Source organism: Sphingomonas sanxanigenens DSM 19645 = NX02 (assembly GCF_000512205.2).
In the GTDB taxonomy this organism is placed as follows: Bacteria; Pseudomonadota; Alphaproteobacteria; order Sphingomonadales; family Sphingomonadaceae; genus Sphingomonas_D; species Sphingomonas_D sanxanigenens.
In genome coordinates, this window is record NZ_CP006644.1 from 1,976,715 (window position 1) to 2,880,180 (window position 903,466).

Consider the following 903,466-nt stretch of genomic DNA (forward strand, 5'->3'; position numbering starts at 1 on the left):
GCAGCGCAGCGGCGATCAAGGCGGTCGCCGAAGCGGCACAGGCCGGTCTCATTTTACCCGTTCTCGTCGGCCCCGAAGCTCGCATTCTGGCGGCTGCGCAGGAAGCCGGGGAGGACATCGGCGCGTTTCGAATAGTTCCGGCGCCTCATAGCCATGCCGCAGCCGCCGCAGCGGTGGAACTGGTTCGCGGTGGTGAGGCAAGACTCCTGATGAAGGGTTCCCTCCATACCGACGAACTGATGGGCGCGGTCGTTGCCCGAGAGACCGGGCTACGGACCGAGCGGCGCGTCAGCCATGTCTATCTGATGGATGTGCCGGGACATCCTACGCCTCTTCTCATCACCGACGCGGCGATCAACATCGCGCCGACCCTTGATGAGAAAGCCGACATCATCCGCAACGCTATCGACCTTGCCCATGTGATCGGCATAAGTGAACCACGCGTCGCAATCCTCTCAGCCGTTGAGACCGTCAATCCGGCGATCGCTTCCACTCTTGATGCGGCGGCTCTGTGCAAGATGGCCGATCGCGGTCAGATTTCGGGCGGCGTGCTAGACGGGCCGCTCGCCTTCGATAATGCGATCAGTACCGCTGCGGCGAGAGAGAAGGGCATCGTCTCCCCCGTTGCGGGACGGGCGGAAATCCTTGTCGTGCCCAGTCTCGAAGCAGGCAACATGCTTGCCAAGCAACTCACGTTCCTTGGTGGTGCCGACGCAGCGGGAATCGTGGTTGGCGCGCGCGTGCCGATCATTCTGACCAGTCGGGCGGATAGCTTGCGCACGCGCCTGGCCTCCTGCGCGGTTGCCGTACTTCTCGCCGCTGCAGGAACAAAAGCTGCGCCAGGTCTTCCGGCATGACCCGCGCCATCATAAGCCTCAATTCAGGCTCCTCCAGTATAAAGTTTGGCCTCTATACGCTTGGGCCAGATGGACCACGCCATGTGGCAGGGGGAAAGCTCGAGGGGATCGGCACTAGTCCTCGCATCCTCATCCGTTCGGACGAGGGTGAAGTGCTTCTCGAAAAGCAGTGGATGGATGGCGCTGGCCTGACCCATGAGCCGTTGCTCGACGAACTCTACGATTGGGCTGCTACCCATCTCAATCGGCATGAGGTTGTCGCCGTCGGCCATCGGGTCGTGCATGGGGGAAGCCGCTTTTGGACACCGCAGCGGGTCGATGCCGCGCTCCTTGGCGAACTCGATGCCTTTTGCTCGCTTGCACCTCTGCATCAGCCTCACAATCTTGCCGCTATCCGCGAAATAGCCCGCAAGTCACCCCATTTGCTCCAGATAGCCTGCTTCGACACGGGCTTCCATCACGCCATGCCGGCCATTGCTTCTCACCTGGCCCTTCCTCGCACGCTAAGCGACAGAGGTTTCCGTCGATACGGCTTTCATGGCCTGTCCTACGAATATATCGCCCTGCGTTTGCGGGAACTGGACCCGATACTGGCCCAGGGAAGGGTGCTTGCCGCGCATCTGGGCAACGGCGCGAGCATGTGTGCGATGCGCGGAGGGGTTAGCATCGACACGACCATGGGGTTCACGGCACTCGACGGCCTGATGATGGGCACGCGTACCGGCTCGATCGATCCGGGCGTAGTCGTGCATCTCCAACTCCAGGAAGGCTTTAGCGCGGGAGAAGTGGAATCCCTCCTCTATCGTCAGTCCGGTTTGTTGGGTGTATCAGGCGTGTCGAGCGACATGCGCGCACTTCATGCCAGCGCTGATCCGCACGCGGCCGAGGCGATCGAGCTTTTTGTCTGGAGCGCGGCCCGGCAAGCAAGTGCCTTGATCGGATCGTTGGAAGGGCTCGACGGGATCATCTTCACTGCCGGTATCGGCGAGAACGACCCGATCATTCGGGCGGCGATCTGCGCCCGCCTGGCATGGGCCGGTGTTAGGCTCGACGAGGGGGCGAATGTGTCGGGAGCGGACGTAATCAGCAGATCCGACAGCGACGTGACGGTCCGGGTCATCCCCACCGACGAGGAGCGCATGATTGCAATGCACACGTCAAATCTTCTTGAACATGAGCAGGGAACGGACTCGTGAAACCTCTCGTTGATCTTTCGGGCAAGCGCGGCCTCGTTATCGGAATCGCCAATGAGCATAGCATCGGGGCCGGCTGCGCTGAGGCGTTCGCGCATTGCGGGGCGAGATTGGCGGCGACTTATCTCAACGAGAAGGCAAAGCCTTTTGTGGAACCGGTAGCGACGCGGTTGGGGGGCGAGTGGCTGGCGCCGTGCGACGTCCGCGAGCCCGGGCAGTTGGAGGAACTCTTCACGCAAGTGCATGAGCGATGGGGCGGTCTCGATTTCCTGCTGCATTCCATCGCGTTCGCCCCCAAGGAAGACTTGCACGGCCGGGTCGTGGATAGCTCTGCCGACGGATTTGCGCTCGCCATGGATGTCTCGTGCCACAGTTTCCTGCGCATGGCCCGACTGGCTGAGCCATTGATGACAGAAGGGGGCTGCCTGCTGTGCGTCACCTTCTATGGATCGGAGCGAGTTGTCGAACATTACAACCTTATGGGACCAGTCAAGGCAGCACTTGAGAGCGCGACCCGTTATGTTGCCGCAGAGCTGGGGCCCATGGGGATCCGAGCGCACGCCATCTCTCCAGGCCCCATCGCGACCCGTGCGGCCAGCGGGATCGGCCGGTTCGATGAGCTACTGGACCGTGCGGCCGCCACTGCGCCGCAAGGAACGCTCGTTTCGATCGAGGATGTGGGCGCGGTGGCCGCCTTCCTTGCAAGCGATGCCGCCCGCCGCATCACCGGCACGATCATTCCGGTCGATGCCGGCCAGCATCTGATGGCTTGAATGGCTCCGCGGATGGTCCAGCAGGTGCGTCGCGCATCGACCGGCAAGGGAGCTTACGCTCTTTCCGAAAAGCGCGAGACGACACGGGCACAGAACAGGGAGAAGATCGAAGCTGCTGCCTGGACGATATTCTCGACCATAGGACTCGATGCCGCCTCGGTTCGTGACATTGTCGCCGAGAGCCAGGTCTCGCCGGGCAGTTTCTATAATTATTACGGCAGTAAAGAGGCGGTGTTTGACGAGATCGTGGACCGGCTTATCCGGCGAATCCGAGAGGAAACAGCTGCGGCAAGGGCAGGGGCCGGTGATTTCGAAGTGATGCTCTTCGAGGCCTATCTTGCTTTCATGAACCTAATCCTGCCAATGAAAGGAGGGGCCGCCTTCTTTGAACTGAACCAACACCACATCCGCTCGCGCTTGTTCGGCGCAACGCAGATCGAGGCAATGCTCTTAGACATTGAAACCGACGTGGGCGAACGGATCGAGATCGACCGACTATCGCCGATAAAACGCCATATCCTCATATCGGTATTGTTCGCTAGCGGGACCGAAGCCATCTTCGCGGCCTTTCGGAGTGGCGTCTATGATGCAGGCGATCTCGCCGGTTTCCTGACCCGGCTATTTACGCATGGTATCGTTTCAGCAGTCCACCCCGACCTTGCAAAACTCCATGAGTGAGAGTCCGAGATAAAGGCTATCCGCCATTCGGATTCGTTTTGGATGTCTTGCGTCTCAAACTATTTGCAGACCTGCCGCAAATCCTTTGGCGAGCCATCCGTATTTCGACCGGTCATTTGATACCATTGCTCGAGAGTACTTGGCGCGCCGATTAGTCTCTCAATCGCTTCGCAAACTTTAGAGTCTGATTCAAAACTAACGGACTGGGTTTTCTGTTTTTGCGATGCGTCGAACGTATAGCTGAACGGATGCGATGAAGAGCCATGCGGTTGCCGATGCTATGGTTTTCTCGAAGTCCTTGGCGAGGCGGCGGTTGCGATTGAGCCAGGCGAGTGTGCGCTCGACGACCCATCGCCGTGGCAGCACCGTGAAGCCCTTGGCGGTGTCGGAACGCTTGATGATCTCGATGGTCCATTTGCCCATTTTGCGTAGAGCATCCTTGAGTTTATCCCCGGCATAGCCGCCATCGGCGAACAGATGGCGCAGCCATGGAAAGCGACCGATGATGCCGGTGAGCAGCAGGGGCGCGCCATCACGATCCTGAATATCCGCACCATGCACGAGGGCATGGACCAGATTGCCATTGGTGTCGGTCAGGATATGGCGCTTGCGTCCCTTGATCTTCTTGCCCGCGTCGTAGCCACAGGGACCGCCGCTTTCCGTCGTCTTCACGCTCTGACTGTCGATCACGCCGGCACTGGGCGAAGCCTCGCGCCCTTCCATTTCGCGGGTCATCATCAGCAGCGCGTGGTTGATCGACAGCCACAGGCCATTGTCGCGCCACAGATAGAACCAGCGCCGAACCGTGGAAACGGGCGGAAAGCAGGGCGGCAGCATCCGCCATGGCAAGCCGCCGCGCAGCAGGAACAGCATGGCCTCTACAATGCGCCGCAACGGCCTTTTGCGCGGACGCCCCACAGCGCAGGCCGCGGGAAGAAGTGGCTCCAGCACCGCCCATTCCGCATCCGTCAAATCGCTTGGCAAAGCCAGCCCGCTTCGCGCATGAAGGGCGCGAGTGGTATCGGTCCACATCGTTGAATCGACGGTAGTTTTTGGCGAAACCCATGAATCAGCGACAGGCCAGGCCGTCAAGCTAACCTGCTGATACCACTCAACTTAATTTCGGATCAGGCTCTTATAGGCTACCTGATGTTCTTCCTGCTCGTCGAGGAGCGCCAAGGCGCGGATGAGCAAATCTTTTGCGGTCACCAGTTCCCCGGTCAAAACTCGCTCCGTGAAATATACCATATCACACCTCTCGCCGGATCTTAGCACAGGTTAAACCGGTATTCATCCAGTGACGTGTTCAGATCGGGTGTTCTGCCATTCTGTCAAAGGCTATGCTCGGCACGGGGGGTGAAGCGGGTTCAGTGGACGCCCGTGGATAATCTTGGCGGACCTTTTGCCAGCTCCTTCCCTTTGCTGCGCGGGTGACCGCTATCGTTTTTCCCCCGAGAGGCTGATCAATGCAAGGTAGCCTGGTCCGATGCGAGTTGGCTGCCGGCATGCCTGAGAAATGGTCGACACCGCGTATAACAACAGCTGCGGTTGAGCACTGCCCGGTTAAGCCAAGTTCGGATCGGCTCCGGCGACAGAAACGCGATCAGCATCCCGGGAATAAGGAGTCCCGCCGGAGCCAATATCAGCGCGAACCGGCGGGGCCACGCCGTTCTGCCAAGCAAAGGTGCCGAATACCAAGACCGCAGGTGATCCACAGATTGGCTTCTCCCTAGTTGTCTTCAGAGATGAATGGAAGATTGCTCAGGAGGCAGGCGATTGGTCAGGCGCATAGTCTGGAGTCAGATAGCGCGTCAGTAAGATCGTCGCCTCTTCCATCATCCTTTCGGCTCCCTCGGGCGGCAGGGCGCAAGCCTGGATCGCCAATGCGTGTGCCGCCTCAACTGCTGTGATTGCATGCCATTCGCGCCGTTCCGCTGCCACAGCTGAGGCGCGTAGCGCTAGGAGATGGTCAATGACCCCCTTGGCCGGGTCGAGCAGCAGGATCGCCTGTTCGCCGCTTGAGCCGCGAACCGCCCGATAGACATGCTGGTAGGCGGGATGTTCGCGATGGAAATCCATTATGGCGTGCACGAGCCAGGTGACCGCATGGGCGATTGGCCAGTCAGCAATGCCCGCCTGCTCCTGACGGCTAAGAAGTTGTTCGATTTCCTCAATGTAGCGCAGCGCTAGCGCTTCGACGATCGCCTGCTTGTTGGGGAAGAACTTGTAGAGCACCCCGACCGATGTCTCCGCGCGCGCCGCCACGGCATTAGTGGTCGCATTATCGACGCCCGACTCGGCGATCACTTGGGCGGCCGCGTCGAGCAATTGCTGCACCCGGCGGCGGCCCCGTTCCTGAACCGGAGCATGCCGCAAGAAGCCCTTTGTGTCCGGCGTGACCGCGGGGCCGGGTGAACTGTCTGCAGACATGTAACGACCTTTTCTCAATATATTGGAGATGTTCTGGACAGGGAAGGAGAAGCGCCTTGCTTGGCGACAATCATCCCCTCTGTCTCCGTGTGACGAGCAGCAGGGCTATCACGGATACTCCGGAAGCCGGTGACAGGCTGATGCCGCCAACCCTGATTTTCGGTGCGACGGGCGAGATGACCGTGATGCAGGAGGAAATCTTCGGCCCCCTGTTGCCGGTGATCGCCTATCGCGACCTCGACGAGGCGATCGGCTATGTCAACGACAGGCCAAGGCCGCTGGCGCTTTATTATTTCGATGATGACCGGCGCCGGCAGGACCATGTGCTGGCTAGCACCCTGTCGGGCGGCGTGACGATCAATGACTGCATCTACCATCTGGCTCAGCACAATCTGCCGTTCGGCGGGGTGGGGCCGAGCGGGATGGGTCAGTATCACGGCCTCGACGGGTTCGTCACATTCTCCAAGAAGCGCCCGGTGATGGTTCAGCGCGCTTTTGCCGGCACGGCGCTGCTGCGCGCGCCATGGGCGGGCCGCCAAAAGTTGTTGCGCGCCATGCTGCGGATCGCGTCGCGGTGAAGCGCATCTCTGGAATCGAAGGAGACGATGGAATGACCGGTCCATCGCTTGCGATGAGCCTGACTGCCTGGGGCGCTGGTCTGCTCTTCCGTCAACTCACGCAGTCGGTGGAACGGCAGCGCCGGCTTCTTCTCGCTAGGCGCGAGCCAGTTGCTCCAGAACCGACCGCCAGTTTGCGACGTCTGTGCACGATCAGCGCAGAGATCGGTCCCGACGGCTTCAGAACCATCCACCTGAACCGCCGTCGGGACGCTGGGGCAATACATGTGCTCTATCTCCACGGCGGGGCCTATGTCCTGCAGTTGCTGACCGCTCATTGGTGGATCGTCGAGCAGATCATTCGCCGTACCGGCGCCAGATTCACTGTCCCGATCTATCCGCTCGCGCCCGAGCACGATCGACGGGCGGCTTTCGCGATGGTGGACAGGCTATACGATAATCTCGTCACGAGGGCTGGGGCCGCCAATGTCGTGCTCTGCGGCGACAGTGCCGGAGGCGGATTCGCTGTCTCGCTGGCGCAGCGCCTGGTGGCCGGCGGGCAGCCCCTGCCGGCCGCGCTGCTGCTGTTCGCGCCCTGGGTCGACGTCACCATGGCCGATCCTGAATGTGTGCGGGTGGAGCGTGACGATCCCATCCTTTCGGTCGCCAACCTGCGGATGAGCGGCGCGATGTGGGCCGGTGAAACCGATGTTAAAGACCCCGCCATCAGCCCGTTCTACGGTCCCGTCGAAGACCTGCCTCCGATGACGATATTCCAGGGCGACAGGGATGTACTGATGCCGACGTCGCGTGATTTTGCGAGGAGGGCTATGCAGGCGGGAGTGAGGGTGGACTATCGCCAGTATAAAGGGGCATTTCACGTCTTCAATAGTGCGGTATTCCTGCCCGAATCGAAACATGTCTATGCCAGGATCGATCAGATGTTTGACCGCTTGCAAAGTGAAGTTGTCCCATGAGGCCGCATCGAGGTTCGTTGCTATCTCGGGGTGACCGACGATGTGCTGGCATAAGAGTGCTATATAATTAGACTTGGATTCGGGCGCCGGTAGGCGCTGCCCAGAATAGTGGGATAAATCTGGCGACTTCTATTGGGTGTGTCGGGGATTATGGACTTGTAACGGTTTTGTGCCGGTCACCTATCTCATTATGCCACCTTGGCTTCGAACGCGAGCGGGCTGATGCCGCCCAGATATGAATGGCGACGACGGGTGTTGTAGAAGCCATTGATGTACTGGAAGATGGCGGCTTCTGCCTGACGCCGCGTCGGCCAGCTCTGCCGCCAGATGAGTTCGGCCTTCAGGGATTTGAAGAAGGTCTCGACGGACGCATTGTCGTAGCAATTTCCCTTGCCGCTCATCGATGGACGCAGGCCATAGGCCTGCAGCTTTTTTTGATAGTCGTAAGAACAATATTGGCTGCCACGATCCGAATGAAAAAAGCAGCCTTCCGGAGGCTGGCGCAGGCGCACCGCCATATCCAGCGCTCTGATCGCCAAGTCCTTCTTCATTCTGTCGCTGACTGCCCAGCCCACGACGCGACGGCTATGCAGGTCGAGAATGACGGCAAGGTAGAGCCAGCCTTCTGACGTCCAGATATAGGTGATGTCGCCGGCCCATTTACGGTTGGGCGCATCGGCGGCAAAATCGCCGTCCAGCCAGTTCGCTGCGACCCCCAGTCGATGGTGGCTATCCGTCGTAACCTTGTGCTTGCGCGTGCGGACTGGCTTGATCCCGTTGATCTTCATCAGCCGCCCGACCCGGCGCTCGCCAACATCGAGCCCCACCTCCTTCAACTCCATCGTCATGCGAGGACGGCCGTAGCTGCCAAGGCTCAGCCTGTACTGTTCTCGGATATGGGCCAGCACTTTCATATCTGTCCGCTCCCGCCTGCTAATCGGGCGCGAGCGCCAGGAACGATAGCCGCGTTCACTGACATCCATGACACGGCAGAGCAGTTCAACGGGCCAACGATGCCGCCAGCTATGCACAAAAGCGAACTTCACGGCCTTTGGCTCGCGAAGAACTGCGTGGCCTTTTTTAGCACTTCCCTCTCCTCCCGCAGCACACGGTTCTCAAGACGAAGGCGTTCATTCTCACGCGCCAGATCTGCCTGCGGCGCTGCCACCAGGTCAGATGGCCGATACTGTGACACCCATTTGCCCAGCGTCGACTTCCCTATCCCCAAATCCGATGCAACCCTGTCGCGGGGTAACCCGCTGGTCAGTGCAATCCGCACCGCCTCCTGCTTGAACTCTTCTGTGTGCTTGATCATCTCGTCGGTCTCCTGTTGCGAGCTCTAATCGCTCAGGTGACCGGCGCAAATCCGTTACAAGTCCAATTATGGCATTAATTCGCCGCGAGCGCTCGTGCCATCACCAACGTGCCAAAAAACTCGAGCAACTCTCCGCCGGCGATCTCGGTGGGCTCGAGCAAGCCTTGGAACATACCGCCTTCATGGACGGCTAAAAGCAGACGGGCCATACGGCTGAGCTTCCCAGGCCCAACAGGCTTTTTCTGTTCGCCTACGCGGGCGATCGCATGTTCGATAACAGTGAGAATACGCGCCTGACGCGCTGCATAATGAGAGGCGACGGCGGGATTTCTCAGCGCATGCAAGCGGAATTCGGCCTGAAGGAGATACCATTTTCGATCAAAGCTATAGTTTGACACAAACGCTTTGACGAAATTGTCTATCACGGGGCCGCTCGCCAGCAGTGCCTCGGTCATTGACGCTTCTAGTCGCACCTGAAGCCGCTCGATAATCCGATCGTAAAGCGCGAAGAAAAGCTCCTCTTTCGATTGAAAGCTCGAATTATACGCGCCCCTGCTAAGCCCCACGCGTTCGCAAATATCTTCCTGGGACGCGCCTTGAAATCCGCGTTCCGCAAACGCGTCAAGCGCGCCGTCCATGATGCGTTCGCGGGTTTGGGCCCTGGTCGGCCGGGTGCGCGCGGGTCTGCGGCTCATGATTGGTCTCGCGTGGACATTCGATACAAATATGTATTGAGATATATTTCTGTCAACGTTAGGTTTCGCGTGATGGAGATACCCTCATGGATTTGCGACGCCGGTTTTTGATTGCACTGCTCACGGCTACGTCCTCGACGGCTGCATTCGCTCAATCGATCGGTTCCATTCCATTGGATTATCGTGAAGCGCAGGCAATACTGCTGGAAAAGTCGGACGCCATCCAAGGCTCCGATGCTGATGTCCGAAGCAAGGAGGCCCAGGCGGGATCGACGCGGACGCTGGGACGGCCGACCGTCGAGTTTGAAGGACAGATGGTCCGCTACCAGAAGTCGCTTTATCTTCCCCTCGGGCCTCTGGCGGATGTGGCGCAGGATTATGCCATCAGCGATCCGTTGCGGTTTGAGATAGAGCGTACCAGTACGAGACCCATCGTGACTGCCACGCTTCCGCTCTATTCGGGCGGCCAGATTTCGGCCGCGCAATCTGGTTCCGTCGCTCAGCTTGGCCAGTCTCGCGCGGAGCGGCAAATCGTCATTGATAACGCCTTACTGCAGATGACCCAACTGTATTTCGGGCAGCAACTGCTCACCAGAGTAAGGGACGTTCGTCGCGATGTGCTCGGTGGGCTGGAGCGCCATGTCTCAGACGCGATCAAACTCGAACAGGCGGGTTTCATCAGCCGCGCGCAGCGCCTGCAGGCTGAGGTGGCCCGTGACGACGCGGCCAGGGAATTTGAAAAGGCCCAGGCCGATCTCGAAAGCGCCGATGCGACGCTGTCCGGTTTGCTTCGATCCTCTTCACCGGTCGTTCCTGCGACGCCGATTTTTGTAATCACCCGCCCGCTGGATCCTCTGGACGACTTTCTGGACGCGGCTCGCCGCGCGCATCCCCAACTGGAGCGCCTGGAGGCGATGGAACAGCTCGCGCAAGCGGGGGTGACGAACCAGCGCTCGAAACTTCGACCGACCGTCTACGGCTTTGCGCAGTATAATTTCGACCGACGCGACACCTTGCTGACCGATCCGGACTGGACCGTTGGTGTAGGTCTTCGCTACACGATCTTTTCAGGCGCCGGTCGCTCCCAGGCCGTGCAGGCAGCCCGAGAGACGGTCTCGCAGGCTCAGGCTGGTCAGCGGGAGGCACGCACCCAGATCGAAATCGGCGTCACCCGCTCATGGAACGAGACAGAAGCTGCGCGTCGGCGCTTCCTGATGACGGATAGCGCTATCGCTTCCGCGCAGGAGAATCTTCGCGTGCAGGCGGTGGGATATCAGCAGCAGCAGACGACCTCGCTTGACGTGATCGATGCGCAACTCGGCTTGGGCCGTGCCAGGGTCCAACGCGCCCAGGCAGCGCATGATTTTGTGATTGCCCTGGCCCAGCTCCTCCATGTCAGCGGAGAAATCGACAAGATGCCCGAATATATCGAACGGGGCGAAAGGATCGCGCCATGACAGCTGCCCAGGGGGAACCAGCTGCGACCAACGAGGCTGAGGAAATGCGCCCGCCTGTACTTGGTCGGAAGTGGCTGCCGGTCGTAGCGCTTCTCGTGATAGCCTTTCTCGCTCTGGGCTTGTGGCTCAGCTACCGCCCCGTGCCCGATCAACTCCAGGGCATGGTGGATGCCCGGGAACTGCGGGTAACCAGCAAGGTGACCGGCCGGATCGCCGCCTTCCATGTGGAAGAAGGGCAGAGGGTTCGGGCAGGACAATTGCTCTATACGCTCGACAGCCCTGAAGTCGCCGCGCGCTCCGAGCAGGCCGGCGGTGCCTTGGCGGCGGCGCAAGCGACCGCTGACAAGGCCGACGAGGGCGCGCGACCAGAAGACATCCAGGCAGCACAGGCCCAGTGGCGCCGCGCGCAAGCAGCCGCGGATCTCGCTCAAACCACCTATGCGCGCACGCAGCAGATGTTCGAGCAGGGCGTGATCGCCGGCCAGAAGCGAGACGAGAGCCATGCGAACGCAGTTGCTTCAACCGAAGCAGCCCGCGCGGCGCGCGCACAATATGACCTCGCGCTCGCCGGCACCCGACGGCAGGACCGACAGGCGGCCGGGGGCCAGGTGCAACAGGCGCGCGGCGCCGTTGCTGAGGTCGAGGCGGCAAAACGGGAAACACGCGTGAGTGCGCCGTCGGAAGGCGAAATCGGACGACGACTTGCCCAGGTTGGTGAGCTGGTTCCGCAGGGCTTTCCGGTCTTCGTCCTTACTGACATCCAGAACCCATGGGTCACTCTCACTTTGCGTGAAGATCAGTTCAACGCCATCCGGCGAGGTAAGACGTTGACCGGGCGGATACCCGCATTGGGTGACCGTACGGCGCAGTTCCGCATCTCCTTCATCGCGCCGGCAGGTGATTTTGCGACCTGGCGCGCGACCCGGCAATCAACCGGTTTCGATGTAAAGAGTTTCGAGGTGCGCGCCATCCCCGTCACTTCGATCGACGGACTGCGTCCGGGCATGACCATATTGTTCGACTGGCCACAATGAACGCGGCCTTTCTGGTCAGCGCCCGCCGCGAACGTGCGTTTCTGCAAGGCAGCTTCTGGGACCTCGCCCTCATCAGCTGGCTACCGTTGGCGCTGCTGGCGGCGATCGCAATCCAGATCTCGTCGGGCGTGATGCGTGACCTGCCTGTCGCCGTGGTCGACGAAGATGGAGGCGGCATTGCGCGTGAACTCGTCCGACGGCTGGAGGTGGCTCCGGGCTTGCGTGTCGCGGCGCGTCCGGTCTCGATGCTGGAAGCAGAGCATGTGGTACGTTCCAACGCCGCTTATGCGGTCATATTGATCCCGCAGGGACTCGAGCGCGCCGTGCTGCGCGGTGAAACGGGCCAAGTGTCGGTATTCTACAACGCCAGCTATTCGACACCATCGGGGTCGATCCTGCGCGAGGTCAGCGCCGTCGTCCAGGGACAGGCTCGCGTGCTGGCAACACAGCAGACCGCTGCAATCATCGGCCCCGCCCGGGTACGCGCGGCGCCGATCGCTGTTCAAAGCCGGATCCTCTACAATCCACAAGCCAGTTATGAACTCCAGCTTGTCGCCCTGATTCATCCCGCCTTGCTGCATCTGCTGTTCATGATCGCGGTCGTCAGTGCGCTGGGTCGCGAACTGCGCGACGGAACAATCGGAACATGGCTGGCGGGATCCAGGCGAGAGGCTATCGCCGCGATCGCCGGCAAGCTGGTCCCCTATCTTGCAGTGTTCATGCTTTGGGCGGCGCTTGCCACCACCTACCTCGTGGGCTTACGCGGCTGGCCCGTTGCAGGGAGCGTCGTGATGCTCATGGCGGGCTACCTCGCCATGTATCTCGCTTATGCCGGCATGGCCGTTCTGATCGTCGGGCTGACTCTGTCCATGGGGCAGGCACTGTCCATGACCGCGCTCTATGCGGGCGCTTCCTTCGCGTTCGCCGGAGCGATTTTTCCGATCGAGTCCTCTTCTGCCTTCGCACGGCTATGGAGCGCGCTTCTGCCCTATACCACGTTCGCCCGCCTCGTTGCCGAACAATGGATGATCGGCGCGCCTGTCGCCATGTCCGCTAAATTGCTCGCCATCCTGTGCGGATTTCTCGCTTTCGGCCTGTGCATCGGTTTGCCGCGGCTTCTGGCAGCCTCCAGCAATCCTGCTGTCTGGGGGCGACGATGATCGGCCGCGCCTTCCTTGGAACCCTCCGCGCGGTTTTCACCGATCGTTCGGCCTTCATGCTGATCGTCGTCTCAACGATCCTCTATTCCTTCTTCTACCCGTCAGCATATTCTGGGGAGGTCGCCACCCGTATTCCGGTAGCTGTTGTCGATCTCGACAACAGCGGTGCGAGCCGATCGCTGGTTCACAAGCTCTCCGCCCTTCAGCAGGTCGATCTTGCCGAACGATTGTCATCCCCAATGCAGGCACAGAGCTGGCTTCAGACTCGAGGCGCCGGCGCGATCGTCATCATTCCCGAGGGTTTCGAGCGTCGCATCCTCAATGGCGCGCAGGGTATCGTTTCCATTTATGGCAACGGCGCGTATCTGCTGCGCAGCAGCACCGCCCTTGCCGGGGTCGGTTCCGCGTTGGCAGCTATCGGTGGTGAAGCTGCGGTCGATCAAGCGATGGCGCAAGGCGTGCCCGCCAATCCCGCCCTTTCCCTGGTCCAGCGTCCGCTCTTCAACACCCGCGAGGGTTACGGAAGTACCGTTTTTCCCGGTGTCGGCTTCCTCATCATCTATCAGACCTTGCTGATGGGTCTGGCCATGCTTGCAGGTACGATGCGCGATGGCGGGGGCCGGCTTCATTTCTCGGCCCATAGCCTCGTCGGTGTCGCGCTCGCTTTCTTTGTTATCGGCTGGGCAGACATCGCCTATTACGCAGGCTTCGTCTTCTGGTTTCAGGATTACCCCAGAGCTGCAGCCTCGCCCGCTACGCTGCTGGCAGCAGGCAGCCTCTTTGTCGGGGCTACCGTCGCGGCCGCGCTCGCGCTGGCCAGTTTCTTCCGGACCCGAGAGCGCCCCTTGCAGTTGCTCATGGGGACCTCTCTGGTCATCTTCTTTCTGGCCGGGCTGTCCTGGCCGGCCGAAGAGACACCTACCTGGCTCGTAATGCTTGCCCGCCTGCTGCCGACGACGCCAGGAATCCATCTGATGGTGGGCGTAAACCAGATGGGCGCCAGCCTGATCGACCAGTGGGTGGAGGTCATCAACCTCGCCATGTTGGTAATTCTGTACGGGATAGTGGCCTGGTGGCGTCTCACAGGCTTGGACGTGAGGCGACAACGTATCTTTTCGGCGCCGGTGCCGTCGGGAAGCCAATGATAATCTGTTGACTGGTCACGGGCGAGATGCGCTCGACGTGTGCCCGCGCTGCGAACCAGAAGCGGCGAGGGACGGCTGTGACGCTCACAACACGTCCAAGACCGTCTTAGTGGCTGAAGATCTATGTGTGAGGTGGAACATGCACGGCCTAAAGCTTTCGAGCGCTCTGATATGCTTGTCAATGGCGACAGCGAGCGTCGGTGCCCCGCAGGATGGGGCGGGAGGCATATGGCGTAACCCTCAGAACAGCGTGCATGTCGAAGTGCGACCTTGCGCCAATCGGATGTGTGGCACTGTCATCTGGGCCAATGAAAAGGCGATCGCTGATGCTCGGCGTGGCGGTACGCCAAATCTGATCGGGCAGCAGCTGTTCCGCGACTTCACCAAGGATCGGAACGGAATCTGGCGCGGCCGTGTTTTCGTTCCTGACATCGCCAAGACTTTTTCAGGCACTATTGTGTCAATTGATGCGAAAACGCTTCGAGGCTCCGGCTGCCTTGTAGGCCGGATCGCGTGCAAGTCACAAGACTGGACGCGCGTGCGGTGAGCCTATGTGGGTGGAGCGGTGGCGCAGGCGCGTCAGTTGTGCACGGCTACTGAACCAAATCGGTATTTCATCTCGCCTGGTCAGCATCGAGATAGATTCATGCCTCCAACTGACCTTCCGCCGTCAGCACATTGATCGGCGCGCGCTGATATTCTGAGCTTTCGAACTCGTCCAGGCGATCGCAATGAGCGAACGCCTTTGTCTGCTCGCGCGGAATTGACAGAAACTCCAGACTGGCGCGGTCGCCTGCAAAGTCGTTCACTCCCGCCACAGGATTGAACCCCCATTGCATAAAGGTCGCTTACCACCACGCTATGACCGAATCTGGAAAGAATCTGGACAGCGCGGTGCTTCAGCGCCGCATTAAATGAGTGGGTTCGGGATGCGCGTAAACGATCAGTACGTTCATGATCAGGCGAGTTCTCTTTTGAAGCTCAAATGCTTCCTTCGCACATCGTGCCGTCCCAGATGAGCGGGATCATCATAGGAGGGTTGCTCTCCCAGGCTTGGAAATTGCGCGACGATCACACGCCGCTTGATCGCCAGCTTCCCCTCGATAACCAGGTCAACGCCGACAAGCTGGGCATGAACAGATATTCGCCGCCCTTCATGACGTTGAACGTCTGCACGCCATCAATGCGCTTGCGGGCCGGCGCACGGGGAATCGTGAAAAGACTATCCTCCTCATGCAGACCTACGACCGGATCGCGCTCTTCGCCGAGATCGACGAAGTTGCCACGATTGATCCATTCCTGCTGCATGAACTCGATCGTGTCATAGGCGCGCGCGCTGATGAAGATGAAGAAGATGCCGCGATCACCCTTGGCATCATCCTCGGGCGAGACGTCCTCGGAATAGACCGGGCCAAAGGTCGAAGATCGGCGGATGATCCGATGGATGTTGACGTCGGTCAGCAGGGTGAGCTCGGAATCACGCGGATTGAGCCGACGCATATGGCAGCCGAGCGGCACGACGCGGCCCTTGGGGTCGTCCTTGAAATTGAAGTCGTTGTTGCGCTGCGGATCGGCGCCCAGTGCCGGATCGTCATGATCCGGCGACAAGGTCAGCGGTGCACCGGAGCGCCACCTGCCGAACATCTTGGCCGCCAGAAGCTCGCGTTCCTCGGACGTCTCGCCATGTGCCTTGAGGAAAGCGTTGAAGCAGCCGACCCGGCTCTGGAACTTGCGCAGGACGACGAAGGTGCCGTTCTTTCCGAGCGCAGCAGGCTCCGGCATGCCAAGTGGCTGACCGTTCTCGCTTTCATAACCCAGGATGAACTCGCCGGCCTTGATCGGACGCTCTTCGCCGGGGATGGGATCGACGCCGCTGCCTTCGACTGCAGGTTGAGAGATGGAGTCCCTGAAACCGAACGGGTTCTTGGCATCGCCCGGCGCGCCGAAACGATGCTCTCCCAGCAACGTCACGCCGGTGCTCCGGTCGAGCTCGGCGCGTGCTGCAATCAGTGCCTTGTCCAGCGCTGCATCGTCTACGGCGTAGATGGTCAGCGCCATGTGGCAGTTACCCGGCTTGAACACCTCTTCCCAATGCTCTGGCGCGTTCGGGCCGAAATCGCGCAACTGCTCGCGTCGTGCGGCCATGCCCTGCTGGAAGGGAAGGGGAAAGGTCTTGAGCTGGGCATCGGGGACGCCGAGCGCCTTGAGGCCCTCGAAGCTCAGCGCCGCGCCGATCCAGAAATCGAGATCCTCACTCCAATTGTCGGCGGACGCGATATGCGGCGCCAGACGACCGAGCAGATCGCGCGCGCCCTCGGCCTCATCGAAGTGGAGCATCGCATGGAGGCCGACATAAGGCTCGGGTCGGCTGCGCAGGATCAGCGCCTGGATATCGTGGAGATCGAGCGTGACGCTGTCGCGACGGAAACGCTCTCTCAGCTTTTGAAGGATAGCCATTGGTCAGCCCACCTTGTCGAGGAATTCGTTGACGGCGTGCTCCATGCGCTGGAGCCGGCGCACATCGACGACGGTGACCTGCGGATTGGCGACGAACCAGCCGGCCGCCGTGATCTGGTGGTCGGCGATGAAGTCCTTGACCTTGGGACTGGCGATGCCGGGCCAGCCCTCGACCGAGGCGAAGAGCAGGTCCATCAAATCCGGGATCTTGGTGGCGAAGTCGTTGATATAGGTGTCCCAGTCGCCATCATAGGCGGTCGCGAACAGAATGCGCGTGTCGTTGTCGAAGAACACGAAGCGCATATTGTGGAGCGTGCCCACTTTCTGGGCACCGTCGAAATTGCCGTTGACCAGGCCGAAAATGCGCCGCAGCCGATCGGCGCCGCCAGGCTTCAGTTTGGCGATGGCTGTCAGTTCCGAGACATTGCCCGACTGCGCGCCGACCCGACCGGCGGAACCCGCCGTACCCTTGAGATCAGGATTATGTTTGGTGACCATCTGCTCGAGCGCCAGTTTGGCGAGTTGCGGCGCATCGCCGGCAACTTCCTCGATCCTGCGGCGGATGGCCTGCAGGCGGGTTTCATCGATCTGAGGTGCTTCTTCGGTATCGGCCATGACAGGCCTCCTTTCTCGAAATCTGGCAGGTTTGTGCAGGCTCAGTCTGGAATGGCGTCGATGCTCGTCGGCTCAACCCGCGGCTGGGCGTTCATCTCGTGGCGGTAGCGGGTGGACCGCTCATATGCGGCGATCCGCACCCGCATGATCGAGCCGAGCGGCTGATGCTCGCGGATGCCGTGCCACGGGTTGAAGGAGAGGACATCGTCGCCATAGACGCGTCGTGCGGGCGAATAGGCGTCCTGCGGCGGAATGCGCAGCGTCGCGAGCGGCTGGTGCGGCGACAGGTCATCCGGCCAGAGCACGGCCGCGTCCTCGACCGGCATCTTGTCCAGATCGGCACAGAGTTGTGCCCGGAGCTGGTACTCGGCGCCTTGCTCGCGGAAATGCTCGACCACCAGGTCTCGCATCGTGGAATCCTCGACCGTGCCGACATCCTGGCCCGTGAGCGCCCGGACATTGTCGGACAGCGGCGCCGCGCTGATCTTGGCGATGTAATCGCCGAAGCGGATCGCCGCCATCGAGTGATAGGTCTCACCCAGGAGATGATCATTGTCCCGGGCGAGGCCGCGCAGTGTCGCGCCCGGTTCCACGCCGACGGCCTCGACCGCTGCCTCGACGCCTCGCGCGACCCCGGCCATCGCACGCTGGAGGAAGGCCGGATTCTGTGCATTCTTTTCGAGGAGCCCGATGAGCTGGCGGTACTTGCCGATCGTGCCGAAGCTCAGGACTGGAATATTCACCAGTAGAAAATCCTGATTGCGTCCAGTGTCCCCGGGCAGCAGCCGTTCGCCCTCGACGCCGAGGACCTTGATGGCCATTCCGCGCGGGGCGGGAATGGTATCGGAGTGAATGTCACCCGGCGCCGAGGAAAGGCGGATCACCACCGGATAGGTCCCGGGTCGCGCAAACAGGCCTTGGCGCAGATGCTGCTGCAATTCGGGGACGATAAGTTCGGCCTTCAGGAACCCATGGCTCTTGGCATGGGCGTCCCGTACCGCGTGCCGGTGCCGCTCGAACGCCCTGCGATTGGTCGAAGCCATGATTTCGAGAATTTCGGCGGTGAGACGATCTTCGTCATCGCCAACCATCTCCACATCAGGGGAGTAGGAAATATAGGTGTCAGCCAAGGCCACTCCTTTGCGGCAGGATTTGACGGCGGATGAGCAATTTAGCCTCGAAATTGTCATCCAATCGGGATATCAGGTGATATCTGGTTTTCCGGTCAACGCCGATCGATGGCAAAGGTTTCAAAGGCGTGGCTGTTTTTGAGGACGAACGTCATGCGACCTACGCGCAAGGAAACACAGCGTCAGACCCGGGATCGATTGATCGCAGCGGCGCATGCCTCGATCGTAGAGGAAGGCGTGGCGGCAATGTCGATCCGCAACATCTGCAGCGCGGCGGGTCATTCGCAGGGCGCGTTCTATTCCAACTTCGCCAGCAAGGATGACCTGCTGGTCGACATACTGCAGAGCCACATACAGGACGAAGTCACGCTCTTGCGCGATATCGTTGCGCAGTGCGTCGGGGACGATATCGAGGCGACGCTCGAGGTGCTCGCCGACCGTCTCGCGAAGCTGGCCGAAGAACCTCAATGGTCGTTGCTTTCGATCGAACTGCAACTTCATGCACGACGGAATCCGGCCTTTGCCGAGCGACACCGGGAGGGCAAGGCGGCTTGCTATCGGATGTTCGGTGAGCTCGTGGCCGACCTCGTCAGGCGTTTCTCTCTGCGGCCGGCCTTGCCGGCAGAGCAGACCGGCATCGGCCTTTATGCGCTTTGGATGGGGCTGGCCGTCCAGGGTGATGTCGAAGGGGCCATCTCGCGCGACGAGATGCTGGTCGGCTTTTTCCGCGCCATGGCGGGGCTCGATGTGCTGGAGCCTGCCAAGCCATGAACTCGGACGGCCTCAAGCGCCGACGGATCGGTTGCGATGCTGCGGGCGACCCGCTGTCGGGCAAGATCGACGAACAATGTCGCTTCCACATCAGCTTCCGGGCCGAGGAACACGACATCGACGAACTTGATCATGTCAACAATGCGGTCTGGGTGACGTGGCTCCAGGATGCCTCGGTGGCGCACTGGTTCGCGGCGGCTCGCCCCGGCGATACCGACACCTATGTCGCGGTGGTCCTCAGGCATGAGGTCGATTATCGCGGCAATGTCCGGGCGGGAGAGGATGCAACCGCGGTCACCTGGGTTGAGGGACGACCACGCGGGGCGCGCTATTCGCGCCGCGTCGACTTCACCGACAACAAGGGCACGGTACTCGTGTCGGCCCTTTCCCAATGGGCGCTGATCGAAAAAGCGACTGGCAAGCTGGTCCGGGTGCCTGTTGAAGTCGCGGCGCCGTTTCTGCGCGATGCCACAGGGCAGGAGAGGAACGCATGACCGAAATCAGAAAAGTCGCAGTGCTTGGAACGGGCGTGCTGGGCAGCCAGATCGCATTCCAGTCGGCCTATACCGGCTTTGAAGTAGTCGCATACGACATCAATGACGAGAGCCTGCAGAAGGCGCGGCTGCGGCTCGCAGCTTTGGTCGAAACCTATCGCAAAGAGGTGACCGGCGCGGCGGGCCTGCAAGCCGACACAATGGGCAGGATTATACTGACAAGCGATCTGGCTGCAGCCGTTGCGGATGCCGATCTGGTTATCGAAGCCGTGCCAGAAGTGCTGGCGATCAAGCAGGCGCTTTATGAGAAGCTGGCAAGGTTGGCGCCATCGGACACGATCTTGGCCACCAACAGTTCGACGCTGCTGCCCAGCGATCTCAAGGATTTCACTGGCCGGCCAGATCGGTTCCTGGCGCTGCACTTCGCCAACAACATCTGGAAATTCAATACGGCCGAGGTGATGGGAACGCCCGAGACAGATCCGGCGGTCATCGACACTATTCTCAAATTCGCTTCTGATATCGGCATGGTGCCCATCCCCATACGCAGGGAAAAGGCGGGCTATGTCCTCAATTCCCTGCTTGTGCCGCTGCTCAACGCCGCGGCCGAGCTCGCCGAAGGCGGTTATGCCAATCCGCATGACGTCGACAAGGTGTGGCGGATCGCAACGGGTGCGCCGATGGGGCCGTTCCAAATCTACGACATGATAGGACTTAATACGCCCTACAACATTCTTTCCCACAGCGATGAGCATGCCGGGTCGCTCGCCGCATGGCTGAAGGAAAACTACATCGACAAGGGCAAGCTGGGCATCGCCTCGGGCGAAGGCTTCTACAGCTATAAGCCCGCCGACTGATCCGACCACAAGAACAAGAGGAGTTCGCCATGCACTATAGCAGCGGAAACTATGAAGCGTTTGTCCGTCCCCGCAAGCCGGAAGGCGCTGACAGGAAGACGGCTTGGTTCGTCGGCTCGGGTCTCGCGGGGCTCGCCGGCGCGGCATTCCTCATCCGCGACGGCGGTATAGCCGGTGAGCGTATCACCATCCTCGAAGAGCTGGATATTCCCGGCGGCGCGCTCGATGGTCTCGATGTGCCGGACAAGGGTTTCGTCATCCGCGGCGGCCGCGAAATGGAAGAGCATTTCGAATGCCTGTGGGACCTGTATCGCTCCATCCCCTCGCTGGAAATCGAGGACGCCAGCGTTCTCGATGAGTTCTATCGGCTCAACAAGGACGATCCCAATTTCTCACTTCAGCGCACGACCCAGAACCAGGGGCAGGACGTTCCAGACAAGCATTTGCTGACGCTGAACGACCGGGCGCAGAAGGACCTGATCTCGATCTTCCTCGCGACCCGCGAGGAAATGGAGAACAAGCGGATCAACGAGGTCTTCAGCGAAGATTTTCTCAAGAGCAATTTCTGGCTCTACTGGCGCACCATGTTCGCCTTCGAGGAATGGCATTCGGCGCTGGAGATGAAGCTCTACATCCACCGCTTCATCCATCACATCGCACATCTGGCGGATTTCTCCTCGCTCAAGTTCAACCGCTACAACCAGTATGAATCGATGGTCCTGCCGCTGGTGAAGTGGCTGACGGAACGGGGCGTGAAGTTCCGCTATGGCGTCGAGGTGACGGATGTCGATTTCGATATCCAGGAGGGCCGCAAGCAGGCGACCCGCATCCACTGGAAGGAGAAGGGCGAGGAAGGCGGGGTCGATCTCGGCCCCGATGACCTCGTTTTCATCACCATCGGGTCGCTGACCGAGAATTCCGACAACGGCGACCACCACACGCCGGCGAAGCTGAACGAAGGCCCGGCACCGGCCTGGGACCTGTGGCGGCGCATCGCGGCGAAGGATACGGCTTTCGGGCGCCCGGATGTGTTCGGCGCCCATATCCCGGAAACAAAATGGGCGTCGGCGTCGATCACGGCCACCGATCCCCGCATTGCGGAGTATGTCGAAAAGATCACCAAGCGTAACCCGTTCACTGGCAAGATCGTCTCGGCCGGCATTGTCACGGTGAAGGATTCCGCATGGTTGTTGAGCTGGACGGTGCATCGCCAACCGCATTTCAAGAAACAGCCCAAGGACCAGATGATCGCCTGGTTCTATGCGCTCTTCGTGGACAAGCCCGGTGACTATGTGAAGAAGCCGATGCAGGAGTGCACTGGCGAGGAGATCACGCAGGAGTGGCTCTATCACCTCGGGGTGCCTGTCGAGGACATCCCGGAACTCGCCGCGAAGGGCGCCAGCACCGTGCCGACGATGATGCCGTACATCACCGCTTTCTTCATGCCGCGCCAGGCCGGCGACCGGCCAGACGTCGTGCCGGAAGGTGCGGTCAATTTCGCCTTCATCGGCCAGTTTGCGGAGTCGAAGCAGCGTGACTGCATCTTCACGACCGAATATTCGGTCCGGACACCAATGGAGGCCGTCTACACTCTCATGGATGTCGAGCGCGGGGTACCCGAAGTGTTCAATTCGACCTACGATATCCGCACGCTGCTTGCCGCCGTCACACCGCTTCGTGATGGAAAGGGGATCGACGTGCCGGGACCGGCCTTCCTGCGCAAGCTGCTGATGAAGAAGCTGGAAGGCACCGAGATCGCGAAACTGCTCGAGGAGTACGACCTGATCTCGAAAGAGTGAGCGGTGGATCCGCAGGCGCAGTGGAAGGTGAAGGATGGCCAACGATGACCCAGAGAGCGAGCCAGCGACTGAAGGCGGGCAGGGCCATGCTCTCCATGGCAATGAAGGGCGGGATGATGATACGGCCTCCCGCTCTACCACGCTCGATCCGGTGTGCGGAATGGTGGTCGATCCCGCTACCGCGGCCCATGAAGCGGAGTATGAGGGCGAGCGCTATGTCTTTTGCTCGGCGGGATGCAAGGCCAAGTTCGTGGCCGATCCACAGCGCTATCCCGCTTCGGCGGGGCGTGACGGCCAGAGCGAGGGCATTCCCTCGCAGGACGATGGTTCCCACCATGACCACGCCCATTCGCATGGGGGCCACGAGCACCACCATCTGACAGCGTCGGCGCCAAAAGGAGTTATATGGACCTGTCCGATGCACCCGGAAATCCGGCGGGATGCGCCAGGCAGTTGTCCGATCTGCGGCATGGCTCTGGAACCGCTGGTCGCGGCGGCGGATTCAGGACCAGGTCCTGAACTTGCCGACATGACACGGCGGTTCTGGATCGGTCTGGTGCTGGCGCTTCCGGTTTTCCTGCTCGAGATGGGTGGTCACCTGATTCCGGCACTGCATCACCTGGTCCCGATGCGCCTGTCGATCTGGGTTCAGTTCGCGCTGGCAACGCCGGTGGTCCTGTGGGCTGGGTGGCCATTCCTCGTGCGTGGCTGGGCCTCGCTTGTGAACCGCAGCCTTAACATGTTCACGCTGATCGCGATGGGAACGGGCGTCGCCTGGAGCTACAGTGTCGTCGCCGCGATTGCCCCGCAGATATTTCCCTTGGCTTTCCATGCAGCCGACGGCACCGTCCCGGTCTACTTTGAGGCTGCCGCCGTGATCACGGTGTTGGTGTTGCTCGGACAGGTGATGGAACTGCGCGCGCGGGAGCAGACCTCCGGCGCAATTCGGGCCTTGCTCAGGCTCGCTCCCAAAACCGCCCGACGGATCGGGCGGGACGGCGTGGAAGAGGATGTGGAAGTTGAAGCCGTCGTCATCGGCGACAGGCTCAGGATACGGCCCGGTGAAACCGTGCCGGTTGACGGTGTCGTGGAGGAAGGTCGCTCGTCGATCGATGAATCGATGGTGACCGGGGAATCCATGCCGGTGACGCGCGTAGTCGGCGAAGCGGTCGTAGGAGGTACGCTGAACCAGACCGGCGCGCTCGTTATCCGTGCCGACAAGGTCGGTCACGACACCATGCTGGCCCGGATCGTCCAGATGGTCGCCGATGCGCAGCGTTCACGAGCGCCTATTCAGCGCATGGCCGACAAAGTCTCCGGATGGTTCGTGCCCGTTGTCATTGCCATCGCGCTGCTGGCGTTCGCGGCATGGGGCATTTGGGGCCCCGAGCCTCGCTTGGCAGACGGCCTTATCGCCGCCGTTTCCGTGCTGATCATCGCTTGCCCCTGTGCTCTTGGACTCGCGACGCCAATGTCGATCATGGTGGGCATCGGTAAGGGCGCGGCCAGCGGCGTCCTGATCAAGAATGCCGAGGCCCTGGAGCGGATGGAGAAGGTTGATACGCTGGTGGTCGACAAGACCGGCACACTGACCGAAGGCAAACCGGCCGTGACCCGGGTTGTTGCCGTTTCTGGTCTTAACGAGGAAACGGTCCTTCGCTTGGCCGCAGGCGTGGAAAAGGCATCAGAGCACCCGCTCGCACGGGCAATCGTCGCCGCCGCCGAGCACCGCAAGGTCGCGATCCCCGATGTCGTCGACTTTGCTTCCCCGACCGGCAAGGGCGCGTTTGGCATTGTCGAGGGACAGAGCGTCGTCCTTGGCAGCGCGGCTTTCCTCGCGGAGCATGGTATCGACACGGGTCCTCTCGCGAAGGAGGCAGACGCATTGCGCCGCGACGGCGCTACCGCCATCTATATCGGGATCGGCAACTCGCTCGGCGGGATCTTCGCCATCGCCGATCCGATCAAGGAGACGACGCCGGAGGCCCTGAAGGCGTTGCATGTCGAAGGCATCCGCATCGTCATGCTGACCGGGGACAATCGCACCACGGCGATTTCATGAGCCTTTGTGAACGCATTCCTGCTGCTCTTTGTATCACGCAGAATGCGGTCAGCGCATCTACGCTAAGCGACTGGGGAACACGAGCACGACGTACGCAAATGAGGGACCGATCTTCCATCGCCATGCAGCCGCGGCAATGTGGAAGAAAATAGCGGAGCTGGTCGAACCGGCACCCATAGCGGAAGCTGGGTGTGGAATTGTGGCTGTATATCACGAGGTTGGAGTAATCATGTGGGGCCGGGGTTGTATCCACTCCGGGTATCCATGACGGACAGTGAAGCGGCGCGTGAGCCTGTGTTGCCAATGGCTTCGGCCAATGATGTCGGGTCTTTGGCCCTACTGCATGCGGCATTCCTCAACGATTACGAATTGTTGAGAACACGTTTGGCCACATACACTGGCTCGCCCGAGCAAGCCGCTGACATCCTTCATGACGTCTATCTCAAGCTGAGGTCTAATCCGCAGATTACCGAAGTTCGTGAGCCGCGCGCCTACCTGTATCGAATGGCGCTCAACCTGGCCAAAAACCAACGGCGAAATGGAAGGCGCTTTGTTTCGGCCGACGAAGAGGCCCTTGCGGTCATTCCTGATGATGCCCCAGATCCGGAACGGGCTGCACTTGCTGCCGACGAGATGAGGCGGGCAATCGCACATCTCCATCAGGTGCCAGCCAGGCAGCGCGATATTTTTCTAGCCCGATGGCGGGATGAAAAAAGCCAAATCGAAATTGCGCTCAAATTCGGCATTCACAAGCGCACCGTCCAAAAAGAGCTGGAACGCGCCGAACGGTACCTTTGCAAAAAACTTGGCCTGCCCAAACTGCGCTGAGCGCAATTCCCCAATGCGCGGTACGGTCTAAAAGGCAAAAATGCAGGACTAGAAAAAACACGACCGCCTTTGGCGCCTTCGGTGTGTCCTACCTTTGGGACATTGCGGACCGCTTCCCTATGGCGAGCGAGCATAAGCTCGTGTCTCCGGTCAGGTGGCGGTCGAGGAGGCATCGCGCCGAGGTTCCAGGTGCACGAGACTGCCTCACACCCAGGGGAGTCGCTATGGCGACACGAAACGTGAGTGCCGTCACGACGGGAAACGACAGCGAATCGCCAATGCGGGCGGCAACCGATATAGCGGCGCGAGCACGAGAGCGCGCAGTCGGCCGGCAGGTGCTAGGGTATGCCGGGCCAACGTTGGCTCCATGGCAGGCCAAGCTGGCGGTGACCATCATGGGAAGCGATCCCAGCGTTACCATATCGATCTCGGAGATCGCTTATCTCTGCCGGCTTTCCGTCAGCCATTTTGTGCGGGCGTTTTCAAACACGATGGGCATTACGCCCTATGCCTGGTTTATGCGGCAAAGGATTGTTTTTGCGCAGCAAATTCTCGTGCAATCCGGGGCGCCCCTCGCACAGATCGCGCTCGAATGTGGATTTTCTGATCAGGCGCATTTTACCAAGGCATTTGTCAAGGCAACAGGAATGACACCGGCTAAGTGGCGGCGAGGCACGATTGGTACGTTCGCAACAACTCCAGACCATGCAGGGGGATGAGGAACCGGACAACCTTGGGAGAGGCGCGTCAGCGCGCAACATCCCTCTCTTTTGCTCGCCGATGCGCCGTTTTCAGTAGTGCCTTGTCGTGTACAGGTCGGTTCCAGCGGGCTGCCGCTGGCAAGGAAATCAGCTCCTCCATGTGGCTGACAAATGTGTAGACCTTGTTGACGACTTCAATCATCAGATCCTTCATTTCCTTGTCGGAAATCCTTGAGACCTCGTTCCAGGGAATCTCTCCGAAAGGTGTCACTACTTTCACATCGCTGTAATCGCCGCAGTGCGTGTCGGGCACTTTCCCGGCGTGAAGATTTTCCAGCTGCGTGTTGCGGACGCATTGTTCGACAAGAACAAGGGCGATTCGTCTTGCTGCCGCATCAGGTATGGCGTCAACGCTCATTGCGACCTCCTCGTGACGACGTTCAACGGTTCACGTTATGGACATGACTGGTTGCGCCTCTTTCCGTTTGCGGCGGTCGAAGGCCTTCCCGAAGTTCAGCCAGTTGCCGACATGAAATCTTCTTCTGGCCAGTCCCGCTCTATTCGACCATGATTTTTGAGCAGCGTGTTCACGACCATTGGCGATACATGGAAATGCTCAGCCACGTCTTGTTGATTTTCCTCGGAATAATCTCCGCGCAGCATCTCCTCGACGGAGTCGAAGGGAGCCAAGAACTCGGCGGCAAACGATCGTTGAGCCTTCTGCCGATAGGTGTAGGCGTGGGTCGCGGGATGCAAGGCGCCCTGATGGTTCATCAGCCGGTCGCCGAGTACACGCGCAAGAGCGAAGCGTCGGCCGACCTCCCGTTTTCCGGGAAGTACAATAAGCGACCTGTCGCCAACGTCATCGTCGAGAGCATAGGGTAGCGCTGCCGGTCCACGAGGCTGCTCGGTCAAAGCGTCAGGACTTGTGCCGGAAAGTGTCGCTAGCAGGTGATCATCAATGACATGATCTCCGAGCCGTTCCTGTTGACGGAGAGCGTAGGCGACATCGGTCCCGAGCTTCCAGGCCGGCATTGCGGAGTCCCTGACGACGCGATGCTGGGCGTCGAGCGCAACCATGTCCCGGGCGCAAGCGTGATAGCCGACGGCCTGAGCGATCGCTTCAAGCCCGCGCGCGGTAAGCAGGTTCTCGTTCTCGTGCTGCATCCGTGCGCGCTCTGCAGCGACTTCCAGGACCGCAGCTTCCCCCAGCCGATCGGCATCGCCGATCAACCCCTCTACAGCGTCGTCGTCGATGGCGTCTGGATCGCGTCCCATAAGGGCTTCCAGGCGCCGCCGCTTGGCGATTTCGGGATCGGCGCGCTCCGCGATGACGTCCCGCCAGAGCCGGTCGAGATTGGTCTCGCCAACCCCTTGCTCGCGAAGGCGGCCGATGACTCTCGGAAGAAACTCGTCGAGGGCGGCCTCGAAAAGCGTCGAAGGGACGATCGTCGGGAATGAGCCCACATATCGGAATGGCTTGGCATCCGGCTCCGCAGACGCATTGGAGATCAGCATGGTACGCACGCCGTCCGACCAGATTTCGATGTTCGGCCAGAGATAGCCTTCGCCGATCGAGTTCATTCTGTGAGCAAGCGACCAGTCCGGCGACGCCGAGCGGGGTTCCCAGCGCAGGCGCCACCAGTTCCATGCGAGCCATTCGGCGACATGATAGCCAGAGACCAGCGGTCCCTGCCGGAAGCCGTTTAGAAATGAGTCGAAACCCTCGGTCAGCGACTGGCGGGCCGTGCGCACGGTGAACAGGCCAAAGGCGGCGCGCTCTTCGGGGCTGCCTTCGTCGAGGCGCTCAGGCGCAAGTCCAAATTCCAGTCCTATCGGCACCGCCGCTTCCATTCCTTTAAGATGTAAGCGCGGATGCTCATGGCTGCGTTCCCAACCCTGCTTGCAGTTCCGCCAGCTTCTCCTGGCACAGTTCGTTGACGATCGTGCCCAGGATCTCGACACGCTCGGAGAGATAGGCGAACTCTTCCTCGGTCATCCTGAAATGATCGGAATGCCGCGCCTTCACATAGGCGTCCTTGAGCTTGAGAAACCGGGCTTCGAGCTTGCGCGTGTCGCGCGGCCACGCCTCGACAAGGCGGGGCGACAGCCGTTCCGCCTGCTGCCGAAGGAATTTCAGATTATGGCTATAGGGTGTGTAGAAGGTGAAGACGAGCAGGATGCAATAATAGAGCCTCTCGGCGGCCTGCTGGAGATTGTAGGCCGCGTCGGGGAATTGCTTGTTCTTGTGGCAGAACTGATAGGTCATCCGTGAGGATACAGCCAGGCCGAACCACTGGTCGTAATAACCCTTGGCCATGTCATAGGCCTGTTGCGGCGTCTTGGGCTTGGGCTTGTGCAACTCGCTGTCATCGGCCTGGTAGAGCGCGATGCCGTCACGGGCGATATCCATGAAGAAATAGCGACCGTGCGCCAAACCGTCGTTCACTTCCTGCAACGTGTGAATGATGAAATTGACCGGCGTGCGCAACCTATTGAGAATCATGGTCTCAATGTTGATGCGCTCTTCGGCCTTGTCCCAATATTCGAGCCGGTCCGTCAGTTCCTTCTGGTTGACGATGATGAGCAGGTCGAAATCCGAGCGATAACCGCGCTCGGTATGCGGTTCATGCACCCAGCGGCCCGTCGCATAGGAGCCATAGAGGATGATCTTGAGGATGCGGCCGAGCTTGCGTGCGCCGGTCGGGTTGCCATGGGCATCGTCAAACTCCTCGAACAGGATCTGGATGACCCGATCGAGCTCGCGTCGCTTGTTCGCAGGAAGGTGGTCGAGATCTGTATTCATGGTCTCATCGTCATTGGGGCCGGGCGCGGGGAAGGGCGCTCTCGACGTCGGTCTGGCTGAAGTCATTACCCTTGAAGAGGAGCGGCTCATTGTAAGCCTTGGCCAAGGCGTAGGGAAAGCAATCGCCATAGTTAAGCGCCGCCGGATGGCGCCCCTTGCCGAAGTCGAAGAAAGCCTGCCTAGCGATCAATCCCTGTTCGACGGTTACTGGCTCGATCTGGATGCCCGCGCGTCGCACGAAACTCTCGGCGTGCCGCGTTCCTTCCGTACCGAGCTGCTTTTCGATGACGAGGGTTAATTCGAGATAGGTGGCCACGCTCATGCGGCAGATATCGGCACGCTGAATGGTCTCGGCGAAACTTTCGGCCTCTTCTTCACGGTAGAGTATGGCGACCAGCGCCGAGGTGTCGACGATCATTTCGGCAGCCCATTCTCGTCGTAAAGTTCGTCGCCGTGCTGGGCATAGGGCTTGGTCACCATGCGAGCGGCACGATCGGCAATGGCGAGAAGTTCGGACACGCTGGCGCGTTCACGCCGGCGCTCGATCCGGGACAAGCGGTCGCGGAGTGCCTCGACAACGACCCGTGTCATGGGTTCACCCGTTTCCTGCGCGATGGCCTGCGCCAGACGATGGGCCTCGGGATCCTTGATATTGAGCGTTGCGCCCATGGTTCTACCTATCAGTCCAATGTTCTTCCATTCTGCCACACCGAGGAGGGATGTTCCAGAACAATCTCGGACAATCTGACGCGATCTCCCGACGCGCATGGGTAAATAGTGTCGGACCCTTCAGCGTTCAATCCGCCGCACCTGTCTGCTAACATGTCGCCATGAAAAGGCATGCGGATTCGAACCAGCGAGATCTGTTTGATGAGGCTGACTTGAAGCGGCCCGTCCTGGCTTCAACTTCGACGCCACCTTCAGCGCTTCATGACTATCTCGGTGGCGAGGTGATCTCTTCACCGCAGGATTTTCGAGTTCGATTACGCCGCGACGCGAATGGCGCAGGCCGACTGCGGGCTTGGTGGCGCAAGCTGCTGCGCCGGTCATAAATTGGCGGTTCCACCTCAAGAAACTTGATTTGGACCAATAAATGGTCCAAATTATGCGGAGGTGGAATTCGAACTTGAGGATATGCCGTGCAGGTTTCCGTAAGCGATGCCAAGGGGCAGTTGACCGAGTTGGTGAGGCGCGCCGAAACGGGCGAGGAGATCATTCTTACGCGCCATGGAGCGGCGGCGGTGAGGTTGGTGCCGGTCCGGGCCGTGACCGATGGCGCGACCCGCAGGAAGCTTTTGGAAGCGGCCCGGAAGGCGGGGAGCGCCAAGGCAGGGAGCGGGCCAGATGCGGCGCGCAGCCAGGACTTCCTCTACGGCGAAGACGGCGTGCCCGCATGATCGCGCTCGATACGTCCGCGCTGATGGCGATCGTTCTCGATGAACCACAAGCGGCGGCGTGCATCTCGGCGATCGAGGCGGAGGATGAGTTGGTCATTTCCGCGGGGACCGTCGCCGAAGCACTGATCGTGTCGGCGCGGCGGAATGTCGGGGAAGAAGTTGCAAGTCTCCTCGACGGGCTTGGCGTGGAGGTTGTGAGCGTCAGTGCCGCTGCTGCCAGACGCATTTCGGTTGCCTATTCGAAGTGGGGCAAGGGGGTGCATCCTGCGGGCCTGAACTTCGGAGACTGTTTTGCCTATGAGGTTGCCAAGGAACGCGGATGCCGTCTCCTCTTTGTCGGGGACGACTTTTCCAGGACGGACATAAAGAGCGCAATCTAGCCGGATATGAGGGCCTGCCGGCCTTGATCTTGTCCTGCGGATAGGAAGCAAAAACTGGATATCGTTCAGATTTGATGCTATTGTTTTGGGGAAGGGATTTCCCAGTGGAAGCAACTCTCGGAAGTCAGGAACATGAAGGCCGCGCGGAACTTCCGCGACCGTCTGCATGGCTTTGGAGACCTTGGTACGCCAAGCTCTGGTGGTCTGCCATTCCCGTCTGGTGGGCGGGAATGGCGGTATCAACGCGCGTCGATTTCCTGGAGGCCTTCTACAGGGGAGGGTTCGCGGGCTACCTGAACATCCTGTTCTTTCCGATGACCGCGCTCATGGTGCTGGGTGTCGGTTACGCACAGGAATGGCTGTCGACTGTTCATTCGGTTAGGGGCGGGTCGCCCTTGTCTGGTGCGGCGGTTGATGCAATCGCTGCAGACATGTGGGATCGGCATGAGCGAGCCATGGACGAGGTTGGTGCTACCACCGATATGTTCGATCCGAGGTCAGGAGCGCTTTGGATCGGCAATCCATTGAATCCGCAGAATGCGGGATATATCGATCCACACACGGGCGTCACATTTAACGACGCTTGAAGCTGCTATCTCCGTCTCCGGGGCTTCCCTGAATATCCGTCGAGAAGCTCCCCTTCGATAGCACTGAGCTTTGTTCGAGTGAGGTTAGCGGCCCAGTGATGTCGAAGGTGCCCCGCCCGTTGTCCGCATCTTGCAAGTAGCGGTTGCGCATTCCTTCGCTGCCGAGAACCCGATTTGACAACTCTTTCGAGAAAGTCGCCGCAGGATCACTTGAGCGCGCGGCGGCGCGCTCGGCCGCAGCGATGGAATCGCGCACATCGAAGTTTGTGATGTCCAAGGTGGATTGGGCAGTCTCCGAGGTGCTTCCAGTGTCACGGCTGCTGAACCCTACGCCAGCCCTTGCATGTCCCGCAGTTGATTGCGTCTTCTGTGGCGTTTGGCCGCGTCTGCCTTGCTGTCTCTTGCCCGGCGCTTGGTTACCTCCGCCAAGATCATCAGTCTCAGACACGCCAACTGAGCGACCCACCTCGAGGTTCACGGTCGTTCCCATCGTCGTTTGATCCTGTGCCGACCGAGACAGCGTTCGCTGCCATCCCGTCTGGGTCATGATCGCCTGGACATCGCGCTGGAGCGTGTCGGCGACCTGAGGTTTCAGACGCCACTCGCCTTTGCGATCCATCTCGAACCCGCCGCGCAGCCAGTTGGCAAGCATGGCCTGTCCCTCGGCGCCGCCGCCCATGAAATGCTCGATCGTATCGGGCCCAGCCTGCTTGCCTGCCTCGAACCGCGTGCTGGTGTCGCTGCGCGCCGAGCGGCTGAAATCCGTGCCGCTGGAAACGAGGAGGTCGTTGTGCGCGAAGCTGAACCGCGCATGCCCACCATTGGCAATCGCGCCGAGCTGGCTCTGGTTGATGAGCCCCGCCTTCCACATGGCGGCTGCGGTCTCGGAAGTGAGGTTGAGACCGAGATCGCCATTCTGGTCCATGGCGATCTGGCGCTTGGTCAGGTTGACGCCATGCTCGGCGAGCAGACCCTGCATGCGGGTGAGGCGCTCCCGGTCGACGATCGAGGTCAGCCGTTCGTTACGCGCACGATCGGCGATGCCCGGCGCGCCGCCTTCGGCCATGTCGACCTGGTTGCCCGCGGTGCGGCCAAGCGCCTGGATGAAGCTGTCGAGGCGGGCGGCCTCGCGCGTCGAGGCGCCGGCCGCAGCCGCGCCCTCCGCGAACCCGAAATTCTCGGACTGTCGGCGCTGCTCGCCGATCCGCGCCGCGCCGCGCGTGCCGGTGGTCCCCACCTCACGCTGCGCTTCGAGCCTGCCCGAGCGTTCAGCGAAATCAAAGCCCGCCGCTTCGCGGGTCCGACCATAGACGCTGGTGCCTTCACGGCCCGCCTCGGCGGTCGCGCCATCGGCGGTGCCGAGCTGCGTCGCGGCGCTATAACGTTCGAGCGCGGCGACCACCTGCGCCTCGTTCCTTCCCGTGGCGCGGGAAAGTTGGGAGATGGCCGTGCTGCGCGCCTCGCCGGAGAGGGCGTTGATGAACCCGACCCGCCGCGCGGTCTCGTCGACCGAGAGACCGAGCATTGAAGCCGCTTCGCGCTGCCCTTGGTTGCTGCCGCTGCGCCAGCCTTGCTCGGTCGCGACATTGGCGCGCTCGACGCCAGCGACATTGTCGCCGGCATAGTCGCGCCGACCTTCCATCGCGCCGACCTGGACCTGCGCCGAGGTGAGGTCGTTGCGCAGCATCTGTTCCTGATCATAGGTGTTAGCGATCAGCTTGGCGAAGGTCGGATCGGCCTGGGCCTCGCCGATCATGCCCGACGCCTTGAGCTGGGCGTCAGCGGGCGAATATCCGGCGCGCTCGAAATGTCGCGCCGCGCCCAGCATCATCATGCCGTAAGCTCGGCTATCGCCGAAGGCGCGCCACTGGACGAGATTCTGGCTGAAGGCCGCAAACGCCTTCTCGCCGGCTTCGCCTTGTCCGAAATAGCCCGTGCCCAGGTTCCGCAACGCATCCTTCTCGGCGAACTGATGGATGGCCGTCGTGGCCGCATTGGCCTGAACGGCGCGCGCGACCGCTGGATCGGCAAGGTCGCGCCCACCCAGCGCGGGCGCGAGGCTCCCCAACTGACGCGAGCCCTCGATCCCGCCGAGCGCGAAGGCGGTGCCACCCGGCGTTCCGGGGCGCTCGCCCAGGATATGTCCGGCCTCGCCATAGGTCCGGTTGGCGTTGAAGGTGGAGCGCTCCCCGAAATCCCCGAAGCTCGAAGCGGCCGCGGCGCGGGAGCGCGTGCCCATGGCGGAAGCCTGTGCCTCCAGAGCCGAGGCTTGCCCCTCCGCCGTGCCCATCGGTGCGGCTGCCGCCGTGCCCTGGCTGGCGACGCCCAGCGATCCCGATGTGAAGGAGGTGAACACATTGCCGCTGAAGCGGAAGACCGTGAAGACAAACGCGCCGGCGAGCCCGGCGGCGGCGGTGCGGAAGCTGCCGAAGATCGCCAGCGCCTTCATGGCGGCGGAAGGGGCGAGCAGCCATGCATTGGCAGCCAGAGCGTTCGAACGGAGCTCGGCGAGCGTTGCGGTCGCGCGGCCGAGGGTGAGTTGGTAGATGCCCGCATCGATCACGCCCCAGAGCGCCACGAACACGAACATGCCGAGCGCGAAGCTCGCCACGCGCAGGTTGATCGGCGTCAGGATGAACAGGAGCGCGATCGGGATCATGAAGAGCATGATCCCGAACACAGTGGCACGGATCGTCGGCATCCATTCATTCGCCACCGACATGGTGGCAAGTCCGTTGGAGATCACCGCGCGGTTGGCCATCACCCTGGCGGCGCTCGCCGGTGAATCCTCGAACAGGACGTCACCCACCGTATTGCCGAGCAGGATGTGCGTGAGGAAAGCTTGGGCGCTCAGCGGGCGGCCAAGCATCATCTGCCCCATCTCGCCAAGCTGCTGGCGGCAGCGGGTCATCTGCTGGGCATTGCCCGTGTCATAGCCCGTCCGTGCGCAAATCTGATTGGTGTAGCTGTCGAACAGGACCGGGTCGGACAGACGATTTGAGATATGCGTCCAGGCATCGCTGCAGCTCAACGTCGTGCCGCCCTTGTCGGCCGCGGTGTAGACGGTCGAGAAGGTGGCGGGACCGGCCATGGCCGCGAATGAGGCGGGTAGATCGGTCGAGGTCCGGAAGAGCTGATCGTCATCGACGCCATAGGCGGTCGATACGCGGGCCACCGGATAGCATTGGCGCACATAATCCTTGATGGTCGCATCGAGGAAAACATCGGTCATCGGACCGCGTGGGGAAACGGCGTTGAGGAACAGGTCGAAGCTATGGCCACCCGCGCCGAACTCGATCTTGGCGTTGGGATCGAGCGTGTTGTCGTCGATCGTCTCGACCATCGCGCGCTCGATCATATTGGTCGCGCCGGCGACAAGCACCAGCAAATTGGGGACGCCGCCGACCGGCTGATAGGCGTTGCGCACCCGATCATAGACATGGACCGTGCCGGTCGTGGCGATCAGCCCGACGAACAGGCCGACGCCGATCAGGATCTGGAAGCCGAAGGCGACGAGGCCCATGCCCGTGCCGCGCACGCTGGCGATGATCGCGCCGAGACCGATACCGACCGTCGCGACGATCATCACCAGTGTCTCGTAACGCGGATCGCTGAAGATCATTGAGACCAGGCGGAAGGCGTCGACCGTCTCGGCAAAGCCGTCATAGGTGTGGAAGCTCGTATCGACCGCCAGCGCGGGCGAGGCGAGGAGCAGGGCGGGAAGGGCGGCAAACAGCCTCAGGAGCCGGCGCATGGCGGTTCGATCCTATTGATTGCGGGCAGCGGCGCCGGCGGCATCGCGGGCATCGCGATCGCGCTCCCGCAGGAGACCGGCATAGTTGGTGGAGAGGTTGGCCTGATTGAGAGCCGCCATGTAGCTCTGGCGCATTTGCGCGCGCTGGCGCAGCACTTCGTCCCGGAGGTCACGGAGTTGCTCGATGCCCTTGGACAGGATGCGGGTCTGGCAGACATTCTTGTTGTTGCTATCGGCCGACCCCGCGACGGTCGCGCCCCGCTCGGCATTGGTCACCGTGAAGTCGATCGTGCGTGTGAGGTCGTTCAGCATCTGATAGGCCAGGGTGAGGGCCACCAGTTCGTCGGTGTCACCGATCACGGAATCGACCACCCCCTGGCGCACGCCCCATTCGAGCATGCGATAGACCGGCAGCGTGCGGACATTGGCGACGAACTGCCGTTCCTCGGCCGAGAGCGCAGCGCGCGTGCGGATCTTGGTCGCGATCGACTGCATGCGCTCGCGGGCGAGGACGAGCGCGCCGCGTCCAGAGCCGTCCTGCGCGCAGTCGGCGCCGGTCGGCGGGAAGTTGAGCGTCCGGCGTTGCACCCGCCCGGTCAGGAAATCCTGGGCGCTTTCCGTGTCCTGCGCGGGGCATTGGGGAATGGCTGTGAACAGTGGCACGCGGTCGCCATCGTCCCAGCGCATGTAGACGTCGCCCACGCGGGCCCGCATCACGCTCGCCCAGTCGCCTGCGCCGACGCGCGAAGCGGCATGGGCGAGGAGCGAGCCGGTGCGGAAGATGTCGGTGACCTCGGCCGGGCAGTTGGCGAGCGCGTCCTTCAGATCCTCGGTCGGATTGTTGTTGTTCGCCTCGATCTTCTCCCGGCTCTGCTGGTAGCTCTTGGCGAAGCCCTGCTTGACCGAGCGGTAGCCGGTCATCTCCTCGATGATGCCCGACATATTGTCGTCGCCCTTCGCGATCTGGACCATGCGATTGGCGAGGCGGCAGTCGTTGACCTGGATCGAGTTCAGGAAATTGGTGGCCGCCTCCATCTTCGAGATGATGTTCCCCATCTTCTCGTCGAGCGTCTCGAGCAGATACTGGAAGGCGACCGCGGGCGCCGCCTGAAGGATGCTCTCCAGCTTCTGGACCAGATAGTCGGGGTCGAGGAACGACATGCCGCCCAGGAACATGTCGATGCCGCCGCAGCCCGCCCTGACCTTGGGCATGCTCACCGACATGAGATAGTCGTTATGGACGTCGATCCGGCCCGACATGCCGCCCGCGCTCACATAGCCTCGGGTCTGATCCTTGAAGCTGCCGGGCGAGGAGTAGGTGACATTGTCGAACCAGCTCTCCGCCCAGCTTTGCGCATGGGCAGGCGCCACGGAGACGAGCGTGGCGACGAAGAAGGCGATCAGCGCGCGAGCGGCTGCAAGAGGCCAGGCGAACATGGCGGACTCCGGACAATCTGGGGTGAGGGAGGAAGGACTGAGGCCGCCATCGCTCAGTGCCTTCCGGTTCGGGTCGCCGGCAGCCCCACGATGCCGGTGAACTTGGACATGGCCCGGACACCGACGGCGGGTCTCACGCCCGTCAGCATCTTCGCGGCCAGATAGAGATTGCGCGCGAGGTTGGGCGCGTGGTCGGTGCCGATCGCCACCGGCACGACGCGGATATCGTCCGAGACGGGCCGAACCCACGCGACCGGATGCCCGACCCAGGGGAGGCCGAGGCGTCCCGACCGGATCATCGCCTCCTGGGCGCCGATCGTGCGGACCTGCCAGCCATAGCGCGCGCCGAGCGCCGTCAGCTTGGTCCAGAGATCGCCGCAGGGCACGCAGCCGGGCGTTGTCGTCATTTCGATGACGAAGGCCGCGCCATGGCCTCGGAGCGTCGTCGTGAAATCATCGGGGAATTCCCGGGTGACCGGAACCCGCGAAAGCCAGGCCTGCATCGTCTTCGCGTCGCTGACCGGATGGATCGCGGCCCGCATCGCGTCCTCTCGGTTGACGGTCTGGGCCGCCGCCGAGCCCATGCCGATCACCAGGCCCGGGATGCCAAGGAGGATGAGCGCCCGCATCACGGCTTCGGTCCTGTGGAGGCGTCGATGAGATCGCCGCCGAGGGCGCGGGGATCGGTCGCGGACACCGGGCCATTGCCCAGTGCGTCGAAGAAGCCGGCATCCTCGCCCGGCCCCGTCATGAACTGTTCGGGCCGGATATCGCCGCGCAGCAGCCGCACCGCCTGATAGGCCATCTGGGCGAGATTGGGATAGGCCTCGACGCCGGACGCGATGATCATGCGCTGCTGGCTGCCGCGCCGGATGAGCATCGTCGTGGGGGTGATCTCGACTCCGAACCGCGCGCTGAGGTCAGGGTGCTTGTCGAGGTCGAGGAGCGTGACTTGCCAGCCCATTTCTTCCTGGAAACGCTGGATGATCGGCCACTGGACCTGGCAATAGCCGCAGGTCGAGCGCGAGAACATGACGAGCGCGAACTCGCTCGCCTGTGCGCGCAGATAGGAGCGACGGATCGCGTCCTTCTGCGCGGTGAGCTCGGAGCGGGCATCGCCGACCATCGGATTGGCGGATTTGGAGTTGAGTTCGGGATATTGCAGCATCGCGATCTGCGTCACGCCGGCGAAAGCTCGCGCCTTGCGCCGCGCGAAGTCCTGAAGTCGCCAGAAATCGGCGACCGCATCGACCGTCAGCACGGTCGCGGCATAGTCGCGCTGCGCCTCGATGAGCTTGCGGATCTTCGGCGGGGTCCAGGTTGCCAGTTCCGCCATGGGCGGGATGACCGGCTTCACCAGAGCGTCCGGCTCGGCCTTGTCTTCGGTTTTTGGCTTCGGTGCCTCGTACCACCAATAGCCTTGCCTGGAGGGAACCGCCGCCGGAGCCCCTTGCGCGATAGCGGCTGTCGGAAGCGCGAAGAGCGCCGCGAGGGAGAAGCTGGCGACAGGGAGCCGATGGCGCGGTCTGCCAATTTGTATTGACATTGTCGTGGCAAATTGCCAGACATAGCCAAGGAGTTTAGCGACATGGCACAGCACGCCCGTACTGATCGAAGCGCCCCGGCGCGCAAGGACGACGTCATCCAGATCAGAGCCGCGGCCGAGCTCAAGGCGATGCTCAGCCGCGCCGCTTCCTTGCGCGGGCAGAAGCTGTCCGAGTTCATGCTCGCGAGCGCGCGGCGGGAAGCCGAGGCCGCGATCCTCGATCAGCGCACCTTCTTCCTGGATGCCGAGAGCCATGAGCAATTCCTCAGCCTGCTCGACGCGCAGCCCGCGCCGTCGCCAGCCCTTGAAAAGCTGATGAAGCGCGAGCCGCTCTGGAATCGTTGACCGGACGCCGCGCTCGTTTCCATGTCCACGCGCCGTGTTACGCCGCCCGAACGCCTGAACGCCGATCACGAGGTCGCCGCGTTCGACAATGGGCGTCACGCCTCGCTCAACGACTGGCTCGCTGAGCGCGCGCTTGCCAGCGAAGGCGCTTCGGCCCGCACTTATGTGGTGTGCGATGCCGAGCGGCCCCGTGAGGTCGTCGGCTATTATACGATTACGACCGCCATGGAGGAGCGCGCGGCCTTGCCCACCGCAAGGTTGCGCAAGGGCATGCCGAACAAGGTGCCCCTGCTCTTGATCGCGAGGCTGGCCGTCACCTCCCGCTTCCAGGGGCTCGGCCTTGGCGCCGATCTGCTGGCCGATGCACTGCGCCGCTGTGCGGCCGCCTCGGAGATCGCCGGGGTTCGCGCGGTCCTCGTGCATGCGATCGACGATGATGCGGTCGGCTTCTACGCGCGGCATGGCTTCATCGTCTCGCCGCTCGGGGAGCGCGTCCTGCTCATGCCCATCGAAGCGGTTCGGTCCTTGCAAGGCTAGCCACATTCTGCATCGGGTGCAGCGTAGTGGGGCCGTCCGTTCCAGGGGCTGGCGGGTGAGCCTTTGCTGATCGTGCGCGCTCACAGGATGCGCTCCATGCGGACGAGGCTGGTGATCGGCAGCAGCCCGAAATAGCGGCTGTCGAACCCACGCGGATGCGTCGAGCCGACATAGGCCATCCCGGCGGGAATGATGCCGCTCCATTGCAGATGGGTGAGCTTCAGACCGTTATGGGCCTGGGGCAGGCTGACGCCGAGCAACTGGCCGTTGCAGTAATAATGGCCGTCGCGACTGTTCGGCATGAGCGGCGAGGGCGTCTCGAACATGGTCAGCCGGTCACCGGGCAGACACAGGGCATGTTTGGTGACGGAGACCGGCTTGGGCCCGGCGATCGGGTGATGCAGGGTGAACATCACATAGTCGCCGCGCAGGATCGGTCCCGGGCTCTTGCGCACGGCATAGGCCTCGATCGACGGGGTCATGACGAGAGTCACTTGCGGCATCACCAGCGCCGCGAACAGGGCCAGCGGCAGGACCACCAGCATGGCGCGCCAGAGACGATCGGGCCGCGCCGGCTGATCGGGACCGGGCGCACCGAGCGCGACGGCGGCCTTGCGGGGAAGGCGGCGCAGACGCGGCCACAGCGCGGCGATCCACCTAGCGAGCAACCAGAAGAGCCTGAGCATGGCTGACCTCCTCTTTCCCGCCGAGGTGGGCATATTCTTCGACCATTCCGGAAAGCGCGCTGTCGCCGAACACGACATGGGCGGCGCGGGGGCTGTCGTCGTCGCGCTCGCAATAGGCCTGGGTCGGATCGCCCGGGATCAGGCCAAGCGCGGGGACCTGGGCGATACCGTGCTGCCGGAACACGATCGGATCGATGATCAACTGGACGTCGCGCATCACGCAGTTCGGACCTTCGCAGCCCGGATCAAGCCTAAGGATCTGCGCCGTCAGCTTCGCCATCGGCCCCATCTTCCTGAGACCGCCGGGCACGCCACGAAATGCCATGACGCCGCGGACCTTCTCGAGCTGGGCCGCGTAGGCGCGCAATGTCGCGATCGGCATGGACGAGGAGACGAACAGCACCGGCACCCAGCCCTTGGCGGCAACGGCCGGAGCGGCTTTGGCGAGCGCCTGTTCCTCGGCCGGCTCGAGCCCCAGCGCCTGGCGGAGCGCCTTGGCCTGTCGCTCTCGCTCGGCGGCAAGGCTCGCTTCGCCGCGTGCCTGCGCGGCGCGAGCGCGCGCTTCCATCTCCGGCATGGGGGTGCGGTTCCGCAGGCCTTCGAAGGCGCGTCGGCGGTCCGCAGGGTTGTCGATGCGCGGCAGTCTCGGATCGGGTGCGTGTCCCGCAGCCTCCTTGCCGCGCGCGACCGCGCTTTCGAGCCGCTCCATGCTGGCCTGCCCCTGGTCCGCAGCGGACTGCCTGGCACCGCTGCCAGAAGCGTCGCGGGGCACATCCTGCGCAAGCGCGGCGGTTGCTGCCCCAATAGCCAGGAGGAGCGCGGCGTTACGGATTGATGGCTTTGAGATACGCACTGACGCGCTCCCCCATGTCTATCTGGATGTCGGATTGGGCGCGGGCCTCGATGTCCGCATAATATTCCGAGAGGTCGATCTTGCTGAAATCGAGCGCCTGGAATTCCTCCGGCGTGAACCCCCGGCACATCGGTTTCTTGGCCGTGCCCCAGAGATTGCTGTTGAAGGCTTTCAACTGGGGACGGCCCTGCTCCTGGATGATGCGTCCGAGCTTCGTGTTGAAGCAGCAAGCCCCAAGGGCCTTCTGCAGGCAGAGCCCGAGGAAGCTCGAGGTGCAGTAGCTGCCGATCTCATGGCACATGCCCGACGAGCGCAGCATCGCGGTTTCCATGTCTTGGCTGTCACAGCCGGCGAACAGGAACTCCATCATGAAATTGATCGCAAGGCTGACCGCGAGCGAGGTCGGGTCGAGGCCGATGATCAGCGCATTGGCGCCGGCACTCGCCGCCTGGCTTGCCGTGGCGCCAGCCTTGAAGGCGACATAGGCGGCCTTCATGCCGGTGAACACACCCTTGGCGACCGCGATCTTGGTGCCGATCGAACCGATCGAGGAGCCCATGCCGTCCTTGACGATCTTCCCCTTGTCCTTGCAGCAATTGGAGAAGGTGGTCGAAAGCCCGGCGGGGCGGCAGCGCACGCCGCGCCCCGAGAAGATTTCAATGGTCCCCAGACAATTGCCGTCGGCATCGATCCCGCCATCGGGCGCAGTGCCCGGATCCTCGATCGGCGGCTCCTCGACGATGGGGTTGGTCGCGAGGTCGGCGCACTGATTGGGGGAGCAGGCGGGCGGCCCGCCGGAGCTCTTGACCATGCAGGCATATTGCGGGCCAACCGGGCAGCTATATTGCCCTGCTTCGTCCGCCACGCAGTCGACCTGCTGGATCGGGCAGAGCCAGGCGCCGCTGGTGGTGGCAAGGCAGCTTGCCTGCTCGCCCTCGTCGGCGGCATCGCCATTGGCGTTGAGATCGGCCGCGCAGATCTGCTGCGCGCTCGCGGTGCCTGGGCAGGCGAGGGAAAGGCCCAGGCCGAGCACCAGCGCGAGCGCGGCACCGCGCGGATCGAAGCGCCTGCGCCGGGTGGTGGTCGAGCCGATCATTGCAAGCTCCCCGTGCAGACCATGTCCGCGGCGGCGAGCCGGACCGTCTGCATCATCACGACCGCTTCAGGAAAATCGTCGAGGCATCCGCAGGCGGACACCACTTCCTCGCCGGGGCCTGCCGGGCATTGATTGTCGGCGGTGCAGGCGTGGAAGAAGCTGTCGTAGCCGGTCGGCACATTCTGTTTCGCGCCGACCACGCCATCGGGCGCGGCCTCGCTGTTGGCCTTGGGCGCCCGCGTCTTGCACACCGGCTCGCACGCCGGCACGGAGCCGGGATCGGGAAGGCTGAACGCGCGCGTCGAGCTGGCAAAGCTGCCGTCGCTCTGCCGCGTCCGGTCGGCCAGCATCGTCTCGGTCGAATGGTCGATGATATAGGCGCCGCGGCTCGTATCCGGTTTGGCGACGTCATCGACCGAGCAGCGATAGGTGCGATCCTTCAGGAAGAAGTCGCGGGTGAGATCGGTGGGGCAGGCCGGACCACCCAGGATCCGGGTCTGGGGCAGGGGCTTGAGGCCCGTCGCGACGCCATTGATCCAGGTCTGGACGCCATCGACCAGCTCGCTGTCGAGCTTGCATTGCGGGTCTGCCGCGATCGCGGAGCATCCGTCGACCAGTTGCTCGAGCGTCTTGCAGCTATTGTCGACATCGACATGGACCTGCGCGAAGCCCTCGCCGCCCTCGGCAACCGCGACGCGCAGCCAGATCTCGTGATCGCCGGCCGTCAGGAAGGGCTTCAGGTCGAGATTGGGATAGGCATAGAAGGTCTTCTTGAGTTCGCATTTGGAGGGCGGCAGGCCGAGCGTCGTCCAGGCGGAAGGGCCGGAGCCGACAAGCTGCCCGTCGATGCGCACCTGCGCCCAGTCATCGGCGAAGAATTGGGTCAGGCGCGCATCGACGATCCGGTCGGGCTCGCTGATATGCAGTGTCATCCGGAAGTCGATGAGCGTGCAGCTTCCGCCGCCCAGGCTGTTGTCGGCCGGCGATCCCATCAGGAAATCGAAGGAGGATCCGTTCTGGCCAAATCCGGTCTGAATCGTCGAATAGCCGCCCGAGGTCCGGCTGATGATGTCCTCGGCACCGGGCTTGAGCACCGTCACGCGCCGCTCGATCGTGCAATGCCGATATTGCAGCGACGTGCCGGTTCCGATCGCCGATCCCTTGAGGGCCTGGAACACGCTGTTGCCCGTGGAGGCAGCATAAGCGTCGGAGGCAATGGTCGCGGGATTGGACCGGTAGGCGGTCTGGGGCAGCTCGGGATTGGATGAGCAGGCGGTCGATTGCGCGCCCACATAGCGGATGGCGGGTCCATCGATGACCGCCTCCGCCACGCCGTAGCGCGGGTCGGCGGTCGTGAGCGCGCCGATCATCCCGCCGCCCAGGTCGCGCAGCACCGAGGCCATATTGCCCCAGGCGAGATTGGTGCCGCAGCTATTGTTGATGCAGTAGCAGCCGGCGAGCTTGGGCATGTCGACGGCGCTCAGCTTGAGTGCCTTGGCGGCATCGACATCCCAGCGGAAGAAGCTGCAATTGTTCCAGCTTCCGGGCTGGCAGGAGACCACCCCGTTGGCGCAGATGCCCGAGACCGGCATTGGCAGGTTGGACGTGCTGTCGACGGTCCCGTCGAGATCGGTGTCGCGCGCGATCGTGACGGTGCCCAGATCGCCGGTGCCCGAAGGCTGGGCCAGGACCTCGAGCATCGTCGCGGTCTTGCTGCAGGCGATATTGGGCGCGAAGGTGCGGCTGTTGTCGACGGTCGAGATCGATTGGCCGGAAAGTCCCGGCGTCACATAATTGCGCTGGAGGGCGTCGCTGTCGCTGGTCTTGGCGCGCGACGCGTCGGCCGCCGCGCGGGCACGTTCCTCCATCGTCTGGGCCGAGGCGGGCGGGGCGAAGGAAAGGGCCAGCGCGACCGAGACGAGGGAGCAGGCGGAGAGGATGCGCCGGTTCCATCGAGGGGGCATTGCGGCCGCGCTGGCCGGGGGTGGAGCGACGCCGCCAGGGGGGCTTGGCAGCGCCGCTCCGGTCCCGCGCAGCAGCCCTCGGCCGTAGGGGCCTTGGCGAACAGACCTCCGGAATGAAGGGCTGTCGTGCGCGGGAACGGGGGAAGGTGTCTCCGTCATGGCACCGGTATCCCGGCGCAGCAGATCACCTTTTCGAAGAGCATGAACTGGGCGTTGTCCTTGCCCGGCGCGTGCTTGGCGGAGGACCAGAGTGCGCCCGGTCGGCCGATATTGACGCACTTGCCGCCCTTCACGGGCTCCATGATCTGGAGCTTGTAGCGGCTCTTGGTCCACACGGGCTGCGGCACGAACGAACAGCCGTCGGCCGAGCTGATGGTGAGCGCGCCAAGCCGCCCCATCATGAAGACCCCGCGCGCGGCAAGCCCCGCCCAGGCCTCGACGCTGTCGTCGAAATGGATGTCGCCGGCGATCGGATAGGTCGCGCCCCACGACCCCATGCACCAGAAGAGCGGATCGATGACCTTGCCGGCGGCCGCGGCCGCGCTGTCGCCCATGCAGGCAAGGCCGGCAGCGGGATTGCCGAACAAGATGCCCTCGGGCTGGATGATCGCGCCGAGCGTCCCCGACTGCCAGGTCGGCAGCACCTCGGTCATCATGGCGACGTCGAAGCCGTCATTTTCGAGGCAGGGCAGGTCGGTGAACATGTCGAGCATCGCCCAGACCGGCGAGATGTAATAGTGCATCTGCGCGAACATCTTACGGGTGTTCGTGCCGTCCGCGATGCTTGACTGGCTGCCCTGGAGCTTGCCGCCGGTGGGCATGAGATCGGCGCCCAGCGCCATCATGCAGCCCGGTTCGGTGACGACATCGACCATCCGGTTGGGCGACCAGTAGGAGACCTTCACCCCGAACCAGAACTGGATGCCCTTGCGGCAGGCGCATAAGGGTTTGGAGGCGGATTGCGCATCGAGCGCCTTGTCGAGCTTGTCGAAGCTGCCGACCCGAATACCCCCGACCGTGATCGGGAAGATGCAGGTCCAGCGCACCTTGGTGATGGGATTGAAGACGGTGCCCGCCTCGCATTTGGAGGCCTGGGCCTGGCCCGGCCAGGCGAGCGTCATCGCAAGCCCGATGAAGAGGCCGGTGACGAAGAAAGGGAGGCGCCCGATCATCGCATCGCTCCTTTCGCTGCGGTGGCTGCCGCGCGGCTCTTCGGGCCATATTCGGTGAGCATGAGGCGCGTGCCCGACTGCTCGACGATGACCGGCGCGACGGTGAGGCCGAGCCGTTGCTTGACCCGCTCCTCCAGGATGTAGATCGGCCGCCCGGTCTTTTCGGAGAGATCGATCGCGTCGCCATTCTGGCTGCCCAGCGCCGAGAGCAGGATGAAATCGCTGGCCCGGGCATTACGCAGCGCCCAGCCAAGGTCGCGGGGATGCACGACGACGAGGCGCTGCGGCAGCTTCACATAGGTCAGCGGATTGAAGGTGAAGCCCTTGGGATAGAGCGTCTTCCCATCGGGCAGCGTGATATCGAAATCGAGCGTGTAGAAGGGCACGACGCTGTGGGTCCGGTCGGCGCCCGCCACCCCGAGCGGCGCGGCCTTGAGCGCGGTCCATGTGTTGCGTGGGCCGAAGGCCTTGCTCATGTCGCTGGGCAGCGTCGCGACCTTGGCTTCGATCTCGGCGAGCGCATCGGGTTCCGCGATCGGCCAGACACGCCCGATCGTGCTGCGAGAGCTGATCGGGCCGGGCGCCGGGCCGGCCAGAGCCACCGCGCTCGCGGCTGCCAGCATGTTACCGATGACGAGGGCAGCAAGGATCGGGCCGCGGCGGTACCGGCCGAGCAGTCTATCGCGCATGACGCTGCCTCCAATGATGTTCCGGCGGCTCGGGGATGCCGATCAGGGCGGCGACGAAGGCCGAGACAGCGAGCGGCGTCAGGATCCAGATCAGCGTGCCGCAAGCATGGTCGAGCGAGGGCGACATCAGCAGCATCACGCTCTGGATCTGCATCAGCAGGAAGCCGCTGACCGTCAGCCGGATCGCCGCCTGCGAGGGCGTGGAAGAGGTGAGGCCGTTCATTTGCCGCGCCTCGCGCGCAGGCGGCGCATCAGCTTCGCGGTGCCCGCCGACAGGCAGAGCAGAAGCAGGCCGGTCGCAAGGCAGGAGGCAGCAATCAGCAGCGAGGCGCGCAGCACCATCATGGTCGGCTGCTTGAGCAGAAGCCCGGCGACGAGCACCAGCAGGCCCATCATCACCGTCTCGATCATCACCAGCCGGAAGCGCCACTGGAAGGATTCCGCCTCGAAGCGCTCGGCGAGGCGCTGTTCGACGATCAACTCGATGGCCTCATTGTCGGAGCAGTTGAGCGGAAGCTGATCGGGGTGCGGGGTGTAGCAGGACATGGCGATCAGGCTCCCGCCGGGCCGGACGCGGCCGGCGCGCCCAGGATCTGCGAGGGCTCGACGCCGGCCAGCCGGCAGATCGCTTCGAGCGGCGAGAGGCCCTGGCGCATGAGCGCCTCGAAAGCCGCCACCTCATCGGGCGCGGAGGTGTTGATCCAGTAGGAGAAGGGATCGACGACCAGCCGCGCGATGCCGAGGCCCAGCGGCGAGTCGATGAAGACCTCGCTATAGTTGGGCTTGGAGTTGCGAACCGACTTCAGCAGATCGAGGACGAACCCAGAATAATCGAGGATCTTGTTGTCGACGGCCCGGTCATAGGTCGAGCCCTGCAGCAGGAAGCGGGTCGCGGCATTTTCAAGGATGACCTGGCCCGTGCCGCCGAACAACATGAGGTCGTTCATCGACTGCAGCACGATGCCGAACGAGCCGCGATATTTGCGGGCGCGGCGATAGCCCTGGCCGAAGGCTTCGGCGAGGCGCGAGAGGTCCTGCCCATCGGTGCGGGTCATGAACTGCGCGGCTTCGTCGCAGAGCACGAAGCGGGGCTTGTCGCGCGCGGAGAGATAGAGCTCCTGCGTGACCGCGTTCACCACCACCATGACGATGACGTTGAACAGGTCGGGCATCGACTTCAGCCGCTCTAGTTCGACCACGACGAATTCGTCATGGCGGATATCGAGCGTCGAGGGGCCGTTGAAATAATGGCCATAGGCGCCGCCCGATCCGAAATCGCGCAGGTTGAAGGCGAGCTCGCGCGCGACGGGGACGAGATGGTCGACACTGTCGAGCGCGGTCTCGACCTGCGAGGGATAGGTGCCGAGCCATTCGCGGACCGCATCGATGCCATGATCGGCACGCCCCGTGTCGATTGTCCACTGGACCGCGGACTTGAGGAGGTTCCATTCCGAGGTGGTGACGCCTTTGCGGGTCGACGCATTCGCCATCTCGGCGACGATCGCCACCGCCATGGTGATGGCCGACTGCTTGTCGTCGCCGTCGAGCGCCAACCCCATGTCGAAGGGATTGAGGACCAGATGCTCCTCGCCGATATCGATGTAACGGCCCGAGCAAAGCGTGCAGAGCTTGCGATAGCTGCCGCCGATATCGATGATGCGGATCAGCGCGCCTTGCGCATAATATTGCTGGCACAGATTGTTGAGCAGGAAGCTCTTGCCCGCGCCGCTCTCGGCCGAGACGATGAAATTATAATTGTTGATCCGGGGATCGAACACGTCGAGCGTGACGAGCTGGCCCTTGCGCCCGGTGTAGAGCAGGGCGGGGCGTCCGCCGCCGCGGAAATCGGTCTGGATCGGCGCCATCAGCACCGCGGCTTTCACCGGCATGCGGAAGTCGCGCTCGAGCAGGCGCAGGGTGGTGCGGTCGGGATAGAGGCCGAAGGGGAGGCTCATCACCAGCAGCGTGGGATTGAGGTAGCTCTCCTCCTGCATCGAGAAGGGCAGGGGCTCGCCCTCCCACAGCCGCTTGGCGCGCGCGGCAAGGTCGCGGGCATGGGCACGGTCGCGCCCGAACACCCATATCGTCGGGATCACGCGGACGAACTTGCTGTTGCCCGCCTCGTCGAGGATCCAGCCGATCTCCTCGATCTGCTTGCCGACCTCGACGGCAAAGCTTCCCGCCGCCTTCTGCGCCGAGAGGATCTGCGCGCGCTTGTGGATCTCGAACTGCGAATGATCGAACAGGATGTTGAGCGTGTAGAGGAACGGCCCGCCGATCTGGTCGCTGTCCTCCGACGCGCCGCGCATCCCGCCCATGAAGCGGTTGGCGCGTTCGGCGGTGATCCGCCGCGCCGGAGCCTTGGGCGTCAGGCAGCGCGCGACCTGGTTGCCGAGGAACACCTCCGCGCCCTCGAACACGAGATCGGGGCCCGCATCGATGATCTGCTTGGCGATCGGCGGCGCGCCGACGGTGGTGCCGTCGGCGAACACGCCGGGCGCAGGGTTCGCCACGCCGTTGAACACGCGCCGGTAGAAGGCGACCATCTCCTCGGGCGGAAGGCGGCGGATGCCGAGCTTGGACAATTGCTCTTCGACCTGCCGGCGCAGATCCTCGCCCAGCGGCCGCCTTGTCTTGATCGAGAGCAGTGTCCGGAAGTTACGGACCGGGATGCCGTGCAGGGCTTTGAGGCCATGACGTCCCTCGCTCAGATAGGCGTGAGTATGGCGTGCCGATGCCTGGATCAGCGGATCGTCGCGGGTCTTGAGATCGAGGAAGGCGTCGAGCGCGCCGTCGATCAGCGGGTCCGCGAAGGTGTGAAGCTGGAGGACCGTCCCATCGGGGAAATGAATGTTGAGCAGGCCTTGGAGCGCGCCCTGGACATGGGCGAACATATAGGCGGTCGGCACCAGTTCCCAGGCATGACCCCAGGTGTCGTCGATGCACAGGAAGGCTTGCGTATCCTCGTCCCAGGCGACGAGCGGGAGGTGATCGGAAAAGCTGTCGCGCCGGACGGCGCTGCGCAGCCGGGCATAGCTGAGCGCGCTCATGGCTTTGGCTCCGGTGCGGGCGGGGCGATCGTCTGGGAGACCGGCGCCGGAGCAGAAGGAGCGATGACGGACTCCTGAGCCGGCGCGGGCTCGCCGTCCGGCGCGGTCGTCTCGCGGACCTGGCCGAGGATCGGGGCCTGGGACGCGCGATCGGGCGCGGCGACGAGCGCGCCGCCAACGACCCAGACCGGCTTGTCGATCACCGAATAGACATAGCGCGGCATATAGAGGCGGTCGGGCCGCTGGCGATCAGCATAGGGCAGGATCAGCGTGCGCACCGTGCGCGCGGGCTTCAGCATCGGTGTGACCGGCGCCTCGATCAGCCCCTTGAGTTCCTGGTAGACGCTGTCGCGGTAGCTGCCATAGGCGGTGCCGGCAGCCTCGATTCGTGACCGCATGCCCGCGTGGCCCGCATCCTGGCCGCGCAACATCGCCCGGTCGTTGGTGACCTTGGGATCGGACTTTGACGCGACGCCGGCGACGGCATCGGCATAAGCGCGATCAGGATGGATGCACTGGCCGTGATCGCTGTTCTTGCAGTCGAACTTCTCCGAATAGGGCGACATCATCGAGCCGACCGTGGCGCAGCCGCTCAAGACGACGAGCAGGCTGAGCGAGAGCAGCGAGCGATGGAGAGACTGATGGGAAGCCAAGGGCATGGCGGTGACTCCTTTGGGGTGGGGCGCGCGGAGCATCAGAATTTGCCCCCGACCGACGGCTTGATCTCGAGGGCAAGACCCTCCTGGATGACGACCACCACATCCTTGGCGGCGCCGACTTCGACGACCGGCCCGGCCTGGCGAGCGAGGTCGAGATAGAAATCGGTGAGCTTGTCCGAGGACTTGGAGAGGCCGCCGGCGACGCCCGACTTGATCGCGTCGCCGGCGTCGAGGCTGCGCACATTGCCCAGCGCCGAGGTCGACAGGCTGCCGAACGATCCTTCGACGCTCTGCGAGATGCCGGCGATCGTGCCGGCGATGAAAGAGCGGGCGAGCGTCGCGCCGGCGCGGGTCACGACCTTGCCCGACAGGCCCTTCTTGCCGTCGGCGTCGACGAAGAAGCCCTTGATCGCCTGGTCGACCACCGCATGGCTCTCGAAGTCCACGCAGGAGATCGATACGAGCTGGATCTCGACCCGTTCCTTGGCGAGGCTGCCGGTCGCATTGCCGATGACGAAGCAGCCGGCGAGGTTGGCCTTCACCTCATTGGGAAGGACGGCGGGCGCCTGGACCCGGGCGATGATGGGCTCGGGGTTACTGGTCGCGTCCCGGCTCGCCAGCGCGTCGATGCCGGTCAGCAGCCGCGCCTTCATGAAACCAGGTGGCAAATAGATCGTCCTCTTCCCTTTTTTTGGCGAGGACGAGCTGCCGGCACCTCCTTCCGAAGTCTGGGTGGCCGTGGCCGCGCCGATCGCGCCGACCTGCCGCTCCGTTGGCGGAGCCGGAGGCGCGGAGGGTGCTGCAGGCGCGCTCGGCGGCGCGGGGATTTCGTCCGCCGCGGCCTTTGCCCCGCTCGGTGCCGGCGGATAGGCGGGGGCGTCGCCCGGGATGGCAGGCGGGAGATCGCCGCCGTCGCCGGCAGCCGGACCGTGGGAGCCGGCACCGGCGCCGGGAACGACCTTGCCTTCCTCGATCGCGGTGACCCGGTCACCGAGCAATGTCTGCCCGTCGAGGATCTTCTGGAGATCGCCGCGCAGCTTCACCTCGAGGCTGTCACCGCGAAGCCCGGCGCCCATGTCGAGATTGCTCGCCTGGGGCGCCTTGGGCGCTTCCTTCTTTCCGCTGGAACTGGCGGTGTAGAGACCGAGGCCGAGCAGCGCGATCGTCGAAACTACGCCCAACTGCTTGGCGCGCAGCTTCTGATCCGAGGTCAGCTTCGACCACTGCGCGCGCAGGTCGAGCAAGGCGGGGCGAGGCGACGCATCGATGGTGGTTTCGTCGGTATGGGCACGGGGCGCCGCAGCCGGAGATGCTTGCGGGGTATCCTCTGGCGTCGTCATGGCTGAACGCTCCTGCGGACGACGATCAGCCGCGCGGTTTCACCCGGGCCCAGCGTCAGGCGATCGATCGTGATGGCGAAAATGTCGGCTCCAAGCGCGGTATCGAGGAAGGTGCGCTCATCGAGCGTGGTGGCGACGCTCGCTCGGACGAGATATTCGCTGACCGACAGGCCCGCGCCCTCGACTTCGAGGCGCCGGCGTTCCGTGAGCGATGCGGTGGGAAGATCGGCGAGGATCAGTCGATCGCGCGACGGCGCCACTTCGGAGAAGGAGGCCGGTACGCGGTCCTGCAGGATCGCGAGCGCGATCCCGACCGCCCGCTCTTCCTCGACCAGCGGTCCCAGCAGCGCGTCATTGGCGCGGGCGCGTTGCGCGCCGCCCGGCATCAGCGTCACCGTCTGCGCCGGAATATCGGCGGGCTCGGCATAGAGCGGGTAGATCGCGCCGTTGCACGAGACGAAGAATTCCGAAGGCGTCGTCACATAGGTGCGGGTCTTGGCGCCCATATCGTCGGTCTCGAGCACGAGAAACTTGACCCAGGCATCCGCGCCGCCCCGCTCGACGGCGAGGCCCTTCTCCGCGGAGAATTTGACGTCCTCGATGTCCCCGCCCACGCAGACGATATGATTGACGTCGCGATTGGAGAGCCGGATGCGGCTCGTCTGGTCGGGCAGCGCCGCGATCGACTGGGCGAAGGCGGGTGGGGCGAAGGGCAGGGACGCCGCCAATATGACAAGGGCGTGCGCCCCGGCGAGGCAGGAAAGCCTCGCCCGATTACCGGATATCGGCACTGAAATTCTCCTCCTGGAGGGCGGTCAGCCAGAAGCGGCCATTCTCGAGCGCGTAGCGAATGCGCAGATTGCCCCGGAACTTGCGGATCACGCCGCCGATCACACGGACCTTCTCGACCGGAACGAGGATCTCGCTGCCCGTCCAGGTGACGGGCTGATCGCCCCGGATATAGGTCGCGATCGAGAGCGTCGGATTGTTGCCGAGCTCGTCGAGCAGACGGTTCAGGCTGTCGCGCAGGCCGTTATAGGCGCTGGGATGCGCGATGCGCAGCAGCTCCTGGAACTGCCGGTCGGCCGAATAGGCGGAATAGGTGCCGACCAGGCCGACGATGTTGAAGGTGATCGCGCGCAGATAGGCCTCAGAAGGCTTGTTGCCCGTCACATAAAGGTCGCCGTCCGCGCCGAAGGGCACGATCACGGTGCGCGTGTTCTGGTTCGAGGTGTAGATGACCGTGCCCAGCACCGCGGTGATGCCGAAGAGGCCCGCGATCGCCACCTTGAGCAGCCGGTTCTCCTCGAAGAGGTTCGCCGATCCCTGCAGATAGCGATGCAGGTGCCAACTCGGCCGCGTGTCGCCGATCATGCCGGCCTGGGACTTGCGCCTGAAGGGATGAGCCATCTCGCCTACTCGAAGAAGCGGGTCTGGGTCGGACCCGGATAGTTGCGGAAGCGGGCAAGGCCCCAGCGCCAGGCAAGGTGCGGGATGAACCCGCGCGGCTTGGTCCGCTTCCAGGGAATGAAGAGGAGAAGGGCGCCGATGAGCAGCCACCCGATGATCCCGCCGACGATGACCGCGACGAAGATCGTGGACATCACGACGATGAACTCCTGGCTGTCGAACCAGAGGATCTGGGTCGGCTTATGCAGGAACTGCGGCAGACGTTCGTCCACGCCCTTCTCCCTTGCTTCACCACGCCGCTGGGCGTGGGGTCCGGAAGGCGACCATCGCCTCCCGTCTCGTGAGGGCGGCCGACCCGGCCGGCGCGCCCGGTCCTGGTCTCAGATCAGCATGCCGAAGGTCTGGAGGATCGAATCCGCCTTGATGAGGCAGACCGCCGCCACGATCGTCGGGATGCCGATCATGATGTTCGAGAAGAGCCGCGAGACGCCGAACAGGAAGGCGGCAACGCCGCCCACGAAGCCGAGCGGGCCCTTCACGCCCTGGTTCACGACGATGTCGTAGATGTCGTAACCAAGGTCGCCGGCGGCCGGCGCCTGGAAGGCGTAAGCGACGCTCGTCCCGGCGATCGCGGCCAGGAGGAAAAGGACCGCCGCGTCGATCGTGCGGAACGTCCTTCCCCGAAGCGAAGTCAACATAGTCAGTCTCCTTGTGCGTGAGGCCGTCCAGGACATGCTTGCCGGTACCGATCGGTTGTCGTGTCCGGCCGGCGGCTGCGTTGGACGGCCCCTGGAGGCGCGCTTCCGCCGGCATCCCGGTCCCGGCGGCGCGGTGGACGCGCGCGCGAGGTCCGCCAAAATCGTCAATTGTTGCCGTCAGGGGCTGGGCTTGGGATTGCGGCTCTGGGTATCGAGGAAGGCCTCGAGTTCTGCCTGCTGGAACCCTGACACGAGTTTTCCATCGACGAAGAGCGTCGGCGTGCCCGACACGCCCATCTTGCGGACCGTGTCCGCGTCGCGAGCGACCTTCTCGGCGCCCGCCCGGCATTTGTGCAGCGAGATGGGCTGCGCGCCTGCATAGACCGCCTTGAATGTCGCCTGCGGGTCGGGCGAGCAAAGGATGTGCTCGGCCTTGGCGGCCGCCTGCGGATGGATGCCGCTCACGAAATAGACGAGGCGCTGGACCGGCTTGCCTTCGGCTTCCTTCACCAGCCAGAAGCGTTCGAGCGCCTGGCAATAGGGGCAGTCGGGATCGGTGAACTCGATGACCTTCGGGGCGCCTGCGGGGCCCACCACCAGCGCATCGGCGGGGGTGATGGCGCCGAGGCGCTTCCTCGCGCTCGCGTCCTGGGCAAGTGCCGTCAGATTGACGCCGTTCTTGTCGTAGATCGCGGCGAAGAGAAGATGCTGGCTGTCCGGCGCGTAATAGATGACTCGTCCACCGGCGATGGCCTGATATATTGGCCCCCTGACAGGCGCCGGACCGAAGTCCTCGAACGTCAGATTGGTGAAGGTCTGGCGCAACTGACGCTGAGCTTCCGCGGCCGCTGCCGTGAGAGGCTCGGTGCCGCTGTCCTGGGCGTAGGCCGGCGCTGTCGCGCAGAGCAGCGCTGTCACGATCAGCTTAACGCTGCGGGACATGGGCAGTCTCCGGGCGAATGAGGGAGGTGCGTGCGAAAAGTCGGCTGTCGAGGGTGAGCGAGTTGCCGATCTTGATCGCGGTGGGAACGACGGGCGGCGCGGGGAGGTCAGCCTTCTTGCGGATCGAAAAGCCGAGATCGCTCTGCACGATGGCGAGCTGGGCGCCGCGGGTGCAAGGGTAAGCTTCGGCGTCGGGCCGATAGGTCTGGGGGCCGGCAGGCATGGCGCCGGCGCAGACGAGCAGGGCTCCGGCAAGCGTCGGCAACGAGCATGGAAAGTCCATGGCACATGTCTCCTCGTGGCGCCGCGAGGCGCTCGGGTTTGGGGTTTGGATAGGCCGGGCAGGAAGGCCGGGACCTGGGTCCGTGGTGGCCGCCGATCCGGTGCGTCCCAAGGCATGACGATCAGGAATGACCGCCGCAATAGGCAGGGCACTGAACTGCCGAAGCGGTGAAACAAAGCAGCGCTAGGACGAAAGTGACCGAATGATCTCGCAAAGCGTTGAAAGATCAGGTTTGGGCAAAAGCGGCACTATAATGCCGCTTTTGCTTCCATTCGTCGTGGAAATGCACCCGTTCGGGTTCGCCGCCGGGTGACACGTCAGTAGTTCAGGCAGGAGAAGGAGTGATGGCCCGACCCAGACGCAGCTTCAAGCTCCGGCTTTCGCCGGCAGGTCTCGACGTCCTCATCGACTCGCATTGTCACCTGATTCGGGTCACGCGTTCGCTGATCGCCTGGGGCACGACCCTGCATGTGGCGGTCGAGCATCTCAGCACCTTGTCGACCGGCGAGATCATCGAGCAGATGAAGGTGCACGAACTCGACGGCCTGGGCGGCGCAGAGGAGCATCATGTCGGAGCGTCCAATCGACTCTGGGATATCGCGACAAGCATTACCGAAAGGGTCCAGGAGACGTCACCCAATGGTCGCCAGCCCAATCTGGGAACCATTTATCTCCTGGCGCTGATGCAGATCCCCAAAGCGGGCCAATCGGACCTGATGAGCGCCTATGGTCGCGCCTTGCAATCGGGCGCACGAACGCCGGCCTACCGCGAGGTCAATGATCTTGCTGGGTAAATCGCGACAAGTTGGCCGAGGTTGTGTTTGACAGTGGTGGTAAGTACACCTTAGCGTTCGACTTACGGAATTGCCTTGGCGGGCGGACTCTCCCGTAAGGAGACGCGGATATGTCGCACGATTTAGCGACTTCCGTTGCTGAAAGTCCGATCCTGTACGTCAAAGTACAGTCAGGACGACAAATTGAAGAGGCACGGAAGAAGAGGCGCTTGACGCAACGCGATCTGGCGCGCGAGCTTGGTATGGGCGTTCGCTGGCTTCGGGAGATCGAAGGCGGCAATCCCCGCGCGCGGCTCGACGATCATCTTGTCTGCGCCTACCGGCTCGGACTGTCGACGGGGCATATCCTGATACCGCTGCTGTTCGCAGGACAGAAGATGTGTTTTCCGCACCAACTGGCGACGGGTGACCTCAGCGATCTTGAACGGATGTGCATTGAGCTCATCGCGCAGCGTAACCTCGATCATCTCACGCGCGCCTTGACGCCAGCATGGCCCTCCGCATGTGTTCCAGCCGGCGCCGGCCTATGATGTCGGCGATGGATCCGCCGCTGCATGAGCGCGTGTACGAGGGGATCAAGGAGGATTACCTCGCGGGCCATTTCGTGCCGGGCAAACGGATCGATATTCAGGACCTCGCGACCCGCCATCGGTCGAGCAAGACACCTGTTCGTGAGGCAGCGTTTATTCTGGTGGGGGAAGGACTTCTCACACACCACTCGGACGGCGGATTCCTTGTGCCGATTTTCGAACCGGCCGAGTTGATCGAACTTCTTGCCTTGCATATGCAGATGATGGCGACGACGCTGTCGAGCCTACGGGAAAGCGCCATTCGCGGCGTCTTGCTACAGACCCCAACTCTCGGACCCCGGCCTTCGGCGGTCGCCGTCGCAAACCAAGCAACGGGCATATTCGCGTCATTGGCGGAGGCCACCAGAAATCATCAGGCGTCGCTACTGATTAGAGGCCTTAATGAGAGACTTCACTACGCGAGAATCGCGGAGGCGGTGGAACCGGCGATGGCGGAAAAGGAACTCGCCACCATCGTGGATACCAATGTCGCGAGCTTGTCAAAGGCAATGCGAAGACGAATTGAAGCATACCATATGCGGAAAATTGCTCACCAACAGAAAATTATCCAAAAGCAGTCTTCTTCATAAAATAGTATATTTATCAAAGCAATGGGGCGTAAAATTGACCCCGTTGCCATCAACACGTCATTCTAAAAGGGCACCTGACGGATATCGCGCCAATCTGTCGCGATATATCCGCGCCAGCAGATATTCAACTGCTCTACCTTTGAACTGCCGCTCACTTGGGGCGGTTGACGAGGAGCATGGAAATGGAACGCAAAGACGAACACAACTCCGACGAGCTGATCGACCTCGGCTCCGTCTCCCAGGAAACCAAGGGCAACTCGGGTGGGCTGGGCGACACGGTCATCCAGCGACAGCTGACGGGAATCGGTCTCGAGGACGACTGAAACTCCTTTGGCGCGCGTCCCACCCGGCGCGCGCCACTGTTCAGGGGGCCAGGTTGATGTACTATCGACTGAGAGACGGGCTCTATCACTGCATGGCAGGCCGCCGCGTGATATTCCTCGATCTGATCCAGGACCGATATTTTGCTTTGCCCCAGGCATGTGGAGCCGCCTTCCAGAAACTTGTCAGCCGACGCGGCGAGGGTTTCGATGGTGCCCGCGAAGAGCTTTCTCTACTGATAGGAAGAGGCAATCTGATCGAAACTCTGGCTCCGGACGGCTCACTATCCAATACTGTCATCCACTCCGTGAGAACTGACCACCCGGCGCGCAAACTGCCGACGATCCACATACCCACTCTGGTGCTCGCGCTATATTGGGAGTTGAACATCTCGATCCAGCTGCGAAGCCGGGCGCTATCAGCGGCGATTAGACGCGCGGCGGAAATTCCTACCCGATCGCGGCTTGACTCTGCGCTGAGGGGATCCCGGATGTCCAGGATGGTGTCTGCGTTCGAATATACCGCATTCGTCTTTGGCCGGACAAACCGATGTCTGGCACGATCGTTGGCGATGTTTTCCTTATGTCGTGCGCATGGGATCCCTGTCCATTTCGTCGTCGGAGTGCGGTCAGATCCATTTGCGGCGCATGCATGGGTACAAAAAGGCGACGTCGTGCTCAACGACACCGCCGAACAGGTCAATCTTTACACGCCGATCCTGGTCCTCGAATGAGCGTCCAGTTTATCGCGCGGATAGCCAGGCAAGGTCTGGTCTACGATGCGGACAGTGTCCCTCCTACGATATCTTCCCTTTTCAGGCAGGATATCGTGCCGGGGCTCTGCCTGGACATCAGCGATCCCCGCGCGTTGATCGCCTTGCCAGCGCAAAAGGGGTTCATCATCGGCACGCTGTTCCATCGCTATGGACCACCGGAACGTGTTGAACAACTTGAGCCGAAAGAGATCGAGGCGATCTGCAGATCAAAAGGCGAGCACCTACTCCGGAGGTATTGGGGCCGATATGTTGCCGTAATCCGATCGGAAAACGCGCTTTCCGTTATACGCGACCCTTCTGGCGCCATGCCGTGCTATCACACAAGCCATAGACGTGAACTTGTCCTAGCGTCCGCGCCGTCGCTGTTCAGCGCTGCCGGATTGCCAAGCCTATCGGTCGACACAGCGGGAGTTGCCAGAGCGCTTTTGATCGCTGGTATGCCAGAAATCACGACTGCGCTCATCGGCGTCGGTCAACTCCTTCCGGGTACTTCTCTGGAAATCGCAGGATCACGTACCACAACGGCTATCCGATGGGACCCTTGGGAGTTCGTCAGTTCCCTGGATGATCGATCGCCGGACGAGCTTGCAACAGATCTTCGGCGAACCGTTCAATCCTGCGTTTCCGGCTGGGGAAGGCTCTACAACAAAGGGCTTCTGACGGTCTCAGGAGGCCTCGACTCATCTATCGTTGCGGCATGCCTTCGCAATGTCGGACATGATCTGTCACTCTTAACGCTCACAACGGACGATCCACTCGGTGACGAAAGAGCATTCGCACGAACCATGGCGTCATACCTGGGCAGGCCCGTGTTTGAAGAGCGCTATTCTTTGACCCACATCGATCTCAACAAATCCTCTGTAAGCCATCTTCCTACCCCGGGCGGGCGTGTGGACGCCCAATCCTTTGACGCGACTGCGTTGAAGGTCGCCACTGACGTCGGCGCAAACGCCATTTTTACAGGCAATGGGGGCGATAACGTCTTTTACATGAGCCGGTCTGCACGGTCTCTTGCCGACCGCTACTCAGTGAATGGCCTTTCAGCAGGCCTGCTAGGAACACTGCGGGACATTCGCAGTTTGACTGGAGCAACCGCCCTGCAAGCAAGTTCGCAAGGGATTGCGGCTTGGCGCAAAGCCGCGAAGGGATATGTGTAGGGCGGTGACAAACCCGGCCACGGGAGCGCCGGCATAGGTGCCGGTGCGGCGGAGAGAAATCCTGCCAGTGGTAAGCTGCTCGTTTTGGGGCGGCGGGGATGTTTGCCTTGGAGAGTTACGCGGCCGTTCGGCGTTTTGTGTTCGTGGAAGGTCACAGCCGCCGGGAGGCGGCGAAGGCGTTCGGTCTGAGCCGGGACACGGTGGCGAAGATGTGCGCGTTCTCGCTGCCGCCGGGCTACCGGCGCACGAAGCCGCCGGAGAAGCCGAAGCTAGGTCCGCTGTTGCCGGTCATCGACGCTATCCTGCGCGAGGATCGCCTGTCGCCGGCCAAGCAGCAGCACACCGCCAAGCGGATCTTCGAGCGGCTGCGCGACGAGCATGGCTATGGCGGCGGCTACACGGTGGTGAAGGACTATGTCCGGCAGAGCCGCGCACGCAGCCGCGAGACGTTCGTGCCGCTGGCACACCCGCCGGGCCATGCCCAGGTCGACTTCGGCGAGGCGTGGGCAGAGATCGGCGGCATGCGGCAGAAGGTCCATTATTTCTGCATGGACCTGCCGCACTCAGATGCGTGTTTCGTGAAGGCCTATCCGCGCGAGACGACCGAGGCGTTCCTCGACGGTCATGTTTCGGCCTTCGCCTTTTTCGGCGGCGTGCCGCTGTCCATCCTCTACGACAATCTGAAGATCGCGGTGGCGAGGATCTGCGGCGACGGCAAGCGCGAGCGCACGCGGGCCTTCACCGAGCTGGTCAGCCACTATTTGTTTGCCGACCGCTTCGGTCGTCCCGGCAAGGGCAACGACAAGGGGAAGGTCGAAGCGCTGGTGAAGCACGCCCGCGCGATGTTCATGGTGCCCATTCCGGTAGCGCGCAGCTTCGACGAGTTGAACGAGCGCCTGGCGAAGGATTGCCTGGCTCGACAGAACGGGCATGCCGGGCGCCATGCCGACACCATCGCCGAGCGCCTCGTCGCCGACCGGCAGGCCTTCCGGGCCTTGCCGGCGGTGCCGTTGGAGCCGTGCGAGAAGCGGTCGGCGCGCGTATCGTCGACCGCGCTGGTGCGCTATCGGACCAACGACTATTCGGTGCCAACCGTCTATGGCTTCCGCGACGTCCTGGTGAAGGGGTTCGTCGACGAGGTGGTCATCAGCATCGCCGGCGAGGAGATCGCCCGGCATCCGCGCAGCTATGGCGAGGGCGCATTCGTCGCCAACCCGCTGCATTATCTCGCGCTCATCGAGCAGAAGCCCGGCGCGCTCGACCAGGCGGCCGCCTTGCAGGGCTGGGATCTGCCCGAGATCTTCCAGCATCTGCGCCACCTTCTGGAAGCTCGTATGGGCACCAAGGGGAAGCGCGAGTTCATCCAGGTGCTGCGGCTGCTCGAAGCCCTGCCGCTCGCCGTCGTCACCGACGCGGTGACGCAGGCCGTGCAGCTCGGCGCCATCGGCTTCGACGCGGTGAAGCTCATCGCGCTGGCGCGTATCGAACGGCGACCGCCCCGTCTCGATCTGGCCGCCTATCCGCACCTGCCCCGGACGGACGTGAAGACGACACGGGCGGCGGACTATGGGGTGCTGGCGGCATGACCGGCGACAAGATGCCGACCGGCACGACCGGCGGGACACCCCAGGTGCTGCTCGCCCACCACCTCAAGCAGCTCAAGCTGCCGACCGTGCTGCGCGAATATGAGAAGGTCGCGCGCGAATGCGCTCGCGACGGTGTCGACCACCCACGCTACCTGCTGCGCCTCATCGAGCTTGAGCTCATCGACAGGGAGCGGCGCACGGTCGAGCGGCGGATCCGCGCCGCCCGCTTCCCGGCGGTGAAGAGTCTCGACACCTTCGACTTCACAGCCATCCCCAGCCTCAACAAGATGCTGGTGCTCGAGCTCGCTCGCTCGGAGTATATCCTTCGGCGGGAGAACGTCATTGCGCTGGGCAACAGCGGCACGGGCAAGACGCACGTCGCTCTCGCGCTCGGCCTGGCTGCTTGCCAGAAGGGATTCACCGTCGCCTTCGCGACCGCCGCTTCGCTGGTCAACCAGCTGATGGAGGCGCGCGACGAGCGGCGCCTGCTCAAGCTCCAGCGGGAACTGGCGGCCGTGAAGCTGCTCATCGTCGACGAGCTCGGCTATGTGCCGCTGTCGGCGACTGGCGCCGAACTTCTCTTCGAGGTGCTGTCGCAGCGCTACGAGCGCGGCTCGACCATCATCACGTCGAACTTGCCGTTCGAGGACTGGACCCAGGTCCTCGCCTCAGAACGGCTTACCGGCGCGCTGCTCGACCGGCTCACCCACCACGTCTCCATCCTCACCATGAACGGCGACAGCTACCGCCTCAAACAGTCCGCCGGCCGGCGATCAGCCAGAAGGGCGGAGCAAAACCAGGCCACCGTGTCGGCCGACCCGAACACCGGCGAGATCCCGTCGCCATAGCCGGGAGAAAACGGTCGCGACGATATGGAAAGGGCCCCGATCGGGGCCCTTTCCATATCGTCATCACGCCTCGACCGCTGGCCTGCTTTTACTCCGCCCCGCTGGCCGGGTTTTGCTCCGCCGTTGACAACCGCGCTCTCGCATCTGAAGGGACTCGAACATCGGATCGCGTCGACAGATAGCCAGGCTTATGGCCAGACAGCGAGGCATGATGCACTCGCCCGCGGCATCGCGAAGACAGATCGCCTGGTCGCGCGGCACATGCAGGCTTGGACTACACGCCAATTTGCCCGGCTTCATGCGCCTGACGGCGCGCGCCAATCCGAACTCCCTCTGCTCCGCGTTGACCCGTGCCCCATCGACCCCTGGGAGCGCGCGATCGCATAGGCTCGCGCCGAAATCCGCAGCCTCGTGGAGGATGGCGATATCGGCCACGAAGACGTGACCGCGCTGTGGATCGAGCAGTGGGCGGCCGACATCTATCGCGACGCTCTCGCCGCCTGACCGATGGGGCAGGCGCTCCAACACGTGGAGGGGAGTGGGTGGGGAAGGGGTGGCCGGTCCGAGGTGGATCAGGCCTTTCCATCCAGGAGATTTCCCCATGGCTACGCTTGCCCAGCATATCGACGCGCCCCAGGCTTCCGGCGCTTACAAGGTCGACATCTCCCGCGGCCGCAACATCGGGCGGGTTTCGTCCGAATGGTTTTCGCGTCCGGACGACGAGAAGTTCCTCTCGCTCGACGAGCTTTATGGCAGTGTCCGCCACCGCGCCGATCGCGCCCGCACGCGCATCGTCGAAAGCCGTGATGTCCGCGTCGAGGCGAGCATGGACAATGCCGAGCGTCTCAGCCTGATCGTGCCCGGTGAAGCGGAGCCGATCGCACCCACCAACTGGTCGTTCGGCCAGCTCTCTAGCCTGGTCGGCGCACCGGCCGCCTATCTTCGGGGCCTGCCCGCCGCTCTTGCAGGCATCAATCTCCAGCACGGCCTGCTCAGTCATCGCGGCGAGCAGGTGAAATTGCTCAAGACCCATGAGGGCCGCTCCGAACTGCGCGCCGTCACCGGCCCCGACTATGGCCGCATCTGGGACCATGAATTGGTCGCCGCCGTCATGAAGTTCGCCGGCAATGGCGTGTCCGATACCCGCTGGAAGGTGCCGGGCGTGCTCGACTGGCGGTCGATGCACTATAACCCCTATGTGGATGTCACCCGCGAGACGACGACGCTCTATGCCTCGGATCGCGATGTTTTCCTGTTCCTGGTCGATGACACCCATCCGATCGAGGCGGGCAAACTGCCCAATGGCGAGCCCGATCTCTTCTTCCGCGGCTTCTATTGCTGGAACTCGGAAGTTGGCTCCAAATCATTGGGAATAGCGACTTTTTATCTGCGCGCCGTGTGTATGAATCGCAACCTCTGGGGCGTTGAAAATTTCGAGGAAATCTCGATCCGGCATTCCAAATTCGCCGCCAACCGCTTCGCCCATGAAGCCGCGCCCGCCCTCGAAAACTTCGCCGACTCCTCGGCGATGAGCTTCATCGAGGGCATCAAGACCGCGCGCGGACGGATCGTCGCACGCACCGACGAGGATCGCGAAAGCTTCCTGCGCAAGAGCGGTTTCTCGAAGACCGATACCGCGAAGATCATCCAATCGGTGATCGCCGAGGAAGGCCATCCGCCCGCCAGTCTGTTCGACTTCGTGCAGGGCATCACCGCCCATGCGCGCGCAAAGTCCAACCAGGACACCCGTCTCGAGATCGAAGGCAAGGCGCGCAAGCTCTTCGCCAAAGCGCATTGAGGAGGGCACCATGCCGAGTTTCACGATCGAAAGCACCTATCGGCTGCCCGTCTTCCGTCAACGGACCTATGAGGCCCCGACGATCGACGACGCTTGCCGCCTTGCCATCAAGGACAGCGACTGGACCGGGCAGAACGAGGACCATGAAAGCTGCGGTCCCACCTATGTGACCGGCATCTGGCCCGGGGTCGATACGGCCTATATGGTCACGGCCTGTTCGGTCCCCACGGGTTTTGGCGAAGGTGAAACACCGCCCGAGCCAAAAGGCGCCGCCCATCCGGTGGCGCCATCGGACGCCTCTACGGTCATGCCGCGTTGCCGTCATTGCGGAAGCGCCGACATCTCTCGGGACGCCAATGCGTGCTGGGACGATACGGCGCAGGCCTGGTCGCTGCTCGCGACCTATGACAGCCAGACCTGCCAGCGCTGCGGCGCGGACAGCAATAACCTGTCGCTCTGGGTTTCCGTGGTCGAGCCCGGCTCGACCGCGGCGTTACGCTGGGACGTGATCCAGGTGCTCGAAGACACCTCACTTGCCGGCAACGCTGCGTTCCAGCGCTTCTGCGATGAGCGTCATGGCCGGGTGCCTGCCGACGGCGTCGCGACCCACTGGCTGAAACAGCCGGCCACCTGACCGGCGCGGCGCCGGCCCGCTTCCTTCTCTCACCCACCACCCAATGGCGGCTTCGACCCAGGTCGGAGCCGCCCTTTTCGTATCGAAAGGATCCGATCATGCACGCTTCTTCTCACATCGACCTGCGCACCTTCACCGTCGACGTCGAATTCTCCAGCGGCGGCGAACCCTATGCGACCCAGACCTACAGGATCGAGGCCGCCGACTGGTACCGCGCCCAGCGCGACGCGCTCGAGATGTCGGTCTCCAGTCCGTACGACAATGCCCGCATCCCGGACCTGACCCGCCGGATCGTCGCGCAATAGGCCGGCAGCCTGTCTCCCGCCGGTCATTGCGAACGGCGGGAGCAACTGCAATCCCAGCCGGAGTTGCCGCTCATGATCACCACCAGAAGCCAGCGCTGGCGCGACCGGCGCTGCCGCTGGGTGCCTGGCGCCAGCGAAATCGATCCCCGCCGCTTTTCCGTCGACGTGATCGATACCGTCAAGCAGGCCGCCCCCTTCGTGCGCCAGCATCACTATGCGGCCTCAATACCGGTCACGCGTCTTTCGGTCGGCCTCTTCCGCAACGGCGCGGGTGGCCGGTCCGAACTGGCCGGGGTCTGCGTCTTCGCGCACCCCGTCAACAATGCGAGCGTGCCCAAATCGGCCGGGCTTGCCGACCCGCGCAGTGCCTGCGACCTGGGGCGTCTGGTGCTGCTCGACGACACCGGCGGAAATGCCGAGACCTGGATGCTCTCACGCGCCTTTAGGCTGTTGCGCCGCGAGAAGCCCGAGATCGTCTCGGTCATCTCATATGCCGATCCGATCCGCCGGACCGATGAGCGGGGCCAGGTCTTCATGCCGGGCCATGTCGGCACGCTCTATGCGGTGATGGGCAGCCGCTATACTGGCCGCTCCTCGCCGCGCACCGATCTCATCATGCCGGGCGGCCAGCCGATCTCGAGCCGCGCGATCTCGAAAATCCGCAATGACGAATGCGGCCAGCGTTATGCCGCCGATCAGCTTGTCACCGCAGGCGCGCGTGCCCGTCGCATCGGTGAGGACGGCGCAAGCTGGCTCGCGGATCTCGAACGCATCGGCTTCCTGAGGCGTCAACGCCATCCCGGCAACCACGTCTATCTGTTCCCACTGACGAGGGCCGCCCGCATCGCCGCGCGCGGCGTGCCAAGCCTTCCCTATCCCATGCTCGATCGCTCCGCGCCCGCCGTCGACGTGACGGCGCTGCCGCTGCTCGCCCGGGCCGCCTGACATGGATGCGCCCGTGCGGAGGGAAAGGGGGCGGGGAGATGGTGCCGGTTCGGAGCCGGCGCAACGGAGTTATTCGTCATGTCCGACCATGATGCCCGCGCCCTCCTTGTCGAGGCGCTCGATTTCTTCAACGATCATCCGCGCTTCAGCCTGAGGCGCGACCGGCGCCGCGACAGCTATGCGCTCGCATCGCGGATCGATGCCTTCCTCGCTCGGGACAAGCCGGTCCTGCCTGTCGTTGCCGCTGCCCGCGACCGCTGGGAAACGGCCAACGTCCTGCGCATCGACCCGAACGAGCAGGCGGTCGAGCGCGATGACGATGGCTATTGGGTGCGGGCCTGGGTGCGTATGAGCCCGGCCAGCATCGGCGACAACGGTGCCGGACTGGCGGAGCGCTACGCCCGCGCGCTTGCCGCGCTGCCCGAGATCACGCGCGAGGTACTCCTCGCCCATCAGCGGGGCGAACAGGATTTCAGAACGATCGCCGCCCGCTTCGGCATCACCACCCGCGAGGTCGAGCAGCATATCGCCGACGCGCTTCTCGCCATCGGCCAGGCGCTCGATCGGGCCTGATCCGGCCCCGGCCTCCTCCCGCACGCTCATTACGAACATGGAGACGATGATGTCCCAGATGACCCGTCACGACTTCGCGCGCCTGCTTGCGCGTGCCCGCGCCGCAATTGTCGCAACAGATACAGCCGACCGCGACCTCTGCGACGAGCTGGTCCAGGCCGAACGCCTCGTTGAAAACCATGCCGTGCCCTGGGCGGCCGAAATCCACGCCGCCTTCATCGATCATCGGGAAGGCGGTAGCCTCTATGGCGCTTTCACGCGCGAGGCGCTGATCGCCGAGGTCGCCGAATTCTGCCGCGCATGGTGGCCGGAAATCCGCGACAAGCGCGATCCGCAGGCGCTTTCCGACGAGCAGGCGGTCGAGATCTATTTCGAGGGCCACGACAATGAATATCTCTGGTCCGAGCGCATCTCCATCGACGGGCCGGCGATCGGTTCTCCAAGCGAACTTCGCGTCGGCCGCCATCTGGTGATCAGCACCAGCCATATCCGGCCCGCGACCGGCGACCTGCTCGACCAATGGGCGCCGATGATCCCGGAGACCCGTCCCCTCGGTGTTGCGGAAGCCAGCTATGGCTGGTTCGTCCTCACCGATCCGCTTTATGGCACCGAACGCGAGATGATCCCCGGCGAGCTTTGGGCCGCCATCACCTTCGCGCGGACGCAGGGTTGTCGCTGGCTCCTCCTTGATCGCGACGCCGACATTGTCGCCGATCTCGAGACGTTCGACTGGTGAGGGGATAGTCATGACCCGCCGCTCCAATCGCGCCGAGGTTCGCAACCCGATCCTCGCGCTTCCCGCCGCGCGCCTGCTCCAGGCCATGCCCGCCGACACGAGAACGCTTCTCGCGGTGCTGCTGGCCGACTTCGCTGCGGACGCGCGCCGTCGTTCGCGCAGCAGTTGGGACAGCCGCAAGGCTTTCGTCGCCGCCTATTGGGCAACCGTCGCGGTCTATGCCGGTCATATCGCCCGTATCCTGTACCGCGGTGGCCGCCGGTCTGCGACCCGCAAGCCGTTCTTGGTCACCCAGAAAGGCTATCCCGACCTCGTGGCGGCGGATTGGGTCGAGGCGTCGCGTCTCTATTGCGAGCGGCGTGATCAGCTTGGGCTGGGCGCTAGCCTCTATCCCGAGGCGCTGATCCTGGTTGGCGGAACCCCGGTGGGTCGGATCAGCTACAATGGGCGGATCTGGATGCCCGGCCCATGGGAAGCCTGCGACGAGCCGCTGTTCGACAATCGCCGTGCGGATGTGGGCTGAAAGCAGCCGCCCACCTCGATCCATCATCTTTCAGGAGACTTGCCGTGGGCGCAGCTCTTGCGCGCGGCCGCGTCGTCGCGCTTCCCGAACTACTGCCTGCCGTAGACGAGCAGGTGATGGCCGCCATCAGGGATGGAGCCTGGTTCGTCTTCAACCTCTCGGGCGGCAAGGACTCCACCGCTGCGGCCTATGCCGCCATCGCGCTGCTCGACGCGCTGGGTCATCCTCGTGATCGCCGGATCGCCATTCATGCCGATCTTGGCCGCGCGGAATGGCGCTCGACGCCGACGACCGTCGCCGCGATCGCCGAGCGGCTCGGTCTGCCCTTGCTGGTGGTCCATCGCCCCGCCGGCGATATGGTGGCGCGATGGGAACAACGCTTCCTTGCCGGCAAGCGCCGCTATGAGGCGCTGGAAACCTACAATCTGATCGGGCCCTGGTCCTCGGCATCGCTGCGCTTCTGCACCTCCGAGCTCAAGGTCCAGGTCATCGGCCCCGAACTCGCCCGGCTCTTCCGGGGCGAGATGATCGTGTCCGTCATCGGGCTGCGCCGCGCGGAAAGCCCCAGCCGGCGCGCGACCCCGATCTCCCGGATCGACGAGCGTTTCGCCAAGGTCGGCAACAGCGCGGGCACGCGCATGCTGACCTGGCACCCGGCCGTCGACTGGAGCGCCGACGAGGTGTTCGCGCTCCACCACAGTCACGCTCTGCCGCTCCACGAGGCCTATACCCATTATCGGGCGACGCGCTTGTCCTGCGCCTTCTGCGTGCTGGCCTCCGTCGCCGCGCCGGAGAATATCGACCTCTATCGCCATCTGGCGTCGATCGAGGCGGGCTCGACCTTCTCCTTTCAACCGCAGCGCTGGCTCGCCGATGTCGCGCCAAACCTCCTTCCGGCGGCGCTTGTACGCGACATTGTGCGCGCAAAGACACGGGCCGGCGAACGGCGTGCGCTTGAGGCGGCCATGCCCCTGGGGTTGCGGTTCGTCAAAGGCTGGCCGCCGCGCTTGCCGACATGGGAGGAAGCCAACGCGATCGCACGGTCCCGAACCCGGATCCTCGCCCATCATGGTCTTAGCGACCGCTTCCCCGATGCCGGCGCGGTCCTCTCGCGCTTTGCCGAACTGCTCTGCGCCAAGGCGCTCTAGCGCCGCCATTCCGTGACAGGAGGGGAGCGGGAGCTTCGAGTGTGACGGCCGGATTTCACCCGAGGATCGCCGGGGCCGTCACTGACGGCGATCACCTCCCATCATCGAAGGATAGCCCCATGGACGTCATCGTCTCCCGGTCCCGCGTCGCGGGAACCGCCTCGATCTATCTGTATCGCGCACTCGTGCCGCTCGCCGAGGTCGCAGCGTCACGCCGTCCCCGCTGCGTCATCATCCAGGCGCGGTTAGGGAGCAGGCGCGTCCCCTCCACCCGCATCGCCGATGTCGTGGCGCCCGCGGCATGGTATGATCGCGAACTGGCGACACCCTGCGGTCTCGCCGCAAGTCTCAATCTGGTCGCTCGCCGGATCGAGGCGCTCATCATTCGCACGGCCTTTCCCGAGATGACCGCTCGGCTCACCCCACCGATGGTCGCGCTCGACTTCGCCCCGAAGGACGCAAGCTACAGACTTGCCATGGCCGATATCAATGCCGCGTTCGACCGGTTCGCCGCCGGAATCGATGGCCTGATGGCCGCCGATCTTGCCCTCTACCAGGGCTGCGATCTGCGCGCCGCCTGACGCCGCGCGGGCAATATCGCCCGCAGCTTGAAGGCCGGCTTCGGGCCTCACGCCCGGCCGACCGCGACATCCATCCATTATGGAGGAAAATATGAGCGCCTATACCAAGACGTTTGCCGAAACCTATACGATGCGCAGCCGCTTCTGGCAGGCGCTCGGAGAGATCGGAAAGGCCATGGCGAACGCCTATGCCTTCGACGCCGACCTCGATAATCGCGCCGCCATCAAGGAACTCGCCTGGGACGCCATGGTCCACTCGTTGATCGAGCATCATGATTTCAAGCCGGAGGAACTATGATGGAACAGCCTCCCACCGCCCTGGGCGCGCCGATCCCAGATCTGGCGGAGCGTTCAGACCGTGCCGACAGCCGGCTGGAAACGGCAGCCTGTCTTTGGGAAGCCGTGCTCGGGCTTCGCGACCGGCCGGTCACCGATCCCGACGCGATCGGTCTTGCCCTTATGATCCGCAGCGCCTTCGAGGCGCTCGGCACCGCCGCGCTGCGCCTGACCGTGGTCGACTGGACCGACGCCGTCGATGCCGCCTGGCGTGCGGTCGAGGACGACTATCCGCTCTGCTTCGACTGGGACTTCGTGCCCGACTGGATCGTCGATCATGTCGACTGGTCCGATCCGCTGCATCCGACCGTGACCCAAAGGGGAGGGGGATGAGCTTCGTTGCGGCGGGGAATTGGTCTGCGCCGCGCAGGAGCATCATCCCATGTCCTTTCCCACCACCATCCGGCCCGCGGTCGGCCAGACGCTGATCACCAAGGTCTCCCGCTTTTATGCTCAGACGCTCGGTGACGTGCTCAGCGAACTGTTCCAGAATGCCCGCCGCGCCGGCGCCAAGGGCATCTACGTCGCCCTCTACCATCTGCCCGATGGACCGGCGCTGTCCATCTATGATGACGGGCGCGGCATCGAGGACCCGGCCAAGCTGCTGACGCTTGGCGATTCAGGCTGGCAGTCGGACATTCTCAAGCGCGAGGATCCGGCCGGCATGGGCGTCTTCAGCCTCGCCGGGCAGGATGTTGAGGTGCGCTCCTGGTCGCGCAGCGCGGGCCGGGGCTGGTCCGTCCATATTCCGCCGGATGGCTGGGAAGGCGCTGTGCCGCTCGACATCCATCCCTGCGGTATCGTGCGCGGCACCGAGTTCCTGATCAAGCTGCCGCCGGCATGGGAGCAGCAACTCGGGTCGGCGCTGCGTCTGGCGGCTCACTATCTGCCTCTCCCGGTTCATTTCGAGGGCGGTGAGCTTCCGCGCCAGGACTTCCTTGCCGGCGCCAGCCGGATCGAGGAGTGGGAGGGCTGCCGCATCGGCGTCTTCCATGACAACATAAGCGACGTCTCGCACAGCCACCGGATCAACTTCCACGGCGTGACGGTACCGTGCCAGCCTCCCGGTCTCAGCGAACTCGGCAATCCGCACAACTGGCGGGTGCGGGTCGATATCGTGGACGCGCCTGCGCTCCAGCTCGTGCTCCCCGCCCGCAAGGAAATGGTCGAGAATGAGACGCTCTCCCGCCTGAGGGAAGCGGCCGAGACCGCTCTCTACCGGTCGGTCGCCGAGGAGCCGTCTCACCGCCTTCCCTACACGGCCTGGGCGCGCGCCCGCGATCTCGGTGTGGATCTTCCCGAAGCCGAGGTCTGGCTCAATGCCTGGCAGCCCAGCGTTGCCGACACGGACAACCGATACATGGGCAGTCCCGTTCGATCCGGTCCAATGATCCTGATGACCGAGCATGAACCGGACGTCGAGCAGGCGCTCGCTCACGCGCTCAAGAAGGGATCGCCACTCGATGGCCGGCTCGTTCACGAGGCGCGCGATCTCGAAGGCTATCGCTGGTACGAGGCGCTCCCGCGTCTCCTGTCCTGCAGCTTCACCATGAAGCGCGACGGCGTGTCCCACCGCTATGCCGACGACGCCGGATTGCCGGACGATTTCGCGTCCGGGGCGGTCGAGGCGTTGACCGCCGAGATCGTCCTGCGTCCCGGCGGCGAAAACCCGGCTGAGCCCGCCACCCTTTGCATCCCGGCGGACATGCTGGTCTGCAACAATGCGTCCTGGACCCTCGATGAGGCGACCATCCTCGTAGATGGCGAGGCGGATGTGCAGCCCGGCGCGCTGGCTGACCTCATCTATGCGAGCCTGTTCTGCTACTCCGATGACCATGAGAGCGACAGTTGGGACACCCAGTCGCTCGCCTTCGAGCGGGAGGCGCTCAATCTCGCCAATGAACTGCTGCTCGGCGAAGATGAAGCGCTCCTGGCGCAGTTGCGCGCCGCGGTGTTCGAGCATGTCCAGTGGCTCATCCCCGAAGGGCGCAGCCTGACCGTCAGTGCGGACCGCAAGGCGCTTTCGATCGACCTCGCCCAGGCCGCCTGAGGCTTCCGCTGCGCCAATCCCCTCACACCCCTTCAGGGAGAATATCCATGCGCCGTTCCGCGCTCATCGTCTGTTCGACCGCCCATCTGCCGGTAGTCGAACGCCGCCACATCGACACGCTGATCGCCGCCGCTCCGCGCGGCGATGATGGCCGGGTCGATGTTGGGCATCCCGATCTCGTGATCGAGCCTTATGCCTATGGCTTCTTCGTCCACACCTCCATCGTGGGATGCGGCGGCGAGCAGCCGGACGACATCAGTCCGGAATTCTGGGCGATTCTCACGCTGGCTTTCGACAGCGATGTTTCCTGGGTGCTGTTCGATCGCGACGAACCCGTGTCGCCCGACCTGCCCGTCTTCCCCGATCCCGAACATCCCGAGGAGTATCAGTCATGATCGTCGCTTTTCCATCGGCCCGTTCATCCGCGCTTACGACGCTCGCAACCTATGACCGCGCCTATGCGGTCGCGATACAGAAGCGGCGTGAAACCGGACGCCCGCAGTTCGTTCTGCGCACCGGCGACCCGCTCCAACCTTTCCGCGTCTCGGCCACCGGGCCGAAGCGCGAGCAAGCTCTGATGACCCTCATTGCCTGATGCGTGCGAGCCGGCCCGTCGCCGGCTCCACCTCGGCCCCATTTCAAGGACCAGGGAGATGACCCACAACAGTACGACCCCGCTCATCGCCGGGACGGAAGCGCTGCCCTATATCGAGATGACCGAGGACGAATTCCTCGCCCGTTTCCATCCCATGCCGAACCATCTCTCGGACACGGCCGGATTCGACTTCGGGGAAGGGGGCTGCCTTTTCGAGGCATCGGGGCCCGAGCTCGCATTCGTGCGCGCGCAGCCGCCCGCAAAGGTCTGGACCGTCATCGAGGGCGACGACGGTCTGGAGATCACCGACGGCATGCATGTCGTCAATCGTCTCGGCTATCTCGTGACGGTTCGGTGCTGCCCGCCGAACGTCGCCGTCAGCGTCCCGCTCGACGGCTGAATGCCGGTCTTCCGGCGGTCGCTTCCTGAACCGCCGGGTCAATGGGCCCTCTCCCCAGGAGAACAGCTATGTCCGGATTAGTGCGTCCGCCATTCATGGCGGCGAATGATGACGCCTGCCACGATGACCTGTTCGGCGTCCCGGTGGTCGCCGCCTGGGGCATGGGCGTCGACAGCACCGCGATGATCATCGAATGGGTGGCCCGGGGCCTGCCTTTGTCCGTCGTTCTGACGGCGGACACGGGCGTCGAGCGCGAGGAGACCTATGCCTATCTGCCGATCTTCCAGCGCTGGATGGACCGGCATCATATCGAACATCATGTCGTGCGCTATATCCCGAAGCGCTTCAAACACTGGCCGCCTTACTTCTCGCTGCTGGAAAATTGCCTGACCAACGCGACCCTGCCGTCGATAAGTTACGGAGGCCACTCTTGCAGCGCGAAATGGAAAATTCAGCCGCAGGATCAATGGGTTGCTGGGTGGTCTCCAGCGCAGCAAATATGGGCCCGTGGCGGCAAGGTCGTCAAGCTTATCGGCTATGACAGCTCGCCCGCCGACAGCCGCCGCTATGCCCATCGCGAAGGCCATGTCAGCGACCTTTACGACTATCGCTATCCCTTGCGCGAATGGCAGTGGGACCGGGACGCCTGTGCCGCCCGCATCCGGGCCGAGGGCCTACCCGTGCCCCATAAATCCGCGTGTTGGCTCTGCCTCGCGCAAAAGACGAGCGAATTGATGACGCTGCCGCCCTGGTGCCTGCGGCTGATCGTGCTGGTCGAAGCGCGGGCGGCTCCGCGTCTCCAGACCGTCGAAGGACTGTGGCGCAAATCCACCCGCGAGCGCCCCGGATCGATGACCCGCTTCATTCGGGAGCGCAGCCTGTTGCCGTCCGCCGAGATCGACGCGATCATTGCCGGTGCGCCGATCGATCTTATCGATTTCCAGCGCGTCGCGGCCGAAATCCCGCTCGCCGAGCGTCCGACGATGCGCGACTGGATCGATCGCTTCAATGCTGGCGTCGAGCGTCTCGCGGCCTGATCGTCGCGGTCGCGGCGGCCCGTTCGGCTGTCGGATCCGAGTGCGGACGATGCCCGTGGAGCGGGCGTCGTCTTGCGCGCCACTATCATAAAGTGATAGTCCTCTTTTCCAGAGGAGTTCGGCCATGCCTTCCAGTTTTACCCTCGGCTCCCATTTCGAGAGCTTCATCAAGCAGCAAGTCCATAGCGGTCGCTATGCGTCGGCAAGCGAAGTCGTGCGCGACAGCCTGCGGCTGCTCGAGGAGCAGGACGCGCTGCGCCAGGCGCGGCTTGAGGCCCTGCGCGCCGAGATCGACCTTGGCGCCAATAGCGGCCCTGGCATTCCGGCCGATCAGGCCTTCGCAAAGGCGCGCAAACGCATCGCCGACATAGCCGCCGGCGTTGCCGAAGGCTGATGCGTCTGGAGTTTTCTCCCGCAGCGGACGCAGACCTCGCCGGGATCGCCAGTTTCATTGCCCGAGACAATGTTCCGCGGGCTCTCACATTCGTCGATGAACTGCAGGCATCGTGCGAACGGCTTCTCGAATATCCTCAGTCCGGCACCCCGCGGTCCGAGATTCGGGAAGGGCTGAGATCCAAACCGCATGGAAGCTACGTCATCTTCTATGACGTCGGACCGCAGGTCGTTCGCATCCAGCGCATATTGCATGGGGCACGCGATATCGGCGCCATCCTTTCGGTCAGTTGAGCGCGTGAAGCGCTGTCCTGCCCCAGTGGGGCGGACGCCGGTCACTGACGCGTGACGGGATATTGCGCCAATCTGTCCGAGACTTGGCTTGACGTCCACGCGCATGCACCGGCCTAATCATGTCCATGCGCCTTATCGACCAGCTCGCAGCCGAGCGGATCTACTATCACCGACCGCTGCCGACACTGCCCGATATCCTGCTGATCGACGTACCGCCCGGCTTCTCGGGCGAGGGTCTCGCGCTTGGCCGCTATTATCCGGTGATCCTCGAGACCCTGGCCGAGATCCACGAGTTCGAAGCCTTTCTCTGTGAACGGCGGACCGAACTGATCTCCCCATCACTGCTCGATCGCCGGCCGTCCGTCCTGCGCACCGATGACATCGTTTTTGCGCGCTACCTGCCACCAGCGCCGGGCTGGCCATGGCTGCACCTGTGCTGCTGGCCGCGTCACTACACCATGATGGCGCCCGATCCGGGCGAGACCTTCGCGCGCGGCGCCTATACGATCGATGCCTTCGCCAATGCCGGCGACATCAATGCCGCCGAACGGCGCTTTCTGGCTACTCTCGGGCCCAGTGAGGCGCGCCATGTCCGGTCGATCCCGTCCGTTGCGGGCCACGCCTGATCCTCGAGCACGACCCTCAATGGGTTCCGCAGCATTTCTTGTACTTCTTGCCTGACCCGCAGGGGCAGGGGTCGTTGCGCCCGACCTTGGTGCGCCGGACCGCGACAGGCCGATGGGGATCATTCTCCACCCGCCACTGGTGCAGCATTTCCACCCAGATCGGGATCAGGTCCGGCGCTTCTGCATCCCAGCGATCCTCCTCCTTATCATCCAGAGCGAGATCGCCCTCGGCAAAATCCCGCAATGTGCAAATGCCCTTGAGCGCCGCGTGGCAACCGGCATCGTCGTCGGCGTCGATCCGTGCCCAGCCGTCCGGGGAAAGCGCCATCGCCTGCGCGAAGCCGTCGATCCACATCTCCCACATGGTTTCGTCGGTGCGCGTGTCGGTCTCCAGAACCGGCGCATAGGCGCCGGGATGAGCCAGCGCATCGATGATCGCATGGTAATGGATCATTACCAGATTGAGGAAGGCCTGCAGGTCCTCCTCGTTCTCGAATTCGGGCTCACCATCCCCTTCATCGCCGGCCCAGATCAGCGGTATCCACCGACCAGGCGTGATGAGATCCGGGCTGACCACGATTCCGGTGAGAAACCCGTCTAGCTGAGACACCAGCATCGCTTCGGGCTGATCGAGCAATTGCCGGTCGAGGGCGTCGAGATAGGCGGGTTCGGACTCCATGGGCCTTAACTAGCGGCGATGCACGCGGCGGTCACCGGGGAGAGAGACAACGTCATCTCACTCCGGTGACCCAATGCCCGCGATAGCTTTATCGGCCGACGGTCGCCGAGACGACCGGCGCCATATCGACACGCTGCCGCATCAGATCGGTGAGCCAGATAAGATGTGCCGCAGCCTCCGCGAGGGGCATTTCGCATACCTCCTCGAACAGTTCCTGCTGATAGTCGAGATCGCGATCGAGAATATCGCGCAGGCGCTCCCGCGCCGGACTGTCATCCTCCTCGATCCCGGCATTCGCCTCGCGCGCGGCATCGAGAAAGGCTTCGGCCAGTTCCTGCGCCTCATAATAGCCGGCATTCAGCCCCTCGCTCGCGGCCAGGCTCGCCAGCCGGCGGCGCACCAGCGGCAGTTCGGGATCCGCCGCCGCATCGTCGAGCGGCAGGTTGAAATCATAGGTGGCGAGATAGTCCCGGATCATGTTGCGTTCCTCCATGGAGGGTAGAACATAAATCGAACGAGATTGCAATATCCGCCATCGCCATGCCATGGGAACGCCCATGTGTATTCCTGTTTTCCCGATGCCCGACGTTGCGCCCACGATCAGCAGAATTGGACGATCTGATCTGACCGAGATCTCCGCATGACCGAAAGCAAGGCGCCGATGCGACTGCGTGGAATCGTTCGCATGAGTGAGCGCGGCCCCCTGCTGGAGGTCGAGGACGGCCCGGTCTGGCGACTGGAAACGGGCGACGATCTGCAACCCTATCGCGACCTGCCGGTCCGCGTCGAGGCATGGCCCCGCGGGACTAGCCTGCTCGAATTGCTCTGGATTGGTCCAGCCTAACCGCTGTTGCCTGTGGCCGGGTGCCTGGTCCGATGGCCGGCCCTTACGGCTCGAAACGCGGATCCCCCGCGACCGTCGTTGTCGACACAAGGCGTGACGCGGAGCTTGCGCGGCTTCTCCAACGGTGCAGTTGTGGCTCGATCCGTCGCGCCTTGGCGGCATAATCGACGACGTCCTGGGGCGAGACGTACAGCATCGCCTCGCTGAATGCCTCGGGTGAGGGCGGGAAGCTTGCGTTCGCGCAAGCGAAGACGACGCGATTGCCGCGCCGCTCGGCGGGTACCGTAATGGCCCGTCCATCGAAGCTGGCCGCGATCCGCCGTTTGAGGATCGTGAAGGCCGTCATATTGTCGCAGAGGTTGGCGACCAACAGCCCATCAGGGCCGAGCCGTTCCCGGCAACTGTCGTAGAAGGCCCGGACGCTCAGCGCTTGCGGAAGGCCGCGGCTGTCGAAGCCATCGAGGAGCAGCACGTCGGGCTTGCCCGCAGCGTTAGCCACATAATCGACGCCGTCAGCACGGATGACGCGAAAGCGGTGATCGTCCGGCGGGACATGGAACTGATCCCTGAGTGCGATGACCTCGGGATCGATCTCCACGACCGTGATGTCGCAGTCGGGCAGGCAGCGGTAGCAGGCCTTGGCAAGAGACCCGCCGCCCAGGCCGATCATCTCGATGCGCCGGGGCTGCGGTCGGAACAGGCGGAAGCCCATCATCACCCGCGTATAATCGAACAGGAGATGGTCGGGATCGCTCAGCTTCATCCCGCTCTGCACCGTCGTCCAGTCGAACAGCAGCGACAGCATGTCTCCGAACCGGAACAGCATGGGACCCGTAGCCCCAAACGGAGCGTCGAGCGCGATCGGGATCTGTCCGGCGCCGTCAAATCGGTCCTGAAGGTTCGAACCCGGTTCCGGCCGCTCGAACCGCAGGTCGAAAACCAGGTCGTGGAACTGGTCGAGATCGACGTCCCCGCCGGGAGAGTGCGGCTCGATCGCGCGAACGGCGTCAGTCATCGTGCATATGCCATGCCCCGGATGGACCACTGGGAACCGAGAGATCACGCTCCCATCGCGCGAGTTCCGCGGCGTTCAGCACCTCCAGCCGTGTCAGCCGGTCGGCTTCTTCCCGCCCGAGCGACTGCCGGGCCAGTCCCTCGCGCACGAAATCCTGCAGCAGCATGTTCTGGAGCAGGAGGAAGCCGGTGAACCTCTTGGCTGCCCTCATCACGCGGACCACGCGTCGCGAAGAGACAGAATGGTCGGGGCGTCAGGGACGGAGGTCACGGTTGGCGTTCCTGGCTCATGTTGGTGTGGAGGTGGATGTTATCACATGGATGGTAATTTTGCACGATTGAACTATGATGCTTTATACATCATAGGGCGGCGATGATCACCTCTCAGCAGATGCGGGCGGCGCGGGCCCTGCTCGGGATCGACCAGAAGCGATTGGCGGAACTGGCCGGCGTGTCGCTGCCGACGATCCAGCGGATGGAAACATCCGACGGGCAGGTGCGCGGCGTGATCGAAACGCTGGTCAAGGTCATCTCGGCCCTCGAGCGGGAAGGCGTCGAACTGATCGGTGACAATGCGCCCAGCCAGGGCAGGGGGCGCGGTGTGCGTCTGCGCGATGCTATGGCGACGCCTGGTTGATAGTTGAATGGACAAGAGCAGATGACGGACAGCAACGACGACTATGTGTATGACGAGGAAAGCGGCGAATGGATGCCCGCCTCGGAACTGGCCGAGCGCCAGCGCGCTGCTACGCAGGTGGAGGTTCGCGACTCCGTCGGCAATCTTCTTGCCGACGGCGATCAGGTGACGCTCATCAAGGACCTGGACGTCAAGGGTGCGGGCCAGACGCTCAAGCGGGGCACGCTGATCAAGTCGATCCGCCTCACCGGTGACGATCAGGAGATCGACTGCAAGTTCGACGGCATCAAGGGCCTCGTGCTGCGCGCCGAGTTCGTCCGCAAGCGCTGATGGCGCGGCGCAGGATCCCCATGCCATCTGCCGAGGCCATTCGCGCGCAGGCGGACGGTGAAGGCCGTCTCGCGATCCGGGCAACGCCCAACGCTTTGGCGGATGCGATCCTGCTGCCTGCGGAGGAGAGCGTCTCCGAACTGCTCGTGCGGACTACCGCCACGCCGGAGGGCGGCAAGGCCAACGAGGCGATCCTGCGGCTGCTCGCCGATGCGCTGGGCCAGCCGGTCTCGACGCTCGAAGTGCTGCGCGGCGGCAGCGGGCGGACCAAGCTCGTGCGTATCGGCGCCGCGCGGGGATGAGCGCGACATGCTGATCCGCCAGGGCGATGCGCGCGATAGTCGTCTCGACCGCAAGCTGGCCTTCGCGCTGGCGGCGGTGGCGGGCGGGCTCAATGCCGCCGCCTTTCACGAGGTGGGCTTCTTCTCGGCCAATATGACCGGCAATGTCTCGGCCCTGTCCAGCCTGCTTGCCATGGGGCAATGGGCCCATGGCCTTGGCTATCTTGCCATCGTCCTCGCTTTCATCTTCGGTGCGATGGTCTCGACGCTTGTGATCGGTGCCGGCCTGCGCCGGGGCATCGTCACCATCTACGCGCGCGTCATCCTGGGAGAGGGCATCCTGCTCGCACTGCTTGGGGCTTCCCGCATGGCGCTCGATCGCACTGCTGGCGTCCCCATGCTTATAGTCGGTCTGGCATTCCTGATGGGGCTACAGAACGCCATCGTTACGCACATCTCCAATGCGCGCGTGCGCACCACCCATGTCTCGGGCATGTCGACCGATATCGGCATCGGGCTTGCCCGGATGATCGATATCCTGTGCGGGAAAGAGGAACCCGCCGATCGGGAGGCTGTCATGACCCGGCTGCGCCTTCACGCGGGGACCGTGCTGTCCTTCCTGCTGGGCGGTGTGGCGGGCGTTCTCGCCTGGCGGTCCGTTGGGGACTTGAGCTTCGCCGTCGCCGGGCTGCTCCTGGCATTCATCGCCATCATCTCCATCAGAGGTGCTGCGCGCACCATGATTCCGGAAAGCTGACGCGCGGCACATTGGTCTACGGACATCGTTGGCGCCCCTTCTGCACGTTCGCTTCTTGCATCTCACCACCGAAAGCCGCCGGTTTCGGTCAAGCTATGTGGGCGCAACGCAGGCCCTTCTGCGCGTTCTTCAGGTTTCCCGTCGTCGTCTACACGAGTGGCCCCAACACAAAGTCCGCCCGTTGTTCTACCGTGCGTTTCGGAAGGATGATCGGACCATAGCCGAGATCGGCATAGGTGAGCACGAGCCGGTCAAATTCGGCGATGGCCGCATCCAAATCGTGTCTGCGCGCCGGTTGTCACCCCGCATAGCGGGTCTCCAGCAAGTCCAGTTCGCGCACGAGCTTGCGGGCGACCTCGCTGCCAAGTTCTCGCTTCCGAACCAGGCGAAAGATGGCTGTTCGTTCGGCTTTGAGAGCGGCAAGCCGCAACTCGATCTCGATCCGCTCGATGTGACGCCGGGATTTGCGTTCGGGAGCATCCCCTTCGCGGCTCTCGATCCTCAACCGATAGCTGTCCATGATCCGCGCGGCCGCCGCGACATAGATATCGGCATCGTCTTTCCCGTCCGCCATGGCATGTTCAGCCTTCTCGACTGCAGCGATCGCGGCTTGTGCTGCAATCACACGAGCCTTGTCCTCTTGGGCAAGCTGCGAGCCCTCCTGCGGCATCGTAAGTCCATGCAGGAGCAACGGGAGCCCCACGGTTGCCACGAACAACGATACGATAATCACGCCCATCGCGAGAAAGATCGCGAGATCGCGCGCCGGAAACGCGCTGCCGTCCGCCATGGCAAGCGGAAGCGTAAGAACACCGGCCAGTGTGATCGCCCCCCTTACGCCGGCAAAGGACATCGCCGCGACCACACGCCAATTGGGCTGCTTTCGCCATTCTCCTGATCGGAACAATGTGAGGCGAAAAGACAGCCAGACCCAGAGAAAACGGAGTGCGGCCAGGCCGAGATTGATCGCGACCACATATATCGCAAGCCACCAGGGCTCATGGTGACCCGTCAGCCGCACCGTGTTGGTTGCCCCGGCAAGAATGGCCGGTAGCTGCTCGCCCAGCAGCACGAAAATGATCCCGTTTGCGGTAAACTGGATCGTATCCCAGATCCCGGTGCGGCGAATGCGTGTCGCGGCCGCGACCTCGCCGCGGGTCTCGACAAACCCCATCGTGATCCCGGCCGCGACGGCTGCGAGGATGCCCGAGCAATGCAGATGCTCAGCCACCAGATAGGAACCGAACGGGATGAGCAGGCTGATCAGGACCTGCGCTCCACCATCCTCACCATATTGACGCGACACCCAGTTCTTCGTCCGCGCGACGGCCCATGTCACCCCAACGCCGACAGCGATCCCGCCGATCGCGACCCAGAGGAAATTGAGCGCGGCGGTCTGGATCGAGAAAGCGCCGGTCAGTGCCGCCGCAACCGCAAAGCGCAGGCAGACCAGGCCCGACGCATCGTTCAACAGCGATTCGCCCTCGAGAATATGCATCATCCGCTTGGGGATGGGCACACGCTGGGCAATCGCCGAAACCGCGATCGGGTCAGTAGGCGAAATTACCGCAGCAAGGGCGAAGGCCACGGCCAGCGGCATGGACGGGATCATCCAGTGGATGAACAGGCCCATGCCGAGCACCGTGAATATGACGAGGCCGAGCGCCAGTTCGAGAACCGTCTTGCCGTCCTTGAACAGTTCCTCGCGTGGAATACGCCAGCCGTCGAGAAACAACAGGGGTGGCAGGAAGAGCAGGAAGAAAATCTCCGGATCGAGCTCCACCCGCCAATTGGCGACCAGTCCGATCGCTGCACCAAGCGCGATCTGGAACAATGGCCTTGGTAAGGGAAGCGGCACGATCCGGGAGGCGATGCCGCTCACGATGACGGCTACGAGCAGAAGCAGAACGATCGTGATAATTTCCAAGACGCTGTCCCATGATGGAAGGATTGATCCCTTCTCCCGGTCCGGCGCGGAGGCGTCAATCTGAATAGCTCTGCACGCGCCGGGTAAATCCCATCCGGCATGACAGGTGTCAGGTCAGGCCGTCAGTTTTGCCTTTCGTCCCGCAGGCGCTGGCGCAGGCGCTTCACATAAGCGGCGTCCACCAGATCGTCGGGACCCAGATCGAGCGCGCAATTGGCAAGTGAGGCCAGCGTGCTGTCGCTCAGCCTGAAGCCGCGCGGGATATGTCCGTGGCTCGCCGTGTCATTTTCCCTGATCAGTTCGAACAAGGCCTTGAAAAAGTCGGCCCGCGAGCCGCGTGAACCCGTCGTTGCCGCCCTGGTCAGCGGATCGGTGGCATTGGTGCCGGCAATGTCTGCATCCTGCCCGATCACCCGGACGATCTCCGCAAGGCTCGGCCAGTATTTGAGATCATAGCGGCTGCTCAGTGGCTTCAACTCATCCTTGAGATGAAAGCGGTAAAAGCCGTTCTCACGCGATGCCGCGCCGATCACATCGACAATATGATAATGGGTGTCGCTGGCGAACCCCGAAGTGTTCCCGATCTCGGAGCGCTCCTCAAGGAGACCGGCAAGGTCCGCCGCCAGTTCGGCGATCTCGCGGTTGACCTCCTCGAGGCGGTTGCGGGCATCGCGGGCATCGGCCACCCGCTCCGGATTCCAGAACGCGGCGACATTGGTGACAATGCCGAGCATCGTCTCAATTCCATATGGCCGCGCGTGCAGCTTCTCATGGATTTCGGCATAAGCCTCGACCAGTTCGAGGCGCCGTCCGAGCAAGCGGTCGATGATCCTGTTTTCGCTCGGGAGGATCGCCTTCTCGATATTGCCGGCCTTGTCCGCGCGCAGGATATCCTCGCAAATCCGGGTGGGCTCGGTGGTCAAATCTGTCGCCATTCGTGAAGTCCTGTCATTGGTGATGCGACACCCTACCGCGGGCCGGAACAGAGTGTCGGCACCTGAAACGAGATTTTCTGCATCGCGCTCAGGTACGCGGCGAACATGTCCCTACGAAGCTTGCGCTGGAGATTTTCCATTTTGACATCCACCATATTCCTGCGGCTTTAAGAACTTATCCGCTTCTGGCGCTTAGGTTCGCATGTCCTTCTCCTGATTTCTCCCACATGACACGGAATGAGCCGCATGCGAGGGGCCATGAACCTGTTACCACAATGGACCGATCGAGCAGACAAGCGTGGCCTTGATCCCCTCGGTATGCAGAATAGTGGCGTTCTGCTCTATCAGTCGTTGCTCCCCGGCATCAGCAACGTCACACTGCGCATGCGCTATTATGGCTATTATTGCTGGTTGAGCGAAACCTACGCCCGCAAAGGGGCCACCAACGATTTCGAAGCCTGGCGTAGCTGGGTGCGACGCGCCGAGGCGCTCTACGCGCTGGTGTCGGCGCAGGCCGGCGAGACTGGGGTCGGCGGAATCGACTGGGCCAATCGCCGCCTGGCCGCCGCAGACCGCATCGTCGATTTCGAAGCGGCTGCCTCGACCGACCCCGCGCAAGAACGTTATCTGCGTCAGTCGCTCGGTGTCTTCGGCGGCGCCTATTACAGCCAGATGGTCGAGATGGGCCTGTTCACCGAGAACAGGCACGGAATCCAGGTCGCGACCCGGGATCTGGGACGTCGCGCTGCCACGCTGTTTGCCGACGCGATCGGTCCAGACCTCGCGAAACTCCTGCGTGCGAAAATCGCCGATGCGCGCGTCAGCCTGCGCGAACTGGAACGGCTCGAACCGATCATACCCTCGGGCATCGGTTCGGACAGCGAGGAACGGCTCTTCTATGAAACGCTCTTGTTCGCCCGGGGAGAAGCTGCACAGAAAAGCGCCCCCAGTCGCGCCGCGACCCTCGCCCTTATCCTCGATACGGCGCGTGTCCGCGATGCATGTCCAGGCCCGGACCAGGTCCGGTGGCATCTGTTCGACCCGCCGCAGATCGCTCTGCCCGGCGATCTGGAAGCACAGCGCCTCAACTGGGAAGCCTATCAGTGCCAGGATCTCATGCAGATCGCTTGTGCCGCGCTCCTCGCCTGGGCCATCGCGATCATCAACAGCGCGCCCCAAGGGAGGTCGCTTCCCGAAATCCGCGCCGAGATCGTCGCGCATCTCGAGGCGCATGAGGATGGTGGCTTCTCGGCGAGCTGGCGCGACTTGCGCCTCGGCCTCGATTCCACGGACTTCGCCTATGAGGATGCCTGGGACCGATTGACCAGCGCGCGCGGCGCCGTGGCCGACAAGGCGGTTCAGGCGATCACGCTGATGGCGGCACTGCATCAGCGTATCGCCGATCGATCCGATCTTGCTGCTGCGGTCGCCGAGGGACTTTCTGACCGAGGCTCCGCTCATTCGCTGCGGACAGAAAGCTTCTGGCTGGAGCAAAGGGAAGGGGAGGCCGTCATCGACCTGATCGCCGACTATATGCTCGAGCGCGTCGTTCGCCGGCATAGCTGGGTCGCCATGCAGAAGTTGCGCCGCCAGCGCGATTATACCTTTCTGTTCGAACAGCGCGAGGCCAGACTCGTCTATCTGGCCGCGTACCAGCCTGTCGCCACGACGCCGCGCCTCCAGCCGGCGATCCAGTTCCTGGCCGATATCCATCTCCTGGACGAGAATGGTCCGACAGCACGCGGCCTTGCGGCTCTGGAGGCAGCGCAATGAGGCTCGCCGACCGTCTTGGTCGCCGCGCCGGCCGGCCCTTCCACAGTGCGATTGCCACGAGCTTCGCCGTCGAGTTCGCCGCGGTCGAGGAAATCCTCCTGCCCCAGCTCATGGCAAGCGGTGCCTCCAATCTCCTCCTGATCAGCGATGCCCGGATGGCCGCGCTCGCCCTGTCCGATGGATCGACCCTTCCGACCGCGCTCGGCCGGGACTATGCGCTCTACAGCCCGCCGGCCGCCGACGGGATTTTCCACCCCAAGATCATCCTCCAGATCGGCCGCGACAGCGCGCGTGCTTTCGTGAGTTCGGCCAACCTGACCGCCTCCGGCCTCGCGGGTAACGCCGAAGTCGTGATCGAGATCGAGTGCAAGGACGAGGACAGTCCCGAGCGCGCCATCATCCGTTCCGTGTGGCGCTATCTCGATACGCTGGTGCCGAAGATCCCATCACCCGCGCGCGATGCAATCCTGTGGGCACGGGAGCGCGCAGCATGGCTCGATGGCCCCATCGCGCAGGATCTGCACGAACTGGAGGATGGGTCCGCGATCGCCTTCCTCCATGCACCGGGCGAAAGTGGCATCGCGGACCGGTTCGTCGCGCTGGTCGGCGATGCAAAGGTCCGGTCGCTTGTGGCGATAAGCCCCTATTGGGACAGCGATCTCAATGCACTCGCTGACCTGTCCCGCCGCCTGGCGCCCAAGCATATCATCCTGCCGATCGATCCAGTCGGCCACGAATTTCCCAAGGATGCTCCCTTCGCGAAGAAGGTGCGGATCGTCGCGCTCGACTGGCCGTCCCAGCGCTTCACCCATGCCAAGATCCTGATCGCCTCGACTCCAGAGCATGATCATGTCCTGCTCGGCAGCGCAAACTGCACGACCGCGGCATTAGGCCGCCCCGGCGCGGTTGGCGTCAATGCCGAAGCCTGTATCTATCGTCGCCTGCCGCGAGGGTCGGCGTGCGAGGCGCTGGGCCTCGATCGCTGGCTCGATGGCGATGCGATTGATCTCGATGATCTTCCAGAACCCGTTGAGACTTCGCCCATACCGCTCAAGGCGATCGAGGCAGGCCAGCCCGGCGCCTTCGAACTCGAGTCCGGTCTGCTTCACTGGCGACCGTCACAACCCGACAGTGAGGGCGGGGATGTCCAGTTGCTCGATCGCAATGCCCGGCTCCTTGCCTCGATCGCGGTCACGGCCTTCCACCATGGTGAGCGCGCGCTGACGATCTCGATCGATCCGGCGGTGTATAAGGCCGTGCGCTTCGCTCGCGTTGCAGCAGGCGATGTGCTGTCGACCATCGCGCATGTGACGCATCGCGACGCCCTCCGGAGCCGCCGTAAGGAAGTGGCGACCGGCAATGTCGCCCGGGCTCTTGCTCCTTTCACCGATGGCGCGGACTTCGACTTGTGGATGCACCAGGCCTTCGAGACCCTGGCCCGGGCTGATTTCGATTCCGACCAGGATCACCGCAAGCTTTCCGCCGCCCGTCCGCAGGCGCGAAAGGCAGACGATGAGCCGGCCGTCCCCGTGTCGCTCAGCTATGAGGAGTTCACGCAAAGCCGGGCAAGCACGGGGCGGCAGGGAGGGCAGGGCGCCAACAGTCTTGCCGGAACCTACAGCGACAGCATCCGTGACTTCCTCAATCTTCTCTCCGGCCGGGGAGCCACGCCCGCCCCGGATGACGATTACGATCCGGAATTCGACGACCCACCGGAGGACGAGACCGGTGGGGATGCGGATGAGGATATCCCAGGCTCTGCTGCCGTTGAGCCTGCCACTCGGGATGAGGATGAACCTCGCCACGAGCCGATCGATGCCCGCCTCTATGAGCGGCACCTCGTCGCTTATGTCGACGGGCTCGAGGATGACGAGCCGCTCGGATCGAGCGATGTCCTGCGCCTGCGCTTCTGGATTCTCTTCCTGCTCTACAAGGCCCGCTGCACCGATCTTCCCAAAGGGCTCGACACATCCAGTGCCGCGCTGGCCTGGCCCCGCTTCCTCGTTCGCATCCTCGTCGGCTTCTTCTGCGGTCGCAAGCCGGCGATCACCCGCATCATGCTCGCGCGCGATTATGGCGCGATGCCGGTCGATTTCATGGAATGCTGGATCACCATCCTTTGGAGTCTGGATGCGATCGAAGGATCGCTGTCGGGCCGCCCCAGGGACCGGGAGTTCCTGAAATATATTCCTGGCCTGCGGCAGCGCGTCATCTCGCTTCTCGGCCTCGCGCCAACCGAACTGAACGGTGAGGTCGCAACCGATGTTCGCGCCGGCCTCGACCGGTCAATCGGCATCAGGCTCGGGCTCGCCAGCGCCGTCTCCCGCCACGACATGCCCCAACCATAAGGGCAACCTGCTGCCCTTGAAGTCCCAGTTGGCGAGCGGCGCGAACCATTCCGGCGCCGCCTCGCCGTGAAGCTGAATCACCTGGTCGCCATCCACCGTTTGTTCGGCAAAGTAGCGGCTGAAAATGCGGCTGGCCCAACCGATACCGTCAAACCCCTGATCCGATGGCTCTTCGGGATGCGCGAGGAACTCCACGCCGGAGATCGCCCCGCCATCCATGCGCGCCACCGGTTCCTCGATCGACCAATCCCCGAACATGAACAGGATCTGCGCCAGCCTGAGATCCCTCGGGTCGGTCAGCTCAGTGTCCCCGCTGAACATCCGCGCGGCACCGATGATGAACTGCGCCAATCCCTGTGCGCTGAGGGATTTCGGCATCGCCTGGTCTGCATCCAGAACCAGCCGGAGCGGCGACCGCGTCATGATGATCACCTCACCGAGCCGCCCGAAGTCGTTCGCCATCACCGCGTCCTGCATGGAAACACGAAGGCCCCCGTCCGCGCGGCGGAACCGATCGGGCGAGATCACCGTCCAGATGTTCCAGAGCGACCAGAAGATCGCCAGCTTGAGCGGCGTGCCGACCATATCCGCATAGGCCTGAAGCGACCCGAGATAGGCCGCCGACATCGACGTGCGCTGCTTGAACGGCTTGCGGCAGCGGACATTCTTGACCTCGATCAGCCATTGCTCGCCATCGTCGAGCACCACCCGAAAATCCGGTGCACGCGCTGTGGTCGCGCCATGGACGCGCCCGATGTCCTCGGTCTTGAACATCCTGAAACGCCCGAGCGACAACACCGTCGCTTCGAACAAGCGCTCGGTCCGCGACCCATGGATCAAGGTGGCGTCCGACAGCGCCGCCGCGAGCCTGGGCCGGGCATCCGCTGTGAAACGGTCGATCAGCGCAGGATCATTGAGCGCGACCCGATGGCGCTGCGCGAATGCCGCCAGCGAAGCCAGCAGATCGAACGCCTTTGGCTGGGGCAGGTCCGGCGCGCTTCCTTTGGTCACAGGCGGTCCATCATGCTTCGCTCGCATCAAAAGGCAGGCTGATAACGGCCAGCGGCAGGGGATCGGCAAGGCCCCGGAAGCGCGTGGCGGCACGAATATAGCGGACCAGGTCGGACTGCCGGATCCGCACATGCTCGCTCGCCAAGGGCTCCCCGGGCAGCAGATCGAAATAGTCGGTCGCCATATCCTCCCAGAGATGGGGAGCCATGGCGCGGAGGCGATCACAGGACCGCCCCTCGCCATGGCGCACGACATTGGCGACCACGAACATCTCGGTAAGGACCCCGCCGATCGGGTCTGTCGCAAGGTCGATCCGTGCCTGCCGGGCACAGCCGGCGAGCAACGCCTCAAAGCCTTTCAGGTCAATCATCCGGGCCTCGCCGGCGTCATGAATCGCGCGCGCCCAGAGGCTCAATTGCCGCTCGAACACACCAGCCAGCGTCAGAGTGAACGCCTTGGCTGCCTCATTGCCCGTATAGTTGTCGACCTGCGCCGCGGCGCGATCAAGAAACTGATCGAGGGTTGTGGCTTCGCCTGTCTCCAGCACGGCATGGTGCGGCAGGCTTTTCATCACGGGAAGGATCACGCGCTCGAACAGCCGGCCAAGATTGGCCTCGAACACCCGCGGCAGTTGGTCCCTGTTCGACAGCATCCACAAACTCTCCCATATGCGCGATCCGTTATGTCGAATGAAAATGAAGGAAAGGCACCGCCTTGCAAGTCACCATAGTCTTGCGGGATCGTGAAATGATGTAGGCTGACCGCCAGACTTGGCTCGTGAGGGGAACTGTGTGCGTAAATCGGGAAGCAATGCGCATCGGGCGGCTTCGAAAAAGCCCTATAATGAACGGACCGATCTGGAGAAACTCCAGTCGCAATGGACCAAGCTCTCCGGCCTGCATGGGCGTGACGAACCCTCCGCCGCCATCGTGCGCCGCGCGACAGCCGCTGAGATCGCCGCCAACTATGCGGTGCGGACGGAATGGGCGCACAAGACCCAGTTCGACGCCGCTATCGTCGATCAGTTCCTCCGCTGGGCAAACGGCCTGCCGCTGAAGGTGGAGCGGTTGTTCGTCCCGATCTATTTCGCGACGCCGAAAACAAGTCCGGTCGCCAAGGCGCTCATCAAGTCCGCCGAGAAGATCAATGCGGTTCGCAACGCTGTCGTCCACCAGGGCTCCTTCAGCAGCACACAGGAAGCCGAAACGGTCATCACGGAGGCGAAGGCGTTCATCAACATGATCGTCGGCCTCTCGATCGAGGGGTTCGACATCGATCAGAAAAAGCCGCCGGCTGAAGGTCCCATTCAGGCTACGGAGACACCGAACTGAGGGGGGGGACCAGTCGGTCGAGGCCGCATCCCAAGGCGTTAGAACCTGCGCGGCATTCACGGCATTCATGAACTCATCATATGCCGACGCCGTCGTTGCTGGAAAAGGTATGCTGCCATCCCTAACTGGAACAAGGATGGAACATAACGCTCACGGTTTCCGGTGGATCGAACGCGTGAGGCATTGGGGCAGAGGAGTGCAGGAGTAGGCTATGGAGGACATTGACTGGGACCATCTGCCTCCGACGACCGCGCCAAGCGTTCCGGTTTCAGTGCGCGGTTTCAGCGACCCTGATGTTGCGCGCAGGCTGGGTGAGGCGGTCGGCGAGGCCGTTATGACAGCCGGCTCCTTCTTCGATCTCTCGACCCTCGAGGGCGTGACGGTCGGCGTCGACTATGACGATGTCCTCGCCAGCATCGATCAGGGCATGGAAGGGCTGAAACCTCTCTCGCGGACGGACAATGCCGAGGTTCAGGGGGCCGCCAAAACCTGTCAGGTTTTACGTGATGGCAAGGTGCTGAGCCATATCGCCCTTAATGCAGGACCCGTCTATGCCTTGATCGAGGGAGAGGATGCGAAGCCCGATGACCTGCGTCTGGCCGTCGGCATCATCGCTCATGAGTGCGGCCATGTCGAGATCAACGCTCGTATGGAGGCGCTTGTCCCGGACGCGCGCCTCGGTTCGAAGATCGATGATTTCGAGCGCGCGGTTCTCTTCCAGATCGCCGATATCGTCTGGGATGAATATGCCGTTTGTCGCCTGACACACCGGCTTTCCCCGCGACAGAACGAGCAGCACGCCGAGACGATCGTGACCGCCGTTCCGGGCGCACGCGCCCGTGCCAATGCCGCCATTCGCGCCTTCAGGCACCATGGCAACGACTATAGGGTGATCGGTGAGGCGGGCGCGGAGCTTTGTCAGCCGCTCAAGCTTGCCGCCTATCTGTTGGGTGGGATGGATGCCGCCGGCCTGAGTTGGACCGATTTTCCGGAGGCGCGTGCGGCCATCGAGAGTGAGGGCTATGCCCCGCTTGTCGACCGAATGCATGCCATCTGCGGCGCACTCTGGGATGATCAGGACAAATGGAGCCCGGACAAGGACGTACTCGCGCCGCTGATCGACATCGGCCGTGACGCGTTTCGCGATGGGGGAATAGTCTTTGTCAAAGACCCCTTCGGAGCGTGGCGGATCCACGTGCCCCTGACCCCGCAGACCATGCCGGAATGAGCCGCAAGCGAGAATAGTTTGACGGATGTCCGCTTGCGCGGCCACCGGGCTCTATCTCCGCTTGCGCTCCGACCAAGCCCCTTCGGGTCTTGTCGGCTGACGCCGTAACGATCCCTTCCGCGGCGCATGGGGCAGGGGTCATGCTTCCCCCCGAGAGGGACAGCCTGAGGCACGACCGGCGCCATGCAGGCTTCGCCTAAGGAATCGCGCTGGTCGCGCGATGCGGTTCGTGGAGCCAGCCGCCAAGCATCGCCCCCTTCGCCGCCCTCACAGGATCCGCGCGTTGCAGAACCGGGCCGGGGATGCAACGAGTTGCGTCGCCAAGCTGCGCTAACTGAAAATGGGCCGGCGACGTTTGTCTGTTTTCAACAGAAGCGCCGGCCCATTTTCAGCAAGCTCCGCTAGGCTCCCGTGCCTGTTGCATCCCCGGCCCGGCCCTGCGCCTTCGGACCTGCGAGGGCGGCTCCGGGTGCGATGACTTGTCAGCCGGCCCACGCTCCCTCTCCATTCAAGCAGAACCGTCCGCGATGCGGACGGTGCGTCTTTGCCCTTGTGGGCCGCTGGCACGGCCGTTCGATGCTCGAGCTCACCAGGTACGATGAAATTCTGTCAAGAAATCAATGGCATGGAGGAAATGGAGGGGAGGGAGTAGGGTTCAGATGTGGCCGGGAAAGAGAAACGGACCACGGAACAGAGAAAGGATGAAGTCATGAAGATCGGTAACTTCAAGTTCGACGAACGCGCCAGCGACATTATCGGCAAGATCGCCACCCGCGAGATGCGCTTTCCTTACCTCATCATGCGCCGCGTCGAGGATCGACAGAGCGACAGCGCCCCCGTCTATGAAATTTACGAGACGAACCGCGCGGGCGACGAAATCCAGATCGGCGTCGTCTGGGAACGCAAGATGCGCTCCAATGACGAAGTGTTCCTGTCCGGCATGATCGACGATCCGAGCTTCCGCGAACCGCTTCCCATCGCTCTTTTCGGGGACGAGACGAACGGCTTTGACGTCCAGTGGCGGCGCGAACGCGAGCGCGAGGCACAAGGCGGCGGCTTTGGCGGGCGCAATGGCGGTGGACGGTCGGGCGGCGGGTTCGGCGGACGGACCGGCGGCGGTTTCTCCGGCGGCAGCACCGCAGGCGCGGGCGGCGAATATACCGGAGGCGGGCGCAGCCTTGACGATGAGGTGCCTTTCTAAGCGGCACCCAAGACGGGCCGGGGGGAGCGCTGGAACGCTTCCCCGGTCCTGAACCGCTACCCCGTCACAAGGAACCAATCCAATGAGCAAGCCAACGGCCTTGCGCAGCGTTAGCAGCTTTGCCGACCTGCCGGAACTCTATGCTGAAATGACCGCCGTCCCCGATTTCGTGGCGTCCTTCGGCGATCCCTTGCCGCTTTCCATCATTGAACCGGACGAAGAACCGGGCGAATTTCTCATGCCCGAGCCCATCGCGGCGCAGGCGGAATGCGGCGGGATCATCGCCGCCATTTTCGACTTGCTGGGCGATACCCGGCTGGACCCGCTTGCGCCTGAACTGGCGTGGGGTTTCGTCAACAGCTTTCACTTTGTCGCGGGCAGGCTGGAGCGGCGCGAGGATCAACTTGCCGATACTTTGGCCGACATGGCCCGCCGACTGGAACCGGGCGAAGTCTTCAACAAGGAGCTTGAGGACACCCAGCTTGAATGCCAGTCGGTTGCCGAACAGCGCGCCGCCATGGAAGCCATGCGCGACTATGCCGCCGCCATGTATCGCACCTATGCAGGCCGCCCATGGTCGCCCGCCAAGGGATCGCGCGCGTCCCATGTCACCACCGCCAGCCAGATTAGCGCGCTAGATTTCCTGCGTGCCCGATCCGAACGGCGGCGCGACCGCTACGACCCGCAAGGCCCCGTCGTCGTCGTCTCCGGCCCGTCCGACTGGCACGACTGGCGGATTATCTGGGGACGCCTCGACCAGATCAGGGCGCGCATTCCCAATATGGTGCTTGTCACCACCGGGCAGCGTCTTGGGGTGGATGCAGCCGCCGCCGCATGGGCCGCGCAAAGGGGCGTCGTCTGCATCGCGTTCGGCCTCTATGGGCGCGGTAACGGCAAAGCCTTCCGGCGCAATCGCAACATTGCCGAGCTTATGCCCGTCGAGGCGTTGCTATGCGAAGGGTCGGGCATCCAGTCGAGCCTTTACGACCTGTTCAACCCGGAAAAGGGCCACCGCGTCCCGACCCATGTTTTCATGAGGACGGATCAGGAACCCGCCGTGCCGATCAAGAAGAAGCGCCGCGTCATAGCGGCCTGATCGACCAACCCGAGCAAAGAGGGGCCGGAGCGGGATACCGCGACCGGCCCCTTGTCGTGCCTTTGGCACGAGCGAGGGAAACCCGATCGGTTTCCCCCGCGCTGCTCCTTTTGCCGGGCGTTCCGCCCGCCAACGTCGCTCCCCCTTCCGCTAAGGATGCACGACCTTTGCGCCATCATCCCCGCCAGACGGGGCAGCAGCAGCGCGCTTGCGGGATGGCCCCGGCGACGGTTCTGCCTGGACACCGGATGCCGCGAGCCCTTTGAGCGCGGCAATTGCTACGCCGCCGCCCACCCGGATGGCCTGGCTCAGCACATCGCGAAACTCGCGCTCGCTCAGCTTCTCGACCGGCAATTCCGTCGCCAGCTTTCCATAATGCGCGCGCAATCCACGCCGCACAGCCTCCGCCTCTTGGGCAAGGTTGCGCTGATCGGTCTCGATCTTCGCGAGCCGTTCACGATCCGTCATCTTGGGCATTCTTGGACTCCTTCAAAAAAGGAGGTCTGCCCGCCGCCCTCGACTATCCATCAAGGACCATCGCCATGCAATGCCTTACCCGCAAGTCGGAGCGCGATCACGCCCGCAAACGTCCCCAACCGGGGAGACCCGCCCACGGTCGAGTCGACGGGCGCAGCAGGCAAGCGCGCTGCGGAAGGGGGACGCACGCCGGAGGCGATTGTAATGCACCCCACGCACGGGTGCTGCGGGCGCGAATCGCCCGGATTTCCGCCACTTTCCACTGGCACAGGGCGGCTGTCGATCTGGCACTTATCGGCTGCCGCTGGCAGCCACGCCCTGTCGTTCCCGACCCTAAGCGATTGATCTGCCTTGGCGCTTAGTGGCTGCCAGCGGCAGTTTTGATAAATTGTTGAGATAACGTCGTAATTCGGCTATATGGACTGCGCTTCACCACGTTGCTGGCGTGTCGGACAAGGAGTCCGCCGCTTGGCACGCATCACAATTCGCATAGACGATGACCTCTATGCGCGCCTCTCTGTTCAGGCGCGCAACGCAGGTCTCGGCGCCGCAACCTATTGTCGCGACATCCTCGAACGCTTCGAAGGCAGTGATCCTTCGGGCTATCACGCCCGCTTCGACGAACTCCACGCGACCGTTATCCAGGCCTTCGCCATCCTCGCTACCTCGGTCGGCGAGCGCTCTCCCGACATCCTCCAGAAGGGGTTGGGCGAAGCCCGGCGCCTCCTCCGTGAAAGGGGGCTGCTCGATCCCGAGCAGGATCGGCCATGAGCATCTTCCGCCATGACACGCTCGGCTCCTGGACGCGGGGCGGCCAGGCCATCGTCCACAATGTTCGCATGACGACGCAGGTTTTCTACCAGACGTTCCTTGCGGGCCTGGTCGTCTGGATCGGTGGCATCATCTGGTACGCACTGGAAAAATCGTCCGAGTACGAACGCTTCGTGATGCTCAAGATCACGCAAGCCTATTTCATGGGCGATACGTTGCCCGGCAACGCGACACCGATCCTGTTCAAGACCCCGACAGGCCAGCAATATTGGACCACGCCCAAGGCGCTCGTCAGTTCGGGTGTCGCGCACAAGACTCTGGCCGCGTTCGAGACCTATCTCCTCCATGGCGCGCTCCTCGCGGGTGTGTTCGCTCTCGCCATGTTGGGGTGGGCATGGTTCTACTTCACCCGCACCGGAAAGGGACTCGGCTCCAACCAGTTCCTGCGAGGGGCCAGGTTCGGCACCGTGCGGCATGTGCGCCGGGCACTATGGCGTCATGCCAAGGGCAGCTTCGACATCGGCGGTGTCAATGTGCCCGACGCCTTCGAGCCGGAGCATATCCTGCTCTGCGGGGCTCCAGGTACCGGCAAGACCAACATCATCGTCAAGATGCTCGACGGCATCCGGAGGCGGAAGCGCCGCGCGATTGTCTATGACACGGCCGGCACCTTCGTCGAGAAGTTCTACCGGCCGGGGATCGATATCCTGCTCAACCCGCTCGATGCGCGGACGGACTGCTGGTCGCCGTGGGTCGATGTCCCGCGGGACTATCACTACGACCAGATCGCCGAGTCCACGATCCCCGACAAGACCGGCGATCCCTTCTGGGCGAAGGCGGCGCGCGGTACCCTGGTTGCCGTGATGAGGAAGCTGGCGCGCCAGGAGCGCACCCTCGTTTCGATCCTGCTCGACACGCTGCTGCGCTCCAGCCTGAAGGATCTCGCCGCCTTTGCCGCCGGTACCGATGCGGCGGCATTCATCTCGACCGAGGGCGAGCGCACCAGCGCCGGCATCCAGGCTGAGCTCGCCTCGGTGATGCGCAGTTTCTCCTATCTCGACGACACCGCCGACGGCTTCTCGATCCGTGACTGGGTCGCCAACGAGAAGGATGACAGCTGGCTCTTCATCACCGTCAAGGCAGATCAACTTCCCTCGCTCCGCCCCCTGATCACGGTATGGCTCGACATCGCAATCAGCGCGATCATGAGCATGACGCCTGATCGCAACCGTCGCCTCTATTGCGTCATCGACGAATTGCCGACCCTCCAGCGTCTGCCTTCACTCGGCGACTTCCTCGCCCGCGCGCGGAAGTATGGCGGCTGCGGAATCCTGGGGTTCCAGAGCTACCCCCAACTCGAGGCGACCTACGGCATTCAGGATGCTGCGGCGATCACAGGCTATTGCTCGACCTGGGTGGCGCTCCGGGCCAACGATACTCCCACCGCCAAGCATGTCAGCGAGAACCTCGGCCAGGTTGAGCAGGTCGAAGCCAATGAGGGCATGTCGTACGGCGTGAATGACATGCGCGACGGGGTGAACCTCTCGCGCATGCAGGTGACCAGGCCCTTGGTGATGCACACAGAGGTCACGAACCTCCCCAACCTCATGGGCTATCTGCGGTTCGGTCGCAGCCTGCCTGTGGTCCGGTTCGGGGACAGCTATAACAAGGTTGCCTCCGTCGCCGAGGCGTTCGAGGAGCGCGCCGCCGCTCCCATTCGAATGGCGGTTCCGGCGCCTTCCGTGCCTCCGGCACCGGCGACTCCGGCACCGCCGGCCAAGCCGAAAGCGTCCCCCGGGAAAAGGCGGCGCGTTGCCTCTACTGATCCCGAAGCAGAGCTGCCGTTCGTGCCGTATGAGGAGGGCTTGGATCCGTCGACCCCGCCCACCAATGATGAGCCGACACCTCCTCCGGCTGATGCCGTTGAGGAACGGAGGGTGATCGACCCGCCACCTCCGCTCGAGCTGTTCGGTAAGCCAGCCGGCTTCCGCCTCAGCCAGCACGGCCGTCATGACGGAGCCCGCAACACAGCGAGGCCGGCATGATCAATCCGATCCGCTTCAAGGGCAAACCCGCCAACATCGCACGCTATTATACGGTCGGCGATTATTACACCAAAGGCTCCGAAGAGCATTCCGAATGGGGTGGCAAGATCGCCGCCGAGCTCGGCCTGGAAGGCGATGTCGACCCCACCGTCTTCAAGGAACTGCTCGCGGGCAAGGTCGGCGACCAGCAACTGGGCCGTCGCCGGAAGGACGGCGAAGTCCAGCATCATCCGGGGTGGGACTTCGCCGTCAATGCCCCCAAGTCGGTCTCCATCATGGCGCTGGTCGCGGGTGACGACAGGATCGTGGAAGCGCATGAGCAGGCCGTCACGGTGGCGCTTTCGTATCTCGAGGAGCACGCGCTCATGCGGCACCGTGTCGATGGAGAAGTAACCGAGAAGACGACCGGCCGACTGATCTGGGCGCGCTTCACCGAGCATGCCTCCAGGGAGCTCGACCCGCACCTTCACACCCATGTCGTCGTCATGAACATTACCGACGAACAGGATGGAGCGAAGAAGGTCAGCCTCGAAACGCGGGCGATGTTCGCCGAGCAGATGACGGCCGGGCAGGTCTATCGGAACGAATTGGCCCATCTCCTCCGAGAGCGCGGCTACGATGTCGAGTTCGATCCACGTCGGGGCCTGTTCGAGATCAGGGGCGTCCCCAGGGACCTGATCACTGACATGTCGCAACGAGCCGAACAGATCGAGGCACATGCCAGGGAGCATGGGCTTACCGGGCAGGCGGAGCGGCAGAAGGCCTTCTATGCCACGCGTGGACCAAAGCAGAAGGTCTCGCTGGAGGAGCTTCACCAACGGTGGGACGGGCGGCTCGGTCAACATGCCGAAGCAGTGAAGGACACGCGTGCTGACGCCGAAAAAATCGGTGAGCGGCCCATCAAGGTCGATGGTCCGACCGCAGCACGGGCGATGCTGTTCGGTATCCGTCAATCGGAAGGCAAAGAAGCGGTCAACAATCTCGGGCGGATGTTGCAGGCGGCTCTGGCCTCGCACGTCGGCGAGGTCCGGCTTTCCGATGTGCGTCCCATTGTTGAGGAGCATCAGGAACGGGCCAAGCTTCTCGAAACCCGCCATCGCACCGGCGACGAGATTCACACCCGTGGTCGCACGACACGCAAGACGGCCCGCCTCGAAATCGCTCTGTCCGACCAACTGGCGCTTGCGCTCAATGACGCCCGGCCGTTGGCCTCGGTCGAGGCTTTGCGCGACGCAGGGATCGCCCGAGATCTCAAACCCGAGCAGAGGACGGCGCTCCTCCATATTGGCACGTCCGTCCATCGGGTCGTCGCTGTGCATGGCGTCGCTGGCTCTGGCAAGTCGACGATCATTGGCGCGCTACGCGAGGCGGTGGGGGAAGGGGCGACGCTGATCGCCCTTGCCCCGACCTCATCTGCTGCCGGTGAACTGGGGCAAAAGGCCAATATCGAATCGCGTACCGTGGCGAGCCTGCTCGCCACGGGCGGAGCAAAACTCCATGACAGCCACGTCCTGGTGGTCGACGAGGCCGGCCAGCTCGGCAACCGTCAGGCGATCCGGCTGCTGGAGATCAGCCGCACCACCGGTGCCCGTCTGATCCTGCTCGGCGATACCCGCCAGACGGGTGCGATCGAGCAGGGCAAGCCCTTCTGGTTGATGATGCGGCTCGGCATGCCAAAGGCCGAACTCAAGGACCCCGTTCGCCAAGAGAATGACGGCATCATGCAGGCGGTCCGGCTTGCTCGCCTCCAGAATTACGATGGCTCGCTCAAGGCGCTGGATTCGGTTACAAACGGTGCGGACAGCGAAGACCTGGCTAAGGCGCTGGTGGCTGACTGGACGAGGCTCAGTCCCGAACAACGGGCGAAGACCAACATCCTCGTTCTCGAGAATGCCACTCGCCTGATCGTCAATACGAGGATCCGCGAAGCCTTGAAGACGGAGGGCGCGTTGGCAGCCGAGGAAGCCCGGCTGTCCATCCTGTCGCCATCCGGCATGACCGACCAGGAGAAGCATTTCGCGCGTTTCTATTCCCGCGGGCAGGTCGTGACATTCTCTCGGGACAATGTCGGGCTCGGCATCGCTCGCGACGCTGAATACCGGGTTGTCGGAGTTGGCCGCGATGCTCGTGGTCGGCAGACGGTCAATCTGGTCGATGAGCACGGTAGGACCATCCAGTGGGATCCCCGTCTCGGGCGTGCTTCCCAGATCAACGTGTTCAAGGAGGAGCAGCGCGACCTTGCCGCTGGTGACCGCATCCAGTGGCGCTTGGTCAACAAGGAGCTGGAGCTCAAGAACGCCGAGCGTGGCACGGTGGAACGCCTCGATGGCCCGGTTGCAACGATCCGATGGGATCGAGGCGGCAGGGTTCAGGAAGTTGAGCTCTCCCGGTACCGTAACTGGGATCACGGCTACGGCGAGACTGTCTACTCCGCACAATCCAAGACCTACGATCGGGTATATGTCCTGGCGCCGGTCAACTCCGCGTTAGTCACGGGCCAAAATTACTACACCGCGATCACGCGGGCCCGCCTCGGCGCCCGCCTCTGGACCGAGGACCGGGAAAGACTGGTCGATAAGCTAAAGCTGAGGTCGGGCGAGAAAACTTCTTCGCTCCAGGGATTAGGTAGGGTCGACCGCGACAGCCTCAGGGGACGGACAGCGCAACATGGTGAGCGCTGGGACCGGATACGTGATGAGCAACGCGCCGAACGCGAAATCCGCAAGAACCGGACAACGGAGCAACTAGAACCGGAGAAAGGGTCGCCGCCGACGAGTCTCGCCGAGCGACTCGCCGGCCGCGCACAATTCGCAGCGGCCTTCCTTGATCGATGGATAGTGTCTCTCCTCGACCGAAGCCCCGACCGGGGTGCCGGCCGCGATGCAAGCGGCGCCCCACCGCCTACGCAGCAACCAGTTCCCGAGCCGGCCCACACCAACGCGCAAGATCATGGAGGCGGCCATGATCGCTAAAATAATGCACGTGAGAGTACCATTGGCGCTGGTCATGCTGTTCATGGGGCCTGTCGTCGCAGATGCCCGGTCGCAGTCGCCACAGGCTCATGAAGCTCGTGTTGGAGCTTGTATTCGGCAGGCGTCGGGCGGTCGCGCATGGCTCGAGAAAACCCTTTGGGGGCTTCGTGATCAGGAAGGAGGCTGGATTGGTGCCGAGGTACCGAACAGCAACGGCAGCCATGATCTTGGTCCGCTCCAGGTCAACAGCTTCTGGGTGCCCAAGCTATCGACGCTGACAGGCCGTCCACCGGATCAGGTTCGGGCTTGGCTTATGAGCGACCCATGCTTCAACGTTCAGGCCGCGCGCTGGATCTTCCTATCGGCGCTATCCGCAACGGGCGACTATTGGAAGGCGATAGGCGTTTACCACAGCCCCACGGGCTGGCGACAGCGTCGGTACGTCCTATCCGTTTCGCGTCACCTCGAGCGTCGCTTCGGACCTCGCGTTTTTTCCGTCACTCCGTCGGTGGCACAGCCATGAGAAGGCTGAGGCTCGAAACCACGACCTACGGAGAGTTGAAACCCGCCGTAGAGGATGTCGCCGATCAATCCGGCCCGGCTCCGCCGACACACACACCTGGCAGGGAGGACCGCTGGACGATCAGACGAAGTGCCCTGTCCCGACAACTCGTTCTGGACGCGCAGGCAGTCTTTACGCGCCGATTGCGAAGGCCCGTGTCTGAGAACGAGGCAAGGAACATGCTCGGGAATCTTGCAGATTATCTCTGGATGCTGGTTCAATGGGAGGTGACCGCGGCTGATCCCCCAGCGGATGTGAAGGAAAAGAATCAGTCAGCGAGACCCCGTGATCGACCCAAAAAGTCCGATCATGTAAAACGGAAGCCGTCACGCCGTCCCCCGCCCGCATAGTCGCTCTCTTCACGGCTTGCTGGAGGGGAGGGAGGTGTGGGAGGTGCCCTTGGCAGGATTCAGGAATGACATATGGCCCGTCCGCGTAAACCCAAAGCTCAATCATCTGGTCGAGGCCATTCCGCTGGGGGCGAGAAGGCTGTCCTATATGCTCGCGTCTCTACAGCTGAGCAGGAGAAGGAAGGCTTCTCCATCGACGCGCAGGTTGCTCTGATCCGTGAATATGCGGAGCGGATGGGGGTCGTCATCGTCGAGCAGTATGTCGATGTCGAGACCGCAAAAAAGACCGGCCGTACCCAGTTCGAGGCGATGCTAAAATATCTCCGGGGTCACCCTGGGGTGCGGCATTTGCTGGTCGAAAAAACGGATCGGCTCTATCGCAACATCAAGGATTGGGTGACGCTCGATGGCTTCGACATCGAACTGCATCTTGTAAAAGAAGGAACGGTTGTCTCCCGCGATTCGCGTTCCTCCGAAAAGTTCATGCATGGGATCAAGGTTCTCATGGCTAAGAACTATGTCGATAATCTCTCCGAGGAAGCCCGTAAGGGCATGCTCGAAAAGGCGAAGCAGGGCATCTGGCCTTCTCAGGCTCCGCTCGGTTACCTTAATGTCGTTGGCCCGCAGGGAAAAAAAATCATCGTCCCCGACCCGAATCTCGCTCCCATCGTCATGCGTGTGTTCGAATGGTTTGAAACGGGTGATTACGCCCTGAAAGATGTCACCCACAAAGCGCGGGCTGCCGGGCTGAGGTACCGTCGGAGCCAGAAACCCGTCGGGACCAGCACTATCCATTACATGCTTCGGAACCGCCTGTACGCCGGTGCCTTTGAGTGGGGTGGACGCCTGTACCAGGGAACACACGAGCCGCTCGTGAGCCAGGAGACATGGGAGAACGTTCAAGAGGTCCTTGATGGCCGGAGCGCGAGCAACGTGCGGGCGAAGCCTCTACGGTTCGCTTTCACAGGGTTGATCACATGCGGTCATTGTGGCTGCGCGGTGGTCGCCCAGATGCAGCGGGGCCGGTACATTTATTATCACTGCTCGGGCTTCAAGCAGAAATGTCCTGAGAAGTATGTGCGCGAAGAAACCCTGGCTCAGGCTTTCTCTGAGCAGCTCGCCCGTCTCCACATGGACGACGAGGTGTTCGCGCTAATCGAGCGAGCGATTCGCGAATCACACGGTGACAAGAACAGGGAGCGGTTGGAGATGGTCGGCCGCCTGAGAGGGGAGGCTGATCGACTTCAGCAAAGATTGGATAAGCTGTACGTCGATCATCTCGACGGTCGGATCACCGCCGACATGCATGACCGCATGGCCGCCGCCTGGCGCGAGGAGCGGGCTGGATGCCTTCGCAGAATGGATGTCCTCAACAATGCGGAGGATGCCTACGTCGATGATGGGATCGCTCTTCTGAACCTTGGTCGGAAGGCTCATTCCACGTTCAACCTACAGTCTCAAAACGGCAAAAACACCGCTTTGAATCTGTTGGTTTCGAACAGCACTTGGGCGAACGGACAGCTGTCGGTCACCTTCCGTGAACCGTTTAATATGCTTGAAGAAATGTCGCTTGTAGATCGAGGATCCGAGCCGCCGGCAGGGCCGGGCGGCTCGGATTATCCTGAATGGCTCCCTGAGTAGGATTCGAACCTACGGCCGCTCGATTAACAGTCGAGAGCTCTACCGCTGAGCTATCAGGGAACAGTGCGGAAATGGCCCGCGATAATGGCTCCCTGAGTAGGATTCGAACCTACGACCGTCCGATTAACAGTCGGATGCTCTACCGCTGAGCTATCAGGGATCAGTGCGGAGGCGGCCCTTTAGCAGCGGGGTTGCGAGGATGGCAACCCCCGATTTCACACTGCGAACTGTTCCATCGTGATGCGGTCGTCGAGCGCATGTTCGGGATCGAACAGCAGGCACAAGGCGATGGTACGATCGATCTCAACGACAACGCTCTCGACGTCGCGAACCTCGCGCTGGTCGGCCACGGCGCTGACCGGGCGCTTGACCGCGTCTAGCACGCGAAAACGCGTCCGGGCGCGGTCGGGCAGGATCGCGCCGCGCCAGCGGCGGGGGCGGAAGGGGCTGATCGGGGTGAGCGCAAGCATGCCCGATCCCAGCGGCAGGATCGGCCCCTGCGCCGAAAGGTTATAGGCGGTTGAGCCTGCAGGCGTCGCGACCAGGACGCCGTCGCAAACGAGTTCCTCGATCACGATCCGGTCATTGACTGTGACTTCGAGCTTGGCCGTCTGCCGCGTTTCGCGCAGCAGCGAGACTTCGTTGATCGCCGGCAGTTCGACGACCTCGCCATCCACCGTCGTCGCCGTCATCCGCAGCGGGGCGACGCTGAACGGGCGCGCGCGGGCCAGCCGTTCCTCCAGCCGGTCGGGCTGCCATTCGTTCATCAGGAAGCCCACGGTGCCGAGGTTCATGCCGTAGACCGGAACGATCCGGCGGCGTTCGAGCATTGTGTGCAAGGTCTGCAGCATGAAGCCGTCGCCGCCGAGCGCGATGATCAGGTCGGCTTCCGTTACGTCCACCCAGTCGCGCCGCGCGCTGAGCGCGCTCGCGGCGCCGCGGGCGGCATCGGTAGGCGAGACGACCAGTGCCCGCCGTGGCTGATCGCTCATCCGCCGGTCACGCTCATATGACGCGCCACTGCCGGTGTGGCGGCGCGGCGATCGATGCGGAAATCGTGCGCCCGCGGCTTCAACCGCAGCGCTTCGTCGATCGCGGCGTCGACCGCAGCGATCCCGCCATTGCGGTAGGCCGCCTTCAGGTCGACGCGATCGTCATGCCCGAGGCACATGTAGAGCTGTCCTTCGGTGGTCAGCCGCACGCGGTTGCAGCCGTCGCAGAAATTGTTGGTGAGCGGTGAGATCAGTCCCAGCCGCGCGTCCAGTTCCTGAACGCGCCAATAGCGCGATGGGCCTCCCGTGCGGTAATCGTCCGGCACCAGCGTGTAGCGCTCGCGCAGGCGATCGGTCACTGCGGTCAGCGGCAGGTAGCGGTCGACGCGATCCTCGTCGATGGCGCCCAGCGGCATCGTCTCGATCAGCGACAAGGTGAAGCCGCGGTCGGCGCACCAGGCGAGCATCGGTTCGATCTCATCCTCGTTGACGCCCTTCAGCGCGACCATGTTGATCTTGATCCGCAGCCCGGCGGCGACGGCGGCATCGATGCCCGCCATCACCCGCGCGAGATCACCCGTGCGGGTGATCGTCCGGAAACGGTCGGCATCGAGGCTGTCGAGGCTGACATTGATGCGGCGCACGCCGGCAGCGGCGAGCGCCTCGGCATGCTCGACGAGGCGGGTGCCGTTGGTCGTCAGCGTCAGTTCGTCCAGCCCCTGCCCGAGATGGCGGCCGATCCGCTTCGCCAGTTCATCGACGCCGCGGCGCACCAGCGGTTCGCCGCCGGTCAGGCGGATCTTGGTAACGCCGCGGGCGATGAAGCGGTCGGCGATCAGCGCGATCTCTTCCAGGCTCAGCAGCGCCGATCGCGGCAGGAAGGTCATCGCCTCGGACATGCAATAGCGGCAGCGCAGGTCGCAGCGGTCGGTCACCGAAATGCGCAGATAGGAGATGCGCCGGCCGAAAGCATCGGTCAGCTTCTGGGTCCCGTCGGTCAAGCCAGTCTCCATCGCCACGTGCTAGGCCTTCATGGCATCCGCAGCAAGCGCCGTCACGGCAACATGCTTTGGCGCCCACTGGCGCAGCACCAGCTTCCTGCTAAGCATCCTGATAATGGGCATACCGAGATGAATCCGCAATCTCCGCCGGCGGTTCCTGCTGCCATATTGTTGCTCGTCGCTCCGGATGGCGGTGAGGATTTGGCGGAGATCATCGTCGCTGCCGGGTGGCATGTCATGCCTGCCCGATCGGGCGATACGCTCGACCGGCAGTTTCTTGCCAGCGGAGCGACGGTTGCGCTGGTCGACGGACGCGGCGTTTTCGAGGCAGGGCTGACGGCGGTCAAGGCGCTGGCGGGCGTGGTCGAAGCCGATGGCGGGGCGTTGCTGCTCCTGATCGATGACGTGGATCTCGATGCGCTCGATCGCGTCTTCGCGGCGGGCGCGACCCATTATCTGCACGAACCCTTCGATGCCCTCGAACTGACGCGGATGCTCGGCTTCGCGGCGCGCCATGTCGGCCGGCTGAGGCATGGCGCGCGGGGCGGGGCGGGTCGCCGCCATCCCGAAAACGGGCTGCCCGATATCGCCTTCGTGCGGCGCTGGCTCGATCGCCGTATCGCCGATCGCACGCAGACCAGCGTGTTGTTCGTCGCCCCCAACCGCTTCGAGGTGGTCGCCACCGTGCATGGTGCCGAAATTGCCGAGCGGCTGAACGCGATGATCGCCGATCGCATCTGCCAGGTGGTCCAACGGCGCGGGATCGTCGCGCACCTCGAAGGTGCCGATTATGTCGTCCTCATCGACCCCGAACCGTCGCTGGAGCGGACGAAACTGCTTGCGCTCGAGATTACCGAGGCGGTCGTGAAGCCCTTCGTGGTCGATGACGTGCCTATGGTGTTCGGCTGTCATGTCGGCGGCACGCATGTCGAGCCGGGCGATGACGGCGGCCTCAACGTGCTGCGCCGCGCAGGCATCGCGCTTGCCGCTGCCCGTCTCGAGCAGAGCGGTTCGGTGCGGATGCTGAGCGGAGCGCAGGCGGTCGCGGTGACCAGGGAGACGCGGCTTGGGACCGACCTCAGCCGCGCCATCGACCGCGATGAGGTGGAGGTGTTGTTTCAGCCACAGGTCGACCTTGCCACCTGCGCGATCGTCGGCGTCGAGGCGCTGGCGCGCTGGCGGCATCCCGAACATGGCGAACTGGGCGCCAGCACCTTGTTCGCATCGGCCGAGCGGGCGGGCTTCCTGCTGCCATTATCGGTGCATGTGCAGGCCAAGGCCATGCGGCTCGCAGCCGGATGGCGCGCGCCGCTCGACCGGCTGCGCCTGTCGGTGAATGTGACATCGGCCGACATCGCCCGGCCGGCATTCGCTACTGGGCTGCTGGCGATGGCGGCGGATGCGGGCTTCCCGGCGAACCGGCTGACCGCCGAAGTCACCGAGAGCGGCCTCATCAAGGATTTGCCGGCGGCGGCCACCGCGCTCGCGGTTTTGCGCGAAGCAGGGTGCCGGATCGCGATCGACGATTTCGGCACGGGCTATGCGAGCCTCGGCTATGTGAAGGCGTTGCCGCTCGACTATCTCAAGATCGACAAATTGCTGATCGACGACATCGCCCGCGTCGAACGCGATCATCTGCTCGTCCGCGGGATCATCGGCATGGCGCAGGCGCTGGGGTTGACCGTAGTTGCCGAAGGCGTCGAGGATGAGGCGCAGCGCGCGCTGCTGGCGGCGGAGGGCTGCGATCTCTATCAGGGCTTTCTCTGTTCGGAGCCCGTCAATCCGGCGGCGCTGAAGGCGTTGCTCGACCGCAATGGTTGAAGGTCGCCGCAGCCGAAGGTCATTGAACATGGAAAGTTGGTTGCATATACGAAAGTCATAGCCTGCGCTGGACGCGGCTGCCGCAGCCAATGAGAGGATGTCACGGATGGATATGTCGGTCGTCACCTGCGTGGAGCCGGGCCGGCTTTCGCTCGAGAACCGGCCGATGCCGGAACGGGCTCCGGGGCAGGCGTTGCTGCGCATCCGCCGTGTCGGCGTGTGCGGCACGGATTATCATATCGTCGCCGGTAAGCAGCCCTATCTCAGCTACCCGCGCGTCATCGGCCATGAACTCGCGGCCGAAGTGATCGAGGTCGATCCCGGCAGCGCCCTGGTGCCGGGCATGACGGTGAGTGTGCTGCCCTATCTGGCCTGCGGCACCTGCATCGCCTGCCGCCGCGGCAAGCCCAATTGCTGCGTGCGGATCGAGGTGCTCGGCGTCCATCGCGACGGCGGCCTCGCCGAATATCTTGTGGTCGAAGAACGCTATGTGATCCCCGCCGAGGGGCTGAGTCTCGATCAGGCGGCGATGGTCGAATTCCTCGCGATCGGCATGCACGCGGTGCGCCGCGCGCAGGTGGGCGCCCAGGATCGCGTGCTGGTGGTCGGGGCGGGGCCGATCGGCCTTGCGGTCACCCTGTTCGCCAAGCAGACCGGTGCCGCAGTTACGGTGCTCGACGGCAACCGCCGTCGTGCGACCTTCGCGGTCGACAAGCTGGGCGCCGTGCGCGCCGAGGTGCCGGGTGACGATCTGCGCGAGCGGCTGTCGGCGGCGACCGACGGGGATTTCTTCGACGTGGTGTTCGATGCCACCGGCAATCCGGGGGCGATGGAGGCGGGTTTTCTCCATGCGGCGCATGGCGGACGCTATGTGCTGGTTTCGATTGTGTCGGCCGAGATCACGTTCAGCGATCCGGAATTCCACAAGCGTGAACTGACCCTCATGGGCAGCCGCAACGCAACCGCGGAGGACTTCGCGGCGGTGATCGATGCGATCCGCAGTGGCGTGGTGCCGACCCGGGATCTGCACAGCCATGATGTGACGCTGGCGGAACTGCCCGAGCGGATGGGGGAATGGATGCGGCCCGAGACCGGGGTGATCAAGGGGATCGTCAGGATCTGAGCCTTCGCCACCCTTGCGGCGACAGGCCTGGGGATCCCAACACCTCCGCTTGGAACGAATGGCCGGGGGCAGGGCGAAACGAGAGGGGAAAGGTGCGCTATACCGTCGCCTTCCGCCGCCGCGGCTTCGGCGCGGGCGGCGGGACCGCCGGTTCCGCCACATCCCGCTCCGCCCATCCGAGCCCGTGCGAGATCTGCCGGCCTGCGGCCATCAGCGCGTCGCGCGCGGCTTCGAGCGTCATATGCTCGGTGCCGTCGATATAGTTGAGGAACGGGATCGTCAGCGCCGCCGCCGCCCGCCCGTCGAAGCCGAAAACCGGCACGCTGATGTCGGTCACCGCGTTCGTGCGGGCGCTGGGCGCGGTTTCGTAGCCGCGCTCGCGGATCTCGGCGGCGCGCCGTTCGATCTCGCTGCGGTCCTTCGCCTTGATGCCGGGGATCGCATCCATCATCCGCTCGCGCAGATCGGGGGTGGCGTAGGAGAGGAGGATGCGGCCGGAGCAACTCGTCAGCAGATTGACCTGCGTGCCCAGCCGCAGCGAGAAGGCGGTGGGGCCGGGCGCTTGTTCGCGCAGCACGCACAGGCCGTGGCCATCGGCCGCGACGACGAGGTGGCAGGATTGGCCGGTGCGCTGGATCAGCGCGCGCGCGATCGGGGCGGCGACATAGGTCAGTTCCTGTGCCGGTGTCGCGCGGTGCGCGAGTTCGAGCATCTTGTAGGTCACCGAATAGCGGTCGCTGTCCGGATCCTTGGCCAGCCAGCGGCGCTGCTCCATCACGATCATGATGCGGAAGATTTCGCTGATCGATCGTCCCAGCCGCTGCGACATCTCGGTGATCGTCAGCCCTTCGGGTGCGAGCGCGAGCTGTTCGAAGATGTCGAAGGCCTTTTCCAGCGCGGGCGCCGAATAGTCCCTGGTCTTGCCGGCTGCCGTGCCGCCCCGTCGTCCTGCCATGGCAATGAGCCTAGGAGGCGACTGCGGGCGTTGCAACCGTGCCCGCATGGCGCGCTCGGCCGATCGCGAGCCCGAACAGCGTCACCACCACGAAGCAGAGCAGGGGCAGCCCAAGCGCGCCTTGCAGCCCGGCGCCGTGGCTGAACCACCCCATCAGCGGCGGCAGGATCGCGCCGCCGACGATCGCCATGATGATGAACGATGAACCCACTGCGGCATCGTGGCCGAGGTCACGGATGCCCAGCGCGAAGATCGTCGGAAACATGATCGACATGAAGAAGCTGGTGAGCGCCAGCGCGGTGATCGCGATCGCGCCGCCGGTGATCATCGCCACCACCACGAGCAGCGCGGCGGCGACGCCGAAGCCTGCCAGCAGCCGCGCCGGCGCGATCCGCGCCATCAATGCCGCGCCGAGGAAGCGGCCGATCATGAACAGCGCAAGGCTGCCCGAGAGCAGATAGGCGGCGGTGCGCTCCGGCGTGCCGGGCGACTGTTCCTTCACGAAATCGACGAAGAAGCTCCAGATGCCGACCTGCGCGCCGACATAGAAGAATTGCGCCACGATCGCGCCGATCAGCACGGGCGAGCGGAGCAGCCCGCTGCGCGGAGCGGTCTCGGCCGCCTCCGCACCGTCCTGCCGGGGGTCGGGCAGCTTCACCCGTGCCATTGCGAAGGCGACGAGGATGACGACCGCGGCGAGCACGAGATAGGGAAGCTGCACCGTCCGCGCTTCGCTGGCGCGATAGGCTTCCAGCGCCGCGGGTGACATCGCCGACAATGCGCCGGTATCATGTTCGATGCCGGAAAAGATGAAGAGCCCGCCGAGGATCGGCGCCAGCACCGCACCGAAGCCGTTGAACGCCTGCGCGAGGTTGAGCCGCTGCGACGCGCGGGCGGGATCGCCGAACGCGACGATATAGGGGTTGGCAGCGGTCTCCAGCGTCGCGGCGCCGGCGGCGAGCACGAACAGCGCGGCGAGGAAAGCGCTGTAGGCGCGCAACTCGGCGGCGGGGTAGAACAGCAGCGCGCCGGTCGCATAGAGCGCGAGGCCGACAAGGATACCGACGCGATAACCCAGCCGACGCATCATCAGCCCCGCCGGCAGCGCCACGAGGAAATAGGCGAGGTAGAAGACGAACTGGATGAAGCCCGCCTCGGCACGGTTGACTGCCAGCGCCTTCTGGAACTGGCGGATCAGGATGTCGTTGAAATTGTTGGCGAGCGCCCACAGGAAGAACAGGCTTGTGACCAGTACGAACCCGGCGACATGGCCGGGCGTCACGAAGCGACGCCCCCCCGCGGCCTGCCGGCCATCTGCCCGTTCGCCCGTCAGGATCGGGTTCAGCGCCATTCGACAACCTCTCTTCCGTTCTGCCCTCCGATTCTACGATCGGTTCGGTGCCTGTCCTACCATCTCGTGGCCGCGCGAGAATGACGCTTGCGCAGCCACGGCTTCATAACTAGGCTTCCACATATAAAAGTTACTGTCAAACTGTTGCTGAGATCGCCCAGCCGCCGTTTCATGGGGAGCCGGGGCGGCGGCGCGCGAGAGGAGTTCCAGTGAGCGACCATTCCGGCCTGACGCGACGCGACGCCCTCATTGCCACGTCCAGCGCCGCGGCGACGATCGCGTTGACGCCCGGTGTGTCGGCGGCGGCACCGGTCGCGTCGGCGACGGATATGCTGTGGTATCGCCAGCCCGCCGCCGAATGGGTCGAAGCACTGCCGATCGGCAATGGCCGGCTGGGCGCGATGCTGTTCGGCGGGATCGACCAGGAGCGCATCCAGCTCAATGAGGACACGGTGTGGGGCGGCGGCCCCTATGATCCCGTCAACCCGGCGGCACGCGAGGCACTGCCCGAGGTGCGCCGCCTGATCTTCGCCGGCGAGCATGACGCTGCGGATGCGCTCGCGAAGGAAAAGCTCATGGCGGTGCCGCTGAGCCAGATGTCGTACCAAACGGTCGGCGATCTGCAGCTCGTGGTGCCCGGCGCCGATCCGGCGGCGGCGACCAACTATCGCCGACACCTCGATCTCGATGCCGCGCTTGCCGGCGTCAGCTACACGATCGATGGCGTCACCTACACGCGCGAAGCGGTCGCGTCGCCCGGCGATCAGGTGATCGCCATCCGCCTTACCGCCAGCCGGCCGGGCAAGGTCGCGTTCGATCTCGGCGCCAGTTCGCCGCAGAAGAATTTCGCAGTCGCTATCGAGGGCGGCGATACGCTGGTGCTGGGCGGCCGCAACGGTGCCGACAATGGCATCGCCGGCGCGTTGCGGGTCGAGGCGCGGGTGCGGGTGATCGCGAAGCGCGGCACGGTGCGCCTAGGCGCGGGGCTGATCAAGGTGCGCAGCGCGGACTCAGTGACCATCCTGATCGCGATGGCGACCAGCTATCGCCGCTTCGACGATGTCGGTGGCGATCCGGCCGCGATCACCAGGGGGCAGATCGCGGCTGCCTCCGGTCGCGGCTTCGATCGCATCGCCGCGGATACCGCCGCCGCGCACCGCGAGATCTACCGCCGCGTCAGCATCGATCTTGGGCGCAGCGTCGCAGCCGACAAGCCGACCGATGCGCGCATCCGCCAGTCCGAAACGACGGACGACCCGGCGCTGGCGGCGCTCTATTTCAACTACGGCCGCTATCTGCTGATCGGATCGTCGCGGCCCGGATCGCAGCCCGCGAACCTGCAGGGCATCTGGAATGAGAGCGTCCGGCCGCCCTGGGGCTCCAAATACACCGTCAACATCAACACCGAGATGAATTATTGGCCGGCCGAGCCGACCGCGATGCCCGAACTGATCGAGCCGCTCATCGCGATGGTGCGCGATATCGCGATCACCGGTGCACGTACGGCGCGCGACATGTATGGCGCGCGGGGCTGGGTGTGCCACCACAACACCGATCTCTGGCGGGCGACCGCGCCGATCGACGGGCCGCAATTCGGCCTGTGGCCGACGGGCGGCGCCTGGCTGTGCCTGCATCTTTGGGATCGCTACGACTATGGCCGCGACAAGGCCTATCTCGCCGCGATCTATCCGATCCTCTACGGTGCCAGCCTGTTTTTCCTCGATACGCTGGTGAAGGATCCGAAGACGGGCTGGATGGTGACCAACCCGTCACTGTCGCCCGAGAACAATCATGGCCGCGGCGCGACCTCGCTGTGCGCCGGGCCGACGATGGACATGCAGATCATCCGCGACCTCTTCACCAACACCGCCGACGCCGCCCGCATCCTCGGCCGGGATCCCGCGGATGTGTCGGCGCTCGATGCCATGCGCGCGAGGCTCGCGCCCGGCAGGGTCGGTGCACAGGGCCAGTTGATGGAGTGGCAGGAGGATTGGGACGCGGGGGCGGAAGATATCCATCACCGCCACGTTTCGCATCTCTACGGCCTGTTCCCAAGCAACCAGATCGATGTGGACCGCACCCCCGAACTCGCCGCTGCGGCGAAGCGATCGCTGGAGATCCGCGGTGACAAGGCGACCGGTTGGGCGACGGCGTGGCGCATCAACCTGTGGGCGCGGCTGCGCGACGGCGACCATGCCCATGCCATATTGCGCTTCCTGCTGGGGCCGGAGCGCACCTATCCGAACATGTTCGATGCGCATCCGCCGTTCCAGATCGACGGCAATTTCGGCGGCGCCTCCGGGATCGTCGAGATGCTGATGCAGAGCCTTGGTGATGATATCCTGCTGCTGCCGGCGCTGCCGCGCGCCTGGCCCAGCGGATCGTTGACGGGGCTGCGCGCACGCGGCGCGTGCGGCATCGACCTTAGCTGGCGCGACGGCGTGCTGGCCGAGGCGCGGATCCGGCCGGACATCGACGGAAAGCGCACCGTGCGTTGCGGCACGGCGAGGCGCACGCTCGATCTGCTCGCAGGACGGCCGGTGGTGCTGCGCGGACCCGGACTGGCGCTGGGCTGACATGATCATCTTCACGGGAACGGAACGACAATGAGATTATCGGGCAAGACGGCCGTGGTGACCGCCGCCGCCGCAAGAATCGGCCGCGCGGCCGTCGAGCGTTTCGTGGTGGAGGGCGCGACGGTCCATGCCGTCGATCGCGACGGCGCCGGGCTGGCGACCCTGCATGGCGTGCAGACCCATGTCGCCGACCTGACCGACAGGGCGGCAATCGCGGCGCTGGTCGAGGCGACCGGGCCGGCCGACGTGCTGCTCAATGCCGCAGGCATCGTCCATGCCGGCACCGCGCTCGATTGCAGCGACGAGGATTGGGATGCGGCGTTCGCGTTGAATTCGACCGCGATGTTCCGGATGATCCGCGCCTATCTGCCTGGTATGATCGCGGCGGGCGGCGGATCGATCATCAATGTTTCGTCGGTCGCTTCCTCGCTGATCGGGGTGCGCAACCGCTGCGCCTACGGCGCCAGCAAGGCGGCGGTGATCGGGCTGACCAAGGCGGTCGCAGCGGATTATGTCGCCCAGCGCATCCGCTGCAACGCGATCTGCCCCGGCACGGTCGAATCGCCCTCGCTGCTTGCCCGCGTGCAGGCGGTGGCCGATGCGAACGGCACCTCGTTCGACGAGGCCTATGCCGGCTTCGTCGCGCGCCAGCCGATCGGCCGTCTCGGCCGCCCCGAAGAAATCGCCGCCGTCGCGCTGCATCTGGCCGAGGACGACAGCGCGTTCGTCACCGGTACCACCGCCGTGATCGATGGCGGATGGACCGTCGAATGACCCGTATCACCGCTCTTCGCACTGCCGATATCCGCTTCCCGACCAGCCTTGCGCTGGACGGATCGGACGCGATGAACCCCGATCCCGATTATTCGGCCGCCTATGTCATCCTCGAAACCGACCAGCCGGGGCTCGAGGGCCACGGCCTGACCTTCACGATCGGCCGCGGCAACGATATCTGCGTCGCCGCGATCCGTGCGATGGAGCATCTCGTCGTCGGCCTCGAACTGGATTGGGTGCGTGCGGATCCGGGCCGGTTCTGGCGGCACGTGACCGGAGACAGCCAGTTGCGCTGGATCGGTCCGGACAAGGGCGCGATCCACCTCGCGACCGGTGCCGTGGTCAACGCGGTGTGGGATCTGTGGGCGAAGGCGGAGGGCAAGCCGGTGTGGCAGCTCGTCGCCGACATGAGTCCGGAGGAAATCCTTCGCGCGATCGACTTCCGCTACATCACCGATTGCATCACCCCCGAAGAGGCGCTGGCGCTGCTGACCAAGGCGGCGGACGGCAAGGCCGAGCGGCGCGCGCGGCTCGAGGCGCAGGGCTATCCCTGCTACACCACCTCGGCGGGCTGGCTCGGTTATTCGGACGAGAAATTGCGCCGGCTGGCGACCGAAGCGGTGGATGCCGGTTTCAACCATATCAAGCTCAAGGTCGGGCGTGACCTCGACGATGATGTCCGCCGCCTGCGCATCGCGCGCGAGGTGCTGGGGCCGGACCGTCGGCTGATGATCGACGCCAACCAGATCTGGGAAGTCGGTCAGGCGATCGAGTGGGTCAACGCGCTCGCCTTCGCCGATCCGTGGTTCATCGAGGAGCCGACCAGTCCGGACGATATCGAGGGCCACCGTAAGATCCGCGAGAATATCGGGCGGGTGAAGGTGGCGACCGGCGAGATGTGCCAGAACCGCATCATGTTCAAACAGTTCATGATGCGCGGCGCGATCGACGTGGTGCAGATCGACAGCTGCCGCCTCGGCGGCGTCAACGAGATTCTCGCGGTGCTGCTGATGGCTGCCAAGCAGGGCCTGCCGGTCTGCCCGCATGCCGGCGGTGTAGGACTGTGCGAGTATGTCCAGCATTTGTCGATGATCGACTATCTCTGCTTCTCGGCGACGACCGAGGATCGGGTGATCGAATATGTCGACCATCTGCACGAGCATTTCGTCGATCCGTGTATCATCCGCGATGCGGCCTATATGCCGCCGACGCTGCCCGGCTTCTCGATCGAGATGAAACCGGAGTCGATCGCGCAGTATCGGGTGGACAAATGAGGCTGGGGCTCGACGGCAAGCTGGTGATCGTCACCGGCGGCGGCGCCGGCATCGGCGCCGCCATCTCGGAGGTGCTGGCGGAGGAGGGGGCGATCCCCGCGATCATCGGCCGCAGCCCGATCGACGGCGCCTTCGCCGAGCGACTGGCCGCCTTGTGCCCGGACTATCTGTTCGTACAGGCCGATCTGGTCGACGATGCGGCGTGCGCGCAGGCAGTTACGGAGATCGTCGCGGCGGGCCGCGGCATCCATGGGCTGGTCAACAATGCCGGCGCCAACGACGGCATCGGGCTGGAGGCGGGGACGGCGGCGTTCACCGCCTCGGTGACCGCGAACCTCGCGCATTATTACGGCATGGCGCATCACTGCCTGCCGCACCTGCGCGCGAGCCGCGGCGCGATCGTCAACATCTCGTCGAAGACCGCGGTGACGGGGCAGGGCAACACCAGCGGCTATGTCGCCGCCAAGGCTGCACAACTCGGGCTCACCCGCGAATGGGCAGCGGCGCTGCTCGGCGACGGCATCCGCGTCAACGCAGTGCTGCCGGCCGAGGTGATGACGCCGCTTTACGCGCGCTGGCTCGACAGCTTCGACGATCCCGAGGAGCAACTGCGCGTGATCGCCGACCGCATCCCGCTGGAACGGCGCATGACGACAGCGCGCGAGATCGCCGACACGGTGGTGTTCCTGCTGTCCGAGCGCAGCAGCCACACGACGGGACAATGGGTGTTCCCCGACGGCGGCTATACGCATCTCGATCGAATGCTGGCCTGACCTTCAGCCAGCCGCCGGAGCCCAATCCGGCGGGGCGAGTTCGAACCCCGCGAAGTCGAACCCGGGGGCGACGACGCAACTGACCAGCGTCCAGCCGCCCTCCGGCGCGGCTGCCTGCCAGGCGTGGGCGGGCACCACCGCCTGCGGGCTCTCGCCCGCGAGCACGTCGCCGCCCATCCGCACCGTGCGGACCGGGCCCGCCGCGCTGTCGGCGAGCGAAAGGGTGAGCGGCGCGCCGGCGTGCCACAGCCAGATCTCGGCAGCATCGACGCGATGCCAGTGCGAGCGCTGCCCGGCCTCGAGCAGGAAATGGATCGCGGTGCCCGCGGTGCGGACGCCAGGTTCGGCCGGCGCCCGCCACGTCTCGCGATACCAGCCGCCTTCCGGATGCGGCGCAAGGCCCAGCCGGTCCACGATCGCCCGCGCGCTCTCATCCATCGCCTGTCCTCCATCCTGCCGGTGTTCGCGCGCCTTATGGCGCGCGAACACCGATGTTTGAAGGCCTTGGCGCCTCAGAAGAAGTAGCGCACGCCCGCGGTCACCGCGGTGCTGTGATACTTGGCCTTCAGCGTCGAATCGAGCGTGCCGGCGCTCTGGTTGAAGCGCTCCACCTGATGCGTATCGACATGCAGGTAGCGCACGTCGGCGGTCAGCGCGAAGCGCTCGGTGATGTCCACCGAGACGCCGCCGATCGCCTGCAGCGCGAGGCGGCCGGACTGGTTGGTGGGGATCAGGATCGTCGGGCCGGCGGCGGCGACATTATATTGGATGTTATAGTCGATGTTGGCCGCGCCGAAGCCGCCGCCCGCGCTGAAGCGCACGCGCTCGAGCAGCTTGGGCGTGTCGTAGATCAGGTTGGCCATCACCGTCGTCACCGACTTGCGGCCCTGCAGCAATTCGCGCTCCTGCCCGTTGAGGATCAGGCGGCTGACCGAATTCTTGCTGGCGGCGATTTCAGCCTCGGCGCGAATGCGGCCCCATCCTGCATCCTTGACCACCGCGCCGAGCACGGCGCCACCGATCACGCCGTCCTTGGTCGGCGATTCGATCACGCGCGGCAGGCCGGTGAGCGTCTCGCCGCGGAAGGTTTGGTCCTCGCCGAAGCGATCACCCACGAAGATCGCGCCATAGATCTGCCCGTCCTCGGCACGTGCGGGTGCCGCGGCCATAGTGGAAAGAACCAGGGCGGACAAAGTGAGGTTGAGAAGGCGCATCGATAATCCCTTTTCTTGGTCGGTTGCCGCGTGCGTCGCGGCTGAACTCTCAATCGATTGCGCACCTTTCATCCGTGTCACTGAAAACAGCTTGTTGATTTCAGAGGAAATATTCAGAAGACTTATGTCTCTGCAAATCTCTGCCGGATCGCATGCGCATGCGAATGCTCGGTGAGCGAGCGCGTGCCGAGACCCTGACCGCCATCGATCGCAAGGCACTGGCCGGTGATCCAGCCGGCCTGCGGCGATGCGAGAAAGAGGATGGCCGAGGCGATCTCGTCGGCGTCGGCGAGGCGGCCCCGCGGAATGTCCCTCACGGTCGTCTCATAGATCTGCGGCACGCGATCGCGCACCGCATCCCAGATCGCTGTGTGCGTCGATCCCGGAACCGCGCAGTTGATGCGGATGCCGTCGGCGGCATGGCGCAGCGCCGCGCTCGCGGTGAAATGCTCGATCGCCGCCTTCATCGCGCCATAGGCGAAGCGCTGCGGATCGGGGCGCCGCGTGACCACCGAGGAGGTGAGCACGATCGCCGCCATGCGGCTGCGACGAAGATGGGAAACGGCATGCGTAACGACGCGGACGCTGCCCATCAGGTCGGTCTGGAACGCGGCGTCCCAATCCGCCTCGGTCTCGCCGAGCGTGAGGCTCGATGCGCAGTTGATGACGACGTCGATACCGCCCATCGCCTCCGATGCCGCGGCTAGAAAATCGGCCACCGCGGCGCCCGAACGGACATCGCAGCCGGGCAGGGGCGGTTGCGGTTCCACCCCTTCCAGCACGCCATCGCCGCGCCCGCCGGTGACCACGGTCGCGCCGCGCGCCAGCAGGCCGGTGCGTACCGCCCGGCCGATCCCGCGAGTGCCGCCGATCACGACCGCTCGCAGATCGACCAGATCTTTGGCGGCAGACGGTACGAAAAGCATGGGCAGGCTCCTGCAACTGTAGGCAAGGTGCGGCTGCTGCCGGGCGCGGGCTACGCGCGCATGTCGGGCGTGACGGGCCGCTGTTGCTGCCGTAACCGAGAGGCCGGGCCTACCGCCGTAACCGCGCGGCGGCGCGACGTAGCGCGCCGGTAGCCGCAGGGGCCGAGACGGGCAGGCCGACCAAGGAGAGTGCCATGGACCTAGCCCCGCCCCTCGCCAGCGACGCTCGCGATCTCGAGACCGCGCTGCGCGACCTGCCGATCGACCGGATCGACGTCGCCCAACCGCGCCTGTTCGAACTCGGTCTTGCCGAACCTTATCTGGAGCGGTTGCGGCGCGAGGCGCCCGTCCATCATTGCCGCGACGGGGTTTTCGGATCCTATTGGTCGATCACTCGCCACGCCGAGATCTCCGCGATCGAACTGGATACCGAGCGTTTTTCATCGGACCATTTCAACGGCGGCATCACGATCCGCTCCTCGGCGACGGACGAGGAATTCCTGCCCTCGTTCATCGCGATGGATCCGCCCGCGCACACCGCGCAGCGCCGGGTGGTGGCGCCGGCATTCGCGCCGCGGCAGGTTTCCCTCATCGCCGATCAGGTGCGGGCCTGGTCGCAGGAGATCCTCGATGGCCTGCCGATCGGCGAGACGTTCGACTGGGCGGATCGCGTCTCGATGGAACTCACCGCGCGCACGCTCGCCTGGCTGCTCGGTTATCCGCAGGAACGCGCGCGTGATCTGATCCACTGGTCGAACGTGATGGTGTCGATGCCCGGCGCCGGTGTCGTCGCGACGCAGGAGGAAAAGCTGCGGATCATGCGCGAATGCTTCGGGACCTTCGAAGCGATGTGGCAGCGCCGTCTGGCGGAGCCGGGCGGCGATGACCTGATCTCGATGCTGGCCGGCGGCGCGGAGACGCGCGACATGTCGCGCCCGCTCTTCTACGGCAATATCGTGCTGCTGATCGTGGGAGGCAACGACACGACGCGCAACAGCCTCAGCGGTAGCGTCGTCGCGCTCGACCGCTACCCGCGAGAGTTCGCCAGGCTGCGCGCCGATCCTTCATTGACGCGCAATCTGGCGAGCGAGATCATCCGCTGGCAGACGCCGCTGGCGCATATGCGCCGCACGACGACCTGCGACGTGGAGGTCGATGGGCAGATGATTCCGGCGGGGGAGAAGGTCGTACTCTGGTATCTTTCCGCCAATCGCGACGAGACCGTGTTCGAGGATGCCGGACGCTTCATGCTCGATCGGCCCAATGCCCGCCGGCACCTCTCCTTCGGCACCGGCATCCACCGCTGCATCGGTGCGCGGCTCGCAGAACTGCAGGTGGAGATTCTGTGGCAGGAGTTCCTCGCCCGGTTCCGCACCATCGAACTGGCAGGTGAGCCGCAACGGACCTTTTCGACCTTCGTTAACGGCTACACGACGGTGCCGGTCCGGATTTCCAGATAAAGCCCCGGTCCGCATGTCGCGGGAAAGGGCTTTGGCCATCACGTCACGGCCCCGCGCACACGGAACTGCGGATCGTCCCAAGCCCGCCGCTCCATCACGTCGCCGAGGATCTCCACAGCCCGCCAGACATCCTCGAACCGGGTATAGAGCGGCGTGAAGCCCATCCGCAGCACGTCCGGCGCGCGGAAGTCGCCGACGACGCCGTGCGCGATCAGCGCCTGGCAGATCGGGAAGGCCTGATCGTGCGCGACGGAGACATGGCTGCCGCGGCGTCCGGCGTCGCGCGGCGTGATGAGGGTGAAGCCGTGGCCCGCGCAACGTGACTCGACGCCGGCGATGAACAGGTCGCACAGCGCCGCCGACTTGGCTTCGAGATCCGCCATCGCCACGTCGTCGAAGCAGGCGATGCCGGCTTCGAGTGCGGCCATCGCCACGATCGGCGGCGTGCCGCACAGGAAGCGGCGGATGCCGGGCGCCGGTGCATAGGCATCGTCGAATGCGAAGGGCGCGGCATGGCCCATCCAGCCCGACAGGGGCGATTCGAGCAGGCCGTGATGGCGTTCGGCGACGAAGAGGAAGGCCGGCGCCCCGGGGCCGCCGTTCAGATATTTATAGCCGCATCCTACCGCGAGATCGGCGTTGCTGCCGTTGAGATCGACGGCGACCGCACCCGCGCTGTGGCTGAGATCCCAGAGGGTGAGCGCGCCGCGCGCCTGGGCGGCGACGGTGATCGCAGCCATGTCGTGGCGGTGCCCCGACTTGTAATGGACATGCGTGAGCAGCACGACCGCGGTGTCGTCATCGATCGCATCGACCAGCGCCTCCGGGGCGGCGATGCGCAGTTCGACCCCCACCGTCGCGGCGACACCGCTGGCGACATAGAGGTCCGTTGGGAAATTGCCCGGCTCGGACAGGATCGTACGACGGCCGGGGCGCGCGCGGCATGCGGCAACGGCGAGCTTGAAGATGTTCGCCGATGTGGAGTCGGCCACGATCACCTCATGCGATGCCGCGCCCACCAGCGTCGCGATGCGCGCGCCGAGCCTTGCCGGGGCATCGATCCAGCCATGCATGTTCCAACTCGCGATCAGATGCTCACCCCATTGCCGGGTGACGAGATCGGCAACCGCGCCGGCGGTGCGCCGCGGCAGCGCGCCCAGCGAGTTGCCGTCGAGATAGATCACCCCCTCGGGCAGCGTGAAATCGGCGCGACGGTCGCGCAGCGGATCGGCCGCGTCGAGCGCGCGTGCCTCATCGAGTGTCGGAAACGCGGTCATGCCGCTGCATAGGGCGGACGCGCATCGCGCGTCCATCATGCTCAGCGCGTCAGCAGATGCGTTTCGAGGGCGGCGATGAACGCGCGGACCTTGCCGGGCACGAAGCGCGTCGTCGGCTGTACCGCCCAGATCGCCAGTGGCGCGATCTGCGCATCGCTCAGCGGCAGGGGGATCATCCGCCCCGCCGCGACCTCGTCGTGCGCATCCCAGGAAGCGAGGCTGACGATGCCGAGCCCTTCGAGGCATGCACGATGCAGCGCTTCGAAGGAACTGGAGGTGAAGCGGCCGGATACGCGCTGGCGGACCGGCTTGCCATCGACGAGAAAGCGCCAGTGGGCGACGTCGGTGGCACGCAGGCATTCGTGCTTCGCGAGGTCTGCCAGTGTCCGCGGCACGCCGGCGCGTGCGATATAGGCGGGCGCTGCATAGAGTGCGCGGGGGCTGTCCGCCAGCTTGCGGGCGATCAGGCCGCTGTCGCGCATCGGTGCGATGCGGATGGCGAGATCGAGCCCCTGTGCCACGATATCCACGATGCTGTCGGTAAGCATCAGATCGATGCGGACGGACGGGTTGGCGGCGAGGAATCCGGGCACCATCGGCGTTACCACCTTGCGACCGAACGGCAGCGATGCCGTGACGCGCAGCAGCCCGGATGCACCTGCGCCGGCAGGGCGGATCGCGCCGAGCGCCTCCGCTTCATTCTCGAGCATCGCCTGCGCATAGGGCAGGAAAGCCTCACCCTCCGGCGTCAGCGACAGGGCGCGGGTGGTGCGGTGGACCAGCCGGGTGCCGAGCGCGGTTTCGAGCGAGGCGAGCCGACGCGAGGCGACCATCGGCGCGACGACCAGCCGCCGCGCGGCGCTCGCAAGGCTGCCCGCACGCACTGCCTCCACGAACACAGCGACCTCGTTGAGGTCCATTATATCGCTCCCCGATATGCCGGCCTACCGATGTCGCTCACTACAGCGGAAAGCGTGACCCGCCTAGATGCGCTGCAACACTTCGGACAGAGAGTTTCCCCGATGACCCAGGCCCTTCACGACGATCCGCTTTTCCGCCCGCTTCAACTGGGCGCCATCGCGCTCCACCACCGCGTGGTGATGCCGCCGCTCACGCGCCAGCGTTCGTGGCAGCCCGGCGACGTGCCGCATGCGATGAACGCGATCTATTATGGCCAGCGCGCCAGCAGGGGCGGGTTGATCATCACCGAGGCGACCAACATCACCGAGCAGGCACGCGGCTATCCCGCGGCGCCGGGCATACATAGCACGGCGCAGATCGCCGGCTGGCGGTTGGTGACCGAGGCGGTGCACGCCAAGGGCGGCCGCATCGTCCAGCAGCTCTGGCACACCGGGCGCATCTCGCACCCGACGATGCAGCCCGGCGGTACCGCGCCAGTCGCACCCAGCGCGGTGCTCCCCGAGGGGCTGTCGCACATCGATGCCAGCGGCGAACCGGCCGACCTCGTCTTGCCGCACGCGCTGACCAAGGATGAAATCGACGGCATCGTCGCCGATTTCGCGCAGGCTGCGCGCAACGCCCGCGAGGCCGGGTTCGACGGCGTCGAGATCCATGGCGCCAACGGCTATCTGATCGACCAGTTTTTGCAGGATTCGAGCAACCGGCGTGAGGATGGCTATGGTGGCTCGATCGCCAACCGTGCGCGCTTCCTGCTCGAAGTCGTCAATGCGGTTGCCGCAGCATGGTCGCCGGATCGGGTCGGCGTGCGTCTTTCGCCTTGGGGTACGTTCAACGGCATGGGCGACAGCGATCCCGCGAACCTCTATGCCCATGTCGGCACCGAACTCGGCCGTCGCGGCCTCGCCTATCTCCATGTGGTCGAACCGCGCGCGGACCAGACCAGCGACGTCAACGCCATCGATGCCTCCGCGGCGGATGCGGGCAAGCTGCTCAAGCGCAATTTTCCCGGTGCGGTGATCTCGGCCGGCGGCTATGTCGGCGACACCGCGCGTGCCGCGATCGAAGAGGGAAGGGCGGATGCGATTGCGTTCGGACGCCTGTTCATTGCCAACCCCGATCTGCCGCGTCGCCTTGCCGAGCACGCCGCAATGAACCGCTATCACCGCCCCAGTTTCTATGGCGGCGCCGAGCGCGGCTATATCGACTATCCGACGCTCGACGCGGTCGCCGACGCCGAACAGGTCGCGGCGTGAGCAGCGCCGGCACTGCGCCCATGCCGACCGTCGGCATGGGGCGCGGGCTGACCTTCGCGATGGCCGCGGCGTGCGGCCTCGCAGTCGCCAACATCTATTACAACCAGCCGATGCTCGGCGTGATCGGGCACGAACTGGGCGATGGGCTGATCAACCTGGTGCCGACCGCAACCCAACTGGGCTATGCGGCCGGCCTTTTCCTGTTGGTGCCGCTGGGCGATCTGCACGAGCGGCGCTGGCTGATCATGCTCCAGTTCGGGCTGCTCGCCGTTGCGCTGGCGGCGGCGGCGGTCTCGCCCAGCGCGACCATGCTGATCCTGGCCTCGGTGATCGTCGGCGCGGCGGCCACCGTCGCGCAGCAGATCGTGCCCTTCGCCGCCCATCTCGCGGCGCCGGAAAGGCGCGGCGAGACGGTGGGCGTCGTTATGTCCGGGCTGTTGTGCGGCATATTGCTCAGCCGCGCGCTCGCCGGACTCGTCGCCGTGCAGTTCGGCTGGCGGGCAATGTTCTGGCTGGCGGTGCCGGTGGCGCTGGCGGCCGCGGCATGGATGGGATCGCGGCTGCCACGCGGCGCGCCCGATATGCAACTGAGCTATCCGGCCTTGCTCCGCTCGATGGTGGCGCTGTGGCGCGAATTTCCGGCATTGCGGCTGGCGGCGATCACGCAGGCGCTGATGTTCGGCGCCTTTTCGGCCTTCTGGTCGATGCTTGCGCTGCATCTGGCCGAGCCGCGCTTCGGCTTTGGCGCCGACATTGCGGGGCTGTTCGGTGTGATCGGCGCGGTGGGCGTGCTGGCGGCGCCTGTCGCCGGGCGAATGGCCGACAGCCGCGGGCCGCACGGCGCGATCCTGATCGGCGCCCTGCTCGCGCTCGGATCCTGGGCGCTGCTCGGGTTGTGGACCTCGATCGCGGGGCTGGTCATCGGCGTGGTGCTCCTCGACTTCGCGGTGCACGCCTCGCTCGTCTCCAACCAGCACATCGTCTATGCGCTCCGGCCCGAGGCGCGGGCGCGGATCAACACCCTTTTCATGGGCACGATGTTCATGGGTGGCGCGGCAGGATCGGCGGCCGCGAGCCAGGCATGGGCGCTCGCCGGCTGGAGTGGTGTCGCCGCGCTTGGTGTCATCTGTGCGATCGGTGCCGCGGGGCTGCAGATTTTCGCAAAGCGGTGAATGAGCCTCCTCCCGCTCGCGGGAGGAGGGAAGGGTCAGAGCGTGACGCCGCGCTTCCAGATGGCGATACCGCGCTCGCCATTGGTTTCGTTGCGCGCAGGCGTGCCCGAAGCGATGGCGAGGATGGTGTCGAGCGCATCCTCGAACACCGCATCCATGCCGGCATCGAGCGCGTCGCCTGCATTGATGTCGATCCAGCGGGGCTTGGCCGCAGCGAGCGCGCTGTTCGATGCGACCTTGACCGTCGGCACCGGGCTGCCGAGCGGCGTGCCGCGGCCAGTGGAGAACAGGGTCAGCGTCGCGCCGGCGGCAGCGAGCGCGGTGGTCGAGACCGCGTCATTGCCGGGTGCTTCGAGCACCGTCAGGCCGGTGCGGGTCATGCGCTCGCCATAATGGATGACGTCGGTCACCGGAACATGGCCGCCTTTCTGGACGGCGCCGAGCGACTTTTCTTCCAGCGTGGTGATGCCGCCGCGGATATTGCCGGGGCTGGGATTTTCGGAGACCGGCTCACCATGGTCGGCGAAGTAGCGCTTGAAACGGCCGACCAGCGCCGCGAGGGCGTCGAAGGTCGGGCGGTCGACGCAGCGGTCCATCAGCACCTGCTCGGCGCCGAAGATCTCGGGGATTTCCGTCAAGAGCACATGGCCGCCGGCATCGCCCACCGCATCGGCGATGCGGCCGATCAGCGGATTGGCGGTGACGCCGCTCAGGCCATCGGAGCCGCCGCACTTCACGCCCAGGCGAAGCGCCGAAAGCGGCACCGGCTCCCGTTGCGCGGCGGCGTGGCGGGCAAGGTCCTCGATCGCTTCCATACCGCGCTCGATCTCGTCGTCGACGCCCTGCGCGGTAAACCACCGGACATGGTCTCGCCGGCCTTCGGGGAGCCGCTCAACCATGCCGGAAAGCTGGTTCGATTCGCAGCCGAGGCCGAGCAGCAGCACGCCGCCGGCATTGGGATTGCACGCCAGCGCGGCTAGGATCGCGCCGGTGCCTTCGAGATCGTCACCAAGCTGCGAGCACCCGAACGGGTGCGGAAAGGCGTGGACGCCCTCGATGCCGGCGAACGACTCGCGCTCCGCCATCGCCGCGAGCCGGTCGGCTGTGCGCCCGACGCAGCCGACCGTGGGAATGATCCAGATCTCGTTACGCGTCCCGACGCTGCCGTCTCCACGGCGATAGCCCATGAAGCTGCGGTGGGCAGGGGCGGGGGGAGCATGGTCGGCCGGCTTCTCGTAGCGATAGCTGCCATCGATGGCGAGCGACGTCGCGACGTTGTGGCTGTGGACGTGATCGCCCGGTGCGATCGCCGAGATCGCGTGGCCGATCGGGAAGCCATAGCGGATCGGTGACTCGCCCGCCGCGATCGGGACCAGCGCGATCTTGTGGCCGGACGGAATGTCCTGCGCGGCCCGGACGGTGATCCCGCCGGCGGTAACCTCTTCGCCGGCGGAAATCGGAGACAGCGTCACGGCGACGCTGTCGGCGGGGTGGATTCGAACGGCAGTGGTCATGTTCAGGAACGGTCCCGATTACGCCACGCTGACGCGCTCGAGGCGCGGCGACAGCAGGTGGACGGTCAACAGGGCCAGCATATAGGCAGCAGCGCACACCGCGAACAGCACCGAGTAATTATTATCGGTCGCTTCGAGAATGTAGCCGGTAAAGATCGACATCACCATGCCACCGATCGCACCCATGGTGCCGCCGATGCCGATCACCGAACCCACCGCGCTGCGCGGGAACACGTCTGACGGGAAGGTGTAGAGGTTGGCCGAGAAGGCCTGGTGCGCCGCGGTAGCGATGCCGATGATCAGCACGGCCATCCAGACGCTGTCGATGCTCTGCGCGAAGAAGATCGGCAGCACGCAGACCGCCGCGATCAGCATCGCGATCTTGCGGGCGTAATTGACACTGTACCCCGCCTTGATCAGCCGCGACGACAGCCAGCCGCCGGCAATGCTGCCGCCATCGGAGATCAGATAGATCGCGGCGAGCGGCAGGCCGAAGGTCTTGAGGTCCATGTCGTAGCGCTCGAACAGATAGCCGGGCAGCCAGAACAGGAAGAACCACCAGATCGGATCGATGAAGAACTTGCCCAGCGCGAACGCCCAGGTTTCCTTGATCGTCAGGATGCGGCCCCAGCCGATCTTCTCGACCGTGTCCTCCGGATCCTGCCGGATCCAGGCGAGTTCGGCGGCGGTGATTTTCGGGTGCTCGTTCGGGTGGCGATAGAGCGCCCACCAGGCGATCAGCCAGAGAATGCCGAAGATGCCGGTGACGTAGAACGCCACGCGCCAGTCGAACCACAGCACGAGCAACGGCACGAGCAGCGGGGTGATGATAGCGCCAACGTTGGCACCTGCATTGAACAGGCCGATCGCGAAGGCGCGCTCGCGCTGCGGGAACCAGTCGGCGACGGCGCGGATACCGGCGGGGAAGTTGCCCGATTCGCCGATGCCCAAGCCGAATCGCGCCATCGCGAACGTGGTGACGCTGGTGGCGAGGCCGTGGCCCATGTGCGCGATCGTCCAGATCACGATCGCGACGGCATAGCCGACGCGCGCGCCGAGCACGTCGATGATCTTGCCGAAGCTGAGATAGCCGACGGCATAAGCGAGCTGGAAATAGAAGACGATGGTGGCGAAATCGCTCTCGGTCCAGCCGAGATCGGCTTGCAAGGTCGGCTTCAGCACGCCGATCATCTGCCGGTCGATATAGTTGATCGCGGTCGCGGCAAACAGCAGCGCAACCACAACCCACCGATAGCGACCGACCTTTTCGGTCGCCTTCTCCACGCTGCTCGCCATTCTTATCCTCTCACCTGGAACAGCCGCGCTCAGCGCGGCTGTTGCGCCCCGATCGTGCAGCCAATCGTTCCGAACCGGCCGAAGTCCGCTTCGACGCGCTGGCCGACGGTGACCTTATGTACACCGGTAACCGCGCCCGTCGAGACCCATTGGCCCGGCGTGATCGGTAAACCGCGCCGCGCGAGGTTTTCGAACAGGAAGCGTACCGATCCGATCGTGCCGTCGACGAACGCGCTGGCCTTGCCGGTGCCGACCGCCGCGCCGTCGATCGTCGTGCTGACCTCGGCGTCCTCGAATCCGCTGGTGCGCCACTCGGCGATGGCGGGGCCGATCAACAATCCGTTATTGTTGCCGAAATCACTGATCGTGATCGCCGGGCCATGATCGTTGATGCCCGGGAAGGGCGAACTGGCGATCTCGAAGCCGATATGCACCGCATCGATCAGCGCTGCGGCCTCTTCCAGCGTGAACGCGGTCTTGCCCGCTTCGGGCGCGGCACCGACGCGCAGCAGGAATTCGGCCTCCGCCGCACCGAAGCCATCCTCAAAGATCAGCGCCGGGCTGTCGTCGGAAAGATCGAAGATGGTGTCGGCGAAGATCGGGCCGGCGAGATGGTGCGCGCCGCCGGTGCGGGCGACCCAGTCGCCCAGGATGCGGCCGACCTTCCAGCCGCCGATCGTCGCGCCCATCCGCGGAATCGCTTGCGCCTGAATGGCATAGGCGTCGCTCAGCGATTGCGGCATCTCGCCGGGGTAGTCTGGCACCACGCCGGCGCTCAGCCTGGCGTCAACGAAACGATGGGCGATCCCCTCTGAGGTCACACCTGTTCTCCACTTGATGGTCGTGGGGCACGTGGTAGGAGAAACCGGTGTCACTTACAAGACAACGCGGCGCTGGCGGTAGGGGAGGATCGTTTGTGCCGCGCAGCATCGCGCGATAAGGTCAGCCATGGCGAACAAAGCACAAGACGAATCCGTCACTGCCAAACTCACGATCAACGACATCGCGCGGATGGCGGGGGTGTCGAAAAAAACGGTCAGCCGTGTCATCAACCGGTCGCCCTTGCTCAACGCGCAGACGCGCGAGCGGGTGGAAGCGATCATCCGCGAGACGAACTATGTGCCCAACCCGCAGGCGCGGGCGCTGGCGCTGGGGCGGAACTTCCTGATCGGGATGGTCTATGACAACCCCAACCAGCAGATGATCCTCAGCATGCAGCGCGGCGTGCTCGAGGCGTTGCACGATACCGAGTTCGAACTGATCGTGCGCCCGGTCGATCGCGGTTCGGCGCGGGTGATGGACGATATTCGCGGCTTCATCGTCCGCCAGCGGCTCTATGGCGTGATCATATTGCCGCCGCTTTCCGAGAATGATCGGCTCGCCCAACTCTGCGACAATGAGGGGTGCCGCTATGTCCGCGTCGGCTCCGCGGTGCTCGACGACAATGAGCATATGGTGGTTTCCAACGATCGCGACGCGGTGGCGGAGGCGGTGCGCCATCTGATCCAGCAGGGTCATCGCCGCATCGGGCTGATCGCGGGACCGCATGGTTTCCGCTCGGCGAAGGAGCGGCGCGACGGCTTCGAACTGGCGCTGGCCGAGGCCGGTATCTCGTTGCCACGCAGCCTTATCGCAGACGGACAATACACGTTCGAGTCGGGCATTTCGGCGTCGGAGAGCCTGTTCGACCTGTCGCCGCGCCCGACCGCGATCTTCGCCAGCAATGACGAAATGGCCGCGGGCGTCCTCTATGCCGCACGGCTCCGCGGCATCCAGGTGCCGGAGGAACTGTCGATCATCGGGTTCGACGATACGCCCGTGACGACGCGGGTGTGGCCGCCGCTGTCGACGGTGCGCTGGCCGATCATGGCGATGGGCCGCGCGGCGGCGCTCAAGATCATCGGTGTGGCGATCGGCGAGGGCGGGCAGGTCAGCGAACCTTCGACCTTCAGTTCCACCCTGATTCGTCGCGCTTCGGTTGCACCCCCATCCGGCGGCTGATATCAGCGCGAGCCTGACACCGGTGTCCCGCACCCATTCCGTATAGGGAGGACGAGATGTTCGAGAAGACCTATCACGCGACGCATCCTGATATGATGGAATGCGTAGACAATGAGAGCCTGCGCGAGCGCTACCTCGTCCCCGATATGTTCGTCGCGGGAGAGATCCGGCTGAATTATTCGCACAACGAACGCTTCGTGATCGGCGGCGCGGTGCCGGCGGGGGGCAGCCTCAAGCTGCCCGATCAGACCGAGCCGAAGTCGGCCGAGGGCCACCCCTTTCTGGAACGCCGTGAGGCGGGCATCGTCAATATTGGTGGCGCTGGCGCGGTGACGGTGGATGGCGAGCGCTATGAACTCGGCAACAAGGAATGCCTCTATGTGCCGATGGGCTCGAAAGAGGTGATCTTCGAGGGCGTCGAAGCGCGCTTCTACATGGCTTCGTTGCCCGCGCACAAGGCCTGCCCGATCAAGAAGATCACGCTCGCGGAGGCCAACCCGCTGGCGCGGGGCGATCTTGCCAACTCGAACCAGCGCACGATCTACCAGCTCGTGATTCCCGGCGTGTGCGAGAGCGCGCAACTTCTGCTCGGCCTGACCGTGCTCGAGACCGGCAGCGTCTGGAACACGATGCCGCCGCACCTCCATGACCGTCGCAGCGAGATCTATCTCTATTTCGACCTCGAGGGTGGCGACCGCGTGTTCCACTACATGGGCGAGCCCGATGCGATGCGCCACATCGTCATCCAGAACGAGGAGGCGGTGATCAGCCCCCCCTGGTCGGTGCATATGGGCTCGGGCACCAAGAGCTATGCCTTCATCTGGGCGATGGGCGGTGAAAATCTCGATTATACCGACATGAATGTGCTGGATATCTGCCAGCTTCAGTAAACCTGTCATCCCGGGCTTGACCTGGGATCTCGCTTCTTCTTCGCCTTCTTCTTGTCCCACTCCAACCCGTTCGCCCTGAGTAGCCATTGAGCTTGTCGAAATGGCGTATCGAAGGGCACTGACGCCGAGCCGGTCCTTCGATACGGGCCTTCGCCAGGCTCAGTTCCTACTCAGGACGAACGGGTTGGGTAGTTGTCCTCCCTGCAAAAACGGATCCCCCACATGAGCAACATCTTCGACCTCAGCGGCACGGTCGCGGTGGTAACCGGCGCGAACACCGGCATCGGCCAGGCGATCGCGGTGGCGCTGGCCGAAGCGGGGGCGGATATCGCGGCGGTGGGCCGCACGCCGGCACAAGAGACCGTCGAGAAGGTGCGCGCGCTCGGCCGCCGCGCCGAGATCGTCTCCGCCGACCTCTCGACGATCGAGCCGGTCGGCCGCATCGTCGCCGAGACCGTCGAGACGCTCGGCGGGCTCGACATCCTCGTCAACAATGCCGGCATCATCCGCCGCGCCGACAGCGTCGACTTCACCGAGGCCGACTGGGACGCGGTGATCGACACCAACCTCAAGTCGGTGTTCTTCCTCAGCCAGGCAGCGGGGCGCCACATGCTGGCCCGGGGCCGCGGCAAGATCATCAACATCGCCTCGATGCTGACCTTCCAGGGCGGCATCCGCGTGCCGAGCTACACCGCGTCCAAGAGCGGCGTCGGCGGCCTCACCAAGCTGCTCGCCAACGAATGGTCGGCCAAAGGCATCAACGTCAACGGCATCGCGCCGGGCTATATCGCCACCAACAACACCGCAGCGCTGCAGGCGGACGAGACCCGCAACCGCCAGATCGTCGAGCGCATCCCGGCCGGGCGCTGGGGCAAGCCCTCCGACCTCGGCGGCGCCGCGGTGTTCCTCGCCTCGTCCGCGTCGGACTATGTCGACGGCCATATCCTGGCGGTCGACGGCGGCTGGCTGGCGCGCTGAGATGGCGCGTCCGCTCTTCTTCGGCGAACTGCTGATCCGGCTCTCGCCCCCGGGCAAGCAGTTGATCGTGCAGGGCCGCAGCCTCGACCTCCATGTCGGCGGCGCCGAGGCCAACGTCGCGATCGGCCTCGCCAGCCTCGGCCACACGACGCGGATGGTGAGCCGGGTGCCGGACAATGCGCTGGGCACGCTGGCGCTGTCGGTGCTGCGCGGCGCGGGGGTCGACTGTTCGACCGTCGCCACCGGCGGCGAGCGGATGGGCCTCTATTTCCTGACGCCGGGCGCCGGCCAGCGCGCCGCCGAAGTGGTCTATGACCGCGCCGGCAGCGCCTTCGCCACCGCAAGCTTGAGCGATTTCGACTGGGATGCGGCGTTCGCCGGCGCCACCCACCTCCACATGTCGGGCATCACCCCGGCGCTGGGGCCGGCCTCCTCCGCGATGGCGATCGCCGCCGCGCGCGCCGCCAAGGATCGCGGCCTGACCCTGATCTTCGACGGCAATTACCGCGCCCGCCTGTGGGAAGCGTGGGACAGCGACCCGCGCACGACCCTGAGCGCGTTGATCGGCATGACCGACATCTTGTTCGGCAACCACCGCGACGTGGCGCTGCTGCTCGGCCGCGCCTTCTCGGGCGACGGCTCCGACCGCAGGCGCGAAGCCGCCGATGCGGCGTTCGACGCCTTCCCCAACCTGCGCATCATCGCCTCGACCGCGCGCCAGGCCGACGACAGCGACCACAACCGCATCGCCGCCCGCATCGACGCCCGCGACCGCTTCGTCCAGACCGAGGAGGTCACCGTCTCCGGCATCGTCGACCGCATCGGCGCGGGCGACGCGTTCGCGGCGGGCGTGCTGCACGTGCTGCTCGACGACGAGGCGGATCTGGAGCGCGCGGCGGAGGCCGGGCTCGGACTGACGGTGCTCAAGCATGCGCTGCCGGGGGATGCTTCGTTCCATACGAAGGCGGATCTGCAGGCGTTTCTGGATGGGCATCGCGATGTCCGGCGCTGAGGGGATCAGCCGGCGGACGGCACTCGTTGGCGGTTCGTTGGCCGTCGCAGCACTGGCGGCAACCCCCGTCAGCGCGGCGACACGCCGCACGACCGTTACCACCACCCTCGGTCGCGTCCGCGGCACGGTGGAAAGCGGACTGCACATATTTCGCGGGCTGCGCTACGGTCAGGACACTGCCGCTTACCGCTTCCAGGCACCACGCGCCCCCGCGCCCTGGCCGGGCGTGGTCGAGGCTGCCGCCTTCGCCGCCTCCTGCCCGCAGCAGGGCAAGCAGGAGCGCAAGAGCGAGGATTGCCTGTTCCTCAACCTGTGGACGCCCGGGCCCGATGTCCGTGCGAAGCGGCCGGTGCTCGTCTATATTCATGGCGGCGCTTATTCGAACGGCAGCGTCATCGATCCGTTGAGCTATGGCGACCGGCTGGCGGCGACCGGCGATGTCGTTGTGGTGACGATCAACCACCGGCTCAACGCGCTGGGCTACCTCTATCTCGCGCGTCTCGATCCGCGCTTCGCAGACAGCGGCAATGTCGGCCAACTCGACCTGATCCTCGCGCTGAAATGGGTGCGGGATAACATCGCGGCGTTCGGCGGCGATCCGTCGCGCGTGCTGGTGTTCGGCCAGTCGGGCGGCGGCGCCAAGATCGCGACGATGATGGGGATGCCCGCGGCCAAGGGGCTTTTCAGTCGCGCGATCACGATGAGCGGCCAGCAGGTGACAGCCTCCGGCCCGATGAATGCCACCAAGCGCACCGATGCCTATCTGAAAAAGCTCGGCGTACCGGCGGGCGACCTGTCAGCACTGCTGACGATGCCCGTCGACCGGCTGATCGCCGGGCTCGAGGCGGAAGATCCGATCCTCGGCGGCGGTCTCTATATGGGGCCGGTGCTCGACATGACGTGGCTGGACCGCCACCCCTTCTGGCCTGACGCCAATCCGCAGTCCAATGCGATCCCGATGATGCTCGGCAACACGCATGACGAGACGCGCGCCTTCATCGATCCGAAGGGCCCCAAGCTGCAAGGGCTGAACTGGGACAATCTCGCCGGCCGCCTCGGGTCGGAACTGAAGGTGGATCTGCTGCCCGAGTGGGTGGTCGCGCAGTATCGCCGGAAATTCCCGGATTGGAGCCCCGAGCGCATCTTCTACGCGGCGACGACGGCGGGGCGGAGCTGGCCGGGACAGGTGATCGAGGCGCAGGCGCGCGCGCGTGCCGGTGCGCCGACATGGGTCTATCAGGTCGATTTCTCGTCACCGGTGAAACCCGAACGCGGCGCTCCCCACGGGATGGACATCCCGCTGGCATTCGGCACGCTGGATGCGGAGGGCTCTCTCACCGGAACCGGCGAGGGCGCGCGGTCAGCCTCGAAGGCGGTCATGGACCGCTATCTGGCGTTTGCGCGGAGCGGTGATCCCAATGGCGGTGCGCTATCGCCCTGGCCGCAATATCGGCTGGAGGATCGTGCGACGATGATCTTCGATACGACCAGCCGCGTCGAGGCGGATCCGCGCGGTTGGGAACGGGCACTGTTCGCGCGCGGGCCGTATATCCAGCCGGGGAGTTGAGAGCGGCTACCGGCTCGATACCTCCCAACCGTTCGTCCCGAGCGAAGTCGAGGGACGTCACGCACGCCGGCGCCATTGTCTCGACTTCGCTCGGGACGAACGGTTGGGATGGAAGGGCGCCCGCTCTTGGTGACAGGGCACCCCCCTCACTTCGCCGTCTTGACCACCGGATAGCTGATGATCAGGCTCAGCGGCTCGTTGCCGAGCTGGCGGATGCCCACCTGCGCGCCGGTGTAGAGATAGGCGGTCATCCCCGCGGTGACCCGCTTCTTCTCGCCGTCCGATTCCACCTCGCCCGCGCCGGATACGACGTAATAGACCTCGTCATGCGCGATCGGATGGATGCCGATCGCCGAGCCGACGTGGAGGATGCGCTTGCGGAACTCCATCGTCCGCGGCTGCGGCACCGCGTCGCTGATGCGATAGGCAGTGCTCATGCCGAGGTCGCCGTGGGGTGTCGGCTCGTCGCGCACCACGTCGCGCTCGTCGATCACTGCCATCGGCGGCGCCTTGGCGGTCGCGGGCGGGGCAGGGTGGGCGTCGCTCCCGGCGGCTTGCGACGCGGCGAGGGGCCGGCGCATCTGGCGGTCGCGCGGTGACATGGGCTCGGTCATGGCTTCCTTCTGCCCGGGATAGCGGCCGGAACGCGGCTCCATCGTATCGAGATCCCAATCCGCCTCGACGAAGGGCGCGCGGGTCGGCGCCTGCTCGGGATAGCCGCCAACCTCCTTCTCGCTGTCGATGATGCTGCCGCGGCCCTCCGCGACGAAGAACAGCACGCGGACGTCATGCGCATCGCGGTCCCACGGGCGGGCGCCCACCCGCGCCAGCACATGCGTCTCCACATCCTGCGCGGGCAGCACGTCGAGACCGGTCCAGGCGACTGGCGGCGTCGCGGTTTCGATCAGCTTCGCGCGCGTCTCGCCATAGCGGCCGAAGGCAGGCAGTGGCTTGCCGAAGCGGTCTACCGCCAGATTGTCGCGACCATGATATTCAAGGTCGCCATCGCCGCCCAGCATCAGGAAGGGCAGCCCCGGCGCGGTCGAGGTGCCGCCGCGCAGCACATTGCCGAGCGCGGTCAGCTTGCCTTTCTGGTAAGGATGGCCCGCCCATTCCAGCGCCATCAGGTTGTAATGCACGGCCCGCTCGCCGGGATCGTAGATGATGTTGTTGACCAGCTCTGCCTGCGCGCCGCCCTTCAGCAGCGGATTGCGCTCCAGATTATGGGCATAGAGGTTGCGGTAGATCAGGATGCCGCTGGCGTTGTCGTGGATCAGCGTCCCCTTGCTGTGCTCGCCCTTCGGATGGCTGGAATTGGCAAGGCCCTCGGCCGCGAGGTTGTAGGAAAAGGTGATGTCATGCGATGTGCCCGTGCGCCATTGCTGCGGGCCCTTGCCGGTGAAGCGCGGGCCCGAGGCGGACATGTTCTCGTCGACCGCCCAGCTGAAGGTGCAATGATCGACGATCACGTTCGATGCCGCGATGGTTGAGAGCGAATCCGCCTCCCATCCGCTCATCGGCGGATCGCCATCGGCGCCGGTACGAACGCGGATGTGGCGCATCACCACATCGTGCGTGGCGATGTCGATGCCGGTGCGGATCAGGGTGATGCCGGGGGAGGGGGCGGTCTGCCCCGCGATCGTCACATAGGGTTCGCGGATCGCCAGCGCCTTGCGCTGCATGTCTATGACACCGGCTACCTCGAACACGATGATCCGCGGCCCCTTGGCGTCCAGCGCGGCGCTGAAACTGCCCGGGCCATCGGCCGCCAATGTGGTGACGCGAATAATCCTGCCGCCCCGTCCACCCGGCGTCCGGGCAGCCCAGCCCACAGCACCAGGGAAGGCAATTTTTTCTGATTTATCAGCAGCTTCGGTCAGTTCGGGTGTGATCGCGGCGGTGGTCAGCGCAATCACCGCGATGCATCGATACAATGGCGCCATTGTCGATGTTCTCCTCTCGCAACACTTCTTGACATCCCGTGGCGGAGGCTGCAAGTGACATCTGACACCGGTGTCCAGAAAAAGAGCGCGGCAAGAGAATCGCGCCAGATCCGCGAACGCGCGGGCCGGTGGGAGAGAAAGGGATGCTGGAAATGAACGCTCGAATCGCAACTCGCTTGCGCGCCGGCACGACGCTTGGCGCGGTTTCGCTGTTGGCATTGTCCATTACGGCCAACTCTGCCCGTGCGCAGGCGCAGGAAGTGGCTCCCGTGGCCGCCGACACGCCCGCACCCGCTGCGGAGACGCCGCCGCCAGGTGACGAAGAAGAAATCATTGTTACCGGTTTCCGGCAATCGCTTGGTGCTGCAATCAATCTGAAGCGGCAGACGGTCGGCTCGGTCGATGCGATCGTTGCCGAGGATATCGCCAAGTTCCCCGACCAGAATCTGGCGGAATCGCTGCAGCGCATTCCGGGCATCTCGATCCAGCGTGACGGCGGCGAAGGCCGCGCGATCACCGTCCGCGGCCTCGGTGCGCAATTTACCCGCGTCCGCGTCAACGGGCTCGAGACGGTTGCGACGTCAAGCGACGGCGCCTCGGCCAATCGCGACCGCTCGTTCGACTTCAACGTGTTCGCGTCCGAGCTGTTCAGTTCGCTGGTCGTGCACAAGACCGCCGAGGCCTCGCTCGACGAAGGCTCGCTCGGCGCCGTCGTCGATCTCAACACCGGCAATCCGCTGGCGGGCAAATATGGGCTGACGATGGTCGGTTCGGCGGTCGCCAGCTACAATGATCTCAGCGACAAGGTCGGCCCGCGCCTCGCCGGTCTGCTCTCATGGAAGTCGCCCAATGGCGCGTTCGGCGTCGCGTTGTCAGCCGCTTACTCGAACTACAAGACGCTGGAACTCGGCAACAACACCGTGCGCTGGGCGCAGTCGCCCTTCGGCTCGGTCGATGGCACGCCCTGTTTCTACAACGCTAGCGGCGCGCCCGCGCTCAACAGCGGCGGCACCTATCGCTCCAGCCCCGGCTGCGACGAGGTCGCGCTCGCCTTCCACCCGCGCATCCCGCGCTATGGCGTGATCGGGCATGATCGCGAACGCCTTGGCATCACCGGCAGCGTGCAATGGTCGCCAAGCGATGCCACCAAGGTCTCGGTCGACGCGCTTTATTCGCGCTTCAAGGAGATCCGCACCGAGAAATATGCCGAAGTGCTGTTCCGCAGCCTCGAGCGCCCGGTCGACGTCTCGGATTATGTGATCGACGCGAACAACAATCTGATCAGCGGTACCTTCAACGACGTGCCGGTGCGTACCGAAAACTATTATCGCGAGTCGACGACCGAATTCTACCAGTTCGGCGCGACCTGGGATCAGGACGTTACCGACAAATTCCGGTTTACCTTGCTCGGCGGCTTCTCAAAATCCGACGCAAGCATTCCGGTCGAGACGACCCTGATCTTCGATGACCGCGACGCCCAGGGCTATAGCTATGACTATAGCAACATGTTCAAGCCGCGGCTGAGCTTCGGCACCGACGTCACCGACCCGGCGAACTTCCAGCTTTCCGAAATCCGCGACCGCCCCTCGTCGACGATCAACAAGTTCCGCACCGCGCAGCTCCGCACCGAGTGGGACGTGACCGACGGCTTCACCTTGAAGGCGGGCGGCGTCTATCGTCGTTTCAACTTCGACACCGAGGGTTTCCTGCGCGATACTGTGGTGTGCGGCAATGGCGGCGTCGATCGCGTGCTTGGCACGATCAACTGCTCGGCATCGTCGGCGTTCGGCGCCGGGGCGATTTACGGTTTTCCTGGTACGGCGGCGGCTTCGGAACTGGTCAACCTCGGTAGCGCTGGCCAGCCGAGCGGCACGACGACGAGCTGGGTGGTCCCCGATCGCCAGGCCTGGGCCGATTATACCAAGCTCTATGATCGCGCTCTCGCCATCGATGCGGGCAACACCCGCAGCGTCGTCGAGGAAGTGAAGGGCGGCTATTTCCAGTTCGATCTCAAGGGCGACATCTTCGGACTCGAATATGCCGCCAATGCCGGCATTCGCTATGTGAAGACCGATCAGAAGTCGCGCGGCCTCAATAGCGGCACCGAGGTGCAGGTCGAGCGCAGCTATGAGGATTGGCTGCCGGCGATGAACCTCGCGTTGTTCCCGCACCGCGACATCGTGCTGCGTGCGTCGATCGCCGACGTTGTGACGCGCCCGTCGCTGGGCCAACTCACCCCAGGCGGCTCGGTCGACGGCTTCAACTATCGCGTCAACTTCGGCAACCCGTTCCTCGATCCATTCCGCGCGACGGCCTATGACGTCGCGTTCGAATGGTATTTCGCGCCGCAGTCGATCTTCTCGGTCGCGCTGTTCAAGAAGGATATTGCCAGCTTCCCGGTCAGCCAGACCTTCAGCGGCACCTTCGCCTCGACCGGGCTGCCGCTGTCGATCATCCCGCCGAGTTCGCCCGCCGCGGCCAACCCGGAAGGTCAGCTCTGGACGATCAACTCGATCGTAAATGGCACCGGAGCGAGCTTGAAGGGGGCGGAAATTTCATTGCAGGCGCCGTTCACCTTCCTTCCCGGCTTCCTCTCGCGCTTCGGCGGCATCTTCAACGCCACCTTTGTCGATTCCAACGCCGACTATAATGTGGCGGGTCCGGCGATCGTGCCGGGCGGCGCGCTGATTGCAGCGACGCGCAGCTCGACCCTGTTCGGCCTCTCGAAGCGGGCGTTCAACGGCACGCTCTATTATGAAGACAAGAAGTTCAGCGCGCGGGCCTCGGCCAGCTATCGCAGCGGCTACAACGATGCCAATTCGGGCACCGGCAACATATTCGAGGGCTATCGCTCGACCGTCAACGTCGATGCCTCGATCCGCTACAAGCTTACGGAATGGTTGGAACTTTCGGTGGAAGGCGTCAATCTGACCGACGAGTATCGTGAGCGCTTTACGGATGAAGATGCCCAGCGCAACTACGAGAACAATCATTTCGGCCGGACCTTCCTGGTCGGCGCCCGCTTCAAGATGTGAGTTGCCGATCGCTTTGAATTCCCCAACCTTTTGAATCCTTGGCCGGCTGCCACGTCCGCGTGGCAGCCGGTCTGTCTGTCTCGGGAGGATGCGAATGGCGAATGTGGATCGCCGAACGATGATGGCGGGCGCGCTGGGTGCGGCGGCGGTGCCGGCGCTGGCGCGGGCGGAACCTGCGTCGCGCGATCCCGATGCGATGATCCGGCTGTGGCCGGGCCGCCCGCCCGGATCGCCCGCGACCCTGCCCGTCGAGCAAATCGTCGAGCGCAGCACCGATCCGGCGATGCATGACCGGGCGATGACGCGAATCGCGGCACCGCGCATGGCGCTGTTCCGGCCGGCGAAACCCAATGGTGCAGCGGTGCTGATCACGCCCGGCGGCGGCTATGCCCGCGTCGTCATCGACAAGGAGGGCTATGAACTCGCGCCCCTGCTCGCCGATCGCGGCATCACCAGTTTCGTGCTGTTCTACCGGCTCCCCGCCGATGGCTGGACCACGCGGCCCGATGCGCCGCTGGCCGACGCCCAGCGCGCGATGCGGTTGATCCGCCATCGCGCGGCGGAGTTCGGCATCGACCCGGCGCGCGTGGCAGCGATGGGCTTTTCGGCGGGCGGCCATGTCTGCGCCGATCTCGCCGCGCGTTTCTCTGCACCGGTCTATGCACCGGTCGACGCGGCGGATCGGTTGCCGGCGCGGCCGATGCTGGCCGCACCGATCTATCCGGTGGTGTCGATGAGCCTGCCCAATGCGCATCCCGGCTCACGCACCAACCTGCTGGGCGATGCCCCGACCGCCGAACTGGAGCGCGCGCACTCGCCGGATCGCAACGTGCCGGCGGATGCGCCGCCCTGCTTCCTCGTCCATGCCGAGGATGACGAGACCGTGCCGGTTGCCAACAGCCTGCTGCTGCGGCAGGCCCTGCGCGATCGCGGCATCCCGGTCGACACCCACTTGTTCGCCGAGGGCGGCCACGGCTTCGGCATTCGCCGGATCGCAGGCAAGCCGGCGGCGGCCTGGCCCGAACTCTATTTGTCCTGGGCGATGTCCCGGGGCCTCTTCGCTGCATGAGGGATCGAGAATGACCTTTACCCGTCGCGACATGATGGCGTCCGCTTCGGCGGCTGCCGCCGGAACCGCCGCCACGCCGCTTTTGGCGCAATCCGTCGATGCCACCGGTAGCGGTGCGGCACCCGCCGCGACCCGGCGGCGCGGTTTCGACAATCAGCGCGTCCCCGATCTCGGCAACGGCACCTTCCTCAACCCGATCATGGCGGGCGACCACCCCGACCCGTCGATCCTCAAGGACGGGAAGGACTATTACATGACCTTCTCGACGTTCGATTCCTATCCGGGCCTGATCATCTGGCATTCGCGCGACCTGGTGAACTGGACGCCGCTGACCGCCGCGCTCACCCGCAACATCGGCTCGGTCTGGGCGCCGGAGCTCTGCAAGCACAAGGGGCGCTACTATCTTTACGTGCCGGTGAAGGCGAACCCCAACACCAGCTATGTGATGTGGGCGGACAAGATCACCGGGCCGTGGAGCGAGCCGATCGACCTCGTGCTGCCCAACCATATCGACCCCGGCCACGCGGTGGGAGAGGATGGTTCGCGCTGGCTGTTCCTGTCGGGCGGTGACCGCATCCGGCTGAGCGACGACGGCCTCAAGACCATCGGTGCGGTCGAGCATGTCTATGATCCTTGGCGTTATCCCGACACCTGGGATGTCGAGGGTTTCGCGCCCGAGGGCCCCAAGGTCACCCGTCATGGCGATTATTTCTATCTGGTCACCGCGGTCGGCGGCACCGCCGGTCCGCCGACCGGCCATATGGTGATCGCCGCGCGCTCGCGCTCGATCAACGGCCCGTGGGAGCATCATCCGCGCAATCCGCTGGTCCACACCACGCGCATCGGGGAGAAATGGTGGTCGCGCGGCCATGCCACATTGGTCGAGGGGCCGGGGGGCGACTGGTGGTCGGTCTATCATGGTTTCGAGAATGGCTTCTGGACGCTGGGCCGCCAGACCTTGCTCGATCCGATCCGCTGGACCGACGATGGCTGGTTCGAGATGACCGGGGGCGATCTCTCGCAGCCGATCGCCAAGCCCGGGGGCGGCAGCGTCGTCGGGCCCCACGGGCTGGCCTTGTCCGACGATTTCAGGACGCTCGACCTCGGCCGCAAGTGGAACTTCTTCGCGCCCGGCCCTGACGAGGCAAAGCGCGCGACCGTCAAGGATGGCGCGCTGCTCCTGCACGGATCGGGCGTGTCCCCGCGCGACAGTTCGCCATTGGTGCTGATCGCGGGCGACCGTTCCTATCAGTTCGAATGCGACATCGAACTGGCGCCGGGCACCACCGCCGGTCTTCTGCTCTTCTATGACAAGATGCTCTACTGCGGGCTGGGCTTCGACGAGAAGCGCTTCGTGACGCACCAATATGGCATCGAGCGCGGCCGTCCGGCGAACGCATATGGTCGCAGGATGCGCATGCGCGTCACCAACCGCGAGCACATCGTTTCCTATCATCTCAGCGCCGGCGGCGGAAAGACGTGGGAGCGGTTCGATCGCGGCATGGAGGTGTCGGGCTATCACCACAATGTCCGCGGCGGTTTCCTGATGCTGCGGCCGGGTCTCTACGCGGCGGGAAATGGTACGGTGGCGTTCCGCAACTTCGTCTTCCGGGCACTGTAACGCCCCGGCGTCGTTCCATTTTCGTTGGGTTGCCGGCCGCAACTTTCACTTGCGGTCGGCCGCCGGCTATCCAAAAGGCAAGCTCAAGCGGGAAAGAGCCGACGATGATCGGCTGTCGATAGGATTGAGGATGCGCGTCGAGACCGCCCGTGGCTCCACGCAGCGAAGCTGAAGGATGGTGATGAGCGAGCAGAACGACGTCTATATCGTTGCCGGTGTGCGCACGGCGATCGGTGATTTCGGGGGCAGCCTCAAGGATTTCGCGCCCGCCGAACTCGGCAAGCGCGTGATCGCCGAGGCGATCGATCGTGCGGGGCTGGTGCCGGCGGACGTGCAGCATGTCGTCATGGGGCAGGTGATCGCGACCACGCCCAAGGATGCCTATCTTGCGCGGGTCGCCGCGGTGAACGCGGGCATCCCGGTCGAAGCGCCGGCGCTGACGCTGAACCGGCTGTGCGGTTCGGGCGTGCAAGCGGTGGTCTCCGCGGCGCAGATGCTGGCGCTCGGTGAGTGCGATGTCGCGGTTGCCGGCGGCGCCGAAGTGATGAGCCGCTCCCCGCATCATGTTTCATCCGCGCGCTTCGGGCAGAAAATGGGCGCGATCGAGATGGTCGACGTGATGATCGAGGTGCTCAGCGACCCGTTCGAGGGGTTCCACATGGGCATCACCGCCGAGAATGTCGCCGAGCGCCACGGCATCGACCGCGCCGAGCAGGATGCCGCCGCCGCCGAGAGCCATCGCCGCGCCGCGCAGGCCCAGACGGAAGGCCGCTTCGACAGCCAGATCCTGCCGGTCGAGGTGAAGGAGCGGAAGGGCATGCGGCTGTTCGCGGCCGACGAGCATGTCCGCGCCGAGACTACCGCGGAGAGCCTCGCCGGGCTGCGGCCGGCGTTTCGAAAGGATGGCAGCGTCACCGCGGGCAATGCCAGCGGCATCAATGATGGCGCGGCGGCGCTGGTGCTGGCGAGCGGCAAGGCGGTCGCGGCGCGCGGGCTCAAGCCGATGGCGCGGATCCTCGGCTGGGGCCATGCCGGGGTCGAGCCGGCGGTGATGGGCATCGGTCCGGTCAAGGCCGTGCCGATCGCGCTGGAGCGCGCCGGCCTGAGGCTCGACCAAATCGACGTCATCGAATCCAACGAGGCGTTCGCGGCGCAGGCCTGCGCGGTCACGAAGGGGCTCGGTTTCGATCCCGACAAGGTCAATCCCAACGGCTCGGGCATCTCGCTCGGCCATCCGATCGGCGCGACCGGCGCGATCCTGACCGTGAAGGCCATCTACGAACTGGAGCGCGTCGGCGGCCGCTATGGCCTCGTCACGATGTGCATCGGCGGCGGACAGGGTATCGCGCTGGTGCTGGAGCGTCCGCAGGCGTGATCGCCAGGCAGCGATGGGCATGCCATCGCTGCCGCTCGAGCCCGCGCGGCGCTTGAGCGAAACCTCTCCCGATCGGTCGCAGACCGAGCGGGACGGCGTAACGTGCGCGATCGATCAGTGCGATCGCGCGCCGAGCAGTGCCAGCCCGAAGCTGACGAAGATCGCACCGCAGACGCGGTTGAACACGCGGTTGAGCGACGGCCGCCTCAGGTAGCGCGCGATGCCGCGGCCGCCGACGCCATAGACCATGTACCAGAAGGTCTCGATCACCGCGAAGGAGGTGACGAGGATCACGAACTGCGGAACCTGCGGCGCGCTGCGGTCGATGAACTGCGGCAGGAAGGCCGCGGCGAACAGCAGCAGCTTGGGGTTGCTGATGCTGATCAGGAAGCCGCCGCGGAACAGCGCGAAAAGCGACATCGCCGGGGTCAGCCCCGATGCGTCGGGGCCGTTGCCCGCAGGCGCCCGCCACGCCTTGATGCCCAGATAGAGCAGGTAGGCGACGCCGGCGTAGCGCAGCACCTCGAACAGCGTCGGTGCTGCCGCGAGGATCGCGGCAAGCCCGGCGGCCGACGCGATCAGCACCGAGACGACGGCGGTGAGGCACCCCATCATCGCCGCGACGCTGCGCCGGAACCCGAACGACACGCTGCGGGTGAGCACATGAAGCATGTTCGGGCCCGGCGTGCCCGACAAGGCGAACACCGCCGCACAGAACAGCAGCCAGGTCTCGATCTTCATGAACCACTCCGCTCGGCCGCTACGTGCAGCGCGGCGGCGACCTAGCAGACGGGGCCCACCCTGTCAGCCGCGGCCTATTTCGCCGGTTCGACCACATCCTTGCGCGCGATCGCCAGCGGATCGGGCTCGCCTGCGAACGCCGCGCGCAGGAACCCGAACATGCGGCGGCGCAGGTCGACGCCATGCCACGGCTCGGTGCTGGGCAGCGCGCGGAAATTGCCGCCGGTCTCGCTATGGCCTTCGCGCGGATAGACCGCGAGCGCGACCGGTGCGCCATATTGCTTGAGCGCGCGATACATCTCGAACGACTGGCCGAGCGGGTCGGTCACGTCCTCGGTGCCCTGCAGCAGCAGGAAGGGCGTCCTGGCGTTCTTCGCATAGGCGATCGGGCTCTGGCGCCACGCATCCGCGAAATTGTCCCACGGGCGGCCATAATACCAGCGGTCGTACCACGTGCCGCGCTCGGTGCCATATTCGCTGAACTGGTTGATCACCGGCGCGCCCGAGACGATCGCCTTGAACCGGTCGGTCTTGCCGACGACGAAGCCTGCCATCTCGCCGCCATAGCTATAGCCGATCAGTGCCATGCGGTCGGCGTCGATCGGATGCGCCTTCAGCAGCGTGTCGACGCCCGTCATGACGTCGCGATAGTCGGCGCCGCCGAGGTCGTTCTTGTTGGCGGCGGTGAATTTCGTGCCATAGCCGGTGCTGCCGCGGATATTGGGCTGCATCACCGCCCAGCCCTCGGCGACCAGCATCTGGATCAGCGCCGAATAATCATCCTGGAAACGGCCGGCGGGGCCGCCGTGGATGCTGACCACCAGCGGCACCTTGGTGCCCGCGGATACCTTGGGCATGTAGAGCGCCGCCTCGATCGTCAGCCCCTCATTCTGCCAGCTCACGATCTGCGACGGCACCTTGGCCCAGTGCGCCGGGATGAGCGCCGGCGTTTCGAGGCGGGCGGGGGCGGTGCCCGGGCGTTTCGTCAGATACACGCCGGTCGGATCGGTCGCGCTCGAGGACAGCATCGCCCAGCCGGTCTGCTTCCGGTTGGTGACGAGCCCGCTGGTCACCGGTTTGCCGCTGTCGAGCCACGTCACCTTGCCGGTCCGCGTCGACAGGCGGGCGAGGCGCGACTGGAAGTGCGTCGCGATCGTCATCATCAGGTCGCCGTCGGGCAGCACGATGAAGCTGCCCGGAATGGCGCCGTCGAAACCGCGTGTCAGGTTGCGCGCCTGGCCGGTGGCGAGTTCCTTGACGATAAGGTCGTTGCAGCGCGGCGGCGCGTCGTCGGCGCATTGTTCGGTATAGACGATGCGCGTGCGGCCGGGGAGGTAAGCCGCGTCGGCCGCGGTCTTTGGCAGGTCGAGCCGCGTCGCCGCGAGATCGGCCGGGGTGATCCGCCAGATCGTCGTCTCCGGGCCGCGCTCGTCCGAATCGGGATCGGTCGCGACGAGCATGTCGGCACTGTCATAGGACCAATGAAGGTCCTGGAAGCGGCCGGAGAGGGGGACCGCGCGAACAGCCGCCGTGGCGGGATCGATCAGGTAGAGCCGGGTGCGGTCCTCCGTCTCGCCATGGCTGTAGCCATCATCCTTGCGCTCCTTGCGCGCCTTCACCGCTGCGGCTTCGGGCTCGTCCGCCCACACCGCGAGAGAGCGGCCATCGGGCGACCAGGCATAGCCGCCAATCGCCAGCGCCTCGGTATCGGCCGGCTTGGCGCCGCCCCAGGATGCGGTCGTCGCACCGGCCTTGGATCGCACGAGCTGGAGCCGTTCGGGCTCGCCGCCGACGAGCGGCAGGCGGAACAGCGATCGGGTGCCGTCACGTGAGGCGAGGAAGGTGACCGCGGTGCCGTCGGGCGCGAACGCAGCCGCAGTCTCGCCACCGCGATCGGCCGGGCGCGCGAAGGTGAGCTGGCGCGGGCGGGCACCCTCGGCGAGCAGCCAGAGGTGCGGCTGGCCGCCATTCGCGGTCGTGTCGGTGATACCGGCGATCACCGCCTTGCCGTCCGGGGAAAGCGCAAGGCCGCGGATCGCCCGCACTTGCGTGCGGATCTCCTCGTTCATCGCGAAGGCGCTGACCGCGGGTACCGCCCCCGGTGTCGCAGGCGCCTGTGCGATCGCGCTGCTGGCGAGCGCGAGGGCAGTGATCGAGGCCGAGATGGGCATCCGGATTATGCGATGCGGCAGGATGCTCTGGATTCTTGACATGGACCCCCCTTATGGCTGCGACCCGATGGGCTCGTTCATCCGAGCCGAACATGGCGCGGACGCGATGTTAATGTCTATACAAAAAAAGACGCAGCCCTGCTTCGATCGTCCGAGGAAATGGTTTAAGCCTGAAGTAATGTAACATTATATCATTGCGCCATTGTCAGCAATTTTGACACACCCATTGCAATTTTTCTGTTTGGATGTTGCAACGCCGAGAATCTTTGATAGCTATGTCTATACAAATGAGCGTGCCCAACGAAGCTCAGCACCGAGGGGAGGTGCGCCGGGGTCGAAAACAAGGGGGTTGAAATGAAAACAAGGTTGCTCCGGGCGAGCGCTCTCGCGAGTGCGCTCGCCATCGTTCCCGGCATTGCACTGGCGCAGGCCGAACCGGCGCAGGGCCAGGCTGACGGGACGCTGACCAGCGCGTCGCCGGGTGGCGCCTCGGAGGATGGCGAAATCGTCGTCACGGGTTCGCGTATCCGCCGCGCCGACTTCGACGCGCTCGAACCCACCACGGTCGTGTCTTCCGAATATCTCGCGGTTCGCGGCCAGACCAACGTCGCCGATGCGCTTAACGAGCAACCCGGTTTCGGCGTGCCGCAGAGCCCGGACGGCGTGCAGGGCACCTATGGCGTCAGCCAGAATTTCGTCAACAAGTTCGGTCTCGGCACCGCACGCACGCTGACCATCGTCAATGGCCGCCGCTTCGTGTCGACCAACGCGCCGACCGTGCTCGGCAACCCCGCCGGCCTCCAGGTCGACCTCAACGTCATCCCGTCGCTGATGGTGGAGCGCGTCGAGAATGTCTCGATCGGCGGTGCGCCGGTCTATGGCTCGGATGCGATCGCCGGCACCGTCAACGTCATCCTGAAGAAGAATTATGAGGGCGTCGAGGTGCAGGCGCTGTCGGGCATTTCCGACAGCGGCGACAATTTTCGCCTCAACCTCTCGGGCATCGCCGGCTTCAAGTTCGGCGGCGGCCGCGGCCATGTGCTGGTCGGGGCCAGCTTCGACCGCAGCGACGGCCTGAAGGCGACCGACCGTGCGCGCGCCAATCAGGATCTGAGCTTCCAGACCAACCCGATCGCGGGCAGCGCGCAGACCCGCATTCCGGGCCGCACCCCGGGCAATGACGGCCGCATCAACGATGTGCCGTACAACACCGGCCCCGCGGACGGCATTCCCAACACCGTGCTGATCGGCAACACGCGCATCTTCGCGGAATCGGTCAACGGCCTGATCCTGCCGGTCAACCCGACGACGGGCGGCTTCGTCACCTATAACCCCAATGACGGCAGCACCGCCGGATTCGGGGTGGGCGGCTACGACCGGCTGCAGTTCAACGGCCAGGGCAATATCGTGCCCTTCGACCCGGGCATGCCGTTCGGCAACACCTATGGCAGCGGCGGCGACGGCTTCAACCTGGCGGACACGCGCGCGCTGATCAACGATCTCGAACGCACCACGGTCAACCTCGTCGCGGACTATGAACTGACCGATTCGATCACCGCCTTCTTCGAGGGCACCTATTATCGCGGCGTCGGCCGCGAGGTGGTCGACCAGCCGGTCTACAACTCGCCGCTGTTCCCGGGCGGCGCGAACAGCGCGCTGCTGTTCAATGTCAACGATTCCCGCCTGTCGGACCAGGCCCGCTCGGTGCTCGCGAGCTATGGCGTGGACGGCAATTTCTACCTTGCGCGCAACTTCGTCGACATCACCAACAGCCGCGCCAGTTCCGAGACCAACGTCTATCGCGGCGTATTCGGCCTGACTGGCGATTTCACGATGTTCGGCAAGAGCTTCAACTGGGAAGCGTCGGCGAACTATGGCCGCACGGAAGGATCCTTCCACCAGACGCTGATCGACCAGCAGAAGTTCGTCAACGCGATCAACAATTGCAGCGCCAGTCCGCTGGTCAACGCCGCGCCGGGCGGCGTCACGCCGATCGCGGACAGCGCCTGCGCGCCGATCGATCCGTTCGGCCCGGGCCGGGTCAGCCAGGCGGCGATCGATTATGTGAACTACTACAGCACCTCCAAGTCGGTGCTCGAACAGCAGGTCTACAACGTCAACTTCGGTTCTTCCGAACTGATCAGGCTGTGGTCCGGCAATGTCGGCTTCAACCTAGGCTATGAGCATCGCCGCGAATATGGCCGCTTCACGCCGGACGATTTCCTCGCGGCGGGCCGTGGCCGCGCCGCCGTGGTGATCGGCAACGAAGGCAGCTTCGACACCGACGAGGTGTTCGGCGAACTGCTGGTGCCACTGGTTTCGCCCGACAACAACATCCCGCTGGTCGAGAGCCTGACCGTCGAGGGCCGTGGCCGTTACGTCGACAACTCGGTCAATGGCGGCTTCTGGGCCTACACCGCGGGCGGCCGCTGGCGGCCGATCCGCGACATCGAGTTCCGCGGCAATTACACGCGTTCGCTGCGCTCGCCTTCGATCGTCGAACTTTTCACGCCACAGACCAACCAGAACCAGTTCTTTCCCGATCCTTGCGACCAGGTGAATATCAGCAGCGGCAGCAACCCGGCGATCCGGCAGCGCAATTGCCAGGCCTTCTTCGATTCCTATGGCATCGATGGCGCCAACTTCAACAATTTGGCGCGAACGTCCGCCGTGCCCGGCCGTACCGGCGGCAACCCCGATCTCGAGAATGAAGTCGCGGACAGCTACACCTTCGGTGCAGTACTGCGCCCGAGGTTCATTCCCCGCCTGCAGATCGCGGTGGACTGGAACCACATCAAGGTGACGGGCAACATCGCCTCGCTCACCTCTGCAAACATTGCCGAGGGCTGCTACGACAATGCGAGCTTCAACCTCGCCGATCCGGACAATGGCAACAGCTTCTGCCAGCAGTTCAGCCGCGTGCGGAGCAGCGACCCTGACCAGAACGGGCAGATCCGTCCCGATCCGGCGAACCCCGGCATCCGCACCGGCTTCGTCAACGGCGACTATATCCTGTTCGAGGGGCTGACCGCGCAGGCCGACTATATCCTGCCGCTGAGCGGGATCGGCGTGAACGGCCGCCTCGCGCTGAGCGGCGCCTTCTTCTACCTCGACAAGCTGGAAAGCTCGAACAACGGCGTCACCGTCGATCCGGTGGTGACCGAGGTCGGCACCCCGCGCTACAGCGGCCAGTTCAATGTGAGCTTCGCCAGCGATGGCGGCTTCGGGCTGAGCCTGCAGGGCAACTACACCGGCGAGTCGAAATATGATGCGCTGTTCAACGTCGACAGCCGCGACGTCCTCGTCCTCGAGGACCAGTGGCTGTTCAACCTCGGCCTGTCGCAGGTGATCAACGAACGGATGACGATGCGCCTCGCGGTCACCAATCTGTTCGATAAGGCACCGCCTTACCCATATGATGCCACGCAGGGCTATGATCTACTCGGCCGGCGCTATGCGATGTCGGTCAATATGAAGTTCTGATGACAAGTCTCTGGACGGCAAGGCGAAACGTCTTGCCGTCCAGCCGTTTTGCGACGGACTTTCAAATTTCATCCTGCTGCTTTAGCCCTGCCTATGGTGGTGGGAGCGGCGGTACGCGTGGCGATCGATCTCAAGACGGTTGAACAGCTCGCGCCCGATCAGAGCGCGCTCAAGGCCGCGGCCGGGCTGGCGAAGCCGGGCAAATGGTCGGCGATCGGCGCCAGCGACGATGGCGCGCTGATCTGGGGCGAATGCGCGGGATCGGGTGCCAATCCCTATCGCGTGATGGCGGACCTGCGCGATCACGGCAACAAATGCACCTGCCCGTCGCGCAAATTCCCCTGCAAGCATGTGCTGGCCTTGTTCTGGCTGAACGCCGAAGCCATCCTGCCGTTTCCCGTGGCCGATACCCCCGATTATGTCAGCGACTGGCTTGGCCGCCGGCGGGGCGGGGCGCCGAAGCCGGCGGATAGCGCTGCCGCGCCCAAGAGCGTCGATGCCGCACGCGCCGTCGAGGCAGAGGCGCGCGAGGACCCCAAGGCGGCTGCCCGGCGTGAGGCCGCTGCGGTGCGCCGCGCCGAGGATACCGGCCGCGCCATCCTCGATGCGCTCGACGCGCTCGATCAGTGGATCGGCGACCAGCTTCGTCGGGGCCTCGCCGGTTTCATCGATGATGCAACGACGCGCTGTCGGCGGATCGCGGCGCGGCTCGTCGACGGCAAGGCGGCGGCGCTGGCCGGGCGGATCGACGAACTGCCGGGGCGGTTGATGGCGTTGCCGGCGGGGGATCGCGTCCGTGGCGCTGTGATCGAGTTCGGCAAGCTGGTGCTGCTCGCGCGTGCGTTTCGCGCCGAACCGGGCAGCGCCGAATTGCGCCGCGCGATTGCCACCGCCGAAAGCCGCGAGGCGCTGCAGGCCGACGAAACCGCCCTTCGCGTCATCGCGCGCTGGGAGGTGGTCGGCGAAGAGGTCGAGACGCGACGGGACGGGCTGGTCTCGCAGACGAGCTGGCTGCTCAACCTGGATGAGGGGGATGGCCCGCGCTTCGCGATGCTGCTCGATTTCTTCCCCGCGAGCGCCGGGCGCCGCGGATCGGCCTTCGCGGTGGGCGATCAGTTCGAGGGCGAATTGCTGTTCTATCCCGCGCGCGTCCCGCTGCGCGCGCTGCTGCTGGCGCGCGGTGCCGAACCCGCGATACCGGCGGCATGGCCGGCAGCCGCCGGGCCGCTGACCGATGCGCTGAACCGGCCCCTCCTCGTCGAGCCCTGGGCGCTCGACATCCCCGTGCTTCTGCCCGCCGGCCGCGTCGCCGCCGATACCGGCGGCCGGGCGTGGTGGCGTTCGGCGGACGGGGCGACGGTGCTGCCGCTCGCCGAAACGCCGACGGGGCTTGTACGTGGCACCGATCTCGAACGGACCGCGGCGATCTGGTCGGGCGCTGGCTTGCGGCTGCTCACGGCGCGGACGCCGTGGGGACGGGTGGCGATCGATGGCTGAGCCGATCTACGACGCGCTGGACGGCGTGCTCGCACGCTGGACGATGGGCGGCGCGGGCGCGCCGGCGATGAAGCCATGGGTGGCGATGCTCGGCGACGATCCGGCGGAGGCCGAGCTCCGGCTGCTCGCATTGTCCGGCCAGTTCCTCGGCACCATGGTGTTCGCCGCGCCGGGATCGGCGCTGACCGCCTTGCCCGACCTTCCGACGCTGGCGCTGCCGAGCCTGCCCGACGGGCTGCGGCCGCTCGCCAATCGGGTGCTGGCGCGCGATCGCGACCCGGCGCGACGGCGGATGCTGCTGGAGCTGCTGGCCTCGCGCGGCCATGCGATGCACCCGGCCGACTGGTTGCCGGCGGCGAGCGACGAGGACGCGCCGGATCTCTATGCGCCATGGCGGGATTGGGTCGCAGGCGCAGCCGGCGCGGACGGGCGGACGGCGGCGCTCGACGCCGAAAGCTGGGACGAATTCGGTCCGGCCGGCCGCGCCGCCGCGCTGACGACCTTGCGCCGGCACGATCCGGCTGCGGCCCGCGTGCTGCTCGAAGCGAAGATGGGCGGGGAGGTGGCGGAGGCGCGCTTCCGCTTGCTCGATGCCTTGGCGACTGGCCTGTCCGATGCCGACGCCGCCTTTCTCCAGGCCGTCCATGCCGGCGACCGCGCGCCGCGGGTGAAGGCGCTGGCGCAAAACCTGCTCGCGCGGCTCGGCTGGAGCGGGGAGGCGGCCGGCGAGGATGTGACCGAACTGGCCGGCTTCTTCGAAATCCAGAGCAAGGGGCTGCTGCGCCGGACGAAGATCGTCGCGGCGAAGCCGCTCAAGACGACCGCGCAGCGCAACCGCCGCTTCAGCCTGTTGAACACTGTCGGCATCACGCCCTTCGGAGCGGCGCTGGGCCTTTCCGCCGACGACCTCTGCACGATGTGGCCCTGGGGCGACGACAGCCAACTCGACGCCGGGCTTGCGGTGATGATCGAGCGATCGGCGTCCGATGCGCTGCTCGTGCGCCTGTTGGCGCTGCTGGCGGAGCGGGGCGCGGCGACCGTCCAGCTGATGCTTCAGTTCGCGCCCCGCCTCGATCCCGCGCAGCGCGATGCGGCGGCGAAGCTGCTGCTGGCGAAGGGTGCGCGCTTCCTCGATCTGCTGCCGCTTGTCGGCGGCGCGGGCAGCATCAATGGCATGATCGGTGCCCCCGCCGGCGCTGCCCTGCTCGCCGGACTGGTGCGCAAGGACGAAGAGGCACCGCGCCCCGCCGATCTGGCGGAGGAGCTTCATGCGCTCGGCCTGATCGCTTCCCCTGCCGCCGCGCGCGAGGCGATCGCGCGGCTGACCGCGATCGGCATCCTTGCTGCCGATCCCCGCCTCGACATGCTGCGGCTCAACGCCGCCCTCGACCATGGAGTGACTGGATGACCGAAATGCTGCGGCTGCCGGCCGAGAAGAGCTACGCCGCCGAACTGGTGGCGCTGGCGGTGGGCGATAGCGCCCGCCGGCCCGCCGGCTGGGCGCTGTCGCCGCGCCGCGTCGTCACCTATCTGATGGGCGGCACCGCCGAGGATGGCACGATCATCACCCCGAAATATGTCGGCAACCAGCGGCTGATCGAAACCGCGGTGGCGACGCTCGCCACCGATCGCGCGCTGCTGCTGCTCGGCGTGCCGGGGACCGCCAAATCCTGGGTCTCCGAACATCTCGCCGCTGCGATCACCGGCGATTCCACGCTGGTCGTGCAGTGCACCGCGGGCACCGACGAGAACCAGATCCGCTATGGCTGGAACTATGCGCAGCTTCTCGCTCACGGCCCGAGCCGCGAGGCGCTGGTGCCGACGCCGCTGATGCGGGCGATGGAAAGCGGCAAGCTCTGCCGGCTCGAGGAACTGACCCGCATGGGCAGCGACGTGCAGGACACGCTGATCACGGTGCTCTCCGAAAAGATGATGCCGATCCCCGAGTTGAACGGCGCGGTCTATGCTGCGCGCGGCTTCAACGTGATCGCGACCGCGAACAATCGCGACAAGGGCGTCAACGAACTCTCCTCCGCGCTCAAGCGGCGCTTCAACGTCGTCGTGCTGCCGCTGCCAGACAGCGCTGACGAGGAAGTGGCGATCATCGTCAAGCGCGTCGGCGAGATGGCGCAGGGGCTGGAGTTGCCGGCACCGAAGAATGTCGCCGATGAGGTGGCGCGCGTCGTCTCGATCTTCCGCGAGCTGCGCTCGGGCGCGACCGAGGATGGCAAGATCGCGCTCAAGTCTCCATCGGGCGGGCTGTCCACTGCTGAGGCGATCGCGGTGATGGTCGGCGGGATCAGCCAGGCGACTTTCTTCAACGATGGCGCGCTGACGCCGGACATGCTCGCCGCCAATATGATCGGCGCGGTGGTCAAGGATCCGGTGCAGGACAAGGCGGTGCTCGGCGAATATCTGGAAACCGTGCTCAAGAAGCGGCGCGGCTTCGAGGGCTATTACGCGTCGCTGACCGAAATGCTCTGAGCGCGATGCCGGCAAGCGTCTCCCTGTTCGGCGTCCGCCACCACGGCCCCGGCTCGGCCCGGCGGCTGGTCGAGGCGTTGGATGCGTTGCGTCCCGAAGCCGTGCTGATCGAAGGACCGGTCGATGCATCGGATCTGCTGCCGATGCTCGCCGATCCGGCGATGCGCACGCCGGTCGCGCTGTTGACCTATGCGGAGGATGCGCCGGCCAATGCCAGTTTCTTTCCTTTCACCGATTATTCGCCCGAATATCAGGCGGCGTTATGGGCGGTGCGCAACGGCGCGCGGTTGCGCTTCATCGACCTGCCCGCAGGCGACCGGCTGAAAGTGCGTGAAGCCGAGGAGGAGGCACCGGACGAACCACCGGTCGAGAGCGAGGCGGAGGATCCGATCGCGCATGACCCGATCGGTACGCTGGCGACCGCGGCCGGTTATGTCGATGGCGAATCCTGGTGGTCGGACGTGATCGAGGAAAACCCGGAATCGACCACGGTGTTCGCCGCCGTCGCAGACGCGATGGGCGTGCTGCGCGCGGAGGCCGGCCAGCCGTCATCGCGCGAGGCCGCGCGCGAAGCGCATATGCGGCTTGAGATTGCCGCCACCGCGCGCGAGGTCGAAGGGCCGGTCGCCGTCGTCTGCGGCGCGTGGCACCTGCCCGCGCTCGCGGCGAAGCATGCGGTGTCGGCGGACCGCGCGCTGCTCAAGGGCCGCGGCAAGGCGAAGGTCAAGGCGACCTGGGCGCCGTGGACGACGCCGCGGCTGGCGCGGGCGAGCGGCTATGGCGCGGGTGTCGTCGCACCCGGCTGGTGCCAGCATCTGTGGGACACGAAGGATGCTCCGCATCGCGACGCGATCTGGCTGCAGCGGATCATGGCGGTGCTGCGCGCCCGCGGCCATTTCGTCTCCACCGCCGCCGCGATCGAAGCGCAGCGGCTGGGCGTCGCGCTGGCGGCGATGCGCGGGCGGCCGGCACCCGGTTTCGAGGAATTGCGCGACGCCGCGATCGCCTGCTTCTGCCACGGCGAGCGCGCGCAGTGGGACGACATCGCCGCCGACCTGCTTGTCGGCAGCAGTGTCGGCGCGATTCCGGACGATACGCCGCTGGCGCCGTTGCTGGAGGATCTCCAGCGCCAGCAGAAGGCGATGCGGCTGAAGCCCGAGGCGCTGGAGCGTGCGTTGACGCTCGACCTGCGGAGCGAAAGCGGGCTCGCGCGCTCCACCCTGCTCCATCGGCTGCGCGCGCTCGACGTGCCGTGGGGCGCTCCGACCGACGCGGGGCGCAGCCGCGGCACCTTCCGCGAAAATTGGGTGCTGTGCTGGCAGCCCGAATTTGCCGTGCGCCTCGTCGAGAATCTCGTCCATGGCTCGACGATCGCCGAGGCGGCCACGGCGCGGCTGAGCGAGGCGATGGCGGACGCGCCGACGCTCGGCGCGCTTGCTGACATGGTGCGCAGCGCGATGATCGCGGATCTGCCCCGCGCGGTCGACAGCGGCATCGCCGCGCTCGAACGCAAGGCGGCGCTGACCAGCGATTGCCAGGCGCTGCTCGTCGCGCTGCCGCCGATGGCGGACATCATGCGCTATGGCGAGGCGCGCGCGGGGGCCGCCGAGCATCTCGACGCGCTGATGCCGCGGATGGTGGTGCAGGCGGCGCTCGCGCTGCCCTATGCCGCGCGCAACCTCGACGACGCCGCAGCGGGCGCGCTGCAGGACGCGGTGCTCGGCGCGGACGGCGCGATCCGGCTCGCACAGCTCGACGCCGAGGTCGCCGACCAGTGGCATGAGGCGCTGGGCCGCCTGCTCGCCGACGACCAGGCGACGCGGCTGATCGCCGGCGTCGCCGCGCGCCTGCTCTACGAGGCCGAACTGATGCCGGCAGGGGAGAGCGCCGACCTGCTGCAGCGCATGCTCTCGCCGGGCACCCCGGTCGCACAGGCGGCGGGATTCTTCGAGGGCTTTTTCACCGGCGCCGGTGAGCGGCTGATCCATGATCCCGCGCTGCGCGGTGCGGTCGACGACTGGCTGCAGTCGCTCGACGAGGAAGCGTTCATCGCCAGCCTGCCGCTGTTCCGCCGCGTCTTCGCGGCGCTCGACCGCATGTCGCGCAAGCGGCTGATCGACGCGCTGTTCGGTCGCGGTGGCCGGGCTGCCGGCGGCTATCGGCTGGTCGAGGGCGCGGCGACGCTCTGGCCCGCGCATGAGGCGCGGGTGCTGGCGCTGCTGGATGCGGGGCGTGCGCGATGACCGACGAACGCAACCGCCGCTGGACCCTGGCACTGGGCGTCGATGAAGACGAAGCCGGTCTCTCCGATCGCGATCAGCGGCTCTCCTCCGCGCTGACCGCGCTTTACGGCGAGGGGGAGGATGCGAAGAAGGGGAAGGGCGGTCTCGGCGGATCGGCGCCGCGCGTCGCGAAATGGCTGGGCGACATCCGCGAGTTCTTCCCAAGCCCGGTCGTGCAGGTGATCCAGAAGGACGCGTTCGAGCGCAAGGGGCTGCGCCAGATGCTGCTCCAGCCGGAATTCCTCGCGACGGTGGAGGCCGACGTCAATCTGGTTGCCGATCTGGTCTCGCTGCGCAGCGTGATGCCGGAAAAGACCAAGGAGACCGCGCGGCAGGTGATCGGCAAGGTGGTCGCGGCGCTGATGGAACGGCTGGAGCGCAAGACCGCCGACGCGATCCGGGGCGCGCTCGACCGCTCGCGCCGGACCAACCGGCCGCGCTTCGCCGACATCGACTGGCCGCGTACGATCCGCGCCAACCTCCAGCACTATCAGGCCGAGCACAAAACGGTCGTGCCCGAGCGGCTGATCGGCTTCATGCGCCAGCAGCGCCGCATCGTCGATCTGGACGAGGTCGTGCTGTGCGTCGACCAATCCGGCTCGATGGCGAGTTCGGTGGTCTATGCCTCGATCTTCGCGGCGGTGATGGCGTCGCTGCCGGTGGTCGCGACAAAATTGGTCTGCTTCGACACCGCGATCGTCGACCTGACCGAGGAACTGGCGGATCCGGTCGAGGTGCTGTTCGGCGTCCAACTGGGTGGCGGGACCGACATCAATGCCGCGGTCGCCTATTGCGAGCAGCGCATCGAGCGCCCGTCAAAGGCGCATCTCGTGCTGATCTCTGACATGTATGAGGGCGGCGATGCCGAGGAACTGGTCGGCCGCGTTCAGCGGCTGCTGCTGCTCGGCGTCAACGTCATCGTGCTGCTCGCGCTGACCGACACCGGCCGCCCGTCCTATGACCCGCACCTTTCCGCGCGCGTCGCCGCGATGGGCGTACCGGTCTTCGCATGCACGCCCGACCAGTTCCCCGACCTGATGGCAACCGCGCTGCGCCGCGAGGACATCCACGCCTGGGCGGCGGATGCCGATATCAAGCTGGTTCGCGGCGAGGATTGAACCGGCCGCATTCAGCGCTTCTTTGGCTTGCATTCGTACGGCTGGATTCGCCGCGCGGCGACACGGGCCGTGAGCGCCAGCGGTTCGCCGATCTGGATCGTTCATGCCCAGCCCACTCATGTGTCGCTGCTTCGGGCGCGCCGGGAAGACGCGGTCGACGGCCGAATCTGACGAAAGTTTTTGTTTTGTTGGTTCATCGCATCAGCGTTGGGCGTGACCGGACCAACCTGGCCGAACCGAAAATCGGGCAAAGGTGACAGACGTTACAGTGAATTTTGGTCTCATCTTTACTGGGGTCGACTGTGCATGACAGGACCGTCTAGCGAGGACGCTCCCGGCGCTGAATCGCGTGTCCGCGGCCCGCCTGGGCGTTCGCAGGATGGGAACATTGCCCCTGCGCCAAGCGAACGCGATCGCGGGGCCCTGCGACAATGATGCTGGTCGCCGATCGCCCGTGAGGATATCGATCGCATCATGGCGACGTCTTTCGATCCCGCGCTGGTCACCCGCGCCTATGAGCTCGCGCTCAAAAGCTATCGGGAGGGCGGCTGCCCGATCGGATCGGTGCTGGCGCGCGACGGCGCGATCATCGGCGAGGGGCACAACCGGCGGGTACAGCAGGGCGACCCGATCGCGCATGGCGAGATGGATTGCCTGCGCAACGCCGGGCGGCAGCGCAGCTATGCGGGGACGACGCTCTATACTTCGCTCAGCCCCTGCATGATGTGCGCGGGTACGATCGTGCAGTTCGGCATCCCGCATGTGGTGATCGCTGAAAATGTGAATTTCGGCGGCAACGAGGATTTCCTGCGCAGCCGAGGCGTCGTCGTGGACGTGGTCGGCGATGCGCGCTGCATCGACCTCATGCGGCGCTTCATCGCCGAGCAGCCGGCGCTGTGGAACGAGGATATCGCCGAAGAATGAACGGCATCGCACGACGGGCGGCGATCGGCGGCGGCCTCGCGATGGCGCTGCTGGGCCGCGCGCCCGCGATCGGACAAACGACAGGGGCGGGGACGGCGATGTACGGGCTGATCGGCAAGATGAAGGCGAGGCCGGGCGAGCGCGATGCGCTCGCGGCGATCCTGCTGCAAGGCACGGGGGCGATGCCGGGGAGCCTCAGCTATGTCGTCGCCACCGATCCGGTCGACGCCGACGCGCTGTGGATCACCGAGGTGTGGGACGGCCCCGAAAGCCACAAGGCATCGTTGCAGCTTCCCGCGGTGAAGGACGCGATCCTGCGCGGCCGGCCGTTGATCGCCGGGTTCGAAAGCAGCGTGGAGACCGTGCCGCTCGGCGGCGTGGGGTTGCTGAAGCGCTGAGGCCGGAACCGGCACCGCTTCCGGATCACCGGAAGAGGCGCCCGGCGCATCATGCTTCGCCGAAGCTGCCGGTTTCGGGGTCGAGCAGATGCAGGGTGCCGTCCGCGATCGCGAACCATGCGCCGTGGAGCCTGAGCTTGCCGGCCGCCTCGCGCTCGGGAATGAAGGGGAAGGTGCGCAAATTGGCGATGCTGACCTTCACTGCCTCATGTTCCAGCGCGCTGCGGCCCTCGGGCGTATCGCCATGCGATTCCAGCACCTTTTGGCGCGCGCCGTCGAGCAGGTCGATCCAGTGGGCGATGAAGCCGCCCTCACCGGGCTTCGCACCTTCGAACGTCGCGGAAAGCGCGGCGCGGCAGCCGCCGCACGCGCCATGGCCGAGCACGACGATCTCGGGCACTTCAAGCTGGGTGACGGCGAATTCGACGGCGGCGGAAACACCATGCCGGCCGCCGTCATTCTCGTAGGGCGGCACGAGGTTGGCGATGTTGCGCACGGTGAAGAGCTCGCCCGGCGCGGCGTCGAAGATCACTGCGGGTTCGACGCGGCTGTCGGAGCAGGCGATCACCATCACCTTGGGGCTCTGGCCCTCGGCAAGCTCGGCCCAGCGCGCGCGCTCGCGGCGCCAGCCGGTCGCGCGGAAGCGCTGATAGCCAGCGATCATCTCGTCATAGTCCATATCGACGGCTCCTCTCGTTTGATCTTGGGGTTAAGGCGGCGGGCAGGGGGTGGCAAGTGGCGGCACACATCGCTATCTGCACGGGCATGAGCGAAGCCGATCCCGTGAACCTCCCGCAGCCCTCTTCCCGTCCGCGCAAGCCCGACTGGATCCGGGTGAAGGCGCCGGTTGGCGCTGCCTATTCGGAAACCCGCCAGCTGATGCGGCGGCTCAACCTCGCCACCGTGTGCGAGGAAGCGGCCTGCCCCAACATCGGCGAGTGCTGGACGAAGAAACACGCGACGGTGATGATCCTGGGTGACGTGTGCACGCGCGCCTGCGCGTTTTGCAACGTCAAGACCGGCATGCCGCGCAAGGTCGATCCGCTGGAGCCCGAGCATGTCGCGACGGCGGCGGCCGAACTCGGCCTCGAACATATCGTCATCACCTCGGTCGATCGCGACGATCTGCCGGATGGTGGCGCAAGCCAGTTCGTCAAGGTGATCGAGGCGTTGCGCCGCAACACGCCGAAGACCACGATCGAGATCCTGACGCCGGACTTCCGCAATAAGGCCGACGCCGCGGTCGAGGCGATCGTCGCGGCGCGGCCCGATGTCTACAACCACAACCTCGAAACCGTGCCGAGGCTCTATCCGACGATTCGGCCGGGTGCGCGCTATTATGCGTCGCTGCGCCTGCTGGAAAGCATCAAGCGCCACGATCCATCGATCTTCACGAAGTCCGGGATCATGGTCGGGCTTGGCGAGCAGCGCCTCGAAGTCCATCAGGTGATGGATGACATGCGCTCCGCCGACATCGATTTCCTGACGATGGGCCAATATCTCCAGCCGACGCCGAAGCATGCAAAGGTCGAGGATTTCGTCAGCCCGCAGGTGTTCAACGCCTATGCGGCGATCGCGCGTGCCAAGGGCTTCCTGCTGGTCGCGGCCTCGCCGCTGACTCGCTCCAGCTATCACGCCGGCGATGATTTCGCGAAGCTGCGCACCGCGCGCGAGGCAAAGCTTGCCAAAGCATAGCGAAACCCGCGCGCTGCCCTACACGCCTGAGCAGCTGTACGAACTGGTCGCCGACGTCGCCCGATACGGCGAATTTCTGCCGTGGGTGGTCGCCGTCCGCGTCCGTTCGAACAGCGAGACCGAGATGGTCGCCGACCTCGTGGTCGGCTTCAAGGCGTTACGCGAGAAATTCACTTCACGCGTCGCGAAACATCGTCCGGATGCGATCACGGTCGATTATGTCGAAGGACCGCTGAAGCATCTGCGCAATGAATGGCGTTTCCGCCCTGACGGGCAGGGCGGCACGCTGGTCGATTTCTCGGTCGATTTCGCGTTCAAGAACCGGCTGTTCGAGATGCTCGCCGGCCAGGTGTTCGACAAGGCGCTGCGCAAGATGACCGACGCGTTCGAGGCGCGCGCGGCCGTGCTCTATGGTCAGAGTTCGGATGCGGGCGGCACGACCACGGCGGGTTCCGCCGGCATCAGCAATTCGAGCGCACACAACGCTGCCTGAAGGCGGATGCCGCCGCGGCCGTTGTTCTCGAACACCCGCTTGTCTGCGACGACCGCGTTGGGATCGCCGTCACGCTCGGCGCGCGCGAACACCACGGTGCCGACCGGCTTCTTCTCGGTGCCGCCATCGGGGCCGGCGATGCCGGTGATCGCAACCGCGACATCTGCCGCGCTTTTCTTGATTGCGCCCTGCGCCATCGCCCACGCGACCGCGATCGAGACCGCCCCGAAGGTTTCCAGCACGTCCAGACTGATGCCGAGCGCGCCCAGCTTCGCCTCGTCCGCATAGGTCACGAAGCCCGCCTCGAACACGTCGGACGAACCCGGGATCTCGGTCAGCGCCGCCGAGACGAGGCCGCCGGTGCAGCTTTCCGCCATTGCAATGCGGCGCCCGGCCGCGCGGTTCGCCTCGATGACCTTGCGTGCCGCCTCGACGAGTTCGACGGGCAGGATCGTATCGCGCTGTTCGCTCACTCTTTGCTTCCCGATATCATTGCTGTTGCTGGCCGGCCAGGCAGATCGGCAGGCTCACGGTCTTGTCGCGGGCGAGCCCGATTTTGAGCATTGGCGCGACCATCTTTCGCATCTTGGCCGTCGGCAGCGGCGCGATCGCCAAGGCGAAGCGGTCGATCTCGCCGCAACCCTGGGGCTTCAATTCTTCCGAGAGGATGGCGGCCTGCGCGGTACCTGACATCGCCAGCGCTATGATGGCGCCAGCGTGGCCGAGCGTCGGCAATGCCCTTCTCATCATAGGCCGGTTCCCCCGATGCGGACCGATGCGATGGCCTGCGCGGCGATTCCCTCTCCGCGCCCCGTGAAGCCCAGACCTTCGGTCGTCGTCGCCTTGACACTAACCTGCGCCACTTCGATCATCAACAAGGCGGCGATGCGCGTGCGGATCGCCTCGCGATGCGGGCCGACCTTGGGCCGTTCGCAGATGATCGTCACGTCGACATGATCGATGACGCCGCCGCGCGCGGCGACGAGTGATGCGGCATGTTCGAGGAAGCGATGCGAGGGCGCGCCGCGCCATTGCGGGTCGCTGGGCGGGAAATGGCTGCCGATATCGCCGTCACCGATCGCGCCGAGGATCGCATCGACCAGCGCATGCAGCGCGACATCGGCGTCGCTGTGGCCGGCAAGGCCGTGGCTGTGCGGGATCAGCACGCCGCCCAGCCACAATTCGCGGTCCAAGGCGAAGCGGTGGACGTCGAAGCCCATGCCGGTGCGGGTGACGAGCATGGGTGCGAGGCGATGTTCGGCGGCCGCGAAGTCGCCGGGGTGGGTGAGCTTTTCGAGCATCGGATCGCCTTCCACGGTCATGATCTTGTGGCCGGCCGCGCGCGCGACCTGCGCATCGTCGGTGGCTTCGCGGTCGTCCGGCCACAGCGCATGGGCGCCGGCGATCGCCGGCTGGCGGAAGGCTTGCGGGGTCTGGACGCGCGCCAGCCCGTCGCGCGGCACCGGGCCGCCGAGGAGCGTGCCGTCGCTGGTCGCGAGGCTGTCGACCACCGGCAGCACGGGCACCGCGCCGTCATGCGTGTCGAGCGCGCCGATCAGCCTGTCGATCACCGCTGCCGGCAGCAGCGGCCGCGCGGCATCATGGATGAGGACGATGTCATAATCGGCGACCGCGGCCAGCCCGGCACGGACCGATTCACGCCGCGAAGCGCCACCCTCGACGCGGCGGGGCGCGGCGCGGCCGGCGAAGGCGCGGTCGAACAGATCGCCCTGTCCGGCGCCGGTCACGACGACGACGGTCTCGATCGCGGGATGCGCGGCAAGCGCCTGCACCGCGCGCACAATCACGGGAACGCCCGCGAGGCTGCGATACTGCTTGGGGATATCCCCGCCGGCGCGGGCACCCTGGCCGGCGGCGACGACGATGCCGGCGATGCGTGGAGGAGTCGGCATGGCGGCGGCGCTTTAGGGGAATAAGATGCGGGCGGGAAGGGCACTGCGCCGGATGCGCCTCTGCCTTGCCGCCGCCGCAATCCAACGCTATGCGATCTGCCTGATTTTTAGGCAGGCGTGATGAAGAAACTGGCACCCATTCGGATCGGCACCGTCGAGATCGCAGAGCCCGTGCTGCTCGCGCCGATGACCGGCGTCACCGACATGCCGTTCCGCCGTCTCGTCCGCCGCTATGGCTCCGGCCTCAACGTCACCGAGATGATCGCCAGCCAGGCGATGATCCGCGAGACGCGCCAGTCGCTGCAGAAGGCGGCTTGGCACCGCGAGGAAGAGCCGATCTCGATGCAGCTTGCGGGCTGCTCGCCGGCGGAGATGGCGGAGGCAGCCAAGCTCAACGAGGATCGCGGCGCTGCGATCATCGACATCAATATGGGCTGCCCGGTGAAGAAGGTCGTCAACGGCGACGCGGGATCGGCGCTGATGCGGGACCTCAAGACCGCTGCGGCGATCATCGACGCGACGGTGAAGGCGGTCTCCGTGCCGGTTACGCTCAAGATGCGCATGGGCTGGTGCCATGACAGCCTCAACGCCCCCGAACTGGCGCGTATCGCCGAGGATCTGGGCGTGAAGCTGATCACCGTCCACGGCCGCACCCGCAACCAGATGTACAAGGGCAGTGCCGACTGGGCGTTCATCGCCCGGGTGAAGGATGCCGTGTCGCTGCCGGTCATCGCCAATGGCGACATCTGCTCGATCGAGGATGCGATGACCGCGCTCGAGCAATCGCGCGCTGACGGCGTGATGATCGGCCGCGGCGCCTATGGCAAGCCGTGGCTGCTCGGCCAGGTCATGCGCTATCTGCGCACCGGCGAGCGTGCCGCGGACCCTTCGATCGAGGAGCAATATCACCTGATCGTCGAGCATTATCAGGCGATGCTCGATCATTATGGCGAGATGACCGGCGTCAACATGGCGCGCAAGCATATCGGCTGGTACACGCGCGGCCTCCACGGCTCCGCTGAGTTCCGCAACAAGGTGAACTTTATCGCCGAGCCCGATCGGGTGCTGGCGATGCTGCGCGAATTCTACGATCCGTGGCTCTCCCGGGCAGCGGCCTGATCCGCTTCGGCCGTCGCGCGCCGGCTGCGGCGCGCGACGATGCGCCACAGCCGGGCGAACTGCTGTTTGCGCTCCCCGAGGCGATGCTTCTCGTCGATCCCGACGATCTCGTCGTCAGCGTCAATGCGGCGGCGGAAAATCTGCTCAACCTGTCGAGCGCGGCGATGGTGGGCCGCAAGGTCGATGACGCCTTCATCGTCCCCACCGAATATCGCGATCGGCCAGCGGGGCGAGAGAGTTCGGGCTTCGCCGCCTATGATCTGGCGATCGAGACGCCGCGCGTGCAGCGCTTCCGCGCCGACTTCATCGTCGTGCCGATCGTCGACCGGCCCGGCTGGCGAATGATGCTGATCCATGTCGGCGCTGCGGCGCATCGCATGGGGCATCGCCTCGAACGCAGCGGCGGCACGATGACGGCGATCGCCGCGGCGGCGATGCTGGCACATGAGATCAAGAACCCGCTGTCCGGCATCCGCGGCGCGGCGCAGCTCCTCGAATCCACGCTGCCCGAGGCGGAACGAACCCTGACGCGGCTGATCCGCAGCGAGGTCGATCGCGTCACGCAGTTGATCGACCGGATGGAGGATTTCACCGATACGCGTCCGGTCGAGCGCAGGCCCGAGAATATCTATTCCATCCTCGAGCATGCCCGCGAGCTGGCATGCCAGGGCGTCGCCCGCGACGTCGAACTGCGCGAGAGCTACGACCCTTCGCTGCCGCCGGTGCTCGTCAATCGCGACGCGCTGATCCAGGTGCTGCTCAACCTCATCAAGAATGCCGCCGAGGCGATCGAGGGCCAGCCGCGCGGGCCGGGCGGGGGCAGGGGGGTGATCACGCTGACCACCGCTTATCGCCACGGCGTCTCGGTGTCGGTTAGCGAGGGTGGGCGGCGGTTATCGCTGCCGATCGAATTGTGCGTAATCGATGACGGACCCGGCGCGCCGCCGGAGATTGCGGATCATCTGTTCGACCCGTTCGTATCGTCGAAGCGCAGCGGACGGGGCTTGGGATTGACGCTGGTCGACAAGCTCGTCCGCGACATGGGGGGAATCGTCCAGCACGAACGGTTGAGCGATCCGGGACGCACGGTGTTCCGGCTGCTGCTGCCGCGTGCCAAGGTTGGGGAGAGGTAGATGGAGAGGGCCAGTGGGGGCCGGATCCTGGTGGCGGATGATGATGCCGCGATCTGTACGGTGGTGGGGGAAGCGCTGCGACGGCAGCAGCATGAGGTCCTGACGGTCGGGTCGATCGCGGCGCTGCGCGCGGCGATGCCGGAGTTCGCGCCCGACGTGCTGGTGACCGACGTCATCATGCCCGACGGCAACGGCCTGGATCTGGTGCCCGAACTGCTCGCCGATGCGCCGGGGCTGCCGATCATCGTGCTGTCGGCGCAGAACACGCTGACGACGGCGGTTCGCGCGACCGAACAGGGCGCGTTCGAATATCTGCCCAAGCCCTTCGACCTTGAGGAATTGTGTCGTGCGGTTGCCGATGGCGTGCGCAGCCGGCGTACCGCCGGCACCGCGCGCGAGGCCGACCGGATCGACGAGAGCCTGCCGCTGATCGGCCGGTCGGCGCCGATGCAGGAGGTCTACCGGACGATCGCGCGCGTCGTCGCCAACGATCTGACGGTGCTGGTGCTGGGGGAATCGGGCACCGGCAAGGAACTGGTCGCACGTGCGATCCACGATCTCGGCCGCCGTCGCCAAGCCCCCTTCGTGGCGGTCAACATGGCGGCGATCCCGCGCGAGCTGATCGAAAGCGAACTGTTCGGGCATGAGCGGGGCGCATTCACGGGCGCGCATGGCCGCGCCGCCGGCCGCTTCGAGCAGGCGCAGGGCGGCACGCTCTTCCTCGACGAGATCGGCGATATGCCGATGGATGCGCAGACGCGGCTGCTGCGCGTGCTCCAGTCCGGCGAGTTCACCACGGTCGGCGGTACGCGGCTGATCCGCGCCGACGTCCGCATCATCGCGGCGACGCACAAGAACCTGCCCGAGATGATCGCGGAAAGGACGTTCCGCGAGGATCTCTATTACCGGCTGGCGGTGGTGCCGATCGCCTTGCCCGCGCTGCGGCAGCGTGGAGGCGATATCGGCGAACTCGCGCAGCATTTTCTCGATCGCGCGGCGCAGGAAGGATTGCCCCGCAAATATCTCGATGGCGGCGCGGTGCTGCGGCTGGAACAGCATGATTGGCCGGGCAACGTGCGCGAGCTCGAAAATCTCATGCGCCGCCTGACGGTACTGGCGCGCGAGGATGTCGTCAGTGCGGTGCTGGTCGAGCAGCAACTCGCCGGCGGCCCGCGGATGGAGGACGAGCGCGTGTCGGGCGGGACGGAAACGCTCGCCGACGCGGTCGAGTCGCACCTCGCGCGCTATTTCGCTGCGTTCGGCCGTGATCTTCCGCCCGACGGCCTCTATGACCGGATCATCGCCGAGATCGAGGGGCCGTTGCTGGAGATCGCACTTGGTGCGGTGAAGGGCAACCAGCTCAAGGCCGCAAAGCTGCTCGGCATCAACCGCAATACGCTGCGCAAGAAGCTCAACGATCACCAGCTCGAGACCCGCCGTCTGCGCCAAGGCGGCTGAAATCGCTCCGTTCCGCGACCAACTGTGTTTGCTGTGCAACGAAACTGTTGTACGGCTGCAACGATGAATGCCGCACGCAGCGCGTCCACTGGCCTGACCCGCCTGCGACGCAAGGTCGCGATCCTGCTTGGCCGCCGCCGGCTGATGCCGGCTGTGGAGGTGATCGCGCTGGTCCTTGCGGTGGCGATCGGCGTCGCCAGCTATTTCATCATCGGCGGCGAGCGGTCTCCGCAGAAGCTGCTGACGCCGCCGCTCGTCGCTTTGCTGCTGGTCGCCAATCTGGTGCCGGCGATCGCGCTGCTCGTGCTGCTCGGCCGCCGCGTGGCGCATGGCCGCGCGGCGCGCTCGCCGATCGGCGGGAACGGCCGTCTGCACGTGCGACTGGTCGCCTTGTTCTCGGTGATCGCAGCGGTGCCCACCTTGCTGGTGGTGATCTTCGCCTCCCTGCTGTTCCAGTATGGCGTAGAATTCTGGTTCTCGGACCGCGCGCGCGGCATGCTGGAGAATGCCAGCGAGCTTGTGCAGGGCTATTATCAGGAGCAGCGCTCTCAGGTTGCTGCCGAGACGCAGACGATGGCGAGCGACCTGCGCGACTATCTGGGGCAGGCGCCCTATGACAGCCCCGACTTCATCGGCGGCTATGCCTTCCAGATGGCCACGCGCCACCTGAACGAATCCGCGATCGTCAGCATCGGTGCGAATGGGCAGCCCGTGACGCTGGCAATGGTCAATCCCGATGCGCGCGATGTGGAACAGCGGGTATCGTCGGCGGTGGTCGGCACGCTGCGCGCGGGCAAACCAGTGGTGATCAGCGAGACCAAGGATCGCGTAGAGGCGGTCGCGCGGCTGTTTCCCGATCGCGATATCTATCTTTATGCATCGCGTCGCTACGATGCAGAGGTGCTTGCCCGCGCGAGCGGCGTGCTGCGCGATTACAATGCCCTGCTCGACCGCAGCCGTGCGCTGCAGCTACAGTTCAACGCCGCCCTGCTGGTGATTTCGCTGTTGATCGTGGGGGCGGCGGTGTGGATCGCATTGCAGGTGGCGGACCGGCTGGTGCGCCCGGTGGGCGAGCTGGTCGATGCCGCGCGGCGGGTCGCCGCCGGTGAGCTCTCCGCGCGCGTCGCGTCGCCGCGCACGCAGGACGAGGTCGGCACGCTCGCCACCGCGTTCAACAGGATGACGCGGCGCCTGGAAGAACAGACCGGCGCGCTCGTCGCCGCCAACGACCAGCTCGACAGCCGTCGCGCTTTCATCGAGGCCGTGCTCTCCAGCGTGTCCGCCGGGGTGATCTCGGTGGACAAGGCGCGCGTAATCAGCCTGATCAACCTCACCGCGGCGACCTTCCTGCGGACCGGCGGCGAAAGCCCGGTAGGGCAGCCGCTGGCAAGCGTCGCGCCGGAACTCGATGCGCTGATCGACTGCGGCGAGCGCGAATCGATCGTCCAGCTCACAAGCGGTGGCGAGCAGCGCACATTGGCGGTGAAGGTGGTGCACGACGAGCAGGGTCATGTGCTGACGTTCGACGACATCACCCAGCAATTGCTCGACCAGCGCCGCGCCGCCTGGTCGGACGTCGCGCGCCGCATTGCGCATGAGATCAAGAACCCGCTGACGCCGATCCAGCTCGCCGCCGAGCGGCTCCGCCGCCGCTATGCCAAAGAGATCCAGAGCGACAAACCCACCTTCGAGCGGCTGACCGATACGATCGTCCGCCAGGTTGGCGATCTGCGGCGGATGGTCGACGAGTTCTCGTCCTTCGCGCGAATGCCCAAGCCGGTCTTCCGCGTGGAGGCGCTGATCGACATCGCCCGCCAGGCGCTGTTCCTGCACGAAGTGGCGCACCCGACCGTCCGCTTCACGCTCGACGCGCCCGATCCGTCGATCGAGATCGTCAGCGACCGTCGCCAGCTCGGGCAGGCGCTGACCAACATCGTCAAGAATGCGGTGGAGGCGATCGAATCGCGCGGCGATGTGGCGGGCGATCCCGGCTTCGTCGCCATGACCGTAGAGCTGCTGCCCGATGGGCTGATCCGCATCGCGGTGGCGGACAATGGCATCGGCCTTCCCGCCGAGCGTGACCGGCTGGTCGAACCCTATATGACGACGCGCGCGCGGGGCACCGGCCTTGGCCTCGCGATCGTCAAGAAGATCGTCGAGGAGCATTGCGGCACGATCGCCTTCGGTGATCGGCCCGGCGGCGGAACGGTCGTGACGATTCTGCTCGATCCGGCGATGCTCGCCAATCTCGACCTCGGCGACGCACCCGCGTCGGCCGCGAACGACGGCGATGCGTCGCCGATGACGCTTACCAGAATAAGGAATGATTGATGGCGCTTGACGTGCTGATCGTCGACGATGAACGCGACATCCGCGAGCTGGTGGCCGGTGTGCTCGAGGATGAAGGGTACACCGCGCGCTCCGCGGCGGACAGCGATTCGGCGCTCGCTGCCATCGATGATCGCCGGCCATCGCTGGTTCTGCTCGACGTCTGGCTGCAGGGATCACGGCTCGACGGGCTCGACCTGCTCGACGAGATCAAGCGGCGGGACAGCTCGCTGCCGGTGCTGGTGATTTCCGGCCATGGCAACATCGATACCGCTGTCGCCGCGATCCGGCGCGGGGCGGCCGACTTCATCGAAAAGCCGTTCGAGGCGGAGAAGCTGCTCCACCTCGTCAGCCGCGCCACCGAGACGGAGCGGCTGCGCCGCGAGGTTGCGTCGCTCAAGGCGCAGGTCGGGCAGGAAGAGGAACTGACCGGTGCGTCGTCGGCGATCAACGGGGTACGCGCGACGTTGAAGCGCGTTGCCGCCACCGGCAGCCGGGTGCTCGTCACCGGTCCGGCGGGCGTCGGCAAGGAGGTCGCGGCGCGGCTGCTCCATATGTGGAGCCCGCGCGCCAATGCGCCGTTCGTCGTCGTCAGCGCGGCGCGGATGACGCCGGAGCGCGTCGAGGAGGAATTGTTCGGCGCCGAGCAGGGCGGCGAGATGGTTCGCGCGGGCCTGCTCGAACAGGCGCATGGCGGCACCTTGTTCCTCGACGAGATCGCGGACATGCCGCTGGCGACGCAGGGGCGCATCCTGCGGGTGCTGACCGACCAGAGTTTCACCCGCGTCGGCGGGCAGCGCACCGTGAAGGTCGATGTCCGCGTGGTTTCGGCGACGTCGCGCGTGCTCGGCGAATTGATCGCGGCGGGGCGCTTCCGCGAGGATCTCTATTACCGGTTGAACGTGGTGCCGGTGCATCTGCCGCCGCTGTCGGAGCGCCGCGAGGACATTCCTTCGCTGGTCGATCATTTCGTGGCGCGCTACGCCAGCGAGCGGCGCGTGCCGACGCCGCAGGTGGCGCCCGACGCCGTGGCCGCGTTGCAGGCGTTCGACTGGCCGGGCAACGTCCGTCAATTGCGCAATATCGTCGAACGCACGATCATCCTCGCGCCGGGCGACCGGATCGGGCGCATCGACATGGACATGCTGCCGCCCGAGATCCTGGGCGATCAACCTGCGGTCGGCGCGGGCAGCGGCGTGGGATCGATCATGGGCGCGCCGCTGCGCGAGGCCCGCGAGACGTTCGAGCGGGAGTATCTGCGCGTGCAGATCCGCCGATTCTCGGGCAATATCTCCCGCACCGCGAGCTTCATCGGCATGGAGCGCTCGGCGCTGCACCGCAAACTCAAGATCCTCGGCATCTCGGACAATCGCGACGAGGACGAATGAGGGCAGGCCGCTCAGCGGGGCGCTAAGGTGCCGCGGATCATTCCTTCGCCCATGGTCCGCAACTGTGCCCGCTGCTGCTCGACCAGCCGCTCCTGTTCGGCGCCCGCGATCTGCATCGCCCGGACGGCGTGCTGAAACCGCGATAGATCCGCCGCGCTGGTGAACATGATCCGATCGCCTTCGAGCAACCAGCGGCGATGCGCCAGCACTTCGCAGGCATCTTCCGCGGCTTCGATGGCATCCAGTTCATAACCGGAAACCTGTTGGGCATAGGCGCTGCCGCGGCTGAGGGTTTGCTCCATGCTGGCGAGAAATTGGCGCCTCATCGCGACCTGCATTGTTGCGAGTTCGGGGGCGCGTTTCGCCTCGGCTGTGATCGAGGCATGGCGCTTTTTCGACGCTTCGAACGTCTTGGCCAATTGGCCGAGTCGTCCGCAATTCTCGATGACCGATCCCTTGCGGGTCAGTGTGGCAAACGAGTTGAGATCGCCGATGCCGGAGGCATCCACTGCCCGGGCATAGTCGCGCTGGTTCGCGAGAAGGTCAATCAGCGCCCGGCGGAGCAGGCTGGACATCGGACCTTTCGCCGGCGGCAGCGTGGTCGATACGCGTGGGTCCCGGACGTCTGCGGCCGCCGCCGCGATAGTTGCGGTTGCCTTGGCGTCCTGCTCGGCCTTCATCCCCTCCCACACGAGGCTGCCGATGCCGATAGCGAGCGCCGGCGGGGCGACCAGCGCGAAAGCGGCGACGGACCAGGCCGCCGACGCGCGCCTGAGGAGCGTTGCCCACAATATCAGCCAGGCAATCGCAGCGATCGCAAGGACGGCGCCAAGCAGCATCACCGGCTGCAACGCCGCCTCGGTTCGGAGAAGCAGAAGCGTGAGGCCGACCGTGACGGCCAGCCCGCCCGCGATCGCCGCCGACATCAGCCATGGGGCCGGCCCTGCCGGCTCTTCATGATAGCCGCCGAATTCATCCGCATATGCCATGTGCGATACCCCCCGGTTCGCGATTCCCCGATCTGCGATAAACCCTGCGGGCGTCGGCCGTTCAACCCCGCTTTGCCGCATCGCGCCATTCCGGCGCGAATTCCTTCGTTGAATCCTGAGCCCGTTCATCTACATTCATGCTGCACCCGCGAACCGCGCGGAGGCTGACGACGTCCGTTCGAACAAGGCGGCGATTGCAGGCCACGACCTGCCAACAACCGGAGCTAAATATGGCCGACAAGATCAATAACCTTCAGGATATTTTCCTCAACACCCTGCGCAAATCCAAGACACCGGTAACGATGTTTCTGGTAAAGGGCGTGAAACTGCAGGGCATTATCACCTGGTTTGACAATTTCTCGGTGCTGCTCAGGCGCGACGGTCAGTCGCAGCTGATCTACAAGCATGCGATTTCCACGGTCATGCCGGCGCATCCGCTGGATCTTGCACCGATCGAAAAGGCCTTCGCCGAAAATGAGCGCAAGGCACAGCTTCTCCAGGAGATCTTCCTCAACGCCGTCCGCCGCTCGGGCGATCCGGTGACGATGTTCCTCGTCAACGGCGTCATGCTCCAGGGCGCGATCGTGGCCTATGATCTGTTCTGCATGCTGCTCCAGCGTGACGGCATGGCGCAACTGGTCTACAAGCACGCTGTTTCCACGGTTCAGCCGGCGCATCCGCTGAACCTGGCAGGCGAGACCGATCAGGACGAAGATTGAGCGGCTTCAGACGCGAAGAAGACGAGTTCCGCCGCGGTGCGAAAGCGGTCGTCGCCTATCCCGACATGGGGAAGGGCGGTGACCGCGACGTAGAGGCGCGCCTCGACGAAGCGGCGGGGCTCGCGGAGGCGATCGGTATCGATGTGGTCGATCGCATCGCCTACCGCGTCCGCCAGCCGCGGCCCGCAACCTTGTTCGGTGCCGGTCAGGTCGAGGCGCTCGCCACCGTGGCGCGCGCCCACGAGGCCGAACTCGTCGTCGTCGACGGCGCGGTCACGCCCGTCCAGCAGCGCAACCTGGAGGAGGAACTCAAGACCAAGGTGATCGACCGCACCGGCCTGATCCTCGAAATCTTCGGCGAACGCGCTGCGACTGCCGAGGGGCGGTTGCAGGTGGAACTCGCGCATCTCGACTATCAGGCCGGCCGTCTCGTGCGGAGCTGGACCCACCTCGAGCGGCAGCGCGGCGGCTTCGGCTTCCTCGGCGGTCCGGGTGAAACGCAGATCGAGGCCGACCGGCGGATGATCCGCGATCGGATGGCCAAGCTCCGGCGCGAACTGGAGCAGGTCAGCCGCACGCGCGGCCTGCATCGCGAGCGGCGCCGGCGGGCACCCTGGCCGGTGGTCGGGCTGGTCGGATATACCAATGCCGGCAAGTCGACCTTGTTCAACCGGCTGACCGGGGCGGGGGTGATGGCGGAGGACCTGCTGTTCGCGACGCTCGATCCGACGATGCGGCAGATCACGCTGCCGGGGCTCGACAAGGCGATCCTCTCCGACACCGTCGGTTTCGTTTCGGACCTGCCGACGCAGCTTGTCGCGGCGTTCCGGGCAACGCTGGAAGAGGTCACCTCAGCCGACCTGATCGTCCATGTCCGCGACATCGCGCATCCCGACAGCGATGCGCAGGCGACCGATGTCGAACAGGTGCTCGCCGAGATCGGTGTCAGCGGCGACGGCGCCGCGCCGCGGATCGAGGCGTGGAACAAGGTGGATCTGCTCGATCCCGAAACGCAGGCGGCGTTGGCGGCGGAAGCTGCGCGGCGCGATGATGTCGTACTGATCTCGGCGCAGACCGGTGAGGGCGTCGAGGCGCTGCGCCGGATGATGTCGACCCGGCTGACCGCAACCGCCCGCGTGCGCCATATCGATCTGCCGATCGCCGATGGTGCCGCCGCCGCGTGGCTCCACGCGCATGGCGAGGTGCTGACGCAGGACGCTGATGGCGAGACGATCCATCTCGACGTGCGCCTTTCCGAGACGGACTGGGCGCGGTTCCAGTCGCGGGGTGCGTGAGCCATTCCCCTCCCCGAGCTTTGCTCGGGGAGGGGCTCAGCCTCTCGGGACGGTCTGGTCTTCGCCCGGGATGATCTCGACGATCGTGTCGCCGGCTTCGAGCGCTTGCGCGCCGGGTTCCCAGAAGCCGATCGGCAGCCCCCGCCGATAGAGGCGTACGCCAAGGCCGCTGCCGATCGCGCGCAGCGGGCGTCCGATCTCGTCAGGGGTCGCCTCGCGCTCGTTGAGCTGCACGCGGCCGCTCGCCGCCGCCAGATCAGCCATATAGTCGGCGATATGCGCGCCATGCGTCGACCCGGCAAGCAGCAGGCCGGCGAAACTTGCCGGGTTGATGACAATGTTCGCACCCGCCTGCCGTGCCGGCAGTTCGTTATCCTCGTTGCGCACCGCGATGCTGATCGGCAGCCGCGGCGCGAGGTGGCGCGCGGTCAGCAGGATGAGGATCGAGGTATCGTCGCGGCCGGCCGAGACAATCATGCCGCGTGCGCGCTCCACCTTCGCCGCCTGCAGCGTGATGTCCCGCGTCGCATCGGCCTCCAGCACCGAACAGCCGACCAGTTCGGCGTGGTGGATGCGGTCGGCGCGCGAATCGATCACGACGATCTGCTCGGCGGGGGTGCCGCGCGCGATCAGTTCGCGTACGGCTTCCGCGCCGCTCGAACCATAGCCTGCGACGATGACATGATCGTCGAGATTGCGCTGGATCATGGCCATCCGCCATCGCTCCCACGTGCGTTTGAGGACGAAGTCATATGCGGTTCCCAGAAAGATCAGCCAGATGAACACGCGGATCGGGGTGACGACGAAGGTGTCGAACATCCGTGCCCGATCCGTCACGGGCACGATATCGCCGAAACCCACGGTGGTAACCGTGATCATCGTGAAATATAGCACGTCCCCGAAGCTGATCGCGCTATCGACATTGTCCTTGAGGCCATCGCGGTCGAACCAGTGTACGGTGAGGACGATGCCGATCAGCCCCAGCACGGCAAACGCGCGCCATCCGAGCGCCAGCCAGATCGGTATGTCCGACCGGCGCCTGAGCGGCTTCATCTGATCGGCGCTCAGGCGGTGGGGGCGGATCATCGTTGCGGCAGTTCGCGCAGCGGATCGATGGGCGTGCGGTTGTGGCGGATCTCGAAATGCAGCTGCGGCTCGCGCGCGGATCCGGTCTCGCCGGCATAGCCGATCACATCGCCGCGCTTCACCGCCTGCCCGCGCACGACGCCGATGCGCTCGGCATGGCCATAGGCGGTGATCCAGCCGTCGCCGTGACGGATCAGCACCAGCCCACCATAGATGGCGATCTCGGCACCGGCATAGGCGACGACGCCGTCCGCGGCCGCACGGATCGGTGCGCCGCGCGTGGCCGCGATCTTGATGCCCTGGTTGACCCGTCCGCCCCCGCCGGGGCCGAAGCGCGTCAGGATCCGCCCCGTCAGCGGCCATTCGAAGCGGCCGTTGAACCGGCCGGGTTCGCCGACCGGCCGTGTCGACGGCACCGCCACGGCGGGGCTGCGCGCGGGTGGTGGTGGCGGCGGTTCATCCTCCGCGGTCGCGGGTTCGGCGCCGGTGGCGATGTCGCCGATGTCGATCGAGAAGGCGGCGGCGCGCTGTTCGAGGCTCATAGCGGCGACCTCGGCGTTGTCGGGCAGCGCGAGCAGCATGCCGGTGCGCAGCGTGTAGGGCGGCTCCAGCGCGTTGAGATCGATGATGCGGTTCCAGTCGACATGATAGGCGAACGCGATCGCGATGCCGGTCTGTCCCTCACGGACGCGGTGATAGCGGCCGGCGGGAATGCGCAGCCGTTGGCCCGGCCGGATCAGGAAGGGTGGCTGGAGCCGGTTGGCGCGGGCGATGGCCTCGGAGCCGGCGCCGGTCTTGCTTGCGATCGCGCGCAGCGTGTCGCCGGCCACAACGCGATAGCTGCCGGCCGGGATGGTCCTGGCGTCTGCGGCGACGCGCTGTGCCTCCCAACTCGGTCCCGACGCGGCGGGAGGCTGCGGCGGCAACTGCACGGCCTCGTTCGCCGGTGGCCGGTTTTCCGCTCGTGGTCCGGGCGCCGTGCGGGGCGCGGGCGCGCGACCCTGCGGAATGCAGCCCGCGAGCGCGGCCGCGCAGGCGATGAACAGCGCGACGCGGGTCAGGCGGCTGCCGGACGTTCGCGTGCGCCGGTTATCGCTGCGCTTCGATCGCATCCGCCTTCCCTGACCGTCAGCGCGAAGGCGCCGCCCGGCAACCACCATCGCCAACGATGGCGCGCCGGTCAAACGCGGAGGTCATGCCGCAGGCGAAAGCCGGTCGACCCCACCCATATAAGGGATGAGCGCCGCCGGCACGCTGACGCTGCCATCGGCCTGCTGATAATTTTCCAGCACGGCGACGAGCGTGCGGCCGACTGCCAGGCCCGAACCGTTGAGCGTGTGGAGGAAGCGCGTGCCCTTTTCCCCTTCGGGGCGGTAGCGCGCATTCATCCGCCGTGCCTGGAAATCGCCGCAGTTGGAAACGCTGCTGATCTCGCGATAGGCCTGCTGGCCCGGCAGCCAGACCTCGAGATCGAACGTCTTGCGCGCCGAGAACCCCATGTCGCCGGTGCACAGCAGCATCCGCCGATACGGCAGTTCGAGCGCCTGCAATATGCCTTCGGCGGCGGCAAGCATATGGTCATGCTCCGCCGCGGATTGCTCGGGCGTGCAGATCGCGACCAGTTCCACTTTTTCGAACTGGTGCTGGCGGATCAGCCCGCGGGTGTCGCGGCCGGCGGAACCCGCCTCCGACCGGAAGCAGGGGGTGAGCGCGGTGAAGCGCAGCGGCAAATCGGCGGGGTCGAGGATGCGTTCGCGCACGAGGTTGGTCAGGCTGACCTCGGCGGTCGGGATCAGCCAGCGGCCATCGGTGGTACGGAACAGGTCCTCGGCGAATTTTGGAAGCTGGCCGGTGCCGAACATCGCCTCGTCACGCACCAGCAGCGGCGGCGCAACCTCCACATAATCGTTCGAGACGGTCTGCCGATCGAGCATGAACTGGCCGAGCGCGCGGTGCAGGCGCGCCATCGGTCCGCGCAGCGCGGCGAAGCGCGTGCCGGAAATCGCCGCCGCACCCTCGAAATCGAGGCCGAGCGCGGGGGCGAAATCGGCATGTTCGCGGGGATCGAAATCGAAGGCGCGCGGGCTGCCCCAGCGGAACTGCTCCGTATTGTCCGCCTCGTCCGCGCCATCGGGCACCTCGGCAGCGGGCAGGTTGGGCAGCGCGGCGAGTGCCGCGGTGAGCGCTTCACCCTCGGCTGCGGCGGCAGCTTCGATGCGCGGCAGATCCTCCTTGAGCGCGCCGACCTCGGCCATCAGCGCTGCAGCGGTTGCCTCGTCCTTGCGCGCCTTGGCCTGGCCGATCAGCTTCGACGCCTCGTTGCGCCGCGCCTGAGCGGTCTGCGCCTGAGTGAGCAGGCTGCGATGCGCCTCGTCGCGCTGCAGCAGCGCATCGGCGGCGGCGGGCAATCCGCGGCGCGCAAGCGCCGCATCGAAACCGGCCGGATTCTCCCGGATCATGCGGATATCGTGCATGGCCGCGCCTATGGCGGGCAGACCCCGTCCACGCAACCCCGCAGGGCCCCACGCGTTCTCATCGGCAGATACGCATGGAAATAACCAAGGAGGTCGCTGATGCAGATCGCACATGATTGCTACGTCGTCGTCGCCGATGGTCGCAAGGCGCTCTACCTGCGCAATGAGGGCGACGCGGTGCATCTCAACCTCGAGGTGGTTCGCGCGGATGAGCAGGAATTGCCCGCTGATCGCGACATCAAGAGCGATGCGCCGGGCGTATCCTTCTCCAGCGCTGGATATGGCCGGGACACGATGCAGGAGACGGACTTCCATCAGCAGGAAGAGGATCGGTTCGCAGCCGACGCGGCGGACCGGCTCCGTCGTTGGGCTCTCGACGGCCGGTTCGAATCGCTGGTCGTCGTCGCCCCGCCGAAAACGCTGGCCGTGCTCCGCAGCAATTACCATGTCGAGGTGGAGCGGCGTCTGCAGGGTGAACTCGCGAAGGATCTTACCGGGCACCCGGTCGACCGCATCGAGAAGATCCTGATGGGGGCTTGAGCGCGCCTCGAAACGCGGCGTGCCAGCCGAATTCATGGCCGTGTAACGTTGGTTCGGCTATCCGCGATTTCGAAGAGGCGAGATAGCCGGACCGCACCTCGCTCAGGCTTTTGACGAAACTTCAAGATGATCGCGTCGCTTGTGCACGATCCGGTGGCTGTCTATAGGCCCGCATGGGCTGACGGCAATTCGCGGCGCTTACGACCTGCGGGCCGTTGGGGCGGAGAGTTTTATGGCGACTGCGGTGGATACGTTCGACGATGGCGACAAGGGCAGCGACCAAGCTGCCGGCGGGGCGGCCGATGATTATCGTCCGGGTCCTGACGAGCCGTTCATGAACGAACGGCAGCAGGATTATTTCAGACACAAGCTGATTTCCTGGAAGGAAAACATCCTTCGGGAAGCAAAGGGCACGCTCGCCCAGCTCCAGACCGATTCGTTGCGTGAAGCGGATGTTACCGATCGCGCGTCGAGTGAGACCGACTGGTCGATCGAACTGCGTACCCGCGATCGTCAGCGAAAGCTGATCTCGAAGATCGATGCGGCGCTGCGCCGGATCGACGAAGGTGAATATGGCTATTGCGAAGTGACCGGCGAGCCGATCTCGCTGGGCCGCCTCGAAGCGCGACCGATTGCGACGATGACGGTCGAGGCGCAGGAGCGTCATGAGCGAAACGAAAAGGTGTCGCGCGACGAATAAGGTAGGTCGAGCCGCTAGTTCGGAGCGGTCATGATCTGGTCGTGAGGATTTGCAGGGGCTGATCCGACTGCGGCCGGCCGGTTGTCACCGGCCGCCCGCTCGGGTCGGTAGGCTTCGGTCAGTGGCCGATCAGCTCTTCCTTGATTCTAAGTTTTTGTTTCTTCAGCGCTGCGATCGCTGCACTGTCGGGGGCCGGCCGGCGCAGCTCTTCAGCGAGTCGCGCGTCCAATCCAGCATGTTTCGCTTCAAGTGCCGCAAAATGCGCGCTTTCCATTGAGCGTCTCCCTCTTCGCTGTGAACGACTGTCGAAGTAGAACATGATTCGGCGGCGATGTCTCCATCGGTGGAGGCATCGATTCGATGGGTCGCGGTCGAACAGGCGACGACATGATCGGGATCGGGACGGGGCGTGCAAGGCGATGGATGAACAGGAGCTCAGACGACGCATCGGCATGCTGCGGGTGGAGCATCGTGACCTCGACGCGGCGATCGCTGCGCTGATGGCGAACGCGGCGGCGGACCAACTCCAGTTGGCGCGCCTGAAGAAGCGCAAGCTGCGGCTGCGCGATGAAATCGCGTCGCTCGAGGATCATCTCGTACCTGACATCATCGCCTGAGATGCCCTGCATGCGATTCTGACGCCGACGCTGGCCGGTCGCACGACCGATCGAAGCGCTGGACGGCGAAGCCGCTACGCTTGCCGAGGCTGCGCATCGCTATTTCGACCATTCAGGGAATGCCGACCGTGACAGTCTGTCGCCGGCTGATCGCGTGATCTTTTCTTGGGAGGCTTGACGCGTGCGCACCCAACCGGTCGGTCTGTGACGGCGCGCGGGTCAGGCCGTGACGCGGGCGTCCAACGAAGCCTTGGCCGCGCGATACTCCGCTTCGAGCCGATCGACCCGCACCGCGACGCTTTCGACCGCGTCGACCGCGCCGATGCCCTGGCCGGAGCCCCAGATGTCGCGCCAGGCCTTGGCTCCCTGATTGCCGCCGGAGCCGAAATTCATCGCGCGGACGTCGCCGCTGGGCAGATTGTCCGGATCCAGCCCAGCGGCGACGATCGAGCCGCGGATGTAATTGCCATGAACGCCGGTGAAGAGATCGGTGTAGACGATGTCGGCAGCGTGGCCTTCGACGATCGACTGCTTATATGCTGCCGAGGCGTTGGCCTCTTCCGTCGCGATGAAGGCCGAACCGATATAGGCAAGGTCGGCGCCGGCCGCCTGCGCCGCGAGGATCGCGCGCCCCGAGGCGATCGCGCCCGACAGCACCAGCGGTCCATCGAACCAGTGCCGGATCTCCTGCAGCAGCGCGAAGGGGGAGAGGGTGCCGGCATGGCCGCCGGCGCCGGCCGCGACGGCGATCAGCCCGTCCGCGCCCTTCTCGATCGCCTTGCGCGCGAACCGGTCGTCGATCACATCGTGCAGCGTCAGCCCGCCCCAGCCATGCACCGCGGCGTTGAGATCCTCGCGCGCGCCCAGCGACGTGATGATGATCGGCACCTGCCAGCGCGCGCAGGTTTCGAGGTCCTGCTCAAGCCGGTCGTTCGAGCGATGGACGATCTGGTTCACCGCGAAGGGCGCAGCCGGACGGTCCGGATTGGCGCGGTTCCACGCCGCCAGTTCCTCCGTGATCCGGTGGAGCCATTCGTCGAGCATCGCCTGCGGACGCGCGTTGAGCGCCGGAAAGGATCCGACGATCCCCGCCTTGCACTGCGCGATCACCAGATCGGGCGTTGAGACGATGAACAGCGGCGAGCCGATGACCGGCAGCCGGAGGCGATCGAACAGCAGAGAAGGCAGTGTCATGCTGCCGGTGATAGGCGGCTTGCGGGGGCTGTCCAGTGGCATGCCTTGGACGCTACGGCAGGCAGGCCCCGACGATGCCGATCGCGCGGCGGCGCGGTGCCGGCTGCGCGAATCGCTCTGGCCGGCTCAATCGCAGGCGCGGTGCAGTTTCCAGCCGAGCCAGGCGGAAACGATGCACATCGCCGCCACGACGAGAAGCTGCTCGGCCGGGGGAAGACCGAAGAGGCTCATCAGGATCGCGCAGACCGAGCCGATCACCATCGCGCCCGAATTGACGATATTGTTCGCGGCGACGGTGCGGGCCGTCTCGGCCTTGGAGACGGTGGTGGTAAGGAACGCATAGAGCGGGACGACGAACATGCCGCCTGCAACCGCGACACCGAGTAGCGCAACGATCATCAGCGGCGCGCCGGAATGGGCGAGGAAGCCGCGCCAGTCATAGAGTTCCCCCCCCGGCAACCCCGTCCAGCTCTTTGCGACCGCGAAGAGCAGCACCACGAACAGTCCCATCACGATCACCGATCCCGGCGAATAGCGCGCCGACACCTCGCCCTTGAGCATCCGGTTGATGATGACCGAGCCGATCGCGACCCCCACCGAAAAGATCGCAAGGAACACGCTGGCGACGGTCTCGTCGGCAGTCAGCACATTCTTCACCAGCGGCGGGAATTCCACGATCAGCACTGCGCCGATCGCCCAGAAGAAGCTGATCGAACAGATCGCGAGGAACAGCCGCGGGATGTGCATCGTGTTGGACACGAGGCGGATCGATGCGCGGACGAAGTGGAAATCGAGCTTCTCGATCTCGCCGACCGGTGGCGCCGGCGGCACCTGGCGTCCGGTGAACCAGCCGATGCCGGCGACGACAAGCACGAGCAGGGCGGTGATGCGCGGATCGTCAGCCACGAAGCCGGCGGTGATCGTGCCGCCGAGAATGGCGAGATAGGTGCCGGCTTCGACCAGCCCGGTGCCGCCCAGCACCTCGTCGCTTTCCAGATGCTGCGGCAAGATCGCATATTTGATCGGGCCGAAGAAGGTGGAGTGGACGCCCATTGCGAGCACCGCGGCGAGCATCATCGGGATCGCGACCGTCGGCGTCTCGTGAAGCAGCAGTCCGCCCGCCCCCAGCAGCATGATGAACACCTCCGCGGTCTTGACGATGCGGATGATCGCGGCCTTGTCGCGCATGTCCGCAAGCTGGCCGGAGAGCGCCGAAAGCAGGAAGAAGGGCAGGATGAACAAGCCGGTCGCCACCGCGCTGAACAGCGTCTGCATCTGCGGGCTATCGATAATCTTGTAGGTGGCGAGCAGCACCATCGCCGTCTTGAAGAGGTTGTCGTTGAAGGCCCCCAGCATCTGGGTGATGAAGAGGGGCAGGAAACGACGGTGGGCAAGCAGCCCGACTGACATCTTCATGGAAGGGAATGGTTCTCGTCGGGATGCTCAGCGGCGCTGCATAGACTGGTAATGTGACAGGTTCAATCGGCACCGTGCCCCCGGGGATCGCCAGGCGGCGCAGACGGGATCTTTGCCGCACGGGCGATTTCAAACCGTCGCCATAATGGGCTAAGGCGTGCGGACACCATGCTGACGCTACCCAACATCCTCACCCTGTCGCGCATCTTCACGGTGCCGCTGCTCGTCGCCCTGCTGTGGTTTCCGGGGTGGGAGCTGGGCTATGCCTTGGGCTTCGCGCTCTACTGCCTGATGGGAATCACCGACTATTTCGACGGCTATCTGGCGCGCGCGCAGGGTGCCGTCTCGAAGCTGGGGATCTTCCTCGATCCGATCGCGGACAAGATCATGGTCGCGGCGGTGATCCTGATGCTGGCGGGCACGCGTCACGATCCGGCCGCGATCCAGGGCATCCACCTGATTCCCGCGATCGTCATCCTCGTGCGCGAGATCGCCGTATCCGGGCTTCGGGAATTCCTCGCCGGGCTCAAGGTCTCGATACCCGTTTCTCAGCTTGCCAAGTGGAAGACGACGCTGCAGCTCGTCGCGCTCGGCGCGTTGATCCTCGCGGGTGCGCTGCCCCATTGGGTGTGGATCAAGGATGTCGGACTCTTCAGCCTGTGGAGCGCCGCGTTGCTGACGCTGATCACCGGCTGGGACTATCTGCGCGTCGGCATCCGGCATATGGATTGAGCGATGGCAGTGACGTTGCTCTATTTCGCCTGGGTGCGCGAAGCGATCGGCATCGGCGAGGAGCGCGCGCATCTGCCCGAAGCGGTCGAGACCGTCGGCGATCTGCTCGGCTGGCTCGCCGCGCGCGGCGGTGGCTACGCGACTGCGCTGGCCGAGCCGGAAAAACTGCGTGCAGCGGTCGACCAGCGTTTCGTGGGGCTAGACGGGAGCGTCGCCGGCGCGAGTGAAGTCGCGCTGTTTCCGCCGGTGACCGGCGGATGATCGAAGTTCGCGTTACGACCGACGAGATTGATCCAGCGCGTGAAGCGGCGCGGATCGAAGCCGAAGGGGTGGGCGCTGTATCGACCTTTACCGGCCTGGTCCGCGGCGATGGCGGCCTGGTGGAGCTGTTGCTCGAACATTATCCGTTGATGACGGATTCGGCGCTCAACGCGCTTGCCGCAGAGGCAACCGAGCGCTGGTCGCTGAGCGGTGTTGTGCTGGTGCATCGGGTGGGACCCATGCGGCCCGGCGACCGAATCGTCTTCGTCGGCACAGCAGCGCCGCATCGCGGCGCGGCGCTGGAGGCATGTGCCTATCTTATCGACCGGCTCAAGACCGACGCACCCTTCTGGAAGCGAGAATCCTATGCAGATGGGCGCCAGGGGTGGGTGGAGCAGCGCTGCACAGATCTCGATTCGGCTTCGCGCTGGAACGCGGCGCGCTGAGGCCTGCGCACAGGCCCCGGCGCACCGCGCTGCCGCGATCAGTTGCCGGCCGAGCTCGCCGGCTGGGCATCGAGCTTCGGCAGCATTACGCCATTGGTGACGTGGATGATGCCGTTGGACTGCGCGACGTCCGGCTGCGAGACATAGGCCTTGTTGCCGTTCTCATCGGTCAGTTCGATCATGTCGGCTGTTGCCTTGACCTCGAGGACGCCGCCTTCGACCGTGGTCAGCTTCGCGATGCCGCCCTGTTCGGTGCTGAGCTTGCCGAGATCGGCGAAATTATACTTCCCTGGGACGACCTGGTAGGTCAGCACCTTGACGAGCGTGGGCTTGTTTTCCGGCTTCATCAGCGTGTCGACGGTGCCCGGCGCGAGGCGGGTGAAGGCCTCGTTGGTCGGCGCGAACACGGTGAACGGACCCGGTCCCGACAGCGTCGGCACGAGTTCCGCGGCCTTCACGGCGGCGACCAGCGTGGTGTGATCACGCGACTTCGAAGCGTTGTCGACGATCGACGCGGCGGGCGACATCGGCGCGCCGCCAACGACCGGGCCGTTCGCGGCGGGAGCCGGGGCAGGGGCCGGGGTGCCGGCAGGGGCCTGCGCGGCAGGATCGGCAGTCTGTGCCTGCGCGGCTGGATCAGCCGTCTGCGCCTGGGCGGCTCCGGCGGCGAGCGCAAGCGCCGACGCGAGGCCGACTAAGCTGACGTGGCTGATGCGGATCATTGTAAACTCCTTGGCAATTGACGGGCGCGACCACTTGAACGGACGAGGTACGACTCGAACAATGCCGAACGGGACGGATTGGTTCCTTCACGCGATCAACCGTTTGCCACGCGCAACACGTCGGCCAGCAGGCGGAATTCCTTCTCGCGGGGGCTGCCGCGGCGCCACGCCAGCGCAATCTTGCGGGAAGGGTGATCCGATTCGAGCGGCTTTGCGCAGATCGAGGTATGATCGAGGATTCCGGCAGCGATCGCCATTTCGGGCAGCATCGTCAGGCCCAGCCCATTGTCGACCATCTGGACCAGCGTGTGGAGCGAGGTGCCGAGCATTGTCGCGCCGGCGCGCAACTCGGGCCGGTTGCACGCAGCGAGCGCGTGATCCTTGAGGCAATGGCCGTCTTCGAGCAGCAGCAGCCGATCCTCGTCGATCGCGTTCGGGTGCACCGTATCACCCATCGTCGCCGCCTCGGCGCCGGGAAAAGCGACCAGCAGGCGATCCTCGAACAGCACGTCGCTGTCGACATCGCCGCATGCATAAGGCAGCGCGAGCAGGACGCAGTCGGCATGGCCGTGCGCCAGCGAGTCGCAGGCAGCCGCGCTGGGTTCCTCGCGCAGATAGAGCCTGAGGTCGGGCCAGTCGCTGCGCAGCCGCGGCAGCACACGCGGCAGCAGAAAGGGCGCAATCGTGGGGATCACGCTCATCCGCAATTCGCCCGCGAGCGGCTTGCCCGCTGCGCGCGCAAGATCGCTCAACTCCTCCGCCTCGCGCAGCACCCTGCGCGCCTTGGCGACGATGCGGTCGCCGAGCGCGGTGAACCGGACGACGCGGCGCGTGCGTTCGACCAGCGTGACGCCGATCAGCGATTCAAGTTCGCGCAGTCCCGCCGAAAGCGTCGATTGCGTGACGAAGCAGGCATCCGCCGCGCGCCCGAAATGGCCGTGCTCCTTCAGCGCCACCAGGTATTGAAGTTGCTTGAGCGTCGGGAGATAGGTGCTCATTCATCGGGCCTCTCGATCAATATCGACGATCTAAGAGGTTTTCTGAATATTTGCCAGCGCGATCGGAGCGAGGGATCAGATCCCGAGCCATTCGAGTCCGCCAGGAAGATCGAACGCCGCATAATCGACCTGCAGCACCCGCCGCCGGCGCGGCACGGCCGCTGCGGAAGAGGCATGCAGGATCGGCGTGGCGTAGGCCCAAACGTCACCGGGTTCGGCGAGGCAGGCGAACTGCCCGCATGCCTGCACGACACGGTCGATATCCGGTTCAGCGACGATTCCGAAGCGGTGCGACCCCGGCGCGATGAGCAGCGGAGCGTTGGTGTCGGGCACATCGTCAAGATGGACGCGCAGCGTCGCCATGCCGGCCAGGATCGCAAAGGGCGGCGCGACGTGACGCAGGCCTTGCTTCGTCGACCAAGGGCCGAACCCCTCGACCGACGCAGATCGTGCGATCCTGATGCCAGCTGAGCGACCAGTTGGTCAAAGCGGTCTTGTCGAACAGGATCAGTCGCACCGGCTGCACCCCCGGCCCGAGCAGGTCTCGCGCGATGTCGCCGATCGGGCCGCCAGCACTCAGCAGCGCTCGAAGCGGCGTCACGCCGTGCAGCCTGATGCCGGCGCGGCCCATCGGCAGTGCCGCGACCGCGCTCAGCAACTCAGGCAAGCAGGGGCACGCCGCGCCCGCGAACCGCGCGGCGCCATGCGCCTCGAACGACAGGGGCGCGGCGGCGGTCAGAACCAGCCGAAGCTGCGGCCGAGGCTGTAGATGCTGGTGGCGGTGAGAACCACGCCGACCATCACCAGCAAGGTCTTTGCGGCGACGCGCCGCGCGACCATCGCACCGAGCGGCGCGGCGAGCACGCCGCCGACCAGCAGCCCGACCACCGGCGTGAGGAAGGCGTTGTCGAAGCCCTGGGTGCCGATGTTGACGAGAAAGGTGGCGGAGATGGTGACGGTGAGGAAGAATTCGACGCTGTTGACCGTGCCGATCGTCGTGCGCGGCAGCGCGCCCTGTACGAGCAGGTTGGAGGTGACGACCGGTCCCCATCCGCCACCGCCGGCTGCATCGAGGAAGCCGCCGACAAGGCCCAGCGGCTCGACGATCCTTGCTTCACGATGCTTCTTGGGGGGATAGCGCAGCCCGCGCACCAGCAGGTAGATGCCGATGAAGGCGAGATAGGCCATCACGAAGGGCCGGGTGATCGACGCGTCGAGCGCGGTAAGCAGATAGGCGCCGGTGATGCCGCCGATCACGCCGGGGATCAGCAGGCGAAAGAAGAGCTTCCAGTTCACATTGCGGTGCAGCGCATGGCTGACCCCGGAAACCGCCGTGGTGCAACACTCGACGAGATGGACGCCGGTTGACGCGGTGGCAGGGGGCACGCCGAGCACGCTGACGAGCAAGGTCGAGGAGATAACGCCAAACGCCATTCCAAGCGCGCCGTCGACGATCTGGGCGGCGAATCCGGCGGCGATGAACGGCAAAATCGACTGCCAGTTCGCGATGATCCAATCGAACAACGGCCACCTCCCTGTGAACGCGCGGTGCTGCCCGAGCTTGCTGAGCCGCGCAAGACAGTTTGACTATCGCTGGACTAGGGTTCTGCTTTGTGACAGCGCGGTTGCACCGGGCTGGAAAATCGCGCCGCGGCGTCATAAATGGGGCCTCGACCGCTAGGGAGGGTCGCAAACGATGCTCGGTTCGATCGCCGCCTATCTGGATTCGATCAAGGCGCGCGATCCAGCGCCGCGTTCGCGCTGGGAAATTCTGACTTATCCGGGCGTCTGGGCGCTGGCGCTGCACCGTGTTGCGCATTGGCTGTTCCGTGGCGAGCTTTACCTTCTGGCGCGGATCGTGAACCACGTCTCGCGCTTCCTGACCGCGATCGACATCCACCCGGGCGCGGCGATCGGCGCCAATTTCTTCATCGATCATGGCTTCGTCGTGATCGGCGAGACCGCCGAGATCGGCGATAATGTCACCATCTACCAGTGCGTTACGCTCGGCGGCACCAGCCCGGACAATGGCGTGGGGGGCAAGCGCCATCCGACGATCAGCGATGGCGCGATCATCGGCTCGGGCGCGCAGGTGCTGGGACCCATCGTCGTCGGCCCGCGCGCGCGGATCGGCGCGAATGCAGTGGTGACCAAGGACGTGCCCGAGGGGGCGGTAATGGTGGGCATCCCCGCCCGCCAGACGTTGCTCGACGCCAAGGATTACCAGAAGAATTTCGTGCCCTATGGCACGCCATGCACCGAGCGCTTCGATCCCGCGACGCAGCAACTTGAAATTCTGCGTTGCGAGGTCGAGACGTTGCGCATCAAGCTGGCGGCCCTGATCGAGCAGCAGGGGGGCGAGAATGACGCCGCCGGGAAGCGCGAACGCGCCTGATGGGTGTCGTCACCCCGTTTCCTGGTCCGCCCGGCAGGCCGCCGTCGCAGGTCGGCTTCGATCGCGCGGAACTGACGCGGATCCTCGACCTGTATGGGCGTATGGTCGCCGCCGGCCATTGGCGCGACTATGCGATCGACCTCGGGCGAGAGGCTGCGGTGTTCTCGGCGTTCCGGCGCGCGACCGAGCGGCCCGAATATCGCATCGAGAAGCGCCCGGCGCTTCGCCAGCGCCAGGGGATGTGGTCGCTGGTGGGCGAGGGTGGGGCGATCCTGCGGCGGGGCCACGAATTGGGGCCGGTGCTGGCACCGGTCGAGCGGAAGTTGGTGAAGCTGGTCGCCGATTGAGCATCAGGCCTCGCCGTCGCTTTCGAGCGCGGCGAGGATCCGGCGGATCTGGTCATCGGCGGAGCGCGGCACGCGCTCGCCGTTGCGCGCGACGATCCGGCTCCATGCCGCCGCGACGGCTTCCGGCGTGCGTCGGTCGGGCGGAAGCACCGCGCCTTCGGTCATGGTGATGTGCGCGGCGTGGTAGAGACCGCCACCCGCTGCGACCACTGCATTGGTCGGCGCGTCGTCGGAGACGAGGTAGAGCGCCGCAGGCACGACGTCGTCGATGCAAAGCGCAGCGGCCGCCTGTTCGGGAAAGATATCCTCGGTCATCCGCGTTGCCGCGATCGGCGAGATGCAGTTGACGCGAATGTCGAACTTCGCGCCCTCGAGGCTCAACGTCTTGGCCAGACCGACCAGCGCCAGCTTGGCCGCGCCATAGTTGGTCTGCCCGAAATTGCCGTAGAGCGCGCTGGCGGAGGTCGTCATCAGGATACGGCCGTGGCGCTGCGCCTGCATCGCGGGCCAGACCGCGCGCGTGACGTTGGCCGAACCGGTCAGGTGCACGCGCACGACGGCGTCGAAATCTTCTGCATCGAGGTTGGCGAAGCTGCGATCGCGCAGGATACCGGCATTGTTGATGAGGACATCGACGCGGTCCCAGCGATCGATCGCGCGCGCGACCATCGTCCTGACCTGATCCGTGTCGGTCACGTCGCTGGCGTCGGCGAGCGCCTCGCCGCCGGCGGCGTGAATCTCTTCAGCGACCATCTCGGCGGTCGCGCCCGCACCGGTGCCGTCGCGCGCGCCGCCGCGATCGTTGACCAGCACGCAGGCACCGCGGGCGGCAAGCGCGAGCGCATAGGCGCGGCCGAGCCCGCCGCCGGCGCCCGTCACCAGCGCAACCTTGCCTTCGAAGCCGATCGTCATGCGGCGATCTTTAGGCGCTGGTCGCCCCGCAGGCACGGCGAAAAAAGAAGATCGGCCCGAAGCCGGGGCGCGGGGCGATCCTGACGGCGTTGTGAGCGGTTCGGCGGATCAGCTTTGCGCTTCGGAGTCCAACGCATAGCCCGCCGACCGAACCGTGCGGATGATGTCGGGCTTGTTGCCGCGGTTGATCGCCTTGCGGAGTCGCCGGATGTGCACGTCCACCGTGCGCGGCTCGATGTCGCTGTCATGGCCCCAGACCGAATCGAGCAGGCGCTCGCGCGAGAACACCCAGCCCGGATGCTCGAGGAAATGCTTGAGCAGGCGGAATTCGGTGGGCCCGAGCGCGACGGTCTCGCCCGAGCGGCGGACCTTGTGACCGACGGTATCCATCTCGATGTCGGCATAGCTGAGCTGCTCGCCCGCAAGCGCCGGGCGCACGCGGCGCAGCACCGCGCCGACGCGCGCGACGAGTTCGCGCGGCGAGAAAGGCTTGGTGACATAATCGTCGGCGCCGGTCTCGAGCCCGCGGACGCGATCCTCTTCCTCGCCGCGCGCGGTGAGCATGATGATCGGAACGTTCTGCGTTTCCGACTTGCGACGGAGGCGCCGGCAGACCTCGATGCCCGAAAGCCCTTCGACCATCCAGTCGAGCAGGACGATGTCCGGCGTCTTTTCCTGCGCCAGCAACAACGCTTCCTCGCCGTCCGGCGTATGGGTTACGTCGAAATCCTCACGCTTGAAGTGCCAGGTGAGGAGTTCCGCCAGCGCGGCATCGTCCTCGACAAGCAGCATATGGGCACGCGCCATGGCTCAGTCCTCGTCTTGATCGAGAAAATCATCGCCGCGCTCGCGCTCGGCCATGTAAGTGCCGGTGGCCGCATAATAGACCATCTCGGCGACATTGGTCGCATGGTCGCCCACGCGTTCCAGATTTTTGGCGATGAACAGCAGGTGCGTCGCCGGAGTGATGCTCTTCGGGTTCTCCATCATGTAGGTGACGAGCGTCCGGAAGATGCTGTTGTAAAAATCGTCGACCTGCTTGTCGCGCTGGCAGACTTCATAAGCCAGTTCGGCATCGCGCGCGGCGAAGGCGTCGAGCGCGTCGCGCACCATCTCGACCGCGATCCGCGCCATCGAGGGCAGCAGCGATAGCGGTTCGATGTCGCCATTGTCGTCGATCACCGATACGCGCTTGGCGATGTTCTTGGCATAGTCGCCGATGCGCTCGACGACGCCGGCAATCTTGAGCGCGGCAACCACCTCGCGCAGATCGTCCGCCATCGGCGCGCGCAACGCAATCAACCGCACCGCGGCGCGTTCCACCTCGGTCTCCAATATATCGATCCGCTCATCTTCGGCGACAATGCGGGCCGCCTCGCGCAGGTCGCGGCGCATGAGTGCGCGCATCGAATCCTGGATCGCGTTCTCGGCCCGGCCGCCCATCTCGGCGATCAGCCCGCGCAGCGCGCCGATATCTTCGTCGAACGCCTTGACCGTATGTTCGCCACTCGTCGCCATCGATACAGATCCTTCAGCCGTAGCGGCCGGTGATATAATCCTTCGTCCGTTCCTGACGGGGATTGGTGAAGATCTCGGACGTCTCGCCATATTCGACGAGTTGGCCCAGGTGGAAAAAGGCGGTGCGCTGCGACACGCGCGCCGCCTGTTGCATGTTATGCGTAACGATCACGATCGCATAACGGCCGCGCAATTCGTGGATCAGTTCCTCGATCTTGGCGGTGGCGATCGGATCGAGCGCCGAGCATGGCTCATCCATCAGGATGACTTCGGGGTCGACGGCGATCGCGCGGGCGATGCACAGGCGCTGCTGCTGCCCCCCCGACATTGCGGTGCCGCTGTCGCTCAGCCGATCCTTCACCTCGTCCCACAGGCCGGCGCGGCGCAGCGAGTTTTCGACGATCTGGTCCATCTCGTCCTTGCCGCTGGCGAGACCGTGGATGCGTGGGCCGTAGGCGATGTTCTCGTAGATCGACTTGGGGAAGGGGTTCGGCTTCTGGAACACCATGCCGACGCGCGCGCGGAGTTGCACCACGTCCATCGAGGTCGCGTAGATATCCTCGCCATCGAGCGTGATGTCACCCTCGACACGCGCGGAGGCGACGGTGTCGTTCATGCGGTTGAGCGTGCGCAGGAAGGTCGACTTGCCGCAGCCCGACGGACCGATGAACGCGGTGACCACGTCGGTGGGTACGTCGATCGAGACCTTGTCGATCGCCTTCTTGGGGCCATAGTGCACGGTCACGTCGCGTGCCGTCATCTTCGGGCCGGTGGCGGTGGCGGCGGCGAGGCCGCCCGTGGTCGCATCCATGGCGCTTCTCTCAAAAGGGTCTGGCATCACCAGCGCTGTTCGAATTTGTTGCGGAGATAGATGGCGAGCGCGTTCATCGCGAGCAACACCACCAGCAGAACGATGATCGCCGCCGATGTCTTCTCGACGAAACCGCGGCTCACCTCGTCCGACCACAGGAAAATCTGCACCGGAAGCAGCGTTGCCGGATCGTCGAGCCCCTGCGGCGGCGCGGCGATGAACGCGCGCATGCCGATCATCAGCGCCGGCGCGGTCTCGCCCAGCGCGCGCGACATGCCGATGATCGTGCCGGTGAGGATGCCCGGCAGCGCCAGCGGCAGCACGTGATGGAACACCACCTGCACGTTGCTGGCGCCGATGCCGAGCGCTGCGTCGCGGATCGACGGCGGCACCGCCTTGATCGCGTTGCGCCCGGCGATGACGATGACCGGCATCGTCATCAGCGCGAGCGTGAGGCCGCCGACGATCGGCGCCGATCGCGGCAGGCCGAAGACGTTGAGGAAGACGGCCAGGCCGAGCAGGCCGAAGATGATCGAGGGCACCGCCGCGAGATTGTTGATCGACACCTCGATGATGTCGGTCCATCGGTTCCTGGTCGCATATTCCTCGAGATAGATCGCCGCGCAGACGCCGATCGGAAAGGCGAGGACGAGCGTGACGAGCATCGTCAGCAGCGAGCCTTTCACCGCACCCCAGATCCCGACCAGCGACGGATCGGTCGCATCGGCACCCGTGAGGAAGGTCCAGTTGAAGGTCGTGCGGGTTGCGCCGGCCTGCTTCAGCTTTACATAGGCGGCTTCTGCTTCCGCAGAGGCCTCGCTCTTCGCGGCAAGATCGATGTCGACCGAGGCGGGCACCCAAAGCGGCCCCGTGCGGCCCTTGGCGGCGGCTTCACGCACCGACAGCCAAGAGCCCTCGGAGACCAGCTTTTCGCCATCCTCACCGAACGTCGCGATCGCGGCGTCGTTGGTCAGCTGCTGCATCGCCGCAGGGGTCGCGCCGGTCGCGGCTGCGATGTTGACCGGCAGGCGCACCTCGGTCTGCGTGAAGCCGCGAACGCCGTTGCCGATCATCGTGCCGAGCAGGAAGAGCAGCACCGCGACCGAGGCGAGTACCGCAAGCAGCCCCAGCAGCTTGAAGCGACGCTCCGCCGCATAGCGCCGGCGGATGCGGCGCTGCATCGTGGCCGACTTCCAGTCGGTCGGCCGGCGCGTCGTGGCGGACGTGGCGATGGCGCTATTCATAGGCTTCCCGATATTTCTTCACGACCCGCAGCGCGACGATGTTGAGCAGCAGCGTCACCACGAACAGCACCAGCCCGAGCGCGAAGGCGGCGAGCGTCTTGGGACTGTCGAATTCCTGGTCGCCGGTCAGCAACTGCACGATCTGTGTCGTCACCGTCGTCACGCTTTCGAACGGGTTGGCGGTGAGGTTGGCGGCGAGGCCCGCCGCCATCACCACGATCATCGTCTCTCCGATCGCGCGGCTGACGGCGAGCAGCACGCCGCCGACGACGCCGGGCAGCGCCGCGGGCAGCAGCACCCGGCGGATCGTTTCGGACTGGGTTGCACCCATTGCGAGGCTGCCGTCGCGCATCGCGCTGGGCACCGCGGCGATCGAGTCATCGGCCATCGACGACACGAACGGAATGATCATCACGCCCATCACCACGCCTGCAGCCAGCGCGCTTTCCGACGACGCGTTGCTGATGCCGATCGCCACCGCGGCGTCGCGGATTGCCGGGGCGATCGTCAGCGCCGCGAAATAGCCGTAGACCACGGTCGGCACACCGGCGAGGATTTCGAGGATCGGCTTCATCCAGCGGCGCACGGTCGCGCTCGCATATTGGGTGAGGTAGATCGCGCTCATCAGGCCCATCGGGATCGCCACGATCATCGCGATGATCGCACCGATGAAGATCGTGCCCCAGAACAGCGGGATCATGCCGTAGCCATTGTCCTGCCCGTCGACGAGCACGTCCTGCGGGCTCCAGCGCAGTCCGAACAGGAATTCGCCGGGCGAGACCATCGAGAAGAAGCGCAGCGATTCGAACAGCAGCGAGGCGACGATGCCGATGGTGGTCACGATCGCGATCAGCGAGGCGATCAGCAGGCTGATCATCGTCACCCGCTCGACCTGCGTGCGCGCCCTGAAATCTGGGCGTAGCCGGGTGAAGGCATAGGCACCGCCCGCGAAGGCGAGCATCAGCGCCAGTCCGAGCCCGGCGATGTCGTAGCGCATCTGCGCGGTCTGGTAGATCGGCGCGAGCTGGGCGGCGAGGGGATTGAACGCGACGTCCAGCGTGCCTTCCGCAAGCGCCCGCGCTTCGGACAACATCGCCGCGCGCTCCAGCGGCGCGGTCGGCAGGGCGGAGGCGATAGGGCTCGCGACGACCGCCTGCGTGACCAGGGCGGGCAGCACGAAACTCCACACCAGCAGGAAGAGCAAAGCCGGGATCACCGTCCAAATCGCAACGAAGCTGCCATGATAGCCGGGCAGCGAATGCGGGCGAGGGCCGCCGTCAATCGCGAAGCGGCCGGCCTTGGCGCGTGCGGAAACCCACGCGACGAGGCCCAGGCCGACGACGAGGATGAAGATGGCAAAGCCGTTCATTTGAGGCCCTTGGGGTCCAGCGGGGTGAATGCGGCTGCGATCTTCGCGCTCTGCATGCGGATCGGATCGGGCGACAGGATCATCCCGCGCCGCATCAGATAGCCACCGGGGTTCCAGCCATTGGCGTACTCGGCGACGAACTCGCGCAACCCCGGGATCGCGCGCAGATGCGCCGACTTCACGTAGATGTAGAGCGGCCGTGCGCCGGGATAGCGGAAGCTGGAGATGGATTCGTAGGTCGGCTGGATCCCGTCAAGCGGGATTCCCCGCAACCGGTCCATATTCTCTTCGAGGAAGCTGTAGCCGAAGATGCCGAGCGCATTGGGGTTTGCGCCGAGCTTCTGGACGATCAGATTGTCGTTCTCGCCGGTGTTGATGTAGGCGCCATCTTCGCGGACCTTGGTGCAGATCGCCTTGTGACGATCCGCATCACGCTCCTTCAGCGCCTTGATCGCGGGATCAGCATCACACGCCTTCGCCATGATCAGTTCGGTCAGGGCGTCGCGCGTGCCGGACGTCGAGGGCGGGCCATAGACCTGGATGGGGATGTCGGGGAACGACGGGTTGACCTGGTTCCAGCGCGTCGCGGTGTTGGGCTTGCCATAAGGGGTCGCGGCGACCGCCTTGTAGATGTCGGTCAGCGTGAGTTCGAACCTGGGCCCGCGCACAGACTCCGCGAAGGCGATACCGTCGATGCCGACCTGGATCTCGACAATGTCCTTCACGCCGTTCCTGGCGCACTCCTCATATTCGCTCTTCTTGATCCGGCGCGAGGCGTTCTCGACGTCCGGATGCTGCGCGCCGATCCCGCGGCAGAACAGGCTCATGCCCGCGCCCGTCCCGGTCTGTTCGACAACCGGCGACTTGAAGCGCGGATTGGTGCGTACGAACCATTCCGCGACCGCGGTGGTGAAGGGATAGACGGTCGAGGAGCCGACGATGCGGATCTGGTCGCGCGCACCGGGCTGCCCGCATCCCGCGATCATCAACAGGGCCGCCGCCGCGATCGCGCGCTTGGCAAACATTTCGAAACGGGGCTCCTCGCTGGTCGGTCGGTGCAGGTTATGCCGGGCGGCTATCAGCGCTCCGCGAGCCCCCTGTTACATCTCCGTGAACCTTTCATGACAATGGCCCGGTTTGTTCCGAAAGGGCGGCTTTTTCCTTGGTCGCGGGGGATGCGGCGGGCAGGGCGATGGTCACCGTGGTGCCCTTGCCGACGGTGCTGGCGATGTCGAGCCGGCCGCGGTGGCGTTCGACGATGTGCTTGACGATGGCGAGACCGAGCCCGGTGCCGCCCATCGCCCGGCTGCGGCCCGAATCGACGCGGTAGAAGCGCTCGGTGAGGCGCGGCAGGTGCTCGGCCGGAATGCCTTCTCCCTCGTCCGCCACCGACAGCTTGACCATCGTCCCCTGGCCGCGCTTGAGCTTGATCGTGATCGGTGTGCCGGGCCGCCCATATTTCATCGCATTGCCGACGATGTTGTGCATGAGCTGCGAGAGCTGGATGCGGTCACCGGCAACGAACGGTACCTCATCCTCAAGCGCGACGACGATGTCGTGACCGCGCTTGTTGGGGCCATCGTGCAACACGCCGTGGACCTCGTCGATCAGCATGGCGAGGTCCACCGCGGCATCGGGCACGCGATACTTCTCGGCTTCGATGCGGGAAAGCGACATCAGGTCTTCCACCAGCCGCTGCATCCGCCGCGCTTCCCCGTCCATCACCTTCAGGAAGCGTTCGCGCACCTCCTTGTCCCCACCGGCCTTGTCGTCGCCCAGCGTCTCGATGAAGCCGAGGATCGCGGCGAGCGGCGTGCGCAGTTCGTGGCTGGCATTGGCGACGAAATCGACGCGCATCTTCTCTGCCGCATGGCTGCTGGTGCGGTCGATCAGATGGACGATGCGGCGGCCGCCGGCGAGCGGGCTGACGCGCATCTCCCAGCGTTGCTCGCGTCCGCCGACGCCGACCAGTTCGATGGAATTGGCATCGACCGAGGCGGCGGCGCCGGCGAGTCGTTCGGCGGCGGCCGGGTGGCGGATCGCGAGGCGGACATCCTCCCCCACGATATGCGCGCCCAGCAGTTTGCGCGCCGCCTGGTTGGCGCGCATCACCCGACCTTCGCTGACGACCAGCACGGGTTCGCCGATCGCCTCGACGAAGCTGTCGATGTCGGCACCGTTGGTCGCGACCGCGGGTGGTGGCGGAGGACGGCGGATCGGCGTCGGCGGCGTGATCGTGTTGACGCCGAAGAGGACGACGACGATCAAGCCGCCGACAAAGAAGGCGATCGCCGAGAGCACCGGCGCGCCCGCCACCAACGCTGCGAAGATCGCGATCAGCAGAACGCCGGTCGCAAGGACGATTCGCAATGGATGATCGAGCGACATGACTGAATCCTACCGTTCCGGCTTCCGCCCGCCAACGCGGGAAACTGCGGCGAATGCCCGGAACTGGTTTCAGTTACATGACGCCGGGGAAAGCACCGCCATCGATCAGCAGGCTCTGGCCGGTGATGTAGCCGGCGTTGGCCGAACAGAGGAACGCGCACGCCGCGCCGAACTCGTCGGGCGTTCCCACTCGGCGCGCGGGAATTGCCGCCACGCGTTCGGCGCGGATCTCTTCGAAGTTGCGCCCGATCATGCTCGCGCGGCGGCTGTCGATCGCTTCGAGTCGGTCGGTGTCGAACGATCCCGGCAGCAGGCTGTTGATGGTGACGTTCGCATGGGCGACCTGCCGTGCGACGCCGGCAAGGAAGCCGGTCAGGCCGATCCGCGCACCGCTTGACAGATCGAGCCCTGCAAGCGGCATCTTCACCGATCCAGACGTGATATTGACGATGCGGCCGAAGCGACGCTCGACCATGCCGTCGATCACCGCCTGGATCAGCGCGATCGGCGTGATCATGTTGGCATCGAGGCCCGCGATCACCGCGTCGCGATCGAGCGCGCGAAAATCGGCGGGCGGTGGCCCGGCATTGTTGTTGACGAGAATGTCGACTGCGCCCGCGGCGGCGAGCAGCGCCTCGCGGCCCGCCACGGTGCCGACGTCAGCCGCCACCGAAACCACGGTCGCGCCAGTGCGCTCGGCGATGCGTGCCGCAGCGTCGTCGAGCCTTGCAGCGTCGCGTCCGTTGATGACGACGTGCGCGCCGGCTTCCGCCAGCGCCGTCGCGCAACCCAGACCGAGGCCGCGGCTCGATGCGCAGACTAAGGCGGTCCGTCCGTTGATGCCGAGATCCATGTGTCGCTCCCCGAGATCAGGCGCTGCCCAGCCGCTCCAGCGTGGGGATCAACGCGTCATAATGGTCGATGATCGCATCGGCCTGTAATTCCTCGATCGGCTGCATCAGAAAGCCGAAACTGACGGCGATGCTGGGAATGCCGGCGTTGCGCGCCGCCATCGTGTCGTAGATCGAATCGCCGACGAACGCGGCGCTGCCGCCGCCGCAGCGGCGGATCATCTCGAGGATCGGCGCGGCATCGGGCTTGGCCTTGCCGGGCCCCATCGTGTCGCCCCCGATGATAGTCGCGAAGCGGTGGGCGATGCCCAGTTCGTCGATCAGTTTGACCGCCAGCCGCTCGAACTTGTTGGTGACCACCGCGATCTTCACGTCCATCGCATCGAGTGCGTCGAGCGCGTCGTGTAGACCGGGAAACGCGATCGTGCCCGCCGAGATGTTGGCGGCATAGAAATCGAGCAGTTCGGGATAGAGCTTGGTCATCAGCTCCGGGCCGTAGCCGCCCGAGGCCTGCAGCCCCTTTTCGAGCATCAGCCGCGCGCCGCCGCCGATCATCGGCTTGACCTCCTCGATCGTCAGCGGCGGCCGATCGTCGAGCGCGAGCGCGTGGTTGACCGCCGCGGCAAGGTCCGCGCTGGTGTCGAGCAGGGTGCCGTCGAGGTCGAAGCCGATGATCGCAAAAGGGAACGGGGCCATGACGGGGCTCTTGCCCGCGCGGCTATGGCGTTGGCAAGGATTCCATGGCAATCGCCGCGCCATGAGCATCCCTCCGATAGCCGTCGTCATCCTCGCCGCGGGCCAGGGCACGCGGATGAAGTCGAAGCGCCACAAGGTGCTCCACCCGGTCGCGGGGCGGCCGATGCTCTTGCATCTGCTCGCCGGCGTGGAAACGCTCGCCCCGGAACGGCGCATCGTGGTGGTTGGCGCGGGTCGCGATCAGGTCGAGGCGGCGGTCGAGGGCCTCGGCGTCGATATCGCCGTCCAGTCCGAACAGCTCGGCACCGGCCATGCGGTGCGGATGGCCGAACCGAAACTGGACGGCTTCGCGGGGGATGTGCTGATCCTCTATGGCGACGTGCCTTTGGTCTCCGCCGCGACGATGCAGCGCATGCTCGACCGGCTTCATGCCGACGATGCGCCGATCGCAGTGGTGCTCGGTTTCCGCCCGGCGGATGCGGCGGCCTATGGCCGAATCCTCGCCGACGAGGAGGGCACGATCCGCAAGATGGTCGAGTATAAGGATGCCACCGCCGACGAGCGCGCGGTCGACCTGTGCAATTCGGGGCTGATGGCAGTGCGCGGCGCTGATCTGTTCGCGCTGCTCGCCCGCGTCGGCAACGAGAATGCTGCCGGCGAATATTATCTGCCCGACATCGTCATGCTCGCCGCCGCCGATGGCCGGCCGAGCGCGGTGATCGAGACCACGGCTTGGGAAGTCGCCGGCGTCAATTCGCGCGCCGAACTGGCCGCGGTCGAGGCCGCGTGGCAGCAGCGCCGCCGGGCGCAGGCGATGGCCGATGGCGTGACTTTGGTTGCGCCCGAGACGGTATGGTTCTCGCACGACACCATTCTCGCTGCTGACGTGACGGTCGAGCAGAATGTCGTTTTCGGCCCCGGCGTCAGCGTTGCCGAGGACGCGGTGATCCACGCCTTCAGCCATCTCGAGGGCGCGACGGTCGCGCGGGGCGCCTCCGTCGGTCCCTATGCGCGGCTGCGGCCCGGTGCCGAGGTGGGTGAGGAGGCCAAGGTCGGCAATTTCGTCGAGATGAAGAAGGCGGTGCTGGGCGCGGGCGCCAAGGCGAGCCACCTGACCTATCTCGGCGATGCGGTGGTGGGTGCCGGCGCCAACATCGGCGCGGGTACGATCACCTGCAATTATGACGGCTTCCTGAAATATCGCACGATCATCGGCGAGGACGCGTTCATCGGCTCGAACAGCGCGCTGGTGGCGCCGGTGCGGATCGGCGACGGCGCGATCGTGGCGGCAGGCTCGGTGATCACCGCCGACGTCGCCGACGATGCGCTCGGCGTCGCGCGCGGCTATCAGGAACAGAAGCCCGGCTGGGCCGCGCGTTTCCGCGCGGTGATGGCCGAGCGCAAGAAGGCGGGTTGAGCAGTCGGTTGCGCGGCCGGCTGGCCGCGGGTGGAAAGGCGTAGCGTCACATGTGTGGAATCATCGGAATCCTCGGCACCGATCCGGTTGCCGATCGGCTGTTGAATGGCCTCAAGCGGCTCGAATATCGCGGCTATGATTCCGCGGGCATTTGCACCGTCAGCGACGAGGCGCTGGTGCGGCGGCGTGCGGAGGGCAAGCTTGACAATCTGGCGCGCGAACTGGCCGCCGATCCGCTTCCCGGCACGATCGGCATCGCCCATACCCGCTGGGCGACGCATGGCGCGCCGACCACCAGCAACGCGCACCCGCACGCCACCGGCGAGGTTGCGCTGGTCCACAACGGCATCATCGAGAATTTCAAGGCGCTGCGCGACGGGTTGCAGGCGCGCGGGCGGACCTTCGAGAGCCAGACCGACACCGAGGTCGTCGCGCATCTCGTCAGCGAACTGGTCGAGGCCGGCACCGATCCGGTAGAGGCGGTGCGCACGGTGCTGCCGCGGCTGCACGGCGCCTTCGCGCTCGCCATCCTGTTCCGCCAGCATCCCGACCTGCTGATCGGTGCGCGACTCGGCTCGCCGCTGGTCGTGGGTTATGGCGAGGGCGAGACCTATCTGGGGTCGGATGCGCTGGCGCTGGCGCCGCTCACCCAGCGCATCTCCTATCTGGAAGAAGGCGACTGGGTCGTGCTGACGCGCGAGGCGGTGCAGGTCTATGACCGCGACAACAATCCGGTCACGCGGCCGATTGTCGTTTCGGGCGCCAGCAGCCTGACGATCGACAAGGGCAATCACCGCCACTTCATGCAGAAGGAGATCTACGAGCAGCCCGTCGTCGTGGCGCAAACGCTCAAATCCTATCTGCGGCGGCTTGAGAACCAGGTCGCGATGCCGGACATGGATTTCGATCTCACGGCGATCCACCGCGTGACGATCGTCGCCTGCGGCACCAGCTTCTACGCCGGCATGGTCGCCAAATACTGGTTCGAGCGGTTCGCGCGGATCCCCGTCGACCTCGATGTCGCGTCCGAGTTCCGGTATCGCGATCCGGTGCTGGAGCCGGGCGGGCTGGCGCTGTTCATCAGCCAGTCGGGCGAGACCGCGGATACGCTCGCGGCGCTGCGCCATTGCAAGGCCAATGGCCAGACCATCGCCGTCGTCGTCAATGTGCCGACCAGCTCGATGGCTCGCGAGGCGGACCTGCTGCTGCCGACGCACGCGGGCCCCGAGATCGGCGTCGCTTCGACCAAGGCATTCACCTGCCAGCTGGCTGTGCTCGCGGCGCTCGCCGCCCGCTTCGCTCGGGTGCGCGGGCTGATGAGCGCCGAGGACGAGGCAGGCATCGTCGAGCATCTGGCGGAGGCGCCGGCGGGGATGAATGCCGCGCTGGGGCATGACGAGGACATCGAGGCGATGGCGCACCTCGTCGCGCCCGCACGCGACGTGCTCTATATCGGCCGCGGCCCCGATTATCCGATGGCGCTGGAAGGCGCGCTGAAGCTCAAGGAAATCAGCTATATCCATGCCGAGGGCTATGCTGCCGGCGAGATGAAGCACGGTCCAATCGCGCTGATCGACGACAAGGTGCCCGTGATCGTGCTCGCGCCTTCCGGCCCGCTGTTCGACAAGACGATCTCCAACATGCAGGAGGTGCAGGCGCGTGGCGGGAGGGTAATTCTGATCTCCGACGCGGCCGGCATCGCCGCCGCGGGTGAGGGCTGCATGGCGACGATCGAGATGCCGGCGGTGCATCCGCTGATCCAGCCGTTGGTCTATGCGGTGCCGGTGCAGTTGCTCGCCTATCATGTCGCGGTGCTGAAGGGCACCGACGTCGATCAGCCGCGCAATCTTGCCAAGTCGGTGACGGTGGAGTGAGCGCGCCGCGCCAGTCGCTGGCGCATGTCGCGCTGGTGGTGCGCGATTATGACGAGGCGATTGCCTTCTACGTCGGCAAGCTCGGCTTCACGCTCGTCGCAGACGCGTATCAGCCCGAGCAGGACAAGCGCTGGGTGCTGGTGGCGCCGCCCGGCGCGGATATCGCCGCCGGTGCCGCCACGATCCTGCTGGCGCGCGCGTCGACGCCGGAACAGGAGCGGGTCGTCGGCGATCAGGCCGGCGGCCGCGTGTTTCTGTTCTTGCGCACCGACGATTTCCGGCGTGATTATGAGGCGATGGTCGCGAAGGGGATCGAGTTCGTGCGTCCGCCCAAGGATGCCGGCTACGGCACGGTCGCGGTGTTTCTCGATCTTTATGGCAATCGCTGGGATCTGATCCAGTTCGCCGATGCTCAGCCCGGGTAGACCGCACGCACGAAGTACAGCCCGTCCGACGGGGCGTTGAGGCCGAGTTCGTTGCGGTCGCGCGCCTTCAGCGCGGCTTTCAGATCGGCGCCGGTCCAGCGCCCCTGGCCGACCAGCGCGAGGCAGCCGACCATGGATCGGACCTGATGGTGGAGGAAGGAGCGCGCCGCTGCGACGACGATCACGCGGTCGTCTTTCCGGCTGACATCGAGCCGGTCGAGCGACTTCAACGGGCTCTGCGCTTGGCAATGCACCGAGCGGAAGGTGGTGAAGTCGTGTAGGCCGACGAGGTGCTGCGCCGCCTCATGCATCGCTTCATGGTCGATCGGCTGGGCGATGCGCCAGGCGAGACCGGTCTCGAAGGTCAGCGGCGCGCGGCGATTGACGATGACATAGCGATAGCGGCGGCCGATGCAGGAAAAACGCGCGTGCCAGTCGCCCGGCACCACCTCGCAGCCGAGGATCGCGATCGGGGCGGGGCGCAGCTTCGCGTTGAGCGCCTCCATCAGCCGGAACGGCGCGATGTCGCGGGCGATGTCGAGATGTGCCGCCATGGCGAGGCCGTGGACGCCGGCGTCGGTGCGGCCGGCGGCATGCAACACCGCCCGTTCGCCGGTCACCGCGAACGCCGCTTCCTCGATCGCCTGCTGCACGCTGGGGCCATGCGCCTGTCGCTGCCAACCCATGAACGGGCGGCCATCGAACTCGACGGTGAGGCGGAAGCGCGTCGTCGCCGCCGCTTCGCTCACGCCGCACTCCGGCCGGTGAGCCGGGTGCCGGGCGGCAGCGCGAAGCCGCGCAGCAATTCGTCTGGCGTCATCGCTCCGCGCCCGGCGCGCTGTACCTGCGCCGGCCGGATCGCGCCGCTGCCGCAGGCAATGGTCAGTGCGCTATCCAGCACAGTGCCGGGCGCGCCGTTGCCCGCCACCGCCCCGGCGCGGAACAGCCGCAGCCGTTCGCCCTCATGCTCGCAAAACGCACCGGGTACGGGATCATAGGCCTGGATCTGGCGGACGACGGCCGCGGCATCCGCGGTGAAGTCGATCAGCGCCTCGGCCTTCTCAATCTTCCGCGCATAGGTCACGCCCTCCTCGGGCTGCGGCACCGGAACATGCGCGGCGAGATCGGCCAGCACCGCGACCATCGCCGCCGCACCCGCATGCGCGAGTTCGTCGGTCAGTTCGCCGCCGGTCTTGGTACCGATCGGCGTCGCCACGCGCGCGAAGACCGGCCCTGTATCGAGGCCCGCTTCCATACCCATGATGCAGACGCCGGTCTCGTCATCGCCTGCCTCGATCGCCCGTACGATCGGCGCGGCGCCACGCCAGCGCGGCAGCAGCGAGGCATGGACGTTGAGGCAGCCATGACGCGGCGTATCGAGGACGGCACGGGGCAGGATCAGCCCATAGGCGGCGACCACTGCGACATCGAGGTCGAGCGCTGCGAAGGCCGCCTGCGTATCGGGATCGCGCAGGGTCAGCGGCGTGCGCACTGCGATGCCGAGCGCTTCGGCGCGGCGATGGACCGGGGTGGGGGACAGCGCCTTGCCGCGCCCCGCGCGGCGCGGCGGCTGGCTGTAGACGGCGGCGATGTCATGACCGGCCGCGAGCAGCGCGTCGAGCGTCGGTACGGCGAAATCGGGAGTTCCCATGAAGGCGATACGCATGGCGGCGCTCTTATGCCTTTGGACGATCCCCGCCAACAGCCACGTCAACCAATGACCAGATGACCCGGAAGCCCGCCGCCGATGTCTCGAAGGCGAGATCGGAGCCATGGACGCGCGCCACCGCTGCGACCAGCGCGAGGCCGAGCCCTGTGCCGGATTGGCCGCTGTTGGGCGCGCGGAAAAAGCGTTCGGTAAGGCGCGGCAGATATTGCGGATCGACGCCCGAACCATTGTCTTCGATCACAAGGTGCAGCGTCGTGCCGTGCCGCGTGGCGCGGATCTGCACGGTCCCCCCAGACGGCGTGTACTTGATCGCATTGTCGAGCAGGTTGGAGACGGCCTGGAAGATCAGGTCGCGATCCGCGACGATGCACAGCCCCGTGTCGATCGCGGTCACAAGGGCGATGTCGCGGTCCTGTGCCTCGGGGCCGTAGAACTCCACGGCATCGGCAAGCAGCGCGGCCAGGTCGAATGCGACATCGTCGCGCTGGTGCCGCCCCACCTCGATGCGCGCGATCCGAAGCAGCGCATCGAACACCGATTGCAGCCGCGCCGCTTCCTGAGAGGCTTGATCGAGCAATGCCTCGGCGGCCGGCGTACCGGCGGGATGCGTGACCGCAAGATCCTCCAGATTAGCGCGCAGGCGGGCGAGGGGGGTGCGCAGTTCGTGCGCGATGCTGTCCGACACGCGGTGCACCGATTCGACGAGCAGTTCGATGCGGGCGAGCATCAGGTTGAGCGTCTCCGCGAGCTGGTCGAAATCGTCGCCCGTGCCGCGCAGGGGAATGCGTTCGGAAAGGTCGCCGCCGATCACGCGGCGTGCGGTTGCGCTAACCGATTCGAGTCGCCGGCCGATCGCGCGGCTCATCAGCACGCCGCCGATCAGCGCGAGGACGACCGTCATACCCAGCATCGACACCGCGACGCGGGCGAGGCCACGGCGGAGATCGTCGATCTTCTCGATATCGCGCCCCACCGCCAGCACCGCCCCGTCCGGCAGCCGCCGGCCGAACATCAGCGCCATATGATCGTCTTCCTCGCCGCCGCTGAAGATGTCGGCCTCGACACGGCGCCAGCCTATCAAACGGCGCGGGACGCTCGGCAGGTTGGTTGTGAGCACTTCGCCCGAGGGGGCGACGAGCACATGATAGGCCTTGCGCTCCGCGATTTCGGTCGCGCGCGCGTGCAGCATGCGGATCGCTGCCGCCTGGCCGTCGAGCGCGTAGAGGCCGGCGGCGCCGGATGACTCGGTCAGGATATCCTGTTCGATCAATCCCATCGGCCGGCGAATTGCCGCCCAGTGGGTCAGCGCCAGCAGCACCGCCACCGAGATGCAGAAGATCAGGGCATAGAGCAGTGCCAGCCGGGCGGAGAGGCTGCGGAGGCCGCTCGGCCAGCGAAGCATCGTCACTCCGGCTCGCGCAGCGAATAGCCGACGCCGCGGACGGTGTGGATCAGCGGCCGATCGAAATCGCGATCCACCTTCTGGCGGAGCCGGCTGACATGCTGGTCGATGATGTTGGTCTGCGGATCGAAATGATATTCCCACACTGTCTCGAGCAGCATCGATCGGGTAACGACGCGGCCCGCGTTGCGCGCCAGCTGTTCGAGGATGCGGAACTCTCGGGTCGTGAGGTCGATGCGGATTCCCCCGCGGCGCACGACGCGACCGACAAGGTCCAGGCTGAGGTCCCCGACAGACAGCACTGCCTGTTCCACGGGTGCTGCGGTTGCACGGCGGCCCAGCGCGTCGACGCGCGCGATCAGCTCAGACAGCGCGAAGGGCTTGGCGAGATAATCGTCACCGCCGGCGCGAAGCCCGCGCACCCGTTCGTCGACCTCGCTGAGCGCGCTGAGGATCAGTACGGGGGTCTGGTCCTCGGTGGCGCGGATCGTGCGCAATATGGTGAGGCCATCCATGTCGGGCAGCATGCGATCGAGGATGATGACGTCGAAGCGCTCGGCCACGGCGCGATAGAGACCGTCGCGGCCATTGGCCTGATGATCGACGATATGGCCAAGCTCGCGCAGTCCCTTGGCCACATGGGCGGCGACGCGCTCGTCATCCTCGACAAGAAGTATCTGCATCGCGGCTCGGCCTAGTCGTCATCGTCGTCGAGCGCTACCGTTAGGCGCTGGCCGGTCAACGCATCGAACGTGACCTCGACGACGCCGGTGGGCGTCTCCACCTCCACCTCATAGATCGGCCGGCCATCGTCCACCTTCAGCGTCGCATCGTGCACGACGCGGCCCGGCTGGCGTTCGACTTGCTGGAGCATGGGGCCCAGTGGGCGAACCCGCGCTGCCTGCTTCATCCGGCCGCCGTCCAGCCAGCGGCGGTAGATGCCGAGCAGCCGGGGTCTGGAGACGGCGATGATCTGGCCGGTGCGGGCATCGATCAGGATCTGGTGCAGCGTGTCGGTGCGGACCAGCTCGATCTCGTAGACCAGTTTGCCGGAGCGGGTTTCCAGCTCGCCATCGATCGCGCGGCCAGCCATCTGGCGCTCGGCGGTGATGATCGCTGCGGTCAGCCCCACCAGACGATCGGCGGCATGGGCGGCGGCAGGAATCAGCAGCGCGCACGCCACCGCAAGAAGGCATCTCAGCAAGGTCTCTCCTCCACGCAGGATGGCGGGCGCATTCGGATCAGCATCGGACCGGTCGCGGCCCGGCGCGCACGAACAATGTGCCTTGGCCGTCGGGCACGGGCAGGGGGCGATAGCCCCGCGCCCGCGCATAACGGTCGACGATCTCGTCGGGTGCGATGCGGAAGCGGCGGCTGCCGCGCTCATAGCCGGTCAGGATCGCGGCGGGCGGGCAACGGTCGAGCAGCAGCGGCAGCGTCTCCGGGGTCGGCACCGAAAGAGCCATCGCCCGTGCGCGATCGATGGTGGTTCCGCTGCGCAGAACGAACGGGCCGGTAGCGGACAGCGGGTCGATCGGTCTGCCGCTGGCGATGGCATGTTCGGGCGAGAGGGTGAAGAGCGTGCCGTCGTTCCCGGCCAGCGTCTTGCCGATCCAGCGCGCGTGGCGGTCGATGGCGATCGCAGTCGGCTGGCCACGCGCGAGAATCACGCCGTCCGCAACCAGCCCGCTGCCGAAGGACAGGCCGAGCAATATCAGCACCGTTTGCCGGATTCGCGGCCGGGACTGCCAACGTGCTTCGATCGCGAGGCCGAGCAAAACGAACAGCGGCGGCAGCACGGGCAGCAGATATTGCCGCTGCGTCGGGGTGGGCAGTGCGGCGGCGATCAGGCCCGCGGCGAGCATCCAGCACAGCCAGGACCGACGCGGATCGCCCGCATCGCTGCGACGCCTATCGAAGGCGAAGAGGATGAGCGCGAGAAGCGCCACCAGCATCGGGCCGAGCGCTGCGTAGCGCAGTAGATCGAGCAGTTTGCCGATCGGTCCCAGCCGGTGATCGAGGCCGTTGGCGCGATACCAGTCGAACGGTGCCTCCGCGCCGAATTCGAGCGTGCCGTAGAGGAAGGCCTCAGGCTGCGCGAGGAAGCCGGCAAGCAGCGGCGATAGGCCGATGGCTCCGCCGATCGCGAACGCGGGGATCGCAGCAGCGCTCATGCGGCCCCGCAGCGCCTGCCAGCAGAGAAACAGCCCTGCGACGACGAGCGGCGGGCCGTAGGACAGCTTGGTGCTGCCGGCGAGGCCGAGCAACAGCCCGGCAAGCGCCCACCGGCGCCAGTCCGCCCGCCGACAGGCGGTCAGCCCGGCTGCCAGCGCGCCGCAGAGCAACGCCATCGGCAGGATGTCGTTGCGGACGACGGATGCGGCGAACTGGAAGGGCTGGCAGGCGGCGGCAAGGAACAGCGTCGCGATGGCGAAACAGCGCGAGACGCCCGCGGCTGTCAGCGCCGCATGGAGCAGCGCCAGCGCCGCGATCGCCAGCGCGGCATCGGCCAGCCGCAGCGCGACCAGGCTGGTGCCGCCCAGTATCACCACCGGCGCCATGATCCAGGAGTGCAATGGCGGCTGCAGCGACAGAAAGTCCCGGAAGATCAGGTGCGTTGGGGCGAGGACGGCAGCAGCGACATACTGGCTCTCGTCGTGATTAACCGGCGCGACGAGCGCGCGCACGCCGATCCAGACGATCAATATGGCATAGGCGATCGCCAGAACCGGCCATGTGCCGGCAGTCGACGCCTGCTTCATTTCCATCGGACGCGCACCCCGGATGAGTTTCAGGCGACACGCTCTGCCGCTTTCCGTCGCCGAATCCAGTCGCAACGGCGAACATTTGGAAATTCAAATGTTCGTCACATCGAAGCGTAAGAATAGTCGGCTAGCAGGCCGCCATGTTCGCCGCGCCCTTCGCCAATCCGCAGCGCGTGGACGATTCCCGTCCCGCCAGCCGGACGGTTGCCCTCTTCATGTTCGATTTCGCGCTCACGGGTGTGGTGGTCAATGCCGTGCGGATCGCCAATGCGCTGGTTGTGCGCGGCCATGATGTGACGATGCTGGTTTGCCGCGATACCGGCGAGGGGCGGCGGGCGCTCGATCCGCGCGTACATGTCACGCTGGTGGCCGGACCGTTGCCGCGCGCCAAACGCGGTGTCGCGCTGGCGGCTGCGGTGCCCGATCTGCGCCGGGCACTGCAGGCGCTGAGACCCTCGGTGCTGCTCTCGGTCGGCAATCATGGTCATCTCGCGGCGCTGATCGCGGCGCAGGGGCTGACGGACATGCGCCGCGCGCTGCGGATCAGCAATGAGCCGGATCATCCCGGTGACGGCTGCATCAAGCGCGCGGTGCGTCGTGCCTGCCAGAAGGCGGTGATCGATCGGGCCGACCATCTTCTGCTCGTCTCGCCGCATCTGGCGCGCACCGCGGTGCTCCAGCGCGCGCGGGCGGAAGGTCGGGCGGCGATAACCCCCAATGGCGTCGACGTGCACGCCACCCAGGCGCGCGCCGAAGTGCCCTGCGACCATCCCTGGATCGCGAGCGGGCGGCCCTTCGTGGTCACCGTCGGCCGTCTTGCGCGCCAGAAGAATCATGGCCGGCTGATCGAGGCAGTGGCGATCGCCAACCATAGCCGCGACATCGGCCTGATGATCGTCGGCGGCGGCAGCGCCGAGGCTTTCGGGGCGCTGCGCGAGCAAGCTGCCGAACTGGGCATCGCCGACCGCGTCGAGCTGGCGGGTGAGGTTGCGAACCCGCTGCCTTATGTGCGGGCGGCGCGTGCCTTCGTGCTCCCTTCATTGTGGGAGGGACTCTCCAACGCGCTGCTCGAAGCGCTGGCCTGCGGCACGCCGATCGTCGCCTCGACCACCGCGGGCTCTGCGCCGGACGTGCTCGCCAATGGTCGTTATGGACTGCTCGTCGAGCCTCAGGATATCGAGGCGATGGCCGCCGCGATCCTGCGGCAATCGGGCGCCGACGCGATTCGGCCCGGTGACCGCGCGCTCGATTTTGCGGCGGACAAGGCGATCGCCCGCGTCTGCATGGCGATAGAGCAGGGGCCGTGCATCGAGGCGCAGCCGTTCCCCTATCCGCCGCACGAGGTGGGTGTCGTCACCGTCTGAGTGCTGAACCGCTTGGCAGGAGTGCCGACAACCCCCTATCTGGGCGCGATGGCTTCCAAGGAAATCGAGACGCTGGTTCAGGCGCTGTCGCGGCTGCCCGGGCTCGGCCCACGCTCCGCGCGGCGCGCCGTGCTGCATCTGCTGAAGAAGCGGGAAGGGGCGATGGCACCGTTGCTGAGTGCGCTTCAGGCCGTGGACGAACATCTCGCGACCTGCGGGATCTGCGGCAATGTCGACACCACCGATCCGTGTGCGATTTGCGCGGATCCCCGGCGCGATGCGCGCATGCTGTGCGTGGTCGAGGATGTCCCCGACCTGTGGGCGCTGGATCGCTCGCGGCTGTTCCCTGGCCGCTTCCATGTGCTCGGTGGGCGTCTTTCCGCGCTCGACGGCGTGCGGCCCGAGGATCTGACGATCGACCGGCTGGTCTCACGCATCGCCGCGGGCGGCATCGATGAGGTGGTGCTGGCGATGAACGCGACATTGGAGGGGCAGACCACCGCCCACTATGTCGCCGAACGGATCGAGCGCTTCCCGGTACGGCTGACGCAGCTTGCCCATGGCCTGCCGGTAGGCGGCGAACTGGATTATCTCGACGAGGGCACATTGGCGCAGGCGCTGCGCGCGCGACGCCCGGTGAGTTGACTTTCGGCCGGGAATTCATACGTCGCTCCGCATGGCCATTCTTCCGATCATCGAGACGCCCGATCCGCGGCTGCGCACCAAGTCGACTCCGGTGGAGACGTTCGACGACGATCTGCAGCGCCTGATCGACGACATGTTCGAAACGATGTACGACGCGCCGGGCATCGGTCTCGCAGCTATCCAGGTCGGTGTACCGAAGCGCCTGCTGGTGATCGATTTGCAGGAGCCGGAGGAAGAGGGCGGTGAAAGCGTCCGCAAGCCGCTGGTCTTCATCAATCCCGAGATCCTCGAAACCTCCGTCGATACCAAGCCCTACAACGAAGGCTGCCTCTCGGTGCCGGAGCAATATGCCGAGGTCCAGCGCCCGGCGACGGTCCGCGCGAAATGGCTCGACCGTGAGGGCAAGGCGCGTGAGGAGACCATCGAGGGCCTGCTCGCGGTTTGCCTGCAGCACGAGATGGACCATCTTGAGGGCGTGTTGTTCATCGATCACCTGTCACGCCTGAAGCGCGATATGGTGCTCAAGAAGCTCGCCAAGATGCGCAAGGCGGCCTGATCGCGCCCATCCGTCCGCGTGCATCCGGCTGGTCAGGAACCACCCGCGCGGCAAGCATTTGTCTGCATCACGCCGTGCGGGAAGGGAAACAGCGATGACCAGCCTTCTCTGGCTTCGGCAGGATTTGCGACTGGCCGATCAGCCGGCCTATGTGGCGGCGGCGCATGACGGGCCCGTCATTGCCATCTATGTTCTCGACGATCATCGCCCGGGTGACTGGGCGATCGGTGGCGCGCAGCGCTGGTGGCTGCATCATAGCCTTGAGGCGCTTGGCAAGGCGCTGGCCGTCAAGGGGATCGCGCTGATCCTGCGGCGGGGGGATGCGGTAGCGGAGATACTGAAGGTTGCGCGCGACGTGGGGGCTAAGCGAGTCCATGCGATCCGCCATTTCGAGCCTTGGTGGCGGCGCGCCGAGGACGAACTTGGCGACAAGATCGAGCTGTGCCTGCACGATGGCAATCATCTCGGACCGCCGGACGCCGTGTTGACGGGCGCGGGCGGACGTTTTCGGATGTTCACGCCGTTCTGGCGCGCCCTGCATCGCCAGATGCCGCCTGCGGCACCCATGCGCGCGCCGGCTCAGGCGGAAGGACATGGCGGCAAGCCCGCTGGTGATGCGCTGACCGACTGGAAACTGTTGCCGACGAAGCCGGATTGGGCCGCAGCGTTCGGCAAGGACTGGATGCCGGGCGAGGCAGGCGCGCGCAGGACGCTCGACAATTTCCTCGCCGAGGTCGGCGATTATGAAAAGGCGCGCAACCTGCCCTCGGTCGAAGGGAGTTCGCGCCTCTCGCCCCACCTCCATTTCGGGGAGATTTCTCCGGCGACGGTTTGGCACCGGATCGGCAACGCCGGCAGTTCGGGCGAGGCCTTTCTCCGCGAACTTGGCTGGCGCGATTTCGCCGCCAACCTGATCGACCAGTTCCCCGACTATGGCCGTCGCAATGTCCGTGACAGCTTCGATGCGTTGCCATGGCGAACGGGCAAGGCCGCCGACCGGGACTTCGCGGCCTGGACGCAGGGGCGCACCGGCTATCCGATCGTCGATGCCGGGATGCGCCAGCTCTGGACGACCGGCTGGATGCACAACCGCGTGCGGATGATTGCCGCCTCGTTCCTCGTCAAGCATCTGCTGATCGACTGGCGGCGTGGCGAGCGCTGGTTCTGGGACACGCTCGTCGATGCCGATTATGGCAATAACAGCGTCAAGGTCGCGGGCACCGGTGTCGATTCGAACATGTTCGTGCGGATCATGGCGCCGCTGACGCAGTCGGAGAAGTTCGATGCGGCCGGCTATATCCGCGAATGGGTGCCCGAACTGGCCGGGCTCGACGATGCCGACATCCATGATCCCTGGGGCAGGGGCTGCGCTCCCCACGGCTATGCCGAGCCGTTGATCGGCCACCGCCAAGGCCGGGAACGCGCATTGACGGCCTATCGGGACATGAAGTCGTAAGCGAATGTTGCTAGCGGTTGCGCGATGCGCGCGACTGGTCAAAAGACGGAAACAATGGATACGGGGAACGCAGGGCGCGGGCTTCATCTTCTCGCCGCCGATCGCGGATACGCGATCGGTTCAAGCCTCGCATCGCGCCTGTTGGCGCCGGGGTTTCGGCGGCTGCTCGACATGATCGACCGTGGCCTGGCGGAAGGCCGGATCGAGGCCAGCTTTCCGGATGGCACCCGGCGCACCCTGGGTGGCCGCGGACCGGGACCGGTGGCGGTGGTTGAAATACTGCACTGGCGGGCGCTGGTGCGGCTGGCGACGTCGGGATCGGTGGGGTGGTATCGTGCCTGGGCGGATGGCGACTGGAAAAGCCCCGATCCGGTGCCTCTGTTCGACCTGTTCATGCGCAACCGCCGCAGCCTCGGCGAAACTGGCCGGTCGCGCGGGATCGCGCGGCTGCTCAACCGGTTGAACCATGCCCGGCGACGCAACGATAGCGCGGGCGCGCGGCGCAACATCGAATTCCACTATGACTTGGGCAACGACTTCTATTCGCCGTGGCTCGATCGCACGATGACCTATTCGAGCGCGCTGTTCCAGGCGCCCTATGACGATGCCGAGCCGTTGGATGTGGCACAGCGGCGGAAGGTGCGGGCGTTGCTCGATCGGCTCGGCACGAAGCCTGGCGACCGGTTGCTCGAGATCGGCTGCGGCTGGGGTGCGCTCGGGGCAATCGCTGCCGAGGATTACGGCCTGCGCGTCACCGGCATCACCCTGTCGGCCGAGCAGAAGGCGCATGCGGAGGCGATGCTGGCGGCGCGGGGTCTGTCCGACCGGGTTACGATCGAACTGCGCGACTATCGCGATGTATCGGGCACCTATGATGCCGTCGCCAGCGTCGAGATGATCGAGGCGGTCGGCATGGAATATTGGCCGGACTATGCGCGCGCCATCGCCCGCGCCCTGCGCCCCGGCGGCAAGGCGGGTATCCAGATGATCTCGATCGCGGAGGACGCGTTCGAAAGCTATGCCGCCAATACCGATTTCATCCAGACCTATATCTTCCCCGGCGGCATGCTGATGTCCGAAAAGCGGTTCGCGGCGCTTGCCGCCGCCGAAGGCTTGATGTGGGAAGATCGCGCGGGGTTCGGCATCGACTATGCCGAGACGCTCAAGCGCTGGCGCGCGCGCTTCGATGCCGCCGCCGCGGCCGGCCAACTGCCGCGCGGGTTCGATCCGCGCTTCTTCGACCTTTGGCGCTACTATCTGATGTATTGCGAAGGGGGCTTCCGCGGCGGTGGGATCGACGTCGCACAGGTGACGTTGACCAAGGCATGATCGATATTTTTGCGCGTGTGCGGACTGTGCCCGGCAGCCGCCTGCTCGATGGCGGCCTGCAGGTGCCGACCGTTCTCCCCGAACTCGTCGATCGCAGCCGGGCGGAGCGCGATGCGCGGCTGTTTGCGCTCAACGGTCTGGCGGACCGGCCCGATCTCGAAGAAAGGCTGGCCGCGGCGCGTGCGGATGGCGCCGTTGGGGATCCCGTCATCCTCCTGTCCGAACCACCGCGATCGCTGGGCGCCGTGACCACCGGCATCGTCACCGACATCCACGCTTTGCGCCTGATCCGCGCGACCGCCGAACGCCCGCCCGCGCTGCTCGCCGCGATGCTGTTCGCCGTCGACCGGGAACGGCGCCGCATCACCATCCACCGCCGTTCCGACGACGATCGGATCGCCCCGGGCTGCCTTCCCGCCATCGGCGGCGCACATGATCCGTACGGAGATCAACTCTCCCTCCACCGCACTGCCGCCCGCGAGGCGCTGGAGGAATCGGGTGATGCATTGGCGCTCGATACCACCGGTTGCCTTGCGCTGCTGATGAATGAGACCGCCTACAACACCAATGTCTGGATCACATGCTTCGTCGGCGCCCGGGCGGACAGCGCGATCTCCATACCCCCGACGCCAGAGGGGCAGATCAACTGGTATGATTTCGACGAATTGCCGGCGTTGCTTGCGCGACCGATCGACGACTGGGTGCCGTCCGGCCGTCAGGCGCTGCTGGCCTGGCTGATCGCCGGCATGCCGGTGGGGCCGCTCGACGCGGGCGTTACGGCGCTGGCGGGGCAGGAACGTGACGACCTGCGCGAGCGCTGCCTGGCAGCCGCGCAGGTCTGATCATTCGACGCGGGTGCGGTAGCCCGTCTCGAAATCTTCCGTGGCAAGCGCGACGATTGCGTTGGCCACCACCTCGGGCCCCTTCAAGGTCGACTGGTCCTCGCCCGGGAAGGCGCGTGCGCGCATCTTGGTCGCGGTCGCGCCAGGATCGACGATCGCGACGCGGACATTGCCGACCTGCCGGCGTTCCGCCGCATAGGCCAGCAGCAGATTGTCGAGCGCCGCCTTCGACGCGCCATAGGCGCCCCAGAATGCGGTCGGCACGGTGCCGAGGCGCGAGGTGAGGGCGATGACGCGCGGGCTGTCGCTGTTGCGCAGCAGCGGATCGAATGCGGCGAGCAGCGCCTGCTGTGCACCGACGTTGAGCGTCAGCACCTTGGCGAGTTCCTTGGGATCGATATCGACCACCGGCGTCAGCGTACCGAGCATCGCTGCGTTGAGCACCAGGATGTCCAGCTTGCCCCAGCGCTCGGTCACCGCCTGCGCGAGGCGGCCGATGCTGTCGCCGTCGATCAGGTCGAGCGGCGCGATCGTCGCGGAACCGCCGGCCTGATGGACGCGCTCCTCGACTTCCTCCAGCCCCGCCGCGGTGCGCGCGGTGATGATGACATGCGCGCCGGCCGCGGCCAGAGCTTCGGCCGTGGCAGCGCCGATGCCGCGGCTTGCGCCGGTGACGAGGGCGATCCGGCCGTCGAGCGTCTTTTCGGTCATGTTTCGTCCGCTGGGGAAGGGATCAGATCACACGCTCGGCGAGCAGCGAGAATTGGTCGACCGGGCCCAGATCATCCTGGTCGGTCAGTCGCGTCGGATAGTCGCCGGTGAAGCAGGCGTCGCAATATTGCGGACGAACATCGGCACGCTGCGCCTCGCCCAGCGCCTTGTAGAGCCCGCCGATCGAGATGAACGCCAGGCTGTCCGCACTGATGAAGTCGGTCATGCCCGCGACATCATATTGCGCGGCGAGCAGCTTGGCGCGCTCGGGCGTGTCGACGCCGTAGAAGCAGCTGTGGCGGGTCGGAGGGCTGGCGATGCGCATATGCACTTCGGCGGCGCCGGCATCGCGCATCATCTGGACGATCTTGAGGCTGGTGGTGCCGCGCACGATCGAATCGTCGATCAGCACCACGCGCTTGCCGCCGATCAGTTCGCGGTTGGCATTGTGCTTCAGCTTCACGCCGAGGTGGCGAACCTGATCGCCGGGCTGAATGAAGGTGCGGCCGACATAGTGGGAGCGGATGATGCCCAGTTCGAACGGAATGCCGGACGCCTGCGCGAAGCCGAGCGCCGCCGGCACGCCCGAGTCGGGCACCGGCACGACGAGATCGGCCTCGACCGGGCTTTCGAGCGCGAGTTGCGCACCGATCGCCTTGCGGACGGTATAGACGCTCTTGCTGTCGACGATCGAATCGGGCCGCGAGAAATAGACATGCTCGAAGATGCACGGGCGCGGATGGATCGAGCCGAACGGGCGGATCGAACGGACCTCGCCCTCGGTGACGATCACGATCTCGCCGGGATCGACCTGCCGCTCGAATTCGGCGCCCACCACGTCGAGCGCTACGGTTTCGGAGGCGAAGATCACCGACTTGCCGAGACGGCCCATCACCAGCGGGCGGATGCCCAGCGGATCGCGGCACGCCATCATGCCCTCGTTGGTCATGCAGATCAGCGAATAGGCGCCTTCCACCTGGCGCAGCGCATCGATGAATTTGTCGAGCAGGGTCCGGTAGGTCGAGGTCGCGACGAGGTGGATGATCGTCTCGGTGTCCGAGGTGGACTGGAAGATCGAACCGTTGCGCACGAGATCGCGGCGCAGCTTCATCGCGTTGGAGATGTTGCCGTTGTGGGCGATGGCGAAGCCGCCGGTCGCAAGGTCGGCGAACAGCGGCTGGACGTTGCGCAGCGCGGTTTCGCCGGTCGTCGAATAGCGCACATGGCCGCAGGCGATCTCGCCCGGCAGCTTGCGGATCGCATCATCCTTGTCGAAGTTTCCGGCGACGTGGCCCATCGCCCGCAGCGTGTGGAACTCACGGCCATCGAAGCTGGTTATGCCGGCGGCTTCCTGTCCGCGGTGCTGCAGCGCATGCAGCCCCAGGGCGACCATCGCCGCCGCTTTTTCGGCGCCCCAGACGCCGAAAATGCCGCACTCCTCGCGCAGCTTGTCATCATCGAATGGGTGTGTCGTCAGCATGGCGGGGCGGCCCGTTCCCTCATCGCAGTTGGCGCGCATATAGGGAGGGGGAGCGGGTTTGTCGCCTGTTTGTCACATGCTCCCCCGCAAATGGAGAACGGGGGCTTGGCGAGCCGCCTTTTTGTGCGCTTATGGCGCCATGAACGTTCCCCGCGACGCGAGTAGCACGCTCGATCCGAAATTTGATTCCAACGGCCTGCTGACCGCGGTGCTTACGCATCACCAAAGCGGCGCGCTTTTGATGATCGCCCACATGAACGAAGAGGCGTTGGCGACGACTCTCGAGAGCGGGGAGGCGACCTTCTTTTCGCGCAGTCGCGGGCGGCTGTGGAAGAAAGGGGAGACCTCCGGGCACGTCATGCGCGTCGTCGAGGCGCGGATCGACTGCGATCAGGATTGCGTGTGGCTGAAGGTGGAGCCGGCCGGGCCGGCCTGCCACACCGGCGCCGACACCTGCTTCTTCCGGCGGATCGACGGGACGACGCTGGTCCGCGACTGAGTGCGCTTGACGTTCACGTCAACGTTAATATGATGCGCAGCATGTCGACTGCCCTGCATCACGCCCAGGTGGACACGCCCGATCCGCAGGATCGCGCCGAGTACACGATCTCGGACCTGTCCGAGGAGTTCGACGTTACGGCGCGGGCGCTGCGTTTCTACGAGGATGAGGGGCTGATCGCGCCGACACGGCGCGGCCTCAGCCGCATCTACACCAAGCGCGACCGGGCACGGCTGGCGTGGATCCTGCGCGCGAAGCGCGTCGGCTTCAGCCTGGGCGAGATCCGCGAGATGATCGACCTCTACGACATCGGCGATGGCCGGCATGTCCAGCGCCGCGTGACGATCGAGAAGTGCGAGGCGCGGATCGATCTGCTCAAGCGCCAGCGCGAGGATATCGACGCCGCAATCGACGAACTGATCCGCTTCGTCGCGATGGTGAAGAAGGCGGAGTCCGACGCCAGCCGCTGAACTTCTGCCTCCAATCCAATCCGTTTCCGTGCGACACGGCGCGCCTGTTTGCCACGACGCCGGAGCCATGATGACGCGACTCGAACCGGGCCAGCTTTGGGTGATGCGGATCAGGGCCGCGATCTTGGGATGCGTTCTGATCGTGCCGGCCATCGTCGGCGGCTTCTTCATCCAGTCGGAATTCGGCTGGCCGGCATGGTTGCCGCCGCTCGTCGGCGCCGTGTTACTGGTCTGGCCGGTGCTGATCGCCCCGGGGCGGCGCTTTGCCGCCTGGGGCTATGAGGAAGACGCGGATGCGCTGCTGATCGCGCATGGCGTGTGGACCGAGGTGCGGACGGTGGTGCCGTTCAAGCGCGTCCAGCACATCGACGTCGCGCAGGGGCCGATCGAGCGCGGTTTCGGCGTCGCGCAACTGGTGCTCCACACCGCGGGTACCGCGCACAGTCTCGTCGTGCTGCCCGGGCTGGCCCGCGACGCGGCGGAAGCGATGCGCGACCGCATCCGCAGCCATATCCGGCAGGAGCCCGAATGAGCATGGATGACGTCGCCGACCGGCGGCTCCATCCCGGCACAGCGCTGATCGGCTTCATCAAGGGGCTGCCGCAGATGGTGGTGATCCTGCCGCTGATCGCGACGCGTGCGAGCGGCCTGGGCTGGCACATGCTGCTGCCGATAGCGGCAGGTGCGGCGGCGTTGCTTGCCGTGCTGGCATGGCTGCGCTGGCGGCAGTTTCGCTATGGTATCGGCGCGGATGGGCTGGTGATCGAGCATGGCATGATCGGGCGCACGCGGCGCACCATCCCCTTCGATCGCATCCAGGATGTCGATATCGAGCGCCGGCCGCTGCACCGGCTGTTCGGCCTCGCGCGCGTCCGCGTCGAGACCGGGGCGGCCGGGCGCGACGAGGGCGTGCTCGACAGTGTCAGCCTGGCCGAAGCGGACCGGCTGCGCGCGGCGATCCGTGCGGCGCGCGACGGCGGGGCCGTGAGCAGCCCGGGCGTGATCGCGGTCGAGCGCAAGCGTGATGCGATCTTTGCGATGCGCCTGCCGCGCGTGCTGCTGCTCGGGGCGTTCAATTTCTCGCTGGTCTATATCGCGGCGATCTTCGCGGCGCTGAACACGCTCGATAATTTCCTGCCCTTCGACCTCGACGATCCAGAACTTTACCTCGATGCGGCGCGTGACCGGGCGACGGCCGGACTGCTGACGCCGCTGCTCGCCGTGGCCGTGGTGATGGTTGCCGTGCTGCTGGGCGTGGTCGCCGGTGTCGCTCGGGCATTGTCGCGAGAATATGGTTTTCGGCTGCTCGCGGAGGATGGCGGATTCCGCCGCGAGCGCGGTCTGTTCACGCGCAGCGAGGTTGTGATCCCGGCGCGGCGGGTGCAGCTCGGCGTGGTCGAGAGCGGGCCGATCCGCGCGGCGGCCGGTTGGTCGGCGCTGCTGCTGCAGACATTGGGGGAGGGTGGCAAGGCCGATGGCGGTCGCCAGGCCGCTGCGCCGCTGGCCGGCAATACGGAGATTGCGGCGGTGCTGGCGACATCCCGCCTGTTGCGCCTGCCAGCGCCGGGCGTTTTGCAGCCCGTGTCGCGCCGGCATATCTGGCGGGCGCTGGGACCGCGCATCGGCCTGCCCCTCATCGCGATCCTCGTCGCGGGGCTGTTCCAACCCTGGGTTTGGAGCGCGCTCGTCCTCGTCGCGCTCGGCGCGGTGCTGATCGTCCTCGAACGGCGGCGGCATCGCTATCGGCTCGATGGCGACATGCTGTTCATCCAGCGCGGCTGGTGGCGGCGTCGGCTGTGGCTGGTGCCGGTCAAGCGCATTCAACTCGTCGAATTGCGGCGCGGCTGGCTGCAGCGGCGGCTGGGGCTTGCCTCGGTGGTCGCTGACGTCGCGGGCGGCACGATGCTCTCCAACCCGATCGTCGAGGATCTGCGGGAGGTCGATGCCGGGGCGCTGTTCGATGCGCTGCGCGAGGCAGCGCTGCGGCGCTGATCAGTCCGGCTGCGCGACCGGCGCCGCAATCCGCTCAACGTCCTCCGCGGCAAAGCCGGCATTGTCGCGCCAGCCCGGCACGCGGCGCAGCGGCTGATCGCCGAGCGGCGCGCCGACCGGCGTCTTCATGCACTGGCGCGGATCGCGGCGCTTGAACTGCGCGCAATTCCACAACGGCTTTTCGAACCCCGCCTCGCGGTTGCGCAGGAAGCTGAACGACATCGAGGCGCGCGCCTTCTCGGCATCCGCCGGAGTGCGCGGTGTGGCGGCGGCATCGGTCCAGCCCATCACCTTGCAATAGCTGCGCTCGCCGCAGGTCTTGATCGCAAGGCTCGCATAGCTGTCGGCGGAGGCACCGCGATCGAGCGTGATGACGAAGGTGTCGCCGCCCTGCTGGGTCAGCTCGCGCGGCGTGCTCGCCGGGACAGCGGCATAATCGGCGACCAGTTCGCCATCCACCATCCGCGTCGGCGCGGCACCGGCGTGGACGGTCGAATAGCCCGCCAGCTTGGCGACGGACAGTTCCTCACCGCCGATGCGGCCACGGAAGGCCGCCGGCGTGCCCCACCAGCCGCTCCAGCGGAAGAACAGGTGCGTGCCGACCTGCGCGATCTTGTCAAGGCTGGAGCTCCAATAGGGCACCACCCAGTTGGTGTGGTAATGCGTGGCATAGCCGACCGCGGCATAGACGCGGCCGTCGAGCGCGGCGGCGGCGCGCAGCCGCGCGTCGCGCCACGCGGCTTCCGGCATCGCGCGCGCCAGCGCGCCATCGCAGGTGAAGGTGAACTGGCAGCCCGTCGTCCGTTCGGATCCCTGGAAGACGACGCGGCAGACCGACTTCGGATAGGCCGGGTGACGGACGCGGTTGAGCACGACCTGGCCGACCGCGCGCTGGCCCTCATCATCGCCCGCGCCCGCTTCGTAGATCATCGCCGCGGCGAGGCAGTCGATCGAGCGGGCGCGATCCTCGTCCGAGCCTGAGAAGCGAAACGGCACGGCCGCCGGATTGGGCGCGGTCGAGAAGGGTACCGCCGCGTTGATCGCAACCGCATCGGTGGCGTCGACGGGCTTCAGTTCGAGCGGCTCGATCGCGGGTGGCGGCGTCGGCGGCCGAACCGCCGCGGTGGCCGAGGCGGCCACCGCACCGCGCCTGGGAACCGTCGGCGACGGGCGCGGACCCGCGACGACCAGCCACGCCGCCATCACCAGCCCGGCCGCGAAGACGAGCGGCAGCAGCCATGCGAGCCGGTCCGGCGGACTGGTGGTGGCAGCGGTCATGGCTGGTATGAACTGCGGGAGGCTTACGCCTCCGGCAGGAAGTCCGGCACGGACAGGTAGCGCTCGCCGGTGTCGTAGTTGAAGCCTAGCACGCGGCTGCCCGCCGGCAGTTCGGCGAGCTTCTGCGCGATCGCCGCGAGTGTCGCGCCCGAACTGATGCCGACCAGCATGCCTTCCTCGCGCGCGGCGCGGCGCGCCATCTCCTTGGCGTCGGCGGGATCGACCTGGATGACGCCATCGAGCAGCTGGGTGTGGAGGTTGGCGGGCACGAAGCCGGCACCGATGCCCTGGATCGGGTGCGGCGCGGGCTGGCCGCCGGAGATCACCGGAGACAATGTCGGTTCGACGGCGAACACCTTGAGACCGGGCCACTGCGCCTTCAGCACCTGCGCGGTGCCGGTGATGTGGCCGCCGGTGCCGACGCCGGTGACCAGCGCGTCGAGCGGAGTCTCGGCGAAATCGTTGAGGATCTCGCGCGCGGTGGTCTCGACATGGACCGAGATGTTCGCGGGATTCTCGAACTGCTGCGGCATCCACGCGCCCGGGGTCTGCTCGACCAGCTCGATCGCGCGCTCGATCGCGCCCTTCATGCCCTTCTCACGCGGGGTAAGGTCGAAGCTGGCGCCATAGGCGAGCATCAGCCGCCGGCGTTCGATCGACATGCTTTCCGGCATGACGAGGATGAGCTTGTAGCCCTTGACCGCCGCGACCATCGCGAGGCCGATGCCGGTGTTGCCGCTGGTCGGCTCGACGATCGTGCCGCCGGGCTGGAGCGCGCCGGACTTCTCGGCATCCTCGATCATCGACAGCGCGATGCGATCCTTGATCGATCCGCCGGGATTGGATCGTTCGGACTTGATCCACACCTCGGCATCTCCGAACAGCCGGCTGATGCGGATGTGCGGCGTATTACCGATCGTCTCCAGGATGTTCGCGGCTTTCATATGCGCTTCTCCTCCAGCGGGGCGTCCTCGAGCGTCTCGGGCGGCGCGAAATTGCGTGCCCGGCGAATCTCCGGAAACCAGACAGACCATAGAGCGGCGACGATGATCGCGCCTATCCCCCCAACGACGACGCCTGCGACGGGGCCGATCGCCGCGGCGAGGAAACCCGATTCCGCCTCGCCCAGTTCGTTCGAGCCCGAGACGAACAGGGTCGAAACCGCGCCGACGCGGCCGCGCATATCGTCGGGCGTGTAGAGCTGGATCAGCGACTGGCGGACATAGACCGACATCATGTCGGCGGCGCCCAGCACCGCAAGCGCGGCGAGCGACAAGGGCATCGAACGCGAGAGGCCGAAGACGATGGTGGCCGCGCCGAACGCGGCGACACCGATCAGCAGCTTGATGCCGACCCCGGTCTTCAGCGGGCGCCAGGCGAACCAGGCGCCCATCGCCACCGCGCCGAGTGCGGGCGCGGCGCGCAGATGGCCGAGGCCTTCGGCGCCGACCTGCAATATGTCGCGGGCATAGATCGGCAGCATCGCGGTCGCACCGCCCAGCAATACCGCGAACAGATCGAGCGAGATCGCGCCCAGCACCAGCCGGTTGCGGCGGACGTAATGGAGCCCGTCGATCATCTGCGCCCAGGGGTTGGCCGGGCCGCTGATCGTGCTGCGTGCGACCGGCCGGATCAGCGAGAGCATCAGAAAGCTCGTCGCGAACAGGCCGGTGCAGATCGCGTAGGGCAGCCAGTGCTTGGCGGCATAGAGATAGCCGCCCATCGCGGGGCCGAACACCGCGCCGCACTGCCACGCGACCGAGCTGAGCGCGATCGCCGAGGGCAGCACCGCCTTGGGCACGAGGTTGGGGGCCAGCGCCTGCAGCGCCGGGCCGGCAAAGGCGCGCGCCACGCCGAGCAGCGCCGCGACGCCGAACAGCGCGGGCAATGTGATGGTGTTCGTGAAGGTGAGGATCGCGAGCATCGCCGCGCACGCCGCCTCCAGCGCCACCGCGCCGCGCGCCACCCAGCGCCGGTCGACGCGATCCGCCACCCAGCCGACGATCAGGGTCAGCGCCAGCAGCGGCACGAACTGGAAGATGCCGACGAGGCCGAGCTGCAGCGCGGCCTCGCGCGGGTTCATCCCCAGGCTGGTGCGCGAGAAATCATAGACCTGCCAGCCGATGACGATGACCATCGCGTTCTGCGACAGCGTGGTCGAAAGCCGTGCCGCCCAATAGCAACGAAAGTCGCGGAAGGAGAGAGGGGAAGGGAGCTTGTCCGGAGTCTTGTCCACGCGGGCGCTGTAGAAGGGAGCGCGCGGCAAAGGCAATGATCGCTGTGGTTACAGCGACCATAGTATGGCTTCGCCGCGCGCTCGTAGCGGATCAGGCGCGCAGGAAGCGGATCAGCGCCGCCGAAACCTCATCCTTGTGGGTGGCGAGGAGGCCGTGCGGGCCGCCGTCGATCTCGATCAGCTCGCTGCTGGCGATCATCGCCGCCGCCTTGCGGGCCGCCAGCGCGATCGGCACGGTGGCGTCGGCGGTGCCGTGCATGACGAGCGTGGGCACCTCGAACGCGCCCATGTCGGGCCGGAAGTCGGTGCTCGACCAGGAATCGACGCAGGCGAGCGTCGGCAGCAGCCCGCCCTGCATCGCGAGCTGGACGGACCATTCGACGAGACCCTCATGGCTGCCGACCGCCGCGCCGAGCGCGCCGACGCCGTAGAAATCGCGCATGAAGCCTTTGAAGAAGCCGGAGCGGTCGGCCTTGATGCCGGCCTTGATCTCCTCGAACACGCTCGCCGGCGCGCCGTCGGGATTGTCGCCGGTCTGCAGCAGGAACGGGGTGACCGCGGCGATCAGCGCGGCCTGCTCGACGCCGGCGCCCTCATGGCGGGTCATGTAGCGCGCGACCTCGCCGCCGCCCATCGAGAAGCCGACGATGGCGGCGCCATCCTCGGCGTCCATCGCTTCCATCACGTCGGCGAGATCGTCCGCCAGCGTATCATAGTCATAGCCGTGCGCCGGCTGCTCGGAGCGGCCGAAGCCGCGGCGGTCATAGGCGATGGCGCGAAAACCCGCCTCGGCCAGCGCGAGCGACTGATCGTCCCAGCTGTCCGCGGAAAGCGGCCAGCCGTGGATCAGGATGACCGGCCGCCCTTCGCCCCATTCCTTGACATAGAGTTCGGTGCCGTCGCGGGTTTCGACATAGGCCATTGGGGTCATCTCCTGGGAAAAGGGTCGTCAGCGCAACGCGGCGCCATCACCCTCGTTCCTCCGCCGCCGACGCGACGGCACGATGACCGTTTTGCGTCATCGCGGCGACAGCACGCGGGTCGGCGCGGCCCCGGGGAGCGAAAAAACATGCATCGACCCCGGTCGCACCCCGGTCATACCCCGGGCGGACCGCGCGAAGGTGACACGGGTTACAGTGGATTGCAGCCTGTCCATGCCTCTTCCCGGCCCCTGCGCGGAGTCACCGCGCCTTCGACCGACGCCGGTGGACGTCGGTCGATCCGCATTTCTATCGGAGACGCGCATCGTCGTGAATCGCGGGAAGACGCCGGATCGCCCCGCCGCTGCCGCCCGGGGGGCGGCAAGTCGTCGTCACGCCGCCTTCATCACCCGGTTCGCCACGAGATCATCCACCACCGATGGATCGGCGAGCGTCGACGTGTCTCCCAGCGCCTGGGCCGAAACCTCGCCCTCGGCGATCTTGCGCAGGATGCGGCGCATGATCTTGCCCGAGCGGGTCTTGGGCAGGGCGGGGGCGAACTGGATCGCGTCGGGCGTGGCGATCGGGCCGATCTCCATGCGCACCCACTTCACCAGATCCTGGCGCAGCGCGTCCGACGCTTCCTCGCCGGCGTTGAGCGTCACATAGGCGTAGATGCCCTGGCCCTTGAGGTCGTGCGGCATGCCGACGACCGCGGCCTCGGCGACCTTCGCGTGGAGCACCAGCGCGCTTTCCACCTCGGCGGTGCCCATGCGGTGGCCCGAGACGTTGATCACGTCGTCGACGCGGCCGGTGATCCAGTAATAGCCGTCGGCATCGCGGCGGGCGCCGTCGCCGGTGGTGTATTTGCCGCGATAGGTGGTGAAATAGGTCTGGAAGAAACGCGCATGATCGCCCCAGACGGTGCGCATCTGGCCCGGCCATGATCCGGCGATGACGAGATTGCCCTCGGCCGCCCCCTCCAGCACCTTGCCTTCGGCATCGACGATCTCGGGATCGACCGCGGGCATCGGCCTGGTCGCCGATCCCGGCTTGAGGTCGGTCGCGCCCGGCAGCGGCGCGATCATCGCGCCGCCGGTCTCGGTCTGCCACCAGGTGTCGATGATCGGGCAGCGACCCTCGCCGACCACGCCATGATACCAGCGCCAAGCCTCGGGGTTGATCGGTTCGCCGACCGTGCCAAGCAATTTCAAAGACTTACGGCTTGTTCTTGTGACGAACTCGTCGCCCTCCTTCATCAGCGCGCGCAGCGCCGTGGGCGCGGTGAAGACGGTGTGGACCTGGTGCCGGTCGCACACCTCCCAGATCCGCGACGGCGTCGGCCAGTTGGGGACGCCTTCGTACATCAGGGTCGTCGCGCCGTTGGCGAGCGGGCCGTAGACGATATAGGTGTGGCCGGTGACCCAGCCGATGTCGGCGGCGCACCACCAGATGTCGCCGGCGCGATAGTCGAAGCAGAGCTCGTGGGTGTAGCTCGCCCACAGCAGATAGCCGCCGGTGGTGTGGAGCACGCCCTTTGGCTTGCCGGTGGAGCCCGAGGTGTAGAGGATGAACAGCGGATCCTCCGCCTTCATAGGCTCCGGCGGGCAGTCGGCGGGAACCGTCTCGGCCGCCTCATGATACCAGATGTCGCGGCCTTCGGTCATCGCCACCTCGGCGCCGGTCGCCTTGACGACGACGACCGACTGCACGCTGGTGCAGTGGTGGAGCGCGGCGTCGACATTGGCCTTCAACGGCACCTGCTTGCCGCCGCGGCGGCCGCCATCGCTGGTGACGACGATATTGCTGTCGCAATCGGTGATGCGGCCGGCCAGCGCCTCGGGCGAGAAGCCGCCGAACACCACCGAATGGACCGCACCGATCCGCGCGCAGGCGAGCAAGGCGAACGCCGCCTCGGGGATCATCGGCAGGTAGATCGTGATCCGGTCCCCCTTCTTCGCGCCGGCCGCCTTCAGCACATTGGCGAAGCGGCAGACCTCGGCGTGGAGCTGGGCATAGGTGTAGCGGCGCGGTTCGGCCTTGGGATCGTCGGGCTCCCAGAGGATCGCGGTCTGCTCGGCGCGGGTCGCGAGGTGGCGGTCGATGCAATTGGCCGAGACGTTGAGCACGCCGTCGGCGAACCATTCGATGTGGAAATCATCCTCGGCGAACGACCAGTCGCCCGCCACCGTCGGCGCGGTGATCCAGTCCAGCCGCCCCGCCTTCTCCAGCCAGAACCCGTCCGGGTCCGCGAGCGAGCGGGCGTGGAGATCGGCATAGGCCGCTGCGTCCACACGGGCACCCTCGGCCCATTCGGTGGGAACGGGAAACAGGTCGGGATCGGCCATCGTTGCGGCATCCTCTCTCTTGGCTGGCACATGCCGGGGCCGCCGATGTGCCAAAAGGTGCCGCGCGGGGGAAGGGGCAAGCGCGGCGATTCTCGTTCTTGCGACGGGCAAGGCGCACCCAACGCCCCCCTAAGTCCCCTTAACTCCCCCCTAACACTCCCTTAACTCCCCTCAACTCACCCGATAGGGCACGACCTCGCGGACGTCGGGGTCGACCAGGATGGTGCGATCGGCAGGCGGAAAGGCGCGCTGGTCGCAATCCGCGCGCGGGCACAGCCGGCAGGAGATGCCGATCGGCGTCGCCGCGGTCGTCGAGGCGATATCGAGGCCGTCGGCATAGATGAACTCGGCGGCATGTTCCGCTTCGCAGCCGAGCGCGACCGCGTAGCGCCGCGGCGCGCGGGCATAGCTGCCGCTCGGCTTCACCAGCCCCTTCGCCATCGACACATAGCGCACGCCATCGGGCGTCTCGGCGAGCTGGACGAGGATGCGATCGGGGATCGCCACCGCTTCATGGACGATCCACAGCGGGCAGGCGCCGCCGAAGCGGGCGAACTGCAGGCGGGTCGCCGAATGGCGCTTGGTGATGTTGCCGGCCATGTCGACGCGGCAGAAGAAGAAGGGAATGCCGCGCGCGCCCGGGCGCTGGAGCGTGGAGAGGCGGTGGCAGGCCTGTTCGAAGCTGACGCCGAAGCCCTGCCGCAGCCGATCGATATCGTGCCGCATCGCGCGCGCGGCGGCGCGGAACGCCTCATAGGGCATCAGCAGCGCGCCCGCCGCATAGTTGGCGAGGCCCGAGGCGAGAATGTTCTGCGCGACGTCCGAGCGCAGCCGCGCCGAGCCGGCGACCGCGGCGATCGGCGCTTCCAGTTCGATCGCGGCGAGTTGCAGCGCGAGCATGAAGCGGCGGCTTTCGGGCGGCAGCGCGCGATCGATCGCAAGCGTGCCCGCGGCGCGATCGAGCCGCCTGAGCGGGGCATCGTCGGACGGCGGCACCAGCCTGATGCCGTGATGGCCGGAGAGGCGCGCGATGATCGCGGTCTCGCCTGCGTTTGCGCCGAGTTCGCCGGCGAGCGCCTCGGCGGCCCGGTCGATCGGGTCGATATAATTGCCGGCTTCGTGAAACCAGTCGCGAACCTCCTCCCACGGTAGGCGTTCGCTGCCCTGGACGCCGGAGGAGATCGCATCGTCGATGATCTGCAACCGTTCCTCGGCGCGGCGATAGGCGGCGTGCAGGGTCATGAAGCGCTCGGTGAGCACGGGCTGCTGCGTGGCGGCGCGGTGGAGCGCATCCGCGGGCGGCGGGGGACCGTCGAACAGCGGATCGGCGATCGCCTCGCGCAGCGCGGCGGCGCGGCGATCGGCATCGTCGGCATCGAAGATGCGCCAGTCGAGCGGGAAGGCGGCCGCCAGCCGGGCGATCACCGCGGGGGTCAGCGGGCGATCGTCGTTCTCGAGCTGCGAGAGATAGCTGACCGAAAGGTCGAGGCGCGCCGCCATCGCGGCCTGCCCCAGCCCCTCGCGAATCCGCAACGCACGCAGCCGCGCCCCTACGAAATGGCGCCGCTTCGCGGATATCCGTGCTTCGTCATTCACAGACTTTGCAAACCTTCGTTTCGCAATTTTGCAAATTCACATTTGCCCGATGGTGCGAAAAGATGAAAGGGCAGCCTTCTGTTGCCGCAATTCCAAGGGGACGCGATGCTGGAGATCATCGAGAAGCTCGAAGCGAAGCGCGCGGCGGCGCGCATGGGCGGCGGGCAGAAGCGGATCGACGCGCAACACGCCAAGGGCAAGCTCACCGCGCGCGAGCGGGTCGAGGTGCTGCTCGACGAGGATTCGTTCGAGGAACTCGACATGTATGTCGAGCATAACTGCGTCGATTTCGGCATGCAGGGCAACAAGATCCCGGGCGACGGCGTCGTCACCGGATCCGGGACGATCAACGGCCGGCTGGTCTATGTGTTCAGCCAGGATTTCACCGTGTTCGGCGGCGCGCTTTCGGAACGGCACGCGACCAAGATCTGCAAGATCATGGACATGGCGATGAAGGTCGGCGCGCCGGTGATCGGCCTCAACGACAGCGGCGGCGCGCGCATCCAGGAAGGCGTCGCCAGCCTGGCCGGCTATGCCGAGGTGTTCCAGCGCAACGTGCTCGCCTCCGGCGTGGTGCCGCAGCTGTCGCTGATCATGGGGCCGTGCGCGGGCGGCGCGGTCTATTCGCCGGCGATGACCGACTTCATCTTCATGGTGAAGGACAGTTCCTACATGTTCGTGACCGGGCCGGACGTGGTGAAGACCGTCACCAACGAGATCGTGACCCAGGAGGAACTGGGCGGCGCGATCACCCACACCACCAAATCCTCGGTGGCCGACGTGGCGTTCGAGAACGACATCGACGCGCTGCTGGCGGCGCGCGATTTCATCGACTTCCTGCCCGCCTCCAACCGCGAGGCGGTGCCGGCGCGGCCGACCGACGATCCGTGGGACCGGATGGAGCATAGCCTCGACACCTTGATCCCGGCGAGCGCCAACCAGCCCTACGACATGCACGAGCTGATCCGGAAGGTGCTGGACGAAGGCGATTTCTTCGAACTGCAGCCCGCGCATGCCGGCAATATCCTGATCGGCTTCGGCCGCGTCGAGGGCCGCACGGTGGGCATCGTCGCCAACCAGCCGATGGTGCTGGCGGGCTGCCTCGACATCAACTCTTCGAAGAAGGCGGCGCGCTTCGTGCGCTTCTGCGATGCGTTCGAGATCCCGATCATCACCTTCGTCGACGTGCCGGGCTTCCTGCCGGGCGTCGGCCAGGAGCATTCGGGCATCATCAAGCATGGCGCCAAGCTGCTGTTCGCCTATGCCGAGGCGACGGTGCCCAAGATCACGGTGATCACCCGCAAGGCCTATGGCGGCGCCTATGACGTGATGTCGTCCAAGCATCTGCGCGGCGACCTCAACTATGCGTGGCCGACCGCCGAGATCGCGGTGATGGGCGCCAAGGGCGCGGTGGAGATCATCTTCCGGCAGGACATCAAGGATCCCGAGAAGATCGCCGCGCGCACCAAGGAATATGAGGACCGCTTCGCCAACCCGTTCGTGGCGGCGGCGAAGGGCTTCATCGACGAGGTGATCATGCCGCATTCGACCCGCAAGCGGATCGCGCTGGGGCTTCGCAAGCTGCGCAACAAGCAGCTCGAAAACCCGTGGAAGAAGCACGACAACATTCCGCTGTAAGTGGAGGGAGTTGCTGTGAGCAAGATTTATGGCGACGACGAAGAGCTCACTCCGAGCGATGCTCGTCTAATTAAAGGAATGATCGATCGCGGCGACAAGAATGAAGCAATCGCTTCCTATTTTGGGGTTAATCAACGGGCTATATCGCACATCAGGTCAGGGAAAAAGTTCTCTGACGTGGACGTGGCTGCGGCGATTGAACTTCCTCCGCCCGGACCATATGGGGTCGATCCAGTTTATATTCAGTTCTACAGAACTATGACCAGAGTCAATCAGTTGTGGCAGGAGACACGACTTGGTGAGGCAAAGGCGCTTATGGAAAAAGCCCTCTCTGACCCAGTGTTCGGCAGAGAATTGAATGATGTTGAGACGGCGGCGGTCGAATTGATGAGAGATCAATTCGGTTTGATAAAGGAATGATCAAATGAAACTCGGCCGTCTCAACCATGTCGGCGTCGCGACACCGTCGATCGAGACCAGCATCGCCTTCTATCGCGACGTGATGGGCGCGACGAAGATCCACGATCCGTTCGACCTGCCCGCGCAGGGCGTGAAGGTGTGCTTCGTCGACACGCCGGGGCAGGGCGGCACCGCGGGCACGCAGATCGAGCTGATCGAGCCGCTCGGCGAAAAATCGGCGGTCAGCGGCTTCCTCGCGAAGAACCCCGCGGGCGGCCAGCACCATATCTGCTATGAGGTGCCCGACATTCACGCCGCCAAGGCCTGGTTCGAGGCGAAGGGCGCCAAGGTGCTCGGCGAGCCGCGCATCGGCGCGCACGGCACGCCGATCTTCTTCGTCCACCCCAAGGATATGGGCGGGATCCTGACCGAGATCATGGAGAGCCCGAAGGGAGAGGGGCATTGAGCGACGCGCCGATCCTTTATGCGCTGGCGGACAGCGTCGCGACGATCCGGCTCAACCGGCCGGACCGGCTGAACGCGATCACGCCCGACCTGCTCGGTGAGTTGCGCCGCGCCTTCCAGCGCGCGGTGAGCGACGGCGCGCGCGCGGTGCTGCTGACCGGCGAGGGGCGCGCCTTCTGCTCGGGTGCCGAACTGGGCGACATCACCACCGGCATCCCCGACCTCGGCAAGCTGCTCGACGCCCATTATCACCCGGTGATCGAACTGATCGCCTCGCTGCCGATCCCGATCGTCAGCGCGATCAACGGCCCCGCGGCGGGCGCCGGCGCGTCGCTGGCGCTGTCGGGCGACATCATCGTGATGGCGCGCTCCGCCTATCTGCTGCTGGCCTTCGCCAATATCGGGCTGGTGCCCGATGCCGGCGCGACCTGGCTGATCGCCAAGGCTGCCGGCCGCGCCAAGGTGCTGGAAATGGCGCTGCTCGGCGAGCGGATGACCGCGGCGGATGCGCGCGATGCCGGGCTGGTGACGCGTGTCGTCGACGATGAGGCGCTGATGGAGACCGCGCAGGCGCTGGCGGCCAAGCTCGCGGCGATGCCGACATTGGCGCTGGGCATGATCCGCAAGCAGGTGGGCGTGGCGCTCGACGGCACGCTGACCGAAACGCTCGCGGTCGAAGCCGCCAACCAGCACATCGCCGGCCGCAGCGCCGACTTCCTCGAAGGCGTGCTGGCCTTCACCGAGAAGCGCAAGCCGGAGTTCAAGGGACGGTGAAAGCACATATCATCGTCGATTGCGAAGCATCCGGGCCCTGCCCCGGCTTCGGTGATCTGATCAATTTCGGGGCGGTTGTCGTGGAGCCGGGGCTTGAACGCGGCTTCCGATCACCGATCATCGCGCCTCTCTGTGATCGCTACGCCGATGGCGCCTATGCATCGATCGGCATGTCACGTGAGGCGCATGTCGCAGCGGCGTCGGTGACCTTAGGTGATGCCTTGACCGCCTTCGACGATTGGCTTGTCGAACTCGGCGCCGATCGGCTGATCTTCTGGTCGGACAATCCTGCCTTCGATTGGCAATGGATCCACCACGGTTTTCAGGTGGCGGGTCGTGCCAACCCCTTCGGCCATTCAGGGCGACGCATCGGTGACCTGTATGCAGGGCTGAGTGGAAACGCCGGCAATGTTTCCGGATGGAAGAAGCGGCGGCAGACCGCGCATGATCATGATCCGCTGAACGATGCGAAGGGCAACGCAGAGGCCTTGCTCTCAATCCTCACCCAATATGATCAACTCAAGGCGCTCTCGATCCCGGCAGGAGCGAAACGCCAGGGAGTGGCAACCGCATGACCGACAAGCCGACCATCGCCGCCTGGGAAGCCGCCGCCGCCAAGGAGGTGAAGGGCAAGGATCTGACCTGGCAGACACCGGAAGGCATATCCGTCAAACCCTTGTATACGCAGGACGATGTTTCGGTCGACCCGGGCCTGCCCGGCTTCGCGCCGTTCACCCGCGGCGTGCGGGCCAGCATGTATGCCGGGCGCCCCTGGACGATCCGGCAATATGCCGGCTTCTCGACCGCCGAGGAATCCAACGCCTTCTACCGCCGCAACCTCGCGGCCGGGCAGAAGGGCTTGTCGGTCGCGTTCGATCTCGCGACGCACCGCGGCTATGACAGCGACCATCCGCGCGTGGTCGGCGACGTCGGCAAGGCCGGGGTCGCGATCGACAGCGTCGAGGACATGAAGATCCTGTTCGACGGCATTCCGCTCGACAAGATGTCCGTCTCGATGACGATGAACGGCGCGGTGATCCCGATCCTCGCCTTCTTCATCGTCGCCGGCGAGGAACAGGGCGTGCCGACCGCGCAGCTCGACGGGACCATCCAGAACGACATCCTCAAGGAGTTCATGGTCCGCAACACCTATATCTATCCGCCCGAACCGAGCATGCGGATAATCTCCGACATTTTCGGATATACGTCGCGTAACATGCCGAAATTCAACAGTATTTCGATCTCCGGCTATCACATGCAGGAAGCCGGGGCGACGCAGGTGCAGGAGCTGGCGTTCACGATCGCGGACGGCGCCGAATATGTCCGCTACGGCGTCGCCTCGGGCCTCGACATCGACAAGTTCGCCGGGCGGCTGAGCTTCTTCTTCGCGATCGGCATGAACTTCTTCATGGAGATCGCGAAGCTGCGCGCGGCGCGGGTGCTGTGGCACCGGGTGATGACCAATCTCGGCGCGAAGGACGAGCGCTCGAAGATGCTGCGCACGCATTGCCAGACCTCGGGCGTGTCGCTGACCGAGCAGGATCCCTACAACAATGTGATCCGCACCACGATCGAGGCGATGGCGGCGATGCTGGGCGGCACCCAGTCGCTCCACACCAACGCGCTCGACGAGGCGATCGCGCTGCCCACCGACTTCTCCGCCCGGATCGCGCGCAACACGCAGATCGTGATCCAGGAAGAGACGGGGATGACCAAGGTCGTCGATCCGCTCGGCGGCTCCTATTACATCGAGGCGCTGACGCAGGAGCTGGTCGACAAGGCGTGGGCGATCATCGAGAAGGTCGAGGCCGATGGCGGCATGGCCAAGGCGGTTGCTGCCGGGTGGCCCAAGGCGATGATCGAGGAAGCCGCGGCGGCGCGCCAGGCGCGGGTCGATCGCGGCGAGGACGTGATCGTCGGCGTCAACAAATATCGCCTCGCCAACGAGGATCTGCTCGAAACGCTGGAGGTGGACAACAGCAGGGTCCGCGAGGCGCAGATCGCGCGGATCAACCAGGTGAAGGCGAGCCGCGACGATGCGGCGTGCCGCGCCGCGCTGGATGCGCTGCGCCGGGGGGCCGCCGCGCCATCGAGCATCGAGAACAACCTGCTCGCGCTCGCCGTCGACGCCGCGCGTGCGCGCGCGACATTGGGCGAGATTTCCGCGGCGATGGAGGTGAGCTTCGACCGCTACGCCACCGTGCCGACGCCTGTGAAGGGCGTCTATGCCGCGCCCTACAAGGATGACAGCCGCTGGCGGCAGGTGGTGGACGGCGTTGCCGCGGTCGAGCGGCGCATGGGCCGCAAGCCCAGGATCCTCGTCGCCAAGATGGGGCAGGACGGGCATGATCGCGGCGCCAATGTGATCGCCTCGGCGTTCGGCGACATGGGGTTCGAGATCGTTTCCGGCCCGCTGTTTCAGACACCGGAGGAAACGGTGGTGCTGGCGCTCGACAGCGGTGCCGACGTGGTCGGCGCATCGTCGCTGGCGGCGGGGCACAAGACCTTGATCCCCGAACTGATCAACCTGCTGCGCGCGCGCGGGCGGCAGGACGTGAAGGTGATCGCCGGCGGGGTGATCCCGCCGCAGGATTATGATTTTCTGCGTGAGGCCGGCGTGCAGGGCATCTATGGGCCGGGATCCAATGTGGTCGAGTGCGCGGCGGACGTGCTGCGCCTGCTCGGCCACAACATGCCCCCAGCCGATTTTGAAGAGGCCGCAGAATGAACCAGTCGCACCCGCACCAGTCCCCCTCCGTCTCGCATGCCGGAGCGGAGGTTCGGAACGACTGGACCCGCGACGAGATCGCGGCGCTGTTCGACCTGCCGTTCGACGAACTGATGTTCCGGGCGCAGACCGTCCACCGCGCCAACCATACCGCCGGCGCGGTCCAGCTTTCGACCCTGCTCTCCATCAAGACCGGCGGCTGCCCGGAGGATTGCGGCTATTGCAACCAGTCCGCGGGGGCCGACACCGATCTCAAGGCGTCGAAGCTGATGGACGTCCGCGCGGTGCTGCAGTCGGCGGCGCAGGCGAAGGACAATGGCTCGTCGCGCTTCTGCATGGGCGCGGCGTGGCGCAACCCCAAGGATCGCGACATGCCCGCCATCGTCGAGATGGTGAAGGGCGTGCGCGCGATGGGCATGGAAACCTGCATGACGCTGGGGATGCTGACGCCGGGCCAGGCGGCGCAGCTCAGCGAGGCCGGGCTCGACTATTACAACCACAATATCGACACGAGCCCCGAGAATTACGGCAACGTCATCACCACGCGGACCTTCCAGGACCGGCTCGACACGCTCGACCATGTCCGTAGCGCGGGCATCAATGTCTGTTCGGGCGGCATCGTCGGCATGGGCGAGACCCGCGCCGACCGCGTCGGCTTCATCCATGCGCTGGCGACCTTGCCGCACCATCCCGAGAGCGTGCCGGTCAACGCGCTGGTGCCGGTGAAGGGCACGGTGCTGGGCGACATGCTGGCCGACACGCCGCTGGCGAAGATCGACGAGATCGAGTTCGTCCGCACCGTCGCGGTCGCGCGCATCACCATGCCGCAGTCGATGGTCCGGCTTTCGGCCGGGCGCGAGAGCATGTCGGATTCGACGCAGGCGCTGTGCTTCATGGCGGGCGCCAATTCCATCTTCACCGGTGACAGGCTGCTGACCACCGCCAATGCCGGCGACAATGCGGATGCCGCCTTGTTCGCCAGGCTGGGCATCAAGCCCATGGCGGCGGCGGAGCCGATGCGCGTCGCCGAGGCAGCCGAATAGGGGAGAGAGACTTGATAAGGAAGATCCTGATCGCCAATCGCGGCGAGATCGCCTGCCGTGTGATCCGCACCGCGCGCAGGATGGGTATCGCCACCGTCGCGGTCTATTCGGACGCGGATGCGCGCGCGCCGCATGTCGAGATGGCGGACGAGGCGGTGCACATCGGCCCCTCGCCGGCGAGCGACTCCTATCTGGTCGCCGACAAGATCATCGCCGCCTGCAAGGCGACCGGGGCGGATGCGGTGCATCCGGGCTATGGCTTCCTTTCCGAGCGGACGAGCTTCGCCGAGGCGCTGGCGAAGGAAGGCATCGTCTTCGTCGGCCCGCCGGTGGGCGCGATCACCGCGATGGGCGACAAGATCGAATCCAAGAAACTGGCCAAGGCGGCCGGCGTCAACGTCGTTCCCGGCTATCTGGGCGAGATCGCCGATACCGACGAGGCGGTGAGGATCGCCGACGACATCGGCTATCCGGTGATGATGAAGGCCTCGGCCGGCGGCGGCGGCAAGGGCATGCGGCTGGCCTATTCGGAGAAGGACGTCCGCGAGGGCTTCGAGGCGACCAAGCGCGAGGGGCTCGCCAGCTTCGGCGACGATCGCGTGTTCATCGAGAAGTTCATCGAGAGCCCGCGCCACATCGAGATCCAGGTGCTGGGCGACCAGCACGGCAACATCGTCTATCTCGGCGAGCGCGAATGCTCGATCCAGCGGCGTCACCAGAAGGTGGTGGAAGAGGCGCCGTCGCCCTTCGTCACGCCCGAAATGCGCAAGGCGATGGGCGAGCAGGCGGTCGCGCTGGCGCGGGCGGTGGGCTATTATTCCGCCGGCACGGTCGAACTGATCGTCAGCGGCGCCGACACGACGGGGCAGGGCTTCTACTTCCTCGAGATGAACACCCGCCTGCAGGTGGAGCATCCGGTGACCGAGCTCGTCACCGGGCTCGATCTGGTCGAGCAGATGATCCGCGTCGCCAATGGCGAGGCGCTCGGCTTCAGCCAGGACGACGTGACGCTGACCGGCTGGGCGATCGAGAACCGCGTCTATGCCGAGGATCCCTATCGCGGCTTCCTGCCCTCCACCGGCCGGCTCGTCCGCTATCGCCCGCCCCCCGAGGGCGACGGCGTGCGCGTGGACGACGGCGTCGCGGAAGGCGGCGAGGTCAGCATCTTCTACGATCCGATGATCGCCAAGCTGGTGACCTACGGCCAGACCCGCGACGAGGCGGCGGACAAGCAGGTGGCGGCGCTCGACCGCTTCGTGCTGGAGGGGCCGGGGCACAATATCGATTTCCTCTCGGCGCTGATGCAGCACCCGCGCTTCCGTTCCGGCGCGCTGACCACGGGCTTCATCGCCGAGGAATATCCCGACGGTTTCGCCGGTGCCCCTGCGGCGCCGGCGCTGGTGGCGGACCTCGCCGCGGTGGCGGCGCTGGCGCAGCACCATCAGGCGCTGCGCGCTGTGCAGATCGACGGGCAGCTGAACGGCGACGTGGCGGTGCCCGGCAATTGGGTGGTGCGGATCGGCAGCGCCGAGCATCGCGTGCAGCTGAGCCACGCCACCGGCAATTGGGTGGTCGAGGTGGACGGCGGCCCGCGCGAGGCGATCGCGGGGCAGTGGGTCAACGGCCAGCGGCTGTTCGACGGTGCGATCGGGCCGCGACCGCTGGTGGCGAAGGTGGCGGCCGACAAGCGCGGCTGGCGGCTCAACAGCCATGGCGCGTCGCATCGGGCGACGGTGCTCAAGCCGCATATCGCCGAACTCTCCCGCCACATGATCGAGAAGGTGCCGCCCGATCTGTCGAAATTCCTGCTGTGCCCGATGCCGGGGCTGCTGGTGCAGCTTCACGTCGGCGCCGGCGACACGGTGGAGGCCGGACAGCCGCTCGCGGTGGTCGAGGCGATGAAGATGGAAAATATCCTGCGCGCCGAGAAGGCCGGGGTGGTCAAGAGCGTGTCCGCCGCGAAGGGCGAGAGCCTGGCGGTGGATGCGGTGATCCTCGAGATGGAGTGAGGGCTGCGACATTCCTCCCCGGCGCCTTGCTCGGGGAGGCGATGGTCGTTCGCCGCTCATTTCCGTCCCAATATGTCGCGACTTGTGTCCGCGCGCGGTGCCGCCCCGCCGTGCGGGTTTTTCTATTAATCATGCATTTTCAGTGGTTTGATCGGCATAGCTCATCAGCCACACTCTGAAACATCTCATACAAATTGCGACAATTTTCCTGTTTCTGCCTGCCGCCGCATTCGCCATCTAGGCGTTGGGCGCTCACTCGTTGCGGCAGGATAACGGACACAAGGATGGGTTTCGGTACGACATCACGGGCGATCGGCGGCGTGCTGGCGCTGGCGGCGCTGGCCGGCTGCCAGGTGGGGCCGGATTATCGCCCGGCCACAAGCGCCGACCTGGGCGTGCCCGAGCGCTACAGCACGCCGGAGGCCGATGCCGCGCGGCCCGAGGATCTGTCGGCATGGTGGACGCGGTTCGACGATCCGGTGATGACCGGGCTGGTCGACCGGGCGCTGTCGGGCAATCTCGACATCGCCGCCGCGTTGACCCGGCTGCGGCAGGCGCGCGAGGCGCTGGTCCAGGCGCGCAGCCAATATGCGCCGCTGGTCGGCGGCTCGGCGGGCGCCGGACGCAATTTCAACTCCGATCTCAACGACAGCAGCAGCTTCTCGGTCGGCGCGGATGCCTCGTGGCAGTTCGACCTGTTCGGCGGCATCGGCCGCTCGGTCGAGGCCTCGCGCGCCGATCTGGCCGCCAGCGGCTATGACATGGAGGATGTGCGGACGGCGATCGCCGCCGAGGTCGCGCTCAACTATGTCACGGCGCGCGCGGCGCAGGCGCGGCTCGCGATCGCACGCGATACGCTGGCGACGCAGGACGACAATCTCGAGATCGCCGGTTTCCGGGTGCAGGCCGGGCTGGTCTCCTCGATCGACGCGGAACAGGCGCGGGCGCAGCGCGCGCAGACCGCGGCGACGATCCCGACGCTCGAACAGAGCTTCGCCAGCGCCGCCAACCGCCTGTCGGTGCTGACCGGGCAGGCCCCCGGCGCGGTCGACGGATTGCTGACGGATACACGCGATATTCCGCAGGGGCCCGAGACCATCGCGGTCGGCATCCCCGCAGACACGCTGCGCCAGCGCCCCGACGTGCAGCGTGCGGAACGCAACCTCGCGGCGGCGACCGCGCGGATCGGCGTGGCGCAGGCGCAGCTTTATCCGCAGCTTGGGCTCAGCGGCAATGTCGGCACCTCGGCGCTGTCGCTCGGCAGCCTTGCCGATGTCATCACCGGCGGCCTGTTCGCATCGCTCTCGCAATTGATTTTCGACGGCGGCAATGCGCGCGCGCAGGTGCGCAGCCAGCGCGCCGCGGCCGACGGCGCGTTCGCGACCTACAAGCAGACCGTGCTGACGGGCCTCGAGGAGGTCGAGAACGGGCTGGTGGCGCTGCGCACTGCCAAGGCGCGGCAGGCGGCGTTGCGCGTTCAGCGCGATGCGTCGCAGGCGGCGGCGATCTACGCGCGCAGCCAGTATCGCGCCGGCCTCACCGATTTCCAGACCCTGCTCGAAGCCGAGCGCTCCCTGCTCTCGGCGCGCGACGGGCTGACGCAGGCGCAATCCGCGCAGGCGCAGGCGCTCGTCCAACTCTATCTCGCCCTCGGCGGCGGCTGGCAGCCGCTCGCCCCGTCAACCGGAACCGGATCATGACCGACGCCAACGCACAGACCTCTACCGGCCAGTCGGTCGACGACTTTCTCGGGGTGAAGCCGCAGCCGAAGTGGCGCAAATGGGCGGTCCGCGGCGCGATCGGCGCGGTGCTGCTGATCCTGCTGTTCCTGCTTTCGCGCTGCTTCGCCGGTGACGAAGCGCCGCGTTATGCGACGCAGGCGGCGGCGGCGGGCGACCTCACCGTGACCGTCTCCGCCACCGGCAACCTCCAGCCGACGGTGCAGGTGGAGGTCGGTTCCGAACTGTCGGGCCTGATCACCGACGTCTATGTCGACAACAATGATCGGGTGAAGAAGGGGCAGGTGCTCGCCAAGCTCGATCTCGCGCGGCTCGACGATGCGATCGCGCAGAGCCGGGCGCAGGTCCAGTCGGGCCAGGCGCAGATCGCTCAGGCGCAGGCGTCGGCGCAGCTCGCCCGCGCCAATCTGGCGCGGCTGGAGGAGGTCTCGCGGCTCTCCGGCGGGCGCGTGCCGGCGAAGACCGAGCTCGACAATGCCCGCGCGCAGCTCGCCCAGGCCAATGCCAGCGTGCGGACCGCGCAGGCGGCGGTGGCGCAAGCCAATGCCGCGCTGTCATCGAACCAGACGCAGCGGTCGCGCGCGTTCATCATGTCGCCGGTCAACGGCGTCGTGCTCTCGCGCCAGATCGAGCCCGGCCAGACCGTCGCCGCCTCGTTCAACGCGCCGGTGCTGTTCCAGATCGCCGAGGATCTCTCGCAGATGGAGCTCGAGGTGAAGGTGGACGAGGCCGATGTCGGCCAGGTGAAGGCGGGGCAGGACGCCAACTTCGCCGTCGATGCCTTTCCCGGCCGCAACTTCCCGGCGAAGGTGACGCGCGTCGACCTGGGCGCCAATGCCAGCGATTCGACCAGTTCCTCGTCGACCTCGACGAGCTCGACCTCGACCGTCGTCGCCTATACCGCGGCGCTTTCCGTCTCCAACCCCGACCTGCTGCTGCGGCCGGGCATGACCGCAACCGCAGACATCGTCACCGTCACGAAGAAGAACGTCCTGCTCGTGCCCAACGCGGCGCTGCGTTTCCGGCCCGCTGCCGGTGACGGTGCGGCGGCGGGCGGCGGGGGCGGCATCACCGGCGCCATCATGCCGCGCCGGCCGCGCGGCGGACGCAGCAGCGGTGCCGAACGCTCGGCGACGGTGGGCCGCGGCGCGCAGCAGACGATCTACGTGAAGGGTGAGGACGGGCAGCCGCGCGCGATCCAGGTGACCACCGGCGACACCAACGGCGCCGTTACCGAGGTGACCGGCGGCGACCTCAAGCCCGGCATGGAGGTGATCACCGGTCAGCTCGCCGCCGGCGCCGAAGCGCCCGCCCCGGCCGCAGGGCAGGGCGGTGCACGGCGGAGCGGCGGCGGTGGCGGGCGCTGATCCGATGGCCGAGCCGCTGATCCGCCTGCGCGGCGTCACCAAGACCTATGGCGAGGGGCCGACCGCGTTCCAGGCGCTGAAAGGCGTCGACCTCGACATCGCGGCGGGCGATTTCGTCGCGGTGATGGGGCCTTCGGGGTCGGGCAAGTCGACGACGATGAACATGCTGGGCTGCCTCGACGTGCCCAGCGGCGGCGAATTCCTGTTCCGCGGCGTCCATGTCGAGACGCTCGATCGCGACCAGCGCGCGCTGCTGCGGCGCAGATATCTCGGCTTCGTGTTCCAGGGCTTCAACCTGCTCGCGCGCACCACCGCGCTCGAGAATGTCGAGCTGCCGCTGCTCTATCGCGGCGATGCCAAGCAGGCGCGGCGCGATCTGGCGATGGCGGCGCTCGACAAGGTGGGGCTGAAGGACTGGTGGGATCACACCCCCGCCGAGCTTTCCGGCGGCCAGCAGCAGCGCGTGGCGATCGCCCGCGCGATCGTGACGCACCCCGATGTGCTGCTTGCCGACGAACCGACCGGCAATCTCGATTCCGAGCGATCGGTGGAGATCATGGAATTGCTGACCGATCTCAACCAGAACAGCGGCATCACGGTGCTGATGGTGACGCACGAGCCGGACATGGCGGCCTTCGCGCATACGATCGTGCACTTCAAGGACGGGCTGGTGGAACGGATCGAGACGCAGTCCCAGTCCCCCTCCCGCTTGCGGGAGGGAGGGGAGAAGTAACGATGTTCGGTACCACGCTCATCCTCGCGCTCCGCTCGATCCGGCGGCATCTGCTGCGCTCGTTCCTCACCGTGCTCGGCATCGTCATCGGCGTCGGCGCGGTGGTGACGATGGTGACGCTCGGCAACGCCACGACCTCGGCGGTGCAGGAACAGATCTCCGCGCTCGGCACCAACATCCTGCAGGTCCGTCCCGGCCAGGGCTTCGGCCGCGGCGGTGGCGGGCCGCGGCCGCCCGACTTCGATCCGGCGGATATCGATGCGATCGCCAATCAGGTCGCCGGCGTAACCGCGGTGGCGCCGCAGGCACAGACCACCGGAACGGCGATCTATGAGGGCGCCAACTGGTCGACGACCGTCAACGGCACGACCTCCGCCTATTTCGAGGTGCAGCCCTGGCCGCTGACCGAGGGACGGCTGTTCACCCCGGCCGAGGAACAGGCCGGCAAGGCGGTGTGCGTCATCGGATCGACGGTGAGCCGCAACCTCTTCCGCGGCGGCAGCGCCGTCGGCCAGCGCTTCCGCATCGGCGGGATTTCGTGCGACGTCATCGGCGTGCTTTCGACGCGCGGACAGGCGGGGTTCGGCGGCGACCAGGACGATATCGTGCTGATGCCGATCAAGGCGGTGCAGCGGCGCTTCACCGGCAATCAGGACATCCGCCTGATCCTCGTCGGCGTCGACGAGGCCTATTCGACCGCCACGGTGCAGGACAGCCTGACCGACCTGCTGCGCGAGCGGCGCCGGATCAGCGGCGGCAAGCAGGATGATTTCAACATCTTCGACACGAAGCAGATCAGCGACACGCTGACGGGGACGACGACGCTGCTGACCCGCATCGTCGCCGCGGTCGCGGCGATCAGCCTGCTGGTGGGCGGCATTGGCATCATGAACATCATGCTCGTCTCGGTGACCGAGCGGACGCGCGAGATCGGCATCCGCCTCGCGATCGGCGCGGTCGCGCGCGAGGTGCTGATGCAGTTCCTGGTCGAGGCGGTGGTGCTGTCCTGCCTGGGCGGCCTTGCCGGGCTGCTGATCGCGCAGCTTGCGATCGCGCTGTTGGCGCCGCTGATGCAGGTAAAATGGATGTTCGATGCCCAGATCAACCTGATCGCCTTCGGCATCTCGGCGGCGATCGGCGTGGTGTTCGGTTATTTTCCGGCGCGCCGCGCGGCCGGGCTCAACCCGATCGATGCGCTGCGCCACGAATGAAGGGCAGGGTAGCGCGCACCGAGACCGAACTGGTGCCCATCCACAGAGGGGGGCGGGGCCTGAGCCGCCACGGCAGCCGGTGATGAACGGGGAAAGGGCGACCCCGCGTGGCAGTCGCCCTTCTTCGTTTACAGCGTCGCTTCGATCGCCCGCGCGGCGAGGTCGGGATCCTCGGCCTGCGTGATCGGCCGGCCGATGACGAGGATCGACGCGCCATGATCGAGCGCCTTGCGCGGCGTCACGACGCGCTTCTGGTCGCCGACGACACCATCGGCCGGGCGGACGCCGGGCACCACGAAGAAACCGTCGCGCCACAGCGCTTTGGCCGCCTTCACCTCCTCGCCCGAGCAGACGACGCCGTCGAGCCCGGCTTCGCGCGCCAGCGCGGTCAGGCGCAGCACCTGGTCGTGCGGATCGCCCTTGATGCCGATCGCGGTGAGATCCTCGCCATCGAGGCTGGTCAGCACCGTCACGGCGACGACCTTGGTGCCGATCGGTGCCGCGGCCTTGGCGTCTTCCATCATCGCGCGGCCGCCGGCGGCGTGGACGGTGAGGATCGCGGGTTCGAGCGGACGCAGCGCCTGCACCGCCTTGGCGACGGTGTTGGGGATGTCGTGCAGCTTGAGATCGAGGAAGATCGGCAGGCCGATCGCGGCGATCTCCCGCACGCCGGCATGGCCGTTCGCGCAGAAGAATTCGAGGCCCAGCTTGATGCCGCCGACATGGTTGCGAACCTTGGAGGCGATCGCCTTCGCCCGTTCGATGTCCGGCGTATCCAGCGCGACGTAGACCGGACCCTTCATGCGGCACCCGGCGGCGCGGGGGTGGGGGACGGCAGCAACCGCGGCGTGGCGTCCGGGGCGTTTGCGGTGGGCTCGGTGGGCGGTGACATCACCGCTTGTTGCAGCGCGCGCTCCGTCGTGTCCAGCCGTCGGCGCAATTGCCATTGCGCGGTGCGCGATACGACCAGCATCGGCAGGAAGCCGATCAGGAACACCGCGAGCAGCAGCAGAGGCAGCTTGATCTCGACGGTGATGCCCGAAAGGCTGATATCGACCTGCTTCCAGTTCTGGATCGCGAAAACGACCATGACCGCCGTGACGAGAACCCAGAACAAGGTGCGCAGAAATTGCATGAAGCGAGCCCCTCGGCTTTTTGTGCCGTATCGCGACGGTGTAGGCAAAAAGCGCCGGCTTGAGAAGGCCGGGGTTCAGCCGATCTCGTCGCGCAGCGTCTCGATCAGTTCGGGGATGGCGGTCAGCCGCGCTTCCTCGGCATCGACGATGGCGGTGAAGGCGGCGCGCTTGATCGCGGCGACCTCGTCGCGGCCCGGTCCTTGCCCCGCGGGCAGGGTGGACAGCAGGATGTCGATCAGCCGGTCGGCGCCGTGCAGCCGGCCCCAGAGATAGTCGTTCTCGCGATAGGCGCGGCTGAAGAAGGCGCCGAAGCTGTTGAACTGGATGCCTTTCAACGTCGCTTCGGGGCCGCCGCCGCGGATCGTCCCCGCGTCTTCGGGAGAAATCCGGTCGACCTTCACGGGGTCGAACTCGTCCATGCCCTCGCCCTGCAGCAGCGGCAGGGTCGCGAGATCGTAGAAGGGGAAGCCGAGATAGGCGAGCAACAGCGTGCGGCGCTCCGCCTTGGGCAGCGCGGCAAGCGCTTCGGCGATGCGATCGTCGGCAACGTCGTCGACGCGCGCGAGATCGCGGGCGGCGGCCAGCCGATCGAGCAGCATCGCCACGTCCGGCTCGGGCAGGCTTACGTCGGTGCGCAGTTCGGCGCCGTAGAAATCGTGGATCTGGCGATCGAGATAGAGCGCCAGCGCTTCGTAGATCGCGTCGCGCATCGACCCCAGCGACGGCGCGAGTTCGGCATCCGCCTGCTCCTCGATCGCCGTCAGCTGCCGCGCCAGCGTGCGCAGGCGGCGGATCCGGAAGCCCAGATCATGCGAACGGAAAAACTGGATCACCGCGGGATTGGCGCCGCCGCCGGGCTCGCTCACCCGGTCGAGCCCCGCGCCGGATACGGCTGCCCACAGCAAGGGGCGCAAGCGGTCGGCCGCTTCCTGCCCCCGGTTGCCGAAGCGTGAGAAGAGCAAAGCGATTTCGTCGACGACGCCGGCGAGCTTGAGGTGGCCATAGGCGGCATAGGCATGGCCGGCCTGCCGCGCCGCCTTCTCCTGTGCCCGCGCGCGCCAGTTCGCGAGGCGCGCGGCGGTCGGCCGGTCGAGGAAGAAGGTCGATCCGAACATCGCCTCGATCGCCGCTTCGACCTCGGGGCGCAGCGCCTCGACGATCCGGCGGGTACGGGCGATGCGCTGCGAGCGCGCCTCGATGGTCTCCAGATTGTCGCGGATCGGCTGTTCGCGCGGGATGTCCGACAAGGCGCCGAGGATGGTCGAGAAGAAGCCCGGCGGCCTGGCATCGCCCTTGGCATCGACACCCCCGTCGAAGCTGATGCTGCGCAGCCGCGGCTTGGGATCGATATAGACGAAGCGGCGATCGACCTCGCGCCGTGCCGGCCGGCTCTTGAGCGCCTCGATCGCGGGACGGAACGGGGCGTTGGCGAGCACCGATCCGTCGATCAGCACCGCCTCCGCCGCCTTGCCCAGCGCGGCATGGCGCGGCAGCGCGCGGGCGAGGAAGGCGTCGCGCCCGGGCCAATTCCGGCCGCGCTCCTTGAGCACCGCATCCAGTTCCCCCACCATGAACGGCGGGAACGCGCCGGGAAAGCTGGCGGTGGCGCGCGCGGCAAAGGCGAGTTCGGCGGGATGCGCCAGTCGCCCCGCGCCGGTCTGGCCGCCGGTCGAAAAGCCGATGGTCAGCCGATGCTCGGTCTCGATCACCTCGGCGGGGCTGTGCAGCCGCAGTTTCTGCGGGTGGCCGTGGAAATCGGTGACGGTCACGAACAGGTCGAGCGGCTGTCCGGGCGGCAGCAGGCTGGGGCCATTGCCGCTCGCCGTCATCGCATCGAGCGCATCCAGCAGCAGCCCATCGAACACCTTGCCGCCGAAGGGCGGGGCGAACCAGCGCGCGCGCACGAAGCGCGACAGCTTCGCGCGCACCTCGTCGCGCGTATCGGCATCCACCGTTTCGTCGATCGTGCCGCTGCGGTTGGCGGCGAGCCAGACGATCGGCTGCGCCCAGATCTTGGTGAAACGCGAAAAGGGCTGCGCGTCGGGATCGAGCAGAACCTCGACATCGGCGCGTTCGAGCCACAGGTCCGTAAGGGGGTCGAGCGACTGCCCCGTCACGATCGCCTGCGCCAGGAACACGCCGTTGATGCCGCCGGCGCTGGCGCCGGCGACGATGTCGTTGAGCACGCGCAGCCGGACGCCGGCCGATTGCTCGATCCGTTCGAGCAGCCGGCGATAAATCGTCTCGGTCTCGGGTGCGTCCGTCGCATCCGGGCGTTCCGTCTCGTCCGCATGATGATCGCGGCTTGCGCGCACCAGGTGCCAGACTTCCTTGGTCACCCCGTGCATGTAGACCGCGAGGCTGATGCCGCCGTAGCAGACGAGCGCCAGCCGCAACTCCTTCTCCCGCATCGTTCAACCGTGGCAGGTGCGGTTGCGGATGTCGAGCCGGGCGCGGGCGGGGGTCATGCGAAGTCCAGCTTGGCCCAGATCGGCAGATGGTCGGACGCCGTGCGGGAGATCGAACTGGCGTGCACGCCGCATTCCCTGACCGCGAACTTCTCGTTCACCATGATACGGTCGAGCCGCGCCACCGGGCGGCGCGCGTGAAAGCTGGGGCCGGTTTCGGCGAAGCGGAAATGGCTGCCGAAATCGCGCAGGCAGCCGCGCGCCGCCGTCCATTCGTTGAGATCGCCGGCCATCACCGTCGGCAAGCTTTCCGCCTCATGGTCGACCGCCGCGATGATCGCGTGCGCCTGCCGTCGGCGCCACAGCCCCGAAAGGTCGAGATGCATGCCGACGATCCGAACCGCGCGCCGGCCGATCCGCACGTCCGCCATCACCGCGCCGCGCGGTTCGAGCGCGGGCAGATGGAGCACGCGCTGCGCGAGCACCTCCGTGCCCGTGCGCACCAGGATGGCGTTGCCGTGCCACCCGAGCCCGCCGGCGCGAACCGCGAAATCGACCGGCGCATAGCCGCTATGCTCGGCGATGAGGTGGAAGGGAAGGGCGGCCTGGCGCGCGCCGAAGCGGCGATCGGCCTCCTGCAGCAGGATGATGTCGGCGTCGATCTCCGCCAATACTTCCAGGATCCGATCCGGGCGGCGGCGGCGATCGGTACCGATCGCCTTGCGGATGTTATAGCTGGCGACGGTGATCATGGCTCCGGCTGTGGCGGTTGCCGACGACCGGCGCAAGCCGGCGTCGCGACCTGCCGGGCGCCGGATCGGTCGTCGGGAAAGCGTCGCGCGCGATCGTCCTCACGCCAGCGTCGCCGCGACCAGCCGGCCGATATCGCCGAAACTTCGGTCGAACTGTCGTTCGGTCGGCGTTCCCTCGCGCGTATAGACCGCGATAAGGATCGGCGTGTCGGGCCTGGGCCAGACGACGGCGATGTCCCCCGCCATGTCGCGGCCGCTGTGGCCCGTCTTGTTGGCGATGCGCCAGCGCCTGGGGAGGCCACGGCGAAGGCGGTGATTGGTTTGGTTTCCCATGAGCCAGGCGGTGAGCCGCGCCCGCGATCCGGCGGACAGCGTGGTCCCGAGGACCAACGCTTGTAATGTCGTGGCCATCGCGCGCGGTGTCGTCGAATCATCCGGCCCCCCGGATGGCGATCGGTCGAGCGCAGGCTCGAAATGATCGACGCGCGTCGTCTCGTCGCCGATCGACCGCAGGAACGCCGTCAGCGCGGACGGGCCGCCGGACCGCGCCATCACCAGATTGGCGCACGCGCCATCGCTGATCTCAACCGCGGCCCTGCACATGGCTTCGACGGTCATCGAGCCCTTCTTCAGGTTGGCATTGGCGACCGGCGCCCACAGTTCGAGCGTGTCCCCCGCCGTATAGGGCACGGGCGAGTCCAGTTCCTCCTGCCCGCGGTCCACGCGCGACAGCACGAACGAGGCGAGCAATGCCTTGTAGGTGCTGCACATGATGAAGCGTTCGTCAGCGCGCCAGGCGATTTCCGTGCCCGTCTTCACATTCAGGGCATAGACGCCGATCCGTCCGCCGGTCGCACGTTCATATTCGGCGATCGGATCCGCGACCGCGGACCGCGCCAGGGCGGGCCAGCACATCAGCGTGGAGATGCCGAGGGTCAGGGATCGCCGCGTCGGGTTCATGGTTCAGTGCCTCGTCATGCCTCAGGCGCGACGTTTGACCGAGGCATCAGCCGGGCACAAAAGATAAAATATTGGCTTTGCCATGAGTATTTCCAGGGGCTGGCGACGCGCGTGCCGACACCGCCCGTCACGCCGGTTGCTGCCTGTCGAACACCAGCGTGTCAGCGCCGGCAATGGCCCGCAGACGCCTGACCTTCCCGTCAGTGTCACGAGCGAACCTGAAAAGCATGGTTGCCGCAGGGACGTAGCCGTCCGGCATCACGAAGTCCGAGCTGTCGACGGGCACGAGTTTGCGGTCGCGTCCCCTCGATCGGATGGAGAGGCCATGCTTCGAACGCACTACCTCCACCGTGTCGGCGCTGAAGCCCGTATCGAGAAATCCCGCAACGAGCGGGTCCTGATCGGCGCGGCGGCGATAAGTGCCTGCATAGCTGTCGAGCAGCGAGAGCATGGGAACGGCAGGAACCAGCACAGACCAGTCTCCCGGCCAATGATAGGCGTCGGAAACGGCATTGCGAATTTCATCGCCCAGCACGTCTCCACGTTCGCCGTTGGTCAGCACAACCAGCCCGTCGCCGGTCGCGAGATTGCCCTCGACATAGGCCTTGTAGCTGTCGTTCGCGCCGCCATGGTGGAAGATCCGTGCCGCGCCCACGCCGGCCAGGCGTGGCCCCAAACCGTTCGCGCCAGGCGCCACGGCGGTCATCATGTCCACGGCCAGTTCCTGAGGCAGGAACCCGCCGGCTGTGCGGTAGCTGACCCCAAGCGCCACGATCATTCTGGCGAGATCGCCTGCCGTGGTCCAAAGCCCGGAAGGTGCAAGTTCGGGGAAGCTCTGCCACCCGCGCGGCAAGGCCACCAGCTTTCCGCCCCGATCATGGGCACGCGCAATGTTCGCGAAGCTGTCGGCAGGTGCGGCCACAAACCGGCTGCGCCGCATCGCCGGCTCGCCAGTGGCGTCCTCCATCACCGCTTGCACGATCATGTAGCCGCCACCCGAATAGCGCGACCGCGTGCCCGCCGGATCGATCCGGGCCAGCGCCTTGTTCATCGCCGGACTCTCGCCGTTCAACGTCTGGACGAGCGAAGGGAGAGGAACGCCGGGCGGATAATCCGCGAAGCCGTGCACATTGAATCCGCTCGTATGCGATAGCAGCATCCGCAGCGTGACAGCACGCCCGTCGCCGTGCGGCCCGGCGGGGACCCGCCATCTCTTGAGCCAGTGGTTCACGTCCCGGTCGAGGTCGAGGATGCCGCGCGATACCAGTTGCAGGCAAAGCGCCGCACTCGCCAGCTTGCTGACCGAACCCACCGAGAACAGGGTATCTGCATCTACGGGCGCGTTCGCACCGGCGATCCGCGTTCCAAACCCCCGCACGGTTTCAATCACGTCCCGCCGCACGACGGCAATTGCGACACCCGGAACAGCGTGATGGATCATGCGATCGTGCAACGACCATCGTTCCGCGCCGGTATGGACAGTGGGGCGCAGGCGCAGATCTGTGACGGGACCGGGATCTGCAGAGACGGGGGCGGCAGAGACGGGGGGTGCGAGGGCACCGGCAGGAATGCCGACCCCGCCGGCCAGGAGGGTCCGTCTGTCGATATGGCGCATGGGCACTTTCTACGTCGTCGGCAGCGCCCGCCTGTCCGATCCGCAAGATTGGCCCGGTGCCCTAGCCAATCCTTTCCGCCATCGTACAGCCAGCCAATCGGCGCGGCGAGTCACGACGGCGGTACCGTGCCGGCATCATCGCACCGATCGCCGATCAGGGCCAGTATGGGGGACGGAAATCGACAGTCGCCGGGGCTTTGCGTGACTCTGGGTGCGCGTTTGCGCGACGTCAGCAGCCCGCGCACCGTACCGCAGACCTTGTCGGGCCGGGTAGGAACGAATAAGGAACGTTCATGGCCAAACCCCAGAAGCGCTACGTCTGCCAGAGCTGCGGCTCGGTCCTGTCGAAATGGCAGGGGCAATGCGTCGATTGCGGCGAGTGGAACACGCTGGTGGAGGAAGCGGGGGCGGTGGTCACGCCGTTCCAGGCGAAGCACAATCTGCAGGGCGGCGGCCGCATGGTGCAGATGGTTGCGCTGGATGCCGACATCCCGTTGCCGGCGCGGCGCCCGACCGGCATCGGCGAACTTGATCGCGCGCTGGGCGGCGGCTTCGTCGAGGGATCGGCGACGCTGATCGGCGGCGATCCCGGCATCGGCAAATCGACGCTGCTGCTGCAGGCGGCGGCGCTGGTCGCGACCAGGGGCGCGGCGGTGGCCTATGTCTCGGGCGAGGAAGCGGCGGACCAGGTGCGGTTGCGCGCGCGCCGGCTGGGGCTGGGCGATGCGCCGGTGCAGTTGGCCGCGGCAACCTCGGTGCGGGATATTCTGACGACCCTCGGCGCGGGCCGCGCGCCCGACCTGCTGGTGATCGATTCGATCCAGACGATGCACAGCGACCTGATCGAAGGTGCGCCGGGTACGGTCAGCCAGGTCCGCGCCTCCGCGCAGGAACTGATCCGCTTCGCCAAGGAACGCGGCACCGCGCTGGTGCTGGTGGGCCATGTCACCAAGGACGGCACCATCGCCGGGCCGCGCGTGCTGGAGCATATGGTCGATACGGTGCTCGCCTTCGAAGGGGAGCGCAGCCATCAGTATCGCATCCTGCGTGCGATCAAGAATCGCTTCGGCGGCACCGACGAGATCGGCGTCTTCTCGATGGCGGAGCAGGGGCTGGCGGAGGTTTCGAACCCGTCCGCGCTGTTCCTCACCAGCCGCAACGAGAATGTCACGGGCACCACCGTGTTTCCGGCGCTGGAGGGCACGCGGCCGGTGCTGATCGAGATCCAGGCGCTGACGGTGCGGCTGGCAAGCGGGGCGACGCCACGCCGCGCGGTGGTCGGCTGGGACAGCGGGCGCCTCGCGATGATCCTCGCCGTGCTGGAGGCACGGTGCGGGCTGAGCTTTTCGACCTGCGAGGTCTATCTGAACGTCGCCGGCGGCTATCGGCTGTCCGATCCCGCCGCCGACCTTGCGGTTGCGGTCGCGCTGATTTCGGCATTGTCGGAGCAGCCGGTGCCGCCCGATATGGTCGCGTTCGGCGAGGTTGCGCTGTCGGGCGAGGTGCGCCCGGTCGCGCACGGCGCGCTGCGGCTGAAGGAGGCCGCCAAGCTCGGCTTCGAGCGCGCGATGCTGCCGCAGGCCCTGTCCAGGGACGCCGCCCCGCTCAAGACAATGGGCTTCCCGACGCTCGGCGCGCTCGTTGACCATATGCTCTCGCGCGGATAGCGAGGGGCCAGACGCGGGCATCCGGCCCGTGCCCATGATTTTGGACGCAATGGACGCCACCGCCCTCGATATACTCGTGCTGCTGATCGTCGGCGGCGCAGCGGCGTTGGGCGGCTGGCGCGGTTTCGTGACCGAGGCGCTGGCGCTTGCCGCATGGGTCGTGGCGATCTTTGCGCTGAAGATGGCGCATGCGCCGGCCGCCGCCTTCCTGCTCGATCCGGTCGGCAGCGCGCCGGGGGCGGCGATCGTCGCCTTCGCATTGGTGTTCGGGGTGAGCTTCATCGCCGCGCGAATCGTTGCGCGCGCGATCGGCAATCGTGTGAAGCAATCGGTGCTGGGGCCGTTCGATCGCCTGCTGGGCGTCGGTTTCGGTGCGCTCAAGGGGTTGATCGGCGCCACCCTGCTCTATCTTCTGGTGGTGCTGGTGCTCGAGACGATCGACGCGCGCGCGCCCAAGCCGGTATGGATCACCGACGCGCGCACCTATCCGCTGCTCAATGCCAGCGGGCGCGCGCTGGTGGATTTCGTCCAGGCCCGCCGCCGCGCAGTTGTCGATGACGAGACGGGAAGCGCCTCCAGATGAACGCTCCACTTTACAATGCCCGCATCCTTCGCCTCGCGGCATCGATCCCGCATCTTGGCCGGCTGTCCGAGCCCGGCGGCAGCGCCGAGCGCCGGTCGCCGATCTGCGGCAGCCGCGTTGCGGTGGACGTGACGGCGGATGGCGAGGGACGCGTCGCTGCAATCGGGCTCGATGTGCGCGCCTGCGCGCTGGGCCAGGCCTCGTCGGCGCTGATGGCGGACCATGCGATCGGCCGTTCGCTCGATGAGGTGGCGTCGGCGCACGCGGCGCTGAGCGCATTCCTCGCCGGCGAGCGCGAGGATCCGGGCGATTGGCCGGGCCTCGAAATCTTTGCGCCCGCGCGTCCGCACAGCGCGCGCCATCCCTCGATCCGGCTGGCGTTCGAGGCGGTCGAGGCCGCGCTTGCCGCGGCGATCGACCGGCGCGGGGCGCGCTGATGGAGGGCGGTGGCCATGGCGGCGCGCTGATGCTGACGGATGGCGTCGTCCTGCTCGGGACGGCGCTGATCTTCGTGCTGATCTTCCGTCGCCTCGGGCTGGGGGCGACGCTGGGTTATCTCGTCGCCGGCGCGGTGATCGGCCCGCAGATGCTCAACCTCGTCGGCGAGGCGCAGAGCAAGCTCGGCGTCGCCGAACTGGGCATCACCCTGCTGCTGTTCCTCGTCGGCCTCGAACTCACGCCCGCGCGGCTGTGGCGGCTGAAGCACGATATTTTCGGGTTCGGCGCGGCGCAGGTGGTGCTCTGCGGCGTCGCGGTCACCTGTGTCGTCTGGTGGTTCACGCCCTTTTCCTTCGCGGCGTCGATCGCGCTGGGCCTCCCGCTGGCGCTCTCCTCCACCGCTCAGGTGCTGCCGATGCTGCAATCGGCGGGGCGGCTGCGGACGCCGTTCGGCGAGCGGGCGTTCTCGATCCTGCTGTTCCAGGATCTCTCGATCGTTCCGCTGATCACGATCATCGCGGCGCTTTCGCGCGCGCCTGCCGATCCCACCGCGCCGCCGGGCTGGCTGCTCGCGGTCTATACCGTGCTCGCGATCGCAGGGCTGGTGCTGGCGGGGCGCTTCATCCTCAACCCGATGTTCAAGCTGATCGGCGGCCTCGGCGAACGCGAGATGTTCATCGCCGCGGGGCTGTTCACGGTGGTCGCCAGCGCCGCGGTGATGCAGTCGCTGCATCTGTCGACCGCGCTGGGCGCGTTCGTCGCGGGCGTGATGCTCGCCGATTCGCCCTATCGGCACGAGCTGGAAGCCGATGTCGAACCCTTCCGCTCGCTGCTGCTCGGGCTGTTCTTCGTCGCGGTGGGCATGTTGCTCGATCTGCGCGCGATTGCGGAGCGGCCCCTGTTCGTGCTGGGCATGGCAACCGCGCTGATCGTCACCAAGGCGGTGATCATGATCGGGATCGGCCGCATCGCCGGCATGGCGTGGCGGCCCGCGCTCGGCCTCGGCCTGCTGTTGAGCCAGGGCGGCGAGTTCGGCTTCGTGCTGTTCGCACAGGCGCAATCCGCGCTGCTGATCGCGCCCGAGGCGGCGAGCCTGTTCGGCGCGGTGGTGACGCTGTCGATGGCGAGCACGCCCTTCCTGATGATGATCTCGCGCCGCTTCCGCGAAGAGCCGATCGAGGCGCGCGGCGATCTGCCGGGGCCGGAGAATGTCGCCGGCGCCAGCGCGATCATCGTCGGCTATGGCCGGTTCGGGCAGACGGTCGCGCAGATGCTGACGGCGCAGCGCATCCCGCTGACGCTGATCGATTCCAACCCGCTGCAGATCGACATCAGCACCGCCTTCGGCGCGAAGGTCTATTATGGCGACGGCACGCGCATCGACCTGCTGCGCGGGGCGGGCGCCGAAGAGGCCGGGCTGATCCTGTTCTGCATCGATGGGCAGTCGGTGGATGCCAACATGCTGCACCCGATCTCGCTGGCCTTCCCGCAGGCGAAGATCTTCGTGCGCGCGTTCGACCGGCGGCAGTTGATGCGGCTGGCGGGCTCGCCGGCAACGGCGGTGCGCGAAGTCTATGAATCGGCGATCGAGATGGCGCGCCTGGCGATGGTGACGCTGGAGATCGAGGAAGACGAGATCGACCGCACCGAGGCGGACTATCGACGCATCGATGCCGACCGGCTGGATCGCCAGATCGCCGCCGGAGACCTGCGCGCCGGCAAGGACATGATGCTCCGGCCCGGCGTGCTGCCAGAGGAGCGCACATGATTGCGAGGCGTGATCGGATGCTGGCCTTCGCGGCGTTCAGCGCGGCGGTGGCGATCGCGGCGGGCGCGTTCGGCGCGCATGGCGTGACCGGGCAGCCGGCCGAATGGCTGAAGACCGGCGGGCTCTATCAACTCGTCCATGCCGTCGCGGTGGCGGCCATGACCGGCCGGATCGTCGCGCGGGGGCCGTCGATGCTGCTGATGGCGGGATCGCTGATCTTCGCGGGCACGCTTTACGCGATGGCGTTCGGCGGCCCGCGCTGGCTGGGGATGATCACGCCGATCGGCGGCGTGCTGATGATCGCCGGCTGGGTGTGGCTGGGGCTTCGCCCGTTCCGACGGTGATGCGGCGCGCCCGATAAGCCGGGCTCGCCGTCAGCGCGGCTCCGTGTCGAGGAAGTCCGCGACGTCGGCAAGCGCGACCTGCTTGTCGACGAAGGCATTGCCGATGCCGCGCGCCAGGATGAAGGGCACGCGTCCGCCGCTCTTCTTCTTGTCGTGCGCCATATGCCCCGCGAGCACCGCGCCCGATGCTGCCACGCCGGCATCCGCCAGCCCCTGCGGCAGCCCGGCGGCACGCAGATGCGCGGCGACCCGGCCCGCATCCTGCGCCTCGCACAGCCCGCGCCGCGCGGAGTAGCGGAAGGCGAGCGCCATGCCGGCGGCGACCGCCTCGCCGTGCAGCAGCCGGTCCGAATAGCCCGTCTCGGCCTCGAGCGCGTGACCGAAGGTGTGGCCGAGGTTGAGCAGTGCGCGGTGGTCCGCGGTCTCGCGCTCGTCCGCGGCGACGATGCGGGCCTTGGCACGCACGCTCATCTCGATCGCATAGGCGCGCGCATCGGGATCGCCGCCGAGCAGCGCGGCGGCGTTCGTCTCGCACCACTGGTAGAAGTCGAAATCGCCGAGCAGGCCATATTTGACGACCTCTGCATAGCCGGCGGCGACCTCGCGGCGCGGCAGCGTGTCGAGCACGGTCGGGTCGATCAGCACGAAGCGCGGCTGGTGGAAGGCGCCGACCAGATTCTTGCCGTGCGCGCTGTTGATCGCGGTCTTGCCGCCCACCGACGAATCGACCTGCGACAGCAGGGTGGTGGGGATCTGGACGAAATCGCAGCCGCGCTTCACGATCGATGCCGCGAAGCCGACCAGATCGCCGATCACGCCGCCGCCGAGCGCGACGATCGATTCGGACCGCTCGACCTCCAGCGCCAGAAGCCGTTCGGTCAGGCTGCGGAGGATATCCCAGTTCTTGGTGCCTTCGCCCGGCGGCAGCACGATCGGCTCGATCGGCACGCCCGCGGCGGACAGCGCGGCTTGCAACCGGCCGAACTGGTGGCGGTAGACATTCTCCTCGGTCACGACGATCCAGCGGCCGCCGCGCTGCCAGGGCGCCAGCAACGCCGCCGCGCGGTCGATCGCGCCGGCTTCGATCAGGATATCATAACTGCGATCGCCGAGGGCGACGGGAACGAGGGTCATTGGCGAAGGGCATCCAGGATGGCGTTGACGGCGTGGTCGTGCGGCTGCGGCTTGCTGTGAATGTGGATCTTCGCCTGCGCGTAGACGGGATTGCGGATTGCGGCGAGTTGGCGCAGCACGATCCGCGGATCCTTGTCTTTCAGCAACGGCCGGTCATCGCGGCGGCCGACGCGCTCGGCGAGAACGTCGATATCGGCATCGAGCCACACCGAAATCGCGTTCTGGAGGATCAGCGCACGGGTCGCGTCCGCCATGAACGCGCCGCCGCCGGTTGCGATCACCTTGGGCGTGCCATCGATCAGGCGGGCGATCACGCGGCGCTCGCCGTCGCGAAATGCGGATTCGCCATAGCGCGCGAACATCTCGGCGATGGTCATGTCCGCGGCGCGCTCGATCTCATGGTCGGCATCGACGAACGGCAGGTCGAGCCGCGTGGCCAGGCGCTTGCCGACCGTCGATTTGCCCACGCCCATCAGTCCGACGAGCACGATCGGCCTGTCGACGCGAGGCAATGGTGCGGCCGGGGGAGTGACTGTGTTTCCGAGCATGCCGGCGGGGGCTATACATAAGCCGGGGCGATCGGGCAAAAGCGCGTCGCAATGGGCACCGGCGGTCGGGATCGGGCCCCCAGGGAGTTCTCGTGACGCGTCTGATCACCATCCTCATCCTTCTCCTCCTGATCGTCGGCGGCGGTCTGTGGTTTCTTTCGACGCTGGACACCGAAAAGCCGCAGACCCGCGTCGAGAAGGTCGTGCCTGGTGACAAGCTTGGGAAGTAAGCGGGCCTGGATCACCGCTGCCCTGCTTGCCACCGCCGCGATCGCGGCGCCGGTGCTGAGCCAGAGCGCGCCCGAATCGCTGCTGCCCCCCGGTTTCGGCGATCCGGTGCCACCGCCGTCGCCGACGCCTTCGGCCCAGCCCTCGGCACCGCCGCGCGCGCGGGGCCCGCAGGATCTCCTGCCGCCTTCCGCCGGGCCGACGCCCGTGGCGCCGCCGCCGGTCACGCTCACCGAAGCGGAGGGCGAGGGCAGCGACGACGAACTGGGAAACGTCGCCGACGCGCAGGTCGTCGTCCCGGAAGTCTATGATCTGCCGCCGGTATTGCGCCGCTCGACCGCAGCGGTCGGCGTGATCTCGCCGGCCGAGGGCGGGTTCGGGCGCGATGCCTTCACCGGCAGCGACGGCCGCATGCTGGTGACCTTGCTCGACCGGCTCGACGCACCGTTGCCGTCGCGGTGGACCTCGATCGTGCTGCGCCGCGCGCTGCTGGGCGAATCGACCACGCCGGCGGGTGTCGACGGCGCCGACTGGGTCGCCGCGCGTGCCTGGCTGCTGCTGCGCATGGGCGAGGCGGATGCCGCGCGCATGCTGGTGCAGAGCGTCGACACCGACCGCTTCACCCCGCGGCTCTACAGCGTCGCGATGCAGTCCTCGCTCGCGATCGGCGACCCGGCCGGCATGTGCCGAATCGCCGAGCCCGGCGAGCGCTACAGCAGCAAGCCGGCGTGGCCGCTGGCGCGGGCGATGTGCTCGGCGATGGCCGGCGAATCCGGGCCGGCCGCCGCGATCATCGAGGCCATCCGCCGCCGCGGCCGCGCGCGCGGCGTCGATCTGACATTGGCCGAGAAGGTCGTGGGAGCGGGGGCCAATTCGCGGCGCTCGACGACGATCGAATGGGCCGGGATCGATCGGATGACGACGTGGCGCTACGGGCTCGCCTCCGCCGTCGCCGTCGACATCCCGCAGAACCTGATGGCGACGATGCCGCTGCACGCGCGTGCCTGGCAGGTCCGTGCGCCGATGCTGGCCCCGGCGGCGCGCGCTGCCCCCGGGGATCTCGCGGCGACGCTCGGCGTCCTCTCCAGCGCGGCGCTGGTCGATCTGTACGGCTCGGTCGGCGACGCGATGGATTCGAGCGAGCTTTCGGGCAGCCTGCCCGATCTGCTGCGCCTGGCCTATAGCGACGACACCGCCGGGCGCGTCTCCGCGCTGCGTTCGATCTGGGACGGCAGCACCGATCCCAACACCCGGTTCGCGCGCCATATCCTCACCGCCCGCGCCGCGGCGCGGATCCCGGTGGATGCCGCCTATGCGGGCGAAGCCGCCGACCTCATCGGATCGATGCTGACCGCCGGGCTCGACGTGCAGGCGGCGCGCTGGGGCGCGACTGTCGACGCGATGAGCGCGGCCGATGCGGACGCGGCCTGGGCGATGCTCGCGGTCGGCACGCCGCGGCCGACGGTGCGCGTCGATGCCGCGCGGGTCAATGCGTTCGCGGGCCGCGCCGAGGGCTCGCCGCGCGCGCAGTTGCTGTTCGCCGGGCTGGCGGCGCTGGGGCGGCTGCCGCAGGGCGATATCGACCGGCTTTCGCGCGATCTCGGCGTGCCGCTGAATGCGACCGATCGCTGGACGCGCGCGATCGTCGATGCCGCCAATGCCGGGCGCGGCGGCACGGTCGCGGTGCTCGCCGCGGTCGGCATGCAGACCGGCCGGTGGGAGCGCGTACCCGCGCAGCATCTCTACCACATCGTCGCGGCACTCCGCCGCGTCGGGCGGGAGCCCGAGGCGCGGATGATCGCGGCGGAGGCGATGATGCGCACATGATCGCGGCGGCCGGCGAGGATATCCGTCTCATCGACCGGTTCCTGGAGATGATGGCGGCTGAAGCCGGCGCGGCGCGCAACACGCTCGATGCCTATCGCACCGATCTCAACGGCGCGTCGGCGGTGCTGGACGGCGCGCTGGCGGGTGCGGGCAAGGACGCGCTCGAGACGCTGGGCGAGGCATGGATGCCGCTCGCCGCATCGACGGTCGCGCGCAAGGCGGCGGCGCTGCGCCGCTTCTTCGCCTTCCTGCACGACGAGGGGTTGCGCGGTGACGATCCGTCGGCGGCGCTGCCGCGGCCGGTCACCCGACGGCCGCTGCCCAGGATTCTCGGCCATGGCGATGTCGATCGATTGTTCGCCGAGATCGCCCGGCGGCTGACGCTCGATCCCGTATCGCCGTTCGATGTTCGCCTCGCGGCGCTGGTCGAGCTGCTCTACGGATCGGGCCTGCGCGCGACCGAACTCGTCTCGCTGCCGGCGCGCGCCGTGTCCGGCGACCGTCCGTTCCTGATCTTGCGCGGCAAGGGCGGGCGCGAGCGGCTGGTGCCGATCTCCGACCGGGCGCGCGCCGCGGTCGCGGCGTGGCGGGCGCTGATCCCGCAGGACAGCGCGTGGCTGTTCCCCTCGGGCCGCACGCATCTCAGCCGCGTCCGGCTGTATCAACTGGTTCGCGCGCTGGCGGTGAGCGCCGGCATCGACCCGACGCGGGTCAGCCCGCACGTGCTGCGCCACGCCTTCGCGACGCATCTGCTGGAGGGCGGTGCCGACCTGCGCGCGGTGCAGACCCTGCTCGGCCATGCCGACATCGCGACCACCGAAATCTACACCCATGTCGACAGCCGCCGCCTCGTCGAACTCGTCAACAGCCGCCATCCGCTGGCGGATGCACCCCCTGCACGTGCGACCCGCGTTGACGCGGGCACACCGCACGCCTAACTGCCGCCGCCATGCCCAGCTTCCTCGACTTCGAAAAACCGGTCGCCGAATTGCAGGCGCGCGTATCCGAACTCCGCGAAACCGCGGAGGCGGGATCGCTCGACATCGCCGGCGAGATTTCCAGGCTCGAAGCGAAGTCCGACCGCCTGCTGCGCGATACCTATGCGAAACTGACCCCGTGGCAGAAGACGCAGGTCGCGCGGCACCCCGAACGCCCGCATTTCCGGCATTATCTGGCCGGCATGATCGAGGATTATGTGCCGCTGGCGGGCGACCGCGCCTTTGCCGACGACCAGGCGATCCTGGGCGGGCTGGGGCGTCTCGGTGGCCGCCGCGTCGTCGTGATCGGCCATGAGAAGGGCGACGATACCGCGTCGCGGCTCAAGCATAATTTCGGCATGGGCAAGCCCGAGGGGTACCGCAAGGCGATTCGCCTGATGGAACTGGCCGACCGGTTCCGCCTGCCGGTGGTGACGCTGGTCGACACGTCGGGTGCGTTTCCGGGCGTCCAGGCCGAGGAGCGTGGCCAGGCGGAAGCGATCGCGCGGTCGACCGAGACCTGCCTGTCGCTGGGCGTGCCGCTGGTGGCCGCGATCGTCGGCGAAGGCGGTTCGGGCGGCGCGATCGCGCTGGCCGCCGCCAACCGGGTGCTGATGTTCGAACATGCCGTCTATTCGGTGATCTCGCCCGAAGGCTGCGCCTCGATCCTGTGGCGCACCGCCGATCGCGCCGCCGATGCGGCGGAGGCGATGAAGGTGACGGCTGCCGACCTCAAGGCGCTCGGCGTGATCGACGGCATCGTGCCGGAGCCCACCGGCGGCGCGCATCGCGATCCGGCGGCGGCCATCGCCGCGCTCGGCAGCGCGATCGGCCAGGCGCTGGATTCGCTTGGGCTTCTCGATCCGGCGGGCCTGCGCGCGCAGCGCCGCGCGAAATATCTCGAGATCGGCGGCGCCTGATCGCAGCACGGCGCTGACCGCCCTTGCCGCCGCGCGTCCGGCCCGCCAAAAGCGGCCGACCGGTAGTAGGGAGGCGTAAGTGACGAGGGCTTTCAAGGCGGCGCTGTTCCTCGCATTGCTCGGCTCGGCGGCGGCGGTGCCCGTCGCCTCGCAGTCGGGCCGTGCGGTGTCGATTTCGCAGGCGGACAAGCAGCTTGGCGCGCAGGAGCATCCCAAGATGCTTGCCGAGTTCGGCGGCGCCTACAACGCGCCGCAGGCGGCCTATGTGACGCGCGTCGGCCGCAAGATCGCGGTCCAGTCCGGGCTGTCCAACAGCCAAAGCGACTTCACCGTCACCTTGCTCAATTCGCCGGTGAACAACGCGTTCGCGATCCCCGGCGGCTATGTCTACATCACCCGCCAGCTCACCGGCCTCATCAACGACGAGGCCGAACTCGCATCGGTGATGGGGCATGAGGTGGGCCATGTCGCGGCGCGCCACGCGACGAAGCGCAACCAGCAGCAGAGCCTCGGTACGCTCGGCACGCTGCTCGGCACGCTGGGTGCGGGGCTGCTGACCGGATCGGACGAGATCGCGAAGCTCGCGCAGCAGGTGCTGGGCACCGGCGCGCAGCTCTGGGTGCTCGGCTATTCGCGCAGCCAGGAATATGAGGCCGACGATCTCGGCGTGCGCTACCTCGCCGCTGCCGGCTATGATCCCACCGCCTCGTCGACGATGCTGGCCTCGCTCGCCGCGCAGTCGGCGCTCGACCAGCGGCTGGGCCGGGTGCCGGCGCGCTCGGTGCCGACCTGGGCGAGCACGCACCCCGATCCGGCATCGCGCGTCGAACGCGCGCGGCGGCAGGCGCAGGCGACGGGATCGCGCAGCACCGTGCGCAACCGCGACGCCTATCTGACCGCGCTCGACGGCACGCTCTACGACGATGATCCGCGCCAGGGCGTGATCGAGGGGCGCACCTTCCGCCACCCGGACCTGCGGCTGATGTTCTCGATCCCGCAGGGCTTCACCATGTCGAACGGCACGCAGTCGGTGTCGATCGCGGGCAATGGCGGGCAGGGCCAGTTCAGTTCGGCGCGGTTTTCGGGGGACATGGATGCCTATATCGGCGCCGTGTTCCAGCAGCTTGCCGGGCAGGGCGGTCGCATCGACTATGGCACGCCGCAGCGCACGACGATCAACGGCATCCCGGTGTCGTTCGCGACCGCGCAGGCCAACACCAGTTCGGGGCAGGTCGATGTTACCGTCGTCGCCTATCGCTTCGGCCAGTCGAGCGCCTATCATTTCGTCACCCTGACCCCGGTGGGCGGCAGCAACCCGTTCAACGCGATGTTCCAGAGCATGCGGCGGATGACCGAGACGGAGGTGAAGGGGGTTCGTCCGCGCCGGGTGAGCGTCGTGACGGTCAAGGCCGGCGATTCGAGCGCCAGCCTCGCGCGGCGCATGGCCTATTCCGACGGCCAGCTCGATCGCTTCCTCACGCTCAACGCGCAGCCCGCGAATCGCCCGCTGCGCGTCGGCCAGCGCGTGAAGCTGATCGTCTACGGATGACGGCGGCGCGCGAGCCGCTGATCGTGGTGGCGGTTGCGCTGGTCGATGGCGACGGGCGCATTCTCGTGCAGCGGCGGCCGGAGGGAAAGCCGATGGCCGGCCTCTGGGAGTTTCCGGGCGGCAAGCTGGCGCCCGGCGAGACCCCGGAGGCGGCGCTGGTGCGCGAGCTGCATGAGGAACTGGCGATCGACGTCGAGACCGCCTGCCTCGCGCCGGCCTGCTTCGCCAGCGAGGCGCTGGGAGACCGGCATTTGCTGCTGCTGCTGTATGTCTGCCGCAAATGGTCGGGCACGCCGCAGGCGCTCGCCGCCAGCGCGCTCGCCTGGGTGCGGACGCCGGACCTCTATGCGCTGGAGATGCCGCCGGCGGACCGGCCGCTGATCGGGCTGCTCGACGCTCTGGTTTGACGCCTTATTCGGATGACTTCGGCTTGAGCGCATCCGCCAGCGAGACCCGGCCGCTGCCGCGCCGCGCGGGCCGCGGCTGCGAGTCGGCGGGTGCCCAGCCCGATAGGTGGACGATGTCGAACCGCTCAGCGATCCTGCCATCCGCGTCGGCGACACCGGCGGCATGGGCGAACACCGCGGCGAGATCGGGGCGCGACAGCGGCGGCGCCCGATCGCGCAGCCGGTTGGTCGCCGCCATGCCGCGCAGGTCGTGCATCAGCGTCAGCGGCGAGGCGTAGCGCACCGTCACCCGATCGGTATCGGTGACGGGCATGGCGAAGCCCGCGCGGGAGAGCAGGTCCCCTGCCGCGCGCACGTCGATCTGCGGATGGATCCGCGCCGCCGCGGGCCCGCCATCGCCGCTCAGCAGGCCGCTGCGCAATGCGCCCAGCGTGCCGGCCCCGCAGAAGGCGGCGAGGAACAGGCCGTCCGGCTTCAGCGCACGGCGGGCGAGCGCCAGCGCGCCGGGCAGGTCGTTGATCCCGTCGAGCAGGCCCACCGAAACGATGAGGTCGAAGCTGGCGTCGGCGAAGGGCAGGCGATCCGCGTCGCACTGGATGCCGCCAGCCGCCTTCGCCGCGGCGAAGCCGGGATCGCAGGCGATCGTCGGGATACCGCGCGCGCGCAGCCGCCGGGCGAGCCGGCCGTCGGCCGTGCCGAGGTCGAGCGCGCGGGTGAAGCTGCGGCTGACGAAGTCCAGCCGGTCCTCGATATCCGCGGCCATCCGTTCGAACAGGAAGTCATGCTCGGCGAAGCGCGGCAGGGCGCGGTCGCGGCGGCGGCGCCACAGCGCGCGATCGAAGATTTCGGGATCGGTGCTCACGCGGCGGCTTGTGCCGGGCGCGGCGCGCGGGAACAAGAGGCAGGTGATCAGCACCGCCCGCCTGAGCGCACCCTTCCGCGCCGTCCTCGATTTCGCGCTGCCGCCGCGCTGCCCGGCGTGCGGCGTGATCGTTACCGATCCGATGAGCCTGTGCGGCGACTGCTGGGACAAGCTCGACTTCCTCGATCCGGACAGCGGCTGCGCCACCTGCGGCGCGCCGTTCGAGGACCCGCAGCCGGAGGAAAGCCTGTGCGCGCCCTGCATGGCCGAGCCGCCGCGCCATGACGGTGTCCGCGCGGTGGTCGTCTATGGGGACGTCGCGCAGACGATCGCGATCAAGCTCAAGCATGGCCGCCGCGTCGGCCTCGCGCGGCTTATCGCAGGGCTTGCGCGGCGGCTGGTGCCGGCGGACGAGGACTGGCTGCTGGCGCCGGTGCCGCTGCATCGCTGGCGGATCTGGTCGCGCGGCTTCAACCAGTCCGCGCTGATCGCGACGGCGCTGGCGCGGTCGACGGGCCACACGGTCGCGCTCGACCTGCTCCATCGCAAGCGTGCGACGCCGATGATGAAGGGGCTTGGGCGGGCGGCGCGGAAGCGCGTGCTGGCGGGCGCGATCATGCCGGGGCCGCGCTGGCCGCGCGCCGCGGTGGCGGGGCGGGCGGTGCTGCTGATCGACGACGTCCACACCAGCGGCGCGACGGCGAACGCGTGCGCGGGGGTTCTCAAGCGTGCGGGGGCGCGGCGGGTGGTGATGCTGTGCTGGGCGCGCGTGCCGCTCGACCCGCATGCGGGATGATCGGCGACGCCTCCATTGACTTTCGCGCTGCAGCGCACCAGTTTTTTGGGCATGGCCACCGTCGAAGTCTATACGAAAATCATGTGCCCCTATTGCTCGCGCGCGAAGGCGCTGCTCGACAGGAAGGGGGCGGCTTTCGAGGAAATCGACATCACGATGGACCGTGACCTGCGCGCGCAGATGATCCAGCGCGCCAATGGCCGGATGACGGTGCCGCAGATCTTCATCGACGGAAAGCATATCGGCGGTTCGGACGAGCTTGCCGCGCTGGATGCGCGCGGCGGGCTCGACCCGCTGCTCGCCGCCTGAGGCCGGCGATGCGCGCGGCGATATTGCAGATGACGAGCGGCATCACGCCCGCCGCCAATGCCGAAACGATGGTCGCCGCGGTACACGCCGCGAAGGCCGACGGCGCCGACATGCTGTTCACGCCCGAAATGTCGGGGCTGCTCGATCGCGATCGCACGCGGGCCGCACCGCATCTGGCGGACGAGGCGCAGGACGTGGTGCTGGCGGCGGTCCGTGCCGCGGCGCGCGAGGCGGGGCTCTGGGTGCATATCGGATCGCTGGCGCTGGCGGGTGCGCGCGCGGATGGCCGGCTGGTCAATCGCGGCTTCGTGATCGACGATACGGGCGGGATCCGCGCCCGCTACGACAAGATGCACCTGTTCGACGTCGATCTGGCGACCGGCGAAAGCTGGCGCGAATCGGCGGTCTACGGGCCGGGAGCCGGGCCGGTGGCGGCGACGACGCCTTGGGGCGTGATCGGCATGGCGGTCTGCTACGATCTGCGCTTCCCCGGGCTGTTCGGCGCGCTTTCGGGCGCGGGTGCGGATGTTCTGACCGTGCCGGCCGCCTTCACCGTGCCGACCGGCGCGGCGCATTGGCACATATTGCTGCGCGCGCGGGCGATCGAGAATGCCGCGTTCGTGATCGCGGCGGCGCAGACGGGCACGCATGAGGATGGCCGCGCGACCTATGGCCATTCGCTGGTGATCGATCCGTGGGGCAAGGTGCTGCTCGACATGGGCGACGCGGCCGGGCTGGGTTTCGCCGATCTCGACATGGCCGGACGTGCCGACATCCACGCGCGCGTGCCGGTGCGCGACCATCGCCGGCCGATCGCCGCCGTCGCGGTCATGCCATGATCGTGTTCGACCTGCGCTGCGACGGCGGCCATGTGTTCGAGGCGTGGTTCGGATCGTCGGGCGATTATGCGGATCAGAAGGCGCGCAAGCTGCTCAACTGCCCGATCTGCGGCGATGCCGCGATCGAGAAGGCGGTGATGGCGCCCAATGTCGGCACCAAGGGCAACAAGGGCAATCGCGCAGCCGCCACGCAGCCGCCGGCGGTTCCGGCATCATTGCCCGCGGTGCCAGAGGCGGAGCGGGTGAAGCGCGCGCTGGCCGAACTGGCCAAGGCGCAGGCGCGGGTGCTGGCGGAGTCGGAATGGGTCGGCCGCGGCTTCGCGCGCGAGGCGCGGGCAATCCACGACGGCGACAGCGATCGCCGCAGCATCCATGGCGAGGCCAGCCTGGCCGAGGTCAAGTCGCTGCTGGATGACGGCATCGGCGTGGCGCCGCTGCCGTTGCCGCTGATCCCCGACGACAAGCGCAACTGAGCGGCGGGCGGATCGCCGGCGCGAGATCGGCGTCGCCGTCCTGCGGCGTTTCCGACGCCCCCATACGATGGAATGTCAGTAGCGCTGCCCGCGGGCGTTGATGGAGGATGGCGGCCGTTTAACAGCAGGGGAGGGTGAAGCCGGCGCGCTGGTGTCGCTCGTCCGCCCCGCACGGCTGGCGCCAACGAAGGTTCTGCGATGAAGCTCTATCAGGCCAAGGTGCTCAATACCTGCCCCCGCCGCGTGACCATCTACATGGCGGAAAAGGGCATATCCTGTGAGATCGTGACGGTCGACATGCGGGCAGGGGAAGGGAAGTCCCCCGCGCATCTCGCCAGGCATCCGGCCGGCACGGTGCCCGTGCTGGAACTGGACGATGGCAGCTTCCTGCCCGATTCCGCGGCGATCGTGGAATATCTGGAGGAACGCTATCCCGATCCGCCGATGCTCGGCCGCACCATCGAGGAACGCGCGCAGATCCGCGCGACCGAGCGCATGGCCACCGAATTCCAGATCCGCAACGGCGTGTGGGTGGTCAACAGCGATCCGTCGGTGAAGATCCGGCGTCCCGACTATGTGCAATATCCCGACGCTGCGACGTTCATCGCCACATCGCGCGACACTCTGCTGAAAGCGCTCGAAGGGCGCATCGGCGACAGCAGCTTCCTGGTCGGCGAGACCCCCACCGTCGCGGACTGCGCGCTGTTCGCCGCGCTCGATACCGCAAGGCGCCTCTCCAGCTATGCCCTGCCGGACATGTGCCCGCGGCTGCAGGGCTGGTTCGAACGCTTCGGCGCGCGGCCGAGCGCGGCCTATCCCGATTGGGCGGTGACGGCCGCCGCCGCCGCCTGACGCGGCTCAGCCGGCAGGCGGTTCGTCGACACCGGCGATCATGAAGAAGCGATAGTCCGCGCCCTTCAGCCGGTGCTCGCGCGCCGCCTGATAGGCGGGGCTCTCATACCAGGCCCGCGCCGCCGCCTCGTCGGGAAAGCTCAGGATCACCGCCCCCTCGATCGGCGCGCCTTCGAGCACGTCGATCTTGCCGTAGAAGGCGAGCGGCGTGATCGGATGCCCGGCACCGGCCGCCGCTGCGGCGGGGCCATATTTCGCGAACGCATCCGCATCCTTGGTCTTCTCGCGGGTGGCAACGACATAGACGGTCATCGGGGCGCTCCGTGATGTTGTGGAGCGCAGACTATAGGCGGGGCGGCACGGCGCGCGCCATGTGACTTTTGGTCGGGGGAGGGAGGGAGCGCCGTCGTGGTGGTGCCCTCGTGATAGCCAGGGCGGGTCTGTGCGCGGTGCAGGACGGAACTGACGTATATGAATCGCTCGTCCGGCTGCGCCGACGCCGCCGCGTTACGCCTTGCTCGGTTCATCAGAGCCGTCCAACGGTCGCGAGCGCTATGGCAGCTGTCGACCAGAATGCGCCGTTCGTCGGCTGCGCCTCCAACGGCAGCTTTTCCCATGAGCCGACGCCCAGCACTTCCCCGACCGGTCATCGGAGTGCACCCGAAAATGGGCCGGTTGCGGACTGGCAGGTTCCAGGCGATCAACTTGCGAAAGCTGCTGCAGACATTGAATGCTGGTACACGACAGCTTCCGATCAGAATGCGTCGTTCAGGTGTCATCGCTGCATGGTCGGGGTACGCTGCTAGCTACCTCTAGGCCTAAGCGACTGTCATCCAATCATTGCGGTGGTTGAGAGCACTTGGCTATTCTAATGTCTTTGAGCAGGTAGGCGCAAGGTGAGGAACTGATGGCGCAGGACATTACGCCGCAAGAGGCGATCAGGCGGTTAGAGCAACCCTTCGGCGATCGCGTGGGCCTGTCGCTCGTGCGGGGATTCGCGTTATCTGCTGCGTTGTTGGTGCCAGGCATTGCCCGAACACAGGACCTTCAGCCGTGGGCAGGCTACACCACACAGGGCTTGGCCGAGACCCGCGCACCTTGGCAGTTCAGGTGGGACGATCCCGAGAATGAATGGCTGAGGATCAGCACCGACAGCCAGAAGGCAACTTGGTTTCTCCAACTGGCCAGCGATCTAAGGGCCAAGGATCAACCCAAGAGGGCACGTCGGGTGTGGCTCAAGATCGACTACAGCAAGCAGGTAACCGAACGAGCACGCGAGGCCAAGGCGTTGTGGGTCGTGGATTGCAACAGCCAGACGTTCACGGTGCGTAACATGACCTGGTATGCGCCCAACGGCGTTGTCGAGGAGACCCGTTCCTATCCGACCACGGACATCATCCCGGAGAGCATGGCAGCGACAATCTCGCGCCGGGTCTGCTCTCAGTGAGCGACGATGCTGACGACTTTATCGACCGCATGTTCGCGCCGGGGGGACCGACTGCACCAAAAGCCGAGCCACGCCCGCAACGTCGGATGCGGGCAATCGTTAGCAATCACCACGTCGATTACGCTCACAACGATGTCGCCAATGCGGCCTGGTTCTTCAAAGAGCGGCTGACCAAGGCGCTCCAAGACAAGGAGCGCAGCGATGGCATCTTCCTGGATATGATGGCGATGGCGACCATGACGGCGTTCGCGCTGGAGGGTTACGTCAATTTCGTTGGGATGACGCTGATCGAGCGCGGGCATGAAGGTGACAGTGCCAAGGGTGCTTGGCTAAGGTTTGAGAAAAAGTCTCCGCGAGATAAGATCAAGGTTATCCGCCGTCTCACCGGGGAAAAAATCGACTGGAACAAGCGGCCCTACAGAACCGTCCGTGACCTGATGGGCCTGCGTAACATGCTTGCTCATCCCAAAGCCCACCGCGCCGAGCAAAGGGAGTTTGAAGCGGTCGGAACCGAGGACGAACTAAAGAAGATGCTGCGCGATTACCGGCCGGAGTACGAGCGTCAGCTGACATGGGATTTCGTGACGATGGCATACGAGGACGTGGAGGCAATCTGGAACGAACTGTTGGGCTTTGCCAAGATCGAGGCCCATGAGACGTGGAGCGCTGGGATGCAGGGCCTGGAATTTCTTGAACACGTCGATGAGGAATAGGGGCGATGATGTTTCCGACACTTCCTGAGGACGTTATTGACGCGGTTCGTGCGGCGTTCGCTGACGCTAACGATCGGGTGTCTCACCTTCTCATGCGGCAGCCGGCGATGCACGAAGAGGGGCTCGATTTTCACTTGGTGTCTAAGTTGGACGAGGTGGGCGCACAGGTTCTGCCGTCTGGAACAGCCTTGGTTATCGAAACCCATTGGCTGGGTGGTCGGCGACATTACGGGCGCTGGGAAATCTCCGACATAGCCATCGTGATTGCGGTGCGCGTCCAGGGTGGGCTAATCGCCAGGAAGGTTGCGTTGCTTCAAACGAAGCGGCTCTACTCCAAAGAAATACCGGTCGAGCACACCGATAGGAGCGACTACGAAATCGGCATTGGCCGTCTCGTCGATCGCACCGAAAAGGCGAAACCGCTGTTCGTCCAGCGCAATTTTTCGTTCTCCGACAAATGCGTTTACGGTGCGCTATCGGCGGGCAGTGAGCAGGTTCAGCGCATCGACGATTATGTCGATGAGCGCGGTATTCCCGTCTATTACGCGCTCTACAATCCACCTAAGGTACCAGCTAACGGACTTCATCCCCCAACAACCGGCTACGCGCCGCTCGATGAAAACGAGGTAGGGTGCCGCGTTCTCAAGCGGGAGGAAATCCACGGCGTCCTGGATGATCTACCTGCCGGTTCAACACCCTCGTTCGGCGACATGCAGAACAGCAAGCGCAAAACGACATTTGATCCCTTCGCGGCTCACGGTTGGCGGCTCGAAACGTTCGTCGCAGATGAGGTCATGCGATGCCGAGAAGGCCGTCTGTTTGAGGACGCACAGGATGATGTCCTGGCTTCGCTGCTCTACCGTCGGTCAGCGCCAATCACGGCTGCGGTGGTTATGACGGTTGACCTTCCCGAGAGTGAATTAGCTTACGACTATGAAGAGTCTTGACCATCTTAGTCGTGGAACTTAGTCGGTTGCTCGCTTGCTTGGCTGAAAGTCGAGACGCGATGGTCGCGACGGGTCGGGTTCTCTCAGTCCGTTGACAAGCGGCCAGGCTATGACCAACTTACGCGAACGGGCTTCTCCACGGAGGTGGGGCAGTCATCATCTGGAGTCACCTGTTCTATCAAGTTTGGATGCATAGCTTCCTCCACATCATTGTTGAAAGCCTACTGGAGAAGGGGAGAAAGCCTGTGAATACATTCATTGATACCACTAAGGCCGCTTATTGTTCGTCCACTCGTTGGATTAGAAAATTCGCTGTTCCTGCTCTAGTTGCTCTGACTGCAACAACATAAAGGCCCGCCGTTTGGCGGGCCTTTCACGTTCTGCCTTTGGTTGTTCGCTGATAATGATCTGGATGCTCTAGGGCGAGACGCCGAAGGAGACCAACAGCCCCTTCTTGGCGTCCGCGAAAGCTGCGCGGCTTTGAGTTTGGGCGGCGCGGTGCAAAGGATGGTCGCGCGGGGCGCGTGGGTTTGACAGCTTTGCGCCAGAAGCCGCCCTTCGTCGCCTGACGCTTGAACGACGGCTTCGTCCCAAAAATAGCACCCATGTGCGTTCTGAAGCGCCGCAGGCCGCGCTGCGCAAAGTCCGCGACCGATCGCCGCTTACCGCCGCGTCTTCGATTTTGGAAAATGGTGCCCCGGGAGAGACTCGAACTCCCGACCTGCGGTTTAGGAAACCGTTGCTCTGTCCTGCTGAGCTACCGGGGCTTGGGCAACCCGTTATGCGGCCCGGGGCGCGGGGTCAATCGGTTCGATGGGGCGGGCAGGGGGCTTGCGGCTTCTACCGTCCCGCTCGGTCTGCGACCGATCGGGCGAGGGTTTCGCCCAAGTGCCGCGCGGGCTTCGCCAAACCACGATGCCTCACCCTGATCGTGGTTCGGTATCAGCTGTCATATTTGTCGGCGCGGCGCTTGCCGAACAGCAGGTTGCGTTCCAGCCGGCCGCGCAGCGCTGCATAATAGGCGGTCAGGAAGTCATAATCATGGGCATAGCCCTGCCAGCCGATCTTGTGCTGGATCGTCTGGGCGACCGTGGCCATCGCCTGCGGGTCGTTGCGGCGGAGCACATTTTCCAGCGTCTGCAGTTCGAACACGCCATAGGCATCGAGCTGCTCCTCGGTGAAATCGAAGCGGTTCTGGTTCTGCTCGGCCTCCGCGACGAGGTTGCGGCCCAGCTTGTTGCGGCGCGCCTCCACCACCCAGGTGCCCGCGATCATGTCGCCGGCGCGCAGCCGATCGCGGTTGAACAGCGGGAAGAAGGCGAACAGCAGCGCCCAGCCGAGCCCGACCAAGGTCGCCGCGGCGGAGGAACTGTCCTCGGCGGCCTGATAGCCGAGGAAGGAGAGGGGCAGGAAAATCTCGATCTCGCGCAGGAGGTTACGGGCGATCACCGCGTCGCCGGTCAGCCGGCCGCCATCGCGCGCGACCACCCGGATGCCGGTCATCCGCTTGCCCGGCGTCGCCGCGCGCTCGCTCAGTTCGAACGCGATGAAATAGCCGTTGCGCAGCAGGAAGAAGCCCAGCAGCCAGACGACGCCGGCATATTCCACCTTCTGGAAGCCGAAGGCGGCAAGCAGCGCGCCGACCAGCGCCGAGAACAGCAGCAGCGTCACGATCTGGATCACCGCGTCGATCAGGAAGGCGCCGGTGCGCTGGCCGCCGGTGGCGATCACGAGCTTGAGGTCGATGCCCTCGGGCGTGACGAACGGGCGCTCGAACTTCGCGCGGGGATTGAAGCGGCTAGCCATGACGGCGGCGCCGCGGCAGGTAAAAATAGACGCACCACAAGCTCAGCATGATGCCGGCGATGGCGAAGCGAATGCCGTCCGACACGATCGTCTGGCGGCCGACGCCCTCCAGCAATCCCGCGGCGAACAGCATGATGACGACGCCGATCATCGCGTTGGCGCCGATCCGCCCCGCCTCGGTCGCCGCGGCCATGCGCGATTGCGCGCCGGGAAAGGCGATGCGCGCGCCGATGCGGAAGCCGGCGGCACCGGCGATCAGGATCGCGAACAGCTCGGTCGTGCCGTGGATCATCAGCCAGGCGGTGAAGGGGATGGCGAGCCCGTGCGGCGCATAGACCGCGTAGAAGGCGCCGAGGATGGCGCCGTTGTAGATCAGCAGCAGCGCGCTCGGCAGGCCGAAGGCGAAGCCGAGCGCGAAGCTGAAGATCGAGACCTGCGCGTTGTGCGTGAACAGCGCCGTCGCGAAGAGGCCGAGCCCGTCCCGAAAGCCGCTGCGGTCGTAGAGCCCGGCGCGCAGCGCGGCCGCGGTGGCTGCGGGATCGCGCCCCTGCGCCATGTCCGCACCGACGATGCTGTAGAACCATTGCGGCTGGCCGCGAACGAGCAGATAGGCGGCGAGGATGCCCGCCAATGTCAGCGCGAGCGCGACCAGCGTCTCCCGCCACAGCGCGCGCACCGCCGCCGGCCAGTCATGCGCGAAATACAGGGCAAGCCGCGCGCCGAGCCCCTGGCGGGCGCCGTAGACGATGAAATAGGCGCGGGTGCAGAGCCCTTCGAGATAATCGATGAGCTGCGCGTCGAGCGATGTCTCGCGCGCCACCGACAGCGACGACAGGGTGGAGCGGTAGAGCACCGGCAGCGCCAGCAGTTCGTCGTCCGACAGGCGCGACGGCGAGCGGCGCTCGATATCGTCGAGCAATTTCTCCAGCCGGTCCCAGCCTTCCTCGCGCTCCTCGCGGAAGCGCCGGGTGCTGAAGCTGAGCGTTGCGGGATCGCGCGTCCTCATATCAGGTTCCGCCGCTTGATCATCAGATAGCCGTCGAGCAGCCGCGTGCTGATCCGGTCGTGGGGCGCCTCGACGACGTGCACGCCCAGCCGGCGGAGCCGCGCGGTGACGATGCGCCGTTCGCGCAGCAGCGCCGCGGCGGTGATCGCCCGCGCGACATCGGCGGGCTCCGCGGGCTCGCGGCCGGCATACTCCTCGAGCTCGGCGTCCTGCATCGCGACGAACAGCACGATATGGCGTTCGAGCAGGCGGCCGACCGCGCGCAGCATCAGTTCGGCGCTGGTGGGATCGGAAAAGTCCGTGAAGACGATGATCAGCGAACGCCGGTCGAGCCGCGCGGCGAGGGTCGACAGCGCCAGCGTGTAATTGGTTTCCTCATGCGCATAGTCGATGCGCGCGGCATGGTGCTGGAGCGCGGCGAAGCTGTGCGCGCCGCTCATCGCCGCCGAGGCGAGCTGCGGCCGCGCGGCGAAACCGAACAGGCTCACCCGGTCGCCGACCTTGAGCGCGACATAGGCGGTGAGCAATGCGGCGGAAACGGCGCGGTCCAGCCGCGGCACCCCGGCCAGCGGCTCCACCATGCCGCGTCCCGAATCGATCGCCAGCACGATCTGGTTGTTGCGTTCCGTGCGGAATTCCTTGGCGAGCAGTTCGCCATGGCGGGCCGACTGCTTCCAGTCGATCGCGCGCCGGTCCATGCCGGGGGCGAATTCCACCAGCGACTGGAACTCGCTGCCTTCGCCGCGGTCGAGCCGCGCCATCAGCCCGTGCAGCGCATCGCGCATGAACAGGCGGACCCCGTCCTCACGTACCGGCCGGACGTCCGGCGTGACCAGCACCTCGCGGTCGATCGTCTCGGCGCGCTGCTTCCAGACGAGCCCCAGCATGCCCTGCCAGCGCAGCCACAGCGCGGCGATCCGCGCGGGGCCGCGCCGCGCCGCGGTGAAGTCCAGCCGCGCGACTGCGCGGCCGTCCGCGACGTCGATCGGCGCGGTCGCCCGCCCGCCGGCATCGAGCCGCTCGTCGACGTCCAGCGCCACCTGCGCGTGCGGCAGGCGCGTCTGCGCCTGCGTCAGCGGGAAGGCGATCTCCACGGGAAAGCCCTCTCCCACCGCGATCGCGCGCGGATGGCTGACCGCCGGCTCGACCGCGCCGGGTGCGACGCCGGCAACCGCATCGAACAGGATCAGCGCCAGCGCGATGCCGATCCAGGCGAGGCCCGCATACCAGATGTCCGGCCGGACGACGCCGATCAGCAGCGCGACCGGCGCGCCGGCACCGACCAGGGCGACCGCGCGGGCGGTGGGATAGATCAACGCGGCGCCTCGACCCGCTCGATCAGGCTGGCGATGACCTGTTCGACGAGGCGGCCGTCGATCTCCGCGGCGGGCGACAGCGCGACACGGTGCCGCAGCACGGCAGGCGCGAGCAGCTTGACGTCGTCGGGCACGACATAATCGCGGCCGTCGAGCGCGGCGCGGGCACGCGCGGCACCTGCCAGCATCGTCGCGGCGCGCGGCGAGGCGCCGGTTTCGAGGTCAGCGGTCTCGCGCGTCGCGCGGATCAGCGCCACGACATAGTCGATCACGCTGTCGACCAGCCCAACCCGGCCGACGGCGTCGACCGCCTCGGCGATGTGGTTCGCATCCGCCACCGGCTCGATGCCGAACTGTTCGGGCTTGGGCATGCCCGATCGCGTGCCGTGCGCGGCGACGATGCGGCGTTCCTCGGCGGCGGACGGATAGTCGATCGTCAGCTTGAACAGGAAACGGTCGAGCTGCGCCTCGGGCAGCGGATAGACGCCCTGCTGCTCGATTGGGTTCTGCGTCGCGACGACGGTGAAGCGCGGCGAGAGCGCCAGCGTGTCGCCGTCGATCGTCACCGCGCGTTCCTGCATCGCCTCCAGCAGCGCCGCCTGCGTCTTGGGCGGGGTGCGGTTGATCTCGTCGGCCAGCAGCAGTTCGCAGAACACCGGGCCGCGGGTGAGGGTGAAGCTGCTGGTCTGGAAGTTGAACAGGTTGGAGCCGAGGATGTCGCCCGGCATCAGATCGGGGGTGAACTGGATGCGGCCGAAATCGAGCGCGACGCTGCGTGCGAAGCATTGCGACAGCAATGTCTTGGCGGTTCCCGGCGGGCCTTCCAGCAGCACGTGGCCGGCCGAGAACAAGGCGATCAGCATGAAATCGATCGTTTCGTGCTGGCCGACCACGGCCTTGCCGATCTCGTGCTGGATGCGCTGCCCCAGCGCCCTGACCTCAACGATGTCCACGCGTCACTTCCTTTCGCCAATCATGCAGCGCACGCGCGGCGCGCACCAGTTCGTTGCGGGTTCGCGCCTCGATCGCGCGACGCGCCAGATCGCTCCACCGCTCGCCCTGCAGCGGCCCGAGGCGATCGAGATAATGATCGATCCGTTCGATCGAGAGGTCGGCGGGCACGCCCACCGCATGCGCGACCGCATCGCGGGTCAGCGCGACATACCGCTCGCCGCCGCGATGCTCGTGGCCGGCGCGGCGCAGCAGGTCGGCGCTGTTGTCGAGCAGCGCCTTCTTGCCGAACGCGATCGCGCGCGCCTCCGCCAGCGCCGGGCCGAAGCGGACCAAGGCGTGCAGCCCCGCGAGCAGCGCCGCCGCGAACAGGCACAGGGTGACGGCGAGGAAGGGCGGCTCGAACGCGAGCTTGAGCAGGTTGGGCGAGCGGCCATAGCCGGGCACGGTGACGTCGAACGAGATCGTGCCCGGATCGTCGGGGTTGAGCGCCCACAGCATCGCCAGCGCGGCGCGGGCGACGCGGCGCTCCTTGAGCGCGAGATTGTCGGCAAGGTCGGGATCCGCCAGAACATAGACGGAGGCGATGTCCGACGGCAGCCGCGCCAGCACGGCGCCGCCGGCGGGATCGGCGACGATCGTCTCCAGCCCGCCGCCGCTGATCGCCTGGCCGCGCCGGGGCAGCACGAAGCCGATGCCCTGGTCGGCCCAGCGCGCCACCGGCCGGCGCGTCCGGACCGGCTGCGTGATCTTGACGTCCTTCGCGACCTCCTTGAGCGTCGCGGCGACGAGATCCGGGCTGCCGACGCCCACCGCCTGCACCCAGGCGCGATTCTGCGGGTCGGGCTGGGTCAGCCATTTGGGCAGGATGATCAGCGTCGGGCCATAGTCGCCCGTGCTGCGCTCCTTCACGAGTTCGGCGATCTTCGACGCATCCTGCGGGCCCTGCGGGGTCAGCACGAGCAGGTCGAGATCCTCCACCTCTTCCTTGTCGCGGATCAGATAGGATGAGCCACCGGCTTCCTCGTTGAGGCGGAAGAGGCCGCGAAACCCCGTCGCCGCGACCGACATCGCGTGCATCCCGCCATCGCGCCCGGTGCGCATGTCGGGGCCATAGGCGGTGAGCAGCAGATAGGCGAGGAAGCCGATGATGCCGGCGCCCAGCAGGGCGGCGAGCGCGCGGCGCGAGAAGGGCTGGATCGTGTCGCGGCCGCTCATCGCCGCTGCCCCCGCGCCCAATCCTGATCGAAGGCGAAGGCCTCATAGGCCTCGCGGCAGGCGCGCCAGCCTTCCGCATCGAGGCCGCGGGCGGCGAAATGGCTGGCCTCCACCTGGCCGGCGATCAGGGCGAACGCCCGGCGCGCGGTCGGCGGCAGCGCGTCGGCACCGGCGATCTCGCGCGATGTGAGCGCGGGGCGGACGAAATCGGGTTTGCGCGCCTGGATATCCTCGATGCTTCGCCACAGCAGCAGGCGGGCGGCGCCGGCATAGTCACCGGCGGCGGCGAGCGCCTCCGCCTCGCGCAGCAGCTCGCGGGCCGCCGCTTCCTCGGGCCGCCAGTCGGGCACCACCGCTTCCCTGGCATCGCGCGGGGCGGACCAGCGCCGCTGCACCGCGCGGACCAGCAGGTAGAGCAGGGCCAGCACCGCGACGGCGACCACCGCCCAGAACAGGAAGCGGACGAACGGTCCGGCCGAGCCGAGCGATTCGAACAGGCTCTTAAGCCATTGCGGCGGCGGGGAGGGCGGATCGATGTGCGGAAAATCGAACTGGATCGCCGAATCGCCGCGGACCGCCTTGAGCGCGGCATCGAAGGTCGCATCGTCGATCGCGGGCGGCGCCGTACTTGCCGCTCCGTCGGCGTCGACCGCCGGTCCCGTCGTCATCACACCCCCTGTTACGCCCATGCGAACCTAGCCGGGTCGAGCGAGCCCGCGCAAGCGGCCTTGGATCGCCAATCAGGGCATGAACTGCGGTTAAGGTGTTGACGCACCGTCCTCGGCGGCTAGGCTTTTGGGCCACCGCGGTGCTGAGGGGTTCATGGTACAGGATCGGCTCAACGAAGGCGCTCTGCTGTTCCCCGGCATGGCCACGCCAACGCGCGGCGGCCCGCCGGGCGGTTATCGCATCCAGCGCGCGATCGATTCGGGCGGGTTCGGGATCACCTATGAGGCGGTCAAGCGCGAGGGAGGGCATCCCGATGCCGACGTCACCGCCAATCTGTGGCTGCCGCCGCATCGCGCGATCGTCATCAAGGAATTCTATCCCGAATTCGCCTCGCGGCGCGGCCGCACCGTCACCGTCGAGGGCGAGGACGAGAGCCATGAGGAAACCTTCAACCACGCGCTGCGCCGGTTCCAGCGCGAGGCGGAGCGGCTGTGCTACCTCACCTGCCTGCGCGCGCTGAAGGCCGCGCGCGACGGGATCGACGCCAGCGGCAGCCTGTTGCGCGAGAAGATCGATCGCGAAATCGCGTCCGGGCGCAGCGATCCGTCGCGCGCGATGCAACTCGTCGGGCGGCTGCGCGGCGAGGCGCAGGGGCGGGCGCGCCATGCGCTCGCGACCTCGACGCTGCCGATCGTCTATGATTATTTCGCGGCGGACAGCAACGCCTACTACGTCATGGAATATCTGGGCGGCGGCACGCTCAAGTCGCGCCTGAACGACGATCGCCGCAACAGCGGGTTCACCCGCGTCGAGATCGCCGGCATATCCTATCAGCTGCGCAAGCCCTGGGATCCGGAAAGGCTGCGGCGCTTCACCGCCGCCGCGCTGGACGCGCTGGAGGAGCTGCACACCGGCATTCCCAGCCAGCAGCTCGTCCATTGCGACCTCAAGCCCGGCAACATCATGTTCCGCTCGGCCGAATCCGAAAGCCCGGTGCTGATCGACTTCGGCCTCGCCCGCAACGTCAATGACGGGCGCTCGCGCTCGCTGGTGGCGGGCACGCTCGGCTTCGCACCGCTCGAGATCGATCCGCACCTGCGCTCGCACCACCAGTCCGACGACCGGTTCGGCGGCGTCAATGTCGGCCCGTGGACGGACATCTATTCGATGGCCGCGATCCTGCGCATGCTGGCGACCGGCATCGAGGGCACCCGCCTGCCGGCGGTGTTCGACCGGTTGCGTCCGCCCGACGGGATCGATCCGATCGAGAAGCTGCCGCCCTATCCGGAAGCGTTTCCCGCGGTGCTGGCGCGGGCGATCGACCGGGGCATGGGGCTGCAGCGCAGCGACCGCCCGCAGAGCATCGCCGAATGGCGGCGCGACCTGGGCCTCGTGCCGGGCGCCGTGCCCGTGATCGACGACGAGACCCGACCGGCGCGTCAGAGCGGCGGCTGGGCGCTGGATGACATGCCCGAACCCGAATCGCAGCCGGGCATGCGCACGACGACCACGCCGCCGCGCCCGATGGGGCTGGCCGACCTCGGCACGCCGCCGGACGAGACGCTGATCGAACGATCGGCACCCTCCGCGTCGCCGCCGCTGACCCCGCCGCCGCAGCCTTCGCACTGGGCCTCGCCCGTTGCGCCGCCTGCCGTGCCGCCAGCCGCGCCGCCGCCGCCGCCATCCTCGTTCGATGCGCGCTCCCAGCCGGCGCCGCGCGAGCCTTCCTGGTCACCGCCACCGCCGCCATCCTCGTTCGACCCGCGGTCGCAGCCGACGATGCATGAGCCGCCGCGGCAGCCTTCCTATCCGGAGCGGTCGCAGCCCGTGCCGCCGCCACCGCCGCGTGAGCCCTCCTGGTCGCCGCCCTCCGGCGGCAGCGGCGGACAGATCGAGATCGGCCAGATCCTCGCGCGCACGGTCGGCGCGATCGGCCGGAACCCCTTGCCCATCCTGCTGCTGGCCTTTCTGCTCGGCGGCCTGCCATCGGCGGTGATGAATCTCGTTTCGGAAGCGGGCAAGACGCCGGGCGGCACGACCACCGGGATCGGCCTGCTCGCGATATTGCTGCTGTTGCCGATCTCGCTGGTCGCATCGACGGTGCTGCAGGGCGTGGTCACGCGCCTCGTCGTCGGCGCCGAGACGGGGCAGCCCGAGCCGGTCGGGCGGGCGATATCGACCACCTTGTCCGGCCTCGGTTCGCTGCTGGGTCTGGCGCTGCTGCTGGGTCTCGCGCTGTTCGTTGCCGCGCTGCTGCTGATCATCCCCGCGTTCGTGCTGGGCAGCATCTGGTGCGTCGCGGTGCCGGCGCTGGTGATGGAGCGGCTGAGCGTCTCCGGCGCGCTCGAACGCAGCGCCAAGCTGACCAAGGGATCGCGGCTCTGGATCTTCCTGCTGATGCTGGTGTTCATCGTCGCGGTGGTGGTCGTGAGCGTCCCGCTGGGGCTGGTGATCAGCGCGATCGGTGCCGGCCCGGTGACCTTCGTCATCAACGCGGTGACCAGCACCGCGCTGGCGGCGGTGAGCGCGACGGGGCTGGCGACGCTCTATGTCGATCTGCGGCGCATCCGCGGCGGCGGCCCGGCCGACATGCAAGACATTTTCGGCTAGAGGTTGCGGGCGGCGACGCCCGGATCATGCCTTTTACCGACATCATCCGGACCAAGCGTGACGGCGGCGCGCTCGACGAGGCCGCCATCGCCACCTTTGTGGAGCGGCTGGCCAACGGCTCGTTGCCGGCCGAGCAGGCGGCGGCGCTGGCGATGGCGATCCTGCTGCGCGGCATGGATGCGCGCGAGACCGCGGGGCTGACGCGCGCGATGGCGCGCTCGGGCACCGTGCTCGACTGGGCGGATGCGGACCTGCCCGGGCCGCTGCTCGACAAGCATTCGACCGGCGGGGTGGGCGACAAGGTGAGCCTGATGCTCGCCCCGATCGTCGCCGCCTGCGGTGGCTATGTGCCGATGATATCGGGCCGCGGGCTCGGCCACACCGGCGGCACGCTCGACAAGCTGGCGAGCATCGCCGGCTATGATCCCTTTCCCGGCCTCGATCGCTTCCGGCAGGTGGTGCGTGATGCCGGCTGCGCAATCATCGGCCAGACCGGCGAACTCGCCCCCGCGGACCGGCGCCTCTATGCGATCCGCGACATCACCGCGACGGTCGAATCGCTGCCGCTGATCACCGCCTCGATCCTCTCCAAGAAGCTCGCGGCGGGCGTCGGCGGGCTGGTGATGGACATCAAGGTCGGGTCGGGCGCGTTCATGGCGACCGAGGCCGACGCGCGCGCGCTCGCGCGAACGATGGGCGAGACCGCGGCGGCGCTCGGCCTCGCGATGCGGACGCTCGTCACCGACATGAACCAGGTGCTGGGTTACAGCGCCGGCAACGCGCTGGAGATCGCCGAGACGATCGCCTATCTCCGCGGGGACGCCCGCGAGCCGCGGCTGCATGCGCTGGTGCTGGCGCTTGCGGGCGAGATGCTGGCGCTGGGCGGGCTGGCGCCGACGGTCGAGGCCGGTATCGACCGGGCCGAGGCCGCGCTTGCCGCTGGGGCTGCGGCGGAGCATTTCCAGCGCATGGTGGCGGGGCTGGGCGGGCCATCCGACCTGCTCGACCGCCCTGTGCACTATATTGCATCCGCCCCCGTGACGCTGCCGGTGCTGCCCGATCATCCCGGCTGGCTCGCCGCGATGGACGGCAAGGCGGTGGGAGAGGCGATCATCGACCTGGGCGGCGGCCGCCGCCGCATCGACGACCGGATCGACCCCGCGGTCGGCTTCGCAGCCTGCGCCGCGATCGGCGATGCGGTGGGCCCGGACCGGCCGCTTGCCATCATCCACGCCGCCGATGCCGAGGCGGCACGCAAGGGGGTGGCCCAATTTCGCGCGGCGTGTATCGTCGCCGCTTTGCAGGTTCCGCCGGTGCCGGTGCTGCATGGCACCGAACCGGCTCTTGGGGGACAGGAACGCTGAACAGATTTCTTATCGGGGCCGCCGGCATCGCGCTGATCCTGTCGATCGCCGTCGCCCTGTCGTCCAACCGTCGTCACATCCGGCTGCGCGTCGTCGGCGCCGCCTTCGGGCTCCAGGTCGCGATCGCGGTGCTCGTGCTCTACACCGCGTGGGGCCGGGCCGCGATCGAGGGCATGGCGCGCGGCGTTTCCAACCTGCTGGGCTATTCCAAGGCCGGCGTCGCGCTGATCTTCGGCGACCTCGCCCGGCCCGAGATCGGCGGCAACAGCTTCGCGATATCGTCGCTTCCGGTCATCATCTTCTTCGCCGCGCTGGTGTCGATCCTCTATTATCTCGGCATCATGCAGCTCGTCGTCCGCTGGCTGGGCGGTGCGCTGCAACGGGTGATCGGCATCTCCAAGGTCGAATCGCTGTGCGCGGCGGCCAACATCTTCGTCGGCCAGAGCGAATCGCCGCTGGTGATCCGCCCCTATCTGGCGAGCCTGACGCCGGCGCAGCTCTTCACCGTGATGTCCTCGGGCATGGCCGGGGTCGCGGGCACGATCCTCGCCGCCTATGCGGCGCAGGGGGTGGACATCCGCTACCTGCTCGCCGCCAGCTTCATGTCGGCGCCCGGCGGCATCCTGATGGCCAAGCTGATGATGCCCGACGATCCCCGGGATGCGGAGATCGAGCCGGTCGACTTCGTCGAGGCGATCCATGACGAGGAAAAGCCGGCGAACATCATCATGGCGGCGGCGCAGGGTGCCCAGGTGGGCGTGAAGCTTGCGGTCGCGGTGGGGGCGATGGTGCTTGCCTTCGTCGCGCTGGTCGCGCTGGCCAACGGCCTGCTCGGCGGCATCGGCGGCCTGTTCGGCTATCCCGACCTGACCTTCCAGCAGATGCTGGGCTATGTCTTCGCGCCGGTGATGTTCCTGCTCAACGTGCCGTGGAACGAGGCGGGCGCGGCGGGCGGCCTGTTCGGCGAGAAGGTGGTGCTCAACGAGTTCGTCGCCTTCATTCATCTCGGCACGATCAAGGGCACGCTCTCTCCGCAGACGGTGGCGGTGATCACCTTCGCGCTGTGTGGATTCGCGAATTTCAGCTCTATCGCGATCCAGATGGCGGTTACCGGCAGCCTCGCGCCCAACCAGCGGCCGATGATCGCACGGCTAGGCATCAAGGCGCTGGTCGCCGGCAGCCTTTCCAACCTGATGAGCGCGGCGCTTGCCGGCATGCTGGTGGCGCTATGACCGCGCGCGTTACACCCTTCGACGCGGCGTGGATCGAGCGGACGGTGCTGGCACCGGCGATCGTCGCGCGTCGGATCGCCGCGATGGCACCCGCGACGGGGGAGGGGGCAGTCGCCGACCTGCGGATCGCGCTCGCCGCGACCGACCTGACGACCTTGCAGGGCGACGACACCGAGGATCGGGTGCGGGCTCTCGCCGAACGCGCCCGCGCGCTCGGCACCGCCGCGGTCTGTGTCTATCCGGCGATGGTGCCGGCGGCGCTGGAGGTGCTGGGCGGAAGCGGCGTCGCGGTCGCCACCGTCGCCGCCGGCTTTCCGCACGGCCTTTCGCCGCTGTCGACGCGGATCGCCGAGGTCGCAGCCTGCGTGGCGCTCGGTGCGACCGAGATCGACATCGTCATCCGCCGCGGCCATGCGCTGACCGGCAACTGGCAGGCGCTGCATGACGAGGTCGCCGCGTTCCGCGCCGCGTGCGGGCCGGCGCATCTCAAGACGATCCTCGCGACGGGCGAACTCGCCGATCCGACGATCATCGCGCGCGCTGCGCTGGTCTGCATCATGGCCGGCGCCGATTTCGTGAAGACCTCGACCGGCAAGGAAGCGGTCAACGCCACGGTCGAAGCCGGTGTGGCGATGATGGCCGCGATCGCGGACTGGCATGAGGTCACCGGCGCGCGGGTCGGCTTCAAGGCCGCGGGTGGCATCGCCACGGCGGACGAGGCGCTGCGCTGGATCGCGCTGGCACGCCACGAACTGGGCGAGGCCTGGCTGACCCCCGCGCTGTTCCGCTTCGGCGCCTCGCGCCTCGTCGACGATATCGTCGCGCGCCTTCCCGCCGCCTGACCGGTCAGGCGGCTGCCACCTCCTCGGGTTGCGGCGCCCACGCAACGCCGTTGATGTGGCCGCCGCCATCGGCATAGAGCGTGTTGCCGGTGATGTAGCGGCTGTCCTCGCTGGCGAGGAACAAAGCGACCGGGGCGATGTCGGCATCGACGTCGCCGGTGCGGCCCATCGGATTCATCGCGTCGATCGCCGCCGCATTCTCGGGATAGGCGGCCTTGAAGCGCAGATAGGCAGCGCTCGCGGCGCCGGGGCAGATGATGTTGGCGGTGATGCCATGCCCCGCCCATTCGCGCGCGGCGGAGCGGGTGAGGGTGCGCAGCGCCTCCTTCCCCGCATTATAGTCCGCCGAATAGAGATGCGCGTTGACGCCGTTCAACGAGCAGATGCTGATGATCCGCCCCCATCCGGCCCGTTTCATCGCCGGGAAGCAGGCGCGCATCGCCCACAGCGGGGCCTTCACCGACATGCTGAGGGCATGGTCGAACTCGTCGTCGGTCTTGTCCTCCAGCCGCCGGACATGACCGCCGCCCCAGGCGTTGTTGACGAGGATGTCGACGCCGCCAAACGCGCTCCCGGCCAGGTCGATGGCGGCGAGCAACTGTGCCTTGTCGTTGACGTCTGTCCGGATGAAGCGCGCGGTACCGCCGGCCGCCTCGATCGCGTCGGCCGCGGCCATGCCGGTTTCCGGATCATATTCGGCGATCACCACCCGCGCGCCTTCCTTCGCGAACAGGGTCGCGATGCCGCGCCCGATGCCTTCGCCGCCGCCCGTCACCAGCGCCGTCTTGCCCGCCAGCCTTGCCATCATCGCTCTCCCCTGTCGGTCGCGCGTTGAACCGCGTCGCCGTTGGTCACGGGATGCTCTCATCATATGCGTATTTCAAGACGTGTGATCATGCGCATATCGCGCCATCCATCGCAGCGTTACGCCCTGCACGCATCGCAACTTTCGCAAGGCGGTGCGTTGCGCGGCGAACGATCGCGGCTTGCAGCGGCCGCGGTTGCAGAGCAGCGTCCAGCCCTGCCTGGGACTCGGGAGATATCCAGTGCCTGAAGCAAAGCTGATCGAACGCCTTGCCGCCGTCTATGCCGGCGAGGATATCCGTTACCCCCACCTCAAGGTCGTGACGCTGGCGCAGTGGCTGCTCGAAAGCGGTCGCGGCACCTCCGACCTGGCGAAACTCCATTATAACTTCGGCGGCCTCAAATACCGGCCGGAGATGGCGCCCTATGCCAGCAAGGTCCGCTACGAGGCGCATGATGGCGTCGACAATTATTGCGGCTTCGCCACGCTGGAGGGGTTCATCGCCGGCTATTGGGCGTTCATCGGCCGTGCGCCCTACACCGGCTGGGAATCCAATGTGGATACGCCGGAAAGGTTCATCCGCTTCATCGGTCCGGTCTATACGCCGAGCACCGGCTATGCCGAGGCCGTCATCAAGCTGATGCCCGAGGCGCAGGCGTTGCTGAGTGCTGCGAGCGACGCCGGCGCCGCCGAGGCGACGCCCACCAGCCCGGTCAAGGACCTCGGGACGCTGATCCTCGATCCCGGCCATGGCGGCACCACCAAGGTGGGCGGCAGTTCGCCGAACAATGCGATCAGCGTGTCGGGCGTGAAGGAAAAGAAGCTCGCGCTCGATTTCTGCCTGATCCTGCGTGACCTGCTGATCGCGCAGGCCGCTGCCGCAAAGCAGACGATCAAGGTGGTGCTGACGCGCACGACCGACGTGAATGTCGGCATCGCCGCGCGCGCCGCCTTCGCCTCCACGCACAAGGCGAAGGCGCTGGTCGTCATCCATTTCAACGGCAGCACCAATGCCGCGGCGAGCGGCGCGGAGACCTTCTTCGCCGCTGCATCCAACGGCAACACCAACCTCGCCGACGACAAGGCGTTCGCCACCGCGGTCCATGCCGGGCTGCTCAAGGGGCTGCGCGCCGTCAATCCGGCGACGAAGGATCGCGGCGTCAAGCCGGACGACCAGACCGGGCCGGGTGCGCTGGGGGTGTTGCGCGATACCGCGCTCGGCAACACCAACCGGCCGAAGAAGTGTGTCGCCTGCTATATCGAGGCCGAGTTCATCACCAACCGCACGGTCGACAAGCTGCTGGTGTCCGGCCCGGATGCCATTGCCAATCGCACCGCGGTGCTGGCGGACGTGGCGAAGGCGATCCGGGGTCATATGGCGGGCTTGCCCTGACGCGATCGCCGCGGGCGACCGAAACCATACCGGCGGCGGATCTGGGCTATACGAAAGCATAGCCGTTTCGAGCGTAAGTCAAGGCGCGCACCGGCGGCGCAACGGGCATGATCTTGCCGAGGGGAATCGCGTCCAGCGCTTCCTTCGTCATAGCAAGTATCAGAAAGGCCGCTCCGCCATGTCCGAACAGCCGCCGCTCACGCATGCCTCCGGCGCCCCGGTCGTCGACAATCTGAACATCCAGACGGCCGGGCCACGCGGTCCTGCACTGCTCCAGGATATCTGGCTGATCGAGAAGCTCGCCCATTTCGATCGCGAGGTGATACCCGAGCGCCGGATGCACGCGAAGGGATGGGGCGCCTATGGCAGCTTCACCGTGACGCACGACATCACCCGCTTCACCAGGGCGAAGATCTTTTCGGAGGTCGGCAAGACGACCGACCTGTTCATGCGCTTTTCCAGCGTTGCCGGCGAACGCGGCGCAGCGGATGCGGAACGCGACATTCGCGGCTTCGCGCTGAAATTCTACACCGAGGAAGGCAATTGGGATCTGGTGGGGAACAACACCCCGGTCTTCTTCTTCCGCGATCCGCTGCGCTTTCCCGATCTCAACCACGCGATCAAGCGCGATCCGCGCACCGGGCTGCGATCCGCCGACAGCAATTGGGATTTCTGGTCGCTGCTGCCCGAGGCCTTGCATCAGGTGACCATCGTGATGTCCGATCGCGGCATTCCGAAGAGCTTCCGTCACATGCACGGCTTCGGCAGCCACACCTATTCGCTGATCGATGCGGCCAATCGGCGCGTGTGGGTGAAGTTCCACTTCCGCACGCAGCAGGGCATCGAGAATCTGAGCGACGAGGCCGCCGCGGCGCTGGTGGCCGGCGATCGCGAAACGCACGGCCGCGATCTGCTGGAAGCGATCGACGGCGGCACTTTCCCCAGATGGACCCTGTTCATCCAGGTGATGACCGACGCGCAGGCCAAGGCGCATCGGCACAACCCGTTCGATCTCACCAAGGTCTGGCCCAAAGGGGACTATCCGCTGATCGAGGTCGGCGAGATCGAGCTCAACCGCTATCCCGACAATTTCTTCGCCGAGGTGGAGCAGGCGTCCTTCTCGCCCGCCAACATCGTTCCCGGCATAGGCTTCTCGCCCGACAGGATGCTGCAGGCGCGGCTCTTCTCCTATCCCGACGCCGCGCGCTATCGGCTGGGCGTGAACCATGACCATATCCCGGTCAACGCGGCCCGATGCCCCGTGCGCAGCTATCACCGCGACGGTATGATGCGGGTGGACGGCAACGCCGGCGGCAAGCCGTCCTACTGGCCCAACAGCAAGGGTGCATGGATCGGCGACACCCCCGACCATCGCGAGCCCCCGCTCGCGCTCGACGGCAATCCGGCCGATCATTGGGATCATCGCGTCGACGACGATCATTACGAACAGCCGGGCAATCTCTTCCGGCTGATGTCTCACGCGCAGCAGCAATTGCTGTTCGACAACACCGCGCGCGCGATGGGCGATGCCCGCGCCGAGGTGAAGCTGCGCCATGTCGGCAATTGCACGAAGGCCGACCCCGCCTATGGAGCCGGCGTCGCGCGCGCGCTGGGGCTGGACGTTGCCGAAGCGGCGGCGTGATCGCGTGCGCGGCACGGGAGGTGCGACGGCGGCGCGCCTTCCTGCCGTTGTCCGGATAACAAGCGAGGATCGCGGCGGATTTTCAGCCTGTTGACGCTGGTGACCCCTACGGGACTCGAACCCGTGTTTTCGCCGTGAGAGGGCGACGTCCTAGACCGCTAGACGAAGGGGCCGCTGCGGGAGCGGCGTCCCTAGTCGGCGCGCCGGGTGGCGTCAAGCCGAAATGACGACGGGCCGATCGACGTGGCGCCGATCGGCCCGCGGCGCCGCTTCCCGCAGATCGACGAGGCTCCGGCAGATCAATCCGGCAGCTCAATAAGGCCAGGCGATGCCGTAATATGTGTAAAGCTCGCGGCCATAGCGCTCGTCGAACGCCGGCTCGCGTTCCTCGGCGTAGCGTGGCGCATTTTCGAGGACCTTGGGGTCGAGATCGACCACATAGCCGCCGCGGTGGGTGTCGTAGGTCAGGACGTTCCACGGGAGGGGATAATGGTCGCGGCCGAGGCCGAACAGGCCGCCGAACGACAGCACGGCGTAATCTACCTTGCCCGAGCGCTTGTCGACCATGAAGCGGCTGACGGTGCCCAGGCGTTCGCCGGCGCGGTTGAACACGGCGGTGCCCTCGACCTTGTCGGACGCGATCAGGCTGCGCGTTTCATCGGTTGCAATCGTGGTCATGAATAACCTCCTCATCCCCGCACGTCCGAAAACGGACGGCGGGGTGGGAAGTTGCAAATCCCTATCGCGGATCTGGCGTCGCGGATCCCGGCGTCGCGGATCCGGCGGCGTCGTATCCGTCCGCCGCCGGCTGCGCGTCAGGCCGCGACCTTGCTGCGCTGCTTGACTTCGTGGTTGAGCATCTCGGCCAGCAGGAAGGCCAGTTCGAGGCTCTGGCCGGCGTTGAGCCGCGGATCGCAATGGGTGTGGTACCGATCGGCAAGGCTCTGCTCGGTCACGTCGATCGCGCCGCCGGTGCATTCGGTGACGTTCTGGCCGGTCATCTCGGCATGGATGCCGCCGGCATGCGTACCCTCGGCACGATGCACCGCGAAGAAGCCGCGCACCTCGCCCAGGATCCGCTCGAACGGCCGCGTCTTGTAGCCATTGGCCGCCTTGACGACGTTGCCGTGCATCGGATCGCAGCTCCACACCACCGGATGGCCTTCGCGCTTCACCGCGCGCACCAGCTTGGGCAAGCCGGCCTCGATCTTGTCATGGCCATAGCGGGTGATCAGCGTGATGCGGCCCGGAATGCGGGCGGGGTTGAGCGTGTCGAGCAGCCGCAGCAGCAGATCCGGCTCGAGGCTCGGCCCGCATTTGAGACCGATCGGGTTGCCGATGCCGCGCAGGAACTCGACATGCGCCGATCCGTCGAAACGCGTGCGATCGCCGATCCAGACCATATGCGCGCTGGTGTCGTACCAGTCACCGGTCAGCGAATCGCGGCGGGTCATCGCCTGCTCGTAGGGCAGCAGCAGCGCTTCATGGCTGGTGAAGAAGCTGGTGCCCTTCAACTGCGGCACCGTCTCCGGATTGATCCCGCACGCCGCCATGAAATCCAGCGCCTCGCCGATGCGGTCGGCGATCTCGCTATATTTCTTGGCCCAGGGGCTGCGGCCCATGAACTCGTGCGTCCAGGCATGGACCTGGTGGAGATTGGCGTAGCCGCCCTGCGCGAAGGCGCGCAGCAGGTTCAGCGTCGCCGCCGACTGGCTGTAGGCGCGCACCATCCGCCGCGGATCGGGCACGCGGCCCTCCGGCGTGAAGGCGATGTCGTTGACATTGTCGCCGCGATAGGAGGGGAGGGCGACGCCGCCCACCTCTTCCATATCCGCCGAGCGCGGCTTGGCGAACTGCCCCGCCATCCGGCCGACCTTCACCACCGGCATCTTGGAGGCGTAGGTCAGCACCACCGCCATCTGCAGGATGACGCGGAAGGTGTCGCGGATGTTGTTCGGGTGAAACTCGGCGAAGCTCTCGGCGCAATCGCCGCCCTGGAGCAGAAATGCCTTACCCTCGGCGACCTGCGCCAGTTCCGCCGTCAAATCGCGTGCCTCGCCGGCAAACACGAGCGGGGGATAGCTGCTCAGCTCGCGCTCGGCCGAAGCCAGCGCGTCCGCATCGGGATAAGTGGGGAGCTGACGAGCCTCGAAGGTCTTCCAGCTCTCGGGCGTCCAGTTCGCCGCCATAATCTTTCGTCTTCGCTGTTGGTGAAAAAGGATTGTGGCCCATGCGCCCGAAGTCGGCGCAACGCAAGTATTCAGGCGCCGGCGGGCGGGCGCGATTCGCCCGGCGACATGGCCGGCTTGCGCCGCTGCCGGTGCTTGCCGGGGGCGGCGCCAAACCAGAGTTCAATGGCATCAAGAATTTTTATCGCCGCATCGCCCGCGCCGAAGGGCAGGCCCGGCCGCGCCATCGCGGCATATGCGGCGGGATCGTCGAGCAGCCGGCCGGCCTCCGCGACGATGCGATCGGGCCGGTTGCCGATGAGCCGGCAATGGCCGGCCGCCACCGCCTCGGGGCGCTCGGTCTCCGCGCGCAGCACCAGCAGCGGCGTGCCGAAGGCGGGGGCTTCTTCCTGGATGCCGCCGCTGTCGGACAGGATGAGATCGGCGTCGCGAATGGCGGCGAGCATCGCGCGATGATCGAGCGGCGCGACGAGGCGGATGCGCGGATGATCGCCGAGCCGCGCGGCGATCACCGGGCCGACGGCGGGATTGGGGTGCAGCGGCAGCGTGAGCCGCACATCGCTGCGATCGGCGATCCGGCGCAACGCGGCGCAGATGCCGTGCAGGCGTTCGCCCTGATTTTCGCGGCGGTGGCAGGTGACCAGCAGCTGGCGCAGGCCCGGTATCGGCGGCGCTGGCACCGGCAGTGCCGGTCGCGCGATCCGCAACGCATCGATTCCGGTATTGCCGGTGACGGCGACGATCCCCGCGACGTCGGCCAGATTGGCGGCGTTGCCCGGCGTCGGCGCGAAGAGCAGCGCGGCACAGCCGTCGATCTCGCGCCGGTTGGGTTCTTCGGGCCAGGGCCGATCGGGACGGCCGCTGCGCAGCCCCGCCTCGACATGGCCGATCGGGAGCCCCAGCGAGACGGCCGCACGGGCGGCGGCGCGGGCGCTGTCGGTATCGCCCTGGACCAGGACGAGGTCGGGCGCGAGCCGGTGGAGATGCGCCGCGATGCCGGCCTCCAGCGCGGCGAGCCGGTCCGCTCGGGGGGCGTCGGGGGGCGCGAGGTGCAAGCGATCGTCCGCGGCGATGCCGAACCCCGCCAACGCATCGTCGAACAGCGCCGGGTGCTGGCCGGTGGCGACGAGGCGGTGGCAGAGCCCCGGACGCCTGCGCGCCTCAAGCGCGATCGGCGCGATCTTGATCGCTTCCGGCCGCGTGCCGACGACGCTGACGATGCGGCGCGGGCGCATCACGGCGCCGCGCGGATCATGCCCCCGGCACGCCGAGCTGGCGCGCGGACTGGCGCAGCCGGTTCTGCGCGGCGCTGTCGCTGCCGAACGCGCCCAGCCCCGATTGCAGCGCGGCGCCGGCGCGATCGGGCTGGTTGAGCACCATCCGCGACCGCATCAGCCGGATCCAGCCGGCCTCGTCGCGCGGATTGGCCTTCAGCTTCGCTTCGAGGCCCTCGACCATCTGGTTGACCATCGCATCCTGCTGTCCCGGCGGCAGCTGCGTCGCCGCCGCCATCTGGTCGCGCGAAGGCCCGGGAATGCCGTCGGTCGCGGTGGAGGGCAGGGGTGCTGCGGGGCGCGTCGCCGCCAGTCGCGCGGAAACGTCGATCTTGGCTTCGGCCGCCACCTCGGTGATGCGCTGGCGCAGCCCGGCTTCCCAGTCCGCGCCGGCGGGGGTGTCGCCGAGCACGGCGAGCCACGCATCGATCGCGCCCTTCTTGTCGTCGCGATAATATCTGTCGACGCCCTGATAATAACGCGCGCGCGCATCCTTGGGATCGCGCTTCAGCGCTTCGGCGAATGCTGCCAGCGCCTCGGGCGGAACCTTGTCGCCTGCCGAATAGACCAGCGCCTCGCCCTTCGCCGACCAGTTCTCGACATTGTCGGGCGCGAGCTTGGTCGCGCGGTCATAGGCAGTGGCCGCCTCCGCATAGCGATTGGTGACCATGAAGGACCGGCCGAGCAGGCTCCACCCCGCGACATCCTCGGGGTTCTGCTTCAACCGGGCCTCGAGCTGGCCGATCATCGAATCGACATCGCCGACCGGAGCAGCCGGGCTCGCCGCTGCGCCGGGGGGCGGCGCGGTCGTCGGCGAATCGCCGCCGCGGCTGCGCGCGATCGCGATTCCCACCGCCACCAATGCGACCAGCGCCGCCAGGATGAGCGCGATTCTGCCGAACTTCGCGGTCCCGGCGCCTGCCCCGGCCGTCGCTTCCGATGCCATCCTCATACCCCGCCAGTGAATTTTCGACGTTCCAAGTCTAGCGGTCGTGGCCAAAGATGGTAGAGTGATCTCGGGTTCGCGCTCGATCCGGCCAGTCCGAAAACGGATGCCGCAAGAAAAACCGGCCAACGTACCAGGGGTGTAAGCGCGTGACCGACCTCTACCGGATCGCCATCGTTGGCTCCGGGCCTGCGGGGCTCAGCGCGGCTGCGCGTGCGGCGCAGCTCGGCATCAGCCATGTGCTGCTCGAAAAGACCGATCATCTTTCGGATACGATCTACAAATACCAGCTCGGCAAGCATGTGATGGCGACGCCGTCCCAGCTCGTCCTGCGCTCCGACATGGATTTCGACGCCGGCAAGCGCGAGACGGTGCTGGGAACCTGGGAACGCCAGGCGGCCGAAAACCGCATCCATGTGAAATATGATGCCGAAGTCACCGCGATCACCGGCAGCAAGGGGGATTTCGCCCTCAAGCTGAAGAGTGGCGAGACGGTGCGCGCCGAGCAGGTCGTTCTCGGCATCGGCACGCAGGGCAATCCCAATCTGATGCGCGTGCCCGGCGGCGATCTGCCGCACGTGCAATATACGCTCGACAACCCCAAGGCCTATGTCGACGAACATATCAGCGTGATCGGCGCCGGCGATGCCGGGATCGAGAATGCGCTGGGCCTGGCGGACGATCCCGCGCAGCAGAATGTCGTGACGATCGTCAACCGGTCGATGGAATTCAGCACCGCCAAGGATGCCAACATCAAGGCGCTGCTGGCGGCCGAAGCCGCGGGGCGCGTGACCGTCCTTCGCGGCACGACGCCGCAGAAGGTGGAGCCCGGCTGGGTCACTTACGATACCCGCGACGGCGAACGGCGGGTCCGCTGCGACCGGATCATCGCGCGCATGGGATCGGCGCCGCCGCGCCGGTTCGTCGAATTGTGCGGTGCCGCGTTCGAGGAGCGCGACGGCAAGAAGGAACGCGTCGCCGGCACGGGCATCCGCTTCACGAGCGACGAACGCGTATCCTATCCCGAACTCTCGCGGACGTTCGAATCGACGGTTCCCGGCATCTATGTGATCGGCGCGCTGGCAGGCTATCCGCTGATCAAGCACTGCATGAACCAGGGCTATGACGTCGTCGAGTTCATCAATGGCAATATGTCGCTGAAGCCTGCCGACGAGCCGATCCTGATCGAAAAGTTCAAGGAGATGCCCGGTTCGCGCTCCGTCGACGAGTGGCTGGAATATCTCCGCACCCGCATCAAGATCTTCAACGGCATGTCGCAGCTGCAGATGCGCGAGTTCATGCTCGACAGCGAGGCGCGGACCTATCGCGCGGGCGAACTGGTCTTCGAACGCAACACCCCCGGATCCTCGCTGTTCGGCATCGCCGATGGCGCGGTCGACATCGAGGTGAACCCGACCGATCCCGACATCAAGGTGACGGTCGGCAAGGGGTCGATCTTCGGCGAGGTCGGGTTGATTTCGGGCCGCCGCCGCGGCGCCACCGTGCGCGCCAAGATGGGCACGATCGCGGTCGAGGTGTCGCGTTCGGCGGCGCTGAAGCTGCAATCGACCGTGCCCTCGGCCAAGCAGGCGATCGCGCGGATTTCCACCGAGCGCCAGTTGCTGCAATTGTTCGGATCGGGCGTGACCGCCGACGATCTCGACGACGTGATCGCGACCTCGGAGATCATCACGATCCCGGCGGGCAAGGCGGTGATCAACGAGGGGGAGGATGGCAAGGACGTCTTCGTCATCCGATCGGGCTCGATGATCGTCGAGAAGATGATCGGCGGCAAGCCGGTGTTCCTCTCCTACCTGCCCGCCGGATCCTATGTCGGCGAGATGTCGCTGATCGCGGGCGGGCGGCGCACGGCCACGGTGAAAGCGGCGGTGAAGGCGGAGGTCATCAAGCTGCAGGGCGACATGTTCGAGGCGCTGCTGCGCCGCAAGCCCGACCTGCTGGCCAAGGCCAAGCGCGACATGGCCGCGCGCCAGGACGTCAACGCCTATATCGAGGCCTCGAAGGACAGTTTCTCGGGCGCGGTCGACCTCTATTCGTCCGTCTCCAACTTCCTGATCGGCGAGGGCATCGGCGAGGCGACCGATGTGCTGCTGATCGACGAGAATCTGTGCGTCGGCTGCGACAATTGCGAAAAGGCCTGCGCGGACAGCCATGACGGCCTGAGCCGCCTCGATCGTGAGGCGGGCAAGACCTATGCGCACCTCCACGTGCCGACGAGTTGCCGGCATTGCGAGCATCCGCACTGCATGGCCGATTGCCCGCCCAACGCGCTGCACCGCGGGCAGGACGGCGAAGTCTATATCGACGACAGCTGCATCGGCTGCGGCAACTGCCAGCGCAACTGCCCCTATGGCGTGATACGGATGGACAGCACGCCGCCACCCAAGCCGTCATTGCTCAGCTGGCTGTTCCTCGGCACCGGCCCCGGGCCCGGCGAGCCGAGCAAGGCTTGGTCCTACAAGCATTCCGATCCGGCGGCCGAAAAGCCCAAGAAGGCGATCAAGTGCGACATGTGCGCCGGCATAACCGGTGGCCCCGCATGCGTGCGCGCCTGTCCGACCGGCGCCGCGATCCGGGTTGCGCCCGACGATTTTCTCTCGATCGCACGGCTGCAGCGGGAAAGCAGCTGATGGCGAACGGGGGGCAGGCAGTGACGGAACGACCGAGCATGAGGCGGGCCGGCGCTGGCACGCCATCTCCGCTATCGTGCCGCAGGGGGTGAACTGATGGCATCCAAGCCCGACCGTATGCCGCGCGCCATGCGCGCCGCGCCGAAAAGGGCGCGCGCCCAATCGCTGCACGACGGCTTCATCCGGCACCGGAATTTTCTATGGGCGAAGATCGCGACCGGCCTGTGCGTGCTGGTGATCGCGGTCTATTTCCTGATCGACGTCACGCCGCGGCACAATGGTGGCAGCTGGTATGGCTATACGCTCGGCACCGTCGGCGTGCTGATGATCCTGTGGCTGACGATGCTGGGCGTGCGCAAGCGCGCGATGACGGCGGGGCGATGGTCGCTGAAGGCGTGGACGTCTGCGCACATCTATCTCGGGCTCAGCCTGATCGTCATCGGCACGCTGCACACCGGCTTTCAGCTCGGCTGGAACGTTCACACCCTGGCATGGGCGCTGATGATGCTCGTCATCCTCTCGGGCCTGTTCGGCATCGGCGCCTATGCGGTTCTGCCCGAACGGCTGAGCACCAACCGCGACGAAATGACCGAGCCGCAGATGCTCGACGCGCTCAAGTCGATCGACCGCCAGCTTTACGATGCCGCGCAACCGCTCGAGCAGCGCCACGCGGCGCTCGTTCAGATGTCGCTCGACGATGATCCGCTCAAGGGCGGCATCCTGACCCGCCTCGGCGGCCGATATCCGCGCTGTGCCACGCGCAGCGCGCATATCGAACTGCGCCGGGACACCGCCTACCGCGCAAGGATTGCGGACGATCCCCTGGAGAAGATCGATGCCCTGTTCGAACGCAAGCAGGCGATGCTCGCGCGAATGCGCAGGCACGCCAAGCTCAAGGCGCTGCTGGAGATCTGGCTCTACGTCCACGTGCCGATGACCTTCGCACTGCTCGCCGCGCTCTCAGCGCACATCGTCAGCGTCTTCTTCTACTGGTGAGGCCCGCTTGACCTTTGTCGTCCGCCAGATTTCGCGCACCGCCGATGGGCGGGAGATCGTCCGCGACGCGTTGGTCGAAGGCGATTCGCTCGTCATCGGCCGTGGCGCAGAGAATGGCATCCCGCTGCCCGATCTTGCGGTCGACCGGCAGCATGCCCGCGTCACCGCGTTGGGCGGCCAGCGGCTGCTGATCGAATCGATCGGCGGCCTGGGCTTCGAGATCGAAGGCCGGCCGACGATGCGCGAGGAGGTCGATGCCGGGCGCGGCGCCGAGTTGCGCTTCGGCAGCCACCGGCTGACTCTCTCGAGCGTGGACGGGCGCCCGCTGTTCGCGGTGGAGCGGATCGAGGCCGTCTCCGACTCGGCCGAGGATCGTGACCGCTCGAAGGTGTTCACGCTGCAGTCGCTTCTGCCCGGCAAGCGGTTGAGCGCCTATGGCTATATCCTCCTGGTGCTGGCGGTGTTCCTCGCCTGGCCGATCTACAGCTACGTCACCTACAAGGGCGTCGCCGAGCGCCCGAAGACCTTCCACGGCGACAAAATGTGGGAATCCGGCAAGCTCTCGCTCGCGCACAAGAGCCTCGAGAAGGACTGTCAGGCGTGCCACGTCAATGCGTTCGAATCGGTGCGGGACGAGTCATGCATCGCCTGCCATGAGGACACGCACGACCACGCGCCGGCGGCGCGGCTGGCGAACGCGAAGGCCCCCCCGGGCCTGGGCGGGCAGATACAGCATCAGTTCAAGGTGGCATTCAACGTTCCCGAGGGGAGCTGTGTCGAATGTCACACCGAACATGAGGGCGCTGGGCCTATGCAGCCAACGGCGCAGAAATTCTGCGCCGACTGCCACGGCAGCCTCAATACGCGCCTGAAGGACACGAAGCTCTTGAACGCAGCGGATTTCGGCACCGCGCATCCCGAATTCCACCCCGCGGTGGTGGTGCAGCCGGGTGACAAGCCGCTGCTGCGCCGGGTGTCGCTGGCCGATGCGCCCCGCGAGAATAACGGGCTGAAGTTCCCGCACGCGCTGCACATGTCGAAGACCGGGGGCGTCGCCCGGATGGGGCAGACGATGGCCGGCGAATTCGGCTTCGGCGCGTCTCTCCAGTGCAAGGACTGCCACAAGGCCACGCCGGATGGCGTGCGCTTCCGCCCGGTCGAAATGGAGCAGAGCTGCGGCATGTGCCACAGTCTGGCGTTCGATTCGATCGGCGGGACGGTGCGCACCCTGAGGCATGGCGAACCGCAGCAGGTCGCCGCCGATCTCCGCGCGCTGTATCGCTCGACGGGCCCCGTGCGCCCCATCAATCTCGGCGGCCAGGCCCGCCGCCTGCCCGGTGATTACCAGGCCAGCCGCACCCAGAGCATCTTCGCTTCCGCCGTGCTGCAGCGTCCGGCGCGCGCGGAAGACGCGATACGCGCCGTTTTCTCGCCCGGTGGCGCCTGCTACGACTGCCACGTGGTGACGCAGGCCCGCGGCCCGAGCGTCGTCGGGTTCAATGTGGGCGATGTCGTGCAGCCGATGCGCTACATGCAGAAGGGCTGGTTCGACCATGAAGCGCACAAGGCCGAGAAATGCGAGAGCTGCCACACCAAGGCGACGGCTTCGCGCAGCGCCGGCGATCTGCTGCTGCCCGACATCAAATCCTGCCGGACCTGCCATGGCGGGGAGCAGGCGCGCGCCGAGGTGCCGTCGAGCTGCGCGATGTGCCACGATTATCACGCCGACGATGGTGCGCCATGGGTGAGCACGTTGACCCGCGACAGCCGCAAGGGGCGGAGGCAGCCGCGCGCCGTTCCGGTCGCGCGCCGCTGACCGGATCGATGAAGGAATCGGTGTTCAACCCCGATCCCTTGACGGCGAGCCGGATCCACGAATCGCATTGGGCGGTGGGTATGCAGACGCCCGCGCGCAGGAAGGCCGGAGCGGTGCTGATCGCGCAGATCACCGACATCCATCTCGGGTTCGATCCCGACAATCCCGGGGAGTTCAACCGGCAGAGGCTGGATCGCACCTTCGCTGCATTGCTGGCCATGTCGCCCTTGCCCGATCTCGTTCTCGCAACGGGCGACCTCGTCGATCGCGGCGACCTGGACAGCTATCTGCGTCTGCGCGAGGCGTTCGACGCCTTTCCGATCCCGATCCTGTCCTGCCTCGGTAATCATGACGTCCGGGAGAATTTCGGTGCCGTCTTCGGGGAGATCGCGCCGGTCGACGGTTTCTACCAGTATGAGCATGACGCCGGATCGCTGCGGCTGATCGTGATCGATACGCTGGAAGAAGGGCGCCATGGCGGCGCATTCTGCGAAACGCGCGCCGCGTGGCTGGCGGCACGGCTGGCGGAACGTCCGGCGGATCCGGTGGCGATCATCATGCATCATCCGCCGGTCGATGTCGGCATCGCCTGGATGGCGACGCACGAGGAAGAGCCGTGGGTGCAGCGCTTCGCCGCGGCGATCGCGGGGCAGCCGCAGGTGCGCGCGGTGATCTGCGGGCATCTGCACCGGCCGGTGACGGTCGGCTGGCGCGGCACGACGGTGTCGGTCTGCCCGTCGACTGCGCCGCAGGTCGCGCTCGACCTCGCGCCGATCGATCCGGACCGACCCGACGAGCGCCCGATGATCATCGCCGATCCGCCGGCCTATGCGCTGCACCTGTGGAATGGCGAGACGCTGGTCACCCATTACGACACGGTGGAATCGCACCCCGTGCTCGCCGAGTTCGACGCGCGCATGCAGCCGCTCGTCCGCAGCCTGCTCGCCGAACGCCCGAGCTGAGCGGGCAGGCCGGGGGTTCAATAGCCGGTGTAGCGGCCGGGGCGGTGCCAGGCCATCAGGATGCCGCTGATCGCGGCGGCGCTGAGCATCGACCAGATGAACGCCTCGGGCGACAGCACGGTCAGCGACGCGCCCAGGATGACGGCATCGAACAGGATCTGGGTGCGGCCCGCATTCCAGCCATGGCGTTGCTGCAGCCAAAGCCCGATCACGCCGATACCGCCGACGCCGGCGCCATGCCGCGCGACGGACAGCGTGCCCATGCCGATCACCATGCCGCCCGCGAACGCGGCGACCGGCGGCGCGATCGTGGCCAAACGGAAGACCTCCGGCGCCAGTCCGGCGGTGATGACGATCCCGAGGTTGAGCAGCACCGTTTTGATCATGAACCGCCGCCCCATCACCCGGCCGGCGAACAGGAAGAAGGGCAGGTTGATCAGCGCGAACAGCAGGCCGACCGGCACCGGCAGTAGATAAGAGAAGAGCAGCGAGAGCCCAGCGATCCCCCCGGTCGTCAGCCCCGCGGCACGCAACAGCAACAACCCCAGGACGATCAGCACACAGCCGACGACCAACGCGTATACATCTTCGAACAGGCTATGAGGCCTGGCATCCTCGACCGACTTCTGCATGCGACCCCGACTGTTTAGACACCGATCAGCCAAGCTCTCCGTGTCGCGCCGTCGCCGCGCGTGCCGCCATCCTTATACGATCCGGATCGCGCTTCAACCGCGCCGCGTGCCGGATGGTCGGGTCATTGCCGTTCGAGCAGCACCGTCTCCCCGCCGGTGCCGGTCAGGGTCAGCGTCCCTGCTGCACCGCCCGACACCGCGAGCGGCGCGGCGAAGCGGGCCAGCAACACCGTCTCGCGCTGCATCAGCGGCGGGGGGCAGGCCATGCGCGTCGTTCCCAGCGCGCCGATCGTCAGCCGATCCCCTGCAAGCTGGAAGCTGCCGTTGAAGCGGTTGCACCCGGTGGTGCCCGATACGCGATCGCCGGCGAAGGCGATGGTTGCCGGTGCGCCTTCGAGCGGCTGGTTATCGATCGCCTTGATCGCCCAGATGCCGGTCAGCCCGGCCGCGTCGGCGGTCGGCGGCGGGGGTGGAGGGGATGTCGGCTGCGATGCCGGTGGGGCGGCGCATCCAGCGAGGATTAGCAGGATCGTCACTGAAATCGCCCGCATCGGACACCCCTCCTGTTCCGCGATACCGTGGTAGCAGCTTAACTCAGGGTCACGTCGGCAACCTTGTCGCGATAATCCTGCTTCGGATCGCCAAGCCCCATTAGCATTTTTGCGCCGGCGAACAGGCTTTTTTCGTCGAGCCATATCTGCGCATGCTCGGCATCCAGCCGGATCAGCTGCAACAACGGGTCATCCTTGCCGCCTTCGAACCATGCCGCGACGAAGGGATTCCACAGCCGATCGACCATCGCCCGATCGGGCTCGATCCGCAGATCGCCATGCACGGTGGCGAACAGATCATGCCCCTTGGCGGTAAAATGGGCAATCGCGCGATGGCTTTCACGCATCGCGCGTACCAGGCCATTGTCCCGCGTGGTGAAGAACCAGATCGGGCCGTGCGTGCCATCGCCATCGGTCAGTCCGGTCATCGGCTGGGCATGACCATCGGCGACGCCGTCGAGCCCGAGCATCATCGTCCTATCCGATTTGAGCGCCTTCCAGAATTTGGCTTCGAGTTCCTGCGGTGCCGGCATCCCTTGTCTCCTTGGTTGATGGCAAAGGAACGGGTGGGGCAGGGCGCAGTTCCGGTCAGCCCGGGATGGTGACGAAGCTGTCCATCACCCGCTTGCGGCCCGCCGTCTCGAAATCGATCTCCAGCTTGTTGCCTTCGATCTCGACGATCGCCCCGTAGCCGAACTTCTGGTGGAACACGCGCATGCCGCATTGGAGGTCGCTGCGCCCCTTGTTGCCCAGGCTGACCGCGCTCGCACGTGCCTCGACGACACGCGCCGGCTCTCGGCTGAATGATCCCGTCGTCGCCGCGCGCTGCCAGCCGGGGCCGCGGCCGGTGCTGCGCGCGACACTGCTGAACGGATCGGCATGTTCGGACCAGTTGGCCCGCCACAGGCTTTCGCCGCCCGACATGCTGCTTTCGGCCTGGACATGCGCCTCGGGCAGTTCGCCGACGAAGCGCGACGGAATCGAACTCGTCCACTGGCCATATATGCGACGGTTGGCGGCGTGCAGGATCGCCGCACGGCGGCGCGCGCGCGTGATCGCGACATAGGCGAGGCGGCGTTCCTCCTCGAGACTGGCAAGGCCGCCTTCGTCGAGCGCGCGCTGCGAGGGGAACACGCCTTCCTCCCACCCGGCGAGGAACACGGTGTCGAACTCCAGCCCCTTGGCGGCGTGGATCGTCATCACCGTCACCTTGGCGTCCTCGACCGCGGCGTCATTGTCCATGACGAGGCTGACATGTTCGAGGAAGGCACCGAGCGTCTCATATTCCTCCATCGCACGGATGAGTTCGTTGAGATTTTCCAGCCGGCCCGACGCCTCGACGCTCTTTTCCGCCTGCAGCACGCCGGTATAGCCCGATTCATCGAGGATCAGCCGGGCAAGCTCCGCATGCGGAAGATCGTTGGCGCGGTCCCGCCAGCGCGCGACATCGGTCACGAAATTGCCCAGTGTGCGCCGCGCCGCGGAGGTCAGTTCATCGGTATCGAGCAACCGCGCCGCGGCATGAAGCAAGGGCGCGTCGGATGCGCGGGCAAACATGTGGATCTTCGCCACGGCCTTGTCGCCGAGACCGCGCTTGGGCACGTTGACGATGCGCTCGAACGCGAGATCGTCTGACGGCTGGTGGACGAGGCGGAGATAGGCCAGCGCATCGCGGATCTCGGCGCGCTCGTAGAAGCGGAAACCGCCGATGATGCGATAGGGCAGGCCGATCTGGATGAAGCGGTCTTCCAACTCGCGGGTCTGGAACTGCGCGCGGACGAGGATGGCGACATCGTCATAGGATCCACCGCGCAGCCGGTGTGTCTCGATCTCGTCGCCGATGCGGCGGGCTTCCTCCGGCCCATCCCACACGCCGATCACCTGCACCTTCTCGCCGGCGTCGCGTTCGGTCCACAGCGATTTGCCGAGGCGCCCGCCATTGTTGGCGATCACCGCGGAGGCGGCGGCCAGGATGTGCGGCGTCGAGCGGTAATTCTGTTCGAGCCGTATGATCGCAGCGCCCGGGAAGTCCTTCTCGAACTTCAGGATATTCTCGACCTGGGCGCCGCGCCAGGAATAGATCGACTGGTCGTCGTCGCCGACGCAGCAGATGTTCTTGTGCGCCTGCGCGATGAGCCGCAGCCAGAGATACTGGCTCGAATTGGTATCCTGATATTCGTCGACCAGCACATATTTGAAGCGCTGCTGATACAGCTCCAGCACGTCGCGATGGCGCTTTAGGATGGTCAGCATGTGCAGCAGCAGGTCGCCGAAATCGCACGCGTTCAACGCCCGCAGCCGATCCTGATAGGCGCGATACAGATCCTGGCCGCGGCCATTGGCGAACAGCTCGCTTTCGCCCGCATCGAGGTCGGCAGGGACCAGCCCCCTGTTCTTCCAGCGATCGATCAGGCCCGCCAATTGGCGCGCCGGCCAGCGCTTCTCGTCGAGCTCGGCGGCGGCGATCAACTGCTTGAGCAGGCGCAGCTGATCGTCGGTATCGAGGATCGTGAAATTGGCCTGCAGCCCCACCAGTTCGGCATGGCGGCGCAGCATCTTCGCGGCGATCGCGTGGAAGGTGCCCAGCCATGGCATGCCTTCCACGGCATCGCCCACCAGCCGGCCGACGCGTTCGCGCATCTCGCGCGCCGCCTTGTTGGTGAAGGTCACGGCGAGGATCTCGGACGGCCACGCACGCCGCGTCGCGATCAGATGCGCGAGCCGCGCGGTCAGCGCAGCGGTCTTGCCCGTGCCTGCCCCGGCAAGCACCAGCACCGGGCCCTCGGTGGTCAGCACCGCCTGGCGCTGGGGTTCGTTCAACCCGCGGAGATAGGGCGGGTCGGCGGGCGAAGGGGTGGGGACAGCAAGACTCACGCGCGAACAGGTAGGGAACGAGGCAGCCGGAGGCAAGCCGGACGCCTGCCGCCATCGTGCGCAGGGCGCGCGACTATAGCGTCAGGCCCCGCGTCTCGTCCTGCCCGGTCAGGATGTTGAGCGACTGCACCGCAGCGCCGGCAGCGCCCTTGCCGAGATTGTCGAGCGCGGCGATCAGCCGCACCTGGCCGCCGTCGGGGCTGGCGAACAGGAACAGGTCGAGCCGGTCGGTGCCCGCCGCATGTTCGATGGTCAGCCCGGCTAGCGCCTCGGCCGGCATGACGCGCACGATCGGTGAGGCGACATAATGCGCCTCCAGAACCGCGCGCAGCGCGGCAGGCGTCGGTCGTCCGGGCATTGCGGCAAGCTGCAGCGGGACCTCGACGATCATGCCGCGAAGGGTGTGCACGACCGCGGGCGCGAACAGCGGCGGTACCGAAAGGCCGGCATGGCTCATCATCTCGGGCACGTGCTTGTGCGCAAGGCCCAGCGCATAGCCCCGCCACGCGGTGTCGGTGTCGCCATTCTCGAACTCGGCGATCATCGCCTTGCCGCCGCCCGAATAGCCGGAGACGGCGTTGACGCTGATCGGCCAGTCCGCCGGGATCAGCCCCGCGGCGACCAGCGGCCGCACCAGCCCGAGAAAACCGGTGGGGTAGCAGCCCGGATTGGCGACGCGCGTCGCCGCTGCCAGCCGCGCGCGGCCATCGGGTTCGATCTCATGGAAACCATAGGTCCAGCCTGGCGCCACGCGGTGCGCGGTCGATGCGTCGATCACGCGCGTGCGCGAATTGTCGATCAGCGCCACCGCTTCGCGCGCGGCATCGTCCGGCAGGCACAGGATCGCGACATCGGCCTCGTTCAGCGCCTCGCGCCGGGCGGCGGCGTCCTTGCGCCGGTCCTCGGGCAGTTCGATACGGCTGATGTCGGTGCGGCCGGCGAGCCGTGCCTCGATTTCCAGCCCGGTGGTGCCCGCGCCGCCATCGATGAACAGGTTGGTCATGCGCCCAGCCTCCGGACAAGAAGATCGTCACGCCCGAGACGGGCGAGCACATCGGCCAACGGCTCGGCGATCACCGCGCCAGCGCTTCCGCTGGCGTGGATCAGCCGCTCCGAATCGGCCATGATGCCGGCATGGCCGGCGACGAAGACAAGATCGTTACGCCCGATGGCGCCGCCAGCGTCGATGGCCGTGCCCAGCGCGTTGCGCTGCAGGTCGACGTCGCGGGGCGCGGCGATGCCGAAGGGGGCGAGCGCGATCTGGACGAGGCCGCCGACGTCGACGCCGGCGCTGCTGCGCCCGCCGGCGACGAAGGGTGTGCCGACAAGCGAGCGGGCGAGCGCGGCCGGATCGGCATGATGGCCGGCAACGGGCATGCGGACCGTCCTGTCATCCCCGATGTCGAGCCCGTCCATCGCGATATAGCCGACATAATGGTCGTGCGAACAATAGCCCCAGGCCCAGCCGCCATCGATATCGATCGCGGCGAAATGCTCGCCCAGCAGCAATTCGGACGTCTGCCGACCGGCTGGCCCCGGCCGGTCATAAAGCGGCAGGTGGGCGACGGTGCAGACCATCGTCAGCGGACGGGCATAATGCGGCGCGAACAGGCGGCCTGCGAGGGCGATGTCGGCGATGTCGCGGCGGGCGGCATGGACGCGCGGATCGTAGCTCCAGGACGTGCCCGTGAGCGCGAAGCGCTCAGGCCGTGACGCGTTCGCGCTGGGGGACCTTGCCGTGATCGTCGATGAGATTGCCGAAGCCTTCAAGAAAATCCGTTCCTTCCCGCGTGCGCGCGACGAAGATGTTGCGGCGGTCCGCTTCGTCACGCTGGCGGCGCAGATAGCCGAGCGCGCCCAGCCTGTTCAAGGCGCGCGTGACAACCGGCTTCGAAACATTCAGCCCGCGCGCGAGGCCGCGCACGGTGTGGGGCCCGGGCGTGAGATAAACGAGCAGCATCAGCGCCATCTGGCGGTTGGTAAGGTCTGGTTCACCCGAGCGGACATAGTCGACGAGAGTCTCCATCCATCCCCTCAGTCCTCGCTCAGGCACGTCCCGTTACTCCGACTGTTATGCGGCGTTGCAGAGAACGCGCCAACCCCGGGCTGGTTTCGTGTCCGATCCGTTTACTGTGAGACGCTTAGCCGGGACGCTGTGCCGGAAGGCGCTGGGAAAGCAGCCGCCACGCGGCGCGAAGCCCCAATGCTTCGCCGCCGCGCGGCCGTCCGGGCTTCGCCGCGGGGCGCCACGCAAACGTGTCGAGATGCACCCACTGCACCGTCTCCGGCACGAACCTGCGCAGGAACAGCGCCGCCGTCACCGCGCCGGCAAAGCCGCCTTCGGGCGCGTTGTTGAGGTCGGCCACGTCGGATTTGAGCAGTTCGTCATAGCCCGACCACAGGGGAAGCTGCCACAGCGGGTCGTCGACCGCGCTGCCCGCCGCGAGCAATGCCGCAGCGAGCGTGTCGTCGTTGCTGAACAGCGCGGGCAGGTCGGGGCCCAGCGCGACGCGGGCGGCGCCGGTGAGCGTCGCGAAGTCGATGATCAGTTCGGGCGTTTCCTCCACCGCGCGGGTCAGCGCGTCGGCCAGGATCAGCCGCCCTTCGGCATCGGTATTGCCGATCTCCACGCTCAATCCCTTGCGGCTGCGCAATATGTCTCCGGGCCGGAACGCGTCGGCCGCGATTGCATTTTCCACGGCGGGCACCAGCAGGTGAAGCCGGACCGGCAGGCGCGCCGCCATCACCAGCCGGGCAAGCGCGATCGCATGCGCGGCGCCGCCCATATCCTTCTTCATCAGCCGCATGCCGGAGGACGGCTTGATGTCGAGACCGCCGCTGTCGAAGCACACGCCCTTGCCGATGATGGCGACGCGGGGATGCTCCGGCCGGCCCCAGACAAGTTCGATCATCCGCGGCGCGCGTGCGGGATCGGCAGCGCGGCCGACGGCGTGAACCATCGGAAATTGTTCGGCCAGCATCTTGCCGCTGGTGATCGCAGCCTTGGTGCCGAAGTCGCGCGCCAGCGCCTCCACCTCGGCCTGGAGCTGCGCGGGCCCCATGTCGGCCGCCGGAGTGTTCACAAGATCGCGAACCTGCCCTACCGCGCTTGCGATCTGCACCGTCTCGCCGATCCGCGCGGCGTCGCGAGAGAGCAGGGTGCGCGGCGCTGAGGCCGTCTCGCTGCTGCGGTAGCGATCGAAGCTGTAATGCGCGAGCAGCCAGCCCAGGGCCGCGGCGCCCGGATCGCCGCTTTCCAGCCGATAGCTTCCCTCGGGCAACTGCCCCGCCGCCTTGGCAAGGCACCATGCGCCGAGCGACTGAACATCCGCCACGCCGGCGACGACGCTCCAGTCCTCGGGGCCCGCGCCCGGCAGGATCGCCAGCGCATTGGCCTCGCCCTTGAACCTTTGCGCGGCCACGGCGGCGCGGGTGCGGGGCGGTTGCAGCCTCAGCCAGCCGTCGAATCCGGCCTTGTCGACGAGTGCGATGGAAACCGCGGATTGCCCGCGATCGGGCTGGAGCGAAGCGGAAAAGTCGGTCATGCTCTCTGTTACGGTCTGTTCGCGCCGGGTGGAAGCGCCGGGATGCATGCTGCGGGAAGGGGAAGGTGATGCGGCAACTGGGCAGATGGCTGCTGATCGCATCGATCGCGCTCGCGCTGGGCGGATGCTCGCTGCGCGGGATGATCGATCGGCTCGTCTCCGATGAGGATCGCGCCCTCGCAATGGGCGTGATCGAGGACATCCGCACGCGCGACGCGACCGCGTTCGACGAGATCCTGGCGCCGGAGATCAAGGCGGACAGCCTGCCGCAACTGGCCACCGCCGCCAGCCATTTCCCGGCAAGCCCGGGCAAGACCGAGTTCATCGCTTACTCGACCAACAGTAATTACCAGAATGGCAGGAGCAGCAGCAGCAAGTCCTTCACGCTCGTCACCACCGACGAGAAGACCTGGACGACGACGAAGCTCGAATTCCGGTCGGACGGCGGACCCCAGCGGTTGACCGGCTGGAACGTCGAAGGTTCCCGGACCAAGCCCGCGGATCTCGACGCGCTGGACACGGTGGACAAGGTGTTGCCCATCGTCGGGATGATCATGCTGGTCTTCGCGATCGGGCTGATCGCGCTGATCGTGATCCTGGTGCGGCGGTCGCAGCGGCGCGACCGCGAACTCGGCATTCGCCCGCCGCGTTGAGCGCGGCGGCATCGGCCATCGTCCGTCGCGTGAGCGCGGTGGCATCGGCCATCGCGTCAGGCAGCCTGCAGCGGCACGCCAAACAGGTCGTGATCGTCGGCGTCCTCGATCAGCACCGGCACGATGTCGCCGGGCTTCAGACCTGCCGTGTCGCGGAGCTGGACCTCGCCATCGATTTCGGGGGCATCCGCCTTGGAACGGCCGGTGGCGCCGCCATCATCGTCGACCAGATCGATGATGACATCGAGCGTGCGGCCGATCCTGGCCTGGAGCTTCGCCGCTGAAATCGCCGCGGTCTTCTCCATGATCCGGGCGTAGCGCTCTTCCTTGACCGCTTCGGGCACCGCGCCCGGCAGCGCGTTGGCCGCGGCACCTTCGACGGGCTCGAAGCGGAAGGCGCCGACCCGGTCGAGCTGCGCCTCGTCGAGCCAGTCGAGCAGATACTGGAAGTCGGCCTCGGTCTCGCCGGGGAAGCCGACGACGAAGCTGGAACGGATCGCGATGTCGGGGCAGATCTCGCGCCAGGTGCGCAATCGCTCCAGCACCTTGGCCTCATTCGCCGGCCGCTTCATCGCCTTCAGCACACTGGGCGCGGCGTGCTGGAACGGGATGTCGAGATAGGGAAGCACAAGCCCGTCCGCCATCAGCGGGATGACCTGGTCGACATGCGGATAGGGATAGACATAGTGCAGCCGCACCCATGCGCCGAGCCTGCCCAGCTCACGCGCCAGATCGGTCATGTGCGCGCGCACCTCGCCGCCCTTCCAGGGCCAGGCCTTGTGGCGCAGGTCGACGCCATAGGCCGAGGTATCCTGGCTGATCACCAGCAGTTCGCGGGTACCGGCGGCGACGAGCTTCTCGGCCTCGCGCAACACCGCGTCGGGCCGCCGAGACGCAAGGTCGCCGCGGATCGACGGGATGATGCAGAAGGAGCAGCGGTGGTTGCAGCCTTCCGATATCTTCAGATAGCTGTAGTGCCGCGGCGTGAGCTTCAGCCCGCCTTCGGGCACAAGGTCGACGAAGGGGGAGGGCACGGGCGGCGCCGCTTCGTGCACGGCGCCCACCACCGCCTCATATTGATGCGGGCCGGTCACCGCGAGCACGTTGGGGAAGCGCGCGCGGATCACATCGGCTTCGTTGCCCATGCAGCCGGTGACGATCACGCGGCCGTTTTCGGCGATCGCCTCGCCGATCGCCTCGAGGCTTTCTTCCTTCGCGCTATCCAGGAAGCCGCAGGTGTTGACGAGGACGACGTCGGCGCCGGCATAGTCGGGCGACAGGCCATAGCCGTCGGAACGCAGCTTGGTGAGAATCCGTTCGCTGTCGACCAATGCCTTGGGACAGCCGAGCGAGACCATGCCGACTTTCGGCGGGGTGGGAAGTTTCGTTGCCATGGGAGGCGGCTCACATAGGGGTTCCGAAGCCCGTTGTCATCCTGTCGTGAAGCATGCGCGCCTCGCCTTGTCGCACAATCGTCTCGAAAGCGTCACTCATGTCGCAAACCTGTCTTCCCCAATTCACTTGGCGGTCATGGAGGGGCTCTAGCCGGCCATAGTTGGCGGTGGGATTTTCCTGATTGCCGCTCAACGACAACAGGGAGTCCAGCCATGTCTCATCTGACCGACGAGGCGCGCGCCGCCTCGCGTGCCGACCAGGCCGTTACCATGCCCGAGGGGTCGAGCCTCGAGGAAATCGTCGCCGCCAATCCCGCCCGCCGCTCCATCCTGAAGAACAGTGCCGGCCTGGCGCTCGTCTTCGGTCTCGGCGGCTTCACTGCCGCGTGCGACGACGACGATGATTCGCCCGCGCCGACCCCCACCCCCACGCCGACTCCAACCCCGACTCCCACGCCGACGCCGACCCCCACCCCCACGCCGACGCCGACCGTGAGCTATGCGGTGACGTTCCAGCCGGTGGCGGAGAACCAGAACGACCAGGTTACCGTTCCGGCCGGCTATGTCGCCGAGGTTCTGTTCAAGGCAGGCGATCCCGTGCTGCCGGGTTCGATCGGCTATGCGGGCGCTTTCCAGCCCTCCAGCGAGACGCTCGCGCTCGCCGGCGGCAACCATGACGGCATGGAATATTTCGAGATCCAGGGCGTCGACCCGAACAAGGGCGGCCTGCTCGCGATCAACCACGAATATCCGGACCTCAACATCCTGTTCCCGGATTCGTCCTACGACGCCGCGACCGCGACCGAAGAGCAGAAGCGCCTCGTCGCCTCGCACGTCGGCGTCTCGGTGATCGAGGTCGTCCGTGCCGACAACGGCACATGGTCGGTCAACAGTGCATCGAGCCGCAACCGCCGTTGGCATGGCCGCGTCAGCTACAACATCGGCGGTCCGGGCACGTCGATCACTGGCACCAAGGCGGTCGGCATGCTCAACAACTGCGCCAGCGGCCGTACGCCGTGGGGCACCTACCTGACCTGCGAAGAGAGCACGAACAACTATTTCGAGCCGTCGCGTCCCGCGCACCATTATGGCTGGGTGGTCGAGATCGATCCCTACAATGAGTTCGGCACGCCCACCAAGCGCACCGCGCTCGGCCGGTTCGACCATGAGAACACCGCCTATCTGACCGACAGCGCCAATCGCGTTGCGATCTACATGGGCCATGACGGTACGCCGGGCTGCATCTACAAGTTCGTGCCCGCGAGCCCCTATTCCGCGACCACCCGGTCGATGAACAAGGACCTGCTCGACACCGGCACGCTCTATGTCGCCCGTTTCAACGGCGACGGCACCGGCGAGTGGCGCGAACTGACCCAGGGCAAGAACGGCCTGGTTCCGGGTGCGACCGATCCCGGCAACACCTCGCAGGGCCCGCAGACGCCGCAGACCGTCGATTTCGCGACGCAGGCGGATGTCGTCGTCAACACGATCTCGGCGGCACGCGTTGCCGGCGGCACCGTGATGGACCGTCCGGAATGGATCACGGTCGCCCTGGACAAGTCGATCCTGTGCGCGCTGACCAACAACAGCGGCCGCCGCGTGACCGACCCGGCCAACCCGCGCGTCACCAACCGCCACGGCCACATCATCAAGTGGCGGGAAGCCGGCGATTCGCCGCTGGCGACCACCTTCACCTGGGAAATCTTCCTGCTCGCGGGTGATCCGGTGCTGCGTTCCGGCGGGACCAACCTGGTCGGCGACATCAACGGCGATACCTTCTCGAGCCCGGACGGTCTGGGCTTCGATCCGCAGGGCCGCCTGTGGGTGCAGACCGACCACTCGGTTCCGGGTACGTCGGGTGTCACCGGCGTGACGATCATCGACGCGTTCGGCAACAATTCGATGTACAACATCGATCCCGAAACGAAGCGTTCGTCGCGTTTCCTCGTCGGCCCGGTGGGCTGCGAGATCACCGGCCTCACCTACACGCCGGACCTCACGACCTTCTTCATCAACATCCAGCATCCGACCGGGAACTGGCCGGTGGATGGTGAAGAGCCGCGTTCGTCGACGATCGTGGTGCGTCGTACCGACGGCAAGCCCGTCGGCGCCTGATCGCGCGTCGGTCTGATACGAAAGAGGGCGGTGGCTTCGGCTGCCGCCCTTTTTCATTGCAGTTCGGGTGTCAGCCCTTCGGCGGCTTGCCGCCCCGCTTGGCGCGGACCCACAACGCCTCCTTCGCGTCGAGATCGAGCGCGGCGAAGCCGTCGCCCGCCATTGCCTCCATCGCGCGGAAGCGGCGCTCGAACTTGGCGTTGGCGGCGCGCAGCGCGACCTCGGGATCGACGCGCTTGTGGCGCGCCCAGTTGACGACCGCGAACAGCAGGTCGCCGATCTCCTCCTCGACATGCGCGGCATCGGTCGCCTCGACGACCTCCGCCAGTTCCTCCTCGATCTTCTGCCGCGGTCCTTCCTCGTCGGGCCAGTCGAAGCCGACGCGGGCTGCCCGTTTCTGCAGCTTTTCAGCGCGGAGCAGCGCGGGCAACGACAGCGCCACCCCGGCAAGCGCGCTCGGATCGGGCTCCTTCGCCTTGCGCTCTTCCGCCTTGATCCGCTCCCACGATCCCGGCCCGCCGCTGCCATCGCCGAACACGTGCGGGTGGCGCCGGATCATCTTCGCGCAGATCGAATCGACGACGTCGCCGAGCGCGAACGTGCCGGCCTCTTCCGCCATCCGGCTGTGGAACACGACCTGCAGCAGCAGGTCGCCGAGTTCGTCCTTGAGTGCCGCCATGTCGTCGCGCTCGCACGCATCGGCGACCTCATAGGCTTCCTCGATCGTATAGGGGGCGATCGTCCGGAAATTCTGCGCCACGTCCCACGGGCATCCGTCCACCGGATCGCGCAGCCTGGCCATGATCGCAACCAGCGGCGCCACGGAAGCGTTATCGGCCATGCTGCGCGCAGGGGCGTGGGGCCGGACGGCGTCGGTCATTACATACTCCCGTACAACTGACTTTTGCTTATGGCCTGCTGTAGGCCGCCGATGATCCCCTTGCCCGATCTTTTCTGGCAGGAGGAATGCAAAGGTTACAAATCGAGAAGGAACGGCCATGGCCGATCGCGATCCCACGCTTCCGCACCACGACGACCAACCCGTCGACGGCGTCGCCCCCTATGACGGCCCCGCGGGCGGATGGGGGGCGTTGCGGGCGGTGGCGGTGGCCATCAAGGACCAGATGGGGGCGTCTGCCGACACCCGCGCGCTGCTGCAGATGAACCAGCCGACGGGGTTCGACTGCCCCGGCTGTGCCTGGCCCGATCCGAAGCACACATCCTCGTTCGAGTTCTGCGAGAACGGGGCGAAGGCGGTGACCTGGGAAGCGACGGCCAAGCGCGTCGATGCCGATTTCTTCGCGCGCCACAGCGCCACCGAATTGTTCGGCTGGAGCGACCATGCGCTGGAGGATGCCGGCCGCCTGACCCACCCCTTGCGCTACGACGCGTCGACCGACCATTTCACGATCATCCCGTGGGACGAGGCGTTCGCGCGGATCGGTGCGGGGTTGCAGGCGCTGGCGGATCCCAACCAGGCCGAATTCTATTGCTCGGGCCGCGCGTCCAACGAGGCGGCCTTCCTCTACCAGCTCTTCGCGCGTGCCTTCGGCACCAACAACTTCCCCGATTGCTCGAACATGTGCCACGAGGCGACCAGCGTCGGGCTGCCCAAGTCGATCGGTGTCGGCAAGGGCACGGTGACGCTGGAAGATTTCGACGAGGCCGATGCGATCTTCTGCATCGGCCACAACCCCGGCACCAACCATCCGCGCATGCTGACGACGCTGTCTGCGGCGGCGCGGCGCGGCGTGCCCATCGTCGTCGCCAATCCGATGCGCGAGCGCGGGCTGGAGCGGTTCAAGTCACCGCAGCATCCCGGCGAAATGCTGACGCCGAGTTCGACCCAGCTTGCATCCGCCTATCACCAGCTCCGCGTCGGCGGTGACAGTGCGATGCTCAAGGGCATGATGAAGGCGCTGCTGGAGATGGATGCGGCCGATCTGGCGGCGGGCGGGGCAGGGCTGCTCGACCGCCCGTTCATCGCCGGGCACACCACCGGCTTCGAGGCGCTTGCCGACGATCTCGCCGCGACCGGCTGGGACGAGATCGTCCAGCGCTCCGGCCTGACCCGCGACGCGATCGAGAGCATGGCGAAGATCTATGCCGCCGCCGATCGGGTCATCATCTGCTACGGCATGGGCATCACCCAGCATGGCCATGGCACCGCCAACGTCCAGCTGCTCGCCGACCTGCTGCTGCTGCGCGGCAATATGGGCAGGCCGGGCGCCGGCATCTGCCCGTTGCGCGGCCACAGCAACGTGCAGGGCGACCGCACCGTCGGTATCACCGAGAGCCCCGACGAGGCGATGCTGGCGCGGCTCGATGCGCGTTTCGGCATCGCCAGCCCGCGCGCGCATGGCCATGCCGCGGTCGAAGCGCTGCAGGCGATGCGTGACGGGCGGTCCAAGGCGCTGATCGCGCTCGGCGGCAACCTCGCGGTGGCGATGCCCGATCCGGAGGCCAGCTTCGCGGCGTTCCGCAAGCTCGACCTGTCGGTCAACATCCTCACCAAGTTCAACCGCACCTGCCTGCTGCTGGCGCGCGAAACGATCGTTTTGCCCTGCCTCGGCCGCACCGAGCATGACGAGCAGGCGGGCGGATCGCAGTACATCACCGTCGAGGATTCGATGTCGATGGTCCACGCCTCGCGCGGCCGGCTGAAGCCCGCGACGCCCGACCTCAGGTCCGAACCCGCCATCGTCGCCGGCATGGCCAAGGCCGCGCTGCCCCACGTTGCGATCGACTGGGACTGGCTGGTGGCGGATTACGACCGCATCCGCGACGCGATCGAGGCGGTGTTCCCCGACTTCCACGACTTCAACACCCGCGTGCGCCAGAAGGGCGGCTTCCGCCTCACCGTCGGCGCCTCCGACCGGGTGTGGAACACGCCCGACGGCAAGGCGCATTTCCTCGTGCAGCCGATCACGGGAGCCCGGGGCGATGCCGGCGAACTGATGCTGACGACGATCCGCAGCCACGATCAGTACAACACGACGATCTACGGCCTCAACGACCGCTATCGCGGCATCACCGGCCGCCGCGACATCGTGTTCGCCAATGCCGAGGATCTCGCGGCGCTGGGGCTGGACCATGGCGACGTGGTCGACATCGCGGCCGGGCCGGGGCGCGTGCTGCGCGGCTATACGGTGGTCGCGCATGCCATCGCACGGGGATCGCTCGCGGCCTATTATCCCGAGGCCAACTGCCTGGTGCCACTCGACGATCATGATCGCGAGAGCGGGACGCCGTCCTACAAGTCGGTGCGGGTGACGATGACGGCGGCGAAGGAGGCGACCGAAGCCGCGTGATCGCGTACGCGGCGCTCAGACCGCGACGATCTCACCCAGGATATGGTCGAGCAGCAGCATTCCCGCCGGCAGCACGCGCACCCGTGCGCCATCGCGCTCGACCACGCCCTGCGCCGCCAGCCGCTCCAGCCGCGCCGCATCGACCAGCCGCTCGACCGGCACGCCGGAGCGCGCCGCAACGCGGCTGAGCGACAGGCCTTCGTCCAGCCGAAGCCCCATCAGCAACGCCTCGGCGGCGCGCTCCTCCGGCGCCAGCGCGTTCTCGCGCTCGATGCCGTGCGCGTTGCGTTCGACCGCCTTGAGCCAGTTCTCGGGCTTGCGCCGGCGCTGCGTGGCGACGCCGCCGCGGCGGCCATGCGCGCCGGGGCCGACGCCCAGATAATCCTCGTAGCGCCAGTAAGCGAGGTTGTGCCGGCTCTGTTGGCCCGGCCGGGCATGGTTCGAAACCTCGTAGGCGGGGATGCCTGCCGCCGCGCTCAGCGCGCGCGTCGCCTCGAACAGGTCGGCGGCCGCGTCGGGATCCAGCGGGTGCATCCGGCCGGCTGCGACCTCGGTGGCGAAGCGCGTGCCCGGCTCGATGGTGAGTTGGTACAGCGAGAGATGGCCGGTGCCGAAGCCGATCGCGCGCTCCAGTTCGCGGGTCCATTGCCCGGGCGGCTGGTCGGGCCGCGCATAGATCAGGTCGAAGCTCACCCGTGCGAAATGACGCTGCGCCACGTCCAGCGCGCCGAGCCCTTCGTTCACGTCATGCGCGCGGCCGAGGAAGGCGAGCGTCGCGTCGTCGAGCGCCTGCAGCCCCAGCGAAACGCGGTTGATGCCGGCGGCGGCGAGGTCGACGAAGCGCGCGGCCTCGACGGAGGAGGGGTTGGCCTCCAGCGTGATCTCGATATCGGGCGAGAAGCCCCACAGCTGCCGGGCTTCGTCGATGATCGCCGCGACGGTGGCGGGGGGCATCAGCGACGGGGTGCCGCCGCCGAAGAAAATGGACGTCAGCGGGCGGCGCTCGAAGCTTTCCGCCTCATGCCGCAGGTCGGTCAGCAGCGCGCGGCGCCAGAGATCCTGATCGACATCGGCGCGGACATGGCTGTTGAAATCGCAATAGGGGCATTTGGAGACGCAGAACGGCCAGTGCACATAGAGCGCCAACGGATCGGTTGTATCGAGGGATGTCATGATAATCGCCGCGCGCCATAGCCTTCGCCGGCTGCTTTGGCCAATGCTGATCGTGGCCGCCGCCGCGTCGTGGGCCCCGGCGGGCGCGGAAGAGGAGGAATTTCCTGTCCGCAGGCGCGCGTGGGTCGATCAACGCCCGCAACCGCGCGGCGCGGCGTTGCTGCGATCGGAGATGGTGCGCATACACAATCGAACGCGCGCCGATGCCGGCATGGCCGCGCTGGCGTGGAGCGATGCACTGGCGCGCGACGCTGCCGGCTATGCGGCGGTCATGGCGCGCACCGGCCGCTTCGCGCACAGCGCGCTGCCGCGCGGCAATCCGGTGCAGGGCGAGAATATCTGGATGGGCACGCGCACCGCCTATGCCTATCGCGAGATGGCGGACAGCTGGGTGCGGGAAAAGCCACTGTTCAAGCGCGGCCGCTTTCCGAACGTCAGCCGCAACGGCAAGGTCCGCGACGTCGGCCATTATACCCAGATCATCTGGCGGACGACGACGGCGTTCGGCTGCGGCTTCGCGGCGAGCCGGACGCATGAGTATCTGGTATGCCGCTACACGCCGTCGGGCAATGTGATCGGCTTCGATCCGCTGGTCGGAACACCGCCGCGGAAGTGAAGGACAGTCCCCCGTTCAGGGAGGGTAGGGGAGGGCCTTTCCGTCAGGCGTTCTCTCGTTGAAGACAGGCCCTCCCCCCCGACCGCTCCCGTAAACGGGAGGGAAGGAAGGTTCAGAAAACCGCTGCGACCAGCTTCGCGAACGCATCCGCGCGATGGCTCATCGCGTGCTTGCGATCGGGATCCATCTCGCCGAACGTCTCGCTTTCCCCATTGAGGAGGAACATCGGGTCATAGCCGAAGCCATGCTCGCCCCGCGGCGGCCACACCAGGGTGCCGTCCACGCGGCCCTCGAAACATTCGATATGCCCATCGGGCCAGGCCAGCGCCAGCGCGCAGACGAAGTGCGCGTCGCGCCCCGCTTCCGGGCCGGCCTCGACCAGCTTGTTGTGGACGCGCTGCATCGCCAGCCCGAAGTCGCGCTCCGGCCCAGCCCAGCGTGCCGAGAAGATGCCCGGATCGCCGTTCAGCGCTTCGACGCACAGGCCGCTGTCGTCCGCGAGCGCGGGCAGGCCGGAAAGGTCAGCGGCCTGCATCGCCTTCAACTCGGCATTGGCGATGAAGGTGGTGCCGGTCTCCTCCGGTTCCGGCAGGTCGAGCGCCCCGGCCGAGATCGGATCGATGCCGAACGGGGCGAGCAATGCGCGGATCTCGCGCACCTTGCCCTCATTGTGGCTGGCGATCACCAGCCGCCCCGGCTGGAGCTTGCGGATCGCCTGGGGGACCGGCTCCTCGCTCACCGCCCGGCGGCCCGGCGTTGTGCGGCGAAGATCTCGTTGCAGCCGATCCGCGCGAGGCGGAGCAGGCGCAGCAGCGCTTCCTCGTCATAGGTCGCGCCCTCGGCGGTGGCCTGCGCCTCGGCGATGTTGCCATTGTCGAGCAGCACGAAGTTCGCATCGGCGTGCGCGTTCGAATCCTCGATATAGTCGAGGTCGAGCACCGGCGTGCCTTCATAGATGCCGCACGAGACCGCGGCGACCTGCGCTGTGATCGGATCGCTTTCGAGCAGCTTCTTCTCCAGCAGCCCGTCGATCGCCAGCCGCAGCGCGACCCACGCGCCCGAGATGGAGGCGGTGCGGGTGCCGCCATCGGCCTGGATGACGTCGCAGTCGATCGTGATCTGGCGCTCACCCAACGCCTTGAGATCGACCACGGCGCGCAGCGAGCGGCCGATCAGCCGCTGGATTTCCTGCGTGCGGCCGGATTGCTTGCCCTTGGCGGCCTCACGGTTGCTGCGGGTGTGGGTGGCACGGGGCAGCATGCCATATTCGGCCGTGACCCAGCCTTCGCCCTTGCCGCGAAGAAAGGGAGGTACGCGCTCCTCGACGGATGCGGTGACGAGCACGCGCGTGTCGCCGAAGCTCACGAGGACGCTGCCCTCGGCATGTTTGGTGAAACCGGGTTCGATGCTGATGGCCCGCATCTGGTCGGGCGTGCGGCCTGAAGGGCGCATGTTGCTCCAATCGCTTGAGGTCGGCCGCCCTTATCCGTTAAGCCGTGTGGATTGCAACGCTCGGGGCCGGCAAAGGGGATGCAGATCGCAATGAAATGGATCCTGGGGGCATTCCTGCCCGTCGCCGTCGCGCTTGCCGGCTGCGCGCCCGGCGCCGGCCCGGCCGATGCCGCCGCCGCGGCCCCGCCGCCGACGATCGCGCTTCGGCTGTCGAGCTGGGGCCAGACGATGCTGACCTGGACGATCTCGGCCGACGGCACCGGCAGCTATACCGAGGCGGAGGGCGTCGCGACGAACTTCCGCAACTACACGCTGGTGACGCGCCGGCTCGACGCCGGCACGGCCGGCTATGCGGAGATCCGCACGCTGCTCGCCTCGACCGAGCGCCACGCCGGAAACGGCATTGCCTGCACGCTGCAGATCACCGACCAGGCCTATGGCAGGGTATCGTGGAACGGGGTCGAGACCCCGTTCAACTTCGGCTGTCGATCCAAGGATGCCGATGCGATGATCGCCGGCATTGAAAAGGCCAATGGCCGCCTCAAGATATTGGCAGCGAACGGCGACATCCTGAACACGGAGCAGATCGGGTCTCCCCAATAAGGTGCAGATGGCGAGCACGACGATCACCGAACTGAACGACCGGGCGCGCGATATCTTTCGCGTGGTGGTCGAAAATTATCTCGAATCGGGATCGCCGGTCGGTTCGCGCACCATTTCGAAGCTCGCCGGCTTCAGCCTGTCGCCCGCCTCGATCCGCAATGTCATGCAGGACCTGGAGGAACTGGGCCTGCTCGCCGCGCCGCACACCTCGGCGGGCCGCATGCCCACCGAACTCGGGCTGCGGCTGTTCGTCGACGGGATGATGCAGGCGGCCGAACCTTCGGCCGCGGAGCGCGCGGCGATCTCGGCGCGGGTGGATACGGGCGGACCGATCGAGGAAGCGCTCGCCGCCGCAACCTCCGTGCTTTCCGGCCTGTCGTCGTGCGCGGGCATGGTGCTGGTGCCGCAGCGCGAGGTGGTGCTGCGCCAGTTCGGCTTCGTGCCGCTGTCGCGCCATCAGGCAATGGCGGTGCTTGTCGGTCAGGACGGGAGCGTGGAGAACCGCGTCGTCGCGATTCCCGACGGGGTCACGCCGGCGATGCTGATCGAGGCGGGCAATTACATCAGCGCGCGGCTCTCCGGGCTGACCCTCGGCGATGCGCGCGGGCGGTTGGCGCGCGAGATCGGCGCGGGGCGGGCGATGCTCGACCGGATATCCGCCGAGCTTGTCAGCCAGGGCCTCGCCGTCTGGTCTGAGGATGGTGAGCGTCGGCCGGTGCTGATCGTGCGCGGCCAGGCGAATCTGATCGATCAGGGCGCCGCGGCCGACCTGGAGCGCGTGCGCCAGTTGCTGGAAGAGCTCGAGGACAAGGAAGAGATTGTCCGCCTGCTGGATAGCGCGCGGGAAGGGGCTGCGACCAAGATCTTCATCGGATCGGAGAACAAGCTCTTCTCGCTGTCGGGCTCCTCGGTTATCGCCGCGCCCTATCGCGGGGCCGATGGGCGCGTGGTCGGCGTGGTGGGCGTGATCGGGCCGACCCGGTTGAACTATGCCCGGGTCGTTCCCATGGTGGATTTCACGGCGCAGACATTGTCGCGCCTGATGGGTTGAAGACGAGACGCTGGAAGAGAGCATAGATGCAGGACAACGAGACGACTGAGCAGGGCGAAGCCGAGGCGCTACGCGAGGAAACCGCGGAAGCCGCCCCCGAGGTGGCCGAGAACGATCGGCTGCGCGAGCTTGAAAGCCAGCTCGCGGCCGCGCGCCAGGATGTGCTCTATGCGCAGGCAGAAACGCAGAACGTCCGCCGCCGGCTGGAGAAGGACGCACAGGACGCGCGCGCCTATGCCGCGACGGGCTTCGCGCGCGACATGTTGTCGGTGGCCGACAATCTCGGCCGCGCGCTCGACGCGATCCCGGCCGATCTGCGCGAGGACGAGAAGTTCAAGGGCCTCGTCACCGGCCTCGAGGCGACCGGCCGCGAACTGGCGAACGTGTTCGAGCGCAACGGCATCAAGAAGGTCTCGGCGCTGGGCGAACAGCTCGATCCCAATCGCCACCAGGCGATGATCGAACTGCCGTCCGCCGATGCCGAGCCCGGCACGATCGTGCAGGAGATGCAGGCGGGCTACATGATCAAGGACCGTCTGTTGCGGCCGGCACTGGTCGCCGTCGCCAAGGCGGGATGATGCGATGATATCGTCCGGGGTAAATTTGCCCCGGACGACATTGCCGGATACGCCCTGCGGCAATGGACGGCGCGCGACATCGAATGACGTCGTACGAGCAGGGCGTTGAGGATGACGATCGGCGAGCAGGTGGACGGTAGGCGGGCTGATGCGAAACGTCCTCAACCGCGGCTGAACCTTCCCCCTCTCCCTTGGCGGCGCACGCTTTTCCTCAGGCCACCGCCGCCTCCAGAACCCTGATGGTCCCCGCCCCGGCGTCGATCTCCGCCATCGCGCCCACCGGCAGGCTGAACTGGTTGGCGATGTGCCCGAACATCGCGCCCTGGAACACCGGCACGCCCAGCGGCCCGAAATGATGTTCCAGCACCTCGCTCAGCGTGAAGCCGCCATAGGATGGCCCGGTCGCACGGCAACTCGTGCATTGCCCGAACACCACGCCGGCAACGCGGCGCAAGATGCCGGCGAGGGCAAGCTGGGTCAGCATGCGGTCGATGCGATATTCGGCCTCGTCGACATCCTCGAGGAACAGGATCGCACCGTCGAAACCGGGCAGATAGGGGGTGCCGACCAGCGCCGACAGCACGGTGAGGTTGCCGCCCACCAGCGGTCCCGTCGCCTTGCCGTCGCGGATGACGTGGGTCCGCCACATCCGCTGGACGAGCCGATCCTCGCTCGCCGCGGGGTTGCTGTAGGTCGGCGTCGCGCCATCGAACACGAGGCCGCGGAACGCCTGCCATGACAGATCGCCCCAGGAGCTCGCCGCGTTGGGCCCGTGGATTGTGGTGAATCCAGCCCGCGCCGCGAAGGCGAGGTGGAGCGCGGTGATATCGCTGAAGCCGATCAGCAGCTTCGGATTGCGGCGGATCAGGCCGAAATCGAGGTATGGCAGGATCCGCGCGCAGCCCCAGCCGCCGCGCACCGCGAACACCGCGCGTACCGCATCGTCGGCATACATCGCGTTGATGTCTGCCGCGCGTTCCTCATCGGTGCCCGCCAGATAGCCCGAGCGCGCGGCGACATGCGGCGCGGTGCGGGGGACGAGGCCCATCGCCATGATCGTTTCCTGCGCGAGGCTCAGCTCGAATGCGTCTGCGGAGAAGCCGGCGGGCTCGACCAACCCCACGATATCGCCCGCGCGCAGCCGTGGCGGCTTACGGGCAGCCCGGGGCGTCGCGGACAGCAACGGCGCCGCGACGCCGGCCGAAAGTGCTGCGAGGGCGCCGTGAAGCGCGGTTCGTCTGCTCAGCATGGCATCGACATAGCGTGCGACATCACCACTGGACACCTTTCACCGGCTTCAGCGGTTCGGGTGCGGGCTCACCGATCGCCTGGAGCAGGTCGATCTCGATCGTCCGGCACATCGTGCTTAGCGGCACGTCATGGACCGTATTGGCGAACGGATCGACCAGGTCGTCGCCGACGCGCAGAACGGCAAGGAACATCAGGCCCGCCAATGTCGATCCGAGCGGCGTGGCAAAGCCCAGCGTCTCGACGAGCCCGATCGGCAGCAGCACGCAGAAGATGTGGGTGAAGAACATCGGGAAGAAGCGGAACTGGCTGGGCAGGGGCGTGTTGCGCAGCCGTTCCATACCCCCTTGCGCGTTGGAGATGTCGATCAGCACATGTTCGATCTGGGTCTGCTGGATCGTGTCGATCCAGCCGGCGCGCAGCGCGTCGGCGACGCGACGGCCGGCACCGTCCGCCAGCCCGTTGGGCGCGTTGACCCGGGCGATCGCCGGATCTTCCCGGCCCTTGGCGAGAAAGCGGAAGACATCCTCGTCGAATTCCTGCCGCCGCAGCTGGCAGCGCAACGCATTCACGTAGGCGATCTGGCGGAAGACGATCGATCGCTTGAGCTGCGTCGCGGCGGGGTCAGTCATGAAGTTGCGCACCGCGCGCGCCAGGCTGCGCGAGGCGTTGATCATCTGGCCCCACAGGATGCGGCCTTCCCACCAGCGCTGATAGGCGGAGTTGCTGCGGAAGCCGAGAAACAGCGCCAGTGCGGTGCCGAAGATCGTCAGCGGCAGCGCCGGCGCGCGGAACGGCAGGATATAATAGAGGATGGTGACGGCGCAGTCCCACACGAACAATACGGTCAGCGGCTTCCAGACTTCGGTGGCGATCTGGCGCGTGTTCGGTACCGCATCGAGGATCATCGGCAAGGGGCTCCCTGTAGGGGCGGATCTGGTGTCCGCAGGATCGGCGTCCCGCCATAACGCATAGCATCCGGAGGGTTCCCCGACGATGCGGACGTGCGCGGCAAAAACTTAGCCATTGCGCTAAGTTTTCGAGGCGATATGCTTAGCTATATGGAACAGTATTCGATCCGGCTCGACGGCATATTCCAGGGGCTTGCCGATCCCACGCGCCGCGCGGTGCTGCGGCGGCTGAGCCGCGGGCCCGCGAGCGTCAGCGAACTGGCGGCGCCATTCGCGATCAGCCTGCCGTCCTTCATGAAGCATATCCGTGCGTTGGAGAACTGCGGCTGGATCGTCACGCGCAAGCAGGGCCGCGTCCGCACCTGTGCGATGCAGCGCAAGGCGCTGGCGGATGCCGATGCCTGGCTTTCGGAACAGCGCGCGCTGTGGGAGGCGCGCCTCGATCGTCTCGACAACTGGCTGGAGAGTGAGGAATGACCGAAGGCAAGCACGATCTGGAGATCGTTCGTCAGGTGGCGGCACCGCCCGCCAAGGTGTGGCGCGCGTGGAGCGATCCCGACATCCTGAAGCTGTGGTGGTGTCCGCGGCCATGGACCACGGAGGTCCGCGCCCATGACCTCCGCACAGGCGGGGCCTTCCATACCTTCATGAGCGGGCCCGACGGCGGCACGAGCGACAATCCCGGCATCTTCCTCGAGGTCGTGCCGCTGCAGCGGATCGTCTGGACATCGATGCTGGTCGAAGGCTGGCGGCCCGCCGATCCCTGGCTGCCGATGACGGGCATCTTCCTGATCGAGCCCGAGGGGCAGGGCACGCGCTATACGGCGCGGTGCCTCCACCGCAGCGACGCGGATCGCGCCAAGCATGAAGAGATGGGCTTCTTCGACGGCTGGGGCACGATGATCGAGCAGATGGAGGAGGTCGCGAAGGGGCTGGATTGAGGGGATGAGCGGGCCCGATCCGTGAACCGGCCCTACCGCTCCAGCAAACGCGGCATCAATTCGACGAAGTTGCAAGGCTTGTGCCGGATATCGAGCTGGCTGGCGAGGATGCCATCCCATCCGTCCTTCACCGCACCGGTCGAGCCGGGAAGCGCGAAGATATAGGTGCCCGCAGCGACGCAGGCGGTGGCGCGCGACTGGATGGTCGAGGTGCCGATCTTCTGGAAGCTCAGCCAGCGGAAGAGTTCGCCGAAGCCGGGGATTTCCTTGTCTGCAACGCGCATCAGCGCTTCCGGCGTTACGTCGCGGCCGGTGACGCCGGTGCCGCCGGTCGTGATCACGCAGTCGACCTCCGGGTCGGCGATCCAGCCGCGCAGTTGCTCGACGATCAGGTCGGCATCGTCCCTGAGGATCGCACGCGCGGCAAGGATGTGTCCGCCATCGGTCAGCCGCTGGACGAGCGTCTCGCCGGACCGGTCCTCGGCAAGACCGCGCGTGTCGGAGACGGTGAGGACGGCGATGCGGACGGGAACGAAGGCCCGTTCCGCATCACTCGGCACTGGCGACGCCGGACACCGAATCGAGCCGCACCGCGGTTGCGCCCGGCAGCCCCGGGAAGCGCGGCCACATGCCCTGCGCCATCGCCTTCAGGCTCGCCGACGGCTGGCCGGCCTGCGACTGGTACATCCAGTAGTTGCGCAGGATGATCGCGACATAGCCGCGCGTTTCCCAATAGGGGATGCTCTCGATGTAGAGCAGCGGATCGCCCATGTCGCGACCGCGCGCATTCCAGTCCCGCACCGGCGCCGGACCGGCGTTGTAGGCGGCGATCACCTTGGGCAGCAGCCCCTGCGTTCCCGAGAAATCGCGCAGCGCCTCGATATGCGACTGGCCATATTCGATGTTGGTGGCGGGATCGGTCAGCTTCTCGCGCGACCAGCTTTCGCCGCGGCGCTTCGAGATGTCGATCGCGGCGGCCGGCATGATCTGCATCAGCCCATAGGCACCGGCGGGGCTGACCACATCGGTGCGAAAACGCGATTCCTGCAGCGCATGCGCGAACACCAGCGACTTGTCGACACGCCAGCCGCCCACCGGCGTCCAGTCCGGTGCGGGATAGCGCGCGCTGGCACCCGGATGCGCACCGACGGGGCCGTTCTGCGCCAGCCACAGCTGGGTGGTCGGCAGGTTGAGACGCTTGGCAAGGTGCAGCAGCGCGGCGTGATCGGTGCTGTCGCAGATGCGGGCGTGATAGCGCAGCGTCTCGTCGGCGGCGCTGAGCTCGCCGATTTCGGCAAGCGCCGCGGCGACGCGGATGTTGGAATTGCCCCTCAACCGATCCCAATCGGTCGCGGTCAATTCGCCGCTGCGATCGACGGCGCGCTTCAGCCCCATCGCCTGCAGCGCGAGCAGGCCGTAGAATGTCTCCTCGGCGCGCGCGGCGGCGCGCAGCTTGGGCTGCACCTTCTCCGGCGTCTTGCACACCATGTCGGCGCGCGCGGACCAGTAATAGCCGGCGGCGCGGAGTTCGGCGTCATTGGCGCGGCGGCCGACCGAATCGAAGGCGGTGCTGGCCGACCGGCAATCCTGCTGCCGCCACGCGGCAAGGCCCGCGACCCAATCCGCCTGAACCGCCCAGTCGCCGGTGCCGGCCTGCGCCAGCGCGGCGAGGCGGCGCGCGGAACCATCCTCGCCGGTGAGGAAATAGGACCAGGAGACGCGCTGCCGCCACTCGGTCAACGCGTCTGGCGTCAACTGCCCGGCCTTGTCCTCGACCAGCGCTTCGGCTTCGGCCGGACGGTCCTCCTTGATCAGCGGCAGGATCCGCGCCTCGAGCTGCGCGGCGACGATATCGCTGCGGCTCATCGAGGCGGCGCGACGGCGGATCGGCGCGGAACCGAGCCACGACAGCTTCTGCGGCTCGGGGATCGCCGCGACCTCGACACCGCCACGGCTGCGCGCGAGCCGCGCGAGCTGTGGCGCCTGCGGCAGCTCGGGCGAGGATGCGAGCAATCCCTCGATCTGCGTCAGTTCCGCCTTGGGCGAGCCTTTGGCGGTGATGATCTCGGCACGGGCATAATCGCTGAGGGGTCCGCGCGGCATGCCGTCGAGCTGGGCCGCCGCATCCGACCAGCGACCGGCGCGGATCGCCGCAAAGATCGCGCGATACTGATCGCGCTGCTGCGGCGTCAGCTGGGCGGGAAGGCGCGCAGGGCGTGCCGCCGCGGCGTTGGCGGAGGCGGCCGCCAGCACCGTCGCCGGCACCGTTTCGGCCCCGGCCAACGGTGCCAGCGAGACGGTCGCGGCAAGCGCCAGAAACGAGACAGTGAGCTTCACTGGCCGGGTCCCCCGTTGAGCAGCAGCAGATCGCGCCAGGCTTCTCCCTTGAGTGCCGGCTGCTTGAGCAGCTGGCGCGGGTGGAAACTGGCAACGGCCTCAATCCTGATGCCGCCATGGTTAATGATACGTAAACTGCCGCGTGCTGCAAGGAAGCCCATGCCGAGAAGTGCACGGTTCGGCGCATCGCCGAGCAGAAGCAGGCGTTTGGGGCGCGCCATCTGGATGTGCCGGCCCAGGATATGCGCCAGCTTGTCCTGATGGGCGCTGTCGATCCGGCCGCCCACCGGGCGTGCGCTGGCGAGCGAGCCGAGATAGATCGACGCGCGATCGCGGCCGATTGCCGCCAGCATGCGATCGAACAGCCGGCCGGCGGCGCCGCCGAGCAGCCGGCCTTCCGAAGCGTCGTCTTCGTCGGGCAGGTCGGTAACGATCATCACGCCGCTCGCGGGATCGCCGGCAGGGGCGATCCGGGGGGTGCCCCAGCGCGCTTCGGGCGCAGCCGGGTCGCTCGCAATCCATGCCTGAAGCGCGTCGAGCGTATCCGGCAGGTCGGGTCGGACCGGCGCGGCCGGGACAGGGGCCGGTCGCGGCGCCTGCCGTGCGACCGGCGTTGCCGTGGCTTCGACGGTCGGGGACGAACCACGCGCGGTCGCGACGCGCGGCGGCTGCAGCCAGTTGCGCGGCGCGTCGTCGACCAGAAGGTCGACGCCGGCCTCATGCCACCAGGCCATCATGCTTGCAAAAGCGTCTATGTCGTTCAACCCGGTCCCACCCCGCATGAACGATACTAGGCTAGGCAGTTGACGGATTGGTCAATCATCATGCACCGCCGATGGTGACCAAACGTTTTATGGACAGGACAAGCCGCGTTGACGGAGCGGCGAGGCGGGATTGGAGAGTATGAGAGAGCGCGAATCGATGCCTTATGACGTGGTGATCGTCGGCGGTGGCCCCGCCGGCCTCGCCGCTGCGATCCGCCTGAAGCAGCTTGCCGCCGAGCGGTCGGCCGAAATTTCGGTGTGCGTGCTGGAAAAAGGCTCCGAGATCGGCGCCCACATCCTTTCGGGTGCGGTGGTCGATCCGCGCGCGCTGGATGAACTGCTGCCCGAATGGCGCACGATGGGTTGCCCCATGGCCGACGTGCCGGTGACCGAAAATCATCACTGGGTGCTGACCGGCAGTGGCAAGCACGAGATGCCGCACGCGATGATGCCGCCCTTCATGAACAACAAGGGAACCTACACCGGCTCGCTCGGCAATCTCTGCCGCTGGCTGGCGGAGCAGGCCGAGGGGCTCGGCGTTGAAATCTTCCCCGGCTTCGCCGCCGCCGAGGTGCTGTTCAACGAGGATGGTTCGGTGAAGGGCGTTGCCACCGGCGACATGGGCGTCGCGCGCGACGGCACGCACAAGCCGGACTATCAGCCGGGGCTCGAACTCCACGCCAGATACACCTTCTTCGCGGAAGGCGTGCGTGGCCACCTCACGAAGGAATTGAAGCGCATCTTCGATCTGGAGGCGGACTGCCAGCCGCAGGTCTATGGCATCGGCCTGAAGGAATTGTGGGACATCGATCCGGCGAAACATGTGCCGGGCCGCGTGATCCACACCCAGGGCTGGCCGCTCGACGATGCGTGGGGCGGCGGCTTCCTCTATCATCAGGCCAATGGCCAGGTGGCGCTCGGCTTCGTCGTCGCGCTCAGCTACAAGAATCCGCACCTGTCGCCGTTCCAGGAATTCCAGCGCTGGAAGACGCACCCGGCGATCCGCGCCATCCTGGAGGGCGGCAAGCGCGTCTCCTATGGCGCACGCGCGATCAACGAGGGTGGCTGGCAGTCGGTGCCCAGGCTGGTCTTTCCCGGCGGCGCGCTGATCGGCTGCTCGGCGGGATTCGTCAACGTGCCGCGCATCAAGGGCAGCCATACCGCGATGAAGTCCGGCATGCTCGCCGCCGAGGCCGCGTTCGACGCGATCGCGGCGGAGCGTGCGGCGGACGAACTCACCGCCTATCCGGAGACGCTCAATGCGAGCTGGATCGCGACCGAGCTCAAGATGGTGCGCAATGTCGAGCCCGCAGTCTCCAAGTTCGGCGGTACCGTCGGCACGCTGGTGGCCGGTACCGACATGTGGATGCGGTACCTGAAGATCGGGCTTCCTTTCACCTTCAGGCACAAGCCGGACCATGAAAAATTGTGGCAGGCGAACCAGTGCCCGAAGATCGATTATCCCAAGCCCGACGGTGTTTTCAGCTTCGATCGCCTCTCCTCGGTGTTCCTGTCGAACACCAATCACGAGGAGGATCAGCCGGTCCATCTGACGCTGAAGGATCCGGATATCCCGATCCAGCACAATCTGCCGCTTTATGACGAGCCGGCACAGCGCTACTGTCCTGCCGGCGTCTATGAGGTGGTCGGTCTGGAAGAGGGAAACCCGCGCTTCCAGATCAATGCGCAGAATTGCGTCCACTGCAAGACGTGCGACATCAAGGATCCGACCCAGAACATCAACTGGGTCGTGCCCGAGGGCGGCGGAGGACCGAACTATCCGAACATGTAAGCCTGGCTTCGCGACTGCGCTGGCGCTGCTCCTCATCGGCGGGAGCGCACCGGCGTTCGCCAGCCAGGTGAGCCTGTCGCCGCTTGGCAGCTATGTCCGTGCGCGCGCCGCCGATGCCGGCGGCAATGCCGCGGAAGCGGCCTCCGGCTATGCCGCGGCGCTCGATGCCACGCCCGATGATGCGGTGCTGGCGCTGCGCGCGCTGCGGCAGGCGATGGCTGCCGGAGACGAGGCGCTGGCGCTGCGCGCGGCCGGCGTGCTGGACCGCGCCGGCGTGCTGCCCAGCGACGCGCGCATGGTGCTCCTGACCCGTGCCGTGCGCGTAGAGGACTGGGCCGATGCGGGCCGGCAGATCGCGCGCATCGAGAAGGAAGGCGCGTTCGACTTCCTCGTGCCCGTCATCCGCGCCTGGATCGCGTTCGGCTCCGGCACCGGCGATCCCGTCGCGATCCTCGACACCGGCAAGGGCGGCGCGCTCGCCGGCGCCTACGCCGCAGAGCACCGGGCGCTGCTGCTCGCTGCGCAGGGCGACATCGACGACAGCGTCGCCGCGGTGCGCGCAACGGCGCTTCTCGGCGGTGGCAGCAGCCGCAATACGACGCTGCGGGTCGCCGTCGCCGCCCGGCTGGCCGCTTCGGGCAAGACGGACAAGGCGCTGTCGCTGCTCGATGGCGGCGATGCTGTCTTTGTCGCCGCGCGCGCGCGCATCGCCGCCGGTCGGCCGCTCGCAGGAACGATCGACGATCCCGCCGAAGGCATCTCCGCGCTGCTCGCCAAGCTGTCCGCCGACATCTCGCGCGAGCGCCTGCCGATGCTGGCGATCTCGCTGGCGCGCAACGCGCTGGTCCTCGCGCCGGACAGCAGCGCCGCCAAGCTGGCGATGAGCGAAGCGCTTGCCAGCGGCGACAATGTCGATGAAGCGCTCGCGGTACTCGATCGCATACCCGACGACGATATTCTTGCCTCTTTGGCCTTGAACCAGCGTGTTGCGCTGTTGCTGCGCAACGGGGATCGCACGGCCGCGCTCGCTGCGGCCGAGGCCGCCGCGACGGCGCCGGGGGCGACGGTCAACGACTGGAGCCGGCTGGGGGATGTGCGCGGGCAGGCAGGGGCGTTCGACGGCGCGGCGGAGGCCTATGCCCGCGCGATCGCGATGGTGCAGGCCGGTGGCGGCACCGCGCCATGGACCTTGTGGCTGTTGCGTGGATCGGCGCTGGAGCGGGCAGGGCGGTGGAACGAGGCCCGCCCCGAACTCGAGAAGGCCGCCGCACTGGCGCCCGAAAATGCGATGGTTCTCAACCATCTCGGTTATGCGCAGCTCGAGCGCGGCGAGAATGTCGATGCCGCGATGAAGCTGGTCGCGCGGGCCAGCGCGCTCCGGCCCGAGGACGCCGCGATCACCGACTCGCTTGGCTGGGCCTATTATCTGCGGGGCGACATACCCCGTGCGATCGAGACGCTCGAACGCGCGGTGAAAGGCGAACCGTCCGAATCGGCGATCAACGAGCATCTCGGCGATGCCTATTGGGCGGTCGGGCGGCGTTATGAGGCGCGCTACGCCTGGCGCTCGGCGCTGGTGTTCGCCGAGGGTGATGCGGTCGATCGTCTTCGCGGAAAGATCGACCGCGGCATGCCGGCAAAGCGCACACGCTGATCCGACGATGGCGGAATTGCTGCATGAAGTCGCGCGCGCGAAGATCAATCTCGCGCTCCACGTCCGGGCGCGAATGCCCGATGGCTACCACGCCCTGGAAACGCTGTTCGCCTTCGCCGAGGATGGCGACAGGCTGACGCTGGCGCCGGAAGCGCCGCTGTCGCTCGTGATCGGCGGGCGCTTCGGCGCCGGACTGTCCGCGGACGATGACAATCTCATCCTTCGCGCGGCGCGCAGCTTCGCCGCCGCCTTCGGCACACCGGAACGCGGCGCATTCGCGCTCGACAAGAAGCTGCCGATCGCGGCCGGGATCGGCGGCGGATCGGCGGATGCGGCGGCGGCGCTGCGGCTGATGGCGCGTGCGCACGGTATCGTACCGGAGGATGCGCGACTGCCTGCGCTCGCGGCAAGCCTCGGCGCGGACGTGCCCGCCTGCCTCGACGGGCGAATGACGCGTGGCGAGGGGCGGGGGGATGCGCTGGTGCGGGTGGCGCCGGGCAGGTTGCAGGCCATGCCGCTGCTGCTCGTCAATCCGGGCGTCGCTTGCCCCACCGGACCGGTGTTCAAGGCATGGGACGGCGTGGATCGCGGCGCGTTGGACTATGGCGACCCGCTCGACGCGGCGCTGGCGGGTCGCAATGATCTCGAACCGCCGGCGCGACACCTCGTGCCCGAAGTCTCGATCGCGATCGAGGCATTGGCGGCGCAACCGGGTGTCCGGCTCGCGCGCATGTCGGGTTCGGGCGCGACGGCTTTCGCACTGTTCGATGAAGCGGCCGCGCGCGACGCCGCTGCCGCGGCGATCGCCGCAGCGCATCCCGCATGGTGGCAGATGGCCTCGCGGATCGCCTGATCCGCAAGGATATCGCCGCCTCAGTTCGGCATGGTGATCGTCGCCGTCGCGGGATGATGCTTGTCGAGATGTTTCTTGATGATGCGCAGGTTCTTGCTGTTCGACCGATAGACGAAGTCGAACAGGTCCCCCACCAGCGGCACGGCGCCGAGCACGGCGTCGAGGCCGACATTGCCGGCCATCCGCGTGAGCTGGAATTTCGACATGCCGAGGTTGCGGGCTTCCCAGACGATCCATGCGCCCATCGCCGTGGTCAATATGTCGCCCACCACGGGGATCAGCCCGACGATCGCGTCGAGACCGACCGGGCGATTGAGCCCGGGGATCACGACCAGCCGCTCGAGCAACATCTCCATCGCCTCGATCCGCTGGCGCACCGCTGCGGGATCGCGGCCGAGCGGCAGCGCATCGGCGAAACGATTGAACTCACGCGGCGAAACAGCCATCCTATCCTCCTGGCCGCGCGCCCGGGTGAAGGGAAGAGCGGCGACCCTCCGATGATCTTGGATGCCGGCGGCGATTTTCAAGATCGCGCCATCGCAACGCGTTCAGCGCCGGGGCGGTCGCAGTGCGGTGAGCGGGTGGATTGCGCGCGCATTCTCGCGATATTCGGAGAGGCGGGGGCTGACGAGCGACCAACGCAACGGGCGGGCGAGGGGGATGAACCATGCCGCCTCGCTTGCCGCGACCTCCCCCTCCGCGAGCAGGCGGGCGCGATCGTCCAGCGAGCGGGCGTTGCGGCCGAGCAATCTTTTGGCCTCGGCCTCGGGATCGCAGGCATAGCCGCGCGCGCAGGAAATCCGGTCGAGATACCAGCTCACGCTGTCCATTGGTGCCACCGAATCGATCAGCGCGAGGTCCGCCGGCTCGCCTTCCGCGACCGCGACGAGATCGACACCGATCCCGCGCCAGGACGCGCGCAGCCAGGCGAACAGCAGCCGAGCACCGGGGCCCGCGGGAAGCGCGAGGCGGAGCTGCGGCTGCGGCTTTTCTGCGCGCCATGCGGCGACACGCGTTGCAGCGATGCGCCGGCGCTCGGCGAGGTCGAGTGCGCCCCAGGTGGGCTGCGTCGGCGGCGTCGCGGAATCGAGCTGTTCGGGCGTGAGGCTCAGCATCGGCGCCCAGCCGCGAATGGCGTAACGGCCGAGCAGGTCGCCGCGATCGAGCGCCATCGTCAAGGCGACGCGCGCATCATGGTCACCCAGGAGGCCGTCGCGGTTGAGCGCGGCCACGCCGAAAAGGCCCGGCGCCGGATCGACACGCAGCTGGCGCGCGGGCACGTTGGCGACCTGCGCATACATCAGCGTCGCGAAGGTGCCGCCAAGCACGAGATCGGCATCTCCGCGGCGAAAGCGGGCTACGGCACGCGACGCGGGCTCGCCCCGCATGCGCGCCTTATCCCAGGCGGCCGGAGGCGGCGTATCCGGATCGTCATCGGCGATCGGCGACAACAGCAGCGCGCCTGCCGTGCTGCGTTCGATCCGCATCGGGCCGGTGCCGTCGCGCCCGGAAAGCAGCGCCATTTCCGGCTGGGCGAGCAGTTGCAGCAGGTTCGGTCGCGGCGTTTTCAGACGGATCTCGATGACGCGATCGGTCATCACGGCGATCTCGTCGACCACCTCGAACAGCCCACGATCGGGATGGCTGCCGGTCCGCGCGATGGCCGCGCGCAGCCGGCGGGCGACGGCCTCGCTCGTCACCGCCGCGCCGTCGGTCCAATGCAGGTCGGCGAGACGGAAGATGTAGCTGGTGCCATCCTCGGACACGATCCAGCGTTCGGCGAGCGCGGGTTCTATCTGGCCATTGGCATCGAAGCGCACCAGCCCCTGCGCGACGGCACCCAGCAACACGGCAGTGGGCGCAGTCGGCGCGGCGCGGGCCGGATCCGCGATCACGGCAGCAGGGCCGATCACGCTCACCTCGACCGGTCCGCCATCGTCACGCTCGCATCCGGCGGTCGCAAGCACGGCCAAGAGCGTCAGCGCCGCGCGCATCGCCGGGTAGGAACGGAGGCTGCGGGCGGTCATTCAGCGGCTCATGATCGTCAGGGTGCGCGACGGGTGTATGTTGGCGGGGTTATCGCGCCAACCCCCGACGCGCGGCGCGACAAGCGAGCGGCTGACGTAGAAATAGATCGGAAGGATCGGTGCGTCGCCTGCGAGAAGGATTTCGGCGCGGCGCATCGCCATCGCCCGCGCGCGGGGGGCGGCGATTGCCGTGGCGGCATCGAGCGCGGCATCGAACGCGGGGCTGGCATAGCCCGAATAGTTGATCGCCCCTGCATCCGAACGATGGACGGCAAGGAAATTCTCCGGCGCCGAGATATCGCCGATCCAGCCGGACCGCGCGAGCGCGAAATCGCCACGCCTGAGGCTGGCGAAATGCAGCGTCCCCTCGCTGTTGAACAAGCGCGCTTCGACGCCCAGCGGCTGCCACATTGCGGCAAGCGCGATGGCGATGCGACGATGATCGGCATCGGTGTTGAAGCGGATGTCGAAGACCAGCGGGTTGTGCTGCCCGTAGCCCGCTGCGGTCAGCAAGGCCCGCGCGGCGGCGCGGCGGCGGTCGAGCGACCAGTGCGCCCATTCCGGCTGCCAGCGCGGCAGGCCGAGGCCCGGTGGCACCACGCCGAACGCGGGCAACGTGCCGGACGCCAGCAGCGGCCCCGAGATCCACGCCCGATCGACCGTCATCGAAAGCGCACGCCTTACCCTGGCATCGTCGAAGGGCGGCCGCCGTGTGTTGAAAGCCAGATAATAGGTGCCCCGATAGGGTGCGACATGCACCGCACGTGGATCGCGATCGCGCAGCCAGGCGAGCCGCGCGGTGGGGATCTCGCCTACCGTGTCGGCACCGCCGGTTTCGAACAGGCGCAACGATGCCAACCGGTCGTCCACTGGCCGCCACACCACCCGCGCCACCGGCGGCCGTCCGTCGTGCCAGGCCGGGTTGGCCTCGAGTGTCAGCCGTTCGTTGAGCGTCCACCCGCTCAGCCGATAGGCGCCCGATGCGACCAAGGGTCGTTCCGATGTCCAGCGCTCGCCGAGGGCGGCCATCCGGTGGAGCGGTAAAGCCGCCAGCGCGGGATGCGCCATCAGTTCGGGTAGAGCGGGCTGCGGGTGATGGAGATGGACCAGAACGGTATCGCCCTGCGCATCCATCGACCGGATCGCAGCGAACAGGGCGATCGTCGGCGCTGCGGTTCCGGCCGCGCGCAGGCGTTCCAGCACCGCGGGGAACAGCGCCGGCGTGATCGGCACGCCGTCCGAGAACCTCAGGCCTGCGCGGAGCCTGAAGCGCCACTCGAGCCCGTCGGGGGACATGCTCCATGTCGAAGCGAGGCCTGGCTCGGCCGTTCCCGCGGCGGTCATCCGGGTCAGCCCTTCGAACTGGTCGGAGGCGACGCGCAAGGAAGCAAGGTCGGACACTTTCTGCGGATCGAGTCCCTTCACCTCATCCTCGGTGACACGCACGAGCATGTCCTGCGGAAGCGCCTGGCGTTGCGGTGATCGGCAGCCCGTCGCCGTAGCGAGAGCCGCAAGAAGGGCAGCGATGGGGAAAAGGCGCGTCACCCTATCCTGTTAGCGCTGGCGACACGCTTCATCCATCGCCGCGAGGACGATCGCTGTAAGCGTCAGGCCTTGCGGCGCTCCTCGCGCGCACGGTCATGCGCCTCTTTGCCGAGATCGTGCGGCCCGCCGAGCGGCATCCCCGATACGGGGCGGCCGACAGACGGATCCGCGGTCTGCGCCGCAGCGCCGACCGCGTTCACCGCGTCGTCTTCATTCTCGATCGCGTCCTCGGCCTCATCCGGTTTGGTATCGCCCATCATCCTTGCTCCTTGCTGTTTCCAGACAAGCGCGCAGGGTGGGAGCGAGTTCCCTCACGCGCGGATCAGCCGGCGGGTACCAGCATCTTGAGCGGCACCGTCGCGTCGGCAAGCGCGGCTCGGTCGGGGCCAAGTCCGCCCACCACAAGCGCGCGGCCCTGGACATAGTCCTTGGTTGCGTTGACGCAGTCGAGCGCGATCACCTTACCCGCCTTCAGGTAGACGACGGAGAAAGAGCGCGTTGCAGGATCGCCGCGCAACACCGCCTCGTCATGCCCCACCGACAGGCCCACGGTCTGGAGCCGCAGATCATATTGATTCGACCAGAACCAGGGCACGGCGTTATAGGACTGCGGCTCGCCGGCGATATCGCGGGCCGCGGTCGCCGCCTGGTCGTTGGCGTTCTGGACCGATTCGACCCGCATCTGAGCACCGCCCGCGAAGCCATTGAAATGCGCGGCGCAATCGCCGATCGCATAGACGTCCGGCAGGCTGGTACGGCAATATTCGTCGACGTCCACGCCATTGCCACCGGCCGCGCCAGCCTCCAGCAGCGGGCCGACCGCAGGCACGATGCCGATGCCGACGATGACGAGCTGGGCCGGCACCACGCTGCCATCGGCCAGCACCGCGCCCGACACGCGGCCATCGCTGCATGCGAGCGATTCGACGGTGACGCCGGTGCGCAGATCGACGCCGTGCGCACGATGTTCTTCTTCATAGAAGCGCGACAGCTGCTCCCCGGCGACGCGCGCCAGCACCCGATCGAGCGCCTCGAGCAGCGTCACCTTCTTGTTGAACTTGCTCAGCACTGCCGCAGCTTCGAGGCCGATATAGCCGCCGCCGATCACGACCGCCTCGGTGACCGCGGGGAGCTCTTCCACGATCTTGTCGACATCCTCACGGTTGCGCACCGAATGGACGCCGATGGCGTCGCCGCCCGGACACGTCAGGCGACGCGGCGTGCCGCCCGTCGCCCAGATCAGCTTGCCATAGCCGACCACCGCGCCATCGCTCAGCGTCACGCTGTGCGCCTTGGGATCCACTGACGCGACACGGCGCCCGAGCAGCAGATCCACGCCGCGTTCGCCCCAGAAGGCCTGGGGCCGAATCAGGATGCGCTCGAATGACTTGTCGCCGGAGAGATAATCCTTGGAAAGCGGCGGCCGTTCGTAAGGGGGCTCGTTCTCGTCGCCCAGCAACGCGATCGTGCCTTCGAACTTGAGCTGGCGGAGCACCACCGCCGCCTGCGCGCCACCATGCCCGGCGCCCACGATCAGCACATCATATTTGTCTCGAACGCTCAAATCGCTCTCCCACCCTTCGGCCCCGCGGCCTGCCATCTGCGCGCATAATGGCACTTCGCGTTCAACGCCAGTTGACCGGCACATCGGCTATGCCTATAGGCGCGCTTCTTCCGGCGCTGGCCGCCGGATTTGCCCGTGGGGCGGAGTAGCTCAGCTGGTTAGAGCAGCGGAATCATAATCCGCGTGTCGGGGGTTCAAGTCCCTCCTCCGCTACCATTCTATCTCTCCGATCGGCGGAAAAATTGCGGCCCTGGCGGCTGCAACTCGGGTCGACACGCCGCCCAAGCGTCAAAATGCTTAACCGATGTTGATCCTGCCGAACTTCGCCCGGCGTGAGTGGAACCGTCGGCCGCGCAGTTCGTCGATTTCCGGAGTAAATGGGAGGCATCGATGGACAGCGAGGATTCTGCCCCGGCGGAGACGCTCGATGCGGATCATGTTCCGCCTTACCGGCACTATGTCATCCGTGCACAGGCAAGTATCGATGCCGCCAGGGCCGAAACATTGCCGCATCGCATGCGCATTCATCTCCAGGCTGCCCGGCAATGGACCGCGCTTGCCGAAAAGGCCGCCTTTGTCGAACGGCGGCGGTCGTCACGCGACAGGGGCGACCAAGGCTAGGCCGCCGTCATCCGCCGGCTCGTGCCGAACAGCGCGTAGATCCGGCGCAACAGATCCTCGGGCAGGCTCAGATAGAGCGGATCGAAGCCTGCAAGCGTGCGCAACCCCGGCCAGTCCACGATCTCGATCATGCGCGAACGCCACGCCAGCAGGCGCCGTTCGCGCAGCTGCGCGATCATGCGGTTGACGTGCACCGAGGTCATGCCCGTCGTCTCGCCAAGCTGGCTCTGCGTCAGCAGGAACGGGAAGCTCTGGCCGTTGGCCAGCCCGATCGCCGCGTATCGCACCGCCAGCTCGCAGATCAGGTGGGCAACCCGCGCCGCAGCGGGTCGGTGACCGACGTTGATCACCCAGGTCGCCAGGATGGCCGCATCGACGACGCAATCCCGCCAGAATGCGCGGCCCAGTTCCGGAAGCTCGTCGGCCGTGCGCTTCAACGCCATGTGAGGGACACGGACGATCGTGGTGCGTCCTATGGCCTGCAGCGCCGACGTCGCCGCGGGCGATACCACCGAATGAAGATCGACCATGTCGCCCGGAACATGGAGCGCGGTGATCTGACGCTCACCATCTGCCGTTTGCGCGAATCGACCGACAAGCCCATCGGTGACGAGGCAGGCGTGGGTGGTGTGGTCGCCGAGCCGCACGAAATCGCGATTCGCACTCACCTCGACCAAATCGCACGGCAATGCCAACACGGCATCGCGTTCGCGGGTGCTGAGTTCGGATCGCATCAGCAGGCGATCGAGCCATTGGTTCAGCGCTTTTCGGTACTTCATCTCGAACGGCCTCTCCCGTCAGTGTCTCCTTGGCCTGCGATCATGCGACCGCGCATTCGCGGGGATCGATCACGCCTGTGAAACGAGATCGGTCGTCCACGAGTTCCCGGCTCGTCGCCGCCAAGTGCGGCGAGCAATGCGATGTACCGGATGTACAACGACAATTTTCGGCGACGTGGCTTCGCCAGAACAATCCCTTCTGATCGAAGCCGCGATAACATTTGTTGAAGCCAGAATCGGCAGGCGGATGCTTTCGAACTTCCGGATGCGGGGCGTGATTGCCTCGACGATCCTGGAGACGGCATGCAGGTTGCGAAGCATTTACCCGCGTTACGATTATGGCTGGAACGGCTGCAGATGCGGTCAACGTTGAGCGATGAGGAACGGAACGCGATCCTTGGGCTGCCGTGCGAGTTCATCGATGTCGCCGCGAACCATGATTTCATTCGTCTGGGTGAAAATAGCCGTCATGCCTGCCTCGTCGCGGAGGGCCTGGTGGGACGGTTCGCGCAGACCGCGGCGGGTGCACGCCAGATTTTCGCGCTGCACATCCCCGGGGACATGGCCGACCTTCATTCGCTCGTCGCGCCGGAGGCGAGCACGGGGCTTCAGGCCCTGTCCCGCTCGACGATGCTTGCCGTTCCGCACGCGGCGCTGTTGCCGCTGCTCGATCTCTATCCCGGCATCGGCCGCGCGTTCTGGCGCGACAGCATTGTCGACACATCCATCCTGTCGACGTGGGTGCTCAACCTCGGATGCCGATCGGGCGGCGCCCGACTTGCGCATCTGCTGTGCGAGATGGCGGTGCGTTATGCGCTGATCGGGCGCGGGCGCGACCTGCGCTTCGACCTTCCTGCCACCCAGCTCCATCTCGCCGAATGCACCGGCATGACGTCCGTCCACCTCAACCGGATGATGATGGAATTGCGCGGTCGGGGGCTCGTCCGCACGCGAACGCCGAAGATCGAGATCATCGACTGGAAGGGGCTGACAGAACTCGCCGGGTTCGATGCCGGTTATCTCTGCCTGCCGTCATCCGCGGCGGAGCAGGTGCGGCTGGCGCTGCGGGTGCGCTGAACCGGTTCAGCGCTCCAAGGCCGTCAGCAAGTCGCGGTGGAAGCGATCGGGCGCCTGGATTTGCGGCGCATGGCCGAGATCGGGGTAGGTGATCAGCGCGGCGCCGGGAATGCGCTTCGCCGTCTCGCGCGCGAGCACCGGATAATCGCCCAGCGTCGCGGCCAGTGCCTTGTCCGAACGATCCTTGCCGATTGCGGTATTGTCCTTTTCGCCCACGATCAGCACGGTGGGGATAGCGATCCGCCCGAGTTCGTGGACCACGGGCTGATTGAAGACCATGTCCGATGTGAGCGCCTGGTGCCAGGCAATGGTCGCGCCGTCTGCGCCGGCGTACATCGAGGCCAGCATCTCCACCCAACGATCATAGTCCGCTCGCCATGTGCCGGCGTAATAGGTGCGTTGCTGATAGGCGCGGATCGTCGCCGCGCTGGTCTTGCGTTCGCCAGCGAAAAGCTGATCGACGGTCGCGTTGGGGACACCCTTGGCGCGCCAGTCCTCCAGCCCGATCGGATTGACCAGCACCAGTTGGGAGACCGCGTCGGGATATTGCAGCGCATAGCGGATGGCCAGCATTCCGCCCATCGAATGACCGATAAGGATCGGCTTCGCCACGCCCAGCGCGTCGAGCAGCGTCTTGCTGTTCGCCGCCAGCGTGTGAAGACCATATTGATAGCGGTCCGGCTTGGTCGACTTGCAGAACCCGATCTGGTCGGGCGCGATCACGCGATAGCCGGCGGCTGTCAGCGCACGGATCGTTCCCTGCCACGCACCCGCGCAGAAATTCTTGCCATGGAGCAGCACTGCCGTTCGGCCATTGGGACGTTCGGCAGGAACATCCAGATACGCCATCTCCATCGCAACACCCTGGCTGGTGAAGCTGTGGCGCTGGACCGGCCAGCCATAGTCGAAATCTGCGAGCATCGAGTCTGCCCGCGCCGCCCCGGGCGTCGCGGCGCATGCAAGGCCGAAGATGGCCATCGACAGAAGGCGGCGGCGTTTCAGCGGCATAGGGCGCACGCCGCAATCAACGGGACGCCGTCTGATATCGCCGTTCCCGGGATCAGAAATCATAGACCAGCGAGGCCCGGCTCGTCGTGTCGAGCTGCCTGCGCTCATTGGTGGGTTGGCTTTCGAACTGGACGTTGTAGCTGAACTGCGCGGAGAGCGGGCCGAACAGTTTCGCCTTCAGCGCGGTCTGGCCGATCAACGAACTGTTGATGTGGTCCGCATAGAGCGACAACTCATGATCGAGGCTGACGCTCCGACTGATCTTCCACGCGAAGTCGATCGAACCGCGTGCGGCGATCGCGGTTTCCGTCGATGCCTCGACATAATTCGTATAGCGGACCGCCGGGCCGGCCTCGAGATCGAGGGTCACGTTGCCGTCTAGCGCACGATAGCCAAGACCGAGCGATGCGGAATAGCGGGCGGCATAGCCGAGGAAGCGGTCGTTCTCATATTGGAGAAGGCCAACGGCATAGCCCTTGCGCGCGAATTTATAGTTCGCCTCCAGCGAACCCGTGTAACGTTCCCGCGACGTAACGCCGGCGCTTTCCTGATAGTCGGCAGTGGCGGCGGCATTGTTGCGCCAGCGCAGCCCATCCCGATGCACCCGCACCGCGCCGCTCACGCCGGCATTGTCGGTGTTGCCGGTCGTGCGGAAGCCGCCCAGCTCGACCTGACCATCCCACAACTCATAGATCGGCGCGTCGCGCACCTTGGCGAGTTGCGCCGCCACCCGCGCCTTCTTGCGGTTGTCCGCCATCGCCTGGAACTGCTTGGCGCGATCCGGAGACTGGACGGAGGCGAACTTCACGATCGCGTCCATCTCCGTATCATTGCCCTTGTCGACGGCACGTTCCACCATCTGCAGCAAGGGATCCGCGGCCGGGGCCTCAGGTGGATCCTCCGGCCTGGCTTCGGCATCGACGGCGCCCTTCAGCGCCAATTGCGCGAAGGCAGGGTGCGCCGCGGCGATCGCGATAAACGCAACGATCCAGCGGGTAGGCCGCATGTCGCTACTCGGTCTCCGTTTACAGATAGGGGCGGAATTCGTTGAGGATAGCCGAATAGAGCTCCCGTTTGAAGGGCACGATCAGATCGGGCAATTCGTCGGGCTCGGCCCAGCGCCAGGCATGGAATTCCGGATGCTCCGTTTCCAGCTTCACATCGGCATCGGTACCCAGGAAACGCATCAGGAACCAGGTCTGGCGCTGGCCGCGATATCGGCCCTTCCACAGCCGCCCGACCATGTCGGCGGGCAGATCATAGAGCAGCTCCTTGCCCGAACAGGCGATCACCTCGACCAGATCGGGGCGGATGCCGGTTTCCTCCTCGAGCTCGCGCAGCGCGGCGGCCTGGGGCTCCTCACCCTCGTCGAGCCCGCCCTGGGGCATCTGCCACGCGGCGAGACGCGTATCGATGCGCTGGCCGACGAACACCTTCTTCGCGTCGTTGATCAGCATGATGCCCGCGGCGGGGCGATAGGGAAGGGGGGCGGGGTCGGTCATAACGTGCGAGCAGCCTCTGCCATTACGCGGTTGGCCTCCGCCTCGGCGATCATCGGCCTGAGCGCGGCGAGCGCGCCGGCGATGTCGCCGACCGATGAGGGGATACCCTTGGCGAAGTTGATGAAACCGTGGATGTTGCCCACGGCCTCGCGGAAAATCACGGGAACGCCGGCCTCGATCAAGGCGGCGGCATAGGCGCGGCCCTGATCGCGCAGCGGATCGAGGCCGGCCGTCAGCAGCAGCGTCGGCGGCATCAGGTGGTGGTCGCCGAGCAGCGGCGATCCGCGGACGGCGAGCGGGTCGGGGCGATATTGCTCGGTGAACCAGTTCATCGATTCGATCGTCAGCATATGGCCGGCACCGAATTGCGTTACCGACGCCCACGCGCGCTCGCGCAAGTCGACAGCCGGATAGATCGGCATCTGCGCGATCACCGGTGCTGCGGCGGGCCGATCGCGCAGCGCCATGGCGGTGACGATCGCCAGGGTCGCGCCCGCGCTGTCGCCCGCGAGCACGAGGCTGGTCACGCCGCGCTCCAGCACCGCCGTGGCGGAGGCCGCCCAGCGCGCCGCCGCTTCGCAATCATCGGGGGCGGCCGGCCACGGATGCTCGGGCGCGAGACGATAGTCGATCACGAGGATCGGCAGATCGAGCAGGGCCGCGGCGCGCGTGCAGAAGGGCTCGTGGCTGTAGAGCCCGCCGACGACGAAGCCGCCGCCATGAAAGAACAGCACCAGCGGCCCCGGTTCGCGGCGCTCTCGTGCGTCATAGAGCCGCGCGGGCAGTGCGCCTGCGGGCCCCGGCACGGTGAGATCGCGGATGAGCGCCAGCGTGTCGGGCTCGGCATCCGCCAGCGGACGCATCGCGTCGATGAGCTGCCGCGCCGCCGCCGGTTCGAGCTCGTGCAGCTTCGGGCCGGGGGCGTTGTTCAGATAGGCAAGGAACGCTGCTACATCCGGCCGGACATAGGGGGCCCTGTCGACCGGCTGGATCATGGCGTCTCCAAGGGGTTGCGGCTGGCGGCGGGGCGTCGCGGGCCCTACCTAAGGGGGATGACGCACGTCGTCCACCACCCCGGCTATCGATCGCTGCCGAGACCCGGCCAGTTCCCTTGGGACAAATATATGCTGCTGCTCGACGCGCTGCGCGACGATGGCGGCCCGCTGACCTTGCATCAGCCCGAACCGATGCCGCGGCGGTGGATCGAGGCGGTGCATGATCCCGCCTATGTCGCCGAGGTGATCGAACGGCGCGTGCCGCCCGAGAAGGAGCGCCGCATCGGTTTTCCGGTGACCGAGCCGGTCGCGGTGCGCGCGCAGCTCACGCCGGGCGGCACGTGGCTCGCTGCGAAGCTGGCGCTGGCGCACGGCCATGCCGCCAATGGCGCGGGCGGCAGCCACCATGCGCTCGCCTCGACCGGGGCGGGCTATTGCGTGTTCAACGATCTCGCCATCGCCGCCAACCGGTTGATCGAGGAGGGCGACGCCACGCGGATCCTGATCGTCGATGTCGACGTCCATCAGGGCGACGGCACCGCCTCGCTGCTCGCGGGTCATCCCGAGATCGCGACCTACTCGATCCATGCCGAGAAGAATTTTCCTGTCCGCAAGGCGCGCTCGACGGTGGATGTGGGGCTGCCCGACGGCACCGGCGACGATGCCTATCTCGACGCCCTGGCTGCCACGCTGATGCCGTTGGCGCAGGGCTTTGCGCCGAATCTGATCCTCTATCAGGCCGGCGTCGATCCGCATGTCGACGACCGACTGGGCCGGCTGGCGCTCACCGATGCCGGCCTCGACCGGCGCGATGCGTTCGTCGCGCGGCTGGCGCGCGCTCTGGGCGCGCCGATCGCCAGCGCGCTGGGCGGCGGTTATGGCGACGATCGCATGGCGCTCGCCCGCCGTCATGCCGCGAGCATCCGCGCCGTTGCCGCGGCGCTGGCCTGAGGCGCTTGCCAAGGGCTGCGTCCGGGCGCTAAGTTCGCGCTTCGTTCCGTTGTGGAGGTTGCGTGGAACCGGGTCTCGTCATCGTCGCCATTTTTGTTGCGCTCGGCATCGGGCTGGCGCTCGGCTGGCTGATCTGGCGCGGCGGCGCGGCGGAGGTGCCGGGCCTGCGCCAGGCGGTGGAGGCGATGCGCGGCGAGCGTGACACCGCGAGGCTGGACCTCAGCGCAGCGCGCGCCGCGGCCGATCGGCTGCCGGCGATCGAGGCGGCGCTTGAAAATGCCCGTCACCGCATTGCCGAGCTTGCCGAGGCGAACGCCGGCTTCGTCCGCGGCGAGGAAGAACGTGCGGCGTCGCACGCCGCGCAGCTCGCCCAGCTCAAGGAGATGGAAGCCAAGGTCGAAGATCGCTTCCGTCACCTCGCCGGGCAGGCGCTGACCGAGGCGCAGAGCCTGCTGCTCAAGCGCGCCGACGAACGGTTCGCCGAACAGGGCGCCAAGAACGAAGGCCAGTTGCGCGCCTTGCTGTCGCCGGTCGAGGCGACGCTCAAGCGCTATGAGGAAGGGTTGCAGAAGGTCGAGGCCGCGCGCGTTGGCAGCTATGGCGAACTCAAGACCGCGGTCGCGCAACTCGTCGCGGGCAATGAGGTGGTCCGGCAGGAGACGCAGCGGCTGACGAACGTGCTGCGGTCAAGCCCCAAGGCGCGCGGGCGCTGGGGCGAGGAGCAGCTGCGCAACATTCTCGAATCTGCCGGGCTTGCCGAGAATGTCGATTTTTCGCTGCAATCGACGGTCAGCGATGGCGAGAAGCAGCTTCGCCCGGACTGCGTCATCAACCTGCCGGGAGATCGCTGCATCGTCGTCGACGTCAAATGCCCGCTCGTCCATTTCGAGCAGGCCTATGACGAGGAGGATGAAGGCCGCCGCGCAGCCTTGTTGCTGCAGCACGCCAATGCGCTGAAGGCTTATGCCAATGATCTCGGCCGCAAGGCCTATTGGCGTCAGTTCGATCTCTCGCCCGATTTCGTCGTCATGTTCGTGCCCGGCGAGCATTTCCTTTCCGCCGCGGCGGAGCGCGCGCCGGAACTCATCGACGGTGCGTTCCGCCAGGGCGTCATCATCGCCTCGACGATCAACATGCTGGCGCTCGCCAAGGTGATGGCAGGAATGTGGCGGCAGGAAGCGCTGGCCGCGCAAGCGCAGGAAGTCGCCGAGGTGGGGAAGGAACTCTATCGTCGCCTGGTGACGATGGGCAATCACGTCCACAAGCTTGGCCGGAACCTCAACCTCGCGGCGAGCGCCTATAATGATTTCGTCGGCAGCCTCGACAGCCAGGTGATGACGCAGGCGCGCCGCTTCGAGGCGCTCAAGGTCGATACCGGGGGCAAGGCGATCGAGGCGTTGCCGATGGTCGACACCGCCGTCCGTGTCTCGACCAAGCTGCTCCCGACCGAAGCGAGCGCAGACGCGGCCGAGTGACACGCCGGCGCGCATATTCGATCCGTGGCGGCGCGGTGTGGGCGCTGCTATTCGGGTGCCCATGACGATCGAACTCATCTGCCTCGATGCCGACGACACGCTGTGGCACAATATGCGCCATTTCGAAATTGCCGAGCAGGCCTTGCTCGAAATCCTCAAGCCGTTCGCCGACGCGGGCGTGACGCGCGAACGGTTGGAAGCGGTCGAGATCCGCAATCTCGCGCTCTACGGCTACGGCGCCAAGAGCTTCACGCTGTCGATGATCGAGGCGGCGATCGAGCTGTGCGGCGGCGCGCTGAGCGTGCGGCAGATCTCGGAGATTCTCGCCGCCGGCCGCGACCTTCTGGCGCACCCGGTCGAACTGCTGCCGGGCATCGAGGAGACGCTGGACGCGCTCGCCGATCGCGGCCGACTGGTGCTCGTGACCAAGGGCGATCTGCTCCACCAGGAGGCCAAGCTCGCGGCCTCGGGGCTGGGGGATCGCTTCCACGGGATCGAGATCGTCAGCGACAAGAATGCCGATACCTTCCAGCGTCTGTTCACGCGTTACGGCGTGCCCCCCGGATGCGCGATCATGGCCGGCGATTCGATGCGGTCAGACGTCTTGCCGGCGCTGACGGCAGGCGCATGGGCCGCCTTCGTGCCGCAGGCGTTGGCGTGGAGCCATGAGCGCGCCGAAGCGCCCGCAGCGCATGAACGCTTCCGCCAGTTGAAATCGCTCGGCGAACTGCCGGACTGGATCGATCAGATCCGGTGATGCTTCGATCCTTTACCCGGGTTCGGGAAAGGACTCAGAGCATCATTTGCCCGATGCCATCAGCATCCCGGGCACCCAGGCCGTCATGTCGGGCTTGTCGCTGACCTTGTAGGGCACGCCGCGGCGCGTGAGGAACAGACGCTCCATCTCGCTGCGGTTGAAGGGACGGGAACCGAGGCGGCCGAAGACCGCGATCTGGCCGCCGGTCTCGTCGACGCCACGATCCCTGTCCAGGCCCTTCGAAAGCGCGAGGGCAGGGGTGGGGGTGCGCGCCCAGGCGATCAGTTGCGGAACCGGCCTGGGCGAGAAGCCGTAGAAATTGGGCTGGCTTTCGGGGCTGGTGAGCTGGACCACCTTCAGACCGTTCCGTCCATCGGCAACATAAGCGAAGAGCGAGGCGTTGGTGGTGCCGACGATGACGTCTTCGGCGTCGTCGAGCACGCCGTTGAACGTCACCTTTTCGACGATCTTCTGTGCCTCCGGGTTCTTGATGTCGACGATCACCAGACCGTCCGACTTCGCCGCGACATAGGCATAGGTGCGGGCCAGATAGACGCGACGGGCGTCGGCAAGCGGGATCGTCGCCTCGGGGATCAGGCGCGGCGCGGTCCAGCGGTCGGGCTTTGCCGGATCCGGATCGGCAGAAAGGCCGGTGACGTCCACCACCTGCAGGCCGTCGGCTGTGGTGACCCACAGATAGCGGAACTGAAGCGCGGTGGCGCGGGCGTCGCGCAGCGGGATCGTCGCGACATGGATCGGCTTGAGCGGATCCTTGAGGTTCAGGATCACGAGGCCGGCATCAGCCGCGATATAGGCATAACGGCCGCCGAGGGTGATGTGGCGTGCGCCCTTCAGGATGCCGCCGACGTTCCAGGTGAGCGCGCGCTTCAGCCGATTGTTGCGGAACTCGCCATCGGCCATCGTGTCGACATCGACGAGGACGAGGCCTTCGACGCTGTCGGTGATGAAGGCGTAGCGATAGATTTCCTCGAGCGCCTGCTCCTCATTCTCGGGGAATTCGGCAAGGATCCGCTTGTTGCGCGTCATGCTGATCGGCTGCGTCGTCGCCAGCGCCATGCAGGTCGCATTGCTCGTCTTGACGTGCGTGTCCTGGCCCAGGGGCGAGAAGGGCGCAGTCACGATCCGTTCCGAGAAGCCCTTGTTGCCGATCGAGGCGACGTCATAGACGCGGAAGCCGCTCTTGCCCTCGGCGACATACATATATTCGCCGCGAAGCTGCAGGCAGCGCACCGCATCGGGCGTGCCCTGAACGACATTGGCGAACTGCTCCAGCGCCTCCGTCTCGCCGCTCAGCTTCTTGTCGAAGGTCTTGCCGCGGGTCCACTCGACCAGCTCGCGCTGGTTGCGGTTGACGTGCGCGTCATACCAGTCGGGATAGGCATATTTGTGGAGATAGGAACCGATCACCGCCTGCGGCTCGTCCCATTCGGTCACGCGGATCGCTTCGAATCCGCCCTGCAGGCCCGTCCAGGCATGCAGCCCGACGAAGTTCACGAAGTTCGTGCCGAGCAGCAGCAACTGCGACATGATCGCATTGTTGTCGTTCGCCGCCGACAAATGGCAGTCCGTGCAGGTCTTGGTTTCCGTCTTGCGCACGGTGTGCGGGAAGTGCGGGGCGAACGCCTGGCTCGAGAAGCCGGCCGCGCTGATCGGCGGCTGCTGCACATAGATGCGTTCGCGGTTGATGTTGGTGGACGACAGAACCAGCGCCGAGGTCGAGCGCACCGGCGCGATCTGGTTGCCCTTGGTGGTCTGGTGGCGGCCGAGCTGGAACATCTCGTCGCGCGCGACCTGCGGGTTGTAGGTCGCGAAGTTGCGCGTCTCCAGCCCGTCATATTTGTGGCTGGTCGTCTTCCAGTTGGCCTCGATCGGCAGGTGGCAACCGCCGCAGCTCGTCGTCCAGCTCAGATGGCAGGTGAAGCAGGCCATCTCGTCGGGATTGTGCGCGCGGTCGGCGGGCGCCACGCCGGGACCGAAGGCGAATTTGCCATCCTCGGCGCCCTGCTTGCTCATCAGCTTGGCGCGCGCGGCGCGAGGGTTGAACAAGGGCACGCCCTTGTCGTCCAGCACATTCTCGAGATTGCGATCGACCGCATCCTTGACGAGGCTGACCGTCCATTTGAGATCCGGATCGACGATCGATCGCTGGATCAGCGCGCGGCGGCCATGCTTGTCATAACCCCACTCGAAGCGGCGTTCGCCATTGGCGTTGCGCAGCAGTGCGAGGTTGGTGCCCTGCGGCCGCGCCGCTACGTTCGACGTCAGCAGGGTCGGATAGGCGTCGGCGGTGCCGTGGCAATCCTTGCAGCCGATCTCCACCGCGTTGGCGACCTCGCCCTGGATCAGGCCATTGCCATGGCTGTCCTGCGCGAAGTGGCAGTCAGCGCACTGCATGCCGACCTCGGCGTGGATATCCATCATGTGAACGGTCTTGCCGGGGTTGGTGCCGGGTTCCACGAACCCGCCTTCACCTGCCTTGCGGAACTTCTCGGGGTCGTCGGGCGAAACGATCTTGCCGTCCGCATCGAGCAGATTTCCTTCGCGGTCACGCTTCAGGATCGCGCGGAAATTCCAGCCATGGCCGTGATAATCGGCGAACTGGGTGTCCTTGGCCTTGGGATTGACCGTGTCGTAGACGTTGCGGAGGAACGACATGTTGCTCCAGCGCCCACGGGTCGCCGCCATCTCGGGATTGCGGTTGAGCACTTCGAGCGCTTCGGCCGCGGTGGGGTATTTCTGCTTCACCGGCCACATCAGCGGCGCATCGGATTCATAGTCCCACATCGTGTAGCCGAGGAAGCTGTTCAGGAAGATGTTGGGCTGGTGCATGTGGCAGTTCATGCACTGTGCGGTCGGGATCGCGCGGGTGAAGGCGTGCTGGATCGGGTGGCCACGCTCCTTGATCGTACGGCCGGCGCCATGCTCACCGCCGGCAGCGCCATGCGGTCCGGCCGGCGCACGCGCAGCGGTCGCCACGTCCTTCATGCCGGCGCGCGTCATATCCAGATCATGGCCTTCGCCACGCGCCGCGCCGTAGGCCCTGGGGCTCTTGCCCTTCAGCGCAAGGGTCGCGGGATGATCGGGGGCACCGGGGCAGGCGAGATGTTCGCCCTTCGCATGTGCTTTCTCGATCTTCTTGGCATGCGGGCGAAGCGCTTCTTCCTCCTCCTCGGTCGGATCGTCGCATTCCGTCTTGGCGGCGACCGTCGGATCCTTGGAGAAGCTCTGCCCGTCGCGGCCGAACTTGGCATAGGTCAGGCTGTGCCGCGGCTCGCGATCGTTCGCATAGATCACGTGGCACGACGCGCAACCGGAAGAGCGATAGTCGCCCGGCTGGTCGTTGGTGCCCAGGAACCAGGTGAACGGATCGTTGAGGCGCGTCTTGTGGATGTTGAGCACCGGGATCGCGACGCGCAGGCCGGTGCCGGGGCCGCGATTGGATTGCTTGAGGTCCGGGCGGCCGGGCTCTTCGAGCCGCTGGATGTTGCCGGAGGGGTTGGGCAGCGCCAATTCGGGGAAGGCGCTCGAAATATTGCGACCGCCCCGCTCGAACACGCGGAACACGTCGCCCGGCGGGATCACGTGCCAGGTCGGGAGCGGATAGAGCAGCGGCAGCGCGCCGCGCTTTTTCTGCGCGTCGGTGACGGTGCCATGCTGACCGGTCTCGCTGGGCGACATGATCTTCGCCGGCTCGCCATCGCGCGTATAGGCCTCGCCGAACGCATAGTTCTTATAGGGAACGATGCCGTTATTATAGGCCGCGCCGCCCCATAGCATCGCACCCGATGCCATCAGCGAGCGTTCCGCGGCCTCGATCACTTCGATGTGGCAGGCGCCGCAGCTTTCGCGCGCAACGCGATAGTCGGACGGGTTCACAAACCGGATGAACTCCGGCGATTCCTTGTTGAGCAGCGTGTAGCTCTGCTTCGGGTTCGCCGAGGAGGGCCAATTCCAGCTCTTGGGATAGCGCGGCAGCACGTGCGCGGCCTTGAGCCGATCGACATAGCGCGGATCGGTCTGCGGGAGGTTGACGTCGACCGATGACGGATCGATCTGGTTGCCGCCATGGCAGTCGATGCACGACAGGTTGACCGCCGGGGTGGCATGCATCGTCTTCTGGTCGCTGTCCGTGTGGCAGGCGACGCAGCCGGCGTTCATCTTCTGCATGTCGTCATAGCTGCGGTCCGCCGGCGCGGGCGCATAGAAGGCATAGTCGATCTTCTGCGGCTTCTCCGCATCGGATGCCAGCGACATCGCGCTCGGGATCACGAACGCGGCGAGCAGCGCGAAGCGTGCGCGGGCGATGGCTTTGAGGAGGGCGGTCGCCTTCAGCATCAGTAGGCCAGGATCACGTTGAGGAGGACCGAATAATAACGATCATCCCCATGGTTGTTGGTAAACAGGTCGGCGAAGCCCTTCGAGGGCTCGAGCACCGCGCCCGAAAGGCGGAAGACGATGTTTTGGTTGCCCTTCGGCCGCCAGATCGCCGCAGCCGACAAATCCCAGCCGATCGACTTGGGGATGCTGCCCTCGTTGCGCAGCGCCTGCAGCGAACTCGTATTCTCGAACCACATGTGATTGACGTTGGTCGAGAGCCGGAATGTCGGTGTGATGTCGAAGTCGGTGCCGGCGCCTACCAGCATGAAACCGGGATTGTTGAAGTTGGACTGTCCCTGTTCCTTGGAACTGCGCAGCGACGGCAGCAGGCCGTTGCGGCCGTTGACGCCCACCGCGCGACCGCCGCCGGCGAAGGGGATCACCTGGCGGATCCAGTAGCTGGTATCGGCGCCCGCGATGATCGGGTTCTCGAAGATCGCGTCGAACCCGCCCAGCGTATCGTCATACGGATCCTTGTCGCCCGAGGCGTAGACACCGGAGAGCCGGAAGCGGATCCAGTCGTGATCGTAGCTGGCCTCGGCCGCGGCGAAATAGGCGCGGATATCGGCGGGCTCGCTGGTGAAGAAATTATTGCTGATCTCGCCGAACGCGCCGTAGATCTGCGCGGACAGGTTGATCCGGCCGATACGGCCGTCCACCGCATAGCCGGGATAGAAAACCTCGTAGCGATAGGGGCGCAGATCGCCCAGCAGCGACGGACGGATCGGGAAGCCGTTATCGTCGATCGCGATCTCGTCTTCCTCGCGATTGATGTTGAACGCCGCAATCGCCTGGCTCGTGAGGCCGACGACCGGAAAATCCTGCCGGAACAGATTGCCGAAGATCACGACGTCATCGCGTGGCCGCTGATAGACATCGTTCAGGCCGCTGTTAGTATCCTTGTCGAAGCGCCAGATCGCGCCGACGCTGTACTGGAAGCGGTTATTGTCGCGCGTGCCGAACAGGCGGATCGCGAGATTGTTGTCGTTGAACAGGAAGCCGCGGAAATCCAGCTGCAGCGGCTGGATGCCGACGCGGATGGAGTCGAAGTCGAACCGGTCCGACGTGTTGCGGATGTGATAGTCGAAGAAGAATTCCTGCACGCCGACGAAGCCGTCATGGCGGTGCTTGGGATAGGTCGGCTCGACGCGCAGCACGCGGCGCTCGCTGACCTCGGCATAGTTGGTGTTGAATGCCAGCGCGACGCGATATTCGATCTTGGGCGGCTCATAGGCGGTGGAGCCCTTGGTCAGCGCCGCGCCGAGGATGACGGTCTGCGACAGCACGAGGCTGTTGGCGCGGCCGAACACGTCGTTGCTGCCGGGATCGTCGACCGATTGCCGGTTGACCGGCTGCGGGAAGCTGCGCGGTTCGACGACGGTATCCGAGATCGCGTTGAGCGTCAGGAACCAGTCGTCGGATTTGAAACCGAGGAATTTGGGCGTGCGGCACTTGGGCAGCTTCTCGCGCCGCCGCCGCTCCCGCTCTTCCTCATTCTGCAGGCAGAGCGGCCGATCGCCCTTGTAGGTGTTCTGGTTGTAGGGATCCCACCAATGTTCCCGCACCAGGCCGAGTGATTCCACCAGCCGCCAGCGATCGGGCAGCGGGAACTCGTCGGTCGGAAACGCCTCGGGCGGCGGCGGCCGAACCGCGCCGATATTGTCCTGCTCGACCCGTTCGGGCAGGCGGCGCTCCGAACCGGGGCGGCGGCGACCAGGCAGCAGGCTGTCATCGGCGTCGAGGTCCGGTACGCCATCGGTTGCGGGTGGCGGCGGCTCGTCGCCCTGCGCCACGGGCGGGGCCGGGGCCCCGTCGGCGGATTGTGCCGCCGCATCGCCCGACGCGGCCGTCTCCTGCGTGACATCGCCGGTCACCGCGACCGACGCGGGAGCGACCCGCCAGGCCACCGCCCGATCGGCGATCAGCAGCGGTGGCGCTTCGACGGGCAACGCGTCGCCGCTCATCAGCGCGAGGATCGGCAAGAAGGGCGTGGCGACGCTCATCCGCTATTTGTCCTGACACGCATTCTGGTCGCTGGTGTCGAGGAACGGCGCGAACGGACATTGTACATAAAGCAGCCGCGCCTGCCGGTCCCCGACGGGCACGGTGATGCGGTCCGCGCGCATCGCGGGCGGCGCGTTGCCGATCGCGCCGTTGACGCGCAGCCCGCCGAAATGCGTGCCGAGGAACGATATCATATCGTCCTGGTCGATGCCGTCCCCGGAGATGCCGATCGCGCCGATCAGCGTATTGCCGCGATAGATCGGCATGCTGCCGGGGAAGATCTGGATGCCGTTCTGCAACCGGTTCCGGCCGGGTGCGAATTCCGGAAGGAAGGTGCAGACCTCGCGCGTATCGGCCGGGTTCATGCCATCGACGAAGAAGATGTGCGCCGCCAGATTGGTGATGATCAGTGCCGATTGCAGCCCGGTGGAGAAGGGATTGAAATTTTCGATCGGGCGCGACAGCGGGCCGTTGGGGCGGCCGACCTCGCCATCCGGGAAGAAGGGGCGTGAGAGGTTGCCGTTGGCGCGATCGCTGAACGCCACCTTGCCGGTCAGCGCGGTCTCGTCGTTGAGGAATGTCCGCACCCGGGGCACGAACTCGCGGATGTCGGGGATCGTATTCTGCTGCAGTTCGTCGGCCGCGAAGCGGCTGGAGAAGAAGGCGGCCGTACGCGCTTTCTGAAGCGATACGTCTGTCCCGAACACCGGCGCATCCGGCGCGCGGACCACCCCCAACGCCTGGCCGCGGGTATCGACCAGCGAGATCGTGACCTGCGCACGGCTGTCGAGAGGGCGGCGGATCTGCGCGCGCGCGCGCGACATGATCGTGAAGGCTTCCTCCAGAAGCGCGCGCGATTCGGCCAGCGTCAGCGGCTGCGACACTTCGGCGCTGTCGGTCCCGGCGCGAACGGGAAAGCGGTTGTTGCCGTTGCCGTCGGTCAGGATGAACGCGTCGCTGTTCGCGAACTCGGCGCTCGTCGCCTTGCGATAGCCCGACGCCTCGGTGCCATAGGGCGTGCCGGCGACCACCACGGGATCGGGTGCACCGACCTGATAATAGCCGCGCACTGCGGTGAGGCGGCCGATCGCGCTGTTGTTGATCGCGGAGAAAGGCGGGGCGGATGCCGGCGTGCTCTTGAAGTTCGCGGGCGTCGCATCGGTAAAGCGCAGCGAGGTGCCGTCGATCGTGATCCGGCTGCCCTTGATCGTCTCCGGAGGTTCGAAACCGACGCTTCCGGCGAGCGCGATATATTCCTCGGCATCGTCATCGATGTCGGTGACATTGGGGTCGTCGGCATAGTTGCCGTCGCCCATCACACCGATCGCGCCGACGACGACGCCGTTCTTGTAGAGCGGAATGCCGCCCGGATCGGCCGAGAGACCGAGCGGCGACCGCTTGGGGCCGATGAAGGCCGAAGCGGGCGGTGCGGCCGAGCTGTAACGGTTGACCAGGTCGGAACAGGGCAGCGAACTGAACTGCACGCCGAACAGCGGGCCACTTTCGAGACCCGCGGTGTTGGGCGCCGGCGGGAAATGCTCCTTGACGATCATGCTCGCGGTACGGGTCGTGAACGCGTTGCCGCCGCTCGACAGATAGGCGCCGGTGATCGCCTTGGAGATCGCCCCCATCGAGGCGGGAAAATTGACGTTCTGCACGTCGAGATTCCGGCCGTTGGGTGCGGGCTGGGCGGTGGCGCGGGGTCGTGCGCCGGTCATCGTATAGACCGCCAGCACGTTCCCGACGCGATCGACCACGGCAATCACCGAAGGCAGGTTGCGCGCCTGCGCTTCGGCGACGGCGCGCGCGACGATGCCCTGCACGTCCGCGACGCTGAGAGCTTCCGCGGCGGGCACCGCATACCGCCCCGGCGATGGCGTGGGCGAAGGGGTCGGCGTCGGCGTACCGCCGCTCGCGGTGCCCCCGCCACCGCAGGAGGCGAGAAGCAGCGCGGCCATGGTGACCGCCGCGGTGAGTTGAAGCCGCCGCATCAGCGCAACGTCCGGATCGTCCTCACCGCGCTGCCGAGCGCACGGCGGAACTCAACTGGCCGGTAGTCATTGGGATCGCGCACCGCACCATAGGCGACATTGACGTCACCGCGGATCGACGTCGCCGCGCCTGCCGGGATCTGGCCGGAATTGACCAGCGCATTGAGCAACGTGTCGACCGCCATCACCGCCTGAACACTGCCTTCATAGTCTGTGAAGCGCTGGCTGATCGCTTCGCTGGAGACGGTGTCGATGATCGCGAACACCTGGTCGCGATTGAAGCTGGCTGCCGAGAAGGCCGACGCAAGCGCCTGCGCGGTACCGCGCAACTTGGCCGCCGCCGCGATCGACGAGGCGCGATCCTTGGCAAGCGCGGCATGGAAGGCGCGGCTGTCGGTGTCGAGCCGACCGGCGAGTGCCGGTGCCGCGATGCGCGCGGCGGCGCTCAGCATGATCATGTTCTCGTCATTGTAGGGCGGCATGCCCGCGGGGATCGGCCGGCCCGGATTGGCCAGTTTCTGCGGGCGTGCATCCTCATCGTCGAAGATACGGCGATGGCAGCTATGGCAGTCGAAGAAGTAGAATTCGGGGAAGGCGCCCGCGCCGCCGGTCGGCTTGCCGTAGAGATCCAGCGACCGGTCGAGAGCCATTGCCTGACCCACCGCCCAGAAGCGGACATTGTTGGTACGGCCGCCCTTGCGCTCGAGATAGTCGCGATCCTCGTCATGATGCTGCTGCAGCGTCGAGAAGAGGTCGAGTTCGAACACGATCCGGGGATGGCCGGCGGCCATGATCCGGTGATTGACGAACTGCCCCTTGCGCGATGAGCCGAAATGGCAATCGAGGCAAACCGAAGCCCGCTCCGCCGGATTTTCCAGCGCGCGCATGCCCATCTGCACGTTGGAACGATGCGTCGCACCGACCGCATAATGGCTCTGCAGCCAGTTCTGGGCGCCGCCGTGGCAGGCTTCGCAACCCACGCCGTCGCTCAACTGGAAGCGCGGGCCACGACCGGCGGGCGCTGGATCCGCGTGACAGCCAAGGCATTCCGAAGAACTGCTGGCCGAGCCGATCCCCATCCGCGCCGCGATCGCCTGGCTGCGGGGCGAGGCGAGCACCGCATAAGCGCGGCTATGCGCGCCGCCGGGCGTCGAGGGTTCCTGCCAGCGCATCAGTTCGTCCTGACGCACGATTCGGCCATCCGCCTCCTGCCGCCCATGACAGGTCGAGCCCGAGCATGAAGCCACACCGAGATGAAGATTATCGGAAGATGCCGGCGCCGCGATCGCAGGTTGGCCGCGGCCGAATCCGATCAGTAACGCGAAGGCCGCAAGCGACAGACAAAGCGCGACCGCGCCAATCCAGGCGCGCGCGCGCAGCGCTTCCGCCATGTCATTGTAACGCATCGCCACCCCGCTAGGCCCTGAACCACGCGATGCAACCCTGTTGTTTTTTTGGACTTATGAGCAGTTCATCGCGGTGAGGCAAGCGCACTTTTGTGACTTGACGCAGCCTTGGGATGATTCATCCCTGTGCGGCGGCGACTGTTCGTCTTAATGCGAGTAAATGCTCGCTTCAAAGCGCGGTGGGAAGGCATGCATTTCGATCCGATCACGACGCCTGATGGACTGTTGCTCCACCTGATGCTCGCCATGTTGGTGCTGGCGGCGTTGCTGCCGCGGCTAAGCGGGGTTCGCGTGGCGCTGGCCGCGGCGGCGATCGCCGGGCTGGTCTACTTCATCCGTACGACCAGCCTTTCCGGGATGGTCTGGACGGGGGTGCTGCTGCTCGTCACGGGCGCGCAACTTGCACGCCTCGTCATCGGCGATGTCCGCGCGGGGTTCCGGCCTGAGGAGCAGGGGTTGCTGGCGACGCTCGACGGGCTCAGCCGCAGTCACGTCCGTCACCTCATCGACCAGGGGCTTTGGCTGAACGGCAAGGCCGGGGATGTGCTGACGCAGGAAGGGCAGGCCGTGCCCAACCTCTATTATCTCGCTTCGGGCAGTGCGACGGTCGCAAGCGGTGGCAAGCTCGTCGCAACCTGCCCACCGGACAATTTCATCGGTGAGGTAACCGCCCTGGCCGGAACGCCGGCGACCGGCACCGTGGTGCTCGATCAGCCGTCGCGCATCTGGTGCATGCCAGCGGACAAGCTGCGGGTCTACGCGGACACGCATGACGGCGTCCGCGCCGCGTTGGAGCGGGCGTTCCGCAAGGCGCTGACCGACAAGCTGGTTGCCGCGAATGCGACGATCGCCGACCTCAGCAATGTGGAACGCCCGGCCTGACCATGCAGGCTGGCGTGCTCAGCGTCGCCGGATCACCAGATTGCGGATCTCGGTCATGTCCTCCATCGCGAACTTCACGCCTTCGCGGCCGAGCCCCGAATCCTTGACGCCGCCATAGGGCATGTTGTCGACACGGTAGCTCGGCACATCGTTGATCACCACGCCGCCGACATCGAGACGGTCCCAGGCGTCGAGCGTCTTGAACAGGTCGCGCGTGAAGATGCCGGCCTGAAGCCCGAATTTCGAATCGTTCACCTCGTCCAGCGCGTCGTCGAACGTCTCGAACTTCGAGAGCAGGGCGAGCGGCCCGAAGGCTTCCTCGCGATAGGCCTTGGTGTCGCGGTCGACATTCTCAAGTAAAGTCGCTTCGAGCATCGCGCCGTCGCGCTTGCCGCCACACAGCAGGGTGGCGCCCTTCGCCAAGGCTTCCTGGATCCAGCCGTCCAGGCGGGTCGCTTCCTTCACGTCGATCATCGGGCCGACGAACGTGTTCCGGTCCTTCGGGTCGCCGGCGACCAGCGTCTTCGCCTTGGCGACCAGCATGTCGCGGAACCGGTCGTAGATATCGGCATGGACGATGATGCGCTGCACGCCGATGCAGCTCTGGCCCGATTGATAGAAGGCGCCGAAGATCACGCGATCGACCGCATCCTCCAGATCGGCGTCATGATCGATGATCACCGCGGCATTGCCGCCCAGTTCCAGGATCACCTTCTTCTTGCCGGCCTTGGCTTTCAGATCCCAGCCGACGCCGGGCGAGCCGGTGAAGCTCAGCAGCTTGAGGCGGTCGTCCTCGGTGAACAGGTCGGCACCGTCGCGATGCGCCGGCAGGACCGAGAAGGCGCCGGTCGGCAGGTCGGTCTCGGCGAGCACCTCGCCCATGATGATCGCGCCCAGCGGTGTCCGGCTGGCGGGCTTCATCACGAACGGGCAGCCCACCGCGATCGCCGGCGCGACCTTGTGCGCCGCCAGGTTGAGCGGGAAGTTGAACGGCGAGATGAAGCTGCACGGGCCGATCGGGACGCGCTTCCAGATGCCTTGGTAGCCCTTCGCGCGCGGGCTGATGTCCAGCGGCTGGACCTCGCCGGTGATCCGCACCGATTCTTCGGCGGCGATGCGGAAGGTGTCGATCAGCCGGCCGACCTCGCCCTCGCTGTCCTTGATCGGCTTGCCCGCTTCCACGCACAGCGCGTAGGCGAGTTCGTCGTAGCGCTCCTTGAAGCGGTCGACGCAATGCTGCAGCACCGCCTGCCGCTGATAAGCGGGCATCCGCGCCATCGGTTCCGCGGCCGCGACAGCGCCGGCGATGCCGGCATCGATCGTCTTCGCATCCGCCTGCGCGACGCGGAACGCGACCTCGCCGGTGAACTTGTCGGTCACCTCCAGATCGGCGTTGGGCTGCTCTGCCTTGTTGTTGAGATAGAGCGGATAGATGGGTTTGAGCTGGGTCATCTGATGTCCTCGACCTTCACGCACGATCCCCGGCAGAACCGGTTCCACCAGGCAGTTTTACGGCCGGGGATCCGCTCCAAAGGCTGGCGCCCGGCTTTGGTTCCGCCAAGTTAATTTCCGATAATTTCGGCACCGCACCGCATCGCATTACAGCGCGGCGCTGAGCTGCTTGATCTCCTGATTGAGGATGCGGTCGTTGTCGACATAATCGACCGGGCAGTCGATCAGTTGCACGCCCTTGGCGGCGAGGCATTGCGCCAGCAGCTCGGGCAGATGCTCCGCGCTCTCCACCCGGTGGCCGGTCGCGCCATAGGCTTCCGCATATTTGACGAAATCGGGGTTGCCATAGGTCAGCCCCCAATCCTTGAAGCCCATGTTCGCCTGTTTCCAGCGGATCATGCCATAGCTGCCATCGTTGAGGATCAGCACGGTGATGTTGAGGCCGAGGCGCACCGCGGTCTCCATCTCCTGGCTGTTCATCATGAAACCGCCATCGCCGCAGATCGCCATCACCTTGCGGTCCGGATAGACCATGGCCGATGCCATGGCCGAAGGCAGGCCGGCGCCCATGGTCGCCAGCGCATTGTCCAGCAGAACCGTGTTCTGCTGGCGCGCCGGATAGTTACGCGCGAACCAGATCTTGTAGACGCCGTTGTCGAGGCAGATGATGCCGTCATTGGGCATCGCCTTGCGAACCTGCTTGACCAAATAGGGCGGAAAGATCGGGAAGCGGGCATCCTCCTCCAGGCTGGCGGTGTGCGCCACCTCGGCTTGCCGCGCGGCGATCATGCGGCTGCAAGCCCAGTCCTTGGGAACGATGTCTTCCTTCATCTGCCAGATGGCGTTGGCGATGTCGCCGATCACCTCGATCTGCGGAAAATAGACCGGATCGACCTCTGCCGAACGGGTCGAGACGTGGATCACCGGGCAGCCGCCATTCTTCATGAAGAAGGGCGGCTTCTCGATCACGTCATGGCCGATATTGACGATCACGTCGGCCGCCTCGACCGCCTTGTGGACGAAGTCGCCCGCGGACAGCGCGGCGCAGCCGACGAACTTCGGGTGAGTCTCGTCGATCACGCCCTTGCCGAGCTGGGTGGTGAGAAAGGGGATGCCGGTCTTCTCGACGAACTGGAACAGCATCCGCCCCGTCATCTTGCGATTGGCGCCTGCACCGAGCACGAGCAGCGGGGCTCTGGACTTCTCGAGCATCTCCACCGCCGCGCGCACTGCCTTGGGCTCGGCGGAGGGCCGGCGGGCAAGGCTGGGCTTGATCGGAAGGCTATCGGTCTGCTCGTCCGCGACATCTTCCGGGAATTCGAGATGGGTCGCACCCGGCTTCTCCTCTTCGGCCAGGCGGAACGCCTCGCGGATGCGGCTCGGGATATTGTCCGCGCTGGCAAGCTGGTGCGTATATTTGGTGATCGGCCGCATCATGTCGACCACGTCGAGGATCTGGAAGCGGCCCTGCTTGGATTTCTTGATCGGTTTCTGGCCGGTCACCATCAGAATCGGCATGCCGCCGAGCTGGGCATAGGCGGCGGCCGTAACGAAATTGGTCGCGCCGGGCCCCAGCGTCGCCAGACACACCCCGGTCTTGCCGGTGTGGCGGCCATAGGTCGCGGCCATGAAGCCCGCGCCCTGTTCATGACGCGTGAGGATCAGCTTGATCGAGGTCGAGCGCGAGAGCGAGTCCAGCAGGTCGAGATTCTCCTCGCCGGGCACGCCAAACATATATTCGACGCCCTCTTCCTCGAGGCATGCGACGAAAAGATCGGAAGCCTTGGTCATGGTTCGCCATTTCCCCTTGCCCGGCACGGGCGTTGATCGCGGCAGCTGTCGGGCGACCCTGTGGTTGGCTCAACCGGTCTGACGCCGGACGGTGATGGGGTCTAGCCGCCTTTTTGGGCGGTCGCCAGCCTCAATGCGCGAGCATCGACCATTGCTCGAAAATGGCTATGACACGGAGGACGCAGGCGAAAGGAACAGGCGATGGCCCATCCGGTGAAAATCATTGCGGTGCTGACGGCGCGTGCCGGCAAGGCCGAGGAACTCACCGCGCTGCTCGACGGCATGCTCGCCCCGTCGCGGGCGGAGCCCGGCAATCTGCGCTACGATCTGTGGCGCGATCAGGCCGACGTCACCCGATTCGTCCTCGACGAACTCTATGTCGACGCGGCCGCGGTCGCCGCCCACCGGGCGACCGCGCATTTCCAGGCCTATCTCGCGCGGATCAACGCGCTCGCCGACCGCAGCGCGTTCGTGCTCGATCCCGTCGCGGCCGGCTGACCCCTCATTTCGGCGGCGCCATCAATTCCGTCTTGAGGAAGGCGTGGAGCATCGCTGCGCGCACCGCATCCTCGGCATGGTCGGCACCCACAGAATGGCCGCCCTCCAGATACTCGTGATAGTAAACGCGGTTGCCATAGGCGTCGAGCCGCGCGGCCATCTTGCGGGCATGACCGGGGTGGACGCGGTCATCCCGCGTCGAGAGATAGAAGAAGGCCGGCGGGTAGCGCATGCCCTGCTTAACATTTTGGTAGGGCGAATAGAGCTTCATGAACGCCCAGTCCTCAGGCACGTCCGGATCGCCATATTCCGCCACCCACGATGCGCCGGCGAGGAGGTGCGAGTAGCGCTTCATATCGTGCAGCGGCGATCCCGAGATGACCGCGCCGTAAAGGTCGGGCCGCTGCGTCATCGCCGCACCCACCAGCACGCCGCCGTTGGAGCGGCCCGAGATCGCGATTCTGCCCTTGCTGCTGATCCCGGCCTTCACCAGATCCTCGGCGACGGCGTGGAGATCGTCGAAGCTGTTTTGCCGCTTCTCGCGCAGCGCGGCTTCATGCCAGGCCGGGCCATATTCGCTGCCGCCGCGGATGTTGGCGAGGACATAGGCATTGCCGTCCTCGGCCCAGAATAGCCCGAGCGGGCCGGCGCGATAGGGTTGCCCGGTAAGATAGCCGGGAAGCTGCGCGGCGCGGAACCCGCCATAGGCATGGATCAGCGCGGGCACCGGGCCGGTCGCACCCTTCTTCCGAACGAGGAAATAGGGAACGCGCGTGCCATCCTTCGACGTCGCGAAGCGCTGCTCGACGGTGAAGGCGTTCGCATCGAACCGCGCCGGCAGGATCTGCACGGTGGTGGGGGCACCGGCGGCCGGCACCGCCATCAGCGCCGGCGGCTGCAGCATCGTCTCGACCGTCACGAAGGCGAGATCGCGGGCGTCCGCGGCGGCGGCGATATCGAGCGTCGCATTGGCGGCGAGCGGGATCGCTCGGCTGGCCCAGCGGCCGGTGGCGGCATCGCGGCTGAGCGCCAGCAGCTTGCCGGAGACATCGTCGAGCAGCCGCACCCACAGAACATGGTCGGTCGCGACGGCTTCCTCGATCGACTGGCTGTCGGTCGGCGCAAGCACCAGTTCCGGCTTCGCCTCCCGTCCGGCAGCGATGTCGGCGATCGCGTAGGACACGAGCGCCCCGGCGGGGAAGGCGTCAAGCGGCTTGTTGAGGAACACGATCATCCGGCCGCCGATCACCGCGCGGAAGTCCGCGCTCGGCGGGACCGGCGTCGGCGCGAAGCGCCCGTCGGGCAAGCGGATCGAGAGAATGCTCGTGTAGAAATCGACGCCGCGCGATGCGAACACGCGCCGCACATCGCCATCCATCACCGCCGAGGGGGCAAGGCTGACATCCTCCGCCTTGCCGGCCATTACATCGGTGGCGGCGGATAGTGGCGTGCCCCGCCGCCATTGCTTCAGCAGGCGCGGATAGCCCGAATTGGTCATCGATCCGGCGCCGAAATCGGTGCCCACCAGCAGCGTATCGCGATCGATCCATGCGACATTGCTCTTGGCTGCGGGCAACGCGAAGCCGCCCTTCACGAATGCGCCCGTCTTCATGTCCCACTCGCGGACGACATCGGCATCGGTGCCGCTGGGCGAGAGCGAGACGAGGCAGCGTTCGTAGGCGGGCGCGAGACAATCGGCGCCATGCCAGACCCAACTCTTTCCTTCCGCCTTGCCGAGCGCATCGACATCGATCAGCGTCGTCCAGACCGGCTTTCCGGCGCCATAGGCGGCAAGCGGGCTTACCCGCCAAAGACCGCGGGGGTTCTTCGCGTCGCGCCACAGGTTCACGACCCTGTCGCCCAGGATCTGGTCGGGCATCGCGATCTGCGCCTCGTCGTCGAGAATCGCGCGCGCCCTGGCTCGATCGGCCTCGAAGCCCGGCATCGATCGGATGCGCTTGTCGGTATCGGCGTTCCACGCCTCCACCTGCTTCAGCGCGCGCGGGCCATCGATATCCTCGAGCCAGAGAAAGGGATCGTCATCGCCGGGCGCGGCGCCGATGGCGGCTGCGGCGCTGGCGAGCGCGATGGCGAACAGGGTGGTACCGGCTATGGCGGTGCGGGATCGGAACGTCATCGGGAAGGCCTAACCCTGGCAGGGGCGTTCATCAACATCGCGTAATCCCGCGACAGCCGCCATGCCGCAGACCGAAGGGGTGCACCAAAGTATGGGATCACGCCTGCCTTGGTCGAATGGCGCGCAGGCGCGGTTGCGCGCACTATGCGTGTCATGGCGAGCAGGCGATGGGGCTTGCCGGCAGCGAGGGTGCCCGATGGCCACGACCCAGGGATATTCCGCCGATGCCGATTTCCTCTCATGGTCGCTCGATCCCACCCGCCGGGACCTGCTAGGCGGGATGGTCGCCGCCGGCCTCATCGCCGGGACCCCGGCATTCGCCGCACCGCTTTCCGGACATCACAATCAAGGAGATATGAGCATGGCCACGATCACCACGAAGGACGGTACCGAGATCTTCTACAAGGATTGGGGCCCCAAGGATGCGCAGCCGATCGTCTTCCACCATGGCTGGCCGCTCAGCGCCGACGATTGGGACACGCAGATGCTGTATTTCCTCGACAAGGGCTATCGCGTCGTCGCGCATGACCGGCGCGGGCATGGCCGCTCGACGCAGACGGACACCGGCAACGACATGGACACCTATGTCGCCGACCTGATCGAACTGACCGATCATCTCGACCTGAAGAACGCCGTGCATATCGGCCACTCGACCGGCGGCGGGGAGGCGACGCGCTATGTCGCGCGTGCGAAGCCGGGCCGCGTCGCCAAGGCGGTGCTGGTCAGCGCGGTGCCGCCAGTCATGATCCAGTCGGAAAGGAACCCCGGCGGGCTGCCCAAGTCGGTGTTCGACGGCTTGCGCGAAGGCCTCGCGGCCAACCGCGCGCAATTCTATCTCGATGTCGCCTCGGGCCCGTTCTACGGCTTCAACCGGCCGGGCGCCAAGACCCTGCCGGGCACGATCCAGAATTGGTGGCGGCAGGGCATGATCGGCGGCGCCAAGGCACATTATGATTGTATTGCAGTGTTTTCTGAAACAGACTTCACGGAAGATCTGAAGGCGATCACCGTGCCGACGCTGGTGATGCACGGCGATGACGACCAGATCGTGCCGATCGCCGACGCCGCGTTGCTGTCGGTCAAGCTGCTCCGTCACGGTGAACTCAAGGTCTATGAAGGCTATCCGCACGGCATGCTGACGACCCATGCCGACGTGCTCAACCCGGATCTGCTGGCCTTCATCAAGGGCTGACGGCCCGCTGGAGACCTCCTGCCTGGGGGCCTTGCGGTTCGTTCATCCACCTCCGTCCAGCGCGTTCCCGGGGAACGGCTGGACGGGGGCACGCCCGTCCAGCCTGAAACCCAAGCGTTCCGCGCAGGTCTGATGGGGTAACTCGCACGTATTGCGGGGCACCGCTCACCCCGGCGCGCTGTTGCCGTTCATGCTTCTCGAGCGTTATCGTTCGACCTTGATGCCGACCCAAAGCGTGCGTGGGGTGCCCAGATCGATCGATCCGGCAACGTTGCGGGTGATGATGGCGGCGTCGAACAGATTCTCCGCCCGGCCCACCAGGAACGCGCCCTTGCCGAGCGGCATGCGCGCAACCGCGTCGACGGTCAGCGCATCCTTCAGCGCATCGGTTTCGCGATCGTCCTCGAACTGGCGACCGACATAGCGGATCGTGCCCGAGAAATCCCAGCCGGGGGCAGGACGCCAGCCGAGCGTCGCGCTCGCGGCATGGCTCGGGGTCTGCGCGGGGATCAGCCCGTCGAACGCCTCGCCCGGCGCATCCACCCGGCTATGGCTGTAGGCATAGCTCGCCGACGCGATGATCTGACCGAGCCGCAGATTGGCCGAAAGCTCCACGCCCTTCGCCGTCACCGCGTCGACATTCTGCCGTTCCCGCAGGTTGGCGCCGATCGTCACATTGGCGATCGCGCCCTCGAGCCGATTGTAGAAGGCGGTCGCGGCCAGCGTTACGCCGGAGAAAGGCATCAGATCGACGCCGGCTTCGACACCTTTCAATCGCTCAAGCCCCAGTGCCGCATTCGCCCGCGTCGTCACCGGAAACACGGTGAATGGGCGATAAAGCTCATTGAGCGTCGGCAGACGGAAACCGGTATAGCCAGCGCCGCGCAGCGCGACCGCGCTCGACAGGTTCAGCAATCCGCCTGCGCGGAAGCTCGGGCGCCAGCCGTCGCGGTCGGCGAAGCGCCCATCGACCGTCAGCACGCCGGCGGCATTGCGTTCGGTGAGGAAGCCGCCGTCGATCGACCAATGATCGAGCCGCGCGCCGCCGGTCAGCACGAGACGGCCGATCGTCCAGTCATCCTCGACGAACAGCCCGAAGGTCGCCTGCTCGCCGCCGGCGTTGCGGCGGACGGTGACATTGCCGGTGGTGGCATTGAACCCATCCTCGAACATCTCGCCATCGGCAAGCCGCGCATCCGCGCCGATGCGCAGCAGATGGCGGCGGCCGACCGGCGGGCGCAGTTCGATCTTGCCGCCATAGCCCGTCGAGGGCGTGTTGCGCTGGTCCAGCGTCTTGCGGAAGCTGGTGGCGCTGATCACGACGTTGGAGAAGTTGCGCGCCTGGACATAGGCGAGCAGATCGACCTGCCACCGTCCGCGCGAGACCAGCCGGATGCTGGCATCCTGCCCTTCCGAATGGCTGTCCGCGCCGGCGAAGCGCAGCGTGCGGTCGTCCCCGAAGACGAGCCCGCGAAACTGGACTTCGAGGCCCGGCGCGACCGGGGCGCCCGCGCGCAGCCCCGCCGACCAGCTCTCGTAGCGGGCGCGCGCGCTGGCCGCGACGCGCTGGTCGGCGGGGGTGGTGTAGAAGCCGTCGCCACGGTCCCACCGGCCCGAAACCGTCACGAAACCCTCGCCAAGATCGGGGGTGATGGCGGCGGAAAGCTCGGTGGCGTCCCGGCTGCCATAGAAAGCGCTCGCCGCGACTGTCGGCAGTTGGGCGCGCCCGGCGCTGGCGAGTTCGATCGTGCCGGCGACCGCGCCGGCGCCGAACGCACCGGTGCCGCCGCCGCGTGTGATACGGGCTTCGGAGAGCCGCTCGGGGGCGAGCGCGCTGTAGGGTATATAGCCGAAGAAGGGATCGGCCTGCGGCACGCCGTCGAGCAGCACGAGCGTGCGGCTGGAGGCATTGCCGCCCAGCGCCCGCAAGGTCGCGCCCTGTGCCGACGGATTGGCCGAGCGGCTGTCGGACCGTCGGAACTGTTGGAAGCCGGCGACGTCGGCAAGGATGTCCTCGATACGGCCCGCGGCGCTGTCCGTCAGTCGATCGCGGTCGATCGTTACCGCGCCATAAGCGGGCGTTCCCGGCGGCAGCGGCAGGCCTTCGCCCGTCACGATGATCGGATCTCCCTCGTCTTGCCCCACCTGTGCGGCCGCAGGACTGGGCAACGCCAGCAGGGCGACCGCCAGCGCGGGCAGGGAAGGGGGCAGTCTTGATGGAGTCGGAAGGAACCGGGCAGAAATCATCAACGCTTTCTCGTTAGACGGAACGGCTCTGCGCTCGGCCCTTACCGCAACTGCGCGGCATTGCAGCGTTTTTGTCGGCCAGCGTCGGGCTGGACGAGCCCATCGGCCGCTGGCGGCGAGCCGGGAGCCGATGCCCGCCGGGCTGCCGCCGCACGTCGATGCCGCCTCAGAAGAAGCCGAGGGCCTTCGGACTGTAGCTGACCAGCAGGTTCTTGGTCTGCTGATAATGGTCGAGCATCATCTTGTGGGTCTCGCGGCCGATGCCCGACTGCTTGTATCCGCCGAACGCGGCATGCGCCGGATAGGCGTGATAGCAGTTCGTCCAGACGCGACCGGCCTGGATCGCGCGGCCCATGCGGTATGCGGTGTTGCCGTCCCGCGTCCACACGCCGGCACCGAGGCCGTAGAGCGTGTCGTTGGCGATCGCGAGCGCATCCGCCTCATCCGTGAAGCGGGTCACCGCGAGCACCGGCCCGAAGATCTCCTCCTGGAACACGCGCATCCGGTTATGGCCTTCGAGGATGGTGGGGGTGATGTAGAAGCCACCGTCGAGATCGGCACCGAGCGCGGCGCGGTCACCGCCGGTCAGCACGCGCGCGCCCTCATCCTTGCCCACCGCAATGTAGGACAGGATCTTGTCGAGCTGCTCGCTCGACGCCTGCGCGCCGATCATCGTCGCGGGATCGAGCGGGTTGCCCTGCTTGATGCTCTTCACGCGGGCGACGGCGCGCTCGATGAAGGCGTCGTAGATCGAATCCTGGATCAGCGCGCGGCTGGGGCAGGTGCAGACCTCACCCTGATTGAGCGCGAACATCGCGAAGCCTTCGAGACACTTGTCGAAATAATCATCGTCGGCGTCCATCACGTCGGCGAAAAAGATGTTGGGCGACTTGCCGCCGAGCTCCAGCGTTACCGGGATCAGGTTTTCGCTGGCATATTGCATGATGAGCCGGCCGGTGCTCGTCTCTCCCGTGAAGGCGATCTTGCTGATCCGCTTGCTGGTGGCCAGCGGCTTGCCCGCTTCGAGGCCGAAGCCGTTGACGACGTTGAGCACGCCCGGCGGCAGCAAATCGCCGATCAGGTCCATCAGCACCATGATCGACATCGGCGTCTGTTCGGCGGGTTTCAGCACCACGCAATTGCCCGCGGCGAGCGCCGGCGCCAGCTTCCACGCCGCCATCAGGATCGGGAAGTTCCACGGGATGATCTGTCCGACCACGCCCAGCGGCTCATGGAAGTGATAGGCGATGGTATTCTTGTCGATCTCGGCGATCGAGCCTTCCTGCGCGCGGACGCAGCTGGCGAAATAGCGGAAATGGTCGATGGCGAGGGGAATGTCGGCCGCGGTGGTCTCGCGGATCGGCTTGCCGTTGTCGATCGTCTCGGCCATCGCCAGCAGGTCGAGATTCTCCTCCATCCGCTGCGCGACCTTGAGCAGCACGCTGGCCCGATCGGCCGCCGACGTCTCTCCCCAGGCGCCCTTGGCGGCGTGCGCGGCATCGAGCGCGAGATCGATATCCTCGGCGCTGCTGCGCGCGACCTTGCAGACGACCTCGCCGCTGACGGGGGAGACATTGTCGAAATAGGCACCCCGCGACGGCGCGACCCAGGCGCCGCCGATGAAATTGTCATAGCGTTCGCGGATCAGGCTTTTTGCCGCCAGACTGTCGATGGCTTGCTGCAGCATCTCTCTCTCCATGTTTTGCCAGCTGTCCAGGCTTTCCGCCGATCATGCAGCCGCAGGGGGGGGCGGGCAATGAGACCTTCGGTCGTTTGCGCGAGCCATCCTGTTGTGTGCACGGCCAGGCGGCGACAACGCCAATGGCGATGGCGGAAGCAGCGTCAGGCGGATGCCCGAAAGGGAAATTCAGCGTCTATCCTTGCGAATTCCGATCATTTGATCCATACAGTTGCTCAAAGGAGCAGAGTCGTGACGTCGGTCGCCAGCACCCGTACCATCTCGGAGACCCCGATCGGTCGGTCTTTCGACTATATCGATCTGTTCCGGGCAGAGCCCGTCGAGCGTATCGAGTTCATCAAGGCGGGCGTATCCGCTAGGGCGGTGAAGCTCTTCATTTCCGAACTGCATTTCGATCAGAACGTGCTGATCGAAGCGCTCAGCCTCAAGACCGCCACGCTCAATCGAAAAGCGGCACGCAACGAGCTTCTGTCGGCCGAAGACAGCGAGCGCGTCGTCGGACTGGCGAAGCTGGTCGGCCAACTCGAGGCGATGATCGAGGATAGCGGCGGCGCCGAGGGTTTCGACGCTTCGGAGTGGCTATCCCGCTGGCTTCGGGATCCGCTGCCCGCGCTCAACGGTGCGAGGCCGATCGAGTTTCTCGACACGATGGAAGGCCAGGCGCTCGTTTCCAGAGCGCTCTCGCAGATCCAGAGCGGAGCCTATGCGTGAGCCGGCAGGTCTATCGGATCGGCACGGACACAAAGCTCTACACCGCGGACGATATGACGGGAACGGGCGCCAAGATATCGGGCGGCCGCTGGAATGATGTCGGCGTCGCCGTCGTTTACGCGTCCCCGACTCGTGCCCTGGCGTGTCTGGAGACCTTCGTTCACCTGAATGCCGGCGGTCTGCCGCTGAACCGCTACCTCGTCGAGATCGAGATTCCGGACGATGTGTGGGCCGCCGCCGAAAACGCCACAGCGGCCTCGCTCGCGGTCGGCTGGGACGCGGAGCCAGCGGGAATGATCAGCATATCGTTCGGGACGAACTGGGCGAACAGCGGACGGTCGGCACTGTCGCTAATTCCCTCGATCATCGTGCCCGAAGAGCAGAATGTGCTCATCAATCCGGCTCATCCTGACGCCGCGCGGATCACGGCGCAGAAGGTTCGCAAATGGCTCTATGATCCGCGGATGGATCGCAGCGTGAAAAGCTGATCGGTTGCCGGCGCCGGGTTGCGTTGGCGAGGGGGCAAACACAGCGCATGTCAGACCTCGATATGGAACCTGCCCGCGCAAACCGTTTGGGCCGATAATATACATTATGTAAAATACGGATCGGTGTGGCGGCTTGGGTCAGGCCGCCGCCGCGACGATGGCTTCGCCACCACCCAGCAGCGTCACATGAGCCACGAGCACATTCTCGCGCAGCTTTGCCGCGATGATCGCGGCGCCCTGTTCGTCGAGTGCTTCGACCGCGATGTCGATCGCCATGCCGCCGTCGCGCAGCGCCATCGTCACGCCGCTCGGCACGATCCAGCGTTGCGCGAAATAGCCAAGGACGCGCGGCAGGCTTTGCGGATCCTCGGCGGCCTCGATGGCGAATCGCCAGTTCATGCCGCCCGTCTCTCGGCGTCCGCGATGATCCGTTCGGCCATCTCGTCGGCGACGAACGCGGCCGGCCGATGCTCGCGCGATGCCTGTTCGAGGATGGCGTGGACGCGCGCGCCGATCCCGTCGACCCGTGCCGCGACGCCCGCCTTGTCCTCGCCGAGATATTCGGCCGCGACGCTGATGATGCCGCCGGCGTTGGCGACATAATCGGGCACGTAGGCGATGCCGCGATCGAGCAGCAGGTCTGCGACCGCACGCTCGGCCAGCTGGTTGTTGGCGCCGCCGCAGACCAGCCTTGCCGGCATCGCCGCGACGCTCTCCATCGTCAGCGCACCGCCGAGCGCGCATGGCGCGAAGACGTCGGCATCGACCGTTGCGATCTCGGCGGCGTCGACGACGCGCGCGTCGAGCACGGCGGCCACCGCGTCGCGCCGGCGCGGATCGATATCGGCGATGATCAGCCTGGCGCCTGCATCCTTGAGCCGGCGGCACAGGCCGGCACCGACATTGCCCGTGCCCTGCACCGCCACCGTCAGGTCGGAAAGCTCGACGCCCAGCGTCAGCCGCGCCGCGGCCTTCATCGCCTCGAACACGCCCTGTGCCGTCCAGGGCGACGGATCGCCGCCGGCGCGGCCGTCCGCCGCATCGAGCCCGGCGACGTGGCGCGTCGCCTTCGCGACCTCGCGCATGTCGAACAAGGTCGTGCCGACATCTTCCGCAGTCACGTAGCGGCCCTCCAATTCCTCGACCGCGCGGCCGAACGCGCGGAACAGCGCGGCGCGATCGAACGGGCCTTCGGGCCGGCGAAGCACGGCCTTGGCGCCGCCGAACGGCAGCCCTGCCATCGCATTCTTGTAGCTCATGCCCTCGGCCAGCCGGCGCGCATCTTCCAGCGCCTCGCCGAAATCGGGATAGGTCCAGAAACGGCACCCACCCGCGCCCGGCCCGAGCGCCAGCGAATGGATGACGATGACGCCGTCGAGCCCCGTTTCCGCATCCTGCAGGCGGACCGATTGCTGCATCGGAGTGAGCGGTGCTGCGCGGACGACCATGACATTCTCTCCCGGTGGTTGGCGGCGCGCTTATCCCGTGTTCGATGCGAAGAATCTTGCTCGATCTGTCGCGTGAAACGCGCTAATCGAGGATGAATATTTCCCTTATTGGCCGATGATCGATCAATATGACCGAACTGGACAGTTTCGAGCGGAAGATCCTCCGCGAGTTGCAGCGCGATGCCGGCCAGACCACCGCCGAGATCGCCGAGAAGGTGGGGCTCACCCCCTCCCCCTGCTGGCGCCGCATCGACCGGCTCGAACGCGAGGGCTTCATCCGCAAGCGCGTGGCCTTGATCGACCGGCGCAAGCTGGGTCTGAACGCGCATGTGCTGGCGCAGGTGAAGCTCAACGCGCATGGCCGCGCCAATCTCGACGAGTTCAGCGAGGCGATCCGAGCCTGTCCCGAGGTGCTGGAAGCCTATGTGCTGATGGGGCAGATGGATTTCATGCTGCGCATCGTCGCAAAGGACATCGACGCCTATGAGCGCTTCTTCTTCGACCGGCTGAGCAAGCTGCCCGGCGTGCAGGAAATCAATTCGACGGTGGCGCTTTCCGAGATCAAATCGACCACCGAACTCCCCCTTTAGACACCCCCGTCACCCCCTTCCCTCTCCCCATAGGGTGTTGATCTCGGCTCCGCGCCGGAGTAGCAGCGCCGCAACATCAAGAGTCGGGCCGACGCCCGGCACCAACCTGCTCCCGGGCAAGGTGGTGCCTCGTTTCAAACGAGGGATGTGGCCGGACCGGCAACAAACGGGTATCCAAGCCGCACGCGCGTCGACCTGGCTTCTGTGTGACAGGAGCTTTGGAATGACTGATCGACCGCAGCAGTTCGCCAGCGACAATTATGCCGGGATCTGCCCCGAGGCCTGGGCGGCGCTGGCGCGCGCCAACCAGGGTTCGCAACCGGCCTATGGCGAGGATATCTGGACGACGCGGGCGGCGGACGGATTGCGCAGCCTGTTCGGGGCCGACTGCGAGGTATTCTTCGTGTTCAACGGCACCGCCGCCAACTCACTCGCGCTCGCATCCCTGTGCCAATCCTATCACAGCGTGATCTGCGCCGCGGCGGCGCATGTCGAGACCGACGAATGCGGCGCGCCCGAATTCTTCTCCAACGGCTCGAAGCTGCTGGTGGCGCCTGCCCCCGACGGCAAGCTGACGCCGCAGGCGATCCGCGATCTGGCGACCAGCCGCTCGGACATCCATTTTCCCAAGCCGCGCGTGGTGACGATCACCCAGCCGACCGAGACGGGGCTGGTCTATTCGATCGAGGAGATCCGGGCGATCGCGACGGTGTGCCGGTCGCTGGGGCTCAAGCTGCACATGGACGGCGCCCGCTTCGCGCATGCCTGCGCCGCGCTCGGCTGCGAGCCCGCCGATATCACGTGGCGCGCGGGCGTGGACGTGCTGTGCTTCGGCGGCACCAAGAACGGCATGGGCGTTGGCGAGGCGGTGATCTATTTCGACACCGCGCTCGCCGAGGATTTCGCCTATCGCTGCAAGCAGGCGGGCCAGCTTGCCTCAAAAATGCGTTTTCTTTCAGCGCCCTGGATCGGGATGCTCGAAAGCGGTGCATGGCTGCGCAACGCGCTTCATGCCAATGCCTGCGCCCAAAAGCTGGCCGCGGCGGTTGCCGCGACCGAGGGCCTCGACCTGATCTTCGCGGTCGAGGCCAATGCGGTGTTCATCGCCGCGCCGGACGCGGTGCTTGACGGCCTGCGCGCGCGGGGGTGGCGCTTCTATACGTTCATCGGCGGCGGCGCCCGGTTCATGTTCGCCTGGGACGCCGATCCGGCGGTGATCGATGCGCTGACCGGCGACCTGCAGGATCTCGCGGCCGGCCAGAATCTGCCCGCTCCGGCCGCGAAGCTGGCAGCGGTCAGCGGTTGACGTCGACGACGTAGCGCCCGCGCATGGTGCCGGCCATCAGCCCGGCGGCGGCTTCGATCGCCTCCCCCAGCCCGATGTCGATCGCAATGCTTTCGAGCGCCGCGGCCGGCAGGTCCCGCGCGAGGCGGTGCCATGCCGCGAGCCGGGCGGATTGGGGGGCCATCACGCTGTCGACGCCCAGCAGCGCGACGCTGCGCAGGATGAAGGGCATGACGGTCGTGGGAAAATTGCTGCTCTCGGCAAGGCCGCAGGCGGCGACGGCGCCGCCATAGCGCGTCTGCGCGCAGGCGTTGGCGAGCGTGTTGCCGCCCAGCGTCTCGACCACCCCGGCCCAGCGTTCCTTTTGGAGCGGTTTGCCCGGCGCGGCCAGTTCGGCGCGGTCGAGCGTCACGGCAGCACCGAGGTTGCGGAGATAATCCGCTTCGGCCGGCTTGCCGGTGGCCGCGACCACCGAGAACCCCGCCTTGTGGAGCAAGGCGATGGCGACGCTGCCGACGCCGCCGGTCGCGCCCGTCACGAGGATCTCGCCCTGGTCGGGGGTGATGCCGGCGTTCGTCAGCGCCTCGACGCACAGCGCCGCTGTATAGCCGGCGGTGCCGATCGCCATCGCCTGACGCGGCGTGAATGCGTCGGGCAGCGGCACCAGCCAATCGCCGTTCAGCCGCGCCTTCTGGGCGAGCCCGCCCCAATGTGCCTCGCCGACGCCCCAGCCATTGAGCACGACCTTATCGCCCGCCTTCCACGCGGCGTGGTCCGACTGGAGGACCGTACCGGCAAGGTCGATGCCGGGGACCATCGGGAAGCTGCGGACGATCGGGAGCTTGCCGGTAATCGCCAGCGCATCCTTGAAGTTGATCGTCGAATAATGGGTTTCGATGAGCACGTCGCCCTCGGGCAGCGCCGCCTCGTCGAGCGTGGCCAGTGCCGCGCTCTGGCCGGCATCGTTCCTGGTGATCAAAATGCCCTGAAACATCGCTGCATCCTCGTCGTCGCCCGCCCCGACCGGTTCGCGATAGATGCGCATTCGCCGCCACCGTCAATCCCCATTCGAACGCGCGTTAGGGAGCCTTTGAACCCGTGCGCTCGGCAGGGATGCGGCAATAATCATCATTTCATTCGGTTTCCGAGCGGACAACGGCCCTCCCCCGCCGCGGATCACGCGTTATGATCATCAAATTCGAATCATCGGTATGCAAAGTACCGAGGGCGGAGAAGGATGTTCGCTTGAACCGTGACGCCATATCGGAGGGCGGCTGGGAGGACGGGCACCCGCGTGCCATAATCGCCGAAAACAGATCGAGGAGAGAGCCATGCCCCTGCGCTTCGCCGAGCCGGCGACGGACGCCTATCACTTTCCGCTGACCATCCGCCACCTGCTGGACGGCGTCGTCACGCGGTCAGGCGAACAGCAGATCCTCTATCGCGACGAGAGTAGCTACAGCTATCGCGCGTTCGTGCAGCGGCTGAGCCGGCTGGCGGACATGCTGGCCTCGGCCGGCGCCACGCCGGGCATGACGGTGGCGGTGATGGACTGGGACAGCCATCGCTATCTCGAAGCCTATTTCGCAATCCCGATGATGGGCGCGGTGCTGCAGACGGTGAACGTCCGGCTGCCGCCGCCGCAGATCGCCTATACGCTGCAGCATGCACGTGCCGAGATCCTCCTCGTCCACCGCGATTTCTTCCCGATCGTCGAGGCGATCCTGCCCGCCTTGCCCGATGTGAAGGCGGTGATCGCGATCCTCGACGGCGCCGATGCCGACCTGCCGCCCTGGGCGATCGGCGAGTATGAAACGCTCTCCGCCGCCGCGTCGCCCGACTATCCGTTCGAGGATTTCGACGAGAATGCGGTGGCGACGACCTTCTACACCACCGGCACCACCGGCAATCCCAAGGGGGTGTGCTTCACCCACCGCCAGCTCGTGCTGCACACGCTCGCCGCGGCCGGGCCGTTCGGCGCGTCGCGGGCCGCGCCATGCCTTGGTGTCGGCGACGTTTACATGCCCCTCACCCCGATGTTCCACGTCCATGCCTGGGGCGTGCCCTATGTCGCGACGATGCTGGGGTTGAAGCAGGTCTATCCCGGCCGCTACGAACCGGCGATGATCTGCCGGCTGCGCGCCGAGCATCAGGTCACCTACTCGCATTGTGTGCCGACGATCCTCGAAATGGTGCTGCAGGCGGCGCGCGAGACCGGCGCCGATCTTTCGGGCTGGCGGATGACCATCGGCGGCTCGGCACTGTCGAAGGCGTTGTGTGCAGCCGCGCGCAACGTCGGCATGGACGTGGGCGCCGGTTACGGCATGTCGGAGACGGCGCCGATGGTGCTGATGGCCGCCCGCCGCGACCCCGATCTGGCGGGAGATGAGGACGCGACCATCCACACGCTGACCGCGTCGGGCGTGCCGCTCTCGCTGGTCGAGGTTCGCATCGTCGACGATGCGATGCGCGATCTGCCGCATGACGGCGAGACGCGCGGCGAGCTGGTGATCCGCACGCCGTGGCTGACGCCCTGCTACACCGGCGACCGCGCGGCATCCGAGACGTTGTGGCGCGGCGGCTGGCTGCACACGCAGGATATCGCGACGATCGATCCCCAGGGGCAGGTCCGCATCCGCGACCGGCTGAAGGACGTGATCAAGACCGGCGGCGAATGGATCGACTCGATCCAGCTGGAAGAGTTGGTCGCGACCGCCGACGGCATCGCCGAGGCATCGGTGGTCGCCGTTCCCGACACGAAGTGGGGCGAGCGACCGCTGGCGGTGGTGGTGCCGAAACCGGGCGCCGTGCCGACGCTCGCGACGCTCAACCAGCCAGTCGACGCAGCGATCGCCGAAGGGGCGATCACCCGCTACGCCCGGCTCGAACGCTTCGAGATCGTCGACCAACTGCCGCGCACCAGCGTCGGCAAGATCGACAAGAAGCAGTTGCGCGCGCGGTTCGGCGAGGCCCCGCCGGAGCTGTGCCGGCAGGCGGGATGATGCTGCCGCCACGCTTCAGGCCTCGATCATTTTTTGGCTGCACGGCGGGCGCGGGCTGTTAGGACGGACATTCTGCCGCTGCGGGCAAAAGGAGTTCGACCATGCGCCGACGGACGTTCATCGCCACCTTGCCCGCGGTCGCGCTGGCGCCGGCTATGGCCAATGCGCAGCGCGCGAAGGATGCGGCGGCGGGCAGCGCAGCGCCCCCCGCCCCGGCCAAGGCCTGGCCCGCGGGCGAGGACAAATATCTCCGCCCCGACGTCCATGCCGGCGACCGTCCGGTCGGCGCGAGCTTCGCGTCGCGCACCGCCGCCTATGGGCTGAACGGCGCCGCCGGCACGGCGCACCCGCTGGCCACGCAGGCGGGCATCGACATCCTCAAGCGCGGCGGCTCCGCGGTGGACGCGGCAATCGCGATCAATGCCTGCCTCGGAGTGCTCGAACCGACCGCCAGCGGCATCGGCGGGGACGTCTATGCGATGATCTGGGATCCGGCGACGCGCAAGGTGGTGGGGCTCGCCGGCTCGGGCGCCAGCCCGAAGGGCCTGTCGCTGGAAACGGTGCGGAAGCGCGCGGTCAATGGCGCGCTGCCGCCGCTGGGCGCGATCACCGTTTCAGTGCCGGGCGCGGTCGACGGCTGGTGGACGATGCACAAGCGCTACGGCAAGCTGCCCTGGGCGCAACTGTTCGAGCCGGCGATCGCGCTCGCGGAGGCGGGCGCGCCGGTGCCGGACATGATCGCCTATTATATCCGCCGCAGCATGGCCTCGTTCGCGCGGCGCGGCAACGGCGTGGAGGAGACCGCCAACGCCATCGCCACCTGGGGCATGGCCGACGGCAAGGGCCCGAAGGCGGGCCAGGTGTTCCGCAACCCCGACCTCGCCCGCACCTATCGCGCGATCGCCGCGGGCGGCCGCGACGCCTTCTATGCCGGCGACATCGCGAGCCGCATCGACGCCTATTTCCGGCGGATCGGCGGTTGGCTGCGCAAGGAGGATCTGGCGGCGCACCGATCGGAATGGATCGAGCCGAGCCGCACCGACTATCGCGGCACCACCGTCCATGCGCTGGGCGCGAACACGCAGGGCATCGCGACCTTGCAGATGCTCAACATCCTCGAGCGTTTCGACCTTGCCGGCGCCGGCTTCCAGTCACCGCTGTCGATCCACCTGCAGGCGGAGGCGAAGCGCCTCGCCTATGAGGATCGTGCGCGCTTCTACGCCGATCCCCATTTCTCGAAGGTTCCGGTGGAGTGGCTGATCTCCAAGGATTATGCCGCCGAGCGCGCGAAGCTGATCCGGCCCGACCGCATCCTGACCCCGGTCTATCCCGGGCAGGCACCGAGCCGCGGCGATACCACCTATTTCTCCTGCGCCGACGCCAGCGGCATGATGGTGTCGATGATCCAGTCCAACTTCCGCGGCATGGGATCGGGGCTGGTCGCCGACGGGCTCGGCTTCATGTTCCAGGATCGCGGCCAGTTGTTCAGCCTGAAGGACGGCCACCCCAACATCTATGCGCCGGGCAAGCGGCCGTTCCAGACCATCATTCCGGGCTTCGCCACCCGCGGCGACGACCCGTGGATGAGCTTCGGCGTGATGGGCGGCGACATGCAGCCGCAGGGGCAGGCGCAGATCATCGTCAACCGCGTCGATTACGGGCTCGAGATCCAGTCCGCGGGCGACGCGCCGCGCTGGCACCATGAGGGGTCGTCGCAGTCGATGGGCGAGGACGCGCCGGACCTCGCCGCTACCGGGCTGCTGCGCCTCGAAAGCGGCGTGCCGGCCGAGACGCGCAAGCGCCTCGCCGCGATCGGCTGGACGATCGGCGAACCAGACGGCGGGTTCGGCCGCTACCAATGCGTCGAGCATCGCATGGACGGGCCGACGCGCGTCTATGCCGCGGCCAGCGAGATGCGCGCCGATGGGTGCGCGCTTGCCTATTAGGGGCGGCTCACCCCTGCGGCGCTCGATCTCGCTCGGATGCGAGATGCAAGAGCTTGTCGGGGTTTTTGACGATGTAGATCGCGGCGATCCTGCCATCGCGTATGTCCAGCGCCGTCGTCTGCAAGACGCCGGCTCGATCGACGCTGATATAGCCGGGCAAGCCATCGATCAGCACGTTCCGCAGCAAGGTCGGCGGAAGCGCATTCTTGCGTCGGAGACCGGCGAACAATCGCAGCGCGCGCTCAATGCCACGCACCACGTTACGCAAGGCAAGCACCTTGCCCCCGCCATCGGTATGGATTTCGACATCCTGCGCTAGTAGCGTGGAGAGTTGCGCAATGTCGCCATCGTGCGCGGCGGCGAAGAAGGCGCGAGCCATCCGGTCCGCTTCGGCGATGTCAACGGTGAAGCGCGGCCGCGCAGCCTGGATATGCTTTCGAGCACGAGAGGCAAGCTGGCGGACAGCGGCAGGTTCTCGGCCCAGCGTAACGGCGACCTCGCCCAATGCAATGTCGAACACATCGTGAAGGAGAAACGCTGCCCGCTCGAGCGGGGACAGGCGCTCCATAGCGAGCATCAGAGTGACTGTGATATCGTCCGCGACGATCTCGTTGGGTTCGGCAGAACCCAGCAGTGGATCGGGCAGCCAAGGACCGACATATGTTTCGCGTCGCGCGCACACCGATTTTTGCCGGTCGAGGCAAAGGCGGGTGACAATGCGGGTCAGATAGGTGGTAGGGAAGTCTATCCCCACTTCGACCCGTTCCCAGCGTAACCACGCATCCTGCACGACGTCCTCGGCATCGCTGAGCGAGCCAAGCATCCGGTAGGCGAGGCGCAGCAATCGCCTGCGCTCCGCCTGGAAATCGGCGGTGCGCTGATCCTTCCCGCCCATGGGTAGCCTCGCGGTTTGGTCGCTCACGCTCGCTGACACCGATGCCTCCCCTATGGCCATCCGCATAGACGACATTGCCCGGTGGGATGTGACACGGATTCGTCGTTCCGGAGATATTTTTCCGGGCGTGTCACACGCGCCCCTCCTGTCTCGTCAGGTCGACGAGCGTCGTACGCATCCGATAGCGGCCGCCTTGCGATAGGGGAGCAGTCGCGCGAGTTAGCGGCAGTGCAAGCACCGTAGTTTGCACTGCCGCTAGCGACGGCACGGTTGGGTTAGGCGGCTATTTTGGCCGGGTCGCTGTTCTGGAGGGTTTTCCAGGTCCAGGGCAAGAGTTCGTGCAGCCGGTTCTGGGGGATGTCGGCGATGCGAGCGAGGACATCGGTGAGCCATGCGAGCGGATCGACGTCGTTGAGCCGACAGGTGCCGATCAGGCTGAACAGCATTGCGGCGCGTTCTCCACCCCGGTCTGATCCCACGAACCCCCAGCTCTTCCTTCCGCGAGCTACGCTGCGCAACGGCCGCTCCGCAGCATTGTTCGTAAGACAGATGCGACCATCTTCCAGGAAGGTGGTGAAGCCTTCCCAGTCATTGAGGAAGTAGGCGATGGCCTCGGCCACGGGATCTTTCCGGGAAAGGGTCTTTCGCTGGGTATCGAACCAGGCCTTGAGCTGATCGACTAACGGGGCGACCTTTTCCTTGCGAACGCGTAGGCGTTCATCGGCGCTCTCGCCGTTGATATTCCGCTCGGCGGCGAAGATCTGGTCGATCATCTCCAGCCCCTCCCGCGCGAGTGGGGAGATGAGCGGCACTTTCCCCTTCTTCTTGCCCTTCAGCTGGCTGGCCACATCGACCAGTACGAACAGCTTTCGTCTGCCGTGCTGCCAGCAATTTGCGCGGGTCATGGCCTTATCTGCCCACCCTTCCTTGAACATCTCGTTGAAGCCGGCATAGCGGTCGACCTGGAGGATTCCGGTATAGCCGGCCAGATGCGCGCGGGGATGTTCGCCCTTTCGGTTTCGGGAGTAACGGCACATCAGCGCCGGGGGTGCCGCCCCACCAAAGGGGGTGTCATCGCGCACATAATCCCAGATGCGAGCGACCTCGGCCTTATATTTGGCGAGGCGAGGAACAGTGGTGTCGTCGGCGTGGAGGCGCTCGGCGGCCAGCACATGGGCATCGTTCAGCAGGGAGATCGGTTTGAGGGCGGCGCAGACGGCGCCGACCTGATCGGCAAGCGTCGAGATGCTCAGGGGGATGCCCTCCGCCTCCAGGCGGTCGCGCTGGCTGTTAAGCGGCTGATGCAGTCCATATTTCTGGAAGACGAGATCGGCCAGGAAGTGCGGGCCGAACATGCCCCGGGGCGTCACGTGGAAGGGCGCTGGGGTCTGGCGGATCTTTTCACAATGCCGGCAGGAGACTTTCTCACGCACCGTCTCGATAACCTTGTGGCGCGCGGGCACCTTCTCCAGGGTTTCAGTGATGTCGGGCGGTAAATGGCTCAGCGCGTCCGAGCCGCAGCAGGGACATTGCTCGGGTGCGGGGATCACCCGCTTCTCGCGCTCCACATGAGCCGGGAAGTCGCGGCGGGGTCCCCGCTGACGGGTGAAGGGACCAACGGTGGTTGTTTTGGCCGCGGCTTGCGCGGCGATGCTTTCGGCTTCACTGGCATCAGCCTCGAGTTCTTCGAAGCCCAGTTCGAGCTGGTCGATGAGCCGACTTGCCCGCTCCGATTTCGCGCCATATTTGTCGCGGCGCATGAGCGCGTTCATCAGTTCAAGATGAGCGTTACGAGCAAGAAGGTCGGCGTTGATGGCCTCCACACGGGCGGCTTTTGCCTCCGCTTCGAGCGCCTTGGTCTGAGCTGCCTGGACCAGCTGACGCGTCGCCACGAGCTCGGCTTGGAGCTGCAAAAGCTCAAGAGAGGCATCGGCCGAGGGCATGGTCGCCCATAGCAAAAAATGCCCAAAAACCCTAGGCATTTCTCAGTTTTTGATGGATTTTCAACGCTCTATTCGCCCCTCTGGGGCGCCGTAATCATGTTCAGTGTCAACCAACCTGGCTGGGCCGCCATGTTCGCTGCGGGTTGCGCCAATCTATCCCCTCGAGCAGACAGGCCAGCGCCGAGGGGGTAAGCGCGATCGCTCCGTCCTTGGCCGAGGGCCAGATAAAATGTCCACGTGCGAGACGCTTTGAATACAACGATACGCCCAGCGCATCGCTCCACAGAATCTTCACCAGATCGCCGCGACGTCCGCGAAAGACAAATAAATCCCCATCATGGAAGCGTCGCCCCAGATGCTGTTCCACCTGGCGGGCTAAAGTAGCCATGCCGCGACGCATGTCGGTATGACCGGCCGCTATCCAAATCTTTACATCCGCAGAAACGGGGATCATCGCAAGCTCCCCAGGATCGCGCGGACAAGTTCGGGCCGCGCCTCAGCGCCGAACCGGATTACCGCTCCCCGCGTCTCAATCTCCGCTGCAACGCGCAGGCCCTGCCTCTCGCTCGGCACGTCAGCGGAGGCATCAGTCTGCATCACCACCGGCACAAAGTTCGTCCCGGTTTCCGACGGATAACCCCCTCGCGTCCGATCCCGCCGCCACCGGTGGATCAGGCTCGGATGTACGTCCGCCGCCCGCGCAATATCCGCTACAATCGCCCCGGGCGCACAGGCCGCCAACACCAGCGCTTCTTTCTGCTCCGCCGTCCACGCACGCCGGCGCTCCGGCCCCGAAATAACCGTTATCCGATCCATCACACCCTCGTTAGCTCCAGTGCAAACTACGACGTTTGCACTGGAGCTAACTCCGACGCCGATCACATCAGAACAAGGCGGTCCCTATCGGATGCGTACCGAGCGTCGCACCCCGGCGCCGAAACGAAGGACACCATCATGAGCGAGAGCAAGCGGTTGATCTGGCACGAAGTCGCGCCGCAGGGTGCAAAGGCGCTGTTCGGCCTGCATCACTATGTCGTCACCGGCACGAACCTGCCGGCGGAACTGATCCACCTGATCTTTCTGCGGGTTTCGCAAATCAATGGCTGCGCCCATTGCATCGACCTGCACACGCGCGACCTGCTGAAGACCATGGCGATCGACAAGGTTGCGCTGGTGCCGGTCTGGGCCGAGGTGCCGCACCTGTTCCCCGAGCAATATCGCGCCGCGCTGGCTTGGGCCGAAGAGGTGACGCTGGTGAGCGAAACGCATGCGTCCGACACAGCCTATGCGGCTGCGGCCGCGGCGTTCGAGCCGAAGGATCTGGTCGATCTCACCATCGCGATTGCCGCGATGAACGCGTTCAACCGGCTCGGCGCGCCGTTTCGCCTGCCCGTCAAGGCGCAAGCTTGACCCATAGCCGGCAGCTGCGCTGGTGACAGGCTGAGCGTAGCGAAGCTTCTTGTTCTTCGGGCATCACATCTGTGGATGCGTCGGCGCTGAACAACGCTCGCTTCGCTCGCGCCGTCATCCAACCTTCTCTCGCCAATTGCGCTATCGGATTCATGCATCTCGAATGGATTGAGAGGGGCTGCCGCCGCTTTACGCGAAGCGCAAAGGCTCGGAGGGCGCTCGGTCGGGCTTGTTCAGAGCGAAGCTGTCATACGTTAACGCTTGGCGCGACTGCCCCTCTCCCTGGTCCGCTACGCGGACCTGTCCCTCTCCCCACAGGGGCGAGGAACAAAAAGCGGCCGCGAGCGAGATGTGCGTGAATGCTGTAGCGACAAGTGCGGGAGAAGGCAGCGCGGTGCATCGTTGAAATATCGCGACTTCTCACATTCTTGGTGACCGGCGGCAGCCCCTATTCCTTCGGCTCGTTCACGTCGCCACCCAGCGATTCCTTGAGGATCGCGAGCAGGCCGTAGAGTTCGAGTTGCTGCGCGCGGGTCATGCCCTCGAACATCGCCTTGATCCAGCGATGGTGCGCCGTGGCGAGTTCGGTGAAGTGGGTGCGGCCCTTCTCGGTCATCGCGACGATCGACGAGCGGCGGTCGCCCGGTGCGGCGCGCGATTCGATCAGGCCCTGTCCTTCGAGCTGGCGGACCAGCGCGGTGACATTGCCGTTGGAGACGAGCAGCGCGCGCGACAATTCGCCCATGCTGATGCCTTCCGGCGCGCGTTCCAGCGCCGCCAGCACGTCGAAGCGCGGCAGGGTCGTTTCATATTGCTCGGCGAAACGGCGGCGCAGCCGCTTCTCGATGATCGTCGAGCAGCTCAGCAGCCGCAGCCACACCCGGATGTCCGAGCGCCAGACAAGCGCCCCGTCATGCTTCTCGCGCACATCGAGCATTGCCACCCTACTCCTACTCACACAGCGCGAAGACGCGTGCTTGAAGCCTTAAAGGCTCCCGCACGGTGCGCAAGTCAGGCGGCGAGCGTGGCGGTGACCGCGGGGCGCATATCGTCGGGCCAGGGGATCGACTTGCCCGCGGCCAGATCCATGCAGACGAGGACGACGCGGATCGACAACCGCGGCGCGCCGGCGCAGGTGACGGCGACGTTGAGCGTGGCCGAACTGCCGCCGACCTTCTCCACCTCGATCGCGAAGTCGAGCAGGTCGCCCAGCCGGCTGGCGGCATGAAAATCTACCGACAGGTTGACGGTGGGCACGCCGATCCTGCGATCGAGGTGCATGGTGGCGAAGTCGACGCCGATCTGTTCGCCGAACATGTCTTCGACCGCGGCATTCAGCATCTCGAAATAGCGCGGGTAGAAGACGATCCCGGCCGGATCGACATGCGCGAAGCGGACGACGGTCTGCGTGTGAAAGGTCATGAGGCCGATCTTGATCAGGAGCGCGGAGCGGTGCGCGCCAGTTGCGCGAAGCCGAGGGCGTAGGCGGCCGGGGCCGAGGGAGCGCGGCCGGCAAGCGCGGCCATGCGGTTGGTCCAGGCCGGATCGGCGAGGTGCGGGCGGCCGAGCGCCACCAGATCCGCGCGGCCCGCCGCGAGGATCGAGTTGACATGATCGGCCTCGTAGATGTTACCGACCGCGACCGTTGCGCAGCCCGTTTCGTTGCGGATCTGGTCCGAGAACGGCGTCTGGTACATCCGGCCATAGACCGGGCGCGCATCGACCGAGGTCTCGCCCGAGGAAACGTCGACGAGATCGACGCCGATGGTGCGGAACGCCGCGGCGATCGCGACGGCATCGTCGGGCGAAATGCCCTCCGCGCCTTTCCAGTCGTTCGCCGAGATGCGCACCGCAAGCGGCTTCTCTTTCGGCCATGCCGCGCGCACCGCCCTGGCGACTTCGAGCGGGAAGCGCAGCCGGCCGCCGAGATCGCCGCCATAATCGTCGGTGCGGGCGTTCATCAGCGGGGTGATGAAGCTGGAGAGCAGGAAGCCGTGGCCGGCCTGCAGTTCCACCATGTCGAAGCCGGCGCGATCGGCGTTGCGGGTGGCGGCGACGAAATCGGCGATCACCGCATCCATGTCCGCGCGGCTCATCGCCGCGGGAACGCGGCCATCGGCGGCATAGGGCGCGGCGCTGGCGGCGAGCAAGGGCCAGGCGGCATCGTCGGCGAGCGGCCGATCGGGGTGCTGCGCATCCGCCACGGTCGCGCCGCGCGGCCCGGCATGGCCGATCTGCACGGCGATGCGCGCATCCGAACTGGCGTGGACGAAATCGGTCACCCGGCGCCAGCCGGCAACATGCGCCTCGTCATACAGGCCGGGGCAGCGATCGGTTATCCGGCCCGCGGCGCCGACCGCGACCATCTCGGTCACCACCAGCCCCGCCCCGCCGAGCGCGCGCGCGCCATAGTGGACGAGGTGGAAGTCGCTCGGGGTGCCGTCCCCACCCGCGGCATAGGTGAGCACCGGAGAGACCATCACCCGGTTGGCGAGATCCATGCCGCGCAGCCGGAACGGCGCGAACATCGGCGGCAGCGGCTCGTTGCAGCCGACGCGCTCGGCGAACCAGCTTTCGATATGGCTCAGCCATTTCGGATCGCGCTTGCGCAGATTCTCATGGCTGACGCGCTGGCTGCGGGTGAGCAGCGAGTAGGCGAATTGCGGCAGGTCGAAGTCGATATAGCGATCGAGCGTCTCGAACCATTCGGTCGAGTTGCGCGCCGCGTTCTGGATCTTCATCACCTCGGTGTGGCGCTCGCGCTGATATTCGGCGAGCGCGGCGGGCAGGTCGGCGCGGGCGAGGTTCCCACGGCTCATCACCTCGGCGAGCTTGATCGCATCCTCCAGCGCCAGCTTGGTGCCCGAGCCGATCGAGAAATGCGCGGTGTGCGCGGCGTCGCCCAGCAGCACGACATTGTCGAAAGACCATTGGTGGCAGACGACGCGGCGGAAATTGATCCACGCCGCCGAGCCGCGCAGGTGCGCCGAATTGGAAAGCAAAGGATGGCCATCGAGGTGGCGCGCGAAGATGCGCTCGCAGGCGGCGATCACCTCGGCCTGTTCCATCGTGTCGAACCCCAGCCCGCGCCAGGTTTCTTCGGAGCTTTCGATGATGAAGGTCGAATGGGTGTCGTCGAAGCGATAGGCGTGCGCCCACAGCCAGCCCGCCCCGGTCTTCTCGAAGATGAAGGCGAAAGCGTCGAATTTCTGGGTGGTGCCCAGCCAGGTGAACTTGTTCTTGCGCACCTCGATATCGACATCGAGCCGGTCGGCGTTGACGGTGCGGATCTGGCTGTTGATGCCGTCCGCCGCGACGATCAGGTCGTAGTCGGCATAGGCCGAGAGATCGGCCGAGAATTCGCTTTCGAAGCGCAGATCGACGCCCAGTTCGCGGGCACGATCCTGCAATATGCCGAGCAGCCGCTTGCGGGCGATGCCGATGAAGCCGTGGCCGGACGAACATTCGCTGGCGCCGTCGACGCGCACCTCGATATCGTCCCAATGCGCGAAGCTCGCCGCGATCGTTTCCGCGCTGACGGCATCGTTGGCGCGCAGATTCTCGAGCGTCGTGTCCGAAAACACCACGCCCCAGCCGAAGGTGTCGCCCGCGCGATTGCGTTCGATCACCGTGATCTCGTGCGCGGGGTTCCGCAGCTTCATCGAGATCGCGAAATAGAGACCCGCCGGGCCTCCACCGAGGCAGACCACCTTCATGCGCTTACCCAACTTTCTTCATGGCCGGGCCGCACATGCGCGGCCCGGCCGAGGTCGTGCGATACTCAGGCCGGAACGACCGGCACGCGCAGCTGGCCGATGCCCTCGACCGTGGCGACGATCATGTCGCCCGCGCCCAGCCACTCCTGCGGGGTGCGGCCGGCGCCGACGCCCTCGGGGGTGCCGGTGGCGATGATGTCGCCCGGTTCGAGGCTGATGCCCTGCGACAGGTCGGCGATCAGCTCGTCGACCTTGAACAGCATGTGGCTGGTGTTCGAGCGCTGCTTCTCGACGCCGTTGACGGTCAGCCACAGGTCCAGCGTCTGCGGATCGGGGATCTCGTCGGCGGTGACGATGCACGGGCCCATCGGCGCGTAGCTGTCCTGCCCCTTAGAATAGATCCACTGGCCGGCGCGGCGGCAATCGCGCGCGCTCATGTCGACGATCAGCGAGTAACCGAACACGTGCGAGAGCGCATTCTCGCGGGTCACCGCCTTGGCGCCCGAACCGATGATCGCGGCGAGTTCGACTTCCCAGTCGAGCTGCCTGGTGATGTTGGCGTTGAGGCGCACCGGATCGTTGGGCCCGATCACCGTCGTCGGCGGCTTGGAGAAGATCACCGGCTGCTTGGGCAGATCCGGCGACGTATCCAGCGCCGCGGCGGATTCGGCGACATGATCGATATAGTTCAGGCCGATGCCGAAGATGTTCTTGCGCGGGCGCGGGATCGGCGCCAGCAAGGTGACGCTGGTCAGCGGCACGGCGACGCCGATCGGCCAGGCCTTGGCGGCATCCGCGAGCATCGCGGTGACTGCGGGGATCGCGGTCGGCCCCAGATCGATGAAGTCGAGCATGCGGTGCGGCAGCTCCACGCCGGCGGCGCGGCCGAGCAAGGCGATGTCGGCGACGAGGCCGTCGACGATGGCGCCGAGCCGCGCTTCGGATTCGATCGAACGACGATAGGTGACAAGACGCATGCTGTGACTTTCCGTTTCTTGGATGATGTCAGGCGAGGATCGGCTGGTGGCCGCCATTTTCGGCGAGCGCTTCCTGCCGGTAGAGGTTGAGCGAACGCATCACCGGCAGGTCGTGGAACGAGAACAGGCAGGCATCCTCGCTGTCCGAGAGGTTCACATGTTCGTGGAACATCCAGGAGGGCACGCAGAAGATATCGCGTTCCTGCCAGTCGAAACGCTGGCCGTTGATGATCGAATAGCCACGGCCCTTGCAGCACTGGTAGAGGAAGCTGCCGACCTCGCGGTGCGCCTTCGTATGTTCGCCGGGGCGCAGCATCTGGATCGAGGCGCCCATCGTCGTCATCACCGGGCCGCCGGTGCTGGGATCGACATAATCCATGTGGATGCCGTCGAACGGCGAGCCTTCGCTGACCTTGGCTGCGCGCAGCAGCGCCTCGTAGGTCGGCGCCCATTCATATTTGAACAGCGGCGAGTAGCGCTTGGACCAGTTTTCGCCGGCCGGACGCAGGCCGGGATTGCCCCAGCGCATCGTCGTGTCGTCGACCGGGAAGGTCACCGCCTGCTGCAGATCCGGATGGACCTCGTAGAAATTGGCTTCGAGCGCGTTCATCAGCGGGATGTCCAGCCCGTCCTGCCAGATGCAGGTCGTGCCTTCCTCCCCCACGCCATGTTCGTGCCAGGTGCCGTTTGGCGTCAGCACGAAATCATTGGCGTTGAGCGGCATCTTGTGGCCGTCGACATTGGTGAAGGCGCCCTCCCCCTCCATGATGAAGCGGATGGCGGAGGCCGAGTGGCGATGGCTGGAGGCCACTTCGCCCGGGTTCATCACCTGCAGCCCCGAATAGAGCCAGCCGACCGCGGCGGCGGCATCGTCCCCCCGCCCCGGATTGTTGAGATAGACGACGCGGCGGCCGGCCTTCTCCGGCGTCACCAGATCGAGCGCGCGCAGCACGTGCGGACGCAGATCCCGATAGCGCCACAGCACCGGCACCGAGCGCGACTCGGGCTGCCAGGGTTCGATCCTGTTCGCCACCGTCCACAGCGCGCCGGCGTGGAAGCGTTCGAGATCCCCGTAGAAGTCGACAAGCGCCTCGGTATCCGCGACATTCGCGCGGCCGATGACGTCTTCGCGATACTGATCGTGCCTGCCGGTTGCCATGTGTCGGCCCTCCAATTGTTATAGGCTTAAAATTTCCTGTTGCGTCCTGTCAACCGTCCTCCGAAAAGAGGCTGTCCCTTGAACACAGCCTAGGGCAATTCGTGATCCAGATCCGTGGAGGTCAGATGAGCAAGTTCCGGGCAGCCGTCGTGCAAGCGGCTTCGATTCCCTTCGACACGCCGGCGGCGGCGGCCAAGGTTGCCGGCCTCGTGCGCGAGGCGGCGGCCGGGGGCGCGCAGCTGGCGGTGTTTCCCGAGGCGATGCTGGGCGGCTATCCCAAGGGCTGCTCGTTCGGCACGCCGGTGGGGATGCGCAAGCCAGAGGGGCGCGACATGTTCTCGCGCTATCATTCCGCCGCGATCGATCTCGACGGGCCGGAAGTGGCGCTGCTCACTGATGCCGCGCGCGAGACCGGGCTGTTCTTCGTGATCGGCGTGATCGAGCGCGACGGCGCCACGCTCTATTGCACCGCCCTGTTCTTCGATGGCGCCAAGGGGCTGATCGGCAAGCATCGCAAGCTGATGCCGACCGGCGCCGAGCGGCTGATCTGGGGCTTCGGCGACGGTTCGACCTTGCCGGTGTTCGAGACCGGCATGGGCAAGGTGGGCGCGGTGATCTGCTGGGAGAATTACATGCCGGCGCTGCGCCTGGCGATGTATTCGCAGGGCATCACCCTCTATTGCGCGCCGACCGCCGACGATCGCGACGGCTGGGTCGCCTCGATGCGCCACATCGCGCTGGAGGGCCGGTGCTTCGTGCTGTCGAGCTGCCAGCACATCACCCGCGGCGCCTACCCCGCCGACTATGAATGCGCGCTGGGCGACGATCCGGAAACGGTGCTGATGCGCGGCGGCAGCCTGATCGCGGGGCCGCTGGGCGACCTGCTCGCGGGGCCGGACTATGGCGGCGAGACCATCCTCTACGCCGATCTGGAGACCGACGAGGTGATCCGCGGCCGCTATGATTTCGACGCGAGCGGCCATTATTCGCGGCCGGACGTGTTCCGGCTGGAGGTCGACACGCGCCCGCGCACCGCGACCAACTGGATCGGCTGACCATGCGCTTCGACATGGACAAGCTGGCGGGGGCCGAGCGCTACAAGCTGCTCGCCTCCTCGGTCACGCCGCGGCCGATCGCCTGGGTGACCAGCCTCGATCCGGACGGCCGGCTGAACACCGCGCCCTACAGCTTCTTCAACGTGATGGGCCACACCCCGCCGACGGTGGTGCTTGGCTTCCTCGTTCGCGAGACCGGCGAGCCCAAGGATACGCCTGCCAACATCCTGGCGGGCGGCGAGTTCGTGGTGAACCTGGTTTCCGAGGCCGATGCTGCGGCGATGAACGCGACTTGCATCGACGCGCCGCCGGGGTGGGACGAAGCCAGCTATGCCGGGCTCGACCTGATCCCCAGCGACCATGTCGCCCCGCCCCGTATCGCCTCCGCCCCCGTCAGCATGGAATGCCGGCTGCTGCAGGCGGTGCATCCGGGCCCGCAGCAGATCATCGTGATCGGCGAGGTGGTGACGATGCACGTCGCCGACCATCTCGTGCTCGACGCCGACCGCTGCCACCTCGACACGCCGGCGATGGGGCTGGTCGGCCGCGTGCATGGTGCGGGCTGGTATGCGCGGACGACGGACCTGTTCCAGTTGGAACGGCCGCGGTTTGCGGATGTGAAGTAGCGGGGCGGCTGGTTGGGCTGGAGTTTGGCTGGGGCGCCCTTTCGGAGGCTTCCGGCCAGGGCGCTATCAGGGTGCAGCGTCTGCTTGGCGTTGCCGGCGGGCCGGCGGGGATGACCGCGATTGGCGCTAAGCGGACACGGGGGCGGGAGAAGTGCTCTTGGCCGCTTGCGCGCTCGATTGCAGAGATTCTGAATATTTGACAGACTGGCGCCATGGATACGTCGACCATCCTTGATGAACGTGTAGGTGCTGGTCTCATGCCCGTTCGGTGCGGCGGGATCACCTTGTATCCGGCCAACGAGCTGAATGTGATATTCGATTGGGCGGAGCGCAATAGCCGATCGCTGGAATGGGTCGAGGGTGCATTCTTCGACCCGAAGGAGGATCGGGGGCAGCTGAGCGTCAGCTATATATGCGAATGCGGATCAGATTACGCCGCCTTCAAAGCTCAATGCTTGAGCTTGGTGCCAGAGATTGAGGCCGAAGCTGCCACTATCGGCTTGGCTGCCTATTTTGAGATCGGCATATCGGCATCGCCCAGCAGCTGCTAACCAACGTTTCATAGCCATGATCCTGCCGCCGACCTTTGTGCGACGAGGACGATCAGACCGGCCGCTTTCGGGCGTGGCTGGATCGGCGATGGTTGAGGGATTCTGGCGCAATCCGGACATTGAGTCGCCTCCATTTCCGCCGGCCGCTCCCGCCCAAAGTCGGTCGTTCGGCGATCAAGCTCTTGGTGCTGAAAGCTGCTATTGACTTCGCCATCTCAACGATGGACTACATCGAGTTTCGGGAGTTTCGGGGACACAATGCAAAATTGCAGGGATCGGAGCCCGCAGAGCTATCTGGTCTGAGTTTGGTATTGTGTCCCCGAAAGCCTCCGGCCTTGCAGCAGCCCTTCATGAGCAATATTATCCCATTTCTATCGTATTCCAGCCGGACATGTGGGATTAATCGACCCTACGCAGGGAAATATTGCGCTTATTCATTATTTAATATCGCCGCCATTTTCCGAGACTTTGCGAGGAATTTCAACTCACATCCATTAAGGCGATACTTAAAAGCAAGAGGCTGATATACATTCGCACGATGGAGCTTCTCTGACCAATTTTCCCCATAAACAATTGAAACTAAGGCATCTTGACTACGGCCTGCATACTCTATTAATCTTGCGGCCCATAAGTTTTCAACTTGCTCAGTTGGAATCATTCGATTGAAAATATCGACATGGCTTCTCATTTGAGCACAAACTCAGTGGACTGATCCCATGCCGCATTGTTCGGTTGTCGGTGCCGCTTGGTACGTTGATGAGGCTCATCGCCAGAGCCGGTATTTTTCAACTTAACAATTGACTCATCGAGCAAGTCCATCCGGATATGGCGACCATCCAAGCATTCTCAGCCCATCTGAGCGCATATCGCAACCGACGACCATGAAGTTTCGGGCGGCCGGGGGACACGAGTTTCGGCGACACAATGCAAAATAGCAGGGATCGGAACCCGCAATGCTATCTGGTCTGAGTTTGGCATTGTGTCCCCGAAAGCCCAGTTGTAACGGGCGCGGTTTGCGGATGTGAAGTAGCGTGCCGTCTGGTGGGGCGGGGTTTGGGTGGAGGTTTCTTTCGGAGGCTTCCAGCCCGTGCGCTATCAGGGTGCTGCGTCCGGTTTGGCGTTGTCGGCGGGCAGGCGGCGAGGACCGAGATTGGCGCGAAGCGGACGAACCCTTTTCAAGGTACCGCTTGAGGTCGGTACCCACAGAAATTCATTCTTCGCCGAAGATATGCGGTTCAATTGTCATCGTCGCGCCTGTCCTCGTCGCGCCCCTAAGCCTATCTTTGGCGCATGCGGCATGGGCATAGATGCTCTGCGACGGATCGTCGTCTGTCCTAGTGCCATCGGCCCAGCGCCATAAGCCCTCAACAACGATGATCACCGCGCCGGCGTCAATGCGCTCGATGGTCTGTGCGCAGAACCAGCATGCATATCCAGTCATGGCAACGACACTGGCACATCAACCGGATATCAGCAACGTGTGCTGAATGGTGGTCTGAGTTTGGTATCCCTACTGCGTCATAAACATCGAATATTGGATTGAGACGCGAGGCAGCAGGGACATCGAGCTAGGCGCCTGACGATGGCGGCGGCGAGGTGGATGCGGATGGTGGCGATGGAGTCATGGACATGGCGCTGCGGCCGAACGGGGAGCGCCGCGCGGGATATAGGCTTTGGGAATGGGAGGTTTTTGGCGGGATAGCGGATGGTGGAGGGCTGAGGGGGGAATCGTCTCCATTTGGGAGATGAGGAATCCGTAGGCGGCGATGCATAGGGTGACATGGTGGTGGAAGCCGCGCCATCCGCGGCCTTCATAGTGGCCGAGGCCGCATTGCTGCTTGAGATCGAGATAGTCGCGCTCGATGCGCCAGCGCAGCTTTGTGAGGCGGACGAGTTCGGTCGTGGCGATGTCGGCTGGCAGGGTGGAGAGCCAGAAGCGGGCGGGTTCGGGGTCGCCTTGTGGCCATTCGATCATGAGCCATAGCTCGGGGGAAGGATTGGCGCGCAGGCCATCGCCATTGGCACAGCATAGCCGCAGGAAAGCGAAGCGTCCGCCGAGCGGTTCGCTCGATCCCTGGCGGCAGGTCACGGTCTGCCACGCGCTGTCGGGCAACTCGAGCGCGAGCGCCTTGACCTGAACCGGTTGATGAGCGTGCTTGGGCAGCTTCTGCTCACCAGGCCGAGGGCCACGGCGGTGCGTTCTGGAGCGTGGCGGCGGCGCCTCGCCGGGGCGCCAGACATTGGTGATGGGGCGGATCGCGACCGCGTAGGCTAAGCCCAGATCGGTCACGCCCTGGCGGAAATCGGCGGCGCCGCCATAGCCGGCATCGGCCAGCACGACGCCTGGCGGCAAGCCTTGCGCGATCGCCGCCGCGAGCTGATCGAGCGCGATCCCGGTCTTGGACCGGAAGGGGATATCCTCGGGCACCCTGGCCTTGCGCCGCCGCTCGGCGTCGTTCGCCCAGGCCTCCGGCAGGAACAGCCGGTGCGCAACCGGCAGGCTCGCCGTCTCGGTCGCCAACGACAGGCTGACCATCACCTGGCAGTTCTCGGTCTTGCCGAGTTGTCCGCAATATTGCCGCGCCACGCCGACCGAATGCTTGCCCTTCTTGGGAAAGCCCGTGTCGTCGATGATCCAGGCCTCGACCAGGCCGTCGCGCTCCACCACCGGCAGAACCTGCTCGCGGACACACGCCATCAGCGCCTCGTCCGACCAGCCTCCCTGACCCACGAAATGCAGCAGCGACTGGTGTTTCGCCGATACCCGGTCAGGCCGAACCACCGCCGCCAGCGGCTCCACGCTCTTGCGCTCCACGGGAAGCAGCAGTCCCGTGCAATAATCCCTCAACGGTTCGGCTCGGTCCGCATGCCCGATCACTTTCACAAGACGATCGACATAAGCGTCAAAACGCGCTTCAATCTCCTCCGTCCAGCGACCCTCCATCCCGACCCTCCAGCTCAGTTTGAATCACCGAGCCTATCACATCTGCGCCGGTACCGAATCCCCCCTTCTTCTGACTCAGTAGGGGTATTATGTCCCCGAAAGTCCCAGTAGGGATAGAAAATAGCAGGGGTCGCAGCGCGCAACGCTATCTGGTCTGAGTTTCGTATTGTGTCTCCGAAAGCCCCGAAAGCCGCCGAAAGCCGTTGCTGGACTACTTGAACCGTCAATTGCTTCGAACACGGGCACTATAGGGCGCGTCGCAGGGTCAAAACTCGCCCATATTGTTCACTGCTGGTTTCCTCGAAGCCTTGCGTCCGCAGAAAGCGTTGAAGCCGCGGGTTCGGGTCGGCGCATGTCAGCGCATGTACATTCCAACATATGCCCGGGTATCCGCGTTCCTTGGCATAACCCGCAACAAGCTTCCACAGCGAGACCAAAACGCCCTCGCCACCGCCATCGATGTGCGCCAGATTGACGATCAGATCGTCGCCCAGCTTGTTGAACTCCGCAAGGACCGTGGCGGTCCCCATGCGGAACGTGATCGGCCTGCCAAATGCCAACAATGCTTCCAGGTCTTCTGTCGGAAGCGCTTTCAATGCGTCGAAGGATACGCCTTCAATTTCCATGATTGCCCTACCCCTGCGCGAAGGCCGCGTTCTGTCGCGATTTCAAGTCAGGGACGTTACCGCAGCCCTTCCAAATTCTCGTCCAGCCTTCCCAGCAGCGCCAGCAACTTCTCGAAATCCCGTGCCGAGAAGCCGTCGATGATCCGGGCATAGACCGGCGCGGTCGCTTCCCGCGCCTCGGCGAGCTTGCTCTCGCCCAGGTCGAGCAGCGACACCTCGGTCACCCGCGCATCCTCCGCGCTCGCTGACGAGGCGACCAGGCCGGCGGCGGCCATGCGCTGGATGATGCGGGTCATCGTCGAGAGCGGGATCACCGCCGCCTCGGCGATCTCGCGGACGCCGCGCGGCGCCTGTTCGCCGAGGATCATCAGCACGCGCCAGCTCGGAATGTCGAGGTCGATCGCGCGCAGCCGCGCGTCGATGATGGCGTTGTAGCGGCCGACCAGCCGGTTCAGCCGGTAGAACGGATATTTGTCCACCTGGAACGCCGGGGTTCCGGGATCACCCAAGATGCGACTATCCAACCGATCCTCCGCTTTGGCGCCCTCAGAGCGATTTCGAGCCAGATGAATTCATCTGGCGGCTCGGAAATCGCGGCCGAACAAAATCCTTGTGCGGTTGATCTGATGCAATCCGATCAACCGCTCAAGCCAATCGGCGGGCATGTTAAAAGCCATGCCCGAAATTGGTTGCACATGCACGCTTTATCAGGCAGCTTTCGAGTCGCTCCAGCCAGACGGAGGAAAAATCATGACAACAGCCATCCTCGCCCAGTTCGCGACCGCGCTCGCCGCGGGCAGCGTACGCACGATCGACCTCACCCAGACGCTGTCGGAAGACACGCCCCTGCTCGTCCTGCCCGAGCCGTTCGGCCAGACCGCGGCGTTCAGCCGCCAGGAAATCTCGCGCTACGACGATCGCGGCGTCGCCTGGTACTGGAACAATTTCACCGTCGGCGAGCATACCGGCACCCATTTCGACGCGCCGATCCACTGGGTCAGCGGCGCCGAACTGCCGGACAACACGGTCGACGCGATCGATCCGGCCGCGTTCGTCGCGCCCGCCGTCGTCATCGACGTGTCCGCCGCCTGCGCCGCCGATCCGGACTATCTGCTGACCGTGGCGGATATCGAGGCGTTCGAAGCCGCGCATGGCAAAATCCCCGCGCGCCACTGGGTGCTGATGCGCACCGACTGGTCCAAGCTGCCGGTCGACCAATATACCGGCCGCCGCGCGGATGGCGCGCATACGCCCGGGCCGTCGGCGGAGGCCGTGCGCTTCCTGATCGAGGAGCGTGACGCGCATGGCTTCGGCACCGAGACGATCGGCACCGATGCCGGCCAGGCGCATCTGCTGAACCCGATGTATCCGGCGCATACGCTGTTCCATGGCGCCGGCCGCTATGGCCTGCAATGCCTGACCAACCTCGACCAGCTTCCCGCGACCGGCGCGATCATCGTCGCCGCGCCGCTGAAGATTCAGGGCGGTTCGGGCAGCCCGCTGCGCGTGCTCGCGCTCGTCGGCGAGTAAGCAGAAATGGCAGAACGTTCGTTCAAGAAGGAAGTCGAGAAGCTGCGGCTCGGTGCGGGCGAGGTCTTCGAAGGCGAAGGCATCCTCGCGGTCACCAAGGCGCTGCTCCAGGCCGGCGTCGCCTATGTCGGCGGCTATCAGGGATCGCCGATCAGCCACCTGATGGACGTGTTCGCGGATGCGGACCCGCTGCTTCGCGAACTGGGCGTCCATTTCGAATCCAACGCGAACGAGGCGGCGGCGGCAGCGATGCTCGCCGCCTCGGTCAACTATCCGCTGCGCGGCGCGGTGGCGTGGAAATCGGTGGTCGGCACCAATGTCGCCTCCGATGCGCTGGCCAACATCGCCTCGGGCGGGGTCACCGGCGGCGCGCTGATCATCGTCGGCGAGGATTATGGCGAAGGCTCCTCGATCATGCAGGAGCGCACGCATGCGTTCGCGATGAAGAGCCAGATATGGCTGCTCGATCCGCGCCCCAACCTGCCCAGCATCGTCGACATGGTGGAGCGCGGCTTCGAACTCTCCGAGGCGAGCAATACGCCGGTGATGATCGAACTGCGCGTGCGCGCCTGCCACGTCACCGGCAATTTCGTGGCGCGCGACAACCGGCGCCCGGTGATGACGGTGGGCCAGGCCGCGGCCAATCCGCGCCGCGACGTCGATCGCATCGTGCTGCCGCCGGCCAACTTCCTGCACGAGCATGAGAAGATCGAGAAGCGCTGGCCCGCCGCGGTGCGCTTCGTCGCCGAGAACCGGCTCAACGAATGGTTCGGGCCGGAACGCGACGATATCGGCATCATCGTGCAGGGCGGGCTCTACAACTCGCTCAACCGCGCGCTCGAACTGGTCGGCCTTTCCAACTCGCATGGCGCCAGCGCCATCCCGATCTATTGCATGAACGTCACCTACCCGCTGATTCCGGACGAGATCCGCAGCTTCTGCGCCGGCAAGAGGGCGGTGCTGATGGTGGAGGAAGGCCAGCCCGAATTCATCGAGCATGAGCTCAACACCCTGCTGCGCAAGGCGGACCTGCAGACGCGGGTGGTGGGCAAGGACATATTGCCGCGCGCCGGCGAATATACCGGCACGGTGCTGCGCGACGGCGTCGCCGCCTTCCTGCGCGCCTGGGCGCCGGAGCGCGCGCCGAAGGAACTCCTGCCCGTGCCGCCTGAGCCCGAACTGGCGCGCGCCGTGCCGCAGCGCCCCGCGGGCTTCTGCACCGGCTGCCCCGAACGGCCGATCTTCTCGGCGATGAAGCTCGTCCAGCAGGAACTGGGCGAACTCCATGTCTCCGCCGATATCGGCTGCCACCTCTTCTCGATCCTGCCGCCCTTCCACATCGGCAACACGACGATGGGTTATGGCCTGGGCACCGCCGCCGCCTCCGCCTTCAAGCCGGACGGCAAGCGCGCGGTCGCGGTGATGGGCGATGGCGGTTTCTGGCACAACGGCCTGACCTCGGGCATCGGCAACGCCGTGTTCAACCAGGACGACACCGTCACCCTCATCGTCGACAATGGCTATTCGGCGGCCACCGGAGGCCAGGACATCCTCTCCTCCCGCGCCGAGAATGCGACGCGGACGACCAACAACCCGATCGAGAAGGCGGTGCGCGGCCTCGGCATCAACTGGGCACGGACGCTCACCCGCACCTATGACGTCGCCCGCATGCGCGACACGCTGCGCGAAGCGCTGACCAGCCCCGAAAAGGGGCCCAAGGTCATCGTCGCCCAGTCCGAATGCATGCTCAACAAGCAGCGGCGGGTGAAACCGCTGATGGCGCAGGCGATCAAGGAGGGCAAACGCGTCGAGCGCGAGCGCTTCGGCGTCGATCCCGACACCTGCACCGGCGACCATGCCTGCATCCGCCTGTCCGGCTGCCCGTCGCTCAGCATCCGCGACAATCCCGATCCGCTGCGCCAGCATCCGGTGACGCACATCGATGACAGCTGCGTCGGCTGCGGCAATTGCGGCGAAGTGGCGCATGCCGCTGTGCTCTGCCCCTCCTTCTACAAGGCCCGCATCGTCACCAACCCGACGCGATTCGAGAAACTGCTCAACCGCGCGCGACGATCGGTAATCGGCTGGCTGCAGGCGCGCCATGCCCGCACCCTCGCGGCGAGGGCGTTCTGATGACGATGCCCATCATGATGACGCAGGATCCGGATCGCGACCGCATCACCCTCGCGATCCTCGCGCTCGGCGGCCAGGGCGGCGGCGTGCTGGCCGACTGGATCATCGAGATCGCCAACGCCAACGGCTATATCGCGCAGGGCACCTCGGTGCCCGGCGTGGCGCAGCGCACCGGCTCTACGGTCTATTATGTCGAGATGGTCCGCGCCCCAGCGGCAGGGGCCAACAAGCCGGCGCCGGTGCTGGCGATGATGCCGGTGCCCGGCGACGTCGACGTGGTCGTCGCCTCCGAACTGATGGAAGCGGGCCGCGCGATCCTGCGCGGCTTCGTGACCGAGGACCGGACCACCCTGATCGGTTCCACCCACCGCATCTACGCCATCTCCGAGAAAGCGGCGCTAGGCGACGGGCGCGGCGCCAGCGATCGTATCCTCGATGCCGCCGAACGTCGCTCAGCGCGCTTCATCGGCTTCGACATGGAGGCGACCGCGGGCAAGGCGGGCAGCCTGATCAGTTCGGTGATGCTCGGCGCGCTCTCCGCCAGCGGCGCCCTGCCCTTCCCGCGGCAAGCCTTCGAGGAGGCGATCCGCCATGGCGGCAAGGCAGTGGCGGCCAACCTCAAGGGCTTCGCCGCGGGCGCCGAGGCCGCGCTCGACAAGCGGCGCGAGGCGGAGGCGGCGGACGCCCTGCCCGAGCCGACGACGCCGACCGGCCAGCAGTTGCATGCCCGCATATTGCTCAACCTGCCCGAACCGGCGCAGGCCAATGCGCTGCGCGGGGTCGCGCGGCTGCTCGACTATCAGGATGCGCACTACGCCGGGGATTATCTCGATCGCGTCGAACGCATCGCCGCGCTCGACGGTGTAGAGGACGGCTGGGCGTTGACTGCGGAGACCGCGCGCCATCTCGCGCTGTGGATGGCCTATGAGGATACGATCCGCGTCGCCGACCTCAAGATCCGCGAGACGCGCAGCCGGCGGGTGGAGAAGGAGGTCAGGGTCAAGGCCGACCAGGTGCTGACCGTGACCGAATATATGCACCCGCGCCTGCGCGAGGTCTGCGAGACGCTGCCCGCGTCGATCGGCGGCGCGATCCTCGCCAGCCCGTGGCTGCGCAAGCGGCTGGAACCGCGCTTCGCGCATGGTCGCCACGTGCGCACCACCAGCCTGCGCTGGCACCTCGCGCTGCGCCTCGTCGCCTCGATGCGCCGCATCCGCCGCTCGACCTTGCGCTATGTAGAGGAACAGGCGCGCATCGCCGACTGGCTGCACCTCGTCGAAACCGCGGCTGCGCGCGATCGCGCGCTGGCGCTTGCGGTCGTCCGCAGCCAGGCGCTGATCAAAGGCTATGGCGACACGTTCGAACGCGGCCTCGACAAGTTCCAGGCGGTCAACCGGGCAGCGAACGACCTCATCGGCCAGCCGGAAGCCGCCGACCGGGTTCGTGCGCTGTACGACGAAGCGCTCACTGGCTGACCGCGGGGAAAGCGCGCCGGCGGCTGGGCAGATGCCGCCGGCGCGCACATGTTCACACTACTTCACCAGCAGAATCCGGCTGTTCGCGGGATAGCTCCACTCGAAGCCCCGCTCGGTCACCACGCCATTGTCTTCCAGCGGGATCTTGATCTTGCGATCTCCCCATTCCGGGACGACGGTGTAGAGGAACAGTTCGATCGACAGGAAATTGCTCGGGCGCAGCGTGTAGGTCATCCGCAGCGGGTTGAAGTCCGCCATCGACGGGCCCGATCCGTGGCCGAGATCGCCCACCGAATGGCTGCCGATCACGACATCCGACGCCTTCGGATCCGCGCTCGGATCGTCGTAGCGGCCGAGCACATAGCCCTTCGTCGCGGCGACCTTGCGGTTGACCGCCGCCAGCGCGGCGCCCGCGGTCACGCCGGGGCGGATCTCGTCGAGGATCATGCGGCGGATGCCGAGCGCGCGATCGAAGGCGCGCTGCACGCCGGCGGGCGGTGCATTCTCGCCGGGCTTCAGCACATAGGCCATGCGCTTCATGTCGGTGTAGCTGAGCTGGTAGTTGACGCCCCAGTCCATCGTGATCAGGTCGCCCGGCTGGATGACATGATCGCCCGAGACCGGCCCGCGCTCGCCCGGTCCCAGCACATAGATGCTGGGCAGGCCGAAGGAGTCGCCCAACCCTTCCTCCTGCAACCGCTCCATCATCCACCACGCGACATCGCCGGTGGTGGTATGACCGGGGCGGATGACCTCGTTGGAGAGCGCACGCTCGGCGATGGTGCGCGAATATTCGCCGGCGCGGGCGAAGGCGGCGATCTCGGTGATGGTGTGGCGCGCGCGGACGTCGGAGACAAGCTTCTCGGCGGAGACCAGTCGCGCGGCGAAGGTCGCGCCCAGCGTCTCGCGCAGTTTCCCGTGCAGCGAATGGCTGAGGCCGTCCGCGGCGCCGATCTCGGTGGCGACGTCGATGCCGATGCGCTTCGGGTTCCGTTCCGCCACGAAGCGCTGCACCATCGCGGGATCGCCCTTGATGTCGTAGAGCGGACACTGGTCGAAAGCGGCGCCGCCGATGCCCAGCGCCGCGCGCTCGATGCGGCCGCCGCCGCGATCGGTGAAGATGTAATAGCCGACATCGCCGACATAGCCGCCGCCGAGCATCGCCGCGTTGGGATCGGCATGCCCCTCCCGGCTGGCGACCAGCCACATGTCGATGCCGTTCTCGCGCATCGCCTGCGGCAGGATCTGGTCCAGCTTGTCCTTGCGGATCTGGCAGAGCTCATCCCAGCGGCGCTTCGCCTCGCGCGCCTCGGCGGGCGTCAGCGCGGCGGCGCATAGCGCGATCATGGCCCCCGTTCGCAGCACGGCACGTCGCATCGTCATTTTCTTTCTCCCCCGATGGCGTCACCGCCACCCCTTCGACACGGACAAGCAATAACGATTTTCACACGAATCTCATCCTATCGCGTTGATGGACTGCGCTTTCAGGTTACGACCATAGTCTTTCTGCCTCTTTCGCGGACCAGATAATGCGTGCAGAAACATGTGCATTCGGCTAGTTCGCCCCGCCCGTCCGGTGATACCAGACCGGGCGACAGACGGGTTCGACAAGCGTATCAAGTGAGAGCAAGATGGCGACCAAATCGACGAAGAAATCGCCGGGCATGGCAGAGGATGAAATGAGCCAACAGAGCCCCTACGACCCGAGCGCACCGGAATTTCGGCTCGAAAACTCGCCCTTTTACCAAATGGCGCATGCCGATTTCAAATATCACGAAGACATGGACAAGGTGCTGCACAAGCATGGTGTGTCCAAGCCGATCTATCGCGTGATGACGGTGCTGCGCGAACGCCAGCCGGCAAGCATCGGCACGATTGCGGAAGCCGCGCTGACCAAGCGCTCGACGGTCAGCCGCATCATCGACCGGATGGTGGAACAGGGCCTCGTCACCACCGAACCCAATCCGGAAGACAATCGCATCACCGAAGTCACGCTGACCGCTGCCGGTCAGCAGAAGCTGCGCAAGCTGACGCCGATCGTCGGCCGCCAGTTCGTCCGCGCGATGGACGGCATCAGCGAACGCGACATCACCCATCTGCTCAAGACGTTGCAGAAGATCAGCGCCAATCTGAGCAAGCTGCCGATCGAGTAGGTTTTCCAGCCCAAAGACCCCCCGCTCCCGAACCGTTCGCCCTGAGTAGCCATTGAGCTTGCCGAAATGGCGTATCGAAGGGCCAAGCTTGGAGATGGTCCTTCGATACGAGCCTTCGCCGTGCTGTACGCATCCGATAGCGGCCGCCTTGCGATAGGGGAGCAGTCGCGCGAGTTAGCGGCAGTGCAAGCACCGTAGTTTGCACTGCCGCTAGCGACGGCACGGTTGGGTTAGGCGGCTATTTTGGCCGGGTCGCTGTTCTGGAGGGTTTTCCAGGTCCAGGGCAAGAGTTCGTGCAGCCGGTTCTGGGGGATGTCGGCGATGCGAGCGAGGACATCGGTGAGCCATGCGAGCGGATCGACGTCGTTGAGCCGACAGGTGCCGATCAGGCTGAACAGCATTGCGGCGCGTTCTCCACCCCGGTCTGATCCCACGAACCCCCAGCTCTTCCTTCCGCGAGCTACGCTGCGCAACGGCCGCTCCGCAGCATTGTTCGTAAGACAGATGCGACCATCTTCCAGGAAGGTGGTGAAGCCTTCCCAGTCATTGAGGAAGTAGGCGATGGCCTCGGCCACGGGATCTTTCCGGGAAAGGGTCTTTCGCTGGGTATCGAACCAGGCCTTGAGCTGATCGACTAACGGGGCGACCTTTTCCTTGCGAACGCGTAGGCGTTCATCGGCGCTCTCGCCGTTGATATTCCGCTCGGCGGCGAAGATCTGGTCGATCATCTCCAGCCCCTCCCGCGCGAGTGGGGAGATGAGCGGCACTTTCCCCTTCTTCTTGCCCTTCAGCTGGCTGGCCACATCGACCAGTACGAACAGCTTTCGTCTGCCGTGCTGCCAGCAATTTGCGCGGGTCATGGCCTTATCTGCCCACCCTTCCTTGAACATCTCGTTGAAGCCGGCATAGCGGTCGACCTGGAGGATTCCGGTATAGCCGGCCAGATGCGCGCGGGGATGTTCGCCCTTTCGGTTTCGGGAGTAACGGCACATCAGCGCCGGGGGTGCCGCCCCACCAAAGGGGGTGTCATCGCGCACATAATCCCAGATGCGAGCGACCTCGGCCTTATATTTGGCGAGGCGAGGAACAGTGGTGTCGTCGGCGTGGAGGCGCTCGGCGGCCAGCACATGGGCATCGTTCAGCAGGGAGATCGGTTTGAGGGCGGCGCAGACGGCGCCGACCTGATCGGCAAGCGTCGAGATGCTCAGGGGGATGCCCTCCGCCTCCAGGCGGTCGCGCTGGCTGTTAAGCGGCTGATGCAGTCCATATTTCTGGAAGACGAGATCGGCCAGGAAGTGCGGGCCGAACATGCCCCGGGGCGTCACGTGGAAGGGCGCTGGGGTCTGGCGGATCTTTTCACAATGCCGGCAGGAGACTTTCTCACGCACCGTCTCGATAACCTTGTGGCGCGCGGGCACCTTCTCCAGGGTTTCAGTGATGTCGGGCGGTAAATGGCTCAGCGCGTCCGAGCCGCAGCAGGGACATTGCTCGGGTGCGGGGATCACCCGCTTCTCGCGCTCCACATGAGCCGGGAAGTCGCGGCGGGGTCCCCGCTGACGGGTGAAGGGACCAACGGTGGTTGTTTTGGCCGCGGCTTGCGCGGCGATGCTTTCGGCTTCACTGGCATCAGCCTCGAGTTCTTCGAAGCCCAGTTCGAGCTGGTCGATGAGCCGACTTGCCCGCTCCGATTTCGCGCCATATTTGTCGCGGCGCATGAGCGCGTTCATCAGTTCAAGATGAGCGTTACGAGCAAGAAGGTCGGCGTTGATGGCCTCCACACGGGCGGCTTTTGCCTCCGCTTCGAGCGCCTTGGTCTGAGCTGCCTGGACCAGCTGACGCGTCGCCACGAGCTCGGCTTGGAGCTGCAAAAGCTCAAGAGAGGCATCGGCCGAGGGCATGGTCGCCCATAGCAAAAAATGCCCAAAAACCCTAGGCATTTCTCAGTTTTTGATGGATTTTCAACGCTCTATTCGCCCCTCTGGGGCGCCGTAATCATGTTCAGTGTCAACCAACCTGGCTGGGCCGCCATGTTCGCTGCGGGTTGCGCCAATCTATCCCCTCGAGCAGACAGGCCAGCGCCGAGGGGGTAAGCGCGATCGCTCCGTCCTTGGCCGAGGGCCAGATAAAATGTCCACGTGCGAGACGCTTTGAATACAACGATACGCCCAGCGCATCGCTCCACAGAATCTTCACCAGATCGCCGCGACGTCCGCGAAAGACAAATAAATCCCCATCATGGAAGCGTCGCCCCAGATGCTGTTCCACCTGGCGGGCTAAAGTAGCCATGCCGCGACGCATGTCGGTATGACCGGCCGCTATCCAAATCTTTACATCCGCAGAAACGGGGATCATCGCAAGCTCCCCAGGATCGCGCGGACAAGTTCGGGCCGCGCCTCAGCGCCGAACCGGATTACCGCTCCCCGCGTCTCAATCTCCGCTGCAACGCGCAGGCCCTGCCTCTCGCTCGGCACGTCAGCGGAGGCATCAGTCTGCATCACCACCGGCACAAAGTTCGTCCCGGTTTCCGACGGATAACCCCCTCGCGTCCGATCCCGCCGCCACCGGTGGATCAGGCTCGGATGTACGTCCGCCGCCCGCGCAATATCCGCTACAATCGCCCCGGGCGCACAGGCCGCCAACACCAGCGCTTCTTTCTGCTCCGCCGTCCACGCACGCCGGCGCTCCGGCCCCGAAATAACCGTTATCCGATCCATCACACCCTCGTTAGCTCCAGTGCAAACTACGACGTTTGCACTGGAGCTAACTCCGACGCCGATCACATCAGAACAAGGCGGTCCCTATCGGATGCGTACGCCGTGCTCAGGCCCTCCTCAGGACGAACGGTTGGGAGCCGACACCCTATGCTGGGCCTATGCTGGGGTTGAGCCTCAGCGCGCTGCGCCGTCCATGACCAGCTGGCCATCGGCGATGACATAGCGGACGTCGCGCAGGTTCTTCAGCGAGGCGAGCGGATCGGCGCCGACGACGAGGATATCGGCGATCTTGCCGGGCTCGATCGTGCCCAGCTTGTCGCCCATCCGCATGATCTGCGCGCCGACGCGGGTGGCCGAGGCCAGCACGTCGGCGTTGCTGAGACCGGCCTGGTGCAGATAGTCGAGTTCGCGGAAATAGGCGTCCGGATAGCGGACCTCGTTCTCGAACGGGATGTCGGTGCCGACACCGATCGGCACGCCGGCGCGGAAAGCCTCGGTCACCTTCTTCAGATGATCCTGCTGGTCGATCACGAAGCGGCGCGAATGGGTATGGTAGAAGCCGCCGGTGGGGATGCCCGCGGTCGGGTAGCCGCCCGCCAGCAGATTGTCGAACGCGCCGATCGTGGGCACGAAGGCGGTCCTGTGCTTCTTCATCAGCGGCACCGCCTGCTCGCTCATCGCCAGCGGATGCTCGAGCGTATCGACGCCGGCCTCGATCGCCCAGTCGGTATAGACGCCATAGCTGTCGATCGCGACCGGCACGCCCAGCGAATGCGCCTCGTCGATCGCGGCGGCCAGTTCCTCCTTGTCGGCGGGGGCCCCCAGCTTGATCCAGTCGGCGAGGCCGCGGATCTGCTGGCGGACCGCGGCGCGCCATTCCCATGGCCCGTTATAGCCGCGCGTCGCGCCGCCCATGCCGGGCTTCTCGCGGCCGGTGGCGGTGGAGGTGACCTCGTCGCCATGGCCCCCGGTGGAGGAGATGATGCGGCCGCTCCACAGCACGCGGGGGCCGCGGATGATACCGCGGTCGACCGCTTCCTTGATGCGCAGCGCGACATCATCCATCGTGCCCACGTCGCGCGCGGCGGTGATGCCCGCGGTGACGAGTTGGTCCGCGAGCGCGGTGCCGCGGATCGCGGCGGCAGCGGGGCTGTCGGCATATTTACCCATGTCGGGGCCGCGCTGCTGGGTGAAGTGGATGTGGAGGTCGATCAGCCCGGGCAGGATGTAGAGCCCGGTGGCGTCGATCCGCCGTGCGACATTGGCCGGCAGCGGCGTGCGCGCGGCCGGGCCGGCGGCGAGGATGCGATCGCCCTGCGTCACCACCACCGCGTCGCGGATCGCGGCCCCGCCCCGCCCGTCGAGCAAGGTGCCGCCGACGATCGCGACGATCGGCTCGCGGCTGCGATCGACCGGCGGGATCGGCACGCGCCGCACATCGTCGCTGGTTTCGGGGATCGGCCGATCCGCCATCGCGATGCCGGGCACGAGCAAGGCCGCCCCCGCCAGCAACGCCGCCATCCGCCGCCAATCCTGCCTACCGCCCCGGATGTTCATGCCCGCCCCCTTTCGATTGATGATCATATCTGCCCCGATCTAGCGCCGCGCGGCGATCCAGCCGTCCACCCGCCGTTCGAGAATGGAGAGCGGCAACTGTCCCTGTGCGAGGATCAGGTCGTGAAAGCCGCGGATGTCGAAGCGATCGCCCAGCGCCGCCTCCGCCCGCCGCCGCAGTTCGACGAGCTTGAGTTCGCCGACCTTGTAGGCGACCGCGCCGCCCGGTGCGCCGATATAGCGCGCCAGTTCGGTATCGATGTTGATGTCGGCCAGCGCCGTGTTGTCGACGAAGCAGGCGCGCGCCTGCGCATGGCTCCAGCCCATCGCGTGGATGCCCGTATCGACGACCATCCGGCACGCGCGCCACATCTCGTTGGAGAGCGCGCCGAATGCCTCATAGGGATCGCGATAGACGCCCATCTCATGCCCCAGCCGCTCGGTGTAGAGCGCCCAGCCCTCACGGAAGGCGAGCAGATCGCGCTGGCGCCGGAACGACGGCAGGTGGGGCTGTTCCTGCGTGATCGCGGCATGGGTGTGGTGGCCCGGTGCCGCCTCATGCAAGGTCAGCGCCGGCACCTCGTAAAGCGGGCGCTGGTCGAGGTGCGAGGTGTTGACGATGAACCGGCCCGGAAAGCCCTTACCGAAATCGCCGCCGCCCGAGCGCGCGGTGGTATAGCCTTCCTCCAGATCGGGCGGCACCGGCTCGATCGTGAAGGGCTGGCGCGGCAAGCTGCCGAACCAGCGCGGCAGCACGCCATCGATGCGCTTGGCCGCTGCGCTATACTTGTCGATCAGTTCCTCCCGGCTGCGCGCGTAGAAGCGCGGATCGGTGCGCAGGAAGCGCAACCATTCGGCGAAGCTGCCGGTGAAGCCGCTGGCGGCGATCACCCGCTCCATCTCGCCGCGGATACGCTTGACCTCGGCGAGCCCCATCGCGTGGATCTGCTCGGCGCTATCATCGGTCGTCGTGTAATAGCGCAGCAGGAAGTCGTAATAGGCGCGGCCGCCCGGCACCGCGGCAATGCCCAGCGCCTGCCGCGCGCGGGTGCGATAAGGCCCGTCGATATAGGCGAGCGCCCCGCGCTGCGCGGGCCGGATCTTGCGCTGCACCAGCACCTGCGCCTCGGCGCGGATCGCCGGATAGGCCGCAAGCGGCGCCAGCAGCGGATCCTCCGCCACCGGCCGCGCGACCTGGTTGCGCAGCACCGCCACCGCGACATCGACGACCAGCGCCGGCTGCGTCCAGCCGGTCGCGATGCCGCGCTCCAGATTGGCGCGTTGCGCGGCGAAATAGGAGGGCAGGCCGGCCAACCGCGCCGCCCAGGCGCGCGCCTGCGCCTCGTTCGCCGCCGTCACGCCCCGCGCGGTCTGGTAGGGCGTGTTGTAGAAGCCTTCGTGGGCGACGAAGGCGAAGCGCCGCTCGTCGAGATCGATGCCCTCGATCCGCCAGCCGATCAGGCGGCGCAACACGTCGCGATTGATCCGGTCTTCCGCGCCGAGCGTCGCGGCGTCGAGCGCGTCGAGCGCGGCGGCGATCCGCTGAAGCCCGTCCTTGCGACGGGCCATCGCCGCAGGGTCTTCCTGCGGCCAGCCTTCGCGGGCGTGCGACGGATCGGAACGGCCGGCTTCCATCGGATAGTCGGCAGAAAAGGCTTCGTAGCGCGCGATCAGGTCGGGCAGGTCCCCGGCCGAGGCAGGGGCCGCGACCAACGACGCCGCTGCGAGCAGGATGCGAAAGCGCCGCATCAGTTGGACAGATATGCCATCGACATCAGCATTTTCGGCACCAGTGTCGCTGCGGCGTGGAAACGGATCGGCCTCGGCGCGCGCATCGGCACCGACAGCGCGTCGCGGTCGCCCCGCGCCAGCATCGCCGCCATCTCAATGCCGATCGCGGTGTTCACGGTGATGCCGCGGCCATTGCATGCCTGGATCGCGAACGCATCGTCGCCCAGCTCATAGACCTCGGGCAGCAGCGACGGGTTGACCCAGGCCGTGCCCGGCCAGAGATAGGCGATGCGCGGATCGGGCATCGCCGCGAAATGCTGCTTCAGCCGCCGCTCCGCCTCGCGCAGCGCCGCTTTCTCGCCCCGCACGAGGAAGGATGCCCCGAAGGCGGAGATCAGGTGGCCCGAGCCATCGAGCCGGGCGGTAAAGAGGTAGGGCACCTTGTCGGTAAAGGCGCCGCCCATCGGCATGATTTCCTGCCGTTGCGCCGGCGAAAGCGGCGTGCTGGCGAACTGTATCACCTGCAGCGGCAATGCGGTGCGGCGCAGCGCCGGGTGCAGCGCGGCGTTACCGCCATTCGCCGCCAGCACCAGCCGCCGCGCGATCACCGTGCCCCCCGGCGTCTGCGCCCGCCACTGCCCTGCTGCGTGGGTCAGCGCGACGACCGGGCTGCCGGCGAACAGCCGCGCGCCCTGCCGGGCCGCGGCCCGCGCCAGCCCGCGCGCATAGGCGAGCGGGTTGAGCCGGCCGCCATCGCCAAAATACAGCGCGCCGCAATAGCGATCGGCGCCGAAGGTCGCGCGTGCCGCCTCCGCCTCGATGAAGCCCACGTCGTAGCCGCGCGAATGCCATTGATTGGCGTAGCGGCGCTGGTTCTCGGCCAACCCCTCGCTGTGCGCCGGCGTGTAGAACCCGTCCTGATGCGCGTCGCAATCGATCGCGTGGCGCTCGATCAGGCCGAACACGTCGCGCGCCGACCCGCCGATCATCTGCGTCAGCCGCGTCGCCGCCTGCCGGCCGAGCACCCGCCCCAGCGTCTCCGGCGTATGCCGGATGAAGTCCGGCGCGATGACGCCGCCGCTCTGGCCGCTGGCGCCATCGCCCACCTGCCCGGCTTCGAGCAGCACCGTGTCGATGCCGGCTTCGGCCAGATGCAGCGCGGTGGTGGTGCCGGCGATGCCACCACCGATTACGAGCGTATCGGCCTGCACCTCGCCCGCGAGCGGTGGCAGCGCCGGCCCGGCGGGTGCGGTTGCCAGCCACAGGGATGAACCCGCGGGCGGCGCGAGGAGGCTCGCGACGTCCGCTTCACGCGACACTTTCATCGATCGGTCTCTGATTATGCGGTTGCGGGTGCCGGCGCGGCCTCACGCCCCGTCCGCCGCGCGATCGCGACGAACGCCAGCACGAAGCACAGGGCCACCGGCGTGTTCATGATCATCGGCAGCGACATCTGGTTGTTGCCGACGATGGAGACGGCGATGAAGATCGCGGTACCTTCCTGGCGCATCAGATGCTCGACGCCGATCGCGATATTCTCGCGCCGGGTGAAGCCGGCGAAGCGCGTGATGGTCGTCACGACGACGACCATCGCGAGGTTCAGCGCAACGGTGATCCAGAACAGCGCGCCCAGATTCTCGCGCAGCACCGGCACCTGATCGAACAGGATCACGCCGAAGGAGGAAAAGAGCACGATCGTCGCCGCGTTCTTCACATAGCGCTTGGCCCAGATCGCGAAGTCGGGCCGCAGCGCGCGGATGACGAAGCCGGTCGCCGCCGGCAGCACCGTGATCGAGAAGATATCCCAGAAGAACGACGCCAGCGGCACCTTCACATCGGCTTCCAGCCCCATGAAGTGAAGCAGCGCGAAATGCGCGTAGAAGGGGATGACGATGATATAGATCATGCTCAGCAGCAGCGTCATCGACATGGACAGCGCGAGATCGCCCTTGGCCATGTCGGTGAACAGGTTGGAGAGCATGCCGCCAGGCGTCGTCGCGAGCAGCACGAAGCCCACCGCCAGCGCCGGCGTCGGCGCGACGGTGATCGCCAGCGTGATTCCGATCAGCGGCGGCACGACCAGCATCGAGCAGACGCCGAAGATCAAAGCGCGCTTGTTGCGGAAGACCTGCCCGAAATCATCGGCGGTCAGCGACAACCCCATCGCGGTCATGATCGCCACAAGCGATCCCGGCAGCAGCCAGTTGCCCAGCAACGACATCAGGTCGGCATAGGTCATCGCGAACCGTCCTCAGCCAAGTTCGATGGAGAAGGTGCAGGCACCGTTGCGCCGGATCGTGCGGCAATCCGCCTGCGCCTTGGCGAGATCCTCCGGCAGGATGCGCGCGCAGACATTCGCCTGGATCCACCCGAACGGCATCAGCAGGCGCCCGCCTGGCCCGTAGAATACGCCGATGTCGTAGAAATTGCCCGGCGGCAGCCCGCGCGTGCTGCCCGCGGCGAGATAGGCGAGCACGATATCGCCGGTATCGGGATAGGAGGTCGCGTTCTCGGCCGGGATCGCCGGCTGGTCCATGCCTTCGGGCAGCGCCGCCGACGGCATCGGCACCGAGATTTCGGGGCCGGTCCAGATCGCGTGCATCGCATCGAAGCGCGCGTTGCGCTCGGCCAGCGACCACAGGAAGTTGCAGGAGGCGGGCGCCGCCGCATCGAGCAGTTCGCACCGCGCGTCGAGCCCCGACCCGGGTTCGGTAAAACGAATGATACGCATCGATGCCACCTATTGCTCGGCCGTCATGGAGAGATATTCCTGCTTCAGCAGCGCGATCGGCACATTGCCGTTCTGCCAGAGATAATCGTGGAAACGCCGCAAATCGAATGCCTTGCCTTCGCGCACCCGCGCCTCGGCAAGAAATTCCAGCGTTTGCAGCTTGCCGATCTGATAGCTGATCGCCTGCCCCGGCGCGGCGGCGAAGAACACCGCTTCCTCCTCAGCGGTGGCGCGATCCATCGGCACCATCGCTTCCAGATAATCCGCTGCCTGCGCGATGGTGAACTGGCCGAGCGCCAGCTTCACATCGACCTCGACGCGCAGCGCGCGGAGGCGCGCGAAGTTGTAGACGATCTCGCGGCTGCGCGGCGAATCCGCCCACAGCCCGGCCTGCAGCATCATTTCCTCGGCGTAGAAGCCGGTGCCCTCGTTCGCCGCACTGTCATAATAATGTCGGCGCAGCCTGTTCGGGTTCGCCCAGCTCATCGCGAGCTGGAAATAGTGGCCGGGTACGCCCTCATGCACGATGATCGGGCGCGGATCGCGGGTGATCGAGAGGTTGAAATAGCCGAGCTTCGGTGACGGCTCCGGCAGATAGACCGTCGCATCCTGCCCCAGCCGCGACGGGCCGGTGAAGTCGAAGGTGCGCCCCAGCCAGCCGATCGGCGCGAGATAGGCGGGGAAGCCTCGTCCGCGATAATGGCCCGCCCAGTCCGAAATGGTCAGCAGGCGCTGGTCGGCGAGGAAGCGCCTGACCGCCAGTTCGTCGGCATCGAGCTTCCCGATGACTGCATCGAGCGAGGCGCCGATCGGCAGGTCAGGCACGCTCCGGTTGCGGTTGCGCTCGACCTCTTCGAACTGGACCGCACGGGTCCATTCCTGCCGACCCATCACGAGCAGTTGCTCCGGCGTGTAGGGATAGAGCGCGACTTCCCCCAGGAAATAGCGATAGCCCGCCTCCCCCACCGCGGTCTGTTCGGAGAGGCCGGCGCGGCGCGCGCGGAGATCATCGGCGAAGGCGGCGAACGCGGGGATCGCCTTCGCCACCGCTGCATCGAGCCGGCGGCGCTGGCCGGCATCGGCGAAGGGCTTGAGCCCCGCCGCCATGCCCGTCAGGCTTTCCGGCACCTGCGCGAGCTGCCCCAGCGCGACATCGACGAAGGGGCCGCGCATGTCGTCGAGGTTGGCCCGCCCCGCGGCAAGCGTCGCGGGCGCGGCCTCGAGCAGGCGGATCACGCCGTCGATACGGTCACGCGCCACCGGCGGTGGCGGCAGCAGCAGCTCGAAGATCGGGTTGAGTGCCTGCGCCACATAGAAATGCGGCTGCCGGCGCCACGCCGCGACCGCGTCCAGTTCCCAGTGAACGCGCGCGAAGGCGGAACCGAGCAGGCGGTAATCGACCGTTTCGGGCACGCTCCGCGGCGCACCGGCGAGCGCCTTCCACCGCGCCTCGAACGCGGCGAGCGCGGCGCGCTGCGCCTTGACCGCGGCGCGCGACCAATCCGGCACCCACGCCTTCGGCCGCTCGATGCGGGGGATGTCGTCGCTGCTGGCGGGCTGGGTCTTCGCGCGCCACGCCCAAAAATCGGCGCCGAGCGCCTGCACCGCCGGCTGCGCGGCGGCAGGTGCCGCCGCCAGCACGGTCGATGCGATCAGGATCAGCGCGCCGCGCAGCATATCACTTCCTGTTCTTCACGGTCCGGTCGAAGAATTCGACCATCTTCTTGAAGGCGAAGCGGGTCTGCACGATGCCCTCATTGTCCCAGCCATGATTGGCGCCGGGCAAGGTCACCAGCTCGAACATCTGCTGGTTGGCGATCATCTTCTCGGTGAGCGCCACCGTATCCGAATAGAGGACCACCGGATCGCGGGTGCCGTGGATCAGCATCAGCGGATCCTTGACGCCCTGCACCTGGTAGAGCGGCGACTGCGCCTCGTAGCGGCCCGGCATGTCCGGCCCATCGGGCGGCCCCATGATCCACATCTGCGACGGGTAGGCGTGCCACACATTGGTCGCCGGCGCGCCGGCGATGCCGGCGGCGTAGACATCCGACTTCTTGGCGAGCGACATGATCGTCATCAGCCCGCCATAGCTGGAGCCCCAGATGCCGACGCGGGCGGGATCGACATAGTTCTTCGCGACCAGGTAGCGGACGCCGCTTTCCAGATCGTTGATGTCCATCGTGCCGTAGCTGTGCCACTGCGCCTGGTTGTGTTCGCGCCCCTGCCCCCACGATCCGCGCAGGTTGACGTTGAGGACGATATAGCCCTGTGCGACGAAATACTGGTCCAGCCCCCAGGTCGGATGCGCGCGGCGGCCGCCCCACTGGTTCTGCACCGCATCCGAATAGACCGAGCCGACGATCAGCGGATAGCGCTTCGACGGATCATAGTTGGCGGGCAGGCTGACGCGGCCGATCAGCTTCTGGCCGTCGACATGGCTGGGAAACTCGACATAGCCGGTGTTGCTCCACGTCTGCGCGTAGAATTCCGGCTGCGGCGACCTGGTGACCTGCGTCGCGCGGCCCGGCTTCGCGGTGTCGATCATCGTCAGTTCGGGCGGCATCGTGTCGCTGCTGAACTGGCTGGCGACGTGGCGGAAGTCGGGCGACCAGACCGGCTGGTTGGTGCCCGCGGTTTCCGGCGAGATCCGCTGCACCGCGCCGCCCGCGACCGCCACGCGATAGAGCTGCCGCTCGGGAATATAGGATTTGTTGGCGACGAAATAGAGCTGGCGCTTCGCTGCATCGACCTCGAACGAGGCGATTTCCCATTCGCCGCTGGTGATCTGGCGCGGCGCGGCACCGGCGCTGCGCTGGTGATAGAGGTGCAGCCAGCCGTCGCGATCGGTGAGGATGATCAGGCCGTCGTCGCCCGGCGCCCAGGCGACCTGCCAGTCCGGCCGGATATGCTTCGGTTCGCGGAGCTGGTAGAAGGTCTCGCGCGTGCCGGAGGCCACATCGAACATGTAGATCGTGTGTTCCTTGGCCTCCATGTCGGAGCCGCTGACGAACAGCCTCTTGCCGTCGCGCGACAGGCCGTATCCCCAGATATGATGCTTGGCATCCGGCCGCTCGTAGAAGCGCGTCTCGCCCGAGGCGAGGCTGACGACGCCGATGCGCGCCCTGGTGGTCTCGTCGCCCGGGAAGGCGCGGATCACACGATTGTTCTGCAGCCCGCCCTTGGCATAGAAATAGATATCCCGCTCGGGCACCGCGCGGTCGTCCGCCTGCTCGAACGCGATCGCCTTGCCGTCGTCGCCCCACTGGAAGCTGTCGACATAGATCTTGGGATCGTCCTCGCCGGCGACGCGGCGGGCAACGTTGCCGCCTTTTGCAGCGACGTCGCGCACCCACAGCAGCCCGCCGAGGGTCACGCGGTTGCGCGTGTCGACCGGATTGCCCGAGACGAAGGCCAGCTTGCTGCCATCGGGCGAGACCGCGAGCTTGCGGATGGCCTGCTTGTCGGTCTCGACCGCGGTGACGGTGCCGTCCGCCTCGCGGATGTTGAGCGCGCCGCCGATAGTGAAGGCGACGCGGCCCTTGCCGAGGAACACCGCCTGCATCACGCCGGGGCGCTCTGCCTCGGGTTTGGCATCCTTGCCGAGGAAGGTCAGGCGCGTCTTCCGGCCGGTCTTGACCGAATAGGACCAGACGTCCCGGAAGCTGTAGCCTTCGTCGTTCCACAGGAACAGCAGTTCACCGCCATCGGCCGACCAGGCGAAATTTTCAGGCGTGGTGCCGATCAGCGACTTGAACCGGTAGAGCTCATCGAGGGAGAGGCTGGTGCCCGCAACCTGCGCGGTGCCCTTCGCCGGCTCGTGCGTCTGGGCGAAGACGGGCATCCCCGCCCCCAGGCCAGCGGCCATCAGCAGCGCCGCCGCCGAAACCCGGCAGCGGAAAAGGCGAGACTTGATCATCGTACCAGCACCCCAACCAGAACCTTTGCCGGTGGGGATGGCACCCTGCCACCCCCGCCGGCCCTTCGACCTTAGAACTTGGTCCGGAAGCCGACCGTGAACCGGCGGCCGATCGCGTCATAGGTCTCCCGCTCATACAGCTGGAACGGCGGATCCTCGTCCGTCAGATTGTCGACCGTGCCGAAGATGCTGAAATTCTCGGTCACGTTGAGATAGGCGGTGACGTCGAAATAATTCACCGTCCCGGTCTTGGGCACCGCGAGCAGCGGCGCCGAGGCGCCGTTGGCCTTCGCCGCGGCGATGCGGCCATCCTTGGCCGAACCGATGAAGCGATGACGCAGTGAGAGCTGGAACTCGTCGATGGTCCAGGTCAGGCGCTCGACGAAGCGCCAGTGCGGGTTGGCGCTGCCGCACGAACCGCCGCCGATATAGCCGGCGCAGTCGACCGGCGCCACCACCGGGCTGCTCTGCGTGGTGTTCTCGATCAGATAGCTGCCGGCGATGAAGTAGCTCAGCCGACCGAGATTGCCGATGTCGCTGGCATAATCGAGGCGGAAGTCGATGCCGGACGCCTTGATGCTCGCGATGTTCGCGTTGAGCAGCGACACGTCATAGAGCTGGCCGTCGGGCGTGCGATTGTCGAGCGGCGCGCAGAACGGATTGGCGAGCGACAGGTTCTGGGCGCAGGCCGTGATCGTCGGCTGCAGACCGCCGCCGAACACCGCGATCGCCCCGTCGATCTTGATGTTGTAATAATCGACGGTGAGCTGGAGCCCCGGAATGAACGCCGGACGCAGCACGCCGCCGACCGACCAGGTATCCGAGGTTTCTTCCTGCAGGTTCGGGTTGCCGCCGGTGATCGCGCGGATCTGCGTGTTTTCCTGCTGGAACACGTCGATCACGCTCGCCGGCACGCCGAGCTGGAGGCAAAAGTCGCGCTGCGCCGCGGTGCGCGACGGCAACGCGTTGCAGAAGTCGGTCGCCTGCGGCGCGGTGTTGGTCGCGCCCGAATAGAGCTCGATCACGTTCGGCGCACGCACGGCGCGCTGATAGAGACCGCGCAGCTTGAAGCCCTCGACCGGCGAATATTCGCCGCCGGCCTTCCACGACACCACCGAGCCGGCGGTCGAATAGTCCGATAAGCGGATGCCGCCTTCGAACGCCAGCAGGTTGACGAACGCCATGTCCGCGAGCAGCGGCACATAGACTTCGCCATAGACTTCCTTGACGTCGAAGCTGCCGCCGGTCGGCTGGATGCCGGCCGAACGCGACAGTGCCTTGCCGTCGATATAGAGCTGGTCGGGGCGGAAGTCCGAGCTTTCCTTGCGATATTCCGCACCCACCGAGATGCCGACATCGCCCGCCGGCAAGGTGAACAGCGTGCCGGTGAGCGTGCCGCCCGCCTGCTTCTGCTCGACCGTGGTGACGTTGGTGAGATCGGTATAGATATAGTCGATCATCTCCTGCGTCAGCGAACCGAAGCCGAACGGATTGATGGTGACGCAGCGCGGATCGGCGACGGCGCAATCATAGGGATTGCTGGGGTTGGTGACGAAGCTGTTCGCGAAATTGTCGATCAGCACGCCGCCGCCCTGCAGGTCGGTGATCTTGCTCTTGCCCTGGTTGTAGAAGACTTCCCACTTCAGCCGATCGGTCAGCTTGCCGCGCAGGCCGACCACGCCGCGATAGAATTCGCGGGTCTGGTCGCTGGTGCGGTTGCCACCTTCCACCAGACGGCGGTTGATGTTGAGCGTGACCAGATTGTTGCCGTCCGGATCGAGATTGGTGCTGAGGAAGTTGCGCAGCGACGGATCGAGATAGGGATTGCGCAGATCGAGCTGGAAGCCGGGAATGAAGCCCGAGCTCGACATCGGCACTGCGCCCAGGGTCGAGTTGATCTCGTTGTGGACATAGGCGCCTTCCCAGAAGGCGGTGATGTTCTCGGTCAGGTCGAAATGGCCCTGCAGCGAAGCCTGCCAGCGCTTCATCGGCATCTGCAGGTTGGTGAAGGGGCGATCGTTGAAGCCGTCGGCCGTCGTGTAGGCGCGCCAGCCCTCGGGCGCGAAGAAGATGCCGGCGGTGCCGATGCGGTTGCCGAACTGGTCGATCTTGCCGACCAGGTTCGGGGTGAAGATCGTGCCCTGCGGGGTCACGCCGTTGCCGCCGGGGACCAGCACGCCGACGCCGTTCTGCACGGCATCGACCAGATAGAGCGAGGCATGGTCGCGCGCGGCGCCCTTCACCTGGGCGCGGTCATAATAGCTGCCCGAGAAGGTGATGTTGCCGCGGCCACCGGCGAAGTTGGTGCCCGCGGTCAGTTCCAGGTTGTAGCGTTGCGAGTCCCCCTCGTCGCTGATCCCCATCTGGCCGCCGGCTTCGATGCCCTGGAAATCCTGCTTGGTCACGAAGTTGACGACGCCGGCCATCGCGTCAGAACCATAGACCGCCGAAGCGCCGCCGGTGACGACTTCGACGCGCTCGATCAGCGCGGTCGGGATCATGTTGAGGTCGACGACGCCGTCCTGGCTGGAGCCGACGATGCGGCGGCCGTTCTGCAGCACCAGCGTGCGGACGGTGCCGAGGTTGCGCAGGTTGACGGTGGCGGAACCATTGCCCGAGTTGGACTGGCCGCCGGCACCGGCGACCGCCTGCGGCAGCGCGTTGAGCAACTGCTCGGTCTCGATCGTCGCGGTGAGCTTGATTTCTTCCTGGCCGATCACGTTGACCGGGCTGTTGGAATCGACGTCCGGACGCGGAATGCGCGAGCCGGTGACGACGATCTCGCCACTCTCGGTCTGGCCGGATGCGATCTCGGCGATGTCGGTGGGCGCAGCATCCTGCGCGAAAGCGGTGCCGGTGACGAGCATCGCCACCATCGTCGCGGCGCTGCCCTTCAACGCCGCACGCACAACCATAGCCCTGTTGCTGATCATTCAATTTCTCCCCGAAATGCCTTCACCCCTGCGGCACTGCTCGTCGGACACGTCTTTGCGCATCCCGTTATTCGTGAACAGTTGCGTGATTTTGAGCATATCGATCCACCTTGGTCAACGCCTGTTCGTCGGAAAGGTGAGAACTGTCACTCTATCGACACATCTTCGACGCGTACCGCGCGCCGAATCGCGAAATTCGCTGCAGATGCTCGCGCCGCCGCGCTTGACCGACGAGAATGACCACCGCATCATAACCATATTCACGCGATTTACAGGGGATAGGATGATGCGAAATCAGGCTGTGATCGCAGCGTTGCTGGCCGGCGGCTTGGCCATCATGGCGGCGCCCGCCGTCGCCCAGACGACCACGACGACAGCCGAGGCGGGGCCGCCGCGCGGCACGCAGGATTATGGCGCGCTGGTCCGCCTGTTCACGACGTTCAACGCGTGGAAGGATCCGAAGCCGGTCGACGGCGTGGTCGATTACAGCCCGGCCACCGTCGACAAGCGCCGCGCCGAATTGCGCGCCTTCCAGGCCCGCCTGCCCGACTTCGCGGTGGCACGTTGGGACCGGCACCAGCAGGTCGATTATCTCGCGGTGCGCGCGCAGATGGACCAGCAGGATTTCATCCTCAACGTCACCAAGCCATGGGCGCGCGATCCAGGCATGTATGTCGATGAGCTGCAGCAGCTCGCCTATACCGAATTGCCGCTGGAACCGGCGAAACTGGCGCCGTTCCAGGCGCGGCTGCGGACGATCCCCGCCTATCTGGCGCAGGCGCGGATCAACCTCGACGCGGTCGCGGCCGACTATGCCGATCTCGCGATCCACAGCCTCTCCAACGGCGACGGCGTCGGCCACGGCATGCCCTATCGCGCGGTCGAGCCCGCCGGGCTGGTCGGCTGGTTCGCGGACCTGCGCGGCCGCGCCGAAAAGCAGCAGCCCGGGCTGGTCGCGGACATCGCCGCCGCGGAGACCGCGATCGCGTCTTTTCGCGACTGGCTGGTCGCGGGGCGGCCGAAGATGGTCGCGCGCGCCGGCGTCGGCCGCCCGGCCTACGACTGGTTCCTCACCAACGTGCGGCTGATGCCCTACAGTTCGGACGAGATCGTACTGCTCGCCGAGCGCGAGCTCGAGCGGCACTGGGCGAACTACACGACCGAGCGCCATCGCAACCGCAAGCTGCCCGAACTCGCGCTGCCCAGGTCGGGCGCCGAATATGAGGCGCAGCTTGCCGGCACCGATGCCAAGATCCGCAAATGGCTGGTCGACGAGGAGATCATCAGCGTCCCCGACTATATGCCCAGGACCTATCAGGAGATGGGCTATAACGCGCCGTGGATCGTGCGCCCCACCGGGCCGATGTTCTGGGAGCAGATCCAGTTCCGCGACGCCTCCCCCGATCATCTTCACGCGACCTTCCCGGGCCACCGCTTCGACGGGCTGGCCGGCGCGCGGGTCGACCATCCGATCCGGCGCTATGTCAGGGACAGCGGCCGCACCGAAGGCTGGGGCTTCTATCTGGAAGAGACGGCGCTGCAGCTCGGCCTGTTCGACGATCGCCCGCGCACGCGCGAGCTGATCTATATCTTCGGCCTGTTCCGCGCCGCGCGCACAATGGGCGACGTGAAGATGCAGCGCAACGAAATGACGGTCGATCAGGCGATGCGCTTCTGGAAGGAGTGGACGCCCTATCTCGACGACAATGTCGCCCGCACCGACGCCGGCATCTATATCCGCCGCCCGCCGGGCTATGGCATGACCTACACGATCGGGATGATGCAGCTTCAGAAGCTGATGATCGACCGCAAGCGCCAGTTGGGCGACGCCTTCTCGATCAGGGATTATCACGACTATCTGATGAACACCGGCCGCCTGCCGGTCTCTCTGCTGCGCTACGATCTCACTGGCCACGACGATGAGGTGAAGCGCTTCTGGGCGCATGTGCCACTGTCGGCGGTGAAGCGGTAACAGTGCCTGGTCCGGCGGGATCGCGCGATCCCGCCGGATGCTCAATAGTTGACGCCCGGATTGTCCCCCGGATGGATCAGACCGACGACATCCATCCCCTCCGGCGCGATGCATTCCAGCGAGTGGAGATGCTTGCGCGGGAAGAAGATCACGTCGCCGGGGCCGACCCGGGCGGCGCTGGTCTCGTTCCAGATGATGCCCTCGCCGGACATGATGATCAGCGCCTCCTCGTAGAGGTGGCGGTGCATTTCGGCGCGGGAGCGCGGGATGTGGCCGATGAACTGCGCGGCGGTGGTCGATCCGATGCGCTTGTCGACGAGCATCTGGAACCAGCGCGGCCCCATCGCCGTCCGCTCTTCCTCGTCGATCGAAACGACGCGGTCGGGCCAGGCCGCGTCGAACGCCGCGGGCATCTCCGCCAGTTCGATCAGCGCCTCGACCGCAGGGCAGGCGGAGACATAGGCGCGCAGCGGCGTGCCGGCGGCCAGGCGGAACGCCTCGCCGGCGCGGACATAGGCGCCGCAGGGCGCGGTCACCGCGAAGCTGCGGTCGCCGATCGCGATCGTGCCGTTGCCCGCCATGATCCAGAGGATGGTGTCGACACCCTCGGCGGCGAGGATCGGCGTCTCGCCGTCTTCGAGACGCAGATGGAATTGCGATTGGTGCTCGGCCCCCAGCGACGGCCCGACGATCGTACGCAACGCATAGCGCAGCGAGAGATCGGCCCCGTGCTCGGGCGAGACCGCGAAGCAGCGGCCGTCGACGCGCGAGACGCCCGTGGCATCAGCGCTGACGAGATCGGGCCGCGGCACGTCGGCGCCGTCGGTCGCGTCGCTATAGCCGCCGGGAAGATTGGAGTGCGCGCCGTCGCAGAAAGGCGCCGTGCTCGTATGCTTGCAGCCGCAGAACAACACTTCCTCGCCATCCGCCTGCGCGGTGTAGCGCACCGGCAGGAAGCCGGTGCCTTCGTGCGACCGGCCGTCGCAGAAGGGCTGGCGCTGCGATCGGCCGCAGGAGCACCACAGGTAGGAACGCCCGGCACGCAGCTCCGCATAATAGGGTTTGCGATGGGCAATCACCGGGCATTTGCCGGTGCAGGCATGGTCGGCCATGGTCATATTCCTGGCGGGAAGGAGCAACGCCCCTTCCCGCTGACGGTCCTTATCAGAAGCGCTTGGTCACCTCGAAGCCGATCGTCCGCGGACGATTGGTGATCTTGGTGGTCGGCACATTGGCGGCGGCGGCGAGGAACACATCGCCCTGCACGTCGAATACATTGTCGACGTAGAGCGCGAACCCCAGTTCGGACTCCGCGTTGTCGGCGCCGATGCGGGCGTTGACGATGCTGAAATCCTTCTGGGTGCGATAGGTAGCCGCGGTCGGGCGCAACTCGGTGCCGGCCTTGCCCTTGTAGCTGTAGTCGCCGCGGATCCAGCCGCTCCAGCCATCGACCGCGAGGTCCATCGTGTATTGCGCGGAGAAGTTGGCGGTCAGCGCCGGGATGCGCGGGATCTTGTCACCCTTGCGACCGGGAGCCGCGATGTCGCTGCTGATCTGGTCCTCGGTCAACTCGCGCTTGGGCAGCCAGTTGAGGCCGGTGGTGATCTGCAGGCTGTCGGTCGGGCGGCTTTGCAGTTCGAGCTCGATGCCTTCGATCCGCGCCGCGCCGGCATTGCCGATGAAGCCGAACGAGTTGGTCGGATCGCGGCCGGTTACCTGGATATTGCTCCAGTCGACGCGATAGGCAGCGGCGTTGAAGATCAGGCGGCGGTCGAGCCAGGTCGACTTGAAGCCAAGTTCATAGTTCCACAGCGAGTCCGACTCATAGCCATCGGGCACCGCGACCGCGGCGGACTGGTTGGTGCCGCCCAGGCGGAAGCCCTTGGAGGCCAGCGCATAGACGGTGATGTCCTCGGTCGGCTTGTACGAGACCTGCGCCTTGGGAATGAAGCGATCCTCGTTGACGCGGCGGTTGTACGGCGCCGGCAGGGTGCTGCCGAAGGTCGGGAACTGGAACAGGGTGGTGCCGACGTCATTCTGCTTGGCCTCGAACCAGCGCAGGCCGCCCATCACCTCGAAATTGTCGAACAGCTCCAGCGTGGCTTCGCCGAACACCGCCTTCTCCTTGATGCCGCGCGTGTTGACGCGGGCGAAGGCGCAGGGGTTGCAGTCCTCGATGCCGGCGCCGGGCGCGGTGGAGAAGCCGGTGGGCGGCGTCGAGGCGACGATCGGATACCCATCTTCATCGACGATCGGCGAATAGCTGCGGAAATCCGAATCCCGATCGCGGTAGAACACGCCCGCGACCCACTGGAACGCGCCGGTGCCGGTCGAGTTGAGGCGCGCCTCGAAGGTCTTCTGTTCGACGTTCTGGGTCTGGTCGGTCAGTTCGGGCACCAGATCCGGGCGGACGCAGGGGCGGCCGTTCGGGCAGGTCTCGCCCGCCGGGCCGACGCCAAGCGACCAGACGAAATTGTCGCGGTAGAACTGCAGGTTGCGCTTGTAGATCGAGCCGGTGACGGTGAGTTGCGCGAAACCGAGATCGCCATTGCCGGTCAGCGAGTAGATCTCCTGCCGGTCGGGGCGCGGCGAGCGGACATAGCTGCCCGAATTGAACTTGCCGGTTTCGAAATAGGCGAAACTGGGCACCGCGTCGTTCCAGCCCTGATCGTTGGAATCGCCGCGCTCGCGGAAGCTGTCGTACGGGCTGTATTCGCTGGCGCCATGCGTGTTGCGGCGCTGGTACCAGGCCATCGCATCGACCGACCAGCCCGGCGCCGGCTCCCAGCGCAGGATCGCACGGACGCCCGAGGTGGCGTCCGAGTTGATGTTCTTGTCGTTGAGGCGGACATTGTCGACATAGCCGGCGGTGCGGTCATGATAGCCGACGACGCGAAGGCCGAGCGTTCCCGCCACGATCGGCATGTTAACCATGCCATAGACGTTGTAGCCCTCGTCACCGCCCGTCACGATGTTGGCGCCCGCCTTCACCGAGCCCTCGACGTCGGTGAGGTTGGGCTTGTTGGTGATGAAGCGGATCGCGCCGGTCTGCGAGTTCGCGCCGAAGGTGGTGCTCTGCGGCCCCTTCAGCACCTCGACGCGCGACATGTCGTAAAGCTGGAGGTCGCCGATCTGCGAGCCTGAGTCACCGGTCGAACTCTGGATGCCCGGCACCGGCACTTCGTCATAATAGACGGCGACCTGTTCCTGGCCCGCCGACTGGATGCCGCGCAGCGTGTAGCGCTTCAGGCCCGGCCCCTGATCGGTGAAGGTCAGGCCCGGCACGCGATAGGCGAAATCCTGGAAGCCGGTGGCGCCGGTGCGCGCCAGCGTATCGCCGCTGATCGCGCTGATCGACGCCGGAATATCCTGCAGCCGTTCCTCGCCGCGCTTTCGGGCGGTGACGACGATATCGCCGTCGATCGAGGCGGCGGCAGGCGCCGCCTCTTCGCTCTGCGCCACTGCCGCTGCGGGCATGGTTGCCAGCGCGACCACCGCGAGCGAGGCATAGGACCAGAGCTGTGCGTTACGTCGTTGCATCGTGATTCCCCTTATGGCTTGGAACGTGCTTCCCCTGCGCGCCTTCGCATTCATATTCTTTTTCATATGTGTATGTTTGATTTAGGCTTGAAGCAAGTGAGGAATCACAGCGCGTAGCGGTGCGATGCACGGCGCCGCTGCAGCCCGCGGAAATCCTTTGTTACGGTAATGTTAAAGCCTGCGCGAGACCGTCGCGCGGGCTGGATTCTCTCGGCGGGGCGACGCGATCAGCGCACGAAGGCGCCGCGGATCTTTTTGGTGGCGAGCCCGGCGGCGAGGATGAGTCGCGGCAGGTGGCGCGCGATCAGGAAGCCGCTCACCCTCCGCGGCGGCTCCAGCGCGAGCAGCGGCTGCCCCGGCAAATGGCCGAGGCAGCGCGCGACCTCGCGGCCGATCAGCACATTGGTGGCTAGGCCGCGCCCGTTGCACGCCTGCACGGCGACCAGCCCCTCGGCAACGCGGACGAGGCGCGGCAGCAGATCGGTGTTCACCCAGGCGGTGCCCTGCCAGACATGGTCAAGCGCAAGCGGGCGGTGGATCGACAGCATCGTTGCCAGCCGCGCATTGACCCCGGCGGTCGCCGCCTCATGCGTCAGCCGGTCGGAAGCGGGAAAGGCGGTGACGAGCCGGTCGCCAGCAGCATAGCGGATCGAGAAGACGTCGGTCTCCAGATCGGTCATGCTCTCGCCACCGGGCAGGATGGCCGCGCGCATGTCCGCGGGCAGTTTTTCGGTGGCGACCTCGCACACCGGCAGCGGCAGCACAGATCCGCGCAATTCGGGGCGCAGCGCTGCATTGCCGCCATTTGCGGCGAGAATCACGGTGCGCGCGAGCACCTCGCCGCCGGCGGTGCGCAGCCGCCATGAGCCGGCGCGGCCTTCGACCGCGAGCACCGCGCTCTGCTCATGCAGCCGCGCGCCCGCCTGTTCGGCACGATCGGCCAGCCCGCGCGCGAGCAGCAGCGGATCGACCGCGCCGCCGCTGGCATCGTGGATCGCCGCGCGATAGCCCCGGCAGCCGGTCGCCTGCTCCACCTCGGTCGCATCCAGCAGGCGCAGGTCACTGCGCACCGCGCGCCATTCCTCGATCACCGCGCCCAGCCGTTGCGCTGCGCCCGGCCCTGCGGCCGGAGCGAGAAAGCCCGTGGGCCGCGCGTCGCACGCCAACCCTTCGCGATCGATCATGTCGAACAGATGCCGGCCGCTCTGCGCCACGAATCGCAGCAGTGCGGTGCCGCGATCCGGCCCCAGCCGCCGCACCACCTTCGCAGGCGTGGTGCGAACGAACTGCGGCGCGACCACCCCGGCGCTGGTGCCCGTGGCCCCCGCGCCGATGCGCGCGCCCTCCAGCAGCATAACATCGACTCCGGCACGCGCGAGGTGCAGAGCGGTCGAAAGGCCGGCGACACCGCCACCGACGATCGCGACATCCGCGCGCACCCCGCCCGCCAGCGCCGGCCGTGGTGGGGCCCCTGCCCCCGCCCCCCATATCGGCACACCATCCGCTGCGAGCCCGCTCATGCGCGGGCTGTCCTACGACCGAATCGGCGCGCCGCGTCCATGCGCCGAAGGTCGATCCTTCCGGCCATCCAATCGCGGTTATTACCCGCTCCACGCGAGGCATCGCCCAAGCGACGGCAAATATCCCTGTTCTTCAACGTTTTGAGACCCGCCCTGCCCGGTGACGATTCCATGACAAGCATCTTGCATTGTAATCCGATTGCACACAATATCGCATGCATATTCACATAAAAAGTATCGCAAGCGAGGAACGAACGGTCCCCGGCGCCGTGGCACGCCGGATGAAAAAGGGGTCCCGTGATGATGCTACCAGGAACGCGCGCTCATCTTTCGACCACGAGCCTGATCGGGCTGGCCATCCTGTCTCTTGCCGGCGCATCGCCGGCATCGGCGCAGACCGAGCCCGCCGCCGAAGACGCCGGCACCAACAGCGGCGACATCGTCGTCACCGCCGAGCGCCGCAGCCAGAACCTGCAGGACGTGCCGGCATCGATCACCGCCTTCGACGGCAATTCGCTGCGCGACCTTCGCGTCACCCAGGTGAGCGATCTGTCGCGGCTGACGCCCGGTCTCGCGGTGCGCGTCTCGGGCTCGACCTCCGATCCGCAATTCACCGTGCGCGGCATCGGCATGAACAATTCGGAGACCAACCAGAATCCGGCGGTCACCACTTATCTCGACGAGATCGCGCTGCCCTCCAACGCGATGCTCGGCGTCCAGCTGTTCGATCTCGAGCGGGTCGAGGTCCTCAAGGGGCCGCAGGGCACCTTCTACGGCCGCAATACCACCGGCGGCGCGGTCAATCTGATCACCAAGCGCCCGACGCGCGAACTGAGCGTCGATGCGCGTGTGGATGCCGGCTCGCTGGCGCTGCGCGAGATCGAGGTGGGCATCGGCGGCCCGATCACCAGCACTTTGTCCGCGCGCGTCGCCGCCAATTCCTACCAGCGCCATGGCTGGCAGGATCTGATCGTGAGCGGCCCGCGCCACGGCGATTTCGGCACGCGCAACGGCGACCTCGACCGGCAGGCGTTCCGCGCGTCGTTGCTGTGGGAGCCCGGCACGGTGTTCAACGCGCTACTGGTGGGCGATTATTCGACCACCAACGACGATGCGATGGCCTATCAGCACACCGGCAACCTGAAGAAGGATGGCAGCCGCACCTTCTGCGGCTATGTCGCCACCGGCATCCGCGACGAGGCGAATTGCGGATCCTATGCGATCCCGCGCACCGGCCCCGGCGGCACTCCCGTCTCCGGCGTGCAGATCTTCTCGGACCTGCAGGACGATCCTCGCACCGCTTATGCCAGCTTCGTCTACGGCAACCAGAACGATGTCGATACCGGCGGCGTCTCGCTGAAAATGAACGCCGATTTCGGCCCGGTCATCCTCACCTCGGTCACCGGCTACCGCAAATACAAGCGGATCAGCACCGCCGATGACGGCTCCCCCTATGTGCTGAGCGACAATTATCGCGACCAGCGCATGAGCGTGTTCCAGCAGGAATTGCGCGCGGGATCGGGCGAAGGCTGGGGCGCGCTGAGCTGGATCGCTGGCATGTATTATACCCGCGACACCAATGATGATTTCGTGCTGTTCGACCAGAGCGACCAGTTCGCCTATTCGGCCGAGTTCGTTTCCACCTATCGTCAGGTGACCGAGTCATTGGCTGCCTTCGCGCAGGTCGATTATGCGCTGACGGACCAACTCACCTTGACCGCCGGCGGGCGCTATACCGGCGAGCGCAAAGAGTTTTCCTATGACGGCTCGGTGATCGGATCGGGCGCCTTCCCGGTGCCTGTGCAGGGCTACGACAACCATATCAACGCCGATCGCGGCACGTGGCGCGTCTCGCTGAAATATGAGCCCAGCGCCGATCTCAACCTCTATGCGAACGTCAGTACCGGATTCAAGGGCGGCGGCTTTCCCGGCACGATCGCCTTCTCGGTGGGCCAGCTCACCCCGTTCGCGCCGGAGACGATCACCGCCTATGAAGGCGGCGTGAAAGCGGCGCTGTTCGATCGCACGGTGCGCCTCAACACCGCCTTCTATTATTATGACTGGAAGGATTTCCAGGCGACCACGCAGGTCAATGTCTCGGGCGTGCCGCTGGTCATCCTCGGCACCGCCGGCGATGCCCGCATCTATGGCGTGGAAGGGGATATCAGCTGGTATCCGGTGCCCTCGCTGATGCTGCGCGGCGGCTTCAACTGGAACGACGCGAAGATCAAGAACGGCCGCTACGACGGCCAGATCCCGCCCAACACGCCGGATATCTCGGCCACCGGCTTCGCCCGCTGGGAACCGAAAAACCTGTTCGGTGCGCTGACCCCCTATGCGCAGGCGGACGTCAGCTACACCAGCGCCACCTTCGTCGCGCTCGCCAATGCGCCGACGGTGAAGGAGCCCAAGGCCTTCTTCGCCAACGCCCGCATCGGCCTGAAGCATGACAATGGCATCGAGATCGCCGGCTGGGTGCGCAACCTGACCGACAAGCTCTACCGCACCTCGATCCTCGGCTCGGGCTCCGCCTCGCTGCCGGCGCGCGCCACCTTCAACGATCCGCGCACGTGGGGCGTCAGCCTCGGCTACCACTTCTAGAAAAATTCGACCTCAATGCCCGGGGCGCCGCGGCGCTCCGGGTCCAGTCGGGAGAGATATCCATGGCCCTTCGCACCAGCCTTATCCGTTCCGTCGCGCTCGCCGGCGCGGCGCTGTTCACCGCCACCGCCGCCACAGCGCAGGCCCCCTCCGGCCCCGCCGCCGCCGAACAGCCGCCCAAGGCGTGGTTCGGCCCGCAGGCCGCCCCCTACAAGGTGGAAACGCCGATCGCGTTGATCCACGGCCTGCTGATCGACGCCACCGGCGCACCGGCCAAGCCCGGCCACACGGTGCTGATCGACGGCGGCAAGATCGAGGCGGTGGGCCCGGACGGGTCGATCCCGATCCCGTCGGACGCGCGCGTGTTCGACGCCAGCGGCATGACGATCATGCCCGGGCTGATCAATTCCAACCAGCACATCCAGTTGAACCCGCTCTTCCCCGCGCCCGTCGCCGACCTGCCGATTGCGGATCTGCGCGCGCGCTGGGAAGCCAATTTCGCGAACATGCCGCGCAAGGCCTTCGTCTATCTGATGCAGGGCATCACGACGATGCGGCAGACCAGCGGCCCCTACAAGCGCGAGCTGCCGGTAAAGCAGCAGATCGATTCCGGCCAGATCCCCGGTCCGCGGATCATGCTGGGCGGTGCGCTGATCATGAGCCGCCAGCATTTCCAGCAATATACCGATAAGAACCGCACGCCCGCCGAGGCGCTGGACTGGCTGGAGAACGACTTCGCCTATTTCGTGGTCGACGATATCGACAGGGATCTCGCCAAGATTTCGGGGCCAGAATTCAATTACTGGAAGCTCTACCTCGGCGACGAGGTGTTCGACGGCAAGAACGACTTCACCGACGACCAACTGCGCAAGATCATCGCCAAGGGCCATGCGCTCGGCAAGAAGATCGACGTTCACGCCAACAGCACGCCGGACGGTTTCGCCCGCCTGCTCAAGTTCGACATCGACACGCTGGAGCACCCGTTCGAGACCGACTTCCTCCTCGACGAGAAGACCATCGCCGGCTTCGCGAAGAAGGGCGTGATCGCCGATACGCTGCTGCGCGTGCGGGTGACGGCGGCGGAGCACCAGATGGATCCCAACCGCTTCAATACCACCGACTATATCATGTCGTCGACGCCCGAAGAATATCGCATCATCATGAACTATCGGGACAAGATGCTCTACAACAAGCGCAATCCCGATCATCGCGGCCTCGCCTTCTATGAGAAGCGCGCGTCCAACAGCGACATGTTCGGCCAGTCCGGCCCCTCGTTCAACGACCAGATGAAGGGGCGCGACACCGCGCGCGAGAACATGCGCCGCTTCATCAAGGCCGGCGTCAAATTCTCGATGGGGACGGACAGCACCTCCTTCCTCAACTTCCAGCAGGACGACCCCAACGCCACCGAGATGGCCTATATGGTCGAACTGGGGATGACGCCGATGGACTCGATCATCGCATCCACCCGCAACGGCGCCGAGATGCTCGGCATGTCGGCTTCGCTCGGCACCGTCGAGGCCGGCAAGATCGCCGACGTCATCGTCGTCGCCGGCAATCCGCTGGAGGATATCGGCGTGATGAAGAATGTCGCGGTCGTCATCAAGGACGGTATCCGCTTCAAATAGTCCCTCCCGCACGACGGGTCGCAACGCCTGCCGTCCATCCGGCTTCCGGACAGGCGGCAGGCGAACGCATGTCCGGACGCCGAACTGTTCGCAAACGGACAGACGTCCGAATTCGCACAGTCCCAGCGACTATCGCCCGACTGTTTCTGCGAACAGGCGGCGCCGATTGCTAACTCCCGGTGAAAATTCCGACGGCAAGTTCGCGATGCAGCGCTTCTGATTGACCAGTCCTCCGGTTTTCCGGGGCTTTTATAAAGTTGGCACGACGCTTGCTGAGTACCGGGCACAGGCGGACATCGCCGCCTGGGAACCAACTGGTTCGATCAGAAAGGATTTCAAGATGACCCGTCAGCCGATCTTCGCCCGCCTTTCCCGCACCGCCACCCAGGCCGTTCTGGGCGCCGTCGTCGCCTTCGCCGCCTTTCCCGCCATTGCCGGCGCCGCCGCGCCGCAGCAGGCGGTTGCCACTGCCGACAGGCCCGCAGCCGAACAGAAGGTCTGCGTCAAGACCACCCCCACCGGTTCGCGCATCGCCCGGATGGTGTGCATGACCCGCGCCGATTTCATCGCCCGCAGCGGCGTCGATCCCTTCGACGCCAAGTAAGACCAGCGGCTGACGGCGACCAGCGGCGGCACGCGCCGTCGCTGGACCGCCGGACCTCCGGTCAGTCCGCTTCCCGGCGCACGATCGCGCCGTTTTTCACGACCAGGCGGATGCGGCGCACCGCCTTGATGTCGGCCACCGGATCGCCCGCCACCGCGACCAGATCGGCGAGCATCCCCGGCTTTACCGCGCCGATCCTGTCCGCCATGCGCAGCCAGCGCGCATTGCCCGAAGTGGCGGCGATCAGCACTTGCGCCGAGCTCATCCCCGCATCGACCATCTGCTCCATCTCGCGCGCATTGTCGCCGTGCGCGTAGACGCCGACATCGCCGCCCAAGCAGATCGCAACGCCCGCCTTCAGCGCCAGGCGCAGACTCGAAATGCTGTTCTGCACCGCCGACGGTGCGGGCGCGCGGCCGTCCCAGCCGCGATAGCGCGATATCGCATCCGACGCGGCGAGCGTGGGGCAGAAGGCGACGCCCTTCGCCGCCATCGCCGCGAAAATCTCCGGCGTGCCGCCATCGCCATGCTCGATCGTATCGGCGCCGGCGGCGATCGCGCGCGTCATCCCCTCCGCCGTGCCGGCATGGACCGCGACGAGCCGGCCGGCATCATGCGCTGCGCCGACCGCGGCCTCGAGCTCGGCCGCGCTCAACGTCGCGCGGCTCGGCTCGCCGGGGCGCCAGCGATAATCGGCATAAAGCTTGATCCAGTCGGCACCGGCGGCGATCTGGCGGCGCACCGCCGCGACGACGCCGTCGACCCCCGACGCCTCCTCGGCCCCCTGCGGCACGGCGACGCCCGGCTCGAACCCCTTGGGGCCATAGGCGCCGAGGGCGACGATCGCGCGGGTCGAGACGAGCAGGCGCGGACCTTCGACGATGCCTTGGTCGATCGCCGCCTTCAGCCCGACATCGGCATAGCCGGCGCCTTCGGTGCCAAGATCGCGTTCGGTGGTGAAGCCGGCGCGCAAGGTCGTGCGCGCCTGCGCCACCGCCCGCGCGGTACGCAGCGCGATCGCCTCATGGAGCACCTGATCGTCCCAACTGGTCTCGTTATAGGGATGCAGGAACAGATGGCCATGGCCCTCGATCATCCCCGGCATCAGCGTGGCGCCGGCGAGATCGACGGTGGTCGCACCGGCAGGCACGGCGAGATCGGGGCCGACCGCAGCGATCGTGTCGCCGCGCACCAGCACCTGCCAGCCGGGATGCGTCCTGCCGTCGAGGCCGTCGAACACCGCCGCGGGCTTCAGCAGCAGCGCCGCCGGCTGCGCCGCGGGCTGTGCGCGCGCCGCCATCGGAGCCAGCGCTACAGCCGCAACGGTCATCAGCCAGCGCATGGTCTTTCCCCCCGTCCCCAACTGGGCTCGATGCCATCAATAGGGCTCTTCGACACGCGCGCAATCCACCGATCCTGCTGGCGGCCAGTGCGGTGGACCCGAACCGACGTGCCGCATCCCGGTGCACGCGCATTGCCGATGGCGGGCGGGCCGATCCGGCGGGCGTGCCCGCCCCATCCATCCGGATCGGCGGCGACGCCGTCAATCATACCGGGGGATGATCATTTCTATTTTTTAGAAAGTTTCGTCGCCTTTTATCCCACTGAACCGGGGAGCCGTGTGCGCCTAGATGAGATCCATCGAAGGATGGAGGTAGAGATGGCGTCGCGTGTCGCTGAACTGAGCAAGACCGAGTGGATGGCCGTCGCGGTGGCGCTGAACGACGCCAACGCCTTCGGCTGCAGCATCCCGCCTGAAGCCGGCAGCCTGCGCGGCAAGCTGAGCGGCGCCGCGCGGACCCTGTTCGGCATCGAGCCGCGCAAGCAGCTCGCCGATCCGCGGCTGGAGACGCTGCGCCGCTTCGTCTGCACGACGCGCGCGCGCCGCCGTCCGGCCGACGAGTTCATGCCGGCCCTCATCCAGCACGGCTTCAACCCAGCGCAGGTCGACGCGATCGCGCAGCTTTCGGCCTGAGCCGATCCCCGTCTTTCCAAGGAAGCACCCCATGAGCATCCGGTCCAGCGCCGACACTATCGACCACGTTCTTCTCGCGCCGCTGCGCGACCTGGGCGACGGCTTCAACGTCCGCCGCGCCCTGCCCTCCCCGCAGCGCCGGATGGTCGGCCCCTTCATCTTCTTCGACCAGATGGGTCGCGCCACCTTCGGTCGCGGCGAGGGGCTGGACGTTCGCCCGCACCCGCATATCGGCCTTGCGACGATCACCTATCTGCTCGAAGGCGAGATCCTGCACCGCGACAGCGTTGGCAGCGTCCAGACCATCCGCCCCGGCGAGGTCAACCTGATGACCGCGGGCTCGGGCATCGTCCATTCGGAACGCACGGGCCCGGACGTCCGCGCTGCCGGTGGCCCGCTGTTCGGGCTGCAGAGCTGGATCGCGCTGCCGACCCGGCTGGAGGAAATGGATCCCGGCTTCACCCATCACAAGGCGAGCGAGATCCCCGGCATCGATGCGGAGGGCGTGACGCTCAAGCTGATCGCCGGCACCAGCGACGGCCTGCGCTCACCGGTGAAGAGCCATTCGGATATCGTCTATGCCGACATCCAGCTCGCCGACCGCGCCCGCTACCAGCTGCGTGCCGAGCATGTCGAACGCGCGATCTACGTCGTCTCGGGCAAGGTCGAGGTGACCGGGCAGACCGGCGCGTTCGAGGAAGGCCAGCTCGTGCTGTTCAAGCCGGGTGCCGAGATCGTGATCCGCGCCGTCGGCACCGCCCGTGTCATGCTGGTCGGAGGGGAGCCCTTCGCCGAGAGCCGCCACATCTTCTGGAACTTCGTCTCCAGTTCCCCCGAGCGGATCGAGCAGGCCAAGCGCGACTGGCAGCAGCGCCGTTTCGCCGAGGTGCCCGCCGAGACGGATTTCATCCCGCTGCCAGACCCCGTTCCCGCCCGTGCCGCGGCGTGACCCGCATCACTGCGACACCCGCGAATCGCAGCTATCCAGACTGCGGAGGAAAGACATGCAGACCCGATCGACCCGCCTGACCCAGACCCGCAGCACCCTGCACCAGACGCTTGCCGTCGTCGGCGTGCTCGCCATGGTCCTGATCGTCCTGTTCGTGCTCATCAACCAGGCGATCGGCGACACGCTGATTGCCTCCAGCGTGTCGCTCACCATCGTCGCGATGGTTGCGGCGCTGGGCGCTTCCGGCGGCACCGAGAAGCGCCGCCGCTAGGCCGCAACGCCCGCTTCGGCTCAGGGCAACATGCTGCCCGTGTCGATGAAGCGCTGGTGCCAGCTCAGCGCCTCGCGCAAGAGCGAGGGAGATTGCTGGCCATAGGATCCACGCCGCGCCCGCTCATAATAATCGGCCAGCATCGGCCGGTAATCCGGGTGCGCGCACTTCTCGATGATCAGCGTCGCCCGCTGCTTGGGACTGAGGCCGCGCAGGTCGGCCAGCCCCTGTTCGGTCACCAGGACCTGCACGTCCTGTGCGATATGATCGACGTGCGAGGCCTGCGGCACGATCGCCGAGATCGCCCCGCCCTTGGCGGTGGACGGCGTCATGAAGATCGACACATAGGCGTTGCGCGCGAAATCGCGCGATCCGCCGATGCCGTTCTGGATGCGCGATCCCATGACATGCGTGGAATTGACGTTGCCGTAGATATCTGCCTCGATCAGCCCGTTCATCGCGAGGCAGCCGAGGCGGCGGATCAGTTCCGGATGGTTGCTGATCTCCTGCGGGCGCAGGATCATCCGATCCCGATACTGGACCATGTCGGCATTGATCCGCGCGGCCGCTTCCGGGCTCAGCGAGAAGGCAGTGGCGGAGGCGATGCGCAGCTTGCCGGCATCGAGCAGGTCGAGCATGCCGTCCTGGATGACCTCGGTATAGGCGGTCATGTCGGTGAAGGGCCCGTCGACGAGGCCGGTCAGCACCGCATTGGCGATGTTGCCGACACCCGACTGGATCGGCAGCAGCGAGGTGGGCAGCCGGCCCCGCTTCACCTCATGCGCGAAGAAGTCCAGCAGATGGCCGGCGATCGCATGCGCGCTGGCATCGGGGGCGGCGAAGGGCAGGTTTCGGTCGGGCGCTTCGGTTTCGACGATCGCGACGATCCTGGCGGGGTCGCAGTGCAGATAGGGCTCACCGATGCGGTCGTCCGGGCGGACCAGCGGGATCGGCACGCGATCGGGCGGCAGGCGGGTGCCGTAATAGATGTCGTGCATCCCCTCCAGCGCCGGGTTCTGCCAGGCGTTGACCTCGAGGATGATCTGGCTGGCGCGGTCGAGCCAGGTCTTGTTGTTGCCGACCGAGGATGAGGGGATCAGCGATCCATCCGGCCGGATGCCGCTGATCTCGACCAAGGCGGTATCGAGCGGCCCCAGGAAGCCCTGCCACGCCATCGGCGCGACCTGGCTGAGATGCATGTCGAAATAGTCCATCTCGCCGCGGTTGATCTTCTCGCGCGCGATCGGGTCCGAATTATAGGGCAGCCGGAATTCGATGCCGTCGGCCTTGGCGAGCGCGCCGTCGAGTTCGGGACCGGTCGAAGCACCGGTCCACACCCGAATGCGGAACAGCTTGCCGGCGGCATGTTCGGCTTCAATGCGCGCGGCAAGCGCCTGCGGCACCGCCTTGGGATAGCCCGAGCCGGTGAAGCCGCTCATCCCCACCGTGCTGCCCGATCCGATCAACGCCGCCGCGGCATCCGCGGACATGATCTTCGACCGCAAATCGGCGTGGGCTATCCGGCTGCTCATGGACTCGGTCCTCCGACCCGTTGCTGATGCAAGCGGGCAGTAGAACCGTGCGCGACCGAGGGAAACCCCGGGCGAGGGCATCGCGACCGAGCCATGGCCGACGGCCGCGATGCGCCGATCGTTCGAAGAAAGACGTCGGTCGCCGCCAGCGGATCGGCGGCGGCGGACGTGCCGCCGACGCGCGTCAGGCGGGCTGGTTCTTGGCCAGCCAGTCGAGCACCGTATCGGGGCTCGATACGCCATAGGGGTCATCGTCCTGGCCGGCGTCGTTGATACCCGGCTCCTCGAACCAGGCGACGATCCTGCCGTCGTCGACAACCATCGCATAGCGCCACGAGCGATCGCCGAAGCCGAGATGGTCCTTGCGGATCAGCATGCCCATCCGGCGGGTGAAATCGCCCGAGCCGTCGGGCAGCAGCTTGAGGTTCCTAATGCCCAGCATCTTGCCCCACTGGAACATCACGAACGCATCGTTGACCGCCAGGCAATAGACCTCGTCCGCGCCCGCCGCCTTGAGATCGTCATAGACGCGCTCATAGGCCGGGCATTGCTCGGTGGTGCAGGTGGGGGTGAAGGCACCGGGCAGCGCGAACACCACGGTGCGCTTGCCGGCGAAGAGATCGCCGGTCTGCACATCCTGCCAGCGGAAAGGATTGGGGCCCCCGACGCTCTCATCGCGTACGCGGGTCTTGAGGGTTACGTCTGGAACCGTACGGCCGATCATGTAAGCCTCCTTAGATCACATCTCACCACGTTCGCGCCGCAGCGCATACCATTTGCGGACATTGGCATTATGCTGGTCGAGCGTCTCGGCGAAGGCATGGCCGCCCGACCCATCCGCGACGAAATAGAGCGCATTGGTGCGCGCCGGATCAAGCACCGCGGCGATCGAGGCGCGGCCCGGATTGGCGATCGGCCCCGCCGGCAGCCCCGGAATCCTGTAGGTGTTGTAGCCGTTGTCGGCCTGAAGCTCCGAACGCAGGATGCGCCGGCCCAGCCGCCGCCCCTTGGTGACCGGATAGATCACGGTCGGGTCGGCCTGCAGCGGCATGTTGCGCTTGATCCGGTTGGAATAGACCGCCGCCACCGTGCGCCGTTCGGCGGCAACCGACGTTTCCTTCTCGACGATCGAGGCGAGGATGATCGCCTCGCGCGGCGTCTTCACGGCGATGCCCGGCTTGCGCGTCTTCCACAGGTCGTCGAGCGCGCGCGTCATCGCCGCCTGCATCCGCCTGAGCACCGCCGCGCGCGTCTCGCCGCGTTCGAAGCTGTAGCTGTCGGGCAGCACCGATCCTTCGGCGGGCACCGCGACCGTGCCGGTCAGCAACGGTTCGGCCATCAGCCGTTCCTGCACGAGCACCGCCGGCATCCCCTCGGGGATCGAGACCAGCCGGAGGATCGGGATGCCAGACTGCATCGTGCGAAGATGCGCCGCCCAGTTGTCGGTGGGATAGAAGCCATATTCGCCCGCCTTGATCGGCCCGTCCGATCCGAGGAAGCGCGCGAGCGTGAGGAAGCGATCGGCCGAGCCGATGACCTTGGCCTTTTCCAGCTTCGCGGCCGCAGTCGCGAGTGAATCCCCGCTCGACACGGTGACCTCGACGGGCTTGGCCCCGGCCGGGCGCGGCGATCCCTTGAACCAGGGGCTGACATAGGCCGCACCCGCTGCACCAACGGCAACGACAAGCAGGAGGAGGAGGAGCCAGCGCTTGGCCGCCGCCCCCCGCTTCTTCTTGCCGCGTCGCGCCGGGCGTTTGCTGCTGGCCATCGGCCGGTTCCCCGATCAGCCGATCAGACCGCCCTCATGACCAGCGAGGCGTTGGTGCCGCCGAAGCCGAAGCTGTTGTTCAGCACCGCCTTCACGTGCCGCTGCTTGGCGACGTGGGGCACCAGATCGACGCCTGCGCAATTGTCGCTGGGATTGTCGAGGTTGAGCGTCGGCGGGACGATCTGGTCGCGCAGCGCGAGGATGCAGAAGATGCTCTCCACCGCGCCGGCGCCGCCCAGCAGGTGGCCGATCGCCGACTTGGTCGAGCTCATCGAAAGGGTGCCCATCGCATCGCCGAACAGGCGGCGCACCGCGCCCAGCTCGAGCTCGTCGCCCAGCGGCGTCGAGGTGCCGTGCGCGTTGATATAGTCGATGTCGCCGAGCGCGAGGCCCGACTTCTTCATCGCCATTTCCATCGCGCGGAACGCGCCCGAACCTTCCGGGTGCGGCGCGGTGACGTGATAGGCGTCGCCCGACAGGCCATAGCCGATCACCTCGGCATAGATCTTGGCGCCGCGCGCCTTGGCGTGCTCATATTCCTCGAGGCAGACGACGCCCGCGCCCTCGCCCATCACGAAGCCGTCCCGGTCCTTGTCGTAGGGCCGGCTCGCCTTTTCGGGCTGATCGTTGAACTGGGTCGACAGCGCGCGCGCCTGCGCGAAGCCGGCAATGCCGATCGGGCAGATCGCGCCTTCGGCACCGCCCGCAAGCATCACGTCGGCATCGCCCAGCGCGATCATCCGCGCCGCATCGCCGATCGCGTGCGCGCCGGTCGAGCAAGCCGTGACCACCGCATGGTTCGGGCCCATCAGGCCATATTTGATGCTCACCTGGCCCGAGATCAGGTTGATCAGGCGGCCATGGACGAAGTGCGGCGAGACGCGGCGCGGGCCCTTGTTGGCGAGCACCAGCGATTCGCTCTCGATGCCCGGGAGACCGCCGATGCCCGACCCGATCGAGCAGCCGATGCGGAAGCGCTCTTCCTCGGACGCATCGGTCAGGCCGGCATCCTCGAGCGCCTGGCCGGCGGCATCGATTCCATAGATGATGAACGGATCGACCTGGCGCTGGACCTTATGGTCGACGCGCTTGTTCGCATCGAACCCATAGGCATGGTCCGCGGGCTTCACCTCGCAGGCGACCCGGCAGGCATAATCAGTCGCGTCGAAACGGGTGATGGTACCAGCGCCGGACTTCGCTGCGATGATGTTGGCCCAGGCGGTTTCGACATCGGCGCCCAGCGGCGTGACGAGCCCAAGTCCGGTTACGACGACACGGCGCATCCCAACTCTCCAAATACTTCAACAAAAACAAACGGCTCCCCGGCCCCTTTCATCCGGGTCGGGAAGCCGTCCTGAATGGCTACGAAGCCAGGCCGGCGCGCCGATCCCGGCGTGCCTGCCCGAGACATCAGCCCTTGGCGTGCGTCTCGATATAGCTGATCGCGTCCTTCACGGTCGTGATCTTTTCCGCGGCGTCGTCGGGAATCTCAACGCCGAAATCTTCCTCGAACGCCATCACCAGTTCGACGATGTCGAGGCTGTCGGCACCAAGATCGTCGATGAAGCTGGCATCTTCGGTCACCTTCTCGGCTTCAACGCCAAGATGCTCGACGACGATCTTCTTCACCCTCTCGGCGGTGTCGCTCATAAACGGTCCTTCTCTTCAGAATTTGAGGATGCACTAATCGGCAGCCATAACGCTGGCAAGCCCTGCCGGTTCACCCGGCGTTAACCGTAACGGGAACGTCACGAAATCATTGCCATGCCGCCGTTGACGTGGATCGTCTGACCGGTGACGTAACCGGCCTCACGGCTTGCGAGATAGGCGACCGCGGCGGCCACGTCACCCCCCTCGCCCAACCGACCGGCGGGAATCCGGCCGGTGATCGCCTCTTTCTGCACGTCGGGCAGCGCGTCCGTCATCGCCGACTTGATGAAACCCGGCGCCACGCAGTTCACGGTAATGTTGCGCGTCGCCAGCTCCTGCGCCAGCGCCTTGGTCATCGCGGTGAGCCCGCCTTTGGAGGCGGCATAGTTCGCCTGCCCCGGATTGCCGGTGGCGCCGACCACCGAGGTGATCGAGACGACGCGGCCGAAGCGCGCCTTCATCATCGGCTTGGTCGCGGCGCGGATCAGGCGGAACGCCGCCTCTAGATTGACGCGGATCACCGCATCCCAATCCTCATCCTTCATCCGCATCACCAGATTGTCGCGGGTGACGCCGGCATTGTTGACGAGGATGTCGAGCGTGCCGCCCAGCGCCGCGACGGCGGAGGGCACCAGCGCATCGACCGCGGCGGAGTCGCCGAGATCGCACGGCAGGATCACCGGGTCATGGCCGAGCCCCGCCGCGACCGCCTCCAGCTTCTCCGCGCGCGTGCCGGAGAGCGCCACGCGCGCGCCCTGCGCCGCGAGCGTTTCGGCGATCGCCGAACCGATACCGCCCGACGCACCGGTCACCAGCGCGGTCATGCCTGAGAGATCGAACATGCCTGTCTTTCCTGTCTGAAGTCGTTGAGGCATCGCGCGGGCGGAAGAATGTCGCCCGCCAATGCCTATCCAAAGTCCGCGCCGTCGTGCCAGCCCCTTCGTTGCTTTCGCGGGGCCGGACGATCGGTTGGCGGGCTCAGAGGCTCTTCGCCAGCGCCTCGATATCGGCCATCGCGACGATGCTTGCGGCCTCGGCCTCGGCCGGCGCGCTGCGCTTGACCATCGGCGCCAGCACCTTGCCCCCGAACTCGACGAAGCCGGTGACGCCGGCCTCCGCCATCGCGATCACCGATTCGCGCCAGCGCACCCGGCCGGTGACCTGACTGACGAGCAGGTCGCGGATGGTGGCGGGATCGGCGACGGCGGCGGCGGTGACGTTGGCGAACAGCGGCACCAGCGGGGACACCAGCGCCGCCGTGCCCAGCGCCTCGGCCATCGCATCGGCCGCGGGCTGCATCAACGGGCAGTGGAAGGGGGCGGACACCGGCAGCAGCACGCCGCGCTTGATGCCATGATCCTTCACCATCGCCACCGCGCGATCGATCGCGCCCTTGTGGCCGGAGATCACGACCTGCGTCGGATCATTGTCGTTGGCGACGGTGCAGACCTCCCCCGCCGCCGCGGCGTCGGCGAGCGCCTGCGCCTTTTCGATATCGGCGCCGAGCAACGCCGCCATCGCGCCGATGCCCACCGGCACCGCCGCCTGCATCGCCTGCCCGCGCAGCTTGAGCAGCCGCGCGGTGGTCGCGAGATCGAGCGCCTGCGCGGCGCACAGCGCGCTATATTCGCCGAGCGAATGGCCGGCGACGAACGCCGCCTTGTCGGCGAGGCTGATGCCGCCTTCCTTTTCGAGCACGCGCAACGTGGCGATCGCGTTTGCCATGATCGCGGGCTGGGCATTCTCGGTCAGCACCAACTGATCCTCGGGCCCCTCGCTCATCAGGCGGAACAGGTTCTGGCCGAGCGCGTCGTCGACCTCCTGGAACACCTCGCGCGCGGCGGTGCTCGCATCGGCCAACGCCTTGCCCATGCCCACCGCCTGGCTGCCCTGGCCGGGAAAGATGAATGCACGCATGTCGGGGACCTCGCTGAGAAAACGAGCGGGCGCACTAGAAAGCCGCACCGCGCATGGCAAGCCCAAGCGTAGCGAAGCAGGCCACTCGATGACAGCCGCAAGACAATTTGCGACCATTTCGCCGCGGCGCCGACAAAGATGCGCGACAGCCGATCCTCATAAAGCTCCTGTCAGCGCCGCAAGGGCGCTTCGGAAACACAGGAGACGCAGTCATGAAGAAGTTCATCCTCGCCGCCGTCGCCGCCTCGCTGGTCGCGACCCCCGCCCTGGCCGCCCCGGGCCGCGACTATGGCCGCCCCGACCGGGTGGCGGTGAAGACGGTCAAGCACGAGTCCGTCCGGCGCGGGCCGCAGCGCACCGTCGTCAGGAAGACGGTGGTCAGGCGCTCCCCCAACACGTACCGCTCCTGGTCGAAGGGGCAGCGGTTCGACAATCGCTATGCCCGCAACTATCGGGTGGTGAGCCAGCCGCGGAACTATCGGCTCTACGATGCGCCGCGCGGCTATCATTGGGTGCAGTCCGGCAATGATGCAGTGCTGGTGGGAATCGCCAGCGGCATCATCGGCGCAGTGATCGCGGGCGCGCTGAATTAAGGTTCGCCCCGCCCAGTCCGGGCTTGCCTTTTCCGGCACTTTGCGCCAAGGGCCCCTCAGCCGAGGCGGAGAGCATCGCTTTCCGCCCGGCTTTCTATTTTGGAACGACAGCCGGAGGGGCGTCCGCATGGGGCGGCGTCAGCGATCGGCCAACGTGAAGGACAAGCGCGCATGGCTCTGTACGAGCATGTGTTCCTCGCGCGTCAGGATCTGGCTCAGACCCAGGTCGACGCGCTGGCGGAAACCGCCACCAAGATCATCGAGGACAATCAGGGCAAGGTCGTGAAGACCGAGACCTGGGGCCTCCGCAGCCTCGCCTACCGCATCGCGAAGAATCGCAAGGCGCATTATGTCATGCTCGAGTTCGAGGCGCCGAGTGGCGTCGTCGCCGAGCTGGAGCGCCAGACGTCGATCAACGAAGACGTCATCCGCTACATGACCGTCAAGGTGGATGCCCACGAGCAGGGTCCGTCGGCGATGATGCGCCGTGGCGAGCGTGATGGCCGCCGTGGCGATCGCGAAGGCCGCGATGGCCGTGACGGTGGCCGCCGCGACGATCGCCCGCGTGGCGACGATCGTCCCCGCGAGGACCGTCCGCGCCGCGAAGAGCAGGGAGAATAATCGATGGCCCGCCCGTTTTTCCGTCGCCGCAAGAGCTGCCCCTTCTCCGCGAAGGACGCGCCCCGGATCGACTATAAGGACGTTCGTCTGCTGCAGGGCTTCGTGTCCGAGCGCGGCAAGATCGTGCCCAGCCGCATCACTGCGGTTTCCGCCAAGAAGCAGCGCGAACTCGCCCAGGCGATCAAGCGCGCCCGTCACATCGGGCTGCTTCCCTACATCGTGAAGTAAGGAGGGCACGCACATGGATGTGATCCTGCTCGAACGCGTCGAGAAGCTCGGCGCCATCGGCGACGTGGTTTCGGTGAAGCCCGGCTTCGCCCGCAACTATCTCCTGCCCCGCAAGAAGGCGCTCCGCGCCAACGAAGCGAACAAGAAGGTCTTCGAGGCTAACCGCGCGACGATCGAGGCGGACAACGCCAAGCGCCGCGAAGTGGCCCAGGCCGACTCGAAGGGCATCGACGGCAAGACCGTGACCCTGATCCGTCAGGCGTCGAACACCGGCCAGCTTTATGGTTCGGTTTCGGTGCGTGACATCGTCGAGGCTCTCGAAGCCGACGGCGCCAAGGTCAACAAGGGCCAGATCGTGCTCGACCGCCCGATCAAGGCGATCGGCGTGAACGAGGTGAAGGTCGTCCTTCACCCGGAAGTGTCGGTGACGATCAAGATCAACGTCGCGCGCAGCCCCGAGGAAGCCGAGCTTCAGGAACAGGGCGTGGACGTGATGGCGGCGATGTTCGAAAAGGACGTCGCGGGCTTCACCGAGGATTACGATCCGAACGCCGAGCCGGGCGAAATCGCCCCCGAGACGGCGGACTCGGAAGAAGCGCAGGGCTGACCAGAGCCTCCTGCCAGACCAGCGAAAGGGCCGTCCGGAGCGATCCGGGCGGCCTTTTTGCTTTTGGAAGGCCATATGTTCCCTCCCCTTCACCTTCGCCGACAACCTCTCTAGACCGCTCGCAGGGCGCGCCCACAGCGTCCGCGCAATCCGTCGAGAGAGGTGCCCCGCTTGTTCGCCCGTCATCTGCCCTGGATCCTGCTCGCCCTCGTCGGCGCCTTCGCGCTCGCCACGCTCGCCGTCTCGCGCGGTGAGACGGTCAACGCGTTGTGGATCGTGGTCGCCGCGACCTCCATCTTCCTCGTCGCCTATCGCTATTACGCACTCTACATCGCGCGCCATGTGATGCGGCTCGATCCGGCACGGCCGACGCCCGCCGTCCGCCTCGCCGACGGGCTGGATTATGTAGCAACCGACCGGCGCGTGCTGTTCGGCCATCATTTCGCCGCCATCGCCGGCGCCGGGCCGCTGGTGGGGCCGGTGCTTGCGGCGCAGATGGGCTACCTGCCCGGCACCTTGTGGATCATCGCCGGCGTCGTGCTGGCGGGCGCGGTGCAGGATTTCATGGTGCTGTTCATCTCGATGCGGCGCGACGGGCGCTCGCTGGGCGAACTGGTCCGCATGGAGATGGGCTCGGTCGCGGGCACGATCGCGCTGTTCGGTGCCTTCATGATCATGGTGATCATCCTCGCGGTGCTCGCGCTGATCGTCGTGCGCGCATTGGCGGAAAGCCCGTGGGGCATGTTCACCGTTGCGGCGACGGTGCCGCTGGCGCTGTTCATGGGCGTCTATACGCGCTGGATCCGCCCGGGGCGGATCGGCGAGGTTTCGCTGCTCGGTTTCGTCGGGCTGATCGGGGCGATCCTGTTCGGCCAGCAGATCGCCGAATCCGCCTTCTGGGGGCCGGCCTTCACGTTCACGCCGGTACAGCTTTGCTGGATCCTGATCGGCTATGGCGCGGTCGCCTCCGTGCTGCCGGTGTGGCTGCTGCTGGCACCGCGCGACTATCTGTCCACCTTCCTCAAGATCGGCGCGATCGCCGCGCTGGCGATCGGCATCGTCATCATGGCGCCGCCGCTGAAGATGCCGGCGCTGACCCAGTTCGTCGGCGGTGGCGGGCCGGTCTGGTCGGGCGCGCTGTTTCCCTTCCTGTTCATCACCATCGCGTGCGGCGCAGTCTCCGGTTTCCATGCGCTGATCGCCAGCGGCACCACGCCAAAGCTGATCGCTACCGAAACCGACGCGCCCTTGATCGGCTATGGGGCGATGCTGATGGAGGCCTTCGTCGCGATCATGGCGCTGGTCGGCGCCTCGATCCTCGATCCGGGCATTTATTTCGCGATGAACAGCCCGGCCGCCCTGCTCGGCAGCGATCCCGCCTCCGCCGCGGCCGCGGTGACGGCGATGGGCTTCCCGATCGACGCCGCCACGCTCACCCAGACCGCGCGCGACGTCGGCGAGGCGACGATCGTCTCCCGCACCGGCGGCGCACCGACGCTGGCGGTGGCGATGGCGGAGATCTTCAGCCATGTCGTCGGTGGCGCGACGATGAAGGCGTTCTGGTATCATTTCGCCATCCTGTTCGAAGCGCTGTTCATCCTGACCGCGGTCGATGCCGGCACGCGTGCGGGCCGTTTCATGCTGCAGGACCTGATCGGCCTCGCCGTGCCAGGCTTCCGGCAAAGCGGCGCGCTACTCCCCGGGTTCATCGCGACGGCGCTGTGCGTGAGCGCCTGGGGCTTCTTCCTCTATCAGGGCGTCACCGACCCGCTGGGCGGGGTCAACACGCTGTGGCCGGTGTTCGGCATCTCCAACCAGATGCTCGCCGCGATCGCGCTGATGCTGGCGACCGCTGTGCTGTTCCGGATGAAGCAGCACCGCTTCGCCTGGGTGACGGTGGTGCCGACCGCCTGGCTGCTGATCTGCACGACCGCCGCCGGCGCGCTCAAACTGTTCTCGGCCGATCCGAAGGTCGGCTTCCTGGCGCATGCGGACGTCTTCGCCACCGCCTATGGCGAGGGCCGGCTGCTCGCGCCGGCCAAGTCGATCGCCGAGATGCAGCGCATCATCTTCAACGACCGCATCGATGCCGCGCTGTGCGCGCTGTTCCTGGCGGTGGTGCTCGCGATCCTGTTCTTCACCATCCGCACCTGCGTGCAGGCGCTCGCCGCGCCGCAGCCGACGGTTGCCGAACTGCCGGCGACCGCGGCGTGAGCGGCTGGATCGCCCTGATCGGTGAGACCGCGCGGCTGATGGTCGGCCTGCCGAGCTATGAGGCGTATTGCCGGCACATGGCGGAGCACCATCCCGAAAAGGCTGCGATGACCCGGACGGAATTTTTCAGGGATCGGCAGCAGGCGCGATATGGCGGTCGCGGCGGCGGTCGGTGCTGCTGACCGGACTGCCAGCCACACCGCCCCCCACCTCTCCAGGAAAATAACGTTAAAGCAGTCGCTTAACCGACAAACCTTACCTGCATTGCCAGATTCCGGCATGGCGCGCGTTGCGGCCGGCGCGGTCGATGATCGCTGCCGCGGTCCACACGGTACCGCCGCCGACGGCGGCCCGCGCCGAAGCGCTATCGGGCTCGACGACGATGGTCACGTCGCCGGCGGTGAAATAGCCGCCCAGCCGCAGTTCGGGGCCCTCGTACAGCATCGGCGTGGCGATGCCGCCCGGCCGTGCGAAGGCGAGCCGTTCGGCGCCGGCGATCAGCACCGGGCCTCGCTCGGTGGCGAAACGGCACAGTTCGCCCGCGGGCATGGTGCCGCGGCGGTCCTCGTCGGTCACCGGATCCAGCGCCGGCGGCGGCGTGGTGGCGGCGCGGATGGGCAGCTCGTCCCCCTCCAGCGGCAGCCCGGTGCCCTTCACCATCGGCGGCGAGCGCGTAATCTCCCCGCCCTGCCCCATCAGCGCGAGCGCGGCGGCGGCGATGGCAAGACGTTTCAGCATCCCATCAACGCCAATACTTCCTTGCGGCTGCGATCATCGTCGCGAAACACGCCCATCATCCGGCTGGTCGTCATCGCCACGCCGGGCGTGCGGACGCCACGCGCGGACATGCAAGCGTGGCTCGCCTCGATTACCACTGCAACGCCGATCGGATCGAGATGACGCCAGATACAGTCTGCCACCTCGGCGGTCAGCCGTTCCTGCACCTGCAGCCGCCGCGCATAACCCTGCAGCACGCGCGCGAGCTTGGAGATGCCGACCACCCGGTCCCGCGGCAGATAGGCGATGTGCGCACGCCCGATGATCGGCGCCATGTGATGCTCGCAGTGCGACTGGAACGGGATATCCTTCAGCAGCACGATCTCGTCATAGCCGCCGACCTCCTCGAAGGTCCGGCTGAGGTGCACCGACGGATCCTCGAGATAGCCCTGGCAATATTCCCGCCATGCGCGCGCCACGCGCCGCGGCGTATCGACCAGCCCCTCTCGCGTGGGATCGTCGCCGGCCCAGCGGATCAGCGTGCGGATCGCCTCCTCGACATCGTTCGGCACCACGATCTTGCCATCGTCGCCGATCGCAATGTCGCCGCTGTCATCCTCCATCATCGCGTCCTTCTTTGCATTACCCGTTGGCGCCTAGTCCAGAAATCGCGCGCTCGCAAAGTTCGGGTCCTTCCGGGGCGCATCCGATGTAGGTCAGGCGACCATCCAACGATCCGAAGAGCTTCGCGGTCCCAGGTTACGAACGCGCGCCGCGCCTGCGTTTCTCGCGAAACAGCGATATGATGCTTCACGCAAAACGGCCATTGACCTGCGTTACAATCGGGTTTCAAGGTTGACGCGAATTCAGGACACCCGTCCTGACTCGGAGGACGGGCTGGGAGCGATCGGGTCGTGGGGAAAACCGATATTCTGTTTGCAGCCGCGCTGGGGGCGCTGCTCGCAACTCAGGCTCGTGCCGATGATGGCGCAGCCGAACCAGCCCAGCAAGGGGCAGAACAACCCGAAATGGGTGACATCGTCGTCACCGCACAGGGACGCGCGCAGGCGGCGCAGGACGTGCCGCTGGCGATCGCGGTCATCGATCCGCAACTGATCCGCGATGCCGGCATCGTCGATGTCCGCGGGCTGCGGCAATTGACGCCCAGCCTGCAGGTGACGACCGGCCAGTCGGCGGCGACGGGTGTGGTGATCACGATCCGCGGCGTCGGCACCGCCAGCGACAATCCCGGCTTCGAGCCCGCGGTGGGCGTGTTCATCGACGGCGTGTTCCGCGCCCGCGCCGGCCTGACCCTGACCGAGTTTCCCGAGCTCGAACGCGTCGAGGTGCTACGCGGGCCGCAGGGCACGTTGTTCGGCCGAAACACGTCGGCCGGCGCGCTCAACATCATCACCGCCAGCCCGAAATTCGACTTCGGCGGCTATGCCGAGGCATCGTACGGCAATGCCGACGAGATCGAGCTCAAGGCCGGCGTCACCGCGCCGGTGGCCGGGCATCTCGCGCTGCGGATCGACGCCGGCTACCACAAGCGCGACGGCTATTCGCGCGATGTGAACGCCGATCGCCGGTTCAACACGCTCGATCGCTATTTCGTGCGCGGCCAGGCGCTCTACGAAGACGGCGGACTCAAGGTCCGGCTGATCGGCGACTATGCCAAGACCGACGAGCAGTGCTGCATTGCGATCCACACCGAACCGGGCGCGACCGGCCCGATCATCGATGCGCTGGCGGCGCTTGCCGGCCGCGAAGGCATCATCACCCCGGTCGACATCGAAAAGCGCCGCGCATCCATCACCCCCGAACGCGACCTGATGGAGAAGGTCAAGGATTGGGGCTTCTCGGGCCAGGTCGATCTGGCGCTGGGAGACTTCAACCTCACCTCGATCAGCGCCTTTCGCGACTGGCGCGCGCTGCGCAACCAGGACATCGATTTCACCGGGCTCGACCGCACCTATCGCGAGGGCTACCGCACAGCGATCCGCGACATCACGCAGGAAGTCAGGCTGCAGGGCACGGTGTTCGACGGTACGCTGGATTTCATGGTCGGCGGTTTCTATCTCGACGAGCGGCTGAAGCTGCGCGACACGATCCGTTTCGGCGCGCAGGCGGGCCAGTATGTCGACGCGTTGCTCGGCGCCGCGACCGCGGGTCTCTCCCCGCTCGCGCCCAACGGCTTCTCGCTCTACGGATCGCTGCCGGGTCGTCCCTTCCTGGGCAACGCCTTCCTCGCCGACCCGCAGGTGCAGGCGCTGATCGCGCAGAACCCGGCGCTGCTGTCGCAATTCACCACGTTCCTGCCCAGCCCCGTCGGCACCGGCCAGTATAGCGACAATTTCAGGGTGGATACGCGCGCGATCGGACTGTTCACGCACAACATCGTCAACCTCACCGAGGCGCTCTCGCTGACGATCGGCCTGCGCTACAATCATGAGCGCAAGACGATCCGGGCCGACCTCAACGGGGTCAACGCCCCCTGCACGGCACTGCTTCCCGGCGGCGCCAGCGCGGTGTTCGGTCAGGTGCTCGCCGCCAACGCCAGGTTCGAGCCGATCCGCCTGCTGGTCTGCAATCCCACGATCAACGCCGAATTCGACGGCGACTATGCCGACCGCCGCAGCGAGAGCGAGCTCACCGGTACGGCGCGCGTCGCCTACAAGCTGACGCCCGATGTGTTGATGTTCGCGGGCTATGCGCATGGCTACAAGTCGGGCGGCTATAATCTCGACCGCGGCGGCTTCGATTCGACCTATTTCGGCGGGGACGGCGCGCAGCTCAGCGATCTTTCGTTCGGCAAGGAAACCGCGGATTCGTTCGAGGCCGGCGTCAAGACCAATCCCAGCCGGACCTTCCAGCTCAACATCACCGGCTTCTACCAGGACTTCTCGGGCTATCAGAGCCTGCGCTTCGAGGGATCGAGCTTCGTCGTCCGCCAGTTCGACAAGGTGATCTCGAAGGGTATCGAGCTGGAAAGCATCATCCGGCCAAGCACCGACGTCAGCGTCAATCTCGGCTACACCTACCTGCACACCGTCGTCGACGATCCGCTCCGCGCCGGCGACGATGACGGCAAGCAGGCCACCAACCAGCCGCGCCATGTCGTCACCAGCGCATTCACCTGGACGCCGCCGATCACGGATACGCTCTCCGGCCTCGTCCATGTCGATGCGCGCTTCAACAGCGACTCCAACACGCTGAATGCGCCGGGCGGCATCGCCTCGACGACCAACGACGCCTATATCCTCGTCAACGCGCGGCTGGGGCTCGACTTCGACGAGGGCCGGTTCGGCATCGAGGCCTATGTCGAGAACGTCTTCGACGTCTATTACAACATCCTGGGCTTCCCGGTACCCGAGCAGATCGGCGCCTATGCCGTCTACCCCTCTCCCCCGCGCTATTATGGCGTACGGCTGCGGACACGGTTCTGACCGCGGGAACGGTTTGGATTTCGCGCCCACGGGCCTACACCGCCGCCATGCCTCGAATCAGTGCCAAGATCTGCGGTCTCTCGACCCCTGACAGCGTCGGTGCCGCGGTGCGCCATGGCGCGTCGCATATCGGTTTCGTCTTCTTTCCCAAAAGCCCGCGCCACGTGACCGCCGAGCAGATGCAGGCGCTGGCCGCGGGTGTCCCCGGGCATGTCGCGAAGGTCGCGGTGCTTGTCGATCCGGATGACGAATTGCTCGCCGCGGTCGCGCCCGCGGTCGATGTCGTGCAGCTTCACGGTGCGGAAACGGCCGAGCGCGTCGCCGCGATCGGCCATGCGACCGGCCTCGAGGTGTGGAAGGCGATATCGGTGCGCACCCGCGCCGACCTCACCGCCGCACCATCCTATCGCGGCGCCGCGCAACGCATCCTCTACGATGCCAAGCCGCCGGTGGGCGCGGATCTGCCCGGCGGCCTCGGCCTGCGCTTCGACTGGGCGCTGCTGACCGATTTCGGTCATCCGCTGCCCTGGGCGCTCTCCGGCGGCATCGACATCGCCAATGTCGCGCGAGCGGTCACCACCACCGGCGCGTCCCTCGTCGACATTTCCTCGGGCGTAGAAAGCGCACCGGGCGTCAAGGATGTGGACAAGATCGCCGCATTCCTTAAAGCCATCGCCTCATTATGACCTTGACCAACTCGCTCAGAAGCCAGCCAGACGCGCGCGGGCATTTCGGCCGGTTCGGCGGACGCTATGTCGCCGAAACCCTGATGCCGCTGATCCTCGATCTGGAGCGCGCCTATCGCGACGCCCAGGCGGACCCGGCCTTCGAGGCCGAGTTCGATGATCTGATGAAGCACTATGTCGGCCGGCCGAGCCCGCTCTATTTTGCGCGGCGGCTGACCGAGGAGCTCGGCGGCGCCAGGATCTATCTGAAGCGCGAGGAACTGAACCACACCGGCGCGCACAAGATCAACAACTGCATCGGCCAGATCCTGCTCGCCCGGCGCATGGGCAAGGGCAAGATAATCGCCGAGACCGGTGCCGGCCAGCACGGCGTGGCGACCGCCACCGTCGCGGCATTGTTCGGCCTGCCCTGCACGATCTTCATGGGCGCGGTCGACGTCGCGCGCCAGCAGCCCAACGTGTTCCGGATGAAGCTGCTGGGCGCGGAGGTCGTTCCGGTCGAATCCGGCGCGAAGACGCTCAAGGATGCGATGAACGAGGCGCTGCGCCACTGGGTCGCCAACGTTCACGACACCTTCTACATCATCGGCACCGCCGCCGGCCCGCATCCGTATCCGGAGCTGGTGCGCGATTTCCAGTCGGTGATCGGCAAGGAAGCCCGCGCGCAGATCCTCGAGGCGGAAGGCCGGCTGCCCGACATGCTCATCGCCCCCGTCGGCGGCGGTTCCAACGCGATCGGCCTGTTCCACCCCTTCCTCGACGATCCCGACGTCGAGATCGTCGGCGTCGAAGCCGCGGGCGACGGGGTCGAGACCGAGCGGCATGCCGCGAGCATCGCCGGCGGTACGCCCGGCGTGCTTCACGGCAACCGTACCTTCCTGCTGCAGGATGAGGACGGGCAGATCACCGAGGCGCATTCGATCTCGGCAGGGCTCGACTATCCCGGCATCGGCCCCGAACATGCCTGGCTGCACGATATCGGCCGCGTCCGCTACGTGCCCGCGACCGATGCCGAGGCGCTGGCCTCGTTCCAGCGGCTGTGCCGGCTGGAAGGCATCATCCCGGCGCTCGAATCGGCGCACGCGCTGGTGGCCGCCGAGAAAATCGCGCCCACCATGGGCAAGGACAAGATCATCATCGTCAACCTCTCCGGGCGCGGCGACAAGGACATCTTCACCGTCGCCGAGGCTCTGGGGGTCAAGCTGTGAGCGACCGCATCACCAACGCCTTCGCAGCCGCGAGGGCCGAGGGGCGCGCCGCGCTCGTCACCTTCGTCACGGGCGGGGATCCGACCGCGGCCGACACCGGTACGATCCTCGACGCGCTGGTCGAGGGCGGCGCCGACCTGATCGAGCTCGGTATGCCGTTCACCGATCCGATGGCGGACGGCCCTGCGATCCAGCGCGCCAACCTGCGCTCGCTCGCAGCCGGCACCCGGACCGTCGACATTCTCGAGATCGCCCGCGCTTTCCGTGAGCGTCACCCGCAAGTGCCGCTGGTACTGATGGGCTATGCCAATCCCATGGTCCGCCGCGGCGCCGACTGGTTCGCCGCCGCCGCGCGCGACGCCGGTGTCGACGGCGTGATCTGCGTCGACATCCCGTCGGAGGAAGACGATGTGCTCGGCCCCACGCTGCGCGCCGAGGGCATCCACCTGATCCGCCTCGCCACCCCGACCACCGACACCGCGCGGTTGAGCGCGGTGCTCGAAGGCGCATCGGGTTTTCTCTATTATGTATCGGTTGCCGGTATCACCGGGCTGCAGCAGGCAGCGCAGGCCTCGATCGACGAAGCGGTGGCGCGGCTTAAGGCCGGCACCGATTTGCCCGTTGCGGTCGGCTTCGGCGTCCGCACCCCCGAACAGGCGGCGGCGATCGGCCGCGTCGCGGATGGTGTCGTCGTCGGCTCCGCGATCGTCGATATCGTCGCCGCGCACGGCGCCGATGCAGCGGCACCGGTCCGCACCTATATTGCGTCGCTGGCGGCTGCGATCGCCGCCGCACGTCAGGAGATTGCCGCATGAGCTGGCTGAACCGTGTCCGCCAGTCGATCCCGCTCATCGCCAAGCGCGAGACAGCGGATGTCCTCTGGCAGAAATGCCCGGGCTGCGGGCAGATGGTCTTCCTCAAGGAATATGAGGAAAATCTGTCGGTCTGCCCGAAATGCGGCCATCACGGCCGCATCGGCGCCAAGGTGCGTTTCCGGCAGATCTTCGACGATGGCAGCTGGCAGCTGATGCACGCGCCCCAGGTGGCGCTCGATCCGCTGAAATTCCGCGATTCCAAGCGCTATACCGATCGCATCAAGGCGGCGCGCGCGCAGACGGGGGAGCCCGATGCGCTGCTCAACGCCGAAGGCCGGATCAAGGGCCAGAAAGCGGTCGTCGGCGTGCAGGATTTCGCCTTCATGGGCGGGTCGATGGGCCTCGGCGTCGGCGCCGCGTTCGTGACCGGCGTGCGCGCGGCGCTGCGGGCGCAGGCGCCCTACATCATCTTCACCGCCGCAGGCGGCGCACGGATGCAGGAAGGCATCCTTTCGCTGATGCAGATGCCCAAGACGACGGTGGCGATCGCCGAGCTTCGCGACGCGGGGCTGCCCTACATCGTCGTGCTTACCGACCCGACGACCGGTGGCGTCACTGCGAGCTATGCGATGCTGGGCGACATCCAGATTGCCGAGCCCGGCGCGCTGATCGGCTTCGCGGGCCAGCGCGTGATCGAGAACACGATACGCGAGAAGCTGCCCGAGGGGTTCCAGCGCGCAGAATATCTGCTCGCGCATGGCATGATCGACATGGTCACGCCCCGCCACGAGCTGCGCGATACGCTGGCATCGCTGATCGGCTATCTGGCGCCGGCGGAAGCGGCGTAATGGTCTCTCCCTCTCCCCGCCAGGGAGAGGGTCGGGGAGAGGGGCAGTCGCGCTTGGCGAAACGCCCCTGAAAGACAAGCCCCCTCTCCCTGCCCTGCTGCGCAGGGCTTTCCCTCTCCCCGGAGGGGAGAGGGCTTAGGGGGTAAAATGGATTACGCCGTCTCCACCGATCCCGCCGTGCAGCACCAACTCGATCGGCTGGCGATGCTCTCCCCCGGGCGCGATGTGCTGGGGCTCGAGCGGATCACCCTGCTGCTCGACCGGCTCGGCAATCCGCAGCACCGGTTGCCCCCGGTGTTCCATGTCGCCGGCACCAACGGCAAGGGATCGACCTGCGCCTATCTGCGCGCAGCGATCGAGGCGGCGGGGCTGACCGCGCATGTCTATTCCAGCCCTCATCTCGTGCGCTTCAACGAGCGCATCCGCATCGCCGGCCGGCTGATCGACGATGCGACTTTGGCGCCCCTGCTCGCCGAGGTGCTCGACGGCGCCGAAGACATCAATCCGAGCTTCTTCGAGACGACCACCGCCGCCGCCTTCCTCGCCTTCGCGCGCACGCCCGCGGACGCGTGCATCGTCGAGGTCGGGCTCGGCGGTCGGCTCGATGCGACCAATGTCGTCGCGCGGCCGGCGGTGTGCGGCATCGCGCGGCTGGGCATCGATCACGAGGCGTTTCTCGGCGATACGATCATCGCGATCGCGCGCGAAAAGGCCGGCATCGCCAAGCGCGGCGTGCCGCTCGTCATGCTCGATCATCCCGCCGCGCCATTGCGAGCGGTCGCCGACGCCGCGGCAGCGGCCGGTGCGGACTTCCTGCCCGGTGGCACTGCCTGGCGGCACGCCGCTTACCGCGGCCAACTTCACTATCGCGATGCGCAGGGCGTGGTGACGACACCGCTGCCCCGCCTGCCCGGTGCGCACCAACAGGACAATCTGGCGCTGGCGATCGCGATGCTGCGCCATCAAAAAGCGGTGCCGATCCCCGCCGCCGCGCTGTCCGCAGCCCCCCTCTGGGCGCAATGGCCGGCACGGCTGCAACTGCTCGACCACGGACCGTTGACCGACCTGCTCCCCGCCGGCAGCCGCGTCTGGCTCGACGGCGGCCACAATCCGGCAGCGGGTGAAGCGATCGCCGCGCATTTCCACGACGGTGCAACCGAAGCACGGCCGCTGCACCTGATCCTCGGCATGCTCGCCAACAAGGATCCGCTGGGGCTGCTCAAACCCTTCGTCGGTCTGGCAACCAGCATCTCTACGGTTCCCGTACCCGGCCATGAACACCACGACCCCGCCGGGCTCGCGGCACTTGCTTCGGAACTCGGCATCGCGGGCCTCGCTGCCGCAGATCCGCGCAGCGCGCTGGCACGGATCGCACGGGGCAGCGATCCAGCGCAGCCACCGGCGGTGCTGATCCTCGGTTCGCTCTACCTTGCAGGCACGATTTTGGCCGCAAACAACCAGTCACCGGACTGATACCCGCACAATTGCGATTGACTTGCAATAGCCGGTGTTCAAGGATCGTCTTCCGATATGGAGACGAGGCGACTCATGAACAGCCAGGCCGACATCGACGATCTGCTCATCCGCACCGCGCCGGAAGCGCCGACCGATCGCACATTGCTGTTCGCGATGCGGCGGATGGCGATGGGCGGGCTGAACGACGCTCATGCCGCGCATGCGCTGTTCTCCGCGTTCGGCGGATCGCACCGCCGTCCGCTGGTGCTGCTGCGCGCGCTGATGGCGGAACTCGCGCGGAGTTCGCGCAACCGCATCCTCGTCGCGCCCTGCTGTTGCGGCCGCATGACGCACGGCGAAGCGATGCTGATGGGCGCGATCGGGGTCGCCACGCAAGATCCGCGCCGCGCGCACAGCCGGCTGGCGATGGTGCTGGGAACATCGGACTGCCTCGGCGCGCTGTCGAGCGCGCAGGCGCTGGGCCAGACCTTCGAGGATCTCGGCCGGCCGCTCAGCCCCGGAGCGCTTTGAGCTCCCGCTCGGCCCAATCATACATGTCGCGCTCGGCGAAGCGCTGGGTGCGGTCGAGCCGCTTGGCGCGGCGTTCGACCTCCTCCAGCACGCTGCGCGCCTGCATCCGGTTCCCGGATTCGAGCAGCAGCGCAGCATAGCGGCAACGCGCCTCTTCACCTGGAACGCGCGTGACGAGATCGGCGTAAAGCGCCAGCGCCTCGGCCGGGCGACCCAGTTCGGCGAGGATGCGCGCCTTGAGCAGCAGGCGCTGATCGCCCTCACCCGTTCCCGCCGCCTGGGGCAGCGCCTCGATCACGGCGAGCGCCCCCGTGGCATCGCCGCTTTCGAACAGTGCACGTGCGAGCCGGGTCTCGATCCGCGGATCGTCCATCGGCATCATCGCCAGCGCCTCGCGATAGGCGGCGACCGCCTCGCCGTGGCGCTCGAGCCCAGCCAAAGCATCGGCGAGCGCGACGCGGTTGGCGACCGTATCCGCCACCTCGAGCCGGCTGCGCGCCTCGCGCAGATCGCGCTCCGGATCGAGCTTTGCCACCGCTGCCCCGCGTGCGGTGCGCACATGGCGGTTGCCGCGCATGTCGGGCAGCACCTCGGCGCAGAAATAGACGATGCAGCCGATCACCGAGAACAACAGGATGATGAACAGCCACATCTGGCCGCGCCCGGTACGAACCGCGTGCACGGCGCACAGGACCTGAAGAAGCATCGACGCGACGACGAAAGCCATTTTGCTACCCCCCGGCGCGCCCATAGCCGCAGTGGCGTCACGCGGAAAGCATAACCGTGGCGTTAGTCGAAGATATCCTTTTCCCGTGCCGGTTCCTTGCCGGCGCTGCCGATCGAATCGTCGATCATGCCGGCGCGCATCATCAGCCAGAACAGGATCACCCCCGGAAAGGCGATCAAGGTGGTGAAGAGGTAGAAGTTCACATAGCCCATCGCCTCGATCAGTGCCCCGGCGGTGGTGCCGGTCAGCAGGCGGCCGACGATGCTGGAAGCGGCCGAGATCAGCGCATATTGCGCGGCGGTGAAGCGCAGGTCGGTGAGCGCGGAGAAATAGGCGACGACGGTGACGCCGCCGATGCCGCTGGCAAAATTCTCGAAGCCGATCGCCGCCGCCATGCCGATATTGCTGTGCCCGGCACCGGCGAGCATGGCGAAGCTGAAGTTGGAGACCGCCATCAGCACGAGGCTGACCAGTACCGACCGCTTCATGCCCCAACTGGCATAGAGGAAGCCGCCGGCGAAGATGCCCAGCAGATAGGCCCAGAAGCCGACGCCGACATCGTAGATCGCGATCTCGCTGTTGCTGAAACCGAGATCGTTGAACAGCAGCCGGAAGGTGAGGTTGGCGAGCGTATCGCCGATCTTGTGGAGCAGGATGAACAACAACACCAGCAGCGCGCCGCGGCGCTGGAAGAACTCGACGAACGGCCCGATGATCGACATGCCGAGTTCGCCGAGGCCGCGACGCGGCGTGACCGCACGGTGGCGCTGCGGTTCGCCCAGGATCAGCCCGGTCAGCATCGCCGGCAGCGCGAACACCGCGCAGGCCATGTAGGCGATCGTCCAGCCGACCGATTCGGCGAGCACCAGCGCCAGCGCGGCGGCGGCGACCGAGCCGATCCGCCAGCCATATTGCGTCATGCCCGAGCCCACGCCGAGCTGGCGCGGTTCGAGGATCTCGATGCGATAGGCATCGATGACGACGTCGTAGGTAGCGCCGGCAAACCCCACCAGCACCGCCGCCCAGGCCGTCCACGCCAGGTTCGTCGAGGGATCGACGAGCGCGAGGTTGGCGACCGCGGCGATCACCAGCAGACCGGTGACGATCAGCCATGACACGCGCTGGCCGAGCCGCCCGAGCACCGGGATGCGGACGCCGTCGATGATCCACGCCCAGAGGAATTTGAAATTGTAGACGAGGAAGGCGAGCGCGAAGGCGGTCACCGTCTTCTTGTCGACGCCGCTCTGCGCGAGCCGCGTCGTCAGGGTCGCGGCGATCATCGCATAGGGAAAGCCCGACGAGACGCCGAGAAAGAAGGATGCCAGCGGAGCCCGTTCGACATAGGGCTTGATACCGGCGATCAGGCGGTTGGCGCCGGCATCGGCGGCGGGCGGGCTGCTCGTCATCGGCAGGGACAATAGCGCCCGCTTCGCGCCCGTCCAGCGATGGTGATGCGGGCGCGATTGTGCGCCACCTTCCTGCGATGATAGGCAGGCGCGATGGATCGCCCCAATTACATCACCCCCGACGGCTATGCCCGTCTCCGCCGCGAGTATGAGGAACTGTTCGGCGTCGAGCGTCCCAGGCTGGTCGAGACAATTTCCTGGGCCGCGGGCAATGGCGACCGCTCCGAAAATGGCGACTATATCTATGGCCGCAAGCGGCTGCGCGAGATCGATCGCACGCTCAACCGGCTGTCGCGCAAGATGAAGGCGGCGAAAGTCGTCGATCCCGCGGCGCAGGCAGACCGCAGCCGCATTTTCTTCGGCGCGACCGTGACGATCGCGGACGAGAACGACAATCAGCGAACGCTCACCATCGTCGGCGACGACGAGGCGGATGCCGGTGCGGGCCTGATCGGCTGGAACGCCCCCCTTGCCCGGGCGCTGCGCGGAGCCGGCGTCGGCGACGTCCGCCGGATCGATCTGCCGGTGGGCGCGAAGGACTATGAGGTGATGGCGATTCTCTATCCGGCGGCCAACTGAGCGCGCGCGTCAGACCTTTCCGATCCGATCGCCATAGACCTCCTGCGCCAGCCGCAGCACCTCGGGATCGACACTGGGCGGCTTCATCGAAACCGCGGCTTCGAGACGGTCGGCGATATAGGTGAGCGCGGCGATCCGCGCGCCCTTCTTGCTGTTGCCGTCGATCGCCTGCCATGGCGCGACCTGGGTGTCGGTCTTGCGGAACATCGCGTCCATCGCCTTGAGATAATCGTCGCGGCGGGCGCGGTTGCGATAATCCTCCGCGCCCGTCTTCCAGCGCTTCCACGGATTTTCGATCCGTTCGATCAGCCGTCGATCCTGCTCTTCCTGGGTCACATGGACGAACAGCTTCACGATCGTGGCGCCGGCATCATGCTGCTGCTGTTCGAAGGCGTTGATCTCGTCGAAGCCGCGCTTCCACTCCGCCCTGGTCGCAAAGCCCTCGACGCGCTCGACCAACACGCGGCCATACCAGCTCCGGTCGAACACCGCGATCTGGCGATTGGCGGGCAGCTTGTTCCAGAAGCGCCACAGGAAATGGCGCTGCTTTTCCTCGGGGGTCGGCGCGGCGATCGGCCAGACGTGGAAATAGCGCGGATCCCAGTCGGCGGTCATCCGCTTGATGATACCGCCCTTGCCGGCAGCGTCCCATCCCTCGAACAGGACGATCGCCTTGCCGCCGCGGACGATGAAGGCGGACTGGATCCGCGCCAGCCGCTTCTGGATGTCGGCGAGCGCCGCATCATAGTCGCCGGGCGCGGCGACGCCCTTTTCATAGTCCGACAGGTCGATGGTCATACGCACCTGACTCCCTCGAAACGAAGCTAGGCGCGCATCGCCATCGCCTGCAAGCCGGGCTCAGCCCTTGGTCTGCTCGACCACCCGGATGCTCAGCTCGCGCAGCTGTTTGGGGGTCGCCGGGGCCGGCGCGTTCATCATCAGGTCTTCCGCCTTCTGGTTCATCGGGAAGACGATGACCTCGCGGATGTTCGGCTCGTCCGCCAGCAGCATGACGATGCGGTCGATGCCCGGCGCGGAGCCGCCATGCGGCGGGGCGCCGAACTTGAAGGCGTTGATCATGCCGGAGAAGTTCGCGTCGACCTGCTCCTGCGTGTAGCCGGCGATCTCGAACGCCTTGTACATGATCTCCGGCCGATGGTTACGGATCGCGCCCGAGCTCAGCTCGACGCCATTGCAGACGATGTCATACTGATAGGCGAGAATATCGAGCGGATCCTTCGTCTCCAGCGCCTCCAGTTCGCCCTGCGGCATCGAGAAGGGGTTGTGGCTGAAGTCGATCTTCTTCGCGTCCTCATCATATTCGAACATCGGGAAGTCGACGATCCAGCAGAATTCGAAGCGCTTGGGATCGATCAGCTCGAGCAGTTCGCCGACGCGGGTGCGCGCGAGGCCGGCGAGCCTGGCGGCATCGGCTTCCTTGCCCGCGGCGAAGAACACGCCGTCGTCCGGCCCGAGGCCGAGTTCGGCGACCAGCCTCGCGGTCGCCTCGTCGCCATGGTTCTTGGCGATCGGGCCGCCGGGGACGCCGCCCTTGATGTTGATATAGCCGAGGCCGGTGAAGCCCTGGGCACGCGCCCATTCGTTCATGTCGTCGAAGAATTTCCGGCTGCCCGCGCCCGCGCCCGGCGCCGGGATCGCGCGGACCTTGCCGCCGCCCTCGACGATGCGCGAGAAGATGCCGAAGCCGGAGCCGACGAAATGGTCGGAGACGTCGGTGATCAGCAACGGGTTGCGCAGATCGGGCTTGTCGTTGCCGTATTTCAGCATCGATTCCGCATAGGGAATGCGGCGGAACGGAAGCGGCGAGACCTGCCGGTCTCCCGCGAACTCCTCGAACAGGCCGTGCAGCACCGGCTCGATCGCTGCGAACACATCGTCCTGCGTGACGAAGCTCATCTCGAAGTCGAGCTGGTAGAACTCGCCCGGCGAACGGTCGGCACGGGCATCCTCGTCGCGGAAGCAGGGCGCGATCTGGAAGTAGCGGTCGAAGCCCGCCACCATCAGCAGCTGCTTGAACATCTGCGGCGCCTGCGGCAGCGCGTAGAACTTGCCGGGGTGGACGCGGCTGGGCACCAGATAGTCGCGCGCGCCTTCCGGGCTCGACGCGGTCAGGATGGGCGTCTGGAACTCGGTGAAGCCCTGGCTGATCATCCGGTTGCGGACCGAGGCGATCACGTTGGAGCGCAGCACGATATTCCGGTGCAGCCGCTCGCGACGCAGGTCGAGGAAGCGGTAGCGCAGGCGGATGTCTTCGGGATATTCGGCCTCGCCCGCGACCGGCATCGGCAGTTCCTGCGCCGCGGACTGAACGCTTACGCCGCGCGCGAACACCTCGATCTCGCCGGTCGGCAGGTTCGGGTTCACGGTCGAGCCCGAACGCGCTTTAACGATACCGTCGATCGTGACGACGGATTCGATCCGCAGCGATTCGAGGATCGGCAGCGCCGGGGAATCGGAATCGGCGACGATCTGGGTCAGACCATAATGATCGCGCAAGTCGACGAACAACACGCCGCCATGGTCGCGCTTGCGGTGGACCCAGCCGGAAAGACGGACGGTCTCGCCGACGTGGCGCGCGTTCAGTTCTGCGCAGGTATGGGTGCGATAGGCGTGCATGATGCTGCTCATGTTGCGAATGGGATGGACGGCGTCCGTAAAATGCGGGCCTAACACAGGCGATGGGGGGCTTTGTCAAGGGATCGCGCCGTTGCGCTTCCCCCTTGCGCGTTCACGCTCTATGGGAACGCGATGGAAATTCACCCTCTTATCGAAGACAGCCAGACGCTTGCGGACCTCTGTACCCGTCTCGCCAAGTCGCCGTTCGTCGCCGTCGATACCGAATTCATGCGCGAGAACAGCTATTGGCCGGAACTTTGCCTGATCCAGATCTCCGACGGCAAGGAGGCCGCCGCGATCGATCCGATGGCGAAAGGCATCGATCTCAAGCCGCTGCTCGACCTGCTCGTCGAGAATGAGGATGTGCTCAAGGTCTTCCATGCCGGCGGGCAGGACATCGAAATCGTCCACAATCTCACGGCGAAGACGCCCTACCCGATGTTCGACACGCAGATCGCGGCGATGGCGCTGGGCCAAGGCGAGCAGGTCGGCTATTCCAACCTGGTCGACAATTATCTGGGCATCACGCTCGACAAGGGCGCGCGCTTCACCGACTGGTCGCGCCGCCCGCTCGACCGGCGCCAGATCGACTATGCGATCGCCGACGTCACCCACCTCGCCAAGATCTTCCCGCGCATGCTCGACAAGCTGCGCAAGACCGGGCGCGGCGACTGGCTGGATCAGGAGATGGAGCGGATCGGCGATCCCTCCAACTATGTGAACGACCCCGAGGAAGCGTGGCAGCGCGTCCGCATCCAGGGCCGCAAGCCCGAGGTGCTGGGCCGGCTGAAGGCCCTGGCGGCGTGGCGCGAGCGCGAGGCCCAAGGCAAGAACCTGCCGCGCGGACGCATCGTCAAGGACGAGACCTTGGCCGACGTCGCGGCGCATCCGCCGCGCCAGCAGGCGGACCTCGCCAAGGTGCGCGGGCTCTCGGCAAGCTGGGCGACCAACGATATCGGCGGCCGGCTGATGGCCGCGATCGCCGCTGCCCAGCCGATGCCGGCGACCGACCTGCCGCCGCGCGACGATCGCAAGCCGGGGCTCGGCAAGGATGGCGGGCTCGTCGCCGACCTGCTCAAGCTGCTGCTCAAGATCCGCGCGCGCGATATCAGTGTCGCGCCACGCCTGCTCGCCCGCAGCGAGGAACTGGAACTGCTGGCCGCCGGCGTGCGCGACGACCTCGCGATCCTCGATGGCTGGCGCTACGATCAGTTCGGCCGGGATGCGCTGGCGCTGGTCGAAGGGCGGCTTGGTTTCGCGGTCAAGGGCGGTAAGCTGAAGATGAACCGCATCGGAGAGGAAGCCACGCCATGATCGCCGCACATCGCGCCACCGCCGCGCTGCTCGCCGCCACGCTGGCGCTCGCCGGCTGTGCCGCCAGCGACGCGCCCGTCCCCGCCGAACCCGCTGCGCCGCCGCCGGCCGCCGAGCCCGCCGAAGCGCGCTGCGATGCGAGCATGCTGACCGACCTCGTCGGCCAGACCGCATCGGAAGCGCTCGCCGCGGATGCGATGAAGCGTTCGGGATCGCGCAGCATGCGCTGGCTGACGCCGGGTATGGCGGTGACGATGGATTTCCGCGCCGACCGCCTGAACATCGAACTGGACGCCGGGAACAAGGTCGTCAGCAGCCGCTGCGGCTGACGAAGGGCGCGCTCGGAGCACGACATCCCCGCCGGATCGCCGTGGCGACAGCGTGCGCGGCGGCCGGCCATCTCGCGCTGCCGATCATCCGATCACCCAAATGGCCCGCCGCGCGGGGGGTCAACTCGTCAATACGGGCGTGAGTCCCATTGCGACCGAGAGCTGGCGGTGGCGACGCTCGACGGCCTCGCCATAGAGCGGCGCATCTTCGGTGCTGAGGAACAGCCGCAATGCCCCCTCGCCCACCTCGACGCGGCTCGATTCCAGCGGACCGGCGACGCCGCCGCTGAGCCGCTGGCCGAGGCGCATCGCCAATCCCCATTGCTGCGCGCGTTCCAGGTCGGGCCGGGCGCAGATCGACAGAAGCTGTTCCATCAGCGCGGCACCGCCACCGAAATTGGCCGACAGCGCCTGCGCCATCATCGCGCGGCCGTGCGCGTCGACGCCGACCCAATTGCCGTGCAGCGCCGTCTCGACGCCGCGTTCGGCACGGAAATCGGGGTTGGCGCGCCAGCCCACATCGGCCAGCAGGCAGGCGGCGTGGCGCAGCCGCTGTTGCTGCCCGCTCTCGCCATCGAACAGCGGTGCGATCCAGCGCGCGAGCAGGTCGCCATGCTCGCGGAAGCGGCCCTGCCGCACCCCTTCCTCGCGCGCGGCCGCGATCAGCGGATCGATCGCGCGCTCTTCTTCGGTCAGATTCTGGTAGAGCAGTCCTTCGCGCAGGCCGTTGGCCGATGCGATCAGCGCGCTCGATCCCAGCGCGCGGCCAAGTACCGCCAGCAGCAGCGCGGAATCGAGCAGGGTGGGGATGCGCCCCGGTGAAATCTCGGTGATCTGCTTCAGCTTGCGTTTGTCGATCTGCGCCAGCACGCGCACGAGCCGCGCCGCGGCGGTGGGCTCCATCTCATAATGATGGACGATCGGCAGCAGGTAGCCGGTCGCATGCATGTCGAGCCGCGCCAGCGCGCGCCATGATCCACCGACGAGATAGAAGGGCAGCCCCTGACTCTCGTTGATCCAGTCGACATCGGCCAGCGCCTTGCGCACGAAGCTGTCGAGCGCGCGCTTACCCTTGGCGCGGATCGCGGCGATGCGCAGCGCGCCGAGCGGCAGCGAGAGGCGATTGTGCACCGCGCCGCCGCGCACGCGCACCAGTTCGAGGCTGCCGCCGCCCATATCGCCGACGATACCGTCGGCCTCGGGAATGCCCGAGATCACGCCGAGGCCGGCGGCCTCCGCTTCCTGTTCGCCGCTCAGAAGTTCGACCGGCAGCCCCAGCGCCTCGATCCGCTGGACGAAACGCGGGCCGTTGGAAGCATCGCGTACCGCGGCGGTCGCGACCGTGCGCAGATTGCCGACGGCCATCTCGACGCAGAGCCGGCGGAAGCGCGCCAGCGCGACCAGCGCCGCATCCATTGCCCGGCGATCGAGCGCGCCCGTCGACGAGAGCCCACGGCCGAGACCGGCAAGCACCTTCTCGTTGAACAAGGTCGCCGGCGAGCGGCGCGGCCCGTCATAGACGACGAGGCGGACGGAGTTGGAGCCGATGTCGATGATCGCCGAGCGATCGAGCACAGGCGCGGAGGAACTACGCTGGAACAGGTTGAGCACGACCATTTCAGCGCCGCAGGCGGAGCTTAGGCACGGCATCCGAGCCCTGCAGCGCCGCGCCGCGGCCCGACAGCGAGGGGTTCGTCATGAAGTAACGGTGTAAATTGAACGACTTGGTGCCAGGTTCTGCCACCACACGTTCATAGTGCCCATCGGACCGCAACTCCCAACTCTGCTCGTTGTCGATCAGGTTGGCGACCATCACCTGGTCGAGCACCTGATCATGCACCGTCGGATTCTCGATGGGCATCATATACTCGACACGGCGATCGAAATTGCGTGACATCCAGTCCGCGGAAGAGATGAACAACCGCGCATCGTCATTGGGCAGCACCCTGCCCTTGCCGAACGCCCAGATGCGGCTGTGTTCCAAAAACCGGCCCACCACCGATTTCACACGGATGTTGGACGACATGCCGGGCACGCCGGGCCTGAGGCAGCACATGCCGCGCACGATCAGTTCGATCCTGACCCCCGCCTCGCTTGCCGCATAAAGCTTCTCGATGATGGCCGGATCGACCAGCGAGTTCATCTTCGCCCAGATCGTCGCGGGCTTGCCCGCCTCCGCAAATTCGATCTCGCCGTCGATCAGCGCGCACAGCTTCTGCCGCATGCCGATCGGCGACATCGTGATCAGCTCGAGGCTGGCCGGCTCGACATAGCCGGTGATGTAGTTGAACAGCTGCGCCGCGTCGCGGCCCGCGCGCGGATCGGCGGTGAAGAAGCTCAGGTCGGTATAGATGCGCGCAGTGATCGGGTGATAATTGCCCGTGCCGAAATGGCAGTAGGTGCGATAGCTGCCGCCCTCGCGCCGGACGACCATCGAGACCTTGGCGTGCGTCTTCCAGTCGATGAAGCCGTAGACCACCTGAACGCCGGCCCGCTCAAGCGCACTCGCCCACAGCAGGTTCTGCTCCTCGTCGAAGCGCGCCTTGATCTCCACCACCGCGGTGACCGACTTGCCGGCCTCCGCCGCGGCGATCAGCGCGTTGATCACCGCAGACTGCTTGCCGGCGCGGTACAGCGTCTGCTTGATCGCGACCACATCCGGGTCGGCGGCCGCCTGGCGCAGGAAGGCCAGCACCACGTCGAATGCCTCATAGGGGTGGTGGACGACGATGTCCTTGGCGCGGATCGCGGCGAAACAGTCCCCGCCATGCTCGCGGATGCGCTCGGGGAAGCGCGGGCTGTAAGGGGTGAACTTCAGGTCCGGCCGGTCCTCGTCGACCAGCATGTCGAGATCGCCGAGGCCGAGGAAACTCGCCTGTTCGGTGATCAGCGCGTCATTGCCGCCCAGTTCGTTCTTGACCAGCGCCTCCACCTCGGGCGGCACCGCGGTCTCGATCTCGAGACGGATCACGCGACCGCGACGGCGGCGCTTGATCGCGCTGCGGAAGTGGCGGACGAGATCCTCCGCCTCCTCCTCGATTTCGAGGTCGCTGTCGCGGATGATGCGGAACGCGCCGACGCCCTGCATCTCGAAGCCCGGGAACAGGAGGCCCGCGAAGCGGCGCAGCACATGCTCCATCGCGATATAGCGCGCGGCATCGCCGGGAAAGCGCACGAAGCGCTGCAGCGTCGCCGGCACCATCAGCAGTTCGCGGATCGGCTCCTTGTCCGAAAGCCGCACGAGGTCGAAGATGAGGCTCAGCCCCTTGTTGGGGATGAACGGGAACGGGTGCGACGGATCGAGCGCCTGCGGCGTCACGATCGGGAAAATCTGTTCCCGGAAATGCTGTTCCAGCCAGGCCTCCGATTCGGCATCGACGCGATCGCTGCCGATCACCTCGATGCCGGCCTCCGCCAGTTCGCGCCGCATCGAGCGCCATTGCGCCTGCTGCTGCACCATCAGCGCATCCGCCTCGGCAGTGACCGCGACGAGCTGCTGCGTCACGGTCATGCCATCGGGCGCGCGCGCCTCGATCGCCTGCATCTGCTGGCCCTTCAGGCCGGCGACGCGGACCATGAAGAATTCGTCGAGATTGTTGCCGGAGATCGAGAGGAAGCGCAGCCGCTCGAGCAGCGGATGCGCGGTGTTGGCAGCCTCTTCCATCACGCGACGGTTGAAGGCGAGCCAGCTCAACTCGCGGTTGAAATAGCGTTCCGCGTCGATGATCGCGGGTTCGATGGGGCTCGCATCAGCGGCCACATGTTCGGCTGGATGGCTCATATGCGAATCACCTAGCTGCATTATGTTACGGGGTCGATCATGCCGATGCCGGCGAGTGCGGTTCTTGCAAGCGGCACCGAGAGGCGGGTGCGGCGGCTGAACGCCTCCTGATCGAGCGCGTCGATCACGCGATGAACCGCGACATAATCGCGCTCCACCCGCGCCAGCAGGAAAGCGAGCAGATCGGGCGCCACGGCGAGCCCGCGACGGCCGAGCTGGTCTTCGATCAGCCGTGCGATCAGCGCATCGTCCGGATTGCCGATCTCCACCGCAGGCGTCGCCGCAATGCGCGAGGCCAGGTCTGGCAGACGGATGATCCAGGCCGGCGGCGGCCGGTCCGCGACGATCACCAGCGGCCGGCGCTTCTCCTGCGCGCTGTTCCAGGCGTGGAACAGCGCCTCCTCGGGCTGCGCCTCGGCATTGTCGAACAGCCGCCCGCCGGTGCGTAGCGCAAATTGCGCGGCGAAACGCGAACGGCCCGACTTGCGCGGACCGGTGAGCAACGTCGCCATCACCGGCCATGTCGTCCACCGTTCGAAATGGAGGGCAACATGGGCGTTGGCGTCGCTCAGAATGATGTCGGCAGCCGTCGGGTCGGGCCAGTCGAGCGGCAGCGCGATCTGGCTCATGGCGTCGGCGTGGCACTCGGTGAGGGCGAGGCGCCGCCGCCGCGCCGGATGCGCAGCACGCCGCCCGCTTCCTCCACCTGCCAGCCCCGTGCCTGCAGCGCGAGGCGAAGCGCCGCCGCGTCGCCGCGATAGACCACGCGCATAACCGACGTGCCGCCGATCGCGAGGCTCGTCGTCGCCGCACCGCTCACCCCCGGCAGCCCGCGCACCTGCGCCTCGGTCGCGTTGACCGCGGCGACATCGGGCGTCGCGAACTGGACGGTGACCGATGTCGTGCCCTGCGCCACATCCGGCGTGACGATCTCGGCGGTATCCGCGGCCTCGACCGCTTCCTCCATCTCCGCAGCCTCGACCGGATCCTCGATCACGAGCGACGGATCGGGCTGCAGACGGCCCTCGCGCAGCGCCGCGACATAGAGTTCGTCGAGCCGCTGGACGCCGGTGTCGAGCAGTTGCGGCAACAGTTCGCTGCGCTCGACGCGCAACGTGAACGCGCCGAGCAATTTCGAATCGGGGCCGTAGCGCGCATCGAACCGCCCGATCACCGGCCCGCCCGGCCACAGCCGGGAGAGCTTCACGGTCGGCACCAGCACGTCGGCCGCGCCGAACTGGTCGAGCAGCATCCGCCACCAGATCCGCCCCGGCCGCCCGGCCTGCGCCGCGTTGAGCAACAGCGGATCGGATCCGGTGCCGGTGGGGCGGACATAATCGATCGCGCTCGATCCGGTGCGGAAGCGCGCCCAGGCCTTCTGCCATTCGGTGCGCGTCTCGAAGCTTTGCGGCGCGCCGCCTGACCATTGCACCGGGATCACGAGCAGCGGCGGCGACCGCATGATCTGCCCGCTCACCCCCAGGATCTGGCCGGCGCGTGCACGATCGAACAGCACCCCCAGCCGCGCGATGTAGCGCGTCGGGCCGATCTGTTCGTTCTCGACGACGACGCCGGCGACGATGGCATCGAGCGCGCTGTCCGAAAGCTGCGGGGCCGCGGCGCCGGCGTGGGTGCGGCTCCACAGCGCCCTCCAGCCCTTGCGCTGCGCCTCGCGCCAGCCGGCATAGCGCGCGGCATCAGCGGTCTTGGCGGCGACATCGACCTGGATACCGCTCACCTCGAAGCTCGACGAACTGTCGATCGGCGACACGCCGCGTTCCGCGCTTCCCTCGATCTGTGCGACGACGGCGACGCCGCCGCCGACGAGCGCAAGCCCGGCACACAGCATCAACAGCGGGCGAAACGATGGGGCAGCGGGCGTCACGGCGCCCTTTTGGCGAGTACGGCGCAGAAATCCAAGCGCGATGTCATGGGCGGGGGCTGTGCAGGTCATGGCTGGGGCAGGAGATCGGCTCAGGCGGCCCGTGTGCGGGCGAGTTCGGCGAGGATCGAGCCGAGTTCGATCACCACGCTCTGCGGATCGAGCGAGAGGTGGACGGCGCTGCCGGCCAGCCGGCGCGCACGATCCCACTGGTCGAGCGATTCTCCCAGCGCGTGGCCGCGCCGCCGTCGCGCCTCGGCCGAGATCGCGGCTGGCACGCGTTCGAGGAACGCCTCGTAACGCTGCTGCGCTGCCTTCGCCGACAGCGCCCTGGCGAGCCGGGCGCGGCCCGCATTGGCCGGATCGCCGCTTTCGATGATCGCGGCGATCGCCGCATCGAGCGCGGCGATATCGAGCCCCGCGAAGCGCAACGCGCGACCCGGCGATCCCTCGCCGACCTCGACCAGCGCGGCGATCTCGTCCGCATCCAGATCGGGCCGCTCGGCGCGGAGCACCGCGGCGACATCCCCGCCGCCCAGCCGGCCGAAGCGCAGCACGCGGCAGCGCGAACGGATCGTCGGCAGCAGCCGCCCCGGCGCGTGGCTGACGAGCAGGAACAAGGTGCCCGCCGGCGGTTCCTCGAGGCTCTTGAGCAGCGCGTTGGCGGCGGGCCGTTCGAGGTCGTCGGCCGCGTCGATCAGCACGACGCGGCGCGGCGACAGCGAGGGCGTCGTCGCGAACAGGCCCTGCAGCGCGCGCACCTGCGCGATGGTGATGCTGCGCGCGCGCTCGGCATCGTCCCAGTCGCCGCGCGGCTGGTCGCGCAGCTTGGGATCCTTGGGCAGGCGTTCGAGCCGGCGAAAATCGGGATGGCTGTCCGCGGCGAAATAGCGCGCGATCGGATGGTCGGCGGGCACGCCGAAACCCTCGCCCGGCGGCGGCCCCGCCGCCTCCGCGAGCAACCGCAGCGCCGCCGCCTCGGCAAAGCTCGCCTTGCCGACGCCCTGCGGGCCGACGAGCAGCCAGGCGTGGTGGAGCGTCCCCCCCGCCGTCGCCGCGCGAAAGGCGGCGATCTGCGCGTCATGGCCGATCGGCACGGTCATGGCAGCAGATCCGCCAGCGCCCCGACGAGGCGATCCGTCACCTCCGCCGCCGATCCGCGCGCGTCGACCGTGCGGAAACGATCCGGCTCCGCCGCGGCAAAACCGGCGAAGGCCGCCGCGACCGCGGCATGGTAGGCTGCATCGCGGCCGCCTATCCGGTCGGCGCCGCCCATGTCGCGCGCGGCGCTGCGCGCGGCCGCTTCCTCGGCGGGCAAATGCAGTAGCAAGGTGCGATCGGGCAGCACGCCATCGCTGCCGACACGGTGCAGTTCGACGATGTCCGCATCCGCCAGCCCGCCGGCGGCGCCCTGATAGGCGCGGCTCGAATCGAGGAAGCGATCGCACAGCACGATATCGCCGGCGGCGACCGCCGGCAGGATGGTGCGTGCGACATGGTCCGCGCGCGCCGCCGCGAACAGCAGCGCCTCCGCGCGCGCATTCCAGCGGCCGGCATCGCCCTCCAGCAGCAGGCGGCGGATCGCCTCCGCCCCTTCGCTGCCGCCGGGTTCGCGGGTGACGGTCACCGTCAGCCCGCGCGCGCGCAATACCTCGGCAAGGCGCGCGAGCTGCGTCGATTTGCCGACGCCCTCGCCGCCTTCGAGGCTGATGAAGCGCCCCGTCATCCCCGATCGCCTGCGCCCATAGCGGGCGCCTGCCGATCGATCACGCGCCGAACAGCGAGAGCAGCCCGGCCCATGCGCGGCCGAAGAAGCCGGCTTCCTCCACATCCGCGGCGGCGACCAAGGGCATGATCTGCGGCGGCGTATCCGGCGTCGTCACGACGAGGTCGGCGATATGCTGGCCCTTCTTGATCGGCGCCTTCACCGGCCCCTGATAGACCACCTTCACCTGCATGTTGCTGGCGGCGCCGCCCGGCAGGGTCACCGCCAGGTTGCGCGGCGCGACGAGGCCGACCTGATCCTCGGCACCCTGCTGCACCTCGACCGTCTCGACCGCGGCGCCCTGCTTGAACAGGGGCTTGGAGGCCCAGGCCCGGAAGCCCCATTCGATGAAGCGTACCGATTCGGTGGCGCGGCCATTATAGCTGTCGAGCCCGGCGACGACCATGACGAGGCGGCGGCCGTTCTGCTCCGCGGAGCCGGTGAAGCCATAGCCGGCTTCCTCGGTGTGGCCGGTCTTCAGCCCATCCGCGCCCTGAACCTTGCCCAGCAGCGGGTCACGGTTCATCTGGGTGATGTCCTGCCCCGAGCCCAGCGTCTTGCCCCAGGTGAAGTGGGTCTGGCTGTAATATTTCTTGTAGAGCTGCGGGAAGTCCTCGATCGTCCGCTGGGCCAGGGTCGCGAGGTCACGCGCGGTCACATAGGTGCGGCCTTCGTCCGGCCAGCCGTTCGAGGTCCCGAAGTGGCTGTTGGCGAGGCCGATCTTCTTCGCCGCCTCGTTCATCCGCGCGACGAACGCTTCCTCGGTGCCCGAAATGCCTTCCGCCAGCACCACGCAGGCGTCGTTGCCCGACAGCGTGACGATGCCGTGGAGCAGATTTTGGACGCTCACATCCTCGTCGACCGACAGGAACATCGTGGATCCCGCCGCCGGGCCATGCCAGCGCTTCCGTGTTTCCGGCCGCACATGCATCAAGCGATCTTCCTTGAGCTCGCCCTTCTTGATCATGTCGAACACGACGTAGACCGTCATCATCTTCGCCATCGAGGCGGGCGGCATCCGCCGGTCCGCATCCTTGGCGTAGAGCACCGCGCCCGACGACAGATCCTTGAGGAACGCGACCTGCGCCGTCGATTCATAGGGCGGCGCGGCGGCGCTTGCGGGCAGGCTCATGGCCACGGCGAACAGGGAAGGAAGAACAAGGGCTCTCATCATCGGCATTCCAGCTTGGCTCGGTTCAAGGTCGCGGCGCATTCGTGGCCCCGGCTCCGCCGCGCGTAGGCGCCGGGGCGAAAAGCATCAATCCTGCACGATCCGCGCGTCAGCATAGCCGGCCGCGCTCGCCTTGGCGACGCCATCTCGCGCGGCATCGGCACTGGCATAGGGGCCGAGGCGTACGCGGTGCAGCGCGCCGACATCGGACACGCGCGCGCCGAGCTGCCCGGCGATCGTCGCCGCCCGTTCGAGGCTGGAAAAGGCGCCGACCTGCACGAACCAGCTGCCGCTCGCGGGGAGCGGTGCCGCGGCAGGCGCGGCTTCCGGTTTGGAAGGTGCGCTGTAGGGCGCCGGCATCGGGATCCCGATCGGCACCTGCCCCTGCTGCGGCGCAGGTGCGGGTGCCGAGGTGGGCACGCGATAGGGCTGCGGCAGGGGCCGAACCTGCGGTTGGGGCGGCGGCGTCGGCGCCCGCGCGGTCGCCGGCAGCCGCGCCGGCACCGAATCGGTGCGCATGGCAAGCTGGCCGCCGCCGCGCAGCGCCGCACGATCCCTCTCAGACGGATAGACGCGCCGCACCCGCACGCGCGCGGTGCCCGATCGCTCGATGCCCAGCGCCCGCGCCGCCGCCTGCGACAGATCGATCACGCGATTGCCCGCGAACGGCCCGCGATCGTTGACGCGCACCGTGACCGTGCGGCCGGTGTCGAGCGCGGTGACCTCGACATAGCTCGGCAGCGGCAGCGTCTTGTGCGCGGCGGACATGCGGCCGGGATCGAAGCGTTCACCGTTTGCCGTCGGGCTGCCGCCGAACTCCCCGCCATACCAGCTGGCCATGCCGACCATGTCATAATCGGGATCGTCGACGGGCATGTAGGTGATGCCACCCACCTGATAGGGCGCGCCCACCTTCACCGGATAATCGACCACCTTGCCGCCGATCGGCCGCCCTGCCCCCGCCGTCGGCCGCGGCGTCGATCCGCAGCCGGCGAGCAACATGGCGAGCGTGACGACGGCGGCGCTCGCCGCGCCACTAGCGCCTGACCGCATCGGCCAGCAGCCCCACCGAGAGCGCGTAGAAGTTCGAGCAGTTGTAATCGAGGATCACCCGGTAGTTGCCGGTCAGCAGATAGGCGGTGCGGCCGGGACCATCGGGCTCCAGCAGCGAGGCCATCTCGGTATCGGCCGGCACCGGCGCGCCGATCGGCCGCACGCCCAGCGCACGCCATTCGGCGATCGTCTTCCAGCGGCTGTGGCGATCGTGCACGCGCGGGCAGCGCGGCGAGACGGTGCGGTTGGCGATCGCGCCGCGGTTGAGCGTGGACGGCACCGTCACCGCGACGCCCCACGGCACGCCGGGCTTCCACCCGGCATTGACGAAGTAATTGGCGATGGAAGCGAGCGCATCCGCCTCGCTCGTCCAGATATCGGCGCGGCCATCGCCATCGCCGTCGCGCGCGAGACGGAGGTACATCGAGGGCAGGAATTGCGGATAGCCGGTGGCGCCGGCCCAGCTGCCCTTCAGCTGATCGCGCCGGAAGCCCATATCCATCAGCTTCAGGGTCGCGATCAACTCACCGGTGAACAGCTCCCGCCGTCGCCCCTCATAGGCGAGCGTGGCGAGCGAGCGCGCCAGATCGAAATCGCCGCTGAACGCGCCATAATTGGTCTCATGCCCCCAGATCGCGACCATGATCGATTCGGGCACGCCGGTCTGCCGCTCGATCGTGCTGAGCCTGGGCCGCAGCGCGTTGTATTTCGCGCGGCCGCGGTTGATCCGCGCGGCATCGACATGGCGCACGCGATAGGGCTCGAACGCCGGGATGGCGGAGGCCGGCGCGTTGGGATTGCCGCCAGGCTGGTCGCGGTCGAGCGCGATCACCCGCGGATTGAGCGTCAACGTCGGCAACACTGCATCGAGCGTGCGCCGCGACACCCCTTCCCGCTCCGCGCGCACGCGGAACTGGGCCAGCCAGGCCTGGAAGCCGGCTTCTTCCTGTGCGAGCGCCACATGCCCGCTTCCGAGATCCGCCGACGGCAGCACCGCCGCCAAGGCGAGTGCGGCGAGGAAAGACTTGATACGCATACTGCCCCTTTCGCGAGCGCGACGATGGCACAAGCGGCGGTGCAGATTAAACCCCCTTTCGCCGCCCCCTTGCGCCAAAGCGCCGAGACGGCGATAGCGCGCGACGAGGACAGGTGGCCGAGTGGTTTAAGGCAGCGGTCTTGAAAACCGCCGTGGGTTCACGCTCACCGTGGGTTCGAATCCCACCCTGTCCGCCATTTCAGACCGCCTCTGGGCACGCCAATCGCCGCCGATTGCCGCCCTTGACCGGCAATAAGCGTCTTTAGCAGTTCCGTTTTCGACCCCATGATCCGGATTGCGTCGTCCGCGACCTCGACGCGCTGCGCCAGCGCGCGCAGGTGATCCCGCCGATAGCCGCCCTCGTGACCGCGAATGCGCTCCCGCGCGCGGCGTGCAAACCCTTCGATCATCGCGGGACTGAGGGCACTGTGGCCGGGGCTTTCGAGCAGGGCTTGCGCCCGGTCGGCATCAGCCCGCGCCTGATCGCGGAGAACCTTGAGACCGGCGATCCGCTCCTTGAGCGCCGGATCGTCCAGATCAGCCACGCCCGCCTCAATGGCGTCATAGAGGCGCTTGAGGCGCGATTCCGATTCGGTCGCCTGCCGCTGCAAAGAGGCGATGTGTTCGCGGCGGCGCTCGGCCTGATCCTCGCGGCGGCCGAGGATGCTGCCAAGCAGCTTCTCCAGACGGTCGGGATCGAGCAGGCGGTCCTCGATATGGCTGACCACCATGTCGTCGAGCTTGTCCATGGGGATCGCTCGGCCCTTGCAGCCGGTCTCGCCCTGCCGCGCCTTGATCGAGCAGGCATAGTAGCGGTAGCGGCCGCTCTTGCCGGTGCGGATGGTCATGGCCCCACCGCAATTGCCGCAATAACAGATGCCGGTCAGCAGGGTCGGCCCGATCACGACGCGGGCGGGCAGTTCGGTCTTGGGGTTGCGAGCCTGCAAAAGCGACTGAACGGCGTAGAAAGTCTCCCGCTCGATGATGGCGGGCACCGGGACGATGACGATTTCGCCGGCGGAACGCGGGTCGTTGTGCTTGCTGCGCTTCCCCCATTCATGTTCGCCGATATAGGTGCGGCGGGTCAGGACGCGATGGACCTGGCCGATGCCCCAGCGGCCGCCATCACGGGTGAAGATACCCTTGGCGTTCAAGTGCTTGACGATCGCCTTGACGCCCATCTGGCCGCTGTCGCCCTGACCTTCCAGAGCGAGCCGATAGATCAGACGGATCGTGTCGGCGTGCAGCGGGTCGATTTCCAGCTTCTTCTTGGTCTTGGCCCCACGCTGTTCGGCGGCGGCGATCCGGTAGCCGATCGGCGGCAACGCACCGTTCCAGAAGCCTTGCCGGGCATTCTCCTTCAGAGCGCGCGTGACGTGCTTGCCGTTCTCCTTCGACTGGTATTCATCGAACAAGGACATGATCCGACGCATCATGTCGTGGATCGGGTCGTCCCCCAGCTCTTGCGTAATGGAAATGAGGCGCACGTCATTCTTGGCGAGCTTGCGATAGTAATATTCCATGTCGAAAGCATCGCGGAAGAAGCGCGAGAAGCTGTGAACCAGAACCACGTCGAACGGTGTGGGCTTCGACGTGCCCGCCTCGATCATCCGCTGGAACTCAGGGCGGCGGTCGTTGGTGGCCGTGTTGCCCGGCTCCACGAAGATTTCGACAAGCTGATAGCCGCGCGCCGCGCACCAGGCTTCGCCCTGCTTGCGCTGGTCGGGGATCGACACGTCATGCTCGGCCTGCCGAGCGGTAGAGACGCGCAAATACAGGGCAGCCCGCAGGGCGACATTGGGGGATTGTGCGTTCATTTGCGGGTTCCTTTCGACTTGCGCCGCTCGATCAGGGGCAAGACCAGCTCCACGCGGTCATGGATGACCTTGGGGACCAGCTTGAGACCCTTGCCCTTCTCCATGCGAACAAGGCCGTAGCCGGCCATGGCCTTGAGGGTCCGGGACAGGTTGGATTTCGCGCGGCCGGTGATCTGCGCCAGTTCCTCCAGCGAGTCCGGCTCATGCTCATGGATGATGCGGAGCAGTTCGCAGTTGCTGGGCGACAGGAACTTGGCAAAGGACATGGTGGACGCGAACCAGACAGTCGGATCGCCGGGTGCGGGCTTTTCCTCGCCCCTGGCGACCCGCATGGTGCGGGCTTTCATTTCATCGGGTTCGGCGATCCCGACCTTGAGTGTCGTCATGGCATAGCTCGATCATCAGTTATGGCTTTTCATTATCATACCGCGATAACTTTTTCAAGCCTTCAGGCAGATCGACTGAGCCGAACATTTCATCGAAAACATCGGCGAACCAGCGCTCGAACACCAGAATCTCGGCCTCGGTGATCGGCACTTCCTCGGGCCAGTCATCAATGACGGGCAGCTTCTCCACGTCGAACACACGAGGCGGACTGCCGCGCGACGGGCTGATGCGCGGCACGGGATCGTCGTCATAATCGTAAAGGTCGTCGGGGAGCGTTCCAGGGGCCGGCTGTCTTGGGCGGCCTCGTTGGGCGCGGCGGCGCTCTGCGCACATGGTATCCTCCGTGTTTCGCTGGTGGATTCAGGGGCGCATCAGGCCCCGGAATTAAGCGAAGCATGGAGGGGGACCGGCGGAGTGTAGCGTGCCGCATTCGCACCTGTGCGCCGGCGGCACCCCTACCGCGATGGATCAGGAGGGTTGCCGCCGCGCCTTGGCGAAACCGCGATCCGTGGCGATGAACCGCTCCAGCATCGGCACGATAAGTCTGGCAGGCTCGATCGGCGCACCGCCATCGGCCAACAGAGCGGCATAGTCGATCAGGTCGCGGTGGAGCTGCGCGGGAAGTTCCACTGCCACCTTCACCGGCTTGTCGTCGGCCAGCGGGCCGAGTTTCAGCTTTGCCATGGTCAATTCCTGTAGGGTTCGAGGACTAAATCCCTTGTGACGATGACCCTGACCGGGAAGCCGGGCCGGATGGTCAGCGTCGGCGCGACCTGCAACTGCCGCTGGACGATCTGCTGTCCGGCCTGATTGATGGTGTCCTGCGCCCCGTCGCGGATAGCCCGGATCAGGCGGTCCTCGTCATCGGTCGCCAGTTCGGTGCCGATGCCGAGCAGCGTCGAGAGGCCGGCTGCCTTCATCAGATCCCACCAATGATAATCGACGCCATCCTCAAGGCCGGCATAGCCGGAAGCGTCCGCTCCCGGCTGGCGCTCCAGCACTATGGAACGGCCATTGGGCAGGATCAGTCGGTTCCAGACGAGCAGCACGCGGCGCTGGCCGAAGGTCACGCCGGCATCATACTGGCCGATGATGCGCGTTCCCTGCGGGATCAGCAGCAGGCTGCCGGTCGGGCTGTCGTAGACGTTTTCCGTGACCTGCGCGGTGATCTGGCCGGGAAGATCGGAACGGATGCCGGTAATCATCGCCGCCGGGATAACGGCCCCGGCCTGAAGGATGTAGGGCGATGCCGGAGCCATGATGCGATCCAGGGCGACCGTCTGCCGATCCACCGGGCCATTGAGAAAGGCCGTATGCCGGTCTCGCGTGGCTGGCTGACCGCCGACGCCAAGACCTGCAAGGCCCGGTATATTGGAACCGGGGGCTGTTGCCGTTCTCTGCCCGGACTGGAAAAACACCGTGCTGAGACGTGCAGCTTCCTCTTCGGCGAGGCGGCGCTCCTCGGCAGGATCGCGAACTGGTGTTGCCATAGCCGGCGGCGCAACTGGCTGGCCCCTGTTCTGCGCGTCGAGGATCGGGCCGCCCAGATCGCCGGGCAATGCCGGTCCGAGGACCGGGCCGGTATAATCGCGCGGCAGGCCGGACAGGCCGTCCGCCGTGGGCCGGTTCTCGGTCGAATAGAGTTCTTCGCCTCCCGGCCCTGCATCGCGAGTCTGGAGCGCGTAGATCAGCGCCCCGCCGATGCCGAGCAAAGCAACTGCGCCGACGCCGGCCAGCATCTTGCGGGACAGACGGGTGACGCGCGGCGGCTCAGTGCGCAGCCGCATGGGTGTGGTGGTGTCCGCTGCAGCTTCTACAGGGGGCGTGTCTTCAGTCATGACGGGGATTCTCCGGTCGCTTTTGCCGGCTGTGCAGCCTGCCGTTGCTCAATGCGGACGATCCTGACCGTCTGCTGGCGCTCGCCGCTGCCAAGGCGCAATTCGGCCGCGCCGAACAGGCGATCCACGATCAGGATGTTCTGGTGGATGCGGCTGTTGACGATCTGGGTTTCGCCATCCGAGCCGATGACGAAGATCGGGGGCATCTCGCCCTGCACGATGCCGCGAGGGAAGACGACATAGATGCGGCGACCATCGTCGAAGACAGAGATGGGCCGCCATGGCGGGCTGTCGCCGGTCAGGCCATAGCGATATTTGCGCGCGGCCTCGGCCGGGATGACCGGAGCGGCCGGAACGGTCTGGCGCTGGCCCGCTGGTGGTGCGGGATAGGCCCAGGCGACGGAGGGCATATAGAGGGCTTCGCGGGCGCGCAACTCGATCATGTAGGTGCGCCGGTCGGTCGTCACGACGAGGTTTGTCATGATGTCCGGGCGCGTCGGCTTCACGAGGATATGGACGCGGCGTGTTGTCCCCGATCCGCTCTCGGTATCGCCGATGATCCAGCGGGCGGTGTCGCCGGCTGCAATCGGCCCCGCGCCGGTCAGGCCCTCGCCGGGTTCGAGCGCAATGGTCGTGATCTGTCCCGGTGCGGCATAGACTTGATAGAGCGCGCCTTCCGACCAGGGATAAATCTGGATGGCGTTATAGTAGCCCTCGCGGCGCGGCTCGACGCGCGCGGCGGCATTGGCGTTCTCGACACGGCCTGCCGGTGTTCCGGCGGAGGTCCCGCCGCGCGCCACGGTCCAGGCCGGTGGCGTATGCAGCGGCCGGGGCCGGTCATCGGTGACGGCGGCCGGCACAACGGGCGATGACGGCACGTCGGCGTCGTAGCTGAATTGCGGCGTGCGGTTGGTCGCGCAGCCGGCGAGCATCGTGGCCGACAGCATCAAAGCCGCGAAGGCGGGTTTACGGAAATCCTGAAATGGGGCTTTGCGGAGCGTCGTGCGGGTCATTGGCTCATCTCCCGCGACCATGAGATTGCGTTGACATAGATGCCGAGCGGATTGGCGCGCAGGCGCTCGGAGTCACGCGGGGTCTGGATCACGATGGTCAGGATCGCGGTCCATCGTTCGGTCGTGGAAAGCTGGCCGTTCTCATAGTGGCGCTCGGTCCACGCCACGCGGAAGCTGTCGTTCGATGCTCGGATGACGCTGGAAACCTCGACGGCGACCTGCTGCCGACCGACCTTCGTGAACGGGTCGTTGCTGCGGGCGTAGTCGTTCAAGGCCGCTGCGCCGCGATCCGTGGTCCACTCATAGGCGCGGAGCCAATTCTGGCGGACGATGATGGCGTCTGCCGGGATCGCCCGGACCTGTTCGATGAAGCGGCCCAGATGGAACGCGATCTGCGGGTCAGTCGGGCGATAATCGGCGTTAGCGGGTGCGACAGTCTGCGCCTGGCCGAGATTATCGACCTGCACCACCCACGGCACCACGGTCCCGCGCGCTGATTGCCAGACGAGCGCGGCGGCGAAACCGGCCGAGAGGATCAGCGATCCGAAGGCCATATAGCGCCAGTTCTTCGCCTGCACGCGGGCCGAGCCGATGCGCTCATCCCAGGCTTGAGCAGCCTTCTGGTAAGGCGTCTCGGGTTCGGGCGATTTGCCGTAATGGGTCGATGGTCGTTTGAAGATGCTCATGAGCGGTCACTTTCAGAGAGATTGACGGAGGAGCCGCCACCGTGGCTGTCGCCGGAACGCACCGCATGGGCGGCCATGGTGGCGCCGTGATTCACGGCTTGGGAACGCTGCATCCGCTGCGCCCAGGCCGGGGGACTGCCAGCGGGGGAAGACGCTGCTGCGGGGGCTGCGCTGCTGCCTCCGGCCGTGCCTGCGGTGGATGATCCCCCTGTCACCCCGAAGGCTGCGCGTGCGCCATCCGAAAAGCTGGATTTGACGCTTTCCGTTGCTTTCGAGGCGGCGCGTTTCAGAGGCGATACGGCGGCGGAGCCTGCCGCGCGGGCAACCCCGCCGAGACCGGAAGCAACGCCCGCCGCACCAGATTGGCCGAGCGAAGCCATGCTGTAGGTCGCTGCGGCCCCTCCGGAGGCGGCAGCGCCGCCCCGAACGGCCGCGGCGCCACCGGACATGGCGGTAGCACCTCCCTTGACGGCGAGACCGGCTGCACCGCCTGCGGCAAGGGCTGCGCCTCCTACGGCAAGGCCGGTGCCGATCGCCGCACCCGCGCCAAGCTGCGGGCCGCCCGAAACGAGACCGGAGGCGATGCCGGGACCGAAGATGCCAAGGCCGAGCAGCGACAAGGCGGCGAGCACGATCGCCATGGCGTCGTCGATGGTCGGCGTTGCGCCGCCGAAGCCTGCGGTGAACTGCGAGAACAGCGTCGAGCCGATGCCGATGATGACGGCCAGCACGAGGACTTTGATCCCCGACGAGATGACGTTGCCCAGCACGCGCTCGGCCATGAAGGCAGTCTTGCCGAAGAGACCGAACGGGATCAGCACGAAGCCGGCGAGCGTGGTCAGCTTGAACTCGATAAGCGTCACGAAAAGCTGGATGGCGAGGATGAAGAAGGCGAGCAGCACCAGCGCCCAGGCGAACATCAGGCAGGCGATCTGGATGAAGTTCTCGAAGAACGACCAGTAACCCATCAGATCGGAGATGGAGTCGAGCAGCGGGCGGCCCGCGTCGAGGCCGGTCTGCGCCACCTTGCCGGGGCGCATCAGATCGGCGGTGGAAAAGCTGGTGCCGGAGGCTTTGAGGCCGAGACCGGCGAAGCTCTCGAAGACGATGCGCGCCAGATTGTTCCAGTTGCCGATGATGTAGGCGAACGCGCCGACGAACAGGGTCTTCTTCACCAGCCGGGCGATGATGTCGTCATCGGCGCCCCACGACCAGAACAGTGCCGCCAGCACCACGTCGATGACGATGAGCGTTGTGGCGATGAACGCCACCTCGCCGCCGAGCAGGCCGAAGCCGCTGTCGATGTATGAGGTGAATACGCCTAGAAACGAGTCGATGACGCCGGTGCCGCCCATGGTTCACTGTCCCCCGTTCTGATGCGGGGTGGCGGGCACCGGCGTCCGGCCGAGAAACCGATCACGGTTCTCGGCCCAGGCGGCAAGGCAGTCGGGATCGCTCGCGGCCGCCTCGCCAAGCCGCTGGCAATCGCGCAGGCTCTGGCGCAGCGGATCGGTGGGACGCTGTAGTTCCGGCGCGGGCCTGCCGCGCGGCGGCTCGTCCTGCCGGGTCATCTCGATCACCGTGGCGGTGATGGCGATGGCGACGAATATGATCGCGCCCAGCCGGGCCAGCATCTTGCCGTCCATGTCGCGCCCCTCCTGTCAGGTCAGTTGTTGCCGTTGCCGAACATTTGCGCGTTGCCGGGTTGGTAGCCCGATCCCGGCGTCAGGAAGCGTTCACGCTGGACGCGGCCCTGTTCGGCGGCGGTGGCGCGCTCTGCCTCGATCAGTGCTTCCGACCGGCCATTGGCAGACATCAGCGCGATCAGGTCGGAAAGCTGCTGCGATTGCAGGGCGAGAAGCTGATTGCCGGCCTGCGTGGCTTGCAGCGCGCCGGTCGCGCCCTGGCTCTGGCCGACCAGTTCGGACATCTGCGTGCGGTTGGTGTCTATGTTGCCGACGACGCCGGCCTGCACGCGCATGGCGTCCTGCAAGCTGCCCACGGTGTTCTGCCAGCGCGAGCGGGCATCGGTGACGAGCTGCGTATCGGTGGCGGACAGGGAGATGCTGCCGTATTTCTGCTGAAACGCCTGGTCGATGTTCTGCACGTCGAACGCGATGTTCTGCGCCTGGCTCAAAAGCTGCTGCGTGCGCTGGACGTTCTGCTGGAGCTGCTGAAGCGATGAATATGGCAGGCTCGCCAGATTCTTCGCCTGATTGATGAGCATGGTCGCTTCGTTCTGAAGCGAGGTGATCTGGTTGTTGATCTGCTGAAGCGTGCGCGCGGCTGTCAGCACATTCTGCGCATAGTTGGACGGATCGAAGACCGTCCATTGCGCATGGGCCGGGCTTGTGAGGATGGGCGACAGCGCGAGCGGTGCGGCAAGCATGGTCGCAGCCATGAAAATGGCGCGCGAGCGGGAACGGCGAATGGTCATGGTTGGGACTCCTTCTCGGTCTGTAGGATGAGATTGGTGAGGTCGGGGATCAGGTCGGCCGCCCAATCGACGCCGCGCAGGCGCAACCAGGCGGCGAGGAAGCCTTCGCGGCCATGCTCGGCGATCAGTCCGGCGATGCGTTTGTGGTCGGATTTCGCGGACGCGGTGCAGAGCGCGAGGCCGACTTCGGACAGGCCAAGCTCGAACAGGCGATTGCCCCTGCGGCTCTGGCAGTAGTAGTCCCGCTTGGGCGTGGCCCGCGCGAGGATTTCGATCTGCCGGTCATTGAGGCCGAAGCGCCGATAGATGGCCGTGATCTGCGGTTCGATGGCGCGTTCGTTCGGGAGAAGCAGCCGCGTCGGGCAGCTTTCGATAATGGCGGGCGCGATGTTGCTGCCATCGATGTCCGATAGCGACTGCGTAGCGAAGATGACGGAAGCGTTTTTCTTGCGTAGCGTCTTCAGCCATTCGCGGAGCTGGCTGGCGAAGCCTTCATCGTCCAACGCCAGCCAGCCCTCGTCGATGATGAGCAGGGTCGGCCGTCCATCGAGCCGGTCGCCGATGCGATGGAACAGATAGGCGAGCACGGCCGGGGCCGCGCCGGTCCCGACCAGCCCCTCGATCTCGAACGCCTGCACCGAAGCCGAACCGAGATGCTCGGCTTCTGCGTCGAGCAACCGTCCGTAAGCGCCGCCGATGCAGTAAGGGCGCAATGCCTGTTTCAGATCGTTGGATTGAAGGAGGACCGTGAAGCCGGTGATGGTGCGCTCGCCGACCGGAGCGGTGCTAAGCGATGTCAGCGCCGTCCAGATATATTCCTTGGTTTCGGGTGTGATCGGGACACCTTCACGACCGAGAATGGCGGCGATCCAGTCGGCGGCCCAGGCGCGTTCATAGGTATCGTCGATCCGGGCGAGCGGCTGGAGCGAGACGGACGCCTCGTCCCCTTCCGTCAGGCCACCGCCAAGGTCGTGCCAGTCGCCCCCCATGGCGAGCGATGCGACCCGGATGCTGCCACCGAAGTCGAAGGCGAATACCTGCGCTTGCTCATAGCGACGGAACTGCAAGGCCATGAGCGCCAGCAGCACGGACTTGCCCGCGCCGGTCGGGCCGACGACGAGGGTGTGGCCGACATCGCCGACATGAAGGGAAAACCGGAACGGGGTCGAGCCTTCGGTCTTGCCGAAGAACAGCGGGGGCGCGCTGAAATGCTCATCCCGTTCCGGCCCCGCCCACACCGCCGAAAGCGGGATCATATGGGCGAGGTTGAGCGTCGATATGGGCGGCTGGCGGACATTCGCATAGGCATGTCCGGGGATCGAACCGAGCCAGGCATCGACGGCGTTGACGGTTTCAGGCATCGCGGTGAAGTCGCGGCCCTGAATGATCTTTTCCGCGAGGCGGAGCTTCTCGTCGGCAATGCGCGGATCGGCATCCCAGACGGTGATGGTGGCCGTGACATAGGCGATCCCCGCCATGTCCGCGCCCAGCTCCTGCAAGGCCATGTCGGCGTCGAGCGCCTTGTTCGCAGCGTCGGTGTCCACGAGCGCGGATTGCTCGTTGGTCATCACCTCTTTCAGAATCGCCGCGATGCTCTTGCGCTTGGCGAACCACTGACGGCGGATGCGAGTCAGCAGCCGGGTTGCATCGGTCTTGTCGAGCAGGATCGCTCGCGTGCTCCAGCGATACGGGAACGGCAGCCGGTTCATCTCGTCGAGCAGGCCGGGCGTCGTCGCGGTCGGAAAGCCGATGATGGTCAGGACGCGCAGATGCTGGTCGCCAAGGCGCGGCTCCAGGCCGCCGGTCAGCGGCTGATCAGCGAGCAGCGCATCGAGGTGCATCGGCACCTCGGGCACGCGCACACGATGCCGGTTGGTCGAGATGGTCGAATGGAGATAGGTCAGCGTGCCGGCGTCATCGAGCCAGCGGCATTCCGGCATGAAGCCATCGAGCAACGCCAGAACGCGGTCGGTGCGGTCGATGAAGCCGCGCAGCAATTCCCATGGGTCCACTCCGGATTGCTCGCGGCCCTCGTAGAGCCAGGCCTCAGTGCGGGCGGCGTCCTCGGCGGGAGGCAGCCAGAGGAAGGTCAGGAAATAGCCGGACACGAAATGCGTCCCGGCTTCCTCGAAACCGGCCTTGCGCTCGGCGTCGAGCAGCGCGGATGCGGCTTCGGGAAATTGACTGTCGGGATAGGTCGCGGCTTCGCTGCGCTGTGCCTCCACGAAAAGGCTCCAGCCCGACCCGAGACGGCGGACGGCGTTGTTGATGCGTCCTGCGACCGCGACCAGCTCGGCAGCGACGGCGGAATCCAGATCGGGACCGCGGAACTTCGCCGTCCTCTGGAAACTTCCATCCTTGTTCAGCACGACGCCGGAGCCGACAAGTGCGGCCCAGGGCAGGAAATCCGCGAGGCGGCTGGATGTGCGGCGGTATTCGGCGAGATTCATCATGTGCGCCTCCGTCAGACCGACAGATGACCGGGGATGCGCAGATGCCTGCGGCCCACCTCGACAAAAAGCGGGTCGCGCTTGGCCATCCACACGGCGGCGAAGTGGCCGACGACCCAGATGGCGAGTCCGACCAGCCAGAGACGCAGGCCGAGACCCACGGCCCCGGCCAGCGTTCCGTTCAGGATGGCGATGGAGCGCGGAGCGCCGCCGAGCAGGATATGCTCGGTCAGCGCCCTGTGGACCGGGACGGAAAATCCCGGCACCGCGTCGAGTTGTTCGAGGCCGCCCGCCATCAGACGAGCGCCCCGCCGCCGAACGAGAAGAACGACAGGAAGAACGAGCTGGCGGCAAAGGCGATGGACAGGCCGAACACGATCTGGATCAGGCGGCGGAAACCGCCCGACGTATCCCCAAAAGCCAGCGCGAGGCCCGTCGCGATGATGACGATCACGGCGATGATCTTGGCGACCGGCCCCTCGATCGACTGAAGGATGCTCTGAAGCGGAGCCTCCCACGGCATCGACGAGCCGGAAGCATGGGCCGCCGGGGCGAGCATCAGGCTGATGGAAACGGTGGCGGCTGCGGTCGCCATGGTGCGGCAGCCGCGCGAAAGCGTGCGGATCATGAAGAGTCTCCTTTTGGGTTGGTTGCCGAAGTGATGGGATGCGTGATGCGGTAGTCGCCGTCCGGTCCCAGCCCCTCGACGCGGGCGAGTTCGGCCAGCCGGCGCGCGGAACCGCGCCCGGAAAGGACGGCAACAAGGTCGATAGTCTCGGCGATCAGCGCGCGCGGGACGGTGACAACAGCCTCTTGAATGAGCTGTTCGAGGCGGCGCAGCGCACCGATGCCCGTGCCGGCATGGATGGTGCCGATGCCGCCGGGGTGCCCCGTGCCCCATGCTTTCAGAAGGTCGAGAGCTTCGGAGCCGCGCACCTCGCCGATGGGGATGCGGTCGGGGCGCAGGCGCAGCGAGGAGCGCACCAGATCGGAAAGCGTCGCCACGCCGTCCTTGGTCCGCATGGCGACGAGGTTGGGCGCGGCGCATTGCAGTTCGCGCGTGTCCTCGATGATGACGACGCGATCCTGCGTCTTCGCCACCTCCGCGAGCAGCGCATTGGTCAGCGTGGTCTTGCCGGTGCTGGTGCCGCCCGCGACGAGGATGTTTGCGCGGGAGGAAACTGCCGCGCGTAACGTCGCGGCCTGATCGGCGGACATGATGCCCGCCACCACGTAATCGTCGAGCGTGAACACCGCGACGGCGGGCTTGCGGATGGCGAAGGCGGGTGCGGCGACGACCGGCGGCAACAAGCCTTCAAACCGCTCGCCGGTTTCGGGTAGTTCCGCCGACACGCGCGGGGATCGGGCGTGGACCTCCGCGCCGACATGGTGCGCGACCAACCGGACGATACGCTCGCCATCGGCGGCGGACAGCATCTCGCCGGTATCGGCCAAACCTTCGGACAGCCGGTCGATCCAGATGCGACCGTCCGGGTTCAGCATCACCTCGATGACGGCGGGGTCTTCGAGAAACCGGGCGATGGACGCGCCGAGCGCCGTGCGCAGCATCCGCGCGCCACGCGCTATCGCCTCCGGTTTCTGATGATGTGCAGTCATGTCGGCCCCGATTTCTCGCGGGGCGCGACAGACGGTCCCCGCATCGGGTCGATTAAGAAAGCCCGAAATTGGGCTGCTTCAACAACTATCTAAGCGAAAGCGGTGATCGGCGGCCATCGGCGGCAAATAGGATGGGTTGAAAATCTAAGCGTGGTCGTCATCAGCCTCGGGCTCACCTTCCGTTAGACTGTCATGAAGCGAATCCATGTCGCGCGACAACTCTTTCAGGAACCTATCGCCGGTCGCTAGCCTGCGGCCGAGATTCTGCATGAAGCCCTCGAACCGCTCGTTGCCCTTGATCCGTGCGGACTGTTTGGCGCTATCCGGCAATGGCGGGGTCATCGTCAGCCAGAAGTGAACGAACAAGGAGAGGGTCTCGCCGAGCACGGCGAGATCTTCGTCCAGCGTGCCGATCTGCCGGCCGATCTTGTCGAGGCGGCGCGACATGGCCGCTTCCAGCCGATCCGATGTGTCGCCCGACAGGAAGGATGCGACCGCCGCCTCGACGATAGCGGACTTCGAGACCTGCCGGCGCAGCGATAGCGCCTCGACCTGTTTGAGCAGTTCCGGGTCGAAATAGACATTCATGCGGGTGCGGGCTGTCATGGGCGGCCTCTCAAAGCTCTATGCCGTCATCGGGGTTCATCGACGCTTGCCGGGCGATCATTCGCATCCGCGAGCGCAGCGCGCGGGCCTTGGCCGCGTCCACGTCCGGCTCGTCGTCCAGAATGTCGAACTCCTGGGCGGGCATTGGTGGCGGCGGGATGATCTCCTCATGCTCGGGCAATTCCGGCTCGCGGCGGATGCCGGCATTGTCGGGATCGCCCTCGGCGTCACGGGCAGCGGTCGAAGCTGGCCTGTCCGCCGAGACGATGACGCGGCTCGTCCAGTCGTCCGTTGCCGGCTTCGCCGCTGGTGCGGATGGCAACTCGGGCGGCGGCAGGATGCGCTCCTGCAATCGCACGTCCTCGAAATAGCGGGCCTTCTTCGCCCGGATCGGTGGCGTTCCCGCGACCATCACGATTTCGTCGGCGGGCGGGAGTTGCATGATCTCGCCGGGAGTCATTAGCGGCCGCGCCGTCTCCTGCCGCGATACCATCAGATGCCCGAGCCAGGGCGCGAGGCGATGGCCGGCATAGTTGGTGGAGTCGCGCATCTCGGTTGCTGTGCCGAGCGAGTCCGACACGCGCTTGGCGGTGCGCTCGTCGTTCGTGGCGAAGGCGACGCGCACATGGCAGTTGTCGAGAATGCTGTTGTTCGGCCCATAGGCGCGCTCGATCTGGTTGAGCGATTGGGCGATCAGGAAGGACTTGAGGCCGTAGCCAGCCATGAAGGCCAATGCCGATTCAAAGAAATCGAGCCTGCCCAATGCCGGAAACTCGTCCAGCATCATGAGCAGGCGATGCCGCTTGCCGGATAGCGTCAGCTCCTCGGTCAGCCTGCGGCCGATCTGGTTGAGGATCAGGCGGATCAGCGGTTTCGTCCGGTTGATGTCGGACGGCGGAACGACGAAATAGAGCGTCACCGGCTTCCGGCTGCCGACCAGATCGGCAATGCGCCAGTCGCAGCGGTCCGTGACGCGCGCCACGACCGGATCGCGGTAGAGGCCGAGGAACGACATGGCGGTGGACAGCACGCCCGATCGTTCGTTCTCGCTCTTGTTCAGCAGTTCGCGCGCCGACGAGGCGATGACAGGATGAACGCCGGCTTCGCCCAAATGCGTCGTGTCCATCATCGCGCGCAAGGTCGCTTCGACCGGACGGCGGGGATCGGACAAGAAGTTGGCGACGCCCGACAGGGTCTTGTCCTGCTCGGCATAGAGAACGTGCAGGATCGCGCCGACAAGCAGGCTGTGACTGGTCTTTTCCCAATGGTTACGCTTGTCGAGGCTGCCTTCGGGATCGACCAGAATATCCGCGATATTCTGCACGTCGCGGACTTCCCATTCGCCCTGCCGCACCTCCAGCAACGGGTTATAGGCGGATGATCTGGTATTGGTCGGATCGAACAGCAGGACGCGCCCGTGCTTCGCGCGGAAGCCGGCTGTCAGGGTCCAGTTCTCGCCCTTGATGTCGTGAACGATGCAGCTTCCCGGCCAGGTCAGCAGCGTAGGCACCACGAGGCCGACGCCCTTGCCGCTGCGGGTCGGTGCAAAGCAAAGGACATGCTCGGGACCGTCATGGCGCAGATAGTCGTGGGTATAACGGCCGAGCAGGACGCCATCGGGGCCGAGCAAGCCGGCCGCACGGATTTCCCTATCTTCCGCCCATCGAGCCGAACCGTAGGTGGCGACATTGCGGGCCTCCCGCGCCCGGATGATCGACATGAGGATGGCGGCGGCAATGGCGAGGATACCGCCGGACGTGGCGATGGCCGCGCCCTCCATGAAGATCGTGGGCGCATAGGCGTCAAAGGAGAACCACCACCAGAAGAAGGCGGGCGGATGGTAGAACGGCCAACCGGCCAGATCGAACCAGGGGCTTCCGAGTTGGGGCTGGAAGCCGAGCCGGAACGCCACCCATTGCGTCGCCGCCCAGGTCATCACCAGAACAATGATGAAGACGACGGCAATCTGCCCCCAGAGTATTCGGCCTCCACGCATACAGGCTCCAATCGGCAAGAGAGACGGAGCCGATCAGAGAATAGGTGTTTCCGCGAGAGGCAACAGCAAAGGTTCGGACGTAGGGCTACGGGATACGATCGGCGGCAAATAGGACGGGTGAGAGCGGCACTATTTCAGCACTGTGCGTCCCGATCTATCGCGAATCGGATTTTGGATGCGAGCGGCCCATTTTCGTCGCCAGGGCGAGAAGGTTCGACAGCAGGGGATCGCGATTTCGCGGCGACCAGACCGCCGAGAACGGGATGGTTTCAGGCTCGTCAAGGATCGGCAGAAAAACGACATTTGCCATAGCGGCAGCGGTGCTTTCCTTGACGAAAAGCGAAATGCCATGCCCTGCGGCAATCATCGACATCAGCGTGCTGCGCTCGACATCAACGCGCTGGATTGCTGGTGTCAGCCGTTTTCCTGCCGAACGGGCAACGATCAGATCATGCACCTGCGGGCCGGTGCCATTATGGCGAACGAGGAAGGTTTCCTCTGCGAGCTGCCGCCATTCGAGATTCTGCTGCGCAGCCAATGCGTGTCGTGCTGGCAGCGCCACCATCAGGCGGTCATGCCAGATCACGCGACAATTGAGGTCGGGGATTTCGTAGTTTCCGGCCATGAAAGCGGCATCCAGTTGGCCTTCGCGAACCATGAGCTGGGTGTCGCGTGCCGTGCCTTCGGTAATACTGGGGCGGACACCCGGATGCTCGGTCTGGAAGCTTTCCAACAGGCGGTTAAGGAAACAGCCCGGCGTGATGGCATGAACGCCGATCCGAATCTCGCCATCCTCGCCCCGTGACTGCATTCCGGCCGTCTGAATTGCCCTGTCCAGAATGCCCATGGCATCATGAACCTGATCGACGAAGCGGCGTCCGGCTTCGGTAAGGCGGACGCCGCGCGTATTGCGGTCGAAGAGGGTGATGCCCAGGTCTTCCTCCAGCGCTTTGATCCGTGTGCTGACGCTCGACTGACTGGTGCCGAGCGCCAGAGCGGCGCGATGGAAGCTGAGATATTCCGCGACAGCGAGCGTCTGGACCAGAGCGATCATCGGGATGCGACCGCCGGGAATCGCGATCACCCCTTCTGCACCATGACTATTGCCCCGCCTCCTGCGCATTCCGTTGCCCTACGGAATCAGCAAGAGGCTTCCGGTTGTGCGGCCAGCCTCCAGATCCGATTGGGCTTGCGCCGCATCGCTCAATGGATACTCGCGGCCAATTTCTGCGGAGACGCCCTTCTGCATCACGTCGAGCAAGGCTTCGGCCGCCTGGTGATAGGACGGTAGATCGGCGGCATATGCCATCACACTCGGCCGGGCGAGCGATAGCGAACGGATGGGGCCGATTTCCTCGACAGCGAGCAACGGAATAGGCCCGGCCGCCTGACCAATGCTTGCGACCGTGCCGAAGCGCCGGGTGCAGGCCAAGCTTTTGAGCAGCGTATCACCGCCGATGCCGTCGATAGTATAGTCCACGCCGATGCCGTGGGTAAGCGATCCGACCTCCGATACCAGATCGGCATCACGTCCGACGATAACGTGATCCGCACCATAGCCTCGCGCGATGTCGGCCTTTGTGGCCGATCCCGCCGTGCCGATAACGGTCGCTCCGAGGTGCTTCCCCCAACGCACGAGAATCGAACCCAGGCCGCCCGCGGCCCCGTGGATTAGCAAGGTCGTTCCCGGTTTAACCGCGTAGGTGCGCGTCAACAGCATATGGGCCGTCAGCCCTTTGAGCATCGACGCGGCCGCGCTGCGAAACTCAATTCCATCCGGTAGCTTGATGAGCCGCGAAACCGGCAAAGACCGCGCCGTTGTATAGGCACCGGCCGGCGCACCCGCATAGGCTACACGATCCCCGATAGAAAAGCCGGAAACGTCATCGCCAAGGGCTTCGACTACACCGGCACCCTCAACACCGAGAATGGCAGGTAGAGAGAGCGGGTAAAGACCAGTCCGGTGATAGATGTCGATAAAATTTACCCCAATAGCGAGGTGGCGGACGCGAACCATGCCGGAGACAGGTTGCTCCGATGGAAGCTGCGCGACTTCAAGGTTCTCAACGCCACCGATGCCGATCATGCGCACGATAGTCTTCTGTTCGGAGGGGTTCATGCGTTGACGCCCTTCATGCCTTCGGCGGTGTAGCGCTCTCCGGAAACAGGCAGGCTGGACAATGCCTTTTCAAGAATGGAGCGTGCTGTCTCGCTGAGAGTGACGGCGGTGGCGGCGACGTTTTCTTCGAGATACTTGACCCGCTTGGTGCCGGGGATCGGCACGATGTCGTCGCCCTTGGCCAGCAGCCATGCCAACGCCACCTGCGCCGGGGTGCAGCCTTGTTCGGCTGCAATGCCGCGCACGAGTTCGACCAGCGCACCGTTGGTCTCGGCATTCTCCGATGCAAAACGCGGCAAGCTGGCCCGGAAATCGCCGTCTTCGAACTGCGATCCGGCCTGAAATCGGCCGGTGAGAAACCCGCGCCCAAGCGGAGAATAGGCGACGAAACCAATGCCCAATTCGCGGCAGGTCGGCAGGATCTCGGTTTCCACGTCGCGCGTCCAGAGCGAGTATTCTGTCTGCACGGCCGTTACAGGATGAACGACATGGGCACGGCGCAACGTCTCGGCGCTGACCTCGCAAAGCCCGATATGGCCAATCTTGCCCTCGCGTTTCAGCGCGGCCAAACCCTCCATCGTCTCCTCGATTGGACGTTCGCGATTGATGCGGTGAACATAGTAGAGATCAATTCGCTCGACACCGAGCCGTTTGAGCGAGGCTTCGCAGGCGCGGCGCATATAATCTGTGCTGTTGTCGATGGTGCGTGTGTATTCGCCGGGTTTGCGAACGATGCCGAACTTGGTGGCAATCTTCACATCCGCGTGGCTGTCGGCAAGGAAACGGCCGATCAGCTCCTCATTGTGGTGCGGGCCATAGGTGTCGGCGGTATCGAGGAAGTTGACGCCCAGATCGACGGCACGACGCAGGACCGTCAAAGATTCCGCGTCGTCGCGTGGACCGTAGAACTCACTCATTCCCATGCAGCCCAGACCGATGGCGGATACCGAAAGATCAGGCCCGAGCATTCTTTGTTGCATTGCTTTGCTCCTTGTTTGTGCAGGCTAAAGATGGTTTTCTTTTTTGATGGGAAAAGCCGCCAATAGTCGTAATCAGATTTCCGAAATCGGAAAGCATGACGCAAACCGCCTGCGATGGGACGATGCGCGCGTATTCCTCGCCATTGCGCGCAACGGATCGCTGAGCGGTGCGGCGGCACACCTCGGGGTCGGTCTCGCCACCGTCTCGCGCCAGATCGAACGGTTGGAAGTCGCTCTCAACCTGACGCTCTTCAGCCGTCACCAGAATGGCTACCGGCTGACCGATGATGGCGCGGCGTTGCTGGAGCGTGCCGAGGCGCTGGAGCAGGCGGCTGACGCTTTCGCCGAAGGATCGGCCGTGCAGGCTGAAATCGCAGGGCGCGTCCGTCTGGCTACGGCCGAGACGCTGGCAAACCATGTCATCATCCCGGCCATGCCGAAGCTGACCGACCAGTATCCCGACCTCACGCTTGAAATTGTCACCGATGTTCAGACGGTCAATTTGCATCGGCGTGATGCCGATCTCGCTGTTCGATTGATCAAGCCCCAACGGGGCAATGTCACGATCCGGCGCCTCGGCACGCTTGGTTTCGGCCTCTATGCTTCGCGGACCTATGCCGGGCAGAGAGATGAAGCGGCGAGGCTTGAGACCGACCGCTTCATTACATGGTGCGAGACCTATGCCCATCTTCCCGCCGCACAATGGATCGAGCGTGCTCTACGTGGGCATCCGCCGGTTGTGGCGACCACCACCCTCTCGGCGCAGCTATCGGCGGCAATCGCAGGTGTCGGCCTGGCCGTGTTGCCGCATTTCCTTGGGCGGCAGAACGATCTCGTTTGCCTGCAAGCCGACATCGGCATCGACCAAGAGATATGGCTCGCCGTCCATTCCGATCTGGCGCAGTCGCGCCGGGTTCGCGTGGTCAGCGAGTTTCTTGTCGAGCTGGTGCGAGAAAGCCGAGTGGCGCTCGAAACGCCTGCGCAATAAGCGTGGCTCAGGTTGCTGTCATGCGAGCGGAATGCGGTAAACGGCACCGTTCCCCCAATCCGCCGAATAGAGATTGCCCATCGGGGATACAGTAAGTCCAACAGGACTGGATAGGCCGTCAGCGAGGAGAACGGTCCGGCCGTCATCAAAGACTTCGTGTATGGATGTCCCCCCGTAATCGACGACGAAGACGCGCCCCTCCGGCGTTTGTGCGATGCCCGGACCGGGCGTGCGAAGGGCTTCGCCGGTTTCGATGCGTCTGCCATCTCCGCGCAGGATCGTGATACCGCCACCGATATTCGACACAATGAATCCACCATCTGGCCTATGAACGGCACCGACGGGGGTGCGCAGACCTGAGACGGCGACACTTCGGTTCCAGTCTTTGTCGAACGCCAGGATTTCGTTTGTTCGCCGATTGGCGACGAGAAGACTGATCTGCCCCCAGCGAGTGGGCCGGTTGGTTTGTTAGTGGATTAAGCCCATCGCCGCCATATCCGGACGGAGGTGGAGCGAAGCGGAACCGGAGGCCGGATATAGCGGTGTCGCCGTTTCCGGGGCCGGTGGTCGGTATCCAAGGCTGCTGTGCGGGCGGACGGTGTTGTAATGCCGCCGCCAGGCTTCGATCAGCACCCTGGCCTCGGCGAGGCTGTAGAAAATCTCGCCGTTGAGCAGTTCGTCGCGAAGCGACCCGTTGAAGCTTTCGTTATAGCCATTCTCCCATGGTGATCCCGGCGCGATGTAGAGCGTCTTCACGCCGATTTGCCCCAACCATTTCTGGACAGCGGTCGCGATAAATTCGCTGCCATAGCACATTGGGAAGCGGCCTGTTGAAGGCCGGATTGCCTTGATGGAGGCAAGGGCGCGTAGCGCCCGCAGACTTCATCAAGGCGGCCATGACCGGTCAGCAGGTCTCTAAAGTGAAGTTGTCGACTCAACCCTTTGGAGACTGACCGATCATGACCAAGCGCAGTTCTACTCCCGCCGACGCCGTGCTGGTAGCCATCGATATGTCCAAGCACCGCCAGGAAGTTCTGCTTGAACTGTGGATCGGCGTGGAAAAAGGACCCCGGTAGCGGGGTGATCGGCGTCGAAAAAGGACCCCTCATCCCGGTGGTCTAGGCTGTTCGCTTGGCAGGTGTCAGGCGGCGAGATCGGGATGTTGGTATTGGAGACGGTGTTGAGGATCCGGCGCGAGCACGCGGCGGGGAAAGCCATCAAGGCGATAATGCGCGACCTGCATCTGTCACGTGGGGTGGTGCGCAAGGCGATCCGGTCGCCGGAGGCGGACATGGGCTACCGACGCGAGGTTCAGCCGCTGCCGAAGATCGGACCATTCCAGGTGCGACTGGATGCGCTGTTGAAGGAAGACGAGGCACGGCCGCGGCGCGAGAAGCTGCGCATCACGCGTATCCACGACCTGCTGCTGCGCGAGGGGTTTGACGGCTCGTATGATGCGGTGCGTCGCTATGCGGCCCGCTGGCGGCAGGCGCGGCGTCGCGACGTGATGGATGCGCCGGCGTTCATCCCGCTGCTGTTCCGGCCGGGCGAGGCCTATCAGTTCGACTGGAGCCATGAGGACGTCGAGATCGCGGGCAAGCCGATGCGCGTGAAGGTCGCGCATGTGCGGCTGTGCGCGTCGCGAGTGATATACGTGCGAGCCTATCCCCGCGAGACGCAGGAGATGCTGTTCGACGCGCATGCGCGGGCGTTCGCCTTTTTCGGGGGCGTGCCAACGCGCGGCATCTACGACAACATGAAGACCGCGGTGACGAGCGTGTTCACCGGCAAGGAGCGGGTCTTCAACCGGCGGTTCCTGGTCATGGCCAACCACTACATGGTCGAACCGACGGCATGTTCGCCGGCAGCCGGTTGGGAGAAGGGTCAGGTCGAGAACCAGGTGCAGACGGCACGTGGCCGGTTCTTCCAACCACGCCTGCGCTTTGCCAGCATTGAGGAGCTGAACGGTTGGCTGGAGGCGGAGTGTCGCCGTTGGGCGGACACGCACCAGCATCCCGAGCAGAAGGAACTGACGGTCGCTCAGGCCTGGGCTGCGGAGCGCAGCGTGCTTCAGCCCGTCGTCGCGCCCTTCGACGGGTTCTACGAGAGCGAACACGCGGTGAGCGGCACGTGCCTGATAAACTTTGACCGCAACCGCTACTCGGTCATGGCCAAGGCGGTGCGGCGCGCGGTCCAGGTCCGTGCCTATGCCGACCGCATCGTCGTGCGCTGCGACGGCGAGGTCGTTGCCGACCATCCCCGGTTTTTCGGACGCGACCGGACCATCTACGACCCGTGGCACTATCTGCCGGTGCTGGTCACCAAGCCCGGCGCCTTGCGCAACGGTGCACCATTCCAAAACTGGGAGTTGCCACCTGCGCTGTCGCGGCTCCGGCGCAAGCTAGGCGCTGGCGATGATGCTGACCGGCGGTTCGTGCGGGTGCTGGCGGCGGTGCTCGACGACGAGCTGAACCTCGTCGAGGCGGCTGTACGCGAGGCGTTGCTGGCCGGCGTCACCAGCGACGATGTCATCCTCAACATACTGGCCCGCAGGCGAGAACCGCCTCGACCGTTGGCCATCGTCACGGCCGAGGACCTGGCGCTGCGTCATCCGCCTCTTGCCGACTGCACGCGCTACGACAGCCTGCGAGGCCTCCATGCAGCGGCATGAGATGATGACGGCCATGGCGGGTCTCGGCCTGAAGGGCATGGCCAGTGCCTTCGACGAGGCGGTGACCACCGGACTACAGCGCAAGCGCACGACGATGGAGATCCTGACCGACCTGCTGCGTGCCGAGGCAACCCACCGCCATGCAGCGTCGGTCCGATACCGGATGTCGGCCGTCAGGTTGCCGGCGGTGAAGGATCTCGACGGCTTCGTCTTCGACGGCACCCCCATCAACGAGGGGCTCGTACGCTCGCTGCACAGCGGCTCGTTCCTGGCGAGCCAGCGCAACGTCGTGCTGGTCGGCGGTACGGGCACCGGCAAGACACACCTGGCCAGCGCCATCACCGCCAACGTCGTGCGGGCCGGTGCCCGCGGGCACTACTTCAACACGGTCGACCTCGTGAACCGGCTCGAGGAGGAGAACCGCCTCGGCAAAGCCGGCGCGCTCGCAAAACAGCTCTCCCGCCTCGATGTCGTGGTGCTGGACGAGCTCGGCTATCTGCCCTTCGCCCGCTCAGGCGGTCAGCTGCTCTTCCATCTGGTGAGCAAGCTCTACGAGCGCACCTCGGTCATCGTCACGACGAACCTCGCCTTTGGCGAGTGGCCAACCGTCTTTGGTGACCCGAAGATGACCACCGCGCTGCTCGATCGCATTACCCACCATTGCGACATCGTCGAGACCGGCAACGACAGCTGGCGCTTCAAACACCGCAGCTGACGCAAGGGACTACCGGCAGAAGACGCTTCGCGCTGGTTGCGCCTCCGGTCGAGCTACGCCCGCCCTACGCCGCAACCAGCGCGAACGGCACGCCCGCCATACCTGTCACGCAGCTCGACGAAGGGGGTCCCTTTTGCACGCCGATAGGGGGTCCTTTTTGGACGCCGATTGACAGCTTGAACGACCGGAGGGCGGCCGCCGGCGCCGCATGACAGTGATGGCGACGAAGGCGGATTATGATCGCCTGGCCGACGATCTGACGATCATTGGCAAGCCCGTGATTGTCGGTTTCGAAGCGACTGGCAACTATCACCGCACGCTGGCGCATCGATTGCTGTCCGCCGGGTTTGAGTTGCGCCTGATCTCGTCGGTCGCCTTGGCCCGGACGCGCGAAGCGCTGCACAATGGCTGGGACAAGAACGATTCCAAGGACGCGCAAGTGATCCTGCATATGTTGAGGATCGGTGCGACCCAGCGCTATGTCGATCCGCTGGCAGCCGGTATCAACGATCTGCAGGAGATGTCGAAGACGCATGAAGCCATATCAAAGGCGAAGACCCAGGCCTGGCATAGGATCCTGACCCACTACCTGCCGCTGTATTTCCCGGAGATCGAGCGTTTCGCCGGCAACAGCCGGTCTGACTGGTTCCTGGCGCTGATCGAACGTTTCCCGACGCCGGGGAGCATCATCTCGATCGGCCGCGAAGCCTTCACTGAACAGGCCTGGCCGTTGATCGGTCGCAAGGTCTCCAAGGCCCGGGTAGTCAACGATATCTATGAGACCGCCTCTGCATCGATCGCGCTGCCGATTGACGAGGATTCCACTGCGATCACGATGTTCCGCATGGTCGTCGCTCAGGCTCGTACCCTGATCCAACAACGCAATGAGATTGAGCGGATCGCCCATGACGCGCTGGCCGCGAACCGCGATTATCAGCTTCTGCGGATGATCCCAGGCATCGGACCGATCAATGCCCTGACGATCCTTGCCGAGGCCGGTGATCTGCGCCGCTTCAGCCATCATCGCCAGTTTCTCAAGTTCTGTGGCCTCGACCTCGCTACCTGTCAGTCCGGTATGTTCCGCGGTCGGACCAAGCTGTCAAAGTATGGCAATGCCCGGTTGCGGCGTACATTCTGGATGGCGACGCAGGTCGCGATCCGCCAGCGCGACAACAGCTTCCGCGATAAGCTGGGGCGCTATGTCGCCGGGTATCCCAACGACCCCGATCGCCGTCGCAAGGCGATGACCGCGCTCACCGCCAAAATGGCGCGCGTTGCGCATGCCGTCATCAAGACGGGAACCGAGTACCGTCCGTTCGTCGAACGGGCGGACACCAGATGGAAGGACCCCTCTCTGTGCAGCCGTGAGGGCGCTACCGCGACCCTGTAGATAATGTTCGGGCCTTCCATCTGGCATCCGTATCTCATTTTAAGGACGGTGAGGACCACGACCCACGCGGCTGCTGGATCCTGTGTTTGCTATGGCCGAGAGCGCATTCCTTGACGATGGAAGCCATCTGGATCATAAAAATCATCAGCGCCGATTACACTCGGCGCAACGAGACCTGCTGGCCTTTGCCCGCTGCTGCTTCCCTACATAGGACGTTATCGGACCGTATATGCGCTGGCGGGCCACGCGAGATGAACAGGTCAGCCAGAGCCGCCAGAACATCCTCATGCTTGAGTTGCCGTGCAACGATGAGCGCTAAGCACTCCCTGCTGGCCTCGTCGATGATGGTCAGGATGCGGAACTTGCGGCCATCATGCGTGCGACCCTCGACGAAGTCGTAGGCCCACACATGCCCCGGATACTCAGGCCGCAGGCGGATGCATGATCCGTCGTTGAGCCACAGACGCCCGCGCTTTGGCTGGCGCTGCGGCACTTTGAGCCCTTCGCGCCGCCATATCCGCTCGACCCGTTTATGGTTCACCGTCCATCCCGCATGGCACAGCAACGCCGTCACCCGGCGATAGCCGTAACGACCATATTGCTTCGCCAAAGCGATAATGTCCTCCGTCAGCGCCTGTTCGTCATCCGCCCCGCGCGGCACTTTACGCTGTGTCGATCGATGCTGCCCCAGAACCCGGCATATCCGTCGCTCGGATACCCGGACGGGCAGATCCCGTCGTATATGATCGATGCAGCGCCGCCGCCGCGCGGGGCTCAGAAGTTTCCCCGTGCCGCCTCCTGCAATATCAGCTTGTCCAGCGTCAGGTCGGAGATCGCGCGGCGCAGCCGCTGGTTCTCCTTCTCCAGATCCTTCATCCGCCGCGCCTGATCGGTCTTCAGACCGCCATATTCCTTGCGCCAGCTAATGGGATGGACGGCTCTCCCACCCCGGAGCATCGTTGTGCAACCGGCAGTCGAAGGAGAGGAATGATGACCATCGATGTACTTGGTATTGATCTGGCGAAGAATGTCTTCCAGCTGCATGGCGTTGATCGCAAGGGCAATGCGATTTTCAAACGGCGGGTCATGCGCGACCAACTACTTTCGGTGCTGGCCGGGATTGAGCCCTGCACCGTCGCGATCGAAGCCTGCACAGGAGCATTTTGCTGGGCCCGCCAATTTGAAGAGTTGGGCCACAACGTGAAGATCGTGAGTCCTCAATATGTGAAGCCATTTGTCAAATTATGGTCACCTCGCCATAAGCGGACTAATCACGAGGTCTCCATAATGCGGAGGAACGCGGCCTGATCGGCGGATTTTCGCCGTTTTCGGATGGGCTTGCTTTGCATTATTTGGTGCCGAACCTCTGCGGGTCAATTGACCAACAGAGGACCCGCCAATGCTCGATAACCATCACGAACTTATTTCCGCACTCAATTCCTCGCTTCTCAGTCAGGGATACAGCCCGGTCGTGGTGAGGAATTACTGCACCTACGCATCTGGATTTCTCGATTATCTGGTACTGCGGGGCGTCCCGGTCGCAGACGTGATCGACGTGCAGGTAGAGCAATACCTGCGGCACGCGATCGTAAAGTTCGAAAAGGAGCGTGGTCGACGTCCCAGCGCACGCTGGTACAAGGTTCCGCGTTCCGGGATTCATGCGTTGTTGCGACTTGCTCACGGTCAATGGCCGCCAGCAATCGAGCCTATCTGCGCGGCCGATGTGGCCCGATTTGCAGTTTGCGACGAATACGAAATCTGGCTGCGTGAGGAACGCGGGTTGGCTCGCTCCAGCGTCGCAGCGCTGATGTGGGAAGCCCGGAACTTTCTTGCCTGGCAGATCGATTGCGGAAGCGGCGGCTTGGCGGGTCTGAGCATCGTTGACATAGACCGTTACATGGATCTGCGCGCGCCGAAACTGACGCGCGGCTCGCTGAAGTCTGTCGCGGAGCGGCTTCGCTCGCTGCTGCGATATCTCCACATCATGGGTTGCGTCACAACGGACCTATCAGGGCATGTGATTGCATCGTAAACTTAACCGTTGCGAGGCGAGCTGGGATGCAGGGTATCTGCGGCAGGTTATAGTCGAGCGATTTTTGCCCATTGGTCCATTGCAGCGGCGTGCAATTCGCGATGATGGCCGGAGGAGATGTCGTGACGGGGAATATGAAAGAGGTTTGCAATCGGATCGTGGATAGAGACGAAGCGCTGCAAATGTCGGGTCGATTTGAACCGCTTCATGATCCGCTCTCGTCGTCGGATCGGTTGATGGGAATTTTCCGCCCGATTGTTCAGGCCTTTGTGGGAACGATGCTCCACACCCGGCATGATCTCTCGCCTTGCCGCGTCATAGGATCGAAGCTTGTCGGTGATCATTACCCGTGGCGCCCGGCCCTGGCCCCTCAACAGCTTGCGCATCAGGCGCGTTGCCGCCTTGGCGTTGCGGCGACTTTGCACCAGAACATCGAGAACGAAACCATCCTGATTGACGGCGCGCCACAGCCAATGCTTTTTGCCACGGATCGAAATGACGACCTCGTCGAGATACCATTTGTCGCCGAACCGGCCGGACACCCGTCCGCGGATGTCGTTGGCGAAGGCGCGACCGAACTTCTCCGCCCATAGTCGGACCGTCTGATGTGAAACGATGATGCCACGGGCCGCCAGCATGTCCTCGACCATTCGCAAGCTCAGTGGGAAGCGGAAATAGAGCCACACAGCGTGGGCAATGATTTCGGCTGGAAAGCGATGGCGTCGGTAGAGGGGATCACGGTCTGTCATGCCCCAGCATCGCCCAACAAGCTCCAAATTCCGTTAAGTTTACGATGCCGTCGAAGGAGCTTCTGGAGGCCAAGAGCGAGATCCGTTGACCGCGGTCGCAGTTGCGGAGAACCGAGGAGGAGCAGGATCTACCAAAATACGATCACCGGGCTTTGGTTCTCGACCGAGTGATGCTTGCACCTCGCCCGGCGGATGCTCTTGATGGTCTCTTAAACCGTTGTTGTTTGCGGTCCGGATTTCTGTCTCATCTCGTGATAGCTTGTCGGCGACGGGGTTTCATCTCGCCGGAGATACTCGCTCTACGCCCTCGTTTTCCTTAACATCGTGGCGGAAGATCCTCACGATCTGCCGGCCGATATCCTCCGGGCTCATGCCGCCCTGGCGGTACCAGCTGCTGACATTGTTGAGCAATGTCAGCAGCAGCAGACGGTAGACGCCGCGGTCGAGCGCCGGGTCGAGCGGCAACCCCGGGATCAGCTCACGGAATATCGCTTCGAAGGCATCGCGCTTCGCCACCAGCCGCTCGCGTATTTCCGGCGGCGCGGAAGCGAAATCATTCATCAACGGCATGGTCAGAGAGTGCGGATCGAGCTGGATTTCCAGCATCGTGACGCAAGCCGCCTCGAGACGCTCCCACGGATCTGTCTTGCCCGCCATGGCCGTCGCTATCCGGTCCCCGGCCACCTGCAGCGCCATGTCGTGGATGCGAACGAACAAGGCTTCCTTGGACTTGATGTAGTGATAGAGCGAACCGCCCAGCAGGCCGACCTTCTCGCCGATATCGCGCACGGAGGTCGCCGCATAGCCCCTTTCGGCGAACAAGCCGGCGGCGGCCTCGAGGATTTCACAATGCCGCTCGCTCAACTCGCCGCCGACCATTGCGGCGGCAAGACTGTCACGCAGGGTAGAGACCCCACCTCCCGCGTCCTTCATTCTGGTTCTCGCTTCCCGTTTCACTTGTAGGCCGGCCGCGCGAAGCGCCGACCGACATCGTTTCACAAGCCTTACCTCACCGGCATCATGCCGGTAAAGATTCAGCTTGCCAATTGTAACAATCGTTTGATACAGGATTGACAGCGTCAAGAGGAGGAGACCGGGTGAGCGACAATCTGCGCGAATCGATGGATTTCGACATCGTCATCGTCGGTGCCGGACCCGCCGGGCTTGCCGCCGCGATCCGCCTCAAACAGCTCGCCGATGAAAAGGGCGCGGATCTCTCCGTGGTCGTCGTGGAGAAGGGCTCCGAGGTCGGCGCGCATATCCTCTCTGGCGCGGTCATCGATCCCTCCGGCCTCGACCGGCTTCTGCCCGAATGGCGAAAGGATCCGGAACGCCCGCTGAAGACCGAGGTTTCCGACGACCGTTTCTATTTTCTCGGGCCGGCCGGCCATATCCGCCTTCCGAATGCCTTCATGCCGCCGCTGATGAGCAATCATGGCAATTTCATCGGCTCGCTCGGCAATGTCGCCCGCTATCTGGCGGCGCATGCGGAAGCCCTTGGCGTGGAGATCTATCCGGGCTTCGCCGCGACCGAAGTGCTCTACGACGAAAACGGCGCGGTCGCCGGCATCGCCACCGGCGACATGGGCATCGATCGCGACGGCAAGGCCAAGGACGACCATACGCCGGGCATGGAATTGCGGGCGAAATACACCCTCTTCGCCGAGGGCGCGCGCGGCAGCCTGACCAAGCAGCTTCTGGCCCGCTTCGATCTGATGGAGGGCCGCTCGCCGCAGAAATTCGGCATCGGCATCAAGGAACTCTGGCAGATCGACCCGCAGAAGTTCCGCCCCGGCCTCGTCCAGCATTCCTTCGGCTGGCCGCTCGACCTGAAGACGGGCGGCGGCTCCTTCCTCTATCACTTCGAAGACAATCTCGTGACCGTCGGCTTCGTGCTGCATCTCGATTACAAGAACCCCACGCTCTCTCCCTTCGAGGAATTCCAGCGTTTCAAGACCCACCCCCTGATCCGCGAAACCTTCGAGGGCGGCAAACGCATCGCCTATGGCGCCCGCGCCCTGACCGAGGGCGGCTGGCAGTCGGTGCCCAGGCTCGCCTTTCCGGGCGGCGCGCTGGTCGGCTGCGCTGCCGGCTTCATGAACGTGCCGCGCATCAAGGGCAGCCACAACGCCATCCATTCCGGCATCCAGGCGGCGGAGGCGGCCTTCGCCGCGCTGAAATTCGGCCGTGCTGCCGATGCGCTGGACGACTACGAAAACGGCTGGCGCGCCTCCGTCATCGGCCGCGACCTGAAGCCGGTGCGCAACGTCAAGCCGCTCTGGTCCCGCTTCGGCACGGCCCTCGGCGTCGCGCTGGGCGGCATCGACATGTGGCTGCAGACGCTGACCGGCCTCTCGCCCTTCGGCACGCTCAGGCACAGGAAGGCCGATTTCGAAAGCCTGAAACCGATCTCGGAGGTCACCCCGATCCGTTATCCCAAGCCGGACGGCGTCCTGACCTTCGACCGGCTGTCCTCCGTGTTCCTGTCGAACACGAACCACGTCGAGGATCAGCCGGTTCATTTGCGGCTCGCCGATCCGTCGATCCCGATCGGCCGCAACCTGCCGCTCTATGGCGAGCCCGCCCGGCTCTACTGTCCGGCCGGCGTCTACGAGGTGGTCCACGACGACGCGGAAAACCACGCCGAACCGCGCTTCGTCATCAACGCGCAGAACTGCGTTCACTGCAAGACCTGCGACATCAAGGATCCCGCGCAGAACATTACCTGGGTCCCGCCCGAAGGCGGCGGCGGACCGAACTATCCGAACATGTGACGCCCCCGTCATGAAAAGGAAGATCTGAATGAGCACGGCCTATATCGTCGATTACCTCAGAAGCCCGTTCACACCCGCCTATCGCGGCGCCCTCGCCGGCACCCGGCCGGACGACCTCGTCGCCGGCGTCATCAAGGCGCTTGTCGACCGGTCCGGCGTCGATCCGGCGGAAATCGAGGATGTGAACCTCGGCTGCGCCTTCCCCGAGGGCGAGCAGGGCCTGAACATCGCCCGCTGCGCGGCGCTGATCGCCGGCCTGCCGCAATCGGTCGGCGGCTCCACCGTCAACCGCTGGTGCGGCTCTTCCATGCAGGCGATCCAGATGGCCGCCGGCGCGATTGCCATGGGCGCCGGCGACGTCTTCGTGGCGGGCGGGGTCGAGAACATGAGCCGCGTGCCGATGATGGGCTTCAACCCCATGCCCAATCCCGGCTGGAGCGACGTGCAGCGCCTCGCCTTCCTCAACATGGGCCTGACGGCGGAAAACCTCGCCGACCGCTATTCGCTCTCGCGCGAGGAGCAGGACGCCTATTCGCTGGAAAGCCAGAAGAAGGCGCTCGCCGCCCGCGCCGACGGCAGGCTTGCGGCCGAGATCGCGCCGGTCGGCGACGTGACCGCCGATGGCTGCCCGCGCGAGACCGACGCGGCGAAGCTCGCCGGCCTCAAGACCGCCTTCAAGGCCGGTGGCTCGGTCACCGCCGGCAATTCCTCGCCGTTGACCGACGGTGCCTCGGCGACGCTGATTTGCTCCGAGGCCTTCGTCAACAGGCACGGCCTCAAGCCGCTCGCCCGGATCGCCGGCTACGCGGTCGCGGGTTGCGCGCCCGAGATCATGGGCATCGGCCCGGTCGAGGCGACTCGCAAGGCGCTTTCTCGCGCCGGTATCAGGAACACGGATCTCGACGTCATCGAGATGAACGAGGCCTTCGCTTCGCAGGTTCTCGCCTGCTGCCGCGACCTCGACATCGATCCCAAAAGCCTCAACCGCGACGGCGGCGCGATCGCGCTCGGCCATCCGCTCGGCGCCACCGGCGCCCGCCTCGTCGGCAAGGCATCCACCCTGCTGAAACGTGATGGTGGCCGCTACGGCCTCGCCACCCAATGCATCGGCGGCGGTCAAGGCATCGCCATGGTCGTGGAGGCCGCGTGAGATGACGAAGATCACCAAGGCCGGCGTCATCGGCGCCGGTGTCATGGGTTCCGGCATCGCCGCCCATCTCGCCAATGCCGGCATCGAGGTCGTGCTGCTCGACATCGAAAAGAAATTCGCCGACGGCGGCGTCGCCCGCCAGCTGAAGGCGAACGGCTTCATGGACAAGAGCTTTGCCGGCCGCATCACCACCGGATCGACCGGCGACGATATGGGCCTGCTCGCCGACGCCGACTGGATCGTCGAGGCCGTCGCCGAACGGCTGGAGATCAAGCAGGCCCTCTACAAGGCGATCGACGCGGTGCGCAAACCCGGTTCGATCGTCTCCTCCAACACCTCGACCATCCCGCTCGCCGCGTTGACGGACGGCCTGCCGGAAAGCTTCGCCGCCGATTTCCTCATCACCCACTTCTTCAATCCGCCGCGCATCATGCGGCTTCTGGAACTTGTCTCCGGCCCGAAGACCCGGCCGGACGTGACCGCGAAAATCCATGACTTCGCCGATCGCGGCCTCGGCAAGACGGTCGTCGTCTGCAAGGACACGCCCGGCTTCATCGGCAACCGCATCGGCAATTGCTGGATGGTCGTCGCCCAGAACGAGGCGATCGCCATGGGCCTCGACGTCGAGGAAGCCGATGCCATCATCGGCAAGCCTTTCGGCATTCCCTCGACCGGAATCTTCGGCCTGCTCGATCTCGTCGGCATCGACCTGATGCCGACCATCCTGCGCAGCCTGCAGAACGCCCTGCCGAAGACCGACGCGATCCACGACTATGACGCCGAGCCGGCGCTGATCGCGAAAATGATCGCGGAAAACCGTCTCGGCCGAAAGAGCGGCGCCGGTTTCGTCCGTCTTTCGGCCGACCGCAAGACCCGCGACATCACCGACCTTAAGACCGGCGACTACCGGCCGATGAAGAAGGTCGCCTCCGAAAGCCTGGATGCCGCGAAGGGCGATGCGCGCGCCTTGATGGAACATCCCGGCCCCGGCGGATGCTACGCCTCCGTCGTCATGGAAAAATCGCTGGCCTATGCCGCCGCCCTCGTTCCGGAAATCGCCGATCGCCCCGACGCGGTGGATGACGCCATGCGCACCGGCTATGGCTGGAAGCAGGGACCGTTCGAACTGATCGACCGCCTCGGCGCCGGCTGGCTGGTGGACCGGCTCGAGGCGCGCGGTCTCACTGTTCCCGCCTATCTGGCGCTCGCCGCCGCAAAGGGCGGATTCTACAGCGTCGTCGATGGCAGGCGGAGCTGCCTGTTGCCCGATGGCGCCGTTCGCCCGGTCATGCGCGGCGAGGGCGTCATCACCATCGCCGACGTGAAGCTTTCGAGCAAGCCGGTGGTCGACTATGGCTGCGCCGCGCTCTGGGATCTCGGCGACGGTGTCGCCTGCCTCGAGTTCCGCACCAAGATGAACACCTTCTCCGAAGCCCTGCTCGACGCGATCGATGCGGCGCTCGGTGAGGTCGGCAGGAGCTTCAAGGCACTGGTGATCGGTTCGGATTCGCCCGTCTACAGCGCCGGCGCGGATCTCCGGGTCTTCCTCGAAACCGTCGAGACCGGCGGTTCCGAAGCACTCGGCAAGTTCATCGACAAGGGGCACCGGACCTTCATGGCTGTCAAATACGCGCCCTTCCCGGTCGTCGGCGCTCCCTCCGGGCTCGCCTTCGGCGGCGGCTGCGAGATCCTGCTCCATTGCGACGCGATCCAGGCCCATGCCGAACTCTCGATCGGCCTCGTCGAAACCCGCATCGGCGTCGTGCCGGGCTGGGGCGGCTGCAAGGAAATGCTGGTCCGCCAATATGGGCTCGCCGGCGGCACCAAGGGACCGGTCGCGCCCGCGATCGCCACCTTCAACCTCATCGCCCCGGCTCAGGTCTCCGGCAGCGCCTTCGAGGCCCGCGGCCTCGGCTTCCTCAGGGCGACCGATGGTGTCACGATGAACCGTGACCGCCTTCTGGCCGACGCCAAAGAGAAAGCCCTGTCGCTGGTGGACGGCTACGTCGCGCCGGAACCGCCGCAATTACCGCTGTCCGGTCCGTCCGGCGCCTCGGCAATGCGCAACATCGTCGAGAGCGAAGCGCTCGCGGGCCGCGCCACCGCCCACGACAAGGTCGTCGGCGCGGCGCTGATCGATGTCTTGAGCGGCGGACCGAACGCCGACCCGTTGAAGCCGACGACCGAGGACGAGATCATCGCCCTCGAACGCCGGGCCTTCATTGCCCTCTTCGAGACGCCGGAAACCGTGGACCGGGTGAAGCACATGCTCACCACCGGCAAACCGCTGCGCAACTGATCGCCAAGGAAGAACAACGACATGGCATCCTACAATCCCCCGATCGACGACATCGCCTTCCTGCTGAACGACGTGCTGGATTTCGACGGCCAGATGCAGACGCTGCCGGGCTACGAGGAAGTGAGCGCCGAACTCGCCGTCTCTGTGCTCGAGGAAGGCGGCAAGTTTTGCGCCGGCGTGCTGGAACCCTTGAACCGCCCGGCCGACGAAGAAGGCTGCAAGCTCGAAAACGGCCTCGTCTCCACCCCGAAGGGCATCGCAGACGCCTACAAGGCCTTTGTCGAGGCCGGTTGGGCCGGGCTGTCCGGCGCGCCGGAATTCGGCGGCCAGGGCCTGCCGCGCGCAACCCAGATCCTGCTCGACGAGATGCTGTCTTCCGCCAATCTCTCCTTCGGCCTTTTCCCGGGCCTGACGCGCGGCGCCGTCGAGGCGATCGAGCATCACGCCAGCGACGAGTTGAAGGCGAAATACCTGCCGAAGATGATTTCCGGCGAATGGACCGGGGCCATGGCGCTGACGGAATCTTCCGCCGGCACCGATCTCGGTCTGCTCACGGCCCGCGCCGAGCCCGTCGGCGACGGCTCCTACAAGATCAAGGGCACCAAGATCTTCATCTCTTCCGGCGACCAGGATTTCGGCGGCAACATCATCCATCTGGTGCTCGCCCGCCTGCCCGACGCACCGAAGGGCGTTAAGGGCATTAGCCTGTTCCTCTCGCCGAAATTCCTCGTCGAAGACGACGGTTCCCTCGGCGCCCGCAACGGCATGTCGGTCGGCTCGCTCGAGCACAAGATGGGCATCCATGCCCAACCGACCTGCGTCATGAACTATGACGGCGCTATCGGCTGGCTCGTCGGCGAACCGGGCCGCGGCCTGAATGCGATGTTCACGATGATGAATGCGGAACGCCTGTTCGTCGGCATTCAGGGTCTCGGCATCGCCGAAGCCGCCAATCAGAAGGCCGCCAGCTACGCCCGCGAACGCCTGCAGGGTCGTTCGCTCGACGGCAGCCGCGGACCCGTCCCGATCATCGAGCATCCCGACGTACGCAAGATGCTGCTGACCGGCCGTTCCTTCATCGACGCCGCCCGGGCGCTGGCGATCTGGACCGCCATGCAGATGGATATCGCCGCCCGCCATCCCGATCCCGCCGAACGCCGGCGCGCCGACGGTTTCGTCGCCCTGCTAACGCCGGTGGTCAAGGCAGCCTTCACCGATTTCGGCTTCGAGACCGCGGTGATTTCGCAACAGGTCTTCGGCGGCCACGGCTATATCCGCGAATGGGGCATGGAGCAGTTCGTGCGCGATGCCCGCATCACCCAGATCTACGAGGGCACCAACGGCGTCCAGGCCATGGATCTCGTCGGCCGCAAGCTGCCGATGGAAGGCGGGGAACTCGCCGGACGTTTCTTCGATCTGGTCAAGCAGGATCTGCAGGCGGCGTCACTCGTTCCCGCCACAGAGCGGATCGTCGCCGCCACCGCCTCGGCGCTCGACCGCCTCGAACGCACGACCGAGTTGCTGCTCGCCGGCAGCGGCGATCCGGCCGTGGCCGGCTCGGCCGCAACCGACTATCTTCGCCTCTTCGCGCTCACCGCCTTCGGCTGGATGTGGGCGAAGATGGCCGCCAGCGCCGCGGCGGCCGATACGCCGCCGAAGGTCCGCAAATGCGCCGTCGCCGATTTCTTCGCCGATCGCATGCTGCCGCAGACCCTCGGCCTCGAAACCGCGATCGCCAACGGAGCGACCTCGATCATTGCCCTGAACCAAGACCTTTTCTGATCCGTATACTCCAAGGGAGGAAGTAGCATGCTCGGAATGATGATGAACTCGCCGCTGCTGGTGTCGACCATCCTGCGCCACGCGGCGACCTATCACGGCACGACCGAAATCGTGTCGAAGACGGTCGAAGGACCGATCCACCGCTATACCTACGCCGATCTGTCGAAGCGCAGCCAGAAGCTCGCCAACGCGCTGAAGCGGCTCGGCCTCGAATTCGGCGACCGCGTCGGCACACTCGCCTGGAACGGCTACCGCCATCTGGAACTCTACTACGGCGTCTCCGGTTCGGGCCTCGTCTGCCACACGATCAATCCGCGGCTCTTCCGCGAGCAGATCGGCTACATCATCGAGCATGCGGGCGACAGCGTGATCTTCGCCGATCTCACCTTCCTGCCGATCCTGGAGGCACTCGCCGACCGGCTCTCCGGCATGAAGGCGATCGTGATGATGACCGACGAGGCGCACATGCCGAAGTCGGAAGCCCTGCCGAACCTTGCCTGCTACGAGACCCTGATCGCCGGTGAGTCCGACGAATACGACTGGCCGGTATTCGACGAGAACACCGCCTCCGGCCTGTGCTACACCTCCGCCACGACCGGGGACCCGAAGGGCGTTCTCTACAGCCATCGCTCCAGCGTGCTCCACGCAATGTCGAGTTCGATGCCGGATGTGCTCGGCCTGTCGGCCAACGACGTGCTCTCGCCGATCGTGCCGATGTTCCATGTCAATGCCTGGGGCGTCCCCTTCTCCGGCCCGATGGCCGGCGCCAAGCTCGTCATGCCCGGTCCGAACCTCGACGGCGCCAGCCTGCATGCCCTGTTCGAAGCCGAAGGCGTCACCTGCACCGCCGGCGTTCCGACCGTCTGGCTCGGCCTGCTCGACTGGATGGACGCCCACGGCCAGCGCTTCACCAGCCTGAAGCGGGTGGCGATCGGCGGCTCGGCCTCACCGCCGATCATGATCAGCCGCTTCCACAACATGGGCGTCAAGGTCCGCCATGCCTGGGGTATGACCGAGACCAGCCCGATCGGCCTCGCCGCCTGCCTGATGCCGAAGCATCAGTCGCTCACGCCCGAACAGAGGCTGATGCTCGAGGCCAAGCAGGGCCGCCCGGTCTACGGCATGGAGTTCCGCGTCGACGGCGCCGACGGCAAGCCGATCACCCGAGACGGCAAGGCCTTCGGTGCGATGATGGTGCGCGGTCCGTGGGTCGCCGCCGGCTACTACAACACTTCGGAAAGTGCCGCACACGAAGTTCCCGGCTGGTTCAACACCGGCGACGTCGTCACCATGGACGAGGACGGCTTCGTCCAGATCGTCGACCGCACCAAGGACGTCGTCAAATCCGGCGGCGAATGGATCAGTTCGATCGAACTGGAGAACATCGCTCAGGCCCATCCGGCGGTGAAGGAGGCGGCGGTCGTCGCCAAGCCCGATGCGCGCTGGGGCGAGCGCCCGGTCCTCGTCGTCGTCCTGAAGCCCGGCGAGAGCTTCGGCCGCCACGAGATGGTCGAGCACTATACCGGCAGGATCTCCAAATGGAGCATCCCCGACGACGTGATCATCGTCGACGAACTGCCGCACACGGCGACCGGCAAGCTCCTGAAAACCGCGATCCGCGATATCGTGCTCAAGGAATATGCCAGCGTCACCCCCGACGACAGCATCATCGGCTAGGCGCGCCATGACGAACGATGTTCAGAGCCTTTACCTCGAGGACATTGCGGTCGGCCAGACCTTCGAAAGCGCTCCGCATGTCCTGACGGTCGAGGAAATCAAGGATTTCGCGGGCCGCTACGACCCGCAATTCTTCCATCTCGACGACGAGGCGGCGCGGGAGAGCCTGTTCGGCGGCCTCGCCGCCAGCGGCTGGCACACCGCCGCGACGACGATGCGCCTGCTGGTCGAAAGTGTGCCCTTCTTCGGCGGGCTGATCGGCGCCGGCGGCGAGATCTCCTGGCCACGCGCGACGCGACCGGGAGACGCCATCCGTCTGCGCAGCGAGGTCACAGCGGTCACGCCATCCCGCTCGCGCCCTGAGCGCGGCATGGTCAACATGCGTTGCGAGACGGTCAATCAGCACGACGAGGTGGTGCAGGTCTTCACGCCGAAGATCGTCGCATGGCGGCGAACCCTGCTTTGACGGACTCCACCAAAATCTGGAAGACAGCTCAGCGTCTCAGGTCAGTCTCTATACGCGGCTGCCCGCTTCGTGCATGATCTCGGTCTTTGCACAGACCTTGAAGCTGCAATCAACCACCCGCCTTACAGGTGCTAGAGCCCGTCCACTTTAATCCGGGTCATAGCCGCAGGCAGCGAAGTAATTTTCGCATTCTTGGGCGGTGAAGATGTTGACGATTTCGCCAACCGTGTTCCATAGACCTTCTATGGAGCGCTCGGCCTTTGCCCTGAGCATTGCCTTCAGCTTGGCAAAGGCGTTCTCGATTGATGGGATGGATGGCTCCTGCTCCCGGCGTCGCATTGCGCCATAGTCGGGAAGTCATCATCCCGTATAAGAGGAGCCATCCATGTCCGAGCTTGCCACAGTCGGTATCGATCTCGCAAAGAGCGTCTTTCAGATCCATGGTGTAGACGAGAGTGGACAAGTTCTCGTGCGCCGCCAGCTTCGCCGCGGCCAATTGCTCGCGTTTTTCCAGAAGCGTCCACGATGCCTGATCGGCATGGAGGCTTGCGCAGGTTCTCATGACTGGGGCCGCAGGCTTCAGGAGATGGGGCATGACGTTCGGCTGATGCCGCCGTCCTATGTGAAGCCTTACGTGAAGTAATGGTCAGGTGAAGATTACTTTACTAATCATCAGGTGACCATAATGCGAAGGAACGCACGCGGGCCGCCCAGTTGTCGGCCGTTCGCGCAAAATTCCTTCGCATTATTTCAGAGCGTGTCCAGCCAGGCGAGCAGGCTCGTATCGCGTTTCCACGATGAAGAGTGCGCCGTCGCCACCGGCACAGCGACCTGTTCCAACGCCTTTCGCTTTGTGTCCAGATTGGCCTTCGCGTAGTGATTGGTGGTGTCGAGGCTCACATGCCCAAGCCAACTGCGGATGACCGTGATGTCTACGCCCGCCGATACAAGGTGGACGGCGGTGGCGTGACGGAAGCTGTGCGGCGTTACGTGCTTCGTTTGCAGCGGCGGCATGGTCGCAGCCGCCGCCTTCACATAGGCGGCAAGCTTGAACCGGACGCCCGAGGCGCTGAGCGGCTCTCCGTAGCGGTTGACGAACAGCCGCTGGTCTTGTGCCCGTGGCTGCCGCTCAAGCAGCTTTTTCAACAACATCACGGTTTCCGGCCAAAGCGGGCAGAGACGCTCTTTTCGCCCCTTGCCCGTAAGCCGAACGCAACTCGGGCTATCGAACCGGATTGCCTCAGGGCACATATCGAGTGCTTCCTGTATTCGCGCCCCGCTGTTGTAGAGGAACGAGAGCAACGCATGGTCGCGCATGCCTTCGAGGGTTGACTGGTCTGGCTGGGCAAGAATCGCTGCCACTTCCAGCGGATCCAGATAGCAAGGCTCAGATACCGGCGCCCGCTTGATCGGGATGTTGAGGATTTCCACGCACTGCGCGATTAAGGCAGGATCCTTGGTCGCCACAAAGTTGAAGAAGCTGCGGATCGCAGCAAGCCGGCAGTTGCGGGTGCCGATCGTGCCGCCACGGTCGTGCTCGGCGTGCCTCAGGAACGCCGCGACTTGCGCGGCGGTCAGATCGGCGAGCGAGATTATAGCAACTTTCTTTTTCGCGCGGTCAGCGACAAACCGGAGGAACAGTCGCCAGGTGTCGCGGTAGGAGCGGACGGTGTTGACGGACGCATTGCGTTGCTCGACAAGCCATTCGTAAAAGAACGCGCGCATCAGTTCCGGGAACGGATTGGCTTTGCTCATGACCGCACCTCCCGTTCGAGATTGAGGCATGGCGCGCCCACGGCCCTGAACCGTTCGTTTGCGAGATGCAGCAGATCCTGCGTGACGGTGATGTAGACCAGAGTGGAGTTGATATCCCGATGGCCGAGGTAGGTCGCGAGGAACGGCAGCCGCTCCTGCGGGTTGATCCCCAGACGGTACCATTCAAGGATACGGTTCACGACCATCGAGTGCCGAAGATCATGAACGCGAGGCCCGAACTGCCCTTGCAGTGGTTTCAATCCGGCGCGACGTACGACGTCTGTGAGCAACCAGGTGATCATTTCGGGCGTGTAGCGGGATCTGCCCTGGACGTGCCAGAACAGAGCAGAGTGCGGGTCCTGCGATGCGCCGACCTGACGCCGTGCAGCGATGTAGGCCCGGAGTTCCATCATCACACTGTCAGGAAGTGGCAGAATTCGGGTCTTGAAGAACTTGGTCTGCCGAACCGTGATGGTGCCGTCACCGGGATTAACGTCACCAAGATCCAGCCTGGCCAACTCTCCCCGCCGCAGACCCGCACAGTAGGCCAGCAACAGCATGGTGTAGATGCTCAACGGACGAAGTGTTGCCCGCGGAGAGGGATACGAACGGGCAATGTCGAGCATGCGCCGTACGTCGACAGGAGAGTAGATATGAGGCGTTCGCCACTGCTTGCGGACCTCTTTTTGGGGTCTCGGATCCGGTCGACGCCGAGGAGCTGACGGATCGCACCGCCGCTGGATTTTGGCAAAGAGGCGCTCAAGGTTTTCGCGCTCATATGCATGGTTACGCGTGCCTTTCGTCGCCGCCCATCGATCGATCATGACGCGCAGCGGCTCGGTTTCCAGTTGCGGGTTCAGTTGCAGGAACCGGTCGAACTGCAAAAGCCGCACCGGTTGCGAAGTATATTTGTATCCCCTACGGCGCATCATGGCGACATGCTCGGCCATAACCTCGCCCAGCACACTACCGAACGGTTTGGGCTGGCGCAGTGTGGCAAGAGCCTGTTCTGGATTACACGATATCAACGCGCGCCAGATCGGCATGCTCTGCTTTATATGACATGCCTGACGCAGACCTTCGACAGGGTTGTGATCAATCGCACCGGTTGCCACGAGGTGGTCGAGGAACCGATCGATGATGCGAGTGCGATGCAGGAGCGTAGATGTCGCCCAGCGAGACGCTAATTCCCGTAGCCAAGCTTGCAGCGCTTGTTGATCGAGCAACCCGTGCCGTTCAACGGCATCCTGGAAGCTATGCAGGACCTGTTGATAGCAGGTGCGGCTTTTGAGATCGCGCAGATCAAGGCTCGCGACATAGCTGCCAATGCGCGTGCGATCGGAATCAGGCCAACGGGAGATCATGCCAGCACCTCCGTTCCTGGCACATCAAGAGCGACGGCCCTCAGATCCTCGGTGGCAAGCTTGAGGTAGGGGTCTGTCGACCCGGTCGAGCGATGTCCTAACAGATCGCCAATTACCTTTTTCGGAACTGCCGCGCGCAGTAACTCGGTCGCACGAGCGTGACGGAAGATGTGGGGGCCGCACTTGCCCAAGGGATTGACGCCGGCATCCCGGAGCCTCCGCCGAACCAGGCTGTATAGCTTGTCGAGCTTGCGATAGGGTGTCAACGGCGGAGCAAAACCCGGCCAGCGGGGCGGAGTAAAAGCAGGCCAGCGGTCGAGGCGTGATGACGATATGGAAAGGGCCCCGATCGGGGCCCTTTCCATATCGTCGCGACCGTTTTCTCCCGGCTATGGCGACGGGATCTCGCCGGTGTTCGGGTCGGCCGACACGGTGGCCTGGTTTTGCTCCGCCCTTCTGGCTGATCGCCGGCCGGCGGACTGTTTGAGGCGGTAGCTGTCGCCGTTCATGGTGAGGATGGAGACGTGGTGGGTGAGCCGGTCGAGCAGCGCGCCGGTAAGCCGTTCTGAGGCGAGGACCTGGGTCCAGTCCTCGAACGGCAAGTTCGACGTGATGATGGTCGAGCCGCGCTCGTAGCGCTGCGACAGCACCTCGAAGAGAAGTTCGGCGCCAGTCGCCGACAGCGGCACATAGCCGAGCTCGTCGACGATGAGCAGCTTCACGGCCGCCAGTTCCCGCTGGAGCTTGAGCAGGCGCCGCTCGTCGCGCGCCTCCATCAGCTGGTTGACCAGCGAAGCGGCGGTCGCGAAGGCGACGGTGAATCCCTTCTGGCAAGCAGCCAGGCCGAGCGCGAGAGCGACGTGCGTCTTGCCCGTGCCGCTGTTGCCCAGCGCAATGACGTTCTCCCGCCGAAGGATATACTCCGAGCGAGCGAGCTCGAGCACCAGCATCTTGTTGAGGCTGGGGATGGCTGTGAAGTCGAAGGTGTCGAGACTCTTCACCGCCGGGAAGCGGGCGGCGCGGATCCGCCGCTCGACCGTGCGCCGCTCCCTGTCGATGAGCTCAAGCTCGATGAGGCGCAGCAGGTAGCGTGGGTGGTCGACACCGTCGCGAGCGCATTCGCGCGCGACCTTCTCATATTCGCGCAGCACGGTCGGCAGCTTGAGCTGCTTGAGGTGGTGGGCGAGCAGCACCTGGGGTGTCCCGCCGGTCGTGCCGGTCGGCATCTTGTCGCCGGTCATGCCGCCAGCACCCCATAGTCCGCCGCCCGTGTCGTCTTCACGTCCGTCCGGGGCAGGTGCGGATAGGCGGCCAGATCGAGACGGGGCGGTCGCCGTTCGATACGCGCCAGCGCGATGAGCTTCACCGCGTCGAAGCCGATGGCGCCGAGCTGCACGGCCTGCGTCACCGCGTCGGTGACGACGGCGAGCGGCAGGGCTTCGAGCAGCCGCAGCACCTGGATGAACTCGCGCTTCCCCTTGGTGCCCATACGAGCTTCCAGAAGGTGGCGCAGATGCTGGAAGATCTCGGGCAGATCCCAGCCCTGCAAGGCGGCCGCCTGGTCGAGCGCGCCGGGCTTCTGCTCGATGAGCGCGAGATAATGCAGCGGGTTGGCGACGAATGCGCCCTCGCCATAGCTGCGCGGATGCCGGGCGATCTCCTCGCCGGCGATGCTGATGACCACCTCGTCGACGAACCCCTTCACCAGGACGTCGCGGAAGCCATAGACGGTTGGCACCGAATAGTCGTTGGTCCGATAGCGCACCAGCGCGGTCGACGATACGCGCGCCGACCGCTTCTCGCACGGCTCCAACGGCACCGCCGGCAAGGCCCGGAAGGCCTGCCGGTCGGCGACGAGGCGCTCGGCGATGGTGTCGGCATGGCGCCCGGCATGCCCGTTCTGTCGAGCCAGGCAATCCTTCGCCAGGCGCTCGTTCAACTCGTCGAAGCTGCGCGCTACCGGAATGGGCACCATGAACATCGCGCGGGCGTGCTTCACCAGCGCTTCGACCTTCCCCTTGTCGTTGCCCTTGCCGGGACGACCGAAGCGGTCGGCAAACAAATAGTGGCTGACCAGCTCGGTGAAGGCCCGCGTGCGCTCGCGCTTGCCGTCGCCGCAGATCCTCGCCACCGCGATCTTCAGATTGTCGTAGAGGATGGACAGCGGCACGCCGCCGAAAAAGGCGAAGGCCGAAACATGACCGTCGAGGAACGCCTCGGTCGTCTCGCGCGGATAGGCCTTCACGAAACACGCATCTGAGTGCGGCAGGTCCATGCAGAAATAATGGACCTTCTGCCGCATGCCGCCGATCTCTGCCCACGCCTCGCCGAAGTCGACCTGGGCATGGCCCGGCGGGTGTGCCAGCGGCACGAACGTCTCGCGGCTGCGTGCGCGGCTCTGCCGGACATAGTCCTTCACCACCGTGTAGCCGCCGCCATAGCCATGCTCGTCGCGCAGCCGCTCGAAGATCCGCTTGGCGGTGTGCTGCTGCTTGGCCGGCGACAGGCGATCCTCGCGCAGGATAGCGTCGATGACCGGCAACAGCGGACCTAGCTTCGGCTTCTCCGGCGGCTTCGTGCGCCGGTAGCCCGGCGGCAGCGAGAACGCGCACATCTTCGCCACCGTGTCCCGGCTCAGACCGAACGCCTTCGCCGCCTCCCGGCGGCTGTGACCTTCCACGAACACAAAACGCCGAACGGCCGCGTAACTCTCCAAGGCAAACATCCCCGCCGCCCCAAAACGAGCAGCTTACCACTGGCAGGATTTCTCTCCGCCGCACCGGCACCTATGCCGGCGCTCCCGTGGCCGGGTTTGTCACCGCCCTACACAATAGGGCGCACGCGTCCGGATGAAGATCTCCCTGGCATCGGTCGCGGGCCGTCCAGACCGCAGGTAAGCAAGGATCGCTTCGCCAACCGGCTCCATCAAAGGAAGGAGCGTATAGGCTTGCGTTTTGCTGTGACGGACACGAACGACTTCGGCCCGCCAGTCTATGTCTTCGATCCGCATGTTACGGACTTCGCTTGCACGGAGCCCGTAGGTGGCGAGGAGTTGTAATATCGCATGGTCCCGCAAACCGGCAGTCGTCGTGTCCATGCTCGTGCTTGCCAGAACCGCGGTGATCTGGTTGCGCTCCAGGATCGAAGGGACCCCTTCATAAGCATAGAGCCGCGGCGCGATGATATGCGGCGACAGATCTGCCGCAACGCGGGCAGTCCTGTAGAGGTGGCGCAGCAGCGAACGAAGCCGCTCCGCTGCGGATTTCAGCGAACTACGCGTCAGCTTCGAGCCACGCAGGTCCATATAGCTGTCGATGTCGCCGACGGTTAATCCGTTGAGACCCTCGACCCCGCTCCGGTCGAGTTGCCAGGCAAGGAAGTAGCGGGCTTCCCATAAGAACGCGTCGATGCTGGCTTGGGCAAGGCCACGCTCGTCGCGAAGCCAGGTTTCGTATTCGTTGCAGACCGTAAACCGTAGTGCGTCAGCGGCGCAGGCCACTTTGGGAGAAGGCGGCCACTGACCCTGCCCAAGCCGCAGCAGCGCGTGAATCCCGGACTGCGGGACTTCGTGCCAGCGCTTGCTGGGCCGTCGTCCGCGGCGCTTGCGGAATTGCGCGGCCGCACGACGCAAATATTCCGCTACTTCGGTTTCGGTCACGTCTGCGACTGGAATCCCTCGGTACATGAGATAGTCCAGAAACTCGCGGGCGTAGCTGCAGTAATTTCTGATCACTACGGGGCTGTATCGGCGGCCGATCAATACGGCTTCGAGCTCAACAATCAGTTCTCGTTCAGATTTCGACATCAATAACTCCTCTGCTCGTCAAAAGACTGCAGAGGTTCACCGGAAAATAATGTGCAGCAAAGTTGGCGAAAAGCAGCGCCACCGGGCGGGTTCCATGCGTTTGCCCCGCGTTCCTTCGCATTATGGTCACCTGATGATTAGTCCGCAGGCAGAAGAACGACGGCAACGATGCCGAGGCGATCTGTACGGCTGTGCGTCAACCCCACATTCCGCTGGTGCCTAAGAAAAGCGTTGAGCAACAGGATATCCAGGCTCTACACCGCGCCCGCCAGCGTCTTGTGAACCACCGAACGGCCCTGGTCAGCCAGATGCGCGGGCTGCTGCTTGATCGTGGCATTGCCTTTGCCAAGTCGATTACCCGGGTGAGACGCATGATTCCGGAGATACTCGCACGCGCCGACTCCGGCCTCTCGACTATGGCCCGTGAGACCATTGCCGAGCTCTGGGATTTCTTCTGCGATCTCGAACGCCGCATCGAGCATTTCGACAAGAAAATCGAAGCCGTCTTCAAATCGAGCGAGCCCTGTCAGCGTGTCGCCAGGATCAAAGGCGTTGGGCCCAAAACGGCAACAGCGATTGTCGCGGCGGTCGGCGATGGTTCGGACTTCAGGAATGGGCGCCACATGGCGGCCTGGCTTGGATTAGTACCGCGCCAGTTCTCGAGCGGTGATAAGGCGGTGCTTATGGGCATCTCTAAACGAGGAAGCCAGCATTTGCGCAGCCTATTGGTTCACGGCGCGCGTGCCGTCGTGAGAACGGCACCCAATAAAAATGATCCCATCAGCCAATGGGCCAACCAGCTTCGGGAGCGACGCGGGTTCAACCGCGCAACGGTTGCCATCGCCAACAAGAATGCACGGATAATCTGGGCCGTGCTTCGAACGGGCGATCAATACCGCGCCGCCGCCTGAAGAACCGAACCAGTTTGCGAGTAGACGGAGAAATGGACTGCACTGATCGAGCCGACGCGCGACGAGCCTGACTATTATCGAGGCCCTTGAGGCCTACCAGCTGTAGAGGTGCGCGTGTGCGGATTTCCCATTTGGGCGCTCTGGACAACCAGCTGACGCCGGATAGATGTTTGCAACTGATCCACGCAGAACGTTTCAATGCCGCTTGCAAAGGGAGAGCCGTCCATAGAGATAGTATGTCTGCTCGCTGACCGCGATCCGGCGGCAGGCTTCAGCCGTGCTCGCTCCCTGCGACAGCACAATCTCAACTTCACGCAGCTTGCCAATAATCTCTTCCGGCTTGTGCTTCTTGCTCGGCATTCAATGTCCCTTTCGTGGTCCAGACTATCATAGTCTCTGGGCCACTCAGCGGGGGGCAGATCAGGTCGCAAGGCCGGTGATGATCGTTTCCCTGTCACCGGAGGAAGTGAAGCGATAGATTTCGTCGCGAGAATATGACGCGACATATATCGAACCGTCCTTATCGATGGTCAGACCGGAAGGGCCGGAAAGCCCCTCGGCGAAAGTCGTTCGGGAGCCGTCGGGCGCTATGCGGGAGACACGGCCCGCCCCCCATTCGGCGATAAAGAGATTTCTATTGGCGTCGAACGCCATACCCACCGGCGAACTGAAGCCGGTCCAAAGGCGCACGGGCTCGGCAGCATTGGCTTTCGTGACGATGCCGGAGACCATGGCGGCTGCGGCGATAAGAGTGAGATGTGACAACATGGTGCGACGATTGAACATTATCTTTTCCTTATCTGTTCAGGATGTCGGGTGTCGGTCGAAGACTGTCTTCGCTGCGTTGAGACCGTTGATCGCTGCGGGGAAGCCGGCATAGACCGCCATCTGCATGACAATCTCGATGATCTCTTGCTGTGAGAGGCCGACGTTCAGACCCGCCGCAATGTGAACTTCTAGTTGCGGGCGTGCATTTCCGAGTGCTGTAAGCGCGGCAATCGTCGCAATTTCCCGCTGGCGAAGGTCAAGGCCGGGTCGCGCATAGATGTCGCCAAACGGAAATTCGATGAGGTAGCGCGCGAAATCGGGCGAGATCTCCTTCAGGCTCTCCACGACGGCATGACCATCTCTCCCATCAATCGCGGACAGTCTTTCCAGGCCGATGGCATAGCGATCACGCACCGCGCCAGCTTGAGGGACAGGATTGTCTCCGGTCTGTGCCGTTGCTGTGGACGCGAGAGCAGACGAGCCCACGGCGAGCACCCCAAGGCTCCCCAGGGCGGTTCTACGTGTCAGATGCGAGGTCTCAACCTGCGACTCTGCAAGAGCGCTGGCTTCCGCGGGCGTTTCCTGACGTTCTGAATTGCTCACACTACCTCCATGACACCGGCGTTGAGCCAGTTGCGCGATTGATTGAAATGCACCTATTTGATCATCGTTGCCTTGCGATAAATCCAATTCATTATTAGTATTTCCGTCATGAAGACGGTTCATCTCGCCAGCATCGACCTCAATCTGCTCGTCGTCTTCGACGCGCTGGTTGCGGAAGGGCACGCCACGCGCGCCGCCGAACGGATCGGATTGACCCAGCCGGCGGTCAGCCACGCGCTCAACCGCCTGCGGGCTTTGTTCGGTGATCCGCTCTTTGTTCGTTCACCGCGCGGCATGGTGGCGACACCGCTGGCGCAGGACATCGCTCCCGGTGTGCGGTCCATTCTCGAACAGGTGGAAGGCATCCTGCTCGGCGGTCGCACCTTCGATCCGGCATCGAGCACGCGGCAATTCACGCTTGGGCTATCCGACTACGCAGCCTTCGTGCTGCTGCCACGCCTCACCGCGCGCCTCGATCGGGAAGCGCCGGGCGTTTCCCTTGTCGTTCGCAACACCAGTCGCAGCGTCGGGCTTCCCATGCTGGAAGATGGTGGGGCCGAACTGATCGCGGGCAACTTCCCAGACCCACCCACGCATATGCGCGAAGAACTGCTCTATGAGGAGGACTTCATCTGCGCCGGTCGGGGCGATCATTCCGGCCTCGACGGGATGGTCGATCTCGACCGCTATCTTTCGCTTCGGCACCTTCAGGTCTCGATGAAGGGCAATCCGCGAGGCTATGTCGATGCCGTGCTCGCCGAAAAGGGCCTGAAGCGCAATGTCGCCGTGACGGTCGGCCATTTCCTGATGGCTCCGATGCTGGTCGATGCTTCCGATCTGGTGGCGACGGAACCCCGTCGATTGTTCGCACCGCTCGCCGGGCGGCTGCCGCTCCGGCTCTTTCCGCCGCCTCTCGACATTCCCACATTCCGGGTGGTGCAGACTTGGCACGCTCGACATGATGCCGATCCAGGGCATCAATGGCTGCGGCGCGTGCTGCGCGAAGTGGGGCAATGGGCGTAACGCTTAAAGCCCCAATCCCCTTTGCCGCCCCAGTTGCCACGACACGGAGCCACCCTGCACGACGCCCATGACCTCGCGGCCGAGATGGCGGTCGATGACCGGCCGCCACGGGACGAGGGTGAACTCGTGGCTCTGCTCCACGATGGCGAACTTGCCGCTAGATAGCTGGACAGTCCCGGTGAACTTGCCGCTGATCTTCTCGCCGTCCGCCGCCGCCCGGAATGGCAGCGCTTTGTTTTCGGCCATCTCCGCGCCGACGTGGGCCACCTCCCGCTCGCGCAGCGTGGCGAGGAGGCTGCGCCGGTAGAAGATGCGGCCATCCCTTGATCGGGTGGCGTCCCCCTGTTCGATATGATGCTCGCGGCGCTGGTCCATGGCCTCCCGCACCTGTAGGCCGAACCCGGCCGGAGCGAGATCCGATGCGTCGGGCGATACCAGCCGGCGGTCGAGCCAGGTCGCCCCAACGGACCCGATCTGGCTTTCCAGATTGAAGGCCGAGATGATGCGGATGCTGGCCTGCCGATTGCGGCCTGCATCATAGGCAGCGGCTCGGCTCTCGAAATCCTCTGGGACGCGCCATTGATCGGCGTCGATCCTCTCGGTGATGCCGGCGCGGCGCAACGCCTCCAGCCGGCGCACATGAGCATTGACATAGCCCTCATAGTCGCCGCCGGGAACGCGGCCCTCGAACTTCGCCTGCTCCAGATGGCGGCTCGGCCGATAGAAGCCATCCTCGGCGATGGCGGCGATCGTTCGGTCAGACGGTCGTTGCGTGGTTTCGGCCGGGCCGATCTCGATGACGCTGCCAATCCGGGCGTCCTCAACGCGGGCCGGGTCGATGCCGGGGACATGGTGGGTGCGGCCGTCGATGCCGTCCACCACGACGGTCAGGTTCTCGCCCATCTCGTCGGTCAGATATTTGTCAACGACGCGACCAACGATCGGCGTCTCGGGCGGCCCGTCATGGATATGGAAGGTCATCGGGTCACGCTCCAGGCCATCGGCCTTCAGCGCCTTGTGCATGTTGCGGATGATGTCGCCGCGCTCGCCCAGCTCGCGCAGGGTCGGTTCCATCCGCTCGCTCAACTCCCAAACGCCGGGTGCATGTTCGGTGACGAGGCCCATCTGCTCAAGTTTGCCCAGGCGGCGCAGGCGCAGCGTCCGGTCAAACGGGCGACGCGGATCGTCGGGTTCATGGCGCAGGTCGAGGAACCGTTCATCGGCTTCCTCAGTCATCGTCCGGTCAATGCGGGTGAAGCGGTCCTGATCGACTTCGGCCGAGAGCTTGCGGTTCTGCTCGATCTCGGTGACGGGGCCAAGCTCCAGCGTGGTCAACTCGCTCGCCCGCTCGCGAATGCCGTTGGCGAGATAGTCGCCGTTGATGACCAGATTCTCTCCCAGGTCATCCTTGCCGCGCACGATGACATGCACATGGGGATGGCCGGTGTTGTAGTGGTTGACCGCGACCCAATCGAGCTGGGTGCCGAGGTCGGTTTCGATATGGCGCAAGAGGTCGCGGGTGTGCGCCTTCAGGTCGGTCAGGTCAGCCCCGTCTTCCGGCGAGAGGATGAACCGAAACTGGTGCCGATCCTCCCTGCCGCGATCGAGGAAGGCATCGCCATCGGCGCGATCCTCGGTGGCGGAATAAAGCGGGCCGCGCTCGCCGTCGCGCGAGGTTCCGTCGCGCTGGATGTAGCGCAGATGGGCGGCGGCCTTGCCGTTCTTGCCGGCGCTCTGGACATAACGGGTCTTGACGACGACGCGGCGCATACCGGAAGTGCTGTGCTTCCAGCCGCCGGACAGGGTGCGGGCGAGGACGAAGGACGCGCCACGTCCGCGCCGCACGCCGGGACCGCCGGGCGCGCGCGGGGCCTTGCCGCCCCCCATGCTCCCCTTGGCGGCCGACTTCGCCGACACGCGCGGCGAATATTTGGGATGGGTGTTGCTGTGCTGGCGGGCGAGCTTCTTCGCCTGGGTGAGAAAGCTCTTGGCCTTGCCGAGCTTCGGCGCATCGGAACGGATGCGGCCCGGCCTGGGCCGGAAGCGGTTCTCGTCGTCGGCGCTCATGGACGCGCCACCGGCCGAAATCCAAGAAAATCGGGCAATCTGCGGCCATGGTGCCGGACGAAATCCAGCAAATCCAAGGCTTTGCGCAAAATCGCGGCTCGCGCGTTCCAAAAACAGGGTGCCGCTCGCGGCTCCCCTAACCAGTGTGCAGACAATAACAATTTCCAGAACATTGGCGACGTGGTGCCATGTTCCTTTATCTTGCCCTCCGCACTTCCTGCCCTTCCTGCCCGGAATCCAGCCAGGCGAAACCCCGCATGACTGGACACCGGAACGGCTCGCGCCGACTGTGGGAACGCACCCCTCATGGCGCTCCCCCGCCATCGGCGCGAGCCACGAAAATTCTGCCGGTTGACGGCTCCGTGTCGGCGGCATCGCGCACCGGAACGGTCGCGCGAGTGTCGCTGGACTGCACTTCGGATGACGGCGCGGCGACGGTCCGCGTGTCGGCCGAGCGTGTGACGAACAGCGGAGCGTCGCGCCAGTCGGGCGGCGGTGGCGGTGCTGTTGCGGGTGTTTCAGTGCCGACCGGGCCGCCGATCACCGGCGCGATGGCGGCGACATAGGCGCGGGTCTCGGCGGGCAATCTCCGGCCGGTCGCGCGATGTTCGTCGTAGCGGCCGGGACCGGCATTGTAGGCCGCGAGCGTTGCCGCGACATTGCCGTAGCGATCCCACATTTCGCGCAGGTAAGCCGCGCCCGCCATGATGTTGTCGCGTGGGTCGTAAGGATCGCGGCCGAGGCCATGACGGACGCGCAGGCCCGCCCAGGTATCGGGCATGACCTGCATCAATCCCATGGCTCCGGCCGACGAGATCGCGCGCACGTCGCCCGCGCTCTCGACGCGCAGCACGGCGCGAATCCAGTGCTCGGGAATACCGAAGCGCTGCGAGGCTTCGGTGATGAAGCCGGCATAGGGATCGGCAGGATTCGCGCGCGTGACGGGTGCGGCCTGCGCCGATAAGGCGACCGGACAGGCTGCGACCGCGAGCACGCCAGCCAGCAGCAGACCGGCATATCGCGTGATCTCCCTGCCTCCGTTCGACCTCCAGTCTGCCAGCGTGCTCGCTGCGGTCAAGGGCAAGGCGCGAGCGCCGGCCAGAGGCCGCCCCTGACCTTCGCTGCGCGCGCCGGCCGTCCGGTGGCCGAGCGGGACGACGGGATGAGACGGCTTTTCCGCGAACAACGGGATGAGGGTTTTGAACGCGGGGATGACGCGGGATCGCATGGCTTTCAGCCCCGCCCGCCGCGCGGCTTCGGGCGGCTCCAGTGCAGCGACCAGGCTGTCTTGTCGTTGCTGTTCTGGAAGAGGTTGGCGCGGATCGGCTGCGGCAAAGCGGGATCGTCGATCATCAGCGAAATGTAGTCGCCGGCCTTTTCGCCGACCTCCTTCCAGCCTGCACCGACCTCCGGGCCGTCCTCGGCGCCGTGGTGGACGCGATAGGCGGGCGCGTTCTCCGCATCCGATGGTTCGGCAGGAACGATGGTCAGCTCGCGGTAAAGGGTGAGCGTATGAACACGGCCAACGAAGGTTTCGTTTTCGACGGTGAATTGACCGATCTGGGGCATGACAATCTCCTTGGCGGTGAGGTTGGAAACACCATCGGCGGGCACCGCTCCCGCTGATGGGAAAGCGGTCATTGCGTCGGCGCACGCCATTCGTAGCGGCCGTCGCCTTCCTCATCGGTCCAGAGCGGCAGCGCCCGACCGATGACGGAACTTGCGGGGATGGGTCCGAAGTAGCGGCCGTCGAGGCTGTCGCGGACTTCCCAATTCATGAGGAAGATTTCACCGTCGCCGATGACGCGGCAGCCCTGCCAGACGGGCAGATCGCGGCCGATCCGGTCGCGCTCCAGCGCCTCCCCCATCTCGACGCCATCGACGGTGATGGTGCTGCCGGTGCGGCAAACCCGCTGTCCCGGCAGGCCGAGGACGCGCTTCAGGAGCGGCACGCCGCGCCCGACATAGCCGCGCTCGATCATGAAGGCGGCGAGCGGTTCGGGCGGCATAACGGCGACCAGCTCGGGCACCCCGATGCGGTCAGCCGGCTCGATGGTGTAGAAGCCGATGGGCGCGCTGGCCGTGGCGTTCCAGATCAGTTTCGTGGGCGTCGGGATGAACGCCGCGATGGCGACGCCCATCGCCGCGAAATACGTCACCATGACGTAGCCGAACCGCGTCATGGCTCGATCCTCCGACGATGGAGCCAGGCGGCATGACGTTCCGGCGTGTAATCGCGTGGCTCCAGACCGGCGATAAGGCGGTTGTGGACATGCCGCCAGTGATCCGGCGCGGCGTCGGCCGGATCGAGGCCGAGTGCTTCCACCGCGTCTATGGCGACAAGCGCGCGCTGCACTTTCGCCCAGCTATCGAGGCGCAGCAGGATGTCGCCTCCGGGGCGCACGAAGGGCAGCGTCTGGAAGGGTTCGCCGCGGCGAACCGCGCGCACGATGTCGATGCGTGAAATCACGGTGCCGTGTTCGCCGGCCGCCCAGCGGACGAAGGCGAAGACGCTCTCCGGCGCGAAGCCGACGATACTGCGGCGGCGGTCGATGATCTGTTCGTAGCTCTTGCGGCCGAACCGTATCCAGCGCTCGACCTTGCGCTTGTCGAAGGTCAGTTCGACCAATGTGGTGAAGGGCGCAGGCCCGTCCGGCAGCGGACGGCCGTGCATGCGGCGGGCCGCGTTGCCGGTCATATCGGATCTCCTTCGGTGGATGGAAATTCGCGGGCGAGCAGGTCGCGCAGCATGTCGGCGACGGTGATGCCGCGCCGGAAGGCGGCGACCTTGATGCGCCCGCGCAGTTCCGGCGTGATGTCGATGGTCAGGCGGGCGGTGAATGCTTCGCCGGCGGCCTTGCTGGCAGGCGGCATGTCCGCCGCCTTGATCCAGCTTTCAAGATCGCCCGGCCGGGACGCGAAGCCGGGTTTGCGGGTACGTCCGGTCATGGTTCGATCCCTCCGACCCGCAGCCGGTCGATCTCGGCGGCAAGCGCGGCGATCTCGCGCGAAGCCGGGCTGTCGGCGTCGATCTCGGATGCGAGGCGGCCGGACTGCGCAGCATCGGCGAAGACGACACGCTGGCCGATGGCGGTGGCGAGCAAGGGCGGGTCGTGGTCGGCAAGCGTCTCGGCCGTCTCGCGGGCGATGACGGTGCGCGCGCCGCAACGGTTGAGCACGAAACGGGCGGCGAGGTCGGGCCGGTAGATGCGCGCCTCCTTCAGAAGCGCCAGCATCTCGGCCGAGGCCCAACCGTCGAAGGGGGACGGCTGCACCGGGATCAGCACCAGGTCGGCGGCGAGCAGCGCCGAGCGCATCAGAGCGGCGACGCGGGGTGGCCCGTCTATGACGACGTGATCGGCGTCACGGACCAGTTCCGGGGCTTCCCGGTGCAAGGTGTCACGGGCCAGGCCGATGGTGCTGAACAGCCTTGGCAGGCCCTCATGGCTGCGCGTCTGCGACCAGTCGAGCGCGGAGCCTTGCGGATCGGCGTCGATCAGGATGACGCGCTGACCCCGCTGCGCCCAGGCTCCGGCGAGATGCAGCGCCAGCGTGGTCTTGCCGACGCCGCCCTTCTGGTTGAGAAGCGCGACGATCATGGCGCACCTCGTCGGCTGGAAGCAGCACGACTATCGGCACTGGCACCGGCACCACGGATCGCGTGCGCGCGCGTCAAAGAAGAAGAGTTAGATTCTTTGTTAGATTCTTCTATAGAGTCCGGCGCGAGATTTGCGCCTAATGTCCCGATACTGCGTGCGCCTAATGTCCCGATAGGATTCACATGGTTATCCACAGGCACTGTGGATAGATTTTCGGGCAGAAACCGCAGCAGTTCGCGCCCATCTTCCCATTCACTCTGGAGCAGGTATCCGGGCAGCGATTGGCGGGCTGCAATCCGGCGCAGGTCGAGCGCGAAATCGGACGGCCGCGCCGCACTGCCGGATTTCTTGTGAAGGTGGGAAACCTCGAACGCCCAGCCCTCAGGCTGGCGTCCGGCGTGCTTGCGGGCGACGCGGTAGAGCCAGCGCTCGATGCCGCCGGTCAGCCGGAAATAGGCCGGGTCGATGGTCAGGACCAGCGAGCGGTCGATGACGCTGTTGTAGAACCATTCGGGCAGGACGAACTCCATGCCCTCCACCCGGCCGGAGTGGGTGGTCATTTCCTCCCATTCGTTGATCCATGAGAATTGCCGCCGCCGCCAATGCTTGCCGTTACGGATGGTGGTGGCGATGACGGTCGACTGCAGGCGCGCCAGCGCGGCCTTGAGCAACAGATAGTCGCGGTTTCCGGTGGCTCGCCCGATCGAGCGCAAAAGCTGATAGGGCATGAAACGGAAGAACCGCGACGTGGCGATGCCGTTGTTCTCGGCCGCCACGATCTGGCTTGCGGCCCAGATCAGCACATCAGCATCCCAGATCGTCGCCATGCCATGTTCGGGCATGGCGAAGACCTGCACCTCGACATCGGCGGCCCGGTAGAGGATCGGCGTGGTGCGCGGTCGCTTCGCCAGCGAGAAGAACGGCCGCTCCATCAAATCGCGCTGGTCGCGCGGAGCGGCGTCGCCGGTCGCCACGATGAACGGGTCCAGGCGAGTGCGCTCGCTATCTTCGTTCGGCGGCGCGGGTCTGGGATCGTCGTCGCGCAGCATTTACAGTTCGTCCCGCTCTTTTGGCGTCAGCGGGCGGGCGGCGAAGACCGTGCCGGCGTTCTTGTCGCTGGTGGATTTGCGGGTGCCGATCGCGCTCCACGCCTCCAGATCGCGGACGGCGTAGAGGACGCGGCCTCCGACCTTGCGGTAGGTCGGACCGGTGCCATAGGTGCGATGCTTCTCAAGGGTGCGGATGGACAGGCCGAGGAAGCGCGCGGCTTCTTTTGTGCGCAGCAAGCGCGGCGGCAGGTCCGCATTGGGGCGGATGGCCATGGAATCTCTCTCCGGTTCGTCAGACAGGCGGCTGTCGCAGCGACAGCGGGCTGTGGCGGACGATGGCGAGGGATCGGCGGCCTGTAGCGTGCCGCAGTTGCGCCTATGCGCTGGCGGCACCCCCCTGACGTGTGATCGTCAGCCGGAAAAGGCGAGAGATTTCAGCGGTTCAATGCCTGTCGCACAGAATTGCCAAAGACATTCGCGCGCGGTTCGGCTAAGAATACAGGCGGAGCAGACGCGCTGCTCTGGGGCGTAGTAACCCCTGTTGGCGGTTGGTGCCGGCCGTGACGGCACCACACTCCTTGACCCTATGGTCGGGGAGCCTGTGGCGTATGCAACAGGCTTTCCAGCTAAAGGCCATGGGGCCGTCCAACACGGTTACTAACTCCCCGATCACCAGGAGTCAGAGAGTTTTGTTTGCGGGGGCGCACCGCAAGCCATCGCTCTCCCAGGATGAAGGGGAATGACGATGCGGGTTCCGGTCGAACTTGATCCCGATGTGGATGACATCGCGCCGACAGGAGACGAGATCACCACCTATGACGAGCGGCATTTCGTGACCTATATGCGCCTTCTCGACGCCAAGGCCGAAGATGCGGACTGGAAGGAAGTGGCGCAGATCGTACTGCACCGTGATCCGAGCTTTGAAGAACTGCGGACCTATCGATGCTGGCAAAGCCACCTCGAACGCGCGCAGTGGCTTTCACGCGAAGGCTACAAGCGGATACTCGAACAGGCGGCTGCGAACAAAGCCTGAAGATGACGGCTGTATTCATCTCGCTTCCTGTCGCGGGTTTTGGGAGTTTTGCGACGCAGTATTTAGCCGCTCGACGGCTGGCGGTGTCGGAATTATCTATAATTCATGACAGACGCTAAAGACGACACAATCGCGGTGCGGATCAGCAAGGCGCTTGCCGAGCGCATCATTTCGGGCGCGCTCGAACCGGGTTCCCGGCTGGGCCAGGATCATATTGCCGAAGAATTTGGCGCGAGCCATGTGCCGGTGCGCGAGGCGTTCCGGCGTCTGGAATCGCAGGGGCTGGTGGTCAGCGCGCCACGCCGGGGCGTTCGGGTCGCCGGTTTCAGCATGGATGAAATCAAGGAAGTGGCGGAGATGCGCGCCGCCCTTGAGGTGCTCGCTTTGCGCCATGCCGCGCCGCATCTGACCAAGGCGATACTGGATCAGGCCGAGGACGCCACCAGGGCGGGCGACAAGGCCGGCGACGTGCAGGCGTGGGAAGAAGCAAACCGCGCCTTTCATCGGCTGATCCTGACGCCTTGCGCCATGCCCCGACTCCTGAAGGCGATTGACGATCTGCATACGGCCGGCGCCCGCTTTCTGTTCTCCGGCTGGCGGGCGGAATGGGAAGCGCCGACCGACCGCGATCATCGGGCCATCCTCGATGCGTTGCGGGCGGGGCAGGTAGAAGCTGCCGCCTCGGTGCTGGCCCGCCATGTCCAATGGGTAGGAAAGAAGCCGGGACCATCGCCATCCTTGCCGGCAACGGGGGCGCGCTGACGCTGCCGTGTGGGTCGGCTCTTGCCTTGTCATCAATTCCGTGGACTAATTAGCGATAGAATCTAGAAATTATAGATAATATCGCAAAGGAGCGCCCATGACCGTCCTATCCGCCGCACAACCAACCCTCATCGGCCGCCTCTGGCCGCAAACCGCTGGCAACAGCATGGCGCGCGCCGCTGCCCTCATCCTGATCGGCAGTGCCCTTATGGCGATCGCCGCTCATATTCAGGTGCCGTTCTGGCCGGTAAAGCTCTCCATGCAGAGTTTCGTCGCCATCGTCATCGGCATGGCCTACGGCGCTCGGCTCGGCGGGGCGACCATTCTTGCCTACATTGTCGAAGGTGCTCTCGGCCTGCCTGTTTTCCAGAGCGGGGCGGGCATTGCCTACATGGCGGGACCGACCGGCGGCTATCTGCTCGGATTCTTCCTTGCCGCTGTCGTCGCAGGCTATTTTGCCGAACGCGGCGCGCTGAACCGCTTGCCGACCGCCCTTGGCGCGATCCTGCTGGCGACCGTGGCCGTCTATGTGCCGGGCATCGCTTGGCTGGCTGTCCTGTTCGGTGCGGAAAAGAGCATCGCGTTTGGCCTGACGCCGTTTATTCTCGGTGACATTCTCAAGATCGTTCTGGCGCTGGTGCTCGTGCCGGCTATCCGGCGCGTCATGCGCTAAGACGATCCGGCCCCGCGCAATGCGGGGCCGTCTCCTATGCTGCAAGCCGTTGGCGCTCCTGCACTTCTCATCCTGATCTGGTCGACCGGCTTCATTGCCGCGCGCGCCGTCGCGCCCCATGCAGACCCGAATCTGTTCCTGACCTTCCGCTTCCTGATCGCTGTCGTCGGCTTCACCATTCTGGTGCGCAATGTGCCGTGGCCGGAAAGGTAAGCAGTTCGTCGGGCATCTTCTTGCCGGCATGGTGATGAACGGCGTCTATCTCGGGGCGAGCTGGTGGGCGGTCGCCAACGGCCTCGCGGCTGGCGTGATGGCGCTCATCGGCGCGCTGCAACCGCTGTTCACCGCCTTGATTGTCGTCCTCATCCTGCGCGGTCCTATCAGTCGTAGGACGGTGTTGGGACTGGTGATCGGCTTTGCGGGCGTTGCGCTCGTGCTGTCGCCACGTCTGGCCGGTGTCGGCATCGAGGGGCTGCCGGCGCTTCCCATCGCGCTCGGGCTGTTCAGCATCCTTGCCCTGACGGTCGGGACGATGGTGCAAAAGTCGTCGCTGGCGACCGCCGATCTACGCGCGGCCGGCGCGGTCCAGCATCTTGGCGCTGCCATCGTGGCCGGGACGCTCGCGATCACAGTTGGCACCTTGCAATGGGACAACGCACCGGCGCTCTGGTTCGCCCTGATCTGGTCGGCGGGTGCGCTCTCCCTCGGCGGCACGGCCCTGTTCGTCTGGATGATCCGGCATGGCGACGTGACCCGGATCACGGCGCTTATGCTGCTGGTGCCGCCCGCTGCGGCCCTGCAAGCCTATGTCTTCTTTGGTGAGACGCTGACCGCCGCGCAGCTCGCCGGCTTCGTCGTCACGCTAGCGGGTGTTTCCATGGTGCAGGGTGTGCGGTTGTCGCGAAAATCCTGATTTTCGCATCAGGACAGGCCAGCGCTGAATTTACAGGGAAAAACCTGTCGCAAATGTCTCGTGCAAAAGTCGAGGTTTTGCGACAGATATTTACGACACTTCGCGGCGAGGATTCCGGGCCGCCGCGCTCCCTGTTTGGGAGTCAGAAAGCGCGCGACATGGCTTGCAGCAGTTTGCGTTTGATTGCCCCTCAACGCTTGTCAGGCTTGATTGGGTAGTGAAGCAGCATCCGATACCCGCCCCGCATCATCCTGACGCCGTGCGCGACCAGGCGGCGAGCCTTGTTCTTGCTTGGGTCGCCCTCGAAATCCTCTTTCGTTCCCTGAAATCCAAGCAGGACTTCAGCAATGGTGCGGTAACTCTCGCCGCGCAGTCGCGCATCCAGCGCGCGCAGGGACAGGATGTGCCATTGCCGGAGCTGTTCGGGCAGAATGCCGATGGGCGGCCCCGGCGAGCGCCGCGTCAGGGATCGCCAGAGGCGACGCGCCGCATGGACGCGAAGCTCCAGAAACGAATCCATCGGCAAGGTCACGGCATAGAAGGCTGCGGCGTCAGGCACCGCGTCCGGCAGCCAGAATTGGTGTGCGATGTCGCCGACCTGCCAGACGCCATGCCAGCCATCGGCCGCGCGGCGCAGATCGAGACCATCGAGATGGGCGAGAGCGACCAGCAGCTCGGTTTCCGCGGCCTCCTGTTCAACAGGCGACAGCATGACCGCCTGCGGCTGAAGGCGCGGAGACCAAAATGGGGGCTGGCGATCAGGCGATGCGTCGGGGTCGCTTGGGAAATCGCAACCCCCAGCGCTGCGCGAAGCGCTCCAATTGCCTTTCACCGAGCCGTCCGGTCAGGGTGATGATCTGGAAATCATGACGATATTCGTCGTTGCGACGAAGATATTCCCAGGCGAAACCGGCGGCAGGTAGAGACTTGGTGTGCGCGTAAGCCGCCGGAGCACGCCAGTCGATGCTAAGCATGGCGCTACCTCCGAATTTCGGGGCCGTCCAAGAGAGACCCGAACTGGAAGCCTGCGGGATTTCGGGAAGCGGCTGTAGCTGCACCAAACATATAACTGGGTGTCAGTAACTCGATATATTATTTGGTTATTTTTGTCTTAAACGTGCTTATCTGGATTCGCGAGCCGGGCATAGCCCGGCGAGCGGCGGCCGTGTTTCGGGTATGGCCGCGCCGCCGATCCGCTGCGCCGGATCGGCGCAAAAATCTAGGAACCTAAAAGCCGGAAAACCGTAGAGCCGGTTTTCCGGCTCTACGGTTTGGCGGTCATCGGGTCTTGAGGCGCTGCATCCCCTCGGCAAGCGTCCAAAGGGCGCGATTAAGGGTCACGTTCTGGTCGATGCCGTTGATGGGGCGTGTCTGGCTGCGACGGATGCGGCCTTCGGCGTTGCGCCGCTGTCCGTGCAATCCGCCGCGTATCATGTTCTCCTGAATGGTGTTGTAGGTCATCCAGAGGTTTTGTCCGGCATCCTCGCGGCGGCGCGGCTGGATGATCTCATCCGGGCGGATCGGGCTTTCTTCCTTGCCATAGCGGGCGACAAGGCTGGCCTCGGCCAGAACGCGGCGCTCATCTTCACCAAGCTGGATTTCCTTCATGGTTTCGCTGGCGTCTATCAGCCGGGGGAAGTCCTCCGCGACGGTATAGACGCCTTCGATAATGTCATGCTGGATATTGCCCTTGTGGGGAACGCGCACGTCATCGAACCGCTCTCCCGCCACAAGGCTGTTGGTGCAGACGAAACGGAGCATTCCCGCAAACATTCTGGTAGCTGCTCGTTCCGTCGTGCGAATTGACGATGATGACTTCCGCCGCCTCCTCCTTGCCGATGCCGTCATCCCGGCGCAGGCGCAGCATATGCTTGGCGTGGCCGTGGCGGCTGCCGTCGCGCGGAACCGACTGCACGGCGAAAAACGGGAACCATCCTTCCCGGCGCAGCCCCTCCACGATGTCGATGGTGGGGACATAGACGTAACGCTCCGACCGGCTGTCATGGGCCTCGCGGGCGAAGATGGACGGGACATGCCGATAAAGCGCCTCATTGTCGAGCGCTTCGCGCCCGCTGATCTGATGGCTGTTGCGGCCGAACCGGGTAGCAAGGTGATGATAGGTCATGATCTTGATCCTTATGGGTCTGGGTTGGAGCGCAGCGCTGCGCTGCAACCCTGGCCGTCGCCGAGACCGGGGGGTGCAAGGCGCAAGGGCGGACGGGCGGAGGGGGATCACCCGGCCTGCACGAAGCGGATCGAAGTCATGACGAAGGTGCGGAAGCACATACCCGCGCGGAAGGCTGGGGATACCGCCCGGCCGCCCTTGTGCCGCGCCAGGGGGCAGCGCCCCCAAGCAAACCGCCCGGCCGGAGCAAAGCGGAGGCCGGGGAGAAGATCCGATCAGGATACGCAAAACCTGAAAGCTGGAGAGATGTGTTTCCTGATCTCCCTATTTGCGGAAAATTCAGCAGTAACGAGATGAAGCGTTGCGAATCAGATAAGTTTGTGCTTATCTGTTGGTATGATCGAGAACGAGATTTTCAAAGCTCTGGCCGACCCGACTCGCCGCGCGATCTTCGAGAAGCTGGCGAGCGGCAGCATGAACGCCAGCGCTCTGCGTGACGGCATGGACATCAGCCAACCGGCCATGTCCCAGCACCTTTCCGTCCTGCGCAGTGCGCGGCTGGTCCGCGAAGAACGGCGGGGGCGCTTCGTGAACTACGAGGTCGATCCAGACGGCCTCGCGCTGATAGCCGGGTGGCTGGCGAAGTATCGGGCTTACTGGCCAGCCCGGATTGATGCGTTGAAGGCTTTACTAAAGGACATGGACCAATGAGCGAGACGGAGGCCGAAAGGCAGGAAAAAGATCTGGTGCTTGAATGCGAACTCGACGCTCCTCCGGAAAAAGTCTGGCGGGCGATCAGTATTCCCGCCTTTCGGGATAAATGGCTGCCCGGGCAGGAACTGGCGGATGCCGCGCCGATCTCCACGGCACCGGGCGAGGAAGTCAGTGAACCGCGCCGGGTTTGCCGGAGGCTCCAACTCCTGAGAAGGTGGAGCCTGTATGAGCAAGACGACGAACAAGTTTGCGCCGGAAGTGCGCGAGCGGGCGGTGCGGATGGTGGCCGATCACGAGCGCGATTACCCCTCCCGCTGGGCCGCGGTGGTGTCCATCGCAGAGAAGATCGGCTGCGTTCCGCAGACGCTGCATGAATGGGTGAAGAAGGCGGAGGTCAACAGCGGTAAGCGCGCCGGTGTCCCGACCGAGGTTGCCGACAAGATGAAGGCGCTGGAGCGCGAGGTTCGTGAGCTGCGGCAAGCCAACGAGATTCTGCGCAAGGCGTCAGCATATTTTGCGCAGGCGGAGCTCGACCGCCCGTTCCGGCGATGATCGCGTTCATTGACGATCACCGCGATGCCTATGGGGTCGAGCCGATCTGCCGCGTCCTGCCGATCGCCCCATCCACCTATCACGAGCGCGTCGCGAAGCGGCAGGATCCAACACGCCTTTCGACGCGGGCACGACAGGATGCGGCTCTCAAGCCCGAGATCGCACGCGTGTTCGCTGAGAACTTCGCGGTCTACGGCGTACGCAAGGTCTGGCGGCAGATGATGCGGGAAGGCTTTCCGATCGCTCGCTGTACGGTCGCTCGGCTGATGCGTGAGATGGGCTTGGCAGGGGTGATCCGGGGCAAGCCGGTGCGCACGACCATCAGCGACAAGGCGGCGCCGTGCCCGCTCGATAGGGTCAACCGCAGGTTCTATGCGCCAGCGCCGAACATGCTGTGGGTGTCGGACTTCACTTACGTCGCGACCTGGGCAGGCTTCGTCTACGTCGCCTTCGTCATCGACACCTACGCTAGGCGCATCGTCGGTTGGCGGGCCAGCAGGACGGCGCATGCCAGCTTCGTCCTCGATGCCCTGGAACAGGCACTTCACGATCGCCGGCCGACCCACCGGGGCGGCCTCATCCATCACAGCGATCGCGGGTCGCAATACGTGTCCATCAAGTACACCGAGCGCCTTGCCGAAGCCGGGATCGAGCCCTCGGTTGGCAGCGTTGGCGACAGCTATGACAATGCTTTGGCCGAGACGATCAACGGCCTTTACAAAGCCGAGGTAATCCACCGGCGTGGACCGTGGCGCAGCTTCGAAGCAGTCGAGTACGCCACGCTGGAATGGGTCGACTGGTTCAACCATCGCCGACTGCTGGAGCCCATCGGCAACATCCCGCCCGCCGAAGCCGAAGATCAATATTATGCTGCCGCAGACAACATCGATATGGCAGCGTGACTCACAACCCAACGCCTCCGGCAGACCCGGCGCGGTTCACAGCTACAGGATGCGGGACGATGAGCCGCCCTTCCTTATGAGCATCGTTACATTTCAGGTCAGGCCCGACGCCAACGGCGGCACGATACTCAGGATCGTTCACGGTCTGACTGATACGAGGCTGGCTCCGAAGATTCCGCCAGCGGCGAACAGCAATGCGTCGTTGATGATGCTGGCTGCCTGACGCTTTAGCCAGCCACCTTAAATCCTAACCTACAGGAGTTCGCCCATGCGCGAAGCGATGCAACTCGTCCCTATGGTCATCGAGCAATCCAGCCGTGGAGAACGCTCTTTCGACATCTATTCCCGTCTTCTCCGCGAGAGGATCATTTTCCTGAACGGCGAGGTCAACGACACCGTTTCCGCGCTCGTCTGCGCGCAGTTGCTGTTCCTGGAAGCCGAGCATCCCAAAAGGCCGATTCAACTCTATATCAATTCCCCCGGTGGCGTCGTCACCAGCGGCCTCGCCATGTATGACACCATGCGATACATCCGAGCACCGGTTCATACGCTCTGCATGGGAACAGCCCGCTCAATGGGGTCTTTCCTGCTTATGGCAGGCCAACCCGGCGAGCGCGCCGCATTACCGAACGCCAGCATTCTCATTCATCAACCGTCAGGCGGCTTCCAAGGACAGGCATCGGACATGCTGATCCATGCCGAAGAAATCCTGAAAACCAAGCAGCGCATGACCCGACTCTATGCCCAACATTGCAAACGCTCCTATGAGGATTTTGAGCAAGGGATGGACCGCGACCGCTTTATGACCGCTGAGGAAGCGCTTGAATGGGGTCTGATTGATCGCATCCTGACGGAACGCGACATCGTTTCAGCACCAGAAATCACCGCATGACCGCGCGTTGGGGAACTCGCGCGGCAGCCGACGCGATAACCGTCACTTCCTGACCGAAGTATGGGCGATGAGGAGACGGATTCACAAGAGCACCGATTCGACTCAACCAACCACATTGCTTCGCGGGCGTATTCCTATGACCGCATTGATTCAAACTCTCGCGGTTGCCGAGTATCTCAGCTTTCACCGCGCCGCCCTGGCGCTCGGCGTCAGCCAGTCGAGCGTCAGCACTCGGATCAAGACACTAGAGAAAGACCTTGGCATCATTCTCTTCGACCGCAACACGCGCGGGGTACGCCTTACCGAAGCCGGACGCCGTTTCGTCGATCAGGTCGAAGACGCCATCGGCATCCTTGATCGCGCCATCCAGACCGCCGGGATGCAGGGGCGCGGCGAGGACGGAGAGCTTCGCATCGGCCTCCATGCGCTCACGCCCGGCTGCTGCCTCGACCGGCTGCTGGAGCGCTTCCACGCCGACCATCCGGGCGTCGGCCTGCACATCACCGAAGGCACCGCGCGCGACGCGCAACTCATGGTGCGCGAAAGCAGGCTCGATCTCGCTTTCATGGCCCGCACCCACGAAATCCCCGATCTAAATTCCCGCGTGATCTGGCGCGACCGCCTGATGGTGGCGTTGCCGGCAGGGCATGCATTGACCGCAATGCAGGATGTCGAATGGCGGCAGCTTGCGGGTGAAACCTTCCTTGTCCGCCATGGCGGCACCGGCCCGCAGGTCCACGATCTGATCGTGCTGCGCTCGGCCGGAAAATGGCCGACGCCAACAATCCGCCGCGTCGATGTCGGACGTAGCGCGCTGCTGTCGATGATCGCGGCCGGGCATGGCGTCTCGATTTTCGTCGAGGAAGGCGCTGCGGCGAACACCGCCAATGTCGCCTTTCTGCCGATCCGCGACGAGCCGGAAACCATCCCCTTTTCGGCCGTGTGGTCGCCGCGAAATCAGAGTCAGCCTCTCCGCAACCTGCTGGCTCTTGCGAGCCTGGTACTTCGCCAACCGGATGGCTGAGCCCCAAGCGGGCCATTCTCCTTTGTTCATGGCGAAGCCAGGGGGCAGCGCCCCCAAGCAATCCGCCCGGCCAGAGCAAAGCGGAGGACGGGGAGAAGATCCAATCGGGATACGCAAATCCTGAAAACCGGAAAGCCGTGTATCCTGATCTCCTTGTTTCCTGAAAGACGGCGGAGATGAGCAAAAAGAAGCCCCGCTCGGTTGAGCGGGGCAATTCCGGGGGGCCGGTCTTAGTCGCCGTTGCGGCGGGACCAGATGAGGTTGTGGGACTTTCCGTCCTCGGCTTCGACCAGGCTGGCGTAGATCGGTGCGGGGAAGCTCGGATCGTCCAGCTTGACGGAGAGGTATTCGCGCTGTGTCTCGCGGGCGGTCTTCCTCCAGGCCGCGCCGAACTCGGTAGCGCCGGCGAAGATGCGGAAGTCGGGGCCGCGCTCGCTGTCGGCCTCGCTGAGGACGAACTTGGCCTTGACGTTGAGGGTCAGGGTCTTGACCGCGCCGGTGAAGCCCGCGCCGTTCTCGTTCTGGGTGAAGGTGCCGATGGTCGCCATTGTCGTATTCCTTTTCCTGTCGGGCCGCACCATTGCGACCTCGATGGTGGTCGTGAGACCGGGGACGATCGGCCCCGCACCCCTCGGGGCTGGAACAACGTGGAAGGCGGCCGACGACGGCTTTTTTGGTTCGCGATGCAAAGCCGAAGGCGGCGGAAAAAAGTTGGCGACGGACGTTGCGGGAAGACGAGCGAGGCGAAGCCGGTCTTCGGTCAGACCGTGCCAATCGAGGACGCGAATGGAGCGCCCGTTTCAGGAAATCGCGGGAATACGGCAATGGCGGCCGTCCTGCGCCTCGCCGGGATCGGGGACGCTGCGCCGGTCGCCTTGGGTGCGGTCCTTTCCACCCTGACCCTCAACGTCAAGGCCAAGTTCGTATGATACCAACGGGGCGTCGGCGGGCACGGCTTCGTCTGACCTTCGCCGGTGCTGGCGTGCTCGGTGTGGCCGGAAAACCGTTTGCGGGGCGACACGCACTCCCTCGCCAAGCGGATGATCCGAGCTTTCTGGCGCTGATCCGCCCCGCCCGTCGAAGCGGACGGAAAGCCTAACGTCATCATGGGGCTGCCGTGGCGACAGTGACCGGCTCCCGAGACCGCCTCACCAACCGGATGGGAGCTTCCCGCGAAATGTCCGCCGCCACCCCTTGCGTTATGGGATTGAAGCCGAATGGCGGAAACGCGCCCTTGGCGTGGTTCCGGCGCAGCCGAAAGCCCGGCCCGGAGGGCAACGCCCAATTCTGTGACGTTCAACAGCATTCGTCATGGATTCGGGGGCGAGGCTTTTTCCAGCCGTGCAACGGCCTTGGCGTCGGAAGCCTCTTTGTGCAGCGCGTCCCAATCGTCGGGGGGATTGCCGTCATCCAGCATCCCCTTGAAGACCTTATAGGCATCCGTTTTGGAGCCGTAGGTCCGCAAGCTGTTTTCGTCGTTCACCCAGGCGAAGATGATGACCTTGCTGGTGCTGCTGTAGCGGAAAAAGAGCCGGAAACGACCATTGCCGAACTTGGCGCGAAACCAGTGCTTGCGGTCATCGCCAAGAGTCGCGCCTTGCCGATAGATGGATGCTGTCGGGTCCGATGGCACATTGACGGTGACGAGCTGGACCAAGGACGCAAGCAACTTGGCGTCGGCGGATTTCTGATAATCGTCCGGTTTCTTCGCCTTGAGCGCGTCGACCGCCTCGATCAGCTTTTCCCACTGATCGAGAAAGAGAGGGTGTGCGAGGACCGTCCAGCCATTGATCGTCGGCATGTCAGATCGAAACGTCCCCCTTGATCTCGGCATCGAGATCGACCGTCATGCCCGCCGTCAGGGTAACAGCCCGGTCGAGCAAGGATTGCGGGAACGGAAGAACAGACTTCTCGGGGTGCTTCGCCATGTCCCGCGCGAGAAATTCGAGAAAGCGATCGATCACGGGATCGGCGGTTTCTTCAATCTCGGCCTTCTGGACATAGACGCGATGCTGCTCATCAATGAGAAAGGCAATGCGTCCACCATAGTCAACGCCCAGCGCCTGCCGAACGGACTTCGGCACGGTGGTCTGTCCCTTGGCGGTGATGGTGCTTTCTTCTTTCAGCAGCGCTCCCATGGCGGGCCTCCATAAATCGGTCGAGTGGAATGTAAGGAATATTCCTTATCATGTCAAGATTGGCCGTCGCCTTGGTCTGCCAGTCGGTTCCAAGCCCTTATCTCGCGGGCTGGCCGACACCGTTAACCAGCCGCGCCAAGGCAGAGAAGCCGACGAATCCGCCGCCAGCGATACAGAAGATTTGCCGCCAGATGTCGGACGGGACGGCTTCCTTGGTGACGCCATAGACCAGAGCATAGCCCGCGACGGCGGCGGGCGCTGCGAAGATCAGCGCGACGATCAGGCGGATGACAGGCGAACGGATCGTCTCGAACAGCCCGGCCAGAATGCCAAAGGCGGCCCCCGCCGAGAACAGGCCGACGAGTCCCGCACCGATCAGGCCAGCGCCGGTCTCGTAGGCGAATTGTGCCGCGGCCAGTCCTACGAAAAAGGGCAGCGCATAGACGGCGAGATTGTAGGCGAGGACGCAGAGAAGCACGACCAGCGCAACGCTCATGAACATGACGGCGACCATGATGTTTCACCTTTGCTGACGGCACCGCCTTTCGTGCAATCGCCATGATGGCCGCTGCACGTTCCGATATGTGCCGATGTGTTCCTGTTCTGTCGAGGTCATCCGGCCGCGCGGGGAAGCCGCGCGGCCGGATTTTTCCGGGTGGCAGGCCGGGACCGCTGATGCGATCCCGGCCCATCCTTCATTCCGCCGCCACGGCGAAAGGCTCGTCCTCCATGGCGGGAGCTTCCGGCTGCTCGTCCACCGCCAGCCATGCGGGCCGCTCGGTGCGCAGGATCGGCGGGAGCCAGCCGGTTCCGGCCAGAAGCTGTTCAGCCGCTTCCGCCATTTCCGGCTTCTTCTTGTCCGCGATGCGTTCCGCCGCCTCGTCGCCAAGCGCCTCCCGCACGGCGTCAAGGATATGGGCCTTGGTGACGCGCCCGAAATAGGCCCGAACGGTCGGCGTCCAATGCGCCGTCATGTCGAGCGCAACCGCCGTCGCCAACCTGTCCGCCGTTGCATGGGCGTGACGCTTGTTCTGCTCCCATGGCAGCTTGAGGGCGTTGACGGTCTGCACGGCGCAATGGGCGAACAGCGCCATGACGCTGGCATGGTCCAGACCGGCGATGAAGCCCCAAAGATCGGCCACGTCGCGGGGCATGTCCGCCGCCCATCCGGCATGACGATCCGCCAGCGCCTTCGCCGCCGCCGTGTCCTCGATGCCGTCCGCATGTCCGCCAAGGCTGGCGCTGATCGGGCGGATTTCGAGGGCGTGGGCATCCCCTCCACCGCGATAGAAGGTCTGCGCGGCAAGGGCATGGATAACGGCGATCAAGGCCATGTCCGGCTGCTCGCCAAGGGCGAGACGCAAGGCAAGGGTGCGATGGGCGGTCAGGTCGCGGATGAGCGAGTCCGACAGGGGCTTGCCGTCTTCCTCCGCTTCCTCGTCCTCGGCGTCGAGCGCGGAAACGTGGTTCCCGTCCTCGTCATATTCGCCGTCTTCCCCGATGATTTCGCCATCGGCGTTGACGCGCACCCCGTCGATGATGGTGCCGCCGTCTGCGCTTTCGGCTTCCTCCGGCTCCGGGGCCTCGTCCTCGGCACGGATGAAACCGCGCTCGATGCGGGCTTCCCCATCATGGTTCAGAACCACGAAAACGCCGCCTCGCGTGATCTCGTCTGGATCGTAGGCATAGCGCAGCCCGTCGATCCGCTCGATCTCGGCTTCAAGCTCCGCAAGACGCTGATCCACTTCGGGCGGGAGGTCCGCATCTGCGTCCTGCCATTCCGCTGACAGGCGCTCAAGTTCCTCCTGCGCGGCTTCGTAGGCGGCTTCCTGTTCCTCGGAAAGCTCCACCGGCTGCGGATAGGTGCGGCGCATGCCGTGGGCGTGAGGCCAGTCGATATAGGCCGAAGCCCATTTCCACCCTTCTGCCTCCTGAACCTCGGCGGCGGTCCTTTCCAGCTTGTCCAGCGCAAGCCGGTCCAGCAGCGCGGCATCCTCGTAGAAGCCGCCGCGATCCTCGGTGAACAGGTCGCGGATGATGTTGCCGCCCGCCTCGGTATAGACTTCCGCGCCGACGAACACCGCCCGCCGATCCGAAGCCGCCACATTGCAGGCGGTCAGGTCGCGGCGGATGATCCACGGCTCGCGATTATGGGACAGGTTTTCAAAAACCTGCTCCTGCCGGTCGTGGTCGTCGGTGATGGCGAACGCCTGCAACTGGTCCATGGTCAGCCCGCCATCGCGGTAAACCTGAATCAGCTTGGGGCTGACAGCGCCGAGGCGAAGCCGCTGCTTCACCACATGCGCGGACTTACCGAACCGGGCCGCGATTTCCTCCGCGCCCCATCCGCGATTTTCCGAAAGCTCGCGGAAGCGTTCAAATTCATCGGCGGGATGCAGGTTCTCGCGGTTGACGTTCTCATCAAGGCTGATCTCTGCCGCGTCGTTCGCGGTGTCGATAACGCAGCGGATCGGCTCGGTCTTCTTGATCTCCTTGCGCTTGACGCGCAGAAGCTGCGCCAGCCTGCGGCCTTCTCCGACGCTGACCAGATAGAAGCCGGTTGGCTCCCCCTCCGCGTTCGCTTCCGGCTCCACCACAAGGTTTTGCAGCATCCCCTTGGCGGCGATGCTCGCCGCTTTCCCCTCGATAGACGCCTCGCTATGCGGGGTCTTGCGGGCATTCTTCGGGTGCTTCTTGAGCTTGTTGAGCGGGATGAAAACCGTTTCGCCATGTTCGGCAACGGTCGTGATCTGTGCATTGGTCGTCATGGTCTTTTTCCTCATTGGTCTGGGTTGGAGCGCAGCGCTGCGCTGCAACCCTGGCCGTCGCCGAGACCGGGGGGTGCAAGGCGCAAGGGCGGACGGGCGGAGGGGGATCACCCGGCCTGCACAAGCGGATCGAAGTCATGACGAAGGTGCGCAGCACATATCCGCGCGGAAGGCTGGGGATACCGCCCGTCCGCCCTTGTGCCGCGCCAGGGGGCAGCGCCCCCAAGCAACCCGCCCGGCCAGAGCGGAGCGGAGGCCGGGCACATGGGCCGGATCAAGATACGGAAGGCCGGAAAGCCGTAAGTCTTGACATCCTGATCGCCGCTTGAATTGCTGAGAGGCGCGAATAGAGTTGGAATGTTATCGGAATGATCGGAGGTTCAACTGTCGCGATGACAGAGAAGCGGAACCAGGAGATTTTGAAACGCCGTCGCGCTGGTGAGACGTTCTCCGCCTTGGCGGCAGATTTTGGTGTTTTCAGAGAACGAGCACGTCAGATTTTCGAGTGAGAGGAAAAGCGAGAAGCACGGCGACTTGAATTGGCCGAGGCCGATCGCCGACCGTCTTCCGGTTGAGGCCATACCTCGCCGCTAGCTCTTTGAGCGGAGCCTTCGATCGCTGTATTGCCGCTCGGATGGCGTGCGTAGTCGTGGCCCTGCCATGGAGTATCTGGCCCATAATCCCTCCTGGAATGCGGAGCCGGATTGACTGATTCCATCACACTCCGGGACTGAACACCTAGGTCGGCTGACGGCTTGGTGAAGTCGGCAGGATCAATCACCGCCTGCTGTAACCGACCGTCTTGCGTGGTCTCTACCGTGATCGCGAAGGGGCGCTTGTTCTCCGATCCCTGGCCTGCCTTGGCGCTGTTGCGCTCCCCGCCCAGATAGGCATCGTCCAGTTGCATCACGCCGCCGAGCATCCCGTCCTGCTTTCTGTTCCTCCATGGCCTGCATCAGCTTGTGCTTCATTCGCCAGGCTGCCTGATAGCTCGTGCCATTCCGGTTGGACGGCGATTTCCATGGCACTAGACGACCGGTTTATTTCTATGTATAGCTACACCCATGAACCTGACCAAAAAAGCTCAAGTTACCAGGCAACATATCCTCGACACGGGGTATCGGCTCGTGCTGCACAGGGGGTTCGCTGCAATGGGCCTGATGGAAATCCTCAAGGAATGTGGCGTCCCTAAAGGGTCGTTCTATCACTACTTTGCGTCGAAGGAGGCCTTTGGCTGCGCGCTATTGCAACAGTACGTTGACGAATACATTGAAAAGCTTGCTCGCCTGCTCGCGGAGACAGGCAATGGACGTGAAAGTCTTATGCGGTACTGGAATGCCTGGATCGCCGATCCGACCAGTTCATCTGATTCGGCCAATCCGGTGCAAGGGTGGGCCGATGATTGTCTGGTGGTGAAGCTCGCCGCAGAGGTGGCTGACCTATCCGAAGACATGCGCCGCGTGCTCGATGCGGGCGTTCAACAGTTGCTGGCGAGAATTGCCGCATTGATCGACGAAGCCCGCGAAGACGGCTCAGTGCCCGATGGTGCGCCGTCACCTGCGCTGGCGCGAATGCTGTACCAGATGTGGCTGGGTGCCGCGCTACTCACCAAACTCAGCCAGAACAGGATGCCACTACATCAGGCCCTGATTGCCACGGAAACCCTGCTCGCCTGTGATCAAACGCCCCCAAATGTTCCGATCACGTAATTGATTCTAACCCATCGAAGGATGATTCTTATGAAGATCTTGTTCGTACTGACTTCCCATGACCAACTCGGTGATACTGGTCACAAGACCGGCTTCTGGCTCGAGGAATTCGCCGCTCCTTATTATGTGTTCAAGGACGCCGGTGCTCAGATCACCTTGGTATCCCCCAAGGGTGGCCAACCCCCGCTGGATCCAAAGAGCGATCTGCCCGAGTTCCAGACCGATTTGACCGCCCGCTTCAAGGCCGATCCTCAGGCGCAGGCGGAGCTGGCCAACACCGGAAAACTGGCCGAGGTGGCAGTGTCCGATTTCGATGCCGTGTTTTACCCCGGTGGCCATGGCCCGCTGTGGGATCTGACCAACGACCCGGTGTCGATAGCGTTGATCGAGACTCAGGATCGCGCGCGCAAGCCGCTCGGTCTGGTCTGCCACGCGCCGGGCGCGCTGACCAAGGCGCATCAGGCCGATGGTCGCCCCTTCGTTGCCGGTCGCAAGGTCACCGGATTCACCAATGGCGAGGAAGCGGCGGTCGAACTGACCGAGATCGTACCATTCCTGATCGAGGATGAATTCAAGCGCCAAGGTGGCCTTTACGAGAAGGGCCCGGACTGGCACCCGCATGTTGTCGTTGAGGGTCATCTGGTGACCGGCCAGAATCCGGCCAGTTCCGAAGGAGTCGCCCGCGCACTCCTCAGCCTACTCGGCTGAGGCCGGCCTGGCGTCGTGCCGACCGACCGGCGCTAACGCGCGCCAGTCGCTCTCCCTCTGCCAAAGCGATCCAGGCTGCTCTGCTGCCGCAGCGAGCCGTCATGGGCACATTCGTTCCTACCGGAGGCGGCTTGCCACCGGCTTCGGGATGGTCATTCACTCAGGAAATCCGCCATGAATACTTCAGATATTTCTGCCGCGCTGAACGCCAAGGTCGCGCGGATGAAACAGGCGCACCTGGCCGGTGGCCCGGCCAGCGCCGAATTGCGACGTGACCGTTTGCAACGTGCCGCGGAACTGCTGATCACACACCACGATGAACTGGCTGATGCCATCAGCGCCGACTACGGACATCGTAGCCCTTACCAAAGCCTGCTGGCGGACGTGCTGTCGTCGGTTGCTGCACTTCGCCATGCCAGCGAGCATCTGGAAACTTGGATGCAGCCGGGTGAGCAAGATGCTCCCGGCCCTGGGATGCAAGCGCGCGTACAATATCAGCCGTTAGGCGTAGTGGGCATCATTAGCCCCTGGAATTTCCCGATCAACCTGGCGTTCAGCCCTCTGGCGGGCGTCTTTTCAGCAGGCAATCGTGCGCTGCTTAAGCCCTCGGAGTTGACGCCCCGCACATCCGAACTGCTGGCACAACTCGTCGCACGCTACTTCGACCCACTGGAACTGGAGGTGGTGCTGGGCGATGCCGAAACGGGCCAGGCGTTCAGCGCGTTGCCGTTCGATCATCTGATCTTCACCGGTAGTACGGCCGTGGGTCGCCACGTCATGAGGGCGGCCGCTGAAAACCTGGTCCCGGTGACGCTGGAGCTGGGCGGGAAGTCACCCGTTTTCATTGACACGGATGCTGACATAGCTACCGCCGCTGCGCGTGTACTGACGGTCAAGACCTTCAACGTCGGTCAGATCTGCATCGCGCCGGATTATGTGCTTCTGCCAGAAACGGCGCGCGACGCTTTCGTGGAGCACGCTCGTACCTTTGTCGCCCGCACATTGCCGACGCTGCATGACAACCCGGACTACACCTCCATCGTCAGCGACCGCCACTACCGCCGCCTGATCGGCCTGCTGGACGACGCCCGCGCCAGGGGTGCCAGCGTGGTAGGGCTGGAGCCTGCGGGTGAACCGCATACTGACGCACGCACGCGCAAGCTCGCCCCGACCCTGGTGCTCAATCCGCAGGAAGACATGCAGGTGATGCAGGAAGAAATCTTCGGCCCTGTCCTGCCGGTGCTGACCTACCATGACCCGCAGCAGGCGCTTGATTACATCAACGCGCATCCGCGCCCGCTCGCGGCCTATTACTTCGGCAATGACCCGGCAAAGCAGCAAGCGTTTCTCGAAAGCACGACTTCCGGCGCGGCGGTCATCAACGATGTGATGACGCATGCCGTGGTCGAGAGCGTGCCCTTCGGCGGCGTGGGTCCGTCTGGCATAGGAGCGTACCACGGCATTCACGGCTTCCGACGTTTCAGCCACGCCAAGGCGGTGGTGGTGCAAAGTGCCGATGGCGCGTCCAATCTTCGCTTGCGCGCGCCATATGCCGATGCGCTGGCGCAAGCGCGGGCCCTGCTCGCTGGCAAGGCATAACGCACTCGCTTTGTGTCGTCGTTCTCGTTCAACAGGAGCCAATCATGAAGATTTTCTACAAAACCCGCGCTACCGCCACCGGCGGCCGTTCCGGCCGTACCGCGCTGGACGACGGCAGCCTCGCACTGGACATGGCCATGCCCGGCTCCGGCAAGACCGGAGCCAACCCCGAGCAGCTTTTTGCGATGGGCTACGCCGCCTGCTTCGACAACGCATTGCCCGTGGCCGCCAAGCAATTGGGACTGGCGCCGACCGCCACACGCACCTCGGTGGAAGTGGGCATTGGCCAGACCGCCGCCGGCGGTTACGCGCTGGACGTGGACTTGCATGTGGAAGTCCATGGACTGGACCAATCGGCCGCACGCAAGCTGGTGGAAGCCACCCACCAGGTGTGCCCGTATTCAAATGCCACGCGCGGCAACATCGAGGTGCGCCTGCACGTATCCGTAGCCTGAACAGGAGAAAACCAGCATGCGCAGCGCCATCCATACTGCATTCGGCGAACCCGCCGAAGTCCTCGAACTCGGCGACCGTCCGATACCGCAACCCGGACCAGGCGAAGTCCGCGTCAAGACCACGCTTGCGCCGATTCACAACCACGACCTGTGGACGATCCGGGGCCGCTACGGCTATAGGCCGGACCTCCCCGCAATTGGCGGCAGCGAGGCGGTTGGCATCGTAGATGCGCTTGGCGATGACGTCGAAGGCGTCTCCAACGGCCAGCGGGTAGCTGTTGCTTCGGTGCATGGCACCTGGGCAGAATATTTCCTTGCCCCCGCACGGCTGCTGGTACCGATGCCGGAAGCCATCCCGGACGAAACCGCGGCGCAGCTCATTGCCATGCCCCTGAGCGCGTTGATGCTGCTGGAGTTCCTCGAGGTCGACCAGGGTCAGTGGATCGTCCAGAACGCGGCCAATGGTGCGGTCGGCAAAACCTTGGCGATGCTGGCCGCCGCGCGTGGAATAAATGTGCTCAATCTGGTGCGCCGTGATGCTGGTGTGGATGAACTGGCGGCCCTGGGCATTGATCATGTCGTTTCCACCGCGCAGCCCGAGTGGCAGGAAATTGCCCGCGCCATTCTTGGCTCCGGGCTGGCGCGCGCGGGAATCGATTCCATTGGTGGCGCCGCCAGCGCGGCGTTGTTGGGATTGCTGGGCGAAGGCGGGACACTCGTTTCCTTCGGCACGATGGCTGGAGAGCCGATGCAAATCGACTCCGGCTCGCTCATCTTCAAGCAGGCCACGGTCAAGGGCTTCTGGGGCAGCAAGGTTAGCCTGGCCATGTCGGCGGACGACAAACGTCGCCTGGTGGGTGAACTCTTGCAGCGTACGCTGGCCGGTGAGCTGCTGCTGCCAGTGGAGGCCGTCTACGACCTCGCCGATGCCGCCCAGGCCGCTGCGGCCAGCTTGCAGCCGGCCCGTAAAGGCAAGGTCTTGCTGAGGCCGTAAGCGAGTTGAGGGCCGGGAAGTGCAAAAGAGTGGATCTGAGGCAACGCTGGTCAAGCCGCTGTCGTAGCCCAGTTCTGGAGTGCGCCCCTGCGGGTAGACAGGATCAGGCTACGGATTTGACTGTGAGCCGGGCGTGTTGATCCTCGAACTGCTGCGGACTGAGATAGCCGAGCGCAGAGTGCAATCGGCTGGCGTTGTAGCCCTGATCGATGAAGCGCGTAAGGTCGGCAGTGATGTCTTCGAAAATCTCGTAGGCCATCGGATAGACAGCCCCGACCTTGAGCGTTTCACGAAGCTCTCGGCCTTGGCGTTATCCTACGGATGGGACTATCAGTAATTTTGTGCGCGGGGCCGGTTATCGTCATCAGATGACGAACCGTTCGCCGAAGATCACGGCGAACTGGGTTTTTGCCTCCGACCACTCGCGCGGCGGCCGTTTCCATTCCTCGGCCGCCTTGTTGAGGACGGAGGTATAGTAGCTTCATCGCGGCATCGTCACCGGGGAGGTGGCCGCGGGTTCGCACGGCACGGCGCAGCTTCGAGTTGAGCGCCTCGATCGCGTTGGTGGTGTAGATGATCCGGCGCACGCCTTGCGGGAAGGTGAAGAACGGGATCACCTGGTCCCAGTGACGCCGCCAGCTCTGGGCGATCGCCGGATGCCGCTTGCCCCAATGGCCGGCCTCGAACGCGTCGAGCGCCGCCAGGCCGGTCTCGGCCGTCTCGGCACGATAGACAGCGCGCAGCGCGCTCGCGATCGGCTTGCGTTCCTTCCATGACGCAAAGCTCATGCTGTTCCTGAGCAGGTGGCCAGCGGCCGGGCTACGAATTAGCCCTGCGTGCTGTGTCGGTTTGTCTCCATCGCCAGAGCAAGCAACTTGACGATCGCGGGATCGCGATTTCCGGGCAACCAGACGGCCGAGAAGGCGATGGCGTCAGGCTCGTCGTGGACCGGCAGGAAGACGACGTTCGCCATGTTGAAGGCTGCGCCTTCCTCGGCGAAGAGCGAGACACCATGCCCGGCTGCGATCATCGACAAGAGTGCGCTGCGGCCCACATCGACGCGGCGGATTGCCGGTGTCGGCCATTTTCCGGCGGAGCGTAGCAGGATCAGATCGAGAACCTGCGGTCCTGTGCCGCTATAGCGGATGAGAAATGTTTCCTGTGCAAGTTGCCGCCATCCCACTTCCGATAGTGCTGCCAGCGGATGCCCGGCCGACAGGGCGACCATCAGACGGTCGCGCCAGATTACTCGGGAGCTGAGGTCGTGGATTTCGTGGGTGCAGGCCATGAAGGCGAGATCCAGCCTGCTTTCACGCAACATGATCTGGGCTTCGCGCGCCGTGCATTCGGCGATGTCCAGGCGAATGCACGGATGCTCGGTGTGGAAATGCTCGAACAGACGGTCGAGGAAGCAACCCGGCGTGAGGGCATGGACCCCGATGCGTAGGTTGCCTTCCTCGCCGCGCGCCTGCATCCCGGCTGTAATAATTGCGAAGTCGATTATACCGAGGGCATCACTGATCTGATCGTAAGCGTGGCCTGAGGGCCGCCTTGCCCGTTTGGCCGTAGCCGGGATGCTTATCGTCTTTGACGAGGGCGCGGGCGGTGCGGGAGGTTTTCGGTTCTGAGACTGGTCGTACGAGCGCTCGTACGACTGGTCGTGTGGAGGTGGTCGGCCGGGTATCGGGCCGACGGAGCTGGTCGGACGCGGAGAAGCTGGAGATCCTGGCCGAGGCGTTCCGGCCGGGCGTGCGGGTCCGTGATGTCATCGCCCGGCGCGAGGTGTCGAGCAGCCTGATCTATACGTGGCGCAAGCAGGCGCGGCTGGGCAAGCTGGGCGGGGTCGCGCCTGCGCTGCCGGCATTCGCCGAGGTGCGCGTGGCCGATGTCGCCGCACCTGCGCCGCAGCCGGCGACATCCACGTCTGGCCTCATCTGCATCGAATTTCCGGGTGGCGTCCGAGTGAGCGTGGACGGGTCGGTGGACGCCGGCGCGCTGGCGCGAGTGTTGTCGGTGCTGCGTTGAGCCCCACGCCGTTGCCGACGCGGGTGTTCCTGGCGTGTGGCGTCACCGACATGCGCAAAGGGTTCGATGGCCTGGCGGTACTGGTGCAGCAGGTGCTGGCCCAGAACCCGCACTCGGGCGCGTTGTTCGCGTTCCGGGGCAAGCGGGGTCATCTGGTCAAGCTGCTGTGGTTCGATGGGCAAGGCCTGTGCCTGTTCTCCAAGCGGCTCGACCGGGGTCGGTTCGTCTGGCCGGTGACCGCGACGGGCACGGTGACGCTGACGCCGGCACAATTGTCGATGCTGCTGGAGGGCATCGACTGGCGTCGCCCAGAGCGGACGTTCACGCCGACGCTGGCGGGGTGAAAACGGCGGTTTTGCGACGCTTTTTCTCGCCCGTCGATGCGTGATCTGTTATGAAATGCGGGTGCTGGAAGCGCCTGTTTCCCCTGCTGATGCCACCGCGCGGATCGCCGCGCTGGAGGCATCGCTCGCCCGGGCGAATGCCGCGCTCGCCGCCCGCGATCTGCTCATCGACACGTTGCGCGGGCAGATCGCCCGACTGCGGCGGATGCAGTTCGGTGCCTCCTCCGAGAAGTTGGGCCGCGAGATCGAACAGCTCGAGCTGGCGCTGGAAGAGCTGGAAACGGAGCGGGATGTTTCCGAAGTCGAGACTGCGGCGCCTGGAGTAGCGCCGCGCCTGGCACCGGTCCGCAGTCTGCCGGAGCATCTGCCGCGCGAGGAGGTCGTCCACGAGCCGGCGTCCGGTATCTGCACCTGCCCGGACTGCGGTGGTGCGCTGCGCCGGCTGGGCGTGGACGCGCACGAGATGCTCGACATCGTGCCGGTGCGCTGGCGGGTCGTGCGCAACGTCCGCCCCAAATACAGCTGCCGGTCTTGCGAGAAGATCGTCCAGGCACCCGCGCCGGTCAGCGCTGTGGCGCGGGGCAAGGCGACCTTCGCGACGCTGGCGCACGTCGTCGTCTCCAAGTTCGACCACCATCTGCCGTTGTACCGCCAGGCCGAGATGATGGCCGCGCAGGGGCTCGAGATCGACCGCTCGACGCTCGCGGGCTGGGCCGGGCAAGCTGCAGCACTGCTCGACCCGGTGGTCAGCCGTATCCGTGACGAGGTGCTCAAGGCCGACAAGATCCATGCCGACGACACGCCGGTGCCGGTGCTCGACCCCGGCCGTGGCAAGACCGCGACCGGGCGGCTGTGGGTGTACGCCGCCGACGACCAGGCGTCCGGCAGCACGACACCGCCCGCAACATGGTATCGCTTCACGCCCGACCGCACCGCGGCGCACCCGCAGGCGCATCTCGCCGGCTTTCGCGGCTTTCTCCAGGCCGATGCCTATGCGGGCTATGACGCCCTGTACCGCGGTGGCGTCACAGAGGTGGCATGCTGGGCACACTTCCGGCGCAAGGTGTTCGACCTGCACGAGCGCCTCTCCACGCCGCTGACCACCGATATCCTGGAGCGCATCGGCGCGCTCTATGCCGTCGAGGCGGAGGTGCGTGGTCAGCCGCCGGATGTACGCCGTCGAGCGCGACAGGAACGAAGCCAGTCGCTGGTCGACGCCTTGCGCGAGGTGCTCGACGCTGCCCTTCGCCGCCTGTCGCCCAAGTCCGACATGGCCAAAGCCATCGCCTATGGCACCAAACGCTGGCCGGCGCTGTGCCGCTTCCTGGGTGACGGGCGTCTGGAGATCGACAACAACATCGCGGAGCGGGCCCTGCGCGGCGTCGCCGTGGGAAGGCGCAACTGGCTGTTCGCGGGTTCGCGCGCAGGCGGCGAGCGAGCCGCCGCCATCTACACCGTCATCCAGACCTGCAAGGCCAACGGCGTCGACCCGCAGGCCTATATCGCCGATGTCATCGCCAGGGTCGCCGGCGACTGGCCCGCCACCCGCTGGGACGAGCTGATGCCGTGGAACTGGGTGCCCCAGACAGATCAGCCAACAGCCCAAGCCGCATAAACTGCGGTCCTCACGCCACGCTTACATCTGATCGACAAAATGGCGACCTGCTTCGGTCAGCCGGACGCCGCGCGTGTTGCGATCGAAAAGAACGACGCCAAGGTCTTCCTCAAGCGCCCTGATCCGCTGGCTGACACTCGACTGGCTGGTGCTGAGCATTCGCGCTGCGCGATGGAAGCTGAGATACTCGGCTACGGCCAATGTCTGGATCAGGGCGACCATTGGAAAGCGCCCGCAACGCAAAAGCGTATGCTCGATCGTCGTCGGCTGCTTTACGCTACCCCGCTTATGAACTTGCCGGCGACGCATGGGTCATGGCCCAATCGCCGCCGCCGGGAAATGGGGAAGAACGTGCTCGGCCAACTCGTCGAGCACTTCATCCATTGGTCGCCGGAGTGGTTTGAGATTAAGGGCGACATGGGAGACACCTTCGTCCTGTTGCCGTTTCCATAGTTCAACCAGCGCGCGGCGACCGATGCGGATGCCTCGCACGAACTGCAACGAGGCATTGGGGTCAGAGTCGAGATCGAAGAAGGTGCCATATCCGTAAGGTTTGAAGACGGCGTCCGGTGTGGCTGCACGCCATCTGCCGATGACCTCCGGGAGCCGCCCGAAATCGCTTAGGTGCCAAATCCAGCCGTCCATGTTGGCGGCAAGCCAGGCGATGTCTTGGCCGGCCCGACCAATCGCGATCAGCGGCAGGCGCGCGCCGACCGGCTTGGGCACAAGGTTGAGGCTGCCGTCGAGACGACCATAGTGCTGTGACTGAAAGATGCCGAAGTCGCTTTCCGTGGACGCCCGGATCATGGACAGAGCATCGCGGAATCGTTCCGCACTGTTGTCGAACGGCAGTCCGAAGGTCGGATATTCAGCCGGGCGGTCGCCCGTGGACACGCCGAGCAGCAAGCGACCATGGGATAGCTGATCGACGCTTGCCGCCTGTTTGGCGACAATCAGGGGATCGCGCAGAGGGAGCACGATGCCTGCCGTGCCGATTGTGATGCTTTTCGTCTGCGCTGTCAGCCAGCCCGCATACACCATCGGGTCGATGACCTGCCCGATGTCGCCAAATCCGGGGTCGAGAAACGGAACATCACGCAGCCAGATGGCGGAGAAGCCGAGTTCGTCGGCCTTCCGCACCATTGCCGTATGATCCCGCAGCGTCGGCCCCGGCGAGGATGGATAGCCTTCGAGCGGCGCCATGAAGCCGAACGTCAGCCGCCCGGGCTGGAACAGGCGATTGTATGCGGCGTGATCTTCGATTCCTGCCGGCCGCTTCCAATCAAGATTCGCTTCCGGGCGGCTCATGGCTGATCCTCCGCCTCGGCCAGATTGCGGCCGACGAAGAAGCCCCCGGCGACGGCAATGACTGCGAGAGCGACGGCGAAGCAGATCGCGCCCGTTGCCAGTCCGGCTCGATCAATGACCAGGCCCGTCGCCATCGGCATGAGGCCGGCGGGGATATAGCCGCCGATGTTGAGGACGGCGTTGGCTTCGGCGCGGCGTTCGGCAGGGACATGCAGCCCGATAAGCGTCAGCCCGCCGAGTTGACCGAGACCCTGGCCGCTACCGGCGAGCAGCGCCGCGACGATCAGGGCCACGGCACTGGAAGCCGCGACGGCGATCCCGATCCCGACCATGGACAGCACGGTCGCGCTCGCGCCGAGCAGGAAGATCGTGCGCACGGGACGGCTGCGAGCGAGGAATTGCACGCCCGTCGCCGTCAGGAACATCCCGCAGGCCATGGCGCCAGCGATCAGCGGGCTTGCCACGCCGATCAGGCGGGAGAGCAGCGAAGGGCCGAGCGACAGCACGAACGATGTGGCGGTGATCCCCGGCCCGAACACGGCGATGCCGAAGGCAAGGTGTCGGCGGTTGGGCTGTGGAACGCTCGGCAAACGCAGCCGCCATGCAGCGCTGGCCGTGGGCGTGCCCTCTCGCAGCGGCAGGAGGAATACCAATAGCGTCGCGCTGGCAAGGATCGCGAGTTCGGCGCCGAAGATCGGCAGGATCGGTTCGGGCAGCGCAAGCGCGAGACTACCGGCCAGCAGCGGGCCGAGGCCCGCGCCGAGGACCATCGAGACCGAAGCGAGCAACGATGCTTGCCGCCGCCGATCCGGTCCGCCCAGATCGACGACGGACGCCATGCCCGCCGACACCGCCGCGCCGACCGCGATGCCGGACAGGAATCTTGCGATCAGCAACATGATTACCGATTGCGCGCCGGCAAAGAGCAGACATGCTATGATCGCGGCGGCCAAGCCGGGCACGAGGACGGGCCTGCGTCCGAAGCGGTCGGATAGCTGTCCGACGACCAGAAGAGTCAGGAGAAGCCCGAGGATGTATGCGGCAAAGATCGCCGTCAGCATGGTCGAGGAAAAGTCGATGCTGGACTGCCAGCGGACGTAGAGTGGCGTCGCGGAGTTGGAAAGAATGAATATCGCGGTGACGATCCACGCCGCCGCCCACATACGCCAGACCGATCTATCGTTTTTTTTGCCGTGGAGGATGACGAAGCGATGGTCATGCGCCATCCTCGTCATGTGTCCGGACACGTCCGAGCAGTGCGAAAACGATCAGCGCTGTCACAACACTGGCCGCAGCGAGGATGTAAAGCTGCATCTGGAAAGCGTTGTCGTAGCTCTGAACCAGCAGCGCGCGTCCGACATCAGGCAGGATCGTGGTGGCACCGGCGAGGTCGCCCATGGCGATACGGTTCGCCGCCTCGATCATGCCGTCATGGCTTGTTGCCGTGGCGGAGAACATTCTGATCAAGCCGGACTGTATCAGCCCGGCCAGCAGCGCGCCGACGATGGCGATGGCGACGCCATCGGCCGAAACGCGCACCGCGTTGAAGATGCCCGTCGCCATACCGGCGCGTTCCTTTTCGACCACGCTGACGGCAAGACCATCCATCAGGCCCCAGGGCAGACCGATGCCGATGCCGATAGTGGCCATCGGCAGGATGATCGACGCGCCGTTGCCCACCGACAGCGCCTGCGCCAGCCACACCAGTCCAAGTGCGGTGATAAGGAGACCGATGCCGGACAGCACGCCAGCCGTTACCCATCGGGCCAGAGTGGCGGCCAAGAAAGGCACGACGAGCAAGGGCACCGACAAGGCAATCATCAGCCGCCCGGCATCGAGTGCGGACTGACCCTCGATCCCGATGAACCGGGCCGGCAGAAGAATGATGAGGGTCACATAGAAGAAGGCGGGCGATGCAGCGAGGATTTGCACGCCGACAAATTTGGCTCTAGCGAACAGCGACAGGTCGAGCATCGGCCTCGCCACGCGCCGTTCGATGACAATGAAAGCCGCGAACAGAATGGCAGAGACCAGCAGCGATCCGACAACCGCAGCGCTGCCCCAGCCTTCTTCCGGCGCCAGCAACACCGCGTAGGTGAAGAGGGCCAAAGCCGCCGTAAAACTGATGGCCCCCGGCCAGTCCAGACCTGTGGCGTTAGGATCGCGGGATTCCCGCGCCGACCATGCAACCATCACGAAACCAAGGAGGCCAATGGCGGCGGTCGCCAGGAACACCCATTGCCAGCCCAGAGAATCCACGAGCGCACCAGCCGCGAGCGGGCCGAAGGCCAGACCCACGCCAAAGGTTGTGCCGAGCAAGCTGAACACCCGCGTCCGGGCGTGGCCATCATATTCCTGCGCCAGCGACGACATGGCCCCCGCGAATGCGGCAGCGCCTCCAAGACCCTGTATCAATCGGAACACATCCATCCAGATCACGGTCGGCGAAAACGGAATGGCGATGGTGGCGGCGGCGAACAGCGCCAGCCCCGACAGCCAGACACGCTTGCGGCCGTAGATGTCGGTCAGGCTCCCCGCTGCCATCATCGCGCTGCCATAGGTCAGGATATAACCGTTGATGACCCAATTGAGCTGGACGGCCGTGCCGCCGAGCGCTTCGTTCACGGATGGCAGAACAACCGCCGGGCCGGTGAAGCAAAGCGGGATCAGCACGCCAGTCAGGCACGCGGAGAGCAGAAGTAGCCATTTTCTGGCTGAGGATCCATCAAGGGTTGTTGTCGTCACGGTCAGGATTCCGTCTGCAAGGACAGTTGAAAGGTTTGCCAGGCGGAGTCCGACGATTGCTTCAGGCGATTGGTCTTGGTCCGACTGTTTGATTTCGCGGAAACATAAAGACGTGCTGAGAAAAGAAAATCAGGCTACATTTCCATTCTTAGCGGACATATGCGTCCGCAATGGAGATTGGCATGATGGATCACATGGCCGGGCTAGGCGCGTTCATGCAGGCGGCGGAAACCCGCAGTTTCGTTGCTGCTGGCCGCCAGCTTGGCGTGTCCGCTTCCGCCATAGGCAAAGCGGTCGCCCGGCTCGAAGATCGGCTCGGCGTGCGCCTCTTCCATCGCAGCACGCGCAGCATCACGCTAACCCCCGAGGGCGTGCTGTTTCTTGAACGCTGCCGCCGCATCGTCTGCGAAATCGAGGCCGCCGAGTTGGAACTGTCGCAGCGCCAGGAAGCGCCACGCGGAAAGCTGCGCGTCAGCCTTCCGCTCGTCGGTATGTTGTTACTGCCGGCAATCGGGGCTTTTGTCCGCACCTACCCGGAGATTGAGCTGGACCTTGATTTCACGGATCGGCTCGTGGATGTCATTGATGAGGGGTTCGACGCGGTGATCCGCACCGGCGAGGTCAGCGATTCGCGTCTGATGACCCGTGTTATCGGCACGTTCCGGCACCAAATCGTGGCTGCGCCTGGCTATTTGAAAGCCCGAGGCACGCCGCAGACGCCTGCCAATCTCTTGGACCATAGCTGCCTGCACCACAAGTTTCCGAGCACCGGCAAACTTGAACGGTGGCCGCTCCATGCCGATGGAGGGGCGTTGGACATTGAGCTTCCTGCGACGTTGGTGGCGAGCACTATCGAACCGCTGCTGTCTCTGGCCGAACAGGGCATTGGCATCGCCTGCCTGCCGGATTTCGTGGTGGCGCGATACATCGAGGCCGGAAGGCTGGTTCAGATTCTCGAAGAGCACACCGCGAATGCGGGGACGTTCCGATTGCTCTGGCCCTCGACCCGATATCCCTCACCGAAGCTGACTGCGTTCACCGAGTTCATGGCGAAGCATCTGTTCGGCGTTACGATCAGGAAATAGCACTTCAGTTCGGTCGTCTTATTCGGGCTTGCAGAAGAGCGTCCGGAAAAGCTGTTCCGACCGCTCGATTCCCTCGTCGGTCAACACGACGGATTTCGCCTTGCCGAACGGATTGCTGATGAACCTCTTCTCATGCACTCGGTTCATCGCGCCCCAATCGAAGCTCTTCCATGACCGGCCGTCCCGGCCGAGTGAGTGGAAGAGCAGCGCAAGGACTGCATCGTCGATTTTGTCCTTGTCGATTTCCATAGTCCCGATACCCCAGTGTTCATGGTGAGTCCCGACCGGACGGAAGGAGACCGCACCATGAAGACCGTCGATTTTTGTAAATAGGCGTCGAACCGGGACCCCATATCGGCGTGCAATAGGGACCCCCTTTTCGGGTTGCCGGGCGGTTGTCCCGGTAGTCCATAGGAGGGACCCACGGCCGGCGCTGCGCGCCCCCCAAGCGCTGGCGGTGCCGGCCGTGGGAGGTTCCTGTGGACCCACCGGGTCAACCGCCGGGTGGGGGGTCCGGGGGGAGGGTTTTAGCTTCGGTTTCTGAGGCGCCAGCTGTCGTTGCCGGTCTCGACGATGTCGCAGTGATGGGTGATGCGATCGAGCAGCGCGGCCGTCATCTTGGGATCGCCGAACACGGTCGGCCATTCCCCGAACGCCAGGTTCGTCGTGATGATCACCGAGGTGCGCTCGTAGAGTTTGCTGACGAGGTGGAACAGCAACTGGCCGCCCGAGCGGGCGAACGGCAGATAGCCAAGCTCATCGAGCACGACGAGATCGAGGCGGGAGAGCTGGGCCGCAAGCGCGCCGGCCTTGCCGAGGCGGCTCTCTTCCTCGAGCCGGTTCACCAGATCCACGGTGTTGTAGTAGCGGCCGCGGGCGCCGGCACGCACGACGCTGGCAGTGATTGCGACGGCCAGGTGGGTCTTCCCGGTCCCGGTGCCGCCGACCAGGACGATATTGCGCTGACCGGGCAGGAACGAGCCAGCATGCAGCGAGCGCACCAGCTGCTCATCGATCAGCGTCCCCTCGAACACGAACGCATCGATGTCCTTCACCACCGGAAGCCTGGCCGCGGTCATGCGATAGCGGATCGATGCCGCATGGCGATGAGCAGCCTCAGCGCGTAGCAGATCGGTCAGGATCTCGATGGCGGTGCGCTTGCGCTGCATGCCCGTGGTGACCGCCTCGTCGAAGGCGCCAGCCATGCCCTTGAGGCCCAGGCCGCTCATCGCGGCGATCATCTCATGCCGCTGCACGGGCGCCTCGCAGAAGGTCATAGCGAGCGCAGTCCGCGGTCGGTGGGTGGCTGAGCGCTAGCGCTTCGGACGTGGCGATGGTCAGTGGCCGGGGCGGCTCTCGCCGCCGTGCCAAGATGTTGAGGATTACGTCATCGCTGGCAGCGCCGGCGGCGAGTGCCTCGCGGATCGCGGCCTCGACCGCTTCGAGGCCATCGGTCAGCACGGCAGAGAGCACGCGCACGAACCGGCGGTCGGCTTCATCGCCTGTCCCCAGCTTGCGCCTGAGCCGCGCCAGTGCCGGCGGGAGATCCCAGTCCTGGAACGGTGCTCCGTTCCTCAAGGCGCCCGGCTTCTTGGCCAGCACCGGCAGGTAGTGCCAGGGATCGAGGATCATCCGATCCCGGCCGAAGAAGCGGGGATGCTCGGCGATCACCTCATCGTCGAGGCGGACCACGATCCGGTCCGCATAGGCGCGAACCTGCACCGCCCGCCGGGCCGCCTTGGCCATGACCGAGTAGCGGTTGCGGTCGAAGCTGATCAGGCAAGTGCCGGTCACCGCGTGCGGCGTCTCGTGGAAGCCGTCGAACGGCGCCAGCATCACCTGGAGCGAGGGGCGCTCGGCGTCCCATGCCTCGGCGATGGTCAGCTCGCGTTGATCGGGATGCGGGTGCAGCGCCGCCCAGCGGCGGCACTCGGCCTCAAGCCACCCGTTCAGCTCCTCCAGGCTCGCAAAGCGTAATCGGGGCTGGAAGAACCGCCCCCGGATCGTCTGCACCTGGTGCTCGACCTGGCCCTTCTCCCAACCCGCTGCTGGCGAGCAGGCGGTAGGCTCGATCATGTAGTGATCGGCCATGATCAGGAACCGGCGGTTGAAGACCCGCTCCTTGCCGGTGAACACCGTCGTCACCGCGGTCTTCATGTTGTCGTAGATGCCGCGCGTCGGCACGCCGCCGAAGAAAGCGAACGCCCGTGCATGGGCGTCGAACACCATCTCCTGCGTCTCGCGGGGATAGGCCCGCACGAACACCGCCCGCGACGCGCAAAGCCGCATATGCGCGACCTTCACCCGCATCGGCTTGCCGGCGATCTCCACATCCTCGTGGCTCCAGTCGAACTGGTAGGCCTCGCCGGGCCGGAACATCAGCGGGATGAACGCCGCGGCGCCGTCGCCGGCATCCTTGCGTCGGTCGTCCAGCCAGCGCTTCGCATAGCGCCGGACCGCATCGTAGGAGCCGTCGAACCCCTCGCGCAGCAGCAGGTCGTGAATCCGCGTCATCCGCAGCCGTTCGCGCCGCGGCCGTGCCTCGTTCTCCGTCAGCAGAGTATCCAGGCGCTCCTGGAACGGACCGATCCGGGGAAGCGGCTGCACCGACCGCCGATAAGCAAAGCCCGCCTCCGGGGCTCGGATCGCCTTCCTTATCACCTTGCGCGACACCCGCAGGTCACGCGCGATCGCCTTGATCGATTTACCGTCGGCGTGCTCGCGCCGAATCCTTACCACCGTCTCCAAAATCAACATCCCGATCCCGCCGCCTGGCTACAACCAAGCGGACGCACCTAAACCATCGAGATGGGGGTCCCTTTTAGACGCCGATCACCCCCATAACGGGGTCCCTTTTGCACGCCGCTCCACATCGATTTTCATGCGTATGCCTATTTTATAGGGTCATGGAGGGCTATGGAGTAGATATAGTTCTCATCGCTATCTCGCATGGCCCGCCATTTGCCGCCGTTTCCTGCTCATAGTCCGCACCGGCTACGCCGGCGTATTGAGTTAGGTGGTGGGATGCGTTCGCGTCGCGCCCAACCAACGTTCCAATTGTTCAAAGACGACTATCACGACGCAGCTTAATGCGCGAACAGAACGCATCTACAAGATTGACAGCTTTAGCTTGTTGCCAATGATGTCATCAAGAATGGCCTCAACTTGGTGCGCTGGCAAGCAGTCGAGAAGTTTGTATCCTCCGACCGAATTGATCTCCATCATCAGCCTTCTAAAGGTAGATCGTTCAAAAAGGTGCTTTCCTCCTTCCAGCGACATCGCGAGCTTTTGAACGATTGCACCGAACAATTCTGAACACTGCGAAGTAGTTGGCCGTTCAACTAGATTGGCACGCACATCGGATCGAAATAAAAATGCCTGAAGAGCCCGTTCCCGTTCCATCGAAGTGACCCGAGCACAAAGATGGGCCATCCACCAGAGACGCGATCCGACGTTGTCACGTTCGACCTGCCGCTTGTCCCGCGCGAAGAAGTGCTTGGCTATATGCTTGGCGGCGGCATCATCATCATCAGGAATTGGCCAGCGCGCACGCGCATGCTGAAGTAGTGCGGTATGGCTGAGATAGGTCCAGAGGCGCTCATCGCGCGCCTCATAAGGACTCAAGTCCTTCAGTGCGCCGTAAACAATGCCGCAGTTTTCGACCTCAAAGTACTTGCCATCGGCCGGCGCAAGGAGCGCCGCCAAGGCGGCTTCGTCGCACTCGATATCGTGCTCGAACCAATATGCAGGATCAGCACAGACCTCGCTGAAATCACCCGCACGGTAAGCTGCGAGATTCTGAGGAATGTTGCCGCGCAGATCCACGAGAGCTGCAGATCGGAGGAAGCGGATCTTGCTCATTCACCCTTTTCCCCGAAGAAATAGCTGTCGAGGATGGTGATTGGGTGACGCATAAGCTGCTGCGCGATCCAAGCTTCCTCGTGATTCTTGATATCGATGCCCTGATCAGCCATGCGTTGCCGAAAGATATGCGCCCAGCGGTAATCAAGCTGATCGTCGCCATGCTTGAGAAGGCTCAGGCACTGCATCACCGCGGCAAAGTAAATGGAGTTCAGCAGTATCGCCCGGTTTTCTTTCGTGTTCCGGGCTGCATCAATGCGCGCCTTGAGGCCAGAGCTGACTGCAATCTGCACCTTGTCATCGTCCGCCTGAATCTGCCACTCGTTGTCGGGGACGCTATCTTTCTTGACCAGCTGAAAACAGGAACTGATCGGCTTGAACGCATCACGGTCGATGTAAATCGACTGCGGTTGGTCGAGTGCCAAAACAGCGCCGCTGGGGAACGCAAATGGTCCGGATCCAAACTCTTCGTTGATCCACGGACATTCAAAGCCGCTGATGTCACCCGATGCGATTATGTAGGGGTAAATAACCCTACTGCGTCATAAAGATCGGATATTGGATTGAGGCGCGAGACAGCAGGGACATCGAGCTAGGCGCCTGACGATGGCGGCGGCGAGGTGGATGCGGATGGTGGCGATGGAGTCATGGACATGGCGCTGCGGCCGAACGGGGAGCGCCGCGCGGGATATAGGCTTTGGGAATGGGAGGTTTTTGGCGGGATAGCGGATGGTGGAGGGCTGAGGGGGGAATCGTCTCCATTTGGGAGATGAGGAATCCGTAGGCGGCGATGCATAGGGTGACATGGTGGTGGAAGCCGCGCCATCCGCGGCCTTCATAGTGGCCGAGGCCGCATTGCTGCTTGAGATCGAGATAGTCGCGCTCGATGCGCCAGCGCAGCTTTGTGAGGCGGACGAGTTCGGTCGTGGCGATGTCGGCTGGCAGGGTGGAGAGCCAGAAGCGGGCGGGTTCGGGGTCGCCTTGTGGCCATTCGATCATGAGCCATAGCTCGGGGGAAGGATTGGCGCGCAGGCCATCGCCATTGGCACAGCATAGCCGCAGGAAAGCGAAGCGTCCGCCGAGCGGTTCGCTCGATCCCTGGCGGCAGGTCACGGTCTGCCACGCGCTGTCGGGCAACTCGAGCGCGAGCGCCTTGACCTGAACCGGTTGATGAGCGTGCTTGGGCAGCTTCTGCTCACCAGGCCGAGGGCCACGGCGGTGCGTTCTGGAGCGTGGCGGCGGCGCCTCGCCGGGGCGCCAGACATTGGTGATGGGGCGGATCGCGACCGCGTAGGCTAAGCCCAGATCGGTCACGCCCTGGCGGAAATCGGCGGCGCCGCCATAGCCGGCATCGGCCAGCACGACGCCTGGCGGCAAGCCTTGCGCGATCGCCGCCGCGAGCTGATCGAGCGCGATCCCGGTCTTGGACCGGAAGGGGATATCCTCGGGCACCCTGGCCTTGCGCCGCCGCTCGGCGTCGTTCGCCCAGGCCTCCGGCAGGAACAGCCGGTGCGCAACCGGCAGGCTCGCCGTCTCGGTCGCCAACGACAGGCTGACCATCACCTGGCAGTTCTCGGTCTTGCCGAGTTGTCCGCAATATTGCCGCGCCACGCCGACCGAATGCTTCCCCTTCTTGGGAAAGCCCGTGTCGTCGATGATCCAGGCCTCGACCGGGCCGTCGCGCTCCACCACCGGCAGAACCTGCTCGCGGACACACGCCATCAGCGCCTCGTCCGACCAGCCGCCCTGACCCACGAAATGCAGCAGCGACTGGTGTTTCGCCGATACCCGGTCAGGCCGAACCACCGCCGCCAGCGGCTCCACGCTCTTGCGCTCCACGGGAAGCAGCAGTCCCGTGCAATAATCCCTCAACGGTTCGGCTCGGTCCGCATGCCCGATCACTTTCACAAGACGATCGACATAAGCGTCAAAACGCGCTTCAATCTCCTCCGTCCAGCGACCCTCCATCCCGACCCTCCAGCTCAGTTTGAATCACCGAGCCTATCACATCTGCGCCGGTACCGAATCCCCCCTTCTTCTGACTCAGTAGGGATAAGAACCTCGCCACGCAACTCGCCAGCCGAGAAAATTTCTGTAAGGCTCGGCTGCTTGCTGATGGAAGCTTTGCGGAAATATGTGTCCCGACATGAAAACACTACCACATAGTCGGCCTTGCCTTCAGCGACGAGCGCTTCAATCTCAGTCACGCTGAGCGCGAAATCAATTTCTGCGGTAATCGTGGTACTGTCCGGTGACTGCTCGAAATGGACTGTCGCTTGAATATCGCTGTCCCGGTAATCGTCAACGCCGGGCCGGAGCACGGGATACGGGAATGCCCGCAGCAGATCAAATTGCATTAGCAACCACCCTCAGCGTACCCTGAAAATCCTGTGCGAGCTCGACATCGATGATGCAGCGGGCACCCGCTTTGGCAACGATCCCCTCGATACGGCCATCCTTTATTGCGCCCTGACTTGCCGCATGCACGGCCAGCGCATAATTCGTATCAGCACCGGAATCTTGAAGCTCGATCACGAGGGCTCCGGATTCCGATGGCGTGAATGCGACGCGCCGGCTGTTGGGAGTCAAAGGCACCGCGCGCACATCACCAAGCGGCAGTCCCGAGCTTTGAGTCTTGCGTTGCTGCGATGCCCCGCCATCTGACGCAGGCCTATCGCCCCCGCCGGCATCATTTTCCCCGCCGCCGCTACCGCCGCCCTCGCCGGGACCATCCCCATCCCCGTCTCCGCTGCCATCTCCAGCCCCGCCTGCTTCGTCATCGACGCTCGCAGCACTCCCGCCGAAGGTTCCGCCGCCCAGCTTAGGCTTGACCGCGCGCGCTCTGATCACGATCGCGCCCGCCGGATTTTCATCCTTCTGCTTGGCTGCACCTTCATCGTCTTCGTCGCCGAAGAATGCCGCTAGCTCATCGAGGCTGGTTTCTTCCGCAACCGGATCCTTGGCGTGGCGCGCCAGCATTTTTCGAACCCATGTCGCCAGTTCACGGAGTGCTGTGCGTCCCTGCTGGCGGCGATCAGGGGGAAGGCGATCGGGCTCAAACGCATCGTGGCGAGGCGGCTCCATCGCGCGAAGCAGTTCCAGTCCTTTTTCGGTTGGGCATTCAAGAACTGCAGCGAATTCCTTGAAATCACCGAAACGGATCAGGCCCTGTAGCGATTCGGTGATGAGCATGCCATTACGCAGCACCGCCACCCGCCGCGGCAGGTTCTCACCCACAAGAATGCGGAGCTCGCACTCGCCAAGGTGATAGTTTTCTGACTTCTCGACATGGACCTCGGTACCGCCCTCCAGCGCCCGGAGATAGCTGGCGACATTATCAAACTTTTCGGGTTCGCCAGCCTGTTCGGAGACGGACGCCTTAACGTCCGGATCGGCAAGCAGACCGCTGAGTGTTGCGGCGCTTATCACAATGCCGCCTTCAATATTCACTTCGAGTTCGCCGCGGCTGACTGCGCCAAAGAAGTTCTCGATAATGTTGGCAGTCAGCACGTTCTGCCATCCCTTGGTCGGGGTGAAGCCGATGATGCTCAGCATCGTGCCCTGTTGCCCATCGAGTTTGCCGTCGGCATCCGCCAGACTAAGCCAGTCGGGAATGTCGCTGGTCAGCGAATCGACGGGCTGACACTGCTTGCGAACACCCCAGAATCCCGTGCCGCGCCTCGTCTTGCCGTCAGCGTCGAGGTGCGACATCAGCACCGACTTGCCCTGGACATAATGATGAAGCTGGTCTTGCTCGTCTGCCCAGACGGTGCTGACGAAGACGGTGCGAAGCTCGGAAACCGTGAATGGCGCAAACTTCCCGATCCCGTAAGAGCCGGTCGAGGTTCCGATCTTTTTGCTCTGTCCCGTGGCCTTCATCAGGGCGAAAAAAGGTTTGCCATTGACGCATGGACCTCGAAGCCCCGTGGTATTGGCGTCCCGAAGCTGAAGGACATGAATGTCCTTGCCATCGAGTAGCTTTGCGGCGTCAGCAAAGAATTTTGTCGCCTTCTCGCTGTCCTCGCCCGGTGCTGCCTCGGCGCAACGGGCCACGGCCCCCTTAAGATCGGAGATTCCAGGCACACTCTTAACCGGCACCTTGCGCAGCGACACGGTGATGCGAGCCGGCGAACCGATCTTGGCATCGATCGTATTCTGGGGCACCTCACGCCCGAGGTGCTGCAGACGATTTCCCGTGAAATGCTCGATGCCGGGATCGTTAAAACCGTCCCACTGGTCCGAACTGTCCACCGGGAACTCAAACCCCACCGCCTTCATTCAGAGCCCCTCTTCTGCAAGTCTGATTCGGACCTTCTCAGCCAGCAAGTGGGCCACGGGAACCGTTACTGCATTGCCGACCTGAATGTAGCGTTTCGCACGCGGAACGTCGTCAGGAAAGATGAATTTCTCGGGAAATCCCTGCAGCGAAAGGCACTCGTATTCAGTCAGCTTCCGCAGTCCGCGGCTGTTCATAATAAACGGGACATTATGGCCGCCTAACCCCATGTTTGCTGTCAGCGTCGGACAAACACCGGGCTCTTTGGCGCGAACTTCATACTTCCGGAGCTGATACAAACACTCCCGATCGGTCACGCTGCTGCTTATCATCTTGAAATAGCGATTTTCGGTGGGAAGGTAATACTCATCTTCTGCGTGCCCATCGAAATCGATATATTTGCGCATATCCTTGGGGTTTTTGTCCTTCTCGGCAGGGAACTCAAAGCGGCCGCTCCGAAACGCATCCATGGAGAGCGCCACCATGAACAGGCGTGTGCGTTGCTGCGGGAGCGGGGTCAGCTCATTTGCTGTCAGCTCACAGCTGTTCTCCGGACGGAACCAGTATCCCGCTTTTCGGATCGCCCGCTGAAGCTCCAGAAACCACGCACCGCCCTCGCCGTAGCGGAGGAACGGCGCATTTTCGAGAACGAGCACCTTGGGCTTATTGGGTCCGAACTCATTGATAAGACGGATGATCTCGTAAAACAGCTTCCCGCGATCATCTTCGAATCCCCGGCGCTCGCCCGCCTGCGAGAAGCTCTGGCAGGGAAAGCCGGCATGAAGCACGTCGACGGGCTCCAGCGCATCGCCGGAAACACTGACATCGAGCACACTCTTCGTCAGAAGACGCACATGCGGAAGATTTTGGCTGTAGGTGGTGGCGGCATGCTCATTGACTTCAACCGCCCAGGCGGTGCTGAAGCCGGCTTGCTCGAAACCAAGGCAAAAGCCACCAATGCCTGAAAATAGCGCGCCGCACTTCATGACCGGCCTATTCTGCTGGTAGCGGAGCGGCCATCAGTGACACCCTTTTCGCCGCCAGTTCGAACTGAAATCTCTGCCGAGCCCGCGTCCACTCATTCCTCCGATCGTTCGCCGACCGGACTTATTCTGGCGCGTGTTCAGAAAGTTCGGCCGAAGCGAAATGCCTATGTCCACACGATCGCCTGACCGCGCGGCTGCACCCCTATAGCTTCGCGCAGCAGGAAAGCCAGTGCCGAGGGAAATTCCTTGATGTCCTCCCCTGAAATGAGACCGATCTTGACAACGGCACCGAGCTAACATCGTTCGCCATCCTGCGTTGGTCGCAGCAGCGGCGGGTCGAGTGGCAATGCATCGCGCCCGGCAAGCCGATGCAGAACGGCTTCGTCGAGAGCTTCAACGGCCGCCTGCGGGACGAATCCCTCAACGAAACGCTGTACACGTCGCTGGCTCACGCCCGCTTCGTGCTCGCCGCTTGGCGGCACTACTACAATCACGTCAGACCGCACTCGAAACTGGGCGGTGGGATCCCCGCCGAGATTGCCCGCTAACGTGTCTGGAGGCATGGCCCCAGGCACGTTGCCTTCAACCAACCATCATGAAGAAGCCGGACGCTACGTCTGACTGGTGACAATCAGGGGAGCACGTCAATCATGCTTGCTGCCCGGCGGCTTGGGCTTAGCTGTCGGCGTTCGCGGACGCCTGCGAAGCCAGAGGTTCTACGCCGATTCCCGCGTGTCGGGTCGCAGAGCAACTGCGTGCGCCTTGCCAGAAGACCGGGACCGGCGCGCGCCTTATCCCGTCATTGTTTGAAGCCGCCCGGCGCGCGGTCGGTTCGCGGCTGCAGCCGTGCTGCGAGCCCGTCATTTCCCTGTGCGGCGGCCACCATCGCGGCGGTGCGTCCCGCAGCGTCGGCGATGGCCGGGTCGCCGCCGGCCGCCAGAAGCATCTCGATCTGCCTCGTCCGCCCGAACAGCGCGGCCATCATCAGCGCGGTCTGGCCCGCATTGTTGCGCGCGTTGACGTCACACTTTTCCTTCAGCAGCCGCTCTGCAATCGCATCGTCGCCCTTGAACGCCACGCCCATCTGCGCCGTGTTGCCCTGACTGGCGTCGGGCTTGCACGCATCCGCCCCCGCAGCGATCAGCGCATCCACCGCCGCCGCCTGGCCGTTATAGGCGGCAAGGATCAACGGGGTGAATCCGCGCGCTTCATAGGCGTTCACGTCCGCGCCGTTCTTCGCAAGGAACGGGATCAGATCGGTGCGGCCGAGTTTCGCCGCCTCGAACAGCAGGTCCTGCCGCCGCTCGGGCGGGGGAAGCTCCCGGGCGGGTGCCGGAGCCGCGGCGAGCGCGGCTCCGGCCAACATGGCAAGCACGCTCATTTCCCCGCGTAACGGGCGTCGAGCGACGCATTATATTCGGCGATCGCCTTCTCGACCTCGCTTGCCGGCACATTGACGGCCTGGCCGAGCCGCGTGCCGAGATCCCGGTCGGCCTGCGCGAAATAGCTGACCATGATCACCTTGGTGCGCAGCGAGGTGACGACGTTCAGGTCCCCCGCGAGGTTCTTGACCAGATCCGCCTTGTCGGCCGGCTTGAGCGCCCGATAGAAGGCACCCGCCTGGTCGAACGGTTCGGTCCGCGAGATCGGCGCGGTCTGCACGATCGCGTCGATCCTGTGGGGCGCCGGCGCGAACCTCGGATCGACCGCCTTCTTCGCCGTAACCGAAGGGAAGTAGTTCACGTCGATCTTGCCGGTCGCATGATCGAGCTGGCCGTCCTGGTAGTTGTTGACGACATCCACCCGCGGGCGATTCACCGGCAGATCCATGACGTTGGCGCCGATGCGGTAGCGCTGGGTGTCCGAATAGGAGAATAGCCGCCCCTGGAGCATGCGGTCGGGCGACGGCTCGATCCCGGGCACGAGATTGGCCGGCGCGAAGGCGGACTGCTCGGTGAAGCGGAAGAAATTCTCCGGCACCTTGTTCAGCGTCATCTCGCCGATCTTGCGGAACGGGACGCCGAGCCACTCCTTGGTGTCGTCGAACGGGTTATAGGGCAGCTTGGCGAGTTCCTCCGCGGTCTGGGTCTGCACCATCAGGTCCCAGCTGGGGAAGTTGCCCTTCGCGATTTCGCCGTAGAGATCGTCGGTCAGATGGTTGAACGGCGCCTTGTTGGCGGTGTCGCCATCGAGATTCTTGACTCCCTGGTGGCTGATCCAGCGGAACTTGGCGAAGATAGTCTTGCCATCCTTGCCGACGAGCTTGAAGGCATGAACGCCGTTACCGTCCATCGTTCGGTACGACGCGGGCGTGCCAAGGTTCGAATAGACGTGGACAAGCATGTTGGTCGCCTCGGGCGTGCCCGAGAAGAATTCGAACAGGCGGTTGGGATCCTGCTTGTTGGTGACCGGCGAGGGCTTGAGCGAATGGATCATGTCCGGGAACTGGATGGCGTCGCGGATGAAGAAGATCGGCAGATTGTTGCCGACGAGATCCCAATTGCCCTGATCGGTGTAGAACTTGACCGCGAAGCCGTGCGGATCGCGCAGCCCCTCCGGCGATCCAGACGGATGGATCACGGTGGAGAAGCGGACGAAGACCGGCGTTTCCTTGCCACGCTGCGCGAACAGCGAGGCGGTGGTGATGTCGGATAGATCGGCGGTGGCACGGAACACACCATGCGCGCCGGTGCCGCGCGCATGGACCACGCGCTCCGGCACGCGCTCGCGGTCGAAGCGGGCGAGCTTCTCGATCAGCGTGATATCCTCGAGCAGCACGGGGCCAGTGTCCCCGGCGGCGAGCGAGTTGCGATTGTCGCCGATCGGTGCGCCGTTGTCGCGCGTCATCTGCGGTGCTTTGGGCGAGGTGGCGCCGCCTTTGGCATCGACGGTACCCGACACGCCGGCTTGGGCGGGCGGCGGATTGGCGGCGGCGCTGGGCGCAGCCACCGTGGCCATGCGCGTTTCGACCTGCGTCTGCTGCGGATCGACCGTCTGCGCAGTAACGGGTACGGCGGCGACAAGCGCCGTGGCCGATAATAGCCGTGCGAGCCGGCCAGTCGATCGTATGAGCATCGCTTCCTCCTCTGTTATAAGGAGGACGTAGCCCATCTTCGGAGGCATCACTAAGCGGATTATACCTATCAGTGTGATCGATCGGGCAACTTAGGTGCAACTTGACGCGCGACCGCAGCGGTACTGCGCGGGTATCCGCATCGGCGGTTTTGAGGTGTCGCTTTCTTACAGGGAGCATAGGGGAGAGGCTGGCTGCGTCTTGCGGCAACAGCTGTCGATCGCCAAGAATAGAGGCACGCTACACGAATATAAGCGCGAAGGCGGTAGTGATCGACGCCGCAGGCGCTTGTCTGCGCAGCGCCCCTAGCGATCGCCAACGGGCCCATCACTGCACAGCACGCTGACGCGCTGCTTCTGTTGCCGCACCAGCCGGGATCTGTGGGCGTACGTGTTGTAGCGGCTGCCGATCCGGCCGTTGGCGAGGAGCTGGCCGAGTTCCGATTCCATGCGCACGACGCGCGCCCGCAATTGCGCCAGATCCGCATCCGTGCATCGCGCGGGTACCGACAACGAACCTAGGCCTTCCGCGGCGTCATCCTGCTCGGCTGTGCGCTGCTGCCTGCGCGCGCCGAAATCATGGGGATCACGAAGCGGGAACGGCGTCTCATCGATGAGAATGCGATATTCCCGCGCCGCCGCTTCATGGCCGTGCCGCAACATGCTTTCGCCGGCAGCTTCCGCCCGCATGATCGCGCTCTGCTCATCGAACAACAGCCGGTTGAGATCCACGTCAGGCGGGCCAGACACGTTCGCCACGCCTCCCGCGCCGGGTTCCAAAACGTTCGTCATATCAATTCTCCCGTTCCCAGCGGGAGCACGACGGATCTCTCAGCCGCACCTACGCTGTGAGTACGGGTGCGATACGTTTGATATAGGTAGTGTGTCGGCCCATTACGAGAGCGGCGCCCGACCGTCGCGTAGGCGGAATGACGGTTGCCGGAACGGGCGATTATGCGGTCCGGGGAACATGCCCCATTGTCTGCGCCCGCAGCCAACGGGCGGTTCTGATCGAAGATCCGTTGATTGAGCTTCGCCAAGCCCGAGCACGGCCTCGCGAACCTTGCGCCTCTGACTTAAGACGGATTGCAGGACGACGGATGATGACCAAGCTTCGCGTCAAGCGCGTGTATGGCAAGGTCGAGGTGCGCGCCGGGTTCCAGGGCGTTGGCGCTATCCAGCAACTGCAGCGCTTCAGCCATCAACGCTCTCGCTCGAGAAAGAATGATGACGGCGTTCGCCCTATCGTCTCTGCCCATCGGATGTTTCGTTCCTTGACCGATTTCCGCGACACGCGCGGCGCTGGCGACTCCGTCACCGGGAGATCAAGACGCTTGAAGCTTGAAGGAGTTGCAGCTTCGTCCGAAAACAACGCCGATCAAGCCTTGTTCGCGGCATCGCGGGCTACCTGTGAGCGGTCGAGATCGTGCGCATTCAGCGGCACCTTACAATAGGGGCGCTCCCCCTGCCCGCGCATCCCAGCCGAGCATCGCCACTGCGGCGACCTCTTCCAGGTCAGCGCGCGTCGCGCCGTCGCGCGCGAGGATCGACATGCCGTTCTGGACGATCTGTACGAACCGGGCGAGGGCCGCGGTATCCGTATCGACGGGAACATCGCCGTCCGCGACGCCCTGATCCAGCCGCCGCTTGAGCCGCGCGAAAGTCTCGACGCGCGCCGCGCGCACCAGATCACCGAGTTCGGCATGCCCCTCGCTGCCGACCGACGACAGCGCCACCATGCAGCCGCGCGGGTTATCGACGACGCAACCGGTGAGCGCCGCGGCCGAATCCATCAGGAAAGCCTCGAACGCCGCGCGCGCAGTCGCGGCGGCGGCGAAGCGCGTCCAGAAATGGGGCTCGTTATGCTCGTGATAGTGGCGCAGCGCCTCGCCGTAGAGCGCCTCCTTCGAGCCGAAGGCAGCGTAGAGGCTGGGCGATCCAATTCCCATCGCCTTGGTCAGGTCGGCGATCGACGTCGCCTCATAACCCCTGGTCCAGAACAGCCGCGTCGCGCTGGCGAGCGCCGCCTCCCGGTCGAACGCGCGCGGCCGCCCGCGCGTGCGCGCGCGGGCGTCTTCCGCTTGCGCAGGCGTATCTCCGGGGTGATCGGCTTTCTGCATCGATCGATATATAAATCAGTTGACACCCGAAATCAACGACCCTAGCCGATTGTGTATCGATCACTATAGAAAGCAAGTCCATGACTGAACTGACCGGCAAGCGCGCGCTCGTCACGGGCGCGTCGCGCGGCATCGGTGCGGCGATCGCATTGGCGCTCGCTGAAAAAGGTGCCGACGTGGCGATCACCTATGAGCGCTCCGCGGACCTCGCCGCGGAGGTCGTCCGCGCGATCGAGGAGCAGGGCGTCAAAGGCTTCGCCTTTCAGGCGGACAGCGCCGATCCCGTAGCGGTCAAGCGCTCGGTGGACGATGCCGCGGCGGCGCTGGGCGGGCTCGACATCCTCGTCAACAACGCCGCGATCGTGATCTACGACACGATCGCGGACATGGCGCTGCACGCGATCGACGCGTTGCTCGACGTCAACATCCGCTCGCCGATCCTCGCGGCGCAGGCGGCGATCCCGCACCTGCGCGAAGGCGGCCGGGTGATCGGCATCGGATCGGCAGGCGCGGACCGCATCGTGGGAGACACCGGCACGGTCTATTACATGACCAAGTCCGCGCTGCATTCCTTCACCCGCGGTCTCGCCCGCGAGCTCGGCCCCCGCGACATCACCGTCAACCTCGTTCAACCGGGCTCGACCAATACCGACATGAACCCCGCCGACGGCGAGTTCGCGGACTTCCAGCGCAGCCTGATCCCGCTCGGCCGCTATGGCGAGCCGCGTGACGTGGCGGCCGCGGTTGCGTTCCTTGCCAGCCCGGCCGCGCGGCAGATCAGCGGCGTCGTCCTGAATGTGGATGGCGGGCTGAACACCTGACGGCATCGGCCCGGCTCTGCCCCGCCTATCGTCGTACTCGACGATAGGCGGTGGCGGCGTGCATAGTCCTGATGCGCGGCGGGCAAAGCCGCAATGGAACCGGATCGCGGCGCGCGGGCTTCCACAAAGTGCCGCCCGCAACAGAGGGCGCCACAGCCAGGGAGTCTGCCGTCATGGCCCGTACCGTCGCCGATCTTCTCGCCCTCACGCTTGCCGACGCTGGTGTCGAGCGGATCTGGGGCGTCACCGGAGACAGCCTCAACGGCCTCAACGACAGCCTGCGCCGGCTCGGACGGATAGAATGGATGCACGTGCGCCACGAGGAAACGGCGGCGTTCGCGGCGGGTGCCGAGGCGGCGATCACGGGCAAGCTGGCGGTGTGTGCGGGAAGCTGTGGGCCGGGCAATCTCCACCTGATCAACGGCCTGTTCGACTGCCAGCGCAACCACGTACCGGTGCTCGCGATCGCCGCGCACATCCCGTCCTCGGAGATCGGCCTCGGCTATTTCCAGGAAACGCACCCACAGGAGTTGTTCAGGGAATGCAGTGACTTCGTCGAGCTTGTTTCAAGCCCGTCGCAAATGCCCGAGGTGCTGCACCGCGCACTCAACACCGCGGTCGGGCGCGGCGGCGTCGCGGTCGTCGTGATACCGGGAGACGTCGCGCTTGCCGAGGCGCCGGCGGGCGCTTCGGCGCGCTGGGCCGCGCCCCTGCCGCCGCGCATCCTGCCCGCCGATGCCGAGCTCGATCGGCTCGCAGCGCTGCTCGACGGTTCCGAGGCGATCACCATTCTTGCCGGCAGCGGCTGTGCCGGCGCGCATGACGCCGTCGTCGATCTCGCCGCGCGGCTGCGTGCACCGATCGTCCACGCCTTGCGCGGCAAGGAGCATGTCGAGTGGGACAATCCTTACGATGTCGGGATGACCGGGCTGATCGGCTTCTCCTCGGGCTATCACGCGATGATGAGCAGCGACCTGCTGCTGATGCTCGGCACCGATTTCCCCTATCGCGCCTTCTATCCCAGGGACGCGAAGATCGTACAGGTCGATCGCGATCCCGGCGCGCTCGGCCGGCGTGCCACGTTGACGCAGGGCATCGTCGGCGATGTCGGCGAGACGGTCGCAGCGCTGCTGCCCCGGCTCAAGCCGCGCTCCGACGAGGCGTTTCTCTCAACCGCGCTCAAACATTATGCCAAGGCGCGCGAGGGCCTCGACGATCTTGCGGTGCCGGACAAGCCCGGCCGGCCGATCCATCCGCAATATCTCACCCGGCTGGTCAGCGAGATCGCCGCGGGCGATGCGATCTTCACCGCCGATGTCGGCACCCCGACCGTCTGGGCCGCACGCTACCTGAAGATGAACGGCAAGCGCCGGCTGCTGGGGTCGTTCAACCATGGCTCGATGGCCAATGCGATGCTGCAGGCGATCGGCGCGCAGGCGGCGGCGCCGGATCGCCAGGTGGTCTCGCTGTCCGGCGATGGCGGATTCACGATGATGATGGGCGATTTCATCAGCCTCACTCAGCTCGGCCTGCCGGTGAAGGTCATCGTCTTCAACAATGGGTCGCTGGGCTTCGTCGCGATGGAGATGAAGGCGGGCGGCTATCTCGACAGCGGCACCGATCTGGAGAATCCCGATTTTGCGGCGATGGCGGCGGCGATGGGGGTGAAGAGTTTCCGCGTCACGGAGTCGGCCGACCTTGAAGGCGTGCTGCGCGAGGCGCTGGCGCATCCGGGGCCGGTGCTGGTGGATGTGGTGACGGCGAAGCAGGAACTGGTGATGCCGCCCAAGATCCAGCTCGAACAGGCAAAGGGCTTCAGCCTTTACATGCTGAAGGCGATCATCAGCGGCCGGGGCAGCGAAGTCGTCGAACTCGCGCGGACGAACTTCAGGAGTTGAGGGGCGGGGGCGCCGCAATCGATACCGCGCCCCCTGCCCGATCAGCCGACGATTTCTTCCGGCTTGAAGAAGAACGCGATCTCGATCGCGGCATTCTCATCGCTGTCCGAACCGTGGACGCTGTTCGCCTCGATCGATTCGGCCAGTTCCTTGCGGATCGTGCCGGGCTCGGCGTTCGCCGGGTTGGTGGCGCCCATGATGTCGCGGTTGCGCTGCACGGCGTTCTCGCCTTCCAGCACCTGAACGACGACCGGGCCGGAGGTCATGAAGGCCACCAGATCGTTGAAGAAGGGGCGTTCCTTGTGGACGCCGTAGAAGCCCTCGGCCTGATCCTTGGTGAGCTGGATGCGCTTGGAAGCGACGACGCGCAGGCCCGCTTCTTCCAGCATCTTGGTGACCGCACCGGTCAGGTTGCGGCGGGTGGCATCGGGCTTGATGATCGAAAAGGTCCGGTTCGCGGCCATTGCCGTATCGCTCCGTCAAAGTTGCTGGGGGAAAAAGTGGCCGCCCCGTAGCCGCTCGGCCGCGCCTGGGCAAGCCGGGGTTTACGCCACCCGTTCCCAGCGGCCCTGTTCGTTCTGCTTCCAGTAGCGCGGCTCGACACCCTCGCGGCCGGAAAGCGCGCGCCAGGCCGTGCGGGCCGCGGCGATGCTCGCCTCGTCGAAGAAGTGGAAGGCGCGGTCGAAGTCCAGCGCCGCGTCCCGCCATTCGCCATCGACCAGCGCGACGTGGCGCGCGCCGTTCGCGGCGGCGACATCGGCGCCGATCAGCACCGGCTGGTCGGCGTCATGCGCGCCGCCGGCGAGGCCATGAGGCAGGAAGCTTTCCTTGTCCTGCGTCCACAGCGCACCGTCGATCCGTTCGCGCTGCGCCTCGTCCGCCGACACGACCAGCAGGCGCGCGCCGGATTCCAGCACGCGGTCGGCGATGCGCGGCAGCACCGCCTCAACCGGCCGCACGGTCAGGTGGTAGAAATCCACCTGCACCGCGGATCAGCCCTCGAACTGGTCGGCGACGAGCCGGTCGAGCAGGCGCACGCCATAGCCGGTCGCGCCCTTTTCCCACAGCGGCGCCGCCTTGTCGGACCAGACCATGCCGGCGATGTCGAGATGCGCCCACTTCACGCCTTCGTCGACGAAGCGCTGGATGAACTGCGCCGCGGTGATCGATCCGGCGCCGCGCGGGCCGACATTCTTCATGTCGGCGATCGGACTATCGATCAGCTTGTCATACTCGTCGGCGAGCGGGAAGCGCCACAGCGGGTCGCCCACCGCCTTGCCGGCCGCGAGGAGCTGGTCCGCCAGCGTGTCGTCGTTGGAGAACAGCCCGCCATGCTCGCTGCCCAGCGCGATGATCATCGCACCGGTCAAGGTGGCGAGGTCGACGATGACCGCGGGCGAATGGTTGCGCTGCACCCAGGTGATCGCGTCGCACAGCACCAGCCGCCCCTCGGCATCGGTGTTGATCACCTCGATCGTCTGGCCGGACATGCTGGTGACGACGTCGCCCGGACGCTGCGCGGTGCCCGAGGGCATATTTTCCACGAGGCCGCAGACGCCGATCACATTGGCGCGCGCCTTGCGCAGCGCCAGCGCCTTCATCGCGCCGGCAACCGCGCCCGCGCCGCCCATGTCCCACTTCATGTCTTCCATGCCCGCGCCCGGCTTCAGCGAGATGCCGCCGGTGTCGAAGGTCACGCCCTTGCCGACGAAGGCGACGGTCGGCTGGTCCGGGCGCTCGGCGCCGTTCCAGCGCATCACCAGCAGCTGCGCTTCGCGCGCCGAGCCCTGCGACACGCCGAGCAGCGCCCCCATGCCCGCCGCCTGCATCGCCGCCTCGTCCAGCACCTCGATCTCGACGCCGAGTCCGGCAAGCGAACGGCAGCGTTCGACGAAGCTTTCCGGATAGATGATGTTGGGCGGCTCGGACACGAGCTCGCGGGTGAGGAACAGCCCCTCGGCAACCGCGGAGAGCCGCGCCCACGCCTCGTCGGCGCCGCTGCCGCCGCCCACGACCACCAGTTCTTCCAGCGTCGGCTTCTGCTTGGCGGGCAGCTTGGTGCGGTAGGTGTCGATCCGCCAGTCGCGCTGCGCCGCGCCGAACGCGACGCGCGCCGCCGCCTCGGCATCGCTGTCCTCGCCGCCGAGCGCGACGACCAGCCGGGTCTCGCCCGATGTCTGAAGCCGCGCCACCAGCGCGCCGCCGGCCTTTTCGAGATCGGTCGGGGCGGCCTTGCCGATACCGACCAGCAGCACGCGACGCACCGCATCGCCATCGGCCACGAAAAATTCGACGAGACTGCCCGAATCACCTTCGAAACGCTGCGCCGCCGCCGTCAGCCGCGCATGCGCCGCATCGCCCGCGCCCAGCCCGGCGAGCGGCAGCGCATCGAGCGCCCCCTTGGCGACGGGAAAGGCAAGGGCATAAGCGCCCTCGGGGGCGGTGTCGGCGAAGCTGATACGCATGATCTGTGCTGTCCTGATGCGAGACGTCGGCTGCCTCTCTAGGCCAGCCGGACCGCTCAGGCCAACCCCGCCCGCGTCAGGGCAATTGCGGTTGGCGCTGAGCGATGCGATAGGCCGTCGGATGCAGCGTTCGGCATATGGCGTGTGGGGACTTCGGTGACGAGCAGGATCGCAATCATTGTGGCCATGCTTGGCGTCGCGGGTTTCATGGAAAGCCGCGCCGCGGCGCAGGATCTCTCGGAACGGCCGGTCGATCCGCCGCCGCCCCCCGCGGCGGCACCGGCCGATCCCGAGCAGATCGATTTCACCGCCGATGCCCTGACCTACGACAATGATGCCGATGTCGTCACCGCCAGCGGCGACGTGCGCCTGTTCCGCGAAGGCAACCGGCTGCGGGCGGACAGCGTGACGTGGAACCGCAAGAGCGGCGAGGTGCGCGCGACGGGCAATGTCGCCGTCACCAATCCCGGGGGTGACACCGCCTATGGCGATTCGGTGGAGCTGACCGACACGCTGAAGGACGGCATCGTCGAAAACCTGCTGATCGTGCTGCAGGATGGCGGCCGGCTCGCCGCCCGGCGCGGCACGCGCGTCAACGGCGTCTCGACGCTCGATCATGCCGCCTACACGCCCTGCTCGGTGATCGATCAGGATGGCTGCCCCAAGGATCCGGTGTGGCGGATCACCGCGGTAAAGGTGGTGCACGATCCGGTGCGGCACCGCATCAGCTACAAGGGCGCGCGCATCGAGATGTTCGGGCTGCCGTTCATCCCCCTGCCCGGCCTGTCGCATCCCGATGGCGGCTCTGGCGGTGCCGGTCTGCTGGTACCCAACCTGCGCTACAGCCGGCGCAACGGGCTCGAGATCGGCCTGCCTTATTATCTGCCGCTCGGCCCCAACCGCGACGTCACCATCACGCCGCACGTGTATACGGATGTGCTGCCGGCGATCGAAGGCCAGTATCGCGCATTGACCTCGACCGGCGCCTACCAGGTGTCGGGCTGGGCGACCTATGGATCGCGGCTTCCGGCGACGGCTGAGCAGACCGCGGACTCGCAGCGCGATTTCCGCGGCTACATCGACGTCAGCGGCAAGTTTCAGCTTTCCCCCTACTGGAGCATACGGGGGTCCGGCCGGCTGACCACCGACCGCACCTTCCTGCGCCGCTACGACATCAGCCGCGAGGATCGCCTGCGCTCGGTGGTCGAGGCCGAGCGGATCGACGACGATTCCTATCTCTCGATCGCCGGCTGGGCGGTGCAGACGCTGCGCGTCAGCGACGTCCAGAGCCAGCAGCCGATCGCGCTGCCGATCATCGATTATCGCCGCAGGCTGGAAGATCCGCTGCTCGGCGGCCGGATCGAACTGCAGGCGAACAGCCTCGCGCTCGCGCGCACCGAGGGGCAGGATACGCAGCGCGCCTTCGCCAGCGCGCGCTGGGATCTGCGCACCCTGACCGGCCTCGGCCAGGAGGTGGTGTTCACCGGCTATGTCCGCGGCGACGTCTATCATACCGACGAGGTGCTGCGCACGATCACCGAAAGCTATCGCGGTCGCCCGGGCTGGGAAGGCCGCGGCATCGCCAGCGCGGCGGTGGACGTGCGATGGCCGTTCGTGGGCGAACTGTTCGGCGGCACCCAGCGGTTGACCCCGCGCGTCCAGTTCGTCGCCACCCCCGACGTCGCCAACCTCAAGATCCCCAACGAGGATTCGCGCGCGGTCGACCTTGAGGACAGCAATCTTTTCGCGCTCAACCGGTTCCCGGGCTATGACCGCTACGAGGATGGTACGCGCGTTACCTATGGCGTCGAATGGCAGCTCGACCGGCCGGGGCTGTCGGTCAACGCGATCGTCGGCCAGAGCTATCGCCTGACCAGCAAGCCCAGTCTCTTCCCCGACGGCACCGGCCTTTCCAGCCGCACCTCCGACATCGTCGGCCGCACCACGGTGCGCTACCGCGATTTCATGAGCGTCACCCACCGCTATCGGCTCGACAAGGACGGATTCTCGATCCGCCGCAACGAGATCGATGCCACGGTGGGCTCCGACAGTACCTATGCATTGGTCGGCTATCTCCGGCTCGACCGCAACATCGGCCCGGAGCTCGAGGATCTGCGCGATCGCGAGGAGCTTCGGGTCGGCGGCCGCGTGCAGGTCGCGCGCTACTGGTCGGTCTTCGGGTCGACGATCATCGACCTTACCAGCCGCGGCGAGGATCTGCTCTCGTCGTCCGACGGATATGAGCCGGTCCGCCATCGGGTCGGCATTTCCTATGAGGATGATTGTCTGGAGCTTGGCTTGACGTGGCGGCGCGACTATGAGGACACCGGTGACGCGCGGCGCGGCAACAGCTTCCTGTTGCGGCTCTCGCTAAAGAATATTGGCCGCTAAGCGTGCGTTCAGCGACATTGGGGCACGAGCGCCGCATGGTGGAAGCGATGGGACTTTGAGCAAGGCAGTGGTAAAAACCAACAGCATCGGCCTGCGCGCGTGCGCAGCGCTGGCAGCGATCGCGATGATGACGACCGGCGCGATCGGTCAGGCCGTTCCCGACGAGGGCACCCCCGGCGAAGCGCAGCTCAACCTGCCGGACAATCCGACGATCTACGGCCCTTCGACGATCGCGATGCGCAAGGCGACGGCGATCATCAACGGCGAGATCATCACCGAGACCGACGTCGCGCAGCGCCTCGCGCTCGTGATCACCGCCAATGGCGGCCGTGTGCCCGCCGAGGAGCGCGAGCGGCTGCGGCTGCAGGTGCTGCGCAACCTGATCGACGAGACGCTGCAGATCCAGGAGGCCAAGGCCAACGAGATCACCGTCCCCGACGAGGAGGTGCAGCAGAGCTATGTGCGCGTCGCGCGCAATTTCGGCCGCGCACCCGACGATTTCGCGAAGTATCTGCGCGAGAACGGCTCGTCCGAAGCCTCGATCAAGCGCCAGATCCGGGGCGAAATCGCCTGGAGCCGCTTGCTGCGCCGCCGCGTGGAGGCGGGCGTGAGCGACGCCGAGGTGCAGGCCGTGATCGATCGCCTGAACGCCGCCAAGGGCCAGGCCGAATATCACATCGGCGAGATCTACCTCTCGGCGACGTCCGAGACCGCTGGCGAGGTTTTCCAGAACGGTCGCAGGATCATCGAGCAGATCCGGGCCGGCGGTTCCTTTTCTGCCTATGCGCGCCAGTTTTCCGAAGCATCGACCAAATCGGTCGGCGGTGACGTCGGCTGGATCCGCGCCGGACAACTGCCCGATGCGCTCGACACCGCGATGCGCGAGATGAAGATCGGCCAGATTGCCGGCCCGATCGAGATCCCGGGCGGCTTTTCGATCCTCTACATGGTCGATCAGCGCCAGGTGCTGACGGCCGATCCGCGTGACGCGCTGCTCAGCCTGCGGCAGATCTCGCTGCCCTTCGCGCCCGGCACGACGCAGGCGCAGGCATCCGAAAAGGCGGCCGCCTTCGCAGCTGCGACCGCCAAGATCCAGGGGTGCGGCGGCGCGACCGAAATCGCGAAGTCGGTGGGTGCCGAGGTCGTCGACAATTCGCAGATCCCGGTGAAGAACCTGCCGCCGCAGCTTCAGGACATGATGCTCAACCTCCAGGTCGGCCAAGCGACCCCGCCCTTCGGCTCGCAGGAAGATGGCGTGCGCGTGCTGGTGTTGTGCGGTCGCGACGATCCGCAGGTCGCCGAAGGCCCGTCGTTCGAAAAGATCAAGGGCGACATGGAAGACCAGAAAGTGAATCGCCGCGCCCAGATCTATCTGCGCGACCTTCGGCGCGATGCGGTGGTCGATTATCGCTGATCGTCTCACATCGATGCCGCCGCTCGCGGTGGCACTGGGTGATCCCGCCGGCATCGGTCCGGAGATCGCGGCAAAGGCCTGGGCCGCCCGCGGCGCGCATTCGCTGCACCCCTTCTTCGCGGTCGGCGATGCCCGGTCGGTGGAAACGGTGTGGAGCGGACCGGTTGTCCGCATTTCCGATCCCGATGAGGCGGTATCGGCGTTCGAGCGCGGCTTGCCGGTCATCCAGATGGAGGATGCCGGGCCGATCGCGCCCGGCCAGCCGAGCCTCGAGGGCGCGCGTTGCTCGCTCGATTCGCTCGAACTGGCGGCCGGGCTGACCCGCGCCGGCATTTCCAGCGGCCTTGTGACCGGGCCGGTTTCCAAGAGCCAGCTTTACGCGATCGGTTTCCGTCATCCCGGCCAGACCGAGTTCGTTGCCGAACGCTGCGGCGTCGCGCGCGACAATGTCGCGATGATGCTGGCCGGCCCCTCGCTGCGCGTCGTGCCGATCACGACGCATGTGCCGCTGGCGCAGGTCCCGTCGCTGCTGACGGTCGAACTGCTCGTCGCCAAGGCGCGGACCACGGCGCGCGGGCTGACCCGCAATTTCGGCATCGCTGCCCCCCGCCTCGCCTTCGCCGGGCTCAACCCGCATGCCGGCGAGAATGGCGCGATGGGGCGCGAGGAGATCGATATCATCCTGCCCGCGATCGCCCAGTTGCGGGAGGAAGGGATCGACGTCACCGGGCCGTTCGCGGCGGATGCGATGTTCCACGCGCGGGCGCGCCAGGGTTATGACGTGGCGATGTGCCTCTATCATGATCAGGGGCTGATCCCGCTCAAGACGCTGCATTTCGACGAGGGCGTCAACATGACGCTGGGCCTGCCGATCGTGCGCGTGGCCCCGGATCATGGCACCGCGTTCGCCATCGCCGGCCGCGACGAGGCGATCCCGGGGGCGATGATCGCCGCGATCAAGCTTGCCGCCACTGCCGCCGAACACCGCGCCCGCGCCAACCAGTGACGACGGGCCGGATCGGCCGATGACCGCGCCCTCCCCATTGCTGCCGCCGCTGCGCGACGTGATCGCGCGACACGGCCTTGCCGCGTCCAAGGCGCTCGGCCAGAATTTCCTGCTGGACGAGCAATTGCTCGATCGCATCGCCGCCATTCCCGGCGACCTCGCCGGCCAGACGGTGTTCGAGGTCGGCCCGGGGCCCGGCGGTCTCACCCGCGCGCTGCTGCGGGCGGGGGCCTCGGTCGTCGCGGTTGAGCGCGACCGGCGCTGCCTGCCCGCGCTCGCCGAAGTCGAGCAGGCCTTTCCGGGCAAATTGCGGGTGATCGAGGGCGATGCGCTGGCGATCGATCCCGAGCGGGAAGCCGGTGGCGGCGCGCACATTGTCGCCAACCTGCCCTATAATGTCGGCACCGCCTTGCTGGTCGGATGGCTCTCGGGTGACCGCTGGCCGCCCTGGTGGCAGTCGCTGACGCTGATGTTCCAGCGCGAGGTTGCCGAGCGTATCGTCGCGGCGCCACAATCAGACGCGTTTGGGCGGCTTGCCGTACTCGCGCAGTGGCGCAGCAGCGCGCGGATCGCGATGAACGTGCATCGCTCCGCGTTCGTGCCGCCGCCCAAGGTGATGTCGGCGGTCGTTCACATCCGCCCCCAGCCGGCGCCCGAGGGTGTCCGCTTCGCGACGCTGGAGCGGCTGACCGGCGCTGCCTTCGGCCAGCGCCGCAAGATGCTGCGCCAGAGCCTCAAGGGCATGCCGGGCGCGCTCGATGCGCTGGAACGCTGCGGCATCGATCCGACGCGGCGCGCGGAAACGCTGTCGGTCGCCGATTTCGTCGAGGTCGCCCGCGCGATCGGGCGCTGAACCGTCCGCCCATCTGTTCGACGGACCGGGCGATCGATCCTACTCGACCGCTTCCACCGCTACGGTCGGCGCCGGCGTCACAGCCTTGGCGCTGAGCGCTGTCGGCGGGGGGCCCTTGTCGATCACCGCGGCCAATGTGGTCGCCTCGGCGCAGGTGGCTGCGCTGCAAAGCCCCTTGATCCGCGCCAGATTCTCGCGCGCCTTGGCGATCGCGCCCTTCTGGACGAGCGCCTCGCCCTGCCCCTTGAGCGCCGCCAGGTCGGTCGGCTCAAGCAGCAGCGCCTCCCGATACATGCGGATCGCCTTGCCCGGCAGCTGTTGCGCCTGCGCGATCCCCGCCAGTGCGATGAACGCCGAACGGTTGCGGGGATCGACCGCGAGCGCGGTCTCGAGCAGGTCGGTCGCGCCGTTGAGGTCGCCCGCCGTACGCGCCGCCGCAGCGCGTTCGACCAGCGCCACCGAACGGGCATCGACCTGATGGTCGGGGCGTTGACCCGTCACGCTGCTGGAGACGGCGGCAAGCGCCAGCGCCAGGGCACAGGCAACGGGGGTATAACGCATCACGGTCTCCCAAACGGGCGAAACAGGTTTTCGTATCACGGCTTGATCAGTCTCGCGACGAAAAATCCATCGGTACGATCATGCCCCGGTGTCAGCAAGATGCCCGCGCCATCGCTTCGTCCGACTTCGGTCAGCGGCGCAACCGCGCGCCATCCCCGATTGCGATCGAGGAAGGCCGCCACCTGCGCCGCCCCCTCGTCGGCGAGGAGCGAGCATACCGCATAGATGAGGGCGCCGCCCGGCCGAACAAGCCCCCCGCCGATGTCGATCAGCCGTGACTGCAACGAAACCAAGCGTTGCAGCCGTTCGGGCGTCAGCCGCCAGCGTGCCTCGGGGTTGCGCCGCCATGTGCCCGTGCCCGAACAGGGTGCATCGATCAGCACCAGATCGGCGGCGCCGGCGATATCGGCGAACGCCGCCGCCTCGCGTCCGTCGTCGAGCAAGCGCGTCTCGACGATCGTCGCCCCCGCCCGGGCCGCACGCGGCTCCAGCCGCCGCAGCCGGTCCCGCACCGTATCCGATGCGATCAACCGGCCACGATTGGCCATCGCCGCCGCCAGCGCCAATGTCTTGCCGCCGGCGCCCGCGCAGAGGTCGACCGCGATCATATCGGGTGCGGCGGCGCAGGCGAGCGCGAGCAATTGGCTGCCCTCGTCCTGCACTTCGACGAGGCCATCCTTCCAGACGTCGCTCTGTTCGATCTGGAGATTCTCGGCCAACCGCACGCCATCGGGCGCATGCGGGGTCGATTGCGCGCCTTCGAGCCCGGCCAGCACCGCGGCCCGATCGCCCTTCAGCCGGTTGACCCGGAGATCGAGCGGCGCGCGCTCCACCAGCGCGTCGCGCTCCTGCGCGCCGACCAGCGGCGAGAGCCGCTCGACGAGCCAGACCGGGATCGCCGACGCCGCCTGCCCCGGCTCGTCGGTCGCGATCGGCGCCGGGCCATAGCCGCTGCCGTCGAACAGCGCGGCCACGGCATGATCCTCGCGGGCCAGCCCGACCATCGCCGCGCGGCCGTTGACGGGGCGCTCGCCACTGCGCCGGATCGCCGCATAGACGAGATCGCGGATCGCCCGCCGATCCTTGCTGCCCGCGAAGCGCCGCTCGGCAAACCAGCGCGCGATCAACGTGTCAGCCGCGGCCCCGCCCTCACGCGCGGCGGCGATGATCAGGTCGAGCAGGTCGATCGCCGCCTGGACTCGCGCCGAGGGTGTCATGCGACTGTCCGGTGTGCGATCACCCGATCACCCACGCGTCGGATAGTTCGGTGCCTCGCGGGTGATCGTGACGTCGTGGACATGGCTTTCGCGCAGACCGGCGTTGGTGATCTGCACGAAGCGCGCGCGCTCCTTCAGTTCGGTAACGGTCCTGGCGCCGGTATAGCCCATCGCCGCCTTCACGCCGCCGACCAGCTGGTGGATCACGTCGCGCGCAGGACCCTTGTAGGGCACCTGCCCCTCGATGCCTTCGGGCACCAGCTTGAGCTGGTCCTTGATGTCCTGCTGGAAATAGCGGTCCGCCGAGCCCCGCGCCATCGCCCCCACGCTTCCCATCCCGCGGTAGCTCTTGTACGCACGCCCTTGATACAGAAAGGTATCTCCCGGCGCTTCCTCGGTGCCGGCGAGCAGCGAACCGACCATCACGCAGCCCGCGCCCGCGGCCAGCGCCTTGGCGATGTCGCCCGAGGTGCGCAGGCCGCCATCGGCGATCACCGGCACGCCATGCTTCGCGGCTTCCTTCGCCGCATCCATGACCGCGGTGAGCTGCGGCACGCCGACCCCCGCGACGACGCGGGTCGTGCAGATTGATCCCGGCCCGATGCCCACCTTGATGCCGTCCGCGCCGGCGTCGATCAGCGCCTTGGTCGCTTCACCGGTCGCGACATTGCCGGCGACGATCTGGACCGAGTTGCTGAGCTTCTTGATCCGCTCGACCGCGACCGCGACCATCTTGCTGTGGCCGTGCGCGGTATCGACCACGATCAGGTCGCAGCCGGCGTCGATCAGCGCCTCGGTGCGCTCGAACCCGGCGTCGCCCACCGTCGTCGCCGCGGCGACGCGCAAGCGGCCGGACTCGTCCTTGGTGGCGTTGGGATAGGTGACCGCCTTCTCGATGTCCTTCACCGTGATCAGGCCGATGCAGCGATAGACATCGTCGACCACCAGCAGCTTTTCGATCCGGCGCTGATGGAGCAGGCGGCGCGCATCATCCTGCGTCACGCTCGCCGGAACCGTGGCGAGGTTCTGGCTGGTCATCAGCTCCCGCACCGGCTGCGCGGGATTCTCCGCGAAGCGCACGTCGCGGTTGGTGAGAATGCCGACGAGCTTACCGTTCGATTCCACCACCGGGATGCCCGAAATGCGGTGGCGCTCCATCAGCGCCTGTGCCTCCGCCAACGTCTGGCCGGGCTCGATCGTGATCGGATTGACCACCATGCCGCTTTCGAAGCGCTTCACCTGGCGGACGGCGGCGGCCTGTTCCTCGACCGTGAGGTTGCGGTGGAGCACACCGATGCCGCCGAGCTGCGCCATGACGATCGCCATGTCCGCCTCGGTAACGGTATCCATCGCCGAGGAGAGGATCGGGATGTTGAGACCGATCTCACGCGTGACCCTGGTCCGTGTGTCCGCCATGCTTGGCAGCACCTCGGATGCGCCCGGCACGAGCAATACGTCGTCAAAGGTGAGGCCGAGGGCGATGTCCATGGGGTGCCGCGCTTTCCTGCTGGGGAGATTCGTGGCGGCCCATGTAACCAGTCAGGCTGCCGGTTGCTAGGCCGAGCCTGCACCACGCTGCGCGCGTGCGATCAGCGCCCTGGCCTGATCGACGTGCATCGCCTCCACCATCCGCCCCTCGAAGCGCTCCGCACCGCCGGTCGCAGCGGCGACAAGCGCGTGCGCATCGGCCAGTTCGGCATCGGAAGGGCCGAAGGCACGGTTGGCGATCTCGACCTGATTGGGGTGGATCAGCGTCTTGCCGTCGAAGCCATAGCGCCGGCCTTCTCCGCACTGCAGTTCCAGTGCTTGCGGGTCGTCGAGCCGGTTGAACACGCCGTCGAGCGCCCAGACGCCGCCCGCCCGCGCGGCCAGCACGATCATCTGCAGCGCCAGCACCAGCCCGGCCCGATCATCCCCCGCGGGCGTGCCCAGGGTAACGGACAGATCATTGGTGCCGGCGATCAGCCCCGTGACGCCCGGCACGCGCGCGATGTCGGCCGCCGCGAGCAAGCCGAGCGGCGTTTCGATCATCGCGAGCAGCCGCTTGCCGCTGCCGCGCACCGCGGCGGCGGCAGCCGCGGCCGACTCGACCTTCGGGAGCACGATCATGTCTGCCGCCGATGCCCGTACCGCCGCCATATCCTCCGCGTAGAGAGCGCTATCCTCGCCATTCACGCGGATCGCCGCCGACCGCTCGCCAAAACCTTCGGCAACCGCCGCGACGGCGCCCGCGCGCGCGGCAAGCTTGTCCGCCGGCTTCACCGCGTCCTCGAGGTCGAGCAGGATCAGGTCCACCGCCAGGCTGCGCGCCTTGGCGATCGCCCGCTGGTTGGAAGCCGGAAGAAACAGCGCTGAACGCGGCGCGAGCCCCATAGTCATCCCCTGGTCATCATCTCGTCTGGATAACACTTGGCGGGTCGCGCAGCCGCGGGCAATATCCTGCGACCCGTGCGAAGAGCGGCATGATGGAGGGATGCGATGGCGGAAACGCTTCCGCTGGAAGGCCATTGGCTGTGGATGATCCTCGGCTTCGCAATGGGCGTGGTGGAGATCGTCGCGCCGGGATATTTCCTGATCTGGCTGGGTGTCGCGGCACTTCTGACCGGTATCGTCGCGCTGCTCACGGGCATCACGCTGCTGCTGCAACTGGCGGTATTCGCGGTGCTGGCGGCGATCGCGGTGTTCGCCGGCCGGCGCTGGTTCGGCGCGGATGCGATCGACGCCAGCGATCCGTTGCAGGCAGACCGCGCGCAGCGGCTCGTCGGGCATGTCGTGGTGGTGATCGAGGCGATCGACCATGGCCGCGGCCGGGTGGAGGCCGGCGGCGGCATCTGGAACGCGCGCGGTCTCGACGCGCCGGTCGGCGCGCAGCTCCGCGCCGTCGGCAGCGACCATGGCGCGCTGCTCGTCGAGCCGCTGCCATGATCCTGCGGCTTTGGCGCGGCCGCATCCGCACCGCCGACCGCCAGGCCTATGCCGACTATATCGGCGAGACCGGCGGCGCGGACTATCGATCGACGCCGGGCAATCTCGGCTTCCAGATGCTCTTCCGCGACCTGGGCGATGGCCGTTCGGAGGTCACGACCTTGAGCTGGTGGCGCACGCTGGAGGACATCACGGCGTTCGCCGGCGCCGACATCGCGCTCGCCCGCTATTATCCCGAGGACGACCGCTTCCTGCTCGACCGCCCGCGCGAGGTGGAGCACCACGAGGTGTCCGCGGACTCTCTTTTCTCCCCGCCGAGCCCTGCCCGGCGAGACGATCAGAGGTCGGGCGCGACATAGCCGCGCCGCGCGGCGACGGAGAACAGCCGCTCGCGGCTGTACAAGGTCAGAGGATAATGGCGCTGACCGCGCGCCGACAGCAACAGCGCGTTGACCGCGGTCACCAGGGCCTCACCCGCCGGACGCTCGGCAAGATGCGCACGCACCGCGGCAATGAAGCATTGGGTGATCGTCTCATGATAGCCATTATGGTCGTCGTTCACGCCGCCGACCGAGACGTTGTAGGCCCTGATCAACCCCGGCAGACCGCGTTCCGCGTCGATGTCCGGCCGTTCGGCGACGATGTAGAGGCAGGCACCGAGATGCGCCTCATGCGTCCATTCGCCCTTGGGCAAGGTACGGCCGATCATGCCTTCGCCGACATGGCGAATGGCAGCGTCGTCCGCGAACAGGTGCGGCGCGGTCATGCTCAGCCGCGTGCGCGGCGCTGGTTGAGCAATTCATAGGCCATCACCGCGGTGGCGACCGCGGCGTTGAGGCTGTCCGCCTTGCCCAGCATCGGCATCTTCACCAGCAGATCGCACTCGGCCTCATAGGGCTCCGGCAGGCCCTGCGCCTCGTTGCCGACGAGCAGAAAGGCGGGGCTTTCGTAGCGCGGCGCCTGATAGTCGTTGTCGGTGTTGAGGCTGGTACCGATCAACTGCCCCGCGCCGGCCCGTAGCCAGGGAAGGAACTGTTCCCAGCGCGCCTGGACGATCGTCTGCGTGAACAGCGCGCCCATGCTGGCGCGCACCGATTCCACCGAGAAGGGATCGACGCAGTCGTCGATGAGGATCAGCCCCCCAGCCCCCACCGCGTCGCCGGTGCGCAGGATCGTGCCGAGATTGCCCGGATCGCGCAGCGCCTGTGCGACGATCCAGATGTCGGCCACGCCACGGTCGATGTCATCCAGCGGCGTGAAGCGTTCCGGATAGACGCCGACGACGGTCTGCGGATTGTCCTTGCCCGACAGTTTGGAGAGAATGTCGGGGGTGGTGCGAAGCACCTCCCCGCCCGCTGCCTGCGTCGCTTCGATCAGCGCGGCGACGAGCGGATGCGCGTCATGGTCGCCGGCGAAGAACAGCAGTTCGGGCAGCGCGCCAGCCTCGTGCGCCTCGGTCAGGATGCGCAACCCCTCGGCGAGAAAACGGCGCGACAGGCGCCGATGCTTTTTCTCGCGGAGCTGGCGAACCTGCTTGACCAGCGGGTTCGAAAAGCCGGTAATCTCACGGATCAAGGACTATTCCTCGCCGAACTTGTCCTCGACGAGCTTGGCAAGCACCGTCACGGCGGACTCCGCCCCATCGCCACGCGCGCTGATCGTCACGCTGTCGCCCTTGGCGGCGCCCAGCATCATCAGCCCCATGATCGAGGTGCCCGTCACCCTGGATCCATCCTTTTCGACCATCACCGTGGCGGGCAACGATGCCGCGAGCGTCACGAACTTCGCGCTTGCCCGCGCGTGCAGCCCGCGCTTGTTGGTGATCGTTACCGTCCTGCTGATTTGCGTCACGCCGCCTCGCCAAGCACCTCGGATGCCACGGAAATATATTTGCGGCCCGCCTCCCGCGCAGCGGCAACCGCTTCCTTGACCTTCATCGTCTTGCGCGCGCCGTCCAGCCGGATCAGCATCGGCAGGTTGATTCCCGCGATCACTTCCACCCGTCCCGGCGACATCAGCGAGATGGCGAGATTGCTGGGTGTGCCCCCGAACAGATCGGTCAGCAGGATGACGCCGCGGCCGCCGTCGACCGATTCGATCGCCTTCGCGATGTCCGCGCGGCGAATTTCCATATCGTCGTCGGGACCGATGCAGATTGTCGCGATTGCGGTCTGCGGGCCGACGACATGCTCCATCGCAACCACGAACTCGGCGGCAAGCCGACCGTGTGTCACCAGCACCAGACCGATCATGATTGCACCCGAGTCCCTACTTCAGCCCCTGTTGCCCCACCGGCATCCCCTCAAGCGCGTCTTGTGGTTTTGATCCCAGATCGCGATGGTGAACCGTGAGCGAAAAACCCGCTTTGCGCAACCGTCGCGCGATCCGCTCAGCGCAATGGACCGACCGATGACGTCCCCCGGTGCACCCTAAAGCTATTGTAACATAAGCCTTTCCTTCGCTTTCATAGCGCGGAAGCAGCAACAGTAACAAATCTTCGATTTGCGTCAGCGCGGGGCCGTAAAGCGCATCCTCGGCAACATAGGCGGCAACGTCGGAGTCGAGCCCGCTCCTGGGCTTCAACGCCGGCACCCAGTGTGGATTGCGCAGGAAGCGCATGTCGAACATCAGATCGGCGTTGCGCGGGACACCGCGCGAAAAGCCGAACGACATGACCGATACCGTCGTGACAGGCCCGTGCGTGCCGCCGAACCGGCCGCGTATCTCGCCCTGCAAGGCGTTGCTGTTGAACGCGGTCGAATCGACCAGATGATCCGCCCATTCGCGGATCGGCGCCATCAGTTCGCGCTCGCGGGCAATGCCGTCCGCCGCCGGACGGTCCTGCGCCAGCGGATGGCGGCGCCGCGTCTCCGCGTAACGGCGTTCGAGTTCGGTACCGGCGCAGTCGAGGAACAGGGTCTCCACGGTCGGACCGCCATTGTCGGCAAGCTGGCGGATGCGGCGAACGATCGCGACGGGATCGAAGCCGCGCGTCCGGCTGTCGACACCGATCGCCAGCGGCCGCTCACCATCGGGCGCACCGGCCGCGATCGGTGCGTCGAGCAGGCGATCGAGCAACGGCAGCGGCAGATTGTCGACCACTTCCCAGCCCAGATCCTCGAGCGTGTTGAGCGCGGTCGACTTGCCCGCGCCCGACATGCCGGTGACGATCAGGATTCGCTTGGGACGAGGTGCGGCAGCGCCTGCCGGCCCGGTATCGCTCATTCCGCTTCCCCCACGGCGGCAAGCGCCAGTTCCACCTTGATCGGCGCAGACGCCTCGGTTCCGGCCAATGTGACGCGCGGCACCGCACCCCCGGCAATCCGCCGCGCCAGCCCGTCTTCCGGCAGGCGCGCGACGGGTTCGCCGAGACCGACGATCAGCGCCACCGGCACGTCTTCGACATGCGGCATCGCAACGATGCCGATCCCGCGCACCTCGATGCGACCGGCGATGGTCTGCGGCGCAAAGGCGCGCAGCCCCGCCGCCGTGCGCCTGACAATGGTATAGTCGTCGCTGACGAGTACCGCGCCGCGATCGATCAGGCGCAGCGCAAGGTCCGACTTGCCCGTGCCCGAGAGCCCCTCGATCAGCACCGCGCGTCCGCCGATCGCGACGCACGAGGCGTGAAGCGTCTCGGTCGCGTCCGCCGCGCCGCGGTCCTCACCCCCGCTCATGCCACCTCGCCCGTCGTCGCTGCCGGCAGGCGGATGGCGAAATGCGCGCCGTTCCTGCCGTCCCGCCGGTCCTCGATGTCGATGCGGCCGCCATGGCCCTCCATGATCGTCTTGGCGATCGCAAGCCCAAGCCCCGAATGGCGCCCGAACTCCTCGCCGGGCGGGCGTTCGCTGTGGAAGCGGCGAAACACCGCCTCGCGGCTCTCCTGGGGAACGCCCGGCCCCTCATCCTCGATCGAGACGATCACCTCGTGCGCCACGCGCGTCGCGCTGATCTGCACCAGCCCGCCATCGGGCGAGAAGGAGATCGCGTTGTCGACGAGGTTCTGGACGACCCGCGCCAGCCGCTGATCCTCACCCATCACCACCGCCACGCCCACACGCGGCCGAGCGAAGGCCATGCGCACGCCGCGCTCGACGCCCCGCTCCGCATATGTCCCGACGATCGACTCGATCATCGCACCGAGATCGACGGGTTCGAAGCGCGCGCGGGCGAGCTGGGCGTCGATGCGCGACGCGTCCGACACGTCGGTGATCAGCCGGTCGAGCCGGCGCACATCGGCGCGCGCGATGCCGAGAAGCTGCGCGGCCAGCGCCGGATCCTTGACCCGGTCCAGCGCCTCGAGCGCCGACCCCAGCGAGGCGAGGGGGTTCTTGAGCTCGTGGGTGACGTCGGCGGCGAAGGCCTCGATCGCATCGATGCGCTGGTTGAGCGCATGGCTCATGTCCGAAACGGCGCGCGCGAGCAGCCCGATCTCGTCGCGGCGCGAGGGCAGCCGCGGTACAACCACCTCGCGCGCACGCCCCAGCCGCACGCGCACCGCCGCACGCGCCAGTCGCCGAAGCGGCCGGACGATCGTGCGGGCGAGGAATAGCGAGAGCAGGATCGAGACGATCGTCACCAGCGCGAGCACGATGCCGAGCCGCAACCGCTCGGCGCGGACGGTGCGGACGATGTCGCGCGCGTTGGCAGTGGTCAGCACCAGCGCGCCGCTGCGGCCGATCGGCGCCGCCGCCGAGATCATATGCGTCCGGTCCGGCGCGCGGCGCAGATAGACCTGCGAATGATGCGTACGCTTCGCGGCGACCAGTTCGGGCCAGTCGCCGGCATCGTCTTTGGCCGGCTCGGCATAAGGCGGCGGCCGTTCGGCACCGACGACGGCATCGATGATCCGATCGAGATAGCGCGCCGCCTCGCGCTCCCAGCGTTGTTCGGCGGGATCGATCAGCCTGTAATTGGGACCTGAGAGCGTCCAGCTGTCCCCCGTCAGCCGGCCATCGGGGGCATAGGTGCGGACGCGCGCCTCGGTCGTCGCGCCGAAGCCGACGAGCAGGCGCGGCTCCTGCGAGACCATCGCCGCATCGAGCGAGTCGGCGAGGATGCGCACCTCGCGCTCCGCCTGCCCCAGCCGGTCGTCGACCAGTCGCGCGCGATAGCTGTCGAGATAAAAAAAGCCCCCGGCGAGCATCGCCAGGGCGAAGATGTTGACCGCGAGGATGCGCCGGGTGAGCGAGACGCGCCCTGCCCAGAGCGGCGCCCCGTCACGCGGCTCAACCGTCGTCGCTGAATCGGTATCCGGCGCCATAGAGCGTCTCGATAGCCGAAAAATCCGAATCCACCTGCCTGAACTTGCGCCTCAGCCGCTTGATGTGGCTGTCGATCGTGCGATCGTCGACATAAACATCGTCCTGATAGGCGGCGTCCATCAGCTGGTTGCGGTTCTTCACCACCCCCGGCCACTGCGCCAGCGTCTCCAGGATCATGAATTCGGTAACGGTCAGCACCACCTCGCGGCCGGCCCATTTCACCCGGTGCCGCGCCGGATCCATCTCCAGCCGGCCACGCACCATCGGCTCCGACACCGGCTCGTCGCCCGCTTCGTCGCGCGGCTGCGCGCGCGCCTCGGTACGGCGCAGGATCGCACGGATCCGGGCGATCAGCAGGCGCTGCGAGAAGGGCTTGGTGATATAGTCGTCGGCGCCCATGGCGAGGCCCAATGCCTCGTCGAGCTCATCATCCTTGGAGGTCAGGAAGATGACGGGCATGTCGCTTTTCTCGCGCAGCCGGCGCAGCAGTTCGAGACCATCGAGCCGCGGCATCTTGATGTCGAAAACGCCGAGGTCGGCGGGCGTATCGGTCAGCGCCTTCAGCGCTGCCTCGCCATCCGAATAGAGCCGGGTAACGAAACCTTCGGCCTGTAAAGCGATAGACACCGATGTCAGAATGTTACGGTCGTCGTCGACGAGCGCGATCGAAGCGGCCATGCCAGCGTCGGTCTCCATGTGTTTCTCACCCGCCCCTAGACCAAGCGGGACACACAGGCAACGCGCGCCGAACTGCGGCACGGACGCGACGGGATCGCCACTTTGTCATTAATTTACAACCTAACTCGTGACATTGACCATATAGTGGGCGTTGGATATGCGACGCACAATGGAGGACGCCGAAAACAGGCGCCTCGACGGAGAGGGATTCCATCTATGGCTTACCGTATTCCATCCTTCACACTCTCCGATCAGGGCATCGCAACCGATGCGGAACTGCATTGGAACCTCGGCACCGCGCCCCTCGTCGAAATCGCGGTGAAGCGCAGCGAGGGCCTGCTCGCCAAGGAGGGTCCGTTGGTCGTCAAAACGGGCAAGCACACCGGCCGTTCCGCCAACGACAAGTTCATCGTCCGCGATGCCGAGACCGAAGAGACGGTGTGGTGGGGCAAGACCAACAAGGGCATGACCCCTGCGCAGTTCGCCGCGCTCAAGGCCGACGTCCTCGCCTACCTCGGCACCAGCGACACATTGTTCGTGCAGGACCTTTATGGCGGTTCGCAGCCCGAGCATCGCGTCAACGTTCGTGTCATTACCGAATTCGCCTGGCACAGCCTGTTCATCCGCACATTGCTCGTCCGGCCGGAAGCCGGGGCGCTTGCGGGCTTCAGCCCCGAATATACCATCATCGACCTGCCCGGCTTCCAGGCCGATCCCGAGCGTCATGGCACGCGCAGCGAGACCGTGATCGCAGTGAACTTCACCGAGAAACTCATTCTGATCGGCGGCACCAAATATGCCGGCGAGATGAAGAAGTCGGTGTTCGGCATCCTCAACTACAAGCTGCCCGTCGCCGGTATCATGCCGATGCACTGTTCGGCGAACATCGGCCCCGGCGGCGACACCGCGGTGTTCTTCGGCCTTTCCGGCACCGGCAAGACGACGCTGTCCGCAGACGCCAGCCGCACCCTGATCGGCGACGACGAGCATGGCTGGTCGGACACGGCCGTGTTCAACTTCGAGGGGGGCTGCTACGCCAAGATGATCCGCCTCTCGCCCGAGGCCGAGCCGGAGATCTTCGCCACCACCCGGCGGTTCGGCACGGTGCTGGAGAATGTGGTGATCGACGAGGACAGCCGCGAGATCGACCTCGACGATGACAGCCTGGCCGAAAACAGCCGCGGCTCCTACCCGATCGACTTCATCCCCAATGCGTCGAAGGACAATCTGGGGCCGGTGCCGACCAACATCATCATGCTGACGGCGGATGCCTATGGCGTGCTGCCGCCGATCGCGAGGCTGACGCCAGATCAGGCGATGTACCATTTCCTGTCGGGTTATACCGCGCGCGTCGCCGGCACGGAGATCGGCGTGACCGAGCCGACCGCGACATTCTCCACCTGCTTCGGCGCGCCGTTCATGCCCCGCCACCCTTCCATCTACGGAAACCTGCTCAAGCAACGGATCGCGAAGGGCGGCGTCGATTGCTGGCTGGTCAACACCGGCTGGACCGGCGGCAGCTATGGCGTGGGCAAGCGCATGCCGATCAAGGCGACCCGCGCGCTGCTCAACGCCGCGCTCGACGGCAGCCTCAACGATGCCGAGTTCCGCACCGATCCGAATTTCGGCTTCAAGGTGCCCGTGAAGGTTCCGGGCGTCGACGCGGCGATCCTCGATCCGCGGGACACGTGGGCGGACAAGGATGCGTATGATGCGACCGCGAGGAAGCTCGTCGGTCAGTTCATCGACAATTTCGCCCAGTTCGAAAAGCATGTCGACGCCGCAGTGTTGCAGGCTGCACCCAAAGCGGCCTGACGAAACCGCCCGGGTGAAGCCACCGGATCGAACCGATTGCCACCCCATGGCGAATCACGCCGCGCGTCCCCCGGCGCGTGGCGTCTTTTTTTTGGGACCGTGGACCTTCGCGCCCGTCCTTCCGGCGCCACGCCGCCTCGGCTCGTCCCGATCCGCGCGCGGATGGCGCTGTTTTGGCCGCGTTAACCATAAAGAAAGGTGAGTTGGTCATTCATATCGTCGATTCGGGTCGCATGAATGGATTGTGTGATCCGCGGGGGGCGAGATGAAGGCGTTGGAACCGGCGAATGCGGCAGCGGCCGACGATGACGAGCCGAAAATCGGCACCTCGGCGGGATGGAGCATGACGATGGACGATATTGCCCCACCCCCGCCCCCACTGCGTCTGGCAACCGACGAGGACGAGGCGCGTGCAGCCGGCACCGCGGCGCTGTCGGTCCTTCAGATCGGCAAACTGATCACCGCTGAAAACCAGTCGCTGTGCACCCTCCACAGCGTGACCGCCAACGGTGCCACCGCGCAGGCTACGGTTGCGCTCGCGGTGGGCACGCCGGTCGCGATCGGCTTCCGCTCCTCGCACATTCTCACCGGCCGCGTCGCGTCTTCGCGCAACATGCTGACGACGGTCGTGTTCGACGAGCCGGCCGACATCGAGTCGCTCCTCGCGGTCCAGCATTACGGCGTCAGCGGCCGCTTCCTGCCCGATTCGGTGCGCGTCGAGGTCTTCGGTACGGTAAAGGTCGAGGTCGACGGCCTGAGCTTCGACACCGAACTCTTCGACATCTCGCTTTCGGGTGCGAAGCTTGCCGATCTCGAACCCTTCATGATCGGCACCCGCATCATCCTCTCGATCGAGGGATTGCCGATGCGTTCGGGCTATATCCGCTGGCGGCGCGATGGGCGCGCGGGCGTTGCCTTCAACCTCGGCATGCCGTTCGAGGTGCTGTCTGCCTGGGTGCTGGAGCAGCCGTCGCGCCTCGCGCTCGATACGCTCGGCACCGGCACCATCCTTCCATCGGCGCGACAGGCGCGCTGAAGGGGGCTGCGGATGCCGGCATCGCCGCGTTTCCGCAGACCGGTGCCCATGCTCGTCGCTCTCGCGTCCGCCCTGCTCGCCGGTGGCTGCGACGACCAGCGCACCAGCATCGCCAATCCGATGGAGCCGCGCGCGGATGAGATGGATCAGGCCACCGACGAATGGGCAGAAGGCCTGCGCGAGGAGCAGCGGATCCTGCTCGAGCGCGGTGCGCGTGGGGACAGCGACGCGATGGCGCGGGCAATGGCACTTGAAGAGCAGATCGATGCCGGGGTCGGCGGGACCACCGACCGCTCGGCAGATGTGCGCGATGCCGGCGACCTGCTGTACGAATAGGCAGCCGCCGAACAGGGCGGCAAGATCCCCGACGGAGACCGGCCATGACCCGCACGATCCCATTCGCGCTCGCCGCCGTCGCGCTCGCCGCACCATCGGCTGCGCTTGCCGATAGCCAGTTCAAGCTGCTCGTGCTCTCGATCCCCAACACATATCATTACGAATATATTCCGGTCGCGCGCGACAGCCTCGAGAGACTCGCGAAACTGCACGCCTTCGAATTCACGTGGACCAACCGTACCGAGGCGTTCGACGGCGACCTGAGCCAATATGCCGCGGTGATGTTCCTCAATACGCCGGGCGAGGAGCTGAACCCGTCGCAGCGCGCGAAATTCGAGGCCTATATGCGCGCCGGCGGCAACGCGATCATCGTCCACCGCGCGGCGATCACGCCGCCGGGCAACTGGCCCTGGTACGAGAAGCTGGTCGGCCGATCCTTCGTCATCCACCCGATGCTGCAGACGGGCGTCGTCACCGTGGCCGACAACAGTTTTCCCGCCACCTTCGGCCTGCCCGACCGCTGGATCTGGAGCGACGAATTCTACGTGCTCGCCAACCCCTACAGGGTCAGCATCACCCCGGTCCTGAACGTCGACGAGACGAGTTATGACCCGACGAAGATCTGGCCTGGCCAGGTCTCCAAGCCGATGGGCAAGGATCATCCGGTCGCCTGGCACCACCGCCACGAAAAGGGGCGCGTGTTCGTCACCACGCTCGGCCACAATGTCGAGATGTACCGCGATCCGACCTATCTGACGCACCTGATGGGCGGCATCTACTGGACTGCGACGGGGCGCGGCGAACGGCGGCGCTGAGCCGTAACGGCATAACTTCTATTCGAACAGCGCGTGGACGTCGGCGTCGGTCAGCCCGGCAAAACCGCCTGCGCCGCCGTCCCACAGCGCGTCGGCAAGGCCCTGCTTGCGCGCCTGCAGTTCAAGCATCTTCTCCTCCACGGTCGCGTCGGCGATGAGGCGGTGGATGAAGATGTTGCGCGTCTGGCCGATGCGATGCGCGCGGTCGATCGCCTGCGCCTCCACCGCGGGGTTCCACCAGGGATCGTAGAGGATGACGGTATCGGCGCGGGTGAGATTGAGCCCGACACCGCCCGCCTTCAGGCTGACGAGGAAAAGATCGACCTCGCCGTCCTGAAAGCGTTTAACCGGCGCCGCGCGGTCGACGGTATCACCCGTCAGCCAGGCATAGGACCATCCGCGCGCGTCAAGTTCGGCGCGGATCAGGTCGAGCATCGAGGTGAATTGCGAGAAGACCAGCGCCGATCGGCCCTCTGCCTTGAGTTCCTCGATCAGTTCGACAAGCCGGTTGAGCTTGGCCGACCCGCCGGCCTTGGCCTTTTCGCTTGCCGTCTTCACCAGCCGCGGATCGCAGCAGGCCTGACGCAGCTTGAGGAGCGCGTCGAGCACGATGATCGCGCTCTTGCCCAGTCCGCGCTTGTCGAGCGCCTCGCGTACCTTGCCCTGCATCGCGAGCCGTGTCGCTTCGTAAAGCTGCCTTTGCGCGGGGTTCAGTTCGACCTTCTCGAGAATCTCGGTCTTTTCCGGCAGTTCGGCAGCGACCTCGCCCTTCGTCCGACGCAGCAGGAACGGCTTCAGCCGTTGCGTAAGCCGGCCCCGTGCAGCTGCATCGTCCTTCTTCTCGATCGGCGTGCGATAGCGTGTGCGGAACGATCTGGCGTCACCCAGCAGGCCGGGGTTGAGGAAGTGCATCAGCGACCAGATGTCGCCCAGATGATTTTCCACCGGCGTGCCTGACAGTGCGATGCGCTGCCGCGCATCCAGCGCGAATGCCGCTGCGGAGGTGGCCGCCTGCGGATTGCGAATGTTCTGGGCCTCGTCCAGCGCGGCGATGCTCCAACGCCGCCCCGTCAATATGTCGCGATCCCGCCCCAGCAGCGGATAGGATGTGATGACGACATCGACGCCGCTCGCGTCGAGCACGTCCTTCGCGCGGCCGCTGCCGCGGTGAACCAGCGTCGTGAGGTTCGGGGCGAACCGCTCGGTCTCGGCGCGCCAGTTCTCCAGCACGCTGGTGGGTGCCACCACCAGCGCCGGCAGGTCGAGCCGGCCGGCCTGCTTCTCGATGGAGAGATGCGCCAGCAGCTGTACGGTCTTGCCGAGCCCCATATCGTCGGCGAGCACGCCACCGAAGCCGGTACGACCGAGCATCTGCAGCCAATCGACGCCAGCCTGCTGATAGGGGCGCAGGCTGGCGGAAAACCAGGCTGGCGGCTCGGCTGATGGACGGTCCCGAAACGTCGCCAGATCGTCGGCAAGCGCCCGCAGTTGCGTGCCCCCCACCATCGTGCCGTGTTCGGCCAATCCGGCTTCGATCGTGGAGAAATCGGCCGCCTGTGCGCGATGGAGGCGCGCGCCGCCGACCAGTTCCGGCGGTGACCAGACCTTGATCAGCGCCAGCGCGATCGAGGCGATGCGATCGACCGGCAGCGGCAGGATGCGATCGTCGGCCAGGGTAACCAGAAGGCGCGTATTGTTGAGGCTCGCGGTCTCGGCGAGTTCCGCCAACATCGCCACTTCGTCGCCCGCCGGCAGCGTCAGGAGAAAGCGGGTGATGATCGGCAGCAGATCGAGCCGCTGTCCATCGACCATGACCCCGAGCGACAGATCGAACCAGTCGATGCCCGATCCCGTACCCTCCCCATTCCTGAGTTCGATATCGAGACCGTCGCCATCCTGCGTGGCCAGTGCCACTGGATAATCGGCGTCCACCTCGACCGTCCAGCCTGCTGCCTCGAGCATCGGCCGCGCATCGAGCAGAAGCCGGACATGGCTTTCGGCGGCCATATCTTCGCCCAGCCACAACAGGGGCGGCCGCGGAATGGTGCCCGCCTGGCGCCGGGTGGAAGGCAGCGGCTGAAGCATGCCCTTCATGATGCGCGTCAGCGCCTTTGCCTCGAACGCCGGATTGCGATGAACACGGATGAGGCGGCCTTGCTCGTAACGGTTCGCCTCCGCCCTGCGATCGTCCGGCGCGACGCGGATTCCGCCATAGTCGAAGAAGAGTTCGACGAGCCCAACCGCGGGCGGCGGACCGGACCAGGGCCACTGAAACCGCGAATCGCCCCACCATTGCCGCGCCGGCTGCGAGACGAGCCGCGCGCGCGGCGTCGGATCGGTTCGTTCGTCGATCACCTCGCCCATCCGGTCGGGCAGCGCGATCCTCTTCCCCGGCAACACGCGCTCCAGCGCGTCCGCAACCAGCGCCGCTTCCTGCGCGGAGACCGAGGGCGCAGCGAGCAACCGGCCGGTCAGCCGGTTGGGCAGGCCGGTTTCGAGCCGCCCCGCCTCGCCGCTGTCGAGATCGATATAATGCGGCGCGCCCAGCGCGAAGGCGACCGAATGATCGAGACCGTCCGGCGCGAAATCGAAGGTCTGGACGCCATTCTCGTCCACGCGCCAGACGCCTGTGCCGGTACGCGACGGGCCGGCTCTCAGGCGAAGGCCATCGGCGCGATGCCAATAGGCCCGCCCCGTCTCGACAATTTCTTCGAACAGGGTGGCGCCGTTGCGGCCCGTCAGCGCATAGCGCCCATGCCCTCCGCTGCCCGAGCCATAGCCGAGCCGGCGCACGATCTCGAGGTCGCTCGCGCGGAGGAATTTTGCCGGTGTCGCGCCAAGCGCGTTGTTGCCGTCATAGAACTTCGGGGTACCCTTGACCTGCCCCTTGGTGTCGAGGTCGTGCGCGACGAGATCGACGCGCAATCCCCCGTCATTCCCGCGCATCAAGATGTAGCTCAGGCGCTTGCGCACCTGGCCGGGGTTTTCGTCGAGACGCTGGAGATCGTCGCCGATCGCGGCGATCCATTGCGCGAGCGAGTTCGACAGCGCCACGCCCTCCACGGGCGGCTTGGTGCGCCGGTCCGCCCGCCACTGCATGACCGCGGCGACGATATGCTTGCACTGAAGGGAGACCGGGCAGGAACATTGGCCGCTGATCAGAATCCTGCCGCTGGCCTGCCGGCGGATGGTGATGATCTGAGTGTAGCGTTCGCTGTACGAACCCCGCACGGAAGATTCGATCGCGTTGTGACTGCCGATAATGGCGTCGTGCGTGACCGTGGCCCGGCCTTCCCGGAAATAGCCCCTTCCCCGTGTGATCGCGGCGGGCGCGAAGTCGGACGCGCCGAACGCGGCATCTTCGACGTCGCCCGGCTCGACGGGAGCGCTGATCGATACGTTCACGGGTGCAACTTTGCGGTGGCGCAGGTCATGCCCCACCTCACCGACATCGACATGATTTGCAAGGCAGGGAACGGCGTTGGCGCACCCGGAACGATTCGAACGTCCGACCCTCAGATTCGTAGTCTGATGCTCTATCCAGCTGAGCTACGGGTGCCCACCACGCCGACATGCGATCGTTACCGACCCCACATCGCTGCGGTTGTATAGTGGCGCACCCGGAACGATTCGAACGTCCGACCCTCAGATTCGTAGTCTGATGCTCTATCCAGCTGAGCTACGGGTGCGTGGGAGGCGGGCAATAGTCATGTCTTCCGGATGATGCAAGCCCGTTGCGACGATTGTTCGCAAAGCCTATCGACCTGACCCATGAACAGCCGCCCCCCCCCGCTCCTGCCCCTGTTCGCAATGATGGCGCTGAGCGCCTGTGCGGGCGGCGCGACGCAGAATACGCCCTCGCTGGCACGCCGCCCGATTGAAACGCCGCGACCCGATCCCACGCCGACGCCCGCGGTAGCTGCCGAAACGGCGCTGCTTCAGCGGATCGCCGCGCTGGTGGAGGATGCCCGTCAGGGCGATGCCGCGTTCGGCACGGCCGCCGCCGCCGCAGAACCGCGAATCACGCGCGCCGCCGGCGCTGCCGCGGGCAGCGATGCGTGGGTCGAGGCGCAGCAGGCCCTCGCCGCGGTCGAATTCTCGCGCGAGAAGAGCGTCGGCGCGATGGTGGCGATCGATTCGCTGATGAGCGAAAGGCTGAACGCGATGGCGGCGCGCGAAACGGCCGGCGGCGCGACCGAGATCGCCGCTGCGCAGGCGCAAATCAGCGGCATCGTCGAGGGCCAGGCGAGCCGCCTCGCCGCACTCCAGCGCCGATTGCAGCGCTGACGGGCGATCAGCCGCCGGCAATCGCCGCGCGGTGTGCGCGACCGTTGCGCACATAATTGGCGACGCCGGCCGCGTGCGCCGCGACCTCCGCGTCGCCGAGATCGCGGACATGCCTGGCAGGTCGGCCGAGCCAGAGCTGGCGCCGGCCGATCCGCTTGCCGGAGGTCAGCATCGCGCCCGCACCGATCATGCCTTCGGGCTCGATCACCGAATCCATCACGATCGCGCCCAGCCCGACGAAGGCGCGATCGTGCAGCGCGCTGCCATGCACCAGTGCCATATGGCCGATCAGAACATCCTCGCCGATGATCGTGGGCGCGCCTTCCGGATGCTCGGGGGTCGGCGAATCGACATGAATCACGCTGCCATCCTGGATGTTGGTGCGCGCACCGACGCGGATCCGGTTCACGTCGCCGCGCAGCACGCAGTTGTACCAGATGCTGACGTCCGGCCCGATCTCGACATCGCCGATCAGCCGGCAGCCGGGCGCGATGAAGGCGCTGTCGTGGATCCGCGGCGTCTTGCCCGCGAAGGTGATGATGCTCACACCGTCCATATCGCTCCCTCCCCGTCGGTCAGGCCGGCCGGCTCACGCGGTAGGTCACATGCGCGCTCAGCGCCGCATCCCCGGCCAGCAGCGGGTGGATGAAATCGTCGGCCGGCACATGGACCATGCCGAGCCGGTCCATCACCCGCCGGCTGGCGGTATTGGCGGCGGTGGTGATCGCCGCGATCGACGGCACGGCGAGCGTCGCCCAGCCCCAGCCGAGCGCGGCCCGCGCCGCTTCGACCGCATAGCCCTGGCCCCAATAGTCCGCGCCGAACAGCCAGCCGATCTCGACCTCGCCCTCGATCGGCGTGCCGGGTGCGCCCGGTTTCAGCCCGCAAAAGCCGATCACCGCCCCATCCGTCCGCCGTTCGACCGTGAAGAAGCCCAGCCCATGCGACCGCTCATAGCCGCGGTGGCGCTCGCGCACCGCGTCGGACTGCTCGGGCGTGAGCAACGGCCCCATGAAGCGCCGCACCCGCGGATCGGCATCCTGCGCGCGGAACGCCGGCAGGTCGGCGTCGCGCCAGCGCCGCAGCACGAGCCGATCGGTGTCGATCATCCCGCCAGCAGGCGCGCGGCATGCGCCGCATGATAGGTGAGCACGCCGGCGCAGCCTGCGCGCTTGAAGGCCAGCAAGGTCTCCAGCACCAGCGCATCGCGCTCCCCGGCGCCGGCCGCGACCGCCGCCTCGATCATCGCATATTCGCCGGAGACCTGATAGGCGAACACCGGCACCTCGAACCGCTCCTTCACGCGGCGGACGATGTCGAGATAGGGCAGCCCCGGCTTCACCATCACCGTGTCGGCGCCCTCCGCCAGATCCAGCGCCACCTCGCGCAGCGCCTCCTCGGCGTTGGCATGATCCATCTGATAGGTCTTCTTGTCGCCCTTCAGCAGCCCGCGTGAGCCCACCGCGTCGCGGAACGGGCCGTAGAACGCGCTCGCATATTTGGCGGCATAGGCCATGATCTGCACATTGACGTGGCCGCCTGCCTCCAGCGCGGTGCGGATCGCGCCGACGCGCCCGTCCATCATGTCGGAGGGCGCGATGATGTCCGCCCCCGCTGCCGCCTGCGTCAGCGCCTGCCCGACGAGCAATTCGGCGGTCACATCGTTGAGCACATAGCCTGCGGCATCGACCAGCCCGTCGTGCCCGTGCGCGGTGTAGGGATCGAGCGCGACGTCGGTCAGCACCCCGATGTCGGGCACCGCATCCTTGATCGCGCCGATCGCGCGGCACATCAGATTGTCGGGGTTCAGCGCTTCGCGGCCATCCGCGGTGCGCAGTTCGGGGGGCGTGTTGGGGAACAAGGCGAGGCAGGGAATGCCGAGGTCACGCGCTTCGCGCGCGCGCGCGACCGCCAGGTCCACCGACCAGCGCGACACGCCGGGCAAGGTCGCGATCGGCTCCTCGACACCGCTGCCGGAGGTCACGAACAGCGGCCAGATCAGGTCGGCGGGCGTCAGCACGGTTTCCGCCACCATCGCGCGGCTCCAGCCATGGGCACGGGTGCGACGAAGGCGGAGTGCGGGATAGGCAGCGTATGTCATTCCGGCGACTTACACAGTTTGCGTGCGGCTGTGAAACCCGCGGACGCTGGCGGCTCAGCAGGAAATGCGGCAACCGCGCAGTTCATATCCGGTAACGAGCGCATTCCACCGCATCGTCGGCGGCCGTTCCAGCCGCAGCCCCGGCACGCGCAGCAATCGATCGAGGAACAACGCCGATTCGAGCATCGCCACCCCCGCCCCCGGGCAACGGTGCGCGCCATCGCCGAACGCCAGACCGGCACCCGGCACGCGCGGCGCGCGGTCGCGCGCGGGATCGATCCGGTGCGGGCAAGCGCCCATCGCCGTCGCATCCGCATTGGCGGCGCGGATGTCGAGCGCGGTCGCCGCCGGCTCTCCGGAGATGCGGCGATAGAGCGTGCCCACCACCGGTTCCAGGCGCAGTATCTCTTCCAGCAGCGCGATCTGCCCGGTCTCGTCCGCATCCAGGAAACGGTCGCGCAGCGCCGGCTGCTCGAGCATGTGCCAACCCGCCATCGTCACGAACTCGCGCGTCGTCACCATGCCGGCTGCGCCATAGGTGACGCATTCGGTGAGGATCTCGCGCTCCGAATAGCCCTCGTCGATCAGGTGGGAGATCACGTCGTCCTGCCGCTGGGCGCGGCGGGCGCGAATCGCGGGCAGGACGTCGGCGCGGTGAAAGCGCATCATCCGCCATTGGCCGAGCACGAAGTTGACGAACGCGGTGACGCCGCCCCCGCCCCCGCCGCTCACCGAGAGGAAGGCGTCCAGCCGCCGGATCATGCCGCCACGATCGCTGTCGGTCAGCCCGACGATCTCGCCCGCAACAGTCACCGCGAGATCGAGGCTCAGCGCATCGAGATCGCCCGCGCCATCGCGCCGGAAGGCGGCCACCAGACGGTCGCTCGCATCCACCATCACCGCGCGATGCCGGGTCCCAACCAGCTTGGGCGCGAAGAACCGCGCTGTGGCGCTGCGCTGCCGGCGATGGGCGGCGCCTTCGAGAAACAGGATCGGCGGCCGCATCGCGCCGCCGAAACGCTCGAGCAGTTCGGCCATGAAGCCGGCCTGGCGTGCGCCATCGTCGCGCAGCACCGCGCGCACCGCTTCATAGCCGGCGATGGTCCGGTGGGTCTTCGTCAGACCGTCAGCGGCAATCGCCGCGCTCTTGCGATCATCGTCATTTGCTGCTGGGCATCGACCGTGAACGAGGGTTGCGTCCATCATCCCCGCCTCCATTTTTATGAGCAATGATGGATCATAAATAGGATATTCGATCGTGGATGCAAGCAGTCGTCGAACCCGCGACGCCAGAGTGGTCCGAACCCGTGCCGCGTTGCGCGACGCGCTGATCGCGCTGCTCGCGCGCCATCCGTTCATGGAGATCACGGCGGCGATGGTGGTCGCCGAAGCCGGCGCCGGCTATGCCACCTTCTTCCGCCATTATGCCGATACCGCCGCGCTGCTGACCGACGCCGCCGACGCCATGATCGCCGAACTGGTCGCGATCGTCGGCCCGGCCCTGCGCGCCGGCACGCCCGACGTCGCGATGGTCGCGCTGGCAGCCTATGTCGATGCGCGGCGCGACGCCTGCCGCGCGATGCTCTCCGGCGCGGGCGACGCGGTGCGCGCGGCGATCGTCCACCGTGCGATCCAGCTCGCCGCGGCCGCTCCGATCGATCTCGCGGGCGGCCTGCCTCCCGCGCTCACGATCCGCTTCCAGACGGCGGCTGCCGTCGAAGTCCTCGGCTGGTGGCTGGACGAGGCGCCCGAACTGATACCGGCGGACGTCGCCCGCTTGCTGCGCCGGCTGGTCATCGCACCGGTGCTGCCCGACCGCACGGCGCCCTGAGGCCGGCCGCGCCATCTGCGATCAGCAGTGCCCGAGCGCATCCTCCGGGGCATTGCCGTTGATCCAGCACAGCAATTGCTCGGCGAGATCGACCTCCGCGTCGGGGGCCACGACATGCTCGGTGCCCCAGCTCTCGCGACGGGTCTGGCCATCGGCGAAGTGCAGCATCGCCGACATCTGCCAGGGCAGCGCGCCGTGGGTGAAGAGGAAGAGTTCGATGGTGGGCGAGGTGCGATCGATCGCCAGCAGGATCAGCCGCGATCCTTCCGAGTGCCAAGGCGCACGATATGCCTGGTAGCGGCCGGCATAGGTCGCCGAACCGAGCAGCGCCGAAACGACGGCGAGCGCCACGTCATGCTCGAACCGGCCATGCGGCAATGCGCCCGACAGCCGATCGATGACATTGTCGCCAGTCCCCACCTCGTGATGCAGGCGGGGGCGCCGGTTCCAGGGTTCCGCATCCCGCCAGTCCAGCCGCGGCATCACCCAGTCGTCGGCACCGGATATGCGCCCCAGATGCCGTTTCACCGCGCGGATCAGACAATGCGCGGAAAGATGCACCGGCAAGCCCTCGACATCGACGACGATATCCGCCCCCCGATAGACATCCGCCGGCACCGCGAAATTACGCGTCTTGACGATGCGCCGGCCCGCCGCGGTGGCGCTTTCGCCGGGATCGGATCGCAAGGTCTGGGTCGGAACCGCAGGGGTGGTCGAGATCAGCCGGGTCGAACCGCGCCGCTCGGCGATCTGCCCCTCGATATAGACCGACATCGCGTGCTGCCGGATGCGATCCCCGGCGACGTCGGGCAGGAAATCCTCGAAGCCGGTGGCGATCACCGCGGGGCCGCCGGCCAGCAGCTTGTCGATCACCGCCTGTCGCCGCGCGATCGCTGCCGTACCGGGCTCGGCACGCTGGAAGCGGTCGAGCGACCGATCGACATCGAAAAAGGGTATGTCGAGCGCTTCCGCCAGATATGGCCCCAGCGTCGACTTGCCCACGCCGGTCGGACCGACCAGCACAATGATCGGCACAGACAATTGATCGTCCGCCATATCCCCCCGCTATAAATGGTGCGGCGCACCCCGAACCGCACCGCAAGCGACCCCTAATCGGGTATCGTCTGCAAAAACATCAATAATTTGGGGTATCGCAGATGGATATCATTATCCCGAACGGAGAAGCTGGACCCCGGCTTCGCGCTCAAACAGATAAAGCGCCACCCGTGCCGCCTGCCCGCGCGGCCCTTCGAGCCCGCCGTCACGATCGATCAGCAGCCGTGCATCGTCGGTGGCGATCGGCAGCATCGCCTCCAGGCGCTCGGGCGTCGCCAGCTTGAAACGCGCTTCGCCCGACTGCTTGGTGCCCAGCACCTCGCCGGCGCCGCGCAGCCGCAGATCCTCCTCGGCGATGCGGAAGCCATCATTGGTCTCGCGCATCAACGCCAGCCGCGCGCGGGCCGTCTCGCTCAACCCATCGCCGCGCAGCAGCAGGCAGGTCGATTTCCCCGTCCCGCGGCCGACCCGCCCGCGCAACTGGTGAAGCTGGGCGAGACCGAAGCGATCGGCGCCCTCGACCACCATCAAGGTGGAATTGGGCACGTTGACGCCGACCTCGATCACCGTCGTCGCGACCAGCACGGAAAGCGCGCCGCGCTGGAAGGCGTCCATCACCTTGTCCTTGTCGGGCCCCTTCATCCGGCCATGGACGAGGCCGATGCGATCGCCGAAGCGCGCCCGCAAGCTCGCGGCGCGATCCTCGGCCGCCGCCATGTCGCTGTTGGCGCTCTCCTCGACCAGCGGGCACACCCAATAGGCCTGCCCGCCGACGCCGATGTGGCGATCGAGCGCATCGACGATCTCGCCCAGGCGCTGCACGCTCATCACGCGCGTTTCGACTGGCTGGCGACCGGGCGGCATCTCGTCGAGCCGGCTGACGTCCATCTCGCCATATTGGGTCAGCGTCAGCGTGCGCGGGATCGGCGTCGCCGTCATCACCAGCAGATGCGGCGGGTGTTCGGCCTTGGCGGTGAGCATCAGCCGCTGCGCGACGCCGAAGCGGTGCTGCTCGTCGATCACTGCCAGTCCGAGGCGCCGATAGGCCACTTGCTCCTGGAAGATGGCATGCGTGCCGACAAGGATGTCGATCGAGCCGTTCGCCAGCCCCATCAGGGTGGATTCGCGGGCCTTGCCCTTGTCGCGCCCGGTGAGGATGGCAAGGTTGACCGGCACGCCGACCAGCATCTCGCGCAGCGTATCGAAATGCTGGCGCGCGAGGATTTCCGTCGGCGCGAGCAGGGCGCCCTGCGTCCCTGCCTCCACCGCGACCAGCAACGCCATCAGCGCCACCGGCGTCTTGCCCGATCCGACATCGCCCTGCAGCAGCCGCACCATCGGCGTCTGCTGCTGCATGTCGCCTTCGATCTCGCCGATCGCGCGGGTCTGCGCGCCCGTGGCCGCATAGGGCAGCCGCAGCGCGTCGCGCAGCCGGCCATCGCCCTTCAGCGGCAGCCCCCGCCGCTTGCGCGTAGAGGCGCGCACCAGCATCAGCGCGAGCTGGTTGGCGAAGATCTCGTCATAGGCGAGCCGGTCGCGCGCCACCGAATCCATCGGATCGGCATGCGCGCGACCGAGCGCCTCGCGCCAGTCGGGCCAGTTGCGGCGCTGCTTGAGGCCGGTCTCGATCCATTCGGGCAGTTCGGGGGCGCGGGTCAGCGCCGCTTCGGCAAGCTGCACCATGCGCTTGCCCGTCAGCCCGTCGGACAGCGGATAGACCGGCTCGCGCTCCGGCAGCATCTCATCCAGCGGCAGGACGTGGTCGGGATGGACGATCTGGAGATGCTCGCCATAGGATTCGAGCTTGCCGGAAACGAGCCGGGGTTCCTCCAGCGGCAGCAGCTTGCGCGCCCAGCCGGAACCGCCGCCGAAGAAGACGAGGCTGACGACATCGCCGCCGGCATCGCGCGCGAACACGCGGAACGGCCCGCGCCCGCCGCTCTGGCGATAATCGAACGGGGTCAGCACGATGCTGATGATCCGCCCGACATCGGCCATGGCGAGGCCATGGACGCGGGTGCGCTCGACCAGCCCGGTCGGCATGTGGAAGGCGACATCCACCGCGCGCGCCAGCCCCAGCCGCTCCAGCGGCCGGGCGAGCGCGGGCCCTACCCCCTTGAGAGCGGTCACCTCGGCGAACAGCGGATTGAGAATATCGGGACGCATGTCTATCTGCGCCCATATAGCTCAGCCGGCAGACGCTTCCAGCGTCCGCCGGCCTTTCTTGCATTGGAGACCCATGGACCGCGAGATTCGCCTCAAGCGCCTGCGCTTCCGCGCCTGGCATCGCGGCACCCGCGAAGCCGACATGATGATCGGCGGCTATTTCGACCATGCCCACCACGGCTGGTCGGAAGACGAGATGCAGTGGTTCGAGGCGCTGCTGGAAGAGCAGGACGTCGATATCATGGCCTGGGCGATGAAGGTGCAGCCGGTGCCCGCGGACTGGGCCGGACCGATGATGGAGCGGCTGCAGAAGCTCGACTTCATCGAAGTGAGCGAGTGAGGCCTAGTCCGAGATCCATGCCCGACCTCAAGACCATCCTCTCGGCCACCCGGCCGCTGACGCTCGCTGGCGTGCCCGCCGGCTTCCTGCCCTGGCTCGCGGCCGATATCGCCCGCGCCGCGGCGACACGCGCGGTGCTGATCGCATCCGACGATGTCGCGATGCGCGCGGTCGCGGAGGCTGTGCATTATTTTGCACCGGAGCTTGAGGTACTCGTGTTCCCCGCGTGGGACTGCCTGCCCTATGACCGCGCCTCGCCCTCGCTGCGCTCCACCTCGGAACGGCTCGCGACGTTGCACGCGCTCCAGCGAAAGCCGAAGGGGCCGCAGCTCGTCATCACCACGCTCAACGCGGCGACGCAGCGCACCTTGACGCCGTTCCGCGTCCGCCAGCTCACCGCACAGCTCGCACCCGGCGAACGCATCGACCGCGACCGGCTCGCGACGCTGCTGCAGGCCAACGGCTATGTCCGCACCGACACCGTGGCGGATGCCGGCGAGTTCGCGGTCCGCGGCGGTCTCGTCGACCTCTATCCCGCCGGCGAGGAACTGGCGCTGCGCCTCGACTTCTTCGGCGACGAGATCGAGAGCGTCCGCCGCTTCGATCCCGCCGACCAGCGCACCGTCGATCGCATCGACGGCTTCACCTTGCTTCCCGCCTCCGAGGCGCTGCTCGACGAAGACAGCGTCAAGCGCTTCCGCAGCCGCTATCGCGAGCGTTTCGGTGCCACCGCAACGGGCGATCCGCTCTACCAGGCGGTCAGCGAAGGCCGGCGCCTCGCCGGAATGGAGCATTGGCTCCCCTTGCTCGAAGAGCGGCTGGAGACCCTGTTCGATCATCTCGGCGACGATGCGGTGATCCTGCGCGACAGCGGCGTCGCCGGTGCCGCCGATGCGCGCTTCGAGGCGATCACCGACTATCACGCGAACCGCGTCCGCGCGCAGTCCTCCGACCCCGGCAGCTATCGCCCGCTGGCGCCGGACGCGCTCTATCTCGCGCGGGCGGACTGGGACGCGGCGATCGCGGAGCGGCCGATCCACCTCACCTCCCCCTTCCACGAGCCGGAGAGCGCCAGCGTCGTCGAGTTCGACGTCGAGGGCCCGCGCGATTTCGCGCCCGAGCGCGCACAGAATGCCAATATCTACGAGGCGGTGGCGGCGCATGCCCGGTCCGTCCAGCGCGACGGCAAGCGGCTGGTGCTGGCGAGCTATTCCAACGGCTCGCGCGAACGCATGCAGGGTCTGCTGTTCGACCATGGCCTGAAGGACATTGCGCTTGCCGACAACTGGCAGGAGGCGCTGGGCGCCGCTGCGCAGGGACGTGCCGCGCTGACCGTGCTGCCGCTCGACCATGGCTTCACCGCGCCCGACGTCGCGCTGCTCACCGAGCAGGACATGCTCGGCGACCGCCTCGTCCGCCGCGCCAAGCGCAAGAAGAGCGCCGACGCCTTCCTCAACGAACTGGCGACGCTCTCGCCAGGCGACCTCGTCGTCCACGCCGATCATGGCATCGGCCGCTATGAAGGGCTGACCTCGATCCCGGTCGGCAAGAGCCCGCACGATTGCGTGTGGCTCAGCTATGCCGGCGGCGACAAGCTTTACGTACCGGTCGAAAATCTCGAGGTGTTGAGCCGCTATGGCGCCGAGAATGAAGGCGTCCAGCTCGACAAGCTGGGCGGCGTCGCCTGGCAGGCGCGCAAGGCGAAGATGCGCGAGCGCATCCGCGAGATCGCCGGCGAGCTGATCGCGACCGCCGCCGAGCGCGCGCTGCGCCCCGCCGAAGTGGCGGAGCCCGACAGCGGCGGTTATCCGGCGTTCGTCGATCGCTTCCCCTATCAGGAAACCGACGATCAGGATCGTGCGATCGCCGATGTGATCGGCGATCTCGGCGCCGGCCGGCCGATGGACCGTCTCGTCGTCGGCGATGTCGGCTTTGGCAAGACAGAGGTGGCGTTGCGCGCCGCCTTCGTCGCGGCGATGGCCGGGCTGCAGGTGGCGGTGGTCTGTCCGACCACGCTGCTCGCGCGCCAGCACTTCAACAATTTCCGTGAGCGCTTCCAGGGTTTTCCGCTCGAGATCGGCCGCCTTTCCCGCCTCGTCACGGCGAGCGAATCGAAGGCGACCAAGGAAGGGCTGGCGGCGGGCACGATCGACATCGTCGTCGGCACCCACGCCGTGCTCGCCAAGGGCATCGAGTTCAAGCGGCTTGGGCTCGTCATCGTCGACGAGGAACAGCGCTTCGGCGTCGTCCACAAGGAACGACTGAAGGCGCTCAAGACCGACGTCCACATGCTGACGCTGACCGCGACGCCGATCCCGCGCACGTTGCAGATGGCGATGAGCGGTTTGCGCGAGTTGTCCGTGATCCAGACGCCGCCGGTCGATCGCCTGGCGGTGCGCACCTATGTGATGCCCTGGGATCCGGTGGTGCTGCGCGAGGCGCTGCTGCGCGAACATTATCGCGGCGGCCAGAGCTTCGTCGTCACGCCGCGCATCGCCGACCTGCCGGACATCGAGAAGTTCCTGGCGCAGGAGGTGCCCGAGGTCCGCTATGTCGTCGCCCACGGCCAGATGGCGCCCTCGATGGTGGAAGAGCGGATGTCCGCCTTCTACGACAAGCAGTTCGAGGTGCTGCTCTCGACGACGATCGTCGAAAGCGGGCTCGATATCCCTAGCGCCAACACGCTCGTCATCCACCGCGCGGACCGTTTCGGCCTCGCCCAGCTCTACCAGCTCCGCGGCCGCGTCGGCCGCTCGAAGACGCGCGCCTATGCCTATCTCACCACGCATGAGCGGGTGATGACCGAAGCGGCGGAGAAGCGCCTGAAGGTGCTGTCGGATCTCGACAGTCTCGGCGCCGGCTTCCAGCTCGCCAGTCACGACCTCGACATTCGCGGCGCCGGCAACCTGCTGGGGGACGAGCAGTCCGGCCACATCAAGGAGGTCGGCTTCGAACTCTACCAGTCGATGCTGGAGGAGGCGATCCTCGACGCCAAGGCCGGCGGCATCGCCGCCGAGACGCGCAGGACCGATTTCAGCCCGCAGATCACCGTCGATGCGCCGATCATGATCCCCGACGATTATGTGCCGGATCTCGACCTGCGCATGGGCCTCTACCGCCGCCTCAACGAGTTGGACGACGCCCGGGCGATCGAGGCATTCGCCGCCGAACTGATCGACCGCTTCGGCACGCTGCCCGATGCGACGCAGAACCTGCTCAAGCTCATCGAGATCAAGCTCAACGCCAAGCGTGCGTGCATCTCGAAGATCGACGTCGGACCCCGCGGCGCGCTGGTCAGCTTCTTCGAGGATCAGTTCCCCGACCTGCCCGGCCTCATCGCCTATGTGCAGCGATTGAAGGACACGGCGAAACTGCGGCCCGACAGCAAGCTGGTGATCACCCGCGCCTGGGCGGATCCGATGGCGCGGCTGAACGGCGCGCTGCAACTGTCACGGGGGTTGGCGAAGATCGTGCGGTGAAATGCGCGCGATTGTCGCGCCTGCGCTCTATTGCCTCGCGTTGCTCATCGTCTAGACATCGATCGGCGACGAATAGAGAACCGTGCACGCTCCGGCGTGCGGGACAGTTGGGGCATAATGATGAATGTGCAGCGCGATCGACTTCTCGACTTGATCGCCTATGTCGAGGCGACCGAGCGCGACAAGCTGAAAACGGTACTCGATGTTACGCGGCACAACGGCTTTCTTTACGCTAAAGACGAACTCGATCTTCCTGGCGTGACGCTGAATCGTCTGGTCGATGACGATGCGATCTGGCTTCACGTCGAGCGGTTGGCCAAGCAGGCGCCACCGGTTCCTGACAGCACTGAGCTGCGCTGCTGGCTGAGACTGCAGGATGATCCGGCGCAAGCGCCGCGGCTCATGAGCGAGGTTGCGGCGCAAGCGTTGATCAACGCCGGTATCTCCCTCGTGGATGAAACGGCCCAGACCGTTCGTATCGACGATTATCCCGACGCTGAGGAACTTCGCTCAGCGCTGGACGCTTACATCGCCGGCCCGTGGGCATTATGGGCCGAACAGGAACGGCCTCGCCGACTTACGATCAAGCTTTACAACGCCTTGTTCCTGCTACGGCAGTCGCTGGAGATCGCGGTCGATACGCCGATCGAGCTCGTATGCGGCATCGGCCTGGCGACGCTCGAACGCGACGGCCAGACCTTGCGCTATCCTGTGCTGACGATGGCGACCGAGATCGCTCTCGACCCTGTAACCCACGCCATCGACGTTCGTCCGCGCATGGAAGCGGCCCCGGCCGTGGAGGCGGAAACGCTCGACCGTATGGAACTCCGGGCGGTCGACGAGTGGCGAACCAATGCACGGCGCCATCTCGCCGAGTTGGAAGATGAGCCCCTGTCTCCCTTCGCCCCGGAGAGTTACGAGCCGATCCTGCGCCAGGCTGCCGCACTGCTTGATCCCGATGGCCGCTATCAACCGCTCGGTGACGCTGCGGCATCCGGCCTGCCCAAAGCCGGCCAGACGCTCGAGGTCCACGAGACCTTCATGTTCTTTCAGCGGGAACGCCGCGCCTCGCAATTGATGGACGATCTAGCTCGCTTTCGCGAACAGGCCGTCGCCGCGGCGCCCGACCTTCAGTTGCCAGGCGCATTGCTAGCATTGCTGACCGAACCGGCAACCGCGCCCAGCGAGGAGGACTATCCTTCGTACCGGGGGATCTCAACCATTCCCGGCATCACCTCGTCCGACGGCGGCGGCGAAGATCTGTTCTTTCCCAAGCCGTTCAATCGAGAACAGGTCGAGGTCGTCCAGCGGCTCGCGGTCAGGCCCGGTGTGGTCGTTCAGGGGCCTCCGGGCACCGGCAAGACGCACACCATTGCCAATATCGTCAGTCACTATCTGGCGCTGGGAAAGCGCGTGCTCGTCACGTCGCAGAAGGCGCCGGCGCTCAAGGTTCTGCGCGATCAGTTGCCCTCTGCCGTCCGGCCGCTGGCGGTCAGCCTGCTCGACAGCGACCGCGATGGTCTGAAGCAATTTCAGGAATCCGTGGAAATCATCGCTGGTCGCCTTCAGCGCATCAAGCGCAGCGAACTGACCAGCGAGATTGAATCGCTCGACAGCCAGATCGACAATCTTCACCGCACATTGGCCCGGATCGACAAGGAGGTGGACGATATCGGCCGGTCGGCGATCGCGGGCATCACGCTGGACGGGGAACAGATCGAACCACTCCGCGCCGCGCGCGATCTGATTGCAAACCCGGATCTGGCAACGTGGCTTACCGACCTGATGGATGAGAAAGCCGCATTTGCGCCGCGCTTCTCCGATCAGGACATATTCGACCTTCGCGTCGCGCGGAAGGCCTTGGGCAGGCGCTTGGCCTATCTGGGCATCGACCTTCCGGCGCTGGATCGCCTTCCCAACGACGACACGATGGCCGATGCGCATCGGGATCTGGCGCAGATGGAATCACTGCAGCGACAAATAGCTTCCGGCGAGATCGTTGCGCTGGCCGATCACCGCCCGGAAACCATCGCACGCGCGGACGCGTTGCTGACGATGGCGCGCAGCCTCAAAACCGGTCGGGACGCACTCTCGTCATCGGAGCATCATTGGACGGAGCAGGCCATCACGCTGCTCCGCCGCCTTCCCGATGACGAAGCGATCGGGGCGCTCGAAGCGAAGCGCTCAGAAGTCGAGGCGTTGCTGGAGGAGAACCGATATTTCCTCACTCGTCCGGTGGAACTCCCCGCGGACGCCATCGACGATGACAAGCTGATCGGCGCAATCGCCGACCTTGCGGGCGGCGGCACCGGCCTCGGCCTCGTCGCCGGTCTGTTCGCGGGTCAGCTCAAGCTACGCCTCGCAAGCATTCGCATCGTTGGTGAAAAGCCGCGGACAGCGGCAGACTGGGAAGATATTCGCCGGTTCGCGGCGGCCCAACAACAGGCCAAACGGCTTAAAGTCGCTTGGAACCACGCAGCCGAGCACAGCAGCCTCAGTCCTATCGACGTCGATGGCCTGATCGGTGTCCGATCCATGCTTGCCCAACTGGACCAACTCGTCTCCATCCGGGAACATATCTCCCTGGAGAACAGGGTCACCGCGGAAATCGCCAGCATCGCCCCGCGTTGGTCGAAACCGGTTCAGCGCGGCAGCGAGGCGATTGCTGCACTGCTCGACATGCTCGAAACCCATGCCCTGCGACGGCGGCTTGAGCGAGCCGGTGCAATTCGCAGATCGATGCTCGACCTTTTTGCAAACGGGCGCGCAGAACTCGGCGCGCGAATCAGGAGTTGCCTGCAAACCGATCTTGGGTCCCCGTCGATCACCACATCCGACTTCCGCGATCGTTGGGCGAACCTGCGTCAGGAGCTTTCCGAGATACTGGCGCACTGTTCGGCTCTTGAAACAGTCGCGCGGGTTACCCGGGCGATAGAGGAGTCCGGAGCGCCGAACTGGGCGAGACAATTGCGAACCGAGCCCGTCGAAGCGGTCGAGGATTCGCTGACGCCGGGAGATTGGGCCCGCCGCTGGCGCCTGCGCCAGTTTGACGGATGGCTTGCGCGCATCGACCGTCACGGTCGGCTGCATCGGCTGGCGGCCGATCGCGTGGAAAGCGAAACGCTGCTCAAATCCGCGTACGAGCGCTCGATCGAATTGCGGACATGGCTGAAACTCAGTAACCGGGCGACTGACAAGGTGCGGGCCGCACTCGCGGCCTATGCCGCTGCGGTCCGGCGCATCGGCCGCGGCACCGGCAAGAGCGCTGCACGGTACCGGCGCGATGCGCGCGACGCGTCCGACCGGGCGAAAGGCGCGCTGCCCTGCTGGATCATGCCGCATTATCGCGTTTCGGAATCGCTGCCGTCTGATTTCGGCTTGTTCGATCTGGTGATTGTCGACGAGGCTTCGCAATCCACGCTCGCAGCGCTGCCCGCGCTGATGCGTGCAGAGCAGATCCTGATCGTCGGCGACGACAAGCAGGTCAGCCCCGAGCATGTCGGCCTCGATCAGGATCGCGCCGACACCCTCGCCCACAGGCACCTTGACGGTCAGGTGCCGGACTATCGACGGCAGTTGCGTCAGGAAAACTCGCTTTACGACCTTGGGCAGGTCGTATTCGCCGGCGGGAGACTCATGCTCAAGGAGCATTTCCGCAGCGTCGCACCGATCATCGAATTCTCGAAAGCCCAATTCTACGCGCATGAACTGATGCCCTTGCGGCTGCCCACAGCCTCCGAACGACTGGATCCGCCGCTGATCGATATTCTCGTGGAAGACGGCTATCGCCGCGGAAAGCGCAACCCACCTGAAGCTGACTGCATCGTCGCTGAGATCCAGAGGATCGCCAACGATCCCGCCATGGCGAAGCGCACTGTCGGCGTCACGACGCTGCTCGGGCAAGAGCAGGCCAAGTATATCTACGACAAGATCCAGGATGAGATCGGCACGGAGATCATCGAACGACACGACATTCGCGTCGGTGATCCGACCGCTTTCCAGGGCGATGAGCGCGACATCATGTTCGTGTCGCTCGTCGCGCAGCGGGGCGATATCGCCTTGTCCGGCTCCGCTTACGATCAACGTTTCAACGTCGCCGCGTCGCGCGCGCGCAATCGCATGGTGCTCGTCCGCTCGGTAGACCTCGGCGATCTCAAGCCGGCGGACAAACTACGGCGCGCGCTGATCGAGCATTTCCGCGCTCCATTCGCTAACGAAGCGGCTGGCACCGGCAGTCGCCGCGAGCGCTGTGAATCCGACTTCGAGCGGGAGATGTTCGATCTGCTCGTGGCTCGGGGCTTTCGCGTCGATACGCAGGTTCGCGTCGGCAATTTCCGAATCGACCTGATCGTGGAAGGCGAGAATGATAGGCGCCTTGCGATCGAGTGCGATGGCGATCGGTTCCACGGCCCCGACATGTGGTCGCGCGACATGGAGCGCCAACGCCTCTTGGAACGGGCTGGCTGGGAGGTCTGGCGCTGCTTCGCCTCACGCTTCGTCCGGGAACGAAACGCCGTGCTCGACGAACTGCTCATGCTGCTCGAAACCCGTGGCATCGAACCGATGGTTGTCGAGGACGGGTGGACGAGCCGCCACACGGAGCATCGGCGTTGGCGCTCACAATCCGGCGACGACAACCAGCAATCCGAAAATCCGGATGAGGGCGCGGCTGACAAATCCGAGAATGCGCTGCCTGCGGATGAAACGCCCGCAGAAAGCCCGGACGCTCAAAGTAGGGCTGCCTTTCCCTTAGTGACGGATGACAATCCCGACGCGCACATCTTCGAGAATGGCCGGCGCACGCGCCCCCAAACAACGCCGCGCCGCGCCGCCGTCGATCTCTTCGACACGTCCGGCGATGAGGACCATCATCAGTCCGATGCACTTGAACGTAGGACCACCGAACCCGAGATCCAGTTGGCGATCCTGTATCTGATGACCGATGGTGCCGAATGGACCAACGGCGAACTCAAACGCGTACTGGACGAGAGCTTCCCGTTGACGACTGGCGACCGGATGCAAGCCGCCCACCGCCCCAATGAGCGGAAATGGGAAGAGTTGGTAAACAATGCATTGTCACCGTCCCGCAGCAATTCGCTGACATCGAGGGCTCTGGTCCGAACGGTTTCGAGGGGCCACCATATTCTGACCGACGAGGGTCGCGCTTTGATCGAGGCAAAAATCGCTCAGGAGCGCGAAGGCGGCTGAACCACAATACCGCAGTGATCCACACCACGACGCCCCCAAAATGCCCCCTCCGTTCACCGGGTTCGCCCAACAGCTGGTCGTAACGCGGTTGCAACATATCGTGTCTGCGGCCATCGGCGGCGGGTCGTTTGCCCGGGGGCATCACCAGATTGCGTTTCGACGCGTTTGCGCGCGCCCGAGGGAAGACGTGGGAAGCCTGCGTGCCGCCGGTGTTTTTGAGTTTGGCGCGGTTCGCACTTCTTGCGCATGTGATGGGGCTCTTGATGTCCTTCGGACGCAAGACATATTTTGTTGCTACTCTGTCCGTCGCTGTGGTGGCCTCCATGGCCGTGCCCGAGACGTACAGCCTCGCCGCCAGCAGCTTGGTCGAACCGAAGCCCGCGGCGGTGCCCGGCGCCGAAGCGCCGATCGTCATTACGCCTGCCACGGCTGAGCCGAAGCCGGCGATGATCACCACGGAAACGTCCGTGGCGGATGCCGGCGCCGAGCCGGCCCTCCAGATCGACGAATCCGATCCCGAACTGGTCTGCATGGCCAAGGTCGTTCGCCATGAGGCTGCAAACCAGCCGCGCGAGGGTCAGCTTGCCGTCGCCCAGCTCATCATGAACCGTTTGCGCTCGCCGAAGTTCCCGAAAACGGTCTGCGGCGTGGTTCATCAGGCCGGCCAGTTCTTCAACACCAACACCTATCATCCGTCGCGCAGCGACCGCCTGTGGCGCACGGCGATGGACGTCTCGATCGAGGCGCGTAGCGCGATGCGCGAATCGGTGATCGGCACCGCCATCTATTACAATGCGGCGCGGACGCGCTCGGCCTTCCATGCCGGCCGGAAGCTCGCCGCGACGATCGGCGATCACGCCTTCTATCATTGATCGGCGGGTCGGCGTCGGTGCCGGCGTTCAGCGGGTGGCCGCGGCCCCTTCCGCCTTCTCCTGATCCGCACCTCCGAACCGCGCGGCCTTGACCCTGTCATAGGCCGCGCGGATCGTTTTGCCGGGCGCGGTCAGCCCGGCCGCGTCGGTCAGGCCGTACCAGCCTTCCGCCGCGGTCAATATCCGCTCGCTCACCGGCCCCGGCGGCAGATCCTGCGCCCAGCCCCGCAGCGCCGTGGCGTTGAACAGCGCCAGCAGCGTCGCCGCCGTCACGATCACCACCGTCGTCCAGCGCAGCGCCTGCCGGCCGCCGGCGCCACCCTCTTCCGGCGGCAGATCGACCGGCGAGGCGAATTCCGTGTGTGGCATAGACCGCGCCTCCCGATCAGAACTGGTAATAGATGAAGGGTTCGACACCCTCGGGGCGCATCGAATCCACCAGGAGGATCGTCGCGCCGATCGCCAGCCCCAGCATCAACGGCGACCAGCGCCGCAGCATCAGCGCGACGCGCTGGATCAGCGTCGGCGGGAAGGCGTGCAGCGCAAGGCCGAACAGGATCAGCACCAGCCCGAGCGGCGCCAAGGTCGTACCGCGGCTGAAATCGAGCGCGGCGATGCCGGCGAGATAGGCGCTGGCCGCCTCGAAGCTGGCCGAACGGAAGAAGATCCAGGCCAGCGTGACGATGTGGAAGGTGATGAGGATGCCGAGCGCGGTCGGCAGCGTCGGCAGCCCCGCCGGCCGATGCTGGCGCCATAATCGCTCGAGCACGAGCACGCCGCCGTGGATCGCGCCCCAGATCACGAAGTTCCAGCTCGCGCCGTGCCACAGCCCGCCGAGCAGCATCGTCGTCATCAGCGCGAGATAGAGCCGCGCCGGCCCGTGGCGGCTGCCGCCGAGCGCGATATAGAGATAGTCGCGCAGCCAGCTCGACAGGCTGATGTGCCAGCGGCGCCAGAAATCCTGCAGCGAGGCGGCGCGATAGGGCTGGTTGAAGTTGATCGGGAAGCGATAGCCGAGCAGCGCAGCGAGGCCGATCGCCATGTCGCTATAGGCCGAAAAATCGCAATAGATCTGAACGGCATAGCCATAGGATGCGAGAATCAGGTCGAAGCTGCCATGCGCCGCCGGATCGAAGAAGATCGGATCGACGAACTCGGTGGCGAGGTAGGAGGCGATGATCGACTTCTTGAACAGCCCCCAGACGATCAGCAGGAAACCCATCGCCGCCATGCCGCGGTCGAGCTTCGGCCCCGCCTCCAGCTGCGGCACGAGGTGCGAGGCGCGCACGATCGGGCCTGCGACGAGATGCGGGAAGAAGGACATCAGCAGCACCATGTCGAGCAACCGCGCCGGCCGCGTCTCGCGCCGGTAGATGTCGATCAGGTAGCTCATCCCCTGGAAGGTGAAGAAGGAGATGCCGACCGGCAGCACCACCTGCATGATCGTCACGTCCCGCTGCCAGCCGAGGCCATGGAGCAGCTCGACGAACTGCTCCATGAAGAAGCCGTAATATTTGAACCAGCCGAGAATGCCGAGATTGGCGACGACGCCGGCGATCAGCACCAGTCGGCGCGGCCGTTCCTCCTCGTCATAATGCAGGATCAGCCGCGCGGCGCCCCAGTTGAGGAAGCCGCTGACGATGAGCAAGGCGACGAAGCGCCGGTCCCACGCCCCGTAGAAGATCCAGCTCGCCACGAGCAGTACGATCTTGTGCCATTCGAGCGAACGCCGCGTTCCCCAGCCGAGCGCGAACACGCCCAGGAAGAACAGCCCGAAGCTGGCCGTCGGAAACAGCACCCCCCGCCCCTCGCCCGCCGTTACCGCGGACGCGACGCAGCGAAGCGCGCATAGGCGGCGTCGAGATCCGAGAAGATCATCGATCCGATGCGGCCGCCGCCGGCGCGGGTGAAATGAACATGATCGCCGCGCACCAGCGGCGGATCGGCCTTGCGCCAGGTGGATGCGGCGCATGCGCCCCCCATCGCCGCATTCCAATCCCAGAAGCCGAGCTTCAGGTCACGCGCGACGATGCGCTGACGCTCGCGGATCGCCGAGAGCAGGGTCGGCGTGTACCAGCCGGGATCGCCCGGGCAGGCGACCGGGCTGCCATAGTTGCGCGCCAGCGCGACATTGCTGGTGCCGGCATCGGGCGCGCCGATCAGCAGGATCGGCACCTCGCGCCCCGCCAGCCGTCGCAGGCGCCGCACCTGCGCGCGCAGGTCGACCTCGAACACCGCCGGCGTCAACGCCTGCGAAAATCCCTCGTTGGTGCCGAAGGCGAGTACGATCAGGTCGGGCTTGTACTCGGCCAGTTCGTCGGCGACGACGCGGTCGTCCTCGCGGCCGAGATGGGTGAGCTGCGACCCGCTGACGCCGAGGTTGGAGACCGCCACGCCGCCCTTGCGCACGAAGGTGGCGAAGGAGGTGATGGTGACGACGCCATTGCCTTCCGTGGTGAGTTGGGCGGCGGATTGGCGCCAGTCGCTGTCGACCGTCCTGCAGGCGGCACCGCCCTGGCTGCCCGACAGGTCGAGCCGTTCGGTCTTCGCCCCCAACTGGATGATCGCGCTGCCGCCGCCCGCGCGGCGGACGCCGCACACCGTGACGCGATCGAAATTCTGGTCGGGCGTATCGGTCGTCACCCCCATCCGCTCGTCGCCACCGGCCGTGGTGAGCGAGAAGCCGGCGATGCCGATCGGCGCGCCCGCGCTGTTCCAGCCCCTGCCGAAATTGGCGTTGACCGTCCATCCCGCCGACATCGCCTGGGTGACGCCGAAGGTGATGACGCCCGGATAGGGCCGGCCCGGCGCCAGCATGCCGCGCCCGCCGAAGCCGAACCGGGCCTGCATCGGCACCCGCCAGCCGTTGGAGATCATGTCGCCGGCGGTGTGGCTGTCGCCGACCTGCATGATGTGGACGGGCCGGCGCGCATTGCTGCGCGCATCGTCGAGCGCGGCAAAGAACGGTTCGAGGTTGCGGGCATAGCAGAGGCGCGGTCCGCAATCCCGCGCCGCCGCCTGCGCGGTCGCTTCCGCCTGTTCCTGCGCGGCGACCGGAGTCACCGATGACGCCGCCGCGATCAGCGCGGCGGCGATGGCTGCAATCCGCCGCATCAGTTGGTGCGCTCCTCGACCGGTTCCGCACCGGGGGCCGGACGGCCCGCCTCGGCGCGGGCGATCTCGACGCTCTTGCGGATGCGCGTCGTCAGACCTTTGGTCAGCAGCGAATAGGCATGGCCCGTCGCCATGTGGATTCCGTCATTGGCGCGGGCCAGTTCGCTTCTTCCTGTCTTGGGGTCGGTGAGATGTGCAGTATATTGCCCATCGCCATCGACGCTGAGCGGCACCGTATCGATGAAGGGCACGCCCAAGGCCTGCATGCGGGTGGCATAGAAGGCGTTCATCTGCGCGACCTTCGCCTCGAAATCGGGCTCGCGCATCTTGGGCAGCCCCACCCAGTAGACGGCGATGCCGCGATCCTTGAGCAGCCTGACGATCGCCTCGGCGCGGTCGCCGACGATCTTCTGCCATTCGGGCGTCATATATTTGGCGGCGACGCCATCGGCATAGATGTCGAACGTGTCGTTCGCACCGAACGAGATCACCGCCACATCCACCGGCTCCGCGTCGATCTTGCTACGGATGTCGTCCAGCAGGTTCAGCTTGGCATAGCGGGTGAAGCCGGTCGCCTGCCTGGCGAACCCTTCGACCTCATAGCCCTTGTCGCCCTTGAACTGCAGGTAGAGCCCCTGGGTCAGGCCGACGCCGAAACTGTCGCCGAACACGCCGATCCTCACCGGCCGCCCGGCCGCGGCAGACCGCGCGACGGCGGGGCTCACCCGGTCCATCGCGATCTGCGACGCGGCGGGCTGCGGCCGGCCGCCGAGGACCGGCGACGCCTTGGGCGCAGGCGGCAGGACCGCCGCCGGCGCCGGGGTTCCGCCATGTTCGCCGAACGCGAAGCCGATCGTCACGCCCACCGCGATGCCGACGAACAGCACCGCGGTGCGATCCATCACCAGCGTGAGCGGCGAGCGCCGGCGCGGCGCCCGCGCCCAGGCCGGCGCGCCCGGTTCGATCCCCGGGTGGTTGCCGCCTTCATTCGATGTCGGGCGTGCCGCCGCCCCGTCCATTGCCCAGTCCCGCGTATCGACCATCAATCACCCTTCGCGACCGGTGCATGTCCGATCGTCCCGGGATTGGCAAGCGCGCGCCGGGAAGGACACACCGTTCGCGACGGGCAGTGCCTGCGGCACCATAAACTGCCCCTGAACGACGCAGCCGACCTCGCCTGCTTCAGCGCGAGGCGGCTGCCCGGCGATCGCCGATCGCCCAACAGGTCAGCAGGATCCCGATCAGCGCGGGCAGGGTGACGGCCGGGAAATCGCGGGCCAGCGCGGATACGCCGCAAATGCCGGCAGCGACCTCCCAGACGTGGAACAGCGCATGCGCGCAGAGCCACAATGTCGCCCCGCCCCAAAGCACCACGCGCGCCGCGGGCCTGGCGATGCCGGCGAGGAAGGCCGCTCCCAGGAACAGGAATATGATGCCGATGTCGCGGATGAAATGCTGGTTGAAGGGCCCGGTGGTGGTCACACCGGGCACCGCGAAATACCAGTCGGCGGGGGCGATCAGCATGTAGCTGCCATTCGCCACCGCCGCCAAGCCGAGCACGCCGGCCAGCAGCATGCAACTCTGCCTGAGCATCGTCGGTCCTCCCTTACTTGCCGGACGGCGGTGGCGGCACGTTGGCGAGCCACCAGTCGAAGCCGGTGCTGCCGGCATGGGCGCCGGCCGCCGGCATCAGAGAGCCCTCGTCGAGCAGCACGCCGAAATAGGGCGCCGCCGGATCGGTCACCACACGCCGCGGATCCTTGTCGAACGCGAGCACGCGACCGACCAGTTCGTCGATATAGAAGGGCTCGGGGCCGGAAATTTCGACGATCCCGTTCGCCGGCGCCGCCAGCGCTGCCTCGGCAACCGCCGCGGCGACATCCTGCGCGGCGATCGGCTGGAACGGCGCATGCGGCAGGCGGACGACGTCGCCCTCGGTGGCCGAGGCGGCGATGCCGCGCACGAACTCGAAGAACTGGGTGGCGTGCAGCAGGGTGTAGGGAATGCCCGCCGCCGCGATCAGCTTTTCCTGCGCCAGCTTCGCGCGGAAATAGCCGCTGGCCTGCAGACGATCGGTGCCGACGACGGAAAGCGCGACATGGTGCCCGATGCCGGCGGCACGCTCGGCAGCCGCGATATTCTCCCCCGCGGTCTGGAAGAAGCGCATCGCGGCCTCATCCTCGAACGAAGGCGCGTTGGACACGTCGACGACGACCGCCGCCCCGTCCAGCGCCTCGGCGAGGCCGGCGCCGGTGATCGTGTCGACCCCGGTGCTGGGCGCAGCGGCAACCACCTCGTGTCCCTTGGCCTTCAGCAATTCGACGGTCTTCGACCCGATCAGGCCGGTGCCGCCAATCACGACGATCTTCATCACCCTATCCTCTGCTTGCGTACGTTCCGAAGGGGGGGGGCATGCAGCCCCGCGACGAAGTGGAGCATCGCCGAAAGCGCGCGGCGACGGCATCGTGCGCAGAGCCAGGCGATGCTCGCCGAAAGGCAAGGCAACCTCTCCCCGAGGCTAGGGTGCCCGCTCGGCGACGGGCAGCACGAAGCGGAAGCGCGCACCGCCATCCGGATGGTTCGCCGCGCCGATCGTGCCGCCATGCGCGGTGATGATCGACTGACAAATCGCCAGGCCGATGCCCACGCCCTCATCCTTGGTGGTGAAAAAGCTCTGAAAGATCCGATCGAGATACTCCGGCGCGATGCCTGGACCGCTGTCATGGACCGTGAAGGCCACCCCATCGTGCGGGTCTGGCGCGGTGCACAGTTCGATCCGCCCCTTCGTGCCCACCGCCTGGACGGCATTGAGGATCAGGTTCACGATCACCTGCTGCAATTGCACGCGATCGCCGAGCACGCGCGGCAGGCTGCTGCCCAGCCGCATCGACAGGTCGATCGCACGCGTTTCCAGCTCATGCCGGACGAATGCCAGCGCCTCGAACACGACGATGTTGAGTTCCAGCGCCTCGCGTTCGGCCGCGCGCGGCGCCGCCATCGCGCGCACGCGCTTGACGATGTCGCTGGCGTGGCGAGCGCTTTCGGCGATCCGCCCCGTCAATTGCATCGCCTTGGCGAGGTTCGGTTCGTCGCGCGCCAGCCAGCGCAGGCTGGTCTCGGCGTTGGTGACGATCGCCGCCAGCGGCTGGTTGACCTCATGCGCGATCGATGTTGCGAGTTCGCCCAGCATCGAGATCCGCGCCGCGCGCGAATAATCCGCCTGGAGCTGGCGATACTGCACGTCGGTGCGCAGCCGGTCCGTGATATCGTCGAGGCTCAGCATCGACACATCGAGCCGTTCGGGCGGGGTCGGGTAGGTCACCGTCAATGCCACGTCGCGCAGGCGGCCGTCGAACGTTCGCAGCTTCATCACTTCGGTATAGCTGCGCGCGCCATCGAAATGCGCCTTGATCACGCGCTTGGCGGTCTCGGGCGAGGCGCTGAACACGAAATCGACCGAACCGATCACCCGATCGGCCGACTCCACGCCGAGCACCTGCAGCGCTTTCAGATTGGCATCGGTCACGCGCACGATATCGCGCGACCGGAGCGCCACTTCGGGCTCGGCGGCCAGGAACGCGCCGATGTCGGTCACGCCCCTGCAGCGCAGCGCCTCGAAGATCGGCGCCATCGCGGTGGCATCGACCTGCAGCAGCGCCCAGGGCAGATGATGGATCAGGCTGCGATAGCGCTGCTCCGACGCGCGCACCAACCAGAACGACCGATGGTCGGCAACGCGACCACCCAGCGAGACGATCAGCATGTCAGGCCGCGCCGGATTGCCCGAGACGGTGATCGTCGCATCGTCGAACAGCGACGTGGAAATGCGGCGCGACGCCGGCCGGCCGGCGGCCGCGGCGGCGACCAGTTCGGCAAGGTCGCCCCATCCCTCGGAGGGCCAACAGGCGGTGACGGGCTGGCCGACCATGCGCCAGCGCGCGCCCAGCGGCCCCAGCGCGTGCAGCGCGTTCTGATCCGCATCGGCGATGCGGACGGCGGCGAGCAGCGCCGATGCCCACTCGACCGATCGCGTGCCATCGTCGACGGCCGCGATCAGCGCGCGCGCATCCGAGATGTCGAGCGCCCACCAGGCCGTGCCGTCCCCGTCGATCTCGCGGAGGCGATCGATACCGGGATCGGCAGGGTCCGCCCGTTCGGCACCGGCGAAAGATCGGGAGGCCTCGGTCATGTCAGGCGGTGGCCCCTGCCCCGCCATCCAGCGCCGCGTGGAGCGCGTCCAGCAGCGCGGCATCGGCGAAGGGCTTGGTGAACCAGGCCGAAGCCCCCGCTGCCATCGCCCGCGCGCGCGCCGCCTCATCGATCAGCGACGTGATCACGATCACCGGCAGCGTCGATCCGCGCTGTCGCAGGCGTCGCTGCAGCTCGATCCCGTCCATTTCCGGCATCCTCACATCGGTGATCAGGCAGGCAAAACGTTCGGGGGTCGGATCCTTCAGGAAGGCGATCGCCCCTCCGAACGTCTCGGCGGCAAAGCCTTCAACGAGCAGCAGGTCCGACAACGCCTCACGAACGGCTTCATCATCATCCACGATCGCGATCAGGGGCGGTATCGACACGCGGTGGGCCCTTAACGATGCGGCCGGTATGGCCACCCCGCGATGTCGCCGAAACCCGTTGGATTTGTAACCATCCCATGGTCTAGGTCACCGGATCGCGAAGCTCCTCCGGCAGCAGATCCCAGGCACGGATCAGCTCACCCACCGAGGTCGCCTGCATCTTGCGCATCACGCTGCTGCGATGGAGTTTCACCGTCACCTCGGAAATGCCGAGATCGAACGCGATCTGCTTGTTGAGGCGCCCATTGGCGACCTGGCGCAACACCTGACGTTCGCGCGCCGTCAAGGTGGCATGGCGATCGGCCTGCTGCCGCTTCACCCGCGCGCCGGCGCGATACGCCATGTCGCGCTCGATCCCCGTCGTGACCGCATCGAGCAGCGACTGATCGCGCACCGGCTTGGTGAGAAAATCGACCGCTCCCGCCTTCATCGCCTGCACGCTCATCGGAATGTCGCCATGGCCGGTCAGGAACACGATCGGCCGCGGCTTGCCCGACGATGCCAGATGCTGCTGGAGATCGAGCCCGCTCGATCCCGGCATGCGTACGTCAAGCACCAGGCAGCAGGGACGATCGGGAATGTCGCGTTCGAGCAGATCGCGTGCCGATGCAAAGCCGATCGCTTCCAGCCCGACCGAATCCATCAGTTCCATCAGCGCACTGCGCACCGCGCCATCATCGTCGACGATCAGCACCAGCGGGCTGTCCTGCCCCATCGTCACCCGACGAAGGGCAAGATCGCCAGCGCGCGGCGGTGCCGATCGCGTGCTCGCGGGGCTCATCTGCAATCCGATGCTCATCCTGTGCTCTCCCAGCGGTAGCGACGGCGGATGTCCGATGTTTTCATGGTGCATGCCGAAACGAAATCCCAAGACCGGTTACCCGGAGCCTCCCCGATCGGGGGAGCGCGGTTCGAGGCGGATGACCCTGCGACCATAGCGGTGGGCATCCACCGAAAAGGCGCCGGGCCCAAGAAATGCCAGCGCCACAGCGGCGACCGCGGCGGCGAGGCGCAGCGGAATGGCCTCTCCGGAGACGAAGGAAAGATCCGCAACCAGCGTTCCGACAAGCAGCAACGCCGACACGCGCGTGCCGAACCCGGCCACGAACCCGAACGCCATCAGCGCGGCCGGCACGGCCACCAGCCAGCCATGCGTTTCCGGAGGCAATATCCCGGCAAGCGCGGGAAAGGCCATGAGCGCACAGGAGCAGCGCATCAGCAGCGCCGCGATGCCGGGCGCGCCGTCCGGAAAACGTATGATCAGCTTCGCCACGTGCCGGCGATAGCATCCGCCGGATGCCGGGCCAGCCTTCGTTGCGGGTATGTCTCTATCCCCCATTCGGGGGTAGCATCCATCGCCGCTGCCGCGGAATGGGAGCGCGTCGGGACAAGGCTTCGGGAAAGGCCGGAACAGTTTGCTGAACGGGACGATGCGGCTCATCGGGATCTCGCTTGCCCTGGCGCTGCTCGCGCAGCCGCCCGCGGTGCAGGCCGATCCCGGCCGACGGCTCGCGCATTATGTCCACTATCGCTGGAGCGGCGGCAATGAGGTGCCGGCGCCGGTGCTCGGCATGACGCAGGGGCGAGACGGCTTCATCTGGCTCGCCACCGCCGAAGGCCTGTTTCGCTTCGACGGTATCAGCTTCGAGCCGATCCGCGCGGGCGATGCCGCCGGCAGCGAGGATCCGCCAACCGCGGTAATCGCCGCGCGCAACGGAGACATCTGGGTCACGCCGCGGCGCTCGCGCAGGTTCCTCGTCTACCGCGAGGGGCGCTTGCGCGTGGCCGCACCGGCCGCACCCGAATGGATCATGGATCTTGCCGAGGCCGGAGACGGCGCGATATGGGCGCTGACGGCCAGCCACAGCGCCGAGGTGCTCCGCGTCGCCGGGGGCCGTTGGCAGCGCTTCGGCGCGGAGCATGGCGTTCCGCGGGACGATGCGCTCAGCCTGCTCGTCGCCCCCGACGGCACGATCTGGGTATCGCTGTGCAACTCGATCATCCGCATGACGCCGGGCGCCAAGCGCTTCTCGCTCGTACGCGAAACGCCACGCGCCAATGGCCGGCTGTCGCTCGATCCGGAAGGACGCGTCTGGCTCTCCGAACGCGGCGGCAGTTACGCGCTGACCGGCCCCGGTGGACGCGGCACGCCGGATCGCCCGGGCAGACCCTATGCCACCGACGACGCCCAGATTCGCGGCGCGCCGATGTTCGATCGCAGCGGCAATCTGTGGCTCGCGACGCGCTATGCGGGCCTCGAGCGCATCGCCACGGGCGCCGCGCCAGGCGCCGCGCCCGAGCATTTCCGCACCAGCGACGGCCTGTCCTCGGACGTGACCAACCGGCTGTTCGAGGATCGCGAGGGCAATATCTGGATCGGCACCGAGAAGGGGCTCGACCGGCTGCGTCCGTCGACCTTGCGCTTCGAACCGCGCCTCACCGCCCCGGCCGCTTTCGGCGACAAGCTGATGGTTGCGCGCGACGGCAGCGTCTATGTCGGGCAGGCGCGCACGCTCTATCGCGTCCGTCCGGGCGGCGATCCGGTCGCGATCCTCACCGACATCCGCGAACCGCAAAGCCTGTGCGAGGCGCCCGACGGTGCGATCTGGGTGGGCTTCGGCACGCACATTCTCATCCTCCAGAACGGTCGGGTCCGCCGCACCTTCCCGCGTCCCGAAGTCCGCAGCATCATCTATGATTGCGCGTTCGATGCCGCAGGAGACTTCTGGATCTCCGCGGCTGCCGGCGGGCTCCACCGCTACCGCCAAGGCCGCTGGGAACGCATGTATGGTGCCACCCGCACCGACGGCTTCACACCGACGACCCTCGTGCGGGATTCCACCGGGCGACTGGTGGTCCAATGGTCCTTCAACGCGCTCGCCTGGCTCGACGGCGGCACGCCGACACTGCGCCCGATCGATTTCGGCAATGCCGAGCGCGGCGTGGTGACGCTGCATGCCGGCAACCAGGGCGATATCTATGCCGCCGGTGCCTTCGGCATCAGCCGTTTCCATGACGGGCGCATCGAGCGCCGTCGGGCGCATCCCGCCTCGGACAACAGCCGCATCAACGGCATGGTCCAGACGCACGATGGCGACACCTGGCTCGCCTACCCGAAGGCGTTGGTGCGGATGCGGTCGACCGACCTTGCCCGCGCCCTCACGGACCCGTCCTTCTCGCCGCCGGTCCTCGCGCTCGGCGCCGCGGAAGGGCTGGTCAGCCGCCCTCATTCCAAAAGCCAGCTCGCGCTGGTGCAGGGCGGGGACGGGCGGCTGTGGGTGGCGACCGAGACCGGCACGATGTGGATGGACCCACGTCATATCGTCCGCAACACCCTGGCCCCTCCCGTCGAGATCACGTCCATCATCGCCAACGGCGATGTGTTCCGCGATCCTGCCTCGGTCACGCTCGCCGCGGGCACGCCCAGCATAGAGATCGACTTCGCCGCGCTGAGCTTCGCCGACCCGCGGCGGGTGGCGGTGCGTTACCGGCTCGACGGGTTCGACAAGAACTGGCTCGATCCGGGAACGCGCCGCCAGGCCTTCTATACCAACCTGCCGCCCGGCCAGTATCGCTTCCGCGTCATTGCCGCGAACGAGGCCGGCATCTGGAACCGCGAGGGCGCGGCGGTGGCGTTCGAAATCCCGCCGACCTTCGTCCAGTCGCGCTGGTTCCTGGCGACCTGCGCGCTCGTGCTGCTGTTGCTCGGCTGGCTGCTCTACAGGCTGCGGCTGGCACAGGTCGCCGGCCGCATCCGCAGCCGGCTGGAAGAACGGCTCGGCGAGCGTGAGCGCATCGCACGCGAACTCCATGACACGTTGCTGCAAAGCGTCCAGGGACTCGTGCTGCGCTTCCAGTCGGTCGCCAACCGGATGCCGCCGGAGGAGGACGGCCGCGCGCACCTCGAAGCGGCGCTGAGGCGTGCCGACGACGTCATCACCGAAGGCCGCAACCGCGTGCAGGATCTTCGGGTCAGCGATGGATCGAGCGACCTGCCCGGCCTGCTGAAGGAGCGGGCCGAGGGCGTCGGCTTCGATGCCGCGGTGCATGTGCGCATCGTCGTGGAAGGGCGGCCACGGCCGGTGCATCCGCTCGTCTCGGTCGAGCTCGGCCGCATCGCCGACGAGGCGCTGTTCAACATCGTCAGCCACGCCCGCGCCGGCGCGGTCGAGATCGCCATCCGCTTCTCCCGCCGCGAACTGGGCGTCGAGATCTGCGACGATGGCGTCGGCATGCCGGCGGACGTCTGCGCCGCGGGCCGCAAGCCGGGCCATTTCGGGCTTGTCGGCATGCACGAGCGTGCCGCGCGCATCGGCGGCACCTGCTCGATCGAAAGCAAGCCCGGCATGGGCGCGGCGGTGACGATCACATTGCCCGCCCGCCTCGCCTATGCCGACCACAGGTCGCGTCGCCGGCTGTTCCCGCTGCCATTCTCCCGAAACAAGGACGCCGACCATGGCTGATCCCGCCGCACCGCCGATCCGCATCCTGCTCGTCGACGACCATCCGATGCTGCGCGAGGGGGTCGTCGCGATCGTCGAGGATCGCCCCGACATGGTCGTCGCCGGCGAGGCCCGCAACGGCGCCGAGGCGATCGAGCAGTTTCGCGCGCTTCGGCCCGACGTCACATTGATGGACCTGCAGATGCCGGTGATGAACGGGCTCGAGGCGCTGATGGCGATCCGCGCCGACTTCCCCGATGCGCGCATCCTCGTGCTCACCACCTATGCCGGCGATGTGCAGGCGGTGCGCGCGCTGAAGGCCGGGGCGACGGGCTATCTGCTCAAAAGCAGCCTCAGGACCGAACTGATCGAGGCGATCCACGACGTCCATCGCGGCCGGCGTCACATCCATGGCGATGTCGCCGCCGAAATCGCTCTGCACGTCACCGACGATGCGCTGACCGCGCGCGAGGTGGCGGTGTTGCGGCTGGTGGCGGTGGGCAAGGCCAACAAGGAGATCGCCCGCGCGCTCGGCCTTTCCGAGGAAACGGTAAAGGCGCACCTCAAGAACATCTTCGCCAAGCTCGACGTCGCGGACCGGACGCATGCGGTGACGGTCGCGGTGCGGCGCGGCATCATCGCGTTGTGAGCGCGCGCATCGCGTGAACCATAGCATCGTCGGGGTTTTCCCCGCCCCAGAGCGCATTCCCTCTGCCGGCCGATTGGGCCATGCCCTGCACATGCCCGTTTCCGGCAGGGATGCTGGATGCACATGCCGTGCGGTGATAGCCTCAGGCGACGATCGACACGGATATCGTCGGCACGCGGCACGGCCATACGCAGGAGACCAGCAATGCCACCGCCGATCCGCATCCTGCTCCAGACGACGATCCCGCCGATCGAGGACGATTGGCATATCGGCCGTTTCTCGATGCTGCGCGACCATCTTGCCGGGCTGACCGATGGGGATGGCGCGCCGCTGTGCGCGGTCACCGCGCGGGACCGGACGCCGCCGGGCACGCCCGATCCGGTGCTGTCCCGGATCGACACGAGCGATTTCGACCAGCTGTGGCTGTTCGCGGTCGATGTCGGCGATGGGCTTCATGCCGATGATTGCGCGGCGATCGGCCGTTTCCGCCAGCGCGGCGGCGGCCTGCTGGCGACGCGCGACCATATGGACCTCGGCAGTTCGCTCTGCACGCTGGGCGGCGTCGGCGAGGCGCATTTCTTCCACAGCCGCAACCTAGACCCCGATCCGGCCCGCCATATCGTCGACGATCGCGAGACCGGCTATATCCTGTGGCCCAACTATCATTCGGGCGCCAATGGCGACTATCAGCGGATCGACCCCGTCGATCCGCCGCACGCGCTACTCGGCGATCCCGGCGCGCCCGATGGGCTGATCCGCTATCTGCCCGCGCACCCGCATGAGGGCGCGGTCGGCGCCCCGCCGCAGGATCCCTCCGCGCGGGTGATCGCCACGGGCACCAGCAAGGTGACCGGCCGGCAGTTCAACATCGCGGTCGCGTTCGAGCCCATGGCGGAGGCGGGCCCGGCGGTCGCCGAATCCACCTTCCACCACTTCGTCGACTATAATTGGGATCCGGCCGCGGGCTGCCCGAGCTTCGTCAGCGAACCGCCGGGATCGGGCATCGCAGGATCGCCCGAGGCGCAGCGGGCGATCCGCCGCTATGTCCGGAATCTTGCGCTATGGCTTGCCGGACGGCCTGTTGCGGACCGCCGCGAACAGCGCGACCGCGCGCGGGCCGAGGCGCCGGAGGAAAGCGTCCCGGCGAGCGATCCACGCGCTATTCCCTGATACGGAGGCTCAGGGGCGCGGATATCCAGGTGTGAACGGTTGGCCGAGGCACACGCGCCTCGGCGATCAACCGAACCGACCGAAGTCCGGTGCCCGGCGTTCGGCAAAAGCTGTAAACGCCTCCCGCGCCTCGTCGGTCTGCAGGCGCGCACCGAACAGCATGTTTTCCGCATCCATCCGCGCCGCCACGATGGCGGCATCGCGCATCAGCCGCTTGGTCGCGACCACCGCGCCCATAGGCTGACGCGCAAGCCGCGCGGCGAAGGCGGCCGCGGTCGGCAGCAGATCGGCTGCGGGAACGACCCGATTGGCGAGCCCCCAGGCCAGCGCCTCTTCGGCGGAAACCGGCTCGCCCAGCGCGAACATCGCGAAGGCGCGCGCATGGCCGATCCGCGCAGGCAGCAACAGGCTGGACGCGGCTTCGGGCACCAGCGCGAGGTTGACGAAGGGCGTCGTCAGCACCGTCTCTTCGGCGAGCACGACGAGATCGCAGTGAAGCAGCATCGTGGTGCCGATGCCGACCGCCCTGCCCTGCGCCGCGGCGACGAGGGGCTTGGCGTTGCCGGCCAACGCCTTGAGAAAACGGCCGACGTGCGGCCGCGGCGGGCCGCCGGCGGCGACCTGCGCGAACTCGCCGACATCGTTGCCGGCGGTGAACATGTCTCCTTCCCCGCGCAGCAGGATCGTGCGCGTAGCGGCATCATCCTGCGCCTGCCCGATCGCATCGGCGAGCGCGCCATACATCGCGTCGGTGAGCGCATTCTTCTTGTCGGGACGGTTCATCACCAGCGTCAACACACCATCCGCCGCCCCCACCACGATATGGTCGGTCATGCTCGCTCTCCTCCGCGTCGGTCGCCACCGCACGATTGCCGGCGCGCCGTTGGGCACAGTTCGCCCGTGCTTTACCTATTCGTCAAGCGCGCGTGCTGCGACCCGGCAGCGGGCAGTGGCTGGACCTGCCGATCAGGCCACCAGCGAAAGGCATGCCGGCAACGCATCGCCGTTCAGCACCAGCCGCCGTCCGCACAGCGCCACCATGCCGGGCCGGTGGCTGACCAGCAGCAGCCCCTGCCCCGTCCGCCGCAGCCTCGTGTCGAGCCGGGCCGCGAGCAGGGCCTCGGTCCCGGCATCGACGCCCTCGCTCGGTTCATCGAGCAGCAGCCAGGGCGCATCGGCGCAATAGGCGCGCGCGAGCGCCAGCCGACGCCGTTCGCCGCCCGACAGCCGCTCGCCATTCTCGCCGACCCATGCGTCGAGCCCGCCCGGCAGCGCCCGGATTCGCGTGTCGAGCGCGGCGTCGTGGAGCGCGGCCCACAGGGTGGTATCGTCGGCGTCGGGCGCGGCGAGCGTCAGATTGTCGCGCACCGTGCCCGAGATCAGCATCGCATCCTGCGGCGCCCAGGCGAAGTGTCGCCGCTGTGCCGCACCCCCCATCGCCGCGACATCGATCCCGCCGATCTTGGCCGCGCCGGGCGCGGCGTCGCGCAGGCCGAGCAAGGTCTCGACCAACGTCGTCTTGCCGACCCCGGAAGGCCCGACCAACGCGAGCCGCTCGCCCGGTTCCAGCCGGCAACCGATCGGCGCGCCGATGGTGATGCCGGCCGGTGCCGTCGGTGCCATCGGTGCCATGGTCTCGATCGCTTCCGTCCCGGCAGCATCGAACAGCGCCCTGAGCCGCTCCTCGGCCTCGCGCAGCCGGCCGCGCTCGATCATCGCCCGCATCACCGGGGCGGCGCCATCCACCGTCATCGCCGCGGCGAGCGCGGCCAGCGCCGCGATCGGTGCGCCAGCGCCGATCGACAGCAGCAGCGCCAGGCTGGCGGCGACACCGATCGCGCTGGCGTGGAGCAGTTCGAACTGCGCGGAGAGGCGCGCCTGCGCGCGCTGCGCGGCGGCCAGCACATCGCCGGCCGTCGCGATCCGTTCCGCGGCCCAATCCTCGAGGCCGTAGCAGCGCAGTTCGGGGGCGGCGTCGCTCAAGGTCGTGAAGGTCTCGCGCAGCGCACCCTGCGCCTGCTGCACCGCCCGGCCCCGTTCCTCCTGCCTGCGCCACAGCCGGTCGGCGACGACCAGCAGCAGCGCGACGCACGCCGCCGTCGCTGCGGCCGCAGCGACGCCGCCGAGCCAGGTCAGCGCCACCCCCGAGGCGAGCGCTGCGGCAGCGCCCCATGGCCCGGATCGGCGGACGAAGCGCAGTTCGATCGCATCGACGTCGCCGATCAGCCGCGCGGTGGCATCGCCGCGGCCCAGCGCCAGCGCGCCCGCGACCGGAGACGCCGCGATCGCGCGGAACAGCGCCGGGCGCAGCCGCGCCAGCGCGCCGAGTGCGGCATCGTGGCTCGCCAGCCGCTCGCCATAGCGCGCGCCGGTGCGGACGATCGCGAGCAGCCGGATACCGGCCGAGGGCAGCATATAGTTGAACGTCTGCGCGACCGCCTGGCCGGCAGCCCCCGCAACCGCCGCCGCGGTGATGAACCATCCGGAAAGCCCGAGCAGCACCACGGAAGCCGCCGCGACCAATGCCGCGCACAGCGCCGCCTGCGCGAGCCGCCGCGCCTCGCGCCGCCGCTCGGCCGCGAGCAGAGCCTCGAGCTTCACCGATCCTCTCCCAGCCGCACGACCCGATCGGCGATGGCGGCCAGCCGCTCGCTGTGGGTCGCCATCACGGTGGTGCGGGTGCGGCAACTGCGCGCGATCGTCGCGATCATCGCCGCCTCCGCCTCGGCATCGAGATGCGCGGTGGGTTCGTCGAGCAGCAGCAGCGGCGCCGGCTTGAGCAAGGCCCGCGCCAGCGCGATCCGCCGCCGCTCTCCGCCCGAAAGCCCGCCGCCGCGCGCGTCGAGCAGGCTCGCCAGACCATAGGCGCGGCGCGCGAGCATCGGCTCCAGTCCGGCGGCGGTCACCGCCTGCCACAGCGCATCCTGCGAGGCATCGCGATGACCGAGCAGCAGATTGTCGCGGATCGTGCCCGGAATGATCAGCGGATGCTGCCCCGCCCAGCCGGCAAGCGGCGCCACCGAGCCAACCGCGGCGAGCGGCACGCCGCCGACCTCGACCTCGCCCTCGCTCAGCGGTGCGAGCCCCAGCAGCAGATGGAGCAGGCTGGTCTTGCCCGAACCCGATGGGCCGAGCAGCGCGATCGTCTCCCCCTCCGCAAACGAGCAGGACAGGTTGTCGACCGCTGCAGAGTCGCTGTCCGGATAGCGGATCGTGACGTTGCGGAAGACCAGGTCATGCGCGGCGGGCAGCGTGGTTGCGGCCGGCGCAGCGGGTGCCGGCAATGCCATCAACCGGTCCGCCGCCGTCTCCGCCGCCTGCCGGTCATGATAGGCGGCGGCAAGGCGGCGCATCGGCGCATAGAATTCGGGCGCGAGCGCCAGCACGAAGAAGGCTTCGGCCAGGCTCAGCGTCTCGGGCGCCGGAAAAGGCAGCAGGCCGAGCAGGGTGAAGCCGCAATAGACCGCGACCAGCGCGACCGAGAGCGCTGCGAAGAATTCGAGCGCGCCGGAGGAGAGGAAGGCGACCCGCAGCACCCGCATCGTCCGCTGCGCGAGGTCGTCCGCCGCCTGCCCCATCCCTTCGGCCTCGCGCGCCTCGGCGCGGAACGCCAGCACGACCGGCAGCGCGCGGATGCGATCGGCAAAGCGGCTCGAAAGCCGCGCGAGCGCCACGAACTGGCGGCGCGACTCGTCGGCTGCGGCACCGCCGGCCAGCGCCAGCGCGACGATGAAGGGCAACAAGGTCGCAGCGAGGATCAGCGCCGCGAACCAGCTCGCACAGGCCATCGCGGCGAGCACGATCAGCGGCGCCAGCGCCGCCGCCGTCCGCGCCGGCACGAAGCGCGCGACATAGCCGTCCAGCGCATCGACCTCATCGACCACCGCGCTTGCCAGCATCCCCGTGGTCAGCGCCGATCCCGGCGCGCGGCGGATGGCGCCGTCGATCACCGTTGCCCGCACGACCTGCTTGGCGCGTTCGCCGCCGCGCGCACCGATGCGCACCGCCGCCATCGCGAACAGGCCGCGCAACAGCGCGGACACCGCAATGAGCAGCAGCCAGGGCAGCACCGCCACGAGCCCGCGATCGATCGACGCGACCGCGCCGGCGATGCCGCCGGCGAAACCGATCGCCGCCACCGTATCGAGCAGCAGCGCCGCCACCGGCTGCACGCTGCCCTGCCGGCTCGCGCCGCGCAGCCAGGCCGCGCGCTGCAGTCGGATTGCCCGCGCATCCGCGCCGGCCTGTGCCTTCATCTCCATGCGCCATCGCTCGCCCGAACCGAAGGCCGGCGCTTTGACCGCGATCAATGTCGCGCGGTTGGCGTGCTCCTAGGCGGAAGGCCTTCAGGGCCGATTTCAAGCCCCTCGGGGAGTATAACCATGGACGAGATGGTCACAGACCTGTCGCGCCTGCAATTTGCGCTGACAGCGCTTTATCATTTTCTCTTCGTACCGCTCACGCTCGGGCTGTCGTTCCTGCTCGTCATCATGGAGTCGGTCTATGTGATGACGAACCGGCCGATCTGGCGGACGGTCACCCGCTTCTGGGGCAAGATCTTCGGCATCAACTTCGTGCTGGGCGTCGCCACCGGCCTCACCATGGAGTTCCAGTTCGGTACCAACTGGTCCTATTTCTCGCATTATGTCGGTGACATCTTCGGCGCGCCGCTCGCGATCGAGGGGCTCATGGCCTTCTTCCTCGAGGCGACGATGGTCGGCATCATGTTCTTCGGCTGGGATCGGCTGTCCAAGCTGGGCCATCTGATCGTGACCTTCCTCGTCGCGCTCGGCACCAATCTCAGCGCGCTGTGGATCCTGATCGCCAACGGCTGGATGCAGAACCCGGTCGGCGCGGCGTTCAATCCCGAGACGATGCGCATGGAAGTGACCGATTTCGGCGCAGTGCTGTTCAACCCGATCGCCCAGGCCAAGTTCGTCCACACCGTCAGCGCGGGCTATGTCATCGCCTCGGTGCTGGTGCTCGGCGTCTCCGCCTTCTGGCTGCTCAAGGGCCGGTTCGTGCCCGTCGCACGGCGCTCCTTCACCGTCGCCGCCGCCTTCGGCCTCGCCGCCTCGCTGTCGGTCGTCGTGCTGGGGGACGAGAGCGGCTATGCGCTCACCGACAACCAGAAGATGAAGCTCGCTGCGATCGAGGCCGCCTGGCACACCGAGGAAGCGCCCTCGGGCCTGACGATCGTCGGCATTCCGGACCTCGCCAGCCAGACGACGCGCTACGAGGTCAAGATCCCTTGGGTGCTTGGGCTGATCGCCACGCGCAGCCTCGACGGTACCGTATCCGGCATGTCCGAACTGGTGCTGAAGGCCGAGGATCGCATTGCGTCCGGCATCGTCGCCTACGACGCGGTCGAGACGCTCAAGGTCAACCCGACCGACCTGGCGGCGCGCGCGCAGTTCGAGGCGCACCGGAGCGATCTGGGCTATGCGCTGCTGCTCAAGCGCCACATGGCCGATCCGCGCAACGCCACCCCCGCGCAGATCAAGACGGCCGCTTGGGATACGGTGCCCGACGTGCCGGTGATGTTCTGGGCATTCCGCATCATGGCCGGGATCGGGCTGTTGATGATCGCGATGTTCGCAACCGCCTTCGTGCTCTGCTCGCTGCGCAAGCATATGGAGGCCCGCTGGTTCCTCAAACTCGCGGTGGCGGCGATCCCGCTGCCCTGGATCGCGACGGAACTGGGATGGGTGGTCGCCGAACTGGGCCGCCAGCCCTGGGCGATCGAGGGCGTACTGCCCACCTTCCTCGCCAACAGCTCGCTCAGCCGCGCCGCGTTGTGGACGACGATCATCGGCTTCACCGCGCTCTACGGTGCGCTCGCCGTCATCGAGATCCGGCTGATCCTCGCCACCATCCGGCATGGGCCGGACGATGGCGAGCCGCAGCACGAGCCGGCGCCCGCGCCGCTTGCCCACCCCCTCCCCGCCGCTGCCTGACAGAAGGAACGGGACCATGTTCGACTATGAAACCTTGCGCGTGATCTGGTGGGTGCTGCTGGGCGTGCTGCTCATCGGCTTCGCGCTCACCGACGGGTTCGACCTTGGCGTCGGTGCCCTGCTCCCTTTCGTCGCAAAGGGCGATGAGGAGCGTCGCATGACGATCAACGCGATCGCCCCCACCTGGGAAGGCAACCAGGTGTGGTTCATCCTCGGTGGCGGCGCGATCTTCGCCGCCTGGCCCTTCGTCTATGCGATCAGCTTCTCCGGCTTCTATCTCGCCATGTTCGTCGTGCTGGCCGCGCTGATCTTGCGGCCGGTGGCGTTCAAATATCGCGCCAAGCATCCCGACGCCGCGTGGCGCAGCCGGTGGGACTGGGCGCTGTTCATCGGCGGTTTCGTCCCGGCGCTGGTGTTCGGCGTCGCGGTCGGCAACGTGCTGCTGGGTGCGCCCTTCCGCATCGACAGCGATCTGCGCGCCTTTTACGAGGGCAGCTTCCTTGGCCTGTTCAGCCCGTTCGCCCTGTTGTGCGGCCTGCTGTCCGTCGCGATGCTGGTGCTCCACGGCGCGGCCTGGCTGTCGATCAAGGTGGAGCATGGCCCGGTGCATGACCGCGCCCGCGCCTTCGGCAGCATCGCCGCCATCGCTTCCATCCTGCTGTTCGCCGGCGGCTTCCTGTTCGTCGCCTATGGCGACATCGGCTACCGGCTGGTCGGGCCGGTCGACCCGTTCGGTCCCTCCAATCCGCTGCGCTCCACCACCGAGGCGACCGCCGGCGGCTGGCTCGCCAATTACGGGCTCTATCCGTGGATGGCGATCGCGCCCGCGCTCGGCTTCCTGGGCGCCATCGCCGCCCTCATCGGCATCCGTCGCGGGTCCGAGCCGCTCGCTTTCGCGGGGTCTTCCGCGTCGGCGCTCGGCATCATCGCCACGGTCGGCTGCTCGATGTTCCCCTATATCCTGCCGTCCAGCATCGATCCGCATTCCAGCCTGACGGTGTGGAACGCCTCCTCGACGGAAAAGACGCTCGGGATCATGCTGTTCGTCACCGCCGTCCTGCTGCCGATCGTGCTCGTCTACACCGCCTGGGCGTTCAAGGTGATGTTCGGCCGCGTGACCATGCAGGATGTCCGCACCAACCCCGACTTCTACTGAGGAGCACGAGCCATGTGGTATTTCACCTGGGTACTTGGCCTCGGCCTTGCCGTTGGCTTCGGGATCCTGAACGGGATCTGGCACGAATTCCATCTGCCGGTGGAGGATGACGCCCCGGCAGGCCGATAATCCGCTCATTCACGATGCAGACCTCTATCGGGGCCGGGTGCGATTTGCAGCCGGCCCTCAACCATAGGATAGGCGACAAATCGCTGCGCCGCGGCTATGCAGATGCCATGGCCCTGAGCGACATCTGTGCCGACTGCGCGGTTCGCGACCACGCCCTGTGCGGCAGCCTGGACGATCGGGAGCTCGACGCGCTCAACAGCCTCGGGCAGAAGCGGCGGATCGCCCGCGGCGAAACCCTGATCTGGGCGGGCGACGACAATCTCATCTGCGCCAACCTGTTGAGCGGCGTCATGAAAATGGTGGCTTCCACCAGCGATGGCCGCGAACAGATCGTCGGCCTGCTCTATCCCGCGGACTTCGTCGGCCAGCCCTATCGCGAAGAAGCCGACTTCTCGATCACCGCGCTGACCGACGCGGAGCTGTGCGTGTTCCCGCGCCTGCCCTTCCAGCGCGTGCTGGAAGATCATGTCCGCATGGAACGCTTGTTGCTGCAACGCACCCTCCAGACCCTCAACGAAGCACGCAACCGCATGCTGACGCTTGCGCGCAAATCCGCCTCCGAACGCGTCGCCGGCTTCCTGCTCGACATGGAGGTGCGCGCGGCGAGCGCCGGCTGCCGCGCCACGCCCACCGGCCCCGCCACCTTCGATCTTTCGCTGACCCGCGGCCAGATCGCCGACGTGCTCGGCCTCACCATCGAAACCGTCAGCCGCCAGTTGACCAAGCTGAAGGAAGCCGGGCTGATTCGCCTGCCCGGCGGCCGCGCGATCACGATCAGCAATCGCGATGCGCTGGAGCGGCGGGCCGAGGCGGCCTGAACCTTCCCGCCGGCCCCGGGGCCGGCTCTCGAATTACGCCACTTCCGGTCCCCCCGCATTCAAGCTATGTGCCCGCGCACAGAGCTCAACAGGCCAATTCCGGGTCGCGACACTCATTCCGCAGGAGTCGCGATGCGCAACCCAATCACTTTCGTTCTGCTCGGCGGCGTAGCCGGGGCAGCCTCGATCACCGTTTCCGCATTCGGCCAGCAGGGCCAGACCGTCACCCCGCCCAAGGCGCGCTATGCGATGGACGTGGGGACCAGTTCGGGCTTCGGCGCCGGCGGCCGCGCACCTTCGCTCGGCTCGATCCTGGGCGGCGGTGGTGGCGGCGGATCCGTCGTCCATGAACTTCGCCTTCGCCTCGGTTCAACGCTCCCGCCGGCGGGCGGCGCGGCAAAGGCCGATCATTTCTTCCAGCCCGCCGCCGGCCTCGGCCCCAGCGTGCCGTTGCACTGGGAACGGCAGGGAACGGCGCCCGGCGAGGCCGAATATCAGCGCCCCAAGGGCAAGCTGCTGATCTATTGGGGCTGCGGTGAGCGCGCCGGCCCCGGCCAGCCGGTGGTGATCGATTTCGCCAGGATCGCAGCCGGCCAGGTCCCGCCCGGCCTGTTCAGCACCAATGTGCCCGTCGACCGCGGCCCGATGCCGACCAATTCGAAGACCTATGGTGAATGGCCCAACGTCACGTCGAGCAAGCAGGTCACCGCGCAGTCGAGCCTGATCGGCGAGCATCGCATCGCCGGCACCTACAGCCCGGAGATCAAGTTCGCGCTGACGCAGGATTATATGCCCGGGCTGTCCGCACGATCGGTGATCGCGCCGAGCGGTGCGGTCAACCTGTCGTGGAACGGCATCGCCAACGCCACCGGCTATTATGCGTGGGCGTTCGGCGCGAAGGGCATGGGTGAGCGCGCGCCCGAGGAAATGGTATGGTGGACGTCGTCCGCCGCCAAGGAGTTCGGCGGCGGGCTGTGGGATTGGCTGCCGCCCGAAACGGTTCGCCGGCTGATCGTCAGCAAGGTGGTGATGCCGCCTTCGCAGACGAGCTGCATTGTGCCCGCCGAGGTGCGGCAGGCGGCGCCCGAATTCATGATGGGCAATTTGTTCGCCTATGGGCCGGAGGCGAATTTCGTCTATCCGCCGCGCCCGGCCAATCCGCGCACGCCGTGGAACCAGGAATGGACGGCGCGCGTGCGCTATCGGTCCAACACCAGCTTCCTGGTCGGCGGCCCCGATCTTTCGGGCCTGGGTGGCGACGAAGCGGCGAGCGCCGACAGCGGCAGCAGCGCGGAACCGCCGAAGAAGAAGTGCAAGAAGCGCGGACTCGGCGGACTGGGGGGCCTCGGCGGGCTCGGCGGCGCGATCGGTGGCGCGCTGGGCGGCAATAAATGCGAGTGAGGTGGTGAGCCACGCGGCCGGACCCGATCAACGGGCCCGGCCGCGCCTCATCCGATCAGTCGGCCAGCACCCCGCGATAGGCCGCCAGCACCGGCTCCGCATATTCCGGCCGGCAGATCAGCAGGTCGGGCAGATAGGTGTTCTCGCGATTGTAGACGAGCGGGCTGCCGTCCGCGCGGCTGACGTGCAGGCCATAGGCCGCGGCAACCGCGGCCGGCGCGCAATTGTCCCACTCATATTGCCCGCCGGTGTGGAGGTAGATGTCCGCCTCGCCGCGGACCACCGCCATCGCCTTGGCGCCCGCCGATCCCATCGCCAGCAATTCGGCGCCGATCTGCTCGGCCACCGCCACCGCCTCGCGCGCCGGCCGCGTGCGGCTGACCAGCATGCGCGGCGGCCGGTTGCCGGGGGGCAGCGGCTGCGGCCGGTCGGATCGCAGCACGAGATCGAGCCCCGGCAGCGCCACCGCCCCCAGGGCTGCGACGCCGTCGATCGCGAGGCCGACATGGACCGCCCAATCCGCCCGCTCCTCGCCATATTCGCGGGTGCCGTCGACCGGGTCGACGATCCACACGCGCGACCTGGCGAGTCGGTCTTCATTGTCCTTCTCTTCCTCGGAGAGCAGGCCATCCTCGGGGCGCTGCGCACGCAGCGCGTGGCAGAGGAACTGGTTGGCGGTCTGGTCCCCCGCCACGCCCAGCGCCTTGCCCGGAAACAGCCCGCTGTCGCGCACCGCGAGCAGGATACGCCCCGCCGTCTCGGCGAGGTGCGCCGCGAGTTCGCCGTCGGTCAACGCACCGCTCATGGGATCAGCCTCGCGATGATCAGGTCGGCCGCCTGCTCGGGCGTCATGTTGGTCGTGTCGATGCGGATCTCGGGATCCTCGGGCGGCTCATAGGGGCTGTCGATGCCGGTGAAGTTCTTGAGATCGCCGCGCCGCGCCTTGGCATAGAGCCCCTTCACGTCACGCGCCTCGGCATCCGCCAGCGACGTATCGATGTGGATCTCGACGAACTCGCCCGGCGCCATCATCTTGCGGACCATGTCGCGCTCGGCCCGGAAGGGCGAGATGAACGCAGTGATCACGATCAGCCCGGCATCGGTCATCAGCTTGGCGACCTCGCCGACGCGGCGGATATTCTCCACGCGGTCGGCATCGGTGAAGCCGAGATCCTTGTTGAGGCCGTGGCGGACATTGTCGCCATCGAGCAGGAAGGTATGGCGGTTCATCCGCGCCAGCTTCTTCTCGACGATGTTGGCGATCGTCGACTTGCCCGCGCCCGACAGGCCCGTGAACCACAGCACCGCCGGCTTCTGGTTCTTGATCGCGGCATGATGCTCGCGGCTCATGTCGGTCGGCTGCCAATGCACGTTCTGCGCACGCCGCAGCGAGAAGTGGAGCATGCCGGCGGCGACGGTGGCATTGGTGATCTTGTCGATCAGGATGAAGCCGCCGAGGCCGCGATTGTCGGCATAGGGCTCGAACACGAGGTTGCGGTCGGTCGAGAGGTTGGCGACGCCGATCGCGTTGAGTTCCAGCGTCTTCGCCGCCAGATGCTCCATCGTGTTGACGTTGACCTGATATTTGGGCGCCTGGATGTTGGCGGTCACCGTCTGCGTGCCCAGCTTCAGCCAATAGGGCCGGCCCGGCAGCATCTCCTCATCCGCCATCCAAACGATCGTCGCCTCGAACTGGTCGGCGGCCTGCGGCGGCGCATCGGCGGCGGCGATCACGTCGCCGCGGCTGCAGTCGATCTCGTCGGCGAAGGTCAGGGTCACCGACTGGCCGGCGACGCCCTGCTCCAGATCCCCGTCGAACGCGACGACGCGGGTGACCGTGCTGGTCTTGCCCGACGGCAGAACGCGCACCGCGTCGCCCGGCTTGACCGTGCCCGAACCGATCAACCCGGAAAAGCCGCGGAAGTCGAGATTGGGGCGGTTGACCCACTGCACCGGCATGCGGAACGGCCGCGCCTGATCGGAAACCTGGTCGAGTTCCACCGTCTCCAGATGCTCCATCAGCGCCGGGCCGCTGTACCACGGCGTGTTGGGCGAGAGGGTGGTGATGTTGTCGCCCTTGAAGCCCGAGATCGGCATCGGCACGAAACGCTCGATGCCGATCGAGTCCGCGAAGGCGCGATAATCGGCGACGATCGTGTCGAACACCGCCTGATCGTATCCGACCAGGTCCATCTTGTTCACCGCGAGCACGATGTTGCGGATGCCGATGAGGTGGGCAAGGTAGGAATGGCGCCGCGTCTGCGTCAGCACCCCCTTGCGCGCATCGATCAGGATCACCGCGAGGTCGGCGGTCGAGGCGCCGGTCACCATGTTGCGGGTGTACTGCTCATGCCCCGGCGTGTCGGCGACGATGAACTTGCGCTTCTCCGTCGAGAAGAAGCGATAGGCGACGTCGATGGTGATGCCCTGCTCGCGCTCGGCGGCGAGACCGTCCACGAGCAGCGCGAAGTCGATCTCCTGCCCCTGCGTGCCGACGCGCTTCGAATCCGCTTCCAGCGCCGCAAGCTGATCCTCGAAGATCATCTTGCTGTCGTAGAGCAGCCGGCCGATCAGCGTCGATTTTCCGTCATCCACCGAACCGCAGGTGATGAAGCGCAACAGCGTCTTGTGCTGGTGCAGTTCCAGATAGGCGTCGATGTCTTCGGCGATCAGGGCATCGACCTGGTAGGCGCTTTCCTGTTCCAAGGTATCGCTCATCAGAAATACCCCTCCTGCTTCTTCTTCTCCATGCCGGCACCGCCGGCATCCTTGTCGATCGCGCGGCCCTGCCGTTCGGATGTGGTGGTCAGCAGCATTTCCTGGATCACTTCGGACAGGTTCGCCGCCTCGCTCTCCACCGCGCCGGTCAGCGGGTAGCAGCCCAGCGTGCGGAAGCGGATCGAGCGCTCGACGGGCACCTCGCCCGGTTTCAGCGGGAAGCGATCGTCATCGACCATCAGCAGCATGCCGTCGCGCTCCACGGTCGGGCGCTTCGCCGCGAAATAGAGCGGCACGATCGGCACGTCGTTGAGCTGGATATATTGCCAGATGTCGAGCTCGGTCCAGTTCGAGATCGGGAAGACGCGGATCGATTCGCCCTTCGCCTTCCTGGCGTTGTAGAGATTCCACAGCTCCGGCCGCTGGTTCTTGGGATCCCAGCGATGATTGGCCGAGCGGAAGCTGAACACGCGCTCCTTGGCGCGGCTCTTCTCCTCGTCGCGCCGCGCGCCGCCGAACGCCGCGTCGAAGCCATAAAGGTCGAGCGCCTGCTTCAGCCCCTCGGTCTTCCACATGTCGGTATGGAGCGCGCCATGATCGAACGGATTGATCCCGCGCGCCTGCGCCTCGGGGTTCTGGTAGACGAGCAGTTCCATGCCGCTTTCTCGCGCCATCCGGTCGCGCAGTTCGTACATCGCCTGGAACTTCCACGTCGTATCGACGTGCAGCAGCGGAAATGGCGGCGGCGACGGATAGAAGGCCTTGCGGGCCAGGTGAAGCATCACGGCGGAATCCTTGCCCACCGAATAGAGCATCACCGGCTTTTCGCATTCGGCGACCACTTCCCTCAGGATGTCGATGGATTCCGCCTCCAGCCGTTCGAGGTGGGTCAATGTCTTGGTAGCCAGCATCAGCCATGTCCGTTGTTCTTGGCGCTCGCTGCTCCTCCTAGCGCCGTGACAATTCAACGAACCTCCCATATGGGAGGTAGATGGCGCTCTCCCGCACCGACGAGAACGAACTGCTCACGGCGCTGCACGAGGGTATGCACGATCAGCCGCTCTGGCAGACCTTCCTCCTGCGCCTGCGCGCGCGCACGCGGGCCGACTATGCGTCGTTGATCTTCCGTCAGGGCGACGCGCCGATGCACCGCGCGACCCAGCTGTTCGCCGGCCGCGACGTCCGCGCCGAGGCCGAGCGGCTGGCCGAGCTCGCGACGCTCGACCCGATCCGCTACGATCGGCTTCGCCCGGGCCGGGTCTATTCGCCCGAGGAAATGATCGACCCCGCCGACATGCGGCACGATCGCTTCCGCCGCGAGTATATGGAGCGGATCGGTGTGCGTTACGGCCGCTTCATGCGCGTAACCGAGCCCGGCGGTTCGAGCCTGTGGGTGGTGATTTCCCGCCAGAAGGAGGATTTCGGCGCGGCGGACGCGGCGCTGGTCGGGTCGCTCGCGCCGCATCTCGGCATCGCACTGCGCAACTTCCTCGCGCTCGAACAGGCGCGTTTCCGTATCAACGTGGCCGAGGATGCGCTGCGCCGCGCCGGCATCGGCTGGCGCGCGCTCGATGGCGACGGCCGTGTGCTTGCGGGCTCGGGCGCCGAAGGCGTGGGCCGGCGCCTGCACGTCGGTTCGGTCGAGGCGGACCGTGCCGTCACCCGCGCCGCGCACGCCTTCGCCGCGCATGCCGATCATCCGCCCGAAGCGATCGACCTCGACACCGACGACGGCGCGCGGATCATCGCGGTACCCGTCCCCGAACAGCCGCTCGCGGCACTGGCCCTCCCCGCGCTCGTCGCGCTGTCGCGCAGCCAGCCGCCGATCGGGCCGCATCACGTCCCGCTGCTGGCCAAGCTGCACGGGCTGGCGATCGGCGAGGCACGGCTCGCGCTGCTGCTGGCGGATGGGCACAGCCTGGCCGAGGCGGCGCCGATGCTCGGCCTGACCATCGAGACCGCGCGCAACTATTCCAAACGGCTCTACGCCAAGACCGCCACACGCGGTCAGGCGGATCTGGTGCGGCTGGTGCTGACGAGCGTCGCGGTGCTCGGCTAGCTCACAGATCGCGGACGGTCGCCATCGGGCCGCCCGCGCGGGTCAGCGCGTCGGCCAAAGCGACGAGCGCCGGCCGCGCCAGATGCAATCCGTCGATCAGCACCGACGACGGCACCATCCCGCGCGCCACGTCTGCCCTGTCCTGTTCCGATCCGTCCGCGAGCCCTTGCAGGATCGGCAGCGCATCGAACATGTGCACGTCGCCATAGCGTGCGACGAGTTCGCGCCGCAGCGCGGCCATATCGTCCCTCACGCGCTCGGCGGATGCCTGACCGGGCGTGACGACCGAAGGAATGATCAGCCAGTTGCGCCGCGGCGCCTTGAGCCGGACGATCGCATCGACAACGCCCAGTTCCATGCCGATCGAGCCGAGCGTGCGGCCGACGGCGGCGCCATCCCAGATCAGCAGCGGATTGTCGCGCAGCCCCGCGGCATCGATCCGCGCGCCGATCTGGCTGAAACTCGAGCCGCTGACGGCGGTGTTGTAGACGGCTTCCCTGAGGTTGCTCTCAACGAACCGGCCCAGATAGAGACCGTTGCCGCGGTACGCCATGTAGCTGTCGCCCTCCAGGTGCCATTTGATCAGCGTCGGCCCGGGCGTTGGCGTTGGTGTCGGCGTGGGTGCCGGCGTTGGCGTGGGGGTCGGAGCAGGTGTCGGCGTTGGCGTGGGGGTCGGTAAGGGCGTTGGCGTTGGGGTGGGTGTCGGTGCCGGCACGGGCGTCGGCGTCGGCGTTGGTATGGGCGTCGGTGTCGGGGTGGGCGCCGGCGTTGGGGTCGGCGTGGGAGTGGGCACCGGAACGGGTGCCGGCGTCGGCGTGGATCCCGGCGTGGGCGTGGGCGTCGGGGCGGATCCCCCTGAACCTCCCCCGCCACAGCCCGGTACCGCCAGCGCCGCAGTCGACAGCAGGCCGTTTCGTAACAGCGTACGACGTGTGATCATCGATGTCCCCCGCACCTATGCGGCAGCGGGTGTCCAACAGATCGGGAAATCCCGCAAGCGGGTCGGCGCGATTCGATTAGAGGTCGCGCACCGCGACCATCGGGCCGCCCGCGCGGGTCAGCGCGTTGACCACCGCCGCCAGCCCGGCGTCGCCGAGGTGACGGCCGTCGATCAGCACCGACCCGGGCACGAGGCCGGCGCTGACGTCGGCACGGTCGCTTTCCGTGCCGTTTGCCAACCCCTGCAGGACCGGCAGCGCGTCGAAGACATGGATCGGACCATAGTCGGAGGCGAGCGCATCGCGCAGCGCTGCCATATCCTTGCAGACCTGAGCGGCGTTGGGCTGCTCGCGGGTCACCACCGACGGGATCAGCAGCCAATTCCTGTGGGGCGCCTTGAAGCGGACGATCTCGTCGACGACGCCCAGTTCCATGTCGATCGAGCCGAGCGTGCGGCCGACCGCGGCGCCATCCCAGATCAGCAGCGGATTGGCCCGCAGGTCGGTCGCCGCGAGGATGCGATCGCCGATCTGGCGGAAGCTGGCGCCGCTGACCGCGCTGTTCTCCACCGTTTCACCAAGCACCTGCTCGATGAAGTGGCCCAGGAAATGCGTCTTGCCGCGAGGGGCGACATAGCTGTCGCCTTCCAGATGCCATGCCGGCCTCGGTGCGGCCTGCGGCGTCGCCGTCTCACGCCGATCCGGCGCCGTACCCGGATCGCCACCGCCGCACGCAGGCAGGGCCAGCGCCGCCTGCAGCAACAGCCCGGTTCCCAACAGCGTGCGACGGGTCAGCATGGCATCCTCCCGGAAGCGTCGTCGCACACAGGTTCATGCAAAAGATCGCCGGAGACAAGAGCGGCGGCCGGCACCAGCGCCCGCGCGCATTCTTGTCGCCAGCCCCCTCGCGACTTTGACGCAGGCGCACGGAACCCGTTCTCCTGCGCGCCGGCGGCAATGCGCTCACCCGCCGTCCGCCCCGCACGATCGAAAGCGCCGGTCCCGGGGCGCCGCCAGCGGCCCGCGCAACAGAATCGTGCCACCTAGCAGCGGTTCATGACGGTTCCTTGGCACCGACCGATCGCACCGCGGTCAATTTCTTATTCGCCGGGGCTCAAGACCCCTTACCCCTTCGCGGAACAGATTTGATGCAAGCGGTGACCAGAAAAATCAGACCGCAGCCGGAGAGGGCAAAGCAACAAATTTCCGGGGGGTCTTCCATGGCAAGACAGATTCATAAGAGCTGGTGCGTACTCGCTGCGGGCGTGTCGCTGCTCGCGTTCACCGCGGGAGCCGCCCGGGCAGAGGAGGCTGCACCGGCACCCGAGCCCGCCGCGGCCGCCGCCGAGCCGGGCGAACTGGCGGAGATCGTCGTCACCGCAGAGCGCCGCGACGTCAACCTGCAGCAGGCGCCGCTCTCGGTCACCGCGATCACGGCGGATACGCTGAAGGCCGCCAACATCACCGACATCACCGGCCTCAACGGCACGGTGCCGGGCCTCGTCGTCGCGCGCAGCGGCGGCGGCGAGCGGATCATCTCGATCCGCGGCATCGGCTCGGAAACGCCGGAGAACACCAACACCCAGCCGGGCGTCTCCTACCATGTCGACGGCGCCTATATCTTCAACTCGATCGCGGCGAGCGCGGCGTTCATCGACGTCGCCCAGGTCGAGGTGCTTCGCGGGCCGCAGGGCACCTTGTTCGGCCAGGGCTCGACCGGCGGCACGATCAACGTCGTCTCGGTCGCACCCTCGCCCGACGAACTGACCGGGAAGGCCAATATTGGTGCCGGCAATCATGGCTGGTTCGAGGGCGATGCGGCGGTCAACGTGCCAATCGGCGAGACCTTCGCGGTGCGCGGCGCGATCCAGTATATGAAGCATGACGGCTATGCCTATGCGACCGGCGTGCCCGGCTTCGACAAATATGAGCTGGACGATGCGGACGAGCTCGGCTGGCGCGTGGGTGCGATCTGGCAGCCGACCAGCGATTTCTCGATCACGCTCAACACCATCCAGTATGACAGCGACACGAACGGGCCGGCGCAGAAGAACATCCTCGATCCGGAGCCCGATCCGCGCATCCTGACGCAGGACTATACCGGCCGCTCGGAGGTGAAGACCGAACTCTACACCGCCACGCTCAAATGGAACCTGCCCTTCGCGGTGTTCAAGGCGATCACCAGCTACCAGAAGCTGCACAGCGAGCAGGCCTGGGACGGCGACGGCCTGACCGCCGACCTGTTCTACGACCTGACCTACAGCCCGATCAGCTTCACCGGCAACCGCTACGACCATGTCGCGCTGTGGCAGACCGACACCGAAAGCTGGACGCAGGAGGTCAACTTCTCCTCATCGGGCAACGGCCCGTTCCAGTGGGTCGCCGGCGCCGTCTATCTGCAGTCGACCAACGACCAGTACATCGTCGAGTATCGCGCCAACGACAGCAACATCCTGCGGCCGCCGCTGCCGATCGACACGCCCTTCGACAGCCCCGAAGTCTCGACGCTGACCTTCGCCGAGCTCTCGCAGATCAAGCGCGAGCAGTGGGCGGCGTTCGGCCAGGCGACCTATGATTTCACCGACCAGCTCAAGCTGACCGCGGGCATCCGCTACAACCATGACCATGCCAAGGGGCTCTATTCGAGCGCCTCCGGCGGCAGCAGCAGCGCAACCTCGGGCAACTATCTGCAGCCCGCGCCGACCAGCCCGCGCTCCGCGGACGAATGGACCGGCAAGCTGGCGCTCGACTATCAGTTCACCCCGCAGAACATGGTCTATGCAAGCTACACGCGCGGCTTCAAGCCCGGCGGCATCAACAGTTCCGCCTCGGCGGGCGACAGCGCCTATTACATCTTCGGCTGGACCGACGCGATCCAGCCGACCTACGAGGCGGAAACGGTCGACTCGTTCGAAATCGGCACGAAGAACCGCTTTTTCGGCAACAGCGTCCAGCTCAACGCCTCGGCCTTCCTCTACAATTACAAGAATATGCAGTTCCTCGAAGAGGATCCGGTGCTGTTCGGCGAAGGCATTTCCAATGCGCCGAAGGCCCGCGTCTATGGCGTCGAGATGGAAGGCTCATGGCTCGCGACGGAGAACCTGCGCTTCGACGGCTCGGTGTCCTGGCTGGAGGGCGAGTTCACCTCCGACTATGACGCGCTCGATCCCGGCGCGGCGAACGCGGCGCAGATCGCCGCAGGCTATCCGGACTATCTGTTCTGGACCAACTTCTACGCCGCCTCGGTCGCCCGCGACGCCGCGCGCCGCAACATCAACGGCAACCGCGTGCCCAAGCTGCCGCGCTGGCAGGGCAGCCTTGCCGCCACCTACACGGCGGAAGTCGGCCCCGGCCTGGCCACCGCCCGCGCGCAATACATCTATCGCGGCAAATATCAGTACCGTCTGTTCAACGACTCCGGCATCGACATCACGCCCTCCTACAGCCAGGTCAACGTGATGCTCCGCTATGAGCTTGAAGAGCCCGGCGTGAACTTCACCTTCCGCGCCACCAACCTGTTCAACAAGGATGGCGTGAACTCGCGCTTCTCAGATCCGTATGGCAGCGCGCAGGTGATGGAGACCTTCATTCCGCCCCGCCAGCTGATCTTTTCGGTGGGTTACAAGTTCTAAGGAGGCGGTGGGCCCGCGAGACCGGCCCCGGCGCATCGCCGGGGCCGGTCTTTTTTCCGCTGCCTCAGCCGCAACTGCCGCGCACGCCGCCGCGACGGCGCGAGCAGGATGGTCGCAAGATATGCGCCGGACGTGCAACACGGGCGAGGTTCAGTCGGCGCGCCAGCGTGCCGTGGCGTCGTTCCGCACCGTGACACCAAGCCCGTCCGCCGTGGGCGCCAGCGCACCGCCGCCGGCCCGCGACAGCCAGCGGACACTGCCATCGGGCGCGTTCTCCCTGATCAGCGCGGCGCGGCGGAGCACATCGGCGCTGCCGTCGTTGCGCACCAGCCCCACCTTGCGGTCGGCGCCGACTGCGACGACATGGTGCGGCTGCTCGATCGGCGAGAGCATCAGCGCGTCGCCCGCCTTCAGCGAGCGGAACTGCGTAGCGGGCAGCGCCGCCGCGCCGACGCTCAGCATGCCACCGACCTGAGCGAGGAACCGGCCGGGAGCGGCTGCCGGCGAAAAGCGTTCGGGCAGCGCGCCGTTGCCGACCGGAATCCCGAAATCCGGCGTGCCGTCCGCGCGATAATAGAGCCGCTGGACGCGGGTATGGCGGTTGGGATCGAACAGCGGATCGCCCTTGATCGCTTCATAGTCGCGACCGTGATAGACGAGCACGTCCCTGCCCTGCTCGTCGACCGTGAAGCTGTTGTGGCCGGGGCCGTAGACGCTGGTCTCGCGCGAGGTGACGAAGACGGGGTCCGGAGACTTGGTCCACGCGCGCGGATCCATCAAATCGGCATCGTCCGGTGCGGTCAGCATGCCCAGGCAATAGCGCGCGTCGGTGGCGCTTGCCGAATAGGTCAGGAACAGCCGGCCGTTGCGGATCAGGGGGGCTGCACCTTCCGCAACCTTGAAGCCGCGGATCTCCCACGGCAGCGTCGGCACGGTCAGTCGCGTCGGCGCGCGTTTCAGCGTCGTCGGCGTCGCCAGCGGCGCCAGATAGAGGTTCGAGTTCGTCTCGACCCCCGGCTCCTTCTGCGCCCAGCAGATATAGCGGGTGCCGCGGTGGAGGAAGACGGTGGAATCGAGCGTGAACGTGTCCCACGGCGTCTCGAGCTGCCCCATCACCTCCCACGTGCCGGTGATGGCGTCGGCGCCCAGGCAGCGCAGCACATAGGTGCGGATGCGGAACGGCGCGCCGCCATCGCCGGCGGCGAAATACATATACCACCGCCCGTCGATGAAATGGAGTTCGGGCGCCCAGATATAGCCTGCCAGCCTGCCGCTCGCCGGGCGGCGCCACAGCACGGCTTCCTCCGCCGTCGACAGCCCGGCGATCGTCCTGGACCGGCGCAGGATCAGCCGGTCATATTCGGGCACCGACGCGGTCATGTAGTAAAGACCGTCCGCGTGGCGGAAGATCTGCGCATCGGCGCGCTGGCGCACCAGCGGGTTTTCAGGCAGCGCGCCACGCTTCGCCGCCGGCTTCGCGGCCAGCACCCCGGCGGGGGTTGCGGTCACGGCAGCCGCGGCGCCCAGAAACAGCCGGCGGGAAAGATCGAACGTCATGGCTGCGCTCCTTCGTGCGACCGGCGCGATCCGCCATGATCGATCGCTTCATCGCCGATCGGCCTTGGCACTTTATGTCTATCGGGTCGAGGGACGGGCGCGCGGCAGCGAACCGCACGCCCGTTATCGTCACTGCAGGTCGAGCATCACCACCGACTTCGCCGGCAAGGTCACGCTGAGCGTGCCGCCGTCGATCCGCGCACCGTTGAACGGCACCGGCTTCACCGTGTCCGGCGCGTCGAAGCTGTTGAGCGCGTTCATCGCGTTCGCGGTCAGCACCCGGCCGGTCACGCCCGTCGCGGAGAGGCCTTGCAGCTTCACCGTGATCGTATGCGGCTTGTTGGGGTCCAAGTTGGAGAGGCCGACATGGACCTTGCCATCCTTCGCGCGCACCGCCGATCCGCTGACCGCCGGCATGTTCCACGCATCCTTGGCATACCAGGGCGAGTCGATCTCGATCGGCAGCACCGTCGCGTCCTGATAGGGCTTGTACATCTCGAAGACATGATAGGTGGGCGTCAGCACCATCTTCCGGCCGTCGGTCAGGATCATCGCCTGCAGCACGTTCACCATCTGCGCGATCGCCGTCATCTTCACGCGATCGGCATGGCGCGCGAAGATGTCGAGGTTGATCGAGGTGACCAGCGCGTCGCGCAGCGTGTTCTGCTGGCGCAGGAAGCCGGGGTTGGTGCCGGGATCACCGGCGTACCAGGTGCCCCATTCGTCCACCGCGAGCCAGACGCGCTTCTGCGGATCATATTTGTCCATGACCGCGCTATGCCTGGAGATCAGTTCCTCCATCTTGCGCGTGCCGGCGAGCGTCTCGGCCCAGCCGGCCTCGTCGAAGTCGACCGCGGAATGGCGCGGCGGCCAGCCGCCGGGGACGGTGTAATAGTGCAGCGACAAGGCATCGACCTTGTCGGCCGCCATCTTCATCATCGTCTCGGTCCAGGACACGTCGTCGCCGTTCGCGCCCGATGCGATCTTGAGGATCTTGGTGCCGGCCGGCGCCTTGATGAAGGTCGCATAGCGGCGGGTGACGTCCGCCGCATATTCGGCGCGCATATTGCCGCCGCAGCCCCACAATTCGTTGCCGATGCCGAAATAGGGCAGCGCCCAGGGCTCCTTGTGGCCGTTGCGCGCGCGCTCATCGGCCAGGCTGCCGGCGGGCGAGGTGATATATTCCACCCACTCCGCCATTTCCTGCGGGGTCCCGTTGCCGACATTGCCCGAGATATAGGCCTCCGAGCCCATCTGGCGGACCAGTTCCATGAACTCGTGCGTGCCGACGGTGTTGGGTTCGGTCACGCCGCCCCAATGGGTGTTGATCTTCACCGGGCGCTTGGCGCGCGCGCCGACACCCTCCCGCCAATGATATTCGTCCGCGAAGCAACCGCCCGGCCAGCGCACCACCGGCACGGAGAGCTGCCTGAGCGCCGCGATCACGTCGTTGCGGAAACCGTTGGTGTTGGGGATCGCGCGGTCGTTGCCCACCCACAGCCCCTCATAGATGCCGTGCCCCAGATGCTCGGCGAACTGGGTGAAGATGCGGCGGTCATAGACCGGACCCGGCTTGTCCGCGCTGATCGTGGCGGTGGCGGCGTCCTCGGTGGCGGTCTGCGCCGTTGCCGGCGCCGCAAGTGCGGCGGTCGACAGCAGCAGCGCGGCGGTGGCGCGGCGCAAGGTGGCAATCATTGTGTCCCTCTCCCTTGGTTCAGTCGTGAAAGGCTTGCGTCGTCAGGCGGCGGCCGCACAGGAAGGCGTCGGCCACGATGCGCAGCGGGTCGGTATCGACATCGCTGCATCCGCCCCGGATCAGATTGGCGAAACGGCTGTAGAGCCCGGCATATTCGACGTCCTCGCCATGCTCGGTGCCGCTCGGCAGCGCGAGCACCGCGCCGCCCTGCGACAGCCGCAAGGTCCCGGCATCGGTCTCGACGATGATGTCCCAGAGCTGCGGCCCGGTCTGGCGCCAGTCGAAATCGACCGTGATCGGCGCGTCCGCGGTGTCGAGCAGGTGCAGTTCGGCGGCGATCGGCGCGGCGCGGTTTTCCGGCAGGGTCAGCGTCGCCGCCTTGAGGAAGATCGGCCGCGGCAGGATATGGGTGACGATCGAGAGCGCATTGATCCCCGGATCGAACACGCCGAGCCCGCCCGGCTCCCAGATCCAGGCCTGCCCGGGGTGCCAGACGCGGACATCCTCGCGCCACGTGACCTGCACGCGATCGATGCGCCGCTCCGCCAGCCAGGCCCGCGCCGGCGCGACGCCGGCCGCAAAGCGCGCGTGCCAGGCGGCGAACAGCGATGCGCCCACCCTGTCGGCGCGCACCTGCAGCGCCGCGACCTCGCTCAAGGTCGCGCCCGGCGGCTTTTCCAGGAACACATGCACGCCGCGCTTCAGGGCCGCGACCGCCAGGTCATGGCGGACCTGCGGCGGCGTGCACAGCGCGACGGCATCCACCGCCGGTCCTTCGGCAAGCAAGGCGTCGAGGCTGGCGAGATGCGGCACCCCCTCGATCGCATGATCGTGCGGGCTGACCGTCGCTGCGAGGCTGAACGTGCCGTTGCCCGCGATCGCCGGCAGATGCTGGTCCCGCGCGATCTTGCCGAGCCCGACCACCGCGATCCGGATCGGATCCATCGCTCAGAGCGCCTTGACGGCGACCGGAACGGCTTCCCCAGCGCTGCGGGCCAGCGGGTTGGCCAGCGGCAATGTGAAGGGCGCCGCCGCGATCTCGAACACGTCCCCCGGCTGCGTCTGGATGCCGTCGCTGAACGACAGGGTCGCCGTGCCGAAGAAATGGACGTGGACGTCGCCCGGCTTGCGGAACAACGCATATTTGAAGTGATGCGCCTCCAGATTGGCGAGCGTGTGCGACATGTTGGCCTCGCCCGAAAGGAAGGGCTTTTCCCACAGGATCTCGCCATCGCGCAGGATGCGGCTGGTGCCCTCGACACCCGCCGGCGGCGCACCGACCAGCAGCTCGGCGCCGATCGCCGCCTGGCGCAGCTTGGAATGGGCGAGCCACAGATAGTTGTGGCGCTCGGTGACATGGTCGCTGAACTCGTTGGCAAGGCACAGGCCAAGCCGGAACGGCGTGCCGTCAGGACCGATCACATAGATGCCGGCCAGTTCCGGCTCCTCGCCGCCATCCTTGGCGAAGGGCGGCATCGTCAGCGGCGCGCCGGGGCCGACGAGTTGCGAACCATCGCCCTTGTAGAACCATTCGGGCTGCTGGCCGAAGCTGCCGGCCGCGGGCTTGCCGCCCTCCAGCCCTTCCAGAAACATCCGCATCGAGTCGGTCTTGGTGGCGGCGGCCGCCGCCTCGCGGTGCATCTTGTCGCGCCCCTCGGCGGAACCGAGATGGGTGAGGCCCGTGCCGGTCATCCACAGATGGGCGGGATCCTCATGGTCGATCGGGGCGAGCAGCCGGCCGGCCCGGGCCTCGGCGGCGATGTCGACGGCGGCGCCCTTGCCGCGCGCCGCGACCGCATCGGCCAGCCCCTGCCCCGCCGCGATCGCCTCCAGCGCGAGCGCGCGGACGTTCTCGACGCCGAGCACGATCCAGGCGGCATCGCCCTCGGCGGCGATCACCGCGCGCGCACCGTCGGCACCGCGCTGCTGCAGCAAACGGAAAGCCATCAACATTCTCCCCTTCAGGCGTCGGCCAAACGCGCGGTCCGCATGCCACGGCCACCGGCCTCCATCGCGCGTCGGCTTATTTACTCCGACATATTAGAGCAAGCGCGCATTGGCAATGTTTGTCGTTTCCCGGCTCCACCTTCGCTGTTAGGTGTGACGCGGGGAGGATGGCGATGATCCCATCGAATGCGGCGGACGAGGACAAGGGCGAGACAGCAGGCGTACCCGCGCCGCGTCCAACCCGCGGCCCCGGTCGCCGCCTGCACGGCGCCGTCGCCCATAAGCTCGGCGTCGCCATCCTTTCGGGCGAATATGCGCCCGGCGATACGCTCTCGGGCGAAGTCGCCTTCGCCGAGGAACTCGAAGTATCGCGCAGTGCCTATCGGGAGGCGGTGCAGGTGCTGACGGCGAAGGGACTGGTCGAGAGCCGTCCGAAGGCCGGCACGCGGGTGCTGCCGCGCAACCGCTGGAACCTGCTCGATCCCGATGTGCTCGCCTGGGCGTTCGCCGGTGAGCCGGACATCGATTTCGTGCGAAACCTGTTCGAATTGCGCGCCATCGTCGAGCCCGCCGCGGCGCGGCTGGCGGCCGAACGGCGCGACCGCGCCGACCTGAAGGCGATGAAGGATGCGCTGGCGGCGATGCGGCGCTTCACATTGGCGACCGATGCCGGCCGCGCCGCCGATCGCGATTTCCACAACGCCATATTGCAGGCGACGCACAACGACGCACTGATGGCGCTGACCGCAAGCATCGGCGCCGCAGTCAACTGGACGACGCAGTTCAAGCAGCGGTCGCGCGCGCTGCCGCGCAATCCGATCCCCGATCATGCCCGCGTCTACGACGCGATCGCCGTCGGTGACGCGGATGCGGCGGCAACCGCGATGCGCACGCTTGTGGACCTCGCACTCGAGGATACGCGCAGCTCGATGGAGCGCTGAGCGCCCGACTTGCGCTTGTCAGAATAGTCGGACAAGAGAGGCGCCAAGCCGCGGCGACGGGCGCCAGCGACGGGGAGAAGGCAATGCGGAAGGTGAGCAGGCTGTTGGGCGCGGTGGCGTTTCTGGCCGCGGTGCAACTGGCGAACGGAGCGGCGATCGCGGGCGAAGCCAGCCGGGCGCCGGCGGGCAAGCTGGCGGACGGCACCGCGATCGAAGCGATCACCCTCAAGAACAGCCATGGCGTCTCGGCGACGATCCTCACCTATGGCGCGACGTTGCAGACGATGGTTGCGCCCGACCGGGCCGGCAAGCCCACCGACATCCTGCTCGGCTATGACAAGCTCGACGGCTATGTCGAGCAGCCCAATTATTTCGGTGTCACCGTCGGGCGCTATGCGAACCGCATCTCCGGCGGCCGCTTCACGCTCGACGGCAAGGCCTACCAACTGCCGCTGAACGACAAGGTCAACTCGCTGCATGGCGGTGAAAAGGGCTTCGACAAGGTTGCCTGGTCGGTGCGCTCTCTGAAGAGCGGCCCCTCGGCCAGCGTCGTACTCAGCTACAAGAGTGCGGACGGCGAGCAAGGCTATCCGGGCGCGCTCGACGTGACTGTCACCTATGCGCTGGACGAACAAGGCGCGCTGACGATCAGCTTCGACGCGACCACCGACAAGCCAACGGTCGTCAACATGACCAATCATGCGCTGTTCAATCTGGCGGGCGGCGGTACCGCCGAGAACCATGTGCTGACGATCCCGGCGAAGGCCTACACGCCGGTCAACGACAAGCTGATCCCGACCGGCGAGCTGCGCGCGGTCGAGGGCACGGTGTTCGACTTCCGGGCGCCCCACGCGCTCGTTCCTGGCATCCGCGACGGCCGCGACGAACAGATCCGCTTCGGCCACGGCTATGATCACAACTATGCGCTCGACAAGGGTGCGACCGCCAAGCCCGAACTGGCCGCGCGGCTGGAAGATCCGGCGTCGGGCCGCGTGCTGGAGGTGCTGACCACCGAGCCCGGCGTGCAGTTCTACACCGGCAACTTCCTCGACGGCACCTATGTCGGCAAGGGCGGCGCGCTCTACCGCATGGGGGACGGCATCGCACTGGAACCGCAGAAGTTTCCCGATGCGCCGAACCAGCCGAAATTTCTCTCGGCGCGGGTCGATCCAGGCAAGCCCTACCATCATGTGATGGTCTACAAGGTGTCGGTCGCGAAGTAGCGCCGACCGGGTGGCGGCCTGGGTCAGGCCGCCACGATCTCCTCGCGCACGACCGCGCGTGCCGCAACCGCCGCCGCCTGCCCCGCCTTGCGGCCGAAGAAGGTGCAATCCGCAAGGCTCATCCCCGAGCTGTAGCCATGCCCCGAGCGCGGCAGGCCGGATGTCGCGCGGCCTGCGGCGAACAGGCCGCTGACCGGCACGCCGGCGCGATCGAGCACTTCGCCGCTGGGTGCGGTCGACAGGCCGCCCAGGGTGAAGAACGAGAAATAGCTGCCGGGAAAGCCGAGTTCGAGCGCGGCGTAGGGCGGTTCGTCCAGCACCTTCAGCCATTTTGCAGCCTTGCGGCAGACCGGATCATGCCCTTCCGCCGCATAGCGATTGAAGGTGCGGACCGTGGCGGAGAGCGTGTCTTCGGGCAGGCCGAGGTCGCGCTCCACCTCCTCCCAGGTCTCCCCGACTGAGGCGATGTCGATCCGCGCCAGGTCGATCGGGCGCGCGAAGATCGCATTGTCGACGAGCAGCCACACGCGATCGCCCGGCTGGTCGATCATCGTCCGGCTCACCCGGCCATGATAGCAATCCTCGTTGATGAAGCGCTGGCCGCGGCTATTGACGAAGATGCCCTTCACCAGGCTTTCGGGCATGATCCAGGGACAGGTGGTGAAGAACTCGTCCATGTGGATCGCATCGCCGCCCGCGCTCATCCCCATCAGGATGCCCGAGCCATTGTCGTTCTCGCCGATCGGATCGGTGAGCTTGAGCGCGCCGGGGGCATAGCGCCGCAGCATGTCGGTGTTCATGCAGAAACCGCCGGTGCAGATCACCACCGCGCCCGCGCGGACATGGACCAGCCGGTTGTCGATGCGGACGACCAGGCCCGCCACGCGCGCGCCGTCTGCGATCAGCGAGAGCACGCGCGCATCGGTGCGCACGTCGACGCCCGCCTCGCGGACATTGCGTTCGAGGATATCGACCAGCTTGCGGCCGCCGCCCCATCCCTCCCACTGGATGACATGGCCGCGCGGCGCCGGCGCGGCGGCTTCGCTATAGGGCCAGGCCTCTTCGCTGCCCGACCAGATCAAGGTGTCGTCGGTCGCGGGCTCGATGATCTTGCCGGGCACGAACGTACCCTTGTAGGGCACGCCCTGCGCCTTCAGCCACTCGAAATGATCGAGGCTCTGAGCGGCATAGAGGTCGCATTTGGCGACATCGGCGTCCGGCCCGCCCGCCAGCTTGAGATAGGTAGCCAGAGCCTCGATGCTGTCGTCGAACCCCGCGGCGCGCTGCACGTCGGTGCCGCCGCCGATATAGATCTCCCCGCCCGACAAGGCCGAGGCCCCGCCGCTGCCCGAAGCCATCTCGAACAGCGTCACCCGCGCGCCGCCGCGCGCCGCCTCCAGCGCGGCGCAGGCCCCCGACGCGCCGAAGCCGATCACCGCGACGTCGGTCTCGATGTCCCAGCCCGGCACCGCGTCCACCGGCAACGGCCGGTGCAGCGAGCCCTCGCTCACGCCGCCGCCTCGCGCGCCTTCACCATGTCGAGCGCGACGTCGACGATCATGTCCTCCTGCCCGCCGACCATCCGGCGGCGGCCGAGCTCGACGAGGATCGTGCGGGTGTCGAGGCCATGATCCGCGGCCGCCTTTTCCGCGTGGCGGAGGAAGCTCGAATAGACCCCGGCATAGCCGAGCGCGAGCGTCTCGCGATCGACGCGCACCGGCCGGTCCTGCAGCGGGCGGACGAGATCCTCGGCGGCGTCCATCAGCTTCATCACGTCGGTGCCATGGTTCCAGCCCTTGCGGTCGGCGGCGGCAGCGAACACCTCCAGCGGCGCATTGCCCGCACCGGCACCCATGCCGGCAAGGCTGGCATCGATGCGCACCGCGCCTTCCTGCGCCGCGACGATCGAATTGGCGACGCCCAGCGAGAGATTGTGGTGCGCATGCATGCCGCGCTGCGTCTCGGGCTTGAGCACGCGGTCATAGGCGCGGAAGCGATCGCGCACGCCGTCCATGTCGAGTGCGCCGCCGCTGTCGGTCACATAGACGCAATGCGCGCCATAGGATTCCATCAGCACCGCCTGTGCGGCGAGCGCGTCGGGCTCGATCATGTGGCTCATCATCAGGAAGCCGGCGACGTCCATGCCGAGGTCGCGGGCGATGCCGATATGCTGCTTCGAGACATCCGCCTCGGTGCAATGCGTCGCGACGCGCACCGATCGCACCCCCAGATCATAGGCGCGGCGCAGCTCGTCCACCGTGCCGACACCGGGCAGGATCAAGGTGGTCAGCACCGAATGCTCGAGCACCTCGGCGACCGCTTCCAGCCATTCCCAGTCGGTATGCGCGCCGAAGCCATAGTTGAAGCTGGCGCCGTTGAGCCCGTCGCCATGCGCCACCTCGATCGCGTCCACGCCCGCTTCGTCGAGCGCCTTCGCGATGCTGCGGACGTGATCGATGCCATACATGTGGCGGATCGCGTGCATGCCGTCACGCAAGGTCACATCCTGGATGTAAAGCTTGTCGGTCTCGACGTCGAACCCGCTCATGCCGCCACCTTCCGCTTCTCGAGGATCTTCTGCGCGAGCAGTTCGCCGGTCGCCTTGGCGGCGGCAGTCATGATATCGAGATTGCCCGAATAGCTGGGAAGATAGTCGCCCGCGCCTTCCACTTCGAGGAAGATCGAGGTCTTGACCCCGGTAAACTCGCCGCGGCCCGGGATCCTGAGCCGGTTGTTGTCGCCGAAGCGCTCGAACTGCACTTCCTGCTTCAGCCGATAGCCCGGCACATAGGCCTGCACCGCCTCCACCATCGCCTTCACCGACGCGCGGATGGTCTCCTCGTCCGCGCCTTCGGACAAGGTGAACACCGTGTCGCGCATGATCATCGGCGGCTCGGCCGGGTTGAGGATGATGATCGCCTTGCCCTGCGCCGCGCCGCCGACCTCCTCGATCGCGCGCGCGGTGGTGCGGGTGAACTCGTCGATATTGGCGCGGGTGCCGGGCCCGGCCGAGCGCGACGAGACCGAGGCGACGATCTCCGCATAGTGGACGGTCGCCACGCGGCTGACCGCGGCCACCATCGGGATCGTCGCCTGCCCCCCACACGTTACCATATTGACGTTCGGCTGATCGAGATGCGCATCCATGTTGACCGTCGGCACGGTGAACGGGCCGATCGCCGCCGGCGTCAGATCCACGACCTGCTTGCCGTCGGCGCGCAACGCGGCGTCGTGCGCCTTGTGCGCATAGGCGGAGGTCGCATCGAAGACGATGCCGATGTCCTCATAGCCGGGCAGCGCGCGCAGCCCCTCGATCCCCTCGTGCGTGGTCGCGACGCCGCGTTCGCGCGCCATGGCGAGTCCTTCCGACGCGGGATCGATGCCGACCACCGCCGCCAGCTCCATGTTCTGCGGATATTTGAGCATCTTGATCATCAGGTCGGTGCCGATGTTGCCCGATCCGATGATCGCCGCCTTCACGCGTGCCACTGCATTCTCCCTCAGACGAAGCGGGCGGCTGCGCGCCCGACGCCGTGCAATTCCATTTCGAAGACATCGCCCGCGCTGGCCGGCGCCAGCGGCACGAGGCTGCCCGACAGGATGACGTCCCCGGCATCGAGCGTGACGCCATAGGCACCGAGCGTGTTGGCAAGCCACGCGACCGCCTCGGCCGGCGATCCCTGCACCGCCGAGCCATAGCCTTCGGACAGCGGCTCGCCATTCTTGGTGACCGTCACGTGCAGCGCCGGCAGGTCGTGCGCCGCCGCGGAGGCGCGTGCTTCGCCGATCACGAAGACCCCGCACGATGCATTGTCCGCCACGGTGTCGACGATGCCGATCTTCCAGTCGGCGATGCGGCTGTCGACGATCTCGAAGCAGGGCGCGATGCTTGCGGTGGCGGCGATCACCTGCTCGGCGGTCACCCCCGGTCCCTTGAGCGCATCCTTCAGGATGAAGGCGATCTCGGCCTCGGCCCGCGGCTGGATCAGGCCGTGCGCGGCGATGTCGATCGTCTCGCCATCGATCCACATCCGGTCGGTGAGAAAGCCGAAATCGGGCTGGTGGACACCGAGCATGTCCTGGACCGCCTTCGACGTCACCCCGATCTTCTTGCCCACCACCCGCTCGCCATCGGCCTTGCGCCGTTCGAGGGTAGCGAGGGAGATCGCGTAAGCGTCATCGATGGTCAGCGCGGCGTCCTGGCCGCTCAGCGGCGGCACGGTCGCGCGGTCACGCAACGCGCGATAGAGCGCGTCCGCCCATTTCTCGCGGTCAGCCATTGAGGAACGCCAGCGTGTAGCGGTTGAACTCGGCGGCGCGTTCCACCTGCACCCAGTGCCCGACGCCGTTGAACGTCATGAAGCGCGCGTCGGGGCAGGCTTCGAGGAAGCGCTGCGCACCCGAGGCCGGGCAGAAATCGTCCTGCAGCCCCCAGAAGCCGAGGATCGGCATGGTCAGCTCGCCGAGCCGCGGCGCGAGATTGGGCGTGCGCATCCGCGCCAGCACATCCTTGGACTGGGTCCGCGCGACCGCATAGCGTTCGGCCACCAGCTCATCGGTGACCATCGACGCGTCGTAGACGAGGTTGGTGATCAGCGCGCGCTGGTCTTCCAGCGAGAATTCGGGGCTGCCGAAGCTGGACTTCATCTTGGCGATGCCGGGCATCGCGAAATAGACCGGCAACTCCTCGACACAGCCCGGCGCCATCATCACCAGCTTCTCGACGAAGCCGGGATGGTCGAACGCCATCTGCATCGCCACGCCGCCGCCCAGCGAATTGCCGATCAACACCGCCGAGGTGACGCCCGCCTGGACCAGCGCATCATGCACGCTGTCGGTGAACAGCTGCAGCGTATAGTCGATGCCTTCGGGCTTTGACGACGCGCCATAGCCGATCATGTCGGGCAGCAGCACCCGATAGCCTGCCGCGACGAACGCGTCCGCATTCAGCCGGAAGTTCGACGCTCCCGACGCACCCGGCCCGCTGCCGTGCAGGAACACCACCGGCCGGCCGCTGCCGGCCTCGGCCACGCTGATCTCATATCCCCCCGCCACCTGGTAGGCGGTTCGCGTCAATCCCGCGGTCATTGCCGCTCCCTCTCCATTGTTTTCATCTCGCGCGATCAGAGGAACAGGAAGGATGGTGGCTCCCTGTTCAGCGTGCTCACCAGATCGGCGGCCATATTGTTGGGATCGTTGGCGACATGCGCCCGCGCGGCATTGATATCGAGCCAGGGCTGAACGATGGCGCTCGACATGTAGATCGCCCGGCCGCCGAGCAGCGGCATGATCTCATCGACGAGATCGGCACACCGACGAACCACGGTTGACGACTGGTAGCGGTTGACCGCGCGTTCCTGCATCGACATCGGCTCGCCGCGCTCGGCCTTGGCGAGCGCCGCGTCGAAGCTCGCGCCCAGCGTCGCTTCCATCTCGCTGAGCTGGGCATAGGCGCGCGCAATCGCCGCCATCAGCATCGGATCGGTCTTGGAGGCCTTGCCGGTGTTGGTCGATACACGATCCTTCGCGATCTGGATCGCCGCGTTGATCGCCGCCCGCGTCCCTCCCAGCGCCGCCGACGAGACCGAGCGGACGAAGATCTGCGCCCACGGCAGGCTGAACAGCGGGCCGCTATTCTCGCGCTGCCCCGGATTGGTGCAGAGGAAGCCGTCTGCCGCGCGATGGGTGCGGTAATCGGGCACGAACGCGCGCTCGATGACGATGTCGTGGCTGCCAGTGCCCTGCAGGCCGAACGTGTCCCAGGTCTCGTCGATGCGATAGTCGCTGCGCGGCACCAGGAAGGTGCGCATGTCGGGCGCCTCGCCCTCGGCCTTGGGCGGCACCAGCGCGCCGAGCAGCACCCAGTCGCAATGCTGCGACCCTGAGGAGAAGCCCCACCGGCCGGAGAGGTAGAAGCCCCCGTCGGTATGCTCGACCTTGCCGACCGGCTGGTAGGAGGAAGAGACGAGCACGCTGGTGTCCTCACCCCAGACCTCGGTCTGCGCACGATCGGAAAACAGCGCCAGTTCATAAGGGTGGCAGCCGACCACGCCATAGACCCAGCCCGTCGACATGCAGCCTTCCGCGATCAGCTTCAGGACGTCGAAGAAGACGTTGGGGTGCATCTCGTAGCCGCCCCAGCGTTTGGGCTGGAGCACGCGGAAGAAGCCCGCTTCCTGCATCTCGGCGATCGTCTCATCGGGCACCTTGCGGTCCGCGATCGCCCGGCGCGCCCGCGCCCGTAGCGTCGGGATCATCGCCCGCGCACGCTCGACCAGCTCTTCAGGGCTGGGGATATCCGCCGCATCCATCTTGAACGCCGTTGCCATAGCTGCCTCCTGCACGCCTCTCTACATTGCACATCACCAGCATTCGTAATGAATGGCTAGTGATTTCTACGCAAAACGTCAACTCCGTCGACTCATTATCGCAAGAGTCGATCTAGCATAGTCGAACCGCCCATGATACGCATCCTCGCATCGTGTCGGCGCAAGATCGGCATCTTGAGTAAGGGAGAGGACGAAATGCAACGCATGGCTCGGCCCGCGTCGGTGGCCGGTTTTGCCCTTGGCGTCATGCTGACAGGCGCCGCCTCCGCGCAGGTCGCCGAGGAGCCGAACGGCCTGGCCGACATCGTCGTCACCGCGACCCGCATGGGCGAGACCGAACTGCAATCCACGCCGATCGCCGTCACCGCGCTCAGCGCCGAGCAGCTCGACGATCGCGGCGTGCGCGACGTGCAGGACTTGAAGGCCTATGTGCCGTCGCTGCAGGTGTCCGACCTGTCCGGCTACACCCAGCTCTTCATCCGCGGCATCGGTTCGAACATCGTCTTCATCGGCTCCGATCCGAGCACGACGATCCACACCGACGGCATCTATCTCGCCCGCCCGCTCAGCTATTTGCAGGACTTCCTGGACGTGGAGCGGGTCGAGGTCCTGCGTGGCCCGCAGGGCACGCTCTATGGCCGCAATTCGGTGGGCGGCACGATCAACATCGTCTCGCGCAAACCATCGGCCGAACTCGAGGGGCAGGTGCAGGCCGCCTACGGCACCTTCGATCGCTACGCGGTGCAAGCCTATATCTCGGGCCCTGTCGCCGGCGGCGTCCGCGCGAGCCTTGCCGCCGATCTCTCCGGCCATGACGCGTTCCGCGAGAATGTCTCGACCGGCAACGACGCGGAGGATCTGAAATCGCGCGGCGTGCGCGGCCAGATCCTGATTCCCATCGGCGCGTCGGGCGAATGGACCGTGCGCGCGGACTGGTCGCGCCAGTCGGGTGCGTTCGGCGCCTATCCCAAGCTGATCCGGCCGACGGGCAATCCCACCGATGATGCGATCCTCGGCGATTTCGACAAGGTTTCGATGAACCGGGACAATTTCACCGTCCTCGAGAATTACGGGGTCTCCAGCGACCTGATCCTGCCACTGACCGACGGCATCAAGCTGCGCGCGCTGACCGGCTACCGCGTCTTCCGCGGCAAGATCATCGCCGACGCCGACGCGAGCGCGGCCGATGTGCTCCTCAACCAGCTCCGCCCGATCCGCCAGCACCAGTTCAGCCAGGAACTGAGCCTGCTGGGCGAGAGCGAGAAACTGAGCTGGGTGCTCGGCGCCTATTATTTCGACGAGCGCAACCGCGAGCCGCTGACCTTGACGCTCTTCCCGTTCGGCGCCTCGCACATCCAGCGGCCGCTGCTGCAGGCGCGCTCGATCGCGTTCTTCGGACAGGGCGAATATCGCCTGTCGGATCAACTCTCGGTGATCGCCGGCCTGCGCTACACCCGCGAGCGTAAGCGCTACGCGATCGACGATTATTTTACCGCGTCGACGGACACCGATCCGTCGGTGGCCGAGCGGGGCTTCGTCCTCGCCGGCATACCGGGGCTGCCCGACCCCTTCTCGATCGACACGAAGCGGCACGACGACGCGTTCACGCCGAAGTTCGGCATCAACTTCACGCCCGGCGAGCGCGTGCTGATCTATGCGTCGGCGACGCGCGGCTTCAAGAGCGGCGGCTATGACTATGGCGCCAACAACGCGGTGGACGCGGCCGCCGGCTATGGCCCCGAAAAGCTCTGGTCCTATGAGCTCGGCCTCAAGAGCGACTGGTTCGACCGGCGGCTGCGCCTCAACCTGACCGGCTTCTATTACGACTATACCGACCTGCAGGTGCAGAGCTACGTCCAGATCGGCGCCTCGCTCGGCGCGCGGACGCAGAATGCCGCAACCGCGCGGGTGAAGGGCATCGAGGCGGAGGTCGTCGCCCGCCCCGTCCGCCCGCTCGAACTGACCGCGAACATCGCCTGGCTCGATGCCAAATATCGCGACTATCCGGATGCGTTCGTCACGACCTTCGGCAATTTCGACGCCTCGGGGAACCGGCTCAACAATGCGCCGCGCTGGTCGGCGACCTTCGGCGCGGCCTATACGGTCGAACTGGCGGATGCCGGCAAGATCGTGCTCGGCGCCGACGCGCATGTCCAGAGCCGGATCTATTTCACCGCCGCCAACGACGGCCTCGGTGCGGTGACCGACTATGCCGAGAAGCAGGACGGCTATGGCATCGTCAACGCGCGGATCGGCTGGACCAGCGACGACGACCGCATCAAGGCGCAACTGATCGCGACCAACCTGTTCGACCGCGACTATATCGTCGGCACCGCCAACTACACCGCCGCCATCGCCGCGCGCCAGGGCCGCCCGCGCGAGGTGCTGGGCCAGGTCGCGTACCGCTTCTGATGAACGCGCCCTTCTCCCCCGCCACCGATGTCGGCGTCGCGGTCGACGCCCCCCTGATCGTCGACGATGCCGGCGACGTCGCATGGACCGCGACCGCCGATCTCGTCGTCGTCGGACTGGGCGGCGCCGGCGTTGCGGCGGCGCTGGAGGGCCTCGAACGCGGCCTCTCGGTCACCGCGGTCGATCGCTATGCCTGCGGCGGATCGACCGCAGCCAATGGGGGCGTCTTCTACGCCGGCGGCGGCACCGCGATCCAGCGGCAGGAGGGCGAGGAGGACGATCCGCAGGCGATGCTCGACTATCTGCGGATCGAGGCCGGCCATGTCGTGTCGGATGCCACCTTGCGCCGCTTCGTCGAGGAAAGCCCGGGCACGATCGACTGGATCCTCAAACATGGCGGCAAGCTGGCGGGCGGGGTGTGGCGCAAGAAGGCGTCCTACCCGCCGCTCGACCGCTTCCTCTATCACCCCGACAATTCGCTGGTCGCCAGCTACCGCGCCCGCGCCAAACCCGCCGCACGCGGCCACCGTGCGTTCGGGAAAGACGGCAAGAAGGCCTGGGGACTGGGCAAGTTCATCACCGAGCCGATGACCCGCTCCGCGCTCGGCCTCGGCCTCACCTACCATCGCTTCGCCGAGGCGCGACAGTTGGTCCAGGATCGCAGCGGCCGGGTGATCGGCGTACGCGTGCTGCAGATCCCGGAGAGCTCGGCCGACGCACAGCGCTTCACCCGCTACATCGCCCGCGCCAACACCTTGCTCGCGGCGCTGCCGCCCAGCATCCCGCTCGCCTCCGTCACCATCGGGCTCGGCAATCACTATCTCCGCAAGGCAGCCGCGATCGAGGCGCATGGCCGCACCGAGCGGCTGATCCGCGCGCGCGAAGGCGTGCTGCTGAGCGCCGGCGGCTTCATCATGAACCCGCGCATGGTGGAGCGCTACGCCCCCACCTACGCCCGGGGCATGCCCAACGGCACGCTGGGCGATCAGGGATCGGGCATATTGCTCGGCATGAGCGCGGGCGGCGCCACCGCGCTGATGGACAAGATCAGCGCGTGGCGCTTCATCAACCCGCCCAAGGCCTGGTCGGACGCGATCGTCGTCAACCGCGCCGGCGAGCGTTTCGTCGACGAGACCGTCTATGGTGCCACGCTTGGCGAGCATATCGGCGATCATCAGGGCGGCATCGCCTGGCTGATCTACGACAAGACGCTGCGCAAGGCCGCGTTCGCGCAGGCGCGCGATCCCGACCTCGTCCCCTTCCAGCGCGACGTGACATTGCTCAACCTGGCGTTCAACGCGAAGAAGGCGCCGAGCCTCGATGCGCTCGCCGGCAGGATCGGCGTCGATCCCGCCGGCCTCGCGCGCACCATCGCCGCCTACAACGCCGCGGCGTCGGGCGCCGCCGCCGACCCGTTCGGCAAGGAGCCGGCGGACATGCAGCCGATCGCCGAGGCCCCGTTCTATGCGATGGACATCTCGATCGAGAGCCGCTTCCTGCCGCTGCCGGTGATCAGCTTCGGCGGGCTCCGCGTCTCGGAAGAAAGCGGCCAGGTGCTCGACCGCATCGGCACGCCGATCCCCGGTCTCTACGCGGCGGGGCGCAGCGCGGTCGGCATCGCCTCGCAGACCTATGTCAGCGGCCTGTCGTTCGCCGACTGTTTCTTCTCCGGCCGCCGCGCCGCCCGCCATGCGGCGCGCGCCAATATCTGACGAAAGGATGCGAATGGGGGATCTGGCCAATCTGGATGGCAAGGTGGCAATCGTCACCGGCGGCACGCGCGGCATCGGCCTTGCGATTGCGCGACGGCTGGCGGCGGCGGGCGCGAAGGTCACCGTCTGCGGGCGCAGCGCGCAGGCGATCGACGGGCTGGAGGTGGTCGCGTGCGACGTGCGCGATCCGGACGCAGCGCGCGCGATGGTGGATGCGGTGGCGGCGAAGCATGGCCGGCTCGACATTCTCGTCAACAACGCCGGCGGCTCGCCCGAGGCGCCGCTCGCGACCAGTTCGCCCCGCCTCGCCGAGCGGGTGGTGGCGCTCAACCTGATGGCGCCGATCTATCTGTCGCAGGCGGCGCATCCGCACATGCAGGCGACCGGCGGGTCGATCGTCAACATCGCCAGCGTCTCGGCGGAACGCCCCTCCCCCGGCACCGCCGCCTATTCGGCTGCGAAGGCCGGGCTGATCGCGCTCGGCCGCAGCCTCGCGCACGAATGGGGCCCGGCGATCAGGGTCAACGCGATCGTCGTCGGCTATATCGAGACCGAGGCGACCGAGGCCACCTATGGCGACGCCGCCGCACAGGCCGCCATCGCCCGCAACATCGGCGCGCAGCGGCTGGGCCGTGCCGGGGAGATCGCCGAGGCGACGCTGTTCCTCGCCTCGCCCGCTTCATCCTACGTCACCGGCGCCGCGCTCGACGTGCATGGCGGCGGCGAGCGCCCCCCTTTCCTCGACATCCTCAAGGAGCATTCGGCATGAGCAATGACAATCGCAAGGTCGCCGTCGTCACCGGCGCCAGCCGCGGCGCGGGCGCGGGCATCGCGCGGGCATTGGGCGCGGCGGGCTATGCCGTCTATGTCACCGGCCGCACCACCGTCGAAGGATCGGCGCCGCTGCCCGGCACGATCGGCGGCACCGCCCGCGCGATCGACGAAGCCGGCGGGCGTGGCATCGCCGTCGCGGTCGACCATCGCGACGACAGCGCGGTGAAGGCGCTGTTCGGCCAGATCGAGCGCGACGAGGGCCGGCTCGACATTCTCGTCAACAATGCCGCGATCATCGACGATGCGCTGATCCAGCCCGGCGGCTTCTGGGAACGGCCGCTGAGCCTGGTCGACATCCTCGATGTCGGGCTGCGCTCGGGCTATGTCGCCAGCTTCCACGCCGCGCCGCTGATGATCCGCACCGGCGGCGGGCTGATCGCCTTCACCTCCTCCTTCGGTTCGGCCTGCTACATGCACGGCCCCGCCTATGGCGCGCAAAAGGCCGGCGTCGACAAGTTCGCCGCCGACATGGGCGTCGACCTGAAGGAAGCGGACGTGGCGGCGGTCTCGATCTGGATGGGGCCGCTCAAGACCGAGCGGACCGACAAGGCGATCGCCGAGCGCCCCGATCAATATGAGGCGATCATGGCCAATGCCGAGACGCCGGAATTCACCGGCCGGGTCATCGCCGCGATCCATGCCGATCCCGATCGCATGGCACTGACCGGGCAGACCTTGATCGGTGCCGAGATGGGCGAGCGTTACGGCATCGTCGATGCCGGCGACAAGCAGCCCCCCTCGTTCCGCGCGATGCTGGGCGAGCCCCGCATTCCCCACCCCGCGATTGTTCGCTAAGGAGATCGGCCGCGATCAGGCGGGGCTGTGGGGAAGCACAGAGACAGGAACGGAAAAAGACGTGGCGATACGACGGACAAAGAAGACAGTGGAACCGGCGGCCACCCCGCAGCGCGTCTCCGCACCGCCCGCCGATCTCGAACCGATCGACGAAAAGATCATCGCCGCGCTGCGCCAGTCCGGCCGCATCGCCAACCGCGACTTGGCGCGGCTGATCGATGTCAATGAAGCGACGGTGCGCACCCGGCTGCGCAAGCTGGAAGCCAATAATACCGTGCGCGTTGTGGCGATGCGCGACCTCACCGCGATGGGCTTCAACGCCATCGCCGCGGTGGGCGTGCAGGTGAAGGGCCGCTCCGCCGCGCAGGTCGGCGCCGAGCTCGCCCGGCTCGAAAATGTCATCACCGTCAACGTGACGATCGGCATGTATGACCTGGAGGTCCAGGTCGTCGCCGCCGACATCGAGGAACTCGACCGGCTGCTCACCGACTCGATCGCGAACGTCGAGGGCGTAGAGCGGCTGTTCCCCGGCCTTTCGATGAAGATCCTCAAATACAATCCCGAATGGGCGCCGCTATGACCCGCATCCCGCTCGACGAGCTCGACCACAAGATCATCGACCGGCTGAGCCATGACGCCCGCGTCAGCAACCGCGAGATCGGCCGCGAATTCGGCCTGACCGAAGGCACGATCCGATCGCGCCTGAAGCGCCTGCTCGACAACAAGGTGATCCGCGTCGCGGCGGTGACCAACGCCAACCGCCTGAAGAACCCGTTCCTCGCCTATCTGTGGATCGAGGCGAACACCGCGGGCGACATCCACGCGCTGGCGGAACATCTCGCATCGCTGCCCGAGATCGGCTTCGTCTCCACCATGCTCGGCCGTGCCGACGTGCTGGCGATGACGCTGGTGGAGGACGGCAACCAGCTCACCGAATTCCTCCACCAGACGATCGACAAGATCCCCGGCGTGCGGCGCGTGCGCTACAGCCTGGGGCAGAACTTCATCAAGCACGACTTCCGCTACTGCGTATTGGTGGATTGAGGGGCCGATCCCCTTGACCTGAATGTCCTCCGTTCGCCCCCCGGGGCGAACGGAGGGGCGTCAAATCCCGCCGCGCACCAGGCTGACGATGAAGAAACCCACCGCGAAGATCGCGACCCATGCGATCACCATCTTCAGCGTCTGCCCCATGGGCAGGCGTCGCGCGATCAGGCTGCTGCCGACGAGCACCAGCAACAGCAGCATATAGAGAAAATTGGCGGTCTGACCTTCGCTCATCGGACCTTGACAACCATCCCGTCATAACCCGGTTCCACGCCCGGCGGGAGCGTGGCGCACAATGTGCGATAATCCATCGACCAGTCCATATGCGTCAACACCGCGCGGCGCGGACCGGCCGCGGCGATGGCATCGAGCGTCAGTCCGAGGTGCGGATGCGTCGGATGCGGGCGGTGGCGCAGCGCATCGACGATCCAGATATCGACGTCTTGGAAGAGCCTGTTCATGGCCGGCGTGACGATGTGGAAGTCGGTGGAATAGCCGATCGCCACGCCGCCCGCCTCGAACCGGAACCCAGCCGAGGTGATCGAGCCGTGCGGCTGATCGACCACCTTGATGTCGATGTCGCCGATCCGCAGCGCGTCGGGCAGATCATGGCCTTGGACCGTTGGTGGATAGCCTTCCTTGCCGTCGAACGCATAGCCGAAGCGCTGGCGCAGCGTTTCGAGCGTCGCGGCGCGGGCATAGGCCGTCACCGGCGCACCGCGGGCGTGGAAGAGCTGCCGCAGGTCGTCGATGCCATGGCAATGATCGGCATGGTCATGCGTCCACAGCACCGCATCGACATCGGCGACATCGGCCGAGAGCAACTGCTCGCGCATGTCGGGCGAGGTGTCGACGAGGATCCGGGTGGTCGCGCTCTCGACCAGGATCGAAGCACGGCGGCGGCGGTTGCGCGGTTCAGTGGGGTCGCAATCGCCCCAGTCATTGCCGATGCGCGGCACGCCCGAGGAGGTGCCGCTGCCGAGGATCACCGCCCGCAGGCTCAAGCGCGCGCCTTCGTGAACAGCCGGTAGAAATTGGCGGTGGTCGTTGCCGCCAGATCCTCGATGCGCTCGCCGCGCAGATTGGCGAGGAAGCGCGCGGTGTCCGCTACGAAGGCGGGCTCGCCGGGCTTGCCGCGATGCGGCACCGGCGAAAGGAAAGGCGCGTCGGTCTCGACGAGCAGCCGGTCGGCGGGCAGCCGTGCTGCGGTTTCCTGCAGCGCGGCGGCGTTCTTGAAGGTCACGATCCCCGAGATCGAGATGAACAGGCCGAGGTCGAGCATCCTGTCCGCGAAACCACCGCTCGCGGTGAAGCAGTGGATCAGCGCCGGGAAGGCGCCCTTCCCCATCTCCTCGGCCAGGATCGCGGCAGTATCGTCCTCGGCGTCGCGGGTGTGGACGATCAGCGGCAGTCCGGTCTCGCGCGCGGCGGCGATGTGCGAGCGGAAGCTCGTCTTCTGCCGGTCGCGGTCGCTATGGTCGTAATAATAATCGAGCCCGGTCTCGCCGATGCCGATGACGCGCGGGTGCGCTGCGCGCGCGACCAGCTTGGCGGCGTCGATATCGGGATGCGCATCCGCCTCATGCGGGTGGATGCCGACCGACGCCCACACATCCGCCTCGCGCTCGGCGACCGCCAGCACATCGTCCCATTCGCGTTCGCGCGTCGAGATGTTGAGCATCGCCGAGACGCCCGCGCCGCGTGCGCGGTCGAGCGCCTCCTGCTGGTGCTCGGCGAGCCCCTTGTAGTTGAGGTGGCAGTGCGAATCGACGAGCATCAGGCGGCGTCCGCGGCAGGCATTTCCAGTTGCGGAAAGATAGGTGTCGGCGGCGCCAGCTTGAAGCCCGACGCCTGCAGCGCCTGATACCAGCCCGCTTCGGCGATGCCCGCGATCGTCCGGTCCGCGGCGGGAATACCGAGCTGGTCGAGCAGCTTCGCCGCCGACGCCGGGATCACCGGCTGGATCGCGATGGCGAGGTTGCGGATCGCCATCACCAAGGTCGCCAGCACGGTTTCCATCCGGGCGGGGTCGGTCTTGCGCAGCGCCCACGGCGCCTGCGCATCGACATATTGGTTGCCGGCCCACACCGCGCGCATCCACGCCTCGATCGCCTGCGAGATCGCCAGGTCCTCCCAGTGGCGCGGCATCTCGTCGAGCGTCGCCTGCGCCACCAGCATCGAGAATTCGGTGTCGGCGGGCTGCGGATCGTTGAGATCGGGCAGCCGGCCGTCGAGATTCTTGGCGATGAAGGAGAGCACACGCTGCGCGAGATTGCCGAAGCTCTTGGCGAGATCGGCATTGACGCGGGTGACGATCGCCTCGGGGCTGTAGCTGCCGTCGCTGCCGAAGGTCACCTCACGCAGCAGGAAATAGCGCAGGCCATCGACGCCGAAGCGCTGCGCGAGATCGAGCGGATCGGTGACGTTGCCGACCGACTTGGATTCCTTCTGCCCGCGATTGAGCAGGAAGCCGTGGCCGAACACCTGCCGCGGCAGCGGCAGGTTTGCCGACATCAGGAAGGCCGGCCAGTAGACGGTGTGGAAGCGGACGATATCCTTGCCGATGATGTGGACGTCGGCCGGCCAGAACCGCGCCATCCGTTCCGTGTCGTCGGGATAGCCGGCGCCGGTCAGATAGTTGGTCAGCGCATCGACCCAAACATACATCACATGGCCGTCCGCCCCCGGCACCTTCACGCCCCAGTCGAAGCTGGTGCGCGAGACCGACAGGTCCGAAAGCCCGCCCGAGACGAAGGCGATCATCTCGTTGCGGCGGCTCTCCGGCCGGATGAAATCGGGCTGGTCGTTGAACAGCGCCAGCAACTTGTCCTGATAGCGCGAAAGGCGGAAGAACCAGCTTTCCTCGACCGTCCACTCGACGGGGGTGCCCTGCGGGCTCAGGCGGACGCCGCCCTCGCCCCCGACCAGTTCCTTCTCGTCGTAGAACGCCTCGTCGCGCACCGAGTACCAGCCCTCGTAGCGCCCGAGATAGAGATCGCCATTGGCTTCCATCGCGCGCCAGATCGCCTGGCTAGCGGCGTGGTGCGCGGGCTCGGTGGTGCGGATGAAACGATCATAGGAAATGTTGAGAGCGTCATCCATCTCACGGAAATAGCCGGACATTTCCGTCGCGAGATCGGCCACCTCCATGCCCTTGTCGCGCGCCGTCTGCGCCATCTTCAGGCCGTGCTCGTCGGTGCCGGTCATGAAGAACACGTCGCGCCCGGCGATGCGGCGCGAACGCGCGATCGCGTCGGTGGCGATCGCCTCATAGGCGTGGCCGATATGGGGGCGACCATTGGGATAGCTGATCGCGGTGGTGATATAGAATGGGTCGGACATGCCCCGCGCCTTATCGCCTCGCCGCGTCGCGGGGAAGGCTTGGCCTGCTCAAGATATCGGCGGATCCCAATAAGGCGGATTGCCGAAGCGGGCGCGGAGATGCTCGACGATCGCGCGCAGCTTGGCCGAGGGGTTCCGCCCGGCCGGATGCGCCATGTAGATGAACTCGGCCGCGGGCTGGACGCCGATGTCGATCGCGACGAGGCTGCCCGCGCGCATGGCCTCGCCAACGATGAACCCCGGCAGCAGCGCGATGCCGAGCCCGGCGATCGCCGCGTCGCGCAGCATGTCGCCGTTGTTGGAGCGCAGTGCCACCTGCGCGCGGACGGAGACGCCGCCTTCCGGCGTCTCGAACAGCCAGTCGGCGATGCCGCGATAAGCGTAGGACATGCTGCGATGCGCTTCGAGATCCTCGAGCGTCTTCGGCACGCCATGGCGATCGAGATAGTCGGGCGCGGCGACGAGGTAGCGCCGGCTGGGCGCGAGCGTCCACACGACGAGGCGCGAATCGCTGATCGGGCCGTGGCGGATGATCGCATCATAGCCGCCCGAGGTCGCATCGACGCGGCGATCGTCGAGGTCGAGCGTCAGTTCGATCGCCGGGTGCTCCGCGAGGAAGGGATAGAGCGCCGGCCCGAGATGCATGCGCCCGAAGGTCACCGGTGCCGCGATGCGCAACGCGCCAGACAGGGTGCCGCGACGCTCGGCCATGTCCGCCGCAGCCTCGGTCACTTCGTGGAGGATGTGGCGGGCGCGGTCGAGGAAGGCGCCGCCATCCTCGGTCAGGGTCAGCCGCCGCGTCGAGCGATGGACGAGCGCGCCGCCGAGGCTGCGTTCGAGATCGGCGAGCCTTTCGCTGACCACCGACTTGGAGAGGCGCAGCCGCCGCGCCGCCTCGCTGATCGATCCGCCCTCCGCCACCGCGACGAACGCGGCCAATCCCTCGATCCTCAACATCGTTCGGATTTCCGAAAACCAGTTCCCGAACTAGGTCACTACTCCGAACGACGTGCGTACGCCATCTTCGCAATCATCGACGGAACGGCAAAGGGCCGCCCCGCCGTTCAGGAGACATCCCATGGATCGGTTGAACAACAAGGTGGCGATCATCACCGGCGCAAGCTCGGGCATCGGTCGCGAAACGGCGCGTCTGTTCGCGTCCGAAGGCGCGAAGGTGGTGGTCGCGGCGCGGCGCGGTGCCGAACTCGACACGCTCGTCGCCGAGATCGAGGCGGCGGGTGGCGCGGCGATCGCGGTCGCCGGCGACGTGCGCTCGGAGGCGTTCCACGAAACGCTGGTGCGCACCGCGGTCGAGCAGTTCAGCCGCCTCGACATCGCCTTCAACAATGCCGGCACGCTCGGCGAGGGCGGCCCCTCGACTACCGTCAGCGAGGCGGGCTTCGCCGACACGGTGGCGATCAACCTCACCGCCGCCTTCCTCGCCGCCAAGCATCAGATCGCGCATATGGCGGCGCATGGCGGCGGATCGGTGATCTTCACCTCCACCTTCGTCGGCCACACCTTCGCCTTTCCGGGCGCCGCCGCCTATGCCGCGAGCAAATCCGGCCTGATCGGCCTCACCCAGGCGCTGGCCGCCGAGTTCGGCCCGCAGCAGGTGCGCGTCAACGCGATCCTGCCGGGCGCGGTCGACACAGATATGTATCGCGACATGAACGATACCGAGGAAAAGCGCGCCGCGCTGACCGCGATGCACGCGCTGAAGCGGGTCGGCACGCCCGAACAGATCGCCCGCTCGGTGCTGTATCTGGCGTCGGATGACGCGGCGTTCGTGACCGGCACGGCATCTCTGGTCGATGGCGGGATCTCGATCACGCGGAGTTGAATGGCGCCGTTCTGCGATTATCGATTTTTCCTCCCTGTGCTTTCCTCGGGGAGGAAAATTCAGTTCAGGGCAGCGGCTCGATCCCCTCGGCCCGCACCACCCAGCCCTGCTTCGGAACCCCCGGAGCGGCGCCTTCGGCGCCTTCCCACCCCGCCGCCATCATCCCGACGGCGAGCAGTAGCGAGCCGTTGGACGGGAAATAGGTATCCGCCATCCGCTTGTAGCCATCGCCATCGGGGCCGCCCCGCTCTTCCGGCGCCAGTTCCACGCGCGGCGTCATGCCCGTCGCGCCCCAGCGATTGTTGGCGGCATCTTCGAACAACCAACGCACCGCCGCCTCGCGCTCACCCAGCCGCGCGGCGGTCATCGCGATCATGGGGAAGTCCCAGCCCCAGGTCTGGCGGATGTCCCAATGCTTGCGCACCGCGGCCAACGTATCGCGCATTACCGGCGGTGAAACGCGGGTGCCGCCGATCAGCCCATAGGCCATCAGGAAGGAGGGATGGTCGCGGTTGAGGCAAGGCGGCTTCACCGCATTGCCGCTGCACGCCGCCGACATCGTATCCGTCCAGAAACCGGGCGAAGTCTCGACCGGGAGGTAGAGACCGTCGCGCACCGCAGGCGCGGGCAGCCCGGCGATCACCCGGTCCCAAGCCGGCTTGCGCGGCAGCCCGCGCCGTTCGCGCCACGCCTGCGCGGTCGCCAGCCCCCAGCGGAAATATTCGAGCTCGAACGCCGGATTGGTCGTGGTGAGCGGCGGATGATTCTCCTGCACAGGTACGATCGGCGGGCCGAGTTGCAGCCTGCCCTTTTCGCTCAGCGGCCAGGACGCGAGCAGTTCCGCCGTGGCCTCGACCAGCGCGCCATAGCGATCGAGCGCGGCCCGGCCGCCCTCCGCGCGGTAAAGCATCTCGGCCAGATAGATCGGGTGCGGCTGCTGCCACATGATGAAGGGGTTGATCGGGCTCGGGCTCTCCTCCCCCGCCGGCCCGGCCATCTTGGGCCACCACGCGCCCTCGACGCCATGGCGCTTCGCCCTGTCCCGCGCCTGATCCAGATGCGCGACATACCAGCCCATCGAGCGCTCGAGCAGCCCGGCACGGCCCCATTGCGCGAAATGCGCGGCGTGCCAGCCATGCATTTCGAGGTGGAACTTGCCGTTCCAGCTGTTGGAGAACAGCCCCTCTTCCTGCGGCAGCACGTCGCCCGCCTCGTTGATCGCGGCGAGATATTGCGACAGCACGACGCGGCGTTCGAGTTCGGCGGCGCGCGGATCGGTGCTGCCGCTGAAATCGATCGCCCCTCCCTTCGACCAATAGTCGCGCCACGCCGCAGCAACGCGCGCTGCCGCGGCGTCGTTGTCAGGCGCCGGCAGGGCCGCGGCCGCGCGCTCGAAGCCGGCGACGACATCCAGCCGGTCCTTGCCCGGCGCCGAGGCGCGGAAGCGGTGCGGCGCCACTGCCGTCACCCGCCCGCCCGGCGCCTGGATGCTCGCGCGATAGCGCGTGTCGTCGATCCGCCGGTCGATCTGCACCGCATCGCGCTGCTGCGCAACGACGGTGCTGATATGCCCGGCGCCCGCCGACCAGTCCGACGGATCGGGGTTGAGCTGGCGCGACACCCCCGGATAGCGCACGTCGATCGCCACCCGCCCCGCCGCGACCAGCGGCGAGATCACGCGCACGCGGACCAGATCGCGATCGGCGTCGACGCGCGTCTCCACCGTCACCGCTTGCCCGTCGAAACGGAAGCGGCTGGTGAGCGTGCCGGTCCACAGGTCGAGCTTCTGCTCGGTGCCGCTGAGCGCCTCGATCCGTGCGGGCTGCCCCTTGGCATCGGTCAGCACCAGCGCGACCCGGCCCAGCGAGAAGCGATGCGGGTTCTCGCGCAGCCAGGCGAGCGCCGGCCGCTGCTCGATCTCGGCGAAATCGCGGATGTAGGAATAGGGCTGCTTGCCGCGCCCGGGCACGTCGACCAGTTCCTCGCCGTCGCGGGCGGTATAGTCGCTGGGGTTGGCGAAGCTGTGCCACGCCCACTGCGCCATCGTCAGCAGCGGGGATTGCCTGGCATAGGCCTCGGGAAAGGTCTGCAGCCCGGTGATGTCGGCGGTGAAGCCGAGCGATCCGTTGCCGAGCATCACCGGCGCATGCGGATCGACCCTGGTCTGGATTACATCGTGGCGTGAAACGAGCGCGTGGCGATCGATCGGCGCGCCGGCGCCGCCCAGCAGGAACAGCGCTGCGGCAGCAAAGCAGGTTCCGGCGAGCGATCGAATGATAACGCTATCTTGGCTCCGCCCGGTTGCGCCGCCGCTGTTGCTCAATCCGATCATCCTTCTCCCCATCTTCGCGCCCGGCCGATTCTTGATTTGACGTCAACTGTCTCATCTAATAGCATATTATCCCACAAGTTGAGAAGATAAACCGACCCGGTTCGTGGGCACAACGCAAGAGGGGATTTTCGAGCGATGCGCACCATCTTGTTCGCCACCGCACTGGCCGTGATCGCTACCATGGCACCCGCCGAGCCGCCCGCCGCCGCTGGCGCGCGCTACGCCAACCCGATCCTGTTCGCCGACTATTCGGATCCGGACGTGATCCGCGTCGGCGCGGATTATTATCTCGTCTCGTCGAGCTTCCACCTCTCGCCGGGCATCCCCGTGCTGCATTCGCGTGACCTCGTGCACTGGCGGATCATCGGCCATGTGCTGCCGCGCCTGCCCTTCGGCCCGCTCTACGACATGCCGGGGCCACACACCCTCGACGACAGCATCTCCAAGCCGATCGGCGGCACCAAATATGCCAGCGGCGTATGGGCGCCCTCGATCCGCCACCATGACGGCCGCTTCTACGTCTATTGGGCGACGCCGGACGAGGGCGTGTTCATGGCGAGCGCAACCGACCCCGCCGGCCCGTGGACCGCGCCGGTGCAGGTGATCGCAGCGGCCGGGCTCGAAGACCCCTGCCCCTTCTGGGATGAGGACGGCACCGCATGGCTGGTCCATTCACGCGTCGGCGCGGGGCCGCTCATCCTCCACAGGATGAGCCCGGACGGCAAGACCGTGCTCGATGCCGGCATGACCATCGTCGAGGACAAGGCCGCGCTGCCGGTGCTCGAAGGCCCCAAGGTCTACAAGCGCGACGGCTGGTATTATATCTGGGCGCCGATCGGCGGCGTCTCGACCGGGCCGCAGGCGGTGATGCGCGCGCGGTCGATCCAGGGGCCCTACGAGCATCGCGTCGTGCTCAAGCCCGGCGGCCCGCTGAACCTCGCCGGGCCGCATCAGGGCGGCTGGGTGGAGACACCGGACGGCCAGGGCTGGTTCGTCCATTTCAACTCGACGGGCGCCTTCGGCCGCATCGTGCATCTGCAACCGGTGCGCTGGAGCGCGGACGGCTGGCCGATCGTCGGCGAAGCGGCGGCGGGCGAAACCGCGGGCGTGCCGGTCGCCTCTGGGCCGATGCCGGCGACCGCCGACCCCGTTCGCATCCAGGATGGCGACGAATTCGCCGACCGCACGCTCGGGCTGCAATGGGCGTGGAACCACAATCCCGACAACGCCGCGTGGAGCCTTGCCGAACGGCCGGGCTATCTGCGGCTGAAGGCCGGCCATGCCGAACATCTCGTCACCACGCGCAACACGCTCACGCAGATGCTGCAGGGGCCGAACATGCGTGTCACGGCGCGGATCGACGTGTCGGCGATGCGTGACGGCCAGCGCGGCGGGCTCGCGCTGTTCGGGGTGAAGCCGAGCTGGATCGGCGTGGTGCAGGCCGGCGGCAAGCGGCGCGTGACCCTGGCGTCGGAAGGTATCGAGACCCCCGCCGTGGCGCTGCCGGGCAAGACGATCGAATTGCGTGCCGAAGTCGGCACCGGGCAGCAGGTGCGCTACAGCTACAGCCTCGATGGCGGCCGCCGCTTCGTGCCGCTCGGCGATCCGATCCCGCTGGCCAAATTCTCCTGGTGGAAGGGATCGCGCCCGGCGCTGTTCAGCTTTACCCATGCGAAGGCGGGCAAGCGCGGCTGGATCGATGCCGACTGGTTCCGCGTCGAGGTGACGGAGGCGCGGCCATGATCCGGATCCGCCGCCGCGAGGCGATGTTGGGCGCCGGCGCGGTGCTCGCCGCCGGCGCCCTGCCCGCCTTCGCGCAGGACGAGGCCGCGGTCGCGCCGACGCCGGGGCTGCCGCTGGACGCGCTCGCGGTCGCCGCCGGCATGCGCTTCGGCTCGGCGATGGGCATCGGCAGCAGGAACGCGCCGCGCGGTTTCGGCGATGCGCGCTATCGTGCGGTGATGGCCGCCGAATGCGGCATCCTGACGCCCGAGAATGAGATGAAATGGTCGGTGATCCGCCGCAACGGGCCCGACGCCTGGGATTTTTCCGGCGCCGACCAGCTGATCGCCTTCGCCGAGCGCAACGGCATGGCATTCCGCGGCCACACCTTGCTGTGGAACCACCCGGACTATGCGCCGAAATGGTGGGACGCGCATGATTATGGCCAGCGTCCCGCCAGCGAGGCGGAACGGCTGATGGTCGAGCATGTCGATCGCGTCTGCACCCGCTATGGCCAGCGGATCGCCAGCTATGACGTCGTCAACGAGGCGATCGACCATAAGACCGGGCTGCTGCGCGAGACCGCGCTGTCGCGGCCGGTCGGCGCGCAGCAACTGATGGACATCGCCTTCCACGCCGCGCGCCGCGCGGCGCCGCATGCCGAGCTGGTCTACAACGACTATATGCTGTGGGAGCCGGGCGGCGAACTGCACCGCGCCAAGGTGCTCGACCTGCTGGAGGGGTTCCGCAAGCGCAACGTGCCGGTCGATGCGCTGGGCATCCAGGCGCATATCGGCGACCATGACCCGGACAAGGGCAGCGCCTTCGGCCTGCATGACGAGCACGCCTGGCGCGACTTCCTCGATCGCGTGACGGCGATGGGCTATAATCTGCTGATCACCGAGCTGGACGTCAGCGACAAGCGCCTGCCCGCCGACATCGAAACCCGCGACCGCGAAACGGCGCGCTACATGCGCGCCTTCCTCGACGCGTGCTTCGCCTATCCCCAGCTCAAGGATGTCATCGTCTGGGGGATGGCCGACGCCTATAGCTGGCATCAGGGCCTCACCCCGCGCGCCGACGGGCTGCGCAAGCGGCCCGGCCTCTATGACGAGGACTTCCGCCCGAAGCCGATGCGCGCCGCCCTGGCGGACGCGTTCAAGGCGCGCGCAACGCTGTAGCACCGCCCACGAGATTTCGTTGCGACCACGAAGCATTTCGTGCGTTGTCGGCGGCATGAACCAACCCAGCCCGGTGCCCAAGCGCGCGATCCTTGTCGTCAACGCCAAGTCGCGCAAGGGCCGCGAGATGTTCCGCCACGCCGTCGTGCGGCTCCGCGAGTCCGGGATCGAGGTGATCAAGGCCTATCCCGTCCGCAAACCGTCGAAGCTGCAGCCGACGATCGAAGAAGCGGTAAATTCGGGTGCGCCGATGGTGATCGTGGGGGGTGGAGACGGGTCGCTTTCCAGCTCGGTGGACTATTTCGTCGGCAAGGATTGCGTGTTCGCGTTGCTGCCGCTGGGCACGGCCAACAGCTTCGCGCGCGGGCTCGGCATCCCGCTCGACGTCGACAGCGCGATCGATGTGATCGCCAACGGCCGCCGCCGCCGCATCGATCTCGGCATGATCGACGATGACTATTACGCCAATTGCGCCGCGATCGGCGTGTCGCCGCTGATCGCCGAGACGGTGCCGCACAAGCTGAAGCGCGCGCTCGGCCGCGTCGGCTATCTGATGTGGGCAACCTATCAGATGACGCGCTTCCGCCCCTTCAAGTTGACGGTCGGCGACGGCCCGGATGCCGAGACGATCGACGCGTTGGAAGTCCGCATCGCCAACGGCCGCTACCATGGCGGCACCGAACTGGTGGAGGATGCCGAACTCGACAGCGGCGAGATCATCGTGCAGGCGGTGGTCGGCACCAAGAGCAGCACCCTGGCGTGGAGCTGGTTCACCAGCGTGGTGAAGATGCGCGCCCGCAAGAAAACCTATCGCGAATTCCGCGGCACCGCGATGCGCATCACGACCGACCCGCCGTTGCCGATCTCGATCGACGGCGAGGTGCTGGCGCATACGCCGGTAATGGCGAAGGTGGCCAAGGGCGTGATCGAGGTGGTGGCGCCGGCGGACGCCTGACTTGCGGGGAGCCTAACCGACCGGCGCGATCTTGCCCGCCGGTTCGGAGCAGGCCATCGCCTCCTCCTCCACTTCGATACGGCTCGGGGGCGGCAGCATCCGCGTCTCGCGCCAGCCGCCCCAGCGATAATAGGCCGCCATCACGCCCGCGGCGGCGATCGAGCCGACCCACATGCCCACCCACAGACCATCGGTGCCGAACACCGGTCGCAGTCCCCAGGCGACACCGAAGCGGACCGGCAAGGTGGCGATGCCGAAGATGATCAGCGGCGCGATCACCGCACCATTGGCGCGCACCGTGGCGCTCAGCACCATCGAGATGCCCATCAGCGTGAAGCTCCACACCACCATGCGGTTGATGTGGCTCGCCAGCGCGATCGTGGCGCCGTCGGTGCCGAGGAACAGCCACAGCACATGACGATCGATGAACCAGACGATCGCGATCAAGGCGCCCGTCAGCGCGAGGTTGAGCATGATGCCGCCACGCGCGATCAGGCGCACGCGATCCCAGCGATCGGCGCCGATATTCTGCGCCGCCATCGCGCTCACCGCCGCACCCACCGACATCGCCGGCATCTGGATATAGGTCCACAACTGGCTGGCCGCGCCATAGGCCGCGGTCATCGCGCTGCCCTCGCGGTTGACCAGCCCGATCAGCGCGAGGCCGGATGAAGCGAAAACCAGCATCTGCACGCCGATGGCGAAGCCCTTCGCGAAGATCGCACCGAGCAAGGCGCGATCGGGGAGCAGATAGCGCAGTTCGCTGCCGCGCAGCCGGATCATGCGATCACGGGCGTAGATCACATAGACCACGCCGATCAGGCTGACGATGTTGGCGACCAGCGTCGCGACCGCGCTGCCGGCGATGCCGAGCTGCGGCGCCGGGCCGAGCCCCAGGATGAACACAGGGTTGAGTGCCACGTCGATCACCACCGAGGCGGCAATCGCCCACAGTGGCGTGATCGCATCGCCGACGCCGCGCAGGCACATCGTCAGCAGCACGCTGACCAGCATCGGCGGCATGCCGAGGAAGATCACGCGCAGATAGGCGAGCGCCATCGGGAATACGTCGTCGGGCGTCGCGAGCAGCCGCAGCAGCGCGGGCGCGGACGTCCAGCCGACAAAGCCGATCAGCAGAGAAGCGGCACCGAACAGCCCCATCGTCGTGCCGAACACGCGGCGGACACCATCGACGTCCCGCCGGCCGACCGCCTGGCCGATCAGGATCGCGGCGGCCATGCCGAAGCCGAACACCGCAGAGAACATCAGGAACATGACGAGATTGGCGTTGGTCGTCGCCGCTAGCGCGGTCTCGCCGAGAAACTGCCCGACCCAGATCGCATTGATCGAGCCGTTGAGCGACTGGAGGATCGACGAGCCCAAGGTCGGCAGCGCGAACAACAGCAGGGTGCTGTTGATCGGCCCCGACGTCAGGTCACGCGCGGATGACGGGGGCGCGCTACCTGCTTCGCCCCCGCCGTCCATCAGCCGAGCCGCGCCAGCGCGGCGCCCAGCCGTTCGGCCTCGGCGGTCTTGGCGGCATGATCCTCGCGCGCCTTGGCGACCGCTTCCGGCTTCGCCTTCTCGGCGAACGCGGGGTTGTTGAGACGACCGGCGAGCCCGTCGCGCTCCTTCTGCGCCGCGGCCAGCGCCTTGGCGAGGCGGGTGCGCTCGGCGCCCACGTCGATCACCCCTTCCAGCGGCAATACGTAGGTCGCCTCGTCGACGACGATCTGCGCGGCACCGCCGCCGGGCGGCGGATCGGCCGAGACGCTGTCGAGCCGCGCCATGCGCTGGAGCATCGGCAGCGACCGTTCCAGCCGCTCGCTGGTGAGTTGTGCACTATCTTGCACATGCGCCGCGAGCTTCGCGCCCGGCGGCACATTGAGTTCCGAACGCGCCGCGCGCACCTCGGTCACCAGCCGGATCAGCCAGTCGATCTCGGCCCGCGCGCCCGGGTCGATCGCGCGCGCATCGGCCATCGGCCATTTGGCGAGGATCAGGTCGTAGGGACGGTCGCCCATCGCGTGCCAGAGTTCCTCGGTGATGAACGGCATGAACGGGTGGAGCATCACCAGGATCTGGTCGAGCACCCAGCCGGCGACGGCCTTGGTCTCGTCGTCGATCTGGCCCTTGATCAGCTCCAGATACCAGTCGCAGAAGGTCGCCCAGACGAACTGGTAGATGGTGTTGGCGCTCTCGTCGAAGCGCAGGTCGGCCAGCGCCAGATCGAGCTTCTGCACCGTTGCCACCGTCTCCGCGAGGATCCAGCGGTTGACCGCGCGCGCGGCCGCCGGCGGCTCGATCGTCGCCGAGGCGCCGATGCCGTTGGCCTGGCAGAAGCGCGACGCGTTCCACAGCTTGGTCGCGAAGTTGCGATAGCCCTCGACGCGCTTCTCATCGAGCTTGATGTCACGGCCCTGGCTCTCCATCGCGGCGAGCGTGAAGCGCAGCGCGTCCGCGCCGAAGCGGTCGACCAGCCCCAGCGGATCGACGGTGTTGCCCTTCGACTTGGACATCTTGGAACCGTCCGCTGCGCGGACAAGACCGTGCAGATACAATGTCTTCCAGGGCACTTCTTTCATGAAGTGCAAGCCTTGCATCGCCATCCGCGCATCCCAGAAGAACAGGATGTCGAAGCCGGAGATCAGCACATCGTTGGGATAATGCCGGCCGAGCGCGGTCGTCTGGTCCGGCCAGCCGAGCGTGCCGAACGGCCACAGCGCGGAGGAGAACCAAGTGTCGAGCACGTCGTCATCGCGCACAAGTTCGATCTTCGACAGCCTATCGAAAGAGGGCGCATCCGAAGTAAAGTGCGGAGTACCACGGTAAACGAGGAAATCCTTGCCCTCACCATAATACTCTCGTGCCTGCCTGAGCAAATCCGCCTCATTGATCGCAACAAACGCGATCGGGCGGACGGCGTTTTCGTCAGTCTCTTCGTCATCACGTGCGGGCCCATACCAGGCGGGGATCTGGTGGCCCCACCAGAGCTGGCGGCTGACGCACCAAGGCTGGATATTCTCCAGCCAGTTGTACCAGGTCTTCTTCCAGGTCTCGGGCACGACCCGGATGTCGCCGTTGCGCACCGCGTCCAGCGCGGGGCCGGCGAGCGTCTTGGCGTCGACATACCATTGATCGGTCAGCCACGGTTCGATGACGACGTTGGAGCGGTCGCCATAAGGCGTCTGGATCGTGCGATCCTCCACCTTCTCCAGCAGTCCCTCGGCCTCGATCAATGCGATCACGCGCTTGCGCGCCTCGAACCGGTCGAGCCCGAGCAGGTCGGCGGGGATCAGCCCGTCGGCGGTCTGGATGACGCGCGCCTCGGCATCGAGCATGTTGAGCATGTCCGCGGGCTTGATGCCCGCGCGACGGCCGACCTCGAAGTCGTTGAAGTCATGCCCCGGCGTGATCTTGACCGCGCCCGAGCCCAGTTCGGGATCGGCATGCTCGTCGGTGACGATCGGGATCAGCCGGCCGGTGATCGGCAGGCGGACCTTCTTGCCGACGAGTGCAGTATATCGCACATCCTCTGCATTCACCGCGACCGCCATGTCGGCGAGCATCGTTTCCGGCCGCGTCGTCGCGACCGAGATGAAGCCGCTGCCATCCTCCAGCGGATAGCGGAAATGCCAGAACTTGCTGGCGATTTCCTTGGTCTCGACCTCGAGATCCGAAATCGCGGTCTTGAGGCCGGGATCCCAGTTGACGAGGCGCTTGTCGCGATAGAGCAGGCCCTGCGCGTGGAGATCGACGAACACCTTGATGACGGCGCGGCTGAAGCCCTCGTCCATCGTGAAGCGCTCGTTCGCCCAGTCCATCGAGCAGCCGAGCCGGCGGAGCTGGCGGGTGATCGTGCCGCCGCTCTCTTCCTTCCATGCCCACACCTTCGCGACGAACTCCTCGCGGGTGAAGTCGGTGCGCTTCTGCTGCCGTTCGGCCATCTGCCGCTCGACAACCATCTGCGTCGCGATGCCAGCATGGTCGGTGCCGACCACCCACAGCGCATCCTTGCCCTGCAGGCGGGCATGGCGGACGAGGATATCCTGCAGCGTGTTGTCCAGCGCATGGCCGATGTGCAGGCTGCCCGTCACATTGGGCGGCGGGTTGACGATGGTAAACGGCTGCGCCTCCGGCCGATCGGGGCGGAAACGCCCTTCCTGTTCCCAATGCGCATACCAGCGCGCCTCGATGGCGGCGGGGTCGAAGGTCTTGGCGAGTTCGGTCATGATGCGCCGGCCTTAGCGGCGCGCAGGCGCGGATGCCAAGCGGTTATGGCGTGCCTGCATGCATCGCCGCGCCTCAAGGCGCGGGACGGGCGAGCGGGGCGGGACGCAACGCAACGACGATCAACGCCAGCACCACCATCGCCAGCGGCCCGGTCGATACCCACAGTACCATATCCCACCCGTAGAGGGTGAGCAGTTCGCCGGAGGTGAAGGACCCCACCGCCATCAGCCCGAAGATGATGAAGTCGTTGAGCGACTGCACCTGCGCCTTTTCTTCGGGCCGATGGCAGTCGAGCACCATCGTCGAGGCACCGACGAAGCTGAAGTTCCAGCCGATCCCCAGCAGGATGAGCGTGAGCCAGAAATCCGCCACCGCAATGCCGCGCAGGCCGGCGACCACGGCCATGCCGATCAGCGCGAATCCAACGATGGCAACACGTGCCGCGCCGAAGCGGGTGATGAGCCGGCCGGTGAAGAAGCTGGGGCCATACATCGCGATGATGTGCCATTGCAGGCCGAGGTTGGAGCTTGCCTGGCTATGCCCGCACAGCCGCATCGCCAGCGGCGCCGCCGTCATCAGGAAATTCATCACCATGTAGGAGACCGCGCCGCACATCACCGCGACGGCAAAGCCGGGTTGCCGGACGATCGCCGCGATCGGCCTGCCGCCCGCAATCTCCTCCGCGGTCGGCAACGGCAGGCGGACGCCGGCCAGCACCGCGGCGGACAGCAGCGCGACGATCGACTGGGCGATGAAGGTCGCGGCGAACATGTGTGCAGGCCAAAGGTCCATCGTCAGCGTGACGAGCTGGGGGCCGAGGACGCCGGCGACGACCCCGCCCGCCATCACGATCGACAGCGCCTGCGGGCGGCGGTCGGGCTCGACGCAATCGGCTGCCGCGAAGCGGAAGGACTGGACGACCGCCGCATAGGCACCGCCGAAGAAGGCACCAAGGCAGAGCAGCCAGAACGACCCCAGCATCACCGCCAGCATGGAAAGCAATCCCACCAGCACGCCGCAGACGGTGCCCAGCAGGAACGCGGTTCGCCGCCCATGCCGCCGTGCGACGGCGCCGGCCGGCAGGATGAACGCCGCCATGCCCACGACGAAGATGGAGATCGGCAATGTCGCCAGCGCCGGGCTCGGCGCCAGCTCATGCCCGAGGATGGCGCCGGTCGCGAAGAGGACGACTGAATTGGCGCCCGCCAGCGCCTGCGCGATCGCCAGCCGCGCGATATTGCTTCGCGCATAGCGGAGGTGCGGAGCGGCGATGCTCACGCCCCGCGCTCTTGCGCGCGACCGATATCCGCGGGCGCGCCGGACAGCCCCTGCCCGCCTCCCCCTGCCTGCGAAACACGGATCCGCACGATCGTGCCGGTCATCATCATACTCATGCCGCGCCGATACCGCATGTCCCGGCGCTTGAGACCCGGCGGCGGCATAAGATGCGATGACGCGCGGCATAAGCGGAGCGGCGCTCCGATGCGCTTTGCACCGGCACCCGAGTCAGGCGGCCGGTGTCATCGTGCCGGCTTCGAGCGCGCATCGGCCGCCCGAACGCTATGGTCGACCGACCGGGGCCGGAACGCGCCGCAGCACATCATCATAGGGCACAAGATCGAGATATGCGGTGACCTCCACCGCCTTGCCGTCGCGCATGCGGAAGATCCAGACATAGCTGTTGCGGTAGGGCGCCCCATCCCGCGCGACGCCCTCACCCTCCCAGTTGGCGATGACATGGTCACCGTCCGCCCAGATCCGTTTGGCGACGGGTCGCACCGGCGTCGACAGGCGGCTGACGAACGGCCGCACTGCGCGGGCAACGAAGGCCTCCCGGCCTTCGAAGCGGCCTGCGCTGGGGCCGGAGCCCTCGATCGTCCACACGACGTCGGCGGAGAGCAGTTCCTCGAAGATGTTGCTGCCGCTTGCCGCCCAGCGGTCGAAGGCGGCAGTGACAATCTGCTTGTTGCGCGCGGCTGTCGCCGACGGCACCGATGGCGCTTCCGCGACGACGGGTGCAGCGGCGGGAAGTGCTGCGGCGGCAAGCGCCACCGCCGCCAACCTTGTGATGCTTGCGATCATCATCTCAACGCCGCCCGACGAGGCTCGACGTGCCGAAGATCAGTTGCTGCGCCATCGGCCGGCCGATGAAATTCTCCGGGAAGATCGGCGCCGGCGCGCTGGCGCGGTCCAGCCGGTCGAGCTGATCCTGCGAGAAGGTCACGCCCAGCGCGCCGAAATTGTCCTCCGCCTGCGCCAATGTCCGGGCGCCCATCACCGGCGCGGTCACCGCGCCGTTCTGCAATGTCCAGGCCAGCGCGACCTGCGAGCGCGAGGCGCCGATCTCCCCGGCAATCTCGCCCACCACGTCGGCGATGGCGAGCGCATGTTCGTTGAGATGGCCGGACGAGGCGATCACGCCCCTGCGCGTTGCCGAGACATCGGCGTCATTCTCGTCCGACAGGTCGGCCCGGCTATATTTGCCGGTGAGGATGCCGCCGCCCAGCGGGGACCATGGCAGCACGCCGAGCCCCATCGCCTCGGCCATCGGCATCAGCTCATGCTCCACCGTGCGCTCGACGAGGCTGTAGCCGATCTGGAGCGCGACGAAGGGAGACCAGCCGCGCAGATCGGCAATGGCCTGCATCTGCGAGACCCGCCACGCCGGCGTGTTGCAGATGCCGAGATAGAGGATCTTGCCGTCGCGCACGAGATCGTCGAGCGCGCGCATCACCTCCTCGGGACTAGTCGTGAAATCCCAGGCGTGGAGGTAGAACAGGTCGATCCGGTCGGTATCGAGCTGGCGGAGGCTGGCCTCCACCGATCGCACGAGGTTGTAGCGGTGGTTGCCGCCCGAATTGATGTTCGCCGGGTCGCGCGCCATCGTGAATTTGGTGGAAACGATGAAGCGGTCACGCTTGGCCTTGATCAGATCGCCCACCATCCGTTCGGACGCGCCGTTGGTGTAGTTGACGGCGGTGTCGATGAAATTGCCGCCGCGGTCGGCATAGGCGTCGAAGATGCGCCGGGCCTCGGCGGGATCGGCGCCCCAGCCCCATTCCTCTCCGAAGGTCATGGTGCCGAGGGCCAGCGGCGAAACGCGAAGGCCCGATCGTCCGAGCAGGCGATACTGGTCGAGGGATGTCGCTTGGGTCACGGATAGGCTCCTGCACTGGTTTTCCGGTGCTCCTCACCTGCCCCGCGCCGCGCGGGCGACGGTAGACCGCTTGTCCGATATCCTTGCACGATCGTCCGAACCGCTGCGGCCCGACCTTTCCGTCAGGACCGGCGATGCTACATTGTGGGCCATGACCGGTCTGGAAACATTCGCGGCCGCCATCGCCCGCCACACCCCGCAGGATGGCATGTTCGGCTGCGCGCTGCCGGGCGTCACGCTCATCCGATGGTCGTCACCGACCTTGCCGATGCCGGTGATCTACGAGCCGACGGTCTGCTTCATCGCACAGGGACGCAAGCGCGCGGCGCTAGGCACCACCGCCTATGATTATGATCCGGCGCGCTTCCTGATCGCGTCGGTCGGCCTGCCGGTGATGGGCTCGGTGATCGAGGCGAGCCCCGCAGAACCGTATCTCAGCCTCCAGCTCGACCTCGATATCGCTGCACTCAGCGAACTCGCCATCCGCCACCCGGCCGATCCCGGCGAGGAGCCCGCTATGCCCGCGGGGCTGACGCTCAACGCGATGACGCCGCCGCTGCTCGATGCGGTCATCCGGCTCGTCAGCCTGCTCGATACGCCGGCCGACATCGATGCGCTGGCGCCCCTCACGATCCGCGAAATCCTTTATCGCCTGCTGACCGGACCGCAGGGCGGCATCATCCGACATATGGCGCAGGCGGACAGCCGGTTGAGCCAGATTGCACGTGCGATCATCTGGATCCGCACGCAGTATCGCGATCCATGCCGCATCGACGAGGCGGCCGAGATCGCGGGGATGAGTAGATCCTCCTTCCACCGGCATTTCAGGGCGATCACCGCGATGAGCCCGATCGAATTCCGCACCCAGTTGCGGATGCAGGAGGCCCGGCGGCTGATGGTGAGCGAGGCGATGGACGCCGCCAGCGCAGGCTTCCAGGTCGGCTATGGCAGCCCGTCCCAGTTCAGCCGAGACTATTCCCGCCTGTTCGGCGTCCCGCCCGCATCCGACGCGGCGCGGCTGCGCGCGGCGGTGGACGCCTGAGGCGCGGGGCGCGCAATGACCCGCGCCCCGGGCCTTGGGTATATCCTCAGAAATCCCAGAATCCGGCGACCCAGCGGAAGGCATCGCCATCCACCGCCACACGGCCGACCGAGGGGAACGGCAGGTGCGTCGCAACCAGCAATTCACCGGTCGCCGCGGCCTCGTTCAGCAGGCGGACGCGGACGCGGACCGACTCCTCGGGGTCATGCTCGAAACCGTTGAACCAGTCCGGATGGTCGAAGCCGACCGGGAAGATCGCATCGCCGGCGAAGGTCAGCCGCTCACCGCCCGATGCAAGGCGGACGACGCTGTGCCCCGGCGTGTGCCCGCCGGTGCGCGAGACGGTGACGCCCGGCGCCACGTCAAAGTCCTGCTCGAAGGTCTGGATGCGATCCCGATAGGCCTCCACGAACTGCTGCGCGGTCTTGCGCAGCACGGGCGGCACCGGCGACGGCATCGCGGTGTGCGAGAAATCGGGCGTCGCCCAGAAATCGACCTCGGTGGCGCAGACATGCACGCGCAGGTCCGGTCGCAGCCGGCTCTTCACCGCATCGACGAGCAGCCCGCCGACATGGTCCATATGCATGTGGGTGATGACAACGTCGGTCACTGAGCCGAGATCGATGCCTGCCGCTTCGAGCCGGTGCGGGAACTGCCCGGCACGGGGGAAGCCCGGGAACTGCCCGCCGAGACCGGCATCGACGAGAATGGTCTGGTCGCCGCTGCGCACCACCAGCACGTTCAAGGGCCAGTCGAACGCTTCGGGGGGCAGGAACATGTCTTCCAGCCATGCGGCGCGCACCGCCGGATCGGCGTTGGTCGCCAATGTTTCGGTCGGCAGCGGCAGCACACCGTCGCTGACGACCAGCACGTCGATCTCGCCGACCCGCAGCGCGTAGCGCGACGGCACCAGCTCCTCCGCGCCCGTCCCTGTAGGCTGCGCGAAAATGTCCAGCTTCATGATTCGATCCTCCTGGTTGCCGCGTCTGACACGGCAGGGAGAAGGCTAGGCCGGGCCCGGCCAACGATCGATCGGGTCGAGGGATTGGCTGTCCTGTGCGGCTGCACAGGTGGGGCTATGCCGATTGCGAAGCGCCGCGATACGCGGAGCCGATACCGGCCATCCCGGGGGCATCACGCCCTTATCGGTTCCAGCTGATCCCGGTGAGGTCGGCCTGGCCCTCTGCCCCGGCATGACGGATCGCGACGGCTGCCGGATGCTCGTTCATGGCCATGCGCGGCTCATGCCTGCGCGAAATCGATGACATGGATAGGGTTGCTGCCGTCCCATCCGCGCGTCGCGGCGATGCCGTCCGCAATGAGCTGGCGGGTCTGCCCGCTTTCGATGAACTCGAAGAGGATGCCCGCTTCGCCGGGAGCCTCGAGATAGGCGACGCGGGTGCCGGGGCTGTGCGCCCGGAACACGGTGCGCAGCCCGTCCAACTCCGCACCGGCCACGGTGGCGTCGAGATCGTCGGTGAGCCACGCGAGATGGTGCAGGCCCGCCAGCGGCGTCCCGTCCGCGGCAAGATAGGGCGAGACCGCGCCATTGGTGACGTGGATCAGTTCGACCTGGGTGTCGCCCTGATAGGCAAGGCCGACGTCCATTCGCACTTCGGTATCGCGCCCGAGAAACCGGCCCTTGAGCGTCACGTTGCGGAACACCGTCCACGGGCCGACGCCCATCGTCGCGATCCAGCGGGCGATGCTGGCATCCAGATCGTCGGTAACCATGCCGATCTGCGCGATCGGTCCGTATTTCGCCTGACTCATCCTCCCGGCCCTTTCGATGCGGGGCATATCTTGCGCCGTCGATGCCCGATGTGGGATAGGATGGCAACGAGCCCAGAGCCCCGAACAATGCCGATCACCACGGCATGAGCGCCGGGCCCCCATCGAGAGTTGATCATGACCGACGACACGTCCGGCGTGAGGCTGGAGCCGCGCATCATTCCCTTCCCCGCCTCGATCAGCACGGAGGCGCGTGCCGCCCTCCAGCGGCTGGTACGCGACGACGGCGTGCCGCTGAACAGCCTCCATGCAATGCCCTCACCCGACGATCATGACGGCTGGATGCGGCTGAAGGCGGCGGTCGATGCGCAATATGCCGCGGGCATGACGGCGCTGGCCGGGCAGTTGCAATCGAGCGTCACGACGATCGAGATCGACGGCGCGACCGTCCATGTCGCCACACCGAAGGATCCGCTGCGCACCGACTGCGCCTATATCGATCTGCATGGCGGCGCGCTCGTCCTGGGCGGCGGCGGCGACGCCTGCCGCATCGCGGCGCAGGCACAGGCCGACCGGCACCGCGTGACCTGCTATGGCGTCGACTATCGCATGCCGCCCGAACATCCCTTTCCGGCGGCACTCGACGATTGCCTCGCAACCTATCGCCATCTGCTTGACCGTTATGGCGCGGCGAACATCGTCATCGGCGGGCGGTCCGCGGGCGGCAATCTCGCCGTCGCGATGCTGCTGCGCGCACGGGAGGAGGGGCTGCCCTTCCCCGCCGCTCTGGTGCTGCTCTCGCCGGAGGTCGATCTCACCGAATCCGGCGACAGTTTCCAGGTCAACCGTCTGGTCGACGTCGTGCTGCCGGGCTCGCTGATGGCGAACAACCTGCTCTATGCGAACGGCGCGGATCTGGCGCATCCGTACCTGTCGCCGCTGTTCGGCGATTTCGGCGGATTTCCGCCGACCTTCCTGCAGAGCGGCACGCGAGACCTGTTCCTGTCGAACGCCGTCCGCATGCACCGCCTGTTGCGGCGCGCGGCGGTGCCGGTGGAGCTTCATGTCTTCGAGGCGATGCCGCACGGCGGCTTCATGGGCGGTACACCCGAGGATCTGGAACTCGCGGCCGAGACGTCGCGCTTCGTCGCCGCGCACTGGCCGACCATATCCGGCTGATCCCGGTCCGGTTAGATCGCGCTGCCATCCTTGCGGCGGAAGCCGAGCCCCGCGAACATGTGGAGATCGATATCCGGATAATGGCAATCGCTCAGCGCCGGCCGGCCGATGGCGATGAACACGCAGTCGGACGCACTTTCGTTGATCAGCGTGTGAGCATTGCCGTCCCCCTTCGGGAACGCCGCGCAGTCGCCGGCCTTAAGCGGCGTGCGGCCATGGTCGTCGACCAGCATCGCCTCGCCCGAGAGGATCACGACGAACTCGTCCTCCTCCGCATGCCAGTGGCGCTGCGACGACCAGGCGCCGGGTTCGAGCCGCACATGGCTGACGCCGAAGTCGTCGAGCCCGCCGGGCGGGCCGAGCCGACGATACCAGCGCCGCTCGATCACGTCGCGATAGGGCGCGGGATAGCCGCTGGCGTTGGTTTCGGGGATGGCATCCAGATCGATCTTCGGCATGGCGCCAGTCTAGGCAAAGCCGGGCGGCGCCGCTAGGCGGTCGCGATGATCGATCCCGTCACATTCGCCCGGACATTGATGGCCGTACCCAGCGTGACGCCCGCCGGCGTCGCGATGATGGAGGTGCTCGCCGAACCATTGCGTGCGCTCGGCTTTGCCGTCGACATCTTCGAAGCCGGCGCGGCACCCGACGGGCCGGTCGCCAATCTGTTCGCGATCCGCGGCAACGGCGGCAAGCATTTCGCGTTCGCCGGCCATCTCGACGTCGTGCCGCCCGGCGAGGGCTGGACAAGCGCGCCCTTCGCGCCCGAGATCCGTGGCGGGCTGCTGCACGGGCGCGGTGCGGTCGACATGAAGGGCTCGATCGCCGCCTTCGTCGCCGCGCTGGCGACGGTGGGCGATCTCGACGGCACGATCAGCCTGATCATCACCGGTGACGAGGAAGGCCCGGCGCTGTTCGGCACGGTCGCGCTGATCGAGCATATGCGCGCACGCGGCATCTGCCCCGACCTGTGCCTGGTCGGCGAACCGACCTCTACCGTGCGGCTGGGCGACATGGTCAAGATCGGCCGGCGCGGCTCGGTCAACATGTGGATCGAGGTGCCCGGCACACAGGGCCATGTCGCCTACCCGCACCTCGCCGACAATCCGATCCCGCGCCTGGTGCGCATCCTCGCGCGGATCGAGGCAATCGTGCTGGATGAGGGCACCGACTGGTTCCAGCCCTCCAACATCGAGATCACAGATCTCGAGGTCGGCAACCCCGCGACCAATGTGATCCCCGCGCTCGCGAAGGCGCGGATCAGCATCCGTTTCAATGATCGCCACAGCGGCGAGACACTGACCGCGATGATCCGCGCGATCGTCGAAGAGGAAGCACCCGGCGCACGGCTGGTCTCGCGCATCTCGGGCGAAGCGTTCCTCACCCCGCCGGGCACGCTTTCGAGCCTGGTCGCCGAGGCGATCGCGCGGGTTACCGGCATCACCCCCGAGCTTTCGACCACCGGCGGCACCTCCGACGCGCGCTTCCTGTCGAAGCTGTGCCCGGTGGTCGAGTTCGGCCTGCCCAACGCAACGATGCACAAGCTGGACGAAGCCGCGGCAGTGGAAGACATCCACGCGCTGACCGCGATCTATGCGGAGATCCTGCGGGCGGCGTTGCCGGGCTGAGCGGTTCGCGGGCAGCCCCTCCCAGGCCCCTCCCGCAAGCGGGAGGGCAGCAGAGGTCAGAGCCGTCCCTGGATCGTTTGTGAGAAGCCCGGGCCATCGCCCTGGCGCACGGCGATATCGGCGGTGAAGCGGCCGCCTTCGCGGATGCGCAGCATCACCTGCTCCATTCCCGATTCCCCCACCAGCGGCAGCAGCAGCGCCCCGCCCTCGCAGCGGGCATTGCCGGTGAGGCCACCGCCCAGCCGAACGCCGGCAAGCGCGCCTTCCAGATTGGCGCGCACGCGGCCGCTGGCACGCTGGCACTGGCCATCGGCGTAGCGCACCGAAAGGTCGGTGAGATCGATCGTCGAGAGCGGCAGCGGCGCGAAGCTGCTGCCCGCCTGCAGCTTGGCGGTGACATCGTCGATGCCGAAGCTGTTGCGCGAAATCCCGACCGCGCCATGCACGCCATCCGGCCCTTCCCCATCGAGATCGACGCGTGCCCGGCCGACGAGCAGTTGCACCGGCGAGAGCGATGCGCCGACGTCACCCAGCGGGATCGTGCCGACGCGCGCCTCGGTCAGCCCCCCGAACCAGACGCTGCCGCGCACCTCGCGCGCGGAAAAGCCGCTGTCGTCGAGCCCGATCGCACCGAGCGCGAGGCGCATCGGGAAGGTGATGATCAGCGCGGCGACGAAGGCGGCGATCAGCAGCGCGCGGCGCCCCAGCGGAAGCTTCAACCGCATCAGCGCATCCTTCCCCTGAGCGCGAGCTCGACGTTGAGCGTCGGATCGGCGTTGTCACGCACCACCAGCCGTTCGACCAGCACGCCGCGCCGTTCGAGCCCGGCGATCCAGCCGAACAGCGCCGCCGGCCGGGCATTGGCGATGGTCAGCGTCAGATGATCGGCGCTGTCGGCGTTGAGGCTGGCGAAGGTGAAACCGGCCTCCCCCGCGGTCTGCCGCACGATGGTTTCCAGCGGGCCGTCGAGCGGCGCCGGCGCGGCGCGGGTCAGTGCGCGCAGCGCGTCGCGCTTGGCGAGCACCTCGCCATAGCCGATCACTGCCTGCGCATGGCGCTCCCGCGCCAGCGACAGTCCATCGGTTACCGGGCGCAGGATACCGAGCCAGACGATGACGATGGCGAGCAATGCCGCCATCACCAGCAGCATCCGCTGCTCGCGGAGCGACCGACCGCCCCACCACAGGCGCAGGCGCGCGTTCATCGCGGCGCCACCGTCAGGTCGCCATTGATCCGGTCACCAGACTGCTGGAATACGCTGGGCACGACGCGCAGGCCGAGCGCCTCCAGCCTTGCCTTCACCGCCTCCACCTCGGGGCCGGTGCCTGCCGAGAGCGTGAGCTTCATCGTGCCATCCCGTTCAAAGGTCATTGCGTTGAGATCGACCGCGGGCACGGCTTCGACCGCGGCGAATACCGCGCCCGCGGTTATCGAAAAGCCGTAGCCGCCGCCCCGCATCCCTGCGAGCCGTTCATCGAGCAGCGCCACCGCATTGCCCTGCCCTGCGCCGCCGGGCAGCGCCTCCGCAGCCGCGACCTCGGCACGCCGTTCGAGTCCGTCCGCAGCGAGCGTGTAGCGCAGGATCAGCGCCAGGCTGATCGCCAGGGTCGCGCCGGCGATGGCGACGCCGATGGTGATGAGGCGCCGCACCTGTTTCCAGTCGATCGCCCACCGCCGGCGGCGCGCAAACGCGCCTTGCCTGAGATCGAGTGGCGGATCGGCGACACCTGCGGCGATCGCCCGCTCCAGCGCCTCGCTATCAAGCGTGTCGGTCGGCGCATCGCCGATCAGCAGCGGCGCCAGCTGCGGATCCTCGACGAAGCCGCTGTCGCGGCCGCGGACCACGACCTCACCGCCCAGCGCGCCGCGCACGAAGCCGGTCTCGGGCCGCGGCAGCAGCAAGGCAGCCGGCACGATCGCATCGGGATCGAGCCCGCGCGCCTGCAGCGCCGCCAGCCACGCGCTCATCCGCGCCGCATCCAGCGTCGCCATCGGGCGGACGCCCGCCTCGGCCTTATCATCCGGCTCGCCCAGCGCGACGTGCAGCGCGTCGGCCGGCTGAATCGTGTTCTCGGACGCCAGCAGCTTCGCAGCCGCGCGCGCCTGCGCGGGCGCCAGCTTGGGCAGTTCCGCCCAGTCGAGCGTCATCGCGCCCGCCGGTGCCACCGCGACGACGCGCTCGATCTCGGCGCTGTCCGCCGATGTCGCCGGAATCGTCTCGGCGCCCTCGCCACGCCCCACCACCGCATCGCCGGCGAAACGCAGCCAGCGCCACACGCTCTCCGGGCGCTCGGGCAAGAACAGCACCAGCGCATTGCTCATGAAGGATCCCCCCATTGCCGCCGCACCAGCCGCGAGGGCGTGCGCGTGGCATCGATCAGCGCGGTCTCGCTCAGCTCGGCGCCGGCCAGCTCGACGCTGATGTTCAGATTGAAATATCGCGTCCGCACCTTGATCTGCTCAGCCGCCTGCATCGGCGGCACCAGCGCCTCCAGCGCCGGCAGCTTCCAGAAGGCGGCGGGGCTCGAAAAGCCGTTCGCCGGCCGCTCGAGCAGCATCTGGCGCGCGCGCTCGAGCGTCAGTTGCTGCGGGATCAGCATGGCGAAGAGCGGCGCCTGTTCGGGCGACAGCGTGTTGACGTTGATCGGTGACGGCTCATTGTTCGGCAATGCGCAGATCCAAGGCCTGAGGCGCGCGTAGACTTCGGGCGTGACGCCGGCAACCGCACGCAATTCGCTGGGATCCTGGATCAGCATGTTGGGAGGAAGATAGGGCTCGGCGAGCGCGGCGTAATAATTGTCCTCGGCGCCGCCGGACCCCGGCATGCTGTCGGTATCGATCCAGTCCGCTAGCGAGACCGCGATCGTCCGCGCCTCCTGCGGCGGGATCTCCAGCAAGGTCATCAGCGCTTCGAACTGCGAGATCCCATAGGGAGAGGCCTGCTTCTCCAGCCCCTGCGCGCCGCTGACGACGCTGTTGAGGTTGAAGCAATTGCCGCCGTCCGAGACGGTCGCCGTGGCGAGGCCGCCGGGGATCGGCAGGCGCTGGCGGCGGCCGTTCCAATTGCCCTCCAGCGTCGTGCGCGCCGCATCGCGCTCCATGATGTCGTCGATACGACGCTGCGCCAGCGTTTCCGCGGCATAGGCATAGGCCCGCGCCTGATCCGTCGCATTGGCGTTCGCGGCCAACCGCGTCGAGATGCGCAACTTCTCCAGCGCGCCGGCGGCGAGCACCGAGATCACCGCGACGAGCAGCAGCACCGTCAGCAGCGCGGCACCGCGCTCTCCAGCGGAAACGGGCGGACGCGCGCGCATCAGTAGCCCGTCCCGACGAGGAAGAGCTGCCGATACTCTACGCCATCGCGGCGGCGGATGGTCAACTCCATCGCGCGCGGCAATCCCTCGGCGCGCGTCGGCTGCCACGTGTCCATCCAGTCATTGTCGATGCGGTAGCGGACGCTGAGCCGGTCGACATCGTCGAGCAACACCGATCGCGTGATCGGCTCGGCCCCGTCGAGCATGGCGAAGGGCACGCGTTCGAGCCGGCCGTCGACGAACTGATACTCGACGCGCTGCAGGCTGGCGCGCGCCGCGCCTTCGGCATTGGTCCAGCCGGTCCGCACGAAGGACAGGAAGGGCTCGCCATTGCTGACGGCAAGGCCATCGAAGGCGGGCAGCGGATCACCTTCCCGGTTACGGGTCGAGCGCGGGATCACCTGCGCCATGTCCGCCGAGACGATCGCGCCGACGCGGCCGAGCCCGGCGATCTCGGTCAGACGATCGCTCGCCGCCGCCTGCGCGCGCACGCTGAAGGCAAGGATTGCGACGCCGGCGCTGGCGAGCAGCGCAAAGATGAACAGCGCGACCAGAAGCTCCACGAGCGTGAAGCCGTGTTCGGCGGAACGCCTCACGGGCGTGAAGCCGTGTTCGGCGGAACGCCTCACGGGCGTGAAGCCGTGTTCGGCGGAACGCCTCACGGGCGTGAAGCCGTGTTCGGCGGAACGCCGCGAAGACAGGATCGAGGTCATTCGCGCGGCCTTACGATGGTGAGGCGCGCAGCCTGCAGGCCGGCCGCATCGAACACGGCGATATCGACGCGGGCGATGCGCTGGTCGCCGGTCAGCGAGGTGCGGCGCTCCCACCGCCACTGGCGACCGCCATTCTCGGCCTTGCCGTCGCTCTTGCCAAGCGATGGCGCGAGCGGATCGCTCAGGGTCTCGACCGCGACGTTGCGCGCCACCATCTGCCCCACGGTCTGCGTCTCGAGATCGGCCGTGCTGCGGATGGTCGCGCCCTCCAGCCGCAGCAACGCCAGCGCGGCGAGGCTGAACACGATCAGCGCGACGAGCATTTCGAGGAGGGTGAAGCCGGCTTCCCCCTCGGGTTCTCCCCTATCCATCGATCCGCACCGTACCGTCGGTATCGATCACCACGATGCTCCGCACGCCCTCGCGCAACAGCGTGACTTCCATGCGCTGGCTGGCGAGGCCGGTGGAATCGAAGGTTACCCGGCTGCGGCCACCCGCGGCGACAGCGACGGTGCCGTCCGTCCATTCCTCGGGGCGGAAAGGCTTATCCGAGAGCGGTACCCAGCGGCCGGCGCGGCGCGCCTCGAAGCGATAGCCCTGGGCGGAAACGCTGAGGTTGATGCTGTGCGATTCCACGACCGCCGCATCGCGCGCTGCCTTGGCGCGCGCCGCGAAACGCTCGGCCTCATCGACCAGGCGGCCGCGCGGATCGGGCATCGCGAGCACCACCGCCGCCGACATCAACGCCACGATCGTGATCACGATCATCAGTTCGACAAGCGTGAAGCCGTGTTCGGCGGCACGCCTCAGGGACGTGAAGCCGTGCTCGGCGGAACGCCTGAGAGACGTGAAGCCGCGTTCGGCGGAACGCCGCAAGGGCGCGAAGCCCTGTGCCAGATCGCTCCGCCGCGAAGTCATCGGATTACTGCCAGCTGCCGATATCGGCGTTGTCGTCCGTCCCGCCCTCGACGCCGTCGGCGCCATAGGACCAGATGTCGAACGGACCATTCCGGCCCGGCGCGCTATAATTGTACGGGCGGCCCCACGGATCGTCCGGCAGCTTCTTGATATAGCCGCCGCGCTGATAGCGTTGCGCGTTCTGCAGCGACGGCGGCGGGGTCAGCAGCGCCGAAAGACCATCCCCGGTCGACGGGTAGTTCAGGTTGTGCAGCCGGTACATCTCCAGCGCCTGCTCGATCGTGGCGATGTCCGCCTTGGCCTTGTCGACGCGGGCACGGTCCCCGGCGGGGATCACGTTGATCGCGACGATCGTGGCGAGCAGGCCGATGATCACGATCACGACCATCAACTCCACCAGCGTGAAGCCGTGTTCGGCGGAACGCCTCACGGGCGTGAAGCCGTCTTCGTCCGGCCGGCGTGCCGGCCCGGCCGCCAGGCGGCGGCGCAAGGAAGCAAGGATCGGGGAACTACGCATGAAAAACCTCATGATGCCGCCAGCGTTTCGAGCTGGAGGATAGGAAGCAGGATGGATAGCACGATCATGGCGACGATGCCGCCCATCAGCACGATGATCGCCGGCTCCAGCAGCGAGAGCGCCGCCGAGGTGAAGCCCTCGAACTCGCGTTCCAGATAGTCCGCCGCGCGTTCCAGCATCGTGTCCAATCGCCCCGACGCCTCGCCGGAAGCGGCGAGATAGACCAGCAGCGGCGGAAAGATGTCGGCGCGGCGCAGCGCCGCCGACAGACTGCCGCCGCCTCTGATGGCTTCGACGATCTCATCGGTCGCCGCCCGCAGTGCGCGATTGTGAACGGTCTGGCTGGTCAGCGCGAGGCCTTCCAGCAGCGGCAGGCGCGAGGCGATCATCGTCGAAAGCGTGCGCGCCATCTGCGCGGCATGGAGATCGCGGATCAGCCGGCCGATGAACGGAATGCGCAGCAGCATGCGATCGAAGCGCAAGCGGATGCCGGGGTCCTTCAGCGCGCGCCAGCTGACGAACCCGATCAGGGCGATCGCCAGCAGCAACGCCCACCACCAGCCGCTGAGAAAGTCCGAAAGACCGATGACGATCCGCGTCAGCAGCGGCAGTTCCTGCCCCACCGTATCGAACTGTTCCACCACCTGCGGCACGACGAAGATCATCAGCGCCATCACCACGCCCATCGCCACGAAGGCGAGGACGGTCGGGTAGGCGAGCGCGGTCATCACCTTGGAGCGCATGTGCGCCTGGCGTTCGAGGAGATCGGCCTGGCGTTCGAGGATCGACGGCAAGGTGCCCGAGCCTTCGCCGGCGGACACCATCGCGCGATAGAGCGGCGGAAAGCTCTTCGGCTCGCGGCCCATCGATTCCGACAGTCGGCGGCCTTCGACGACGCCGGCATGGACGCGCTCGAGCACCGCGCGGACGTGCGGCTGTTCGGTCTGGCGCGAGATGGTGCGGAGCGATTCCTCCAGCGGGCTGACCTGGATCAGCGTCGCGAGCTGGCGGGTGAACAGCGTCAGCGCCTTGCCCGACATGCGCCGCGGGCCGAACAGGCTGCCGCCCGCCAGCAGCGGACGCGCCCGCGTTGCCGCCGCCGCGCCGCCGCCGCCGCTGCCGGCCTCGATTCGAACGACATAGAGGCGGCGTTTGTCGAGCCGCGCCCGCGCATCCTCGATTGTCGGCGCCGCAACGCTGCCGCGCCGCTCACGACCGCCGGTGTCGAGCGCAAGATAATCGAAATCAGGCATTCAAGCCTCACGCATCGATCGTCTCGCGGCGGGAGACACGCACCGCTTCCTCCGGCGTGGTTACTCCCTCCCGGACCAGCGCACGTGCGGCCGCGGTGAGATCGGTCGTGTTTCGGAAGGCGTGGCGGGAGATCGCGACCTCGTCCCCGCCCTCGTTGATCAGCCGGCGGATCGTATCGTCGACGCGGACCGCTTCATAGACGCCGATACGCCCCTTGAAGCCGGTACCGTTGCAGTCGTTGCAGCCCTGCGGCTCATAGACCGTCGTGCCCGGCTCGATGCCGAGCAAGGCTGCAACCGACGCGCCTGCCGGCATCGGCTGGCGGCAGTTCGGACACAGCCGCCTTACCAGCCGCTGCGCGATCACCGCGCGCAAGGTCGAAGCGAGCAGAAAAGGCTCCACCTTCATGTCGCGCATGCGCGTGATCGCGCCGACCGCGTCGTTGGTGTGGACGGTCGAGAGGACGAGATGGCCGGTGAGCGAGGCCTGCACCGCGATCTCGGCGGTCTCGCGGTCGCGGATTTCGCCGACCATCACCACGTCCGGATCCTGGCGCAGGATCGCCCGCAGCCCGGCAGCGAAGGTCAGGCCGACCTTGGAATTGACCTGCGTCTGGCCGACACCCTCGACCGCATATTCGACCGGATCCTCGACGGTCAGGATGTTGCGCGATCCGTCGTTCAGCAGGCGCAGGCTGGCATAGAGCGTCGTCGTCTTGCCCGAGCCGGTCGGACCGGTGACGAGGATGATCCCGTTGGGTTCGGTCAACGCCTCGCGCAGCAGCGCATGCATCGCCGGCGCCATGCCCAGCGCATCGAGCGTGATGCCGGCATTCTCCTTGTCGAGGATACGCAGCACCACCCGCTCGCCGGCGCGGCTCGGGAGCGTGGAAACGCGCACGTCGAGCAGCTTTCCGGCGAGGGTCAGGCCGATGCGGCCATCCTGCGGCACGCGGCGCTCGGCGATGTCGAGCCGCGCCATGACCTTGATGCGGCTGACGACGACCGGCGCGACATGCGGCGGCATCCGCAACGTCTCGCGCAGCACGCCGTCGACGCGCATGCGCACGACGAGGCCGGTTTCATAGGGCTCGATATGGATATCCGACACGCCCTGCCGCGCGGCCTCGGCGATGATGCCGTTGATCAGACGGATCGCCGGCGCATCGTCGGCGGTATCGAGCAAGTCGTCCGCAGTCGGCAGGTCGGTCGCCAGCAGGTCGAGCTCATCGCCCAGCCCCAGCGAACCCGCCGCCATCGCCGCCGCCTGTCCGTCCATCGCGTACCGGTTGGACAGCAGCCAGTCGAACTCGATCGCGGGCACCTGGGTGACGTCGAAAGCGCGGCCGAGATAGCGCCGCACCTCCAGCAGCACGCGCGGGTTCCCGCCCTCGCGCAAGGTCACGGCATAGCCGCCCGCCTCGTCCGGTCCGTTGAGAACGACGCCGAACTTGCGGGCGAAGCCGTAGGGAATGGCATAGACCGTCTCGGCCGCGGGTACGGAAGCCACATCGGCCGCAGCCATCGCGGCGGCGGCCTCGGCTTCGGTGTCGACCGCCATCGCCTCGCCGCCCTTGCGGATTCTCATCCCCGGATCCTCACTTCGGCTCCAGCCCGGTCGCGGGATCGACCGGCCGGATCGTTGAGGTCGAACCGCGGACTTCGGGGCGGATGATCGCAGGTTCTGCCGGTGCCGGCGGCGGCGCGGTTTCAGCACCCGGCGCGGGCGCCGCAACCGCATCGCCAGGAACAAGCTGGGACGCCGGAATCGGCGGCGCAGCGCCCATATACTCGCGCACCAGTTCGTCGATCGTCGGCTCGCGCTCGGGTCGCGCATCGAGTTGCTGCTGGCGCATGTAGCCGTAGCGGCGCTCGGAAACCTCGCGCGAATCCGCGGCGGTGCGCAGGATCGTCGGGCGGATGAACACCATCAGGTTGGTCTTGGCGCGCGACCGCGCCTTGGAGCGGAACAGCACACCGAGCCCGGGAAGGTCGCCGAGGAACGGGATCTTTTCGACCGTGCGCCGCTCATTGTCGTCGAGAAGGCCACCGATGCCGACGATCTCGCCGTCGTCGATCGTAATCGTCGTCTCGATCTCGCGCTTGTTGAGGATCAGGTCCGAGAAATCCTCGCTCACCGGGCCGGCGATCGAGCTGACCTCCTGCCGCAGTTCCAGCTTCACCGTGCCGCCCGCGTTGATCACCGGTTTCACCTCCAGCGAGATGCCGACATTCTGGCGCTGAACGGTGCGGAACGCATTGTCGAAATTGTTGCTGAGCGCCTGGCCGGTGGTGATCGGGATTTCCTGCCCGACGAGGATGCGCGCTTCCTGATTGTCGAGCGTCATCACCGAAGGCGCAGACAGCAGGTTGGACTGGTTGTCCGACTTCACCGCGTTGACGATCGCGCCGAGGATCAGGTCGCTCCCGATCTTGGTCGCGAAACCGGCAAAGCCCCCCTGCGCCGCGAGGATCTGCTGCGCCGCGTTCTGCTCGAGCAGGTCGGTAACCGCGGAGTTGGTGCTGGTGGTGACGGTGTCGCCGTTGATGACGGTGGTCGTAGAGCTCAGCTCCCGCGCGCCGATCGCACCGGCGATCGAAAGGATGCTCGGCGAGCTGTTCGAATAGTTGGTGACGGCGAAAGGCGCGTTCTTGCCGCCGAAGAGGAGCTGGACGCCGAGCCGCTTGGCGGTCGCGTCCGAAATTTCGGCGATGACCGCCTCGACCAGCACCTGCTCGCGCCGGGTGTCGAGTTGGCGGACGACCTCGCCGAGCGTGCGCTGGATCTCGGGCGGCGCGGCGATGACGAGCGCATTGGCACCCTCGAATCGGGTGATGATCGCGGGTCCACGACCGGCGATGCCGCCATTGCCGCCGGAACCGGTGGCCGCGGGGGCGGCCGAGGCCGCCGGGCTCGGCGAAGGCGTAGGAGCCGGCGCATCGGACGCGGATCCGCCCGATCCGCTCGTGCTGCTGCGGCGGCTGAGCCCCGAGCTCGAGGAGGAGGAATAGCTCGGCTGCTGGCCGACGAGCTGCTGCAGCACCGGCAGCATTTTTTCGGCATCGGCATGCTGCAGCCACAGCACGCGAATCTCCGTGCCGGTGGCGGCGCGGCGATCGAGATCGGCGGCGATGTCGGCAAGCCGTGCAACGGTGGGCCCGTCGCCGCGCAGCGCGATCGAGTTGGAGCTGTCGATGGCGACGATCGTTGCGGCCGGGCCGCGCGCTGCGGCGCCCTCCCCGCCACCGGTGCCGACGAGCTGCTGCAGAGACTGCGCGATCTCACGCGCGCCCGCATTCTTCAACGGCACCAGCCGGGTCGTCGCGCTGTCGCGGTCGATCTCGGCGATCACCTGGCGGATGCGGCGGATATTGTCGGCGAAATCGGCGACGACCACCGAATTGCCCGAGCGGTTGGCGGTGACCGAGCCCTCGCGGCTGACCAGCGGACGGATCGTCTCGACCGCAGAGGTCGCATCGATCGACTTCAGGCGGAAGATCTCGGTAACGAAGGCATTGCGCGGCGCGCGGCTGGCGCCGCCGACGGCGCCGGGCTGCGAGGCGGCGCCATCGGCCGGCTGAATGCGGAACGCCCCGCTTGCGGTCGGCACCGCGATCAGGCCGTTGGCGCGAATCGTCGAAAGGAAGATCTCGAAATATTCGCTGCGCGACAGCGGCCGATCGGTCACCACCGACACCTTCCCCTGCACGCGCTGGTCGATGATGAAGGTCCGCCCGGTCACGCGCGCGGCGTCCTGGATGAACGCGCGGATGTCCGCATCGCGCACATTGAGCGTCTGCTGCGCATGGAGCGGCAACGGCGCAGCCAGCGCGAGCGCGAGGCCGATGGTCAGGAGATGCTTCTTCATTGTCTCGCAATCGTGATGACGAGGGGAATGACCTGTGATCCGCGTTCGACCTGCAGGCTGATATTGCCGCCCTTGCCGCCGGCCTCGGTGGCCATGCGTTCGAGGTCGCTGGCGTTGGTGATCTTCTGGTTGTTCACCGAGACGATGATGTCCCCGTCCTGCAGCCCGGCGACGCGGAAGGCAGTGCCCGCGCCCTTGGGCTTCACGACGAAGCCGGTGATCTGGCCCTGATCCAGCCGCGGCGCGAAATCGATCTCGCCGAGCAACTGCTGCGGCGCCACCGTCTGCGATCCGGGTACCGCCGCAGCCGTCGGCGAATCGAGCAATGTGCTGGTGTCCGACTGATCGGGCACCGCCGGCGGCGGCGCCGCGCCCGACTGATCGAGGAAAAGCTGCTCGTCGGCGCCGCCGCGGCTGATCGTCACGCCATCGAACTGTACCATCTTGAGCGTGACGCCGGGGATGATCTCGTCGCCCACCGCATAGCTGTTCTGCACGCCGTCGGGCCCGCCGATGATCGCCGAGCCGCGCCCCATCGCCTCGTCGACGCGCACGCCGAACAATGTGAGTTGCAGCGAGGTGACGACGGCTTCGGCAGGGCCCGCCTGCTGGCGGAAAAAGGGATCGAATCCACCCAGCAGCCGGGCGCGCGACTCGGCGCCCTGGACGATCCCGTTCTGCGGGCGCCAGTCTCCGAGCGGGCCGACCGGCGTGACGACGGCCCACAGCAGGCGCGCGCACTGCACCGCCAGCACCAGCAGCAATAAAAGCTCGACGACCCCGTAAGCGCTGGTGCGGGGCAAGCGTCGCAACAGCCGCTTCGCGCGCGGATCCAAGGCGATACGCATCAAACACCCCCGATCCGGCCGCGCTAGGGGCCAGATGTGACGGAACAATGACTCTCTGGTGACGGATTTTCTGCAATCCGGGCAAGCCCAAATCGTCAGGCGCGATCCTCTGGCGGAAATCGCCGTCTTCCGACCTCCGCGAAATTGATCGTGCCCGCTCGGCGCTTTAGACGCAACCGCGGATCAAGGAGTGCAACATGGACATCGCATCGCGGCTGTTGGGAACCCCGGGTGTGCAGAAGGTGCCGAGCCCGAAGCTCGACCTTTTCATCAACAAGAAGTTCCTGTCGGCCGAGGAATGCGCGGCGCTGATCGAGCGGATCGATGCCAAGCGCCGCCCCTCCACCGTGTCCGACGACATGGGCGACAAATATTTCCGGACCAGTGAGACCTGCGACCTCAGCTGGGACGATCCGGTTGCCATCGCACTCGACGACAAGATCGCGGGGTTCATGGGCATGGACGCGGCGCTCGGCGAGCCGCTGCAGGGCCAGCGTTATGCGGTGGGCCAAGAGTTCAAGGCGCACACCGACTATTTCGAGGTCAACGGGCCCGACTACGTCAAATATTGCAGCGAGACCGGCCAGCGCACCTGGACGGCGATGATCTATCTCAACACGCCCGAAGCCGGCGGCGCGACGCGCTTCAAGGTGATCGACAAGATCGTCCAGCCCGAAGAGGGCAAGCTGCTGATGTGGAACAATCTGCGCGCCGATGGATCGGGGAACGTTGCCACGCTGCATCACGCGATGAAAGTGCGTGCGGGTTATAAGTATGTGATCACCAAATGGTATCGCCAGCGCCCCTGGCCGCGGCCCGCCGCGGGCTAGCGATAACCGCCTGTGGCGTAAATGCCACAGCCGAGCCTGTCATAAAATCGCAACTCCGCTGACTTCGATGAGTCATCGAACCACAACCCCGGTGTCATGCGCCACGCTTAGGGCCCCCCGGAGGGCGGCAGGGGGCGCGGCCGAATCCAGCATTTTCCCCTTTCGCTCCGATACCCGAAGCTAACCGGAGCGTAGACGATAATGGCCAAAATTTCCCGCGTAACGAAGCTGCTGCTCGCGACCTGCGGTTGCGCGGCGCTCGCCGCTTGCGGCGCCGACGACGTCGCCTCGCCCGGCGACGGCGTCATCATCCAGCCGACGCCGACCCCGACGACGCCGACCCCCACGCCGACCCCCACGCCGACCCCGACCCCGGGTCAGCCGGCGGCGAGCTGCCCGTCGGGCACCACCGACCGCGGCGTCGTCGGCTCCAAGCGCGCCTGCGAACTGCCGGCGCGCTTCACGCAGGACACGCGCATCGATAACCTGCCGGGCGTCGTCTACTCGATCTCCGGCGCGACGAACGTCGGCACCGATCTCGGCGGCAGCGGCACGCAGGCCGGCGGCCAGGCCGTAACCCTCACGGTGCAGCCGGGCACCTTGTTCATGGCCTCGTCGGGCAACGACTATCTCGTCGTCAACCGCGGCTCCCGCATTATCGCTAACGGCACCGCGACGCAGCCCATCATCTTCACGGCGCGCGCCAATATCGAAGGCACCGCCACGGACGCGTCGCAAGGGCTGTGGGGCGGCATCATCCTGCTCGGCCGCGCACCCATCAGCGACTGCAACACCTCGGTTCCGGGCGGTTCGGTCGGCTGCCAGAACGTCATCGAGGGAACGACGGGCTCGTTCTACGGCGGCGCCACTGCGAACGACAACAGCGGCTCGATGACGTACGTGCAGATCCGCTACTCCGGCTTCGAGATCGCCTCGGGCAACGAACTGCAGGGCCTTACCCTGGGTGGCGTCGGCAGCAACACCACGCTGAACCACATCCAGATCCACAACAGCTCGGACGACGGCATCGAGATCTTCGGCGGCCGTGCGAACCTGAAGCATCTGGTGATCACCGGCACCGACGACGATGCGCTCGACACCGACCTCGGCTATCAGGGCTTCATCCAGTACGTCATCGCGGTCCAGCGCGACTCGAACAACGGCGACTCGATGATCGAGGCCGACTCGAACCAGAACGAAGACGCGCTGCCGCGCCAGAAGACCGTCGTTTCGAACGCAACCTTCGTTCAGCGCTCGACCGTCCAGGGCGGCAACACCATCCTGATCCGCGGCGGCGCGGATTATAAGCTGCTCAACAGCGTCGTCGTCGGCACGCAGAACTGCATCGACATCGACCAGGAGAATGGCACCACGATGCGTCCGGCGGACAGCGCGCTGCAGGACGACGGCCCCCCGGAGTTCCGCTCGGTGCTGATTTCCTGCCCGAACCCGGTGCGTGACGAATCGAATGTGCCGGCGGCTCAGATCACGGCGCTTCTTGCGCTCGATCCGAACAACCGTACCAACGTCACGCCGACGCTGAGCAGCGTGTTCATCAACGGCGCGGCTGAAACCGCCATTCCGGCGTTCAACGCCAACACCCTGAACGCGTTCCTCGAAACGACGAGCTACATCGGCGCCGTCCGTGACGCTTCGGACACGTGGTACCAAGGCTGGACCTGCAGCGCGAGCTATGTGAGCTTCGGCTCCACCAGCGCGAACTGCACGACCATCCCCACCGCCTAACCCGGGCATTTGCCTGAGCCCCGGGGGCAGCGGCCAGCGCCGCTGCCCCCGTATTTCCGACAAGACCGCTTGGGGGAAACGATGAAGACTTCACTCACCTTCGGGAGCTTGCTCCTGCTCTCGACGGCGCTGATCGCACCGTCGGCAATCGCGCAGACGACCGGTGCACCCGCCGGAACGACAGCAGATGCCCCCCCCTCGAGCACGGCCGACGCGGAACCCGCGCCGCCGACGGCGGAACAGGCCGACAATCCCGAGGAACAGGTCGAAATTTCGGCGCCCGGCGCCGATACCGGCGCCGACATCGTCGTCACCGGCCGCTTCATTCCCAATGTCATCCGCGCAACGCCCGAAGTCGTCTCGGTGCTGTCCGCTGCGGACATCGCGCGTTCCGGCGAGGGTGACATCGCTGGCGCGCTTTCAAGGGTGACCGGCCTCAGCGTGGTCGGCAACGGTTTCGTCTACGTCCGCGGTCTCGGTGACCGCTATTCGTCGGCCCTGCTCAACGGCTCGCCGCTGCCCAGCCCCGAACCGCTGCGCCGCGTCGTTCCGCTCGACATCTTCCCGACCAGCGTCATCGCGAGTTCGCTCGTTCAGAAGAGCTATTCGGTCGACTACCCCGGCGAGTTCGGCGGCGGCGTGATCAACCTCACGACGAAGGCCGTACCCAAGGAATCCTTCCTGACGATCGGCATCTCGGGCAGCGGTGACAGCGAGACGACCGGCAGGCTCGGCTACACCTATTACGGCAGCGATACCGACTGGACGGGTTTCGACGACGGCACCCGCGACATGCCCAACGGACTGCGGCAGGCAGTCAGGGGCGGCGGCTTCGGCGCCACGACCGATGCGCAGCGTCGCGACTTCGCCGCAGGGCTGGTCAACGCGTCGACCAGCCTCCTCCAGCGCAATTTCGACATTCCGATGAACTTCGCCGCGGACATCAGCGCGGGCGGTTCGACCGACGTCGGCGCGACCCGCATCGGCTTCATTGCCGCCGCCGGCTACAGCAACTCCTGGCGCACCCGCAGCGCGCTGCAGCAATTCTCCAACGATCCGAACGTCGCTGGAACGCCGCAGGAGAGTTTCAATCGCGTCACCACCGATAACCGGATCATCGTCAACGGCCTGCTTGGCCTGGGCCTCGAGTTCGGCGATCACCAGCTCCGCTGGACCAATCTGTATATCCGCGACACGCTCAAGCAGGGCCGCCTGGCCGCCGGTTACAACCGCAGCGTCTCCGACCAGAACGAGGGTCAGCCGCCCTCGATTATCGAACAGAACACGTTCTGGTTCGAGCGCCAGCTGATCGACACGCAGCTCGTCGGCGAATTCAAGTTCGACGATCTCAGCGTCGATGTGCGCGGGGCCTATGCCAACTCCCAACGCGAATCGCCGTACGAACGCAGCTTCTCCTATTTCTACCAGGGCGACGGTGATCCGACGACCAAGGGTCCCGGCGATGTTGACGACTACATCAACAATCTGTCGTCGGCGGGGCAATCCGCATCCGTGGCGTTCAGTGACCTGAACGAAGATGTCTATTCCGGGGCAATCGACCTCGGCTATAAGCTGCCTTCGTCAATGCCGATTTCGCTGGCGGCCGGCTATGCCTACACAAAAACGGAGCGATCCGCATCGCGCTATCAGTTCCGCTACTTCCGTCCGGAAGGCGCACTGCCGCTCGATGTTGCGCAAGAGCGGCCGGATTATCTGATCTCCGATTACAATATTTACAATTACAACATCCAGCTTCGTGACGTGTCCGGTGCCGAGGGCGCGGCCGCCTATGACGCCAATCTCGAAGTCCATGCCGGTTATGGACAGATCGAGGCGGAACTCGTCGACGGGCTGCGACTTGCGGCGGGCGTGCGTTACGAGGATGCGAAGCAGACCGTTCTGCCGGTCGGTGCAACGCTTGTGCCCACCAATCTGAACAACAGCTACTGGCTGCCGGCGGCAACGCTGACCTGGAACTTCGCCGAGGACATGCAGATCCGCCTGCACGGTTCCAAGACGATCGCTCGCCCGCAGTTCCGCGAGCTCGCGCAGCAGATCTACCAGGATTATGAATCGGACCGCGAGTTCACCGGCAACCCGTTCCTCATCGACAGCGAACTGCTGAATGCCGAAGCCCGCTACGAATGGTTCTTCGGTCGCGGCGAGCGCCTGACGCTGGCGGGCTTCTACAAGAAGATCGACAATCCGATCGAAGCGGCAGCCTTCATCGCGGGTGGCGGTCAGTTCCGCAGCGGCTTCGCCAACGCACCCGAGGCGCAGCTTTATGGTGCCGAAATCGAAGTGCAGAAGCATGTCCCCCTCGACACGCTCGGCGGCGATTTCTTCTCCACCCGGCGCCTCGTGCTGATCGGCAACTACACCTACACCCAATCCGAGTTGAAGGTGGATGACTCGCTGATCGTCGGGCCCAGCCTCCAAACGGTGGCTGCTAACCTGCTGTTCCAGGACGGTGCGCCGCTGACCGGCCAGTCCGACCATCTCGCCAACATCCAGATCGGTATCGAAGATACCGACAAGCTGTCGCAGGCGACGGTCCTCCTGACCTACGCCAGCAAGCGTGTCGTCGATCGCGGTCCGATCCAGGGCGAACTGCGTCAGCCGGACATCATCGAGAAGCCGGGTTTCCGCCTCGATTTCGTTGCCCGCGAGGGCTTCACCTTCCTCGGCAAGGAAATCGAGCTCAAGTTCGAGGCGCGCAACATCACCGGTACGCGCCACCAGGAATATCAGCAGGCCGGCGACAACCGCATCGACATCAACACCTATGATGTCGGCCGCAGCTTCTCGCTGGGTGCGCAGGTCAAGTTCTGACCCGATACCGGGGCGGGTGATCCCTGCCCCGGCATGAGATGAGCAGGCGCCGCAGCCGTAAGGCTACGGCGCCTGTTTCATTTTCATCATCGACCAGGCTGGCTCCCGTCGCGCCCATTTCCGGCAAGAGCCGCTCCCGCCCATGCGGCGCTTGAACCGGAAAGTCGCAATCGCGCTGCCGTGCCGGCGGTTGTGGGTAAGCGATCGGAGGTCCGCGCGGTCTGCCATGCGATATGGATGGGAATCGGACGAGTGTCGTTGCATGAGCGGCCGCTTGTGGTCCTCCGAAACGGGCTAAAAAGGCTTTGGCGACAGTCCCTTTTGGGAGCGCCCGCTATCCAAATCGGTAACGCTCGCCTATCGGAATTCCTGACGCGGACATTGCTCCGAAATGACTTGCAATAGGAGGAAGTTGCCCGTTAATCGGGCATCACACGCACCTACCGGCCCGAATGCGTATTCTGTTGCGGACGGCAGCGTCTGTTTACGCAACAACAAGCGGGCGGCCGTTGGTGCCGTTCGCTCCATAAGGGCGAGAGTGTCGAATGCACGTCGATCGGCTTGTCGGCAATGAATGAGCGCGATCTGGCGACCATATTGTCGCGGGCCAGGCAATTGATGGCCGAGGCGCTTCATTTGCTGGATGACGTCCAGGCATGGGAACCGAGCGCGCATCTCGATCTTGCCATCCAGCGCCTCGATGCGCTGCTGGACGAGGACGCTTCGACGCGGCGCGATCATTGAACCGGATACCCACCGTCCCCGCCCGGCTGCGCGCGTTCGAGACGCCGCCGCCGAGCGGGGATCGGCGTTGGTCAGGCGGCGCGCACGCGCATCTCGCCCATCGTCTTGATGCCGGTGCGGATATGGCCGCGCCGGTCGAGCATCGACTGGAGCCCTGCCGACCCATCGAGCACGCCGGGCCGATCCCACGCACCTTCGGGACGGATGGTCACCAGCGGATCGGCACCGAAGCGGATCGCGCCATCCGTGGGCTCGATGTCCATGTGCATCTCGCGGAACTCGACGTCGGAGAAGCTGAACGGCGGCCGGTCTTCCAGCAGCCGTGCGCCGAACCGGCGCCACAGCGGCACCAGATCCTCACGGGCATGCGCATAGAGCTTGCGGAAGCCCTTCTCGCGGCAATGCTGGATGCACATCCGCGCGAGTTCGAACATCAGCCGCGTGTTGCGATATTCCACGCGCACCGCCATCCGTTCCAGCTTGGCGAAATCGCCGAAATAGCGGATCCGCGCGCAGCCCGCGGCATCGCCGTTGACGGTGCCGATCAGATGCGTGGCGCAGAAATCATTGCCGTCGAACTCTTCCTCGAAGGTTGCGAACTGCTCGGCCATATAGGTGGCGGAACGGACGGCGAAGACCCGCATCATGTCTTCCATCGTGCGGACGACGCGCACCGACAGTTCGGGGCGCTTGCGCTTGGCCTCGGCCGCCGGCGTCTCGCGGGCGTGGAGCACGATCGCCCAATCCGGCGCATCCGGATAGAAATCCCGCGCCGCCATGAAGCCGGCATTGCGCTGGATCTTGGCCGAAACCTCGCTGATCGGGCGCGAGAAGACCGGGCATCCGCGGCCGATCGTCTCCAGCACCTTGAGGAGGCGAAGGCCGTCGACCATCCGGCTCGGCGCGAACACCAGCCAGATATAGATGGCCGCAGGCGCTTCCGCCGGGGTCGCGATCCATTCCGGCTGCGGCGTGGCGCCATCGAACTGGCCGGTGACCAGGGCGGCGGCACCCGCCTCGTTGAGCGGCAGGAAGGCGATGAACGGCCAATCGGCCACCGTCTCGCCGCGCCGCATCAGGCGGAACAGGTCCGGATTGCGGCTGCGCACCGCCGCAACCGTCTCAGGGCTTGCAATCGCCATCGACTGGCGCACATGGGCCAGTGCATCGGTGATGTCGCGTTCGGACGGGCGTTCGATCGCCGGCGCGTTCTCCGCACCTCGATCGGTCAATCGATAGAAGTCGGGGGAGAAGGCAAGTGCACCAGTCGTTTCATCGGAGAAATGCCCCACAGCATGTTTCATTGTCTTCGAACCCCTGATGCGTCAAAAAGGGTAACGCCCCTCGGGAGACCTAATAAAGCGAAGCATGGAGCGTGGGGTGACCAAGAAAACTGACCGGCCCGTTCAATCATTGCACGCCCCCCTTCCGGTGATGCTTCCGCGTGGCCTGCGCTGGGACGATGTCCGCGCGTTTTTGGCGGTCGCGGAGGTCGGCAGTCTTCGCCGTGCGGCGGTGTTGCTCAACCTGTCGCCCAACACGGTGCGCGCGCGCGTCGCCCGGCTGGAAGAAGCGGTTTCGCACATCCTTCTCGAACGATGGCCCGATGGCGCCCGGCCGACCGCCGCCGGCATGCGCGTGCGCGACCTCGCGCAGCGGATGCGCGGTGCCGCGATCGACCTGTTCAGCGACGAACCGCGTTATGAGCTGCGCCGCCCCGGCGAGCTCAGAATCGGCGCCAGCGAGGCGATCGGATCGGGCTGGCTGACGCCGCGGTTGCTCGACCTGCAGCAGCGGATGCCCGAGCTCACCGTCTCGCTGATGTGCGATTATGACGTCCAAACCGAACGCAGCGACGAGCTTGACGTCGGTCTGCTGTTCCGCCCGCCGGCCAATCCCGAACTGATGGTCAGCAAGCTCGCGACGATGCACTTCCTGCCCTTCGCCTCGCACGACTATGTCAGGCGCAATGGCGTCCCGACATCGCTCGACGACCTGCTCAACCACCGCTTCATCGAGCAGGAGGCGCCCGGTGTCCGGTCCGATCTGCTCAACCAGCTCGTCGGCTCGGAACGGCCCCCCGGCTTCCTGCCGATCCGCACCAATTCGAGCCTCGCGCTGTTCTGGGCGGTGGCAAGCGGCGCCGGCATCGCCTTCATGCCCACCTATGTGATGGGCGTGACGCGCAAGCTGGTGCCGATCGCACTGCCCGCGCAGTTCAAGTTCGAGCTCTATTATTACTATCATCCTGCCGCCCGCACCTCGGATCCGGTGCTCAAGACGATCGCCTGGCTGCGCGAGCTGTTCGACCCGGCGATCTACCCGTGGTTCCGCAACGAGTTCGTCCACCCGTCCGAATTCGGGCCCGCCATGCGCTCGGAAGGAAATGTGGTGCAGCTGTTCGAACCGATGATCGGCGACGCGATCTGAAGGCGCGCGGAGCCGGGGGAGCGAGGTGCCATGCTCGTTTCGTCCCGCGCCGTCCTCTATTTGGCGCGTGATGGGACACCAGGGCCGCCTCGCGCGTTTCCAGGTCGATCGTAACAGCAATCGGGAGTCACAAGATGATCGAGGACGCCATCGAAAAGCAGCAGGCCGGGCTGGATCTGGCCGAAACGCCGCGCACCACGCGCGAGCAGATCAATGCGGGAATGGAGCGCGGCCGTGAGGCTGCCGGCAATCTTATCGCATCGGCGCAGGACCATCCCTGGACGACCGCGGCGATCGCTGGCGGCGTGGTCGCCGCTGCCGCGGCCGCGACTGCTGGTGTGGTCTATCTGAACCGCCGGCGCGGTGATGAGCCCGCGAACTCCGGCACCGACGCGGCGAGCGAAATCTCCGCGGCGGCTCGGTCGCCCGCCTATGGCATTGCGGCGGAGTGACCACGGCGGTTTCCACCCCGGATTCCTGATGACGAACGCGCCGCACGGTTTACCGGGCGGCGCTTTCGCTTGCACGCTGCACCGCAGCAGCTTATCCGCAATTGATGTCAACGAACGCCGAAAGAGCTGACGCCGCCGCCCTCGTTGCCGAGCTCGAGCGGCTCTATTCTACAGCCGTCGATCGGCTGCGCGATGCATTGGCGGATTTCATCGCCAATGGCGTTCGCCCTACGGCGGAACAGCGCCGCGACGGCAGCTTCGCCTATCCTGAGATCCGCATCCGTTTTCAGGGCGACAACGGCCTTGTCGTGCCGCCGAGATCCTATGGCCGGCTGGTGACGCCCGGGGAATATGCGATCAGCGTCACCCGCCCTGCCCTGTTCGCCGATTATCTGATCGAGCAGCTGGAACTGCTGATCGAGGATTATGGCGTCACTGTCGAGGTCCGACCCGGCCGGCAGGAAATCCCCTTCCCCTACGTGCTCGATCCGGGCCACGATCTCTCGCTCGAGGGGATCAGCGCGCTGGACCTCGCCCGCTGGTTCCCGGCGACCGAGCTGGCGCATATCGGCGATGAGATTGCCGACGGCACGATGCTCGCGGGCGATCAGCCGCGGCCGCTGGCGCTGTTCGACGGCCTGCGCACCGATTTCTCGCTCGCGCGGCTGCGCCACTACACCGGCACCCCGTCCGAGCATGTCCAGCGCTATATCCTGTTCACCAACTACCACCGCTATGTGGACGAGTTCGTCCGCTGGGCGTGCGACCAGCTTCAGGATCCCGATACGCCCTATACCGCGCTGTCGGGCGCCGGCGGGCTGATGGTGACCGCGGACACCAGCGATCCCGAGCGTGTGGTGGCGGACAGCGCGTGGCGCCGGCACCAGATGCCCGCTTACCATCTGATCGCACCCGACCGCACCGGCATCACGCTGGTCAATATCGGCGTCGGCCCGTCCAACGCGAAGACGATCACCGACCATCTGGCGGTCGTCCGCCCCGAAGCCTGGCTGATGATCGGCCACTGCGGCGGACTGCGCCCCAGCCAGCGCATCGGCGACTATGTGCTGGCGCACGCCTATCTGCGTGACGATCATGTGCTCGACGATGTGCTGCCGCCGGAGATCCCGGTGCCGGCGATCGCCGAGGTTCAGCTGGCACTTGCGCATGCCGCGGAGATCGTCTCGGGCGAAACGCAGGACGCGCTCAAGCGCCGGTTGCGCACGGGCACCATCGTCACCACCGATGATCGCAACTGGGAATTGCGCTACAGCCGCTCGGCGCTGCGCTTCTCGCAGTCGCGCGCGGTCGGCATCGACATGGAATCGGCGACGATCGCGGCGCAGGGCTATCGCTTCCGCGTTCCCTACGGCACCCTGTTGTGCGTGTCGGACAAGCCGCTGCACGGCGAGCTCAAGCTGCCGGGTCAGGCCAACCGCTTCTACGAGCGGGCGATCAACGAACATATGCTGATCGGCATCGAGGCCTGCGAGCAGCTCCGCCGCGAAGGTGCCAAGCTGCACAGCCGCAAGCTGCGCGCGTTCAACGAGCCGCCGTTCCGCTGATCGGTGATGCCCCGGGCCTGCCTCCGCGCAGCCCTGGCATTCCCCCGAAAATGCCCCAGCGGAGCCCCGCCGGGCGGACGAATCGTCAGATTGCAACCGGCTGCGGCAGCGTGGCGCGCGCCGCGTCTTCGGCGCGGCGGATGATCGCCCCGGCCGCCAGATCCCCCGGTCCGGCCTGCGCGACACCGATCCGGATGCCGTCGACGATATGGCCTTGGCCGGTGAGCGTGGTGCGCATGCGTTCCGTCACCACCGCGGCGCCGGCAACGTCGGTATCGATCAGCACCACGCAGAATGCGCCATTGCCGAGATGGCCGAACACATCCTCCTCGCGGATGACGGCGCTCAGCGTATCCGCCACAGCGGAAAGCCGGCGTTGCGCGGCCTGTTGATTGAGCCCGGTCAGGGTTCCGCCGACGTCCAGCAGCAGCAGGGTCATCGGTCGCCGGCGGCGGCGGGCATTGGCGAGCGGCGGCAATATCGCCTGCTCGAGGCCGCGGCGGTTGAACAGCCCGGTCAGGGCGTCGCGCGTCACCATCACCTGCAGGCGATCGTTGAGGTCGGATGCGATGAGCAGCATCGCCGCGATGCCCGCCGCGACATAGGCGAAAGGCATGGTGATGAACAATGCATTGGTCCTGAGCGCGGCGCGCGCCAGATCATGCGGCCCATCGATCTGGAGCCAGACCGCGGCCAGACCGATCTCGCAGGCGGCGAACAGCAGCGTTGCGCCGACCGCGGCATATTCGGCGAAGTTCGCCTTCCGGTCGCGCGGGCGGATGACCATCGCCCCGAGCAGGAACATCGATGCCGAAAACAGGTTCACCGGCGCGCCACGCAGCGCGATGCTGCGCGGCTCCATCAGGAACATCCCCCATGCGGCGAGCCCCATGACCGCCAGCGCAGCCGCCAGCATCCACAGGATCGGCGGTTGGCGCTTGGCGCGGCGAAAAAAGCCCAGCGCCACCAGCATGCTGTCACATACGGTCAGCAGCCCGGTAAGCATCAGCATCCAGCCGCCTTCGGGCGTGTCGCGCGACGAGAGCGCGTTGATCAGCCACAGCACGGTCTCGCCCGCGCCGGCGGCGGCCCAGAACAGCGCGTAGGGCATGCGGCCGAAGATGAACCAGCCCACCACCAGCGACCCGGACAGCACGGCCGTGATCGCAAGCAGCAGCGTGAAGCCGCTGATACCGATGCTCATGGCCGGTGCACCACCTGCAGCGTCGCGCACGCCGGCGCAGACATGCGGGTCACACCGTCAGGCCGCAATCCGGATCCGGGCCACCGTCGAATCCGAACCATTCTCGCCGGTCATCTCGCGCTCGGCGCGATCGAGCAGCAGGCTGAACGCGAAATCCTCCGATCGCAGCTGCGCGACGCCCCAGCTGATCTTCAGCGAACGCCCAGCGGCGGCCGAAGCGGCCACAGCCGCCCCGGCCTGACGTGCGATCACCAGCGCCTGCTGGAGGCGCGTATCCCCCAACAGCAGGCAGAAGCGCGTCGGCCCCAGCCGTGCGAACACATCTTCCTCGCGGATCAGCGCGTTGAGCTGATCGGCAGCGCCCACCAGCAGCTGGTTGAGAACGGCGCGCGACGGACCGCCGCGCTGCGCACGCACACCGTGCAGATCGATCAGCACGACCGACAGCGGCAGGCGGCGGCGCCGCGAATTCGCCATCGCGGCGACCGCGGCCTGATCCAGCCCGCGGCGGTTGAGCGCACCCGTTTCCAGATCGCGCGTCGTCAGCGCCTCGAGGCGGTGTGCCAGATCGGCGACGAGCAGCATCACCGCGCTGATGCCCAGCGCGACATAGGAGGCCGGCATGCCGATGCCGAGCACCAGACGATAGGTGTTGGCGGCCGGCGCGACACCTTCCGACCCAAAGCCCAGCGCGCTGCCGGCAACGGCCATTTCGAACAGCGCGAACACCGTCGCGACCGCAGCGGTAGCGATCTCCATCGGCTGCGCGCGGCGGCCGTTGGAGAGGAGCGCACCGACCGCGACCAGGAACAGCGCACCGCAGCCCGCGTTGGCGATGAATGCGCGCCAAGCGGCGTCGTGCAGATCGGCGACGACATAGCTGACCGCCGCGAACACGATGAGGTTGCCCGTAACCCACAGGCCGATCCGCGGCTTCAGCCCCGCACGCTGGCGGAAGGCGATCGCGATCAGGCTGCTGTTCATCACCACGAGCTGCGTGGTGATGATGCTGGGAAGCGGCGATTCGGGAAAGGCGAGACGGCCGATGATTGCGATCGTCCACTGGAGCATGGCGCCGCCCGCCGCGAGCGTCCAGAACAGCGAATATTGATGGCGGCCGAAACAGAACCAGGCGATCGACATCGCGACGAACAGCGCGATACTGGTTGCAAGCAGGACGCAGATGGTGATCAGCTCAAGATTCATGCGATCCCCGCCGGCCACGGCCGGCGGCCTTCTCCGCCCCTTGTTTCGGTCTGGTTCCCGCCCAGCGTCGCGGCGTACAACGCTTGAGCGCGCCCAATAGCCGATTCAGCGCAGAATGTCAGCCGTCTCATGCCGTAAACCACGGCGACATGAAAGAATCCCATGATTCTCTTGCCGGTGTTGCCGACAATCACCATCCGCAGGTGCGGGCAGCGTTCTGCTCCTTCAACCAGCTCATCAACGGCTCGAAATAAGCGATCATCGCCTTGCCCGAAATGTCGCGCTCGCCGGTGAAGGCTTCCAGCGCATCGGGCCACGGCTTGGACGCGCCCATTTCGAGCATCGCCTCGAATTTCGCCCCGACATCCTTGTTGTCGAAGAAGGAACAGCGGTGCAGCGGCCCGGTCCAGCCCGCCTGATCGCAGGCCGCCTTGTAGAACTGGAACTGCAGGATGCGCGCGAGAAAATAGCGCGTGTAGGGCACCGATGCGAGGACATGGAACTTGGCGCCGGGGTTGAAGGCGCTCTCGTCGCGGTCGACCGGCGGTGCGACGCCCTGATACTGCAGCCGCAATGCATCCCAGGCCGCCTGATAGCTGCGATCGTCGATCTGGCCGGCGAACACGCCCCAGCGCCATTTGTCGATCAGCAGGCCGAACGGCAGGAAGGCGACCTTGTCCATCGCCTGGCGCAGCAGCAGCCCGGTATCCTTGTCCGCCGGCGGCACCCTGGCAGGATCGAGCAGGCCGATGCGGAGCAGATAATCGGGCGTAATCGACAGCGCGATTGTGTCGCCGATGGCCTCGTGGAAGCCGTCATTGGCGCCGTCGCGGAACAGATAGTCCTGCTTGTTGTAGGCGCGCTGGCAATAATTATGGCCGAGTTCGTGGTGGATGGTGACGAAATCGTCGCCATTCACCTTGATGCACATCTTGATGCGCAGATCCTCGACATTGTCGAGATCCCAGGCGGACGGGTGACAGATCACCTCGCGATCGGCGGGCTTCGCGAACTGCGACCGCTGCCAGAAGGTCTCGGGCATGGGTGCGAAGCCGAGCGAGGAAAAGAAGCCCTCACCGGCCTTCACCATCTTCAGCGCATCATATTTCTTCGCGGCGAGCAGCGCGCTCGTATCATAGCCAATATCTCCCGCCCCCTTCGGCGCGACGACATCATAGATGTTGCCCCATTCCTGCGCCCACATATTGCCGAGCAGGTCGGCGCGGATCGGGCCGGTCGCCGGCTGCACCGCATCGCCATATGTCTCGTTGAGCCTGGCGCGGGTAAAGCAATGCAGCTCGTCATAGAGCGGCTTCACATCCGGCCAGAGCCGGTCGACCAGCCGTGCGAAATCCTCGGGCGGCATGTCGTAGCGCGCGCGCCACATCGACCCGGCATCCTTGAAGCCGAGCTCGCGCGCGCCCTTGTTGGTCAGGTCGATCATGCGGACATAATCGTCGCGCATCGGCGCGCCGACATTGTCATGCCAGCTCAGCCACATCTCCTTGAGCTTCGCCGGATCGCGCACCGTGCCCATTTCGGCCTCGATGTCGCTGCCGCTGATCGGCTTTCCATCGAGCGTGCCCCTGCCGGCACCGTAGATCGCCTTGATCTTGGTGCCGAGCTTGGCGAGTTCGGCCGCTGCCCCGGGCGTCGTCGGGGCAGGAGACGTGATGCCGCCGCGCAGCGTCTCAAGCTTGCGCCGCGTCTCGTCCGACAGCCCGGCGACCTTTGTGAACTTTGCCGCCTCCTTCGCCTGGCGCACGCGCATCTCGCTTTCGCGCGTCGCGAACAGCGCAGCGATCGCGTTGGTGTCGTCGGTGATATAGGTCTCGTTGATCCAGTCGACCTGCTGCCTGGAGGTGCTGAACGCGAGCAGTTCCTTCTCCGACGCTGCGACGAAGGCATCGGCCTCCGCCACGGTCTGCGCGGCGGCCGGCAACGCGGCGGCCAGCGTCAGCAGCGAAATCTTGCGATGCATGAGAGCGGTCCCCGGGACTGAAGGCTGTGCAGGAGGCGAGATTGAGCCTCGCTCCGTTCTCCGTCAAGCGGCGAGGAAGCGGGCGATTGCGGCACCCAGCTCGGGCTTGGTCACCGCGCTCATATGGTTGCCCGGAACGATCGCGCGTTCGCCCTGCGGCAGCAGTTCCGCCAGGTCCTGCGCCGAACCATTGTCGTCGTCATCGGCGCCGGCGAGCACGAGCAACGGCAGATCGAAGCCGGCGAGCACCTCACGCGGCGTATCGACGAAGCTGTCGAGCAGCCGCAGCAGCGCGATCGGATCGCCGCCGGTCGTCTTGAGGAAGGCCGCTGCCATGAATTCGGGCGATCCGCGCGGATGCGCATCGAGATCGGTCAGCACGCGGCGGAAATGATCGGCGCGGTTGCCGGTCGAGGTCAGCCCGGTCAGCCCCATGCCGGAAATGATCGCGCGGCGCGGCGCGGCGCCGCGCGCCAGCATGCGCGCGATGGTGCGACCGCCCAGCGAATAACCGCCGAGATCATAGTCGGTAAGGCCGAGATGCGCGATCAGCGCGAGACCATCGTCGGCGAGGATGTCGGGCGGATAGGCGGCGGGATCATGCGGCTTGCCGCTGCTGCCATGCGCGCGCAGATCCGGCATGATGACGCGGAAGCCTTCGGCAGCGATCGCCGCGGCATGGCCATATCTGATCCAGTTGGTGCGCGCGTCGGAGAAATAGCCGTGGATCAGCACCACCGGCCGCCCCTCGCCCAGTTCGTGCCACGCCAGGTCGACCCCGTCCGGGGCGGTGAAGCGGTCGGTCACGACCTCGCTGCTGTTCGTCACGCTGCCATTCCTCGTCCGTTCGTTCCGACCGCGGCGACTAGCCGCGGCGATCGCCGCTGTCGATCCGGACGCGCGCCGCGAGCCCAGCCCGTACCGACCAGAGGGCGGCGATCAGCGCACCGAGACCGGCGAGTGCCATATCCTTCTGGGCATCCCACATGTCACCCTGCTGGCCGTTATAATCATCGGCCATCGAGGCTGGCGCGGCGAGGCTGATGCCCCATTCGAAAATCTCGTAGAGCCCGCCGGCCGCGAGCACGAAGCCGACCGCGAGCGACGCGCTCCAGGCGGCCCCCGCCCCCGCGCGCCGGCAGGCCAGCCCGACGATCGGTGCTACCGCGAGTGCGCCGAAGGCGAAATGGACGATGCGATCGTAATTGTTGCGTTCCCAGCCGAGCAGCGCATCGATCGAGACGCCCAACGCCGCCTCGCTCCAAGCATCATAGGGCATGTTGGTGTAGGTCCAGCGCGCGCCGAACGTGTGGAGTGCAAGAAAGCCGGCGATGCAGCCCAGTTCGGCCGTGCGCAGCGGCCACCGCGCGAGCAGCAGCGGTGCCGCGATCAGCAGCAGCGCTGTCGGGATATGGTGGAGCGGCGCGGTGCGCGGAAAGGGCTGGTCGATCTGGACGACGAGCAGCAGCGCGGCAAGCGCGATCAGGATCCAGCGCTGCGCCTTCGGCAGCGCACGCCATGCCTGCAGCCACCCCGCCATGTGCCCCCCGGACGCAAAGAAGGGGCCGGGCGACTCCCGCCGCCCGGCCACGATCTCGTCAGGCCGCCTTCTTGAGGTGACGGCGGCCGAGCAGTTCGGCGATCTGCACCGCGTTCAGCGCGGCGCCCTTGCGAAGGTTGTCGCTGACGCACCACAGGACGAGCCCGTTGTCGACCGTCGGGTCTTCGCGGACGCGGCTGACGTAGGTCGCGAATTCGCCGACGCATTCGACCGGCGTCACATAGCCGCCGTCCTCCCGCTTATCGACCAGCATGATGCCCGGCGCCTCGCGCAGGATGCGCTGCGCCTCGGCTGCACTGATCTCTTCCTCGAACTCGATGTTGATGGCTTCGGAATGGCCGACGAACACCGGTACGCGGACGCAGGTCGCGACCACCTTCACCTTGGGATCGAGGATCTTCTTGGTCTCGACGACCATCTTCCACTCTTCCTTGGTGAAGCCGTCATCGAGGAACTTGTCGATGTGCGGGATCACGTTGAAGGCGATCTGCTTGGTGAACTTCTTCGGTTCGGCCTGGTCGCCGACGAAGATGTTGCGGCTCTGCTCGAACAGTTCGTCCATGCCCGCCTTGCCGGCGCCCGAGACCGACTGATAGGTCGAGACGACGACGCGCTTGATCTTCGCGGCATCGTGCAGCGGCTTGAGCGCCACCACCATCTGCGCGGTCGAGCAGTTCGGATTGGCGATGATGTTGCGCTTGGTATAGCCGTCGATCGCTTCCGGGTTCACTTCCGGCACGATCAGCGGAACATCCGGGTCCATGCGGTAGAGCGACGAATTGTCGATCACCGTGCAGCCCGCCGCCGCCGCCTTGGGAGCGTAGATGGCGGTCGCGTCGGAGCCGATCGCGAACAGCGCGATGTCCCATCCCGCCCAGTCGAAATGCTCGATGTTCTTGACCTTGAGCATGCGACCGGTTTCGCCGAACTCGATCTCGTCGCCCGTCGAACGCGCGGACGCGACCGCGGCGATCTCGTCGATCGGGAATTCACGCTCGGCAAGGATGTTCAGCATTTCACGGCCGACATTGCCGGTCGCGCCGGCGACCACCACGCGGTAGCCCATCGCAATCACTCCAGTTCTCAACAAAAAAGGAGCGGGGGCCATAGCGCCATGATCGCAAAACGCCAACCCGCTTCCGCGACAGAAGATGTCGTTTGACACCAATATATGGTATCGATGCCGATCGTCGGTTCGTCCGACTCCGCCAAGGTACGGCGCAGCCAGCAACCGACAGGATGATGGACATGCCTGAACACAGGAGGAGAGGATGGTCGCGCTCAGCTTGGACCCGGTACGCACGCCGGCTTTCGATACGATTGCGGTCCGGAGGATTGGGTCGGAAGATATAAACGCCGCGTTGCGAGACGCCCTCGACGATTTTCGATCCAAACGCGGCGACCTGATCTTCGCAGGCCTGATCTATCCGTTCGTCGGCCTCGCCGCCGCCTGGCTGGCGCTGGGCAACGACATCCTGCCCCTGTTGTTCCCGGTCGCCGCCGGCATCTCGCTGCTGGGGCCGCTCGCCGCGACGGGCTTTTACGAGCTGGCCCGCCGCCGGGAGGCGGGGCTCGAGGCAGGATGGCGGCATTTCTTCGATATCGCGAAGAACCCCGCGCGCGACTCGATCGCCGTGGTCGGCACCATCCTGATCGCGCTGTTCGGCGCGTGGCTGGTCGCCGCTGTGCTGATCTACACCGCCTTCATGGGCACGGCGGACCCCGCATCGCCGGGCGCCTTCCTGTCCGCGCTGTTCGGCACCGCCAATGGCTGGGCGATGATGATCGTCGGCAACCTCGTCGGCCTCGGCTTCGCGATCCTGGCGTTCGCGATCAGCGCGATCTCGCTGCCGATGCTGGTCGATCGTGACGTCGGTGCGGGCCCGGCGATGCGCGCCTCGATCGAGGCGGTGCGGCGCAATCCGATGGTGATGACGCGCTGGGGTCTGACCATCGCCGTGCTGCTGGTCGTCGGATCCCTGCCGTTCTTCCTCGGGCTGGCGGTGGTGCTGCCGGTGCTGGGCTATGCGACCTGGCATCTTTACACGCGGGTGGTGGATCGGGAGGCGCTGGCGGCGGTTTAGAGGCGTCCCGCCCGCCCCCTCCCCATCCTCCTTGTTCTCCGTTCGCCCGCAGCGACGTCGAGGGGCGAACGGAGGGGGTGTTGGGGCGGACCTATTCTTTGGGTCGGTCCTTCCCCACGGTCCGGTCGAGAAACGCCTCGATCGTCCTCCACAGATGCACGCTCACGCCCGGGCCGCCGACGCTGTGCGTCTGCCCCGGATAGACCATCGTCTCGAACGGATGCCCGGCCTTCTGCAGCTTCGCCATCAGCGCGGTGGAATGTTCGAACACGACATTGTCGTCCGCCATGCCATGGATCAGCAGCAGCGGGTCTGCGATTCTGTCGGCATTGCCCAGCGCGTCGGAGCCCGAATAGGATTGCGGATCCTTGTTGGGATCACCCAGATAGCGCTCGGTATAATGGGTGTCGTAGAGACCCCAGCGGGTGACGGGCGCGCCCGAGACGCCGGCGGCAAAGATGCCCGGCGCGGCCTCCAGCAGCTTCAGCGTCATGTAGCCGCCATAGGACCAGCCATAGACCGCGACCTTTTCCGGATCGACGAAGGGCTGCTGCTTCAGCCAGGCAACCCCGGCGAGCTGGTCGTCGACCTCGACCGTGCCCATCGCATGGTAGATCTGGTTCTCGAACGCAGTACCGCGATCGGGCGAGCCGCGGCCGTCGATCGAGAAGATCACCCAGCCGCGCGAGACGAGATATTGATGCAGCGGATTGCCCCACTGCTTCAGCACCTGCCGCCCCGCGCCCGGCCCGTTATAGACCTGCACCAGCACCGGATGGCGCGTGCCGTCGGCACCCCTGGGCTTCAGCAGCTTGTAATGCAGCGTGCTGCCGTCCTTCGCCTGCAGCGTCCCGAACTCCGGCGTGACGTGTTGCGCGAGATAGGGCGTGTAAGGATGATCGCCGGCGATGGCGTTGCGATCGAGCCAGCGTAGCCGCTTGCCCTGCGCGTCGGCGAGATAGGTCTGCGCGGGCTGGTCGGGGCCGGAGCGGTTGACCAGCATGCGCGTGCCGCTCTTGTCCATCTCGGCGGCGTTCCAGAAGCCGGCCTCGGTCAGCCGGCGCGGCGCGCCGGGCTTGGCAAGATCGATCTCATAGACATGCTGCTCGATCGGCGTGTCCTTGTTGGCAGTGAACAGCAGCCGTCCCCCGGACTCGTCGACCGCGATGACGTCCCGCACCTCCCAAGCGCCGCTGGTGAGCTGCGTCCATTTGCCGTCCGCCCAGCGATAGAGATGGCCATGACCGTCCCGCTCGGACCACCAGATCAGGCTGCCATCCTTCAGCGCGCGCAGATTGTCGCTGAGGTTGATCCAGCTGCGCGCGCCCGCGACCTCGCTGAACAGCACGGTCGAAGCGCCGGTTTCGGGATCGACCTTGAGCATGTCGAGCCGCTTCTGGTCGCGGCTCTCGCGCTGGACGAGCAGCGCCGATCCGTCCGCGGCCCAGTCGACGCGCGCGAGATAGATGTCGGTCTCGGTGCCGAGATCCACCTTCACCGGCGTGCCGCCCTTCGGGCTGACGATATAGAGTTCGACCAGCACGTTGGGCGTGCCCGCCGCGGGATAGCGCTGGTCGTAGACCTTGGTGCCGTCGGCGCCGATCGCGGCGCGGCTGACGACGCCGACCGGCGCCTCGTCGAACTTCTCGACCGCGATGCGCGTGTCGTCCGGCGACCACCAATAGCCGGTATAGCGGTTCATCTCTTCCTGGGCGACGAACTCGGCCTCGCCGAAACCGATGGTGCCGCCACCGCCCGCGGTCACCTGCCGTTCCTCATTCTTCGCAAGGTCGAACGTGAACAGGTTGCGATCGCGCACGAACGACACATGGCTGCCGCGCGGGCTGACCATCGGGTTGAGCTCGCCCGCCTCGCTCCTGGTAAGCTGGCGCACCCGGCCATCGCGGGTGGCGAGGTAGAGATCGCCTTCCAGCGGCACGAGGATGGTCTGGCCGTCAGCCGACCATTGATAGGTGACGATGCCGGTGGTGCCGCCGATGCGACGGCGCTCGCGCTGCATCTTCTCCGCTTCGGAAAGCTCGGCGCCGCTGCCGAGCCGCTTGCTGTCGACCAGCATCCGCTCCTGACCCGTCGAGAGGTCGAGCGCCCACAGGTCGAACCGCTCCTTCTCGTCGGCGCGGGCGCGCAGCGAGGTCAGCAGCTTGCCGTCGGGCGACAGCTTCTGCGCGCGGACCGGGGTGCCGCTGAGCGCGGGCGTACCGAACACACGCTCCAGCGTCAGCCGGCCATCCTGCGCGGGCGCCTCAGCCATGACTGCGGTTCCGGCCAGCAGCGGCACGATCAGCGCCGCAGCGCCCAGCAACGATTTCAAACGCATCGACGATCACCTCGGATATCATCCCTGTTCGGGGTCATATCCTCCCGCTTAGCCATAGCGCGGCGGAGGTAAAGCGCCACCGCCACGAAAATGGGCGCGCACGAAAAAGGGCGCGGAAGCCATGCCTCCGCGCCCTGATCCTTGCACTCGCGTGCGACCGATTACTCGGCGGCAGCGGCCGGACGCGGATCGCGACGCTCGGCGATACGCGCCGACTTGCCGGTACGGCCACGCAGATAATAGAGCTTCGCGCGACGCACGACACCGCGACGGACGACCTCGATCGAGTCGATGTTCGGCGAGTAGAGCGGGAAGACGCGCTCGACGCCCTCACCGAAGCTGATCTTGCGGACGGTGAAGCTGCTGCCCATGCCCTTGTTGGAGCGGGCGATGCAGACACCCTCGAAATTCTGGACGCGGGTGCGTTCACCTTCGACCACCTTCACGCCGACCTTCAGCGTGTCGCCGGGACGGAATTCGGGAATCTTCTTCGATTCGGTGAACTTGGCAATCTGCTCGGCTTCGAGCGTCTGGATGAGGTTCATCTCACCGGTCCTTCTTTTTTTGCCGCGCGCCAGAGGGCGACTGGACCCGAGCGCCCTCATGGCGCTCCCAAAGATCCGGCCGCCTTAGCCGTGTATCGCTCTCCGCCATCGACTTGCGCCAGGCGGCGATCTTCGCATGATCCCCCGATCGCAGCACTTCGGGGATCGTGCGCCCTTCCCATTCGACAGGTCGGGTATAGTGCGGATATTCGAGGAGGCCGTTTTCGAAGCTTTCCTCGTCTCCGCTGGAAGCGGCGCCCATTACGCCGGGAAGCAGGCGAATGCAAGCGTCGAGCAGCACGAAAGCGCCGATTTCGCCACCCGAAAGCACATAGTCGCCGATCGAGACGGGCTCCACCTCGCGGGCCTCGAAAAGGCGCTCGTCGAAGCCCTCGAACCGGCCGCACACGATGATCGCGCCCGGGCCCTCGGCAAGCCTGCGGACGCGCTCCTGCGTCAATTGCCGGCCGCGGGGCGACATCGCCAGCAATGGCCGGCCATCCGCCACGCTGTCGATCGCCGCGGCGAGCACATCGGCGCGCAACACCATGCCGGCCCCGCCGCCCGCCGGCGTATCGTCGACCGAGCGATGCTTGTCGGTGGCGAAGTCGCGAATCTGCACGGTCTCCAGCGACCAGGCCTCCTCACGCAGCGCCCGGCCGGCCAGCGACGCACCGAGCGGGCCGGGAAACATTTCCGGATAGAGGGTGAGGATCGTGGCGGCGAAGCTCATGGGTGTACGCATTCCAGCGGGATGGCTGCTCGGGGGCAAAGTGGTGCGGCTGCCCTAGTTCGCCGCCCTGCCGTCGGCAACCGCCTCAGCGCCGGAGCGCCATCACCGCGACGAACGCCGTCGGCACCCCCAGTATCGCGCCGATCACCAGCGCGTAGAAGAGGAAGAAGGTCAGCGCCAGAATCGGCATTCCCGCCGAGACGCCGGGATCACCGGCAGATGACAGCAAGGCGATCACGAAGCCGAGCGCAAACAATATCGCCGACAGTATCGGAAAGCTGATTGCCGAGAACAGCAAATGCGCCCCGCGCCCGATGTTTGGCCTAATCTTTATTACCAGCCACGCCGCAAAGGTCGTTACACCAACGGCAAGCAATGCAGAAACGAGAACGAACTCCATCGCTTTGCCGCTCCTTTCATCATTGAAGCGCAGCAAGGCGATTTAGGTTCCGTTTATGCGATTCACTCTGCGGCGAAGGCGGCGGTTACCAGCAGATGCCTGTCGTTCCAGTCGGGCACAGCATCGGGCTGCATCGGCACCATGAAGCGCTTGCCCGTGGGCCGCTCGATCTCGACGACGTCGCCGGCGCCGAAATTCTCGACCGCCACGACGGTGCCGAGCGCCTCCCCCTCGGTCGAAATCGCGGGCAGGCCGATCAGGTCGACATGATAATATTCGCCCTCGCCCAGCGCGGGCATAGCCGAACGCGGTACGGTGAGCGGCACCCCGCGCAGCGCTTCGGCGGCGTTGCGGTCGTTGATCTCGACGAAGCGGGCGACCGCACCATTGGGGCCCGGGCGCACCGACTTGAGCGTCAGCGTGCGGCCCGCGGCATCGAACGACGCATACGCCCGCAAGCCCTCCGGCCCGTCGCCGAACAGCTTGAGGCGTACCTCGCCGGTCACCCCGTGCGCGCCGATGATGGCGGCCAGGGTGACGGGCGCATCGCCCCTCCCGCTTGCGGGCGGGGTCGGGGGAAGGCTGGTTTCAACCGGCATAGAGGTCGGCAACAGGCCCTACCAGTCGCTGCCATGCTCTCGGTACGACATGCGCGCCGCGCATGTCTCGATCATGCCGGGGGCATGGTCGACCGAGCGCCTGGCCGCTACGCCCCTCCCGCACGCGAGAGGAGGAACAAGGCTTACGCCTCGGCAGCGGCTTCTTCCTCGGCCGGCGCGTTGGCGGCGGCTTCGGCCTCGGCCAGCTTCGCGGCCCGCTCCTCGGCGCGCTCCTTGGCCTTGTCGCCCGGCTCGGCCTTCTTCGGGTTGTTGCGCGCGGCGCGCTCCTTGAGGCCGGCCGCATCGAAGAAGCGGGCGACGCGATCGGTCGGCTGCGCGCCGACGGTCAGCCAATGCTTCGCGCGGTCGGCGTCGATCTTGACGCGCTCGGGCGAATCCTTGGCGAGCAGCGGGTTGTAGGTACCGATCTTCTCGATGAAGGCGCCGTCGCGCGGGCTGCGCGAGTTGGCGACGACGATGCGGTAATACGGGCGCTTCTTGGAGCCGCCACGCGACAGACGGATGGAAACGGACATTCTACACTTCCTTCTTCAGCATTCGAACGGCGTGGAGCCGATCACTTCTTCTTCATGAAATTCTGGAACCCGGGCGGGAGCCCCTGCGGCGCACCGGGAAGCCCCGGCAGCCCCGCCGGCGGGGTACCACCGGCACCGCCACCGCCGAGCAGGCCGCCGAGCCCGCCCATGCCGCCGCCGCCGCCACCGCCAAGCATGCCGGCCAGGCCCTTCAGCCCGCCCATCTTCTTGATCTTCTTCATGGCGTTGGCCATTTCCTGGTGCATCTTGAGCAGCCGGTTGACGTCCTGAACGGTCGTGCCGCTGCCCTTGGCGACGCGGATCTTGCGCTTGGCGTTCATCAGCTCGGGCTTGCCGCGCTCCTTGGGCGTCATCGAGCCGATGATGGCATCCATGCGGACGAGGATGCGATCGTCGACCTGGCCGTTGGCCATCGCGTTCTGCACCTTCTTCACGCCCGGCAGCATCGAGGCCAGCATGCCGAGGCCGCCCATGCGGCGCATCTGATCGAGCTGGGCGCGCAGATCGTTGAGGTCGAACTGGCCCTTGGCCATCCGCGCGGCGAGCTTTTCCGCCTCGTCCTGCTTGATCGTCTCGGCGGCACGCTCGACGAGGCTGACGACGTCGCCCATGCCGAGGATGCGGCCGGCGACGCGGCTGGGGTGGAAGGCCTCGAGCTGGTCGAGCTTTTCGCCGGTGCCGGCGAACTTGATCGGCTTGCCGGTAACGGCGCGCATCGACAGCGCCGCACCGCCGCGCGCATCGCCGTCCATCCGGGTCAGCACGACCCCGGTCAGCGGCACCTGATCGGAGAAGGTCTGCGCGACGTTGACCGCGTCCTGGCCGGTGAGAGAGTCGACGACGAGCAGGATCTCGTTCGGGGTCGCGACATCGGCCACCGCGCGCATCTCGTCCATCAGCGCCTGGTCGACGTGGAGACGACCGGCGGTGTCGAGCATGACGACGTCATAGCCCTGCAGCTTCGCCGCATTGAGCGCGCGCCGGGCGATGTCGACCGGCTGCTGGCCGGCGACGATCGGCAGGGTCGCGACATTGGTCTGCGTGCCGAGCACCGCAAGCTGTTCCTGCGCGGCCGGGCGCTGGACGTCGAGCGACGCCATCAGCACCTTCTTGCGCTGCTTCTCGCTGAGGCGCTTGGCGATCTTGGCGGTCGTGGTCGTCTTGCCCGAGCCCTGAAGGCCGACCATCATGACGACCGCGGGCGGCGTGACATCGACCGAGAGCTCGGAAGCCTCGGAACCCAGCATCTCGACGAGCGCGTCGTTGACGATCTTGACGACCTGCTGGCCGGGCGTGACCGACTTCAGCACCTGCTGGCCGACGGCCTGCTCGGTGATCTTGTCGATGAAGTCGCGAACCACGGGAAGCGCCACGTCTGCCTCCAGCAGCGCGATGCGCACTTCGCGCATCGCCGCGCGCACGTCCGCTTCGTTCAGCGCGCCACGGCCACGCAGGCGGTCGAAAACGCCGCCAAGCCGTTCGCTCAGACTTTCAAACATGCCAGGGCACTCCAACCGTTTCGTTCGATGCCCGCCCACGCAACGCAGAAAACGCCGGTGGGCGAAACCTCGCCGACCGGCGTCGCACCTCCTCCAGCGGACGGCGCGTCGTTGTCACGTTCGTAGCGGAACGATCGGGGCCCCTTAAACGAGCGCGCGGGAAATGGCAACATGATGGACAGCGCGGCCCGGCATCCCTAGATCGCGGCCATGACGCTGCGGTTCCACAAGATGCACGGGCTTGGCAACGACTTCGTCGTGGTCGACGGCCGCGAGGCTCCGGTCGCGATCGACGGGGCCCTTGCGCGCGCGATGGCCGATCGCCATCGCGGCATCGGCTGCGACCAGCTCATCCTCATCGAGGAGTCCCCGCACGCCGATGTGGCGATGCGCATCTTCAACGCCGACGGCAGCGAGGTTTCGGCCTGCGGCAACGCCACGCGCTGCGTCGCGCAACTGATCGGCGGCGAGGCGACGATTTCCACCGCCGCCGGGCTGCTTCACGCCAGCCGCACCGAGGGCGGCATCAGCGTCGACATGGGCGAGCCGCGCTTCGGGTGGGAAGACATCCCCCTCGCCTTCGCGATGCACAGCGCCGGGCTGCCGCTCGCTTGGGAGACGCTGGAAAAGCCGTGGGCAATCAATGTCGGCAACCCGCATGTCGTGTTCTTCGTGGAGGATTGCGACGCGGTGCCGCTCGAACGGCTGGGGCCGCTGATCGAGCATGACCCGGTGTTTCCCGAGCGGATCAACGTCAATGTCGCGACGATCGTCGACCGCGGCCATCTGCGCCTGCGGGTGTGGGAACGCGGCGCCGGCCTCACCCGCGCCTGCGGCACCGGCGCCTGCGCGACCGGGGTGATCGCGATGCTGCAGGGGCTGGTCGATTCGCCGGTGACGGTGTCGCTGCCCGGCGGCGATCTTTCGATCGGCTGGGCAAAGGGCGAATCGATCCGCATGACCGGCCCCGCCACCCATGTCTTCAGCGGCGAGGCGGAGCTGGCGGCGTTCGGCGCATGAACGCGCCGCGCACGCGCGGGCCCGAGCTGATCACGCTCGGCTGCCGGCTGAACATCGCCGAGAGCGAGGCGATGCGCGCGCTCGCCCCGGACGCGGACGATCTCGTCATCGTCAACAGCTGCGCGGTGACCGAGGAGGCGATGCGCCAGGCACGCAAGGCGATCCGCCGTGCGCGCCGCGCGCGGCCCGAGGCGCGCATCCTCGTGACCGGCTGCGGCGCGCAGATCGATCCGCAGGCGTTCGCGGCGATGCCCGAGGTCGATCGCGTCGTCGGCAACGCCGAAAAGCTCGATCGCGCGGCGTTCGACTTCATGCGCGATGGCGACCGCCGCGTGCAGGTCTCCGACATCTTCGCGGTCCGCACCACCGCGCCGCATCTCGCCCCCGCCTTCGCCGAACATGCCCGCGCCTTCGTCGAGGTGCAGACCGGCTGCGACCATCGCTGCACCTTCTGCGTGATCCCGCAGGGGCGCGGCAACAGCCGCTCGGTGCCCGCCGGCGCGGTCGTCGAGCGCATCGCCGCGCTCGTCGATGGCGGCCATGCCGAGGTGGTGCTGACCGGCGTCGACCTCACCAGCTATGGCCCCGACCTGCCCGGCGCGCCGACATTGGGCATGCTCGTCGAGCGCATCCTCAGGCATGTGCCGGCACTCCGGCGGCTGCGCCTCTCCTCGCTCGACAGCGTCGAGATCGACGATCGGCTGTTCGACCTGATCGCGCATGAGCCGCGGATGATGCCGCATCTCCATCTCTCGCTGCAGGCGGGCGACGACATGATCCTCAAGCGGATGAAGCGCCGCCACAACCGCGCGCAGGCGATCGCGCTGGTCGCGCGGCTGAAGGCGGCGCGGCCGGAGATCGCGATCGGCGCCGACCTCATCGCCGGCTTCCCGACCGAGGATGAGGCGATGTTCGGCAATTCGCTGCGCCTCATCGACGAGTGCGACATCGTGTTCGGCCATATCTTTCCCTATTCGCCGCGCCCCGGCACGCCCGCCGCGCGCATGCCGCAGGTGGCGCATGACCGCATCCGCGATCGCGCCGCGCGGCTTCGCGCCGCGGCGGCCGCACGGCGGACGGCGTGGCTGGCGACGCTGGTCGGCTCCGCCCAGTCGATGCTGGTCGAGCGCGACGGCCGCACCGGCCATGCCGGAAATTTCGCGCGGATGCGGCTGGTCGAGCCGGCGCGCGCGGGATCGATGCTGCCCGTTCGCGTCGTGCGGCTTGAAGACGACGTGCTGATCGCCGAAAGGGCCGCATGACCGACGATCACCAGACGGGGCAAAAGCCCTGGCAAAACCGGCTGCTGGGCGGCTTCCGCCGCACCTCCGACCGGCTGAGCGAAAATCTGACCGGCCTCTTCACCAAGGCGACGCTCGACAGCGAGACGCTCGACGAGATCGAGGAAGCGTTGATCGCATCCGACCTCGGCCCGGGCACCGCCGCGCGGATCCGCGAGCGGCTGGCCGGCGAGCGCTTCGAGCGCGGGCTCGACGAAGCCGGGGTACGCCAGGTGGTGGCGGACGAGATCGCGCGCATCCTCGCCCCCGTGGCCGAGCCGCTGGAGATCGATGCCTTTCCGCGTCCCCAGGTGATCCTCGTGATCGGCGTCAACGGATCGGGCAAGACGACGACCATCGCCAAGCTCGCACGCCGCTTCATCGAGCAGGATTATGGCGTGATGCTGGTGGCGGGCGACACCTTCCGCGCCGCCGCGATCGGCCAGCTCAAGGTGTGGGCGGAGCGGCTGGGCGTGCCGATCATCTCGGGCAAGGAAGGCGGCGATGCCGCGAGCCTGGTGTTCGAAGGCGTCAAGCAGGGCGTTGCGACCGGCATCGACGTGCTGATCGTCGACACCGCGGGCCGCCTGCAGAACAAGGCCGGGCTGATGGACGAACTCGGCAAGATCCGCCGCGTGCTCGGTCGCCTCAACCCGGAGGCCCCGCACGACGTGGTGCTGGTGCTCGATGCGACGACCGGCCAGAACGCAATGTCCCAGATCGAGGTGTTCAAGGAAGTGGCGGGCGTGACCGGGCTGGTGATGACCAAGCTGGACGGCACCGCGCGCGGCGGCATCCTGGTGGCCGCCGCCGAGAAATATGGCCTGCCGATCCACGCGATCGGCGTCGGCGAGGGGATGGACGACCTGCGGCCGTTCGACCCGCACGAAGCGGCGGCGGCGATCGCCGGCGCCTGAGGATAGTGAAATGAACCAGACGACTTCCGAGAAGCAGCTCAGCCCGCTCGGCCGCATGGCGATCGACTTCGGTCCGATCATCGCCTTCTTCGCGACCAACAGCCTGCTCCCCTCCGACTGGGCCTCGCTGCGCCGGATCATGGCGGCAACCGCGGTGTTCATGGTCGCGACGGTCGCGGCGATGATCTATTCGCGGCTCAAGGCCGGCAAGATATCCCCGATGCTGTTCATGTCCGGCGCGCTGGTGCTGGTGTTCGGCGGGCTGACCTTGTGGTTCCACAACGACACCTTCATCAAGGTGAAGCCGACCATCGTCTATTCGATGTTCGCCGCCGTCCTTGCCTTCGGTCTCGCCACCGGCCGGCCGCTGCTCAGGATGCTGCTGGAAAGCGCCTATCCGGGGCTGACCGCCGAAGGCTGGCGCAAGCTGACGATCAACTGGACCGTCTTCTTCGTCGCCATGGCGATCCTCAACGAGATCGTCTGGCGCAACAGCAGCTTCAATTTCTGGCTGGGCTTCAAGGTGTGGGGTGCGATCCCGCTGACCTTGCTGTTCGCGATCGTCAACATTCCGATGCTGCTCCGGAACGGCATGTCCGACCCGAGCAAGCAGGCACCGGTACCGCCCGAGGGCTGAGCCGACACCACTCACCTCAGCTGGGCGGCCCCTCGATCTCTTTCAGCGCCATCCGCACGGCGTGATCCGCGGCGCGCGTCGTCTCGGGCAGACGATAATCGCGGGCGAGGCGTAATATCCACCCGCAGGCGCTGTCGAGCGCGATGCGATGCCCGATCGAGGCATAGATCGGCCTGACGCCATCCTGCGTGCGCAGCACGGCGCCGATCGTCTCGTCGGCATCGACCAGCAATGCAATGCTGCCGCGTTCATCCTTCAGCGGATCATGGGTGCCGATCAGCCGGTTCTTAGCGCAGCCGATCGTCGGCAGGTCGCAAACGACGCCGAGATGGCTGGCGAGGCCGAACCGGCGTGGGTGGGCGATACCCTGCCCGTCACAAACGACAAGTTGTGGCGGCTGTCGAAGCTGCTCCAGCGCCTTGAGTACGATCGGCAGTTCGCGAAACGAGAAAAGGCCGGGCACATAGGGAAAGTCGGCCGTGCCCCAGGCGGTGGCGATCTCGATCGGCGCCAACGTGTCGGCATCCAATGTCACCGCCGCGCAGACGATCCGCTCACCATCCGCCGCATAGGCGACATCGACACCGGTGACGCGCAAGACCGGGTCGACGAACGCATCGTGCCGGATCACGGCAGCGGCAAGCTCCGCCTGCAACGCCAGCGCCTGTTCGACCGCGATCATCGCATTTCGCTTGTCCTCCCCGGCGTGCAGCGTCGGGGAGGACATTTGTCGGATCAGATCCGCATCGTCGGGGTCAGCCACACCGTCCCGCGGCCGCGGAACACGAACACCAGCCCCTCGCCGCTGCGCATCGCGTTGCGCAGGCCGCGGACCAGCGGGCGGAGTTCGACCTGCAGCGAGGCGGAATACATCATCATCAGGTCGCCATCGACGATGAGTTCCTTGGAGCCGTCGAGCTCGATCGCCTCGACCTCGTCCACCGGCACCGGCGCCTCGACCACGAACACGCCCGTGCCTTCCAGCTTGGGCTGCATCAGGCCGTTGCCCGAGAGCACGCCCGAGATCGTGTTGTGCATGTGCGTCTTGACCTGGATCGAGCTTTCGCAGGCGTAGAACGCCTTGTCGTCGAGAATCAGCGCATCGCCGGGGCCATCCATCTCGGCGATGATGAACTGCTTGGAGGTGGGCTCGCTCCACACCTCGCCATAGCCGCTGTAGCGCGTCGCATAGGCCGACTCGCCGCTGCCCGCCGAGCGCACGGCGCGGGCGAAGAAACCGCCCTGCTCGTTCTGCTGGACTTCGACCTGGAGCTTGCCATGCGCATATTGCAGCGCGCCCGGCTCCAGCAGCGCAGAGCCGCCATCGAGGATGATGCGGAGCTGGCGAACCGTGATCGGCTCGCCGCCATAATAGGTCGCGCCTTCGCCGCCGATGCCAAGCGAATAGCTCTTGCGCTTGAACTGATAGAGTTCGAAGCGCGCGCCCCGGCCGGTCTTCTCGTCGATCTTGGTACGATAATCGGACATCTGGACTCTCCCACTACTCGGAAATGGTCAGGCTCAGGCGGTGCGCGGCACCTCGATCGCATGGCGCAGGCCGAAACAGTCGGCACGGCGCAGGATCGTCGAGGCCCAGCGGCCATGGGTCGCCGGCTCGCACATCGTCGCCTGGCTGGCGAACACGGCGCGGCTGTCCCGCGAGAGCATCGCGGTCGCCTCGACCAGCTCGTCGGTCGTGACCTGATACGCCTCGTGGATCGGGCCGATCTGCGCGGGGTGGATCGCGGTCTTGGTCAGCAAGCCATGCTCGATGTCGCGCGCAAGCTCCTCACGCAGCAGCGCGGTGTTGCCGAATCCCTCGAACACCGGCGCGCTGAGCGCGAAACCCCAGGGAGCGAAGGTGGCGACGAGGCTGACGATGGTGCTGCCAAGCGGGCCGTCATAGGCCGTGCGGACCGGCGAGCGGCGCGCGCCCAGCGTCTGCAGCAGATCGTTCCCGCCGATACGGATCGCGAGTACGCGCTCGTGGATCGCCAGCAATTGCTCCCGCAGGCGGCGCATCTCGGCCTGGTCGAACACCTCGCGGGTTTCCAATGTCGGCATCAGCAGATGATGGTCATGATGGCCGAGCGCCGCGAGGTAGCGCGGCATCGTGTCGGCCGTCGCCTTGGGAATGACGAAGCCGTCGACCTGCTCGATGCCCGCCATCGCCGCGATCTCGCCCAGCATCGCCGCATCGCGCGGGCGGATGAACAGCAGCGGGCGCGACGGCTGCTCCTCGCGCGGGCGCAAGGTGGCGAGCACGGCGGCGAGCCGGCGCAGCGCGAATGACGCTTCATCCTCGCGCACCGAATCCTCAAGGCACAGCACCGCCGAACGCAATGTCGGATGGCGATGACCGCTCGCCACCTCGCCCAGATCGTCACGCGTGGCAGGCACATAAAGCGTCGCGCCAAGCGCGATCGGGTCGACGGTGGGAAGACCGTTCATCCTGCTACTCCGATCCGAGGGATTTGATGATCGCAACCGCACGGAACCGGCAATCGGGATCGAGCCGATCGACGGGAACGCCGCGGCCGCCGGCGAGATGGATGAGGTGCGCGACGTCGGGATCCGCCGGATCGCGCACGAACAGCCGGTCGGGTATGCGGCGCAGCACCGCACGGGTCGCCTCGGCGATGCCGGGCTTGACCCGGTTGCGGTCGGCGATGTTGAGCCGCGCCATCAGCGTCCCGACCAGCGCGTCGCACGCCGCCGACGTCTCCGCGCGCTGCGCATCGTCGCGCGGGTCGCGCGTCGGCACCACCTCGGTGGCGAGCGCATCGATCGTCTCGACGAAGGCGCGGGTCACGTCATGCGCGGCGAACTGCGGATAGGTGACGCAGGCGTGGAAATCGCCCGGCCCCACCACCGTATCGTTGAGTATCGAGCGGCTGACGAGGCCGGAGACGATCGAGTTGAGCAGTCCCGATGCGATCAGATAATCATCCTCGGTCGCGGCGAGATCGGCGCGGCCGGCGGGGTCGGCGATGACCGTCAGGAAGGGCGCGACGCCGAACGGACGATCGGCCAGGCAAGCCTGCAATTCGGTGGAAATCGCCCCCTTCCCCGTCCAGCCGTCGACGAAGACGATGTCCTTTGGATCATGCCGGCTGGCAATATGCTCCAGCGCGACGCGATCGATGCCCCGATCGCGGATGATGCTCACCGAATAATGCGGTGCCGACCGTCCCTGCCGGCGCAGCGCGCGCGCGAGCAACGCGCCGATCGGCGTGCCGGCGCGCGCGAGCGAGACGATCACCACCTCGCGGCCCGGCCCCGCGCGCTCGGCCAGCGCCAGCGCCAGCCCGGCGACATCCGCGGCGAGCCGCATGCCGTTGCGCGCCAGCGCGGCCTGGTAGAGCTCGATATAGATCGGATCGGGCAGGCTTTCGGCGGAAAGCATCTCCGAATAATGGCGGCGGCCCGACTGGATCAGGCGCTCCTTGGTGTCGACATCGGTCGGCGCGAGCGCAACCGGCTTCATCAGGAAGGTCACGTCGGCTGGATCATAGCTGCCCGGAAAGCCGACCATTTCAGCGCCGCGCAAAGGGCGTTGCCGCCGCCAACTGGGACCCGGTGGGGGTCATCGCGAAATCGCACAGCCCCATGAACGGCGCGTCGGTCAGGCTGTCGCCGATCCCGATCACCGGCAGGTCCGGATAGCGCACGCGCAGCGCCGGCAGCATATGCGCGACCGCCTGGCGCTTGCCGAGGAAGGGCGGCATCAGCGCGACATTGTTGCCGTTGATATGCGTCGTCCAGCCCGCGGGCACCGCATGTGCCGCCGCCCGCGCCGCGCTGTGCAGCGCCGCATCGTCGGACTCGGGATGCTTCACCAGCACATAGAGGCCGCCGACATTGTCCTCGGTCAGCACACGGACGTTGAGGCGGTGGCCGGCGGCGCTGGCGGCCGCGTCGATCGCCTCCGCAACCAGCGCGAGCGGCTCGGCGTGGAGCGCAGCCGCCTCGGATATCGTCTCGGCCCACACCGGATCGGGCTCGCCATCGTCGCCCAGCACGACGCCGCCATGCGCGCAGACGGCGGCGCGATAGTCGAGCTTGACGCGGCGCAACGCCTCCAGCCCGCGCGCGGTGACCGGCACGAACAGCGTCGAATCGAGCAGCCAGCGGATGAAGCTCATCTGGCGCGGCGTCGCATAGCTCAGCGGCGATCCGTCGCGCGCGTAGCCGATCGGCGTCATGTCAGCCTCGGCGACGTCGGCGGGCCGCTTGCGCATCGTCTGGAACAGGGTGTCGTCGAGGTCGACGAGCGTGATCGCCCTCATGCCCGCGCTCCGAAGTCGATCGTCATCGCGTCTAGCAGCGCGACCAGTTCGGGATCGACGCTGCCTTCAGGCGTTTCGTGGCAGATGATCGTCACCCGCGGGTCGTCCAGATCGACATTATAGATGTGGTTGGGCACGGCAGTTCCATAATTGTCCGAAAAGCGCAGGCGGCTGCGGATCGCACCATCGATCCGCGCGGGGCTGCGCGTCGTCGACTGCATGACCACGTCATGCCCCATCGCCTCCAGCGCCTCGGCAAGGCGGAACGGCGGATAGGTGAATTCGCCGGTGGCGATCACGCGGACGCGCGCGGCCGGCGGCAGATCGAGGCCGGCGGCGATGGCATCGACATCGACCGCGGTGTCGGTGCGGCCGAGCCGCCCGAAATTATGGTGCCGCGTCATCGCGCCCAGCGCCAGCGCCGCCCGATCGAAGGTCTCGGACGCCGTCTCCGGCGGCAGCGGCGCACCGGCCTCCCATTCGAGTTTGCCCGCGAGCAGGCTGGCGCAGCGTGCGGGCACCGGCATCCGTTCCAGCCAGCCGGTGCTGCCCGTCCAGTCGGCGAGCGTGGCGACGCGCACCGCTTCCAGTGCGGGCAGCTTCCCAGCAAGCGCGGTGGCGAGATTGACCAGGGTCGTGCCGGTCGAGACCTCGTCATCCACCAGTATCAGCGAGCGGAAGCGCGCGGTGAGCCCCTCGCCCCAGTCGGGCGCGTAGATCAGATGGGTCGAAGCGTGGCTGTGCGGCTCCTCGAAGCGGCAGAGCAAGGGATGATCCAGTTCCTGCCGCGTCGAATGGATGAAGGCGACATCGCTGCGCCCGGTGAGGCGGCCATAATCCTCATGGACGCTCTGCCCCAGGCACACCGCGGTCTCGGCGAGGCCGACGACGAGCACCGGGCCCGGCAGATCCGCCTCCAGCAGCCCGGCGAGGTCGCGCGTGCTGGCGCGCATCGTCGAGGGTTTCGCCGGGATATGACGGCCGAGCAGTCGCGAGACGACGAGGAAGGCACGGCGCGGATTGTCCCGCGCGGCGAAATCGCATAGCGCCTCCAGCGGCCAGTGCGCGCGGTCGATCCTGGCATGAAGCCTGCCGCTGGTCAGCGCGATCGAGACGGTGTCGGAATGAGCGGCGGGGTTGGCGGCCATCGTCGCGCTCACGCCTCGCACTTCACGAGATAGATATAGCTGCGCGCCTCGCGCACGATGTCCGCGCGGTTGCGCTGCGCGCTGTCGTCCGAGACGGTGCAGCCGACATCGTTGGTGGCAAGAAAAGTCCGCAACATGGGTGCCTTCGATCCGAAATTGACGTTCTCCGCGTTCACGCCGCCCTGGCGGATGCGCTCGATGTTCAGCGAACTGTGAACCTGCCCGACGACCAGCCCCGCGGTGTCGAGGATCGGCCCCCCGCTGTTGCCGCTGGCGGTCGGTGCAGTAAATTGCATCACGCTGCTGTCATTGCCCATCCCGCAAAGCGAGGAGACGTTGCCGGCGGTGGCCTGCGGCCCCGATCCGAGCAGCCCCTGCAGCGGGAAGCCGACCACGACGATATCCTCGCCCAGATGCAGGTCGAGCGCGAAGCGGAAGCGCGCGGCGGCGGGCAGGTCGCGCTCGACTCGCAACAACGCGATGTCGTTGCGGCTGTCGACGAACACCACCTCGGCGGGGCTCGTCAGCTTTTCCGAGGCGACCGAAACCGTGCGCGCGCCATCGACGACGTGCGCGTTGGTCAGCACATGGCGGCTGTCGACCGCGAAGCCGCTGCCGGAAAATTTGCTGCCCGGCGGCGGCCGGTCATGCCCGCCCGGTGACGGTGCAATATCCTGCACATCGTCGGGATAGGTTACGGGGATGTCGATGTTGAGCGAGGAGGCGACCGCGCCGATCCCGCCGACGAAGCCCTGCCCGTTGGCGGACAGGCGCCATTCGCCGTTGCGGCGATAGATCTCGACGAGGATCACCGAGGCTTCGCCGCGATTGGTGGTGTCGAGCGGGAAGCGATGGGCGGCGATCGTCGTCGTGATGCTCTGCAGGTCGCGCAGGGTGACGCCCGCACCGATCCCGCCGAGGATGTGCAGTACCAGCATCAGCCGGTCGACCTCGGCAGGCAACGCGTTCAGGTCGATGCGCAGCGCGCCGCCCTCGACGAAGCTGGCGCCTGGGCGCATCTCGCGCGCGCCGCTGTCCATCGGCCGGAAGCTTTCGGGCACGCGCCGGCTGGCGTCGAGCGCGATCAGCACCGCGCCGAGATGCCGGGCATAGCGATCGAGCCCCGCGCCCGAGACGTTGATCTCTACCGCATCGGCGCCCAGCGGCACCCGCTGGCCCGCGGTGAGTTCAGCCATGAACCGTCGTCCGGTCGGCGATCAGCACGGCATCGCCGACCGCCGCGACCAGCGCGCCCGGCTCGGGCTCCGGAATATCCTGCGGCACGATCAATCCGAGTTCGGTCGCGACATGGCACCACGGCAGGCGCACACCGGCATAGCGCGTGTAGACGCAGCCGCCGCTCATCCGCGTGTTGATTTCCAGCAGCCGCGGATCGCCATCGTCGATGCGCGCGGCGCGGCATTGCAGATTGATCAGCCCCGAGAGGCCGAAGGCCGCGATCGCGCGGCGGCCGATCTCGAACGCCGGTCCGTCGGTCTCCAGCCGCTGCGCGCGCCCTTCCTTGCGCCGCGCCACGCCGACGATCAGTTCGCCGTCGCGGCAGACGCAGTCGAGGCTCCATTCGACACCGGCCAGATGCTCCATCACCAGCAGCCGCTTGCCGAGTCCCGGCTCCGCAAGCGCGCGATGGACGACGTCCGTCGCGACGACATGGCCTTCCGGGTTCATCAGGGTCGAAAACAGGTCGCAGCCATCATCGAGCAGCCAGAATCCGGCGCCGAAAACACCCTCGGGCGGCTTGATGCACGGGTTCAGCCCGGCGGCGCGGATTTCCGCAACCGCGGCGTCGAACCCCGTCGCATCGCGCACCTCGATGGTCAGCGGCATCGGCAGCCCGACCTCCAGCGCCGCCTCGTAGAACGCCGCCTTGTCCTCGATCAGCGCCAGCATCTCCGACGAGGCCGGGACGGATACGCGGGTGCCGATCGCGGCGAACGCTTCGGCATGGGTTGCGATGAGCGCGCGCCCGTTCTGCGGCACGAACAGGTCGACATCATGGGCGCGGCAGATATCGAGGCACCAGGCGACGAACGCTGCCGCCCCCTCCTCGGTATCGCGTTCGAACATGGGCTCGATCAGCGCCAGATCGGCCGCGTCGAGAACCGCGGCCTGCGCATCGCGATGCGACGCGATCAGACGCAGGCCGGCGGGGTCGGGATGAAGGGGAAGGCCCGCGTCGTGCGCGCCTTCCCTGATCATGACGAGTGCGTCACGGACGCTTGAGTAGCCGTGATTGTACCAGACTGTTGCCACCGAGCGTCCGTTTGCCGATCAGATGTTGACGCCGAAGGACTTGGCGAGCGGCCCCAGGCCACCGGCAAAGCCCTGACCGATCGCCTTGAACTTCCACTCATCGCCATTGCGGTAGAGTTCACCGAAGATCATCGCGGTTTCGGTCGAGGCGTCTTCCGACAGGTCGTAACGCGCGATCTCGGTGCCGCCATCGTTGTTGAGCACGCGGATATAGGCGTTGGAGACCATGCCGAAATTCTGCTTGCGCGCGTCGGCGTCGTGGATCGTCACCGAAAAGGCGAGCTTGGTGACGTCGGCGGGCAGCTTGCTCAGCCCGACGATCACGACCTCGTCGTCGCCGGCGCCCTCGCCCGTGGTGTTGTCACCCTGGTGCTCGACCGCGCCGCCGGCGCCGGTCTTGTTGTTGTAGAAGATGAAGTCCGCATCGCTGCGCACCTTGCCCTCGGCGTTCAGGATGAACACGCTGGCATCGAGGTCGAACGCGCTGCCGTCGGTGACGCGCGTGTCCCAGCCCAGGCCGACCTTGACGGTCGTGAGGCCGGGGGCCTCCTTGGACAGGCTGACATTGCCGCCCTTTGAAAGTGAAACCGCCATAACGTTACTCCTCTCTCCGAATTACGCGCCGGCTCAGCCGACATTGACACCATAGTTGCGGGCGAGCGGGCCGAGACCGCCCTGATAGCCCTGACCGACCGCGCGGAACTTCCACTCGCCATTGTGGCGATAGACCTCGCCGAAGATCATCGCGGTTTCGACCGACGCGTCTTCCGTCAGGTCGTAGCGCGCGATCTCGCGGCCGGTGGCATCGTTGACGACGCGGATGAAGGCGTTCTGCACCATGCCGAAATTCTGGCGCTTGTTCTCACCGTCGTGGATGGTCACCGCGACCGCCACCTTGTCGATCTCGGCGGGCACGCGGGTCAGTTCGACCTTCAGCGACTCGTCATCGCCCTCGCCCTCACCGGTGCGGTTGTCGCCGGTGTGCTCGACCGAGCCGTCGGTCGATTTCAGCTGGTTGTAGAAGATGAAGTCCGCGTCCGAGCGCACCTTTCCGTCGGTCTTGAGCAGGAAGGCGCTTGCGTCGAGGTCGAAATCGGCGCCGTCGGTCGAGCGGACGTCCCAGCCGAGACCGATCAGGATCTTGCTGAGGCCAGGCTCTTCCTTCGACAGGCTGACATTGCCGCCCTTGGACAGGCTGATGGACATGATTGATGCTCCTCTTGGCTCAGATCTTTTCTCAATGTGCCTTGCCGGCGGTGAGATCGATGCTCTCGGAATCTTCCGGGTGGAGGCGGTTGTGCCGCACCGACCACCAGAAGGAGAGACCGATGAACACCGCGCCGATCAGGCCGGTGACCGTTTCAGGAATGTGGAAGCGCTCCGATGCCGAGAGCAGCATGATCACGGCAAGCGCGATGATCGCCCAGAAGGCGCCATGCTCGAGGAAGCGATACTGCGCGAGCGTGCCGCGATCGACCAGCATCACCGTCATCGAACGGACGAACATCGCACCGATGCCGAGGCCGAGCGCGATGATGAACAGGTTGTTGGAAAGCGCGAACGCACCGATCACGCCGTCGAACGAGAAGGAGGCATCGAGCACTTCCAGATAGAGGAAGGACGCGAAGCCCGAACGCGCGACCGCGCCGGTCAGTTCATCCTCATCGCCCTCCAGCAGCGAACCGATCGCCTCGACGCCGATGAACACGACGATGCCGAAGATGCCCGAGACCAGATAGGTCACCGCATCGCCCTGCGGCAGGAGGGTCGACACGCCATACATGAACAGCAGCACGATCGCGATCTCGACCGACTGCACGCTCGACAGCTTGGCGAGCTGCGCCTCGATCACCGCGATCCAGTGGACATCCTTGTCGGCGTCGAAGAAGAATTTGAGGCCGACCATGCCGAGGAACGCGCCACCGAAGCCGGCGATGCCGACATGCGCGCTGGTGATGATCCGCTCATATTCCTGCGGATTGCCCGCGGCCAGCTTCACCGCCGAGATCGGATCGAGTTGCGCCGCGATCGCCACGATGGCCAGCGGGAAGATGATGCGCATGCCGAAGACCGCGATCGCGATACCCCAGGTGAGGAAGCGATGGCGCCACTTGTCATCCATGTCACGCAGCACCGTGGCGTTGACCACGGCGTTGTCGAACGACAGCGACACTTCGAGCACGCCCAGGATCAGCACGATCCAGATGATGCCCAGCGTACCGGGCACGGTGCCGGTGAGTTCCCAGCCCAGCCAGGCGCCGAGCGCGAGACAGACCGCCGTGAACAGCAGCGAGCCCTTATAATATTTCCAGAACACGCATTTCCCCTTGTTCCCCGCGATGTGCCGACCCGGCCGTCAGTCCTTGCGGCCCGCCGTCCAGCGGAGCCCCCATCCAAGCGCCTGGTCGAGCTCGCTCTGGTCCCTGAAATAGTCGACCAGGCGCGTAGCCTTCAACGTTCCGCGGTCATTTTCAAGCAGCACGACACCGCATAGCCGCATGTTGTTGCGACCCTCGGTCATCCGCACTTCGATCGGAGGCTGATCGGGCATGGTGATCGACACTACGCCATCGGTCTGCTGCCAGTTCGGAACGCCATCATAGATGTTGGCGAAAATGGCTATCCGCTTGAGTTCGTTCCAGAACTGACCGTTGATCCGCATCGTCTCACCCTTGGAGACGTCGCCTGTCCGGTCGTCGCCGTCAAGCTCCACATAGGGCGGATTGCGGAAATTGCCGAACACCCGGCCAAGCGCCTGGACGACGCCCTTCGAGCCGTCCGCCATCTCGATCAGGCAGCCAAGATCGAGATCGACCGCATTGCCGCCGCCGAAGAAGCCCTTCTTGCCGCGCGACCAGTTCAGGTTGACCACGATCTCGCCGAACGAACTGCCGCGCTTCTCAAGGCTCACCGCCTGGCCCGGCTTGTCGAGCGTCACCTTGCCGAGGCTCACCGGTGCCGCGGGCGGCGGCGGTGGAGGTGGCGGCGGCGGCGGTGGCGGCGGCGCCGCTGCCGGTTCGTCCGCCACGTCGATTCCGAACGAGCGCGCGAGCGGCCCGAGGCCGCCGTTGAACCCCTGCCCTACCGCGCGGAACTTCCACTGGCCGTTGCGCAGATAGAGTTCGCCGAAGGTCATCGCCGCCTCGCTGGCGCCGCCGAGCTGGGGCACATAGCCGACGGTGGGCGCCTCGCCGCGCGGCGACACCGCAATGCGCGCCCCCGAAACCATCCCCAGCGTCTGGCGCCGCGCGGCGGCCTGGTCGATCGTCACGCAGAATACGATTCGCTGGATCGCCGGCGGCAGACGCGACAGATCGAGATCGAAGCTGCCCTTAGGCGAGGATCCGGGGGTATAGCGCACGGCGCCATCGCCGCCGCTGTTCTGGTTGTAGAACACCATGTCCTGATCACCGCGGACCTTGCCGGTCTCGGTCAGCAGATAGGCCGAGACATCGACCTCGCAGCCCGCTGGCGCCGTCCAGTCGACGGTCACTGTAACGGAATCGCCCGTCAGCGGCGCATTCCCGCCCTGCTGCAGTTCGTTCATCGCACGCTCCTGTCTGGTCTTTCGGTCTGCCGCGCCTTCCCCGGCCCCGCGGCCCGGCCGTCACGCCAGACCGTCAGAGATGCTGCGTGATCGCAGGCATCAAATCATGGAAGGTGCGGCCCTTCGTCCTTTCGCCGATGGCCTTCATCTCCCAATCGCCATTGGCGCGGGATATACGGGCCATCAGCTGGCCGGTGTGATCTCCGGCACCGGTCAGGTCGAAACGCGCCAGTTCCTGATTGGTTGTCGCGTCGACGAGCCGGCAATAGGCATTCTCGATCCGGTCGAACGTGTCGCCCGTGAAGCTGTTCACGGTGAAGATCAAGGTCACGACGTTCGCCGGCAGCGCCGTCAGGTCGACGATGATCTGCTCGTCGTCGCCATCGCCCGCGCCGGTGCGGTTGTCGCCGGTGTGAACGATGCTGCCGTCCTGGCTGCGAAGCTGGCGGAACCAGACCGCGTCGAGCAACTGGCCCGCGCGATCGAACAGCAGGCACGATGCGTCGAGATCGACGTCGCCGCCGCCACCACCGAAAAATTTGCTCAACCCGCCCGCCTTGCGGACGTCCCAGCCGAGCCCCATCGTGACGCGCGTCAGTGCGCCGCCCCCGGACTTTTCGAGGCGGATCGTCTGACCTTTTGCAAGGCTTACCATGTGCCGCTCCCGTCGTAGAGCGCGCCGGACGGCGCGAAAAGGATGACCATACACCGATCTTCCTGATGGGTAGCGATGAACTCTTGATGACGGCAGTGCCACCCGCCGCGTGCCGGGCACGCTTCGTCTCCGCATCGTATTTCGCGGCGACTGCGCTATATCCGGGCGCGGGTTTCACGCCCCTCATTTGCCCGCAGCCTGCCGGAGTAGCCTTTGACCGCGTTGCTCGTTCGTCCCGCCACTCACGCCGACCTCGATGGACTCGTCGCGCTTGCCGGCGCCGGCGGCCCCGGACTGACCAATCTGCCTGCCGACCCCGGCGTCATGGCGGAGCGGCTGGCGGCGAGCGACGCGACGATCGCCAGCCATGGCGGCGGCCGCGCGGTGATGCTGGTGCTGGCGGATCATGGCCATGTCGTCGGCAGCGGCATGATCTTCCCGCGTGTCGGCGTCGACTGGCCGTTCTACAGCTATCGCATCAGCCGGCACACCCAACGTTCTGCGGTGACGGGCGGTCGCGTCTCGTACGACACGCTGAGCCTGACCAACGATTTCGACGGCTGTTCGGAGGTCGGCGGGCTGCTGGTCGATCCGGCCGTGCGGCGGCAGGGCGCGGGCCGGCTGATAGCGCGCGCGCGCTATCTGTTCATCGCCCAGCATCGCGACTGGTTCGGCGACCGCATCGTCGCGGAACTGCGGGGGGTGCAGGCGGATGGCCGCTCGCCCTTCTGGGATGCGGTGGGCAGCCGCTTCTACGACATGAGCTTCGAGGAGGCGGACAGGCTGAACGGCATCGCCGGCAATCAGATGATCGCCGATCTCGGCCCGCGCTTCCCGATCCACGTCAACCTTCTGTCGGAAGAGGCCCGTGCCGCGATCGGCCAGCCGCATCGGGATGGACGCAAGGCGCGTGAGCTGCTGCTGGCAGAAGGCTATCGCGAGGAAGGCTATGTCGACATTTTCGATGCCGGCCCCACCTTGTGCGCGGAGATCGACACGCTCGCCGCGGTGCGCGACAGCCGCTGCGCGCCGGTGGCCGCAATCGCTGCGATCGAACGGCAGGAGGGGACCGACTCGCTGATCGCTTGCGGAACCGGCGCCGGCTTTCGCGTCGTGCGCGGCCTGGTCTATTCGGTGCCCGGAGGCATCGTGATCGAGCCCGCCGCCGCCGAAGCGCTGATGTTGAGTGAAGGAAATGAGGTCCGCCATGTCCGATTCTGAACCCGCCGAGATCGTTTCGACCGATCCGATCACCGGGGAACTGCTGTGGCGCGGCGCACCGGCACGACGCGATGAGATCGACGCAGCGGTGGCGGCGGCGCGGCACGAGTCTCGCAGCTGGCGGCGCGTGCCGCTGGACGATCGGATCGCGATCGTGCGCGGCTTCGCGGAGCAGGTGGCGGCGCGGCGCGAGGCGTTCGCGCGGCTGATCGCGCGCGAGACCGGCAAGCCCTATTGGGAAGCGCTGACCGAAGCGGACAGCGTGCGCGCAAAGGTGGAAATCAGCATCACCGCGCAGGCCGAGCGCGCCGGGCGCCGTGAGAGCGAGACGGCGGGTGTCCGCGCGGTGCTGCGCCACCGCCCGCACGGCGTGCTGACCGTGCTCGGGCCCTATAATTTTCCCGCGCATCTGCCCAACGGCCACATCGTGCCGGCGCTGCTCGCGGGCAATGTCGTGATCTTCAAGCCGAGCGAGAAGGCGCCGGCGACGGGTCTGTTCATGGCGAGCCTGTGGCACGCAGCCGGCCTGCCGCCGCACGCGCTGAGCGTGCTCAACGGCGATGGCGAGACCGGCAAGGCGCTGGTCGGCCATGATGGGGTGGACGGCGTGCTGTTCACCGGCGGCGTCACCGCAGGCCAGGCGATCCACCATGCGCTGGCGGACCAGCCGCACAAGATCGTTGCGCTCGAACTGGGCGGCAACGCACCGTTGGTCGTCACCGAGCCCGCGGATCCGGAGGCTGCGGCGCATCTCATCGTTCAATCCGCCTATATCTCGGCAGGGCAGCGCTGCTCGTGCGCACGCCGGCTGATCGTGCCGGAGGGGGCGTTCGGCGACAGCGTGATCGCGGCGCTGCTGGCGGTGGTCGATCGCATTCGCGTCGACGAACCCTTCGCCGATCCGCCCCCCTTCATGAGCGCGCTGGTCGACAATGCGGCCGCCGATGCGATCCTGGCAGGTCAGGACCGGATGATCGCCGCGGGCGCCGTCGCGCTGCGCCGGTCGGAGCGGATCGCTGCGAGCAAGCCGCTGCTGACGCCGGGGCTGCTCGACGTGACCAACCAGAGCGACCGCGAGGATCGCGAATATTTCGGCCCCCTCCTCCAGCTCGTCCGCGTCGCCGATTTCGACGCGGCGCTGGCGGAAGCCAACGCCACGCGCTTCGGCCTGTCCGCCGGGCTGATCGGCGGCGGCGAGGAGGATTATGCCCGCTTCCAGGACGAGATCCGCGCGGGCGTGGTCAACTGGAACCGGCCGACCACGGGCGCGGCGTCCTCGGCGCCGTTCGGCGGCGTCGGCGTGTCGGGTAATCACCGGCCGAGCGCCTATTATGCCGCCGACTATTGCGCCTATCCGGTCGCCAGCCTCGAAGCGGACGCGGCGCGCTTCCGGATCGAGACGGGGCTGACCGCATGACGGCCCCGCCACAGCCGGTGCGCGAGATCAATTTCGACGGGCTGGTCGGCCCGATGCACAATTATGCCGGGCTGTCGCTCGGCAACATCGCCAGCGCGAGCAACGCCGGCAAGACCGCCGCGCCGCGGATGGCGGCGCTGCAGGGGCTGGCCAAAATGCGCCGGCTGATGGAGCGCGGGCTGCTGCAGGGCTTCCTGCCGCCGCTGCGCCGTCCGGCGGTGGGCCTGCTGCGCAAGCTGGGTTTCGCCGGCGACGACGCGACGGTGCTCGCGACGGTCGCGGCCGAGGATCCGGTGCTGTTCAACAATGCCTGCTCCGCCTCCTCGATGTGGACCGCCAACGCCGCGACGGTGATCGCGGGTGCGGACAGCGCCGACGGGCGCGTCCATCTGGTCACCGCCAACCTCGCGACGATGCTCCACCGCAGCATCGAGCATGGCGAGACCGAGGCCAATCTGCGCCGCATCTTCCGCGACGAGCGCCGGTTCGCGGTGCATGCGGCGCTGGCGCCCGCCAATCACTTCGCCGATGAGGGGGCTGCCAATCATATGCGCGTCGCCCCGACGCGTGGCGAACGCGGCACCAACATCTTCGTCCACGCCCCCGCCACCGAAGGCCGTTTCCCCGGCCGGCAGAGCCCGCGCGCGGGGCAGGCGGTGGCACGGATCGCCGGGCTCTTCCATGCGATCCACACCCCGCAGGCGGGCACGGCGATCGAGGCCGGCGCCTTCCACAACGATGTCGTCGCGGTCGCCAACGAGAGCGTGCTGTTCGCGCATCATCAGGCGTTCGACGATCGCGACCGGCTGTTCGAAAGCCTCGCCCACGCGCTCCCCGGCATCCACATCGTCGAGACCGAAACCGTCCCGCTCGCCTCTGCGATCGGCAGCTATCTGTTCAACTCGCAGCTTCTGACGATGCCGGAAGGGCATATGGCGCTGGTGCTGCCCGCAGAAACGCAGGCCGATCCGGCGGTGAAGGCGGCGATCGATGCGGTGGTCGCGGGCAACAACCCGATCAACGAGGCGATCATCGTCGACGTGCGCGAGTCGATGCGCAATGGCGGCGGCCCGGCCTGCCTGCGGCTGCGCGTGCCGGTGAGCGAGGCGGCGATCGCCGGCATCGACCCCGCCTTCCTGCTGACCGAGGCGCGCTGGGAGCAGCTTCATGCGCTGGTCGAGCGTTACTGGCCCGAGCATATCGCCCCCGAGGATCTCGCCGAACCCGATCTGTGGGCGGCGGCAGCGGCCGCGCATGACGCGCTGGAGGCGTGGCTCGCGGCATGACATCATGCCCGACGGGGCAAACAGGGAGAGGCTATCCATGATCGACAAGTCAGTCCGCGATGCCGCGATCGCGCTCTACGACCGCTTCACCCATGTCGATCATGATCGGCGCGCCTTCATGGCGGATCTGACCAGGCTGGCCGGCAGCGCCGCCGCCGCCAATGTGCTGCTGGCGACGATCGCAGCCGACCCCGCCGCTGCCGCGATCGTCGCCGCCGACGATCCGCGCATCACGGGTACCGCGACGCAATGGCCGGTCGCCGGAGGGCGCGTGATGAAGGGTTATCGCGCGCGTCCGGCCAAGGCGAACGGCAAGCTTGGCGGCGTGCTGGTGATCCATGAGAATCGCGGGCTGAACGAGCACATCCGCGACGTCGCACGCAGGGTCGCGCTGGCGGGGTTCGACGCGCTGGCGCCGGATTTCCTCAGCATCTCGGGCGGCACGCCAGCGGACGAGGATGCCGCGCGCACCGCGATCGGCGCGCTGGATCTGGCAACCGCGGTGGCGGACGGCGCCGCCACGATCGCCTGGCTCGGCACGCAGCCCGGCGCCAACGGCAAGGTCGGCGCGATGGGCTTCTGCTGGGGCGGTGCGATGACCAACCGGCTGGCGGTCGCCGCCGGCCCCGCCCTGACCGCCGCCGTCCCCTATTACGGCCCCGCCCCCGACCCCGCCGAGGCGCCCCGGGTCAAGGCGGCGATGCTGCTGCACTATGCCGGCAATGACGAGCGGGTGAACAAGACCGCGCAGCCGTGGATCGACGCGCTCAAGGCGGCCGGCGTGCAGACCGAGGCCTATTTCTATGCGGGCGCCAGCCACGCCTTCAACAACGACACGTCGGCCGAGCGCTATGACAAGGCGACCGCCGACCTGGCGTGGGGTCGTACCCTGGCCTTCCTTGAATCCCGACTCGACGGCTGATTTCGTTCCCTATATGTTCTGTCTTGTTAACAGGAGGGTGAGATGGCCGGAAAGATCGATTTCTACTACAATCCGCAAAGCCGCGCGGCGGTGACGCGCTGGGCGCTGGAGGAAGCCGGCGCCGATTATGAGATCAAGCCGGTGACGTTCGACGGCGGCGACGGGCTCGACTCGCGGTCGGACGAATTCCTCGCGATCAACCCGATGGGGAAGATTCCGACGCTGGTGCTCGACGACGGCACCGTTCTGACCGAGAATGGCGCGATCATCGCGTGGCTGGCCGACGCCTACCCCGACGCCGGTCTTGCGCCGCCCGCGGGCAGCCCGGAACGCGGGACGATGTATCGCTGGCTGTTCTTCATCGGCAGCTGCTTCGAACCTGCGATGACCGATCGGATGATGCGGCCCAATTCAGCGATCAACCCGCGCTCGCTGGGCTGGGGCGATTATGACCAAGTCGTCGATACGCTGGAAAAGGCGCTTGCGGAGGGGCCATGGCTGCTGGGCGACAGGTTCAGCGCGGCGGACATCTATGTCGCCGCATCGCTCGGCTGGGCCGGCATGTTCGGGGCGCCGCGGATCAAGGAAAGCGCGGTGATCCAGGATTATGTGGCCCGCGCCCAGGCACGGCCCGCGGCGCAGCGGGCGAATGGGGGGTGAGGGCGTCGGGCGCGCATTAGCCCCTCCCCTTCAGGGGAGGGGAAAGGGGTGGGGAAGCGGCGGCGGGGGCTCAATGCCCCCATCGGCGCTATTTTCCTGCGTTGCCGGAAGCTCGCTGCGCTCGCCTCCACCCCCAACCCCTCCTCTGAAGAGGAGGGGCTAGAGACCCCACATAGAAAAAGCCCGGCGGATCGCTCCGCCGGGCTTTCTTGTTGCCCGTTCCAGGCCGCGGGATCAGTCGCGGCTGCCGAGGAAGCTCAGCAGGAACTGGAACATGTTCACGAAGTCCAGATACAGGTTCAACGCACCCATGATCACCGCCTTGCCCAGGAAATCGGTACCCTGGACCTGGTAGTAGATGCTCTTGATGCGCTGCGTGTCATAGGCAGTAAGGCCGGCGAACAGCAGCACGCCAACCGCGCTGATCACGAACGACAGCGTGCCCGAACCGAGGAAGATGTTCAGGATCGACGCAACGATCAGGCCGACGAGACCCATGATCAGGAAGGTGCGAAAGCCCGACAGGTCACGCTTGGTGGTGTAACCATAGAGGCTGAGGCCCGCGAATGCCGCCGTCGTCGAGAAGAAGGTCAGCGCGATCGACGGGCCGGTGTAGCGGATGAAGATCGTGGACATCGAGATGCCCATGATCGCCGCGAACGCCCAGAACAGCGCCTGCATCGCGCCCGTCGACAGGCGGTTGATGCCGAAGCTCAGCACCATGATGAACGCCAGCGGCGCAAACATGATGATATATTTGAGGATGCCGGGGCTGCCGAAGATCGACGCCGCCATACCGGACGTCGCGAAGAACAGCGCGACCGTGCCGGTAAGCAGCACGCCCAGCGCCATATAATTGTAGACCGACAGCATGTACTTGCGCAGGCCGGCGTCGAAATCGACGTCACGTGCACCTGCGCCCGCTCCGGGCCTGGCTCCAGCGCCAGCCGCGGGCGACCTCGGGTCAGACCAGTTTGCCATCTTTCAATAAGCTCCTTTGACCGCCATCAGTGGCGGATGCCCGTAATATCACCGCCGGACCCGCGATTTTCAAGGGAAACAGGTCATCCGGTGGCAGACTGAAATGTAACATAATATGTCCCCGACTGGCCTGATGCCGCATAACAAGGGTCGACCGACATGCACCGCCTCTTCGTCGCACTACGCCCGCCACCGCCAATACGTTCCGCACTGATCGATGCGATGGGCGGCGTCCCCGGCGCGCGCTGGCAGGATGACGACCAGTTGCACATCACCTTGCGCTTCATCGGCGAGGTCGATCGGCACCGCGCAGAGGATATCGCGACCGCGCTGGGTTCGGTTTCCGCCCTTCCCTTCGAGCTCGCGCTCGACGGCGTCGGCCAGTTCGACCGGCGCGGCGTGGTGGATACGTTGTGGGTGGGCGTGCGCCCGCACGATCAGGTCGCGGCGCTTCACCGCAAGGTGGATCAGGCCGTACAGCGCGCCGGTATGCCTCCCGAGGGACGCGCCTATATCCCGCACATCACGGTCGCCCGCTTCGGACGGACCTGCGGGGCGATCGACGGCTTCGTCGTCAATGCCGCGGCGGTGATGGGGCTGCGCTTCACCGTCGAGCATTTCATGCTGTTTGAAAGCACGATCGGCAGCGACGGCGCGCGCTACGATGCGATCGACCGCTACCACCTGCGTTGACCGATCGCGTCGGCGAGCGCGCGGGCGCCGGCGGTGACGTCCGCCCAGGTGACGTCGAACCCCGCATCATCGCCATAATAGGGATCGGCCACCGCCTCGCCGGCGCGGCCCGGCACATGGTCGAGCAGCAGCGAAAGGTCGGCGGTGGCGTCGGCGGGGCGGATGCGCCGCAGGTCGCCGAGGTTCTGCGGGTCGAGCGCGACGATCCGGTCGAAGCGGCGAAAATCGCCCGGCGTCACCTGCCGCGCCCGCAGCCCGGAGATGTCGACGCCATTGCGGCGCGCCACCGCCTGCGCGCGCCGGTCCGGCGCGTCTCCCGCGTGCCAGCCGCCGGTGCCCGCGGAATCGACCAGCAGGTCGAGCCCGCGTCGCTCCGCCTCGGCGTGCAGCGCGGCTTCGGCGAGCGGTGACCGGCAGATATTGCCGAGGCAGACGAACAGCACCGATTCGGTCATCGCAATCCCTTCGCATCGCTCGATGGACGCGCGCCGTAACGTCTTTGGCGCTGTTACGCACCTCTGCTAGCCTGCCGCGCAAAGAGAAGGACAGAGCGAGAGGAAGTGCCTTGGCCACTGCCGACACCGTCGTGCCGCGCCCGTCCGGCATGGCCGCCACCGATGCACGCCCCGATCTGCGCTATGCCTGGTATGGGCTGACCGTCCTCGTCATCGTCTACATGCTCAACTTCATCGACCGGCAGATCCTGTCGATCCTCGCCGAGGAGGTGAAGCGTGACCTCGGTCTCGACGATGCCGATCTCGGCTTCCTCTATGGCACGGCGTTCGGCGTTTTCTACGCGCTGTTCGGCATTCCCCTCGGGCGGCTGGCGGACAATGTCAGCCGGGTGCGGCTGATGGCGGTCGGGCTCGCGCTCTGGTCGGCGATGACCGCGGTCAGCGGGCTGGTGCGCTCGGGCGGCGAACTGGCGGCGGCGCGCATCGGCGTCGGCATCGGCGAGGCCACCGCATCGCCCTGCGCCTATTCGCTGCTTTCCGACTGGTTCCCGCGGGAGAAGCGCGCGACCGCGCTCGCGATCTATTCGTCGGGGCTCTACCTGGGCGGCGGCCTCTCGCTGTTCCTCGGCGGCGCGATCGTCGCGCAATGGAGCGCGGCCTTCCCGGGCGATGGCCCGCTGGGGCTCAAGGGGTGGCAGGCTGCGTTCCTCGCGGTGGGGCTGCCGGGGATGCTGCTCGCGCTGTGGGTCGCCACCCTGCGCGAACCGGTGCGCGGACTGTCGGACGGGATCGTGACGCCGGCGGCACCGCACCCCTTCCGCCTGTTCGCCGCCGAACTGCTGACGATCATCCCGCCGCTGACCTTGCTGGGCGCCGCGCGCAACGGCACCCGCGCGCTCATCGCCAACATCGCGGGGCTGGTCGCGATCGCCGCGATCGCGACCGGATTCATCGCGCTGACCGGCGATGTCGCGCAATGGACCGCGATCGGCATCGGCGCCTATGCCGTGCTGAGCTGGGCGAGCGCGCTGCGCCACCGCGACAAGCCGACCTTCGCGCTGATCGTCGGCACACCCGCCTTCCTGCTGGTGGTGATGGGCTATGGCCTGATCGCGTTCCTCGCTTATTCGGTCAGCTTCTGGGCCGCGCCCTATGCGCTGCGGGTGCTGGGGGCCGAGCCACATTTCGCGGGGCTGTGGCTGGGCAGCGCGGGCGCGCTGGGCGGGTTCCTCGGCGTCGTTCTGGGCGGCCGGCTCGCCGATCGGCTGCGGTTGCACAATCCCGGCGGCCGGCTGCTCGTCGCGCTGATCGGCGCGGTGGCGCCGCCGCCGCTGGTGGCGATCGCCTTCACCACCGGCAGTTCGACGCTGTTCTTCGTGCTGGCGCTGCCCTTGCACATCCTCTCGTCCTGCGCGCTCGGTGCATGCGCGGCGACGACGCAGGATCTGGTGCTGCCGCGGATGCGCGGCACCGCTACCGCGACCTTCTTCATCGGTACGACGCTAATCGGCCTCGCGCTCGGGCCCTATGCGGCGGGCAAGGTCTCCGCAGTCAGCGGCAGTCTATCGATCGGCATGCTCGCCTTGCTGGCGGCAACGCCGATCTCGATCGCGTGCCTATGGCTCGCCTATCGGCGGCTGCCCGCGGCAGAAGCCAGCCGCGAGGCGCGCGCACGGGCGGCGGGCGAGGCGATCTGACCGGCTGAAGCGATCAGTCTCATCGAAATCGCCCGCTTGAATATTTGCGACTAATTCGCAATATCGACTCTCGAAAGGGAGTGACGCCATGTCGCGGGATATTGCCAAGACGCTGAGTTTTCTGTCCGTCCACCTCGTGGTGGGGTTCACGGTCGCCTATCTGCTGACGGGCTCGATTGCGGTCGCAGGCGGTATCGCGCTGATCGAGCCGTGCGTGAATGCAGTGGCGTTCTATTTTCACGATCGCGCATGGTCGCGCGACTGGAGCGGCTTTTCGTTGCGCGACCTGATCCATGTCCATGGTCATGCGCGGGAGCCCGGAATGGCGTGAAGCCGCCCCCGCCGGTCCTGAACCGGTGGGAACGGCTTCACCAGCGGCGCTTTGCGGCCCCGCAGCCGATCGCGCGATCAGCCCTGGGTCTGGTCGGCGCGGCTGGCGCCCTGCCCGTCCAGGTTCTCGGCGACGAAATCCCAGTTGATGATGTTGGTCAGCACCGTCTCGGCGAACTTCGGCCGGGCGTTGCGATAGTCGATGTAATAGGCGTGCTCCCACACATCGAGGGTGAGCAGCGGCACCTGGCCGTTGACGATCGGCGTGTCGGCATCATGCCACGAGGTCACCTTCAATTCGGCGCCGTCGAGGATCAGCCAGGCCCAACCGCTGGCGAAGTGGCCGACGGCTTCGGCCTGCAGCTTCTGGAGCAGCGCCTCGGTGGAACCGAAGCTCTTCTCGATCAGCTTGAGCAGGTCGCCCGAGGGGGTCTGGCCGGCGGGGGCCAGGCAGTTCCAGAAGAATGTGTGGTTCCAGATCTGCGCGGCGTTGTTGAACAGGCCCTTGTCGCCGTCCGTCTTCGCCTTCTCGATCGTCTCGATGAGGGTCAGGCCGCCGAGGCCCTTCTCGTCGATCCAGCCGTTGACCTTGTCGACATAGGCCTTGTGATGCTTGCCGTGGTGGAAATCGAACGTTTCCGCTGACATGTGCGGCTCGAGCGCGCTTTTGTCGAAGGGAAGCTCGGGAAGGATGAAAGCCATGGGACTGGACCTCCTGATTGGGGTTTTTTGGCGGTCCCCCGCTAACGCACCAGACCCCGCCGGTCTCCAAAAATCTTGCTTGGGGGCGGCTTTCGATTTCTTTCAGCCGCCGCCGAGCAGTCCGTGCTTGCGCAGGCAGTGGCGAAGCTGGTCGTAACTGAGGCTCAGCGCCTTGGCGGTCGCGCGCTGGTTGAAGCGGAAGCGCGCCATCGTCGCCTCGAGGATCGCGCGCTCATAGGCATCGACCGCATTTTTCAGGTCGGCGATGCTCGTCATGTCGCCAAAGGCAGCGGCGCCGCTTTCCGCCATCTTCGCGACCGCCGCGGCCACCGGCGCCTGCGGCTCGGCGGCGGCACCGGTCGGTCGCCAGGGCGAGGCGAAGGGATCGAACACGATGTCGTCGACCGGCCGCTCGGGCTGATCCCAGCGATAGACCGCGCGCTCGACGACGTTGCGCAATTCGCGCACGTTGCCCGGCCAGGGATGGCCGACGAGCCGCGCCGCGGCCTCGGCGCCGAACCCCGGCCAGCGATCCCATCCCAGTTCGGCCGCCATCCGCCGCCCGAAATGTTCGGCGAGCACCGCGACGTCGCCTTCGCGCGCGCGCAACGGAGGCAAGGTCACCACCTCGAAGCTCAAACGGTCGAGCAGATCGGCGCGGAAGCGGCCCTTCTCCACCAGCGCGGGCAGATGCTCGTTCGTCGCCGCGACGATGCGCACATCCACCCTGACCGAGCGGTTGGAGCCGATCCGCGTCACCTCGCCATATTCCACCGCGCGCAGCAGGCGTTCCTGCGCGGCGGCGGAGAGCGTCGCCAGTTCGTCGAGGAACAGGGTGCCGCCGTCCGCCTCTTCGAAGCGTCCCACGCGCACCCGGGTCGCGCCGGTGAAGGCGCCCGCCTCATGGCCGAACAGCTCCGCCTCGATCAGCGTCTCCGGCAGCGCGGCACAGTTCATCGTCACCAGCGGCCCGTCCCAGCGCGGGCTGAGGCGGTGGAGCCGCTCCGCCACGAGTTCCTTGCCGGTGCCGCGTTCGCCGATGACCAGCACCGGCCGATTGAGCGCGGCGGCGCGGCTCGCGCGCTCGACCGAGTCGAGAAAGGCGAGGGATTGGCCGATAAAGGCATTGTCGCGGTCCATACCCGCGAGTTGGCGCAAATCCCCAACTATTGGCAACAGAAATCTGAACAACGTGGCGTTCGAACGCGCAAAAAATGGCGGATTCCAGCCATTTTCCAGAGTTGGCACACCTCCTGCAAAGCTATTGGCGAACCGCCACGCGGCGGCACGCACCATGCTGAGGTTCAGGAGTTCACGATGTTCAAGACCGAGAAAAACCGCAAGCACGCCGCCGCCGCCATCTGCGCCGCGATGTTCGCCAGCACCTGTCTGCTGAGCGCGATCGGCCCTGTGCGTGCCGCCGAAGCCCATCCTGGCGCAGCCGGCCATGTCGTGCTCGCCCGGTCCACCGCCGCCATGCCCTTGGCCTGACGGCACTCCCCGCCGGGGGCGGAAATCCCCTTGCACCGCCCCCGGCACCCCAACCACGCTGCCATCACCGAGACCAGAGCAATAACGTCCAGGAGTTCACCCGATGGGTATCTTTTCCCGCACCCGAGACATCATCGCAGCCAACGTCACCGACCTGCTCGACAAGGCTGAAGACCCCGCCAAGATGATCCGCATGATCATCCTGGAGATGGAGGAAACGCTGGTCGAGGTTCGCGCCTCCGCGGCGCGCACCATCGCCGACCAGAAGGAAATGCGCCGCCACATCAGCAAGCTCGATGCGCTGCAGGAAAGCTGGACCGAGAAGGCCGAACTGGCGCTTTCGAAGGACCGTGAGGACCTCGCCAAGGCGGCACTGATCGAGAAGCAGAAAGCGGCCACGATGGCCGACCAGCTCAAGGCCGAGATCGAGACGCTCGACGAGGCGCTGCGCGCTTCGGAAGAGGATATCGGCAAGCTGCAGAACAAGCTGCGCGAGGCGCGTGCCCGCCAGAACTCGATCGTCACCCGCCTCGAATCGGCGCATAATCGCGCACGGATGCGCGAGATGTATGCCGGCGCCAAGATCGACGAGGCGTTCAGCCGCTTCGACCTGATGGAGCGCCGCGTCGACATGGCCGAGGGCCGCGCCGAAGCCGCCGGCATGGGCGCCGCGCCCAAGTCGCTCGAAGAGGAGATCGCCGAGCTGCGTTCCTCCGAGAAGGTCGAAGCCGAGCTCGCCGCGATGAAGGCCCGCGCAGGCAAGGAAGGCTGATCGATGGAAGACCTCGTTCCCCTGTTCGCGGTCGGCATTCTGTTCCTCGGCCTGCCGTGGGTCATCCTCCACTACATCACCAAGTGGAAGCAGGCCGCGACACTCACGCGCGAGGACGAGAACCTTCTCGACGAACTTCACGACATGGCGCGGCGGCTCGAGGATCGCATGCAGACGATCGAGCGCATCATCGCCGCCGACCACCCCGACTCGAAACCCGGCGCCTGACGGCGCCGGTCATCGCCCGACAGACAGCTTCAGACTCACAGGGAGACTGACATGAGTGCCCGCCGCACCAAATTCTACCTCGACAAGAAGAACGGCAAGTTCATGGGCGTCTGCGCCGGTATCTCGGAATATACCGGCATCGACGTCACCTGGGTCCGCGTCAGCGCGGTGCTCATCACGATCTTCGCCTTTCAGCCGCTGATCATCGTCTATCTCGTGGTGGGCATGGTCGCGAAGCCGGAGCCGCGCGATCTGTATGAAGACGCCGAGGATGCCAAGTTCTGGCAGGGCGTCCGCCAGTCGCCGACACGGTCGACCCGCGATGTCCGTTCGAAGTTCCGCGATATCGATCGCCGCCTTGCCGAAGTCGAACTCTACTATACAAGCCGTAACCGCCGCCTCGCCGACGAAATCGACGCGCTGCGCTGAGCGACCGGCAGTTTTGCGAGAGGAGCCGAACCATGGATAGCACGATGCTCTATGTCGTTCTGATCGTCCTGGTCTCGACCGGAGGCTGGCTGATCAACAACTGGATCCGCGCCAGGCATGGCTACCCGATCGAGAACGAATGGTCGGGAACCACGACGCGCGAGGATCCGGAAGCCGGCCGCAAGCTCGACTTTCTCGCCGCCGACAACGCCCGTCTCCTCGCCAAGGTCAGCCGGCTGGAAGAGCGGATCGCGGTGCTGGAACGCATCGTGACCGATCCGGCCAACCGCACCGCCCAGGAAATCGACGCGCTGCGCTGAAGCGCGCGGCACCCTCTCACGGAGGATTACCGATGTTTCCGTTCGAAGCCTTCATCCCCGTCGCCATCGTCGTCGGCCTTGCCGCGATCTGCGGCTGGGTGCTGGTCACCTGGCTGCGCATCCGCCACGGCTATCCGCTGGACGGCGCCTGGGGACAGGCCGTGTATCCCAGGACGAGTGACGAGGCGATGGAGCGCATCAAGCTGCTCAGCCAGGAAAATGCGCAGCTTCGCGCCGAGCTGGGCTCCATCAAGGACCGCCTCGCCAATGTCGAGCGGATCGTCACCGACGGCGCGCACAGCCTCGACCGCGAGATCGAGATGCTGCGCAAGGCGAACTGAGCCGAGCGCCACATACAGGGAGGAATAACATATGTTCGACAACCCCTTCTCGATGGTCGTCGCGATCGTGCTGATCGTATCCATCGCCGGCGTGATGCGCGCCAGATACAAGGCCGAACGGCAGGAAGCCGAACGCACGCCCGATCCGGAAGCCGGCCGGCTGCGCGACGAGATCAAGGCGCTGAAGGACCGCGTCGCGGTGCTCGAACGCCTCGCCACCGACAGCACAAGCGCACTCGACCGCGAGTTCGAGATGCTGCGCAAGCGCGACAGCTGATCGTCCACCCCAGACCCGGAGCATCGCCATGTACGGCGCCGATCCCACCATCATCTACACGATCGAGATCGCGAGCCTCGCCGCCATCACGATCCTCGCGTTGACCGCGCTCAAGGCGTGGCACGGCTGGCTCGACCTGCGCCGGACGGAACTGGCGCGCGGTCTCGTTGGCCAGCACGATGACGGCGTGCCCGCGATCGGCGCACGGATCGAACTCGCAGACCTCAGGGAACGCATCCGCCGCCTCGAAGCGATCGCCGCCGGCGTCGATCTTTGACCGACGCCGGGGGATGACGGCGGCCACCGCCGCCGCTAAGCCCCGCGGCATGAGCGCCGCCCCCACCCTCTCCGCCATTCTCGACGATTACGACCTGCTCGATGCCGACGATCGCTATCGGCTGCTGATCGATCTTGGTCGCGCACTGGAACCGATGCCCGATCCGCTCAAGACGGACGCGACGCTGGTCAGGGGCTGTTCGGCGGCGGTGTGGGTCTACCCCACCCGCCTGGAGGATGGCCGGCTCCACTTCCTGGCGGACAGCAACGCCGCGATCACCAAGGGCATCATCGCGCTGGTGCTGCTGACCGTGCAGGATCGCAGCCCCGCGGAGATCAGCGCCACCGACATCGAAGGCGCGCTCGCCCCGTTCGACCTGCGCAACCAGCTCAGCTCGAACCGGACGCAGGGCATTCCCAACATGATCGCGCTGATCCGCGCGACCGCGGAACGCTACGCGTGACGGGTGCGGGTATCCGCGCAACGACCATCGCCGTCCTGATGCTGCTGGGCGGATGCGGCGACTCCGGCGCTGGACCGACCGCCACCGCCGACGGTGCATCGCCGACCGGGACCGACCCGGAGCCGGTCCGCTATGCCAGCGTCACCGGCGATGCCGAGGCGGGCGAGCGCAGCTTCCTCCAGTGCAAGATCTGCCACACGATCGAACCGGACCAGAACCGCATCGGCCCCTCGCTGCACGCGATCATCGGCCGCAAGGCGGCAACCGTGCCGGGATTCGCCTATTCGCCGGCGATGAAGAACAGCGGCATCACCTGGAGCGAAGAGGAATTGTTCCGCTTCATCGGCGACACGCGCGGCACCGTGCCGGGCACCAAGATGGCGTTCGCGGGCATGCGCAACGCGCAGACACGCGCGGACGTAATCGCCTATCTGACGGCCGCGCCGCAGTAGTAGGCCCGATCGTCGCGGAACCGGGGATGTCTTCCCGGTCGCCGCCCGCCGGCGGCGCGTTCGATTTCTCAGATCTCGACCTGGCTGCCCAGTTCGACCACGCGGTTGGTGGGCAGGCGGAAGAACTCCATCGCGCTTTCGGCGTTGCGCAGCATCCAGGCGAACAGCTTTTCGCGCCAGATCGCCATGCCGGGGCGTGACGAAGGCAGCAATGTCTGCCGCGCGAGGAAGAAGCTTGTGTCCATCATCTTGAACGCCGGGCCGCAACCGGTGAGGCGCTTGAGCGCCTCGGGCACATCGGGTTCCTGCATGAAGCCGTAGCGGATGATCAGGCGGTGGAAGCCCTGGCCCAGATCCTCCAGCTTGCAGCGCGTTTCCTGCTCGACGAAAGGCTCGTCGGCGATCTTCACCGTCAGCAGGATCACGCGCTCGTGCAGCACCTTGTTATGCTTGAGGTTGTGAAGCAACGCGTGGGGAACGCCGTCGGGCGACGAGGTCATAAACACCGCGGTGCCGGGCACGCGCGTCGCCGAATTTGCGGCCGAGTCGACGAAGATCGAGATCGGCATCGCCGCCTCGCGCATCCGCGCCATCATCAGCTGGCGGCCCTTGGCCCAGGTGGTCAGCAAGGTGAACGCGATGAGGCCGATCATCAGCGGGAACCAGCCGCCGTCGGGCACCTTGGTGAGGTTCGCGCCGAAATAGGCGAAGTCGATCGCGAAGAAGATGCCGAGCATCGCCATGGCCGCGAAGCGGTTCCACTTCCACAGGTTGAACAGCACCACCGCGAGCAGGCAGGTGTCGATCAGCATCGCCCCGGTGACGGCAATGCCATAGGCGGCGGCCAGGTTGGACGAGGTCTGGAAGCTCAGCACGAGCACCATCACCATCACCATCAGCCCCCAGTTCATCACCGGGATGTAGATCTGCCCCGCGGCGGAGGCGCTGGTGTGGGTGATGCGCAGGCGCGGCATGAAGCCCAGCTGGATCGCCTGCTGGGTGACCGAGAAGGCACCCGAGATCACCGCCTGGCTGGCGATCACCGTCGCGAGCGTCGCGAGAATGACCAGCGGCAGCCTGAGCGATTCGGGCGCGAGCAGGAAGAAGGGGTTCTGGATCGCCACGGCGGCGTCGGCGGGGGTCAGCGACAGGATCATCGCGCCCTGCCCCAGATAGTTGAGCATCAGCGCGGGCAACACGAAGAACAGCCAGGAGACGCGGATCGGATTGCGGCCGAAATGGCCCATATCCGCATAGAGCGCCTCGGCGCCCGTCACCGCCAGCACGACCGAGCCGAGCGCGAGGAAGGCGGTGAGGCCGTCGCTGAGGAAGAACTGGATCGCATACCACGGGTTGAGCGCGATCAGGATGCCGGGGTCGGCCGCGATATGGACGATGCCCAGCACCGCGATCGTGACGAAATAGACCAGCATGATCGGGCCGAAGAGCTGCCCCACCTTCTCGGTGCCGCGCGACTGGATCGCGAACAGCCCGGCGAGGATGCCCATCGCCAGCGGCAGCACGAAGGGCGCGAAATCCTTCTCGACCGTGGTGATGCCCTCGACCGCCGAAAGCACCGAGATCGCCGGCGTGATCATCGAATCGCCATAGAACAGCGCCGTCGCGAACACGCCGAGCAGCACGATCGGCGCCGTCCAGCGCTTGTTGCCCGAAACGCGGTTGATCAGCGCGAGCAAGGCGAGGCTGCCGCCTTCGCCCTTGTTGTCCGCGCGCATGATGATGGTGACATATTTGATCGAGACGACGAGCATCATCGACCAGAAGACCAGGCTCAGCACGCCATAGATGTGCAACCCGTCCGGCGTCAGCTGATGATGCCCGGCGAAGGTCTCACGGAACGCATAGATCGGGCTGGTGCCGATATCGCCGAACACGATGCCGATCGCACCGACGGCCAGCTTGGCCAGCCCTTCGTTGCGATGGCCATGACCACGATCCGCCAGCGCAGCGCCAGCGTCTATCGAGGCCGGATCAGCCTCGGCTGGCACTGATTGGGGTTGATCACTCACTTCGCGACGCGCTTCGGATGGTTCAGGTGCATCCACATCATATCAAGTCCCTGCCCCATGGGCCCCCGGCGGCGAGCGACGCGCGCCCCTACCACGCACATGGGCGCCCCGCAACGGCGGCCGGCATCCGCCCGATATAGGGGCTTCCGGCGGCACAGGGAGGGGTGCAGCGAAATGATCAGGGGGCGGCAACACCCCGCTCGGCATCGGCCTGGGCGATTCGCTTTTCCAGATCCGCCCGCCACGAGGCGTTGGGCGGCGTGCGCGCGAGCAATTCGCGCCAGATCGTCGCGGCCTGATCGAGCTGGCCGGAGCGGGCGAGCGCCAGGCCGAAGAAGAAGGGCGGCGCCGGATGCTGCGGAGAGAGGCTCGCCGCCCTCTGGAAGGCATATTGCGCCGCCGGGTTGATCGCGCCGCCGCCATGTTCGACCAGCGCATTGCCGAGACCGACCCAGAGATCGGAATTCTGAGGATACTTCCTCGTTGCGGACCGCATGATCGCGACCGCGTTGGCGGTGCTGCCGTTGCGGATCAGCGCTTCGGACGTGTCGATATACTGCGCCGCGCCGTTGAACTCGCCCATCATCGCGCGGCGCTCCGCGGTCACCGCGAGTTCGCCGCCGATGTCGGGGGTCGCCGGCTCGACCGGGCTGCCGGGCAGATCGGGATGCCCCTGCCAGGCATAGCCGGCGATGCCGAGCAGCAGCGCGGCGACGACATATTCGAGCCCGCCCTTGGGCAGCCGCCCGAACCACCACAGCGCGCCGCCGACGAGCGCGGCGAAAGCCAGCAGGATCACCCAGCCCATCAGCGCTTCGCCTTTCGCTTGAACCGTCCGCGCGCCAGCAGCGCCCCCACCGCCAGCAGCAGCAGCGGCAACACCCAGAGCGGCCAGGTGACCGCGTTGACCGGCGGCTCATAGGTCACCCACGCGCCATAGCGTTCGACCAGCCAGGCGCGGATCGCCCCCGGATCCTCGCCCGCGGCGACACGGCGGCGCACCAGCGCCCGCATGTCCCCCGCCATGTCGGCATCGCTGTCGGCGATCGACTGGCCCTGGCAGACGAGGCAGCGCAACGTTTCCATCAGCGCCTTGGCCTTCGCCTCCTGCTGCGGATCGGCAAGCTGGCGGTTGGCGAGGTCGGCGGCGGGCAACGCCGACTGGCCGAGCACCGGCGCGGCAGCGGCGAGCGCGAGTGCGGCGAGCGCCACCCTCATCGTGCTTCCCCCAGCGCGGTCAGCACGTCGGGCAGATCCTGCGGCATGATCGGGCCGATATGCTGGAAGCGGATGATGCCCTGGCTGTCGACGACGAAGGTCTCGGGCACGCCCGACGAGCCGATCGCGAGTTGCAGGCTGGCGTCGACGTCCGAACCGATCCGGTCGTAGGGATCGCCGTTGCGGCCGAGGAACAGCGCGACATCCTCGGGCCGGTCGCGGATCGCGACGCCATCGATTGCGATGCCCTGGCGCTTGAGCTCCATCAGTACCGGCGCCTCGGCGATGCAGGGCACGCACCAGCTCGCGAACACGTTGAGCAGGCGCGGCCTGCCGCCTGGGACCGAGCCGGTGGCGAAGGCGGCGCGGCCGGCGACGCCCGGCGGCAACTGCATGCGCGGCATCGGCTTGCCGATCATCTTGGAGGTGATCAGCGTGTCTCCCGGATTGACCAGCTTGTAGCCGACGAACCCGAAGAACAGCACGAACAGCGCCAGCGGCACCCACAGCACCCAGCGCTTCATGCCAACGCCTCCTCCGGCGCGCGCACACGCCGCTCCCGCATCAACCGGCCGGCCAGCGACAGCAGGCCGCCGAGCGCGATCAGCCCGCCGCCCAGCCAGATGAAGGTCACGAACGGCTTCCACCACAGCCGGAGCTGCCAGCGGCCCTGCTCATCCTCCGGCCCAAGGACGAGATAGAGCTGGCCGTCGAGTTCGGTCTTGAGCGCCGCCTCGGTGGTCGCGGTCGGCGGGTCGGGGAACATGCGCGCCTGCGGCCGCATCACGAACGCCGCCCCATTGCCGCGGCGGACCTCGAGGACCGCTTCGAGCGCGGTCCAGTTCGGGCCCGCGATCGGCGTGATATCCTTCAGCCTGACGCTGAACGGGCCGACCTTGGCGCTGTCGCCGACTTTGGCAGCGACCAGCGTCTCGCGGTTGAACGCGCTTTCGCTCGCCATGCCGGCCAGTGCGACGGCCACGCCGAGATGCGCGACGACCATGCCCCAGGTAAACAACGGCGTCCGGCGCAGGTTGCGCTTCCACAATGGCGCGAGACTGGCGACGCCCACGCCGACTGCGAGCACGAGCCCGAGCAGCGGCAGGATGCGCATGCCCGGCACCAGCACCACAACCGCGAGCAGGGTCGCGGCGGTCAGCAGCACCGGCAGCGCGAGGCGCGGCAAGACCGCCTTCAGGCGGTCGCGGCGCCAGCGCATCACCGGCCCCATCGCCATCACCACCACCAGAAACAGCGCCAGCGGCCCCGCGGCGCTGTTGAAATAGGGCGGTCCGACCGAGAGCTTCTCGCCGTTCACCGCCTCGACGCCGAGCGGATAAAGGGTGCCGACGAAGACGATGCCCAGGATCGCCGAGAGCAGCAGGTTGTTGACGACCAGCGCGCCCTCGCGGCTCACCATCTCGAACTGCGATCCTTCCTTCACCGTCGCCACGCGCAGCGCGAACAGCGCCATCGCGCCGCCGATATAGATCGCAAGCAAGGCGAGGATGAAGCTGCCGCGCTCGGGATCGACCGCGAAGGCGTGGACCGAGGTGAGGATGCCCGAGCGCACGAGAAAGGTGCCGATCATCGACATCGAGAAGGCGACCACCGCGAGCATCACCGTCCATGCGCGCAAGCCGTCCCGCGTCGCCAGCACGGTCACCGAATGGAGCAAGGCGGTCGCCGCCAGCCACGGCATCAGCGAGGCGTTCTCGACCGGATCCCAGAACCACCAGCCGCCCCAGCCGAGCTCATAATAGGCCCAGTAGCTGCCGGCGGTGATGCCGAGGGTGAGGAAGATCCACGAGATCAGCACCCACGGGCGCATCGCGCGGGCGAAAGCCGGCCCCACCTGGCGCGTCAGCAGCGCGCCGACCGCGAAGGAGAAGGCCACGGACATGCCGACATAGCCGATGTAGAGCGTGGGCGGGTGGAAGGCGAGGCCGGGATCCTGCAGCAGCGGATTGAGCCCCTGCCCGTCCCGCGCCGCCGGCACCAGCCGCTCGAACGGGTTTGAGGAGAAGAGCAGGAAGGCGAAGAAGCCGATGCCGATGAAGGCCTGCGCGGCGAGCGTCGCCGCCAGCATCCGCGCCTCGACCCGCCGTTCGAGCACGGCCACGGCAGCCCCCGCGACGCCGAGCACGGTGACCCAGAGCAGCATCGAGCCCTCATGGTTCCCCCAGGTGCCCGCGAACTTGTAGAGCCAGGGCTTGGCCGAGTGGCTGTTCGCCGCGACCAGCTTCACCGACATGTCCGAATCGAGGAACAGCCTGATCAGCAGCAGGAAGGCGATGAGGGTCAGCACACCCTGCACGACCGCGACCGGCCGGATCGCCGGCAGCAGCGCATCACGCCCGCCGGTCAGCCCGATCGCGCCGAGCGCGAGCTGGAGGACGGCGAGCGCCGCCGCAAGCCACAGCGCGGCCAGCCCGGCTTCGGCGATCATTTGTCCAGCGTCTCCGTCTTGTGCATCTTGCCGTCGAGTTGCGGCGGCATGTAGCGCTCGTCATGCTTGGCGAGCAGATTGTCGGCGACGAAGCTGCCATCGGCATCCAGCCGCCCTTCGGCGACGACGCCGCTATCTTCCTTGAACAGATCGGGCGTGATGCCGCGGAAGCTGACCGGCGTCTTCGCGATGCCGTCCGTCACCACGAAATGGACGGTGACGCCATCCGCATCGCGACGGATCGAGCCATGCTCGACCATGCCGCCCAGCCGGATCGCCTTGCCGGTTTCGGGCCGGTCCTTCTTGATATCCGCCGGCGCGTAGAAATAAGCGGCCTGCTCGCTCAGCGCCGACATCGCCAGCAGGGTCGCGCCGATCATCGCGACCAGCGCGATCACGATCAGCACGAGCCGCTGATGCTTGGCCTTCGCCATCGTGCCCGCGCGCGCGCTCATCGATCGCGCCTCAGCGTATCGCTCTTGCGCTCGGCGCGGCGCATCGCGGTCCAGGCCCAGGCAATCATGCCGCCGGTCCCGCCCAGCGCCAGCATGTAGGCGGCGATGATGAAGGGCCAGTGGTTCATATCGTTCGGTTCATGTCATCAGGCCTCGGCCAGCCGGCGCATCCGCGCTTCCACCCGCGCCTCGGCGAGGATCGCGCGCATCCGCATCAGCACGATCGCCGCGAACAGCAGGGTGAAACCAAGCACGGTAAAGCCCAGCGGCCACAGGATCGAGCCGTCGATCGTCGATCCCTTCAAGGTGATGCTCGGCCCCTGATGCAGCGATTTCCACCACACCACCGAGCGGTTGATGATCGGCACGTTGACCGCGCCGATCAGCCCGAAGATCGCCGTCGCGCGGCTGACCGACGTGCGCTCCTCGCTGGCGTTGGCGAGCGCGATATAGCCGAAGTAGAGGAACAGCAGGACGAGCATCGAGGTCATCCGCCCATCCCATTCCCACCAGGTGCCCCAGGTCGGCCGCCCCCAGATCGAGCCGGTGGCAAGGCAGATCGCGGTGAACAGCGCCCCTGGCGCCGCGGTCGCGCGCCCGGCGACGCCGGCCAGCGGATGCCGCCAGACGAGCTGGACGAGGCTGGCGATGGCCAGCCCGAACCATCCGCCCATCCCGAGCCACGCCGCCGGCACATGCACATAGAGGATGCGCACGCTTTCGCCTTGCAGATAGTCGGGTGGCGTGAAGAACAATCCGGCGCCGACGCCGATCGCGATCAGCAGCAACCCGCCCAGTGCCAGCCAGGGCGTGATCGGCTTGGCGATCGACAGGAAACGGGCTGGGTTGGCGAAAATGTGCATCGGCACGCGAAGTCTAGAGGGCTGGTGGACAAAGCGGAAGCGACCGATGGTACAACCCATTCGTGCGATGGGCTTGGGGCCTGCCTAGCGCCAAGCGCGCATGCGGGGCAAGCGCCGATGCGGAGCCCGGGCTCGGATCGTCGCAGCGGGTGGAGACTTTGCGCCTGCCGGCGGTTGAGGCCTTGGTTCGTCCCCCGGCACCGCTATCCTCCTTCGCGGTGCCTTCCCCTTTTGCCGGAGATTCGCCGATGCAGCGCCATTTCGACCTGATCGTGATCGGCAGCGGCCCGGCAGGGCGCCGCGCCGCGATCCAGGCCGCGAAGCTCGGCAAGGCAGTCATCGTCATCGAGAAGGGCCGCCGCGTCGGCGGCGTCTCGGTCCACACCGGCACGATCCCGTCGAAGACGCTGCGCGAAACGGTGCTCAACCTTTCCGGCTATCGCGAGCGCGGCTTCTATGGCCGCTCCTACCGGGTGAAGCAGGATATCTCGGCGGCGGACCTGATGGCGCGGCTGCACAAGACGCTCGACCATGAGGTCGAGGTGCTGGAGCATCAGTTCAGCCGAAACGGCGTGCGCACCGCGCGCGGCGAGGCTCGCTTCGTCGATCCGCACCGGGTGGAGGTGACCAGCGACGATGGCAAGACCTGGCATTGCACCGGCGATCATATCCTGATCGCCTGCGGCACCCGCCCCTTCCATCCGGACAACATCGCCTTCGACCATGAACTGATCTTCGATGGCGACGAGATCCTCGAAATCCCCAAGCTGCCACGCAGCCTGACGGTGATCGGCGCGGGCGTGATCGGCGTGGAATATGCGACGATCTTCAGCGCGCTCGACGTCGCGGTGACGCTGATCGAGCCGCGCGATACCTTCCTCGACTTCATCGACCGGGAATTGATCGAAGAGTTTACCCACGAACTGCGCGACCGCGGCGTGCGCCTGCGGCTGGGCGCCAAGGTGGAGGACGTGACCGCCGAGGGGCATCACACCGTCTGCAGGCTGGCCGATGGCCGCCGCGTCGTCAGCGACGTGCTGCTGTTCGCTGCCGGCCGGGTCGGCGCGACCGACCGGCTGGGGCTCGACGCGATCGGGCTGGAGGCGGATCGGCGCGGGCGCATCTCGGTCGATCCGCAGACGATGCAGACCGACGTGCCGCACATCTACGCCGCGGGCGACGTGATCGGCTTTCCCAGCCTCGCCTCCACTTCGATGGAACAGGGCCGCCTCGCCGCCTGCCACGCCTTCGGCCTCGAACCGCCGCCGCCGCCCGAATTCTTCCCCTACGGCATCTATTCGGTGCCCGAAATCTCGACGATCGGCATGACCGAGGAGGAAGCAAAGCGCCGCGGCATTGCTTATGAGGTCGGCATCGCCCGCATGCGCGAAACCTCCCGCGGCCACATCATGGGGCTCCACAGCGGGCTGATGAAGATGCTGTTCGCGATCGAGACGCGTGAATTGCTCGGCGTCCACATCATCGGCGAAGGCGCGACCGAACTGATCCATATCGGCCAGGCGGTGCTGAACCTGAAAGGGACGATCGACTTCTTCATCGACAACACGTTCAACTATCCGACGCTGGCGGAAGCCTACAAGATCGCCAGCCTGGATGCGTGGAACCGGCTGCCCGCACCGCCACGGGCGTCGGACGTCGCAGCCAACGGCGCGTCGGCCTGAGCGCGCCGGATCAGCGGCGTGTCGATCTGAGCGCGCCGGATCAGCGGCGTGTCGATCTGAGCGCGCCGGATCAGCGGCGTGTCGATCTGAGCGCGCCGGATCAGCGGCGCGATGCGAGTTCGGTGAAACTCTTCGTCCCGATCGCGTAGCGGCGCCACGTCCTATAGTCGAAGTGCCACCATTCCTCCGGGTAAACCTCGAACCCCTCGGCGACCATCGCCTCGCGCAGCATGTCCCGCAGCGCGCGCTGCCGTGTCGTGCCGCCGACGAAGTTGGAATAGGATCGGCGAGACGCCTCGTCATAACGGCTCGGCATCTCGACGACCTTGCCCGTCCTGAGGTCGTAGAGCGTGAGATCCACCGCGCAGCCGCGGTTGTGGCGGGAACCCTGTGCCGGATCGGCGACGAAGACATGGTCTTCGGGAGGAGTCGCTTCCCAGAACATCCATGTGACGAACCATGGCCGATAGGCATCGTGGATCATCAGCCCATAACCCTTGGCGGCCAGCGCCTGTTGCGCGCGCCCGACCGCCGCGGCGGCGGGGCGCTGGAGAAACGCCGCCGCGCGCTCATAGAGCGGGATGCCCATGAAATTTCTGGCGCCGGCATAGCGGATGTCGAGGCGGATGCGGCGATCGACGCCGGTGAGATCGACGAGATCGTCGGGCAGATGCGGGCCGGCCTCGACCGGCGGGGTCGCTGCCAGCGCGCGGCGGCGCAAAGCGACCGGATCGGCCTTCACCGCCCTGCGGGTCGCCGCTTCCGACTCCGCGCCGAAATCATGGAAGGCCAGCGTCCGTCCGTTCAGGCGCACCGCGCGCTTCGCCAGCACCAGTTCGCCCCCGCCCGCGATCACGTAAACGCCGTCGTCGATCCGCGTCAGCCGCGCCGCGGCATATCCGCCGCCATCCACGAACAAGGCACCGTCGCGCTCGAACAGGGTCAGCGGCGCGTTCTTCTCACCATATTGGCCGATGGCGCGCCATTCGGCGCGCGTCTGGGCGACGGCAACCGGCGCCATAGGACCGGCGGCTGCAGCGACGACCATCAGGAGCCCGAAGCGACTGCGCATCCCTTTTCCCTGGCCCACGCCCACGATGTCGCAGGGCAACGCCGAATCGCTGCCCAGCCTCGCCGAATTCGGCAAGTCTTCCAACATATCTGGCAGCAGGGAAATGATGGGGCGATCGACGGGGATTGAACCCGCAACCTCCGGTACCACAAACCGGCGCTCTAACCAATTGAGCTACGATCGCCACGTTCGGCGGTGACGCCGAGCGCGGGCTCTTAGGCCCGAGCGCGGCGGCACGTCAAGCACCAACGCCGAACAAGTTTCGGATCGAACGGTCGAGAAGCAGCAATTGCCACAACAGCGGCGCATGATCGGCGGCGCCGGAGCGGTGCTGGTCCGCAAGCCACGCGATCGCGGCGGGCCGGAACCAGCCGGTTGCGGTCAGCGCTGGGTCGCGGACGAGCGCCGAAACCGCATCGGCCAGCGCGGCAGCCGGCCAGCGCGCGGGCTGCGGCACCGCGCCGGCGCGATCGGGCAGGTCGGCGGGGAGGTGCCGGTGCAGCGCCTTGCGCAGCATGCCGGCCGACCGCAGCCCGGCCGGCAGTTGGGCCGTGAACCGGACAATGTCCGGATCGAGCATGGGCGTGCGCAGTTCGACGCCGAACGCCATCCCCGCCCGATCGAGGCGGGTCAGAACCTTGCCCGGTGCGGCAATCGCCAGATCGGCATGCTGGACGCGATCGAGCGGTTCGCGCGCAGCGGCGGCCCGCACCGCATCCTCATAGCGCTGCTCGGCGCGATGGCCCTGCAGCGCCGACGTCATGCCGGTGTCGTAGAGCGACGCCCGCTGCGCCGGCGGCGTCACCGCGACGGCCGCGGCATAGAGCGTTGCCGGATCGGCGGCGATCGCGCGCAGCGTACCATCCGCGCCGAACCGCCGCGCGAGTCGCGAAGGCGCCGATTCCCCCGCACCGATTCGCCCCGCCTGCTCACGCCATCCGGCAGGCAGCAGCGCCCGCAGCCGGGCGAGCCGGGCATGATCGCGGTGGCGGGGCTCGGCGGCGATCAGCAGATCGAGCCCGTCGACGCCGAGCGCGAGCGTCATGCTGCCGCCGGCAGCCGCCGCCAGCTGAAGCGTGGCGGCAGCCGCGGGATCGGCGAAGGGTTCATCGAAGACCTGCGCCAGCAGGTCGGGCAGCGTCATCGGATCGGCCGGCACCGCGGCATCGACATGCCCCGTCGCGAAACGCTCGGCGACGAGGGCTATCGCCCGGCCGGCGCCGGACGAATCGCCGCTCCCGGCTGCGACCGTCGCCACCGCGCGCGGGCTTGCCGCCGCCATCAGCGCGACCAGCGCCGCCGTATCGGCACTGCCATCGATCAGCGCGCCCGGCGGCGCATCCGCCTGCATCGCCCGTCGCACCGCGGCCTGCAGCCGTTCCGCCGCTTCGGCCTGGAGACCTGCGGCACGCCGTTCGCTGCGGTGGGTGAAGTCGAGGCTCCACCAGCGCCGCGCGTCGGGCACCGGCCGCCCCCGCGTCACCAGCAGGCAATGACCGGCGGCGAGTTTCTCGACGCCATCGACCAGGCAGGCATCGTCGGGCACATGGCCGAGCGCCAGGAAATCCTCGATCGCGCGCGGATCGGGCCGCCGCCGCAGCAAGCGGTTGGCAAGCAGTCCCTTGAGCTCGGACGCGAAGGCCAGGCTGCCATCCGACAGCAGCGCATAGTGCAATGGTTTCGCGCCCATCCTGTCGCGCGCGAGGAACAGCCGCTGCCGCTCGGCATCGTGGATGGCGAAGGCGAAACTGCCCTCCAGCCGCGACAGGCAGGCCTCGCCCCAGCGTTGCCATGCGGCGAGGATCAGTGCGGCGCTGCCGGTGCCCGCCAGCGCATGGCCGGCGCCTTCAAGTTCGGCGCGCAGCGGAGCCTGATCGAGCAGTTCTCCGTCGCACACCACGCTCAGCCGCCCGGCGGGGTCGGTCAGCGGCTCGGCAGCTGCATCGGCGACACCGATGACCGAAAGCCTGCGGTGGCCGAGGCCGATCCCGCGCGCGGTCCACACGCCCGATCCATGCGGACCGCGATGGCGCATCGCGTCGGTCATCGCCCGCACGCGATCGGGATCGACCGGCTTGGCCGTCTGGAGATGGAAGATGCCTGCGATACCGCTCATGGTCGCGCGCCCTATCGCCCGCCGGGGCGGCAGGGGGCAAGGGCGACCGACCCGCCGAACTCATCGGCGCGGCGCATCCGCCGCACCGTTGCGCGCCGATCAGGCGCCCACGAGCATCTCGATCGCCGGCGGATGGCCGAGAAAGGCGGCGGGGCTCGCGCTCGCGCCATAGGCGCCGGCCATGAACAGGGCGACGACATCCCCCACGTCCGCGCGGGGCAGGCCGACCTGATCGCCGAGGCGGTCGAGCGGCGTGCACAGGCAGCCGACCACGCTCACCTCCTCCTCCACCGCCCGTCCGAAGCGGTTGGCGACCGCGATCGGATAGTTGCGCCGCACGACGGTGCCGAAATTGCCGCTCGCGGCAAGCTGGTGGTGCAGCCCGCCATCGGTGACGAGGAAGACCTGCCCGTGGCTCGTCTTCCGGTCGACGATGCGGGTGAGATAGACCCCCGCCTCCCCCACCAGCCAGCGGCCGAGTTCGATTGCGAAGGCCGATTCGGCGAGGATGGGCGCGCGCGCCGCCAGCGTCTCGCCGAGCGCCGCGCCGACCTGCTCGACGGCGAGCGGCACGTCGCCGGGGAAATAGGCGATGCCGAAGCCGCCGCCGAGATTGACCAGCGGCGGCACCGCCCCCACCGCCTCGGCGATCGACGCCGCCAGCGCGACGGTTGCCGCCTGCGTCTCGGCGATGGCGGCGGCATCGAGCGCCTGGCTGCCGGCGAAGATGTGCAGCCCCTGCCAGTCGGCGCCGGCCGCGATCAGGCGGCGGATCAGCGCCGGCACCTCGGCGGCGTCGATGCCGAACGGTTTGGCGCCGCCACCCATCCGCATGCCCGAGCCGCGCAGGTCGAAATCCGGATTGACCCGGACGGCGAGCCGCGGAACGCGCCCCAGACGATCGGCGATCATCAGCGCGCGATCCGCCTCCCCCGCCGATTCGAGGTTGAGAGTGGTGCCGGCGACGATCGCTGCCTCAAGCTCCCGGTCGCGCTTGCCCGGCCCTGCGAAGGAGATCCGCCCGGCGCCGATGCCGCTGTCGAGCGCGCGATGCAATTCGCCGGCGGACGCGACGTCGAGCCCGTCGACCAGTGCGGCCATCCACGCCACCAGCGGCGGATAGGGATTGGCCTTGACCGCATAATGGATCGCAAGCTGCCCCGGCATCGCCGCGCGCAGCCGTGCCACGCGCGCCGCCAGCAACGCCGCATCATAGACGAACAACGGCGTATCGCCGGCCGCCGCGATCAGCGCATCGACCCGCTCGCCGCCGATCCGCAGCATGAAGTCGTCGTCGGCCGCATAGCCCAGCGGGATCGCACCGGCGGGCTTCATCCGCCGATCTCGCGCTTCAGCCCCGCACGGTCGAGCTTGCCATTGGGATTGCGCGGCAGGGCGTCACGCCAGTGCAACCGGTGGGGCTGCATGAAGGCTGGCAGTTCGAGCTTGAGCGCGGTGCGCAACCGCTCCTCCGCCTTGTCCACTTTCAGCCGCTTGGCCGGGTTGACGACCAGGTGGATCGCCTGCCCCAACCGCTCGTCGGGCAGGCCGATGGCGACCGCCTCGCCCACGGCACCGCTGGCGACCGCCGCCTCCTCGATCTCGGTTGGGCTGATGCGGTTGCCGGCGCTCTTGATCATCTCGTCGTCACGCCCGACGAAATAGAGCAGCCCTTCCCCGTCGCGCACCACCGTGTCGCCGGACCAGACCGCGGTGCCGCCGAAGGTGGACGCCGGCGGCGCCGGGCGGAAACGTTCGGCGCTGCGTTCGGGATCGTTCCAATAGCCCTTGGCAACCAGCGGGCCGGCATGGACCAGTTCGCCCGGTTCGTCGGCACGGGTCAGGCTGCCATCCGGCCGCACGACCAGAATTTCGGCGAAGGGAATCGCGTCGCCCATCGATTCGGGGTGGCTGTCGACCAGCGCGGGATCGAGATAGGTCGAGCGGAACGCCTCGGTCAGCCCGTACATCGGATAGAGATCGGCGGCAGGAAACGCCGCACGCAGCCGGCGGACGAGCGACGTGCCGAGCGCCCCGCCGCTGTTGGTCAACCGCCTGAGCTTCGCCGCGACCTCTGGCGGCCAGGCCGCCTCGACGAGTTGCACCCAGAGCGGCGGTACGCCGGCGAGCGTCGTCGGCTCATGCGTCTCTACCGCGCGGATCACGTCGCGCGGCGTCAGATAGTCGAGCGGGATCGCGACCGCGCCCGCCGCCCACGTCGACAGCAGCTGGTTCTGGCCATAGTCGAAACTCAGCGGCAGCACGCACAGCGTGCGGTCCTCCGGCGCGAGGTGCAGGTAGTCTGCAACCGCGATCGCCCCCAGCCACAGATTGGCGTGGCTCAGCATCACCCCCTTGGGCCGCCCGGTCGAGCCGGATGTGTAGAGGATCGCCGCGAGCCGTTCGGGATCGCCATCGGAGGGCGGCAGCCGCCCGGGGTTGCCGGGCAGCACATCATCGGCCTGGTTTTCGGTCAGCAGCGCGCAACCGGCCGGCACGTCGCCGTCTTCGAGCGTCGTCGCGCGCGCATCGCCGGCGATCAGCATCCGTGCGCCGCTGTCCGCCAGGATATGCGCGACCTGCGCATGCTTGAGCAGCGGGTTGACGGGCACGTGGATCAGGCCGGCCCGCGCCGCCGCCAGCGGCATCACGCAGGCCAGGCGCGTCTTGGCCAGCCAGCTCGCCACCCGGTCACCCGGCTCCAGACCCTGCGCCAGCAGGCCCGCGGCGACATGACCCGTGAGCGCATCGAGCGCGGCATAATCGAGCGTGCCGAAGCGGCCGATCAGCGCCGGCGCATCGGGCGCACCACGAAGGGCCAAGCGATCGAGCGTCTGCGCCGCGGCATTCAGCATGGCATGGGGATCCGGGGAAGACTGGGCATCTGACCGGAGTCGATAGCGGTTAAGGCGGCGGCGGGGAATATCGGCGCACCTGCCGCCGCCGTCCGATCGTCGCAGCGTTGCCGGTGAGGCACAGTGCGGGGACGGATGGGGCCGATGCTTGTCCTGCCTGCGCCCGTCGACTAAGCGGCCCGCGCATGAAGAAATAATGACAGTCGAGGGAAGCAGGTGATCGCTGGGGACGATGCAGAGCTGATCGAACGGACCGTACGTGCGGTGCTGCAGGATGTGCTGGGGCTGGACGATGCCCGCACGCGGGCGCTCGACGCCGATTCGGGGTTGTTCGGGGCCATGCCCGAACTGGATTCGATGACCGTCGCCGGTCTGCTGACCGAGATCGAGGATCGGCTCGGCATCATCATCGACGATGACGAGGTGGACGGCGAGATGCTGGAGACGTTCGGCAGCCTCGTCCGCTTCGCGCGCGGCAAGGCCGAGCGTTAAGGACGGTAAACGTTCGATCGGCCGGCGTGCTCGCTGCCCGCCGGCCGATCCTTGCCGATACCGACCCGTTCCGATTCAGGCGGCGACGGTCACGTCGCGGATCGACTCGAAATCAGCTTCCTGCAGGAAGCGCTCGGCATCGAGCGCGGCCATGCAGCCCATTCCCGCGGCGGTTACCGCCTGCCGATAGATCTTGTCGGTCACGTCGCCTGCGGCGAACACGCCCGGGATCGCGGTGTGGCTGGTACCCTTTTCGACGACGACATAGCCCTCGTCGAGTTCCAGCTTGCCCTCGAACAATTCGGTCGCCGGCTTGTGGCCGATCGCGACGAACGCGCCATCGGTTTCGATATGGCTCTTCTCGCCGGTCACGGTGTCGATCAGATCGACGCCGACCAGCCCTTCCGGATTGCCGCCACCGACGAAGCGGTCGACCGCCTTGTTCCACAGCACCTTGATCTGGGGGTGGGCGAACAGCCGATCCTGCAGGATCTTCTCCGCGCGCAGCGAATCGCGGCGGTGGATCAAGGTCACGTCGTGGCTGTGGTTGGTGAGGTAGAGCGCTTCCTCGACCGCGGTGTTGCCGCCGCCGATCACGACCACCTTCTTGCCGCGATAGAAGAAGCCATCACAGGTGGCGCAGGCGGAAACGCCCTTGCCCTGCAGCAGATGCTCGCTGTCCAGCCCCAGCCATTTGGCCTGCGCGCCTGTGGCGATCACCAGCGTGTCGGCGACATAGATCGTGCCGCCATCGCCGCGCAGGCGGAAGGGACGCTCGGACAGGTCGACGTCGACGATCTGGTCATAGACGAACTGGGTGCCGACATGCTCGGCCTGCGCCTGCATCTCTTCCATCAGCCAGGGGCCCTGGATGACGTTGCGGAAGCCGGGATAATTCTCGACATCGGTGGTGATGGTGAGCTGCCCGCCAGGCTGGAGCCCCTGCACCACGATCGGCGCCAGGCCGGCGCGCGCGGCATAGATCGCAGCCGAAAGACCGGCGGGGCCCGATCCGAGGATCAGCATGCGGGTGGAATGGGTGGCGGTCATCGCAAATCTTTCATCCTGTTCGAGCCCCGAAATAAGGACTGGAACCACCCCAGCGCAACCGATGGAATTTCTTGGGGGGCCGCAACCCCGCCTCGCGACATCCGCGACATTTCGCGACACTAATGAACCGATCTTGTCGAAGCTGCTCAGAATCCGTTCAATCGACCGGACGTAGAAGCATGGTCATCGAAGTGATCAGGATAAGGAATTTGGTCATGCTGAAGTCGATTGGAACTATCGCCAAGATTGCGATCGCCGCCGTTGCCGTCGGCGGAATGACCGCGCCCGCCATGGCGCAGAGCTGGGGCCAGCAGCAGCAGGTCCGTTTCGATCCGCGTTACGATCGCGATCGGAATGGCGGCTGGAACGGCGGCGGCTATCGTTTCGAACTGGCCGGCAACGGCGTCGCCCGCCTGCACCCGGTGCTGAAGACGACCCGCGAGGGCCTGCGCTTCGTGAGCCAGTTCGACTATAACCGCGACGGCCGGCTGAACATGAACGAGGCCGGCGATGCGAACCGGGCGCTGATCCGCGGTGCCGACCGCAATGGCGATGCCCAGGTCTCCAGCCGCGAGGCGGCGCGCTTCCTGCGCTGAGCTTCCTGCGCTGAATCGCAGCGGGTTTCATCAAGAACGGCGCCCCGGCGATGGCTGGGGCGCCGTCTTTTCGTGCGGAACCGGCGATCGGCTATCGTCTTAGCTGTCGACAGGCGTTGAAGCCGGCCACCAAAGCGGGCTAATCGGCGCGGGTAACAGTGAGGACGCGAAGATGAGCCACGAGGCCAACCACGACGATGACGAGCAGGGCCTCGGGGCTGAGCTTGCCCAGATGCGCAGCCGGCGGATCGGCCGCCGCCGCGCGCTGTCGCTGCTTGCGAGCGCCGGCACCGCCGCGCTGATCGCGAGCTGCGGTGGCGGTGGCGGAGACGATGACGACGGCGGCACCCCCACGCCGACGCCGACCCCGACGCCGACTCCCACGCCGACGCCGACGCCGACCCCCACGCCGACGCCGCTTCCGCTGCCGACGACATGTAGCAACTATCCGCCCGAGGAAGTCGGCCCCTATCCGGCAGACGGCAGCAACAGCCTGCCCGCCGGCGCGCCGACGCAGACCAACATCCTGACCTTCAGCGGCATCGTGCGCACGGACATCCGCCCGAATTTTACGGCGCCGACGCCGACGCCGACACCGACGCCCACCTCGACACCGACGCCGACCCCCGCGCCGGCACCGTCGCCCACCCCCACGCCGCCGCCTACGCCCGGCGTGCAGGTGACGTTGACCTTCATCGTGGTGAACACGGCCTCGACCTGCGCGGCGCTTTCCAACTATGCCATCTATCTGTGGCATCCGCGGGCGGACGGTCGCTATTCGCTCTACGACGATCCGGCCGACACCTATTGCCGTGGCGTGCTTTACACCAATTCGAGCGGCCAGTGCACGTTCACGACGATCTTCCCGGGCTGCGAACCCGGGCGCTTCCCGCATATGCATTTCGAGCTGTTCACCAACCCGAGCAACGCGCTGGCGGGCAGGTTCGCCAAACTCACCTCGCAGATCGTCATGCCGCCCGAAGCCGCGGCGTCGGTCTATTCGAGCAGTGCGGATTATGCCGCGAGCGCGACCAACTTCGCTTCGGCGACGATCGCGGGCGATCCCGTGTTCGGCAACAACACGTCGGGCCAGATCACCAGCATGACGCCGACATTCACCGGCACCGCCGCGACGGGCTTCACCGCCTCGATCGTGATCGGCGTGACGCCATAAGCCGGTTTGCCTCCCCGGGCTCGGCCCGGGGAGGCAAAACCCGCGTTACCGCATCAGCACCAATTCCTCCGCCATCGTCGGGTGCAGCGCGACGGTGTCGTCGAACGCTTGCTTGGTGAGCCCCGCCTTCACCGCGATCGCAGCGGCCTGCAGGATCTCCGGCGCGTCGGGCCCGATCATGTGGAGACCGACGATCACATCGGTCTCGGCGTTGCAGATCATCTTGTAGAGCGCACGCTCGTTGCGGCCGGCGAGGACATTCTTCATCGGCCGGAAATCCGAGGTGTAGACCTTGATCGTGCCGAAGCGGTTGCGCGCCTCACCCTCGGTATAGCCGACACCGGCGATCGGCGGGTGGCTGAACACCGCATTGGGCACGCAGTGATAATCGACGCGGCGCGGCTTGTTGCCGAACACGCTGTCGGCAAACGCCTGCCCCTCGCGGATCGCGATCGGGGTGAGCTGGATGCGGTCGGTCACGTCGCCCACGGCATAGATGCTGTCGACGCTCGACTGGTTGTCGGCATCGACGACCACGGCACCGCGCTCGTCGAGCTTCACGCCCACCGTCTCCAGCCCCAGCCCCCTGGTATGCGGCACGCGACCGGTGGCGAAGAGCAGCGCATCCGCCTCGATCGTCGGCTGGCCGGTCATGAACAGGCGAAGGCTGCCATCCTCCTGCTTTTCCACCTTCTCGAACGGCGCGTTGAACAGGAACTTGATGCCCTTGGTCATCGAGATCTGCAGCAGCCGGTCGCGCACCTGCTCGTCATAGCCGCGCAGGATCGTGTCGGAGCGGTTGACGATCGTCACCTCGGCGCCGAACTCATGGAAGATGCCGGCGAACTCGTTGGCGATATAGCCGCCGCCGGCGATCACCACCCGCTTGGGCATCGCATCGAGGTGAAACACCTCGTTGGACGTGATGCCATACTCCGAACCCGGAAAGGCGGGCACGACCGGCCACGCACCGGTGGCGATCAGGATCTTGCCGGCGGTCACGGTGCGCCCCGATGCCAGGGTGATCTCGTTGACGCCGCTCACCGTGGCACGTTCCAGGATGACCTCGACGCCATGGCTGTCGAGCGTGCTGGTATAGGCAGCGTTGAGCCGTTCGACATCGGCGAGCACATTGTCACGCAAGGTCGGCCAGTCGAAATCGCAGTCGGGCACGTTCCAGCCGAAGCGGCGTGCGTCTTTCAGATCCTCGGCGAAATGCGCACCGTAGACGAGCAGCTTCTTGGGCACGCAGCCACGGATCACGCAGGTGCCGCCGACCTTGTATTCCTCGGCGATCGCCACCTTCGCGCCATGCGCCGCGGAGACCCGCGCCGCACGGACACCACCGGAACCGGCGCCGATGACGAAGAGATCATAATCGAAACTGCTCATGGACCCGCCCTTGATATGCTGCGCGAGCATCTAGGGAGCCCGACCCGCGGGGACAAACGGGTTTTCCGGTTTGCGCTGATCGATTTCCTTCGCAACCCGCGGCTCGCCGCCGACAGGTGTGGCGATTCTCGCCGGCTTCACCGGCGCCTGCCGGGCGACGGTTCCGGCAGGGCGCGCACCATCGCGCCGTGCCCGGCCCCCGGGGGGCGGGCGCCGGGATCTGGAAATCAGCCGAACGCGCGCTCGATCAGCGCGCGCGTCGAGGGATCGAACCGGTCCGTCCCCTCGCTGTCGATCGACTTGGCGATCGCCTTGCCCAGTTCCACGCCGAACTGGTCGAACGGGTTGATCCCCATCAGCGCCGCATTGGCGAAGGTGCGCTGTTCGTAGAAGGCGATCAGCGCGCCAAGCGTGCGCGGATCGACGCGGTCGAGCAGGATCGTCGACGACGGACGGTCGCCCGCATAGGCGCGTGCCGGATCGTCGCTGTGCTTGCCTTCCATCAGCGCCGCGCCCTGCGCGAAGCAATTGACCAGCAGCGCGCGATGGTGGCGGTCGTCGAGGGGATGGCCGGGCTCGATCGCGGCGATGAACTCGACCGGGATCAGGTGCGTGCCCTGGTGGAGAAGCTGGAACACCGCATGCTGCGCATCGGTGCCGACCCCGCCCCAGGTGACCGGCGCGGTCGGGCCGTCGACGGGCGTACCGTCCGCCTTCACGCTCTTGCCGTTCGATTCCATCTCGAGCTGCTGCAGATAGGAGGGCAGCAGCCGCAGCCGTTCGTCATAGGCGAATACCGCGCGGGTCTGGCAGCCGCGGACGCGGGCATAATATTGATCCGCGAACGCCGCGAGCAGAGGCACGTTGCGGCGCGGCTCGGCGAAGCGGAAATGGCGGTCCATCGCAGCGGCGCCTTCCAGCAATTCCTCGAACGCCGTCCAGCCGAGCGCAAGCGCGGCGGGAAAACCGATCGACGACCACAGCGAATAACGGCCGCCGACACTTTCGCCGAAGGGCAGCACGCGGGTTTCGTCGACGCCCCAGGCCACCGCCTTGTCCGGCGCCGCGGTCAGCGCGACGACGCGGCCATAGGGATCGTCGACGCCGCCTTCGGTCAGCCACGCCAGCGCGCTGTCCGCATTCATAAGCGTCTCGGTGGTGGTGAAGGTCTTGGAGGCGACGGCGATCAGCGTGCTGCTGGGATCGAAGCGCGCGAACGCCTCCTCCAGCGCGGCGCCGTCGACATTGGAGACGATCGCGGTCTGATAGCGATCGGCCTCGCGGCCCAGCGCATCGACCAGCAGGTTCGGCCCCAGCGCCGAACCGCCGATGCCGATGTGCAGGATGTTGGTGATCGGCCCCATCGCGCCGGCCTCGATCGCATCGATCAGCCCGCGCATCCGCGCATGGAACATCCTGGCCTGCGCCACGCTCTCGGGCGCGCCCTCGCCGCGCTCGGCGCTATGCTCGGCGGCGCGATCCTCGGTGACGTTGACCTTGGCGCCGGCGAACAGCGCGGCGCGCTTGGCGGCGAACTCGCTCGCCTCGGCCAGCGCCACGAAGGCGTCGATCAGCGCCGGGGTCAGGTGCGTCTTCGACCAGTCGAAGCGCATGCCCACCTCTTCGATCACAAGCTGCGACAGGCGATCGGGCGTGGTCTCGAACAATTTGGCCAGGGTTTCGGGCTGCTCCGCCCGGATGGCCGTCCACGCCGTTTCGGTGCCGCTCATGTCGCGAATCTCCCTGATATTGCAGCGCACCCTCTACGCCGCAGTCCGCGCCGCTGCCACCCCCCGGCCTGCCGCTTTTCTCTCCGACGGTGCCCCGATGCGCGCGACGAACGCCTGTCGATCGAAGCTTGCTTGACCAAAGCGCGCCACGCTTCCAAACCGCGGCATGACCGACCAGACGTCGGGCGGCGCGCGAGCCGCCGCCGCCAAAGCCAATAAACGGGGCCGAAAGGCAAAAAGCGAAGGGCGCGAGTCCTTCATCTTCCTGCTGAAACTGCTGCTGTTCGTCTTCATCCTGCGCAGCTTCATCGTTTCCCCTTTCGTCATCCCCTCGGAATCGATGCAGCCGCGGTTGCTCGTGGGCGATTATCTGCTCGCGGCGAAATGGCCCTATGGCTTCTCGCGCTACAGCCTGCCCTGGGGCATGCCGCTGCTGCCCTCGTCGCGCATCCTCCCGCGCCAGCCCGAGCGCGGCGACGTCGTGATCTTCCGCGCACCGCCGACCAACGATGTCGACTATATCAAGCGCGTGATCGGGCTGCCGGGTGACCTCGTCCAGATCCGCAAGGGCCAGATCATCCTCAACGGCACGCCGATCCCGCGCCAGCGCATCGCCGATTTCGTCCACCCGGTGAGCCCCAACAGCCCCTGCTATGCGCTGGAAAAGGGCGTCCCCTCCCCCTTCCTGCACCGTGACAGCACGGGCCAGGCGGTCTGCCGCTATCCGCAATATCGCGAGACGCTGCCCAACGGCCACAGCTATGCCGTGCTCGACCTTCGACCGACCGAGAATGACGACACCGAGGTCTATGTCGTGCCCGAAGGCCATCTGTTCCTGATGGGCGACAATCGCGACCGCAGCCTCGACAGCCGCTTCTCGGTGGAGCGCGGCGGGATCGGGTTCGTGCCGCAGGACAATCTCGTCGGCCGGGCGATGGTCTCGATTTTCTCGACCGACGGCTCGGCGAACTGGTTCCTGCCCTGGACATGGTTCACCGCCGCGCGCTGGGAACGGATCGGCGAAACCTTCTGATGGCAGCCGATCTTTCCTCCTGGATCAGGGAGACCTTCCAGCACGAACCCGGCGACCTCGCGCTGTTCGAACGCGCGCTGACGCATGGTAGCCAGAGCACCCTCAACTATGAGCGGCTCGAATTTCTCGGTGACCGCATCCTCGGCCTGCTGGTGGCGCGCTGGCTGTTCGTGCTGTTTCCCGACGAGCCCGAGGGGAAGCTCTCGCGCCGGCTCAACGCACTCGTCTCGGGCGGCACCTGTGCCGAGATCGGCCGCGCGATCGGCGTGCCGACGCATCTGCGCCTCGGCAAGCAGGCGCGCGACGATGGCGCGAACGACAGCGACAATGTGCTGGGCGACGTCGTCGAGTCGCTGATCGCCGCCGTCTTCCTCGAAGGCGGGCTCGAGGCCGCCGACCGCTTCGTCCGCAGCGCGTGGGGCGACCGCGTGCTGCAGCAGCAGCGTGCGCCGCTGCACCCCAAGTCCGCGCTGCAGGAATGGGCCGCGGCGCACAACCGGCGCCCGCCGGTCTATGAAATCACCAATCGCGCCGGGCCGCACCACGCGCCCCGTTTCACCATCACCGTCACGATCAAGGGTGCCGGCGAGGCCTCCGCGGAAGGATCGTCGAAGCAGGATGCGGAAACCGCGGCGGCGCGCGCCCTTCTGGAGAAACTGCAATGAGCGAACGGTGCGGAACCGTCGCGATCGTCGGCGCGCCCAATGCGGGCAAGTCGACCCTCGTCAACGCCCTCGTCGGGCAGAAGGTGGCGATCGTCAGCCCCAAGGCGCAGACCACGCGCACGCGGCTGATGGGCCTCGCCATCGAGGGCGAAACGCAGATCATCCTCGTCGACACGCCCGGCATCTTCGAGCCGCGCCGGCGGCTGGACCGGGCGATGGTCTCCGCCGCGTGGGGCGGCGCCGAGGATGCCGACCTGATCGCGCTGGTGATCGACGCCAAGGGCGGGCTCAGCCCCAAGGTGGAAGGCATTATCGAGCGGCTGGCGGCGCGGCGCGAGCCGAAGATCCTGATCCTCAACAAGGTCGACATCGCCGCCAAGGAAAAGCTGCTCGTCCATGCGCAGCGGCTGAATGAGCGCATCGGTTTCATCGACACCTATATGGTCTCCGCCGCGACCGGCGACGGCGTACCCGTCCTCAAGGCCGCGCTCGCCGCCAAGATGCCGGAAGGACCGTGGCACTTTCCGGAGGACCAGGTCTCCGACGCGACCGACCGCATGCTCGCGGCCGAGGTGACCCGCGAACAGCTCTACCTCCAGCTCTACGCCGAACTGCCCTATGCCGCGGCCGTGGATACCGAGCGCTATTCGGAGCGCGAGGACGGATCGGTCGAGATCCACCAGCAGATCCTGGTCGGCCGCGCCACCCAACGCGCGATCGTGCTCGGCAAGGGCGGCACCCGCCTGAAGGAGATCGGCTCACGCGCACGCGCCGAACTGACCAGGCTGCTCGGCGCGCGCGTGCACCTCTATCTGCACGTCAAGGTCAAGCCGGACTGGGAGGAGGATCGCAGCCTCTACCGCGCGATCGGGCTGGAGTGGGTGGAGTAGGTCGATCGGGCCTCTTCACCCGACAATCCGTTCGTAGCATCCATCAGCGCGTGCAGAACGCGAACGACGTAGATGGCATCGTGCAGTCCGATAGAACGGGCGGTGCCGCCCTGCGCCGGAACGCCGGTAACCAGCAAAATGCGCACCGCCCTCAATGCCGAGCGCGGGATGCTCGCACGAGGCGACCGACGTGCTACGCGTCACGGCAATCTCCCACATGACCAGATATTCGTAACGTCATCGCATTGCAGCGGTCAGTCTCCCAGCACGTCCGCCACCCACGCCGGGACCAGTTCGCTCGCCGGCCCCAACCGCGTTTCGTGGAAATAGACGCTGCCCGCCGACGGATCGAGGTTCAGCTCCAGCGTCCGCGCGCCATGATGCCGTGCGGTCTGGACGAAGCCCGCGGCGGGATAGACCGCGCCCGAGGTGCCGATCGAGACGAACAGGTCGCAACGCATCAGCGCCGCTTCGATCCGGTCCATCTCGTAGGGCATCTCGCCGAAGAAGACGATGTCGGGGCGCAGCTTCGGACGGCCGCAGCCGTCGCAGACGCTGCCCGGCGGCATCGCGCCCTGCCACGGCACCGCCTTGTTGCAGCCCGCGCAGAGCGCCGAGAGCAACGCGCCATGCATGTGGAGCATGCGCTTCGCCCCGGCGCGCTCATGAAGATCGTCGACATTCTGCGTGACGATCAACAACGCGCCGTCCCACGCCGCATCGAGTGCGGCCAGCGCCTGATGTGCCGGGTTGGGCTCGACGCCGGCAAGCGCGGCGCGGCGGGCATCGTAGAAATCATGGACGAGCCGCGCATCGCGCGCGAGCGCTTGCGGCGTGCAGATATCCTCCACCCTATGGCCTTCCCATAGCCCGTCGGGCCCGCGGAAGGTGGCAAGCCCGCTCTCGGCGGAGATGCCGGCGCCGGTGAGGATGACGATGTTCCGGATGTCATGCATGACGCCTTCCATAACCGCGCTTCGCACTTACGACCACGCCGCGCGTGACGGGGCCGCACCACGACGCTATGCAGCGCCAAACACCCGATCCAGAGAGTGGGGGACGATTTGGCCGACATTTATCGCACCATCGTGATCTTCGGCGCGACCGGTGACCTTGCGCACCGGATGCTGTTTCCGTCGCTCTACAATCTCGACGCGGATGGCTTGCTGCCCGAAGGCTTCACGATCATCGGATCGGGCCGCACCAAGCAGGATGAGGCGGCGTTCCGCGAAGACGTGAACGCTGCGCTCGAAAAATTCCTAGGCGAGGGCTGCTATGATGCCGCACGGGCCGCGGTCTTCGTCGAGAAAATCCGCTATTGCCCGGTCAGCGTGGGCGACGAAGGCGACTTCTCCGCGCTGCGCGACATGATCGGCGACGCGGCCGATGGCGGTATCGCCTTCTATCTCTCCACCCCGCCCTCGCTGTTCGCGCCGGTGGTGAAGGGGCTGCAGGCGGCAGGCCTGACCGGGCCCAACACCCGCATCGCGATGGAAAAGCCGATCGGGCAGGATCTCGTCTCGTCGCGCGCGGTCAACGCCGCGGTGGCCGAGGCGTTCGACGAATCGCATGTGTTCCGCGTCGACCATTATCTCGGCAAGGAAACCGTCCAGAACCTGCTGATCCTGCGTTTCGGCAACATGCTGCTCGAGCCGCTGTGGAACGCCAACGCGATCGAGCATGTCCAGATCACCGTCGCCGAGACGGTCGGGCTCGAAGGCCGCGTCTCCTATTATGACGGCGTCGGCGCGCTCAAGGACATGGTGCAGAACCATGTGCTGCAGCTGCTCGCGCTGGTCGCGATGGAACCGCCGGCCCGTTACGATGCCGCCGCGGTGCGGGACGAGAAGGTCAAGGTGCTGCGCTCGCTGCGGCCGATGACGCGCGCGGACGCGGCGCAATGCAGCGTGAAGGGCCAGTATGTCGCAGGCGCGATCAACGGCCAGCCGGTCAAGGGCTATGCCGATGAGCTCGGCACCACCTCCGACACCGAGACCTTCGTGGCGCTCAAGGCGTTCATCGACAATTGGCGCTGGAAGAATGTGCCCTTCTACATCCGCACCGGCAAAAGGCTGCCCAGCCGCCAGTCCGAGATCCTGATCCAGTTCAAGCAGGTGCCGCACTCGATCTTCTCGGGCAAGGGCCGCGGCACGACCAGCCCGCTCGAAGCCAATGCGCTGATCATCCGCCTGCAGCCGGAAGAGAATATCCGCATGCAGCTGATGGCGAAGCAGCCCGGGCTCGACCGCGACGGCATCGACCTGAAACAGGTGGGTCTGGACGTCTCGCTGAGCACCGCCTTCGCCAAGACCCGCCGTCGCATCGCTTATGAACGGCTGCTGCTCGACCTGCTGGAAGGCGACACGACCTTGTTCGTGCGCCGCGACGAGGTGGAGGCGGCCTGGGCGTGGATCGATTCGATCCATGCGGCATGGGCGGAAGCGGGCGTCCCCGCCCGCCCCTACACCGCCGGCACATGGGGCCCCTCGGCGGCGATCGCGCTCACCGAACGTGACGGCGCGACCTGGCACGACTGATCTCGGCGGCGCGTCAGGGTTTCGCCTGCGGCTCCGGCACGCAGGCGATCACGCCCTTGACCGGCAGCGCGATCGAGTCGCCGCCCGGGCGATCAAGGCGGAGCGCGCCGCGCTCGATCGCGGCCCCGCCCGTCATGTCGCGGCGATCGTCCATATCGAGGTCCAGGTCGATCGCCGCCGCCTCGCTGGCGTAGCGCATCCGCGGTGAGAAGCCGGAGCGCGGCACGCCCTCGAACCCGGCGAAGGGCAAATCGGTCGCCACCCCGTCGAGCGATATCCGGGCGACGCCGGTGCTGCTATCGGCGGCCAGCACCAGCGCCTGCCCCGGGCCGCTGGTGTAGAGGTAGAGCGCGCAGCCGGCGCGCGGCGCGCCCTGCGGCGGCAGCACGCCAAGCCCGCGCGCAGCCGGCGCCGCGGGACCGGCGGCGCGCTGCGGCATCGCGCAGCCGGCGAGCATCAGGCCCAGCAGCAGCACCCTCGCCCTCATGATGCGGCGGTCACCAGCCAGACCGGAAAGGCCGCGACGGCGAGCAATGCGCCGAAGGGCAGCCGCGTCGTCGCGGTGACGGTGTCGCCGCGCAGCCGCATCGCGACCACCGCCGCCAGCCCGGCCAGCGCCGCGAGCAGCAGCACGAAGGGCAGCATCTGCCAGCCGAGCCATGCGCCGATCGCGCCGAACAATTTGGGATCGCCGCCGCCCAGCCCGACACGGCCGCGCAGCGCGCGATAGGCGGTGGCGATCAGCCAGAGCGCGCCGAACCCCGCCGCGGCGCCGATCAGCCGATTGATCATCGGCGGTGCCAGCCCGGCGGCGCCGGCTGCGATGCCCGTGACCGCAAGCGCGATCGTCAGCCGGTCAGGCAACCAGTGATGCTCGACGTCGAGCGTGGCGAGCGTCAGCAACAGCCAGCCGAACAGCGCGCCCGCCAGCCCCACCAGCCCCGGCGCCGCGATCATCGCGGCGGCACCGATCAGCGCCGCCGCCGTCTCGATCAGCGGGTGACGGGGATCGATCCGGCCGCAACAGCGCCGACAGCGCCCCCGCTGCGCGGCAAAGCTCAGCACCGGCAGGAGTTCGAACCAGCGCAGCGGCTGGCCGCATGCATCGCAGGCGGAACGGCCGGCGACGATACCGCGCCCCTCGGGCCAGCGGATCGCCAGCGTGGCGAGGAAGCTGCCGGCGACCAGCCCCAGCGCTGCCCCCAGCGCCACCCAGGCCGGCGTCGCGATTCCCATCATCGGTTCGATCGCCTCGAATGCCGCCACGGACTGCCCCAAGATTGTCAATTGGTCGGCCGCTTCCTAGATTCCCTTCACCGAACATTCCAGCGAGTGAAGCGCCCATCATGCCCAACGATCCCGTCGTCATCCTTTCCTATGCGCGCACCCCGATGGGGAGCTTCCAGGGCAGCCTCTCGGGCGCGAGCGCCACCGATCTCGGCGCCACCGCGGTCAAGGCCGCGGTCGCGCGGGCCGGCATCGGCGGCGGCGATGTCGACCGAATCTATATGGGCTGCGTGCTCCCCGCCGGCCTCGGCCAGGCGCCCGCGCGGCAGGCGGCGCTGAAGGCCGGGCTGCCTCAATCGGTGGAAGCGACCACGGTCAACAAGATGTGCGGTTCGGGCATGCAGGCGACGATCATGGGCGCCGAGGCGTTGCTCGCGGGCTCGGTCGACCTGCTCGTCGTCGGCGGCATGGAGAGCATGACCAACGCGCCCTATCTGCTGCAGAAGCATCGCGGCGGCGCGCGGCTGGGGCATGACCGGATCATGGATCATATGTTCCTCGACGGGCTCGAGGATGCCTATGAACCCGGCCGGGCGATGGGCAGCTTCGCCGAGGAGACCGCGGGCGAGTATCAGTTCACCCGCGCCGACCAGGACGGCTTCGCGATCGCATCGCTGACGCGCGCGCAGGAAGCGCAGCGCTCGGGCGCGTTCGATCGTGAGATCGTCGCGGTCGAGATCGCCGGCCGCAAGGGCACGACGCTCGTCGACAGGGACGAGCAGCCGCTGAAGGGCGACGCCGCGAAGATCCCGACGCTCAAGCCCGCCTTCGCAAAGGACGGCACCATCACCGCCGCCAACGCCTCTTCGATTTCGGACGGCGCGGCAGCGCTGGTGCTGACCCGCGCGAGCGTCGCCGCCGACAAGGGTCTCGCCCCCGTCGCCCACATCGTCGCCACCGCCGCGCATGCCCACCAGCCTGCGCGCTTCACCACTGCGCCGGTCGACGCGGTGCGCAAGGTGCTCGACAAGGCCGGCTGGTCGGCGGACGCGGTCGATCTCTTCGAGGTCAACGAGGCGTTCGCCTGCGTCGCGATGATCGCGATGCGTGACCTCGGCATTCCGCACGAAAAGGTCAATGTGAATGGCGGCGCGACTGCGCTCGGCCACCCGATCGGCGCGTCGGGCGCGCGCATCATCGCCACCTTGATCGCCGCGTTGCAGAACCGCGGGCTGAAAAAGGGCGTCGCGGCGCTTTGCATCGGCGGCGGCGAGGCGACCGCGGTCGCGATCGAACTCGCCTGAGACAAGTCGATCGGGGTATTAGACCGCCCCGATCGGTCTACGCCCGGTCAGGGCACGGTTTCGCCCGTGCCCACGCCCCAGATATGGTCGGTGCTGATGAAGCCGCCGCGCCCGGCGACGTCGAGGCGGCACCAGCCATCCCCACAGCGCGAGATGCGGCCGACGACGCCCGGTTCGACCCGCCAGGCGATCGCCGCACTTTCCTGCGGGGCGGTGCGCAGCGGCTGGATGCCGCCGCGAACGATCGCGGTGCGGCGCTCGCTGAGCAGATTGGCCTGCACCCAGCCCTTCGCGCCATCAGGATCCTCGATGCGGCGCCAGTTGGGGACCGAGGCGATCACGCGGATCGGCAGATCGGCGCGAACATACAGCCAGACCGCTGGAAACTGGCGCCCCGGCCCCGTACGCATCCGCGCCTTGCCGGCGGCGACCGACGCCCAATAAGGCGGCGTCCGCTGCTGCGCCTCCGCCACCCCCGCCGCGGCAACGGCGAGCACCAGCGCCGCCACGATCCCGAACCCCTTTACGCTACGCATCACCAACCCCTCATATCCGTGGGCCACGTTGGCAAAAGCATCGCCGCGCTTCAAGGCACCGCCGCTTGACGCGCGCGCGCAGGCGGGCCAATCGCAGGTCATGCCGGACCAGCGCCCCCGCCGACCACGCATCGTCGTCACGCGCACGCTGACGCCCTCGGTCGAAGCACGGATGGTCGCGCTGTTCGAAGCACGGCTCAACCGCGACGACCGGCCGATGGACCGCGCCGCGCTGGAAGCCGCGATCGCCGATTGCGACGTGCTGGTTCCCACCATCACCGACGAGATCGATGCCGCGCTGCTCGCCAAGGCCGGCCCCGGCCTGAAACTCATCGCCAGCTTCGGCAACGGCGTCGACCATATCGACCTCAAGGCGGCCCGCGCGCAGCGCATCATCGTCACCAACACGCCCGGTGTGCTGACCGACGATACCGCCGACATGGCAATGGCGCTGATCCTCGCGGTGCCGCGACGGATCGGCGAAGGCGAAAGGCTGATCCGGTCGGGCGGCTGGAGCGGCTGGGGGCCGGTTGCGATGCTGGGCCACCGCATCACCGGCAAGACGCTGGGGATCGTCGGCATGGGCCGCATCGGCCAGGCGATCGCGCTGCGCGCGCGCGGGTTCGGCCTCTCGATCCGCTATCACAACCGCCACCGCCTGCCCGACATCGTCGAGAAGGCGGTCGATGCGGTGTGGTGCCCGGACCTCGACGCGATGCTGGCGGAGGCCGACATCGTTTCGATCAACTGCCCGCACAACGCCAGCACCCACCATCTGCTCGACGCGCGCCGGCTGCGGCTGATGAAGCGCGACGCCTATCTCATCAACCTCGCGCGCGGCGAGATCGTCGCCGAGGCAGCCCTCATCGAAGCGCTGGAGCAGGGCGTGATCGCCGGCGCCGGCCTGGACGTGTTCGAACATGAACCGGCGGTCGATCCGCGGCTGCTGGCGCGCGACAATGTCGTCCTCCTCCCCCACATGGGATCGGCGACGCACGAAGCGCGCGACGCGCAGGGCGCCAAGGTGGTCGCGAACATCCGCGCCTGGGCGGATGGCCACCGGCCGCCGGATCAGGTGCTGGAAGGCTGGGTGTAGGGCAAGGGGCGGGTTAGCGCCCTCGCCGAACGGAAATCAGCGCGTGAGCCGGCGACTTTCCTCGCCGATGCTCCGTGCCTGGGAGGAAATAGCCGGGCCCGGCAAAACGATCACCGCCCTCAATCGTCCAGCCCGGCCAGCCAGTCCGCGATCATCCGGCGCCCGGCGGCGACGGTGGTGGAACCCAATCGGTCATGATCGTCGCGCAGCCGATCCTGCGTCACGCCGGCCTGCGCGATGTAATCGGCGCCTTCCTCCACCCAGATGTGGAAGCGCGGATCCTCGCCCATCTCGGCATGGCACTGCAGCGCCAGCAGATTGGGGCCCCGGCGGAACGCCTGGTTGGCGTAGAGCGGCGTCGAGGCGAGGCGCTCGGCACCCTCGGGCAGGTCGAACGTATCGCCATGCCAGTGCAGAACCGGCAGTCCGCCGATTGGCGCCAGCGGGTTGCCGGGAAGATCGGCGATGCTGAGCGGTGCGAAGCCGACCTCCTTCACCGGCCCGGCATAGACCTTCGCGCCCATGGCGGCGGCGATCATCTGCGCGCCGAAGCAGACGCCCAGGGTCGGCCGGCCAGCCGCGATGCGCAGCGACAGGCGCGCGATCTCGCAATCGATCCATGGGTGGGCATCCCGCTCATAGACCCCCATCGGGCCGCCCATCATCACGACGAGATCGGGCGACAGCAAATCGGTGTGCGGAAAAACCGGATCGGTCACGTCGATCCGGTCGATCGCATAGCCCGCGGCCTCGATCGGCGCACGGAAGCCGGCAACGCCCTCATAGGGCACATGGCGGATGATCAGCGCAGTCTTCATGCCGCGCCTCTTAACCGCACGCACCTGCCCGGGAACCGCAATTTTGCTTGTGGCCTGCCAAGCGGCTCAATCGCCGGTCAGGATGCGATCGACGAGTTGCTTCACCGAAGGCACGAAACCGTTCGAATAGAACGGATCCTTCTTGAAGTTATAGGCATTGTGCCCGGCGAACATCAGGTTCTGCTCGGTATCGCCGCCATGGGCGATATCCTGCAGCGTCTTCTGGATGCAGAAGCTGCGCGGATCGGCGAGCCGGCCGGTCGAATTGGTCGCGCTGTCCATCCACGCCGAGAAGGAGCATTGGCTGAGGCAGCCCATGCAATCCGCCTGATCCTTGCGGATCACCGCCTTTTCCTCGGTCGTCACGAACACCAGCGTGTTGTCGGGCGTCTTGAGCGCGTCGGTGAAGCCGTGGCCGAACCATTCGCGCGCGCGCAGCAGATCGTTGCGCGTCACCCAGAAATTCTTGCCCTTCACGCCCACGTCGAGCTGGTACTGGTGATCGCCCGCCGCTTCGAGCGAGAAGGCGATCTGCCGTTCCGAGCGCGCCTCGAGGTGGCGCAGGAACGGGTTGCGGACGGCGCTGGAATAAAAGCCGGTCGGCGAGAAACGGTGCAGCAGCACATCGCCCTCGTCCAGCGTCATCAGCCGTGCCTTCCACTCTTCCGGAATGGGGCTCTCGCGCGTCAGCAGCGGACGGGTACCGAACTGGAAGGCGATGCTGCCCAGTTCCTCATTGTCGATCCAGTGGTTCCAGTCGCGCAGGTACCAGACGCCACCGGCCATCACGATCGGCACATCGTCCGAAATGCCGCCCTCGCGCATCGTTTCGCGCAGCGCCTTCACGCGCGGATACGGATCCTCTGGGCGCAGCGGATCCTCGGCATTGGACAGGCCGTTATGGCCGCCGGCGAGCCAGGGATCCTCGTAGACCACCGCCGCCAGCCATTCGGACGCCTTGGAATAGGCGCGCTTCCACAGCGCGCGGAACGCGCGCGCGGAGCTGATGATCGGCAGATAGCTGACATTGTAGGACGCCGCGATCTCGCTGAGCTTGTAGGGCATGCCTGCACCGCAGGTGACGCCCGAAACGAGTCCGCGGGTGCGCTCCAGCACGCCGTGCAGCACTTCCTGCGCGCCGCCCATTTCCCACAGCACGTTGATGTTGATCGCGCCCTTGCCGCCCGCGATGTCGAACGCGCGCTTCACCTGCTCCACCGCGCCCTCGATGGCGTAGGCGATCAGTTCGTCATGGCGCTCCCGCCGGGTCTTGGCGTGATAGATCTGCGGGATGATCTTGCCGGTGGGGTCGTAGCTGTCGGCATTCACCGCGGAAACGGTGCCGATGCCGCCTGCCGCCGCCCATGCGCCCGAGCTGGTGTGGTTCGAAACCGCCACACCCTTGCCGCCCTCGATCAGCGGCCAAACCTCGCGACCCGCATAGACGATGGGCTTCAGACCCTTGAACATCGACACTCCTCAACTGCTCCCCAAATATCCACTATAGCAGCGGCAGCGCATAGCTTGCACCCCAGGCAGCGCGCAATAAGCCGGCGCCCTAGCCGAACGTGGGGCGCTTTCCAAGGGCAGCCATCCGAATCCGCGCCGAAACGGCCGACACGTCTAAGGCCGCATCGCCGGGCTTCAGGCCGCCAGCACGCGCGCCAGCAGACGGTCGATCGCCGCCACCGCTTCCGGTTCGGACAGGGTCGGCGTGTGGCCGATCCGGTCGATCGTCACGGTCTCCGCCTGCGGCAGCGTCGTCGCCATGCGCTCCAGCGTTCCCTCCCCCAGCACGTCGGACAGCCCGCCGCGGACGATCAGGCTCGGCACGGTGCGGAACGGGGCGAGCGCCGGCCACAGATCGATACCGGCATCGCTGCCCGGCAAATGGAAGGGCTCGGCGATCTTCAGGTCATAATCATTGACGATGCGGCCGTTGCTGGTGAGCCGGTAGAGCCGCTTCGCCATCGCGAGCCAGTCCGTCAGCTGATAATGCGGATAGACCGCGCCCTGCATCTCGGCGAGCGACCGTGCCGCATGCAGCCAGGTCGGCCAGCTTCCGCCCTTGCCGACATAGCCGCGGATGCGCGCGCTGCCGGCGGGTTCGATCACGGGGCCGACATCGTTGAAGAGCGCGCCCGCGATCTGTTCCTTGCCGGTTGAGCCGAGCAGCATCGTCACGATCCCGCCCAGCGAGGTGCCGAAGGCGACATAGGATGTGACCTTCAGGTCCTCGAACAGCCGCTCGACATCCTGCACATAGGTGAGCGGCACATAGCTCATCGCGTCGCGCGCATAGGCACTCTCGCCGCGCCCGCGCAGATCGATGCAGATCACGCGCCAATCGCCGGACAGCCGCTCCGCCACGTCGGCGAAATCGCGCGCGTTGCGGGTGAGGCCGGGGATGCACAGGATCGGCGGGCGCCCGTCGCCGCCGCCCGGATAGTCGCGATAGTGGAGGCGGAGATTGTCGTTGGACCACCAATATCCGTCCACATAACCGGCCATCAACGCGCCTCCCTGCCTTGGCCATCACCATATCGCGGGATGGCGGCGGCGCCGCAAGCGCCTCGCGGCGGCAGGCGGTGATCCGCGGCGATGGTCAGCGCGGCGGGAGCTTGGCGCCCGCGGGCTGGACGCGGGCGAGCGGCACCGGGTTGATCGACACGCCGAACAACCGCCAACGCCCCTGAACCCATTGATAATGAAGGTCGAACTCGATCGCCGTCGGCCGCAGCCCGAAATAGCCCTGCAGCCGCAGGATGTCGGGCTTCACCAGCGCGGGTGTGCGGATGAAGCTGGGGGTGAGCAGCAGGGCGTTGGAAAGATCGATGTTCTGCGCGCGCAGGCTGGCGAAGATCTGCCCGAGCCGTGCGGCATCATTGTTGATCTGGAAGCCCGGCGCGGAGAGATCGCGCAGCACCGAATAATTGCCTGCCAGATTGGCATGGTCGATCGCGACCAGCGTGCTCCACACCATCTTCGAGAGCTGGAGTTCGTCGGGCACCGGCACGGAGGACGGCCCCGGCGCCGCGGCGGGCGGCGGCGCCTGCGCCGTTACGGGCGCGATCGCCGCGCAGGCCAGCAGCCCTCCCAGAACGACGTGGACCGGGGCGCAGTGCCCCGGCCCGGTCGACAACTGCCTCATTTTCTTCATCGTGCGGATCACCATGCGACCTGGAATCCGCCGCGGGCGCCGATCTCTCCTGAATCGAAGCCGAAGCCGACGCCGCCCGTGATGGCGGCGTTGGTGCCCACCCGCGCGCTGAACGCAGCGGTGCCGGCGGTGCGATCCTGATAATAGCCGATCCCGCCGGAGAGCGCGAAACGCGTCTCTCCCGGCAGCATCGGCGTATCCATCGCCAGCGCCATCGCGACGCCTTCATTCGCCCGCCGGATCTCGCGCCGCTGCACGCGGGTGATGTCGAACAGGGTCGCCTGCCCGGCCTGCAGCGAACTGATCTGCGCCGATTGCTGGGTGTTGAGCGTCTGGATCGCCGCGATCGCCGGGATGATCGTGTTGTTCTGGCCGAGCGTGCCCGAGGCATCGACGGTCACCACGCCCACCGGCCCGCTCTGCGCGGCGGTGGAGGCGCCGATGTCGCCCACCGTCACCGAGCTTCCCGCGCCGCCCAGCACGACCTGGTTGGCGCGCGTCGTCGTGGCGCCGAAGCCGACTGCGGTCGAGCCGTCGAACTGGGCGTTGGCGTTCTTGCCGATCGCGCTCGCATTGGCCCCCGCCGCCACCGCCTGATGGCCGACCGCAAGGCTGAGACCACCCGTTGCCGCCGATTGCCAGCCGAACGCCTGCGCGCCACGACCCGAGGCGACCGCCTCGCCGCCAACCGCAGTCGAATGGAAGCCGGTCGCCTGCGCCTTGTCGCCGAAGGCTGCGGCATCCTCGTCCGACGCGACGGCGAAGCTGCCGACCGCGACCGAGGTGGTCCCCGACGCCACGGCGCTCTTGCCGACGGCCGTCGCGGTGTCGCCGCTCGCCACCGCCTGGTGGCCCGAGGCGAGGCTCAGCGCGCCGGTGGCCTGTGATTGCCAGCCGAACGCCTGCGCGCCCCGCCCGGAGGCGACCGCCTCGCCGCCGACTGCAGTCGAATGGAAGCCGGTCGCCTGCGCCTTGTCGCCGAAGGCGGCGGCGTCCTCGTCCGACGCGACGGCGAAGCTGCCCACCGCGACCGAGGTGGTGCCCGATGCCACGGCGCTCTTGCCGACGGCCGTCGCGGTGTCGCCGCTCGCCACCGCCTGGTGGCCCGAGGCGAGGCTCAGCGCGCCGGTCGCCTGGGCCTGCCAGCCGAACGCCTGCGCGCCGCGGCCCGAGGCGACCGCCTCGCCGCCGACCGCGGTCGAATGGAAGCCGCTGGCGGTGGCGAGGTCGCCCATCGCCACCGCATCCTCATCCGACGCGACCGACTGGTTGCCGACCGCGACCGAGGTCAAACCGCTGGCGCTCGCCGCCTCGCCGACCGCGGTGGCGCGGACGCCGGTGGCGGAGGCGAGATGGCCCAGCGCCGTCGCGCGCTCGGCGAGCGCGTCCGCGCGCCAGCCGAAGGCGCTGGCGCCCGGCCCCACCGCTTCCGCCTCGCCGCCGACCGCGGTCGTCGAGTTGCCCGTCGCGCGCGCGGGCGCAGCGCCGGCATCGTCGGAACCAATCGCCACCGCATCCACGCCATCGGCCGTGGCGCCGGTGCCGACCGCCGTCGCGCCCGCAGGACCCGCGGACGACAGCGCGCCGCATTCGGTGTTGTTCACGCCGGTCAGCGTGCTGTTGCATTCGGGGGTGACATCCGCCGCGGCGGGAGCAACGATCGATATCGTGCAAATACTCGCGGCCGCAAACAGCGCGGCACGCGCGCCCTTAAAGGTCGGGGTCATGTTTCGCTCTCCTAGGCAATTATGCCGATCGAACCATGTTTTACGGCGCAAGCGCCGCAACGACCCCGATATGCGACTCGTCGGCTATAGACAGCCTATGCCGCCACTTGGATGCGTGCAATTGATCTTGCATCTCATCTTGCGGCTGATCTTAAAACCACTTCGCGGCGCCCGTGCTGGCGGACGCCGCCGAATTCCTACCGTTCCGCTATGGAATAGCCGAGCTAGGCCAAACGCAACAATCTCTCGATTGTCGCACGGCGGCACCGCGACCATCTGCGGGTCGATGACTTATTCCGCTCAAGCCAGTCCCGTCGGCACGGTGCGACTGGTCGGCGCCGGCCCCGGCGATCCCGACCTGCTGACCGTGCGCGCCGCCCGGCTGATCGGCGCCGCGCACCTGATCGTGCATGACGGGCTGGTCGATGCCCGCATCCTCGCGATGGTCGTCCCGGGCGCCGAGCTGATCTCGGTCGCCAAGCAGCGCAGCCGCCACACGATGCAGCAGGAAGAGATCAACGCCCTGCTGGTAGCGCGCGCGCTTGGCGGCGAGGATGTGCTGCGGCTGAAGGGCGGCGATCCCTTCATCTTCGGACGGGGCGGAGAGGAAGTGGATGCCTGCCGCGCTGCCGGCGTGCCCGTCGAAGTGGTGCCGGGCATCTCCGCCGCGATCGGCTGTGCCGCCGAAGCACTGGTGCCGCTGACGCATCGCGAGGCATCGAGCGCGGTGAGCTTCGTCGCCGGCCAGTGCAAGGGGCTGACCGAGCAGGACTGGTCCGGGCTTGCCGGCCATGGCCGCACGCTGGTGATCTACATGGGCATCGCCACCGCCGATGCGATCGCCGAGAAGCTGATCGCGGACGGCGTTTCGCCGGGCATCCCGGTTGCCGTGCTCGAAAAGGGCGGCCGGCCCGATGCGCGCGCGTTGCGGACCTTGCTGGCCGACCTGGGTGGCCTGATCGCACGCGAGCGCGTAACGAGCCCGGCAGTGATCGTCGTCGGCCAGGTCGCGGCGCGCGCCGATGCCGACCGGATCGCGACATTTGCCAAACAGGCGGAGCTTCTTGCGTGAAGATATTGACGGGCAATGATTTGAAGTCGGGCGCGGTGACCTGGTGGACCGGCAGCGACTGGTCGCTCCATGTCGAGGATGCTGCCGACGTCGGCGAGCATGGCGAAGCGATTGCCGCCGCCGAGGAAGGCGCGCGCCGCGTCAACGGCCCCTATGTGATCGATGCGACCGCGACGCCGGAAGGCCCCCGCCCCGCGCACATCAAGGACCGCATCCGCGCGCTCGGCCCCACGGTGCGCGCCGACCTGACCCTCAAGCCCGCCGACCCCGATGCCGGCAATTGGGTGATCTGATGTATCAGTACGACCAGTATGACCAGGCGATCGTCGACGCCCGCGTCGAGGAGTTTCGCGACCAGGTCCGCCGCCGCATCGCCGGCGACATGACCGAAGACCAGTTCAAGCCTTTGCGGCTGATGAACGGCCTCTATCTTCAGCTCCATGCCTATATGCTGCGCGTCGCCATCCCCTATGGCACGCTCAACGGCCGCCAGATGCGGATGCTGGCGCACATCGCGCGCAAATATGACCGCGACTACGGCCATTTCACCACGCGCCAGAACCTGCAGTACAACTGGATCAAGCTGGACGAGGCGCCGGACATCCTCGCCGAGCTGGCGACGGTGGAGATGCATGCCATCCAGACGAGCGGCAACTGCATCCGCAACATCAGTTCGGACCAGTTCGCCGGCGCCGCTGCCGACGAGGTCGCCGATCCGCGCCCCTGGGCCGAACTGCTGCGGCAATGGTCGACCTTCCACCCGGAATTCAGCTATCTGCCGCGCAAGTTCAAGATCGCGGTGATCGCCTCCCCCACCGATCGCGCGGCGATGCGGCTGCACGACATCGGCATCGAACTGGTCAAGCGCGGCGAGGTGCTGGGTGCCCGCGTGTTCGTGGGCGGCGGCATGGGGCGCACGCCGATGATCGCGCCCGAGATCAACCCGTTCGTCCCCGCCGACGATCTGCTGAGCTATCTCGAGGCGTGCCTGCGCGTCTACAATCGCTACGGCCGCCGCGACAACATGTACAAGGCGCGGATCAAGATCCTGATCCACGAGATCGGCGCGGACGCCTATCGTGCGCAGGTCGAGGAAGAATTCGCACATGTGAAGACGCTCGACCTCGATCCGCCCGCGGCCGAGTTCGATCGCATCGCCGCCTTCTTCGCACCGCCGGCGTTCGAGGCCGGGCTGGACGACAGCGTCGATCGCACGGATCCCGACTTCGCGGTGTGGATCGACCAGAATGTCTCGGCGCACAAGCAGCCGGGCTATGCGATCGTCACGATCAGCCTCAAGCCGATCGGCGGCATCCCCGGCGACGCGTCCTCCGCGCAGATCGACCTGATGGCCGACCTTGCCGAGCGGTACAGCTTCGACGAGCTGCGCGTTACCCATGCGCAGAACATCGTGCTGCCGCACGTCCGCAAGGCCGATCTCTACGCGATCTGGCAGCAGCTCGCCGAGAACGGCCTCGCCGAAGCCAATCTCGACCTGATCAGCGACATCATCGCCTGCCCTGGGCTCGATTATTGCAGCCTCGCCAATGCGCGCTCGATCCCGCTCGCGCAGAAGATCTCGGCACGCTTCGGCGCGGCGGAGCGGCAGCGCGACATCGGCGAGCTCAAGCTCAAGATCTCGGGGTGCATCAACGCCTGCGGCCACCATCATGCCGGCCACATCGGCATCCTCGGCGTCGACCGGAAGGGCACCGAGAACTTCCAGCTGCTGCTCGGCGGATCGGGGGCGGAGGATGTCAGCCTCGGCAAGATCATCGGCCCCGGCTTCGACGAGGACGGCGTGGTCGACGCGATCGAGCGCGCGATCGAGAAATACAGGACACTGCGGACCGACGGCGAACGCTTCGTCGACACCTACCGCCGCGTCGGCATGGAGCCGTTCAAGGAGGCGATCTATGGCTGAGTTGCGCTTTCGCGACGACCTGCCGCATGACGAACCGGCGGTGACGCTGGATTCGTTCCTCGACCAGTCCAATGCCACCGCGGTGCGCATCGAGCCGGGCGACGATGCCCGCGCGCTGCTGCCGCATCTCGAACGGCTGGCGCTGATCGACGTCAGCTTCCCCAAGTTCCGCGACGGCCGCGGCTATTCGGCGGCGCGGATCCTGCGCGAAGCCGGCTATGCCGGCGAACTGCGCGCCTCGGGCGACGTGCTGGTCGACCAGATCCTGCCGATGCGGCGCTGCGGCTTCGACAGCTTCCTGCCCGATGCGCCGCTCGACGCCTCGGTCGTGGAGGCGAGCCTCGCCCGTTACGATCATGTCTATCAGCGCGCGGCCGATGGCGTCGCGCCGGTCTGGAAACTCCGTCATGGCTGAACCCGCCCTCGCGCGTCAGCGCGACCGGATCGACGTTGCCCCGCGCTTCACCGCGGCCGATGCGATCCGCCTCAACAATCTGTTCCGCGGCACCGAAACGCAGGAGATGCTGAAGACCCTGCTGACCGAGCAGATGCTCGGCGAGGTCGCGGTCGTCTCATCGTTCGGCGCGGAATCGGCGGTGCTGCTGCACCTGATCGCCTCGGTCGATCCGGCGACGCCGGTGCTGTTCCTCGATACCGGCAAGCATTTCCCGGAAACGCTTGCCTATGCCAAGACGCTGACCGAGCGGCTGGGGCTCACCAACCTGCGCGTGCTGACACCCGACGCGGAAGAGATCGCCAAGCGCGACGAGACCGGCCTGCGCTGGTCCTACGACCCCGATGGCTGCTGCGAGATCCGCAAGGTGAAGCCGCTGGAAAAGGCACTGGCCGGGCTCGATGCCTCTATCACCGGCCGCAAGGGCTTCCAGTCCAAGACCCGTGCCGGCCTGCCGCGCTTCGAACTCGATGGCGATCGGCTGAAGGTCAACCCGCTGGCGAGTTGGGACGCGGCGAAGATCGACGCCTATTTCGAGGCGCATGACCTGCCCCGCCATCCGCTGGTCGCGGAAGGCTATCCCTCGATCGGCTGCCAGCCCTGCACCAGCAAGGTGAAGCCGGGCGAAGACCCCCGCGCCGGGCGCTGGCGCGGCTGGGACAAGGTGGAGTGCGGCATCCACGTGCCCGTCGCCGATCCGGACGATCCCGCGAACCAGCCCGCGTTCTGATAGCCTCCGTCATCGTCGCGACGATGACGGAGCGGGGATCGGGGCCAAGTTACCTCAAGTATTCGCCTGCCTTATAGTTCGGCGACGCAAAAGACGAGCAAACACTCGCTTCTTTCTTGATTTTCCCACTGGAAGTCATGGCCTTAATGCGCCATCCTGTGGCTGACCCAACGGGTTTGGTCGCACTGCAGACTATAACGGGCCGCGCTGCAGCGAAAACATAAGATCGTTCGTCCGCTGACGTTCCATAGGAGCAGGAACCATGAGTCGTCTCATGCGCACCCTGGCGATTGCAGGCGCATGCGCGCTTGCGGCGCCAGCCCTTTTTTTCTCGGCGCAGTATTTCTCGCCGGCCGCCGACCACCTCGACCCGCCGGGCCGCACCGACAAGGCGTTCGATACGACGCCCGATCGCGCCGCCGACATCGCCGACGTCTATACGTGGCACACCGACACCGCCCTGGTCATCGCGATGACCTTCGCGGGCCCGGCCGGCACCAACCGCCCCGGCACCTATGACCGCGACGTCCTCTACGGCATCAACGTCTCCACCGATGGCGTGCGCGAGACCACCGAATTGCCGATCCGCGTCCGCTTCGGCAGCGGCGGCGGCGGCTATGGCGTGCAATTCTCCGGCCTGCCCGGCGTCGCCACCCCCTTCGCCGGCCCGGTCGAGACCGACCTCACCACGCCCAATGGCATCAAGGTGCGCGCGGGCCTGTTCGACGATCCCTTCTTCTTCGACCTTCAGGGTTTCCGGGAGACGCGCTCCACCGGCATGTTGAGGTTCGACAGGACGCGCGACTTCTTCGCCGGGCAGAACGACACCGCGATCGTCATCGAAATCCCGCGCGCGGCGCTGCCGGAAGGGACCGGTTCGGTCGACATCTGGGGCTCCACGGCCCGTTTCGCGGCGGGAGAATCCTGATGCGCAAGATCCTGAAAGCGTTGCCGATCGTGCTCGCCCTGGCATCGATGACGTCGCTCGCCGCGTGCGACGACAATGACGATCCGACGCCCACGCCGACGCCGACCCCCACACCGACGCCAACCCCGACACCGACGCCGACACCGACCCCCACGCCAACGCCGACGCCCACCGCGTTCAACGTCACCCCCTGCCTGACGCAGACGGTGCCGGGCACGGGTCGCACGGTGGCGAGCCTGGTGATCCCGGATACGATCCACGTCGACTTCTCGGCTGCCTCGGGCTTCCCCAACGGCCGCCGCCTGCCGGATCCCGTGATCGACGTGACGCTTGCGGTGATCTTCCTGGATCTCAGCACGCACAGTCCGCTGACCTTGTTCAACCTGCCGCTGAACCCGCCGCAGAACGACGTGGCGTTCCGATCGAGCTTCCCCTATCTCGCGGCGGCGCAAGGCACGCCACCCTTGCCATCGGGGCCGGGCCGACTGTGGAATTTCCGGACCGATCCGGAATCCGCCTTCGTCCGCGTCGACCGGATGGGCATGCCGGCGGTAGCGACGGCGCTGGTCGGTTCGTCCAACAAGAACGCCTATAATGACGACAGCCCCGAGCAGGATGTTCAGGGTGGCGGCAAATGGGCGGGCGAATTCGCCGGCCAGCTTACGACCCTGACCAACGCGCTTGCCGACGACCTCACGGCCGCCGGACTGAAACCCTGCGCAACCCCCGTCACACCGTGACGATCGCGGCGCGGCCGGCACTCCGGTGCCGGCCGCGCCGCCCTTTCTCCAGCGATGACGACGACCCTTCCCCATCCGCGCACCACACTGGTGCGCATCCTCGTGCCGGCCTTGCTCGTCGCAGCGTTGCTGTTCCTTGCCACCCGCCTGTTCCAGACCGCGCCCCCGCCGGCACCGGCGCCATTGCCCGGCGCGCCGCCGATCCTGCTTGGGAGCGGCAGCCCGCAGACCTATGCCGAAGCGGTCGCACGCGCCGATGAAGCCATCGACGGCGCCGCGCGACGCGCGCGCCATATGCCGGGCCAGTGGCTGCCGCTCGAATCGCTGGCGCGCGCGCAGTTCGATCGCGCCCGGCTGACGGGCGATCTCGCATCCTACATCGCCGCCCGCGACAGCTTCGCGCGCGCGTTCGAGGGACTGCCCCCGAAAACCGGCCCGCATCTGAGCCGTGCCGAGTTCGCGCTGGGCACGCATGACCTTGCCGCGGCGAGCGCCGACCTCGACGCGGTGGAAGCCTATGCAACCATCCCTGAGCCCGCCGAGCAGGCCGAAATCCAGGCGATGCGCGGCGATATCGCCTTCTATCGCGGCGACTATAGCCGCGCCTCGCGCCACTATCGCGCGGCCGCGGCAACCGCCCCGGCGACGGGCATCGACGTGCGCCTCGCCACCCGGTCGATGCGGCTGGGCCGTTTCGACGAGGCCCTGCGCCTGCTCGACCTGGCCGAGCGGGAGGCGAAAACGATCACGCCGCAGATCCTCGCGCGGATAGAACTCCAGCGCGGGATGATCGAGCGCGCGCGCGGCGACTGGCCTGCTGCCACACGTCATTTCGACAAGGCGCTGGCGGTCTATCCGGGCTGGTGGCTGGCCGAGCAGCAGCGCGCCGCGATGGCGGCCCTGGCGGGAGACATCGGCGGTGCGATCCGCCGCTTCCAGGCACTGGCCACCCGCAGCGGGCTGCCCGAGCCGATGGATGCGCTCGCCGCGCTCTACCGCGTGTCGGGTGACAGCGCGCGGTCCCGGGCATGGGCGGCGCGCGCCGGCGCGCTGTGGGACGCGCGCGTCGCCGCCTTCCCCGCCGCATTCGCCCAGCACGCGATCGACCATCATCTCGCCTTCGGCGATCCCGACCGCGCGCTGCGACTCGCCCGCCAGTCGTTTGCGGCGCGCCCGTTCGGCGAGACCGCGATCGCGCTCGCCGCATCCTTGATCGCCACCGGCTATCCCGATCGTGCGATCGCGGTGCTCGCCGAAGTCGACCGCACCGGTTGGGTCTCGGCGGAACAGCATCTCCTCGCCGCGCAGGCGCTCGCCATGCTCGGCCGCGGCGCAGATGCGGAGGCCGAGCGCGCGCGCGCGCAGGCGATCGATCCGCACAGTTCCGATCGGAATCCGGCGCTGCTATGGTTCGATCATTGACGCCGACGAGCGCGCGGGAGGGATGATGGGTAGTTTCCGGTTGGTCCGGCTGATTGCGGCGCTGTTCGCGACACTCTTTCTCGTGTCGCCAGCGACCGCGCACCTCACGCCCAATTCCGAGATCCAGCTCGAGATCGGCCAGCGCGATGTCGTCGCGGAAGTCGCGATCCCGCTCAGCGAGGTCGAATATGCGATGGGCAAGCGCTTCACGGTGGCCGCGGACGGCTCGGTGGGTGCCGGCGCAGCGCAGATCATGGCCTATGTCGGTGATCGCCTTGCGCTTTCCACCAGCGGCGCGCGCTGGCGGATCGTGCCCGGCGGCCTCACCATGATCGACAATGGCGGTTCCTACGACGTCCATCTCCGCTTTCGCGCGACCCCGCCCCCCGGCCGGTCCCCGCGCCGTTTCGATCTCGACTATCGCGCGGTGATCGACGTCGTCCCCAGCCATTTCGTGCTGGTGCTGCTGCGATCGGACTATGCCGGCGGCGCGATCAGCCATGAGCCCGAGCTGCTCGGCGGATTGCGGAGCAAGACGACGGTGCTGCATGTCGACCGCGGCAGCGGCAGCGCCTGGAACGGCTTCATCTCGTCGATCGGCCTCGGCATGCAGCATATCGCCGAGGGACATGACCATCTACTGTTCCTGCTCGCGCTGCTGCTGCCCGCGCCCGTGATCGCCGCGGCCGGGCGCTGGACCGGCTATGCCGGCGTGCGCGGTGCGGCGCGCAAGCTCGTCCGCATCGTCACCGCCTTCACCGTCGGCCATTCGGTGACGCTGATCGGCGGCGCCTTCTTCGGCTGGCAACTGCCGGCGCAGCCGGTGGAGGTGCTGATCGCACTGTCGATCCTGGTCTCCGCAGCCCACGCCTTCCGGCCGATCTTCCCCGGCCGCGAGGCGCTGGTCGCCGCCGGGTTCGGCCTGATCCACGGCCTCGCCTTCGCGACACTGGTCGGCAATTACGGGCTCGATCCCTGGCAGAAGGCGCAGTCGATCCTGGGTTTCAATCTCGGCATCGAACTGGTGCAGTTGCTCGTGGTCGCCTGCGTGATGCCCGCGCTGATGCTGCTGGCGCGCGCGCGCGCCTATGCGCCCGTGCGGCTGGCGGGCGCCGGCTTCGCCGCGATCGCCGCCACCGCGTGGCTGATCGAGCGGCTGTTCGGCACGAGCAACATCCTGGCCAGCGCGATCGATTCGATGCTGGTGCATGCGCCCTGGCTGATCCTGGCGCTGACGCTGGCGGCGGTGGGGGTGTTCTGGGCGCGGCGACGGGTGTTGGCGACGGTGTAAAGTCGGCAATTCTCCTCCCCGGCGCGCAGCGTCGGGGAGGAGAAGAGTGGCGTCTACTCGTACCCCGTACGGTCCGGCAGATAGGCGTCGTCGATGAGATCGCTGAACTTGGTGATGCTGCTTTCGAACTTCAGCCTTACGCGCCCGGTCGAACCGTGGCGCTGCTTCGCGACGATCAGTTCCGCGGTGCCTGCCACCGACTGCATCTTGCGGCCCCATTCATTATAGGCCTCATGCACCTTCGCATCGTCCTCGGGCCCCGGCACCTTGGGCTCCACCGACTGGACGTAATATTCCTCGCGATAGACGAACAGGACGATATCCGCGTCCTGCTCGATCGAGCCGGATTCGCGAAGATCCGACAGCTGCGGGCGCTTGTCCTCGCGATTTTCGACCTGGCGGCTGAGCTGCGACAGCGCGATCACCGGCAGATGGAGTTCCTTGGCGAGCGTCTTGAGACCCCGGCTGATCTCCGAGATTTCCTGCACGCGGTTGCCGTCCTTGTTCTTGCCGGACCCGGTCAGGAGCTGGAGATAGTCGACGATGATCATGCCGATCTCGTGCCGGCGCTTCAGGCGGCGCGCGCGAGTGGTGAGCGCGGCGATGGTGAGGCCGGCGGTGTCGTCGATGTAGAGCGGCAGATCCTCCAGCTCGCTCGCGGCACGGGCGAATTTGGTGAATTCGTCGCGGGTCAGCGAGCCAGAGCGGATCTTGTGCGCAATCACGCCCGACTGTTCGGCGAGGATACGCGTCGCCAGCTGGTCGGCGGACATTTCGAGGCTGAAGAAGGCGACCTTGGCGCCCAGCGACTTTTCGTGCGGTATCCCGTCCTGCCGGTCGCGCAGATAGCGCTTGGCGGCGTTGAACGCGACGTTGGTGGCAAACGAGGTCTTGCCCATGCCGGGGCGGCCGGCGAGGATCAGCAAGTCGCTGTGGTGGAGGCCGCCGGTCTTGGCGTTGACCGAATCCATGCCGGTGGTGACGCCGGAAATCTTGCCGCCGGCATTCTGCGCCTTTTCGGCTAGATCGACCGCCAGCTTGGTCGCCTGCACGAAGGTCTTGGTCGATCCGGTTTCGCCGCCTTCCTCGGCCACCTTGTAGAGCCGCATCTCGGCGCTCTCGATCTGCGACCGCGGATCGACCGCCTCGCTGGTATCCATCGCCGAATCGACGAGGTCGCGGCCGACGCCGACCAGCGCCCGCAGCATCGCCAGATCATAGATCTGCTTGGCAAAATCCTTGGCGCCGATCAGACCGGCGCCGCTGCCGGTGAGTTGCGCCAGATAGACCGGGCCGCCCAGCGCGCGCATCGCCTCGTCGCTTTCGAACAGCGGCTTGAGCGTCACCGGATTGGCGATGGTGCCACTTGTCGTCAGGCGCAGGATCGCGTCGTAGATCCTGCCGTTGAGCGGATCGAAGAAATGATCGCTGCGCAGTTTCTGCATCACGTCTTCGGCGACGCGGTTGTCGATCATCATCGCGCCGAGCAGCGCGGCTTCGGCCTCGGCGTTGTGCGGCAATTCGCGCGGTGTCTCCACCGCATTGGGTACGATCTGGAACTGGGGTTCGGCCATGCGCGCCATTGTCGGCCTTTCGCCCGTCCTGCTCAAGCCCCTTGGGCCGACCGACGCGGGCATTGAGGCAAGCCGCCTTCCCCGATAGAGCGGGACGAACCATGTCCGATCCGCGCATCATCGACATCGCTCTCGACGAACGCTCCATCCTGTGGAGGAGCGCGGATGTCGAGCAGGAGCGCCGGATCGCGATCTTCGACCTGATCGAGGGCAATTATTTTGCACCGCAGCGCCAGCATCCCGATGGCTATGCCGGTCCGTACCGCATCCAGCTCGGCGTCGAGGAAGGGCGGCTGGCGATTCACATCAAGCGCGAGGATGATTCGCCGCTCGAATCGCTGATCCTCGCGCTTGGCCGCTTCCGCCGGCCGATTCGCGATTATTTCGCGATCTGCGACAGCTATTATCAGGCGATCCGCCAATCGACGCCGCAGCAGATCGAGACGGTCGACATGGCCCGCCGCGCCGTCCACAACGACGCCGCCGAGCTGCTGCGGACAGCGCTCGACGGCAAGATCGACGTCGATTTCGACACCGCCCGCCGCCTCTTCACGCTGATCTGCGTCCTCCACATCAAGGGATGAACTTGCAAACCCGTCCAAAGCGGACGCTCGGGCGTCTGCTCGCGCGCGTGCTCGCCGTCACTTTGCTGATCGCCGGCCTGATTGCGCTTGGCTGGGGCTGGGCCCAGCGCTGGCGTCCGGGCGAGGAGACATTTCCCGTGCAGGGCGTCGATGTGTCCCACCACCAGGGGCCGATCGAATGGCATATGCTGCGCGCGGGCGGTGCCGACTTCGCCTACATCAAGGCGACCGAGGGCGCGACGCTGCGCGACGAGGCGTTCGAAGCCAATTGGCGCGATTCGCGCGCCGCCGGCGTCCGCCACGGCGCCTATCATTTCTTCACCCTGTGCCGTTCCGGCAGCGACCAGGCGACGAACTTCATCGCCACAGTCCCGCGCGAGGCCGATGCGCTGCCGCCGGCGGTGGACCTCGAATTCGGCGGCAACTGCGCCGCGCGCCCCTCGCGCGACGTGCTGATCGCCGAGGTCGGCCGCTTTCTGACCGCGATCGAGGCGCATTCGGGAAAGCCGGCGCTGCTCTATGTCACCCGCGAATTCGAGGACGCCTATCGGATCAGCGACGCGTTCGATCGCCGGCTGTGGCTGCGCAGGCTGGCGCTGCGCCCCACTTATGGCGCAAGACGCTGGGCGATGTGGCAGGCAAGCAATATCCACCGGGTCGACGGCGTCGACGGACCGGTGGACTGGAACGTGATGAGACCATGACCGATGAGACCCACGATCCCGCCCCGCTGATCGCCGCCGCCCGCGCCGCGGCGGCGCATGCGCACGCCCCCTATTCGCGCTTCGGGGTGGGTGCCGCGCTGCTGTTGACCGACGGCAGCGTCATCACCGGCACCAATTTCGAGAATGCCAGCTATGGCCTGTCGCTGTGCGGAGAGACTGTGGCCCTGGCCAAGGCCAACAGCGAAGGGCGACTGCGCGACGTGGCGGCGATCGCGGTGATCGGCGGCATGCTGGGCGCCGATGGCGCGATCACGGGCGCCGATCCGGTGCGCCCGTGCGGCCGCTGCCGGCAGATCCTGAACGAGGCGGCGCAACTCGGCGGCCGCGACGTGACGATCTGGTGCGCCTCGGGCGACGGCGCGGCGGTGGAACGCTTCCACCTGTCCGACCTGCTGCCCAACGCCTTCGGCCCCGCCGACCTCGGCATCGGCTGAGGCGATGCGGCCCACGCTGCTGATCGTCCACCATTCGGCGACCGGCGGCACGCAGCAGATCGCAGAGGCTGCAGCTGCGGGCGCGCGGCATGGGGAAGAGGTCGACGTCATTTTCCGCCACGCGGCGGAATCCGGTCCCGACGATCTGATCGCGGCCGATCTTTTCCTCTTCGCCACGCCCGAGATGCTGGCGGCGATGGCCGGCGTGATGAAGGACTTCTTCGACCGCAGCTACTACCCGGCGCTCGATCGCATCGCGGGTCGCCCCTATGCGCTGCTGGTCTGCGCGGGCAGCGACGGCAGCAATGCGGTGCGTCAGGTCGAGCGCATCGCCGCGGGCTGGCGCCTCAAGCGCGTTGCCGATCCGCTGATCGTCTGCACCGAGGCGCAGACGCCCGAAGCGATTCTGGCGCCGAAGCGCATCGCGCCCGAGGATCTCGCCCGCTGCGGCGATCTCGGACGGGCGCTGGCCGCGGGTCTGTCGCTCGGAATCTTCTGATTCGTGGAACGCTTGGCATTTGCGGCGCCTCATCCGCGCTGATAGTGGCTGCCGCCATGTTCAACGAACTCTCCTCCCCCGCCGCTCTCGTCGCCACCCGCCGTTCCGGCAAGCCGCGCGACATGGTGGCTCCGGGGCCGGACGATGCGCAGCTCCGCACGATTCTCGAGGCGGCGATACGCGTGCCCGATCATGGCAAGCTGGCGCCGTGGCGCTTCGTGATCGTGCCCGGGGACCGGCGCTATGCGCTGGCGGCGCTGCTGGTCGATGCCTATCGCGCCGGCCGGCCCGAAGCCGGGCGGCTCGAAGTAGAGGCGATGGAGCAGTTCGCGCGGCAGGCACCGACCCTGATCGTCGCGCTCTCGGCTCCGCGCCCGGAAAGCCATATCCCGCTTTGGGAACAGGAATTGTCGGCGGGCGCCGCCTGCATGAACCTGCTCGTCGCGGCACATGCGCATGGCTTCGTCGGCGGCTGGCTGACCGGACCGATGACTTACGACGATCGCGTGCGCGACGCCTTCGGCAGCGCTCCGGAACGGATCGCCGGCTTCATCTTCATCGGATCGCCCTCGCGGCCGCTCGAGGAGCGCCCCCGTCCGGCCTATGATACGGTCGTTTCGACCTGGGCGGGCTGAACGATCGTTGCAACGGGACTCGACCTGCCGCGGTCTTGCTGTATTAGGGAAGCATGACAGCGCTTGAGAGCGACGACAGCCCGATCTACCTCCGCCTGCGCGGCATCATCGTTGCCGCCATCCTCGACGGTGCCTATCGCGAGGGCGACCAGCTTCCCTCGGTGCGCGCCTTCGCCGCCGAACATGGCGCCAATCCGCTGACCGTGGCCAAGGCCTATCAGACCTTCCAGGACGATGGCTATGTTACGGTGCGCCGCGGCGTCGGCATGTTCGTTGCGCCGGGTGCGGTGGGGCGGCTGCGCGATGCCGAACGCGCGCAGTTCCTCGAGCGGGTGTGGCCGCGCGTCAAAGCGCAGATCGACCGTGTCGGTCTCGACGCCGAAGACCTGCTCGACCGCGCGCACGCCTGATCCGTCAGTCCGTCCTGAGCTGCGGCATCGGCTGCGCCGCCGTGCCGAGCGCGCGCACGTCGAGTTCGATTGCGCCCTGCACGATCCGCAGCACATTATAGGACGGCGCGGTGTCGCGGATGCGTTCGGACAGCGTGCCCGCGCCGATCAGCCGCACGGTGCGGCCCGCCACCTCGTGCGCGACGTCGAACGGATCATGGACATGGCCGGTCAGCACCGCATGCGCGCCCGCGGCGGCAAGCCGGTCCAGCGCTGCGGAGCCGCCATGGGTCCGCGCGCTCGATCGCGTGCCCGCCTCGATCAGCGGATGATGGCAGGCGACCAGCACGACATGACCGGCGGGGGCCGCCCGCGTCAGGTCCAGCGCGGCGGAGAGGCTGCGGCCGCTGACCTTGCCCTTGGACCAGTTGAGCCGCCACTGCGCGCGCGCCGTCGTCTTGAGCGGCACCAGGGTCACGCCGTCGAGGTCGAGCGGGCGTTCGATCATCCGCTCCAACCGACGGTAGCGCCTGTAGGGCGTGGCGAAGCGCGCCAGCGGGTTGAGATAGGGCAGGTCATGGTTGCCGACCTCCACCGTGACCGGCACCGCCAGCGCTTCCAGCCAGGCCGCCGCCGCCGCGAATTCCTGCGCGCGCGCGCGCATCGTGAGGTCACCGGTGACGATCACCGCGTCGGGCCGCTCGGCGCGCACCTCGTTCTGGAACCAGTCGAGCGCGATCCGATCCTCCATGCCGAAATGGAGATCGCTGATATGGTAGAGCTTGGTCATATCCTTTCAACGCGCCAGCGGCGCCGCCTGCTCCCTGCTGGGCCGGGATCGGCCGCAATGCTATCGCGCTAATCCGATGAAGCGACTGATGTCCACACTCGGCGCCGTCGCCGCGCGCGCGGGGCTGACCGGCCCGGCGCTGCTCGACCTCGCCGACCGGCTGGCGCCCGGCGGGCCGCGCATCCGGCGACGGGTTGCCGGCGCGGCTTATGGCCCGGCGCCGCGCCAGCGGCTGGACCTGTGGCGCGCGGCGGGCGCGCGAGGGCCGCAGCCGGTGCTGGTCTTCTTCTATGGCGGCGGCTGGAGCGCGGGCGAGCGCCGCCATTACGGGTTCGCGGCGCGGGCGTTCGCGGCGCTGGGCTTCACCGTCGTCGTCCCCGACTATCGCCTCGTACCGGCAATCCACTTCCCCGCCTTCGTCGAGGATGCGGCCGCGGCGTTGCGCTGGGTGGCGGATCATGCCGCGGCGCATGGCGGCGACCCGGCGCGCATCCTGCTCGCGGGCCATTCGGCGGGGGCGCACATCGCCGCGCTGGTCGCGCTCGATCCCGGCTATGCGCAGGCGGCGGGGATCGAGCCGCGATCCATCCGGGGCGTCGCGGGGCTCGCCGGACCCTATGACTTCTTCCCCTTCGACGTGCCCGCCTCGATCGCCGCCTTCGGCCGCGCGCCCGACCCGCGCCTCACCCAGCCGATCCACTTCGCCCGCCGCGATGCGCCGCCGCTCTGGCTGGCGACGGGCACCGCCGACACCGTGGTCCGCCCGCGCAACAGCCAGGCGCTGGTCGCAGCGCTGACGTCCGCGGGCGGCAGCGCGGTCTATCGAGACTATGCCGGGCTCGACCATGCCGGGATCGTGATGGCGCTGGCCAAGCCGTTTCGCGCCAGGGCGCCGGTGCTCGCAGAGAGCGCGGCGTTCCTGATGCGGGCGGCGTTCGCGGATTAGCGGCGGGGCCTTACTCCCAGAAGTAGCGCCGCTTCTTCGCGGTGCCGGTCTCCACCTCGTCCATCGTCAGCGGGTCATAGAGCCGACCGCCGAGCATCACCCGCGCGATATGATCGGAATTGCGGATGTCGGTGAGCGGATCGGCGTCGAGGACCACCAGATCCGCAAGCTTGCCGACCTCCAGCGAGCCGATGTCGCGATCGAAGCCGAGCGAGCGCGCCGGCGTGATCGTGCCCGCGCGCAGCGCCTCCAGCGGAGTCATGCCGCCGCGGACGAACGACCACAGCTCCCAGTGCGAGCCCAGCCCCTCCTCCTGGCCGTGCGCGCCGATGCTGACCATCACCCCGCGCTGCGCCAGCTTGCGCGCCTCGCGGGCATTGTCGTCATCGACGAAATCCTCCTCCGGCGCCTTGGTGCGGCGGACGTTGCGCGCCTGCAGGTCGCCTGGCGGCACGTGGCGCGAGAGGATCGGGTGCAGCCACACGTCGGTCGCCTGCCGCCAATAGGGATCGCCGGCGAGGCCGCTGTAGCTGACCACCAGCGTCGGCGTATAGCCCACCCTGGTCGCGGCGAAGAAGTCGACCACATCCTTGTAGAGGATGTTCTGCGGGATGTTGTGTTCGAGCGTGGTGTTGCCGTCGGCGATCAGCGCGATGTCCATGCCGAACAGCGCGCCACCTTCCGCGACGGTCTGGATATTCTCCTCGATGCCGGCGGCGACGACCTGCTGGCGCTGCTCGCGCCGCGGCTGGTTATAGTTCTTGATGGCGTGGGCGCCCTGCGCCTTTAGCCGGCGAACATGCGCGCGGGCGTCGTCGATCGAATCGATCCGCGCATAGAAGCCGCCCGCCTTGGCACCATAGACCACCTCGCCCGTCGAGAAGATGCGCGGGGCGAGAAAGTCGTTCACCCGCTGGCGCTCGGCGGCCGGGAAGATTTCCGCGGCGGTGCTCGACGGATCGTGGATGGTGGTGACGCCGAGCGCCAGGTGCGCGATCGCCGACCAGTTCTGCTGCGGCACGATCTCGTCGACGCCCTGCAGGCCATGGGCATGCGCGTCGATCAGACCGGGGATGATCGTCTTGCCGGCGACGTCGATCGTCTTCGTGCCGGCGGGGATGGTCACGCGCGCACGCGGGCCGATCGCTGCGATGCGGTCCCCGTCGATCAGGATCGCACCATCCTCGACGATGCCGCCGTCCGTCGCCGCCATCGTCACGATGCGCGCGCCGACCAGCGCAACGCGGCCCTGGTGCTTGCGCGCGGCGACGTCCATCGAGAGCGACACGCCACGCGCCGGCGGGACATAAGCGGGTGCGGACGGGGTGCCGGCGGGCGGCGGCGGGGCACTGGGGAAGAGCGACGCGGTCTGCGCGGTAAAGAAAGTGGGGCCCAGGCTCCAGTGCAGCGCGCGGCCATCGGCGCCCCAATGGATATAGTCGGCCCCGCCCGCGCTCGCGCGCGTCACCGGCAGCGGGCTGCCGCTGGCGCCCGCGCCGATATCCTGATTGCCCGGCAGCAGCGGCATCACATAGGCGCCATAGCTTTCGCGGAAGGCGAAGTATTCGCCGGTCGGCGACACCGAGAACGTGCTGACCAGTTCGCCCGTCGCATGCGTACGCGCCGCCTCGCCATTGAGGTCGAGGCTGACCAGCATGCCCTTGCCGCCGGCGAATCGGGTGACGAACAGCCGGTCGTTGGCGGCGCCGAAGTGCGGTTCGCCGCCATCGGCGGTGATGCGGACGACCTCGCCGCCGCTCGCCGCGACGCGGAACACGCCGCTGCTGTCCGAATGATCGGACGACGTGAGCTGGCCGCCCTTGCCCTTTTCGAAGACGATCGTCCTGCCGTCCGGCGAGAAGCGCGGGCGGCGATAATGGCCGGGTTCGGCGGTGACCGCCCTGCCCTGCCCGCCCGCCGCGGCGATGGTGCGGATCGTGCCGAGGCCGGCGTCGGTCCAGCCGACATAGACGATCTGCCGGCCGTCGCGCGACCAGCTTGGGAAGAGTTCGAGTTCCTCGTCGCCGCGGGTCAGCCGCCGCGCCGCGCCGCCGGCCGCTGGCTTCAGCCACAGCTTGCCCATCGTCTCGAACAGGATCTGGCGGCCATCGGGAGAAACCGTCGCGAAGCGCGGCATCCGCGTGGCGAAGCTGTCCGGCGCGACCGCGACCTGCGGGCGCACCGGATCGATCACGACGCGATCGTCGGCGACGCGGAACGGGATGATCGTGTCCGCGCCGCTCGCCATGTCGATGCGGCGCAGCTTGCCGCCCGCCCAGACGATCAGCGCGCGCGAGTCGGGCAGCCAGGCCATGTTGGGATAGAGCCCCTGCACCGCCCAGGTTTCCTGCATGTCGAGGTCGAGCGTGTCATAGATCTTGCGGACGGTGCCGCTCTTCAGATCCTTGACGTAGAGCTTGGAGCGGGCGCGCTCGCGCCGCACGAAGGCGAGCCACTTGCCGTCCGGGGAAGGCGTCGCGCGCACTGCGCCGCCGGGGCCGCTCACCACGGTTTCGACCTTGCCGGTGTCGAGATCATAGCGCTCGATGTCGAACAGGTCGGTGTTCGAATCCTGCGCATATTCGAACACCGGGCCCGGCGTGATGTTGCGGCTGTAGTAGATGCCCTTGCCATCGGGCGTGAAGGCGGGCTCCCCCAATTCCTTCTGCAACTGCTCGCTGGCGCGCTTGACGAGCGCGACGCCGCTGCCGCCGGAGACATGGTAGAGCCAGATCTCACCGGTGCCGGCCGAGCGGGCAGTGGTGAAATGCTTGCGTGCGGCGATGAAGCGGCCGTCCGGGCTCCAGCTCGGATTGTTGAGCAGGCGGAAATCCTCCTTGCTCACCTGGCGCTTGTCGCTGCCGTCGCGGTTCATCACCCAGATATTGTCGCCGCCGCCGCGATCGCTGGTGAAGGCGATGCGCCTGCCATCGGGCGAGAAGCGCGGCTGGACCTCGAAGGGCAGCCCCTCGGCGATGCGCGTCGCGGTGCCGCCGGTGACCGGCATGGTGTAGATGTCACCCAGCAGGTCGAACGCGATCGTGTTGCCGTCCGGGCTGACATCGAGGTTCATCCAGGTGCCCTCGTCGGTATCGACCGGCACCTTGCGCGTCTTCATCCCCGGCGGCGCGGCGACATCCCATTTGGGCTTGGCCGCCTCTTCGGCGTGCGCGGCGGGAATGGCGAGAAGCGCCGCGGCGAGCGCGGCGAGGCTGGTTTTCATGGATGGTCCCCTGTGTTGACCGGGAACCTATCGGCAGGCGGCGTCGTGCGACAAGCATCGTTCGTCGAAATGCGGGCCGCACCCTGACGCAAAAAAAGGCGGGCCGCGTTACCACGGCCCGCCCTCTTCGATGCAACGCCGCCGTAGCGGCGCGTCAGCGATCAGTAGCGATAATGATCCGGCTTGAACGGCCCTTCGACCGATACGCCGATATACGCCGCCTGCTTCTCGGTGAGCGTCGTCAGCTTCACGCCCAGCTTCTCGAGGTGAAGGCGCGCCACCTTCTCGTCGAGATGCTTGGGCAGCACGAACACGTCATTGTTGTAGGCGTCGCGATTGGTGAACAGTTCGATCTGCGCCAGCACCTGGTTGGTGAAGCTGGACGACATCACGAAGCTCGGATGGCCGGTGGCGTTGCCGAGATTGACCAGACGGCCCTTCGACAGGACGATGATCTTCTTGCCATCCGGGAATTCGACTTCGTCGACCTGCGGCTTGATCTCGGTCCACTTCATGTTGGCGAGCGCGCCGATCTGGATCTCGCTGTCGAAGTGGCCGATGTTCGAGACGATCGCCATGTTCTTCATCGCGCGCATGTGATCGAGCGTGATGACGTCGGCATTGCCCGTCGCGGTGACGAAGATGTCGGCGCGGGTCGCCGCTTCCTCCATCGTCACGACCTCGAAGCCTTCCATCGCCGCCTGCAGCGCGCAGATCGGGTCGACCTCGGTCACCAGCACGCGCGCGCCGCCGTTGCGCAGCGACTGCGCCGAGCCCTTGCCGACGTCACCGAAGCCCGCAACCGCGGCGACCTTGCCGGCGAGCATCACGTCGGTGGCGCGGCGGATCGCATCGACCAGCGATTCCTTGCAGCCATAGAGATTGTCGAACTTCGACTTGGTGACGCTGTCGTTGACGTTGATCGCCGGGAACGGCAGCTTGCCCTTCTTGGCGAGGTCATAGAGGCGGTGGACGCCGGTGGTGGTCTCTTCCGAGACGCCCTTGGTGTTGGCGACCGTCTTGGTCAGGAAGCCCGGCGTTGCCGCCAGCCGCTTCTTGAGCACCTGGACGAAGATTTCCTCTTCCTCGTTCGACGGCGTGAACAGCTCTTCGCCCGCCTCGACGCGCGCGCCCCACAGCGCGAACATCGTGGCGTCGCCGCCATCGTCGAGGATCATGTTGCAGGTTTCGCCATCGCCCCAGTCGAAGATGCGATCGACATAGTCCCAGTAATCCTCAAGGCTCTCGCCCTTGATCGCGAACACCGGAATGCCCTGCGCGGCGATCGCGGCGGCGGCGTGATCCTGCGTCGAATAGATGTTGCAGGTCGCCCAGCGCACTTCGGCACCGAGCGCGACCAGCGTCTCGATGAGAACGGCGGTCTGGATCGTCATATGCAGCGAGCCGGTGATGCGCGCGCCCTTGAGCGGCTGCGCGGCGCCATATTCGGCGCGCAGCGCCATCAGGCCGGGCATCTCCGTTTCGGCGATCTCGATTTCCTTGCGGCCGAAGGCGGCGAGGCTGAGGTCCTTCACGACGAAGTCGGTGAAGCCGGCGGCGGGGGCGGTTGCCACTCGATAATCTCCTGGAACTGGCTCTTGATGGCGCGCCGGATACAGCCTCACCGCCTCTAATGCAAATATAAAGATGTCTTTATATGCCTTGCCGGAGAACCCGGTTCAGGCTTGGCCGGCGCTTGCCGCCAGCAGCCGCGAGTCGATCCCGGCGCTGGAAAAGCCCTCGCGCCAGCGCGCCTCGGGGCGGGTTTCCCACAGCAGGCTCTCGGTACCCGGGGTGACGAACCAGCCGTGCCGCCGCATCTCCTCATCGAGCTGGCCCTCGCCCCACCCGGCATAGCCCAGTGCCACGATCCATTTGCTGGGCCCCGAGCCCGATGCGATCGCGCGCAACGCATCCACGGTGGCGGTCAGCGCCCAGCGCCCGGCGACGTCGATGCTCTCGCTGCCGGACCAGTCCCGGCTGTGGATCACGAAACCGCGCTGCGGCTCCACCGGCCCGCCGGCATGGACCGGCGCATCGGGCACGCCGTCGGTCGCGATCTCGAACTGGTTGAGCAGCAGATGGAGGCCGACGCCCTCCACGCGGTGGCCGATACCGATGCCGAGCGCGCCCTTTTCGTCATGCGCGCACATCGCGATCACCGAATGCTCGAAGCGGGGATCGCCGATCCCGGGCATCGCAAGCAGGAATTGGCCGGTCAAGAAACGAGGCGACTCCATATGTCCGTTTATACCCTCCCGGCAGGGAGTGTCACGGTGGGGTTGCGCCACGCGGTCCGCAGGCCCAGTTGAGCCGCGGGCGGCAGCGGCGCCGCCGATATGCGCAAGGAAGCCAGCAATGACGATCACCAGCGGCGAGACGCTGCCCACCATCGCTGTTACCAAGGTGACACCCTCCGGCGCCGAGGCCACTGACACCCACAGCTATTTCGCCGGACGGCGCATCGCGCTGTTTTCCGTACCCGGCGCCTTTACCCCCACCTGCTCCGCCAAGCATCTGCCCGGCTTCATCGACAAGGCCGCGGCGCTGAAGGCCAAGGGGATCGACGAAATCGCCTGCACCGCCGTCAACGACGCCTTCGTGATGGCCGCCTGGGCGAAATCGGCGAACGCGGGCGAGGCGGTGACGATGCTCGCCGATGGCAATGGCGACTTCGCGCGCGCGGTCGGACTGGTGCAGGACAGCAGCAAGTTCGGCATGGGCGAGCGCGGCCGCCGCTATTCGATGATCGTCAACGACGGCGTCGTCGAGGTGCTGAACGTCGAGACGCCGGGCGAATTCAATGTGAGCTCGGCGGATTACATGCTGGGGCAGCTGGAGCGGTAACGCGACGATGTCGTACCGGCGCTTGTATCGCTTGTATCGCTTGTATCGCTGAAAATGGTTGCGTCCCGATCCCTTGGATCGCGGGGATGCGCCGTCGCACCTTCGTCCTGATCATCGGCGGGCAACGCCCGATGACGATGAGCCCCATGCCTGCGCTCCAGCGCTACGATTGGCGCGATCGGATGTGTCGGCAGCGCGGGGGCCCGCCTATGTGTCGCTCATGCACGGCCCCGACACCTTTTCGCTGTCACCCGCTGTCCTGTCGAAGCTGGGCATCCCGATCGAACGCCTATGTGCTCGTGCGGGCGTGGCGACATCGAACGCGTGGGCGACGAGCGATTTCTTCCGGATCTGGGCGGCGGCCGAAGAGGAATTCCATGATCCCGGCGCGGGCCTTCGCTTTGGCGACGAAGGGATTGCGCGCGGGTATGGCGTCGCGGCGATCGTCGCCTTGCACGCGCCCGACTTTCGCAGCGCGCTCGCGGCACTCTCCCGATACAAAAGCCTGACCTGCCCCGAAGTCGTGGAGGTCGAGGTAAAGGGTGCCGAAGCCGTCGTTCGCTATCGCTGGCTTCAGGCGACGGGACCGGCGCCCCGCCTGCTCGTCGATATGACGATGGCCTCCCTGCGCCAGCTCGCTCGACGCGGCACCGCCGGAACGGTCGCGCCGATACGTCTCGAACTGACGCGGCGCCCCAGCGACGAGGCGCTCCTGCGTCGGCACTTCGATTGCCCGATCGTCTTCGGCGCCGCGATCGATGCCATGGCGTTCGACCGCGCAGCGCTCGACGTTCCGTTTCTCACCGCCGACGGCGGCGCCTTCGCACATGTGCTGGATGGCCTGGAACAGCGCGTCCGCGACGGAGAGGGCTTCCCCGCTGTCGTGGGCGAGATGCGCGTCGCCATCGCACGGCAATTGAGCGAGGGCGGCCAACCCAGCGTCGCAGCGGTGGCGGGTCGCCTCAAGATGAGCACCCGTACGCTTCAGCGCCGCCTCCACGGCCTCGGGACGAGCTTCCAGGAGCAACTCGCGGGGGTGAGGCGGACCACGGCAAACCGGCTGCTCGCCGCCACCGAACTCGATACGGTGGCCATTGCCATGCTGGTCGGCTTCGTCGAGCCCAATTCATTTGTTCGGGCCTTCCGCCGCTGGGAACGGACGACCCCGACGCGCTGGCGCGACCGACTGGCCGACGATCATCGTGTTTCCAAAGGGGCCTCTTCATGAGTCCGCAGCGGGTTCTCGTTACCGGCGGCTCCGGCTTCATCGCCGGGCACTGCATCCTCCAACTTCTCGAGCAAGGCCATCTCGTCCGCTCCACCATCCGATCGCTGGCCAAGGAAGCGACGGCGCGCGGCTTCCTCGAGGGTGCAGGCATGGTCCATTCCGACAAGCTGAGCTTCGTCGCGGCCGATCTGCTGCACGACGAAGGCTGGGCGGAGGCCGCCGCCGACATCGATGTCGTCTTGCATGTCGCCTCCCCGGTTCAGCCCGGGGCGGTCGCGAACGAGGATGATGTGATCGTCCCCGCGCGCGAAGGCACGCTGCGCGTGCTGCGCGCCGCACGCGACGCGGGGGCAAAGCGCGTCATCCTCACCTCCGCATTCCACGCCGTGAGCTGGGGACATCCGCATAGCGACCATGTGTTCACCGAAACCGACTGGACGATCCTCGATGGCCCCGGCGTCGATGCCTATGGCAAGAGCAAGACGCTTGCCGAACGCGCGGCTTGGGACTTCATCGCCGCCGAGGGACGCGGGCTGGAACTGACCACGATGCTGCCGGTCGCCGTCATGGGACCGGTGGTGGGCAAGGACGTTTCCGGCTCGAACCACATCGTCCGGCATATGCTCGACGGTGCGATGCCCGTCGTCCCGAACCTCTTCATACCCGTGGTCGACGTCCGCGACGTGGCCAGCGCACACATCATGGCGCTGACCGATCCGGCTGCGGCAGGCGAGCGGTTCCTGCTCTCCAACGGCCGGGCGCTTGCCCTCAAGGAGATCGGCGCCATCATCAGGGCGGCGCTTGGCGATGCGGCGAAGCGGGTCCCGACGCGGACAATGCCCGACGTCCTGGTCCGCGTTGCCGCGCGCTTCAATGCCGGGATGCGTCCGTTCGTTCCCGACCTCGGCTACGCCAAGAGGACGTCCAACGACAAGGCGCGGCGCGTGCTCGGCTGGACCCCGCGCGCGCCCAGGGAGGCGATCGTCGCGGCGGCGACTTCGATGATCGGGACCGCTCGTTAGGCCGGCAGCCGAGACGCTTCGTCGCGCCCGCACCGACATTCTTGCGCATCGACCGTAGGTCCGATGACGAGGAGCGCCACACCCACGCTGTATCGCTACGATAGAAAGCGGCGGCTTCCGCCCGGCCCATAACCTTGGCGCTTACCTCGCTCTCTCATGCTTTCGGCAGCCCTTGTTCGCTCAACCCCGGTCATAATCCCATGAGCCGGCGGCCTCCAGTGCCTTGAGAAAAGGCTCGCGACCGGCTCCGGCGAGCCACTCCCGGACGGACATCATCGCGGGGTTGATGTCTTGCAGCGTGGCCAGGTCGGCATTTCCGGCGAGCAGGCCGTCGTCCATCAGCGCGGTGAGTCTAGCAAGAAAGGCGCTTTCTTTCAGCACATCGTCGGCGAAGCGCGCATAAACGATCGGGCGCCCGGCGGCCTGACTGAACAGCGCCTCCAGTTCATTGCCGGTCACGGAATCGCTGGCGATCTCGAAGGTCTGGCCACCGAAGCGGACCGGGTCTGCGAAGACGGGCTCTACGAACTTGCCGATGTCCTCGACTGCCAGCAGCTGCATCGATTGATCGGGACGCATGAAGAAATTGAATTGCCCCCGGTCGAGTCCAAAGCCCGGCATGACGAGCATATCGATGAAAGCGGCGGGGCGCACGATCGTCGCCCTGATCGGCAGCGCACGAATATGCGCTTCGATGCGCATTTTCGTGTCGAAATGGCTCATACCGGTGGGAGTCTCTCTGACGGCTCCGCCCGAACTGTAGACCAGGTGGGCAATGCCGCACGCGACGGCCAGATCGGCGATCATGATCCCGGCCCGCACTTCCTCTTCGTCGCTCACCTCACCACTGGGCGCGCTCTGCTGAACACTGAACACGCCATACGCGCCCCGCATCGCCGTGCGGATCGCATCGGTATCGGAATAGCTGCCCTGGACGAGCTCGACGCCCGCGTCGCGCAGCGCGGCCGACTTCGCGGAAGCGGGTTCCCGCACCACGGCGATCACCGGCCATCCCGCTTTCAGAAGCGCTTTGGCAACGGAGCCACCCTGCTGACCGGTTGCGCCGAAAACGACGATCGGCTGGTTGCTGTGCGACATATTTTCCTCGATGAACTGGCTTGAGTTACGAATATATACTCTTGGCGGGTTGCTGGAAGACGGCACAGATTTCAAACTCAGGCACAAGGATGATACCCATGGATCACACCATCCACGGCCGCCCTTACGAACAAACGGAAGACGGCCCGCGCTTCCGTCCCTGCGCGCCGCATGGCGTGCTCGCACGCCTCGGGGACAAATGGACGATCCTCGTCTTGTCGCATCTTGCCGTCGCCAGCGGGCACCGGCTCCGCTTCTCCGAGCTCAAGCATGGCATCGAGGGCATCACGCAGCGCATGCTGACGCTGACGCTCCGCAATCTGGAACGCGACGGGCTTCTCAATCGCCACTATTTTCCTGAAGTGCCGCCGCGCGTCGAATATGAGCTGACCGACATGGGCGCGAGCATGCTGCCCGCCCTGGAAGGCTTCACGTCGTGGATCAGGGAAAACTGGCCGCGCATGGAGGCCTGTCGGCAGACCTTCGACAAAGCCCGAGAATAGTCGCGATCCAGCCCGTCATCGCCGTGATGCCTGCACGGCAGCTTCGGCGGCATCGTACGGCCGCGTAACTGCAACTGCCGGAAAACAGCATCGTCGCTAAACGGCGACAACTGGCGGAGAGGGTGTCCGCCTAAACTCGCCCACATGATCTTGAAAACAAAACATTTTTTGTCTCCTTGCAGGCCTGTTCCACCATAGCTTCTGCCATGATCGACTCGGCAGAAATGCTTCAATCTTCGAAGCATTTTCGAAGAGAACGAATCGAAAACATGGCTTCGTTCGTCACTGGAACCGGATCCCAGCCCCCACCCAGCGCCCGGAACGATGCGACCGCCCCGCGGCTCGCCGCGGCGCGCGCCTGGATCGCGCCGTCCCGGGTCTCGAGCAGACGGCGGTCCGCATCGATTACTTCGATCAGACTGGCGACCCCGGCCTTATAAGCCGCAAACGAAGCGCTGCGTGCGCGCGTGAGCGATGTCTCACCCTGGGCCAGAGTAGCGGCGCGTGCCTCCTGCTGCACCAGAATAGAGAACGCATCTTCGACATCCTGTGATGCGCCCAGCACGGTCAGGCGGTAGGCAGCCAGTGCCTCGGTATTGCGGCCTTTGGCAGCCTTGATCTCGGCATCGACGCGGCCAAAGTCGAACAGACGCCAGCGCAAGCCCAACGCGCCGTTGGCTTGCGTCGCGTTGCCGGTGAACAGACCGCCTGCCGCCGTCGTCGCCGTGCCAAGCAGGCCACCGAGAGAGATCTTTGGATAAAATTCGGAGACAGCGACCCCGATCCGCGCGTTCGAAGCTGCGAGCGTCCGTTCCGCCGCGATGACATCGGGTCGGCGGCGCAAAAGCGCTGCCGGCCCGCCCGCCGTCGATACTGCCGGGGGCAGCGGTATCGGGGAGAGAGGTGCGGTGCCCGGCATTGATGTCGGGTCGGCGCATCATTGCAGGTGCTCGCTGAGCTTACAGCGCCATGTCGGCGTCAGCAGCGAGCGCGCGCAACTGCGCGAGGCGGCACGCTCCACATCGTGTCCCTAAGGGCGTGAGCCAGCGCGGGATCGCGATCGCCCGCTTCATCGGCATCCTCCTCCAAGGCCCAAATAAGTTTTCCAACATAACAGTTGAATATTCATACTGATTGGGTTTACACCTATCTCAGCGGTGCAAAAGACGCCGTTGCGAGATGGAGAGGAGAGCATCGTGGCGACCCGTCGCTTGCCGTCTGTGCGGCTGCGCATTGCTGCATCCGTTGCTGCCGCCGGGCTGACGACCACGCCCGTGGTCGGGCAGACGGACCACATGACACCCATCGCCGATGATCCGGCGATGGTCCGCAACTCCTTCTATCTGCCTGTGCGCGACGGCACGCGGCTTGCGGTGAACCTCTACCGCCCCGCTGATCGCGGCATGATCCGCGACGGCCGTTTTCCGGTGGTGTTCGCCTTCACCCCCTATCGCGCGCGCTACCGCAAGGATGGGCAGGTCGTCGACCTGATCGACTCGACCACCTTCGGCCTGCGCCAATTGGTGCATGCCGGCTATGTCGTCGCCACGGCCGATGTGCGGGGCAAGGGCGCGTCCTTCGGGGCACGGCGCGGCTTCCTCGACCAGACCGAGGCGCGCGACGGCTACGATATCGTCCAGTGGCTCGCCGCCCAGCCATATACCACCGGCAAGGTGGGCATCACCGGCTGTTCCTATCTGGGAGGCAGCGCGATGCTCGTCGCCGGCACCCGGCCGCCTGCGCTCAGAGCAGTGTTCGCGGCAGCAACCGACCTCGACAAATATGCCTTCGTCCGCAACGGCGGCATCACGGCGCAATTCAACACGCGCCCGGACGAACCGCTCGACGTCGACCTCGCCAGCGTGCCGGTCGATGCCGACCCCGACGGCCGCCTGCTGAAAGCCGCGGTGTCGGAACATGCGCGCAACACGCCGATGGCGCCGCTGTGGGCAGGGATGCCCTATCGCGACAGCGTCTCACCGCTCACCGGGACGCGCTTCTGGGAAGAGGTCGGCCCCTACTCGCATCTGGCGGCGCTGCGTAGCCCGCAGCTTGCCTGGTATCTCTGGAGCAACTGGAACGACGAGCCCACCGAGCAGATCATCAAGGCGGCCGCCAATCTTAACGCGAAGATGATCGTCGGGCCGGGCAGCCATTGCGAGCCGCCCAAGGTGTTCGACATCGTCGGCGAGCAGCGCCGCTTCTTCGACCATTATCTGAAGGGCATCGATAACGGCATCGACCGCGAGCCGCGCTACGCCTGGTGGCGCGAGCAGGGCGATGGCGGAGCGATGGTCCATCGCGCGACGCTCCCCGGCGTCGGGGTGAAGCGCACCGCGCTCTATCTGTCGCCGACCGTCAATGACGCCCCGGCAGAGGTCGACCGCGGCAGCCTTGCGGTCCGCACGACCGCCGCCAAGGCGCTGCCCTTCGCTGCGGATTATGGCGTTGCCACCAGGGATTATTTCGAGTTCTGGCCGAGCCCGCTGGACGGCAGGGGCGTCACCTTCACCAGCCGCCCGCTCGCTGCCGATGCCACGATCGAAGGCTATCCGGTGCTCACCGTCCGAGCCGCTGCCGATCGACCGCAGGCCAATCTGTTCGGTTACCTCGAAGAGGTCGACGCCGCCGGCAAGGTGACGATGCTTGCGTTCGGCCGCCTCGCCTTCAGCCACCGCAAGACCGGCAAGGCGCCCTACGATCATCTCGGCCTGCCCTATCATTCCGGCCTGAAGGCCGACGTCGCACCGGTCACACCCGGCCAGCCGGTCGAACTCTCCTTCGCGCTGTCCCCCCGCGCCTACACGATCGCCGCCGGCCATCGCCTGCGAGTCACGCTGACCGCCGCCGATCCGCGCCAGCGCAACCTCGCCGAGATCCGCGACGGTCTCGCCCGCACCCTTACCGTCTACGCCGGGCCCGCCTCGCACATCGACATTCCGTTCACGACACCCGTCCGCTTTCGCTGAGGCCCTCGCCCCCGCGCACCAAGGAGCCGCACCATGTCCAAGCTTCGTCAGCGCCCTCTGCTCCTCGCCACCGCCGCCACGCTCGCCTGGAGCAACGGCGCCGCCGCACAGACCGCGCCGGAAACGGCACAGGATGCGGCTGCAGCCGCTGGCCCGGTCACCATCGGCGCGCAGGACGCGCTGGAACAGGATATCATCGTCACCGGCAGCCGCATCCGCGGCGCCGCGCCGGTCGGTTCGACCGTGATCGCCGTCGATCGCCGCGCCATCGAAGCGTCCGGCGCGGTCACCACCGATCGTCTGCTCAAGGAGATTCCGCAGGTCTTCGACCTCGGCACCTCGGAGAATTCGCGGGGCCAGTCGGGCGGCAACAGCAACATCACCTTCGGCAACGCGATCAACATCCGCGGCATCGGGCCCTACGCGACGCTGACGATCCTCGACGGGCACCGGGTTGTGAACAACAGCCGGTCGGTCGACCCCTCGATCATTCCGTCTCTCGGCCTCGAGCGCGTCGAGGTCGTCGCCGACGGTGCATCGGCCGTCTACGGCTCGGACGCGATCGCCGGCGTGGTCAACCTGATCCCGCGCCGTAGCCTCGACGGTTTCGAGACGATTGCCCGGATGGGCGTGGCCAAGAATTTCCACGAGAGCCAGTTCGGCATTGCCGGCGGCAAGACCGGCAATTGGGGCCAGGTCATGGTCGCCTATGAGCATGTCTTCCGCAGCAACCTCTCAGGCGGCGACCGGGACTTCTTCACCAGCGATCAGCGCCGCTTCGGCGGTCGTGATTTCCGCTCGAACCAGTGCGATCCCGGCACGCTGGCAGTCGGGGGCGTGAACTACGCCATTCCAGCCGGGGGCGTCACCCCGGCCAATGCCGCAGCGCTCATTCCGGGCACGACCAACCTCTGCGAGGGGTTTCGCGGCCAGGACCTGTTCCCGGAAACCCGCTACGACAGCGTCAACGGCACCTTCACCGTGCATCTGACGGACTGGCTCGATGCGTTCGGCGACGGATATTTCTCCAAGCGCCGCTTCCGCCGCCTCAACGGCTATACCGGCGCAACCGTGACCATTCCGTCGACCAACGCCTTCTTCGTGCGGCCGGCGGGCACCACCGGTCCGGAGACGGTCCAGATCCGGCTCGACGACCTCCCCAACAACGAGAGTTCCGGCTTTACCCGCAGCTGGCAGGGCGCCGGCGGCCTTCGCGCGCGGTTCGGCGGCTGGGAAGTTCAGGGCCAACTGATCTACGGCCGCTCGAACGACAGTTCCTTCACGCCGAACGGAATCAACACGCCCGCGCTCAATGCCGCGCTGGCAAGCAGCAATCCGGCGACCGCCTTCGATCCCTACGGCCAGAGCCGGACGTCCGAGGCGGTGCTCGCCGCGATCAACGACCAGGTGTTCGACGCCCCGACGCTCAACCGCTTCACCGGCGCGGAAGCGACGGTCAACGGGACACTGTTCGACTTGCCCGGCGGCGGCGTGAAGCTGGCGGCGGGCTATGAGCGACAGGAACTGGAGGTATCGCTCGGCATTCGCCGCGGCGCGCCGACCACCCCCCTCACCTTCCGCGACTTCAGCCGCAAGGTCGAATCCGGCTATGCCGAGTTGTTCGTGCCATTGTTCGGGGCCGACAATGCGATGCCATTGCTCCAGAGGCTCGAAGTCAGCGCGGCAGTCCGGCACGACAAATATAGCGACGTCGGATCGACTACCAATCCCAAGATCGGCGCCAACTGGTCGCCGGCCCGCGGGCTCGTGTTCCGTGGCAGCTACGGCACCTCGTTCCGCGCGCCGCTGTTCTCCCAGATCTACGGCAACAGCTCGAACATCTTCGTCCAGCCCTATGCCGATCCGGCACTCGGCGGCACGATCGTGCAGGGCGCGGCGCTTTCCGGCGGCAACACGGCGCTCAGGCCCGAGGAAGCGAAAACCTGGTCGGCGGGCGTCGACTGGGATCCGCTGCCCAATGCGAGGATCAGCCTGACCTATTGGAACGTCAACTACACGGGCCAGGTCGACAGCTATCTCGGTGACCTCGCGATTCTCAGTCGCGAAGGACAGTTCGAAGGCACCGGCGTCATCCTTCGCGGCGCGGAGGCGGCGGCGCGGGTGCAGCAGTTGCTGGCGCAGGGCATCACGGTGGCACGCGGCGTTCTACCCGCCGATCCCATCCTTTTCATCGACGGCCGGACGCAGAATCTGGGACGCTCCAACACCAGCGGCATCGACCTCATGGCGAACTACACGCTGGAAACCGCCAACGCCGGCATCTTTTCGCTCAACGCGAATGCGACCTACCTCACCCGCTACCGCGCGGCGATCACGCCCACCGGTACGCTCGTCGATCGTCGCAACACGGTCTTCAACCCGCTGAAATTCAAGGGCCGTGGAAGCCTGAACTGGCAATATGAGGGGGTGAACACCCGCCTTACCGTCACCCATGTCGGCGGCTACGACAACAACACGCTGCCGAACGGCGGCATCCAGAAAGTCGACAGCTACACCGTCGTCGACCTGGGTCTGACCTTCAACGTCGGTGATCCGCAGGCCACGCGCTTCTTCGATGGCGGCTTCAGCATTTCGTTCGACGCGCTCAACCTGCTGGACAGGAAACCGCCCTTCCTGGATTTCGCCCCGACCGTGAACGGCAGCGGCGGCTATGACGCGACGGTCGCCAATCCGATCGGTCGCGAGATCGCAGTTACCGTGCGCAAGCGGTTCTGATGCGGACCACTACAGTTTCAGCCGCGGAAGCAGGTCTTGTAGACGCGGTCGAGGATGCCGTTGAGCAAGATCCGGTCGGCCTCGCCGAGCGCGTCGAGCACGTCATGCTCGACCAGTTCCAGCGCCGCGAACATCTCCGTCAGCCAGGCCTCTCCGGCTTCGGTGGTGTAGAGCGCGTGCCGGCGCCGGTCGACCGGCGAGCGGCGGCGTTCCGCCCAGCCGCGCGCCTCCAGTTCGTCGACCACCATCACCGCAAGCGACTTGTCGAGCCCGACCTCGCGCGCGAGCATGATCTGCGACAAGCCCGGATTGGCCGAGATGATCGCAAGGGCGGAGAACAGCCCCTGACGGAGCTGATATTTGTCCGTCACCTTGGCGAATTCGCGCGACAGCTGGTTCTGGATCCGCCGGAGGCGGAAGCCGACGAAGTCGCCGAGGCGGCCAAGTTCGAGATCCCCCTCGGTTTGGCTCTGCACAGGGGCAATCGAAGCGTCATCCATGTCGATCCGCCTAGCGCATGGACGGCATGAATGGAAACGCCCAGACGATTGGCCGCCACGATGGTTGAAGGAAGCAATCAAATGCGGTCGGCTGCCCTACCCGCCCAAAGGTGCATGCCATGACCCCGGAATCCACGCTGGAAGACTCCGCACCGGCTCGGCCGCTGCTGACGCGCGCGATGCTGGCGATCGGGTCGGCCGGACTGCTGTCGGCGATGGCGACGGATGCGCTCGCGGTGGCGGGCCGGCATGCCGGCGTCCGCCTGCTCGGCGCGATCGAGATCGTCCAGGCGTGCATCGTGCTGATCGCCACCAGCGCCATCATGCTGGCGACGCTGGTGGACGGCCATGCCCGCGTCCATATTTTGCTCGAACGGCTTGCGCCGGGTCGCGCAAACCGGCTGCTCCGCGCCGCCGATGCGCTCAGCGCTCTGGTGTTCCTGGGCCTGGCGATCGGGTCGGCATGGCTGGCGTCCGATCTGTGGGACGCCTTCGAGTGGACCGAAATCCTGCATCTGCCGCTGCGCTGGCTGCGGCTCGCCTGGATCCTGGGCGCACTGGCGGCGGCGATCATGTTCGCCCGGCGTGCGGTGACGAGGCGTGTCGCATGATCTCTCCCGAATGGGCCGGCTTCGCCGGCATCCTCGTCCTGCTGGGGCTGCTCGGCCTCGGCGTGCCGATCGGCGTCGGGCTGGCGCTGGTCGGCGGCGTCGGCCTGGCGCTGCTGCTCTCGCCCGAGGCGGCGCTGATCAAGGCCGGCGTGATCGCCTTCGACACGATCTCCCGCTACGAACTGGGCGTGCTGCCGCTGTTCGTTCTGATGGCGCACCTGTGCTTCGCCGCGGGCGCGAGCCGGGACTTCTTCGATGCGGCTGCGCGGTTCGTCGGGCATCGCCGCGGCGGCCTGGCAATGGCCTCGATCGGCGGCTGCGCGGGCTTCGGCGCGATCAGCGGATCGAGCCTCGCGACCGTCGCCACCATCACCTCGGTCGCGCTGCCGGAGATGCGCAAGGCAGGCTATGCGCCCTCCTTCGCCACCGGCGCGCTGGCGGCGGGCGGTACGCTCGGCTCGTTGATTCCTCCGTCAGGCGCGCTGATCGTGTTCGGCATCGTCGCGGAACAGTCGATCGGCAAGCTGTTCGCCGCCGCGATCGTCCCGGGGCTCACCCAGGCGCTGTTCTACATCGCCATGATCGCCATTCTCTGCCGCCTGCACCCGCTGCTCGGCCCGCCGGCCCCGCGTGCCCCGTGGCGGGAGCGCTGGGCATCGCTGCGCTCGATCCTGGACGTCGCGCTGCTGATCCTGTTCGTGATCGGGGGATTGTTCATCGGCTGGTTCACGCCCACCGAAGCCGCATCGGTCGGCTGCGTGGCGGCGCTGCTGCTGTGCTGGCGGCGGGGACGCTTGCGCTGGCGCGCGGTGGCGACGGCGCTGGAGACGACGCTGCGCACCACAGGCATGATCTACATCGTCGTGATCGGCGCCTTGCTCTTCGCCACATTCATCAGCGCGACGGGTATCGCGGCGTTGCTTTCCAACATGGTGATCCAGCTCGATGCCGGGCCCACGGTGGCGATCGTGGCGATGGCGCTGGCGCTGCTGCTGCTCGGGTCGTTCCTCGATGGGCTGGCGCTGATGCTGCTGACCACGCCGATCTTCCTGCCGATCGTCGATCAGCTGGGCCTGAGCCCGATCTGGTTCGGCATCTTCCTCGTCCGCACGATGGAGATCGGCTTCATCCACCCGCCGCTCGGCCTCAACGTCTATGTCATCCAGGGCATCGCCGGGGACATTCCGCTGGGTACGATCTTCCGCGGCATCGTGCCGTTCCTGCTGGCGGACTTCCTGCATCTGGCGCTGCTGATCGCGGTGCCGGCGCTGGCTCTGTGGCTACCGGGGGTGCTGGCATGATCGCCCGTCTGTTCGCCGCCATATTGATCGCGCTGCTCGCGGGCTGTGGCCCGGCCACTGAGCCCGATGGCGGCACGGTGCTGACCTATGCCAGCCCCTATCCGCCGACCCATCCTTTCAGCCGCGCCGACATCCGGTGGATGGAGCATGTGCGGCAGGCATCTGGCGGGCAGGTGCGGATCAAGCCCTACTGGGCGGGCGCTCTGCTCTCCAGCGACCAGAGCATGGCCGAGATCCGCCACGGTGTCGCCGATATCGGCCTGATCACGCCGATCTACACGCGGGGCGGTGCGCATGCCCAGCGCGCGCAGGCAGGCTTCTATGGCGGCGTGCGCTCGATGGCGGAGCAGATCGCGGTGTACCAATGCATCGCCGCGCGCTTCCCCGCACTGCGCGACGAGGTTCACGGCCTGCGCGTGCTGGCGGTGCAGCCGGGCAATTTTCCCGGCATCCTTACCCGCACCCGGCCAGTGCGCAGCCTTACCGACCTCAAGGGGCTGCGGCTGCGTGCGCCGGCCGAAAATCTGGAGGTGCTGCGCGAACTCGGGGCCGATCCGGTCGACATGCCGATGAGCGACGTCTATTCCGCGCTTGCCAAGGGCGTGATCGACGGCGTCATCGCCCCCGCTGATACGCTGCGGAGCCTTCACTTCGCGGAGGTCGCCCGCTTCTTCACCACGCTGCGGGTCAGCCGCGGTGCCTATCCGGCGCGGGCCATGTCGCAGCGGCGCTGGCGCAGGCTGCCGCCGGCGCAGCAGCGCCTGCTCGCCGACAGCGAGCGGGTGTGGGAGGCCGCACTGATCGACGAGATCGACAAGGCGGAGCAGGCCGGCATCGCCTTCGGCAAGGCGCAGGGTGTGACCTTCCTGCCGATCGCCCCTGCCGACCAGGAACGCTTCGACATCCTCTACAACCGCAACGCGGCCCAGATCGCCACTGCGCTGCGCCGGTTCGGGCAGGACGGCACCCCAATTTTCCTTGAGGCGCAGCGGCTGATCACAGCTGGCCGCGCGGGCAGCCTGCCCGCCTGCGCATCCCCTCCCTCGCACCAGGGTACCCCATGACCAATCCAGAACTCTCCCCACCCCGGCCCCTGGAGGGCCTTCGCGTCATCGATTTGACCCGTGCGCTTGCCGGCCCCTATGCGACTTTGCTCCTCGCCGGTCTCGGCGCCGAGGTGATCAAGGTGGAAGACCCGCGCGGCGGCGACCTCGCGCGCGAGAACAGTCCCTATGTCGGCCGTGACGGCGTTACCGTCGAGCGCGCGCATGCCGACGACGTGTCGATATCCCACCTCTCCCGCGCGCGGGGCAAGCAGGGCGTGTCGCTCAACCTGAAGGCGCCGGGCGCGCAACAGCTGTTCCAGGACCTTTGCCGTAACGCCGACATCGTCGTCGAGAACTTCACCGCCGGTACCGCCGACCGCCTGGGCGTCGGCTACGCGGCCGCGCGTGAGGCAAACCCGGCGATCGTCTATTGCTCGCTCTCCGGCTTCGGCGCCGACGCACCCGAAGGCGGCAAGGCGATGGACGTGATCATCCAGGCCTTGTCGGGCGCGATGTATACCAGCGGCGATCCCGACGCGCCGCCGGTGCGCATGGGCATTCCGATCGCCGACATGCTGGCGCCGGTGTTCGCGGTAATCGGCATCCTCGCCGCGCTCGAGCAGCGCCATCGCACCGGCCAGGGCCAGCATATCGACGTGTCGATGCTCGGCGCGCTCACCTCCTTCGTCGCGATCGAGAACTGGGCGGCGCTGGCCGCGGCCGGTATGCCTGCACGCACCGGCCTCACCGTCCAGCGGCTGTCGCCCTTCGGCGTGTTCGAATGCGCCGACGGCTATGTCGCCCTGGTCGCCGTGCACGAAAAGCTGGCGCGTGGCCTGTTCCAGGCGATGGGCGCTCCCGAGATGAGCGACGATCCGCGCTTCGCGAGCCGGGATGCGCGCGTCGCCAACGCTGTTGCACTCGAGGCGAAGATCGCCGCCTGGTCGAGGACATTGCCCACCGCCGAGGCGGTGCGGTTGCTGGAAGCGCAAGGCGTGCCGGCCGCCCCGGTGCGGCATCCCGAGGAAGCGCTCACCGATCCGCGTGTGATGGCGCGGGTCGAGACCATGGCCATCGCCCATCCGCGCTACCCGCATCAGGCGGACCTGCGCACTTCGGGCATTCCAATCCGCTTCTCCGAAGCGCGTACGGGCTTCGACGAGACGCTGCCCATCGCTATCGGCGAGCATAACCGGCAGATCTATGGCGACCTGCTCGGCTATGATGCAGCGCGGCTGGAGCAACTCGCCAAGCAGGGTGTGATCTGATGGACGCACGCGCAGCCCTCGACCGGATCGCAGAGGCTTATGCCGATCCGGACGACGCCGCCGCGCGGCTGCAGGCCGAAGGTGCCCTGGTGGTGCGGACGATCGGCGCAGACGCGCCCTTCGCCTGGCTGCGTGCTGCAGGCGTGTGCCCGGTTCGGCTGGTGCCGGCACCGGGCGCCGCGCCGCGCGGACAGAGGCTGATGGAGCGGCTGCTCGACCCCGCACTCACCGAAACGCCGCTGCTGATGACGCGCGCCGATGCCGATCAGGCCCAGCTCTTCGCCGCTTTGCGGCAGCGCCGGCGGCTCGGCCAGCCCGCACCGCGCCACCTGCACCTGCTGGATCTGGTTCATCAGGGGCGGCCGACGTCCGCGCGCTACAATGCCGTTCGCCTCGCGCAGACGAATGCGTGGCTGGTGTCGATCGGCGGCCGTACCGTGACCGACGCGCTGCTGGAGCAAGCGGCCGCGGAAGACGCGGACGCGATCGCGCTGCTCCGGCAGGCCGGTGCCCTTTGCAGCGCCGATCCGCCGCGGCTTCGCGGTTCGGAGATGCTGCGGATGATCGGCTGCGCCGCGATTCTCCCGCCGGGCGAACTGACCCCGCTGATCGAAACGGTAATCGCCGGGGCAGACGCGCTGCCGACGCTCCACGGTCGCCGCGCATTCGTGGCCGGCAGCGCGCAGGAGAATGACGCGCTGTACCGGCAACTGGAAGCCGAGGGCTTCGTCCTCGTCGGCGACGATCAGGATTGGGGCGACCGCCGGCTTGGCGCAATGCCGTTCACCGGCATGGCGCCGCTCTCCGCCCGCAAGCCATCAGAAGAGGCAGCGGTGACAGCGGCAGCGGCGGCGGCCAGCCGCGCCGAATTGGTTCTGCACCTCTCGATCGAGGGGGACGAGGCGGCCCCCTGGCAGGTCTCCGCACTGGCCCGCGCCGTCGATCAGGGGATTGCAGTGGAGCCACGCCGCATCCGGCTGAACGCACCACGGCCTGCTCAGCAGAAACCGGCGGCGGCGAAGGCGGCAGCCCCGCCGTCGCACAGCCGGAAATCGCTTGAATCACTCGCCGGCTTCGGCGCCTATCAGCGCAGTTGGTTCCAGGAGGTGCGACAGCAGGCCGCCGCCGGCACGCCTTTCGCGATGGTCAACGCCAACGCACCGCAGGAAATCCTGCGCGCGCTCGACATACCGTTCGTCGTCAACCAGTGGTGGGCGTCGATCGTCGCCGCCAAGCAGCAGACCCGCCGCTATCGCGAATTGCTGCGCTCCCACGACTATCCGACCGACGTCGAGGCCTATAGCGCGCAGGGGCTTGCCGCGGCTTTCGATGATGATGCGGATCAGGCGCCCTGGGGCGGTCTCCCCAAGCCCGATTTCGTCCATGCCGTCGTGTCCAGCGACGCGACCACCGGCATCTTCGATGCGTGGGCGCAGGAAACCGGCGCCCACCTGTTCCTCTACGAGCGCACCGTCGATCCCCGCTCCACCATCGCGACGCGCTGGTGGGAGGAACTGCCCGATCGTTGGGAAGAGGTGCTCGAACCCGAACGCATCGACCTGCTCGTCGCGGAACTGGCAGATGTGATCGCGACGATCGAGGCGACCACCGGCCGCCGCTTCTCGCATGAGCGCTTCCTCGAGGTCATGGAACTCGTCAACGAACAGGAAGATTATTACCGTCGCACCCGCGATCTGATCGCGCGGACGGTGCCCGCGCCGATCAGCATCGTCGATTCCATGCCCGCGACGATGGTGCCGCAATGGCATCGGGGTACCGTCTGGGCACGGGATGCGGCGAAGGCCTTCTACACCGAGGTCGCAGACCGCGTTGCCGCTGGCCAAGGCGTGGTCGGACAAGAGCGGGTTCGGCTGATGTGGGTCGGCCGCGGGCTGTGGAGCGACATGGCCTTCTATCAGCGCTGGGAGGAGAGCCATGGCGCGGTATTCGTCTGGTCGATGTATCTGGCGCTTGCGGCGGACGGCTATATCCGCCGCTTCGACCGGGGCCGCGATCCGATGCGGGCGCTGGCCGCGCGCTTCCTGACGATGGGTGACGAGTTGCGGATGCCGAGCTGGGCCGGCCCATGGCATGTCCACGAAGCGGAGACGCACCAGGTCGACGGCGCGGTGGCGCTGTCCGATGCGGATCCCTTCGTGCTTGAGGCGTTGAAGGCCGCAGGCATCCCCGTCCTCGAGCTGGGCGTCGATAATTTCGCGCTGGATCCGGAAACCGCCGAGGCTCTGGAAGCGCGCATCACCGCCTTCATCGACGGGCCGGCGGCCGATCGCGCGGGGGCGCGACGCGCATGATGCGTCCACTCTCGGGCCTCCGCATCCTCGATTTCACGCGCTATCTGCCGGGCGCCTATACCGGCTGGATCGCGGGCGACATGGGCGCCGATGTGATCCGCGTCGAGAATCCGCGCGAACTCGCCAAGCATGCGCGCATGTTCGGCCACGCCGACGACCCCGAGGCGGCACGGCTGCGGCGCGCCCGTCCGTCCTACTGGCGGAACCGCCGCTCGATCGTGCTCGACCCCGGCAACCCCCACGGCGAGGCATTGCGCGATGCGCTGATCGCCTCGGCCGACATTCTCGTGGAGGATTACCGACCCGGGACGATGGCGAAGATGGGGCTTGGCTATGATGCGGTGGCAGCGATCAACCCGCGCCTCATCTACTGCTCGGTTTCGTTCGCCGGGCAAACCGGCCCGCTCGCCGATCGCGCCGGACATGATCCGGCGGCGCTGGCGCTGGCGGGAGTGCTGTCGCGGCTGAACGGCCTCGCCGAGCCGACGCTGCCGGGCGTGCAGGTCGCCGATGTCCTCGCTGGCGCTCATGCCGCAATCGCGGTGATGGTCGCGCTCCAGCAACGCGCGCGCACCGGTGTCGGCACGCATGTCGATGTCGCGATGTCCGACGCGTCGATGCCGCTGCTGGCGGTCGCGCTGGGTCGCGCCGAGGTGCCGGAGGATAGTCTGCCACCGGATGGACAATGGCACCCCAAGGGTGGCGTCTGGCGCTGTGCCGACGGCGAATGGCTCTGCACCACCGACATGGAGCCCCGCTACTGGCAACGTTTTTGCGCCGCCGTCGGCCGGCCGGACTATGCCGCGCTCCAGTTCGAACCCGCCGCGCATCCCGCGATCCGCGCCGATCTGGAAAAGCTGTTCGCCACCCGGCCGCGCGCGCATTGGCTCGAGCTGCTGCAAGCGGCCGACACGCAGGCGATGCCGGTGCTCAACCCGGCCGAGGCGCTGCGTCACCCGCATGCGGCGGCGCGGGGCATGCACCTCCGCCTGTCGGTCGGGGACGACAGCGTCGAACAGATCGGCACACCGTTCCGCCTGTCCGGCCTGCCCCAGCCCGAGCATCGCCCCGCCGGTCTCCCCGGCACCGAGCGCGATGCGATCCTCGCCGAACTCGGCTTCGATGCGGCAGCACGCGACGCGCTCGCCGCCGCTGGAGTCTTCGGCGACACCCCCGGAGACGCCGCATGAACGCGCTCGACGGACTCAACGTGGTCGATCTCAGCCACGCCATTGCCGGGCCCACCTGCACCAACATGCTGGCCGAACTCGGCGCCGACGTGATCAAGATCGAGCCGCCCCAGGGTGACGGCTTTCGCCACTACACCGAACATGGCGGTGCGCCGCTGCTCAGCATTCCCTTCGCCTCGATCAATGCCGGCAAACGGTCCGTGGTGCTGGACCTGAAGACGCCCGCCGGCATCGAGCTGCTGTGGCAACTGGTCGAGCGCGCCGACATATTGGTCGAGAATTTCCGGCCTGGCGTGCTCGCGCGGCTCGGCATGGATTTTGCGGCGCTGCACGCCCGGAACCCGCGGCTGATCCTCGTTTCCATCACCGGCTTCGGACAGTCCGGGCCGCTTGCGGATCGCGGCGCCTACGACCACATCGCCCAGGCGATGTCGGGCTTCGCCATGCTCAACGCCACGGCGGACGGCCCGCAGAAGATCGGGATCCCGATCATCGACGGCTTCACCGGCTATCTCGCCACGATCGGCCTGTTGGCCGCATTGCGGCGCCGCGACCACCGCGGCGTGGGTGAGCATGTCGACGTCGCGATGCTCGATGCGGCGCTGAAGCTGGTCAACACCACGGTCTCCGTCCACTCCTACACCGGGCGAACGCCCGGCGGCACGGGCAACCGGGGCTTCAGACTGGTCGCGACTTCCGAATTCTATCCGACCGCGGAGGGCTGGATCGCGCTCGGCGCCAACAACCAGCCGCAGGTCGAGGCACTGCTCCGCGTGCTCGGCCATCCGGAGATGATCGACGATCCGCGTTTCGCCAGCCATGAGGCGCGGGTGGAGCACTATGTCGCCGTACGGCAATGGCTCACCGAGACATTGGCCCAATGGCGCGCGGCCGATCTCGAAGCCCGGCTTGCGGACGCACGGGTGCCTGTCGCGATGCTTCGCACCGTGGGCGAGATCGCGCAGCATCCGCATGTCCGCCAGCGCGGGACGCTGCATCCGGTGACGCTGCCGGATTGGGATAGGCCGCTCGACGTCGTCGGCCCCGGCTTCGCCGTGGAGACGCAAGCACAGCCGATGGTGCCGGTGCTTGGCGCCGATACCGACGAGGTGCTCGCCGGACTCGGCCTGACGGCGTCAGACCTGGCGACGCTGCGTCAGGCGGGAGCCATCCAATGAACCCGCTCGACCTCGTTTTCCTCGGCGACATCATTCTCGACCTGCCGGAGCCGGACCATTGGCTCGGCGGCGTGGCGCCGGTCACGCGGGCGGCGGACCTCGCCATCGCCCATCTCGAGGTGCCGCACACCCGCCGCGGCGAGGAACTGGAAGGCGACGTCCCGGCGCCCGGCGCTGATCCGGCCCATCTCGCCGGGCTCGCCCGCGCCGGCATCGGGATGGTCTCGCTGGCCGGCAACCACATCGCGGATCGCGGTGCGATCGGTATCGCGGACACGATCGCGGAGCTCGATCGCCTCTGCATCGCCCATGCCGGTGCCGGAGCGAACCTCGCCGCCGCGCTGAAGCCTGCAATGGTCGAGCGCGATGGCCGGCGCATCGCGTTGCTTAGCTACAATTGCGTCGGACCGGAGATCGCGTGGGCGACCGACACGAAAGCGGGCTGCGCCTATGTGCACGTCCTGCCGGACGACGGCGGCCCGTCTCGCCCGCAGGCCAATCTCATGGTTGCGGAGCCCGCCTCCGTGGCCGCTATGCAGGCAATCATCCGCGCGGCGGCGGCTGAGGCGGATATCGTGCTCGTCGCCCTGCACAAGGGGATCACCCATCGGCCGGCGCAGCTCGCACCCTATGAGCGCCCGGTCGCCCAGGCGGCCATAGATGCCGGCGCCCATGCGATTCTGGGCCACCACGCGCACATCGCGCGCGGTATCGAAATCCATCGTGGCCGCCCGATCTTTCACGGCCTTGGCAACGGTGTGGTCGTCACCCACGCCTTAAGCCCGGCACAGGATCACCCGGCGCGCGCCGCCTGGGTGGAGCGCAGGAAGCAGATGTTCGGCTTCGAACCCGACCCTGCCTACACGGTCGCTCCCTTTCATCCGGAAGCCGTCAACGGGATGATCGGTCGCCTGCGGATCAAGCCGGACGGTACGCTGGAGACGAGCTTTCTTCCGATGTGGAGCGCCCCTCCCGGCCGCCCGGAAGTTGCGCAAGTCGACCGCGCGCCCGACATCGCCGCCTATATTGCGGCGATCGGCAGACAGGCCGGCCTGCCGCCGCTTCGTCTCAGCTGGCAGGATCGGTGGGTTCAGGTCAATCTGGCTGTCGCGCATCGTGCAAGGCGGATCGCGCGAAAGAGCGTTCGACGCAGCGCAGATAGATCGCCGACGTCGTGATCGAAGCCTGATCGAGCAACACTGGCATGATCCAAGCGGGGCCAGGTCGGGATTGGTGCGGGCCTGCACCAGGCGCCAGGCAAGCATCGCATCAAGCAGGCGCTCTCCGAGATCCGTAACCTGGTCGGTAGCTGCCCATGCGCAAATGCCGCCTGGCCTAAGAGCCCAATTAGCCTATACCCTATCGAGCCAGTCCTGGCGCATAAGGCTCACAACGGCAAGGGCTGCTGTCGACCATGGCGGTCTGGTCCGGGGGACGCCTGACGATCTATGAGGCGACGCAGGGCGCCCAGGTGGTCAAGGCGAACGTCGCCAAGTCGCTTGCGCTCGATCCGGCGGTCATCGACGTGAAATCCAGCTATGTCGGCGGCGGCTTCGGACAGAAGGGCCCGCCGTAACGGCAAACCGCGCTGGTCGCGCGCGCGGCGATGCTGACGGGGCGTCCGGTCAAACTGGTAATGCCGGGCGGTCAGGTCTTCCACAACGCCAGTTTCCGGCCGTTCAGCGACATCATTGGGTTATGAGTCTGAGAGCGCCTTCAGCACCGCCTTCAAGTGCCTGATCGGATGCGCGCGCCGTCAGTTTGGCCGTACAGCGAAAGAGGAACAGCCCTCCCCTCCCTCACGCTCGCCCTTTCTCTCGCCGATCGGGCCGATGCCGGCCGACCAAACGGCGATGTGAGCGAGACGGCCAGAGGCGCGTGATGCCGGTTCCGGCACCGCGCCTCGGATTCGCCGTTCGCGCTTCTGCCCGGCTTCGTTATGGTCGAGGCGATGCTTCGTAAAAGCAGAGCCAAAGCCGGAGTATAGATGAGGACGATCATTCTCGCGGCGATGCTCTTTGCGCTTGTCGCCGCGCCCACAGCCGCCCCGGCAAAGCGCGGACCGACTGACCGCGGGCCGACTGGGCGCGAGGTCGTGCAGGACGCCTTGTTGCAGCACGGACGCCTTGAGGGACCTTTCGAACTACACTCCCGTATCTACCCCGGTACGGTGCGCCGTTACTGGGTCTATGTGCCGACGGTTTATGATCCGGCGCGGCCGCCCAACCTGCTGCTGTTCCAGGATGGTCAGCGCGCGGTAAACCCGCGCGGTTCACTCAAGGTCCCGGCCGTGCTCGACCAGCTCATCGCGGCACGGACCATTCCGGCCACGCTGGGCATATTCGTGACCCCTGGCAATCGTTCTGAGCATTATCCTGCCGACCTAGGCATGCAGAACCCGGATCATCGGGCCGAGGAATATGATGCGCTCTCCGATGGCTATGCGCGCATGACGCTTGAGGAGCTTCTGCCTGCGGTTGCGCGGAGGTGGCGGTTCACGGACGATCCGAAACGGCGCGCGATCGGAGGCACCTCCAGCGGCGCGATTGCGTCATGGACGGTGGCATGGCGTCATCCGGAGGCGTTCGGGAACATCATCAGCTTCATCGGCAGCTATACGTCGATCGGGCTCGCGCTTGGCTCCGACGGTTCACCCGTCACCTATGGCGGCGACACTTATCCCGGCCTTATCCGCAAAAGCCCGATCCGTCCCTTGCGGATCTTCCTCCAGGACGGCAGCAGCGATCTCGACAATGAGCACGGGAACTGGTTCCTGGCCAACCAGCAGATGCTGAAAGCGCTCGAATGGGCAAATAAGCGCGCCGACGAAGAGGGACACCCCGGCCCGCGATACGACGTGAAGCACGCCTGGACCGACGGAAGCCACTCGGACGCTGACGGCGGCGCCATCCTGCCCGACGTCCTGCGGTGGATCTGGCGGGATCAGCAACCAGGCAGCTAGGCATAGGTCCGCTCGCCGGTGCGCTACACGATCCATGCCGGGGAACTGACGGTCGTCCCGCAAGCGAACATCAATGCAATCCGATCCGCGGACTCATCGCGCAAACCGCCAATAGTCGAGATCAATTAGCGGGTGATAGCCGTCGCCTTTGAAGATCAGATAGAGGTCGCGGGTACCGATTGCGCCGCGGATGTGGTCGTGCGCTCCTGCCACTGGCCGGTCGAGCCGGTTGCGCCGACCTGAAGCGTTCCGATCACCCGGCCGTGGATGCGATCCAGGCGAAGTTCCACGACCGAACTTTCGGCGCCGTTAGAGACGGACGCGACGAAGCGGCGCGCGCCGGCAGTCCCGAAGTCGACGCCCGCCACCTTGATGTAGCTGCGCTCCAGCACGCGCGTCACGTACATGCCCCTGCGCGCATCGCGTGCGGTGGTGACGCCGGGCACCCAGTCATAGTAGCGATCGCGATCGCGCGTGATCCGCGATGTCCAGGCGATCATTTCCGCCTCTACCCGCTTGTAGGGGTCGAGCGGCTCGATCTGAGGTGCGCTGGCCACATCCCACCAGTGGAGGTTCGGGATGGTGCCATCCGCATTGTAGGTGAACTTCGCAACGGTCACCGCGCGCCGCTCATGATGGATGGGCCAATCGTCCCCCGGTTCGACGGACACGCTGAGTTATCCGGTCATGCGCTGCTCGGCTTGCTCGGGTGTGAGATACCCGATGGCCGAGTGCATGCGATGCCGGTTGTAGTAGCCCTCGATGTATCCGAACAGCGCCTGCCGTGCCTCGGCCTGCGTCGCCCATCGGCACTGATGGACCAGTTCGACCTTCAGCGTATGGAAGAAGCTCTCCATCGGAGCATTGATGCTCCTATGTCGTGTGTGTATCGCCCATGGCGCGCCACAGCAGATCGGCGCTGCCGGCGCACAGCATATGCCAGGCGAAGAGGCTTGGCTGGTTGTGAATCGGCGTGGAATATTGGCTCTGACGCAGTTTTGATGATCGGTAGTCATGTCGCGCCGATCAGTCTGGCCTGAAGGAGGTCGAGTTTCCCGCGGCCGTACATTTGACGTTTGACTAGCTTGAGCTTCGTGATCTGCCCCTCGGTCTGGCCATTCGACCATCGGGAGACGACGGCGGCTCGAACCGCGGCAATATCCTTGGCAACGCCGTTCGCGAACGACGCGACCAGGCTGGCGCGTGCCCAGGCTATCCATGGATCGAGGTCGGTGCCGTCCTTGCGGCGGATCATGACGTGGAAGCGTTCGATGACGCGCCGCGCATCGACAAGGGATGGCACGCCAGCTTCAACCGCCGCCACAGTAAGGGTCTCCGCCTTGGAGAGATCGTTGCGCTCAAGTGTCATCAACCGCGCGATGGTTCTGGCCGACGGCACTCGGTGAAGCGTGTCGGCATCGACCTTCTCGGCGCGCCGTCGACGTGTTGCCCACTCCGTCACGACGCGCAGCGATCCTCGGAAGCCCTGCGCTTGCAATGAACGCCACAGCGCTGCGCCGTTATGGTGGCCCGCCGCCCACTGCAAATCCAGCCATGGCAGGTAGGTCTCGAGAGACGTTTCCCTCGTTCTGAACACATCGCTGCGTTCTCCGCGCAGGACTCGGCGCACCGTGCCGCGACTGTGGCCAGTGCGGCGCACGATCTCCTTGATCGCGACACCGGCTCTGGAGAGCGTCATGATCGCGGCATTGGTCTCCTCGCGATGCAGATACCCTTCGTATTGGAGCCGCTCGGCCGCCGTGAGTAGTTCCGGCTTGATCGTCATCGCACCGATGGCGCATCGGATTTGGCGCATCGACCGGCGTACCGCGTCCAGGAAGGCATGGCTGGCGTTTTCCATGAGATGCCAGCGGTCGGCGACCTGCACGGCGTTCGGCAGGGCCTTGGCCGCTGCGCAGGCATAGGCGCCGCCGCGGTCGCGCGCGATGATCGCCACTTGCGGCTGTCCTGCGAGCCACGCCTGAGCGGTCGCCGGTTCGCGGTCTGCCAGCAGGCCTATGGGCCGGCGCCGTTCGAGGTCGCAGATGATCGTGCCGTACCGTTGATTACGCCGCCATGCCCAATCATCGATGCCAATCACCGTCGGCGGCGGAGACGGCGGGCAGCCTCGGCGTCGCACGACGCGGAGCAGCGTGTCATTGCTGACCGGCAGCATGAGCCGCCGTGCAAAGCTGGCTGCGGGCCGACCACCAAGGGCGAGACCGAGGTGATGAACCAGCGTCTCCAACCGACCCGTGCGCCGCGCCCAGGGGGCTACGATGCCGTCGGCAAAGCGCTCCGCGAAAATCCTTTGTCCGCACCGTACCGCTTCGCAGCGGAAGCGGCGGACATCCGCCACCAGCTTAACGGGTCGGCCTGCCAGGGGCAGATCCGAGATCTGACGGCGATATCGACTGTGAACCCGGCAACTGACGCTGCCGCATCTTGGGCAATAACTCGTCGGTGACGTGCTGCGAATCAAGATCGTTGCGCCGTCATCATCCACCGCAGAGGTGACAATCGTGAAGCCCGGTGGGATCACTGAGGCCGGCCGAAGCGCTTTCTTCATGGCGTTTGCTCCCGATTGGAAACCGCCGCCATTCAACCCGCCAATTTCATCAAAATTGAGTCAGAGCCCAATTTTGCCCCCCTGAACGGAAGCGGTTCAGCGTCCTCGCTTTGAGCGGGGGCGATCGGGGAGATGCTGATCGTGGAGACGGTGGCGCGGATCCGGCGCGAGTTTTTCGTCAAGGGCAAGTCGATCAAGGAGATCGTGTGCGATCTTGGCGTGTCGCGGAACACGGTGCGCAAGGTGCTGCGGTCGGGCGAGACGGCCTTTTCGTATGAGCGGAGCGTTCAGCTGCTGCCGAAGCTGGGCCCATGGGCAGCCGATCTTGAGCGGCTGCTGGAGGCAATGAACGCAAGGCGCCCCGCGAACGGCTGACGATGATCCGGGTATTCGAGGAGTTGCAGGGGCTGGGCTATCGCGGCGGTTACGACGCGGTCCGGCGCTATGCGGCGAGCTGGTATCGTGATCGGTCGGCCGCGACGGCGGCGGCATTCGTGCCGCTGAGCTACGCGCCTGGCGAGGCTTACCAGTTCGACAGGAGCCATGAGGTGGTCGTTATCGCCGGCGTCACGACGACGGTGAAGGTCGCCCACATGCGGCTCTGTAACAGCCGGATGTTTTACGTGCGGGCCTATCCGCGCGAGAGCCAGGAGATGGTGTTCGACGCGCATGATCGGGCGTTCGCGTTCTTCGGCGGGGCCTGCCAGCGCGGCATCTATGACAACATGAAGACCGCGGTCGATGCGATCTTCGTCGGCCGCGAACGCCGATATAACCGGCGCTTCGAGCAGCTGTGCGGTCATTATCTGGTCGAGCCGGTGGCCTGCACGCCGGCATCGGGATGGGAGAAGGGGTAGGTCGAGAACCAGGTGGGGCTGGTGCGCGAGCGCTTCTTCACACCCCGCCTGCGGTTCAAGAGCTATGACGAGATGAACGCCTGGCTAATCGATCGCTGCATCTCCCATGCGCGGCGCGCTATCCACCCCGAGTTGAAGGACCGCACGGTCTGGGAGGTGTTCGAGGCCGCCGACCGTCCTGCGCTGATCGCCTATCGCGGCCCCTTCGATCGCTTCCGTGCGCTGCCGGCGTCGGTGTCGAAGACACTGCTCGTGCGGTTCGATTACAACAAATACTCAGTGCATGCGAAGGCGGCGGGGCGGCCAGTCGAGATCCATGCCTATACCGATCGGATCGTCGTGCGCCAGGATGGTGAGGTGGTCGCCGAACATGCCCGTCGGTTCGGGCGCGACCAGACCATCTACGACCCCTGGCACTACGTGCCGGTGCTGGCGAGGAAGCCTGGCGCGCTCAGGAGGGTGGCGTCTTCGGGCATGGCCTCGATCAGCGCCGGGACTTCACAGGCATCATGAACCTGGCCGCCGCTCAGTCGCAGGCTGACAGGACGTCCCTCAACGTCGACAAGAGCATGGAGCTTGCTGGTAAGGCCGCCCCGGGAACGTCCCATGTTACGATCTGCGGATCCCCCTTTTTACCCGTCGCCGCGTGCTGGTGGACGCGAACGCAGGTAGAGTCGATCATGACCAGTTCGCCGTCGAAACCCGCGGAAACTGCTGCCAGCAGCCGGTCCCAAACTCCGGCTTTGCGCCAGCGAACGAACCGGTTGTAGCAGGTCGTCGGCGGCCCATAGCGCTCCGGGATCTCCGCCCATGGCGAGCCGCTCCGGAACCGCCAGAGAATGCCATTCAGCACCCGGCGATCATCAACCCGTGGCACGCCTCGCTGCTTGTTCGGCAACAGCGGCTCGATGATCGTCCACTCACGATCCGTCAGTTCGTACCGTCGCCGCGTCATCTCGCCTCCCCATCAACAAGGAGGCTGAATCACGCCATCAGCCGAAGCTCAAGCCTGTTTATGAGTATACGCCCTCATCATCTCGATCGGCCGGTCGCCCGATCGCGGTCGCGAGCATGGCGTCGCGAATCTGGCGAAAGAGACCCGCGGGGATAAACCCGTAGCTTACATCCGGCTCGCGGCCGCGTATTGGCCGGATATCGTAGCCGGGCCAGGCAGAGCGGTTCCACTCGTCGACGATGATCCATGAGCGCTCTGCCGCCAGGCCGAGTTGCCGCCCAACGGCTTGCGGCACCTCGATCGCCGGCTGCCCGCGGCACGGTGGCCTGTTGGTCATCGGCACAACGTGGACCTGATCGATGCCGTCGATAGTCTGCGTCACGAGAACGACGGCGACGGGTCGGTCCTTGACGCCCTCATCGCGCCCCTGGCGATACTCGGCTTCCCAGAGGTAGCTGTAGTTGAGAACCTGGCCGGGCTTAGGCGCGACTGATGTTGGCTTCTGCGTCTTCGCACTCGAGCGCGGGCTCGACGGTCCGGAGCGCTTCGAGGGTGTCGTCATCCAGATCCTCCGTGCGGCCGGCAACGCGCTCACGGCGTCGCATGCGCTCATATTCGTCGACAGGGACCATGACGAAGCGCACGCGGCCATTTCGGCTTACCGCGACGGGACGGATCATGGCCTCATCGGAATATCGGCCGAACTGCTTCTGCAACTCGCCTGAGGGTACGATTTCCATGCTCCTGGCCATATCCGGTGGTCCTTTCATGGAAGCTGTAACAGCCTTGAAGTTCGGATAACAGGGAAAATAGGGAAAACCCGGAAAAGCTTCAAGACCTTGCCCACGAGAGGGCGTGCGACAGCGAGGCGTGTTTACCCTATGTGCGCGGGTGGCCACGCCAGCTCGATCATATCTTATGTAAAATCACGCCATCTTCAGCCGATCATTCGCCGTCACCCGAGCCGTATAAAATCGAGTGCGGCGCAAGGGAAACCTGTGAGGGTCAACCGATCGTTCCGAAGGAGCCGATAGGATTTCCGAGAGAAGCTCGAAAGGATTGCTGATGCGCGGCCTTTCGCCAAGATACGCCTTAACTTGGTCGTTCCTCCGCCCTAGCGTCGTGAGATGATCGCATTTCCGTTTTCCATATGGCCGAAGCCGGCAGGCCGATGAACGGGGATCGCATCGAGCACCTTCGCGGTCTCGCCGGTCCCATCGAGAATGCCGCGATCGACGAATGGCAGACGGGCGCCATCGATCGACGCAGCTTCATCCGCTTCGCCCGCGCGGTCGGCATGTCGGCGCCGTTGCTCGCGGCGATGGGATGCAGCCGCCCGGTGGAAAATGGCGAGGAGCGGCCGGGCGGTGTCGTTCGCATCGGCATGCCGGTGCCCGCCGGGCAGATCAATCCGATCACGGTTGCAGATACGGGTGGCGTCTGCATGCTGTCCCAGACCGGTGAATATCTTGCTTTGTCCGATCATGATCTGACTCTGAAGCCCATGCTGGCGACGAGCTGGCGGCCCAATCACGACGGCAGCATCTGGACGTTCACGATCCGCACCGGCGTCGCCTTCCACGACGGCCGGTCGCTGACCGCGGCGGATGTCGTTGCCACGATCGATCGTCTCGCAGATCCGGCCAACGGCTCGATCGCATTGTCGGCCTTTAACGGCGTGCTGTCCAAGGGCGGCACGCGCTACGTGGATGACGAGACGGTCGAGTTTCATCTCGATGCGCCCAATGGCAGCTTTCCCTATCTGGTCTCGTCGGACAATTTCAATGCGATCATACTGCCGGCGGACTTCAGAGGTGACTTCGAGGCAAGCTTCATCGGCACCGGGCCGTTTCGCCTCGAACGCTATGTCCCCAAGGCACGCGCCTCGTTTGTACGCAACGACGCCTATTGGGGCGCCAAGGCGCTGCCGGACCGGACGGTGTTCCTCTTCTATGAAAGCATCCAGGCTCAGGTGCTGGCGATGCAGGGCGGGCAGCTCGACGTGCTGCTGAAGGTGCCGGTTCATGGCGCGCAGGCGCTGCTCGCCGATCCGGCGTTCGACGTCCTCGCGTTGAAGTCGAGCGCACACGAGCAGCTCCACATGCGCACCGACATGCCGCCCTTCACCGACAAGCGCGTGCGGCGCGCGATTGCGCTCTGCCTCGATCGTGACCAGCTCGTCACCGGCATGTTCCGCGGCAAGGCCACGCCCGGCAACGATCATCCGTTCGCGCCGATCTATGCCGCGACCGATCCGAGCGTGCCGCAGCGGCGCAAGGATTTGCGCCAGGCGCGGGAGCTGATGGCCGCCGCTGGCCACGCGGACGGGTTCGCGGTGACGCTGACCACCGAGCGCTTCCAGGAAATCCCGGATTATGCTGTGGTCGTGCAGAATGCGGTCAAGGCCATCGGCATCGGTCTCAGCCTCAATGTCGAGGACCAGGCGGCTTTTTATGGCCGCGCCGCCTTCGGTCAGTCGGACTGGCTGGATTCGGCCATGGGAATCTCGGATTACGCGCATCGCGGCGTGCCGAACACCTATCTGACTGCGACGCTGGGCAGCGACGGTCCGTTCAATGCCGCTCATTTCCGAAATCGCGACTATGACCGGCTCGTCGCCGGCTATATCGCCGCGCTCGATCCTGCGGCGCAGCGCGATTCCGCCCGACAGATCCAGCTTCTGCTGCTCGACGAGACCCCCGTCATCACCGCCTATTTCTACGACTGGCTGTCGGTGACGACCAGCCGGATCAAGGGTGTGCGGCCCACGGCGATGTCGCAGCTCTATCTCGACCGGGTCAGCCCGAAATAGACTGAAGACGGGCGAGGTCGGCCGCGGGGATGTGACAGCGGATCGCATGGCCGCCGCCCGCGTCGATCAGGTCGGGCTCGCGCTCCTCGCAGATCGTGCCCAGCTTGCGCGGGCAGCGGGTCTGGAAGATGCAACCGGATGGCGGGTTGAGCGGGCTCGGAATCTCCCCCTCCAGCCGGATGCGTGCGCGGCCACGACTGACCAGCGTCGGGCTCGCCGAAACCAGCGCCTCGGTATAGGGATGGTGAGGCCCCGCCAGCACCCGCGCGGTCGGACCGATTTCGAGCAGCCGCCCGACATAGAGCACCGCAACCCGATCCGAGACGTAATTCACCACGCCGAGATCGTGCGAGATGAAGATGTAGCTGACGTTCCGATCGACCTGCAGATCGACCAGCAGGTTCAGGATGGCCGCCTGCACCGAAACGTCAAGCGCGGACGTGGGCTCGTCGCACACGACGATCCGCGGTTCGCCGGCAAAGGCGCGGGCGATGCCGACGCGCTGCTTAAGCCCACCCGAAAGATGGCCAGGCGTCTCGTCGAGATGGTGAGGGGTCAGCCGGACATTCTCCGCCATCGCCTGCAGGCGCTGTGCCCGCTCCTGCCTGTCCGCGTCGGTCAGGCGCAGCGCGCGGCCGATCAGGTGCCGAACCCTGTGCGACCGGTTGAGCGCGAGGCCGGGATTCTGGAAGACCATCTGCAGCGATTTAAGCTGTGCCCGCGCCCGCCGCCTTGCCCGCGCGGGCAGGCTCTTGCCATCCAGCAGGATCGCGCCGCCATCGTCCGGGCCGACGAGGCCGAGCAGCATCTTGGCGAGCGTGCTCTTGCCGCTACCCGATTCTCCCACCAGCCCCAGCGTCTCGCCCGCGCGCAGATCGAAACTGACGTCGCGTACCGCGTGCAGCGCCTTGCCGCCCACGGTGAACGTCTTCGTCAGGTTCCGAACGTTGAGGATCGGCGTGTCCGCCGCCACCTTGCCGATGCGTGCATCCGCGATCGCGGCCTGCGGCGGAATGTCAGGCACCGCTTCGGGGAAATGGCAGCGGCTCGCCCGTCCGCCGAGATCGCGCAGTGGCGGCGCATCGGTCCGGCAGATGTCCCGCTCCATCGGGCAGCGCGGGGCATAGATGCAGCCCGCGAAGCTGCTGCCGGGCGCCGGCAGGAAGCCGGGGATCGCCTCGAGCGGCCCTTCTTCCTTGCGGCGCCCTTTTTCGGGCGCGCAACGCAGCAGCCCGAGCGTATAGGGATGGCGCGGATCGGCGAAGATCTCGGCGGCGCAGCCTTCCTCGACCAGCACGCCGGCGTAGAGCACCCCTACCCTGTCGCACATCCGCGCGATCACCGGCAGGCTGTGGCTGATCAGCAGGATCGCGGTTGCGGTTTCGGCGCGCAGGGCTGCGATCAGGTCGAGGATCTCGGCCTCGACCGTCGAATCCAGGCCGGTCGTCGGTTCGTCGAGGATCAGCAATGCCGGATTGGTCGACAGCGCCATCGCGATGACCACGCGCTGCTGCAACCCGCCCGACAATTCGTGCGGATAGCTTGCCATGACCCGTTCCGGCTGCGCGATGCGGACGCGGGCGAGCATCTCCAGCGCCTTCTGCCGCGCCGCGGCCCCCCGCACGCCGGCCGCTTCGAACAGTTCGGTCATCTGGCGGGCGACGCGCAGCGACGGGTTCAGCGCGCGGCCCGGATCCTGATAGACCATCGCCACGCTTTCCCGCCGCAGCGCGCGCAGCCCCGCCGGCGACAGGGCCATCACATCGCGGCCGTCGATCAAGATGCGTCCGCCGCTGACCCGGCCGTTGCGCGCGAGATAGCGCATCGCGGCGAAGGCGGCGGTCGATTTGCCGCAGCCGGATTCGCCGACCAGCCCGAAGGCTTCGCCCGCGCCGATGCGGATCGCCAGCGCATCGAGCACGCGTTTCTCACGCCCGCCGGTCTCGTAGGCGACGGTCAGCCCTTCAAGGATGAGCGCATCGGGGGCGGTCACAGTTCGAACACCTCCTGCACGCCCTCGGCGGCGAGGTTGAAGCCGATGACGAGCGAGGCGGTTGCCCCGGCATCGAACAGCACCGTCCACCAATAGCTGCCGATCAGGCTGTAATTCTCCGCGATCGCCAGCCCCCAGTCGGCGGATGGCGGCTGAATACCGAAGCCGATGAAGCTGAGCGAGGCGACGAAGAAGATGGCGAACCCCAGCCGCACCGTCATCTCGACGACGATCAGGGGCACGACATTGGGCAGGATCTCGACGAACATCACCGCCAGCGCGCCCTCCCCGCGCAGATGCGCGGCGGCGACATAATCGAGCCGGCTCTCGATCATCACCGCGGTGCGCACGGTGCGTGCGATCAGCGGGGTGAAGGTGAAGGCGATCACCAGGATCACCGGCAGGTTTGAAGTGCCGACCGCAGCCAGCGCCATCAGCGCGACGATCACCAGCGGCAGCGCCTGCAGCGCCTCGATCACCCGCCCTGCGAGCGCGTCGACCATGCCGCCGAAATAGCCGATCGCAAGGCCGAGAACGGCGCCGCACAGTGTGCCGAGCAAGGTCGCGACCAGCGAGATGGTGAGGATATCGGTTGATCCGATCAGCACGCGCGAGAAGATGTCGCGGCCCAGCTGGTCGGTGCCGAACCAGTGCGCGGAGGATGGCGGCGCCAGCGTGGCGAGCAGGTTGTCGGCATAGGGATCGGTCGGCGCCAGCCGCTCGCCGAAGAAGGCGCACACCGTCCAGAACAGGATGATGCCGACGCCAGCGTGCAGCGTCGGCGAGCGCAAGGCGGCGCGGAGGCGTTCGTTCGCCATCACCGTAGCCGCGGGTTGAGCGCGGCGCTGATGAGATCGCCGGCGATCGATCCGATCGCGTAGAGGATGCCGATGGTCAGCACGCCCGCCTGCAGCATCGGAAAATCCTTCGCCTTGGCGGCGGTGTAGATCAGGCTGCCGATCCCGCGATAATGGAACAGCGTCTCGACCACGACCAGCCCGCCGGCGAGATAGCCGACCAGGCTCGCCGCGACGGTGACCGTGGGCAGCAGCGCGTTGCGCAGGACGTGGCGGATCAGCACGATCCGCCAGGGCAGTCCCTTGAGAATGGCGGTGCGCGTATAGTCGGCGTCGAGCGCCTCGACCGCGCCGCTCCGCGCGACCCGCGCGACATAGCCGAAGAACAGGATCACCAGCGGCAGCGCCGGCAGGATCAGATAGCGGAGCTGCGTCAGCGGCCCCGCCCCGTCGGGCCAGTCGGCGGACATCGGCAGCCATTTCAGCCACACGCCGAACACCAGGATCAGCACCAGCGACGAGATGAATTCCGGCACCACGCCGAGCGACTGGCCGGTGACGGTGATCAGCCGGTCGCTCCACCGCCCGACGCGCAATGCCGCGACGACGCCCGCGGCGATGCCGAGCGGCACGATCATGCAGAAGGCGAGCGCCGCCAGCTTGAGCGAGTTCGCCAGCGCCTCGGCGACGAACGGGGCGACCGGCGAGCGGAAAGTGTAGGAGATCCCCATGTCGCCGCCGACGAAGTTGGAGATCCAGTCCCAATATTGGACGAGGATGGGGCGATCGACGCCGATCTCGTGATTGAACCGCGCCACCGATCGCGCATCGGCCAGCGGCCCCAGCACCGCGCGCCCGACATCGCCGGGCAAGAGCTGGCCCCCGAAGAAAACGAGGATGCTCAGGATCAGGAGCGTGACGAGCGCGAGCGGGATACGTCGCGCCAGCACGGCCCAGATCAATGGCTGTCCCCCCGGTCCAAAATCTAACCCCTTGCCGCGCTTGCGAAAGGGTGCCCGACGCGCGCCTCCGCATCAAGCCGGGCCCAGAGCGCGCGGACCATGTCCATCAGCATGCGCGATTCCATCCAGCGATCGGACAATTCATATCCGTCCGCCCCGGTCATTGCATATTCGCGCGGGCCCAGCTCGCACAGGAAGGTCAGCGTGGCGTCTTCGGGTGCGCGGGCGCGCCAGCTGCGGAAACCATATTCCCACCAGCCCATGAAGACATCGACCCAGTCGCGCTGGTGGGGGAAGCTGATCTGCACCTGAACCTGCTCGCGGCTGGCGACGCGGCCGTGAAAGCCCCAGCACCGATCGAGGATGCGGTGGACCAGCCGATGATTCTCCTCGTCGACCGGCCACTGGAATTCGCGCGCGACGAGGAAATGCGAGAGGTCGCCGGTCAGCCGGAGGTCGGGAAAATGATCGAGGAGCTGGAGCGTCAGCATCAGGTCCGTCGTCATCCGGTCGCGATGCGTCTCGATATGGACGGGGATGCCCGAATCCGCGGCAAGCCGCTGCCAGCCTTTGAGGTAGGGAAAGCATTCGGCGAGCGTATAAGGCCTGACGTTGGGCTGAAGGTTGATATGGTCCGCGCCCAGTTCCTGGACATGGGCGATGATCGGCTTCAGTTCGTCTACCGTCCGCGGATTGCACATCGCATGCCACATCATGCCATGGGCGCGCAGCGTGTCCGTCACGATGCGGGCATGGCCGAGATCAGCGAAATCCACGCCCGCGCCATCGAAACCGGCATCGCGGATCATGTCGAGCTGCACGTCGAGCGGCCATTCCAGGCCGTCGGGGCGCCGCCGCTCCATCGCCCACAAGGCCTGGCTGACGCGAAGCCGCTGCATCTAGCGCACCCGCGGGAAGGTCGCGCAGGTCATCGGTCCGCCCTGCACCAGATCCTCGCCGCGCGAGGCCGGCCCGGTACCGGGCGGGATATCGTTATAGGTCACGTCGTCGCCGAACCAGCTCGTCGAGAGCGCCCGACGGCGGCGGGACCCGAAATTGCCGGGCGCGCTGTGGAAGGTCCGCGAATACCAGATCAGGCTGTCGCCCGGTTCCATGTCCCAACCCAGTATCTCATGGTCGAGGCTGTCGAAATCGGGCGGCAGCGGCCGATCCATGATTTCGTGCGGATGGTGGGTACGCGGATCGAACGACACCGCGCGATACAGCGTGTCGAAGCGGTGCGATCCCCTGACGAAGCGCAGTCCGCTTTCCTTCGGGATCACGTCCATCGCCGTCCAGATGTTGCAGATCTGCTGGCCGTTGACCGGCCAGTAGGAATGGTCCTGATGCCACGGCGTGGTGCTGCTCGTGCCCGGTTCCTTCACCAGCAGGAAGTCGAAATAGAAGTTGAGCGTTCGCGACCGCAGCAGCTTCATCGCCAGGTCGGCCGCCGGGGAGTCGAACACGAAGTCGCGAAACGCCGGTATCTTCTTCCACATGAAATTGTCGGTGAAGAAGAAGCCCGGCTCGCCCGGCATCGCCACGGTGTAGGAATCCGGCCCGGCGAGCGCGATCGCCTCGTCGATCGCCTGGTCCAGCCGATCCACCCATTCGCGCCCGAGCCCGCCGCGCAACAGCACCACCCCGTCACGCTCGAGTGCGGCGATTGCCGCCTCGCCGGGCTCGCCGCGCGCGATCGGCGTGAAGCCATCCGCGCCGATGTCTTGCCGGGGCGCCGTGTCAGCGTTGGCCAGTCCCGTCGTCATGCCGCGATCTCCGTTGCAGGGCGCTGCCGTCTCCGGCGTTCGCAACCGCAGCATAGGAGAGATCGGGCGGACGAATGAATTTCATAATTTTCATCACATCCATCAAATCGGATCATGATGCTCCAGCCCGATATTGTGGCCGAACGCTTCGCGGTCGGTCTCGCACCAGTGCTGGAGCGCGGTCGCCATTCGCCACGCCGGGCAGTCCGTGCCCTCGGACTTGCGCGTCACCGCGTGCCAGCTGACGAACAGCCCCTTGCGCGTGACCTGCGCCGCACGCAGCGCGCCTGAGCGAAGATAGGGCCCGACCGCCCAGCGCGACAGGATGCTCACCCCGAAACCGCCGATGACCAGTTCGATGATCGCCTCGGTCAGTTCGACCTTAAGCATCTTGCGGTAGCTGACCTGCGCCGGCTTGAGAAAGCTGTCATATTCATGACCCTTCTCGGCGATGTCGCTGTATGAGATGTAGATCTGGTCGGCGAGATCCTCCGCGACGATGAAACCGCGATCCGCCAGCGGATGATCCGGCGCGATGATCAGGATCAGTTCGTCGCGGAACAGGCGCAACGATCGGGTCGCCGCCTTGCTCGGCGTGCCGGAGGTCACGGCGATGTCGATGCTGCGCTCGATCAGCGCGTTGATCGGCCGGCGCGTGGCATCGGCAACCACTTCGATGTCGATATCCTCGGCCTGTTCCTGAAAACCCTTCATGAATCGCGGCAGCCAGCGATAGCCGCTATAGGCGCCGCAGCCGATCCGCACGATCTGGCGGGCATCCGAAGCACCATTGGCGACGTCGGTTTCGACCCGTTCGAGTTGGGCCAGGATGCGGCCCGCCTCTTCGTTCAGGCTGCGCGCCGCCGCCGTCATCTCCATCCGTTTGTTGCCCTTGACGAACAGATCGACGCCGAGCCGCCGCTGGGCCTCGCGGATCTGGTGGCTGAGCGCCGACTGGGTCAGGCCAAGCATCGTCGCCGCCTGCGTGACGTTTCCGGTAACCGCCATCGCCTGCAGCATGCGCAGATGGCGTATCTCTAGGCTCGGCTGGAACACTGGCCCATACCCCCATGATCGATTTTCATGCTATCGTTGAAAATTCGGAATTTCGCTAATCGTGCACCCGTTCCTACTATCGATCAACAGGACCAATCGAAGTCCAGCCGGGGAGAGGCCGATCCAGTCGCAACAGGGAGGTCTCATGGGAACACAGGATGTCAGCGTATCGCCAACGGCCGCGTCGCTGATCGATCTGGCGACCTATCCCATCGACGATCTCGACGGACCTGAAGGCCAGGCGCTTGTCGAGTCCTGTCGCCTCCGACTGGCCCGTTCGGGCGCCCTCGATCTTCCCGGTTTTCTCAGGCCCGATGCAATCACGCTGCTTGCCGAGGAAGCGAACGGGCTCGAAGACCACACCCATCAATATGCCACCGAGCATAATGTCTATTTCGATCCGCCTGACCACACCCTGCCGCCGGATCATCCGCGGCGGCACAGGGTTCGCACCAACAAGGGCAATGTGCCCTATGATCTGATTCCGCGCGGATCATTGCTGCGCGCGATCTACGAATGGGATGCGGTGCTCGCCTTTGTCGCCGCCGTGCTCGGCGAACCCAGGCTCTACCGCCACCAGGATCCGATGGCGGCGCTCAACATCAACGTCCATGCCGAGGGCCAGGAACTGGGCTGGCATTTCGATCGCACCGATTTCGCGATCACGCTGTCGCTCCAGCAATGCGAGGCCGGCGGCACGTTCGAATTTGTGCCCAATTTGCGCAGCGCCGACGACGAGAATTATCCCGCGGTCGCCGCCATCCTCGCCGGCGGCACCGAGGGCCTGTGTCGGACGGACGCGGCACCTGGTACACTGACGCTGTTCCGCGGCCATTTTTCTCTGCACCGGGTCACACCCGGCACCGGGCCGCGCAAGCGGCTGATGGCGGCACTGAGCTATGTTCGCGAACCGAACGTCACGTTCAGCGCCTATGCCCGCCAGCTCTTCTACGGGCGCGAGACGGTTCATGCGGAGTTCGCCTAGGATGGCGGCGCTCCTCACCACCCGGCACGACATCACGCTCGACACTTATCGCCGCGTCGCCTGGCAGCATGAACCCGTGCGCATCTCGGAGGCCGCGATCGAACGCATCGCCGCCTGCCGCCAGTCCTTCATGGATCTGATCGAGAACGACCACAGCGTGATCATTTACGGCGTCACGACGTCGATGGGCGAACTCGCCAGCCAGCGGCTGACCCACGCCCAGCGCGATCGCCACGCCCGGCTCAAGCCTTTTGCTGCCGCCACTTCGTTCGACGACGACCTGCCCGAGCGCGTCGTGCGCGGGATCGTGCTGGCGCGCCTCGCCAATTTCCTCGACGGGCATGCCGCGACGACACCACGCATCGCGCTCGCCGTGGCGGCGTTGCTCGACGGCCAGCCGATGCCCGCGGTACCGGCGTCGGGACAGGGCGGCGCCGGAGAGATCCTTGCGCTCTATCCGTTGTTTGCGGGATTGTCCGAAGGCTATGATCTGCAGGTGAAGGAGCGCGGCTCGCTGATCAACGGCTCGCCCTGCGCCGCCGCACTGGTTGCCGAAGGAGCATTGGCGGCTCGAAGGCGGATCGCGCTTGCCACCCGCACCCTTGCCTTGTCGATCGAGGCGTTCAGCGCCCCGCTGGAACATTATGACATGGCGCTCGCTGGATTGTGGGGCGACGAGCATGAGGCGATCGCGCTCGACAGCTTGCTTACATTGCTCGTCGGCGCGGGCGAAGGGCGGCGCAACTATCAGGCGCCGGTCAGCTATCGCATCGTCCCGCGCATCCTGGGTCATGCCCATCGTGCCCTGGCCGGCGCCGAGCACGCGGCGGCGGTGTCGCTTTCCTCGGTATCCGACAATCCGGTCTATCTGCCGCCGGACATCGTTCATCCCCATGGTCGCTGCATCAGCACAGGCGGCTACCACAATGCCATTGCTGCGCCCGCGCTTGACGACCTGGCCGCGACCTGGGCCGATCTCGCCCAGCTCTGCGCGCGCCATGCCGTGAAGCTGCTCGACGGTCGCGCCTCGCACATGCCGGACATGCTGCTGGTCGGGCGCGAGGCCGGAGACAGCGACGGCCGGGGCAATATTGGCTACATCCCAATGGCGATGGCTGGCTATATCGAACAGGCCAAGGCAGCCGCGCAGACCAGCTTCATCCCCGGCAGCGACACCGGCGGCGCCGGCCAGGACGATGTCGGCACGCCAGCCTTCCTGTCTTATTCGCGTGAGGCGACGGCGGGGCGTTGCCTCGATGCATCGCTGGCCATGCTGGCGGTGATCGCGGCGCAGGCCCTGTTCGTGACCGGCCGGCAGGCGCCGCCGATGCTGCGCGGCTTCGTCGACATGATCCGTGGCCACGTCCGCCCGGTCGTGGAAGACCGCGTGCTTGGGCCGGAACTCCATCGTCTGGCGCAGGCGTTTACCGCGGAGATCTTCGACCAGGACGCGGATGCCGAGCGCGCGGTGGCGTGAGCACTGCTATCGCGACCTTCGCGACCCTGCCAATTTACGACTTCCCGGATGCGCGCGAGGTAACCGATGCGTGGTGGCGAGGGCTCGCACGCCATCTCGTTGCAGCGGGGGTAGGAACCCCGTTCCCAGCCTTGCTCCGCGAAGGCGATCTCATCGGACAATGGCAATCGCCGTCGCTGCTGATCAGCCAGACCTGCGGCTACCTCGCCACCCACGAACTGCGAAGCCACGTCACGCCGGTCGCGGTGCCGCACTGCGCGGCGCCGGGCTGCGACGGTCCGAACTATGCAAGCGCGATCCTCGTCCCCGCCGATCATCCGGGACTGGATCTCGCCGATTTCCGGGGCAGCCGGGCCGCCTATAGCCGCGCTTACTCGCATGCCGGCTACAACGCCTTCCGCAGCATCGTCGCGCCGTTGGCCGACGGGCAGGCGTTCTTCGCTTCCGTGCTGGCGAGTGATAGCCACGTCGCGAGCATAGCCGCGATCGCCAGCGGTCGGGCTGACATCGCGACGGTCGATTGTGTCGTCCATGCCTTCGTCGCGCGCTGGCAGCCGGCGATGCTGACCGGCACGCGCATCCTCGGCTACACCCCGACTGCCCCTGCTCCGCCCTATGTCGCACCCATAAATGCCGATGCGGTAACCATCCGTCGCCTGCAGACCGCGCTCACCGCAGCCATGGCCGACGACACACTCGCCGAATGCCGGGATGCGCTATTTCTGGCGGGGTTCAGCGCACCCATCGCCGGGCAATATGACGTGATCCTCGACCGCGCAGCGACGGCGATCGCATCGGGATATCCGGTACTCCGGTAGCGAGCGGGCCAGACCGATTTTCAGGGCGCCGCTGGCAGTGCGACGCGTGCACGGATCTCGTTTTCTGTCTCGACCAGGCCCGCAACCCTTCGAGCACCCGCGAGTACGTCCAGCGCCGAACCGCCGAAGGCAAGTCACCGCGCGAAATCCGGCGGTGCCTCAAGCGGTATATCGCCCGCGAAATCTACCAGCACCTCTGCACCGGAAAGGCGGCATCACCATCCGTGAAAAGCACTTGACCGACATAGGAGCATCAATGCTCCGATGGAGAGCTTTTTCCATACGCTGAATGTCGAACTGGTCCATCAGTGCCGATGGGCGACGCAGGCCAAGGCACGGCAGGCGCTGTTCGGATACATCGAGGGCTACGACAACCGGCATCGCATGCACTCGGCCATCGGGTATCTCACACCCGAGCAAGTCGAGCAGCGCATGACCGGATAACTCAGCGTGTCCTTCGAACCGGGGGACGATCACCTCGGAACTGCCCAAAACCTCAGATTCTCATCGGTGCTCGATCAGACCAGCCAACTGCCCGAGATCGTGCTGCACGCCGACAAGATCTCGTTCGAGATTGGCGACTACCTGATGCGATCGCGCTATGAGGGCTGGCTGCAGCCGGGCAGTCCTGGGGCGTGGGCGAATGGCTTCGCAGCGAGCCTAGAAAATTGCTGGAAACCTTCCCCCGCGCTCGTTCCCTTGCGGGCGGCCAAAGAATAGCGTCAAAAAGGCATAGCGTCGAGAGTACGCTAAACAACGCTAAGGGAGAACAATCGGCGCCCGCCGCGACACGGCTATCCGGTGGTAGATCGAGGGACCTGCGGCCAACGGAAGCGGCGGCGCGATGTCAAAGGAAATCGCCGGAGAAATCAATATGCTTCCAGCCGACAGGGGAGGTATGAGCGAGCAGATCATCCGGCACCGCGACTGATGTTGATCGTAGATGCCGGGCTGCGGCGTCCATGGCATCTGAGGCGGAGCGGCTGTCCGCACACTTCGGCAAGATCTACGTCGCTCCCTGATACCGCATTCGACGGTTCAACCCGTGTAACGGTGCGAACTTCGCCCCCTCATCGTGCGCGCTCAAGATACACCCACGGCCGCCGAACCGCATCAGCGCGCCGGAAGGACTCGATCTCGTCACGGCGCTTGAAGGTCAGCTCGATCGCATCCTTGCCTTCGAGCAGCATCTCGCGCGATTCGTCTTCCAGCGCGAAATCCCAGCGCCCCGCGCCGAACGCAACGAAACCCTGTTCAAGATCGACCGCGACGGTCGCCGCGGCATCTGCCTCCACCCCGGCGGCGATTTCTTCCACCACCGCGCGCGGCAGTTCGACCGGCACGATGCCGTTGCGAATGCAGTTGCCGCGGAAGATCGGGTTGAAGCTGGGCGCAATGATCGCGCGGAAGCCCTGTTCGGCGAGCGCCCAGGCGGCATGCTCGCGGCTAGACCCGCAACCAAAATTGGCGCCGCCGAGCAGGATCGCCGCATCGCGATAGCACGGCTGGTTCATCGCGAAATCGGGATCGGGATCGCGCCCGCCGACCGCGGTGTAGCGCCAGCCGGCGAACAGACCGTCGGCCAGCCCCTTCTTGGAGACCGACTTCATCTCGCGCGACGGGATGATCGCGTCGGTATCGATATTGTCACGGACCAGCGGCAGCGCGACGGCGGCCAGGCGGATGAAAGGTTGCGCGCTCATGCTGACCCCAGGCGGCGGGGATCGGCGATCATACCCGCGATCGCCGAGGCGGCCACCGTTTCGGGCGATGCCAGATGCGAGCGCGTCTCGGGCCCCTGCCGGCTCTCGAAATTGCGGTTGGTGGAGGTGACGACGCGCTGGCGGTGGCCGAAGCTCTCGCCGCCGGCGAAGAAGCACATCGAGCAGCCCGCCTCGCGCCATTCGAATCCGGCGTCGCGAAACACACGGTCGAGCCCCTCGGCCTCGGCCGCCGCCTTGACGCGCGTGGAGCCGGGCACGCAGATCGCCTTCACATGCGGCGCGACATGCCGGCCCCTGAGCACCGCGGCGGCGCGGCGCAGGTCCGACAGGCGGGCATTGGTGCAGGATCCGATGAAGGCCGCGTCGATCGGCAGCGCCTCAAGCGCCTGCCCTGCCTCGATCCCCATATAGGCGAGCGCGCGATCATAGGCGGCGCGGGTGTCGCGCGTGCCGGTTGCCTCGAACGCGGGCACCGGCTGACCGATCGGCACCGCGTGCTGCGGGCTGGTCCCCCAGGTGACCATCGGCGCGATATCCACAGCATCAACGACATGCTCGACGTCGAACACCGCATCCGCGTCCGAGCACAATGTGCGCCAGTCGGCGAGCGCGGCATCCCATTCGATGCCCGTCGGTGCATAGGCGCGACCCTGCAGATAGGCGAACACGGTCTCGTCGGGCGCGATGATCGCCGAGAAGGCGGACATCTCGGTCGCCATGTTGCAAAGGGTCAGCCGGGCCTCGACATCGAGCGCGCGCACCGCCTCCCCGGCATATTCGAGGATGCAGCCATTCGCGCCGGCCGCGCCGAAGCGCGCCAGCATGTGGAGCGCGAGATCCTTGGGCGTCACCCCCCGCCCGAGCCGCCCGTTCACGGAAATCCGCATCGTCCGCGGCTTGCGGACGCGCAAGGTGGAGGTGGCGAGCGCATGCTCGGCCTCGGTCGATCCAATCCCCCAGGCAAGTGCACCCATCGCGCCCTGCGTGCAGGTGTGGCTGTCCGGGCAGACGAGGCTGACGCCGGGCAGCACAATCGCCTGTTCGGGGGAGATCACATGGACGATGCCCTGGCCGATATCGCCGATGTCGAACAAGGTCAGCCCGGCGGCCTGCGCGGCCTTGCGGGTCGCGGTGATGAACTGGGTGCCGGTGGGCATGATCGTATGATCGCTCCGGCCCGGCAGCGTATCGACGATATGGTCCATCGTGACGAAGATCTGCGCAGGCGCCATCACCGGCCGCCCGGCCTCCGCAAGGCTTTCGAGCGCGACGCTGCCGGTGCGCTCATGCAGCATCACTCGATCGATCAGCAGCAGCCCCACGCCATCGCCCAGATCGGCGATGGCGTGGGCATTCCAGATCTTCTCGAACAGCGTCAGGCCCATCTCAGCCGATGCTCCCCGCCGCGCGCATTTCCGCCACCCGCTCGGGCGTTAAGCCCAGGTCGGCGAGCAGCGCATCGCCGTCCGCGCCGATCTGTGGAATATCGCGCTGCAGGTCGAGCCGTTCGCCGTCAATCTCCACCGGCAGGCCGGGCAACCGCGTCGGCGTGCCGTCGGTCAGGGTGAGGTCGAGCAGGCCGCCGGCGTTGAGATGGGGATCGTCGAACAGATCCTCGGGCCGCGTGATCGGCGCGAAGGGCAGCCCGATCGTCTCCAGCTTCGCCACCAGATCCTCGCGGCGCATGCCGGCGAACAGCGCGCGCACCTGCGGCAGGATCAGGTCGCGCGCCAGCACGCGCTGGTTGTTCTTCGCATAATCGGCATTGTCGCCGAGTTCGGTCAGCCCGAACGCGGTGCAGAAGGCCGCCCATTGCTGGTCGCTGACGACGCCGACGAACAATTGCTCTCCGGGCCGCATCGTGTCGAACACGTCGTAGATCGCCCAGGCGGAGATGCGGACGGGCATCGGCGCCGCCGCCTTGCCGGTCACCGCCTGCTGCGCCATGTGCTGCCCGACGAGGAAGGCGGTGGTCTCATAGAGCGAGCAGAGCACCTCGCCGCCCCTGCCGGTGCGGTGGCGACGTTCCACCGCGGCGAGGATGCCGATTACGCCGAACATGCCGCCGGTGATGTCGATCACCGATGCGCCCGCGCGCAGCGGCCGGCCGGGGGGGCCGGTCATATAGGCGAGGCCGCCCATCATCTGCGTCACCTCGTCCAGCGCGGCGCGCTTCTCATAGGGACCGGAGAGGAAACCCTTGGCGGAGCAATAGATCAGCCGCGGATTGGCCCCGGACAGCGTCTCATAGGACAGGCCGAGCTTGGCCAGCGTACCGGGGCGGAAATTCTCGATCAGGATATCCGCGTCCTCGACGAGCCGGCGCGCGACGGCTAGGCCGTCGGGGGCCTTGAGATCGAGGCAGATGCTGCGCTTGTTGCGGTTGAACATCGGAAAATAGCCGGCGCCCGAGCCCAGCAGACGACGGGTCTGGTCGCCGCCCACCGGCTCCACCTTGATCACTTCGGCACCAAGATCACCAAGGATCACGCCAACCGCAGGGCCCATCACCATATGGGTGAATTCGACGACTTTCAGGCCGGCGAGCGGCAACGCATCCTTGTCCATCTTGATTCCGTTTGTGGCCCCACGCCTTGTATGACGTGGCTTATTTGATATAGAAATAGAACAAATAAGGCAACCAGAGTCGGAATGCACAGCAGATGAGCGCCATGGACGGCATCGACATCCTCGTCAGCGAGGTCGGCCCGCGGGACGGGCTGCAGAGCATCGCCCCGATCATGCCCATCGAGGCGAAGAAGGCGTGGATCACCGCCGAAGCCGCGGCCGGCGTCCGCGAGATCGAGGTGGGCAGTTTCGTGCCCGCCAGGATCCTGCCGCAGCTTGCCGACACGCGCGAGGTCGTGACGCACGCCCTCACGATTCCGGGCCTGACGGTTGCCGTGCTGGTGCCCAATGCCCGCGGTGCCGAAGCGGCGCTGGAAGCGGGCGCGCACAAGATCACCCTGCCCCTGTCGGTATCGGAGACGCATTCGCTGCGCAACCTGCGCCGCACCCATGCGCAGGTGCTGGAAGAAGCACGCGCGATCGCCGGCATGATCGCCGCCCTGCCGACCGAACGCCGCCCCCATTTCGAGGGCAGCCTTTCCACCGCGTTCGGCTGCACCCTGGAAGGCGCGATCCCCGACGCGCAGATCGCGCGCCTTGCCGAAGGGCTGATGGCGGCAGGCTGCGACGAGGTCGGCCTGTCGGATACCACGGGCTTTGCCGATCCCGCCGCGGTCAAGCGGCTGATCGCGCTGGTGCGCGGCACGGTGGGGAACGCCGCGCTCACCGGCATCCATCTGCACAACACGCGCGGGCTCGGCCTTGCCAACGCGCTCGCAGCACTCGAATGCGGGCTCACGACGCTGGACAGTTCGCTGGGCGGCCTCGGCGGCTGCCCGTTCGCGCCCGGCGCATCGGGCAACATCGTCACCGAGGATCTGGTGTTCATGCTGGAGGCGATGGGCCTTCGCACGGGTATCGACATCGACCGGCTGGTGGCGGTGCGCGAGATTCTGGCGGCGGCGGTGCCGGGCGAGCCGCTCTACGGCTTCATTCCGGATGCGGGGGTCCCGCTGGGGTTCAACAGGGCGGCGGACCGCCAGCCGATCAAGGAGGTAGCATGACGATCATCGGCACGAAGATGGTGCGTGAGGACAAGACAGCACGCCAGCTCTTCGAAGAGGTGATGGCCAACCCCGCGCGGCGCAAGTTCGGCTTCGGGGAGAAGCTGGCGATCGTGAATGTCGACTTCCAGCAGGCCTATACCCGCATCGACATGTTCAAGACCGCTTATGAGACCGATCCGCGCCAGATCGAATATACCAACACCATCTCGCGCCTCGCCCGCGCGAGGGGCATGCCGGTGATCTGGAGTCATGTCGCCTACAAGGACGATGCCGGCGATGCGGGCGTATGGGGCACGCGCACCAACACCGAGGATTCGCTGCAGAACATCAAATATGGCAGCGAGCGCCACGCCTTCGATCCGCGCTGCGAGATCGATGCCAACGACCTGCAATATACCAAGCGCATGCCCTCCGCCTTCTTCGAAACGCCGCTCAATTCCTATCTGCGCTGGCACAAGGTGGATACGGTGGTAGTAACCGGCGGCAGCACCTCCGGCTGCGTACGCGCGACCGCGGTGGATGCGCTGGCTCATGGCTTCCGCGCGATCGTCCCGATCGAGACCTGCGCGGACAAGCATGAGAGCTATCACTTCGCCAACCTCACCGACCTCCAGCTCAAATATGCCGATGTCGAACCGGTGCAGACGGTAATCGACTGGCTGGAGGCTCGTTGATGCGCGAGGGTGAGGCCGATCCCGGCCTGTATGATTTTCGCCCCTATCGCGATCGTGCGAAGATCGCGTGGCCGGAAGGCAAGACGGTCGCGGTCTGGGTGTCGCCCAACATCGAATTCTACGAGCTCGATCCGCCCGCCAACCCGCACCGCAAGAGTTGGGCGAAGCCGCATCCGGACGTCGTCGGCTACAGCCACCGCGACTATGGCAACCGCGTCGGCCACCAGCGCCTCGTCGACGTCATGGCGCGGCACGGCTTCAAGGGATCGGTGTCGCTGTCGATCGCGATGTGCCAGCATCACCCGGAGATCGTCGAGCAGGTGAACGCGCTGGGCTGGGAATTCTTCAGCCATGGCGCCTACAACACCCGCTATTCCTATGGGATGGACGAGGCGCAGGAACGCGCGCTGATCGAGGATTCGATTCAGACGGTGCGCGCCGCGACCGGCCAGACGATCAAGGGCTGGCTCGCCCCCGCGCTCACCCACACGCCGCGCACGCTGGACCTGATCGCCGAGTATGGCCTGACCTACACCTGCGACCTCTATCATGACGACCAGCCGGGGCCGGTGCATGTGAAGTCCGGCAAGCTGATCTCGATGCCCTACAGCCTCGAGGTCAACGATCATTACGGCTTCTCGGTCTATAATATGAGCCCGCGCGCCTATGCCGAGACACTGATCCGCCAGTTCGAGCGGCTGGCGGCGGAGGGTGAGACTTCGGGCACCGTCATGTGCATTCCGCTGCACGCGTATCTGGTCGGCCAGCCGCACCGCATCGGGCCGTTCGAGGAGGTGCTGCGCCACATCGCGGCCGACGGCCGTGCATGGATCACCCGCTCGGGCGACATCGCCGATCATTTCCTCGCCAACGATTACGACGCGGCGGTGGCCGACGCGGCCCGCTATGCCAGGGAGGCCCGCTGATGGCGCTCGATCCCGCCTATCTCGACTATCCGAAGCGCCGCCACGGCATGGACCATGAGCATTATCGCTGGTCCAACCTGTTCGAGCGGCCGCCGATCACCTGGCCGAACGGCAAGCGGGTTGCGCTATGGATGCTGGTCAACCTCGAATGGTTTCCCATCACGCCGGAAGACAAGCCGTTCCGCGCGCCGGGCCACATGCAGACCGCCTATCCGGACTATCGGCACTATACCGCACGCGAATATGGCACGCGGGTGGGCTTCTATCGCCTGCTCGACGCCTTTGCGAAGGTGGGCGCGCGCGTCTCGGTCGCGGTCAACGCCACGGTCGCGGAGCGCTATCCCTCGATCATCGCCGACATCGTCTCGGGCGGACATGAGATCGTCGCCCACTCGACCGACATGAACGCGACGATCGCCGGCGGCATGGACGCGGCGGTGGAGCGCGACATCATCCTGCGCTCGCTCGACACGCTGGAGAAGGTCTCCGGCACGCGCCCGCGCGGCTGGCATTCGATCGCCCGCTCGCAATCGTTCAACACGCCGCGGCTGCTGGTCGAGGCCGGGCTGGATTATATGTGCGACTGGGTGAACGACGAACTGCCCTATCGCTTCGCGACCGAGGCTGGCGAGATCGTCAACCTGCCGCTCAACCATGAGCTTTCGGACCGGCAGATCCTCGTCAACCAGCAACACTCGGTTGACGGCTATGCCGAACAGTTGCGCGACGCCTATACGCTGCTCGACGGCGAGGCGAACCGCTTCGGCGGCCGCATGCTCCCGCTGAACCTGACGCCCTACATCATCGGCCTGCCCTATCGCATCGACATCTTCGAGGATCTGCTGACCGACCTCGCGGCACGGCCGCGCACGTGGATTGCGCGGGGGGACGAGATCGTGGACGCGGCGCGGCCGGCGTTGGGGTGAACGAACCCAGGATCCGTCGACCAACGAAATCCAGGGTGCGAGCGGGAGCCATGCCCGGCCTGCTTCGCTACGCCCGCCCATATTATCGGGCGGGCGTTGCTGCGCTCAAACGCCGAGTTTCCTGAGCGCGATCGGCCGGCGCGGGATCGTGACGGTCTTCTGGCGCGTATAGAAGGCCTCGCAGGCGGCCCCGCCATCGGCGCCGACGCCCGAATCCTTGTAGCCGCCGAACGGCGCCCGCAGTTCGCGCATCATGGGCGTGTTGCACCAGACGATACCCGCCTCGATGCGCTGCTGCGCCTCCATGATCCGCGCGATGCTCTGCGACCAGACATAGGAGACCAGCCCGAAGCGGCTGGCATTGGCGATGCGATAGGCTTCCTCGTCGGTGTCGAACACGATCAGCGCCGCGAACGGCCCGAAAATCTCTTCCTGGCAGACGCGCGCATCGTTGGAGGAGGCGAGGACGACGGTGGGCTCGACATAGCAGCCGCGTTCGAACTGCGGCGCGCGGCGGCCGCCGGTGAGCAGCGCATCGCCCGATCCCGCCTCGGGCACGAAGCTCAGCACATGCTGCATGTGGCGCTGCGAGACGAGCGGGCCGATGTCGGTCGCCGGATCGAGCGGATCGCCCACGCGGATGTTGCGGGTGCGCGCGACGAACGCCTCGATGAAGCGATCGGCGATGCCGCGCTGGACGAGGATGCGCGAGCCGGCAAGGCATTGCTGGCCATTGTTGGTGAAGATGCCGAGCAACGCGCCGTCCACCGCCTGCTCGAAATCGGTATCGTCGAAGATGATGTTCGCAGACTTGCCACCCAGTTCCACCGTCGCCGGCTTCAGCAGTTCGCCGGCGGTGCGCATGATCACCCGGCCGGTCGGCGTGCCGCCGGTGAAGGTGACGACGTCGACGCCAGGGTTGCGGATCAGCCGGTCTCCGGTGGTGGCGCCGCGGCCGTTGACGAGGTTGACCACGCCCTCCGGCAGCCCGGCATCGCCGAGCAGCGCGACCAGCCGGCTGATGCCGAGCGGCGCCTGTTCGGACGGCTTGAGCACGCAGCTGTTGCCGAACGCGATCGACGAGGCGATCTTCATCGATCCCAGCGCCAGCGGCGAATTCCACGGCGAGATCAGCGCCGCGACGCCCACCGGCTCCCGTCGCACGAAGGTGAGATAGTCGGGGTTCTGCTCGTAGAGGTCGCCGACGCTCTGGCCGATATAGTCGGCGAAGAAGCGGAAATTGTCGGCGGCGCGCCGGATTGAACGGTTGCGGAGCTGGCTGCGCGGGATGCCGGTGTTGGCGGTTTCGATGTCCGCCAGTTCGTCGGCGGCCCCATCGATCAGATCGGCACAGCGCCGCAGCACCTCCTGGCGCTTGTCGACCGCCATGTGGCGCCATGTCCCCTCGTCGAACGCGCGGCGCGCGGCGGCGACGGCGCGGTCCACCGTCGCGCCATCGGCCTCGGGCAGTTCGGCGATCAGGTTGCCGTCGGCGGGGTTGATCACGGCGATGGGCGCATCGCCGGTGGCGACCGTCTCGCCGTCGATCAGCGCGGTAATCAGTTCGGTCATCACTCTCTCCCGGCAATGGCAGTGGCGGCGCGGCAACGCTCGCGCCAGGCTTGGCCCGGCGCCGACGCCGGATCGATCGGATCGCCCAGCCCCAGCCGCGCGCAGAGCGCGGCGGCGAGGCACAGGTTGGAGGACAGAAGGGGCACGCCGAGATCGGCATCCGCGATCAATGGCAGCGAGGGCATGCCGGTGCCGCTGAGCAGCACCGCATCGACGCCGGCGAGATCGGCGCGCGCAAGCGCCGCACCGGCATCGGCGCTGCCCAGCGCATAGATGCCGCGCGTATCGCCGGTCGGGCCGAGATCGCCGGCGGTGCCGGTGGCCGCGACCTCATAGCCCCGGCCCCGCCAGTAGCGGATGGCGGCAACCGCGAGCTCGGGCGGATAGGGCGAGAGCAGCGCGATCCGCCGCGCCCCGATCCGGCTCAGCGCGAGGTCGATCGCGTCGGCCGCGGTGACGATCGGATAGCCGTAACGATCCTCGCAGAAATTGAGCACTGCGCGCTCGTCCCCGCTATCGACCAGATAGGCGGAAGCGGTGCAGCCGAAGCCGAACACGTCGGGGCGGAAGCTGTCGAACGCGGTGAGCTGTTCGCACAGCCCGAGCAGATAGGCGCGCAGCCGGTCCGCCGGTGCCGCGGCATTGCTGGTCAGCCGCAGCACGGTGAGGCTCACCGCCGGCGGCATGAGGATACGCAGTTCGGCCTCGACCGTCGGGTTGGCCTGCGGCGTGCCGACGCCGATCCGCCCCGCTCGGCCATAATCATAGCCGCCGATCATCAGCCGATCGCCGCCGCGCGGCGCAGGCCGGCGATCATCGAGCTGCGCAAGAGATGTTCGCGCGCCGCTTCGGGATCGCGCGCCGTCTTCTGCAACGCCGCCAGCATCTCCTGCCGCTTGCTGCCGTCCCGCTCCTGCATGCGCGCGCGGTTGCGGTCGGCCTGTGCCAGCACTTCCTGCTCGGCGATCGGCCGGCGGCGGCGCGTATAGCGATCGAGCAGGTTGAGCGACGCGCCTTCGCGGATCTCGGCGAGCGTCGCGACCAGTTCGAACGCGTCATGGACGCCGCCGTTCATGCCCATGCCGCCCGAGGGCGAGTTGAGATGCGCGGCGTCGCCCGCCAGCACCACGCGGCCGCGCCGATAATCCCCGGCGATGCGCATGTGGATGCGATAGGCGCGCGTCTCCAGCACCTCATGTCCCGCCGGGTCGGGTGCGATTTCCTGCAGCTTGCGGGCGATGCTTTGCGGTTGCAGCCCATCCTCGATCGTTTCGTCATGATCGGGATAGAGGCTGCAGCGCCACAGATGCGGCAGCCGCAGCAGGCTGAAGGTGCCGCCCGCCTTCCAGACATAGTTGACGTTGGAGAGGTCGGGCAGCCGCTCGTGGAAAGGGAAGCGTGTCGTCGCGAGGATCGTCGTCTCGGGGTAGGTCTTGCCCGCGAACGCGATCCCCGCCTCCCGCCGCACGACGCTGCGCGCGCCGTCCGCGCCGATCAGGAAGCGCGCAGTAAAGGCTTGCGGCTCGGCGTCCTCGGGCGCGCCGGCGGGCCGCGAGAACAGCGTGACGCCGTCCTCGTCCTGCCGGAAGCCGGTGCTGCGCATGCCGAGCAGCACGCGGCCGTTGGGATCCTGCGCCAGCCGATCGAGCAGCAGCGCGCAGAGCTTCGACTGTTCGCACTGCAGCCGGAACGGATGGCTGGTGTCCCCGGCGATCACCGCGAGATCGAATTCGGCGCGCTCGCCGGTCTCGTGCATGCGGATCTGCCAGGTCGAGCTGCGCAGCCCCTGCGCGATGAGCGGCTGGGCAAGGCCGAAGCGATCGAGCAGGTCCAGCGTCGGCGGATGGAAGGTGGAGGCGCGCAGATCGGTCGCCAGCACCGCCTCCTCGGCGATCAGCGTCCAGGATATTCCGCGCTGGCCGAGCAGGAAGGCGGCGGTCAGCCCCACCGGGCCGGCACCCACGACGATGATCTCGCTATCCATTGCCCCGCCCAAGCCAAAGAGGGTTGTTTCATTTGTACTATCTCTAATAGTAATCGACTTGTCCAAACGGATTTTTGCGCCTCGCAAATCCTTTTGCGTCAGGCGCATTGGGCGATTGCTGGCAGGCAATCCAAGTGATACGCTCCGATTCGGAACGATGTTCTGACATTTGGAACATGCAGGAACTGGCCGCGCAGCGAAAGGGTCGCAATGCAGGATCGCGCCATCACCAACTCGGCGGTCGCCGACATCGAGGCAGTCACCCATGCCACGCATGACGAGGTCGCGCGGCAGCGTTTCTGCAGCGTGCTGCGCCGCCATGCGATCCAGGATTTCGCCAACGCGTTGGAGAGCGATTATCGCGGCCGCGTCGCGCCGAATCTGCCCGCCGCGCCGGCAAGCTGGCGCGAGATTGATCGCGCGATGGAGAATGAGGCGAGCTACCGCTTCTATTCCACGTTGCGCTACAATGCGCAGGAGATGTGCTTCCTTTCGGTGCAGCCCGAGGTGGAGCGCGCCCTTCCCGAACTGGTCGCGGTCGCGCGCGCCGCGGCGGAGCGCAACCCGGCGGGCGGCTCGCTCACGCTCGACCCCGCGTTCGAGGTGCCCGCCTATGTCACCACGCTCGACGTCCATCTGACGCCGGGCTGCTTCCACAGCGAATTCACCGCCGACGATGTCGCGCAGGGCGCGGTGGTCAATCTCGGTGCGCGCGTGTTCACCGCGCAGCAGAGCCACCGCTCATGGGGCGGCGTCGCCCGCGTCGTCAGCCGCTGGATCAAGGCCACCTATCCCGACGTCCGGCCGCTGCGCATGCTCGATATCGGCACGACGTCGGGCAAGAATCTGCTGCCCTATGTCGAGGCGTTCGAGGGCGTCGAGGCGCATGGCATCGATGTCGGCGCGCCGCTGCTGCGCTATGGCCATGCGGTGGCCGAGCATCATGGCCTGCCGGTTCATTTCAGCCAGCAGAATGCCGAGCAGACGAACTTCCCTGACGGCCATTTCGACCTGATCGTCTCCAGCTTCTTCTTCCACGAGATTCCGGTGTGGGCGACGAAGAAGGTGCTTGCCGAATGCCAGAGGCTGCTGAAGCCCGGCGGGCTGATGGTGCATCAGGAACTGCCCGCGCACCATCTGGTCGACGCCTGGGAGAATTATTTCTGGAACTGGGACACGCGGAACAACAATGAACCGGCCTATACCGCGTTCCGCAACCAGGATCCGATCGAACTGATGGCCAATGCCGGTTTCGACCGCGCGGCGAGCTTCGCGCACATCCTGCCGGACATCAACGCCTATCCCGATCGCGCCGCCGCCTTCGCGTGGGACGAGCCGGGCCGCCCGCGCCACGGCAAGGGCGGCTGGTATGTGTTCGGCAGCCGCAAGCCCGCCTGAACAGGCAGCACCATCACCACACCGACATTCTGAAACACCCGGCGGGGCAGACCCCGCTGCATCGGGGGATTGCGACGTGATACTGGACAGACAGGGCGCCGGCTATCGCTGGTACGTCGTCATCCTCCTGCTGCTGATCTTCATCCTTTCCTATTTCGACCGCTTCATCCTCAGCCTGCTGGTGGAGCCGATCAAGGAAGCGCTGAAGCTCAGCGATTTCCAGATCGGCCTGCTGCTGGGACCGGCCTTCTCGCTGTTCCACATCATCGTCGCGATCCCGCTCGGCTGGTACGCAGATCGGTCCAACCGCAAATATCTGCTGATCGCAGGCATATTGCTGTGGTGCACGATGACGGCCAGCAGCGGCCTCGTCGCAACCTTCCTGCCGCTGTTCCTGATGCGGCTGGGCCTCGGCCTCGGCGAGGCGGTGGTCAGCCCCTGCTCTGTCTCGATGATCAGCGACTATTTCGAACGCAAGGATCGTCCGCGCGCGATCAGCGTGTACATGGCAGGCCCCTATCTGGGCGCAGGCCTCGCCTTCCTGCTCGGCGGCTTCCTCGTCCGCGAACTTCATGAACTGGGCCATGTCACCTGGCCGCTGTTCGGTACGCTGGCGCCGTGGCAGGCAACCTTCGTGCTCGTCGGCATCCCCGGGTTCGTCTTCGCCGGCCTCATGATGACGGTGCGCGAACCGCAGCGCCAGGAACGGACCGCCATCGGCCGCAACGGCTGGTACGCTTTCCAATATATCTTCGCGCGCTGGCGCGGTTTTGGATCGCTGTTCGTGGGTTCCACCTGCAATTTCGCGCTGAGCGCGCTGACCTTGTGGAACGTGCCCCTGTTCTCGCGGGTGTGGGGTTGGGGCGTGGCGGAAACCGGGCTCGTCACCGGCGCCTTCTATTTCACCGCCGGGCCGATCGGCACCGCGGTGGCGGTATGGGCGCACAAGCAACTGGGGGCCCGGCATATCGACGCCTCGATGCGCGTGCTGCTGCTCGGCCTGTTGATCTGCGTGCCCGCAAGCGCGCTCTACCCGAGCATGCCGACGCCGGAGATCGCGGTGGTCTTCATGTTCATCGCCTTCATCGGCAAGTCCGTGGCGACCGCGGGAGGCCCCGCATCGATGGCGAGGATCACGCCGGGCGAAGTTCGCACCCAGTCGATGGCGATCTTCAACACCGTCATCTCGCTGATCGGCCCGCTGCTCGGCCCGCCGATCATCGGCGCGGCGACCGATCTTTCGGGAGATCCCCGGAATATCGGCCTCGTTCTTTCGGGCTATGTGATCCTGCTTGGCGCGCCGGCGATTTTGATTACATGGCGCGGTCTGGCACATTATCGCTTGGCGGCGCGCGATCTCGACGCATCGCTCGCAGCGTCGAAGGGTTGAGTAGCGGGATGGACAAGACGATCGTGAAGGGCATGTCGGTACTCGAGGCGCTGATCGCGGCGCCCGAGCCGATGGGCGTCTCCGAACTGGCGCGTCAGCTGGGCCTGACCAAGAGCAACATCCACCGGTACCTCCAGACCTTCGTCGGCCTCGGCTATGTCTCCAGCATGGACGGGCGCTATTCGGCGACGCTCAAGGTCTGGCAGCAGGGTTCCAAGATCATCGAGCGGCTCGACATCCGCCGCTCGATCCGCCCGATCATGGACCGGCTGGCACGCGCGACATTGGAGACCGTCCACCTCGCCATCTCGGCCGGTCCGGACGTGATCTACGTCGACAAGTCCGAGGGTGTGCATTCGGTGCGCGCCTTTTCGGAGATCGGCGAACGCGCGCCGACGCATTGCTCGGCGACCGGCAAGATCTTCCTCGCCTATCACCCGACCGCGATGCAGGAGACGCTGGCCAAGTCGCTGCGCTATTACACGCCGCGCACCATCGTCGATCCCGACGCGCTGATCGCCGCCGCGGAGGAGGTTCGCGCCTCGGGCATCGCGATCAATCGCGGCGAATGGGAGGTCGCGGTCGGCGGCATCGCCGCGCCGGTGTGGGGGCCGGACGATCAGATCATCGCGGCGATGGGGCTGACATTGCCGCTCGTCCGCTTCACCGAGGATGGCGCCGCGACCCTGATCGCGCAGATCCGTGCGGCGGCGGCGGAGGCTTCGCGGTCGCTGGGGGCTTCGACGCGGCAGATTGCGGAGGAAGGGCCGGCAAGGCTGGTGGCGTGAGGTGATTAGGAATGTCCTCCCCGGCGCTGCGCGCCGGGGAGGACAATTGGCCCCTTAACGCTTCACCGCGTCCTTCACGAACCCCGCGGCGATATCCGACCAGCGCGCGGGTTCCACGATCAGCATATGCGCCGAGCCGTCCGAGAATTTCTCGTAGCGGAAGTTCGGCTTCATCGCCCCGTCCGCTCGTCGATCGCATCGAGCGCGTCAACGCCGTCGAACTAAGTGCCAGAGTGTCTCGATCTACGTGACACCAGCTCATATACCAGTCGACGTAGACAACCGCACGCCACCGGGATCAAGCGCATGGCAAGAGATTGGGATTATTTCGAAGACAACAATAGGAAAAACTGGGATTCCGAATACAGTCCCCCACAGTGTGGTTTTTGTAACAATAAAACAACAAGAAAGATGAGCTCGAAGGAGCACATATGGCCACAATGGATGCACGAGAGACTAGAAAACGAGAGTAAAATTGAGAAGCCAACTGGTACAACATCACGAGATTTTGTCACAAGATCCACTTCGAACGAGCTGCCGGCCTACGAGAGAAATAAAATTAATATCGGAGGACCGTGGAGGAAGACAATAAGATCACTCTGTCGACCGTGCAACAACGGATGGGCCAGCCAAATTCAAACCAACTCAAAGGAATCTCTTCGAAATTTAATGGATGGCGGCTTAATCATATCAGAAAAAGATCAAGACGATCTAAGAACATGGTTCTCGATGTTTTCATACAACGCCGATTTTTATGACAATCAAGGCCTGATGATAACGCAAGCCACCAGAAGCAATTTCAGAGAAACGCAGCAAAATCCACCCGAGTTTAGATTTTGGATCGCAAGAAATGGAACAGTGATTTCCAATTGCGCTCACAATCACGTCACTCAATCTCAAACCGTATATTTCGGAGGTTACAACCACGATGGTACAATAAATTATAATACAGACTGGAGGATTTTTAGAATTGTCCACGAATCTGTAACAGTTGCAGTTATCGGTTCTGCTATATTATTTGGATATACATACGAATTGCTACGGACGGATATCGACAATTACACTAGAGAATTCGCTTTTGACCAACATCCGATTATGCGCAAATTCCACGAAATAACAGACAGTAGGCCGCAAATTAATTTAATGTTTAAGCCGAGCATAAAAGAACAAGCCCTTCATCATGCAACATGTCTATTTGTGCATGAAAATAATCGCAAAAGTATTCTCAGACTCGATCACATGGCGCCAGATTATTTATCCAATCAATCATTGATATAACATAGAGGACAATCACAAACTCTCCGCTCACCGCTTCTTCACCGCCTCCTGCACGAAACCCGCCGCAATATCCGACCAGCGCGCCGGCTCCACGATCAGCATGTGCGCCGAGCCGTCCGAGAATTTCCGATAGCGGAAATTGGGCTTCATCGTCCCCGTCCGCTGGTCGATCGCGTTGAGCGCGTCGCCGCCGTCGGACAACACCAGCAGCGGCGCCTCGATTCGCTGGAGGTCGCCCGCCATGTCGTTGGCGTAGACGGCGGCGTGCGCCACGTCCGACGCACCGGCGAGGAAGATGTTCAAGGTCGACCAGTTGATCGTCGCGAGGTTGCGCGGATAGGCGCCCTGCGCCTTGAACAGCTTGTCGTAATAGGCGCTGAGATGGCTGCCGTCGGGCTTCAGCGAGAGGTCCGGATGCGGCAGCGCGCGGCGTTGGGCGCGCTCCGCATCGTTGTAATTGGGCGCACCGTGGAGGATCACGCCGGTCACCCGGTCGCCATGGCGCGCGGCGAAGGCGGCAACGATGGCGGCGCCGGTGTGGTGACCCGCGAACGCCGCCTTGCGGATGTGCAGCGCGTCGAGCACCGGCAGCATATTCCCGGCATAGGCGGCGATCGTCGGCTTGCCCGCCGGCGCGTCGGACATGCCATAGCCCGGCGTGTCGATCGCCAATGTGCGGATGCCGCGCGCCGCCAGGCAGGGCTGGATGTCCGCGAACTCGATCAGCGACCAAGGCGTCTGATGGATCAGCACCAGCACGGGGCCATCCTTCGGGCCCATCAGCCGATAATGCACCTGCCCCATCGGCGTGGTGACATAGCCTTTGCCACCCTTGAGCACGCCCAGCCCGTCCCACTGCGAATCCTGCGGCGAGGGCGGCGCGCAGCGATCGGCGCGCGCGGTCGGCGGCTCGATCTCATCGGCGGCGAAGGCGGAGCCCGCCAGCACCATGGCCATCAAACCGGCTGCGACTGTCGCCTTGATCATTCGATCACCCCTTGTTCTATTATTTGGAACGTCGTTCCACAGTACAGCGTGGTTGTGACCGGGCGCCAAGTCAATGGTCCATCGAATGTCGACCGACGAAACGGGGATTTCCAGCGCGCAACGTGTCAATTGCCGCGTATCAAATACCCGCTTGACGACCAGTAAAACCCAGCGCTAGCCTCAATTATGGAACATCGTTCTGAATATTAGAACAATAGGAGTCGCGGGGTCCATGTGGGATGTCATCATCGTCGGCGGGGGATCGTCGGGGCTGCCGGCTGCGATCTTCGCGGCGGATCGCGGCGGACGCGTTCTGCTGATCGATGCCGCGACTGAGCTTGGCGGCACGTTGTGGGTCGCGACCGGACAGATGAGCGCGGCAGGCACCCGGCTGCAGCGGGAGCGCGGCATCGCCGACAGCGCCGACGCTCATTTCGAGGATGTCATGCGGATCAGCCGCGGCACCGCCAATCCCGGCCTCGTCCGCCTTGCGATCGACAATGCCGCCGACACGTTCGACTGGCTGATGGATGTCGGCTTCGAGCCGCTGCCCGACCATCCCGTCACCGGATTCGGCCATGAGCCCTATCGCGAGAAGCGTTATTATTGGGGCGCCGAAGGCGGCATCACCGTCAAGAATGTGCTCGTCCCCCGCGTCGAGGCGCTGGCGGCCGCGGGCCGGATCACGCTGAAGTTGCAGCATGAGGTGACCGCGTTGCGCAGCAATGCCGACGGCCGGGTGATCGGCGTCACCGCGCGCGACGCCGAGGGCACGCCCCATGATTTCGACGGCCGCAACACCGTGCTGGCGACCGGCGGCTATGCCTCCAACCCCGAGATGTTCGAACGGCTGAGCGGCTATCCGCTCTACAACGCCGCCCCCTACCCCTTTTCGCAGGGCGCCGGGCTGGTGCTGGGCGAAGCCGTGGGCGGCTATCTGCGCGGCCACGAGAATGTGTTCAACAATTTCGGTACGCTCTACAACAGCGAGACCTACCCGGCGCGGTCGCTGGGCGTCGTCGAGACCTTCCCCGAGCGGCGCGAGCCCTGGGAAATCTATGTCAACGCGAACGGCCAGCGCTTCATCCGCGAGGATATCCGCAGCGTCGATGCGCGCGAAATGGCGCTGATGGAACAGTCCGACCGCCGCTACTGGATCATCTTCGACCAGGCGATCCTCGACGCGGCGCCGCCGATCATCGTCGGCTGGAGCCGCGAGGACATGCTGCGCGCCTTCGTTGAGGACGGCCCCGCTTTCTCCAGCGCGCCGACGATCGAGGCGCTCGCCGAGCGCGCCGGCATCGATGCCGCGGGCCTCGCGAGCGCGGTTTCCGGGTTCAATTACGGCGTGCTGACCAGCAATGATTTCTTCGGCCGCACCCATGCGCCGCAGCCGATCGGCAGCGGCCCGTTCTACGCCATCCGCATGCAGGGAAGCTCGATTTCGAGCGCGGTGGGCCTCGCGGTGGACGACGACCTGCGCGTCGTCCACCGCGACGGCCAGCCGATCGGCAGTCTCTATGCGATCGGCGAATTGCTGGGATCGGGGCAGACGATGGGCAAGGCGGCGTGCGGCGGCATGATGGTAACGCCGGCGATGACCTTCGGCCGCCTGCTGGGCCAGCGCCTGCCGGTGGGGAACGCCTGATGCTGCCCTCCGTCAACCTCCTCGCCGGCGAACGGCGCGGTTACGTTCCCGGCCCGTGCGGCCAAGTCCATTATCGCGATCTCGGCACCGGCCCGGTGATCGCGCTGGTCCATCAGGCGCCGTGGGGATCGATCCAGTATCGCAGGGCGGCGCCCGAACTGGCCGCCGCGGGCTATCGCGTGATCGTGCCCGACCTGCCCGGCCACGGCATGTCGGATCCGCCCGCCGACGGCGCAAGCGTCGAACTCTATGCCGATACGGTCGCGGCAGTGATCGACGCGCTCGGCCTCGGCCCGGTGGCGATCGCCGGCCATCATGGCGGCGCACTGGTCGCGGCGCGGGTCGCGGCCGCCTATCCCGACAAGGTCCGCGCGCTCGCGGCCGACAACATGCCCTATTACACCGCCGAACAGCGCGCCGCGCGCGCCGCATCGCTCAAGGATCTGCAGGAGATCAAGGCTGACGGCAGCCACTTCACCGATCGCTGGGCATTGGTGCGCCGCATCGCCGATCCGACGTGGAGCGACGAGACGGTGCATGTCGGCATCGTCGCCTATTTCGCCAACGGGCCCTGCAAGGAGGACGGCCACCGTGCCGCCCCCGCTTATGATCTGGAGTGCGATCTCGACCGGATCCTGTGCCCGACATTGATCCTCGCCAGCCACAAGGATCCGCTGTTCCCGATGGGCCGCGAGCTCGTCGCGCGGCGGCCGGGCTGGACATATGCCGAGTATCCCGGCGGCGCCGGCATGGTCTTCGAACGCGCGCCCGAATGGGCGGCGCCCATCCTCACCTTCCTCAAGGGTGTTCCAGAATGACGATCACGATCTACGGTCGCCCCGGTTCGCGCGCGCGCCGCCCCCTGTGGGTCGCGCGCGAGCTCGGGCTTGAGGTGACCAGCATCGAGCCCGCGCCGGGTGAGATCAAGCAGCCGCCCTATCGGGCGATAAATCCCAATGCTAAGGTGCCGGCGCTGGTCGACGATGGCCTGACCCTGTTCGAATCATTCGCGCAGAGCCTCTACCTGGCCAAGAAATACGGCACGGGCCGGCTCTATCCCGAGCAGATCGAGGATGAGGCCCAGGTGTGGCAGTGGACCTTGTGGGGCCTCAACGAGCTGGAAAAGCCGCTGACCGTCTGCCTGTTCGAGCGGATCATCAAGCCGGAGGCGGACCGCAACGCCGCGCTGGCCGATGCCGCCGAGCGCGATCTGCAGGCGCCGCTCGCGGTGCTGGAAAAGGCGCTCGATGGGCAGAACTGGCTGTTGGGAAATGATTTTTCGGTTGCCGACATCAATGTCGCCGCGGTCGCCGCACTGTCGCGATCGACCAAGGTCGACCTGTCGGGCTTTCCGAGTGTCGCCGCCTGGCTGGAACGCGCGCTGGCGCGCCCAGCCTATAACGGCTGAGTGTTGCAGAACGACCACAAAACCCGCCCCGATCACGCTAAATCGACAAAAGCCGCGTGACATGGGCGTGAATTATGTCATACTCCTATAACAAATAAAAATTGCCGTTCGCAGGGCATCCCGCCGGTCATGTGCCGGGGGGATTGAGTGGGGTTTTGTCCGGAGTTCGCCGGGCAGGACGCGAGTTGGGCAGGGTCGGCCGGCGCAGGACCGGATCGGCGAAGGATTGGAAGGGACGACATGTTGACCAGAGCAAAAATGGGGGCGCTCGCAGGGTTGAGCTTGTATGCGTTGACCGCGGGGGCGGCACAGGCGCAGGACGCGGTACCCGCCGCCGATGCCACCGCGGCATCGCAGGAAGGCGTCGGCGACATCGTCGTCACCGCGCAGCGTCGCGAACAGCGCCTGCAGGACGTTCCGATCGCGGTCAGCGCCTTTTCCTCGGCGGACCTCCAGACCCGCCAGATCAGCCGCACGATCGACCTGCTCAACTATGTGCCCAACCTGATCGGCCACAACAACACCTCGGTCGGCACTGCGAACAGCTATTCGATGCGCGGTCTCAACAACAACGAGACGATCTCCACCTTCGACCTGCCGGTCGGTACCTATGTCGACGACGTCTATATGTCGCGCCAGAGCGCCAACAACTTCGCCTTCTTCGACGTCGAGCGCATCGAGGTGCTGCGCGGCCCCCAGGGCACCCTGTTCGGCCGCAACACCACCGGCGGCGCGATCAACGTGATCATGAAGAAGCCCGGTGAGGATTTCGGCGGCTTCGCCGAGGTCGGCTATGGCCGCTTCGACCGCATGACCGCGCGCGCCTCGGTCGATCTGCCGATCGTGTCGGACAAGGTGCTGAGCAAGATCCAGGGCTATTACGTCAATGACGACGGCTATGTGAAGAACCGCGTCACCGGCGATCGCCTGAATGACGAGAAGAGCTATGGCTTCCGCGGCGCACTGCGCGTGTTCGGCGGCGACACTGTGACATGGGACGGCACGGTCGATTACAACTATCAGAGCTACGCCAACTTCCCGAACTTCTATGATCCGGCGACCAAGGACCGCGTCAGCTATACCCGGCTGCGTAAGGGCCAGACCGTTTCCGACGTGTTCGGCGGCCGCTCCTATCTGTCGGAAGGCTTGGCGGACAACACGCTGGGCAATGTCGCCGAGAGCTGGTCGTTCACCTCGAACCTGCAGATCGATGCGACCGACGATCTGACGGTCAACATCATCACCGGCTATCGCCACATCTATAACGAATATCTGACCGACAGCGCGATGAGCCTGGCCAGCGCGAGCACGGTCTACACCTATCCGGCGGACATCGTCACCGCGACGCCGGGTTCGACCTCGGTTCTCGCCAACGACAGCTGGCACGGCCAGTTCAGCCAGGAAATCAAGGCGACCGGCAAGGCGCTCGACAACAAGCTGACTTACACCGGCGGCCTCTATTACATCCGCGAGGACAACAAGACCAACTTCGCGAACCTGGCGATCACCGCCGCTGGCGCCGGCACGCTCTCGGCCGATCGCACGATGTCCAACAACACCGACGCGATCGCCGCCTATTTCCAGGCCGACTACGAGGCGATCGAGGGGCTGACCCTGACCGCGGGCATCCGCTACACCGAGGAATATAAGGACATTGCCTTCCAGGCGAACGACAGCCCACTGCCGCCGGTCGGCCTCAACCAGCCGTTCAACACCGACGACATCGTCGCCGCCGGCCTGCCGATCAAGCAGACCGCCAAGGTGTGGACGCCGCGTTTCGCGATCAACTACAAGCTTGCTCCGGACGTGTCGGTGTTCGCATCGGCAACCAAGGGCTTCAAGTCGGGCGGCTGGGTGTCGCGCGCCTACAACGCCGCAGGCATGTTCCCCTTCTCGCGTGAGACGATCTGGTCGTTCGAAGGCGGCCTGCGTTCGGAATGGTTCGACCGCAAGCTGCGCATGAACCTGACCGGCTTCTACTTCAACGACATGGACAACCAGCTTCCCGCGGGCCGCGAAAACCCGCTGGTGCCGGGCCAGATCATCTATGTGACGCGCAACTTCGCCGACCTGCGCAACTATGGCCTCGAATCCGAGATCACGCTGGCGCCGGTCCGCGGCCTGAACATCTACTGGACCGCGGGTCTCCAGCACGCGCGCTTCAAGAACGTCGATCCGTCCGTGATCGCGCAGGCTGCAAACTGCCGCAACGGCGTCGCCTCGGCGTGCAACCAGGGTATCGTCACCGCCGCCGGCGAGATCGCACTGCCCTCGCGCGTGGCGCCGTTCAACTCCACGGTCGGTGTCAACTACACTGCCGAATTCGGCGACTTCCGCCTGACCCCGTCGGTGAGCTGGGCCTACACCGATGGCAGCTGGCCGTCGGCGCAGAACGACATTCGCGGCTATCAGGAGGCGCATGGCCTGTGGAATGGCGGCATCTCGCTCCGCAACGTGGCGCAGGGCTGGACGCTGTCGGCGGAGTGCACCAACTGCTTCGACCGCCGCTTCGTCTCGTCCTTCCTGATCTTCCCGTATCTCAACGAGCCGGGTCGCTGGACGGTGCGCGCGCGCTACGACTTCTGATTTGCCAATCCCGGGCGGCGGGGCGCAAAAGCGCCCCGCCGCCTTTCTTTTTCGCGTGACGTCTCAGGAACATCGCCATGGACGAACTTCCCAGCGCCGATCAGGTGAAGCTGCCGCGCAGCAGCAAGGGCCGCCGCCCCCGTTTCTTCGAGGATCCGGCAATCGATCAGGTGATGACCTTCTTTCTGGAACTGATGACCGAGGTGGCAGTGGTGCGCGAGCGGCTCGACACCGTCGAGCGCCTGCTCGAAACCAAATCCAGCATCACCCGCGCCGATATCGAGGCCTATCGCGCCGACGAGGCGGTGGAGGCGGAACGGCTTGCCTGGCGCAACGCCTATGTCCAGCGGGTCATGCGGATGCACGCGCCCGACTGACGATCCTCGATGACCGCTTATCCCAACCTCTTCTCAGCCTTCACGGTGGGCAAGCGGACGCTGAGAAACCGCGTCGTGCACGCTTCGATGTCGACGCATTATGCCGATCGCGGCCGCATCACGCCGCGCCTGATCGACTATTATGTCAACCGCGCGCGCGGCGGTGCGGCGATGCTGGTGACCGAGCCGATGGCGATGCTGAGCCATCACAAATTGCCGACGCGCCCCGCGGTGCTTTCCGGCATCAACGAGGGCGAACTCACCCGCTGGGCCGATCTGGTCGGCGCGGAGGGCGGGCTGATGCTCGGCCAGATCCAGGACAATGGCCGCGGTTTCCGCGCCGGCTTCCGCAACCCCGATGCGATCGGCCCTTCCGCGCTGCCCGACGATCTGAGCTGGACGGTGCCGCACGCGCTCTCCACCGACGAGATCCGCCGGATGATCGACGAGTTCGCGCTGTGCGCCACCCGGCTGCAGGCGGCAGGCTTCGCCGGCGTCGAGATTTCCGCAGGTCACGGCCACCTCTTCCACCAGTTCCTCGCCGCGCGCTCCAACGTGCGCGACGATGCGTATGGCGGTGACCTTCCCCGCCGCACCCGCCTGTTGACCGACCTGATGCTGGCGCTGCGCGACGCCTGCGGCGACGATTTCATCATCGGCGTCAAGCTGCCTGCCGAGGACGGCATGGAAGGCGGCATCGACCTCGACATCGCCGCGCAGATCACCGATCGCGTCCACGCCACCGGGGTGATGGATTATCTCACCTATTGCTGGGGCGCACACGGCCACACGCTCTACCGGCACCTGCCTGACCTGCACGGGCCGCGCACGCCCTTCGTCGATCGCATCGCGGCACTCGGCAAGCATGCGCCGGGCGTACCGTTGGGCGCGCTCGGGCTGATCACCGATCCCAATGAGGGCGAACGCATCGTCCGCGACGGGCTGGGCGACCTCGTGATGATGGGCCGGCCGCTGGTCACCGATCCTGCCTGGGCGGTGAAGGCCGAACAGGGCCACGAGGCGGAGATCCGCTACTGTGTATCGTGCAACACCTGCTGGCACATGATCAACATCGGCCGCGGCCTCCACTGCGACAACAACCCGCGCGTCGGCACGCCCGACGAGGCGGACTGGCGCCCCGAACCGGTGGCTGCACCCAGGCGGGTCGTCGTGGTCGGCGGCGGCATCGCCGGCATGGAGGCGGCCTGGGTCGCCGCCGCGCGCGGCCACGTCGTCACGGTCTTTTCAAGCGGCGACGAAGCGGGCGGCAAGACGCGGCTCCATGCGCTGCTCCCCGGCGGCGAGAATCTCAGCAGCATCTACGACTATCAGCGGCTGTCGGCCGAGCGCGCCGGCGCGGATTTCCGCTGGGGCACCACCGCCGACATCGACGACATCCTCGCGCTCGCGCCCGACCATGTCGTGCTCGCCACCGGCGCGACGCCCGCCTGGCCGGATTATCTGCCCGCCGAATATCGCGGCGAGGGCTTCTTCCCCGATCTGCGCCAGGCGATGCTCGACCTGACCCGTCTGACCGCCCGCCAGCCGGGCACCGCGGTGATCCACGATGCCGATCATGGCGCGTTCACCTATGCCGCCGCCGAACTGCTCAAGTCGCGCTACGACCGCGTCGTCATCCTCACCGAGCGTGAACGCATCGCCAGCGACGAGGCGATGGTGACGCGGCAGGGCGTCTATGCCCGCCTCTACGCCAAGGACATCGAGATCGTCACGTCGGTTCGCCCGCTCGCCTCCTCGCGCTTCGAGGAGGGCGAGGTCGCCTATGCCAATATCTTCAGCGGCCGCGAGACGGTGATAACCGACGTCGCCCTGTTCACCTACGCCACCGCGCGCATCCCCGATGATGCACTCGCCGCGCCCTTGCGCGCGGCCGGCATCGATGTCCGCACCATCGGCGATGCGCATGCGCCGCGCACGGTGCTGGTCGCAACCGCCGAGGGCTATCGCACCGCCATGGAATTCTGAGGGAGAACGCAATGTATCCGGATCTCGCGGGCAAGGTCGCCATCGTTACCGGCGCGGGCCGCCATGGCGGGCTCGGCGCCGCCATCGCCCGCAGGCTGGCGGAAGACGGCGTCCATGTCGTCCTCCACGATCTCGGCCAGACCAAGGGCGCGATGGCGCCCGAACATGGCGTTGGCCAGGCGAGCGAGCTCGAGCAGATCGCCGAGGAACTGCGCACGCTCCACCCCAACATCGCCACTTTCACCGCCGACATGCGCATCGAGGCCGAGGTCGAGGCGCTGGTCGCCTTCGCGGTCGAGCGCTTCGGCAAGCTCGACATCCTCATCAACAATGCTGGCGTCGGCTTCCTGTTCGGCCCGTTCGTCGATCAGACGCAGGAGATGTGGGACACGGTGCTCGACGTGAACCTGCGCGGTTCGTTCTTCGCGATGAAGCATGCGATCCGCCAGATGCTCAAGCAGGACGAACGGCCGGACTGGGGCCGCGGCCGCATCGTCTCGATCGGCAGCCGCGGGTCCAAGTCGGGCTCGGCGCTGACTTCGTCATACATCGCCTCCAAGCACGGCCTCGTCGGCCTCACCCGCTCGGTCGCGATCGAGATGGGGCCGCAACAGATCAATGTGAACGCGGTCTGCCCGAACCATGTCACCACCGGCCTCGGCTCGTGGCAGAACGAATATATGGCCAACATGCGCGGCCAGACGCTCGACGAATATCTGGCGGCGATGCGCAGCCGCATCCCGCTGGGCCGCGTCGGCACGCCGGAAGACACTGCCAATGCCTGTGCCTTCCTGTGCTCCGGCCAGGCGCGCTACATCACCGGCGAGGCGATGAACGTGTCGGGCGGCGAGGAAATGCACTGAGTCGCGCTTTTCGTCCCCGAACTTGGCTCGGGGAAGCACCGGCGCCGCGATGCCGGTGCTTGAGGGGCCGGCGCAGCGCGTTCCGCTCGACCGCCGTACGATCGAATTGTTTCGTCGCCGGGCCCTCTGCCATCTGCTCCGCAACCGGTTCCCCCTTTTCCGACGCTAAGCGCCGGGGAGGCGATTTCCTCACCCGATCGCCGCGATCCCCGCCTCGGCGATCGCCACATCCTGCTCGGCATTCCCGCCGGAAACCCCGATCCCACCGATGCACATGCCATCCCAGCGGACCGGCAGCCCGCCCGGCATCGGCAGATAGTCCGTCAGCCGCAGCAGTTCGGGCTCATCCTTCAGCCGGCTGGTCAGCACCCCGCTCGGCGCACGCATCAGCGCCGCCGTGCGCGCCTTTGCGGTGGCCACCGCGGGCGTCATCGCCCCTGCCCCGTCGCACCGCTCCAGCCGGAACGGATAGCCGCCATCGTCGACGATCGCGATCGTCGCGGCGATACCGATCTCCTGCGCCTTGGCGCGTGCCGCCGCCAGCATGGCATCCAGATCGGCACCGCCGAGCACAGCCTTGGTCTTCATCTTCCTTTTCCTCCGTCTTCGATCATGATTAAGGGACAAGAGCGCGCCACCCCGGCGTCGAGGGGATCAGGGCTTGATCAAACGCAGCGAAGAGATGGCGTCGGTCGATCGACTCCAGGCCATTCCGCTCTATCATCAGATCTTCGTGCAACTGCGTGAGGAGATCACCAGCGGCAGCCGTGCCTATGGATCGCGGATGCCGACCGAAGAGGAACTGTCCGAAAGCTTCGGCGTCTCGCGCATCACCGCGCGGCGTGCGCTGGCCGAACTTGCGGATAACCACCTTGTCGCGCGCAAGCGGCGGGTGGGTACGCACGTGATCTACCAGTCGCCGGCCAGGCCGATCCAGGGCAGCATCGATCAGGCGATCGAATCGCTGATCAGCTTCGGCCGCAACACGCAGGTGAAGATCCATGATTTCGAGACGGTGGCGGCACGCGCGCCGGTGACCGACGCACTCGACCTCGCCATCGGCACGCCGGTGCTGCGCGTCACCCGCGTCCGCTGGCTCGACGACGCTCCGCTCAGCTACATGGTCAGCCATGTGCCCGATGTGCTGGCCGGCGCGATGACGCGCGCGGCGCTCAAATCCACGCCGATGCTCAGCCTGCTCGAACAGGGCGGCGCCAGGATCGGCGCGGCGAGCCAGACCATCTCCGCCTCGCTGGCGGACGCGCAGCTTTCCAACCTGCTGGACGTCGATATCGGATCGCCGATCCTTCGTGTCAGCCGCACTGTCATGGATGTCGACAAGCGCCCGATCCAGCATGTGCTCGCCCATTTTCGGCCCGATCGTTACCAGATCAAGCTCGACCTCCAGTCGGCCTATTCCTGACCGCCGGAGCACCGCCGGCGCACGCGGATCGGGCCTTGCATCGTCCATGCGCCGTTCCTGCCACGGATCGCTCATTTGATATAGAAATAAGTGTAATTGGCGCTAAGCTGCCCTTGATGGACGAGAGGGCGAGATGAGCGACTGGACCTCACATGGCGATCCGTTGCTGACGCGGTTCCGCTTTGCAACGATCGGCGCGCCCGACATCGGCGTGATCGAGGACCAGTATTGCAGCTGGCTCGGCTATCATGTCCGCGAACGCGGCACTGTCGATGCCGGTCTCGCCGCGAGCTGGGGCGCGCCCGCCGCCGCCGGCTGCCCCTATATCGTGATGAGCACCGATGGCGCGTCCCAGGATTATATCCGCGTGGTGCAGGTGGGCGGCGTGCCGGGCTATCGCCCGCTCACCACCTTCGGCTGGGCGGCGTTCGAGATCATCGTCGACGACGTCCATGAGGTGCATGACCGGCTGCGCCAGTCGGGCTTCGAGATCCTCGCAGAGCCGAAGCCCTTGCAGTTCATGCCCTCGATCGTCGCGATGCAGGCGGCGGGACCGGCGGGCGAATGCCTCTATTTCACGATGGAGAGCGGCGACCGCGCCGCCTCTATCCTGCCAAGCCCGCGCTCGCTGATCGACCGGCCCTTCATCCTCGTCATCGCCGGCCCCGATTTCGACCGGCTGCGCAACTGGTATTGCGACCTGTTCGACCTCAAGCGCAGGCCGCTGCGCGACAGCAAGATCCGGCTCGTGCAGGATGCGCAGGGGCTGGATCATGACCATGTGATCCGCATGACCACCGCAGGCCTGCGCGAGCATGGCTATTTGTTCGAGTTCGACGAATATCCGGTCGGCCCCGGGCTGATTGCGGCGCCGCGCCCGCGCGCCGAAGGAGACTTGCCGCCGGGCTGCGCGATGGCGAGCATCGCCACGGTCGCGCTGGATCGCGTCGCCGACCAGGCGATCACGCCGCCGGTGCGGCGTGACGGCATCGGCTATGAGGGCCGACGCGCCTGCACCGTGCTGGGGCCGGCGGGCGAATTGGTGGAATTCATCGAGGAGGCTGAATGATGAATGTTCGCGACGTCCAGCACCCGATGCTGCCGCAGGCGACCGAGGAGGAACTGAGCCGGCAGCGCGCGGTCGTGTCGCTGCGCAAATTGCTCAACGCGCGGGTGCGGTCCGAAAATGTCCGCCGTTTCGCAGAGGAAGGCGCCCCCGCCTTCGCCGCGCGCCACGGCCGCCAGCCGCAATCGCCCGACGAGATCGAACAGGCGCTGTTCGAGTCGGTCGGTTACCGGATGTGGAGCGCCGCCAACCGCGCCGCGCAGGAAATGATCTGGGTGTCGGTGGGCGAGCCGATCTTCCGCGATCGCGACCGGATGCAGGCCGCAGCCGCGGCGCTTGCCGGCGCCGCAGACCGCAAGGGATCGCTGACGCTTCACGCCGATTATGATCCCTCGCCCGAGATCGCGGGCACCGACGTCCACCTCCAGCCCGGCGGCTATGCGCGTGACGACAGCCCCGATGATATCGTCGCCGGCGCGTTCTACGAGACCGGCGGCAACGTCTTCTCCTTCGGCCAGGGGGCGGGCAAGAGCGACAGCAAGGCGGGCGTAATCTTCCGCCTGCTCGAAGAACGCTTCGGCGGCTTCACCCCCGGCCGAGTGCTCGATCTCGGTTGCTCGGCAGGTGCCGCATCCGCCGCCTATGCTGATCGCTTCCGCCAAGCGGATGTCCATGCTGTCGATATCGGCGCGGGCATGCTGCGCTATGCCCATGCGCGCGCCGAGGCGCTGGGCGTCGCGGTGCATTTCCACCAGATGGACGCTGCCGACGTGCGCTTCCCCGACGACCATTTCGACCTCGTCGTCTCGCACAACATGCTGCACGAGATCGGCGCCGACAAACGCCGCCGCGCGATGGCCGAAGCGCTTCGCGTCGTCCGCCCCGGCGGCCTCGTGATCTTCCAGGATGTCGATACCCGCTTCGCGCCGACCGACGTCCACCGCGTCGAGAAGAATTGGGACACCGGCTTCAATGGCGAGTTGTTCTGGAAGACCTACAACGACGCCGACCTGCTGGCGGACATGCGCGCCGCCGGCTTCGCCGAAGGCAGCATCGAGGAACATAATGTGTCGGCGGTGAGCAACCTCAACCGCTGGTACGTGATCAGCGGCGGCAAGCCAGAAGGTGGCGCGAAGTGACAACCGCCGCCGAAGCCATTTTCGCCGTCATCGCCGGGCAGCGTGGCGACCGCCCGTTCAGCCTCGACAGCCAGGAGGCCGAGCAGGTCCTCAGCGTGGCGCTGGCGCTGATGGTCGAACTCGCTGCCTCCAACGACCGTATCGACCGGCTCGAACGCGAGGTCGCGGCGCTGCGCGGCATCCCGCTCGACGATCTGCGCAACACACCGCTCGACGATGCCGCCCGCACCGAGCGGCAGGACGCGCTCGACGCGATGCAACTGCGCGTGATGCGCATCTTCCTCGACCCGCGCAGGAAAACGGAACGGCGATCAGCCAGGTCGCGCCAGCATCCGGCGTGAAATATTTGACGAGCGGATGCGGATCGAAGTGCGAATCGTCGAGGGCGGCGACGCCTCTTGCGAGCAGGTCGGAGCGAATTTCGGGGGGAGCAGTTCCACGGCGAAGCTCCAGATCGGGCGGCACGCGCATTCGCGCAGCCCCACCGCCATCTCCTCTCTTTCCCTTCGAAGCGCCGGCCGGACCAGCGGCCCCGACGAGCCGCGAGCCGGGATGTCCGGCACAAAGCTTCGAGCGCCCCCGGCTCAGTCGGGGGACGTTATGTAGCCACAGTTCCAGCGCCCGTGCCGCCACCGCGTCGCGGGCTCTCAGTTTCCTGATGAACGGCTTGATCCTGTGGAACGGGAGAGCCGCATGGTGCCCCCGTCCCCCTTTCCGACGCTTCGGCAGGAGCTGATCCAGGTACCCGCCCCATCTCGCCGGATTGTCGCCATCACGGAGCCCCGCCACCTTCGCCGCGTCGAGCACGCTCTCGATTCGCCCGCGGAGGCGGCCAGCCGTCTCCGGTACGCGTGTCCAGAGCGGCTTCAGAACCTTGAGGATCTGGTCGGTATCGATTTCCTCGATGATCGTCTTTCGAATCGGCGCCGCATAGACGGTGAGGGTCATCTTCCACTGCGCGACGTGTTTCGGATTGCGCCAGGACGGACTCATGGTTTCGACATAGTCGTCAGCGAAGGAGCCGAATGTCACCCGCCGATCGAGTTGCTCGCGCTCCTTCTTCGGATCCAGCCCATTGGCGATCATCGCGCGATATTCGGAGGCCTGCTCGCGCGCCTTGGCGAGCGAGAGCCCCCGAGCGCTCCCGAGTCCGATCTCACAGCGGCTGCCGCGTCGGGAGTAGCGAAAGGTCCAGCTGCGGCCGCTGTCGGTGACAACGAGGTAAAGGCCACCCCCATCGGGGTACTTGCCGGGCTCCTTGATCGAAGCCGCCTTGGCGGCAGAAAGGCGGTTCAGCGCACGGCTACTCACAGTCGAGGACTCCTGTCCAGGACCTGTATCCGCCATAGGTCAGGTTGCGTTCGGACGCGCTGACTCGCGGCCCCACCCCGACCCGGGCCGCGCTCCAGTTCTACCACCAGTTCTACCAATTGCACCGCGATGCAACGGTTCGGCCTGAGATTACCCGAGACACGCGAATCGGACAAGTCACTGAAAATATTAGATTTTTGAGACGCCCTGGGAAGGCGTGAGACGCGCTGAAAAAGCGAGATTGGCGGAGAGGGTGGGATTCGAACCCACGGTACCGTTGCCGGCACGCCGCATTTCGAGTGCGGTGCTTTCGACCTCTCAGCCACCTCTCCGCTCAGAGACGTACAACGCGAACCGTATGGGCCGCGTCGGCCGGGTCAAGAGCGGGGGCCACTAGCGCAGGAAATCCCGCTTGCCAAGCGGGATCTTGCCTACCGCGCACGACGGCCTAAATGAGATGTATGACCAGTCCCCGCTTGCCCCATGACGTGCCCGCCGATGTGATCGCGCCGCCCATTACGCATGCGCGTTTTGCGATCGGCGATGTCGTACGGCACCGCTCGTTCGAGTTCCGCGGCATCGTGTTCGATGTCGATCCGGTCTTCGCGAACACCGAGGAATGGTACGAATCGATTCCCGAAAGCGCGCGGCCCGCGAAGGACCAGCCCTTCTATCACCTGCTCGCCGAAAATGCGGAGAGCAGCTACATCGCCTATGTCAGCCAGCAGAACCTGATGCATGACGACAGCGAGGAGCCCGTTGAACATCCCGGCATCTCCGGCCTGTTCGACGGTTATCGCGACGGCCGCTACCAGTTGCGCCGCGAGCATCGCCACTGATCGGGGCGGCCGATCGTTACGGCCGCGCACGTCGCCGCCCGAGCCGGGGCAAACCCTGCGGAATCGGTTGACAATCCGCCATTCGGCCCCTAGTTGGCCGGCTTTCCGCGCTGGGTTGTGGCGTCGCTGCCGCCTTATGCGAGGTTCAGCTTTAAGAAGTGATGAGGGCCATGTTCGCTATCGTGCGCACGGGCGGCAAGCAGTATCGCGTCGCCGCCGGAGACAAGATTGTCGTCGAGAAGCTTGCCGGTGAAGCCGGTGAGACCGTGTCGCTGGGCGACATCCTGCTTGCGGGCGAAGGCTCGGAGCTCAAGTCGACCGACGGCCTGACCGTCTCGGCCGAGATCATCGCGCAGGCGAAGGGCGAGAAGGTCATCGTCTTCAAGAAGCGCCGCCGCCACAACTATCGCCGCCGCAACGGCCATCGCCAGCAGCACACGATCCTGAAGATCGTGTCGATCGGCGGCGAAAAGTCGGCCGAAGCCTGAGCGCAGCGAGAAGCAAGGAGTAATTCGAGATGGCACATAAGAAAGCAGGCGGCTCCTCGCGCAATGGTCGCGACTCCGCTGGCCGTCGCCTCGGCGTGAAGAAGTTCGGTGGCGAACAGGTCATCGGCGGCAACATCATTCTGCGTCAGCGCGGCACCAAGGTGTATCCGGGCCGTAACGTCGGCATGGGCAAGGATCACACCCTCTTCGCGCTCGGCGAAGGTCGCGTGGTATTCCACGACGGCAAGCTCGGCCGCAAGTATTGCTCGGTCGACGGTATGGCGGCTGCGGCCGAATAACGGACGACATGCTCAGGGTCGTCCGCAAGGGGCGACCCCGGGTCTGCGCATAAGCGGACCCATGAGGGAGACGGGACGCCCCCAGTCTCCCTTTTCTTTTGCCTCCCTCGGTCGCCGCTGTCGCCTGCCAGCAATAATGATGCGGCATGGCGCGAATTAGAGGAGAGTCACATGTTCGCGCGTACCCCCCGTTTGCTGTTGCGGCCCGGCTGGCACGAAGATGCCCCGGCGCTGTCCCGAGCCATTGGCGAGGAAGCGGTCGTCCGCAACCTCAGCCGGGCGCCCTGGCCCTATGCGCTGGGCGATGCCGAGCGCTTCCTGGCGCGGGAAAACGATGCCAGGCTGCCCAGCCTGCTGATTGCCGCCCGCACCGCCGGCTCGCCGCGGATCATCGGCGGCATCGGCCTCACCGCCGATGGCCGCGATGGCGCGGTCGAACTCGGCTACTGGATCGCCCGCCCTTATTGGGGCCTCGGTTTCGCCACGGAAGCCGGCCGGGCGGTCGTCGCGCTCGCGCGCGACAGCCTGCGGCTGCGCCGGATCAGCGCCTGGCATTATCTCGACAACCCCGCTTCGGGGCATGTGCTGGCCAAGCTGGGCTTCCATCCCAGCGGCCATATCGGCCAGCGCCACAGCATCGCGCGCGGCCGTGCCGACGCTTGCGCGCATTATGTGCTCGAGCTGGACGAGAGCTGCAACGGGCCGATGCCGCTGGCGGCGTAAGCCGGGCTCGGCCCGTTCGTCGACGGTGCCGCATGGCGTTCCAGGCTGACGGACGGAGGGCTCCAATCGCGCCGTTCGTCCCGAGCCGTCTTTTTTCGAGGAGCGGGCCTGAGCCCGCTCACTCCCCCGCCGCGATCAGCGCGGCGGCGATCCAGCGCCCTTCCCCGCGCAGTACGCTCCACACGCGCGCGGCGGCGCGGCTGTCCATCGCCTCGACGCCGATGCTCCGCGCCTCCAGCGCGGCGACGAACGCGCGCGGCGGCCGGCGCAGCGTGGCGCCGGTGCCGAGCAGCAGGAATTCCGGCGCGCGCGCGATATCGGTAACCAGCGCGACGTCGTCGGGCGTCAGCGCGTCCAGCGCCGGCGCGTCCCAGGGCTGTGCATCCTCGGGCGTCAGCAACAGCGCGCCCGGGAACACCGTGTCGTTGATGCGGAAGCGGCCGCCGGCGGCGATGCCCGTGATCAGCGGTCCCGTCGCGACCGGCTCCCGATCGAGCCGCGCCATCAGTCGGGCATCCGCTCCGCGCCGAAGGGATCGGCGGCCTTCGCCTTGCGGTCGACGAACTGCGGCTTGAGGCCGAGCGTGATCAGCAGCGACGACGACACATAGACCGACGAATAGGTGCCGACGAAGATGCCGAGCAGCATCGCCGAGGCGAAGCCGCGCAGCACATGGCCGCCCAGCAGCAGCAGCGAGAGCAGCGCGAGCATCACCGTGACCGTCGTCATCACCGTCCGCGGCAAGGTCTCGTTGACGGACAGGTCGATCAACGACTTCAGGTCCATCTTGCGATATTTGCGCATATTCTCACGGATACGGTCGTCGATCACCATCTTGTCGTTGATCGAATAGCCGACGATCGTCAGCATGGCGGCGACGATGTTGAGGTCAAATTCGAGCCGGGTGATCGCGAAGAAGCCCAGCGTGATCAGCACGTCGTGCGTGATCGCGACGAAGGTCGAGACGCCGAACTGCCATTCGTAGCGGAACCACGAGAAGACGGCGATGCCGAACACCGCGAGCACCACGGCCAGGATGCCGTTGGTCACCAGTTCGCCGGAGACCTTGCCCGAAACCGCGTCATAGCGGTTGAAGCGTGCGCCGGGGAATTCCTTCTCCAGCGCGGTCCGTACCTTGTTGAGCACGGCGTTGGTCGCGCCCTGATCGGCGCTTTCGGGTGCCGGCAAGCGGATCGACACGGTCTTCGGGTCGCCGAACTGCTGCAGCGAACTTTGACCCACGCCAAGGCCGTCGACGACGCTGCGCACGCGCTCCAGATCGGGCGCGGCCGGGAAGGTTTCCTCGATCATCAGGCCGCCGACGAAATCGACGCCGAGATTGAGCCCCTTGTAGAAGGTCGCCCCCATCGCAAGCACGGTGAGGATCGCGGTGATGGCGAACGCCCAGTGACGGACGGCGACGAACCGGATGTTCGTGTTGTCGGGGACGAATTTCAGAAGCTTCATCTGGGATCTCCGTCCGTCAGATCACGAGTTCGGTGGGACGCGTGCGATGCAGCCAGCCCGCGGCGAGCATGCGCGTGAACATCACCGCCGTGAACACGGAGGTCGCAATGCCGATCAGGAGAACGAGCGCGAAACCCTTCACCGGCCCGCTGCCCATGAACAACATGATGCCGCCGGCGATCGCGTGCGTCACATTCGCCTCGAAGATGGTGCGGCTCGCTTCCTTGTACCCGAATTCCACGGACTGCATCACCGACCGTCCGCGCCGGCGCTCTTCCCGGATGCGTTCGTAGACCAGCACGTTGGCGTCGACCGCGGTACCGATCGTCAGCACGAAGCCGGCGATGCCCGGCAGCGTCAGGGTCGCGCCGAAAATGCCCATCACGCCCAGGATCACCAGCACGTTGATGACGACGGCGATGTTCGCGTAGATGCCGAAGCGACCATAGCTGACGAACATGAAGACGATGACAGCAGCGGCGGCCACCGCCGAGGCGATCAGGCCCGCGCGGATGGAATCAGCGCCGAGGTCAGGCCCCACCGTCCGCTCGTCGACGACGTTGAGCTTCACCGGCAGCGAACCGGATTTCAGCGCGATCGCGAGCTGGTTGGCGCTTTCGACCGTGAAGCTGCCCGAGATCTGCGCCGAACCGCCCGTGATCGGCTCATTGATGTTCGGTGCGGAAAGCACGACCCCATCGAGGATGATCGCGAACGGCTTGCCGACGTTGTCGGTGGTGACGCGCGCGAACTTTTTCGCGCCGGAGCCGTTGAAACGGATGCCCACCACCGGCTCGTTGCTCTGGGGCTCGAACGCCTGTTGCGCGTCGGTCAATTCCTCGCCCGACACCATCACCTGGCGCTGCACGGCGATAACCGGAATGCCGCCCGGATTGGTCGGATAGGGCAGGATCTGGGTGCCGGCTGGCGCACGATTCTGCAGGAGATCGGCCTGCGACACATCCGCGACGAGCTTGAATTCGAGCTTGGCGGTCTGCCCGATCAGGTTCTTGACCTGCGCCGGATCCTGCACGCCGGGCACCTGCACGAGAATGCGGGTGCTGCCCTGGCGCACGATCGTCGCCTCACGCGTGCCGAGCGAGTCGATGCGCTTGCGGATGATCTCCGTCGCGACCTCCATCGCGGCATCGACGCCGGCCTTGATGCCCGCCTCGGTCGGCACGACGTTGATGGTATTGCCATCGCGCACGGTCACGTCGAAATCGCGCTGGCCTGTCATGCCGGCGCCCTGCGTCAGCGGGCGGATGCGCTCCACTGCGGCATCGACCTGCGACTGGTCACGCACCATGAAGACGAGCCGGCCGTCCCGCGACGAAATGTCACCGATCGCGATCCGGGGCGCGCCAGCCCGGCGCAGCTCGGTGCGGACCTGTTCCTCCATCGACGTGAGCTTGAGCTTCGCCACTTCGTCGGCGTTCGCTTCGAGCAGCAGGTGGCTGCCGCCGGCAAGGTCGAGACCCAGGCTGATGCGCGGCTTGAGGAAGCCCGGCAAGGGCTGCAGCACGCGTTCCGGAAGGAAGCTCGGCACGGCGCACAGGACGCCGAAGACGATGATCGCCCAGATCAGCAGCTTTTTCCAGCGCGGGAAGATCAGCATCGGCGGATCAGTCGTTCGCGGGCTTGGAAGCGCCGCCGGTCAGCACGTCGGTGAGCGTGCCCTTGACCGCCTTGACCTTGACGCCGTTGGCGATCTCGACCTCGACATGATCGTCGGCGACCTTGGTCACCTTGCCGAACAGGCCGCCGCCGGTGACGACCTCGTCGCCGCGCTTGACCGCCTCGATCTTGTCGCGATGCGCCTTCGCGCGCTTCTGCTGGGGGCGGATCATCAGGAAATAGAAGACGACGACCAGCAGCAGCATCTGGCCGATCATCAGGAAGGTACCGCCGCCCGCTGACGCGATGCCGGTTGCGGATTGAGCGAAAGCGGGAGAGGAAAACATGCGCGGAGCCGACCTGAATAGCGTTTGGGGGCCGCGTCACCGCGTCCCCGGAGAAGGCGCGCGCCTATCACGGAGTCGCGCGGCGACGCAATGGCGGCGTGGCGCTCGATCGCTCCTCCGCACGCCGATCGGCCATGCTTCGCGCAGGACAAATCGCGGTCGGGGAAGATGCAGGCGCCGCGCTTGCCGGCCCTCCGCCGGGAAGCACCGGCGAATGCCGCCCGTCGTCCGGCTATTTCCCGCCGTCGACCTGCGGCGCCGGCGCATGCAGCCGAACGCGCGTCACGCGTTTCTCGTCGCCCTCGGTCACCTCGATCTTCCAGCCGCTGTCATGCGCCACGATCTCGCCGGGCTGCGGCACATGGCCGGCGAGCACGAAGGCGAGGCCGCCCAGCGTCTCGACGTCTTCCTCGACATCGGCGAGCCGCGGGTCGATCGCCTCGGCGACGTCTTCCAGTTCGGCACGCGCGTCGGCATCCCAGATGCCGTCCTCGACCAGCGCGAAATGCACGGGGGCCGCCTCGTCATGCTCGTCCTCGATCTCGCCGACGATCTCCTCAACGACGTCCTCGATCGTCACCAGCCCCTCGGTGCCCGAATATTCGTCGAGCACGATCGCCAGATGGACGCGCTGCGTGCGCATCAGCACGAGCAGGTCGATCACCCCCATCGCCTGCGGCACGTAGAGCGGCTGGCGGATCAGCGAGGAAATGCCGTCGGGTCGGGGCTTCACCCCCGCCATGATCTCGAACACGTCCTTGATGTGGACCATGCCGATGACGGTATCGAGGCTCTCGCGATAGACCGGCAGCCGGCTGTGCCCCGCATCTGCCAGCAGCGCGACGAGTTCGTCGAAGGTCGCGGTCTCGGCGATCGCGACGATATCGGCGCGGGGCACGCCCACATCGTCCGCGGTGCGCTCACCGAAATGCAGCAGGTTGCGCAGCATCTGGCGTTCGAGCGGCGATAGATCGCCCTTGGCGGGGATCGCCCCGCCGGTTTCCTCATGCTCGTCGATCGCTTCCTCGATCTGGTCGCGAAGCGATGGCTCCACGTCCTCGCCGAACAGCAATCCGCGCAGTCCGCGCCACAATCGGCCGCTACTGTCGCCGCTACTCGAATCGTCTGGCATGTCGCTGCCGGTCAGCCCTCATCTACGGGATAGGGGTCAGCGATGCCCAGGCCAGCGAGCGCCGTTCGTTCCAGCGCTTCCATGGCTTCCGCTTCGTCAGTCCCCTGATGATCATAACCTAGCAAATGCAGGGTGCCGTGGACAATCAAATGCGTTGTGTGTGCTTCAAGCGTAATGCCGCGCTCTTCGGCTTCCACCTCGCAAACGCCCTGCGCAAGCACGATGTCCCCCAGCAGGACCTCGCCATCGTCCGAATTGGTCAGCCCTTCGATCAGGTCGGGCTGCACCATCGGGAAGGACAGCACATTGGTCGGCCGATCCTTGTCGCGATAGGCGGCATTGAGCGCGCGCACCTCGGCATTGCCGGCAAGCTTCACCGATACCTCCACCGCGAACGGTGCAGAGGCGAGGAAGCCGTGCGGCGTCTGGGTGATGGCGGCGGTCACCGCCTGGGTCGCCAGCGCATCCCAGTCGACCGCGTCGGACCAATCGGCGTCCTGCAACAGGGCGATGTCGAGCATGCTAGTTCCCCCGCCCCTCATAGGCCTCGACGATGCGGCCGACGATCGGGTGGCGCACGACGTCCGCCACGCCGAAGCCGATCACCGAAATGCCCTGCACGCCCGTCAGCCGGCCGACCGCGTCGGCAAGGCCCGATTTGCTGGCATCCGGCAGATCGACCTGCTTCGGGTCCCCGCAGACCACCATCCGGCTGCCTTCGCCGAAGCGGGTCAGGAACATCTTCATCTGCGCGGGCGTGGTGTTCTGCGCCTCGTCGAGAATGATGAAGGCGTTGGCCAGGGTGCGACCACGCATGAACGCGATCGGCGCGATCTCGATCTCGCCAGAGGCGATGCGCCGCTCCACCTGCTCGGCGGGCAGGCAGTCATAGAGCGCGTCGTAAAGTGGGCGGAGATAGGGATCGACCTTCTCCTTCATGTCGCCGGGCAGAAAGCCCAGCCGCTCGCCGGCCTCGACCGCGGGACGCGACAGGATGAGGCGGTCGACCGAGCCGGTGATGAGCTGCGCCACCGCCTGCGCGACCGCAAGATAGGTCTTGCCGGTACCCGCCGGGCCGAGCGCGAAGATGATCTCGTCGCGCGCCAGCGCTTCCATGTAACGGATCTGCGTCGCGGAGCGCGGCACGATCGTCTTCTTGCGCGTGCGGATCATCACCGCGGGCGGCTGGCTGACGTCGGCGCGGATGATGCCGTCCAACGTCGGCTCCGAAGACATGGCGATCACCGCCTCGACCGTGCCCGAATCGATATCCTGCCCCTGCACGATGCGGTTGTAGAGGCCGGTCAGCACGTCGCGCGCCCGCGCGGTCGCGCTCGCCTCTCCCTCAAGCTGCAATCGATTGCCGCGCGCGCCGATATAGACGCCGAGTCGATCCTCGATCGCAACCAGGTTCTGGTCATATTCGCCGAACAGGCGGCCGAGGAGCTGGGGCTTGTCGAAGACGATCTCGAGACGGGATCTGTCACCGTTCTGGGCTGGCACTGGCTTGCGCGACATAGGGCTCCTGGCTCGTCCGCGGGAACGCCCGCTACCGGACGCCGCTACAATGCGGATGTGGCTGAACGGTGTCCATCGGCTCGATCAAGCGCGATGGCGATTCTCAGGCGGCCTGTCGCCCAAACAGCACAGCCGACAGGCTGTTGGGCCCGGCCCGCGCGATCTCGACCTCGACGAGGTCGCCGATCGCCGCGGTCGGATCGACGACATGGACGGACTGCAGCCAGGGCGACTTGCCGATGAGCTGCCCGGGCAGCTTGCCCTTGCGTTCCAGCAGCACGCTGGTGTGCCGGCCGACGGTCGCCTGGTTGAACGCGTGCTGATCGGCGTTGATCGCGGCCTGCAGGCGCTGCAACCGTTCGTCCATGACCGCAGGCGCGATCTGGTCCGCCATGGTCGCGGCGGGCGTGCCGGCGCGCGGCGAATATTTGAAGCTGTAGGCCTGCGCGTAGCGCGCTTCGCTGACCAGCGCGAGCGTCTCCTCGAACTCCGCGTCGGTCTCGCCGGGGAAGCCAACGATGAAGTCACCCGACAGCGCGATGTCCGGCCGCGCCGCGCGGACGCGCGCGATCACCGCCCTGTAGCTGGCGGCGTCATGGCTGCGGTTCATCGCCTTCAGGATACGATCGCTACCCGACTGCACCGGCAGATGGAGGAAGGGCATCAGCTTTTCCACCTCGGCATGCGCGCGGATCAGTCCCTCGCGCATGTCGTTGGGGTGGCTGGTGGTGTAGCGGATGCGCGCCAGACCCTCGATCCGGTCGAGCGCGCGGATCAGCCCGTCGAGGCCCTGGCGCTGCCCTTTCTCGTCCTCCCCTTCCCAGGCGTTGACGTTCTGGCCGAGCAAGGTGATCTCGCGCGCGCCACCATCGACCAGCGCCCTGGCCTCGTCGACGATCGCCGACCAGGGCCGGCTGATCTCGGCGCCCCGCGTATAGGGCACGACGCAATAGGTGCAGAATTTGTCGCAGCCTTCCTGAACGGTCAGGAAGGCACCGGGCGAGCGCCGCCGCGCGCGATCGGGCAGCGCGCCGAACTTGGAGGCGGCGGGCATGTCCGTATCCAGCGCGCGCTTGCCCGCGGCCGCATCGGCGACCATCGCCGGCAACCGGTGATAGGCCTGCGGCCCGACGACGATATCGACCTGCGGCGCACGCCGTGGAATCTCACCTCCCTCGGCCTGTGCGACGCAACCGGCGACCGCGATCATCGGCCGCGCGATCCGGTTGCCCTCGGCATCCTCGCGCTTCGCGAGCCGGCCGATGTCCGAATAGACCTTCTCCGCCGCCTTCTCGCGGATATGGCAGGTGTTGAGCACCACCAGATCGGCGGTATCGGCGCCCACTTCGCTCAGCCCCTGCCCCGCCAGCAGTTCGGCCATGCGTTCGCCATCATAGACGTTCATCTGGCAACCGAACGACTTGACGTGGAAGGTCCTGGGATTTTGGCGGGTGTCGATCATCGCGCGCCTATACAGATGGCAGCGGCCGCTTGGAAGCGGTGAGCGCCGACTGGATCCGCGCCCGCGCCTCTGCGGCAACGGCCTTGCGTCCCGGCAGCGTGGCGGGATCGAATGGTTCCAGGAAGTGCAAGGTCACCCGGTAGGGTCTGTGCCGGCGCAGCACACGGATCGCGTTCTCGTCGCCTTTCTCTTCGCCGATCCAGGCGATCTCGGGGCCCGCCGCGCCATAATCGAGCAGCAGCGGCTGCACGAGCATCGCCCGCGGCGGCGGCGCCATCACCGCGAACAACGCGGGTTTGAACGGCAGCAGATGGCTGCCATCGGTGGTCGTACCTTCGGGAAAGATCGTTACCGGCTGGTGCACGGACACCGCGACGCGCAGCGCCTCGATCTGCTCGCCCACCGCCAGCCGGTCCGACCGCGAGACGAAGATCGTGTTGTTGAGCGAAGCGAGCCATCCGACCACCGGCGCCCGCGCGATCCCGTCCTGCGCGACGAAGGCGGCGCCGCTGGCGCCCGCGATCACCGGGATGTCGATCCAGCCCAGATGATTGGCGACATAGAAAACATCATGCGTGACCGGCGCGCCGACGATCGTGACGCGTGCGCCCGCCACCCACGCCACAGCCTGCAGAAACCGGCGCGGCCAGGGCGAAACCTGTCCGGCGAGGCGCCACAGGACGTGCAGCGCGACGCACAGGATGACGAGAAACAGGAGCGTCGCGACGCGCGCGGCGAACAACGACCAGCCGAACGGATCAGCTCTTGCGGTCGATCGCGACGCCATAGAGTTCCATGCGGTGATCGACCAGCCGGAACCCCAGCTTCTCTGCGATCTGCCGCTGCAGCGCTTCCAGTTCCGGATCGACGAATTCGATGACATTGCCGGTCTCGACGTCGATCAGATGATCGTGATGCGCTTCCGGCGCCGCTTCGTAGCGCGCGCGGCCATCACCGAAATCATGGCGTTCGAGAATACCGGCCTCTTCGAACAGGCGCACCGTGCGATAGACCGTCGCGATCGAAATGCCGGGATCGATCGCCGAAGCGCGGGCATGCAGTTTTTCGACGTCGGGATGGTCCTCGGCCTCCGACAGGACCCGTGCGATCACGCGGCGCTGTTCGGTGATCCGCAGCCCTTTCTCATGGCAAAGGGCTTCGACGTCGATCTTACGGGGCATGCAACTCGCCTGATTGTTTTCGCGCAGACGCCCCGTCTAGCGACTTTCGCAGCGCAACGAAAGCCGGCTGGCGCCGATCCCGCCGATGGGGATCGGCGCCGATGGCAAGGCCTCAGCGGCCCTTGCGCGGCTTGGTGCCGAGGCCGATCTTCTTTGCCAGCGAACGACGCTGTTCCGCATAGCTCGGCGCGACCATCGGATAGTCGGCAGGCAGGCCCCACTTGGTGCGATACTGTTCCGGCGTCAGCTGATAGTGCGTCATCAGGTGGCGCTTGAGCATCTTGAGCTTCTTGCCGTCCTCGAGGCAGACGATGTAGTCCTGCTTCACCGAGGAGCGGACCGAAACCGCCGGTTCCTGCTTCACTTCGGGCTCGACCGGCTTCTCGCCCAGATTGGCGAGCGCGCCGTGCACGTTCTGGATCAGCAGCGGCAGATCGGCAACAGCGACGCTGTTGTTGCTCACATGCGCAGCGACGATGTCGGCCGTCAGGGTGACCAGCGTCTCGTTGAGTTCGGCCAGTTCGGTGTCTTCGCTCATCTAGTTCAACTTTCGTGTCGGTTGTGCCGGGATGCGACCTTATATCGGCGTGCCGCGGCTCGATCCGATGTCAAAATCATCCGACCATTGCAAGCAATAAACGACGAACATTGGGTACTATCGAACGCGAGCAGTTCAGACGTCTATATCCAGTAATCGCCGATAGGTGAGCGCATCGCGCGCACGACCATCATTTCCGCGATAATAGCCTCGACGAATACCGACTTGCACGAAACCGACGGAGTCATACAACGCAACCGCGGGATTGTCCGCGCGCACTTCCAGATTCATCGCGGTGACACCATGATCACGCGCTGCATCCATTGCGGACAGTAAAAGCCCGCGACCGATGCCATGCCGCGCATAAGGGGGATGCACCGCAAGCAGCAGCAATTCCGCCTCGTCGAGGATCGATCGGGTCAGCGCGAAACCGGCGGGCGAGTCGTCGACGCGGGCGATCAGCAATTCGGTGCCCGGCATGCCCAGGATGCCGCTGCACTGCGCGGCGGTCCACGCCTCGCCGAACGCGGGCAGGAAAGCCTGCTTCATCACCACCATCACGTCCGGCAGGTCATACGCGGTCCCGCATGACAGCACCCAGTCGAGCGGCGCAAGGCTGCTCATGCGGGCGTTCGCCCGCCAGGCAGCTTCGCATCGGGCGCGCGGCCATAGATCGGCACCGGCGGCAGCCCGGCAAGTTCGGACGGGAACAGGATCAGATCGGCAGCGGCCGGAAGGGCATCCCGCGCGTCCCCCCATCCGCGCGCGGCAACGACCGCCGCCGCACCGGATCCGACGACATGCGCATCGGGTACGGCATGGGCCGCATCTGCCGGGGTCAGCGAGGCGAGCGCATCGAGCGGGCGCACGGGCGATCCTGCGAAGCGTTGCACGAAGAGCTGACCATGCCCCCCCGTCATCGCGATCGCAAGCGTCGAAGGCGCATTTGCCTGCGACAGCGTCGTCGCCGCAAGCAGCGCCAGCGTCGGATAGCCGTTCACCGGGACGCTCCAGCCCAGCGCAAGCGCACGCGCCGCCGCGACGCCCACGCGCACGCCGGTGAAACTGCCCGGGCCACAGCCGACCAGAATCGCGTCGGCGCGGCCGCCATCGGGCAGTGCCGCGATCATCGGCATCAGCCGCTCGGCATGGCCGCGGCCGACGACCTCGTGCGTGGCGGCGATCACGCGATCACCCTCCAGCAGCGCCACCGAACAGGCAGCGGTCGCGGTTTCGATAACCAGGCGGATCATGCCAGTGCCGCAACCGGGCGCAGCGCGGTCAGACCGCCCGCACCTCGGTCACTTCGGGAACATAGTGCTTCAGCAGCGATTCGATGCCCTGCTTGAGCGTCGCGGTCGATGAGGGGCAGCCCGAACAGGCGCCCTGCATGCGCAGGAACACGGTGCCCTGGCGGAAGCCGCGATAGATGATGTCGCCGCCATCGTTCGCAACGGCGGGGCGGACGCGCGTATCGATGAGATCCCGGATCTGCGCGACGATGTCGGCATCCTCGGGATCGTCCTCGACATCGGAGGCTTCCTCCTCCTCGGCTGCCGCATCGCGGAACAGCGGCATGCCGGCGCTGAAATGGTCGAGCAGGATGCCGAGCACCTCGGGCTTCAGATGCGACCAGTTGCTGCCCGGGCCCGCCGTGACCGAAACGAAATCCTTGCCGAAGAACACGCCCTCGACGTCGCCGAGCGTAAAGAGCGCCTCCGCAAGCGGCGACGCTTCCGCCTCTTCGGGGTTGGCGAAGTCGCGCGTGCCCGCCGTCATCACCGGGCGGCCCGGGAGGAACTTGAGCGTTGCCGGATTGGGCGTCGTTTCGGTCTCGATCAGCATGCGCCGCATGTGGCGCCTCGCAGCCGCGGGATCAAGGGCGGAGCGCGGGTTAATCCACCCGATCACCCCAGCGCGCGGCGCAACGCCCCGGTGGCGATGGCGACCGCCTCCGCCGCGATCGGCGCGATCGCGAAGAAGCTCGCGAATCCGTGGATGCCGCCGGAGAAGTCGTGGAGGTCGGTCGGCACCCCTGCCTCGCGCAGCCGCACCGCATAGGCGAAGCCTTCGTCATGCAGCGGGTCGCTGCCGGCGAGGATGATCGTCGCGGGGGCGACGCTTTCGAGGCGCGCGGCGCGGATCGGGGCGGCGCGTTCGGTGGGTTCGGCGTCGCCGACATAGGCATTCCAGAAGAAGCGCATCATGTCGTTGGTCAGCAGCCCGCCGGCCTCGTTGGCGCGGTAGGAGGCGGTGCCATAGTCGTTGTCGATCACCGGATAGAACAGGATCTGCGCGGCCGGGCCATCCGCCCTGCCCTTCAACACCAGCGCCGCCGCGGCGGCGAGGTTGGCGCCGGCGCTGTCGCCAACCAAGGCGTAGCGATCCGCGCGCACGCCGAATTCGGCGGCGCGTGCCGGCAGTTCGGCGATCGCGGCGAGGCAATCGTCGAGCGGTGCCGGGAAAGGATGTTCGGGCGCCAGCCGATAATCGAGCGAGAGGACCGCGCAACCAGCATCGCGCGCGATCACACGCGCCAGCCCGTCATGCGTATCGAGCGTCCCGATCACCCAGCCGCCGCCATGCATCAGCACCGCCACCGGCACGCTATTGCCGGGCGCCGGGTGATAGAGCCGCGCCGCGATCGGCCCGGCGGCGCCCGCCACGACGACGTCGCGAACCTCGGCCACCGCGATCGGCGGCTGCGGGAACGGATTGTTCATCGCCGCGCGCAGTCCCTCGGGCGTCAGCGGGTCGGGCAAGGTAAAGCCGCTCGCCGCCATCGCGTCGATCATCTGCTGCAGTACCGGATCGATCATGCTACGTCCCTCTCCCAATGCCGGACGTGGTGCCCGACGATTATCCCGACATGCCCGGCGTGCTCGCCGCGCTGTTCGCCAGCCTGCTGGACGAGGAGCCCTGGCGGGCCTTTCTCGACCGGTTGGCCGCTGCCGCCCAGGCGAACTGGACGACCCTGATTCTTACGCCCAAGGCGGCCGACCATCCCGGCATGATCCTGACGCCCGGCGCCGATCCCGGCGTGGGGCAGGATTATGTCCGCCGCCTGTTCGCCGACGATCCCTTCACCGGGCTGCCCGAGGGCAAGGTGGCGCATTTCCGTGACTTCGTGTCCGAAGCGACGCTTCGGCGCAACACGGCCTATCGCGAGTTCCTGACCCAGACGAGCAGCGACGAAGTGCTGGGCGTCGACATCATGGGGGCGAGCCGGCTGGAACTGCGGCTGCGGCTGACCCGCGCCGCCGACGCGCCGCCGTTCGAGCCCGTCGACCACCGCCACATGGAACGGCTGGTGCCGCATCTGCGCATCGCGCTCGCCCTGTTCGAGCGGCTGGCGGCGGGCGAGGCCGAGCAGCGCATCTATGCCGGCGCCGTGGCGCAGATGGCGGTGGGCGTGATCATCCTCGACCGGCTGGGCAAGGTGCTGCGGCTGAACGCCCCCGCCTCGACGATCCTCGCGGAGGCAGACGGCATTGCGCTGCGTCGCGGATCGGTGGCGATCGAGGATGCCGATATCGCCCGGCAGTTGCAGGCGCGGCTCGCCGGGCGCGACGATGGCGCGCCGCTGTCGCTCAGGCTGCAGCGGCCGTCGGGTGCCGGCGACCTGCTGCTGGTGGTCGGCAGCGCGCCGGGGCCGGAGTTCGTCTCCGCCGGCGGGGGCCCCGCGGCGGTGCTGTTCCTCACCGACCCGACGCACGGCCCGCGCATCTCCGCCGACGCGGTGCGGGACCTGCTGGGGCTGACGCAAAGCGAGGCGGCAGTCACCGCGCATCTCGCCGAAGGATTGGCCCCGGCAGAGGTCGCGACGCGGCTGGGAATCTCCCCCAACACCGTCCGCGCGCACCTGCGCTCGATCTTCGGCAAGACCGGGGTCAGGCGGCAGAGCCAGTTGGTGCAGCTCGTCCATCATGGGCTGCGCGGCCTTTCCTCGACGGCGGGTTGAGCCCCCTTTTTTCCTCCCCGCAAAGCCATGCGGATCCCCCGTTCGTCCCGAGCGACGTCGAGGGACGCCTCGCGTGACGGATGCCCGGGGAGTCCTCGGCCGCTCGGCCGGTCCCTCGACGTCGCCCGGGACGAACGGGGTGGGTGTAGCGCAGGCTGGAAGGGCCGGAGCGCTCCCCCCTACAGCCCCTCCAACGGCGGAAAGGACGACAGCAGCGCCGCGTCCACCAATTGCGCCTGCCCGTTCACCCCCGCCGCCCTGCGCGACAGCAGGAACAGCGCCACCTCCGCGATGTGCTGCGCAGAAAGCCCGCCGCGATAGTCGGGGTCCGTCAGTTCGTCGGCGATCGCATCGTCCTGCTGCAGCCCGTTCATCGGCGTCAGCACCATCCCCGGGCAGATCGCGTTGACCCTCAGTCCCTTCGCCGCGAACGCGCGTGCCGCCGAACGCACCAGCCCGACGAGGCCGTGCTTCGAGGTCGCATAGGCCGCCGCCTCCGAAAAGCCGATCAGCCCCGCCGCCGACGCCGTGACCACGCAGGCGCCGCCGGGCCGCAGCCGCGCCAGCGCCAGTTGCATGCCCAGGAAGCTGCCGCGCAGGTTGACCGAGATGATCTTGTCGAACAGCGCCGTCGTCACCTGGTCGAACGGGATGTAGGGCTGCAGCATCCCCGCGTTGAGAAACGCCAGGTCGATGCCGCCGAACGCCTCCGCCGCGGCATCGTACATCGCCGCATTGTCGGCTTCGCTGGAGATATCGGCGGTGACCGCAACCGCGCGGCCGCCGGCCTGCTCGACCAGCGCGACGGTGGCTGCCGCCCCCTCCCCATTGAGGTCGGCGACCACCACGGCCGCTCCCTCCGCCGCCAGCCGCCGGCTGGCGGCCCGGCCGATGCCGGAACCGCCGCCGGTGACGAGGGCGACCTTGCCCTCGAACGGAGTGCCGCTCATTCCGCGGCCAGCGCCGTGGTCTGCTGCGAACGGAAGTGCGGGATCACCTTCTCGCCGATGTTGCGGATCGTTTCCATGATCACGTCGTGCGGGATCGTGCCCATCTGGAAGAGGAACAGGATCTCGTCCGCGCCGGCATCCTGCAGCCGGGTCACGTAGCGGATGCAGTCGTCGGCATTGCCATAGGCATCCTCGGCGATCGCATAGTTGCTGGTATGCTCGTCACCGATGGTGATCTTCTCTTCGGAGAGATAGGTGACGATCGCTTCCTTGCCCTGGTTCAGCGCCGCTTCCTGCTCTTCCGCCGACAGATCGTCGATGCTCGGCTTCGGGCCGCCCTGATACCAATGGGCGATGGCTTCGGCGAAGAAGCGCTGGCCGCGCAGCCCGATGCGTCGGGCCTTCTCGCGATCGTCGAGCACGCAGGCCGCGCAGAAGGCTGCGAGATGCTCCGTCGGCACCAGCCCCACCTGGTCCTCGACCTTGCGGTTGCGGAAATTCTCGCGGTAGACGGCATTCTTGCGCGCGATCTCGTCGGGCCCCGAGAAGCCCAGCACCAATGCGCCGATGCCGCGCCTGCCGGCCAGTTCCAGCGTCGCTTCGCGGGTGCAGGCATAATAGAGCGGCGGGTGCGGCGTCTGCAGCGGCTTGGGATGGATCGGCCGGCGCGGGATCTTGATATACTCGCCGTCATGCTCGATCTCGTCCTGCGTCATGATCTTGGGGATCAGATACATCGACTCGTCGATCATCGGCTGCAGCGACGCCAGGTCGTAGCCGAACGTGCCCGCTTCCTGCTGGGTGCCGCCCTTGCCCATGCCGAAGTGGACGCGCCCGCCCGACAGGATGTCGAGCGTCGCGATCCGCTCCGCCACCTTGACCGGATGGTTCATCGCCGGCGGCAGGCAGACGACGCCATGACCGATGCCGATCCGGCTGGTGCGGCCGGCGATGAAGGCGAGGAAGGTTTCCGGCGCCGACATATGGGCATATTGGGTAAGCGCGGTGTGCTCGACCGCCCAGACATTGTCGAAGCCCATTTCCTCCGCGAACACCACCTGCTCGACGATCTCGTTGAAGCAGGCGACCTCCGAGGCCGGCGACGGGTCAGCCATCTGGGCTTCGTAGATGATCGAGAATTTCATGGCCCTGTGCTCTCCTTGGCGCCGCCTTGTCGTCGCGGCATGGACGCAGACTAGGCGCATGGAATCGACCCGGCATCGTCCGTTCGGACTATGCGCTGCAGGAAGCGATGCTGCAGGGTGGCGGCCGCAGCACGACTGCACAAAAGAGAGAGGATGAAGGATGGCCAGCCTGTCGCACCGGGGGATCTGCGTCAGCGATTTCGACGCGTCGGATCGCTTCTACCGCGAGGCGCTCGATTTCGCCGAGCACCAGGACTACGGCATCATCGAAGGTCCGGACATGGACAAGACGATGGAGCTGCCGGGCGTGAAGCTGCGCGCCAAGATGCTCAAGCGGGCGGACGGCCCGATCATCGAACTGCTTCACTTCCTCGCGCCCGAAGCCGGCGGCCCGCGCGAGAAGCGCTCGACATTGGAATATGGCCTCGTCCACCTCTCCTTCTATGTCGACGATATCGACGCGACCGCGGCGCGGATCGCGGCGGCGGGCGGCACCGTCCATGAGGAGACGCGCGCGCACTACGCCGAGAACGATACGACGATGCTCTATTGCACCGATCCGGACGGGGTTCGGATCGAGCTGATGAAGGCCCCGGGCGAGAGCGAACGCTTCTCGCACAGCGGCATCTGCGTGGCGGACGTCGACGCGTCGCTCGCCTATTACCGGATCCTGGGCTTCGAGCCGGCGGAAAATTACGTGCTCGACCAAGGGCTGGACTGGCTGGGCGTGATCAACGAGGTGCCCGGCATCAAGCTGCGCGCGCAGATGATCCGCGACGCCGCCGGCAACACGCTGGAACTGCTCAAGGTGTACGAACCCGACAGCGTCGGCCCGCGAACCCGCAAACCGCTCAACCGCTTCGGGCTGACGCACCTCGCCTTCTGGGATCAGGCGCCAGATGCAACCGCGGCGGCGCTGACCGAGCAAGGCGGCTATTTCGTCGAGGAGGCGCATGTGGTGACGCCGGTGATCGAACTGATGCACGGCGCCGATCCGGATGGCGTGCGGGTGGAGCTGATGCGGCCGGTGGGGTGAGCCAGCCCCTCCCGGACATCCATACTCGTAACCCCGTGCCTATCGCCGGTTTCCCCCGCCCAGGCGTGCCCATCGACACCGCCGCGCTTGAGGCGCCGATCGCCGCCGCCTATCGCGACATCCGCGCGCGACGCCGGGCGTTGATCCCCGCCGAAAGACACAATGCCCGTCCTCACCCATCGCCTCGCCCGCCTCGACGACCTCCCCGACCTGCGGTCGCTGATGCAGCGGGCGATCGAGGGACTGCAGCGTGGCTACCTCACCCCCGCGCAGATCCGCACCAGCCACAAGGTGATGGGGCTCGACACGCAGTTGGTGCACGACCAGAGCTATTTCATCGTCGAGCGCGAGGGGCGGATCGCCGGCTGCGGCGGCTGGAGCTGGCGCGCGACCCTGTTCGGGGGTGACGACAGCGTCGTCGCCCGCGCCCCCGCCGCGCTCGATCCGACAACCGATGCAGCACGCATCCGCGCGATGTACACCGATCCCGCCTTCGTCCGGCAGGGTGTGGGCAGCGCGATCATCGCGCTGTGCGAGGGCGCTGCCCGCGCGCATGGCTTTCGCCGCGCGGAGATGATGGCGACGCTTGCCGGCGTCCCGCTCTACACCGCGCATGGCTATCGGCCGATCGAGCCCTTCACGACCGATCCGATCGACGGCGTGACCGTGCCGCTGATCCGGATGGGGAAGGATCTCGCCTGATCGCGCGGCGCCGCAGCAGCGCGGCGTGAACCACCGCCGCCGTCCGCCCATGGCCGCGCCGCTCTGCGCGGAACATCTGCCCGACGCGCTTGCCGTGGATCATCAACGGCAGGCCGGCGAAGGTCAGCGGGAAGAGGATCGCCATCCAGGGCGTATCGCCCGCGGCGATGCAGGCGCTGCCGGCGATGGCGGAAAGCGCGAAGCCGCCGCAGCGCCAGCCGAGGTCACGGCGCGTCATGCGCACCGCGCGGCGGCATCGTCGCCGATCACCACCCTGCCCGCCCCGGCGAGCGCCGCCGAAACGATCGTCCTGCGCTCGGCGCGGCGGGGCCGGTGCCAGAGCACGATATCGGCGGGAAATTCCGCCTCCTCGAACAGCGCCTGCAGCATGTCGGCCAGCACGAATTCGATCCCGATCGCCGGATCGCGGAGCCCGTCGGCCGCAGCGCGGGCGCGGCTGATCAGCGCGGGGGAGCCATCGACGCCGCGCCCCTCGATCGCGGTGAAACCGAGCGACCGGGCATGACGCACCGCCTCGATCAGCAGGGCGCCGGTGCCGCAATCCGCATCGACGATGCGCACGGCACGCCGCCCCTCCTCACGCAGCGCGGCGAGCGTTGCCGCGATGTGCGGCCAGCGCGGGTCGCTGCCGGCGGTATGGCCGCTTGGCGTGATCGATCGATTGCGCCGCGCACGCACCGCCGGCAACGCCGCGTCCAAAACCTTGTATCTTCCGATCATGGCCGGGGCCCCTCAGGCAGCGCGCCGGTGCGCGCGCTCGTCGGCCGCGAGCGGGCGGAAGGGGATCAGCGGCACCAGCGGCGCCGCAGCGATCTCGATGCTGGCATGATAGATCTGCCGTTCCGCCTCGGCGAAGCTCAGCGCCGCACTGCGCGAGACGAAGCGGCCTTCAAGGCTCTTGCCGCTATCCTGGACGAGCCAATGGCCCGCCTTGTCCTGTCCGACATAGATGATCAGCCCGCGTTGATCGGGCTCCGAATAGAGTTCAGGCGACATGCACCGCACCTTCTACGAACGAGCATCAAGCGCTCGCCCGCAGAATTACGAACCTCGCCATAGCGTTTCGAGATCGATCGGCGCGAACCGCATAATGGCCGCATAGCATTGCCTTCGGCCCGTCGCGTTTGCCGTCGGTTCGTCGACGCGGCGATGCCTTCAGAACTGGATCGTCAACCGCCCCGCATAATCGCCCGCAGCTTCGGCGGGTTCGCCCGCGGGGCCGGTGAGTTCGGCCGCCTGCCCCTTGGCGCCCATCGCCGGGATGGCGTGGAGGAAGCCGAAGTCGCTCGCCGGGAAATCGACCGTGGTCGTCGGGAAGTCGGCCAGCCGCGCGCCGAGCTGGAGATAGGGCGCCCCCTCATTGGCGATGGTCAGCGTGCCGCCATCGGCGCCGAGGCGCACCCAGCGCGGATCGGCGAAATAGCCGGCATGGCTCGCATCGGGCACGCCTGACGGTTCGGCGCCGGCGATGTCGTATACGCCGAGCACCGGCCCGCGCAGCCGGTTCTGCCAGACCGGCGACGGACCCCGGACCAGCGCGCGGGCGGTGCGGATCCCACCTCCGGTCCGATCGAAGCCGATGCCATGGTAGAGGAAGCGGCCGGTGAGCCGATAGCGATAGTCGAGCGTCAGCCGGCCGTCCGCCGCCATCGTCCAGCGCGCACTGTCCAGCCCGCCGGAATGGCGCGCCTCGATCCAGGCGATGGCACGGCCGGTGACGGGATCGCGGCCGGTGCCGCTGCTGATCGCAGGCATGGCGGCCGCCTCGGGCAGCGCGAACCGCTCCCCATCGCCCGCCAGCCTCACCGAGCGGATCGTGGGGGCGGCGCGCACGCCGGCGATGTTGGTGAGCCGCACCGCGCGCAGCATCCGCGGCGCAAAGGCATAGGTCTGGCCGTCGCGCGCCACGCGTGCGCCGTCATAGACCATGTCCCAGTTCTGCAGGTCAGAAGAAACCTCGATACAGAAGCCCGCCCAGCCATCCTGCTCGGCGATGCCGGTGTCGATGCTGGCGAGGTTGGCCAGCATCGGCCGCGGCAGCGTATAGACGCCGCCCTCGCCCGCCTTCGCGTCGATCCAGGCCGGCTCTTCCTTGGGCTTTGGCCGCGCGACGGCCAGTTGCGGGCCGGCGGCGAAGGCGTGCTGCCGGCTGCCGTTGCGGAGCCCGGTGAGCAGGCCGGTGGCGGGATCGAAGGTGGCGCTGACCGGCCCCGCCTGCAGTCGCAGCGCGGCGCCATCCTTGACGATGCGCGGCTCGCCCACGGCCGCTGCCGGCGCGGCCGCCGGCTTCTCCGCGGTCGGCCAGACCCAGCTCCACAGCACCGCCTCGCCGCGCCGCGCGGTGAGACGGAGCGCATCGGCGCGCTTGCCCGCAGCCAATGGCGGCACGCTCAGCGTGCCGCTCGCATGCGGCGCCACCGGCGGCCCCGCCAGGTCGCCCGCGGCAATGATCCCCGGGTTGGTGGTGACGCTGGTGGGCGCGGCGAAATCGATCCACTCGTAGCAAAAGCGCACCTGATCGAGCGCGGTGAAGTCATAATCGTTGCGCACGTCGAGGCGGCCGTCGAAACCGGCACCGAGGCTGGGCGTGACGAGCTGGACGGGGGACCAGATGGCCTTGACGGTGAACCAGCTCGGCTCCTTCTCCATATGCGGCCCGACGATACCGTCGGGCGCATAGGCGGCATAGGTGTCGATCCGCCCGCCCTGGTCGGTCCGGACGATGCCCTCGTCCGCATAATTCCACAGGAAGCCGCCGGCCCCGCGCGGCGAGGCGGCGATCGCGCGCCAATAATCGTCGAGCCCCGATCCGATGCCGCCATCGAACAGGCCGTGGAGGAACTCGGTTGGCATCACCAGCATCGGCCCCGCCAGCCGGCGCTGGAGATCGGGATAGCGCGGATAATGCTTCGTATCGATGCCGCCGAACGCCTCCCACGGGTGCAGCACGCGGCGGCGCTGCGGATCGTAGAGCGCGAAATCGCCGTCCAGATCGCGGTTCCAGCCGCCCTCGTTGCCGTTGGTCCACAACAGGATGCTGGGATGGTTGACGTCCCGCTCGACCAGTTCGCGGATCAGCTTGCGGCCGACCTCGGTATCGTGCGCGTGCTGCCAGCCGCTGAGTTCGTCGATGACATAGAGGCCGAGTTCGTCCGCCGCCTCGAGGAAGGATTCTTCCGGCGAATAATGCGACATGCGCACCGCGTTCATGTTGAGCGCGCGGAGGCTGCGGACGTCGGCATAGGCGTCGGCGCGCGAGATTGCGCGGCCGGTTTCGGGCCGGAAGCTGTGGCGGTTGACGCCCTTCAGCAGGATACGCTGGCCATTGAGGAACAGGCCGATGCCGTCGCGCACCTCGAAGGTGCGAAAGCCGAAGCGGCGGGTGACATGATGTACCGCCGTCTCGCCCTCGAACAGGGTGACGTCGAGGGTGTAGAGGTGCGGCGTTTCGGCGGTCCACAGCGCCGGCCGGTCGACCTGCCCCTGCAGTCGCACCGCGCCGGCGCCGCCGGCGGGGATGATCGTCTCGAACGGCCGCCCGACCGGCTTGCCGTCCGCCCCCAGCACCTGCCCGACGACGCGGGTGACGGTGCGGGGTGCTGCGAGCGCCACATCGGCGCCGACCACGCCGTTCGCCTGCGCGTCGATCGCGACATGGGCGATCGACTGCGCCGGCGCCGCTTCCAGCCAGACCGGGCGGTAGATGCCGCCGAACACCCAATAATCGCCATGCCGCTCGGCAATGTCGGTGTCGCGCGCGGCGGAGGCTTCGCTCACCTCGACCTCCAGCCGGTTCTCCGCGCCGGGCTTCACCAGCGCGGTCACGTCATGGCTGAAGCGATTGAAGCCGCCCTGGTGGATCGGCCCCGCGGGCACGCCGTTCACCTTGACCAGCGCGTCGGTCATCACGCCGTCGAAGACGATCCGGATCGTGCGCCCCTTCCACGCCGCAGGCACCGTGAAGCTGCGGCTGTAGACCGCGCGGTCGCTGGCGCGCGGACCCTTGTCATAGCCATATTGATAATGGCCGAAGCCCTGCTGCTGCCAGTTGGAGGGCACCGGGATCGTGCCCGGCCGCCCGGCTTTCCGTCCGCCGTCGATCACGAAATCCCAGGGCACCGCATCGTCGGGGCCCTGACCCGACAGCATCTGCCGTTCCGTTGCGGGCGCCTCGGCATGGCCGAGCGCGGGCAGCGACACCGCTGCGAAGAGCGCGGCCGCCGGCATCCGGAAGATGCGCGTCTTGCCCAACGGCCGCTGGCGGCATGCCTTCATCCTCATCCCTCTGTCAGCGTGGCGACATTGATCACCATCATGCGGAATATAATTCCATATTATGCCAGTGCTACCGTGCGACAATATACGGGTCCAGCCATTTTTCTCGTGCACGATCAGCCGGAGATTCGCCGATCGCCGCGTCGAGCGCACATCGTATCCGAGTTTCCGGCCCTGCGGGTTGATCCGGATGCGATCCGAAGCGTTGTCCCCCGCTCTTGCCGTATCGAGGAGCATATAGTCGATGTTCACTGCCGCAGTCGTCCCCGCACCAACGGCCCGGGTGGATGCCGCGCGCCAGTTCCAGGCGATGGTGGACGAAAGCGTGGCATGGCTGGGCGACAATTGGCTGCGCATCCTGATCGCCCTTGGCGCCGCCGCGCTCATCGTGCTGCTGCTGCGCGCCGCGCGCGGCTGGAGCGCGCGACTGTGCGACCGGCGGGAAAGCGGCAATGGCTGGCTGCGCATCGCCGGCGCCACGATCGGGCGCACGACCAATTTCTTCATCGTGATGGCCGCGGCGCGGCTCGTCGCCGGCTATGCCGCCCTGCCGCCGCTGCTCGACCGCACGATCGGCTTCCTGTTCACCCTCGCGGCGGCCTTTCAGGCGGCGATCTGGGCACGCGAGTTCATTCTGGGCGCGATCGAGCGCCGCACGCGGTCCGACGCCTATCATGGCGAGGCCTTGCTCAACGCGATGGGGCTGATCCGCCTGCTGATCAGCTGCGTCGTCTTCGCGATCGCGCTGGTGGTCGTGCTCGACAATCTCGGCGTCAACGTCACCGGCCTCGTCGCGGGTCTCGGTGTCGGCGGCATCGCGATCGGCCTCGCCGCGCAGGGCATCTTCGCCGATCTGTTCGCGGCACTGGCGATCATCTTCGATCGCCCCTTCCGCCGCGGCGACAACATCCAGTTCGGCACCAGCAGCGGCACGATCGAGGAGATCGGCCTGAAATCCACCCGCATCCGCGCGTTCAGCGGCGAGGAGCGGATCATCTCCAACAAGTCGCTGCTCGACAAGGAGATTCTCAACACCACGCGGCGCAACCATATCCGGGTCGCGATGCCGATGCTGATTTCCTATCGTACGCCGACCGCGCAACTCGAGAAACTGCCGGCGATGGTCAGCGAGATCGTGACCGAACAGGGCGCGACCGCGGCGCGCTCGGGCTTCGGCGGCCTGCGCGACAGCGCGATCGGTTTCGAACTGGAGGTCGATTTCCCGGGCACCGATTGGGGCGCCGCGCATGCCGGCCGCGACAGGATCGTCGTCGCGCTGCTCCGCCGTTTCGAAGAGGATGGCATAGAGATCGGGCTGCCCGCGCAGACCAGCTACATCGCCGGGCTGCCCGAGGCGCCCGCGGTTGCGCTGCGCACCGCCAAGGGCGCGACCAATGGAAATCTCGCAAAGCATCACGGTTGAACGCGATCGCGGGATGCCGCAGGGAAAAGCGGATCCATGGTGGAGGCAATGTTGGTTCAGATTGTCGAGACGGTAGCGTTTGACGACCAGAAGCCGGGCACGTCGGGCCTGCGCAAGAAAGTCCGCGTGTTCCAGCAGCCGAACTATGCCGAGAATTTCGTGCAGTCGGTGTTCGACTCGCTCGAAGGCTATGCCGGCGATACGCTGGTGGTCGGCGGCGACGGGCGCTTCCTCAACCGCGAGGTGATCCAGGTCGTGCTGCGCATGGCCGCGGCCAACGGCTTCGGCCGCGTGATCGTCGGCCAGGGCGGCATTCTTTCGACCCCGGCGGCGAGCCATGTGATCCGGAAATATGGCGCCTTCGGCGGCCTCGTCCTGTCCGCCAGCCACAATCCCGGCGGGCCGGACGAGGATTTCGGGATCAAATATAATATCGGCAATGGCGGCCCCGCGCCGGAGAGCGTGACCGATGCGATCCATGCGCGCTCGCTGACCATCACCCGCTACAAGACGCTCGAGACGCCCGACATCGATCTCGACGCGATCGGCACGCACGACGTCGCCGGCATGGCGGTGGAAGTGATCGATCCGGTCGCCGACTATGCCGAACTGATGGAGACGCTGTTCGACTTCGCCGCGATCCGCGCGCTGCTCGGCACCGGCTTCACGATCAGCTTCGACGCGATGAGCGCCGTTACCGGCCCCTATGCGACCGAAATCTTCGAGCGCCGGCTGGGCGCGCCCGCCGGCACCGTCGTCAACGGCACCCCCCTGCCCGACTTCGGGCACCATCATCCCGACCCCAACCTCGTCCACGCCAAGGATCTCTACGATCGGCTGATGCAGGCGGACGGTCCCGATTTCGGCGCCGCCTCGGATGGGGACGGCGATCGCAACCTGATCATCGGCAAGCAGCGTTATGTGACGCCGTCGGACTCGCTGGCGGTGCTCGCCGCGAACGCGCATCTGGCGCCGGGCTATGCCTCCGGCCTCGCCGGCATCGCGCGCTCGATGCCGACGAGCGGCGCCGCCGACCGCGTCGCCGCCGCGCTCGGCATCCCGCTCTACGAGACCCCGACCGGCTGGAAATTCTTCGGCAACCTGCTCGATGCCGGCCTCGCGACGATCTGCGGCGAGGAAAGCGCCGGCACCGGATCCAGCCATGTCCGCGAGAAGGACGGGATCTGGGCGGTGCTGCTGTGGCTCAACATCCTCGCGGCGCGGCGGGAATCGGTCGCGGCGATCATGGCGGACCATTGGGCGCGCTACGGCCGCAACTATTACGCCCGGCACGACTATGAGGCGATCGCCACCGACCGGGCCAACGCGCTGATGGCGAAGCTGCGCGACAGTCTGGCGACGCTGGCCGGCACCGAAACGCCTGCGGGCGCGGTGCAGGCTGCCGACGATTTCAGCTATACCGACCCTACCGACGGATCGGTGAGCGCGAAGCAGGGCGTGCGCATCCTGTTCGCCGAAGGCTCGCGCCTCGTCTTCCGCCTGTCGGGCACGGGAACGCAGGGCGCGACGTTGCGGCTCTATATCGAGCGTTACGAGCCGGCGGGTGGCGATCTCGGGCTCGAGCCGGGCGACGCGCTGGCGCCGCTGATCGCTGCGGCGGAGCAGCTAGCATCGATCCGCGAATTCACCGGCATGGACGAGCCCAGCGTCATCACCTGACCGGAAAGAAAGAGGGCCGCCTCCTTTCCGGAAGCGGCCCTTGTTCCTGTTCAGGCCACGCGCTTACAGCACATATTTGCTGAGATCGGTGTTCCGCGCGATCGCGCCGAGTTGCGTTTCGACATAGGAACGGTCCACGACCACCTTCGAACCGCGGCGGTCCTCCGCCTCGAAGCTGACTTCCTCCAGCAATTTTTCCATGACCGTCGCCAGGCGGCGGGCGCCGATATTCTCGACCTCGCCATTCACCTCGGCGGCGATACGCGCGATCGCGGCGATGCCATCGTCGGTGAACTCGACCTCGACGCCCTCGGTGCCGATCAGCGCGCGATACTGCTCGGTCAGCGACGCGCGCGTGTCCTGCAGGATGCGGACGAAGTCGGCTTCGGTCAGCGCCTTCAGCTCGACCCGGATCGGCAGGCGGCCCTGCAGTTCGGGCAGAAGATCGCTGGGCTTGGCGACGTGGAACGCGCCCGAGGCGATGAACAGCACATGGTCCGTCTTCATCGGCCCATATTTGGTCGCCACCGTCGTGCCCTCGATCAGCGGCAGCAGATCGCGCTGCACGCCTTCGCGGCTCACCGAACCGCCGCGCACGTCGCTGACCGCGATCTTGTCGATCTCGTCGAGGAAGACGATGCCGTTCGCCTCGGCGTCGGCAAGCGCGACACGGCTCACCTCATCCTCGTCGAGCCGCTTGTCGGCCTCTTCCTCCACCAGCTTCGCCCAAGCGGCGGAAACCGGCATCTTGCGCCGCTTCGCCTTGCCGCCGGTCAGCTTGCCCATCATGTCCGACAGGTTGATCATGCCGACCTGCCCGCCCATGCCCGGGATCTCGAACGGCGCGCCGCCACTGTCGGAGACCTCGATCTCGATCTCCTTCTCGTCGAGATGACCGTCCTCGAAGCGCTGGCGGAAGGCGGTGCGCGTCGCCTCGCTGGCATCCTTGCCGACGAGCGCGTCGAGCAGGCGCGCCATCGCCGCCTCTTCGGCCTTGTCCTTCACCGCCAGCCGGCGGCGTTCCTTCTCGAGCCGCACCGCTTCCTCGACCAGATCGCGCGCGATCTGCTCCACATCGCGGCCGACATAGCCGACCTCGGTGAACTTGGTGGCTTCGACCTTGACGAACGGCGCATCGGCCAGCCGCGCCAGGCGGCGGCTGATCTCGGTCTTGCCGCAGCCGGTGGGCCCGATCATCAGGATGTTCTTGGGGCTCACCTCGTCGCGCAGTTCGGGCGCCAACTTCTGGCGCCGCCAGCGGTTGCGCATAGCCACAGCGACCGCGCGCTTGGCATCCTGCTGGCCGACAATATGCGCATCGAGCGCAGCGACAATGGCTTTGGGGGTAAGATCGTCGTTCATCTTTTCGTCTTTCTCCCCTTCCGCCTGGCGGAAGGGGCCCGGATGGGGAATGTCGGGAGCCGCCGTGCGGGACGGAATCAGGCCGCGGCGTCGAGGGTTTCGAGCGTGAGCTGGTCGTTGGTGTAGACGCACAGGTCGGCGGCGATCTTC

Annotated in this window: 850 protein-coding genes, 10 tRNA genes, 21 pseudogenes, 1 riboswitch and 1 other annotated feature (2 of these 883 only partly in view); of the genes and pseudogenes, 407 read left to right on the plus strand and 474 right to left on the minus strand. The window is 66.3% G+C overall.

What is annotated here, in order from left to right; translation table 11 throughout:
* The 4 genes in view from NX02_RS09045 to NX02_RS30650 are tightly spaced (at most 12 nt apart) and all read left to right on the plus strand, a layout consistent with a single transcriptional unit that may run on beyond the window.
* Positions 1–857, plus strand: partial view of a bifunctional enoyl-CoA hydratase/phosphate acetyltransferase gene (locus NX02_RS09045; RefSeq protein ID WP_025291876.1) — the 3' portion only. It extends 556 nt beyond the left edge of the window; only the last 857 of its 1,413 coding nucleotides appear in the window; the start codon falls outside the window, past its left edge; it ends in the stop codon at positions 855–857.
* Entirely contained in the window at positions 854–2,053 is a 1,200-nt protein-coding gene (locus NX02_RS09050) for an acetate/propionate family kinase (protein WP_025291877.1), read from the plus strand. Before NX02_RS09045 ends, NX02_RS09050 begins: the two co-directional genes overlap by 4 nt.
* Entirely contained in the window at positions 2,050–2,823 is a 774-nt protein-coding gene (gene fabI / locus NX02_RS09055) for an enoyl-ACP reductase FabI (protein WP_025291878.1), read from the plus strand. Before NX02_RS09050 ends, fabI begins: the two co-directional genes overlap by 4 nt.
* Before the next feature lie 12 nt (positions 2,824–2,835).
* Positions 2,836–3,501: a TetR/AcrR family transcriptional regulator gene (locus NX02_RS30650; RefSeq protein ID WP_158013971.1), complete on the plus strand. Its 666-nt coding sequence runs from the start codon at positions 2,836–2,838 to the stop codon at positions 3,499–3,501.
* Between the two features lie 195 nt (positions 3,502–3,696).
* Here the strand turns inward: NX02_RS30650 and NX02_RS09065 are convergent, their stop codons facing one another.
* Together NX02_RS09065 and NX02_RS30655 are read right to left on the minus strand one after the other, a co-directional pair.
* Complete coding sequence (locus NX02_RS09065) at positions 3,697–4,533, minus strand: IS5 family transposase (protein ID WP_025291880.1); 837 nt, start codon at positions 4,531–4,533, stop codon at positions 3,697–3,699.
* A 729-nt stretch (positions 4,534–5,262) separates the two neighbouring features.
* Positions 5,263–5,931: a TetR/AcrR family transcriptional regulator gene (locus NX02_RS30655; RefSeq protein ID WP_025291881.1), complete on the minus strand. Its 669-nt coding sequence runs from the start codon at positions 5,929–5,931 to the stop codon at positions 5,263–5,265.
* A 140-nt stretch (positions 5,932–6,071) separates the two neighbouring features.
* On the opposite strand from NX02_RS30655, the gene NX02_RS09075 reads away from it, so the two are divergent.
* Positions 6,072–6,509, plus strand: coding sequence for an aldehyde dehydrogenase family protein (locus NX02_RS09075; protein ID WP_025291882.1), 438 nt, complete (start codon positions 6,072–6,074; stop codon positions 6,507–6,509).
* Positions 6,510–6,541: 32 nt separating this feature from the next.
* Positions 6,542–7,465, plus strand: coding sequence for an alpha/beta hydrolase fold domain-containing protein (locus NX02_RS09080; RefSeq protein WP_158013972.1), 924 nt, complete (start codon positions 6,542–6,544; stop codon positions 7,463–7,465).
* A 188-nt stretch (positions 7,466–7,653) separates the two neighbouring features.
* Here the strand turns inward: NX02_RS09080 and NX02_RS09085 are convergent.
* Both NX02_RS09085 and NX02_RS09095 read right to left on the minus strand, forming a co-directional pair.
* Positions 7,654–8,780, minus strand: a protein-coding gene (locus NX02_RS09085; protein WP_211258307.1) for an IS3 family transposase whose coding sequence is annotated in 2 segments (ribosomal slippage) — positions 7,654–8,549 and positions 8,549–8,780 — 1,128 coding nt in all. Because the reading frame shifts where the segments join, the coding sequence is not laid out codon by codon here.
* Positions 8,781–8,854: 74 nt separating this feature from the next.
* Entirely contained in the window at positions 8,855–9,475 is a 621-nt protein-coding gene (locus NX02_RS09095; RefSeq protein ID WP_025291885.1) for a TetR/AcrR family transcriptional regulator, read from the minus strand.
* 86 nt (positions 9,476–9,561) lie between these two features.
* Between NX02_RS09095 and NX02_RS09100 the strand changes: the two genes are divergently transcribed.
* The 5 genes from NX02_RS09100 (at position 9,562) to NX02_RS33555 (ending at position 14,818) form a co-directional block, all read left to right on the plus strand.
* The gene (locus NX02_RS09100; protein ID WP_025291886.1) at positions 9,562–10,932 is read left to right on the plus strand and encodes a TolC family protein; all 1,371 of its coding nucleotides are present in this window, start codon (positions 9,562–9,564) and stop codon (positions 10,930–10,932) included.
* Positions 10,929–11,966, plus strand: coding sequence for an HlyD family secretion protein (locus tag NX02_RS09105; protein ID WP_025291887.1), 1,038 nt, complete (start codon positions 10,929–10,931; stop codon positions 11,964–11,966). The genes NX02_RS09100 and NX02_RS09105 overlap by 4 nt, the downstream gene beginning before the upstream one ends.
* Entirely contained in the window at positions 11,963–13,126 is a 1,164-nt protein-coding gene (locus NX02_RS09110) for an ABC transporter permease (RefSeq protein ID WP_025291888.1), read from the plus strand. Before NX02_RS09105 ends, NX02_RS09110 begins: the two co-directional genes overlap by 4 nt.
* The gene (locus NX02_RS09115) at positions 13,123–14,271 is read left to right on the plus strand and encodes an ABC transporter permease (RefSeq protein WP_025291889.1); all 1,149 of its coding nucleotides are present in this window, start codon (positions 13,123–13,125) and stop codon (positions 14,269–14,271) included. Before NX02_RS09110 ends, NX02_RS09115 begins: the two co-directional genes overlap by 4 nt.
* Positions 14,272–14,452: 181 nt before the next feature.
* Positions 14,453–14,818, plus strand: coding sequence for a DUF2147 domain-containing protein (locus tag NX02_RS33555; protein ID WP_277601370.1), 366 nt, complete (start codon positions 14,453–14,455; stop codon positions 14,816–14,818).
* A 97-nt stretch (positions 14,819–14,915) separates the two neighbouring features.
* Here NX02_RS33555 and NX02_RS09120 read toward each other — a convergent pair whose 3' ends face one another.
* From NX02_RS09120 to NX02_RS09135, 4 genes are all read right to left on the minus strand, one after another.
* Entirely contained in the window at positions 14,916–15,110 is a 195-nt protein-coding gene (locus NX02_RS09120) for a hypothetical protein (RefSeq protein WP_047099763.1), read from the minus strand.
* A 232-nt stretch (positions 15,111–15,342) separates the two neighbouring features.
* A complete protein-coding gene (locus NX02_RS09125) occupies positions 15,343–16,728 on the minus strand; it encodes a Dyp-type peroxidase (protein WP_025291890.1) in 1,386 nt (461 codons plus the stop codon).
* A 3-nt stretch (positions 16,729–16,731) separates the two neighbouring features.
* Entirely contained in the window at positions 16,732–17,343 is a 612-nt protein-coding gene (locus NX02_RS09130; RefSeq protein ID WP_025291891.1) for a hypothetical protein, read from the minus strand.
* Between the two features lie 41 nt (positions 17,344–17,384).
* Positions 17,385–18,473 carry a catalase family protein gene (locus NX02_RS09135; RefSeq protein ID WP_025291892.1) on the minus strand — a complete coding sequence of 363 codons (1,089 nt, stop codon included), beginning with the start codon at positions 18,471–18,473 and terminating at the stop codon, positions 17,385–17,387.
* A 108-nt stretch (positions 18,474–18,581) separates the two neighbouring features.
* Between NX02_RS09135 and NX02_RS09140 the strand changes: the two genes are divergently transcribed.
* The 7 genes from NX02_RS09140 to NX02_RS31410 all read left to right on the plus strand — a co-directional run bounded on the left by NX02_RS09140 (position 18,582) and on the right by NX02_RS31410 (position 26,003).
* The gene (locus NX02_RS09140; protein ID WP_245648809.1) at positions 18,582–19,244 is read left to right on the plus strand and encodes a TetR/AcrR family transcriptional regulator; all 663 of its coding nucleotides are present in this window, start codon (positions 18,582–18,584) and stop codon (positions 19,242–19,244) included.
* The gene (locus NX02_RS09145) at positions 19,241–19,738 is read left to right on the plus strand and encodes an acyl-CoA thioesterase (protein ID WP_025291894.1); all 498 of its coding nucleotides are present in this window, start codon (positions 19,241–19,243) and stop codon (positions 19,736–19,738) included. Before NX02_RS09140 ends, NX02_RS09145 begins: the two co-directional genes overlap by 4 nt.
* Positions 19,735–20,595 carry a 3-hydroxyacyl-CoA dehydrogenase gene (locus tag NX02_RS09150; protein WP_025291895.1) on the plus strand — a complete coding sequence of 287 codons (861 nt, stop codon included), beginning with the start codon at positions 19,735–19,737 and terminating at the stop codon, positions 20,593–20,595. The genes NX02_RS09145 and NX02_RS09150 overlap by 4 nt, the downstream gene beginning before the upstream one ends.
* Before the next feature lie 29 nt (positions 20,596–20,624).
* Positions 20,625–22,394 (plus strand): oleate hydratase, encoded by a 1,770-nt coding sequence (locus NX02_RS09155; protein ID WP_025291896.1) that lies wholly within the window; start codon positions 20,625–20,627, stop codon positions 22,392–22,394.
* 34 nt (positions 22,395–22,428) lie between these two features.
* Positions 22,429–24,456, plus strand: coding sequence for a heavy metal translocating P-type ATPase (locus NX02_RS09160; RefSeq protein WP_039997332.1), 2,028 nt, complete (start codon positions 22,429–22,431; stop codon positions 24,454–24,456).
* A 264-nt stretch (positions 24,457–24,720) separates the two neighbouring features.
* A complete protein-coding gene (locus NX02_RS31405; protein WP_084717662.1) occupies positions 24,721–25,284 on the plus strand; it encodes an RNA polymerase sigma factor in 564 nt (187 codons plus the stop codon).
* 224 nt (positions 25,285–25,508) lie between these two features.
* On the plus strand, positions 25,509–26,003 hold the full coding sequence (locus NX02_RS31410) for a helix-turn-helix domain-containing protein (protein WP_245648810.1): 495 nt from the start codon (positions 25,509–25,511) through the stop codon (positions 26,001–26,003).
* Between the two features lie 28 nt (positions 26,004–26,031).
* Here NX02_RS31410 and NX02_RS31415 read toward each other — a convergent pair whose 3' ends face one another.
* The 5 genes from NX02_RS31415 to NX02_RS09190 all read right to left on the minus strand — a co-directional run bounded on the left by NX02_RS31415 (position 26,032) and on the right by NX02_RS09190 (position 29,460).
* A complete protein-coding gene (locus tag NX02_RS31415) occupies positions 26,032–26,403 on the minus strand; it encodes a hypothetical protein (RefSeq protein ID WP_084717666.1) in 372 nt (123 codons plus the stop codon).
* Positions 26,404–26,498: 95 nt separating this feature from the next.
* Positions 26,499–27,827 carry an ImmA/IrrE family metallo-endopeptidase gene (locus NX02_RS31420; protein ID WP_211258308.1) on the minus strand — a complete coding sequence of 443 codons (1,329 nt, stop codon included), beginning with the start codon at positions 27,825–27,827 and terminating at the stop codon, positions 26,499–26,501.
* A 37-nt stretch (positions 27,828–27,864) separates the two neighbouring features.
* Entirely contained in the window at positions 27,865–28,791 is a 927-nt protein-coding gene (locus NX02_RS09180; RefSeq protein ID WP_025291901.1) for a HEPN domain-containing protein, read from the minus strand.
* Positions 28,792–28,801: 10 nt separating this feature from the next.
* Positions 28,802–29,209: a type II toxin-antitoxin system VapC family toxin gene (locus NX02_RS09185; protein WP_025291902.1), complete on the minus strand. Its 408-nt coding sequence runs from the start codon at positions 29,207–29,209 to the stop codon at positions 28,802–28,804.
* On the minus strand, positions 29,206–29,460 hold the full coding sequence (locus NX02_RS09190) for a type II toxin-antitoxin system VapB family antitoxin (RefSeq protein WP_025291903.1): 255 nt from the start codon (positions 29,458–29,460) through the stop codon (positions 29,206–29,208). Before NX02_RS09190 ends, NX02_RS09185 begins: the two co-directional genes overlap by 4 nt.
* Positions 29,461–29,930: 470 nt before the next feature.
* On the opposite strand from NX02_RS09190, the gene NX02_RS09195 reads away from it, so the two are divergent.
* The 3 genes from NX02_RS09195 (at position 29,931) to NX02_RS09205 (ending at position 31,155) form a co-directional block, all read left to right on the plus strand.
* A complete protein-coding gene (locus tag NX02_RS09195; protein WP_025291904.1) occupies positions 29,931–30,188 on the plus strand; it encodes a type II toxin-antitoxin system Phd/YefM family antitoxin in 258 nt (85 codons plus the stop codon).
* The gene (locus NX02_RS09200; RefSeq protein WP_025291905.1) at positions 30,185–30,568 is read left to right on the plus strand and encodes a type II toxin-antitoxin system VapC family toxin; all 384 of its coding nucleotides are present in this window, start codon (positions 30,185–30,187) and stop codon (positions 30,566–30,568) included. The genes NX02_RS09195 and NX02_RS09200 overlap by 4 nt, the downstream gene beginning before the upstream one ends.
* 104 nt (positions 30,569–30,672) lie before the next feature.
* The gene (locus tag NX02_RS09205; RefSeq protein WP_025291906.1) at positions 30,673–31,155 is read left to right on the plus strand and encodes a hypothetical protein; all 483 of its coding nucleotides are present in this window, start codon (positions 30,673–30,675) and stop codon (positions 31,153–31,155) included.
* Here the strand turns inward: NX02_RS09205 and NX02_RS09210 are convergent.
* The 4 genes from NX02_RS09210 to NX02_RS09225 are packed head-to-tail and all read right to left on the minus strand — an operon-like array spanning position 31,142 to position 37,892.
* Entirely contained in the window at positions 31,142–34,909 is a 3,768-nt protein-coding gene (locus NX02_RS09210; RefSeq protein ID WP_025291907.1) for a conjugal transfer protein TraG N-terminal domain-containing protein, read from the minus strand. The genes NX02_RS09205 and NX02_RS09210 overlap by 14 nt on opposite strands.
* Positions 34,910–34,921: 12 nt before the next feature.
* Positions 34,922–36,346, minus strand: coding sequence for a conjugal transfer protein TraH (locus NX02_RS09215; protein WP_025291908.1), 1,425 nt, complete (start codon positions 36,344–36,346; stop codon positions 34,922–34,924).
* Positions 36,347–36,399: 53 nt separating this feature from the next.
* Positions 36,400–36,975 (minus strand): hypothetical protein, encoded by a 576-nt coding sequence (locus NX02_RS09220; RefSeq protein ID WP_025291909.1) that lies wholly within the window; start codon positions 36,973–36,975, stop codon positions 36,400–36,402.
* The gene (locus NX02_RS09225) at positions 36,975–37,892 is read right to left on the minus strand and encodes a conjugal transfer protein TraF (RefSeq protein WP_047099766.1); all 918 of its coding nucleotides are present in this window, start codon (positions 37,890–37,892) and stop codon (positions 36,975–36,977) included. The genes NX02_RS09220 and NX02_RS09225 overlap by 1 nt, the downstream gene beginning before the upstream one ends.
* A gap of 366 nt (positions 37,893–38,258) precedes the next feature.
* Here NX02_RS09225 and NX02_RS09235 point away from each other — a divergent pair, with 366 nt between their 5' ends.
* A complete protein-coding gene (locus NX02_RS09235; protein WP_025291912.1) occupies positions 38,259–38,774 on the plus strand; it encodes a GNAT family N-acetyltransferase in 516 nt (171 codons plus the stop codon).
* A gap of 80 nt (positions 38,775–38,854) precedes the next feature.
* On the opposite strand, the gene NX02_RS09240 is transcribed toward NX02_RS09235, so the two are convergent.
* The 17 genes from NX02_RS09240 to NX02_RS09320 form a co-directional block, all read right to left on the minus strand.
* A complete protein-coding gene (locus NX02_RS09240) occupies positions 38,855–39,460 on the minus strand; it encodes a S26 family signal peptidase (RefSeq protein ID WP_025291913.1) in 606 nt (201 codons plus the stop codon).
* On the minus strand, positions 39,432–40,169 hold the full coding sequence (locus NX02_RS09245) for a type-F conjugative transfer system pilin assembly protein TrbC (RefSeq protein WP_025291914.1): 738 nt from the start codon (positions 40,167–40,169) through the stop codon (positions 39,432–39,434). The genes NX02_RS09240 and NX02_RS09245 overlap by 29 nt, the downstream gene beginning before the upstream one ends.
* Positions 40,170–40,284: 115 nt before the next feature.
* Positions 40,285–41,409, minus strand: coding sequence for a conjugal transfer protein TraN (traN, locus tag NX02_RS09250; RefSeq protein WP_025291915.1), 1,125 nt, complete (start codon positions 41,407–41,409; stop codon positions 40,285–40,287).
* The gene (locus NX02_RS09255) at positions 41,406–43,277 is read right to left on the minus strand and encodes a hypothetical protein (protein ID WP_025291916.1); all 1,872 of its coding nucleotides are present in this window, start codon (positions 43,275–43,277) and stop codon (positions 41,406–41,408) included. Before NX02_RS09255 ends, traN begins: the two co-directional genes overlap by 4 nt.
* Positions 43,278–43,528: 251 nt before the next feature.
* The gene (locus NX02_RS09260; RefSeq protein WP_025291917.1) at positions 43,529–44,545 is read right to left on the minus strand and encodes a TraU family protein; all 1,017 of its coding nucleotides are present in this window, start codon (positions 44,543–44,545) and stop codon (positions 43,529–43,531) included.
* Positions 44,542–45,234, minus strand: a complete 693-nt coding sequence (locus NX02_RS09265) for a conjugal transfer protein TraW (protein ID WP_025291918.1) — start codon at positions 45,232–45,234, stop codon at positions 44,542–44,544. Before NX02_RS09265 ends, NX02_RS09260 begins: the two co-directional genes overlap by 4 nt.
* A complete protein-coding gene (locus NX02_RS09270; RefSeq protein WP_025291919.1) occupies positions 45,224–45,457 on the minus strand; it encodes a hypothetical protein in 234 nt (77 codons plus the stop codon). The genes NX02_RS09265 and NX02_RS09270 overlap by 11 nt, the downstream gene beginning before the upstream one ends.
* A complete protein-coding gene (locus tag NX02_RS09275; protein WP_025291920.1) occupies positions 45,454–45,780 on the minus strand; it encodes a hypothetical protein in 327 nt (108 codons plus the stop codon). Before NX02_RS09275 ends, NX02_RS09270 begins: the two co-directional genes overlap by 4 nt.
* Positions 45,781–45,785: 5 nt before the next feature.
* Positions 45,786–48,284 (minus strand): TraC family protein, encoded by a 2,499-nt coding sequence (locus NX02_RS09280; protein ID WP_025291921.1) that lies wholly within the window; start codon positions 48,282–48,284, stop codon positions 45,786–45,788.
* Complete coding sequence (locus NX02_RS09285; protein ID WP_025291922.1) at positions 48,281–48,943, minus strand: TraV family lipoprotein; 663 nt, start codon at positions 48,941–48,943, stop codon at positions 48,281–48,283. The genes NX02_RS09280 and NX02_RS09285 overlap by 4 nt, the downstream gene beginning before the upstream one ends.
* 35 nt (positions 48,944–48,978) lie before the next feature.
* Positions 48,979–50,283: a TraB/VirB10 family protein gene (locus NX02_RS09290; RefSeq protein WP_039996508.1), complete on the minus strand. Its 1,305-nt coding sequence runs from the start codon at positions 50,281–50,283 to the stop codon at positions 48,979–48,981.
* Positions 50,280–51,074: a type-F conjugative transfer system secretin TraK gene (locus NX02_RS09295; RefSeq protein WP_025291924.1), complete on the minus strand. Its 795-nt coding sequence runs from the start codon at positions 51,072–51,074 to the stop codon at positions 50,280–50,282. Before NX02_RS09295 ends, NX02_RS09290 begins: the two co-directional genes overlap by 4 nt.
* Positions 51,058–51,657 (minus strand): TraE/TraK family type IV conjugative transfer system protein, encoded by a 600-nt coding sequence (locus tag NX02_RS09300; RefSeq protein ID WP_211258338.1) that lies wholly within the window; start codon positions 51,655–51,657, stop codon positions 51,058–51,060. The genes NX02_RS09295 and NX02_RS09300 overlap by 17 nt, the downstream gene beginning before the upstream one ends.
* Before the next feature lie 41 nt (positions 51,658–51,698).
* Positions 51,699–51,965 (minus strand): type IV conjugative transfer system protein TraL, encoded by a 267-nt coding sequence (locus tag NX02_RS09305; protein WP_025291926.1) that lies wholly within the window; start codon positions 51,963–51,965, stop codon positions 51,699–51,701.
* Between the two features lie 108 nt (positions 51,966–52,073).
* A complete protein-coding gene (locus NX02_RS09310; protein WP_025291927.1) occupies positions 52,074–52,391 on the minus strand; it encodes a hypothetical protein in 318 nt (105 codons plus the stop codon).
* Between the two features lie 177 nt (positions 52,392–52,568).
* The gene (locus NX02_RS09315; RefSeq protein ID WP_025291928.1) at positions 52,569–53,333 is read right to left on the minus strand and encodes a DsbC family protein; all 765 of its coding nucleotides are present in this window, start codon (positions 53,331–53,333) and stop codon (positions 52,569–52,571) included.
* Positions 53,317–53,598 carry a hypothetical protein gene (locus tag NX02_RS09320; protein ID WP_025291929.1) on the minus strand — a complete coding sequence of 94 codons (282 nt, stop codon included), beginning with the start codon at positions 53,596–53,598 and terminating at the stop codon, positions 53,317–53,319. Before NX02_RS09320 ends, NX02_RS09315 begins: the two co-directional genes overlap by 17 nt.
* Positions 53,599–53,957: 359 nt before the next feature.
* Here NX02_RS09320 and NX02_RS09325 point away from each other — a divergent pair, with 359 nt between their 5' ends.
* The 27 genes from NX02_RS09325 (at position 53,958) to NX02_RS09445 (ending at position 73,230) form a co-directional block, all read left to right on the plus strand.
* Positions 53,958–54,410, plus strand: coding sequence for a hypothetical protein (locus NX02_RS09325; protein ID WP_158013974.1), 453 nt, complete (start codon positions 53,958–53,960; stop codon positions 54,408–54,410).
* Positions 54,411–54,520: 110 nt separating this feature from the next.
* Positions 54,521–54,940: a helix-turn-helix domain-containing protein gene (locus tag NX02_RS31425; RefSeq protein ID WP_245648811.1), complete on the plus strand. Its 420-nt coding sequence runs from the start codon at positions 54,521–54,523 to the stop codon at positions 54,938–54,940.
* 8 nt (positions 54,941–54,948) lie between these two features.
* The gene (locus NX02_RS30660; RefSeq protein ID WP_162232669.1) at positions 54,949–55,569 is read left to right on the plus strand and encodes a GntR family transcriptional regulator; all 621 of its coding nucleotides are present in this window, start codon (positions 54,949–54,951) and stop codon (positions 55,567–55,569) included.
* Between the two features lie 182 nt (positions 55,570–55,751).
* Positions 55,752–55,892, plus strand: coding sequence for a benenodin family lasso peptide (locus NX02_RS32335; RefSeq protein ID WP_158013975.1), 141 nt, complete (start codon positions 55,752–55,754; stop codon positions 55,890–55,892).
* A 56-nt stretch (positions 55,893–55,948) separates the two neighbouring features.
* Complete coding sequence (locus tag NX02_RS32340; protein WP_158013976.1) at positions 55,949–56,623, plus strand: lasso peptide biosynthesis B2 protein; 675 nt, start codon at positions 55,949–55,951, stop codon at positions 56,621–56,623.
* On the plus strand, positions 56,620–57,822 hold the full coding sequence (locus NX02_RS31435; protein WP_158013977.1) for an asparagine synthase-related protein: 1,203 nt from the start codon (positions 56,620–56,622) through the stop codon (positions 57,820–57,822). The genes NX02_RS32340 and NX02_RS31435 overlap by 4 nt, the downstream gene beginning before the upstream one ends.
* A gap of 98 nt (positions 57,823–57,920) precedes the next feature.
* Entirely contained in the window at positions 57,921–59,408 is a 1,488-nt protein-coding gene (istA, locus tag NX02_RS09340; RefSeq protein WP_039996352.1) for an IS21 family transposase, read from the plus strand.
* Positions 59,405–60,256, plus strand: a complete 852-nt coding sequence (gene istB / locus NX02_RS09345) for an IS21-like element helper ATPase IstB (RefSeq protein WP_425424012.1) — start codon at positions 59,405–59,407, stop codon at positions 60,254–60,256. Before istA (NX02_RS09340) ends, istB (NX02_RS09345) begins: the two co-directional genes overlap by 4 nt.
* 601 nt (positions 60,257–60,857) lie before the next feature.
* On the plus strand, positions 60,858–62,054 hold the full coding sequence (locus NX02_RS09355; protein ID WP_025291933.1) for a hypothetical protein: 1,197 nt from the start codon (positions 60,858–60,860) through the stop codon (positions 62,052–62,054).
* 10 nt (positions 62,055–62,064) lie between these two features.
* Positions 62,065–62,688, plus strand: coding sequence for a hypothetical protein (locus NX02_RS33275; RefSeq protein WP_025291934.1), 624 nt, complete (start codon positions 62,065–62,067; stop codon positions 62,686–62,688).
* A gap of 98 nt (positions 62,689–62,786) precedes the next feature.
* On the plus strand, positions 62,787–62,993 hold the full coding sequence (locus NX02_RS09365) for a hypothetical protein (protein ID WP_025291935.1): 207 nt from the start codon (positions 62,787–62,789) through the stop codon (positions 62,991–62,993).
* A 72-nt stretch (positions 62,994–63,065) separates the two neighbouring features.
* On the plus strand, positions 63,066–63,938 hold the full coding sequence (locus NX02_RS09370) for a Mom family adenine methylcarbamoylation protein (protein ID WP_025291936.1): 873 nt from the start codon (positions 63,066–63,068) through the stop codon (positions 63,936–63,938).
* Between the two features lie 78 nt (positions 63,939–64,016).
* Positions 64,017–64,511, plus strand: a complete 495-nt coding sequence (locus NX02_RS09375; protein ID WP_025291937.1) for a sigma factor-like helix-turn-helix DNA-binding protein — start codon at positions 64,017–64,019, stop codon at positions 64,509–64,511.
* A 58-nt stretch (positions 64,512–64,569) separates the two neighbouring features.
* Entirely contained in the window at positions 64,570–65,247 is a 678-nt protein-coding gene (locus NX02_RS09380) for a DUF5983 family protein (protein ID WP_245648812.1), read from the plus strand.
* Between the two features lie 10 nt (positions 65,248–65,257).
* The gene (locus tag NX02_RS09385) at positions 65,258–65,770 is read left to right on the plus strand and encodes a hypothetical protein (protein WP_245648813.1); all 513 of its coding nucleotides are present in this window, start codon (positions 65,258–65,260) and stop codon (positions 65,768–65,770) included.
* A gap of 44 nt (positions 65,771–65,814) precedes the next feature.
* A complete protein-coding gene (locus NX02_RS09390) occupies positions 65,815–66,918 on the plus strand; it encodes a phosphoadenosine phosphosulfate reductase domain-containing protein (protein ID WP_025291939.1) in 1,104 nt (367 codons plus the stop codon).
* 119 nt (positions 66,919–67,037) lie between these two features.
* Positions 67,038–67,499, plus strand: a complete 462-nt coding sequence (locus tag NX02_RS09395; RefSeq protein WP_025291940.1) for a hypothetical protein — start codon at positions 67,038–67,040, stop codon at positions 67,497–67,499.
* Positions 67,500–67,590: 91 nt separating this feature from the next.
* Positions 67,591–67,797 carry a hypothetical protein gene (locus NX02_RS09400; RefSeq protein ID WP_245648814.1) on the plus strand — a complete coding sequence of 69 codons (207 nt, stop codon included), beginning with the start codon at positions 67,591–67,593 and terminating at the stop codon, positions 67,795–67,797.
* The gene (locus NX02_RS09405) at positions 67,797–68,168 is read left to right on the plus strand and encodes a hypothetical protein (protein ID WP_245648815.1); all 372 of its coding nucleotides are present in this window, start codon (positions 67,797–67,799) and stop codon (positions 68,166–68,168) included. Before NX02_RS09400 ends, NX02_RS09405 begins: the two co-directional genes overlap by 1 nt.
* 49 nt (positions 68,169–68,217) lie before the next feature.
* Positions 68,218–69,885 carry an ATP-binding protein gene (locus tag NX02_RS09410; protein ID WP_025291943.1) on the plus strand — a complete coding sequence of 556 codons (1,668 nt, stop codon included), beginning with the start codon at positions 68,218–68,220 and terminating at the stop codon, positions 69,883–69,885.
* A 47-nt stretch (positions 69,886–69,932) separates the two neighbouring features.
* Positions 69,933–70,280 (plus strand): DUF5983 family protein, encoded by a 348-nt coding sequence (locus tag NX02_RS09415; RefSeq protein ID WP_025291944.1) that lies wholly within the window; start codon positions 69,933–69,935, stop codon positions 70,278–70,280.
* Entirely contained in the window at positions 70,277–70,480 is a 204-nt protein-coding gene (locus tag NX02_RS09420; RefSeq protein WP_025291945.1) for a hypothetical protein, read from the plus strand. The genes NX02_RS09415 and NX02_RS09420 overlap by 4 nt, the downstream gene beginning before the upstream one ends.
* A 58-nt stretch (positions 70,481–70,538) precedes the next feature.
* Positions 70,539–70,880, plus strand: a complete 342-nt coding sequence (locus tag NX02_RS09425; RefSeq protein ID WP_025291946.1) for a hypothetical protein — start codon at positions 70,539–70,541, stop codon at positions 70,878–70,880.
* A gap of 143 nt (positions 70,881–71,023) precedes the next feature.
* A complete protein-coding gene (locus NX02_RS09430) occupies positions 71,024–71,917 on the plus strand; it encodes a hypothetical protein (protein WP_245648816.1) in 894 nt (297 codons plus the stop codon).
* Positions 71,918–72,041: 124 nt separating this feature from the next.
* The gene (locus NX02_RS09435) at positions 72,042–72,311 is read left to right on the plus strand and encodes a type II toxin-antitoxin system ParD family antitoxin (RefSeq protein ID WP_025291948.1); all 270 of its coding nucleotides are present in this window, start codon (positions 72,042–72,044) and stop codon (positions 72,309–72,311) included.
* On the plus strand, positions 72,311–72,604 hold the full coding sequence (locus NX02_RS09440) for a type II toxin-antitoxin system RelE/ParE family toxin (protein ID WP_025291949.1): 294 nt from the start codon (positions 72,311–72,313) through the stop codon (positions 72,602–72,604). The genes NX02_RS09435 and NX02_RS09440 overlap by 1 nt, the downstream gene beginning before the upstream one ends.
* A 119-nt stretch (positions 72,605–72,723) precedes the next feature.
* Positions 72,724–73,230, plus strand: coding sequence for a hypothetical protein (locus NX02_RS09445; RefSeq protein WP_245648817.1), 507 nt, complete (start codon positions 72,724–72,726; stop codon positions 73,228–73,230).
* Between the two features lie 16 nt (positions 73,231–73,246).
* Here NX02_RS09445 and NX02_RS09450 read toward each other — a convergent pair whose 3' ends face one another.
* Positions 73,247–73,909: a UPF0149 family protein gene (locus NX02_RS09450; RefSeq protein ID WP_025291951.1), complete on the minus strand. Its 663-nt coding sequence runs from the start codon at positions 73,907–73,909 to the stop codon at positions 73,247–73,249.
* Positions 73,910–73,997: 88 nt separating this feature from the next.
* Complete coding sequence (locus tag NX02_RS09455; RefSeq protein ID WP_025291952.1) at positions 73,998–74,387, minus strand: hypothetical protein; 390 nt, start codon at positions 74,385–74,387, stop codon at positions 73,998–74,000.
* 162 nt (positions 74,388–74,549) lie between these two features.
* On the opposite strand from NX02_RS09455, the gene NX02_RS09460 reads away from it, so the two are divergent.
* Positions 74,550–74,753: a DUF5818 domain-containing protein gene (locus NX02_RS09460; RefSeq protein WP_025291953.1), complete on the plus strand. Its 204-nt coding sequence runs from the start codon at positions 74,550–74,552 to the stop codon at positions 74,751–74,753.
* Positions 74,754–74,796: 43 nt separating this feature from the next.
* On the opposite strand, the gene NX02_RS09465 is transcribed toward NX02_RS09460, so the two are convergent.
* The gene (locus NX02_RS09465) at positions 74,797–75,768 is read right to left on the minus strand and encodes a fused MFS/spermidine synthase (RefSeq protein WP_025291954.1); all 972 of its coding nucleotides are present in this window, start codon (positions 75,766–75,768) and stop codon (positions 74,797–74,799) included.
* A complete protein-coding gene (locus NX02_RS09470) occupies positions 75,761–75,979 on the minus strand; it encodes a hypothetical protein (protein ID WP_025291955.1) in 219 nt (72 codons plus the stop codon). The genes NX02_RS09465 and NX02_RS09470 overlap by 8 nt, the downstream gene beginning before the upstream one ends.
* 161 nt (positions 75,980–76,140) lie before the next feature.
* Between NX02_RS09470 and NX02_RS09475 the strand changes: the two genes are divergently transcribed.
* The 4 genes from NX02_RS09475 to NX02_RS09490 are packed head-to-tail and all read left to right on the plus strand — an operon-like array spanning position 76,141 to position 77,772.
* On the plus strand, positions 76,141–76,404 hold the full coding sequence (locus NX02_RS09475; RefSeq protein ID WP_025291956.1) for a helix-turn-helix domain-containing protein: 264 nt from the start codon (positions 76,141–76,143) through the stop codon (positions 76,402–76,404).
* Between the two features lie 21 nt (positions 76,405–76,425).
* On the plus strand, positions 76,426–76,734 hold the full coding sequence (locus NX02_RS09480; protein WP_025291957.1) for a zinc ribbon domain-containing protein YjdM: 309 nt from the start codon (positions 76,426–76,428) through the stop codon (positions 76,732–76,734).
* The gene (locus tag NX02_RS09485) at positions 76,734–77,036 is read left to right on the plus strand and encodes a DUF167 domain-containing protein (RefSeq protein WP_025291958.1); all 303 of its coding nucleotides are present in this window, start codon (positions 76,734–76,736) and stop codon (positions 77,034–77,036) included. The genes NX02_RS09480 and NX02_RS09485 overlap by 1 nt, the downstream gene beginning before the upstream one ends.
* Before the next feature lie 7 nt (positions 77,037–77,043).
* Positions 77,044–77,772, plus strand: a complete 729-nt coding sequence (locus tag NX02_RS09490) for a YoaK family protein (RefSeq protein WP_025291959.1) — start codon at positions 77,044–77,046, stop codon at positions 77,770–77,772.
* Positions 77,773–78,070: 298 nt separating this feature from the next.
* Here NX02_RS09490 and NX02_RS09495 read toward each other — a convergent pair whose 3' ends face one another.
* Positions 78,071–79,699: a Na+/H+ antiporter gene (locus NX02_RS09495; RefSeq protein WP_025291960.1), complete on the minus strand. Its 1,629-nt coding sequence runs from the start codon at positions 79,697–79,699 to the stop codon at positions 78,071–78,073.
* A gap of 122 nt (positions 79,700–79,821) precedes the next feature.
* Positions 79,822–80,433: a hypothetical protein gene (locus tag NX02_RS09500; RefSeq protein ID WP_211258309.1), complete on the minus strand. Its 612-nt coding sequence runs from the start codon at positions 80,431–80,433 to the stop codon at positions 79,822–79,824.
* 36 nt (positions 80,434–80,469) lie between these two features.
* On the opposite strand from NX02_RS09500, the gene NX02_RS33280 reads away from it, so the two are divergent.
* From NX02_RS33280 to NX02_RS09510, 3 genes are all read left to right on the plus strand, one after another.
* The gene (locus tag NX02_RS33280) at positions 80,470–80,640 is read left to right on the plus strand and encodes a hypothetical protein (RefSeq protein WP_211258310.1); all 171 of its coding nucleotides are present in this window, start codon (positions 80,470–80,472) and stop codon (positions 80,638–80,640) included.
* A gap of 312 nt (positions 80,641–80,952) precedes the next feature.
* On the plus strand, positions 80,953–82,407 hold the full coding sequence (locus NX02_RS09505; protein ID WP_025291962.1) for a hypothetical protein: 1,455 nt from the start codon (positions 80,953–80,955) through the stop codon (positions 82,405–82,407).
* Complete coding sequence (locus NX02_RS09510; RefSeq protein WP_025291963.1) at positions 82,404–84,755, plus strand: phospholipase D-like domain-containing protein; 2,352 nt, start codon at positions 82,404–82,406, stop codon at positions 84,753–84,755. The genes NX02_RS09505 and NX02_RS09510 overlap by 4 nt, the downstream gene beginning before the upstream one ends.
* Here NX02_RS09510 and NX02_RS09515 read toward each other — a convergent pair.
* Positions 84,693–85,766: a hypothetical protein gene (locus NX02_RS09515; RefSeq protein ID WP_025291964.1), complete on the minus strand. Its 1,074-nt coding sequence runs from the start codon at positions 85,764–85,766 to the stop codon at positions 84,693–84,695. The two genes, NX02_RS09510 and NX02_RS09515, sit on opposite strands and share 63 nt — an antisense overlap.
* A 10-nt stretch (positions 85,767–85,776) precedes the next feature.
* On the minus strand, positions 85,777–86,418 hold the full coding sequence (locus NX02_RS09520) for a hypothetical protein (protein ID WP_025291965.1): 642 nt from the start codon (positions 86,416–86,418) through the stop codon (positions 85,777–85,779).
* 118 nt (positions 86,419–86,536) lie between these two features.
* On the opposite strand from NX02_RS09520, the gene NX02_RS09525 reads away from it, so the two are divergent.
* The 4 genes from NX02_RS09525 to NX02_RS09545 all read left to right on the plus strand — a co-directional run bounded on the left by NX02_RS09525 (position 86,537) and on the right by NX02_RS09545 (position 90,622).
* Positions 86,537–87,097, plus strand: coding sequence for a hypothetical protein (locus NX02_RS09525; RefSeq protein ID WP_245648820.1), 561 nt, complete (start codon positions 86,537–86,539; stop codon positions 87,095–87,097).
* A 211-nt stretch (positions 87,098–87,308) separates the two neighbouring features.
* Positions 87,309–88,325, plus strand: coding sequence for a hypothetical protein (locus tag NX02_RS30665; RefSeq protein WP_025291967.1), 1,017 nt, complete (start codon positions 87,309–87,311; stop codon positions 88,323–88,325).
* 661 nt (positions 88,326–88,986) lie between these two features.
* Entirely contained in the window at positions 88,987–89,526 is a 540-nt protein-coding gene (locus NX02_RS09540) for a DUF736 domain-containing protein (RefSeq protein WP_245648821.1), read from the plus strand.
* A gap of 82 nt (positions 89,527–89,608) precedes the next feature.
* Positions 89,609–90,622 carry a DUF2493 domain-containing protein gene (locus NX02_RS09545; RefSeq protein ID WP_025291969.1) on the plus strand — a complete coding sequence of 338 codons (1,014 nt, stop codon included), beginning with the start codon at positions 89,609–89,611 and terminating at the stop codon, positions 90,620–90,622.
* A gap of 150 nt (positions 90,623–90,772) precedes the next feature.
* Here the strand turns inward: NX02_RS09545 and NX02_RS09550 are convergent, their stop codons facing one another.
* Positions 90,773–91,099 carry a hypothetical protein gene (locus NX02_RS09550; protein ID WP_025291970.1) on the minus strand — a complete coding sequence of 109 codons (327 nt, stop codon included), beginning with the start codon at positions 91,097–91,099 and terminating at the stop codon, positions 90,773–90,775.
* Positions 91,100–91,567: 468 nt separating this feature from the next.
* Here NX02_RS09550 and NX02_RS09555 point away from each other — a divergent pair, with 468 nt between their 5' ends.
* The 4 genes from NX02_RS09555 to NX02_RS31450 all read left to right on the plus strand — a co-directional run bounded on the left by NX02_RS09555 (position 91,568) and on the right by NX02_RS31450 (position 99,440).
* Complete coding sequence (locus NX02_RS09555) at positions 91,568–91,870, plus strand: hypothetical protein (RefSeq protein ID WP_025291971.1); 303 nt, start codon at positions 91,568–91,570, stop codon at positions 91,868–91,870.
* Complete coding sequence (locus tag NX02_RS09560) at positions 91,867–93,915, plus strand: type IV secretion system DNA-binding domain-containing protein (protein WP_025291972.1); 2,049 nt, start codon at positions 91,867–91,869, stop codon at positions 93,913–93,915. Before NX02_RS09555 ends, NX02_RS09560 begins: the two co-directional genes overlap by 4 nt.
* On the plus strand, positions 93,912–96,887 hold the full coding sequence (mobF, locus tag NX02_RS09565) for a MobF family relaxase (protein WP_025291973.1): 2,976 nt from the start codon (positions 93,912–93,914) through the stop codon (positions 96,885–96,887). The genes NX02_RS09560 and mobF overlap by 4 nt, the downstream gene beginning before the upstream one ends.
* Positions 96,888–97,871: 984 nt before the next feature.
* Complete coding sequence (locus NX02_RS31450; protein WP_025291974.1) at positions 97,872–99,440, plus strand: recombinase family protein; 1,569 nt, start codon at positions 97,872–97,874, stop codon at positions 99,438–99,440.
* Here the strand turns inward: NX02_RS31450 and NX02_RS09575 are convergent.
* The 4 genes from NX02_RS09575 to moaA all read right to left on the minus strand — a co-directional run bounded on the left by NX02_RS09575 (position 99,426) and on the right by moaA (position 101,445).
* A tRNA-Asn gene (locus tag NX02_RS09575) sits at positions 99,426–99,500 on the minus strand. The genes NX02_RS31450 and NX02_RS09575 overlap by 15 nt on opposite strands.
* A gap of 25 nt (positions 99,501–99,525) precedes the next feature.
* A tRNA-Asn gene (locus NX02_RS09580) sits at positions 99,526–99,600 on the minus strand.
* 55 nt (positions 99,601–99,655) lie between these two features.
* Positions 99,656–100,432: an NAD kinase gene (locus NX02_RS09585; RefSeq protein WP_025291975.1), complete on the minus strand. Its 777-nt coding sequence runs from the start codon at positions 100,430–100,432 to the stop codon at positions 99,656–99,658.
* Positions 100,429–101,445: a GTP 3',8-cyclase MoaA gene (gene moaA, locus NX02_RS09590; RefSeq protein ID WP_025291976.1), complete on the minus strand. Its 1,017-nt coding sequence runs from the start codon at positions 101,443–101,445 to the stop codon at positions 100,429–100,431. Before moaA ends, NX02_RS09585 begins: the two co-directional genes overlap by 4 nt.
* 117 nt (positions 101,446–101,562) lie before the next feature.
* On the opposite strand from moaA, the gene NX02_RS09595 reads away from it, so the two are divergent.
* Together NX02_RS09595 and NX02_RS09600 are read left to right on the plus strand one after the other, a co-directional pair.
* Positions 101,563–103,254, plus strand: coding sequence for a putative bifunctional diguanylate cyclase/phosphodiesterase (locus tag NX02_RS09595; protein WP_047099767.1), 1,692 nt, complete (start codon positions 101,563–101,565; stop codon positions 103,252–103,254).
* Between the two features lie 106 nt (positions 103,255–103,360).
* Positions 103,361–104,377, plus strand: coding sequence for a zinc-binding alcohol dehydrogenase family protein (locus NX02_RS09600; RefSeq protein ID WP_245648822.1), 1,017 nt, complete (start codon positions 103,361–103,363; stop codon positions 104,375–104,377).
* A gap of 97 nt (positions 104,378–104,474) precedes the next feature.
* Here the strand turns inward: NX02_RS09600 and NX02_RS09605 are convergent, their stop codons facing one another.
* On the minus strand, positions 104,475–105,332 hold the full coding sequence (locus NX02_RS09605) for an IclR family transcriptional regulator (RefSeq protein WP_025291979.1): 858 nt from the start codon (positions 105,330–105,332) through the stop codon (positions 104,475–104,477).
* A 10-nt stretch (positions 105,333–105,342) separates the two neighbouring features.
* Positions 105,343–106,683 (minus strand): L-fucose:H+ symporter permease, encoded by a 1,341-nt coding sequence (fucP, locus tag NX02_RS09610; protein ID WP_084717679.1) that lies wholly within the window; start codon positions 106,681–106,683, stop codon positions 105,343–105,345.
* A gap of 209 nt (positions 106,684–106,892) precedes the next feature.
* Here fucP and NX02_RS09615 point away from each other — a divergent pair, with 209 nt between their 5' ends.
* From NX02_RS09615 to NX02_RS09630, 4 genes are read left to right on the plus strand one after another with little or no spacing between them, the layout of a single operon-like run.
* Positions 106,893–109,259, plus strand: a complete 2,367-nt coding sequence (locus NX02_RS09615) for a glycoside hydrolase family 95 protein (protein WP_047099768.1) — start codon at positions 106,893–106,895, stop codon at positions 109,257–109,259.
* A gap of 30 nt (positions 109,260–109,289) precedes the next feature.
* Positions 109,290–110,033 carry an SDR family oxidoreductase gene (locus NX02_RS09620; protein ID WP_025291981.1) on the plus strand — a complete coding sequence of 248 codons (744 nt, stop codon included), beginning with the start codon at positions 109,290–109,292 and terminating at the stop codon, positions 110,031–110,033.
* Positions 110,030–111,307 carry an L-fuconate dehydratase gene (locus NX02_RS09625; RefSeq protein ID WP_025291982.1) on the plus strand — a complete coding sequence of 426 codons (1,278 nt, stop codon included), beginning with the start codon at positions 110,030–110,032 and terminating at the stop codon, positions 111,305–111,307. Before NX02_RS09620 ends, NX02_RS09625 begins: the two co-directional genes overlap by 4 nt.
* On the plus strand, positions 111,304–112,080 hold the full coding sequence (locus tag NX02_RS09630) for an L-fucose dehydrogenase (protein ID WP_025291983.1): 777 nt from the start codon (positions 111,304–111,306) through the stop codon (positions 112,078–112,080). Before NX02_RS09625 ends, NX02_RS09630 begins: the two co-directional genes overlap by 4 nt.
* Positions 112,081–112,083: 3 nt before the next feature.
* Here the strand turns inward: NX02_RS09630 and NX02_RS09635 are convergent, their stop codons facing one another.
* From NX02_RS09635 to NX02_RS09645, 3 genes are all read right to left on the minus strand, one after another.
* Positions 112,084–112,518 (minus strand): cupin domain-containing protein, encoded by a 435-nt coding sequence (locus NX02_RS09635; RefSeq protein WP_025291984.1) that lies wholly within the window; start codon positions 112,516–112,518, stop codon positions 112,084–112,086.
* A gap of 74 nt (positions 112,519–112,592) precedes the next feature.
* Positions 112,593–113,294: an outer membrane protein gene (locus NX02_RS09640; protein WP_158013979.1), complete on the minus strand. Its 702-nt coding sequence runs from the start codon at positions 113,292–113,294 to the stop codon at positions 112,593–112,595.
* 122 nt (positions 113,295–113,416) lie between these two features.
* Positions 113,417–114,220: an SDR family NAD(P)-dependent oxidoreductase gene (locus NX02_RS09645; RefSeq protein ID WP_025291986.1), complete on the minus strand. Its 804-nt coding sequence runs from the start codon at positions 114,218–114,220 to the stop codon at positions 113,417–113,419.
* A gap of 194 nt (positions 114,221–114,414) precedes the next feature.
* Here NX02_RS09645 and NX02_RS09650 point away from each other — a divergent pair, with 194 nt between their 5' ends.
* The gene (locus NX02_RS09650; RefSeq protein WP_025291987.1) at positions 114,415–115,680 is read left to right on the plus strand and encodes a cytochrome P450; all 1,266 of its coding nucleotides are present in this window, start codon (positions 114,415–114,417) and stop codon (positions 115,678–115,680) included.
* Between the two features lie 38 nt (positions 115,681–115,718).
* Here the strand turns inward: NX02_RS09650 and kynU are convergent, their stop codons facing one another.
* A complete protein-coding gene (gene kynU, locus NX02_RS09655; RefSeq protein WP_025291988.1) occupies positions 115,719–116,957 on the minus strand; it encodes a kynureninase in 1,239 nt (412 codons plus the stop codon).
* 41 nt (positions 116,958–116,998) lie between these two features.
* Positions 116,999–117,877, minus strand: a complete 879-nt coding sequence (locus NX02_RS09660; RefSeq protein ID WP_025291989.1) for a LysR family transcriptional regulator — start codon at positions 117,875–117,877, stop codon at positions 116,999–117,001.
* Positions 117,878–117,979: 102 nt separating this feature from the next.
* Here NX02_RS09660 and NX02_RS09665 point away from each other — a divergent pair, with 102 nt between their 5' ends.
* Positions 117,980–119,131, plus strand: coding sequence for an alkene reductase (locus NX02_RS09665; protein WP_025291990.1), 1,152 nt, complete (start codon positions 117,980–117,982; stop codon positions 119,129–119,131).
* Entirely contained in the window at positions 119,128–120,303 is a 1,176-nt protein-coding gene (locus NX02_RS09670) for an MFS transporter (RefSeq protein ID WP_425424034.1), read from the plus strand. The genes NX02_RS09665 and NX02_RS09670 overlap by 4 nt, the downstream gene beginning before the upstream one ends.
* Before the next feature lie 35 nt (positions 120,304–120,338).
* Here NX02_RS09670 and NX02_RS32345 read toward each other — a convergent pair whose 3' ends face one another.
* Genes NX02_RS32345 through NX02_RS09685 form a run of 3 tightly spaced genes read right to left on the minus strand, consistent with a single transcriptional unit; the run spans position 120,339 to position 123,934 of the window.
* Positions 120,339–121,817, minus strand: a complete 1,479-nt coding sequence (locus NX02_RS32345; RefSeq protein WP_025291992.1) for a UxaA family hydrolase — start codon at positions 121,815–121,817, stop codon at positions 120,339–120,341.
* An 18-nt stretch (positions 121,818–121,835) separates the two neighbouring features.
* Complete coding sequence (locus NX02_RS32350; protein WP_025291993.1) at positions 121,836–123,113, minus strand: MFS transporter; 1,278 nt, start codon at positions 123,111–123,113, stop codon at positions 121,836–121,838.
* Between the two features lie 29 nt (positions 123,114–123,142).
* Complete coding sequence (locus tag NX02_RS09685) at positions 123,143–123,934, minus strand: 2-keto-4-pentenoate hydratase (protein WP_025291994.1); 792 nt, start codon at positions 123,932–123,934, stop codon at positions 123,143–123,145.
* A gap of 127 nt (positions 123,935–124,061) precedes the next feature.
* Between NX02_RS09685 and NX02_RS09690 the strand changes: the two genes are divergently transcribed.
* The 5 genes from NX02_RS09690 (at position 124,062) to NX02_RS09710 (ending at position 129,561) form a co-directional block, all read left to right on the plus strand.
* The gene (locus tag NX02_RS09690) at positions 124,062–125,114 is read left to right on the plus strand and encodes a LacI family DNA-binding transcriptional regulator (RefSeq protein ID WP_025291995.1); all 1,053 of its coding nucleotides are present in this window, start codon (positions 124,062–124,064) and stop codon (positions 125,112–125,114) included.
* A gap of 56 nt (positions 125,115–125,170) precedes the next feature.
* Positions 125,171–126,004 (plus strand): 5-dehydro-4-deoxy-D-glucuronate isomerase, encoded by an 834-nt coding sequence (kduI, locus tag NX02_RS09695; protein WP_025291996.1) that lies wholly within the window; start codon positions 125,171–125,173, stop codon positions 126,002–126,004.
* A gap of 222 nt (positions 126,005–126,226) precedes the next feature.
* Positions 126,227–126,982 (plus strand): 2-dehydro-3-deoxy-D-gluconate 5-dehydrogenase KduD, encoded by a 756-nt coding sequence (gene kduD / locus NX02_RS09700; protein WP_025291997.1) that lies wholly within the window; start codon positions 126,227–126,229, stop codon positions 126,980–126,982.
* Position 126,983: 1 nt separating this feature from the next.
* The gene (locus NX02_RS09705) at positions 126,984–127,994 is read left to right on the plus strand and encodes a sugar kinase (protein WP_025291998.1); all 1,011 of its coding nucleotides are present in this window, start codon (positions 126,984–126,986) and stop codon (positions 127,992–127,994) included.
* Positions 127,981–129,561 (plus strand): carboxylesterase/lipase family protein, encoded by a 1,581-nt coding sequence (locus tag NX02_RS09710; RefSeq protein WP_025291999.1) that lies wholly within the window; start codon positions 127,981–127,983, stop codon positions 129,559–129,561. The genes NX02_RS09705 and NX02_RS09710 overlap by 14 nt, the downstream gene beginning before the upstream one ends.
* Before the next feature lie 146 nt (positions 129,562–129,707).
* On the opposite strand, the gene NX02_RS32355 is transcribed toward NX02_RS09710, so the two are convergent.
* Entirely contained in the window at positions 129,708–130,061 is a 354-nt protein-coding gene (locus NX02_RS32355; protein ID WP_158014240.1) for a cupin domain-containing protein, read from the minus strand.
* A gap of 72 nt (positions 130,062–130,133) precedes the next feature.
* A pseudogene (locus NX02_RS09715) lies at positions 130,134–131,504 on the minus strand (pectate lyase family protein); the annotation flags it as partial.
* 143 nt (positions 131,505–131,647) lie between these two features.
* Here NX02_RS09715 and NX02_RS09720 point away from each other — a divergent pair.
* The 4 genes from NX02_RS09720 to NX02_RS09735 all read left to right on the plus strand — a co-directional run bounded on the left by NX02_RS09720 (position 131,648) and on the right by NX02_RS09735 (position 138,604).
* Positions 131,648–134,539, plus strand: a complete 2,892-nt coding sequence (locus NX02_RS09720; RefSeq protein WP_158013980.1) for a TonB-dependent receptor — start codon at positions 131,648–131,650, stop codon at positions 134,537–134,539.
* An 88-nt stretch (positions 134,540–134,627) separates the two neighbouring features.
* Positions 134,628–135,608 (plus strand): alpha/beta hydrolase, encoded by a 981-nt coding sequence (locus NX02_RS09725; protein ID WP_039996517.1) that lies wholly within the window; start codon positions 134,628–134,630, stop codon positions 135,606–135,608.
* A 10-nt stretch (positions 135,609–135,618) separates the two neighbouring features.
* On the plus strand, positions 135,619–137,229 hold the full coding sequence (locus tag NX02_RS09730) for a family 43 glycosylhydrolase (RefSeq protein ID WP_025292003.1): 1,611 nt from the start codon (positions 135,619–135,621) through the stop codon (positions 137,227–137,229).
* A gap of 181 nt (positions 137,230–137,410) precedes the next feature.
* On the plus strand, positions 137,411–138,604 hold the full coding sequence (locus NX02_RS09735; protein ID WP_025292004.1) for an acetyl-CoA C-acyltransferase family protein: 1,194 nt from the start codon (positions 137,411–137,413) through the stop codon (positions 138,602–138,604).
* Positions 138,605–138,718: 114 nt separating this feature from the next.
* On the opposite strand, the gene NX02_RS09740 is transcribed toward NX02_RS09735, so the two are convergent.
* On the minus strand, positions 138,719–139,345 hold the full coding sequence (locus NX02_RS09740; RefSeq protein ID WP_025292005.1) for a LysE family translocator: 627 nt from the start codon (positions 139,343–139,345) through the stop codon (positions 138,719–138,721).
* Positions 139,346–139,419: 74 nt separating this feature from the next.
* Entirely contained in the window at positions 139,420–141,558 is a 2,139-nt protein-coding gene (locus NX02_RS09745; protein ID WP_084717681.1) for a S9 family peptidase, read from the minus strand.
* A 312-nt stretch (positions 141,559–141,870) separates the two neighbouring features.
* Between NX02_RS09745 and NX02_RS09750 the strand changes: the two genes are divergently transcribed.
* The 8 genes from NX02_RS09750 (at position 141,871) to NX02_RS09785 (ending at position 153,702) form a co-directional block, all read left to right on the plus strand.
* Positions 141,871–144,999 carry a TonB-dependent receptor domain-containing protein gene (locus tag NX02_RS09750; protein ID WP_039996518.1) on the plus strand — a complete coding sequence of 1,043 codons (3,129 nt, stop codon included), beginning with the start codon at positions 141,871–141,873 and terminating at the stop codon, positions 144,997–144,999.
* A gap of 117 nt (positions 145,000–145,116) precedes the next feature.
* Positions 145,117–146,496 (plus strand): SWIM zinc finger family protein, encoded by a 1,380-nt coding sequence (locus tag NX02_RS09755; RefSeq protein ID WP_025292008.1) that lies wholly within the window; start codon positions 145,117–145,119, stop codon positions 146,494–146,496.
* Positions 146,489–147,904: a DUF5691 domain-containing protein gene (locus NX02_RS09760; RefSeq protein WP_025292009.1), complete on the plus strand. Its 1,416-nt coding sequence runs from the start codon at positions 146,489–146,491 to the stop codon at positions 147,902–147,904. Before NX02_RS09755 ends, NX02_RS09760 begins: the two co-directional genes overlap by 8 nt.
* Positions 147,901–148,980: an ATP-binding protein gene (locus NX02_RS09765; protein ID WP_025292010.1), complete on the plus strand. Its 1,080-nt coding sequence runs from the start codon at positions 147,901–147,903 to the stop codon at positions 148,978–148,980. Before NX02_RS09760 ends, NX02_RS09765 begins: the two co-directional genes overlap by 4 nt.
* Before the next feature lie 5 nt (positions 148,981–148,985).
* Entirely contained in the window at positions 148,986–151,223 is a 2,238-nt protein-coding gene (locus tag NX02_RS09770) for a DUF5682 family protein (protein ID WP_025292011.1), read from the plus strand.
* Complete coding sequence (locus NX02_RS09775; protein ID WP_025292012.1) at positions 151,220–152,380, plus strand: VWA domain-containing protein; 1,161 nt, start codon at positions 151,220–151,222, stop codon at positions 152,378–152,380. The genes NX02_RS09770 and NX02_RS09775 overlap by 4 nt, the downstream gene beginning before the upstream one ends.
* Before the next feature lie 474 nt (positions 152,381–152,854).
* Positions 152,855–153,304: a nucleoside deaminase gene (locus NX02_RS09780; RefSeq protein WP_025292013.1), complete on the plus strand. Its 450-nt coding sequence runs from the start codon at positions 152,855–152,857 to the stop codon at positions 153,302–153,304.
* On the plus strand, positions 153,301–153,702 hold the full coding sequence (locus NX02_RS09785; protein WP_342671304.1) for a putative quinol monooxygenase: 402 nt from the start codon (positions 153,301–153,303) through the stop codon (positions 153,700–153,702). Before NX02_RS09780 ends, NX02_RS09785 begins: the two co-directional genes overlap by 4 nt.
* A gap of 49 nt (positions 153,703–153,751) precedes the next feature.
* Here NX02_RS09785 and NX02_RS09790 read toward each other — a convergent pair whose 3' ends face one another.
* Complete coding sequence (locus NX02_RS09790; RefSeq protein WP_025292015.1) at positions 153,752–154,381, minus strand: carbonic anhydrase; 630 nt, start codon at positions 154,379–154,381, stop codon at positions 153,752–153,754.
* Between the two features lie 86 nt (positions 154,382–154,467).
* On the opposite strand from NX02_RS09790, the gene lipA reads away from it, so the two are divergent.
* On the plus strand, positions 154,468–155,397 hold the full coding sequence (lipA, locus tag NX02_RS09795; RefSeq protein WP_025292016.1) for a lipoyl synthase: 930 nt from the start codon (positions 154,468–154,470) through the stop codon (positions 155,395–155,397).
* Positions 155,384–155,890 carry a type II toxin-antitoxin system RatA family toxin gene (locus NX02_RS09800; protein WP_025292017.1) on the plus strand — a complete coding sequence of 169 codons (507 nt, stop codon included), beginning with the start codon at positions 155,384–155,386 and terminating at the stop codon, positions 155,888–155,890. The genes lipA and NX02_RS09800 overlap by 14 nt, the downstream gene beginning before the upstream one ends.
* Here NX02_RS09800 and NX02_RS09805 read toward each other — a convergent pair.
* Genes NX02_RS09805 through NX02_RS09815 form a run of 3 tightly spaced genes read right to left on the minus strand, consistent with a single transcriptional unit; the run spans position 155,812 to position 157,803 of the window.
* Complete coding sequence (locus tag NX02_RS09805) at positions 155,812–156,363, minus strand: CinA family protein (protein ID WP_025292018.1); 552 nt, start codon at positions 156,361–156,363, stop codon at positions 155,812–155,814. The two genes, NX02_RS09800 and NX02_RS09805, sit on opposite strands and share 79 nt — an antisense overlap.
* 16 nt (positions 156,364–156,379) lie before the next feature.
* Positions 156,380–156,625, minus strand: coding sequence for a hypothetical protein (locus NX02_RS09810; protein ID WP_025292019.1), 246 nt, complete (start codon positions 156,623–156,625; stop codon positions 156,380–156,382).
* Positions 156,626–156,636: 11 nt separating this feature from the next.
* Entirely contained in the window at positions 156,637–157,803 is a 1,167-nt protein-coding gene (locus tag NX02_RS09815; protein WP_025292020.1) for a bifunctional 2-C-methyl-D-erythritol 4-phosphate cytidylyltransferase/2-C-methyl-D-erythritol 2,4-cyclodiphosphate synthase, read from the minus strand.
* A gap of 120 nt (positions 157,804–157,923) precedes the next feature.
* Here NX02_RS09815 and dusB point away from each other — a divergent pair, with 120 nt between their 5' ends.
* From dusB to ntrX, 5 genes are all read left to right on the plus strand, one after another.
* Positions 157,924–158,922, plus strand: a complete 999-nt coding sequence (dusB, locus tag NX02_RS09820) for a tRNA dihydrouridine synthase DusB (RefSeq protein WP_025292021.1) — start codon at positions 157,924–157,926, stop codon at positions 158,920–158,922.
* Complete coding sequence (locus tag NX02_RS09825; RefSeq protein ID WP_025292022.1) at positions 158,898–160,055, plus strand: two-component system sensor histidine kinase NtrB; 1,158 nt, start codon at positions 158,898–158,900, stop codon at positions 160,053–160,055. The genes dusB and NX02_RS09825 overlap by 25 nt, the downstream gene beginning before the upstream one ends.
* Positions 160,056–161,513: a nitrogen regulation protein NR(I) gene (gene ntrC / locus NX02_RS09830; RefSeq protein WP_025292023.1), complete on the plus strand. Its 1,458-nt coding sequence runs from the start codon at positions 160,056–160,058 to the stop codon at positions 161,511–161,513.
* 63 nt (positions 161,514–161,576) lie between these two features.
* A complete protein-coding gene (locus NX02_RS09835) occupies positions 161,577–163,844 on the plus strand; it encodes a sensor histidine kinase (RefSeq protein WP_025292024.1) in 2,268 nt (755 codons plus the stop codon).
* Positions 163,844–165,229: a nitrogen assimilation response regulator NtrX gene (gene ntrX, locus NX02_RS09840; protein ID WP_025292025.1), complete on the plus strand. Its 1,386-nt coding sequence runs from the start codon at positions 163,844–163,846 to the stop codon at positions 165,227–165,229. Before NX02_RS09835 ends, ntrX begins: the two co-directional genes overlap by 1 nt.
* A gap of 11 nt (positions 165,230–165,240) precedes the next feature.
* On the opposite strand, the gene NX02_RS09845 is transcribed toward ntrX, so the two are convergent.
* Entirely contained in the window at positions 165,241–166,347 is a 1,107-nt protein-coding gene (locus NX02_RS09845) for a hypothetical protein (protein ID WP_162232670.1), read from the minus strand.
* Positions 166,348–166,448: 101 nt separating this feature from the next.
* On the opposite strand from NX02_RS09845, the gene hfq reads away from it, so the two are divergent.
* A complete protein-coding gene (hfq, locus tag NX02_RS09850) occupies positions 166,449–166,937 on the plus strand; it encodes an RNA chaperone Hfq (protein ID WP_025292027.1) in 489 nt (162 codons plus the stop codon).
* Positions 166,934–168,232 carry a GTPase HflX gene (gene hflX / locus NX02_RS09855; protein ID WP_025292028.1) on the plus strand — a complete coding sequence of 433 codons (1,299 nt, stop codon included), beginning with the start codon at positions 166,934–166,936 and terminating at the stop codon, positions 168,230–168,232. The genes hfq and hflX overlap by 4 nt, the downstream gene beginning before the upstream one ends.
* 36 nt (positions 168,233–168,268) lie before the next feature.
* Here hflX and NX02_RS09860 read toward each other — a convergent pair whose 3' ends face one another.
* The 3 genes from NX02_RS09860 to serS all read right to left on the minus strand — a co-directional run bounded on the left by NX02_RS09860 (position 168,269) and on the right by serS (position 171,792).
* A complete protein-coding gene (locus tag NX02_RS09860) occupies positions 168,269–169,285 on the minus strand; it encodes a potassium channel family protein (RefSeq protein ID WP_039997350.1) in 1,017 nt (338 codons plus the stop codon).
* 29 nt (positions 169,286–169,314) lie between these two features.
* Positions 169,315–170,430: a peptidoglycan DD-metalloendopeptidase family protein gene (locus tag NX02_RS09865; protein ID WP_025292030.1), complete on the minus strand. Its 1,116-nt coding sequence runs from the start codon at positions 170,428–170,430 to the stop codon at positions 169,315–169,317.
* 81 nt (positions 170,431–170,511) lie between these two features.
* Complete coding sequence (serS, locus tag NX02_RS09870; protein ID WP_025292031.1) at positions 170,512–171,792, minus strand: serine--tRNA ligase; 1,281 nt, start codon at positions 171,790–171,792, stop codon at positions 170,512–170,514.
* A gap of 99 nt (positions 171,793–171,891) precedes the next feature.
* Between serS and NX02_RS09875 the strand changes: the two genes are divergently transcribed.
* Together NX02_RS09875 and dksA are read left to right on the plus strand one after the other, a co-directional pair.
* Complete coding sequence (locus NX02_RS09875) at positions 171,892–172,332, plus strand: host attachment family protein (RefSeq protein WP_025292032.1); 441 nt, start codon at positions 171,892–171,894, stop codon at positions 172,330–172,332.
* A 232-nt stretch (positions 172,333–172,564) separates the two neighbouring features.
* Positions 172,565–173,032 carry an RNA polymerase-binding protein DksA gene (gene dksA / locus NX02_RS09880; RefSeq protein WP_025292033.1) on the plus strand — a complete coding sequence of 156 codons (468 nt, stop codon included), beginning with the start codon at positions 172,565–172,567 and terminating at the stop codon, positions 173,030–173,032.
* A gap of 118 nt (positions 173,033–173,150) precedes the next feature.
* Here dksA and NX02_RS31460 read toward each other — a convergent pair whose 3' ends face one another.
* Positions 173,151–173,306, minus strand: a complete 156-nt coding sequence (locus tag NX02_RS31460) for a YdcH family protein (protein ID WP_084717685.1) — start codon at positions 173,304–173,306, stop codon at positions 173,151–173,153.
* Between the two features lie 145 nt (positions 173,307–173,451).
* On the opposite strand from NX02_RS31460, the gene NX02_RS09885 reads away from it, so the two are divergent.
* Complete coding sequence (locus NX02_RS09885; RefSeq protein ID WP_025292034.1) at positions 173,452–173,649, plus strand: YdcH family protein; 198 nt, start codon at positions 173,452–173,454, stop codon at positions 173,647–173,649.
* A gap of 219 nt (positions 173,650–173,868) precedes the next feature.
* Here the strand turns inward: NX02_RS09885 and NX02_RS09890 are convergent, their stop codons facing one another.
* Both NX02_RS09890 and NX02_RS09895 read right to left on the minus strand, forming a co-directional pair.
* Complete coding sequence (locus NX02_RS09890; protein ID WP_025292035.1) at positions 173,869–174,843, minus strand: NAD(P)H-dependent flavin oxidoreductase; 975 nt, start codon at positions 174,841–174,843, stop codon at positions 173,869–173,871.
* A 126-nt stretch (positions 174,844–174,969) separates the two neighbouring features.
* A complete protein-coding gene (locus tag NX02_RS09895) occupies positions 174,970–176,259 on the minus strand; it encodes an MFS transporter (protein WP_025292036.1) in 1,290 nt (429 codons plus the stop codon).
* Positions 176,260–176,427: 168 nt separating this feature from the next.
* Between NX02_RS09895 and pgsA the strand changes: the two genes are divergently transcribed.
* Genes pgsA through NX02_RS09910 form a run of 3 tightly spaced genes read left to right on the plus strand, consistent with a single transcriptional unit; the run spans position 176,428 to position 177,698 of the window.
* Entirely contained in the window at positions 176,428–176,991 is a 564-nt protein-coding gene (pgsA, locus tag NX02_RS09900; RefSeq protein ID WP_025292037.1) for a CDP-diacylglycerol--glycerol-3-phosphate 3-phosphatidyltransferase, read from the plus strand.
* Between the two features lie 3 nt (positions 176,992–176,994).
* Entirely contained in the window at positions 176,995–177,252 is a 258-nt protein-coding gene (gene moaD / locus NX02_RS09905) for a molybdopterin converting factor subunit 1 (protein WP_025292038.1), read from the plus strand.
* A complete protein-coding gene (locus NX02_RS09910) occupies positions 177,249–177,698 on the plus strand; it encodes a molybdenum cofactor biosynthesis protein MoaE (RefSeq protein ID WP_025292039.1) in 450 nt (149 codons plus the stop codon). Before moaD ends, NX02_RS09910 begins: the two co-directional genes overlap by 4 nt.
* A 38-nt stretch (positions 177,699–177,736) precedes the next feature.
* On the opposite strand, the gene NX02_RS09915 is transcribed toward NX02_RS09910, so the two are convergent.
* The 5 genes from NX02_RS09915 to NX02_RS09930 all read right to left on the minus strand — a co-directional run bounded on the left by NX02_RS09915 (position 177,737) and on the right by NX02_RS09930 (position 180,942).
* Positions 177,737–178,420 (minus strand): fasciclin domain-containing protein, encoded by a 684-nt coding sequence (locus NX02_RS09915; RefSeq protein WP_025292040.1) that lies wholly within the window; start codon positions 178,418–178,420, stop codon positions 177,737–177,739.
* A gap of 95 nt (positions 178,421–178,515) precedes the next feature.
* Complete coding sequence (locus NX02_RS09920) at positions 178,516–179,418, minus strand: LysR substrate-binding domain-containing protein (protein WP_025292041.1); 903 nt, start codon at positions 179,416–179,418, stop codon at positions 178,516–178,518.
* 75 nt (positions 179,419–179,493) lie between these two features.
* Entirely contained in the window at positions 179,494–179,781 is a 288-nt protein-coding gene (locus NX02_RS33565; protein WP_245648824.1) for a phytanoyl-CoA dioxygenase family protein, read from the minus strand.
* Positions 179,756–180,085 (minus strand): hypothetical protein, encoded by a 330-nt coding sequence (locus NX02_RS33570; protein ID WP_245648825.1) that lies wholly within the window; start codon positions 180,083–180,085, stop codon positions 179,756–179,758. Before NX02_RS33570 ends, NX02_RS33565 begins: the two co-directional genes overlap by 26 nt.
* 68 nt (positions 180,086–180,153) lie before the next feature.
* Positions 180,154–180,942: a sulfite exporter TauE/SafE family protein gene (locus NX02_RS09930; protein WP_025292042.1), complete on the minus strand. Its 789-nt coding sequence runs from the start codon at positions 180,940–180,942 to the stop codon at positions 180,154–180,156.
* A 172-nt stretch (positions 180,943–181,114) separates the two neighbouring features.
* Between NX02_RS09930 and epsC the strand changes: the two genes are divergently transcribed.
* Positions 181,115–181,813 carry a serine O-acetyltransferase EpsC gene (gene epsC / locus NX02_RS09935; RefSeq protein ID WP_025292043.1) on the plus strand — a complete coding sequence of 233 codons (699 nt, stop codon included), beginning with the start codon at positions 181,115–181,117 and terminating at the stop codon, positions 181,811–181,813.
* The gene (locus tag NX02_RS09940; protein ID WP_025292044.1) at positions 181,813–182,160 is read left to right on the plus strand and encodes a DUF2794 domain-containing protein; all 348 of its coding nucleotides are present in this window, start codon (positions 181,813–181,815) and stop codon (positions 182,158–182,160) included. Before epsC ends, NX02_RS09940 begins: the two co-directional genes overlap by 1 nt.
* A gap of 3 nt (positions 182,161–182,163) precedes the next feature.
* Here the strand turns inward: NX02_RS09940 and NX02_RS09945 are convergent, their stop codons facing one another.
* The 10 genes from NX02_RS09945 to NX02_RS09990 all read right to left on the minus strand — a co-directional run bounded on the left by NX02_RS09945 (position 182,164) and on the right by NX02_RS09990 (position 191,949).
* Positions 182,164–183,072, minus strand: a complete 909-nt coding sequence (locus tag NX02_RS09945; RefSeq protein ID WP_025292045.1) for an SDR family NAD(P)-dependent oxidoreductase — start codon at positions 183,070–183,072, stop codon at positions 182,164–182,166.
* Between the two features lie 108 nt (positions 183,073–183,180).
* Entirely contained in the window at positions 183,181–183,879 is a 699-nt protein-coding gene (phoB, locus tag NX02_RS09950) for a phosphate regulon transcriptional regulator PhoB (protein WP_025292046.1), read from the minus strand.
* Between the two features lie 3 nt (positions 183,880–183,882).
* Entirely contained in the window at positions 183,883–184,590 is a 708-nt protein-coding gene (gene phoU / locus NX02_RS09955; protein WP_025292047.1) for a phosphate signaling complex protein PhoU, read from the minus strand.
* A gap of 13 nt (positions 184,591–184,603) precedes the next feature.
* Positions 184,604–185,401, minus strand: a complete 798-nt coding sequence (pstB, locus tag NX02_RS09960; RefSeq protein ID WP_025292048.1) for a phosphate ABC transporter ATP-binding protein PstB — start codon at positions 185,399–185,401, stop codon at positions 184,604–184,606.
* Between the two features lie 26 nt (positions 185,402–185,427).
* Positions 185,428–186,645: a phosphate ABC transporter permease PstA gene (pstA, locus tag NX02_RS09965; RefSeq protein ID WP_025292049.1), complete on the minus strand. Its 1,218-nt coding sequence runs from the start codon at positions 186,643–186,645 to the stop codon at positions 185,428–185,430.
* Positions 186,638–188,014 (minus strand): phosphate ABC transporter permease subunit PstC, encoded by a 1,377-nt coding sequence (pstC, locus tag NX02_RS09970; protein ID WP_025292050.1) that lies wholly within the window; start codon positions 188,012–188,014, stop codon positions 186,638–186,640. Before pstC ends, pstA begins: the two co-directional genes overlap by 8 nt.
* A complete protein-coding gene (locus tag NX02_RS09975) occupies positions 188,011–189,039 on the minus strand; it encodes a PstS family phosphate ABC transporter substrate-binding protein (protein WP_025292051.1) in 1,029 nt (342 codons plus the stop codon). Before NX02_RS09975 ends, pstC begins: the two co-directional genes overlap by 4 nt.
* A 94-nt stretch (positions 189,040–189,133) precedes the next feature.
* A complete protein-coding gene (locus NX02_RS09980) occupies positions 189,134–190,402 on the minus strand; it encodes an ATP-binding protein (protein WP_025292052.1) in 1,269 nt (422 codons plus the stop codon).
* A gap of 73 nt (positions 190,403–190,475) precedes the next feature.
* The gene (locus tag NX02_RS09985; RefSeq protein WP_025292053.1) at positions 190,476–191,255 is read right to left on the minus strand and encodes an SDR family oxidoreductase; all 780 of its coding nucleotides are present in this window, start codon (positions 191,253–191,255) and stop codon (positions 190,476–190,478) included.
* Between the two features lie 16 nt (positions 191,256–191,271).
* Positions 191,272–191,949, minus strand: coding sequence for an HAD-IA family hydrolase (locus tag NX02_RS09990; protein WP_025292054.1), 678 nt, complete (start codon positions 191,947–191,949; stop codon positions 191,272–191,274).
* Positions 191,950–192,010: 61 nt separating this feature from the next.
* Between NX02_RS09990 and glmU the strand changes: the two genes are divergently transcribed.
* From glmU to NX02_RS10005, 3 genes are read left to right on the plus strand one after another with little or no spacing between them, the layout of a single operon-like run.
* A complete protein-coding gene (gene glmU, locus NX02_RS09995) occupies positions 192,011–193,366 on the plus strand; it encodes a bifunctional UDP-N-acetylglucosamine diphosphorylase/glucosamine-1-phosphate N-acetyltransferase GlmU (RefSeq protein WP_025292055.1) in 1,356 nt (451 codons plus the stop codon).
* 50 nt (positions 193,367–193,416) lie between these two features.
* Entirely contained in the window at positions 193,417–195,240 is a 1,824-nt protein-coding gene (gene glmS, locus NX02_RS10000; protein WP_025292056.1) for a glutamine--fructose-6-phosphate transaminase (isomerizing), read from the plus strand.
* Complete coding sequence (locus NX02_RS10005; RefSeq protein WP_025292057.1) at positions 195,237–195,665, plus strand: VOC family protein; 429 nt, start codon at positions 195,237–195,239, stop codon at positions 195,663–195,665. The genes glmS and NX02_RS10005 overlap by 4 nt, the downstream gene beginning before the upstream one ends.
* Here NX02_RS10005 and truA read toward each other — a convergent pair.
* From truA to NX02_RS10035, 6 genes are read right to left on the minus strand one after another with little or no spacing between them, the layout of a single operon-like run.
* Positions 195,653–196,414, minus strand: coding sequence for a tRNA pseudouridine(38-40) synthase TruA (gene truA / locus NX02_RS10010; RefSeq protein ID WP_025292058.1), 762 nt, complete (start codon positions 196,412–196,414; stop codon positions 195,653–195,655). The genes NX02_RS10005 and truA overlap by 13 nt on opposite strands.
* The gene (fmt, locus tag NX02_RS10015) at positions 196,411–197,331 is read right to left on the minus strand and encodes a methionyl-tRNA formyltransferase (protein WP_025292059.1); all 921 of its coding nucleotides are present in this window, start codon (positions 197,329–197,331) and stop codon (positions 196,411–196,413) included. The genes truA and fmt overlap by 4 nt, the downstream gene beginning before the upstream one ends.
* A 10-nt stretch (positions 197,332–197,341) precedes the next feature.
* Entirely contained in the window at positions 197,342–198,736 is a 1,395-nt protein-coding gene (locus tag NX02_RS10020) for a sensor histidine kinase (protein ID WP_039996520.1), read from the minus strand.
* 2 nt (positions 198,737–198,738) lie between these two features.
* Positions 198,739–199,419 carry a winged helix-turn-helix domain-containing protein gene (locus tag NX02_RS10025; RefSeq protein ID WP_025292061.1) on the minus strand — a complete coding sequence of 227 codons (681 nt, stop codon included), beginning with the start codon at positions 199,417–199,419 and terminating at the stop codon, positions 198,739–198,741.
* A gap of 11 nt (positions 199,420–199,430) precedes the next feature.
* Positions 199,431–199,940: a PepSY domain-containing protein gene (locus tag NX02_RS10030; protein WP_039996521.1), complete on the minus strand. Its 510-nt coding sequence runs from the start codon at positions 199,938–199,940 to the stop codon at positions 199,431–199,433.
* A 37-nt stretch (positions 199,941–199,977) separates the two neighbouring features.
* On the minus strand, positions 199,978–201,504 hold the full coding sequence (locus tag NX02_RS10035; RefSeq protein ID WP_053000626.1) for a glycosyltransferase family 39 protein: 1,527 nt from the start codon (positions 201,502–201,504) through the stop codon (positions 199,978–199,980).
* Between the two features lie 137 nt (positions 201,505–201,641).
* Between NX02_RS10035 and NX02_RS10040 the strand changes: the two genes are divergently transcribed.
* The 6 genes from NX02_RS10040 to NX02_RS10065 all read left to right on the plus strand — a co-directional run bounded on the left by NX02_RS10040 (position 201,642) and on the right by NX02_RS10065 (position 207,693).
* On the plus strand, positions 201,642–202,865 hold the full coding sequence (locus NX02_RS10040; protein WP_025292064.1) for a glycosyltransferase: 1,224 nt from the start codon (positions 201,642–201,644) through the stop codon (positions 202,863–202,865).
* A gap of 48 nt (positions 202,866–202,913) precedes the next feature.
* On the plus strand, positions 202,914–203,510 hold the full coding sequence (gene recR / locus NX02_RS10045; protein WP_025292065.1) for a recombination mediator RecR: 597 nt from the start codon (positions 202,914–202,916) through the stop codon (positions 203,508–203,510).
* Between the two features lie 31 nt (positions 203,511–203,541).
* Positions 203,542–204,066 (plus strand): peptide deformylase, encoded by a 525-nt coding sequence (gene def, locus NX02_RS10050; RefSeq protein WP_025292066.1) that lies wholly within the window; start codon positions 203,542–203,544, stop codon positions 204,064–204,066.
* A gap of 94 nt (positions 204,067–204,160) precedes the next feature.
* Positions 204,161–205,522, plus strand: a complete 1,362-nt coding sequence (locus tag NX02_RS10055) for a cryptochrome/photolyase family protein (protein ID WP_025292067.1) — start codon at positions 204,161–204,163, stop codon at positions 205,520–205,522.
* 54 nt (positions 205,523–205,576) lie between these two features.
* Complete coding sequence (locus NX02_RS10060; protein WP_025292068.1) at positions 205,577–206,851, plus strand: SAM-dependent methyltransferase; 1,275 nt, start codon at positions 205,577–205,579, stop codon at positions 206,849–206,851.
* Entirely contained in the window at positions 206,848–207,693 is an 846-nt protein-coding gene (locus NX02_RS10065) for an NUDIX domain-containing protein (protein ID WP_025292069.1), read from the plus strand. The genes NX02_RS10060 and NX02_RS10065 overlap by 4 nt, the downstream gene beginning before the upstream one ends.
* On the opposite strand, the gene NX02_RS10070 is transcribed toward NX02_RS10065, so the two are convergent.
* Positions 207,694–208,404: an SDR family NAD(P)-dependent oxidoreductase gene (locus NX02_RS10070; RefSeq protein WP_025292070.1), complete on the minus strand. Its 711-nt coding sequence runs from the start codon at positions 208,402–208,404 to the stop codon at positions 207,694–207,696.
* Between the two features lie 22 nt (positions 208,405–208,426).
* Positions 208,427–209,884 (minus strand): amidophosphoribosyltransferase, encoded by a 1,458-nt coding sequence (purF, locus tag NX02_RS10075; protein ID WP_025292071.1) that lies wholly within the window; start codon positions 209,882–209,884, stop codon positions 208,427–208,429.
* 139 nt (positions 209,885–210,023) lie between these two features.
* On the opposite strand from purF, the gene hisI reads away from it, so the two are divergent.
* The 4 genes from hisI (at position 210,024) to NX02_RS10095 (ending at position 212,845) form a co-directional block, all read left to right on the plus strand.
* Positions 210,024–210,383 (plus strand): phosphoribosyl-AMP cyclohydrolase, encoded by a 360-nt coding sequence (hisI, locus tag NX02_RS10080; RefSeq protein WP_025292072.1) that lies wholly within the window; start codon positions 210,024–210,026, stop codon positions 210,381–210,383.
* Positions 210,384–210,424: 41 nt separating this feature from the next.
* Positions 210,425–210,853, plus strand: a complete 429-nt coding sequence (locus NX02_RS10085; protein WP_025292073.1) for a MerR family transcriptional regulator — start codon at positions 210,425–210,427, stop codon at positions 210,851–210,853.
* 67 nt (positions 210,854–210,920) lie between these two features.
* On the plus strand, positions 210,921–211,385 hold the full coding sequence (locus NX02_RS10090) for a PH domain-containing protein (RefSeq protein WP_084717689.1): 465 nt from the start codon (positions 210,921–210,923) through the stop codon (positions 211,383–211,385).
* Positions 211,382–212,845 (plus strand): PH domain-containing protein, encoded by a 1,464-nt coding sequence (locus NX02_RS10095; protein ID WP_025292075.1) that lies wholly within the window; start codon positions 211,382–211,384, stop codon positions 212,843–212,845. Before NX02_RS10090 ends, NX02_RS10095 begins: the two co-directional genes overlap by 4 nt.
* On the opposite strand, the gene NX02_RS10100 is transcribed toward NX02_RS10095, so the two are convergent.
* From NX02_RS10100 to NX02_RS10125, 6 genes are all read right to left on the minus strand, one after another.
* Positions 212,846–214,123, minus strand: a complete 1,278-nt coding sequence (locus tag NX02_RS10100) for a cell wall hydrolase (protein ID WP_025292076.1) — start codon at positions 214,121–214,123, stop codon at positions 212,846–212,848.
* Positions 214,124–214,146: 23 nt separating this feature from the next.
* Positions 214,147–215,067 carry a cysteine synthase A gene (gene cysK / locus NX02_RS10105; protein WP_025292077.1) on the minus strand — a complete coding sequence of 307 codons (921 nt, stop codon included), beginning with the start codon at positions 215,065–215,067 and terminating at the stop codon, positions 214,147–214,149.
* Entirely contained in the window at positions 215,064–216,359 is a 1,296-nt protein-coding gene (locus NX02_RS10110) for an MFS transporter (RefSeq protein WP_039997355.1), read from the minus strand. Before NX02_RS10110 ends, cysK begins: the two co-directional genes overlap by 4 nt.
* 91 nt (positions 216,360–216,450) lie before the next feature.
* The gene (locus NX02_RS10115; protein ID WP_025292079.1) at positions 216,451–217,281 is read right to left on the minus strand and encodes an alpha/beta fold hydrolase; all 831 of its coding nucleotides are present in this window, start codon (positions 217,279–217,281) and stop codon (positions 216,451–216,453) included.
* Between the two features lie 390 nt (positions 217,282–217,671).
* Complete coding sequence (gene acs, locus NX02_RS10120; protein WP_025292080.1) at positions 217,672–219,627, minus strand: acetate--CoA ligase; 1,956 nt, start codon at positions 219,625–219,627, stop codon at positions 217,672–217,674.
* 171 nt (positions 219,628–219,798) lie between these two features.
* Positions 219,799–221,205, minus strand: a complete 1,407-nt coding sequence (locus tag NX02_RS10125) for a helix-turn-helix domain-containing protein (RefSeq protein ID WP_025292081.1) — start codon at positions 221,203–221,205, stop codon at positions 219,799–219,801.
* 123 nt (positions 221,206–221,328) lie between these two features.
* Here NX02_RS10125 and NX02_RS10130 point away from each other — a divergent pair, with 123 nt between their 5' ends.
* From NX02_RS10130 to NX02_RS10180, 12 genes are all read left to right on the plus strand, one after another.
* Entirely contained in the window at positions 221,329–222,861 is a 1,533-nt protein-coding gene (locus tag NX02_RS10130; protein WP_025292082.1) for an acyl-CoA carboxylase subunit beta, read from the plus strand.
* A gap of 15 nt (positions 222,862–222,876) precedes the next feature.
* Positions 222,877–223,281 (plus strand): hypothetical protein, encoded by a 405-nt coding sequence (locus NX02_RS32360; protein WP_158013982.1) that lies wholly within the window; start codon positions 222,877–222,879, stop codon positions 223,279–223,281.
* A gap of 4 nt (positions 223,282–223,285) precedes the next feature.
* Positions 223,286–223,726, plus strand: coding sequence for a methylmalonyl-CoA epimerase (gene mce / locus NX02_RS10135; RefSeq protein ID WP_025292083.1), 441 nt, complete (start codon positions 223,286–223,288; stop codon positions 223,724–223,726).
* Entirely contained in the window at positions 223,723–224,499 is a 777-nt protein-coding gene (locus NX02_RS10140; RefSeq protein ID WP_025292084.1) for an enoyl-CoA hydratase-related protein, read from the plus strand. Before mce ends, NX02_RS10140 begins: the two co-directional genes overlap by 4 nt.
* A gap of 170 nt (positions 224,500–224,669) precedes the next feature.
* On the plus strand, positions 224,670–225,074 hold the full coding sequence (locus tag NX02_RS10145) for a 3'-5' exoribonuclease domain-containing protein (RefSeq protein WP_158013983.1): 405 nt from the start codon (positions 224,670–224,672) through the stop codon (positions 225,072–225,074).
* On the plus strand, positions 225,071–227,227 hold the full coding sequence (scpA, locus tag NX02_RS10150) for a methylmalonyl-CoA mutase (RefSeq protein ID WP_025292086.1): 2,157 nt from the start codon (positions 225,071–225,073) through the stop codon (positions 227,225–227,227). The genes NX02_RS10145 and scpA overlap by 4 nt, the downstream gene beginning before the upstream one ends.
* The gene (gene bioB, locus NX02_RS10155) at positions 227,224–228,270 is read left to right on the plus strand and encodes a biotin synthase BioB (RefSeq protein ID WP_025292087.1); all 1,047 of its coding nucleotides are present in this window, start codon (positions 227,224–227,226) and stop codon (positions 228,268–228,270) included. Before scpA ends, bioB begins: the two co-directional genes overlap by 4 nt.
* 11 nt (positions 228,271–228,281) lie before the next feature.
* Positions 228,282–230,279: an acetyl-CoA carboxylase biotin carboxylase subunit gene (locus NX02_RS10160; RefSeq protein ID WP_025292088.1), complete on the plus strand. Its 1,998-nt coding sequence runs from the start codon at positions 228,282–228,284 to the stop codon at positions 230,277–230,279.
* 284 nt (positions 230,280–230,563) lie between these two features.
* Positions 230,564–231,979, plus strand: a complete 1,416-nt coding sequence (locus NX02_RS10165) for an efflux transporter outer membrane subunit (RefSeq protein WP_025292089.1) — start codon at positions 230,564–230,566, stop codon at positions 231,977–231,979.
* Positions 231,976–233,385, plus strand: coding sequence for an efflux RND transporter periplasmic adaptor subunit (locus tag NX02_RS10170; RefSeq protein ID WP_025292090.1), 1,410 nt, complete (start codon positions 231,976–231,978; stop codon positions 233,383–233,385). Before NX02_RS10165 ends, NX02_RS10170 begins: the two co-directional genes overlap by 4 nt.
* Before the next feature lie 4 nt (positions 233,386–233,389).
* The gene (locus NX02_RS10175; protein ID WP_025292091.1) at positions 233,390–234,118 is read left to right on the plus strand and encodes an ABC transporter ATP-binding protein; all 729 of its coding nucleotides are present in this window, start codon (positions 233,390–233,392) and stop codon (positions 234,116–234,118) included.
* A gap of 2 nt (positions 234,119–234,120) precedes the next feature.
* The gene (locus NX02_RS10180) at positions 234,121–235,329 is read left to right on the plus strand and encodes an ABC transporter permease (RefSeq protein WP_025292092.1); all 1,209 of its coding nucleotides are present in this window, start codon (positions 234,121–234,123) and stop codon (positions 235,327–235,329) included.
* 128 nt (positions 235,330–235,457) lie between these two features.
* Here NX02_RS10180 and pyrF read toward each other — a convergent pair whose 3' ends face one another.
* From pyrF to NX02_RS10210, 6 genes are all read right to left on the minus strand, one after another.
* Positions 235,458–236,132 (minus strand): orotidine-5'-phosphate decarboxylase, encoded by a 675-nt coding sequence (gene pyrF, locus NX02_RS10185; RefSeq protein WP_025292093.1) that lies wholly within the window; start codon positions 236,130–236,132, stop codon positions 235,458–235,460.
* Positions 236,129–236,464 (minus strand): lipopolysaccharide assembly protein LapA domain-containing protein, encoded by a 336-nt coding sequence (locus tag NX02_RS10190; protein WP_025292094.1) that lies wholly within the window; start codon positions 236,462–236,464, stop codon positions 236,129–236,131. The genes pyrF and NX02_RS10190 overlap by 4 nt, the downstream gene beginning before the upstream one ends.
* A 75-nt stretch (positions 236,465–236,539) precedes the next feature.
* Positions 236,540–238,876 carry a patatin-like protein gene (locus tag NX02_RS10195; protein ID WP_025292095.1) on the minus strand — a complete coding sequence of 779 codons (2,337 nt, stop codon included), beginning with the start codon at positions 238,874–238,876 and terminating at the stop codon, positions 236,540–236,542.
* Between the two features lie 53 nt (positions 238,877–238,929).
* Positions 238,930–239,625 (minus strand): endonuclease/exonuclease/phosphatase family protein, encoded by a 696-nt coding sequence (locus NX02_RS10200; RefSeq protein ID WP_025292096.1) that lies wholly within the window; start codon positions 239,623–239,625, stop codon positions 238,930–238,932.
* Between the two features lie 99 nt (positions 239,626–239,724).
* Complete coding sequence (gene bla / locus NX02_RS10205; protein ID WP_025292097.1) at positions 239,725–240,585, minus strand: class A beta-lactamase; 861 nt, start codon at positions 240,583–240,585, stop codon at positions 239,725–239,727.
* Positions 240,586–240,712: 127 nt separating this feature from the next.
* Complete coding sequence (locus tag NX02_RS10210) at positions 240,713–242,200, minus strand: serine hydrolase domain-containing protein (protein ID WP_039997359.1); 1,488 nt, start codon at positions 242,198–242,200, stop codon at positions 240,713–240,715.
* A 293-nt stretch (positions 242,201–242,493) separates the two neighbouring features.
* Between NX02_RS10210 and radA the strand changes: the two genes are divergently transcribed.
* Genes radA through NX02_RS10235 form a run of 5 tightly spaced genes read left to right on the plus strand, consistent with a single transcriptional unit; the run spans position 242,494 to position 247,000 of the window.
* Positions 242,494–243,867 (plus strand): DNA repair protein RadA, encoded by a 1,374-nt coding sequence (radA, locus tag NX02_RS10215; RefSeq protein ID WP_025292099.1) that lies wholly within the window; start codon positions 242,494–242,496, stop codon positions 243,865–243,867.
* A gap of 49 nt (positions 243,868–243,916) precedes the next feature.
* Positions 243,917–244,450 (plus strand): CvpA family protein, encoded by a 534-nt coding sequence (locus tag NX02_RS10220; RefSeq protein ID WP_025292100.1) that lies wholly within the window; start codon positions 243,917–243,919, stop codon positions 244,448–244,450.
* A complete protein-coding gene (locus NX02_RS10225) occupies positions 244,447–244,887 on the plus strand; it encodes an iron-sulfur cluster assembly scaffold protein (protein ID WP_025292101.1) in 441 nt (146 codons plus the stop codon). Before NX02_RS10220 ends, NX02_RS10225 begins: the two co-directional genes overlap by 4 nt.
* Positions 244,887–246,656, plus strand: a complete 1,770-nt coding sequence (locus NX02_RS10230) for a cation:proton antiporter domain-containing protein (RefSeq protein ID WP_025292102.1) — start codon at positions 244,887–244,889, stop codon at positions 246,654–246,656. The genes NX02_RS10225 and NX02_RS10230 overlap by 1 nt, the downstream gene beginning before the upstream one ends.
* The gene (locus tag NX02_RS10235) at positions 246,653–247,000 is read left to right on the plus strand and encodes a DUF423 domain-containing protein (protein WP_425424036.1); all 348 of its coding nucleotides are present in this window, start codon (positions 246,653–246,655) and stop codon (positions 246,998–247,000) included. Before NX02_RS10230 ends, NX02_RS10235 begins: the two co-directional genes overlap by 4 nt.
* Before the next feature lie 30 nt (positions 247,001–247,030).
* Here NX02_RS10235 and aroB read toward each other — a convergent pair whose 3' ends face one another.
* Positions 247,031–248,134 (minus strand): 3-dehydroquinate synthase, encoded by a 1,104-nt coding sequence (aroB, locus tag NX02_RS10240; RefSeq protein WP_025292104.1) that lies wholly within the window; start codon positions 248,132–248,134, stop codon positions 247,031–247,033.
* Positions 248,131–248,682, minus strand: coding sequence for a shikimate kinase (locus tag NX02_RS10245; RefSeq protein ID WP_025292105.1), 552 nt, complete (start codon positions 248,680–248,682; stop codon positions 248,131–248,133). Before NX02_RS10245 ends, aroB begins: the two co-directional genes overlap by 4 nt.
* A gap of 92 nt (positions 248,683–248,774) precedes the next feature.
* Between NX02_RS10245 and NX02_RS33100 the strand changes: the two genes are divergently transcribed.
* From NX02_RS33100 to NX02_RS10270, 6 genes are all read left to right on the plus strand, one after another.
* Positions 248,775–248,912 (plus strand): hypothetical protein, encoded by a 138-nt coding sequence (locus NX02_RS33100; RefSeq protein WP_169787209.1) that lies wholly within the window; start codon positions 248,775–248,777, stop codon positions 248,910–248,912.
* Positions 248,902–250,737, plus strand: a complete 1,836-nt coding sequence (locus NX02_RS10250; protein WP_025292106.1) for a hypothetical protein — start codon at positions 248,902–248,904, stop codon at positions 250,735–250,737. The genes NX02_RS33100 and NX02_RS10250 overlap by 11 nt, the downstream gene beginning before the upstream one ends.
* Positions 250,734–251,675 carry a tyrosine recombinase gene (locus tag NX02_RS10255; protein WP_025292107.1) on the plus strand — a complete coding sequence of 314 codons (942 nt, stop codon included), beginning with the start codon at positions 250,734–250,736 and terminating at the stop codon, positions 251,673–251,675. The genes NX02_RS10250 and NX02_RS10255 overlap by 4 nt, the downstream gene beginning before the upstream one ends.
* Positions 251,676–251,686: 11 nt before the next feature.
* Entirely contained in the window at positions 251,687–252,634 is a 948-nt protein-coding gene (locus tag NX02_RS10260; protein ID WP_025292108.1) for an acetyl-CoA carboxylase carboxyltransferase subunit alpha, read from the plus strand.
* A gap of 79 nt (positions 252,635–252,713) precedes the next feature.
* The gene (locus tag NX02_RS10265; RefSeq protein ID WP_025292109.1) at positions 252,714–254,183 is read left to right on the plus strand and encodes a M48 family metalloprotease; all 1,470 of its coding nucleotides are present in this window, start codon (positions 252,714–252,716) and stop codon (positions 254,181–254,183) included.
* Positions 254,180–254,590, plus strand: coding sequence for a (deoxy)nucleoside triphosphate pyrophosphohydrolase (locus tag NX02_RS10270; RefSeq protein WP_025292110.1), 411 nt, complete (start codon positions 254,180–254,182; stop codon positions 254,588–254,590). The genes NX02_RS10265 and NX02_RS10270 overlap by 4 nt, the downstream gene beginning before the upstream one ends.
* Before the next feature lie 4 nt (positions 254,591–254,594).
* On the opposite strand, the gene NX02_RS10275 is transcribed toward NX02_RS10270, so the two are convergent.
* Complete coding sequence (locus NX02_RS10275) at positions 254,595–255,452, minus strand: methyltransferase domain-containing protein (protein WP_039997361.1); 858 nt, start codon at positions 255,450–255,452, stop codon at positions 254,595–254,597.
* Positions 255,453–255,495: 43 nt separating this feature from the next.
* Here NX02_RS10275 and NX02_RS32365 point away from each other — a divergent pair, with 43 nt between their 5' ends.
* From NX02_RS32365 to NX02_RS10300, 5 genes are all read left to right on the plus strand, one after another.
* Positions 255,496–256,248, plus strand: coding sequence for a ComF family protein (locus NX02_RS32365; RefSeq protein WP_158013984.1), 753 nt, complete (start codon positions 255,496–255,498; stop codon positions 256,246–256,248).
* Positions 256,249–256,299: 51 nt separating this feature from the next.
* On the plus strand, positions 256,300–256,557 hold the full coding sequence (gene grxC / locus NX02_RS10285; protein ID WP_025292113.1) for a glutaredoxin 3: 258 nt from the start codon (positions 256,300–256,302) through the stop codon (positions 256,555–256,557).
* Positions 256,558–256,565: 8 nt separating this feature from the next.
* Positions 256,566–257,396, plus strand: a complete 831-nt coding sequence (locus tag NX02_RS10290) for a carbon-nitrogen hydrolase family protein (RefSeq protein ID WP_025292114.1) — start codon at positions 256,566–256,568, stop codon at positions 257,394–257,396.
* Positions 257,393–257,869, plus strand: coding sequence for a DUF1178 family protein (locus tag NX02_RS10295; RefSeq protein WP_025292115.1), 477 nt, complete (start codon positions 257,393–257,395; stop codon positions 257,867–257,869). Before NX02_RS10290 ends, NX02_RS10295 begins: the two co-directional genes overlap by 4 nt.
* Positions 257,870–258,067: 198 nt before the next feature.
* Entirely contained in the window at positions 258,068–258,721 is a 654-nt protein-coding gene (locus tag NX02_RS10300; protein ID WP_025292116.1) for a glutathione S-transferase family protein, read from the plus strand.
* A 6-nt stretch (positions 258,722–258,727) separates the two neighbouring features.
* On the opposite strand, the gene NX02_RS10305 is transcribed toward NX02_RS10300, so the two are convergent.
* Complete coding sequence (locus NX02_RS10305) at positions 258,728–259,033, minus strand: DUF1330 domain-containing protein (RefSeq protein WP_025292117.1); 306 nt, start codon at positions 259,031–259,033, stop codon at positions 258,728–258,730.
* Positions 259,034–259,628: 595 nt separating this feature from the next.
* Between NX02_RS10305 and NX02_RS10310 the strand changes: the two genes are divergently transcribed.
* Genes NX02_RS10310 through NX02_RS10320 form a run of 3 tightly spaced genes read left to right on the plus strand, consistent with a single transcriptional unit; the run spans position 259,629 to position 261,828 of the window.
* Positions 259,629–260,168: a surface-adhesin E family protein gene (locus NX02_RS10310; RefSeq protein WP_025292118.1), complete on the plus strand. Its 540-nt coding sequence runs from the start codon at positions 259,629–259,631 to the stop codon at positions 260,166–260,168.
* Positions 260,165–260,881 carry a hypothetical protein gene (locus NX02_RS10315; RefSeq protein WP_047099769.1) on the plus strand — a complete coding sequence of 239 codons (717 nt, stop codon included), beginning with the start codon at positions 260,165–260,167 and terminating at the stop codon, positions 260,879–260,881. Before NX02_RS10310 ends, NX02_RS10315 begins: the two co-directional genes overlap by 4 nt.
* Positions 260,882–260,886: 5 nt before the next feature.
* The gene (locus tag NX02_RS10320) at positions 260,887–261,828 is read left to right on the plus strand and encodes a hypothetical protein (RefSeq protein ID WP_025292120.1); all 942 of its coding nucleotides are present in this window, start codon (positions 260,887–260,889) and stop codon (positions 261,826–261,828) included.
* Positions 261,829–262,518: 690 nt separating this feature from the next.
* On the opposite strand, the gene NX02_RS10325 is transcribed toward NX02_RS10320, so the two are convergent.
* The 7 genes from NX02_RS10325 to NX02_RS10355 all read right to left on the minus strand — a co-directional run bounded on the left by NX02_RS10325 (position 262,519) and on the right by NX02_RS10355 (position 268,793).
* Positions 262,519–262,595 (minus strand) — tRNA-Arg (locus NX02_RS10325).
* 175 nt (positions 262,596–262,770) lie between these two features.
* The gene (locus tag NX02_RS10330; protein ID WP_025292121.1) at positions 262,771–263,634 is read right to left on the minus strand and encodes an RDD family protein; all 864 of its coding nucleotides are present in this window, start codon (positions 263,632–263,634) and stop codon (positions 262,771–262,773) included.
* Entirely contained in the window at positions 263,627–264,640 is a 1,014-nt protein-coding gene (locus NX02_RS10335) for a stage II sporulation protein M (RefSeq protein WP_025292122.1), read from the minus strand. Before NX02_RS10335 ends, NX02_RS10330 begins: the two co-directional genes overlap by 8 nt.
* Complete coding sequence (locus NX02_RS10340) at positions 264,637–265,956, minus strand: DUF58 domain-containing protein (protein ID WP_025292123.1); 1,320 nt, start codon at positions 265,954–265,956, stop codon at positions 264,637–264,639. Before NX02_RS10340 ends, NX02_RS10335 begins: the two co-directional genes overlap by 4 nt.
* The gene (locus NX02_RS10345) at positions 265,953–266,909 is read right to left on the minus strand and encodes an AAA family ATPase (RefSeq protein ID WP_025292124.1); all 957 of its coding nucleotides are present in this window, start codon (positions 266,907–266,909) and stop codon (positions 265,953–265,955) included. Before NX02_RS10345 ends, NX02_RS10340 begins: the two co-directional genes overlap by 4 nt.
* Positions 266,896–268,125 (minus strand): hypothetical protein, encoded by a 1,230-nt coding sequence (locus NX02_RS10350; protein WP_025292125.1) that lies wholly within the window; start codon positions 268,123–268,125, stop codon positions 266,896–266,898. Before NX02_RS10350 ends, NX02_RS10345 begins: the two co-directional genes overlap by 14 nt.
* Positions 268,122–268,793, minus strand: coding sequence for a hypothetical protein (locus NX02_RS10355; protein ID WP_025292126.1), 672 nt, complete (start codon positions 268,791–268,793; stop codon positions 268,122–268,124). Before NX02_RS10355 ends, NX02_RS10350 begins: the two co-directional genes overlap by 4 nt.
* 154 nt (positions 268,794–268,947) lie before the next feature.
* Here NX02_RS10355 and NX02_RS10360 point away from each other — a divergent pair, with 154 nt between their 5' ends.
* The 4 genes from NX02_RS10360 to deoC are packed head-to-tail and all read left to right on the plus strand — an operon-like array spanning position 268,948 to position 274,842.
* Positions 268,948–271,404, plus strand: a complete 2,457-nt coding sequence (locus tag NX02_RS10360; protein ID WP_025292127.1) for a protein kinase domain-containing protein — start codon at positions 268,948–268,950, stop codon at positions 271,402–271,404.
* Positions 271,405–271,430: 26 nt separating this feature from the next.
* Positions 271,431–272,768: a thymidine phosphorylase gene (locus NX02_RS10365; protein WP_039996525.1), complete on the plus strand. Its 1,338-nt coding sequence runs from the start codon at positions 271,431–271,433 to the stop codon at positions 272,766–272,768.
* A complete protein-coding gene (locus NX02_RS10370) occupies positions 272,765–274,000 on the plus strand; it encodes a NupC/NupG family nucleoside CNT transporter (RefSeq protein ID WP_025292129.1) in 1,236 nt (411 codons plus the stop codon). The genes NX02_RS10365 and NX02_RS10370 overlap by 4 nt, the downstream gene beginning before the upstream one ends.
* Positions 273,997–274,842, plus strand: coding sequence for a deoxyribose-phosphate aldolase (gene deoC / locus NX02_RS10375; RefSeq protein ID WP_047099770.1), 846 nt, complete (start codon positions 273,997–273,999; stop codon positions 274,840–274,842). Before NX02_RS10370 ends, deoC begins: the two co-directional genes overlap by 4 nt.
* Before the next feature lie 4 nt (positions 274,843–274,846).
* Here the strand turns inward: deoC and NX02_RS10380 are convergent, their stop codons facing one another.
* Positions 274,847–275,650, minus strand: coding sequence for an SDR family oxidoreductase (locus NX02_RS10380; protein ID WP_025292130.1), 804 nt, complete (start codon positions 275,648–275,650; stop codon positions 274,847–274,849).
* Positions 275,651–275,888: 238 nt separating this feature from the next.
* On the opposite strand from NX02_RS10380, the gene NX02_RS30685 reads away from it, so the two are divergent.
* Both NX02_RS30685 and NX02_RS10390 read left to right on the plus strand, forming a co-directional pair.
* Entirely contained in the window at positions 275,889–277,040 is a 1,152-nt protein-coding gene (locus NX02_RS30685) for an N-acetylmuramoyl-L-alanine amidase (RefSeq protein WP_025292131.1), read from the plus strand.
* A 178-nt stretch (positions 277,041–277,218) separates the two neighbouring features.
* Positions 277,219–278,682 (plus strand): catalase, encoded by a 1,464-nt coding sequence (locus NX02_RS10390; protein ID WP_025292132.1) that lies wholly within the window; start codon positions 277,219–277,221, stop codon positions 278,680–278,682.
* 97 nt (positions 278,683–278,779) lie between these two features.
* Here the strand turns inward: NX02_RS10390 and NX02_RS10395 are convergent.
* The 5 genes from NX02_RS10395 to NX02_RS10415 all read right to left on the minus strand — a co-directional run bounded on the left by NX02_RS10395 (position 278,780) and on the right by NX02_RS10415 (position 283,091).
* Positions 278,780–278,855: transfer RNA gene (locus NX02_RS10395), tRNA-Glu, on the minus strand.
* A gap of 139 nt (positions 278,856–278,994) precedes the next feature.
* A complete protein-coding gene (locus NX02_RS10400; protein ID WP_025292133.1) occupies positions 278,995–279,360 on the minus strand; it encodes a PRC-barrel domain-containing protein in 366 nt (121 codons plus the stop codon).
* 137 nt (positions 279,361–279,497) lie between these two features.
* On the minus strand, positions 279,498–280,871 hold the full coding sequence (locus NX02_RS10405) for a class II 3-deoxy-7-phosphoheptulonate synthase (protein WP_025292134.1): 1,374 nt from the start codon (positions 280,869–280,871) through the stop codon (positions 279,498–279,500).
* 71 nt (positions 280,872–280,942) lie between these two features.
* The gene (wecB, locus tag NX02_RS10410; protein WP_047099771.1) at positions 280,943–282,106 is read right to left on the minus strand and encodes a non-hydrolyzing UDP-N-acetylglucosamine 2-epimerase; all 1,164 of its coding nucleotides are present in this window, start codon (positions 282,104–282,106) and stop codon (positions 280,943–280,945) included.
* 16 nt (positions 282,107–282,122) lie between these two features.
* Positions 282,123–283,091 carry a tetratricopeptide repeat protein gene (locus NX02_RS10415; protein ID WP_053000628.1) on the minus strand — a complete coding sequence of 323 codons (969 nt, stop codon included), beginning with the start codon at positions 283,089–283,091 and terminating at the stop codon, positions 282,123–282,125.
* Between the two features lie 149 nt (positions 283,092–283,240).
* Here NX02_RS10415 and NX02_RS10420 point away from each other — a divergent pair, with 149 nt between their 5' ends.
* The 4 genes from NX02_RS10420 (at position 283,241) to NX02_RS10435 (ending at position 289,516) form a co-directional block, all read left to right on the plus strand.
* The gene (locus tag NX02_RS10420) at positions 283,241–285,742 is read left to right on the plus strand and encodes a cyclic nucleotide-binding domain-containing protein (protein WP_025292137.1); all 2,502 of its coding nucleotides are present in this window, start codon (positions 283,241–283,243) and stop codon (positions 285,740–285,742) included.
* Positions 285,743–285,838: 96 nt separating this feature from the next.
* Positions 285,839–286,738 carry a hypothetical protein gene (locus tag NX02_RS10425; RefSeq protein ID WP_025292138.1) on the plus strand — a complete coding sequence of 300 codons (900 nt, stop codon included), beginning with the start codon at positions 285,839–285,841 and terminating at the stop codon, positions 286,736–286,738.
* 7 nt (positions 286,739–286,745) lie between these two features.
* The gene (locus NX02_RS10430; protein ID WP_025292139.1) at positions 286,746–288,554 is read left to right on the plus strand and encodes a cytochrome c3 family protein; all 1,809 of its coding nucleotides are present in this window, start codon (positions 286,746–286,748) and stop codon (positions 288,552–288,554) included.
* A gap of 113 nt (positions 288,555–288,667) precedes the next feature.
* A complete protein-coding gene (locus NX02_RS10435) occupies positions 288,668–289,516 on the plus strand; it encodes a phosphodiesterase (RefSeq protein WP_025292140.1) in 849 nt (282 codons plus the stop codon).
* A gap of 17 nt (positions 289,517–289,533) precedes the next feature.
* Here NX02_RS10435 and NX02_RS10440 read toward each other — a convergent pair whose 3' ends face one another.
* The 8 genes from NX02_RS10440 to NX02_RS10475 form a co-directional block, all read right to left on the minus strand.
* Positions 289,534–290,148 carry a YitT family protein gene (locus NX02_RS10440; protein ID WP_025292141.1) on the minus strand — a complete coding sequence of 205 codons (615 nt, stop codon included), beginning with the start codon at positions 290,146–290,148 and terminating at the stop codon, positions 289,534–289,536.
* A gap of 122 nt (positions 290,149–290,270) precedes the next feature.
* The gene (locus NX02_RS30690; RefSeq protein ID WP_025292142.1) at positions 290,271–290,699 is read right to left on the minus strand and encodes an META domain-containing protein; all 429 of its coding nucleotides are present in this window, start codon (positions 290,697–290,699) and stop codon (positions 290,271–290,273) included.
* Between the two features lie 38 nt (positions 290,700–290,737).
* Entirely contained in the window at positions 290,738–291,232 is a 495-nt protein-coding gene (locus NX02_RS10450) for a pyridoxamine 5'-phosphate oxidase family protein (RefSeq protein WP_025292143.1), read from the minus strand.
* A gap of 55 nt (positions 291,233–291,287) precedes the next feature.
* Positions 291,288–293,573: an ATP-dependent helicase gene (locus NX02_RS10455; RefSeq protein WP_025292144.1), complete on the minus strand. Its 2,286-nt coding sequence runs from the start codon at positions 293,571–293,573 to the stop codon at positions 291,288–291,290.
* Between the two features lie 73 nt (positions 293,574–293,646).
* Positions 293,647–294,576, minus strand: coding sequence for an N-acetyl-gamma-glutamyl-phosphate reductase (gene argC, locus NX02_RS10460; RefSeq protein WP_025292145.1), 930 nt, complete (start codon positions 294,574–294,576; stop codon positions 293,647–293,649).
* Entirely contained in the window at positions 294,573–295,343 is a 771-nt protein-coding gene (locus NX02_RS10465; RefSeq protein WP_025292146.1) for a C40 family peptidase, read from the minus strand. The genes argC and NX02_RS10465 overlap by 4 nt, the downstream gene beginning before the upstream one ends.
* Positions 295,276–295,599: a MarR family transcriptional regulator gene (locus tag NX02_RS10470; protein WP_025292147.1), complete on the minus strand. Its 324-nt coding sequence runs from the start codon at positions 295,597–295,599 to the stop codon at positions 295,276–295,278. The genes NX02_RS10465 and NX02_RS10470 overlap by 68 nt, the downstream gene beginning before the upstream one ends.
* A gap of 115 nt (positions 295,600–295,714) precedes the next feature.
* On the minus strand, positions 295,715–297,118 hold the full coding sequence (locus NX02_RS10475) for a leucyl aminopeptidase family protein (protein WP_025292148.1): 1,404 nt from the start codon (positions 297,116–297,118) through the stop codon (positions 295,715–295,717).
* A gap of 68 nt (positions 297,119–297,186) precedes the next feature.
* On the opposite strand from NX02_RS10475, the gene NX02_RS10480 reads away from it, so the two are divergent.
* Entirely contained in the window at positions 297,187–297,771 is a 585-nt protein-coding gene (locus NX02_RS10480; protein ID WP_025292149.1) for a hypothetical protein, read from the plus strand.
* A 56-nt stretch (positions 297,772–297,827) separates the two neighbouring features.
* On the opposite strand, the gene rimO is transcribed toward NX02_RS10480, so the two are convergent.
* On the minus strand, positions 297,828–299,165 hold the full coding sequence (gene rimO, locus NX02_RS10485; RefSeq protein ID WP_025292150.1) for a 30S ribosomal protein S12 methylthiotransferase RimO: 1,338 nt from the start codon (positions 299,163–299,165) through the stop codon (positions 297,828–297,830).
* A gap of 213 nt (positions 299,166–299,378) precedes the next feature.
* Between rimO and NX02_RS10490 the strand changes: the two genes are divergently transcribed.
* Positions 299,379–301,280 carry a PhoX family protein gene (locus NX02_RS10490; RefSeq protein ID WP_025292151.1) on the plus strand — a complete coding sequence of 634 codons (1,902 nt, stop codon included), beginning with the start codon at positions 299,379–299,381 and terminating at the stop codon, positions 301,278–301,280.
* A gap of 70 nt (positions 301,281–301,350) precedes the next feature.
* Here the strand turns inward: NX02_RS10490 and mazG are convergent, their stop codons facing one another.
* Positions 301,351–302,121, minus strand: coding sequence for a nucleoside triphosphate pyrophosphohydrolase (gene mazG / locus NX02_RS10495; RefSeq protein WP_025292152.1), 771 nt, complete (start codon positions 302,119–302,121; stop codon positions 301,351–301,353).
* A gap of 157 nt (positions 302,122–302,278) precedes the next feature.
* Here mazG and NX02_RS10500 point away from each other — a divergent pair, with 157 nt between their 5' ends.
* Entirely contained in the window at positions 302,279–304,591 is a 2,313-nt protein-coding gene (locus NX02_RS10500) for an FdhF/YdeP family oxidoreductase (protein WP_025292153.1), read from the plus strand.
* Between the two features lie 15 nt (positions 304,592–304,606).
* Here NX02_RS10500 and hemW read toward each other — a convergent pair whose 3' ends face one another.
* The gene (gene hemW, locus NX02_RS10505) at positions 304,607–305,764 is read right to left on the minus strand and encodes a radical SAM family heme chaperone HemW (RefSeq protein ID WP_025292154.1); all 1,158 of its coding nucleotides are present in this window, start codon (positions 305,762–305,764) and stop codon (positions 304,607–304,609) included.
* On the opposite strand from hemW, the gene NX02_RS10510 reads away from it, so the two are divergent.
* Positions 305,763–306,380 (plus strand): CAP domain-containing protein, encoded by a 618-nt coding sequence (locus NX02_RS10510; RefSeq protein ID WP_025292155.1) that lies wholly within the window; start codon positions 305,763–305,765, stop codon positions 306,378–306,380. The genes hemW and NX02_RS10510 overlap by 2 nt on opposite strands.
* Positions 306,381–306,492: 112 nt before the next feature.
* On the opposite strand, the gene rdgB is transcribed toward NX02_RS10510, so the two are convergent.
* Positions 306,493–307,119 (minus strand): RdgB/HAM1 family non-canonical purine NTP pyrophosphatase, encoded by a 627-nt coding sequence (gene rdgB, locus NX02_RS10515; protein WP_025292156.1) that lies wholly within the window; start codon positions 307,117–307,119, stop codon positions 306,493–306,495.
* A complete protein-coding gene (rph, locus tag NX02_RS10520) occupies positions 307,116–307,832 on the minus strand; it encodes a ribonuclease PH (RefSeq protein ID WP_025292157.1) in 717 nt (238 codons plus the stop codon). The genes rdgB and rph overlap by 4 nt, the downstream gene beginning before the upstream one ends.
* A 90-nt stretch (positions 307,833–307,922) precedes the next feature.
* Here rph and NX02_RS10525 point away from each other — a divergent pair, with 90 nt between their 5' ends.
* The 3 genes from NX02_RS10525 to grpE are packed head-to-tail and all read left to right on the plus strand — an operon-like array spanning position 307,923 to position 310,064.
* The gene (locus NX02_RS10525) at positions 307,923–308,435 is read left to right on the plus strand and encodes a hypothetical protein (RefSeq protein WP_162232672.1); all 513 of its coding nucleotides are present in this window, start codon (positions 307,923–307,925) and stop codon (positions 308,433–308,435) included.
* Between the two features lie 7 nt (positions 308,436–308,442).
* Positions 308,443–309,486, plus strand: coding sequence for a heat-inducible transcriptional repressor HrcA (gene hrcA / locus NX02_RS10530; RefSeq protein WP_025292159.1), 1,044 nt, complete (start codon positions 308,443–308,445; stop codon positions 309,484–309,486).
* Between the two features lie 26 nt (positions 309,487–309,512).
* Positions 309,513–310,064 (plus strand): nucleotide exchange factor GrpE, encoded by a 552-nt coding sequence (gene grpE, locus NX02_RS10535; RefSeq protein ID WP_025292160.1) that lies wholly within the window; start codon positions 309,513–309,515, stop codon positions 310,062–310,064.
* A 211-nt stretch (positions 310,065–310,275) separates the two neighbouring features.
* Here grpE and NX02_RS10540 read toward each other — a convergent pair whose 3' ends face one another.
* Together NX02_RS10540 and NX02_RS10545 are read right to left on the minus strand one after the other, a co-directional pair.
* Positions 310,276–311,313, minus strand: a complete 1,038-nt coding sequence (locus NX02_RS10540; RefSeq protein WP_025292161.1) for a S66 peptidase family protein — start codon at positions 311,311–311,313, stop codon at positions 310,276–310,278.
* 22 nt (positions 311,314–311,335) lie between these two features.
* On the minus strand, positions 311,336–312,220 hold the full coding sequence (locus NX02_RS10545) for a bestrophin family protein (RefSeq protein WP_025292162.1): 885 nt from the start codon (positions 312,218–312,220) through the stop codon (positions 311,336–311,338).
* A 141-nt stretch (positions 312,221–312,361) separates the two neighbouring features.
* Between NX02_RS10545 and NX02_RS10550 the strand changes: the two genes are divergently transcribed.
* Both NX02_RS10550 and NX02_RS10555 read left to right on the plus strand, forming a co-directional pair.
* On the plus strand, positions 312,362–312,700 hold the full coding sequence (locus NX02_RS10550; protein WP_245648826.1) for an ArsR/SmtB family transcription factor: 339 nt from the start codon (positions 312,362–312,364) through the stop codon (positions 312,698–312,700).
* A complete protein-coding gene (locus NX02_RS10555) occupies positions 312,697–313,164 on the plus strand; it encodes an SRPBCC family protein (RefSeq protein WP_025292164.1) in 468 nt (155 codons plus the stop codon). Before NX02_RS10550 ends, NX02_RS10555 begins: the two co-directional genes overlap by 4 nt.
* A 32-nt stretch (positions 313,165–313,196) precedes the next feature.
* Here NX02_RS10555 and moaB read toward each other — a convergent pair whose 3' ends face one another.
* The 3 genes from moaB to NX02_RS10570 are packed head-to-tail and all read right to left on the minus strand — an operon-like array spanning position 313,197 to position 316,238.
* The gene (moaB, locus tag NX02_RS10560; protein ID WP_025292165.1) at positions 313,197–313,724 is read right to left on the minus strand and encodes a molybdenum cofactor biosynthesis protein B; all 528 of its coding nucleotides are present in this window, start codon (positions 313,722–313,724) and stop codon (positions 313,197–313,199) included.
* The gene (locus tag NX02_RS10565; RefSeq protein WP_025292166.1) at positions 313,714–315,501 is read right to left on the minus strand and encodes a lytic transglycosylase domain-containing protein; all 1,788 of its coding nucleotides are present in this window, start codon (positions 315,499–315,501) and stop codon (positions 313,714–313,716) included. Before NX02_RS10565 ends, moaB begins: the two co-directional genes overlap by 11 nt.
* Positions 315,498–316,238, minus strand: coding sequence for a uracil-DNA glycosylase (locus NX02_RS10570; protein WP_245648827.1), 741 nt, complete (start codon positions 316,236–316,238; stop codon positions 315,498–315,500). Before NX02_RS10570 ends, NX02_RS10565 begins: the two co-directional genes overlap by 4 nt.
* A gap of 166 nt (positions 316,239–316,404) precedes the next feature.
* Here NX02_RS10570 and NX02_RS10575 point away from each other — a divergent pair, with 166 nt between their 5' ends.
* The 3 genes from NX02_RS10575 (at position 316,405) to NX02_RS10585 (ending at position 320,564) form a co-directional block, all read left to right on the plus strand.
* Positions 316,405–318,057 (plus strand): electron transfer flavoprotein-ubiquinone oxidoreductase, encoded by a 1,653-nt coding sequence (locus NX02_RS10575; RefSeq protein ID WP_025292168.1) that lies wholly within the window; start codon positions 316,405–316,407, stop codon positions 318,055–318,057.
* 67 nt (positions 318,058–318,124) lie between these two features.
* A complete protein-coding gene (locus tag NX02_RS10580) occupies positions 318,125–319,711 on the plus strand; it encodes a tetratricopeptide repeat protein (protein WP_053000632.1) in 1,587 nt (528 codons plus the stop codon).
* Between the two features lie 7 nt (positions 319,712–319,718).
* Positions 319,719–320,564, plus strand: coding sequence for a 4-(cytidine 5'-diphospho)-2-C-methyl-D-erythritol kinase (locus tag NX02_RS10585; RefSeq protein WP_025292170.1), 846 nt, complete (start codon positions 319,719–319,721; stop codon positions 320,562–320,564).
* Between the two features lie 20 nt (positions 320,565–320,584).
* Here the strand turns inward: NX02_RS10585 and NX02_RS10590 are convergent, their stop codons facing one another.
* The 5 genes from NX02_RS10590 to NX02_RS10610 form a co-directional block, all read right to left on the minus strand.
* On the minus strand, positions 320,585–321,010 hold the full coding sequence (locus tag NX02_RS10590; protein WP_025292171.1) for a DUF4112 domain-containing protein: 426 nt from the start codon (positions 321,008–321,010) through the stop codon (positions 320,585–320,587).
* A gap of 102 nt (positions 321,011–321,112) precedes the next feature.
* Positions 321,113–322,591 carry an ABC transporter substrate-binding protein gene (locus NX02_RS10595; protein ID WP_039996531.1) on the minus strand — a complete coding sequence of 493 codons (1,479 nt, stop codon included), beginning with the start codon at positions 322,589–322,591 and terminating at the stop codon, positions 321,113–321,115.
* Entirely contained in the window at positions 322,592–324,043 is a 1,452-nt protein-coding gene (locus NX02_RS10600; protein ID WP_158013987.1) for a peptide ABC transporter substrate-binding protein, read from the minus strand.
* A gap of 155 nt (positions 324,044–324,198) precedes the next feature.
* On the minus strand, positions 324,199–324,396 hold the full coding sequence (locus NX02_RS10605; RefSeq protein ID WP_025292174.1) for a hypothetical protein: 198 nt from the start codon (positions 324,394–324,396) through the stop codon (positions 324,199–324,201).
* Between the two features lie 62 nt (positions 324,397–324,458).
* On the minus strand, positions 324,459–325,700 hold the full coding sequence (locus NX02_RS10610; protein WP_025292175.1) for an NAD(P)/FAD-dependent oxidoreductase: 1,242 nt from the start codon (positions 325,698–325,700) through the stop codon (positions 324,459–324,461).
* Positions 325,701–325,839: 139 nt separating this feature from the next.
* On the opposite strand from NX02_RS10610, the gene NX02_RS10615 reads away from it, so the two are divergent.
* Together NX02_RS10615 and NX02_RS10620 are read left to right on the plus strand one after the other, a co-directional pair.
* Positions 325,840–325,916: transfer RNA gene (locus tag NX02_RS10615), tRNA-Met, on the plus strand.
* A 174-nt stretch (positions 325,917–326,090) separates the two neighbouring features.
* A complete protein-coding gene (locus NX02_RS10620; protein ID WP_158013988.1) occupies positions 326,091–326,321 on the plus strand; it encodes a hypothetical protein in 231 nt (76 codons plus the stop codon).
* Here the strand turns inward: NX02_RS10620 and NX02_RS10625 are convergent.
* Positions 326,318–327,100: a Crp/Fnr family transcriptional regulator gene (locus tag NX02_RS10625; protein ID WP_025292177.1), complete on the minus strand. Its 783-nt coding sequence runs from the start codon at positions 327,098–327,100 to the stop codon at positions 326,318–326,320. The genes NX02_RS10620 and NX02_RS10625 overlap by 4 nt on opposite strands.
* Before the next feature lie 357 nt (positions 327,101–327,457).
* Here NX02_RS10625 and NX02_RS10630 point away from each other — a divergent pair, with 357 nt between their 5' ends.
* Complete coding sequence (locus NX02_RS10630) at positions 327,458–328,177, plus strand: Crp/Fnr family transcriptional regulator (RefSeq protein ID WP_162232673.1); 720 nt, start codon at positions 327,458–327,460, stop codon at positions 328,175–328,177.
* 6 nt (positions 328,178–328,183) lie between these two features.
* Here NX02_RS10630 and NX02_RS10635 read toward each other — a convergent pair whose 3' ends face one another.
* The 4 genes from NX02_RS10635 to NX02_RS10650 form a co-directional block, all read right to left on the minus strand.
* The gene (locus NX02_RS10635; protein ID WP_245648828.1) at positions 328,184–329,098 is read right to left on the minus strand and encodes an alpha/beta fold hydrolase; all 915 of its coding nucleotides are present in this window, start codon (positions 329,096–329,098) and stop codon (positions 328,184–328,186) included.
* Between the two features lie 139 nt (positions 329,099–329,237).
* Positions 329,238–330,191 carry a DUF481 domain-containing protein gene (locus tag NX02_RS10640; protein WP_025292180.1) on the minus strand — a complete coding sequence of 318 codons (954 nt, stop codon included), beginning with the start codon at positions 330,189–330,191 and terminating at the stop codon, positions 329,238–329,240.
* A gap of 19 nt (positions 330,192–330,210) precedes the next feature.
* Positions 330,211–330,687, minus strand: coding sequence for an RNA pyrophosphohydrolase (locus NX02_RS10645; protein ID WP_025292181.1), 477 nt, complete (start codon positions 330,685–330,687; stop codon positions 330,211–330,213).
* Complete coding sequence (locus tag NX02_RS10650; protein WP_025292182.1) at positions 330,684–331,682, minus strand: alpha/beta hydrolase; 999 nt, start codon at positions 331,680–331,682, stop codon at positions 330,684–330,686. Before NX02_RS10650 ends, NX02_RS10645 begins: the two co-directional genes overlap by 4 nt.
* A 57-nt stretch (positions 331,683–331,739) precedes the next feature.
* Here NX02_RS10650 and NX02_RS10655 point away from each other — a divergent pair, with 57 nt between their 5' ends.
* The 3 genes from NX02_RS10655 to NX02_RS10665 all read left to right on the plus strand — a co-directional run bounded on the left by NX02_RS10655 (position 331,740) and on the right by NX02_RS10665 (position 334,865).
* Entirely contained in the window at positions 331,740–332,633 is an 894-nt protein-coding gene (locus tag NX02_RS10655) for a histone deacetylase family protein (protein WP_025292183.1), read from the plus strand.
* A 62-nt stretch (positions 332,634–332,695) separates the two neighbouring features.
* Positions 332,696–334,108 carry a DNA recombination protein RmuC gene (locus NX02_RS10660; RefSeq protein WP_025292184.1) on the plus strand — a complete coding sequence of 471 codons (1,413 nt, stop codon included), beginning with the start codon at positions 332,696–332,698 and terminating at the stop codon, positions 334,106–334,108.
* Positions 334,109–334,169: 61 nt separating this feature from the next.
* Positions 334,170–334,865: an HAD family hydrolase gene (locus NX02_RS10665; RefSeq protein ID WP_025292185.1), complete on the plus strand. Its 696-nt coding sequence runs from the start codon at positions 334,170–334,172 to the stop codon at positions 334,863–334,865.
* A 42-nt stretch (positions 334,866–334,907) separates the two neighbouring features.
* Here the strand turns inward: NX02_RS10665 and NX02_RS10670 are convergent, their stop codons facing one another.
* The 4 genes from NX02_RS10670 to NX02_RS10685 are packed head-to-tail and all read right to left on the minus strand — an operon-like array spanning position 334,908 to position 344,649.
* Positions 334,908–339,221 (minus strand): hypothetical protein, encoded by a 4,314-nt coding sequence (locus NX02_RS10670; RefSeq protein WP_025292186.1) that lies wholly within the window; start codon positions 339,219–339,221, stop codon positions 334,908–334,910.
* On the minus strand, positions 339,221–341,266 hold the full coding sequence (locus NX02_RS10675; protein ID WP_025292187.1) for a hypothetical protein: 2,046 nt from the start codon (positions 341,264–341,266) through the stop codon (positions 339,221–339,223). Before NX02_RS10675 ends, NX02_RS10670 begins: the two co-directional genes overlap by 1 nt.
* A gap of 3 nt (positions 341,267–341,269) precedes the next feature.
* Positions 341,270–343,258 (minus strand): GlcG/HbpS family heme-binding protein, encoded by a 1,989-nt coding sequence (locus tag NX02_RS10680; protein WP_039996532.1) that lies wholly within the window; start codon positions 343,256–343,258, stop codon positions 341,270–341,272.
* A complete protein-coding gene (locus tag NX02_RS10685; RefSeq protein WP_025292189.1) occupies positions 343,258–344,649 on the minus strand; it encodes a multiheme c-type cytochrome in 1,392 nt (463 codons plus the stop codon). Before NX02_RS10685 ends, NX02_RS10680 begins: the two co-directional genes overlap by 1 nt.
* A 204-nt stretch (positions 344,650–344,853) precedes the next feature.
* Here NX02_RS10685 and NX02_RS10690 point away from each other — a divergent pair, with 204 nt between their 5' ends.
* On the plus strand, positions 344,854–345,546 hold the full coding sequence (locus NX02_RS10690; RefSeq protein ID WP_025292190.1) for a Crp/Fnr family transcriptional regulator: 693 nt from the start codon (positions 344,854–344,856) through the stop codon (positions 345,544–345,546).
* 18 nt (positions 345,547–345,564) lie between these two features.
* Here NX02_RS10690 and NX02_RS10695 read toward each other — a convergent pair whose 3' ends face one another.
* On the minus strand, positions 345,565–346,998 hold the full coding sequence (locus NX02_RS10695) for an aldehyde dehydrogenase family protein (protein WP_025292191.1): 1,434 nt from the start codon (positions 346,996–346,998) through the stop codon (positions 345,565–345,567).
* A gap of 147 nt (positions 346,999–347,145) precedes the next feature.
* The gene (locus NX02_RS10700; protein ID WP_025292192.1) at positions 347,146–348,789 is read right to left on the minus strand and encodes an acetolactate synthase large subunit; all 1,644 of its coding nucleotides are present in this window, start codon (positions 348,787–348,789) and stop codon (positions 347,146–347,148) included.
* 201 nt (positions 348,790–348,990) lie between these two features.
* On the opposite strand from NX02_RS10700, the gene NX02_RS10705 reads away from it, so the two are divergent.
* A complete protein-coding gene (locus NX02_RS10705) occupies positions 348,991–349,287 on the plus strand; it encodes a putative quinol monooxygenase (protein ID WP_025292193.1) in 297 nt (98 codons plus the stop codon).
* A gap of 4 nt (positions 349,288–349,291) precedes the next feature.
* Here the strand turns inward: NX02_RS10705 and NX02_RS10710 are convergent, their stop codons facing one another.
* On the minus strand, positions 349,292–351,424 hold the full coding sequence (locus tag NX02_RS10710) for a prolyl oligopeptidase family serine peptidase (RefSeq protein ID WP_025292194.1): 2,133 nt from the start codon (positions 351,422–351,424) through the stop codon (positions 349,292–349,294).
* Positions 351,425–351,785: 361 nt separating this feature from the next.
* Here NX02_RS10710 and NX02_RS10715 point away from each other — a divergent pair, with 361 nt between their 5' ends.
* Positions 351,786–352,616 carry an alpha/beta fold hydrolase gene (locus NX02_RS10715; RefSeq protein ID WP_025292195.1) on the plus strand — a complete coding sequence of 277 codons (831 nt, stop codon included), beginning with the start codon at positions 351,786–351,788 and terminating at the stop codon, positions 352,614–352,616.
* 204 nt (positions 352,617–352,820) lie between these two features.
* Here the strand turns inward: NX02_RS10715 and NX02_RS10720 are convergent, their stop codons facing one another.
* A complete protein-coding gene (locus NX02_RS10720) occupies positions 352,821–354,863 on the minus strand; it encodes a TonB-dependent receptor plug domain-containing protein (protein ID WP_047099774.1) in 2,043 nt (680 codons plus the stop codon).
* Positions 354,864–355,029: 166 nt separating this feature from the next.
* Positions 355,030–356,550, minus strand: coding sequence for an aldehyde dehydrogenase (gene adh / locus NX02_RS10725; RefSeq protein ID WP_025292197.1), 1,521 nt, complete (start codon positions 356,548–356,550; stop codon positions 355,030–355,032).
* Positions 356,551–356,793: 243 nt separating this feature from the next.
* Between adh and parS the strand changes: the two genes are divergently transcribed.
* Together parS and parT are read left to right on the plus strand one after the other, a co-directional pair.
* Complete coding sequence (gene parS, locus NX02_RS10730) at positions 356,794–357,273, plus strand: type II RES/Xre toxin-antitoxin system antitoxin (protein WP_025292198.1); 480 nt, start codon at positions 356,794–356,796, stop codon at positions 357,271–357,273.
* A complete protein-coding gene (gene parT, locus NX02_RS10735) occupies positions 357,270–357,761 on the plus strand; it encodes a type II toxin-antitoxin system Prs ADP-ribosylating toxin ParT (RefSeq protein WP_025292199.1) in 492 nt (163 codons plus the stop codon). Before parS ends, parT begins: the two co-directional genes overlap by 4 nt.
* Before the next feature lie 138 nt (positions 357,762–357,899).
* Here the strand turns inward: parT and NX02_RS10740 are convergent, their stop codons facing one another.
* Positions 357,900–358,160 carry a hypothetical protein gene (locus tag NX02_RS10740; protein WP_025292200.1) on the minus strand — a complete coding sequence of 87 codons (261 nt, stop codon included), beginning with the start codon at positions 358,158–358,160 and terminating at the stop codon, positions 357,900–357,902.
* On the minus strand, positions 358,157–359,209 hold the full coding sequence (locus tag NX02_RS10745; protein ID WP_025292201.1) for a Glu/Leu/Phe/Val family dehydrogenase: 1,053 nt from the start codon (positions 359,207–359,209) through the stop codon (positions 358,157–358,159). The genes NX02_RS10740 and NX02_RS10745 overlap by 4 nt, the downstream gene beginning before the upstream one ends.
* Positions 359,210–359,337: 128 nt before the next feature.
* On the opposite strand from NX02_RS10745, the gene NX02_RS10750 reads away from it, so the two are divergent.
* Together NX02_RS10750 and NX02_RS10755 are read left to right on the plus strand one after the other, a co-directional pair.
* The gene (locus tag NX02_RS10750; protein WP_025292202.1) at positions 359,338–359,799 is read left to right on the plus strand and encodes an Lrp/AsnC family transcriptional regulator; all 462 of its coding nucleotides are present in this window, start codon (positions 359,338–359,340) and stop codon (positions 359,797–359,799) included.
* A 68-nt stretch (positions 359,800–359,867) separates the two neighbouring features.
* Positions 359,868–359,976: riboswitch (SAM-I-IV-variant riboswitch) on the plus strand.
* A gap of 46 nt (positions 359,977–360,022) precedes the next feature.
* Positions 360,023–361,105 carry a threonine aldolase family protein gene (locus NX02_RS10755; protein WP_025292203.1) on the plus strand — a complete coding sequence of 361 codons (1,083 nt, stop codon included), beginning with the start codon at positions 360,023–360,025 and terminating at the stop codon, positions 361,103–361,105.
* On the opposite strand, the gene acuI is transcribed toward NX02_RS10755, so the two are convergent.
* Entirely contained in the window at positions 361,095–362,129 is a 1,035-nt protein-coding gene (acuI, locus tag NX02_RS10760; protein ID WP_281178329.1) for an acrylyl-CoA reductase (NADPH), read from the minus strand. The two genes, NX02_RS10755 and acuI, sit on opposite strands and share 11 nt — an antisense overlap.
* A gap of 286 nt (positions 362,130–362,415) precedes the next feature.
* Here acuI and NX02_RS10765 point away from each other — a divergent pair, with 286 nt between their 5' ends.
* Together NX02_RS10765 and NX02_RS10770 are read left to right on the plus strand one after the other, a co-directional pair.
* On the plus strand, positions 362,416–364,086 hold the full coding sequence (locus NX02_RS10765) for a long-chain-fatty-acid--CoA ligase (RefSeq protein WP_025292205.1): 1,671 nt from the start codon (positions 362,416–362,418) through the stop codon (positions 364,084–364,086).
* Between the two features lie 101 nt (positions 364,087–364,187).
* Positions 364,188–366,032, plus strand: a complete 1,845-nt coding sequence (locus NX02_RS10770; protein ID WP_025292206.1) for a gamma-glutamyltransferase family protein — start codon at positions 364,188–364,190, stop codon at positions 366,030–366,032.
* A 7-nt stretch (positions 366,033–366,039) separates the two neighbouring features.
* Here NX02_RS10770 and sigJ read toward each other — a convergent pair whose 3' ends face one another.
* The 4 genes from sigJ to tnpA (NX02_RS34075) all read right to left on the minus strand — a co-directional run bounded on the left by sigJ (position 366,040) and on the right by tnpA (NX02_RS34075) (position 369,686).
* Positions 366,040–366,927: an RNA polymerase sigma factor SigJ gene (gene sigJ / locus NX02_RS10775; protein WP_025292207.1), complete on the minus strand. Its 888-nt coding sequence runs from the start codon at positions 366,925–366,927 to the stop codon at positions 366,040–366,042.
* A gap of 275 nt (positions 366,928–367,202) precedes the next feature.
* Complete coding sequence (tnpC, locus tag NX02_RS10780) at positions 367,203–368,870, minus strand: IS66 family transposase (RefSeq protein ID WP_025292208.1); 1,668 nt, start codon at positions 368,868–368,870, stop codon at positions 367,203–367,205.
* A gap of 106 nt (positions 368,871–368,976) precedes the next feature.
* Positions 368,977–369,324, minus strand: coding sequence for an IS66 family insertion sequence element accessory protein TnpB (tnpB, locus tag NX02_RS31465; protein WP_084717705.1), 348 nt, complete (start codon positions 369,322–369,324; stop codon positions 368,977–368,979).
* Positions 369,321–369,686 (minus strand): IS66-like element accessory protein TnpA, encoded by a 366-nt coding sequence (tnpA, locus tag NX02_RS34075; protein ID WP_025292209.1) that lies wholly within the window; start codon positions 369,684–369,686, stop codon positions 369,321–369,323. The genes tnpB (NX02_RS31465) and tnpA (NX02_RS34075) overlap by 4 nt, the downstream gene beginning before the upstream one ends.
* A 138-nt stretch (positions 369,687–369,824) precedes the next feature.
* Between tnpA (NX02_RS34075) and NX02_RS10790 the strand changes: the two genes are divergently transcribed.
* A complete protein-coding gene (locus NX02_RS10790) occupies positions 369,825–370,280 on the plus strand; it encodes a carboxymuconolactone decarboxylase family protein (protein WP_025292210.1) in 456 nt (151 codons plus the stop codon).
* A gap of 448 nt (positions 370,281–370,728) precedes the next feature.
* Here the strand turns inward: NX02_RS10790 and NX02_RS10795 are convergent, their stop codons facing one another.
* The 5 genes from NX02_RS10795 to NX02_RS10815 form a co-directional block, all read right to left on the minus strand.
* Positions 370,729–371,217 carry a MarR family winged helix-turn-helix transcriptional regulator gene (locus NX02_RS10795; RefSeq protein WP_025292211.1) on the minus strand — a complete coding sequence of 163 codons (489 nt, stop codon included), beginning with the start codon at positions 371,215–371,217 and terminating at the stop codon, positions 370,729–370,731.
* 74 nt (positions 371,218–371,291) lie between these two features.
* On the minus strand, positions 371,292–371,702 hold the full coding sequence (locus NX02_RS10800) for an acyl-CoA thioesterase (RefSeq protein WP_025292212.1): 411 nt from the start codon (positions 371,700–371,702) through the stop codon (positions 371,292–371,294).
* Positions 371,703–371,716: 14 nt separating this feature from the next.
* Positions 371,717–374,008 (minus strand): bifunctional salicylyl-CoA 5-hydroxylase/oxidoreductase, encoded by a 2,292-nt coding sequence (locus NX02_RS10805; RefSeq protein ID WP_245648829.1) that lies wholly within the window; start codon positions 374,006–374,008, stop codon positions 371,717–371,719.
* A 53-nt stretch (positions 374,009–374,061) separates the two neighbouring features.
* On the minus strand, positions 374,062–374,973 hold the full coding sequence (locus NX02_RS10810) for a fumarylacetoacetate hydrolase family protein (protein ID WP_025292213.1): 912 nt from the start codon (positions 374,971–374,973) through the stop codon (positions 374,062–374,064).
* Positions 374,974–375,001: 28 nt separating this feature from the next.
* Positions 375,002–376,132 (minus strand): cupin domain-containing protein, encoded by a 1,131-nt coding sequence (locus NX02_RS10815; RefSeq protein WP_025292214.1) that lies wholly within the window; start codon positions 376,130–376,132, stop codon positions 375,002–375,004.
* A 125-nt stretch (positions 376,133–376,257) separates the two neighbouring features.
* On the opposite strand from NX02_RS10815, the gene NX02_RS10820 reads away from it, so the two are divergent.
* The 3 genes from NX02_RS10820 (at position 376,258) to NX02_RS10830 (ending at position 378,364) form a co-directional block, all read left to right on the plus strand.
* On the plus strand, positions 376,258–377,187 hold the full coding sequence (locus NX02_RS10820) for a carbon-nitrogen hydrolase family protein (RefSeq protein WP_025292215.1): 930 nt from the start codon (positions 376,258–376,260) through the stop codon (positions 377,185–377,187).
* Positions 377,188–377,189: 2 nt separating this feature from the next.
* The gene (locus NX02_RS10825) at positions 377,190–377,813 is read left to right on the plus strand and encodes a flavin reductase family protein (RefSeq protein ID WP_025292216.1); all 624 of its coding nucleotides are present in this window, start codon (positions 377,190–377,192) and stop codon (positions 377,811–377,813) included.
* A 212-nt stretch (positions 377,814–378,025) separates the two neighbouring features.
* Positions 378,026–378,364, plus strand: a complete 339-nt coding sequence (locus tag NX02_RS10830) for a hypothetical protein (RefSeq protein WP_158013989.1) — start codon at positions 378,026–378,028, stop codon at positions 378,362–378,364.
* Positions 378,365–379,985: 1,621 nt separating this feature from the next.
* Here NX02_RS10830 and NX02_RS10840 read toward each other — a convergent pair.
* The 3 genes from NX02_RS10840 to NX02_RS10850 all read right to left on the minus strand — a co-directional run bounded on the left by NX02_RS10840 (position 379,986) and on the right by NX02_RS10850 (position 382,443).
* Entirely contained in the window at positions 379,986–381,308 is a 1,323-nt protein-coding gene (locus NX02_RS10840) for an IS701 family transposase (protein ID WP_025292219.1), read from the minus strand.
* A gap of 245 nt (positions 381,309–381,553) precedes the next feature.
* Positions 381,554–381,934 carry a hypothetical protein gene (locus NX02_RS10845; protein ID WP_025292220.1) on the minus strand — a complete coding sequence of 127 codons (381 nt, stop codon included), beginning with the start codon at positions 381,932–381,934 and terminating at the stop codon, positions 381,554–381,556.
* Between the two features lie 56 nt (positions 381,935–381,990).
* Positions 381,991–382,443, minus strand: coding sequence for a MarR family winged helix-turn-helix transcriptional regulator (locus NX02_RS10850; RefSeq protein ID WP_025292221.1), 453 nt, complete (start codon positions 382,441–382,443; stop codon positions 381,991–381,993).
* A gap of 241 nt (positions 382,444–382,684) precedes the next feature.
* On the opposite strand from NX02_RS10850, the gene NX02_RS10855 reads away from it, so the two are divergent.
* The 3 genes from NX02_RS10855 to NX02_RS10865 are packed head-to-tail and all read left to right on the plus strand — an operon-like array spanning position 382,685 to position 387,072.
* Positions 382,685–383,464 carry a cyclase family protein gene (locus tag NX02_RS10855; protein ID WP_025292222.1) on the plus strand — a complete coding sequence of 260 codons (780 nt, stop codon included), beginning with the start codon at positions 382,685–382,687 and terminating at the stop codon, positions 383,462–383,464.
* A gap of 6 nt (positions 383,465–383,470) precedes the next feature.
* Entirely contained in the window at positions 383,471–385,597 is a 2,127-nt protein-coding gene (locus NX02_RS10860) for a ferredoxin family protein (protein ID WP_025292223.1), read from the plus strand.
* A complete protein-coding gene (locus NX02_RS10865) occupies positions 385,597–387,072 on the plus strand; it encodes an indolepyruvate oxidoreductase subunit beta family protein (RefSeq protein WP_245648830.1) in 1,476 nt (491 codons plus the stop codon). Before NX02_RS10860 ends, NX02_RS10865 begins: the two co-directional genes overlap by 1 nt.
* A 57-nt stretch (positions 387,073–387,129) precedes the next feature.
* Here the strand turns inward: NX02_RS10865 and NX02_RS10870 are convergent, their stop codons facing one another.
* Positions 387,130–388,455 carry a M24 family metallopeptidase gene (locus NX02_RS10870; RefSeq protein ID WP_039996539.1) on the minus strand — a complete coding sequence of 442 codons (1,326 nt, stop codon included), beginning with the start codon at positions 388,453–388,455 and terminating at the stop codon, positions 387,130–387,132.
* 248 nt (positions 388,456–388,703) lie between these two features.
* Here NX02_RS10870 and NX02_RS10875 point away from each other — a divergent pair, with 248 nt between their 5' ends.
* Positions 388,704–389,225, plus strand: coding sequence for a MarR family winged helix-turn-helix transcriptional regulator (locus tag NX02_RS10875; RefSeq protein ID WP_025292226.1), 522 nt, complete (start codon positions 388,704–388,706; stop codon positions 389,223–389,225).
* A gap of 230 nt (positions 389,226–389,455) precedes the next feature.
* On the opposite strand, the gene tnpC (NX02_RS10880) is transcribed toward NX02_RS10875, so the two are convergent.
* From tnpC (NX02_RS10880) to NX02_RS10925, 11 genes are all read right to left on the minus strand, one after another.
* Complete coding sequence (gene tnpC, locus NX02_RS10880) at positions 389,456–391,123, minus strand: IS66 family transposase (RefSeq protein WP_025292208.1); 1,668 nt, start codon at positions 391,121–391,123, stop codon at positions 389,456–389,458.
* A gap of 106 nt (positions 391,124–391,229) precedes the next feature.
* Positions 391,230–391,577, minus strand: coding sequence for an IS66 family insertion sequence element accessory protein TnpB (gene tnpB / locus NX02_RS31470; RefSeq protein WP_084717705.1), 348 nt, complete (start codon positions 391,575–391,577; stop codon positions 391,230–391,232).
* The gene (gene tnpA, locus NX02_RS34080) at positions 391,574–391,939 is read right to left on the minus strand and encodes an IS66-like element accessory protein TnpA (protein ID WP_025292209.1); all 366 of its coding nucleotides are present in this window, start codon (positions 391,937–391,939) and stop codon (positions 391,574–391,576) included. The genes tnpB (NX02_RS31470) and tnpA (NX02_RS34080) overlap by 4 nt, the downstream gene beginning before the upstream one ends.
* A 174-nt stretch (positions 391,940–392,113) precedes the next feature.
* Positions 392,114–393,496 (minus strand): amidohydrolase family protein, encoded by a 1,383-nt coding sequence (locus NX02_RS10890; protein ID WP_158013990.1) that lies wholly within the window; start codon positions 393,494–393,496, stop codon positions 392,114–392,116.
* Between the two features lie 39 nt (positions 393,497–393,535).
* The gene (locus NX02_RS10895) at positions 393,536–395,242 is read right to left on the minus strand and encodes a DUF885 domain-containing protein (RefSeq protein ID WP_025292228.1); all 1,707 of its coding nucleotides are present in this window, start codon (positions 395,240–395,242) and stop codon (positions 393,536–393,538) included.
* On the minus strand, positions 395,242–396,549 hold the full coding sequence (locus NX02_RS10900) for an NAD(P)/FAD-dependent oxidoreductase (RefSeq protein ID WP_053000634.1): 1,308 nt from the start codon (positions 396,547–396,549) through the stop codon (positions 395,242–395,244). Before NX02_RS10900 ends, NX02_RS10895 begins: the two co-directional genes overlap by 1 nt.
* Before the next feature lie 14 nt (positions 396,550–396,563).
* Positions 396,564–397,463, minus strand: coding sequence for a bile acid:sodium symporter family protein (locus NX02_RS30695; protein ID WP_025292230.1), 900 nt, complete (start codon positions 397,461–397,463; stop codon positions 396,564–396,566).
* Between the two features lie 12 nt (positions 397,464–397,475).
* Entirely contained in the window at positions 397,476–397,955 is a 480-nt protein-coding gene (locus NX02_RS10910) for a DUF3830 family protein (protein ID WP_025292231.1), read from the minus strand.
* A gap of 9 nt (positions 397,956–397,964) precedes the next feature.
* The gene (locus tag NX02_RS10915; RefSeq protein WP_025292232.1) at positions 397,965–399,632 is read right to left on the minus strand and encodes a DUF885 family protein; all 1,668 of its coding nucleotides are present in this window, start codon (positions 399,630–399,632) and stop codon (positions 397,965–397,967) included.
* A 1-nt stretch (position 399,633) separates the two neighbouring features.
* Complete coding sequence (locus NX02_RS10920; RefSeq protein WP_025292233.1) at positions 399,634–401,874, minus strand: S9 family peptidase; 2,241 nt, start codon at positions 401,872–401,874, stop codon at positions 399,634–399,636.
* Between the two features lie 71 nt (positions 401,875–401,945).
* Complete coding sequence (locus NX02_RS10925) at positions 401,946–404,807, minus strand: TonB-dependent receptor domain-containing protein (protein WP_084717709.1); 2,862 nt, start codon at positions 404,805–404,807, stop codon at positions 401,946–401,948.
* A gap of 283 nt (positions 404,808–405,090) precedes the next feature.
* On the opposite strand from NX02_RS10925, the gene NX02_RS10930 reads away from it, so the two are divergent.
* Positions 405,091–406,779, plus strand: coding sequence for a DUF885 family protein (locus NX02_RS10930; RefSeq protein ID WP_025292235.1), 1,689 nt, complete (start codon positions 405,091–405,093; stop codon positions 406,777–406,779).
* Positions 406,780–406,820: 41 nt separating this feature from the next.
* Here NX02_RS10930 and NX02_RS10935 read toward each other — a convergent pair whose 3' ends face one another.
* The 3 genes from NX02_RS10935 to NX02_RS10945 form a co-directional block, all read right to left on the minus strand.
* Entirely contained in the window at positions 406,821–407,891 is a 1,071-nt protein-coding gene (locus tag NX02_RS10935; protein ID WP_039997400.1) for a cupin domain-containing protein, read from the minus strand.
* A gap of 52 nt (positions 407,892–407,943) precedes the next feature.
* Positions 407,944–410,319 (minus strand): TonB-dependent receptor, encoded by a 2,376-nt coding sequence (locus NX02_RS10940; RefSeq protein WP_025292237.1) that lies wholly within the window; start codon positions 410,317–410,319, stop codon positions 407,944–407,946.
* 227 nt (positions 410,320–410,546) lie between these two features.
* Positions 410,547–411,839, minus strand: coding sequence for an NAD(P)/FAD-dependent oxidoreductase (locus NX02_RS10945; protein ID WP_084717715.1), 1,293 nt, complete (start codon positions 411,837–411,839; stop codon positions 410,547–410,549).
* Between the two features lie 300 nt (positions 411,840–412,139).
* Here NX02_RS10945 and NX02_RS10950 point away from each other — a divergent pair, with 300 nt between their 5' ends.
* The 3 genes from NX02_RS10950 (at position 412,140) to NX02_RS10960 (ending at position 416,672) form a co-directional block, all read left to right on the plus strand.
* Positions 412,140–414,440: a TonB-dependent receptor gene (locus tag NX02_RS10950; protein WP_025292239.1), complete on the plus strand. Its 2,301-nt coding sequence runs from the start codon at positions 412,140–412,142 to the stop codon at positions 414,438–414,440.
* A gap of 62 nt (positions 414,441–414,502) precedes the next feature.
* Positions 414,503–416,068 (plus strand): amidohydrolase family protein, encoded by a 1,566-nt coding sequence (locus NX02_RS10955; protein ID WP_025292240.1) that lies wholly within the window; start codon positions 414,503–414,505, stop codon positions 416,066–416,068.
* 220 nt (positions 416,069–416,288) lie between these two features.
* A complete protein-coding gene (locus tag NX02_RS10960) occupies positions 416,289–416,672 on the plus strand; it encodes a hypothetical protein (RefSeq protein WP_158013992.1) in 384 nt (127 codons plus the stop codon).
* 61 nt (positions 416,673–416,733) lie between these two features.
* On the opposite strand, the gene NX02_RS10965 is transcribed toward NX02_RS10960, so the two are convergent.
* Positions 416,734–418,014, minus strand: coding sequence for a metal-dependent hydrolase family protein (locus tag NX02_RS10965; RefSeq protein WP_025292242.1), 1,281 nt, complete (start codon positions 418,012–418,014; stop codon positions 416,734–416,736).
* Between the two features lie 318 nt (positions 418,015–418,332).
* Between NX02_RS10965 and NX02_RS10970 the strand changes: the two genes are divergently transcribed.
* The 3 genes from NX02_RS10970 to NX02_RS10980 are packed head-to-tail and all read left to right on the plus strand — an operon-like array spanning position 418,333 to position 419,867.
* A complete protein-coding gene (locus tag NX02_RS10970) occupies positions 418,333–418,647 on the plus strand; it encodes a hypothetical protein (RefSeq protein ID WP_025292243.1) in 315 nt (104 codons plus the stop codon).
* A 31-nt stretch (positions 418,648–418,678) separates the two neighbouring features.
* Entirely contained in the window at positions 418,679–419,596 is a 918-nt protein-coding gene (locus NX02_RS10975) for a pirin family protein (RefSeq protein ID WP_025292244.1), read from the plus strand.
* A 55-nt stretch (positions 419,597–419,651) separates the two neighbouring features.
* Positions 419,652–419,867: a hypothetical protein gene (locus NX02_RS10980; protein ID WP_025292245.1), complete on the plus strand. Its 216-nt coding sequence runs from the start codon at positions 419,652–419,654 to the stop codon at positions 419,865–419,867.
* 20 nt (positions 419,868–419,887) lie between these two features.
* Here NX02_RS10980 and scpC read toward each other — a convergent pair whose 3' ends face one another.
* The 7 genes from scpC to fabD form a co-directional block, all read right to left on the minus strand.
* Complete coding sequence (gene scpC / locus NX02_RS10985) at positions 419,888–421,399, minus strand: succinyl-CoA:acetate CoA-transferase ScpC (RefSeq protein WP_025292246.1); 1,512 nt, start codon at positions 421,397–421,399, stop codon at positions 419,888–419,890.
* A gap of 184 nt (positions 421,400–421,583) precedes the next feature.
* A complete protein-coding gene (locus NX02_RS10990) occupies positions 421,584–422,123 on the minus strand; it encodes a peroxiredoxin (protein ID WP_025292247.1) in 540 nt (179 codons plus the stop codon).
* Between the two features lie 15 nt (positions 422,124–422,138).
* On the minus strand, positions 422,139–423,167 hold the full coding sequence (gene mltG / locus NX02_RS10995; protein ID WP_025292248.1) for an endolytic transglycosylase MltG: 1,029 nt from the start codon (positions 423,165–423,167) through the stop codon (positions 422,139–422,141).
* Positions 423,168–423,190: 23 nt separating this feature from the next.
* Positions 423,191–424,450, minus strand: coding sequence for a beta-ketoacyl-ACP synthase II (fabF, locus tag NX02_RS11000; RefSeq protein WP_025292249.1), 1,260 nt, complete (start codon positions 424,448–424,450; stop codon positions 423,191–423,193).
* A gap of 127 nt (positions 424,451–424,577) precedes the next feature.
* Positions 424,578–424,817, minus strand: a complete 240-nt coding sequence (locus NX02_RS11005; protein WP_025292250.1) for an acyl carrier protein — start codon at positions 424,815–424,817, stop codon at positions 424,578–424,580.
* A 98-nt stretch (positions 424,818–424,915) separates the two neighbouring features.
* Complete coding sequence (fabG, locus tag NX02_RS11010; protein ID WP_025292251.1) at positions 424,916–425,659, minus strand: 3-oxoacyl-[acyl-carrier-protein] reductase; 744 nt, start codon at positions 425,657–425,659, stop codon at positions 424,916–424,918.
* Between the two features lie 136 nt (positions 425,660–425,795).
* Positions 425,796–426,734, minus strand: a complete 939-nt coding sequence (fabD, locus tag NX02_RS11015) for an ACP S-malonyltransferase (RefSeq protein WP_025292252.1) — start codon at positions 426,732–426,734, stop codon at positions 425,796–425,798.
* Between the two features lie 212 nt (positions 426,735–426,946).
* On the opposite strand from fabD, the gene NX02_RS11020 reads away from it, so the two are divergent.
* From NX02_RS11020 to NX02_RS11045, 6 genes are all read left to right on the plus strand, one after another.
* Positions 426,947–427,327 carry an RcnB family protein gene (locus NX02_RS11020; protein ID WP_025292253.1) on the plus strand — a complete coding sequence of 127 codons (381 nt, stop codon included), beginning with the start codon at positions 426,947–426,949 and terminating at the stop codon, positions 427,325–427,327.
* A gap of 171 nt (positions 427,328–427,498) precedes the next feature.
* Positions 427,499–427,948, plus strand: a complete 450-nt coding sequence (rpsF, locus tag NX02_RS11025) for a 30S ribosomal protein S6 (RefSeq protein WP_025292254.1) — start codon at positions 427,499–427,501, stop codon at positions 427,946–427,948.
* A gap of 3 nt (positions 427,949–427,951) precedes the next feature.
* On the plus strand, positions 427,952–428,176 hold the full coding sequence (gene rpsR, locus NX02_RS11030; RefSeq protein ID WP_025292255.1) for a 30S ribosomal protein S18: 225 nt from the start codon (positions 427,952–427,954) through the stop codon (positions 428,174–428,176).
* Positions 428,177–428,189: 13 nt separating this feature from the next.
* On the plus strand, positions 428,190–428,783 hold the full coding sequence (gene rplI, locus NX02_RS11035) for a 50S ribosomal protein L9 (protein ID WP_025292256.1): 594 nt from the start codon (positions 428,190–428,192) through the stop codon (positions 428,781–428,783).
* A gap of 171 nt (positions 428,784–428,954) precedes the next feature.
* Positions 428,955–430,997 (plus strand): carbon starvation CstA family protein, encoded by a 2,043-nt coding sequence (locus NX02_RS11040; RefSeq protein ID WP_025292257.1) that lies wholly within the window; start codon positions 428,955–428,957, stop codon positions 430,995–430,997.
* Positions 430,994–431,179, plus strand: coding sequence for a YbdD/YjiX family protein (locus tag NX02_RS11045; RefSeq protein ID WP_025292258.1), 186 nt, complete (start codon positions 430,994–430,996; stop codon positions 431,177–431,179). Before NX02_RS11040 ends, NX02_RS11045 begins: the two co-directional genes overlap by 4 nt.
* Positions 431,180–431,252: 73 nt before the next feature.
* On the opposite strand, the gene NX02_RS11050 is transcribed toward NX02_RS11045, so the two are convergent.
* Positions 431,253–431,735, minus strand: coding sequence for a hypothetical protein (locus NX02_RS11050; RefSeq protein ID WP_025292259.1), 483 nt, complete (start codon positions 431,733–431,735; stop codon positions 431,253–431,255).
* Positions 431,729–432,340 (minus strand): GTP cyclohydrolase I FolE, encoded by a 612-nt coding sequence (folE, locus tag NX02_RS11055; RefSeq protein WP_025292260.1) that lies wholly within the window; start codon positions 432,338–432,340, stop codon positions 431,729–431,731. The genes NX02_RS11050 and folE overlap by 7 nt, the downstream gene beginning before the upstream one ends.
* Positions 432,341–432,742: 402 nt before the next feature.
* On the opposite strand from folE, the gene NX02_RS11060 reads away from it, so the two are divergent.
* The 7 genes from NX02_RS11060 to NX02_RS11090 all read left to right on the plus strand — a co-directional run bounded on the left by NX02_RS11060 (position 432,743) and on the right by NX02_RS11090 (position 440,703).
* Positions 432,743–435,160 (plus strand): TonB-dependent receptor, encoded by a 2,418-nt coding sequence (locus NX02_RS11060; protein ID WP_025292261.1) that lies wholly within the window; start codon positions 432,743–432,745, stop codon positions 435,158–435,160.
* Positions 435,161–435,207: 47 nt separating this feature from the next.
* Positions 435,208–435,846 (plus strand): phosphoribosylanthranilate isomerase, encoded by a 639-nt coding sequence (locus tag NX02_RS11065; RefSeq protein WP_025292262.1) that lies wholly within the window; start codon positions 435,208–435,210, stop codon positions 435,844–435,846.
* On the plus strand, positions 435,843–437,054 hold the full coding sequence (gene trpB / locus NX02_RS11070) for a tryptophan synthase subunit beta (RefSeq protein WP_025292263.1): 1,212 nt from the start codon (positions 435,843–435,845) through the stop codon (positions 437,052–437,054). Before NX02_RS11065 ends, trpB begins: the two co-directional genes overlap by 4 nt.
* The gene (trpA, locus tag NX02_RS11075) at positions 437,051–437,869 is read left to right on the plus strand and encodes a tryptophan synthase subunit alpha (protein ID WP_025292264.1); all 819 of its coding nucleotides are present in this window, start codon (positions 437,051–437,053) and stop codon (positions 437,867–437,869) included. The genes trpB and trpA overlap by 4 nt, the downstream gene beginning before the upstream one ends.
* On the plus strand, positions 437,866–438,717 hold the full coding sequence (accD, locus tag NX02_RS11080; protein ID WP_025292265.1) for an acetyl-CoA carboxylase, carboxyltransferase subunit beta: 852 nt from the start codon (positions 437,866–437,868) through the stop codon (positions 438,715–438,717). Before trpA ends, accD begins: the two co-directional genes overlap by 4 nt.
* A 147-nt stretch (positions 438,718–438,864) precedes the next feature.
* Positions 438,865–440,190, plus strand: coding sequence for a bifunctional folylpolyglutamate synthase/dihydrofolate synthase (locus NX02_RS11085; RefSeq protein WP_025292266.1), 1,326 nt, complete (start codon positions 438,865–438,867; stop codon positions 440,188–440,190).
* Positions 440,191–440,265: 75 nt separating this feature from the next.
* Positions 440,266–440,703 carry a DUF6628 family protein gene (locus NX02_RS11090; protein WP_025292267.1) on the plus strand — a complete coding sequence of 146 codons (438 nt, stop codon included), beginning with the start codon at positions 440,266–440,268 and terminating at the stop codon, positions 440,701–440,703.
* Here the strand turns inward: NX02_RS11090 and NX02_RS11095 are convergent.
* Positions 440,684–441,430: a tetratricopeptide repeat protein gene (locus tag NX02_RS11095; RefSeq protein WP_025292268.1), complete on the minus strand. Its 747-nt coding sequence runs from the start codon at positions 441,428–441,430 to the stop codon at positions 440,684–440,686. The two genes, NX02_RS11090 and NX02_RS11095, sit on opposite strands and share 20 nt — an antisense overlap.
* Before the next feature lie 62 nt (positions 441,431–441,492).
* Positions 441,493–442,836 carry an AmpG family muropeptide MFS transporter gene (locus NX02_RS11100; protein WP_025292269.1) on the minus strand — a complete coding sequence of 448 codons (1,344 nt, stop codon included), beginning with the start codon at positions 442,834–442,836 and terminating at the stop codon, positions 441,493–441,495.
* A gap of 93 nt (positions 442,837–442,929) precedes the next feature.
* On the opposite strand from NX02_RS11100, the gene NX02_RS11105 reads away from it, so the two are divergent.
* On the plus strand, positions 442,930–443,415 hold the full coding sequence (locus NX02_RS11105; protein WP_025292270.1) for a GreA/GreB family elongation factor: 486 nt from the start codon (positions 442,930–442,932) through the stop codon (positions 443,413–443,415).
* A gap of 9 nt (positions 443,416–443,424) precedes the next feature.
* On the opposite strand, the gene NX02_RS11110 is transcribed toward NX02_RS11105, so the two are convergent.
* Together NX02_RS11110 and aspS are read right to left on the minus strand one after the other, a co-directional pair.
* Positions 443,425–444,213, minus strand: coding sequence for a polyphosphate kinase 2 family protein (locus NX02_RS11110; protein WP_025292271.1), 789 nt, complete (start codon positions 444,211–444,213; stop codon positions 443,425–443,427).
* A 60-nt stretch (positions 444,214–444,273) separates the two neighbouring features.
* Complete coding sequence (gene aspS, locus NX02_RS11115) at positions 444,274–446,052, minus strand: aspartate--tRNA ligase (RefSeq protein WP_025292272.1); 1,779 nt, start codon at positions 446,050–446,052, stop codon at positions 444,274–444,276.
* 132 nt (positions 446,053–446,184) lie between these two features.
* Between aspS and rnd the strand changes: the two genes are divergently transcribed.
* Both rnd and NX02_RS11125 read left to right on the plus strand, forming a co-directional pair.
* Positions 446,185–447,366 carry a ribonuclease D gene (gene rnd / locus NX02_RS11120; protein WP_025292273.1) on the plus strand — a complete coding sequence of 394 codons (1,182 nt, stop codon included), beginning with the start codon at positions 446,185–446,187 and terminating at the stop codon, positions 447,364–447,366.
* On the plus strand, positions 447,363–447,695 hold the full coding sequence (locus tag NX02_RS11125) for an I78 family peptidase inhibitor (RefSeq protein WP_025292274.1): 333 nt from the start codon (positions 447,363–447,365) through the stop codon (positions 447,693–447,695). Before rnd ends, NX02_RS11125 begins: the two co-directional genes overlap by 4 nt.
* 120 nt (positions 447,696–447,815) lie before the next feature.
* Here NX02_RS11125 and NX02_RS11130 read toward each other — a convergent pair whose 3' ends face one another.
* From NX02_RS11130 to NX02_RS11170, 9 genes are all read right to left on the minus strand, one after another.
* Positions 447,816–449,312 (minus strand): Ppx/GppA family phosphatase, encoded by a 1,497-nt coding sequence (locus tag NX02_RS11130; RefSeq protein ID WP_025292275.1) that lies wholly within the window; start codon positions 449,310–449,312, stop codon positions 447,816–447,818.
* A 1-nt stretch (position 449,313) separates the two neighbouring features.
* Positions 449,314–451,476, minus strand: a complete 2,163-nt coding sequence (locus NX02_RS11135; RefSeq protein ID WP_025292276.1) for an RNA degradosome polyphosphate kinase — start codon at positions 451,474–451,476, stop codon at positions 449,314–449,316.
* A 20-nt stretch (positions 451,477–451,496) separates the two neighbouring features.
* Positions 451,497–452,105, minus strand: a complete 609-nt coding sequence (locus NX02_RS11140; protein WP_025292277.1) for an HdaA/DnaA family protein — start codon at positions 452,103–452,105, stop codon at positions 451,497–451,499.
* Entirely contained in the window at positions 452,102–453,361 is a 1,260-nt protein-coding gene (locus NX02_RS11145) for a hypothetical protein (RefSeq protein WP_025292278.1), read from the minus strand. Before NX02_RS11145 ends, NX02_RS11140 begins: the two co-directional genes overlap by 4 nt.
* An 89-nt stretch (positions 453,362–453,450) precedes the next feature.
* The gene (locus tag NX02_RS11150; RefSeq protein WP_025292279.1) at positions 453,451–454,461 is read right to left on the minus strand and encodes an AAA family ATPase; all 1,011 of its coding nucleotides are present in this window, start codon (positions 454,459–454,461) and stop codon (positions 453,451–453,453) included.
* Complete coding sequence (tmk, locus tag NX02_RS11155; protein ID WP_025292280.1) at positions 454,458–455,084, minus strand: dTMP kinase; 627 nt, start codon at positions 455,082–455,084, stop codon at positions 454,458–454,460. Before tmk ends, NX02_RS11150 begins: the two co-directional genes overlap by 4 nt.
* A 40-nt stretch (positions 455,085–455,124) precedes the next feature.
* Positions 455,125–456,297 carry a D-alanyl-D-alanine carboxypeptidase family protein gene (locus tag NX02_RS11160; protein WP_158013993.1) on the minus strand — a complete coding sequence of 391 codons (1,173 nt, stop codon included), beginning with the start codon at positions 456,295–456,297 and terminating at the stop codon, positions 455,125–455,127.
* A gap of 84 nt (positions 456,298–456,381) precedes the next feature.
* On the minus strand, positions 456,382–457,347 hold the full coding sequence (locus NX02_RS11165; RefSeq protein WP_025292282.1) for a septal ring lytic transglycosylase RlpA family protein: 966 nt from the start codon (positions 457,345–457,347) through the stop codon (positions 456,382–456,384).
* Complete coding sequence (locus NX02_RS11170) at positions 457,331–458,383, minus strand: lytic murein transglycosylase (protein ID WP_025292283.1); 1,053 nt, start codon at positions 458,381–458,383, stop codon at positions 457,331–457,333. The genes NX02_RS11165 and NX02_RS11170 overlap by 17 nt, the downstream gene beginning before the upstream one ends.
* A 107-nt stretch (positions 458,384–458,490) precedes the next feature.
* On the opposite strand from NX02_RS11170, the gene NX02_RS11175 reads away from it, so the two are divergent.
* Positions 458,491–458,580: transfer RNA gene (locus tag NX02_RS11175), tRNA-Ser, on the plus strand.
* Here NX02_RS11175 and NX02_RS31475 read toward each other — a convergent pair.
* The 19 genes from NX02_RS31475 to NX02_RS11265 form a co-directional block, all read right to left on the minus strand.
* Positions 458,548–460,200 (minus strand): recombinase family protein, encoded by a 1,653-nt coding sequence (locus NX02_RS31475; protein ID WP_084717717.1) that lies wholly within the window; start codon positions 460,198–460,200, stop codon positions 458,548–458,550. The two genes, NX02_RS11175 and NX02_RS31475, sit on opposite strands and share 33 nt — an antisense overlap.
* Positions 460,197–460,586, minus strand: coding sequence for an HVO_A0114 family putative DNA-binding protein (locus NX02_RS11180; RefSeq protein ID WP_047099775.1), 390 nt, complete (start codon positions 460,584–460,586; stop codon positions 460,197–460,199). Before NX02_RS11180 ends, NX02_RS31475 begins: the two co-directional genes overlap by 4 nt.
* 19 nt (positions 460,587–460,605) lie before the next feature.
* Entirely contained in the window at positions 460,606–460,920 is a 315-nt protein-coding gene (locus tag NX02_RS31480) for a hypothetical protein (RefSeq protein WP_025292286.1), read from the minus strand.
* A gap of 135 nt (positions 460,921–461,055) precedes the next feature.
* On the minus strand, positions 461,056–461,271 hold the full coding sequence (locus tag NX02_RS11190) for a DUF2274 domain-containing protein (RefSeq protein WP_025292287.1): 216 nt from the start codon (positions 461,269–461,271) through the stop codon (positions 461,056–461,058).
* A 2-nt stretch (positions 461,272–461,273) separates the two neighbouring features.
* A complete protein-coding gene (locus NX02_RS11195; RefSeq protein WP_025292288.1) occupies positions 461,274–462,374 on the minus strand; it encodes a TraB/TrbI/VirB10 family type IV secretion system protein in 1,101 nt (366 codons plus the stop codon).
* Positions 462,375–462,421: 47 nt separating this feature from the next.
* Complete coding sequence (trbG, locus tag NX02_RS11200) at positions 462,422–463,438, minus strand: P-type conjugative transfer protein TrbG (protein WP_025292289.1); 1,017 nt, start codon at positions 463,436–463,438, stop codon at positions 462,422–462,424.
* Positions 463,435–464,118, minus strand: coding sequence for a conjugal transfer protein TrbF (gene trbF / locus NX02_RS11205; protein ID WP_425424042.1), 684 nt, complete (start codon positions 464,116–464,118; stop codon positions 463,435–463,437). The genes trbG and trbF overlap by 4 nt, the downstream gene beginning before the upstream one ends.
* A 2-nt stretch (positions 464,119–464,120) precedes the next feature.
* Positions 464,121–465,479, minus strand: coding sequence for a P-type conjugative transfer protein TrbL (trbL, locus tag NX02_RS11210; RefSeq protein ID WP_025292291.1), 1,359 nt, complete (start codon positions 465,477–465,479; stop codon positions 464,121–464,123).
* Between the two features lie 3 nt (positions 465,480–465,482).
* Entirely contained in the window at positions 465,483–465,770 is a 288-nt protein-coding gene (gene trbK-alt / locus NX02_RS11215) for a putative entry exclusion protein TrbK-alt (protein ID WP_025292292.1), read from the minus strand.
* A 20-nt stretch (positions 465,771–465,790) separates the two neighbouring features.
* Positions 465,791–466,561 carry a P-type conjugative transfer protein TrbJ gene (trbJ, locus tag NX02_RS11220; protein ID WP_025292293.1) on the minus strand — a complete coding sequence of 257 codons (771 nt, stop codon included), beginning with the start codon at positions 466,559–466,561 and terminating at the stop codon, positions 465,791–465,793.
* Complete coding sequence (gene trbE, locus NX02_RS11225; RefSeq protein ID WP_025292294.1) at positions 466,558–469,014, minus strand: conjugal transfer protein TrbE; 2,457 nt, start codon at positions 469,012–469,014, stop codon at positions 466,558–466,560. Before trbE ends, trbJ begins: the two co-directional genes overlap by 4 nt.
* 11 nt (positions 469,015–469,025) lie before the next feature.
* Entirely contained in the window at positions 469,026–469,307 is a 282-nt protein-coding gene (locus tag NX02_RS11230) for a VirB3 family type IV secretion system protein (RefSeq protein ID WP_025292295.1), read from the minus strand.
* Positions 469,307–469,639 carry a TrbC/VirB2 family type IV secretion system protein gene (locus NX02_RS11235; RefSeq protein ID WP_025292296.1) on the minus strand — a complete coding sequence of 111 codons (333 nt, stop codon included), beginning with the start codon at positions 469,637–469,639 and terminating at the stop codon, positions 469,307–469,309. The genes NX02_RS11230 and NX02_RS11235 overlap by 1 nt, the downstream gene beginning before the upstream one ends.
* On the minus strand, positions 469,636–470,628 hold the full coding sequence (gene trbB / locus NX02_RS11240; protein ID WP_025292297.1) for a P-type conjugative transfer ATPase TrbB: 993 nt from the start codon (positions 470,626–470,628) through the stop codon (positions 469,636–469,638). Before trbB ends, NX02_RS11235 begins: the two co-directional genes overlap by 4 nt.
* Positions 470,629–470,772: 144 nt before the next feature.
* Complete coding sequence (locus NX02_RS11245) at positions 470,773–471,234, minus strand: ribbon-helix-helix domain-containing protein (protein ID WP_025292298.1); 462 nt, start codon at positions 471,232–471,234, stop codon at positions 470,773–470,775.
* A gap of 10 nt (positions 471,235–471,244) precedes the next feature.
* Positions 471,245–473,230 carry a conjugal transfer protein TraG gene (locus tag NX02_RS11250; RefSeq protein WP_025292299.1) on the minus strand — a complete coding sequence of 662 codons (1,986 nt, stop codon included), beginning with the start codon at positions 473,228–473,230 and terminating at the stop codon, positions 471,245–471,247.
* Between the two features lie 154 nt (positions 473,231–473,384).
* Positions 473,385–474,314, minus strand: coding sequence for a LysR family transcriptional regulator (locus NX02_RS11255; RefSeq protein ID WP_245648831.1), 930 nt, complete (start codon positions 474,312–474,314; stop codon positions 473,385–473,387).
* A gap of 48 nt (positions 474,315–474,362) precedes the next feature.
* Positions 474,363–475,349, minus strand: a complete 987-nt coding sequence (locus NX02_RS11260; RefSeq protein WP_025292301.1) for a quinone oxidoreductase family protein — start codon at positions 475,347–475,349, stop codon at positions 474,363–474,365.
* Positions 475,346–476,329: an aldo/keto reductase gene (locus NX02_RS11265; RefSeq protein WP_025292302.1), complete on the minus strand. Its 984-nt coding sequence runs from the start codon at positions 476,327–476,329 to the stop codon at positions 475,346–475,348. Before NX02_RS11265 ends, NX02_RS11260 begins: the two co-directional genes overlap by 4 nt.
* Positions 476,330–476,375: 46 nt before the next feature.
* Between NX02_RS11265 and NX02_RS11270 the strand changes: the two genes are divergently transcribed.
* Positions 476,376–477,317 (plus strand): LysR family transcriptional regulator, encoded by a 942-nt coding sequence (locus NX02_RS11270; RefSeq protein WP_025292303.1) that lies wholly within the window; start codon positions 476,376–476,378, stop codon positions 477,315–477,317.
* An 18-nt stretch (positions 477,318–477,335) separates the two neighbouring features.
* On the opposite strand, the gene NX02_RS32370 is transcribed toward NX02_RS11270, so the two are convergent.
* Positions 477,336–477,623 (minus strand): NHL repeat-containing protein, encoded by a 288-nt coding sequence (locus NX02_RS32370; protein ID WP_141402019.1) that lies wholly within the window; start codon positions 477,621–477,623, stop codon positions 477,336–477,338.
* Between the two features lie 162 nt (positions 477,624–477,785).
* Positions 477,786–478,124: pseudogene (locus tag NX02_RS11275) on the minus strand (integrase core domain-containing protein); the annotation flags it as partial.
* Between the two features lie 352 nt (positions 478,125–478,476).
* Here NX02_RS11275 and istA (NX02_RS11280) point away from each other — a divergent pair.
* The 3 genes and pseudogenes from istA (NX02_RS11280) to NX02_RS11290 all read left to right on the plus strand — a co-directional run.
* A complete protein-coding gene (istA, locus tag NX02_RS11280) occupies positions 478,477–479,988 on the plus strand; it encodes an IS21 family transposase (protein WP_025291104.1) in 1,512 nt (503 codons plus the stop codon).
* A complete protein-coding gene (istB, locus tag NX02_RS11285) occupies positions 479,975–480,703 on the plus strand; it encodes an IS21-like element helper ATPase IstB (RefSeq protein WP_025291103.1) in 729 nt (242 codons plus the stop codon). The genes istA (NX02_RS11280) and istB (NX02_RS11285) overlap by 14 nt, the downstream gene beginning before the upstream one ends.
* A gap of 175 nt (positions 480,704–480,878) precedes the next feature.
* Positions 480,879–482,097 (plus strand): annotated as a pseudogene (locus NX02_RS11290) (IS110 family RNA-guided transposase); the annotation flags it as partial.
* Positions 482,098–482,307: 210 nt separating this feature from the next.
* Here the strand turns inward: NX02_RS11290 and NX02_RS11295 are convergent.
* Positions 482,308–483,014 (minus strand): annotated as a pseudogene (locus NX02_RS11295) (IS3-like element ISSpma1 family transposase); the annotation flags it as partial.
* Positions 483,015–483,080: 66 nt separating this feature from the next.
* On the opposite strand from NX02_RS11295, the gene NX02_RS31490 reads away from it, so the two are divergent.
* Both NX02_RS31490 and NX02_RS11305 read left to right on the plus strand, forming a co-directional pair.
* Positions 483,081–483,401 (plus strand): hypothetical protein, encoded by a 321-nt coding sequence (locus NX02_RS31490; protein ID WP_228222508.1) that lies wholly within the window; start codon positions 483,081–483,083, stop codon positions 483,399–483,401.
* Between the two features lie 91 nt (positions 483,402–483,492).
* Positions 483,493–484,125, plus strand: coding sequence for a hypothetical protein (locus tag NX02_RS11305; RefSeq protein WP_025292306.1), 633 nt, complete (start codon positions 483,493–483,495; stop codon positions 484,123–484,125).
* A 47-nt stretch (positions 484,126–484,172) separates the two neighbouring features.
* Here the strand turns inward: NX02_RS11305 and NX02_RS11310 are convergent, their stop codons facing one another.
* Together NX02_RS11310 and NX02_RS11315 are read right to left on the minus strand one after the other, a co-directional pair.
* On the minus strand, positions 484,173–484,874 hold the full coding sequence (locus NX02_RS11310; protein ID WP_025292307.1) for an IS6 family transposase: 702 nt from the start codon (positions 484,872–484,874) through the stop codon (positions 484,173–484,175).
* 276 nt (positions 484,875–485,150) lie between these two features.
* Complete coding sequence (locus NX02_RS11315; RefSeq protein WP_047099777.1) at positions 485,151–485,807, minus strand: TetR-type transcription factor C-terminal domain-containing protein; 657 nt, start codon at positions 485,805–485,807, stop codon at positions 485,151–485,153.
* A gap of 188 nt (positions 485,808–485,995) precedes the next feature.
* Between NX02_RS11315 and NX02_RS11320 the strand changes: the two genes are divergently transcribed.
* The 6 genes from NX02_RS11320 to NX02_RS11345 are packed head-to-tail and all read left to right on the plus strand — an operon-like array spanning position 485,996 to position 495,022.
* Entirely contained in the window at positions 485,996–487,648 is a 1,653-nt protein-coding gene (locus NX02_RS11320) for an electron transfer flavoprotein-ubiquinone oxidoreductase (protein WP_047100005.1), read from the plus strand.
* A gap of 28 nt (positions 487,649–487,676) precedes the next feature.
* Positions 487,677–488,798, plus strand: a complete 1,122-nt coding sequence (locus tag NX02_RS11325; protein ID WP_025292310.1) for a thiolase family protein — start codon at positions 487,677–487,679, stop codon at positions 488,796–488,798.
* 1 nt (position 488,799) lies between these two features.
* The gene (locus NX02_RS11330) at positions 488,800–491,097 is read left to right on the plus strand and encodes a 3-hydroxyacyl-CoA dehydrogenase/enoyl-CoA hydratase family protein (RefSeq protein WP_025292311.1); all 2,298 of its coding nucleotides are present in this window, start codon (positions 488,800–488,802) and stop codon (positions 491,095–491,097) included.
* Positions 491,098–491,118: 21 nt separating this feature from the next.
* A complete protein-coding gene (locus NX02_RS11335; protein ID WP_025292312.1) occupies positions 491,119–492,879 on the plus strand; it encodes an acyl-CoA dehydrogenase C-terminal domain-containing protein in 1,761 nt (586 codons plus the stop codon).
* Between the two features lie 27 nt (positions 492,880–492,906).
* Entirely contained in the window at positions 492,907–494,556 is a 1,650-nt protein-coding gene (locus NX02_RS11340) for a long-chain-fatty-acid--CoA ligase (protein ID WP_025292313.1), read from the plus strand.
* A 7-nt stretch (positions 494,557–494,563) separates the two neighbouring features.
* Positions 494,564–495,022 carry a MaoC family dehydratase gene (locus NX02_RS11345; protein ID WP_025292314.1) on the plus strand — a complete coding sequence of 153 codons (459 nt, stop codon included), beginning with the start codon at positions 494,564–494,566 and terminating at the stop codon, positions 495,020–495,022.
* A gap of 147 nt (positions 495,023–495,169) precedes the next feature.
* Here the strand turns inward: NX02_RS11345 and NX02_RS11350 are convergent.
* Positions 495,170–495,340: pseudogene (locus NX02_RS11350) on the minus strand (IS630 family transposase); the annotation flags it as partial.
* Between the two features lie 67 nt (positions 495,341–495,407).
* Here NX02_RS11350 and NX02_RS11355 point away from each other — a divergent pair.
* Positions 495,408–495,662: pseudogene (locus NX02_RS11355) on the plus strand (IS110 family transposase); the annotation flags it as partial.
* A 110-nt stretch (positions 495,663–495,772) separates the two neighbouring features.
* Here NX02_RS11355 and NX02_RS11360 read toward each other — a convergent pair.
* From NX02_RS11360 to NX02_RS11380, 6 genes and pseudogenes are all read right to left on the minus strand, one after another.
* On the minus strand, positions 495,773–496,777 hold the full coding sequence (locus tag NX02_RS11360; protein WP_025292317.1) for a tyrosine-type recombinase/integrase: 1,005 nt from the start codon (positions 496,775–496,777) through the stop codon (positions 495,773–495,775).
* Positions 496,774–498,141: a tyrosine-type recombinase/integrase gene (locus tag NX02_RS11365; protein ID WP_425424037.1), complete on the minus strand. Its 1,368-nt coding sequence runs from the start codon at positions 498,139–498,141 to the stop codon at positions 496,774–496,776. Before NX02_RS11365 ends, NX02_RS11360 begins: the two co-directional genes overlap by 4 nt.
* Positions 498,138–498,380: pseudogene (locus NX02_RS31495) on the minus strand (tyrosine-type recombinase/integrase); the annotation flags it as partial. The pseudogene NX02_RS31495 and the gene NX02_RS11365, both read right to left, overlap by 4 nt.
* 150 nt (positions 498,381–498,530) lie before the next feature.
* Positions 498,531–499,382 (minus strand): IS21-like element helper ATPase IstB, encoded by an 852-nt coding sequence (gene istB, locus NX02_RS11370; protein WP_425424012.1) that lies wholly within the window; start codon positions 499,380–499,382, stop codon positions 498,531–498,533.
* On the minus strand, positions 499,379–500,866 hold the full coding sequence (gene istA / locus NX02_RS11375; RefSeq protein ID WP_039996352.1) for an IS21 family transposase: 1,488 nt from the start codon (positions 500,864–500,866) through the stop codon (positions 499,379–499,381). The genes istB (NX02_RS11370) and istA (NX02_RS11375) overlap by 4 nt, the downstream gene beginning before the upstream one ends.
* Positions 500,867–500,956: 90 nt before the next feature.
* Positions 500,957–501,946, minus strand: coding sequence for a tyrosine-type recombinase/integrase (locus NX02_RS11380; RefSeq protein WP_025292319.1), 990 nt, complete (start codon positions 501,944–501,946; stop codon positions 500,957–500,959).
* A gap of 140 nt (positions 501,947–502,086) precedes the next feature.
* Here NX02_RS11380 and NX02_RS11385 point away from each other — a divergent pair.
* A pseudogene (locus NX02_RS11385) lies at positions 502,087–502,857 on the plus strand (IS110 family RNA-guided transposase); the annotation flags it as partial.
* Between the two features lie 231 nt (positions 502,858–503,088).
* Here the strand turns inward: NX02_RS11385 and NX02_RS32375 are convergent.
* The 3 genes and pseudogenes from NX02_RS32375 to NX02_RS33285 form a co-directional block, all read right to left on the minus strand.
* Positions 503,089–503,217 (minus strand): annotated as a pseudogene (locus NX02_RS32375) (IS3 family transposase); the annotation flags it as partial.
* Positions 503,218–503,277: 60 nt separating this feature from the next.
* The gene (locus NX02_RS11395) at positions 503,278–503,643 is read right to left on the minus strand and encodes a hypothetical protein (RefSeq protein WP_097137729.1); all 366 of its coding nucleotides are present in this window, start codon (positions 503,641–503,643) and stop codon (positions 503,278–503,280) included.
* 18 nt (positions 503,644–503,661) lie between these two features.
* Positions 503,662–504,351 (minus strand): carboxymuconolactone decarboxylase family protein, encoded by a 690-nt coding sequence (locus NX02_RS33285; protein ID WP_084717723.1) that lies wholly within the window; start codon positions 504,349–504,351, stop codon positions 503,662–503,664.
* On the opposite strand from NX02_RS33285, the gene NX02_RS11405 reads away from it, so the two are divergent.
* Complete coding sequence (locus tag NX02_RS11405) at positions 504,337–505,251, plus strand: LysR family transcriptional regulator (RefSeq protein ID WP_025292323.1); 915 nt, start codon at positions 504,337–504,339, stop codon at positions 505,249–505,251. The two genes, NX02_RS33285 and NX02_RS11405, sit on opposite strands and share 15 nt — an antisense overlap.
* A 3-nt stretch (positions 505,252–505,254) precedes the next feature.
* Here the strand turns inward: NX02_RS11405 and NX02_RS34025 are convergent, their stop codons facing one another.
* From NX02_RS34025 to NX02_RS11450, 9 genes are all read right to left on the minus strand, one after another.
* Positions 505,255–507,693 (minus strand): relaxase/mobilization nuclease domain-containing protein, encoded by a 2,439-nt coding sequence (locus NX02_RS34025; protein ID WP_323132803.1) that lies wholly within the window; start codon positions 507,691–507,693, stop codon positions 505,255–505,257.
* On the minus strand, positions 507,623–508,546 hold the full coding sequence (locus NX02_RS11415) for a lytic transglycosylase domain-containing protein (RefSeq protein WP_025292325.1): 924 nt from the start codon (positions 508,544–508,546) through the stop codon (positions 507,623–507,625). The genes NX02_RS34025 and NX02_RS11415 overlap by 71 nt, the downstream gene beginning before the upstream one ends.
* 5 nt (positions 508,547–508,551) lie before the next feature.
* Positions 508,552–508,887, minus strand: coding sequence for a DUF736 domain-containing protein (locus tag NX02_RS11420; protein WP_025292326.1), 336 nt, complete (start codon positions 508,885–508,887; stop codon positions 508,552–508,554).
* Positions 508,888–508,955: 68 nt separating this feature from the next.
* Complete coding sequence (locus NX02_RS11425; RefSeq protein WP_025292327.1) at positions 508,956–509,501, minus strand: S26 family signal peptidase; 546 nt, start codon at positions 509,499–509,501, stop codon at positions 508,956–508,958.
* Entirely contained in the window at positions 509,498–510,016 is a 519-nt protein-coding gene (locus NX02_RS11430; protein ID WP_025292328.1) for a DUF2840 domain-containing protein, read from the minus strand. The genes NX02_RS11425 and NX02_RS11430 overlap by 4 nt, the downstream gene beginning before the upstream one ends.
* Positions 510,013–510,267, minus strand: coding sequence for a hypothetical protein (locus NX02_RS11435; RefSeq protein WP_025292329.1), 255 nt, complete (start codon positions 510,265–510,267; stop codon positions 510,013–510,015). Before NX02_RS11435 ends, NX02_RS11430 begins: the two co-directional genes overlap by 4 nt.
* The gene (gene parA, locus NX02_RS11440) at positions 510,264–510,917 is read right to left on the minus strand and encodes a ParA family partition ATPase (protein WP_025292330.1); all 654 of its coding nucleotides are present in this window, start codon (positions 510,915–510,917) and stop codon (positions 510,264–510,266) included. Before parA ends, NX02_RS11435 begins: the two co-directional genes overlap by 4 nt.
* A complete protein-coding gene (locus tag NX02_RS11445; RefSeq protein ID WP_025292331.1) occupies positions 510,914–511,966 on the minus strand; it encodes a replication initiator protein A in 1,053 nt (350 codons plus the stop codon). Before NX02_RS11445 ends, parA begins: the two co-directional genes overlap by 4 nt.
* Positions 511,967–512,239, minus strand: a complete 273-nt coding sequence (locus tag NX02_RS11450) for a helix-turn-helix transcriptional regulator (RefSeq protein ID WP_025292332.1) — start codon at positions 512,237–512,239, stop codon at positions 511,967–511,969.
* A 466-nt stretch (positions 512,240–512,705) separates the two neighbouring features.
* Here NX02_RS11450 and NX02_RS11455 point away from each other — a divergent pair, with 466 nt between their 5' ends.
* The 5 genes from NX02_RS11455 (at position 512,706) to NX02_RS11470 (ending at position 515,347) form a co-directional block, all read left to right on the plus strand.
* Complete coding sequence (locus NX02_RS11455) at positions 512,706–512,999, plus strand: DUF2285 domain-containing protein (protein ID WP_228222514.1); 294 nt, start codon at positions 512,706–512,708, stop codon at positions 512,997–512,999.
* Between the two features lie 105 nt (positions 513,000–513,104).
* Complete coding sequence (locus NX02_RS11460; RefSeq protein ID WP_025292334.1) at positions 513,105–513,761, plus strand: GntR family transcriptional regulator; 657 nt, start codon at positions 513,105–513,107, stop codon at positions 513,759–513,761.
* 97 nt (positions 513,762–513,858) lie between these two features.
* Positions 513,859–514,434 (plus strand): biotin transporter BioY, encoded by a 576-nt coding sequence (locus NX02_RS11465; protein WP_039996549.1) that lies wholly within the window; start codon positions 513,859–513,861, stop codon positions 514,432–514,434.
* Between the two features lie 36 nt (positions 514,435–514,470).
* Positions 514,471–514,647, plus strand: coding sequence for a hypothetical protein (locus NX02_RS33290; RefSeq protein WP_210201980.1), 177 nt, complete (start codon positions 514,471–514,473; stop codon positions 514,645–514,647).
* Between the two features lie 34 nt (positions 514,648–514,681).
* The gene (locus tag NX02_RS11470; protein ID WP_210201979.1) at positions 514,682–515,347 is read left to right on the plus strand and encodes a DMT family transporter; all 666 of its coding nucleotides are present in this window, start codon (positions 514,682–514,684) and stop codon (positions 515,345–515,347) included.
* A 190-nt stretch (positions 515,348–515,537) separates the two neighbouring features.
* Here the strand turns inward: NX02_RS11470 and NX02_RS11475 are convergent, their stop codons facing one another.
* The 3 genes and pseudogenes from NX02_RS11475 to NX02_RS11480 form a co-directional block, all read right to left on the minus strand.
* Positions 515,538–516,059, minus strand: coding sequence for a DUF2285 domain-containing protein (locus tag NX02_RS11475; protein ID WP_025292336.1), 522 nt, complete (start codon positions 516,057–516,059; stop codon positions 515,538–515,540).
* Between the two features lie 46 nt (positions 516,060–516,105).
* Complete coding sequence (locus tag NX02_RS31510) at positions 516,106–516,321, minus strand: transcriptional regulator domain-containing protein (protein WP_084717725.1); 216 nt, start codon at positions 516,319–516,321, stop codon at positions 516,106–516,108.
* 304 nt (positions 516,322–516,625) lie between these two features.
* Positions 516,626–517,472, minus strand: a pseudogene (locus NX02_RS11480) (DUF932 domain-containing protein).
* 396 nt (positions 517,473–517,868) lie between these two features.
* On the opposite strand from NX02_RS11480, the gene NX02_RS11485 reads away from it, so the two are divergent.
* The 4 genes from NX02_RS11485 (at position 517,869) to NX02_RS11510 (ending at position 521,556) form a co-directional block, all read left to right on the plus strand.
* Positions 517,869–518,183, plus strand: coding sequence for an ArsR/SmtB family transcription factor (locus NX02_RS11485; RefSeq protein ID WP_025292337.1), 315 nt, complete (start codon positions 517,869–517,871; stop codon positions 518,181–518,183).
* 228 nt (positions 518,184–518,411) lie between these two features.
* Positions 518,412–519,640, plus strand: a protein-coding gene (locus tag NX02_RS11495; RefSeq protein WP_158013994.1) for an IS3 family transposase whose coding sequence is annotated in 2 segments (ribosomal slippage) — positions 518,412–518,700 and positions 518,700–519,640 — 1,230 coding nt in all. Because the reading frame shifts where the segments join, the coding sequence is not laid out codon by codon here.
* Positions 518,693–518,809: a sequence feature (AL1L pseudoknot), on the plus strand. (Overlaps the previous gene by 117 nt.)
* 268 nt (positions 519,641–519,908) lie before the next feature.
* Positions 519,909–520,532: an ATP-dependent Clp protease proteolytic subunit gene (locus tag NX02_RS11505; protein WP_025292341.1), complete on the plus strand. Its 624-nt coding sequence runs from the start codon at positions 519,909–519,911 to the stop codon at positions 520,530–520,532.
* 136 nt (positions 520,533–520,668) lie between these two features.
* Positions 520,669–521,556: a LysR family transcriptional regulator gene (locus NX02_RS11510; protein ID WP_025292342.1), complete on the plus strand. Its 888-nt coding sequence runs from the start codon at positions 520,669–520,671 to the stop codon at positions 521,554–521,556.
* A 230-nt stretch (positions 521,557–521,786) separates the two neighbouring features.
* Here NX02_RS11510 and NX02_RS11515 read toward each other — a convergent pair whose 3' ends face one another.
* The 6 genes and pseudogenes from NX02_RS11515 to NX02_RS31520 all read right to left on the minus strand — a co-directional run.
* Positions 521,787–522,104: a DUF736 domain-containing protein gene (locus tag NX02_RS11515; RefSeq protein WP_025292343.1), complete on the minus strand. Its 318-nt coding sequence runs from the start codon at positions 522,102–522,104 to the stop codon at positions 521,787–521,789.
* Positions 522,105–522,865: 761 nt separating this feature from the next.
* Positions 522,866–523,357 (minus strand): type II toxin-antitoxin system YhaV family toxin, encoded by a 492-nt coding sequence (locus NX02_RS11520; RefSeq protein WP_025292344.1) that lies wholly within the window; start codon positions 523,355–523,357, stop codon positions 522,866–522,868.
* A gap of 1 nt (position 523,358) precedes the next feature.
* Positions 523,359–523,694: a type II toxin-antitoxin system PrlF family antitoxin gene (locus NX02_RS11525; RefSeq protein WP_025292345.1), complete on the minus strand. Its 336-nt coding sequence runs from the start codon at positions 523,692–523,694 to the stop codon at positions 523,359–523,361.
* Positions 523,695–523,791: 97 nt separating this feature from the next.
* Entirely contained in the window at positions 523,792–524,208 is a 417-nt protein-coding gene (locus NX02_RS11530) for a hypothetical protein (protein WP_025292346.1), read from the minus strand.
* A gap of 181 nt (positions 524,209–524,389) precedes the next feature.
* Complete coding sequence (locus NX02_RS11535; RefSeq protein ID WP_025292347.1) at positions 524,390–526,462, minus strand: ParB/RepB/Spo0J family partition protein; 2,073 nt, start codon at positions 526,460–526,462, stop codon at positions 524,390–524,392.
* An 811-nt stretch (positions 526,463–527,273) separates the two neighbouring features.
* Positions 527,274–527,460, minus strand: a pseudogene (locus NX02_RS31520) (IS1595 family transposase); the annotation flags it as partial.
* 66 nt (positions 527,461–527,526) lie between these two features.
* On the opposite strand from NX02_RS31520, the gene NX02_RS11540 reads away from it, so the two are divergent.
* The 5 genes from NX02_RS11540 to NX02_RS11560 all read left to right on the plus strand — a co-directional run bounded on the left by NX02_RS11540 (position 527,527) and on the right by NX02_RS11560 (position 531,927).
* Positions 527,527–528,171, plus strand: coding sequence for a TetR/AcrR family transcriptional regulator (locus NX02_RS11540; protein ID WP_025292348.1), 645 nt, complete (start codon positions 527,527–527,529; stop codon positions 528,169–528,171).
* 30 nt (positions 528,172–528,201) lie between these two features.
* Entirely contained in the window at positions 528,202–528,879 is a 678-nt protein-coding gene (locus NX02_RS11545; protein WP_025292349.1) for a type 1 glutamine amidotransferase domain-containing protein, read from the plus strand.
* Between the two features lie 174 nt (positions 528,880–529,053).
* The gene (locus NX02_RS11550; protein WP_025292350.1) at positions 529,054–530,478 is read left to right on the plus strand and encodes a coniferyl aldehyde dehydrogenase; all 1,425 of its coding nucleotides are present in this window, start codon (positions 529,054–529,056) and stop codon (positions 530,476–530,478) included.
* Between the two features lie 44 nt (positions 530,479–530,522).
* On the plus strand, positions 530,523–530,933 hold the full coding sequence (locus NX02_RS11555) for an organic hydroperoxide resistance protein (protein ID WP_025292351.1): 411 nt from the start codon (positions 530,523–530,525) through the stop codon (positions 530,931–530,933).
* 16 nt (positions 530,934–530,949) lie between these two features.
* Complete coding sequence (locus NX02_RS11560; RefSeq protein ID WP_025292352.1) at positions 530,950–531,927, plus strand: zinc-binding dehydrogenase; 978 nt, start codon at positions 530,950–530,952, stop codon at positions 531,925–531,927.
* Between the two features lie 103 nt (positions 531,928–532,030).
* Here the strand turns inward: NX02_RS11560 and NX02_RS32390 are convergent.
* The 3 genes and pseudogenes from NX02_RS32390 to NX02_RS11570 form a co-directional block, all read right to left on the minus strand.
* Positions 532,031–532,201 (minus strand): annotated as a pseudogene (locus NX02_RS32390) (hypothetical protein); the annotation flags it as partial.
* 90 nt (positions 532,202–532,291) lie between these two features.
* Positions 532,292–532,733 (minus strand): annotated as a pseudogene (locus tag NX02_RS11565) (transposase); the annotation flags it as partial.
* A gap of 20 nt (positions 532,734–532,753) precedes the next feature.
* The gene (locus tag NX02_RS11570; RefSeq protein ID WP_025292354.1) at positions 532,754–533,401 is read right to left on the minus strand and encodes a LysR family substrate-binding domain-containing protein; all 648 of its coding nucleotides are present in this window, start codon (positions 533,399–533,401) and stop codon (positions 532,754–532,756) included.
* Between the two features lie 188 nt (positions 533,402–533,589).
* Here NX02_RS11570 and tnpA (NX02_RS11575) point away from each other — a divergent pair, with 188 nt between their 5' ends.
* From tnpA (NX02_RS11575) to tnpC (NX02_RS11585), 3 genes are read left to right on the plus strand one after another with little or no spacing between them, the layout of a single operon-like run.
* Entirely contained in the window at positions 533,590–533,952 is a 363-nt protein-coding gene (tnpA, locus tag NX02_RS11575; RefSeq protein WP_007407193.1) for an IS66-like element accessory protein TnpA, read from the plus strand.
* On the plus strand, positions 533,949–534,296 hold the full coding sequence (tnpB, locus tag NX02_RS11580; RefSeq protein ID WP_025292355.1) for an IS66 family insertion sequence element accessory protein TnpB: 348 nt from the start codon (positions 533,949–533,951) through the stop codon (positions 534,294–534,296). Before tnpA (NX02_RS11575) ends, tnpB (NX02_RS11580) begins: the two co-directional genes overlap by 4 nt.
* 55 nt (positions 534,297–534,351) lie before the next feature.
* Positions 534,352–535,911 (plus strand): IS66 family transposase, encoded by a 1,560-nt coding sequence (gene tnpC, locus NX02_RS11585; protein WP_025292356.1) that lies wholly within the window; start codon positions 534,352–534,354, stop codon positions 535,909–535,911.
* Between the two features lie 21 nt (positions 535,912–535,932).
* Here the strand turns inward: tnpC (NX02_RS11585) and NX02_RS11590 are convergent, their stop codons facing one another.
* The 4 genes from NX02_RS11590 to NX02_RS11605 all read right to left on the minus strand — a co-directional run bounded on the left by NX02_RS11590 (position 535,933) and on the right by NX02_RS11605 (position 539,964).
* Positions 535,933–536,133: a helix-turn-helix domain-containing protein gene (locus NX02_RS11590; protein WP_025292357.1), complete on the minus strand. Its 201-nt coding sequence runs from the start codon at positions 536,131–536,133 to the stop codon at positions 535,933–535,935.
* A 90-nt stretch (positions 536,134–536,223) separates the two neighbouring features.
* Positions 536,224–537,219, minus strand: coding sequence for an LLM class oxidoreductase (locus NX02_RS11595; protein WP_025292358.1), 996 nt, complete (start codon positions 537,217–537,219; stop codon positions 536,224–536,226).
* Positions 537,216–538,445: an MFS transporter gene (locus NX02_RS11600; protein WP_025292359.1), complete on the minus strand. Its 1,230-nt coding sequence runs from the start codon at positions 538,443–538,445 to the stop codon at positions 537,216–537,218. The genes NX02_RS11595 and NX02_RS11600 overlap by 4 nt, the downstream gene beginning before the upstream one ends.
* Positions 538,435–539,964: an MFS transporter gene (locus NX02_RS11605; protein WP_210201978.1), complete on the minus strand. Its 1,530-nt coding sequence runs from the start codon at positions 539,962–539,964 to the stop codon at positions 538,435–538,437. Before NX02_RS11605 ends, NX02_RS11600 begins: the two co-directional genes overlap by 11 nt.
* Positions 539,965–540,146: 182 nt before the next feature.
* Between NX02_RS11605 and NX02_RS11610 the strand changes: the two genes are divergently transcribed.
* Positions 540,147–541,049 (plus strand): LysR family transcriptional regulator, encoded by a 903-nt coding sequence (locus NX02_RS11610; RefSeq protein WP_228222784.1) that lies wholly within the window; start codon positions 540,147–540,149, stop codon positions 541,047–541,049.
* A gap of 18 nt (positions 541,050–541,067) precedes the next feature.
* Here the strand turns inward: NX02_RS11610 and NX02_RS11615 are convergent, their stop codons facing one another.
* From NX02_RS11615 to NX02_RS11650, 9 genes are all read right to left on the minus strand, one after another.
* The gene (locus NX02_RS11615; RefSeq protein WP_025292362.1) at positions 541,068–541,298 is read right to left on the minus strand and encodes a DUF6429 family protein; all 231 of its coding nucleotides are present in this window, start codon (positions 541,296–541,298) and stop codon (positions 541,068–541,070) included.
* Between the two features lie 278 nt (positions 541,299–541,576).
* On the minus strand, positions 541,577–542,305 hold the full coding sequence (gene istB, locus NX02_RS11620) for an IS21-like element helper ATPase IstB (RefSeq protein ID WP_025290490.1): 729 nt from the start codon (positions 542,303–542,305) through the stop codon (positions 541,577–541,579).
* Positions 542,292–543,806 (minus strand): IS21 family transposase, encoded by a 1,515-nt coding sequence (gene istA, locus NX02_RS11625; RefSeq protein ID WP_025290489.1) that lies wholly within the window; start codon positions 543,804–543,806, stop codon positions 542,292–542,294. The genes istB (NX02_RS11620) and istA (NX02_RS11625) overlap by 14 nt, the downstream gene beginning before the upstream one ends.
* A gap of 351 nt (positions 543,807–544,157) precedes the next feature.
* Entirely contained in the window at positions 544,158–544,910 is a 753-nt protein-coding gene (locus NX02_RS32395) for a DUF6339 family protein (RefSeq protein ID WP_158013995.1), read from the minus strand.
* The gene (locus NX02_RS11630) at positions 544,907–545,335 is read right to left on the minus strand and encodes a hypothetical protein (RefSeq protein WP_025292363.1); all 429 of its coding nucleotides are present in this window, start codon (positions 545,333–545,335) and stop codon (positions 544,907–544,909) included. Before NX02_RS11630 ends, NX02_RS32395 begins: the two co-directional genes overlap by 4 nt.
* Positions 545,336–545,555: 220 nt before the next feature.
* Complete coding sequence (locus NX02_RS11635; RefSeq protein ID WP_025290687.1) at positions 545,556–546,878, minus strand: IS701 family transposase; 1,323 nt, start codon at positions 546,876–546,878, stop codon at positions 545,556–545,558.
* Positions 546,879–546,892: 14 nt separating this feature from the next.
* A complete protein-coding gene (locus tag NX02_RS11640) occupies positions 546,893–547,267 on the minus strand; it encodes a hypothetical protein (protein ID WP_025292364.1) in 375 nt (124 codons plus the stop codon).
* Positions 547,257–549,188: a hypothetical protein gene (locus tag NX02_RS11645; RefSeq protein ID WP_025292365.1), complete on the minus strand. Its 1,932-nt coding sequence runs from the start codon at positions 549,186–549,188 to the stop codon at positions 547,257–547,259. The genes NX02_RS11640 and NX02_RS11645 overlap by 11 nt, the downstream gene beginning before the upstream one ends.
* The gene (locus NX02_RS11650) at positions 549,189–550,172 is read right to left on the minus strand and encodes a DNA cytosine methyltransferase (protein ID WP_025292366.1); all 984 of its coding nucleotides are present in this window, start codon (positions 550,170–550,172) and stop codon (positions 549,189–549,191) included.
* Positions 550,173–550,450: 278 nt separating this feature from the next.
* On the opposite strand from NX02_RS11650, the pseudogene NX02_RS11655 reads away from it, so the two are divergent.
* A pseudogene (locus NX02_RS11655) lies at positions 550,451–550,720 on the plus strand (integrase core domain-containing protein); the annotation flags it as partial.
* Positions 550,721–550,971: 251 nt separating this feature from the next.
* Here the strand turns inward: NX02_RS11655 and NX02_RS11660 are convergent.
* The 3 genes from NX02_RS11660 to NX02_RS11670 all read right to left on the minus strand — a co-directional run bounded on the left by NX02_RS11660 (position 550,972) and on the right by NX02_RS11670 (position 554,036).
* Complete coding sequence (locus NX02_RS11660) at positions 550,972–551,538, minus strand: ankyrin repeat domain-containing protein (protein WP_047100009.1); 567 nt, start codon at positions 551,536–551,538, stop codon at positions 550,972–550,974.
* A gap of 11 nt (positions 551,539–551,549) precedes the next feature.
* Positions 551,550–553,247: a catalase gene (locus tag NX02_RS11665; RefSeq protein ID WP_025292369.1), complete on the minus strand. Its 1,698-nt coding sequence runs from the start codon at positions 553,245–553,247 to the stop codon at positions 551,550–551,552.
* Positions 553,248–553,550: 303 nt separating this feature from the next.
* Positions 553,551–554,036, minus strand: coding sequence for a hypothetical protein (locus tag NX02_RS11670; protein WP_025292370.1), 486 nt, complete (start codon positions 554,034–554,036; stop codon positions 553,551–553,553).
* A 308-nt stretch (positions 554,037–554,344) separates the two neighbouring features.
* Between NX02_RS11670 and NX02_RS32400 the strand changes: the two genes are divergently transcribed.
* Complete coding sequence (locus NX02_RS32400; RefSeq protein ID WP_158013996.1) at positions 554,345–554,698, plus strand: hypothetical protein; 354 nt, start codon at positions 554,345–554,347, stop codon at positions 554,696–554,698.
* Here NX02_RS32400 and NX02_RS11680 read toward each other — a convergent pair.
* Positions 554,690–555,364, minus strand: coding sequence for a TetR/AcrR family transcriptional regulator (locus NX02_RS11680; protein WP_025292371.1), 675 nt, complete (start codon positions 555,362–555,364; stop codon positions 554,690–554,692). The genes NX02_RS32400 and NX02_RS11680 overlap by 9 nt on opposite strands.
* 80 nt (positions 555,365–555,444) lie before the next feature.
* Here NX02_RS11680 and NX02_RS11685 point away from each other — a divergent pair, with 80 nt between their 5' ends.
* Together NX02_RS11685 and poxB are read left to right on the plus strand one after the other, a co-directional pair.
* Positions 555,445–556,185: an SDR family NAD(P)-dependent oxidoreductase gene (locus NX02_RS11685; protein WP_025292372.1), complete on the plus strand. Its 741-nt coding sequence runs from the start codon at positions 555,445–555,447 to the stop codon at positions 556,183–556,185.
* 173 nt (positions 556,186–556,358) lie between these two features.
* The gene (poxB, locus tag NX02_RS11690; protein WP_025292373.1) at positions 556,359–558,083 is read left to right on the plus strand and encodes a ubiquinone-dependent pyruvate dehydrogenase; all 1,725 of its coding nucleotides are present in this window, start codon (positions 556,359–556,361) and stop codon (positions 558,081–558,083) included.
* Between the two features lie 41 nt (positions 558,084–558,124).
* Here poxB and ndk read toward each other — a convergent pair whose 3' ends face one another.
* The 3 genes from ndk to NX02_RS11705 form a co-directional block, all read right to left on the minus strand.
* The gene (gene ndk, locus NX02_RS11695; RefSeq protein ID WP_025292374.1) at positions 558,125–558,547 is read right to left on the minus strand and encodes a nucleoside-diphosphate kinase; all 423 of its coding nucleotides are present in this window, start codon (positions 558,545–558,547) and stop codon (positions 558,125–558,127) included.
* An 81-nt stretch (positions 558,548–558,628) separates the two neighbouring features.
* Complete coding sequence (locus NX02_RS11700; protein ID WP_025292375.1) at positions 558,629–559,069, minus strand: DNA polymerase III subunit chi; 441 nt, start codon at positions 559,067–559,069, stop codon at positions 558,629–558,631.
* Positions 559,070–559,075: 6 nt separating this feature from the next.
* On the minus strand, positions 559,076–560,548 hold the full coding sequence (locus tag NX02_RS11705) for a leucyl aminopeptidase (RefSeq protein ID WP_025292376.1): 1,473 nt from the start codon (positions 560,546–560,548) through the stop codon (positions 559,076–559,078).
* A 186-nt stretch (positions 560,549–560,734) separates the two neighbouring features.
* Here NX02_RS11705 and NX02_RS11710 point away from each other — a divergent pair, with 186 nt between their 5' ends.
* The 4 genes from NX02_RS11710 (at position 560,735) to rsmA (ending at position 566,212) form a co-directional block, all read left to right on the plus strand.
* On the plus strand, positions 560,735–562,939 hold the full coding sequence (locus NX02_RS11710; protein WP_025292377.1) for an LPS-assembly protein LptD: 2,205 nt from the start codon (positions 560,735–560,737) through the stop codon (positions 562,937–562,939).
* Positions 562,940–563,063: 124 nt separating this feature from the next.
* Complete coding sequence (locus tag NX02_RS11715) at positions 563,064–564,353, plus strand: peptidylprolyl isomerase (protein ID WP_053000752.1); 1,290 nt, start codon at positions 563,064–563,066, stop codon at positions 564,351–564,353.
* Between the two features lie 13 nt (positions 564,354–564,366).
* Positions 564,367–565,359, plus strand: coding sequence for a 4-hydroxythreonine-4-phosphate dehydrogenase PdxA (gene pdxA / locus NX02_RS11720; protein WP_084717731.1), 993 nt, complete (start codon positions 564,367–564,369; stop codon positions 565,357–565,359).
* A gap of 19 nt (positions 565,360–565,378) precedes the next feature.
* Positions 565,379–566,212 carry a 16S rRNA (adenine(1518)-N(6)/adenine(1519)-N(6))-dimethyltransferase RsmA gene (gene rsmA, locus NX02_RS11725; RefSeq protein ID WP_025292380.1) on the plus strand — a complete coding sequence of 278 codons (834 nt, stop codon included), beginning with the start codon at positions 565,379–565,381 and terminating at the stop codon, positions 566,210–566,212.
* A 39-nt stretch (positions 566,213–566,251) separates the two neighbouring features.
* Here rsmA and NX02_RS11730 read toward each other — a convergent pair whose 3' ends face one another.
* From NX02_RS11730 to NX02_RS11745, 4 genes are all read right to left on the minus strand, one after another.
* Positions 566,252–566,773, minus strand: a complete 522-nt coding sequence (locus NX02_RS11730; protein WP_025292381.1) for a tetratricopeptide repeat protein — start codon at positions 566,771–566,773, stop codon at positions 566,252–566,254.
* A 35-nt stretch (positions 566,774–566,808) separates the two neighbouring features.
* On the minus strand, positions 566,809–567,990 hold the full coding sequence (locus tag NX02_RS11735; RefSeq protein WP_025292382.1) for an RsmB/NOP family class I SAM-dependent RNA methyltransferase: 1,182 nt from the start codon (positions 567,988–567,990) through the stop codon (positions 566,809–566,811).
* Positions 567,991–568,017: 27 nt separating this feature from the next.
* Entirely contained in the window at positions 568,018–569,478 is a 1,461-nt protein-coding gene (gene guaB, locus NX02_RS11740; RefSeq protein ID WP_025292383.1) for an IMP dehydrogenase, read from the minus strand.
* Between the two features lie 66 nt (positions 569,479–569,544).
* On the minus strand, positions 569,545–570,369 hold the full coding sequence (locus tag NX02_RS11745) for an HpcH/HpaI aldolase/citrate lyase family protein (RefSeq protein ID WP_025292384.1): 825 nt from the start codon (positions 570,367–570,369) through the stop codon (positions 569,545–569,547).
* 99 nt (positions 570,370–570,468) lie between these two features.
* On the opposite strand from NX02_RS11745, the gene NX02_RS11750 reads away from it, so the two are divergent.
* Positions 570,469–570,915, plus strand: coding sequence for an NfeD family protein (locus tag NX02_RS11750; protein WP_025292385.1), 447 nt, complete (start codon positions 570,469–570,471; stop codon positions 570,913–570,915).
* On the plus strand, positions 570,912–571,274 hold the full coding sequence (locus tag NX02_RS11755) for an antibiotic biosynthesis monooxygenase family protein (RefSeq protein WP_025292386.1): 363 nt from the start codon (positions 570,912–570,914) through the stop codon (positions 571,272–571,274). The genes NX02_RS11750 and NX02_RS11755 overlap by 4 nt, the downstream gene beginning before the upstream one ends.
* Here NX02_RS11755 and NX02_RS11760 read toward each other — a convergent pair.
* Genes NX02_RS11760 through NX02_RS11795 form a run of 8 tightly spaced genes read right to left on the minus strand, consistent with a single transcriptional unit; the run spans position 571,253 to position 576,857 of the window.
* Positions 571,253–571,681: a hypothetical protein gene (locus tag NX02_RS11760; protein ID WP_025292387.1), complete on the minus strand. Its 429-nt coding sequence runs from the start codon at positions 571,679–571,681 to the stop codon at positions 571,253–571,255. The genes NX02_RS11755 and NX02_RS11760 overlap by 22 nt on opposite strands.
* 2 nt (positions 571,682–571,683) lie before the next feature.
* Positions 571,684–572,490 carry a TrmH family RNA methyltransferase gene (locus tag NX02_RS11765; RefSeq protein WP_025292388.1) on the minus strand — a complete coding sequence of 269 codons (807 nt, stop codon included), beginning with the start codon at positions 572,488–572,490 and terminating at the stop codon, positions 571,684–571,686.
* A 3-nt stretch (positions 572,491–572,493) separates the two neighbouring features.
* Positions 572,494–572,766, minus strand: a complete 273-nt coding sequence (locus tag NX02_RS11770) for an HPr family phosphocarrier protein (RefSeq protein WP_025292389.1) — start codon at positions 572,764–572,766, stop codon at positions 572,494–572,496.
* Complete coding sequence (locus NX02_RS11775) at positions 572,763–573,167, minus strand: PTS sugar transporter subunit IIA (protein ID WP_025292390.1); 405 nt, start codon at positions 573,165–573,167, stop codon at positions 572,763–572,765. The genes NX02_RS11770 and NX02_RS11775 overlap by 4 nt, the downstream gene beginning before the upstream one ends.
* 16 nt (positions 573,168–573,183) lie before the next feature.
* A complete protein-coding gene (gene rapZ / locus NX02_RS11780) occupies positions 573,184–574,140 on the minus strand; it encodes an RNase adapter RapZ (RefSeq protein WP_047099780.1) in 957 nt (318 codons plus the stop codon).
* Positions 574,137–574,592, minus strand: a complete 456-nt coding sequence (locus NX02_RS11785; protein WP_025292392.1) for an HPr kinase/phosphorylase — start codon at positions 574,590–574,592, stop codon at positions 574,137–574,139. The genes rapZ and NX02_RS11785 overlap by 4 nt, the downstream gene beginning before the upstream one ends.
* The gene (locus tag NX02_RS11790; protein ID WP_025292393.1) at positions 574,589–576,178 is read right to left on the minus strand and encodes an ATP-binding protein; all 1,590 of its coding nucleotides are present in this window, start codon (positions 576,176–576,178) and stop codon (positions 574,589–574,591) included. The genes NX02_RS11785 and NX02_RS11790 overlap by 4 nt, the downstream gene beginning before the upstream one ends.
* Complete coding sequence (locus tag NX02_RS11795; protein ID WP_025292394.1) at positions 576,144–576,857, minus strand: response regulator transcription factor; 714 nt, start codon at positions 576,855–576,857, stop codon at positions 576,144–576,146. The genes NX02_RS11790 and NX02_RS11795 overlap by 35 nt, the downstream gene beginning before the upstream one ends.
* Before the next feature lie 216 nt (positions 576,858–577,073).
* Between NX02_RS11795 and NX02_RS11800 the strand changes: the two genes are divergently transcribed.
* From NX02_RS11800 to NX02_RS11815, 4 genes are all read left to right on the plus strand, one after another.
* Positions 577,074–578,672, plus strand: a complete 1,599-nt coding sequence (locus NX02_RS11800; RefSeq protein ID WP_025292395.1) for a phosphoenolpyruvate carboxykinase — start codon at positions 577,074–577,076, stop codon at positions 578,670–578,672.
* Positions 578,673–578,937: 265 nt separating this feature from the next.
* Positions 578,938–579,708: a PilZ domain-containing protein gene (locus NX02_RS11805; RefSeq protein WP_025292396.1), complete on the plus strand. Its 771-nt coding sequence runs from the start codon at positions 578,938–578,940 to the stop codon at positions 579,706–579,708.
* Positions 579,709–579,720: 12 nt separating this feature from the next.
* A complete protein-coding gene (locus tag NX02_RS11810; protein ID WP_162232675.1) occupies positions 579,721–580,044 on the plus strand; it encodes a hypothetical protein in 324 nt (107 codons plus the stop codon).
* 44 nt (positions 580,045–580,088) lie between these two features.
* Positions 580,089–580,859, plus strand: coding sequence for a ThuA domain-containing protein (locus NX02_RS11815; protein ID WP_025292398.1), 771 nt, complete (start codon positions 580,089–580,091; stop codon positions 580,857–580,859).
* Between the two features lie 18 nt (positions 580,860–580,877).
* Here the strand turns inward: NX02_RS11815 and NX02_RS11820 are convergent, their stop codons facing one another.
* The 3 genes from NX02_RS11820 to NX02_RS11830 form a co-directional block, all read right to left on the minus strand.
* A complete protein-coding gene (locus tag NX02_RS11820; protein ID WP_025292399.1) occupies positions 580,878–584,264 on the minus strand; it encodes a DEAD/DEAH box helicase in 3,387 nt (1,128 codons plus the stop codon).
* Positions 584,265–584,341: 77 nt separating this feature from the next.
* A tRNA-Arg gene (locus NX02_RS11825) sits at positions 584,342–584,418 on the minus strand.
* Positions 584,419–584,471: 53 nt separating this feature from the next.
* Positions 584,472–584,548: transfer RNA gene (locus NX02_RS11830), tRNA-Arg, on the minus strand.
* Between the two features lie 82 nt (positions 584,549–584,630).
* Here NX02_RS11830 and NX02_RS11835 point away from each other — a divergent pair.
* Positions 584,631–585,146 carry a hypothetical protein gene (locus NX02_RS11835; protein WP_025292400.1) on the plus strand — a complete coding sequence of 172 codons (516 nt, stop codon included), beginning with the start codon at positions 584,631–584,633 and terminating at the stop codon, positions 585,144–585,146.
* Between the two features lie 7 nt (positions 585,147–585,153).
* On the opposite strand, the gene NX02_RS11840 is transcribed toward NX02_RS11835, so the two are convergent.
* The 4 genes from NX02_RS11840 to NX02_RS11855 are packed head-to-tail and all read right to left on the minus strand — an operon-like array spanning position 585,154 to position 588,453.
* Complete coding sequence (locus tag NX02_RS11840; protein ID WP_025292401.1) at positions 585,154–585,702, minus strand: gamma carbonic anhydrase family protein; 549 nt, start codon at positions 585,700–585,702, stop codon at positions 585,154–585,156.
* A gap of 19 nt (positions 585,703–585,721) precedes the next feature.
* Positions 585,722–586,255 (minus strand): GNAT family N-acetyltransferase, encoded by a 534-nt coding sequence (locus NX02_RS11845; protein WP_025292402.1) that lies wholly within the window; start codon positions 586,253–586,255, stop codon positions 585,722–585,724.
* The gene (gene hemB, locus NX02_RS11850) at positions 586,252–587,247 is read right to left on the minus strand and encodes a porphobilinogen synthase (protein WP_025292403.1); all 996 of its coding nucleotides are present in this window, start codon (positions 587,245–587,247) and stop codon (positions 586,252–586,254) included. Before hemB ends, NX02_RS11845 begins: the two co-directional genes overlap by 4 nt.
* Positions 587,248–587,301: 54 nt before the next feature.
* Positions 587,302–588,453: a cytochrome P450 gene (locus NX02_RS11855; RefSeq protein WP_039997431.1), complete on the minus strand. Its 1,152-nt coding sequence runs from the start codon at positions 588,451–588,453 to the stop codon at positions 587,302–587,304.
* A 52-nt stretch (positions 588,454–588,505) separates the two neighbouring features.
* Between NX02_RS11855 and NX02_RS11860 the strand changes: the two genes are divergently transcribed.
* Positions 588,506–589,078: a hypothetical protein gene (locus NX02_RS11860; RefSeq protein ID WP_025292405.1), complete on the plus strand. Its 573-nt coding sequence runs from the start codon at positions 588,506–588,508 to the stop codon at positions 589,076–589,078.
* A gap of 21 nt (positions 589,079–589,099) precedes the next feature.
* Here NX02_RS11860 and NX02_RS11865 read toward each other — a convergent pair whose 3' ends face one another.
* Entirely contained in the window at positions 589,100–590,134 is a 1,035-nt protein-coding gene (locus NX02_RS11865) for a shikimate kinase (protein WP_025292406.1), read from the minus strand.
* Between the two features lie 111 nt (positions 590,135–590,245).
* The gene (gene recG, locus NX02_RS11870) at positions 590,246–592,300 is read right to left on the minus strand and encodes an ATP-dependent DNA helicase RecG (protein ID WP_025292407.1); all 2,055 of its coding nucleotides are present in this window, start codon (positions 592,298–592,300) and stop codon (positions 590,246–590,248) included.
* A gap of 73 nt (positions 592,301–592,373) precedes the next feature.
* On the opposite strand from recG, the gene NX02_RS11875 reads away from it, so the two are divergent.
* The 4 genes from NX02_RS11875 to NX02_RS11890 all read left to right on the plus strand — a co-directional run bounded on the left by NX02_RS11875 (position 592,374) and on the right by NX02_RS11890 (position 602,199).
* Positions 592,374–592,640, plus strand: a complete 267-nt coding sequence (locus NX02_RS11875) for a succinate dehydrogenase assembly factor 2 (RefSeq protein ID WP_025292408.1) — start codon at positions 592,374–592,376, stop codon at positions 592,638–592,640.
* 17 nt (positions 592,641–592,657) lie between these two features.
* Positions 592,658–596,119, plus strand: coding sequence for a transcription-repair coupling factor (mfd, locus tag NX02_RS11880; protein WP_025292409.1), 3,462 nt, complete (start codon positions 592,658–592,660; stop codon positions 596,117–596,119).
* Positions 596,120–596,236: 117 nt separating this feature from the next.
* On the plus strand, positions 596,237–601,327 hold the full coding sequence (locus tag NX02_RS11885) for an AAA domain-containing protein (protein ID WP_245648832.1): 5,091 nt from the start codon (positions 596,237–596,239) through the stop codon (positions 601,325–601,327).
* Between the two features lie 323 nt (positions 601,328–601,650).
* Complete coding sequence (locus NX02_RS11890; RefSeq protein ID WP_025292411.1) at positions 601,651–602,199, plus strand: cell wall hydrolase; 549 nt, start codon at positions 601,651–601,653, stop codon at positions 602,197–602,199.
* A 27-nt stretch (positions 602,200–602,226) separates the two neighbouring features.
* On the opposite strand, the gene NX02_RS11895 is transcribed toward NX02_RS11890, so the two are convergent.
* The 10 genes from NX02_RS11895 to NX02_RS11940 all read right to left on the minus strand — a co-directional run bounded on the left by NX02_RS11895 (position 602,227) and on the right by NX02_RS11940 (position 611,163).
* A complete protein-coding gene (locus NX02_RS11895) occupies positions 602,227–602,568 on the minus strand; it encodes a hypothetical protein (protein ID WP_025292412.1) in 342 nt (113 codons plus the stop codon).
* Between the two features lie 16 nt (positions 602,569–602,584).
* Entirely contained in the window at positions 602,585–603,997 is a 1,413-nt protein-coding gene (locus tag NX02_RS11900) for an MBOAT family O-acyltransferase (RefSeq protein ID WP_025292413.1), read from the minus strand.
* A gap of 20 nt (positions 603,998–604,017) precedes the next feature.
* A complete protein-coding gene (locus NX02_RS11905; RefSeq protein WP_025292414.1) occupies positions 604,018–605,313 on the minus strand; it encodes a GDSL-type esterase/lipase family protein in 1,296 nt (431 codons plus the stop codon).
* Complete coding sequence (locus tag NX02_RS11910) at positions 605,313–606,356, minus strand: SGNH/GDSL hydrolase family protein (RefSeq protein ID WP_245648833.1); 1,044 nt, start codon at positions 606,354–606,356, stop codon at positions 605,313–605,315. Before NX02_RS11910 ends, NX02_RS11905 begins: the two co-directional genes overlap by 1 nt.
* A gap of 139 nt (positions 606,357–606,495) precedes the next feature.
* Complete coding sequence (locus tag NX02_RS11915; RefSeq protein WP_025292416.1) at positions 606,496–606,906, minus strand: hypothetical protein; 411 nt, start codon at positions 606,904–606,906, stop codon at positions 606,496–606,498.
* A 13-nt stretch (positions 606,907–606,919) separates the two neighbouring features.
* On the minus strand, positions 606,920–607,684 hold the full coding sequence (locus NX02_RS11920; RefSeq protein ID WP_025292417.1) for an SDR family oxidoreductase: 765 nt from the start codon (positions 607,682–607,684) through the stop codon (positions 606,920–606,922).
* Between the two features lie 147 nt (positions 607,685–607,831).
* Complete coding sequence (locus tag NX02_RS11925) at positions 607,832–609,502, minus strand: sensor histidine kinase (RefSeq protein WP_025292418.1); 1,671 nt, start codon at positions 609,500–609,502, stop codon at positions 607,832–607,834.
* 1 nt (position 609,503) lies between these two features.
* A complete protein-coding gene (locus NX02_RS11930) occupies positions 609,504–609,890 on the minus strand; it encodes a response regulator transcription factor (RefSeq protein ID WP_053000637.1) in 387 nt (128 codons plus the stop codon).
* Between the two features lie 82 nt (positions 609,891–609,972).
* Entirely contained in the window at positions 609,973–610,689 is a 717-nt protein-coding gene (locus NX02_RS11935) for a response regulator transcription factor (protein WP_025292420.1), read from the minus strand.
* A 78-nt stretch (positions 610,690–610,767) separates the two neighbouring features.
* Entirely contained in the window at positions 610,768–611,163 is a 396-nt protein-coding gene (locus tag NX02_RS11940) for a hypothetical protein (RefSeq protein ID WP_025292421.1), read from the minus strand.
* A 157-nt stretch (positions 611,164–611,320) separates the two neighbouring features.
* Here NX02_RS11940 and NX02_RS11945 point away from each other — a divergent pair, with 157 nt between their 5' ends.
* The 3 genes from NX02_RS11945 (at position 611,321) to NX02_RS11955 (ending at position 616,151) form a co-directional block, all read left to right on the plus strand.
* Positions 611,321–614,353 carry a sensor histidine kinase gene (locus NX02_RS11945; protein ID WP_025292422.1) on the plus strand — a complete coding sequence of 1,011 codons (3,033 nt, stop codon included), beginning with the start codon at positions 611,321–611,323 and terminating at the stop codon, positions 614,351–614,353.
* Complete coding sequence (locus tag NX02_RS11950; protein ID WP_025292423.1) at positions 614,346–614,981, plus strand: response regulator; 636 nt, start codon at positions 614,346–614,348, stop codon at positions 614,979–614,981. Before NX02_RS11945 ends, NX02_RS11950 begins: the two co-directional genes overlap by 8 nt.
* 204 nt (positions 614,982–615,185) lie before the next feature.
* Positions 615,186–616,151, plus strand: coding sequence for a hypothetical protein (locus NX02_RS11955; RefSeq protein ID WP_025292424.1), 966 nt, complete (start codon positions 615,186–615,188; stop codon positions 616,149–616,151).
* A gap of 66 nt (positions 616,152–616,217) precedes the next feature.
* Here NX02_RS11955 and NX02_RS11960 read toward each other — a convergent pair whose 3' ends face one another.
* The 3 genes from NX02_RS11960 to cydD all read right to left on the minus strand — a co-directional run bounded on the left by NX02_RS11960 (position 616,218) and on the right by cydD (position 620,407).
* Positions 616,218–616,985: an enoyl-CoA hydratase-related protein gene (locus NX02_RS11960; RefSeq protein WP_025292425.1), complete on the minus strand. Its 768-nt coding sequence runs from the start codon at positions 616,983–616,985 to the stop codon at positions 616,218–616,220.
* A gap of 132 nt (positions 616,986–617,117) precedes the next feature.
* A complete protein-coding gene (locus tag NX02_RS11965) occupies positions 617,118–618,752 on the minus strand; it encodes an amino acid ABC transporter ATP-binding/permease protein (protein WP_025292426.1) in 1,635 nt (544 codons plus the stop codon).
* Positions 618,749–620,407 (minus strand): thiol reductant ABC exporter subunit CydD, encoded by a 1,659-nt coding sequence (gene cydD, locus NX02_RS11970; protein ID WP_025292427.1) that lies wholly within the window; start codon positions 620,405–620,407, stop codon positions 618,749–618,751. Before cydD ends, NX02_RS11965 begins: the two co-directional genes overlap by 4 nt.
* 126 nt (positions 620,408–620,533) lie before the next feature.
* On the opposite strand from cydD, the gene NX02_RS11975 reads away from it, so the two are divergent.
* From NX02_RS11975 to NX02_RS11995, 5 genes are all read left to right on the plus strand, one after another.
* Positions 620,534–622,108: a cytochrome ubiquinol oxidase subunit I gene (locus NX02_RS11975; RefSeq protein WP_025292428.1), complete on the plus strand. Its 1,575-nt coding sequence runs from the start codon at positions 620,534–620,536 to the stop codon at positions 622,106–622,108.
* Positions 622,109–622,124: 16 nt separating this feature from the next.
* Positions 622,125–623,264, plus strand: coding sequence for a cytochrome d ubiquinol oxidase subunit II (gene cydB, locus NX02_RS11980; protein WP_025292429.1), 1,140 nt, complete (start codon positions 622,125–622,127; stop codon positions 623,262–623,264).
* A 12-nt stretch (positions 623,265–623,276) separates the two neighbouring features.
* Positions 623,277–623,393 carry a cytochrome bd-I oxidase subunit CydX gene (gene cydX, locus NX02_RS31525; RefSeq protein WP_025292430.1) on the plus strand — a complete coding sequence of 39 codons (117 nt, stop codon included), beginning with the start codon at positions 623,277–623,279 and terminating at the stop codon, positions 623,391–623,393.
* Positions 623,394–623,500: 107 nt separating this feature from the next.
* Entirely contained in the window at positions 623,501–624,211 is a 711-nt protein-coding gene (locus NX02_RS11990; protein WP_039997448.1) for a Crp/Fnr family transcriptional regulator, read from the plus strand.
* Positions 624,212–624,343: 132 nt separating this feature from the next.
* Entirely contained in the window at positions 624,344–625,612 is a 1,269-nt protein-coding gene (locus NX02_RS11995) for a hypothetical protein (RefSeq protein WP_025292432.1), read from the plus strand.
* Between the two features lie 55 nt (positions 625,613–625,667).
* On the opposite strand, the gene NX02_RS12000 is transcribed toward NX02_RS11995, so the two are convergent.
* The 3 genes from NX02_RS12000 to cysD are packed head-to-tail and all read right to left on the minus strand — an operon-like array spanning position 625,668 to position 629,241.
* Positions 625,668–626,417 (minus strand): 3'(2'),5'-bisphosphate nucleotidase CysQ, encoded by a 750-nt coding sequence (locus NX02_RS12000; protein ID WP_025292433.1) that lies wholly within the window; start codon positions 626,415–626,417, stop codon positions 625,668–625,670.
* Complete coding sequence (gene cysN / locus NX02_RS12005; protein WP_025292434.1) at positions 626,414–628,330, minus strand: sulfate adenylyltransferase subunit CysN; 1,917 nt, start codon at positions 628,328–628,330, stop codon at positions 626,414–626,416. The genes NX02_RS12000 and cysN overlap by 4 nt, the downstream gene beginning before the upstream one ends.
* A complete protein-coding gene (gene cysD / locus NX02_RS12010; RefSeq protein ID WP_025292435.1) occupies positions 628,330–629,241 on the minus strand; it encodes a sulfate adenylyltransferase subunit CysD in 912 nt (303 codons plus the stop codon). The genes cysN and cysD overlap by 1 nt, the downstream gene beginning before the upstream one ends.
* An 80-nt stretch (positions 629,242–629,321) precedes the next feature.
* Here cysD and NX02_RS12015 point away from each other — a divergent pair, with 80 nt between their 5' ends.
* A complete protein-coding gene (locus NX02_RS12015; protein ID WP_025292436.1) occupies positions 629,322–630,389 on the plus strand; it encodes a helix-turn-helix transcriptional regulator in 1,068 nt (355 codons plus the stop codon).
* Between the two features lies 1 nt (position 630,390).
* Here the strand turns inward: NX02_RS12015 and NX02_RS32975 are convergent, their stop codons facing one another.
* Both NX02_RS32975 and NX02_RS12025 read right to left on the minus strand, forming a co-directional pair.
* Positions 630,391–630,942 carry a hypothetical protein gene (locus NX02_RS32975; RefSeq protein WP_025292437.1) on the minus strand — a complete coding sequence of 184 codons (552 nt, stop codon included), beginning with the start codon at positions 630,940–630,942 and terminating at the stop codon, positions 630,391–630,393.
* A 463-nt stretch (positions 630,943–631,405) separates the two neighbouring features.
* A complete protein-coding gene (locus tag NX02_RS12025; RefSeq protein WP_025292438.1) occupies positions 631,406–632,125 on the minus strand; it encodes a hypothetical protein in 720 nt (239 codons plus the stop codon).
* A gap of 422 nt (positions 632,126–632,547) precedes the next feature.
* Between NX02_RS12025 and NX02_RS12030 the strand changes: the two genes are divergently transcribed.
* A complete protein-coding gene (locus NX02_RS12030) occupies positions 632,548–634,959 on the plus strand; it encodes a TonB-dependent receptor (RefSeq protein WP_025292439.1) in 2,412 nt (803 codons plus the stop codon).
* Between the two features lie 150 nt (positions 634,960–635,109).
* Here NX02_RS12030 and NX02_RS12035 read toward each other — a convergent pair whose 3' ends face one another.
* The 4 genes from NX02_RS12035 to araD1 form a co-directional block, all read right to left on the minus strand.
* Positions 635,110–636,516 (minus strand): glycoside hydrolase family 43 protein, encoded by a 1,407-nt coding sequence (locus NX02_RS12035; RefSeq protein WP_025292440.1) that lies wholly within the window; start codon positions 636,514–636,516, stop codon positions 635,110–635,112.
* A gap of 129 nt (positions 636,517–636,645) precedes the next feature.
* The gene (locus tag NX02_RS12040) at positions 636,646–638,211 is read right to left on the minus strand and encodes an alpha-N-arabinofuranosidase (protein WP_025292441.1); all 1,566 of its coding nucleotides are present in this window, start codon (positions 638,209–638,211) and stop codon (positions 636,646–636,648) included.
* Positions 638,212–638,230: 19 nt separating this feature from the next.
* Positions 638,231–639,157, minus strand: a complete 927-nt coding sequence (locus NX02_RS12045) for a Gfo/Idh/MocA family protein (protein WP_025292442.1) — start codon at positions 639,155–639,157, stop codon at positions 638,231–638,233.
* Positions 639,158–639,160: 3 nt separating this feature from the next.
* A complete protein-coding gene (gene araD1, locus NX02_RS12050) occupies positions 639,161–640,159 on the minus strand; it encodes an AraD1 family protein (RefSeq protein ID WP_025292443.1) in 999 nt (332 codons plus the stop codon).
* A 173-nt stretch (positions 640,160–640,332) separates the two neighbouring features.
* On the opposite strand from araD1, the gene NX02_RS12055 reads away from it, so the two are divergent.
* On the plus strand, positions 640,333–641,100 hold the full coding sequence (locus tag NX02_RS12055; RefSeq protein WP_025292444.1) for a FadR/GntR family transcriptional regulator: 768 nt from the start codon (positions 640,333–640,335) through the stop codon (positions 641,098–641,100).
* A gap of 83 nt (positions 641,101–641,183) precedes the next feature.
* A complete protein-coding gene (locus NX02_RS12060) occupies positions 641,184–642,323 on the plus strand; it encodes an aldose epimerase family protein (RefSeq protein ID WP_025292445.1) in 1,140 nt (379 codons plus the stop codon).
* Positions 642,324–642,346: 23 nt separating this feature from the next.
* On the opposite strand, the gene NX02_RS12065 is transcribed toward NX02_RS12060, so the two are convergent.
* From NX02_RS12065 to NX02_RS12090, 6 genes are read right to left on the minus strand one after another with little or no spacing between them, the layout of a single operon-like run.
* Positions 642,347–643,834, minus strand: coding sequence for an FAD-dependent oxidoreductase (locus NX02_RS12065; protein ID WP_025292446.1), 1,488 nt, complete (start codon positions 643,832–643,834; stop codon positions 642,347–642,349).
* On the minus strand, positions 643,831–644,871 hold the full coding sequence (dmpG, locus tag NX02_RS12070; protein ID WP_025292447.1) for a 4-hydroxy-2-oxovalerate aldolase: 1,041 nt from the start codon (positions 644,869–644,871) through the stop codon (positions 643,831–643,833). Before dmpG ends, NX02_RS12065 begins: the two co-directional genes overlap by 4 nt.
* A complete protein-coding gene (locus tag NX02_RS12075; RefSeq protein WP_025292448.1) occupies positions 644,868–645,812 on the minus strand; it encodes an acetaldehyde dehydrogenase (acetylating) in 945 nt (314 codons plus the stop codon). Before NX02_RS12075 ends, dmpG begins: the two co-directional genes overlap by 4 nt.
* 11 nt (positions 645,813–645,823) lie before the next feature.
* On the minus strand, positions 645,824–646,603 hold the full coding sequence (locus NX02_RS12080; protein WP_025292449.1) for a fumarylacetoacetate hydrolase family protein: 780 nt from the start codon (positions 646,601–646,603) through the stop codon (positions 645,824–645,826).
* Positions 646,596–647,411 (minus strand): alpha/beta fold hydrolase, encoded by an 816-nt coding sequence (locus tag NX02_RS12085; protein ID WP_025292450.1) that lies wholly within the window; start codon positions 647,409–647,411, stop codon positions 646,596–646,598. The genes NX02_RS12080 and NX02_RS12085 overlap by 8 nt, the downstream gene beginning before the upstream one ends.
* A 35-nt stretch (positions 647,412–647,446) precedes the next feature.
* Positions 647,447–648,652: an acyl-CoA dehydrogenase family protein gene (locus tag NX02_RS12090; protein WP_039996556.1), complete on the minus strand. Its 1,206-nt coding sequence runs from the start codon at positions 648,650–648,652 to the stop codon at positions 647,447–647,449.
* Positions 648,653–648,847: 195 nt separating this feature from the next.
* Between NX02_RS12090 and NX02_RS12095 the strand changes: the two genes are divergently transcribed.
* From NX02_RS12095 to NX02_RS12120, 6 genes are all read left to right on the plus strand, one after another.
* Positions 648,848–651,064 carry a TonB-dependent receptor gene (locus NX02_RS12095; protein ID WP_025292452.1) on the plus strand — a complete coding sequence of 739 codons (2,217 nt, stop codon included), beginning with the start codon at positions 648,848–648,850 and terminating at the stop codon, positions 651,062–651,064.
* The gene (locus tag NX02_RS12100; RefSeq protein ID WP_025292453.1) at positions 651,064–652,776 is read left to right on the plus strand and encodes an FAD-binding protein; all 1,713 of its coding nucleotides are present in this window, start codon (positions 651,064–651,066) and stop codon (positions 652,774–652,776) included. Before NX02_RS12095 ends, NX02_RS12100 begins: the two co-directional genes overlap by 1 nt.
* Before the next feature lie 13 nt (positions 652,777–652,789).
* On the plus strand, positions 652,790–653,545 hold the full coding sequence (locus NX02_RS12105) for an SDR family oxidoreductase (RefSeq protein ID WP_025292454.1): 756 nt from the start codon (positions 652,790–652,792) through the stop codon (positions 653,543–653,545).
* Positions 653,542–654,405 (plus strand): SDR family NAD(P)-dependent oxidoreductase, encoded by an 864-nt coding sequence (locus tag NX02_RS12110; RefSeq protein WP_025292455.1) that lies wholly within the window; start codon positions 653,542–653,544, stop codon positions 654,403–654,405. The genes NX02_RS12105 and NX02_RS12110 overlap by 4 nt, the downstream gene beginning before the upstream one ends.
* A 61-nt stretch (positions 654,406–654,466) precedes the next feature.
* Positions 654,467–654,985, plus strand: a complete 519-nt coding sequence (locus NX02_RS12115; RefSeq protein WP_025292456.1) for an Lrp/AsnC family transcriptional regulator — start codon at positions 654,467–654,469, stop codon at positions 654,983–654,985.
* The gene (locus NX02_RS12120; protein ID WP_025292457.1) at positions 654,982–655,449 is read left to right on the plus strand and encodes an Lrp/AsnC family transcriptional regulator; all 468 of its coding nucleotides are present in this window, start codon (positions 654,982–654,984) and stop codon (positions 655,447–655,449) included. The genes NX02_RS12115 and NX02_RS12120 overlap by 4 nt, the downstream gene beginning before the upstream one ends.
* Positions 655,450–655,509: 60 nt before the next feature.
* On the opposite strand, the gene NX02_RS33110 is transcribed toward NX02_RS12120, so the two are convergent.
* The 5 genes from NX02_RS33110 to NX02_RS12140 are packed head-to-tail and all read right to left on the minus strand — an operon-like array spanning position 655,510 to position 659,733.
* A complete protein-coding gene (locus tag NX02_RS33110; RefSeq protein WP_169787210.1) occupies positions 655,510–655,686 on the minus strand; it encodes a hypothetical protein in 177 nt (58 codons plus the stop codon).
* The gene (locus NX02_RS12125; protein ID WP_025292458.1) at positions 655,683–656,456 is read right to left on the minus strand and encodes an MBL fold metallo-hydrolase; all 774 of its coding nucleotides are present in this window, start codon (positions 656,454–656,456) and stop codon (positions 655,683–655,685) included. Before NX02_RS12125 ends, NX02_RS33110 begins: the two co-directional genes overlap by 4 nt.
* A complete protein-coding gene (locus tag NX02_RS12130) occupies positions 656,453–657,229 on the minus strand; it encodes a TatD family hydrolase (RefSeq protein WP_025292459.1) in 777 nt (258 codons plus the stop codon). The genes NX02_RS12125 and NX02_RS12130 overlap by 4 nt, the downstream gene beginning before the upstream one ends.
* The gene (metG, locus tag NX02_RS12135; RefSeq protein WP_025292460.1) at positions 657,229–658,794 is read right to left on the minus strand and encodes a methionine--tRNA ligase; all 1,566 of its coding nucleotides are present in this window, start codon (positions 658,792–658,794) and stop codon (positions 657,229–657,231) included. Before metG ends, NX02_RS12130 begins: the two co-directional genes overlap by 1 nt.
* Positions 658,795–658,842: 48 nt before the next feature.
* Complete coding sequence (locus tag NX02_RS12140) at positions 658,843–659,733, minus strand: LysR family transcriptional regulator (protein ID WP_245648834.1); 891 nt, start codon at positions 659,731–659,733, stop codon at positions 658,843–658,845.
* Between the two features lie 139 nt (positions 659,734–659,872).
* On the opposite strand from NX02_RS12140, the gene NX02_RS12145 reads away from it, so the two are divergent.
* A complete protein-coding gene (locus NX02_RS12145; protein WP_025292462.1) occupies positions 659,873–660,637 on the plus strand; it encodes an SDR family oxidoreductase in 765 nt (254 codons plus the stop codon).
* Between the two features lie 64 nt (positions 660,638–660,701).
* Here NX02_RS12145 and NX02_RS12150 read toward each other — a convergent pair whose 3' ends face one another.
* Complete coding sequence (locus tag NX02_RS12150) at positions 660,702–662,969, minus strand: hypothetical protein (protein WP_245648835.1); 2,268 nt, start codon at positions 662,967–662,969, stop codon at positions 660,702–660,704.
* A 135-nt stretch (positions 662,970–663,104) separates the two neighbouring features.
* Here NX02_RS12150 and NX02_RS12155 point away from each other — a divergent pair, with 135 nt between their 5' ends.
* Genes NX02_RS12155 through NX02_RS12165 form a run of 3 tightly spaced genes read left to right on the plus strand, consistent with a single transcriptional unit; the run spans position 663,105 to position 666,827 of the window.
* Entirely contained in the window at positions 663,105–664,712 is a 1,608-nt protein-coding gene (locus NX02_RS12155) for a glycoside hydrolase family 43 protein (protein ID WP_025292464.1), read from the plus strand.
* The gene (locus tag NX02_RS12160) at positions 664,709–665,872 is read left to right on the plus strand and encodes an endo-1,4-beta-xylanase (protein ID WP_025292465.1); all 1,164 of its coding nucleotides are present in this window, start codon (positions 664,709–664,711) and stop codon (positions 665,870–665,872) included. Before NX02_RS12155 ends, NX02_RS12160 begins: the two co-directional genes overlap by 4 nt.
* 55 nt (positions 665,873–665,927) lie before the next feature.
* Positions 665,928–666,827, plus strand: a complete 900-nt coding sequence (locus NX02_RS12165; protein ID WP_025292466.1) for a diacylglycerol/lipid kinase family protein — start codon at positions 665,928–665,930, stop codon at positions 666,825–666,827.
* Between the two features lie 12 nt (positions 666,828–666,839).
* Here NX02_RS12165 and NX02_RS12170 read toward each other — a convergent pair whose 3' ends face one another.
* From NX02_RS12170 to NX02_RS12190, 5 genes are all read right to left on the minus strand, one after another.
* Positions 666,840–668,312 carry an MATE family efflux transporter gene (locus tag NX02_RS12170; protein WP_025292467.1) on the minus strand — a complete coding sequence of 491 codons (1,473 nt, stop codon included), beginning with the start codon at positions 668,310–668,312 and terminating at the stop codon, positions 666,840–666,842.
* Positions 668,312–671,059 (minus strand): valine--tRNA ligase, encoded by a 2,748-nt coding sequence (locus NX02_RS12175; protein WP_025292468.1) that lies wholly within the window; start codon positions 671,057–671,059, stop codon positions 668,312–668,314. Before NX02_RS12175 ends, NX02_RS12170 begins: the two co-directional genes overlap by 1 nt.
* 73 nt (positions 671,060–671,132) lie before the next feature.
* Positions 671,133–672,338, minus strand: coding sequence for an MFS transporter (locus NX02_RS12180; protein ID WP_025292469.1), 1,206 nt, complete (start codon positions 672,336–672,338; stop codon positions 671,133–671,135).
* A 282-nt stretch (positions 672,339–672,620) separates the two neighbouring features.
* A complete protein-coding gene (locus tag NX02_RS12185; RefSeq protein ID WP_025292470.1) occupies positions 672,621–673,145 on the minus strand; it encodes a nuclear transport factor 2 family protein in 525 nt (174 codons plus the stop codon).
* A 1-nt stretch (position 673,146) separates the two neighbouring features.
* Positions 673,147–674,217, minus strand: coding sequence for an aldo/keto reductase (locus NX02_RS12190; RefSeq protein WP_025292471.1), 1,071 nt, complete (start codon positions 674,215–674,217; stop codon positions 673,147–673,149).
* A 151-nt stretch (positions 674,218–674,368) separates the two neighbouring features.
* Between NX02_RS12190 and NX02_RS12195 the strand changes: the two genes are divergently transcribed.
* The gene (locus NX02_RS12195; RefSeq protein ID WP_025292472.1) at positions 674,369–675,259 is read left to right on the plus strand and encodes an AraC family transcriptional regulator; all 891 of its coding nucleotides are present in this window, start codon (positions 674,369–674,371) and stop codon (positions 675,257–675,259) included.
* Between the two features lie 46 nt (positions 675,260–675,305).
* Here the strand turns inward: NX02_RS12195 and NX02_RS12200 are convergent, their stop codons facing one another.
* Both NX02_RS12200 and NX02_RS12205 read right to left on the minus strand, forming a co-directional pair.
* Positions 675,306–676,220, minus strand: a complete 915-nt coding sequence (locus NX02_RS12200) for an MBL fold metallo-hydrolase (protein WP_025292473.1) — start codon at positions 676,218–676,220, stop codon at positions 675,306–675,308.
* 281 nt (positions 676,221–676,501) lie between these two features.
* Positions 676,502–677,032, minus strand: coding sequence for a VOC family protein (locus NX02_RS12205; protein ID WP_025292474.1), 531 nt, complete (start codon positions 677,030–677,032; stop codon positions 676,502–676,504).
* A 135-nt stretch (positions 677,033–677,167) separates the two neighbouring features.
* Here NX02_RS12205 and NX02_RS12210 point away from each other — a divergent pair, with 135 nt between their 5' ends.
* Positions 677,168–678,169 carry an alpha/beta hydrolase gene (locus NX02_RS12210; RefSeq protein ID WP_025292475.1) on the plus strand — a complete coding sequence of 334 codons (1,002 nt, stop codon included), beginning with the start codon at positions 677,168–677,170 and terminating at the stop codon, positions 678,167–678,169.
* Between the two features lie 11 nt (positions 678,170–678,180).
* Here the strand turns inward: NX02_RS12210 and NX02_RS12215 are convergent, their stop codons facing one another.
* Positions 678,181–678,627: a cupin domain-containing protein gene (locus NX02_RS12215; protein WP_025292476.1), complete on the minus strand. Its 447-nt coding sequence runs from the start codon at positions 678,625–678,627 to the stop codon at positions 678,181–678,183.
* A 45-nt stretch (positions 678,628–678,672) separates the two neighbouring features.
* Here NX02_RS12215 and dapE point away from each other — a divergent pair, with 45 nt between their 5' ends.
* Positions 678,673–679,797, plus strand: coding sequence for a succinyl-diaminopimelate desuccinylase (gene dapE, locus NX02_RS12220; protein ID WP_025292477.1), 1,125 nt, complete (start codon positions 678,673–678,675; stop codon positions 679,795–679,797).
* A 56-nt stretch (positions 679,798–679,853) separates the two neighbouring features.
* On the opposite strand, the gene gspN is transcribed toward dapE, so the two are convergent.
* The 12 genes from gspN to NX02_RS12280 form a co-directional block, all read right to left on the minus strand.
* Positions 679,854–680,522 carry a type II secretion system protein N gene (gspN, locus tag NX02_RS12225; RefSeq protein ID WP_047099782.1) on the minus strand — a complete coding sequence of 223 codons (669 nt, stop codon included), beginning with the start codon at positions 680,520–680,522 and terminating at the stop codon, positions 679,854–679,856.
* Entirely contained in the window at positions 680,522–681,001 is a 480-nt protein-coding gene (gene gspM, locus NX02_RS12230; RefSeq protein WP_025292479.1) for a type II secretion system protein GspM, read from the minus strand. The genes gspN and gspM overlap by 1 nt, the downstream gene beginning before the upstream one ends.
* On the minus strand, positions 680,998–682,119 hold the full coding sequence (gene gspL / locus NX02_RS12235) for a type II secretion system protein GspL (RefSeq protein ID WP_025292480.1): 1,122 nt from the start codon (positions 682,117–682,119) through the stop codon (positions 680,998–681,000). Before gspL ends, gspM begins: the two co-directional genes overlap by 4 nt.
* On the minus strand, positions 682,116–683,111 hold the full coding sequence (gene gspK, locus NX02_RS12240; RefSeq protein ID WP_025292481.1) for a type II secretion system minor pseudopilin GspK: 996 nt from the start codon (positions 683,109–683,111) through the stop codon (positions 682,116–682,118). The genes gspL and gspK overlap by 4 nt, the downstream gene beginning before the upstream one ends.
* Positions 683,111–683,707: a type II secretion system minor pseudopilin GspJ gene (gene gspJ, locus NX02_RS12245; RefSeq protein ID WP_025292482.1), complete on the minus strand. Its 597-nt coding sequence runs from the start codon at positions 683,705–683,707 to the stop codon at positions 683,111–683,113. The genes gspK and gspJ overlap by 1 nt, the downstream gene beginning before the upstream one ends.
* A 113-nt stretch (positions 683,708–683,820) precedes the next feature.
* Positions 683,821–684,195 (minus strand): type II secretion system minor pseudopilin GspI, encoded by a 375-nt coding sequence (gene gspI / locus NX02_RS12250; RefSeq protein WP_025292483.1) that lies wholly within the window; start codon positions 684,193–684,195, stop codon positions 683,821–683,823.
* Positions 684,188–684,742: a GspH/FimT family pseudopilin gene (locus NX02_RS12255; RefSeq protein ID WP_025292484.1), complete on the minus strand. Its 555-nt coding sequence runs from the start codon at positions 684,740–684,742 to the stop codon at positions 684,188–684,190. Before NX02_RS12255 ends, gspI begins: the two co-directional genes overlap by 8 nt.
* A gap of 4 nt (positions 684,743–684,746) precedes the next feature.
* Positions 684,747–685,259, minus strand: coding sequence for a type II secretion system major pseudopilin GspG (gspG, locus tag NX02_RS12260; protein WP_025292485.1), 513 nt, complete (start codon positions 685,257–685,259; stop codon positions 684,747–684,749).
* A gap of 8 nt (positions 685,260–685,267) precedes the next feature.
* Positions 685,268–686,512 (minus strand): type II secretion system inner membrane protein GspF, encoded by a 1,245-nt coding sequence (gspF, locus tag NX02_RS12265; RefSeq protein ID WP_025292486.1) that lies wholly within the window; start codon positions 686,510–686,512, stop codon positions 685,268–685,270.
* A 7-nt stretch (positions 686,513–686,519) separates the two neighbouring features.
* Positions 686,520–688,037 (minus strand): type II secretion system ATPase GspE, encoded by a 1,518-nt coding sequence (gene gspE, locus NX02_RS12270; RefSeq protein ID WP_025292487.1) that lies wholly within the window; start codon positions 688,035–688,037, stop codon positions 686,520–686,522.
* A 73-nt stretch (positions 688,038–688,110) separates the two neighbouring features.
* Positions 688,111–690,381, minus strand: coding sequence for a type II secretion system secretin GspD (gene gspD, locus NX02_RS12275; protein WP_025292488.1), 2,271 nt, complete (start codon positions 690,379–690,381; stop codon positions 688,111–688,113).
* Positions 690,378–691,229 (minus strand): type II secretion system protein N, encoded by an 852-nt coding sequence (locus NX02_RS12280; protein WP_025292489.1) that lies wholly within the window; start codon positions 691,227–691,229, stop codon positions 690,378–690,380. Before NX02_RS12280 ends, gspD begins: the two co-directional genes overlap by 4 nt.
* Positions 691,230–691,426: 197 nt before the next feature.
* On the opposite strand from NX02_RS12280, the gene NX02_RS12285 reads away from it, so the two are divergent.
* The 4 genes from NX02_RS12285 to NX02_RS32405 all read left to right on the plus strand — a co-directional run bounded on the left by NX02_RS12285 (position 691,427) and on the right by NX02_RS32405 (position 697,381).
* Entirely contained in the window at positions 691,427–692,059 is a 633-nt protein-coding gene (locus NX02_RS12285) for a prolyl hydroxylase family protein (protein WP_025292490.1), read from the plus strand.
* Between the two features lie 201 nt (positions 692,060–692,260).
* Positions 692,261–693,805 carry a hypothetical protein gene (locus NX02_RS12290; protein WP_025292491.1) on the plus strand — a complete coding sequence of 515 codons (1,545 nt, stop codon included), beginning with the start codon at positions 692,261–692,263 and terminating at the stop codon, positions 693,803–693,805.
* 81 nt (positions 693,806–693,886) lie between these two features.
* Positions 693,887–696,637, plus strand: a complete 2,751-nt coding sequence (locus NX02_RS12295) for a TonB-dependent receptor domain-containing protein (protein WP_025292492.1) — start codon at positions 693,887–693,889, stop codon at positions 696,635–696,637.
* Between the two features lie 570 nt (positions 696,638–697,207).
* Complete coding sequence (locus NX02_RS32405; RefSeq protein WP_158013999.1) at positions 697,208–697,381, plus strand: hypothetical protein; 174 nt, start codon at positions 697,208–697,210, stop codon at positions 697,379–697,381.
* Positions 697,382–697,452: 71 nt separating this feature from the next.
* On the opposite strand, the gene NX02_RS33295 is transcribed toward NX02_RS32405, so the two are convergent.
* Positions 697,453–698,685, minus strand: a complete 1,233-nt coding sequence (locus NX02_RS33295; protein ID WP_025292493.1) for a GNAT family N-acetyltransferase — start codon at positions 698,683–698,685, stop codon at positions 697,453–697,455.
* A gap of 76 nt (positions 698,686–698,761) precedes the next feature.
* Between NX02_RS33295 and NX02_RS12305 the strand changes: the two genes are divergently transcribed.
* The 3 genes from NX02_RS12305 to NX02_RS12315 all read left to right on the plus strand — a co-directional run bounded on the left by NX02_RS12305 (position 698,762) and on the right by NX02_RS12315 (position 701,828).
* Positions 698,762–699,811, plus strand: coding sequence for a LysR family transcriptional regulator (locus NX02_RS12305; RefSeq protein WP_162232676.1), 1,050 nt, complete (start codon positions 698,762–698,764; stop codon positions 699,809–699,811).
* A 134-nt stretch (positions 699,812–699,945) separates the two neighbouring features.
* The gene (locus NX02_RS12310; RefSeq protein WP_025292495.1) at positions 699,946–700,263 is read left to right on the plus strand and encodes a hypothetical protein; all 318 of its coding nucleotides are present in this window, start codon (positions 699,946–699,948) and stop codon (positions 700,261–700,263) included.
* Between the two features lie 104 nt (positions 700,264–700,367).
* Complete coding sequence (locus NX02_RS12315) at positions 700,368–701,828, plus strand: AMP nucleosidase (protein ID WP_025292496.1); 1,461 nt, start codon at positions 700,368–700,370, stop codon at positions 701,826–701,828.
* Positions 701,829–701,913: 85 nt separating this feature from the next.
* Here NX02_RS12315 and NX02_RS12320 read toward each other — a convergent pair whose 3' ends face one another.
* The 6 genes from NX02_RS12320 to NX02_RS12345 form a co-directional block, all read right to left on the minus strand.
* The gene (locus tag NX02_RS12320; RefSeq protein ID WP_047099783.1) at positions 701,914–703,032 is read right to left on the minus strand and encodes a GGDEF domain-containing protein; all 1,119 of its coding nucleotides are present in this window, start codon (positions 703,030–703,032) and stop codon (positions 701,914–701,916) included.
* A gap of 57 nt (positions 703,033–703,089) precedes the next feature.
* Entirely contained in the window at positions 703,090–704,238 is a 1,149-nt protein-coding gene (locus NX02_RS12325) for a GGDEF domain-containing protein (RefSeq protein WP_025292498.1), read from the minus strand.
* A gap of 190 nt (positions 704,239–704,428) precedes the next feature.
* On the minus strand, positions 704,429–706,219 hold the full coding sequence (locus tag NX02_RS12330; RefSeq protein ID WP_025292499.1) for a M2 family metallopeptidase: 1,791 nt from the start codon (positions 706,217–706,219) through the stop codon (positions 704,429–704,431).
* Positions 706,220–706,282: 63 nt separating this feature from the next.
* Positions 706,283–707,047, minus strand: a complete 765-nt coding sequence (locus tag NX02_RS12335; protein ID WP_025292500.1) for an alpha/beta fold hydrolase — start codon at positions 707,045–707,047, stop codon at positions 706,283–706,285.
* A 37-nt stretch (positions 707,048–707,084) separates the two neighbouring features.
* A complete protein-coding gene (locus NX02_RS12340; RefSeq protein ID WP_025292501.1) occupies positions 707,085–707,759 on the minus strand; it encodes a DUF2238 domain-containing protein in 675 nt (224 codons plus the stop codon).
* Between the two features lie 58 nt (positions 707,760–707,817).
* Complete coding sequence (locus NX02_RS12345; protein WP_025292502.1) at positions 707,818–708,846, minus strand: aspartate-semialdehyde dehydrogenase; 1,029 nt, start codon at positions 708,844–708,846, stop codon at positions 707,818–707,820.
* Positions 708,847–709,141: 295 nt separating this feature from the next.
* Here NX02_RS12345 and NX02_RS12350 point away from each other — a divergent pair, with 295 nt between their 5' ends.
* The gene (locus NX02_RS12350; RefSeq protein ID WP_245648836.1) at positions 709,142–709,864 is read left to right on the plus strand and encodes a DUF2189 domain-containing protein; all 723 of its coding nucleotides are present in this window, start codon (positions 709,142–709,144) and stop codon (positions 709,862–709,864) included.
* 91 nt (positions 709,865–709,955) lie between these two features.
* Here the strand turns inward: NX02_RS12350 and NX02_RS12355 are convergent, their stop codons facing one another.
* The 7 genes from NX02_RS12355 to ffh all read right to left on the minus strand — a co-directional run bounded on the left by NX02_RS12355 (position 709,956) and on the right by ffh (position 716,535).
* A complete protein-coding gene (locus NX02_RS12355; protein ID WP_025292504.1) occupies positions 709,956–712,202 on the minus strand; it encodes a DPP IV N-terminal domain-containing protein in 2,247 nt (748 codons plus the stop codon).
* A 161-nt stretch (positions 712,203–712,363) separates the two neighbouring features.
* Entirely contained in the window at positions 712,364–712,747 is a 384-nt protein-coding gene (gene rplS, locus NX02_RS12360) for a 50S ribosomal protein L19 (protein ID WP_025292505.1), read from the minus strand.
* Position 712,748: 1 nt separating this feature from the next.
* Entirely contained in the window at positions 712,749–713,480 is a 732-nt protein-coding gene (trmD, locus tag NX02_RS12365) for a tRNA (guanosine(37)-N1)-methyltransferase TrmD (RefSeq protein ID WP_025292506.1), read from the minus strand.
* 85 nt (positions 713,481–713,565) lie between these two features.
* A complete protein-coding gene (locus NX02_RS12370; protein ID WP_158014000.1) occupies positions 713,566–713,880 on the minus strand; it encodes a hypothetical protein in 315 nt (104 codons plus the stop codon).
* A 62-nt stretch (positions 713,881–713,942) separates the two neighbouring features.
* Positions 713,943–714,479, minus strand: coding sequence for a ribosome maturation factor RimM (gene rimM / locus NX02_RS12375; RefSeq protein ID WP_025292508.1), 537 nt, complete (start codon positions 714,477–714,479; stop codon positions 713,943–713,945).
* 143 nt (positions 714,480–714,622) lie between these two features.
* Positions 714,623–715,015 carry a 30S ribosomal protein S16 gene (gene rpsP, locus NX02_RS12380; protein ID WP_025292509.1) on the minus strand — a complete coding sequence of 131 codons (393 nt, stop codon included), beginning with the start codon at positions 715,013–715,015 and terminating at the stop codon, positions 714,623–714,625.
* 41 nt (positions 715,016–715,056) lie between these two features.
* Positions 715,057–716,535, minus strand: a complete 1,479-nt coding sequence (gene ffh, locus NX02_RS12385) for a signal recognition particle protein (RefSeq protein ID WP_025292510.1) — start codon at positions 716,533–716,535, stop codon at positions 715,057–715,059.
* A gap of 210 nt (positions 716,536–716,745) precedes the next feature.
* Here ffh and dapF point away from each other — a divergent pair, with 210 nt between their 5' ends.
* The 4 genes from dapF to NX02_RS12405 are packed head-to-tail and all read left to right on the plus strand — an operon-like array spanning position 716,746 to position 720,389.
* Complete coding sequence (dapF, locus tag NX02_RS12390) at positions 716,746–717,555, plus strand: diaminopimelate epimerase (protein ID WP_025292511.1); 810 nt, start codon at positions 716,746–716,748, stop codon at positions 717,553–717,555.
* A complete protein-coding gene (mtaB, locus tag NX02_RS12395) occupies positions 717,552–718,817 on the plus strand; it encodes a tRNA (N(6)-L-threonylcarbamoyladenosine(37)-C(2))-methylthiotransferase MtaB (protein WP_025292512.1) in 1,266 nt (421 codons plus the stop codon). The genes dapF and mtaB overlap by 4 nt, the downstream gene beginning before the upstream one ends.
* On the plus strand, positions 718,814–719,752 hold the full coding sequence (ftsY, locus tag NX02_RS12400) for a signal recognition particle-docking protein FtsY (RefSeq protein WP_025292513.1): 939 nt from the start codon (positions 718,814–718,816) through the stop codon (positions 719,750–719,752). The genes mtaB and ftsY overlap by 4 nt, the downstream gene beginning before the upstream one ends.
* A 10-nt stretch (positions 719,753–719,762) precedes the next feature.
* Positions 719,763–720,389 (plus strand): septation protein A, encoded by a 627-nt coding sequence (locus NX02_RS12405; RefSeq protein WP_039996558.1) that lies wholly within the window; start codon positions 719,763–719,765, stop codon positions 720,387–720,389.
* A 16-nt stretch (positions 720,390–720,405) separates the two neighbouring features.
* Here NX02_RS12405 and nfi read toward each other — a convergent pair whose 3' ends face one another.
* The 13 genes from nfi to NX02_RS12470 form a co-directional block, all read right to left on the minus strand.
* On the minus strand, positions 720,406–721,116 hold the full coding sequence (gene nfi, locus NX02_RS12410) for a deoxyribonuclease V (RefSeq protein WP_025292515.1): 711 nt from the start codon (positions 721,114–721,116) through the stop codon (positions 720,406–720,408).
* An 8-nt stretch (positions 721,117–721,124) separates the two neighbouring features.
* Positions 721,125–721,877, minus strand: coding sequence for an AIM24 family protein (locus NX02_RS12415; RefSeq protein WP_025292516.1), 753 nt, complete (start codon positions 721,875–721,877; stop codon positions 721,125–721,127).
* Between the two features lie 33 nt (positions 721,878–721,910).
* Positions 721,911–722,840: an HpcH/HpaI aldolase/citrate lyase family protein gene (locus tag NX02_RS12420; RefSeq protein ID WP_025292517.1), complete on the minus strand. Its 930-nt coding sequence runs from the start codon at positions 722,838–722,840 to the stop codon at positions 721,911–721,913.
* A 4-nt stretch (positions 722,841–722,844) separates the two neighbouring features.
* Positions 722,845–723,924 (minus strand): cysteine protease StiP family protein, encoded by a 1,080-nt coding sequence (locus tag NX02_RS12425; RefSeq protein ID WP_039996561.1) that lies wholly within the window; start codon positions 723,922–723,924, stop codon positions 722,845–722,847.
* A 1-nt stretch (position 723,925) separates the two neighbouring features.
* Positions 723,926–724,678 carry an HAD family hydrolase gene (locus tag NX02_RS12430; protein WP_025292519.1) on the minus strand — a complete coding sequence of 251 codons (753 nt, stop codon included), beginning with the start codon at positions 724,676–724,678 and terminating at the stop codon, positions 723,926–723,928.
* Positions 724,675–725,838, minus strand: coding sequence for a phosphoribosyltransferase domain-containing protein (locus NX02_RS12435; protein ID WP_245648837.1), 1,164 nt, complete (start codon positions 725,836–725,838; stop codon positions 724,675–724,677). The genes NX02_RS12430 and NX02_RS12435 overlap by 4 nt, the downstream gene beginning before the upstream one ends.
* On the minus strand, positions 725,835–727,022 hold the full coding sequence (locus NX02_RS12440; protein ID WP_025292521.1) for a trypsin-like peptidase domain-containing protein: 1,188 nt from the start codon (positions 727,020–727,022) through the stop codon (positions 725,835–725,837). The genes NX02_RS12435 and NX02_RS12440 overlap by 4 nt, the downstream gene beginning before the upstream one ends.
* Entirely contained in the window at positions 727,015–728,046 is a 1,032-nt protein-coding gene (locus tag NX02_RS12445) for an ATP-grasp domain-containing protein (protein WP_025292522.1), read from the minus strand. The genes NX02_RS12440 and NX02_RS12445 overlap by 8 nt, the downstream gene beginning before the upstream one ends.
* A gap of 72 nt (positions 728,047–728,118) precedes the next feature.
* Complete coding sequence (locus tag NX02_RS12450; protein ID WP_025292523.1) at positions 728,119–728,694, minus strand: TerD family protein; 576 nt, start codon at positions 728,692–728,694, stop codon at positions 728,119–728,121.
* A gap of 33 nt (positions 728,695–728,727) precedes the next feature.
* On the minus strand, positions 728,728–729,306 hold the full coding sequence (locus tag NX02_RS12455; RefSeq protein ID WP_025292524.1) for a TerD family protein: 579 nt from the start codon (positions 729,304–729,306) through the stop codon (positions 728,728–728,730).
* 31 nt (positions 729,307–729,337) lie between these two features.
* Positions 729,338–730,417 (minus strand): DUF475 domain-containing protein, encoded by a 1,080-nt coding sequence (locus NX02_RS12460; RefSeq protein WP_025292525.1) that lies wholly within the window; start codon positions 730,415–730,417, stop codon positions 729,338–729,340.
* A gap of 39 nt (positions 730,418–730,456) precedes the next feature.
* Complete coding sequence (locus tag NX02_RS12465; protein ID WP_025292526.1) at positions 730,457–731,647, minus strand: TerD family protein; 1,191 nt, start codon at positions 731,645–731,647, stop codon at positions 730,457–730,459.
* A gap of 73 nt (positions 731,648–731,720) precedes the next feature.
* On the minus strand, positions 731,721–732,302 hold the full coding sequence (locus NX02_RS12470) for a TerD family protein (RefSeq protein WP_025292527.1): 582 nt from the start codon (positions 732,300–732,302) through the stop codon (positions 731,721–731,723).
* A 213-nt stretch (positions 732,303–732,515) separates the two neighbouring features.
* Here NX02_RS12470 and NX02_RS12475 point away from each other — a divergent pair, with 213 nt between their 5' ends.
* The 5 genes from NX02_RS12475 to NX02_RS12495 are packed head-to-tail and all read left to right on the plus strand — an operon-like array spanning position 732,516 to position 737,808.
* Entirely contained in the window at positions 732,516–733,523 is a 1,008-nt protein-coding gene (locus NX02_RS12475) for an arginine N-succinyltransferase (protein WP_025292528.1), read from the plus strand.
* Positions 733,510–734,940 carry a succinylglutamate-semialdehyde dehydrogenase gene (astD, locus tag NX02_RS12480; protein WP_025292529.1) on the plus strand — a complete coding sequence of 477 codons (1,431 nt, stop codon included), beginning with the start codon at positions 733,510–733,512 and terminating at the stop codon, positions 734,938–734,940. Before NX02_RS12475 ends, astD begins: the two co-directional genes overlap by 14 nt.
* Entirely contained in the window at positions 734,937–736,226 is a 1,290-nt protein-coding gene (locus NX02_RS12485; protein WP_039996563.1) for an N-succinylarginine dihydrolase, read from the plus strand. The genes astD and NX02_RS12485 overlap by 4 nt, the downstream gene beginning before the upstream one ends.
* Before the next feature lie 37 nt (positions 736,227–736,263).
* On the plus strand, positions 736,264–737,148 hold the full coding sequence (locus NX02_RS12490) for a dienelactone hydrolase family protein (RefSeq protein WP_025292531.1): 885 nt from the start codon (positions 736,264–736,266) through the stop codon (positions 737,146–737,148).
* 42 nt (positions 737,149–737,190) lie between these two features.
* The gene (locus NX02_RS12495; RefSeq protein WP_025292532.1) at positions 737,191–737,808 is read left to right on the plus strand and encodes a glutathione S-transferase family protein; all 618 of its coding nucleotides are present in this window, start codon (positions 737,191–737,193) and stop codon (positions 737,806–737,808) included.
* Between the two features lie 234 nt (positions 737,809–738,042).
* On the opposite strand, the gene NX02_RS12500 is transcribed toward NX02_RS12495, so the two are convergent.
* On the minus strand, positions 738,043–738,789 hold the full coding sequence (locus NX02_RS12500; protein ID WP_025292533.1) for a Bax inhibitor-1/YccA family protein: 747 nt from the start codon (positions 738,787–738,789) through the stop codon (positions 738,043–738,045).
* Positions 738,790–738,948: 159 nt separating this feature from the next.
* Here NX02_RS12500 and thpR point away from each other — a divergent pair, with 159 nt between their 5' ends.
* The gene (gene thpR / locus NX02_RS12505) at positions 738,949–739,482 is read left to right on the plus strand and encodes an RNA 2',3'-cyclic phosphodiesterase (RefSeq protein ID WP_025292534.1); all 534 of its coding nucleotides are present in this window, start codon (positions 738,949–738,951) and stop codon (positions 739,480–739,482) included.
* Here thpR and NX02_RS12510 read toward each other — a convergent pair.
* Entirely contained in the window at positions 739,467–739,937 is a 471-nt protein-coding gene (locus NX02_RS12510) for a low molecular weight protein-tyrosine-phosphatase (protein WP_025292535.1), read from the minus strand. The two genes, thpR and NX02_RS12510, sit on opposite strands and share 16 nt — an antisense overlap.
* Before the next feature lie 149 nt (positions 739,938–740,086).
* Between NX02_RS12510 and NX02_RS12515 the strand changes: the two genes are divergently transcribed.
* On the plus strand, positions 740,087–741,634 hold the full coding sequence (locus tag NX02_RS12515) for an MFS transporter (RefSeq protein ID WP_025292536.1): 1,548 nt from the start codon (positions 740,087–740,089) through the stop codon (positions 741,632–741,634).
* An 88-nt stretch (positions 741,635–741,722) separates the two neighbouring features.
* Positions 741,723–741,965 (plus strand): DUF2061 domain-containing protein, encoded by a 243-nt coding sequence (locus NX02_RS12520; RefSeq protein ID WP_025292537.1) that lies wholly within the window; start codon positions 741,723–741,725, stop codon positions 741,963–741,965.
* A gap of 77 nt (positions 741,966–742,042) precedes the next feature.
* On the opposite strand, the gene NX02_RS12525 is transcribed toward NX02_RS12520, so the two are convergent.
* Positions 742,043–742,666, minus strand: coding sequence for a superoxide dismutase (locus NX02_RS12525; RefSeq protein ID WP_025292538.1), 624 nt, complete (start codon positions 742,664–742,666; stop codon positions 742,043–742,045).
* A 102-nt stretch (positions 742,667–742,768) separates the two neighbouring features.
* Complete coding sequence (gene pspF / locus NX02_RS12530; protein WP_025292539.1) at positions 742,769–743,806, minus strand: phage shock protein operon transcriptional activator; 1,038 nt, start codon at positions 743,804–743,806, stop codon at positions 742,769–742,771.
* Between pspF and NX02_RS32410 the strand changes: the two genes are divergently transcribed.
* From NX02_RS32410 to NX02_RS12575, 10 genes are all read left to right on the plus strand, one after another.
* Entirely contained in the window at positions 743,777–744,157 is a 381-nt protein-coding gene (locus tag NX02_RS32410; RefSeq protein WP_158014001.1) for a hypothetical protein, read from the plus strand. The two genes, pspF and NX02_RS32410, sit on opposite strands and share 30 nt — an antisense overlap.
* A 103-nt stretch (positions 744,158–744,260) precedes the next feature.
* The gene (gene pspA / locus NX02_RS12535) at positions 744,261–744,929 is read left to right on the plus strand and encodes a phage shock protein PspA (RefSeq protein ID WP_025292540.1); all 669 of its coding nucleotides are present in this window, start codon (positions 744,261–744,263) and stop codon (positions 744,927–744,929) included.
* Positions 744,930–744,932: 3 nt separating this feature from the next.
* Positions 744,933–745,157, plus strand: coding sequence for an envelope stress response membrane protein PspB (gene pspB / locus NX02_RS12540; protein ID WP_047099784.1), 225 nt, complete (start codon positions 744,933–744,935; stop codon positions 745,155–745,157).
* A 51-nt stretch (positions 745,158–745,208) separates the two neighbouring features.
* On the plus strand, positions 745,209–745,586 hold the full coding sequence (pspC, locus tag NX02_RS12545; RefSeq protein ID WP_025295592.1) for an envelope stress response membrane protein PspC: 378 nt from the start codon (positions 745,209–745,211) through the stop codon (positions 745,584–745,586).
* A gap of 32 nt (positions 745,587–745,618) precedes the next feature.
* Positions 745,619–745,906, plus strand: a complete 288-nt coding sequence (locus NX02_RS12550; protein WP_025292541.1) for a hypothetical protein — start codon at positions 745,619–745,621, stop codon at positions 745,904–745,906.
* A gap of 32 nt (positions 745,907–745,938) precedes the next feature.
* Positions 745,939–746,247, plus strand: coding sequence for a hypothetical protein (locus NX02_RS12555; protein WP_025292542.1), 309 nt, complete (start codon positions 745,939–745,941; stop codon positions 746,245–746,247).
* Positions 746,248–746,278: 31 nt separating this feature from the next.
* Complete coding sequence (locus NX02_RS12560) at positions 746,279–746,524, plus strand: hypothetical protein (protein WP_025292543.1); 246 nt, start codon at positions 746,279–746,281, stop codon at positions 746,522–746,524.
* Positions 746,525–746,552: 28 nt separating this feature from the next.
* Positions 746,553–746,801 (plus strand): hypothetical protein, encoded by a 249-nt coding sequence (locus NX02_RS12565; protein ID WP_025292544.1) that lies wholly within the window; start codon positions 746,553–746,555, stop codon positions 746,799–746,801.
* Positions 746,802–746,850: 49 nt separating this feature from the next.
* Positions 746,851–747,264 carry a SufE family protein gene (locus tag NX02_RS12570; protein ID WP_025292545.1) on the plus strand — a complete coding sequence of 138 codons (414 nt, stop codon included), beginning with the start codon at positions 746,851–746,853 and terminating at the stop codon, positions 747,262–747,264.
* Positions 747,261–747,716, plus strand: a complete 456-nt coding sequence (locus NX02_RS12575; protein WP_025292546.1) for a c-type cytochrome — start codon at positions 747,261–747,263, stop codon at positions 747,714–747,716. Before NX02_RS12570 ends, NX02_RS12575 begins: the two co-directional genes overlap by 4 nt.
* Before the next feature lie 68 nt (positions 747,717–747,784).
* Here NX02_RS12575 and NX02_RS12580 read toward each other — a convergent pair whose 3' ends face one another.
* The 8 genes from NX02_RS12580 to ccmC all read right to left on the minus strand — a co-directional run bounded on the left by NX02_RS12580 (position 747,785) and on the right by ccmC (position 754,731).
* Complete coding sequence (locus NX02_RS12580; RefSeq protein WP_158014002.1) at positions 747,785–749,725, minus strand: potassium transporter Kup; 1,941 nt, start codon at positions 749,723–749,725, stop codon at positions 747,785–747,787.
* Positions 749,726–749,924: 199 nt separating this feature from the next.
* Positions 749,925–750,554 (minus strand): tetratricopeptide repeat protein, encoded by a 630-nt coding sequence (locus tag NX02_RS12585; protein ID WP_025292548.1) that lies wholly within the window; start codon positions 750,552–750,554, stop codon positions 749,925–749,927.
* Positions 750,554–750,964: a cytochrome c-type biogenesis protein gene (locus NX02_RS12590; RefSeq protein ID WP_025292549.1), complete on the minus strand. Its 411-nt coding sequence runs from the start codon at positions 750,962–750,964 to the stop codon at positions 750,554–750,556. The genes NX02_RS12585 and NX02_RS12590 overlap by 1 nt, the downstream gene beginning before the upstream one ends.
* Positions 750,961–751,488, minus strand: a complete 528-nt coding sequence (locus tag NX02_RS12595) for a redoxin family protein (RefSeq protein ID WP_025292550.1) — start codon at positions 751,486–751,488, stop codon at positions 750,961–750,963. Before NX02_RS12595 ends, NX02_RS12590 begins: the two co-directional genes overlap by 4 nt.
* Positions 751,485–753,413, minus strand: a complete 1,929-nt coding sequence (locus tag NX02_RS12600) for a heme lyase CcmF/NrfE family subunit (protein ID WP_025292551.1) — start codon at positions 753,411–753,413, stop codon at positions 751,485–751,487. Before NX02_RS12600 ends, NX02_RS12595 begins: the two co-directional genes overlap by 4 nt.
* A complete protein-coding gene (ccmE, locus tag NX02_RS12605) occupies positions 753,410–753,868 on the minus strand; it encodes a cytochrome c maturation protein CcmE (RefSeq protein ID WP_245648838.1) in 459 nt (152 codons plus the stop codon). Before ccmE ends, NX02_RS12600 begins: the two co-directional genes overlap by 4 nt.
* A complete protein-coding gene (locus NX02_RS33905) occupies positions 753,865–753,996 on the minus strand; it encodes a hypothetical protein (protein WP_281178343.1) in 132 nt (43 codons plus the stop codon). Before NX02_RS33905 ends, ccmE begins: the two co-directional genes overlap by 4 nt.
* Positions 753,997–754,014: 18 nt before the next feature.
* Positions 754,015–754,731 carry a heme ABC transporter permease CcmC gene (gene ccmC / locus NX02_RS12610; RefSeq protein WP_025292553.1) on the minus strand — a complete coding sequence of 239 codons (717 nt, stop codon included), beginning with the start codon at positions 754,729–754,731 and terminating at the stop codon, positions 754,015–754,017.
* A gap of 248 nt (positions 754,732–754,979) precedes the next feature.
* Here ccmC and sthA point away from each other — a divergent pair, with 248 nt between their 5' ends.
* Entirely contained in the window at positions 754,980–756,413 is a 1,434-nt protein-coding gene (gene sthA, locus NX02_RS12615; RefSeq protein ID WP_025292554.1) for a Si-specific NAD(P)(+) transhydrogenase, read from the plus strand.
* Between the two features lie 100 nt (positions 756,414–756,513).
* Here the strand turns inward: sthA and NX02_RS12625 are convergent, their stop codons facing one another.
* The 5 genes from NX02_RS12625 to NX02_RS12645 form a co-directional block, all read right to left on the minus strand.
* Positions 756,514–757,485, minus strand: coding sequence for a M15 family metallopeptidase (locus tag NX02_RS12625; protein WP_084718256.1), 972 nt, complete (start codon positions 757,483–757,485; stop codon positions 756,514–756,516).
* Positions 757,486–757,592: 107 nt separating this feature from the next.
* Positions 757,593–757,669, minus strand: a tRNA-His gene (locus tag NX02_RS12630).
* A 54-nt stretch (positions 757,670–757,723) separates the two neighbouring features.
* The gene (locus tag NX02_RS12635) at positions 757,724–759,601 is read right to left on the minus strand and encodes an asparagine synthase-related protein (protein WP_025292556.1); all 1,878 of its coding nucleotides are present in this window, start codon (positions 759,599–759,601) and stop codon (positions 757,724–757,726) included.
* Between the two features lie 99 nt (positions 759,602–759,700).
* The gene (locus tag NX02_RS12640) at positions 759,701–760,936 is read right to left on the minus strand and encodes a pyridoxal-dependent decarboxylase, exosortase A system-associated (RefSeq protein WP_025292557.1); all 1,236 of its coding nucleotides are present in this window, start codon (positions 760,934–760,936) and stop codon (positions 759,701–759,703) included.
* Positions 760,933–762,456 (minus strand): acyl-CoA ligase (AMP-forming), exosortase A system-associated, encoded by a 1,524-nt coding sequence (locus NX02_RS12645; protein ID WP_025292558.1) that lies wholly within the window; start codon positions 762,454–762,456, stop codon positions 760,933–760,935. Before NX02_RS12645 ends, NX02_RS12640 begins: the two co-directional genes overlap by 4 nt.
* Before the next feature lie 219 nt (positions 762,457–762,675).
* On the opposite strand from NX02_RS12645, the gene NX02_RS12650 reads away from it, so the two are divergent.
* Positions 762,676–762,948: an acyl carrier protein gene (locus NX02_RS12650; protein ID WP_025292559.1), complete on the plus strand. Its 273-nt coding sequence runs from the start codon at positions 762,676–762,678 to the stop codon at positions 762,946–762,948.
* 75 nt (positions 762,949–763,023) lie between these two features.
* Here the strand turns inward: NX02_RS12650 and trxB are convergent, their stop codons facing one another.
* Complete coding sequence (gene trxB, locus NX02_RS12655) at positions 763,024–763,998, minus strand: thioredoxin-disulfide reductase (RefSeq protein ID WP_025292560.1); 975 nt, start codon at positions 763,996–763,998, stop codon at positions 763,024–763,026.
* A 215-nt stretch (positions 763,999–764,213) separates the two neighbouring features.
* On the opposite strand from trxB, the gene NX02_RS12660 reads away from it, so the two are divergent.
* Positions 764,214–764,594: a hypothetical protein gene (locus NX02_RS12660; protein ID WP_047099786.1), complete on the plus strand. Its 381-nt coding sequence runs from the start codon at positions 764,214–764,216 to the stop codon at positions 764,592–764,594.
* Between the two features lie 172 nt (positions 764,595–764,766).
* Entirely contained in the window at positions 764,767–765,768 is a 1,002-nt protein-coding gene (locus tag NX02_RS32980) for a peptidase associated/transthyretin-like domain-containing protein (RefSeq protein ID WP_025292562.1), read from the plus strand.
* Between the two features lie 45 nt (positions 765,769–765,813).
* Here NX02_RS32980 and gorA read toward each other — a convergent pair whose 3' ends face one another.
* Both gorA and pgi read right to left on the minus strand, forming a co-directional pair.
* Positions 765,814–767,160 (minus strand): glutathione-disulfide reductase, encoded by a 1,347-nt coding sequence (gene gorA, locus NX02_RS12670; protein WP_025292563.1) that lies wholly within the window; start codon positions 767,158–767,160, stop codon positions 765,814–765,816.
* 227 nt (positions 767,161–767,387) lie between these two features.
* The gene (pgi, locus tag NX02_RS12675) at positions 767,388–768,890 is read right to left on the minus strand and encodes a glucose-6-phosphate isomerase (protein ID WP_025292564.1); all 1,503 of its coding nucleotides are present in this window, start codon (positions 768,888–768,890) and stop codon (positions 767,388–767,390) included.
* Between the two features lie 166 nt (positions 768,891–769,056).
* Here pgi and lepB point away from each other — a divergent pair, with 166 nt between their 5' ends.
* From lepB to era, 3 genes are read left to right on the plus strand one after another with little or no spacing between them, the layout of a single operon-like run.
* Positions 769,057–769,923 carry a signal peptidase I gene (gene lepB / locus NX02_RS12680; protein ID WP_025292565.1) on the plus strand — a complete coding sequence of 289 codons (867 nt, stop codon included), beginning with the start codon at positions 769,057–769,059 and terminating at the stop codon, positions 769,921–769,923.
* Entirely contained in the window at positions 769,923–770,588 is a 666-nt protein-coding gene (gene rnc, locus NX02_RS12685) for a ribonuclease III (protein WP_039996565.1), read from the plus strand. Before lepB ends, rnc begins: the two co-directional genes overlap by 1 nt.
* Positions 770,585–771,478: a GTPase Era gene (gene era / locus NX02_RS12690; protein WP_025292567.1), complete on the plus strand. Its 894-nt coding sequence runs from the start codon at positions 770,585–770,587 to the stop codon at positions 771,476–771,478. Before rnc ends, era begins: the two co-directional genes overlap by 4 nt.
* A gap of 254 nt (positions 771,479–771,732) precedes the next feature.
* Here era and NX02_RS12695 read toward each other — a convergent pair whose 3' ends face one another.
* On the minus strand, positions 771,733–772,434 hold the full coding sequence (locus tag NX02_RS12695; protein WP_025292568.1) for an NAD-dependent deacylase: 702 nt from the start codon (positions 772,432–772,434) through the stop codon (positions 771,733–771,735).
* A 108-nt stretch (positions 772,435–772,542) separates the two neighbouring features.
* Between NX02_RS12695 and zwf the strand changes: the two genes are divergently transcribed.
* A complete protein-coding gene (gene zwf, locus NX02_RS12700; protein WP_025292569.1) occupies positions 772,543–774,015 on the plus strand; it encodes a glucose-6-phosphate dehydrogenase in 1,473 nt (490 codons plus the stop codon).
* 13 nt (positions 774,016–774,028) lie between these two features.
* Here zwf and NX02_RS12705 read toward each other — a convergent pair whose 3' ends face one another.
* Together NX02_RS12705 and NX02_RS12710 are read right to left on the minus strand one after the other, a co-directional pair.
* Positions 774,029–774,490 (minus strand): hypothetical protein, encoded by a 462-nt coding sequence (locus NX02_RS12705; RefSeq protein WP_025292570.1) that lies wholly within the window; start codon positions 774,488–774,490, stop codon positions 774,029–774,031.
* An 8-nt stretch (positions 774,491–774,498) separates the two neighbouring features.
* Positions 774,499–775,281: a prepilin peptidase gene (locus tag NX02_RS12710; protein WP_342671307.1), complete on the minus strand. Its 783-nt coding sequence runs from the start codon at positions 775,279–775,281 to the stop codon at positions 774,499–774,501.
* A gap of 80 nt (positions 775,282–775,361) precedes the next feature.
* Between NX02_RS12710 and NX02_RS12715 the strand changes: the two genes are divergently transcribed.
* Entirely contained in the window at positions 775,362–776,546 is a 1,185-nt protein-coding gene (locus tag NX02_RS12715; protein ID WP_025292572.1) for an acetyl-CoA C-acyltransferase, read from the plus strand.
* 47 nt (positions 776,547–776,593) lie between these two features.
* On the opposite strand, the gene NX02_RS12720 is transcribed toward NX02_RS12715, so the two are convergent.
* Entirely contained in the window at positions 776,594–777,082 is a 489-nt protein-coding gene (locus tag NX02_RS12720; protein WP_025292573.1) for an SH3 domain-containing protein, read from the minus strand.
* Between the two features lie 100 nt (positions 777,083–777,182).
* Between NX02_RS12720 and NX02_RS12725 the strand changes: the two genes are divergently transcribed.
* Entirely contained in the window at positions 777,183–778,178 is a 996-nt protein-coding gene (locus NX02_RS12725) for a 2-hydroxyacid dehydrogenase (RefSeq protein WP_025292574.1), read from the plus strand.
* Between the two features lie 119 nt (positions 778,179–778,297).
* Here NX02_RS12725 and NX02_RS12730 read toward each other — a convergent pair whose 3' ends face one another.
* From NX02_RS12730 to NX02_RS12750, 5 genes are all read right to left on the minus strand, one after another.
* Positions 778,298–778,996, minus strand: coding sequence for a glutamine amidotransferase (locus tag NX02_RS12730; protein WP_025292575.1), 699 nt, complete (start codon positions 778,994–778,996; stop codon positions 778,298–778,300).
* A gap of 66 nt (positions 778,997–779,062) precedes the next feature.
* On the minus strand, positions 779,063–780,466 hold the full coding sequence (locus tag NX02_RS12735; RefSeq protein ID WP_025292576.1) for an NAD(P)H-dependent flavin oxidoreductase: 1,404 nt from the start codon (positions 780,464–780,466) through the stop codon (positions 779,063–779,065).
* 174 nt (positions 780,467–780,640) lie between these two features.
* Positions 780,641–781,507, minus strand: a complete 867-nt coding sequence (locus NX02_RS12740; RefSeq protein ID WP_025292577.1) for an alpha/beta fold hydrolase — start codon at positions 781,505–781,507, stop codon at positions 780,641–780,643.
* 94 nt (positions 781,508–781,601) lie between these two features.
* A complete protein-coding gene (locus NX02_RS12745; RefSeq protein ID WP_039997481.1) occupies positions 781,602–782,147 on the minus strand; it encodes a hypothetical protein in 546 nt (181 codons plus the stop codon).
* Between the two features lie 17 nt (positions 782,148–782,164).
* Complete coding sequence (locus tag NX02_RS12750; RefSeq protein WP_025292579.1) at positions 782,165–783,883, minus strand: YadA-like family protein; 1,719 nt, start codon at positions 783,881–783,883, stop codon at positions 782,165–782,167.
* Positions 783,884–784,169: 286 nt separating this feature from the next.
* Between NX02_RS12750 and cobA the strand changes: the two genes are divergently transcribed.
* From cobA to NX02_RS12795, 9 genes are all read left to right on the plus strand, one after another.
* The gene (gene cobA / locus NX02_RS12755) at positions 784,170–784,955 is read left to right on the plus strand and encodes a uroporphyrinogen-III C-methyltransferase (RefSeq protein ID WP_039996566.1); all 786 of its coding nucleotides are present in this window, start codon (positions 784,170–784,172) and stop codon (positions 784,953–784,955) included.
* Complete coding sequence (locus tag NX02_RS12760) at positions 784,952–785,248, plus strand: DUF2849 domain-containing protein (RefSeq protein ID WP_025292581.1); 297 nt, start codon at positions 784,952–784,954, stop codon at positions 785,246–785,248. The genes cobA and NX02_RS12760 overlap by 4 nt, the downstream gene beginning before the upstream one ends.
* A complete protein-coding gene (locus NX02_RS12765) occupies positions 785,248–786,879 on the plus strand; it encodes a nitrite/sulfite reductase (protein WP_025292582.1) in 1,632 nt (543 codons plus the stop codon). The genes NX02_RS12760 and NX02_RS12765 overlap by 1 nt, the downstream gene beginning before the upstream one ends.
* Complete coding sequence (locus tag NX02_RS12770) at positions 786,872–787,294, plus strand: DUF934 domain-containing protein (RefSeq protein WP_025292583.1); 423 nt, start codon at positions 786,872–786,874, stop codon at positions 787,292–787,294. The genes NX02_RS12765 and NX02_RS12770 overlap by 8 nt, the downstream gene beginning before the upstream one ends.
* Entirely contained in the window at positions 787,287–788,063 is a 777-nt protein-coding gene (locus NX02_RS12775; RefSeq protein WP_025292584.1) for a phosphoadenylyl-sulfate reductase, read from the plus strand. The genes NX02_RS12770 and NX02_RS12775 overlap by 8 nt, the downstream gene beginning before the upstream one ends.
* A 262-nt stretch (positions 788,064–788,325) precedes the next feature.
* The gene (locus tag NX02_RS12780) at positions 788,326–788,991 is read left to right on the plus strand and encodes a DUF4331 family protein (RefSeq protein ID WP_025292585.1); all 666 of its coding nucleotides are present in this window, start codon (positions 788,326–788,328) and stop codon (positions 788,989–788,991) included.
* Complete coding sequence (locus tag NX02_RS12785; protein WP_025292586.1) at positions 788,991–789,731, plus strand: DUF4331 family protein; 741 nt, start codon at positions 788,991–788,993, stop codon at positions 789,729–789,731. Before NX02_RS12780 ends, NX02_RS12785 begins: the two co-directional genes overlap by 1 nt.
* 54 nt (positions 789,732–789,785) lie before the next feature.
* On the plus strand, positions 789,786–791,153 hold the full coding sequence (locus NX02_RS12790; protein ID WP_025292587.1) for a tetratricopeptide repeat protein: 1,368 nt from the start codon (positions 789,786–789,788) through the stop codon (positions 791,151–791,153).
* Positions 791,154–791,175: 22 nt separating this feature from the next.
* A complete protein-coding gene (locus NX02_RS12795; protein WP_039996567.1) occupies positions 791,176–792,444 on the plus strand; it encodes a HupE/UreJ family protein in 1,269 nt (422 codons plus the stop codon).
* Positions 792,445–792,497: 53 nt separating this feature from the next.
* Here NX02_RS12795 and NX02_RS12800 read toward each other — a convergent pair whose 3' ends face one another.
* Entirely contained in the window at positions 792,498–794,018 is a 1,521-nt protein-coding gene (locus NX02_RS12800) for a replicative DNA helicase (protein ID WP_025292589.1), read from the minus strand.
* A gap of 101 nt (positions 794,019–794,119) precedes the next feature.
* Between NX02_RS12800 and NX02_RS12805 the strand changes: the two genes are divergently transcribed.
* From NX02_RS12805 to NX02_RS12830, 6 genes are read left to right on the plus strand one after another with little or no spacing between them, the layout of a single operon-like run.
* Entirely contained in the window at positions 794,120–794,602 is a 483-nt protein-coding gene (locus tag NX02_RS12805) for a UPF0262 family protein (protein ID WP_025292590.1), read from the plus strand.
* A 2-nt stretch (positions 794,603–794,604) separates the two neighbouring features.
* Positions 794,605–795,306 (plus strand): GH25 family lysozyme, encoded by a 702-nt coding sequence (locus NX02_RS12810; protein ID WP_158014005.1) that lies wholly within the window; start codon positions 794,605–794,607, stop codon positions 795,304–795,306.
* Positions 795,303–795,761 carry a cytidine deaminase gene (locus NX02_RS12815; protein ID WP_025292592.1) on the plus strand — a complete coding sequence of 153 codons (459 nt, stop codon included), beginning with the start codon at positions 795,303–795,305 and terminating at the stop codon, positions 795,759–795,761. The genes NX02_RS12810 and NX02_RS12815 overlap by 4 nt, the downstream gene beginning before the upstream one ends.
* 4 nt (positions 795,762–795,765) lie before the next feature.
* Positions 795,766–796,260: a flavodoxin family protein gene (locus NX02_RS12820; RefSeq protein ID WP_025292593.1), complete on the plus strand. Its 495-nt coding sequence runs from the start codon at positions 795,766–795,768 to the stop codon at positions 796,258–796,260.
* 56 nt (positions 796,261–796,316) lie between these two features.
* Complete coding sequence (locus tag NX02_RS12825) at positions 796,317–796,895, plus strand: nitroreductase family protein (RefSeq protein WP_025292594.1); 579 nt, start codon at positions 796,317–796,319, stop codon at positions 796,893–796,895.
* A 53-nt stretch (positions 796,896–796,948) separates the two neighbouring features.
* Positions 796,949–797,305 (plus strand): GntR family transcriptional regulator, encoded by a 357-nt coding sequence (locus tag NX02_RS12830; protein WP_025292595.1) that lies wholly within the window; start codon positions 796,949–796,951, stop codon positions 797,303–797,305.
* Positions 797,306–797,309: 4 nt separating this feature from the next.
* On the opposite strand, the gene NX02_RS12835 is transcribed toward NX02_RS12830, so the two are convergent.
* Positions 797,310–798,074 carry a metallophosphoesterase family protein gene (locus NX02_RS12835; protein ID WP_025292596.1) on the minus strand — a complete coding sequence of 255 codons (765 nt, stop codon included), beginning with the start codon at positions 798,072–798,074 and terminating at the stop codon, positions 797,310–797,312.
* 88 nt (positions 798,075–798,162) lie between these two features.
* Here NX02_RS12835 and NX02_RS12840 point away from each other — a divergent pair, with 88 nt between their 5' ends.
* Complete coding sequence (locus NX02_RS12840; protein ID WP_039997484.1) at positions 798,163–799,020, plus strand: alpha/beta hydrolase; 858 nt, start codon at positions 798,163–798,165, stop codon at positions 799,018–799,020.
* Between the two features lie 10 nt (positions 799,021–799,030).
* On the opposite strand, the gene NX02_RS12845 is transcribed toward NX02_RS12840, so the two are convergent.
* The 3 genes from NX02_RS12845 to NX02_RS12855 form a co-directional block, all read right to left on the minus strand.
* Entirely contained in the window at positions 799,031–802,243 is a 3,213-nt protein-coding gene (locus NX02_RS12845) for an amidohydrolase family protein (RefSeq protein ID WP_025292598.1), read from the minus strand.
* A 161-nt stretch (positions 802,244–802,404) separates the two neighbouring features.
* Positions 802,405–803,817 carry an adenosylhomocysteinase gene (ahcY, locus tag NX02_RS12850; protein WP_025292599.1) on the minus strand — a complete coding sequence of 471 codons (1,413 nt, stop codon included), beginning with the start codon at positions 803,815–803,817 and terminating at the stop codon, positions 802,405–802,407.
* A 105-nt stretch (positions 803,818–803,922) separates the two neighbouring features.
* Positions 803,923–804,483 (minus strand): YqgE/AlgH family protein, encoded by a 561-nt coding sequence (locus tag NX02_RS12855; protein ID WP_025292600.1) that lies wholly within the window; start codon positions 804,481–804,483, stop codon positions 803,923–803,925.
* 118 nt (positions 804,484–804,601) lie between these two features.
* Between NX02_RS12855 and NX02_RS12860 the strand changes: the two genes are divergently transcribed.
* The 3 genes from NX02_RS12860 to NX02_RS12870 all read left to right on the plus strand — a co-directional run bounded on the left by NX02_RS12860 (position 804,602) and on the right by NX02_RS12870 (position 807,340).
* Positions 804,602–805,090, plus strand: a complete 489-nt coding sequence (locus NX02_RS12860) for a peroxiredoxin (RefSeq protein WP_025292601.1) — start codon at positions 804,602–804,604, stop codon at positions 805,088–805,090.
* A gap of 184 nt (positions 805,091–805,274) precedes the next feature.
* Positions 805,275–806,318: an AraC family transcriptional regulator gene (locus tag NX02_RS12865; RefSeq protein ID WP_158014006.1), complete on the plus strand. Its 1,044-nt coding sequence runs from the start codon at positions 805,275–805,277 to the stop codon at positions 806,316–806,318.
* Positions 806,315–807,340 (plus strand): SDR family oxidoreductase, encoded by a 1,026-nt coding sequence (locus tag NX02_RS12870; protein ID WP_025292603.1) that lies wholly within the window; start codon positions 806,315–806,317, stop codon positions 807,338–807,340. Before NX02_RS12865 ends, NX02_RS12870 begins: the two co-directional genes overlap by 4 nt.
* Before the next feature lie 180 nt (positions 807,341–807,520).
* On the opposite strand, the gene NX02_RS12875 is transcribed toward NX02_RS12870, so the two are convergent.
* On the minus strand, positions 807,521–808,438 hold the full coding sequence (locus tag NX02_RS12875; protein ID WP_025292604.1) for an NmrA/HSCARG family protein: 918 nt from the start codon (positions 808,436–808,438) through the stop codon (positions 807,521–807,523).
* Positions 808,439–808,536: 98 nt separating this feature from the next.
* On the opposite strand from NX02_RS12875, the gene NX02_RS12880 reads away from it, so the two are divergent.
* The gene (locus NX02_RS12880; protein ID WP_025292605.1) at positions 808,537–808,941 is read left to right on the plus strand and encodes a winged helix-turn-helix transcriptional regulator; all 405 of its coding nucleotides are present in this window, start codon (positions 808,537–808,539) and stop codon (positions 808,939–808,941) included.
* Positions 808,942–809,170: 229 nt separating this feature from the next.
* On the opposite strand, the gene NX02_RS12885 is transcribed toward NX02_RS12880, so the two are convergent.
* Complete coding sequence (locus NX02_RS12885) at positions 809,171–809,785, minus strand: TolC family protein (RefSeq protein WP_245648839.1); 615 nt, start codon at positions 809,783–809,785, stop codon at positions 809,171–809,173.
* Positions 809,786–810,137: 352 nt separating this feature from the next.
* Between NX02_RS12885 and NX02_RS12890 the strand changes: the two genes are divergently transcribed.
* Both NX02_RS12890 and NX02_RS12895 read left to right on the plus strand, forming a co-directional pair.
* Positions 810,138–811,910 carry a CocE/NonD family hydrolase gene (locus NX02_RS12890; protein ID WP_158014007.1) on the plus strand — a complete coding sequence of 591 codons (1,773 nt, stop codon included), beginning with the start codon at positions 810,138–810,140 and terminating at the stop codon, positions 811,908–811,910.
* Positions 811,911–811,943: 33 nt separating this feature from the next.
* Positions 811,944–814,646, plus strand: a complete 2,703-nt coding sequence (locus tag NX02_RS12895; protein ID WP_025292608.1) for a TonB-dependent receptor domain-containing protein — start codon at positions 811,944–811,946, stop codon at positions 814,644–814,646.
* A gap of 17 nt (positions 814,647–814,663) precedes the next feature.
* Here the strand turns inward: NX02_RS12895 and NX02_RS12900 are convergent, their stop codons facing one another.
* Positions 814,664–815,146, minus strand: a complete 483-nt coding sequence (locus tag NX02_RS12900; protein WP_025292609.1) for a MarR family winged helix-turn-helix transcriptional regulator — start codon at positions 815,144–815,146, stop codon at positions 814,664–814,666.
* Between the two features lie 119 nt (positions 815,147–815,265).
* Between NX02_RS12900 and NX02_RS12905 the strand changes: the two genes are divergently transcribed.
* From NX02_RS12905 to NX02_RS12945, 10 genes are all read left to right on the plus strand, one after another.
* Complete coding sequence (locus tag NX02_RS12905) at positions 815,266–815,757, plus strand: TRAP transporter small permease (RefSeq protein ID WP_025292610.1); 492 nt, start codon at positions 815,266–815,268, stop codon at positions 815,755–815,757.
* Positions 815,754–817,058 (plus strand): TRAP transporter large permease, encoded by a 1,305-nt coding sequence (locus NX02_RS12910; protein ID WP_084717756.1) that lies wholly within the window; start codon positions 815,754–815,756, stop codon positions 817,056–817,058. Before NX02_RS12905 ends, NX02_RS12910 begins: the two co-directional genes overlap by 4 nt.
* A complete protein-coding gene (dctP, locus tag NX02_RS12915) occupies positions 817,055–818,122 on the plus strand; it encodes a TRAP transporter substrate-binding protein DctP (protein WP_047099787.1) in 1,068 nt (355 codons plus the stop codon). Before NX02_RS12910 ends, dctP begins: the two co-directional genes overlap by 4 nt.
* Entirely contained in the window at positions 818,119–819,372 is a 1,254-nt protein-coding gene (locus NX02_RS12920) for a CaiB/BaiF CoA transferase family protein (protein WP_025292613.1), read from the plus strand. The genes dctP and NX02_RS12920 overlap by 4 nt, the downstream gene beginning before the upstream one ends.
* The gene (locus tag NX02_RS30700; protein ID WP_025292614.1) at positions 819,372–821,684 is read left to right on the plus strand and encodes a 2-hydroxyacyl-CoA dehydratase family protein; all 2,313 of its coding nucleotides are present in this window, start codon (positions 819,372–819,374) and stop codon (positions 821,682–821,684) included. The genes NX02_RS12920 and NX02_RS30700 overlap by 1 nt, the downstream gene beginning before the upstream one ends.
* On the plus strand, positions 821,681–822,874 hold the full coding sequence (locus NX02_RS12930; RefSeq protein WP_025292615.1) for a CaiB/BaiF CoA transferase family protein: 1,194 nt from the start codon (positions 821,681–821,683) through the stop codon (positions 822,872–822,874). Before NX02_RS30700 ends, NX02_RS12930 begins: the two co-directional genes overlap by 4 nt.
* Entirely contained in the window at positions 822,871–824,052 is a 1,182-nt protein-coding gene (locus NX02_RS12935; protein WP_025292616.1) for a CaiB/BaiF CoA transferase family protein, read from the plus strand. Before NX02_RS12930 ends, NX02_RS12935 begins: the two co-directional genes overlap by 4 nt.
* A complete protein-coding gene (locus tag NX02_RS12940; protein WP_025292617.1) occupies positions 824,049–825,230 on the plus strand; it encodes a CapA family protein in 1,182 nt (393 codons plus the stop codon). Before NX02_RS12935 ends, NX02_RS12940 begins: the two co-directional genes overlap by 4 nt.
* Positions 825,231–825,466: 236 nt before the next feature.
* Complete coding sequence (locus NX02_RS33300; protein ID WP_211258317.1) at positions 825,467–825,628, plus strand: molybdopterin cofactor-binding domain-containing protein; 162 nt, start codon at positions 825,467–825,469, stop codon at positions 825,626–825,628.
* Between the two features lie 411 nt (positions 825,629–826,039).
* On the plus strand, positions 826,040–827,014 hold the full coding sequence (locus NX02_RS12945) for an alpha/beta hydrolase (RefSeq protein ID WP_025292618.1): 975 nt from the start codon (positions 826,040–826,042) through the stop codon (positions 827,012–827,014).
* A gap of 155 nt (positions 827,015–827,169) precedes the next feature.
* On the opposite strand, the gene NX02_RS12950 is transcribed toward NX02_RS12945, so the two are convergent.
* The 3 genes and pseudogenes from NX02_RS12950 to NX02_RS12960 form a co-directional block, all read right to left on the minus strand.
* Positions 827,170–827,685 carry a carbohydrate-binding protein gene (locus NX02_RS12950; protein WP_025292619.1) on the minus strand — a complete coding sequence of 172 codons (516 nt, stop codon included), beginning with the start codon at positions 827,683–827,685 and terminating at the stop codon, positions 827,170–827,172.
* Positions 827,686–827,691: 6 nt separating this feature from the next.
* Positions 827,692–827,880, minus strand: a pseudogene (locus NX02_RS32425) (IS3 family transposase); the annotation flags it as partial.
* Between the two features lie 146 nt (positions 827,881–828,026).
* Positions 828,027–829,583: an ISL3 family transposase gene (locus NX02_RS12960; RefSeq protein WP_025292621.1), complete on the minus strand. Its 1,557-nt coding sequence runs from the start codon at positions 829,581–829,583 to the stop codon at positions 828,027–828,029.
* Positions 829,584–829,715: 132 nt separating this feature from the next.
* Here NX02_RS12960 and istA (NX02_RS12965) point away from each other — a divergent pair.
* Positions 829,716–830,905: pseudogene (istA, locus tag NX02_RS12965) on the plus strand (IS21 family transposase); the annotation flags it as partial.
* On the opposite strand, the pseudogene NX02_RS12970 reads toward istA (NX02_RS12965), so the two are convergent.
* From NX02_RS12970 to NX02_RS12980, 3 genes and pseudogenes are all read right to left on the minus strand, one after another.
* A pseudogene (locus NX02_RS12970) lies at positions 830,878–831,395 on the minus strand (IS5 family transposase); the annotation flags it as partial. The pseudogenes istA (NX02_RS12965) and NX02_RS12970 overlap by 28 nt on opposite strands.
* Before the next feature lie 58 nt (positions 831,396–831,453).
* Positions 831,454–831,957 (minus strand): hypothetical protein, encoded by a 504-nt coding sequence (locus NX02_RS12975; protein ID WP_025292626.1) that lies wholly within the window; start codon positions 831,955–831,957, stop codon positions 831,454–831,456.
* Entirely contained in the window at positions 831,875–832,147 is a 273-nt protein-coding gene (locus NX02_RS12980; RefSeq protein WP_025292627.1) for a type II toxin-antitoxin system Phd/YefM family antitoxin, read from the minus strand. Before NX02_RS12980 ends, NX02_RS12975 begins: the two co-directional genes overlap by 83 nt.
* 419 nt (positions 832,148–832,566) lie before the next feature.
* Here NX02_RS12980 and NX02_RS12985 point away from each other — a divergent pair, with 419 nt between their 5' ends.
* A complete protein-coding gene (locus tag NX02_RS12985) occupies positions 832,567–834,207 on the plus strand; it encodes an ABC transporter substrate-binding protein (protein ID WP_025292628.1) in 1,641 nt (546 codons plus the stop codon).
* On the opposite strand, the gene NX02_RS12990 is transcribed toward NX02_RS12985, so the two are convergent.
* The 6 genes from NX02_RS12990 to NX02_RS13015 form a co-directional block, all read right to left on the minus strand.
* Positions 834,194–836,200, minus strand: a complete 2,007-nt coding sequence (locus NX02_RS12990) for an ABC transporter ATP-binding protein (RefSeq protein WP_025292629.1) — start codon at positions 836,198–836,200, stop codon at positions 834,194–834,196. The two genes, NX02_RS12985 and NX02_RS12990, sit on opposite strands and share 14 nt — an antisense overlap.
* Entirely contained in the window at positions 836,197–837,018 is an 822-nt protein-coding gene (locus NX02_RS12995; protein WP_025292630.1) for an ABC transporter permease, read from the minus strand. The genes NX02_RS12990 and NX02_RS12995 overlap by 4 nt, the downstream gene beginning before the upstream one ends.
* Positions 837,018–837,947 (minus strand): ABC transporter permease, encoded by a 930-nt coding sequence (locus NX02_RS13000; RefSeq protein ID WP_245648840.1) that lies wholly within the window; start codon positions 837,945–837,947, stop codon positions 837,018–837,020. The genes NX02_RS12995 and NX02_RS13000 overlap by 1 nt, the downstream gene beginning before the upstream one ends.
* 35 nt (positions 837,948–837,982) lie before the next feature.
* The gene (locus tag NX02_RS13005) at positions 837,983–838,858 is read right to left on the minus strand and encodes a sugar phosphate isomerase/epimerase family protein (RefSeq protein WP_025292632.1); all 876 of its coding nucleotides are present in this window, start codon (positions 838,856–838,858) and stop codon (positions 837,983–837,985) included.
* A complete protein-coding gene (locus NX02_RS13010; protein ID WP_025292633.1) occupies positions 838,859–839,725 on the minus strand; it encodes a phytanoyl-CoA dioxygenase family protein in 867 nt (288 codons plus the stop codon).
* Between the two features lie 102 nt (positions 839,726–839,827).
* Positions 839,828–840,781, minus strand: coding sequence for a LysR family transcriptional regulator (locus NX02_RS13015; protein WP_158014009.1), 954 nt, complete (start codon positions 840,779–840,781; stop codon positions 839,828–839,830).
* A 145-nt stretch (positions 840,782–840,926) separates the two neighbouring features.
* Here NX02_RS13015 and NX02_RS13020 point away from each other — a divergent pair, with 145 nt between their 5' ends.
* The 6 genes and pseudogenes from NX02_RS13020 (at position 840,927) to NX02_RS13040 (ending at position 844,781) form a co-directional block, all read left to right on the plus strand.
* Positions 840,927–841,766 carry a HalD/BesD family halogenase gene (locus NX02_RS13020; protein WP_025292635.1) on the plus strand — a complete coding sequence of 280 codons (840 nt, stop codon included), beginning with the start codon at positions 840,927–840,929 and terminating at the stop codon, positions 841,764–841,766.
* 1 nt (position 841,767) lies between these two features.
* Positions 841,768–843,243 (plus strand): aromatic amino acid lyase, encoded by a 1,476-nt coding sequence (locus NX02_RS13025; protein ID WP_025292636.1) that lies wholly within the window; start codon positions 841,768–841,770, stop codon positions 843,241–843,243.
* Entirely contained in the window at positions 843,240–844,061 is an 822-nt protein-coding gene (locus tag NX02_RS13030) for a phosphate/phosphite/phosphonate ABC transporter substrate-binding protein (protein ID WP_084717762.1), read from the plus strand. The genes NX02_RS13025 and NX02_RS13030 overlap by 4 nt, the downstream gene beginning before the upstream one ends.
* A 95-nt stretch (positions 844,062–844,156) precedes the next feature.
* A pseudogene (locus NX02_RS32430) lies at positions 844,157–844,300 on the plus strand (IS110 family transposase); the annotation flags it as partial.
* 16 nt (positions 844,301–844,316) lie between these two features.
* A pseudogene (locus NX02_RS13035) lies at positions 844,317–844,505 on the plus strand (IS3 family transposase); the annotation flags it as partial.
* A gap of 6 nt (positions 844,506–844,511) precedes the next feature.
* Positions 844,512–844,781: a hypothetical protein gene (locus tag NX02_RS13040; RefSeq protein ID WP_158014010.1), complete on the plus strand. Its 270-nt coding sequence runs from the start codon at positions 844,512–844,514 to the stop codon at positions 844,779–844,781.
* Positions 844,782–844,845: 64 nt separating this feature from the next.
* On the opposite strand, the pseudogene NX02_RS34085 reads toward NX02_RS13040, so the two are convergent.
* From NX02_RS34085 to NX02_RS13055, 4 genes and pseudogenes are all read right to left on the minus strand, one after another.
* Positions 844,846–845,025: pseudogene (locus tag NX02_RS34085) on the minus strand (hypothetical protein); the annotation flags it as partial.
* 106 nt (positions 845,026–845,131) lie between these two features.
* Positions 845,132–845,764, minus strand: coding sequence for a 3-isopropylmalate dehydratase small subunit (leuD, locus tag NX02_RS13045; protein ID WP_025292640.1), 633 nt, complete (start codon positions 845,762–845,764; stop codon positions 845,132–845,134).
* Entirely contained in the window at positions 845,761–847,170 is a 1,410-nt protein-coding gene (locus NX02_RS13050) for a 3-isopropylmalate dehydratase large subunit (RefSeq protein ID WP_025292641.1), read from the minus strand. The genes leuD and NX02_RS13050 overlap by 4 nt, the downstream gene beginning before the upstream one ends.
* Position 847,171: 1 nt before the next feature.
* The gene (locus NX02_RS13055; RefSeq protein WP_025292642.1) at positions 847,172–848,353 is read right to left on the minus strand and encodes a CaiB/BaiF CoA transferase family protein; all 1,182 of its coding nucleotides are present in this window, start codon (positions 848,351–848,353) and stop codon (positions 847,172–847,174) included.
* A 95-nt stretch (positions 848,354–848,448) separates the two neighbouring features.
* Here NX02_RS13055 and NX02_RS13060 point away from each other — a divergent pair, with 95 nt between their 5' ends.
* The 4 genes from NX02_RS13060 to NX02_RS13075 are packed head-to-tail and all read left to right on the plus strand — an operon-like array spanning position 848,449 to position 851,946.
* Positions 848,449–849,417 carry a hydroxymethylglutaryl-CoA lyase gene (locus NX02_RS13060; protein WP_245648841.1) on the plus strand — a complete coding sequence of 323 codons (969 nt, stop codon included), beginning with the start codon at positions 848,449–848,451 and terminating at the stop codon, positions 849,415–849,417.
* The gene (locus NX02_RS13065; protein ID WP_025292644.1) at positions 849,414–850,094 is read left to right on the plus strand and encodes an isochorismatase family protein; all 681 of its coding nucleotides are present in this window, start codon (positions 849,414–849,416) and stop codon (positions 850,092–850,094) included. Before NX02_RS13060 ends, NX02_RS13065 begins: the two co-directional genes overlap by 4 nt.
* Positions 850,094–851,020, plus strand: a complete 927-nt coding sequence (locus tag NX02_RS13070) for a polysaccharide deacetylase family protein (RefSeq protein WP_025292645.1) — start codon at positions 850,094–850,096, stop codon at positions 851,018–851,020. Before NX02_RS13065 ends, NX02_RS13070 begins: the two co-directional genes overlap by 1 nt.
* Positions 851,020–851,946 carry a polysaccharide deacetylase family protein gene (locus NX02_RS13075; protein ID WP_025292646.1) on the plus strand — a complete coding sequence of 309 codons (927 nt, stop codon included), beginning with the start codon at positions 851,020–851,022 and terminating at the stop codon, positions 851,944–851,946. Before NX02_RS13070 ends, NX02_RS13075 begins: the two co-directional genes overlap by 1 nt.
* Positions 851,947–852,051: 105 nt before the next feature.
* Here NX02_RS13075 and NX02_RS13080 read toward each other — a convergent pair whose 3' ends face one another.
* Genes NX02_RS13080 through NX02_RS13090 form a run of 3 tightly spaced genes read right to left on the minus strand, consistent with a single transcriptional unit; the run spans position 852,052 to position 855,502 of the window.
* Positions 852,052–853,518 carry an aldehyde dehydrogenase gene (locus NX02_RS13080; RefSeq protein ID WP_025292647.1) on the minus strand — a complete coding sequence of 489 codons (1,467 nt, stop codon included), beginning with the start codon at positions 853,516–853,518 and terminating at the stop codon, positions 852,052–852,054.
* Positions 853,518–854,297 carry a maleate cis-trans isomerase family protein gene (locus tag NX02_RS30705; RefSeq protein WP_025292648.1) on the minus strand — a complete coding sequence of 260 codons (780 nt, stop codon included), beginning with the start codon at positions 854,295–854,297 and terminating at the stop codon, positions 853,518–853,520. Before NX02_RS30705 ends, NX02_RS13080 begins: the two co-directional genes overlap by 1 nt.
* A complete protein-coding gene (locus NX02_RS13090) occupies positions 854,297–855,502 on the minus strand; it encodes an FAD-dependent oxidoreductase (protein WP_039996571.1) in 1,206 nt (401 codons plus the stop codon). The genes NX02_RS30705 and NX02_RS13090 overlap by 1 nt, the downstream gene beginning before the upstream one ends.
* A gap of 210 nt (positions 855,503–855,712) precedes the next feature.
* On the opposite strand from NX02_RS13090, the gene NX02_RS13095 reads away from it, so the two are divergent.
* The 4 genes from NX02_RS13095 (at position 855,713) to NX02_RS32990 (ending at position 860,356) form a co-directional block, all read left to right on the plus strand.
* Positions 855,713–856,900, plus strand: a complete 1,188-nt coding sequence (locus NX02_RS13095) for a class I SAM-dependent methyltransferase (protein ID WP_025292650.1) — start codon at positions 855,713–855,715, stop codon at positions 856,898–856,900.
* Positions 856,901–856,976: 76 nt separating this feature from the next.
* Positions 856,977–858,290 (plus strand): MFS transporter, encoded by a 1,314-nt coding sequence (locus tag NX02_RS13100; RefSeq protein WP_025292651.1) that lies wholly within the window; start codon positions 856,977–856,979, stop codon positions 858,288–858,290.
* 8 nt (positions 858,291–858,298) lie between these two features.
* A complete protein-coding gene (locus tag NX02_RS32985) occupies positions 858,299–859,078 on the plus strand; it encodes an IclR family transcriptional regulator (protein WP_025292652.1) in 780 nt (259 codons plus the stop codon).
* A gap of 306 nt (positions 859,079–859,384) precedes the next feature.
* Positions 859,385–860,356, plus strand: a complete 972-nt coding sequence (locus NX02_RS32990) for a hypothetical protein (RefSeq protein ID WP_162232677.1) — start codon at positions 859,385–859,387, stop codon at positions 860,354–860,356.
* Positions 860,357–860,383: 27 nt separating this feature from the next.
* Here NX02_RS32990 and NX02_RS30710 read toward each other — a convergent pair whose 3' ends face one another.
* Positions 860,384–861,343: an alpha/beta fold hydrolase gene (locus tag NX02_RS30710; protein WP_025292653.1), complete on the minus strand. Its 960-nt coding sequence runs from the start codon at positions 861,341–861,343 to the stop codon at positions 860,384–860,386.
* A gap of 232 nt (positions 861,344–861,575) precedes the next feature.
* Between NX02_RS30710 and NX02_RS13115 the strand changes: the two genes are divergently transcribed.
* From NX02_RS13115 to NX02_RS13145, 7 genes are all read left to right on the plus strand, one after another.
* On the plus strand, positions 861,576–862,991 hold the full coding sequence (locus tag NX02_RS13115; RefSeq protein WP_025292654.1) for an FAD-dependent oxidoreductase: 1,416 nt from the start codon (positions 861,576–861,578) through the stop codon (positions 862,989–862,991).
* Entirely contained in the window at positions 862,991–863,809 is an 819-nt protein-coding gene (locus NX02_RS30715) for an alpha/beta fold hydrolase (protein ID WP_025292655.1), read from the plus strand. Before NX02_RS13115 ends, NX02_RS30715 begins: the two co-directional genes overlap by 1 nt.
* Entirely contained in the window at positions 863,806–864,399 is a 594-nt protein-coding gene (locus NX02_RS13125) for a glutathione S-transferase family protein (protein ID WP_025292656.1), read from the plus strand. The genes NX02_RS30715 and NX02_RS13125 overlap by 4 nt, the downstream gene beginning before the upstream one ends.
* Before the next feature lie 282 nt (positions 864,400–864,681).
* Positions 864,682–866,985, plus strand: a complete 2,304-nt coding sequence (locus NX02_RS13130) for a TonB-dependent receptor (RefSeq protein ID WP_162232678.1) — start codon at positions 864,682–864,684, stop codon at positions 866,983–866,985.
* 77 nt (positions 866,986–867,062) lie between these two features.
* On the plus strand, positions 867,063–867,362 hold the full coding sequence (locus NX02_RS13135) for a hypothetical protein (protein ID WP_047099790.1): 300 nt from the start codon (positions 867,063–867,065) through the stop codon (positions 867,360–867,362).
* 9 nt (positions 867,363–867,371) lie between these two features.
* On the plus strand, positions 867,372–869,348 hold the full coding sequence (locus tag NX02_RS13140; protein WP_025292659.1) for an oxidoreductase: 1,977 nt from the start codon (positions 867,372–867,374) through the stop codon (positions 869,346–869,348).
* Between the two features lie 11 nt (positions 869,349–869,359).
* Positions 869,360–870,211: an SDR family NAD(P)-dependent oxidoreductase gene (locus NX02_RS13145; RefSeq protein ID WP_025292660.1), complete on the plus strand. Its 852-nt coding sequence runs from the start codon at positions 869,360–869,362 to the stop codon at positions 870,209–870,211.
* Between the two features lie 189 nt (positions 870,212–870,400).
* Here the strand turns inward: NX02_RS13145 and NX02_RS13150 are convergent, their stop codons facing one another.
* Positions 870,401–870,799: a GlcG/HbpS family heme-binding protein gene (locus NX02_RS13150; protein WP_025292661.1), complete on the minus strand. Its 399-nt coding sequence runs from the start codon at positions 870,797–870,799 to the stop codon at positions 870,401–870,403.
* A 73-nt stretch (positions 870,800–870,872) separates the two neighbouring features.
* Here NX02_RS13150 and NX02_RS13155 point away from each other — a divergent pair, with 73 nt between their 5' ends.
* From NX02_RS13155 to NX02_RS33580, 4 genes are all read left to right on the plus strand, one after another.
* Entirely contained in the window at positions 870,873–871,634 is a 762-nt protein-coding gene (locus NX02_RS13155) for a GntR family transcriptional regulator (RefSeq protein WP_025292662.1), read from the plus strand.
* A 133-nt stretch (positions 871,635–871,767) separates the two neighbouring features.
* The gene (locus NX02_RS13160) at positions 871,768–872,703 is read left to right on the plus strand and encodes a hypothetical protein (protein ID WP_025292663.1); all 936 of its coding nucleotides are present in this window, start codon (positions 871,768–871,770) and stop codon (positions 872,701–872,703) included.
* Positions 872,700–873,839, plus strand: coding sequence for a class I SAM-dependent methyltransferase (locus tag NX02_RS13165; RefSeq protein ID WP_084717772.1), 1,140 nt, complete (start codon positions 872,700–872,702; stop codon positions 873,837–873,839). The genes NX02_RS13160 and NX02_RS13165 overlap by 4 nt, the downstream gene beginning before the upstream one ends.
* Positions 873,836–874,180 (plus strand): hypothetical protein, encoded by a 345-nt coding sequence (locus NX02_RS33580; protein WP_025292665.1) that lies wholly within the window; start codon positions 873,836–873,838, stop codon positions 874,178–874,180. Before NX02_RS13165 ends, NX02_RS33580 begins: the two co-directional genes overlap by 4 nt.
* 22 nt (positions 874,181–874,202) lie before the next feature.
* On the opposite strand, the pseudogene NX02_RS33120 reads toward NX02_RS33580, so the two are convergent.
* A pseudogene (locus NX02_RS33120) lies at positions 874,203–875,186 on the minus strand (tyrosine-type recombinase/integrase); the annotation flags it as partial.
* A gap of 206 nt (positions 875,187–875,392) precedes the next feature.
* Positions 875,393–875,482 (minus strand) — tRNA-Ser (locus NX02_RS13180).
* A gap of 129 nt (positions 875,483–875,611) precedes the next feature.
* On the opposite strand from NX02_RS13180, the gene hspQ reads away from it, so the two are divergent.
* The 4 genes from hspQ to NX02_RS13200 all read left to right on the plus strand — a co-directional run bounded on the left by hspQ (position 875,612) and on the right by NX02_RS13200 (position 877,499).
* Entirely contained in the window at positions 875,612–875,989 is a 378-nt protein-coding gene (gene hspQ, locus NX02_RS13185) for a heat shock protein HspQ (protein WP_039996572.1), read from the plus strand.
* 170 nt (positions 875,990–876,159) lie between these two features.
* On the plus strand, positions 876,160–876,477 hold the full coding sequence (gene rplU, locus NX02_RS13190) for a 50S ribosomal protein L21 (RefSeq protein WP_025292668.1): 318 nt from the start codon (positions 876,160–876,162) through the stop codon (positions 876,475–876,477).
* A gap of 29 nt (positions 876,478–876,506) precedes the next feature.
* Entirely contained in the window at positions 876,507–876,776 is a 270-nt protein-coding gene (rpmA, locus tag NX02_RS13195) for a 50S ribosomal protein L27 (protein WP_025292669.1), read from the plus strand.
* 171 nt (positions 876,777–876,947) lie between these two features.
* Entirely contained in the window at positions 876,948–877,499 is a 552-nt protein-coding gene (locus NX02_RS13200) for a GNAT family N-acetyltransferase (RefSeq protein WP_025292670.1), read from the plus strand.
* Between the two features lie 118 nt (positions 877,500–877,617).
* On the opposite strand, the gene NX02_RS13205 is transcribed toward NX02_RS13200, so the two are convergent.
* From NX02_RS13205 to NX02_RS13275, 15 genes are all read right to left on the minus strand, one after another.
* Positions 877,618–878,004, minus strand: a complete 387-nt coding sequence (locus NX02_RS13205) for an Mth938-like domain-containing protein (protein WP_025292671.1) — start codon at positions 878,002–878,004, stop codon at positions 877,618–877,620.
* Positions 878,004–878,966 carry a protein translocase subunit SecF gene (gene secF / locus NX02_RS13210; protein ID WP_025292672.1) on the minus strand — a complete coding sequence of 321 codons (963 nt, stop codon included), beginning with the start codon at positions 878,964–878,966 and terminating at the stop codon, positions 878,004–878,006. The genes NX02_RS13205 and secF overlap by 1 nt, the downstream gene beginning before the upstream one ends.
* Positions 878,967–878,982: 16 nt before the next feature.
* Positions 878,983–880,584: a protein translocase subunit SecD gene (secD, locus tag NX02_RS13215; RefSeq protein ID WP_025292673.1), complete on the minus strand. Its 1,602-nt coding sequence runs from the start codon at positions 880,582–880,584 to the stop codon at positions 878,983–878,985.
* Between the two features lie 7 nt (positions 880,585–880,591).
* On the minus strand, positions 880,592–880,930 hold the full coding sequence (yajC, locus tag NX02_RS13220) for a preprotein translocase subunit YajC (protein WP_025292674.1): 339 nt from the start codon (positions 880,928–880,930) through the stop codon (positions 880,592–880,594).
* 232 nt (positions 880,931–881,162) lie between these two features.
* Positions 881,163–882,062, minus strand: a complete 900-nt coding sequence (locus NX02_RS13225) for a hemolysin family protein (RefSeq protein WP_025292675.1) — start codon at positions 882,060–882,062, stop codon at positions 881,163–881,165.
* Between the two features lie 11 nt (positions 882,063–882,073).
* Complete coding sequence (gene ybeY / locus NX02_RS13230; protein ID WP_025292676.1) at positions 882,074–882,583, minus strand: rRNA maturation RNase YbeY; 510 nt, start codon at positions 882,581–882,583, stop codon at positions 882,074–882,076.
* 1 nt (position 882,584) lies between these two features.
* Complete coding sequence (locus tag NX02_RS13235; protein ID WP_025292677.1) at positions 882,585–883,580, minus strand: PhoH family protein; 996 nt, start codon at positions 883,578–883,580, stop codon at positions 882,585–882,587.
* A gap of 103 nt (positions 883,581–883,683) precedes the next feature.
* Positions 883,684–885,042 (minus strand): tRNA (N6-isopentenyl adenosine(37)-C2)-methylthiotransferase MiaB, encoded by a 1,359-nt coding sequence (gene miaB, locus NX02_RS13240; protein ID WP_025292678.1) that lies wholly within the window; start codon positions 885,040–885,042, stop codon positions 883,684–883,686.
* A gap of 7 nt (positions 885,043–885,049) precedes the next feature.
* Positions 885,050–885,829, minus strand: coding sequence for a lysophospholipid acyltransferase family protein (locus NX02_RS13245; RefSeq protein ID WP_047099791.1), 780 nt, complete (start codon positions 885,827–885,829; stop codon positions 885,050–885,052).
* The gene (locus NX02_RS13250) at positions 885,801–886,223 is read right to left on the minus strand and encodes a Fur family transcriptional regulator (RefSeq protein WP_025292680.1); all 423 of its coding nucleotides are present in this window, start codon (positions 886,221–886,223) and stop codon (positions 885,801–885,803) included. The genes NX02_RS13245 and NX02_RS13250 overlap by 29 nt, the downstream gene beginning before the upstream one ends.
* Before the next feature lie 112 nt (positions 886,224–886,335).
* Positions 886,336–886,761 (minus strand): Ros/MucR family transcriptional regulator, encoded by a 426-nt coding sequence (locus NX02_RS13255; RefSeq protein ID WP_025292681.1) that lies wholly within the window; start codon positions 886,759–886,761, stop codon positions 886,336–886,338.
* Positions 886,762–886,896: 135 nt separating this feature from the next.
* Entirely contained in the window at positions 886,897–887,385 is a 489-nt protein-coding gene (gene rimI / locus NX02_RS13260) for a ribosomal protein S18-alanine N-acetyltransferase (RefSeq protein ID WP_025292682.1), read from the minus strand.
* Positions 887,382–888,014 (minus strand): tRNA (adenosine(37)-N6)-threonylcarbamoyltransferase complex dimerization subunit type 1 TsaB, encoded by a 633-nt coding sequence (gene tsaB, locus NX02_RS13265; protein ID WP_084717776.1) that lies wholly within the window; start codon positions 888,012–888,014, stop codon positions 887,382–887,384. The genes rimI and tsaB overlap by 4 nt, the downstream gene beginning before the upstream one ends.
* A 28-nt stretch (positions 888,015–888,042) precedes the next feature.
* Positions 888,043–888,606 (minus strand): NifU family protein, encoded by a 564-nt coding sequence (locus tag NX02_RS13270; protein ID WP_025292684.1) that lies wholly within the window; start codon positions 888,604–888,606, stop codon positions 888,043–888,045.
* 62 nt (positions 888,607–888,668) lie between these two features.
* Positions 888,669–889,580 carry an alpha/beta hydrolase gene (locus tag NX02_RS13275; RefSeq protein ID WP_025292685.1) on the minus strand — a complete coding sequence of 304 codons (912 nt, stop codon included), beginning with the start codon at positions 889,578–889,580 and terminating at the stop codon, positions 888,669–888,671.
* A 29-nt stretch (positions 889,581–889,609) separates the two neighbouring features.
* On the opposite strand from NX02_RS13275, the gene NX02_RS13280 reads away from it, so the two are divergent.
* On the plus strand, positions 889,610–890,722 hold the full coding sequence (locus tag NX02_RS13280; protein WP_162232679.1) for a helix-turn-helix transcriptional regulator: 1,113 nt from the start codon (positions 889,610–889,612) through the stop codon (positions 890,720–890,722).
* A 179-nt stretch (positions 890,723–890,901) separates the two neighbouring features.
* Here NX02_RS13280 and NX02_RS13285 read toward each other — a convergent pair whose 3' ends face one another.
* Both NX02_RS13285 and NX02_RS13290 read right to left on the minus strand, forming a co-directional pair.
* Positions 890,902–891,672 (minus strand): SDR family NAD(P)-dependent oxidoreductase, encoded by a 771-nt coding sequence (locus NX02_RS13285; RefSeq protein WP_025292687.1) that lies wholly within the window; start codon positions 891,670–891,672, stop codon positions 890,902–890,904.
* Entirely contained in the window at positions 891,669–892,817 is a 1,149-nt protein-coding gene (locus tag NX02_RS13290; protein WP_025292688.1) for an LLM class flavin-dependent oxidoreductase, read from the minus strand. Before NX02_RS13290 ends, NX02_RS13285 begins: the two co-directional genes overlap by 4 nt.
* Positions 892,818–892,977: 160 nt before the next feature.
* Between NX02_RS13290 and NX02_RS13295 the strand changes: the two genes are divergently transcribed.
* The gene (locus NX02_RS13295) at positions 892,978–893,853 is read left to right on the plus strand and encodes a VOC family protein (RefSeq protein WP_025292689.1); all 876 of its coding nucleotides are present in this window, start codon (positions 892,978–892,980) and stop codon (positions 893,851–893,853) included.
* A 162-nt stretch (positions 893,854–894,015) separates the two neighbouring features.
* Positions 894,016–894,555: a GNAT family N-acetyltransferase gene (locus NX02_RS13300; protein WP_025292690.1), complete on the plus strand. Its 540-nt coding sequence runs from the start codon at positions 894,016–894,018 to the stop codon at positions 894,553–894,555.
* On the opposite strand, the gene NX02_RS31565 is transcribed toward NX02_RS13300, so the two are convergent.
* The 4 genes from NX02_RS31565 to NX02_RS13315 form a co-directional block, all read right to left on the minus strand.
* Positions 894,491–894,793, minus strand: coding sequence for a hypothetical protein (locus NX02_RS31565; RefSeq protein ID WP_211258318.1), 303 nt, complete (start codon positions 894,791–894,793; stop codon positions 894,491–894,493). The two genes, NX02_RS13300 and NX02_RS31565, sit on opposite strands and share 65 nt — an antisense overlap.
* Positions 894,790–895,296: a class I SAM-dependent methyltransferase gene (locus tag NX02_RS13305; protein WP_025292691.1), complete on the minus strand. Its 507-nt coding sequence runs from the start codon at positions 895,294–895,296 to the stop codon at positions 894,790–894,792. The genes NX02_RS31565 and NX02_RS13305 overlap by 4 nt, the downstream gene beginning before the upstream one ends.
* Before the next feature lie 12 nt (positions 895,297–895,308).
* Complete coding sequence (locus NX02_RS13310; protein WP_025292692.1) at positions 895,309–895,572, minus strand: hypothetical protein; 264 nt, start codon at positions 895,570–895,572, stop codon at positions 895,309–895,311.
* A 159-nt stretch (positions 895,573–895,731) separates the two neighbouring features.
* The gene (locus tag NX02_RS13315) at positions 895,732–898,851 is read right to left on the minus strand and encodes a glycoside hydrolase family 2 (protein ID WP_025292693.1); all 3,120 of its coding nucleotides are present in this window, start codon (positions 898,849–898,851) and stop codon (positions 895,732–895,734) included.
* A gap of 244 nt (positions 898,852–899,095) precedes the next feature.
* Here NX02_RS13315 and NX02_RS13320 point away from each other — a divergent pair, with 244 nt between their 5' ends.
* Both NX02_RS13320 and NX02_RS13325 read left to right on the plus strand, forming a co-directional pair.
* Positions 899,096–900,274, plus strand: coding sequence for a mechanosensitive ion channel family protein (locus NX02_RS13320; RefSeq protein WP_025292694.1), 1,179 nt, complete (start codon positions 899,096–899,098; stop codon positions 900,272–900,274).
* A 51-nt stretch (positions 900,275–900,325) separates the two neighbouring features.
* The gene (locus NX02_RS13325) at positions 900,326–901,954 is read left to right on the plus strand and encodes an alpha-D-glucose phosphate-specific phosphoglucomutase (RefSeq protein WP_025292695.1); all 1,629 of its coding nucleotides are present in this window, start codon (positions 900,326–900,328) and stop codon (positions 901,952–901,954) included.
* 63 nt (positions 901,955–902,017) lie between these two features.
* Here NX02_RS13325 and hslU read toward each other — a convergent pair whose 3' ends face one another.
* On the minus strand, positions 902,018–903,316 hold the full coding sequence (hslU, locus tag NX02_RS13330; protein WP_025292696.1) for an ATP-dependent protease ATPase subunit HslU: 1,299 nt from the start codon (positions 903,314–903,316) through the stop codon (positions 902,018–902,020).
* Positions 903,317–903,393: 77 nt separating this feature from the next.
* A protein-coding gene (gene hslV, locus NX02_RS13335) for an ATP-dependent protease subunit HslV (RefSeq protein WP_025292697.1) crosses the window boundary here: on the minus strand, positions 903,394–903,466 show its 3' end. 479 nt of this gene lie beyond the right edge of the window; 73 of the gene's 552 nt are visible here — the last part of the coding sequence; its start codon lies off the right edge, out of view; its stop codon occupies positions 903,394–903,396.

Excerpts from the sequence above, each read along its gene's own strand:
- hemW (WP_025292154.1), bottom strand. The coding sequence starts at position 305,764 with ATGACATCCCTCGATACAACCGATCCGTTGGCGCTCTATGTGCACTGG.
- NX02_RS09740 (WP_025292005.1), bottom strand. The coding sequence starts at position 139,345 with ATGAAGATCGAGACCTGGCTGCTGTTCTGTGCGGCGGTGTTCGCCTTG.
- pspA (WP_025292540.1), top strand. The coding sequence starts at position 744,261 with ATGGGTATCTTTTCCCGCACCCGAGACATCATCGCAGCCAACGTCACC.
- rimM (WP_025292508.1), bottom strand. The coding sequence starts at position 714,479 with ATGCCGGTTGAAACCAGCCTTCCCCCGACCCCGCCCGCAAGCGGGAGG.
- NX02_RS11895 (WP_025292412.1), bottom strand. The coding sequence starts at position 602,568 with ATGCCACACACGGAATTCGCCTCGCCGGTCGATCTGCCGCCGGAAGAG.
- NX02_RS11085 (WP_025292266.1), top strand. The coding sequence starts at position 438,865 with ATGGATTACGCCGTCTCCACCGATCCCGCCGTGCAGCACCAACTCGAT.
- NX02_RS10940 (WP_025292237.1), bottom strand. The coding sequence starts at position 410,319 with ATGCAACGACGTAACGCACAGCTCTGGTCCTATGCCTCGCTCGCGGTG.
- NX02_RS11680 (WP_025292371.1), bottom strand. The coding sequence starts at position 555,364 with ATGCAGAAAGCCGATCACCCCGGAGATACGCCTGCGCAAGCGGAAGAC.
- rplI (WP_025292256.1), top strand. The coding sequence starts at position 428,190 with ATGGATGTGATCCTGCTCGAACGCGTCGAGAAGCTCGGCGCCATCGGC.
- NX02_RS11050 (WP_025292259.1), bottom strand. The coding sequence starts at position 431,735 with ATGCTGAAACGTCTTGCCATCGCCGCCGCCGCGCTCGCGCTGATGGGG.
- NX02_RS10670 (WP_025292186.1), bottom strand. The coding sequence starts at position 339,221 with ATGCTGAAGGCGACCGCCCTCCTCAAAGCCATCGCCCGCGCACGCTTC.
- NX02_RS12920 (WP_025292613.1), top strand. The coding sequence starts at position 818,119 with ATGACCAATCCAGAACTCTCCCCACCCCGGCCCCTGGAGGGCCTTCGC.
- NX02_RS31405 (WP_084717662.1), top strand. The coding sequence starts at position 24,721 with ATGACGGACAGTGAAGCGGCGCGTGAGCCTGTGTTGCCAATGGCTTCG.
- NX02_RS10355 (WP_025292126.1), bottom strand. The coding sequence starts at position 268,793 with ATGACGACGGGACCGGCGGTCGACGCCGACGGAGCGGCAAGTACGGCG.
- NX02_RS11920 (WP_025292417.1), bottom strand. The coding sequence starts at position 607,684 with ATGAAGATCGTCGTGATTGGCGGCACCGGCCTGATCGGGTCGAAGACC.
- NX02_RS10425 (WP_025292138.1), top strand. The coding sequence starts at position 285,839 with ATGGCATCCAAGCCCGACCGTATGCCGCGCGCCATGCGCGCCGCGCCG.
- NX02_RS09750 (WP_039996518.1), top strand. The coding sequence starts at position 141,871 with ATGAAAACAAGGTTGCTCCGGGCGAGCGCTCTCGCGAGTGCGCTCGCC.
- metG (WP_025292460.1), bottom strand. The coding sequence starts at position 658,794 with ATGTCCGACCCATTCTATATCACCACCGCGATCAGCTATCCCAATGGT.
- NX02_RS12765 (WP_025292582.1), top strand. The coding sequence starts at position 785,248 with ATGTATCAGTACGACCAGTATGACCAGGCGATCGTCGACGCCCGCGTC.
- NX02_RS12000 (WP_025292433.1), bottom strand. The coding sequence starts at position 626,417 with ATGAGCGGTGCGTTGACCGACGGCGAACTCGCGGCGCACCTCGCCGAG.
- NX02_RS10950 (WP_025292239.1), top strand. The coding sequence starts at position 412,140 with ATGATGCTACCAGGAACGCGCGCTCATCTTTCGACCACGAGCCTGATC.
- purF (WP_025292071.1), bottom strand. The coding sequence starts at position 209,884 with ATGCTGACGACACACCCATTCGATGATGACAAGCTGCGCGAGGAGTGC.
- NX02_RS12740 (WP_025292577.1), bottom strand. The coding sequence starts at position 781,507 with ATGGCCGGTTATGTGGACGGATATTGGTGGTCCAACGACAATCTCCGC.
- NX02_RS10025 (WP_025292061.1), bottom strand. The coding sequence starts at position 199,419 with ATGCAGATACTTCTTGTCGAGGATGACGAGCGCGTCGCCGCCCATGTG.
- NX02_RS09500 (WP_211258309.1), bottom strand. The coding sequence starts at position 80,433 with ATGCTCGGCATTGTCACCAATGTCGCCGCGTTCTGGAATCCGGAGCGG.
- NX02_RS11260 (WP_025292301.1), bottom strand. The coding sequence starts at position 475,349 with ATGAACCCCTCCGAACAGAAGACTATCGTGCGCATGATCGGCATCGGT.
- NX02_RS12905 (WP_025292610.1), top strand. The coding sequence starts at position 815,266 with ATGACCCCGGAATCCACGCTGGAAGACTCCGCACCGGCTCGGCCGCTG.
- NX02_RS09190 (WP_025291903.1), bottom strand. The coding sequence starts at position 29,460 with ATGGGCGCAACGCTCAATATCAAGGATCCCGAGGCCCATCGTCTGGCG.
- NX02_RS11535 (WP_025292347.1), bottom strand. The coding sequence starts at position 526,462 with ATGACGACCAATGCACAGATCACGACCGTTGCCGAACATGGCGAAACG.
- lepB (WP_025292565.1), top strand. The coding sequence starts at position 769,057 with ATGACCGACCAGACGTCGGGCGGCGCGCGAGCCGCCGCCGCCAAAGCC.
- NX02_RS11165 (WP_025292282.1), bottom strand. The coding sequence starts at position 457,347 with ATGCGGTCAGGCGCTAGTGGCGCGGCGAGCGCCGCCGTCGTCACGCTC.
- NX02_RS11685 (WP_025292372.1), top strand. The coding sequence starts at position 555,445 with ATGACTGAACTGACCGGCAAGCGCGCGCTCGTCACGGGCGCGTCGCGC.
- NX02_RS12825 (WP_025292594.1), top strand. The coding sequence starts at position 796,317 with ATGTTCAACGAACTCTCCTCCCCCGCCGCTCTCGTCGCCACCCGCCGT.
- rimO (WP_025292150.1), bottom strand. The coding sequence starts at position 299,165 with ATGGCAACGAAACTTCCCACCCCGCCGAAAGTCGGCATGGTCTCGCTC.
- NX02_RS11555 (WP_025292351.1), top strand. The coding sequence starts at position 530,523 with ATGAAGATTTTCTACAAAACCCGCGCTACCGCCACCGGCGGCCGTTCC.
- adh (WP_025292197.1), bottom strand. The coding sequence starts at position 356,550 with ATGCTGCAGCAAGCCATCGACAGTCTGGCGGCAAAAAGCCTGATCCGC.
- NX02_RS11730 (WP_025292381.1), bottom strand. The coding sequence starts at position 566,773 with ATGCGTTATACCCCCGTTGCCTGTGCCCTGGCGCTGGCGCTTGCCGCC.
- pspB (WP_047099784.1), top strand. The coding sequence starts at position 744,933 with ATGGAAGACCTCGTTCCCCTGTTCGCGGTCGGCATTCTGTTCCTCGGC.
- tnpB (WP_084717705.1), bottom strand. The coding sequence starts at position 369,324 with ATGATCCCCGTTTCTGCGGATGTAAAGATTTGGATAGCGGCCGGTCAT.
- NX02_RS12595 (WP_025292550.1), bottom strand. The coding sequence starts at position 751,488 with ATGAAGCGCTGGGTGCTGTGGGTGCCGCTGGCGCTGTTCGTGCTGTTC.
- NX02_RS11110 (WP_025292271.1), bottom strand. The coding sequence starts at position 444,213 with ATGACCATCGACCTGTCGGACTATGAAAAGGGCGTCGCCGCGCCCGGC.
- NX02_RS09630 (WP_025291983.1), top strand. The coding sequence starts at position 111,304 with ATGAGGCTGGGGCTCGACGGCAAGCTGGTGATCGTCACCGGCGGCGGC.
- NX02_RS11540 (WP_025292348.1), top strand. The coding sequence starts at position 527,527 with ATGAACCTGACCAAAAAAGCTCAAGTTACCAGGCAACATATCCTCGAC.
- hspQ (WP_039996572.1), top strand. The coding sequence starts at position 875,612 with ATGACCAGTCCCCGCTTGCCCCATGACGTGCCCGCCGATGTGATCGCG.
- NX02_RS09650 (WP_025291987.1), top strand. The coding sequence starts at position 114,415 with ATGGACCTAGCCCCGCCCCTCGCCAGCGACGCTCGCGATCTCGAGACC.
- NX02_RS33905 (WP_281178343.1), bottom strand. The coding sequence starts at position 753,996 with ATGAACCACTGGCCCTTCATCATCGCCGCCTACATGCTGGCGCTGGGC.
- NX02_RS12645 (WP_025292558.1), bottom strand. The coding sequence starts at position 762,456 with ATGCTGAATGCCGCGGCGCAGACGCTCGATCGCTTGGCCCTTCGTGGT.
- NX02_RS12880 (WP_025292605.1), top strand. The coding sequence starts at position 808,537 with ATGGATCACACCATCCACGGCCGCCCTTACGAACAAACGGAAGACGGC.
- araD1 (WP_025292443.1), bottom strand. The coding sequence starts at position 640,159 with ATGGCTTTCCGTTTGCTGCAGCAGCGCGGTGCCGACGGTGCGCGCGCG.
- NX02_RS12320 (WP_047099783.1), bottom strand. The coding sequence starts at position 703,032 with ATGAGCATCGGTATCAGCGGCTTCACGCTGCTGCTTGCGATCACGGCC.
- NX02_RS13050 (WP_025292641.1), bottom strand. The coding sequence starts at position 847,170 with ATGGGCCTGACGCTGTTCGAGAAGATCTGGAATGCCCACGCCATCGCC.
- fmt (WP_025292059.1), bottom strand. The coding sequence starts at position 197,331 with ATGCGTATCGCCTTCATGGGAACTCCCGATTTCGCCGTACCGACGCTC.
- NX02_RS11715 (WP_053000752.1), top strand. The coding sequence starts at position 563,064 with ATGATGACGACCGGCGCGATCGGTCAGGCCGTTCCCGACGAGGGCACC.
- NX02_RS13095 (WP_025292650.1), top strand. The coding sequence starts at position 855,713 with ATGCAGGATCGCGCCATCACCAACTCGGCGGTCGCCGACATCGAGGCA.
- NX02_RS10290 (WP_025292114.1), top strand. The coding sequence starts at position 256,566 with ATGCGCGCGGCGATATTGCAGATGACGAGCGGCATCACGCCCGCCGCC.
- NX02_RS33565 (WP_245648824.1), bottom strand. The coding sequence starts at position 179,781 with ATGGCGACGCTGCGCGTCCATCTTGACGATGTGCCCGACACCAACGCT.
- NX02_RS12900 (WP_025292609.1), bottom strand. The coding sequence starts at position 815,146 with ATGGATGACGCTTCGATTGCCCCTGTGCAGAGCCAAACCGAGGGGGAT.
- gspI (WP_025292483.1), bottom strand. The coding sequence starts at position 684,195 with ATGGATAGGGGAGAACCCGAGGGGGAAGCCGGCTTCACCCTCCTCGAA.
- scpC (WP_025292246.1), bottom strand. The coding sequence starts at position 421,399 with ATGAGCAGCCGGATAGCCCACGCCGATTTGCGGTCGAAGATCATGTCC.
- NX02_RS10180 (WP_025292092.1), top strand. The coding sequence starts at position 234,121 with ATGTTCGGTACCACGCTCATCCTCGCGCTCCGCTCGATCCGGCGGCAT.
- NX02_RS09920 (WP_025292041.1), bottom strand. The coding sequence starts at position 179,418 with ATGAGCACCTATCTCCCGACGCTCAAGCAACTTCAATACCTGGTGGCG.
- istA (WP_039996352.1), top strand. The coding sequence starts at position 57,921 with ATGTTTGCCTTGGAGAGTTACGCGGCCGTTCGGCGTTTTGTGTTCGTG.
- NX02_RS12870 (WP_025292603.1), top strand. The coding sequence starts at position 806,315 with ATGAGTCCGCAGCGGGTTCTCGTTACCGGCGGCTCCGGCTTCATCGCC.
- NX02_RS11995 (WP_025292432.1), top strand. The coding sequence starts at position 624,344 with ATGCGCAACCCAATCACTTTCGTTCTGCTCGGCGGCGTAGCCGGGGCA.
- NX02_RS09450 (WP_025291951.1), bottom strand. The coding sequence starts at position 73,909 with ATGGAGTCCGAACCCGCCTATCTCGACGCCCTCGACCGGCAATTGCTC.
- NX02_RS10820 (WP_025292215.1), top strand. The coding sequence starts at position 376,258 with ATGAGCAAGTTCCGGGCAGCCGTCGTGCAAGCGGCTTCGATTCCCTTC.
- NX02_RS11750 (WP_025292385.1), top strand. The coding sequence starts at position 570,469 with ATGGCGGAAACGCTTCCGCTGGAAGGCCATTGGCTGTGGATGATCCTC.
- mobF (WP_025291973.1), top strand. The coding sequence starts at position 93,912 with ATGATCAATCCGATCCGCTTCAAGGGCAAACCCGCCAACATCGCACGC.
- NX02_RS12525 (WP_025292538.1), bottom strand. The coding sequence starts at position 742,666 with ATGGCTTTCATCCTTCCCGAGCTTCCCTTCGACAAAAGCGCGCTCGAG.
- gspD (WP_025292488.1), bottom strand. The coding sequence starts at position 690,381 with ATGAAGAAGCATCTCCTGACCATCGGCCTCGCGCTCGCGCTGGCTGCG.
- NX02_RS31410 (WP_245648810.1), top strand. The coding sequence starts at position 25,509 with ATGGCGACACGAAACGTGAGTGCCGTCACGACGGGAAACGACAGCGAA.
- NX02_RS30715 (WP_025292655.1), top strand. The coding sequence starts at position 862,991 with ATGCTGCCCTCCGTCAACCTCCTCGCCGGCGAACGGCGCGGTTACGTT.
- NX02_RS12325 (WP_025292498.1), bottom strand. The coding sequence starts at position 704,238 with ATGAATCTTGAGCTGATCACCATCTGCGTCCTGCTTGCAACCAGTATC.
- NX02_RS09280 (WP_025291921.1), bottom strand. The coding sequence starts at position 48,284 with ATGAGCGCGCTCAGCTATGCCCGGCTGCGCAGCGCCGTCCGGCGCGAC.
- NX02_RS13305 (WP_025292691.1), bottom strand. The coding sequence starts at position 895,296 with ATGATCGGAAGATACAAGGTTTTGGACGCGGCGTTGCCGGCGGTGCGT.
- NX02_RS10545 (WP_025292162.1), bottom strand. The coding sequence starts at position 312,220 with ATGATCCTCGATGCGGTACCGAACACGCGCCAGATCGCCACCGAAGTC.
- NX02_RS09765 (WP_025292010.1), top strand. The coding sequence starts at position 147,901 with ATGACCGAAATGCTGCGGCTGCCGGCCGAGAAGAGCTACGCCGCCGAA.
- glmU (WP_025292055.1), top strand. The coding sequence starts at position 192,011 with ATGAGCATCCCTCCGATAGCCGTCGTCATCCTCGCCGCGGGCCAGGGC.
- NX02_RS12715 (WP_025292572.1), top strand. The coding sequence starts at position 775,362 with ATGCCCAACGATCCCGTCGTCATCCTTTCCTATGCGCGCACCCCGATG.
- aroB (WP_025292104.1), bottom strand. The coding sequence starts at position 248,134 with ATGACCCTCGTTCCCGTCGCCCTCGGCGATCGCAGTTATGATATCCTG.
- NX02_RS10020 (WP_039996520.1), bottom strand. The coding sequence starts at position 198,736 with ATGCTTCGCTGGCCGAGCGGCCTCCGCAGCCTCTCCGCCCGGCTGGCA.
- tnpC (WP_025292356.1), top strand. The coding sequence starts at position 534,352 with ATGCGGGTGCTGGAAGCGCCTGTTTCCCCTGCTGATGCCACCGCGCGG.
- NX02_RS11425 (WP_025292327.1), bottom strand. The coding sequence starts at position 509,501 with ATGACGCGGTTCGGCTACGTCATGGTGACGTATTTCGCGGCGATGGGC.
- NX02_RS11310 (WP_025292307.1), bottom strand. The coding sequence starts at position 484,874 with ATGACAGACCGTGATCCCCTCTACCGACGCCATCGCTTTCCAGCCGAA.
- NX02_RS09140 (WP_245648809.1), top strand. The coding sequence starts at position 18,582 with ATGGCAAAGGTTTCAAAGGCGTGGCTGTTTTTGAGGACGAACGTCATG.
- phoB (WP_025292046.1), bottom strand. The coding sequence starts at position 183,879 with ATGGCGCGTGCCCATATGCTGCTTGTCGAGGACGATGCCGCGCTGGCG.
- trbG (WP_025292289.1), bottom strand. The coding sequence starts at position 463,438 with ATGACCCGCACGACGCTCCGCAAAGCCCCATTTCAGGATTTCCGTAAA.
- NX02_RS12030 (WP_025292439.1), top strand. The coding sequence starts at position 632,548 with ATGGCAAGACAGATTCATAAGAGCTGGTGCGTACTCGCTGCGGGCGTG.
- NX02_RS12130 (WP_025292459.1), bottom strand. The coding sequence starts at position 657,229 with ATGCTCGTCGATTCGCACTGCCACCTCAACTACAAGGGGCTCGCCGAG.
- NX02_RS13080 (WP_025292647.1), bottom strand. The coding sequence starts at position 853,518 with ATGACCGAACTGATTACCGCGCTGATCGACGGCGAGACGGTCGCCACC.
- NX02_RS11335 (WP_025292312.1), top strand. The coding sequence starts at position 491,119 with ATGGCATCCTACAATCCCCCGATCGACGACATCGCCTTCCTGCTGAAC.
- NX02_RS12720 (WP_025292573.1), bottom strand. The coding sequence starts at position 777,082 with ATGCGTAGCGTAAAGGGGTTCGGGATCGTGGCGGCGCTGGTGCTCGCC.
- NX02_RS12910 (WP_084717756.1), top strand. The coding sequence starts at position 815,754 with ATGATCTCTCCCGAATGGGCCGGCTTCGCCGGCATCCTCGTCCTGCTG.
- NX02_RS32335 (WP_158013975.1), top strand. The coding sequence starts at position 55,752 with ATGGAACGCAAAGACGAACACAACTCCGACGAGCTGATCGACCTCGGC.
- istA (WP_025290489.1), bottom strand. The coding sequence starts at position 543,806 with ATGTTGATTTTGGAGACGGTGGTAAGGATTCGGCGCGAGCACGCCGAC.
- NX02_RS11105 (WP_025292270.1), top strand. The coding sequence starts at position 442,930 with ATGGATCGCCCCAATTACATCACCCCCGACGGCTATGCCCGTCTCCGC.
- NX02_RS09915 (WP_025292040.1), bottom strand. The coding sequence starts at position 178,420 with ATGATCCGCATCAGCCACGTCAGCTTAGTCGGCCTCGCGTCGGCGCTT.
- NX02_RS10930 (WP_025292235.1), top strand. The coding sequence starts at position 405,091 with ATGATGCGAAATCAGGCTGTGATCGCAGCGTTGCTGGCCGGCGGCTTG.
- kynU (WP_025291988.1), bottom strand. The coding sequence starts at position 116,957 with ATGACCGCGTTTCCGACACTCGATGAGGCACGCGCGCTCGACGCGGCC.
- leuD (WP_025292640.1), bottom strand. The coding sequence starts at position 845,764 with ATGAGCGCGCAACCTTTCATCCGCCTGGCCGCCGTCGCGCTGCCGCTG.
- NX02_RS12155 (WP_025292464.1), top strand. The coding sequence starts at position 663,105 with ATGCGCACCATCTTGTTCGCCACCGCACTGGCCGTGATCGCTACCATG.
- trxB (WP_025292560.1), bottom strand. The coding sequence starts at position 763,998 with ATGACCGCCACCCATTCCACCCGCATGCTGATCCTCGGATCGGGCCCC.
- trpB (WP_025292263.1), top strand. The coding sequence starts at position 435,843 with ATGACCTTGACCAACTCGCTCAGAAGCCAGCCAGACGCGCGCGGGCAT.
- NX02_RS11090 (WP_025292267.1), top strand. The coding sequence starts at position 440,266 with ATGAACAGCCAGGCCGACATCGACGATCTGCTCATCCGCACCGCGCCG.
- NX02_RS12940 (WP_025292617.1), top strand. The coding sequence starts at position 824,049 with ATGAACCCGCTCGACCTCGTTTTCCTCGGCGACATCATTCTCGACCTG.
- NX02_RS31435 (WP_158013977.1), top strand. The coding sequence starts at position 56,620 with ATGAGCGTCCAGTTTATCGCGCGGATAGCCAGGCAAGGTCTGGTCTAC.
- NX02_RS12800 (WP_025292589.1), bottom strand. The coding sequence starts at position 794,018 with ATGGCCGAACCCCAGTTCCAGATCGTACCCAATGCGGTGGAGACACCG.
- NX02_RS12960 (WP_025292621.1), bottom strand. The coding sequence starts at position 829,583 with ATGAAGAAAGCGCTTCGGCCGGCCTCAGTGATCCCACCGGGCTTCACG.
- NX02_RS11925 (WP_025292418.1), bottom strand. The coding sequence starts at position 609,502 with ATGACCGAGGCCTCCCGATCTTTCGCCGGTGCCGAACGGGCGGACCCT.
- gspK (WP_025292481.1), bottom strand. The coding sequence starts at position 683,111 with ATGCGCGCGCGTCCGCCCGTTTCCGCTGGAGAGCGCGGTGCCGCGCTG.
- poxB (WP_025292373.1), top strand. The coding sequence starts at position 556,359 with ATGGCCCGTACCGTCGCCGATCTTCTCGCCCTCACGCTTGCCGACGCT.
- NX02_RS10390 (WP_025292132.1), top strand. The coding sequence starts at position 277,219 with ATGTCCGAACAGCCGCCGCTCACGCATGCCTCCGGCGCCCCGGTCGTC.
- NX02_RS10055 (WP_025292067.1), top strand. The coding sequence starts at position 204,161 with ATGACCAGCCTTCTCTGGCTTCGGCAGGATTTGCGACTGGCCGATCAG.
- NX02_RS12775 (WP_025292584.1), top strand. The coding sequence starts at position 787,287 with ATGGCTGAACCCGCCCTCGCGCGTCAGCGCGACCGGATCGACGTTGCC.
- NX02_RS12795 (WP_039996567.1), top strand. The coding sequence starts at position 791,176 with ATGATGGGTAGTTTCCGGTTGGTCCGGCTGATTGCGGCGCTGTTCGCG.
- NX02_RS12590 (WP_025292549.1), bottom strand. The coding sequence starts at position 750,964 with ATGAGGGTGGCGCTCGCCGCACTCGCGCTCGCCGCTGCCGCGCCGGTG.
- NX02_RS10310 (WP_025292118.1), top strand. The coding sequence starts at position 259,629 with ATGGCGCAGGACATTACGCCGCAAGAGGCGATCAGGCGGTTAGAGCAA.
- NX02_RS10860 (WP_025292223.1), top strand. The coding sequence starts at position 383,471 with ATGGCAGAACGTTCGTTCAAGAAGGAAGTCGAGAAGCTGCGGCTCGGT.
- NX02_RS30700 (WP_025292614.1), top strand. The coding sequence starts at position 819,372 with ATGGACGCACGCGCAGCCCTCGACCGGATCGCAGAGGCTTATGCCGAT.
- NX02_RS31475 (WP_084717717.1), bottom strand. The coding sequence starts at position 460,200 with ATGAACGCACAATCCCCCAATGTCGCCCTGCGGGCTGCCCTGTATTTG.
- NX02_RS10705 (WP_025292193.1), top strand. The coding sequence starts at position 348,991 with ATGGCCCATCCGGTGAAAATCATTGCGGTGCTGACGGCGCGTGCCGGC.
- NX02_RS09200 (WP_025291905.1), top strand. The coding sequence starts at position 30,185 with ATGATCGCGCTCGATACGTCCGCGCTGATGGCGATCGTTCTCGATGAA.
- fucP (WP_084717679.1), bottom strand. The coding sequence starts at position 106,683 with ATGGCGCTGAACCCGATCCTGACGGGCGAACGGGCAGATGGCCGGCAG.
- NX02_RS12490 (WP_025292531.1), top strand. The coding sequence starts at position 736,264 with ATGATCGACAAGTCAGTCCGCGATGCCGCGATCGCGCTCTACGACCGC.
- NX02_RS09620 (WP_025291981.1), top strand. The coding sequence starts at position 109,290 with ATGAGATTATCGGGCAAGACGGCCGTGGTGACCGCCGCCGCCGCAAGA.
- NX02_RS09445 (WP_245648817.1), top strand. The coding sequence starts at position 72,724 with ATGTCCATGCGCCTTATCGACCAGCTCGCAGCCGAGCGGATCTACTAT.
- NX02_RS10680 (WP_039996532.1), bottom strand. The coding sequence starts at position 343,258 with ATGCGGCGGCTTCAACTCACCGCGGCGGTCACCATGGCCGCGCTGCTT.
- NX02_RS11430 (WP_025292328.1), bottom strand. The coding sequence starts at position 510,016 with ATGACCGGCAACGCGGCCCGCCGCATGCACGGCCGTCCGCTGCCGGAC.
- hfq (WP_025292027.1), top strand. The coding sequence starts at position 166,449 with ATGGCCGACAAGATCAATAACCTTCAGGATATTTTCCTCAACACCCTG.
- NX02_RS10920 (WP_025292233.1), bottom strand. The coding sequence starts at position 401,874 with ATGATCAAGTCTCGCCTTTTCCGCTGCCGGGTTTCGGCGGCGGCGCTG.
- moaA (WP_025291976.1), bottom strand. The coding sequence starts at position 101,445 with ATGGAGACTGGCTTGACCGACGGGACCCAGAAGCTGACCGATGCTTTC.
- NX02_RS12565 (WP_025292544.1), top strand. The coding sequence starts at position 746,553 with ATGTACGGCGCCGATCCCACCATCATCTACACGATCGAGATCGCGAGC.
- NX02_RS09545 (WP_025291969.1), top strand. The coding sequence starts at position 89,609 with ATGAGCAAGCCAACGGCCTTGCGCAGCGTTAGCAGCTTTGCCGACCTG.
- NX02_RS11755 (WP_025292386.1), top strand. The coding sequence starts at position 570,912 with ATGATCCTGCGGCTTTGGCGCGGCCGCATCCGCACCGCCGACCGCCAG.
- NX02_RS10440 (WP_025292141.1), bottom strand. The coding sequence starts at position 290,148 with ATGCAGAAGTCGGTCGAGGATGCCAGGCCTCATAGCCTGTTCGAAGAT.
- NX02_RS09860 (WP_039997350.1), bottom strand. The coding sequence starts at position 169,285 with ATGAAGCCGCTCAGGCGCCGGTCGGACATACCGATCTGGCTGGCGCTC.
- NX02_RS09405 (WP_245648815.1), top strand. The coding sequence starts at position 67,797 with ATGGAACAGCCTCCCACCGCCCTGGGCGCGCCGATCCCAGATCTGGCG.
- NX02_RS10245 (WP_025292105.1), bottom strand. The coding sequence starts at position 248,682 with ATGCTCGGAAACACAGTCACTCCCCCGGCCGCACCATTGCCTCGCGTC.
- NX02_RS10755 (WP_025292203.1), top strand. The coding sequence starts at position 360,023 with ATGACTGATCGACCGCAGCAGTTCGCCAGCGACAATTATGCCGGGATC.
- NX02_RS09120 (WP_047099763.1), bottom strand. The coding sequence starts at position 15,110 with ATGCAATGGGGGTTCAATCCTGTGGCGGGAGTGAACGACTTTGCAGGC.
- NX02_RS11615 (WP_025292362.1), bottom strand. The coding sequence starts at position 541,298 with ATGGAAATCGACAAGGACAAAATCGACGATGCAGTCCTTGCGCTGCTC.
- NX02_RS12785 (WP_025292586.1), top strand. The coding sequence starts at position 788,991 with ATGCGCAAGATCCTGAAAGCGTTGCCGATCGTGCTCGCCCTGGCATCG.
- NX02_RS10480 (WP_025292149.1), top strand. The coding sequence starts at position 297,187 with ATGCGGCAACTGGGCAGATGGCTGCTGATCGCATCGATCGCGCTCGCG.
- NX02_RS12780 (WP_025292585.1), top strand. The coding sequence starts at position 788,326 with ATGAGTCGTCTCATGCGCACCCTGGCGATTGCAGGCGCATGCGCGCTT.
- NX02_RS12060 (WP_025292445.1), top strand. The coding sequence starts at position 641,184 with ATGCGGAAGGTGAGCAGGCTGTTGGGCGCGGTGGCGTTTCTGGCCGCG.
- NX02_RS09910 (WP_025292039.1), top strand. The coding sequence starts at position 177,249 with ATGATCGAAGTTCGCGTTACGACCGACGAGATTGATCCAGCGCGTGAA.
- NX02_RS30650 (WP_158013971.1), top strand. The coding sequence starts at position 2,836 with ATGGTCCAGCAGGTGCGTCGCGCATCGACCGGCAAGGGAGCTTACGCT.
- NX02_RS30665 (WP_025291967.1), top strand. The coding sequence starts at position 87,309 with ATGGAGGACATTGACTGGGACCATCTGCCTCCGACGACCGCGCCAAGC.
- NX02_RS13285 (WP_025292687.1), bottom strand. The coding sequence starts at position 891,672 with ATGAGCGGCACTCCGTTCGAGGGCAAGGTCGCCCTCGTCACCGGCGGC.
- NX02_RS10895 (WP_025292228.1), bottom strand. The coding sequence starts at position 395,242 with ATGCGGCGCTTTCGCATCCTGCTCGCAGCGGCGTCGTTGGTCGCGGCC.
- NX02_RS12640 (WP_025292557.1), bottom strand. The coding sequence starts at position 760,936 with ATGAAGCCCGCCGGTGCGATCCCGCTGGGCTATGCGGCCGACGACGAC.
- NX02_RS11745 (WP_025292384.1), bottom strand. The coding sequence starts at position 570,369 with ATGACTATGGGGCTCGCGCCGCGTTCAGCGCTGTTTCTTCCGGCTTCC.
- istB (WP_025291103.1), top strand. The coding sequence starts at position 479,975 with ATGCAGCGGCATGAGATGATGACGGCCATGGCGGGTCTCGGCCTGAAG.
- NX02_RS11445 (WP_025292331.1), bottom strand. The coding sequence starts at position 511,966 with ATGCTGCGCGACGACGATCCCAGACCCGCGCCGCCGAACGAAGATAGC.
- NX02_RS12015 (WP_025292436.1), top strand. The coding sequence starts at position 629,322 with ATGGCGCTCTCCCGCACCGACGAGAACGAACTGCTCACGGCGCTGCAC.
- NX02_RS10095 (WP_025292075.1), top strand. The coding sequence starts at position 211,382 with ATGAGCATGGATGACGTCGCCGACCGGCGGCTCCATCCCGGCACAGCG.
- NX02_RS11610 (WP_228222784.1), top strand. The coding sequence starts at position 540,147 with ATGATGGATCACATGGCCGGGCTAGGCGCGTTCATGCAGGCGGCGGAA.
- NX02_RS12045 (WP_025292442.1), bottom strand. The coding sequence starts at position 639,157 with ATGGATCCGATCCGGATCGCGGTGGTCGGGCTCGGCAAGATCGCGCGG.
- NX02_RS13020 (WP_025292635.1), top strand. The coding sequence starts at position 840,927 with ATGGGAACACAGGATGTCAGCGTATCGCCAACGGCCGCGTCGCTGATC.
- NX02_RS12285 (WP_025292490.1), top strand. The coding sequence starts at position 691,427 with ATGGACATCGCATCGCGGCTGTTGGGAACCCCGGGTGTGCAGAAGGTG.
- NX02_RS30705 (WP_025292648.1), bottom strand. The coding sequence starts at position 854,297 with ATGATCGGCGGCTATGATTATGGCCGAGCGGGGCGGATCGGCGTCGGC.
- NX02_RS12440 (WP_025292521.1), bottom strand. The coding sequence starts at position 727,022 with ATGGCTGAACTCACCGCGGGCCAGCGGGTGCCGCTGGGCGCCGATGCG.
- astD (WP_025292529.1), top strand. The coding sequence starts at position 733,510 with ATGTCCGATTCTGAACCCGCCGAGATCGTTTCGACCGATCCGATCACC.
- moaD (WP_025292038.1), top strand. The coding sequence starts at position 176,995 with ATGGCAGTGACGTTGCTCTATTTCGCCTGGGTGCGCGAAGCGATCGGC.
- NX02_RS11545 (WP_025292349.1), top strand. The coding sequence starts at position 528,202 with ATGAAGATCTTGTTCGTACTGACTTCCCATGACCAACTCGGTGATACT.
- NX02_RS09705 (WP_025291998.1), top strand. The coding sequence starts at position 126,984 with ATGGCGCGTCCGCTCTTCTTCGGCGAACTGCTGATCCGGCTCTCGCCC.
- NX02_RS10570 (WP_245648827.1), bottom strand. The coding sequence starts at position 316,238 with ATGATGGCCTGGTGGCATGAGGCCGGCGTCGACCTTCTGGTCGACGAC.
- NX02_RS11845 (WP_025292402.1), bottom strand. The coding sequence starts at position 586,255 with ATGATCGACACCGATCGGCTCGTGCTGCGGCGCTGGCGCGACGCCGAC.
- NX02_RS09605 (WP_025291979.1), bottom strand. The coding sequence starts at position 105,332 with ATGGCAGGACGACGGGGCGGCACGGCAGCCGGCAAGACCAGGGACTAT.
- bioB (WP_025292087.1), top strand. The coding sequence starts at position 227,224 with ATGAACCAGTCGCACCCGCACCAGTCCCCCTCCGTCTCGCATGCCGGA.
- NX02_RS09980 (WP_025292052.1), bottom strand. The coding sequence starts at position 190,402 with ATGTCGCTCGATCATCCATTGCGAATCGTCCTTGCGACCGGCGTTCTG.
- serS (WP_025292031.1), bottom strand. The coding sequence starts at position 171,792 with ATGCACGATATCCGCATGATCCGGGAGAATCCGGCCGGTTTCGATGCG.
- NX02_RS11710 (WP_025292377.1), top strand. The coding sequence starts at position 560,735 with ATGCTTGGCGTCGCGGGTTTCATGGAAAGCCGCGCCGCGGCGCAGGAT.
- NX02_RS09215 (WP_025291908.1), bottom strand. The coding sequence starts at position 36,346 with ATGTTCGCCTGGCCTCTTGCAGCCGCTCGCGCGCTGATCGCCTTCTTC.
- NX02_RS10365 (WP_039996525.1), top strand. The coding sequence starts at position 271,431 with ATGCCTTTTACCGACATCATCCGGACCAAGCGTGACGGCGGCGCGCTC.
- NX02_RS11020 (WP_025292253.1), top strand. The coding sequence starts at position 426,947 with ATGAAGAAGTTCATCCTCGCCGCCGTCGCCGCCTCGCTGGTCGCGACC.
- NX02_RS09420 (WP_025291945.1), top strand. The coding sequence starts at position 70,277 with ATGATCGTCGCTTTTCCATCGGCCCGTTCATCCGCGCTTACGACGCTC.
- NX02_RS09775 (WP_025292012.1), top strand. The coding sequence starts at position 151,220 with ATGACCGACGAACGCAACCGCCGCTGGACCCTGGCACTGGGCGTCGAT.
- sthA (WP_025292554.1), top strand. The coding sequence starts at position 754,980 with ATGCAGCGCCATTTCGACCTGATCGTGATCGGCAGCGGCCCGGCAGGG.
- NX02_RS09110 (WP_025291888.1), top strand. The coding sequence starts at position 11,963 with ATGAACGCGGCCTTTCTGGTCAGCGCCCGCCGCGAACGTGCGTTTCTG.
- NX02_RS09065 (WP_025291880.1), bottom strand. The coding sequence starts at position 4,533 with ATGTGGACCGATACCACTCGCGCCCTTCATGCGCGAAGCGGGCTGGCT.
- NX02_RS10590 (WP_025292171.1), bottom strand. The coding sequence starts at position 321,010 with ATGGCTGTTTCGCCGCGTGAGTTCAATCGTTTCGCCGATGCGCTGCCG.
- glmS (WP_025292056.1), top strand. The coding sequence starts at position 193,417 with ATGTGTGGAATCATCGGAATCCTCGGCACCGATCCGGTTGCCGATCGG.
- NX02_RS09885 (WP_025292034.1), top strand. The coding sequence starts at position 173,452 with ATGGATGAACAGGAGCTCAGACGACGCATCGGCATGCTGCGGGTGGAG.
- trbL (WP_025292291.1), bottom strand. The coding sequence starts at position 465,479 with ATGGGCGGCACCGGCGTCATCGACTCGTTTCTAGGCGTATTCACCTCA.
- NX02_RS09310 (WP_025291927.1), bottom strand. The coding sequence starts at position 52,391 with ATGTTGACTTCGCTTCGGGGAAGGACGTTCCGCACGATCGACGCGGCG.
- phoU (WP_025292047.1), bottom strand. The coding sequence starts at position 184,590 with ATGGCGACGAGTGGCGAACATACGGTCAAGGCGTTCGACGAAGATATC.
- NX02_RS09315 (WP_025291928.1), bottom strand. The coding sequence starts at position 53,333 with ATGTCCCGCAGCGTTAAGCTGATCGTGACAGCGCTGCTCTGCGCGACA.
- NX02_RS10175 (WP_025292091.1), top strand. The coding sequence starts at position 233,390 with ATGGCCGAGCCGCTGATCCGCCTGCGCGGCGTCACCAAGACCTATGGC.
- NX02_RS10645 (WP_025292181.1), bottom strand. The coding sequence starts at position 330,687 with ATGACCGACCCCGCCCCCCTTCCCTATCGCCCCGCCGCGGGCATCATG.
- NX02_RS10840 (WP_025292219.1), bottom strand. The coding sequence starts at position 381,308 with ATGGAGGGTCGCTGGACGGAGGAGATTGAAGCGCGTTTTGACGCTTAT.
- NX02_RS11315 (WP_047099777.1), bottom strand. The coding sequence starts at position 485,807 with ATGAAGGACGCGGGAGGTGGGGTCTCTACCCTGCGTGACAGTCTTGCC.
- NX02_RS11645 (WP_025292365.1), bottom strand. The coding sequence starts at position 549,188 with ATGAAGGCGGTGGGGTTTGAGTTCCCGGTGGACAGTTCGGACCAGTGG.
- NX02_RS11340 (WP_025292313.1), top strand. The coding sequence starts at position 492,907 with ATGCTCGGAATGATGATGAACTCGCCGCTGCTGGTGTCGACCATCCTG.
- NX02_RS11775 (WP_025292390.1), bottom strand. The coding sequence starts at position 573,167 with ATGATCGGTCTGGTGCTGGTGACACACGGTCGGCTTGCCGCCGAGTTC.
- NX02_RS30695 (WP_025292230.1), bottom strand. The coding sequence starts at position 397,463 with ATGACCTATGCCGACCTGATGTCGTTGCTGGGCAACTGGCTGCTGCCG.
- NX02_RS11150 (WP_025292279.1), bottom strand. The coding sequence starts at position 454,461 with ATGACCGTGCCGATCGGCCATGACGCGCAGATCGCCGCCTTTCGCGCG.
- NX02_RS12515 (WP_025292536.1), top strand. The coding sequence starts at position 740,087 with ATGGCCGCCACCGATGCACGCCCCGATCTGCGCTATGCCTGGTATGGG.
- NX02_RS12695 (WP_025292568.1), bottom strand. The coding sequence starts at position 772,434 with ATGCATGACATCCGGAACATCGTCATCCTCACCGGCGCCGGCATCTCC.
- NX02_RS10745 (WP_025292201.1), bottom strand. The coding sequence starts at position 359,209 with ATGGTCGTCCGCGCAGCACCGCTCACTCCGATGCAGCAATCGGTCCGC.
- NX02_RS12805 (WP_025292590.1), top strand. The coding sequence starts at position 794,120 with ATGTCCGATCCGCGCATCATCGACATCGCTCTCGACGAACGCTCCATC.
- NX02_RS09375 (WP_025291937.1), top strand. The coding sequence starts at position 64,017 with ATGTCCGACCATGATGCCCGCGCCCTCCTTGTCGAGGCGCTCGATTTC.
- NX02_RS11910 (WP_245648833.1), bottom strand. The coding sequence starts at position 606,356 with ATGGTCGATACGCGGGACTGGGCAATGGACGGGGCGGCGGCACGCCCG.
- NX02_RS33285 (WP_084717723.1), bottom strand. The coding sequence starts at position 504,351 with ATGAACCGTCTTCATGACGGAAATACTAATAATGAATTGGATTTATCG.
- NX02_RS10675 (WP_025292187.1), bottom strand. The coding sequence starts at position 341,266 with ATGAGCGTCGCCACGCCCTTCTTGCCGATCCTCGCGCTGATGAGCGGC.
- NX02_RS10295 (WP_025292115.1), top strand. The coding sequence starts at position 257,393 with ATGATCGTGTTCGACCTGCGCTGCGACGGCGGCCATGTGTTCGAGGCG.
- NX02_RS09080 (WP_158013972.1), top strand. The coding sequence starts at position 6,542 with ATGACCGGTCCATCGCTTGCGATGAGCCTGACTGCCTGGGGCGCTGGT.
- NX02_RS11515 (WP_025292343.1), bottom strand. The coding sequence starts at position 522,104 with ATGGCGACCATCGGCACCTTCACCCAGAACGAGAACGGCGCGGGCTTC.
- NX02_RS11265 (WP_025292302.1), bottom strand. The coding sequence starts at position 476,329 with ATGCAACAAAGAATGCTCGGGCCTGATCTTTCGGTATCCGCCATCGGT.
- NX02_RS10145 (WP_158013983.1), top strand. The coding sequence starts at position 224,670 with ATGTCACGTGAGGCGCATGTCGCAGCGGCGTCGGTGACCTTAGGTGAT.
- dksA (WP_025292033.1), top strand. The coding sequence starts at position 172,565 with ATGGCGACTGCGGTGGATACGTTCGACGATGGCGACAAGGGCAGCGAC.
- NX02_RS13055 (WP_025292642.1), bottom strand. The coding sequence starts at position 848,353 with ATGGACAAGGATGCGTTGCCGCTCGCCGGCCTGAAAGTCGTCGAATTC.
- NX02_RS12205 (WP_025292474.1), bottom strand. The coding sequence starts at position 677,032 with ATGAGTCAGGCGAAATACGGACCGATCGCGCAGATCGGCATGGTTACC.
- NX02_RS11270 (WP_025292303.1), top strand. The coding sequence starts at position 476,376 with ATGGGAAAAGCCGCCAATAGTCGTAATCAGATTTCCGAAATCGGAAAG.
- kduD (WP_025291997.1), top strand. The coding sequence starts at position 126,227 with ATGAGCAACATCTTCGACCTCAGCGGCACGGTCGCGGTGGTAACCGGC.
- NX02_RS10655 (WP_025292183.1), top strand. The coding sequence starts at position 331,740 with ATGACGCACGTCGTCCACCACCCCGGCTATCGATCGCTGCCGAGACCC.
- NX02_RS10630 (WP_162232673.1), top strand. The coding sequence starts at position 327,458 with ATGCGGTCAACGTTGAGCGATGAGGAACGGAACGCGATCCTTGGGCTG.
- NX02_RS12660 (WP_047099786.1), top strand. The coding sequence starts at position 764,214 with ATGCTGAAGTCGATTGGAACTATCGCCAAGATTGCGATCGCCGCCGTT.
- NX02_RS09410 (WP_025291943.1), top strand. The coding sequence starts at position 68,218 with ATGTCCTTTCCCACCACCATCCGGCCCGCGGTCGGCCAGACGCTGATC.
- guaB (WP_025292383.1), bottom strand. The coding sequence starts at position 569,478 with ATGGACATCGCCCTCGGCCTCACCTTTGACGACGTATTGCTCGTGCCG.
- rph (WP_025292157.1), bottom strand. The coding sequence starts at position 307,832 with ATGCGCCCTTCAGGCCGCACGCCCGACCAGATGCGGGCCATCAGCATC.
- NX02_RS10990 (WP_025292247.1), bottom strand. The coding sequence starts at position 422,123 with ATGATCGGCCGTACGGTTCCAGACGTAACCCTCAAGACCCGCGTACGC.
- NX02_RS11945 (WP_025292422.1), top strand. The coding sequence starts at position 611,321 with ATGCGGCTCATCGGGATCTCGCTTGCCCTGGCGCTGCTCGCGCAGCCG.
- NX02_RS10555 (WP_025292164.1), top strand. The coding sequence starts at position 312,697 with ATGACCGAAGGCAAGCACGATCTGGAGATCGTTCGTCAGGTGGCGGCA.
- NX02_RS10035 (WP_053000626.1), bottom strand. The coding sequence starts at position 201,504 with ATGGAAATGAAGCAGGCGTCGACTGCCGGCACATGGCCGGTTCTGGCG.
- NX02_RS10525 (WP_162232672.1), top strand. The coding sequence starts at position 307,923 with ATGAAATGGATCCTGGGGGCATTCCTGCCCGTCGCCGTCGCGCTTGCC.
- NX02_RS31460 (WP_084717685.1), bottom strand. The coding sequence starts at position 173,306 with ATGGAAAGCGCGCATTTTGCGGCACTTGAAGCGAAACATGCTGGATTG.
- NX02_RS10890 (WP_158013990.1), bottom strand. The coding sequence starts at position 393,496 with ATGAACATCCGGGGCGGTAGGCAGGATTGGCGGCGGATGGCGGCGTTG.
- NX02_RS10115 (WP_025292079.1), bottom strand. The coding sequence starts at position 217,281 with ATGGCCTATGTCGAAACCCGCGACGGCACCGAACTCTATGTCAAGGAA.
- NX02_RS12520 (WP_025292537.1), top strand. The coding sequence starts at position 741,723 with ATGTCGCGGGATATTGCCAAGACGCTGAGTTTTCTGTCCGTCCACCTC.
- dmpG (WP_025292447.1), bottom strand. The coding sequence starts at position 644,871 with ATGAGCGGGTTCGACGTCGAGACCGACAAGCTTTACATCCAGGATGTG.
- NX02_RS10320 (WP_025292120.1), top strand. The coding sequence starts at position 260,887 with ATGATGTTTCCGACACTTCCTGAGGACGTTATTGACGCGGTTCGTGCG.
- gspF (WP_025292486.1), bottom strand. The coding sequence starts at position 686,512 with ATGCCTGATTTCGATTATCTTGCGCTCGACACCGGCGGTCGTGAGCGG.
- NX02_RS12200 (WP_025292473.1), bottom strand. The coding sequence starts at position 676,220 with ATGAAGCTGGACATTTTCGCGCAGCCTACAGGGACGGGCGCGGAGGAG.
- NX02_RS13060 (WP_245648841.1), top strand. The coding sequence starts at position 848,449 with ATGAGCGCCATGGACGGCATCGACATCCTCGTCAGCGAGGTCGGCCCG.
- NX02_RS33555 (WP_277601370.1), top strand. The coding sequence starts at position 14,453 with ATGGCGACAGCGAGCGTCGGTGCCCCGCAGGATGGGGCGGGAGGCATA.
- NX02_RS10040 (WP_025292064.1), top strand. The coding sequence starts at position 201,642 with ATGTTCGCCGCGCCCTTCGCCAATCCGCAGCGCGTGGACGATTCCCGT.
- cydB (WP_025292429.1), top strand. The coding sequence starts at position 622,125 with ATGTTCGACTATGAAACCTTGCGCGTGATCTGGTGGGTGCTGCTGGGC.
- NX02_RS10380 (WP_025292130.1), bottom strand. The coding sequence starts at position 275,650 with ATGATGGCAAGGCTGGCGGGCAAGACGGCGCTGGTGACGGGCGGCGGC.
- NX02_RS09730 (WP_025292003.1), top strand. The coding sequence starts at position 135,619 with ATGACCTTTACCCGTCGCGACATGATGGCGTCCGCTTCGGCGGCTGCC.
- NX02_RS09640 (WP_158013979.1), bottom strand. The coding sequence starts at position 113,294 with ATGCGCCTTCTCAACCTCACTTTGTCCGCCCTGGTTCTTTCCACTATG.
- NX02_RS11170 (WP_025292283.1), bottom strand. The coding sequence starts at position 458,383 with ATGCGTATCAAGTCTTTCCTCGCCGCACTCGCCTTGGCGGCGGTGCTG.
- NX02_RS09985 (WP_025292053.1), bottom strand. The coding sequence starts at position 191,255 with ATGGATCTCGGCATCAACGGACGGACCGCCTTAGTCTGCGCATCGAGC.
- NX02_RS11560 (WP_025292352.1), top strand. The coding sequence starts at position 530,950 with ATGCGCAGCGCCATCCATACTGCATTCGGCGAACCCGCCGAAGTCCTC.
- NX02_RS30660 (WP_162232669.1), top strand. The coding sequence starts at position 54,949 with ATGGATCCGCCGCTGCATGAGCGCGTGTACGAGGGGATCAAGGAGGAT.
- mazG (WP_025292152.1), bottom strand. The coding sequence starts at position 302,121 with ATGGCCGATAACGCTTCCGTGGCGCCGCTGGTTGCGATCATGGCCAGG.
- NX02_RS12170 (WP_025292467.1), bottom strand. The coding sequence starts at position 668,312 with ATGGACGGCGGGGGCGAAGCAGGTAGCGCGCCCCCGTCATCCGCGCGT.
- NX02_RS12420 (WP_025292517.1), bottom strand. The coding sequence starts at position 722,840 with ATGAACGGTCTTCCCACCGTCGACCCGATCGCGCTTGGCGCGACGCTT.
- NX02_RS09815 (WP_025292020.1), bottom strand. The coding sequence starts at position 157,803 with ATGCCGACTCCTCCACGCATCGCCGGCATCGTCGTCGCCGCCGGCCAG.
- NX02_RS09270 (WP_025291919.1), bottom strand. The coding sequence starts at position 45,457 with ATGAACGGCCTCACCTCTTCCACGCCCTCGCAGGCGGCGATCCGGCTG.
- NX02_RS10475 (WP_025292148.1), bottom strand. The coding sequence starts at position 297,118 with ATGACCGACTTTTCCGCTTCGCTCCAGCCCGATCGCGGGCAATCCGCG.
- rpsP (WP_025292509.1), bottom strand. The coding sequence starts at position 715,015 with ATGTCCGTTTCCATCCGTCTGTCGCGTGGCGGCTCCAAGAAGCGCCCG.
- NX02_RS10260 (WP_025292108.1), top strand. The coding sequence starts at position 251,687 with ATGCCCAGCTTCCTCGACTTCGAAAAACCGGTCGCCGAATTGCAGGCG.
- NX02_RS10130 (WP_025292082.1), top strand. The coding sequence starts at position 221,329 with ATGCTGGAGATCATCGAGAAGCTCGAAGCGAAGCGCGCGGCGGCGCGC.
- NX02_RS09625 (WP_025291982.1), top strand. The coding sequence starts at position 110,030 with ATGACCCGTATCACCGCTCTTCGCACTGCCGATATCCGCTTCCCGACC.
- NX02_RS13310 (WP_025292692.1), bottom strand. The coding sequence starts at position 895,572 with ATGTCGCCTGAACTCTATTCGGAGCCCGATCAACGCGGGCTGATCATC.
- NX02_RS11395 (WP_097137729.1), bottom strand. The coding sequence starts at position 503,643 with ATGTTCAATCGTCGCACCATGTTGTCACATCTCACTCTTATCGCCGCA.
- NX02_RS11060 (WP_025292261.1), top strand. The coding sequence starts at position 432,743 with ATGGGTGACATCGTCGTCACCGCACAGGGACGCGCGCAGGCGGCGCAG.
- NX02_RS09465 (WP_025291954.1), bottom strand. The coding sequence starts at position 75,768 with ATGACTGACGCCGTTCGCGCGATCGAGCCGCACTCTCCCGGCGGGGAC.
- NX02_RS13250 (WP_025292680.1), bottom strand. The coding sequence starts at position 886,223 with ATGCCCCGTAAGATCGACGTCGAAGCCCTTTGCCATGAGAAAGGGCTG.
- NX02_RS12470 (WP_025292527.1), bottom strand. The coding sequence starts at position 732,302 with ATGGTAAGCCTTGCAAAAGGTCAGACGATCCGCCTCGAAAAGTCCGGG.
- NX02_RS13255 (WP_025292681.1), bottom strand. The coding sequence starts at position 886,761 with ATGAGCGAAGACACCGAACTGGCCGAACTCAACGAGACGCTGGTCACC.
- NX02_RS09790 (WP_025292015.1), bottom strand. The coding sequence starts at position 154,381 with ATGGACTATGACGAGATGATCGCTGGCTATCAGCGCTTCCGCGCGACC.
- NX02_RS12485 (WP_039996563.1), top strand. The coding sequence starts at position 734,937 with ATGACGGCCCCGCCACAGCCGGTGCGCGAGATCAATTTCGACGGGCTG.
- NX02_RS13125 (WP_025292656.1), top strand. The coding sequence starts at position 863,806 with ATGACGATCACGATCTACGGTCGCCCCGGTTCGCGCGCGCGCCGCCCC.
- NX02_RS13205 (WP_025292671.1), bottom strand. The coding sequence starts at position 878,004 with ATGGCGCGGCTCGATCGGGAGCCGGTCGCGACGGGACCGCTGATCACG.
- NX02_RS11325 (WP_025292310.1), top strand. The coding sequence starts at position 487,677 with ATGAGCACGGCCTATATCGTCGATTACCTCAGAAGCCCGTTCACACCC.
- NX02_RS12025 (WP_025292438.1), bottom strand. The coding sequence starts at position 632,125 with ATGCTGACCCGTCGCACGCTGTTGGGAACCGGGCTGTTGCTGCAGGCG.
- NX02_RS12770 (WP_025292583.1), top strand. The coding sequence starts at position 786,872 with ATGGCTGAGTTGCGCTTTCGCGACGACCTGCCGCATGACGAACCGGCG.
- NX02_RS11195 (WP_025292288.1), bottom strand. The coding sequence starts at position 462,374 with ATGCGGCTGCGCACTGAGCCGCCGCGCGTCACCCGTCTGTCCCGCAAG.
- NX02_RS09710 (WP_025291999.1), top strand. The coding sequence starts at position 127,981 with ATGTCCGGCGCTGAGGGGATCAGCCGGCGGACGGCACTCGTTGGCGGT.
- dapF (WP_025292511.1), top strand. The coding sequence starts at position 716,746 with ATGACGCTGCGGTTCCACAAGATGCACGGGCTTGGCAACGACTTCGTC.
- NX02_RS10350 (WP_025292125.1), bottom strand. The coding sequence starts at position 268,125 with ATGAGCGGCCGCGACACGATCCAGCCCTTCTCGCGCCGCGCGCTCGCC.
- NX02_RS09635 (WP_025291984.1), bottom strand. The coding sequence starts at position 112,518 with ATGGATGAGAGCGCGCGGGCGATCGTGGACCGGCTGGGCCTTGCGCCG.
- NX02_RS09990 (WP_025292054.1), bottom strand. The coding sequence starts at position 191,949 with ATGGCCCCGTTCCCTTTTGCGATCATCGGCTTCGACCTCGACGGCACC.
- pstB (WP_025292048.1), bottom strand. The coding sequence starts at position 185,401 with ATGGATGCGACCACGGGCGGCCTCGCCGCCGCCACCGCCACCGGCCCG.
- NX02_RS10825 (WP_025292216.1), top strand. The coding sequence starts at position 377,190 with ATGCGCTTCGACATGGACAAGCTGGCGGGGGCCGAGCGCTACAAGCTG.
- NX02_RS30710 (WP_025292653.1), bottom strand. The coding sequence starts at position 861,343 with ATGATCAAGGCGACAGTCGCAGCCGGTTTGATGGCCATGGTGCTGGCG.
- NX02_RS09845 (WP_162232670.1), bottom strand. The coding sequence starts at position 166,347 with ATGAACGGGCTCAGGATTCAACGAAGGAATTCGCGCCGGAATGGCGCG.
- NX02_RS12035 (WP_025292440.1), bottom strand. The coding sequence starts at position 636,516 with ATGACGTTCGATCTTTCCCGCCGGCTGTTTCTGGGCGCCGCGGCTGCC.
- NX02_RS12935 (WP_025292616.1), top strand. The coding sequence starts at position 822,871 with ATGAACGCGCTCGACGGACTCAACGTGGTCGATCTCAGCCACGCCATT.
- NX02_RS10710 (WP_025292194.1), bottom strand. The coding sequence starts at position 351,424 with ATGACGTTCCGATCCCGCACCGCCATAGCCGGTACCACCCTGTTCGCC.
- NX02_RS10875 (WP_025292226.1), top strand. The coding sequence starts at position 388,704 with ATGGCGACCAAATCGACGAAGAAATCGCCGGGCATGGCAGAGGATGAA.
- NX02_RS10810 (WP_025292213.1), bottom strand. The coding sequence starts at position 374,973 with ATGCGTCTTGTCACCTATCGTCGTTCGATCGAATCCGAAGCGCGGCTC.
- NX02_RS11305 (WP_025292306.1), top strand. The coding sequence starts at position 483,493 with ATGCTCGATAACCATCACGAACTTATTTCCGCACTCAATTCCTCGCTT.
- NX02_RS10165 (WP_025292089.1), top strand. The coding sequence starts at position 230,564 with ATGGGTTTCGGTACGACATCACGGGCGATCGGCGGCGTGCTGGCGCTG.
- NX02_RS10335 (WP_025292122.1), bottom strand. The coding sequence starts at position 264,640 with ATGAGGACGCGCGATCCCGCAACGCTCAGCTTCAGCACCCGGCGCTTC.
- NX02_RS10915 (WP_025292232.1), bottom strand. The coding sequence starts at position 399,632 with ATGCTGCGCGGCGCGCTGATCCTGATCGCATCGACCGTGCTGGCGGCG.
- NX02_RS09890 (WP_025292035.1), bottom strand. The coding sequence starts at position 174,843 with ATGACACTGCCTTCTCTGCTGTTCGATCGCCTCCGGCTGCCGGTCATC.
- NX02_RS09945 (WP_025292045.1), bottom strand. The coding sequence starts at position 183,072 with ATGACGATCGGCTTCGAAGGCAAGGTTGCGCTGGTGACGGGCGCCGGC.
- NX02_RS10070 (WP_025292070.1), bottom strand. The coding sequence starts at position 208,404 with ATGACCGAAAAGACGCTCGACGGCCGGATCGCCCTCGTCACCGGCGCA.
- NX02_RS09510 (WP_025291963.1), top strand. The coding sequence starts at position 82,404 with ATGAGGCTCGCCGACCGTCTTGGTCGCCGCGCCGGCCGGCCCTTCCAC.
- lipA (WP_025292016.1), top strand. The coding sequence starts at position 154,468 with ATGAGCGAAGCCGATCCCGTGAACCTCCCGCAGCCCTCTTCCCGTCCG.
- NX02_RS09380 (WP_245648812.1), top strand. The coding sequence starts at position 64,570 with ATGACCCGTCACGACTTCGCGCGCCTGCTTGCGCGTGCCCGCGCCGCA.
- NX02_RS10700 (WP_025292192.1), bottom strand. The coding sequence starts at position 348,789 with ATGACCAAGGCTTCCGATCTTTTCGTCGCATGCCTCGAGGAAGAGGGC.
- NX02_RS09285 (WP_025291922.1), bottom strand. The coding sequence starts at position 48,943 with ATGCCCTTGGCTTCCCATCAGTCTCTCCATCGCTCGCTGCTCTCGCTC.
- NX02_RS10330 (WP_025292121.1), bottom strand. The coding sequence starts at position 263,634 with ATGGCTAGCCGCTTCAATCCCCGCGCGAAGTTCGAGCGCCCGTTCGTC.
- NX02_RS12195 (WP_025292472.1), top strand. The coding sequence starts at position 674,369 with ATGACCGGTCTGGAAACATTCGCGGCCGCCATCGCCCGCCACACCCCG.
- NX02_RS11365 (WP_425424037.1), bottom strand. The coding sequence starts at position 498,141 with ATGATCTCCCGTTGGCCTGATTCCGATCGCACGCGCATTGGCAGCTAT.
- NX02_RS11875 (WP_025292408.1), top strand. The coding sequence starts at position 592,374 with ATGGACCGCGAGATTCGCCTCAAGCGCCTGCGCTTCCGCGCCTGGCAT.
- NX02_RS12495 (WP_025292532.1), top strand. The coding sequence starts at position 737,191 with ATGGCCGGAAAGATCGATTTCTACTACAATCCGCAAAGCCGCGCGGCG.
- NX02_RS09395 (WP_025291940.1), top strand. The coding sequence starts at position 67,038 with ATGGACGTCATCGTCTCCCGGTCCCGCGTCGCGGGAACCGCCTCGATC.
- NX02_RS10400 (WP_025292133.1), bottom strand. The coding sequence starts at position 279,360 with ATGACCACGATTGCAACCGATGAAACGCGCAGCCTGATCGCGTCCGAC.
- cydD (WP_025292427.1), bottom strand. The coding sequence starts at position 620,407 with ATGAAGGCACAGGCCGGCGCGGATGCGCGGGCAATCCGACTGCAGCGC.
- miaB (WP_025292678.1), bottom strand. The coding sequence starts at position 885,042 with ATGATCGACACCCGCCAAAATCCCAGGACCTTCCACGTCAAGTCGTTC.
- NX02_RS12995 (WP_025292630.1), bottom strand. The coding sequence starts at position 837,018 with ATGGCGAACGAACGCCTCCGCGCCGCCTTGCGCTCGCCGACGCTGCAC.
- dctP (WP_047099787.1), top strand. The coding sequence starts at position 817,055 with ATGATCGCCCGTCTGTTCGCCGCCATATTGATCGCGCTGCTCGCGGGC.
- gspL (WP_025292480.1), bottom strand. The coding sequence starts at position 682,119 with ATGAGCAATGCGCTGGTGCTGTTCTTGCCCGAGCGCCCGGAGAGCGTG.
- NX02_RS11795 (WP_025292394.1), bottom strand. The coding sequence starts at position 576,857 with ATGGCCGCTTCGATCGCGCTCGTCGACGACGACCGTAACATTCTGACA.
- NX02_RS12175 (WP_025292468.1), bottom strand. The coding sequence starts at position 671,059 with ATGACCGAACTCGCCAAGACCTTCGACCCCGCCGCCATCGAGGCGCGC.
- NX02_RS13010 (WP_025292633.1), bottom strand. The coding sequence starts at position 839,725 with ATGACGACGGGACTGGCCAACGCTGACACGGCGCCCCGGCAAGACATC.
- pstC (WP_025292050.1), bottom strand. The coding sequence starts at position 188,014 with ATGAACGGCTTTGCCATCTTCATCCTCGTCGTCGGCCTGGGCCTCGTC.
- NX02_RS11250 (WP_025292299.1), bottom strand. The coding sequence starts at position 473,230 with ATGCGTGGAGGCCGAATACTCTGGGGGCAGATTGCCGTCGTCTTCATC.
- NX02_RS12090 (WP_039996556.1), bottom strand. The coding sequence starts at position 648,652 with ATGGCAACGGCGTTCAAGATGGATGCGGCGGATATCCCCAGCCCTGAA.
- NX02_RS11190 (WP_025292287.1), bottom strand. The coding sequence starts at position 461,271 with ATGGCAAAGCTGAAACTCGGCCCGCTGGCCGACGACAAGCCGGTGAAG.
- pgsA (WP_025292037.1), top strand. The coding sequence starts at position 176,428 with ATGCTGACGCTACCCAACATCCTCACCCTGTCGCGCATCTTCACGGTG.
- NX02_RS12290 (WP_025292491.1), top strand. The coding sequence starts at position 692,261 with ATGGCCAAAATTTCCCGCGTAACGAAGCTGCTGCTCGCGACCTGCGGT.
- NX02_RS09160 (WP_039997332.1), top strand. The coding sequence starts at position 22,429 with ATGGCCAACGATGACCCAGAGAGCGAGCCAGCGACTGAAGGCGGGCAG.
- NX02_RS10800 (WP_025292212.1), bottom strand. The coding sequence starts at position 371,702 with ATGACCTTTCACACGCAGACCGTCGTCCGCTTCGCGCATGTCGATCCG.
- NX02_RS09150 (WP_025291895.1), top strand. The coding sequence starts at position 19,735 with ATGACCGAAATCAGAAAAGTCGCAGTGCTTGGAACGGGCGTGCTGGGC.
- NX02_RS12095 (WP_025292452.1), top strand. The coding sequence starts at position 648,848 with ATGCAACGCATGGCTCGGCCCGCGTCGGTGGCCGGTTTTGCCCTTGGC.
- gspM (WP_025292479.1), bottom strand. The coding sequence starts at position 681,001 with ATGAACGCGCGCCTGCGCCTGTGGTGGGGCGGTCGGTCGCTCCGCGAG.
- NX02_RS12735 (WP_025292576.1), bottom strand. The coding sequence starts at position 780,466 with ATGTTCAAGGGTCTGAAGCCCATCGTCTATGCGGGTCGCGAGGTTTGG.
- NX02_RS12550 (WP_025292541.1), top strand. The coding sequence starts at position 745,619 with ATGGATAGCACGATGCTCTATGTCGTTCTGATCGTCCTGGTCTCGACC.
- NX02_RS09435 (WP_025291948.1), top strand. The coding sequence starts at position 72,042 with ATGCCTTCCAGTTTTACCCTCGGCTCCCATTTCGAGAGCTTCATCAAG.
- mltG (WP_025292248.1), bottom strand. The coding sequence starts at position 423,167 with ATGGCCAGCAGCAAACGCCCGGCGCGACGCGGCAAGAAGAAGCGGGGG.
- NX02_RS12875 (WP_025292604.1), bottom strand. The coding sequence starts at position 808,438 with ATGTCGCACAGCAACCAGCCGATCGTCGTTTTCGGCGCAACCGGTCAG.
- NX02_RS11550 (WP_025292350.1), top strand. The coding sequence starts at position 529,054 with ATGAATACTTCAGATATTTCTGCCGCGCTGAACGCCAAGGTCGCGCGG.
- NX02_RS10770 (WP_025292206.1), top strand. The coding sequence starts at position 364,188 with ATGCGCCGACGGACGTTCATCGCCACCTTGCCCGCGGTCGCGCTGGCG.
- NX02_RS09745 (WP_084717681.1), bottom strand. The coding sequence starts at position 141,558 with ATGTCAAGAATCCAGAGCATCCTGCCGCATCGCATAATCCGGATGCCC.
- NX02_RS11595 (WP_025292358.1), bottom strand. The coding sequence starts at position 537,219 with ATGAGCCGCCCGGAAGCGAATCTTGATTGGAAGCGGCCGGCAGGAATC.
- NX02_RS30655 (WP_025291881.1), bottom strand. The coding sequence starts at position 5,931 with ATGTCTGCAGACAGTTCACCCGGCCCCGCGGTCACGCCGGACACAAAG.
- NX02_RS32345 (WP_025291992.1), bottom strand. The coding sequence starts at position 121,817 with ATGACCACTGCCGTTCGAATCCACCCCGCCGACAGCGTCGCCGTGACG.
- NX02_RS09600 (WP_245648822.1), top strand. The coding sequence starts at position 103,361 with ATGGATATGTCGGTCGTCACCTGCGTGGAGCCGGGCCGGCTTTCGCTC.
- NX02_RS12820 (WP_025292593.1), top strand. The coding sequence starts at position 795,766 with ATGCGGCCCACGCTGCTGATCGTCCACCATTCGGCGACCGGCGGCACG.
- NX02_RS12255 (WP_025292484.1), bottom strand. The coding sequence starts at position 684,742 with ATGACTTCGCGGCGGAGCGATCTGGCACAGGGCTTCGCGCCCTTGCGG.
- NX02_RS32395 (WP_158013995.1), bottom strand. The coding sequence starts at position 544,910 with ATGAGCAAGATCCGCTTCCTCCGATCTGCAGCTCTCGTGGATCTGCGC.
- NX02_RS09415 (WP_025291944.1), top strand. The coding sequence starts at position 69,933 with ATGCGCCGTTCCGCGCTCATCGTCTGTTCGACCGCCCATCTGCCGGTA.
- NX02_RS32990 (WP_162232677.1), top strand. The coding sequence starts at position 859,385 with ATGGCAAGAGATTGGGATTATTTCGAAGACAACAATAGGAAAAACTGG.
- NX02_RS09470 (WP_025291955.1), bottom strand. The coding sequence starts at position 75,979 with ATGAGGGCAGCCAAGAGGTTCACCGGCTTCCTCCTGCTCCAGAACATG.
- NX02_RS13115 (WP_025292654.1), top strand. The coding sequence starts at position 861,576 with ATGTGGGATGTCATCATCGTCGGCGGGGGATCGTCGGGGCTGCCGGCT.
- NX02_RS11160 (WP_158013993.1), bottom strand. The coding sequence starts at position 456,297 with ATGATGAGAGCCCTTGTTCTTCCTTCCCTGTTCGCCGTGGCCATGAGC.
- NX02_RS09185 (WP_025291902.1), bottom strand. The coding sequence starts at position 29,209 with ATGATCGTCGACACCTCGGCGCTGGTCGCCATACTCTACCGTGAAGAA.
- NX02_RS11415 (WP_025292325.1), bottom strand. The coding sequence starts at position 508,546 with ATGCGATCCCGCGTCATCCCCGCGTTCAAAACCCTCATCCCGTTGTTC.
- rnc (WP_039996565.1), top strand. The coding sequence starts at position 769,923 with ATGGCAGCCGATCTTTCCTCCTGGATCAGGGAGACCTTCCAGCACGAA.
- NX02_RS33300 (WP_211258317.1), top strand. The coding sequence starts at position 825,467 with ATGGCGGTCTGGTCCGGGGGACGCCTGACGATCTATGAGGCGACGCAG.
- NX02_RS09865 (WP_025292030.1), bottom strand. The coding sequence starts at position 170,430 with ATGCGATCGAAGCGCAGCGATAACCGGCGCACGCGAACGTCCGGCAGC.
- scpA (WP_025292086.1), top strand. The coding sequence starts at position 225,071 with ATGACCGACAAGCCGACCATCGCCGCCTGGGAAGCCGCCGCCGCCAAG.
- NX02_RS13200 (WP_025292670.1), top strand. The coding sequence starts at position 876,948 with ATGTTCGCGCGTACCCCCCGTTTGCTGTTGCGGCCCGGCTGGCACGAA.
- NX02_RS12055 (WP_025292444.1), top strand. The coding sequence starts at position 640,333 with ATGATCCCATCGAATGCGGCGGACGAGGACAAGGGCGAGACAGCAGGC.
- dapE (WP_025292477.1), top strand. The coding sequence starts at position 678,673 with ATGATCGATCCCGTCACATTCGCCCGGACATTGATGGCCGTACCCAGC.
- NX02_RS09485 (WP_025291958.1), top strand. The coding sequence starts at position 76,734 with ATGGCGCGGCGCAGGATCCCCATGCCATCTGCCGAGGCCATTCGCGCG.
- NX02_RS09660 (WP_025291989.1), bottom strand. The coding sequence starts at position 117,877 with ATGGACCTCAACGAGGTCGCTGTGTTCGTGGAGGCAGTGCGTGCGGGC.
- NX02_RS12330 (WP_025292499.1), bottom strand. The coding sequence starts at position 706,219 with ATGCATCGCAAGATTTCGCTGCTGACGCTGGCCGCCGCGTTGCCGGCC.
- NX02_RS11245 (WP_025292298.1), bottom strand. The coding sequence starts at position 471,234 with ATGACAGCCCGCACCCGCATGAATGTCTATTTCGACCCGGAACTGCTC.
- NX02_RS10090 (WP_084717689.1), top strand. The coding sequence starts at position 210,921 with ATGATGACGCGACTCGAACCGGGCCAGCTTTGGGTGATGCGGATCAGG.
- NX02_RS12345 (WP_025292502.1), bottom strand. The coding sequence starts at position 708,846 with ATGGGCTACCGCGTGGTGGTCGCCGGCGCGACCGGCAATGTCGGCCGT.
- NX02_RS12600 (WP_025292551.1), bottom strand. The coding sequence starts at position 753,413 with ATGATCGCCGAAGCCGGGCTGGCCGCGCTGTGGCTTGCGGCGGCGCTC.
- traN (WP_025291915.1), bottom strand. The coding sequence starts at position 41,409 with ATGATCGGCTCGACCACCACCCGGCGCAGGCGCTTCGATCCGCGCGGT.
- NX02_RS10965 (WP_025292242.1), bottom strand. The coding sequence starts at position 418,014 with ATGCGCTGGCTGATGACCGTTGCGGCTGTAGCGCTGGCTCCGATGGCG.
- NX02_RS13290 (WP_025292688.1), bottom strand. The coding sequence starts at position 892,817 with ATGAAATTCTCGATCATCTACGAAGCCCAGATGGCTGACCCGTCGCCG.
- NX02_RS11790 (WP_025292393.1), bottom strand. The coding sequence starts at position 576,178 with ATGGCGCCGGATACCGATTCAGCGACGACGGTTGAGCCGCGTGACGGG.
- NX02_RS11990 (WP_039997448.1), top strand. The coding sequence starts at position 623,501 with ATGGCCCTGAGCGACATCTGTGCCGACTGCGCGGTTCGCGACCACGCC.
- NX02_RS09180 (WP_025291901.1), bottom strand. The coding sequence starts at position 28,791 with ATGAATACAGATCTCGACCACCTTCCTGCGAACAAGCGACGCGAGCTC.
- NX02_RS09585 (WP_025291975.1), bottom strand. The coding sequence starts at position 100,432 with ATGAGCGATCAGCCACGGCGGGCACTGGTCGTCTCGCCTACCGATGCC.
- NX02_RS13165 (WP_084717772.1), top strand. The coding sequence starts at position 872,700 with ATGATGAATGTTCGCGACGTCCAGCACCCGATGCTGCCGCAGGCGACC.
- NX02_RS10210 (WP_039997359.1), bottom strand. The coding sequence starts at position 242,200 with ATGCGCCATATCGACAGACGGACCCTCCTGGCCGGCGGGGTCGGCATT.
- cysN (WP_025292434.1), bottom strand. The coding sequence starts at position 628,330 with ATGAGCGATACCTTGGAACAGGAAAGCGCCTACCAGGTCGATGCCCTG.
- NX02_RS11640 (WP_025292364.1), bottom strand. The coding sequence starts at position 547,267 with ATGCAATTTGATCTGCTGCGGGCATTCCCGTATCCCGTGCTCCGGCCC.
- NX02_RS09235 (WP_025291912.1), top strand. The coding sequence starts at position 38,259 with ATGTCCACGCGCCGTGTTACGCCGCCCGAACGCCTGAACGCCGATCAC.
- NX02_RS12450 (WP_025292523.1), bottom strand. The coding sequence starts at position 728,694 with ATGGCGGTTTCACTTTCAAAGGGCGGCAATGTCAGCCTGTCCAAGGAG.
- NX02_RS10360 (WP_025292127.1), top strand. The coding sequence starts at position 268,948 with ATGGTACAGGATCGGCTCAACGAAGGCGCTCTGCTGTTCCCCGGCATG.
- rpmA (WP_025292669.1), top strand. The coding sequence starts at position 876,507 with ATGGCACATAAGAAAGCAGGCGGCTCCTCGCGCAATGGTCGCGACTCC.
- NX02_RS10060 (WP_025292068.1), top strand. The coding sequence starts at position 205,577 with ATGGATACGGGGAACGCAGGGCGCGGGCTTCATCTTCTCGCCGCCGAT.
- NX02_RS12280 (WP_025292489.1), bottom strand. The coding sequence starts at position 691,229 with ATGCGTATCGCCTTGGATCCGCGCGCGAAGCGGCTGTTGCGACGCTTG.
- NX02_RS09265 (WP_025291918.1), bottom strand. The coding sequence starts at position 45,234 with ATGCGCGATAGACTGCTCGGCCGGTACCGCCGCGGCCCGATCCTTGCT.
- cydX (WP_025292430.1), top strand. The coding sequence starts at position 623,277 with ATGTGGTATTTCACCTGGGTACTTGGCCTCGGCCTTGCCGTTGGCTTC.
- NX02_RS13025 (WP_025292636.1), top strand. The coding sequence starts at position 841,768 with ATGGCGGCGCTCCTCACCACCCGGCACGACATCACGCTCGACACTTAT.
- NX02_RS11670 (WP_025292370.1), bottom strand. The coding sequence starts at position 554,036 with ATGACGAACGTTTTGGAACCCGGCGCGGGAGGCGTGGCGAACGTGTCT.
- NX02_RS11435 (WP_025292329.1), bottom strand. The coding sequence starts at position 510,267 with ATGACCGGACGTACCCGCAAACCCGGCTTCGCGTCCCGGCCGGGCGAT.
- NX02_RS09370 (WP_025291936.1), top strand. The coding sequence starts at position 63,066 with ATGATCACCACCAGAAGCCAGCGCTGGCGCGACCGGCGCTGCCGCTGG.
- NX02_RS11330 (WP_025292311.1), top strand. The coding sequence starts at position 488,800 with ATGACGAAGATCACCAAGGCCGGCGTCATCGGCGCCGGTGTCATGGGT.
- thpR (WP_025292534.1), top strand. The coding sequence starts at position 738,949 with ATGCACCGCCTCTTCGTCGCACTACGCCCGCCACCGCCAATACGTTCC.
- NX02_RS32975 (WP_025292437.1), bottom strand. The coding sequence starts at position 630,942 with ATGGCGTACCGCGGCAACGGTCTCTATCTGGGCCGGTTCGTTGAGAGC.
- NX02_RS10220 (WP_025292100.1), top strand. The coding sequence starts at position 243,917 with ATGGACGCCACCGCCCTCGATATACTCGTGCTGCTGATCGTCGGCGGC.
- NX02_RS11600 (WP_025292359.1), bottom strand. The coding sequence starts at position 538,445 with ATGGCGCATGACCATCGCTTCGTCATCCTCCACGGCAAAAAAAACGAT.
- NX02_RS09780 (WP_025292013.1), top strand. The coding sequence starts at position 152,855 with ATGGCGACGTCTTTCGATCCCGCGCTGGTCACCCGCGCCTATGAGCTC.
- NX02_RS11135 (WP_025292276.1), bottom strand. The coding sequence starts at position 451,476 with ATGAGCCATCCAGCCGAACATGTGGCCGCTGATGCGAGCCCCATCGAA.
- NX02_RS09300 (WP_211258338.1), bottom strand. The coding sequence starts at position 51,657 with ATGATCGGCGACACGCGGCCGAGTTGGCACCTGCATCGCTATCTGCAG.
- NX02_RS11450 (WP_025292332.1), bottom strand. The coding sequence starts at position 512,239 with ATGGCCATCCGCCCCAATGCGGACCTGCCGCCGCGCTTGCTGCGCACA.
- NX02_RS11665 (WP_025292369.1), bottom strand. The coding sequence starts at position 553,247 with ATGCTCATACGATCGACTGGCCGGCTCGCACGGCTATTATCGGCCACG.
- NX02_RS12895 (WP_025292608.1), top strand. The coding sequence starts at position 811,944 with ATGTCCAAGCTTCGTCAGCGCCCTCTGCTCCTCGCCACCGCCGCCACG.
- gspE (WP_025292487.1), bottom strand. The coding sequence starts at position 688,037 with ATGGCTGCGGCCGATGTGGCTTCCGTACCCGCGGCCGAGACGGTCTAT.
- secD (WP_025292673.1), bottom strand. The coding sequence starts at position 880,584 with ATGCTGATCTTCCCGCGCTGGAAAAAGCTGCTGATCTGGGCGATCATC.
- NX02_RS12215 (WP_025292476.1), bottom strand. The coding sequence starts at position 678,627 with ATGCCGAAGATCGATCTGGATGCCATCCCCGAAACCAACGCCAGCGGC.
- NX02_RS11810 (WP_162232675.1), top strand. The coding sequence starts at position 579,721 with ATGCCGGCATCGCCGCGTTTCCGCAGACCGGTGCCCATGCTCGTCGCT.
- NX02_RS11470 (WP_210201979.1), top strand. The coding sequence starts at position 514,682 with ATGAACGGCGTCTATCTCGGGGCGAGCTGGTGGGCGGTCGCCAACGGC.
- NX02_RS10550 (WP_245648826.1), top strand. The coding sequence starts at position 312,362 with ATGCTTAGCTATATGGAACAGTATTCGATCCGGCTCGACGGCATATTC.
- NX02_RS11380 (WP_025292319.1), bottom strand. The coding sequence starts at position 501,946 with ATGTCGAAATCTGAACGAGAACTGATTGTTGAGCTCGAAGCCGTATTG.
- NX02_RS10750 (WP_025292202.1), top strand. The coding sequence starts at position 359,338 with ATGACCGAACTGGACAGTTTCGAGCGGAAGATCCTCCGCGAGTTGCAG.
- NX02_RS11005 (WP_025292250.1), bottom strand. The coding sequence starts at position 424,817 with ATGAGCGACACCGCCGAGAGGGTGAAGAAGATCGTCGTCGAGCATCTT.
- NX02_RS32405 (WP_158013999.1), top strand. The coding sequence starts at position 697,208 with ATGAATGAGCGCGATCTGGCGACCATATTGTCGCGGGCCAGGCAATTG.
- NX02_RS10865 (WP_245648830.1), top strand. The coding sequence starts at position 385,597 with ATGACGATGCCCATCATGATGACGCAGGATCCGGATCGCGACCGCATC.
- NX02_RS31490 (WP_228222508.1), top strand. The coding sequence starts at position 483,081 with ATGATGACCATCGATGTACTTGGTATTGATCTGGCGAAGAATGTCTTC.
- rpsR (WP_025292255.1), top strand. The coding sequence starts at position 427,952 with ATGGCCCGCCCGTTTTTCCGTCGCCGCAAGAGCTGCCCCTTCTCCGCG.
- NX02_RS11320 (WP_047100005.1), top strand. The coding sequence starts at position 485,996 with ATGGATTTCGACATCGTCATCGTCGGTGCCGGACCCGCCGGGCTTGCC.
- NX02_RS11635 (WP_025290687.1), bottom strand. The coding sequence starts at position 546,878 with ATGGAGGGTCGCTGGACGGAGGAGATTGAAGCGCGTTTTGACGCTTAT.
- NX02_RS11180 (WP_047099775.1), bottom strand. The coding sequence starts at position 460,586 with ATGACGACACTCAAGGTCGGGATCGCCGAACCCGATGAAATGAAAGCC.
- NX02_RS11590 (WP_025292357.1), bottom strand. The coding sequence starts at position 536,133 with ATGGTCGCCCTGATCCAGACATTGGCCGTAGCCGAGTATCTCAGCTTC.
- NX02_RS12815 (WP_025292592.1), top strand. The coding sequence starts at position 795,303 with ATGACCGATGAGACCCACGATCCCGCCCCGCTGATCGCCGCCGCCCGC.
- NX02_RS12560 (WP_025292543.1), top strand. The coding sequence starts at position 746,279 with ATGTTCGACAACCCCTTCTCGATGGTCGTCGCGATCGTGCTGATCGTA.
- NX02_RS09665 (WP_025291990.1), top strand. The coding sequence starts at position 117,980 with ATGACCCAGGCCCTTCACGACGATCCGCTTTTCCGCCCGCTTCAACTG.
- ybeY (WP_025292676.1), bottom strand. The coding sequence starts at position 882,583 with ATGCTCGACATCGCCCTGTTGCAGGACGCCGATTGGTCCGACGCGGTC.
- NX02_RS13295 (WP_025292689.1), top strand. The coding sequence starts at position 892,978 with ATGGCCAGCCTGTCGCACCGGGGGATCTGCGTCAGCGATTTCGACGCG.
- NX02_RS09130 (WP_025291891.1), bottom strand. The coding sequence starts at position 17,343 with ATGGCCGATACCGAAGAAGCACCTCAGATCGATGAAACCCGCCTGCAG.
- NX02_RS12585 (WP_025292548.1), bottom strand. The coding sequence starts at position 750,554 with ATGGGCTGGGTGATCCTGCTGGCTTTCGCCGCGCTCGTCGGCGGCGCG.
- NX02_RS10970 (WP_025292243.1), top strand. The coding sequence starts at position 418,333 with ATGGCGTCGCGTGTCGCTGAACTGAGCAAGACCGAGTGGATGGCCGTC.
- NX02_RS11650 (WP_025292366.1), bottom strand. The coding sequence starts at position 550,172 with ATGAAGTGCGGCGCGCTATTTTCAGGCATTGGTGGCTTTTGCCTTGGT.
- NX02_RS13270 (WP_025292684.1), bottom strand. The coding sequence starts at position 888,606 with ATGCTGATCGAGACCGAAACGACGCCCAATCCGGCAACGCTCAAGTTC.
- NX02_RS33110 (WP_169787210.1), bottom strand. The coding sequence starts at position 655,686 with ATGAGCGAAGGTCAGACCGCCAATTTTCTCTATATGCTGCTGTTGCTG.
- NX02_RS09425 (WP_025291946.1), top strand. The coding sequence starts at position 70,539 with ATGACCCACAACAGTACGACCCCGCTCATCGCCGGGACGGAAGCGCTG.
- NX02_RS12855 (WP_025292600.1), bottom strand. The coding sequence starts at position 804,483 with ATGGAGTCGCCTCGTTTCTTGACCGGCCAATTCCTGCTTGCGATGCCC.
- NX02_RS10450 (WP_025292143.1), bottom strand. The coding sequence starts at position 291,232 with ATGCCGGCACCGCAGGAACTCGAAGCCAAATTCTGGAAGGCGCTCAAA.
- NX02_RS10910 (WP_025292231.1), bottom strand. The coding sequence starts at position 397,955 with ATGCGTATCATTCGTTTTACCGAACCCGGGTCGGGGCTCGACGCGCGG.
- NX02_RS10585 (WP_025292170.1), top strand. The coding sequence starts at position 319,719 with ATGGCGGAATTGCTGCATGAAGTCGCGCGCGCGAAGATCAATCTCGCG.
- NX02_RS10815 (WP_025292214.1), bottom strand. The coding sequence starts at position 376,132 with ATGGCAACCGGCAGGCACGATCAGTATCGCGAAGACGTCATCGGCCGC.
- NX02_RS11785 (WP_025292392.1), bottom strand. The coding sequence starts at position 574,592 with ATGAGCGGGGGTGAGGACCGCGGCGCGGCGGACGCGACCGAGACGCTT.
- NX02_RS12945 (WP_025292618.1), top strand. The coding sequence starts at position 826,040 with ATGAGGACGATCATTCTCGCGGCGATGCTCTTTGCGCTTGTCGCCGCG.
- NX02_RS12185 (WP_025292470.1), bottom strand. The coding sequence starts at position 673,145 with ATGATGATCGCAAGCATCACAAGGTTGGCGGCGGTGGCGCTTGCCGCC.
- NX02_RS09050 (WP_025291877.1), top strand. The coding sequence starts at position 854 with ATGACCCGCGCCATCATAAGCCTCAATTCAGGCTCCTCCAGTATAAAG.
- rimI (WP_025292682.1), bottom strand. The coding sequence starts at position 887,385 with ATGAGCAGCCTTGCGCCGCTCGACTGGGTGCTGTCATGCGGGACCGCG.
- NX02_RS33280 (WP_211258310.1), top strand. The coding sequence starts at position 80,470 with ATGGATTTCGGCATAAGCCTCGACCAGTTCGAGGCGCCGTCCGAGCAA.
- NX02_RS12425 (WP_039996561.1), bottom strand. The coding sequence starts at position 723,924 with ATGGTCGGCTTTCCGGGCAGCTATGATCCAGCCGACGTGACCTTCCTG.
- NX02_RS13090 (WP_039996571.1), bottom strand. The coding sequence starts at position 855,502 with ATGGATAGCGAGATCATCGTCGTGGGTGCCGGCCCGGTGGGGCTGACC.
- NX02_RS10795 (WP_025292211.1), bottom strand. The coding sequence starts at position 371,217 with ATGCTCGATGTGCGCGAGAAGCATGACGGGGCGCTTGTCTGGCGCTCG.
- NX02_RS10255 (WP_025292107.1), top strand. The coding sequence starts at position 250,734 with ATGATCGCGGCGGCCGGCGAGGATATCCGTCTCATCGACCGGTTCCTG.
- NX02_RS33275 (WP_025291934.1), top strand. The coding sequence starts at position 62,065 with ATGCCGAGTTTCACGATCGAAAGCACCTATCGGCTGCCCGTCTTCCGT.
- NX02_RS09560 (WP_025291972.1), top strand. The coding sequence starts at position 91,867 with ATGAGCATCTTCCGCCATGACACGCTCGGCTCCTGGACGCGGGGCGGC.
- NX02_RS13145 (WP_025292660.1), top strand. The coding sequence starts at position 869,360 with ATGTATCCGGATCTCGCGGGCAAGGTCGCCATCGTTACCGGCGCGGGC.
- NX02_RS11100 (WP_025292269.1), bottom strand. The coding sequence starts at position 442,836 with ATGACGAGCAGCCCGCCCGCCGCCGATGCCGGCGCCAACCGCCTGATC.
- NX02_RS12980 (WP_025292627.1), bottom strand. The coding sequence starts at position 832,147 with ATGGCCAGGAGCATGGAAATCGTACCCTCAGGCGAGTTGCAGAAGCAG.
- nfi (WP_025292515.1), bottom strand. The coding sequence starts at position 721,116 with ATGTCCTCCCCGACGCTGCACGCCGGGGAGGACAAGCGAAATGCGATG.
- NX02_RS09490 (WP_025291959.1), top strand. The coding sequence starts at position 77,044 with ATGCTGATCCGCCAGGGCGATGCGCGCGATAGTCGTCTCGACCGCAAG.
- NX02_RS31480 (WP_025292286.1), bottom strand. The coding sequence starts at position 460,920 with ATGTGCGCAGAGCGCCGCCGCGCCCAACGAGGCCGCCCAAGACAGCCG.
- NX02_RS11065 (WP_025292262.1), top strand. The coding sequence starts at position 435,208 with ATGCCTCGAATCAGTGCCAAGATCTGCGGTCTCTCGACCCCTGACAGC.
- NX02_RS10635 (WP_245648828.1), bottom strand. The coding sequence starts at position 329,098 with ATGCTCGCAGATTTCGACTATGGCTGGCCGGTCCAGCGCCACAGCTTC.
- NX02_RS12500 (WP_025292533.1), bottom strand. The coding sequence starts at position 738,789 with ATGGCAAACTGGTCTGACCCGAGGTCGCCCGCGGCTGGCGCTGGAGCC.
- tsaB (WP_084717776.1), bottom strand. The coding sequence starts at position 888,014 with ATGATCCGCCTGGTTATCGAAACCGCGACCGCTGCCTGTTCGGTGGCG.
- NX02_RS10405 (WP_025292134.1), bottom strand. The coding sequence starts at position 280,871 with ATGGCGGCGAACTGGACGCCCGAGAGCTGGAAGACCTTCGAGGCTCGT.
- NX02_RS13135 (WP_047099790.1), top strand. The coding sequence starts at position 867,063 with ATGGACGAACTTCCCAGCGCCGATCAGGTGAAGCTGCCGCGCAGCAGC.
- NX02_RS09975 (WP_025292051.1), bottom strand. The coding sequence starts at position 189,039 with ATGTTTGCCAAGCGCGCGATCGCGGCGGCGGCCCTGTTGATGATCGCG.
- NX02_RS10600 (WP_158013987.1), bottom strand. The coding sequence starts at position 324,043 with ATGCTCGTGCGTGTCACCGAGGATGAGGTGAAGGGACTCGATCCGCAG.
- NX02_RS09785 (WP_342671304.1), top strand. The coding sequence starts at position 153,301 with ATGAACGGCATCGCACGACGGGCGGCGATCGGCGGCGGCCTCGCGATG.
- folE (WP_025292260.1), bottom strand. The coding sequence starts at position 432,340 with ATGATGGAGGATGACAGCGGCGACATTGCGATCGGCGACGATGGCAAG.
- NX02_RS09225 (WP_047099766.1), bottom strand. The coding sequence starts at position 37,892 with ATGTCAATACAAATTGGCAGACCGCGCCATCGGCTCCCTGTCGCCAGC.
- NX02_RS11950 (WP_025292423.1), top strand. The coding sequence starts at position 614,346 with ATGGCTGATCCCGCCGCACCGCCGATCCGCATCCTGCTCGTCGACGAC.
- NX02_RS11525 (WP_025292345.1), bottom strand. The coding sequence starts at position 523,694 with ATGGGAGCGCTGCTGAAAGAAGAAAGCACCATCACCGCCAAGGGACAG.
- NX02_RS10855 (WP_025292222.1), top strand. The coding sequence starts at position 382,685 with ATGACAACAGCCATCCTCGCCCAGTTCGCGACCGCGCTCGCCGCGGGC.
- cobA (WP_039996566.1), top strand. The coding sequence starts at position 784,170 with ATGACTTATTCCGCTCAAGCCAGTCCCGTCGGCACGGTGCGACTGGTC.
- NX02_RS11360 (WP_025292317.1), bottom strand. The coding sequence starts at position 496,777 with ATGAGCAAAGCCAATCCGTTCCCGGAACTGATGCGCGCGTTCTTTTAC.
- NX02_RS10685 (WP_025292189.1), bottom strand. The coding sequence starts at position 344,649 with ATGGCGGAAGCGCTGCGCGCGCGCGCCTGGATTGGCGCGGTCGCGCTT.
- NX02_RS09385 (WP_245648813.1), top strand. The coding sequence starts at position 65,258 with ATGACCCGCCGCTCCAATCGCGCCGAGGTTCGCAACCCGATCCTCGCG.
- NX02_RS11890 (WP_025292411.1), top strand. The coding sequence starts at position 601,651 with ATGGCCGTGCCCGAGACGTACAGCCTCGCCGCCAGCAGCTTGGTCGAA.
- NX02_RS09770 (WP_025292011.1), top strand. The coding sequence starts at position 148,986 with ATGCCGGCAAGCGTCTCCCTGTTCGGCGTCCGCCACCACGGCCCCGGC.
- NX02_RS09940 (WP_025292044.1), top strand. The coding sequence starts at position 181,813 with ATGGGTGTCGTCACCCCGTTTCCTGGTCCGCCCGGCAGGCCGCCGTCG.
- NX02_RS13235 (WP_025292677.1), bottom strand. The coding sequence starts at position 883,580 with ATGTCGCGCAAGCCAGTGCCAGCCCAGAACGGTGACAGATCCCGTCTC.
- fabD (WP_025292252.1), bottom strand. The coding sequence starts at position 426,734 with ATGCGTGCATTCATCTTTCCCGGCCAGGGCAGCCAGGCGGTGGGCATG.
- NX02_RS09480 (WP_025291957.1), top strand. The coding sequence starts at position 76,426 with ATGACGGACAGCAACGACGACTATGTGTATGACGAGGAAAGCGGCGAA.
- NX02_RS13070 (WP_025292645.1), top strand. The coding sequence starts at position 850,094 with ATGCGCGAGGGTGAGGCCGATCCCGGCCTGTATGATTTTCGCCCCTAT.
- NX02_RS09260 (WP_025291917.1), bottom strand. The coding sequence starts at position 44,545 with ATGATCGGGCGCCTCCCTTTCTTCGTCACCGGCCTCTTCATCGGGCTT.
- NX02_RS11095 (WP_025292268.1), bottom strand. The coding sequence starts at position 441,430 with ATGGCTTTCGTCGTCGCGTCGATGCTTCTTCAGGTCCTGTGCGCCGTG.
- NX02_RS10900 (WP_053000634.1), bottom strand. The coding sequence starts at position 396,549 with ATGAAAGTGTCGCGTGAAGCGGACGTCGCGAGCCTCCTCGCGCCGCCC.
- NX02_RS10470 (WP_025292147.1), bottom strand. The coding sequence starts at position 295,599 with ATGGAGACTCTCGTCGACTATGTCCGCTCGGGTGAACCAGACCTTACC.
- NX02_RS10605 (WP_025292174.1), bottom strand. The coding sequence starts at position 324,396 with ATGATGGGCGATACCAAACCGGATGAGGCCGAGGACGCGATCGAGAAT.
- tnpB (WP_084717705.1), bottom strand. The coding sequence starts at position 391,577 with ATGATCCCCGTTTCTGCGGATGTAAAGATTTGGATAGCGGCCGGTCAT.
- NX02_RS10540 (WP_025292161.1), bottom strand. The coding sequence starts at position 311,313 with ATGCTGAGCAGACGAACCGCGCTTCACGGCGCCCTCGCAGCACTTTCG.
- NX02_RS32400 (WP_158013996.1), top strand. The coding sequence starts at position 554,345 with ATGATGACCAAGCTTCGCGTCAAGCGCGTGTATGGCAAGGTCGAGGTG.
- NX02_RS31450 (WP_025291974.1), top strand. The coding sequence starts at position 97,872 with ATGGCCCGTCCGCGTAAACCCAAAGCTCAATCATCTGGTCGAGGCCAT.
- wecB (WP_047099771.1), bottom strand. The coding sequence starts at position 282,106 with ATGCGCCCGCGCCGCATCGTCAGCGTCGTCGGCACGCGGCCGGAAGCG.
- NX02_RS30690 (WP_025292142.1), bottom strand. The coding sequence starts at position 290,699 with ATGCGGGCGATTTCAGTGACGATCCTGCTAATCCTCGCTGGATGCGCC.
- NX02_RS31415 (WP_084717666.1), bottom strand. The coding sequence starts at position 26,403 with ATGAGCGTTGACGCCATACCTGATGCGGCAGCAAGACGAATCGCCCTT.
- NX02_RS12085 (WP_025292450.1), bottom strand. The coding sequence starts at position 647,411 with ATGACCGCGGGATTGACGCGAACCGCCTACCAGGTGGCGGGGGGATAT.
- ffh (WP_025292510.1), bottom strand. The coding sequence starts at position 716,535 with ATGTTTGAAAGTCTGAGCGAACGGCTTGGCGGCGTTTTCGACCGCCTG.
- NX02_RS10935 (WP_039997400.1), bottom strand. The coding sequence starts at position 407,891 with ATGGCCGACCATGCCTGCACCGGCAAATGCCCGGTGATTGCCCATCGC.
- NX02_RS10415 (WP_053000628.1), bottom strand. The coding sequence starts at position 283,091 with ATGGCATCGGAAGCGACGGCCGGGGCAGGCGCCGGGACCGCGAAGTTC.
- NX02_RS10845 (WP_025292220.1), bottom strand. The coding sequence starts at position 381,934 with ATGGAAATTGAAGGCGTATCCTTCGACGCATTGAAAGCGCTTCCGACA.
- NX02_RS11345 (WP_025292314.1), top strand. The coding sequence starts at position 494,564 with ATGACGAACGATGTTCAGAGCCTTTACCTCGAGGACATTGCGGTCGGC.
- bla (WP_025292097.1), bottom strand. The coding sequence starts at position 240,585 with ATGAACCCGACGCGGCGATCCCTGACCCTCGGCATCTCCACGCTGATG.
- NX02_RS12860 (WP_025292601.1), top strand. The coding sequence starts at position 804,602 with ATGACGATCACCAGCGGCGAGACGCTGCCCACCATCGCTGTTACCAAG.
- hrcA (WP_025292159.1), top strand. The coding sequence starts at position 308,443 with ATGGCGAGCACGACGATCACCGAACTGAACGACCGGGCGCGCGATATC.
- NX02_RS11800 (WP_025292395.1), top strand. The coding sequence starts at position 577,074 with ATGGCTTACCGTATTCCATCCTTCACACTCTCCGATCAGGGCATCGCA.
- NX02_RS09835 (WP_025292024.1), top strand. The coding sequence starts at position 161,577 with ATGAATGCCGCACGCAGCGCGTCCACTGGCCTGACCCGCCTGCGACGC.
- NX02_RS11705 (WP_025292376.1), bottom strand. The coding sequence starts at position 560,548 with ATGCGTATCAGCTTCGCCGACACCGCCCCCGAGGGCGCTTATGCCCTT.
- trbB (WP_025292297.1), bottom strand. The coding sequence starts at position 470,628 with ATGACTGCACATCATCAGAAACCGGAGGCGATAGCGCGTGGCGCGCGG.
- NX02_RS13315 (WP_025292693.1), bottom strand. The coding sequence starts at position 898,851 with ATGAAGGCATGCCGCCAGCGGCCGTTGGGCAAGACGCGCATCTTCCGG.
- NX02_RS12975 (WP_025292626.1), bottom strand. The coding sequence starts at position 831,957 with ATGACGACACCCTCGAAGCGCTCCGGACCGTCGAGCCCGCGCTCGAGT.
- grxC (WP_025292113.1), top strand. The coding sequence starts at position 256,300 with ATGGCCACCGTCGAAGTCTATACGAAAATCATGTGCCCCTATTGCTCG.
- NX02_RS11475 (WP_025292336.1), bottom strand. The coding sequence starts at position 516,059 with ATGCTGTCGCCTGTTGAACAGGAGGCCGCGGAAACCGAGCTGCTGGTC.
- NX02_RS10595 (WP_039996531.1), bottom strand. The coding sequence starts at position 322,591 with ATGACCGCCCGCAGCCTCCGTTCCTACCCGGCGATGCGCGCGGCGCTG.
- NX02_RS13150 (WP_025292661.1), bottom strand. The coding sequence starts at position 870,799 with ATGAAGACCAAGGCTGTGCTCGGCGGTGCCGATCTGGATGCCATGCTG.
- NX02_RS12110 (WP_025292455.1), top strand. The coding sequence starts at position 653,542 with ATGAGCAATGACAATCGCAAGGTCGCCGTCGTCACCGGCGCCAGCCGC.
- NX02_RS09290 (WP_039996508.1), bottom strand. The coding sequence starts at position 50,283 with ATGACGACGCCAGAGGATACCCCGCAAGCATCTCCGGCTGCGGCGCCC.
- NX02_RS11735 (WP_025292382.1), bottom strand. The coding sequence starts at position 567,990 with ATGACACCCTCGGCGCGAGTCCAGGCGGCGATCGACCTGCTCGACCTG.
- tnpC (WP_025292208.1), bottom strand. The coding sequence starts at position 368,870 with ATGCCCTCGGCCGATGCCTCTCTTGAGCTTTTGCAGCTCCAAGCCGAG.
- NX02_RS32985 (WP_025292652.1), top strand. The coding sequence starts at position 858,299 with ATGGACAAGACGATCGTGAAGGGCATGTCGGTACTCGAGGCGCTGATC.
- pyrF (WP_025292093.1), bottom strand. The coding sequence starts at position 236,132 with ATGAAGGGTCCGGTCTACGTCGCGCTGGATACGCCGGACATCGAACGG.
- NX02_RS32340 (WP_158013976.1), top strand. The coding sequence starts at position 55,949 with ATGTACTATCGACTGAGAGACGGGCTCTATCACTGCATGGCAGGCCGC.
- NX02_RS10235 (WP_425424036.1), top strand. The coding sequence starts at position 246,653 with ATGATTGCGAGGCGTGATCGGATGCTGGCCTTCGCGGCGTTCAGCGCG.
- ccmE (WP_245648838.1), bottom strand. The coding sequence starts at position 753,868 with ATGAGCGCGCGCGCGGGCACGATGGCGAAGGCCAAGCATCAGCGGCTC.
- rsmA (WP_025292380.1), top strand. The coding sequence starts at position 565,379 with ATGACCGCGCCCTCCCCATTGCTGCCGCCGCTGCGCGACGTGATCGCG.
- NX02_RS12570 (WP_025292545.1), top strand. The coding sequence starts at position 746,851 with ATGAGCGCCGCCCCCACCCTCTCCGCCATTCTCGACGATTACGACCTG.
- NX02_RS10510 (WP_025292155.1), top strand. The coding sequence starts at position 305,763 with ATGATAATCGCCGCGCGCCATAGCCTTCGCCGGCTGCTTTGGCCAATG.
- accD (WP_025292265.1), top strand. The coding sequence starts at position 437,866 with ATGAGCTGGCTGAACCGTGTCCGCCAGTCGATCCCGCTCATCGCCAAG.
- NX02_RS11960 (WP_025292425.1), bottom strand. The coding sequence starts at position 616,985 with ATGACCGACCATATCGTGGTGGGGGCGGCGGATGGTGTGTTGACGCTG.
- NX02_RS11915 (WP_025292416.1), bottom strand. The coding sequence starts at position 606,906 with ATGCTCAGGCAGAGTTGCATGCTGCTGGCCGGCGTGCTCGGCTTGGCG.
- gorA (WP_025292563.1), bottom strand. The coding sequence starts at position 767,160 with ATGAGCAGTTTCGATTATGATCTCTTCGTCATCGGCGCCGGTTCCGGT.
- NX02_RS10765 (WP_025292205.1), top strand. The coding sequence starts at position 362,416 with ATGCCCCTGCGCTTCGCCGAGCCGGCGACGGACGCCTATCACTTTCCG.
- NX02_RS10490 (WP_025292151.1), top strand. The coding sequence starts at position 299,379 with ATGTCTCATCTGACCGACGAGGCGCGCGCCGCCTCGCGTGCCGACCAG.
- NX02_RS13275 (WP_025292685.1), bottom strand. The coding sequence starts at position 889,580 with ATGATCGATCCGGTACTGCAGCAGATGATCGACGCGATGGCGGCGAGC.
- NX02_RS33295 (WP_025292493.1), bottom strand. The coding sequence starts at position 698,685 with ATGAAACATGCTGTGGGGCATTTCTCCGATGAAACGACTGGTGCACTT.
- NX02_RS11420 (WP_025292326.1), bottom strand. The coding sequence starts at position 508,887 with ATGCCCCAGATCGGTCAATTCACCGTCGAAAACGAAACCTTCGTTGGC.
- NX02_RS09365 (WP_025291935.1), top strand. The coding sequence starts at position 62,787 with ATGCACGCTTCTTCTCACATCGACCTGCGCACCTTCACCGTCGACGTC.
- NX02_RS12340 (WP_025292501.1), bottom strand. The coding sequence starts at position 707,759 with ATGGCGGGGTGGCTGCAGGCATGGCGTGCGCTGCCGAAGGCGCAGCGC.
- NX02_RS10665 (WP_025292185.1), top strand. The coding sequence starts at position 334,170 with ATGACGATCGAACTCATCTGCCTCGATGCCGACGACACGCTGTGGCAC.
- istA (WP_039996352.1), bottom strand. The coding sequence starts at position 500,866 with ATGTTTGCCTTGGAGAGTTACGCGGCCGTTCGGCGTTTTGTGTTCGTG.
- NX02_RS31425 (WP_245648811.1), top strand. The coding sequence starts at position 54,521 with ATGTCGCACGATTTAGCGACTTCCGTTGCTGAAAGTCCGATCCTGTAC.
- NX02_RS11760 (WP_025292387.1), bottom strand. The coding sequence starts at position 571,681 with ATGACCGCGCCGCACCTGTTCGCGGACGACGCTGCCATTCGCCATGTC.
- NX02_RS09595 (WP_047099767.1), top strand. The coding sequence starts at position 101,563 with ATGAATCCGCAATCTCCGCCGGCGGTTCCTGCTGCCATATTGTTGCTC.
- NX02_RS12465 (WP_025292526.1), bottom strand. The coding sequence starts at position 731,647 with ATGAACGAACTGCAGCAGGGCGGGAATGCGCCGCTGACGGGCGATTCC.
- NX02_RS11835 (WP_025292400.1), top strand. The coding sequence starts at position 584,631 with ATGAACAGCCGCCCCCCCCCGCTCCTGCCCCTGTTCGCAATGATGGCG.
- NX02_RS11805 (WP_025292396.1), top strand. The coding sequence starts at position 578,938 with ATGAAGGCGTTGGAACCGGCGAATGCGGCAGCGGCCGACGATGACGAG.
- recG (WP_025292407.1), bottom strand. The coding sequence starts at position 592,300 with ATGCGTCCCGATATTCTCAATCCGCTGTTCGCCGAGGTGACCGCTCTC.
- NX02_RS10870 (WP_039996539.1), bottom strand. The coding sequence starts at position 388,455 with ATGACGATGCGACGTGCCGTGCTGCGAACGGGGGCCATGATCGCGCTA.
- NX02_RS13225 (WP_025292675.1), bottom strand. The coding sequence starts at position 882,062 with ATGCCAGACGATTCGAGTAGCGGCGACAGTAGCGGCCGATTGTGGCGC.
- NX02_RS11885 (WP_245648832.1), top strand. The coding sequence starts at position 596,237 with ATGATGAATGTGCAGCGCGATCGACTTCTCGACTTGATCGCCTATGTC.
- NX02_RS09220 (WP_025291909.1), bottom strand. The coding sequence starts at position 36,975 with ATGCGGGCGCTCATCCTCCTTGGCATCCCGGGCCTGGTGATCGGCATG.
- NX02_RS10170 (WP_025292090.1), top strand. The coding sequence starts at position 231,976 with ATGACCGACGCCAACGCACAGACCTCTACCGGCCAGTCGGTCGACGAC.
- NX02_RS12930 (WP_025292615.1), top strand. The coding sequence starts at position 821,681 with ATGATGCGTCCACTCTCGGGCCTCCGCATCCTCGATTTCACGCGCTAT.
- NX02_RS12310 (WP_025292495.1), top strand. The coding sequence starts at position 699,946 with ATGATCGAGGACGCCATCGAAAAGCAGCAGGCCGGGCTGGATCTGGCC.
- NX02_RS10225 (WP_025292101.1), top strand. The coding sequence starts at position 244,447 with ATGAACGCTCCACTTTACAATGCCCGCATCCTTCGCCTCGCGGCATCG.
- istB (WP_425424012.1), top strand. The coding sequence starts at position 59,405 with ATGACCGGCGACAAGATGCCGACCGGCACGACCGGCGGGACACCCCAG.
- rapZ (WP_047099780.1), bottom strand. The coding sequence starts at position 574,140 with ATGAGCGATACCGGGCCGGCAGGCGCTGCCGCACCTCGTCCCAAGCGA.
- NX02_RS12295 (WP_025292492.1), top strand. The coding sequence starts at position 693,887 with ATGAAGACTTCACTCACCTTCGGGAGCTTGCTCCTGCTCTCGACGGCG.
- fabF (WP_025292249.1), bottom strand. The coding sequence starts at position 424,450 with ATGCGCCGTGTCGTCGTAACCGGACTTGGGCTCGTCACGCCGCTGGGC.
- istA (WP_025291104.1), top strand. The coding sequence starts at position 478,477 with ATGTTGGTATTGGAGACGGTGTTGAGGATCCGGCGCGAGCACGCGGCG.
- NX02_RS10790 (WP_025292210.1), top strand. The coding sequence starts at position 369,825 with ATGAGCGAGAGCAAGCGGTTGATCTGGCACGAAGTCGCGCCGCAGGGT.
- NX02_RS12145 (WP_025292462.1), top strand. The coding sequence starts at position 659,873 with ATGGATCGGTTGAACAACAAGGTGGCGATCATCACCGGCGCAAGCTCG.
- NX02_RS09075 (WP_025291882.1), top strand. The coding sequence starts at position 6,072 with ATGCCGCCAACCCTGATTTTCGGTGCGACGGGCGAGATGACCGTGATG.
- NX02_RS11505 (WP_025292341.1), top strand. The coding sequence starts at position 519,909 with ATGCGCGAAGCGATGCAACTCGTCCCTATGGTCATCGAGCAATCCAGC.
- rplS (WP_025292505.1), bottom strand. The coding sequence starts at position 712,747 with ATGAACCTCATCCAGACGCTCGAAGCCGAGCAGATTGCCAAGTTCACC.
- NX02_RS32355 (WP_158014240.1), bottom strand. The coding sequence starts at position 130,061 with ATGGCAGTGATCGACGAGCGCGACGTGGTGCGCGACGAGCCGACACCC.
- recR (WP_025292065.1), top strand. The coding sequence starts at position 202,914 with ATGGCTTCCAAGGAAATCGAGACGCTGGTTCAGGCGCTGTCGCGGCTG.
- NX02_RS11130 (WP_025292275.1), bottom strand. The coding sequence starts at position 449,312 with ATGGTCGTGCTCAACCTGTTCCAGCGTAGTTCCTCCGCGCCTGTGCTC.
- pspC (WP_025295592.1), top strand. The coding sequence starts at position 745,209 with ATGAGTGCCCGCCGCACCAAATTCTACCTCGACAAGAAGAACGGCAAG.
- epsC (WP_025292043.1), top strand. The coding sequence starts at position 181,115 with ATGCTCGGTTCGATCGCCGCCTATCTGGATTCGATCAAGGCGCGCGAT.
- ntrC (WP_025292023.1), top strand. The coding sequence starts at position 160,056 with ATGGAGAGGGCCAGTGGGGGCCGGATCCTGGTGGCGGATGATGATGCC.
- NX02_RS11460 (WP_025292334.1), top strand. The coding sequence starts at position 513,105 with ATGACAGACGCTAAAGACGACACAATCGCGGTGCGGATCAGCAAGGCG.
- NX02_RS34025 (WP_323132803.1), bottom strand. The coding sequence starts at position 507,693 with ATGCCGCCGACACGGAGCCGTCAACCGGCAGAATTTTCGTGGCTCGCG.
- NX02_RS09875 (WP_025292032.1), top strand. The coding sequence starts at position 171,892 with ATGCAGATCGCACATGATTGCTACGTCGTCGTCGCCGATGGTCGCAAG.
- NX02_RS09720 (WP_158013980.1), top strand. The coding sequence starts at position 131,648 with ATGCTGGAAATGAACGCTCGAATCGCAACTCGCTTGCGCGCCGGCACG.
- NX02_RS12040 (WP_025292441.1), bottom strand. The coding sequence starts at position 638,211 with ATGATTGCCACCTTGCGCCGCGCCACCGCCGCGCTGCTGCTGTCGACC.
- trbJ (WP_025292293.1), bottom strand. The coding sequence starts at position 466,561 with ATGACCATTCGCCGTTCCCGCTCGCGCGCCATTTTCATGGCTGCGACC.
- NX02_RS13160 (WP_025292663.1), top strand. The coding sequence starts at position 871,768 with ATGAGCGACTGGACCTCACATGGCGATCCGTTGCTGACGCGGTTCCGC.
- acs (WP_025292080.1), bottom strand. The coding sequence starts at position 219,627 with ATGGCCGATCCCGACCTGTTTCCCGTTCCCACCGAATGGGCCGAGGGT.
- NX02_RS09095 (WP_025291885.1), bottom strand. The coding sequence starts at position 9,475 with ATGAGCCGCAGACCCGCGCGCACCCGGCCGACCAGGGCCCAAACCCGC.
- NX02_RS09400 (WP_245648814.1), top strand. The coding sequence starts at position 67,591 with ATGAGCGCCTATACCAAGACGTTTGCCGAAACCTATACGATGCGCAGC.
- NX02_RS09255 (WP_025291916.1), bottom strand. The coding sequence starts at position 43,277 with ATGGAGGAACGTGCCCGCGCGGCGGCCGACGCGTCGCGCGCCAAGACC.
- NX02_RS10100 (WP_025292076.1), bottom strand. The coding sequence starts at position 214,123 with ATGACCGCTGCCACCACCAGTCCGCCGGACCGGCTCGCATGGCTGCTG.
- NX02_RS10625 (WP_025292177.1), bottom strand. The coding sequence starts at position 327,100 with ATGAAGTACCGAAAAGCGCTGAACCAATGGCTCGATCGCCTGCTGATG.
- NX02_RS09895 (WP_025292036.1), bottom strand. The coding sequence starts at position 176,259 with ATGAAGATGTCAGTCGGGCTGCTTGCCCACCGTCGTTTCCTGCCCCTC.
- hisI (WP_025292072.1), top strand. The coding sequence starts at position 210,024 with ATGAACGTTCCCCGCGACGCGAGTAGCACGCTCGATCCGAAATTTGAT.
- NX02_RS09460 (WP_025291953.1), top strand. The coding sequence starts at position 74,550 with ATGACCGAAAGCAAGGCGCCGATGCGACTGCGTGGAATCGTTCGCATG.
- NX02_RS12430 (WP_025292519.1), bottom strand. The coding sequence starts at position 724,678 with ATGAGGGCGATCACGCTCGTCGACCTCGACGACACCCTGTTCCAGACG.
- NX02_RS12835 (WP_025292596.1), bottom strand. The coding sequence starts at position 798,074 with ATGACCAAGCTCTACCATATCAGCGATCTCCATTTCGGCATGGAGGAT.
- NX02_RS31510 (WP_084717725.1), bottom strand. The coding sequence starts at position 516,321 with ATGCTTAGCATCGACTGGCGTGCTCCGGCGGCTTACGCGCACACCAAG.
- NX02_RS10980 (WP_025292245.1), top strand. The coding sequence starts at position 419,652 with ATGCAGACCCGATCGACCCGCCTGACCCAGACCCGCAGCACCCTGCAC.
- NX02_RS09735 (WP_025292004.1), top strand. The coding sequence starts at position 137,411 with ATGAGCGAGCAGAACGACGTCTATATCGTTGCCGGTGTGCGCACGGCG.
- NX02_RS11485 (WP_025292337.1), top strand. The coding sequence starts at position 517,869 with ATGATCGAGAACGAGATTTTCAAAGCTCTGGCCGACCCGACTCGCCGC.
- radA (WP_025292099.1), top strand. The coding sequence starts at position 242,494 with ATGGCCAAACCCCAGAAGCGCTACGTCTGCCAGAGCTGCGGCTCGGTC.
- tnpC (WP_025292208.1), bottom strand. The coding sequence starts at position 391,123 with ATGCCCTCGGCCGATGCCTCTCTTGAGCTTTTGCAGCTCCAAGCCGAG.
- NX02_RS11955 (WP_025292424.1), top strand. The coding sequence starts at position 615,186 with ATGCCACCGCCGATCCGCATCCTGCTCCAGACGACGATCCCGCCGATC.
- NX02_RS10065 (WP_025292069.1), top strand. The coding sequence starts at position 206,848 with ATGATCGATATTTTTGCGCGTGTGCGGACTGTGCCCGGCAGCCGCCTG.
- NX02_RS09100 (WP_025291886.1), top strand. The coding sequence starts at position 9,562 with ATGGATTTGCGACGCCGGTTTTTGATTGCACTGCTCACGGCTACGTCC.
- acuI (WP_281178329.1), bottom strand. The coding sequence starts at position 362,129 with ATGCGCATCTATCGCGAACCGGTCGGGGCGGGCGACGACGAGGATGCA.
- NX02_RS11140 (WP_025292277.1), bottom strand. The coding sequence starts at position 452,105 with ATGAGCCAGATCGCGCTGCCGCTCGACTGGCCCGACCCGACGGCTGCC.
- NX02_RS13245 (WP_047099791.1), bottom strand. The coding sequence starts at position 885,829 with ATGGCGTCGCGATCGACCGCAAGAGCTGATCCGTTCGGCTGGTCGTTG.
- NX02_RS10740 (WP_025292200.1), bottom strand. The coding sequence starts at position 358,160 with ATGAACTGGCGATTCGCCATCGAGGCCGCCGAGGATCCGCAAAGCCTG.
- NX02_RS12750 (WP_025292579.1), bottom strand. The coding sequence starts at position 783,883 with ATGACCCCGACCTTTAAGGGCGCGCGTGCCGCGCTGTTTGCGGCCGCG.
- NX02_RS10085 (WP_025292073.1), top strand. The coding sequence starts at position 210,425 with ATGTCGACTGCCCTGCATCACGCCCAGGTGGACACGCCCGATCCGCAG.
- NX02_RS31565 (WP_211258318.1), bottom strand. The coding sequence starts at position 894,793 with ATGACGCGCCGTGACCTCGGCTGGCGCTGCGGCGGCTTCGCGCTTTCC.
- NX02_RS12355 (WP_025292504.1), bottom strand. The coding sequence starts at position 712,202 with ATGCGTTTGAAATCGTTGCTGGGCGCTGCGGCGCTGATCGTGCCGCTG.
- NX02_RS12985 (WP_025292628.1), top strand. The coding sequence starts at position 832,567 with ATGAACGGGGATCGCATCGAGCACCTTCGCGGTCTCGCCGGTCCCATC.
- NX02_RS10500 (WP_025292153.1), top strand. The coding sequence starts at position 302,279 with ATGGCCGATCGCGATCCCACGCTTCCGCACCACGACGACCAACCCGTC.
- NX02_RS10620 (WP_158013988.1), top strand. The coding sequence starts at position 326,091 with ATGGACAGCGAGGATTCTGCCCCGGCGGAGACGCTCGATGCGGATCAT.
- cysD (WP_025292435.1), bottom strand. The coding sequence starts at position 629,241 with ATGCTGGCTACCAAGACATTGACCCACCTCGAACGGCTGGAGGCGGAA.
- gspN (WP_047099782.1), bottom strand. The coding sequence starts at position 680,522 with ATGCGGTTGAAGCTTCCGCTGGGGCGCCGCGCGCTGCTGATCGCCGCC.
- NX02_RS33290 (WP_210201980.1), top strand. The coding sequence starts at position 514,471 with ATGCTGCAAGCCGTTGGCGCTCCTGCACTTCTCATCCTGATCTGGTCG.
- NX02_RS10830 (WP_158013989.1), top strand. The coding sequence starts at position 378,026 with ATGGATACGTCGACCATCCTTGATGAACGTGTAGGTGCTGGTCTCATG.
- NX02_RS09550 (WP_025291970.1), bottom strand. The coding sequence starts at position 91,099 with ATGCCCAAGATGACGGATCGTGAACGGCTCGCGAAGATCGAGACCGAT.
- NX02_RS13140 (WP_025292659.1), top strand. The coding sequence starts at position 867,372 with ATGACCGCTTATCCCAACCTCTTCTCAGCCTTCACGGTGGGCAAGCGG.
- NX02_RS11660 (WP_047100009.1), bottom strand. The coding sequence starts at position 551,538 with ATGTTGGCCGGAGCCGCGCTCGCCGCGGCTCCGGCACCCGCCCGGGAG.
- NX02_RS12105 (WP_025292454.1), top strand. The coding sequence starts at position 652,790 with ATGGGGGATCTGGCCAATCTGGATGGCAAGGTGGCAATCGTCACCGGC.
- NX02_RS10945 (WP_084717715.1), bottom strand. The coding sequence starts at position 411,839 with ATGAGCGGGCTCGCAGCGGATGGTGTGCCGATATGGGGGGCGGGGGCA.
- NX02_RS09145 (WP_025291894.1), top strand. The coding sequence starts at position 19,241 with ATGAACTCGGACGGCCTCAAGCGCCGACGGATCGGTTGCGATGCTGCG.
- hslU (WP_025292696.1), bottom strand. The coding sequence starts at position 903,316 with ATGAACGACGATCTTACCCCCAAAGCCATTGTCGCTGCGCTCGATGCG.
- NX02_RS10955 (WP_025292240.1), top strand. The coding sequence starts at position 414,503 with ATGGCCCTTCGCACCAGCCTTATCCGTTCCGTCGCGCTCGCCGGCGCG.
- NX02_RS12165 (WP_025292466.1), top strand. The coding sequence starts at position 665,928 with ATGAACCAACCCAGCCCGGTGCCCAAGCGCGCGATCCTTGTCGTCAAC.
- NX02_RS12415 (WP_025292516.1), bottom strand. The coding sequence starts at position 721,877 with ATGTCCGATTATCGTACCAAGATCGACGAGAAGACCGGCCGGGGCGCG.
- NX02_RS10300 (WP_025292116.1), top strand. The coding sequence starts at position 258,068 with ATGAAGCTCTATCAGGCCAAGGTGCTCAATACCTGCCCCCGCCGCGTG.
- NX02_RS10975 (WP_025292244.1), top strand. The coding sequence starts at position 418,679 with ATGAGCATCCGGTCCAGCGCCGACACTATCGACCACGTTCTTCTCGCG.
- NX02_RS12730 (WP_025292575.1), bottom strand. The coding sequence starts at position 778,996 with ATGAAGACTGCGCTGATCATCCGCCATGTGCCCTATGAGGGCGTTGCC.
- NX02_RS12725 (WP_025292574.1), top strand. The coding sequence starts at position 777,183 with ATGCCGGACCAGCGCCCCCGCCGACCACGCATCGTCGTCACGCGCACG.
- NX02_RS11840 (WP_025292401.1), bottom strand. The coding sequence starts at position 585,702 with ATGGACGGTGTGAGCATCATCACCTTCGCGGGCAAGACGCCGCGGATC.
- NX02_RS10720 (WP_047099774.1), bottom strand. The coding sequence starts at position 354,863 with ATGATTTCTGCCCGGTTCCTTCCGACTCCATCAAGACTGCCCCCTTCC.
- NX02_RS11975 (WP_025292428.1), top strand. The coding sequence starts at position 620,534 with ATGGACGAGATGGTCACAGACCTGTCGCGCCTGCAATTTGCGCTGACA.
- NX02_RS09245 (WP_025291914.1), bottom strand. The coding sequence starts at position 40,169 with ATGGAGCGGCTCGAAAGCGCGGTCGCGCGCGGCAAGGAGGCTGCGGGA.
- ftsY (WP_025292513.1), top strand. The coding sequence starts at position 718,814 with ATGACCGACGATCACCAGACGGGGCAAAAGCCCTGGCAAAACCGGCTG.
- ccmC (WP_025292553.1), bottom strand. The coding sequence starts at position 754,731 with ATGCACATTTTCGCCAACCCAGCCCGTTTCCTGTCGATCGCCAAGCCG.
- NX02_RS12120 (WP_025292457.1), top strand. The coding sequence starts at position 654,982 with ATGACCCGCATCCCGCTCGACGAGCTCGACCACAAGATCATCGACCGG.
- NX02_RS10270 (WP_025292110.1), top strand. The coding sequence starts at position 254,180 with ATGACGGCGGCGCGCGAGCCGCTGATCGTGGTGGCGGTTGCGCTGGTC.
- NX02_RS13065 (WP_025292644.1), top strand. The coding sequence starts at position 849,414 with ATGACGATCATCGGCACGAAGATGGTGCGTGAGGACAAGACAGCACGC.
- argC (WP_025292145.1), bottom strand. The coding sequence starts at position 294,576 with ATGACCAACCTGTTCATCGATGGCGGCGCGGGCACCACCGGGCTGGAA.
- NX02_RS11865 (WP_025292406.1), bottom strand. The coding sequence starts at position 590,134 with ATGGCGGACGATCAATTGTCTGTGCCGATCATTGTGCTGGTCGGTCCG.
- trbK-alt (WP_025292292.1), bottom strand. The coding sequence starts at position 465,770 with ATGGACGGCAAGATGCTGGCCCGGCTGGGCGCGATCATATTCGTCGCC.
- NX02_RS09505 (WP_025291962.1), top strand. The coding sequence starts at position 80,953 with ATGCAGAATAGTGGCGTTCTGCTCTATCAGTCGTTGCTCCCCGGCATC.
- NX02_RS12370 (WP_158014000.1), bottom strand. The coding sequence starts at position 713,880 with ATGGAGTTCGTTCTCGTTTCTGCATTGCTTGCCGTTGGTGTAACGACC.
- NX02_RS09725 (WP_039996517.1), top strand. The coding sequence starts at position 134,628 with ATGCGAATGGCGAATGTGGATCGCCGAACGATGATGGCGGGCGCGCTG.
- NX02_RS10230 (WP_025292102.1), top strand. The coding sequence starts at position 244,887 with ATGGAGGGCGGTGGCCATGGCGGCGCGCTGATGCTGACGGATGGCGTC.
- NX02_RS11235 (WP_025292296.1), bottom strand. The coding sequence starts at position 469,639 with ATGATCCGCACGCTTTCGCGCGGCTGCCGCACCATGGCGACCGCAGCC.
- NX02_RS10695 (WP_025292191.1), bottom strand. The coding sequence starts at position 346,998 with ATGACCCAGCTCAAACCCATCTATCCGCTCTATCTCAACAACAAGGCA.
- NX02_RS12840 (WP_039997484.1), top strand. The coding sequence starts at position 798,163 with ATGTCCACACTCGGCGCCGTCGCCGCGCGCGCGGGGCTGACCGGCCCG.
- fabG (WP_025292251.1), bottom strand. The coding sequence starts at position 425,659 with ATGTTCGATCTCTCAGGCATGACCGCGCTGGTGACCGGTGCGTCGGGC.
- NX02_RS09240 (WP_025291913.1), bottom strand. The coding sequence starts at position 39,460 with ATGCTCAGGCTCTTCTGGTTGCTCGCTAGGTGGATCGCCGCGCTGTGG.
- NX02_RS10640 (WP_025292180.1), bottom strand. The coding sequence starts at position 330,191 with ATGCGGCCTACCCGCTGGATCGTTGCGTTTATCGCGATCGCCGCGGCG.
- deoC (WP_047099770.1), top strand. The coding sequence starts at position 273,997 with ATGACCGCGCGCGTTACACCCTTCGACGCGGCGTGGATCGAGCGGACG.
- gspG (WP_025292485.1), bottom strand. The coding sequence starts at position 685,259 with ATGCGTAGTTCCCCGATCCTTGCTTCCTTGCGCCGCCGCCTGGCGGCC.
- NX02_RS11570 (WP_025292354.1), bottom strand. The coding sequence starts at position 533,401 with ATGCAGGCGCGCGGCGAGGAAGGCAACCTACGCATCGGGGTCCATGCC.
- rplU (WP_025292668.1), top strand. The coding sequence starts at position 876,160 with ATGTTCGCTATCGTGCGCACGGGCGGCAAGCAGTATCGCGTCGCCGCC.
- cysK (WP_025292077.1), bottom strand. The coding sequence starts at position 215,067 with ATGAAAGCCGCGAACATCCTGGAGACGATCGGTAATACGCCGCACATC.
- NX02_RS12150 (WP_245648835.1), bottom strand. The coding sequence starts at position 662,969 with ATGATCGGATTGAGCAACAGCGGCGGCGCAACCGGGCGGAGCCAAGAT.
- secF (WP_025292672.1), bottom strand. The coding sequence starts at position 878,966 with ATGAAGCTTCTGAAATTCGTCCCCGACAACACGAACATCCGGTTCGTC.
- NX02_RS11230 (WP_025292295.1), bottom strand. The coding sequence starts at position 469,307 with ATGGCGGGCGGCCTCGAACAACTCGACGCGGTGCCGGGATTTTCCGTC.
- NX02_RS11465 (WP_039996549.1), top strand. The coding sequence starts at position 513,859 with ATGACCGTCCTATCCGCCGCACAACCAACCCTCATCGGCCGCCTCTGG.
- NX02_RS09475 (WP_025291956.1), top strand. The coding sequence starts at position 76,141 with ATGATCACCTCTCAGCAGATGCGGGCGGCGCGGGCCCTGCTCGGGATC.
- NX02_RS10190 (WP_025292094.1), bottom strand. The coding sequence starts at position 236,464 with ATGCAATTTCTGCGCACCTTGTTCTGGGTTCTCGTCACGGCGGTCATG.
- NX02_RS09440 (WP_025291949.1), top strand. The coding sequence starts at position 72,311 with ATGCGTCTGGAGTTTTCTCCCGCAGCGGACGCAGACCTCGCCGGGATC.
- NX02_RS09520 (WP_025291965.1), bottom strand. The coding sequence starts at position 86,418 with ATGCTGTCGAACAGGGACCAACTGCCGCGGGTGTTCGAGGCCAATCTT.
- grpE (WP_025292160.1), top strand. The coding sequence starts at position 309,513 with ATGCAGGACAACGAGACGACTGAGCAGGGCGAAGCCGAGGCGCTACGC.
- NX02_RS11935 (WP_025292420.1), bottom strand. The coding sequence starts at position 610,689 with ATGAGCATCGGATTGCAGATGAGCCCCGCGAGCACGCGATCGGCACCG.
- kduI (WP_025291996.1), top strand. The coding sequence starts at position 125,171 with ATGTTCGAGAAGACCTATCACGCGACGCATCCTGATATGATGGAATGC.
- NX02_RS10305 (WP_025292117.1), bottom strand. The coding sequence starts at position 259,033 with ATGACCGTCTATGTCGTTGCCACCCGCGAGAAGACCAAGGATGCGGAT.
- NX02_RS11405 (WP_025292323.1), top strand. The coding sequence starts at position 504,337 with ATGAAGACGGTTCATCTCGCCAGCATCGACCTCAATCTGCTCGTCGTC.
- sigJ (WP_025292207.1), bottom strand. The coding sequence starts at position 366,927 with ATGGGCGGGAAGGATCAGCGCACCGCCGATTTCCAGGCGGAGCGCAGG.
- era (WP_025292567.1), top strand. The coding sequence starts at position 770,585 with ATGAGCGAACGGTGCGGAACCGTCGCGATCGTCGGCGCGCCCAATGCG.
- NX02_RS12830 (WP_025292595.1), top strand. The coding sequence starts at position 796,949 with ATGACAGCGCTTGAGAGCGACGACAGCCCGATCTACCTCCGCCTGCGC.
- NX02_RS12445 (WP_025292522.1), bottom strand. The coding sequence starts at position 728,046 with ATGATCAGGGAAGGCGCGCACGACGCGGGCCTTCCCCTTCATCCCGAC.
- tmk (WP_025292280.1), bottom strand. The coding sequence starts at position 455,084 with ATGACGGGGCGCTTCATCAGCCTCGAAGGCGGCGAGGGCGTCGGCAAA.
- NX02_RS12210 (WP_025292475.1), top strand. The coding sequence starts at position 677,168 with ATGACCGACGACACGTCCGGCGTGAGGCTGGAGCCGCGCATCATTCCC.
- NX02_RS13320 (WP_025292694.1), top strand. The coding sequence starts at position 899,096 with ATGTTCACTGCCGCAGTCGTCCCCGCACCAACGGCCCGGGTGGATGCC.
- NX02_RS12635 (WP_025292556.1), bottom strand. The coding sequence starts at position 759,601 with ATGAGCGGTATCGCAGGCATCTTCCATCTCCAGACGGCCAAGCCGGTC.
- NX02_RS11520 (WP_025292344.1), bottom strand. The coding sequence starts at position 523,357 with ATGCCGACGATCAATGGCTGGACGGTCCTCGCACACCCTCTCTTTCTC.
- NX02_RS11530 (WP_025292346.1), bottom strand. The coding sequence starts at position 524,208 with ATGGTCGCCGTCATGTTCATGAGCGTTGCGCTGGTCGTGCTTCTCTGC.
- aspS (WP_025292272.1), bottom strand. The coding sequence starts at position 446,052 with ATGCACGCCTATCGCACCCATACCTGCGCAGAACTGAACGCGCGCCAC.
- NX02_RS12455 (WP_025292524.1), bottom strand. The coding sequence starts at position 729,306 with ATGTCCATCAGCCTGTCCAAGGGCGGCAATGTCAGCCTGTCGAAGGAA.
- NX02_RS09115 (WP_025291889.1), top strand. The coding sequence starts at position 13,123 with ATGATCGGCCGCGCCTTCCTTGGAACCCTCCGCGCGGTTTTCACCGAT.
- NX02_RS32980 (WP_025292562.1), top strand. The coding sequence starts at position 764,767 with ATGAGCCACGAGGCCAACCACGACGATGACGAGCAGGGCCTCGGGGCT.
- rnd (WP_025292273.1), top strand. The coding sequence starts at position 446,185 with ATGGAAATTCACCCTCTTATCGAAGACAGCCAGACGCTTGCGGACCTC.
- NX02_RS09210 (WP_025291907.1), bottom strand. The coding sequence starts at position 34,909 with ATGCGCCGGCTCCTGAGGCTGTTTGCCGCCCTTCCCGCCCTGCTCCTC.
- NX02_RS13300 (WP_025292690.1), top strand. The coding sequence starts at position 894,016 with ATGCCCGTCCTCACCCATCGCCTCGCCCGCCTCGACGACCTCCCCGAC.
- parA (WP_025292330.1), bottom strand. The coding sequence starts at position 510,917 with ATGATCGTCGCGCTTCTCAACCAGAAGGGCGGCGTCGGCAAGACCACG.
- def (WP_025292066.1), top strand. The coding sequence starts at position 203,542 with ATGGCCATTCTTCCGATCATCGAGACGCCCGATCCGCGGCTGCGCACC.
- NX02_RS10925 (WP_084717709.1), bottom strand. The coding sequence starts at position 404,807 with ATGATCAGCAACAGGGCTATGGTTGTGCGTGCGGCGTTGAAGGGCAGC.
- rpsF (WP_025292254.1), top strand. The coding sequence starts at position 427,499 with ATGGCTCTGTACGAGCATGTGTTCCTCGCGCGTCAGGATCTGGCTCAG.
- NX02_RS12315 (WP_025292496.1), top strand. The coding sequence starts at position 700,368 with ATGTCAACGAACGCCGAAAGAGCTGACGCCGCCGCCCTCGTTGCCGAG.
- dusB (WP_025292021.1), top strand. The coding sequence starts at position 157,924 with ATGAAGAAACTGGCACCCATTCGGATCGGCACCGTCGAGATCGCAGAG.
- NX02_RS10195 (WP_025292095.1), bottom strand. The coding sequence starts at position 238,876 with ATGCGGGAGAAGGAGTTGCGGCTGGCGCTCGTCTGCTACGGCGGCATC.
- NX02_RS10650 (WP_025292182.1), bottom strand. The coding sequence starts at position 331,682 with ATGATCCAGCCGGTCGACAGGGCCCCCTATGTCCGGCCGGATGTAGCA.
- NX02_RS09125 (WP_025291890.1), bottom strand. The coding sequence starts at position 16,728 with ATGGCTATCCTTCAAAAGCTGAGAGAGCGTTTCCGTCGCGACAGCGTC.
- NX02_RS12100 (WP_025292453.1), top strand. The coding sequence starts at position 651,064 with ATGAACGCGCCCTTCTCCCCCGCCACCGATGTCGGCGTCGCGGTCGAC.
- NX02_RS12555 (WP_025292542.1), top strand. The coding sequence starts at position 745,939 with ATGTTTCCGTTCGAAGCCTTCATCCCCGTCGCCATCGTCGTCGGCCTT.
- pstA (WP_025292049.1), bottom strand. The coding sequence starts at position 186,645 with ATGAATAGCGCCATCGCCACGTCCGCCACGACGCGCCGGCCGACCGAC.
- NX02_RS10575 (WP_025292168.1), top strand. The coding sequence starts at position 316,405 with ATGAGAGAGCGCGAATCGATGCCTTATGACGTGGTGATCGTCGGCGGT.
- NX02_RS09690 (WP_025291995.1), top strand. The coding sequence starts at position 124,062 with ATGGCGAACAAAGCACAAGACGAATCCGTCACTGCCAAACTCACGATC.
- hemB (WP_025292403.1), bottom strand. The coding sequence starts at position 587,247 with ATGACATACGCTGCCTATCCCGCACTCCGCCTTCGTCGCACCCGTGCC.
- NX02_RS09105 (WP_025291887.1), top strand. The coding sequence starts at position 10,929 with ATGACAGCTGCCCAGGGGGAACCAGCTGCGACCAACGAGGCTGAGGAA.
- NX02_RS09645 (WP_025291986.1), bottom strand. The coding sequence starts at position 114,220 with ATGCTTTTCGTACCGTCTGCCGCCAAAGATCTGGTCGATCTGCGAGCG.
- mtaB (WP_025292512.1), top strand. The coding sequence starts at position 717,552 with ATGAACGCGCCGCGCACGCGCGGGCCCGAGCTGATCACGCTCGGCTGC.
- NX02_RS11855 (WP_039997431.1), bottom strand. The coding sequence starts at position 588,453 with ATGATGGACGCAACCCTCGTTCACGGTCGATGCCCAGCAGCAAATGAC.
- ndk (WP_025292374.1), bottom strand. The coding sequence starts at position 558,547 with ATGGCCGCGAACCGGACCTTTTCGATCATCAAGCCCGATGCCACCCGC.
- NX02_RS11905 (WP_025292414.1), bottom strand. The coding sequence starts at position 605,313 with ATGCGGCGGATTGCAGCCATCGCCGCCGCGCTGATCGCGGCGGCGTCA.
- NX02_RS09760 (WP_025292009.1), top strand. The coding sequence starts at position 146,489 with ATGGCTGAGCCGATCTACGACGCGCTGGACGGCGTGCTCGCACGCTGG.
- NX02_RS12510 (WP_025292535.1), bottom strand. The coding sequence starts at position 739,937 with ATGACCGAATCGGTGCTGTTCGTCTGCCTCGGCAATATCTGCCGGTCA.
- NX02_RS12625 (WP_084718256.1), bottom strand. The coding sequence starts at position 757,485 with ATGCGCAGTCGCTTCGGGCTCCTGATGGTCGTCGCTGCAGCCGCCGGT.
- trbE (WP_025292294.1), bottom strand. The coding sequence starts at position 469,014 with ATGATGAATCTCGCCGAATACCGCCGCACATCCAGCCGCCTCGCGGAT.
- NX02_RS11510 (WP_025292342.1), top strand. The coding sequence starts at position 520,669 with ATGACCGCATTGATTCAAACTCTCGCGGTTGCCGAGTATCTCAGCTTT.
- trmD (WP_025292506.1), bottom strand. The coding sequence starts at position 713,480 with ATGAGCTTCGCCGCCACGATCCTCACCCTCTATCCGGAAATGTTTCCC.
- pgi (WP_025292564.1), bottom strand. The coding sequence starts at position 768,890 with ATGAGCGGCACCGAAACGGCGTGGACGGCCATCCGGGCGGAGCAGCCC.
- tnpA (WP_025292209.1), bottom strand. The coding sequence starts at position 369,686 with ATGGATCGGATAACGGTTATTTCGGGGCCGGAGCGCCGGCGTGCGTGG.
- istB (WP_425424012.1), bottom strand. The coding sequence starts at position 499,382 with ATGACCGGCGACAAGATGCCGACCGGCACGACCGGCGGGACACCCCAG.
- NX02_RS13075 (WP_025292646.1), top strand. The coding sequence starts at position 851,020 with ATGGCGCTCGATCCCGCCTATCTCGACTATCCGAAGCGCCGCCACGGC.
- NX02_RS12790 (WP_025292587.1), top strand. The coding sequence starts at position 789,786 with ATGACGACGACCCTTCCCCATCCGCGCACCACACTGGTGCGCATCCTC.
- NX02_RS12080 (WP_025292449.1), bottom strand. The coding sequence starts at position 646,603 with ATGGCTGACCGCGAGAAATGGGCGGACGCGCTCTATCGCGCGTTGCGT.
- mfd (WP_025292409.1), top strand. The coding sequence starts at position 592,658 with ATGCCCGACCTCAAGACCATCCTCTCGGCCACCCGGCCGCTGACGCTC.
- yajC (WP_025292674.1), bottom strand. The coding sequence starts at position 880,930 with ATGTTTTCCTCTCCCGCTTTCGCTCAATCCGCAACCGGCATCGCGTCA.
- NX02_RS13005 (WP_025292632.1), bottom strand. The coding sequence starts at position 838,858 with ATGCAGCGGCTTCGCGTCAGCCAGGCCTTGTGGGCGATGGAGCGGCGG.
- NX02_RS12745 (WP_039997481.1), bottom strand. The coding sequence starts at position 782,147 with ATGAGGCAGTTGTCGACCGGGCCGGGGCACTGCGCCCCGGTCCACGTC.
- NX02_RS10690 (WP_025292190.1), top strand. The coding sequence starts at position 344,854 with ATGCATTTCGATCCGATCACGACGCCTGATGGACTGTTGCTCCACCTG.
- NX02_RS10200 (WP_025292096.1), bottom strand. The coding sequence starts at position 239,625 with ATGATCACCGTCGCCAGCTATAACATCCGCAAGGCGATCGGTACCGAT.
- ntrX (WP_025292025.1), top strand. The coding sequence starts at position 163,844 with ATGGCGCTTGACGTGCTGATCGTCGACGATGAACGCGACATCCGCGAG.
- NX02_RS09275 (WP_025291920.1), bottom strand. The coding sequence starts at position 45,780 with ATGTCCTGCTACACCCCGCACCCCGATCAGCTTCCGCTCAACTGCTCC.
- NX02_RS11815 (WP_025292398.1), top strand. The coding sequence starts at position 580,089 with ATGACCCGCACGATCCCATTCGCGCTCGCCGCCGTCGCGCTCGCCGCA.
- NX02_RS12160 (WP_025292465.1), top strand. The coding sequence starts at position 664,709 with ATGATCCGGATCCGCCGCCGCGAGGCGATGTTGGGCGCCGGCGCGGTG.
- tnpA (WP_025292209.1), bottom strand. The coding sequence starts at position 391,939 with ATGGATCGGATAACGGTTATTTCGGGGCCGGAGCGCCGGCGTGCGTGG.
- pspF (WP_025292539.1), bottom strand. The coding sequence starts at position 743,806 with ATGGACCGCGACAATGCCTTTATCGGCCAATCCCTCGCCTTTCTCGAC.
- NX02_RS09355 (WP_025291933.1), top strand. The coding sequence starts at position 60,858 with ATGGCTACGCTTGCCCAGCATATCGACGCGCCCCAGGCTTCCGGCGCT.
- NX02_RS11125 (WP_025292274.1), top strand. The coding sequence starts at position 447,363 with ATGATCGCCGCACATCGCGCCACCGCCGCGCTGCTCGCCGCCACGCTG.
- NX02_RS32350 (WP_025291993.1), bottom strand. The coding sequence starts at position 123,113 with ATGGCGAGCAGCGTGGAGAAGGCGACCGAAAAGGTCGGTCGCTATCGG.
- NX02_RS10715 (WP_025292195.1), top strand. The coding sequence starts at position 351,786 with ATGGCCACGATCACCACGAAGGACGGTACCGAGATCTTCTACAAGGAT.
- NX02_RS09455 (WP_025291952.1), bottom strand. The coding sequence starts at position 74,387 with ATGATCCGGGACTATCTCGCCACCTATGATTTCAACCTGCCGCTCGAC.
- mce (WP_025292083.1), top strand. The coding sequence starts at position 223,286 with ATGAAACTCGGCCGTCTCAACCATGTCGGCGTCGCGACACCGTCGATC.
- NX02_RS11455 (WP_228222514.1), top strand. The coding sequence starts at position 512,706 with ATGACGATGCGGGTTCCGGTCGAACTTGATCCCGATGTGGATGACATC.
- NX02_RS12845 (WP_025292598.1), bottom strand. The coding sequence starts at position 802,243 with ATGAAAACCAGCCTCGCCGCGCTCGCCGCGGCGCTTCTCGCCATTCCC.
- NX02_RS09155 (WP_025291896.1), top strand. The coding sequence starts at position 20,625 with ATGCACTATAGCAGCGGAAACTATGAAGCGTTTGTCCGTCCCCGCAAG.
- NX02_RS12405 (WP_039996558.1), top strand. The coding sequence starts at position 719,763 with ATGAACCAGACGACTTCCGAGAAGCAGCTCAGCCCGCTCGGCCGCATG.
- pdxA (WP_084717731.1), top strand. The coding sequence starts at position 564,367 with ATGCCGCCGCTCGCGGTGGCACTGGGTGATCCCGCCGGCATCGGTCCG.